Here is a 922,746-nt window from a genome sequence, read left to right as displayed (position 1 = left end):
GGTGCGGGGCCAACGGTGAAAACGGCCATCGACTGCGTACGAAAAGGGGCGACAGTAACGCTGGTCGGTAACCTCGCCCCGACGGTCGAGATGCCGTTGCAGGCAGTCGTGACGCGGCAGTTGCGGTTGCAGGGTTCATGCGCTATCAACGGCGAATACGAAGCGGCACTGGCCCTGATCTCATCGGGCCGTATCAATGTCGAAGCGATCCTCAGCGCCGAAGTACCGCTCGCCGACGGTGCCGACTGGTTCAGACGCCTGTACGCCAAAGAAAAAGGGTTGATCAAAGTGGTGCTGAAACCGTGAGGGAAGGCGTCGGATCTGTCATTCCGACGACAGGAGGAATCTTCGGTAAAATGAGACCGCTATCTGGTTACCGAAGGTCCCTCCTGCCATCGGGATGACAGACAATACGGCAACTAGCCGCCTGTCTTTTACAGATAAGGTTGGTAAGTCGTCACACCCACTGCCGTCTCAATAACCAATCTGTCAGTTGATAGCGTCAGGATGTTCCCGGATGCCCCCGGCCCGAAACAGTCAACAGCGTTACACTGCTCTGCATTATCGACTGGTGGCTCAGGAATACCTTTTACATCTGTAAAATCAAGAACATTGCCTTTACGCCTAAATCGATGTGGTGAACAGCAGGCCACGTATCGGCCGTTGGCTCCGTACAGAATAGTACCATTCGGAACGAATGTCGTGATGGTGTAATTACCCGGCGGCTGGCTTACGACCCGCCCATCAGCGAATCGGACTGTGATTGCCTGCCAGGTACGATAGAGCGGATCCGCTGGGTCGACAGAATGGTGGCAACTCAATACGCTCATCAGGATCAGAAATAGCAATTGTCGATACATGTCTCAGCAACTTTTCTGAGTAGAAGACTCCGGCTGGCTGTATTTCGTTGTAATCAACAGTACTGAATTGTATGCCTGCTCCGCTTCGTATTGCCATTATCGGCCCCGGTAAAGTAGCCCACCTCCACGCTAAAGGCGTTCTGCAAACGTCAGACACCAAACTCGTAGCCGTGTACGGCCGCAACGCCGACAAAGCGTCAGACTTCGCGCAGGTCTACGGCATTCCGTTCTACACTGATATTGCTGAGATGGTCAGTCGGGAGCAGGTCGATTTGTGTCTGGTCTGCACCCCTCACCCCGCCCATCGCGAACCAACTGTTGCCGCCCTCGACGCAGGGGCGCACGTGCTGGTCGAGAAGCCGCTGGCATCGTCGCTGGAAGACTGCGACGCGATGCTCGAAGCCGCCCGTCGCAACGACCGGCATTTGGGTGTCATCAGTCAGCGTCGGTTCTACGCGCCCTGTCAGCGTATCCGACAGGCGATTGACGCGGGTGAACTGGGTAAGCCGGCGCTGGGTGTGGTGCAGATGTACGGCTGGCGCGACGAAGCTTACTACCGGAGCGATCCGTGGCGGGGTTCGTGGGCGGGCGAAGGCGGGGGCGTACTGGTCAATCAGGCACCGCATCAGCTCGATTTGCTGCTCTGGTACATGGGCGAGGTCGAATCGGTATACGGCGTCTGGCAAAACATCAACCACCCGTATATCGAAGTCGACGATACAGCGGTGGCGATTGTCCGGTTCAAAAACGGGACGCTGGGCAACATCATCGTCAGCAACAGTCAGCAACCGGGTTTATACGGAAAAGTACACATCCACGGCAGTAGTGGCGCGTCGGTGGGTGTGCAGACCGACGGCGGGGCCATGTTCATTGCTGGTCGGTCGAGCATCGCCGAGCCGCCTGTCAACGACCTCTGGACCATACCCGGACAGGAAAAGCAACTGGCGGAATTTATAGCCGAAGACACCGATTTTTTCAATCAGATCGACGCAACAAGTTACTTCTTCGGTCTACAGATCGCCGACTTCCGCGACGCCCTCCGCGACGGTCGCGCCCCACTCGTCACCGGCGAAGACGGCCGCCGGGTCGTCGCCCTGTTTCAGGCGATTTACGAATCAACCCGGACGGGAAAAGTAGTTGAATGGTAGAATGATTGAGTGATGGAATGAACGGTCCGCCGTCGCGGTGAGTAAGCTGACGCATGCAGCATTCAATCACTCAATCACTCAATCATTGCTTATAGCTCACCCGGTAGATGACACCGTTGTTGTCTTCGCTGAAAATGAGCGAGCCATCGGGCAAGGTCGCGATGCCGACGGGACGACCAAACTGAGCCTGATTGTTATCAACCAGAAAGCCGGTTACGAAATCATCGACCCGAACGGGAGTGCCGTTTTCGAAATGCACCCGAACGACTTTGTAGCCCGACGGTTTTGTCCGGTTCCACGAGCCGCGCATCGTTACGAAAGCGTCGTTCTGGTACTCCGCTGGAAACTGGCTCTGCGTGTAAAACTGCCAGGCCAACGGAGCCGCGTGAGGATCGTATTCCAGCAGAGGTTGTGTTGCTTTGGCGGCATAGTCAGCGTACGTGCCGGTAGTGGGGCGGGGATGTGGGTTGTACTGGTTCTTACCGTACAGATACGGCCAGCCGTAATCAGCCCCTTGCTTAATCTGGTTGATTTCTTCGCCCTGCACTTCGTCGCCCAGCCAGTCGATGCCGTGGTCGAAACCAAATAGCTCTTTCGTCTGTGGGTGCCAGCCGAAGCCAATCGTGTTCCGCAGTCCTTTGGCAAAAACGGTCCGGCCCGTACCGTCGGGATTAGCCCGCAGGATCGTTGCGTTTTCCGGATTAGGCTCTTCGCAGGCGTTGCAGGTGCTGCCAACCGTGATGTATAGCATCCCGTCGGGGCCAAACGCGATGGTCCGGTTGGCATGCTGCCCCGCGTCGGGCAGGTCGTTAAGGAGCTGCCGGGGCTGACTGATCGTACCGTCAGCGTTCATGTCGGCCACATACAACTCCTTGACCGTGACGATATACAACTGATTGGCGTGGATGGTTAGCCCGTGGGCGTTTTTCAGTGTGGCAACCGTCTGCTTGGCATCCGCCACGCCATCGCTGTTGGTGTCGCGCAACAGCGTGACTGTACCCGCTGTTCGGTCAGACACGTACACATTTCCCGTCGATGATACCGCCAGTTGCCGGGGCTTACCAAGCTGATCGGCGTATTTCGTGACGGTAAAGCCAGCCGGTGCCTTCAACTGGGCGATTCGTTCGTTGGTGGCTGGAACAAGGGCTGGTTCGAACACATTACCGGTTATAACGGATGACGTGGGCTGCTCGTTAGTTTCGGGAATATTGATCTTGTTGACCTCATCTTCCTTACAGGCAACCAGTACCGTGATCAATAGCATCCCGGCACAGAGTGACGATAAACGTACTGTGTTCATGCGCGACTGAGTTATAACGTTGAGTGATTTCAGCCCGCTCATTACATTTTTCCTACAGGCTAACTTATTAAAAAGACATTAAGCAGTTGAAGGTTTACATCCCAGCCCCATTAGTGAGCGAATGGGCCATTTTAAAGAGCGAAAGAGTGAGAGAGCGATGCCACTGAATAGCCACTCTTTCACTCATTCACTCTTTCGCTCCTTTAGACCTAGTTCCCCGGATCGGCGGGGGTGTTCGCATTGTTATCGCGTTCGGTGCGGGGATACGGCAGGAAGTTTCGATTGCGTTCACCCGTCGCACTGGGACCCGACCGACCAAACCGGCGGCTGTCTTCCAGCCGGAAACCCTGAAACGCCAGCTCGATCTGCCGGTTGCGGTAGATTTCTGTCAGCACAGCGTCGGCCGTAACAGCACCCGAATAAGCGGGTAGGCTTGCCCCAACACCCCAGGCGTCAGACGCGGCCGTTTTAGTCAGCACCCGGTTCAAAAAGATTACGGCATTGGTCAGGTCGTTTTTGCGGGCGTACGCTTCAGCCTGAACCAGCAGCATTTCTCCGGGCAGATACACCGGAATGGAAGCAGCATTGGCGGTGTAAAACCCAGTACCGAGGTTCTGCGTCGCGGCCGGGTTCGAGCGGATATAGAACGATACCCGTCCGTCGCCCGTTGCTGGCGTCAGCCCAGTAGGTAGCCCAAGGGCAGCATTGGTTGGCTCGAAAACGTTGCGATTACCGAAGGCATACTGAAAAACCGGGTTGCGCGTGTTGTCGTCGAACGCGAAATACGACCGGCTACTCAGGTTTACTTTAGCGGCTGCCGCCAGTGCCTTGTCGTAGTTACCCGCCATCAGGCTGTACCGGGCGATCAGTGCCTGCACCGTGTTTGGAATATCGATTCCCGTTACGATTTTTTGGGTAAACGCACTCGACACGGGGGCTGCCGCCAGTTGGGTAGCCGCTGTTTCCAGTTGAGTAATGGCTTCGGTCAGCAGTTGTGCCCGTGACACGAATGGAGCGTTCGTACCCGACACCAGCGGAGCCTGCTCGAAAAACTCGGCCAGCGTACCCAGGGCCAGTGCCCGAAAAATAGCCGCGTACCCAACAATACCACTGCGGGTTCCGGCGTCGGTTACGACACCCAGATTGGCCAGCACGATGTCGGCGTTCGACTTAACAAGCTGACTCGTTTGCCACAGGTTGCGCACAACGGCATTGGTGTTGTTGACGTTGCCCAGCCCCTTGCTTAAGTTGTCTTCATCGACGTTACCCGCGTTGAGCACGACCAGTTCACGGGTAGTCAGGCCACCGGCGGCAACGGCGTTGTAGAGTACGCTGACCGAACTGTTGGCGGTATACCGGTATTGCAGGCCGTTACAGAGCGTGAGCAGCCCGTCGACCGAACTAACGGCCTGTTGCTGACTCACCGCACTGGGGTTCAGATATTCCTGTGTACAGGCCTGCTGCGCCAGCAAAGCCCCGGTCAGGATTGTTAAGGAAAGAAGTCGTTTCATATGCTTAAAGTCTGTTATCAGGTCCGGGTGGTTTAGAACGTGGCCGACAGCCGGAGTTGATAGGTGCGGGGAATGGGAACGTTACCGAAGTCGACGGCGCGGAGCAGATCAGTGGTACCGCCTGCGTTGGTTTCGGGATCGAAGCCGTTGTATTTGTCCCACGAGTACAGGTTGCGGCCCACCAGCGACACGCTCAGGTTGCTGATCGCTTTAGTCAGCGGGGGTAGTTGGTAGCTCAGCGCCACTTCCCGCAGCTTCGTATATGACCCATCGTCGATGCGCCACTGCTGCGTGTTGTAGATACCGAAAATGTAGCCGCGCGGCAGTTCACCCCGCAGTTCTTTCTCCGCGAAATCGCCAATACCTACCCCCTGCCGGGTACGCTTGTCAGCGTTGAATACGTCGACGCCCTGTACCGCGTCGAGCAACAGATGCAACCCCAGCTTACGGTACGAGAAATTGGTACTGAACGAACCCGTCCATTTCGGGTTTGGGTTGCCGATAATGATATTGGCCGTCGTGTAGCGGGTGTCTGGCTGCCCTTCGGCCGTGCGGGCCGCTACGTACTCGACCGAACCGGTCGGCTGCGACAGCGCCCGCTCCGACTGCGGAAATCCCGACGAGGTCAGCAATAGCGAACCGTCGGTGTTGTATGCATAACCGGTTCCGTAGAACACACCGGCCGGTTGCCCTTCCAGCAGGTAAACCGGTGCACCAGCTACGTTGTCGATGGAGATGGCGGGTGTTCCCAGCGACAAAACCTTATTGCGATTTCGGTTGAAAATCAACGTCACATCCCAGTTGATGTCACGTGTTTTCACCGGTACCACGTCGAGGACCAGTTCCAGCCCCCGGTTTTCCATCGTCCCGACGTTGTTGACAATACTGGTGCCACCCGTCGATGCGGCTAGTGTCCGATTGACAACCAGATCGTTGATTTTCTGGTGGTAAAGCGTAACACCCAGGCTGAGCCGGTTATTCAGAAACGCCAGATCAACCCCGCCTTCGAGTTCGGTCATGCGCTCCGGCCGAACCCGCTCGTTAGCCAGCGTCGTTCCGGGTACAATGGTATTTTTACCGAGGAACGGCACGGGTGTGAACTGGTAGAAGCGGCTATATGTCCCCACGCCCGATAGGTTACCCGCTTCGCCGTAGGATGTTCGTAGTTTCAGACTACTGAACGCCGACGACAGCCCTGCGTTCTTCCAGAAACCCAGATCAGACACGATAAACGAGCCGCTTACTTTGGGGTAAATCTGGTTGGTTTCGGAGGCTGAAAACTTCGATGACCGATCGCGCCGGACGGCGGCCGTCAGGAAAGCCAGGTTACGATAGCCCAGCGTCGCCTGCCCGAAATAGCCGCTCAGGCTGTACCGATCCAGCGCGTAGTTACTCTGCACGGTTGTACTGGTAGCGCCGTTAATGGTTTCAATGAAGGGAGACAGGCCGCGCCCGCTGGAAACGGTATAGTCCTGCCGGTTGTACTGGTAGTTGAACCCGGCGATGACATTCAGCTTAAGATCGGGCATTAGCTGCCGTTCGTAGCTGGCATTTAGATCGGAGTTGAGCAAAAACACCGAGTTATTGGCCGTAGCCGCGAAACCGTCCGGGTACCGGGCGTCGGGCAGACCGGCCTGCGCCTGGTAGGGATACGGCCGGATGTAGTTCTGCCCAATCTGCGCGTAGGTGTCGACCCCCAGAATGTAGTCGATGCTCAACCCCTTGATCGGCGTCAGGTTCAGTTGTACATCGCTGATCGTCCGGTTTACCGACTGCGTGAACTTCATGTCCTCAATGGTCGAGAGCGGGTTCACGCGGGTTGGCTCGACAGCAAGCAGGTTGCCCCCAGCGTCGCGTTGCGTAATGTCGTAGATATTATTGGTGATGTTGACCGCGTTGATTGGGCTATAGAATACGTTGCCATTGGCCTTTTCGTTAGAAAAGCTGTTGATATAGCTTAATCCGGCTGAGAGTTTGGCCCAGTTGGTCAGCCGCTGATCGACGCGGGCGCGGAGGTTATAGCGCGTAAAATCGGTGCCCTTGATGATGCCCTGATTCTTCAGGTACCCCGCCGACACGTAGTACTGCGTATTGTCGCGGCCACCCGATACCGACACGGCGTTATCGGTACCGTAGCCCGTGCGGAAAATCTGATCGAAGTAATTGTACCGCGTCACGTCAACCAGGTTGGTAGCCAGCTGACTTGTCGTACCATCCCGAAAAATTCCCGTCGTTGTTACGCCAGGATTGGCGGTTATCTGCGCGGCTGTCGGCGTGCCGATGGTGTACAGTCGGAAGCCCGCGAAACCAAATTGCTTTCCGTACGTATTGATCGGCACGCCCTTCCGCAGTTCGTTGATGCTGACCGAGGTCGATACCGTAACGCGGGGTGCTCCCGACGTACCGCGCTTTGTCGTAATCAGCACGACGCCATTAGCCGCCCGCGACCCGTACTGTGCAGCCGCAGCCGCCCCGTTGACGACGTTAATACTGGCAATGTCGTTGGGGTTCAGGTCCGACAGTCGGTTTTGCCCCGCGTTAGCCGAACCAATATCGTTGGCCGACGCCAGTTGCGAAACGTTAGTACTCAGGTTACTGACGATAACCCCGTCGATGACGTACAGTGGATCCGACGAACCAGCCAGCGACTTGATACCCCGGAGCCGGATACTGATCCCACCCGCCGGGTCGCCGGAGTTCTGCGTGATCTGTGCGCCCGGCACTTTCCCCTGCAACGAATTAATTAGGTTGGGCGAACCCGACTGCGTCAGGTCAGCACCACGGATGGTGCTGATAGCATTTCCCAGTTCGCGCCGGGTCGTAGTAATCGTCGATCCCGTCACGACGACTTCATCCAGATTAGCCACGTCCTCTTTCAGTTGCGCGTTAGTAGCGATGGTTTCGTCGCGCCCCAGCGTAACCGACTGATTGACCACACCATAGCCCACGGCGGTAAACGTCAGCGTGTAGGTACCGGGTGTAACGGTAGCGCTGAAGTTGTAATTACCATCAGCATTCGACGCGGTTCCATTCAGCCCGGCAGCGGTACCGGTGAGTTGAACCGTCACGCCCGGCAGGGGCTGCCCGGTAGCGTCGGTTGTACGGCCGGTAAAGGTGTAGCGGGTACCTTGTCCGTACGTGGTTGTGAACATGAAGAGGGTCAGTCCGAGTAGCCACCACAGGCGGCAACGCGGACCAACGCGTGTGTAACGGTTGTTCATAGACGCGTATTTTGGGATGAAACAAACAAGTAATCAATTCGGGAACGCGAAATATAACCATAAAAAAGAGGGCACTTCACGCCATTCATCAACATATTGTTTGGCTACAAGCAGCTTCAACGTTACAGTATTGTCGAAACGGCGGAAAACCAACTCAGTATAGAGCCGCGAACGGGACCCACTCATAATCAGCCTTCATAACTCCGCTCTATAGCGCGATAAAGAAAATCGCTTTGACCCGCGCCGTCTCATGGGGCTAGCTTTGTATTGGCCGGTTCGAGTAGAGCAGGTCATTTATCTTACCACCGTACTTGTATGTTCAGGATCATGACGAGCGGCTTATTGCTGCTTTCGACGCTGGCATTGGCCCAGCAAAAACCCCTTACGACCAACACGGGTGCACCGGTTGGTGATAATCAGCACTCGAAAACCGTCGGGGCCGACGGACAGGTGCTGCTCGAAGACATTCACCTGATCGAAAAACTGGCGGCTTTCGACCGGGAGCGCATTCCGGAGCGGGTTGTTCACGCTCGGGGTACTGGTGCCTACGGTGAGTTTGTGAGTGCAGCTGATATGTCGGCCTTCACAAAAGCGGCTCTGTTTTCGCAGCCGGGCAAAAAGACGCCCGTTTTCGTCCGTTTCTCCACGGTTGTGCACAGCGTCGGCTCGCCCGAAACGCTGCGCGACCCACGCGGTTTTGCCACCAAGTTCTACACCGAAGAAGGCAACTACGACCTCGTCGGCAATAACCTGCCGGTGTTCTTTATCCGCGATGCCATGAAGTTCCCCGACATGGTACACAGCTTCAAACCATCACCGATCAACAACAAGCAGGACGCTAACCGGGTATTCGACTTCCTGTCGCACATCCCCGAATCGACGCACATGCTGACGTGGGTATACTCGGACAATGGGACACCCGCCAGCTACCGCGAAATGAACGGGTCGGGTGTTCACTCGTTCAAGTGGGTCAACGCGAAAAACGAAGTGACGTACGTAAAATACACCTGGAAGTCGATGCAGGGCGTGAAAAATCTGACCGCCGAAGAAGCATCGGTTGTGCAGGGACGCGACTTTCAGCACGCCACCACCGACCTCTACGACAACATCCGCAAGGGTAACTTCCCATCGTGGGAGCTGTACGTGCAGACGATGAAAAAGGCTGACTTCGACAAGCTCGATTTCAACCCCGTCGATCCAACGAAAGTGTGGCCGGAATCGGTGGCTCCGCTGAAGCTGGTGGGCAAGATGACGCTGAACCGCATCCCCGACAATTTCTTCCAGGAGGTCGAGCAGTCGGCGTTTGCGCCCGGTACACTGGTGCCCGGTATCGAGCCATCGGAAGATAAGCTGTTGCAGGGTCGCCTGTTCTCGTACTTCGACACGCAGCGGTACCGCATCGGCAGCAACTTCCAGCAACTGCCCGTCAACGCGCCCAAAGTGACCGTATCGACCAACAACCAGGACGGTGCGTTCAGCAATCGGGTAAAGAACTCAGATGTGAACTACGAGCCGTCGGAAGAGAGTGGTACGCTGGCTGACAATGCGAAGTACGATTATTCGGTATCGACCTTCGCCAACGCATCGACCACGCAGGCCCGCATCACCAAGCCCGACGATTTCCGACAGGCAGGTGAACTCTACCGGTCGTATTCGGAGAAAGACAAAGCCAACCTGATCAAAAATCTGGTGGGCGATCTGTCGGCCGTGCGTAACCGGAAAGTGGTGGCCAAAATGGTTAGCCATTTCTACCAGGCCGACGCCGACTACGGCAAACGCCTGGCGGCTGGTCTGAACATGACCCGTCAGGAACTGGAATCGCTGCTGGCCAGCAAATAAGCATTAGCTATAACCTATGAGAAAGTACGCAGTCAGCCCGCGCGTTTTGCCGGACTGGCTGCGCTGCTGTATGGTAAAACGACCCATGAAATCATTGCTTTTTTGCCTGCTGCTCCTAACCGTCGCGGGTGTAGCACAGGCACAAGTCGATCTGTTTTCAGCCGCCCGCAACGGTGATCTGGCAACGCTGAAGCAGGCGCACGACGCCAAAGCCAATCTTGACACGACCGACGCCCGTGGGTTTACACCGCTTATTCTGGCCGTGTACAACAATCAGCCCGACGCGGCAACTTACCTGCTAGACGCCGGTGCATCGACAGCCATCGCCGACGGTTCGGGAAACACAGCCCTGATGGGTGCGTGCTTCCGGGGGTATCTGCCGATGGTGAAGCTCCTGCTTACGCACAAAGCCGTCATCAATCAAGTCAACCGCAACGGTGCTTCTGCGCTGATCTTCGCCAGCACCTTTGGCCACGCCGACATCGTCCGGTATCTGCTGGAACAGAAAGCCGATACCAGTCTGCACGACAGCCGGGGTTACACCGCCCTCGATCACGCCCGTATGCAGGAAAACCCAGAAATCGTAGCGTTGCTGGAGAAATAAAAATCCAAAGAGTGAATGAGTGAATGAGTGAATGAGTGAAAGAGCGATGATGCCGGATGGTCGCTCTTTCACTCATTCACTCTTTCGCTCTTTGGATTTCGTAGCTTTGATGATTCAATTCACTCGAATCATCAAATGAACTATCGTATTTCTGTCGGTTGGCTGCTGAGCGTGTTGGCCCTGACCGTTCAGGTCGCTGCGGCCCAGACGACATCGGGTAAACAACGGTACAATAATCTGCAACAGGCTCTGTTTGCCAGCGGTCAGCTTAGCGGTTCGTCGGGACCGCGCAACGTCAACTGGATCGATGGGGGCACCCGCTTCTCGTACATCGCCGACCAGAACACCATCAAATCACTGTCGCCCAAAGACCAGAAGGAAAGCCTGATCTTCGACGGCAGTCAACTGCGGTTTCCCGGCACCAATAAACCGTTTACTTACGAGGAATTTCAGTGGTCGAAAGACTCGAAAAACATCCTGTTCCAAGCCAATTTCCGGCCCGTCTACCGCCGGTCGGGCATCTCCGATTACTACGTCTACTCAGTGGCCGACAAGAGCCTGAAACTGGTGGCGAAGGATGCACAGACGGCTGAACTCGCCCCCGATGGGCGCAAAGTGGGCTATGAGCGCGGTGGCGATCTGTACACGTTCGATTTCGCCACTCAGCAGGAAACCCGCCTGACCAACGACGCGAAACCCGCCTTTTACAACGGTCGGTTTGGCTGGGCCTACGAAGAAGAATTTGGACTGGCACAAGCCTGGTACTGGTCGCCCGACAGCAAATTTATTGCCTTCTGGCAGTCGGATGAGCGGCAGGTGCCCATCTACCGCCTGACCGACTACACGGGCTTCGACGAAATCTACGACTCGCTCCCCTACCCCCGCGTTGGCGACAAAAACCCGACCGTTCGCATCGGCGTGATCGAACTGGCAAACCAGCACAAGGAATGGATGAACGTCGACCTCGGCGACGGCTACATTCCCCGCATCTACTGGACCTCGCAGGAAGGACAGCTGGCACTCGTTCACCTCAACCGCAAGCAGAATCACATGCGGCTGTTCATGACCAACGGACGCACGGGAGCCGCGAAACAGATCATGGAGGAAACGGCCGCCAAATGGGTCGACGTGTTTGATTTCTTCGCCAACATCAACCACCTGCTGTATTTCCCGGCGGGGGTGCAGGAATACTACTGGGTGTCGGACCGCGACGGCTTCGCGCACCTGTACCGCTACGATTATTCGGGTAAGCTGCTCAACCCCGTTACGAGCGGAAAGTGGGAAGTGACCTACGTGCACCACATCGACCCGAAAACCCGTAAAGTCTACTTTACCTCGACCGAAGCCGCACCTACCGAACGGCAACTATTCTCGATCGACACCGACGGCAAAAACAAGCGTCGGCTGACGACCGTGCCGGGTAAGCACACGGTCGATTTTTCGCCCAACGGCCAGTATTTCATCGACCAATACTCGAACGCACAGACGCCCACGCAGGTCGAACTGCGCGACGTATCGGGTAAGCTGATTAAAACGCTGGAAACCAACGAGGACGTGAAACAGTACGTCGCCAGCCATGTCTACGCGCCGAAAGAACTGACCAGCTTTACCACCAGCGACGGGCAGAAAATCGACATCTCGATCATCCGCCCCATCGACTTCGACCCGACGAAGAAGTACCCCGTCATGCTTGACATCTACGGCGGACCGGGGGCGCAGTCGGTGTACAACGAGTTCAACACGCAGGGCTGGCATCAGTGGCTGGCGCAGTCTGGCTACATCATCGTGGGCGTCAATAACCGGGGATCGGGTGGCTACGGACGCGACTTCGAGAAGATCGTGTACGAGCAGCTGGGCAAGTACGAAAGTCTGGACTTCGCCGAAACGGCGGGGTATCTTACCAAGCAACCCTGGGTCGACGGGCAGCGTATCGCGATTCGGGGTCACTCCTACGGCGGCTACATGAGCAGTTACACCATGCTGACTCACCCCGGTGTATTCCGCGTCTCGCTCGTCGGTGCCCCCGTTACCGACTGGCGTTTGTACGATAGCATCTACACCGAGCGGTATATGGGTCTGCTGCCTGAAAACGATGGGAAGTACAGAGCCAGTGCCGTCACGACCTATGCGAAAAACCTGGCGGGTAAGCTGTTCGTGGCTCACTCGACGATGGACGAAAACGTCCACGTCCGCAACACATTTCAGCTGATGAAAGCGCTGGAAGATGCGGGCAAAGATGCCGACCTGCGCATTTACCCACCGGGTACGCACCGGGTTTCCTACAACACGGCTAGTTATGTGCTGCTCTATCAGCAATACACCGACTATTTAGCCGAGCATCTGGCCAAATAGAAGCGCGCTGTAGACCTGATTGTAAAACGCAGAAGCCCCCGACGGACCGCCGGGGGCTTCTGCGTTTTGTACGTTATACGCTATGCTGTTTTTGCAACGAGAACATGAACGGGGGTCACGGTGGGTTGTAGGCTGACGAAATATCGGTAGTCACTGGTAGACAAATGCGCTCTCAGATAGTCAGTAACGGAGCCGTACTCACTGGTCAGCAGGCTTGGGTGCATCATCTGCGCGCTTCGTACCTGACTCACGATCCGCGACAGGCGGTTCAGCCTTGTCCGGCATTGCTTGATTGTGTTGATATCACCGGACATGAATACAGTATAGACGAAAATCCTGGCTGTGTTTACGGCGATGGCTTTATTCAATGTCCAGATCATTCTCCTGAGTGCTTATGTGTGCAAACGGCGTTGTCGCATTTAAAAATGGACAACCTATATGTACCGTTTTCTTACTTCACATAAACTTACGCGAAAGAGTACATTCTGGATTTATCACTCAAATAATTTATATACTTATTTTACAATATGATTCATTATGGGCAACTTTAGTAAATAAATAATGTATTTTTATTTACTGAAGTTGCCCACAACAACTTATCAATCAGCTCACTTAACGCGTATAAAACTCACCCTTAGCGATTGTTGATTCGTATTCGTGATTGATTGTTTCGAGGAACTTACCCGTTACCCAGCCAATGTTGGCATCGCGAATAAAGACGAACTGACGCACACCGTATCCCACTGTGTAGGCTTTGACGACAGCATCGAGCCACAACGCAGCCGCAACCGTCTGCCGTTCGTTCATCGTTTCCCGGATGATACGCAGCTGACTCTCGGCTTTTGCTTTCAGAACCGGATCAGCGATGTTTGACAAGTCCGGGCGCAGCAGCTGCGCATAATTGGTCAGCGCCAGTTGACGGAACCGACTAGCATCGAGCGTTGTGATTGGAACGGCTGTCGCACCTGCTTTTTCGGGGTACAGGCACGTAACGAGTGCATTGACGGCTTCGCCCCCAACGGCTACGACCCGACGCGTCCGCAAACCCGGCGGTGCCTGCCGCAGCCACGGCACAAACGTGCTGTCGGTTATCGACTGCACCAGCTTCTCAGCCTCCCGCCGAAACGCAATCATGCCCGTCATCTTTTGTTCGGTAACCTGCTCAACCAGCTTGTTGATACCCATGTTGAAGGTTGTCCCGTAGAATTGCCGGGGCGCCATCGGGTTTGTCTGATTGATATAGCCAGCGGTAGTAGCGTCGGCACCAATGTTCAGGGCGGAGGTAGTGGCCCAGCTCTTACGCGGTACGGCCCCGATGGTAAACAGCTCGGCTTCCCGCTGGGCGGTCAGTGTCGTATCGATCCGAACCCTGTTGTCTGGCACGAGCTGCGCCAGTTGCTTATCCAGCAGCTGCCGACCTGCCGGCGACGAATTATATCGTTCGCGCAGGTCACTACTCAGCACGACAAAAATGCGTTCGTTGGGTATGTTGTACCGACGAATCGAGTCGAGACCCGTCTCCAGCGCATTGCGGGTCATTGGCAGCCGCGCCGACAGATCGGCCACCGGTTCGCCGTTCGGTATGTAAAAGCTCGACCGGATATTTTTCTCGTAAAAATCGCTCTCGTAACGCGTTTTGAAAATGGCAACCCGCACACCGTCGGCCCCCAGTTGGATACCGGCATACAGATTTTTTCCGGCGATGTTTCGTATGACCTCATTGACAGCCCAGCCACTGGCTACGTACTTAAGTCTGCCATACCGCGACCGGGCAATTTCCAGATAATGCACGGCCTCGTCGGGTTTGTGAATATCGTCGTAGGCCAGCCCCAGCACTTCGTAGGCCACGGCTGACCAGTACGGGCTTTGCGCGCGCAGGACGGGTAACGCCCTACCGATCAGCGGAATCGATTCTTCCGATTTGTCAACAGCACGCAGCGTACCTGCTAATTTCAAAAAGTGGATGGCTTGGGTAAGATTGTTGGCTGGCTGGGCTAGTACAGACATCGGCAGTGCCAAAAACAGCAACAGCCCGGTCTGGTAACCGATTCGTACAACTTGATTCATTGGGTTAGTTACGCGGGGAAAAACGAGTACGTACAGTACTCGTTACCCTTTAGACGACTATGAATTAGGCAGTCACTTGCACTACCAACTCTATAAACTTTTGTCACTAACCGTTTAAGCAGGCATTCTGAGAGGTTTTGTCGAAGAAAACGACAGCGGTGCGTTCTGTTTTCGGTGTATCTTGTGAGTTTATACAACCGACCTTACCACATGCATCGTTTTTTACTCACACTGAGTCTGTCGCTGCTCAGTTTTTTTCCAGTGCTGGCTCAGTCGACCGCACCTGCTTCGTTGCCGACAATCGGCGTGTTTACGACGGGAATGGACCGGAACCCCGGCTTTCTACCGTTTTACTGGGACGCCAGAAAGGGCAAGATCTGGCTCGAAATCGACAAGCTTGATACCGAGTTGCTCTACTACCCAACCCTGGCGCAGGGGATCGGCTCCAACGATATTGGCCTCGACCGGGGGCGGCTGGGGCAGGAGCACATCGTGAAGTTTCAGCGCAGCGGCAACAAGGTGCTGATGATTGAACCCAACTACGCCTACCGCGCCCTGAGCAACGACCCGCTCGAACGCCGGGCCGTCGAGCAGTCGTTCGCACAGTCAGTACACGCCGGGTTTGAGGTTGCCGCCGAAGAAAACGGCCGGGTACTGGTCGACCTGACGCCCTTTCTGCTTCAGGACGCCGTCGGTGCCGTGCAGGACATCGCCCGCACCAAACAGGGCGCCTACCGCTTCGACGCGACGCGTTCGGCTATGTATATGCTCCAGTCGAAAGCCTTCCCACAGAATACCGAGTTTGAAACCATCATCACGCTCACCGGCGATCAGGCCGGGCCGTACCTGCGCGAGGTGGTACCGACGCCCGCAGCCGTGACCATGCATCAGCACCATTCGTTTGTGCAGCTACCCGACGACAAGTACAAGCCCCGGCTCTTCGATCCGCGCATCGGCTACGGCGGCATCGAATTTTTCGACTACGCATCGCCCGTGAGTCAGCCGATCATGAAGCGGTACATTTCCCGGCACCGGCTGGAAAAGAAAGACCCCACGGCAGCCGTCAGCGAAGCGGTCAAACCAATCGTTTACTACATCGACCCCGGCACGCCAGAGCCCATTCGCTCGGCCCTACTGGAAGGCACGGCCTGGTGGAATCAGGCGTTCGACGCGGCTGGCTACAAAAACGCCTTTCAGGTGAAACTGCTCCCGCCCGATGCCGACCCGATGGACGTACGCTATAATCTGGTACAGTGGGTACACCGCTCGACACGCGGCTGGAGCTACGGAGCCAGCATTATCGACCCGCGCACGGGCGAAATTATCAAAGGCAAAGTAACGCTGGGTTCGCTGCGGGTACGGCAGGATTATCTGATTGCGCAGGGGCTTGTCGGCAGTTTCGGAGCCGACACCACCCAGAAAGCGGCCAACGACCCCATGATGGCGATGTCGCTGGCGCGGCTGCGGCAACTGGCGGCCCACGAAGTCGGCCATACGCTCGGTTTGCCGCACAACTACATCGCCAGTACGCAGGGCGACACGCCATTCGGCCGGGCATCGGTTATGGATTACCCAACGATGGTAGCGACCGTGAAGGGTAATGCCATCGACATATCGGATGCATACGCCACAGGTATTGGTGCTTACGACAAATGGAGCATCCGCTACGGCTACGAACAGTTCGTAGCGGGCTCGAACGAGAAACAGCAGCTCGATAAGCTGGTCAGTAATATGCACAAAACGGGGCTGAGTTTCCTGACCGACCAGGATGCCCGGCCCGAAGGATCGGTTCACCCGGCCACACACCTGTGGGACAACGGAGCTAACGCAGTCGATGAGCTGAAGCGCGTCATGGAGGTCAGGCGTATTGCCCTGAGCAACTTCAGCGAGAAAAAAATCCCGGTTGGCACGCCCATGGCAACGCTGGAAGAAGTGTTTGTGCCAATGTATATGTTTCACCGCTATCAGGTCGAAGCTGCGGCTAAAGTAGTAGCGGGGCAAACGTATACCAACGCGTTGCGGGGCGATGGGCAAGCCGTAATGGCACCCGTACCAGCCGCCGAGCAACAGCGCGCCCTCGATGCACTGGTCAGCACCCTGACACCATCGGTATTGGCGGTGCCGGATGCAGTGCTGAAGATGCTGCCTCCGCGTCCGTTCCGGTTCAATCCCAATCAGCGGGAAGTGTTCAAACGGCATACAGGCCTGGCCTTCGACGCCCTCGCTCCTGCCGAAGCCGTTGCGGGTCTGACCTATCGGCTATTGCTGAATCCTGACCGTTGCGCCCGGCTCGTTCGTCAGCACGCCCTTGACCCGAAACTAATGGGGCTGGACGCGCTGCTGAACGCACTCAACAAGCAGACGCAGACGAACAGCACTACAAATTCGCCTTATTGGAAGGAGATCAACCAACAGAATGAGCGGCTGTACGTCGATGCACTGATCCGGCTGGCAAGCAATAAAGAAACAGATGGCAGCGTGAAGGCCGCTGTTCATAATGAACTGCTAACCTTGAACACTCGGTTTACCAACGCATTCAAACCTGGTCATTATACGTATCTGCACTGGGCTATTGGCCGGTATCTCAATGACCCCGACCAGATTTCAACACCTGGCGCGATGACGCCACCCGATGGTGCGCCTATCGACCCCGGTCAGGACTGGCTCAGCAGTCCGTGCGACGTTTACTAAAATTGTACTTTTAGGCCAATTAAGGTGAATTATAAATGATCCAATAGGCCGCTATCTTGTTTTTTTGTCATCCCGACACCAGGAGGGATCTTCGGTAATTGAATGATTCTTGCTGTTGCCGAAGATCCCTCCTGGTGTCGGAATGACAAAGAGACAACAGCTAATTATTTGTCAATCAATAGCTTAGGACAAAGTCTATTCAGTAGTCGTCCTGACCAACAACAGTCAATTAACCGTCCGAAAGGCCAGCCTTATTACGCTATAAGGCTGGCCTTTTGTCATTTAGCGCAACCGTTCGTCACAAAGAAAATTTTTAATGAATTAGACGAAACTTATAAAATCTATCTTTGTTAGGTTTTTTGAAACAGGTTAGATGAATGAGTACCACCGAGCGTAGAGTTAGACAAAAAGCCGAGATACGACAGCGCATTCTGGACGCGGCCCGGCAGATAGCGCGGGAAAAAGACTGGAACGCCGTTACGATTCGGAGCATTGCCGACGCTATCGAGTACACCGCTCCGATTGTGTACGAGCACTTCGAGAATAAGGAAGATGTCCTGCTCAGCATTGCGCGGGAAGGCCACGAAGAAGTAAAGCGCTCGTTTGACACGGTCATGGCAATGGGCCTGAATGCAGAAGAAAAGCTGGCCCGGCTGTCGATGGTGCAGTGGCACTTTGCAACGGCACAGCCAGAAGTGTTCCGCCTGATGCACAACCCCGAACGCATGGAACAGCAGCGCGAACAAATGCGCGACGACATGCAGGAAGCTCGCTTCCGGATGGAGAGTCTGTTTGGGGAACTGGGTGTTTCGGAGGCCGAGAAGCCTGAGATTATTTTTAACTGGTTCTGCCTGATGCTGGGCTATATCAACCTGATTACCAATATAAAACCTGATGAAGCAGCCCGTCATCTGAAGAAAATGGACGACCCGCAGATGGCCGCTCTGTTTCAGAACCCGACAGCGCTGTATGAGCGGGCTATCCGCCGATTTCTGCACAATCTTACCTGCTAATACGTTCGGGGGTCCCACCCACATACACACATGAGAACAAGTATTTATCTGATCTTACTGTCGGCCTTACTGATTCCGCCGGTTCAGGCGCAGCTAGCCCCCCTACCGACGGCTTTTCGCTGGCGCAGTGCGTTGAATACGCGCGTGCTAACAACCCCAATATCAAGATTGCCCGCATCAACGAGCAGGTATCGACGGTGCAGGTAAAACAGGTTATCGGCCGCAACCTGCCGCAGGTAGGCGTGTCGGGGTCGGTGGTCGACAACGTCATTATTCCGGTCACGCTGCTGCCCGGCAGTCTGGCGGGTGCAGCCAGTACAACCGCCACGACGGGCCAGGCACCCACTGCTGGCGGCACGGGAGCGCAAGAGTTCATCCGGGTCAAGTTTGGTACGCAGTATAACGCTACGCTCACCGGCCGGGTCGATCAGAAATTGTTCGACCCCTCACTGGGTCTGGCGCTAAAAGCTGCTAAAGTACAGACGCAGTTACAGTCGGTTGTTACGGCGCAGGCCGAGCAGACGCAGGCATACAACGTGGCGCAGGCGTACTACCGGACGCTGGTTATCGATCTGCAACGGCGGCTGACCATCCGTGACCTGAACTCATCGGATACGCTGCTGCAACAGGAGATTGTCCGGCTGAAAAACGGCACGACGCGGGAAATTGACTTCGGCCGGATTCAGCTCAATCGCAACAACCTGCAATCGCAGCTGGAGCAGGCCAATCGTAACTACGGTCAGGCAATCAACCAGCTAAAATTCCAGATGGGTATGCCCATCAGCGAGCCCCTGCAGCTACAGCAGCTACAGATCGAGAATGATTTGCAGGTGGCCGAACTGACCAACGCTGAGGATCGTTTTTTTGAGAGACGTCCCGACTTCCGGCAACTGTTGCTGAATACGCAACTGGCCGACCTGAACCGACAATCAAACAACCGGGGCTATTACCCGTCGCTGGGTTTATATGGTACCTACGGCACCAATGCGCAGCGACAGGATTTTAACTTCTTTCAGGGGGGCCTGCCCTGGTTTCAGAGCAGTGCCATCGGTCTGACGTTTAGCTGGACACCCTTCGACGGCAATCAGCGCAAATACCGCGATCAGGAAAACCGGCTGACTCTGGAAACGTTACGTCTTCAGCAGATTCTGACCCGCGAGTCGGCGCAGCTGAGCCTGAGCAATGCGCAGGTGAGCTATCAGAATCTGGTTACCGACATTCAGCGTGAGCGCGACAACATCAAACTGGCCCAGCGGATTCTGACCGTTACGGAACTGGAGTACAAAGAAGGCATCGCCACGTCGGTTACACTGATCGATGCGAAAGATGCCCTGACGACGGCCCAGAACAACTTGGCTAACAAACTTATCAGCCTGTATCAGTCGCGGCTCGACTACGAAGACGCGCAGGGAACCATTATCGACTACGTTACCAAAAAATAAGTTAAGCCACTCATGAAACGAATTCTTATAGTACTCGGTGTCGTTGCGCTGATCGGGCTGATTGCCTTCCGGTTGATCGACAACAAAAAAGTGATCGACGACGCCAAGACGCCGAAAGCTGTATTCCAGACCACACCGGTTGTGGAAGTGCAGGCCGTGACGTTTGAAAAGCTCGACCAGAACCTGTCTTTACTCGGTACGGTCGAAGCCCGGAACGAGGGAAACATCATCGCCGAAACGCGGGGTAAGCTGACCGGCTTCAACCTGGTGCTGGGCACGCAGGTCGGCAAGGGGCAGCGCGTTGGCTATATTCAGGATGAAGTACAGGGCATTGTCCTGCAGAATAGCCAGACCGCCGTCGATAATGCCAAACGCGAGATGGAGCGGTACGAGCGGCTGTATCAGGGCGGTGCCGTAACGCAGGAAGCTTATCAGAAGCTAAAAGATCAGTACAACAACACGCTGATCAGTGAAAAGCAGCAGAAGCGGGTGCTGGGCAACGGCGCGGTAGTAGCCCCCATCAGCGGGTATGTCTACGACAAGAAAGTGGAGAACGGCGAGTACGTACAGGTCGGTGCCGTGCTGGCGTCGGTTATCAACCTGAATCAGTTGAAGTTGGTCGTCAACGTTCCGGAGCAGGCTGTCTATCAGTTGAAAATCGGCGATCAGGCCCGTGTAACGGCGCAGGCATTTCCCGGTGTTGTCTTCACGGGTGCCGTGCATTACATCAGCCCCAAGGGCGACGCGCTGCACAACTATCCGGTGGAAGTGTACCTAAATAACAATGCCAAAAACCAATTGAAAGCCGGTACGCTGGCCAACGCCAGCTTCACGTTTAAGCAGGGCGTCAATGGGTTGTTCATTCCCCGACGGGCGTTGGTTGGCGGTGCCGACAGCGCCAGCGTTTACGTCGTACAAAACGATATTGCCCGGCTGCGTCGGGTAAAACTCGGCTACGACAACGGCGATCAGTATCAGGTACTCGACGGTCTGCAACAGGGTGAACCCATCGTGGTCAACGGCCAGCTCAACCTCACCAACGGCTCGAAAGTAACGGTCAGCAACTCAACGGCAAGCCGGTAAACGTGTTTAAGGTTTGATGTTTAAGGTTTAAGGTTGCTCCGCGAGCAGACTTCGAATCTCGAACCCTAAACCTTAAACCTTAGACTTTAAACCTTAAACTTACCATGTCAGTAACAGAAATTGCCATTAAACGCCCGACACTGGTGGTGGTGGCCTTTACCGTGCTGGGTCTGCTGGGGTTCATCTCGTACAAGAGTTTGAACTATACCCTGCTGCCTAAGTTCGATGCGTCCGTCGTGACGATTCTGACGACGTATCCGGGCGCAGCAGCCGGGGAGGTGGAAAACTCCGTGACGCGCAAACTCGAAGACGCTGTGTCGTCGATCGAGAACCTGAAAAACATTAGCTCGACCAGTCAGGAAGGTTTGTCTACGATTCAGGTTGAACTCAACGCCAGCGCCGACCCAAACCAGGCACTGGAAGACGCCCAGCGGAAAATCAACGCCGTACTATCGCAGTTGCCCGACGAAGTCAACTCGCCGACGCTGCTCAAATTCTCGACCGACGATCTGCCCGTTTTGCGGATGGGCGTGCGGGCCAACCTCGAACCGACCAAACTCTACGACCTCGTCGATGACCAGATTCGAACGCAGCTGACCAAAGTCGACGGTGTGGGGCAGGTGACGCTGACGGGTGGCCGCGAACGCGAAATCCGCATCGGTATCGACCCCAACAAGCTGAAGAACTTCAACCTGTCGGTTGCGCAGGTGTCGCAGGCTATCAACTCGGCCAACCTCGACTACCCAACCGGCAAGATCGAAACCGACCGCGCGCAGTACGCCATCCGGCTGTCGGGTAAGTTTACCAATGTCGACCAGATTCGGAACGCGGCCCTGAAAACCTCGCCCGACGGTACCAAAATTCTGCTTAGCGATGTAGCAACCGTCACCGACGGGGTGGCCGACGCAACGACGATCAACCGGATCAACGGCCGCGAATCGGTCGGGGTAACGATTCAGAAGCAGACCGACGCCAACGCCGTTGAGATCAGTCAGCGGGTGCGGGCGATTCTGGGCAACATCGAAAAGCAGTACGCCAACGTCGGCCTGAAGTTCGAGATCACCAGCGACTCCTCGACCTACACGCTGGCATCGGCCGAAGGCGTAATCTTCGACCTTGAATTTGCCGTTGTGCTGGTGGCGCTCGTGATGCTGCTGTTTCTGCACAGCCTGCGCAATGCCTTTATCGTGATGGTATCGGTTCCGGCGTCGATTATCTCGGTATTCGTGCCAATGTATCTGCTGGGCTTCACGCTGAACCTGATGACGCTGATGGCCCTCTCGCTGGTTGTCGGTATTCTGGTCGACGACTCGATTGTGGTCCTGGAAAACATCTACCGGCACCTCGAAATGGGTAAAAACCGCCGTCAGGCATCGCTCGACGGTCGGAACGAGATTGGTTTTACAGCCGTCGCCATTACGATGGTCGACGTGGTAGTATTCCTGCCGCTGGTCTTCGTACAGGGTCTGATCGCCAACATTATCCGCGAGTTCTCGCTGGTTGTCGTGTTCTCGACGCTGATGTCGCTGATCGTGTCGTTTACCATTACCCCACTACTGGCGTCGCGTTTTGCCAAGGAAACCGACCTCAACGGGCCGGGTCTGGGCAAGCGATTCCTGAAAGGATTCGAACATCAGTTCGATTCACTCAAAAACGGGTACGCCCGACTGTTGCAGTGGGGTCTGTTCCACAAGCGTTGGGTTTATCTGGCCGCTATCGCCCTGTTTATCGGTTCGATCGGACTGGTTGCAGGTGGCTTTATCGGCACCACGTTCTTCCCGCAAAGTGACCAGGGCGAATTTATCATTCAGGTCGAAGGGGAGCCATTCAACAGTCTGGCCGAAACCAACCGGATTTGCCAGCAGATTGAGAAAGAGCTGATGAACACGAAGTATGTGACGAAGGTGAACTCGAACGTCGGGTATTCAAGCTCATCGCAGGGCGGTGGCCTGGGGTCAACGCCCTACCACAAAGCCGAGATTACGGTGACGATTGTTCCGAAAGATCAGCGCCCCGTGTCGATTGAAACGTTTGCGGCCCAACAGAAAGCCAAGATCATGCAGATTCCCGGTCTGAACGTAAAATCGGCCCCGGTCGGTATTACGGGTGGTGCCAACGCGACGCCGATTCAGATTCTGTTGCAGGGAAATACGCAGCAGGAACTGGAAGCATCGGCGGCTATCGTGAAGAAAGTTGTGGCCTCGGTCAGCGGTACAACAGACGTTGAATTATCGGTCGATGATCCTAAGCCGGAGCTGAAAGTGAATCTGGACCGCCGGAAAATGGCGCAGTACGGCGTATCCGTCGCGAACGTCGGTGCCACGCTGCAAACGGCCTTCTCGGGTAATACCGACAGCAAATACCGTATCGGCAATCGTGACTACGATATCCGCGTTGAGCTGAATCAGTTCAACCGGCAGAGCAAGGACGACGTAGGTAACCTGACCGTTCCCGACGCGCAGGGCAACCTGATCGAAGTCGACCAGATTGCCGACCTGACGCTGGGCACGGGTGCTACGCAGCTATCGCGCTACAACCGGGTCGGGTCGCTGTCGGTCAATGCCAACGTCGTTGGTCGGCCGGTGGGTACGGTCGGTACGGAGATCGACAATATTTTGAAGAAAACGGAATTGCCGGGTGGTGTCACATATGCACTCAAAGGCGATCTGGAACGGCAGGCCGACGCGTTTGGTAGCCTAGGTATCGCGCTGGGGCTGGCTATCACGTTTGTGTACCTGCTGATGGTTGCGCTATACAACTCGTATTTCCGCCCGTTCGTCGTCCTGTTCTCAATTCCGATGGCCGTAATCGGTGCGTTTCTGGCGCTGGCACTGGCCCGCGAATCGATCTCGTTCTTCGTTATGCTCGGTATGATTATGCTGATCGGTCTGGTAGCGAAAAACGCTATCCTGCTGGTCGACTTTGCCAATGCGCAGAAGGAAGAAGGCAAGAGCACGGTCGAAGCACTGATCGAAGCGGGCCGCGAACGGATTCGCCCGATCCTGATGACCACGATCGCCATGGCGATTGGTCTGCTGCCGATGGCACTGGCCACCGGCGACGGTTCGGAATCGAAAAACGGTCTGGCGTGGGTTATCATCGGTGGTCTGATCAGTTCGCTGCTGCTGACGCTGGTCCTCGTCCCGACGGTGTACCTGACGTTTGAGAACGGTTTCAACGCAGCAAGCCGCGCCTGGAACCGGATTTCGGGCAAGAAAAGCAAACCCGTCACCCGCGAATCGGCAGAAGTATAGTCGGTTTACGGTTTATAGTTTTCGGTTTACGGTGCTATCCGCCGTGAACTGTATACCGTAAACCGAATACCGAAAACCGCCTACCAACAAAAATGCCCGGCAGCGATTGTCGGGCATTTTTGTTGGTAGGCGAGTTATCTAATCCCGGTAATCTTTGTCGTAGGGCAGTTGGCGCGATGCTTTCCGCATGATCGTCGTGATGATCGATCCGGTGTTGCTGCCGAAGCCGCGTGACAGTGTCTTGTCGTATTTCCAGAGCAGTTCGCCCGTTTTGCCGTCGTTGATGCTGATGGTCGTTTTACCCGTATTGGTCGGGCCGGAGAAACCAACGGCGAACGACATGGCAATAGCTGCGCCGTTAGACATGGGCTGCGTGGTTTCAAACGTGCCGGATATAATTCCGTCGACCTCCAGCATTTTCGCCAGTTCTTCGGGGGTAAAGCTGGCCAGCGTTTCGTAGGTGACGGCGTTCCGTGCCAGCAGGGCGTTGGTGCGGGCCAGGTCCTGCACATCGACGGTCAGGTCTTTACTTTCTTTCCGTTTCAGAAAATACGAATGCACGGCGTTCTGCACATCGAGTCCTTCGCGTTTTTCCAGCGCAGCTACCCCCGCTGGTCCACCATTTTTTTCAACCTCCTTCGGCCGCAGTTGCAGCGTTGTTTTGAAAGGCAGTACGGCCAGCACTTTGTGATCTTTAGCCAGCGTTTTGAAGTTGGGATTGGTATAAATCTCCCGCGTTTGTGCTGTACTCACAGCGATCGAGACTAGCAGCGCGACCAGCGTGGTCATGAATCTCATAGACGAATTAAAGTTACGTGAATCCAAATCTGCGCCCTTGTCTGCTGATTGTCAATAACCGCCAGTAAAAGCACGCTAACTAATTCGTAAACGGTAGCTTACCGCACCTCAGGACGTAGACAAAGCGGGTTAAAATTAGTTTGTACAGATACGGCCCGACAACGGCAGTATGTACTAACCAGTTTATTTATCTGATACTCATGAAAGTGTGGTTTATCACCGGTACTTCGCGCGGCTTTGGGCGCGTGTGGGCCGAAGCAGCCCTCAAACGGGGCGACAAAGTAGCGGCTACCGCCCGCGATACCGATAGCCTGAACGACCTGGCCGATACCTATGGCGACAACTTCCTGCCCCTGTCACTCAACGTTGACGACCGGCAGGCCTGTTTCGACGCTATTCAACGGGCAAACGACACATTTGGCCGCATCGACGTGCTCATTAGCAACGCGGGCTACGGGCAGTTTGGTTTTTTTGAAGAGCTGAGCGAAGACGAAGTACGGAAGCAGCTCGAAACCAACCTGTTTGGCTCCATCTGGATCATTCAGGCGGCACTCCCGATCATGCGGGCGCAGGGCAGCGGCCACATCATGCAGGTATCGAGCATCGGTGGCGTTACCACCTTCCCGATTTTCAGCATCTATCACGCATCGAAATGGGCGGTGGAAGGTATGTGTGAATCGCTGTCGCAGGAAGTGGCCCAGTTTGGCATCAACGTCACGCTGATCGAGCCGGGCGGCTATTCCACCGACTGGAGTGGTAGTTCGGCGAAACACAGCGAGCCCAATCCGGCGTACGATGACCTGCGGAATCAGATTAAGGAGAACCGTAAGAAAAGCCAGCCCGGCGATCCCGACGCAACCGCCGATGCTATTCTCCAGGTCGTTGACGCCGAAAAACCGCCGTTGCGTTTATTTCTCGGCTCCGTTGGGCTCCGGCTGGTTGAGCCCAAATATCAGGAGCGGCTCGCCACCTGGCACGAATGGGACGACGTATCCAAAAAAGCGCAGGGGAGCCAGGCCAATTAATTCCACATTACCACAAACGCATCGAGGGACCAGTTGGCCCCTCGATGCGTTTGTCACAGACTAAATTCGGTTCTACTGCCGGATCAATTTGATGACCTGTTGCTGGGTTGGCGTGCTCACCCGCAACAGATACATACCCGCCGAACGGCCCAGCTCAACCGTAGCCCGCTCGACCTCGTCAGCCTGTTTGATGCTCGTTTCATGAACCGTTCGGCCCTGCTGGTCGGTCGCCAGAATCCGAACCGACTCCGCCACCACGCCCCGGATTTCCAGCTCCACCCGTTCGCTCAGCACCGGGTTGCCCAGTACACGAACCTGCATTGGCTCCCGCTGTTCGGCTACCCCAATCCGGCTGCTGCTATTACAGAAGCTGAGCCAGTTGTAGCTGAAGGTACTAACCTTGCCCGACTGAGTAGCCTCCAGCGTGATCACCGGGTTGTCGGTGTAGAGCCGCAGACTGTAAGGCCCCGGTGCCGTGGTGGGCAACGACTCATTGATGGTGCGGAAGCTGATAGGGCTGCCATCGCTGTTGCTATACTGGGGGTGAAGGTCACCTGCCGCGAATTGGGTGTCAGCTGCGCACAGCTGTTGGTGATCACTCCGCTGATGGCGAAGTTGCCCCCCACCGGTGCTGCGTTTACCGTGATGGTGAACATCCCGCTACCCGAGCCCGCCGAGTTGGTACCCGTGATTGTCACCATGCTTACCTGCGCCGTGGTAGGTGTGCCCGAGATGGTACGGCTGCCAGCGTCGAAGCTCAGTCCGGCGGGCAGGCCCGATGCGGTGTAGGTGATAGGTGTTGTACCCGAGAAGGCGGGCACTACGTAACTGAAAGCGACGCCCACCGTGGCCGTCTGGTTAGGCAGCGTTGGGGCCACCGGAGCCGCTGGGCCGGGGGCTGTGCTACAGGCGCTAAGCCAGTTGTAGCTGAGGGTAACAACCTTGCCCGACTGGGTGGCCTCCAGCGTGATCACCGGGTTGTCGGTGTAGAGCCGTAGACTGTAGGGCCCCGGTGCCGTGGTAGGCAACGACTCGTTGACGACGCGGAAGCTGATGGGGCTGCCATCGCTATTGCTGTACTGGGGGGTGAAGGTCACCTGCCGCGAATCGGGCGTCAGCTGTGCACAGCCGTTGGTAGTCACCCCGCTGATGGCAAAGGTACCCCCGGCCGGTGCCGCGCTGACGGTGATTGTGAAGTTGCCGCTACCCGACCCCGCCGAGTTGGTGCCCGTAATCATCACCATGCTGACCTGGGCCATCGTGGGCGTACCCGAGATGGTGCGGCTGCTGGCTTCAAAACTCAAACCCGCCGGCAATCCCGACGCGGTGTAGGTAATGGGGGCTGTGCCCGAGAAGGCTGGCACCACGTAGCTGAAGGCAACGCCCACCGTGGCCGTCTGGTTGGGCAGCGTTGGGGCCACCGGAGCCGTCGCTACCGGAGCAGCAGGGGCAATCGTAAAGGTAAACGTGGTGCTGGCCGTCAGGTTACCCGGATCTTTAGCCGTGACCGTCACATTGAACGGCGAACCTGTAGTCGTTGAGGGAGTACCGCTGATGGTGGCTGGTGCCGTGAAGCTCAGACCCGTTGGCAGACCAGTCACCGACAGCGTCAGCGAATTAGGCGTCTCGGCATCGGTGAAGGTGTTGGCCGGAATCGTGTAGGTGTACGCCTGCCCAACCGTTGCCGACTGGGGCGGGATGGCGTTGGCTACTGTTGGGGCCGTATTACCGATGACCTGCAAGGCCCGGTCCGCCTGAATAAATCCGTAGCCGGTGCCGAAGTCGAAACCCGTATCGAAGCCGCTGGTCGAAGGGTCATCCATATCCAGTGCCGTCGTTTCCAGAGTCGATAGGATTGCAGCCGGTGTGATCGTAGATACCTTCTGCTTCATGAGGGCCGCAACAGCAGCGGCATGGGGCGCAGCCGCCGACGTGCCGAAAAAGTTGGGAAACCCATCATTTTCGTAATCATCTCCAGGATAGAAGAAGGTAGTATTCGTACCATCGACCGCTACAATTTCGGGTTTCTGGCGTACCGTCTGCGCAATCCGGGTTCCTGATTTAGTGAAGAGAATTGGTGTACCACCAGCGGACGAGAAATTTTCAATTATCGCCGTCGATAATGTGTTTCTGTACGCCGGCGTTTGAAAATAGGGCGCAGCACCAACCGCAATGCATTGACTTGCGTTTGGGTGGCCAGTAGCCGTTGAACTTTTGGTATCGTACTCGATACCGACAGAGCTGCCGAAATTTACCCACTTAACAAGTGTAGGATTGGGCCCTGAGTATTTCACCAGCACCAGTTCGATAGCCAGATTCGCCTGGCCATTATTCCGAATGCCAATTATTTCAACAGGATCGCCCCCTATGTTTTCTTCGGCACTAGACAGCGAAGTCTGTAGTTGTCCGTTATAATACACCAGAAGGTCCATATCCGTTCTGGCTCCCGTTCCACCGCCAACCGAAAAGAAAGGGTCGTCCCACTGGAAACTAACAATTATAGTTCTGCCCGGCCCAATAGTGATCGTTTGGCGGGTATCCCCTCCACCGAAATTATGAGCCGTGTAACTTGCCGAGCTATATCCGGGAAACACAGTTGGCGCACTTGCCGTGAATTGACTTTGATAAGACGAACGTGCCGAGTTACCAGCCGATGAAAAATAAGCCACTCCCTGATTGGTCACGACATCATCAATAGCCTGCGCTACGACACCGTCCTGAAAAAAAGGTTCGGCGAAATAACCAACATCATCAGTTATGACTTTGCACCCTGCCGCTGCCAGATTCCGAATGTTTTGGGCAAAGTCGAGTTCGGTATTGTAGGCCGTGGCAAACGCAATCGCAGCACCGGGGGCCACGTCGTGAACCAGCTCAGCCATTGCCCGGCCCTCGTCAGTAGCGTCCGTATCGGTCGATGGCAAGTCCGCCAGTATCTGCACACCGGCTGGTAGATCACCAGAAGCTACCCCGGCGGCTGCCCCGCCCCGTGCGTTATAGGAGTCGGAGAGGATACCCACCTTCACGCCAGCCCCCGTCACATTGTACGTTGACCGGGCAATGTTTGCGCGCATAGCCACATCACCCTGAGACGTTACAGCACCAACTTTGTGAAACGGTCGGTATGAAGGTCGGGCAATCTTCAGAACACTTATGTTCTTCAGTTGATCCAGCCTATCAATAGGCAGATAACCAGACACCCGCTGATTCGATGAAACGGCCCTTTCAAGGCCCAGTGACTGCAAGGCCTGGAGCAGCGCCGGGCCGTCCTGTTCAGAATTAGCCAGTGCGTCGATAGCCACTTTATTCCCTTCGGTGATATACAGGTTTACCCGTTGCAAATCGCCGGCGGATGCTTGGTTCGACAAGCCGTTATTGGTCATCAACCGGAGTAGATCAGTACTGACCTTGGCTGTTTTTGCGACTTCCTTATCCGACTGTTGGGCTATGGCGCCGACACTCATGCCGAGCAACGCAACCATCATCAACAACAAGGACCGGCCCGATTGTAGTAGTTGAATCATGATTCAATGGGGTTAGATTTGGGAGTAAAGAAAGAGTGCCTGACCAGCCGTCACGACCCGTCAGGCACTCTAATGTATCAGATACCCTGTAGGTTACGGCTCCTTTTTTCGTCCGATTTATTGTCCGGTAAGGCCAATTTACCCGGCAAGAGAAGTCGTAAATTAGTATATCAATTTATTAGACATTAGTAACAAAAAATCCCGTTCTGCCAGCTTAGTCCGAGTGTGAACTAAGCTGGCAGGACGGGATCTATTCAGAGACGTAACCGCTACGGGCTACACGTTCAACGTACTCAGGACGCCATTCATATTCCGAACAGCATCGGCCGATTTGTTGAAAGCGGCCTGCTCCTCGTCGTTAAGTTTGTAGTCGATGATTTCTTCCCAGCCGTTGCGACCCAGCACCACCGGCACACCCAGACAGATGTCCGACTGCCCGTATTCGCCTTCAAGCAGCACGCAGGACGGAATCACCCGCTTCTGATCGCGCAGGATGCTTTCGACCATATAGGCCCCGGCCGCACCCGGCGCGTACCAGGCCGACGTACCAATCAGGCCCGTCAGCGTAGCACCACCTACCATCGTGTCGGCAGCTACTTTTTTCAGCGTTTCCTCATCGAGAAAATTGCTGACCGGAACGCCCCCTTTGGTGGCCAGCCGGGTCAGCGGAATCATGGTCGTATCGCCGTGACCGCCGATTACCGACGCCGAAATATCGTTGGGCGAACACTGCATGGCCAGCGACAGATACGTCTTGAACCGGGCTGAATCAAGCGCACCACCCAGACCGATTACACGTTTTTTTGGCAGGCCCGACGATTTCAGCGCCAGGTACGTCATCGTGTCCATCGGGTTGGAGATGATGATGAAAATGGCGTCTGGCGAGTGTTTCAGGATGTTTTCCGTAACCCCCTTCACGATCCCGGCGTTGATGCCGATCAGGTCTTCGCGGGTCATTCCGGGCTTCCGCGGTAAGCCCGATGTGATAACAACTACATCCGAACCAGCCGTTTTTTCGTAATCATTAGTAGAGCCCGTCAGCTTAACGTCGCAGTCGAGCAGCGTCGATGCCTGGAGCATATCAAGCGATTTACCCTCGCTGATGCCTTCCTTGATATCCAGCAGAACGACCTCGTGCGCTAATTCCCGGCGGGCAATGTTGTCGGCGCAGGTAGCTCCAACGGCTCCGGCACCTACTACGGTAACTTTCATACAGTATTCTGGATTAAAGGATTAATGATTATGGGCAAAATACGGGCTGCCCGGCGACAAACCAACTGAGTCGTTCGCAAACTTAGATGCCCGTGACCTAGTTTTTAGATTATTTGAAGAATTATTTTGTTAGGATGATGTAATCGGTACGGTAAATCGCGTGGCCCCGTTAAACAAAACGGGTCAGCGGTAGTCTAACTGGTAGCAATCATCAAACACAAATGGCAAACAAGAGTCTCATAACCCGAATACTGACATCGCTCTTTTTCAAACGGGCCAACATCGGCGCAGTCCGGTACGCCCGCAACACGCGCAGCCTGTATCAGCTGATTCGCGAGGCACTGGAGAAAAGCGGTGGTTTGTCGGGCAAGAACATAGGTGTCTTTCGTGAACAGTTGGGGATCGTTACCCGCCTGTTGAAAGCGTACGCGTCGGGAGACTACCGGCAACTACCCTGGAAAACGCTGATTCGGGTCATTGCCGTATTGATTTATTTTGTGTCGCCAATTGATATCCTGCCCGACTTTCTACCGATTGTGGGCCTGACCGACGATATTGCCCTGATGCTATGGCTGTTCAGTGGCATGAAAGATGATCTGGAGAAGTTCCGGCAGTGGGAACAGACGTCGCAACCCAGCACGGGCACGGCTGCCAACCCGCAGGTTATTAAGATTGGTTAATTCAGCCTAGTCTGCTAGGGTAGTTTAGCAGAGTTTTTTACTTTTGTACATAGTCAAATCCTAACGATCATGGTTTCAAGCATTTTTGCAATAATGGGTTTGGGCAGTCAGGAAATGATCCTCATTTTTCTGGCACTGCTCCTGCTGTTCGGCGCAAAGAAAATCCCCGAACTGGCACGGGGTCTCGGTAAAGGCATTCGCGAGTTCAAAGACGCGACCAAAGATGTTCGGGAGAACATTGAGGACAGCCTGAAAGAAACAGACACGCACTCGACGAAGTAATCGGGTTTACGGCATAAAACGGACAAGCAGTCGATTCCGATTCGGAATCGACTGCTTGTCCGTTTTCAGTTTATTCCGTTCTTTGTGCGGCTTTCAGCCATTTATTTCGCTGTCTGGCAGGCTAACACCCTGATGAGCGGAATGCTTACCACGCCGGACAGTACCTTTCCGCCGACCAATCGATCCTCTGTGTTGACCGACTATCGCTCTTTTGCCGCCGTACAAACCGACCTCAAAACGGGCGTCGTTACCTGCCGCCAGCTCGTAGACCATTACCTCAACCGTATCGCTGCGCAGGCCCATCTCAACGCCTTCACCGACGTATATGCGGATGAGTGCAGGACGCAGGCTGTGCTGATCGATCAGAAGCTGGCCAATGGCACCGCCGGGCGACTGGCGGGTATGGTTATCGGCATCAAAGACGTGTTGAGCTACAAAGAACACGGGCTGCGGGCCGGTAGCCACATTCTCGATACGTTTACCGCACAGTTTACCGGCACCGCCGTCGAGCGACTACTGGCCGAAGATGCTATCATCATCGGACGGCAGAACTGCGACGAATTTGCCATGGGGTCGTCGAACGAAAACTCGGCCTTTGGGCCTGCCCGTAACGCAGCCAACCCAGATCGCGTACCGGGCGGATCGAGTGGCGGGTCGGCGGTAGCTGTGCAGGCTGGCCTTTGCCTAGCGAGTATCGGCTCGGATACGGGCGGATCGGTGCGCCAGCCAGCCGCTTTTTGCGGTGTCGTGGGCTTAAAACCAACCTACGGCCGTATCAGCCGCTGGGGACTGGTAGCCTACGCATCGTCGTTCGACTGTATCGGCCCGATTGCCAATACCGTAGACGACGTTGCCCTGCTGCTGGAGATTATGGCCGGTCCCGACGAATTCGACAGCACGGTATCTACGCAACCGGTCGGGGCTTACAGTCAGGCAGTCCACGCGCCCGGCAAACCACTGAAAATAGCGTACCTGCGTGAAGGCATCGACAGCGATGGTGTGGAACCCGCTATTCGCGATGCTACCCGCCAGACGCTGGACCAGCTTCGCGCAGCCGGTCATCAGGTCGAACCAGTCGATATCAGCCTGCTGAAGTACCTGCTGCCGACGTACTACATTCTGACAACCGCCGAGGCATCATCTAATCTGTCGCGGTTCGACGGGGTCCGCTACGGCTACCGCAGCCCCGACAGCACCGATTTGATTTCCATGTACAAACGTAGCCGGACGGATGGATTCGGCGCGGAGGTTCGTCGGCGGATTCTGCTCGGCACGTTCGTACTGAGCGCCAGTTATTACGACGCTTACTATACGAAAGCGCAGCGCGTCCGGCGGCTGATGCAGCAGGAGATGGAGCGGCTGTTCAGCCAATACGACGTGCTGCTGTCGCCAACCACCCCTACGACGGCCTACCGGCTGGGCGAGAAGATGGATGATCCGCTCCAAATGTACTTGGGCGACATTTTCACCGTTCTGGCTAATGTGGTGGGTTACCCGGCGGTGTCTGTCCCAAACGGGCACGACGGTAGCGAACCACCCCTGCCAATTGGCCTGCAACTGATGACGCCCCCCTTTTCGGAAGAGCGGCTGCTAACTGTGGCCCAATCGTTGCAACAGGCGCTGCATGAGTAAGTAAATGACTGTTGGCTATTTTAACGAGATAACCGCTACCCAACATCGCTCTCCGATTGCCATGCGCAGACGGAGAATAGATAAATCTGAACCGTATGCGTCTGAACCAGTATCTGTGGCGAATCATAGCAATCTGTAGCCTGACGGGCCTGTTTCTCACTACTTCCGCGCCCAGCCAGGCGCAAACCACCGACAGTACTGCCACCCGGCGCGACACCATAGCCAGTGTGCCGACCGTTCCGGATACGCTGCTCAAACTGCGGCTCGGCAAGCTCCAGAAAGATATTCCGCTGAATTATCACAAGGCGGTTCAGGCTTACGTCGACTTTTTTACCTTCCGCCGGGCCAGCACGACGAAACTGATGCTGGAACGGATACCCCTCTTTTTTCCGCTCTACGAAAAAATGCTGGCGCAGTACGAACTGCCGGATGAGCTGAAATACCTGTCGGTGGTGGAGTCGTCGCTGAATCCACGGGCGGTTTCGCACGCGGGCGCTGGTGGGCTGTGGCAGTTCATGCCCGGCACTGGTCGCGACATGAAGCTATACCAGGACGATTACGTCGATGAGCGGATGGACCCCGTTAAAGCGACCGAAGCCGCCTGCAAATACCTGCGCGACCTGTACAACATTTTCGAAGACTGGGAGCTGGCAATGGCCGCATACAACTGCGGGCCGGGCGTTGTGAAACGGGCCATGCGCCGGACGGGTGGCACGACCTACTACGCCATTTACGATGCCCTGCCGAAAGAAACGCGCGGTTACGTACCGCAGTTTGTCGCCTTCACGTATATTCTCAACCATGCTGCCGACCACGGTATCATTGGCGAAAATTTCCAGCACCCGATCCCAACAGATACCATGCAGGTGACGGGGTATTTCAACCTCGAAACGTTTGCTCGTCACGGGCGTGTGCCGCTGGCGGAACTGCAACGCATGAACCCGGCGATAACGACGGCTGTTTTGCCGGAGTACACCGACCATTACCCACTACGCGTTCCCCGCCAATACCTGACCTACGTGAATAGCCACCGCCGGTCCATTATGGATTCGGCCAGTCGTATGCCGGTCGTCATGGACCATATGCTGATGGCAAAAAGTGAAGACGTTCGCTACGGCAACGACTCGATGAATAGCTGGACTCGGTTGGGTGCAAACGGGTTGGCCATAGCTCCATCAGCAGCTCAGCCTGTCGCGACGAGTGAGGAAGACGCGCCTGCCGATACCCGGCCGGAGTCGGTGAAGAAAGAGGCTGTAACGGCTAAACTCGCCGTTGCGGAGTCAGCCGATGAACCGGAGGAAGACATTGAAACGGTGGTGCTGAAGAAGCCCAGGAAGCAAACGTACGTTGTCAAACGAAAGGATAATCTGGGCGATCTGGCCGACCGGTTCCACGTCGAACTCTACGACCTCAAACGCTGGAATCACCTCAAATCGAACACCTTACAGCCTGGCCAGACACTGGTTATTCTGAAAGAAGTGGCCGAAACCCGCTCTGAGCGGCTGGCCGAACAGGGCACTGCCAAAGCGCATAAAAAAGCGGAAGCTATTGCCCAGACAAGGCACATCAAACCCCGCTACCACCGTGTGCAGGATGGCGACACGCTCTGGAACATCGCCCAGCGCTACGATGGCCTGACCATCGACCGGTTGAAGCGGCTGAACAATATCCGGACGAATGCCCTGCGCCCAGGCCAGAAACTGATCGTCGGCTAGTTGAGCCACTTACGAACGTAGGCTTGCTGATGTACAGGCTTTTCGTAGGTTTACGTTCATGCGCGACTATACAGATTCTTTACCCGTCGATCTCTCCGCTCTGCCTGTCAATCAGCCGGTATTACTAACTATTCGCGGGGGCGACGGCGACGTTAGCTACTCCGTGTTCAAAGATTTTTCGGGTCGGTACACCTACGGTAACGTCGTCAACTACCCGCTCGGGTCAGTAGCGGCTGTTCGGGGGAAGTCGCTTCTGACACTTACGCTGGTCACCGACACCAATCCGTTTACCAACCGGACGAGTCTGTGGTTTCTGGTCAACAATCAGCGATTTGCGCCCTTTACCGCCGACGCTGAAGAAGATAACGGCACGGTCAGTTATTCCATAACGCTCTCGTTTGTCTGACCATGATCCGTCTTTGTTCACTCGGCTGGCTTCTGGCTGGCCTACCTCTGCTGACGCAGGCGCAGGATCTGCGGGTTGATGATCTGCACGGGGTATCGTCGCCAGCGACCACTATCCTTGGCGTTCAGCCCGCTGAAATAGCCCGCCCCAAGAGCTACAAAGCGCTAGAAACAGCCCTGCTGACTAATTTCAGTTCGGGCAACATGTGGCAGCTACCCGTCAACTACGCGCTGGAAGTAACGCCCTACTGGTTCAAACCCCGCGACATCAGCGTACAGCAGCTGATGACTCCAACGACGGGGGCATCGGTGAAGCAATCGTTTTCAATCTCGCTGGCAACCGGTCGCCGGATTAACCTCTTTGATTCTACCCGCACGGTTCAGCAAATGGGATTTGGTCTGCGGGCAACGCTCTTCCCCGGTCAGCTGACCGACGCGTTCAACACCGACCTGGCCGCACTGACGAGCCGGCTGGCGGTTATCGCACCGGCCCGATTTATTCTGGAGGCAGGCCGTAACCGCACCTTCGCCGATGGGAACGCGCTGCGAACCTATCTGGACAAAGAATTCGGCGTAGTTATCAACGATTTTATCAACAACAAAGCCTTTATCCGCGACTTCTCGCAGCTACAGATCGACGTCGTGGAGTCGGTGCTGCTGGGTCGGTTTGCCACCAACAACGCGCAGTGTCAGCTGCTGTTGGGGCAGATGATCCTGAAACTGATCGACTACGAGAAGACGTTCAAGCTCACTCAACTGGCGAAAAACGTTGAGCGGCATTATTATTTTCGGAAAGGCTTCCGGATGGACGTAGCGGCTGCCTCGTCCGTAGAGTTTCCGACCAACAACTTCGATTATTCGACACTGGGAAAGTATGGTATCTGGGCAACGCCGGGCGGCAGCTGGATCTTGAACAACGTCAATCTGGAGGTGATGGGGCTGGTGCGTTACATGAGTAATCAGATCGTCGCTGACCCAACCCGCAACTGGGATATCGGTAGCCGGGTAGCCGCCAACTGGCGCAGGCTTTCGCTGTCGGCGGAGTATATCCACCGGTTCCAGACAACCACGCTGCAACGCGTAACCTTGCCATCGGGGCAGGTCGACCGGTTGCTGCGTAGCGATCAGGATTATCGGCTGGCACTCGGTCTGGAATACCACCTCTCCGACCGCTTCGTACTGGCCTACGCGCTGGGCCGCAACTTCTCGCTCAACACTGAGTTCAAGGGCAACCTGATTTCTATTCTCAGTTTCAACGCTGGCTTAAGTGGCCCAACGGTGAAGATTGCGGACTAGCTTTATCAGGCAAGACTATTCCAAAGGTGTAATCTGCCGTATGCATAAAAAAGGGCCTGTGTTTTTCACAGGCCCTTTTTTATGCATACGGCACAAGCAACAGCAAGGTTATTTACCAGCCTTACCTTTTTCTTCGGCCAGTGCCAGCTTCACGGCTTCGTACAGATTGACAACGCCCCCCGTCTTCGACAGCGTGGCAAAGTCGACCATCGTACTCGATTCGGGGCGACGCACTTTCGTATGATAGGGCGTTGCCGAAGCCAGAATAATCCGCTTGATATCGGCGTAAGTCAGCTTGGGGAAGTACGATTTCAGCACGGCAGCAACGCCCGCTACCACCGGCGACGCCATACTCGTACCGTTGTTGTTTTCGTACTTACTACCCGGCACGGTCGAATAAATTTCTTTGCCCGGCGCAAACACGTCGACGTCGCGCTTACCGTAGTTCGAGAAGCTGGCTACCAGATCGGGCGAGATCGGCTCCGCACTTGCCCCAACCGTAATGACGTTCGGAATCGATGCGCCATCCTCAAAGCGGGGCGACGGGTAATTCATGGCGGTATCGATGTCTTTGCCGTCGTTACCAGCCGCGTGAACCATCAATACTCCTTTCGACAGGGCGTACCGCTCGGCATCCTCAACCGCTTTCCGCTGGGGCGAATAGTCTTTACCGAAGCTCATGTTGATAATCTTTGCCCCATTGTCGACGGCGTACCGAATCGCGTTGGCCACGTCTTTATCGCGTTCATCGCCGTTCGGCACCGCCCGTACGCCCATAATCATGACGGCATCGGAAATACCCATTACGCCCAGATTATTCGTCCGATCGGCACCGATGATACCGGCAACGTGCGTGCCGTGGTCGGGGTCGGGGCCGTTGATGTCGGCGTTACCGTAGTCGCGCTGCGTTACATCGTCGGGGTTATCACCCACGATACTGCGGCTGTCAAAATCTGGGTTGTAGTTGTACTCGGCGCGGGTTTTCAGCTGATCGTCGTACTTACCCAGCTCACTTTTCATCACCTCGGCGTCGGCTACTCCCTGCTGGCGCAACACTTGCAGAATGCCACCAACGGGTCGGCGTAACGATTGATTCGACAGCGTATCGAGCACTTTCGCCAGCGTTGCCGTGTCTAGTTTTGGCACGTTCAGCGCCTGCTTGATCGCATCGACGGCAGTTGCGTACTGCGTGTAAAAGCCGTGAATACCGTCGTACTGCGATTTGTACTGCGCCCGGTTTTTCTCGACGTCAGCTTTTGCTTTCACGTACAGATCGTACTCTTTCTGTTCCGCCGGCTTCAGCGACTTGCGATCTTTACCCTCGTATTTGGGCTTGAGCTTGTTGTACATCCGGGTGATTTCCACCGTTTCGTAGCTGACGTTGCGCCCGTCTTTTCCACCGATGAAATTCCAGCCGTGTACGTCGTCGATGTACCCGTTCTTATCGTCGTCTATTCCGTTGCCGGGAATTTCTTTCGGATTCGTCCACAGCACCCGTTTCAGATCAACGTGGCTGGTGTCAATTCCGCCATCGATAACGGCCACCAGAACCGGTGTGGGTTTGCGGTTAGCCAGTAATTCACTGTACGTTTTATCGACGCTGATGCCCGCCGTCTTATCTGTTTTGTCGCGCAGGTACCACTGCGTTTCCTGCGCCGAAGCCGTTGCCATCGTAGACAGCCCGACCGACGCCCATAGGAGGATTTTCTTCATGTATTGGAAACGAAATTTTCCGGCAAAACAAGCCCGCCCCCCGGTAACAATTGCTTAAAAAAGGTTAAAATGTTTTTTCACGGCTTACTGTGGACCGCGTTTCGGTAATGTTCCTCCAGCGCATCGAGCCCGAAATCGTTCGTCAGGTCGCGCACGACGGTATGTATGTGGTTGGCGTTGGTTTGGGTGTTGTCGTACTCGATCAGCACCGTTGGGCCGTGAATACGATAGTACCAGCCTTTACCCGCTCCCAGGGTGGGCGTCAGATCCCCGGCCCAGGCAAAACGAAGCTCATCGAGCCCGGCTTTGGTCAGTTTATCAAGTTGTTGGCTGGCCAGCGTCACCCGGTAACGGTTCAGATAAACCTGTACCAACTGCATAAACAGGTCACGCTGATGACCGTTCATGTCACCCAGCCGCAGGCCGTCCATGCGTTCCAGCGATAACTTGCGTCGGTTTCCCGTTACAATATCGGGGTAGGCGACAGCCGCCAGCGTAGCCCGCCGTACCTGCGCCGAATCAAGCGATGCCAGCAGTTCAAAGGCGCGGGCGGTTTCGTCTTTCAATACCTGCTTTCCCTTCTGCGGCACATCGGCCCGAACAACGGCGGGGTTACTGCCGAAAAAGATGGGTGTCTGGGCCAGTACCCGCCCGGCACCATCAGGCCCGGTTACGATCAGAAACTGCATCGACAGATGGTGCCCGTCGATACGCCAGCTCCAGGGGTCTTTGCCCGATGGATCACCAAAAATGGAGAACGCATACTGGTCCGGATCGCGATAGGTATCGTTCGACGGTCGATTTTCAATTGCCCGCAGTACGTTTTCCAGCGCCATGATTTCTTCCGCTTTGCGATACCCGTCCTGGCTTAGGCAACGTTGAAGCAGTTTCCGGGCGGCCTGTTGCTGTTGGGCATTCATCGCCCGCAGGGGCAATCCTTTTCGTTCGCGAGGAATGTAATGCCAGTCAAACCGTTCTTCATCATCAAACCGGAACACAGTCTGTTGACGCTGTGCTGGTGTGAGCAGCCGAAGAAGAGCCTCAGCCTCTTCCTGCATGTCATTACGTAACCGTTCAGCCGCCTTTTGTTGCGCTAAACTGCTTTGGAAAGTCATCAGACTGATGCATATCCCGGCTACTACCAAACGAATTGCCTGCATGGCGAGTAAAAGACTTTTTTTTAATCAACAACCGATCTTATTCCGTAGTTAAAAGGGGACATCTGCCTCTGGCCTACCCACCATGTCAACACGGCCTCCTCAAGAATCTCCCGGCTTATTGGATCACCTCGCCATGCGCTATCTGCGTCGGGCGCTCGATGCGAGCCATCCGACCGATGAGCCATATGTACTGAGTGATGATGAGCTGTTTCTGACGCAACGCGCAGCCTACGCAACGCTATTCGCAAGCGGTTTTCTGGGCGTATTGACTGTATTACTATTTCAGTTGCCACAGTTTGCCTGGCCTGACTTCTTTGCGTCGACGGAGTTTCTCATCGCGGGCAAGCCGTTTGCCATACCCCTGATTACGATTTTGTATGCGGTGCTGGTACTTTATATCGCCGTCCATCTGACGACGGGTGTGAACCGATTTGGCGCGCGGGCCATTGCGCAAATCTGCCAGTTTCCCCGCCTGCACGACGCCCGTTACGAACACCATGTTGAGACAATGGCGCGGCTGGCCCGTTCAGGAAAGTCCGGGTTTCGGCCCTATTTCAATCTGAAAACTCATCTGGCCCGGTCCCGCTCCGGCTTGTTTGCTTATTTCCTGGCCAATCAGGCGGCTGGCTTCTTTGCCAGTACGATCGTTACAATTCTACTGATTCCGTATATACCCACATCAGCCGCAATCATCATCGGGTTAGTCGGTTACGTCAGCTGGCTCGTCTACAGTGTCAGACGGATACAGTTCGAGCTAAAAATCCGGATTCTGGCCCCACTGACCATTCGTAGTTTCGTCAACGAGTTGCGTGAGGAATGGCACACAAACAGTGAGTTTCAAACCGTCCTTACCGATGTTCTGAACTATGCGGGTATACTGCGCCGTCTGCACGTATACGCGCACCTGGTTCTGGTCGAAACGCTCACTGACCGCGTCAACGAAGCCATACTACCTCATTCGCCTGACGATTTTCTGCCGCAAATGGCCGCTATGCCGCCAGATATGCAGCGCAGTGTCGAGCGGCTACTTGTTTTCAGCCTGCTCATCGACGGTCGTTTCACGGCAAAAGAGCGCGCGCAGCTTCAGAAGCTACAGGACCATAAGCTGCTGACCTACTCACTGACGGACATCGGTGAGTTGCACAAGGATTATGTGGCAGGAAAAGGGCTCTGGCTATAATCGCCCGAAAATCAACGGATTTTCTACTGTCAGTCGATGCAGACAGGATTCACTGATTAGTTTCTCGAATTTTTTTATGCAGGTAGTGACTCCAGCTTGGTCACCCGAACAGCATTGATACGCTTATCGTCAGCTGACAGTACGAAGAACTTAAAGCCAGCGTATTCGGTCTCATCATCCGTTGTTGGCAGACGACCGAACAATTCGAGCAGCAAACCACCCAGCGATTCGCTATCCCCCTGAATTTCCTCGAATGTCGTGGCATCCACGTTCAACACGCGACAGACATCGGTCAAGGGCGTTTTTCCTTCAAACACAACCGTCCGATCGTCTTCGCGCTGATAGCCTTCCGGCGTCTCGTCGTCAAATTCGTCGTTGATGTCGCCAAAGATTTCTTCGATAATATCCTCCAGCGTCACCAATCCACGCGTACCACCATATTCGTCTACGACGACGGCCATATGCACCCGTTTCTTCTGAAAATCCTGTAGCAGATCGTCGACCTTTTTGTTCTCAGGAATGAAAAACACCGGCCGCATCAGCGACTGCCAATCAAACGAATCGTCGGCATGGATGTGGGGCAATAAATCTTTGATGTACACGATACCCTCCACCTGATCAAGCGATTCGCCATACACCGGCACCCGTGAATAACCAGACGCGTTGATCTGATCGATTAGTTCGAGGAAGGTAAGGTCGTTGCAAACGGCCGAAATATCGAGTCGGGAGCGCATTACCTGCCGGGCGGTCAGGTTGCTGAAATTAACGATTCCTTTCAGAATCTCCTTCTCTTCAGTAGTGGCCTCAGCCCCTGTCAACTCCACCGCCTGACTCAGCTCTTCGATCGACAGCTTGTACCCCCGCCGTTCGATTCGCTTGTCCACCTGATTGCTCAGATTGACCAGCATCACCGCCAACGGGCGAAAAATAGCCAGCCCAACAGAGGCCAGGGTGGCCGTCCGGCGCGCAACGCGCAGGTTATTCTGACTGGCGTATACTTTCGGTACTATCTCCCCGAAGAGTACAATCACCAGCGTCGTTAACGTCGTCACCCCGATCAGCAACCAGTTCGATCGATTAGCCGCCTGCGTGTATTCCCAGGTCAGAAAACTGATGATGACGACAACAGCAATGTTGATCAGGTTATTGAAGATTACCAGCGACGCCAGCAGCCGTTTGGGTCGTTCGAGCAGACCGGCTATTTGCTGATAGCCGGGTTCGTTGCTTTCCCGGCAGCGAACCCGATCGTCGGGTGATAATGAGAAAAAGGCGGCTTCGGAGGCAGAAACCAACCCAGCCAGCGTAATCAGCAGCAGAACGAGTGCCAGATACGGGCCATATAGAGCAAGATAGGTGCTCCAGCCTAAATCGGCCGAGAGCACCTGTCGAGAAAGCGGATCACCGGGGTCCATGTAACGTAAATCTTAGTAAGCAATACGGGGCTTAGAACGGCAAATCATCGTCGCCACCGTCAAAAGGAGCCGGTTCAGGGTGCCGCTGTTGCCGCGCGGGTTGAGCAGCGGGCTGTTGGCGCGGAGCGGGCTGCTGTGCAGCGGGCGCTTCCTGCTGACGGGGAGCGGCTTGCTGCGGGACTGCCTGCTGTTGACGCGGAGCTTCGTACTGATTGTCGCCACCGTTATCACTGTTGGGGCTACCCAGCAACTGCATGGTGTTGGCCCGAACGCGCAGGGAAGTCCGCTCTTTTCCTTCTTTATCGGTCCACAATTCTGTCCGCAAGCGACCTTCTACGTAAACCGAATTACCCTTCTTTAAATATTTCTCAGCCACTTTGGCCTGTTCGTTCCAGAGTTCAACGCGAAACCACTCCGTCTGTTCAACTTTCTCGCCGTTGCGGTTCGTGTATTTTTCCGTCGTCGCTACGTTGAATGTGGCCACAACGGCCCCACCATCGAGGTAGCGCACTTCCGGGTCGGCACCGAGGTTGCCGATAATGGTCATTTTATTCAAGCTTGCCATGTGCTTTTTCGCTTGTTTTGTTGGTAAAAATATGGGGGATTAGAACAGATAAAGATACTGAATCTTACGTGTTTATCCAAGCCCTTCGTTTAAATACGTGGTAATTAAAACCGGCTTCGGCAACCGATTTACTTCATCCGCTGAGTGCCAGTTAAACCCTGCCGGCAGTGCTACCGGTAGACCATCAGGCATATCGATCAGAAAGAACTGCCCCCTGATTCGCTGATGCGACAGTAACTGAGTAAGCGGTACTGCGCCCCCCGTTACCCGCCCCTGACTCACCAGCCCGACCACCTCTTCCGGCAGTACCAGATCCGTCAGCGCGTCAACCGGTTCGTCGGTTTCGATCAGCCAGAAGTCGTGCAGATTCTGCCAGATATCCCGGTCTGTACGCTCGCGCATTGCGAGTCGGTCGCCCTGCCGGAATACGAGGTAGTTAAAATAACGATCGCGAACAGGCGCTTTCTTCGCTTTCACCGGCAGCCGCATCTGCCGACCCGTCTGATACGCATTGCAGGATTGCTGGAGCGGGCATAACAGACAGTCGGGTGAAACAGGCGTACACTGAATAGCCCCGAACTCCATAATCGACTGATTATACGTTGCCGGGTCTTCGGCGTGCTGTATCAGCTGCTCAGCCAGCTTGGCAAACGTTTTTTTAGCTCCGGTCGTCGTAATATCTTCGGTGATGCCAAACACGCGGGCCAGCACCCGGTAGACGTTACCATCAACAACCGGCACACGTTCACCAAACGCAAACGAAGCCACCGCTGCCGCCGTATAAACGCCGATCCCTTTCAAAGTCAGCAAGCCGGCGAAGGTCGCCGGAAACTCAGCGCCCAGTTGATCGGTTATATAGCGGGCAGTCTGATGGAGATTTCGGGCGCGGGAGTAGTAGCCCAGCCCCTGCCAGAGTCGCAGGAGTTCACGCTCATCAGCATTGGCAAGGTCGGTAACGGTTGGGTAACTTTCCACAAACCGTTCGTAGTACGGTTTACCCTGTGCTACCCGGGTCTGCTGGAGAATAACCTCCGACAGCCAGATACGATATGGGTCACGTGTGTGTCGCCAGGGCAGGTCGCGTCGATGCCGTTCGTACCACCCTTCCAGGGTAGGTGCAAACGTTGCTTTTACGGCGTTAGCGTCTGATTGCCAATCCAAAATAAAACGGAAAATTGCAGCGTTGAGAGTAAAAACGAGCAGCCATTACTTTTTAAATAAAGCGGAAAGGCCTACCTTTGCGGTCTCATTTTTGACACCTGAATTTTTTCAACAACACAGTAAACGTTAAAGTTTAAGAAGTCGTGACGAAAGCAGACGTAATTGCAGAGATCGCCGATAAGACCGGAATTGATAAGGTTGAAGTGACAAACACACTGGAGACCTTTTTCACGGTGGTGAAGGACTCGCTGGCCGAGGGGGAGAATATCTATGTAAGAGGATTCGGCAGTTTCATCAATAAGAAAAGAGCGAAGAAAGTAGCCCGTAACATCTCGCAGAATAAAGCCATGATAATCGACGAACATTTTATCCCTAGCTTCAAGCCGGCTAAGGTGTTTGTCGAGCAGGTTAAAACCAGCGAAAAAACCAAGGAAACCGCCGAATAATCAACTCATTGTTGACTCGCTTTATGAATAAATACGTGCTGCTTGTTGTCGTGCTGGCGTCGCTCCTTACGGTGGGTTTATACACCCGTCCCAAGGTTGTTGTGCGCAACGAAAGCAAACAGCTTGGCTCGGCGAACCCGAGTGGCCGCGTAGCACCGGGAACCCAGCCCACGACATCTGGCGCAACGGTTGACCGGTCGGAGATTCATGAAGCACCGATGACGCCCGAACAGCAGCAACGTCTCGACGGGCTGCGGACGGCGTACCTGACGGCAGCAGCGCCCCAACGCGCCAAAGCAGCAGACGAACTCATTGATGCATTCCGGCAGGCAAGCCGCTATGACAGTGCAGCTCACTATGCGGGCCTGGTTGCGAAAGCGCAGCCTAGCGAACCGAATCTGCTTCGCGCGGGCGATCAGTATTTTGAAGCGTACACGTTCGCCGTTGATGAAGCCAAAACGGCAGCTTTAGGGCAGCAGACCAGGCAGTTCTATCAACAGGCACTCGACAAAAATCCGAATCTGCTGGCCGCCAAAGCCAATATGGCAATGACCTATGTCAATACCGACAACCCAATGCAGGGTATCGCCTTGCTACGGTCGGTGTTGCAGCAGGACCCTAATAATGAGCTTGCCCTGTTTAATCTGGGTATGCTTTCGATGCGGTCGGGCCAGTATGGTCGGGCGGTGGATCGGTTTCGTCAGATTCTGGTCAACAACCCAACCAGCCGGAAAGCTAAGTTTTACTTAGGTGTCAGTTTGGCCGAATCAGGTCAGAAAGCAGAAGCTAAGCAGGTACTCGCCGAAGTAAAGACCGGTGAGAAAGACCCGCAGATTTTAGCCGCGATTCACGAATACGAAGATCGGCTGAAGTAAACGAATGCAGTTGGCTGTTTGTAGCTGGCGGCATTGGATTAGGGGGCAGGCCGGGTGGCCTCCCGACATACACACAAACCATTAAACACTGTTTACACTATGCCTTGCGGTAAGAAACGGAAGCGGCACAAGATTGCCACTCACAAGCGGAAGAAACGGCTCAGAAAAAACCGGCACAAGAAAAAATAGTCTGCGGTATCCGGTCAGTCAGTTTTCGGCTGATTTCAGTTGATCGAAGACTAACGATACCGTATACGGCGCACTTATTTGGAGAAGCCTCGGCCGGTCTGCAAAGCCCGAACGTGGCTTCTTTTTTTATATATAGCCATCCTAACCGTTCATTCATCTTGTGAGTAATGAATTAGTTATCAGTTCGACTCAAAAAGGTGATCGGATTGCACTCTTGCAAAACAAGAGACTGCTGGAGTATCACGAAGAAGAGTTAGACAGCAGCTTTACTGTCGGCGACTTGTATCTGGGAACCGTCAAAAAACTTTCATCGGGCCTCAACGCGGCATTTGTCGACGTGGGTCACGAAAAAGACGGCTTTCTGCATTATCAGGACCTGGGTCCGAACATCAACTCGCTCAACAAATTTGTCAAAGACGTAATAGCCAAACGCGTCACCACAGGTCGGCTCGATACTGTTACCCTCGAACCGGCTATCGATAAAATCGGGAAAATCGATAAGGTACTGACCAAGAATAGCCCGATTCTGGTGCAGGTGGTTAAAGAACCCATCTCGACCAAAGGTCCACGCCTATCCTGCGACATATCCATCGCCGGCCGCTACATCGTGCTTGTCCCCTTCGCTGATGGGGTCAATCTATCCAAAAAAATTACCGATCGTGCTGAGCGTAGCCGTCTGCAAAAGCTGATGCTCTCGCTCAAGCCACCGCATTTTGGTATCATCGTACGCACGGTTGCCCAAGACAAAGACGTCGACGAACTCGACCGCGACCTGCAAAACTCGCTGGCGAAGTGGGATTCGGCCGTAAAAAGCCTGTCGGAAGCCCGCCCCCGTGATCGTGTGCTGGGTGAGATGAACCGAGCCTCGTCGATTCTGCGTGACATGCTCAACGAATCGTTTGAGAGTATCACGGTCGATACGCGGGAATCGTTCGATGAGATTCGGCAGTACATCCATACCATTGCCCCTGATAAGGAGCGCATCGTTAAGCTACACAACGGCAAAACAAAAGTCTTCGAGGCATTGGGTCTGGAAAAACAGCTGAAGTCGCTGTTTGGCCGGTCTGTAAGCCTGCCCGGTGGTGGCTATCTGATTATCGAGCATACTGAGGCCCTGCACGTTATCGACGTTAACAGCGGCAACAAGTCAAACTCGGAAGAAGATCAGGAAGCGACAGCGATCAGCGTCAACCGGGAAGCAGCTAAGGAAATTGCCCGTCAGCTGCGTCTGCGCGACATGGGCGGTATCATCGTTGTGGACTTTATCGACATGAAGAAGCCGGAGAACAAAAAGCTCCTGCAAGATATCATGCGCGATGAGATGAAGCCTGACAGGTCGAAATTCACGATCCTGCCGCTGACCAAGTTTGGTCTAATGCAGATTACCCGGCAGCGGGTTCGGCCGGAAATGAATATCGTCACGCGGGAAGTATGCCCAACCTGCGGGGGCAGCGGCACGATTCAGGCCAGTGTACTGGTTACTGACGTAATTGAAAGCAACCTCGACTACATTCTGACTAAGCAGAACGAAACGGGTATTTCTATTGCCATGCACCCCTTTCTGTACGCGTACTACACGAAAGGCTTCTATTCGAAGCAGATGCAGTGGTACATGAAGTACAAAACGTGGATAAAGCTTATTAAAGACAGTTCGCTGGGCATTGTCAACTTCAAATTCTTCAACAAGGCCGGCGAAGTCATTGAAACAGGCAGTGGTTCGTAAGCCCTGCTGATTCACCGACGACAGCTCGTAATGAAAAAAGGGGTCTCTCAATTGAGGGACCCCTTTTCGGTTGATATATATTGACGGAAAAAAATTAACACAAGATCTCCATATCAACAAGCTCGTCGTACATGTCGTCGCCGACGATGCCCTTCACCGAATCAACGGCGTTGATATTGAGTAACAAGTCACGCAGGTCATCAGTAATCTCGTAGGTTTGGTACGAGCGCCGGTCGAACAGGATAGGTGCCTGCTCAAGTTCGCAAAGTGAGTAACGGTCAGCATTAAACGTTGGATGGGTGATAATCGGCCGCTTCGGACGATGCACCTCCTCCTGTTGCTTAAGGAACGACTGAATGTAGTTCCACCCCTCCCACTGTCCTGGATAACGACTCAAATACAGCCAGAAGGCATCGTAAAGCTGTTGCATAGCCGTCTGGCAATACTGCTCACGGTCGCTATGCTTCACAGGATAAATGGGTGTCAAGCTCTGTAGCACGTTCGTCATGTCATCTTCCCGATAGCTGACGACCGGTACAATCGGTACGCCAGCCGCGTGTGAAAGATAACCCACTCCCTTACGGGTGAGAACCTGACGCTCACCCATGTCTACAGTCAGAAATTGACTTTCCTCGCCCGGTTCAGGGGCCGTCTCCGGACTTCCATCGACATAAACGATGATCGACTTACCGGCTTTCAGTTCACGTAACACTGTCAGTGCCGCCGAGGGGTGCCCCGTTTCCACGATGCGGAATCCGCTGGCCATACCCCTTTCCTGCCTCAGTGATTCGACGTGGTCGCAGATACCATCGCCCTGCGACCGGTTTGCATTGTTACCCATCAGCACCACACAGTCTACACCGTGCCGTAATAGCACACTAGTCAGCAGACGATACGAGCCGAGGTGATACGTACAATAGATTCGTGGCTCTGCGCTTATCGAAATCAGTTCACTTCCCCGCCGATCCACCAGATCCCCCGCCGAGAGGCAGTTGAGGTCAAAGGTGGTGAACACCTGCTGTAGCAGAACCTGCTGAAACAGCGTTTCGTGTTGACTGCGCGGAATGAATGGCATGATGTTTTCTACGTTAGCCGAGAACGTAGTAAACTTCATTAGGTACCCTCGCTCTTTCCGCAAATCGATCTGATCGAAGTGCGACTTACACTGAGCGAGCTCCTCCCTATATAGCGTCAGAGCAGAAGCCATAACCTTGAACGTTTGGACGAATTACTACAGCGAGAAAACGGGCTTAATTAAGCCGGTAAAATCAGCGGTTGGGCAGCAATCCGCAGGCTTAAGGAATTTGAGCAGGTTGTTAGACTCAGCTTTAGCGGCCGTTGCGATGTTACCTTTTACAACATTGATAGTCTTGATAGAAAATTGCTTTTTCATGGTGATTGATTGGTATACGGAGTGATAAGATTGATTTGTGATGTCAGGCAGAATTCGCTTCGCCTTATTGACATTACAAAGGTATGGTGGCTCCGGAGGGTCATCAATCGCAGAAAAGTCTCATCATTCGGTTAGGTTTTAGTCAATAATTACCAGTATCTTAGTTTAGATTTTTGATAAGAGCGGTATGATAACGGTACAGCTAACCAGGAAATATTTACGGAATCCCATTTACAGCATTGGGATTCTGCTGGTTATTGTAGTTGCGATGGAAGGAGTCTCGTGGTCGTACATATACAGCTCAAAATTAGACAGAGTCATTAAATATGGTGGCTTCGGGCCATACATGTGGTTATTCGTACGCAGTATCATCATACCCGAAATCTTCACAGTACTTATCCTGCTCAGCTTGCTGAATCAGCAGCATAAGTACTTTCATTTCAAGGCCATCGCTTTGACACCCAGAGCAGTCTTTCATTATCAGCTAAAGCTGTTGCCGGTTGTTCTACTCGCTTTCTTCATTTTCAATCCGATTACGGAGACAGTACGCTTCGCTCTCGAGAAGTTTCCAGACTACTCGTTTCAGAACTATCTGGACTCGTTTCTTATCGGCACCTTCTCCGGCGAGATATACCTGCGTTATCTGATTCCAATCCTGCTTATAGCTTATATATCAGTCAATATTTCACTGTTGTCCGACTACTTGCGGGAGCGGCAGCGGGTACAGCAGGAAGCAGAGTCTGAATCAGCCATGATGGCACAGGTTATCGATCAGTTGAGCAACTCGCAACCGGCACCACCTAATCAGACGGATCAAAAGCTGTATCTACGGGGTAAAAACGCGCACGGCGAAATCACCTTCCTGTCGACGGAAGCTTACTTTTTTACAGTAGAAGACCGCTCTTACTACGCAGAACTACCGCGAGGTCGTTATCTGGTGACAAAGACGCTGAACGAACTCGAAACCGAACTCGATCAGGTTCAGTTTTTCCGTATCAAACGTGATTATATCGTCAACAAAGAGGCTATACTCAACTACGCATACTGGGAAAACGGCAAGTATATAGTGCGGCTCAACACGCCCGACAACCACGAAGTTATCGTGCCCCGCGCCAGAATGCATGAATTTAAGGAGTGGTTACAGGGCAATGCGCCCCCGCGCACCGATACTGACTCTACCGCCGATACGCTGGAGGTAGCTTCTTCCTAGCCTTCACAGGTATTTTCGCACGGATATGCCGTACCGTGGCAGATGCCGACAGCCATCCAGTTCCAATTTCTTGGCGATGTGCGCCTTATGGTTTGTTGCCGTACGGTAACTGATACCCAGCTTATCGGCAATTTCATCGGTCGTACCGCCATCTGCTACAAGACGTAGTACTTCGCGCTCCCGAATCGTCAGCCGACTCAACGCCACACGGGTTTCGTCCGAGATCACTTCGACACCATAATCTTTCAGTAACGACATAAAGCCGTTACTGTAGTAACATCCTCCGCTGCTCACCGTCTGAAAACATCGGTACAGTTCGTCAAGCCCGTCGTTGGCATACAGGAAGCCGAAGAAACCGATCTGCATGGCTTTGGCAACCATACGGGCGTCTGGCTTGGTGGCGTACAGGATGAATTTGGTCTGGTAATTGGCGTCGCGTAACTCCTCTACTATATCAAAACTCTGACGGCCAGCAATCTCCGATTCCAGAATAACGCATTGTGGTCGCTTAACCCGGATCTGCTGTAACGTATCCTCCATCTCTACTGCGCGGCCAACTACATTGTAACCCTGTTCCTTCAACAACTGACTTAGCACTTCGCAGCTGAAAAGTTCAGATTGAGCGACCAGGATAGAAAAATCGCGACGCCGGATGGCGAAGTTTCTCGCAGACTCCTGACTGATTGTGGATAAACTCATAGGTTTCAGTGGGTACGACGCAGGTCGAATGGTTGAATCTACTAGGACTGTGGGTTAGCCAACAAGCTATTAAGCGCGAAATCACCCTTTTCCTGCGCGAAATCACTCAAATCAATTCGTTGATTTCGGACAGTAAAAGGGTGATTTCGGACGGGGGAGCTTGTTTAAGCTGCATTAGACAGGCTACTTTTGGTCAACGGAAAGAAAAAGAGATTTTAAGTAACGTATCGCATGAAAGGTCAGGAACAATCAGCATCGATTACTTACGAAGCAGCTGCTGTCGAAGTACAGGGTTTGATTATGGATTGGGTAGAAGCGACCGAGCAATTTCACAATCGATATGCCAGATTAACCGAAGTTATCAATTCGCTTCGCGCCGGTTCTCGCCGTCAGGACACTGCTACTCGTATGCGGCTGCGTCAGTTGATGTCGCTTCGCCAGCATATGAGCGATGTGCTGATGACCCTGCTGATGGATATGAATAACCCAAAGGCAGACAAGTTCCAATCGTCGAAGCCAGGGCAACTACATTCGCATGCGCGGTTGCTGACCGACCTCAATCGTGAGATCGACGCTGAGCTCACAGGCAGCCTGTCGATGCCCCGGACGATTGCTCAGGCATAGTGTTCAATCCCCCGCTATAAAGGTAAGGCTCTCCAATATTGGAGAGCCTTTTTTACGTACACCATAGTAAATATTTACTACAAAATTGCCTAAACGGTTGCCTAACATGGTAATAAGTAAAATATGAGTAGCCTATACAATTGTACAGGTACACACTAGTATACACCGATACGATATAAGCAAATCTTAGATTTGTTACCCGGAGATAACCGTGCCCAGCAGACGGGAAATTTCTACATCGACCCGCTTCATATTCATAAATTCGAGCATGAGTCGATCCGCATCGTCGGATGAGTTGGCCGGTTCGCGCATCTGCTGTTGTATCTGAATCATGCGTTGTTCAGCCAGCATCTTCTTAATGCGCAGGATATTTTGGTAAGCACTCTTAGCCAGTATGTGGATCTCCTCCTCAGTAGGGACGTATATCTCGTGCTTTGCCCATCCATCACTGATCTTATATTTTTGTATGCACAGGGTAACAGCTGTTTTGTGCAACTCGGATTGCTCAGGTGTCAGCTGATCCAAAAAATTCTCAGCGGTAAGGATTACTTTACGCTGATACGATTTCCTGTAAAGGGATAGCATTGCATTATTTGAGGAACTTTGAAATTCTTCTATATCCTTCAATTCCTCCAATATGTAATCACATAGAGTGATTTCAGGCTCTAATTCAATGGCCCCGTAATTCATCAACAGTCGAATACATTCTTCTTCCTGGTGAGCAATGGGCGTACGCGTTACCTTGAACGACGGTGCCGCTTCAAACGGCGCATCGGGAATCGTAATCTCCGGTAAGTCGGTATCCGCGTCGCTTAAGCTGTTCAGCAGCGCGTTGATATCGTCTGTTGTAGCTGGCTGTTGCGAAGCAGTATGTCGGTTGTTGGCTTCCGCACGCTGCTGTTGTCGTTCTTCTTCCTTTCGTCCCTGATCCTGCTGCTTGCGCAACAGCCGATTTATCTCAGAAATAACCGACTGCTCGCTGACATGAAAGACCTGCGCGACACGCTGCGACAAGGTTTGCCGTTTAAGTAGATCGGGGATACGGGTAATGCTGGCGCACACGTCAGAAATCCCTTCCGCCCGCTTGAGCGGATCATCGCCCGCTTCGGTCAGCCACCGGCTGGCTTTGAAATCGATAAAGTCCTGGGAGTGCTGTTTTATATAAGCCTTGAAGGCATCGGCTCCGACTTTATGCACGTAGCTATCGGGGTCTTCGCCATCGGGCAGCAACAGCAGGCGCAGATTCAGGCCCTCTTCCAGCACCATATCCAGCCCACGCAGCGCGGCTTTGATACCGGCAGCGTCGCCGTCGTACAGGATTGTGACATTAGGTGTGAACCGGGCGATGAGCCTGATCTGCTCGGTCGTCAGGGAAGTACCCGACGAAGCGACGACATTCTTGATACCAGCCTGGTGCAGCGAGATCACATCCGTGTACCCTTCCGTCAGAAAGCAAACATCTTCCTGCCGGATGGCCTGCTTTGCCTGATAGATGCCGTAGAGTACCTGACTCTTGTGGTATACAGTCGTTTCGGGCGAGTTAAGATACTTGGGCTGGTTCTTGTCGGTCTTGAGGATACGCGCCCCAAACGCGATGACCCGCCCCGACACGTTATGAATCGGGAACATGACCCGCCCCCGGAACCGGTCAAACGTTTTAGCCTTGCCCCCACCCTCGGCCTCCTTCCGCAAAATCAGCCCGGCTTTTTCGAGCATATCCGGGTTATAGCCGCGCTTGGTTCCTTCCTGCAAAAGCCCATCCCACTGATCCAAGCTGTAGCCTAGCTCAAAAGCATCGATGGTTGGGTTGGTAAAACCCCGCTCGCGGAAATAGCTGAGACCGATGCTTTTTCCTTCGTCGGTCTTCTGCATCAGCTCCTGAAAGTATGTCTTGGCGAAGTTCAGGGCTATCAGCAGACTTTCGCGTTCGTTTTGCCGTAAAAGCTCTTCAGGAGTTTGCTCCTGCTCTTCAATCTCGACGCCGTACTTCTTGGCCAGATACCGCAGGGCTTCGCCGTAACCGATGTTTTCGATGTCCATCACAAACCGGACAGCGTCGCCTGCTTTGCCGCAGCCAAAGCATTTGTAAATCTGCCGAACCGGATTGACGTTGAACGAAGGGGTCTTCTCGTTGTGAAATGGGCAACACGCGATATAGTTGCTCCCACGTTTTTTCAGCGAAACAAAGTCGTTGATGACTTCCAGAATATCGCTTGCCTGCCGAATTCGTTCGACAGTTTCTTCGGGGATCCGCATTGGTAATCGTAGTTGTGACTGCTAGTCAAAGATACGTTGAAACACGGGGGAAAGGAAAGCATGTCGGCCCACATTCGTCGTCAGCGCATCTTCGCCAGCAGGTCGTCGCGCGAGGGCCGGTCGCTGTATAAGTCGTAGGCGATGCCGTCTTTGTCCAGTTCGTTCATGAACGGGATATAATCCGCTTTCTCGGTACTGAAAATGTACCAGTTGTGATATGGTTCGTTGAACAACTCAACTTCGGTCAGCGCAACTTTGCGTTGTAGCGCCTGATACTGTTCGTAGGAAATATCCGTCTGCCGGACCAGAAAATACCACATGATCGTAAAAAAAGCCCGACCTGCGAGGCCGGGCTTGCTTAATTGAGTGGGTCGGTTACTTCGACGCCAGAATATAATCGGCCAGTACCAGACCTGCTTCGTTCAGATACGTGTCCTTTTTCTTTTTTGCGTCAGGCTTGCCCGGCGTTCCCGTTTCATCGACCGGAGCCGACATCTGAGATACCTTCGTAGCAGCCGCCCGCTTGCGTTCAGCTTCGTCGCGCTCTTTACGACGCTTCGACTCCTGAAGCGACACAACCGTGTTCTCCTTCGCCTTTTTGAAATCGGCAAGATCCTGCGCCAGCTGCTTTAGTTCGGGATCTGACTTCAACCGCTGATCGAAGCGTGAGCGTAGTCGAGACAGTATTTTGTCATCGATCGCCTGCGACTGATCGTAACGGGTCGAGTTGATATGATCCCAAGGCAGCGCGCTGGGCTGCGAGCTTTCGCCGTACTCTTCAGCCGAGAACGCCGATGGCAGTTCAACATCAGGCGTAACGCCCCGGTGCTGTGTGCTGCTACCGTTGATCCGATAGAATTTCTGAATCGTCATTTTCACCTGTCCTACCTTCTCCGGTTCTTTCGGCAACCACTGATTCAGGTCGATCAGGGTCTGTACCGTACCCTTACCGTACGTTTGTCCGCCGATGATGATACCCCGGTGATAGTCCTGAATGGCAGCGGCAAAAATTTCCGACGCCGACGCGCTAAACCGGTTTACCAGTACCGCCAACGGGCCATCGTAGACGACAGAACCGCCATCTTTATCAGAATACACTTCCGTTTCGCCCGTCGATTCTTTCACCTGAACGACTGGCCCTTTGGGAATGAATATACCCGTCAGATCGATAGCTTCGGTCAGCGAACCGCCCCCGTTGTCGCGCAGATCGATAACGATACCCTGTACTTTTTCTGCCTTCAGTTCTTCCACAAACCGCTTAACGTCGCTGGTAGTGCTGCTGAAGCCTTCCTCGCGCTTACGGGCGCCCTCAAAATCGCGGTAGAACATCGGCACGTTGATGACGCCGATCTTGAACGTCTTGCCGTTGTCGGTCACGTCGATGACTTCCTTCTTCGCCCGCTGTTCTTCGAGCTTGATTTTCTCCCGAACCAGACGGATTTCCTTCGGTGGCGCACCCGCAATCGCGTTTGGCGCAATAACCTGTAGGCGCACTACCGTTCCCTTCGGCCCTTTGATAAGCTTGACAACCTCATCGACCTGCCAGTTCATGGTATTGACCATGTGACCATTATCGCCCTGGGCTACTCCCGCGATTTTATCGTTGGCTTTCAGCTGATTGCTCTTGAATGCCGGGCCTCCGGGCAGTACGTTGGTGATCTTGATGTAATCGCCATCTTCCTGCAACATAGCCCCGATCCCTTCCAGCGACTGGCTCATCTCCTGGTTAAAACGATCGGCGTTGTTCGGCGACAGATAGTTAGTGTGCGGATCAAGTGCTTCGGCAAACGAGTTCATGTACATCTGAAACACGTCGGCGCTCTTCACCCGGTTTATCGCCTTGTCGAGATTGGTGTACCGCTGCGTCATCAGAGCCGCAATAGCGCTGTCGCTTCGGTTGTTGAGCTTCAATTCCAGCGCCTGATTTTTCAGAATCTTGCGCCACAAATCGTTTTGCTCTTCGATAGTCTTCGGCCAGCCAGCCTTCTCACGGTCCGTGTTGAACGTTTCGTCGGCCGTAAACGTGAACGGCTTCTTTATCTGCTCTTTGATAAATGCATTCCGCTCCTGGAATCGCTTGCGAAACACATTGTACATGTCGTAAGCAGCCGTCAGATCACCGTTGACCAATGCATCGTCGATCTGGTCTTTGTATTTCTCGAACGAAGCTACGTCAGACGCCAGCAGGTACGTTTTGCTGGCATCCATTTCTTTCAGGTAGTTATCCCAAACCACTGACGACAGCGAGTCGTCGAGTCGCACTTTGCGGTAGTGATACGTAGTCAGCAGCTTCGCGACCAGCGTTTCTACTTTTTCCTGCGAAATCGTCGGCTTCAGATCGCCCTCGGCGTACACCACCGGCTTATTTCGCGCTACTTCCTTGTCTGCTGGCGAGTCCATTTGGAAACTCAGCATCAGTACGGGCACCAGGGTCACCAGATACTTCTTCATCTACACTACCCAGTTTAATCGCGAATGATGAATGAGCGAATGAGTGAATAAAAATGCGCTACAGCGACGTATTCACTCATTCGCTCATTCACCACTCACTCATTGTTTAACAATATCGAGCAATTCGACGTCAAACACCAGCGTTGAGCCGGGTTTGATGTCGGCACCAGCCCCCGATCGCCATAAGCGAGTTCGGCAGGGATAAATAATTTCCATTTTGAGCCTACCGGCATCAGTTGCAGTGCTTCGGTCCAGCCTTTGATAACCTCGCCTACCCCAAACTCAGCGGGCGTTTTACGCTCTACTGAACTGTCGAAAACTGTACCGTCCAGCAGCTTGCCCGTGTAATGTACTTTAACCCGATCCGAAGCCGTTGGTTTAGCCCCGGTTCCTTCTTTCTCGACGGTGTATTGCAAACCGCTGGCGGTGGTTACAACGCCCGCCTTGGCTTTGTTCTCAGCCAGAAATGCATTGCCAATTTTTTTGTTTTCGGAAGACGCTTTCATCGACTCAGCGTTCCGGACCGCGTATTGCTTCTGGGCGTACGTGTTCAGGATCGTGCCGGCGTGCTCCTGCGTCAGCCGGGTCGGACCGCCCGCCATTGCATCCTGCAATCCTTTCGTCAGCATATCCTGGTTCAGGTCGTTCATGCCCTGTTGCTTCAGATTCTGGGCCATAAACAGGCCGATGCTGTAGCTGATTGAGTCCTGCGACGATTTCAAAACTGTACCAGCCGTAGAAGCCGTTGCAGCTGATGTTGGTTTGGCGGCCGTGGCCGTTTTTTTCGGAGCGGGTTTCTTTGTCTGGGCGTTGGCCGGGCCAGCGATAACAATGGCCGACGTCATACCAGCCAGCAACCATGCGTTGAACTTCATGCGAACAGAAAAACGAGGTGTTATAAGTAATGGATACACAATCAAAACGTACAGGGGTAAACGAAAAGTTTGGTCAGACCGCTATTTGCAAAAATATTCAGTCCGTTTTTAAATCAATTTAACATACTTTAAGTACAGCATACCCCCTGACTCAGCAAAGTATTGCCCGGCGTGTGAAGTGATTTGATCCCATTTGGTAAACGAAGCTTTGTATCAGCACGGTTACTTTTAACCGCTTTATCCCGGAAAAGTCTAACGATCAGTACTGATTATAGGATATCGTCGTAGTTTTATCAAGTTTTTAACCCTACCTTTGCGGCCTAAAATCAATCGTTTAATCTCTTCATAATATATATGGAATCCGTAAGACCCGACGAGATATCAGCTATCCTGCGCCAGCAACTGGCCGGTACTCAAACCGAGGCTGAACTCGAGGAAGTCGGTACGGTGCTGCAAATCGGCGACGGCGTAGCGCGTATCTACGGCCTCTCGAAAGTGCAGGCCGGTGAATTGCTCTCGTTCGACAATGGGTTGCAGGCTATGGCCCTCAACCTGGAGGAAGACAACGTTGGCGCCGTACTACTCGGTGATTATTCAGACGTCAAAGAAGGTGACACTGTAAAACGTACCGATCAAATCGCTTACGTGAACGTTGGCGATGGTATCCTGGGCCGTGTAGTCAACACGCTGGGTCTGCCGATCGACGGAATGGGTCCGATTCAGGGCGAGCTGTTTCAAATGCCGCTGGAGCGTAAGGCGCCGGGCGTTATTTTCCGCCAACCCGTAACAGAGCCGCTGCAAACCGGTATCAAAGCCATCGACGCTATGATTCCAGTTGGCCGGGGTCAGCGCGAACTGATTATCGGTGACCGGCAGACGGGTAAGACCGCTGTGGCCATCGACACAATCATCAACCAGAAAGAGTTTTACGACAAAGGGCAGCCAGTCTATTGTATCTACGTTGCCTGTGGTCAGAAAGCGTCGACGGTGAAGCAGGTGGAAGCCACCCTTCGCAAGGCCGGTGCTATGGACTACACTGTCATCGTAGCGGCCAACGCATCTGACCCATCGCCGATGCAGTTCTTCGCGCCGTTTACGGGTGCAGCCATCGGTGAATTTTTCCGCGATACGGGTCGCCCCGCACTGGTTATTTACGACGACCTGTCGAAGCAGGCAGTTGCCTACCGCGAGGTGTCGCTGCTGCTGCGTCGCCCACCAGGACGCGAAGCTTATCCTGGTGACGTATTCTACCTGCACAGCCGTTTGCTGGAGCGGGCCGCCAAAGTGACGGCCAACGACGAGATCGCAGCCAACATGAACGACCTGCCGCCGAGCCTGAAAGGCAAAGTAAAAGGTGGTGGTTCGCTGACAGCTCTGCCAATCATCGAAACACAGGCTGGCGACGTATCGGCCTACATCCCGACGAACGTAATCTCAATTACCGACGGTCAGATCTTCCTTGAGTCGAACCTGTTCAACGCGGGTATCCGCCCGGCCATCAACGTAGGTATCTCGGTATCGCGGGTGGGCGGTAACGCACAGATCAAGTCGATGAAGAAAGTAGCCGGTACGCTGAAACTGGATCAGGCTCAGTTCCGCGAGCTGGAAGCCTTCGCCAAGTTCGGTTCGGACCTTGACGCATCGACCAAGCTGACCATCGAGCGGGGCCGCCGGAACCAGGAGATGCTGAAGCAGCCACAGTACTCGCCCGTTGCCGTTGAACAGCAGGTAGCCATTATCTACGCGTCGACCAACGGTCTGCTGGATAAAGTACCCGTTAACAAGGTAAAGGAGTTTGAAAGCGAATACTCGATGGTGCTGAGCGCTCAGTACCCGAAAGTGCTCGACGAGCTGCGTGCTGGTAAGCTGACCGACGAAGGTACTGCCACCCTGAAGAAAGTGGCCGCCGACCTATCGGCTCAATACTAAAAAGTAGTTTACGGTTTACGGTTTTCAGGATACGATTGGCTGATGCAGGTCGGTAAAGCACCAGTCAATCGTAAACCGAAAACCGTAAACTGAAAACCGTAAACAGACTATGCCTTCACTGAAAGAAGTACGCGCCCGGATCTCGTCGATTAACTCGACACAGCAGATCACCAAAGCCATGAAAATGGTGGCGGCTGCCAAACTGCGCCGGGCTCAGGATAACATTACGCAGTTGCGCCCCTACGCCCAGAAACTCAGTCAGATGCTGAGTACGGTGTCGGCGGGTGCAGACACGGCTTCGGAAAGTCCATACCATCAGATCCGGACGATCGACCGGGTGCTGCTGATCGTCATTACGTCTGACCGGGGTTTGTGCGGTGCGTTTAACACGAACGTTGTAAAAGGCGCCCTGACGCTTATCAGCGAAAAGTATGCTGCACAGGCTCGTTCGGGCAATGTACACATCATGGCAATCGGCAAGAAAGGTGGCGAAGCAATGCAGCGACGCGGCTTCAAAGTCGACACGAGCCACATGGATGTGTTTGGCGCGCTGAATTTCGGCAACGTGCGGTTAGCTGCTGAAGCGGCTATGGAGAGCTTCGTTTCGGGTCAGTACGATGTTGTAGAGATCGTTTACAACGAATTCCGCAATGCGGCCATGCAGATCGTCCGGGCGGAGCAGATGTTACCTATCGTAGCCGCCGAAGCACCGAAAGGCGCAACAGCAGCCGTCAATTACATCTTTGAGCCGTCGGAAGAAGAAATCGTTACAGAGCTGATTCCGAAAACGCTGAAAATACAATTGTACAAAGCTGTACTGGATTCGAACGCATCAGAGCACGGTGCGCGGATGACAGCGATGGATAAAGCGACCGAAAATGCGGGCGAACTCCTGAAACAGCTTCGACTGGTTTACAACCGTACGCGTCAGGCCGCCATCACGACTGAAATTCTTGAAATCGTGGGTGGTGCCGAAGCACTTGCCAATGGTTGATTGATTACCACGATTATTTACGAAAGTACGGAAACCCGGTATCGCACAGATGCCGGGTTTTTTGTTTTTGAAATACCCGGATACTCCCTTTCTTTGCTGCTGATTATCAGTCGAGAAGCGCATGGCTTATTGCTGTTTTAACATTTTTTAACGTACTGTCTGTCAGTTTGTTAAATAGCAGTTAAGCACACATTGACCATTAAAATACAGGAACGAATGCAACGGTCAGACCGTTATTAAGGTACGCTATACAAACAGCGGGCAGCCGTACGTTAGATAGTCGAGATAACCCCACAATGCAATCAAGCCATGAAAATTAACCGCATAATCAGCAGTCTGTTCATCGTCGGTACGCTGGCGTCCTGCGCCCCGTCTATCACGGTTAAGTACGACTATGACCCTAAAGTAAACGTGCGTCAGTTCAGCACGTTCCGTATCGAAGCCGACCGGCAGCGTAACGCCGATCCAATCGTGGGCAGCAACCTGAATCAGCGCCGGATCGCCGACGCCCTGGAGCAGTCGCTGCAAGCACACGGCTACAAGCCGGTTCAGCAGGGCGAGGCCGATCTGATCGTACGTTTCTTCACTGACTCGCGCGACCGGCAGCAGATTCAGTCCAACAACATGTATTCGCCTTATTCCTGGTGGTACGGTGGTATGGGTAACAATGTGTACTCGCGTCAGTACGAGGAGAACCGTGTTGTTGTCAACGTGCTTGACGCCCGGACCAACGATATCGTCTGGCAGGGCTGGGCAACGGGTCAGTTGAACACCCGCAACAAGGAGCGGGATCGGGATCAGGCATTCCGCGAAACTGTGACCAGTATTATGAAAAACTTCCCGGAAAGTGCTGGTCAGGACTACGGCGCGGCCCGGTAATCACAGCTCACAAAAAGTTCAAAAGCCCCCTTCCTGTATTGGAAGGGGGCTTTTGTATGCGAGCCGGTTTTCGTTAATTTGCGAGATACATCGCTTACCATGCCACCGGCCCGCCACGAACTTGTCTATTCGTTACTTACAATTGTTTTTGTGCTATTGGTAGGCATCGCCGGACTCTTGTGGGTGGCTTATAACCGGCATCAACATCTGGCCGATCAGACACTCGAGCTTCGTCATAGTCTGGACGAGCAGAGCAGTCAGATCATCAACCTCAAAGAGCGGCTTGAGCATTGCGACTCGACGGAGGTACGCGTATTAGCCGATCCTAGCTGGGCTGCGAAGAATACAACAAATGGCTGGTAGCTCGTTCGCTCACGCTCAGTCGTAACAGCTGCTGTGTAAATTTCGCGTCACCCGTTACAGCCGCACCCAGCCAATTTCTCCGTTGGTCTGCTTGACAAGTTGAAAACCCCCGAACGTACCTAATACCGATAGCTGACTACCCGCCTGTACCTGTTTGATAGGTGCGGCCATTGGGTCGGCGTTGTCGAGCAGGTAACTTGCCGTTGTCAGGGTGAACTGGCGCAGTGGCCGACTGATTGGCTCAACAGATTTGCTGGCGACATAGCCCGTCAGGCCGTTGGGTGTTGCGACCCGAAGCCACGTTTCGGTTCCCCCCACAATCGTTAGCGCAGCCGCTTTTGGTAACTCCTGCACACTACGCGTTTCGCTCGACGGCCCTTCGCGCAGGCTCGTCTTTGCATCCATCACCCGAATCGAATCGCCAAGCAGACCGGCTGCCAGCATCGGTTGCTTAGCCGGCCCCCGCCCCAACCGAATGTAAGGCAGCGGGTTCACAGCACCACTGTCGAAACCGTAGATGCCGTAATGCAGGTGTGGCGCAATCGTACGGGCATTACCTGTATTGCCAACAAACCCGATGGTATCGCCCACCGACACGCGCTGACCATCCTTGACGTTCCAGCGGTCGAGATGGGCATAGTAGATGCGTAGCTTACGGTCAGCATCATTGACGAAAGCCACGTTACCGCCCAGCCGGTTGACGCCCACACCCGACACGATTCCATTGGCCGATGCGACGGCTGGCGTTCCTCTCGGCGCGAAAATATCGACGCCTTCGTGTTTGCGTCGACCGCCATCGCGCGGTACGCCGAAGTAGCTGCTGATCTGTCGGCTGTCTTTACCCTGCACCGGAAAACTCAGTGCGGGTTCGCGGGTTATGGAGATGATATACCGCGCCGACCGCAGCAGTTCGGGCTGTACCCGGATCAGGTAGTTCTGGTTTTTGCGGGGTTCCCAGTTCAGCACGTTTGTGTCGGCTTTCGACGCGGCAACCAGGCTGGTCTTACCTTTGTCGTCCAGCGCGAATACGTCGACGAACACCTGCACCGGTTGTTGCCCCTGCGTTTCAACTTTCACCAGAAAGCGGTCGCCCCGCTCCCCTTTCATTTTGTAGCCGACAGCTAATGGCTTGTTGGCCGAAAAATAACCGCTTTCCCGGTACGGCACCGCGATGGTCAGCGAATCGCCCAAGGCCCGTTCGCCCGCCCGAACCCAGTCGGCACCCAGCGCCGTTTTGTCGAGTCTGGCATCTTTCAGCGACTGACCGTACTGTTCGTGGGGTGACGACGGCTTGAACAGGCCCGTTGTGGGACCAAGACCCGTACAGGCCGCTAAACCAGCCAACAACAGCACAAGGCCATAGCTGGTACTCTTAATCAAGGTCATAAATAAAGTTGGACAGTTGTAAAGTTACAAAGTTGTGTAGTTGCTGGCGCATCAGCCTATCCAGCGGCAAACGGACGCGCCAGCAACTTTACAACTGTATAACACTACAACGCTGTAACTTAATTCTTCCGCGTCGTCAGCCAGTAGACCGGAACACCGAGTCCGGCGATCAATAGGCCCATACCAGTGTTGAAAGTTTTTGTGTAAAGCAGAATCGCGCATATCGTCAGACCGGCGATCATGTAGATAGCCGGAACCAGCGGAAAACCAAACGCCCGATACGGCCGGGGAGTGTCAGGTTCTTTGCGTCTGAGACGAAACAGGCCACCGATGGTAACGATGTAGAACAGCAGCGACGCAAACGTACAATAGTCGAGCAGATCACCGTATTTGCCCGACAGACACAGAATCGACGCCCAGATGCATTGTAGCCAGAGTGCCCGACCCGGCACCGCGTTTTTGTTCAGGTGCGAAGCCTGTTTCAGAAACAGACCGTCTTTCGCCATAGCATAGTACAGGCGCGCACCAGCCAGAATCAGCCCGTTGTTACAGCCGAAGGTCGACACCATAATCAGCCCGGCCATGAACGCAACGGCGATGTTTCCAAACAGCGTCGAGACGGCGGCCGTAGCTACGCGGTCGGCTTCGGCAAATTGGATACCCCGGCCTATGATGTCGGTAGCCGTGGGCGAACCCTTAAGTGGCAACAGCGACAAGTACGATACATTGGCCAGAAAGTAAATCGTCGTCACGATCAGGGTGCCCAGAAACAAAGCCAGCGGAATATTACGCCGGGGGTCTTTGATTTCGCCCGCGATAAAGGTGACGTTGTTCCACGAATCGGCCGAGAACAGCGACCCTACCATTGAGGTGCCGAATGCCAGCACCAGCGCCAGACCAGTCAGCGGCAGCGTAACCCCATCGGCAGACGTCATGCTGGCGCTCCATGCATTTTGCAGATTGGTCGTCAACAAGCCACTATTCAACCCAACGGCGATACCCACCACAATCAGCCCCAGCAGAGCGATCAGTTTGGCCGATGTGAAGACGTTCTGGATCAGTTTGCCACTTTGTACCCCCCGGCTGTTCAGCCAGGTCAGCAGTACCAGACTGGCAATGGCGTAGAGCGAGCCCAGCGTTACTTTGGCAAATCCGAGATCCAGCAAGACATTTTCGGGACCCAGCGCGGGCATAAATACAGCCGAATACTTGGTAAAGGCCACGGCAACGGCAGCGATGGTACCTGTTTGAATGACAGCGAAAACGGTCCAGCCATACACGAATCCGGTCAGGCGGTTGTAAGCGCGCTGAATGTATACGTACTGCCCGCCCGCTTTGGGCATCATCCCGGCCAGCTCGCCGTAGCTCAGCGCAGCGGCCACCGTCAACACGCCCGTCAGCACCCAGAGGGCCAGCAGCCAGCCCGCCGAGCCGAGGTTGCGGGTCATGTCGGCCGAGACAATAAAGATGCCGGAGCCGATCATGGTTCCGGATACGATCAGCGTAGAGTCGAGCAGACCCAGGGAGCGATTGAATTCAGTTTTTTCGTCAGGAAGGACAGGTTCAGTCATTAGCTTGTGATTGATCAACTTACAAGAAGCATGTCAAACGCCGGAAAAGCAAACGATCTGCGCATGGGCCGCTGGTTCACAGTAGCTGAGCGGAGGGCACATAACAAGCCGGATGGCAGTCATAAGTGCTTCGCTACCTGGCCTGCCCGGCTTTCTTCAGGTAGTCGACGACGCGCTGCACGGGCAGCTCCTCGATTCGGTGTCCCTGATCGCCCGTCATAGTTTTAGCCGCAAAGAGCGAATTGATAATGGCTTCTTCGGTTGCTTCGATAGCCGCCATGAACAGGGCCGATGTGTTGTCGTTGCGCAGTAGCGTCAGTGTGTCTGTCGGGGTTTTGCTGTCGTGCGGAATCTGATAAGCCGTCGACACGGCAATCACGTAGTCCCCACTACCGTTGGAAGCAATACCGCCCGTTTTAGCCAGCCCCATAAATGCCCGTTTCGCCAGCCGTTTCAGGTTTCGGGCGTCCAACGGCGCATCGGTCAGCACAACCATCATACACGACCCGTCCAGATTTTCTTTAAACGAATACTTTCCCAATTCAACACCTGCGGGCATACCGGCAATTTGCAAGACCCCGCCAAAGTTAGTTTGTACCAGTGCACCGACCGTATAACTGCCCAACGAAGTAGGCAGCTTCCGCGACGCAGTTCCGATGCCGCCTTTGAAGCCAAAGCAAACTGTTCCCGTACCGGCCCCGACGTTACCTTCGGCCACGGCCCCCGTTCTGGCATCCCGAATGGCCGTCAGCACATGCTGCCGGGTTACGTGCCGCCCCCGGATGTCGTTCAGAAACCCGTCATTGGTTTCGCCTACCACCGGATTTACCGACCGAACCTGCTCATTGCCGGGCTGGCTCAGGGTGTAGTCGATCAGGGCGTCGGCAGCCGTGGGTACCGATAGCGTATTGGTCAGGACAATTGGCGTTTCGAGCGTGCCCAGTTCCTCAACCTGACTATATCCCGCCAGTTTACCAAACCCGTTGCCGATGTAGATAGCCGCCGGGCTTTTCTGCTGAAACAGATTCCCCGCGTGCGGCAGAATGGCCGTGACACCGGTCCGAACACGCTCCCCTTCCCGAATCGTCACCTGCCCGACCCGTACGCCCGGCACGTCGGTAATGGCGTTGAGCGGGCCGGTTGGCAGCACCCCAAACCGGATACCGTAGTCGCGCGGTCGCTCTTTCGATTGAGCCAGCCCCGTCGCGACGGAGCAGCAGAACAGGCCAGCCAACAGATAGTGACGGAGAGAGTAGAGCATGGACTGGGTCGGGTGGAAAAGCCCCGGTGTTAAAAATAAGGAATCATCGGACGGCATCCGTTGCTTTACCCGATCTGATTCAACATTACAGGCCGCAGGCAGTTTACGTTACAACAGTGCTGTACAACAGTACCGCTGTTTTAACCCGAACGATTCGCAACGTACTATGACTCCCGATCAATCATCCATCGACCAGCTTAGCGTCAATACTATCCGGCTCTTGTCGGTTGATGCCGTTGAAAAAGCCAATTCGGGCCACCCCGGTCTGCCCCTCGGTGCTGCGCCGATGGCCTACGTACTCTGGTCGCGCTTCTTGCGCTTCAACCCGCAGGACCCGCATTGGCCCGACCGCGACCGTTTTATTTTGTCGGCGGGTCACGGCTCAGCGCTGCTCTACAGTATGCTGCATCTGTACGGCTATGATCTGTCGCTCGACGATCTGAAAGCGTTTCGGCAGTTGCACTCTAAAACGCCGGGCCACCCCGAATCGAACCTGACACCGGGTATTGAAGTAACGACCGGACCACTGGGACAGGGCTTCGCCAACGCGGTCGGTATGGCGATGACCGAGCGGTTTCTGGCCGCCAATTACAACAAGGAGGGCCACGAGATTGTCGATCACTTCACGTATTCGCTTGTCAGCGACGGTGATCTGATGGAGGGAATGACGAGCGAGGCCGCTTCGCTGGCAGGCCACCTGCAACTGGGTAAGCTGATTCTGCTGTACGATGATAACCATATCTCGCTCGACGGTCCGACAAGTCTGGCATTTACCGAAGACCGGATGAAGCGGTTCGACGCCTATGGCTGGCACACGCAGCACGTCGAAAACGGCAACGACCTCGACGCTATCGAACAGGCGATCAAAGCCGCTCAGGCTGATACCGAACGGCCGTCGATTATTTCGGTGCGGACCATTATTGGCTTCGGTAGTCCGCAGGAAGGTACGAGCAAGGTACACGGTAGCCCGCTGGGCGAAGAGAATACGCGCAAAGCCAAAGAGTTTTTCGGTTTCGACCCCGACAAGACGTTCTTCGTCCCCGATGAGGTAAAGGAACACCTGCTCGAACCCGGCAAGCGCGGAGCCGATCTGCAAGCTGACTGGAACAAACGGTTCGACGCGTACAAGGGTGAATTTGCTGACAAGGCAACCCTGTTCGAGCTGTCGTTTGCCGGTAAGCTACCCGACGGCTGGGATACCAACCTGCCCAAATTCGGGGCCGACGAAAAGCCGATGGCTACCCGGCAGGCATCGGGCAAAGCATTGGATGCGCTGAAGGAAACGGTACCGTATCTGTTCGGTGGATCGGCGGATTTGGCATCGTCAAACGAAATGCCCAAGAATGGCAAAGCCAGTTTCCAGCCCGGTCATTACGAGAACACCAACGTCTGGTTTGGCGTACGCGAACACGCCATGGGCGCGGCTCTGAATGGTATGTCGCAGCACGGCGGGGTACACCCATACGGCGGCACGTTCCTTAACTTCTCCGATTACATGCGGGGGGCTATCCGCCTGACGGCGCTGGCTGAATCGCGGGTGACGTTTGTCTTTACCCATGACAGCATAGCCGTAGGCGAAGACGGTCCAACGCACGAACCAATTGAGCAGATCGTGTCACTGCGCACGATTCCCAATATCGTCGTGATTCGCCCAGCCGACGCCAACGAAACCGTCTGGGCGTGGCGCGTAGCCATGACCACGCCAAAGTCGCCGGTCGTGCTTATTCTGTCGCGGCAGAAACTACCTGTACTGGATCAGGCGAAATACGGTTCGGCGCAGGGTGTTGAAAAAGGTGCTTATGTTCTGAGTGAAGCCAGCAGCGGCACCCCCGAACTGATTCTGATCGGTACAGGCTCGGAAGTTTCGCTGATTATGAAGGCACAGGAAGAACTGGAAAAGCAGGGCGTTCCGACGCGGGTAGTGAGTATGCCGTCGTGGGAATTGTTTGAAAAGCAGGATCAGACCTACCACCACGAGGTGCTGCCGCCCACCGTCCGGAAACGGCTGGCCGTCGAAGCGGGGTCGCCTATCGGCTGGCACAAATACGTCACCGACGAAGGCACGACCATCAGCATGAACCGCTTTGGCCTGTCGGGGCCGGGCGAGGACGTGATGGCTTACTTCGGCTTCACCGTCGAGAACGTCGTTAAAACGGCGAAATCGGTGCTGGCAGGCAACCCGGAAGGCATCGAGAAAAAAGAAGTACTTTCTTAAAGACAAATCGGCCCCGGATTCACATCCGGGGCCGATTTGTTTTCTACCGAACCTCAACCTCGTCAACGCCAAGCTGAGCCGATTTGCCGGGGTTGCGCATACCGGCGGGAACAGTACCGATTGAGCGGGCGACGATCCGCACGTAGCGGGCTGATGTCTGCGCAAAGTCAATAGGCAGGCGAACCATATCGCGTTTGCCGTTTTCCAGCGCGTTTGTTTTCACCGTAACAGCCGGACGGAACGTCTGCCCATCATCCGACACCGACACCTCTATTTGCTTCGGCAGACAGAAATTCTTGGCGGTATATTTCAGGAAGCCTACCCGAACACCCTGCACTGGCTGCGACTGCCCCAGGTCGACGGTCGTACCAAAATCACCGGCGAACGAAACCACACCGGCTACCTCGTAGCCCCCCATACCAGCGGTGTTGCCATCGGTCAAACTACCATTTTTGTCGGGCCGACCGCTCGTTGCCGGGTATTGCAGCGTGTAGGTCCGGCCCGTCGCTTTCGACACGATAAACTCCTTTTGCACCTTCGCCAGCTGACTCAGCGGCTTACGCCCAGCGAAAGCGGCTGTGCGTACCGTTGCTGTTTTGTCCAGCAATACCGAGTCGACCAGCACTGGTGATTCAGCCGAAGGAATACTGCCGTCGATTGTGTACCGGATGTCCGTTACGTTGTCCATGCGCTTACCGGGCCTGATTGACACGGCAACGCGCCCACCGGCAACAGCCCGGCTAACCGGCACCGCATCATACACAGCCCGGGCGTAGTTGACGTTCATAACGGCCAGACGGTCGAACAGGCTGGGAACCCGGCGGCTGAATTCGTCATAATTCTTTCCTTCCAGCGGGCTCCAGGCTACCTCTGCCAGCGCAGCCGCGCGGGGCCAGATCATGTATTGCAGCTGGTTGACATCCGGAATGTATTCCGTCCAGATATTACCCTGCACACCCAGAATATGCTTCGCGTCGGCGGGAGAAAGCTCGGCGGGGGTAGGGTTGTACGAATACACCTGCGACAGGGGCAGGCTTCCGCCGAAACCGGTTGGCTCCTGCGCCGGGTCGCCCTGGTAATGGTCGAAGTAGCAGAAGCCGCCGGGCGTCATCACAACGTCGTGCTTTTGCCGGGCCGCTTCCAGCCCGCCCTTCGTACCGCGCCAGCTCATCACCGTCGCGTTGGGCGACAGGCCACCTTCCAGAATTTCATCCCAGCCGATAATCCGCCGACCTTTACCCGTTACAAACTTGTCGATACGGCGGATAAAATAGCTTTGCAGTTCATTTTCATCTTTCAGGCCTTCGCGCTTCATCAGTTGCTGACAGAACGCGCTGTTTTTCCAGGCTACTTTCGGACACTCGTCACCGCCGATGTGAATGTATTTGCCGGGAAATAAGCCCATTACTTCAGTCAGTACATCCTGCAAAAACGAAAACGTTTTCTCGGTTGGGCAGAAAACGTCGTCGAATACACCCCACTTCGTTGCGGCACTGTAGGGGCCCGGCGCGCAGGCCAGTTCCGGGTAGGCCGAGAGAGCTGCCAGCGCGTGGCCGGGCATCTCTATCTCCGGTACGACGGTCACGAACCGCGACGTGGCATAGCGCACAACTTCACGTACTTCGTCCTGTGTGTAGAAGCCGCCATACGGTTTACCGTCGAACACCTGCGGGTCGAACTCATCGTAATGGCCCACCAGTGTTTCGCGCCGGTTAGCACCGATCTGCGTTAGTTTCGGGTATTTTTTGATCTCGATACGCCAGCCCTGATCATCGGTCAGGTGCCAGTGAAACGTGTTGATCTTGTGCAGTGCCATCAGATCGATGTACTGCTTGATGAACGAGACTGGAAAGAAGTGGCGGCTCACGTCGAGGTGGAGTCCGCGATACACGTAACGGGGCCGGTCTTCGATCCGACAGGCAGGAACGGCCAGCGTTGTCAAACCGCTATCTGGCAGCGTCCGGGTCGGCGCTAGTGCGGTTGGTGGCAACAGTTGGCGCAGCGTCTGCACGGCGTAGTAAAATCCGTTGGCGCGGGCGGCTTCCACCGTCACAAGATTATCGGTGATGTCGATGCGGTAGCCTTCCGTACCCAGTGCCGTATCGCGGGCGGGTATAAACTGAATGATGTTGCCCGGCACAGCCATACGGTTGCTGACCCGTACGGTCAGGGCCACGCCCGTAGCCCGGTTGAGCTGACGGGCAAACGTATCAGCAACGGCTTTCAGATCGGCCTGACCGGGGGGTATCAGCAGCGTCGTGGTGCGGCTGATCAGAAACTGCCCGGCGCGCGGGTCAAGCCGGGCGGGGCGGGGAATGATGGTATAACGGTTGGTGGTCTGGCTGAAGCTGGTCTGAACCAACAGGAAGAAAAACACACTCAGCAACCAATGGCGGGCGAACATGAAGGAGACATTGAAAATAGTACCGTCAAAAATACGTCGATTTTCATTTGTCCCCACCGGTTGACCGTCTTAGCCCCCATTCACTTAACAGGCGACGGTTTAGCAACAGTAAACTTGTAATTTACCCAGATCACAAAGGATTAATTTGTCATACGAATTTTATTTTACGATTAAAAAACATGGCAGGGATATTGTTCCGATAAAATCACTATATATTACTATTCCGTTTACTTAGTGTGAAGAATACAAAACGAATTTTTCCACAGTTCACTTGTTCTACCATGCGTCTCTCTCTACCTGGTCTTGCTTTCACCTGTATAGTCTCTTGTAGTATACTGCCTGCCATAGCGCAGGAGCAAGCATCGATTGCATTGAACAGACCCGCCGTTTCAATGTCGACCCAAAAAACTATAGCAACGCTTTCATCGGCGGATAGCAGTGTAGCCAAAGCTCCCGCTGGCGCACAGATACTGAAAACACGCTGTTTGGACACGGGTCTGCTGCGGCTTGGGGCAGCCTGCGTATTTAAGGTCGTCGAGCCGATGAAAATTGGCGATCAGTCGTTTGCCGTGGGCGATCTGATCTACGCTCACGTCGAGACGGTACAGGGTGCAGCGGGCCGGGTGTACATGCGTACCGACCGGACGACTTCCGCTAAAACGCAGCAGACAACCCCGCTATCGATGGTGGCAACGGAACAGCCCCGGCAGCCGGGCGTCGGCATCCCACATATGCTCGACGGCTGGAAACTCAACTGGGAGCAGCTCTAGTAGCTCATTCAACCCGCTATTCTCGCCTGTAAACTGATTTCTCTCCAGCGTAGAGAAATCAGTTTACAGCTATTAGGCCAGTACTTTTGGTCCCTGTTGGTTGATTTCGGATACGTAGGCTTCGCTGGTAATACCAACGGCCAGAAACGCCTGCTGCATAGCCGCGCCAATGCGCTCGGCGACGTCGGCGTCGCGGCTCAGGGCAAACATCGATGGGCCGGAGCCGGAAATGCTGCACCCCAGCGCACCGGCATCCAGCGCAGCCTGCTTCACCTCGTTGAATTCAGGAATCAGAATCGACCGGACGGGCTCGATAATAACGTCGACCAATGAACGGCTGATCAGGTCGTAATCGGGCGTCATCAGACCCGCAATCAGCCCGGCGACGTTGCCCATCTGTATGATGGTATTCTTCAGCGAGACTTCATTTTTCAGGATAAACCGGGCGTCTTTGGTATTCACCTCAATGTCGGGGTGAACGAGCGTGCAGTACAGCGAAGCCGGGGTCTGAATTCTGACCACGTCGAGCGGGTTATAGCTACGCACAACCACGAAACCACCCAGCAGCGACGGCCCTACGTTGTCGGCATGGGCCGATCCGCAGGCGATGCGCTCTCCTTCCATCGCAAACGGCAGCAGTTGCAGGGGCGTCAGCGGGCGACCGAGCAATTCGTTGGCGGCAAACACACCCGCTACCGCACTGGCCGCGCTGGAACCAAGCCCACTGCCCAACGGCATCTGCTTGTTGAGCACCATCTCGAATCCCAGCTCAGGCTGGCCGATATGCTGAAGATATTTCTGGATGGAAATACCGGCCGTGTTACGGCTGGCTTCGCGCGGTAGCCGCCCTTCGTCGCCGATGATGTCGGTAATGCGCACACCGGGCGTTTCACTACGGGTCAGTACTACCTCATCGCCGGGGCTGGCGACGGCAAAGCCAAAAATATCGAACCCGCAGGCTACGTTGGCAACGGTAGCCGGGGCAAATACGCGAATGGATTCCACAGTAAATTCAGAGAAGCAGTCCCCGCGTTCGGGGCGGTGCAAGTTTAGCAATTCGGGGCCTGAAAACCAATCGAACCCAGCCCCGCTACCAACTGACCTGTCGCTGATACCAGCTACCACCGTCTGCGTATTTATACTCATGCTGTTTTCAGGCCGGCGACTACTGTATTATTTTTCAAAAGCGCTGTATTTACCAATGATTGTGGGGCGAAACGGGCAGATTTACAATTTTTCAGCAAAATTGCCATGTCAATCGTTTATCGATCACCTGCCGGAGCACGAAAGCCTCCTCAACTGGCTGCATCTCCATTGCGCTACTTTGTTTACTAACCGATGAAGGACTACATCCGCCCGATCAAACGCCTGCTCGTTGTCAACCGGGGTGAAATCGCCATCCGCATCATGCGGGCTGCTACCGAGCTTGGTATCACCACCGTAGCCGTTTACACCTACGAAGACCGCTATTCGCTCCATCGCTACAAAGCCGACGAAGCCTACAAAATTGGTCGCGACGAAGACCCACTCAAACCCTACCTCGACGTAGAAGGTATTATTCTGCTGGCCAAACACCATCAGATCGACGCTATTCACCCCGGCTACGGCTTTCTGTCGGAAAACGTAAAGCTGGCCCGGCGGTGCCGCGAGGAAGGTATCATTTTCGTTGGTCCGTCGCCCGAAGCGATGGACGCGCTGGGCGATAAAGTGCGCGCTAAAAACCTGGCGACAACCGCAAACGTGCCGCTGATTCCCGACTCGCGCGAGCCGGATATGACACCGGAGTTTGCCTTGCAGGAAGCCGGACGAATCGGTTTTCCGGTGATGGTGAAAGCCGCGGCTGGGGGCGGTGGGCGCGGCATGCGCGTGGTACGGCAGGCCGAAGATTTCGAGAAAGCGTTTGCTGAAGCGAAAAACGAAGCGAGAAACGCTTTCGGCGACGACACGATCTTCCTCGAAAAATTCATCGAAGACCCCAAGCACATCGAAGTACAATTGCTGGGCGATCAGTACGGCAATATCGTTCACCTCTACGAACGCGACTGTTCGGTGCAGCGCCGGTTTCAGAAGGTTGTCGAAGTAGCCCCGTCGTTTGGGCTGCGGCAGGAAACCAAGCAGAAACTCTACGATTACGCCCTGCAACTGGGCCGGGCGGTAAACTATTCCAACGCTGGTACAGTCGAATTTCTGGTCGACAAAAACGAGAATATCTACTTTATCGAGGTCAACCCACGGATTCAGGTCGAGCATACGATCACGGAAGAAATTACAGGGATCGACATCGTTAGAACGCAGATTCTGATTGCGATGGGCTACCGGCTCAGCGACAACGGCATCTATATCACGCATCAGGACGAGGTGCCGCTCAACGGCTTTGCCATTCAGTGCCGTATCACGACGGAAGACCCCGCCAACGGTTTCAAACCCGACTTCGGCACGATTACGGCCTACCGCAACGCGGCTGGTTTCGGCATCCGGCTCGACGAGGGCAGCAGCTACGCGGGCATGAAGATCTCGCCCTACTTCGACTCGATGATCGTGAAGGTATCGGCGCGGGGACGGACGCTGAAAGGCGCTACCCAACGGCTGACGCGGGCACTGCTCGAATTCCGTATCCGGGGGGTAAAAACGAATATCGGCTTCCTGCTGAACGTCATCAGCAACCCCATTTTCCAGCGGGGCGAAGCGCGGGTATCGTTTATCGAAACGCACCCCGAACTGTTCGACTTCCGCAAGCCGCAGGACCGTTCGTCGCGCGCGCTCAACTACCTCGCCGACGTTATTGTCAACGGCAACCCGGAGGTAAAGAAGAAAGACGACAGCAAGGTGTTTCGTACGCCCGTCGTGCCGTTTTCGGACCCCTACAGCCCCTACCCCGACGGTAACCGCAACCGCCTGAAAGATATGGGCCGCGAGAAATTTGCCGGTTGGGTAAAAGACCATAAGGGCATTCTCTACACCGACACTACCTTCCGCGACGGCCACCAATCGCTGCTGGCGACGCGCGTCAGGACGCAGGATTTGCAGAAGGTAGCCGACGGTTTTGCTAAAGCCAACCCCGAACTGTTTTCTATGGAAGTCTGGGGCGGGGCCACTTTCGACGTAGCGATGCGGTTTCTCTACGAAAGCCCGTGGAAACGACTGGCGGCTCTGCGCGAAGCCATGCCCAACATGCTGCTGCAAATGCTGTTTCGCGGTTCCAACGCTGTCGGCTACTCGGCTTACCCTGACAACCTGATCGAGAAATTCGTGGAGAAATCGTGGGAAACGGGCATCGACGTGTTCCGCATTTTTGACTCGCTCAACTGGATCGAAGCGATGAAAGTGAGCATGAAGGCCGTCCGCGAACGCACAGACGCGCTTTGCGAAGCAGCCATCTGCTACACCGGCGATATGCTTTCGCCCGACGAGACGAAATATACGCTTCAGTATTACCTCGACATGGCCCGTCAGCTTGAGGACGAAGGCGCGCACCTGCTGTGTATCAAAGACATGGCCGGGTTACTAAAACCACTGTCGGCGGAGGTACTGGTGCGCGAACTGAAGCAGGCCGTCAACATCCCGATTCACCTGCACACCCACGACACAGCTGGTATTCAGGCAGCTACTTACCTGAAAGCCGTCGACGCCAACGTCGACATCATCGACTGCGCACTGGGTGCGTTATCGGGCCTGACCTCGCAGCCGAACTTCAACTCGGTGGTGGCGATGATGCAGGGCCACGAGCGCGAATCACCGGTAAATCTTAGCTCGCTCAACGCGTATTCCAACTATTGGGAAGACGTACGGGAGTACTACTATCCGTTTGAGTCAGGCATGAAGGCGGGCAGCGCGGAGGTCTACGAAAACGAGATTCCGGGCGGACAGTACTCCAACCTCAAGCCGCAGGCCATCGCGACGGGGCTGGGCGACAAGTTCGAGACGCTGAAGAAAAACTACGTCGTGGCCAACGACCTGTTCGGCAACATCGTGAAGGTAACACCCTCCTCGAAGGTCGTCGGCGACATGGCAATCTTCATGACGGCCAACAACCTGACCGCCGACGATGTCGTCAGCCGGGGTGAATCGCTGGCGTTTCCAGAGTCGGTACGGGGCTTCTTCAAAGGTGAGCTAGGTCAGCCGGTGGGCGGCTTCCCCAAAGATGTGCAAGCGGCCGTGCTGAAAGGCGAAGAGCCGATTACGGGTCGCCCGAACGAGCACCTGAAACCCATCGACTTCGACGCTGACTTTAAAAAGTTCGAAGAAAAATACCCGCTCAACGCTGGTTTCGAGGACTATCTGTCGTACCAGATGTACCCAAAGGTGTACGATGAGTACTACAAGGCCAACGACCAATACGGCGATGTCAGCGTGATTCCGACACCCGCATTCTTCTACGGGCTGAAAGAGAACGAGGAGATTCTGATCGAGATCGAGGAAGGCAAAAACATCCTGGTACGGCTGCTGTTCAAATCCGAACCCGACGAGTACGGTATGCGGACGATCACGTTTGAACTGAACGGGCAAAGCCGTCAGGTACAGGTGCGCGATCGGGCGTCGAAGGTCGAGAAGCAGCAGAACGCCAAGGTGAGCAAGCCCGCTGACGTGGGTGCGCCGTTACAGGGTCGGCTGACGCGCATCATGGTCAAGGTTGGCGATGAGGTGAAGAAGAATCAGCCACTGTTCGTCATCGAAGCCATGAAGATGGAGAGCATCGTATCGGCACCAAGAGTAGGTAAGGTGTCGAAGATCGTGCTTTCAGAAGGCACCGTCGTCGAGCAGGACGACTGGGTCGTAGAATTGTCGTAAAACGAGTTTTAAAAAGTTTTTTAACACAGAGGCACGGAGAACACGGAGGTTTTACGCTCCGTGTTCTCCGTGCCTCTGTGTTGAGACATTTTTGTCTGCTCTGTCTATGTTTTCCCCTAGACATGACAAGAATCTTAGATTACAGAATTGTCGTAACTTTAGACAAAAGCGGTACGATTATGTCAACAAATCCACCTTTGTCGAATTTGCAGATGAGTCTGCTGAAGTTATATGCCAGTCAGGTATCAGACGAAGACCTGCTGGCAATCAATCAGCGCATTGTCGATTACTTCGCCGAAAAAGCATCACAGGCTGCCGATGCTGTTTGGGACGAAAGAGGCTACTCCGATGAATTGATGACACAGTGGTTGACGACTGATTTTCGAAAAGGCAGGGCAGAATGAAGATCGTTCTGGACACCAATTGTCTACTGGTATCGATATCAACGCGTTCGCCCTACCATTGGCTATTTCAAGCCATTCGCCAAAAGCGCTTTGACCTATACATCTCCAATGAGATACTGACAGAATATGTTGAGTTGATCGACCGCTATTTCAGTCCGGTGGTTTCTGAGCCAGTTTATCAGTTATTGACTCAATCGGATCATATCCATCAGGTCGACGTTTTTTTCCATTGGCCTCTGATTACCAATGACCCCGACGACGATAAATTCGTTGACTGCGCTTTCGCAGCGAACGTTGATTTTATCGTGACGGAAGACAAGCACTATGAAGTGCTAGCAACCGTAGACTTCCCCAGGCTAGAAGTTATCAATCTGGACGTGTTCAAATCATTACTGGACAAACTGTAAGGATTTTTCAATGCAGCGGCACAGAGAATACGGAGTATAAACTCTCTGTACGCTCCGTGCCGCTGTGTTGATAACCCTTTGCTTACTGGTGCGTTTACTGGTTGTTGACTAATCAACTACGACTATGTCAAAGCACAAATCTTCCTTCTTGACCCGAACCGCAGAAAAACAAATCAGTCAGGCAGCGGCCGGGCGACTGGCTATCGGTGCATTTGCCGCCGGTGCGATGGCCGTGGGTGCGCTGGCAATTGGCGCGTTAGCCATCGGGCAGCTTGCTGTTGGCCGGGCGTTAATCAAAAAGTTACACATCGGCGAGCTGGAAGTCGATAAGCTGACCATCCGCGATCAAGCTACGTCGTAAACTTCATCGCCAATACGGCATCTCGGCCTGCGACAGAATCTGTTTGCGGTTCTGCCCATTGGCATCGACAGTGTAGACATTGCGCTGACCGATGCCGGTGTTATCCGTGTTGGTAAAGATGATGCTGGCACCGGTGGGCGAAAAACGTGGTTCGAGATCGTTTGTCCCGGCGGTCTTGTTTGTCTGCGCCGTCTGATTGTTAGTTATCTGAATCCGCGACAGGTCAGTTAGCGAGCCAGTCGTCAGGTTGAGCCGGTAGAGCCGGGCATCGAGCTGGCGACCCTGCTCGTTCTGGAAATCGGTCGAGTCGGCGGAGAACAGCAGTTGCTGCCCGTTGATGGAAAAGACTGGGTTACCCACACGGGCCGCCCGTCGGGTATAGACGGTCTGGGCTGCGCTGCCATCCGTATTGAATACGCTCAGTTCGTTGTCGTACAGACCAGTACCGGTCGTGCGCGCGGCAATACGGTTGCCCTGCGGGGTCCAGTCGCAACCGGCCCAGATACGGCCACTACTGGCCCGCGCTACCACGCGCAGGCCCGTTCCGTCAGTGCGGACCGCATAGAGCCGGTCGTTGCTGGGGTACAGCAACTGCGTGCCGTCGGGCGACCAGCAGAACGACAGATCAGCCGCCGACAGCCCCGCGATAGGTACCGACGTTACCTGCTGCCGGTTGCTGCCGTCCAGGTTCATCGTGTACAGTTGCAGTTCGGTATCGGTGTTGGAAATAAAGGCGATGCGCTGCCGGTTGGGGCTTATGATGGGTCGCCAGTTACTGCCGTCACGGGTAAGCTGACTTACGGCACCAGCCGCCGTAGCACCGAATAGCTGAAACTGCCCGTTCATGCGCCGGGCGAAGACGTAGGTATAATCGGGGTACGACCCCGTCTGGAACGACCATACCGGCCCGTTCACAGTGTTTACCTTGTCGCTCACGATCACTTGCCACAGATACGTCGTGTTGTACTCCAGCCCTGACACAACCACCGAATCGGCCGTCAGGCCGGTATACGAACTGGTGGGCGTGGCGGCACCGGCCCGGTACAGCAGTACGTTGTAGGTCAGCGTGTCGCGGTTGGGGTCGGTCGACGACCATTTCAGCGTCAGCGTGGTCGATTGGGCCGTGCTGTTGAGGGCGGGCGATACCAGCGTGGGCGTGCTCGGAGGGCGGTTTTGCGACTTATCATCAGTAAGCTGAATAGTCACGACGGGCGACGTACCTACCGTTGCCGATACCGTTGCCACCTGCGTGCCGTAACCTGTTTTTGACGCCTGCACGGTGTAACTACCCACCACGACACTATCGAAGCGGAACGTTCCCGACGAGTCGGTTGAGACAACCCGGCTGCCGGGCGTCAGCTTGACGGTCGCATTGCGGGCGGGCTGCTGATCAAGGCTGTACACGACCCGACCGCGTATGGTCGTCAGTTGTACCGGGTCAACGTAAATATCTTCGTTGCAACTCCACAGGCCGACTAAGCCAGTCAGCAGTGTAAGCAGGAATAAAAACGATTTGGGGAAAAGAGGTCGGGGGATCACGGCTATTGAGTGATGAAGAGTGGTTATTTACGAGTTTTGACGGGGGTACGTTTAGGTCGGTAGATACTGCCAATGTTCAGCGTCAGGCCCAGCGTACCGCGCAGATAATAGTCGTTGCGGTCTCCGGCCACAATACCGTCGAGCGCGTCGGTAAACGGCTGGTTATAGGAGATGGTCGAGCGAAAGCCAAACAGCCCGTTTGTCGAATACTGAATACCCGCGCCCCCCTGCACCTGCAAGTAGCGGTCGCCCTGTAGATTCAAAGGTCCGCTGCCCGCCCGCGACACCATGCCCGCACCAATGAAGAGCAGCGAGGTCCAGTGCTGAAATGGTGTCGGCCGGAAGATCAGGTTGCCCTCCAGCGATGTTATGCGGGTCGAGAAGGCCCCTTCACTGGCGAGCGTACCCGTTGCAGCATTGGCCTGTAGGCCGAATTTCGAAGTAAAAAACACGTCCAGCGACGCGCCATAAACGCCTTTCATCGTGTGCCGGGCGTAGTCACCGTAGTAACGCATGACCCCGGCGTAGGGCTGTAGCGTAACGAGGGGCGCGTCGATTTCGGGACGGATGCCATACACGTCGGTTTCGCTCATCCGGGTCTTCTCGGCTTCGTACGCATCGACAACCCGCTTCATCGGCCCGGCCTGCTTGGCTTCGGCAGCCCACAGCCCGTCGCGCACGCCCTCGATGATCAGCCCCTCGACGGCTTTCTCGATGGCTTCCGTTACGGCCATTTGTCCCGGTTCGGTGGTGGTCAGGCCGGTTTCGGTTTCCAGCAATCGCTTGAACGTCACATAGCGAAACAGGCTGGCGTTGACCGTCTGCGACAGGATGGTTTTCGAGGTGTAGATGGTTTTGAGAATCTTTCCGGATTTTGTGGATACCGCACGCAGATAAACCGTTACCCGATCCTGACGATACTGAGTTGATCCACCCGCGCCAAAGTATTGCAGACCACCGCCACCCGTGATGATGTTGGCATCGTACGAAACCACACCACCCTCCAGAATAATCCCGGCGAAGAGAAGCGGGGGCAGGTTTTCGCCATCTTTAAATTGCGCCACGCTGGAGCGGACAATCTTGCGCTCATTGAGCAGGTTACTGACGTTTTCCCGCTCAATGGCCACAAACCAGCCGCTCTCTTCGAGTGCTTTGAGCAGGATGTTCGTGGTTCCCTGCGTAACAGCGGTTGAGAAGCCAGTCCCGGTTTCTGTCTGTTTGTACTGACCTGTCAAATCCCGGAATTTGTACACGGCCGCTACCAGCTTTTCTTTAGCAGCAGGCAGTTGGCGTAGACTACTGGTTACGGGTGTTTCTTCGCCCAGACGAGCGCGCCGGGCTTCTGTTGGTTGATAAAAAAAAGCGGTACAGCCGGCTAAAAGACTGGCTAAGTTGCTCAGGAGTAGTACCTGAACCGCTTTTGAAGCGCGTGGATTCATGGAAATAGAAAAAGAGAAGGTACGAGTGGGTGGAGCCTACCGACTGAAGGCGAAGGGGTTTTTATTGGATATCGCCCGATCAGAAATAAGGAATCGTAATTGACGTCTCGCCCCCTTTTCCATCCACGATCCGCAGAACGATACCATCCGTACCATTCGATATTTCGACCTGAAAATCGCCGAACTTGTACGTGCCCGGCTGCAAAGACGACTCCCCAAATTGCTTGCTCAACAGATTATTGGTGATTCGGCTTAGCAGCTGATTCTGTAAATTCTGGGCAAACGTTGAGAGCGCACTGTTGGACGTACTACTGGCGAATGCTGTCCGTCTGGCTGTAGGATCGACGTTACGATCCTGGGCCTGAGCCTGGCTTAGCATCCAGGAATAGTTGAACGTGTTACCGCCGAAGTTGGGGTTGTTGGGGTGGTACACGAACGATTGCGCTGATGAACGTGCGGCTAAACCAATCAGTAAGAAGGCTGCCAGTAAAAGTTTTTTCATAATAGATTCTAGTACGAGAGGGGTTCCTGTAATTAAAACATGCCACTTCCCTTTTGGTCGTCGCTTTCCAGTGATCGTTGCACTTCCTGATAATTGACAACGTACTGGTTGATTGTCTCAGCCGCATTGAGGGCGTACGCTTCGAGGACATCCTGCCGGGCCTGTATGTAATTCTGCCAGATAAGCTGGTCGTTCAGGGAGATAGATATGATGCTCGTGCCAACGCCAAAAGCAGGCAGTTCCTCAATGGTGACGATAAACGCGTTGATATCCAGTTCAAGGTTGGGCGTTACTTTAACCGTACTGTCAGCGGGCATCAGGGCGGGCGACGCTGCTTTGGGAAGCTCGGCGTAATACCGGAAGAATGCTTCGTAGAAATCACGCCCGATTTTTGACCGGGTGTTGTCGAGCAGCAATGTCTCGGTTCCCTCTTCGGCTATAACTGCTTCGCTCATTGTCTCCTCAATGAGTTTGCCGTCCAGATCTGGGTCCTGTGCCCGGCAGACCAGCTGGAGCAGCACCAGACAAATGAGCAGTAGGTTACGTAAGGTCGTCATCGCTTTAATTGCCAAAAATCCGCCCGTTCTGGATGGTAGCTGTAGCGCCCCCCGTTTGTTCGATGCGTAGGTTAGGGATACCGGTGCCATTGACGTCTTTGAACAACGTCGTATTATCTATAGTCAGCGAGTTATTACCAGCCCCCTGATTCACTTCGAGACGGGTGTTGTTCTGCTGAAGCCCTACCATCTGGAGCCGATCGCCCCCGTCCTGCGTAAGCGCGAGCCGGTTGTTGGTACCGTTTAGCCCGAAGGCGAGGTTGTTGTTTCCCCCCGTTTGATTGATAACAATGGTGTTGCTGACGCCCGACAATGTGGCATCTGCGTAGTTGGCATTGTTGGCCTGCGTAAGCGTCAGTTGATTTTGGGAACCTGCCATAACGGATAGCTGCGCTGTGTTGTTGAGGCCATCCTGCCGTGCGGTAACCTCATTGCTGGAACCGCTCAGGCCAGCCAGATTTGTCAGACCCGGTTGTAAACTTACCTGCGCCTGATTTGGTATCGAAGTCAGGTTCCAATAAGCATCCAGACTGTTTGTTGGAACTGAATTCACCTGAGCACTAGCCGTTCCACAAATCATACCAAGCAGCAAGATAAATAGACGTTTCATGAGTAAATCTGACATTGGGTTACTACCTAGTAAGCATTGCGCATCGACTGCCGGTACGATTGGCGTAAATATGCCAACTACCTGATCCGTACTGAGTTGTTATAGCCTGATACTGTATTGCCTGAATTCGTCTCTTACTGGTCTGACAGCGTCGGTAATCGGCTCCGCCGTAACTAGTTTGTAGACCGCTTTGGGCTGGTTTTCTTCTTTTTGTCGGTGGGGGCCATACCAGACTGATAGACACTTATCGTATTGCCTCCGTTGGTTTGGTTTATGATGGTTTCCCCCTCGCCAGCCTGTGTTGCCGTGACTGTATTTTGCGTGCTGGTATCACTGCGGGTCGACTCTCCACCCTGATTAATAGTGGTGACGTTATTAGCGCCCGACTGCGTGATGGCTACCCTATTTGAAGACCCGGCAGTTGTCTGGTTAACCACCGATGTGTTGCCCGAGCCACGCTGCACAACCGATAATTCGTGCGTGTTACCCTGCTGCGTGACAACCGCTGTATTTTGTGCAGTGGCCGATGTGGCCCCCAAAGCCGCCAGCCCTAAAAGGATGATGTTTTTCATAATGATAAGGTTTATGGGTAATCTGTTCTAAACGGGAAGGCTGGACAAACGAATTCAGCCTTCCCGTCGAGCATTTAGTTAGCCGCTTGATTGATCGTAGCCGTATTGCCCGACCCATTCTGATTGATTGTGGCCAGATTACTGGCTCCCGTTGCATTTTGAGTGACCGTTGCCATATTCATAGCACCCGTACTGATCTGGCTAAGGCGCAGTTCGTTCGTAAAACCGTTCGCTGCACTCTGGGTCACAACCGCTTTGTTGGGCGATCCACCACCCTGTACGGCAAACGTGCCCGCACCGCCCAGGCCGTACACAAAGTTGCCTGCGCCGTTCTGCGTAATGGCAGCGTCCTGACTCCCCGCTCCCTGGTCAATAAGCACCCGGTTCGACTGAGCAACGTTCGACATACCATTCTGCTGTTTGACCACTAGTTTGTCATCACCATTCTGGAGTACTTTTACTTCGTCGCCACCATCCTGGCTGATGTCAACTGAGTTGCCGTTGCCGGTAATGTACAACCCTCGGGCAGAGGCATCCGTAACTGTTGAGCCACCACCGAACCCTGTGCCTACCTGGTTATTGCTGTTGGTCTGGTTAATGGCCACCTTGTTTCCATGACCCGCAATACCACCGGTGATACCCATGTTGATGCTGTTTTTGTTGCCATTTTGCGTTAAGCCAACCGTGTTGTTGTTGCCTTTAACTTCGAAACCATACTGCCCGGTTGTTGTACCACCGATGGTGTTGTCGTCAACGCCCGACTGATTGATGGTTACCGCGTTCTGATCGCCCCAGACTAACCCGTTGGCCGTTTGACCCAGGGTACCGCCTGCCGATGATGCCGATTGAACAATCTGAACCGAGTTATTCAGGCCGGGATTGCCTGAACCGGTGCCTGAACTACCACGCACCTCCAGTTTGGCAAAATTGCTCCGACCTGTCTGGTCGATCAGGAAGTTGGGAGAGCCAGGCAGCGACGAGTTGGCTGCTCTCAGATTCAGTTCCGCGTAGTTGGCCGCACCCGATTGAGCAATCTTGCTGTTATTGTTATCATTACCACCTACCGTACCGTTTGGCAGCATCTGAATCCGGGCTCCGTTGGCCGTTCCTGCTTGCATGACGTCAAGCCGGTTGTTGCTGCCATATGTAAACTCGACAATCGAGTTCGACGCTCCATTCTGGTTGTGGGTAGATACGTTCTGGTTACCTGTCTGTTCAGATGAAACCGCATTACTGTTGCCACCTATCTGGGCCACAGTGACTTCGTTGAAAGTACCCAGTTGAGACGTCGTTGACCTGTTGTTATCCCAGGCAGATGCCGCTGTTCCCTGCGAAACAGTTGCCTTGTTGTTCACAGTGGGCCGTGCCGACGTACCCGATTGGTTGACCACAACCGTGTTGGCAGTAGTACCGGCCCCGTACTGCGTTACTGTCGATTGGTTTCCTATACTCCAGTCGTTCTGGTTAACGGTCGTTGTATTGAGTGCTCCCCGCTGCGTGCTGGTACTGCGGTTGCCACTGCTTGGCCCGTTAGTGCCGGCATTCTGGTTGATCGTTGCTGTTTGCCGATCACCCGCCTGATCAACCGAAATTCTGTTTTCCGAGCTGACAATGGCCGATGTACCCAGCTGATTGGTAAAGGCCTGACCATTGGTACCGGTTTGTACAACAGCCGACCGGTTGCCAGCACTGTTCACAGACTGAACAACGGTAGCGCCGTTGCCCGAACCCTGCTGCGACACGGTACCCGTGTTGTTTGTGCTTTTGTTATTCTGCTGAACGGTAGCCTGATGACTACCATTGCGTTGATCGATCTGCGCCGTGTTGCCCAGCGACGCACCCAATCCACCTGCATTTTGCTGACTGAGCGCCGTTGTGCCACCACCCGTTGCGATCTGGTTAATTGTCGACTGGTTACCGCTGCTGGCCGCCCCACCAACAAGACCATTCTGCTCAACAGTAGCCAGCGCTCCGTTTGTGTTTGGGCCACTCACAGCCGCCGAGAATCCCTGGCGAACAGCCGCCGTGTTGCCCGACGAATTGTTGGACTGACTAACGTTCAGGTTGTTGGAAAAGCCAAACTGATTAGTGGTTGTCTTATTGCCAGAACTGGTGTTGTTCTGGTTCACGGTTACCGTTTGTCCCCCCCCGCCATCTTGCCGGACATCGGTGTAGTTACTCGCTGAACTGTTGTTCTGGTTAACAGTTACAGTCTCATTATCCCCCCGTTGGTACGTATTGGCGTAGTTGCCTCCGTTGCCCGTTACGGCATTGATACCCGCCTGATTGGGAACGTTGTTGGCGTCGGCTACGGTACCCGGTGCGCTGGCCGCTGTGCTCTGGATGCCATTGCCACCTGTATTGTTATTCTGATTGATGGTAGACGTATTGCCGGAACCTTCCTGGCCTATGTTAGCGAAACCAGACTTGTTGCCCAACTGATTGATAGTGGCCTGGTTAGACGACGACGGCAAGTAGTTAGGGGCCTGCGAAGTGTTAGCGTAGTTTCCAGTGTTGGTAATCCCGGAAGCGCTCGTTTGCTGGATGTTCGATTGTAACGAATTGCCGACCTGCGTGACGTTTCCTATCTGCTGATTACCGACCTGATTGAGCGTAGCCTGATTTGATTGAGCGTAGCTTGCTGCGGCAAAAACCATAAGCGCTACACCGGTGAGGATACTTTTCTTCATGTGGACAAATTGAAAAGGGTGAACAGTAATAGTCCGATTAATGGCAGGCTGTATATGAAAAGGCAAGAATTGAGTACAATACCTTTTAAGTAGAATAGAAACAAGCCGCCCTGCCAGGAGGGCGGCTTGTTAGTACCATTGCAGGCTTGAGCCGCTCAAGCGAACCAATTATTGGTTACCCTGCTGGATATTGCCCATGTTTCCCATGCCAGTCTGACCAACCGAAGCAGTGTTGAAATTACTGGTCTGGCTAATCGTGAGGTTGTTAGACGTACCGTTCTGAAGGGCGACATCACCACTCAACCCTTTGATTACGTTGCTGTTGCCAACTTGAGAAAAGTCGGCATTGTTCAGAACGCCTAATTGCTCAAGCTTAGCTTTGTTCGAGTTACCGTTCTGGGTAATGGTAGCCGTGTTCGCGTCACCAGTTTTCGCATCACCCTGCTTAATAGATGCTACGTTGCTATTACCGGTTTGCTTAAATGTAGCTAGTGTGCCTCCCTGACCATCAACATTGTCAACCTGGCTGAGTGTTGCTTCGTTGCTGGTACCGTCTTGAGTGAAATACCCCGAGGCAGATGTACGGGTGATGCTCGCCTGCTCCGATGTGATCTTGTTTGAGGTTCCCGTTTGAGTCGAGGTGGCGTACGAACTACCCTGCATGTACTGCTTAAAATCGGCTGTGTTCGTCGTTCCAGACTGCGTAGACTTCAGGTAGTTAAAGGTCCCTGTCTGGCTAGACGTTAGGATATTACCACCAGCCGTTCCTGCCCCGTTGTTCTGTGTAACTAAAGCTTGGTTTTGGCCAGCTTGCTTTATTGTTGCCTGTTGGCTATTTCCAGATTGATCGAGGGTAGCTTGGTTTTGAGCAAAAGCAGTGGTGATTGCACATGCAGCAGAAAGAGAAAGAATTACTTTTTTCATGGTTTTGGATGGTAAAAATTAAAAAAGGATGAATTGGAACGTAAGGTCTTTTAGCGTCTTATGCGCCTTTCTGTGTCGTAAGAGCGTTTTCTCTGGGCGATTGACTCCTGGCCAGCGAGCGTTATCACCTTGTTGTACGTGCGTTACCCTGCGTTGTCCGGTGAACTACGATGGGTAAATTCGGAATGGCCGACTTAGCCCATATTGGGCGGTTCGGGCACACGAATCGTCGTTCGGGAACATAACTATTCCCTGTGGGCGTCGACTAATTGACAGCCCGCGGCTTACATGAATTGTAAGTGGCTTACGTGAGTTGCTTATGTACCTGAGTCGACAGCTGATAACACAGGCTGCTCAACTAAACGCCCCCAGCAAAAAGCAGCTGTATCACCGCTACGCTGTCTCAGACAGGCGTTGTTTTCGGTGCTACCGCCAGATGACTGATCGGCATGGGCCAGCAGGTAACAAGCAGTTTCGATGCTGTTTTATTCCCCCTTTGATGGCGACATCGACGATGGTTGTCTGATAAAGTTCGGGGGACTTGGGGCCCTTGCTGGCAATACCGACGCGGTAGCCTTCTCCCGGCCCGTCGGTCAGGTGCATGGCCAGACCGGGTTCATGTTCGATCAACAGAGCGTTGATTCGAGCGGACATTTTCATGGTACTTATTGTGGTTATGGATAGAAAGAATTGTATTGATGCACTACATCCATTAGACTACTCTGCACACCCATCCGCCACTTCTCGTTCGGGTATCATCTGGTCATTCGTGTACCAAACTCAGCTTGTTGTATATCAACTGCGCTTTATCAGGTGTGAATGATTATAGCACTTAGCTAACCCACTGTTGACGAACAATCTACCTTGTTGCCGCTCACGCAGAATCGGCTACTTGTTGCCGGTCGCACGAGTAGATTTACCTTGCGAACGTTGGGGTTTATACGATCTGTTTCGACCATTTGCTGAATCGGTTATGATTGGCAGGAGTACACCGATCATAACCGATTCATGACTTCGGAATGACTAATTGACCCCCATCTGGCGGATCGTTGTCATGTTGCCATTACCGATCTGGCTTACGTTGGCAGTGTTGGGTACATATGAGCTGGTACCGTCACCCGAAGTTTGAGTCACCTTCAGCATATTGTTGTTTCCCTGCTGCAATGCATACGGGCTATCGCCAAGACCTTTAATCACGTTGAAATCGCCCATCATTTGGCTCAGGTCAGCCGTGTTCTCAACTCCCACCTGCTGCAACTTCGCTGTATTTTTGCTGAAGTCCTGATTGATCGTTGCCTTGTTTCCGGAGCTGTGCGTGGAACCGTCGCCTTGCAGGATTTCGGCTGTGTTCGAACCACCTTCGGGCCGTACCAAACTCTGGTTGATGGTTGCTTTGCCGTTATCTGCGTAATTCTCAGTAATGGTTGCCGTGTTATAATTCCCGTTCTGATTAACGGCGGCTACGTTACCAGCGGCCTTAGTCTGATTGATGGCTGCCACGTTCTCATACCCTTTCTGGTTGATGTCGGCTCTATTACCAGATGCGTTAGTCTGATTGATGGCTCCCTGATTAAAGGCACCACCCTGCATGATCGATGCTTTATTGCCTGCGGAGTTGGTGTTCTGCTTAATCGTTGCCACACCTCCGTAGCCTTTCTGCGTGATATCAGCTGTGTTACCATGACTATTCTCATTCTGCTCGACAGTACCCGTATTACTACTCTCTTGCTGTGTAACGGTTGCCGTGTTACCAGACGAACCATACCGCTGCTCAACCTTGGCCGTCGATTCAATACCACCCGTCTGATTTATAGTTGCCTTGTTAGCCCGGCTATTATCATTCTGAATGACAGTTGCGTCATTGCTGCTTGTCAACTGTGTTACGTATGCTTCGTTATCCTGGCTGTTGCCCTGTTGCGACACCTGAACCCTGCCATTCGTGATAGGGGCATTGCTGGTCCCCTGGTTTACCTTTGCCGTGTTGCCGTTCGAGTTGTCAGACTGGTCAATCGATGTCTGGCGGTTGGCAGAGCCGTACTGGTAAATCTCGCCGAAGTTCTTGCTGGCGTTATTCCCCTGAATGATGTACGTGTTGGTGTTGTTGCTGCCCTGCTGGAGAATACCTGACCAGTTGCCACCTGCTGCTTTCACATCAGCCGGCGTGGTTCCGCTGCCCACCTGCAATTCACCACCACCGCTGTTGTTGCTCTGGGTGATAGTGCCCTTGTTACCCGTACCGCCCGACTGCGTTACAGCCGCCCGGTTCGACTTTGAGTTCAGGTTCTGATTGATTACCGCTTCATTGCCAGCCGCACCCGTGCTAGTTTGAAGCGTTCCCGCATAATTGCCGACGTTCGTGCCACCCTGCTTGTCCTGGGTGATCGTCGACTTTAGGTAATTGCCCGTCTGCGTCTGACTAGCGGTTTGTTTGTCGCCATTCTGATTGGTGGTGGCGGTGTTGGTCTGGGCAAAGCCTGCGGCTGCAAAAGCCAGCAGCGCGGTGCCGGTAAGGAGTACTTTTTTCATTGGGATAGTTAAAAAGAAAGGTAAAAAACATTACTGCTGCCGCCGATTCCGCCGTTTTGATGGACGGGCTTTCGAGCGACTATCGGGCATACCGGGGAGCGTGTGAATACTGTTTTCGCCCGTCGCCGACGACTGATTGATGGTCGCCGTAGCCTGACCCTCCTGCGAAATCTCGACCGAATTGGAACCGACATTTTGCTGGTTGATCGTCGTTTCGGTGCCCCGAGGCACCCGCAGACTTACCCGGTTGCCGGGCTTACTGCCATCGGTAGCCGCGCCACCACGCTGGCTGATGCTGACGCTGTTGCCTTCACCCGACTGAATAACGGATGCTGAGTTGCCGGGACCGCCGTTTTGCACAATACTGACGCTATTTTGCCCGAAGGCACTAGCCGCCGTCAGCATGGCCAGCAGCGAAGAAAAGAGATTTTTCATAATTCAACTTGCTGATTGACAGTAGTATAATTCAAACAAAAAGAGACTGTGTCCGCCCAAATTGGGTGTAGTGAAGTCCCAACTCATCAAGCCAGAGCATTGGCCGGATGAGCGACTAAAAACGAACCGATAAAGTGGCGGAGTGAGTCCGGCGGGGTTACTGGGCGGCCGGAGCGAAGAATGTGTAGATACTGTTCATGGGAGAGGTTAGGATAGTGAATCAAATATAGGATGGACCAATCATGGTTGCCCGGAAATGGTAGTGAATGACGTCGTTTGGTAGGTGAATCGCAACGATTCAGCAGTGAACGAACTAGCGGTACAGAAAGTGACGCATGAAGTCGTCTTTACAGCTGCGGCTCAGCGGCAACAGTTGCGACCCGACACTGATCTCAGCATCGTTGAACGACTCGACCGTATTGATGTTGATGGCGTACGACCGGTGGATGCGGACCAGCCAGGGCTGACTGATGCGATCAAGAATGCTGCTCAACGTTAGCCGCAGAATGTACTTGCGGGTCGTCGTAATCAGTTTGGTGTGCGTGTTGTCGGCTTCCAGGTATAGCAGATCGTGCATATCGACGCGAACGAAATGATATTTCTCCCTGATATACAGCCAGTTGTTTATCTGCAACAGCGCTTCCCGCCCCATACCATCCCGCTCGACCAGTGTTGGTAAAGCGGGACGGGCGGCAGCGTTGTTGATGGCTAATTCAATGGCTGTGCGCAGACTGGCTAGCTGAACGGGTTTATTCAGGTAGGCTGCGGGATAGGTGTGTTTGGCCCGTTCCAGCGTATCGCGGTCGGTCATGGCCGTCAGGTAGATGAGCGGCACAGGCCGTTCGGCCAGCAGGTAGCGGGCAGTTTCGATGCCGTCCCATTCTCCTTTGATGACGATGTCGCACAGGACTACGTCGACGGTGTTTGTCTGATAAAGTTCGAGCGCTTTAGGGCCGTTGGAAGCAATACCGATGACACGGTAGCCTTCTCCTTCCAGCCGGTCGGCCAGGTCCATGGCCAGAATAGGTTCATCTTCGATCAACAGAATGTTGATTCGCGTGGTGTGGTTCATGCAAGGGTACTGTGGTTTTGGGATAGGCGTAAGTGTAGTAATACACCACAGCTATTAGACTACTGCGCCCATCTATTGGCCACTACCCAGTTGGGTCGGCACTTGGCCACTCGTGTACCGAATACGACTTGTTGTATATCAACGACGTGTTATTGTGTATGAATGAACAAAACACCTGGTTAATCCACTGATAAAGAACGATCTACCTGATTACCGCTTACGCAGAATCAGCTATTTGTCGCCGGCTGCATGAGTAGATTGACCTTGCGAACGTTAGGGTTTATACGGTCGGTTTCGATCAGGCCGTCACGGAGCCGAATGATACGGTGCGCATACTCGGCGATGTCTTCTTCGTGGGTGACCATGATCACGGTATTACCCTTGCTGTGAATCTGATCGAAGAGGTCCATGATCTCGTATGAGGTGCGGGTGTCGAGGTTACCGGTCGGTTCATCGGCCAGTAAAATACTGGGGTCGTTGACCAGTGCGCGGGCTACGGCCACGCGCTGCCGCTGCCCACCCGACAGCTCGTTGGGGCGGTGGTGCGCCCGGTTTTCCAGCCCGACGTTTTTCAGGGCCAGCATGGCTTTCTCCGTGCGGTCGGCTTTATTGTAGCCTGCGTAAATCAACGGTAGGGCCACGTTTTCGAGCGAGGTTTGCCGGGGCAGCAGGTTGAAGGTTTGAAAGACGAAGCCAATCTCTTTATTGCGTACTTCAGCCAGATCGTTCTCCCCCATCCGGCTGACGTCCTGGTTGTTGAGAATATAATGGCCCGACGTGGGGGTATCCAGACAGCCGACAATATTCATCAGCGTCGACTTACCCGACCCCGACGGGCCCATGAAGGCAACGTATTCGCCCTTTTTGATCTGGATGGTAATCGACTTTAAGGCTTCGACAACCTCGGTACCCATAACGTACCGCTTCGCAATCTGACTGGTTTCAATAATATTCATCTCCGTTCCCATTATCCGGCCCGGCCTGCAAACCAGCCACGACACCAGCCAAATCTAACCTATTCAGCGAACTTCCGCCGGCGGTTTTCGTTCAACGCCATTTTTTTCTGATAATCCACCAAAAACACCTGATAGTCGGCGGGAGAACTGGCAGCCTGTAGTTTCGCCAGTGCCTCATCGGCGTAGTCGGGCAGGCCGATGGCAAGGCACAACGTAATGTACCGGCGCAGCAAATCGGGCTGATCGCCGTTGTAAGGCAGCGCCGAGAGCACCAGGTCGTAGGCGGCCTGCGTCTGTTGCCGGGCCTGCAACTGATCGGCAACAGCTGATACCACATGGGCATTGAGCGGGGCGCGGTACAGTGCCCGGCTGAACCAGTACGCGGCTTTCTGAGGCTGGCGGGTTCGCTGATAGGTTTCCCCAAGCCAGTAGTCGGCTTCGGCGCGTTGCTGGGGCAGAATCGAGTCGGCCATTGTCTCCGCAGAACCAACGCTGCGCCGAAAGGCCGACAGCCGAATGGCCGCTACATTACGCAGTGATACCGCCAGCGGACTTACTCCTTTTGTGGGCATCCCCGACAGCATCAGCTGCGCGTTGCGCCATTGCAACTGGGCCAGATAGTCATTGGCCAGATACACGCCCGCAACCGTTTTCAGATCAGGGTCAGTGATGGTTTGCCAATAAGCCCCACGACCCGCATTGTCGGGCCGGTAGGCTACGTACATTGCCTTTTCGATGTCGGTGATGGGCTTGCGTTCGTCGTACAACACCTGTTTCAGAGCCGCCACCGCCGAGTCGGTCGCAGCAGCCGTTTCCCAAAGCGATTGCGCAACCGGCAAATCGCCTTTCTTGGTCAGTGCAATGGCCCGGTAATAGATCGACGTCGTGTCTTTGTTGCCGCCAAACTGATCGGCCGCCGACTGGTACAATCCCTGCTCAAGCATCAAGACACCTGCCGTCTGCCGGTACGATGGCCCGTTGATCGGGTCATTCTCTGCCAGCTGGGTGAGTATCGCAAAGGCGTCGGCAGGGTGAAAAGCGTTGTACTCAGCCACGGCCTGCGCCAATAATAACTCGTCGGTAAAATCCTGGTTCAGCGGGCTAGTCAGCTGCACACGGAGTCGATTCGTCAGCACCGTATCGGGCTGATGACTGGCAAGGGCATAGTTGTACACGTTAGCAAACCGCCCGATGCTCAACCCCTGCCCGGCGGAGGCCTCAGCCAGCCAGTCGGGTCGCGTGGGCTGCGTCGTATCTGTTTGCGCCACCAGACGCAGAGCGAGTGCATTAGCCTGGTACGATTCGTAGTTCGACGGTTTTACGGATTGCGCCAGCGTCGAATCGGCCGACAGTACGAGCGGATGGCGCGCGTAAAAACCCAGCAAATTCGATTCGGGCACGTCAGCGTTTTTGGCCTGCTCGCTGGCGGCTTTGAGGTAAAAGTAAGCTGAGTCGGCAACACTTGTCCGGGCGTAGAGAAAGCCCAGATTATTCTTCAGCTCGCCATTATCGGGGAAAGTGCGAATACCCTGCTGCAAGGCTTTGACGGCCTCAAAAAATAAGCTGGTCTGCAAATACGCCTGGCTTAGCCCAACGTAATCCTGCGGATGCGGCTGCTTGAGGGTCGCCCGCTGGTAGTAAAACGAGGCCGTTGCCTGATCATCCTGCTGCATCGCCAGCGACGCCAGCGAATAATTCGATTTGTGGTTTTGAAACTCCTGTTCCAGCGCCAGCCGGTAAAACGCTTCCGCCGACGGCCGCTGACCACTGAGTACGTAATAATCACCCAGTCCGTTGTAATAACCCGCAATGGCCTGCCGCAGCGTAATCAGTCCCCCCGTCGAAAGCAGAATGATGGTCAGCACAAATCCGACTACGCGAAACAGGCTAAGCTCCAGCCGTTTTGGTTTGTACAGAATGCGGTAAACGGCCCGGTGCTGTTTGAAAATCGGCCAGAAATTGATGTATACGTATACGACAAACACCAAGCCCATTCCCAGATGGGTATAGACGATCACGTCTTCGAACATCTCAGTGATCGGATCGTTGGCGGTGGCAAACGCATAGCTGATCGTGAGCGTAGTCAGCAGGGCCAAACCAGCGTAGAGAAATGCGGCCCCATCGCGGAAAGACACCACGTCCTGCTGTTCGGTCAATCGCCGGAATCCCCAGATACCGACTACCGCTGAAATCATGTACAGCAGAAACGGACTGATCGCCAGCACATCCCATTCGACCAGCTTGGTGTTCTTCAACCAGATCAGCACCAGATTAATCAGGTACAAGCCCGTAATGACCAGAAAATTTCGGGTACCCAGCGTCGTTCCCGGCACCGTGGGCTGATCGACGACCAACCCGGCGATTTCGGCTGATGGGCGGTTTTGATCACGGCTGGTCGAGGTTAGCCAGACCAGCCCCGCGATGATCTCGGCACTGATAAAAAAGATGAATCCGACACTCATCGCCAGCAGTACGGGCATACCGTAACTGAGCAATGCCATAGCAGGCAACGCAACCGGCGACGACAAGCTGATAGCAAGAGCCGTTGCGCCGGTCAACAGCCCAAACGCCAGCAGGCGAACATGAATGAGCAGGTCGGAGCGGAAAGCGTGGAAGTAGTAACTCAACCCGCCGAATAGCACCGTCAGGATCAGGAAGAGCGTATTTCCTTCAAGCCCCGGCACTTCCAGCATTTCCCAACGGAAGAACGCCATGCCGAGAATCAGGATACCCATCCCGATCAGATAGCGCAACCGACCAAAGCGAGTCAGCGCACTCATTACTAGCACAAAAGCGCTGGCAACGCCCGTCAGACAGGCCGTTGCCAGCGCAGGATGCACCTGTATGGCCGACGCCAGAAATTGCTCCGACACGGTGTACGCTTTTCCCGCGGCCGTGTAGCTGAGTAACCCGTCGGTGAACGTGTGCACGGCAACCGGAACGTCGGTCAGTTCGCTAAGCACATCCCAGCGAACAGCCGTGTTAATGCCGTTTAGCCACGCAATCGCCAGCAATACCAGACTAATGACCACAAAGAATAGCCCGATCAGGTATCCCAACCGGTGCGAACGATCCCACGTTTTCCAGAAAAACAACGACGACATATTGCCAGAACGTAGGCGCGGGCGGCTTAGTGCCTGAGTAATTGCCCTCACGGCAGCGGCCGACCGTCCCCGGCCCCTCCCGCGACGGCGGACCGCCCAAAACGGGAGAGGGGAGATGCCAACGCCCAACAACAGTTCCGGTTCTAGAACGGAAGTGTCAAGGAAGAATTTACCGATAGTCACCCCTCTCCCGTTTTGGGAGAGGGGTAGGGGGTGAGGGAAACCTCTACCCTCTTCCCGTCATCTTCGTCATCTTCAGCAGCCAGGCCGATGCTTCTTCGGTCAGTTGGTCGGGGTGCAGGCGCCATTGCCAGCTACGGCCACCCAGACCGGGAGTGTTCATGCGGTTGGTTTCGTCGAGGTTCAGCAGATCCTGTACGGGGATGATCGCCAGCCGCGCTACTGACTGCATCGTCAGGCGGCACACCTGATCGACGATTGTTTCGGCCGTAGCATCGAAGCCCAGATAGTCGCTGATGCGCTGACAGACAGCTTCGCTGCTTTCGTGGAACCAGCCCAAGGTTGTGTTATTGTCGTGTGTGCCGGAGTAGACCACGAAGTTTTCGGCGTGGTTGTGCGGGATATGCGATGAAGTAGGCAGGTCCTCCCCGAAGCCAAACTGCACCACCCGCATACCCGGAATTCCGTAGTGGCGCAGGTGCGGCTGCACGTCGGCGGTACGCGCACCGAGGTCTTCGGCGATGATGGGCAGGCTGACAAATTGCCGGTACATGGCGTGCATAAACGCTTCGATCGGCGCTTTGACCCATTCGCCAACCTTCGCGGTCGGTTCGCTCGCCGGAATTTCCCAGTACACAGCAAAGCCCAGAAAATGGTCGAGCCGGGTCAGGCTGTAGAGCGACATCTGGTGCCGCATCCGGCGCATCCACCACGTAAAGCCTGTCCGTTCGTGCTCGGCCCAGTCGTAGATCGGGTTACCCCACCGCTGGCCGTACTCGCTGAAATAGTCGGGGGGCGCACCAGCTACGTAAAGCGGTTGCAGATTCTCGTCCAGTTTAAACATCGTCGGGTTAGCCCACACGTCGGCACTGTTGAACTGCACATAAATCGGGATGTCGCCAATCAGGTGAATCTTACGGGAATAGCAGTAGTTGATCAGCTCATTCCACTGACCGAAGAAAAAGAACTGCTGAATCTTCACCAGTTCAATCTTGTCGCGCAGCAGTTCGGTGTACCGACTAATAGTGGCCGGGTCGCGCCGGACCAGCTCTTCGGGCCAGCGCAGCCAGAATGGTTCGCCGGTTTCTTCCTGCAGGGCCGTAAACAGCGCATAGTCATCAAGCCAGTCGGCCTGCCGCTGCGTAAATTGAACGAAGTCTGCCTGCCGGGCCAGCGATGCATCGCGCCGGAACGTTTCGGCTGCCTGCTCAAGCAACGGCCGTTTCTTGATCCAGGCCGCGTGCAGCGTCGACGGTGCCAGCACCAGCGGCCCCGCCAGCACGGCCGAATCGCCCGAGGCCGGCTCGGCTATGGTTACATCTTCCAGCGGTTTCTCGTTCAGCGTTGTCAGATCATCGTCGCTCAGCAACCCTTCCTCCGCCAGTTTCTCCAGGCTAATCATGAGTATGTTACCAGCAAACGCGGACGGGCTACTGTAAGGGGAAAAGCCAGCGCCCGGATCGACCGGGGTCAGCGGCAGAATCTGCCAGTAGGTCTGGCCCGACGCTTCCAGAAAATCGGCGAAGCGATAGGCTTCAGGTCCCAGATCGCCGACGCCGTGTGCCGATGGCAGCGATGTAATGTGAAGGAGTAATCCGCTTGAACGTTGCTGTAGCATGAAAAAACGATAACGTTGGTACTGATCGGCGCGCCCTGCCCTGAGCGCGACGCGGGTTCGTCGGTCCGGCGCATTTTGCGGGAATGACAAACTAACTTTTGTACAAATGCGCGCCGATTGGTTTTTGTTCTGGCTAGTTGGTAAAAACCTTACTGCCAATCGGATCGTCTTGCGCGATACGGGTAAAATGCAAAAACGGACCCTTTACTTTCCGCCGTTTATGATCTACTTTTGCAGTCCCAAACAATGGGCAACTTTTCAATCAGCAATACCACATACAGATGATTACGGAAACGGCAGTCAATACAGGTAAGATTACGCAGATAATCGGGCCGGTTGTGGACGTGAGTTTCGAAGGCGAAGGAACGCGTATCCCCGCTATCCTCGACGCCCTCAGTGTAACCAGAGCCAATGGTCAGAAAGTAATTCTGGAATGCCAGCAGCACCTGGGCGAAGACCGCGTCCGGACCATTGCCATGGATTCGACCGAAGGACTTTATCGCGGCATGGACGTAACGGACCTCGGCACGCAGATCACCATGCCTACGGGCGATGGCATCCGTGGCCGGCTGTTCAACGTTGTTGGCGAAGCCATCGACGGTATTCCCCAGCCTAAAAGTTCGGGTGGCCTGCCCATTCACCGGGAAGCCCCTAAATTCGAAGATCTGGCAACATCGACCGAAGTACTGTTTACCGGTATCAAAGTAATTGACCTGCTGGAACCTTACGCAAAAGGTGGTAAGATCGGCCTCTTCGGTGGTGCCGGTGTAGGCAAGACCGTACTGATTCAGGAGCTTATCAACAACATCGCGAAAGCATACGCCGGTCTGTCGGTATTTGCCGGTGTGGGTGAGCGTACCCGCGAAGGAAATGACCTGCTACGCGAAATGATCGAAGCTGGTATCATCAAATACGGCGAGAACTTCAAGCACTCGATGGAAGAAGGTGGCTGGGATCTCAGCCAGGTCGACCTCGACGAGATGACCAAGAGCCAGGCTACGTTCGTGTTCGGTCAGATGAACGAGCCACCGGGAGCCCGCGCACGGGTAGCCCTGTCGGGTCTGACGATCGCTGAGCACTTCCGCGATGGCGACGGCGAAGGTGCCGGTCGCGACATTCTGTTCTTTGTCGACAACATTTTCCGCTTCACGCAGGCAGGTTCGGAAGTATCGGCTCTGCTGGGCCGGATGCCGTCGGCCGTAGGTTACCAGCCTACGCTGGCTACCGAAATGGGTGTCATGCAGGAGCGCATCACCTCGACCAAGCGTGGTTCGATCACATCGGTACAGGCCGTTTACGTACCTGCCGATGACTTGACCGACCCTGCTCCGGCTACGACCTTTGCTCACCTTGACGCTACGACGGTATTGAGCCGGAAAATCGCCGAGCTGGGTATCTACCCTGCCGTTGACCCTCTCGACTCGACCTCGCGGATTCTGAGCGCCGAAGTACTGGGCGACGCGCACTACAACACGGCGCAGCGGGTGAAAGAGATTCTGCAACGCTACAAAGAATTGCAGGACATCATCGCCATTCTGGGTCTGGAAGAACTGTCGGAAGAAGATAAGCTGGTCGTAAGCCGTGCCCGCCGGGTGCAGCGCTTCCTGTCGCAGCCGTTCTTCGTAGCTGAGCAGTTCACCGGTCTGAAAGGCGTACTCGTTCCTATCGAAGATACCATTAAAGGCTTTAACGAAATCATCGACGGCAAGTATGACCACCTGCCGGAGTCTGCGTTCAACCTGGTCGGCACCATCGAAGATGCCATCGCCAAAGGTGAGCGCATCATGAAAGAAGCCGGGCAGTAGTTTTGCGGGTTTAAGGTTTATCGTTTGATGTTTAAGGTTTTCCGTCAGGCCAACATTGAACAGTAAACGATAAACCTTAAACCCACCTGATACTTCCCCGACTCATGTTCGTCTAATTCAGTGACTAATCAACCAATAGGTGTATGAAGACAATTGGATTATTCGGACTGCTGATCGGCTGTATCAGTTTTGGGTCCGTAAACGCGCAAATCGTGCCGGGTGTGTCTACACCGGGCGTGCCAGCTACCTCCAAACCGACGGTGATGGGTACCGTTCGTGACTCTGCCAGCGTATCGACAGCCACTTCGCAGTCGGCGACGAGTATGACAACGGACAGCACAGATGCCCAGCTCGATAAGTCGGTGACGGCGCTGGAGAGCGGCAACAAAGCAGCATCCACGCAGGCGCTACAGTCAGGCATTGCCGGGCTGGAAGCCAGTGCCAGCAAGACCTCGTTCAAAGACAAAATCATGGCGCAGGTCGGTAAGCTCAAAGCGATTTTGCCACTGATTGCTGGTGGTGGTATTGGAGCGGGCGGGCTGCGGTCTGCAATAGGCCTTGCCAAAATGGCGTCGAACGCTGGTAAGCTGGAAGGCATCATGTCGGCAGGTTCACTGCTTGGCAAGGCTGGCTCGATCACCAGTGGCCTGTCGGGTATCAGCGGTGGACTTTCCGCGCTGGGCGGTGGCGCTCAGTCGTCGGGGCAGTCGCTGATTACAACGGCACTGGGCAGCGTCGGCAAACTCGATCAGGGCGGTTTAGCTGCCAAAGCAGCCGAACCGGTTGTTAAAACTCAGGTCGGCAGCGTTCTCAATTTTGTAAAAGGGGCTTTGTAAGCCATATAGCCATGACGCTAGATATCATTACCCCCGACCGTAAGGTCTTTTCCGGTGAAGCAACGTCGATCACGTTTCCGGGCAGCGAAGGTCAGTTTCAGGTACTGAACGATCACGCTCCCCTTGTCAGCACGCTGGACCGTGGCCCCATCGTCGTTCAGTCGGCGTCGGGTCAGCAAACGTTCAACGTCGATGGTGGCGTCGTTGAAGTACTGCAAAACAACGTGCTGGTTTTGGCCGAAGCAATCGTTGCTTAACCAGCCTATTTACGCATAGTAAAAGGGGCGGTCCTGTTGGATCGCCCCCTTTTACTTTTTATCTGTCGTGGTGTTGCGTCTGGATGGCCAGCCCGACTTGACCCGACACTACTTATACAAGTGAAAAGGGAAAGCCTATGTAGGCTCTCCCTTTTCACTTGTAATTACAGATGCACCGGCTTTTATCAGACAGCTGCTTCTTCGGTGTATGCTTCCGTTGGAACGCAGGCACAGACGAGGTTCCGGTCACCGAAGGCCGAATCGATCCGGCTGACGCTCGGCCAGAACTTGCGGGCTCGGACGTACGGCAGCGGATAAACTGCTTTCTCGCGGCTGTATGACCGCTCCCAGTTGTCAGACAGTGCGACGGTCGCCGTGTGGGGCGCATGTTTCAGCACGTTGTCGGCTTTGTCGGCGGCACCCGTTTCGATTTCGCGAATCTCTTCCCGAATAGCGATCATGGCGTCGCAGAACCGGTCGAGTTCAGCTTTCGATTCCGATTCAGTTGGTTCGATCATCAACGTACCGGCCACGGGGAACGATACGGTTGGCGCGTGGAAACCGTAGTCCATCAATCGCTTGGCGATATCTTCGACTTCGACGCCAGCCGCTGCTTTAAACGGACGACACTCGATAATCATTTCGTGGGCTGCACGACCGTTCGCACCGCTGTACAGTGTATCGTAGTGCCCTTCGAGCCGGGCTTTGATGTAGTTGGCGTTCAGGATGGCCTGCTTCGTAGCGCGGGTCAATCCTTCACCGCCCATCATAGCGATGTACGCGTACGAAATTGTCAGGATGCTGGCCGAGCCGTAAGGAGCTGCCGATACGGCCGAGATAGCGTCGTTACCACCCGTTTTCACCACCGCATGACCCGGCAGGAACGGTACAAGTTGCTCAGCTACACCGATCGGTCCCATACCCGGACCACCACCGCCATGCGGAATACAGAACGTCTTGTGCAGATTCAGGTGACAAACGTCGGCACCGATAGCAGCGGGCGAGGTAAGGCCTACCTGCGCGTTCATGTTGGCACCGTCCATATACACCTGCCCGCCGTGCTGGTGGATGATGTCGCAGATTTCTTTGATACTTTCTTCAAACACCCCGTGCGTCGATGGGTAGGTCACCATCAGGCACGACAGGTCATTGCTGTACTGCTCGGCTTTCGCTTTCAGGTCGGCCACGTCGATGTTGCCGCGCTCATCGCACTTCACGATCACAACTTTCATACCCGCCATCACCGCACTGGCAGGGTTGGTGCCGTGCGCCGACTGCGGAATCAACGACACTGTGCGGTGATTGTCGCCCCGGCTTTCGTGATACGCCCGAATCACCATCAGCCCCGCATATTCGCCCTGCGCGCCAGAATTGGGTTGCAACGACATAGCCGCAAAACCGGTGATTTCACAAAGCCATTTGTTCAGGTCGGCAAACAGTTGCTGATAACCCGCCGTCTGGTCTTTCGGGGCGAAGGGGTGCAGCCTGCCGAATTCCGGCCACGTTACCGGGATCATCTCGGCGGTGGCGTTGAGTTTCATCGTGCAGCTACCCAGCGAAATCATCGAATGAACCAGCGACAAGTCTTTCTCTTCGAGTGATTTCAGATACCGCAGCATCTCGTGCTCGGTGTGGTGCGTGTTGAAGACGGGGTGCGTCAGGTACTCCGACGTGCGGACCAGCCGCTCCGGCCAGCTGATTTCCAGATCAGCCGCCAACGTATCGAGATCAGCTTTTACGCCAAACACGTTGAGCAATTCGGCTACATCAGCCAGCGTTTTGGCTTCATCAAACGAAATGCTGACGTGCTCGTCATCAATGTTGTAGCACAGGTTGAGCTGGGCCGCCCGCGCCGATTTACGCAGCGATTCAACGTCGTCTACCCGTACCGTGACTGTATCGAAATACGTTTCCGTCGTCAGGTTGAACCCACTACGTTGCAGGGCCGAAGCAAACAACTTGGTCAGGCCGTGTACGTGTTCGCCAATAGCGCGAAGCCGGGCCGGGCCGTGATAGACCGCATAACTACCCGCCATTACGGCCAGCAGCACCTGCGCGGTGCAAATATTCGACGTTGCCTTTTCGCGCCGGATGTGCTGTTCGCGGGTTTGCAGCGCCATCCGCAGAGCGGGCTTGCCCTGTGCATCCTGCGATACGCCGATGATTCGACCCGGAATCTGCCGCTTCAGCGCGTCGCGGGTGGCGAAGAAAGCCGCGTGTGGACCGCCAAAGCCCATCGGTACGCCAAAGCGCTGCGCCGAACCAACGACCACGTCGGCCCCCATTTCACCCGGAGGGGTTAGGAGCGTCAGCGACAGCAGATCAGCAGCAACGGCAACCGTGATACCCAATTCGTGCGCCGACGCGATCAGGTCGGTGTAGTCGAACACGGTACCATCGGTGGCGGGGTATTGCAGCAACATCCCGAATATGTCGCCCTTTGTCAGGTCGGCCCGCTGATGATCGCCAATCTGCACGGTTATGCCGATGGGTGTCGCGCGGGTTTTGATAACATCGATCGTTTGCGGGTGGCAACGCTCCGACACGAAAAAAGTCGTCGCGTTTTTCCGGCTGGTCGGGCGCGTCGCAAACAGCAGGTTCATGGCTTCGGCAGCCGCCGTTGCCTCATCGAGCAGGGAAGCATTGGCGAGGTCCATACCCGTCAGATCCGACACAACCGTCTGGAAATTCAGCAGCGCTTCGAGCCGTCCCTGTGCTATTTCAGCCTGATACGGCGTGTAAGCGGTGTACCAGGCTGGGTTTTCCAGGATATTGCGTAGAATGACGTTCGGCGTCAGGGTATCATAATACCCTGCTCCGATGTATGATTTGAAAATCTTGTTCTGGGATGCCAGTTTACGAAAATCAGCCAGAAACTGCGCTTCCGTTTTGGGAGCTGGCAGGTCGAGCGGAGCGTTCAGCCGAATCGCTGCCGGCACTGTCTGATCGATCAGTTCGTCGAGCGTGGCTACCCCTACTGCACGGAGCATATCGGCCTGAGCCGCGTCGGTTTGACCGTGATGTCGGTCTTCAAATACGTCTGTTGGAAGAAGATTTAGTTTCATGCCGGACTGGCCTTGGTTATCTATCTGTCAAAACTCAAAGGTACGGCAAAAGGTGCCATCACCGGGTTGTCAACCCCAAAAACACGCCGTACTTTCGCTTCGCTCGTTTCTGGTTTGATGTTTGAGGTTCAAGGTGAAAACCAGCTATGAATCAACAGTAAACGGTAGACCCTAACCCTTAAACCCTGAAAATGATCTGTCGAATCTGCGCCAGCGAAGCCAAGCCGCTGTTTCGGGCCACCATCCTGAGCAAATACGAGGTGGGCTATTACGAATGCCCTACCTGCCGGTTTGTGCAGACCGAAACACCGTACTGGCTCGATGAAGCGTACCAGAGCGCCTTTACCACGACCGATACGGGCACGCTTCGACGCGGACAGGTACTGGGTGACTCGGCGATTGCGCTGCTGTTTTTTCTATTCAATCGGCACGGGCGCTTCGTCGATTACGCGGGTGGTTACGGCGTACTGACCCGGTACATGCGCGATGCCGGTTTTGATTTTTTCACGACCGATCCATACGCGCCAAATTTGCTGGCAAAGGGGTTTGAGGCCGATACGCCAACCGACGCTGCGGGCCGGTACGAGCTGGCAACGGCGTTTGAGTGCTTCGAGCATTTCGTCAACCCCGCCGACGAGCTGCGGAAAATTCTGGCTTATTCAGACAACGTTTTTTTTACGACGCAGCCCTGTCCCGACCCGGCTCCTGCGCTCGATAAGTGGTGGTACTATGCTCCGCACCACGGGCAGCACGTGGCGCTGTACCGGCCCGAAACGCTGGCGTATCTGGGCAAGCAGGAAGGGTTGCATTACTACAACCTGCTCAATTACCACCTATACACCCGCAAACCGCTGCCCCCGCTGGTATTTCCGCTGCTGGTAGCCGCCGGTCGGTTTGGGCTGGCGTCAGTGCTGAGGCTGTTTCTGAAAAGCAAAACCGTATCAGACGCGACCCTGCTCGAACAGCGCACCCAGGCGGGCAGACTAACGGTTTAAGGTTCAACGTCATCGTCGACGTGAAACTTTAGACTTTAAACCACAAACTTTAAACACGCAGTCAATGCCCACCGCTCCCGTTCTTTTTCTGATCTTCAATCGGCCCGATACGACGCAGCAGGTGTTTGAGCGTATTCGGCAGGCCCGCCCCGCTCGTTTGTTCGTTGCCGCCGATGGCCCGCGCCCTACCCGACCGGGCGAAGCGGCTCTCTGCGAACAGACGCGGCAGATTGCGCGGCAGGTCGACTGGCCCTGTGAGGTAAAAACACTGTTTCGGGAAGAAAACCTGGGATGTAAGCGGGCCGTGTCGTCAGCCATCGACTGGTTTTTTTCGCAGGTCGATGCAGGTATTATTCTGGAAGATGACTGCCTGCCCGAGCCAACTTTTTTTTCATTCTGTACCGATCTGCTCGACCGCTACCGCGACGACGACCGGGTCATGCATATCAGCGGTATCACGTTTCAGGCACGGCGGGATGTGACGGCGGGGGCTTCGTACTATTTTTCGGGTTTCGCGTCGATCTGGGGCTGGGCAACCTGGCGCCGGGCGTGGCAACGCTATACTGTCGATCCGGCTGAAAACGCCCGGCACGTGTCGCTGACGGCGCCTTATTTCAATCAGCGATTGCGTTGGATATTGAATGAAGTAATCACCGGCCGGCTCGACACCTGGGATGTGCAGTGGCTGGTGGCCATTCGGCGGTACAATGGGCTATCAATTGTCCCGCGCATCAGTCAGGTCACAAACATCGGGTTTGGCCTGGGCGCAACCCACACGGTCCGCAAGCCGCGCTGGCTGGCCGATCTGTTTACGGAACCGCTCGAACAACCGCTCGTTCACCCGCCAACGGTCGCGATCAACACGGACGCCGACTGGTACGACGCGACCCATATTCACCGGCAACCGTGGTACATGCGCGTGCTGGAGTGGGGTTACTTCACACTGATGGGATTGGTAAAACGCTGATCGATGTCAGTCAGCAGCTGCCGTAACGCCTGCTTTACCCGATCGACATCCAGACTATCGACAGGCACCGGTGCTTCGGCTGCGACAGCCGGAGCCAGTTCAGGCAGACGATGCATCCAGTCGTCGAAGAAAGCCGGGTATACATGCCGTATCTGCGGGGCGATAGCCGCCGGGTATGGGTGCCACCGCACAATCGACTTACCCGCCGACAGCGACAGGCAGGGTGTACCGACCGCAGCCGCAATGTGGACAATGCCCGAATCATTGGCCAGTACCAGCTCGGCCTTGCGTACCGCGCCAATCAGTTCACCCTGCGACAACTTACCCACCAGCGACTGTACCGGTGTATCGGGCGGCAGGCTGGCTTGCAGTTGCTCGTACAAATACGATTCGCTGGCAGTTCCCGTCACCAGCATTGTTAGTTCCGGCCGTAGCTCATGCAAAAACGCCAGCACCTCGGCGAAGCGCGCCATTGGCCAGATTTTGTCCGGTGCCCCCGCCCCCGGCGACAGAATCATGAACCTGTCTGGCAAAGTCAATCGCCCGACCGATACCGCCGGTAGCTGCATAGGAAGTAGCGACAGCGATGTATCGAGCAGTCGACTGAATAGCTGCCGGTTACGCTCGGCTTCAAATACGACGGCCGTGTCGGTCGGCAGCAGACGGGTAAAGTACGTGTCGCCCCAGCGGGCTTCGGTTTCTGTTGTGTTAGTCAGATCGGTAACGCAGCCAATCCGGGCGGGGGCTCCGCAAACGCGTGTCATGAAATCGTCGAGCACCAGCACCCGGCTACGGGTAGGATTTATTGTTACAGCGAAGTCACGCTTTCGCAGCTCGCTGGCCGTCTGAAAACGGTACAGCGGTTGAGTTGAAAGCCGGTATATGTCGATCCAGACAAAGCTATTGAACAGATCAGCGTCGGCAAATTCGGCCATCTGCCGGAATGCGGTATTCCCCACCAGGCAAAACGTGTACGACTGGTAATCGGGATGCGTACGCAGGTAGCGGACGTAGGCCCGCAGCATCAGGTAATCGCCCAGCGCGTCGAATTTCAGAATCGCCAGTACCGACTCGTCTGACTTCTGCCGGCGTGTACTTAGGATAGCTATTGTGTCGACCAGCCACAGCACCGCATCGATAGCCAGCAGCACCGGCCGCAGCCAGGGCGACGTTTTCAACAGGCGTATCGATTCTTTCAGATTCATACCTACCGCTTTACCAGTTCAAACATGCCGCAGCCGAATGAGCAGCCGAAGCTATGACGGGCTGCTTCCGAGTGGCAATCCAGCCCGGCGCGTAGCGTGTTGCTGTCATCGATCAACCAGAAATTGGCAATGTCGTACTGTTTCTCGAATAGACTAACCAGATAGTCGACGCGGAACACCCGGTGCGCGTTGAAAACAATACCTTGCTGCGTACTGACGGGCGTTGAGAAGTAAAAACGGCCGCCGGGTTTCAGCACTCGGTAGATGTTATCCAGCGCTTTCAGGTGCCCGTTCACATCGAGCGGATCGCCGTAGCGGCCCAGCCCGAAGTGCTCGATTACGTGCAGCGAACTAATTGAGTCGGTGTACTCGATCAGCTCGTCGGGCAACTGCATAAAGTCGACCTGCCGGAATGTAACGTTTGAAATGGGCCGGTTCAGCGGGCGGATATCGAACAGTTCGATCGGTCGGAACGTGGCTACGTGGGCCACAAAACCGTCGATGCGCGACCCGATATCGACGTGCTGCGCGGGGTTGTTCTGAAAGATGCGCTGCGCCATCGTCAGGTCCTGATCGAAATAGTGGTGCGTCAGATTGCCGCTTTCTACGTAACGATCAGTCAGGACCGGATAATAGTCGATGACGGGAAAATCAGGTTGCTGCGGGGCCAGTTTTTTAATCTCCTGCCAGTCGCGCAGAAAGGCCGACGTACCCCGAACACCCCGCCCGGCTTCGCGCGCTTTTTGCGCCAGTAAACGTGTAATTTTGTCAATCATAAGTCAGGACTGACCCGAGTCAGTGTATACAATGATTACGTTTAGCCAGTTGGGTACGTTACCGTGGGGCCGTTTGGGCAATCAGCTGTTCTGCGTAGCCGCCACCATCGGTATTGCCCACCGCAACGGTCAGCCTTTTACGCTGCCCCCCTGGTCTTACAGCCGTTTTTTTGCCAATCCGCTCCCAACAGGTCAGGTTCCCGGCGCGCGCCCTTACGAGCAGCCCTCGTTTGCCTATCAACCCGTCGACCTGCCTACCGGCGACTGGGATTTGCGCGGATCGTTTCAGAGCGAACGCTTTTTCGCTGATGCAGCCGATCAAGTACGCCACTACTTTACCCCCGCCCCTGAGCTGTCGGCCGATCTGCAAACCCGCTACGGTGCTTTATTAGCGCAACAGCCAGTCAGTCTGCATGTCCGGCGGGGCGACTACGTTCGGCAGCGGGCCGCGTTTCCGCCCCAACCCCTCGCTTACTACCAGACAGCCATCCGTAAATTCCCGAACGACACCCGTTTTCTGGTTTTTTCGGACGACATCGCTTGGTGCCGCCACCAGTTTACGGGCGACCAATTCACGTTTGTTGAGGGCGAAAGCGACATTGCGGACCTATTTCTGATGTCGCTCTGCCGCCATCATATTCTGTCGAACAGCAGTTTTAGCTGGTGGGGCGCGTGGCTTAATCCGTCGCCCGACAAACTGGTTTACTGCCCCGCTTACTGGTTTGGTCCCGCTACCTCACCCCGCCCCCAGCACTACGCCCGCGACCTCTACGCAACCGGTTTTATCCCGCTCATGCCCGATGATGTCGACCCGCGCCGGAAAGCCATTACCTACGTCCTCGCCTATCCGGTTTACTCGCTATATATGAGCGCCCTGAAAATTGGCGTCAGGGTGTTCCGCCGGTTAGGGCTTTACCCCGCCCCGCCCCGCTGAAGGAGGGACTGGGATCATTTCAACAATTTATACAAGCTCACGATTAACTGATTGTGCCGCTGGTGCAGCCAGCGAATGGTACCCGACCGGGCGTACTGCCGCATCGTTTGCTCATCTTCGCGAAACTGCTCGACATACTGTTGCCCTCCCTTCGACTGCCCGTGAATCCGAAACGCCGATGTTGGCTCGCGGAGTACGGCGGGTGGGCTTTCCTGCGCCAGTCGGAGCCAGAAATCGTAGTCCATTGTGAAGTGGAGGCTTTCGTTCAGATACCCCACACGCTCGTGAACAGACCGTCGCCAGAACGTCGCGGGCTGACACACAGCATTCGTCAGCCCTAGATACGCGTGGTTCGACAGGTTCCGTAATAGCTTTTTGTACTGTCGGATCGGCTGCTGGATCAACTGCCCCGACTCATCGACGATCAGACAATCGGCAGTAAGCCAGTTGATGTCGGGATGCGCGGCAAAATAGTGCCCTACCGTCAGCAGCGCGTTCGGCAGAAAATAATCGTCGGAGTTGAGCCAGCAAACGATGTCGCCTGTGGCCCGGTGCAGGCCTTTGTTGATGGCATCGGTTTGGCCCCGGTCGGGTTCTGAAATCAGCGTCAGCCGCGACATGTAGGGTTCCAATACGGCCAGCGTATCGTCGGTCGAACCGCCGTCCATTACGATGTATTCCAGCCCCGGATAGTTCTGCGACAGCACTGATTCAACCGTCTGCCCGATGAATTGCCCCTGATTGTACGACGGCGTGATAACCGTGATCGTCGGTAATCTCATGGCGAAACAGATTCGGGCGCGGTTGGCTGTTCGGGCGTCGGTTGCGGTTGCTGTGCCTTCAGCCGTTCGAGGTCCTGCCGCATATAGGCCATCTCGTGGGTCATGTCTTTAATCTGATTCTGTAGCTTCGATATGACGACCGACAGGTGAACCAGGAACACCAGCATGGCCGACAGAGCCCCCAGAAAAATCAGCGATGGTGGGTAAAACACGCCCAGGAGGGCCGACACCTGTTCCAACCCCTGCCGCCAGACCGAAAACACGATCAGGACTACCGTACTTAGAATCCAGATGATTGAGTATTCCTCGCGCAGCTTGCCCCGGATAATCAGCCGGAAAATCGTCAGCATAAACAGCAGCGCGCCTGTGATGCTGATGATCTGTATGGTAAGCGGAATCGTTTCCATATCAGGCAGATAGGGGCGTCAGGGCCTTGCGACCCCGCAGCCGGATGTAGACAAACAGAATACCGAGCGTCACCTTGAGCATGTAGTAAAAGGCACGCCCGGTGTTGATCGACGAGACACCCCCCTGCCGCTCACGCATCTGCACAGGCACTTCCCGGATACGCAGATGATGCAAGCCAAATTGTACGATCGCTTCGGGTTCGGGGTATTCGTCGGGATAGTACCGGTCGACGATGGCGAGCGTCCGGCGGTTAAACGCCCGAAACCCCGACGTGCTGTCGTGAATCGTTTGCCCGATCAGCCAGCGGTTCAGCCGCCGAAAGTAGTTGATCCCGATGCGCCGGGCGGCTGTCGACTGAAAGCCCGTTCGTTCCAGAAACCGCGACCCGATCACCACGTCGGCCTCTTTTGCCAGCAGCGGAGCCAGCAGTTTGGGAAGTTCACCGGCCGGGTGCTGCCCGTCGCCATCCATTTGCACGGCCATGTCGTAGCCGTGCCGGTAGGCGTAGCGGTAGCCCGCCTGCATGGCCCCGCCGATACCCAGATTAACCGGCAGGTTCAGGTACTGACAGCCAGACAGTGTCTGCAACTGTGCCAGCGTACCGTCCGTCGAGCAATCGTTGACGACCAGCGCGTCGAGCCACAAACCCGACGTCTGCCGCGCCCGCTCGACCTCGTTCACGACCGACACAATGGAGGCTTCCTCGTTGTAGCAGGGAATCACGATCAGAATGCGCGGGGCGTTGGCAGTACTCATTCGTCGGTCCGCTCGTAAATCTTCACCGAGCCCATGTTGCTGATGAGTTTGGCGCAGCGCACTTCTACGGGCTGCGGCTCCCGATCGAAGATCAGGTATTTCACCTTTAGTTCTTTGAAACGTGGAGAGCAGGGGTCCATCCCAACGGTGTAGGCATCTTCGAAGCTTTGCTGGATAATCACACTGTCGCGCCCGTCGATGTAAGTCTGGTACACGGTATGGGCGTAGCGGTTGTAGGCCGAGTCACGTTTGGCAACCGGGTCGAGCACGTGCATGATGTTACGGGCGGGCAGCGTTTTTACCCCCGACAGCAGTTTTACCCCCGTCGCCGTTACCAGATACGAGATATACTGACTGCCGAACACCACCCACCGTTTACCGGGATCTTTCTTGTCGATCTCCTGCACGGTCTTGTAAATGTTGTGCTGCATGATCGGAGCCAGCCCCACCGCAACGGGGTTGAATTTCAGGTTCGGCAGCAGGTACAGCACTACCGCCCCGGCAAACAGCGCAGTCCTGTATTTTACCTGCACATTGATGAGCAGCAGTACGTTGAGGAACGTAAAAAACAGCACCGGCAGAAACAGCTGATACGAGCGAAACAGCCCTTCGGTATCGTTTAGGTTGACATAGGCCGTATAGACAACGAAGCCCAGCGCCCCGGCAATCGCCAGTGCTTTCGCGCCAGCGCCCGTAACGAGCTGATGCCGGGTCAGGTACGCCAGGTACAGAATCGTCAGGATAACGCCCGAAACCCCCAGCGGCACCTGTGTCCGGCGGGTGGGGCTCATGCTCATCAGCGTTCCCTCAGCGAGCCACTTCGGCCAGCCGTATTCGATCCAGACCAGTTGCGCCAGAATCCAGAGCGCCAGTAGAGCCAGCATCCAGTCGACCCGGCGTTTGGCAACGAAATAGATTAGCAGACTGGCGGCAATGACCGGTGTGAAGGTCAGGTAGTGCGAGAGTTCGCAGATGTTCAGCCAGCTTTTGGGGTAGCGCTGGGGCGTAATCAGCCACGAATAATATTCCGAAAACCAGTTGGCGATGAAGCCCGTGCCGCCCGACTCCGACCGCCGACCCGGATACACCGTGTTGACCATCGCTTCGACTGTTGGTTTCAGATCGCGGTACGAGGTGTAGAACGCAACGCCTACCAGCACCAGCGCCCCCGCCCCAATGCCGATCGCGGTCCACTGATCGCTGTCGAACCGAAACTGATCTTTGTGCCGCAGGCAGTAGGCGATGAATAAGATCAGGAATGTGTAGCCCAGCGGTACCTGAAACGGTGGGTACACCAGCACCAGCGCGCTGAAGAGCGTCCAGCCGAAGAGCAGCCCCCACCCGATTTTTCCCAGCAGCGAGTGCTTGCCAAACAGGATGTATATACCGCTAACGAACAGTAGCGAAAACAAACCCACCGCCATATCACAGCCGCCGTTCCACATCTGCGACGCCGACGACAACCACAGCCACACGCTACCGAATACCGACAACAAGAAGTTATTGCCCGTCAGCAGCATGAACAGCAGAAACGGCAGCAGCAACACAGCGAAGTAATTGAAGTTTGACTGCCAGGCAATGGCCTGCTCCGGCCCCAGAAAGAAGTGGCCCCACAGCAGCGGTTTGAAAATCATCAGCGGATGATAGGCTGGTGCCCCCAGCAGCGCAATCTTCTCGCCCCCCAGCGACTCATTCGCGACCGGGTAGCCCTGGTTGGCATTTGATAACGTGTTGGGCACCCAGACCGCGTATTCGTCCATCCGGATGGCTTGTGGTGTGCCGCTCATAATGCCCCGTTTGGGGTCTGATCCGTCGGGGATCAACTGATTCCACATAGCCACCGACAGCGTATGAATTTTCAGCAGCGAGAGCAGAATAAACAAGCCCGTTACGATACCCATGTACCACTTGGTCCGGCGATCGAAGCGGATCAGTTGAAAGCCGGTTTCCGGCTGATCGGGCACGAACGGAGGAGCCACGGGCGTGGCTGGGCTGGTTGCCACAGCTGACGGTGTCGCTCTACCCGCATCCGGCGCGGCTACGGGCCTGCTTATCGGCGGGGCGATACGCTTCTTGTTTGATTTAGACATAGAACGAGAGAGAGTTGGCCCTTATCAGGCGATCAAGTGGGCTACGGACGGCACGTATTGTCAAAAATAAGTTGATCGGTAGTCTCCTGCAAACCCGGTCGGTTAGTACGCCGAACGGGGCAGCAAGTCGCTGGCTGGCAGGAGACAAAAACCGGGCCGGATTTTTGCCCTATACCCGTTCGGCGCGGGTGTCGACAGTTACCTGCCAACGGGCTTTTCTGCGTAATTTGCCGCCTTCACCGCGTACCATGACGCATCTACTGAAACGTTTTTTACCCCTCGGGCTGGGTATACTTTTACTGATTTATGCGCTGCGTAATGTGTCGTTCAGCGCCATCGGTGAACAGTTTCAACGGGCCGATTATCGCTGGATACTGCTTACCGGCTTGCTAACGGCTTGTACCTTCCTGCTGCGGGGGATGCGCTCCCGGCAACCCCTGCTGGCACTGGGCTACAAACCCACTACGTTTCGCGTGACAATAGCGTTGCTGGCCGGGACGATGGCGGGCATGATTATTCCGGGGTCGGGCGAGCTGACGCGCTGCGCCACCCTGCAACGTACCGACGGCGTATCGTTTTCGCAGGCGGTGGGCGCTGTACTGGCCGAACGGGTGCTCGATTTTTTCGTCCTGTTGGGCGTCGTTTCGCTCACGTTCGTGTTGGAGTTTGCGCGCCTGCAACGTTACTTCGGTGGGTACGCGCTTCGGCTGCCTACCACAACCGGGTGGTGGCTGCTGGCGGGTGGTTTGCTACTGGCTGGTTTACTGCTCTGGTCGGTCCGGCTGATTGATTTTACTCATCCCCGCTGGCAACACCCTGTCGCGCAGCGTATCATCACCTTTAGTCGGGGTCTACAGACGGGGCTGCTTTCCCTGCGAAAACTCCCACAGCCGGGCCTGTTCATTCTGCTGACCATCCTGAATCAGGCAATGGCCTGGCTGATGACTTATTCGCTCATGATGGCCCTGCCAACGACCCGCGCCCTGCCCCTACTATCGGTACTGACCATTGAAACCGTAGCCCTGCTGGGTGGGGTACTGGTTCCGACACAGGGCGGTATCGGTACGTATCACCTGCTGGTCGGGCGGGTGCTGATGCTGTACGGATTGCCGATGACGCAGGCGACGGTGCTGGCGACTTTTTTACATGCGGTAGGGTTTTTCCTCAACCTGATTATTAGTGGTATCGGGTTTCTGATTGCGTCGTTTTCGCTGGGGAAGGCGCCGGTACGCGAAGCGACATCTACCGGCAGACCCGCCTGATTCTTGGCTTATATGGACCAATAAGTAGACATATTTACATTTTCGACAACAAAAAGCGTCGTTAGGTATTCGTTTTGCATGGAAGCAGTTCTTAGTCAAGATGCTATCCGACGATGCGAATTCTTCTACTGCTTGTTAGCTGCTTATCAATAGTAGCCCATACACCCGTCTGGGCCGATGCGGGCCTGCTTCAAACCTACGCCGTCACCAACGTCGACGCGTCGGGGAATACCTCCCGGGCAGGGGGTGCTAACCCGGATGGTGCGCCAGCCTTTCAAGGAGCGGACCTGGGTACGGCAAACACATCAATATACCTGAACGGCGGAGAGATCAGAACTTTCAGGAATAACGGCGACAGCACGACATCAGCGCATATGTTTTACCGACTGTATCCGCAGAATATAACCCCGGGCGATTTCATTCAGATTGATCTGCCGCTCGTCAGTACCAGTCAGGATGGGAGTCAGCGATGGAGCCGGACGGATGCCGGGATCAACATTGCTAATGGCCTTGGTCCCGGTACCTACACGCTGGAAGTCTATTGGCGTATCGATGGCACATTTCTATTTTCTTTTGACAGCAATGGCGGTAACAACTACAAGGCCACATATACTGTAACGCGATCGACACTCCCCGTTTCGCTGATTGATTTTTCGGTGAAAACAGTCCAGAAACAGGTGTTTGCCAACTGGTCGACGGCCAGCGAGCGCAACAACGCCCGTTTCGATCTGGAGCGCAGCAGCGATGCCCGCACGTTTGAGTCCATCGCCCGGCTCGACGGACACGGCACGACTACCACCCGGCAAACATACAGTGCCGTTGATGAATCACCCCGGCTCGGCATCAACTACTACCGGCTCCGGCAAACCGACTCCGACGGCAAATTCAGTTTTTCACCCCTGCGCAGCGCCATCCTGCGAACCAACGGCGAGATCGTATTGGCGGGATTGCCAGCCAACGATGTACTCAGCATTGACGGACTGGAAGATGCCTCGCAGGTCGATATCAGCACCACACAGGGCAGATCTGTATACCAGCAAAAAAGCAACGGGAGCCAGACACAAGTCGACGTGCGCACCTGGCCCAGCGGCTTGTACTTGTTACGCGTCGCCGATCAGTTGGGCGTTCAGGTGCAGCGCGTCGTAGTGCAGCACTAACTTATCGGATAGCCGATCCGCCAGTGGTCATCAACACGGCGTTGATGCCGTGTACATAGCCGTTGTTTTGCTTCTGGTCAGATTCAATAATACTTGCCTTGTTACCCGCCTGGTCAGTGATTGTCAGTTGCCCGTCGGCATTCGAGGCAATCGTTAGCGACTCACCAGCCACTGTTTTCAGCGTAGCGGTGCCACCCGATTTTAGCTTCTTCCGCAGATCGTCGTCACTGAGCGCCCCCTTGACCAGATGGTAATTGAGCAGCTGAGTCAGCGCCTGCCGGTTGCGGCCTTCCAGCAGCCCTGTCTGCACAGCCGCCGGTAGTTTCTTGAACGCGTCGTTGGTGGGGGCAAACAGCGTGTACGACTTCGAACCCCGTAGCGTCTCAAACAGCCCGACCGCTTGCAGGGCGTTTTGCAGGGTCGTGTAGTTTGGCGACGACGCAATGAAATCGTGGATACTGGTATTGCGTTCGGTACTGCCAGCTGTCACAGCGGGAGAAGGCGCGGTACGGGCTTTTTGAATAGCCGAACCCGTTGCCGACCCAGTACCTGTCCCTTTACTCACTGGTTTTCGCTTCCGTGAAGAACCCGATGTGGTAGCAGGCGCGGCCGGATTACTGCCAACACCCGTCGGGGCATTCGTTACGTTGTTGCTGTTGTAATTGGTGGTGTTGCTGCTGTTGACTGTGGTTCCGTTGTCGGATGAACTCTGCCGATACGCGCCACTCTGCGCGGCTGTTGCCGAGCGGGGCGTGGTCTGTGCGTAGACCGGACTAGTCAGCGCAGCACCGATTGCCACCTGCCAGAGTATGTTTCGGGCTGTCATAAATCAATCTGGATTAAACCGTTCAACCCTATAACGGTTTCGGCCGTCGTTGGTCTTTTTGTTCGGCCCGGAATGAGCGTACAGGCCAATTCGGCAAGCAGCGACGTCAGGCCGGGGCTGCACCGCTCGGTTACCCTGCCAGCGACGACACCAGTTTATACGTCGACTATCAGTCAGTGCGTGGTAACAGGTCAGCAGTTGATGAGTAATCATCGACATAGCGGGTGCTTTTTATCGGGCCAACTGACATCGATTTATGAACGCACTATTTCTTGTGGTAGCCGCTGGTTTGCTAACCAAAGCACTGGCCCAATCGCCCGTTGTTCCGTCGCCGGATGTGCAGATTAAAACGGCTGTTCTGGCGGCACCTGACGACAAACGGGCGGGGGCAACGGTGTACGGTTACTCAGCCGCCAACGAATTTATTGTACTACGCAAAGGCACAAACGAACTGGTCTGCCTGACCGACGATCCGGCACAGAAAGGGCTCAGCGTATCGTGTTACCACAAAGATCTCGACCCATTTATGGAGCGCGGGCGGGTGCTGAAAAAGGAAGGAAAGAAGCCCGCCGAAATCCTGACCATCCGCGAGCAGGAAGTCAAAGCCAGAAAGCTAATGATGCCGTCGCACCCATCAACATTGTATGCGTACACGGCCAAAGCGGAAGATTTTACACCCGAAACCGGCGACGTGAAAAACGGGTACCTGCGCTATGTCGTGTATATACCCTATGCAACAGCTGAAAGTACGGGCTTACCGCTAAAACCCGAAGCCCCCGGTATGCCCTGGATCATGGACCCCGGCACTCACCGCGCTCACATCATGATTAACCCGCCCCAGTCAGCAACGGCGTCGCACTGATACAGGATTACGTCGACTGCTTTTTTCGCTTTAGCCCCTGATTGTAGATTGTCTCTATCGTGCTTTTTATCAGGTCGTTTGTGGCGACCGGGCTTATGGAGCGCATTGCATCCACTGATTGTTTCAGGCTAGCTGCCCGCCGGTTAAACGCATTGAAAGCTCTAACGTATTTACTGATTTTCTTTGAGTCACTTTGAAAAAGAAAGAACGTCAGGACCTCAATCACTCGTTGGTACACTTCGTCGCGAGGCTGAACCAGTACGACCAACTCAAGGATTTTTGTTTCCTGATACTCAACAAAATCCAGCCAGATTCTAATCGGAAAAGCACTGTTATCATTGGCCACCTGAACAATCCGAATCGCTTTACCCCATTGCTTGTATAATGCCGAAGCAATCGGATTTCCGTCAAGAAAATCAACCCCGTTCGCAAATTGAGTGGTAACCCACTGCTCGTGAGGTTCCGGGCTTACTTCATCAATTGTATCGTTCCAGAATTGTCGGTTAGCGAAATACGCTTCCTCGTCGACAAGAAAATTTTCGTATTTGCTAAGCGTCCTCATATCACGGCAAAAAAGCGTTCCCTTTCAAAACCTCTAAATCTACCCGTTCCGTTTCATTTCTCGGAAACGATTTTCGCAACGGCTTGTCAACGATGTTGATTCCTCCGTTCTGACTAGCCCGCTCGATAAACTGTTCGCAGGTCTGAAATGCCTCTGCACGCTTCCTCAACTCAAACAGGGGAATTTTTTCCTTCAGGTTACTGAGCAACGACTTGCCTTGCTGCAAATACAGAGGGGCTGGCTGCGCCCATGCTTCCGACTCTTCCAGCTTTCGTCCCTGCGCCTGAAAACGTCCCCTGTGATTCATGCGTAGTATGCTGGTATGCTCTTACAAAAATGTGCCAGAAACAGTTAGTAGCTATTTCTGGCCCTTGTCAATAGTCAATCAAAAAATATGCACCGCTCTTACAGCCGGATAATCTCGGCGCCGATGGCGTTGAGCCGGGTATCGATGTGCTGGTAACCCCGGTCGATCTGTTCGATATTGTCGATGATACTGGTGCCGGTTGCCGACATGGCCGCGATCAGTAACGCTACCCCCGCCCGGATATCCGGCGACGACATGCGAATACCTTTCAGCGGCATCTGCCGGTTCAGCCCCACCACCGTTGCGCGGTGCGGGTCGCAAAGGATGATCTGCGCGCCCATGTCGATCAGCTTATCGACGAAGAACAGGCGGCTTTCAAACATTTTCTGGTGAATGAGCAGCGTACCCTGCGCCTGCACAGCCGTTACGAGTACGATGCTGAGCAGATCGGGGGTAAAACCGGGCCAGGGAGCGTCGGCAACGGTCATCATACCACCGTCAAGAAACGATTCAATCTGGTAACGCTCCTGCGCGGGAATGAAAATATCATCGCCCCGGAACTCCATTTGAATACCCAGCCGCTTGAACTGATCCGGGATGATACCCAACTGCGGAATCTGGCAGTTTTTGATCGTAATCTCTGACTGCGTCATAGCCGCCATACCGATAAACGAGCCGATCTCGATCATGTCGGGCAGCATGGTGTGTTCGGTGCCCTTCAGCTCAGAAACCCCTTCGATCGTCAGCAGATTCGAGCCAACACCCGTGATTTTGGCCCCCATGCTGTTGAGCATCTTACTGAGTTGTTGCAGGTAGGGTTCGCAGGCAGCATTGTAGATCTGGGTTGTGCCTTCGGCCATGACAGCCGCCATCAGTACGTTGGCCGTACCGGTTACCGAAGCCTCGTCGAGCAGCATGTATGCACCGCGCAGGTTGCTGGCATCGACCTGATAGTAGCCGCCATCGTTGGCGTCGTAGTTGAACTGAGCCCCTAGCTTTTCAAATCCCAGAAAGTGGGTATCCAGCCGACGACGGCCGATTTTGTCGCCACCGGGCCGGGGAATACGTCCTTTTTTGAAGCGGGCCAGCATCGGGCCGAGCAGCATTACCGAACCACGCAGTGCAGCCGCTTTCCGCTTGTAGGTGTCGCTTTCAAGGTAATCCAGATTAACATCCGACGCCTGAAACCGGTACGACCCTTCGCCGACGCGGGTTACCCAAACGCCCATATCGCCCAGCAGGTCGATGAGTTGATTGACGTCGCGGATGCTCGGAATGTTGTGGATCGTAACGGGTTCTTTGGTCAGCAGAACGGCGCAGAGAATCTGGAGCGCTTCGTTTTTCGCGCCCTGCGGAATCAGTTCGCCCTTGAGTTTACGGCCACCCGTAATTTGAAAAGATGCCATGCCTGGGTTGGTTGAATTCAATATCAGCCGGGTACAGTGCCTGCCCGACGAAGATACGTGTTTGATTACTAGGGTAAGACGATTGGAGTCACGAACCTGGCGGTCGGCAGGTGATTACCGCCGACGCCGGTCGTTGTTGTTATTGTTCGTGTTGTTGTTGCGGTTCTGACCGCCACCGCCCTGATTCCGGTTGTTGTTATTGTTGCCGAAGTTACGCCGGTCGTTGTTGTTGCGGTTCTGACCACCACCGTTCTGATTCCGGTTGTTGTTATTGTTGCCGAAGTTGCGCCGGTCGTTGTTGTTGCGGTTCTGACCACCACCGTTCTGATTACGGTTGTTTTGCCCTCCGCCGATGCGTTGCGGCTGTGTTGCCTCGCCTGCCCGTTCGCGCGGGGTCGACTCTACCAGCCCCTGCTCCCGTATCAGCTTCACATCGTCGAACAGTTTACCTTTCGATAGTTCGACCAGGCTTTCGTAAATGGTTTCGTCTTCAACGGCTTCCTTGTTCCAGGCCTGATAGAAAGACCGCATCAGCCGCACCAGGTACGACACAAACGCCCGCCGTTCGTCGGCATCTTCCAGCGCCGATGCTTTCGCTACCAGTAGGTCGATATTCCGGCCGAAGTGCTTGAACCGCAGGTGGTGGGTATTGTACGGAACGGTTTGCGGCTTCTTGCCCAGCGCGTCTTCCGACGGTGGCGGATACGGGCTGTCGACGTCCAGCGTAAAATCAGAAATGATATACAGGTCGTCCCACAGCTTGTTGTAGTAGTCCTGACCGTCTTTCATACCGGGGTGGATCTGTCGCATCAGTTCGATCAGGATATGGGCGTAACGAGTACGCTTCTCCCGATCGTCGATGTTGACCATGTTGTCAACCAGTTTCTGAATGCTGCTGCCGTACTCTTTCAAAGGCTTTGCTGTTAATTATATTGACAAAAGTACGAACATTCGGGGAGTATCCAGTGCATTTCCCCGCCCCTGCACCCAGCCTCGTCAGACGTGCAAATAACCCGGCCAGTCTGCTATAGTCTACCCCTCTGACGGGTAAAAGTCAGACGTGAGCGGGGTGCAGAAACGACGTACCTTTGCCATTCACAACCGGCCTTCGCGCCCTGCTATTTCTGAAAACGTTCTTACGCACTTACCGCCCCGAACTGGCCGACACCTTCCGGCTCAGCGTTCCGATCATCATTGCCCAGCTGGGTGTAGTGCTGATGGGCGTCACCGATAACCTGTTCGTTGGGCGGTTGCTGGGGGCTGTCCCGCTGGGCGCAGCCGGACTGGCCAATTCGCTGTCGTTTCTGATGTCGAGCGTGGGGGTCGGGGGGCTGTCGGTGGTCGCGGCACTGGTTGCGCAGGCGAATAGCCGGGCCGATGCCGCCGGTATCAATCGCCTGTTTCGGGCGGGGCTCTGGGCGTCGGTGCTGATGAGCGTCGTGCTGGGCGGTCTGTCGGTCATATTGGCTTTTTATTTCGAGCTGTTCGGTCAATCGCCCGACGTAACCCGACTGGCGCGGGACTTCATGCTGATTCTGAGTGCGTCGGTACTGCCGCTACTGCTGTTTGTGGCGGCCCGGCAACTCTGCGACGGCCTGCGCCAGCCCCGCGTTGCGATGCTCATCACGCTGTCGGCGCTGGGGTTCAACGCTTTGTTCAACTACGTACTCATTCAGGGAGTGGGGCCCTTTCCGCAGTGGGGCCTGATGGGGTCTGCGGTGGCCACGCTGCTGTCGCGGGTGTACATGGCCGTTGCTATGCTGCTGTATGTGTACTGGCAACCCCTGTTCAAGCCGTATCTGCTGGCGGAATTCGCCAAACTACCCGTTCAGGTCGAGATCCGGCAGATTCTGCGGCTGGGGATTCCGGGCGGGCTCACCTTCTTTTTCGAGGTCGCTACGTTTTCGCTGGCCGTTGTGATTGTGGGGTGGCTGGGCGACGATCGGCTGGCGGCTCACCAGATCGCGATTAACCTGGCGTCGGTAACGTACATGATGGCAACGGGCATTTCGTCGGCCGCTGCAATTCGGGTGGGGGCTGCGATTGGCTACAACAATGTTGACGGTGCGCTGCGGGCTGGTATTGCCGCTTTTGTGCTGTCGGTCAGCCTGATGTCGCTGGCGGCTCTGCTGTTCCTGACTACCAACGACTGGCTGGTGTCGCTCTACATCCGCGACAACCCCGGCGTAATGCACATCGCGGCTTCGCTGGTTATCATCGCGGGGGTCTTTCAATTGTCCGACGGTGTGCAGGTAGTGGCGCTGGGCAGTTTGCGGGGCATGGCTGATGTCAACGTGCCGACGGTCATCTCGCTGTTTTCGTACTGGGTCGTTGCCCTGCCGCTCAGTTACGTACTGGCTTTTCCGCTCAAACTGGATGCCGTTGGCGTATGGATTGGCCTGCTCACCGGCCTGACCGTCGCAGCAGTCCTGTTGACCGTCCGATTTTTCCGGCGCATTCGTCGGCTGCACCGAACGACTCCCCTTCCCGTTTCGGGAATTAGCCCGGTCTAGCCCAGCATCCCCGACTGCTTGAGAAACAACGCTACTTCGCGGGCCGTCCGGGCGTTCATATTACTGCCAAACATGGTTTTTGCCTTCGCCATTATCCGCTGATTGTAGGTACGAACCGTGTTTGGTTTGATGCCTGCCATCAGGGCAATCTGCGGCACCGGGAGTTCCTCCCCTTCTTTCTCGACGTATAGTTTCAGCAGGCTGATTTCCTTGTGAGCGAACCGGTTTATACGGGCGGGCAAGTGCGCAAATACCTGCGCCATCATAGCGCTGAACTGCGCTTCGACGGCGGGGGGCATATTGATAAACCGGGGGTTGAGCGGCTCGTTGTTATACGGCTGCATAATCGTATACTCCGAGACATAGGCCGTCAGCAAGCCGGTACTGCTAAACTGCCAGGGCGAAATCATACGCTTGATTAGCATGACCTGTCCGTTGGCGCAGGTCATCGGAATGCTGGATACGTACTTGGGGTTCATAAACGTCACCATGGCCTGATCCGACATACTGAACGACTGCTTGCCCAGCAGGGTAATCAGCTGCAACATCCCCTGCGTGGGAAACGCGCTCAGGTACTGCCGAAAGGTAAACTGCGACGACTGATAGCCAAGTTCTTCCAGCCCGGCCGCTTCGACGATACGCATCGACAGCAGATCGACGACCAGGAAAAACTGCTCCGTACGAAGCCCTTCCCGAAGCTGCTTCAACTCCGCCTGTTGCTGCTCCGCCGTTACCATCAGTGTCAGGCCCGTGGGATCAGGAAATAATTCGTTCAGAAACAGGCTTAGCCGTTGCATTTCCTGCTGAACCTGTGAGTCGAGTAGCTCATTTACCATAACACCTGTCCTGATTACCGACGATATTCATCAACCAATTCAGGCAATCTACACCATTTTGTAATGGGAATCAGTACAATACGGTATGGCACAGGTCGTCATATTTGCGTACCTGCTACGGCAGGCCTTCTATCCACATCAGTTTGTTTGCGTTTCCTCGGTGAGGAGCCTTCAGGCGGTCGGCAGCAATGTCGGCCGCCTGTTGTGTTTTCAGCCCGGCTCAGAACACGAGCGTAAAGGTACTTCCCTGCCCCGGCTGCGACTCAACCAGCAGCTGTCCGCCGTGCCGCTGCATAATCTGCCGCGACAGACTCAGCCCGATACCAGACCCCGTTTTGCGGGTTGTGTAGAACGGAATAAAAATCTGTTCCAGCGCTTCGGGCTCGATACCGGGGCCGTTGTCGGTGATGCTGATTGTCGTTTGACTATCGCGCTCCCTAACCTGAACCCCGATGCTGGGCAACGGCCGATTTTCCAGACTCTCAGCCGCGTTTTTAAGCAGATTCAGCAACACCATCTCAATCTGCGTAGCGTCGGCCCGGATCGTCAGTTCGCTGGCGATTTCACCCCGTTCGATGGGGTAGTTTGGGTACGCGGCCATCGCCAGCCGGATAACCCGGTCCAGCAAACCGGCGACAACCACCGGGGCCATTACGGGTTGCGGAATGGTCGTAAAATGGCGATAGGCGTCCACAAACTGCATAATGCCCGTACCGCGCTGCTCAATGGTCGTCAGGGCATCGCGCAGATCAGCAATCGACTCGGCGACGCTGACCAACCTATTCTGTTCGATTGAACTGCCCTGGGCGTGGGGGCCAGATCAGTATCAACGATATCACGCATAGTGCCCACCAGCGACACAATTGGCGTGATCGAGTTCATAATCTCATGCCGCAGTACTTTCGTCAGGTTCTGCCACGCGTCAAGCTCGCGCTGCTGCAATTCGGAGCGAATATTCTGAATCGAAACGATGGTAACCCGCCGACCACGCAGCTGAACGGCCGTTCCGCGTATGGATAGTTCATCGTCGGTGGTCATTCGGTACACGACCGGCCCGGACGCACCGGTGACAGACCAGAACAGCGCCGTCAGGTCGGGGTGGGTGGCGTCGAGTTCGGCGAGCGTGCGGAGCCGGTAGATACCCAGCAACCGCAACGCCGTCTGATTAATCAGTTCGACCTGCCCACCCGCGTCGAACGTAAGCAGCCCAACGCTCACGTGCTGTACGATGGTGTTGACGTAGTGCAGGCTGGTTTCTTTGTCGGCTCGTGCCTGCCGGAACGCGTCGAGGACGGCGTTGAACTGCCGGTTCAGCGCCTGGAATGTGGGGCCAAGCTGGTTATCAGTACGGAATGAAACGGCAAAATCAGCGTACTGAACCGACTCCAGAAACCGGATCAGCTTCCGGTTGATGCCCGTTACGTACTGGTACAGATTGACGACAAGCCCGATCAGCACAACCCCGATCGGCACCAGCACCGCTCCGCTGCCCAGCCAATAGTAAACGGCCACCCCGCTCCCCATCAGGAGCAGAATGGCCGTTAATCGCCAGCCGATACCCAGTGCAAACCGGTCCATGACGGCTTAGGCAGCAATCCAGCTGAACGGGTATTCCAGCGTTGGAATCTTGGTGCGTTCCGCCACCCGACGCAGCCGGTTAGGCAGCGCCATCAGGTAGTCACGCGCCCGCTGACCCGCATCGTTCAGATCGGTAATAGCGTCGATTTGCCAGTCGACCAGCAGGGCATCCACGATGTCGATATAATCGTTGGTCGTGTAGACGCCGATACGCTGGGCCGCGTCGGAAAAATGGCTGAATGTCTGGCTCAGCTTCACCCCCGTTTCGCGCAGGAAGTGGGCGGGCATCACGATTTTCTTGCGCATCATTTCCTCGAAAGCCAGCATCATCTCCGATGGGTCGACTTCAAAGATTTTGCTGACGAACGCTTTGTATGCCTTCGCGTGCCGCATCTCATCGGACGCGATCACTCCACAGATTTTCGACAGCTGGGGGCAACCGGCTTGTTTGGCCAGCGTAGCCGTCCGGCGGTGCGAGACGTTGGTCGCCAGTTCCTGAAACGACGTATAAACGAAATTTTTGTAGGGGTCGGTACCAGTACCGATATCGAATCCATCGGCGATCAGGTACTGCGTCGATACTTCCATCGCCCGCATATTAACCCGGCCCGACAGGTACAGAAATTTGTTGAGCAAATCACCATGACGGTTTTCCTCAGCCGTCCAGCCCCGAATCCAGGGCGTCCAGCCGGTCGCTTCTGCCTGATTAACCCCTTCCATATCCATCAGCCACGACTCGTAGGTGGGCAAAGCCTCTTCGGTGATAGTGTCGCCAACGAGTACAGCCACATAGTCGTACGACAGTTCGCGGGCACTTTCCCGAAACAGCCGCACCTGTTCCGGGAAATCTTCCTGCCGGCTGTCGGGCAGAAAATCAGACGGTTGCCAGTTGGTTTCGATAGGTTTGAGGTAATCGCCAAGCACCGTGTCGAGATTCTCGCCGACGTGCCGCATGACGTCCAGCCGTGAGCCAGATAAAGCCATATATATAGAGCGTAAAAACGTGCTGAAAACAGAAAATGGTAAGCAAGTTACGGCTATTCCAGCCGGTTCCCGGCATCCGGTACCACTTAAATAACAATGCTAACCCGGCAACGGTTACTTTTGCCCAAAAAATCATTGTTTGCCGCGTCGTGAGTGTTTTCAAAAAACTGCTTGACTACCTGTTAAGCGTAGTTTACGCAATTTATTTTGGGTTATTGCTGCTCGTGTACCACGTGTTACAGGCGGCTGCTTTCCACGGTTTCGGCCGACCCGCCCACAAGAAAGTAGTCGATTACATGAACGCCAGTATCACCTTCGGCTGGCTGCTCACCGGTACGACCGTCCGCTTTCGCCAGACCACGCCCCTGCCTACTGATCGCCCCATTATCTTCGTTGCCAATCACCAGAGTATGTTCGACATCCCGCCGATCATCTGGTTTTTGCGGGCACATACGCCCACGTTTGTCTCGAAAATTGAACTGGCCCACGGCACACCGGCGGTATCGTATAATCTGCGAAAAAGCGGGGCTGCGCTCATCGACCGGAAAGACTCCAAGCAGGCCATTACCGAAATTTCGCGGCTGGGCAAACTGATTCAGGAACAGAACCTGTCGGCGGTAATTTTTCCGGAAGGTACGCGCTCACCGTCGGGACAGATGCGGCCGTTCGTCACGGGGGGCGTCAGCGTGCTGCTCAAGCGCGCCCCCAAAGCCCTCGTCGTCCCCATCGCTATTCGCGGCACAGGGGCCTTCACGCCCAAAGGCTTGTTCCCGCTGACTTCCTTTTCGCGGCTGTCGTGGGTGGCCCTCCCACCCATAGAACCAACCGGTCAGTCGGTGGAAGAGATCGTCCGGCAAGCCGAATCAGCAATCGCGTCGGAGCTGTCGCATTCCCTGGCCGAAGCGAAGTAAGGAAGCTGACTGTCCCCGACAGCTTCCAGCTGTCGGAGACGTAAGGCTATTTTGACGTGGCTTGTTAGCCGCTAACGCGGCTCCGACAGCTGGGAAGCTGTCGGGACAAGTCACGGGAGAACTCATTTTACATCCCAAACTTTTCGAGTCGCCGGTAGAGTGCCTGCCGGGATAGGCCCAGTTCGCGGGCAACGTCGGTGATGTTGCCCTGATGCGTCTGCATGGCCCGCTGAATCAATTGCCGCTCCATGTCGTCGATCTGCATCGTCTGCATCACGGGCGACGCGGTGGCGGTGCTTTTCCGAAAGACAAAATCCGCTGGTTCGAGGATGGTACCGGGTGCCAGAATAACCGCCCGCTCGACGCTGTGCTGGAGTTCGCGGACGTTGCCGGGCCAGTCGTAGCTTTTCATCTCGGCCAGCAGGGCCGCGCTCAGACCCGTAACAGGACGGCTGTACTGCCGGGCGTAGCGGTCGATGAAATACTCGGCCAACAGACGCAGGTCGTCGGTACGCTGGCGCAGCGGGGGCAGCGTCAGTTCGATGGTGTTGATGCGGTACAGCAAATCCTGCCGAAAGCTTTTCTCCGCTACGCGTTCGCCGAGGTCGACGTTGGTTGCGCAGATCAGCCGGATATCGACCGGGCGGGCTTTGTTGCTGCCGACGCGCGTGACCTGCCGCTGCTGCAACACCGTCAGGAGCCGGGCCTGCTGCGTGGGTGTCAGGTTGCCAATCTCGTCCAGAAACAGCGTACCGCCGTTGGCTTCCTCGAACCGCCCCACGCGGTCTTCGCGGGCATCGGTAAACGCGCCTTTGACGTGACCGAACAGTTCGCTCTCGAACAAACTCTCCGTCAGGGCACCGACATCGACGCTGACAAACGGCTTGTCGCGCCGGTTCGACCGGGCGTGAATCGTACGGGCAACCATGTCTTTCCCCGTCCCGTTTTCACCCAAGATCAGCACGTTGGCATCGGTCGGGGCCACACGGCTAATGGTGTCGAGAATCGGGCTGAGGGCGTTACCGATGAGCGAATGACCGGATGAGGAAGGAGCTGGTTTCCGCGTTTTGCCGGTACCCTTCTCCGCTTTTTCACTGGCCGACCAGCCATTGCGTTCCGGTTCGCCCGGTCTGTCTTTCGCTCTCTCGCCCGCCGATACCGCTCCACGGATCGTTTCCACGAATTTGTCGTTCTGCCAGGGTTTGAGCACAAAATCGACGGCCCCGGCTTTCATAGCCCGCACGGCCATCTCAACGTCGCCGTAGGCCGTAAACAGCACCACCCGCGCCTGCGGGTCGATGTCGAGAATACGGTCGAGCCAGGCAAATCCTTCGCGGCCACTGCTGACGTCGCGCTCGAAGTTCATGTCGAGCACGATAGCGTCGTACTGGTTATTGTTGAGCAGGAAAGGCAGCTTTTCGGGATTCTTTTCGATGTCGATGCTGCCGAAATGGCGTTTCAGCAGCAGGCGGGCCGCCAGCAATACATCGGGGTCGTCGTCGACCAGCAGCAGTCGGGAATCTTGCATACGCCAAAGATAAACCGGGCACCTGTATTGTTGCACCACCCCCCGTTTTTCTATTTGCAGGCAATCCGTATACAATTCCAGAACCCGCTCAATACAAATTTACCCTTGTGCCAGCGCGTGCGTTCCGAACCGACCAAACCGTTGGCGCTTAGCGATTCAGATAGCTCCAGAAACAACGACGGCTCACCCTGAGGGATGAGCCGTCGTTGCTGGTAAAACAGTATCAATACCGGGTGTTATTTCGTGTCCCACCAAACGCGGGCATCGTGCGTATCACCACCCGACAGGCGGGCTACCGCAGCGTCGTAGTTTGCTTTGTTAAGCGTTTGCTCACTGGTTGGGTACCCGTACCGACGTGGAATCTGCTTGCTGACGTTGACCGCGTAGGGCGTTGGCGTCAGGGCCGGATAACCCGTCCGGCGCCACTCTGCCCAGGCTTCGTAGCCGTTCGGGTACAGGGCGATCCACTTCTGCGTGCCGATTTTCTGGAGTGCATTACCACTGGCCAGGCTAACGCCCGACGACGCGATGTAGGCGGCATAGCTGGTGGCGTCGTAAACACCCCACTGCTCAAACGACGCCCGGATGGCGCTGTTGTAGAGCGTAGTTGCGTTTTCCGATGTCCAGCCACGCTGCGCGGCTTCGGCCCGGCTCAGCAGCAGCTGTGCAGCCGACAGAATATACCCTTTCGAGTCGGCCTGTACGATCGGCGAACCGGGGTGCGAGTACTGCGGGTTCTGCCCGGTCCAGCTGATGAGCAGATCGCGCTTCAGCCCGTACGGAATACCGAGGTACTTACCCGACGAGATTTTGGCGACGAGCGACGGCAACCGGGGGTCGCTCGTGCTCTGGAGAGCATTCACGAACACATCGCTTACGCCGAAGTCGTCGCGACCGTCGTAGGCGGCTGCCCAGGGGCTGCGAAACGTGACGTTGTTTAGATAAGTAAAGGCGGCATTATCTGAATTTGTCGCGATCGAACCAGCGGCATCCGCGAGGGCCGACGCAAATTCGCTCTTACCCGTCGTGGGGTCGACTTTCGACAGCCGCAGGGCCAGCACCATCCGCAGCGAATTGGCGAATTTTTTCCATTTGGTCGCGTCGCCCCCAAACAGAATATCCCCCTGCACGGTGGTGCCGCCGTCGAACTGAGCCGATGCTTCTTTCAACTCCTTGAACAGGTCGGCGTAGATGGCCTGCTGAGTATCGTACTTCGGAGTCGGAAATCCTTTGAGCGCTTCCGAGTACGGCACATCACCCCAGCGATCGGTTACGACCTGGAAGAAATACGCCTTCAGAATCCGGGCAATGGCGATCTGGTTGTTGTTCGAACCATAACTGGCCACACTGGCCTTCGTAGCCGTGTTGGTGTTGTAGTTAATTATGTTCTGCAAATCGTACAGTGGACCGCTGTAATACCCGCCGAAATCAGCGTTGACCGTCGAGTACAACGACGCTTCGGGGTACTGACTGTTAGCGATGTACTGCACGTACAGATCGGGCTCGGTAGCCGTAATGGTAAAACCACGGGCCGACTGGTTGATCACGTTCGTCAATAAGCCCGCTGTTACCGGCGTTTCCGACGCGTTGGGGTTGATGTTGGTCGTGCCAAAATCGCCGGGTTTGCAGCTAAACACCGCCATCCAGCTCAGGGCCAGCAGCGTACTTTTTATGGACTTGGAAAAATGGGTAGTCATTCGTTTGTAAGAGCGTTTACGGTTGTGGGGATCGACTAGAAGCCAAGGCGTACGCTGAAGCCCATCGAGCGGGTACCGACCAGCTGGCCATTTTCGCCGAACTTACCAGCCAGTTCCGACGCGTCGAAGTTGGGGTTAGCGACATAGATGATCCAAGGGTTCCGGGCGACGAGCGACACCGAAGCCGACCGGACTTTGCCGTTCAGGAACGGAATCTTGCGCACGGGTACATTGTAGCCCAGATTGATTTCCCGCAGCTTAACGAAGGTCGCGTCGAAGATGGATGCTTCGGCGATACCGTTGTTGCCAAACTGGTGGTAGTAGTCGTAGCCGTTTACGTAGGTATCAACCTTTTCGCCGTTGGCGTTTACGCCTTTTACGTGCACACCGCCCCCGGCCGACACGTCGTCACGGACGTTCATGCCTTTGTCGTTGGTAGCGGCTGTTTCAGCCAGCAGACCCGAATACTGTCCCCAGAAGTTCGACAGCGAGAAGTATTTGCCGCCTTTACCGTAATCCATCGACAGCGTCAGCGTCAGGTCGTCATAGCGGAACGATGTGAACGCACCACCCGTGAACTTGGGCAATACCGACCCAAAATACACATCGTTCTGCGTCTGATAGGTACCATCACCGTTCAGCACGGGTTGCCCGTCGAGGTATTTGATACCCCGGCCGCGCACCTGACCCCACTCCTGCCCTTCCTGGTGAATAACCCGGGCAAAGGAGAACGCATCGTTATAGTTGGGTATCGAAAACGTTTTCACATCGGGGGTCAGCTCGATAACTTTTGACCGGTTGGCCGCCCAGTTTACCGTCAGATCCCAGTTGAAGCGGGGCGTCCGAATCGGCGTTACGTCCAGTTGCAGTTCAACCCCGTTCCGGCGAATGTGCCCCGCGTTGATCACCTGCGAAGTGAATCCGCTGGCGGCCGGAATGTTGACCGTCAGGATTTCGTTGGTCTTGTCTTCCTGATAATACGTAGCCGCCAAACCAATGCGGTTGTTGAAGAATTTCAGGTCGACCCCACCTTCGTACGAACTTGACAGGGCCGGTGCAATACTCGCATTCGGCAGCAGATCAGGCGTGCCCATCAGGATGTTGTTGCCGTATTTTACCGCGCCAACCCCGTAGGTCAGCGATAACTGGTACGGGTCGAGGTCGGAGCCAACCCGCGCCGTACTGGCCCGCAGCTTACCATACGACAGCGTCGGAATTTTCAGCATCTCGCTGAAAATTACACTCAGCCCAACCGATGGGTAGAAGTACGAATTATTGTTGACAGGCAGGGCCGACGACCAGTCGTTACGACCCGAGAAATCGAGAAATACGCGATCTCTGTAGCCAATCGTACCACGCCCGTACAGACTGCGTACTTCTTTGTAAGACCGATAGTTACCGTAGCTGATGACATCGCGCGAGTTGCTGAGCGTATACAGATCCGGCACAACCAGCCCGGAATTAGTACTGGCGGATATGTCGCGGTAGAAGTTTTTGCGGAGGTTACCGCCCAGGTTGAAGTCGAAGGTGAACGCGCCCGCCGTGTTGTTGTAGGCACTCAGGAATTCGAAGTTATCTTCCCGGCGGGTGATCTGCGCCGTTCCGTAGGCCGCCTTCAGGCCGGTCTGCCAGCCGCTCAACTCCATGATCGTCGGCACCTTGTTTTCGTAGTTCTCGTTGCGCTGATCCCGGCGGGCAATGACCGACATCCGGAAGTGATCGTCCAGCTTGTAGGTCAGGCTCACGTTCCCCAGCAACAGGTCTTTCTGGCCCGTGTTACTGATGTTGTTGGCGTACGAGAAGAAGTTGTACCAGTAATTACCTTTGTAAAACCGGCCATTCTGCACAAAGGGGACGCTGGGGTTATCGTGGTTCCAGCTTACCAGCGTACCGATCGGCGACCGGTAATCGGCAAACTGCCGCACGATGTCCATGTCGAGATCGCGGTGAAACCACGATGAGAATGAACCCGTCGTTGCGTTGGCGTATCCGTCGCTGAAATAGCCGTTCAACCGCTGAATGTTGTACTGGATCGACGCATTCGCCGTGAAATGTTTGTTCAGAAACAGTTCACTGTTGAGGTTGATCTGATCGCGTTTCAGATCGGTGTTGGTCTGCACACCGGTCTGCCGCAGGTTAGTGTACGACAGGCGCACGTTGAAATTTTCGCCCGCCTTCGAGAAGTTGACGTTGGTATTGTAGGTGTGGCCCGTGTTGTAGAATTTCCGAACGTTGTCGGGCTGCGGGGTGAAAGCCGCCGTTTTATTGGAATACTGCGTACCGGGATACCAGGCATACCAGGGGATGTATTCACCGCCATCCATTTTCGGTCCCCAGCTGGCGTCGTCGGTGTAGTCGTGATACCGCTTACCATCCAGTGCTTTCCATTCTTCCGGGTAGCCGTTTTCCCACTTAAAGGTCTGCCACTCAGAATCGCCACCACCACCATACACGTTCTGGTATTTGGGCAACAGCGACGGACGCTCGAAAGTCGTTGTATGGTTGACCTCCAGCCCGATACCGCCGTTGGCTTTGGCGCGCTTTGTTGTGATAACCACAACACCCGCATCGCCCCGCTGTCCGTACAGCGCCGTAGCGTTGGGGCCTTTCAGCACCGTAATCGACTCCATGTCGTCGGGGCTAAGAAACAGGTTCGTGCCGTCAACAGGCGTTCCGTCGACCACATAGAGTGGTGCTTTGTCGTTGAGCGAACCCGCTCCGCGAATCCGAATCGACGTCGACGCGCCCAGGTTCGACCCGGCCTGACTCTGGACCTGCACGCCAGCAATTTTACCGGCCAGTGCGTTGTTGACGTCCGTTTGGCGAGTAGGCGAAATGCGGTCACCGCTGATCGACTGCACCGCATACGGCAGGGCTTTCGCTTCCCGCTTCACGCCCAGCGCCGTAACGACAACTTCTTCCAGCTGCGACGCGTCCGACGACAATTCGACATCCAGCGTTGTCCGATTGCCCGGTACAACCTCCTGACGGATGAAGCCGATAAATGAGAACACCAGCGTTGCCTGAGTATTGGGCACCTCCAGTTGATAGGCTCCGTTTGCGTCGGTTGTTGTTCCCCGGCTCGTGCCTTTCACCGCGACGTTTACGCCCGGTAAGGGACTGCCTTCTTCGGCCGAGATCACCCGCCCGCGCAGCGTAACGCCCTGTGCGAATGCAGCCGCAGACGCCAGAACAATGCTCAGTAATACCAATAAGGTAGACCGTATTTTCATCAAGTAATTTGTTTAGGTTATTGAATACATTTAGTGATAAGGCAACTATGTACAAGCCAACACAAACATATAATCTATCGATCCTTTTTCAGTATATGCCCTATTAGTGTTGGTATTATAGTATTAGACCCAAATAATATTCGCAAAAACGACCGAACGCAGACTTTCAATAAATCATATTCCTAATTACTTAAGTGCAACCGTGCCCGCAGCAACAGATGCACGTCTACGTTCGCGTCGGTATCCGTAGTTCGCCAGGCGAGACCAGTTCTGCGGCCTTGCCCGCGCTCCGATATGGGTAGATTTTCTGTGTAGACACCCGCTCCGGTTGCCGACAGACAAAATCGCCTTCGGCGGCAACGCCATGCAGCATATCGTGCATTTCTTGCCAATTTTGCGGCCTGACCGGGGCGGTGGCCGCCGTCGGTTTACTGCCTCATGATTACATCTTCTTCTGTCCCGCTCCCCGACCGTCTGTTCTACGCCCTCATCGCTGTTGGTGTCGCGCTCAACGCGACGGGGTTGCTGGTGCCGATTATCGAACCCGACGACGCCCTCTACGCGACGATTCCTAAGACGATGGTGCAAACCGGCGACTGGGTGCGACTTTACGTCTTCGGCCGCGACTGGCTCGACAAGCCGCATTTTCAGTTCTGGATGACGGCCATCAGCTATAGCCTGTTTGGCGTCAGTTCGTTTGCCTATAAATTACCCGCGTTACTCTTCTTCCTCGGCGGGGTGTATTACACGTACCTGTTCGCCCAACTGGCGTACTCGAAGCGGGTGGCGCAGGTGGCCACGCTGGTGCTGCTGACAGCCTTTCACACCATTCTGTCGAACAACGACGTGCGGGCCGAACCCTACCTGATGGGGCTGATTATCGGGGCGGTGTACCATTTCTACCGGCTCTACCGCAACGGCCCCGGCTGGCACCTCTGGGCGGGAGCGCTGCTGACGGGCTGCGCCATGATGACCAAAGGCCCCTTCGTGCTGCTGACTATCGGCGCAGGCCTGGTAGTCGACTGGCTGCTTACGGGTAACTGGCGCGAACTGCTCCGCCCCCGCTGGTACGCGGCCGTACTGCTCGCCATGCTATTTGCCGCGCCCGAGTTGTATTGCCTGTACGTTCAGTTCGATCAGCACCCGGAAACCGTCGTGTTCGGGCGTACCAACGTGTCGGGCATCCGGTTTTTCTTCTGGGACAGTCAGTTTGGCCGCTTCTTCAACACCGGCCCGATCAAAGGCGACGGCGACAAATTTTTCTTCCTGCATACGTTGCTGTGGGCATTTCTGCCGTGGTCGCTGCCGCTGTACGTAAGCGTGGGGCAGGCAATTGGCCGGCTGGTCAGGCGGCAGCGGGCCTTGCCGGAGTATGTGTCGCTGGGGTCGGGGTTGCTGATGTTCGTAGTCTTTTCGCTGTCGCGGTTTCAGTTGCCCCACTACCTCAATATCCTGTTCCCGTTCTACGCCGTGCTGACGGCTCAGTTTCTCGTTAACCTCAAACCCATCGACCTGCGTCGCTGGTCTGTCGCGCAGCTTGTGATCGGCCTGGCGCTGATCGCGCTGATGATACCGCTGCTGCTGCTGGTACGCCCGACCGGGCTAGTGGCAGGGCTTATTGGGCTGGTCGTCGTCGCGGTTGGTACGCTGCTGCTCTTCCGGCGCACGGATCTGCCGTCGCTGCTGGGCCGGATGACGGGGGTTATGCTCGTCGTGGCCGTGGTGGTCAATGTCTTTCTCTTTGGCACGTTTGTGCAGTATCAGGCAGGTATGATGGCGGCTCGCTTTGCCAACAAAACCCCTTCGCTGGCGGGTCAAAAGACGTTTATGTATGGGTCTGACACGTTCGGTGAAAGTTCGTGGACTTACGAATTCGACACCGACGGCCCGACGCAGTACGTCTACGCCGATTCGACAATGCGACAGCAGGCAGCGGGCCGAACGGTACCTGTTTTCACCTCCGCCCCCTACGCCGATTCGTTGTCGCGCCACGGTTTCCAGGTCCGGCAACTGGCCGTTTTTCCCTACTACCACATCACCCAGCCCGACCCGGCTTTCCTCAACCACGCCACCCGCGCATCGACCACGAAGCCCTACGTGCTACTGTTGGTGAAAGAGTGAACCGGAACGCCGGACCGGAGCGAAAGAGCGAACCGGAACGCCGGTCTGGAGCGAAAGGTTGAGCCGGGACATTGGATCAGATGCTACCAGATCATTGCTATAAGCGGACATATATTTGTCCGATACCGGACGGATTTACGCCCAGGCATTATCATTTCCTTTTGACTGTCAACTAGTTATCAAAAATGGCATAGCGTTGGCACCATGAGTTAAAGCGAACGAAGCAGCGAAGCCATTCGCTCATTCAACATTCACTCATTCGCTCATTGAACACATGGATCGCGCCTTACCAAAACGTTTCTGGACCAGTCAGCGAATCGCTCTTGCCGGGGGTAGTATGCTGCTGCTCAGCATGCTACTCTATACATTCGTCTTCGCCGACCGGCGTTCAACACTCAATGTTGAAAAGGATAAAATCACCGTGTCAACCGTCTCGACGGGTCCATTCGAAGACTTCATCGCCGTAACGGGCGTGGTGCAGCCGCTGAAAACAATCCGGCTCGACGCTATCGAAGGTGGCTACGTGACGCAGAAGCTGGTGGAAGGCGGCAGCACGGTTCGCAAAGGCGACGTACTGCTGAAGCTGGAAAATCAGAGCCTGAAACTGAGTTTTCTGCAATCGGAAACGGAAGCAAACCGGCTCGTCAACGAATTACAGAACACCCGACAACGGCTTCAGATCGAACGGTTTACGCTCCGCAAGAACCTCGCCGACCTCGACGCTCAGATCGAACAGGCCAAAGACACATACGATCGGCAGAGCAAACTCTACAAAGATAAAGTGGTGTCGGAGGAAGATTTCCTGAAAGCCAAACGGGCCTACGAACGGCTAGTGGGTCAACGGAAAATCGACATGGAGTCGCAGAAGTATCAGGAAGACAACGCCAAAATTCAGATCAAACAGCTCGAAGGCACGCTCAACCGGACACAGCGCAACGTGGCTCTCTGGCAGCAAACGCTCGACAACCTGGTGGTGAAAGCACCCGTATCTGGTCAGCTATCGAGTATCGACGTCGAAGTGGGATCGAATATCAACCGGGGACAGAATATCGGGCAAATCGACGACATGAACGGCTTCAAAATGCGCGTCGGGGTCGATGAACATTACATCAGCCGGGTCTTTACGGGCCTGAACGGTTCCTTCGAGTTCAACGGCAAGACTTTCCCGCTAAGCATCAGCCGGGTGTACCCCGAAGTAAAAAGCGGCCGGTTCGAGGTCGACATGATTTTCCCGCAAGGGGCTCCCGAAGGCATCAAGCGTGGCCAATCGTCGCCGATACAATTGGAACTGGGCAAAGCGGCCAAGGCCACGCTGCTGCCGGTGGGCGGTTTCTTCTCCGACACGGGCGGCAACTGGGTGTACGTCGTGGACAAGACAGGCAAACGGGCCATGAAGCGCAATATCACGCTAGGCCGCAAAAATCCCGAATTCTACGAGGTGCTGTCGGGTCTCGAATCCGGCGATCAGGTCATCACCAGTTCGTATGAGAATTTCGGAGAGAATGAAGTACTTAATTTTTGACCGCTGATTGTTTTGAACCGCCGGGCGGCCCCGTATGATTCGTCTGATTATTTGATTCCGCTGATTTCAGAAAAAGAAAAAATCATGGTCTATCAAAGCAATCATCTAAAATCACAGTTCAAAACTTTCTGAACTATGATTACAACTGATTATGTGATTTCGCTGATTAAAAGAAAAAATCACAGCCTATCAAAGCAATCAAATAAATCACACGGGGCCGCCCGGCGGTTCAAGATAATCACAGTTCAAGACAACCATAAAAATCACAGTTCAAGACAATGATCCAAATCGTCAACCTACAGAAATTTTTCACTACCGAAGAAGTCGAGACGACAGCGTTGAATGGCATATCCATGTCGGTGAAAGATGGCGAATTCGTTGCCATTATGGGACCTTCGGGCTGTGGCAAATCTACGTTGTTAACGATTCTCGGCCTGCTCGACAATCCGAGCGAAGGCGACTACAACTTTTACGGCACGGAGGTCGCCAAAATGACCGAACGGCAACGGGCCCAATTGCGAAAGGGCAGCATCGGGTTTGTATTCCAAAGCTTCAACCTGATCGATGAACTAACTGTCTATGAGAACGTTGAACTACCGCTTCTGTACCTGAAAACGCCCGCCGACGAGCGCAAACAGCGTGTTGAGGAGGTGCTGGAACGGATGAGCATTATGCACCGACGGAATCACTTTCCGCAGCAACTGTCGGGCGGTCAGCAGCAGCGTACGGCGATTGCGCGGGCTGTCGTTGCCAAACCCAAGCTAATCTTGGCCGACGAACCGACGGGTAACCTCGACTCAAAAAATGGGGAGGAAGTGATGAAACTTTTGGGCGAACTGAATGACGAAGGCACGACAATTATTATGGTTACTCACTCCCCCTACGACGCGGGTTTTGCTCACCGGATTGTCAACCTGTTCGACGGCAAAGTAGTAACAGAAAATTTCCACGTCTGACCGCTGATTGTTTTGAACTGTCTTGAACTGTGATTTTTTTGATTATCTGATTTCGCTGATTCTGGAAAAAGAAAAATCACAGTCTATCTGAGTAATCGTTATTAATCACAGTGCAGACAATCTTGAACTATGATTAATAATGATTACTCAGATTTCGCTAATTCAAAGAAAAAGAAAATCATAACCTATCAGCGTAATCAAACGAATCACAGTTCAAGAAAATCAAACAAATCACAGTTCAAGACGCCACAAACATAATTACTATGAAACCGCTCTTCCTCGCTCTACTGCTTGGTATCTCTTTTGCCGCAACGGCGCAAACGTCGACCTATTCGAGTACGCATTCCAGCATCAACGACACCGACAAAACGCTGTCTATTCAGATCAACGGGCAGCGCAACGGACGGGAGTTCGCCTACAACCGGACGTTCGACGTGCGGGGCCTGAACAAAACCCAGAAAGAAGCCATCAAAAATCGGGTGCTCGACTCACTGGGGCTGGGCGAGAATCCGCCCGCTCCGCATCGTCCGGAAGCGGCTATAAACGCTACCGGCGAAGTACCCGTAACGTTCGTCTGCCCGACATGTGAGGGGCGTGTAAAGCTGATGGTTAGCGGCCCCACGACTATTACCGAGGAGTTCGACGCACCGAAAAACAAGGGTCGTTTTCCCCGCACGCTGACGCTACTACCGGGCGAGTATCAGTACGAATACTGGCAGAATGGCGTGCAGCAGATGCGACTGCCGTTTACGGTAAAAGCGGGCGAAGGCAACGAAGTGAAGGTGAAATAGCTCTATCTACAGAAAGCTGTTGAGATCGAGTTGCAGGATGTCGGAAAACGACGATTCGGTGGTCAGGCCACCGTCGCCTTTGCGGTAGCGCAGCCATTGACCGGTTTTGTAATTGTAAATAAACCCTTCAAGGATACCATAGGCTTCGTCTTCAATCAGCTTGATCACTTTGCCTGTATCGTGTTTGAGGCCACTTTTCTGGCATACTTCGACGATAAGACGCGTCTGCTCATTGGAGTGATCGTAGAGAATTAAATCTGGTACTGGACTGGCATACCCCTCGGTAAGCATCGTTTCCGGCAGAGGTTCGAATGGGATCCGACCAGACTGATAGAGCGGGTATAATCCGGCGGTGAGTCGGGCAATAACGCTCTGGTGAATGATGGGGGCATTGACGCCCATCTTATCCTCCAGAACAAGATACTGTAGGGATCTTGGCGGTGGATATTCTTTCATAGTCAACAGAAAAAGTACGCTTCTTCTCAAAGTTAACCAAAAGTCCATGCTCCGCAATTACCTCAAAATCGCCCTGCGAACGCTCTGGAAAAACCGGACGCATACGCTCATAAATCTGGTCGGGCTGTCCGTCGCGTTTGGTACGTGTATACTCCTGTTTCTGACGGCCACGTTCGAGCTTTCCTACGACCGGTTCCACGCTGATGCCGACCGTATTTTCCGGCTCAACTTCCTGGAAACGAACCGCGACGGTACCCCAAATCCCAGCGCGACGATGCCTTTCCCCATCACGCCCACCTTGCAGGCCGAATTCCCCGAAATCGAGGGCGTCACCCGCTGGTTCGACAACAGGAAGTACGTGCGCTGGCAGGACAAAACGTTTGGCGAGGACGTCCGGCTGGTGGATAGCGATATACTGACGATGTTCTCGTTTCCCATGCTGCGGGGCAACGCCAAAACCGCCATGACGGGCCTGAGCAACATCGTTATCAGTGAGAAGATGGCAAAAGCTGTGTTCGGCACCCAAAATCCGATGGGCAAAACGCTCGAACTGCGGCTAAACGAACAATGGCAGCCCTTTACTGTGACAGGCGTGACTAGCAACGCACCGGAGAATTCGTCGCTACAGTTCGACGCCCTGATCTCGAGCCGAAACGCGGGCGATTATCAGCCGAATAAAGACAGATGGGATCATGGCAGTCATACCGTTTTTGTGAAGCTGAAAGTCGGTTACACGCCCGCGATGCTGCAACACCGGATGCAGGCGTTTATGAACAAGTATTTTGCGAAGGAGGTCAGCGAACGAACCGGACAGGGTTACCCAAAAAATAGCCTCGGTTTCCAGAAAAGCCTGTTCCTGCAACCACTGACGGATGTCCATTTCGACACCGCTACGACTTACGGAAACGGCACAAGCCGGGTGTACGTGTATAGCCTGCTGGCCATCGGGCTGTTTATCCTGGTCATCGCCTGTATCAACTTCATCAACCTCACCATCGCGCAGTCGATTTCGCGGGCGCGGGAAGTGGGCGTCCGCAAGTCGCTGGGGGCAAAACGGGGGCAGCTATTCGGGCAAATCTGGGGCGAAACGCTACTGCTGGCGGGTGTCGCGCTACTGCTGGGGCTGGGCATGGCCTACGGGCTACTACCCACATTCAACAAACTGTTTCGCAGTACACTGACCATCCAGAATTTCCTGACACCAACCGTATTGCTCGTTACGGGGCTGGGCTTTCTGGGCATCACACTCGTGGCTGGTGGGTATCCGTCGTGGTTCGTTACCCGGTTCAATGCAGTTGAGGTGCTGAAAGGCAAGGTAAAGGTCAGCAAGCCGGGCGCACTGCGCAATACACTCATCGTGACGCAATTTGCCATTGCCTGTCTGCTCATCGTCTGTACGCTCATCATGCGGCAGCAGGTAACTTACCTGCAACAACGACCAATGGGCCTGAATAAAGAACAGCTCATCAGCGTACCGATCAGCAGCGACCTCAACGGCACCACCGCCCTCCGGCAGATGCGCGACCGGCTGGCCAATCAGCCCAACATCGTATCGGTGACAGGAACGGGCGTGAACATCGGCTCCGGGCTGGACGGCAGTTCGTCGCGCTGGATGGTTGGGTTCATGTATGATAAACGCGAAGTGTCCTGCGACTGGCTGCGCATCGATTTCGATTACCTCAAAACGCTGGGTATCAAACTCAAAGCTGGCCGCGATTTCTCCCCTCAATACAGCACCGATTCCACGTCGAGCATACTGGTTTCGGAAAGTATGGCCAAGCGACTGGGCGAAGCCAATCCGGTGGGCAAGTACATCGAACCCGATTCGGGCAGGAAGTACCAGATCGTGGGCGTCTTTGCCGATTTCAACCTGTATTCACTGCACCAGAAAGCCGAACCCATCGTCCTGCAAATGTTGCCGGAACAGCGCATCGACTACGTGCTGGTTCGGGTGAATCCGCAGAACCTGACGAGCGCGATGGAAACCGTAAAAGCGGCCTGGAATCAGGTCGACCCGCGCAACAACTTCGTCGGTTCGTTTGTCGATGAAAACGTGGAGCGGTGGTACAAGAAAGAGCAGCGGCTATCCACTATTTTCTCGTCGGCAGCCGGTATCGCCATCCTGCTGTCGTGCATGGGTTTGTTTGCCGTCGCGCTCATCAGCATCGAGCAGCGGACCAAAGAAATCGGCGTGCGCAAAGTGCTGGGTGCGTCGGTCACAAGCATCGTGGCCCTGCTGGCGGGCGATTTCCTGAAGCTGGTGCTGGTCGCGATTGTGGTTGCGTCGCCCGTTGCGTGGTACATGATGAGCCGGTGGCTGGCCGACTTCGCCTACCGCATCGACATGCCGTGGTGGGTATTTATCCTGTCGGGCGCCATGGCGGTGGTGATTGCCTTCCTGACTATCTCGTTCCGCAGCGTCCGGGCCGCCCTGATGAATCCCGTCAAATCACTCCGTTCGGAGTAAATCCACCACCATCATGCTTCGCAACTATCTCAAAATCGCCTGGCGGAACCTGGCCAAGAACCGCGTCTATTCGTTCATCAACATCGGCGGCTTATCCGTCGGGATGGCGGTGGCTATACTGATTGGTCTGTGGGGCTGGGACGAACTGTCGTTCAACAAGTCGTTTGACCATTACGACCAGATTGCCCGGGTTATGCAGCATCAGACCTCCAACGGGCATATTGGCACGCAGGAATCCATCCCGGCCATATTGGGTGCCGAGTTACGCACCAAATACGCCACTAGTTTCAAACGCGTGGCCATGGCTAGCGGGGAGGGTGACCGGATTCTGTCGTATGGTGAGAAGAAGCTCACACGGTCGGGCAACTATATGGGTCCTGATATGCCCGAAATCCTGTCGCTGCGTATGCTGAAAGGCACCCGGCAGGGCCTACGGGAAATGAATTCCATCCTGCTGTCGGCGTCGACGGCGCGGGCGCTTTTCGGCGATACCGATCCGATGGGCAAACTCATCAACATTGAAGGGAGAGCTGATGTGAAAGTGACGGGTGTTTACGAAGACCTGCCCTTCAGCACGGAGTTTCGGAACCTCACCTACATCGCCCCCTGGGACCTGTTTGTGTCGATTAGCCCCTGGGTGAAACGATCAATAGACAACCAGGAATGGGGTAATAACTCATTCCTGTTGTTTGTTCAGCTTGCCGACAACATCGATATGCCGACGGCGAGTGCGCGCATCAAGAACGCCAAGATGGTCAACGTACCAGCCGCCGACCGGAAATTCAACTCGACGCTGTTTCTGCACCCGATGAGCGACTGGCGGCTGTACTCAAACTGGGACGAGGGCGTGCAGACGGGCGGCTATATTCAGTACGTCCGGCTGTTTGGATTGGTGGGTATTTTCGTGTTGCTGCTGGCGTGTATCAACTTCATGAACCTGAGCACGGCCCGGTCTGAAAAGCGCGCCAAAGAAGTCGGCATCCGCAAAGCGGTTGGGTCATTACGGAGTCAGTTAGTAAATCAGTTTTTCAGCGAGTCGATTCTGGTCGTCGTGCTGGCGTTTGGTGGTACCATTCTGCTGATTCTGGTCCTGCTACCCTGGTTCAATACGGTGGCCGACAAACGCATTACATTCCCCTGGTCGGAAGCCCCGTTCTGGCTGGTCAGCCTGGGCTTCGTGGGTGTCACCGGGCTATTGGCGGGTAGCTATCCCGCTTTTTACCTGTCGTCGTTTCAGCCCATCAAGGTATTGAAGGGAAGCGGTTCCGCTCTGCGGTCGCGCGTAGGTGGACTGGCGGCTGCTCCGCGCAAAGTGCTGGTCGTGGTTCAGTTTACGGTTTCGCTGACGCTGATTATCGGTACCATCATCGTGTACCGGCAGATTCAGCACACCAAAAATCGGCCGCTCGGCTACGACAGCAACGGCGTAGTCATGATGGAGATGATGTCGCCAGCCTTTTACGGCAAATACGAGCTGCTGAAAACGGAACTGACCAAGACGGGAGCCATTCAGGAAATAGCCGAATCGTCAAGTCCGATGACGGGTGTCTGGTCGAACGATAGTGACTTTAGCTGGCCGGGCAAAGACCCCGCCCTCGACCCGGATTTTTCAAAAATTTTTGTCACGCATGATTTCGGCAAAACGGTGGGCTGGCAGTTCAAGGAAGGCCGTGATTTTTCGCGAGCGTTCACCACCGATTCATCAGCGATCATCGTTAACGAAGCAGCCGTAAAATTCATGGGGCTCAAGCACCCGATTGGTACGGCCGTCAAATGGGGTGGCCGTTTCGACCCCAAAATCAAGGATTTTACCATTGTGGGTGTAATCAAAGACGTACTGGCTGAATCGCCCTATGAACCGGTGAAGCAGGCGATTTATTTCATGGATTACGAAAACGCAAACTGGATTATGATTAAGCTTAATCCAGCCAGAAGCGTGAGCGAGTCGATGGCTGTTATCGAGGCTACGTTCAAGAAATACGTACCATCGGCCCCGTTCGGGTATCAGTTCGCCGATCAGGAGTTCGGCAAAAAGTTTGCATCGGAAGAGCGGATCGGCACGCTGGCAGGTGGCTTTGCGCTACTAGCCATTTTCATCTCCTGCCTGGGTTTGTTCGGTCTGGCATCATTCACCGCCGAGCAGCGCACCAAAGAAATCGGTGTACGGAAAGTGCTCGGTGCTAGCGTACTGAGCCTATGGGCACTACTCTCGCGAGATTTCATAATACTGGTAACTGTCGCCAGCCTGATCGCGATGCCCGTCGCCTACTACTACCTGAACGACTGGCTGAACGGCTACAACTACCGCACCGACCTGTCGTGGTGGATTTTTGCGGGAGCAACATTAGGTACACTAATTATCACCCTGCTGACAGTCTCGTTCCAGAGTATCAAAGCCGCGCTGATGAATCCGGTGAAGAGTTTGCGGAGCGAGTAAATCACGCACCAATAATCTGCTGCCGGTACGACTTGGGCGTGATGCCTTCCAAGGTTTTAAACAGACGCGAGAAATAGTACGGGTTGGCAAAGCCCGCCTGTTCGCTTACGTCCGAAACCGTCAGGGTGGGGTTAGTGAGCAGTCTCCGGGCGAGGCCGATGCGCTCTCGGATGATAAACTCGACCGGCGACAGGCCAAAGGTGTCGCGAAAGGCGCGGAAGAAATTCGACTTGCTCATGCACGCTTTCCGGCACAGTTCCTCCACGCCGATTTTCTCCGTCAGGTGTTCGCGGATGTAATCGACGACGACCGCTAGCCGGTTGTCGGTCATGGGTTCTTCGTGAACGACGGCCATGTTCTGCGTCTGAATCACCCGGATGAGCAACGATTTCAGCGTTAGGTCGGCGAGGGCGTCTTTGGCGGGGTCGTCTTCCATGCTGATGCTGATGAGCTTGCTGATGACGCTGGCCAGTTCGCGGTTGTTGTAGAAATGGTATTGGCTGAAATTTAGCTTCCACTCTCCTGCCCCGCCGGTACGCGGGTACTGCTCGTTCAGAAAATTCAGCGTCTGCTGCACCACCTCCCAGTTGAGCGCGATAGTCGCGCACTGCACGGGATGCTTATCGCTGGCTTCGGGAAAATCAACTTTCATCGACACGCCTTCGGGCAGAATCACGGTTTCGCCCGGCAAAAAGCTGAACCCCGGCTGCTCCGAGAGGTACATCACTTTCCGCCCCCGCAACATACTGGTAATCACCAGCCCGTCGTACGACAGCACCACGTCGGAGCAGGGCTGGTAGGTTTCGAAGATGTTTAGCTCGCACTGATTCAGGCTATACACCCGCCGGTTTTCGACCAGCGAGGTCAGGGTCGTGGCGTCCGACAGGTTGATGGGTGACAGAGGAAATTTCGCGGGCAGAGCGTTGGGGTTGTGCATAGCTGAGTAACGGTGAAACACGGGAGCGAATTGCCAGATTATCAATTCATAACAGTAGACAATTGTACTGTTTTTTGGCACTATAGTGCAAATTCTGTCGGGGCTGGCTGGCTAGTTTTGCTGAACACGCGCCATTGTGCACTGGCGTTGTTTCACCAAAACCCCGAAACCGTTATGGGTATCACCCTCGAACAGGCTGAGAAAGCCGTGCAGGCCGCTAAAGCCAAATCCGCCGAAATCAATACGCTGATGAACATCGCTATCGTCGACGCTGGAGCCAACCTCGTTGCCTTCGCCCGTATGGACGGCGCGTGGCTCGGCTCGCTCGACATTGCCCAGAAAAAAGCCCGCACGGCCCGCTATTTCGATGCGCCTACCGGCGAAATCGGGAAGCTCACGCAGCCGGGCGGCCCGCTCTATAACATCGAGCACTCCAACGGCGGACTCATTACGTTTCCGGGTGGCCTTCCTATCACCGACGCCAGCGGCACCGTTATCGGGGCTATTGGTGTATCGGGCAGCACGGTCGAAAACGACCACATCGTAGCCCAGGCCGGTGTCGATGCACTTGCTTAATTAAAAGCCGCGGCCCCTCCCCGCCAAGGAGGGGTAACTATTTCCAAAACCCCAACCATCTTATGTGTCAGAATCATGGCGTTGCGTACATCGAACCCGGCGTGGTCGAGGTACAGAAAATAGAATACCCCAAGCTGGCCCTCGGCGACCGGCAGTGCCACCACGGGGTTATTCTGCAAATCGTGTCGACGAATATCTGCGGTAGCGATCAGCACATGGTCCGGGGTCGGACAACGGCCCCCGCCGGGCTGGTGCTGGGCCACGAAATTACGGGGCTGGTGATTGAAGCCGGGCGCGACGTGGAGTTTATCAAAGAGGGCGATCTGGTTTCGGTACCGTTTAACATCGCCTGTGGTCGGTGCCGCAACTGCAAAGCTGGTCAAACGGGTATCTGCCTGAACGTAAACCCCGGCCGGGCGGGCGCGGCTTACGGCTACGTCGACATGGGCGGCTGGGTTGGCGGACAGGCCGAATACGTAATGGTACCTTACGCCGATTTCAACCTGCTCAAGTTTCCCGATAAAGACCAGGCGATGGCCAAAATCCGCGACCTGACGCTCCTCTCCGACATTTTCCCGACGGGCTACCACGGGGCCGTGATGGCGGGCGTGGGACCGGGATCGATTGTGTACGTTGCGGGTGCCGGTCCGGTGGGGCTGGCCTGCGCGGTATCGTGTCACCTGCTCGGCGCGGCCGTGGTGATGGTGGGCGATATGATCCCGGAGCGGCTGGAACAGGCCAAATCCTTCGGCTGTGAAGTCATCGACCTGCGGAAAGAAACCCCGCTGGCCGACCAGATTGCTGAAATCGTGGGCGTTCCCGAGGTCGACTGTGCCGTCGATTGCGTAGGGTTCGAAGCGCGCGGCCACGGTCATGATTCCGGTACTGAACAGCCCGCTACGGTACTGAACGCAGCCATGACCATCACGCGGGCGGGTGGTGCCATCGGTATTCCCGGTCTCTACGTGACGGGCGACCCCGGCGCGTCGACGGAAGCCGCCAAAGAAGGCAACCTCAACATCCGAATCGGGCTGGGCTGGGCAAAGTCGCACTCGTTCTACACCGGTCAGTGCCCCGTGATGAAGTACCACCGGCAGCTGATGAACGCCATTCTGTACGACAAAGTACAGATTGCCAAAGCGGTCAACGTCGAGGTTATCAGCCTCGGCGATGCACCACGCGGCTATAAGGATTTCGACAAGGGCGCGGCCAAGAAGTTTGTGATCGACCCGCACGGCCTGATTCCGAACTGATTTTCCCCTGACTAAATCAGCTCACAAATCCGAGGCGATGTACCAGCTACATCGTCCCGGATTTTTTGCGCTGTGGCCTGTTCATTACTGGACAAAATCTGTCCACTATCGGACATATTTTTTGATAAAAACGCCGTCAGGGAGCAGAAATGGCCGTTTTACGGTGGTGGCATAGTAGTTGACTTTCCGTTGGTCAGCTTTCTACTATCCCAACGGCTATGTTTCGAAACTACCTCAAAGTCGCCTGGCGAAATCTGATCCGCAACAAAGCGTTTTCGGCCATCAACATAGTCGGGCTGGCATTCGGGCTGGCTACCTGTCTGCTCATCGGTCTGTATCTGCTCGATGAATTGAGCTACGACCGCTTCAACGCCAACGCCGACCGGATGGTACGGGTCGTATTTCGGGCGGTGATGAATGGTGGGGAGATCAACGAAGCCAGCGTGATGCCACCCGTAGCGCAGACACTCAAAAAAGACTACCCGGAAGTAGAAGCCGCTACTCGCATCCGGACCGCCGGCGCACCCGCCATCACGGTTGGTACCAAGACCTTTCGGGACGACCAACTGGCCTACGTCGACACTAATTTCTTTCAGGTATTCTCGCTCCCGCTTGTTCAGGGCGATGCCAAAACCGTCCTGAGTCAGCCCAACACGGCCGTAATTTCAGCAGATTTGGCCAGGAAGTATTTTGGTAATGCAAACCCGGTCGGGCGGTTGCTGACGATTAAAAGCTGGAACACACTCGTCCGGATTACGGGCGTCATCGAGAAAGTGCCCACCAACGCGCATTTCCATTTCGACCTGTTTCTGTCGATGGCGGGCGTTGCGGAAGCCAATTCGACCTCGTGGATGACGTCGAACTTTTACACCTATCTGGTACTGGCGAAGGGCTACGACCCGAAGCAACTGGAAGCCAAACTGCCGCAGACGGTCAGCACCTACATGGGGCCGCAGGTGCAGCAGGCGTTCGGTATGAGCATGGCGCAGTTCAGCCAGAAAGGAAACCGGCTAAGTCTGCGGCTACAACCCCTGACCGACATCCATCTGCACTCGAACCTGACGAGCGAGCTGGAAGCGAACGGCGATAGTCAGTACGTCTACATCTTCGGGGCTATCGCCCTATTTATGCTGCTGATTGCCTGTATCAACTTCATGAATCTGAGTACGGCGGGCGCGTCGAAACGAGCCAGGGAAGTAGGCGTACGCAAAGTAATGGGGTCGGCCCGGCAAAGTCTGACAAATCAGTTTCTGATCGAATCGCTGCTGCTCACGATGGTTGCGCTGGTGCTGGCGGTGGGTATCGTATGGCTGGTGTTACCGCTTTTTAACGAGCTGGCGGGCAAAACGCTGGCGTTACAGATCGGTGACGCAGGCTGGCTGCTACCAATGCTGCTGTTGCTGGGATTGCTGGTGGGGGTTCTGGCGGGTAGCTATCCTGCTTTTTTCCTGTCGTCGTTCAAACCGATTACCGTGCTGAATGGGGGCCAGCGTGCCGGTAACCAGGGTAGCCTTGGGTTACGTAGCGGTCTGGTGGTGGTTCAGTTTTTCATTTCCATCATCCTGACTATCGGTACCACTGTTGTTTACCAGCAGTTGAATTACATCCAGCACAAGAAGCTTGGCTACACCAAAGAGCAGGTGCTGGTCCTGCCCGATGCGTGGCAACTGGGCCAGAAAGCAACGGTTTTCCGCGACCAGATTTTGCGGGACCCTCGCGTAGCCAACGCCAGTATGTCGGGGTATCTGCCAGCGGGGCCGAGCAACACTAACAATTACCTGATGCACCCGGGCAGCAACCCAACTCAGTTGATAAAGGCAATCCGATACGATGTCGATTATGCGTACATCCCGACGCTGGGTATGCAGCTAGCGGCTGGTCGCAATTTCTCAAAAGCCTACGGTACCGATTCATCGGGTGTGATTCTGAACGAGACAGCCGCCCGGATTCTGGGATGGGACGGCAACGCTATCGGCAAGACCATCGGACACACGGAGAGTGATGATACGCAGAAAACGTACACGGTCATTGGCGTGGTAAAGGATTTTCATTTCCGGTCGTTGCACGAAGCGATCGCCCCGCTGGTGATGGCGCTCACGCCTGACCAGGGAACACTGATCGTTAAGGTAAAAACCGACGATGTGGCCGGGTTACTGGCATCGCTGAAAACCGAATGGGAAAACCTGGCTACGGATACTCCCTTTACGTATTCCTTCCTCGACCGGCGATACAACGAAACGTACCTGGCTGAGCAGAAAACCGGCCGGATTCTGGGCATTTTCGCCGGACTAACCATCTTCGTCGCCTGCCTGGGTCTGTTTGGGCTGGCGGCCTTCACGGCCGAGCAGCGCACCAAAGAAATCGGCGTTCGCAAGGTACTGGGGGCCAGCGTAGTCAGTATCATCACCCTGCTTTCCAGAGATTTTGTCAAACTGGTACTGATTGCCATCGTCATTGCCAGTCCGGTCGCCTACTACGCCATGAACCGCTGGCTTTCGAACTTCGCGTATCGCATCGACATCTCGTGGTGGGTATTTGTGCTGGCGGGTTTGCTGGCCGTAAGCATTGCCCTGTTGACGGTCAGCTTTCAAAGCATCCGGGCGGCACTGGTCAACCCGGTGAAGTCGCTGCGTTCTGAGTAGAACGGCAAGATTTTGCGGCTACCATCCGCATTCGTCCCATTTTTCGACCGGTTCAACCCATTTTCCCCACGAGTGCATGGCCCCACTCTAGCTTTGATCAAAAATCGAGCAACAGCCATGCAGGACCATTCACGCACACGATACGTAGAACCGTTATTTCTGATCGGCCTGGCCACTGTTTACGTCGTCCGTCGACTGATCGCCGAGGTCAATCAGTTAAATGGGATGATTGGCCTTTCAGCCAGTGGCAACGGCATTTCGGCTGGTACCTATTGGCCGGATCTGGGCAATTACGATCACACGTTGAACAACAATATCCCCCTGATTCTGGGCGTCGGCCTGTTTCTGGGTGCCTGGGCTGCATTTCACTACCTAGCGTATCCGCGTCTGTCGGAAGAAATGGGGAGCCGTACAGGCTGGCTGTACGTCGGGCTGACGATCGTGCTGCTGCTGTCGAGTGCGTTTGTGTACCACTACCTGAAGCTGCACGTCCGGTACAAACAACTTGAGACGGGAGACATTTACGGGCTTCAGGCTTATTCGCTCTACCGGAAACGAACCGTGCTGGCCGATGCCATCGGGCTGGGGATTCTGCTGGCTACGTACGAGATCATCCGGGGCTACTACGCGTACTTGTCCGACAAAACCCAGCAGGAGTCGTTACCTGTTCTTCGCGTCGTCGGGTATCTGTTGATCAGTGGTATCACTGTCTTACTGGTGTTTTTCGCGATGGATCTACACCTGCCTCCCACCTTATGGCAGGGTACGTTCCGCGATATTTTGCAGATTTTGGGACTGGGCATTCAGGTTCATTTTTTCCAGTCGTTCATTTACAGAACCATACTCAGCAAATCGGCTGATCTCAGGACAGTTTCGCCCTACACACTAGGCGTCTTTCTGCTGGCGGTCCTTGCTGCAACGACCGTTATCTGGGAGGCTGGCACCCAGTTTTATTACCACGCCCTCGACCCGATTATTACGTTCAGCGCCATCGTCGTGCTTTGTTCGGCTGCGATTGCCTACGGACGCCGGGTGCTGAACCGCGAGAAACTAGTCCTTCAAACGCAGATATCTGCCAAGTCGGCCGAACTGTCTAGCCTCCGCGCGCAGATCAACCCACACTTTCTGTTCAATGCGCTGAATAGTCTGTACGCAACGGCGCTCAAGGAAAACAGCGAAAAAACCGCCGACGGCATTCAGAAGCTGGGCGATATGATGCGGTTTATGCTCCAGGAAAATAATCGCGACCGTATACCGCTCGACAAGGAAGTCGAGTACCTGCACAACTACATCGACATTCAGCGAATGCGCGTCGACGAAACCCACCCCATCGAAATTCGGGTGAACATTCAGCAGCCTAACCGTGAGATCTACCTCGCTCCCATGCTACTGACGCCGTTCGTCGAAAACGCGTTTAAGCACGGCATCAGCTTGCGGAACCCCTCCTGGATTTTTATCACGCTCACGCTGGACGCAACCAAGCTGTATTTCAAAGTTCACAACTCGCGCCACCCCCGCCCGGCCGAATCGACCGACCCCGAACGAGAACAGTCAGGCGTCGGGCTGGACAATGTTCGCAAGCGGCTGGAGCTGATTTATCCGGGCCGGCACACGCTCGACATTCAGCAGTCAGAACAGGACTATTTCGTCTCACTGACGCTGGTATACTGGTAAGCTGAACCTGTCGGACCGGCACGTACCTGAAAGTCGGTCGCTGATACCCAACGCTACCAAATAGAGCCGTTCCAGCGAAACCCAAACTCATACAGTCACTTAACTTATCCTTCCCATGAAATTCGTTTATCTTACCCTGCTATTACTCTGGCTGATTCCCGTCACGGTCGCTCAACTGGCATCAGGTTTTATATCAGCCAGTCCAATACCACCCGTCAATGCCCAGCCGCGAATCCGTTTTATGCTACAGACGAACGACGCATCAGTTACCGTTGAAGTCGACGCCAACGGCACCCTTTCTGGTCTGGTGACGTTGGGGAAGATCGCTGGACGAAGCAACCCTAACCGCGCATGGCCCTGACTGCTATTGCTATCGACGACGAACCGCAGGCACTGGAAGTAATCCGGCTGCATGCTGCCAAGGTCTCTTTCCTGCAACTGGACGCTACGTTTACCGACGCCTTCGAGGCCATTACGTATCTGCAAACGCACCGCGTCGACCTGGTTTTTCTGGATATAAAGATGCCCGATATTTCGGGGGTTGAGGTGGTGAAGTGCCTGCCCCGGAATCCGATGGTGATCTTCACGACGGCATACTCCGATTACGCCGTACAGGGTTTTGAACTCGACGCGGTCGATTACCTGCTGAAGCCGTTTTCACTGGCGCGTTTCCTGAAAGCCTGTACAAAAGCACTCGATAGTCAGACAGCCCGTTCGGACGAAGCCCCGTTTATTTTCGTCAAAACGGGCTATGAAGAAGAGAAAGTTTGGGTGGATGACATTCTGTACCTCGAAGCCGACGGCAACTACCTGTCGTATGTGCTGCCAAACCGGCGGCTCCTTAGTCGGCAAACCATGGCCGACGCCTTGCAGCTACTGCCGCCCAGTCTGTTTTTACGGGTGCATCGGTCATACGCCGTCGCCGTCCGCAAGATTGACAAAATAGCACGTCAGGAAGTGAGCGTTGCCGGTTACACCATTCCCATTGGCGCGTCGTACGAGCATACGCTGACTGACATACGAGCCAGCCTCAATCTGCGCTGACCCACCCAATCCGGCAAAAACCAATATCCCGTCGGTTCTTTACTGCCGATTACCCCTGTCCACAAGTGAACGCAATTCGTCCGTTTGCGGACAAACGGCATACACGTTTCGGTATTTTTCGTTGACTATCAGTCGGTTATGTATTTGGTACGACTTTAGAGCTGTGCAATCTGAGTCTCTTCGTCGTTCCTAATCACTTGACCGATTATGTTCCGAAATCACCTTAAAATCGCAGTCCGGGCACTCTGGAAAAACAAGCTTTTCAGTGGTCTCAACATAGTCGGGCTGGGCGTCGGTATGGCGGCTGTCTGGCTCATGGTTTTGTACGTGGTCAACGAGCGAAGTTATGACCGCTTTCACGCCAACGCCGACCGCATTGTCCGGGTAGTACAACACGCGCAGTGGCAGGGCGGAAACCTCAACATCGCGGCCACGCCAGCCCCCTTCGCGGAAGCCCTGAAACAAGACTACCCGGAGGTTGAAAAGACGGTTCGCTTTAACCAGGAAGGCGGTGGCTTAATTACGGTTGGCGACAAAAAACTGGACGTCCCCGCCATCTTCTTCACCGACCCGACGGTGTTCGATGTGTTCACGTTTCCCTTTCTGTACGGCGATCCGCACACAGCCCTCCGCGGTCCGCAGCGTATCGTGCTGACGAAAAGCGTAGCCGAAAAACTGTTCGGCACTGCCAGCAACGCAGTCGGTAAAGTCATTGAGTTTAGTAATCATTTTCCGAATACCGTAACCGGCGTCATCGAGGACGTACCGACTAATTCGCACCTACAATTCGGCGCCTTGCGTTCCTTGCCCGACAACTACACCAGTGGGTGGCAACAGGCCGAACTATTCACGTATCTGTTGCTGGCCAAGGGCAGTGAACCCGAAAGCCTTTCGGCAAAACTGGGCGGCTTCTTTTCCAAATACCTGAAAAAAGAGATGGGCGACGTAACGTATCGACTGGAGCTACAACCCCTGTCGTCGATTCACCTGCACTCGCATCTGGACTACGAAATCAGTGCAAATGGCAACGCTCGTACGGTTTCTATTTTTGCCGCTGTAGCTGCGCTGATTTTGCTGATTGCCTGCATCAATTATATCAACCTGAACACGGTTCGCGCCCTCAAACGGACACGCGAAGTCGGTGTTCGGAAAGCGGTCGGCTCCTTTCGGCTGCAACTGATCGGGCAGTTCCTGACCGAATCGCTGCTTATGACGCTACTGGCGGGGCTGGTTAGCGCCAGTCTGGTCGTTATGGCGTTACCGTACTTCAACCGGCTCGCCGATAAAGCGTTGTCGCTCGGCAACTGGGCTGACATTATGCTAACGGTTGTTTTGTTTTCGGTGCTCATTGGTACGCTGAGCGGCCTCTATCCCGCCCTGCGGATGTCGGGCTTTCGCCCCGTACCGGCCCTACGTGGTCAGCAGAGTACCCACCAACAACCGGTTAGGCTCCGGCAGGCGCTGGTTGTGTTTCAGTTCGTCGCCACGGTGGCGCTCATCGCCTGCTCCGGGATTGTGTACCGGCAGATGCAGTTTGTCAGACAGGCAGATTTAGGGTTCAACAAAGAACAGGTACTTACCTTTCACATCGACGACGAAGCCGTCCGGCAACGCGTCGACGCGCTCAAAGAAGCCCTGCTCCGCAACCCGCTGATCGAAAGCGCTGCTGCGGCCAGCAATCCGATCGGCAACAATAATATCGGCGGCTCGGGTATGTTTTTCGAGCAACAGGGTGCGTTTGGGGCCAATGCGCAGCTGGTTCAGAAATTTCTCGTCGACCCGGACTATCTGACGACGCTGGAAATCGGTCTGGTGAGCGGCCGTAATTTTTCCGAGTCCTTTAAAAGCGACGCATCGAACGCCGTGCTGATCAATCAGACGCTGGCCCGGCAGCTTGGCCCTCGGCCGGTTGGCAAACGGGTCCGCTACGTCATCGATCAGGCCAACCACACCGCCGAAGCCCGCATCGTTGGCGTGGTCAAGGACTTTCACACCTATTCGCTACAGCATAAAGTCGAGCCACTGGTGTTGCAAATGCCCACAGCCTCCGACAAAGACAATCTGTACGTTCGTATTCGCGCGGGCAACGTATCGGCAGCTCTGGCGTACATCCAGACCGTTTACCGAACGTTTTCCCCCACGGCCACGCTCGATTTTCACTTTCTGGACGAAAATTTCTCGAAGCAGTATCAGGCGGAGCAGAAGCAGGGCGACGTGCTATTGACGTTTACGGTACTGGCTGTATTCATCGCCTGCCTGGGGCTGTTCGGGTTGGTAGCCTTTGCGGCCGAACAGCGTACCAAGGAGATTGGCGTTCGGAAAGTACTGGGCGCGTCAGTCGCCAGCATTGTCGGGCTGCTGTCCCGCGATTTTCTCAAGCTGGTCCTGATCGCCGTCATTATCGCGTCGCCCCTCGCCTGGTACGCCATGCATCGGTGGCTTCAAAACTTTGCCTACAAGATTGACCTGGCCTGGTGGCTATTCGCACTGGCTGGTCTACTGACTACGGGCATCGCTTTACTCACGGTGAGTTTTCAAAGTATCCGGGCCGCGCTGGTCAATCCAGTTAAATCGCTTCGTTCCGAATAAATCCAACACCACCATATTCCGAAACTACCTCAAAATCGCGCTGCGCACGTTGCGTAAAAATCGGGTCTTCTCGTTTATCAATATCGCGGGGCTGGCACTAGGTATGGCTGCTTTCGTGCTGATTCTGGAGTACGTTGCCTACGAGCGCAGCTACAATCAGTTCCATAAGAATCTGCCCACCCTTTACCGGCTGCTCACGCAAAATCAGGCGGGCGATGTGTGGTCAGATATGTCGCCCCCCATCGGACCAATTGCTAAGGAGAAATTCCCGGAAGTGCGCAGTTTCTGCCGCATCGCCGAACACTCCGCCAACGGTATCGTCAGCTTTCCCGGTGGTCGGTCGTTACAGTCGTTCCGGGAGGACAAACTGGCCTACGCTGACGCCAGCTTCTTCTCACTGTTCACCTTTCCACTGGTAAGCGGGACCGCTGCTTCGGCACTTTCCCAGCCCAATACGGTTGCCCTGTCGCAGTCTCGTGCCCGGATGTACTTCGGCAACCGGAATCCAATCGGGCAGGTGCTGACGCTGAATAATCAGTTTGGCAAAACGCTCTACACCGTTACCGCCGTTTACGCCGACATGCCCCCCAATTCGGACCTGTCGTTCGACGGCGTGTTTTCGCTGCAAACGCTGAATAATCCGGCCAATCTGGGCGGCAACGACTGGGCCAGACTAGATAGTTTTTACGGTACCTACCTGACAACGTTTCTCCAGTTAACCGAAGCCACACCGCCGGGCAAGCCAACCGATTTTAAAGCACTAGAGGGCAAAATCAACGACGTTGCCAAACAGATCAACCCGACTGGCGAAAACCGGTTTTTGCTACAGCCCGCCACCACGCTGCACCTGGCAACGTCGTTGAGCGATGTTTACCAGACCAGCGGCAGTCTGGGTTTCGTGTATTTGCTCAGCGGTATTGCCGGGCTTATTCTGCTGATCGCCTGGTTTAATTACATCAACCTGTCGACGGCGGGGGCCCTGAAACGGGCAAAAGAAGTAGGCGTGCGAAAGGTTATCGGTGCCGGACCGGGTCAGCTTGCCGGACAGTTTCTGGGTGAGTCGCTGCTGCTGAACGGGTTAGGCGTTGGGCTGGCGCTACTGCTGGTTGGTATGCTGCAACCAGCGTTCAACGAATTCATCCAGAAAAAGCTGTCACTTGGCGTACTCAACACCGGCGGCTTCTGGCTGGCGGGGCTGGGTCTGGTGCTGGCCGGTGCTGTCGCGTCGGGGGGTATGTAGCCTTTACGATGACATCCTTCCAGCCCATTCAAACGCTGAAAGGCACCTATCGGGGTGGCAACGGCGGCTGGCTGCGTAAAACCCTGGTTGTGGCGCAGTTCAGTGCATCGGTAGCGCTGGTCATTGCCACGCTGGTTCTGCACCGGCAGCTTCAGTACATGCAAAACAAGGACCTTGGTGTGCGGCTGACACAGCGGCTCGTCATCAAAGGGCCACAGGTAGCACAGAATGGTTCGTTCAAGGCCGGCACGGCGGTTCTCAGCGACGAACTCAGCCGACTCCCGTACGTGAAAAGCTTCTGTCAGACGAGTATCATACCGGGCAACTTCTACAATTTCACCGCCAACGGCATTACCAGGCAAAACCCCCGACCCGGCGACGATAAGCAGACCTATTCAATGGGAATCGTTGATGATCGGTTTATAAACACCTACGAAATTAAACTGGCGGCAGGCCGGAATTTTACGGTGCAGGAAGCCGAGTCGGGCTACGAGAAAAGCGCCAAGGTAATGGTCAACGAAACGGGCGCGCGGCAGTTGGGCTTTGCGTCGGCAGAGAAGGCCGTGGGACAGCACATCAACTGGGGGCAGCCGTTTGAGATCGTCGGCGTACTAAGCGATTACCACCATCAGGGACTGCAACGAGCCATTGAACCCGTCGTCTTCCTGCCGCGCCGGTCGGTCAGTGACCTAACGGTTCAGCTGACCACCGATCAGGTACAGGATAAACTGGCCACACTGGAGCAACTCTACAAAGCCGCTTATCCGGGCAATCCGTTCGAGTTTTACTTTGCCGACGAAAACTACAACCGGCAGTACCGGAGCGAACAGCAGTACGGGCAGGTATTTACCGCCGGGGCGGCCCTGGCTATTTTCATCGCCTGCCTGGGCCTGTTCGGCCTCGCAACGTTTACGACCGAGCAGCGTACCAAAGAAATTGGTGTGCGGAAAGTGCTGGGGGCATCCGTAACGAGTATTGTCGCCCTGCTCTCCAAAGACTTCCTCAAGCTGGTTTTGATCGCCATCGTCATCGCGTCGCCACTCGCGTACTATGCCATGAATCGCTGGCTTTCCGACTTCGCTTACCGCATCGATATCTCGTGGTGGGTGTTTGCGCTGGCGGGCTTGCTGGCCGTCAGCATCGCCCTGCTGACAGTAAGTTTTCAGAGTATCCGGGCCGCGCTGGTCAACCCGGTGAAGAGTCTAAGAAGCGAGTAATCAGCTATCAGATCTATTTTCAGATGGCCATCACTATAGTTCTATCCTAACTCGAATACATATAACTAACTGCTCGTATGCTTCGAAGCTATTTCCAACTTGCCTTACGAAACCTGTGGCGTAACAAATTATACTCCGCTCTGAACATCGGTGGCCTGGCGTTGGGCATGGCCATCAGCATGCTGATGCTGCTATACGTCATACACGAGTACAACTACGACCGCTTTCACCCAAAGGCGCAGCAGACAGTTCACATGACAATCGAGCAGAAACGCGACGGAATGCAGCTCAACTCGATAGCCGTATCGTTTGCGGTGAGTGATCGGATCAAACGTCAGGTGCCGCAGGTGGAGCAAATGACCCGGTTGATCTCCAGCGACTGGCAGGGGAAAGACATTATTCGTTACCAGAATCAGCAGTTTTTCGTCAAAGACATTCACTACGCCGATTCCTCATTCTTCGACTTTTTCGCATTTCCGATGAAACAGGGCAATGGCCGAATTGCCCTCTCGCAACCTAGCTCAGTTATTCTGACAGCATCACTAGCCCGTAAATTCTTCGGTCAAGCTGATCCGATGGGCAAAACGGTAGTATTCAACAACACGCATCGGCTCACGGTATCCGGTGTCTTGGAGGATTTACCGTCGAACACGGCGTTCACGTTTCCAATGCTGATTTCGACCAGCAGCTTCAAGCAGCTTGCCCCCGCCTGGCGCTGGGAAACGGCGCCCGAAGGCGAGACATATTTCCGGCTAAGCCCGCAAATTACTAGTCAGCAGTTCGCATCATTCCTTAATAAGCACGTCAAGCTTTCCGACGAGCCGAAAGTGAAAGTAACGGCCATTATCGACCCACTAACCGACATGCACATCGGTGGATTTGTCACAAACTCAATGGTCGGTAGCTACGTCCAAACCTTTCTCTGGATCGGTATCAGCGTTTTGTTACTGGCGCTCATCAACTACATGAATCTGACAACGGCACGCGCTACAGCACGGGCTAAAGAAGTCAGTATGCGCAAAGTGCTGGGAGGCAATCAACGTACGCTCATCGGCCAGTTTTTTGTCGAATCGGCTTTCGTCAGCACGCTATCGTTTTGCCTGGGCGTTGGTTTGATGCTTCTGCTCAAAGACCCGTTTCTTAGCCTGATCGACGCCAAAATAGATCAGGCCTTTTCGGTCAGTTCCTTTTCGCTACTGACACTTGCGGGTATTCTGCTAATGAGCATTCTGGTGTCGGGCAGCTATCCGGCGTTTGTGCTGTCCCGCTTTGCTCCGATCGATACCATGAAAGGGCGAATCAACCTGCCCGGTAACCTATCGGTTCGGCAAGTATTGGTCGTCTTTCAGTTCGTCGTGTCGATCACGCTGATCTTTTGCACAGTCGTTGCCCAACAGCAACTCCGGTATATGCAGACCAAAGATTTAGGCTTGAATGTCGATCAGGTGATGGGCATCTCGCTGAGTAAATCGCTGGGCAACCACTACAGCAGTTTCCGGCAGGACATACTAGCGCAAAGCGGAGTCGAACGAATTGCGACCAGCGCAATGGCATTTTACAGCGGTGGCTTCAACGTCTGGTCGGTTAAGACGGCTAAAATTCAAAAGCCTATTACACTAGCTGGCCTGAGCGTCGACAGTTCTTTCGTACCGACGCTCAGGTTACGCTGGAAAAATCCGCCACAGGACGCAGTGGCCGGCCAGTTGTTTATCAATGAAACAGCGGCAAAGGAGCTGGGTATCGCCAGGAACCCACTGGGGCAGGTATTAACTATTAACGATAGACAGCAAGAGGTGCGCGGGGTGGTCGAAGACTTCCACATGAGCTCGGTCAAAGACCCAATTCAACCGACATTGCTGATGGTTGGCCCCGACACCAGCCGGGGCTTTGCGGACTACAACGGTACATTGTACGTCCGCTTCCGAAAAGGCGTCGACCTGCAACAGCAAGTCAAGGCTATTGGCCAAATCGTTCAGAAACACGCACCGGACTCTCCATTCGATCACTACTTCCTCGACGATGCGTTTAACCGTCTCTTTCAGACGGAACAGCGGTTGGCCAACGTGCTGAATGTGTTCACGGCTGCCGGTATTCTGATTGCCTGCCTGGGCCTGTTCGGACTCGTCGCTTTCTCGGCGGAACGTCGAACCAAAGAGATTGGTATCCGCAAGGTGCTAGGCGCGAGTGTCAGCAGTCTGGTGAGTCTGCTATCGAAAGATTTTCTGAAACTCGTTGCACTGGCTATTCTGATCGCCAGCCCACTGGCCTGGTATACGATGGACAATTGGTTGCAGACGTATACCTACAAAATTACCATCGACTGGCGCGTCTTCGCCCTCGTCAGCCTACTAGCTCTGGGCATTGCCTTTCTGACTATCAGCTACCAAAGCATCAAAGCCGCGCTCGTCAATCCTGTCAAATCGCTCAGGAGTGAATAAAGCCGAGCGGATTTACGCGGTCCAATCACGCATATAGACATGAAAAGCTGGATCGGCACGAATACCATCAAAGTCTGTGTCAGCTACCACTTCCTCGGGACTTGCGCTTTTGTTTACCATACGCCATGTGTCGAGTGCCTGGATTGTTTCATCAATCTTCCCCTGTAACGCATATACACAGGCCAAATTAAACCATGCAGCTGCAAAATCAGGTTTGAGGTCAAGAACCTGTTTGTACTTCTCAATGGCCGGCTCGTACTGCCCTGAAGCACTCAGGGCAACGCCCCAGTTAACGAGTGCGTATGCATAATCAGGTTTAAGGGCAAGGGCCTTTTTATACTTCTCGATGGCTAGCTCGTACTGCCCTAACTTACTTAGGGCAGCACCCCAGTTGCCGAGCGCATTGGCAAAATCAGGTTTTAACTGCACAGCCTGCTCGTACAAACGGCATTTTTCTTGGAAATCGCTGCTGTTATAAGCCTGATTAAACAGTGAAGATGCTTCCAGCGATTTAGTCAGTTCGTCTTTCTCTTCGGCCGGCAGAGCGGCTTCGTCAACCTGCTTTTGCATCAGGCCGTAGTAGGCGTTAATTTCCCGTTGCCGTTCTTGGGCTTTCTCCACAATCTGCACCGGTTTGAGCTGGAGTGCCTCGTGCAACTGGAGCATTAGCAGGTCGAAACTCTCAAGTTGAAGAAAAAAATTATTACGGGTGGTGTCGAGCAGATCGCGAACACGCCAGTGCAGTTGGTCAACCGGTTTACGGTCGGTCCAGATGAGCCGGAACGGACTGTGTGGCGTACGACGCTTGGCTTCCAGCAGCTGATTCATAATCGACACATCGGCCCCGCCATAGCCCATCACCACGAGGTTGAAACAGGGCGTTTCGGCCAGGGCATCGGCCAGCTTTTCAGACAAGCGGTTACGAGTTTCATCAATTTCAAACGTTGTATTTCGCATGTCCTGATAACGAAAATCGCCGTGTAGCTTAACGATATTTGGTTTTTTGTCGCGCAGGTTCAGCAAATCGCTCAGGTCAGAGTGGGCGTAAACCTTAACCCGTTCATTAAAAAACAGCATCAGGGCATCGTGCAGCAGGTCGTCAAAATTGGTGGTAAACACGTTCCGTACGTAGCCTTCGTTAATTAGCTGCGCCAGCGTTACATAGCCGTATCCGGTGTCTTTGCCATCAATAACGCGCTCAACAAACCGTTGCCGGTCGCTGGCATTTTCGCTGTACTGCCTGAACCAGTACTCGTACTGCGCATCCCGGTAAAAATCGTCTCTTTTGCCCTCGAAAAACTTCCCCTGTTCCTCGGGGCTCTGCTGCTGAAGCGGCAACGGTAGTTTGCTCGTTCTGATGGTGTCGGAAAGCGCATTAATTTGTTGCCGTAGTTGATCCTGATGCTGCCCGCAAAACGCATCGTACTTAGACCCTAGCTGGTTGGCATCAACGTAGGTGTCGAACTGCTTTTTGTAGTCATTGGCCCTGTCCAGAGGCCAAGTAATCTTGTCAATGATGTGTTGCTGCCGAAACGATTCCATCTTCAGCAGATCAACCAGACCGCCACCCAACGGAATCTGGGAATTGAATGAACAACCCGCGCCAATCAGCAGGCAACAACGCGGCACGTTGGAGTTATCAAATTTTTCGCCAATCAGATTGACAAGCTGAGGTAGGGTAGCCAGTTGGTAGGCCATGTAAGCGCGATTAATTCGGTGTGAACGTAAACTGCCTAAAAATAAGACAAAACCGGCGTTGATGAACCCGGTGAAACGTTTGCGGAGTGAACAAATCGGCCCGGCTCGACCTGATCGTGACGGGCGACAAAGAAAACCTGAACATGCAGGAACGACCATCGGGCAAGCCATAAAAAAACAAGGCCAGCCCAACCGGGCCGGCCTTATATCCTTCTATCCACATTAAAAAAACTAAGCCAGCTCGAAGCGATCCAGCATCATTACTTTGCTCCAGGCAGCCACGAAATCGGTCACGAATTTCTCGTTGGCATCCGAGCTACCGTATACTTCGGCAAGCACACGCAGTTCCGAGTTCGAACCGAACACGAGGTCGGCACGGGTACCCGTCCACTTCTGCTCACCCGTCTTCCGGTCGCGCCCTTCAAACACTTCTTTGTGGTCGGCCGTAGCTTTCCAGCTTGTGTTCATGTCGAGCAGATTCACGAAGAAGTCGTTGGTCAGCACTTCGGGCCGGTCGGTCAGGATACCGAGCTTCGAGCCGTCGAAGTTGGCGTTCAGCGCACGCATACCACCAACCAGCACCGTCAGTTCGGGAGCCGTCAGTGTCAGCAGCTGCGCTTTGTCAATCAGCAGTGACTCGGTCGATACGGTGTATTTTTTCTTTAGGTAGTTACGGAAACCATCGGCGATCGGCTCCAGCACGTCAAACGACTCAGCGTCGGTCTGCTCGGCAGAAGCATCCATCCGGCCGGGGGTAAACGGAACCGTCACCTCGAAACCAGCCGCTTTAGCCGCTTTCTCAACACCAGCACCACCCGCCAGTACAATCAGGTCGGCCAGCGATACTTTCTTGCCACCGCTCTGTGTGCTGTTGAATTCTTCCTGAATGCTTTCCAGCGTACCCAGCACCTTCGCCAGTTGGGTCGGGTTGTTGGCTTCCCAATCTTTCTGCGGAGCTAGGCGGATACGGGCACCGTTGGCACCACCCCGCTTGTCGCTACCCCGGAACGTCGACGCCGACGCCCAGGCAGTAGATACCAGCTCAGAAACGCTCAGACCCGACGCCAGGATGTTAGCTTTCAGACCAGCGACATCGCTGTCATCGACCAGTTCGTGGTTTACGGCTGGAATTGGGTCCTGCCAGATCAGTTCTTCCTGCGGTACATCGGGACCGAGGTAACGGGCGATGGGGCCCATATCGCGGTGCGTCAGTTTGAACCAGGCACGGGCGAACGCATCGGCAAGCTCATCCGGGTTTTCGTAGAAACGACGCGAGATTTTCTCGTAGGCCGGATCAACCCGCAACGACAAATCGGTCGTCAGCATCGTAGGTCGGTGGCTCTTCGTTGCGTCATACGCGTCGGGGATGGTGTTCTCGGCACCTTTGGCTACCCACTGATGGGCACCGCCGGGGCTTTTGGTCAGTTCCCACTCGTACTGGAACAGGTTCTCGAAGTAGTTGTTGCTCCACTGCGTCGGCGTGGTCGTCCAGATCACTTCCAGACCGCTCGTGATCGTGTCGGCACCTTTGCCGGTTCCGAACGAGTTGGCCCAGCCGAAGCCCTGCGACTCCAGATCAGCTGCTTCCGGATCTTCACCAACGTGTTCTGATGGACCTGCACCGTGCGTTTTGCCGAAGCTGTGTCCGCCAGCGATCAACGCTACCGTTTCTTCGTCGTTCATCGCCATCCGGCCAAATGTCTGGCGAATGTCGTGAGCAGCCGCCAGCGGATCGGGGTTACCGTCTGGTCCTTCCGGGTTCACATAGATCAGACCCATGTTGGCAGCCGCGAGGGGTTGCTCCAGGTTACGCTCGTGGATTTTGCCGTTCGGATCTTCGTCTGACACCAGTACGCCATGATCTTCATCAACACCTTCCGAGCCACGGCCATAGCGCATGTTGCTGCCCAGCCACTTGTCTTCCGAACCCCAGTACACGTCCAGTTCTGGCTCCCAAACGTCTTCACGACCACCGGCAAAGCCGAAGGTTTTGAAGCCCATCGACTCCAGCGCGACGTTACCGGTCAGAATAAACAGGTCGGCCCAGGAAATCTTGCGACCGTACTTCTGCTTGATCGGCCACAGCAGCCGGCGTGCTTTGTCGAGGCTGACGTTGTCGGGCCAGCTGTTGAGCGGAGCAAACCGCTGCTGACCAGCACCCGAACCACCCCGGCCATCGCCGATGCGGTACGTACCAGCACTGTGCCAGGCCATCCGAACGAACAGCGGACCGTAGTGACCGTAGTCAGCGGGCCACCAATCCTGCGAATCGGTCATCAGCGCGTGCAGATCCTGCTTTAAAGCGTCCAGATCGAGGGTCTTGAACTCCGCAGCATAATCAAACGACTCGCCCATCGGGTTCGAGCCCGCTGAATTCTGGCGAAGCAGATTAACTTTTAACTGATTAGGCCACCAGTCCTGGTTTTGCGTGCCGTTACCAGCAACGCTGATTTTGCCGGTAGAGCCGTTGGTCTGTGCACCACCATAAACCGGACATTTGCTAATGTCACCTGAATAGTTTTCCATGAAAGCAGAATGGTAATTGTTGCGTGAGACGATACATGCCTGCTCGCTCGCGTTGTTTTACGAGACAAGTTTACTGGTAAAATACATATATATCAAATCGATTTGTTTTATCATTTCATCTACATTATCTATATTCCTTATACGCAGCGTCGACTGTACCGGATAGTATCGCGTAGACTCATCGGGCCATGAAATCACGGCCTGACACCAACTCGGTTCCCGGAGCACACAGCAGGGGTTTCAGCAGCAAAACGATCATTCGTGACAATCGTATCCGCTCTGGTCATACCGGGTTAGCCAGATAGCCGCGTACGACTTCCTCACTCTTTGTGAAGACTATGACGGTAACTGACTCCGTTTGTAAAATTTATCCACATTCACAGTGACAATGTGTTGATAACAAGCTACTTTGTAGCTAATCAGCATTCCTTGTTCAATCAACTCTCTTTGTCTATGCGAACCCTTATCTATCTGATGGCGCTGGTCCTGCTCGTGCTGCCACCCGCCGTCGCCCAACTCGATTCCCGCGCCCTGAAACTAACACCGGCTCAGCCCGAACCCGGCCAGCAGGTCAGCATCACCTACGACCCTAAAAGCACGAAACTGGCGACGGAACCGACCGTTAACGCGACCGCCTTTGCCCTCAGTGGCGAAGACGACGGGGCGACCGCTATTGCGGTTCCGCTTACCAAAGACGGCGGAAGCTGGAAAGGGTCGTTTACCGTACCAGCCAACGCGCTGGCACTGGCGTTTAACCTTACCAATGGCGACAACCACACCGACACCAACGAGGAAAAAGGCTATGCATCGTACCTCTACAAAAGTGGTACCATCCTTCCCGGTAGCCGGGCCACCCTGGGCGACTGGTTTGGCGGGCAATCTTTTCTGGCCAGATTAGATTCCGATAAAGACCGCGCCAGAACGTTCTTTCAGGACGAGTTCAAAACGAACCCGGCCATGAAACGCAAATTTATCCGCCCCTACATCTGGACGTTCAGCCGACGGGTGCCGGCCGACAAACTGGCGATGGAAGCGGAAGCCGACGAACTGGCAAAACAACCGAACCTGACAACCGAAGAACTTAGCGTACTGGCCGGTACGTACGAGACAATTGGCAAGAAAGAAGCGTCGGAAAAGTACAGCAAGCTACGCGCGCAAAAGGACCCGAATGCCGGTGATGCGCTGTATATGGCCTACCGCCGATTCGGTGCCACCAACGATGTAGCGACCAAAAAACGGATTCTCGACAGCATCCGGACGCGCTTCGCCGATTCAAAACAGTTGCCCAGTTTCGACGGCATGCTGACGGGAAATCTGGCCCGAGCTTACATCAGCGCTGGTGAACTGGACAAAGCCGGGAAACTAGCCGACACGCCCCTGCATACCGCTTCGATCATGCAGGCTTACAATTCGGTCGCGTGGGACAATGTCGGGAAAGACACGAATCTGGTCATGTCGGCAAGGCTGTCGAAGCAGGCTACTGACTGGGCAAAAGCACAGATTGGCAAGCCCCGTAGCGATGGTGATGCCAAAAGTCAGACCGACGCTCAGCTCAACGAACAGCGTAAGACTACGTACGCCCAGTTTGCCGATACCTACGGCTATATTCTGCTCAAACAGGGCAACACCGCCGAAGCCTTACCGTACCTGAAAGAGGCCGTAACCGCCAACAACTACAGCGAACCGGAAATAAACGAGCGGTACGCGCAGGCGTTGGCCAAGGCGGGTGCCGATGCCGACCTGATTGCGCTGGGACAGAAAACGATCAAAGAAGGAAACAGCAACGACAAGCTGGAGGAATTCTTTAAAACAGCCTACACCAAACAGAAGGGGGCCGCCAGCTACGACACGGAGATTACTGGTCTGAAAAAAACGGCGTCGACCAAGGCAAAAGCTGACCTGTTGGACAAGCTCATCAGCAAACCCGCCCCCGCCTTCGCGCTGACCGATCTCGACGGAAAGGCCGTAAGTCTGGAATCGCTGAAAGGAAAAGTCGTCGTCGTTGATTTCTGGGCTACCTGGTGCGGCCCCTGCGTAGCCTCGTTTCCGGGCATGCAGAAGGCAGTTACCAAATTCGCGCAGTCGCCCGACGTAGCTTTTCTGTTCGTGAACACCTGGCAAAGCGAAACCGACAAGAAGAAAAACGCGGCTGACTTTATCGCGAAGAAAAAGTACTCGTTCCAAGTGCTACTCGACGACAACGACGACGTCGTTACGAACTACAAAGTGTCGGGAATTCCAACCAAGTTTATCATCGATAAAACCGGCACAATCCGGTTCAGGAGCATTGGCTACAATGGTGATTCTGACAAAACCGCCAACGAGATTAGTCAGATGGTCGACATCCTCCGCGACATGCCTGCCCAGACGGCCACAGCCGTTAAAACGGGCGAATAAGTCGTCGAACAGCTAACAGAAAAGGCCATCAGCGCAGTGCTGATGGCCTTTTCTGTTGGTATGAATCCCGTTGCTACGACCTAGTCGGTCTGCACGATGTTACCGCGAATTTCGCCGTTAGGATTTGCCGTCGTATGCAGATTGGCATACGTCCGTTTCCCATACATGGCATCCTGCTGATCCTGGGTAAGCGTTGCCTGACCGACGATTGGGCTGGTTAATGAGCCAAAGCCAATAGAAACCGGACCATTGTTACCCGCAGCACTGGTCGCTGTTACGGAGTGAATATGCCCCATCGTAGGCGTCAGCCCCTGATACGTCACGGTATAGCTGAGTACCTTGGTTACCCGATTGTAGTTGGCCGTGTAATTCCCGGTAGCGCTGGTGCTCACCGGCGGTACTTCGTTCGACCCACTCAGGCTTGCGCCAAACGTATCGTTTGGATCATCGGGGGTCGAGCTGCTACCGGTCATACTGCACGACGTCATAAGCAGGGGTGCCGCCACGAGCATCAGGGCAGTCGCCAGCATTTTTGGTTTAGTCATCATATACGTGCTATTGATAGTGAACGAATAAAACACATTCCCATATCAACATGTTTGCGCATGAAGTTACCCTGCTCACAGTAACATTCTTAGCGAACGACACGCATCAGGTAATCTGACACAGCTTATCAAAAAGCACTTAACACACTGACCAACAGCAAATAAAAGCGGTCTTCAGGCCCCGTACTGTGCCTAAAGACCGCTTTGTACACTACGCCGGAACAGCCCGGCTCACGTAGCCCGGCTTACGCAGCCCGACTTACTGCGCTTTCGCCAGCCAGAGCGATGCGTTGAGATGCAGGGCGGGGTGCGAGGTGTAGCCCGACGGCTGATCGCCCGACCAGCCGTTGAACAGGTTGTCGTTAGTATCGCCCGTGCCGTCGTCGGCGGGCGAGCTATCACCGACAAACACGACCCGGCCGCTACCATAGGTCGAGAGTAGGGCCATCACCCCGGTCGAGCCGTTGAGTGTGCTGCTACTCCGCCAGAATAGGCCCTGCACGTTGCTGTTGTTCGATGCGTAAAGCGTTGCGGTCGTGCCGTTGTAAAACGCCAGTTTAGACGCCGTACCAGCCGCGCCGTTCAGTACTTTCTGCGCGCTGGCGTTGCTACCGGTGTATACCTTCGTCGTGGGTTTTTCGCTGATATCGACGTAATCGACTACGAAACCGAACGGCTTGCTATTGTTGATGCCGTTGTTGCTCATCAGGTCGTTCCAAACGCGGGGCGAATCATAACCGTCGCCATCGCGATCGGAGGGGTTGTAGCCATTGGCATCGGCCCCGGCCGTTGTAGCCGCCGTGTGATCAGCCACCATCATCAGCCCACCGCCGTTGTTGACAAAATTCATGATCGCCGTTTTTTCGGCAGATGAAAACAACCGGTTCGGCTCTACCACCACGTACACGTCATAGTTGGCCAAATCCTGCGGGTTGGCAGTGTTGCCGTAGGTGATCGACGCGCCAACGGGCAGCGACTCCACCAGTTCGCCTTTTTTCACCAGCTCAACCGCCCAGGCCGAGATGCCGCCCTTCCAATAGGTTTCCGATGTGCTGGCCGTAATGCCGGTGTACGAGGGCGTGGGGGTACGCTGGGCTTTGGTTTCTACCGTTGTGCCGCCCTGATAGCTGGGCACGCTCTCGGTGCCGTCGGCGTCGATTTGCCAGTCGGCGCTGCCTGCGTTTTCGTAGTGGCTGGCGTCAAACAGGAATTTCTTGCCCGTCACGACCGTACCACCGCCCCCGGTGCTGGTGCCGCTGTTGTCGTTGATAACGATGTCGTCGATGTTGATGCGCGACGAACCGCCCGACAGTTTGCGAATTTCGAGCCGGACCGACCCCGATACGTTCAGTGTGAACGTCTGTGTCTGAATCGACGAACCTGTCGTCACGCTTGCGCCCGACTGTGTCCAGCTACTGCCGCTATTTGTCGAGTAGAACAGGCCCCACTGACTGGCGGCATCGCCACTATAGGTGCCGTGTTTGAGGCTGACGGTACTGATGCCCGACGTTACGTCGAACAGCATCGTAATCTTACCCGTGTTACGAATCCGGCCCGACCACGACCCGGCTTTCAGATCGCCACTGAGGTTGCCAATCAGGGCGTCGTACAGATTCCACGAACCCGAATTCAGGGTGACGTTATCGCCACTGGCCGAACCGGTCGGTGATACGTCGTAGGCTGTTTTGGGGCTGCTTGAACCCACTTCAAACCCTTCCGACAGCGACACAGCCGCAGCACGGGCCGCACCGGTGGTAAGGGGTTGCCCGGCGTCGGGCGTCAGGTCATTGAGCGAGTGGCATCCCACCAGCAGGGCCGCAGCCGACAGGCCAATCAGGCCCCATTTTTTCACATTCATTGGTTGGATCATCAGCGTATTTTCTGGATGGCATTGATCGGCGCAATATTCTTTATTTAACTACGGATCAGGCTCATCGACAGATTACTGTTTTGTTACCTTATCGTTTTAACCAACGATTAACCCGTAGAAAACACTCTTTTTCAGCCCTGCACTGTTCTATAACTGATCGCCTTTTCCTACGCAGATCCGCTGCCAACAGCCCTTCCCCGCAGCCTGAGTCGACCCACTGATTCATTCATTTTTAGCGTAACGAACCCATGAACGCGTTCAACAATTTCCCGACGACCAACGCCATGCTGCTGGGTCTGGGACTCCTGTTCGCCCAACCGCTGTCGACGCTGGCGCAAACCATGCCCGGCAATCAGCCCGCTCCCGTCGTAGCTGACGTCAACCAGAAAACACTTCTTTCATCCGTAGCCTCGTACCGCGACGATGTTCGTCAGGCTGTTCTGCTGGCCGCGCAACAGCCGCAGGTACTCGACCGGCTGGCCCGGCAGCAAACCCAGACACAACAGGCATTTACCGCGTTGATTCAGCCGTTTAGCCAGACTAAACAAGGCTGGTTTTACGACATGGCCCGCTTCCCCGATGTGTTGCACACGCTGGCAGCCTTACCCGCCGGTTCGGACAGAGCTACGGTACAGACGGTCACGAAAACGCTGCCCGCCGATTTGCAGGAAACGGCCTGGAAACTGTACCGCCATCACAACGCCGATCTGGTACAGGCCGATAACCTCAACCAACAGGCCGATCAGTCGTTTGCTGCGTTGCTGGCTCCGCTCGATGCACAGACGCAGGCTGCTTTTCGTCAGTTAATGAACTTGCCCGATGTGCTCTCGCTGCTGACCACTCAGCTCGATCAGACGACGCAGCTGGGTCAGTCGTATCAGGCCGACCCAGACGGTGTAACCCAGCAACTGGCGACGCTGCACGATAAGCAGGAAGCGCAGAATCAGCAGGAACTGGCCGACTATCAGCGTCAGCTGAATCAGGACCCGCAGGCGCAGCAGGAGTTGCAGCAGGCCGGTCAGGAGTACGCACGGGCCAACGGGTACAGCACCAACGGTATCAACCCAAACCCGGCCTGGACCAGTGCGTCGGCTTATAATCAGAATCCGTATTCGTACTGGTTTGGCTATCCTTACTGGTACGGCTCCCCGCTGTGGTATCCGTCAGCCTTCGGCTACGGCACCGGTTTTTACTACGGGCTGGGTGGCAACATGGTTGTGTTTGGTCTGCCGTCCATCGGCTTTTCCAACTGGTTTTTCAACCGGGGCTACGGCTACTACCCGCACCTGTACAACCGGTTCAACACGTATTACACCAATACCATCGGGTATCACCGGTATTGGTCGCCAAGTAACTCCGGGTTTATGTATGCTGCTCACCGCGCTTTCACGCCCACTGTCGGCATAATGGGTGGTCGACCAAACTGGCTCGGTACCGGTGGCCGCACATACAGTGCGCCGAGCAGTATCGGTGGCCGCGTATCGGCTCCGATGGGTAACGTTGGTGGCGCACGTACCTACAGCGGTGGCTTCGGTGGCCGATCGTTTGGGGGCAGTAGCTTTGGCGGTATGCGCTCCTTCGGCGGTGGTTTTCACGGCGGAGGCCGGGGCGGGCGGTAAATAAGTTTAAACACAGAGGCACAGAGAACACTGAGATTGTTGGTCTCAGCGTTCTCTGTGCCTCTGTGTTTAGAAACCCTTCTTTACTTATAAATCGTCGGCGTGTCGAACGTGACGGGGAATGGCTTCGGCGCGCTGGCGTTTGAGTTCAGTTCGTTCTGCGAATAGATGAACCGCCACGGCAACTGCGACCCGGTATTGGGTGTCAGCTTGATGCCCACGGCTTCGCTGCGCGTCCGGCGTTCGTCGTCCCAGCCGATGTGCTGTCCGTAGAATGATACGTAGCGTTCCTGCAAAATCTCGCGCAGCAGCGCGTTGTCGGCCGTCAGTCCGTCGGCGTTTTCGATACCACCAGCGGCAAAGTCGGCGGCAACGTATGCGTCGTATTTGTAGGTGCCCGACGTGAGGTAAGTCGGACTGATGTAGCCGCCCCCATTGAGGAACGCCCGGTAGGTGTTCAGATGGCCGAGTGCCGTAGCAAAGCCTTTGCCGCTCCGCAGAGCCATCTCCGCCAGCGTCAGAATGTTTTCCTGATAGGTCACGAGCGGGAAACTGGCGGCCTGCGCAAAGAAGCCGCTCGCTGTCGCCGAACTCGATGTGTTTGGCTCAATCTTACCCGGTGTGTTGACGCCATTTTCCAGGTAATAGAACCGGTAACGGGCCGTTTCAACGGTCTTGCTGTTGCCCCGGTAGCGCGTACCGGCGGGGTTGAGCAGCCCCACGTTGTAGGCCCCCACCGCGTAGATATCGCCCGTCCGCTGAATGGTCAAAAAGGTGTAAAACTGGTTCTGATTGACGTTGGCCGTCGTGCCGTGGGGCGCGTAGAGCGAGTTGGCGTAGGCACTGATTCCGCTCGTTGCCGCCGTGTAAGCCGCGTCGTACTGCTTTGTATCGGTCAGTAGCCGGGCCTTGAGCGTGTAGGCGACCTGCTTCCACTTCGTCGCATCACCCCCGAAGTGAATATCCTCCGTCGAAACGGTGCCCAGCCCGGAATTCAGGTCGGCGATGGCATCGTCGAGCAGGGCAATCAGTTTGGTGTACACCGTGGCCTGCGGCTCGAACGCCGGGTTGGGGTACAGCGCATTGTTGCCCGCCTGATCGAACGGAATATCACCCCAGAGTTCGGTGCCGGTCGCCAGCGCATTGGCCCGTAGAATCTTGGCGATGGCCGCCATCTTCCGGTTGCCCAGCGCGTTGGCCTGTTCAATGGTCAGCAGGGCGTTGGCGTTCACACCGGCAAACACCAGGTTCCAGTCGGTGTCGTAAATCCCGGCCGACACGTTGTAGTTGTAGTAGTCGAGCCACTGCCGGTCGGCCCCGGTCAGGTAGCCGTCCCAGATGGTTGTCAGGCGGCTGGCCATGCCTTCCTGCGTGGCCATGTTCGCGATTTCGGTACCCGTCAGTAGCAGACTGGCCGTCGAACTCGTCGGGTTATTCGGGTCGACGTTCAGGTTATCGACAATGGAGGAGCAGGACGATACCCACAGGCTGAGCAGCAGGCTAACTCCGGTTGTATACAGGCGTTTCATACGTGGCTGGGTGGGTTAGTAGTTGATTTTCAGGCTAAACAGCAGCGACTTTGTGTTGGGGCTGTTGAAATAATCCTGCCCCCGCGAGTTGCTCGCGCCGTTCAGGGCCGTTTCCGGATCGATACCCACAATCTTCGTCCACAGAATCGGGTTGCGGCCCGTCACGGTGAAATCAATCGACTGGAGTTTGGTCTTCTGCCGGAAACCGGGCGACGAGAAGCTGTAGCCCAGCGACAGTTCGCGCAGGCGGGTCCAGCTGCCGTCCTTGATAAACTGCTCCACCAGCGTGCTGAACCCGCCCCCGATGGACGTGTAGTACGACTGATCGAGCAGGACCGGTCCGGCCCCGAAGTCCTGAATGGCCCCGCGTACCGTCGTTCCGGCTGCGATGGTCTGCCCCGCGTAGTTTTTCAGCGGCTGGGCCAGCGTAACCTCGTTACCTACGTCGGCGTGGGTGCCAAAGTACGTCAGCACGCCCTGCGTACCGGTGTAAAAGTCACCCCCCTGAAACGTTTCGAACAGCACGTTGAGCGACAGTTTTTTGTACGACAGATTCGTGCCGAACCCACCCCGGTATTTGGGGTTTGGGTTGCCGATAACGCCGAACGACGACGCCACCTGCGGGAAGCCATTGGCGTTGAGCGTCAGCGACCCGTCGTCGTTGCGCATGTACGTGCCACCGTAGAGCGACGACATGGCGTAGCCCACCCGCGCCACCGTCGAGGCCGTGCTGCTAAACCCGCCGAGCGTGATGATGTCGGTACCGGCCAGGTTCGTTACCGTGTTGACGTTGCGGCTCAGGTTACCCGACACCGTCCAGTTGAAATCTTTGGTTTGCAGCAGGTTGTAGCTCAGGTCCAGCTCCCAGCCTTTGTTCATCATCGACCCGGCGTTGGTATATTTCGAGGTATACCCCGTCGAACCGGCCGTCGCAACGTCGAGCAGCAGGTCGTTGATTTCGTTGCGGTAGTAAGTGAAGCCCGCCGTCAGTTTGTTGTTCAGGAAGCGCAGGTCGGCCCCGAGTTCGTACTCGGTCTTGCGTTCGGGCCGCAGGAACGGGTCGCCCTGCCGACTGCTGCGCACGTAAGCGCCGTTGCCGTAACCCGCCCCGCTGAGCGTGCTGGCCCAACTGCTGTACGACGCGTTGGCATAGGTCGTCGTGTTACGGTACGCGTCGGGCTGCACCCCCACTACGCCGTACGACGCCCGCAGCTTACCAAACGACAGAATTGAGTTGTCGCGGAACAGGGGCAGTTGCGTAAACTGCCAGGCCACGTCGGCCGACGGGTAATAGAACGTCGACTGGGTCTGACTGCCGAAGGTAGAGCCGGACTCCCCCGCCAGCGACGCATTGACGAACAGTTGGTTGTAGAAACCCACGTTCAGCGTCGAATACAACCGGGCCATTCGCCGGTGCGTCGCCGTGCGGTACGGCTGGTCGTTGGCCGACAGGGAGTTACCGAAATTGGGTGGTGCATCGGCGATGATAAACGTGTTCATCGTGCCGCCCAGATTCAGGTATTTCCGATCGTTGATGTTGAACCCGACGATCAGCGTACTGGTAATATTCTTGCCAAAATCCCGGAAGGCCCGACCAATCAGGTCGGCGTTCATTTCCGATTCTTTGTAAATGGCTTCTTCAAACGAGCCCAGCCCGCTGTTGATCGCCGAATTGACCGGGTAGTTCGTGATGCGGTGATCGGTGTTGGCGTCGATACCAGCCCGCGCCGTAATATCGAACCACGAGCCGGGCGTTATCAGCAGTTCCGAACTGAGAATGAACCGGTCGACCTCCGAGAAGTTGGTCAGTTGGTTGATGGCCCAGAGGGGATCGTTATAGACCGGATTCGACGACGCACCGAGGTAGTTGCGGTACGACCGCTGCCGGTTGGGAATGGCACTCGCCGTTGGCGATGCGTAGTAGTTGCCGATGTAGGGGCGGCTGTCGAAGTCGGCGGGGCTACGCAGCATCCCGATGTACAGGCCGTTGATGCTGTTGCTGCGCTGAATCCGGTTCGAGGTTACCCGTGCGTAGGTCGCGTTGGTTGTGGCCTTGATGATGTTGTTGAACCGCCGTTCGGAGTTGAACCGGACCGTGCTGCGCTTGTAATCGCTCTGCCCGTTGATGATGCCTTTCTGCCGCAGATCACCGATGCTCAGGTAGAACGTACCTTTTTCGCCCCCACCGCTGATCGCCAGGTTGTTGTCGATGTACGTACCGGTGCGAAAGGCTTCGGCCAGCCGCGCGTCGTTGTAGGTTTCGCGCGAATTCTTGGTAATGATCGGGTAAATCGTCTGCCCGTTGTAGGCTTCAAACCGCTGCCCGGTCATGTTTACGACATCATCGCCACCGGAACGCGCCGAGATTTTATCACCCCACGAAAAAGCACTCGTCGGGCTGTAGACGCCCCCCGACCCCTGCCCGTAGGCTGTTTGCAGCGGGTGCAGCCGGTTGGCTTTGTCGAACGACACCGTCGAACTGTACGAGATATTGATTTTGTCGGCGTTGCCCCCTTTTTTGGTTGTAATCACGATCACACCGTTGGCCGCCCGCGACCCCCACAGCGCAGCCGCCGACGCCCCTTTCAGGATCTGCATCGACGCGATATCGTCGGGGTTGATGTCGTTCAGGCGCGACTGCTGTGTCACGCCCGCAGCCGCGTCGCCTAGCGTCGAGTTGCTGATCGGAATACCGTCGACGATCACCAGCGGCTGTGTCGATCCCGTGATGGTGTTCTGCCCGCGAATCTGAATGTACGAACCCGCACCGGGGTCACCCGCCGACCGCGTGATGAGCACCCCGGCGGCTTTGCCGGCCATGCCGTTGATAACGCCCGTTTCGCCCGATCGCACGATGTCTTTCGCGTCGATCTTCGAGGCCGTTGCCCCCAGCTTGTCCGCGTTTTCCTTGAACCCCAGCGCACTGACAATCACCTCATCGAGCGAGGTTTCGTCGCGTTGCAGCTTGACGTTGATCGTGCTTTGGTTACCCATCGGCACTTCGATCGTTTTCATGCCGATAAACGAAAATACCAGTGCCCCGTTGCGGAGTTGGCTGGTGGGCACCGTGATCGTGTAGGCCCCTTCGGCATTGGTCGATGCACCAGTCGTAGTGCCTTTAATCACCACGTTTACCCCCGGCAGGGCAGAATTGTCTTCGCCGGACGTAATCACGCCTTTGATCGTTCGGCCCTGCGCCCACCCCCGCACCGGGACGGCCAACGCAAACACCAGCATAGCAAGCAGTAAACGATTCATCATGGATTGAATTCAGGTTAGAAACACACTAAAATTGGTACGCGAAGCGGTAAGCGATGGGCAATGGCCAGCCGGCGGAAAAGGCAAGGCGATACCCGGCAACCCCAAAATGCGGGTCGCGATGGTTATCCGAAAAAATAGCTGGCAGCGGGCGTAGACTGGGTGCCCTAATGGTTTAATCCAAACTTAATAACTGACCAATCGCTTGTCAATAGACGCACCACACAATATTCTACCAATTCATATAATTTAGAATATTATCATAGTTTTACCATAAATAGTAAAATATAATTCTATCATACATAGCATTATCAAAATTTATACGAAACATAAACGCTGTTTTTCATTGCATCGACGGACCCGGTTTTTACTTTTGACCAATCACTCTATATAGCAACTCCGTCCCTCAACGACTAACCGCCTTCCGTTATGAATCAACTGATTGCTTTCACCCGCCAACCCGGTACGCTGCTGTGCTGGCTGACGTTATTGCTATTGGCAGGTTTGCCTTGCCGGGCTATGTGTGCCGACTCGCTGCGGGTCACGGTCACGGAGGGCACCAACATGGCCGCGGCCCTGTCGCCCGACGGTAAAACCATCGCCACCGATTTGCAGGGAACGATCTGGCTAGTGCCGAGCCGGGGTGGTGCGGCCCGGCCCATCACCGACGCTCTTGGCGACTGTCGGCAACCGGCCTGGTCGCCCGACGGGAACCGGGTCGTTTTCCACGCGTTCTGGGATGGCCGGTATCACCTCTGGATGGTCGACAAAACGGGCAACGGGCGCAGGCAACTGACGACGGGCGTGTACGACGACCGCGAACCGCACTGGTCGCCCGATGGGAAGTCAATCGTGTTTTCGTCGGACCGCAGCGGCAACTACGACATCTGGCGGCTGACCGTCGCCGATGGCGCACTGACCCAACTGACGAAAAACGGAGCGAACGACTATAACCCGGCCTTTTCTTCCGATGGGCAGCAGGTCGCGTTCGTATCGGAGCGGCCCGACGCGCCCGGCCTGTACCGCCTGACCGCCGACGGTAAGGAGCAACTGGTCTACGGCACGACGGCGAAACTAGCGGCTCCGGCCTTTTCGCCCGACGGCAAACAGATCCTGTACAACGCACTGACGAAAGAGCAGAGTGGCCTGTTCAGCGTATCGCTCGACGGAGCCAAACCGGTTGCCGTGTCGACACCCACCGAAGACGTGTTTCCGTTTCGGGCTACCTGGTTTTCGCCTACCGAATACCTCTACACCGCCGACGGGCAATTGAAACGGCAGACGCTGGCGAAAGCGGGGGTAACGCCCATTCCGTTTCAGGCAACGGTCGTGCTGGGCCGGACGCCGTACAGACGCAAAACCTACGATTTCAGCTCGACAGCGGCCCGGCCGGTGCGCGGCATCAAAGGCCCTACCCTATCGCCCGATGGAAAGCAAGTCGTATTCGCGGCCCTCGGCGACCTGTGGCAGTTGACGATAGGTAACCCCAAACCGCAGCCCCTAACCAACGACGCCTACCTCGAAGCCGACCCCGTCTGGTCGCCCGACGGATCGCAACTGGCGTTTACGTCTGACCGGCAGGGCAACATGGACCTGTGGGTGCGCGACCTGAAAACGGGGCAGGATCAGCGGCTGGTCGACCTGCCCGACGACATCAACTTTCCCACCTGGTCGCCCGATGGGAAGCGCATCGCGTTCTATCAGGGCGATGCCCGCAACATGTGGGGTCGGGGTACGCTGCACACCGTTGACGTGTCGACGGGTAAGACCGACAAGCAGCACGAATCGGTGTTTGTGCCAAGTCAGCCAAGCTGGTCGCCCGACGGCCGGACCATTGCCATGTCGGCGCTGGACGTGTATTCGTCGCGCTACCGCGAAGGGGTCAGCGAAATCACGCTCGTCAGCGTCGACGGGGCGGCCGATGGTTCCGCCGACCGGCACGTAACACCCACGCCCGAACACTCGCTCGGCACGCGGGGCAAGAACGGCCCGGTCTGGTCGCCCGACGGCCGCTGGATGGCGTATATTCAGGATGGGTTACTCTGGCTTTCGCCCACCGACAAAACCGGGACAGTTACCGGCAAGCCCCGGCAGCTAACGACCGAACTAGCCGACGCGCCCACCTGGTCGGGCGATTCGCAGCGGTTGCTGTATCTGGCCACCGACACGCTGCGGCAGGTGTATTTGGCCGATAACCGGATCGAAACCGTACCGATGCAGTTTACGTGGCAACCCGCCAGCCCCACCGGTTCGCTGGTCGTTCATGCCGGTCGAGTATTCGACGGCCGTTCGGCCACCTACCGCACTAACGTCGACATTGTGATCGACGGCAACCGGATTCGCGCCATCGAACCGCATCAGCCCAACCGGCCGGGCCGGGTCATCGACGCATCGACCAAAACGATCATCCCCGGTCTGTTTGAAATGCACTCGCACCAGAGCGCGATGTCGGGCGAGCAGCAGGGGCGGCTGTGGCTGTCGTACGGCATCACCTCCGTGCGCGAACCCGGTGCCGACCCCTACGACGCCCTCGAACGCAAAGAAGCCTGGGCCAGCAATCGCCGGGCCGGGCCGCGTCAGTTCTTTACCGGTGGCCTGACCGACGGCACCCGCATCTACTACGGGCTCGCCACCAGTATCTCGTCGCCCGAACAGCTCGACCGCGAACTGAACCGATCCGTACGGCTGGGCTTCGACCTGATAAAAACCTACGTCCGCATGCCCGACGCCCTGCAACAGCGCATCACGAGCTTTGCCCACGCCCACGGCATGCCCGTTTCGTCGCACGAAATTTACCCGGCCATGCGCTACGAAGTCGACGCCGTGGAGCACATCGGCGGCACGAGTCGGCGGGGCTATTCGCCCAAGATTTCGGCCATGAACCGCACCTATCAGGACGTCATTCAGCTCATCGTCAAATCGGGCATGAACATCACGCCCACGGCTTCGTTGCAGGGCGGCTTCTTCGTACTGGCCGGGCGCGACCCCAATTTTTTCGAGAACAAACAGTACAAGGCGTTCTATTCCGAGAGTTTCACTAACGCCCTACAGGCCGGGGCCGCGCAGTACGCGAAAATCAGTCCGGGCTATTTGAGCAATTTCGGCAACCTACAAAAGACCATCAAAACGCTGATCGGCGCGGGCGCCCACGTCACGACGGGCACCGACAGCCCGTTTGTACCCTACGGTATGAGTCTGCACACGGAGTTACAGGTGTTTGTCGACGCAGGACTGACGCCCTACGAAGCCCTGCGCTCGGCCACGCTCTGGGCCGCCGAAGCCGTAGGTGTCAGCCAGGATCTGGGGTCGCTCGAAGCGGGTAAACTGGCTGATCTGGTCATCGTCGACGGCGACCCGCTCACCAACATTCGCGATGCCTGGAACGTGGTAACGGTGGTCAAAAACGGCGACGTTCATTCGCTGGATACGCTGCTGAAAAAACCCTGACTTACCCCGCTGTCTGGCCTTGATGTATCCATACCGAAATCTTTTCGCACACTTACGCAACGTTTCGGCGAGCGCCTGCATCTATAGGTCATCAAACCAATCAACGCCATGACACGAAACATCTTCGTCCTCACCTGCCTGACCGCCGGTGCGCTTTCAATCACCGCATTCACACCCACCAACAGCATTCGCGACGACCGCGAAACACCCTACCAGACCAAGACGTTTTCGGGCAACATCAGCAACGTGAAAGCCGAAACATCGGGCGGTAGCCTGACCGTGGAAGGCGGCTCCGGGTCGGGCGCGAAAGTCGAGATGTTTGTACGACCGAATAACTGGAATGGACGTGATAATGTCGACAAAGCCGAAATCGAAGACCGGCTGAAAGACTACGATATCATCATCGCGCAGGAAGGCAGCACTCTGGTGGCATCCGCCAAACGGCGCAGTAATAACAACAACGACCGTGCGACGGACCGCTGGAAGCGGTCGCTGAGCATCAGCTTTGTTTTTCATACGCCCCACCGGGTAGCGTCGGACCTGCGCACGTCAGGCGGCAGCATTCATCTGACGGCCCTGACCGGGAATCAGCGGTTTCGCACCAGCGGTGGCAGTCTGAACGTCGACGACGTTCAGGGTAGCCTGAACGGACAAACGTCGGGCGGTAGCATTCACATGGACCGCTGCCAGCAGACGGAGCGCGACGGCGGTATCGACCTGCAAACGTCGGGCGGCTCGATTGACGCGCGGGCGTCGTCGGGTAAAATGCGGCTGCACACATCGGGCGGCAGCATCAACCTGAACGATCTGAAGGGCGACGTCGACGCGCAAACCAGCGGTGGCAGCGTACGCGGCAATCACCTCGACGGCGACATCATTGCCAACACATCGGGCGGCTCGGTTCGGCTGTCGGATGTAGCGGGTAGCGTCGACGCTCACACCAGCGCTGGCTCAATCGACGTCAGCCTGACGGAGCTTGGCAAGTACGTTAAACTCAGCACCAGCGTCGGCAGTGTGAGTGTAAAGATGCCCCTGAACAAGGGCCTGACGCTGAACCTGAGCGGCAACCGGGTCAACCTGCCCAGCCTGCGGGGCTTCGACGGCGACATCCAGAAAGACCGTGTTCGGGGCAAGCTCAACGGCGGTGGTATTCCGGTTGATATTTCGGCCAACGTCGGTTCAGTGTCGATCAACTAAGCAGGTTTTCATAGTTAACTGACGTTTAATTCCGGGGCTTAAACGTCGGCCGTTCATGGGCATCTAACCGGTGTAATTGGTTTAAAAACACCGATTTTGCCATGAAAACGCTCACTATGACTTCGCTTTATAAAGCCGGTTTACTGGCTCTGCTGCTGGCTCTGGCTCCAAACCTGATTTCGCGGGCGCAGGGCTACGGTCCCTACGGTAATGCGAATGGGGGTTACTATAACCAGGGGTACGGCAACGGAGGTGGCTGCAACGGCCGCGCCAATGGCTACTACAATCAGGGCCCCGGTTATGGCTACAACAACGGCTACAACCCGAACAATGGGTATTCCAATGGCGGGTATCCGAATCAGAGTGGCTACTACAACAACGGCGGGTATTATAACAATGGACCAACTGTCGTTTACCCGAATCAGCCGCGCGTAGTGGTGGTAACGCCCCCGCCCGCCGTGATCGTGCAACGCCCGCCGGTGGTAGTTGCCCGGCCGTGGGGCTGGGGTGGCGGCTACTACGCGCATCGCCCCCGTTTCTACGGCGGTGGCCGCTGGTAACAGTCGGCACGCATCGATCAGAAAACCCCGCTTCGGCACATCATCGCCGGGGCGGGGTTTTTGTATCTTTACATACCGAATCGACCCCACCGCCCATGTTTCGATTACCTGCTTCAGCTCCATTTGCCAGTCTGCTGCCTTCGTTTGAAGGCGACCTGTATTTCGACCAGTCGCCCCAGCACACGGCCCAGCGGCTCCTGTACGCTACCGACGCGTCGGTCTATCAGGAGATGCCGATTGCGGTGGCCCTGCCCAAATCCGTCGCCGATATCAAGCGGCTCCTGCGCTTCGCCCAGCAGCACATACTCGGCCTGATTCCACGGGCCGCCGGAACATCGTTGGCCGGGCAGGTGGTGGGTAGCGGTATCGTGGTCGATATCTCGAAATACTTCGGGCAGATTCTGGACGTGAACGCTTCGGAGCGGTGGGTACGGGTGCAGCCGGGCGTCATCCGCGACGATCTGAACGCCTTTCTCAAACCACACGGCCTGCTGTTCGGCCCCGAAACCAGCACCGCCAGCCGGGCCATGATCGGCGGCATGATCGGCAACAATTCCTGCGGACTGCACTCGATCATCTGGGGCACCACCCGCGACAATCTGCTCGACGTGAAAGTCGTACTGAGCGACGGGGCCGAAGTAACCTTCGGTGCGCTGACCCGCGATCAGTTCGACGCTAAGTGCCGGGGCGAAACCGTCGTCAGTCCGCTCGAACAACGACTGTATACGCAGTTCCGCGACTGGCTGACCGACCCCGCCGTACGCCAGCACATCCGCGACGGCTACCCCCGCCCGACCGTTACGCGCCGGAATACGGGCTACGCGCTGGATGCAATGCTCGACTTCTGGCACGATGAGTCAGGCGAATCGGCAACCTTCAACTTCGCCCGGCTCATTGCCGGTTCGGAAGGCACGCTCTGCTTTATCACGGAAGCCAGGCTGAGTCTGCTGCCGCTACCACCCAAAGAAACGGCCCTTGTCTGCGCTCATTTCGCCACCATCCGCCAATCGCTGGAAGCCAACCTTGTCGCGCTCGATCATCAGTGCGCGGCTTCTGAACTGGTCGACGATTATATTCTGCAACTGACCAAAACCAACATCGAGCAGACGAAAAACCGCGCGTTTGTCGAGGGCGATCCGAAAGCGATTCTGATGGTCGAATTTTTCGATGATACCGTCGAGGGCGTCAGCCGGAAAAGTGCGGCTTTCGTACAGGACCTGCGCGACCGGAACATGGGCTATGCCTACCCGGTGCTATTCGATGAGGAGACGAAAAAGCCGTGGGCACTGCGCAAGGCGGGGCTGAGTATCATGTATAACATCCCCGGCAAAGCCAAGCCCGCCAACGTCATTGAAGATACCGCCGTCGACGTGCGCGACCTGCCCGACTACATCGACGAACTGGACCGGATGGCGTGGGAACAGCACGGCCTGAAACTGGAGTATTCGGCCCATGCCGGGGCGGGTGAAATCCACGTGCTGCCGCTGATCGACCTCAAATCATCGGCCGGGCGCGACACCTTCCGGGCCCTGCTCATGGACACGGCCCAACTCGTCAAAAAATACGGCGGGTCGCTGTCGGGTGAACACGGCGACGGGCGGCTGCGGGGCGAGTGCATCGCGTTTATGCTCGGACCCGAAAACTACGAACTCTGCAAGGCCGTCAAAGCCCTCTGGGACCCGCACAACACGTTCAACCCCGGCAAAGTAGTCGACACCCCGCCGATGAACGAGCACCTGCGGTCGGAAGCCGACGTCGAGATAGCGCAGCCCGAAACCGTTTTCGACTTCTCGCGCGACGGTGGTTTGCTCGAACTGGCTGAAAAATGCTCTGGCTCCGGCGATTGCCGCAAGACCGAGATTTCGGGCGGCACCATGTGCCCCAGTTACATGGCCACCCGGCGCGAGCACGACACCACCCGCGCCCGCGCCAACATCCTGCGGCATTTCTATTCGTCACCCGAACCGGCGGCCGCTTCTGACTATGCGACTGTGAAAGACGTGCTCGATCTGTGTCTGTCGTGCAAAGCCTGCAAAGCCGAGTGCCCCAGCAGCGTCGACATGACGCGTATGAAAGCCGAGTTCATGAACACCATGAACAACGAAGACGGGGCCACCATGCGCACCCTGCTGGTCGGCAATTTTACCCGGCTGATGTCGCTGGCAAGCAAGGTACCCTGGGCTTACAACGCCGTTTACAACACCCCTACCCTGCGTCGGCTGGCTAACCGCGTCGTTGGTTTCCACCCCGACCGCACCATGCCCGATCTAGCCAAAACAACACTCCGGCAGTGGATAACGAATCGCCCCGCCAACAACCGGCAACCGAATACTGAAAACCGTAAACCAAACTCCGTCCTGTTTTTCGCCGATGAGTTTACCAATTTCAACGACGTCGAAGTCGGACAGAAAGCGATTCAACTGCTCGAACGGTTAGGGTATGCGGTCACGGTTCCTGAGCACGTCGAAAGCGGACGCACGTATCTGTCGAAAGGACTGGTCGACGACGCTAAAAAACTGGCGATTCGGAACGTCACGCTCCTGAAAGACCTCGTTGGCGACGATAGGCCGCTGATCGGGCTGGAGCCGTCGGCCATTCTCACGTTCCGCGACGAATACCCCGATTTGGTATCCACCGAGCTGAAAGCAGCCGCGCAGCACATTGCCAAAAACACCTTTCTGTTTGAGGAATGGGTCGCCCGCGAAATCGACGCCAAACGCATCAGCCCCGACGCGTTCACGACCGATACGCGGCAGGTGCGCGTCCACGGCCACTGCCACCAGAAAGCTCTGTCGAGTATGGTACCGGTCAAGAAAGCCCTGTCGCTGCCGAAAAATTATGCGGTACAACTGATTCCCTCGGGCTGCTGCGGCATGGCGGGGTCGTTTGGTTACGAAGCCGAGCACTACGATTTGTCGATGCAAATCGGCGAACTGGTCCTGTTCCCGGCCGTACGCCAACTAACCGACGACACCATCATTTCGGCGGCTGGCACGAGTTGCCGCCATCAGATCAAAGACGGTACGCACCGGCGCGCGCAGCACCCGGCCGAAATCCTGTTCGACGCCCTGCGCCAGCCTGATTGAAAAAACCTTTTCCAGCAAAGCGGGTTCTTGATAGATACTTGTAAACCCCAGTATTAATGGAAAATTCATCACTCAGCGACGGCGCACAACAGGCCGATATGGTGTCGAGCGAAAACGCAGCCACCAAATTCGGTGCCGATCAGGCAGAAACAAATATGGTCAAACTCGTCGATGGTAAGCTGACTCCGTTCGGCGATACCGAAGACGACGTTGCCGACGATCAACTCAGCAACCGTTACAGCGACGACGATGAGCGTGCTTTCAACGGCGATCAGACCAGCGGCCTTACTTACGAAAATGCGGATGCTGGTATCAAAGCCGACGACGCAGGCGAAGGCATCGTGCTGGAAAACGTACCCAACGATCCGGCGGCTGAAGCCGAAATCACGGGTAACCCCGACGCGGGTGACGATGCGAACACGGGCCTGCCCTCGGAAGACAACAACCGCACACCGACGAGTACATTCGTAGTGCATGGCGATATGATTCCGGCAACGCCCGGTACACCCGGCCCCGTAACACCCACCGAGCCATCGCAGCCCATTCCGCCAACGCCCCCGTCGCCCGGCCCGGAAATTCCGGAACTGCCCGGTACGCCGAAGCCGGAAACGCCCGAAATTCAGGAGCCTGAGCAACCCGACCGCTCACACGAGATTGGATTTCGCCAACGCAACCGGGTGTACACATCGGGCAATGCCGTTCCCGGCACGCAATACGAAGGTATGAGCGCGGGTCCCGACGATGAGCAGCCCGACACTGGCGACTCGGCACATCCATACGACGTTAGCGCAAAAGATAACGACGAGTATCAGCCCGGCGAACGGCCCGAAGAAGCTCGCGAAACCCGGCAGATGCCCCGCGAGATGATGGACGAAAGTTCGGTGCAGGCGCAGGACATGATTTCCGGCAATGATCGCTCCGACGAGAAATCAACGGATGGGCTGGATCGCAAATACAACGACCCGCAGGTGGCCCGCGACATGGCTAGCTAGGTTAGCCGGTTGATGGTTTATTTTTGAATGAGGTGGCGTTTGGGTAGTCCGACGTCACCTCATTCTTTTTTACCTACATTTAGCCAATTACAAACTACTGACTCCCATGAAAACGACTCACGTTGCTGCTGCCTTACTCGGTGTCGCTCTGCTAACAACTGCCTTCTCAGCTAAAGACAAATGGACGACGCTGTTCGACGGCAAAACCATCAGCGGTTGGCACAGCTATCAGAAGGATAAAGTCATCGGCTGGAATATCGAAGACGGCACCCTCGTCCCCGACGGTACCGGTGGCGACCTCGTGACGGATAAGGAGTACGAAAATTTCGATCTGGAATTCGAGTTCAAAATCCCGAAAGGCAGCAACAGCGGTATCGTTTACAAAGTCATCGAAAAGCCCGACCTCCGCTCGACGTATATGTCGGGACCGGAGTTTCAGATCATCGACGACAAAGGCTACCTCAACGATAAAGGCGAACTGTACCCACTGAAGCCAACGCAGCTGTCCGGTGCCAACTACGACATGATCCCCCCCGCCGACCTCAACGCCGTCAAACCCGCCGGCGACTGGAATAAAGGCCGGATCGTGGTCGACAACAACCATGTCGAGCACTTCCTGAACGGCAAAAAAGTAAGTGATTATCAGTACGGCTCTGACGACTGGAAGGCGATGGTCGCCAAGAGCAAGTTCAAAGACTGGGCTTATGCCACACCCCACGCCAAAGGCAAAATCGCCCTGCAAAACCACAACCCCCGCGAAAAAGTGTGGTTCCGCAACATCCGAATCAAAGAGTTATGATGGCTCGTTCCGGTGAACGTCAAAGCCTTTTTTCTCCGTTTATAGGGTACAATTGATTATTGCTGAATAATATGAGTGACGTGTCAGTAGCCCGCCTTATCGATCAGATCAACGCATTACCTCCTCTGAAGCGCAAAGCGGTGATGGCAGGGGTAGTCGACGGACCGCAGTCGTTGAAAGCAACCAAAGGCCAGAAAGCGGTGATCTGGCACGGTCTGCCCGTAGTTTTTGTACCTGGGCAGTACCTGAGAAAACCACAGCAGATGTGGCAACTGGATGCGATTTTTGGACCGGTCAAAGTAAAACGGGCGTTGAAACAATCGCAGATGGTGCTTGATAACCAGACTGTAGAGCAGCTCGTCGGTCGATCAACTCTGGCGTTTTTTACAAATTCCAGCCAAACATATTTACTCTCCGCAAAAAACGAACTGACCGAAGCAGATTTTGGACCACTGCAACGAATTAGCGCGCTTGATGCGCTGAAACGGTTCGGACTTGAATTGCTTGAAGCGGCAAAAGAAAAGGGATACGTCCGACTTCCGCAGTGATGAACGAACTGCCTGATGAGTGGCAAACCCGATTAGGTCCAGCCGTTTTACCCTTCGAACGTACGCAGTTCGTCCGGAAAGTGCTCGATGGTGAAGCCGTCATGTTTGTTGATGATATCATTGACGTTATCCGGTCTGGTGTCGACGGCGTCATGCGGATTGCCACATCAACTATTATCAGTGCTGACCCACCGATGCAGGGAAAGTACTTATGGATTATCGATGAGTCTGGTTTGAAACTGATACCGGAGGCAACATCAAATCCTTATGCTGCCCGTGGTGTGGTTTGTCACACAAACATAACCGGCGGAGATTCTGCCTATCAGGGAGGTGAATTGTGGTTCGGGGATGATGGTAAAGTATACATCAACAACCGTTCGGGCCGATATGGAGCGAATACGTTGCGCAATGAGACGCCGTTCTAGACTATTTTCGGTCACTCGGCTTCAACCCTGTTCAGCTAAAGCCTGTACTTTAATCCGGGTCGATGCGCCGGCGGTTGGCTTTAACGTCGCCTTTGCGCTTTTTATCGGCAATGCGTTCGGCTACAGCGGCTTTGGAGGGCTTTGTCGCGCGTCGGGCTTTGGGCGTTTCAAACGCTTTCTGAAGCAGCTTGTAGAATTTAGCTGTTACCTTTTCCCGGTTAGCCAGTTGGGTGCGCTCGGTCTGATGCGTCAGCACCAGTTCGCCGTCGGTGGTTAGTTTGCTGGCCAGCTTTTGCTCCAGAACCACTTTCTGTTCGGCGGTCAGTAGGGTCGAGTTGCGCAGGTCGAAGCGGAGTTCGGCTTTGGTGGCTACTTTGTTGACGTTCTGCCCACCCGCACCACCACTACGGGCAAACTGATAGCGGATTTCCGGGCTGAGATCGGGTAGTTTCATGAATCGCTGACGCACTGATTATTCCGTAAACATACGGGTTTGACCAATAGACCACGTTCTTCAGAATGCGGGCCTTTGGTAAACAAACCGGTAAACAGGCGGTTTATTAACAGACAAAACCGCCTGTTTACCGCACACGATTATGGGATCGAACATATTGGAAGAGCGTATGCTCGAAGACACGCTTCTTCTGTTTCAGGGTGGTAAAGCCACCGACCTGACAGCCGCGCAGGGTGTCAATCTAATCGACGGCTGGCTCATGGCCTTACAGGGCGATCCGAACATCGGACAGGTAGAGGGTCAGCTTAATCAGCTTCGCGAGGCTCTTCAAAATCCACAGCCCAACGAAGCAACAATCAAAAGTCTGCTACTCAGCTTAGCCGACGAGACGCAGACCGCTGCCGAAGGACCGAACGCAGAAGGCACCTGGACGGGTAAACTCGAAAGTTTGTCGAAAATTTTGCGTCATTTCGGCAGTTCTATTTAATTCGGCCGGTAACAGACCATTACTTTTTCACTCACTACACAATGGAAGGACAAGCAACACTTGAGCAACGTATGCTCACCGATACGCTGGGCGCTTTTGGCGAAGGAACTACAACAATCACCGCTGAACGGGGCATTCTCCTGTTAGAAGGCTGGTTGAACGCACTTCGGGGCGATGTAGGGGCCGAGCGTATTCTGGCGGAACTGAGCACGCTGCGCGACATGCTGAAAGAGCCAAACCCCCACGGAGAACAGATCCGGCACTTACTGCTGAGCATAGCGAGCCACACAGCGTCGCTATCGCACGAACCGACTATCGAACCGGCGGTTGAACGTCAGCTAAAGCAACTGGTAACAGTGCTGCGCGACGTCAGCAGCCAACTCTAACTTACTCACGTATGACTACGCCTGAAGAATTTGCCGACCTGCTCGATGATACCATGCAGGCACTGGCGTTTGATGCGATTCCCTCCGATGCAGCACCGGCTACAGATGTCTTAACCCGCTGGACCGATGTGCTGGGCGAGGGTATCAATACGGGCGAACTGACGCAGTCGCTGACTGCGTTGCGGGCAACGATTGCCGAACCAAATGCCAGCCCCGCGGACCTGGAACCGCTGCTGAATGACCTAGCCAGTCAGGTCACGACGTTCAGTGCGAACGTTGGTTCCGAGGGCGATATGGTTACCCGGTTGCAGGCGCTGGCGACGGCGTTGCAGGACCTGGCGGGTAAGCTTCACGCGGCCTCGCAGGCATAATGTGTTTAGCACATACTAAGTCGGTCGCTTGTGGTACACAGGCGACCGACTACTTATTTATACCCTTCCGCAACCCACTTAACTGACTAATAATCCGGTCGAACAGGCGATGCGGCAGGCGGGGAATGAACCAGCCACTAATCGGCTTCGGCACAATCGCATACCGAATACGCGGGCGGGACGCTTCGTGAATCTGGACAAGACGCTCTCCCAGATAGTCGATCGTCAGTCCGTTTTCTTCGGATTGTTTGACCTGTTTGGCAAACCACTGCATCGCCGGAAAATACAGGCTGTCCCGATACCGGTCGATATTGGTCCCCTTACCCCAGATTGGCGTTTTAACAGCCCCCGGCCCTACAATAACTACCTGCACACCAAACAATTGCAACTCCCGGCGCAGGCTGTGCGAGATTCCCTCCAGCGCGTGCTTCGAACCCACGTAGGCGCCCATAAACGGGATAGCCACCTGCCCGTTGACGGAGCTAATCATCTGAATCCGGCCGGGTGCCACCGGATGGTCGGCGCGGGCACCCAGCAGGGGTAAAAACGCCTGTGTCACTCGCAGCACGCCCAGCACGTTGACGTCGAAATGGTGCTGAATCACGTCTATGGGCTGCTCCTGCAACGGGCCACCGATGGCAATGCCCGCGTTGTTTATCAATCCACCCAGCCCACTGCCAGCCAGCCGGTTGGTAAGCTGTCGCGCCACGGCTTCAATCGTTGTTGCGTTGGTTACGTCGAGGAGTACCGGCTCTACATTGGGGCCGAGTTCGGCGCGGAGCCGGTCGGCATCGGCAGTCGTCCGGACTCCGGCAAAAACCGTGTACCCCTTTTGCGCAAACTGCCGGGCAGCGCCGTAGCCAATCCCGGTCGATGCTCCCGTAATCAAAATCGTTTTTGGAACCGTCTTCATCGGGTAAACATACTACGAATCCGGGTCAACAAACAGCCAAATCCATACGTTATTCCTGTGAAACCGATCACCACACGTTTCTTTCGGTTTTGCTTTCTATGCAGGATATCGAACCCTTCTACGGCTGGGAAAAATATTACTCAGCTGCCGATGACGACCGCTCTCCGTTTCACCAGCGGGAGTACAACATGCAGCAGTATGAACACGACATTTACGGCTACTATATTCACCCGCTCTGGGACGAAATTGGCTCGGAAACGCTCTACTGTAAAATTCTATTTGCCAATTACGACCGGCAGTTTGTGGTCATCGAACTGTTTGGCGAATGGAACGACACGCTTCATAACGATGTGATGTATCTGAAGCGGGAAGTGATTGAGCCACTGATCCGCGAAGGCGTCAAGTACTTTATTCTGATCGGTGAAAACCTGCTCAATTTTCACGGCTCCGACGATTCCTACTACGAGGAGTGGTTCGACGAAGTAGAAGATGGCTGGATAGCCGCCGTCCGCATCCCCGATTTTGTGGAGCGCGAGTGGAAGAAGTACCACCTCGATTACTATATCAACTACGGCGGTACGCTTGACGAAATCGAAAACTGGCGTACGCTCAAACCACCGGGCCTGTTTGATCTGATCAACAGCCTGATAATACGCCGGTTAACCTAATTTCAGACCGCTAGCACAGCCGGTATTTGTTTTTGGCTGGTTTCTATCCATTTTTCGGTCGTTAAATCCCACGTACACGACAATGGAAATCACCAAACAAACCGCTGAAAAGCAGATGATGGCCGCTAAAGACGCGGCTGCCCAAAAATTTGAATCGTTTAAAGCCGAAGCCAGCCAGCACCTCGATACGGCCGCTACCCAACTCGACGAACTCCGCGATCAGCTCGTAGCCAAAGCGCAGGAAGTTGGCAAAGACATCGATATCGACGGGCTGAAAGCAAGCGCAACCCAGCATTTCGAAGAAGCCAAAGCCAGCACTGCCCAGGCCATTACCGACTTGCAGGCGCAGGCCGAAACAGCCTTCTCGACTGCGGCCGAAAAAGCCGACGCGCTGTCGGATGCTGCTGAAGACAAGTTTGACGAGGTGCGGGCCGAAGCTGCCGTTCAACTCGATGCGGCTCAGGTAAAGCTCGACGAGCTGAAGGCCGAAGCCGCACGCAAGATCGAAGAAGCCAAAGAAAAGGCCAAAGGCATGTGGAGCCAGCTGTTTGGTGAATAGGCGCTTGTCGCAAACAGGTCGGTAAAAAATGGTCTGGGATTTTCTAATTTTTGAAGAATTAGAAAATCCCAGACCATTTTTTGTGCGAAACGATGGCGCAGCTAGTCGAATAAACGGTAGAACTGTTTAGCCGGCGTATCTTTGCGGCATGACGTTACAAAATGATTTGCTGCTTCGCACAGCGCGGGGCGAGCTGAACGAACGAGTGCCGGTCTGGATGATGCGGCAGGCAGGTCGGGTGTTGTCGCAGTACCGGGCCGTTCGCGAGCAGGCAGGTAGTTTTATTACGCTGGCGAAAACGCCCGAACTAGCCGCTGAAGTGACCATTCAGCCTATCGATGCCTTCGACGTCGACGCGGCTATTATCTTCTCCGATATTCTGGTGGTGCCCGAAGCAATGGGACTGCCCTACGAAATGATCGAGAGCCGGGGGCCGGTGTTTCCGAAAACGGTTCGGTCGAGTGTTGATCTGGGGCAGTTGCGCGTCGCCGATGCCGAAACCGATCTGGGCTATGTGCTGGATGCCATCCGGCTGACGAAGAAAGAACTGAATGGCCGGGTACCGCTGATTGGCTTTGCCGGTGCGCCGTTCACGATCTTCTGTTACATGACCGAAGGCAAAGGCTCAAAAACGTTCTCGGTTGCTAAAAAACTGCTGTATACCGACGCGGCTTTCGCGCATACGCTGCTGCAAAAAATCACCGACAGCACGATTTCGTACCTGAAAGCGCAGGTGCTGGCCGGAGCCGACCTGATTCAGCTATTCGATTCGTGGGCGGGTATCCTGTCGCCTGAGCAGTACCGGCAATTCTCGCTGCCGTACATCAAGCAGATCTGCGACGCCATCACCGATGTACCAGTTACGGTTTTTGCCAAAGGCGCGTTCTTCGCCCGGCACGAAATCGGGCAGCTCGACTGTCAGGTCGTTGGTCTCGACTGGAACATGGACCCCACCGAATCGCGCGAACTGGTGCCAAACAAAGTGTTGCAGGGTAACCTCGACCCCTGCGTGCTATACGCTGATTTTGCGCAGATCAAACGGGAGGTCAAACACATGCTCGACGCCTTCGGCCATCAGCACTACATCGCCAACCTCGGCCACGGCATTTACCCCGATACCGACCCTGACAAGGCACGCTGCTTTGTCGACGCTGTGAAAGAATTGTCGACCCGCTAAACAGACAAAGGGCGCACCATCTTGGTGCGCCCTTTGTCTGTTTATCAACTACGAATTAGCCAGCAAACCGGCTTCGATGGCTTCCTGCTTTAACTGCGCTTTATTGATGGGCACGACGCCTACTGATTCGCAGACCAGCCCCCCGCCGAGGTTCGACAGGCCGGCAATCACGGCAGGCGACTGACGCAGGGCAACGCAGCAGGCGGCAATGCTAATGACCGTATCGCCCGCGCCCGATACGTCGGCGATCTGCCGGACGTGGGCGGGTAACTTTAGTTTTTGTTCGTTGAAATCGATGAACACGCCCCGCTCCGAGAGGGTAATCAGCGCACCCGACACGTTTAGCTGCTGCTTCAGCTGATCGACCGCCGATTGAAATTCGCCGGCGTTGTCGACGTCGAAATCGAGTTTCAACCCCTCACGTAATTCTTTCAGGTTCGGCTTGAATAGGGTTGTGTTCTGATACGACAGGAAGTTGCGCTTCTTCGGATCGACCACCGTTGGTATCCGTTGCTCGTTGGCAAAATCGGTGATCTCGGCGATCGCTTCTTTGCTCAGTACGCCTTTGTCGTAATCCTCAAAAATAACGACGTGGCAAGTTGGAATCAGTTCTTTCGCTTTCGCAACAAGCTGTGCCCGTTCGTCAGTCGTAATGTATCGATCGGTTTCGGTGTCGACCCGGACAACCTGTTGCGAACCGGCAATGATGCGTTCCTTTATGGTCGTGATACGGTCGTGGCTACGGATCAGCCCGTCGCAGTTCAGCCCCCGGTCGCACAGTTCATGCTCCAGCTGATCGCCCGGCGCGTCGGTCCCGATTACCGAGCAGATGATGGCTTCGGCGCCCAGCGCCTGCACGTTCAGTAGTACGTTGCCCGCTCCGCCCAGTCGCAGTTCGCGCCGGTCGACGTTGACAACGGGTACGGGTGCCTCCGGAGAAATCCGCTCTACGCGGCCCCACACGTACGAATCCAGCATAACGTCGCCAACGATAAGCACCCGTAAGGAATCAAACTGCGTAAAAAGTTCATCAATCGAAAGATCCAGGACTGGAGACATACCTAATGAGCGAAAGTGGTAAAGAGCGCAAGAGCAACCAGCCAGCATAATTGCCCTTTCTGTCTTTCGCTCTTTCGCCCTTTGAAATTTCCTGTAAAGAAACAAAAAGCGGGGTCGAATTCCGAAAACGACCGGGTGGGTTGAGTATATGCGCCAACACGGTTTTCTTTGCGGAATAGTATTGTCCCAAATGGGTATCAGCAAGTTCGTTACCAATCATATCACGTCTTATACTTTATTTTTCGCATGTATTTTCTTGGCTTCGATTTAGGTAGTTCGTCCGTAAAAGCGTGTCTGGTGGAAGCCGATAGCGGAAAGGCCGTAGCATCGGCGTTTTTCCCCGAAACGGAAATGGCGATCGACGCACCCCAGCCGGGTTTCGCCGAGCAACATCCCGACAACTGGTGGCAAAACGCGTGCAACGCCAGCAAGGCCGTACTGACAAAAGCCGGCATTCGCTCCGATGACGTAAAAGCGATTGGTATTTCTTACCAGATGCACGGACTGGTCGTAGTCGATCGGGACATGAACGTCCTGCGCCCGTCGATTATCTGGTGCGACAGCCGGGCCGCTCCGTACGGCAGCAAAGCGTTCGACGCGCTGGGCCATGATCGGGTACTCAAGCACCTGTTGAACTCCCCCGGCAATTTCACAGCCGCCAAGCTGGCCTGGGTGAAAGCCAACGAACCCGACACCTACGCCCGTGTTGCGCACTTTATGCTGCCGGGCGATTACCTGGCGGCCCGCATGACCGGTGAGGTCGTGACAACCGCATCGGGCCTCTCGGAAGGTACACTCTGGGATTTTCAGGCCGATCAGCCGGCTCAGTTCCTCTTCGACCATTTCGGTTTCGACGCCGGGCTGATGCCTACCCTACGCCCGACCTTTGCCGAACAGGGTCAGCTATCGGCAGCCGCAGCCGCCGAGCTGGGCCTGTCGGCCGGAACACCGGTTACCTACCGCGCGGGCGATCAACCCAACAATGCCCTGTCGCTGAATGTGCTGGAGCCGGGTCAGATTGCCGCTACCGCCGGTACGTCGGGGGTGGTGTACGGCGTCAGCGATCAGGCCAAGTACGATCCACAGTCGCGGGTGAACACGTTCTTGCACGTTAGCCACACGGCCGAAGCCCCGCGGTATGGCGTGCTGCTGTGCGTCAACGGTACGGGTAGTCTGAACAGCTGGCTGCGGAATCAGGTGTTGCGCCGGTCGATCAGCTACAACGAGATGAACGACCTGGCCCACGAAGCGCCGGTCGGGGCCGACGGGCTGGTTTGCCTGCCGTTTGGCAATGGGGCCGAGCGCGTGCTGGAGAACGTCGATCTGGGCGCTTCGTTTCAGGGGTTGCAATTCAACCGGCACGGCCTGCCCCACATGATCCGGTCGGCGCAGGAAGGCATCGTATTTGCGCTCTACTACGGCATCAAGGTCATGGAATCGGTTGGCGTTGGCATTCAGACAGTTCGGGCTGGCGAAGCCAACATGTTCCTCAGCCCCCTGTTCCGCGACACACTGGCCAACCTGACGGGAGCCGTAATCGAATTGTACAATACCGACGGTGCGCAGGGAGCGGCACGCGGGGCCGGGCTTGGCCTTGGCTACTATAAAAGCGCTGCCGAAGCCTTCACCGGCCTGACAGTTACCAAAACCATCGAGCCAGATATGCGGGCGCAACAAGCGTATCGTGACGCGTACGGCAACTGGCAGGAAACATTGGAAACGATTTTGAAACGGTAAATGCCTACCGTCTGGTAAATGCAGTCGCCGGGCAAAACACAGCCCACGAAAACCGCGTATTTTACCCGCTGAACATAAAAGTCCCCACCTGTCAACTGACGGGTGGGGAACTCGATAACCTATCTAAGTGGCCGAAGCCAACCCCAATATACGTCGAAAAAAACTGGACCGATTACTCAGGTATCTTTTTAGCCGATAAATGCTACATAATGCTTCGATCTGCCATATTTTCGATTTAAAAACGAATAAATGGAGCTTTTTTCATGTCGAACATGCCTATTTAGGCATCATATGTGCAACGATATTTATAGTTTTTTAACAAGATAAATCGACGCGATACGCGTAAGACGGCAGTAATTACCTGCCGATACCGTTGGTATCAAGCGGTACTCCACCTGATCGAATTACACATGAAAACGATAATCACCCTGTTGATAGCTGGCCTGCTGGTTACCGCCTGTTCGCCCAAGGCACAGCTCGTTACGCTGCGTGGTACAAATCTCCGGCCTGTTGCTGATCAGGGCCTGGTCATGGACACCGATACGCTAACCCTGCGCTATAGTTTTACGGAGGAGCGCGGACAGATGCATATTCTGCTGGTCAATAAGCTGAACCGCCCGCTATATGTCGACTGGAAGCGGTCGTCGTTTATTATCGGAAAGGAAAAGCTGGATTACTGGTACGACGTCGCTGATGTTAATCTCGGCACATCGTCGGTCAGTAGCTGGCATGGTCGATACACGGTTGGCTCGATCAACGGGGTTATTTCTAAAGATGATGCCGTTGGGTTTATCCCGCCCGGTACGCAACTGGAGAAGCGGCAGTTTGTGGTCTATCCAAACGGCTCCATACGGCTACCGGGCCAGCCGGAAATTATTGAGGAAGCTTCCAAAACCATAGGCCGTAAAAAACCGGTTCCCGTCGACGTGTATACGTATCAGCCCGATCAGTCGCCCCTGCAATTCCGTAACTACCTGACGTTGTCGACAGATAAGGATTTCAAGACTGAATTTCACATCGACACCAAATTCTGGGCATCCGACATACGGGTCATGCCCGCCAGCCAGTTAACAGGCGTTGCGCTGCACGAGTATGAGAGTGATGAATACTCGGGTAGCTACACGGTTCCCATCCCGTTTAAGAAACCGGACGGTTTCTTTATCAGACTCCCAATCCAGTAGGTAAAAAAAAGGTGGTTTCTGCTCTTATGGTAGTAGAAAAGGTATCAAAGGATGCTGACCTTTGATACCTTATTTGTTTGTACCAATTTTTTATCCGTATGTCTTTGACCTTAACACTAGGCGACAAAGCCTATTTCCCGTTTGTCGAGAAGCCGATCGCTTACGAAGGCCGCGAATCCGATAATCCGCTGGCATTTAAGTTTTACGATCCCAGTCGTACGATTCTGGGTAAACCCATGAAGGACCTGTTCCGGTTTGCGGTAGCGTACTGGCACACCTTCTGCGGCACAGGTAATGACCCGTTCGGACCAGGCGTTAAACACTTCCCGTGGGACGCCATGGCTGGCAACGACCCACTGGGGGCTGCGCACCAGAAAATGGATGCGGCTTTCGAGTTCATCACCAAGATGGGCATGGAGTTCTATTGCTTCCACGACATCGACGTAGCACCCGAAGGCAACTCGAACAGCGAGTTCGAGAAGAACTTCCGCGCCATCGTCGATTACGCTAAGCAAAAGCAAGCAGCCAGCGGTGTGAAACTACTGTGGGGCACGGCTAACCTGTTCTCGCACGAGCGGTACATGAACGGTGCCAGCACCAACCCTGATTTTCACGTACTGGCTCACGGCGGCTGGCAGGTGAAAAACGCCATCGACGCTACGATTGAGCTGGGTGGCGCGGGCTACACGTTCTGGGGAGGCCGCGAGGGCTACATGTCGCTGCTGAACACCAACATGAAGCGCGAACAGGAGCACCTGGGCCGTTTCCTGCAAATGAGCCGCGATTACGCCCGCAAGCAAGGCTTCAAAGGTGCATTCTACATCGAGCCAAAGCCGATGGAGCCTACCAAGCACCAGTACGATTTCGACGCAGCTACGGTTGTTGGCTTCCTCAACAAGTTTGGCTTGCAGGATGATTTCGAACTCAACCTGGAAACCAACCACGCTACGCTGGCAAACCACACGTTTGCTCACGAGCTTCAGGTAGCCGTCGACAACAACATGCTGGGTAGTATCGACGCCAACCGGGGCGACTACCAAAACGGCTGGGATACCGACCAGTTCCCCGTCGACGTGTACGAACTGACCGAAGCTATGCTGGTCATTCTGGAAGCGGGTGGTTTTAAATCGGGTGGTGTAAACTTCGACGCCAAGACCCGGCGTAACTCGACCGATCTGGAAGACATCTTTATCGCCCACATCGGCGGTATGGATACGTTTGCCCGCGCGGCCATCGCTGCCGAAGCGATCCTGGAAAAATCGTCGTATAAAAAGCTGCGCGCTGAACGCTACGCCAGCTACGATTCTGCGGAAGGTGCTCGCTTTGAAAAAGGTGAACTGACGCTGGAAGACCTGCGCAACTACGCTATGACCAACGGCGAACCAAAGCAGATCAGCGGCAAGCAGGAACTGTACGAAATGATTGTAAATCAATACATTTAGTCCTGAATCAATCATGCACCAAACAGGGCCGGTTGTTGATACGACCGGCCCTGTTTGCGTAAAAAGTCAGGTTGGGTGGACACAACAGCCAGTGCTTCAAATTCGGGCTTCCGGGCGACAGGTCGCACGACTCGACAGGTCGACTTTAGGTTTGCATTTCAGCTTCTCTCGCGACAAAGGAAACGCCCCGGTTTGGCTAATTGTAGCTCGTTGATCGGCTTCAGTCGACACGAAAAATGGCCCGTTAAGGGAGCCTAAAAATGGATTTACTACGTAGCGTTCGACAGTTACCCCAAAAAAGTGAGTTTGACTGGCGACAGGTGTTGAAAGTGCGCTCGACAGGTTCGGCTTACTAGGGCAAGTAACTCCATGCAATTGTTTTCGGTTGTGCATTGGCTTCCATAAACCAGCTAATTGCTGTTTCAAGTGAATCAGTCCAATCGTTATTAGGAATCATTGCAACGGGTTGAAATTTCAACAAAAGGTTGGAGTTTTTTGGGTCAGGAATCAACCATTTATCGAGTGAGTACATGTAATCATCCCATTTACCAGTAGAAGGCTGCATACAAACTGCTAAAATGTCAAACTCATTAAACCTATATGGTCTAGTATCACTTCCCAATTCATCTTTCCCACCTCTAGTTTTTTGGGTTTCAACAACATACATATCATTTCTAAAGCCTTTTCTCGCTTGATTAGCAGTCATTGCAACAAAATCTTTACTCCGCTGCAATTTTATATGGATTCGAATATTAACAGTGCCATTAGTGATTAAATAGTCATATGGCAAATCACCAACAGGCGTAATATCTGACCATCCAACAATTTTGGTAAGAACATTGACACCATATGTGGTCTCGGCTAAAACACCTCTTAGCATTCTCCAAGTTAGTGGTGCTTCTGCTCTCATTTTTTGAATAGCAGACAGTACAGCATCTCCACTTAAACCAATCTCACTTTCTAGTGGGTGAATGCCTATTTCAATTTTAAGCTGTTCAAATAATACCCTTTTTCCTTCTTCAGAAAGTGTTTGTAAGAAATTTTGGATATGTAAATTTTCATTCATGATCTAATGCTTTTTTTCGCCCTTTAGGAGAAGGCTGAAAGTGTGCGATTTGCTTGCTGTTTACAAAAACTGAACCCCCAATTGTAAATGTGTCAAGTCTGCCAGCTTTTACTAGTTTATTAATTGACTGCCTTGAAACTCCTCTGATTCGAGCAGCTTCTGCCTGCGTTATCCATTCGTCAATTTTAGAGTTTTGTTCCATACGGGAATAAATAGGTTGACATTGTCAACCTATTTCTATATCTTTGCGTACCAAAAGGACATAAACTTATCTTTGTATTCTCACATTTCAAATAAACTCAGCTTTGCAACAAGAATTGACTTTCAATGCCCCGACGGGACTTGCTGATATTGAGGGATATAAATCTCTTTATGAAACCAATTTTGGGAAAGCGTATTTAGCTGATTCATTGGACTTAATGAAGGCACTGCCTTCAGAGTCGATAAATCTAGTCATTACGTCACCGCCGTATGCACTGCATTTTAAAAAGGAATACGGTAATGTCAGCAAAGCAGAGTATGTGGACTGGTTTTTAGAATTCGCAAAAGAAATCAAACGTATACTGACCAACGACGGTAGCTTTGTCTTGAATATAGGTGGCAGTTTCAATAAAGGAGAACCGACTAGATCCCTTTACCATTACAAACTTCTTATTGAGCTTGTTGAAACAATTGGCTTCAAATTAGCTCAAGAGTTATTTTGGTACAATCCAGCTAAAATGCCTGTTCCCGCCGAGTGGGTAACAGTTCGCCGTATCCGGGTTAAAGATTCGGTCGAAAATGTGTTCTGGTTAAGTAAAACGACGTCACCCAAAGCCAACAACCGTAATGTACTTCGTCCATACAGCGCTGACATGCTACGTCTTAATAAGAAGGGGCTTAATAAAACTAGTAGACCGTCTGGGCATAATATTAATGAAAGCTTTACTAAGGTTGATGCCGGCGGCTCAATTCCATCGAACGTAATAGATGAAACTTTTGAGGAGAATACTATTGATAGTATGATGCGTTTTGGGAATAATTCTGCCAACGATATTTACACAAAGAAATGTAAAGAAAACGGCATTAAAATTCATCCAGCTCGTTTTCCGGCAGCATTGCCTGAATTTTTCATAAAACTTCTCACTGAAGAAAGCGATACTGTATTGGACCCTTTTGCTGGCTCAAATACAACAGGTGCTGTAGCAGAACGATTGAATAGACAATGGATAAGCGTTGATTTGGATTCTAACTACCTAGAGGCAAGTAAATTTAGATTTGATAAAACTATTATAGGTACATAGTATATCGCTCCGCATGGGCGGCTTGTCGGGTGACAGGGAGCATGTCCCGTGGGAAAGCGGGCAGCCCAACCAAATGAGGGTGTAAAGGTTGATGTTACGTTCGTAGTTTTGAGTAGCGTGCTGCACCATCAGCCCTCGCGGGCGTTGGGTGCATCGGCCAAAATGTAGTGCTCGTTTGTCGGCTTTCGTGCGACAGTCAGCGCGTCCCCAAATCAAGCTGTTTGGCTGGTTAGGCGGCTTTCGGTCGACACGAGAATCGCCGGAGTTGGGACGCTTTTTTGGGTTGGGTGCGACACGAGAAACGCTCCGAAAAGGAAGCGGAAAAGGTTACGGTCGACACGAGAGACGTAGTGGAATGGCGACTCTGAAACGTAGCGTGAGGCTTCGCGCGGGTCTGAAAAGCGGATGGGTGCGTTGTTGTCCGCTTCGCGCGGGGTCGTTGGCGGGGGACAGGGAGCACGTCCCGAAGGAAGCGGGGCAGCCCAACCAAACGAGGGTGTAAAGGTTGGAACTTGTTTTTGTTCAGTTATCTTGCTCGCTGCTCCATCAGCCCTCGCGGTCGTTATGTATGGCTTATTCGGTCTGCGCGGGCAGGAATATCTACTTATCTTACTGGCAGCAACGATAGTGGTCCTGCCCATCGTGGCTATATTGATCGTTGTTATTCGTGCCTTCCGCGACCGGGGCAATCAATCCAGAAACACACAATGAGAGTTACTCCATTCGTATTAGTCCTGCTGTTTACAGGGCCGGCGCTTGCTCAATCGACCGAAGAAACGGCGGTTAGAGGCACCATCAACAAGTTATTTGATGGTATGATCAAAGCCGACTCGGCGATGCTGAAACCGGTTTTCACGCCCAACGCCCGGCTGCAAACGGTCGTGAATAAACAGGGCACCATCAGCATAAGCGATTCACCAATCAGCAGTTTTATCAGTCGTGTTGGTATGGCCAAACCAGGGCTACTCGACGAGCGGCTGGCCAGTATGGATATCAAAATCGACGGCGAACTGGCTACCGCCTGGACACCCTACGTTTTCTATCGGCAGGGACAGAAAGATCATTGCGGGGTCAACGCCTTTACGCTTGTCAAACTAGACGGCACGTGGCAGATTCAGGGCATCATCGACACCCGACGAGCCGAGAATTGCCCCGATCTACCGAAACGTTGAGTCGTCGCCCGACCATACTGGTGGGCGTTTTTCCAGAAAAGCCGCCATGCCTTCCTGCGCATCGGGTGTTTGCTGAAGCTGCACAAACTGCTCATACAGATAGGCCTGCTGTTGCTCCGACGGCAGGCTTTTTAACTGCCGTCGCGCCCGTAGGCCGAACTGCATAGCCGTTGGCGAAAACTGCGTCAACTCGTTTACTAATTGATTAACAGCTGTTTCCAGTTGGTCCGGGGGCGCGACATCGGTTATTAATCCGATCGTCTGGGCATCAGCGGCCGAGAGCGTATGTGCGCGCAGACAAAGGTCGAGTGCTTTGCGGGCGGGCATAAGATCGAGCAGTAGCGCGAGCACCTGAAACGGAAACAGCCCCCGTTTTACTTCGGGCAAACTAAACACCGCCGATTCGGCTGCGACAGCATATGTACAACCCGCCACCAGCAGAAAGCCACCGGCATACACGCCCCCCTGCACCCGCGCAATCGTTGGCTTGTCAAGTTGCTGCATCAGTTCGCCCAGCCGAACGGGGCCGCTGGGCTCGGGCACAGCGGGTGTTTCGCTGGAGCCGGTCGCCAGGCTTTTCAAATCCATGCCCGCGCAGAACGTATCCCCCGCTGCTGCCAGCACAATCAGCCAGACAGCCGGATTGTGCTGCGCGTGAGTCAGGGCAAACGCTATCTCAGCCAGCATGGGCGGGTGCAGGGCATTCTTTTTTTCTGGTCGGTTCAGCGTAATCGTCAGGACGTGCCCACTGAAGGACGTAAGCAGGTAATGGAAGCCCGTTTCGGGCAAATCAGTCGTTTGTTGAGCCGTGTATAGCATACCCTAAAGTACAAGAAAATACCGCTTACGAACTATTCCAGCAGCCGTATACGAAGGTAACCTAAGTCGAGTTATTCAGGTAGAGTTACCCAATCCGTACACCAGTTCGTGAAGAATAGCCTTTACCTTCTCTTGTTGCTCGCAGGCTTTCAGGCGCAGGCCTCTCACCTGTCGGGCGGTTATATTCGCGTTGCGCCTGTTCCCGGTCAGGCGCTTACGTACACGATATCAACGATAGTTTTTGCTGATCCGCAGGCAGTAGCAACGCGCGAGCTGGTGTCGTTGTCGCTCTGCCTGGGCGACGGTACGACGCAGGTAGTCAATCGGAAGAGTCAGTCGACAACCGCCCCGGACGGACTTGCTACGGCGCTGCTTTTTGAAACGACATACACGTATCCCGGTGCTGGCACGTACACGCCCACCGTGGTGCTGACGAATCGCTCGGGACTGCTCAATATTCCATCGTCAATTACAAGCCTATTGGCATTGACGACCACGTTCATCATCAGTAACGCGTTTACCAATCAGACACCCGTAGCCGCCAGTCCGGTCGGCGGCATTCGCGTGGGCGTCAATCAGCGGGCCGTCATTTCCCTGCGTGCCACCGATGCCGACGGCGACAGTCTGGTGTATTCACTGACCCGCCCCCTCACCGCAGTGACTCCGGGCGGTTGCAGCAGTTCGATACTCAGTGGTTATCTCTTTCCCAACGAGGTTACTCAGCAAGGCACTTTTGTGCTGAATGGCCGCACCGGCGAACTGATCTGGAACGCGCCCACACGGCAGGGGCAGTACGATATTGCCGTTTACATCAATGAATACCGGAACGGCATCAATATCAGTCAGACCCTGGAGGAGATTTCGCTGTTTGCCGTCGATCAGCCGGGTACGCCCGTTACCATCCCGGCCTACGAACCGGCTTCGACGGCTGGCATCGTAACAGCGGTGGAAGAACTGCGCGACGCATCCATGCAGCTCAGCGTGTTTCCCAATCCAGTCGAAGAAAATTTGCAGGTGGTCGTGCAGAGCAACACCCCATCCGTCATGGTTGTGCAGCTGTTCGACACCAGTGGGCGGCAAATACACCGACTTGGCTCCCGCACCGCCGTTCGTCGGCACGAGCAGGTTATCGGCATGGGAAGTCTGTCAGCCGGTACCTACCTGATCCGGGCCGAGATAGCCGGTCGTATTCTGATGGAGAAAGTTGTTAAAAAGTAAAGGCCGGTTGCCCGGCCTTTATCTATTCGATCTTCTTTTTATTTCAGCATGCTGAACAGCGTCGATAGCCGGTCTTTCAGGTCTTTGCGGTCGACGATGAAATCCAGAAATCCATGTTCAAGCACAAATTCAGCGCTCTGAAAGCCTTTGGGCAGATCTTTACCGATGGTTTCGCGGATAACCCGTGGCCCAGCAAAGCCAATTAGTGCCTCAGGTTCCGCGATGTTGAAGTCGCCCAGCATGGCATACGACGCCGTAACGCCACCCGTTGTCGGGTCGGTCAGCAGCGACACGTAAGGCAGTTTTTCGTTCGACAGCAGCGCCAGTTTGGCCGACGTCTTTGCCATTTGCATCAACGAAAAACCCGCTTCCATCATCCGGGCTCCGCCTGACCGGGATATCATCAGAAAAGGTGTCCGGTTTTTAATAGCCTGGTCGATGGCGCGGGCTATCTTTTCCCCAACGACCGACCCCATTGACCCGCCGATAAACGAAAAGTCCATCACAGCCATTGTCACGATTTCGCCATTCATCGGTCCGTAGGCCGTCCGAACGGCGTCGCGCAGGCCTGTCTTGGCGATCGTTGCCCGGATACGGTCGGGGTAGGCTTTCGTGTCGACGAAATTGAGCGGATCACCCGATATCATCGTCGCATCGAGTTCAACGAAGTCATTATCGTCGAACAGGATGGAGAAATACGCTTCCGACCCAACTTTCTCGTGGTAGTTGCAGTGAATGCAGGTATACGCGTTGAGTTTGTGCTCCCGCGTCTGCATGGCTTTTTTGCAGTTTGGGCACTGGTACCACAACCCGTCGGGGGCTTCCCGTTTCAGTTCGGTGGGGGTTTGAATTCCTTTATCTTTTCGGACGAACCAGGACATAGCAACAGTAACAGTTAACAGACTCGCTACAGGCGGTCAGCATAAATAAGCGACAAAGGTACAAAGAATCCCGACCGGTTTGGCAAGCCCAAGCCCACAAGCTGTTGATCTACCGATAACCTGATGCTGACAATCAAAAAAGGGGCTTCCTGACCGGAAGCCCCTTTTGGCATATCTACTGCGGCTGTTAATCGTGCCGGACGCTGTTCAGATTTGATCTGACAAACTCGTCGTCGGGCAGCGACGGTCTTTCGTACAGAATGTGATGATTACGCTCGAAAGTAGGCCGTTCCATGTCCATCACCGGTCCCCGCATGAAGGCTTCAATGGTCTTACGAATCAGTTCGGCATCGTCTGATCGATCAGCGGGTTCCTCCGAAATTGAGTGCCGGCCATCATCGGAAAGCAGATGCTTGTTACTTTCACCCACGCCGAGCGAGTCGCCAGTACGGTCGGTTGGTACCCGATCACGGCTCCCACGCAGCGATACCGGCTCGGGCTCATCATCGTACACACTAACCGGCTCCCGTTTTTCTTCGACGGTCGACTCTTCTTCTGCTTCGGCCGTCGGCTCTTCCACAAGCGGCTCCTCTTCCACGATTGCCACTTCCGGCTCGGGATCGCGCAGGTCGCCGGGCGTTCCTTTCAGAATTTCACCCAGGTCAGTCGTTGGCCCGAAACCAGCGGCAATAATCGTAACCCGCAGTTTATCGCCCAGTGAATTGTCGGTGATAGCACCCACTTTCATCATTCGGGCCTGCGCCTGAATCCGGTCGGAAACGTGCTGGTTGATGGCCGTTTGCTCCCAGACGAACATCGAATTTTCTTCGCTCGACGAAATCGTGAGCAGCAGGCGCTGCGCTCCCCGAATATCGTGGTCGTTGAGCAGGGGCGAGTTCAGAGCCGCTTCGATTGCTTTTACGGCCCGGTCTTCGCCGGATGCTTCCGCCGATCCCATCACCGACTGACCAGCGCGCTCAAGTACTTTCTTGACGTCGGCAAAGTCCGAGTTGATGTCGCCCTGCGTCGTGATGATTTCGGCGATACTTTTTACGGCATTGGCCAGTACATCGTCGGCGTGCGCGTACGCCTGACGCCAAGTCAGGTTACTGTACAACTCCGATAGTTTATCGTTCAGCACAACGAGTACCGTATCACAGCTCTTCTTAAGCTTTTCGATACCCTCCAGCGCCTGTTCTTTTTTCTCGACGCCTTCGTACCAGTACGGTGCCGTTACGACAGCGACCGTCAGCATACCCATTTCTTTGGCTATTTCAGCAACGACCGGAGCCGCACCGGTGCCCGTACCACCACCCATACCGGCCGTGATAAAGACCATCCGGGTCGGTGATGCCAGCATCTTGCGAATTTCTTCGATATTGGCGCGGGCCGCTTCCTCACCGGCCTTTGCTTCTGTACCAGCGCCCAGCCCATCGCCAAGTTGCAACCGATCCTCCACGGGGTTACTCATCAATGCCTGACGATCGGTATTGCACACGGCGAAATCCACGTCTTTCATGCCCATCTCATACATGTGCTTGACGGCATTTCCCCCCATGCCCCCGACGCCAATCACCTTAATGATGTGTTGGCTTTTTTCTTCCGTTGCAAATCTATAGCCTTGTGTCACCATGTGGCGGTTCTGTAGTGTCTTAGGTATGTTGGACAAAAACTATGCAAAATCGGTGCTTGTTCAGCATCCAGTTTTATTCGTAGGTATCGGTAGGGCTGCCTTTCGGTGGAAACAGCGTCTTCAAAAGCCGATCGAAGAACCCCTCTCCCTGCGGCCGCTCGGGCTCGGGTGGCAGCATTTGCTCGGGTTTTTCAACAACTGGCTCCGGTGTCGGGCGTCGCTCAACAGTGGGGCGTTCGTTGTACTTGGCCCGGACGGGATCGCTGATAAATGAGATGCGCCGGTCGAGCGTTTTGTACCCCGCCCACACCAGCCCGACCGCCGTAGCGTAGGCCGGATCACCCACGAGGTCGGCCCGACCGTTGGGCTCCAGGTGTTCAGGGTAGCCCACACGCACCTCTTCGGCACCGGTTACGCGGCCGAAGATCGGCTCTATACCCGAAATCATGGCCGTACCGCCCGTTAGTACCAGTCCGCCCAGCAGCTTTCCTTCGTAGCCCGACCGCAGAATTTCGGCCTGTACCATAGCCGCAATTTCGCGAAGCCGATCTTCAATGATGATCGCGACGTTCTTGATTAGTACGTCTTTGGGCTTTTTATTGCTCAATCCCGGCACCGCCACAACCTGATTCAGGTTGAAATCGGCGGGTACTGCACTACCAAATTTCTTCTTAAGCTGTTCGGCCTGCTCGGGCATGATTTTGCAACCAAGCTGAATATCAGACGTCAGGCTGTTTCCCGCCCACGGGAACACCGCTACGTGCCGCAGCACATTGCGGTAGTAGATGGCCATTTGGGTTGTGCCTCCGCCGATATCGATCAGGGCAACACCTGCGTACTTCTCTTCTTCCGTCAGTACCGACAATCCCGACGCCAGCACCGACAGCATCATTGTATCGAGCGTCAGTTCATTGCGCACAACGCACTTCCGCACGTTCCGGGCGGCATTAGCCTGAGCGGTAATAATCTGAAAGTCAGCGCCCAACTTAACCCCATTCCGCCCAACGGGCTGATCGATGTTCACCTCACTATCGACCGTAAAATCCATCGGTAGTACGTGGATAATTTCCTTATCGGCCGGAATAGCGGTGCGGTACATATCGTTCAGCAGGTGATCGATATCTTCCTTCTGAATTTCGTCGCCAGCTGATGAGCGGGTGATATTACCCGTCGACTTAACCGACACCACGTGCGACCCGTTGAAACTTACGTTTACCCGGTCGATCGGCATGTTGATCTGACTGGCTACCTCGTCGATGACCTGATGAATGGCACTAACGGCGTTGTTGACGTTTACAACCGATCCTTTCGCAACACCATCATTCATACGCGTCCGACCGACGCCCAATACTTCCAGTGTCTCCTGATTTTTATTGTTGCGTACCAATCGTCCGGCTACGGCACATACTTTCGTACTGCCGATATCCAGACCCACTACGACACTCTCTCCAACGCTCGTCGCCATCATTCGCACACTATTTGATTTCGGTACTGAACATTCACCCGGTGGTAAGCATCCCAGCCTTTTGCGGGTAGAATATTCGTATAAAATAACTTCAGCTTTTGAAACTTCACATCCAGATTGACCGGTTCGCCCAGTTCAAGCTGCTGCTGTCCGAGCTGGGGCCACATCGTTACCTCACCCGCCCGATCGACGGATAACTCAACGATCTGCGCGCGCCAGAACGAGTCCTGCTGAATTCGCTTCAGCAAGTTCAGCAACGGCCGGTTCCGCTCACTGGCCAGCGAACGGTTGCTGGCAAAGTAGGCCCCGCTTAGTAGCGGTACCCGCGCCGTGTAGTTCATCGATACCGGGAAAAAGCGCCCCTCTTCGCTCACATACTGCCCACCCACCCGACGGCTTTCATCATCGGACAGACTGACGAGCCGGGCTAATGGCCGGGGCGGTTCGACGTTAACGATCAGATCACCATTGAGATCACGGGACACCTGACAGGTTTTTACCAGACCGTGCTGCCGGAGCCGTGTTTCGAGCTGCCGGAAGTTAACGTCTGTGTAGGCTTTCCCCAGAATAGGATCGTTGCCGTCCCGCGTCAGATAGGCCATTACGTCCCGATTGGTTAAGAAGTGTTCTCCATCCGCCTGGTTCAGCCGGACAATCACGTCGCGAACGTGTTTTTGCCCATGACGGATTTCCGTAAACGCAATCAGGCCGAACAGGCCAAAAAGCCCGCCAGCCGTGAGTAGCCACGTTCGGATTGATTTAAAGGTAGAAAACATCTCCGTACAAGCTAAGACAATCTGTCAACTTTTTTATTTATTGGTCTTCCAAACGGCTTTTTAATTGCGGCAGCAACTGATCGACGTCGCCTGCCCCCACCGTTACCAGCAATGTGGGCTTTTCAGATGAAATAATGCGCAATACGTCATCCTTGGAGCACTGCCGTTTCGTTTTGGCCCGAATGTCGCGAAAAATCAGTTCTGATGTTACCCCTTCCATCGGTAGCTCGCGGGCCGGATAAATATCCAGAAGCAGTACATTATCAGCCAGCGACAGACTATTAGCGAAGCCTTCGGCAAAATCGCGGGTGCGGCTGAACAGATGCGGCTGGAAAATAACGGTCAGCTCACGATCCGGGTAGAGCGCCCGCACCGACTTCAGAAACGCTTCGACTTCGGCTGGGTGATGCGCATAGTCGTCAATCAGTACGGCCCGGTCGGTTTTGAGTACGTATTCAAACCGACGTTTCACACCCCGGTAGCTACTCAGTGCCTGCCGGATGGCATCCGGTGAAACGCCCAGCTGCAAGGCAACGGCCCCGGCGGCAATCGCATTTTCTACGTTGTGAAAGCCGGGTATCAGCAACGGAATATCCGTGATGACACCGTCGGGGTAAGCCAGGTCAAACCGAAACGTCGCGTTTTCGATGCGCAGATTTTGCGCGTGGTAATCACCTTCGTTCAACGAATAGGTTCGCACCTCGGCACTCGTCTTGTCGGCGAGAGACAGGCCCTTCTTCATGAACAGCACGCCCGGCTCCGATGGCCCGCCCCCCACGCTGATTGGTTCGATCTGACTGACGTACATACCGAACGAGTCGAGCACAGCATCATGTGCGCCGTAAATATCGAGGTGGTCAGCATCGGTTGAGGTGACAATGGCCAAATGCGGGTGCAGCGTCAGAAACGAGCGGTCAAACTCATCGGCCTCCACTACGCAGGCCACCGAGCGCAGGTCGTCGGCGGGCTCGTTGAGCAGAAAATTTGTTCCGTAGTTGTTGGTGATACCACCCAGAAATGCCGCGCAGTTAACGCCCGCATCCCGCAGGATATGCGCCACCATCGACGACGTAGTGGTTTTGCCGTGCGTACCGGCCACACCCACCGTGTTCATCTGCCCGGCAATCAGGCCCAGCACCTGCGACCGCTTTTGCAGTGTAAATCCGTTTTCGGTCAGGTAGATGTATTCCGGGTGTGTTTTGGGAACGGCAGGCGTATAGATGACCAGCGTTTTATCGGCGTTCTCGCGGAAGATTGCCGGAATTTGTTCGACCTCTTCGGTGAAGTGAATTGCCATGCCTTCAGCCTGTAGGGCATCGGTCAGGGCGGTGGGGGTACGGTCGTAGCCCGCAACGACGAAGCCATTGACCCCAAACCAACGGGCCAGCGCGCTCATGCCAATACCACCAATACCTAAAAAATAAACGTACTGAAAACGATCTAAAGTCATTGCGCGAGTTTGCGTACTTCCTCCGCGATGTCGCGGGCGGCATTTGGTTTTCCTAATTGTTTCAATTCAGCGCTCAGCTGTTTACGCTGGGATTCGTTAGCCAGCAGGTCTAGTGCCGCGCCAACCAACTGTTGCCGGGCGTCCTGATCACGCACCAGTAGAGCCGCCTTCCGATCGACCAGGCTCATGGCGTTCTTGGTCTGATGATCTTCCGACGCCTGCGGAAAGGGCACCAGAATCGCTGGCCGACCCACCAACGCAAGTTCCGACACCGACAACGCCCCCGCCCGCGACACCACGGCATCGGCAACAGCGTAGGCTTTGTCCATTTCGTAAATGAAGTCGTAGGCCCGGATCAGCGGTGACCCCAGCGCAGTAACAGCCTGCCGGGCACGATCGATGAAGCCAGTTCCCGTTTGCCAGACAACCTGCACACCTGCCTCCACAAACCGGCTTAGTCCGGCTTCCATACTTTCGTTGATCGTACGTGCGCCCTGACTACCACCAATCACCAGCAACGTTGGTCGGTTGGCATCCAGACCGAAAAACTGCCGACCGGCGGTTACCTGACTATCGGCCTGTTGGATATCGCTACGAACCGGATTGCCGGTCAGCCGGATTTTATCAGCCGGAAAAAAAGTGCTCATGCCGGGGTAAGCGACACAAATGCGTTTTGCCCAGCGCGCCAGTACTTTATTGGTCAGACCGGCATACGAGTTTTGCTCCTGAATCAGCGTCGGTACCCCTTTCAGCGATGCCGCCAGCAACAGCGGGCCACTGGCATAACCACCCACACCCACCGCCACATCGGGGCGGAAGTCGCGCACGATTTCCTGCGCCTTCAACAGACTACGGCCCAGTTTAATCGGGAAAAGCAGGTTAGCCAGCGTCAACTCGCGCCGGATGCCCACCACCGGCAGGCCGATAATTTCGTAGCCAGCGCGGGGGACTTTCTCCATTTCCATCTTGCCTTCCGCACCGACAAACAGCAGTCTGGTGGTCGGGTCGATGGTTTTTAACTCATTGGCAATGGCAATGGCGGGATAAATATGCCCTCCGGTACCACCCCCGCTAATGATTACATTCATACTCTATTGGGTTACTGACGGGCGCGTTGGCAGCCTTATTTCTTTTCTACGATTGCCCGTTCATCGACCTGCTCCCGACTGACACTCAGCACAATACCGAAAGCAAGTCCGGTGAAGACCAGCGATGTGCCGCCCATACTAAGCAGCGGCAGGGGCTGCCCCGTTACGGGTGCCAGCCCGATCGCGACGCACATACTGGCAAACGCCTGGATAACAAGGCTGAAGGTTAACCCGGCTGCAAGCAGCCCGCCAAACGGCCGGGTTGTCTGGTCGATGGTTTTTATACCTCGCCAGAGAAACCATAGATAAGCCAGCACGACCGGAATACCGCCGAACAGCAGCCCGTACTCTTCGATGATGATGGCGAAAATAAAGTCGGAGAAGGGAAACGGCAGGATGTTGCGCTGGTGACTATTGCCCGGCCCCTGCCCCGTCAGCCCACCGTTGGCCAGGGCGATATACGATTGCTTAACCTGAAAACCAACCGTTTCCGAGCTGGTAAAATTCTTGATCCGATTGCTGGCTGTACCGAACCGCTGCCCGAAAAACAGCCCGACACCGCCAAAGAACACACAGACGCATACCATGATGACGAGGTATTTTACTGGCACCCGCCCAATGTACATAAGCAGGAAACAGGTAGCGCCGAGCATCAGCGCCGTCGACGTACTGGTCAGGATAACCAGAAAACAGATAGCCCCGATCCAGAGAATCATGTTGACCAATACGCTGGGGTCATCGACGTATTTCTGCCGCTTCGCCAGCATGGCCGCCAGATTAGAGATGAGCGCCAGTTTGGCCAAGTCGGAAGGTTGCACCGTACGGTTCAGAAACGGAATCGTTACCCAGCGCGACGCGTCGTTGACACTGGTTCCTTTGAAAAACGCCCATAGCAACAGCACAACCGACAACCACAGGCCGTAGCGCGACAGCTGGGCATAAACCAGATAGTTGGCTTTGTGCGCCCAGAACATGCAGCCTAACCCCAGAATCAGCAACATGCCATGCTGAAACAGAAACGACTCCGTATCGCCGTTGGCCTCGCGAAATGCCCGCGTACTTGTTGCGCTGTAAACGACGAGTACGCTCATCACCGACAGGTAAAAGACGATCCACCAGATTTGCCGGTCGCCTTTGAGATAAGTGCGGAACAGGGTAGCGAACGAGAACATGGGCTGTAGAGGAAAAGCGAGTGAGTTAGGGAGTAACGACGGTATCGGCTAACCGGGCAACAGCCGTACGGAACTGATCGCCCCGGTCGAGGTAGTTGCGAAACAAATCGAAGCTGGCACAGGCGGGCGACAGAAGGACCGTTTCACCCGGCTCGGCCAGCGATAGCCCTTTGGCAACGGCGTCGGTAATCTGTTGCGTTTCGTAGATTACCGGTACCCGCCCGCCGAAGTGCGCTACCAATTTCTGATTGTCGACGCCCAGGCAGATCAGCGCCTTCACGTGCTGACCAACCAGTTCATCGAGCTGACTGTAGTCATTGCCTTTATCCTGCCCGCCCGCAATCCAGACCGTCGGCGTATCCATGCTCGACAGCGCGTAGAACACGGAATCGACGTTGGTCGCTTTGGAGTCATTGATAAACTGCACCCCGTTGACCGTTCCGACGGGTTCGAGCCGGTGGGCGGCATTCTGAAACGTGCGCAGCCCCTCGGCAATGGCGTTGTTATCGGCCCCGACGGCCTGCGCCACCAGCACAGCCGCCAGCATGTTAATAGCATTGTGCGGTCCACGCAATGGGGTATCGGCCTGCGCGATCGTGAACACATGCGCACCAGTACGGGCCGTTGACTGTCCATTCAGCGCATAGCCGCCCTCGCCCGACAGGTCGCCATCAAGCCGGACGGGCAGTTGCCGAAGCGGGTACGTTTGCCGGGCCAGCTGATCGGTAACGGGTTGACTGCCGTCGAAGTAAATAAACGTATCGTCGGGCCGGGCATTTTGCAGGATGCGAAACTTCGAGTCGACATACTGCTGAAAATCGTAGTTGTAGCGGTCGAGGTGATCAGGCGTGATGTTGAGCAGCACCCGCACGTCGAGGTGCGTATCGTACAGATCGTCGAGCTGAAAGCTGCTTAGCTCCAGTACGTAATAATCGAATGACTGATTCAGTACTTGTTCGGCGAAGCTGTCGCCGATGTTGCCAGCCAGCCCGACGTTGAACCCAGCCGTTTTAAGCAGGTGATACGCCAGCAGTGATGTGGTGGTCTTACCGTTACTACCGGTAATTCCGATCAGGCGCGCGTCGGTGTAGCGGGCGGCAAATTCAATTTCGGAGATGACGGGTGTTCCCTGTGCCCGCAGCGCCTTTATCAGCGGAACACTGCCCGGTATGCCGGGGCTCTTGATCACTTCGTCGGCATCGAGAATTCGGCTTTCGGTGTGCTTTTCCTCCTCAAATTCGATAGTAGCCTGTTGCAGTGTCGTGCGGTATGCGTCGGTCAGTTTGCCCTTATCCGACAGAAAAACATCGAATCCTTTAGCCTGTGCCAACAAGGCTGCTCCGACGCCACTTTCACCCCCACCCAACACAACTACTTTCTTCATATGTATTCACCTACAGTCTTCGCAACAAAATAACGCATAAAATAAAAGCCCCCCGGTGCTTCGAGGGGCTTTTGTCTTACTTTTCGGTACGGCTATTCTTTCGGAGCCATTGAACTCGACATACGTGCGCGATTGGCAGCTTTCACGATCAGGAAAATGACGAAGGCGATAATCAGGAACTGAATCAGTACGTTGATAAAGTTACCATACCGAATTGCCACTTCGGGTGTTGTACCGATGGCTTCTTTCAGAACAATCTTTAACTGACTGAAATCGATACCACCGATAATCAGACCCAAGACCGGGTTGATAATATCTTCGACCAGTGAGGTGGTGATCTTACCAAATGCAGCGCCAATGATGATCCCTACGGCCAGATCGAGAACGTTACCCTGCGCAATAAATGCCTTGAATTCGTTTAGCATACAATTTTCTAGTTAGATGTGAAACTTGCCCCTATGACGAACCCATATTGGGCAAGTCACCACATAATCAAGACTTTTCGGGTCATTTACCAACTAACTTTTCCGATTTTCTGTACAATCAGCACAAAACAAGTATAAATATGCACCTCGCTCAACCACTGATCAATGGCCTGATCTGCTGACCGATAGTCGAGAAAAAAACGGTGGTTTCCCTTTAGTCGAATACGATGACCTGACGTGTTTGCAGAATTTGTAGCGGCAGTACCGTCACGGTATCGTATGTCTGTAGCGTCAGTGATGTACTGTCGATTTTTATGATTTCGCCTTTCACGTCGTCGACCTGAATTGTCTGACCGATGCGGTATTTATTCTTCGAGTAAAATGACGACAGAATATTCGCCATTACATCGCGTGATGCGATACCGTAGCCAAAGGCAAAGGCGAATATGATACCGCCGATAATCAGGTTAAAACTGGATTCGAGCAGTTGCGTGTTCAACCCAGCCTGCCCCAACGCATTGATGAGCGTGATAATGAAGAAAAAGAAAAAAACCAGCGTACCCAGCATTCGTCCCGCGCTGATGTTGAACGACTGACAAATGCTAATGACCAGTTTTTTCAGAGAATCAGAGATAAACAGGCCGACGATAATCATGACTCCTGCAACGATGAGTCGGGGGATTAGATTGGTGATACCCAGCACCAGATCCGTTAGTGCAGCAACACCCAGCATCTCGGCAGCAGCTGTCGCAAAAATCAGTACGATGAAGAAATAAAGTACCTGCGCAATGACGGTGCTCAGTTTGATTTCCGTATTCAGGTTCTTGACCAGGTCGATGTCATTCAACCGCTCGCCAATCCGATCGATACCAACCTTTTGCAGTACAGTCTGCACTACTTTCCGAATCAGGCGGGCGATGAAAACGCCCAGTACCAGTATGACGATGGCACTAATCAGGCGGGGTATAAAATTGACCAGTTGGTTGACCAGACCAAGCACAATGTTGGTCAGTATCTCCTGGAGATTTGGTATGGAATTCATCTAAGTTGCTCAGCTACGGGGTTTTGTGTTGTCATTATCGTTATCAACCGGCATCAGTCCGTCCAGAAAAACGGTGAGCACCGTGAATATATCGTAAGCATATACTTCAACTACCTGCAAGGCATTCCGAACCATATCCAGTTCGGCGAAGATTTCGCGTTTCAGTTCAGGTGGACAATGAACGTCGGGTTCCAGGTCCTTGAACGGATTTGTATTCGTTTCCATAGCGTCTAGCGAAAAGGCCAGCGTATTGCCATAATTGTTTTGATAGCCAATAGTAACAATAATACAGCACTCTCCAGATAATATTTACGCAGCCGATCCCGCGACCGTTTGAGCCGCATTTTTACGGCGCTCTCCGTTAATCCGTTTACATCGGCAATTTCCCGGATGCTCACGTCGTCCTGATATTTCATCAGCAGCAACGTCCGCTCGTCGGGGGGCATCTGTTCCAGCGCGTATTTCAGCCGTTGCGCTTCCATCTCGGCGATCTCGGCCATGTCGTCGTCGACGGCTTCAACCCGTTCCCAGCCTTCATCCATGTATACTTCATTCCGGCGCGTCGGTGAGCGAACGTGATCGGTGCAGTAGTTGTACGTAATTGAATACAGCCAGGTTGAAAACTTGGACTGCTCTTTGAAGCCGCCCAGCTTCACGATAAGTTTCAGGAATATATCGTGCGTCAGATCCTCTGCTTTTACCGGATCTTTAGTGAAAGACAGGCACTTACGATATACTTTGTCGCAGTAGCGTTCGTACAGCCGCTCGAAATACTGGTTTTGTTGCGTTTCTACGAACCTATGCACCAACTCTTCGTCCGAAAACTCCTTCATTAGGTTTAGTAACGGTGGTTAAGACACGGAAAACGCCTAAAGTAACAGTTTTTCAATTCGGCTTCGTATACTTTTTATCTATGTGCAAAAGCATTATCCAGTTATTTATAAATGCCGAAAGCCTGACTATAAATCAGGCTTTCGGTAATCTGTAGAGTCAATATAATTAACTCTAATCAAAGACGCGACCTCTCGATCGCTGATGGAAGTTGGATGTATATAAAATCTTGTGTGGCGGTTCTCTATGTAAGCTTGTAAACGACTATACGTTGAGCAGATAGATTTAGATTTAAAAAAAGTGGGCTTCCTGTCTTTTACGACGGGAAGCCCACTTTTACTGATTTGTTCTGAACGGACTAGCCGATTGCAATACGCTTGAACTCCGATACAGTCAAACCCTTACTCGTCTTGTCCAGCAGCTGCGCGATCGTCAGCGAACCGTCTTTCACGAATTCCTGATTCAGCAGCGTGTTTTCTTTGTAAAACTTGTTCAGTTTACCGAGCGCGATTTTTTCGAGCATCGCTTCAGGCTTGCCTTCCTGACGAGCCTGCTCTTTACCAATCTCGATTTCGCGCTCAACGATGGTAGCGTCGACGCCGTCTTTGTCCAGAGCAACCGGCTTCATAGCAGCAATCTGCATCGCTACGTCTTTTCCTACTTCGGTTACGTCGGTACCGTTTACATTTACCAGACCTACCAGTACGCCCAGTTTGCCATTAGAGTGAATGTACGACACTACTTTATCAGCCGATACGGTTTCAAACGACGCAACGTCGATTTTCTCACCGATTTTACCCATCAGGTCCGTGATGTGGTCCTGAAGGCTGCGGCCATCAGCCTGCGACGTAGCCAGCAGCGCTGCCTTGTCGGTAGCACCCGTAGCGACAGCCGTGCTCATAACGGCCATAGCCAGATTCTGGAAGTCAGCTACTTTCGAAACTGGTTCGGTTTCGCAGGCCAGCGCGATTACTTTACCGCTCTTCCCGTCTTCGCTGACATGCGCCAGCACGATACCTTCGGCGGTAGCGTTGTCGGCCCGCTTGTCGGCTATTTTCTGGCCCTGCTTACGCAGAACTTCTTTTGCTTTGTCAAAATCGCCGTCGGCTTCGGTGAGGGCTTTTTTACAGTCCATCATACCGGCTCCGGTCTCTTGCCGAAGTTTGTTTACGTCAGCAGCGGTAATTGCCATGAGAATAGGTTGTTTTAAATTTAAATTGCCAAAAAATATTTGGTAATCAACAAGTTATTCACTTAAATGGAATAGCCCATAGCGGTTGCTACGGGCTAGTTCGGGAGTTGTAAAGTTTTAGAGTTAAAGAATTAGCTGACACATCACACTATCGGCGAAGCCAACTTTGCAACCATTCAACTCTATAACTTTACAACGTTTATTATGCTTGCTGCTCGTCTTCAGCGACAGCAGCAGGTGATGAAACAGCTACAGGTTGGTCTTCACCTTCCGATTTGGCCTGCGCCATATCGCTCTGACGCTTTGCTTCCTCTTCTTCCTGCACACGCTGATCGTCTTTGTCCTGCTTCCGCTCGGTCAGCCCTTCTTCAATGGCCTTACCGATCGCCAGCGTAATCAGCGAAATCGACTTGTACGCGTCGTCGTTAGCGGGGATCGCGAAATCAACCTCTTCAGGGTTCGAGTTCGTATCACACATAGCAAAGACGGGGATACCCAAACGGTGTGCTTCCGCTACGGCGATGTGCTCACGCTTTACGTCAACAACAAACAGAGCAGCCGGCAGGCGGGTCAGGTCGGCAATACCGCCCAGTACGCGCTCCAGCTTTTCTTTATCGCGGCTCTTGGTCAAACGCTCGCGCTTGGCAATGCTCTTGACGGTCTCCTCGTCTTTCAGCATTTTCTCCAGCGTCTGCATTTTCTTCAGCGACTTGCGGATCGTAGCGAAGTTCGTCAGCATCCCGCCCTGCCAGCGGTCAGTAACGTACGGCATTTTCAGGCGACGTGCTTCTTCCGAAACAATCTCCTGTGCCTGCTTCTTGGTAGCCACGAACAACACTTTGCGGCCCGAACGTACAATGCCTTTCAGTGCATTCGACGCTTCTTCGAGGGCAGCCTGCGTTTTGTTGAGGTCAATAATGTGGATGCCGTTCTTCTCCATGAAGATATACGGAGCCATCCGGGGGTCCCACTTACGCGTCAGGTGGCCGAAATGCACACCAGCGTCGAGGAGTTCTTTATATTCGATTTGTGCCATTGTCTGTTTAACAAAAAAATGGGGTAAAAAGTACGCAGCACCGCCCGTCGGCATCATCTAAGGGCAGTCTGGACGTAATTGGTTTAAAGTTTGAAGTCTCATGTTTAACGTTATTCTCAACCTTAAACATTGAACCTGAAACGTTAAACCCAAAAAATTAACGCTTCGAGAACTGGAACCGCCGACGGGCTTTCCGACGACCGTACTTCTTACGTTCTACCATGCGCGAATCCCGCGTCAGGAAGCCTTCTTTCTTGAGGGCCGGGCGGAACTCCGAGTTCATCTCAACCAGCGCACGAGCGATAGCCATGCGGGTCGCTTCAGCCTGACCCGATACGCCACCACCACGAACGTTTACCTTCACGTCGTAACCGTCAACGCCGTTGATGGTCGAGAAGGGCTGATTCAGGATGATTTGCAGCACTTCCGTGGGGAAATACTGTTTGTAGTCTTTTCCGTTCACCGTGATGGCTCCGGTTCCAGCCGACATATAGATGCGGCTGATGGCCGTTTTACGACGACCGATAGTGTTAATGCGATCCATTCGTCTTAGAATTTAACGGCTGTAGGTTGCTGAGCCTCGTGGGGGTGTTGTTCACCGGCGTAAACGTACAGGTTGGTGTACAGCCGACGACCAAGCCGATTCTTGGGCAGCATACCCTTCACGGCATGTTCGATAATCCGCTCTGGATGCTTTTCCAGCAGCAGCCGGGGCGACGTAAACCGCTGACCGCCGGGGTAACCCGTGTGGCGCGTGTAAACTTTGTCGGTCATCTTGGCACCGGTCAGACGAATCTTGTCGGCGTTGATGACGATCACGTTGTCCCCGCAATCGACGTGGGGTGTGAAGTTGGTTTTGTGTTTGCCGCGAATCAGACTAGCTACCTGACTGGCCAACCGGCCAAGTACCTCGCCCTGTGCGTCAACCACAACCCACTCCTTCTGCACCGTTTCTTTGTTGGCAGAGATTGTTTTGTAACTGAGCGTATTCACTGTTATGGAGACTAATTAATTGATTTCTACCGAATTATGCACAAAAAAAACACTCCCGCTCGGAAACGGGAGTGCAAATATAGGCGATAGTATGCTGAAAAACAATGTGATGCAGACAATATAACAACTACCGCAGCTTGAGCGTGGCCAGAGCCAGTACAGCCAGGATGATGCCGACGATCCAGAAACGGGTGACGATCTTGGCCTCGTGGTAGCCTTTCTTCTGAAAATGGTGGTGCAGGGGCGACATCAGCAGGATACGCCGTCCTTCGCCGTATTTCTTTTTGGTGTACTTAAAATAGCTGACCTGCATGATTACGGAGATGTTCTCCACCAAAAAAATACCACAGACAATTGGAATCAGCAGTTCTTTCCGGATGGCCAAAAACAGTACGGCAATAACACCACCCAGCATCAGGCTACCGGTATCGCCCATGAATACCTGCGCGGGGTACGAGTTATACCAGAGAAAACCGACGCAGGCTCCCACAAAAGCGGCACAGAAAATTACCAGCTCGCCCGAGTTCGGAATGTACATGATGTTGAGGTACTGCGAGAACACCTTGTTTCCCGACAGATACGCCAGTACACCCACCGTCAGCGCAATAATTGTCGACGTACCAGCGGCTAGTCCGTCGATACCGTCGGTGATGTTGGCACCGTTTGATACAGCCGTGATGATAAAAATGCAGATGATAACGTAGACGATCCAGGTGTAGCTATCGGGCAACAGGCCGAACAACAACGAGCTGTAATCGAACTCGTTATTCTTCAGAAAAGGCACCGTTGTCAGCGTCGATTTGATGTCGACATATACGTCAGGCACGTTGGACGTACTAAGTAGTCGGGGGGCGTATTTGCGAATTTTGACATATTCGTTGAAATAGAGTGTCAGACCCACGATCAGGCCCAGACCAATTTGCCCAACGACTTTAAAACGGCCTTCCAGCCCCTCCTTATTCTTCTTGAATACCTTGATGTAATCATCCAAAAAGCCAATCAGGCCGGTCCAGACAGTCGACACCAGCGCCAGTACGATGTAGACGTTAGAGAGCTTGGCAAACAGCAGCGCCGGAATCAGCAGCGACGCCAGGATGATAAATCCGCCCATCGTGGGCGTGCCGCGCTTCTGCATCTGTCCTTCAAGACCCAGATCACGAATTGACTCACCGATTTGCAGATTGCGCAGCGTATCGATGATTTTACGACCGAAAATGGCGGCAATCAGCAACGACGTAACCACGGCCCCCAACGCCCGAAACGAGATGTATTGAAAGACGCCCGCGCCGGGAACATCGTACCGTTCGTCGAGAAATTGAAATAGATAATATAACATTGATAAAGAGCGAAAGAGTGAACCGGAACGCCGGACCGGAGTGAAAGAGCGTTAGAGTAAAGACGGCGGTTTTGCAAAAATATTCGCTCTTTCACTCTTTCGCTCTTTCGCTCTTTAAAAAGGCATCGCGGAGGACGGCACGGTCGTCAAAGTCGCTTTTTACGCCCTGAAGGTCCTGATACGTTTCGTGGCCCTTGCCAGCCACTAGTATGATGTCGTGTGGTTTGGCCAGTGATACCGCCCGGTTGATCGCGTCGCGCCGGTCTTCGATAGTCACTGTTTTCTTCGCGTCGACGGGCGGCACGCCGGCCTGCATCTGCTCCAAAATAGCTGCGGGGTCTTCAAATCGCGGATTGTCGGACGTCAGGATGACCCGGTCGCTGAAACGGCAGGCGATTTCAGCCATGATTGGGCGTTTGGCCGCGTCGCGATTGCCACCGCAGCCAACGACGGTAATAATCTGCGGCAGCCGGTCCTGCTCGTCGGCATGGCGAATGTCCTGAATCGTTTCGAGCACGTTTTGCAGGGCGTCGGGCGTGTGGGCATAATCGACAATACCGACGATGCGATCGTCGGACACCACCTGCTCGAACCGGCCCGGCGGGGGCGTCACACCCGACAACAGGGTCAGCACATCGGCGGGGTCTTCGCCCAGCAGCACAGCCGCGCCGTACACGCTCAGCAGATTGTACGCATTGAACCGGCCAATCAGCTTAAACCATACCTCCCGGTCATCGACCAGCATGTTCAGCCCAAACAGACTGTCGGCCAATACCTTGCCTTTGAACGTAGCGAGCGTTTGCAGCGAGTAGGTTTCTTTACGGGCGGCCGTGTTTTGGAGCATCACCAGCCCCCGCTTGTCGTCGACGTTGGTCAGCGCGAAGGCCGACGCGGGGAGTTGATCGAAGAACCCTTTTTTGGCGCGGATGTAATTATCGAACGTACCGTGAAAGTCTAGGTGATCGTGGGTAATGTTGGTGAAAATACCCCCCGCGAACGTCAGCCCGGCGATGCGCTCCTGCACCACCGCGTGCGAACTAACTTCCATGAACACGTGCGTACAACCGTGCTCCAGCATCTGTGTAAGCAGTTGATTGGTCGTAATAACATCGGGCGTGGTGTGCGTGGCCGGAATTACCTGATCGTCGATCTGATTCTGCACCGTCGAGAGCAATCCACAGCGGTAGCCCAGGTTGCGGAACAGGCGAAACAGCAGCGTCGCCACCGACGTCTTGCCATTGGTGCCCGTCACACCAACCAGTTTAACCCGCTTCGAGGGCTGACTATAAAAATTGGCCGCGAGCAAACCCATCGTCCGTGCAGAATCCTGCACCTGTACAAAAGGTACCGCAGCGGCATTAGCCCCAGCCGGTAGCTCTTCGCAGACGATAGCCGCAGCCCCCTGCGCGACGGCGGTGTCGATGAAGGTGTGCCCATCGGCGACGGTACCGCGCACGGCGATAAACAGGCTACCCGGTCCAACCTTGCGCGAATCCATTGTCAGACTGGTAATGTCGGTATCCATACTCCCGGCCGTAGCCAGCAGCGGAATTTTGTAGAGAAGGTCTTTTAACAGCATAGGGCGTGCGGCCACTCGAAGCCGCTTCTATCGCAAAAAAACGACCTGAGCCGCTGACTACCTAATTCAATCAGCTGTAGAACGATCCACCGACGGATTGATTTTGACACCTATGGCAAATCTAGACCGTAGTCGTCGGCTACCGTATTCTAAAGTGAATTGCAATAATTTAGGCAATTTTCCAACTTAACTATCAGACAGTCAGACGACTTTCCTGAAACAAGCAAATTGGTGACCGTCTGAATTCAGTGTCGGCCGATGCTGACCGTTAGCTAAACCCTTGTTGTTGGGAAATCAACTTGTGTCGACTTAGTCATACCAGGGCAAGCTGCCGGGCTGCACATTTTTTTCACCGTAACGAATTGATCAATGAATCAATCGATACTTCCTCTACCACACGTATCCATGAACCGCTTACTGAACGCACTTCTGCCAGCCGCGCTGCTGCTGCTGGTATTTGCCTTAAGTTCGGCACTTATCGTGGCAGCATGGCTGATGATAGCGTTCTGCCTGAGTGGTATTAGCCGGTTCGCCCTACCGATGGGCCTATTTGGGGTGGTGTTGTGCAGCATCGGATCATCACTACATGCCCAGCCGGTGCCAACCGGCGGATATATCGTCATTTACGAACGGGCAGCACCATCGCCAGCTACACCGCTACCCCCCACGCAGCCGGTGGCCGATTCTACACAGCGCACACAACCGGTTATCAGCAAAGGCCGCAGACGGACAATTAACTCCGTTCCTACGTGGCCGGCTGAACCACTAGCAGAGGAAAACGCATCCACCCCTGCCGACAAGCCAACCTTTCTGTTCATACCCCAAGTAAAACCCGGCTCAACGGAAACCAGAGGATTTTACGGCATTCGTATCCGGCCCTGATAGAAAAGCAAAAGCCGTGACTGCGGTTGCAATCACGGCTTTGTTTGGTGCCGAAGGCGAGACTCGAACTCGCATGTCCGTAAAGACACACGCCCCTGAAACGTGCGTGTCTACCAATTTCACCACTTCGGCAGCACTGTTTCCCCTGTGTTGGGATTGCAAATGTACGCCGATCAAAATGGCTTTTGCAAGCAGTCAGCGCAAAAATTTTGATTTTTTAGCGATCAAACGATAGTCGCTGCCCGGTCTGATCCGTAACAAACTGATCATTAGCCCAAACCAGATTCCCCGACACGAAGGTGTGCGTTACGCTCGACCCGAAGGTGTGACCCATCAGTGGCGACCAACCGCATTTGTACAGTACGTTTTCGGGTGTAACCGTCGTGGGTGCAGCCGGATCGACCAGCACGAGGTCGGCCCAGTAGCCTTCACGGACGTAGCCCCGACCATCGATCTGAAAACAGTCGGCGGGGGCATGGCACATTTTACGGACGACAGTTTCGATATCCAGCTTACCCTGCGCTACGAAATCGAGCATGAGCAGCAATGGGTGCTGCACCAGCGGCAACCCTGACGGAGCCGACCAGTACGACTGTTGTTTCTCGTCCCAGGTGTGCGGGGCGTGGTCGGTGGCGATAATGTCGAGCCGGTCGTCGAGGAGGGCGGCCAGCAGCGCTTCTTTGTGGTGCGGGGCTTTTATAGCCGGGTTGCACTTGATCTGATTGCCGAGCGTGTCGTAATCGCGGCTGTCGAACCAGAGGTGGTGCACGCAGACCTCGGCGGTGATGCGTTTCTCCCACAACGGCATAGTGTTGTCGAACAGCGACAGTTCGTCGGCGGTGGAGATGTGCAGCACGTGTAGCCGGGCGTTGTGCTGCCGGGCCAGATTCACCGCCAGCGACGACGATTTCAGGCAGGCTTCTTCGTTGCGGATAATCGGGTGCAGCGCGGCCGTTGCCATTCGTGGCCCGCCCGTATCGCCGTATTCCTGTTTGTAGCGCTCGGTATTGGCGCGGACGGTGGCTTCGTCTTCGCAGTGCGTGGCAATCAGCATCGGGCTTTCGCGGAACAGCCCTTCCAGCACGCGCTCGTTGTCGACCAGCATATTCCCCGTCGACGACCCCATAAATACCTTGATGCCGCATACCGTTTTAGGATCAGTACGTAGCACTTGATCGAGGTTGTCGTTCGACGCACCCATGAAAAAGGAGTAGTTCGCCAGCGACGTCTGGGCGGCAATGGCGTATTTATCCGCCAGCAATTCCTGCGTCAGCGCGTTAGGTACCGTGTTGGGCATCTCCATAAACGTCGTGACGCCCCCCGCGACAGCCGCCCGCGACTCGGTATGGATGTTCGCTTTGTGGGTCAGGCCGGGTTCGCGGAAATGTACCTGATCGTCGATAACGCCGGGGAGCAGGTATTTCCCTTTCGCGTCGATGACCTGCTCAACGCCTGCGTCGGGCAGGCCCGACCCGATCCGGGCGATAAACCCGCCGTTGGTCAGTACGTCGGTTTCGGTGATTGTTCCTTCGTTGACGAGTCGGGCGTTACGGATTAGTGTTTTACTCATAGCAATCGGGCAGCTTCTTTGGCGAAATAAGTCAGGATAACGCTGGCACCAGCGCGTTTGATAGCCAATAGCGACTCCAGCATGGCACGCTCACCGTCGAGCCAGCCGTTTTGAGCGGCAGCCTTAATCATGGCGTACTCACCGCTGACGTTGTAGGCCGCGATGGGCAGATCGAAGCTGTCGTGCAGGAGTTTGATAATGTCCAGATACGCCAAAGCGGGCTTCACCATCAGAAAGTCGGCACCCTCTTCGATGTCGAGCTGCGCTTCCACGAGGGCTTCGCGGCTGTTGGCGGGGTTCATCTGGTACGTTTTCTTGTCGCCAAACTTGGGAGCCGAAGCAAGCGCGTCGCGGAAGGGACCGTAGAATGCACTGGCGTATTTGGCACAGTACGACATTATCGCGACCTGATCGTACCCGGCGTTGTCGAGCACCGCCCGGATGTACCCGACGCGTCCGTCCATCATGTCCGACGGGCCAACCATATCGGCACCGGCCTCGGCCTGCGCGAGCGCCATTTTACCCAGTACTTCGAGCGTCGGGTCGTTCAGGATTTTGCCGTTTTCCACCACGCCGTCGTGCCCGTCTGAACTGTAGGGGTCCATCGCCACGTCGGTCATCACGACGCAATCGGGGAAGCGGTCTTTGATAGCCCGGATCGTGCGTAGGTACAGTCCGTCGGGGTTGTGGCTTTCAGTCGCGTACTTGTCTTTCTTTTCCTCGGCGATGTTGGGAAACAGATCGAACGTTTTGACGCCCAGATCCATGCATTCCTGCACTTCATCGAGAATTAAATCGAGCGAGTGCCGGTAGATACCGGGCATCGACGAGACTTCGGTGCGGACGTTCTGCCCTTCGGTGACGAAGAGCGGCAAAATGAAATCGGTGACAGACAGCCGCGTTTCCTGTACCATATCGCGCAACACCGCCGACTGACGGCTCCGGCGCGGACGACGGATGATGTTCATAATTAACTGAATTATCGAGTGATAGAATGATTGAATTGGTTGGCGCACCTCAGTACATTCAATCACTCAATCATTCTATCACTCAATCGCTAGACAATAAGTTTGAAACCTTCGCCGTGGACGTTGACCAGTTGAACGGTGGCGTCCTCTTTGAGGTATTTACGGAGTTTGGTGATGTACACGTCCATGCTCCGGGCGTTGAAATACGAATCGTCGCCCCAGACCATTTTCAGCGCAAAGCTACGGCTGACGGGCTGATTGAGGTTCTGCGCCAGTAGTTTTAGTAACTCCGATTCCTTACTGGTTAGTTTCTGCGGGGTGCCGTTGTGGGTCAGCAACTGGTGCGGGTAGTCGAACGAGAAGCTGCCGATCTGATAAGTCGACGGGTCGCCGGGGGTGTCGCCCGAACGCTGGTAACGCCGGAGAATGGCCTGAATCCGCAGCAGCAGTTCTTCCATGCTGAACGGCTTGGTGATGTAGTCGTCGGCCCCGGCGCGAAATCCCTGAATGGTATCCTCCTGCATCGACTTGGCGGTCAGGAAAATAATCGGCACATCGCGACCGGCCATACGGACTTCCTTCGCCAGTGTAAAGCCGTCTTTCTTGGGCATCATCACGTCGAAAATACAGAGGTCGTACTGACCAGCCATGAACTGCTGCAAGCCCTGATTCCCGTCGGTCACGCGGTCGGTATCGAAGCCTTTCAGCGTCAGAAATTCCTGCACCAGCTGGCCCAGGTTGGGGTCGTCTTCAACAAGGAGAATGGTAGGCATGGGTCAATGAGTGAATTGGTGAATGATAGAATGATTGAATTGTTCGCGTCAGCCTATTCAATCATTCTATCACTCAATCATTCAACACTTTATATGGTAAGATTACTTCGAAGGTGCTGCCTTTATTGGGTTGGCTCTCGACCAGAATCTGGCCGTGGTGCTCGTCGACCATCTTTTTGACGTAGCTCAGGCCCAGGCCGAAGCCTTTCACGTCGTGGCGGTTGCCCGTCGGGACGCGGTAGAATTTCTCGAAAATCCGGCTGACCTGCTCTTTGGTCATGCCCAAGCCGTGGTCGCTGACGGTGATACTGACGCCCTCGGGCAGGCTGGCCGTTTTGATACCGATCTTGGGCGTGTCGGGCGAATATTTCAGGGCGTTGTCGAGCAGGTTGTACAGGATGTTGGTCACGTGGAGTTCGTCGGCTTCGATCACTTCCTGATCGGCGTCGAACGACAGGTCGACCTCGCCCCCGCGCTGCTCAATCTGAATGCCGATGTTGTTAAGCACCTTCTCAATCACGTCGTGTACGTTGACCGGCGACAGTTTGAGCCTGATCTCCCCCGATCCAGCAGCGCCATTTGCAGCACTTTCTCGACGTGCGACCCCAGCCGCCGGGTTTCGTCGCGGATGATGTTCATGTACCGCCCGACGCGTTCGTTCATACCCGGCGTATCGCTGGTGCTTCGCCCCACCTGCTCCTGCGCCATTTCGGCCGCCAGTGAGATGGTCGAAATGGGCGTTTTGAACTCGTGGGTCATGTTGTTGATGAAGTCATTCTTGATGTCGGCCAGTTTTTTCTGCTGCACGATGGTGTTTATCGCGATGTAGAAACAAGCCAGAATAACGGCAATCAGCAGCACCGACGCGCCCAGTGTGAAGCCGAGCTGGTTCAGGATAAACTCGCGCTGCGTCGGGAAATACACGTACAGATAGTTGCCGGTTTCGATCATGTTGTTCGGAAACAACACCGCCCGATAGCCGCTCTCGTTGAAGTGCTGCGTATCCATCCCGGCCGATGTAAACAGAAACGTGGGCTGTGCTTTGGTCCGTACGCCAAACGCAAACGGAATGTTGATGCCCCGGTCCTGCAAAGTCTGTCGCAGCAGCGTATCGAGCACCAACCGGTTCACCCGGTCTTCGATGGGCCGGTCCGACAGCATCAGCCCATTCAGCACGTCTTTGATCCAGCGGGTCTGCTCGTTAGCCTGGCTGCTGCTCATACTCGCCGGGCGGCTGACGAGATGCGCTGAGTCGGGCATAGATTTCGCAGCTTCGCGCTGTTTTTCGCGCTTTGCCAGTACACGCCGATGATTGTAGACCGAATCGCTGTGCCGCTTTTTTTCGGCCACCTGCTCGTTGATATGGTCTATCTCGGCGACCATCTGCCCATCGAGCCACTGACTGAACTGTTGTTGCTGCACCAACTGGGTTTGCCAGTCGCCCACGGCCATCAATTCGTCCTGTTGCCGGAAAAACGCTTCGACTACGGCTGCCTGTTCGGGCGTCAGCGGCTGAACCATTGGGTGCAACACGTCAGACTGGACGACCATCCCCCCGGCGTTAGGCACGCTGTGGTTGCGCCTGCCCGTCAGCCGCCGCGTTTGCCGATCGGCGAGTTGCTTCTGCGCCGTCGCAGCCGTAGGTACCATCTGCCGCGTGGCATCAGCCGACGCGGTTTCGGTTGTTTTGGTCAGTTCGTTTTTGCGTGAAATAGCCATCAGCCGCTCCTGCTTCTCGCGGGTCTGGATTCGCTGCCGGGTCAGATACAGAATTTCCTGCCGCTCGAGCGTCCGCACCACTTCCTGTAGGGCATCGGTAATCTTGTAATCGAACTGTTTTTTCTGGAGTTCGAGCGCACTACTGATCCAGTACGACTGCAACCCAATCAGGCCCAGCAGTCCGATAGCCATCAGTGCGACGATCCAGCGTATGCGTTGTCTTGACATTTTTTTACGCCGAATGCAACCTTCCCTTTTTTACAGCATCTATAGGCTAACCAAACGGGGTGGTTCAGGTAAAAGTACGAACTGCCGCAACCGAACACGGGCGCGTTAACAAACTTTAACAGCCCGGCATTCAGTTGGTTCAGACCAGAATCTTTCGCTTACTAAACACGCAGTACCAATGAAAAAACACCATTTCCCCACTCGCTGGCTCAGCCTGATGCTGGTAACGCTGGCCACTGTCGGTGGCAGCGCTTATGCACAGAAAGCCAAAACCCCATCTGCCTCACCTGACGAAATTCATGTGCAGATTATCGAGCGCGATGGCAACGAAGTCCGCGAGACGGAGCGCACCTACCGCACCGACGGCATGAAAGACCCTGAACGCGACCGGATGGTAACCAAACTGGTCGATTCGCTGAAAGCCGCCCGCCAGAAAACCGGTGGCGACCAGCAACTGACGATCATCGTGGAAGACGGCAAGGGGAGCCGGAGCGTTACCCGCGAGCGTAGCACGGCGGGCGCGCAGCGACGCAAAAACGATGTATATGTGTGGCGGGGCAAACGCTCGACACCCAACAGCGGGCCGGGCTGGCAGTACGAACTCCGGCGCGGGGCCGACTCGCTCAATAATCAGATCAACCGGCTGCAACTGCAATTCCCAGCCGACTGGGACCGGCAACTGGCGCGGCCTTTTGAAGCCTGGGCGCGGAATATGGAAAGCAAACCATCATCAGTGCGCGGTCTGGATGTGTTTCCCAACAACCCGGATAAAGAGCAACTCAACATCCGCTTCACGGCCCCGGCCAAAGGCGACGTGCTGATCGTTGTAACCAACCCCAAAGGCAAGGAAGTGGCCCGGCGCGAGATCAAGGATTTCTCGGGTGAATACGTCGGTCAGATTAGCCTGAGCCGCAAAGCCGAGGGTACATACTTCGTGACGGTTACGCAGAACGAAGACGGTGCCGTCAAACGGGTGGTAGTAAATTAGTTTTCAGTATACGGTATTCGGTTTACGACCTAGTCGCGTGGTGGTTAGTGCACACAAACGTGCGTCAGCCACCGTAAACCGAATACCGTGAACTGTAAACCGTAGGCTTCCCCTTCCTTACACCTGTAGAAAAATTTTAAAAATTTCAGTACTTTGTATTGCAAGGTATCATCTAAAACCTATACCTTTGTTCTATCCTTAAAAACACCTGATTATGAAACGGCTTTTGATGAGTAGTGTACTAGTAGCGGGCCTCGCCGGGCAGGCACTGAGCATGGGCCACCCACACAACGTATTTGCTGCCCACAAGCGGATACATGCCAAACTGGCTGCAAAGCCAGTGAAGACAAGCACCATGCAGGCGGCCGTGATCAAGACGGTTGCTGAGAATAGCTCGGCCAGTCTGGTTGTTTTCGTGGCTAAAGCCGTGAGTAAGTTGCTGCCAACCAGCATCAACTAGGTCGACTGTCAGTAAACGACGTCGCCTTTTTTCAGCCAGATACCCCACAACCGCGAATACCCGTGAACCCGCTGCGTGGGTTTACCCTGATTATCTACAACCGGGTTTCCTTCATTGACCCACTCAAACAGGCTTCCGTACAAATTGTGTACGTGTTGATAGCCCGCTGCCAGCAGTTTCTCCCCTACCCGTTCGCTCCGAACGCCCACTGAGCAGTACGTCACCACAGTTGCCCCTTTCGGTATATCGGCCACTCGCTTCAGGTCGAATTCGTCGTACCCCACCCATCGCGCGTTGGGCAGATGACTTACATCGTATTCCGCCTTCGACCGCGTATCGAGCAGAACGACGTTGGGCATGGTTTTCAGTTGGGCTACATCAACCGTTGGTACGGTTTTTTTGTACATCGTGTTGAGCATCGTCCGATAGGCCCGGCCAGGCTGCTGCGCCTGCGCTATCCCAATGCCGGTTATCAACAGGCTCAGAATCATAGCACTCTTACTCATATCGTGATTCAGTTCGTGGACTGGTCTGTTTGTTGTACACAACAGCTACGAATAAAATGTTCGCATTTGAATACCACGTCGCACGATAATGGCGAAAACGCGTTATTATATCGTTAAATAATTTAACAATTCTGAGGCCACCTATGCTTTAAAACGGGCATTGGCTACTTTTATGGTTTAGCCATTTCCTACCGTACCCTGCGCTTATTTTTTCGTACTGTTTGCCCTATTGAGTACCATGCGGAACAACACGACCCGACCGATTCTGCTTCTCGGTCTGCTGTCCGTCAGTTTATTGACTGCTTTTGGCCTGACCACACCGGGTTCGCTCTCGTGGCCCCGTTTTTTGCCGATTCGTAAGACCGAAACCCGGTCTGCTACGGGCCTGAAGCCGGTGGTCAAGAAATTCTATGCACCAGCCCAGCCCGTCGAGGTGTTTAATCTGCCCGATAGTGGCAACCACTGGGTCGACAGTGTATTTCGGACGCTGACACCGGAGCAGAAGATCGGTCAGTTTTTCATGGTAGCGACGTTTTCCAACCGGAGCGAAAACCACTACCAGTACATCGACCACCTGATTCAGAACAACAATATCGGGGGGCTGATTTTCTTCCAGGGCGGCCCACACCGGCAGGCGATCCTGACGAATCGCTACCAGGCCGAATCGAAGGTACCACTGCTGATCGGTATCGATGGCGAATGGGGGCTGGGAATGCGGCTCGACAGCGCGATGGACTTTCCGAAGCAGATGGCGCTGGGTGCCATTCGCGACAACCAACTGATTTACCGGATGGGTGCCGAGATCGGTCGACAGTGTCAGCGGCTGGGTATTCACATCAACTTCGCCCCCGTTTCCGACATCAACAGCAACCCCGCCAACCCGGTTATCGGCGTTCGGTCGTTTGGTGAATCGAAAGAGAACGTGGCCCTGAAAGCGTCGGCCTACATGCGTGGGCTGCAACAGACGCACGTTATCGCCACCGCCAAGCACTTCCCCGGTCACGGCGACACCAACGTCGATTCGCACAATTCGCTGCCTACCATCAGCCGGTCGTCGGACCTGATGCGGGAAGTCGATCTGTACCCTTTCCGCAAGCTGATTGCTGATAGTTTGATGGGTATCGTAACGGGGCATCTGCACGTGCCGCACATCGATAATACCCCCGCGCTGGCGGCCACGCTGTCGGAGAAAATCGTGACCGAACTGCTCAAAAACGAACTGGGTTTCCGGGGGCTGGTCTTCACCGACGCGCTGAACATGGGCGGTATTCATCAGTCGGGCAAGGCGCTCGATGTGAATCTGCGGGCACTGATGGCGGGCAATGATATTCTGCTCTATCCGGAAAACGTGCGCGATGCAACACTCAACATTCTGAGCGCGGTGCAGCAGGGGCACATTTCGCAGGCGTTTATCGATGAGAAAGTCAAAAAGATCCTCCGCGCTAAGTACTGGGCGGGTCTGAACAAGTACAAACCGATTGACCTGGCTAATCTGGCCGACGACCTCAATTCGCCCGAAGCACAGCTGCTGAAGCAGGAACTGTGCGAAGAGTCGGTAACGGTCGTCAATAACCGAAACAACCTGCTGCCGCTGAATCATATCGATTCGCTGCGGCTGGCATCAGTGGCTATCGGGGCCGAAGCGGGCAACACATTCCAGCGGACACTCAATCAGTACGCACCGGTTGAAGCGCTGGCCTACGCCGACCGCAACCTCAGCGACGTGGCCGTCAATCAGATTCTGGCAAGTGTCGATTCGGCAAACACCGTCGTCGTTAGCCTGCACCACATGAGCGAATCGGCCTACCGCAAATTTGGCGTTACGAAAGGATCGCTCGATTTGATCAACCGGCTCAAACAGCGTGGCAAACGCGTAATCGTTACGGCCTTCGGATCGCCCTACAGCCTCTCGCAGTTGGGTGCGGCCGATGCGCTGGTGTGCGCCTATCAGGATTTCGACGAAATGGAGCGCGTAGTGCCGCAGATGCTGTTTGGGGGCTTGGGCTCGCACGGGATGCTACCTGTGTCGACGGGGACGCTGACGATGGGGTCGGGCGAACGGCTCAATCCCGAAGGCCGCCTGTCGACGGGCGCACCGGAGAGCGTCGGTATGAAATCGGCGACACTGGCGAAGATTGACCAACTGGCGCAGAACGCCGTGCGTGATCGGGTCGTGCCGGGCTGCGAAATTCTGGTTGCCCGCAAAGGTAAGATCGTGTACAGCAAGAACTTCGGTCGGCTGACCTACGCTCCCAATGCCGAAAAAGTAACCGACGAAACACTGTACGATCTGGCGTCGCTGACAAAGGTGCTGGCCACGCTGCAAAGCGTGATGGTGCTGTATGACCGCAAGCAGATCGATCTGAATCAGAAAGCGTCGTTTTATCTGCCCGAACTGCGAAATACCAACAAACAGAACATCACACTACTGGACCTGCTCTGGCATCAGTCGGGCATGGCGTCTTACTACCCCACCACCTGGGATCGCACCCGGACACCGGGCGGGGGCCTGAAAACGGAGTACTACGGTACCACGCACGACAGCCTGCACACCCTTCAGGTAGCGCCGACGCTCTGGGCTACGCCCGCCCTGAAAGACTCGGTCTGGAAATGGGTGGTGCAATCGCCAATGTCGCGCAAGCTGGACGAAACCGGCCGACCCGCTTACGTCTACAGCGACCTGAACTTCCTGACGTTGCAGAAAATCGTGGAACGGGTCAGTCACCAACCCCTCGACCGGTTCGTAACAGACAACGTGTACAAGCGGCTGGGGCTGCATCAGCTTGGCTTCACTCCCCTGCAACGGCTGAAAAACCCGCATTGCGCGCCGACCGAACAGGATACCTACTATCGAAATCAGCTACTGGTCGGGACCGTACACGATCAGATGGCGGCCGTGCAGGGCGGTATCTCGGGTCATGCCGGCTTGTTCGGTAACGCCCACGACATTGCTACGCTGCTCCAGATGAATTTGCAGAAAGGGCAGTACGGCGACGTGCGGGTGTTCCAGCCGATGACTGTGCCGTACTTCACGCAGACGCTGAGCAACCGCAGCCACCGCGCCCTCGGTTGGGACAAACCCAACCCGGAAAGTACAAGCAGCGTTTATCTGGGCGAACAGGCATCGGCCCGGTCGTTTGGTCACACCGGCTTTACGGGCAACATGGTCTGGGTAGATCCCGATGAAGAGCTGGTCTTCGTGTTCCTGTCGAACCGGATTTACCCGACCGCCGGCAACAATTCGATCAACACGACGAAACTCCGCCGACGCATCCACGAAACCATCTACAGCTCCATTATTCAGGAATAATCGGATCAGCATCGCTTAAAAATGCCACTGCCTGCGCGTGGCATTTTTATTGCGCGTATGTTTCCAAAGGCTATGGTTTGAATACTATATTCTGTGGATAATTTACAAATCCATTACCTTTACCAACCAGGAAATCCAAGTCTATGCAACAATTTCTACTTCGCTGTTTCTCCTTTTTGGTACTCTGTGGGCTGGGACTGCCATTGAACGGACTGGCGCAAGGCATTACCGTCAGTACGTTATCACCATCGGCTACCTGCGCGGGAAAAACCATCACCGTGCCCTTCTCCACGACCGGCACGTTCAACGCAGGCAACACGTTTACCGCGCAGCTGTCGGACGCGTCGGGCACGTTCGGGGCGTCTACGGTCGCTATCGGTACACTATCATCGTCGCCCAGTTCGGGAACCGCTGCGACCAACCTGACCATCACGGCCACCGTTCCGGCGAATACGGCGGCTGGTAGCGCCTATCAGGTACGAGTTTCATCGAGCGGCCCCGCCCGGACCAGCGCGAACAGCGTAGGCCTGACAGTAGGTACGCCCGGCACACCCGGCGTTACCGACCGTACTTACTGTCAGGGGGCGACGGCTACAGCCCTCTCGGCATCACCCGTCAGCGGAGCCTCACTTAACTGGTACACAGTAGCATCGGGTGGTACCCCTTCGTCGGTTGCCCCAACGCCAGCGACATCAACCACCGGTGTCGTTTCGTACTACGTTAGTCAGTCATTGAACGGCTGTGAAAGTAACCGCGCCACACTGAATGTCACAGTTTACGGCACCCCGGGTGCGCCAAGCACGCAGGCTTCGTTTTCGGCCTGTCAGGGAGCTACATTATCCGCTCTGAGCGCAACCCCCGATAATGGGGCTACGTTGATCTGGTATGGCAACAGCGCCAACGGCGGTACCGGCAGTTCGGTGGCCCCCGTACCCGATAACCAGGCGCCGGCTACTTACTACGTCAGTCAGGCACGGGGAACGTGCGAAAGTGCCCGCAGCGCCATCACCGTGACGATAAGACAGGCATCAGCCGCACCGGGCGTATCGGCCCCACCGGCCTACTGCCCCGGTCAGACGGCTACGGCCCTATCCGCTACCCCCTCGTCAGGTGGTACGCTGAACTGGTACGGTACGAACGCGACGGGAGGAACCCCTTCATCTTCCGCCACCATACCAAGCACAACGACACCGGGCACGCTCAATTACTACGTCAGCCAGACACTGAGCGGCTGCGAAAGCCCCCGCGCCGGCATCGCCGTTACGGTGAAACAAAGCCCGTCGGCTCCCGGCATTTCAACACCCGTTGGTGTCTGTCAGAATCAGTCGGTAGCTCCGTTGACCGCTACCCCCTCGTCGGGTGGTACGCTCAACTGGTACGGTACGAACCAAACTGGCGGTTCACCATCAACGACTGCCCCCACGCCTTCGGTTACCGCCGTCGGCACGACCGTTTATTATGTCAGTCAGACGGTCAATGGTTGCGAAGGGCCGCGTGCGGGCATCTCCGTAACCGTCAGTGGTCTCCCGGGTGCGCCCACGGTTCAGGCATCCAGCACGTTCTGTCAGGGCACTATTCTCCCGGCCTTGCAGGCAGCAGCTGACAATGGGGCGACGCTCAACTGGTACGGTACGAATCAGACTGGTGGTTCATCATCAACGAACGCCCCAGTTCCCAGCAATCAAAAATCGGAAACTTATTACGTCAGTCAGACGCGTAACGGCTGTGAAGGGCCGCGTGCGGCAATCAGCGTGGTAATCCGGCAAAGCCCATCGGCACCTACTGTATCAGCGCCCCCGTCGTACTGCCCCGGTCAGACGGCGGCTGCTCTGACGGCAACGTCGGCGTCGGGTTCCACCCTCAACTGGTACGGCACAAACGCGACGGGCGGTTCGCCTTCGACCACCGCCACCGTCCCGAGTACATCGACGCCCGGTACACGAACGTATTACGTCAGTCAATCAACTGACGGTTGCGAAAGTACGCGCGCATCAATCAGCATAACCGTTAAGCCAACACCAGCCGCACCGGGCGTCACGAATCTATCGCTCTGCCAGAATCAATCGGCCGGTGCGTTAACCGCTACCACCGCCAGTGGCAGTACGATAAACTGGTACGGCACCAGCCAGACCGGAACGCCTTCGACCACTGCCCCTACCCCATCGGTAGCCGCTACGGGTTCAACACCTTATTATGTCAGTCAGACGGTTGACGGCTGTGAAAGCGCGCAGGCGACTATAACCGTTGCCGTCAACGCAGTACCGGGCCAGCCCTCCATCGCGTCGGCAGGGCCCTATTGTTCGGGCGTAACGGCTCAACCCCTGTCGGCAACCGGGACGGCTCTACGCTGGTATGGCACCAGTCAGAGCGGTGGTAGCGGCAGTTCGGCCGCCACGACTCCATCGACAGGCAGCACAGGCACAACCACCTACTACGCAACGCAAACGGTCAACGGCTGCGAAAGCGAGCGGGCAGGGGTTGCAATCGTGGTGAAGCAGACGCCCGCCCGGCCCGACGTCGTCAATCTAACATTTTGTCAGAATACCAATGCGCCAGGACTGACAGCCACGGCATCGGCAGGAGCCACCCTCAACTGGTACGGTACCAGTGCCATCGGTGGTACGAGCACAACCGCAGCTCCGGCTCTTTCATCGACAACACCCGGAACGACCACCTATTATGTCAGCCAAACACTCGATGGCTGTGAGTCGGCGAATCGGTCAGGGATTGCTGTAGTGGTGAAACAGACGCCGGGCGCGCCAGGCGTAACACCGGTCGATTATTGCAACGGAGCCGGGTCGCAGCAACTGAGCGCAACGGGCAGCAACATCAAATGGTACGACGGTTCCGGGAACTCCCTCTCGGGTGCGCCTACCCCGCCAACCAATACAGTCGGCCAGCAGACGTATCAGGCCACGCAGACCGTCGACGGTTGCGAGAGCCAGCAGAAGGCAAGTCTGACTGTTACGATCAAGCCCCTGCCCGGTCTGCCCGGCGTCGCTAATCTGTCGTACTGCCAGCCAACCCAGGATCAGCCCGCGCAGAACGTAGCCCCCGTAACCGCATCGGGCGATAATCTGCGCTGGTACAATACCGATGGCAACGCCTTTCAGTCGGCCCCCACGCCGTCTATTACGCAGGCAGGCACGTACGCTTATCAGGTAACGCAAACGGTCAATGGCTGCTCAAGCGATAAAGCCACCTTGCAGGTCACGGTCAATACAGCCCCCACCCCGACCGTGTCGACGTCGCTGGTCAGCTACTGCATCAACGCAACGGCTACACCATTACAGGCAAGCGCGGCCAACGGCGGTACCTTACGCTGGATTGATCCGTACAACCGTACTTTCAACGAAGCCCCGACACCATCGACCCTCAACAGCAACGTAACACCGGGGGGCGATGCGTTCTACGTCTATCAGATCGGTGCCAATGGCTGTTACAGCGCTCGTTCGACGATTCGGGTTATCGTCAACGTGGTGCCGACGCTGGCCCTGAACGGATCGAGCGATGTGAACCTGGGTTCATTGGCTCCCGTCAAACTTAGCTTTACCGGTGCGCCACCGTTCAGCTATACGCTGACCGACGGGTACAGCGGTGTTAGCCGGACCAATGACACGACGATTTATGTGTTGCCCCGCGGCAACACGACGTATCAGATTGTTTCGGTGGCTAACAGCTGCGGGGTGGGCCTGCCCGGCAATCCGGCAACGGCTACGATTACGGTGCGGGTACCGACCATTACGACCAGCGCCCTGCAAACAACCACGGTCTGTGCGGGTAGCTCGTTCGCGGTTCCCTTCACGACAACCGGCCAGTTCAACGCAGGGAATCTGTTTACAAGTGAACTGGTCAGCGTAGCCGATACCAGCCGGAAAATCACGGTGTCGCCCAACGGCACAACGGGCACGGTGGTGACAGCAGCGCTACCGCTTACACTGGCAGCCGGGCAATATTACGTTCGGGTGAAAGGATCGAACCCCAGCGTCGGTGTTATCGGCAGCAGCAGCCCATCGATCCTGACCGTCCGGTCGAGGGCTACGGCAACACTCACCGGTACGCAGTCGATCTTTGAAGGATCTCCCGCCACACTGACGCTGACATTCGGCGGAGAAGCGCCCTGGACATTCGCATACGCCGACAGCCTGCGCTCTTACACGGTCACGGCCACCAGCAGCCCCTACGCGCTGGAAGTTCGACCATCCCGGAATACGACCTACCAGCTGACCAGCGTCAGCAACAACTGCGGTGTGGGTACGGCAGCATCAGGCACGGCGGTCGTGACGGTACAGAAAGTATTGGGCGTTGAAGACCCGGCACTCGGCCCACTGGTTAGTGTGTACCCCGTTCCGACAACGACAACGCTGACCATCGACATCGACGCAGCCCTCACCCGCGACCCGGCCGTACTGACGCTGCACGACGGGGGTGGCCGACCAGTGCTGAACCAGACAACGCGGACAAGACAAACGACACTGGACGTTAGTCAGCAGCCAGCCGGCACGTATCTGCTCAGGATTCAGGTCGGCGACCGGCAGGTGGTCCGGCGCATCTTGATACAGTAGCAAGTGAAAAGAAATAGTATAGCGGCTGGCGTAATCAGGTTCTTTATCTTTACGCCAGCCGCTATATTATTCTCTGTTCACGTCATTTTCCGTTCCGCCTATGTTCCCCGACGAATACTTCATGGAAATTGCGCTGGGACTGGCCGAAGAAGCCGCCGACGACGGTGAAATTCCCGTTGGGGCGGTGGTAGTAAGCCATAATCGGATCATTGGTAAAGGGCGCAACCAAACCGAGCAACTGAGCGATGTAACTGCCCACGCCGAAATACTTGCCCTGACAGCCGCATCGCAATACCTCGGCGGCAAATACCTGACCGACTGCACCCTCTACGTTACGCTCGAACCCTGCGTCATGTGTGCGGGGGCGCTGTACTGGGCGCAACTGGGGCGGCTGGTGATTGGCGCGCCCGATACCAAGCGCGGTTACCGCCGGATCGATACCCCGCTGCTACACCCCAAAACCCGGATTGAGACGGGCGTACTGGGCGACGAGAGCCAGGCATTGCTGATGAAGTTTTTCCAGGGCTTAAGAACATAATCTAAAATGGACGTGTTAACTCCTCCGAACGATTTCCCATCTAACACATTCACCCAATGGCATTCGTACTAGATCCACTGCCCTACCCCAGTGATTCGCTGGAACCCAATATCGACAAGCAGACCATGGAAATTCACCATGATAAGCACCATAACGCCTACGTAACCAACCTCAACAACGCCATCGCCGGTACGGATATGGACAGCAAATCGATCGAAGATCTGCTGAAGTCGGTTAGTCAGGCGCCAGTCGCGGTTCGCAACAATGGCGGTGGACACTATAACCATACCCTGTTCTGGAATACGCTGTCGGGTAATGGCGGTGGTCAGCCAACAGGCGAACTGGCCGAAGCAATCGACAAGAAATTTGGTTCGTTCGACGCGTTCAAAGAAGAATTCACGAAAGCAGCTACAACCCGTTTTGGTTCGGGCTGGGCGTGGCTGATCGTAACCGGCGACGGTGAACTGGCCGTTACGTCGACCCCCAACCAAGACAACCCACTGATGGACGTAGCCGAAGTTAAAGGCTTCCCGATCATTGGTCTGGACGTCTGGGAACATGCTTACTACCTGAAGTATCAGAATAAGCGTCCTGACTATATTGCAGCTTACTTTAACGTGGTAGATTGGAACGCAGCGAACACCCGTTACCAGGAAGGCAAGCAAGCTGCCAGCTAGGTTTGTCGATACGGTATGGGAAGTGTATTGACGGTAAGAGCCGAAAATATTCTTCCCATATCATTTCCAAATCTGCCTGACTTGTCCTTATCTTTGCAGTCCCAAAACGGTGATTGTAGCTCAGTTGGTTAGAGCGTCGGATTGTGGTTCCGAAGGTCGCGGGTTCGAGCCCCGTCTTTCACCCAGTGTACAAAGCCCCCCAATTTTATTTGGGGGGCTTTTTTTATGCCCTCGTGTGCTGACTGCCCCGTATCCTAACAATATGCATACTAACACATACCCTATACTACACAAAAAGTATAGTTTGTTTAAGATTTAACTACCTTCCATTAAACAAACTCCACTTTTCACACGTTTTACTTCATATATTGCAAGTCAATCAGTGAATACCTGAGCTGCATTTTCATAGTCTGGTTCTTTTGTTGCTCATCTGGTATCGCGTCCACAACCTACGTTTCAAGCACGTTGTCGTATGAGCAACTACTCAATCAAAGACCTCGAGCAGCTTTCCGGTATTAAAGCGCACACGTTGCGCATATGGGAGCAGCGCTACAACATTATTGCTCCGAAACGGACGGATACCAACATCCGCACGTATGACGACCGGGATTTAAAGCTGGTCCTCAACATTGCGCTGCTGAAAGACCACGGTCATAAGATCTCTGAAATATCGAAGCTGTCGCTCGACGAGATGAACCGGGAGGTTATCAAAATCTCTGACCGGCAGCAAAGCTACCCTGACCAGATTCACGCGCTGACTATCTCAATGATCGATCTCGACGAAGACCGGTTCGAGAAGATCATCAGCACGAATATTCTCCAGTTTGGTTTCGAGAACACGATCATCAACATCGTGTACCCATTCCTAAGCCGACTGGGTACGCTCTGGGTGACGGGTTCGGTGGGACCCGCGCAGGAGCATTTCATCAGCAACCTGATTCGCCAGAAGATTATCGTTGCTATCGATGGGCAGGTAAGCAAGCAACGGCCAAACGGCAAGACGTACATGCTGTTTTTGCCGGAGGGCGAGTTACACGAAATCAGTCTGCTCTTCGCCAGCTACATCATCCGGGCACGCTATAACAAGGTCATTTATCTGGGGCAGAGCCTGCCGTTCAGTGAACTGGAGTTTGCTTACAACGTGCACCGCCCCGACTACATTTTTTCGGCTTTCACGTCAGTACCCTCAAACCACGAGGTGCAGCCATACGTCGATCGGATGGCTAGTGCCTTTCCGGATGCACACCTGCTGCTAACAGGCTATCAGGTGGTTGGGCAGGACATTGAGGTATCCGACAACGCGACAGTCATTAACCAGATTCAGGATTTGATTCGTATCGCCGGTACTTAACTGACAACATTGATTGGCTTGCCCGCCTGAAAAGCGCGCAGGTTGTCAACAACAGCCTGCATCAGCCGGACACGGGCTTCGTAACTTGCCCAGGCTATGTGCGGTGTCAGCAGGCAGTTTTTTGCTGTCAGCAGCGGGTTGTCGGCTTTGGGTGGCTCGACGGAAAGGACGTCGAGGCCGGCTCCGGCCAATTTGCCTTCGTTCAGCGCCTGCGCTACATCCTTTTCGTTCAGTAATGTACCCCGGCTGGTGTTTATCAGAAAAGCCGACGACTTCATCTTGTTCAGCAGCTCGGCGTTGACGAAGCCTGTCGTTTCGGCGGTAGCGGGTAGGTGCAGCGATACAACGTCGCTTTCGGCAAACAGTGTTTCGCGATCAACGAGGGTGATGCCATCCTCCTGCTCGTCCGTATTCCGCCGGTTGACCAGCACCCGCATACCAAACGCCCGACCAATCGCAGCTACCCGGCTTCCGATGTCGCCGTACCCAACCAGCCCAAGTGTTTTACCAGCCAACTCAATCAGCGGTGATTTGGCGTAGCTGAAGTCGGCGGATCGCACCCAGTCACCCGCCTGTACACTGGCATTGTGCCGCCCGACGTGAAGAACCAGTTCCAGCAACAGCGCGAACGTCAGTTGAGCCACCGAATCAGAGCTATACCCTTTTACGTTGGTCACGACAATGTTCTGTTCGCGGGCCGCGTCCATGTCAATGATGTCATAGCCCGTTGCCGTCACGCCGATGTAGCGCAGGTTCGGCAGTTGGGCCAACGTCTGGCGGTTTAGCTTCACCTTGTTAACCAGCACTGCGTCGGCGTCTTTGATCCGGCCCAGCAGCTCGTCGGGACTGGTTCGGTCGTACAATCGTACGTCGCCAAGAGCGTTGAGCGGTTGCCAGTCGAGATCACCGGGATTGATTGTGTACGCGTCGGGATAAACGATAATCATGGGATTGCTGAGTTGTACGGTTTAACAGTTGTGAAGTCGTACAGTTTTATAGTTTTACAGTTTCGGTTGCCCGCAGCATGTACGCCCATCCCCTTGCTGATGGGAATGGAGATACGCATGCTTCATCTTACTGACAGTGTGTCCAGATTGCCCTGTGCAAATGCCAGCGCCCGCCGTTCGGCATACGTGTGCAAATCGCGCGGCACGGCAAAGCCGACGTGCCCACCCGTGGCTGGGGTTTCCAAAAAAATATGCGGGTGCGATTCGGCCAGCCAGCCGGGTGAACACTCCGGCGATAGCAACGGGTCGTTCTGCGCGTTGAGTAACAGCACCGGAATAGTAACCGACGGCATGAAATTTACCGCCGATGCCTGCTCGTAGAAATCAGCCGCATCGCGGTACCCGTTGATGGGAGCAGAGAAAAAGTCGTCGAAATCGCGCCAGTGCCGCACCCGGCGCAGGTTGTTCATATCCAGCCGACCGGGAAACGAAGCCGCTTTCTGCGCTACTTTTCGCACCAGCTTTTTCATAAATCGATTGCGATAAAACCGGTTACCCGGCCGGTCGAGCAGTTGCGCACTGGCTCCAAGGTCCGTTGGCGAGGATACCGCAACTCCCCGTTTGATCGCCGTATGCAGGTTGCCTCCCTGAACGCCCAGGTACTTGAGTATGATGTTGCCCCCCATGCTGTAGCCCATCAGCACGATTTCCCGGTAAGGATGGGTCCGACTGGCGTGTTCGATCACCTCCCCAATATCGCCGATTTCGCCGTGGTTATAGAGCCGGAACGCCCGGTTCATGCTGCCGCTGCACGACCGGCAGTTCCAGGCCAGCACATCGTAGCCAGCCTCGGCGAACAATTTTGCCGTCCCCATCATATATTGCCGGTGACTATCCCCTTCCAGTCCGTGCGTCAGGATGATAAGCTTATCGTATCCTGCCCGCAGCCAGTCCAGATCAACGAAGTCATCATCGGTCAGCGTCAGGCGTTCGCGCTTGTAGCTGACTCCCACAACCCGTCGGGTCAGGCTGGGAAAAATGGTTTGCAGATGGCCGTTGTACTGGTAAGCGGGCGCACCGGGATAGGCAGATGGAATCAGGGGCATAGGTAATCAGAACAACCCGCCGGGTCGAACTGTTGTTCCGTGACAAGTACCAGTACATGCAGCTAGCTAAACTCGCTTCGATCATTATCGCCAGCACTATCAAGTTCATTGGAGGGCCACTTACCGGGGCCGCGCTGGGCGTTCCGTGGCTACAGACCGCGCTGGGTACTACGCTGGGCATGATGCTGAGCGTACTGGTCGTTACGTATGCAGGCGCGGGAATTCAGAAACTGATCGACCGGTATCGGTCGCGAAAACCACGCCGGTTTACCACCCGTACGCGTCGGGCGGTCCGCGTCTGGAAGCGGTTTGGTATGGCTGGTATCGCCTTCCTGACTCCGTTGATTCTGACGCCTATAGGTGGTACGGCAATCGCCGTTTCGTTCCGGGTTGGCCGGCTGCGGCTGCTGACACACATGCTGGTCAGTGCCGCGTTCTGGGCTGTTTTACAAACGCTGCTGCTCTATCAAATCCCCGGCCTGACCGGCTTCTTCAGTCACCGGTAGCCTTGTTACCTACAGCATCGCGGTTGCCGGACCACGCCGGTGTCGACTTTCCAGACTAAGAGCCAACAGCGGGGATATTGCCAGCGACGGTCCTACCGGCTAACGGTTGATGTGGGTGTGCTGGCGGTTTTCTTGCGGAAGTCGCCCTGCGAGAAGTATTTCTCAATCAGGCAGTACATCAGAATAAAGAAATACCGACTACCCATTTCTTTGATCTTCAGCTTCGACTCGCCGTATTTCCGGTTGGTCCAGCTGTTGGGTACTACTTCGTAGGTGTAGCCCCGAACAATCGCTTTCAGCGGCAGTTCGACGGTCAGGTTGAAGTGGGGCGACAGAAACGGCTTAATTCCTTCGATTGTCTCCCGTTTGTAAAGCTTGAACGCATTCGTCGTGTCGTTGTACCGGATACCCATCACCATTCTGACGATGAAGTTGGCAACGCGATTGATGAATTTTTTGAGGGGCGGATAGTCGACAACTTTACCGCCTTTTTCCCAGCGCGAGCCGAACACAGCATCAGAACCGGTTTCCATCATCTTCTCGTAATACCTGACCAGGTCTTCCGGGTCGTCGGACATATCGGCCATGAATACTGCCACACAATCGCCGGTAAAGCGTTCCAGCCCGTAGCGAACGGCGTAACCAAAGCCGTTGGGGCCAGGATTGGTAAACGGTACCAGCGTCGGGATTTCAGTGGCCGCCAGTTCGGTCAGTACCCGCAGCGTACCATCTTTCGAGTTGTCGTTGGTAACGCAGATCTCGTGCGGAATGCCGTATTTACTCAGCGTCTGATAAAGCGATCGCAGCGTAGGCGTGATCGATTCTTCTTCGTTGTAGGCGGGGATGACAACGCTAAGTTTCAACATGTTATTAACTGGCATACTATGCTGGGACAGACGACTTGACTACGAAATTAGTTTAATTCATTACCGATGCGGCAGCAACCGTATCGTACTGTACAGCCTGGTAAGGGGCTTTGGCAACAGGTAAAACCAGACCACGTCTTTGGTTTTATCCCAGCCGGGTTGCGCCATGTACAGGTACTTCAGCGCCAGCCGCGCCCGGCGAAAATAGCTTTTTTCGTACTGTTTAGCGTCGAGCATCATCCGGTAGTAGCGGGCCATATTCCGGCGGAGCGTCCGGTTATATTTAAAATCCAACTCGCGGTTGATATCGCTGTACATCTGAATGCGGTTTCGCAGAAAGACCTCGTCGCGCTCATTGTCGTGGTAGCTGGCTCCGGCGCGGTTTTTCCGGTACACCGACATCACCTCTGGTATATACCCGATCTTACCCAGCTTGGCCTTCAGGATTAACCGGGGAATGTCGCCACTCGACGATTCGCGAAACCAGGTCGGGTACTCCTTGATGTTGTTGCGGTACATGGTGCTCGACGTTGCCATGAACCAGATTTCGTTTTCACCGATCAGATCATCGACCGTGTACGACTCCTTTATACCGGGCTCGTTCAGCACGTGCGACGGCGCACCATCTTCGTACGTAATCAGCGCATTATGGAACACAGTCGAATAATCGGGATGGGCATCCAGAAAATCGGCCTGCATCTGAAGCTTGTCCGGGTTCGTCCAGTAATCGTCGCCATCCATCAGCGCATAGTACTCACCTTTCGCCAGTTTCAGGGTTTCCAGGAAGTTGATACCGCCATTTTTACCCATGTTACGCGGGTGCAGTACGCCAATCACCAAACCCGGATGGTGCCGTTCGTATTCCTGGATGATCTCGCGGGTACCATCACTGGAAAAATCATCGCCCACCAGAATTTCGATGGGAAACGTAGTCCGTTGCGCCAGCGCACTATCGATGGCTTTACGGATAAATTTATGCTGATTATACGTGATAATCAGAACACTGACTTTAGGCATTAGCAGGTTTGTTACAAAATGCGGTTGGCGGTCTGCGCCAGTTCAAACGACTAACGACAGACCGCCAACAACATTAGTTGATTCCTTACACCGCAGCTTCTGCCGATTTGGCATTTTGAATCTGGGTTTTCCAGCCTTGCGGCTCATCTTTCTCGGCGGGCGTTCCCCACGGGTTGTAGAACGGCAGAATCGATACCCAGCGACCGGCGGGGTCTTCCCAGCTGAAACGATCGGCGAAGCTCGATGGGCTTACCCAGTGGGGCAGGTCGTAGCGGAACAGGATCATATCGCCCATGTCCTGATACCCTTCTGTTTCAACGATGTGGTCGTTGATGACGTAACCCGTACCGCCGGAATTGTATTCGCGGCCGTACTGATTCAGGGCCAGAATCATACCCACTTTCTGCGGGTTGAGCGGGTGCCAGTGCCGCCCGAAGAAGCTACCGCCCAGCGGGTAATGCGTCACCTGCGGGTGGAAGTAGGGCGATCCCTTGTGAATACCAAACTCTTCGTTGTTGCCGGTCAGGTTGTTCCAGAAGCCGCGCATTGGATTAAACACCTCCAGCAGCGTTTCTTTGAAATCCGGCTCGTGGTCCAGGATCGCGTCGAACGTGTGGTCGTGGAAAAGCTGGGGTGCCTGCTGAATCTTGGCGATATGGAGTCGCTGTTTGTGCTGATTATTGTCGAACGTATCCGGTCCTTCGGCCAGAGGTGTTTTGGCAGCCCAGGCACGGGTTCCTTCGATTACCTTCGTTAGCTTCTCCGCCGGAATACCCGTTTTGACGATAACGATATTAGGTTCGTTGACCAGCCGCATCACTTCCTCGTACGGAATTTCCGGTACGATTACTCCATCTTTCAGCTCGGCGTCAACCTTAATTATGTGTTTGGCTACTTCTTTCATTTTATTGCTGTTTCGTTCGTTACGCTGGTCCAAAGTTTCTGGTTTACTGGCTGTTATCGCCTGTCATAAGTCAGCGACAACCCTGATTTTACCCAGATCGCAACCCGGTGCAAATGTAGGCGATCTGGTTAAAATACAAACCCGCTGGATAAGGACTTAGTTTTTTCGTGGCTGACTGGCGTAGCCAAAACCCGATGCACCGAAGCCGTTACCGTTGTAAAGCATTATCCAGTTCTGCTGATGCGGGAAGATGTGGCAATAGTCCATCATCAGTGAATCCCAGCCCTCTGCCGACCGTTCGATACCTGCCAATTCGTCGCGCCGTGTCCAGCTGATACCGTCTGCCGACTCGGCGTAACCAATGCGATAGCTACGCTGTACATCGGTGCGGTAGTTGGTCGCGTTGCGGTACGAAAAATACATTTTGTACAAATCGCCGTCTTTGTAAACCGTAGGCCGACCGATTGCATCGGTAAAGTCGTCGTACCCAACGCACACCTGCCCTGTCCGCTCCCATTTGATACCGTCGGTCGACTCGGCGTATTTCACGTCATAGAAGGGTTCGGGATGCCCGTCGATCACTTCGATCTTCGTACACGACAGATACCACATCCGCCACCGAACGCTGCCGTCGGGCTGTTCTTCGCGCATCACGCAGGGCTGTGCAATCCAGACCTGATCGTAAATCGAGCGATCGAGCAGCGGACCGGTGTACTTGCGTTCAAACGTCAGCCCACCATCGCGGCTAATCGCCAGACCGATACCCAGCCGGTAGCTGGCGGTTTCGCTCCGGTTCCAGCCGGTGTAGTACAGCCAGATTTCATCGCCTACGGGCAGAAACCAAGACGGCATCGCGCCACTATCGTCAAACATACCGACCTCGCCTTTCGTCAGGCAGGGCTTATCGTGTACGTACGTGACGCGGTTCAGATCGTTGGGATCAAGCTCAACAAACGACGTGGCCGACGAGATGTTCTCGTCGCGGGTCGAGAAATACACGCGCAGTTTGTCGCCCATCGGGTAGCCGAATGGTACCTGTGCGTGGGTGCGGCTAAACGGCATTTCGCCGTCGGGTTTGTAAACGAGTCCTTTTTTTGTCCACATAGTGAAAGTGGTTCGAAGAATTAATTAGCAGTTTTTGTGCCAGTAGTCGGGCCGTCGACCGCTCTGAGCCGGTCATTGCGAACGTAGATACGGGCGTCATTTGCCAAGCCAACAAGCGAATAGTGAGCGGCAACAAACTGGCCAAGCGGCTTGATTAGTTCATGGCCCTGTGTCCGGCGGTCGGTCATCCACAGGTTCTGACTACCGACAGCATCGACAAAGACGGGCGGCACCGACCGACGAAAATCGCGCACATAGCGTTGCTGATACTCGGCCAGCATCGGATGGGCAAACGCACTTCGGATACTGTGGTTTTCGGCCACACCCTGCGGCATCTGCGTCTGTACGTAGTAATCGCAGCGCCAGCCCCAGACCACCAGCGGTTCACCGGGTTTGGCATACCGTTGCACCACCTTCGATACCGCCGACGGCTGCACTTTCCACCCGCCCTGCCCATCGGACGGGTACGGATTTATGGGTTCGCCGATGCGGTAGCGTTGTAAGGTCGTAGCCCCGAAGATCAGGAGAAAGAAAGCCGTTGTTCCCAGCGCAATCCACCGCCCCGACGTACCGTCGACGTTCAGCCGCTGCCAGCCATAGGCAAATCCAAACAGCACCGGCCCCGTCAGAAAGTACAGGTAGTGGACGTATTCAGACCCCGTCCGGGTGATGGCAAACAGCGTCGCGATGAGCAATACGCCGATAAACCCGCTAATCTGCCACGGCAACCGTTCCCGTCGACCACCGACAAACAGACCGGCAATCCAGACAATACCGGCGAAATAAACCAGCCACTCGAACTCAGTACCCCGGTGTAGAAAACGTGGGAGACTCAGCAGGCTGTCGACCTGACTGGTGTTGCTGGCGTAGCGAAAATTGCCTTCGATATAAAAGGTAATAAAGTCGTCGTAGACCCCGTTGGCTTTAGTCAGCACAATTACCAGTACCGGAAACAGCGTCGCACTAACGGCCAGTACCGCCAGTCGGATGCCTTTCTCACCTAGGGTCAGCGCCGGTCGAAGCAGCACATCCACGCCGACGAACAGCCCGACCACGGCGGCCAACGGCACAGCCTGTAACTTACCGAACGGGACCATGCCCAGCATCAGCCCCACAGCCGCCAGCATAGCCACAGACGGACGTCGCTGATTGAGTAACCGGGCGTACAACAAGTACCCGGCACTGAGCAGGACCAGCGCAATCAACTCGCTGTTGTAGTGCAGAAAATCTCCGTTGCGGGTCAGGCCAAGCGTAAACACCAGCGGCAGTAGCGCCACGCGAGCCGCCGGGTCGCCGAACCACAGGCGGGCGGTCTGGAACAATAGCATCAGGCAAACCGCCACCAGACTGCAGGCCGTCAGGTGGGCAGTAATATAATCGAAGGGTAGCCCCAGCAGGCCCGGAATCACCAGAAAATAACTATCCAGCGGACCGCCCGTTGTGCCATCGACTGAGCGAAAATAAACGGGATCATGGTGCAGAGTCAGGGCCTGCGTTATCATCTGACTCTCGTCGGGGTTTATCTCGTTGTCGAAAACGATGCCCGGCAATCGCAGCAAAAACAGCAGGAGCATCGCGGCCAGCACGTATGTTCGACTCCCAACCACCGACTTCACCGATACCCAGAGCAACCCCCAGCATAATGCATAAACGGGTAACCAGTACAGCGTCGGAAACGTATCAAAATGGGGCATTCGTTGAATACCGGCCCACAGACCGGCTAAAAAGACAAGCCGAACGAACCACGTGTGATTCGTTCGGCTGGCAAGTTACTGTATCAATCAATCGACTGGTAATGCATGGGCTTATTTCCCCGTTCCCAACCGAGCCACCATGCTGTCGTGGATCTGGGTCATCGTGCTGCGCAGATCGTAGGTCCAGTCCCAGGTTGGATAGTGCTCCTTGAAGCGGCTCAGGTCCGAAATGTACCAGATGTGGTCCCCACTGCGGTTGGTCTCCGAATACTGGTAGTTCATCTTGTTGCCCGAAATCTCTTCGCACAGCGCCATCGCTTCCAGCATCGAGCAGTTGGCGTAACGACCACCACCCGCGTTGTAGACTTCGCCCGGACGCGGGTTCTGGTAGAAATGCCAGAACATGTTCACCAGATCCCAGCTGTGGATGTTGTCGCGCACCTGCTTGCCCTTGTAGCCGAAAATGGTGTACTGGGTGCCGGTGATGGCACACTTCATCAGGTAGCTTAGAAAGCCGTGTAGCTGCGCTCCTGAGTGATTGGGACCCGTCAGGCAGCCGCCCCGGAAAACGCCCGTGTTCATGCCGAAATACCGGCCATACTCCTGCACCATGATATCAGCCGCCACTTTGCTGGCTCCGAAGACCGAGTGCTTGGTGTGGTCCAGACTCATGTACTCGTCGATGCCGTTTTTGTAGTAGGGATGGTTTGTGTCGATTTCCCAGCGCGTCTCGGTTTCGATCAGAGGCAGGAAGTTGGGGTTGTCGCCGTAAACTTTGTTGGTCGAGGTAAAGACGAAAACGGCCTGGGGCGCGTGCAGGCGGGTCATCTCCAGCATGTTGAGCGTACCGACGGCGTTGACCCCGAAGTCGGTGAAGGGCTCACGGGCGGCCCAGTCGTGGGAGGGCTGAGCGGCCGTGTGGAGCACGAGCTTGATGTCGGTGCCGTACTTCTGGAAGATGGGTTCCAGCTGGCTCACCTCGCGGATGTCGGCGGTGTGGTGTTCGTAGGTAGCGAAGTCGCTGGCCAGCCGGTCCTGATTCCACTGGGTGGAAGCTTCGGGCCCGAAGAAGTACTGGCGCATGTTGTTGTCGATGCCGATGATGAGGTCGAACTTATCGGCGAAGAACGAAACGGCTTCGCTGCCAATGAGTCCGCCCGATCCGGTAACTAGTGCAATATTCATAGCGTTTACGCGATTTAGAGCAAGCTTGCTACTTGAAAAGTCCTATTAAGAAACTGATTTCAAGCCAACAAAGTAACGTAGAAAAAGTAACATCATAAAACGGCCCAAACTACGAAAGCGAGACATCGACCTTTCTCGTGGCCGTTGTCCCGCTTTCCATAATTACTGCGCAAGCATTTTTCTTACCTGCACCGTGATACTATGCGCCCTGATCGTTGGTACCAGCGCCGAACAGTTTTTCGCGAATTTTCTGCGTCCGGCCATCCAGCGCCGGGTTTGGCGTGTATTTGTAACGCGACTGAACTGCCGCTGAATCTTTGCCAAGTCCGTATACTTCGGGGTCACCTGCTTTGAACGTCTTACTGACGTCACCAGCCCGGTAATCGGCCTGCCGAACGGTGTTATATTTCTGATAATCACAGGAAGCCAGCGACAATACCGCTCCGACCAGTAATCCAGCACTGAATATGCGTTTCATAGTTACCTGATTGCGACTTGATTCTGCAAAATTACGGAATAGACAAAAGCCAACGGCGTACGGCTGCTTTTTTTTATGGTTGAGTTCCCGACAGCCCGCCACTCTGGAAAGCGAACTATAACTTCTCGATCTCCACCCAGACAAAATCCATCAACTCCCGGATGTACTCAGCCGAAAAGTCGAACGGGACGTTGGCGGCTGCGTAAATGTCGCGGATGGGGGCTTTGTAACCGAGGCTTAGTGCCCGCTTGTAGCCATCCAGTCCAGCCTTGGCATCACGTCGGTAGTTGCGCCAGACACCGATAGCCCCCAACTGAGCAATGCCGTACTCGATGTAATAAAACGGCACTTCGTAGATGTGCAGTTGTCGCTGCCACCAGTATTCCTTGTAGTAGGCAAACCCACTCCAGTCGGTTACGGCATCGGCAAACTCGTCGTAGATACGGACCCACTGCTCACGCCGTTCATCGACGGTATGGGTTGGATGTTCATAAAGCCAATGCTGAAACTTATCGATCGTAGCGACCCAGGGCAGCGTTTCAATAATCGATTCAAGATGCTGCCGCTTGGCTCGGCGCAGGTCATCAGGATTATCGAAGAACACATCCCAATGATCCATCGACAGCAGTTCCATGCTCATCGACGCCAGTTCGGCCACCTCCATCGGTGGGTTGCGGAATGCTTTCAGAGGCAGTTCACGCGTCAGGAACGAATGCACGGCGTGCCCGCCTTCATGGACCATCGTAACCAGATCGCGCAGGGTCGACGTGGCGTTCATGAAAATAAACGGCACGCCAATCTCTTCGAGCGGATAATTATAGCCACCCGGTGCTTTACCCTTCCGCGATTCCAGATCAAGATGGCCCAGTTCGCGCATAATCCGCAGATCATCGCCAAGTTCGCGGTCGAGCCGATCGAAGCAGGCAATGGTTTTGTCGATCAGTTCTTCGCCCGTGGCAAATGGTTTCAGCGGGGGCTTTCCGGCCGTATCGGCCTTGCTGTCCCACGGCCGTAATACCGTTACCTCCGGGTCTTTTGCCGCCAGTTTTTGCTGCCGCTCGTGAGCCAGTCGGGTGAGCAGGGGTACGACAGCATGCGCGACGGACTTATGAAACGCAGCACAATCCTGTGGTGTGTAATCAAACCGGCCGAGAGCGGCAAACATATAGTCGCGGAAGTTGGCAAAGCCAGCATTGACGGCGACCTGATGCCGAAGGTCACGCAGACGGTCGAAGAGTTCATCCAGTACGGCATGATCTTCGTAACGCCGTTGGGCAATTTTCCGCCAGGCCTCCTCCCGAACGGCCCGATCAGTCGATTCCAGCCGTCCGCTTGCTTTCGGGAGCGTCATTTCCTGCCCGTCGATATTAACCGTCATCGCTCCGGCAATGGCCCCATATTTCCGCTCTTCGGTCTGAATATCAGTTTGCAGCGGTACGTTTTCCTCCCGAAAAATAGCGATAGCCTGCTGCATGCCGCGCACCATGATGTCGTAGCCCGCATCGGTCAGCTGACTCAGGTAAGGGCTATCGACCGCCTTCTGATCCAGATCGTTGCCGTAAATAGCGACATGCGGCTGAATGTCAGCGATAAAAAAGTTGAGCCGGTCGACCAGGGCAGGATTGGCGGTGTCGCAGGTCATGCGGATATATCGCCAGGCAAAATCTTCCGATACGTACGACTCCAGTTCGCTGCGGTCCAGCAGCCACTGCTTCAGCTCGTCGGCGTCGTGAATAGGCCGGTCGCGTAGTTCGTCGAAAAACGGTTTTATATCGGCCCATTCGTTCAGATTCAGCGATTCATCGATAAACCGTCTTGGTGGGCGCGTGGGTATGGTCAGTGCTGACATATAACAGGTAAAAACTGGGTCAAACTACGCAGTAAAGAAGCCGCTGACAAACTTTTTTGTTCATCTCTTGCATCTACGAAAAGCATCGTATATGTTTACTACGAAATTATTCGTAGATAGATAATGAAGCCCACGGATGCCGAACTGGAAATCCTGCACGTACTCTGGTCCAATGGCCCCAGTACGGTCCGGCAGGTTCATGACCAACTAAGTCAAAGCCGCGAAATTGGCTACACAACGGCCCTTAAACTCATGCAGATTATGCACGAAAAAGGGTTCGTTTCCCGCGACGATTCGGCCAAAACCCACACCTATACCGCTGCCGTTGGCGAAGACGACACGCAGCGGGGGCTGGTGAGCCGGTTTGTGGAGACCGCCTTTCGGGGATCGGCCTCGAAGCTGGTGATGCAGGTGCTGGGGCAACACAAAGCCTCGCGGGAGGAACTGGACGAGATAAAACGACTTTTAAACCAACTTGACCATGACAACGATTGAGTTTTTGAACAGCCCGGTAGTCCGCGCGTTGGGCTGGACCCTTCTACACGCCGTCTGGCAGGGGTTTGCGCTCGTTTTGCCCACGGCAGTTACGCTTTACCTGCTCCGGCGCGGTTCGAGCAACGCCCGCTACCGACTGGGCCTGGCGGTTCTCGCGGTGCAACTGCTGGTATCCGTCGCCACGTTTGCTTGGTATTATCAGCCAGCGACCGTCGCCAGCCGGTCGGTCCCAGTTACGTTGACGAACCTGACCATTCGTTTGTCGGCTGGCACGCCGTCGCTGTCCTGGTCGCAGCAGGTTCTCCTGTTTCTGGATACACACCTTAGCCAGTTTGTTTGCATCTATCTCGCTGGCTTAACCTTGTTTGGGCTCCGCCTGGCGGGTGGCTGGCTCCAGTTGCATCAGCTTCGTCGGTCGGCAGTAGCCGCTCCGCTCATACAGGAACGGACCATTGTCGAGCGGTTGCGGGTAACGCTGAACGTCCGGGCGCGGGTGCTGGTACGCGAATCGGCACAGGTGGCGGGGCCGCTGATTATTGGCGCCCTGAAGCCTATGCTACTCCTGCCGGTCGGGCTGATAACAGGCCTGAGCAATCGTGAACTGGAAGCAGTACTGGCCCACGAACTGGCCCACATCAAACGATACGATTACGCCGTCAACCTGCTTCAGTCGATTATAGAGGTGCTTTACTTTTTTCATCCAGCTCTGTGGTGGCTGTCGGCGCGGGTGCGGGAAGAACGTGAACACTGCTGCGACGATCTGGCCGTGCAACTCTGTGGCGACAACGGGCGCGCACTAGCGCAGGCATTGGCCCGCATCGAGGAGCGTCGGCTGGAACAGACGCCCGTTCCGACACTGGCAATGGCGTTTGCGGGTCGGCGGCAACTACTGTTACATCGGGTGCAGCGGGTACTTGGCTTATCGACCCGGTCGCTGGTGTCAAACCGGAGCCTGGCAGGGCTTACCCTGACAACCCTCCTACTCATCAGCGCATCGGTCTACGCCGTGCAACAGCCGGAAAAGGCGCAGCAACCGAAGCCGCACGTCACTGTCATCACAAAAATTGACGCACCGAAACCAGTCATAGAAGCGATTTCTCCGGCAATATCCGTTGTCACTGCGTCGCCTAAAATTCGCTTATCGACGAATACCGTTCCAGCAGTCGCTTCGTCTAATCCGGTGGAACGGCCCATTGGGGAAGTGCGCGATTCCATAAAGATTGGTAATGAATGGATCACTATTCAGACCGTGGATGGTTCAAAAATCGCCATGCAGGATACGTCCCGGCTACAGCGGGCACAGCGCCAGCTTGAGCAACTCAGTAATGAACTGACCCAAATCATGGCCGACCGGCAACCGATGATTGATCGGATAAGCAAGGAGATGGAGGACCTGACACTGAAAAACACGGGCAATCAGAAATTTGTGCAGGCTTTACAGGAACGGCAGGCCAAACTGGCTGCGCAACAAGCCACACTTGCTTCGAAACAAGCTGTCTTCGCCCAAAAAACGGTCGTATTACAAGCCGAAATCGCGAAACTCTCGGCGCAGAATTCAGTAAAATCCAGGCAACTGCTTAACCAGAAAATCCGGCAACAAAAGCAGCTCGAAAAGCAAATGGATGCGTTAGGAACCCAAATGGGTAACCTGGGTGGACAAATGGGTGATTTAGGTGGTCAGATGGCGGACCGAGTCGCTCCCTATCAGCAGCGTATAGAAATTCTCGCCGATTCAATAAATAAGCTGGTTGAACCCACATACGCTTTCACGGAGAAAATAGCTGAACTATCGGGCATAATCGCGGAAAATGCTAACCAACAAGCCGAAAAAGCGATGGAAATGGCGAATAAGGCGCTTGAGTTAAACATGAACATGCCGCTCGAGCTAAACGTAGATGCTAGAAGTCCAGCTCGTCGTACACCTCGTAAGCCTGCTCTGCCGAAGTATAGGGTACATCAAGGAACTATTGTTCGACCCGTTCTACCTGCTGCCCCGGCACCTGTAGCCGTTCCCCCACCAGCTATCGAAGCACGTCCGGCAGCACCAGCCAGACCAGCAACGCCACCCAAAGCGATAAAGAGTAGGGTAACTATACCGGCCCCGCCCGCACCGCCGAAGGAGTAGAAACGTAAGGACTCACGTCGCAACAAAAACAAAACAGGCCCCAGATTGACGTTCGGGGCCTGTTTTCGTTAATCAATCTCGATCACCACGTCGCGCCCGACGGGGTGGGCTACGCAGGTCAGTACATAACCCGCTTTCAGTTCGGCATCCGACAGGCCGTCTTCCTCGTCCAGCTTGACCGTGCCCGACGTACACTTACCCAGACAGGCCGTACACATACCCGCCTGACACGAATACGGCAGGTCGATGTCGAGGTCGAGAGCCGCTTCGAGGATGGTCTGATGCGGGGCGACGGCGAACTTGTATTCACTGCCTTCGTACAGTACCGTTACTTCGGGCGAGCCTTCATCACCGGCCGAAATCGGGTCTTCGATCACTTCACCCGCCGGTACAGGGGCCGTGGCAAAGCTTTCTTTGTACACCCGATCGGCGGGGATACCGAGCAGGTTCATGGCCGAACGGGCTTCCGCCATCATCCCGTCGGGACCGCACATGTATACGCTGGCCCCGCGAATGTCTTCGGGCGACAGATCACTGAGCAATTTTGTCAGCGAATGCTGATTCAGCCGTCCTTCCAGCCCTGTCCAGCCCGCCGTTGGCTGACTCAAAACGTGGGTCACCTGAAAGCGCGAGGGGCCGTATGCCTGCTGCATCGCGTCGAGGTGGGCTTTGTAGATAATCGAGTCCTGACTGCGGTTGCCGTACACAAGCCACACCCGGCTGTTCGGCTCGGTATGCAGCATCGACTTCGCCATCGAGAACAGCGGAGTAATTCCGCTACCCGCGCCGATCAATATCAACGTCCGGCGGTTCTGCCCGTCGAGTTTCGGCACAAACGTACCCATCGGCTCCAACGTTTCGATCACATCGCCGGGTTTGATACGGTCGCAGAGATAATTGGAAGCCAGTCCGCCCGGCACCCGTTTCACCGATACGGCCAACGACACGTCGACCTGGGGCGACGATGACATCGAATACGACCGGCGCACTTTCTCGCCGTTAATGGTGAGCAGAAACGTCAGAAACTGACCCGGCTGGTAGCGAATTTCTTCGCTGATGGGGTGCCAGAATGTTATCGTCACGGCGTCGGGCGTTTCCCGAATCACCTGATTTACTTTCAAAAAATACCGATTTGCCATTAGTGTTTTTATTGTTTCAAGTTCAGGGTTCGATATTCAATGCTGGTGGCCCATACTCAGCGACAGTAAACATCAAACCTAAAACCCGCCCACAAAAGTACGTCAGTTCGTGGTTTGGTGGTACTGCACGAGTTGATCGATGGGGGCTTTCAGTACGCAACCCATCGTTAGGCCAGCCTGTTCGACCGCTTGCTTTAGCAGCGGCTGAAAATAGTAGGTAACTGAACCCACAAAGTGAATCGGCCACTCGATCGACTCAGGAAATGGCTGGATGTACGTTTGCAGAAACAGCCGAAAAGCGTCGGTCACCAGGGTTTGAACGGCTGGATGGTGTTGATGCTCGCCAAGAAATGGGGTAAACGAAGCAAAGTACCGGTTGGGGTTCGGCTTTTTGTACGCGTTATCCAGCAGCGTCGGTCGGTCGAGCTGGTAGCGATTTTGAAACAGATCGATCAGGTCGGCAGGCAGCGTTCGTTGAAAAACAGCCCGAACCAGCGTCTTACCCAGATACCCCCCGCTGCCTTCATCGCCCAGCCAAAACCCCAGCGACTGAATGCCGCGCGTGATCTGCGCCCCGTCGTAGCAACAGGCGTTCGCGCCTGTACCCAGGATACAGACAATACCTGCCGAATGGCGCGCTGCCGCCCGCGCAGCCCCCAGCATATCGCTGGCAACGTTCACCGACTCAGCGCCAGGCAATACCGACCACAGCGCCTGCTCAACCAGCCCATTGACCGATGGTCCACTGCACCCGGCTCCGTAAAAAAAGACGCTTGTGATAGCATCGGCAGGCAGATTCGGCAGTAGTTGATTAGCCAGCGTATTCCGAATCTGATCTGTCGTCTGGTAATACGGATTAATACCGTCGGTCTGGCAAGCCGCCACTGTACCGTTGGATGCGATCCAGCGCCAGTCGGTTTTTGTCGAGCCGCTATCGGCAATGAGGAGCATTAGTTGGTTTGTAGTTTGTGGTTCATGGTTTGTAGTTCTCGTGACCACCAACGAACCGTAGTCTAACCCAGGCGCCCGACGACGCGGAATCGGGCGAAAACCGAGTCGGTATGGGGCGCGTCGGTAAGTTCGTCGGTCAGGTCCTGCCCGGCCCAGTGTTCGTAGTGCTGCCCGTTGCGCCAGAGCCGCGACGTCGACACATCGTAGATCAGCCCGGCGTAGGCACACCAGATTTCGTCGCGGTCAGAACCGTTGCGCAGCGCGAGTTGCGACCGGGTAAAAACGGGCAGCATTTCGAGGCTGGAAAGAGGTGCATGCGCCACTTGTTTGATATTAGTCCGTCGGCGGTACATGATTTGTGGGTAACAACAAAATTAGCGTAACTTTAGCCACTTCTGTTTTATGCAACGCTTATTCATGAGAAAGAACGCATTCCTCTCCTTTGTGTCAGTAGTAGCGATCACCGGTGTGCTGCTGGGTTGCGGGGGCGATAAAACCCCACCACTTTCAGAGCGTATCGCCAAAGCCTGGACAGCCCGCGTCGTGACGGAGAACAACACGACGGTCTACACCCGTGGCGGCACCAGCAATGTCCGGCCTACCTACAGTAACTTCAAACTCGACCTGTCGTCGTCCCCAACCGCGCGGTACACGGCTTTTGACGGCAATACATTCGTTGGACAGTATTCGGTGCAGGATAATCCGCAGACACTGACGCTAACCAATCTTCAGCCGTCTCCAACGGGTGTTAACGGCACGATTTCGTTTACTATCACCAGCATTTCCGACACGGAACTGGTACTGACCCGTAACTCCGCCGATCAGAAAACGGGGAATTCGACCAACGTCTACACATTGTCGAATCCGTAAGCTGTCGCAAACCATTTTAAGTACAGGGCCGTTCCCAATCCACGGGAGCGGCTTTTTTGTGTCCGCCGGGCTAGCAGTGGTGCGGTTCTGCCACGCGTAGCCCGTACACACAGACTACGCACGACAAACTAATTTCATGACTGACTTAACTACACTGGGCGAAATTGGCCTGATCGACCGCATCCGGCAGGCAACCCCCGCCCCTACTCACCCGGAAACCGTTCTTGGTATCGGCGACGATGCCGCCGTGTTTGTCTGGGACGACGAAAATTACGGCTTACTGTCAACCGACGTGCTGGTCGAAGGTATTCACTTCGATCTGACGTACGTGCCGCTCAAGCACCTCGGCTACAAAGCCATTACGTTCGCGGTGTCTGACATTGCCGCCATGAACGGCCTACCCATACAGGTAACGGTCGGGCTGAGCCTGAGCAGCCGTTTCCCGGTCGAAGCTATCGATGAATTGTACGAAGGTATTCGGGCGGCCTGCGAAGCCTACAACGTTGATCTGGTCGGGGGCGACACGTCTTCCTCGCGGTCGGGGCTCATTCTGTCAGTGTCAGTACTGGGCAAAGTACCCAAAGACCTGATTACGTACCGGAGCACGGCCCAGCCCAACGACGTGATCTGCGTTACGGGCGATCTGGGCGCGGCTTACCTCGGTCTGCAACTGCTCGAACGTGAGAAGCAGGTATTTCTGGCTGACCCCAACATGCAGCCAAATCTGTCGGAAGAGCGGGCGTATCTGGTACAGCGACAACTCCGCCCCGATGCTCGTACCGACATTGTTCACGAGCTGCGCGACTTGGGGATTCGCCCCACCGCCATGATCGACGTATCGGATGGGCTGGCGTCGGAACTGCTGCACCTGTGCCGTCAGTCCAGAACGGGCGCGGTTCTATTCGATGAGAATCTGCCGATCGACGATCAGACGCATCTGGCAGCCGACGAATTCAAGATAAGCCCGGTTACGGCAGCCCTGAACGGTGGCGAAGACTACGAACTGCTGTTTACGATTCGCCCGCAGGAATACGACAAACTATCGACCAACGCGCGCATCACCGCCATTGGCTACCTCACGGCCGATCCGTCGCAAATCGTGCTGGCAACCAAAGCCGGGCAGCAAACGCCTATCCGGGCGCAGGGCTGGCCGTCGGAGAGTCAGTAGTTCAGCGTACCCGGATGAATCGGGAATAGGCTTCGCTGCTGGGTACGAGTAGCATGGTGTCGCTGCGGAAGCGTAGCGGCTGGCGGGAAAAGGTCGTGGCCCGGTTCGATGTGATATAGAAATTCAGGAACAGGCTGTCGGGGTAAGTGGCGTCGACGCGAAACGCCTGCATCGGAAAATAGTATGACATTTCACTGCCGCTGGCCGTGAGCGTACCGTCGCTGTTGAACGTTATTGTCTGCGCAGGGGTAGTCGGGTAACGCCGAACGGTCAGGAAGCTGGTATCGCGGGTTTGGGTGATGGTATCGATCCTTACAGAATAGACGGAGTCTTTCAGAAACCGGCGTTCCAGCAGCCGCCACGTACCGGCCACCCGCGTATCGGCCGGACCAGTCGACACGGCAGGCAACGGGTTGCAACCTGTCAAACTGCCGAGCAGCAGTAACCCCACCAGTAGTATCAGTTGATTTTTCACAGCCGTGTGCGTCATAATCAGAACTCCGCAAAAATAGAGCCCCACAAACACGAAACGGGTACGGCTGTTAAATCCGTACCCGTTTCGTTTATTTTCTACTGTCAGTGTCAGCCGCTTAGACGAACTCGCCCCCGCGCGCTTTGGCGTCAGCGACGAACACTTTCACCTTCTGCTCATCTTCTTTACGGCAAATCATCAGTACGTTGTCGTATTCAGCGACGATAAACCCGTCGAGACCGTTGATGGCGACCAACCGCTCTTTCGGCGTTTTGATGATGCAGTTCTTCGTGTCGTACAGCAGCACATGACCGTCGATCACGTTCTGATCGTCATTCTTGTCCGATACTTCGTACAACGACTTCCACGTTCCCAGGTCCGACCAGCCAAAATCACTCAACACGACATAAACGTTATCGGCCTTTTCCATAACGCCGTTATCGATCGAGATACTGCCGCATAGCGAGTACGCTTTATCGATGAAGCGGGCTTCACTTTCCTGGTAATAGTCAGTAGCACCTTCTTCAAAAATCTCGGCAGTTTCGGGCAGATACGCTTTGAATGCCTTTAGAATTGCCTGCACATTCCAGACGAAAATACCGGCGTTCCAGACAAACTCACCGCTATCGACAAACTGCTTCGCCAGTTCGAGGTTGGGCTTCTCGGTGAACGTCTTTACCTTCTTGACTACGTTATCGCCTTCTGGCACATACTGGATATACCCATAACCCGTGTCGGGGCGGCTGGGCTGGATACCGAGCGTAACCAGGATATCTTGATCCTTCGTAGCGTCGAGGGCCGTTTGGATGGTGCGCTGAAACTCTTCTTCCTTCAGGATGATATGGTCGGCGGGCGCAACAACGATGTTGGCCTCCGGGTCGCGCTGGGCAATTTTGTAGCAGGCATACGCAATGCAGGGCGCCGTGTTACGAGCGATTGGCTCGCACAGTACCTGCTCGCTCGTCAGTTGCGGCAGTTGTTGCAGACACAGGTCGCGGTAAAGCGAACTGGTTACGATAAAGATGTTTTCGGGTGGACAGATACCGGTGAAGCGGTCGGCCGTTTGCTGAAGCAGCGTACGACCCGTGCCGAGTACGTCGTGAAACTGTTTGGGGTAACTCGTCCGGCTAAATGGCCAGAATCGTGTGCCAACCCCGCCAGCCATGATAATAACATACGTATGATTCATACAGCAATCGAAGTGTAATTGGTGGAGGTAAAGACCAAATACCCGGCAAGTTTACCCCCAATCCACAGGAAAAGGTTTATCCATGCACAGGAAATGATTGAACGGGTAGCCGAAAGTATGTACATAACTTGTACCGGCAATACGTCTACTGATAGTCGCCACCAACAGCGCGCAGGAGCGCTACGGCGTACTGCGCTTCCTGGCTTCGTAGCTGCACAAGCTGCTGCTCTACCGTCAGAATGGTGCGCTGGGCATCAAGCACTTCCAGATACGTTGCCAGCCCACGTATATACAACTCGCGATTGTACCGTTCCGTACGGCGGGCAAGCGATAGTGTCTGCTGTTGCAGGTCGATCTGTTCGCGCAGTAGTGATTGGTTATCCAGCGCTGTCTCGGCGTCGCGCTGTGCCAGTTGCAGAGCCTGCTGGTAGGTCTGCTGATTGGTTTGTGTCTGCTGCCGGGCGAGGGCAATATTCTGGCGGGCCCGATGCCCTTCGTAAAGCGGCACCGACGCATTAACGCCCACAATATACGTGGCGCTGCTGGGCGTGAACCACGGACCAATCCGACCCGACAAAATCCCCGCCGACCCGATCAGCGTCACGCGCGGCTGCGTACTTGCCTGTTGCAACACTACCTGCGCGATAGCGATCTGGTTCTGCCGGGCGTATTGCAGCAGGTCGGGCCGACGCTGCAACTGATCGAGCTGCACAGTCGCGTACGGGTATTGCGGCACCTGACTGGGCAAATTACCGGCGGGAATCTGAAACTGATTGGGGTTCTGTCCGCACAGTTGGGCCAGTCCGTTGACCAGTTCGATCCGGGCGCGCGCCAGTCCCTTCAGCGTTACCTGCAACGTCGCATAATCGGTTTCGGACCGCTGTACGTCGATCTGACTGATAAGGCCCGCCCGGAACCGTTCGCGTAGGATCGCCAGCGTTGAATCACGGGACTGAATGTTACGAACGAAAACACTCTGCTCAGCGTCGTTGCCCCGAATCAGCAAATACGTCCGGGCAATATCAGAAGCCAGCGTCAGCCGGAACGACTGAAAATCGGCGTCGCTGGCCTGCGCCTGCAAGTCGGCGACATTGATCGTGTTTCGAATGCGCTTGAACAGATCCAGTTCGTAACTCGCGTCGATAGGCAGCAGTTGAAACGTGTTCAGCTGAAACCGGGGCAGCAAATCAGCCTGATTCGGCACCGACAGCGGCCGACGCTCCGACAGGCTCTGCGACGTTATAAGGGCCGAACTGCGTATCGACGGCGACAGAAATGACTGAGCTACCCGCACCCGTATACGCGCTTCTTCAACCCGACTCAGCGCAGCCCGCAGGTTGGGGCTATTGTCGAGCCCCAGCTGAATCAGCGATTCGAGCAGTGGATCGCTGAACCGTTTGAAGCCGCTCACTGTCAGCGCAGGAGCCGGTGCATTGGCATCGGGCGACGGGGCGGAACTGATTGCCGTACCGGCGGGGGTCGCAGGCGTGGGCGTCTGTGGCTGAACGGTACCGGGCGAATTAGCGGGAACACTGCCCGGCTGCACCGTTACGGCTCCACCGGGCGCGTTAAGCGGGGTTGTTTGCCCCAGCGACACGAAACTGGTCAGCAGCAAACCGGCGACGAGCCCATATGCGTTTATCATAACAGCTTTTCTTAGTGGTCCTGACCCGTATCGGTCAGCTTCTCAATCTCAACTACGGCGTCCCGGTTGATGGGCCCGTAAATGTGTGGAAACAGCTCGTGGTTGGTGGATACTTCATAACGCAGTTCCGATGTCAGCCTGTCTGTATCGATGTGCAGTAGAAGCAGATCGGGAACGTTCGCGTAGTAGCGGCTCAGCACACCCCCCACCTGACTCCGTTCTGATGCGTGAATAAACCCTTCGGTGTGTAAGCTGGCGGCTTCGTAGGTCGACTGTTTGTCAGCCTTTGCCCAGTCGGCGGCCGTGACAACGTGATAAATGCGGCTCATAGAGATCTGATTCTGTTCCGTATGAAACCATAAACTCATTTACAGATCAGACAGTGTTACAGCTATTACAAAGTAAGCGAAAATAGGCGGAGGTCTAATTGTCTTATTTCAAGGATGATTTGCGCTTATTGATCGGTTTATTTCGTTCCGCAGGGCCATCCAGCCAGCCTAGGCGATGCTTCCCCGCCAGCGATCGTATGCAGTAACCGGGGCAAAGCTATACCTTTGCACTTCCAACAACATACAGTTTTCGTTATGCCTAAGGCTCAAATGAACACCGACAAGGGTACTATGCTGATCGAGTTTTTCGAGAAGGATGCCCCAAAAGCGGTCGATAATTTTATTTCGCTTGCGAAAAAAGGGTTTTATGACGGCGTCGTGTTTCACCGTGTCATCCCCAACTTCATGATTCAGGGTGGCGACCCAACCGGTACGGGTGCGGGTGGTCCGGGCTACACCATCGATTGCGAACTGACTGGCGAAAATCAGCGGCACGATCGGGGTGTACTTTCGATGGCGCACCGGGGCCGCAACACAGGTGGTTCGCAATTTTTCATCTGCCACAACCGGCAGAACACCGCCCACCTGGACCGCAACCACACGGTTTTCGGTAAAGTTGTGGAAGGCGATGACGTGATCGATCAGATCCGGCAGGGCGACAAAATCAACAGCATCACGATCGTTGAAGACTAGTTGATTGGATTGTCCCCGACAGCTTCCAGCTGTCGGAGCCGCTATCGCGGCTGATATGACTCCGACCCGGCTTCGACAGCTGGAAGCTGTCGAGGACAAATAATCGAAACGAAGAAGGCCCCGTCTGCAACAGACGGGGCCTTCTTTGTTTGGTTGGGTATAACCTTAAACGTTGACCTACAAAACTTAAACTATATTAAAAAAACTTCGCCCGGTTGTCTTCAACCTTAGCTGCTTCCTTGATGGCTTCATTGATGTAGAAGCCGGTACGGGCCGCACTGTTTTGCTGAAGCTGCGTTTTGTACATCGTGTAATCGGCGATGGCCGGAGCGGGCGTGATTTGCGTTGGCTCAACGATCAGTACACCGGCTTCGCCCGCGAAGGGCTTCGACCGCTGACCAGCTTTCAGACCAAACGCTTTACCCAGTGCCGTCGGGTCGACGCCCGCGCTACGCAGGAAGCCCGTTGCCAGGTTCACATCGTCGACGGTTTCAACCAGCGCACCAGCGCCGTATTTCTGTGCGATGCTTTCCAGCGAACCACTGGCACTGCCCAGTTTGCTGATGATCTGCTCGCCTTTCAACTGATTGCGAACTTTGGCCGTCAGCTCGTTCTTGTAGTCGCTAACTTTTACGTCGTCTTTAGCCGTCTTGTTCGTCAGCACGGCAATGACGTACTGATCGCCAATTTCAAACGGTTCCGACACATCGCCGACATCGGTTTTGTTGTCGAATGCCCAGCGAACCAGCTGACGGGCATCGGTCAGCGCGTTAACCTGATTGGCACCTTCCGGTACCCGTTCAGCCGTTGCCACAACCAATCCTTTTTCTTCTTTAACCTTGGCGTTGAACTCGTCCTGATTGCCTACACCCGATGCGAACTGATCGGCCTTGCGCAGGGCTTCATCACGAGTCGTCTGGCTGGGAGCAATGCTTTTCCCGATACCAACAATGCGATACAGCTGATTCGTCTTTGGCTGCGTTACCTTGATGATGTGGTAACCAAATTCTGTTTCGATCAGGCGGGGAATCAGACCAGCCGACGTAGCGCCGAATACTGCACTCTCGAACGGCTTTACCATCTTCCCGTCATTTTTAAACGGACCCAGATCGCCACCCAACTGCGCCGAACCGTCGGCACTGTTCTGCTGGGCCAGCACTTCGAAGTTAGCACCGCCCTGAATCTGCTCCAGAATCGCCTGAGCCCGACGACGCGCATCTGCCTTTGCCGAATCGGTCTGCGCCGTTGGGCGAATCAGGATATGGCTGGCGCGAGCCGTATAGCTTGTATCGGTTTTGGTACCGCCGTATTTGTAGATAAAATACGTGTTGCCCTCGCGGAACGGTCCGTAGATACCACCCTGTGCAAACGTCGGGATCGACGCCCGCAGCTGCTCCGGCATTTCACCAGCCGTCATGTAAAGTGGTACACGAACGTCGCTGTTCTGCTGGGCGAACGTTGAATCGCTACCAGCCGCACCCAGACCACGGGCCAGCGTTTTGATCTCTGTATACAGGTTCGCGCTGTCTTCCTTCGAGGGGGCCACCGAGAACGTTACGTACTGCATCGACCGGCTGTTAACACCCGGAAACTCGTCCTTGTGCTTGTCGAGGTAGCTTTGCAGTTCCGAATCGCTCACCTTCACAGTCGTGTCGTTAATCGCGTAGTAGGGCACGAACAGCAGCTTGATATTTGCTTTCGTATTCTGCGCCTGATATTCTTTCTGCGCTTCGGCCATCGTCGTGTAGTTCGACAGCGTCATCAGCCGTTCGTACTTATCACGCAGACGATTTTCGCTGATGCTTTGCTCAAACGATGCCCAGGCAGCCTGCTGCTGTGCGGGCAGGTTACGAATGCCTTTCAGGTAACTGATGATCTGGCTTTTGTCGAAAACACCCGTCTGCGGGTTTGTGAATGCCTGCCGAACGGCGGGGCTGATGTTGTTGCCCTGCACCATATCGAACAGCTCTTCAGGCGATACTTTCAGCCCCAGCTTGTCGAACTGCTCCTGATAAGCAATGTCGAACAACAGCTGATTCCAGGCCTGTTCGCGCAGTTGCGTCATTTCCTGATCGCCGGGAGCGCGGCCTGTTTGCTGCTCATACTGCGCCCGCAACTGATCGACTTTGGCATTAAAGTCCTGCACGTCAATCGATTGCCCGGCAATTTCACCAACTTCCTGCTGATTACCACCAAAGAGGTTTCGGCCGCCGAGCAGATCCCCGCCGACGATAAACAGCAGTAAACTGACGGCGATTACGCCGACAGCTACTCCTGAATGTTCTCTAATCTTATTAATAACAGACATTGCTCTATTATATAGTCAATTTAGCCCGCAAAATAACGCGTTTTTAGACTGTAATACAAGACTATGCCCGGTACGACACCGTTCATATTTTTTCTGTCAACCACCAGACTGTTCAACTTAGTGAGGGCACGGCGACTGTTTCCGATTTGATACACTTTGTGGAGAAAATGACTCAGTCTCTGGTTCTGTACCAAAACAATAAAGCCGGTCACCATACGGTGACCGGCTTTGACTGAGAACGCCTGTTAAGCTGTTCTACTAGTTTCTGTCGAGTTTATCCCCGGCTTTATCGAAAGCGTCGCCAATGTTTTTACCAGCGCGTTTGAAACCCGTTTTCACGTCTTTCCAGGCGGCTGCCGTAGCATTCTGCGCTTTGTCCATATCTTCACCCAGTTCCTTACGCTCTTCTTCCAATTTGGCCATCTGCTCCTTCGACTCTGCCTTCGCTTTGTCGCTCTGCTTGTCCATTTTAGCCTTTAGCTCATCGATTTTCGTGTCGAGCTTATCACGCTGTACCTTCATACCGGCCACAGCCTCATCACGCTCACGCTTGAAATCGTCGCCTACTTCGTCAGCTTTAGCGTCCATCTTGTCGCCAGTAGCTTCCATGTCAGCTTTGGCTTCGGCAGTCGCATCTTTTGTATCAGCCTTAATTGCGTCGCCCGTATTCTCTACCGCGTCTTCCGTGCGCGACTCGTTCTTGTTGTCAGATTTGCACGACTGGGTCAGTGCCAGAGCAGCAACGACCATAACAATACCAGCGGCATTTTTGATCTGTTTGAATACGAGTTGGGTCTTCTTCATTGTAACTGTGTAGTTTGATTTAGCAGTGATGGTACAAACCCTGTGCCACCCCGGTCAGGATCGTAGTTTGATGGCACATCCCACCGCTTTAGTTATTGGCGTGGCAACGGGGCGCCGGGCCAGTAAACTCGTAACGGCGTCGGACACGTACTGCCGCTGCACACCAGATGGGTCCTGTGGGTTATCATCGATGGCCCCCATATATTCCAGCACAAACTGGTCGGCTGCCCGCTTGAGAACAAACGCCTGCGGGGTACGGGTTGCGCCAAACCGACGAGCTACCTGCTGTGATTCATCCATCGTGTAGCTGTACGAATAGTTTTGCTCGGTTGCTCTGCGTTGCATGTTGGCAAACGAGTCCTCTTCATACGCAGCCGGGTCGTTGGCCATAATGGCCAGTACGGGATACCCAAGCGGGGCAAATCGTTGGTTCAGCGCCTGAATACGGTCTTCATACGTGCGCGAAAAAGGGCAGTGATTACTGGTAAAAATGAGGATCACACCTTTCTGCGACCCATAGTCAGTCAACGACACCGGACGACCGTCGGTACCTTTTACGGTAAAATTCGTGATGGCATCACCGAGCGAATAGCCTGACTGGGCGTGAATCCGCCCGGCAAACAGCAGTAAAGTCAACAGAAAGAAGTGGTGGATTCGCCCGGTCATCGTATTCGGTTGGTCAACGTCTGTTAGACAAACAACAGAACCGGAAGATTAGTCCACCCGCATTACTTAGCTACCGTTAGCTACCGGATAACAACCACCCGGCTTATTCGATGACCAGCGGTATCAGCGCGGAGCCAGTACATACCGGGGAGTAGGGAAGCCGGGGTCGTCAGTCGCAGCGTACCGTCGCCATCAATTGCCGTATTGAGCGAATAGACCTGACCAGTTGATGTAAGCAATTGAAAGATGCTATCCGGCAAATTACGCGTGTACACCCGAATGGCCGACTTATCGGTGGGGTTGCCCAGTACGTCGAGTATCGGTTCGCTGTCGGTGGCTGTTGCGGCTGCAATTTTTGAATACGCGCTCCGACCATCAACATCGACCTGCCGGAGCCGGTAGTAATTCGTACCCTCCAGTGGCCACTCGTCCGGGAATCCGTATGTCTGCCGCTGATCTGTCGTTCCCCCGGCGGGTAGTGAGGCTATGGGCGTAAAGTCGGTCAGGTCACGGCTTCGTTCAACATGATACTGACCAGCATTTCGCTCTCCGTTCGTCACCCAGTCCAGCCGAATACCTCGCCCCTGCGGTTTGGCCGTAAACGATACCAGTTCAACGGGCAGCGGCCCCGACCAGCTAAGATGCCCAATCGTGATACCCTGCGCGGTGGGATTAGCGGGTGAATTCGGTCCGCAACCAAACGTGATCGTCACCTTATCGACGTATCCGCCAAAGGCCACGCCCGATGCGGCACTGCCCGGATCGTCGGCGGTGCCGGTCAGGGTGTTGCCGGACACCGTCACGTAAGCCGACGGATTCAGCGAAGGTGCCGAACTGCGCCTGCCAATAGACCCGCTGATGGTTACTTTATCCTGACTATTGGCTCCTTTATCAATGCCGAGCAGCGAAAACGATAACCCTTGTACCCCTTCGGCAAAGGTGACAGTGACCACTTTAGTGTCGCCGGTTGTGGCAAAATTGACCGCCAGTTGTAGCCCCGTACTCACACCTTTGGGCGTGCCCAGCGTAAACGTCTGACTACCGCCCGTACTGGCCACGCTGACGTTTACATCAACCGCCGGATTGCCGATTTGCGCGTACCTGTTGCTGCGGGCACCATCGACCCAGGCCGGAGCCGTCGTATTAAAGTGCAGATCCTGTGCGTTTCCGGGTAGCGCACTAAGCAGGACAAGGCCTGATATACAGGCATATCTAACGAACATTGGCGGGATAGTAAATTCACCCGCAAGTTATAACGTAAACCGGCTTGCCTACAACGACTTAGTACACAAACGTACCAGTTTCGGCCTGAATCGTGACTTGCTTGCCAGCAAACGCTTCTACGCGACCAACGATCTGAGCGTCAATATTAAACGACTGGGCAATGTCGATTACAGCCTGAGCCTGTTCGGGGGCCAGGTAGACTTCGAGTCGGTGGCCCATGTTGAATACCTTGTACATCTCCTGCCAGCTTGTGCCGCTTTCCTGCTGAATCAGCTGGAAAAGGGGCGGAATGGGAAACAGGTTGTCTTTTATGACGTGCAGGTTATCGATGAAGTGCAGCACCTTCGTTTGCGCACCACCGGAGCAGTGCACCATGCCGTGAATATGTGGCCGCAGCTGATCGAGCAGCACCTTCGCCACCGGCGCGTAGGTACGGGTAGGCGACAGAATCAGCTGCCCGACCGTCAGGCCCGTACCATCAACCGGCGTTGTCAGCGACTGCGACCCACTATAGACCAAACTCCGGTCGACGGCGGGGTCGAAGCTTTCGGGATAACGGTCGGCCAGCGCGTGGGCCAGTACATCGTGCCGGGCCGAGGTCAGCCCGTTGCTGCCCATACCGCCGTTGTACGTCGACTCGTAGGTAGCCTGCCCGAAGGATGCTAACCCAACTACTACATCACCCGCCTGAATCCGGTCGTTGCTGATAATCTGGTCGCGACGCATCCGGGCAATCACCGTGCTATCGACAATGACCGTGCGGACCAGATCGCCCACGTCGGCGGTTTCTCCACCCGTGCTGTAGATCTCCATCCCGTGGTCGCGCAGCATCTGCAATACCTCTTCCGTGCCGTTAATCAGTTCGGCAATGACTTCACCCGGAATCAGGTTTTTGTTGCGCCCAATCGTCGACGACAGCAGCATTGGGCCCGTGGCACCCACGCAGATCAGGTCGTCGGTATTCATCACGATAGCATCCTGCGCGATACCCCGCCACACGCTCATATCGCCCGTTTCGCGCCAGTACAGGTACGCCAGCGACGACTTGGTACCGGCCCCGTCTGCGTGCATAATCGTGCAGAAATCCGGGTCACCAGCCAGGGTGTCGGGGACGATTTTGCAGAATGCTTTGGGGAAAAGGCCCTTGTCGAGCCGGGCAATGGCGTTGTGAACGTCTTCTTTGCTGGCGGAGACACCGCGCTGCGCGTATCGATCAGTCATGCCGCAAAGGTAGCGAGAAAAGCCCGACAGGATATGGCCGACCTTGCTGCTCTACTTCAGATTGCGTAACTAATCAAACACAAAGTGCGGAGTTCAGGTATCTAACTAGACGCTTTTTCATCTAATTGAACGTTGAGTATTCATCTGTGCCGGTCTTACATTTCCAGCGTCCAGTCGACAGATTGCACGGCTCGCAAAGGCACGCTTTTTTCTCAAGTTTGGGCTCCGGCCAACGGGGTAAACCTAGAGCTAGGGACAGCTTGGTAAACGAGCGGGTTTCGGTCAACAAGCCGCACCTTCCGGCTAGGCAATCCTGACTATTTTTACCCCATGCAAACCGGCCCTTACATTTCCCTACTATCTGATTACGGCTTCAAAGCCACTTTTGGCAATGAAACTGACATTCTATTTTTACGTACAGCTCTGCAAGCTCTTATCAAATCCGACATCCATATCCGACAGGTGCATTTTGATAAAAACGCCTTTGAATCCCTAACTGTCGACAGTCGCAGTGGCATTTTTGATCTAGCTTGCACCGATGAGAACGGCAGCCAATTCATTGTTGAAATGCAGTTGGGAGTGGCCCCTCACTTCATCCAGCGCATGAAGTTCTATGCCCTGCACAAGTTCAATACCGTTGTGGAGCGGGGTGCCTTCGATTATGCCAATCTACCTAAGATTTATGCCATCGCTATTCTGGCCAAGAATATCCTACCCACCGAGTCGTTTCACACCTTAGCCAATCTGCGAAGCGAAACCGGTGAAATCATTGACAGCCAACTTACGTTTATCACTGTGGAATTGGCTAAGTTTGATAAGGCAGTAACCGAGATAAAGACTGATTTAGACAAGCTGGTTTATACTATGAAAACGCTTCACACCACCGAGCCTACTCAGTACCCGTCTTTCTGGAATGAGGAATGGCTTAAGCGAGCGATTGACGAGTTAGACACCCGCAAGATGAGTCCAGAAGAGCGGGCTTACTTTGCTCGTGTGACAGCGGCCAACGCCGAAGCGGTCAATGCGGAAAAACAACGAATTGAAGAAGCAGAGGCCCGTAGAGAAAGCTTAGTAAAAAGTGAAACAGTGAAAAACCTATTAAGCTTAGGCATTTTAACTATCACTCAGATAGCGCAAACCGTTGGCGTAAGTGAAGATTTTGTGCGCAATCTCTCCAGCAACAGGTAGCAGGCCGCAATGGCAGGTTTAACAGCCCAACCGGGCTCGCCACGGCATTACATCTCCCGAATTGAGAACGGCAAGTCTGATATTCAGCTAGAAACGCTGAACAAGATTGTGCAACTGGGAATTGGCAAACAATTACGGTTCGATATCGCCTAATTTATTCGCTATAGGTCAGGCCGATTTCCTGCCGGACGGTGTCGAGCAGGGTCATTAGGTTCTGGCTGTCGGTGAGCGACCAGACGGGGCTTTCGGTCAGGCCCTGCGCCAGACAATCCATCACGTGTTGGGCTTCGTAGTCGTAGCCGTGGGTGCCACGCTCGATACGAATCGTTTCGGATTCGTGGCCAGTGCGCGTCAGCGTTAAGGCATCAGTTTCGTGCCAGCGGGAATGAATGCGAATTTGCCCGGTCGTGCCCTGCACATACGCTTCACAGGGCGTCTTTGCCCGTAATGTGCTGTCGAGCATGCCCAGCTCGCCGTTCGGATAGGTCAGCACCATGCCGCACTGTTCATCAACGCCCGTTTGCCCGAAAATCGCGCTGGCTTTTACCTGCTCTGGCATACCCAGCATTAGGTACGAGAAAAACAGCGGGTAGATACCGATATCGAGCAGAGAGCCGCCCCCAAGCTGTTTGTTGTAGAGCCGACCATCGGGCTGAAAATCGGCGGCAAAACCAAAATCGGCCCTTACGCCCGTTACGGTACCGATGGCTCCATCGTCGACCAGGGCTTTGGCGCGCTGCAAAACCGGCATGAACCGGCTCCAGAGGGCTTCCATCAGAAACACCTGTTTCGATCGTGCCAGATCGACCATCTCGGCTACCTGCGCGCCGTTCATGGCAAACGGCTTTTCGCCCAGCACCGCGATACCTTTGTTAAGCAGTAGCAGGGCGTTTTCGTGGTGCAGTACGTGCGGAGTCGCCACGTACACCACATCCAGATCGGGCAACGTCAGCAAAGCCTCGTAACTACCCAACGCGTGCTCAGCCCCGTACTGCCGGGCAAATTCATCCGCCCGGTCCTGATCCGACGAAGCGACAGCGTACAATTGTGCATCGGGCAGGGTTAAGAGGTCCTGCACGAATTTATGGGCGATACGGCCCGGGCCCAAAATTCCCCAGCGAGTCATGTGTCGAGTTTAATGTTTGTGGTTTAAAGTACAAGGTTCCGACGAATTAACATTGACCATTAAACGATAAACCTTGAACCTGCCAAGGGCCGAATGTGGGCTTTTTTTCCTACGTTGCGGGCTGTACCAACGTGTTTTTTGTGAAAAATAGACTTTTCTGCTTTCTCTTTTTCTGCTCACTGTTGACCGTAAACAGCCTGCGGGCGCAGGTCGTTGAACAACCCGATCCGCTGCGCCCCGCCGTGCCGGATTCGGTCCGCAAACTGGTCGATTCAACAACGAAGGATACTATCGTCATCGTTCCCAAGCCATTACACCTGCTTCGCTACAAGTTCACCGCCGACGGTACCATCACGGCGGGCAACGTGAATCGGGAGTTGCTCCAGCTCGCCAGTTCATTCGATTACACGTTGAGCAATTACTTCAAACTGTCGGCTAATCCTTCGTTCGTGTACGGCAAACAGAGTGGTGTGCTGGCCGAACGTGAACTGTTTAGCGACCTCCGCGCTACCTACCGCCCCGAACGGACGCTGTATTACCTGACCTTCGGCTCGTACGAACGTAGCAACCTCCGGCAGATCAACCGGCGGTGGACCATTGCGGGTGGGGCGGGCTATAAACTGGTGCAGACCAAACGGGCTTACCTGTCGGTGACGAACGTGATTTTGCAGGAATTCACCGATTTCTACGAACTCGACGATATCAATATTGTCCGAAACTCAACCCGTCTGTTTGGCGAGTACAACTTTTCAAACAACCGCTGGACACTGACCCATACGGCACTTTACCAGCCCGCTATCGGTCAGTACAACGTGCGCTGGAACGCGACGGTGAGCCTACAGGTTAAGCTAAACACGGTAATCAGCCTGCGCACGACACTGGCAAACGCCTACGAGAGTCTGGTGGTGCCGGGCCGGCAAAACAACGACCTGCGCTTCACAATTGGCCTGACCTACGAACGAAAATAAAAAGCGTGCGAACCAGGGCTGGCTCGCACGCTTTTTAGCAATGAATGTTTGGGGGCAAGGCCCCCGTCTACTGCTTGTCCGGATACGGAATAATCAGTCGTTCGCCCCGGGTAGCTATGTCTTTGTCTTTGTGATTGGCCCGCATGATGGCTTCTTTGCTGACGCCATACTTCTGCGCAACGACCCGCAACACATCGCCCGCGCCCACTGTATGCACGGCCATTGTCTTGACGTTCAGCCGGGTAACGCCCGCCTTAACATCGCTCTCCGACACGTTGGGGTTCAGTGCCTTGAGCGTGCTCACCTTCATGTTATACCGATTGGCAACACCGTAGAAGGTCTCGCCCGCCCCGACGGTATGCGTGGTGGTAACGCCACCTGCCTTGACAGCGGGTTTCTCGGCCACAACGGGCTTCTCTTTGGGCTCTTCTTTCTTGGCTTCTTTCGGCGGCTCAGGCTTTTTCATCAGCTCTTCCTTCCGTACCGGCGTAGCCTTTTCCGCTACCGCTTTCTTTTCTTCGGCCGATGGTTTACCGTCGGTTGTTTCCCGGTTGTCGTCGGCTACTTCCTCCGCCCGTACATTGGCTTCGGGTGCGTCGGCGGGGGGCGTTGCCTGCGACAGATCAACGGGAGCGGGCTGCGACGATGTGTCGGCTTCGTCGGGGGCCATCAGCATGTCGGGGTCTTCCTGCGCCAGCGGCTGCTGCGACAGCGTGTCGATTGCCACGTTGGTCAGTTCGTCAGACCCCGCCGTATCGTCGGAGATGTATTCAAACCCCACATATAGCAGAGCGGCAATCATACCGATCAGCACCACCAGCGTAATGGCGGGTAAACTCGCGCTGCCCGGCTGACGGGGATTGGTCGACTGGTTTTCGGTTTCCATCAGTGTTGCTAAAGCGTTATGATTCGGTGAGCTGACGGCTCATGTCGGCCACCTTTTCTTTGAGTTCTTCTTTGAATCTGGCCAGGTTAGTTGCTACGCGCTCGTCGAACGTACCCACAATCTGCGCAGCCAAAATACCGGCATTACGGGCCCCATCGAGGGCCATCGTCGCCACCGGCACACCGCCCGGCATTTGCAGGATCGACAGGACCGAGTCCCAGCCATCGATGGAGTTGCTTGATTTGACCGGAACCCCGATCACGGGCAGCGTTGTCAGCGAAGCGACCATGCCGGGTAGATGGGCGGCTCCCCCGGCCCCGGCTACAATAACTTTTAACCCTCTGTCGCGGGCCGTTCTGGCGTAGTCGACCATTTTCTCCGGCGTCCGGTGCGCCGAAACGATGTCCATTTCCCATGCTACACCCAATACGGTCAGCACGTCGGCGGCCTCCTGCATGACCTTACGATCGGAGAGGCTACCCATAATAATACCTACCATTGCGAATACGGACTTGACCGTCTGCGAAATAACGCAGTTTCAGGCAGATTTCCGGGCTGCTCACGCTGATTTTTTGGCTTCCCCGGAAGAAAGAGGAAAGACGTGAGAAAAAAGAATTCCGTTACGTACGCGCTTCCTTCTTACATCTTTCCTCTTTCTTATCCACTCACACCAGTTTCAGCGGCTCGAACGAACGACCCAGAATAGCCACATCGTCGGCACCCAGATAATCGTGTAGTAAAGTCGCGTAGATCTGCCGGAAGTCGACCGTATACGTCAGGTCGCCATCGGTCAGCTTACTCAGGTTCGGTGCTTCGTTCAGTACCCGGCGCGATGGTAGCCCGCCACCAATCAGAAAGACGTTGCTGGCCGTACCGTGGTCGGTACCGTTACTGGCGTTTTGCTTCACGCGCCGACCGAACTCCGAAAACGTCATCAGCATCACATCATTTTGCCGACCGGCTCCTTTCAGGTCAGCCATAAACGCGCCGACAGCTTCAGCATACTGCCCCAGCAAACGAGCCTGCTGCCCCGGCTGGTTGATGTGTGTGTCGAACCCGCTGATCGATACGTAGTACACGCTCGTTCCCAGTCCCGACTGAATCAGTTGCGACACGGTGTGCAGACGGTGGCCCAGTTCGTGGTTCGGGTATGTTGTACCCGACACCGCATGTTTCTGCTTCGTTTTCTCGAATACATAGTCAGCCGACGACACCGTTTCGGCCAGCGTCTTGTACAGATACGCTACTGACTGATGCTCGTCGGGGTGTTCGTGGCTCAGACCCGTGATGAGCTTGCTCCGCGTCTGGTTGTACAGCTTTTTCGGGTCGAGCAGCGACATGCCGTTGAGCGTTTCGCCTTTCATGGCCAGACTCAACGTATCATCGACTTCGATGGTACGAAACGGCTGCTGGACTTTCCCCGCGCAGGCCGAATCGAGATAACGCCCGACCCAACCGCTGGTTTTGTATTGGCTGGAATCGCTGGCCGTCTGCCAGATGTCCATCGAGCGGAAGTGCGACCGGTCGGGGTTGGGGTAGCCGACGTTGTTGATGACCGTGAGCAGCCCGTCGTCGTACAGGGCACGGAGCGGTTCCATCGCCGGGTGCAGGCCTATCTCGTCGTTGAGCGGCAGCACCTTATCGGCAGGAATGGCAATCGTCGGTCGTTCGCGGTAGTAGATATCGTTGCGGTACGGCACCACGGTATTGAGCCCGTCATTACCGCCCGACAGCTGAACGATAACCAGAATCTTACCCGACGGTGCCAAGGGCGTTCCCATCGCCGACAGTTCGTAGGCTTTCAGGAAGTTGGGGATCATCAGTGACCCAGCCGCTGTCAGGGCCGACTGAGCAAGAAAATTGCGACGGTTCATAGATGGTTTACGGTTTATAGTTTAAGGTCTAAGGTTCAGGCAACATTAAACCTTGAACCATAGACCTTGAACTCTTCAACTTAGTTGATATTCCGGCAGGGCCATGATCGATACGGTTAGGGAGCGGATGCGCTGGGAGCGGTCGTTGGCGGTTCCTGCCTGACTGACGATTAGCGTTCGCTGGTCGGGGCGCAGGGCAAACGGCAGCAGCGCCCCGGCGATAGCGTCGGTTAATTTCTGGTCGTCGACGGTAGCGAATGCCCCTTCGAAAGCCGGCCAGTCGACGGTCGTGCGGAAGTTGTTGCCGCCTTTGCGGGCCAGCGTTTCGGTGTTGACGTCGCCGTCTTCTTTCGGACGGATGGTCACTTCGGCGGCTTTCAGCACGTAAGCAGGCAACTGCATTCGGAACAGCAGGCTCGATGAATCAATCCAGCTCCGCCCACCCGGCCAGCCTGCTACGTTGGGCGGGTAAAACAATGTTTGGCCGAGTGTACGCTGCACAAAAATTTGGGGTTGCGGCTGATCGAAGGTGATGCCCAGCGTGTGTCGCATCCCGGCCAGCAGCTCCACCGGCGATTTGATATGCGCACCGACGTTACGGGCATCGTAGAACCAGTCGGCACCGAACATTGTCTCCATCAGGTCCGTAATGTCGTAGCCGCTTTTGTAAAACTGATCGGCCAGTTCATCGACCCGTTTTTTGTCTTCGGTTTCGTTCACGAAATACCGGTACAGCTTACTCGTAACGAAGCGGGCCGTCTGCCGGTTGGCGAGCAGTGCGGCAATAACGTCTTCCCCAACGAACGGCCCCGTTTTGCCGAAGATCGTTTTGTCGCCCTCATCGTGAACGCGCTCCCGAAACACAAACTGACCGGCTGGCGTATACTGCCATCCGGTAAAGGCGCGGGCGGCTTCCTTGACGTCGTGTTCGCTGTAGTTACCCCGCCCTAACGTGAACAGCTCCATCACCTCGCGGGCGAAGTTCTCGTTGGGTGCATTCTTACGGTTTTGCTGGTTATTGAGAAATTGCAGCATCGCCGGTTCTTTCGACACGCCCATCAGCAGATCGCTAAACTTACCCAGCGCGTGCCGCCGGATGGTGTTGATGTACTGCTGCATAAACAGCGCGTTCTGCCCCGACGGGCGGCAGGCAAAGTGACCATGCCAGAACAGAGCCATCTTCTCGCGCAACGCCCCCGAACCAGCCGCCATCCGGTCGACCCACAGCAGGTTGAGATCACGAATTTTCTGCGCGTTCTGTTTGATGCGTTCTCTGAGCATCTCTTTGTCGAGTTGCCCGTCGCGCACGAGCTGCCGAAGCACCGGCCGCGTTTGGTTCTGCTCCGGCTCCACCACGATCAGATCGCTGACCGACGCGCTATTGTGGAAAAGCTGCCGGATCGTTTTGCGCAGCGGCTGTTCAACCGCCTGAGTCAGTTCAGCGGGTGTCGCCCCGAAAGCGGCCCGGCTGTAGAGGTACCGAACCTGCGCCTGTCTGTTTTTCTCGTACGTGTCCATAGCATTCTGGCTATGTGTACAAGACAATTTATCCGGCTCAGCGTTTAATCGTAGCGCATGAATTAATTGATTATCAGCCGCATAAACAGCCTATCATCTGAACGTGCCGGGGACAACGATGTCTCGCGAATCATAGTAGCCCTTCATCCATAGCCACTCTTCCCGGTTATTTTTTACGCCAATTTCCCATTCGGGCATTCCGCAGGCAGTTACGGCTTCGCCCAGCTCTTCCACCAGACCATCAGCGATTTGGACCCACCGTTGTTTTTTGATTGTACGCTTCTCACCAAATATACCCGCTGCATAGTCGATCAGTCTATCAACGGGCGCAGGTCTGGTAACGATGCACAGTTGGAACAGCGTCGAGTCACCCGAAAACACGACGGTGCGGCCATACCACTGCCCCCACGTTATGTACCGGACATCGGCGAGACTTTCCAGCGTTTGCAGCATAAACACACCTATGATGGTATAGACGCGAACGCTATCCTGCATACGCATATCGACCTTGATAATTTTATCCCGGTTTTGACTGGCGAAGGCATGGAGATTTCGTTCCATCACCTTATCCTGAAATTCGATTTTAGGCAGGGCGACAGAATCCGGCTGGCTTCGTCCGGGCAACGGTTTGCTTAGCAGCAAAACCAGTAGAACTATAGTGTACACTCCGCGCCTTGCGTAGTGATATTGGCAACATGTATATGCTCGATTCATGATCTGTCCGTCCCTATGTACTTCCAGGATGAAGACCGGCCCATATTTCCACAAACAGAAATCAATAGACTGACGAATTAAAAGGGTGTTAATCAATCGTAAACGCGACGTCTTCGCAACATCTATCCTCGTTTTGTCGTATCGTCTTTGTACATTCGATACCTGCTTTGCCAGCCCGCTAATTCCGATTCTATGCAATACCTTTCGCGTCGTTTTTTTTACTACTTACTTACGTTGTGGCTTACCTCTTTTTCCCTGTGCGTACTGGCCCAGCCCAGGCCATTGGCGCAGTACTCGGAGCAGCAGAAAATTCAGCAGGTTAGCCTGCAAAAAAGTCTCACCGACGCCGAACTGGCCAATTATCGGCAGGCTCTGACCGTAGCCCGTCGCCTGAATCGGCCCATTACCGAGCAGCATCCCGACGGTACCGTAACCATACTGAGCGGCATTACGGAACGGGGTGAATTGCTCTACAAACGAACATTCAGCACGACACAGGCGGGCATCACGACCCGAACCAATTCATTCTACAGCGGAGGTAGCCTGGGGTTGTCGCTGTCGGGCAGTACGCTGACCAACAAGCTGGGTATCTGGGACGGCGGCCGCGTACGGAGTACGCACGTCGAATTCCGCACCAGCAGCGGAGCCAGCCGGGTTACGCAGATCGACAGTTCATCCTCGCTCAGTGACCACTCCACCCACGTAGCCGGCATCATGATCGCGGCTGGCGTTAATCCGCAGGTGAAGGGTATGGCCTACGGGGCAAACCTGCGGGCGTACGATTTCAGCAGCGACATATCGGAAATGACAGCCGCTGCCCCAAACCTGCTCGTATCGAATCACTCGTACGGCTTCAACGCGGGCTGGGTATTCGACGATACCCGCACGACACCAAACCAATGGGAGTGGTGGGGCGACACCACGATCAGCAAAACGGAAGACTACAAGTTCGGCCTGTACGATAGCCAGGGCCGCGCCTTCGACCAGATCATGTACAACTCACCGTACTACCTGATCGTCAAATCGGCGGGCAACAGCCACGGCGACAACGGCCCGGGCGATGGGCAGCCGTACTACCTCGGCAATGGCACCACGCTCGTAACAACACCCCGCAACAATCAGAACGGCTACGACCAGATTCCAACCAACAGCGTCGCCAAAAACATCCTGTCGATTGCTGCCGTGGGGCTTCTGACGAATGGCTATAACCAGGCTGCCGACGTATCGCTGGGCAGTTTCAGCAGTTGGGGACCTACCGACGATGGCCGTATCAAACCCGACCTCGCCGGTGTGGGTGTGGGCGTACTGTCGAGCATTTCTACCAACGATAGTGCGTACACTACCTACCAGGGAACATCAATGGCGTCGCCCAACGTGGCGGGGTCACTGTTGCTGGCGCAGGAGTTGTACGCCCAGCGTAACAGCGGCAAATACATGCGCTCCTCGACCCTGCGCGGCCTGGCCTTGCATACCGCCGACGAAGCCGGTACGACCACCGGACCCGATTACCGATTTGGCTGGGGTCTGCTCAACATGGAAAAAGTAGGGCGGGTGCTGCTCAACACCAGTAGTAACCACCTGATGGACGAACGGACGCTGGCGCAAAGCGGGACGTACAGCCTGACGGTGGTAGCGTCTGGACGCGGCCCACTGACGGCCAGTATTGCCTGGACTGATCCGGCGGGTACGGCCGTAACCACGTCAACAGCCGGGGGCATACTCAACAACCGGACGCCCAGACTGGTAAACGACCTCGACATTCGCGTCAGCGACGGTACAACGACCACACAGCCCTGGACACTGGACCCGGCCAATCCTGGCAATGCCGCCGTCCGGGGCGACAACATCCGCGACAACTACGAACAAGTGCTGATTAGCAACCCGGTGCCGGGACAGTCGTATGTGGTCACGGTATCGCACAAGGGAACGCTCTCCGGCAACACCGCCAGCACCCAGGATTACGCCCTGCTGATTAGCGGCATCGGTGGCACTGCCTACTGTGCATCGGCTCCGTCATCGTCGGCCGGTACGCGCATCGACCGGGTGCAGTTCAACACCATCAATCAGGCCGGATCGACGGGTTGCACGACTTACACCAACAATACGCAGGTATCGACAACGGTACAGCCGGGACAGACAATACCGCTGTCGGTTACGACGGGTACGTGCGGGGCGTCGGCTAATGTCGTTGTCAAAGCCTTCGCCGACTGGAATCAGGATGGCGACTTCGAGGATGCCAACGAGTTGCTGGCTACCTCCGCCGTCCTGAATGGCCCTTCGGCGTTCAGCACACCCGTTACCGTGCCAACCTCAGTAACGACTGGCCAATACGTTCGGCTGCGGATCGTCGCGGTCGAAACAGGCAGTGCTGATGCGGTTACTGCCTGTGGCACCTACGGAGCCGGTGAAACGCAGGATTACGTACTCCAAACGGTGCAGGTTGCCAACGACCTCGGCATCGTTTCGCTGGTATCCCCGGCCGACAATTTCTGTAGTCAGTACAGCAACGAAACGACTGTGTCAGTGCGCGTCCGGAACTACGGCACGGCGGCTCAGCAGAACATTCCTGTTACGGTGCGAATTGTCAATAGTGCGACTAACACTGAAGTTGCCTCACTAACGAGCCTTGTTACATCGCTGTCGGCTTTTGAAGAAAAGCTGGTGTCGCTGTCCCTGCCGGCCAACGTGTCGCTCACGCCGGGCCAGACCTACCAGTTTCAACTCGCGATCGCCCTTTCCAACGATCTGATTACCGCAAACAACATGCTACAGGTAAGCCGCACCGCCACAAACTCGCCCAACGACGGCCTCTTCTCGGCAACCCGCTGCGGCACCGACGGAGCGGTATCGCTGTTGAATCGGGGTGGCAACGTGGCCTACTGGTACGACGCACCAACGGGCGGGAATCTGATCGCGGCAGGCAATCAGACATCGGCCCCGACAGTACCCGCCAGTGGTACGGTCTACGCTGGTCTGAACGAGTTCAGCAGCGCGATTGGCCCGGTTTCGAAAAGCGTATTTGGGGGTGGTTCCTACAGCGGCAACTTCGGCCCGGCTCCGCTCATCAGCACCACCGTTCCGATTCAGATCGAAAGTGCCCGGCTGTACATAGGGACGGCGGGTAAGCTGACGTTTACGGTACAGAAACTCGATAACACGACTGTTTCCACCGTCACGATCGACGTAACACCGACCCGCAATCAGAGCCTAACCGCAACAGTGAACAGTCAGCTGGTTGACGACCCCAACGATCAGGGCGCTGTTTATCCGCTCAATCTGTCGATCCCGGCGGCTGGCGACTACAAGATCACGATTGGCTACGCGGGTGGTGCATCAATATTCCGTAGCAATACAGCGGTAACGGGTTATCCTTATCAGGTAACGACACAGTCGGGTACGCCGATTGTGTCGATTACGGGAGCGCTGTTCAACAGCAACAATACAGATCAGACGCTGACAAACGCCTGGTATTACTTCTACAACATGCGGGTGCGGGCCCTTTCCTGCCCATCGGCGCAGCGTGTGGCGGTAACCCCAACAGCGGGTACGGCAGCAACGGCCGCCATAACCGCCAGCGGGTCAACCAGTATTTGTCAGGGTAGTTCAGTCATTTTACGGGCGACTACCGGTACCGACTACACGTACCAGTGGTATCGGAATGGGACGGCGATTTCGGGGGCTACGTCCAGCACGTTGGCAGCAGGCACAGCGGGGAGCTATGTCGTACAGGTTAGCAACTCCTGCTTACCCGTGCGTTCGGCGGCCGTAACGGTCACGACCAACGCCGGCATTGCGCCCATCATCACAGCCACCGGTTTCACGCTGACGACCAACGCCGTTTCAAATATTCAGTGGCTGCTCAATGGCGTCGCGATTTCGGGGGCCAACAGCGCAACATACGTGGTTACGCAAACGGGGCGCTATTCGGTGCGGGGAAGCGTGAACGGTTGTGGCGAACTGACCGCCGATGATGTGTATCTAACCATTCTGGCCGCTGAACCAACATCGGCAGCGGGTGAACTGCTGGTTTATCCAAACCCGGCCTCGAAACTGGTAACGATCAAGCTCAGTACCGATGCAACGCTGAAAACACTACCAACCGCTCAGCTGGTCGACTTGCAGGGTCGGACGCTCAAAGCCGTCACCCTGCAACGCAGTGGCACAATCTACATGTCGGAAGTCGACGTATCTACCCTGCCCGCCGGTATGGTGTTCGTCATTGTCACCGACGAGCAGAACCGCACACTGGGCATACAACGCATGACGAAGCAGTAGTATTGGGGTTTAAGGTCTAATGGTCAAGGTTATTGGTCACGATGGCAAATAACCTTGACCATTAGACCTTAAACGTTGAACCCGCTCTAGCCCGCCCAGTTTTCCCGGTCGAGGCTGCGGTATTGGATGGCTTCGGCAAGGTGTTCAATGCGAATCTCGTCGCTATCGGCCAGGTCGGCGATAGTGCGCGACACTTTCAGAATGCGGTCATACGCGCGGGCCGATAACCCCAGCCGTTCCATTGCCGTACGCAGCAACGCCTTCCCCGCATCACTGATCTGACAGATCTCCTTCACCAGCTGCGAAGGCATCATGGCGTTAGAATAAACGCCCGGCTGATCGGCGAAGCGTGTCGTCTGCCGATCGCGTGCCTTGATAACCCGCTCCCGAATCGTCTCGCTCGACTCCGCCGGTCGGTTGGCCGTCATCTGATCGAACGAAACCGGCGTCACTTCCACATGCAGGTCGATGCGGTCGAGCAGGGGGCCGCTAATTTTGGCGAGGTATTTCTGCACCACGCCCGGCCCGCAAACGCACTCTTTTTCGGGGTGATTATAGTAGCCGCACGGGCAGGGGTTCATGCTGGCGATGAGCATAAAACTGGCAGGAAACTCGACCGCCCACTTCGCCCGAGAAATGCTCACTTTCCGATCTTCGAGCGGTTGTCGCATCACCTCCAGCGCCGAGCGTTTGAACTCCGGCAGTTCGTCCAGAAACAGCACCCCGTTGTGCGCCAGCGAGATTTCGCCCGGCTGCGGAAAACTGCCCCCGCCTACTAAAGCGGCATCGGAAATCGTGTGGTGCGGAGCGCGGTATGGCCGGGTCGCAATCAGCGTAGCCCGGCTGCCCAGTTTCCCCGCGACGGAATGAATCTTGGTCGTTTCGAGGGCTTCCTGCAACGTCAGCGGAGGCAGAATGGTGGGCAACCGCTTGGCGAGCATGGTCTTACCCGCGCCCGGTGGCCCGATCATAATAACGTTGTGCCCACCCGCAGCCGCAATCTCCATCGCCCGCTTGATGTTTTCCTGCCCCTGCACGTGCGAAAAATCGACCTCGTACACATTGACTTGACTGTTGAACAGATCGCGCGTATCGCTGACCAGCGGCTCGATGTCTTTCTTGCCTTCGAAAAAATCAACGGCGTCCTGCATGGTCGCTACCGGAATCACGTCGAGGTTGTTCACGATAGCAGCTTCGGGGGCATTTTCGACGGGTAATATAAACCCTTTATAGCCCTTTTTCCGGGCTTCGATGGCAATGGGCAGTACACCTTTGATGGGCCGGAGCGAACCGTCGAGGGCCAGTTCGCCCATGATGACATAGTCTTCCAGATTTCGCTGCACGGCCATCTGCTCCGACGCCTGCAACACACAAAGCGCAATGGGCAGATCGTAGGCAGACCCTTCCTTCCGAATATCCGCCGGGGCAAGGTTGACGACGACTTTCTGCCGGGGCATGCGGTAGCCGAAAAACTTCAGCGACGCTTCGACGCGTTGCTCGCTTTCTTTTACGGCACTATCGGGCAGACCAACCAGGTGAAAATGCAGCCCCTGCGCGACGACTACTTCAACGGTAATGATACTGGCATTGACACCATACACGGCCGCGCCGTAGGTCTTGGCTAACATCTCAGAGTACGAAAAAAAATGGAAATGGACCGCTAAAACTACGGTCGGGAATGGACACAAAAAAGCCGACGGCTGATTAGCCGGTCGGCTTCGGCATAACAACACACAACGCTACACGTGTACCGGCTCGATAATCGGAATAACAAACTCAGTTACGTCCTGCTCGCTGATATGGTGCATAGCCTCGTCAACGGTGACGAAAACCCGAAACGTCATGATAGCGGCTGATTTCCGTTCATCCAGCGTCGTAAAGGCAAACCAGCTGTCTACAATCGTTCGCGTGCGCCCCGGCGTATTGGCCAATGATGACGAACTAATGACCAGTGCGTAGCTGTCATGCCGAAACAGAGTGTGTTCCGGAATAAGTGCGGCAAAATCGACCTGTATGTTTTCGCTTCTCAGATAATCTAGAAAACGGCTCGTCTGATTTACCAATGCTGACTTATCCATTGTAGAAAATAGGTTACAGACCTCACAAAATCAACGGCATCACTCATCGCTTTAGATACCGTCGCGTACCGTTGTTGCTCCGACCAGTTTTGATTCTGAAATGTCGACCAGCTATCATTCAACGCTTTGTCTATCAACAAATCAGCACTCAATTTATGATACAAACCCGACAGCACCAACAAGGTTCCGTAGTCGTGGGTCTTGAATTTCTGCACGACGTCGTCCCGGACTTTGGCCCCGTGTGGCTTCGATGAGTAAGCCTCGAAGAAGTCATCGATGCCCAGTGTGCGGCAGATGGCTGATTTGAGCGCACACTCGACGGCGTAGCCTGCCAGATAAAACGCCCCATCGGGCAGGTGGTGCGTCAGCAGCGTCTGCGCTTCTGTCAGGCGCAGGGTCGCCAGCTGCTGAAAATCGGCTCGATTGGCCATGTAGGGTATGTACGGTGGTGTGGTAGGCAGCAAATCCGGCTGGGCCGGGCATTAGATTTTCTCCGCGATACGCAGCTTGGCGCTACGGGCGCGGGGATTCCGGGCCACTTCGTCGGTTGTCGCTTCGACGGGCTTGCGGGTGATGCTTTGCAGAGGTTTCAGGTCGTTGCCGTACAGGTCTTTTTCGACTTCTCCGCTGAATTTCCCTTTTGCAATGAAGTTTTTCACCAGCCGGTCTTCCAGCGAGTGATATGACATCACGACTAGCCGACCGCCGGGTTTAAGCACCTCGGGCACCTGTTCCAGAAACTCTTCCAGTACCTGTAATTCTTCGTTCACCTCGATGCGTAATGCCTGAAAGACCTGCGCGAAAAACTTATTTTCCTTGCCCCGGGGCGCATAGCGTTGCAGGGCCGCTTTCAGGTCATTTATCGTCTTTATAGGTCGGTTCGAGCGGGCCGACACAATCGCCCCGGCCGCCGTACGGGCGTTGGTAATCTCGCCATACATACCCAAAATACGGTGCAGATTGGCTTCGGTATATTCATTGACCACTTCCCGGGCCGTACGCTCGGCCTGCTGATTCATGCGCATATCGAGGTCGGCATCAAAACGGGTAGAAAAGCCGCGTTCGGGCGTATCGATCTGGTGCGACGAGATACCCAGATCAGCCAGAATACCGTCGACCTGCGTTACCCCATACAGCCGCAGATACCGCTTGATGTTGCGAAAGTTCGACGCCACGAACGTCAGCCGGGAGTCGCCGATGGCCTGTGCGTTGGCGCGGGCGTCGGCATCCTGATCGAACCCGAACAAGCGGCCCCCTTCCAGTTGATTCAGGATTTCGCGACTGTGTCCGCCACCGCCGAACGTAATGTCGACGTAGGTGCCGCCGGGTTGCAGATTCAGCCCGTCGATGCAGGCTTGTAATAAAACGGGCTGGTGATACTCAGTCATGTAGAAAGGCGGCCGTAACAAAGCCGCGCTGTGCAAATTTAACAAAACCCCGCCGGAGTGTTTTCGACAGGATTACAGGATTGACAGGCTATTCTGTTCCGTAAAATCCTGCCCATCCTGTAATCCTGTCGAAAATACCCATCCAACAACTAATAGCCAACGCATTGCGTTTTGGGGTAAATTCGGCAGTTCCAGTTTATATTTTACTCGTTTCCTATGCGCTTCCCTCCTTTTTCACTGCTGATCGGTCTGGCTGGTCTGGCGTTTTCCTGCTCGGGTCAGTCCCAACCCACTCCGGTCAAGTCTGGTACGTACCGGGCTACGCTTCAAACCAAAGGCGGTCAGTTGCCGTTCGGGCTGGCCATCGAACCGGGCAAACAGGCTAACACATATGCTGTGTTTGCGATCAACGGCACTGAGCGGCTGGCGATGGATTCTGCTACGGTAACAGGTGACTCGATTCGCATTCCGATGGCCCTGTTCGACTCGGAGCTGGTCGCAAAAATTGATGGCAGCAAACTAACCGGTACCTGGCGTCGGCACCGGACAGCGCAGCAAACCCTAACCCTCCCCTTTCAGGCCGAACTTGGCCCCACGTACCGGTTTGTTCCTGATGCCAAATCAGCAAAAAATACCGTAGCCGGTACCTGGGCGACGGAGTTCAGCAACAAGCGCAATCAGGTCGATACGGTCAATGCTGTGGGCGTATTTAAACAAAGTGGCAATCGTGTGTCGGGCACGTTCCTGACCCCCACCGGCGACTACCGCTATCTCGACGGCAACGCCGTCGGCGACAGCCTGTTTCTATCCTGTTTCGACGGCTCGCACCTGTTTCTGTTCAAGGCAAAGCACGACCCGGCAACGAAGATGCTGACGGGTGGTTTCTGGGCCGGTATCTCTGGTTATGAATCGTGGGTAGCCAAAGCCGACCCCACCGCCAAACTTCCCGACCCCGCTACGCTGACGTATCTGAAGCCGGGGTCAAAAACGCTGACTGTTTCATTCCCCGAGCCCAGCGGTAACGTTGTTTCGCTGACCGACCCGCGCTACAAGGGCAAAGTGACAGTCGTACAGATTATGGGTTCATGGTGCCCCAACTGCATGGACGAGACGAATTTCCTGAGTCCGTGGTATAAAAAGAACCGGCAGCGCGGGGTTGAGATTCTGGGGTTGTCGTTCGAGCGGTCAGCAGAGATGAACGAATCCGGGCCGAAGATTGAGCGGATGAAGCAGCGGTTCAAGATTGATTACCCGATCGTTCTGGCTGGTACCAATGACAAGGCGAAAGCCGCCAAAGCCCTGCCTGATCTGAACGCCGTTGTTGCCTTCCCAACTACAATCATTCTCGACAAAGCAGGGAAGGTTCGACAGATATACACCGGTTTCAGCGGCCCCGGCACGGGTAAGTATTACGATCAGTACGTCGACGAGTTTAACCGATTGATCGACAAGCTACTGGCAGAGTCTTGAACTGTGATTTGTCTGAACTATGATTTTTGTGATTACATGATTCCGCTGATTCCGAGAAAGGAAAGAAATCATAGTTCATCATGTAATCAGCGGGAATCACAGTTCAGACAATCTTGAACTGTGATTAATAATGATTGCTTTGATGGACTATAATTAAAGAAAAAGAAATCATAGTCCATCAGCGTAATCACAAAAATCACAGTTCAAGACAATCACAGACAAAACAGTATGCATGCATACCTTTTTCCAAAAAAATAGTAGCTTTACCTCGCAGAAGAACAGGACAACATCGCCATGAAAAAGGAGAAAACTGTTGACTTTCACATCAAGTGGGGGTGGCACGCCATTTCCCGGATGTATAATGCTTACGCGGCTCAGTTCGATATTACGATGGCAATTGGCTACGTGCTGCTCAACATCGATCTCGACGAGGGTACGCCCGCTACGAAAATCGGCCCGCTGCTGGGTATGGAACCCCGTTCACTGGTCAGGATGCTGAAAAATCTGGAAGAACGTGGGCTGATCCGGCGCGAAGTCGATGGCAACGACAAACGGTTTGTGCGTATCTACCTGACCGAAGCGGGCCGCGAAAAGCGGGAGATGGCCCGCGACGGCGTCATTCAGTTCAACAACCTCATTCGGGAGAATATACCCCTCGACAAGCTGGTCGTTTTCTTCGACGTCATCAAAGACATCAACCGGCTGGTCGAAGAAGAAAACACCAAGATCAAATCGACTGAATCGGAAGAGCTGACGCTCGAATAAGCCCTTCACAAGCGACTAAACACCTGATTTCGACATACGGCCATCAGGCCGATTCTACACATGGAAGCTACCTTGGAAAAACCGAAAACTCAATCGAAAAACCGGACCATCCGGCGCGTTGCCGTGCTGGGGTCGGGCATCATGGGATCGCGCATTGCCGCCCACTTCGCCAATGTCGGCGTCGACGTGCTGCTGCTCGACATTGTACCGAAAGAGCCAAACGCAGCTGAGCAAGCCAAAGGGTTAACGACCGACAGCCCGCTGGTGCGGAACCGGATTGTTAACGATGCGTTCCAGACGATGCTCAAGGCAAGTCCGGCCTCGCTCTACAGCGCTAAATTTGCCAGTCGTATCAAGCTCGGCAATTTTGACGATAACCTGAGCGAAATCGCTACCTACGACTGGATCATCGAAGTGGTGGTCGAACGGCTCGACGTGAAACGGTCGGTGTATGAGCGGGTCGAGCAGTTTCGCAAGCCGGGCACACTGATTACGTCGAACACGTCGGGTATTCCGATGCACTTGCTTGCCGAAGGGCGCAGCGACGACTTCCGGCGCAACTTCTGCGGTACGCACTTTTTCAACCCGCCCCGCTACCTGCGGCTGCTCGAAATCATTCCGCTCGCCGACGCGACCGGCCCCGACACCGACCCGGCCGTGATCGATTTCCTGATGAACTACGGTAGTTTGTACCTCGGCAAAACCACCGTACTCTGCAAAGACACCCCCGGCTTCATCGCCAACCGACTTGGCATTCAGTCGCTGATTCAGACGATCCGCGTGGCTGAAGACATGGGCCTGACGGTCGAAGAAGTCGACAAGCTAACGGGGCCAGTAGTAGGTCGGCCGAAGTCAGGCACGTTCCGGTTATCTGACGTGGTGGGGCTGGATACGACCGTCAACGTGGCGGGCAATCTGGTGAAGATGGAGCACGACGAGTCGCGGGCGAGTTTCGAGCTGCCTGCGTCAGTGCAGAAGCTGATGGAGAATAAATGGCTCGGCGACAAGACCGGTCAGGGGTACTACAAGAAATCGAAAGATGCGACGGGCAAGACCGAAATTCAGGCACTTGACCTGAAAACATTCGAGTACAAGCCGTCGCAGAAAGTCAAATTCGCGACGCTCGAAGGCACCAAAGCCATCGACAACCTGCGCAAGCGGTTCCCCGTACTGCTGGCTGGCACCGACAAGGCGGGCGAATTTTACCGCCGGACTTTCGCCGACGGTTTTCAGTACGCAACCCACCGCATCCCCGAAATTTCGGACGAACTCTACCGCATCGACGCAGCTATCACGGCTGGCTTTGGCTGGCAGGTGGGCCTGTTTGAAACCTGGGACGCAATCGGCGTTCGCAAAGGCGTCGAACTGATCGAAGCACAGGGCAAAAAACCCGCGCAGTGGGTCTACGACATGCTCGACGCGGGTATCGAGTCGTTCTACCGCGTCGACAGTGGGAAGAAGCAGTACTACGACATTCCGTCGAAGAGCTACAAAACCATTCCTGGCACGGAAGCTTTCATCATTCTGGAAAATCTCCGGGGGGACGGTCCCTCGCAGAACGTGGTCTGGAAAAACGCCGACGCGTCGATCTACGATCTGGGCGACGGTATCCTGAACGTGGAGTTCCGCAGTAAGATGAACACCTTCGGGCAGGGCGTGTCGGAAGCGCTGATGAAAGGCGTGGCAATGGCCGAAAAAGACTTCCGGGGCCTGGTTATCGGCAACGATTCGGCGGAAGCATTCTCGGCGGGTGCCAACCTCGGTACGCTGTTCATGTTCGCCGTCGAGCAGGAGTTCGACGAGGTCAACCTCATGATCGCGCAGTTCCAGAACATGATGATGCGGCTGCGGTATTCGTCGGTGCCGGTAGTCGTGGCTCCGCACACGCTGACGCTGGGCGGTGGCTGCGAAGCCGTACTTCACTCCGACCGCGCCGTGGCACACGCCGAGACGTACATGGGTCTGGTCGAAGTTGGCGTCGGGCTGATTCCGGCGGGTGGCGGCACCAAAGAGATGGCTGCCCGTGCCTCGGACCTGTACCAGACCGGCGACCCCGAACTGAATATCCTCCAGAACATTTTCATGAACATCGCCACGGCGAAAGTGTCGACATCGGCGCAGGAAGCCCGTGAGATGAACTACCTCCGCTCAACGGATCAGATCGTGCTAAACCGGAGTAGTCTAATTGCCGAAGCCAAGCAGGCGGCTGTCGAACTGGCCGAAAACGGCTACACGCAGCCCAAGCCGCGCACCGATATCAAAGTACAGGGAAAAACGGGTATTGCGTTGTTCAAAGCGGGTATCTCGGCGATGCGGATGGGTCGCTACATCTCCGACCACGACCTGAAAATTGCCGATAAGCTGGCTTACGTCATCTGCGGTGGCGACCTGAGCAGCCCGCAAACGGTATCAGAAAAGTACCTGCTCGATCTGGAGCGCGAAGCGTTCCTGTCATTGTCGGGCGAGAAGAAAACGCTGGAACGCATCCAAAGCCTGCTGACCGGCGGCAAGCCACTGCGTAACTAGGGGCGGTATTTAGTTTACGGTATTCGGTAGGTTTCAACGACCTACCGAATACCGTTTCTTTTTGTAATGGTATCAGGTCTATGACGCCAGCCCAGCTCGACCTGACACTACTGTAAGCCTTGGCGTAGCAGATCGAAAACTGTACACCACCCCGAAAACCGCATCTATACCTCCCCTGTCCGGCCTTCCTTCCGGGCGTTTAGGTAGCCTTTGACGACGGTAAATGTGGTTACGGCGAGGAAGAATACGATGATCCACTGCACGTAGTCGACGATCCAGGGGAAGCGTTCGCCGAAGAAGAAACCACCGCCAACCAGCACAACTACCCACACGGCCCCACCGATTACGTTGTACAGCATAAACAGTTGGAACCGCATGTGAATCAGCCCGGATAAGATGGGCGCAAATGTGCGGACGATGGGCAGAAACCGGGCGACGATCAGCGCGCTGCTCCCGTATTTCTCGAACGCATCGCGGGTATTTTGAATGTATTTCTGCTTGAAAAACAGCGAATCCGGCCGGTTCTGAAGCCGTCCTCCGAAGTAATAGCCCGTCAGATAACCCGTAAGTGAACCCAGCACGGCAGCCGAAAAAATACAAAGCAGCAGCAGCCACAGCGGCACGTTTAGCAGCTTCGTACCGGCAAACACCCCCGACAGAAACAGCAGATAATCACCCGGTAGGAAGAAGCCGAAGAAGATGCCGTTTTCAATGTAAACGATCAGCGTAATTACAATCAGCCCACCCGTCCGAATGATCTCCTCCGAGTTAAGCAGGTACTGAAAAAAATCAACGATCTGAGACATGGGTCAAAGAGTGAAAGAGCGAAAGAGCGAAAGAGTGATTGGCGCATCATCCGCTCTTTCACTCTTTCGCTCTTTCACTCATTAAACATACTCCGCCAGCTCCAGCCAGCGGTCTGATTTTTCGGCGACGGTTTGGTCGATGGTTTCTATTTCGCGGGCCCAGGCCGTTAGCTGCTCGTGGTGCCCACCGCTGTTGAGCAGGTCGACAACCTCAGCTTTGCGCTGCTCCAGCGAATCGATTTCTTTTTCCAGCGTCTCGTATTCTTTCTGCTCCTTGAACGACAGCTTTCGCTTGCCCGCCGACCCATTGGTTGTGGGTGCGGGGGTCGGTACCACCGGCTGATTTTTTGGCGCACTTGGCTTGGCGGGTTCAGCCGTCCGCTTCTGCGTGTCGCGCCACTCGCGGTAGTCGGTATAGTTGCCAGGATAGTCGCGCACTTTGCCTTCGCCCTCCAGCACAAACACATGCTCGACAAGCCGGTCCATGAAGTAACGGTCGTGGGTGACGATCATGACGCAGCCTGTAAAGCTGAGCAAAAAGTCTTCCAGCACGTTCAGCGTCGTGATGTCGAGGTCGTTGGTTGGCTCGTCCAGAATCAGAAAGTTGGGGTTCTGCACTAATACCAAGAGCAGTTGCAACCGCCGTTTTTCGCCCCCGCTTAGTTTCGCCACGTAGTCGTACTGCTTCGAGCGGTCGAACAGAAACCGGCTTAGCAGTTGCGTAGCCGTAACGGTGTCGCCGTTGGCCAGCTTCATCACCTCCGCCACGTCCTGCACCACGTCAATCACCCGCTGATTCTCCGGCAGATCAAGTTCCGACTGTGTGTAATAGCCGAACTTCACGGTGCCACCGGTCGTGATTTTTCCCGAATCGGGGCGTAGCTGACCGGTGAGCATATTCATCAGCGTGGTTTTGCCCATGCCGTTTTTCCCGATCAGTCCCACCCGGTCGAACCGCTTGAAGGTATAGGTGAAATGGTCGAGCAGCACTTTTTCGCCGAAGCGTTTGCTCAGGTTTTCAACTTCCAGAATTTTCGTACCCAGCCGGGTCATCCGCAGGTTCAGGTCGAGTTCGCCGTCGCTGCGTTTACCACTCGTTTTTTCTTTCAGATCTTCAAACGCGTCGACACGATACTGCGCCTTCGTGCCCCGCGCTTTGGGTTGCCGACGCATCCACTCCAGTTCGCGCCGGAAGGTGTTGCGGTCTTTCGCCAGTTCCGACGCAGCCGCCTGTTCGCGCTCATCTTTCTTCTCCAGAAAATACGCGTAGTTGCCTTTGTATGTGTACAACTGCCCCCGTCCATTTCGGCAATCTGATTACAGACCCGGTCCAGAAAGTACCGGTCGTGCGACACCATCAGCAGCGTACCGTTGTTGGTGTTCAGGAAGTTTTCGAGGTATTCGATGGCTTCCAGATCAAGGTGGTTGGTCGGCTCGTCGAGAATAATCAGATCGGGGTTCTGAATCAGCACCCGCGCCAAAGCGACCCGTTTCCGCTGCCCACCCGACAGCGACCCGACGCGCTGCTCGACGTCCTGAATGCCCAGTTCGCCCAGAATCTGCCGGATCTGCGCTTCGTAGTCCCAGGCTTCCAGCTTCTCCATGTCGACCATAGCGCGTTCGAGAGCCGAATGATCGCCCGACGTTAGTGCGTGTTCATAAGCCCGCACCGCATCGAGTTGGGCGCTTTCGCCCGCCAGCACCACTTCCATCACGGTCATGGCGTCGTTGAGGTCAGGCTGCTGATCAAGGTAGCCAATCGTAATGTCTTTGCGGTGGCTAACGATACCCGCATCCGGTGGCGCGGCCCCGGCCAGTATCGTCAGCAACGTCGTTTTGCCCGATCCGTTGGCCCCCACGATAGCGACTTTATCCCCCCGGTTGATCCCGAATGTCAGGTTACGGAAGAGCGTCCGGTCGCCGTATGTTTTAGTCAGATTTTCGGCTGATAGGTAATTCATTGTTTTTCATTAAACAGTACAGCAAACTGCTGCCTGGTCACGGCTCGTACTTTGGGGAAATTTATCGTAGCAAGAGCGTTGAAATGTCGATCTTCGGTAATGATGTAATCTGCGTTGCCTGCAATGGCACAATCGACAAACTTGTTATCGTCCGGGTCATTTTCAATTAGGTACCAGAAGTAATGAGGCTCCGCCCGTATCAGGTTTTGCAAGTTTACCAACGTGTTAATAATGTTCTCGGCCAGCCTGGCTGACCCCCAGAACGACCCGATAATTTCTTCGTACTCCTGAAGTATCTCGGTTGACACAACCATTTCCAACGTCCCATCGAGTACAGCGTCAAACAGCCATCGACTCATCGATACTTTCGGAATACTGACTAACAACGCATTTGTATCGATCACGACTCTCATCGCTTCGGATTGTAAGGCGTACGCCGGTGCACAGCTGCGTCTTTTTCAAGTTGCTCTGCTGTAATACCCCGTTCGCTGACAAGTGCATCGATTTCATCATCAACCAGACGTGAAAAATAACTGGCCAGCAACTGTTTTATTTCAGCTTCCTGAGAAGCCGGTAATTCACGCTCAAACAGCCTCAGCATGTATTGCTGCATCGCATTGAGCCGGGTAGGTTGATTCGTTTCCATATCCTGTCAGACTAGTCGTCGCGTTTCAGAACCGATACAAATACAAAGGTACAACAAAGGAAATCGTTCCTACTTTTGCCTTTGTCAGGAAACAACGTTGACTCATGACTTATCGATTTCTTCTGACTGTCTGCATCACATTGATACTGACCGGCAAAGTAGGCTGGACACAGACAACCTCCAGCTTTACATCCTACACCCAAGCTATTCCGGGCAGTAACCAGACTTACGCGATGGTCGCTGTACCGGGTGGTAAAGGTTTGATGGGCAGCACCCCCGATCAGAAAGGGCATCAGCCCGACGAAAGTCCGGCGCACAGCGTAACGATTGAGCCGTTCTGGATGGGTAAGTACGAAGTGACGTGGGACTTGTACGATCTGTTTGCCTTTACCAATATGGAAAAGGAAATGGCGGCCAAATACACCACGACTGACGCTAACCTGACAAAAACAGATGCCACGGTCCGGCCAAGTCCACCCTACGTCGACATGTCGTTTGGCATGGGCCGTTCAGGTTACCCGGCCATCAACATGACCCAATACGCGGCTATCAAGTTTTGCGCGTGGCTTTACGCCAAAACCGGCGTTTTCTACCGGTTGCCAACCGAAGCCGAGTGGGAATACGCCTGCCGGGGCAACGACAAAAATGCTACACTGGCGTACTCATTCGGGAATGATGTCAGCAAACTGGGCGAATACGCGGTCTTCAAAGGCAACAGCAACGGCTCGTACAAGAAAGTCGGGACCAAAAAGCCGAACTCGTTTGGTCTGTACGATATGCATGGCAACGTCATGGAGTGGACGCAGGATCAGTACATCGCTGACTATTACAAGCAAGTGGCCGACGGGAAAGTCAATGAGCCGTACGCACCCACTACGACGCTATATCCCAACTCGGTGCGGGGTGGGTCGTGGGACGATGACCCGGAAGTGCTGCGTTCAGCCGCCCGCACCCAATCGGCCCCGGCCTGGAAAATCATCGACCCGCAAAGCCCTAAATCCGACTGGTGGATGACGTCTGCATCGTTCTGCGGCTTCCGCATTGTCCGTCCGGCCAAGACCCCACCCGAAGCCGACATCCGCGCTTACTACGATATCAAGCCGATAAAGGATTACTGACACAATGATTGAGTGATTGAATGATAGAAGGATTGAATAGGGTAGCGCATCCCGCCCAATCACTCAATCACTCAATCACTCAATCACTCAATCACTCAATCATTGATAACTTTTTTCCTCCTCGGTGCGAATCTCGGTGATCGCGTGGGTACACTGGCGCGGGCGGTATCGCTCATCGGAGAGCGGGTCGGGCGGGTGGTGGTGCAGTCGAGCCTGTACGAGACAGCACCGTGGGGCGTTACCGATCAGCCCGCCTTTCTGAATCAGGTGCTGGCTGTCGATACGGCGCTGGAACCGGAAGCCGCGCTGGTGAAAACACAGGCGATCGAGCACGAACTGGGGCGCGTGCGGCACGAGCACTGGGGCGCCCGCACCATCGACATCGATCTGCTCTATTACGGGCAGCTTATCTGGCAGTCGCCCACGCTGACGCTCCCCCACCCGTTGCTGCATCAGCGACGATTTACGCTTGTACCACTGGCAGAAATCGCCCCCGACGCGGTGCACCCTGTTTTTAACCGGACAACGCTTGAACTGTTGAGTGACTGCGTTGATATGGGAACAGTAACTATTTTTAATTCCCCAATAAATATCCCCCACACTGAAAACGTAGTACCTTTGTGCTCAGTTTGTTATCAATTTCCTAAAAATCACCCCCGATTATGTCTGCCACGCTCGACACCGTGAGTCTGTTAGCCGACCGCATCAATGCGCTGGAAGAATCGTCCACGCTGGCGATGACCAAAAAAGCCCGCGAATTAGCCGCTCAGGGCCACAAAGTAATTAGCCTGAGCGTCGGCGAGCCTGATTTCAAAACCCCCGCCCACATCTGCGAAGCCGCCAAGAAAGCCATCGACGACGGCTTCCACGGCTACTCGCCCGTAGCTGGCTATCCCGACCTGCGCAAAGCCATCGCTGATAAATTCAAGCGTGACAATAATATCGACTGGAAACCCGAAAACATCGTCGTCTCGACGGGTGCCAAGCACTCGCTGGCCAACGTCATTCAGGTGCTGATTAACCCCGGCGATGAAGTCGTTATTTTTTCGCCCTACTGGGTTAGCTATTCCGAAATGGTGAAGCTGGCCGAAGGTAAAGCAGTGGTCGTCGACGGAGCGTTTGACAACAACTTTAAAGTAACACCCGAGCAGTTTGAAGCCGCCATCACCGACCGCACCCGGATCGTGATGTACGCATCGCCCAATAACCCGACCGGCTCGATCTATTCGGAAGCCGAACTGCGGGCCATTGCCGACGTGGTTGCCAAGCACGAGAACGTGTACGTACTGGCCGACGAAATCTATGAATACATCAACTTCACACCCGAAGGCCACTTCAGCATCGGCTCGATCCCTGAGATTGCCGATCGCGTGATCACCGTTAATGGCGTGGCTAAGGGCTATGCCATGACCGGCTGGCGCATTGGTTACATCGGCGCGGCCAAGTGGATTGCCGATGGCGTGGAGAAACTCCAGGGACAGATCACGTCGGGTACCAACTCGATTGCACAGAAAGCCGCCGTTGCCGCGATCAGCGGTCCGTTGGATGCCAGTATGGAAATGACGAAAGCCTATCAGCGTCGGCGCGACCTGGTGGTGAAACTGCTGAAAGAGGTGCCGCATTTCCGGGTCAACGTGCCCGAGGGTGCGTTCTACGCCTTCCCCGATATCAGCTATTACTACGGCAAGTCAGACGGCACGACGGCAATCAACAACTCCGACGATTTCGCGTCGTGGCTGCTAAACACGGCCTACGTTTCGACGGTAGCGGGTTCGGGCTTTGGAGCGCCTAACTGCCTGCGCATCTCGACCGCAGCCTCGGATGAATCGCTGGCAGAAGCGGTTCAACGTATAAAGGACGCCGTTGCGACGTTGAGCTAATACCAGTTAAAGCGAAAAAGCGACCGGGTGACAAAATTAACGTCGCCCGGTCGCTTTTTCGCATTTATACGTTTTCATCTATAGAGTATACTGTATATACTTGTCAACGAATAGGTTACGTAATTCTTTCACCGAATATTAATTGGTGAAAACATATGATTGGTGCTTTTTTTGCTAGTGAAATAGTATACCGCAGCCCTTCTTGCACCAATATTATACCATCTTACCGCTGGTTAACTAAACTTTTTTCAATGACCCCATGTTTTGGACATTAAGAAGTTTAGATTTAATTAATACGGTAATTATGTTTAGCGGGAGGGCGTTATTTTTTGATAAAAGAGGCAAATCCGTTAACTTAACAAGTACCTAACTTAGACCGACCAAAACCATGAAAAATGTAAAACTGCACATGATTTTTCAATGGGTTTTCTTCATGCCCATCATCCTTCCGTTGTGCATCGTATATGGTGCTCTGCGTGGAGCAGTGCAAATGGGGGAACGCGTTGTAAATCAGATGCTGGCTGACATTACAGCGCCGACCGAAGAACGTACGCAGCATTCATTCGAAAACCAGACATACTAAGGTTTATATACCAAAAGCGAAGCGGTCACAGCCCGATACAGTTAATCGGGCTGTGACCGCTTCGCTTTTAACGGCCGGTACGTACCTATTCGTAAATACGATCCAGGTTTTTGTCCTTGTAATTCTCGTCATCCAGTTCGAGAAACTCTTCCCAGAACGGATCGTTCGGTAACCCCGCTTTGCACAGGATCGGCTCCTTTTTCACCGGATGGACAAAATAGAGTCGGCGGGCGTGCAGGTAGATTTTCTTATCGGCTACAGCCCGATCGTACCCGTACTTAACATCGCCCCGGATTGGGCAGCCCATATGCGCCAGTTGCGACCGGATCTGGTGGGGTCGACCTGTAATCGGGTTTACTTCCAGCAAGTAATGTTCGTTAATACGCCCCAGCAGCCGGTACGACAGTTCGGCTTTCTGCGAACCAGGCACTTCGTAGTCGTACACCGTTACCTGATTTTTCTGCTCGTCTTTCACCAGCCAGTTGACCAGCTTATCCGCATCCTGCGGGGGCTTTTGCCGCACAACAGCCCAGTACGTTTTCTGCACCTGCCGCTTGCGAAAAATCTCGTTCATTCGCTCCAGCGCCTTCGACGTACGGGCGAATACAACCAGCCCACTAACGGGTCGATCGAGCCGATGAACCAGGCCCAGAAATACCTCGCCCGGCTTCTCATACTTCTCCTTAACGTAATCTTTCAGTACCGTCAGCAAGGTCGTATCGCCGGTGCGGTCGCCCTGCACCAGTATACCGGGATCTTTGTTGACGATCAGCAGATGGTTGTCTTCGTAGACAACCTGATATGGTTTCTTTCTCATTGCTCTTTGTAAAAGAAAGAGGAAAGATGTGAGCCAAAAGAACGGTCGGTGACGACTATCTGCTTCCCACATCTTTCTTTTTTCCTTCTTCTCTAACTCAGTAGGCTTCTTTCTCGTTCGGGAAGTCCTTACTTTTCACGTCGTCCACATAATGCGTAATGGCCTGTTTCATAATCGAATGCAGGTCGGCATACTGTCGCAGAAAGCGTGGTTTGAATTCGTTGTTGATACCCAGCATATCGTGGATAACCAGAATCTGCCCATCGGCGTCGGGCCCGGCACCGATACCGATCGTCGGGATGTGTAGCGTCTGAGAAACCTGTTTGGTCAATGCCGCCGGGATTTTTTCGAGTACGACGCCGAAGCAGCCAATGTCCTCCAGCATTTTTGCGTCAGTCATTAGCTTGGCGGCTTCGGCTTCTTCACGGGCCCGCACGGCATACGTGCCAAACTTATAAATTGACTGTGGCGTCAGGCCCAGGTGCCCCATGACCGGTACGCCCGCACTGAGTATCCGAACAATCGATTCGCGAATCTCATGCCCGCCCTCCAGCTTGATTGCATGGGCGCCCGACTCTTTCATAATCCGAATAGCCGACCGCAGCGCTTCCACCGAATTACCCTGATACGACCCAAACGGCAGGTCGACGACGACCAGTGCCCGCTTTACCGCCCGCACAACCGAACTGGCGTGGTAGATCATCTGATCGAGCGTAATGGGCAGCGTAGTCTCGTGGCCCGCCATAACGTTCGACGCTGAATCGCCTACCAGAATGACTTCGACACCGGCCGCATCGACGGCCCGCGCCATCGAATAATCGTAGGCCGTTAATGCCGAGATTTTCTCACCCTTATTCTTGAGTTCCTGAATGGTGTGCGTTGTAACGCGCTTTATATCGGGATTATGAACAGACATTTTTTTGAGTTGTAGAGTTGAATAGTTGTAAAGTTATAGAGTTGAAGAGTCGTAAAGTTGGCTACCGGCCGAATGGGCTAACGCACCAGCAACTTTACAACTATTCAACCATCCAACTATCCAACTTTTATCGAGGGGAAAGCCAGGATTCGGGGTTCAGTTTGGTGAACTCTTTCCAGATCTGAAACTGCATTTCCGACACCCCATTCTTGTCGGTTGCCACGGTACCGATGGATTCGCGGGCTTTCACACGCTGCCCGGCCCGCACCTGCACGCTACGAAGTTTGGCATAAACGGTAAAATACGTACCGTGCTGAATCGCGACTACGTTGTTCATGCCGGGAATATTGGTCACGTCCTGCACGATACCGTCGTACACCGACCGAACGCTTTCCCCTGCGGTAGTTTGAATGGTAACACCCTGATTTTCGACGTAAATTCCTTTTAGCAACGCGTGGGCCCGGCGCCCAAAATGGTCGGAGACAAAGCCTTTCGACACGGGCCACGGCAAGCGCGCCCGAGACGCAGTAAACGACGATGCCAGGGCCGTTTCTTCGTTGTTAAGGCTAGTGTTTCGCCGTTCGTCGGGTGTGGGAGCAGGGGCTTCCGGTTCGGGTTCAGCGGGTCGTTCGACTTTGGCAACCGCTTCGGGGTCCGGCTGCTTACCGGCTTTTTCGGCCGCAGCTACCTGTTCTTCCGCTCGTTTGCGTTCAGCCGCCCGGCGAGCCGCTTCCTGCCGGGCAAGTCGTTCGCGGGCGAGTCGGGCCGCCCGTTCGCGGGCTTCGCGCTCGGCCCGCTCTTTCGCTTCCCGAGCGATCAGCCGCGTGATCAGCGTTTCCAGCTGCCCGATGGCCCGTCGGCTTTCGGCCAGTTCAGTCCGAAGTTCAACCTCCTTTTTGCTTAGTTGCTCAACGACCTGATTTTTCTCCTGCTTCAGCGTTTCCAGCTTCTTCGATTCGCCAACTTTATCCTGCAACGTTCCTTTTTGCTGCTTCCGTTTGCGCTGGGTGGCCCGTTCCTTATCCGTCAGGTCGCCCTGGATAACGTTCATCTGGCGCACCTGACTCCGTCGGGCGTCGGAATACTGGCCTAAGTAGCGATACCGGGCAACCAATTGGTTGAAATTGTCGGAAGCAAACAGAAAACCCAGCGGATTAACCTGCTGCCGACGCCGGTCGGCGGTGTAGATCATCGACCCATACTCGACTTTCAGTTTGCTCAGGTCATTCGTTAGTTTCTGGCTTGCCTGCCGCAGTTCAGCAATCTCTTCTTCCGTAAGCCGCAGATCTTTGTTCATCAAACTAATCTGCTGCGATTGCGTCTGAATCTGCTGGTCGAGCGCTTTTAACTGGCCCAGGCTGGCTTCCTTCTCCGAGGCTGTTTTGGTCAGGATGGAGCGAATCTGCCCCATCTTCTCCAGGTTCTGTTTTTTCTCTCTTTCCAGTGCCTGTCGGCTGCGCTGTGTCTGTTGAGCCATCATCGGCGTTACCAGCAGGAGTAGCAGGCAACAGGCCGACACGGCAGCAGATCGTACGAGTTGACTTTGCATAAATACGTGTACCCTACTCGGTTAAGTTCGTTACGGCCGTCGTTGGTAGCTGGCCGGAACCGAAAATGGAAAGCCCGGACTTTCACCTACCAGTTCAACTTTGGTATGCCGGATCGTTAGCTGCGTCTGCGCCGGTTGCCCGGTTGCTGCGGCTTTGTAATCGAGCAAAAGATGACTGGTATACGGGAACAGAAACGTGTTCAGCGCCGTGAAATCCTGATAGTCCAGCCGCAACGTGTTGTTACCGGCCTGCTGCGTAAGCAGGAGTCGGATCAGCTTACGATTCTGCTCTCCAACATAATTATCAATTCGTGTACCGCCATCCGTTTGCCGCAGCAGCAATGTATCGGCGCCGGCGCTAACGATCTGAGCCGGGCTGTTCGGCAGGGGCAGATTTCCGATCAGCACTGCCTGCAACAACTCAAAATTCAGTTGAAACCGGAATTGCTGACTGATAGTACCGTAGTCAGCTACGGCATACTGCCGGTTGATTTTGTCGAGGATACGAACCGAATCCCGCGATATGAGTACCCGCGCCCCTTCGATACCCAGTTTGGAAACCGACAGCCAGATCAGGCTATCCTTTTGCGCGCGTATACTGACGGTAGCATTGTCGATTTCCTGCTGCGGGCTTCTAAATGACAGTTTAGATCGGGTAGTCAGGTATATAAAATCGATCTGCGCAACATTGGCATCGGCGGCTTTGGTAACTGACTTATCAGCCGTACCAGACACCGAAGAAGCGGGCCGGGCCACCGCACCCGAATCGACCGTCGGGCGGGGCGCTGGCTGGGTTTGCTGGGTTGCTATGGGCACCTGTCGGCGGCAACCGCCCGCGCCTATCAACACGCTCAGTAATAACAGCGCGGTGAAAACGTTAGTCATCTAATTTTCCGGTGGAGATTTTTTTGTCGATGCCAGCGCCAGCACCACCTTTCGCTTTAGCCCGTTTCCACTGCTCCACGGCCTGTGCCGACTGGCCCAGCCGAAACAGCACATCGCCATAGTGCTCGATGATCGTACCGCTCGCGCCAGCCGGTGTGGCAACCGCCTTCTCCAGATACTGCCGGGCTTTGGCGTAATCTTTCGACACGTACAGCACCCAGGCGTACGTGTCCAGGTAAGTAGCGTCGTTGGGGTGGCGTTCAACCAGCTTTTCAGCCAGTTGCCGGGCGCGGGGTAAGTTAGCCTTCCGCAACGACAGGAAGTAGCTGTAATTATTCAGGACGTGGTCGTTGAGCGGGTCGTTTTTTAGTACCGTCTCGTACGATTCATCCGATTTGGCAAAGTCGCCCAGCCCGTTATATGCATCACCGAGTTGCGCGTACAGGCCGCTTTTCAATTCGGGAGTTGCCGTCGATGCCAGCAGCTTCTGGCTTTCCTCAAACGCATCAACTGCCTGCTGATACCGGCGCTTGACAAGGTTGGCCGACCCATTGGAATACCAGAACAGACCCTGATTCGGGAATACCTCCAGCGCCAGTTCAGAGTGCTTCAGCAAACTATCGATCTGATTCAACTCGCCATCCAGCTGCAACAGAGCCCCCCACACTTCGTAGGTAGACCCATCGAGCCGGGCCGCGCGGACGTAGGCGTCACGGGCCTCCGCTTTGCGCCCCTGCCGCGCCAGCTGGTTGGCAACCATCAGTTGAGCCTTCGGGTCCGTTGGGCTACTTTTCGCCAGTTCTTCAGTCAGAGCCAGCGCTTCCTGCTGCCCATTCGCCGATTCACCGACCAGACCGACATAGCCCGACAGAATCCGGGCTTTCATTCCTGCTTCAAGATTAGGACTCGCCAGCACCTGATCGAGTTCCTTTTTAACGCGGGCCATATCGCCTTTTTTCCGATAGATATCGGCCAGCAGCATGTGTGCCTGTGGTAGATCGGTATTTAATTTCAGGGCGCGGTCGATCCAGGTCAGCGCCTGTTCGGCGCGGTCATTGGCAATCAACAGTTCAGCTCCTTCGAGTAAATAATCAGGATCACCGGGTGCCGACTGTACCAGTTTTTCGGCTTCAGCAACCGCCTTATCGATCTTATTTTGCTTAAGGTAGATTCGCTGCTTCTGACGGATAATCTCATCGTTCGGCCCAATCTCCTTCTCAACCCGATCGTATGCCGCAAGTGCCTTATCGGGTTTTTCGTCGAACAGATAAATAGCGGCCAGTTCAACGCCATACTCAGCATTGTCGCTGCCCGTTCGCAAAATGCTTTCGTAGAGATCTTCCGCTTCGCCGTAACGCTTCTGCTTAACGTATAATTCGGCGAGTTGCAGTGCGTAAAACTTGTTTGTCGGTTCCAGACTGTGCGCTTTGAGCGCGTAGGGTGTAGCTTCAGCCGCCTTGTTGCTTTTCAGGTACGCGCTGGCCGTTGCATACTGAGCCGCAGCATTGGCGGGATTCTTCTGAATAATTTTGGCAAACAGCGGGATCGCTTTCGACGGCTCGTCGGTCATCAGATACCGCATACCGTCGGTAAACTGCATCTCGGCTTCGGCGCGGGCAACCGTCGTGGAGTTTGGCGCATGACGCGCCACAATTGTATCGGCGTCCGCTTTGTTTCCCCGCCGACGCTGTGCCGTCGTCGGCTCCAGCAGCGCACACAGCAGCCCGCAGCCCAGCAATGCGGTTCTCAGTGCCTTAGTTGGGAACAGACGAAACACGGTATTCATGCGGTTGAGCAATTGAAACATACCTACCAGAACGCACCAGATCAGGCTTCTATTGCCAGTATCGGCTGAACAGACCCTATAGACAAAGGTAGGGTAAAAAAAGGCGGAATGCCAGTACCGGGGCGGGGCGGCATTTGTCGGTAAAATCAAGAACAAACTGGCTCGTTTTGGTTTATACCTCTATCGGAACCCGGTGCGTTGCCGGGCGGTAATCAACCGACTCAAACCGAAATCAGTACACAATGGAAACCGTATATACTAGTACCGTCAGCAGCGTTGGCGGTCGGGATGGCGACGTAAAGTCGTTGGATGGCATTCTGGAAATGGACCTGCGCCGGCCTACGGAAATGCATGGCGAAGGTGGCAAGCCAAACCCTGAGATGCTGTTCGCGGCCGCCTACAGTGCCTGCTATAACGGCGCACTGATGGCGGTAGCCGAGCGTCGCAAAGTTATCCTGCCTGAACATGCCGTTGAGGTCAGCATCTCGCTCAACAAAGACGGTAACAATATGTTTCTGTCGGGTCGTATCGTGGTGAAAGCCCCCGGTATGGAGCACGAGCAGCTACAGCAACTCGCTGAAACAGCCCACGCCGTTTGCCCTTACTCGAAAGCCGTCAAAGGCAATATGGATATGGAAATTACGGTGCTGGTATAGCACCGCAGTGCTCGACAGCTGGAAGCTGTCGCAGACAAACAAGCGAGCCGACCCTTCTGAGGTCGGCTCGCTTACTTTTAGCCAATGGCGTCTGGCCGACTGCATCTAGCCAACCGCGTCTAGCTGACCGCGTCGTAAATATGAACGCGCTCCCAGAGGTGCGCGCATTTCTCGACAAAGGCGAGGTGCAGCGGGTGTTCCTGATAGGCATCGTGCGCGGCTTTGTCGGCAAACACCATCGTCAGGTTGAAATCGTAGCTGTGGTCGATAACAGGTCGGCGGGTATCGGCGGGGGTGCCGATGTACACCGTCGTAATGGCGTCGATGCCGGTGAGCGAGTCAAGCCCAGCTTTGAGGGCATCGTGATTGGCCTGTTCTTCGGGGTTTTTAAGCCAGAAAAACACGATATGAACAAACATAAGCGATCTGATTTTTTGGGGAAACTACGCACACCGGCCCGTTCTACTCACCAACGGCTCACGAAAACTTTTCCAGCTGCTTCACCAGCACACCAAAATCTTTCGGGTACGGCGCGATGAATGTTTGCTCTTCACCGTCGAGCAGGGCGAAGGTCAGTGAGTGAGCGTGCAGGGCAACCCGCTGAATCAAGGGCAGTTCCTCCGTGCCCTGCTTCAGATTGAACTTTCGCTTCACATCCGACAGGAATACCGGCTCTCCCCCATACGTCGGGTCGTTGACGATCGGCGCTTTCAGGCACATGAGGTGTACCCGAATCTGGTGCATCCGCCCCGTAACGGGCATACACTCGACCAGCGTCGTGCTGCGGTACGCCTGCAAGGTGTTGAATATCGTTTCGGCCACTTTACCCTTTTCCCGGTCGATCCGTACCGCCGTACCATCTTTAATTGGCGAGATGGGCAGGTATACCGATATACCTTCGAAATCGTGCACACCATTCGTCACGGCGTGGTAGCGTTTGGTCACCTCGCGGTGTTCAAACTGCATCGCCAGATGTCGGTAAGCCTCCGGGTTTTTGGCAATCGCCAGCACACCCGACGTTTCTTTATCGAGCCGATGGCCCAGTTGCGCGTCGGGGTGATAGGCTTTCGCCAGCCGGATAATGCTCTGCGCCCGGTCGTTGGTCCGCTCATCGAGCGAAGCAATATGGGGGGCTTATTTATCAGGATATAATCATCGTTTTCAAAAACGATGAGCTCCTCGAAGTTGAGTTTCATTGGGATGGTCTAAGGTTTGATGTTTACGGTTTAAAGTTGATTTTGGCGGGCTACGCAACCTTGAACGTTAACCAGTAAACCTTAAACTGAATACTAATACAAAAAGCCTCTCCCAATGGGAAGAGGCTTGGTGCCTATGACGGGACAGTCGCTTACAGCGACAGCGTACCGCGCTCGTATGCCTTCTGAAGCGTTGCTTCCAGGCCGTTTTTGTTGATGGTTTTGATAGCCGACGTAGCTACCCGCAGCGTAACCCACTCGCCCGTCGATTCTACGAAGAAGCGCTTCTTTTGAAGGTTGGGGAAGAACTTACGCTTGGTTTTATTATTGGCGTGCGAGACGTTATTTCCCGTCCGCGTGCGCTTTCCTGTGATTTGACAAATTCTGGCCATTACCGTACTCGTTTTCCGTATGAGGGCGCAAATTTGGCTAATTTATTCATTATCTGCAACTCGCGTCTGCTTTTTTTTGAATCCGTAGGGGCAATGGCGGCATCCACTCCGGCAACAATGCCCTCGTTTGCGGTGGTACGATTCGGTAAAAACGACAAAGCCTTCGGGCGTGTAGTAGTAATCGTCGGCGTCGAGACCGGGAATGGGTGGAAATGACGGTGCGGCCATAACTTGTTTGGGCATGTGCCCGAATAATGGTATTTTTGAAAACAACCGTTCGGTAACTTACTTAGTTGCAACCGCTTTCCGGTTACGCTTCTGCTCACCTTATCCAGTAACTTTTTTTTCCTTCTATACTATGGAAACGACACTCCCGATTTCGGCCACCGATCAGGCTATGCAACTGGAATGGAACTACGGTGCCCACAACTACCACCCCATTCCGGTCGTGCTGACGCGGGGCGAAGGCGTGTTTCTGTGGGATGTAGAGGGTAAGCGCTACTTCGATTTTCTATCGGCTTACAGCGCCGTCAGTCAGGGCCACTGCCACCCGCGTATTATCGGGGCCATGATCAAGCAGGCGCAGCGCCTGACGCTGACTTCACGGGCGTTTTACAACGATCAGACCGGCGTATGCGAAAAGTTTATGTGCGACTATTTCGGCTACGACAAGGTGCTGCTGATGAACTCCGGGGCCGAAGGGGGCGAAACGGCGCTGAAGCTGACGCGGAAGTGGGCTTACAAAGTCAAAGGGATTCCGCAGGATCAGGCCAAGACCGTTTATGCCGCTGGTAACTTCTGGGGCCGTACGCTGGCGGCTATCTCGTCGTCGACCGATGCCAGCAGCACCAACGATTTCGGACCGCTGCTGCCGGGTTATATCATTATTCCGTACAACGACCTCAACGCGCTGGAAAACGCGTTCAAAAGCGACCCCAACATTGCCGGGTTCATGGTCGAGCCGATTCAGGGCGAAGCGGGTGTCCTCGTTCCCGACGAGGGGTATCTGCGTGGGGTGCGTGACCTCTGCACCCGCTACAACGTACTGTTTATCGCCGATGAAGTACAGACCGGCATCGGCCGGACGGGAAAGCGCGTTGCCTGTGACTACGAAAACGTGAAGCCCGATCTGCTGGTGCTGGGCAAAGCCTTATCGGGTGGCACGATGCCGGTATCGGCGGTGCTGACATCCGACGAAGTGATGCTGACGATCAAGCCCGGCGAACACGGCAGCACGTTTGGCGGCAATCCGTTGGCTTGCGCGGTTACGATGGCCGCGCTTCGCGTGATCGACGAGGAAAAACTGGCCGATAATGCCATGGCGATGGGCGAAGTCTTCCGCGCCCGCATGACGGCGCTGAGTCAGAAAACCGATATGGTGAAGCTGGTGCGCGGGCGGGGCCTACTCAACGCCATTGTCATTGCCGAAAAGCATGGGCTGGGCGATGAAACGGCCTGGGAAGTGTGTCTGCGTCTGAAAGACAACGGCCTGCTGACAAAACCGACCCACGGTGATAAAATCCGGTTTGCGCCCCCGCTCACCATCACCGAAGAACAGATGCACGAAGCCTGCGACATTATCGAAAAGACGATCCTGGCGCATTAGAATATTTAACACAGAGGAACAGAGAGAAGGCACGGAGAACACAGAGGTAGTTATAAAACCTTTGTGTTCTCCGTGCCTTCTCTCTGTTCCTCTGTGTTAAATATTCTAATGCGCCAGGACGCAGTCGGCGGTGGGTTGCCCGTTTTTGAATGTACCCGTTACGCGATCGCCGTCAGCGAAGTAGTACGATCCCTTTCCGTTCGGTATGTTTTTCTGAAACCAGCCTTCAAAGCGGTCGCCGTTGCGGTAGTAATAGACGCCATAATCGGCACGCAGATTGTCTCTGAAATTACCCTTGTACTTGACTTTTCCGTCGGCGTAGTATTCGGTGCCGACGCCGTGTTTGTCGCTTTCTTCAAACTCACCAACGTAGCGTTCGCGGGTGGGATAGACGAACGTTCCCTTACCGTCTTCACAGTCACCCGACACACACCCTACCGTGGCCTTTGCAGGCGCAGCAGCTACTGATCGTGGACTTACCACTGTCGAAGCGGGGGCAGATGCTACCGGGGAAGTGACGGGCCGGGGAGCCGATGCCAATGCGGGCTTGGCTGCTGACCGGTTTTTGGGGTACATCGATTCAGCTTCGAGCCAGCCTTTGCGTACAGATTCCAGCCGGGCCGGTTTTGCCGGGTGCGTACTCGTTGCGTGTTCATCGCCCAGTGCCCGTACCGCCACCAGCGACTCATCGAGCGAAGCCCCCATCTGATGCAGTACAAAGCCCGAAAACTTGTCGGCTTCCAGCTCTTTCTGCGGCTGTCCGCCCGTTCCGTCAATGGTGTGGCCCTGCAAGTGGTGGCCGATTTCGTGGGCCATGATGCTGATAGCCGACCAGTCGGTTTCGGTTTCTTCTTCGATGCTCTGCATGAAAGCGGCATCGTATACGATAAACCGTTGCCCCTTCATCACCGTGGCAAAGCAGTTCTCCGTATTGGTACACTCAATGATCTTGAAATTCCGCATCAGCCCGATTGGCTTCAGAATGCGGTCGACCACCTTCTGCGCGTGGGCGTTTGAGGTTGTCGTTGGCGAACAGACTACGTCGGGGTTTGTCCCGCTCTTGCCCGTGTAATTACAAATAAATGCGCCCTTAACAGGAATTTGAGCCGACACTGTATGGGCCAGCGCGGGGAGCAACAGGGCCGACAGTAATGTAATCGCTTTCACAGACATAACCGGGTTGGGTTAATCAATCAACACGGCAGAATAACGACGGAACGTGATTGAGTAGTACACGGGCCAGTCAACGTTTTGCGGCTCCTTCGATAGCTTATTTAAAGACCTGTTTGCTTACTTTCCCCTTAGCCCCCACGGCGTAACAGGTGCCTTTTACGCAGGCCAGCGAGTGGTGTCCATCTGTGTCGAGTTGCTGCCAGGTTTGCCCCTGATCGGCGGAAATTCCTGTGCCCGATGGTCCCACAACCAGCAGCCGGTCGCCGGGTAGCAGGGCCACGGCTTCTTTCAGCCCCGCCGGAACAGCCGGCGTCAATTGCGTCCAGTTCTGCCCCCCGTCGCGGGTGATAACCACGTTCGGGCCGGGTTGCTTCTCCTGCTTATAATTTCCACCGACGGCCACGCCGTTTTTTTCATTGAAGAAATGCATCCCGAACAGACCCGTTGCTTCACCCGACGGTAGTGGTGCTGTCGCGACCGACCACGTTTGCCCCCTGTCGGTCGACCGGAATACCCGGCTTGCGGTACCGCCCCCCGATGCAATCCAGACGTTACGTTTTCCCTGCACAGTCAGGCTGGTACCGCTGGCCGCGAAAGCCGCTTCGCCGGGCGTCATAGCGGGTAAAGCAGCCGCCGGAACGGGCTGCCAGCTTTGCCCACCGTCGGCCGTAGTCAGGATAAACCAGCGCCCGTCAATGGGGTCGCTGAAGACAATTCCGTGTTCTTTATCCCAGAAGGCAATGCCGTCGAAAAACACGCCCTTTTGCTGGGTCTGGTACAGCGTTGTCCACGTTTGGCCGCCGTCGGTCGTTTTGTAGAGTCTGGCCTGCCCCTGCTCGGCGGGACCGGCACTCATCAGAATCGCGGTTTGGGCGTCGAAGGCTTTTACATCCCGAAAATCGCAGGTTTGCGCGTCGGGTACTGTTCCTGTCTGCCAGGTTTTACCCCCATCGGCACTACGAACATACGTGCCTTTGGTACCCCCGATCCAGATAACGTCGGTGCCAGCCATATCGACCGACCGGAAACTGGCATCGGTATTCACCGCTTGTGGTTGCCACTGTGCGTGGGCGGCTCCAGCTATGCTACAATAAAGGAGGAGTGCAATCAGGTATTTCGTCATAAAAAAAGCCCGCCGACGCTTGTTGCGTTTGTCGGCGGGCTGAAAGATAACGTCAAAAACGGGTTTACCGCGTATTGAGCGGCCGGGCGGGCGTTGTTTGCTGAATGCTGTTCTGCTGACGCAGCTGATTCAACTCGCGCTCCATACTATCGGCTTTGAAGTAATAGTACAGGCCAGAAATCAGAAAAATCTTGGACAGCACGAAGACCGCAATGAACGCCGGGCGCCAGTACTTATGCACCTGAATGTGCGTATCGTTGACTTCAACGTTGACGTACTGGTCGTCACGATCGGCCGTTGTCGACTTACGCGACTGCTTCTGTTCCTCAAAAGCGGGTTTCCACTTCTGAATCTCGGTTTCGTTGATGCGGTTCATCACAACATCACGCAGACCAGGGGGAGGTGGCACTGCGTGTCGCATGAAAAACTGCTCCATATCGGTTTCTATTTCGCTTAGTTCGTCCTGAACGTCGAAGTTATCCGCCAGATAATGTTTCATTTCGGTCCGCTCCTGCTCCGACGTCAGTCCGGCGAGGTACGCTTCCAGAAATCCTTCTTCCAGATATTGGTGTGACTTTGTCGCCATCAGCTAGTTAAGCGGTAGTAAACGATTTTACGTAAGTTCGGATCGCTCGCAGGACGTCATTTGTAGTAATGTGCAGGCGTTCCGCGATCTCCTCCGAGTTGCATCCGTGCCAAAACGACAAGTTAAAAACAACTTTCGGTAAATTCCGTTCCGTCGGGTGAAATGAAGTTAGCGAGCGTTCCGATGAACTTGGTCTGTTTGCCAGCGCTTTTGCGCGTGCGAGTTGAATTATGGTTGTACTTTCCCGTTCGCGGGCACTTGTTTCCTCGTCTATTGACAACGTAGCAAATAGATCAACCAGTATCTTTTGAGCTACTTCTGGTTGTGGAACGATGTTGAGTATGATACCATAAGCCATGGAACCGTAGCGATCATATAGCTCTATCCGCTGGGCTTTGTCGGTTTTAGACTTGGGAGGTACCGTTGTCCGTGCAATCGTGTTCATATTCAGCCAAGTTTTAACCGTCGACAAGGCTGGCATGTGTGCCTTTCGTCAGTAAAACTTTCAACAAAAATCATCCCATTTCCCGCTGAAATGTACCCGCTCGTACGTAATCTGACATTAAATTAATCAATCACGTCTGTATGTCGCTGCCGAACCTGTTGCTGAATACTACGTGTCATCAACTGGTAGATATCGGCCGTCAGTGGCTGATCGTTCAGCAGGCTCAAATGGGCCTGTATAGTTGTCTGATCGTTTCGCCGGGCCGGGCCGGTTTGTACCAGAGCCGGGTCGGGCACCGATAGGCCCTTCCGTACCGTCTCCTGAATCAGCGGAGTCAGCAGACTAAACTCTAACCCGTTGGAAACCGTCAGGTTACGGGCTAGCGAAAACAGATGATTGGTGAAATTACAGGCGAGCACGGCCGCTAGATGCAGCAGGAGCCGCTCCGACGACGACACCAGATAAACGATCCGGCTCATGGCCTGCCCCAGCGTCACCAGTTCATCCTCAGTATCGGGGTCGGTTGCTTCCAGGCAAAGCGGTATTTGCGCAAAATCCAGTAGTGGCTGCTCACGACTGAACGTCTGGAGCGGATAAAAAACGCCCGTCCGCACGGGAACGTCGCTGTAAATAGCCATCCAGCTCTGAAGCCGATCGATTGAGCAGCTGCCGGACGTGTGTACAAGAATGGCTTCTTCGGGCAGCACCAGCTGCGAACACACCGATTCCAGCGCATCGTCGGGCACGGCCAGGATAAACAATCGGGAGGTACTGCCCGCGAAGTTGAGTTCCGAATGGATCTCCGCGTCGTACAGGTTGCTGACCAGCCGCCGGGCCGACTGTAGCTGTCGGCTGTAGACTTCGTTGATATGGTGACCCGCGTTTTCCAGCGCGGGTGCCAGATGCCAGGCCACGTTACCGGCCCCGATAAACGAAATGTTCATAGGCAAGTATACACTTTTTATTGAAAGCCACGGCACCGGGCTTCGCCGGAAGTCGATTGCTAACGTCGACCGTCGCAGTTAATCCGATTGGCACCGATGGCAGCTAACGCAAGTTTCTATACGTTGGCCTGTGAGCCGTTCAGCCGAAATTTGCGATTGATTTTAAACTAATTGACGCTTCGTCTTCTTATGTGAGTACAACATCATCTACTCACTCGAAAACACCCCTGATGGAACTGGCTGTACTTCTATTATACGGGCTGGCTCTGCTTCTGCTCTTCCTCTACAATTGCGGCCAGTTAAGTTTGATAATTAGCTACCTCCGAACGAAACAGCGTCGCGACCGGCAAGCCAGAACGCTCTTACCAACCGCTCAGTTGCCCGTCGTTACGGTGCAACTGCCGGTATACAATGAATTGTATGTTGTCGAACGGCTAATCGACGCAGTCGCTCAACTCAATTACCCGGTCGATAAGCTGGAAATTCAGGTGCTTGACGATTCAACAGACGAAACGGTATCGATTATTGCCGATCGAATTGCGCATTACCAGCGGCAGGGCATACCCATCGAACATGTACGCCGACCCGAGCGGGTGGGCTTCAAAGCGGGGGCGCTGGCCTACGGGCTAACGTTTGCAAAAGGAGAGTTCGTTGCCATTTTCGACGCCGACTTCGTTCCTGACCCCGACTTTTTGTTGAAGACTGTTCCCCATTTTGCCGATCCGAAAGTCGGGATCGTGCAGACGCGCTGGGAACACCTCAACGAAAACTTCTCGCTCATGACGCAGCTTCAGGCGTTCGGCCTGAATGCACATTTCACGATTGAGCAAAGCGGCCGGTATGAGGCTGGGTATCTGGCCAACTTCAACGGTACCGGGGGGTCTGGCGAAAGGCGGCTATTGCCGATGCCGGTGGCTGGCAGAGCGACACGCTAACTGAAGACCTTGACCTGAGCTACCGGGCGCAGCTGCGGGGCTGGAAGTTTGTGTATCGGGAAGATATTGGGTCACCCGCTGAACTGCCCGTTGCGATGAACGCGCTGAAATCGCAGCAGTATCGCTGGATGAAAGGGGCCGCTGAGTGCGCCCGGAAGCTGTTCCGACAGGTGTTGCGCACCCCCGGTGTTTCGTTTTCGATGAAGCTGCATGCCTTCTTTCACCTCTTCAGCAGCGCTACCTTTATTCTGGTACTGCTGCTCGGCATCATGAGCGTTCCGCTTATTTACATCCGGAATCAGCACCCCGAGTGGGAATGGGCTTTCTACGTTATCAACCTGTTTCAGTTCAACCTGCTCATCCTGATCACGTTCTACGGTATCCCGTTCTGGCTGTTCGAGCGGGAAAACAAAGCGCGTATTATCTGGTATTTCCCGATGTATTCGTCGCTGATGATGGGCTTATCGCTGCACAATACAATTGCCGTACTGGAAGGATATGCCGGTCGCAAAACGCCGTTCGTACGTACACCGAAGTTCAACGTTAAATCGGCCCACGATCGCTGGGATGCCAACAAGTACGTTAGTCGCCAACTCAACTGGCTGACACTGGTTGAAGGGCTTTTGATGCTGTATTTCTTCGGCGGGCTGGTACTGGCGTTCTACGTCCACGATTTCCGCATGTTTTTCCTGCACATCATGCTGATGGTTGGTTTCGGCATGGTCTGCGTGTATTCGCTTGTTCACGCGGCCCGGCGGCAGGTTTCCGTAGGGGCCTAATGGCCACCGCCACACGCTGTTTGGCCGGGCCTGTGCTGCCAGGTTGTGTAAATATGGATATGAAGAAAGCTTAATTTTTTTTTCATATCCGCCTTAACCGGCTGGGGTACGTTTGCTGATGTAATTAAATCAACTACACTAATGCAAACACCCCAATTAACACTGACTGCGCTATTAATGAGCGCCCTGGCTGTATCCAGCACACAAGCCCAAACAGCGAACCAACGCAACAGCGAGCCAATTCAGCTGGCAAGTGCTGGGCCACGACCCGGCGGTCCACGACCTCCCCATCACCAACCGGGTGGCCCCGGGGCTCCGCAGCCGCAGGCGATCACCTCACTGACCACGCTGACCGGTACCGTCAACCAGCTGACGGCCAACGACGACGGTATCCTGAACGGCTTCACGCTCAACGCCAGCCCGGCTACAACAGTACGCTTTGCGACGCACCTGGGGCAGCAGGTTAATGCTACGCTCAAACCGGGCAGTCAGGTAACGGTTATGGGCTACCAGAAAACGGGTCCAACCGGCGAAACAACGTTTCAACTGGTGAAGATGACGGCCGGCAAAACCCAGCTTGTTGATACAGCACCAGTAAAGCCGCAAACACCCGCGACACCAGCGCAACAGACCATAACGGGTAAAATAGCCGACTATCAGCTTGGGCGCGATGGTCAGGCCAACGCGCTGATTCTGGCCGATCAGACCATTGTGAAAGTCCCTCCCCACGTGGCAGGTCAGCTGACCACGCTGGCGCCCAAGGGTAGCACGATCACTGTCGATGGCTACGCACAATCGCTTGGTGAGGGGCAGGTTCAGCTTCAGAAGCACAACATCGTACGGGCCTCTGTGTTGACCGTTGCCGGCCAATCGTATCTGGTTCGCTAAGCGCCGTAACCGGGATTAGGTCACCATCTGATCGAATCCCGGTTACTATGTTTTGCGTACCTCATCCATCCTGACCGCGAATTTGTTGTTTATCACAGTGCCGGTTAGCGAGCGTGCTAACCGGCACTGTGATAAATCGTGTATTGAAAACCATCATCACTCAGCTTATCGTCGACATATGGTAGACGTATCCCCCATTATCCATACCCGACAGCCGGGTAAAGGAAGCTTACGTGCGCTCGATGCCGCCAATTTTTTTCTAGCCGACGTACGGGACGGTCTTGGCCCGTACCTGGCCATTTACCTGCTCACGACCCAGCACTGGGCACCACAGGACATCGGTATTGCCATGTCTGTCATGGGTATTGCCACTGTTGCCACGCAAACCCCCGCCGGAGCACTGGTCGACCGAACCAGGTACAAGCGGTTGTTTTCGGTAGTGGCTTCACTGCTGATTGCCTCAGCGGCCCTGCTGACCATTTCCTTTCCTACGTATGGCATTATTCTGGGCGGACAGGCTGCTATGGGCGTCGCTGCGGCCTGGTTTACGCCCGCCGTTGCCGCTATCACGCTGGGTATTGTGGGGCCGAAGAAACTCGACGGTCGAGTCGGGCGGAACGAAACGTTCAACCACGCGGGCAACGTGTTTGCCGCGCTGCTGGCGGGGCTAATCGGGTACTATCTGAGTCCAGCGGGTATTTTCGTTCTGCTGGCGGGCATGTCGTTGTGCAGCAGCCTCTCCGTGTGGAGCATCAAGGAAAGTGACATCGACCATCAGCTGGCGCGCGGTTGCGACGACGATGACACCGCCAGCGAGAGTGCCGACAAACCTTCGGGCTGGCGAGCCATTCTGGGCAATCGCTCCATTCTGTTTTTTGCACTGGCCTGCGTGCTGTTCCACTTCGCCAATGCCGCCATGCTACCGCTATTGGGGCAGCGACTGGCAAAGGGCATCGACGCAGGCAGTTCGTCGGCCTATATGTCGGCCTGCATCATCGTGGCGCAGGTTGTCATGATTCCAGTTAGTTATTGGGCCGGGCGGCTGGCCCCATCGGGTCGTAAGCGGCTGTTGATGATCGGCTTTCTCGTACTGCCGATCCGGGGTGTGCTCTACACCATGACGAGCGATCCGGTGCTGCTGGTTGCTATTCAGATACTGGACGGTGTCGGAGCGGGCATCTTCGGCGTTTTGTCGATTCTGGTCGTCTCCGACCTGACGCGGGGTAGTGGCCTGTTCAACACCACGCAGGGGGCCATCGCTACCGCTGTCGGGCTGGGCTCGTCGCTGAGCAATGCGTTTGCGGGCAGTGTTGTGCAACGCAGCAGCTACAACACCGCTTTTCTGATTCTGGCGGGTATTGCTGTTGTGGCCGTAGGTGTGCTCTGGGCCTTCGTTCCCGAAACAAGTACGAAGTCAACCTGATTGTATTCTCGTCTAGTCAATTCACCAGCATTCTGTTTTATGGCGACAAACCGCTACTCACTCTACCATCTTTTTTTCCTGAGTCTGTCAATTGCCGTATTGGCAAGCAGCTGTATGAGCAGCCGCTCACTGGAAGCCCTGCAACGGGTCGCGCAGGACCATTGCGAAGTCGATTCAAGCCATACATCCGGGTACGTATTCCGCCCGGCCTCGCTTCAGGCGGGGTCCGCCGAAGAAACGCTGCTACGGGGTCGATACGGCCCACGAGCCCTGCACATGGCGCAGGCCGTCGGGCTAATACCCTCGCTCGTTCAGCTTACCAATCTGGAAACGCAGGAAACCGGCGCGGTTCCGTCGACGGCTTATCTGGCCGTGCGGCAGCGCATCAGCGATCAGCTTCAACTCGCCAGTGCCGACATTGCCACCGCATCGGCTCTGCTCGACTGCGAAACGAAACGCGCAACACTGACGGCTACGCTGCTGACGCGCCGGGAAAACATCCGCGAGAAGCGCATGACGATCAGTGCCATTACGCTCGGAGCCGTGGCGATCATTGGGGCCAGCCTGCTAAATCTGCACGAAGAGCACACCGCAGCCGACTGGCTACACATCGCCGGGGGTGTGGGCGAGGGCGGTCTTGGTGTACTGGCCCTGCGTCAGAAAGCCCCCCGAATCGACTACCCGCACGTTCGCAATCCGCTCCGCGACATTTGGGAACGCCCCGCTACATCTACTCAGTTTGCGCCCCTGGTCTGGTACTATCTCAACCAGCCCCGGATCGATGCCAAACAAGCGGTAACGGCCGAATTGCACAGTAGCTGGGAGGAACTTACGTCGCTGAATGCCGCCGGAAAACACAGCCGAAAAGCGCACCGGGAGGTCAATTATTTTGGCACGGGCGGTAGCTACGATGCCGAGTCCCTGACGCTACGGGCAACCATGCTCGGGCAGCTGGAAACCGAAATCCGGCTGATGAACAACGACCTGACCATACTGCTCAACGAGATAGTGAGCCGGAAAGATGGCCGGTCGATCCGGCGGTGAGCATTCGTATGAATTAATTTAATCTTAAGCCTTTCTTCATATCGGCCCGGCATTTTTGATCTGTTAAACAGACAAAATACAATGAAGAAAACAATGTTAACGGCTGCGGTACTGGTCACGATGCTGGTAGCCAGTTGCAGCAAAAATGCGATGGTTGGCCCCGACCAGCCCTCAACAGCCAATGCTCGTGCTGGCGCGTCGACCCAGACCGTTACGCTGACGGCACCACTACCAACGTCAACGCTGCCTGCCGGTGTGAAAACGTACCTGGATCAGAAATACGCGGGATATTCGCTGATTAAAGTAGATCGTAAACGGGAGCCCGGCACGACGACGTTTGCGGGCACCAAAGTGGTATTTCTGCAAAACGGTACGGTATTCGATCTAAATTTTGATGCCAGCAACGCGCTGGTAGCAGCACCGACCGGACCGCAGGGTGGCCCAACGCCCCCAGCCCCCGCAGGCAATCATTCGGTCAGCTACGTGTCGCGGGCCGAACTACCGGCTGCCGTTGCCAGTGTCATCAGCAGCAGCACGTACTCGACTTACACGTACGGCTGGACCGAACTGCACGTTCACGACGGCCAGACCCAGTACGACGTAAAACTATTCAGCAACAATCAACCGACAACGCTGCACCTGAGCGCCAGCGGTACCACCGTAACACCAACGCCCCCCGCTGGGCCGGGTGCACCCGTGTCGGGCACGGCAACAGCGCCGGTATCAGGTACGGCTACCCCACCCAAGCCAGCCGGTCCGGGATCGGGCACGGCTACGGCTCCTGGCTCAGGCACCGCGACACCGCCTGCTTCGGGTACTGCCGTACCGCCAAAACCACCCCGCCCGAATGGCCCTGCGCCAACTGCGCCCGGCTCGATGACCGCAACACCGGCTAACCGCTCGTTTATTCTGGATGGTAGCAAAGTACCGTCGGCAATCGGGTCGTACCTGCAAACCAACTTTAGCGGCTACACCTTCCTGGCGGCAGAGCAAAGCACACCTCCCACCGGCACCACCAGCGAGTACACCGTCGATATCGCCGTCGGTAAGCAGTTGTACAAGCTGCGGTTTACGGCAAACGGCGACCTGCTGATGGCAGAAGCCCGCAACTAGTAGCCCGGCAACTGGCAGGTAACTGTCAACCGTAGTTAACTGGGGGGATGTTCGCTATGCGGATATCCCCTCATTCATTGGGAGCCGAAGTTCCGCTCTGAATTGCCCGTCATGCCCCGATACGCTGAGTTCACCGCCCATAAGCCGCACCACCTGATGGCTGATCCAGAGGCCCAGCCCGTAGCCATCGTGGTTCGGATCAGCCTGGTAAAATTCGCAGCTGAGCCGGTTGGGGTCGGGTAATGGCGCGGTGGTCTGATTCACGAGCGACCAGCTAATCAGGTCCGACTGCTGAAGTAGCGTCAGGTCGAGTTGTGTGCCGGATGTCGCGTATTTAACGGCGTTGTCGAGCAGGTTGAGCAGCACGTTGGTCAGCTTGTCGCTGTCGGCCCACACGCACAGCTGATCGGCAACAGGGTCGAGGTCTATGGACAGAAACAGATTTCGTTCGTTGACAGACCGTTGATAGCGCTCCGCCAGCCGGAGCGTCAGTTCGTCAAGTTCGATGGCTTCCAAACGAAGCTGAAGCGTACCCGCCCGTAGCTGACTCATCGCCAGCAAATCGTCGACAAGGCGGCTTAGTCGGCGCAGTTCGCTTAGCTGATTGTGGAGAAAACGGCGTTCGCGGTCGTTGATCGCTTCGCGCTGCGCCACTTCGATCTCTGTTCGCAGAATACTGAGCGGGGTTCGGAGTTCGTGAGAAGCAGCAGCAAAAAAAGATTGCTGCGTGTCGACAGCCTGCCCGATTCTAGTCAGCATCTGATTGATCGTTTCGGCTAGTTCCTGCAACTCATCCCGCGAATCCGAGATTGGGATAGGCGTTGTTTCCCCGGCCTGACTGACCGTTCTGGCCGACGAAATGATGGCACGCAACGGGCGCAGCAGCCAGCCACTCAGCCACCAGGCGCTCAGCCCCGACGCGGCTACGCTCGCTATCAACGTGAGCAGCAACAACACACCCATCCCGCGTAATTCACGATTCAACGGTCGGCTGCTGTGGCCAACTACGGTGGTGAGCGTACCGGCTCCATCACTCGTAGACCGCACCGAGCGCACCAGCCGGAACGTGTCTATCTCGACAACGGCGTTCTGACGAAGTAGTGTTGAATCGGCGGGAAAATGGGGCGACCGGTATAGCTCTTTACGATACGAACCACTGCTGAACCACTGCGCCATCACTTCGCCCCGGTCGGGCAGGGGGATTACCAGCGGGTACACAGACGTTCGCTCGGCGAGCCGAACCGCCCGGTCGGCCAGAGTGCGGTTGTCCTGCGCGACCAGCACCAGCCGTACCCGGCTGAATAAATAACTGGCAGCCCCGGCGAAACCCAGCAGAAACGTCGCGCCAAAAACCAATCCAATCTTTACACGGATACTCCGGACTGGATGCCGTACAGTCATAACAGATGCAGAAAAAGCTGATTACTGCGTGTTGGTAGCTCCTCGCAGCCGGTACCCCACTCCGACTACCGTTTCGAGCAGGGGCGACTCAAATCCTTTGTCGATTTTTTTACGAAGCTGGTGCACGTGTACCTCCACGACGTTGCTTCCCCGGTCAAAATCAGAGTCCCAGACTTTCTCCGTGAGCTGCGCTTTCGACAGTACCCGCCCCGGCTGACGCATGAACTGCTCCAGCAACTGAAATTCACGGGGTGTCAGGGTTATTGCTTTCCCGTCCCGACTTACTTCCCGCGTAGTCAGGTTCATTGTCAGGTCAGCCACGCGCCATACCGGCACCCGGCTCCCGGCCTGCCCACGCTGCACCGTCCGGATTCGGGCCAGCAGTTCATCCAGTTCAAAGGGTTTCCGCAGGTAATCGACAGCTCCCAGGTCCAGCCCCGAACGACGTGCTGCGACTGGTTGAGCGCACTCAGAATCATCACCGGCGTATCGATCGTAAAGTCGCGCAGGTTCCGCAACAAATCGAAACCCGTCGTGCCGGGCAGCATCAGATCGAGCAGAATAAGATCATAAGTACCCATGGCGGCCTGTTCCAGCCCGGCGGCTCCGGATAGAGCCACATCGACGGCGTATCCCGCCTGATTTAATCCTTTCTGAAGGTGAAGGGCCAGTTTCTCTTCGTCGTCAATTAATAGAATCCGCATCTACAGCGCATACGTTTGGTTATTGATAATCAGGGCCGTTGGATGAATCAGCTTCCGCCCCGTTTTGTTTATAAACCCCGGTTCAACCCGCTCGTAACCCACCACGCCCAACCGGTCTACGCCCACCAACAGCGCCTGAACAGACTCTCCCTGGTGAGGTTTAAGCTCAATCACGTGCCGGTCGGTTAGCAAGGCCGACAGACGACCGGCATCGTCGTGTAATTCACCCATCAATGCACTCTCCTCCTTTATCAACTTACCTTGGGCAGGTGCAGGCGGGGGTAAACTCGACAGCAGTAGCTCACGTTTTGTACTCGTCAGCTGCACATTAATCAGCTGAAACACCGGTTCCGCTGTTTCAGCGGGCAACGGGAGCGGTTGTTCAGCGGCCGTTACACGAACCGTTTTTCCAACGGGCGTTTGCTTCAACACCTGCGCAGCTGTGTGGGGCGGAAAACGCAGCCAGATCGTTCCGGTACTTGTGCGCAGTTGAAACCCGTCGTAATCGCCAGCCCGATTCGTATGGAAGCCTAAAACGCGCCCCGACAACGTCTGTGTGGATTGAGCAACCAACCTGTGAGTCTGAACCAGACTCAGCAACAGATACAGATAACACAGGAGTCGCTTCATGAATGAGACAAAGTAGAAAGCGTGTATAAAGAAGTAATTAAATCTACCTTAAGCTTTGTTAATACACCGCTTATGGGACGGCTGCTGATCAGATCGGACACTATCACCGGCGTACAATGAGCCTGCTGAATTCAGAGTGGGCCGTGCAATCTTCAAGCAGGACCTGAAAACTGCCTGAACAACCGGGTCCACACGCCCAAATCAGCAGAGAAGAACCGAGTTATACCGGAAACTACCGAAATCAATAAACACCATTGACGACAAAAGACACCGATTATCAGTGTCTTTTGTCGTCAATGGCATCTATACTATGAGCGGGCAAAAAATTCAAATACAAGTATTTGATTATTAGATAATTGCAAATATTGAACAACAAATAAGAAACAAAATTCCATCAAGTTAGCTGCATTTCATACGTGGCTCCGGGATTTGCCTGCCTAAATCAGGGCGTAGCGCTCCTACTCGGCGTATTGCTCTCTCCAACGAGCGCTTTGAGTTATGCTACATTAAGCTTACCCTCAGTAAAAGCCTGTGAAACAACCTGTTTAAGTTTGTTAACAGTGTCTTGGCTATTATCCAACGATCCGACCTCTAGTAGGGACAAGTCGTTTGTTAGAAGGTTAAAGACGGGTATCATGCGATAATTTAAATGATTAGTGCTTGTTATCAATTGATAACATTTTCTCAACAATCGTTGGTTATTTGACAAATTTTGGCTGAGAGCAATCTGCTGATAAACAAAGCATTGCACTTGAAAATCAAACAACTGATTACTTTCTCTCAACCATTTATTTGATCTCTCTCAACCATTTGTTGATTATTTGACAAGTTTTGGCTGAGAGAATACCGAGTGTGGTTATTGACGCCAATCTTGACTACCGTTCCCTCATCTATCAACGCGTCAATCTGTCGTTTAACCTTACGCTCACTGATCTCTTTACCAATTCGTTCATGTATATCTCGAATGGGAGCGGGCTGATATATCTCCAAATCAGTTAGTATTAATTCTCTAAGCCGATGAGGGGCAATCTTTGTCAGGTCGGTCTTACCCTTGTAGTTGAGCCGACGCAAGTAAGCCGGGTTTATATGGTACTCGGTCGCTTTGGTTTTGCCTTTGGATTCGACTAAACCCAGTTCAGGCAAACGCCCTAACCAGTTCCTGACGCCCTGTGCTTCTTTAATATCTAATCGCTTTGTCAACTCCAACGCTGACAAGCTGCTATACTGTGCGATCAGCCCCAAGCTGATTACCTCTTTTTGTCGTAAGCTATACTCCTCATTTGCTTTCCTGACCAGACGAACAATCTCAGACCTAATAATACGTCGGTATACTGTAACCACTACGCGGTCGTTGCCTTCTTCAACCATTGGTACAGACTTGCCCTCTGCAAGCAGAGTTTCATAGATGAGATCATAGCCAGAGCCTTCTTTCTCCATCAGCCCTAAATCATAGAAGACCTGAGCCAACTGGTTATTACGCCTGACCGACTGGCTGATGATGTTTTGAGGAGTAACGCCCAACGGCAACAAACCGGGGCTATGAATCTCTAAGCGGTCAGTGAAGAGATTAATAAAAATATCTCCCCGCACCGTGTATGACTTATGTACAAGCGCGTTAGCTACCAACTCACGAACTACCCGAATATCGTAGTTAGGAACCGACGTTCTGAACAGACCGTCCGGTATCTCAACGGCCTCCTGCCAGTCAGGTATTTCGGTCTGTACGGCTTGTAAGAGTTCTTTAGGGTTGAGGTAATAATCATCCCAAACGATTTTATTAACCTTCTCCTCCCGGTCGTCTCGCTTTATGAACTGAATAACGGGAGCATACAGAAGCGTTGCTCGGTCTTGCCGCTGACCTATCCAGAGTATACCCAAATTGGTCAGGTAGTCGCCTTTCACGAACAGGTAATGTTCTAGAATCTCATCGTCTGATTTCTCTTTGATAAAGCGGGAAACGCGCTGAGACGCTCGCACATCAGCTAAGAATTGTCGGTACTGAGCATTATCAGCGCGAGTCTTTGGAACCTTACGGTTCGTTTGTTCCTCCCAGATGAGGGCGTTTTTATCGGCTGCAAGCCTCAGCAACTCATCCGGCAAGACAGGTTTACTCTCATCAGAAACGCGAATGTAATACCGCCCGTCTGTCGTACCAGCTACGCTCTGTGCGTTACGGTTTATCAAGACCTCAATGTATTGCCCGCCATTGGCTGCGGTCATAAGCTGAGGAGTAACACTGACATTATAAGTGCGTTGGCTTACCTGCTTGCGAATAGTGTCAAGCCACTTTTCATCTATAGTTTGGCTTGATACTGGTTCGCTGGCGTCGTCGTCAATACCAATTAAAATTTTACCCCCGTTGGCATTGGCAAAGCTTACACAGTCTTTGGCTAACTCGTTCCAATCGGTGTTTTTATTGTCTCTAAGAAAGGTCAACGCCTTCTTATCAATCTCCTGACCTTCCTGCATAATCGCAACAAAGCGGCCTAAAATCGCTATCCCCAAAAATAACCTAAATCTTCAGGTTTTTGGTAGAATAGCGCTGATTTACGTACAAGTCTCACCTTCGCAATTTGCTGGAAAGTAACCTCAATTATTGAGAAGTTAAAGAGTTGATTTATCTGATTACCTTTTGGAGAAGTAATCTGGCAAGCTTACTAACAAACGACAAGAGCCGCTGATGATCAGCGGCTCTTGTCGTTTATTCTTGTACCAGGAGCGGGAATCGAACCCGCACGGCCCGTAAGGACCACAGGATTTTAAGTCCGGCGCGTCTACCGATTCCGCCATCCCGGCTTACACAAAAAAAGCACCGTGGTCGGTGCCTTTTCGTTGAGCGAAAGACGGGGTTCGAACCCGCGACCTCGACCTTGGCAAGGTCGCGCTCTACCAGCTGAGCTACTTTCGCGTATTTAATTCGCTTTCTGTCGGCGAATTGTGATGCAAAAGTAAGACTTATTTGCCGCTTGTCAAGTCCCCATCCCATATTTTTTCCGAATAGTAAGGCAACGTATTCATCGTGAATGGCTTACCAGCAAACTTTTTTTCACCTTGCTGTATAACAGCCAATTTATAACCTTTACCGGCTACAGGCTGTTTTCAGCTTTATACGACCCTTATACGTTTCCCCCGGCCTAACATGCAGCAACCTACCGAATCATACATCAACGCTATTGGCCGGGCCGTCCCCGAAGCATCGGCTCCGCAGGAAACAACGGCCCGTTTTATGGCCGACATGCTTGAGTGTGATGAGCGTGATCGCCGACGGCTAATGACGCTGTATCGGTTTACCCGCATCGAAAAAAGACATTCGGTCATTGCTGATTACGCCAAGCAACGGGGTGAGTTCACGTTTTATCCGAACACTGAGGGCATGGAACCATTCCCAACGGTTAGCCAGCGGATGCAGCTGTACCGCCGGGAAGCCGTGCCGCTCGCGCTGAACGCCATTCAGGACTGCTTCGATGCCTACCCCGGTTTCGATAAAGGGCAGATTACCCACGTTATCACGGTCAGCTGTACGGGGCTGTACGCGCCAGGGCCCGACATTGAGATTATTGAGGCATTGGGCCTACCGGGGCACACGCAGCGACTGGCTATTAATTTCATGGGCTGCTATGGCGCGTTCAACGGACTAAAAACAGCCAGTTCGATCGTCAGGTCGAACCCGGACGCAACCGTGTTAGTGGTTTGCATCGAGCTGTGCTCCATTCACTTTCAGAAGAAAACGGATACGGAACACTTACTAGCCAACGCCCTGTTTGCCGACGGCTCAGCGGCTGTTCTGGTGCAGAGTAAGCCCCGGCCCGATATTGCCATGCGTTTGCGGTCGTTTTACTGTGATTTGTTGCCGGAAGGCAAATCAGAGATGGCCTGGCACGTCGATAATTTCGGATTTGAGATGACGTTGACCAGCGAAGTACCGACGCATATTCAGCGGGGTATCCGGCAACTAATGCAGCGGCTGCTGAGTCAGTGCGGGCTTGAGATGAATGACATTGGCCTGTACGCGCTGCACCCCGGCGGCCGACGGATTCTGGAGGTTATCGAAGAGCAACTGGGTCTGTCGACAAACGATAACCGATACTCCTACGCCATTCTGCGCGAATATGGGAATATGTCGTCGGCGACGGTACTATTTGTGTTGCAACGCATCTGGGCCGATCTGGCTAGTGGTGCGCTCGACATGCCGGCGCATCAGCCCAACATTTTCAGCTGCGCGTTTGGCCCCGGCCTGACGCTGGAATCGATGATTACGGAAGTTGTGATGCCCCAGTTGGAGCTGGCAGATACTATTTCAGAATCTGCCAGTGCATCACCCCAATTTTCGTGAGGAAATAGTAGAGTGACGTTTTCAGTACCCCCAGGCCGTAGATTGAGCTGCGTTTGAAGTTGATCGACGACGCTTCTTCGAAATACTTGGTCGGGCAGGTCACTTCTGCAATTTCATAGCCCTTGTAGAAAATCTGGGCGATCATTTCGTTGTCGAAAATGAAGTCGTCTGAATTATGGGTAAAGTCCAGACTCCGCAGTACCTCGCCAGAAAAAGCCCGGTAGCCCGTGTGGTACTCCGACAGTTTCTGGTTCATTAGCAGGTTCTGCGTGAACGTCAGAAAACGGTTAGCCACGTATTTGTACATCGGCATCCCGCCTTTGAGGGCACCTTTGCCGAGAATCCGTGACGCAAACACGACCGGATATAGGCCGTTACCGATGATCGAGATTATGGCCGTCAGCAATAGGGGCGTATACTGGTAGTCGGGGTGGAGCATAACAACGATATCGCCCCCGAGTTCTACGGCTTTGCGGTAGCAGGTTTTCTGGTTTCCACCGTATCCCTTGTTTTTATCGTGGCGAATGACGTGGTTGATACCAAGCTGCCGGGCTACCTCTACTGTGTTGTCAGGGCTGGCATCATCGACCAGAATAACTTCGTCGACGATATCAAACGGAATCTCCCGGTATGTACGCTCGAGCGTCAAAGCAGCCCGGTAAGCGGGCATGACCACAATTACTTTTCTACCATTAAACATGACCCAAAACTAATGTCTGTTAATCACTATGCCAATTATTTACCGAATCAGACTAGCCCCTTGCGTTGATTGACCGTAAATTTACGGGTCGATTTAGCTCGTCTTCAGGCAACTGACCGGCAACTTGTCACTGTTATTTGTTAATCATAGCCGCCCGAAAGGCGAATCCGGTGCGTAGCGAAGTCAAGCGCATACGAGTCTCGTCTTCCGCGTTTTTTCCGTGTAATGTCTAGCGAAACAATCTTCTTCATTGCCTTTGCCGCTTTCGTACTGGTTGTCATGTCGTTTGATCTGGGGATTTTCTCCAAGCAAACCAGCCACGTTGTCACGTTCAGGGAAGCCGCTACGTGGAGTGCCATCTGGGTTGCCCTGTCGGTTGCGTTTTACTTTTTTCTCAAATCGTACGGCTACCTGGTTCATGGCATTTACGACATGGCTCAGCTGGAAGAAGTACGCAGCAAATACGCCAGTCACGTTACGCTCGTACCCGGCAATTTTGACGCCAGCCTTGCCCGCTTCCAGAATAACATGTCGCTCGAGTATATCACCGGTTACCTGGTTGAGTATTCGTTATCGGCTGATAATATTTTCGTATTTATTCTGATTTTCAATTCGTTCGGCGTCCGAGAACGCTACTACAAGAAGATCCTCGTCTGGGGTATTCTGGGAGCGATTGTCTTACGTTTCTTCTTTATTTTTATCGGATCGGCACTGATTCAACGGTTCGAATGGATTCTGTACCTGTTCGGTGCGTTTCTGGTGTACACCGGCCTTCAGCTCTTTTTCCAGAAAGACGAAGAAGATACTATCGATACGGGCAATCATCCGGTGGTCAAGTTTGCCTCCAAATACCTGAATATCTTCCCCCGCAACGTAAGCGACAACTTTTTTGTACGGGGCAAAATCGATCACAAGCTGTACGTGACGCCCCTGTTTCTGATCGTTATCGTCATCGCATTTACCGATCTGATTTTCGCGGTCGATTCAATTCCGGCTATTTTCTCGATCACGAAAGACCCGTACATCGTCTTTTTCTCGAACGTATTTGCCATCATGGGCCTTCGGTCGATGTTCTTCTTTCTGTCGAGCATTATTGAGCAGTTCCGTTTCCTCAAAGTTGGTCTGGCAGTACTGCTGACGTTTATCGGGGCAAAAATGCTGGCAGAACCGTGGCTGCACGATCTGGGTTTCAAACCCGTTTACTCTCTTTACATTATCGTAGCCATCCTGGGCATCAGCGTGTTGGCATCGTGGCTCATTCCTGAAAAAACCGAAAACAAACCTGCCTGATTACGTAGTAACATTCGCTGTATGTCGTGATTATTCCGGTTTCGCTCTCCGTTCTTCGGGCCTATCGCCGGCGGCTTACCAACCTGAGCAGCCGCAATCGATCGCTGGTGCTGAACAGCCTGCCCGGTAGTCAGTTTGTGGACCTACATACCTGCGACTTTCTACTGAATCGATCGTCGTTCAGCCTGATCGCTGATCTGATTGGACGAAAAGCGTCTGTACCGCTTTGTGCCGTACTCGATGCCCGACACGAGCGCAGCAATCAGGTTAGCCGCAAACTACGCCAGATAGATCGAACAGCCAGGTTCATTATCGACGAACGTGGCACCGATGATCTATACGTCGGCTGGCCGTTCGTACGGGGTAAGCTCCTCGACGGTACGGTTATTCACGCACCGCTGTTATTTTTCCCCGTAACCATCAGTCAGCAGGGGGCGCAATGGCGGCTCACAAGGCGGTCTGATGAACTGGGCTTTTTGAACCCTACGTTTCTAATTGCGTACAGTCAGTTCAACGCGATTCGTTTGCCGGACGAATTAGCGGAGAAAGCCCTGTCGGATTTCGACCGCGACCCATTGGTATTTCGTACGCAGTTGTACGAATGGCTACGCGACAGTTTGCTCAACGTCAATTTTAACACGGATCTATTTAGCGACACGCTGCATTTTTTCGATCAGCAATCGGTACGTAGCCTCGATCAGCTAGAGCATCATGGCGAGCTAACCCTTTTCCAGGAAGCCGTACTTGGCATTTTTCCTCAGGCGGGTTCTTACCTGTCTCCCGACTACGACCAGCTGATTGAACTTACCGCTGATACCGGTTTGCCCGCCAGCGACCCGGTCATAGCGACTGAGCGGTTACCGGAAAAGCAACTACGAACTCCCTTAGCCCTCGATGCCTCGCAGGAAGCCGCTGTCCGGGCCGTTCGTTCGGGGCAATCGCTGGTCGTTCAGGGACCGCCGGGAACGGGAAAGTCACAGCTTATCGCGAATCTGATGGCCGACGCAGCTGCGGCTGGTCGGCGGGTGTTGCTGGTCTGTCAAAAACGGGCTGCGCTGGATGTTGTACAGGCTCGTTTGCAGGCGGTGGGTATGGCTCCGTTTATGGCGCTCGTTCACGACTTTCAGGACGACCGCCGGGCGCTGTACGCGCAAATTGCCAGTCAGATCGACAGTGTCGACGCGTACCGGCAGCAGAATAACGGGTTGAATGCGGTATTGCTGGAGCGCGACTTCGAGCAGGAAAGCAACCGAATCGACGAAGCAGTGCGATGGTTGCAAACGGTCAAGACATCGCTTTTCGACACATCTGTTTTCGGTATTTCGGCAAAGGAACTATACCTGACCAGTCATCCCGATCGTCCTGTTCTCGAGTTAAGTTCTGTAGCCGCGCAGTTTCAACTAACCGACGCAATAGCCTTTACTGAGCGATTAACGCAGTTTGTTGCCTACGAGGAAGAACTGAAAAACGCTCCTTTATGGGCCAACCGTCGTTCGTTTGCAGACTACGGCACGGTAGACCGCTCACGTATCGAGCAAACGATTCGCCAATGGACTGAATTGGCCCAGTCAGTTCAGTTGCAGCTACGTACAACCACTGATCTATCATTCTCCCGAAGCGAGTTACTAGCCTGGTCTGCGTATTCTGCCGAGCTGAGCAGCGCCATCAGCAAACTCGACGCGGTCGAGTCGGCATCTGTCTGGCGTACGGTTGGTCAGTTGCGGACCTTGCATTACCAGACAGATGAATGGCTTGGCGACGGCCAACTAGTTGAGTTGGCGCAGACATGGCAGTTAGCGGAGTCGAATGCCCTGCCGCAATCGGTTGTGGCACTTCCCGATCTGCCCGCAAGTCAGCAATTAGTGCTTGACGCGCTGGAGGCACGGCCGTCGTGGCTACGCTGGCAATGGTGGCGGCTGACCGACACGGCGGGGAAAAAGATAGATGACCTTCTCGGGGAAACGGGGCTGACTGATTCAGAACCTCATCTTCGGCTCCTGCTTGGTCGGATTACCAATGCCATTCGGGCCGGGCAAATCCGGCAGGAAGTAACCCCCTGGCTACAGCGTATCGGCCTACCTATTACGCCCAATGCCTTGTGTGAATTAGTGCAGGCAAGGCAGTTGCTGGCCAGTCTGGACGTAATTGCTCCCCTGTCGACGTTAGTTGACGCTGTCGGTGCTACTGCTCCCCAGATGGCAGCCGCACTTCGTCAGTTCCATTCGTTATCGACGGAGGTAGCACATTTCACACAAGAGCAATCGCACTTATCGGATGAGCAACTCGACTTGCTCTGGACACAACCAATCCAGGCCGACGCCCTAAGTACATCGCTCCGGCAGCGTTTTGATCTGTTCGTCGAGGCCGACCGGCTGTATGCTGCGTTCTCGCCCGTCGAGCAGTCGATTATAAAGCAACTGAGCAGTTACGCACCGCACGACTGGGCCGGACTGTTTCAAAATTCAATCCGGCTGGCCTGGCTCGATTTGTTGGAGCAACGTCATCCTGAATTGAGCAGTGTTTCGTCTCTGAAAATGGCGCAGACGGAGCAGGCATTGCAGGACAGCATACAACGTAAGCAGCAGTTGAACCGCGATATGCTGCTGATCAAGTTGCGCGAGCAGACCTACCGGAAGTTGACCTTCAACCGAGTCAGCAACGTCGTTACGTACCGAGACTTATTGCATCAGACGACGAAAAAGCGGAACATATGGCCGCTGCGCAAGCTGGTGGAAACGCACACCGACGAGCTGTTCAGGCTGATTCCCTGCTGGCTGGCGTCGCCGGAATCCGTATCAGCGATTTTTCCACTTCGGCTCAACCTATTCGATCTTGTCATTGTCGATGAGGCTTCGCAGTGTTTCGCCGAAAGCGGGCTGCCTGCTTTCTTCCGGGGTCGTCAGATCGTGGTCACCGGCGATAATCAGCAGCTACGACCAAACGACGTGTACCGCACACAGATCGACGACCTTACCGATGCCGACGAGGAAACACCGGCTGAACTGGAGGTTGAATCCCTACTCGAACTAGCCGCCAGACACTTGCCACAGGTATTGCTAACCGAGCACTACCGCAGCCGATCGCTCGATCTGATCACATTTTCCAACCAGCATTTTTACCAGAACAGATTACAGCTTCTTCCCTATTTCGATCAGGTCAATCAGGCTAACCCGGCAATTCGTTATCTGCACGTAACCGGGCAATGGGCGCGCAACACCAATACTGTCGAAGCAGCGGCTGTGTTGGCGCAGCTTCAGCAGCTTGCTATCGAGCAACCGGGCCGCAGCGTGGGTGTTGTTACGTTCAACTACCCGCAACAGCAGCTGATACAGAATATGCTCGACGAAAGCCCGTTGACGACTCAGATTCCGGACCTGTTCGTCAAGAACATCGAAAACGTGCAGGGCGATGAGCGCGACATTATCATTTTCTCGATCGGCTACGCCCCCGACGAACGGGGGCGCCTGACCATGCATTTCGGTAGTCTGAATACGGCCGGGGGCGAAAATCGGCTGAATGTGGCGGTCACCAGGGCGCGGGAACGAGTCTACGTTATTACCAGTTTGTGGCCGGATCAACTCAAAGTCGACACTGCGACTGGGGAAGGCACAAGGCGACTGCGCGATTACCTAACTTATGCGCTGATGGTTTCGGAGGGTCAATTCAGACCGCAGCCTCAGCCTGTGACGGCCCTGCACGGTGATACATTGCTAAAAGACCAGTTGGCGCAGCAATCGCCGGATCGCCATCAGGAATTACCCTTCGCTGATCTTACAGTTCGCTCCGACGATACGTATCAGTCGCTGCTACTTACCGACGACGATCAGTTTTACGATCAGCCAGTTAAGCAGTCACTTGCTTACTTACCACTGGCACTCCGCGAACGGGGCTGGTTGTTCAAACGCGTCTGGAGTCGTAACTACTGGCGTAATCCTGCGTCTTCGATCTAAAAAAAACGGGACGTTTCCGCCCCGCTTTCTCTTCTACTCCTTCATCATACCCACGAACTGATCGAACAGGTAGTGTGAATCGTGCGGACCCGGCGACGATTCGGGGTGATACTGCACCGAAAATGCAGGCTTATCTTTCCGCCGAATCCCTTCGATCGTTTTGTCGTTCAGGTTAACGTGCGTCAGTTCGACATTGTCCGTATCCTGTAACTCATCGGCACTGACAGCGAAGCCGTGGTTTTGAGACGTAACTTCACAACGACCGGTAATCAGGTTTTTCACCGGATGGTTCAGCCCCCGATGCCCGTTGTGCATCTTGTACGTCGAAATACCACTAGCCAGTGACAGTATCTGGTGACCCAGGCAAATACCGAACAACGGCTTTTCGGCATCGAGTGCCTGCTTTACAGTCTCCACCGCGTAAGGCATAGCCGATGGATCGCCCGGCCCGTTTGCGATAAAAAATCCGCTTGGCTTCCAGGCTGCCAGCTCTTCGTAGCTGGTTTTAGCCGGAAACACCTTACAGAATACATTACGCTCGGTAAAGTTGCTCAGGATACTGCGCTTAACGCCCAGATCCAGCACAGCAACCCGCAGTTTCGATTCGGGATCGCCTTCTTCGTAGGCTTCTTTCGTGCTTACCTCCGAAGACAGTTCCAGTCCCGACATATCCGGCACTTCCTGCAACATTGACAAGAGCACCGCCGGGTCCAGTATCTCCGACGAGATAATGCAGTTCATAACGCCCTTCGAGCGAATGTAACGCACTAGCTGACGCGTATCGACACCGTGAATACCTACGATGTTTGCTCGTTCAAAATAATCCTGCAATGAACCGTCGGCCGTGTAGCGGGAATGAATGTCTGAGAAGAAGTTACAAACCATTCCACGAATTTTCACGCTGTTCGATTCCTGCTCAGCATTGTTCAACACGCCATAATTACCAATGTGCGACGTCGTGTTGATGATTACCTGACCGTAATAAGACGGGTCCGTGTAGATTTCCTGGTAACCGGTCATGCCGGTATTGAAGCAGATTTCGCCACCGGCAGTGCCTTTCTTGCCGAGTGCCAGCCCCCGATAAACGGTACCGTCCTGTAGAACCAATAGGGCTTCCTGTGCCTGTTTCATGAATGCGTTGGTCAAAAAGGTTAAAAAAAAGGGCTAACCGTTACCGGCTAACCCATTTTTGTATGATGACATTGATGACTCACCGATGATTATTCTTTGCCGCCTTTCAAACGGTCCTGTAATTCTTTCAGTTCATCATTCTTGCCGTCGCGGGCCAGTGCAGCCTGCTCGTTCCAGGTCGTAGCGTCGTGTACGTTGAAGCGTGGGCCAGCCTCTGTGAGCACTTGCTGAACGGTAGCATCGTCAGCATCCGCCAGCTGGGCAAACGTCGTGATACCAGCGTTATTCAGCATTTCGGCGATTTTCGGACCGATGCCTTCGATGATCGTCAGATCATCACCAGCTGCGGGCGAGGTCTCAGCGACTTCAGCGTCAGCGGGCAGCGCATCAGCCGGTGCTTCTACCGCGTCAGCATCAGCAGTCGTTGCTTCAGCCGTAGCTGGTGCCACTTCTGCGCCTTCCGTTGCCTTAGCTCCACCACTCCGACGGCTCCGGCGCGTACGGGTCGTTGCTGTCGCTTTCTCGGCGGCTGCGCTGATGAGAAGTTCGTTGAAGTCAACCAGCTCAATCAGGCAAGTCTCGGCATTGTCACCCTGCCGGTTGCCCAGCTTGATGATGCGTGTGTAGCCACCGGGACGGTTCGCAATTTTGTCGGCTACCGTACCGAACAGTTCTTTCACCGTTTCCTTGTTCGTCAGTGTCTGAAACACAACCCGACGATTCTGGTTGTTGTCTTCCTTCGCGCGTGTCAGGATTGGCTCAACGAACTTCCGCAGTTCTTTGGCTTTGGCCACCGTCGTTTCGATACGCTTGTGCATGATCAGCGACGATGCCATATTTTGCAGCATCGCTTCGCGGTGCGAATGCGTACGGCTTAGGTGGTTATCTTTTTTACCGTGTCTCATTGTTTTGTGAGGTTTACGGTTTTCGGTTCACAGTTTACGGTAGTCATCGACTCGAAACCGTAAACCAAATACCGTAAACCGGCTTAATCTTCGTCTAGTCTGTATTTAGCCACATCCATGCCGAACGTCAGGTTCTTTTCGGCCACTAGTTGCTCAAGCTCCGTCAATGACTTCTTACCGAAGTTGCGGAACTTCATCATGTCGGAGATCTCCAACCGTACCAGATCGCCCAACGTACGTACGTCGGCCGACTTCAGACAGTTGTAAGCCCGAACCGACAGGTCCAGATCCGCCAATGACGTTTTCAGCAGCTTGCGCATGTGCAGCACTTCCTCATCAACAACGTTTTCTTCTTCCGGCTTGGCCGTTTCAAACGTCATCGTCTGATCTGAGAACAGCATGAAGTGCTGAATCAGAATGTAAGCCGCTCCTTTCAACGCTTCTTCCGGATGGATTGACCCGTCCGTTTCGATGTCGAGTAACAGCCGCTCATAGTCCGTTTTCTGCTCAACCCGCGTGTTCTCGACGCTGTACTTCACGTTTTTGATTGGCGTGTAGATGGCATCGATGGGGATGTGACCAAACGGCAGTTCGTTAACGCGTGGTTCATCGGCAGGAACATAGCCCCGACCTTTTTCCACAAAAATTTCCATCTCCAGATCGAGTGTGTCGTCGATATGGCAAATTTCCATATCTGGATTCAACACTTCGAACGAAGGCGAAAACTTCGATATATCGCCCGCTTTCAGCACCGATTGCTTCTTGATGCTGACCGTGATTTTGTTGTCAACCATGTCCGAGATTTTCTTAAACCGAACCATTTTCAGGTTCAGGATAATCTCCGTCACGTCTTCAACAACACCCTCAATTGACGAAAACTCGTGCAGTACGCCTGGAAATTTTACGCTTGTGATAGCGTAACCTTCCAGCGACGACAGCAAAATGCGCCGTAGCGCGTTGCCAATCGTTACACCGTATCCTTTCTCAAGGGGTTTGAATTCAAACACTCCGTGAAAGTCGTCGGCTTTCTCCACGACGACCTTGTCGGGCATTTGGAACGCTAAAATTGACATACGTTTCGTATTGTTTTACAGCAGTTCTCTGCCTTGCGTGAAGACTCAAAAATGAGTTTTCAGATTACTCGCCTTACGGCACTCGCCCATGTTGATCGTGGATACTACCGCAGGTCGAATGTCTGTAAACCGTATGTATATATAAACAGCAGAACCAGGTTGGTTCTGCCATCAGCTTACTTCGAATACAATTCGACGATAGCCTGCTCGTTGAAATTCTCAGGAATCTGATCGCGCTCAGGATAGCTGATGAACTTGCCAGTCATTTGCTGACCGTCCCACTCTACCCAATTGTACCGGCGGGGGTTACGAGCCGACAAACTGGTAGAAACAGCTTCGAGCGATTTCGATTTCTCGCGTACGCCAATCAGTTGACCGGGCTTAAGCGAATAAGAAGGGATGTTTACTACTTCACCATCAACGATGATGTGCTTGTGTGCAACCAGCTGACGGGCAGCCCGGCGCGAAGTAGCGATACCCAGCCGGTAAACCGTGTTGTCCAGGCGGGCTTCACATAGTTTCAGCAGATTCTCACCTGTGATGCCTTCACGAACCTGAGCCCGGTGAAACAGTGCCCGGAACTGACGCTCCAGAATACCGTAGGTGTATTTTACTTTCTGCTTTTCAATCAGTTGCAGCGCATATTCAGATTGCTTGCGCTTACGTCCACGGCCATGCATACCGGGACCGTAGTTCTTTTTTTGCATCGCCTTGCTCGGTCCCATAACGGGCTCGCCGAACTTACGCGATATTCTGGCCTTAGGGCCTGTGTAACGTGCCATTCTTGACGGAATGAATAAGTGTGAAACATCGGACAGACACAACCAAATGTCGCCTGTCCTTATTCATAAAAAAAGCTACCGGTTGCCCGGCAGTATCGTTATACACGACGGCGCTTTGGAGGGCGGCAGCCGTTGTGCGGTAGTGGCGTGATATCACGGATCGTGGTCACTTCAATACCTGAGTTCTGAATGGTACGGATGGCCGATTCACGACCCGATCCTGGACCTTTCACGAATACCTCTGCTTTCCGCATACCCAGATCGTGAGCAACAGCTGCGCAGTTCGACGCTGCGGTTTGTGCTGCATACGGGGTGTTCTTCTTCGAACCGCGGAAGCCCATTTTACCAGCCGAAGCCCAGGAAATAACCTGACCGTTCATGTTGGTAATCGAAATGATGATGTTGTTGAACGTAGCCCGGATGTGAACCTGACCGACGGGCTCGACAACTACCACCCGTTTTTTCGCTTTGTCTTTGCGTTTTGCCTGTGCCATTGTAAGTAGGTAATCGTCAGTGAGTCACTGGTCTGTATTACATGCAGTCTGAACAGACGGCGGCAAATACTCCTGATGACAATGAGCGACCGATTAATTATTTCGTTACTTTCTTCTTGTTAGCAACTGTCTTCCGCTTACCCTTACGAGTACGCGAGTTGTTTTTAGTGTGCTGACCACGAACCGGTAGGCCCTTACGGTGACGCAGACCACGGTAGCAACCGATATCCATCAGACGCTTGATGCTCAGCTGTACTTCCGACCGGAGCTGACCTTCTACTTTGTACTCATTCGTAATCGTGTTACGAACAGCACTCGCTTCTTCGTCGGTCCATTCACTAGCCTTCTTGTCTACGCTGATACCAGCGTCAACCAGAATCTTCTTCGCCCGGCTCCGACCTATGCCGAAGATGTACGTCAGCGCGATCTCTCCACGCTTTTTATCCGGAATATCAACACCTGCAATACGTGCCATGCTTAGCCTTGTCTTTGTTTGTAACGGGGATTCTTTTTGTTGATCACGTACAGCTTCCCTTTCCGACGGATCACGATGCAGTCTTCGCTGCGCTTCTTGATTGACGCTTTAACTTTCATGGTTGAAATAGTTTGTAGTTCGTGGTTTGTCGTTCGTAGTTCTAAACCGAGAACTATAAACTACGAACCGCAAGCCGTTATTTGTACCGGTACACAATCCGCGCCTTACTAAGATCGTAAGGCGACATCTCCAGTTTCACGCGATCTCCGGGTAGAATTTTGATGTAGTTCATCCTCATCTTTCCGGAGATATGAGCAATTACCTCGTGCTTGTTTGCCAGTTCGACCCGGAACATTGCATTCGATAATGCTTCTAAGATTATACCATCCTGCTCAATTGAATTCTGCTTTGCCATGTTTGCTTTTAGGCTGCCATCATTTCCTGAGTATCAACCATGAGACTCGTGTTGGCTGTCACCGATTCGATGTACTCGAACGTGGTTAGTATTTCCGCTTTGCCTTTCCGAACCGCAACTGTGTGTTCAAAATGCGCCGAAGGTTTCCGATCGACGGTCCGAATTGTCCACCCGTCACGTTCCTGAATGATGCCTTTCTTACCAAAGTTGACCATCGGCTCAATGGCCAGAATCATACCTTCGTGCAGCTTAGGTCCTTGTCCCCTCTTACCATAGTTAGGCACTTCCGGTGCTTCGTGCAAGTTTTGACCTACACCATGACCGACAAGCTCGCGGACAACTGAATACCCAAATTTCTCAGCGTAAGTCTGCACAGCGTAGCCAATGTCGCCGACTCGGTTCCCCTCTATCGCTTTTTCTATACCAGCGTACAGGGATTCTTTTGTTCGGGAAAGCAGCCGTCGCGTTGCAGCAGAAACGTTTCCTACCGGATAAGTGTAAGCACTATCACTGTGAAAACCGTTCAGTTTTACTCCGCCGTCAATCGTGATAATATCCCCGTCCTTCAGTTCGTAGCGACCAGGAATACCGTGCACAACAACATCGTTTACCGATATACACAGCGAAGCCGGAAATTTATTGTACCCGAGGAACGATGGCGAGCCGCCGTTATCCTTAATGAACGTTTCGGCAACCTTGTCAAGTTCCTTGGTCGTCACACCTGGCCGAATGAGCTTGGCTACTTCGGCATGTGCTTTTCCCAAGACTCGAGCGCTGATTTTTATCAGTTCGATTTCCTCATCGGTTCTGATATAAATCACTTTATCTTTTTTGTCCGAACCGGCCATAATTCATCAGGCGACAGCAGCCGTCTCATTAGCACGTCCCTGTACACGACCAGACTTCATCAGCCCTTCGTAACGACGCATAAGCAAATAACTCTCTACCTGTTGCAGCGTGTCGAGCACTACACCCACCATGATCAGCAGCGATGTACCACCGAAAAACTGAGCAAAGCCACTCGTCATACCAAGCAAGTTGGCAATCGCTGGTAGGATGGCTACAATAGCCAGCATGATAGCGCCGGGCAACGTAATCCGATCGAGTACCGTACCAATGTATTCCGATGTTTGAAAACCAGGCTTTACACCGGGAATGAAACCACCGCTACGCTTCATGTCATCAGCGATCTGCGTCGGGTTGACTGAGATAGCTGTGTAGAAGAACGTGAACACAATGATTAGTACTGCGAACAGAATGTTATACTGCCACGACGTGTAGCTGCTGAATGCATTCTGAACACCGGCAGCGAAGTCGCTCTTTTCCGCGAAAAGCTGGGCCACGTATCCGGGAATAAACATCAGCGCCTGCGCAAAGATGATCGGCATTACACCAGCCGCGTTTAGCTTCAACGGCAGGTATTGACGTTGTCCACCCACGACTTTATTTCCAATCACCTGCTTCGCATACTGAATCGGAATCCGGCGAACGGCCTGTGTCAGAACAACGGCACCCATGATAACAAAATACAGGGCGACCATTTCCAGCACAAAAATCAGCAGACCGGCCGTGCCGCGCGACTGTTGCTCACCAATTATGGCACCTGGAAGTCGGGACACGATACCGATCATGATGATCATCGAAATACCATTGCCGATGCCCTTATCGGTGATCCGCTCACCCAACCACATACAAAAGATTGTACCTGACGTCAGAATGAACAGCGACGAAATGGTGAACAAGCCACGATCGATAAACAGCGCATCCTGAGGAATTGTCGTCCGCACGTACGTCAGTGCCTGTACCGCAGTGACTACAATTGTCAGCACCCGGGTTATCTGATTCAACCGCTTGCGCCCCGACTCTCCTTCCTTCTGCATCTTCTGGAAGTATGGCAGTGCCAGCGTTAGCAGCTGAATAGCAATTGACGCCGAGATGTACGGCATAATGCCGAGTGCGAAAATCGACGCTTTACTGAATGCTCCGCCCAGGAATGTATCAAGCAGACCAAGCAGCCCTTGCGGATTCAGGTTTAGTTTGCTAGGGTCGACACCAGGCAGAACAATAGCAGAACCGAGACGAAACGCCGTTATAAACAACAGCGTGTTGAGGATTCGACTCCGCAACTCGTCAATTGCAAAAATATTCTTAAACGTACTGATCAGTCGGTTCATACGATTCAACGGCTTATGCCGCCCTCACAACTAGTTCGCGGCTTCCTCTTTAGCTTCTTTAACAGGTACCACTACCTTGCCGCCCGCTTTCTCAATAGCGTCTTTTGCGCTGGCTGAGAAGGCATGTGCGTGAATTTCTACAGCTGACGTGATCTCGCCACGGCTAAGAATCTTCACAAGGTCGTTCTTTGCTACCAGACCGTGCTCCATCAGGAAGTTCAGGTCTACTACGGTAGCATTTGTTTCACTAACTAGCGTCTGGATCGAATCCAGGTTCAGAGGCTTGTACTCGACGCGGTTGATGTTCTTGAAGCCGAACTTCGGTACCCGACGCTGAAGTGGCATCTGACCGCCTTCAAAGTGGGTTTTACGGCTGTAACCTGAGCGCGACTGCGCTCCTTTGTGACCACGGGTAGACGTACCGCCCATCCCCGAGCCTTGTCCGCGTCCGACTCGCTTGCGCTCTTTGACGGAACCTTTTGCCGGTCTAAGGTTGCTTAGATTCATTGGAGTTGTTAATAAAAAAGATGATTCTTTTGGCTCTCGGTGCATCTACGCTTGGCGCGTACTGAACCTGCAAAACCAAAAGAATCGCAAAGGTACTTAAATTTCTTCAATCTTCACCAAGTGTTGTACCTTGGTGAGCGTGCCTTTTAGTGAATCATTCAACTCACGTTCAACACTCCGGTTGATTTTACCCAGGCCAAGCGACTTGATCGCGTTTTTCTGGGTCTGCGGCCGCTTGATCGTGCTGCTGACCTGCGTAATGCGTACTCGTGCCATGTCTTTGTTACCTGTTAAATTAACCGTTGAACACTTTGGCCACGCTTACCTGACGCTGGAAAGCTACCTGGTGAGGCAGACGCATTTTCAGCAGGGCATCAAGCGTAGCTTTTACCACGTTGTGCGGGTTCGACGAACCTTTCGATTTCGCTAGGATGTCGTGCACACCAGCTGATTCCAGCACGGCACGCATAGCTCCACCAGCGATCAGGCCAGTACCCGGAGCAGCTGGTTTCAGCAGGACGAAGCCACCGCTGAATTTACCTTCCATCTCATGGGGGACTGTCCGCTTCAACAAAGGGATCTGAACCAGATTCTTTTTTGCGTCTTCAACTCCCTTTGCGATCGCATCGGTAACTTCGTTGGCTTTACCTAGGCCATAGCCAACTACACCGTTACCGTCGCCAACGACTACGATAGCCGAGAAGCTAAACCGGCGACCACCTTTTACCACTTTAGCAACGCGGTTGATGGCTACCACCTTTTCCTTCAGGTCGGCTTCGTTATATTTTGTAGGTCTTGCTGCGTTCGTATTCATCGCTTAGAACTTAAGGCCACCCTCGCGGGCTGCATCGGCCAGTGCTTTAACTTTACCGTGATAGAGATACCCGTTGCGGTCGAACACGATAGAACTGATGTTCTGAGCAACAGCTTTCTCAGCCAGACGCTGACCCACTTTCTTCGCGGTTTCAACGTTGTTGCCTTCTACTTCACTCTTCAGTTCAATCGACGAGGCTGAAGCAAGGGTGTTACCCGCTTCGTCGTCGATAAGCTGCGCATAAATTGCGGTGTTCGAACGGAAAACCGACAGGCGGGGGCGTTCAGCCGTACCTGACACTTTAGCACGGATACCAAATTTGATCCGCGTTCTTCTTTCTAGTTTCGTTGCCATGTTATTTGATTCCGACCAAATAGGCGATTTTGATTCGTGGTTTGTAGTTTGTGTCTCGTAGTCTTCTCATTACAGTAAACCAGAGCACACAAACTACCGACTCTTTATTTCTTTGACGAAGACTTACCAGCTTTCCGACGAATTTCTTCACCGACGAACCGGATACCTTTGCCTTTGTAAGGCTCAACTTTACGGAGCGAACGAATCTTAGCGGCTACGTCGCCGATCAGTTGCTTGTCCGAACCTTCAAGGTATACCTTCGGGTTCTGACCTTTCTCCGTTACAGCCGTTACTTTGATTTCCTCAGGAACCGCTACATATACGTTGTGCGAGTAGCCAAGTTGCAGTTCCAGCACATTGTTGGTAACCGACGCCTTGTAACCTACACCGACGATTTCGAGGTTCAGTTTGAAGCCTTCGCTTACGCCCGTTACCATGTTGTTCACCAGCGAACGGTACAGACCGTGCATCGCTTTGTGACGCTTCTGCTCTGTTGGGCGCGATACCTGAATGGTTCCGTCTTCAACGGCTACCGAGATATCCCGGTCAACCAGCTGAGTCAGCGTACCCTTCGGGCCTTTCACCGTTACTACGTTCTGATCATCGACCGACAGCGTAACGTTGCTTGGCAGAGAAATTGGTTTCTTACCTATGCGTGACATTGTTCAGTTCAGATTAATAGACGTAACACAGTACTTCACCACCTACGTTCAGCGTTTTCGCTTCCTTGTCGGTCATTACGCCTTTCGAGGTCGAAATGATCGCTACACCCAGGCCGTTGAAGATACGGGGCAGGTGATCGGCACCACGGTACTGACGAAGACCCGGACGGCTTACACGCTGAAGATCAACAATAGCCGACTGCTTAGTGGTCGGGTTGTATTTCAGGGCGATTTTGATGCTGCCTTGTGGGGTGCTGTCGTCGAACTTGTAGTTCTGAATGTACCCTTTTTCATAGAGCACCTTCGTAATCTCTTTCTTTATGTTCGAAGCAGGAATCTCCACTACCCGGTGCTTAGCCCGGATAGCGTTTCTGACGCGGGTCAGGTAGTCTGCTATTGGATCTGTATTCATTCTGAGCGTTGCGTTACTTACAAACCGTTGGTTCGCAAAATTACGGAAACTGAATTGTTGCTTGTGAGAACTACGGTTACCAGCTTGCCTTGGTTACACCAGGAATCTTACCAGCCGATGCCATTTCCCGGAACGTTACCCGTGAGATACCAAACTTACGCATGTATCCCCGTGGGCGACCCGTCAGTTTGCAACGGTTGTGCAGCCGGACAGGCGACGCATTCTTAGGCAGTTTGTCCAAACCGATGTAGTCACCGGCAGCTTTCAGGGCAGCCCGCTTGCCAGCGTATTTAGCTACCAGTGCTTCACGTTTCCGTTCCCGCGCTTTTATTGATTCTTTTGCCATGTCGGTTTCTTATTGTTTGCCGCCTTTTGTGAACGGCATACCCATTGCTTTCAACAGTTCGTAACTCTCGTTATCGGTATTGGCCGTAGTTACGAACGTAATGTCCATGCCCGAAATACGCGCTACTTTGTCAATGCTGATTTCCGGGAAGATGATCTGCTCCTGCACGCCGAACGTGTAGTTACCACGACCGTCAAACCCTTTGTCGCTGATGCCTTTGAAGTCACGAACGCGGGGCAGAGCCACCGTCGTCAGACGATCAAGGAATTCAAACATGCGCTCGCCACGCAACGTAACTTTCGCACCGATCGGCATCTTCTCCCGAAGTTTGAAGTTCGACACGGCTTTCTTCGACATCGTGGGAACAGCCTTCTGACCCGTGATGGTCGTCAGCTCTTCAACACCTACATCGACAAGCTTCTTGTCAGCTACAGCGGCTCCGATACCTTTGTTGATGACAATTTTGCTCAGTCGAGGCACTTGCATGATCGACTTGTACTGGAATTTGTCTTTTAACTGAGGAACAACCTCATTCAAATATTTCTCTTTCAGTCTTGGCGTTGCCATTTCTATAGACCTTTTATTGTTTGCGGTAAGCGTCCGGGATAAAGTTGCCCGTCTTCTTCGAGAAGCGTTGCAGTTTACCCTTTTCGTTTACTTTACGACCAGTGCGAGTTGGCTCTCCGGTAGCCGGATCAATCACCATCAGATTGCTGATGTGCACCGAACCTTCGGTTTTTACCAGACTACCTTGCGGATTCGAAGCCGTGGGCTTCATGTGCTTCGTAATCATGGCAACGCCCTCAACACGAGCACGATCTTTTTCCACAATTACTTCTTTCACGACACCGCGCAACCCTTTTGAGTTCCCACCAATGACAACAACGGTATCGCCCGCCTGAATGTGGAATTTATGTTTCGGAAGCGTTACTTTCTTTTCCATCGTTTACAGTACCTCTGGGGCTAACGATACAATTTTCATAAACTGCTTCTCGCGCAACTCACGGGCTACGGGTCCGAAAATCCGGGTACCCCGTGGCTCATCGTTATTGTTGAGCAGAACGGCAGCGTTATCTTCAAAGCGGATATACGAACCGTCTTTCCGGCGTATTTCCTTCTTCGTACGAACGACTACGGCTTTCGATACCGTACCCTTCTTCATGTTGCTGGACGACAGAGCCTGCTTCACCGTTACAACGATCTTATCACCGACCGATGCATAGCGTTTGCCCGTACCGCCGAGAACGCGGATAACCAGCACTTCTTTCGCGCCACTGTTATCGGCAACTCCTAATCTTGATTCTTGCTGTACCATGGCTTACTTCGCTTTTTCGATGACTTCGACTAAACGCCAACGCTTGTTCTTGCTCAACGGACGGGTTTCCATGATGCGAACAGTGTCGCCGATACCACACTCGTTGTTCTCATCGTGAGCGGTCAGTTTCTTCGTTTTGTTTTGAAACTTACCGTACAGAGGATGCTTCACTTTTCGCTCAATAACGACAGTGATCGTTTTCTGCATCTTGTTGCTGGTTACCCGGCCGATGCGTTCTTTGCGGTTATTACGCTCCGCCGTGTCTGTAGTTGCAGCAGGGGTAGCCTGAGGCTGTGCTGCGGCTACTGGCGCTTGCTCTTCTGGCTGCGGAGTGGCTGATTGTTGCTCTTCCATGTCTTTCGTAATTAGGATTTAGCGGTCAGTTCCGTATTCAGACGAGCAACCCGTTTCCGGCTCTCACGGATACGCATTGGATTCTCGATAGGAGATACTGCGTGCGCGAACTTCAATTTCAGCAGACGATCCTGCTCAGCATTGAGTTCTGTCCGTAGCTGCTCAGCTGTTAATCCTGTCAAATCTTCTTTTTTCATCTTGTTTGTCGCTTTAGGCTACTATTCCTGAACCTGCTCCTGGTAATCACGACGGACGACAAACTTGGTCCGTACCGGCAGCTTCTGAGCAGCTAGCCGCAGCGCTTCCATACCTGTAGCCAGATCAACACCCGTTGCTTCAAACATGATCGTGCCGGGTTTCACGACGGCCACCCAATACTCGGGAGCACCTTTACCTTTACCCATCCGTACTTCAGCCGGCTTCTTGGTGATTGGCTTATCGGGGAAAATCCGAATCCAGACCTGACCTTCACGCTTCATAGCACGGGTTACCGAGATACGAGCAGCTTCTATCTGACGAGCGGTGATGCGGCCGGGCTCCAGCGATTTAATGCCGAAGGTACCGAAGGCTATTTCATGACCACGCGATGCGATACCGGGAATCCGGCCTTTCTGCATCTTGCGGAACTTAGTTCTTTTTGGCTGTAACATTTCTGCTAAAAGGTTTACAGTTTACAGTTCAGTTGTCTATCGTGTATACAGTGAACTGTAAACTCGTTTATCGTCTTGGACCGCCACCGCCACGGTTGCCACCCTGACCACCGCCACGGTTGTTACCGCCTTGACCACCACCGCGATTGCCGCCCTGGCCACCGCCACGGTTGTTGCCGCCACGGTCGTTACGACCACCACGATCGTTACCATCGCGGTCGCCACGTGGGCCACGACGATCACCACGGTCAGCCGGACCAGCAGAACGCTCGTTAGCTTGCGCCTGGCTCATCATAGCGGCTGGTGACAGGTCACGCTTGCCGTAGACTTCGCCTTTGAAAATCCACACCTTAATGCCGATTTTACCGTATACCGTTTGGGCTTCCGAAATAGCGTAATCGATGTCAGCACGGAGTGTGTGCAGGGGAACACGACCCTCTTTGTACTGCTCCGACCGGGCAATTTCAGCACCGCCCAGACGACCCGATACCTTTACTTTGATACCCTGTGCGCCAACCCGCATGGCCGACTGAATGGCCTGCTTCATGGCACGACGGAACGAAATACGAGCCTGTAGCTGCTGAGCAATTGCTTCACCAACCAGCTTGGCATCGATCTCAGGACGTTTAATCTCGAAGATGTTGATCTGGACGTCTTTGCCCGTGATCTTCTTCAGCTCTTCTTTGATCTTGTCGACCTCACCACCGCCTTTACCAATCACAATACCCGGACGGGCCGTGTGAATGGTCAGCGTTACCCGCTTCAGCGTCCGTTCGATAACAACACGGGCGATAGCTCCTTTCGGAATACGGGCTGCGATGTACTTACGGATTTTTTCGTCTTCAACGAGTTTGTCCGCAAACTCTTTACCACCGTACCAGCTCGATTCCCAGCCCCGAACAATACCGAGTCGCAGGCCAACTGGATTAATTTTTTGTCCCATTTCTCTTATTGTTCGTTTTCTGAGGTAGTTGCTTCAGCCGATTCAACAGCACCTTGTACTGTGCTATCGATCACGATCGTAATGTGGTTCGACCGCTTCCGAATCCGGTGACCACGACCCTGCGGAGCCGGACGAAGCCGCTTCAGCATTGGACCGCCATCAACGAAGATCGTTTTTACGTACAGGTCAGCATCTTCAATACGCTCATCAGCGTTTTTCTGCTGCCAGTTAGCCACCGCCGACAACAACACTTTCTGTAGTGTAGCTGCGCCAGCCTGCGGCTGAAATTTCAGAATACCCAGCGCCCGGCTTACGCGCTGACCACGAATGAGGTCAGCGATCAACCGCATCTTACGGGGCGACGTGGGCACATCTTTAAGTTTTGCTACTGCTTCCATCTTTGAGTTTGAAGTTTGATGTTTAAGGTTTGAGGTTTAAGTCATTTCAACTTTAAACTTTGGACCTCAAACTTCAGACTGATTTATCGTTTGCCCTTGTCTTTCTTGGCAGTGTGCCCCCGGAAGTTACGCGTGGGAGAAAATTCACCCAGTTTGTGACCTACCATGTTCTCCGTCACATACACAGGGATAAACTTGTTCCCGTTGTGAACAGCAAAGGTGTGGCCTACGAAATCCGGCGAAATCATGGACCGACGCGACCAGGTTTTGATAACCGATTTGCGGCCCGAGTCATTCTGCGTCTGAACCTTGTTGTCCAGGCGGAAGTCGATATATGGGCCTTTTTTTAGTGAACGTGCCATTGTTGTTGGTTCAAGGTTTAAAGTTTAGGGTTTAGGTTGTTGCGGTGAACACTACACTTTAACCGTTAAACTTTTAACCATTTTATTTTTTGCGTCGGCTGATAATCATGCTTTCAGAAGCCTTGTTCTTCTTGCGGGTCTTCTGACCTTTAGCGAACTGGCCATTCCGTGAACGGGGGTGTCCACCCGAAGCCCGGCCTTCGCCACCACCCATCGGGTGATCGACAGGGTTCATCACTACAGCCCGGACGCGCGGACGGCGACCCAACCAGCGATTACGACCAGCCTTACCAACGACAACGTTCATGTGGTCGGGGTTCGATACCGAACCAACCGTAGCCATGCATGTGCTCAATACCCGGCGGGTTTCGCCTGACGGCATACGCAGGATAGCGTACTTGTCTTCACGACCAACCAGTTGTGCGTACGTACCAGCCGACCGAGCCATTGCGCCACCTTTACCAGGTGTCAGCTCAATGTTGTGAACGATCGTACCGATAGGCATTGTGCTCAGCGGCATTGCGTTACCAACGTCTGGCGTCGAGCCTTCGCCTGACTGCACTTTCTGACCAACAGTGATACCCTGCGGAGCAATGATATACCGCTTTTCGCCGTCGGGGTACTGCACCAACGAGATGCGGGCCGAACGGTTTGGATCGTATTCTACAGTCAAAACTTCGGCAGGTTGGCCGACTTTGTCGCGCTTGAAGTCGATAATGCGGTAGTGCCGCTTATGTCCTCCACCAATGTAGCGCATAGTGCGGTGACCTTCGTTGTTCCGGCCACCGGTTCTCTTCAGGGGCTCCAGCAGGCTTTTTTCCGGCTTGGAGGTGGTTATTTCCGCAAAGTCGGGTGCCACGCGGAAGCGTGTACTCGGCGTTATTGGTCTTAGTTTTTTAACTCCCATGACTGTTTAAATGTAGGGCAATGCCCGGTTTACAGGTCAGCGTAAATGTCGATTACTTCGCCTTCTGCCACCGTAACAATTGCTTTCTTGGTGGTTGGGGTCTTACCCGTCACAACGCGTCCGTTGATGTTCTTGCTGCGGTTTTTACCGTAAACCCGCATCGTGTTCACCGACGTCACATTTACACTATACATTTTCTCGATCGCTTTACCGATCTCGATTTTGTTGGCTTTCTTGTCGACCTCAAAAGCATACTTTCCCTGCTTGTTCAGGTCCGTCATCTTCTCCGTGACGATCGGGCGTTTCAGTATGTTCATGTTCTTTGGTCGAGACTACTGGTTAAACAGCGTTTGAATAGTTGACAGCGCTGCTTCGCTGATCAGCAGTTGGTCAGCGTTCATCAGATCGTAGGTATTAACCTGCGCAGCTGTGGTCACCTTAGCTTTCTGTACGTTCCGGCTCGACAGTACGACGTTAGCGTCGAGGTCGGGCAGGATGAGCAGCGTTTTGCGGCCCGTCAGGTTCAGATCGTTCAGAAACTGAATGTAATCTTTCGTGCGGGGTGCTTCCAGTGCGATCGAATCGATAACTGAAATCTTCTCAGCCTGTGCTTTTACAGCGAATGCCGACTTACGAGCCAGCGACTTCACTTTCTTGTTCAGCTTGAAGCTATAATCGCGGGGCGAGGTCCGAAGATGGTACCACCGCCAACGAATACAGGCGATTTAGCACTACCGGCCCGAGCACCGCCCGTACCTTTTTGCTTCTTCAGTTTGCGGGTCGAGTGGGCGTTTTCAGCACGCTCTTTCGCTTTGTGTGTACCCTGACGCTGATTGGCCAGGTACTGCTTCACGTCGAGATAAATCGCGTGCTTATTCGGCTCGATACCGAATACATCTTCGGGCAGCGTGACCTTCTTGCCTGTGTCGACGCCTTTGCTGTTATATACGATTACGTCCATGGCCTATTTCTCGATGATAACGAATGAATTTTTGGCTCCTGGAATCGAACCACTAACAACGAGCAGGTTTTGCTCAGACATGACACGCAGAACGCGCAGGTTTTGCACTTTCACACGGTTACCGCCCATACGGCCGGCCATACGCAGCCCTTTGAAGACGCGTGAAGGGAACGAGCAGGCACCAATCGAACCTGGGTGGCGACCCCGGTTATGCTGACCGTGCGTCTGACCGCCAACACCACCAAATCCGTGACGTTTCACAACGCCCTGGAAACCGCGACCTTTCGCCGTTCCGACTACATCGACGAAGTCGCCTTCACCAAATACGTCAGCGGCCGTTAGGGTATCGCCAAGGGTGAACTCTTGCGTGAATTCTTTGAATTCAACGAGTTTCCGCTTCGGCGTGGTACCAGCTTTCTTGAAGTGGCCCATCTCCGGCTTGTTGGTGTGCTTTTCTTTCTTCTCGCCAAAACCCAGTTGCACAGCCGCGTAGCCGTCTTTCTCGACGCTACGGACCTGGGTGACGACACAGGGACCCGTTTCAATCACTGTACATGCCAGAGCCTGCCCGTCCGCATTGTACACGCTGGTCATCCCGATTTTCTTGCCAATTAAACCAGACATTTGTGTTTGTTTAAAGTAAGCAGGTGAAAAATGGTATTAAATTCCCGCATCGGACCTTCCGAATCGGGCCGCAAAAGTAGACATTCTACTGGACGAATCCTATATCTATCTAGCAGTCAGGCCCAAAAACAACATAAAAAAAGGTCGGGCGCGATGCACCTGACCTTCAGCGACGCAACTGACAGCCGCCTGCGCGGATTCAGCTGGTGAAAAGTCAGGTGTGGTTTCTACTAATTGCCAAAGCAGTAGCGGACCTTCACCTAGCGTATGTTGCCTTTCTCGGTTCCGAGTTTGGGAGGGCAAAAGTAGTGATTCTCTGGTAGAAATAAAAAATTTACACAAATAAAGTTGTGTGTGTAAATCCGCTTGACTAAACATGTCAGCGCGTACTGTCATTGTCTAAAAATGGCTAGGTTTGTAAAAACTGTATGCACGCATACCATGCCAGATTTTGCAGGTAAGATTGTATTTATCACCGGGGCCGGTTCGGGTATCGGCCGGGCAACAGCACTAGCGTTTGCAAAGGCAGGTGCATATGTTGTGGTGACCGATATCAACGAAATAAGCGGTCAGGAAACCGTTGCAATAATTGAGCAGCTTGGCCAAGAAGCGCAATTCCTGCTGTGCGACGTAAGTTTACGAGGCTCTATCGTTGGCGCGATTGGTCAGACTATTGACCTTTTTGGTCGACTGGATATTGGCATCAATAACGCGGGCATAGGCGGTAAATACGGCCGGCTGCTCGATCAGTCACCGGGCGATTTCGAACAGATCATGGCGATCAACGTCGGCGGAGTATTCTACGGGATGCAGGCGCAGGTGCAGCAGATGGTGAAGCAGGGCGGTGGGCAGATCGTCAACGTGTCAAGCATTGCCGGGGTACGGGGTATGCCCTTCGGTGCGCCTTACAGTGCCTCGAAGCACGCGGTGATTGGCCTGACGAAAACGGCCGCGCTGGAATATGCCAAACAGAACATTCGTATCAACGCGATCTGTCCGGTATATACGCACTCGTCAATGGTCGATGAATTGATTCAGACCGCCCCCGGCATCGAAGACCGGATGCGCCGGATGATTCCGATGGGCCGACTGGGACAGCCGGAAGAAATTGCGCAGGCCATTCTTTGGCTGTGTGCCGACGAAAACTCGTTCGTAACGGGTCAGGCCATACAGCTTGATGGCGGCTTCACGGCTGGTTGACCGACAGCTACTAGGCTGGAAAAACGTTTATCCAGTTTTCTTCGTGTTGCCGCATGGCCGCTGCTTCGGCCTCTGACTTATCACCGTAGCCACAGAGATGAAGCAGACCGTGGGCCAATACCCGACGCATTTCCAGTTCGGGCGTGATACCCAATTGCTGCGCGTTGTCAGCTACCCGTTCGACGCTGATATAGATGTCACCCTCCAGCTTGTCGTCTTCCTCGCGCTGATCGAACGTGATAATGTCTGTGTAATAATCGTGTTGCAAATAGTCGCGGTTGACCTGCAACACGTACTCGTCGGAGCAAAAGATGTAATTCAGCTCGCCAATCCGGTAGCCCTCCCGGGTCGTTTGCTCTTTAAGCCATTGGCGGGTGGCTTGTTTCTGAGGAAGTTTATAGTCGACGTCTTCGTTGAAAAAGCGAATCATAGCGGGCGGATCGGTACGAAATAAATTTGTCCTTTACGGGTGATACCGTAACGTTGTTGTAGCAAACAGTTTAGTTGCCTTAACCGCAAAGATACCGCATGAAAGCTATTCAACTGAGTGAAACGCATCAGCCGGTGCAGCTTATCGACGCTCCTATCCCGTCGCCCGGCCCAGACGACGTATTGATTCAACTCCGGGCGGCTGCGCTCAACCACCGCGACGTGTTTGTGCAACAGGGTTTGTACCCCGGCATGAAATTACCAACTATTCTGGGGTCCGATGGCGCGGGCGTTATCACAGAGACCGGATCAGCCGTCGACACGCTACAGATCGGTCAGGAGGTAATTATCAACCCGGCCCTGAACTGGGGCGACAATCCACGCTTTTACGGCTCCGACTTTCGGATTCTGGGCATGCCCGAAAATGGCACGTTCGCCGAGTATCTGGCCATTCCGGCTCGCTACGTACATGCCAAACCCGCGCACCTGAGGTTTGAGCAGGCTGCTGCCATACCGCTTGTGGGTCTGACGGCCTGGCGCGCACTGATGACTCGGGCCCGACTGACGCAGCATCAATCGACCGAGCGAGTGCTGATTACGGGCATTGGGGGTGGGGCCGCGCTGTCGGCGTTGCAGTTTGCGGTAGCCGCTGGGGCAGAGGTGTGGGTAACTTCGGGCGATGACGAGAAGATTCAGCGCGCTATCGAATTGGGTGCGAAAGGGGGTGTCAATTACCGGCAGGCCGACTGGCTCAAGCAGTTGATGACGCAAACCGGCGGAGGTCGGGCGGGCTACTTCGACGTTATTATCGACAGTGCGGGCGGGCCGGGTTTCGCCAAGCTGACCGATGCAGCGGCATCAGGCGGCCGTATTGTTTTCTACGGCGGCACGACCGGCAACATTACCGATCTTGTTCCGCCGAAGGTATTTTTCAAGCAACTCGACATCATGGGCACCACCATGGGTAACGAACAGGAGTTTGCCGATATGCTGGCGTTTGTTAGTCAGCACAAGATCGTTCCGGTTGTTGATAGCGTCATGCCGCTGGACGAAACCGAACAGGCGCTACGCCGAATGGACGAAGGAAAACAGTTTGGTAAGATCGTGCTATCGATTGCGGCCAACTAGGCGTTTGCCAAATTTGTTTCGCCATTTTCGTACCCAACAATAAGTTTACCTCGAAATAACCCTGCAAAGCAAGACTTATCCACAGCTCGATTGTGGATAAGTCTTGCTTTATTCACATATTCCCTTATCACCGACCGATTACGCAATCATCGGCGCAAGTGCCGTATTTTTGCCCCATGATTGAAACGGCACCATCGATTCTCCAGTCGCTAGCTCACCGACTGACAACCCGGCAGCAGGATGGTTCGCTACGGTCGTTGCGGGTGAATGACGTACTGGTCGATTTCAGTTCCAACGATTACCTCGGCTTAGCCCGATCTGCGGCCTTGCAGGCAGCGATTCAGGGAGCAGCTGCGCAGTATCCTACCCTGCGCAACGGGGCAACCGGCTCCCGACTGTTGGCCGGACAAACCGAACTGACCGACGAAGTCGAAACCGAACTGGCCCGTTTTTACCAGTCAGAGCGGGCGTTGATTTTTAATTCCGGTTACGACGCGAATATCGGTCTGCTGGCCTGCCTGCCCCAGAAAGGTGATACACTGCTAACGGATGAGTTGATCCACGCCAGCATGATCGACGGGGCGCGGCTGAGTTATGCGACTCGACACCGTTTCCGGCACAACGATCTGGCCGACCTAGAGGCCAAACTTCAGCAGGCCACCGGACAGGTGTTTGTTGCCGTCGAGTCAGTGTACTCGATGGATGGCGACTACGCTCCCCTACCCGACCTGTGCACCCTCTGCGACCGCTACGGAGCGGCTCTGATTGTCGACGAAGCCCACGCTTCGGGCGTGTACGGACCGAATGGTGAAGGGCGGGTTGTGGAACTGGGCTTGCAGGATCGGGTGCTGGCGCGGGTGCATACATTCGGCAAGGGGCTGGGCGTTCACGGCGCGGCCGTTGTGGGGTCGACGGTGCTGCGCGACTACCTGATCAACTTCGCCCGTTCCTTTATATACACAACCGCGCTACCCCCGCACAGCCTACTAGCGATTCGCGAAGCCCACCAACTCGTACAGCGCGACGCTAACGCACGGCTGCGACTCACCGACCGGCTGCATTACTTCCAGACGCAGGTTGTCGCGAAGCTTCCCAACACCCGCTGGACAGACAGTCAATCGCCGATTCAGTGCCTGCTTGTCAGTGGCAACGACGACGCCCGACGGGTAGCAGCCGCAGGGCAGCAGACTGGGCTTGACCTGCGCGCTATCCTCAGTCCGACAGTACCCATCGGACAAGAGCGTATTCGTATCTGCCTGCACGCATTCAACACAACCGACGAACTCGACCGGCTGCGATTGGTGCTTCAAACTGCCCTCCACAAGTAGCGTTTGTTGTCTCCAACAGCTTCTAGCTGCCGGGGATAACGTAATACAACCAGTTCATTTATGACATTACCTCATCAACTTATTGTTGCGGGCATCGGCACCGAAATCGGCAAAACGATTGTCTCGGCAGTGCTGACCGAAGCACTGCAAGCCGACTATTGGAAACCCGTACAGGCCGGTGGTCTGGACGATTCCGACACCGACGCCGTTCGCCGACTGGTCACAAATCCTCGCTCCCGCTTTCATCCCGAAGCGTACCGGCTTAACCAGCCGATGTCGCCCCACGCGGCTGCCGCTGCCGATGGTGTGACGCTTGAACTGGACGCCTTTCAATTACCCAAAACCGACAACGCGCTGGTCGTTGAACTGGCCGGTGGACTAATGGTGCCGCTGAACGACCACGACCTGAACGTCGATCTAGTGGCCCAGTTGGGTCTGCCGGTGGTGCTGGTGTCGCGCAACTATCTCGGCAGCATCAACCACACGCTACTGTCGGTAGCCGTTTGCCAGAGTCGGTCGATTCCGCTGGCGGGCTTGATCTTCAACGGACCGACCGTACCGACGACGGAATCGTTTATTCTCAACTACACACAGCTTCCGTGCCTGGGCCGTATCGGGCAGGAAGCGCAGCTTACACCCGATGTCATTGCCCACTACGCCCGTCAATTCGCCTAATTCGCTGCCCGAACGCGACCACCAGGTTGTCTGGCATCCGTTCACACAAATGCAAACCGCTCCGCTACCCATTCCGATTGTGCGGGGCGAGGGTTCGGTGCTGTACGCGGCCGACGGCACCACCTATCTGGACATGGTTTCGTCGTGGTGGGTTAACCTGCACGGCCACGCGCATCCGCACATTGCTCAGCGACTTGCCGAACAGGCCATTACGCTCGAACACGTCATCTTTGCCGGGTTCACGCATCAGCCCGCCGTCGAACTCGCCGAACGGCTACTGACTATACTGCCAGACAATCAGGCAAAGGTTTTCTATTCCGACAATGGCTCGACGGCGGTAGAAGTTGCGCTGAAAATGGCGTTCCAATACTGGTACAATCAGGGGAAGCCGCGCCGGAAAGTGATTGCGCTGACCGATGCGTACCACGGCGATACGTTTGGTGCGATGGCCGTGGGTGGTCGTAACGCATTCTCTGCTCCGTTCGCGCCGTTTCTATTCGACGTCGACTACCTGCCGACGCCCGTTACCGGTCAGGAAGAAGCGACGCTGGAACTGGCCCGCACCCTGTTTACCGACGACGTGGCTGCATTCATTGTCGAACCGCTGGTGCAGGGGTCGGGCGGTATGATCATGTACGAACCGGCCGTGCTGGCCGAGTTGTTCCGCCTAGCGAAAGAACAGGGCATTCTGCTAATCGCAGATGAAGTAATGACGGGTTTCGGCCGGACGGGTCGCCTGTTCGCGTCGGACTACCTGACCGAAAAAGCGGATCTGATGTGCCTGTCGAAAGGCTTAACCGGCGGGACGATGGCGCTCGGCGTGACAACCTGTACGCAGGCGATCTACGACGCGTTCCTGTCCGACGACCGGATGAAGACGCTCTTTCACGGTCACTCGTTTACAGCTAACCCCCTCGCCTGCTCGGTTGCCCTCGCTAGTATGGATTTGCTGTTGCTGGAAGAAACGCAGCAGGCAATTCAGCGCATCGAAGCAAACCACCGCCAGTTTGCCGAAACACTGAAAGGCCATACACACGTCGGTACAATCCGTCAGCAAGGTACAGTGCTGGCTTTCGATTTGAATGTGGGCGAACAGACGTCGTATTTCAACCACATCCGGGACTACGCCTATCAGTTTATGCTCGACCGGGGGATACTGATGCGTCCGCTGGGGAATGTGCTGTATCTGATGCCGCCTTACTGCACCACCGATAGCCAGTTAGAGTACGTGCATGAGCAGATCATGGCGCTGTTGGCTAGTCTGTAGTCTCAAACAGCATCTTGCTGTTTGTCTTGCAGCATTTGTTGTGCGTGAAGAGCAGACAGTAAGATGCTGTTTGAAACAATGCTCAGCTAACCGCCCTTGTCGTGTATTTATCCATAACATCGCTGGGGTGAATTTCCAGCACGTGAGCAAGGACAAGCAGGACAAGTGTGCGCGACGCGATCTTTCGGGAGATCCCGGCGATGGACGCAAACAGATCGACCGTGATACTGCTGTGTTCGCCGAGGTGCTGCATCAGCTTATGCTCCTTATCACCGTAGGTAAAACGGATGGAGCGTTCGGCCTGCTGCCCCTTCAGAATTTCGCGCACCTCCCGACTAGCCTGCACCGACTTATCGGCGACGCGGACATAAGCCTTCTTGTTGTCGGGGTCGTTTTCCGGGTCGGGAATGATGTAGTGGGGGCGGGTCGGGCTGGGCGGCACCCGGATCACCAATACTTCGCGCTCGTCGTAGAGCTGTACGCGGTCGATGGTGTACGAAATGCGGGGGAAGCAGTACTTGTTGATAGCCCGGACGAGCAGGTACTCGTCTTCGTCGGCGTATTTCAGCCCCCGGATGGTCTTGTCGTCTGCCACGCCGATAAGCATGATTCCGCCGTATGTATTGGCGAAGGCGACGATTCCCCGGATAATTTTTTCGGGGTGATTTGTCTTCAGTTTAAACTCTAAACTACTACCCTCTCCCCGTCTGACCAGGTTCTTGAGTGCCTGATAGTCCATAACCGATGGGTTCATCTGGTTGAGTACTGACTGGTTATAAAGATACGAATTTTCCAATGACTTGCAAGTGTTTGCTCCCAATCTCTATTTTGCGTTAAAAAGTAACCGCTCGGCGGTCAACTTTTCACCAAAACATTCCGTTAATTATCGGGAGTGGTCGACGGCTCAGACCCTCGGTTCGTAGCAACCGGAAGATCGATGCCGCAGACCGGTTCGCAGTTGTTTGTCTTACTCAGAAAACACAAAAATGCTGGTAAACATTGCTCTCGTAATTGGTACTTTTCTGTTCATGGAAGGCGTAGCCTGGTTTACGCACAAGTACATTATGCATGGTGTGCTGTGGAGTTGGCACCGCGATCACCACAACCATCACAAGGGTTTTTTCGAAATAAACGATCTCTTCGCTGTTGTGTTCGCCGTCGTTGCCATCGGGTTGTTTCTGGCTGGCGTCGGAATCCCTGGACTAGCCTTTCTGACCTGGATTGGCGCTGGTGTAACCCTATACGGTGCCTTCTATTTTCTGTTTCATGACGTCATCGTACACCGCCGGGTCAAGATGAAGTTCGACACAAGCGGGCGGTATATGCAGCGCATCATGCGGGCACATTACATACACCACAAGGTTCACACCAAAGAGGGTGCCGAAGCGTTTGGATTTCTGTACGCCCCTAAACGTTACGACCGCTCGGTGAAAGAGCCGAAAGCTACCTCCACGAAAGAATCAGCTAACTAAGCTAAAGAGACAGCCTAAGCTGTCTCTTTTTTTATGCCGGGCGCTTGTCAAACCACGGCCTTTCCTGTTCGAGCTGGCTAGCCAGCCGAAACAGTGTGGCCTCATCACCCATGCGACCAGAAAACATAACGCCAATCGGTAAGCACTCTGCTGACCAGTGCAGCGGTACCGACATCGACGGCTGACCGGTCATGTTGGCAATGACGGTGTACGAGATATATCCCAGCGACTTCTCGGCCAGTTCGGCGATCATTTTTGTTCCTTTCAGGTATTTAAGTCCCCGCATGGCATCGACCAGTTTCATGGTCCGCTCTTCCGATGCCGAATTCTGAAACGCCCCAATTTTGATCGGCGGACGTGGTAGCGTGGGCGTTAGAAACAGATCGTAGGTTTCGTGGAATTGACCCATCGCTCGGTTGAGGCTATTCCAGCGACGTTTCTGGTAAGCTACATCAGCTGCGGTGAAACCTTCCGCTAGTCGGCCCAGTGCCCATGTGTTCAGTTCTACATCGTCCCGCCGGACGGGTCGGCCCAGGTACTGACTGATTTCGCGCAGGGTAGCTGCCGTTTCGCTCAGCACGTTCACGAAAAAGGCTTCCGTCACAATCGTTTTTTCGTAGGGCAGCGGCACTTCTTCAACTGTATGGCCTAGCTTTTCCAGTAACTGCGCCGTCTCCTGAACAGCCTTGATGCATTCCGGGTCGGTGGCCTGTGACGGCATGAGGTGCTGTGTTGAGAAGGCAATCCGTAGCTTGCCCGGCTCCCGTTTCACTTCCTCGGCATAAGACCGCTCTGGAGCTGCAATCTGGTATGGGTCGCCGGGGGCGTAACCGGCGATGGCGTCGAGCAGGCCCGCACTGTCACGCACCGACCGGGTCAGGGCGTGCCCGATAACGGCACCGTTCCAAAGTTCGCCGTAGTTCGGCCCCAGCGACACGCGCCCCCGCGACGGTTTCAGACCAAACAAGCCACAACACGAGGCCGGAATTCGGATCGAACCGCCACCGTCACTGGCCGTTGCTGCCGGAACGATACCTGCTGCCACCGCTACCGCAGAACCGCCACTCGACCCACCGGGTGAATAGGCCGTATTCCACGGATTGCGCGCCGGGCCGTACAACTTCGATTCAGTATAGGGTGTCAGGCCAAATTCAGGCGTATTTGTTTTGCCGAACGGCACCAGCCCCGCTTGCAGAAAACGACGGACGGTGTCGCTGTCGGTGGGGGATACGTAGTTGGCGTAGGCCCGGCTACCCGACTTCAGCGGTGTTCCGGCCCAGCCCAGTTCGAGGTCTTTCAGCAGAAACGGCACCCCTCGAAACGGCGCGTCGACGGGTAATCGACTGGCGACTTCGCGTCCTTTTTCATACAGGGGCGTTACAATGGCGTTCAGCTCTGGGTTGACGGCTTCAGCGCGGGCAATGGCCGTAGCCAGCAGTTCATCGGGCGTTACGTCGCCGGAGCGGACAAGTCTGGCCAGAGCGGTTGCGTCGTGTCGGACGTATTCGTCAAACGGAAGTGGTTTTGTGGCGGGATTCATCAGCAATGGTCGGTTCAGGAATAGCTAGACGCAATGTCTATTTTTTCCGTCATTTATCCGTCCATCACCGCAACTTGGTCCCCTCGGCTACTTCGCCACTACGTTCTTCCCAGCTTTATCGGGGTCGATCAGGTGATCGTCGGCGGGATCGGTCAGGACGTCGCCGAACCAACGTACTCGCTGCGCCCGACCGGCCTCATCGCCCAAGTCGAGTAGGCGAATACCACCGGGCAGGTCGGCCGTTGGGGCTTCCCATACAAGTTGCAGCCCCACCCAAGCCAGCGTTTCGTTCAGCGGTTCTTCGAGCGCACTATTGCCGAATATGCATAGATCGAAATAGTCAGCCAGACTTTCACCGGCCACCGACTCGGCAACCGCCCGGTAATCGTCCAGCGTGTAGCCAACGAACGGTTTGCCGAAGCGCGTCCACATCTGCCGCATCACGTCGTCGAGCGAGCGGGCGTGGTTGGTCAGTCGGCGGATGCGCAGGTCGAGAATCAGCGCGGCAATGGCTCCTTTGTGGTAGACCGACACTTTCCGGTCAGGAACGCCTTTCTCGTAGCCATCAAGCCACAAATCCCACGACGATTCGGTCAGCGACTGAAACGCCCGGCCGTTATTCTCGAAATGCCGTTTGAATACGACCTGTAACTCTTTCAGATATGCATCGTCATCGAATACCCCCGACCGGCGCAGCATCAGATCGCCATAGTAGGTCGTAACGCCCTCGGCCACGAAGCAAGTGGTAAAGTAATTTTCGCGGGTAAAATCGTAGGGAAGCAGTTCGGTCGGCCGAATACGGATGATGTTCCAGGCATGAAACAGTTCGTGTGACGCCACGCCCAGTAAATCGTTGTATAGACCCGCACCTTCATCAGCGGGGCCAAGCACCAGCACCGTCGAGTTGCGGTGCTCGACACCATGGTAATAAGCCACCGGCAGCACCAGCGTCAGAAAATGGTAATCGCCTTCGGGGAATTCACCGTACATGGCGACTTGCTGCGCCGAGAAGCGGGTGAAGTCGCGCACAATCCGATCGGCATCGAAGGCGGGCGTATTATCGGTACGCCAGCCTCCGTGAATCCAGACGTGAAACTGCGTTTTCTGCACTTCGTACTGGATGTGCTGCAAACCGGGCGCAGCTAGCAGCGGGCAGTCGACCAGCTCGTAAAAGTCAGCCGCCTGTAACTGCACCGGGCCGGTCGTATCGGCGGAGTCATCGACGCGCGTCAGGCCACAGGCAATCATCCAGTTACGCGGAATATCGAGGTCGAGCGTACAGGGGTCGTTGATATGCCCTTCCGCGTACAGGCACAAGTTCACCGGGTTGACGTACAGCAGCGTTTCATCAATGAAACTGCTACCCGCGTTGAGCTGATGAGCTGCCGGGAGCAGGCTGTAGAAATTGTACCGGGCAATGATCGACGTACCGGTTTTGGTAATTACCCGCCAGCGGTCTTTCGTGATCTTGCGGAACGGCAGCGGCTGCCCGGTTTCGTCGGTAATCGTGAACCGCTGAATGTTTTTGGCAAAGTGCTGCAACTCATACCGACCGGGGCGCCAGGCAGGTAGCTGGAGTTCGACCACCGTATGCGGGGCCACCGCCGACAGCGTAGCCTCAACAGCAATGTAGTATGGCAATTCAGGATCGGCAGACAGGCGGTAGTGCATGAGCGGAGGGCAAAAGTCGGTGAGTCGTCTGCGAAGATAACCGGCGATATTGGCCAAAGGGTTTCGTAAAATCGCCTTGCCAGCCAGCAGATTGATAAATTTGCCCGATTAAATCGGCCGGATACGCTATTTCATTGGCTGACAGCCACCAATTTCCGAATCGACGTTTGGTTAAACCGAAGCGTTCTGCTATTTTTGCGGACTCATTTCGGAACTCAGAAGTTTTTAGGCAACATAGATCATGAAAAGAACGTACCAACCATCGAACCGGAAGCGGAAAAACAAGCACGGCTTCCGCGAGCGGATGTCAACCGCCAATGGCCGTCAAGTACTGGCCCGCCGTCGTGCCAAAGGTCGCTGGAAGCTGACCGTCTCGGACGAGAAAAAAGGCGATCGCTTTAAAGTTTAATCCCCGGTTTCTGGTTCGTCGTTGGGCGTCCTGCCGGACTCCAAACGTCAGCCTACTCATATGCGGCAAACCTTCACGAAATCGGAGCGGCTTTGCAGCAAAAAAATTCTGGGTGAACTCTTTACAAAAGGTAGTACGGCCGTTGGGACGTTCTACCTTTTTCCGTTTAGGGTGCTCTATCTCAACAAGCCCGAAGCCGCCGACGCGCTTCCGGCCATCGTCATTACGGTTCCCAAACGGCAGTTTAAACGGGCCGTCGACCGCAACCTGATCCGTCGACGTGTGCGCGAAGCCTACCGGCTCAACAAGCACCTGCTCTTCCCCCCAACGGTCGCACCCGCCCCCTGCCTTCGCACCTCGCCCTGCTTTATACGGCCAAGCAGATTATTTCGTTTGAGGAGATAGAAAAAGGTATGAAATTAGCCTTAGGAAAAATGTAGTTTAAGGTTTGTTGTTTAACGTTCAAGGTTGTTTCCGCAATTGGACTAGTTACTCAATAGTAGACTTTAAACCATAAACCTTAAACCTCCCATGCATCTCAGCAAACGTTTGACGCTTTTCGCCACTGCCGGGCTCGTAGCGGGTGGTATCAGCCTGTTTTCGTTCAAGAACGACGACCGCTTCTTTGAAATCGCCCGTAACCTCGACATCTACGCGACACTGTTCAAGGAACTGAACATGTACTATGTCGACGAGATCAACCCCAACCGGATGGTGAAAAGCAGTATCGACGCGATGCTGAAAGGGCTTGATCCGTACACGAATTTCTACGCCGAAGACGAGATCGAAGATTACATGACCATGACCACCGGTCGCTACAATGGCATCGGCGCGGTGATCGGGCAGCGGCAGGGCAAAAACGTCGTGCTGATGATCTACGAAGGCACACCGGCTGAAAAATCGGGTTTGCAGATCGGCGACGAGATTCTGAAAATCGACGGGGTCGACCTGAAAAGCCGGAAGGATGCCGACGCGGGTAAACTCATCAAGGGGCAGAACAACACGGCCGTCAAGCTGGCCGTAAAACGCTACGGCGTGACGGCTCCGGTCGAGGTGACGGTAATGCGCGACGTGGTGAAGATGACCAACGTACCCTACTACGGGATGCTCTCGGACGATGTGGGCTATATCGACCTGAAAGATTTTACGGCGACGGCGTCGCGGGAAGTGCGGACGGCGGTGCAGGAGCTGAAAGGTAAAGGCATGAAAAAGCTGGTGCTTGACGTGCGCGAGAACCCCGGCGGACTGCTCAACATGGCCATCGACATCTGCAACATCTTTATCCCGAAGGATTCGGAAGTGGTAACGACGAAGGGCAAGGTGACCGAGTGGAACAAGACCTACACGGCTATGAATGCGCCGATGGATCTGGAGATTCCGCTGATCGTACTGACCAACAGCCATAGCGCGTCGGCGGCTGAGATCGTATCGGGCGTGATTCAGGATTACGACCGGGGGGTGCTGATCGGGCAGCGGACATACGGCAAAGGGCTGGTACAGACTACCCGCGAACTGTCGTTCAATACCAAGCTCAAGATCACGACGGCCAAGTATTACATCCCCAGTGGGCGGTGCATTCAGGCCATCGACTATAGCCACCGCAATCCCGACGGCAGCGTAGGTAAGATCCCCGATTCGCTGCAAACCGCGTTTAAGACAAAAGCGGGTCGTCCGGTATATGACGGTGGCGGGGTACTGCCCGATCTCGTGACAGAGAATCAGCTTGCCGCACCGATTGCGCAGAGTCTGACCAATAAAGGACTGATTTTCGACTACGCGGTGAAGTACCGCCACGACCACCCGACGATCAAACCCGCCCGTGAATTCCGCCTGACCGACGCCGAATACGCCGACTTCATGAAGTGGGTGGCCAACAAGGATTACGACTACACGACGCAGGTAGAAAAGGACCTCGGTACGCTGGAAGCATCGGCCAAGAAGGAAAAATATTTCGACCTGATTCAGGATCAGCTTAAGTCGCTCAAGACGAAGATGTCGCACAGCAAAGACGCCGACCTGATGACGTTCCGCAACGAAGTCCGCGCTTTGCTCGACGAAGAGATTGCTGGGCATTATTATCTTCAAAAGGGCATCAAGGAAGCATCGTTTGCCGACGATACGGAGTTGAAAGCGGCCCTCGACCTGTTCAAAGACATGAACCGGTACAACTCGATTTTGAAAAAGAAGTAATCTGTGCTTATTCTTTCCCTCGACACCTCGACCACCGTCTGCTCCGTTGCCCTGCATCAGGACGGCACGCTGCTGGGGTGTTACGAACTGTTTATCGAACGCACGTCATCGGCCATGCTGACCAGCCTGATCGATGATGTCGTGCGGCAAACGGGTTTTACGCTCGATCAGCTCGACGCCGTAGCCGTAGCAATGGGGCCGGGTTCGTACACGGGTTTGCGCATCGGCGTATCGACGGCGAAAGGACTGTGTTTTGCGCTCGGCAAGCCACTCGTGGCAGTGAACACACTGGCGGCAATGGCTGAGCAGATTCGCGGTTTCTACCCCGCCGATACGTTGCTTTGCCCGATGATCGACGCCCGGCGTATGGAAGTCTACTGCGCCTTTTATGACACGGCTGGCGAAGAACGCATACCGACGAAAGCCGAAATCATCGACGCGGATTCATTCGGCGAACAACTGGCGCAGCACCCGGTCGTTTTCTTCGGCGACGGGGCCGCTAAGTGCCGGGCCGTGCTGGGGCAACACCCGCAGGCCATCTTCCCGGAGCAGGCCGTAACGCCCTCCGCCCGGACGGTTGGCAAGCTGGCGACGTCCCTGTTTGCCTCCGGGCAAATCGAAGACCCGGCCACGTTCGAGCCGTTCTACCTCAAAGATTTCATGACGACGCAGCCGCGCAAAGCGGTTGTTTAAGATTTAAACACTAGCCGTACAGAAAACACCGAGTTTGTAAAACCTTTGTGTTCTCCGTGCCTCTGTGTTTAAAATAAATCGTTGCTTTGCGGGTATGAAACATACGCTTACCCTACTCTTACTCAGCGTTGGCCTGACGGCTTTCGGACAAGCTTCCGTCGCTTATTACCCCTTCAACAACGTCGTATCGGTCAGTAGCAACGCCGACCGCGCCTTTTGGGTCGATGCGCGTGTACAAACCAACACGGTCTTCGGGTCGCTTAGCACGACGTTTTGTCCGATGGTCAACGTTGTTCGGAAAGAGCACATCAACTACTACACCGGCCTGGGTATCCGGGCCAATTTCCTGAACGGGATCGATAATCGCGATGTGCTGGAAGGGTATTCGCTGCATATCGGGGCGCGGGCACACGTACCGTTTGTGCCGAATCTGCGGGTAGCGGTGGAGATTGCGCCGTACTCTCGCAAAGATTTGAAAGTTGGCGTGTTGCAGTCGTTCCTAGGAATCGCCTACCAGTTCGCCAAGAAGCCAAAGCCGCTATAGTTTTCCGTCTGTCATGGCTCGGGCCGGGTGGCCGGTGCCATGACAAAAACCGCCATTGTAACAACTCTATTTCGCCCCGTCGGCTTTGGCCCAGTTGGTAGCCAGTGTACCTACGTTGGTGCCTAGCTGCGTACCAGCATCGATGCTGAAGCGGTACTGCGTACCAGCGTAGAGCGTTGAGATGATCGCGGCATCACTCTGCTTTTTCAGCCAGGTCGTTTCGACCGGAAACAGATACGTCAGGATGGTGTTGGCGGCTGCGGATTGGGACGCATGGTCACTGACGTAGGCGGGACTGTTCGGTATCAGTACCGACGTTTTGATCTGCGGGTCGAGCTGCGAGGGGCGCGGCACGAAATAAGTGTACTTTGCCTGCCAGCCTACCGTCGTCACGTCGTGCAGGGCGCGGTTGAGCAGCGCATAAGTCCGGGCCGCCCGGAGTTCGTTCTGCCGGTCTTCCTGAAGCAATTGCTCAGCAATTAGGTTCCAGTGCCCAGCGATAGTGTATGTCGCCTGTCCGTCGTTCCAGTAGTCGGCGGTGGCCCATTGGTCGCGGGTACGGCTGTCGGCGGTGTTGCGTACTTCGGCCAGAGCCGTTTGAAAGGCGGTGCTGCTGGTTGCAGGGGGCGCAGCGGGAGCCAGCCGGGCTACGGTCGTCGAATCGAACCAGGTTTTGACGCGTCCCGCCAGTGGCACTACCGGCACACGGGCCGGAATTTCCAGACTTTGCCACGTCACGTCGTAGGGGGCGCGCGCTTTCAGGCTCGTCCAGCTATCGGTGGCCGTGCTGAACCGGTCGGTACGGGCGCGGGTCAGGGCCACAGCCGCAACCGAAGCCGCCAGCGTTTCACCCGCCTTCACATCACTCGCTACGTTGATTCCGCCCCAAAGCTGACTCTGTTTGTGCTCGGTTGCTTTCGCCCTGATGTATTCGGCTTCGTTCGGGAAGAAATATGTCAGGATCTGCGCCGACGTTTCGGCAATCGCAGCCCCTTCCGAGGGATACGACGGCACATCGGCGACGGGCACCCGCGTCACCAGTCCCTGCCGGTTGAGCGACGGGCGGTTGTACTGGTATTTCGCCCGCCATGCCACGACCAGCGCATCGTACTGAGCGGCACCCAGCAAGGCATACAGCCGGGTGGCAAACGGCAAACTGGCAACAGGCGCGTTGGGGTCAGTGGCCAGATATTGGCCCGTCGCGTCGTTGAAGATCGGGGCTGTGTTGTATTTGGCGACCAATTGACGGGCAATTTGATTCCAACGCACTACGCCACCCTGCCCCCAGTAATTCACCGCCGTATTCTGCGCCGGGGTCGACGTCAGCAGGCCATTCTTCACCGACGTCAGTTCGGTTTGGTAAGCATCCGACGTAATGGCGGTTGGTGCGGAAACCGTAATCGTTGCCGCCGACGACAGCAGGACCGTGCGCCAGGTGCCCCCATCGGCGTCGTTCGTGGCTGGTTCAAAATACGGCAGTACACCTTCGCTGATTGTATTTTCCTTACAGCCCGTCAGCCCTGCACCCGCCAGCAGCAGGGTCAGGCACAGGTTGCGTACCATTGTTGTATAGGTCATGCCCGGATTCCGGTTGAATGTGCTTAGTTGCCGATGATAATGCCCCCACTCAGGCGGGTCGATTTGCCGATGTTCTGGCCTTCGAGCGTCGTGCTGTAGCCGAAGTTCAGCCCCAGCCGCCCGACGAGCCGTAGAAACAGCGTGCCGCCCACCCGCCGAAAGCCAATGGCATTGGTCGGGAACGGAATACCGGGGCCAATGTCGGTACCGGCGGCATAAGGCGTTTGTTGCTGCCCCCACACATCGACGTATACCCGCTTCGTGGCATAGCCCGTTCGAACGATGAACTCCGTTACGTCGGGCACATTGACTTTCATCCCGCTGTTTGGATTGACCTGACTGGGGTCGTATACGTTAACGATCCGGTCGAGGGTAACGGGCCCACGGCGGATGTAACCTGCCTGTCCGGTCAGGAAAAAGCCGCCTGATTTGTAGTGGAGCATCGTCCGCCCGTCGATGTTTTTCGACCCCTGCCCTAGCGCCAGTATGTTATCATTGACGTAGTTCTGAATGGGCATCGTGTAGCCCAATGCAAACAGCCACGACAACCGCGAATTACCAAATTTATAGTCGAACGCTTCCCAGCGGAGCGCGGCCGTAACATCCTGAAAGCCTTCCTGTTTGGGCTGATAACCCGCACTCGCTTCAGTGCGTATGTACGGTGCCGACACGATCAGGTCGAGGTCGTAACCCAGGCCGTAGACGCCGTACAGATTGATAGCCTGCGTCGTGACGGTGCCCAGATTTGGGTCGCGGAAAGGCGTAGTGCCCCGGTAATAGGTGTCGTAGGTTTCCTGCGAATAGGTAACAGCCAAACTGGCTTTACGGTCACCTTTCATAAAGCCATCCATCAGGCCCTGCGCCGTGGTCAGCAACGGCAATTGCACAGAAAGGAGGATCAGAATAAGTCGGATACGTTGTTGCATAGGCACACTGTAGGAACGTAAAGGTACACGATCCGGTATGTTCACCCACGCAATCCGTCCAATTTATAGCTACCGGAAACGCGTGAGTCCGCCCGAAAACGATGCTGCTTCCGGGCGGACTCGATGACATATTGACTACCTGATTATGTCGCATAAGACAGCTTCCAGCTGTCGCAGCCACGTCTAACCATGCAATCGCACTTAGCCTACGGCTTCGACAGCTGGAAGCTGTCGGGGACAACATGATCAATCAATACCAACTCTATTTTACAAACCCGATCCGTCGGCTTTGCCGCGCGATACGGCGTAAGATCCGATGTTTTTACCGCACGCCAACCCCACTTCGCAGTCGAAGCGATAATGGATCAGACCGTACATACGTGATACGGACGCTTCGTTCGCCTTCGCCGTGAATGTGTCGGTTTGCTCCGGAAAAATGCTGCTCAGCACCGTAGCCGCAGCACCAGAAAACGTGGAATGGCCCGACGTGTACGAGGGGAAATTAGGCAGACCGACCGATGTTTTCAGCCCGAACTGCTGTGGCCGGGGATAGTAATAGTAGTACTTGGTCTCCCAGCAGCAGATCCCCGCATCCATCAGCGCAGTACCGACCAGCGCCAGCGTGCGTGCCATGCGTACTTCACTATAGCGGGCCTCCTGCGCAGCATTGGCGGCAATGCGGTGCCAGTGGCCGGGGGGGTGTAGCTACCGGCACCGTCAGACCAGTAATTGGCAATACGGGCCTGTTCGCGGGTTTGCGATTTCTGAATCGCCCGCAGCTCATCAAGGTTTTTGGTAAACTCAGGGCTGTCGAGCGCCGGTGGTGGTACAGGCCGTAATTTTTCAACCGTAGCCCGATCGAAATTCCAAGTAGACACAGCGCCGTAGTTAGGTAGCATCGCTGGCCGCGCCGGGCTTTCCTGACTTACCCAGGCTGTCAGTAGGCCACGCCCTTTGGCGGCTTCAATCATGCCAGCTGTCAGCGTCTGGTTGTTAGACGCGCTCATACCATCGGTACGGGCGCGGGCCATCACTTTCGCGGCAACCTGACCGCCCAGATCGTTACCTGCCGTCAGGTCGCTCTGCACATTCATTCCCGCCCACAAACGGCTGTTACGGTGCTCGGCCAGCTTCGCGTCGAGGTACGGAACCTCACCCGGAAACATCGCCTTTAGCACCGTATACGATGCCGTGGCAACAACCGCGTCTTCCGACGGATAGGTTGGGATAACCGACACCGGCAGGGCTGTCCGCACCGCTGCATCGACTGTAGATGGGGCCGTTCGGTTGTACTGATACTTGTACTTCCAGGTGGCTACCAGCGCATCGTACTGGGCAACGCTCAGGTACGCCAGCGCCCGGGCCGAGTAGGGTGGGTTGGCGAACGGAAACCGGGGGTCGGCCAGGGGATTGGCGGCATCCGGTATCGGATATTTACCATCGGCGGTTGAAGCAGGCGGCACGTTGTAACGGGCAGCCAGTTCCCGGGCGATTTCGTTCCAGCGGAACACCGCCCCCGCTCCCCAATAGACCACCGCTTGCTGCTGCTCGGCGCTGAGTGATGCCGATTGCTCTTTCAAACTCGACAACTCCGTTTGGTAAGCCGACGATGTCGTTGCTGTTGGTACGGCCAGCGTCACGTCCGTGGGCGCGGTCAGCACGTAGGTCTTCCAGGTGCCTGCTTTTTCATCGACACTGGCCGGTGTGTACGCACTGTGCTGGGCTTCTTCAATAGTTTTGTCGCAGGAAACCAGCACTGCCGACAGACTCAGCAATCCCAGACTTCCGGTGAGTATAGATGCAAAAAATCGTTTCATGATTGTTCGGTTGTAGTGTTACCTGACGGCAAATTGGTAGAGGAAACCCACGCTGTAGCTGGTGCTCTGCCCAACGTTCAGCCCATCGACGACATACCCCACGCGTGCGTTAACGCCAATGTTGCGGGGTTGAACTTTACCATACCAACCTACCACGGTTGCCTGCATGTTGTTGGTCGGAAACGGCATATCGTTCCGGCGGATGTTATCACCAGTCAGGCAGGCCTGCCGTTCTGCGAACACCTCCGTCTGCCAACCCCGGCGCAGTACGCCCAGCCGTACGGCCGCATCGTACACGTTCGGCACACTCACCCGATTGGTGTTATACACCCGGTCATCGGCCTGGTAGGAATCCCGGTCGATCTCGATTCTACTACGCCAACCGTATGACCCGTGGGCCGTGGCATATAATCCTGTTTTGGGGTGCTTGTAGTTGGCGAGCAGCCGTCCCGTCAGCGTCCGGCATTGCAGACCGATCGACATCGGCAGAAAATCAGGTACGTAATTACCGACCGGTATCGACCCGCCCACGATGGCGTTGAGGGAGAACCCACCTGTCTGTACGGCCTTTATTTTTATCCAGGCCGACAAATCCTGTACGCCTTTCTGGCCCATCAGGTTACCCGCGCTCGTACTTGTCCAGACATAAGGCAAGCTCAGAATCAGATTGACCCGGTTGGTGATACCGATGGCGGGCATCAGCATGGCGCTCTGCGTTGTGTGGGTGCCGATGTTCAGGTTTTCGCGTTTCAGCGTGTTCTCCCAGTACTGATTCCAGGTGCTATGCCCGTATATACCGGCAACACAAACGGTTTTTTTATTCATGTAAATGGCGTCGTGCGGCATCTGTGCCCGGCATAGTGCAGGCATCAGCAGAGCCGCACACACCATCTTTTTTAGATGTGTACGCATACGTAAAAGCTGAATTGGATGGAAACGAATAGCAAGGCGGTTTGAGCGGGCAAACCACGGTTGCAGGCAGTTACTACACGGCTAACCTGCCAGCCGATAGCTGGCATTGGGTGCAGTGCGGAAACCCAGAAAACCAATCAGCACTCGGGCGGGGGGGAATGAACGGGCAGAGCCCGAAGGGAAAAGACAAACGACACGTCGGCAATGCGTACGGTCGGCACCCGGAGGGCGGGCAAAAACTGGAACAGTTGCCGGGGCGTTGGCGAGTATTCCTTGAGCAAAAACTTTAGAACGCTCTGTGATTTGCGTTCCGATTCGGTCGAATTGGTCAGGTGGTCGTTGAGGAACGATAACAGATCGCTTTGCCAGAACGGTTTGCGCTCTGTTTCCAGCCCCGTAATGTGTAACGTATCACCAGCGACGTTCAGACTGACGACGCTGTAGTAATGCCCCCGGTGCGTAAAACCGTCGGAGGCCGTCTGTTTGATATCAATCTGATTATCCAGCGGAATATCGAACTCCACCAGACTATCGACGGAACGGTACACCCGCAGCCGTTCAGAGAGGTCGTGTTCAGCCTTATACCACGCACTGATGCCCACCAGCACATAAGCCAGTGCATGGCAGAGCAATAGAGCTGATAGACCGACCGAAACTACCTTTTTCACGTGTTACGCATTAAGCTTCCAAAAATAATAATAAAATGCCGCCAAATACGTCTATTCTATCAGTTATTTTTCGGCAATTACTCATCAGTAACCAACAACAGTCCGCCGGGTAGAATTACGGTTGTCTGTTGACGATCGTACCGTACATTCAGTGTCTTTTATCGATGATAGATGTCAGGTAAAGAAAACCTGTAATCAAAACGTGTGTTTCAGTGTTACACCGGTAGCTTATGATTTTCGATAACCACAACCGTCCTATCACGTATTTGCGGCTCGCCGTAACGGATCGCTGTAACCTGCGATGCTTTTACTGCATGCCCGAAGCCGGTATCCGCTACTTGCCCAAGCAACACCTGCTGACGTATGAGGAAATGGAACGGCTGGTAACGGTGCTGGCCCGGCTGGGTGTATCGAAAGTCAGGATTACGGGGGGCGAGCCGTTCGTACGCTCCGATCTGATGTCGTTTATGCATCGGCTGGCGGCTATCGACGGGATCAACGACCTCTCGATTACAACAAATGGCGTATTGACGGCTCCGCATGTCGCCGATATGGCCGCACTGGGCGTAAAAGCCGTTAACCTGAGCCTCGACACACTCGACCGGGACCGCTTCAAGCAGATTACCCGGCGCGACGAACTCCCCGCCGTACTACGCACGCTCGACGCGCTGCTGGCAAACGGTATCGAGACGAAAATCAACGCGGTGGTGATGGATGGGCAGAATACGCAGGATATTCTGCCGCTGGCCGAACTGACCCGCGATCAGCCAATCGACGTTCGATTCATTGAGGAGATGCCGTTTAACGGAGAGGGCAGTCATTACCCGGTGCTGCACTGGACACACCGCCGGATCATGGACGAGATTCGATCGTTTTACCCCGACTTGGCCAAGATTCCCGATCCGCGCTACTCAACCTCGGCCAATTATCAGGTTCCCGGCCATCAGGGTACCCTTGGTGTAATTGCCGCCTTCAGCCGAACGTTCTGCGGCACCTGCAACCGTATTCGCATGACGGCGCAGGGTACGCTCAAAACCTGCCTCTACGACGACGGCGTCCTCGACGTGCGGGCTCTGATGCGTTCCGGCGCTACCGATACCGAACTGGAAGCTGCATTCCTGCGCGCTTTCGCTCACCGCCCCGCCAACGGCTTCGACGCCGAAAGCCAACGCGCCACCGTCACCGAGTCGATGGCGACGATAGGGGGATGATGTTGGGTTTAACGTTTATGGTTCAAGGTTTAATGTTAACAAGTCGTGGAGAAGCGACCTTAAGCATTAAACGACAAACGTTAAACCGGCGCTAGCCCAAATAGTCGTTCGTGTACAGCGTTGACACGTCGAAGTGCTGAATGAGTTCGCCGTCGGGGTAGTTGAGCAGGCGGTTGCGGATGAGCCAGCCGACAAATGCGTTCCAAACGTCACGGCGCATGACACCCCATCGCCCGTCGACGTCCAGGTAATACCCTGACGCTACCTGCTGACTTTTTTCCAGAAAATCCAGATCGGTCAATGTTGGGTGTCTGGCCGTTTCCAGCAAAATCCGGGCGGCTTCGTCGGGGTCGCGGACAGCGAACTGGAAGCCTTCGGTCGTAGCCGCCAGAAACCCACGAAGCGCATCAGCGTTCTGACTTGCCCAGTTGTGGTGAGCCGCCAAGACTGGGCTGTAGCCGTACGGAATTTCGTACTCTTCGAGCAAAAACTGATTCAGCTGAATATCCCGCTGCTCGGCCTCCACCCCTTCCCACGGCAGAAAAATCCAGGTCGCATCGGCTTCGTTGGTCAGCAGGGCATGCCAGATATCGAGCCGGGCGGGTTTGTGCGACACGAACTGCCCCCGCCCGCCATCATTCACGATCATCTGCCGGATAATCTCATCCTCGTAGCGCGCGCTGTACGACGCATACACCTTGCCATCGAGCCGACTGGGTCGGTCAAGACCGCTTTGTTTCAGCGTCACGATAGCACTGGCATCACGGGCCAGCATAGCAGCGACGGCTACCATCGGCACGGCGTTCGTCTGAAAACTAATAATGCTTTCCGATGGGGCAACCGCCAGTTCGGCCTCTCCCCGCGCCACCCGTCGGGCCGGTGTCAGCCTATAGTCGTCGGCATCGGGAGAAATAAACTCAACCTGCAAGCCAACTCGTTCGTAGCTACCATTCGCCAGCGCGATGAAGAATCCGGTATGGTTGGTGTTGGGGGTCCAGTCGAGGGCCAGGCGAATGCGGGTAGGCATGGCGGTATAGGTGTATAAAGCTAGTTACCTAACTTCCGCCAGTCGGCAAGGTTTACCCGGCAGGGTCTATTTAATTACCCGCCGAAGCTGCGACCCATATACGTTTTTGAGCCGATCAGCGCAAAAAAAACATCCGCTCCCGTCTGAACTGACACAGGTCAGTCGGCCGGAGCGGATGAAAGGCAGTTTGGCGTTGTTCGCTTATTTTCCGTCGAAGCTTTGGGTCATATTGCGGTACAGCGTTTTAGCACTCCACTGCCCACCAGCGATGATCCGGCGAACGGTCATCAATGGATATTGCTCATCGCGACCGTCGGCCAGCGTAAAGGCGGCTACGTAGCCACGCTTCTGAATTTCGGGTAGCGCGGGTTTGTTCCACAAACCAAATGGAAAAGCAAAGTAGCGCACCGGTTTGCCCGTGATGGCTTCCAGCTTTTCTTTGGGCTCTTCGAGCTGCGTTTTCAACTGCTCAGGCGTCGTCATCTTTTTCATATTCTGGTGATCCCAGGTATGTGCACCGACGGTGTGGCCCCGGTCCGACAGGTCTTTGATCTGCGCTTTGTCCATGTAGTGCTGCTTCCCGCGCCGACCAATGGCTACCGTCATGATGTAGAACGACGCCTTAAATTTATGCTTGTCGAGAATAGGCAGGGCCGTTGTGTACTGATCGAGGTCGCCATCGTCGAACGTCAGCATGACCGGTTTCGACGGCAGCGCGGCACCCGTCGTCAGGTAGGCATACAGCTGATCGGGCAGGATGGGATGGAACCCGCTGTCGGCCAGCATCTGCATCTGATCGGTGAACGCCTGCGTCGGGATGATGTAATCGCGGGCCCCTTTCGAGTCGCTGCCTTTCCAGTCGCGAATCTGGTGATAACACAGAATGGGCACCTGCGTACGGCCCAGAATCGCAGCCGCATCCGCCACTTTACCGGCCGGAATTTTGGTTGGGTCGGGGGCCGACGTCGTTTTTTCGGTTTCCGACGAGGCTACGGCGGCTGTCGAATCGGTAGTTTCGCTGGCGGTCGAACCTTTCGACCCGCAATTGGATAATCCGCTAACGAGAAGAGCCGACAGAGCGGTCGTTAGTACAAGTGACGTAATTTGACGAGTAAACATAGTAGCGTAATATGCCCCCAAACTTACTGAAATTTGATGAACCGGTTCATCAGATACTTTGCGAACGGACATCCGACATAAACCGCGCAAACTGATCCAGTGAGGCTGGATTGCGCAATGTGTCTTTGCTGGCAGCCAGCGAACTATCTATACCCGACAAAATTTTCTTCACCGGTGTTTCCAGCTTCTTGCCGCTGATGGTGTACGGCACCTCGCTGATGGCATACACAGCGTCGGGAACGTGGCGGGGACTAAACTGCGTCCGCAGCGTCTTGCGGATCGTATCGATCAGCGCAGCCGTCAACTCAGCCTCCTGACGCAGTACCACGAACAGGGGCATAAAATACCGCCCGCCCGGCTGCTCCAACCCAACGATCAGGCTGTCGGCAATGTCGGGCAGGCTTTCAACGGCACTGTATATTTCACTGGTGCCGATGCGTACGCCATCCCGATTGAGTGTCGCGTCGGAACGGCCGTAGATAACGACGCTGTTGCGGGGCGTAATCCGGATAAAATCGCCGTGCCGCCACAGACCCGGAAAATCGGTGAAGTAGCTGCTGCGGTAGCGCTCGTTGTTGGGGTCGTTCCAGAAATAAATCGGCATCGACGGCATCGGTTGCCGAATTACCATTTCGCCCAGTTCGTCGCGTACCGATTGGCCCCGCTCATCGACCGCGTCGACGCTGCACCCCAGCAACCGGCATTGTATCTCGCCTTCGTACACCGGCAGCAGTGGATTACCGCCGACAAAGCCGCTGCAAATGTCGGTGCCGCCACTGAACGAAATTAGCCAGGCAGTGCTTTTCACTGACTCGTACACCCAGCGAAACCCTTCGTTTGGCAGGGGCGACCCCGTCGAACCGATGCTGCGTAACGACGTCAGCCGATTGGTGTCGATGGGGCGCAGCCCGGCCCGCATACAGGCCAGGTAATAGGCAGCGCCCCCACCGAAGTGATTGATACGTGCATCCTCGGCCAGCTTCCACAGCACGTTCAGATCGGGGTAACCGGCGGCTCCGTCATAGACCACGAGCGTTGCCCCGACCAACATCGACCCGACGGCAAAATTCCACATCATCCAGCCCGTTGTCGAATACCAGAAATAGCGGTCACCCGCGTGTACATCCTGGTGCAGCGCCAGCACTTTCAGGTGTTCAAGCAGACAGCCGCCGACGCTGTGCGTGATGGCCTTCGGTTTGCCCGTCGTTCCCGACGAATACAGCACCCAAATAGGGTCGTTGAACGGAATTGGCTCGAAAACGAGTCCATCCGGGGCGGGTGTTTTCAACACATCGTCCCACAGCGTGGCTCGCTCCAGCCGACTGTCGGTGTCGAGGTAAGGCACCCACACCAGCCGTTGCAGGGTAGGTAAGCCAAGGCGCAGCGAACGCATGGCGTCGGTTTTGTCGACAGGCTTTCCATTGTAGGTGTACCCGTCTGCCGCGATCAGAATTTTTGGTTCGATTTGCTGAAACCGGTCGATGATACTGGCCGTACCGAAATCAGGCGAGCAGCTCGACCACACCGCACCCACGGCATTGGTTGCCAGAAACGCGACGATCGCTTCCGGGCCATTGGGCAAAACGGCCACCACCCGATCGCCCAGCCCAATTCCCTGACCACGCAGCCACGTTGCCACAGCCGCGACCTGGGCTTCGAGCGTGGCCCACGACACTGATTGTGCCCGCTGCCGCTCCGACGCAAACAATAACGCGGGTCGCTGATTGGTTTTGTGGCGAAAAATATGCTCGGCGTAGTTGACCGTTGCCCCCTCGAACCACCGCACACCGATCATATCCTCGTCGTTGGGGCGATAGATAATCTGGTGATACTCGGTATGACTCTGAACGTCGAAAAACTGATAGATGCTTTCCCAAAAATCTTCCAGATCCGTCGCCGACCAGTCCCACAGGTCGTCGTAGTCGCGGAAGTAAAGTCCTTTCTTGACGAATAGCCAGTTGATGTATCGTTGAAGCAGTGACTGGTCGGTGGTACGGCGGTCGGGCGTGTACAGACGTTCGGGCGTGAGGTAAGTCATACGAGCGAATGGAACGTTTAATCTACTGGCTAAACGACAATCCGTTATCTTCTTATACCTGCGGATCGTTTTTTAAGGAAAAAGCGTTGCCAGTCAGACCGCTACAGGTGCACAATCCAGAAAAGGCGTACCTTTGCGTCCCTTTTGTATTTTAGTTGACAGTCATTTACGGTTCACAGGTCAATAAGCAGGATTAATGAAAGAGCCACTCGACTGACTGGCAAGTAGTTAATCGGCTGCTATTGTACGTTGGACCATCTCACACAACAGTACGACTTACTGTAATTTTCCATGAATCAGGATTCAGACTCGAACGACCGTAACGACGGTTCACGTTTCGACGGCCCGCGCCGGGATGGTCAGCGGCCCACACGTTCTACCGATCGTCGGGATGACGATCAGGCCCGGAGCAGTTTCCCCCGCAATGACGATCGGTCGCGGGGTGGCGACTCACGCTTTTCACGCGACAACAATAACGACCGGCCGCAGGGTGGTAGCCCGCGCTTCAGCCGCGATAACGAGCGCAGCAACGACCGTTCGCGTGACGGAGGAAATGACCGGCCCCGTTTTTCGCGCGACAACGACTCAGACCGCCCGCGATTCAATCGCGAGGGAGATTCCCGTTTCAACCGTGATGGTGGCAGCGATCGGCCGCGCTTCAACCGCGAGGGTGGCAACGACCGCCCTAAATTTAACCGCGACAACAACCGCGGCAGCGATTCCCGGAATGGCGATTCCCGCTTTTCGCGCGACGGAGGAAATGATCGGCCCCGGAGTGGCGACTCACGCTTTTCACGCGACAACAATAACGACCGGCCGCAAGGTGGTAGCCCGCGTTTCAGCCGCGACAACGACCGGCCGCAGGGTGGTAGCCCGCGCTTTAACCGCGACGGCGACAATGACCGTCCGCGATTCAATCGCGAGGGTGGCAATGATCGGCCCCGGAGTGGCGACTCCCGGAGTGGAGACTCACGTTTCTCACGCGACAACGACAGTGACCGGCCGCGCTTCAGTCGAGATGGTGGCAACGATCGCCCTAAATTTAACCGCGACGACAACCGCGGCAGCGATTCCCGCAGCAGCGACCGTTCGCGCGAGGGTGGCAATGACCGTCCGCGATTCAATCGCGACGGTGACAGCGACCGGCCCCGGAGTGGCGACTCCCGGAGTGGAGACTCACGCTTCAACCAGACCGATCGGGATAACAGTCGCCCCCGGTTCAACCGCGACGATACCAACCGGAGCAGCGACTCACGCAACAGCGATACGCGTTCTTCGCGCGGCAGCGAACGGCGGGCTGGCCGGTCGACGGAGAGCGACGAGCGTTTTACCAGCAAACAACGCAAAGAGTCGGGCGAACGGCGTACCGGCAAGTATGACAAAGCGCCCGATTATGAGCGCGAAACATCGCGTCTGAATCGTCCGCGCCCCTACGACAAACGCGATCCGCGCAACAGTCAGACAAAATCGACCCAACCGACCGAGCCAACGTCGCGCCAACCAGCCGACGACGGCACAATGCGCCTGAATCGGTACATCGCCAATGCGGGTGTGTGTTCGCGTCGGGAAGCCGACGAACTCATTGAGCGGGGCGACATTTCGGTCAATGGCAAAGTCGTTACCGAGATGGGTTTTAAGGTGAAGCCGGGCGACACGGTAAAGCACGGTACGAAAGTGCTCAACCCGGAAAAGTTTACGTACGTCCTGCTCAACAAGCCGAAAGATTTCCTCACGACGACGGAAGACCCCGAAGAACGCCGGACGGTGATGGAGCTGGTAGCTGACGCGGGTCCGTTCCGCATCTACCCGGTCGGTCGGCTCGACCGCAACACGACGGGTCTGCTGCTGCTGACCAACGATGGTGAACTGGCCGACAAGCTGACGCACCCATCAAACAACGTCCGTAAGATCTATCAGGTCGAAATCGACAAGCCGATTACGGAAGAACATTTCGAGACACTGCGCAAAGGCATCACCTTGGAAGACGGCCCTATCAAGCCCGACGCCTTGAGCATCGTTACGCCCGACGCGCAGGTAGTCGGCATCGAAATTCACTCGGGTCGTAACCGGATCGTACGCCGGATCTTTGAGCACCTCGGCTACGAAGTCACAAAGCTTGACCGCACAACCTACGCGGGCCTGACCAAGAAAGAACTGCCCCGCGGCAAGTGGCGCTTCCTGGAGCCGAAGGAAGTCGTGAAGCTGAAATATTTTAATTAGTGAAAGAATGACGGCGTGATAGAATGATTGAATGGAAAACTGCTTGCGCCAGCCTATTCAATCATTCTACCACGCCGTCATTCTTTCATTCCATTCCATGAACCATCTCTTTCCTTACATCGAACGGACGCTGGTGCAGCCGGACGTTAGCATCAACGAGCAGTACGCCGTGCTTGACGAAGTCACGCAACTGGGGCTGGCAGGGCTGACGGTTGCGCCGTTCTGGGTGAAGAAGATGCGTCGGGAACTGGGCGATACGCACCCGGCCGTACTCTCGGCGGTGATTGGCTTTCCCTATGGCTATCAGCGGACCGAAGCCAAGCAGCTCGAAATCGAACTGGCCCTGAAAGACGGTGCTACGGAAGTTGAGGTGGTTATGAACACATCGGCCCTGCTGTCGCCCACGTCCGTTTGGCTCAAGATCGAACTGGCGAAACTGGTAGCGGTGGCTCACGCACAGGAGCGACTACTTACGGTGATCCTGCCTACAGATTTGCTTACGCCGGAACAAACAGAATCCATGATTCGGCTCGCCACCGACGCAGGCACCGACTTTATCAAGAACGGTACGGGTATCGCGGGGCAGCAGTTTAGTCTCGAACAGGCCCTGCGTTTTCGGCAGGCCGTTCCCCGGTCAGTTGGGGTCAAAATCCTTGCCGACGGGGCTACCGAAACCGAACTCGACGCGCTGGTGCAGGCTGGTGTCGAACGGCTGGCGATCAATAACCGGGTCAGTTTGTAACCGGCAAAAGGGCACCTGTAACCCTACACGGTCGCATTCTGTCGTTGCCCGAAATTTTCATAGAAAAGTAGCGTAGCCAACAGGATTTTTTGCGGCAATCTGCCTTTATCGGGTGAACAGAGCGTTCAGACGCATCCTGTTCACCTTTTTTTTACCACTCTTTTCTACAGTCAATGACTCTTCGTTACCTCCGCCTTGCTATCTGGCTTCTGGCTCTGGCAGGCACCGTTCAGGCTATCGCGTCAGCCCCCAAACGCGAATTCTACCAGCTCAAAATCTACCACGTCCGCGACGCAAATCAGAAAAGTCGGCTGGAGACGTATTTGCAAAAGGCGTACTTGCCGGCACTCCACCGGGCAGGCATCAAACAGGTTGGCGTATTTGCGCCAAACACCGGTGCCGACTCACTGCTCTACGTCCTGACGCCGTTCAAATCCGCCGATCAGTTTTCAGCCCTGTCGGAAACGCTGATGAAAGACAAACAGTACGTCACCGATGCCGCCGACTACATCAACGCCCCCTTCGATCAGCCGTACTACAGCCGGTTCGAGTCGGTGCTGATGCAGGCCTTCGCGACCATGCCAACACTCGTCACGCCGGGTCTGACGGGGAATCGTACCGACCGAGTGTATGAGCTGCGTAGTTACGAAGCGGCTACCGAAAAGCTGCACGAAGCGAAAGTAGCGCAGTTCAACAACGGTGAGCTGGACATTTTTAAGCGACTGGGCTTCAACACCGTGTTCTGCGGACAGGTGCAGGCCGGGGGCAAAATGCCGAATATGTACTACATGACGACGTTTGCCGACAAGGCCGACCGCGATGCGCACTGGAAAGCATTTGGCGCCGACCCGGCCTGGAAAACGCTTAACTCACTACCCGAATACGCCCACAACTTTATGCGTGCCGACACGTATCTGCTGCACCCAACGGCGTATTCAGATTATTGATAATCAATCGATTATTTTGTCTCTAGCAGCAGAGTCGTTAAGTTTTTAGATTAGCCCTGTTAGTGACTGACTTTCATTCGGTCGTTTACCCCCCGGCCCCCTGAGAGGTTGTTTGGGGAGCGAATTTTTGTCATCCCGACGACAGGAGGGATCTCCGGTAACAGGCGTTTTTCTGCTCCTAGCGAAGATCCCTCCTGTCGTCGGGATGACAAAAAGGCACTTTTGACCCGGATTGTGCTTCCCCAAACAACCTCTGAAGGGGGAGTGGTTCATGCGCTGAACACTCCCCCTTCAGGGGGCCGGGGGGTAAACGACCGAACTCAATATCTTCCAGCTGTCGAGACAATATCACCGCTCAATACGGCTACGGTTTTACGGCTATCGTCCGGGAAACCGTAACATCTTTGGTAGCCCGTATGTCGTCGGAGGAGGCACCAATCATCAGGCTAAAATCGCCTTTTTCAACCAGCCACTTCTGATCGGGGCTAAACAGTTTCAGATCGTCGGCGTGTAAGACAAACGTAACTGTCTTCTGTTCGCCTGCTTTGAGCGGCACCCGTTCGAATGCCTTCAACTGCTTCACCGGTCCGACTATCGAACTAACCTTGTCGGTCACGTACAGTTGAACGACTTCATCGCCATCGCGGCTCCCCGTATTCTTCACGGCTACGGTTACATTGACGGTAACATCGTCGGCCCGCTCCGTAACGGTTGCATTCAGGTTACTGTACGCAAACTGCGCGTAGCTCAGGCCATAGCCGAACGGGTACAAGGGCTTGGTATCCATCTCGACGTAATCGTGTCGGGCCGGCACTTTGTAGTTGTAGTAGACAGGTAGTTGACCAACAGACTTCGGAATCGAAATGGGTAAGCGGCCGGCCGGGTTGTAATCCCCAAACAGCACGTCGGCAATGGCGTTACCCCCCTCCTGCCCCGGATACCAAGCCGTAACGATAGCCGGTACATGCACAGCGGGCCAGTTCAGGTTCAAGGGGCGCCCTTCGATCATTACCAGCACGACGGGCTTACCGGTCTGCACGATGGCTTTCAGCAGATCAAGCTGTTTGCCCAGCAGGTCCAGGCTGGTACGGTCAAAGCCTTCCCCGCTTTCCATATCGCTCACAACGCCTTCACCCGCTTTGACCGTCGCAGCACCCGTGCTCTGATATTCGGTTTTGAAATCGCGGGCACTGGAACCACCCAACACCACCACGGCCACATCGGCCTGTTGCGCAGCGTTCACGGCTTCGGCAATGTTGGCCGTCGTCGTGTCGCGGATGGCGCAACCTTTCGCATAGGTGATCTCAGCCTGACTACCCAGTTTGTTTTTGATACCCTGTAGCACCGTCACCACATTGCCATCAGCCTGCGGGGCGGTGTAGTCGCCGAGTTGGTTGTACACGTTGTCAGCATTGGGACCAATGACGGCGATACGCTTCGTCTGACGGCTCAGGGGCAACAGATTTTTTTCGTTTTTCAGCAGTACGACCGATTCCTGGGCCACCCGCCGGGCCAGGTTAATATGCGCTGCGGTCCGCACATTCGCAGCGGCTTTTTCGGGCGATACGTACGGTTTCTCAAACAGACCAAGCTGAAATTTCTGGCGCAGCACATGACTGACAGCCGTATCCAGCACCGCCTGCGTGACCAGTCCCTGCTTCACCGCATCCAGCAGCGATTTGCCGAAGCCGTACCCGCTCAGATCGGCGTCCAGCCCGGCGTTAATGGCCTGAGCAGCGGCTTCCGTCGCGTTGGCTGCTGTGCGGTGATTGCTGTGCAGGCCCGAAATGCTACCCAGATCAGACACCGAAAAGCCCTGAAAGCCCCATTGATTCCGCAAAACGGTTTTCAGCAGTAACGGATTGGCCGTGCAGGGTACTCCGTCGATGGAGTTATAAGCCGTCATGATCGACCGGGCACCCGCTTTTACAGCAGCCCGGAACGGTGGCAAATACACCTGATACAACTCCCGCATACCCGTGGCCACGCTGCCGCCATTGTGTCCCCCTTCGGGTACGCCATAAGCCGCAAAGTGTTTCAGCGTTGAGATAATATTGATGTCGCTGTCGATGCGGCTTCCCTGAAAACCCGTTACCATCGCAACGCCCATGCGGGTGTTCAGTACGGGGTCTTCTCCGTAGGTTTCCTCCACCCGCGACCAGCGCGGTTCGCGGGCCAGATCAAGTACGGGGCCGTACCCGTCGTGAGCACCCTGTAGCCGAACTTCCTGCGCAATGCTGGTAGCCATCTGCTTGATCAGCGCCGGATTCCAGGTACTCCCCTGCCCCAGCGCGGTTGGGAACACGGTTGCACCGATAGCCATGTGCCCGTGCGGGCATTCCTCCGACAGCAGCATCGGAATACCCAGCCGCGTATTTTCGATGACGTATTTCTGCAACGCATTGGTAGCCTCGGCTGCCAGCACCGGATTCAGTCCATTAGTCAGCGTTTTCTGCGTCCAGGGATCGGCGCGCAGGGTTGCCCAGAGCATACCGATATGCTGGGTCTGAACTGCCTGTTTAAACTTCTCGCTCGCCGACACGCTGTTCCCCTGCCGCTGATACATCTCCCAGCCCAGCAACGTCGACAATTGGCCGACTTTCTCCTCGACAGTCATCCGGCCAAGCAGGTCACGGACGCGTTTATCGACCGGAGCTGCTGCGTTTTTATAAAGTGGGGTGGTTGGTTTCTGCGCGTGGGTTACCGACAGAAATAAAGACAGACCAGCTGTTACGGCCAGCGATCGGGAAGCAGACAATAGATTCATCCCGAATGATACGCACAAAATCGGTGGGACCGGCGCCCGGAGCATTAAACCAGCCTTATATTTTAATATTTTTTATTAAGTAAGAGTCACTCCGTAACCGACAACCGATTAGTCAATTGTCAATGTTATTTCATCATTCGTTTACCTGGTTTGCTTGTAGCACTCAACGGAAGGCTCTTATATTGGTCTGCCTGTTTGCCTTACCACACGATGAAATTTGTCTACAGCCTTCTTTTTTGTCTCTTCTCTTTGGCTGGTTTCGGCCAACAGCCTATTTACAAGGAATTTGAGGTCGACAGTGTCACCACGCCGAAAGGTGGCATGTCTTACCTAATCGTCTTCCTGCAAACGAACCTACGCAAATCCATACAAGCGGAATCGGAAGGCATTGGCGGGCGGGTACTGGTTCAGGGTGTTGTCGAACCCGACGGACATATCACCGAAGTCAAGTTACTGAAGTCCTTACGCCCTGACCTCGACCGGGAAGCCTTGCGCGTATTTGGTCTGTTCAACGCCTGGAAACCAGCCCAGAAAGGCGGAATTGCCGTTCGGCAGCGGGTGATGTATCCCGTCGTCTTCGGGCGAAATGCACCGTTTCCATATGAAAACGGGCAGCGCACCGATTACTTCGGAACCGATATGAAACGGACAACCGATGTTGCAGCAGCTACCTACAAGCAGGTAACGCCGGTTGATAGCCTGGGTATTCCGAACGGTGATATGCTGATATACGAGCAGAAAGGCACCAGGTGGTCAAAGATCAATCGGCTCACGCTGATACGGCAGAAAGCCAGAAACGTTGATAGCCTGACGAGAATAGCCGAGACGGTCGGTTATCATAACAACCAAGGATTGTGGACCAATTACGTGTACGACCTGGCCAGCGATGGCACATTGGTCGGTAAGACATTGTACGTAGCCCCCGAACGGTATCCTACCCGTTATCATAGCAATGGACTGGTAGCGGAATCGAGCCAGGAGGAGAATGGTCGCACCATGACTACGTCCTGGTATCCGAACGGACAGATTCGGCAGATTCGCTTGGACGCCGGTTCGTTTAACAATCAGTACAAACTCGAACGGGTACAGAATTACTGGACTGCCGACGGCCAGCACCTCGTCATCGATGGGAGTGGTAAAATGACTTACGAATCCATGCGTACTTCGTATACCGATCCGTCCCGGCAGGTTGTTTACACTGAACGCGGAGAGTACCTCGATGGACTACAGCAGGACCTCTGGACGGGGGCTTACGCCGATGGCTCCTTCGGTTATGAAGAACTCTACGACCGGGGAAAGCTTCAGTCTGGCAAAGCGCACACAGGCAGCAAAGAGCCGGTGACGTACACCGTAAACGAGCAACTGCCGGAGTTTCCGGGCGGCATGCCGGGATTAGGCCGATTCATTAGCGATAACCTTCGCTATCCACCCGATGCGCAACGGGCTGGTCAGCAGGGTCAGGTGATTGTTAGCTTCACCGTCTGCACTGATGGGACTCTGTGCGACTACGAAGTGTTGAAAAGCGTATCAGGCTCGATCGATCAGGAAGCGTTACGGGTGGTCAAACGATCGAGCGGCAAATGGAAACCGGGTATTCAGCGCGGGGAGCCTGTTCGGGTTAAGTACCACATGCCGCTCAACTTCACACTTACCAATTAAATTCAGTGCTTACTTCCGTTCGTTCAACAACCACGCTATGAACTTAATCTATTGCTTATGTCTGTGCTTGTTTCTCTCGCTGGCCGGATTCAGCCAACAGCCCGTTTATCAGAACTACGAAGTCGACAGCGCGGCCGTCCCCCGGGGTGGCATGTCGTACCTGACTACGTTTTTGCAGGCTAATCTGCGTAAGCCCATACAGGCTGAGTCGGAAGGTATTGGCGGGCGCATACTCGTCAAAGGCGTTGTTGAGCCAGACGGACGCATCACCGAGGTCGCCCTGCTGAAATCGCTCCGGCCCGACCTCGACCGGGAAGCCCTGCGTGTATTCCAATTGTTCAGTGCGTGGCAACCGGCTAAGAAGGGAGCAGTTCCGGTCCGGCAGGCGGTGATGGTACCCGTCATGTTTCCAACATCGGCCCCATTTCCTTACAAAGACGGAAAGCGAATCTATTATTTCGGGGAAGATATGCGCGCAACGACCGACCCCGCTACAGCTAAGTACAGGCAGGAAATTTCGCTCGATAGCCTGGGGCTACCCAATGGTGATATGATTGTTTATGTGCAGAACCAAAACAAGTGGACTGAAGATAATCGCCTTCCGCTCCTACGCGAAAAAAGCACCCGATCGGGGAAGCCGACGGAGAAAATTGGCTATCGAAGCAACGATAAGCTGTGGATTTATAACGTGTACGAACTGAGTACAGACGGTACACTACTTGGCGTAACGAGCTACGACAACGGCCGCGAAACTGGCTATCCGAGTAAGTACCATGAGAACGGGCTTCTAGCCGAAGCGGGTCGCAAAGACGATGATCAGACCATCGTGACATCGTGGTACCCCAGTGGGCAGATACGACAGGTTCGCCTGGATGAAGGCTCGTACCTGGCGAGTGAAAGCCCGGCGCGGGTACTGGCGTACTGGACCGCCGAGGGCAAACAAACAGTGAAAGATGGCACGGGCACGGTCGATTACACGTCAAACCGCACCTCTTACGCCGATTCGTCGCGAAAAACGACTTATATCGAACACGGCTCATACCTCAACGGGCGGCAGCATGGCAAATGGATGGGCCGGTATGAAGACGGCTCATATAGCTACGAGGAACAGTACGACAAGGGTGTGCTTCAGTCTGGCCGGATGCAGAAGGCCGACAAGGCCCCCGTCGTTTATAAGGTTCGGGAACAGCAACCGGAGTTTCCGGGCGGCATACCGGGGCTTGGCAGCTTCCTCTCGCGCACACTACGCTACCCCGTCGACGCTCAGAAAAAGGGGCAAGAGGGTCGCGTCTTCGTCAGCTTCGTTGTCTGCACCGATGGTACGCTATGCGACTATGAAGTAATCAAGGGTATCTCGCCATCAATCGATCAGGAAGCCCTGCGGGTCGTAAAGGCAATGAGTGGCAAGTGGAAACCCGGGGCGTTGCGGGGTGAGCCTGTCCGGGTCAAGTACAACCTGCCGATCAATTTCGCGCTGGAGTAAGCCCGTGTCAGACCGGGTCTTGGTTGAGTTTCGACGTCTTTTTGGTGTCGGCCATGAACAGATAGACGACGAGCGAAATGGCGATGGCTCCGGTGATGTACCAGTAGAAGTACGATTCGTGGCCGAGGTTTTTGAACAGCAGCGCGATGTATTCAGCCGTACCGCCGAAGATAGCGACCGTCAGTGCGTAGGGTAACCCTACACCCAGTGCCCGCACTTCCGCCGGAAATAGTTCAGCTTTCACGACGGCGTTGATGCTCGTGTAACCGCTGACGATTATCAGTGCCAGCAGCAGAATAAAAAACGCTTCCCACTGCCCTGACGCGTGGCTCAACGCCGTTAGTAGCGGTACCGTAGCCAACGTACCAAACACACCGAAACCAAGCAGCAGGGGCCGACGACCGATACGATCGGAGAGCAGGCCAAACAAAGGTTGCATAGCCGCAAAAATCAGCAGCGACAAAAACGAAATCAGCGTCGATTGCCCTTTGGTCAGGTGTACCGTGTTGACCAGAAATTTCTGCATGTATGTCGTATACGTATAAAACGCCAGCGTACCACCCAGCGTCAGACCAACAACGGTTAACACGGCTTTAGGATGGCGGAGCAGTTCACGCACCGTGCCTTTCCGTTCCTGCGGTTGAGTCTGCTGGGCTTCGAATGCCTGCGTTTCGTCGAGGTGCCGACGTAGGTACAGCGCCACGACCGACAGAATTGCGCCAATGACAAACGGAATGCGCCAGCCCCAGTCGTGAAGTTGGTCTTCTGTCAGCAGCAGTTTTTGCAGGATCAGTTGTATGCCGAGCGCGATGAGTTGCCCGCCAATGAGCGTCACGTACTGAAAGCTGGAATAAAAACCGCGACGGTCGGGCGTCGCCATTTCACTCAGGTAGGTCGCCGACACGCCGTATTCGCCCCCGACACTCAGCCCCTGAAGCAGCCGGGCTAGTAGCAGCACCGCCGGAGCCGCCAGCCCAATCGACGCATACGTCGGAATGCAGGCAATCAGCAATGATCCCACAGACATCAGCAGTACCGATGTCGTCATGGCCCGTTTCCGCCCGATCCGGTCGGCCAACGTACCGAACAACCACCCACCGATGGGTCGCATCAGAAAGCCCAGCGCGAAAATGCCTGCCGTGTTGAGTAGCTGCGCGGTAGCATCACCAGCGGGAAAGAAGGCCCCAGAGAAATACAGCGCAAAGGCCGAATACGCGTACCAGTCGTACCACTCGACCAGGTTACCAACGGAACCACCCAGAATTGCTTTAAGTCGACGAGGAGAGATAGGCGTCATAGTAATGTTTGATTGTCTTGAACCGCCGGGCGGCCCCGTGTGATTCTCACTGATTACGCTGATGGGCTGTGATTTCTTTTTCCTCGTGAATCTGGGTAATCAATGAATCACACGAATCATAGTTCAAGATTATCTGAACTGTGATTCGTGTGATTACGCTGATGGGCTATGATTTTTCCTTTGAATCAGCGAAATCAATAAATCACAAAAATCAAAGTTCAAGACGGTCACAGTTCAGACAATCAAGAAAATCACAGTTCAGGACAAAGGCAATCGATTTGTACCTTTGTGGGATAACCGTAGTGCTCATGTCGCTCAAGCAAGTTCCCCTTCATTCAACTCATCAACAGGCCGGTGCGAAGATCGTACCGTTTGCGGGTTTTGAAATGCCCGTTCGCTATTCATCCGATCTGGATGAGCACAATACCGTCCGCAACAGCGTTGGCGTGTTCGACGTGTCGCACATGGGCGAGTTTATACTCAAGGGCGAACACGCGATCGACCTGATCAACCGCGTGTCGGCCAACGACGCCCACGCGCTCTACGACGGCAAGGTACAGTACAGCTACCTGCCCAACGGCAAAGGCGGTATCATCGACGATCTGCTGGTATATCGTATTAACGAGCACGAGTATATGCTAGTCGTCAACGCGTCGAACATCGACAAAGACTGGAACTGGATCAGTCAGTACAACACCGACGGGGCGGTGGAGATGATCAACATTTCCGACGACATGAGCCTGTTCGCCGTGCAGGGGCCGATGGCCGCCAAAGCCATGCAGTCGTTGACCGAGGAGAACCTCGACGCTATTGGCTACTACACATTCGTCAAAACCAACTTCGCGGGTTGCGCCAACGTGATCGTATCGGCAACGGGTTACACGGGGGCGGGTGGCTTTGAGATTTACGTCTCGAACCATCAGGCCGAATCCGTCTGGAACGCCATTATGGAAGCGGGTGCGCCTTACGGTATCAAACCCATTGGCCTGGGTGCGCGCGACACGCTGCGGCTGGAAATGGGCTACAACCTCTACGGCAACGACATTACCGACGAAACCTCCCCCATCGAAGCGGGACTTGGCTGGGTTACGAAATTCACCCACGACTTCATCGACGCCGACGTTTTGAAGCAGCAGAAAGAGCAGGGCGTCCCTCGCAAACTCGTCGGCTTCACCATGATCGACCGGGGGATTCCACGTGGCCACTACGAAATCGCCGACGCCGACGGTAATACGATCGGCGACGTTACATCGGGTACACAGTCGCCGACGCTGGGTAAAGGCATCGGTCTGGGTTACGTCCCAACTGCGCTGAGCAAACCCGGCAGCACCATCTATATCAAAGTCCGCGACAAACTGCTCAAGGCCGAAGTCGTTAAACTCCCTTTCGTTCGCTGATTTTTCTGTGATTGTCTGAACTGTGATTTTTATGATTACGCTGATGGACTATGATTTCTTTTTTTCTTTTGAATCAGGGCAATCTGTGTAATCATAAGAATCACAGTTCACATTAACACCCACTATGAAACAAATTGACGTCTGTTTAACGCCTGACCTGCTCGACCTGCACCGCATGGAAAATACCATCGTGGTTGTGGCCGACGTGTTCCGGGCGACGAGTTGCATGGTTACGGCCTTCGCCTACGGCGTGAAGAGCATCGTTCCTGTTGCAACCATTGAAGAGTGCCAGCGCTATCAGGAACGCGGTTTTCTGGCGGCTGCCGAGCGAAACGCGCAGAAGGTAGAAGGCTTCGAGCTGGACAATTCGCCGTTCACGTATATGGACGAGCGTATCCGGGGCCTCGACGTGGCGATGACCACGACCAACGGTACGCTGGCCATTACCAAATCGCGGTCGGCGGTGAAAGTGCTGGTCGGGTCGTTCCTGAATCTGGAAGCCATTGCCAGCTACCTACGCACCGAACCATACGATGTGCTGGTGCTTTGTGCTGGCTGGAAAGGCCGGGTCAACCTGGAAGATACGCTGTTTGCCGGAGCCCTGGTCGAACGACTCAAAACCAGTTACGCACTAGCCGAGGATAGCGCCATTATGGCGGGTCGGCTGTATGAGCAGGGGAAAGATAACCTGATCGGTTTTATGGCGAACGCGTCGCACATCCGGCGGCTGCAAAAGCTGGGCATTCAGAAAGATATCACCTACTGCCTGCAACACGACCTCTACGACGTTATTCCGGTACTGCGCGGCACGTCGCTGGTAGCGATGGAGCCGTAGTTTACCAGGACGAAATAACCCCTAAATCCCCTGAAGGGGACTTTGTTCATAGGCGAGCAAAGTCCCCTTCAGGGGATTTAGGGGTTATTCGATTCTACTACAACGACTCGCCGAGTAGCCGCTTCAACTCCAACTGGTTCAATAGCAACTGATATTGAAACGTTAAACGACCAAGTTCAGCTTCTTCGACGCCCGTTTCGGCACTTTGCAACTCTACGTTCGTGATGACACCGTTTCGCAGACGAGCGTTGGCAATGTCGAGTGCCTGCCTCGATTGCAGCACCTGCGTTTCGAGGTTGGCCAGCCGGGTTTGGTTGCTGCGAATATCAGCGTTCAGTAAAGCAATGTTCTGCCGAAGCTGCGCATTGGCCGTTTCTACAGCGTACCGGCTGGCGTTCAGGTTCAGTTGGGCCGCCTGATTCTGCAATTGATACCGCTTACCGGCATACAATGGAATCGTCAGCGCGACACCGGCGGCTACGTTCGACCGTAGTTGCTCGACGTTCAGCGGATAGCCGTTTTTGTAACCGGCCGTACCGCTGAAGCCAAAGTTCGGCATCCCGGCTTTGTTCGTCACCAGAATATCCGTTTCGGCCGCCTTCACCCGATCCTGCGCCAACAGCACCTCTTTATTTCCCGCAGCCGCCGACTGCAATTGCCCGTTTACGTCGAACAGCGATACGGCCGCCGTCGTCATGCCCAGCTTGAACTGCTGTGCAGCCTGACTTATATCAATGTTAGCATTTCCCGTCAGGAAGGTTAGCTGGGCAATTTGTCGTTCAAGCTGATTTTGCAGTTCAATTTTGCGGTTGGTCGATGCTTTTACGCGTACCTGCTGCGTCAGCACGTCATACGGCAGGGCGTCGCCGTTTTGCAGTCGCTGAGAGAGTAACCGCACATTGGCACCCGCCGTCCGGATAACCGAATCCTGCACGATGATCGCCTGTTGCAGGTAACCGATGCCGTAGTATGCAGCCGCCACCTGATACCCGATTGTCTGCTGAGTCAGTTCAAAATTCCGGCGCAGAATCTGTACGTTATCAGCAGCCTGCTTGATCGCTGCGTCGGTGCGGCCAAAATCGTAAATCGTCTGCCCGACCGATACGTTGCCGTTGATGTTGTTGTTCGGAGCCAATTTCAGCACCGCTTCCGTCCCGTTGATCGGGAAGGTCACACTCGGTACCGGCGTGATGTACGTGTACGAGCCGTTCAGGTTGACCTGTGGGCGCATCGCCGTGCGGGCAATATCGACCCGCACTTCACCGGCCTGAATCAATTGCTGCTGTTGTTTCAGCACCGGATAGTTCGTGTTGGCCTGCTGAATCAGCGTCCGCAGGTCACCCGGTAAAGTCAGGTCGGTGGGTTGCGTTTGCGCCCGCACCAAACCAGCCGTCAACAGGGAAAGAATGGTAAGTATGGAGAGTTTCATTTTAGTCGGTTTAAGGTTTGAGGTCTACTGTTTAGTGTTCCTCCGGCGGCCGTTCATTATGCCAACCTTGAACACAAAACCTTAAACCTCAAACTAGCCTTTAGTGCGCTGCATCGGCGACGGCCTTCGCGGTGGCCGCGTCCATTTTGCGATTTTTGATAAAGAATAGTAGGGGAAACGAAACGACGAAGAACAGCCCCGCCAGCTTGAACGTGTCGAGGTAGGCCAGCATCAGCGACTGTTTCTGAATAATCAGGTCGAGGTTGCGATACGCACCCGTTACAGCGTCCAGCGCGTTGATGCCTTTTGATGCCAGGCCCTGTGTCAGCGCATTGATCCGGTCGGTAAACAGCGGATTCTCCGGCGATGTATTCACGATCAGATCACCGCGATGGACGGCGGCCCGCTGCGTAACGTACGTGTTCGTGATGGCTACCCCGAACGCCCCGCCCAGTTGCCGCATCATGTTGGTGATGGCAATACCCGTAGGCAATTCGGCCACCGCCAGCGTCGACACTGACGAGTTGATGAGCGGTACGTTGACCAGCGCCAGCCCGACACCCCGAACGAGTAGTGCCTTCAGAAAATCGGGGTCCTGCGTCTCAGCGTTGTACGTCGACATCATGAAGCAAAACGTGGCAAATACGACGTAACCCGCCATCACCACGTACCGGGGCGACACGCCCTTGCTGAGAATTTTACCGACAAGCGGAAAACAGAACGCAGCAATGGCCCCACCTGGAATCAGCATCGTACCGGTCTTAGTCGCCGTAAAGCCGATGATTCGCTGCACAAACAGCGGGTAGAGCAGCACCGACGTAAACAGCCCATACCCCACAACGAACAGCAGGATAGCCCCGACCGCCAGATTGGTGTTTTTCAACACCCGCAGATCAAGCACCGGCGACCGTGTGCCGTAGAGCTGCCACCAGATAAAGAGCGGTATCGCCACAACGGCCGCACCGGTCAGGTATATAATCACGTTGTCGTCGAACCAGTCGTCGGACTCACCCCGCTCCAGCACGTATTGCAACGCCCCGACACCGACGGTCAGCAGGATAATTCCGAAGTAGTCGATGCGTATCTGCCGCCGATCGATGTCGATCTCGTCGGGCTTTTTCTCGACGTAAGTCAGGCTCAGAAATACCGCCAGAATCCCGACCGGAACGTTGATGTAGAACATCCAGCTCCAGTGGAAATTATCGATGATATAGCCGCCCAGCGTAGGGCCAAACGTCGGTCCCAATACGATACCGAGTCCGAACAGGGCCGACGCGGTAGCCCGCTGCGAGGGCGGAAAAGCGTCGAACATGATCCCCTGCGAGGTCGACAGCAACGCCCCACCGCCTACGCCTTGTAAGAACCGGAAGAAAACGAGTGTCCAAAGGTCGGTCGAGATACCGCAACCATACGACGCCAGCGTAAACAGGATAATCGAGCCGATGTAGTAATTCTTCCGCCCGAAGTATTTCTGGAGGAAACCCGTCATCGGAATCACAATCACGTTGGCGATACCGTAGGAAGTAACAACCCACGATACGTCTTCGATGGTAGCCCCCAGGTTTCCGGCAATGTCGTTCAGACCGACGTTCACGATTGACGTGTCGATCAGTTCCATGATAGCCGCCGAAACCGCCGTAATCACGACGATCCACCGACCAAATCCAGATTGTTGAGCCATTTTTCTTTGAAGTTGTAGAGTTGGATGGTTGTAGAGTTTTAATGTTGTAGTTGCGGTTCCACGCTGGGACGCGTCAGCCTATCTGTTGTCAGACAGGGCGCGTCAGCCAACTCTACAACTATCCAACTTTACAACCCTACAACTCCTAGTTAGCTACGCGAACTTCAGCGTCGACGCTCAATCCGGCGCGCAGCTTGCTTTTGTATTTTTCCGGGTTCACGATCTCGATCTTCACCGGAACGCGCTGGGTTATTTTAACGAAGTTGCCCGATGCGTTGTCGGGAGGCAGCAGCGCCGTGCGGGCACCCGTAGCGTCGGCCAGCGAAGCCACGCGGCCTTCGATCTTGAGATCAGGGTAGGCATCAACCTTGACATCGACCGGCTGACCGATCTGCATGTTCGCCAGCTGGGTTTCCTTGAAGTTGGCAATTACCCAGAATACCGAATCATCGACGATCGTGAACAGCGTCTGTCCGGGCTGCACATACTGCCCCACAATTACGTTTTTCCGGCCAATTTTACCGCTGATCGGGGCTGTCAGCCGGGCGTAACCGACTTTGAGTTTGGCAGCGTCGATGGCCGCCTGTTTCACCTTCAACACGGCCTGAATTTTCTCGATGTTGGCCTGCGCTCTGGCGATACCCGCCGACGCGATCCCCTGCGAACTGCGGGCCAGCGCAATCTGTGCTTCGTTAGCCTGGTACTGCTTTGCCTGCACGTCGACCGTGTTACGCGAATCTTCCAGTTGTTTCTGCGTCAGCGACTGGGCCTGATACAGGTTCTGATCCCGTTTCAGGTCAGCCTGGGCCTTATCGCGCCGAACCGCCTGCACGGCCGCATTCGACTGGGCTACCCGCAGGTTCTGCGCTACGTTGCCAGCGTTGGCCTGTGCGTTTTGCAGATCGGCCCGGGCCGTTGCCAGATCCGCCAGCGACTGCTGGTAGTCGGCCTGTACCTGCGCCAGTGCCACATCGTATTCCTGTGGGTCAATGGTTACGAGCGGCTGACCCTGTTTTACGGTTGCGTAATCTTTGACGTCAACCGTCTGCACGTACCCGGCCACGCGGGCCAGTACGGGGGCCGTGTTGCCTTCGATCTGCGCGTTGTCGGTCGACTCATACAGTTGACCGTGGTGGTAGGCCTGATAGCCAAAATACGCGCCGACGATCAGCACGATGGCAATAATGATGCGCGGTAAATACGTTTTTACAGCACTCTTCTCTTCAACTTGGTTGTATGTATCCGTTGCCATGGGGGTCCGGTTTACTAGGTTGCGTTTGTTTTTGCAATAACCTTTTAACTAGTCAACCTGTTTGACTAATGCGGTGCAAATGTATAATGAGAACAGATAAAGTCAATCAGGTTGACTATATTTGTACAAAAAAAAGTCGATGATTGGCTCGCTGATCGTCGTAAGATTTAGTTTAATCGTGGAAAAAGCTAAAAAGGAATTCGATTTCGCAGAGTTGCGGGCCATTCGTCAACGGGCCGTGGGTCGGCTATTCTGGCAGTTGAAGCGGTACATCGACAATCACATGGAACCGCAGCTCAACAACCTGGGCTATGCTGACTTCAAGATGAGCTATATGATGGTCATCTCGAACATCGAAGAACAGGGCACCACGAACAATGAGCTGGCCAAGCGGGCGAACGTTACCAAGCAGATGATGAGTAAAATGGTCAGCCTGCTGGAGAAAGAGAAGTATATCTACACCACCAAGAACCCAGACGACTCGCGGTCGAGCGTTATTTTCCTTGACGATCGTGGTAAAGATCTGCTGATGGATGTTCGGCAATGCATCGATAAGGTCCGGGTTAAACTCGACGGTATTGTCGGGCACGACCGTATGGAAGCATTCATCAGCACCATGGTTGAGCTGGTTACGGCGCTGGGCCGGGAAGAACAGTAGGCGTACCAGACTGGTTTTGTGCGTAGCGCGCCTTTCACCAGGTCAGCCCCTAAAACCACGGTATCATGTTCACGTCCATCAATCCATATAATCAGCGGAAGCTGAAAACGTACCGCGTCGATAGCGCGGCTCAACTCGAACGCAAGCTCGCCCGCGCCGACCACGCCTTCACCGATTGGTCGGCCCTTCCCCTCTCCGACCGCACCCAGCACCTACGCAACGCGGGCGACTACATGCTGGCGCACAAGCAGGATCTTGGCGATCTGATTACCGCAGAAATGGGCAAGACGCTCAAGGAAGCCGTTTCCGAAGTCGAGAAGTGCGCAGTGGCCTGCACCTTTTATGCCGACAAAGCTGAAACGTTTCTGGCCGATCAGGTTATCGAATCCGATGCCCAGCGCAGTCTTGTAAGCTATCAGCCACTGGGGCCGGTGCTGGCCATTATGCCGTGGAATTTCCCGTTCTGGCAGGCTATGCGCTTTGCCATTCCGGGCCTGATTGCGGGGAATGTCGGGCTGCTCAAACACGCCGGAAACGTGATGGGCTGCGCGCAGGCGATCGAAACAATTTTTCGCGAAAGCGGCTTGCCCGACGGTGTCTTTCAGAACCTGCTCATTGAAACCGATACTGTAAAAGACGTGCTCACCGACTGGCGGGTAAAAGCCGTGACGCTGACGGGTAGTGAGAAAGCGGGCGCGTCGGTGGCGCAGATTGCCGGTAGTCAGATTAAAAAATCAGTGCTCGAATTGGGCGGTTCCGACGCCCTGATCGTGCTGGCCGACGCCGATCTGGACAAAGCCGCCGAAACGGCCGTGAAGTCGCGGATGCAGAACGCCGGGCAAAGCTGCATCGCGGCCAAGCGGTTCATTGTTGAAAAGTCGGTGAAGAAAGCGTTTATGGAACGGGTGCTGCACCACATCGAGGCCATCAAACAGGGCGACCCGACCGACGACAGTACAACGATGGGACCGATGGCTAGGCTTGATCTGGCCGAAAGCATTCTCAAACAGGCCCACGATACCATCGCCAAAGGGGCGAAACTCCTGACTGATACGATCGACGCTGACGGCTGCAACGTCCGGCCAATGCTGCTCGATAATGTAAAGCCCGGCATGGCCGCATTCGACGACGAAACCTTTGGCCCGCTGGCCGTTATCATCACCGCGAAAGACGAAACCGACGCTATACGACTGGCGAATCAGTCGCGCTACGGATTGGGTTCAGCGTTGTGGACACAGGACATCGACAAGGCAAACCGACTGGCTCGTCAGATTCAGGCAGGGTCGGTGTTTGTTAATGGTTTGATGCGGTCGGATGCGCGGGTGCCCTTTGGCGGCATCAAGATGTCGGGTTTCGGGCGCGAACTGTCGGAGCTGGGTATGAAAGAATTCGTCAACGCCAAGACGATCTGGATAGAATAAAGACTGTCTAGCCAGTCCTTTCAACGCGTTCGGGTGCTGCCATCCGAACGCGTTTTTGTTTCCCGTTCAGAAAGTTTCAAAGCAAATGAAGACTATCCCGCAGATTAAAAAGTTATTAAAGTAACTAACTTTTTAAGTGTGAATGGCGACTTATCACGACTACGTTATCAAAGACGGGCAGTTTGTTGGGCAGTTTGACGAGATGTATCAGCAGTTCGACCAACCCTGGATGCAGGATCAGCAACCGAACCCCTACGCCCGGCAGGCCGGTATCTTCCACATCAAAAAATTCGGGATTCAATCGGTCCTGGAGTGTGGCAGCGGTTTGGGCTACTATTCGCAGGAAATCTACCGGCAGACGGGCATCGTGCCGCAGGGAATTGAAACCTCCCCTACTGCCGTCGACAAAGCCCGGGCGCTCTTTCCGCACCTGACATTCGCCGTCGATGATGTGATGAACATCGCCAACTATCCTAAGCACGACGCCATTCTGTTTGCCGAACTAACGTGGTACGTGCTGCCCCAACTCGATGAGCTGTTCGCCATCATGGCGGAGCAGTTTGCGGGCAAATACTTCATCAACAACCTGGTGTTCTATAAAGGCACGCAACAGTACGGCACCGACTATTTCACCAATCTGCGCGAGTTTATCGACTACGTACCGTTTGAACTCGTCGGCAGTTGCGAGGCTACTACGACGTCCGACAGCACCATCGAAACGTCCACAATTTTTCGGATTACAGCGTGATGGTTTATGGTTTTCGATTGAATCACACACCGTATACCGAAAACCGTAAACCCCTATAAGCTGTATCCCCCGTTGTAGTCCCGGCGGACGAAGCGGTTGGCGTTGTCGTAATTCGTGATTTTCATGGCCGGGCCATTGTATGTGTCCGGCAGCTACGCAAGCTAGCGCATCTACCGGACAAAATCACCTAAAAACACAAATCGATCAACTAACAAGTCAATTAACCCATGATCTGACCCATCTTCATCGCGATACCCATATCGCCTTTAACCTTTAGCTTACCCGACATGACAGCCATCATTGGGTTCAGATCGCCCGTGCCGAGCTTGACCAGATTATCGACGCTGACCTGCAATTCGCAGTCAGCGGGTTTGTCGTCGTTCGATACGGCGACGGGCGACTGATTGCCATCTACGTATACGACACCCTGATCGGTTACAATTTTAGCCGTGGCTTCGAAGGGCGTTGCGTTGGCCGCTTTCCGGCGAACCTGCTCGGTGATTTCCTGAATCGTCATTTATGAGTAGGGAGTTCGGTTTAATGTTAGTGTATGGTAGAGGAACCCCTGCGCGAAAATAAGGTTTTCCAAGTCTGTCACGAATTGAGGGCGGGTCAATTCGGCGTATGTCCGTATTTTTGACCATGCGATCTCAATTCCTGACCATCCTTTGCATTCTGACTTTTCTCAGCTGCGCCAAGGATCTCTTTTTATCCATCGTCTCTCTGTCCAATATGCAGAGGGTAGCCGAAACTACCGCCATCACGCGGAAGCCACTCCCCGACGACAGGAAGAAAAAGGAGAAGGCCTATTTTGAAGATCGCTCGTCGGGCGACGTACCCATGCCCAGCGACCCCGCTCTGATTCAGCCCTTAGCCATCGCCCAGCTTCTTTACTCCAGCCTGACACTGATCGGTGCCATCCTGATGTTTCGCCTGCGTCGAGTCGGTTTCTGGGTCTACGTAGCCGGTGTCGCCGTCGGGCTGATTCTGCCCGTTATTCTGGCCGGGTTTGGTGCCCTCAACGTGTCCTTCGGCGTCTTCTTCAGCCTGCTGTTCGTGTATCTCTACTGGACGAATATTGGGGATATGAAGTAGCGAACATGTGCATAACGCACTGAACCACGGGCGCCCTATTTTCCGGCCGCTTTAGCTGCTGAGCACAACGTTGCCATACGACTACTGCTTATGCAGCCACGGCTTTGAGCAATTCCCGCTGTCTGGCTTCGGGCACATTAAGCCGGTTCATCTCCTGCTTTGCTTTCTGATAAGCCAGATCTCGGTTGTAGTTGCGCTGGGCGTTTAACCAGAAAGAAGCATCTATTTCCAATGTGGCTTCCAGCTTCAGTGCCATTGCGACTGAAACACTTTTTTTACCCCGAATCAACTCGGAAATAAACGTTGCGCTCACACCTGTCTGGGTAGCCAACTGCTTCTGAGTCATCTGACGGGTTTCCAGCTCGTCAGCGAGCAGCTCTCCCGGATGCGTGGGATGTGCAGCAAAAATCTCCTCTCCTTTACGATTGAGTATCATCAGTGGTAGTCGGTTAGCTGTTCGATCAATAGTACCTGAATCTCACCTTCTTCATCAATCGAAAAAATGACACGATACTGCATGTTAACCCGTACTGCATATTTGCCTTCCAGATCTCGTTTCAATGGATGAAAGTTCAGCGATTTGCTCTACCGCAGTATAGCCAGACTACCTGCCGCATCCAGTTTGCGAATCGTCTTCTGGTAGGCTCTGAGCACCGCTTCGCTGAAAGGCTGTTTACCCTGATAATCACCGACAAACCAATCTTCTAATTGCTGGGTAGCAAAGCGGATAATCATAGTACTGCAAACGTAACAATAAACCACACAGGTTTATTGTTACGTTTGCGACAAATTTTGGTATAATCTGTCTGCGAAGATCGAATCCTGAAGTGATCGGCACGTTGGCAGCTACGCTGCATAGCATGACAGATTACGGAAGAATAGTAGCATCTTCCACTTATGTAATACCCTACATAGGACATAGCTTTTCTTCGTAGATTAGGGGCTTATCAACCCAATCTATCACCATGTCCTTCCGCTTTTTAACCCGACTGACGGCCGTGTGGCTGCTATCGGCAGGGGTAGCTTTTTCGCAGGCGAAACTCGTCGAGAAAGTGACCCGGCAGGGAAATGAGCTTGTCATTCCCTACGAAAAATACGTACTGCCGAATGGGCTGACGCTCGTCGTTCACGAAGACCATTCCGACCCCGTCGTTCACGTCGACGTTACCTACCACGTCGGGTCGGCGCGGGAGGAGATCGGTAAGTCGGGGTTTGCGCACTTCTTCGAGCACATGATGTTTCAGGGGTCCGACCACGTGGCCGACGATGAGCATTTCAAAATTGTGACGGAGTCGGGCGGTACGCTCAACGGCTCGACCAACCGCGACCGCACCAACTACTACGAAACACTACCCAGCAATCAGCTCGAACGCGCTATCTGGCTCGAAGCCGACCGGATGGGTTTCCTGCTCGATGCCGTCACGCAGAAGAAATTCGAGATTCAGCGCGCAACGGTGAAAAACGAACGCGGACAGAACTACGATAACCGCCCCTACGGCTTGTCGAGTGAGTACGTCGCCAAGACGCTGTACCCCTACGGACACCCCTATTCGTGGCTGACGATTGGCTATATCGAAGACCTGAACCGGGTGAACGTCGATGATCTGAAAAACTTCTTCCTGCGCTGGTACGGCCCCAATAATGCCGTGCTGACGGTTGGTGGCGATGTGTCGCCGAAGCAGGTACTGGCCCTGACTGAGAAGTATTTTGGCTCGATACCACGCGGCCCCGAAGTGTCGAAAACACAGGTACAGTCGCCGATGCTCGATAAAGACCGCTACGTGTCGTACGAAGACAACATCCGGTTCCCGATGCTCCAGATCGTGTACCCAACCGTACCGAACTACGACGCCGATGAGGCTCCGCTCGATGCGCTGGCCGAGATTCTGGGCGGTGGCAAAAGCTCGCTGTTCTATAAGAACCTGGTCAAGACCCAGCAGGCCGTTCAGGCCAACGCAGGTCATCCGGCAACGGAGCTGTCGGGTCAGCTAACCATGACGATTCTGCCGTATCCCGGCAAAAAACTCGACAGCACCGAAGCCCTCGTGCGGCAGACGCTGGCCGAGTTTGAAAAGCGCGGAGCTACCGACGACGACATCGCGCAGTTTCGCGCCACCCGCGAAGCGCAGCTGATCGACGGGCTGTCGAGCGTGTCGGGCAAGGTGTCGCAGCTGGCGCAGTACCAAACCTTTCTGGGCAACCCCAACTACCTGCCGCAGGAGTTGAAGCGGTACAGCAGCGTGACCAAAGCCGACGTGATGCGGGTGTACAACAAGTACATCAAAGGCAAAAACGCCGTGATTCTGACGGTGTACCCCAAAGGCAAGGCCGACATCGTGTCGAAACCTGACAACTACACCGCGTCGACGGCCGATTACAAAGCCCCCGACTACGGCTACAACGGGCTGAAATACGCCAAAGCGAAAGACTCGTTCGACCGCAGCACGAAGCCCGGCCCCGGCCCGAACCCCGCTCTGAAGGTACCGCCGTTCTGGATCGACCGGCTGGCCAATGGTATCAAGGTAATCGGCACGCGCAACAGCGAAGTACCAACCGTAACGATGCTGCTAACGATCAAAGGCGGACACCTGCTGGAAGCCAAAGATCCGTCGAAAGCCGGTATCGCCCAGCTGACGGCCGCGCTGATGAACGAAGCAACGCAGCGATTTACCAATGAGCAACTGAACACCAAACTCGAAAAGCTGGGTAGTAGCATCGACATTCGGGCCAGTACCGAAGAGATTAACATATCGATTGAATCGATGGTGAAAAACCTTGATTCGACGCTGGCACTGGTCGAAGAAAAGCTGTTGCGCCCCAAGTTTGCGCAGGACGATTTCGACCGTTTGAAGAAACAGCAGATCGAACTGATCGGCAACCAGAGCACGCAGCCGGTCGTCATTGCCAACAAAGCCTACAACAAACTGCTCTACGGCAACAGCATCCGCGGGATACAAACAAGCGGCACGGTCAAGACGGTCGAATCGATTACGCTTGATGATGTAAAAGCCTTCTACAAAGCCTACGTATCGCCGTCGGTAGCCAATCTGGTTGTAGTCGGTGATCTGGAGCAGAAAGACGTAATGCCGAAACTTGCCTTCCTGACCAAGTGGCAGGCTAAGCCGGTCGACATGCCGAAAGAAGCGGCTACCAAAAAAATCGACAAGACCCGCATCTACCTGATTGATAAAGATCAGGCGGCTCAGTCAGAAATTCGGATCGGGTACCTGACCAGCATGCCCTACGACGCAACCGGTGAGTACTACCGCGCCGGGCTGGCCAACTACATGCTGGGGGGTGCGTTTAACAGCCGCATCAACATGAACCTGCGCGAAGACAAAGGCTACACCTACGGGGCCAACTCGCGCTTTTCGAGCACCCACACGGCAGGGCCATTTACGGCGCAGGCTGGCGTAAAAGCCGCGACGACGGACTGCTCAGTAGTCGAGTTTATCAAGGAAATCACCAACTACGGTAAGTCGGGTATTACGGATCAGGAACTGGCCTTCGTGAAAAGCTCGCTCGGCCAGAGCGACGCGCTGCGTTACGAAACGCCAATTCAGAAAGCGTATTTCCTCAACCGGATCATCGACTACAACCTGCCCCGCAATTTCGTAGAGCAGCAAAGCGATATCCTGAAGAAGATCACGAAAGCCGAAGTCGACGCGATTGCGAAGAAGCAGCTACCCGTCGATAAAATGATTATCACGGTTGTGGGTAACAAAAAGCTGATCGAACCCGGCCTGAAACGGTTGGGCTATGAAGTGATCGAACTGGATAAGGAAGGCGAACCGATGAGCGCATCGGCGGCTTCGACGGAAAAAACAACGCAGCCGCCTGCAAGTGCTGGTGGTTCGTCGGGCAATCCGAAGAGGTAACCCGTATTCGTTGGTTTTACCCCCCGTCCCCCTGAAGAGGGAGAAGTCACTGCCAAGTCCTCACCCCCTTCAGGGCGGTCCGACGGGTCGGGACGGGGAGTGAAGCAAAACCGGAGTAAAACAGCCAACGGGCCTTTGCGAACTACCGGAGTGTTCTGGGGTTATACCTGAACACTAACTCACGTTATACGCATGATACGCAATGGAAAAAACCTCCTGGTGCAGGCCCTGATTCTCAGCACGCTTGCCGGTACGGTCGGCTCGCTGGCCAGCTGTTCGAGTAAGAAAAACGAAGAAACAACCAACTCATCGACCGATACCTCCATGGGCTTCATGGGTCGGCAGGGCGACACCACGGGCAGCGACCCAATGATGGGTCAGCAGGCACCTCCTGATAGTGCATCGGCCGGTGGCGACACGGCAATCAGCGAGGTAAAAGTGACGCCTAAAAAGTAGTAGATCGCCGATACGGGCTGGCTTTTTCAGAAAGTCAGCCCGTATTTTTTCAGGCGATTCAGTTTATTTCACCATGCAAAAACAACTCTTGCTCGACATGCTGGCCCAGAGCCAGACAACGTGCTGGTCATCTTTTGATACCGTAACACCCGAAAACGGAACCCTTCGCCTGAATCAGCAGGCCGCTTCGGCAGGGTTTATACTTCGCCATACGGGCGAGATGTTTATGCTATTCGGTCATTTTTTCGGCCTACCAACAACGGTTCAGAATACGACAATGAGACAGCAGGATACCGGTCAGGGCGAGGATATTGCCGGTAGCCGACAACTGATTGAGCAGGGCTACGAACGCTTCCGTGCCTATATTGACCAAACGCCCGACAGCGCCTGGCTTGACCCGATCGATACGCCTTTCTTCGGGACCGTTTCACGCATGCGTTTGTTCTCACATGTGCTGTATCACAACGCCTACCATGCCGGTCAGATCGGCCTGACTATCGTACGTGGGCAGCAATTCTGAACCGTATCATGACTTTCCTCCGCCCCATTTTCTCACTACTCACTGTCTGCCTGACACTTCTTTCCCGTCCAACGCTGGCGCAGGAAAAGACCAGCGCCTTCTTTATGGTCGGCGACTGCGCATCCCCCGATTGGGAAAAACTATCCTTCGAGAAAACTAAAGCGGGATCGGTGCTGACCTATGCTTACAAACAGCACGAAGACGGTGTCCGGCTACAACCCGTTGGCGTAAAATCGGTGAATGGGCAGCGGGTGCTGCTGGTCAGGATGCCCGGCGTGTCGCAACCATACATGATTCGTCGGGATAGAGCCGGTGAACGGTTGGTTATGACCAGTCAGGATGGGCGTTACCGAAAGCTGTTTAAGCTCGGTTACGAAGGGCCGGTCAACGGGGTGGGTACGTTTTGCGAAACCTGTGCCAACGAACCCGCCGACGCGTTCAGGCTGGTCGACGCCTACTTTTCGTCAGTCCGGTAATACTATTTGGCTGGTAGGCAACGCCAAAACCGTTGGCGCGTGATCAGTAGCCGATCAGCCGGGCAATACCCTTGCTTCGTTGCCTTCGTCTGCTATTTTTACTGGTCGGTCACGTAACGCACTATGCACGAACCCCTTCTACTCTCCCTGTCGCTGCTGTTGGCAGTCACGTTGTTTGTGATGCTGGGGCAGCGACTGCGCATTTCAACGCCCATATTTCTGGTCATCAGCGGGCTGATATTGAGCCTGATTCCGGGTATTCCCCAAATCAGCGTCGACCCGGAGCTGATTTTTCTATTGTTTCTACCACCCCTGCTCTACGAAGCCGCCTGGTACATGCCGTGGAGGTAACTCTGGCGCTGGCGACGCATCATTCTGGTCATGGCCTTTGGGCTGGTGCTATTCACCGCGACGGCCGTAGCCTATGTGTCGTCCATGCTGATTCCGGGCTTTACGCTGGCGCTGGGTTTTCTGCTGGGCGGGATCATCTCCCCGCCTGACGCCGTTGCGGCCGAATCGGTACTGCAAAGCGTATCGGCGCCCAAACGAGTGATGAGCCTGCTGCGGGGTGAGAGCCTGATCAACGACGCGTCGAGCCTTGTTGTCTTCCGGTTTGCCCTGGCCGCCGTTTTGTCGGGCACGTTCACGTTCCACAAAGCAGCCGTCGGGTTCGTCAGTGTTACGCTGCTCGGCGTGGGGGTTGGGCTGGCCGTAGCGGGCGTCTTTTATTTTATTCACCGCTTCCTGCCCACAACCACGCGCATCAGCATTTTGCTGACGTTCATCGCACCATACATGATGTATCTGGGTGCTGAAGAAGCGGGCGGTTCCGGGGTGATGGCCGTTGTCAGTGGTGGGCTGTTTCTGTCGTATCACCACAACGAAATCCTGAACCATACCGCCCGGTTGCAGGGCAGCGGCATGTGGGCCACGATCGTGTTTGCGCTGAACGGGCTGGTATTTATCCTGATCGGGCTGGAGTTACCCGTCATCATCAAGGCACTGGGCGAATACTCACCCGGCGAAGCCATCTATTACGCGCTCATTATTACGGGGGTACTGATTGTTGTCCGAATGATCGTTGCGCTCGGTGCATCAGCTTTTACCCGCTTTATCGGGCAGTACATCACCGTTGCCGAACGCAATCCGGGCTGGCGTGGCCCGATCATATTGGGCTGGGCCGGGATGCGGGGCGTGGTGTCGCTGGCGTCGGCATTGTCGATACCGTTAACCATGACCGATGGAAGTCCGTTTCCGCACCGCAACCTGATTCTGTTCATCACCTTCGTGGTCATTCTGATCACACTGGTCGTTCAGGGGTTAACGCTGCCGATGGTCATACGCATGGTCGACTACAAGGAGGCCGATGGCAACCGGTCGGATGAGGAGCAGGAGGTTGAGATTCGCGCCCGTTTACTGACCGCCGTACTCAATCACCTCGATACGAACTACGCCGGAGAAACCAGCGAGCTGCTCAATAACCTACGAACCAAAATCACCAACGACCTCCGCCTGATTCAATCGCCAACACCCGACACGCTACACGAGCAACAGATGCACTATGCTACCATACTGAGCGACATCAGTCAGGTTAAGCGGCAGGAATTGCGCCGACTGCGCGACGAGGAAGATTTTGACGACGAAGCCCTCCGCAGAGCCGAAGCCCGCATCGACCTGACCGAAGAAGTCAACGACCATCCTATCCGGGAATGAGTTTTTTTCAACACAGAGGCACAGAGAACACGGAGCAAAAACTTCTTTCTTCGTGTTCTCTGTGCGGCTAGTGTTGAAATCAACAGGTTCTGAACAATCGTATTAGTGAATGATTAAGAAAATTGGATTAAGCATACTGATAGTACTCGTCGTTTTGGGCATTTGGCAGCGCGACCTTGTCAGTTACGGCTGGATGCAGGGCAAAGGCCAACTGCGTATTCTCTGGAACACACAGCCCATCGGCACCCTGCTCAGCGACCCAGCCTACCCCGACTCGCTGAAACAGAAAATTCAACTGATTCAGGAGATCAAGCGTTTCACAGTCGACTCGCTGGGCCTCGATAAATCGGGCAGTTACGAGACGTTTTACGATCAGCACGGCAAACCAATTTTGTGGGTTGTTACGGCGTCGCAACCCTACGCGCTGGTGGCTAAAACCTGGACGTTCCCGCTACTAGGTACGTTTTCCTACAAAGGTTTTTTCGAGAAAGACCGCGCCGATACGCTCGTGGCTCAACTGAAACGCGACACCCTCGACACGCGCACCGGCGAAGTGTCGGCCTGGTCGACGCTGGGCTTTCTCAACGATCCAATCTTATCCAGTATGCTCGACCGGCCGGTGGGCGATCTTGCCGAGTTAATTATTCACGAGCTGACCCACGGCACGCTGTTTGTCAAAGACAATCTGGAGTATAACGAAAACCTGGCCGACTTTGTGGGTGAATATGGTGCGTTACGCTTTCTGGCGATGAAATACGGTAAAACATCCGTGCCGTACCGCGACTATCTGGCCCGGAAAGATTTCTATGGCCGCTATGATGAGCACGTACTACGCGGAGCGCGACTGTTGGACAGTTTATACAAGACATTTAAACCGCAGACCCCTATTCCGGTCAAAGATTCGTTGAAGTGGCAAACCATCGATCAGATCGTAACGAGCGCTGACACATTAACAGATGAACGTACCGGGAAGCAGGCGCGTTTAGTAAAAAAACGCCCGGCGGGCAAACTAAGTCGACCCAATAATGCGTACTTTATTGGGTATCTTACCTACCGGAAACAGCAGAACCGCTTTCGGCAGGAGTTTGAGAATCAGTTCGGAAGCGATTTCAACCGATATTTGACATACCTAAAAAAAACCTATCCGTCGCTTTGATGTCCTGACCGGACACCCGAGTTCTATGAAGAAACTACTCTTTGGTCTTGGCTTCGTTGCAGTGCTGGGCACCGGCTTTTCGTTCGTGAACGCCTACCGGCGCGTCGTGAACAACAGTTTCGGGCCGGGCGAACACCTCGAATACCGCGTTCACTATGGGTTTCTGAATGCAGCGGAAGCCACCGTCGACGTCAGCCCGACGCTGTACAAAGTCAACGATCGCCCCTGCTACCGCGTTAACGTCGACGGCCGGACTGTTGGTGCCTTCGACCTCGTTACACACATCCGCGACACATGGCGGTCGTACATCGACACGTCGGCCATTTTGCCGCAGAAGTTCTACAGCAACCTTCAGGAGAACGACTACCGGAAGGAAGAGAACATCACGTTCAACCACGCCACTAACACGGTCAAGGCCGAAGAGCGCACCGAGCGCGACGTGTTCCCCGTCCCCGACAACGTCCATGACCTGATCAGCGGCTACTATTTCCTGCGGACGATTGATTTCAGCCACCTCGCCAACGGGCAGGTGCTGGAAGTACCCGCCTTCTACGACGACACGGTCTACAACATGAAAGTGCGGTACCGGGGTCGGCAGGTGCTGAAAACCAAGCAAGGCAAGATCAACGTAATCCGACTGAACCCGGTGCTACCATCCAACAAACTCTTCAAGGAAGAAGAGTCAATCCGGATTTACGTGTCCGACGACATCAACAAGATCCCCGTCAAAGTCGAAGTCGACCTGTGGGTCGGTTCTATGGTGATGGACCTCCGCCACAACAGCGGTCTGAAGCAGGGACTGAAATATTTGTAAGTGCTATTTGATTGTAAATGAAACAGCCGCTGGGATGCATATCCCAGCGGCTGTTTTTGTTTGTTGCGTTGAGCATTGACCTCACGGCAGCGGTTAACCTCACCCCAACCCCTCTCCTAAAACAGGAGAGGGGCTTCTTTATAGACTGACTTTGATTGTCAAAACAAACGGTATTGCCGACCTACCGTAGTTTCATAGGTAACCCCTTTGCCTTATGGAATTAGCCCCTCTCCTGTTTTAGGAGAGGGGTTGGGGTGAGGTTACTCCTCTAACCCGTACAATTGGTTGAACAGCAACTTGAACGTACCCTGCGACTGGGCTCGGAATGTGATTTCGGGGCCGAAGGCGTAGAGCTTGCCATTGCCGACCGGGGCCATGAACGCTGTGACACCGTCGCGGAGGTAGGCTTGTCCCCACGCCCAGCCGCTGCGGAGGGGTTTGTCGTTAGGGAACCACATCAGCGGCTTGACCAGCCCTTTAGCAATGGCTTCGGGGGCCAGTTTGAACACCGGGCTCGAATCGAAATACACGTCTGTCAGCGTTGGCATACCCCAAGTAGCCTGTTGGGTCGAGTCGAGGGTGACGCGCAGGATACTGCCGGGGATGAAATATTTCTCGTTGTTGAGCGGGCGCTCCTGCCCGTTCGGCCCCATGTCGACCAGCGCGTTCCGCACCGGCAGGCCGAGGTGATACGCCAGATTCGTACTCGTACCAATCGTCACGACCTGCCCGCCCGACTCCATGAACTGCTTCAACTGAGGCACCGACTTGTCGGCCGTAATCCGACCCAGCCACGGGCGAAAATCAGCAGGAATTTCTTCGGCTTTGGGTCCGCGCGAGGCAGCCCCGCCGTATTCGTTTTCGCCCCGCGCGTTGCCCACCGCCGGAATAGCGCGGGTTACGAACACGATGACGTCATATTTCTTTTTCAGGTTGCCCGCGTCGATGTCCTGCGCGTAAACCAGCTCAGCCGGGTAGTGGTATTGCTCCATCAGCCAGCGCACCCAGCCCGACGCCATCGACCCGCCGTAGGTGTCCCACAGCCCAATCCGCATCGGCTTCACTTTCCGGACGTTCGTCGGGCGTTTGCCCGCACTCGTCACCGTCATGCCCGACGCATCAAGAACCGACTTTGCTTTGGCAGACGATGGCACGAAGAACGACCCCGCCGGCGCCGAGTCAGTACCCACCGGCATCCGGTACACGTCGACGCCCGCTTTCAGCAGATCGTTAACCGCCAGAAACGCGTTGTTAACCTGACTGTTCAGCACATATCCTGCACCCGAACCACTTACTTTGCTCGTTGGTGACTGCAATTCGCCGTAGGGCAGCCTCTTGAACGGACCGTCGAAGTTGGTAAGCAGCCGGTCGAAGTCGACGTTCATCTGGTACGCCAGTGTCCAGCCAGCCGCGTCGTAGGGGCGGATTGGCGGACCACCGGGGTACTGAAAATCGTTCGGGTGATCCTGCGGCTCGAACATATCCAGAATGTGTGGCCGGAACGCCTGATCGAGCTTAACGACGTACGAACCCGCCGGGTATTTCTTACCAGCTACGCTGAAATCAGCCGTGGCCTGCTGCACCTGAATCCCCGTCTTGATCAGCGCATTGACAAACTTCACCGCCGTTGGCCAGTCAGTTTGGCTCGACGGGATGATGTAACCACGCGGATCACGCAGGGCCGAGTCGCGTAGCACTGCCGTGAAGTATTTTGTCGGTATGCCTTCCCCGCGCGGGGCCGGTGCCTGATCGGAAACGGCGGTCGTGCTTCCGGGCGCCGTTGCACTTGTTGGGGCAGTAGCGGTACCGCTGGTAACTGAAGCAGTACTTGCAACAGCAACAGGCGTCTTCTTCTGGTCGGCCTGATACATCTCGTTAATTGACTCGACCCGCTTCGGCGACAGTGTCCAGTAATCCTGGCTACCGCGCTCAATCGAGTTTTTGCCCATCCGGTAGATGTTGTACAGCAATTGGTCGTGCTGCCGGGCTGCGTAGTCGAGTACGGCGTAGTTGAGCGACACCGAGTAATCAATCGACTGGCGGAATTTCCACCGTTGGGGCGTCACCGGGTTGGGTGTGTTGCCGTTCGGAATCAATCGCGACGGAATCAGCGGCACATTCTCGGGCGTCGGGCCGCCGATGATTTCCGTCAGCAGACCGATCATGTTGTGGAAGTGCGTCGTTGTGCGTAGTCCGCCGTTGTACCAGGTCGAGAACACCGAGCCGTTGAGCCGGGTGTAGCCGGGTTTATTCTCGACGTTGAGCCGGTTGTACATAGCCGCGCCCACCGCGTCGATACCCGTAATCATGAGCGGATCGAAGACGTAGTTGAACGGGTCGCGATATGGAGGGCCCGCCAGCACCGACCCCGCCGGGCCGCGCTGATGGTGGTTGTACATGATCTGCGGAATCCAGTCGACGAACAGTTGCCGCCCGATGTTCTGCGACTCCTTCAGGTTCATCATGTAGAAGTCGCGGTTGTTGTCGTGCCCGGCGTACTTCTCGTATAAGCGGGGCAGGTTTTCCAGCGACCGCTTCTCCGGCGACGGGTTGCGCATGTACCAGTTCGACACCAACTCCTGCCCATCCGGGTTAGCGTGGGTCATCAGAATAACGACATTGTCGAGAATCCGCATCGTTTCGGGGTCGTTGCGGCTGACAAGCTGGTAGGCCGTTTCGATCAGTTGGTGCGTCCCGACGGTTTCGGTCGCGTGCAGCCCTCCGTCGATCCAGACAACCGCCTTGCCTTCCTCGGCCATCGCCCGCGCCTGCTCGTCGGTCAGCCCCTCAGCCCGTGCCAGTTTGGTCGAAATCTCCTGATATCGGGCTAGCTTTTTGTGGTTTTCGGGCGACGTAACGATCATCATAAACTGGTCGCGCCCTTCCTCCGTCTTGCCGATAACGGTTAATTTGGTGCGGGGCGATGCAGCCAGTTTCTTGAAATACGCTTCGGTCTGCGTAAACGTAGCGAGTTGGTAATCGTCGCCGATGTTAAAGCCGAAGTGTTCTTTCGGCGTCGGCACCGATTGCGCGGATGCCGCCACCCGCAATAACAGGGCTGTACTTAACGCGAGTAAAGTTGTACGGAACATAGAGTTAGTATAGGCTACGAAAGCCGTTGATGAACCAACTCACAAGTACGCCATTTCCTACGGCTTAATTGAATCAACGCCGTATAATATTTGGCTGAATACCACTTTTTGATGCGCGAACGGCAAGTAGCCTAGACCGGTGCGCCGGAGCGATCCACGTCTGGAGGGCGCGACAGCGACCAAAAAAGCTGCCGCCTTACATAGTTGCCCTGACGGGCAGTAATTGAGTAGCCTGGACGTCCACGTCCGGGTGGACGCGATAGCGGCCAAAAAAGCTGCCGCCTTACGCAGTGGCCCTGACGGGCACCCGGACGTGGACGTCCAGGCTACAGACGTATACATCACTTCTGTACGCTCAAAAATGCGACGATGGCGCGGAGTTCGTCTTGTTTCAGTGAGCCACCGTAAGCGGGCATACCGCCTTTGCCGTTGACGATCTGCACATCGAGTTGATCGGGGGTCCAGGTTCGGCCGATTAGGCTGAGGTCGGGACCTTTTAGACCACCTTCGCCCCGAATCATGTGGCAGTACTGGCAGCCTTTTTTGTAGAACAACTCGGCTCCGCGCTCCAGCTGCGGATTGTGGTAGCTGACAAACTCGGTTACGGGCTTCGTATCAAAGCGGGGCGACCACGGGGCTATCTCCCCAGCTACCAGCAGCGCACCCACGAAAATCACGACGCAGACCACGCCGAATACAGCCCACGGTCGGCGGATAGGGCTACGTTCGCCCGTACCCGACAGAAACGGCAGGGCCAGCAACGCACCCACGGCCAGCACCGGCCCGAAGAAAATCAGGTACGACTCCGTTCTGGGCGGCACTAGTGCAAACAGGGCGAAGATGGGCAGCATATACCAGTCGGGCGCGGGCGTGGTTTTAATCAGCGATGGATCGGGGGGCTGCGTCAGGGCGGGGGGACCGAACGTGATCGCCAGCCCGACAATGGCGATGATGACCAATGCACCAAACATAGCGTCGCGCCAGGCCGCGTCGGGCCAGAACGGTACACCCTCCCGTTTCAGCATCGCTTCGTACCATTTGCGGTACGTTTTCGGATCCACCGGTCGACCAGCTTTGGGTGGTTCAGAAATGCCGTTGCGGATAACCAGAAACAGGTGTAGGCCAATCAGTCCGAAGATCAGCGCGGGAAACAGAAAAACGTGGTACGCAAAGAACCGGCTCAGCGACTGCGCCCCGATGGTGTCACCACCGAGCAGCAGTCGGGCCAGCGTAGTGCCGATGAGCGGAATCCGGCCGAGGTTCTGAGCTGCCACCACCGACGACCATACCCCGTTGGAATCCCAACGCAGGAGTTGGCCCGTAAAGCCCATGATGATCGTCAGGAACAGCAGAAAGACGCCCGTGATCCAGTTCATCTCGCGGGGGTATTTGTAAGCCGCCATGATGTAGACCCGGATCATGTGGACGCCCACGAAAATGATCATGCCCGACGCGCCGAAGAAGTGAATGCCACGTAGTACCCGCCCGAACATGGCCTGATCGGTGATGAATTTGAGCGACTGATAAGCCGCGTCGGACGACGGCTGGTACAGCAGCGCCAACCCGATCCCCGTCACGACTTGCAGAATAAAGCAGAACAGTGTGGCACTGCCGAACACGTAAGCCCACTTGGCTCCCGGCGGCACCAGGTGGTTTAGGATCGGGGTGATCGCGGCCATGATACCCGTCCGGTCTTCGAGCCAGGCACCGATTTTACGGAAGAACGTTTTCATCAGATTAACCGTCGCTGAATTTGGTAATGGGAATCGGTGCCGTACCGACCTGCACCTGCCCCTGCGCAATCCGCACATCGTAGCGGGGCAGCGGCTTAGGCGGTGGCCCGGCGGCAACGGTCCCGTCGCGGTAGTAGATGCCGCCGTGGCAGGGGCACATAAACAGTTCAGCATCCGCTTCCCAGCGCACCGGGCAACCCAGATGTGTACAGTTGACGGAGAACGCCACGAACTGCCCATCGGCTTCGTGCCGAATCCAGGCTGCCGTGCGCGCCGTTTCACCTGCCCATTTCAGCGGGTCGGCATTCTCAAACTTGACGAGTTTAGTCGTGCCGACAGGAAACTGATCGGGCGCGCCGACGTTCCGCCACACTTCTGGCTTGTCTTCCAGCAGCGGAGCCACCAGCGCCCCCACTACTGGCACGGCCACCGCAGCAGCAGCCAGCCCGCCCAGCCCCAGGCTGACCTTCATCATAAAGTCCCGACGGCTATCCTGACCAGGGTGGCTATGAGCGACGGCGGGGTTCTTTTCGGGCGTTTCCGATTTTTCCTGATTCATGTCGTAAGTCGGTTATCCAGCCCGTTAGGGCGATGGTGAAAATGATCAGTCCGGCCCCGGCGATAAGCCAACCGGCCTTGACGCCCCAACCCATGAACGCCAGGCCCATCGCCAGATAAAACGGCCAGTAGGTTGGTCGGGGCAGTTGCTTAGGCCGGGCTTCTTCCCAGTTCTCGCGGTTCTGAATCCGGTCGTATTGTTCTTTGTCCATGAGGTGTATTGGTTAACAGACCTGACAGGTTTTGAAAACCTATCAGGTCTACGCTAATTCGCACGTACCGGTGCGACCTGATGAGTCTCATCCTCGTTGGTCAGCCAGGCGAAAAACAGCCAGAGCGCGCCCGTCAGGTAAACCAGGCAACCCGGCACCCACATCAGCAGCCCGGCCGTTTGCTGGTCGACGGCCGGTTGGAGCTGCCAGCCCGCCGGAAGAGTGCTCAGCATCGCGTAGTACGTCTGACCGGGGGCGTAAGCCGCGAAACTACCGGCGGGCGCAAACGTGATGAGCATTCCCAGCAGTGAGCAACCCACGCAGGCCGTAAACAGATACAGTACTCCCGTCAGCGGAAAGATGCGCCGGTCGGGTTGGGGACCAAGCACCGGCCACGCGAAGCAGATACCCGCCAACACCAGACTGACCGGGTGCGCCAGATGCAGTCCATTCGTCGCCCAGTCCGTCGACGGGCCAGCCAGCGTACAGAGCGGGATGATACCGGCATCGTCGTGCGCGACACTAGCTCCGTAAACGTCCGGAATATGCCAGAACCACATCGTCCCTAGACCGATCAGCCAGCCCAGCCACGGTACGGCCTGAAAAACCGTTGATAGCCGGTCAATAAATCCATGTGCCCGGCCTAACGGCTGACGCGGTAACCCCAGCACCAGCAGCGGTGCCGCCAGCAGCAACAACAGCATATGCCCGACCATGTGCGCGCTCATCGAGCAGGTAATGCCCAGCGTGTGCAGGGGCGAAAACTGCACCAGCGCCAGCAAGGCCAGCCCGGCCGCGTACAGCCCCGCGCCCCGCTGCCACCGCCAGCCCGACGCGCTGCCGTAAAACAGCCCCAGCGCCAGCAACAACCCGACGCTGACCAGATCGAACGACCAATAGTGCATAACCGAACTCATGACGCACGTGGGGTTAGAAAGTGAGGCAACACGTATACGACCACGAATACCACTGCCCACACGACGTCGACAAAGTGCCAGTAGATACCCACCGACGGCAGCAGGGCCGAATCGGGATCGTCGAGATCACCCAGAAACGCGAGATACAGCACAATCGACAGGATGATTATACCGATCAATACGTGCAGCCCGTGGAAGCCCGTCAGGGTGAAAAAACTGGTCGTGAACGTGCCTTTGCTGACGGTCAGTTGCTTGCTGAGCAGGCCGGTGTATTCGATACCCTGCCCGATCAGAAATACGACGCCCAGCACAACCGTCGCGCTGAGCCACAGCCGCAACGACTTCGTCTGCCCGCGCCGGAAGCTGACCTCCGCCCGCCAGAACGTGAAGCTGCTGCTCAGCAACAGTACCGTAAACAAACCCGTCGTGGTCAGGTCGAGGGTGGTGGCGACGCGGGGGTTCAGCGTCGGGACGTAGGTGAAATACACGAACGCCATCAGCAGGGCCAGAAAGAAAATGGCTTCCGACCCGACGATCAGTTTAATCAGTGTCTTTTGTTCCATATTTTTCTTCGTCGGATTTCTGATAATCGCCGATTTCGGGGTGATTCAGGTCGTGTACGGGTCGGAAACTGTAGACCGGCGGCAGTATCGTGAAGTTTTTCAGGGCCGGGGGCGAACTCGTCAGCCACTCGAAGGTGTAGCCGTCCCACGGGTTGTCGCCCGCCCGTTTGCCGCGTTTTATGGCGTCGTAGAGCAGGTACAGAAAGATCAGCATGGACCCGCCCATCAGGAACGCCCCCAGCGACGAAATCAGGTTGAGCAAACTATAGCCGGCCAGATTCGGGTAGGTGTACACGCGCCGGGGCATCCCGATGATACCAAGGATGTGCTGCATGAAAAAGGTCATGTTGAACCCGATCATAAACAGCCAGAAAAACCACTTACCGAGCGTTTCGCTGTACATCCGCCCGCTGATTTTTGGAAACCAGTAGAAGAATCCGGCAAACAGCCCGAACAGGCTACCACCCAGAAATACGTAGTGCAGGTGCGCCACGACATAGTACGTATCGGTCAGTTGCCAGTCGATGGGCACGATGGCAAACGAGATGCCGCTCAGTCCGCCGATGGTGAACTCGACCAGAAAGGCGGTGGCAAACAGCATCCCCGTCGTGAACCGGATCGAGCCGCCGTACATCGTACCCAGCCAGTTGAAAATCTTGACGCCCGTCGGGATACCGATGAGCATACTGCTAACCGCGAAAAAGCTGTTGACGGTGTTGCCCATGCCCGTCGCGAACATATGGTGGACCCACACGCCGAACGCCAGCAGCGAAATTGCAATCCCCGACCCGACCACGAACGGATAGCCGAAGATGGGTTTGCGCGAATACACCTGAAACACTTCCGACAGCACCCCAAACGGCGGCAGTACCACGATGTACACTTCGGGGTGGCCAAACAACCAGAACAGATGCTGCCACAGTAAAGCCGACCCGCCCGCGTCGGTGTTGAAAAAATGGCCGTCGAGCTGCCGGTCGATGAGCAGCATCGCGAGGGCCGCGTTGAGCGACGGGAAAGCCGCCAGAATCAGGAAGGCGTTGATAAACACCATCCAGACAAACACCGGCAGGTACTTGTACTTCATGCTCGGCGTTCGCAGCGTAATAATCGTTACGGCCAGATTAGCCGCGGTCGATACCGTTCCGATACCCGATAGCAGCAGCCCGATGCAGTAGTAGTCGATGCCGGGCGAGGCTGAGTACTGCGTCTGATTGAGCGGGGCGTAGCTGAACCAGCCCGCGTCGGGTGCGCCACCCGCCAGAAAGCTGAAATAGAGCAGCAAACCGCCGAAGAACGAAATCCAGAAAGCAAAGGCGTTCAGCCGGGGAAAAGCCATCTCGTTGGCCCCGATCTGCAATGGCACCATATACACGGCCATACCCAGAATAGCGGGGGTCAGCACGAAGAAAATCATCGTCGTACCGTGCATCGTAAAGAGTTGGTTGTACGAGTCGGGCGCGAGAAACGTGTTTTCCGGCATCATCAGCTGCACCCGCATCAGCAGCGCCAGCAACCCGCCGACAAACAGATAGAACAGCGTCATGATCATGTACATGATCCCGATCTGCTTATGATCGACCGACGAAATCCACATCAGCAACCCCTGATCGGAATTGACCGTTGCGCCGGGCAGCGGGGTCTTGGGTTCGGGTAGTTGAACGTCCGTTATCATTTCAGAGCGGTTAGGTAATCGACCAGTACGGTGATGCTGTCTTTGGGGTAACCGAATCGGGGCATCAGCGCGCCCGGCTTCACGTGCTGCGGCTCGGTGAGCCACTTCCGCAGGTTTTCGGGGTTGTTTTCCAGCAGCCCGGCCAGCATGATTTTCCGGCTACCGAAGTGCGTCAGGTCAGGGCCGACGTTGCCGTTAGCGGCCGTCCCGCGAATACGGTGGCAGCTTCCGCAGGGCTGATGGCTGAAAAAAGCGGCCCCCGCCTGCGCCGATGCGCTTAGTTGCGTCGTGGCGTCCTGCTCCTTCTGCGCGACCCACTTTCTGAACTCCGCTTCGGGCTGGGCAACAACTTTGATCCGCATCCAGGCGTGCTGTGCCCCGCAAAATTCACTGCACGCGCCTTCGTATACGCCGGGCTTCTGAATGGTCGTCCAGACGTAGTTGGTGCGGCCCGGAATGGCGTCCATCTTGGCACCCAGCTGCGGTACCCACCAGTCGTGAATGACGTCGGCCGCGTTGATATGCACCAGTAATTTGCGCCCGACGGGCAAATGAATTTCGTTGGCAACAATCGCTTTTGTGCCGGGGTAGCTGGCTTCCCACCAGTAGCGGTGGCCGGTAATGACGACGTCGGGGCGCTGATTTCCGGCGGGGGCGGGCATCACGTTCGCCATCGTATCAATCGTCAGGTACATAAACACCGCGACGAGTAGCGTGGGTACCCCGATCATAAACCCCTCGACAACTTTATTCCCCGTAAACTGCTTTGGCTCCCCGTCGCCGGGTTTGGCCCGGAACCGCACCGACACGTAAATGAGCAGCCCAATAACCACCGCCAGCACGAACAGAGCCGCGATGATGAAGTACGTCGTCAGCGAAGCGATGCGGTCAGCCTGTCCGGAAGCAGGAGACAGAAAATAAGGCAGCTGTGAAAATTTCTCCATACAAATCTCAGACAGTAGGATCGGTCCTTCCGACTAATCTGGCAGTCTGATCACTACTTATCTGTAATCCACAAGGTTTACAAGTACGAATCAAAGTTTGGTTGCAGTCCGCACAGGCTACAAATCGGGGCGCCAGGGTTGGCTCAACTACAGGAACGACGCTTCGTCTGGCTAAGTAATTCAACCGATTCACCCGCTAGAACTAACCGTAATCGTATCAAATGGTCTTGGGGATTAACGGAAGTTTAATGCTCCCAATCCATCAGGGTAGACTGACTAACAGCGCCATCAGCAGCGGGCTAACCACTACAAAGGAGCGGTTCCCATAGGTCGTTTCGGCTTTAGAGTCGAACAGCGAACCACGCATTTACTGGTTGATCTGATTAGCCGCAGCCATTTTCGCCGACACATCTTTCCGGAGCAGACGAGCGTCCTGCTGTTGCTGCTGCGCCCACCCCTGGTCGCTTTCGCTGGGCCGCACGATGGGTACCTGCAAGCAGATACTGTGCGCGGGCAGCACCTGCCGCCAGTCGGCGATGAGTTGTTTATAGGCTTCCCCTACCGGCCTGATTTTCCGGTCGAGGTCATACAGCCCCAGCGGATTTACGCGGCCGTTATTTTCGCGTAGGGCCGTATCCCAGTCGATCTGATCAGTGAGCGAGTACCACGTAAAACCCACAATCGGCACCCCGTCGTTACGCACTCGCAGCACGTTGGCCCACTCCTTCCAGAGCCAGTTTACAGCTTCGTCGCCGTTGGGCCCCTGCCACAGATTCGTTTCCGTATGCATCACCGGCAGCCGGTAGCGGTTGTGGTACTGCGTCGTGATAACGTGATACCCAAACACCTCCCCCGACGCCACCGTGTTACCGTCGGCCAATACGCGGTGTTCGTTGGTCTGGTAATAGTCGTTGCCCATGATACAGTACTGTTTCAGGCTCTGACCGAAGAAAAAATGGTACTCGTCGCGGGTCATGCCGTTGTCCATCAGGTACTCGTACATATCCGAGTCGACCCGCAGCCCGTAGTTCAGGTCGAGCGACAGAAACCGCTTGGCGTTCATCGACTCGGCGGGTTTGATAGCCGCCGGGTTTTCCGCGTGGAAGTATTCCGACGATTCACTCTGGATAAAAATCGCGTCGGGCCGCACTTCCAGAATCGCCTGCATGGCCAGCACATTGGCTTTCACGATGTGTTTGAGGGCCGTTACGAAAGCCAGATCCGTACTCAGCTGCTCGTTCCACCAGCCGTAGAGGGCCGAGAACTTGGCGCAGATATACATCTCGTTGACGGGCGTATAGAGCTGTACCCACGGATACCGCTGGGCAAAGGCTTTGGCGTAGCTGGCAAACAGCCGGGGAAAATCAGGATTCTGAAAGTTACCAATCCAGTTGGGCACGCCGAAATGACAGAGGTCGACAATGGGAATGATATCGCGCCGGTGCAGATCAGCAAACGCCAGATCGGCAAAACTCCAGTCGTATTTTCCGTCGCCCAGAAACGTCGAGAACAGGGGTGGCCCGTACCGCAGGAATTCAATACCTAAGTCCTGTACGAGGTCAAAGTCGGTTTGCCAGTGTTTGTAGTGTCCGCATTTTTCCAGCTCATCCATCCGGACGGCTCCGTTCTGAATAGTCGGATTACTGTTTTCAATACCGGTGGCAAACAGAAATTGCGTCGTCATAGCTAAGGCGGGTTTACTGTACAATCTGGTTGATACAGAGACTCGCCCGGCGCTGGTTTGTTTTTTAAGTTATGATTAAAACAACTGGCCAGAACCAGTAATTATGGCTCGCCCGGCGGCCGGGTTACTCCTATTTTACCGCTTAGTCTATTCTCGGCAGAAAATTACGAACAAGTGTATGTACTAGTTGCCTTTATTCCGTAAACTGCATAGAGTCACCCAGGTAGATCAGTGATACGCTCAAAACGGTTTCTTAGCATGGAACGACCCATTCAATCGGTAGTGGATGTGTTTGGTAGTGATGACTGGTACATCAACGAATGGAAGATTCAGTTTCTATTGTCGGAGCGGCACCTATACGAAATACGCAAGATCGCATCGACCGTCAACTGGTACGAAGATCAGATCGTGGCTGCCACCTGCACAAGCCGACTGGCTATCTGCTTCGAGAGCATTTATAAATACCACAAAACGTTCGGTACACTGCCTATCATCGGCGACCGGCTATTCGACGAAGACAGTGGTATGAAGGTCCACGACCGGTCTATCGACGGTGCATCCATGACCATTACGTTCGTGCTGGGTAACTGACGCGCCGGTAACTGGCAGTGACTATGCTGTTTATCAGGCAGTCGACTGCGGTCGGCTGTTTTTTTTTAACATAATAACTAATAGATTAGTTGTGAAACTAATACATTAGTCATACCTTTCAAGCCTATTGAGAATCGACCAGCTGTAGCCAAATTTTATGCGTGAACTGACCAAAGCCGAAGAAGAAATTATGCGGGTACTGTGGCAGATCGGAAAAGGGTTCGTCAAGGATGTGCTCGCCGAATTACCCGATCCGAAACCCGCCTATAATACCGTATCGACGATTATTCGAATTCTGGAAAAGAAGGAGCTGGTCGGCTACACGGCCTACGGGAAAACGCACGAGTACTTCCCCCTCATCACAGAAGAAGAATACCGCCGTTTCCAGACCGAACAGCTCATGGAGAACTACTTCGACAATTCGCTGAAGAAGCTCGTCTCCTTTTTCGTGAGGGAAAAAAACCTCAGCCTGTCCGAAGCCGACGATATCATCAAGCTCCTAAACCAGCAGAAAAAGCCATGAACGCCATCGACTATTTCCTCCGCTCGACACTGTACCTCCTGCTGTTTGCGGGATGCTATCAGCTACTGCTTCGCCGGACAACCTATTTCGATCTGAATCGGGCTTACCTGCTGCTGTCATTGTTCGCGTCGTTGCTACTGCCTTTCGCCAGTATCCCGGAGTCGGCGGGTGAAACGTTGCCGACCGGGGTGATTACGTTACCCTCAATCACCGTTGGGCGACAGCCGCAGCCTATGGCCTTCGATTGGTCCGTACCTGTCATGTTGTGGATTGTGTACGGTGCAGGCACGTTGGTTATGCTGCTCCGGTTGGCATGGCGACTCCGGGCCGTTCATCAGCTTATTCGTCATGGGTCAGCACAGCCGCAAGGTGGTTACGTACTTATCCGGTTGGCACACAATCAGGTCGCGTCATTTTCCTTCGGCCGCTACCTCGTCCTGAACCGCACTGACGCCGACAACCCGCCCGCTGCACTGCTCCGCCACGAAGAAGCACACATCCGGCAAAGACATACCATCGACGTACTGATTCTGGAGATTGCTCAGGCGGTGTTTTGGTTCAACCCGACTCTCTTGTACTACAAACGGGCTTTGCAGGAAGTACACGAATTTCTGGCCGACAAAGCCGCAGCCGGGCAGGTCAACACCAGCTACGCGCATCAACTCGTTTCGTACGCACTCGACGCGCCAGTCGCTGCGCTGACAACCCCTTTTATTTCCTTTTCAACCCTCAAACAACGCGTAATCATGTTACAAAAACCCGCTTCCCCCGCCGGACCCTGCTCGGCTATGCGCTGGTGCTTCCCCTAGCCGCTACCCTTGTGATGTGTACCCAGTCTGAACAGGACAAACCGACGACGCAGGCCGAAGCATCCGCTAATGTATCGGCAAAAAAGCCCGTAAAAGTTGACGGTGAAATATTTACCGTTGTTGAACAGCAGCCGGAATTTCCAGGCGGCATGAAAGAGCTGGGCAGCTACATGCAGAATAATCTAAAATACCCCGCTGCGGCTGAGAAAGCCAATGTACAGGGCCGCGTATTCGTGAATTTCATCGTGACGAAAACCGGTGAAATCACCGACGTGCGTGTGCTGAAAGATGTTGGCTTCGGTACGGGCGAAGAAGCCGTGCGTGTCGTCGGCAAAATGCCCCGCTGGGAACCAGGTCGGCAGGGTACCGAACCGGTTAACGTTCGCTACAATTTGCCGATCAACTTCCAACTTGACTCAGAGAGCGAGCCAACGGGTTATCTCAAAGACATCAAAACGGTTGTCTTGAACGGTAAGGAGGTTACTAAAGAAGAGTTTCAGAAAATCCCCACAGAAAGCATAATCCGTGTCGATGTCGACAAGGAAAATAGCACGATCAAAGTCACGACGAAATAGGCGCGGCTACTGCGTCGACTGACCGTATGTGCTTTCGCGCAGCTGAACGGAGCGCCGAAAGGGTGTCCGGCGGATACGTACCCGAAGCAGATTGTCGAAGTCGGTACCGTTGATTTTCGTCAGCGTTGGGGTAACTCCTAGACCGCGAGCCAGTTCAAGCACGGTGTTGCTGTGCCCAACGACCAGCAGCGTTTTGTTACGAACACGATTGATCCGCGAAACGCCCGCATCAATGGGCGCTGCCGGATACGCTTCGATGGGTAAGTTCAGGCGCTGGGCAAGTGGTTCTGCCGTCTGACGAGTGCGTCGGTATGGCGTCGTCAGAATCAGGTCGACGTGCTTATTGACCAACGTATCGGCCAGCGCAACAGCCCGCGCCTTACCAGCAATCGACAAATCGGTCGAATCTGATTCGTCAACCTTTTCCGCGTGACGTACCAGATAGACCGTCGTAGTCGAGCAGCTGCTCAGTAGCAGAAGTAGTCCGATAGCTAGTTGTTTCATGGTTTATTGCTGAGTAATCGTGTAGATGGACGGAGTTAGTAGCCTGGACCTCCAGGTCCGGGTGCCCGTTAGGACAACTATCGCAGGCGGAAGCTTTTTTTGGTCGCTATCGCGCCCACCCGGACCTGGAGGTCCAGGCTACTAACTCCGTCCACCTACACAGCAAAAACAAAACGCCCTCAGCTGTAAACTGAGGGCGTTTTTTGTGTTAGAAAAATCTACAGATCGCGAATCCAGATGTTGCGGAAGCCGACCGGGTTACCGTGATCCTGAATCAGGATCGGACCGGCACCGTGGGCCTGCACTTTCGGGTAACCGATGTACTCCGTCGTACCGCGGATAGCCGCGTGGTTCTGTACCAGTACGCCGTTGAGCAACACCGTTACGTAGGCATAATCGGTCATCAGGCCAGCCTTGTTGAAACGGGGCGCCTGATAAACGATGTCGTAGCTCTGCCACTCACCCGGTTTGCGGCTGGGGTTGGCCAGTGGAATTGCCTGCTTATAGATCGAGCCCACCATACCGTCGACGTACGTCGGATTCTCGTAGTTGTCGAGCACCTGTAATTCGTAACGGCCTTGCAGGAAGATACCGCTGTTGCCCCGGCCCTGCCCTTTACCCTCTACCTTTTCGGGCGTTTTGAACTCGATGTGCAACTGAAAATCGTTGAACTCTTTCTTCGAGCGGGCCGAAAACCCTTTGGTCGAATACAGGACGCCGTCGGTTACGGGCCACTTCAGCGGTCCCGCGTTGGTCTTCTCCCAGCTAGCCGGGTCGTAGCCCGTGATGGCCACCCACTGATCCGTATTTTTACCATCAAACAGCACGGTCGCGTCAGACGGTGGCGTTGTGCCGCTGGTGTTGGCCGATACGGTACCCGGCGTCACGACGGGCGGAACGGGTTCGTAGATTTCGGTCGATTCAGGCGTTTGTTTACTGCCTTGATTTTGAGCCATCGACGTTGTCGACAACGCGAACGTCAGCAGGGCAGCGCAGGCGGCAAGGGTTACTGATGTTTTCTTCATGAACGTAAAAAAGGGTTAACAGATACGTAAGTCGACGACCGTGCAGAACTACCTAAACAGGCCATTGAGAGACCAACCGATAGCCGACGAGAGCCGCTTACTTCAGTGCGCCCCAAAGATAGAGCAAATGCAGTATTTGGTTTAGGTAGGCTAAAAAATTGGTAATTTCGAGCGTAAAACCTTCATTTCTTTTCATGTCAAACCCATTCTACGCAGCAACGACCCGTTGGCTGCTGGCCGTCGGCTGGACATTAGGCGCAGGACTGACCCTTGCGCAGCCCGCCCCCGAAGCCGGTACGCCGATACCGCTCAACGACCTCAGCGCGTTTGTAAACCCCACACCCAACTGGCAAATTGTCGGGTCGGTACGCGCCGATCTGAACAAAGCCAACACGCTGTCTACCGACAAGGGAACGGGCGTACTGGTGAACCTGCCCTCCGACAAAAAGAACGCGAAAGCCGGTGACCTGACCACACAGTTGCAACACGGCGACGCCGATCTGGAACTGGATTTCATGCTCGCCAAAGACGGCAACTCGGGCGTCTATTTGCAGGGACGTTACGAGATCCAGCTGGCCGATAGCTGGCGGGTAAAGAATCCCGGTTCGGGCGACAACGGCTCGATCTACCAACGATGGGACGACAAGAAACCCGCCGGGCAGAACGGTTATGAAGGCCACCCTGCCCGGCAGAATGCCAGCCGCGCACCGGGTCTGTGGCAGCATTTGAAAATTTCGTTTCAGGCACCCCGCTTCAACGCGCAGGGTCAGAAAACGGAGAACGCCAAACTGCTGAACGTCGAACTGAACGGCGTCCTGATTCATGACAACGTCGAACTAAGCGGCCCGACGCGTGGTGCCATCAGCAACGACGAGAAAGCTACCGGTCCGCTGGTTATTCAGGGCGATCACGGGGCCGTCGCGTTCCGCAACATTCGTTACATAGCCTACGACAAACCTCGCCCGGAACTGGTCAACCTGACGTTCTCGGTGTATAAAGGCAAATACGAGAAAGAGCCGGAATACGACAAAACCGCGCCCGAATCGGAAGGACCAACTACGGTACTGTCGTCGGCGGTGAGCCGGATTCCGAATGAGATGCTGATCCGCTACAAAGGTACGCTGCGCGTGGCCGAGCCGGGCGAATACCGCTTCCGGCTGGGCGTACCAGGTGGTGCGGGATCGCTGAAAATTGGTAATCAAACCGTTGTACCGCTCGTCGGTTATTCGGGCAACGGAACCGGTAAAGTAACCCTACCCAAAGGCGACGTGCCGGTTGAACTGTTCTACTCGAAATACATGGATTGGGTGCAGCCTGCGCTGGGCCTGAGCGTTGCCGGACCGGGCGTGCGCGAATTCGTCATCAGCGATGCGACGACGGCTGGCGGGGAAGAAGTCGACCCGATTCTGGTCGATGCGTCGACGGCCAACACCATCCTTCGCAGCTTCATGGACGTTCCCGGCGACATTCGTTCGCAGGGCAAACGTACCCGCGTTACCCACGCCATTTCAGTCGGCAGCCCCGACAATGTACACTACACCTACGACCTCGACAAGGGCGCGCTGGTGCAGGTGTGGCGCGGGCAGTTCCTCGACACTACGCCGATGTGGCACGACCGGGGCGATGGCTCGTCGCGGCCGATGGGCATGGTACAACGCATGGGTACACCAATGCTGTTTCTCGCCAAACTACCGTCAGGGCAAGCCAACTGGGCCACCGACACCACCGGCACCGGCTACCGCCCGAAAGGCTACGTACTGGATGCCAACGACCGCCCAACCTTCCGCTACCAGACCTACGGCGCATCGGTCGATGACAAGATCCGGGTGCTGGAACAGGGACAGGGTCTGCAACGCGAACTGACCGTCACCAACCCATCGGGCGATCTATACGCCCGGCTGGCCAGCGGCAGCACGATCAGCGCGATGGACAACAACATGTACCTGATCGACGGGCAGGAATACATTCGCCTTGACGATCTGGGTGGCGCAAAACCGCAGGTGCGGGAAAGCGCGGGCGGTCAGGAACTGATCGTACCGGTAAAAGGCAAACTCACGTACTCAATCCTTTTTTAAGGCCAACCGATATGAAAAAACTACTGACTACGCTGCTCGCAGCTGCCAGCCTGACGACGGCACTGGCGCAGGAGTCGCCGAAGGAGGAAGACTTCTTTAAAATTCAGAAACTGACCGCCCCCGAAGGCACATTGCTCGAAGTGGGTGGGCTGGTCACGCTACCGGGCGGCAACCTCGGTGTAGCGACGCGCCGGGGCGACATCTGGATCGTGGAAAACCCCACGAGCCGCGCGCCCTTCTTCCGCAAGTATGCGTCGGGGCTGCACGAGATTCTGGGGCTGGCCTACAAAGACGGGGCACTTTTCTGCGCGCAGCGCGGTGAACTGACCAAGATGCAGGACACCAACAACGACGGTAAGGCCGACGTGTTCGAGACGGTCTACGCATGGCCGCTGTCGGGACACTACCACGAATACAGCTTCGGCCCGAAGATTGCCCCCGACGGTACTTTTTTCGTGACGGGCAACGTGGCCTTCGGCGACGAAGAATGGTGGCGGGGTGAAAGCCGGGTCCCCTGGCGCGGCTGGACAATGAACATCACCCCGGAAGGCAAGATGCAGCCCTGGGCAACGGGCATGCGCTCGCCCTGCGGCCTAGGTATTTTCGACAACGAACTGTTCTACGCCGACAATCAGGGCGACTGGATGGGGTCGGGTGGTATCGTTCACGTCAAGAAAGGCTCGTTTGTCGGACACCCGGCGGGTCTGCGCTGGACCAGTATGGCCAATTCGCCGGTCAAGCTGTCGCAGGAAACGTTCTTCGCCAAGATCGACGAACGCCGTCGGCGCGACGAAGATGGTCATGCGATCAAACCCGAAAACATCGCCAACGAAAAGCCGACGCTGCTCTACACGATGAAAGAGCAGTTTCCCGGTGCCGACGTGCAGGTTCCGGCGGTGTGGCTACCCCACGGTGTGCTCGGCATTTCCAACTCCGAAATTCTGGAGATTCCGCAGGGCGTGTTCGGTCCGTTTGCCGGGCAGTTACTGGTCGGCGATCAGGGCATGAGCAAAATCTCGCGGGTGTTTATGGAGAAAGTAAACGGCGAGTATCAGGGCGGAGCTATCGAACTACGTAATGGCTTTCGGTCGGGTGTACTGCGGATGGCGTGGGCCAAAGACGGCTCGCTGTTCGTGGGTGAAACCAACCGGGGCTGGGGTTCAGCTGGTGACGCCAACGAGGGTCTGCAACGGTTGGTCTGGAATGGAGCCGTACCATTTGAAATCCGCACGGTGAAAGCAATGCCCGACGGGTTCGAGGTGGAATTCACGAAGCCCGTCGACCGGAAATCGGCCGAAGATCTGGCGTCGTACCGCGTTGAAAGCTTCCTATACAAGTACCACTCGGTCTACGGTAGCCCGACGGTTAACAAGGAAGCGCTGCCGCTGAAAGGCGTGAAAGTGTCGGCCGACAATATGAAAGCGCGCGTGATCGTGGGCGACCTGCGCCGGTACTACATCCATCAGCTCACGCTTGATGGTGTGCGCGGTGCCGAAGGTTCGTACTCACTCGTTCACCCGATTGCCTACTACACGCTCAACAACATTCCCGACGGGCAGAAGCTGGCGATGAACGAAGTAAGCACCCGCAACTCAGCCGCTACACCCGCTACAACGGCACCGGCAGCAGCCCCCGCAACGGGCAAAAAAGCCACTGCGACGAAGGGTAAAGTGACGACGGGCGCCAAGCCCAAAATTCAGGAAGGGCAGGCTATTTCAATGGCCAAAGCACCAACCTACGACGAGGTGAAAGGCTTGCTCGCCCGGCACACCTGCTTGGCCTGCCATCAGGCGAACAAACGGCAGGTTGGCCCGGCTTACTCGGACGTTGCCAAACGTCGGTACACCAACGATCAGATTGTCGAGCTGATCTACCATCCCAAGCCGACCAACTGGCCCGACTACGCGACCGAGATGCCGCCCATGCCGCAGGTCCCGAAAGCCGACGCGCTGAAGATTGCCGCCTGGATCAACTCGCTGGCCCCGCCAGTGGCAGCGGTAGCAGCAGCAATCCCGACGCGCCGAAGCAGTAAACAGCCTTAGTTCTATAAACGAAAATCCCCGCTGAGGACTCAGCGGGGATTTTCGTTTTAGAGATTGACCTCACGGCAGCGGCCGACCGTCCCCGGCCCCTCTCCTAAAACAGGAGAGGGGTGACTAGCAGTAGCAGGAAATAGAAATTCAGAAATCACCCCGTTTCCGAGCCGGTATCTTCGCCGTTTTCAGCATTGAGTTGGCTTCGGTCAATTTATTTGGGAAGAGCACTCTGTCACGATACTGCTCTAACGAGGGATCAATTCGTACAACAGGCATTTTGCTGTTATTGAGGTCCTGAACTGTTTTCATCGTGTATGTGCACCAAAACGGTAAATCTGTTTCTTATATTAAAGAGCTAGGCTAACGCAATTGTAAAGCCTCCCTCAGTTGGGTCTTCCGTCGATGATGAATAATCATCTCATTGCACCCCAATTTTCTATGCTATCAAACAGTTCAAGCGTTACTTGTTCCACCTGCCATGAATCAGCAATCTCTTCTCCATCAATGTTATGCTTGGTGGTCCAATGTTGATCAAACTGTTTGCCAAGTTTGTTGACTACACTGTCTAAACCATCCCTCCCTCTAAGCTGCTTGTTTAGAAACTGGATAATAGGCTTATCGCGTCTGTTGAAGTCGATCAGATATTTGGGCTTACCATCTTGATATACAACCCATTCGTCAATAGATAACTCATAAAACGGTATGGCCCGAAATTGATGAGTTTCATCTTCAAACAAATAAGATTCGACAGCTAACGTCACTGTTTCCACGGTATCGAACTGGTGATAAAATCGTAGAATAATCCACCATTAGAGTCACCCCTCTCCCGTTTTGGGAGAGGGGCCGGGGGTGAGGGTATACTATTTCAACGTCAGCACACTCCGCTTGTACGTCGCGGTGCGGGCGTCGTTGATGACGCCTTTCCAGTTCAGGCCGTAGCCGAAGTCGTAGGTGTGGCCGTCTGCGTCGACGTAGGATTGCATGTCGCGGGGGACGTCTTCGGCCTGCTGCTCTACCGTCCGCATGTTGGCGGGCATTTGCATCGGCAACAGGGCCGACGGTTCATGCGCGCCCGACACGATGTCGAGCAGGGCCTGATCCTGAATGCCGAAGTTGGCCAGAATCGCATTGGTCGACGGTTCCAGTTCGGCAAACACCAGCGGATTGTTGACCCGTACCGACACGACGACGGGCTTACCGTTCATTTTTGCGTAGGTGTCCGTCACCATCGTCAGGTCGGTCGCGTTGATCGTTTTGGTCGATTTGCCGTCGTAGCTGCGATTCGTGAAAGTTTCCAGCGGATCGCCCCCGCCGATGCTTGGGTTACGCGCCCCCTGCGCCGTGTAGGGCCGGTATTGCAGACTGATCGGTACGTAGCCCGTCTTGCCATCTTTTGCCGCTTCTTTGGTATACCCCCCGCCCGACTCCGGGCTCTCAATCACGACAAGCGCAAAATCAGCTTCGGCGGGCGTATCTACCAACGTGTAGTACTTCTTCAGCACTTCTACGTTCATCGGATAGTTGTTGCTTTCGGGCGTTGGTATGCCGAGGAAATTCCGACCCGCCGGGATGAAGCGCTTCGGCACGTATACTTTTTTACCCTTGCTTATCGGCAGCGTGTTGGCCTTGTTTTTTAGCATCACCACCGACTGTAACTGCGCCTGATAACCGGCTTTCATATAATCGGCCTTGCCGACGGTTTGCTTTGTTTGCGCCGGGTCCAGATACGGGTTTTCGAACAGGCCAACGCGCAGAACGTTTTGCAGCAGCCGCACCGCCGACAATTCAAACCGGGCGCGCATAAACTGTTCGCCGTGTTCTTTCACACCCAGCTGATACGCACCCATAACCGGGCCGGCGTCGTTGTTGCCGCCGTACTGATCGACACCAGCCATAAGGGCTTTGTAATGCCGCTCGGCGAGCGATAGCTTTTCAACACCCCACGATTTTCCGGTCAGGAATACGTCAACAGCGGTTTCGTCGGCCGTGATGAGCCAGTCGGTGCAGACCACACCGTCGTAGCTGTACTTCTGCCGCAACAGGTCGCCCACGATATATTTGTTGTAGCTGTTGCCGACGTTCTCGCCGTACTTTTTGTCCTGCCCGAACGAGATCGTGTAGTAAGGCATCACAGCCGCCGAGGTGCTCGTTTTGCCATTCAGTTTGAACGCGCCATCGATAAATGGCATCAGGTGCGTACTGAAGTTTTTACCGGGATAAACCGCGTATTTGCCGTAGCCGTAGTGGGCATCGCGACCGCCTTCACCCGAACCGCCACCCGGCCAGTGCTTCACCATCGCGTTGACGCTCGTATAGCCCCAGCCACTGTTGATTTCCTGCTTACCCGTCGATGTCTGGAAACCGTCGATGTACGCGCGGGCCATGTCGGTCGTCAATTTTGGGTCTTCGCCGAAGGTGCCACTGACGCGGTTCCAGCGGGGGTCCGTTGCCAGATCGACCTGTGGCGATAGCGTGGTAGCAATACCCAGCGCGCGGTACTCAGCCGCTGCCACCTGCCCAAATTGCCGGACCAGTTCGGGGTTGAACGTCGCGGCCATGCCCAGCGAACCGGGCCACATCGAAATCGTACCACCGGCCCCGGCGTTGAACTCAGCATCGGCGCGGGTGCCGTGACGCGGGTCGGAACTGCTGTTGATCGGAATACCCAGCCCGATTCCTTCGACCAGCGCCTGCGCGTTATTGTTCCAATTAGCGGCCGCTTCCGGACTTTCCACCGACGTAACCAGCACGTGCCGCAGATTGTCGTTTGTTAAAAACTCTTTTTGCTGATCGGACAAATCGCTGACGTTGGCCCCACTCTGCGCAAACACTTTCCCGCCGTAGGTACCGGCAAACGGGCCACCCGGAGCCGCCGGGATTGGCTGGTGTTTGCTATACAGCATCAGCCCAGCGATCTGCTCGACGGTCATGTGTTTGGCGAGGTCTTTTGCCCGGTCGAGGGCGGGCAGCCGCCAGTCTTCGTAGGCATCCAGACGCCCGTTTTTGTTGAGATCTTTAAAGGCCAGCCCGTCGACGGTCAGCAGCTTAACGCCGGACGCGGTCGAATAACCGAGCGATTGCCCGCCGGGATTTGTTACGCGAACGATGGAGCCGGTCGTCTGCGACGTCCATTTCTGGGGTGTCTGCGCCATGACCATCCCAACGGGTAGCAGGACGCTCAGGCAAAGCGGATAAACAAACTTATTCATGCTGATAAACAGTGTTATATCGGTGAGCTTTTGTGTTTTTTCAGTAAAAGTAAAGCCGCGCTGCCACAACTCAATGTTGCAGCAGCGCGGCTTTGTGTATTTTATACGTATTGTATGATTCGTTGTAGCCTAGCGAGTGTCTGCGTAGCCTGGACCGGTCGGCTACACAAACACGCCAAACTACACTTTCTCGAACACGACGTCGGTGAAGTAACCTTTGCAGTCGGTGAAGGAGGTGACGACGCGGAAACCAGCTTGCTGCGCCAGTTGCTCGATCTGGGCGGGGGTAAACTTGCGCGAAATTTCGGTGTGGATAATTTCGCCCCACGCAAACGGCACGTCTATATCCAGCGCACCGATACGTACCGTCTGCGCTTTCTGGCTGACCAGATAGCTGCGCGCTTCGCCCGTTTCGGGACTATACGTTTCGTAATGATCGAACGCAGCCAGATCGAAATTGGCGTCGAGGTCGCGGTTGAGTCGGCGGAGCAGGTTCAGGTTAAACGCCCGCGTCAGGCCCTGCCGGTCGTTGTAAGCCGCATGGATAATGGCAGGGTGTTTTTGCAGGTCGATACCCGTCAGGACAAGATCGCCGGGGTGGAGCCGGTCGTGCAGTTGCCGGTAAAAATCAACGGCTTCGTCGGGGGCAAAGTTGCCAATGTTCGACCCGAGAAACAGCACCACCCGGCGTGAATCCGATTCTTCCGATAGCTGTTCCAGCGCATTGAAGTAATCGTCGTGCCGGGGATTTAGCCGCAGGTTGGGCCACTGACTACGTACATCGGCGACTAGCCCGTCGAGCGCATCGGCAGAAATGTCAACCGGCGCATAAGCGAAGTCAGCCTGCTCGTCGGCGAAATGGCTCAACAGAATTTTTGTTTTCAACCCGTCGCCCGCGCCCAACTCAACCAGATCGAACGAGCGGTCGCCAACGGCAAACAGCTCTAGCAATTCAGCCTTATACGTGTCCAGAATTTCGTACTCCGAGCGCGTCAGGTAGTACTCCGGCGCGTGCATAATCGCCTGGAAAATCCGACTCCCTTCAGCGTCGTAAAAAAACCGCGACGACAGTCGTTTTGGCTGTTGTTGCAAACCCGTCCGGACCTCCTCTACCAGCGCCGGGTCGACGGCAAGCGTATCTGTATCGGCGGCATCGTGCGGCAGACTGGCGACTGGCGCTTCGTCTACTTCACCAATCGTATTCCCGTGTATTGCCATTGTGTGTGAGGTTGAAAGAAGTTGCGATACGTTGACCGGGCATGCCCATCGGGCGTCGCGACGGATGCTCCGCGCAACACGATTTGGCCGCTCATGAACTTACCGTTGTATTCGCCGACGGCCCCTTCGGCGGTTGTAAAGCCGGGGTACGGCAGATAGGCCGAGTTGGTCCACTCCCAGCGGCTTCCCCAATTGAACTGATCGGCGGCTGCTTCCCACTCAAATTCGGTCGGGAGCCGGGTGCCTTTCCAGCGGGCATACGCGTCGGCTTCGTACTGACTGACGTGGCTCACGGCCGCATCCGGGTCGACCGGTTGCAGGCCGTCGAAGGTGTATGTATGCCAGATGCCGTCGACGGTGTGCCAGTAAAGCGGGGCTTTCGCGCCGGTGCGTTTCACCCACGCCCAGCCGTCTGACAGCCAGTACTTGAACTGCTGGTACCCACCTGCCTGAATGAATTCCAGGTACTCACCATTGGTCACCAGCGCACCCGACAGCGTTGTGTCGTTGAGGTATACCCTGTGCAGCCCCAGCTCGTTGTCGAAACAGAAACCGTCGCCCTGATAGCCGATTATGTAGATGCCTTCACTGATATGGGCGTCCGGGCTGGTTGCCAGCGTCGGATTTTCCCGGATGGGCATCTCAACGGCAGGCAGTAGCGGGTTGTGTCCCAGAATGTATTTAATGTCGGTGATGAGCAGTTCCTGATGCTGCTGCTCGTGGTTGAACCCCAGTTCGAGCAGCGCAATCAGTTCGGGCGTTGGCTCAGCGTCATCGAGAAACCGGCTCATCTGCTCATCAACATACGCCCGGTACGCATACACCTGCGCAACGGTCGGTCGGCTCAGGTTACCCCGGTCAGTGCGCAGTACGCGCTTACCGACGGTTTCGTAATAGCTGTTGAAAACGAAGCTGAAATCCTCGTGAAAAACGCGGTAGCCGGGCGCGTGCGGAACCAGCACAAACGTTTCCCAGAACCAGGTGATGTGCCCCAGATGCCATTTCGGCGGGCTGACGTCAGCCGTTGGCTGCACAACGTAGTCTTCGGTTTCCAGCCCCCGGCAAATCGCTTCGGAGTGGTGTCTGATACGCAGGTACTGCTGCGTAAGCGTATGTTCCGCAATCATACCCCGTTAACCCGTTGACTACCGTTGGTGTTCGCTGTTAATACAATTATTTACTCAGCTACGCATAAGTATATACGTCTTCGCATATAGGCTAGTACTGCGCCATCTGCTCATCGATGTAGCACCACAGCCAGCGTTCGCCCGGTTCAGCCGATGCCATGACGGGGTGCTGACTGGCGTGGTAATGTTTCGTCGCGTGTTTGTTGGGCGACGAATCGCAGCAAAGCGTCACCCCGCAGCTCTGGCAAGTACGCAGATGCACCCACCGGTCACCGGTTTTAATGCATTCCTCGCAGACGTGTTCGCGGGCCGGAATAATCTCGGTCAGGGCGGCTAAATGAGTGCAGACAGACATAGTGTTCGGTTTACAGTTTTCAGTATACGGTTTTCGGGTGGCTTACTTAAGGTAATCAACAGTTGCAAACGGGGGCATTACGGATGAAGCCCGCCTACTGTAAACTGAATACCGTAAACCAAATACCGTCAACCGGCATTTAATTATCCGCCAGATACTTGTGTACAAAACTGACGGCCATCGCGCCTTCACCAACGGCAGACGCTACGCGGTTCATGGCACCGGCCCGCACATCGCCCGCAGCGAAAATGCCGGGGCTACAGGTTTCCAGCACGAAGGGTTCGCGGCTCTGTTTCCAGACGCGCTTGTACTCGGCATACTTACCCATGTCGCGGCCGGTAGCGATAAAGCCCTTCGGATCTTTGATGATGTCCATCTCAATCCAGTCGGTTAGCGGTTTGGCACCGATGAAGATAAAAACACCACTCGCCGGTTCCGTTCGTCGCTCGTGCGTATCCATATTCTCCAGCGCTACGCACTCCAGCCGCTCCTCGCCCGTTGCCGAGACGACCTCCGTACAGCCCAGCACGTGGATATTTGCCGTACCGCCGATCTGATCGATCAGGTATTGCGACATGGTTTCTGACAGATCGGGGCAACGTACACAGATGTACACATCCGACGCCGTCCGGGAAAGATACATAGCCCCCTGCCCCGCCGAATTACCGCCCCCAACGACGTACACCGGCTTGCCCTTGAACGCGATTGCTTCGGTTGTCGCGGCTCCGTAGTAGACACCCGCTCCGGTGAATTTATCAAGGCTTTCGTTTTCCAGTTTTCGGTACGACACACCCGTACTGAGCACGATGGCCCGCGCCACCACTTCGGTATCGTCGGCCATGCGGATGTGCTTGTACTGGCCCTCCGAATGGATGGATACTACTTCCTGCGGAGCCAGAAATTCGACACCGAACCGCTGCGCCTGCGTAATGGCCCGGCGCGTCAGATCGGCCCCGCTCAGGCCGTTCGGGAAGCCCAGGTAGTTTTCAATGCGCGAACTCGTTCCGGCCTGTCCACCCGGTGCTCGTTTGTCGATCAGAATCGTTTTCAACCCTTCCGACCCGCCATAGACGGCAGCCGCCAGCCCGGCCGGTCCGGCACCGATGATGGCCAGGTCGTACAAACTTTCGTTGGCCGTTGGTTTCAGCCCCAACTTTTCGCCGACTTCACTCAGCGCTGGTTTTGGCAATGCCGTTCCGTCGCCCAGTACCACGACCGGCAAATCCGACAGGCTCAACTGGTGCAGGTCGAGCAACGCCTGCGCCTGCGGGTCGTTTTCGATGTCGAGCCATTGGTACGGAAACAGGTTGCCCGCCAGAAAATCTTTCAACGCATGCGATTGGGGCGAAAACTGATAGCCGATAAGTTTTAACCCCTCGAAAGCCGGGCGATAGTTCGACTGCCAGTCGCTGAGCAGGTCGTCGAGAATGGGATACAGCTTTTCTTCGGGCGGGTCCCACGGCTTTGCAATGTAGTAATCGAGCTGTACTTCGTTGATCGCCCGCACAGCCGCGTCGATGTCGGAGTACGCCGTCAGCAGCGCGCGTTTGGCGTTCGGGAAAATCTTGCGGGCCTGAGCCAGAAAAGCGACACCCGTCATCTGCGGCATCCGCTGATCCGACAGAAACAGGGCCACCTCCTCCCCTTTCTTCTTCAACTCGCTTAGCGACTCAAGTGCTTCAGTCGCCGAGGTTGTCGCCAGCACCCGGTACTGCTTACGGTACTTCTGCCGCAGATCGTGCTGAATTGCCTGCAACACCTGCGGATCGTCGTCGATGGAAACAATGATAGGGAGACGCATGGGATAATGGTAGAATGATTGAGTGATTGAATGGTAGAATAAATGATTCGCCGTCGCGATAATTTGAGCAACACATTCAATCACTCAATCATTTAATCATTCAACCAACTGGTAAGCAAACACTAAACTCGGTGTGGCCGGGTTGGGAATCAACTTTTATTGAGCCATTGTGATGACTGACGATACCCTGCACGATGTCGAGCCCAAGTCCGGTGCCCTTGCCGATTTCCTTTGTCGTGAAGAAAGGGTCGAAGATTGAGTCGCGAATATCGTCGGGAATACCAGTGCCGGTGTCGGCGATCTTCGTCAGCACGAAGGTAAGGCCATCGCTATGATGCTCGACTTCGCTGGAGATGGTCAGCTCACCCCCATCGGGCATAGCGTCGACAGCGTTGTCGATCAGGTTGGTCCACACCTGATTCAGTTCGCCCGGCCAGCCGCAGACTACGGGCAGATCGTCGGCCAGATTGAGCCTGACCGAGACATTACTGCCCTTAACCTTGTGGTCCAGCAACGTCAGCGTACTGCGAATACCTTCGCCCAGATCGACCGTCGTTTTGCCTGCGCCCCGGTCCATGTGGGTGTAGTTCTTAATCGACCCGACCAGCGTACCGATTCGCTCCGACGCATCGCTGATATCACGTACCAGCGATTGCGTAACCAGGTTATTGACAACCCAGTTGGTTACCCCGCCAATGTTATCCGGCCCAACCTGATCGAGCATCCAGTTCAGATCGTCGGTTGTGAAATTGAAGTCAATGAGCGGCCCGACGAGGTCCAGACTACCCGTATCGGCCCCATAATCGTCGAGCCAGTCAGCCAAGTCGTCTTCGCGGCTGCTGCGTTCCAGCAAACTGAGCTGGGGCGCTTTCTGATCAAGTTTTTTGAACAGCAACTCATTCACCGTGTCGACTTTTTCGTCGGGCAGTTGCAGGTGCATGATTTGCTTGAAAGCGTCGGGCGTGGCCCGCAAATGAGCCTTCATCGTCTCGGCCGATCGGACAATGGCCGCCACCGGATTATTCAGTTCGTGCGCCAGTCCCGCCGATAAGCGACCCAGCGACGCCATTTTGTCTTCCTGCTGCGTGTAGCGCGTAAAACTCCGTACCCGGTTGGTCATCTGCTGCACCAGTACCTCGGTAAGTTCGTAATGCAGACAGGCCATGTCCCGCAGCTTGTCGCGGTGAACTTGCAGAATATGCGACGTTTTTTCGACCAGCATTCGGTTGGGGGTGCTGGTCATGCGCGAGTAAGGCAGCACGCCCATGATACTGTGCGGTTCGTAGGTGACGATGTCATCGTCGGGTCCGTTCTGTCCCGTATCGATCACAATCCGTCCGTCGAGCAGCAACACCAACTGGTCGATTGATTCGCCGGGCTTCGCCAGCACGGTTCCGGCATCAATGTGCTTTTCTTCCCCATTGTCGACCAGCCACTGAAGCTGTTCATCGGGGATAGTGGCGAAGGCCGGAAACTGTCGAAGTTGTTCAAGCATGGTTGTATGAATTTGCTGGCGCGCAACGGCCGGGACACCAGTTCGTTCGCGTCTCTACGAAAACCCAAAACGGAACAATTGGTTAGCGAACTATTAGCGGTTTGTCAACGTCCGGTAGAAAGCCGTTTTCGTTTATCAGTTATGCGCCCCACTCTGCTGCTCCTGTTTGGCTTGCTGGCCCTTTCCTTCCGGCCCGATAAGCCCGCCTATCGCCTTTACGACGCGAAGACCAAAGCGGTTTCGTACGATCAGTTGCTGCGCCGGGCTGCCGATGCCGACGTGGTTCTGTTCGGTGAATTGCATAACAACCCGATCTGTCACTGGCTCGAACTACAACTGGCTAAAGACCTGGCCGAGCAGAAGAAAGGGCAACTGGTACTGGGTGCCGAGATGTTTGAAACCGACACGCAAACCGCTCTGACCGACTACGTGCAGGGCCGTAGCAGTGATAAGGAGTTTGCCGCTCAGGCCCGGCTATGGCCCAATTACGACACCGATTACAAACCACTGACCACACTGGCCCGCGAGCAAAAACTCCCGTTTATCGCGACCAATGTTCCGCGTAAATACGCCAGTTTGGTTGCCCGGCGTGGCCTATCCGCACTGGACACCATCCCCGCCAGCGCGAAACAGTTACTGGCTCCCCTGCCGCTAACCGTCGACCTGACACGACCCGGCTACAAAGCAATGATGGCCATGATGGGCGACTCGAACCACGGCAGCAGCGGTGCGCCAAATCCGCACGGCGGCAGTACCGACATGGCGGCAAACTTCGCCCGTGCACAGGCTATCAAGGATGCCACGATGGCGTATTTTATTCTCCAAAACCGCAAGCCGGGCCAAACCCTGCTCCATATCAACGGCGATTACCACTCCAAAAACTTCGACGGTATTGTTGGCTACCTGCGCGACATGGCCGGTCCCTCACTGAAGATTCTGACAATTTCGTCAGTCGATGTGGCAGACCCCGATAACCCCAAAGTCGACGATGATACGAAACTGAGTCAACTGGCGGATTTTGTCATCGCGATTCCCGCCGATATGACCAAGACATATTAAGCTGGATGAACTGATTGATCAGGTTGTCCCCGACAGCTTCTAGCTGTCGGAGTCGTGATAGCGGCTAATGGGAATCCGGCCATTTAGCCTAACGGCTCCGACAGCTAGAAGCAGTCGGGGACAATGTATTCGCGCATAGCGGATCAGACACTAACATTTACGACCCGGAACCGGTTGTCTAGTCGATTAAAAAACGATTAATACAACCGCTATGATTAAGGATCTGCTAAACCTATCGGGGAAAAATGCGCTGGTAACGGGGTCGAGTCAGGGCATTGGCGCGGCCATCGCACTGGGTCTGGCAGAATTTGGTGCCAACGTACTGATTCACTACCACGCCAACTCAGACAAAGCGGAAGCAGTTGCCGACCAGGTACGGGCACTGGACGTGAAATCTGATAGCATACAGGCTGACCTGTCAGAACCCGACGCGGCCGACAAGCTGTTCAGGGCGGCAGTCGATGCGTTTGGAACGATCGATATTCTGGTGCTGAACGCGTCGGTACAACTGCCTAAACTGTGGGCAGAAGCTACCCCCGACGAGTTCGATGAGCAGGTTACGGCCAACTGGAAAGCGAATCTGCAACTGATGCAGCTCTCCACGCCCGCCATGGTCGAACGCGGCTGGGGACGCGTGTTGACGATCGGCAGCGTACAGGAAGAAAAGCCCCACCCAACGATGGTTGTGTATGCGGGCACGAAAGCGGCCATGGCCAATACCGTCAAAAATCTGGCGTTGCAACTGGCCAGTAAAGGCGTAACCATCAATAATCTGTCGCCGGGCGTTATCGACACGGCCCGCACCGGCGAACCCACGCCCCCGGTCGATGAGGCCATCAGCCAACGCATGACCATCCCGCTCGAAGACGAAGGCGACCCGGTCGACTGCGCACCCATGGCTCTCCTGCTTTGCTCCGAAGCCGGCCGATACATCACCGGGCAGACCATCTTCGTTGACGGCGGTATGAGCTTGTGAGGAGAAAATTATTCACCTGAAAATATGCAGGTTAAAGAGTATTCTGACGTGTACATGTAGCCTGGACCGGTCCGCCGGTGCGGTCCAGGCTACATAGACGCGCTAGGCTACACGTACAGCACGCTATATTCCAAAACCAACGCCCAGCAGTGCGCGTCGCAGTACCAGCGCATCTGGGTGATTGGGTGGTGCGCCCATCGGCGGAGCAAGGGCGTTTCGTAAGCCGTCAGCAGCCCGGCGATGAAGAAATGAAAATCAGCAAAATCGGCTTCAATCTCGTTCAGGTCAATTAGCGGGGTGCGTTCGCCCAGGCGTAGCAGCGTTGTCGATAAAAGAATCTGTTCGAGCCGGTTGGTGGCCCGTTCCAGTAGTTGCCGGGCGTCGGTAATGAGTTGCGTGCGAATCGGCTCCAGTTCGGGGATAGCGAATGCCGCCATCAGCCGACTCAGATGATACGCAATCAACGATGGACGCGCGTAGTGCGGAGCGCAGCCAAAAGGATTTCGTAAGTACTGCCCCGACTGCACGATGTTGCGCAGATACGCCAGCGAATCGGTGTCGTGCTGGTTACGGGGTAGTTCGTAGTAATACATACAGTACAGCAGATTACTGAGAGCACAGGCGTCGAAATCGATAGGCATCGTTTTCCCAAACCAGGTCGAATACGCCCGCAACGACACATACTCCGGGTAGGTGTTTCGAATCCAGATGGTAGCCCCGTTGGCATGCTGCGCCAACTTGTCCTTGAACCATGTCAGTGTTTCCGGCGTCGGCTGCGTCGTCAAATACACCATTGCCGTATCATCGATGTCATCGGGAATGCGGAAATGGTCGAAGCGCCCGAACAGATGACCGTTGGGGAAGTGGCGGGACGGGCTGGTTGGCCAGAAATTATACGTATCCAGCCCATCTTTGTTCCTGAACAGCGGATAAGCCCCGACGGCCTGCTGCGCAATTTTATCGACGACACCGCAGGAATCCGGCGGCAACATCGGTTTCAGCTGTTGCAGCGTAAATACCGTAACGGCCGTAAAGAAAACGTTGGTGTCAACCCGCTCATAAGCCAGCCCACCGTTGCGCCGGATCGACGGAAATAACCCGTCAGGCTGTTGCAGCCGGGCTATTTTATGGAGAATGTCGTCGGGGGAACGCCTGTGCATTTGGTAACAAAGAGATTACTTTTTCTGGATAAAGGTCGGATATTTACACCCTGATTTTCTGTCACGCCAATGGCTAATCTGATTTTATTCGACGATCCTGCCCTACGTACATCGCTGCTTCCGCTGACCTTTACGCGGCCGGTGGCGGGTATTCGAATGGGCATACAGACGCTGGCTGAAAAGTGGGCTGGCTGCTTGCAAAAAGAACCGTCTTTTCTCACGCAGGACTACTTAAGCATCAAATTTCCGGTTCAGCTGTCGGATGATAACCTGTATGTCAATGGAGCCGTTTGCCCGGATTCAGCCCTTGTTGAAGCACTCGACACGCTGGCACCGGGCCACGGGCTGCGCGACAGCGACGGGCTGGTACTGGCCGTTCGGACGCCCCATAAACTGGTTCAGTCGCCGGAAACGACCGACTCGTATCAGTGGCAAACGTTCGCCGGGCCGCTGACCGTATTGCGGCATCTGTGGGATATTTTCGTGGAAAACGGCGATCAGATCCGCGCTGATTTCAGTCGCATAACCGAAGGGCGTCAGTCGGAGCCGATCACCGATGTGTTTACCCGCGTTTACGCGCCCGAAAACTTATTCGTCGAACCCGGTGCCACAATTCGGGCGGCTATTCTGAATGCGGAAGGTGGTCCCATTTACATCGGCAAAAACGCGACGATCAGCGAAGGCAGTATCGTGATTGGCCCGTTTTCGCTGGGCGAAGGCTCAACCGTAAACTGGGGCGGTAAGATGCGGGCCAACACCACAATTGGCCCATATTGCAAAGTAGGCGGGGAAATCGGCAACTCGGTATTCTTCGGCTACAGCAACAAAGGCCACGACGGTTTTCTGGGCAACTCGGTCATCGGCGAATGGTGTAATCTGGGTGCTAACGTCAACAATTCAAACCTGAAGAACGACTACAGCAACGTCAAGATTTACCACTACGGCACGCGTCAGCTGGAAGATACAGGCCGGGCCTTTTGTGGGCTGACCATGGGCGATTACACCAAGGCGGGCATCAGCACCATGTTCAACACGGGCACAGTGGTGGGCGTCAGCGTCAACGTTTTTGGTGGCGGTTTTCAGTACAAACACATTCCATCGTTCTCGTGGGGTGGTGCCGCCGACGGTTTCGCTACCTACCGAATTGACAAGGCGCTACAAGTCGCGGCCGAAGCGTTTGGTCGGCGGAATCGCCCGTTCGATGAGGTCGAAAAAAACATTTTGCGGGCTATCTTTGACCAAAGCCACAGCCTTCCCCCCGAACCGTTGTTTTCTTTCTAGTTTTAGGTTTAACGTTTGATGTTTAAGGTTTTTCCGGGTGCCTTTTCCCGCCTAAACCTTACACGCTGGCCATCAAACGTTGAACCAGCGAAGCAATCATGCAATTCTCCGACATTGTAGGGCAGGACGCCGTCCGGCAACTGCTGGTGCGGGCGGTGCAGACAAACCATCTGGCCCACGCGCTCCTGTTCGACGGCCCAACCGGTGGTGCCAATTTAGCCCTGGCGCTAGCCCTGGCGCAGTACGTCAACTGCGAAGACAAGCAGGGGTCTGGTACGCCGACGGCTGATTCGTGCGGACGGTGTGCGTCCTGCGTGAAAATTCAGAAGCTCGTTCATCCCGACCTACACCTTGTATTTCCGGTGGCGAACCTGAGCAAAGGCAAAACGTCGGAAGCGTACCTGACCGACTTCCGCAAGTTCCTGCTCACGCAACCCTACCGCACCCTGCCCGACTGGCTCGAAACGATCGGTGCCGACAATAAGCAGGGCAACATTTCGGCCGAAGAAGCGCGCTCGATCTTGCAGAAACTATCGCTGAAAGCCTACGAGGGGCCGTACAAGATCATGCTGATCTGGCTACCGGAACTGATGAACACCACATCGGCCAATGCGCTGCTGAAGGTGCTCGAAGAACCGCCCGCACAAACGCTTTTTCTGCTCGTGACCAATCAGCCCGACAAGCTGCTCATCACGATTCTGTCGCGTACGCAGCGGGTGGGTGTTCCGGCCTTTTCGGATGACGATGTAGCCACACACCTTCGGCAACACCTCAACCTCGACGAAACCACCGCCCGCCGTGTCGCTTATCTGGCCGACGGCAATATGGCCGAAGCCCTGCACCTGAGTACGCAGGAAGGTACCGACAGCGAACACGCCTGGTTTGCCGAATGGATGCGCGACTGCTACCGGCAGGATCTGGCCAAGCTGGTCAAACAGGCCGATCAGTTCGACGGATTCAGCAAAGAAAAACAGAAAGGGTTGTTCGACTACAGCATCCGCCTGTGCCGCGACCTGTTTCTGTGGCAACAGGGGGCGGGGGCCCTGCTGCGCCTGCCCGACGACGAGATGTCGTTCGTCAAGAATTTCGCCAAAGTGCTAAATACCAGCCACATCGAGCGTATCGTTGCCGACCTCAACGAGGCCGCTTATCACCTCGAACGCAACGCCCGCGCCAAGATGGTTCTTCTCGACCTTTCGCTTACCTTCACCCGGATTATAAAGTGAGTTTCAGAGTTGTAAAGTTGTAGGGTTATAAAGTTGCGGTTCCCCGCCGGGACTACCGCATCCAATACCGGCGGCAACAACTCTATGACTATCCAACTCTAAAACTATCCAACTTTACAACGTCAAAAAATGGCCAAGCAGATCATCGGTATGACAGACCGGATTGATTTACCCGATCTTGGCCTGTTTGATGCGTACGCTAAAGTTGATACGGGTGCTTACACATCGGCGCTGCACTGCAAAGATGTGCGGCTGGTACGGACAAAAAACGGGCAGAAGCTACGATTCTGGCTTATCGGCGAAACCGGACAGGAGTCCCGGCCGTTTTACAGCAGTCAGTTCAGTCAGCGTATGATTCGCAACTCGTTTGGCGTATCAGAACTGCGCTACGTCATCAAAACACGCCTGAAACTGTTCGACCGCACGATCCGGGTTGAATTTACGCTGGCCGACCGCGAGCAAATGCGTTACCCGATCCTGCTGGGTCGTAAGATTCTGCGTAACCGATTCATCGTCGACGTGTCTCAAAAAGACCTTTCTTATCAGGCTAAACTCGGTCAGTCGCCGACACTGCCTAACCCATAGCAAAACGCTGTCCGATAGAACTACATGGCTCACCACCTGCTCACTTCCGACAACTGATCGCTGTATGCGCATTGCTATTTTATCAACAAATCCCGACCTGTATTCGACGCAGCGGCTGCTGACGGCAGTCAGGGAACGCAACCACGAAGGCGTCATTGTCAATCATCTCAACTGCCACGTCATGATCGAAGGGGGCCGCCCGACGGTGCTCCTCGACGGGCAGGAGCTTGACCAGTTCGACGCGATCATCCCCCGCATTGGTGCGTCGGTAACCGACTACGGTTGCGCCGTGGTCCGGCAGTTTGAGATGATGAAAGTCTTTACAACGGCCAAATCGCAGGCCATCATGCGGGCGCGTAACAAGCTGCGCAGCTTGCAGGTGCTGTCGAAAGCGGGGGTTGGTCTGCCCAAAACGGTTATCGCCAACCACCCTAAAAACGGTAATGTCAATCGCCTGATCGAGTTGGTCGGCGGGCCACCGGTGGTTATCAAACTACTGGAAGGTACGCAGGGAATCGGCGTTGTGCTGGCTGAAACCGCCAAAGCCGCCCGCTCGACCATCGAAGCGTTTTACGGTCTGAAAAAACACGTGCTGGTGCAGGAGTTTATCGCCGAAGCGCGGGGGTCCGACATCCGGGCGTTTGTGGTAGGCGGCAAAGTCGTCGGAGCAATGCGTCGGCAGGGTATCGACGGCGAGTTTCGCTCGAACCTGCACCGGGGTGGCAATGCCATTCCCGTTATCCTGACGGAACAGGAAGAACAAACCGCTATTAACGCGAGCCGGGCGCTGGGCCTCAAAGTCGCCGGTGTCGACATGCTCCCCTCCGACCGGGGTCCGCTGGTACTCGAAGTCAACTCATCGCCCGGTCTGGAAGGCATCGAACTAGCCACCGGCATCAACGTCGCCGGGCACATCATCGCCTACATCGAAGAAAAAATCCTCGGCGACGAAAGCGACATGGTGGGGGTTTAATTGAATGATAGAATGATTGAGTGATTGAATAATTTTGTCAGGCCGATTCAATCACTCAATCATTCTCCCATTCAATCACTCCTATGCCCGCTCTTGACGCTGATTTGAAGAAAGCTATCGTTCGGATGCCTACTACGGAAAAGGATAAACTCCTGCTTCGGCTGGTTGCCAAAGATGCCACGCTGACCGAAAAGCTACAGTTCGAACTGGTTGAAAACGGACAAACGATTGACGAACGACGCGATCTGATCCGGGACTTCATCCGCCGGACGGCTAACCTGCATCAGGATACGGCAGGTTGGGTGATGATGGATATGCGAACCGTCAGCGGTTACATCACCCGTCATTTGAAGGTAACAAAAGACAAATACGGCGAGGTAGAGCTGATGCTGTTCATGCTCAACACGTTCTACGACCATCACGCCCATCTGCTGCACAAGTACAATCATCGCACGGAGAAAGCGGCTCAGTACATCGCCAAACGCACGGAGATGGCACTAAAAAAAGTAGCCAAACTCGACCCCGACTACCACCTCGAATTTGCCGACGACATCAACAAGCTGTTAAGCTGGGTACACTACGCAGCCCCCGCCCACTACGCCCGCCAACTGGGGTTACCTAAGGAGTGGGTCGTCTGACCGTTTTTTCGTAGTTTCATCAAAAACGATCGCAACATGGCTACTGATGAATTGAAATCTCTGCTACACCAGCAAATTGACCGGCTTGATGATCCGCAGGACGTGCAGGATCTGTTGTTGACGGTGAGCGAATTCGTCGGTCAGAGGACAAGTATTCTCGCCGAATCTCCGGAGTTACAGGCGCAATTGGAGAAGATACTGGCGACAATTTCATCTGGCCTGCTCACATCACATAACGACGTAGCCAAACAGGCGAAACAATGGATTACGCGATAGTGTGGACTGAAGACGCGCAGGGAAAACTACCGCCAGACAGCTATCTATCTACTTGATGTGTATGGCTTCGACAAGGCTGATGCGTTCACGGATACAATCAATGCCAAGCTGCGAATTCTAGAGAAAAGTCCTTTCATCGGTCGCCGTCTGGACACGCTACCCTCCGTTCGTAAGCTGCCCATACAACCATACAATGTGGTTTATTACGCAGTCGCCGAACGGCAGGTTATTATTCTGAATATTCTCGATAGTCGACGTCATTCCTCGCTTTAGCAAAACCCCCGTTCGGTCCGGTGCGTTATACAAGGGAGTACAAACACACCACCTATCATGGCCAAAACTGTATTACTGACCGGGGGAACAGGAAGTATCGGCACCCGTTTGACCCAGCTCCTGCATCAGCAAGGCTATCAGGTATCTTATTTAAGTCGGGAGAATAAACCCGTTTCGGGCGTCACCGTCTATCAGTGGGACATCAAAAAGGGGCAGATCGACCCCAAGGCGATTCAAACCGCCGATTACATCATCCATCTGGCCGGAGCTGGTATTGCCGATGGTCGCTGGACGGATGAGCGTAAAGACGAAATACTTGGCAGCCGCACGCAGTCGACCGAGTTGTTGGCGAAAGCCCTGGCTACCCATGAGCACCACGTCGAAGCGTTTGCCGGCTCATCGGCCATTGGCTATTATGGGGGCGATACCGGCGACCGGCCGATCACGGAAACTACGCCCGGCGGCACCGACTTTCTGGCAACGGTAACCCGCGCCTGGGAAAAATCGGAGGACCAGATCGCGGCATTGGGTATTCGAACAGTCAAGCTGCGCACCGGCGTGGTGCTGTCGCCCAACGGCGGTGCATTACCCAAAATAGCGCAGCCGATCCGGCTCGGGGCGGGCGCACCGCTGGGGTCGGGGCAGCAGTATATTTCCTGGATTCATATTGACGATATTTGCCGAATGTACATACAGGCGCTGACAGACAGTTCGTGGTCGGGTGCCTACAACGCCACGGCCCCGATGCCAGCGACCAATCAGGATCTGACGAAAGCCATCGCCGACGTGTTGCACCGTCCGCTGATTCTGCCCAACGTACCGGCCTTCGCGCTGAAACTGTTGTTTGGCGAAATGGCGATCACCGTGCTGGGCGGCAACTACGTTATCAACAAGCGCATTGCCGACGAAACGTCATTTACCTATCAATACGCTGACCTGAATCTGGCGTTGAAAAACCTGCTCGCTTAATCCATGACCGATTACCTGAAAGATGCACTCCGAAAAGCGGCTATGTTCTGCGCGTACCAGGAACGCACGCAGCAGGAAGTGCGTGATCGGTTGAAGGAGTGGGGCGTGTTGGGCGACGATGCGGAAGAGGTAATTGCTGAGCTGATTCAGCAAAATTACCTCAATGAGGAGCGTTTCGCTAAATCGTTTGCAGGCGGCAAGTTTCGGGTAAAAGGCTGGGGTAAACGCAAAATCAAACAGCACCTTCAGCAGCGTGGTATCACCGGGTACAATCTGGAACAGGCGATGAAGGAAATTGAGCCCGACGATTACCGCACCACGCTGACTGATTTGCTCGATAAAAAACGACAATCTCTGCGCGACGATAATCCGCTGGTCGTAAAACAGAAGCTCGTCCGCTACGCGCTCAGCAAAGGGTACGAATCCGACCTCGTCTGGCAGGTGTTGGAGGAGCTTTAGGTTTGCAGTTTTCGGCGCACACTGCGAGGGAGTTTCCCCTCAATATCACGTACGAAATGGCGGTATCACCCGTAAACCGTACACTGAAAACCGAAAACCTTACTTCTCCAGCCGGTAAATGCTGTTCCAGTCGTCCTGAAAAATGCGGTGGTAGCGGCCGATACGAGCGGGGGCTGTGTTGGGAATATCGTAGGCCATGTTCAGCTTTGGGTCGGTGATGACATAAGCCGCGTGTTCGCGGGCAGCAAGATCGAAGAACTGCGACAGCGACAGTTTCCCGACGTACTCGTGCTGATTGAGCAGGTAGTAGTAGCTCAGGCTGTGGATGCGGTAATGCCCGATCTGATCGAAGAAAAAGTCAAGCGGAGCAATCACCGTACTACCCGGCTTACCCATCCGTCGGGCCAATGCCGCCGTCCGCTCGTGGACGATGGGTGCCTCGTTTTCGAGTAGCAGCAACCCGCCTTCCAGCAGACCCGACCCTAGCCAGAGCACGGTGATTACCACGCCCAGCACCTGCCCCCAGCGGGGCCACCGACTAGCCGAAACTACCACCGCCCGGCCCGCCAGCAGACACACGAATGGCAGAATCAGCAGCATGTAGTATTTGCTGCTACCCCGCGTCAGCAGCCACATCCAGACCATCGACGCCAGCAGATACACCACTAGCGGACGACTTTGCCGGTCGTACTGCCAGCTAAACCAGCCCACAAATATGGCCATCAGCGTAATGGCGGTTTCGACCTGATTGTGAAACAGCATTTGGTGGAATGAGATCAGCGTGTTGAGTTTAGCCACCCAGCCGAACAGATGCCGTGTAGCCGGGTCGTATCGAAACTGCTCCGCCAGCCGTGCCCATTGGTTGTCGAGCAGCACGTCGGTAAAGTAGAACGCGCAGACAATCGCCCAGACCAGCCCATACACGACGCCAATACGCCACCGCCGTTGCCAGGCTAGCCACGTCAGCCCTGCCAGCCCGTACATCAGCCCGTTCAGGTGTGTCAGTGCGGCCAGCCCGGCGAAAATGGCCGCCAGGATCAGTCGTACATCCGGTCGATCGGTTTCCGTTGCGCTGGTACTGAGGAAATAATAGCCCCATAGCCCAAAGGCCGCGTTCATCGTTTCGGGCCGGGCTACAAAGCCGTAGCGCAGCACCAGTCCGCAGGATACGTACAGCAGCACCGTCCAGCCCAGCAGAGCCGGTCGACTGACATTAGCCCCCGGCATGACACCGCGACGGGTCAGTGCATACAACCCAGCGACGTTGAGCACCGCCCCCGCCGTACCCAGCGATTCGACCGCCGGAGCCGAGAACCCAAACAGACCCGTCCAGCCCGCCAGCAGGTAGATGTAGAGCTTGTGAAAAACATAGATGCGTTCTTCCCAGTGGTTAATTCCCCGGAAAAACTCCGACCGAACTACTCCGTCGCGCAGCAGAAAGTAAGCCTGTTCGGCAAACCAGGCATCGTCGAAGTCGGTAGCGCGGTGATAAGCCGCAGCAGCAAACAACAGTAAAAACGGCCCGATCAGCCAGTACGGCAACCGGTCGGTGAAGAAGCGAACAGGCATCAACAGAGGATTTCCCCAAAAATACACGGAACGACCGGTCTTCGTTGCCTGCCACCGCACCAGCCGGACAAGTGCTACGGGCAGACCCCGATAAACAAAGCGGTCGAAAATTGGCTTTCCTCCTTTAATACTGTTTTAATTACCCATCCTATCTTCATTTGATCGATGATACACCGTTTCCGCACGCCCTTTCTTTCGCTTATCGTTTTGTCGCTGCTGTCGGCCTGCTCCCGCAATCCCGTTACGGGCAAACGGGAAGTTATTCTGATGTCGAAAGAGCAGGAAATCGCCCTCGGCCAGCAGTCGCACCCCAGTGTTGTTTCGAGCATGGGCCTGTATGAAGACCAAAAGCTGAACGCCTTTATCAACGAGAAAGGCAAGGCGATGGCCCGTATTTCGCACCGCCCCGACCTTCCCTACCAGTTCTACATCGTCGATTCGCCCGTCGTCAACGCCTTTGCCGTGCCAGGTGGCTACGTGTATTTCACGCGGGGTATCATGGCCCACTTCAACAACGAAGCGGAGTTTGCCGGAGTGCTGGGTCACGAAATTGGGCACATCACCGCCCGCCACTCCGCCCGGCAGCAAACGTCGCAGTTATTCGGCACCGTCGGTGTACTAGCCGGTTCAGTATTGCTCGATAAGACGGGACAACTCACCGATCTGGCTTCGCAGGGACTGCAACTGGCATTGCTGGGTTACAGCCGGGCGCACGAGTCAGAATCCGACAAAATTGGCGTCGAGTATTCCAGCAAAATCGGGTACGACGCCCACGAAATGGCCAATTTCTTCGCGACGATCAAGCGCATCTCCGATAAAAGCGGACAGGCCGTTCCCAATATGCTATCGACCCACCCCGACCCCGGCAATCGGTATACGAAGGTACATGAGATGGCAAAGGCGTACCAGGCAGCTAACCCGGCTACTTACCAGGTTGACCGCAACGAATATATGCGGATGATCGACGGGATTATCTATGGCGAGGACCCGAAGCAGGGCTTTGTCGAGAACAACATGTTCTACCACCCCGAACTCCGGTTTCAGTTTCCGGTGCCCAACGGCTGGCAGCACCAGAACTCCCCCGAGCAGTTTCAGATGGGGCCGAAAGAAGGTAAACTAGCCATGATTCTGATGGGCGCCAAAGGCAATTCGCTGGACGAAGCCGCGCAGAATCTGGTAAAAGAACTGAATCTGAAGGTGCTGGAAAATAACCGCACCACGATCAACGGTAACCCGGCTTACGTGCTCATCTCGCAGCAACAACCCCAGCAACAGCAGGGCCAGCCGCAGCAGCAACAACAACAAACGGCCGCCAACACCCTGCAAATCGGCACGTGGCTGATTCAGTACGGCAACTCGATCTACGCACTGCACGGCCTGTCGACAGCGGCTAATTTTCAGTCGTCGTTCGATACGTTTCAGCGTGTAGCGGGCGGCTTCCGCAGCCTAACCGACTCCGACAAGCTAAACCGCAAACCCGAGCGGGTACGCATTCAGACGGCCCCCCGCGACGCAACGTTCCAGGAAACGATGGTGGCGATGAGAATGCCCGCCAGCCGCATTGAAGAGCTTGGTACGCTCAACAGCATGAAGTCAGGCGATAAAGTAAGCCGGGGCACCCTCGTGAAAGTGATTGCGCGATGATCATGTTGTCCCCGACAGCTTCCAGCTGTCGGAGCCGTAGGCTGAGTACATCGGCCCGGTTAGCCGCTGGCGCAGCTTCGACAGCAAGATGCTGTCGGGGACAGATCATCCAGTTCAACTGTCCCGAACCAAAGCGGGCCTGCCATCAAAAGATAGCAGGCCCGCTTTTATTAATCAGTCGGTACAGATCAAGCAATTTCCAGCTCAACAGAATCAGGTTTAGCCATTCGCTTTGATGCGTTCATGACCTCTATACCGACAACCATTCCATCGGTGTCATAATCGATGATTGTTCCGGGATAGTCCTCATTACTTTCATCTATCGCCTTGTCAGTCAGCCGAATATAAAGAATATCGACTTCTCGATCATATTTAACTTTCATAGTACTTATTCAGTTTCGAAGTCCGGTACGTCGTCTTCACCACTAATGGTTCACTGCTGACGTTAACGAAAACTTGAACTAAATAAGTCTTTTCATTGGAGAAAGTAAAAAGTGATTGATAAACTTTTTGGCCATCCTCCCCAGACTCATCATCTATAATCTTGTCAGGGTTGCTAAGTATCTCTTCAATCATCTCTCGCGGTATCCCACGCTCGGTAGAGCGTTGCATCGCATGAGCAGATATGATGAAATTCATACTAACTGGTTAAGATGAGAGAAATTTAAAAATCCGCGTCCATGACGAAGCCTTTTGGTTCCTCATTCACAACAGGTGCCGGGTTCTCGGCGTCCTGCGGATTCTCCGAAGCGGCTTTCATGGCGCGGAACTTGGCCATTACTTCACCACGCTGATACTCACCCACGCGCTTCTCGAAGAAGTTGGTTTTGCCCTGTAGCGAAATCATATCCATGAAATCGAAGGGGTTCGAAACGTTGTAAATTTTCTTCAACCCCAGCGTCACCAGCAGGTGGTCGGCAACAAAGGCGATGTACTGCTTCATCAGTTCGGCATTCATGCCAATGAGCGATACAGGCAAGGCATCCGCAACAAACTCCTGCTCGATTTCGACGGCATTGCGGATGATGTCGTACACCTGCGACTCCGGCATCTTGTTTTTGATGTGGTCGGTGTAGAGCATACAGGCGAAGTCGCGGTGCAGGCCCTCGTCGCGCGAGATCAGCTCGTTAGAGAACGTCAGACCCGGCATCAAACCGCGCTTTTTCAGCCAGAAAATCGAGCAGAACGAACCGGAGAAGAAGATACCTTCTACGGCCGCGAAAGCGATCAGCCGTTCGGCAAACGTCCCGTTTTCGATCCAGCGCAGCGCCCACTCGGCTTTTTTCTGCACACAGGGGATGGTGTCTACGGCGTTCAGCAACCGATCTTTCTCAACAGAATCTTTGATGTACGTGTCGATCAGCAGCGAGTACGTTTCCGAGTGGATGTTTTCCATCATCACCTGAAAGCCGTAGAAGCATTTCGCTTCGGCGTACTGCACTTCCGACAGAAAATTGACGGCCAGATTTTCGTTGACAATACCGTCCGACGCGGCAAAGAATGCCAGGATGTGCGAGATGAAGTGGCGCTCACCGTCGTTCAGGTTGTTCCAGTCTTTGAGGTCCTGACCTAGATCGATTTCTTCGGCTGTCCAGAACGAAGCTTCGTGTGTTTTATAGAATTCCCAGATGTCCCAGTGTTTGATCGGGAAGAGCACGAAACGGTTCGGATCTTCCTGCAAGATCGGCTCGATAGTCTCCTGTTGTTGCATGATATAGTTTACGATAGATAGTATGTAGAAGCCAACCCGTGGAATGGCCGGTCGTCAAAAGCGTTCAGACAAATTTAGCCGTTCAGACTGCTTACGCAAGGTCAGGTAACAAACATGACTTGTAGCCGAAACCGCTAACCTAATCGTTATCAGTACGTTGCCTAAATTACCGCTCCTGAACTTCTTAGAAAAGTTCTAAAAAAGTTTCTGTTGACTGACAATCAGCCATTTACGCGATTACGACGATATCTCTCCCCGGTGAGGGAGGGCTATTTTCCAAACACAAAAAAAGGCCGTTTCCGTGGAAACGACCTCAATCGATCTATGGGTTACAGGACCGTTGCCAGTCCTGGATGGGGAAGCGGGGCTACTAAAAAAGGTTTTTGATGTCGATGCGCCGGTGCAGATGTTCTTCATCTTTGAAGGGCAGCGTAACCGTCACCCGGCCATGTTCGTATACCGCATCGATCTGGTCACTGTCAACGAAGACAGGGATATCAAGAACGCGCATAAACATGGGCACGGCCAATTTTTGAATTTCTTGGTCGTCTTCGGCTGATTGAGCCCGGCTCGTCAGCAGTGTGTAAAGCACCAGCTTATTGCCCTCAACCAGTACGTTGAATGCCTCCGGTCCGACACCGGGCGACTTCAGACATACGACCAGTTTATTTTCTTCCTTCTCGACATTAAATGTAGCCTGACTCGATCCACCATGGAGGGTGTTGAGCAGGTCCAGTTGGCCGCCGGTCCCCTGAAATACGTTCTCAATTGCTTTCATAGGATTTGTTGTTTACTATTCAAGTAATACACAATGTACAAACCTCGTGCCTACCCCATAATCGGCTGGTTTTGCGCGCCATTCTGGCATAAGAGTGCTTCAGAAAACAGCTAAACATGCCTTTTTGGCCGGATTAAGCCGTTTTTGCTACTTTGTCAGTACGTATTCAACAAATCAGGTGGGGAATTACAACCCGTGTAAATCGGGAAATCTGTTGCACCGATTCCCCACCCCATGCTGCAATGGTACGAGCAGTCGCAAAAGCCTGTTTCGGTGTGAATTAGGCCGTACCTTTGCAGGCATTATGCATATCCGAATTGCTACCCGATCCAGCCGCCTTGCCCTCTGGCAGGCTGAACATATACAGGCCCGATTACAGGCCGACGACGTCACGTCGGAACTGGTGCTGATTGAAACAAAAGGTGATCTGGTTCTCGACCGGTCGCTGTCGAAAATCGGCTCGAAAGGCGTCTTTACGCAGGAGTTGGAAGACCAACTCTACGACGGCCGCGTCGATATTGCCGTGCATAGTGCTAAAGATCTGCCGTCGAGCCTGCCACCCGGCCTGAGCATCATCGCTTTCACCGAACGCGAAGTGGCCAACGACGTGCTCGTCAGCCGCAACAAAGATCTTTCGCTTACGAGCGGACATCCGTTCGTCATCGGCACCTCCTCAACCCGGCGCATTGCCCTGCTCAAACACTATTGCCCGCACCTGACTACCGTCGATATGCGGGGCAACCTGCAAACGCGCATTCGGAAGCTGGACGAAGGGCAGTGCGACGCGCTGCTGCTGGCCTACGCCGGTGTGCACCGTATGGGCTACGACGACCTGATCGTTGAACGCTTGCCACTGTCGGAGTTTACCCCCGCCGTGGGGCAGGGCAGTATCGCCATCGAAGCCTCCGACTCACTCGACCCCGACAAGCTGGCGACCATCCGTCGGCTGGTCAACCACGAGCGGACCGAAGCCTGCCTGCTGGCTGAACGGTCGTTTCTGAATCGGCTGGAAGGCGGTTGCAGCATCCCGTCGTTTGCGCTGGCGCAATGGAACGCCGGGCAGGTTAGCCTGACGGGTGGGCTGGTTAGTCTCGATGGCTCGGAGATGCTGCGCGACACCTTTGATGGGCCGCAGTCGGAAGCCCCGGCCCTGGGTCATGCGCTGGCTGAAAGCATCCTGACGCGTGGTGGCGATACCATCCTGACCAACATCCGCGCTCAGCTATGACCATTGCGATTGCCCAAACCGACGAGCAGATTCGCCGGTGCCTACCCGCCGTATTGGCCCTGCGTCCGCAGTTTTCGCCCGAACAGGCGCTGAAACAGATTCGCTTTCAACAGACCGAAGACCGCTATATGCTGGCGTTCGTTGACCTAGGCGACAACACCGAGGCACCGGCAGCGGTTGGCTACCGCATCATGCACCTGCTGCACAGCGGCAAGACGCTTTATATCGACGACCTGTCGACGCTGCCGGAAGGTCGGGGAAAAGGCTACGCCAGCGCGTTGCTTGACTTCATTGTTGAGCAGGCCCGGCAGGCGGGTTGCCAGACGGTTTCGCTGGATTCGGGGCAGAACCCCGCCCGCTACGATGCGCACCGGCTGTACCTGAATAAGGGGTTCAACATCACGAGCCACCATTTTCACCTGTCTTTGCAGTAGCGTTGCAATTTGGTAGGTTGCAGGGCATTTCTTCGATACAACCGCAATCCTGAACCGGCCCCACGCCGATACCAGTCATGAACCTCTTCCGAATTAGCTGGAGCAACCTGAAAGATAAACCGCTAAGCAGTTTTCTGAGCGGTCTGCTGATGACCTTCGGCATCACAATTATCTCACTGCTGCTGCTGCTCAACAAACAGCTCGACGACCAGTTTCGCAAGAACATCAAAGGCATCGACATGGTGCTGGGTGCGAAGGGTAGCCCACTGCAACTGATCCTGTCGAGCATTTACCAGATCGACTCGCCGACGGGCAACATCCCCCTCGAAGAAGCCGAAAAGCTGACCCGCAACCCGATGATCAAAACGGCGATTCCGCTGTCGATGGGAGACAATTACCGCTCGTTTCGCATCGTCGGAACCAACAAAAAGTACCTCGATCATTTCGGAGCTACGGTCGCGCAGGGGCGGTTGTTTCAGCAGGACCTCGACGTGGTGATTGGACCCCGCGTGGCGCAGGTTGCAGGGCTGAAGCTAGGCGATACGTTCTCCGGTTCGCACGGGCTGGATGCCGAAGGTGAGGTGCATGCCGATACCAAGTACAAAGTCGTTGGAGTGCTCAATGCCACCAACACCGTTACCGACCAGTTGATTTTAACCCCCGTGTCGAGCATCTGGGCCATTCACGACCACCACGAGGGTGAGCATCATGAGGGCGAAGCGCACGAGGCCGGCGAGGAACACGACGAAGCACCGCGCGAGATTACCAGCATGCTGATCAAGTTTCGCAACCCACTGGGGATGATGTTGGCGCGGGGTATCAACAGCAACTCGAAACTACAGGCAGCCCTGCCTAACATCGAGATCAACCGGCTGTTTTCGCTGCTCGGCGTGGGCGTCGAAACACTGCGCGGGCTGGCCATCGTAATCATGCTCATTTCGGGCATCAGCGTATTCGTGTCGCTCTACAATTCGTTGAAAGAACGACGCTATGAAATGGCCCTGATGCTATCGATGGGTGCCACACGAGCGCAGTTGTTCGGGATGCTGCTACTCGAAGGGCTAGTGCTGGCCCTGTTGGGCTTCGTACTCGGCATCGTGCTAAGCCGCGTCGGGCTGTGGCTGTTTTCGAGCAGCGTCTCCTCCGAATACCACTACAATCTGGCCGCGTTTGGCATCCTGCCCGAAGAGTGGGGCCTGCTGGGCGTGGCCGTGCTGATCGGTCTGCTGGCCGCTGCCCTCCCCGCCATCGGCGTCTATCGCATGAATATTTCCCGTACCCTGGCTGAAGATTAATGACCCGTTTACACTCAACGTTCGCTCTTTTCCTCGTTCTCTTTTCTCTGCACAGTCACGCCCAACGAACGGCTGGCTATGCCGCCCGTTACGCCCAACCGGGTGTCGACGTGCTGAATTACGATTTCTCGCTAACGCTCAGCGATTCGACCAACCGAATTAGTGGCGAGACCAGGATCCGCTTCACCCGCGCCGACGATCGGCAAACGGTCTGGTTCGACCTCATCAGCCAGAAAGCCGACTCGACCCGCCCCGACGCAACGGGGATGCGCGTCCGGCGCGTGACGCTGGCTAACGGCAAAGCTGCTCCATTCAGCCAACGCAACGACCGGGTGTTTGTCAATCTCCCGGCCGCGCCCAACCAGCCCACCGAACTGACGATTCAGTACGCGGGCATTCCGGAGCGGGGCCTTATCATCAGCCGCAACAAATTCGGCGACCGCACCTTTTTCGGCGACAACTGGCCCAATAACGCGCGGCACTACCTCCCCGTCGTCGACTACCTCGCCGATAAAGCAACCTGTTCGTTCACGGTCAACGCCCCGGCCGAGTACCGCGTCATTGCCAATGGAAAATTCATCAGCGAGACGCCGGTGCCGGGCAAAACCCCGCGTAAGCTGACGCGCTGGCAGGAAAGCACGCCCATCCCGACGAAAGTCATGGTGATCGGTGCCGCCCGGTTTGATGTCGATGAAGTCGGAGCGGTGGCGGGTGTGCCGGTGCAAAGCTGGCTCTACCCCCGCGACAGTCAGAAAGGGTTTGTGGACTACCGCCCGGCGAAGGCGATTCTGGAATACTTCTCGAATCAGATCGGTCCGTATTCGTATGAAAAACTGGCGAACGTCGAGTCGACAACGGTGTTTGGCGGGATGGAGAACGCGAGCTGCATTTTCTACAACGAGAAAGTGATTGTCGGCCGGCCGGACTCCGACGTGGAAGCGTTGCTGGCGCACGAAATCGCACACCAGTGGTTTGGCAACTCCGCCACCGAAGCCGACTGGTCGCAACTGTGGCTCAGCGAGGGATTTGCCACGTATTTTTCGGCCCTGTACCTCGAACATGCGTACGGTAAAGACACGCTCAACGCGGTGCTGAACCAGAACAAAGGTCAGATTTTCCGCTTCACGGCCGCCAAACCCAAAGGCACGGTCATCGACTCCACGGCGACCAATCTGAACGACCTGCTCAACCCCAACTCATACCAGAAAGGCGGCTGGGTATTGCATATGCTCCGCTGCGAACTCGGCGACGACCTGTTCTGGAAAGGCATCCGTGCCTACTATGCCGCCTACCAAAACCGCAACGCCCGCACCAGCGACCTCGTCGCGATCATAGAGCAGACGTCCGGCCGGAAACTGGGGGCGTTTTTCCAGCAATGGCTCAATCAGCCGGGCTACCCCGAAGTGGTCTGGGGTTCGAACTACGATGCTGGTAAGCAGTCCGTTGTGATCGACGTTCGGCAGGCGCAGCGAACGGGTTTCTTCACCATCCCGCTCGTGTTCAGCTTTCGCGACGCATCGGGCCGGGAGATTGCCCGCTCCCCCCGCCTGACGATGAACAAGCAAACGCAGACCTTTACCGTCCCCGCCGGTACCCGCCCCGCTACCGTCGTCATCAACCCCGACAACACGGTGCTGATGCGGGCCATCGAGATGGGCAAGTAATTTGCGTAACTTACCCCCACGCATCACCCGCCATGACCATGCTCAAGCGCGTTTCCATCCAGAATTTCAAAAGCCTGAAAGACGTTGAGTTAGAACTTCAAAAGGTCAACCTGTTGATCGGTCCTAATAATTCAGGGAAGACAAATTTTCTGAAGGCGCTAGCAGTATGTAATAATTTGATTAGAGGAGAATCAATAGAAGTATCCGATAATTTTAACAAAAATTCTATCAATAAAATATACTTGAAACTCTCTTTCGATGACAAACCGTTTGAAAATCTAGAAGGGACTTTCACGCATATAAACTACGCTTTCACTAGAAATACGTGGGGTGAAGGATATAAATTCTACTATGGTCTGAGTGATGCCATAGACTCTGAGATGCGGCACATGGAGTTTCCTGCACTCAATGGAAAGATGGACAAATTCTTCAGAATAGGATATATATATAAGCCGGACCCTAACAAATTAGACAAACCTAGTCCTGTTGGACGTGGATCTCTGGAAGTAGCGACAGATGCATCTAATTTGATTGCTTTCTTCGACCGAATTCGTGACGAATATCCCGGCACGTTTGCCCAAATCAAAGCAGACTTGGCGAAGTGCGTGCCAGAGTTTACAGAGATCAATTTCCAAAACGTAGAGTCAACAGAAGAGCTAGTCAAACAATTTGGCGACAAGACATTTAAGCGAATTGGTTTAACTGACGGTCGACAGAATATAATTTACTGGGCAGACGAATTATCAGAAGGCACGCTTTATTTCATTGCGCTTCTTTGTATCATCAATCAGCCTAACCCACCCAAATTACTGCTATTAGAAGAACCAGAGAAAGGTATTCACCCCCGGCGTATCTTCGAAGTCATTCAGTTCATCTTTCGACTGGCTGAGGAGAAAGACGTGCAGGTTATCATGACGACGCATAGCCCAATCGTTGTCGATATGTTTAAAGACATGCCGGAATCAGTATTTATTTTCGATAAAGACGACGAAGGTGCTACGCATGTGAAGAATCTACAACGTGACGTTATCGAGCCGGAAGCAGAAAAGAGCAAAGAATTGGGTATTGAACCGCATCACTACACAGATTCATTAGGCGATGCCTGGACAGTCGGTTTTTTGGGAGGAGTTCCCAAATGAGCGACATACTGATCTACGGATTTTTCGGTGAAGACGAAGCACACCGTAACTTTCTTTCGCGGTACCTAACTCACCAGTATCCGGGCGTCTTTTTAGAAGACGATGATTTCCGGCATCAAATACGTGCCAGAAACCGCGATCAGGTCGACAATCTACTTCCGTTGGCGCTGGCTCAAAAAGTAAAATCTCGTCTTGATATTCTGTTTGTCACTCGCGACGTAGACTCTCCTCACAAGCAAACTATAGATGGTAGACGTGCTGTGCTTGACCGTGCCTGTGCTGCCCATCAACCCGTGGTATTGATGCTACCGGTTCAATGCATTGAACACTGGCTCTGGTATATCAAACGACATCAGGAAGAGCCGGGCAAGCAGTCGCTCTTGGAATCTAATCCGCGTCGTGATGCCAAAACCACAATTTACGGTGATAGCAAAGTGGTGGAAACGCAGCTCGTACTCGCTAATGCACTGCTCGATCATTTAGACGTAGATTGGCTATATCAACGAGTCGACAGTTTCAAACACTTCCACAATCAGGTCGTTCAGTTTTTGCAGGCGTACAGCAAAACTGAATAACCATGAACTTTTATAACTCCATTGTCGACACCATCGGAAACACTCCGCTGGTGAAACTGAACCACGTTACGAAAGGCATTCGGGGCACGATTCTGGCGAAAGTCGAGTATTTCAATCCCGGCAACTCGGTGAAAGACCGCATCGCGATTCGAATGATCGAAGACGCTGAAAAGCGGGGCGAGCTTAAATCCGGCGGTACCATCATCGAGGGAACGAGCGGCAACACCGGCTTCGGGCTGGCACTGACGGCCATTGCGAAGGGCTACAAATGCATCTTCACGATGGCCGACAAGCAGTCGAAGGAGAAGATCGACATTCTGCGGGCGGTGGGTGCCGAAGTGGTTGTTTGTCCGACGAACGTCGCCCCCGACGACCCGCGCTCATACTACTCGGTGGCCCGTAAGCTGAACCGCGACATTCCAAACTCGATCTACCCCAACCAATACGATAACCCGTCGAACAGAGAAGCCCATTATGATAGCACTGGCCCCGAAATCTGGCGCGATACCGACGGAAAAATTACGCATTTTGCGGCTAGCGTCGGGACAGGTGGGACGATTAGCGGCACGTCGAAATTCCTGAAAGAGCAGAACCCAAACCTGTTCACGCTGGGGCTGGATACCTACGGTTCGGTGTTCAAGAAGTATAAGGAAACCGGCATTTTCGATCCCGGCGAAATTTATCCGTACCTGACGGAAGGCATCGGTGAAGACATTCTGCCGCAGAACGTCGATTTCGACGTCATTGACCAGTTTATCAAGGTCACGGACAAGGATGCGGCCATTATGGCCCGGAGGTTGTCGCGGGAAGAAGGGTTGTTTGTTGGCTGGTCGTGCGGTACAGCGGTGCATGGTGCGCTCGAATGGGCCAAAGACCACCTCACCGACGATGATGTGCTGGTGATTCTGCTACCTGATCACGGCACGCGCTACCTCGCCAAAATCTACAACGACACCTGGATGAAGGACCACGGCTTTCTGGAAGACCGTGCGTTCAAAACCGCCCGCGACATCATCCGACACAAAAACGGAAATGCGGGTGACACGTTGACCACTATCGGTTCGGGCGTGTCGATCAGTCAGGCGATTCAGGTACTCAACCGCTACGGTATCTCGCAAATTCCGGTGACCGACGAAACCAATCAAATCGTCGGTAGCCTAACCGATTCGACTGTTTTGAACCGGCTCATCGACGACCCGGCGGTAAAAGATCACCCGGTCAGTGAGGTGATGGACAAGCCATTCAAATTCGTCGGTCTCGACAACACCATCGACGCCCTGTCGTCGCTTATTGACCGTGACAACAAGGCACTGCTCGTTCGAGACGAACGCGAACAGGTACACATCATCACCCAGGCCGATTTACTGGCGGCTATGACCAATTAAAAAGGAGTTTGGACAGGATTACGGGATTGACAGGATACAGTGCAAGACGAAATCCTGTCAATCCCGTAATCCTGTCCAGAAGCCATTACCGGCGGTTGTCGCCCCCTTCCATCATGCTGAGGTAGCTCATGTAGCGGCTTTCGGCGATTTCGCCCTCCCCCACTGCATCTTTCACGGCGCAACCCGGCTCATTGATGTGCAGGCAGTTGTGAAAGCGGCATTGATTCAGCCGCTCGCGCATTTCGGGAAAATAGTGCCCGATTTCTTCCTTCGACGTGTCGATCAACCCAAGCTCTTTAATGCCCGGCGTGTCGATGATGTAGGTGTCAGGAGCGAGTTCAAACATTTCGGCGAAGGTCGTCGTGTGAACACCCTTGTTGGCGAAGGTCGAAATCTCGTTAGTACGAAGGTTCAGATCCGGCGAAATGGCGTTGACGAGCGACGATTTCCCCACCCCGAATGCCCCGATAGCAACGTTACTTTATGGTCGAGCAAATTCCGGAACGCGTCGACACCCTCGCCTTCGATAGCCGACGTCGCCAGACAGGTGTAGCCGATCTGCTCGTACATGTCCATGATTTCCTGCTGGTAGGCCAGTCCTTCTTCGTTCAGCACGTCTGTTTTGTTGAACACGATTGCCGTTGGAATGCGGAACGACTCGGCCGATACCAGAAAGCGGTCGATGAAGCCGAGCGAGGTGCGGGGGAGCGTCAGCGTAGCCAGTAAGACAGCCTGATCGAGGTTGGTCGCCAGCATGTGGCCGTGCGCCGTTTTGTGTACCGACTGCCGGACGATATAGTTGTCGCGGGGGAGAATATCGGTGATGATGACCGTATTTTCGACCTCATCTTCAACCTCATACGTCACCCGGTCGCCCACCGCAATCGGGTTAGTTACTTTGAGCCCCTTGATCTTGAATTTACCCTTCAGCCGCCCCTGATAGATATGACCGTCGGCGTTGCGAACGTCGTACCAGGAACCTGTTGAGCGGAGAATTAAACCGGTGTTTGACAAACGAGTGAAAGAATGAAGGAGTGCCGCAATGGAATTGAAAGAGCGAATAAGTGAAAGCCGTCCAGAATGCTTGAGCCGACATTTCGCTCTTTCATTCGTTCGCTCTTTCGCTCTTTATTTTCGCTGCTACGTCCATAACCCGCGCGGTTGCGCCGATGTTCCGCTGCACGTACAAGCGGGTGATTTGGGCGGCTTTTTGGCGATTGTTATACTGTTGCGCGAAAGTCGTTTGTAGTTCTTCGGTAGTACTGACCGGGAAGGCACCGCCTTCCTGAACGAGGTCGACGGCTTCCTGAAACTTGTCGTAAACGGGACCAAAGAAAATGGGCATGCCGAAAGTGGCCGCTTCCAGGATGTTGTGCAACCCCTCGCGGAACGCCCCACCAATGAACGCAAACTCACCGTACTGATACAGCGACGACAGCATCCCGACGTTGTCGATAAACAGGATGTCGGCCCGTAACACGTCAATCTCGTTTGTCTGCGAAAACCGTACAGACGGGCGGGTCAGCCGTTTTTGCCAGTCGGCAATTGTGTTACCGTCGATTTCGTGGGGAGCTACGATGACTTTCAGCGGTTTGTCGAACTGGTTGATAAACGGAATCAGCACGTCCATATCCAGCGGCCACGCACTGCCCACCACCAGCAGCGGCTGCCCGGCCTTGAACGCATTGGCAATCGGGATATCCCGTATCGTTGCAACGGTCTGCGCCACCCGGTCGAAACGCGTGTCTCCAGCCAGCGTTACATTCGTGATACCGATGCTCCGCAGTAAATCGACTGACTCCTGATTCTGAACCAGTAAGTGATTGAATTGCCGAAGCATCTGCCGGTAAAATTCGCCGTACGGCTTGAAAAACAGTTGGTCGGAACGGAAGATGGCGGAGAACGACACGACCGGAACGTTTGCCCGGTGCAGTTCGCGCAGGTAGTTGGCCCAGAACTCGTATTTGATAAAAAACACCAGCTCCGGCTTCACCAGTTGAACAAACCGACGCGCGTTGGCGGGAGTATCGATCGGCAGGTAAAACACGTAGTCGGCACCGTCGTAGTCCTTGCGCACGTCGTAGCCCGATGGTGAAAAAAACGTCAGCAGGATGCGGTGCTGCGGGTAAGCCGCCCGAAACGCTTCCATGACGGGACGCCCCTGCTCGAACTCACCCAGCGATGCCGCATGAAACCAGACAATCGGGCGAGTATCGGCATCGCTGCCCAGTTTGTCGGCTATGGTATCGAGCAGGTTATGCTGCCCCGCCAGCCACCGACGGGCTTTGGCGTGAAACGGAGCAGCCAGCCGCAGCACGGCCGGGTACAGTCGAATTCCCGTTGAATATAGTTGTGCAACCAGACCCATGTATTCGTCGTTAACAACTGCAAAACTACGCATGTGCGCTTAAACAGACGCGGAAGCAGGCTACCGTCAAACGGCGTGGCCGAACCCGCAGCACACACGAACTTTTCAAGGTCAGAATTGATTTTACGTCAACAGTACTTAAGTACCTATGTTGCTACAATGAACTGGAACAAGCTAACGAGTGACGCGCAACTCAACGATATAAAGGAAGAATCGGCCAAACAGCCTGTGCTGATTTTTAAGCACAGCACGACCTGTTCGATCAGCGCGATGGCACTGAGCCGTATGGAACGCAACTGGAGCGACCAGCTGGGCGTTAAGCCTTACTATCTGGATCTGCTGGCTAACCGCCCAATTTCGAAGCAGATTGAGCAGGAGTTCGGGATTGAGCACGAATCCCCCCAGATACTGCTAATCCGCAACGGCGAGTGCATCTACGACGCATCGCACATGGCTATTTCGTTTTCTGGTTTACAGCAGGCGGTATAGTTCAGTAGTTACAAACTCAAAAAGGCGAACCGAACGGTTCGCCTTTTTGAGTTTGTAACTATGTTTAGCCGTTAAGCGTGATCCGGGCGCGGTGACAAACGCCCCCAATCGGCGGGTTGAATTTCGAGACGCTGACCTCGACCGATGCCAGGCCGGGGTACTGCTGCCGAATACCCTGGATGATGCTGTGGGCTACATGCTCAAGCAGTCGGGCGGGCTGTTGCATTACGTCTTTCGTGATCTGGTACAGATGCTCGTAGTTGACGGTTGCGCTGAGCCGGTCGCGCTGGGCAGCTTCGGCAAAATCGGCCGTCACAACAATGTCCACCGAATATTTATTGCCAATTTTCTGCTCCTCGTCGTAGTACCCGTGGTACGAAAAAAACTCCAGCCCTTCGAGCGCAATGGTTCCCATACGTGGTGCCGTTGTCAGGCAGCTTAAATCTGATCGAAAAACGAGCCTCCCCGGCGCGGTTGTTCTGGTTCCGTTACAGGAGCAGGTCTTTGTTCTGTCGGTTGTGGTTCGGGTGTGGTTACTTCAGCAACGGTCGACTGGGGTACCTGACCAACTTCAACGTCGGTCGGAATTTGCCGGGTTGTGTGGTCGTCGGCCTGCGCCAATGGAGCCGGTTCGGGCGCTGGGGCAGCGGGTGTCGCCGGGATGTCGGTAGCGGGAATGGCTTCCGGCACGAACGTTTCGCGCTCCATCAGCGGGGGTAGCTCCGTTGCCGGAGTCGATTGCTGCGGGGCAGGTTCGGGTGCTGGGGCAGCAGCTACAGGAGCCGGCGCTTCGTAGTCGGGTTTACCGACACTGTCGGCCTGTTTCAGTTCGTCGGTAATCTGGGTCGATACTTCGTCAATTTTACCCAGCAGGTTTTGCCGGGCAAATTTCTTTTCAAACCGGTCGACGCTGTCGATGGCTTTACCGGCCAGATCGCGAATCTGAACGCCCAGATTTTCCTTGTATTTCTCCAGCGCCTTGAAATCATGCTCCAGCGATTTCAGGTCGTTCAGGATATTATCTTTCAGAAAGCGTGACTGGTTTTCGGCATCCTGAATCATTAGGGCCGACCGTTTGCGGGCGTCGGCCAGCAGGTCATCCGCTTTCTGTTTCGACTCGCCCATGTACTGTTCAGCCGCTTTGTTGGCCTGGTCGGTGATCTGATGACTGGTATCTTCGGCCGTTTTCAGCGTACGAAACAGTGTCATCTCCACCTCTTTCAGCTTACCCAACTCTTTCTCGGCCAGTTCAAGCTGCATCTTCAGCATCTTGACGTCCATACTAACCCGCTCCCACTCCTGCGACAGCGAGACTAAAAAGGCATCGACATCTTCGGGTTTATAGCCGCGCATTACTTTCTCGAAAGTGTGCTGGCGAATTTCGATTGGTGTAATTTTCATACAGAGACCGGACGTTTGGGTAAAGCTCGTTTAGTACGGAATGGGTGAAATAACAGCCAATCTAGTGATTTATCAAACCACAACGATTTAAATGTACCTATACGGTCGCAAGCGAGTAAATCACTGCACATTCCAGACCGAAATCGTCCGGTCGTCGCTGGCCGATAGTAACGTCTGATTATCGAGCCAGCACACGCTGTTGACCGACGTTCCGTGCCCGGCATGGCGCGCCCGGTCGACCACTTTCAGGAGCCGGAACGTCTCGGCATCCCACAGCTTGACCGACTTATCCATGCTCCCCGTCGCGATCAGGCGACCATCGGGGGAGTAGGCGATGCGGTTGATAGTGAACAAATGCGCGACGATGTCCTGATGCAGTGCATAGCCCTTTTCAACATCCCATACTTTCAGGTGGGCGTCGCGGCTACCAGTGAGCAGGTAGCGGTAATCGGGCGAGTAGGTCAGCGCAAAAACAGAGTTGGTATGCGCCGGAATGACCCGATTCAGATCCAACGTCGTCAGATCAAAAATACGGACGCTGTTGTCGCTGTACCCAACGGCCAGTTCGCGTTCGACGGGATTGATTGCCAAGCAACGAGCCGCCTGATCGGATGCTTTGAGATGCCGTCGAACAGCCCGATTTTCGGTATCAATTACGACGACGACGCCATCACCAAGCGCCACAAAGGCGTCGTTTTTGTAAAAATCAAGGGCGAAAATTGCTGACGTGGTTATATTTAATGAACCCACCGCTTCTTTCCGCAGTGTGTCAATCAGATGAACGCCGTCGTAGTTCTGACCGATCCAGAGCAAAGACGTATCGGGTTGCAACGTGACGGAATAAACCGAAGCAGGTACCTTTGCCAGTAGTTCGCCCTGATCGGGTTTGCCCAGTTGCCAGCGCACGACCTGCCCATCGCCCCCAGCCGAAAAAAACGTGCCGGGATCGGTGCCGGGCGCAAGTGCATAGACGCAGTCACGGTGCCCGCCGAACGTATCGATTTTAGTTACTATCACCTCGCAAAGGTCGCAAACAAAAGCCAGCCGGCCCAACACGCCCTATGTCCGCTGCTCACCTTCTCTCCGCTCAGTTGCTCGCCATTTCACCCGGTTGCCAGGCCCTGCTACTGCCTATCCTCGCCGACGAGCCAACGCTGCGAACCGGGCTTCCCCTGACGCAACCTGAACTGGATGACCTAGCCCTGATCCGGCACCCGGCGCAACGTACCGAGTGGCTGGCCTGCCGGGTAGCCGTGCGGCAGCTGGTCGAACAGTTGGGGGGCGTATATGCGGGCTTGTACAAGGACGAATACGGCAAACCGCACCTGCGCAACCTGCCCTGGTCGATTTCACTGTCGCACACAACCGGCTGGGCTGCGGCTGTCGTGCATCAGTCCCGGCCGGTCGGCATCGATATTGAACCGATTCGGGATCAGTTTCAGCGCGTCGTGCCGCGTACGCTCTCAGCCGACGAGATTGCCCACGCGGCCGGAATACCCGCCCGATTGGCAGTGTATTGGTGCGCCAAGGAAAGTCTGTATAAACTCTACGGTAAACGGCAGCTCACATTCCGCGAGCACCTGCTGATCGACCCGTTCGACGACGGTGCTACGCAGCTTATCGGTCATGTGCGCCTGCCCGCCCATACAGAAACGCTTACCATCTGCTGCTTCCCGATTGGTCCAGGGCTGCTGGCCGTAGCGTACTGAGGTCGACTATTTGTGGCTGAATCTTCGGAAGGTTAGTCTTACTTCGTCCTCGTGAGAGGTTGTTTGGGGAATCTTTTCTGTCATCTCAACGACAGGAGGGATGACAGAAAAGATTCCCCAAACCCCTAAATCCCCTGAAGGGGACTTTGCTCACTGATTGGCAAAGTCCCCTTCAGAGGTTGTTTGGGGAAGCATTACCCGCGTCAAAATGGCCGTTTTTGTCATCCCGACGTCAGGAGGGATCTTTGGTAGTAGGCAATTTTTCTTGCTCCCAGCGAACCGGGCCGCCGGAGCGGATCCCTCCTGGCGTCGGGATGACAAAAACAATTCCCCAAACAACCTCTCAGGGGATTTAGGGGTTCCCAAATTGATTCTTACTCTTCATTACCGCTGCGTGTAGTCTGATAGCGGCAGGCCATCACCCTCGTCCTGCACCATCTCCAAGATACGCTCAACCTCACTTACTCGCTCGACATCACCAGTCTTTTCAAAGGCCAGCACCAGATTCCGCAATACCCGCCGAACAATATCGGCGTTGGTACAGGGTTGATAAAACGTGCTAAGCTGTTTCAGATTCAGTTGGTCGATATACTGATCGATGTCTTTGCGGGAAAAAATCAGCCCCCGGTTAAAGACGTTGATGTAAAACTGAACCACGTTATTATCCTTGTAGGTCAGCACAAACAGGTTGGGCAGGTTAACCCCGTAGATGGGCAGTTTCAACCGGTTGGCAATCAACATGTACAAAATACAGAGCGTGATCGGATTACCCCGGCGCGACTCCATCACCTGATTAATCATGGAGTTGGCTGGCGAATGAAAATGCTTGGTGTTGGGGGCAAATTTGAGCTTCGTAAAAAACGCGTGGTTCAGTGCCCGCACCCGCTCGTCGGGATGCATGTCGTCTTTAAAATCGACCCAGACATCGTAAAAAAGCTGCTCGATGTCCTGCCTTAGCTTGTCGAGCGACAGGTCGGGGTACTGGTAGGTCGCCACAATCCAGAGCCCTTCGAGCAAATCCATGCCGCCCCCATTTTTCCAGTCGCGCATCCGGTCGAGTACCGATTCGTATTGCAGGTTGTGAATCAGTTCTTCAATGCGCTTTTGCAGGGCCGGGTTAAAGCTACCTTCCCACTCGGTTTCCAACAGCGGAATCATGGAGCCGCCGATCTGCCGAATCTGCTTTTCTACATGCTCAACGACCTCCTGATCTTCATCGTCGAGCAGGGAAATAAGGGCTTTCAATTCGTTGTCGTTCATCACCTTTCGTTGTCGCGTCTTACCGATGGCCGGTAAAAACTCTTTTCGTAAACCTGCTGAATATACTACTTTTGTCGGGTTAAACGGTCCTGTTTTCCCGAAATAACACTAAAAATCAACCTCAACGCTTGACTTCCGCAACACATTCTCCGAAGATTTTGGTAACGGGTGGCGCAGGCTTTATTGGCTCGCATACCGTCGTTGCACTAGTTGAAGCTGGTTTTGAACCAGTTATTGTTGATGATCTCTCTAACTCGTTAGCTTCGGTACTGAACGGGCTTCGCGCTATTCTGGGCCGCGACGTTCCTTTCTACCAGGCCAACTGCAACGATCGGGCGGCCATGCAGGCCATTTTCGAGCGGGAAGCCCTCACCGGCGTCATTCATTTCGCGGCCTACAAAGCCGTTGGTGAATCGGTGGCCAAACCGCTGGACTATTATCAGAACAACCTCGGTTCGCTGCTGCTACTGCTCGATCTGATGAATGAATACAAGGTACACAACCTGGTATTTTCGTCGTCGTGTACGGTCTACGGGCAGCCCGAACACCTGCCCGTTACGGAAGAAACGCCCCGGCTACCGGCACAGTCGCCCTACGGCAACACCAAAGCGATCGGGGAAGATATGATCCGGGATGCCGTTCGGGCCAATCTGCCGATCAAGGCACTGGCTCTGCGGTACTTCAACCCGATTGGGGCACATCCCTCGGCCGAAATTGGCGAATTACCGCTGGGCGTACCCGCCAATCTGGTTCCGTTCATTACGCAGACAGCCGCCGGTATGCGCGCCAGCCTGACCGTTTATGGCGATGACTATAACACGCCCGACGGTACCTGTGTCCGCGATTATATCCACGTCGTTGACCTAGCCGAGGCTCACGTGCAGGCACTGCGCAAACTCAGCGAAACCAACGCCGACGCCAGTTATGACATTATCAACATCGGCACCGGGCGGGGCGAAACCGTCCTGAACGTCATCAAAACATTTGAGGAAGCGACCGGCGTATCGGTCAACTACAGCATCGGCCCGCGCCGACCCGGCGACGTCGAGCAGGTTTATGCCGACGTATCGAAGTCGAATCGTGTACTGAACTGGCACACAACCCACTCGCTGGCCGAGGCTCTGCGCGATGCCTGGCGCTGGCAGCAGAAAATTGGTGCTAAAGTTGCAGCATCCTAGTGCAACCAACCGGTAATGAGAATACGCTACAACCGTACAAGCAGAAAACCATGAAACTATTGATTACCGGCGGGGCCGGCTTTATCGGATCGCACGTTGTCCGGCTTTTCGTTACCAAGTACCCGGAGTATCAAATTTATAACCTCGACAAGCTGACCTACGCCGGCAATCTGGCCAATCTGGCAGACATCGAGGATGCTCCGAACTATACGTTCGTGAAAGGCGATATTACCGACGCGAAGTTTCTGGAGGACATGTTTGCCGAAATCCCGTTCGACGGCGTCATCCATCTCGCAGCCGAATCGCACGTCGACCGGTCAATCACCGACCCCATGTCGTTTGTGCTGACCAACGTTGTCGGTACGGTTAATCTGCTCAACGCGGCCAAGAACAGCTGGCAAAACAGCGAGACGGCCGGGGGCGCGCACGCCTTCGAAGGAAAGCGGTTCTACCACGTTTCGACCGACGAGGTGTACGGTTCGCTGCACAACCCCGACGAGTTTTTTCTTGAAACGACGTCGTACGATCCACAATCGCCATACTCAGCATCGAAAGCGGCTTCGGATCACTTCGTACGGGCCTACGGCAATACGTACAAAATGCCGGTCGTACTGTCGAACTGCTCGAATAACTACGGCCCGAATCACTTCCCTGAGAAGCTGATTCCGCTGATGATTCACAACATTCAGACGAACAAGCCCCTGCCCGTCTACGGCAAAGGCGAAAACGTGCGCGACTGGCTGTTCGTAGTCGATCACGCGCGGGCTATCGATACGGTATTCCACAAAGGTGTGCTGGGCGAAACCTACAACATCGGCGGCTTCAACGAGTGGAAAAACATCGACCTCGTACATCTGCTCTGCGCCACGATGGACCGCAAGCTGGGTCGCCCCGAAGGCACGTCGGCGCAGCTGATTACCTACGTAACCGACCGCGCCGGGCACGACCTGCGCTACGCCATCGACGCCAACAAGATCATGACCGAACTGGGCTGGGAACCATCGCTTCAGTTTGAAGAAGGTCTCGAAAAAACCGTAGACTGGTTCCTCGCCAATCAGGAGTGGCTCGACAACGTCACCTCCGGCGCCTACCAGACCTACTACAAAGGCATGTACACAAATCGATAAAGAGCGAAAGAGCGAAAGAGTGAAAGAGTGCCCATCCGGCGCCTTCGCTCTTTCGCTCTTTTACTCTTTCACTCTTTAAAACAAGATGAAAGGAATTATTCTGGCCGGGGGATCCGGCACACGGCTGCACCCGCTTACGCTGGCCGTCAGCAAGCAGCTAATGCCGGTTTACGATAAGCCGATGATTTATTACCCGCTCTCGATTCTGATGCTGGCGGGTATCCGGGAAATCCTAATTATCTCGACGCCCCACGATCTGCCCCATTTTGAGAAGCTACTGGGCGATGGCTCACGGCTGGGTTGCGAATTTAGCTACGCCGTTCAGCCCAGCCCCGACGGACTGGCGCAGGCGTTCATCATTGGCGAAGAGTTTATCGGTACCGATAAAGTCGCGCTGGTACTGGGCGATAACATCTTCTACGGATCGGGTCTGTCGAAACTGCTACAGGCCAACAACGACCCCGATGGTGGCGTTGTCTACGCGTATCAGGTACACGACCCTGAGCGGTACGGCGTTGTAGAGTTCGACGGGCAGTTCAACGTACTGTCGATCGAAGAAAAGCCCGAGCAGCCGAAGTCAAACTATGCGGTGCCGGGTTTGTATTTCTACGATAATGAGGTGGTCGAGATCGCCAAAAATATCAAGCCGTCGCCACGGGGTGAACTGGAAATCACCGATATCAACCGGGTCTATCTGGAGCGCGGCAAGCTGAAAGTGGGCGTGCTCGACCGGGGCACCGCCTGGCTCGATACCGGTACGTTTGAATCGCTGATGCAGGCCGGGCAGTTCGTCCACGTCATCGAAGAGCGGCAGGGGCTAAAAATCGGTTGCCCCGAGGAGATTGCCTATCGGATGAAGTTCATCGATGAAAAGCAGTTGACGGAGATTGCTAAACCGCTGGTCAAAAGCGGCTACGGGCAGTACCTGCTCAACATACTGAAGTAGGGCTTTCCGCCGATACGTATGTCGATAAAAAAGCGCCGGGGCAATCACCCCGGCGCTTTCTGTTACCTAACCTATGATGAAAAACAAGACAGTAGACGAACTACTCTGGGCAAAAGTAGGCCTTGCCGACTCCCTTCGCGAGCGCATAAACCCGTCTTCTGAGTTATAAAACCGGATCAGTGTAAGCCCGTACTTTGCCGCGTAGTTCTACGTGATTAGGGGTGGTTAGATTTATCGAAAGGTCGTATGGCGCAGACCCGGTTGAGAAACGATGAGTTTCTTACTAGTTTGCCCGCCTTGACTAACTCATCTATTCCCCACTATGAATACCTTCACGAAAGACGCAGGCCGTTTTCTCAAAAAAGCAGAGAGCGACGCAATGACCGACACGTACCGTGCCCGCAAGCGGGAGATGGGCATCAAAGACGACGAGTGCGTCCGATCGGAGTTCTTCGGTCTCGATCAGGTAATGCAATTGCTCAACAAGCCCGGTTGCGTAGGTTTGCGCATCCATCAGGCAAAGCGCCGGGAAGACGGCACCGGAACCCCTGACGAATCGGGTTCGCTAAAGCCCCGCGTATTGCTGACGGCCGTCGATGAGCGCGGACGCGACATAACTGCTCGTTCGGCACAAACCGGCCTCAAGGACGATCCAGATGACGATGATTCGACGCTAGGTAGTGGCTACACTTGTCCTCAGCATTGTGGCCAATAGTAGTGTCATAACATTACAATATCATGGAGAGACTATTAACTTTTTTTGCAAAATATCCACTCGACTTTATTGCTCATTTAAGTTGTGGTCTCCCCATAATTGTCGGTTTAATCAGATATCGACATTTAACAAACGCAAGTCGCCTAATTGTACTGTTCTTTACTTTATTCTTTTTTAAAGAAACCTATTCGTTGTCATTAGCTTTATCGAAGACAAATAATCTATTCTTACAAAATCTCGACTCTATTTTTGAGACTATATTCTGTGGTTTAATTTTCTACTACGCTATTGATAAATCATATGAACGGAAAATCATAATTATAGGAGGTATCTTGTGCACCCTACTGTTAATTTATTTTTATAAAAGCTATGCAGTTTCTGACATTGACCTGTCAATATTCAGAGTGTATGCCATAATACTTACACTTCTGTATTTCAATCGGCTACTTACAGATATGAATGCTGTTAATATCATGCATCATACACTGTTCTGGTTTTCGTCAAGTTTGCTTCTCTACTCAGCAGGCACGTTCTTCATCGTCTTGTTCAGTGAATACTGGTATCAGGGAATGGATAAGGTTCCCGCTGCGGTCTTTGACCAGTACTGGAATTCCAACCAAATTCTGTTTATTGCTTTCGCTGTACTATCAGCTATTGGGCTCTGGCACAGCAAGTACGATCAACGTTTGGCGTAAGTTTACTATTCAGTAAGTACCGACTCACTTTTGGGCCAAGTGATTAACCTTCGGTAGCCAGTGCATCATTTCTATTCTTCCTACCACGCTACTGCGATGTTGCTAATGAGCACTGGTCTGACAGTTGCTGTCGGTTCAGCCGTTTTGCTGAGCATGGCGGTGTTCATTATTGTTTTCGTTGCCTACTACCAGCAGAAGCAGGCAAAGCAACAACTGGCGCTCAAGGAAATTCAGGAACAGCACCGGCTTGAGTTAATGGCCGCTACGTTTCGCGGGCAGGAAGCCGAGCGGCAACGACTCGCCGAAGACCTGCACGATAGCATCGGCACCATGCTGTCGGTGACGAAGATGAGCCTCAACCAGCTGAATCGGCAGCTCGATGACGCGGCAAACCGGCAGGAACAGTTCGTGAAAACCCGCGATATGCTCGATGAAACGATGACCAACGTCCGGCGTATAAGCCGCGACCTCGTCCCGACGGTTCTGCAACGGTTTGGTCTGCTGGCAGCCCTCGACGAACTGGCCGACCGGGCCACGACCGATGAACTACGCGTGGTTCTCGACTGCCCCGGCCCGGTCGACCACTTACCGCCCGCCCTGCAACTCACGTTTTACCGCATCGCGCAGGAGCTGCTCAACAACGCCATCCGCCACGCCCGCGCCCAACTCATCACGATTCAGCTATACTGCGTTGACCACGAAGCCCGCATGTCGATACTGGACGATGGCATTGGGTTCGATTTCGACGCGATTATGGAGGACAAAAAGGCCGGGCTGGGCCTGCGTAACATCGAAAGCCGGCTGAATGTCGTAGCTGGGCATGTTACGTTCGACGTGGCACCGGGTCGGGGCTCACGAATTCACGCGCAGGTAAATCTGAACGATCCGCTGCTGGCAACGCTGACAAACTAAGGGGAAAGTCGTTACTTTTGTTTGCGTTTGCCGTCCGTAGTGCGACTAACGCGTTAGCGTATTTCCCCTTCCCGTCTAACCGTTATGCTGATGCGAAAAATTCGACTTGCTCTCTGCGACGATCATACACTTTTCCGAGTGGGCATGGCAACCCTGCTAGGCCAGATTCAGGATTTTGAACTGGTGCTGGAAGCCGCCAATGGCCAGGAACTTATCGACCGGGCGGCCCGCAAAATGCCAGATGTCGTGCTGCTCGATTTGCAGATGCCCGTGATGGATGGCACCGCTACCGCCGATTATTTTCGGGAGACATACCCGCTGGTGAAAATCATCATACTGACCATGCACGACGAAGATCGTATGGTGCTCCACCTGCTCGAAAAAGGCGTCAGCGGCTACCTACTGAAAGACGCCGACGCCGACGAAGTAGAGAAAGCCATTCGCAAAGTGATGGACGATGGCGTGTATCTGAACGATTTCGTGTCGCGCGCCATGCTTCGCCGAATGACCAGCAAATCCAACAGCCCGACGAAGCCGACCAGCGCGTTTTACAACAGTAAGATTTTGCTGTCGGATCGGGAAAAGGAAGTACTGTCACTGCTTTGCGACGGCCTGTCGACCAACGAAATCAGCGAAAAGGTTTTCCTTAGCCCCCGCACGGTCGAAGGCCACCGCCTGCGTATTCTGGAAAAAACGGGCACCAAAAATACGGCGGGTATGGTCGCCTATGCCTTCCGCAACAACCTCGTCTAGCTTACAGACTGCCCGTTCGTCCGCCGTCGACGGGTACGTTGATGCCATTGATCGATGCTGCGGCTGGTGTGCACAGAAACGCTACGGCCGCAGCGACTTCTTCCGCTGTTACGAACCGCCCGGTTGGTATGTCGCGCTGCATTTTTTCAGCTACCTCCTTTTCCGATTGCCCACTGTTTTCCGCCTGCATACGAATCACCGACGTCAGCCGGGCCGTCTGCGTGTAGCCGGGCAGCACATTGTTGACAGTAACGCCAGACCGGGCAATCTCCAGCGACAGCGTTTTGCTCCACTGTGCCACCGCCCCCCGAATTGTGTTCGACACCCCCAGCCCCACAATCGGCTGCTTGACCGATGTGCTGATGATGTTTATGATGCGCCCGTAGCCCACTCGCTTCATACCCGGCAATACGGCCTGCACCAGTGCCTGATTGTTCAGCAAATGAGCCTGGAACGTCTGCACAAACGCATCCGCCGTTGCATCGACTAACGGGCCACCCGCCGGGCCACCCGTGTTGTTGATAAGTACCTGTATCTCGCCACCATTCGCCAGATAACGCTGTATGACTTCAGCAACGGCACCCGGCTGACTGAAGTCGGCGACAAGGTACTGGTGGGTCTGACCGCTGCCGGTGTCGAGTGTCTGTAGCGTTTGTTGCAGCGTTTCCTCATTGCGGGCCATCAGCACCACATTAGCTCCCAGTTTTGCCAGTTCTACCGCCGACGCGCGGCCAATACCCTGTGTGCTGCCGCAGACCAATGCCGTTCTGTTTGTTAAATCGAGATTCATGTAGTGTGTAGTTTTAAGCCAAAATTGACCCGATGCGCTTGTTTATGTTGCCCCGCCTGCTCATTCTTCTGTTTATGATCTTGCCACTGCTTGCACAGGCCGGCTCGCCACCCAGCCACGCAATCTGGGACGGTTTGCTGAAGAAACACGTCGACGGACGGGGATTAGTTGACTACAAGGGGCTGAAGCGCGACGAAGCACTCCTCAACCAATACCTCGATTTACTGAGCCGTACGCCACCGGCCGCAAGCTGGTCGGTCAATGAAAAAATGGCGTACTGGATCAATGCGTACAATGCGTTTACAGTACGGCTGATCCTGAACCACTATCCGTTGAAAAGTATCAAAGACATCGGCCCAGCGGTTCAGATTCCGTTTGTTAACACGCCGTGGACCGAGAAGTTTTTCACGATTGGCGGCCAGAAAATGAGCCTCGACAATATTGAGCACGGCACATTACGCAAGCAGTTTACCGAACCCCGTATTCATTTCGCGCTGGTGTGTGCCGCCCGCTCCTGCCCCCGTCTGCGCAACGAAGCCTACACCCCGGCCCGGCTTGCCGGGCAACTTAACGAACAGGGCGTTGGCTTTCTGAACGACCCGACGAAGAACGCCGTAACGCCCGGCCGCGCCAGTTTGTCGAAGCTGTTTGACTGGTACAACCGTGATTTTGAGAAAAACAGCCGGTCGGTCGTTTATTGGGTGAACCGATACTCCCAAACAAAAATCAACGCCGACACGCCCGTTTCTTATCTGGACTACGACTGGCGGCTTAACGAGCAGTGAGCCAACCACGGCCCTTACGCCAATCCAATTCGGGTGTCAGGCGGACAAACAATAACATCCGACGGCTGTTCATAGAGCAGGGTCCAGATGGGTTGGACACGGTTATGTATGCCTAAAAAAATTGTTTACTGGTTTCGAAACGACCTTCGCCTGCACGACAACGAAGGTTTTTCCCGCGCGCTGACCGACGCCGAAACGGTGCTGCCCGTTTTTGTGATCGACACAGACTGGTTTACGGAGCTGGGGTCGATCGGCTTCCGGAAAATGGGTGTTTTTCAGGCGAATTTCCTGCTGGAATCGCTGGCTGATCTGCGGCAATCACTACGCAGCCGTGGGGGCGATTTGCTGATTCGCGTTGGCAATCCGGCACTGACGCTGGCCCGGCTGGCGCAGGAAATCGGTGCCGACGCCATTTACGCGAGCAAGGAAGTCACGCAGGAAGAAACCGACCTGGAATCGGAATTGAGCAAGCGACTGAAACCGCTGAATATTGATCTCGACCTGATCTGGCAATCGACGCTATACCACGTGCGCGACCTGCCTTTTGCGGTTTCCAAGCTACCGAATGTATTCACCCAGTTTCGCAAGGAAGTTGAAAAGTACGCGTCAGTTCGGGAGATTACCCCTACACCCAAGCAGGTTTCGATGCTGTCAGGTCAGGAAGCAGGTGCACTACCAACGCTGACCGACCTTGGCTATACCGCCGAAGAAATCAGTCGTGTCGAGCAGTCTGACACGCGGGCTGTGTTGCCATTTCACGGTGGTGAGACAGCGGGTATCGGCCGGCTGGAGCATTACCTGTGGGGCAGCGATCAGCTGAAAACATACAAGGAAACACGTAACGGCCTGCTGGGCGAAGGGTACTCATCGAAGTTCTCGGCCTGGCTGGCGCTGGGTTGCCTGTCGCCCCGGTTCATCTACCACGAAATCAGACGCTACGAAGCCGAGCGCGTCGAAAACGACTCGACCTATTGGCTGATCTTCGAGCTTATCTGGCGGGATTTCTTCCGGTTTGTGGCCTTGCGCTTCGGCAACCGAATCTTCAAAATCAGCGGTATTCGAAACGACATTACCAAACGCTGGCGTCGTGACCACGATTTGTTTTTGCGCTGGGCGATGGGCGAAACGGGCATTCCGTTTATCGACGCGAACATGCGCGAACTGAACGCCACCGGCTTTATGTCGAACCGGGGGCGGCAGAACGTGGGCAGCTTTCTGGTCAAAGATCTCGGCATCGACTGGACGTGGGGCGCGGCTTATTTCGAGAGTCAGCTCATCGACTACGACCCGTGCAGCAACTGGGGCAACTGGAACTACGTGGCCGGTGTTGGCAATGACCCGCGCGAAGACCGGTACTTCAACATTTTGTCGCAGGCCACGCGCTACGATGAACAGGGGGCTTATGTGAAACACTGGCTTCCCGAACTAGCCGACGTTCCCGCCAACCGGATTCATAAACTGTACGAACTGTCGAATGCTGAGTTGGAACGCTACGGCGTGTACCCCGGCGACAACTACCCCATGCCGATCATCAGGCCCGAACGGTGGACAGACGCCAAATTCAACCGCTGACGTAGATTCTGCTGAACTTATCCACAGTTTTACCCAATTTTATCACCAACAAAAAAGATTTCATCTACACACGTCATGTCAAAGTCGCTCATTATCGTGATTGTCATTGCCCTCATTCTGGGCATGTATGGCTGTAGTTCGTACAACGGCCTGGTCACCAGTGATACCAACGTACAGGAAAAATGGTCGCAGGTACAAACGCAGTATCAGCGCCGGTCCGACCTGATTCCGAACCTGGTCAACACCGTGAAAGGGGCCGCTAATTTTGAGAAAGGTACGCTCGTGGCCGTGCAGGAAGCCCGCTCGAAAGCTACCTCGATCAATCTGACGGCCGATCAGCTGACGCCCGAAAACGTGCAGAAGTTTCAGGCCGCTCAGGATCAGCTCAGCGGCTCGCTGTCGCGGCTGCTCGCGGTAGCAGAAAACTACCCGAACCTGAAAGCCACGCAGAATTTCTCGGAATTGCAGGCACAGCTGGAAGGCACGGAAAACCGCATTGCGGTGTCGCGTAACGATTTCAATGGAGCCGTTCGAACCTACAATCAGTCGGTCCGGTCGTTTCCGAACAACATCTTCGCGGGTGTGTTTGGCTTCCCGGTGAAAGGCTTTTTCGAGGCTTCGCAGGCAGCACAGAACGCCCCTTCGGTTCAGTTTTAAGTTAGAAAACCGTCCGGATAGCCACTCAGCGCTGGTCCGGACGGTTTTATGCCTTCGCCCATGACCACGCCTTTCACTCCCGCCGAACAGGAACAACTTATCGATGCCATCCGGCAGGCCGAGCTGGCAACGTCGGGCGAAATCCGCGTCCATATCGAAGCGCACTGTTCATCACCAGATCCGGTGCAGCGAGCTATTGAGGTGTTTCATCGGTTGGGTATGCATGAAACCAGGCTGCGCAACGGCGTCCTTTTTTACCTGGCACACGAAGACCGTAAGTTTGCCGTCGTCGGCGATGAGGGTATTAACCGGCAGGTTCCCGCCGACTTCTGGGTGAGCACTAAAGACCTGATGCGCGGTTATTTCGCCAAAGCGCAATACGTGGAAGGGCTCCGGCAGGGTATCGGCCGGGCCGGTCAGCAGCTGAAACAGTATTTTCCGTACGACGGGGCCACCGATACCAACGAACTCCCCGACGATATTTCGTTTAGTTAGCCCTACCGTGAACGTCCGTCCGTATTCTTCATTCCTCCGCTTACTCCGTGGTAGCCTGCTGCTGGTCAGTCTGGCACTGCTGGCATTGGCTGGCTACGCGCAGACTGGGTCGACTGCCGATTCCGTTATTCCGGCCCGCCCGAACCCGCCCCGCCTGGTCAACGACTTCGCGGGAGCACTCAGCGCGCAGGAACGCGCCCGGCTGGAGCAAAAACTGGATGCCTACAACGATTCTACCTCAACGCAGATCACAATCGTTATCGTAAAAAGCACGGAGCCATACCCCATCGGCGACTTTGCGTTTCAGGTAGGCCGGAAGTGGGGCGTTGGGCAAAGCCAGAAAAATAACGGGCTGGTACTGGCCTGGGCTACGCAGACCCGCAAGGTGTATATTGCCACGGGCTACGGGCTGGAAGGTGCCATTCCCGACGCTATCGCCAAGCGTATCATTTCCAACGACATTGTTCCGGCCTTTAAAGAGCAGCGCTATTTCGATGGTCTGGATGCGGCAACGACCGAAATTATTCAACGGGCGCAGGGCGAGTACAAAGCCGATCCACGCTCCTCGGATGACGACGGCGGACTGGGCGGCATCTTCGTACTGATCGTTATCGGCGTAATTATCTTCATCATTTTCGCCAACCGTAACCGGGGTGGTGGCGGCAGCAATCGCAACCGGGGTGGCGGCTTCTTCCCACCGGTCTTTTTCCCAACGTCGACTTATTCAGGCTGGGGTGGCTCAAGCGGTGGGGGCGGCTTCGGCGGAGGAGGGGGTGGTGGTTTTGGCGGTTTCGGCGGAGGCAGCTTCGGTGGCGGTGGTGCTGGTGGCGACTATTGATTAGCCGCCTGCCCGCGAGCGGCAAGGTATGTTGCCCCAACCAGCGCAGCCAATAACAGCACACCCGCTATTTCAAACGGTACGACATAATCAGTCATCAGCTGCCGACCAATCGTATTGATCGTTGATTGCCAGCCTACTGGCTCGTTGAGCAACGGAAAATTAGCCCGTGCCAGCAGCGTGTACAACGCCACGAACAGCCCACCCGCTACGGCGAGTCCCGCAAGACCCGCCCCTACCCGATTCAGCGACGGTATCCGGTTCGCCGTCTGGCTGCTGATGGAGGCTGCCGGTTCGGTTTTGTGGGTAAGCATCACGCCGAAAATTACCAGCACCAGCACCCCACCGACGTAGATCATGATCTGGGCAATAGCCAGAAAGTCGGCGCTTGCCAGTACAAACAACGCGGCAACCCCCAGCAGGGTGAGCAACAGGAAAAAGGCGGCATACAGTACGTTGCGGGTAAACAACACAGCCAGTGCACCGAAGAGGGTAAGCGCCGAAAAGCCGTAGAAAGCGAGCTGAATCACTACTTTATAGGATAGAGTATAGACGTGGGAAAGACGCCGGAAGCTAGGCCGATTCGCCCTCGTCAGGTTTGGGCTTCGGCTTCATTGTCGGGCGGAATGCCGGTTTTGCTTTGGGCGGCTCTTCCGGGAGTTCAGCTTTTGTTTCCGGCACAGTCTGTTCATCCGGCGTAGCCGTGGGCGGCACAGCCGGTTTCATCGTGGGCCGAAAACCCGCTGGCTTTGCTACGGCTGGCGCAACCGGTTTTTCCTCATCAACCGACGGCGTTTTGTCTTGAGACACTGCCGCATCAGTTAGCGCGTCACCCGCTGGCTTCGGTTTCATCGTTGGACGAAACGCAGGTTTCTTCTCGACCGGCACGGCGGGCTTGTCGGCGTCATTATCAGTAGCCTGATCTGCCGACGGAACAGTCGCTGGCTTCATCGTCGGCCGAAACGCGGGCTTAGGCTTTGGGGCCTCCGGTACTGCGTCGGTTACCGGCTCACTTGCTGGCTCAGCAGGCGGAGCGGCCGCCGGTTTCATTGTCGGGTGGAAGACAGGCTTCGGTTTTGCAGACTCCTGCGGAGCATCAGTTACCTCATCAGCGGGTTGCTTCGGCTCGTCGGCCGACGTTGCAGCCGCTGGTTTCATTGTTGGTCGGAAGCCAGCCGGTTTGGGCGCAGGGGTAGCCGGTACCTCAATGCCTTCCGGCTTATCGGCCGGTGGTGTCGCCGATGCGGGTTTCATCGACGGGCGGAATGCCGGTTTCGCGGCCGCTGGTGCCGACGCGGGTTTTTCCTCTTCCGTTACGTTAGCCTGTGCGTCGGGTTCGATGGGGGCGGGCGGAACCGTCGGTTTGCGAGTCGGCTGGAAGGTTGGTTTTTTCGTAGTTTCCAATCCACCCTGCGCGATCTGCTCCATCTCAGTTGGCGTCGCGTCGGTCAGCGGATGCTCGATAGCCCCACCGGCTGAGTTCTCGTCCGGCGAAACGGGGGTAGCGGGTTTTGCCGTTGGGCGGAACGCCGGGCGTTTGGCTGGTTCGGCGGGCGTTTCCGCTGACGTGGCAGCTTTCTTCGCGGCTGCCGCAGCCGCTTTCTGCGCTTCTTTTTCCTGAACAAACTGCTCGTACAACGCCCGCTTTTCGTCGGCTTCGGTTGGTGTCAGGTCCGCGTAGTGATACGTCAGCTTGCCCAATTCAAATTCGCTATAATCGAACTTCTTGTCCATCGTCAGGCACTCCGTCGGGCAGACGACCGTGCACAGACCGCAGTAGCAGCACTTTGCCATGTCGATATCGAACGTAGCCGCATACAGACGGATCGGTGACCCGTCAGACGCCCGTCCTACTTCCTCCGTTGCTTTGATGGCATCAATTGTAATGCAGTCGACGGGACAGACTTTGGCGCATTTATCACAGACAATGCAATCGTCGATTTCGTTGTGAAGCCGGTAACGGCCATTGTCGGGAATGGGCAGTTGCTCGTGCGGGTATTCCAGCGTAACGAGCCCCGTCTGTAGATCGAAATAATTGTCGCTGGCAACCCCCACCGCCGACCGTCGTTTGGTCGCGTTGCGCAGGTGCCGCAGCGTCAGGCTCAGCCCCTTAACCGACGTCTGAATCCCCCGCTTTATATCCTGAAAATACGCCATTCGAGTTGAATGAGCGAATGAGTGAATGAGCGAATGAGTGATTTTTTTACTGCGTTGATTAGCTATTCACTCATTTGCTCATTCACTCATTCGCTCATTGTTAAATTGCTGGAAACCGGGCAGGGTCACTCTCGCTCAGGAGAGCATAAACCGCTTCGATTACGTCGTCAACATTTGGTTTGGAAAAATAGTCCCCGTCGGAACCGTAGGGGGGCGGTGAGCTTTGGCCGACAAGGTGCGGGGGGGCGAATCCAGATAACGGTATGCATCCTGCTTGTCGACAACCTGTTGCAGCATGTAGGCCGACGCCCCACCGGGAACGTCTTCGTCCGCAAAAATAACCCGGTTCGTCTTCTTGATCGACTCCATAATCAAGTGGTGCCGATCGAAAGGCAGCAGCGTCTGTGCATCGATCACTTCCACCTGAATACCCATCTCGGCAAGCTGAGTGGCGGCTTCCAGCACAATGCGGCACATGGCTCCGTAGGTAACTACCGTCAGATCAGTGCCCGTACGCAACACATCGGGGACACCAAGCGGCAGGCAGAACTCGCTCAGGTTATCGGGCAGTCGTTCTTTCAGCCGATACCCGTTCAGGCATTCGATAACCAAAGCCGGATCGTCGCCTTTGACAAGCGTGTTGTAGAAGCCTGCTGCCTGCGTCATGTTGCGCGGCACCAGCACGTGAATACCCCGCAGGCTGCCCAGCATAGCGCCCATCGGCGAACCCGAATGCCAGATACCTTCGAGCCGGTGACCACGCGTACGGATAATCAGGGGTGCCTTCTGTCCACCTTTCGTGCGGTAATGCAGCGTCGCCAGATCATCGGTCAGCGTCGCCAGCGCGTAGTAGATGTAATCGAAATACTGAATCTCGACAATGGGGCGCAGGCCACGCATCGCCATACCAATACCCTGCCCGACGATTGTCGTTTCGCGAATACCGGTATCTGTAATGCGTAGTTCACCGTATTTCTCCTGTAGACCAGCAAAGCCCTGATTCACGTCGCCGATCATACCGACGTCTTCGCCCATCGCCACCACCCGCTCGTCGCGTCCAAACAGGTTATCGAAGTAGCGCTGCATCAGCATATATCCGTCGATCGTCGGGGACTCATCGGTGTACTGTGCAGGCGTACCGGTGATGAGCAAGGGTGAATCTGGCGACTGACTGAGCAGGAACGAATGGTACATATCCTCCGCCTTCTCGTCGATCGTTTTGAGGTATGCCTGCAGGGGCGCTTTCACAGCCGCTTTATCCATCCGCACCGTGCGCAATGCTTTCCGAACAGCACTAACCGCGTCGCGACGGAGGGGCAGGTGTTCTTTACGCAACTGCTCCCGAATGGCCATTAGCTCAGCCGATTTCGGGTTGTGCCGCGCTACACGCTGTAATAAGTCGAGTGCTTCGTTCATGTCGGCCTTCATCGACTCCTGAAACGCATTCCAGGCTGATGTGCGGGCCTCTCCGGCAACCTGTTTTGCTTCGGCGTCGATAGCGTCGAGTTCATCACCCGTTGCGTAACCATTGGTTAAAATCCAGGACCGAAAGGTGCGGTTGCAATCATGCTCGGCTTCCCAGGCCAGTCGTTTTTTACTCTTGTACCGTTCGTGCGAACCCGAAGTCGAATGGCCCTGTGGCTGGGTCAATTCCTGAACGTGCACTAGTACCGGCACGTGCTGTTCCCGGCAGATACGAGCCGCCTGTTCGTAGGTTTCGAGCAGGGCCACGTAGTCCCAGCCTTTCACGGTCATTATCTCAATGCCTTTATCGTCGGCGTCGCGTTGCAGGCCAGCCATCGCTTTCGATATGCTGCCCTTCGTCGTCTGGTACTCTACCGGCACCGAAATACCATAGCCATCGTCCCAAACCGACATCAGTAGCGGCACCTGCAACACCCCAGCCGCGTTCATTGTCTCCCAGAACATCCCCTGCGAGGTCGACGCATCGCCGATGGTTCCAAACACAACTTCGTTTCCCTCGTGCGAAAAGCCAGTCATGTCGTGCAGAGCCGGGTTTTGCCGGTACAGCTTCGACGCATAAGCCAGCCCCACAGCGCGCGGAATCTGCCCGGCGGTGGGCGCAATATCACAAACGGAATTATACTGATCGGTCTGACTCCGCCACAGCCCCTGATCGTCGACCCAGCGGGTGGCAAAGTGGCCGTTCATTGACCGTCCGGCCGTATTAGGTTCAGCCGTCAAATCAGCATGGGCATAGAGCTGGGCAAAGAATTCACTCCAGCGTAGTTCGCCCAGTGCAGCAACAAACGTCTGATCCCGGTAATAGCCCGACCGGAAGTCGCCCCGGCGAAATGCGCGGGCCGCAGCCAGCTGAGCCAGTTCCTTTCCGTCGCCAAAGATGCCGAACTTAGCCCGCCCCCCCATAACGTCGCGCCGACCCAATAAGCTTACCTGTCGGCTTTCACTGGCCATTCGGTAGTCATATAGGATTTTTTCGCGAGTGAGAATATCAGTCGAGCGGAGTTTTTCGTTGGCTATCACAGCAGGACCACGGGTTGAAGGATACAACAATAGTTTGTCTGATGAAGCACGCGGAACAGGCACATTGCGACTGCCCGGTGAAAGTAAATGTAAGCTAAAACAACCCAGCTTTCAAAAAAACGATTTTTTTACGTTCCTTTGTCTGTACAACGAAATTCAGTAAAAATTTGGCAAATCTTTTGCGGCATATTTCGTTTATCAGGTAGCTAATTCGATTAACCAAACTATAATTCTGTACAGTCTAATGAAAACCATTTTTTCACTTTTCGTAGCTTTATTTGCCTTTGTTGCAGTTAGCTATGGTCAGAAAGGCACCATGAAGTTTGCCAAAGAGACGCATGATTTTGGCAAGGTTGAGCAGGGCAAGCCTGTTACCTACGTATTCGAGTTCAAGAACAACGGTACGGACCCGGTTGTCATCAATGATGCCGCTGCTTCCTGCGGCTGCACGAAGCCGAGCTGGACGAAGGAGCCCGTAATGCCCGGCAAAACAGGTTCGGTATCGGCTACCTACAATGCCGCTACCCCGGGTCAGTTTACCAAGTCGGTAACCGTGACGAGCAACGCTGAATCGGGACAGACAACGCTGTACCTCAAAGGCGAAGTGGTTACGCAGAAAGAAACTGCTGCGGCTGCACCAACGGCTACCCCGATGGACAAGTCGAAGAAGAAAGGCACTAAGACTTCACGCTAACACGCTGAAGGGTTAATAGTGTGATTACGAAAGGCATCTGGTAGTGTACCGGATGCCTTTTTTCGTGTTCGGCGGTCGTCTGTCAACCCCTGTAACCGTTTCAGGATTAGGGCAGCCGTTCCTGTATACGGCCGTCGCAGTGATTTAGTTGTCAGCGTACATTCAGCGCACGATAAGCCAATGCTGGCTTCGTTTGCTCCGATCTAAACGCCATGTTTTTCCTCATCATCGGTCTACTTCTTCTGCTGGCCGGTTTCGCAATCAATACCCCCGCGCTGACATTTTCGCGCTATTCCCGTCCGGTCAAACTGACCGGTTTTGTCCTGCTGATACTGGGTTTTCTGACGGCCGCTGTCCGGCAAATCGATGCGGGTCAGGTCGGCGTCATTTCGCTTTTCGGCAACGTCAGCGATCGGGCGCTTAGCTCCGGCCTGAACTTCGTGAATCCGCTCGCCAATGTGACGGAGTTCGATACCAAGACGCAGAACTACACCATGTCGGCAACGAACGACGAGGGGCAGAAAGTGGGCGACGATGCCATCCGGGTTCTCACCGCCGACGGGCTTGAAGTCGTTATCGACCTGACGGTTCTGTACCGGGTTATCCCGGCTGATGCCCCCCGCATTTATCAGGAGATTGGTACCGATTACATGGATAAGATCGTTCGGCCAATTACGCGGACCCGCATCCGCGACAATGCCGTGTATTACGACGCCGTCGCCTTATACTCGACCCGACGCGATGAATTTCAGGGCCGGATCTACAAAACGATTGAGTCAGATTTTCGCAAGCGGGGCCTGCTGCTGGAACAACTCCTGATCCGTAACATCGACCTTCCCGCATCGGTGAAGAAAACGATCGAATCGAAAATCAATGCCGAGCAGGACGCCCAAAAGATGCAGTTCGTGCTGGCGAAGGAGCGTCAGGAGGCCGAACGCAAGCGCGTCGAAGCACAGGGTATTGCCGATTATCAGCGCATTCTGTCGACCGGCTTGAGCGACCGGCAGCTTCAGTACGAGCAAATCAAAGCGCAACGTGAACTAGCCGCTTCGCCAAACGCCAAGATTGTGATTATGGGAGGTCGGGGTACTATGCCGTTGATTCTCAACGAAAAGTAGCAGACGGGCTGTTCAGTGTTGGTATGTTGTCCAATGCAAAATAGCCCCTACACCAGAGCTTTGGAGGCCGGTTGCCGAATGGCGGCTTTGGTCCGAACAGGTTTTGTTTTCGAGCGCCGTCCCCACCAGATAAGGGTACCCGTTATGGGCAGGCTGGCGCAAATCAGGCTGGCAAAAAACATCAGCAACTTACCCGGTAGCCCCCATACCGCCCCGTATGAATGTCGTAGTTCAGACGGGCAATTTTATCGGCGGTCGATGCCTGTTCGTATCGCCCGTATGGGTGGCTGACCGATTGCTCAGCCAGCGTGTGCTGATCGTAGAAGCGGAAATCGGTACGCGAGGTATTGTCGTGCAGGGTATTGGTACTGATGAGAATCGAGCTGGTATTTGTCTCGGGAAAATGCACTTCAACGCTTTTCAGGTCAGGCTGCTGCCGGATCAGCCGGGACCACAGCAAATCGGTAGCGGGTTGTGTGCGCTGTATGCCCATGCGCGTGGTGTCGGATAGCGGTTCGGCGTACATCGCCAGTGCCTTACCGCCCGATGTCGACCAGTACATTGCTTTGGCGAACCACTGAAAGCCCCAAACAAGCCCGGTCAGGCCCAGTACCAAACCGACGATCAGCACGTAAAAGCCGAACACATTATGCAGATCGTAATTGACCCGACGCCACTTCGCTGACCACTTGACTGAAAATCGCTGATTCGCAGCTTTTCGGTTTTTCGGCCACCACAAGACAAGCCCCGACAGCAGTAATAGCACAAATACCAGCGTCGCCGTCGCGACAATGGGCTGACCAATCGCTGGTGGTAACCAGAGATAATAATGCCCGTTGAGTACCCACCGGAAAAACGTCTGGTTATAGTCAGTAACGTTCAACACCTGCCCGGTATACGGGTTGATCGACACGCCGTAATAGTAGGTATCACTCAGCGAATAATAGATGACAGTGACCGACCGGCCCGCTTCGGCGTAGTTTACACTGTGGGCCTGCTTACCGGGCAATTGACGATCAGCAATTGAACGCAGCACCGACGGGGGCAATATTGGCTTATGCTGAGCCTCTACAAACCGGTAAGGCTGGGTAGCATCCTGAATTTCGGCCTGAAACGCGTACAAACAGCCTGTCAGCGCAACGATGAATACGACAAGCCCGGATGCCAGCCCCAGCCACAAATGCAGTTTACCAATAACTTTCTTCGCCGTCATAACCAGAGCAACTGGGGAGTAGTACAAACGCCTACCAGATCAAGCGTCTATCTATGCTGATTGCACATGGCAAATTTATGTAGACTGCTTATAAATAACACCATTCTACTGGTCAGAAATCTGTAAAAACGCGTGGTCAAGGCATGTGCTATGAAAAACGTGGCCCGTCAATCTACGAAGATCAACGGGCCACGTTTCTGCTTACAGGTCTGGTATTATATCGCACCCAGCGCTGTCAGCCATGCTTTACAGGTATCGGGCCATGTGTTGAGCGAACCATATTTTGCCGTCCGCAGCCCGTAACCGTGTCCGCCTTTCGGATACAGGTGCATCTCGGCTGGCACGTTGTTTTTCAAACAGGCGAGGTAAAAATCAATACTATTCTGAACCGGGACGGCTTTATCATCTTCCGAATGAACGAGGAATGTCGGTGGAGTCTGGCTGGTAACCTGCAACTCATTGGAATAGTAGGCCACCATCTCCGGCGAGGTGCTTAGTTTACCAAGCAGGTTGTTTTTCGACCCGCTGTGGGTGTTCTCACCGAACGTAATGACCGGATAAATCAGAATGGCGAAGTTGGGCTTTGCCTGTTCATTGGCCTTCGGTCCCTTGTTGTAGTGCGTCGCCAGTGTCGATGCCAGGTGCCCCCCTGCCGAGAACCCCATTACGCCTATTCTGCCGGTATCTATGCCGTACTGCCCTGCCTTCTGACGGATCAGCGTCATCGCCTGCATGGCGTCCATCAGCGGTACCTCCTGTTGGCTGGTCATCAGCTTTTCGTTCGGCAGGCGGTATTTGAGCACAAACGCGGTGACACCCATACCGTTGAGCCAGCGGGCAATGTCTTCGCCTTCATGCCCCGATGCCAGAATACCGTAACCACCGCCAGGGCAGATCATCACGGCACTGCCAGTCGGTTTGCCAGCTGGTTTGTAGACTGTCAGCGTCGGTGTCGAGACATTACTAATCCGGGCGATGCCATCGGCTCCCATTTCCGCCTTTTCGTTGTCGGGCACACCGGCGATAGCGTTGGGAATCTGCCCGTCGGGCCACAGTTTGATTACTTCCTGAGCGTGTAGGGTGGTTAGCACAATAGCAAACAGACAGGTGAGCAAAAGAGTACGCATGAGCCGGTACACAAAGAGTTAGTGTTTAAACGGCACAAAAAGCGACGCCATCCAGCCGCTCTACTCATATTTCAACTTCGGCGTCCTGGTTCACTGACGGTACAGCTTCTTTACCGTGCAACACCTCGATCAGCTCCTTGACGCGGTACACCGTCTTGTTGTACTTGTTGCCCAGCATGATGATAACGTACTCATCTTTCGGGCTAAACCAGAACATGGTGTTATATCCTTTCCACCAGCCAGAGTGGTAAATAAATTCGGGCTGATCGTTGGCGTCGAGCATCATGCGGAAACCGTAGCCGTAGTTTTTGGTGCTTTTCCGCTCGAAGCTCCGGGGGATAAAGGCTTCGGCCATGGTCTTCTTTTGCAGAATACAGTTACCGTTCAACGCCCGGTACCAGCGAAACAGATCACCAATGGTTGAGTAGATGCCTTTGTCCCCAACAACATCATCGTAATAGTCCTTCGGGATGCGCCGATTCCACTGATAACCCGCTGTCTTGTGGCGGTTAAACGCTTCGTTACGACTGGTTGCGACGAACGTTTCGCGCATTCCCAGCGGCTCCAGAATCGTTTTGTTGATATATGACTCGTAACTCTGCTTCGTGACCTTTTCGATGATCGACGCCAGCACCATGTAATTGGTGTTGCTGTAACTAAATCCCCGACCCGGAATATTGTAGCGCTGTGGTGTTGGCTTCACCGTCGCAAACCAGTGCATAATCATTGCGTTGGTCGGGTACGGCTTCTCCCGCTTGTAGAAGTTGACCTTCATACTGTCGTCAAACGAGTACGCGTAATTGGGCAACCCACTGCGGTGACTCAGCAGTTCGCGAACGGAGATACCGTGGTACGGAAAATCGGGGTAAAACTTCTGAATGGAATCATCGAGACTTAGCTTACCCATCTCGATAAGTTTGAGCGTCCCAACGGCGGTAAATGTTTTAGACAGCGACGCCAGCTGAAATTTAGAGTCATCGACCAACGTATCGCGCTGCCCTCGCTCAAAGTGCCCTAGCCCAAAGCAGTTCTTATAAAGTACGATACCTTTCTGCGCAACCAGCACATTGCCGTTGAACCCTTCGCGTACCTTCTGCCGAATAATGGCTTCTATTTCTTCTGATTTCTGATCGGCGTTGATCTGTTTACGCACCGCCTGCTGTTGAGCCATACTTAGCTTTTGTTCGTCGGCGCAGCTGCGTAGATTATTAGCCGACTTAGCTATCTGCTTTTCTGTATTCGATCCGCAGGCTCCAACCAGCCCGGCAACTACTAGACTTACTACCCAACTCCACAAACCACGCGTCTGCACCATACTGATTCCCACTAATTCGATTCGACTGATGCCGTAAAAGTAGAACGGACTGCGTATCTAATCCTGCTCTATCGACAAACATTTTTTCTTCTGTCAATCAGCAGGCTTTTTAAGGTAACCGAAAGGGGGTCGATTTCGTGTAATCAGCTGATCGTTTCCCGAGAAAGCCCGTTTTTCGTAGACTGATCGATCCGCCTACGCTGTTTGGTATCACCCCCCCAGCATCTACGGCTACCGCTGCACTCAGCGTCGTCCCCCAAATACGTTCACCGGTATATTCGCCGATAAGAAGCCTGAAAACTGCCGGGGTTTGTTGAGAAATGGGGCTGGATACGTGCCCGCGTTAACACTGTACGATAGTTTAGCGATGACATCGACAGAACCAAACAGCAATGCACTCAAACCAAAATGACCGGCGCTGACGCGATTGTTCGTAATACCCGGCCGATGAGGTAAGTTGGGGTTCGTTTCCAGCGTTGGGGTCAGGAATGGATTTCCAATCGTGCGTCCAAAGTAAGTCCAGCCGTCGATGAACTGAGCGTGGTTAAAGTAGTCGTCGTTACCACGCCGTAACGGATCATCGATCACAAATTCGTTTCCTCCCTGACTTCCTGTGTAAAGATATTCCAACGTCAGCTGTCTGAGAAAAAACGTTTCGCCATCTGGCGTCTTTTGATTTTTCAATCGAATTCCGTTCAGGCCGTCCTGAATGTTTGTCAGATAAAACAGCGACCCGTCGTCGTACATAAACTGCCGGTACATGAACAGGTTCCAGTGGGCAATATTTACGTCGGCGGCAAAGTCAACCGATCCCAAATGATTACCAATCCGGTTTGCCTCAAAGCTGGTCACATCCGGATCATCGGCGCTGAATAAGCCTCGTTCGCCGATTACCACCGCCGGGTAGTACTTGAACGCTGATGGCAGCTTGCCATTATCTGACAAATAAGGCGGAATGATTCCAGGTGGGTCGGCATGTCCCGCCCAGATCACCTGATGGGTAAAACCGCCATATAACCGAAACCGCCAGGTGGGTTTTCCCAGGCGGCCGTACAGGTAAGTCTGGTGCAGGTATGATCCTTTTATGTATCGGTCACTATTTTCGAACCAGCCGTGTGAATATGCCCCAAGAACGGAGATAATACCCTTTGTAAAAGGAATAGGCGTGTAGGTAGGGAGAGATAATTGGATCTTAGGAATGGGCAGTGCATTCCCCGACCACGAATAGGCACCGGTAGTCAGCAACGTGTCGACCAGCCCGTTAATTTCACGCCGACGGCCTACGTATAATTCAAGAGCACCCAGCCTGCCTTTTACGTACGCTTCAGGCAGTAGCACCTGCGTAGTTGCTCCGGCATTGACCACAGCATTGACACCATAGCCCCAGTCAGCCTTAGGTCGTTTTCCCAAACTGTCAGCCGGCCGATAGTCAGACCACATGCCTGTATTCACCCACCCGTATGGCGATTTCAGCGGCACGACACCGTATCGATTGGCCCTCAGCCAAAATGGTGTTTGGGCCGAAGCGCTAAGCGTGCCAACTTCTACCAGATAACGGCTATCGCGTACGGCTGATTGTCCCATGGCGCTCACCAGACACAAGCAGCTGACCAGTATTACCAGGGAAACGGAACGTAATACGTACATAACAGGGAGAGAGTCAGCCTACGTTTTCAATACCTGTTATTTACCACGCCCCTGTACCATCACCCGTACAGTAAGCACGATAATCCACATATCGTAAAGAAAAGACCGACGCTTGGGATAAAGCAGGTCGTATCGGAGCCGCTCCACCATCTCCTCAATACTGGCAGCATACCCGAATTTAACCTGCCCGATTGAGGTAATTCCCGGTTTCACATTGAACAGATCTTTGTATTCCGGTGCTACTTCAACGATTTGATCGATAAAAAATTGCCGTTCAGGCCGAGGCCCGACAACCGACATATCGCCTTTAAGCACGTTGTAAAACTGCGGTAACTCATCGAGTCGTGTCTGCCGCATAAACCGACCCCAGGGTGTAATCCGGTTATCGCCCGTACCTGCTGACAACAAAGGGCCAGCACTTTCGGAGTTGATATACATACTCCGAAACTTATAGATCGTGAATGGTTTCCCTCCCCGACCAATTCGCTCCTGCGCATACAACACGGGGCCCTTCGACGTCGCTCTCGTCATAGCCGCCACAAACAACAACAGTGGTGAGCCAAATCCTAAAGCCAGTGTAGAGAAAGCCACATCAAACGCCCGCTTCAGGACATTGATCCTAAAGTCGAGCAGCATCTGGGACGAAACATTGATTACAGGCAGGAAGTCGTGATATTCCATCGACGTTCCTTTAGCCAGGAACCCCCGAAAATCAATTAGTAACTTGACCTGGTAGTTGGCTGGCTCAGCCGAATCTACGATCGCCCGTAGCTGTTCGTTATCCACGTAGGGCATACAACAGTATACGCAGTCGATCTCGTTGCGCTGAATATGGTGTTGCAATTCGGCATACGAGGCCGTCAGGTGAGCTTGGTTTTCGGCCGTTGGTTCATCGAAGTAGCCACAGAAGTGAAACCCCATTTCTGGGTGGGCGTCGTAGAAGCCACGAATTGTAGTGGCCAGCTTTCCGTAGCCTGCAATAGCGTATCGACGATTATTGTACCCGCGGGTTCGGTATTCCCGCAGAAAGAGTAGCCCGCCCAACCGGAACAGTGAGGCCAGCGTGATGAATAAGACGTAGGTGATGAGAAGGTGTTCCCGCGAGTAATAGAAGCCTTTAACCGCTACCCAGAAAATGGCAATAACAGCCATATGAATGCCCACCAATAATACCAGCTTTTTCAGTAAATGATCCAGCTTGAAAAGTTGGCGTGGGAATATATACGGTTTAAAAACAACGATCTCAACCAGCCAAACCAGATTAAAGGCAATCCAGAGCGACTCATAAGGGAACCGGCTTACCGGTTCAATATTCCCAAACTTGATCCAATACCCGCCTACAAAGCCTACGTTTAGACTAATAAAGTCTATGATGACATGGAGTGGAAAAAACAGTACAGAATATCGATGTCGCATGATCTATTCGCTTATTCAACTTAACGTCGAGTAACAGCTATCGAACTCTGCGTACATTAGTTATACCAAGAGTTCTTCATAATCTTAAAATTATCCTGCATAAAGGACCGTATAGCACTACAAAGTACAATGATAATAGAAAAGCATGGTCTTTATTCTATCCAATGGCTTAGTATAGACAGAGATACGTGTGCATGTAAATAAAAAAAGCCTGCATTGTGAATACAGGCTTTTTCAACATATGATACTAACTTCTCACTTCTTTACTAGCTTGGTAGTCATTCGCTGCTGATTACTTTCGACAACAGGCAAATAAACGCCTGGCACAGCATCTTCTGCGTTCCATTCTACTCTGTGCATCCCCGCAGCCTGACTCTGTTCTTTAATTAACTGGCGGACTCTTACTCCTTGAGCATTTAAGATCCACAAATCAACTTTCCCCTCTGCTGGGAGATAATATTCTATTGTCGTTACGTGCTCGAACGGGTTGGGAAAAGCCGACAAATGCAACGTTTTTTCACCTTCGGAGAAAACAGGACGAACAGTAGCAAGAAACACGCTTCCTGACTTAGCCTCAAAACCAGGAAGCAGTTGAACCGTCTTGCCAGCCCGGTATTCCACGTTAGCCGATTTACTGATCAAACTCGTAGTTTCAACGCTTTCAATGGCTTCCTCTAAAAAATCCCCTCCCCTTTGTATTCAAGCTGGATACGCAGAGACTGTTTAGCAGCTTGGCCATACGTAGCCAAGACAAGACAGCATCCGATAATAGTTAGAAGTACGCGCATGTTATTTCCGTTTAGCAGCCTGTACTTTACCAATCCGACGCTCTAACTCCTTGCTTTTCTTTTTCAGCACATCGTTTTCTTTTTTGAGGTCAATTACGTAGAGCGTCAGTTCCTCGACCTTCTCCAGCAACTTAGCCTGCATCTGCCCTACATCAACTCCTTCTTTCACCACCTCTACTGCTGAAGGAACGCCCGGCAGGTGCTTCTCCCGGTTAATGAACATCTCCACTTCGTTGAGATTACGCAGATGATACCCTGATTCGAATACCCGGTCAGACCAATCGTTGGTGCTTTTCACAGCAACTTTTACTTTTTCGGTCAGAATGCCGTCTGCGACAAATAAGCGGTATCCTACAGGCGTTTTGCTTACCCCGGGCCCAATGACCACCCCACCGGCATTTGTGTTGGCTATGTTGTCGCCAGTAACTGCCCAGCTTCCAGCCGTTTCTTCAGCCCCTAGGCGAGCTGATCCATTCAAACTACCCAAGATTACATCGCCCTGCGCATTGACAGTCAAAAATTTTGTCTGATTCACGACTGCTGCCGATGCAGAAGAGGTCAGATTAGTGAACCGTAAGCCGCTGTTGCCAGCTGTACCCTGAGTAATTTCGAGTTTATTAGCGGGAGCCGATGTACCGATACCAACATTAGCATTTGCTCCTAACACAATGCTATTGCTTTGACTTACCCGGGCACGGGCTCCTATAGCAGTTGCATTGGTAAGATTAGGCGTAGATGGGGTAACGTCTGCGGCAAAGCCAATAAACACATTCTCATCGCTTCTGCTTTCCACACCCGCATATTGTCCGATAGCCGTGTTACGTACGCCGGCAGAGTTTCTCAATAAGGATCCGTCGCCGATAGCGGTGTTTCCTGAGCCACCTACTGTAGAACTTCCACTACTGTTTCCCATGAACAGATTGTAACTTCCAGTAGTATTTCCCAGCCCAGACTGTTGACCTACGAAAAGATTTCCAATCCCTGACGTGTTGTTACCACCAGCTGATGAGCCGATGAATACATTATATCCTCCTCCTTGGTTATTCTGACCAGCCTGATAACCAATAAAGGTATTTGCCGCTCCGGTGTTTGTTGAACCAGAACTAGCTCCGATGAATGTATTCTGAGCCGCCGTGTTACCAGCAGAACCAGCCAACGAACCTATATACGTGTTGTTGACTCCGCTCGTGTTTGCACTGCCAGCATCCGCACCCATGAACGTATTATTACTTCCTTCAGTATTAGCGTAACCAGAACCGCTACCGAAAAATGCATTGTAATTACCACGAGTATTAAAGTAGCCGGAGTTGTAGCCCCGAACGTATTATTATATCCTACCTGGTTGTTAAGCCCCGAACCGGTTCCTAAAAAGAGGTTATTATTACCTGTTGTGTTGTTAAATCCTGATCTGTAGCCCAGGAATACATTGTTCTGACCAGACGTATTTTGATTACCAGCTAATGCGCCCAGAAAGGAGTTTTGTGTTCCGGCCATATTTTGGATGCCTGTTCCACGGCCTATGAACAAATTACTGGCTCCACTCATGTTCAGATTACCAGCCCCAACACCTACCAGCGTGTTGTCGGAGCCCGGACTGGATGCGGCAGGAGCCGTTGATACATAATTTGTCTGAGCGGCAACGTAGCTGCCAACCAGACTTGCCGTGATTGTAAGTAACAGTCGGTTCATAATGAGATTTTATCTATCAAAAGTATTTCAAAACTGCTGACTAAACTTAATTTGTATCAATTAATTACGCACAGTTCATGCCAATCTAAGCTTCGAAATGCGATTTACCCGCTATTTATTGGTATAACAATTCTTACATCTACATATGCAGATCCTAAATTAACCTCAAAGTTAAATTCCATAAAAACACCATTTAAGGCAAAGCCGTTAACTCTTTATATGTCAATAACCAAACTATTCACGGTCGTAGTTCTCTTGGTTAATCTTGCTCTGGCTATGCCGACGTTGCTTCCTGCGGATACGTCAACGAATTCTAAATCTACGCTATTACCCACCGGATCACCGATACTCCCTCCTATTAGTGCTGATTGGGTGGCGACCGATGGTGCCGGACGATCTCTCCTCACTAGGGCTTCAACCGGCCCATTCCGGCCCAACAAATACGTCGGAATTTTTTATTTTCTGCTTCAGGGACAATACGGCGATAAAGCGGTGTACGATATATCATCACTACTGCGGAAAAACGCGAGTGCCCCACAGTATGGTCCGGAAAACGCCTGGCATTGGTGGGGCGAACCAGAAGTAGGCTATTTCAAGTCAGATGACCCCTGGGTTATACGTCGAAACCTTCAATTGTTGACCATCGCAGGTGTCGATATCCTTTTTCTGGACGTAACTAATGGGGATACGTATACGCCAGTAATTCATAAACTGTGTTCAATATCATCAGAAATGCGTCATCAGGGAATACCCACTCCCTACATCTGTTTCGTAACGTATACGCGGAGCCCCAATACAGTTGCAGTCTTGTACAATGAGTTTTATTCAAAAAATCTATACTCGGAACTGTGGTTCCGCTGGCAGGGTAAACCGCTCATATTAGGTAAGGAGGGAGAAATGACCGACGCCAGTATCCGCAACTTCTTTACGTGGCGCTATAGCTGGGCCTGGACCAATGCCCGGAACGAACCTCATCACTGGCAGTGGCTTGACCGGACACCCCAAAATTATGGGTGGGATAAAAATCCCTCGATTCCGGAGGAAATACCGGTGGCGGTTGCCAGCCACCCTTACGACAACAACATCGGCAAGAGCTTTCGGAAAGGCAAGACGGAGCCAACAGCCCGATTCGGAGTTACTCAGCAAACCAGACAGGGAACATATTTCAATGAACAATGGCAGAGAGCACTTCAGGTTGACCCCGAAGTGGTTTTTGTCACAGGCTGGAACGAATGGGTTGCTCAAAGGCATATAAACAAGGTCAGCCCATCTGCCCGTACAAAGGCGGCCAACTTTCTGGGAAGACCGCTCAAGCAGGGACAGACTTTCTTTATCGACCTGTATAACGAGGAGTATAACCGCGACATTGATCCGATGAAGGGCGGCTATTCCGACAACTACTACTACCAGCTTGTGGCCAACATCCGCCGATTCAAAGGCCTACCTGCTCCCAGTCCGGTCAGCCCCCCTCGCACAATTATCATCGATGGTAAGTTTGACGAATGGCAAACTGTAACCCCTTACTTCGTTGATCCGGTTGGCGATACAATGCATCGAAACTGGCCTGGGGCTGACAATAAACTCAGGTATATCAATACTACCGGGCGCAACGATATTGTAGGCACCAAAGTAACTCATGATGCCAAGAACATTTATTTCTACGCTAGGACCAGTCAAAAGCTAACATCGTCAATGGGCAAAAACTGGATGCTCCTTTTCATAGACATAGATCAATCGGACAAAACTGGCTGGTCTGGCTATGATTTGCTATTGAACCAGCAGGTAAATGGTAATGCGACGTCGGTCAGTCGCTGGAATGGAAAGTCGTGGAGTAAAGTGGGAGTAGCTAACTTACGCTATGCGGCTAATGAACTAGAAATCGGCCTGCCGAAATCGGTGGTGAAGCAAACAGGCAAAACGCTTCGCATTGATTTTCATTGGGCCGACAATATTCAGCGCTTGAATGACATAACGGAATTCTTTTTGCATGGTGATAGTGCGCCAGACCGACGTTTCCAGTACCGGTATTCGGGTTGATAACACTTAGAACGTAAATACGACAAACCAGTAAGCGATGATTAACGTAAAGGACGCTCAGTTTGGAGCTACGGGAGACGGTTCTACGGATGACCGGGCTGCCATACAGAGAGCGGTGGATTATGCAAAGAACCTTACCCTGGCCAATAACTCTGCTGTCAGGTACCGGGTTACCATCTTTTTCCCGGCCGGGTATTACTTCATTGGAGGGCCTATTAATCTGACCAACACGAATGGCCTTTGGTTAAAAGGCGACGGCGGCTCATACCTGAACACCATCATATTGGGCAACACCGGCGGTGTGATGTTTGACTTCAGCGGCTCTTCGATATCGGGCTGCGAGGGTTTTACGTTCATTACGTCGGACCGGGGCAATCGGTCGACGACGGGCGTTCTTTTTGCCCTGACCAGCAACGGCGGTTTGAACTGTGGTATCCGGCAATGCTATTTTGAAATGACGGATCAGCCATCAGCCAATGGCGGATTCGGTTCGATTGGCATTCTGAACGTACGTAGCGAAGAATTCTACATCCACGAATGCCTGGTTCGCGCCAATACACCCTTGATTATGAGCTACGTGACGAACCTGAGTCCCTCAGGTACCAATTACACCGTTATCAGCCCTTTCCAGACATTGCCTACCGATGCCGGGTCGATGGGTGTCACAAGCATCAACGGCACGTCTTTGCAGACGTACGAGAAACGCCAGCCGGCCATGGTTTTGCTAGGCGTCAATAACCTCAACTTCCAGGGCTATATATCCCGTCTGTCGGCCAATACGGGCACGAACGAAACCGCCATTCTGTGCGTGCAGTACACAACCAACCTCAAGATACACGCCAACATTGAATCATTCTCGCGGGTTTTGCGGGTACTGAATGCCGGATTTGAAGGGAACGATCTCGACTTAACCTCATCGAACGCAACATCGCCCTCTACGGAATTGGTTGATCTGACAAATTGCACGGTAAAGGGGTTGAAACTGCGTATAACCCTGCCCGTAGTAGCTGAGCGAAGTAACCGCTATGTGGTGTACCATGCGCTGGACAGCAACGCAAACACCCCGGCGGCCGGCTCGATGATCAACAGTGAGATAACTTGTTATGACATTACGAGCAACCAGTTTATCATCTCCCCAAACCTGCTCATGAAGTCGGCCAATATGCTGTTCAACACGTACAAGCCCTTCGAAAAAAAAGGCGGGAAACTTCGGCAGTTGTCCAACAACCGGCTAGGTGCCGGCCAAAACGGGTCGGTTTCGACAGTCAATGCGTTGCAGTTTACGCAGGCCGACAACACAGCCTCCAGCAACGGCCGGGGAGGCTACTATCGGGCGTGGATTGACGGCGTTATTCAGGCAGGAAGTTATGGCTCCGGGGGCAGCGCGGTATTAACCTTTCAGGCACAACTTATCGTCAACCAGAACAACGTGGGAACCATCGATGCGCCCTCGGCCACAGTTATTATTCTGGACAAAAGCGTGACGAATCCTGCTTATCTGGACGTCGTCGGCGTGCTGGTAGACATTTCTTTCAGCAACCGAATTGGCACTGTTACCGTTACGCCCCGCGTGACGGGTAGTGGCACGGGAGAACCGGTTTTTTACAACGGTGTAGCCGAGCTACAGACTGACTTTCTGGTTAATGATTCGCTGCTGCTGTAACGGATGTATGCCAAAAACCAGGGTGCATACTGATTTTGCTTTTGAGACGTCTGGGAAACAACCGTTCTAGGCGTCCCATTTTATACCCTATGTATTTAGCCGCCACCCGTACCAGTTGATTCGGAACAAGCGCAATCTGATGGTGCCGACTCAGGTATTGCCACTCCTGCATAACGTACTTAAACCCTTCCGATTCGGCCCGCGTAAATTCTTTCAAAACCGCCTGCTGCTCCTGGTGAAACACGCCTATGTCGAAGTAACGCTTAAATTCTTCCAGTACCGTGTAATCGTGCGAGTGGAATACCTGAGCCTCCGCACAGTAAGCTACTGCTTTGCCCTGCAAAATAAACCGGGCTGCTACCGATACATCTTCGCCTAAAATCGTATCGGACGGAAATCCGCCGACGTTCAGCAATTCCTGTTTTTTGTAAATGGCGAACGAGTTGGAGCAGGAGCAGGTTTTTACCCCCATCTCCGGAATCAGCTCCCTTGTTTTAATTACGCTGGTATCAGGGTAGTTAATAATCCGGGCGAACTGACCAAAAAAGCCCGTTTCGGGGTAAGGCAGTTGCCGACCGTAGGCCATAGCAATATCCTGACGGCTGTTGAGCGCTTCGACCAACCGTTGCAGCGTTTCGGCCGAAGCGGGCAAGGCATCCTGAGTCATAAAAGCAACGGTGTCGTACTGCGCTATTCGCAGTCCCAGGTTACGGGTGGTGCCGTGGTTAAATTCGGTTTTTTTTATCCGAACGACGTTCACCTTTTCATCTCTATAAATCTGCTGCGTGCGCTCATCCGATTCAGAGTCGATCAGAATCAGTTCATGGGGCATCGTTTGCTCACGCAGGCGCGCTAACAGAGCAGGCAGATACGCAGCAGCATTATAAACAGGGATAACTATTGAAATCATGTAGTCGGTTTAAGATTTACGGATTCTCCAGATTCGTTTTATCAGGAACAGCATCAGAAAAAAGCTGTTTGCTACTCGTTCAACGATCCCATAACCACCCTCTCCGGTGGGAGATGTATTGTTGCCGTGTCGCACGTACTGAATTAGTGGCTAGGAAAAAAACACACGCGCCCTTTCGCTTCTACCAGTAAGCCAATCCACCAATCGTGTATATGCACCCTCGGTGGAAAGGGCAGTACGTATTTTACGATCTCCCGGCGAAAGGCCATGCAGCAACCAACGTAGGAGTTTTTATACAGATTGTGCTGGAAGCCGGTTCTGCTGCCCCGATGTCTGAAAAATGATTCGTGAATAATTGTACTCTTTTCGTTGACAACCTGGCAGTCAGACAGTACCAGGTCATTACTTTGCAGGAGCGCGTGCATTTTTCCGACCTTGTCCGGTAACCATACATCATCCTGATCGGCCAGCAGAATCATGTCGTAACTGAGCGAGAATGGAAAGCAACTGCCGCCGGATATATTTCTTTCCGTTGAACGTGGCCATGTAAACACTGACACGATTCATTCTGCGTCGTTTGTTACCGTGATAAAGAAAAACGAATCTGGCGGACAACAAACCGGTGGCGAATCAGCAGAGAAACCACCAGGTACAGCGGAACCACAAATAAAAACGTATCGAACAGCATACCAACCGTCATCCTGACATCCGTTAGGAAAGACAACGAATAGAGGACCATTGTATTCATCAGAACCAGCATAAACGCGGAGCACTTAACCAGCGAAAAATATAGCGTACGCAGGTAACTGGTCAGTGCTCCTATCAGAAAACTGTAAACGAAAGCTCCGTAATACCCAAAGAAAATCTGCCCTTCGGTGTAGAAAGGGGAGTTTGGCCCTACTATCACATCAAGCGTCACGCCGGGGGGTAGCGCATTTTCAACCATTACGTTACCGAATGCTTCCTGATAGGGGGTCAATCGGAAAAATCCCACAATCGGATTGATAACGTAGCTGGGATAATCCAAAGCCGAAAAGCGGGCAAAATAATCGACGTTGGCCGGCTGATAATAGAACAATATGACGTCGGCTCCGTACAGAAGCCGCCGTACGAAGGCCAGCAGTGCCTCATCCGTTGTGCTGTTTTCTCTGAACAGCACTGTAAAAAACACGCCAAACACCCCCACCAGCGCCAGAGGTACCAGACGTTGAATCCGCTTCAGCAGGTCACGGCGGTGACGAAATGCGGGATGATACAAAAACATACCAAAGCATAGTACGTAGCGAACCAGCGCCCCTTTCGACCCTTCGAGCGATCCTACTGCCATCATCACCACCAGCCAGGCCAGATCACGCTTACGCATTCTGTCCAGGTAAAGAAAGGTTAGCCCGGTACTTGCTACCCCCCGATTGCCAGGTTGATTTTTCTAAACAAACCAAACCCCCCCTGGTAATTAGTGACTTTGTCGCTTGATGGGGTATCCGAAAATAAAGCAATGCCTTTGGTGTAGAACAGAAACAGATTTGATAACAGGTAAATAGCCAGAAAAATATAAACCAGGGAGCGTAGCAACGCAATATCTGAACGAACATCAACTCCCTGCCAGACTTTCTGTAACGCAGGATTACCCGTTCGCTGCTGAACCCACGCAAAACCTAGGAATACGCACAACTGACAAACAAAAAAATGGATTATCTGCTTAGGGTCATCGAGTGCTTCTATAACCAGAACGCTCCCAAACACGCAGGTGATAACAAACGTAATTAGGGGGTCTATTACCGAATAGATGTACCGCCAATACAGTAAAAAGTAAATTATGCCCATCAGAATGGAATAACCAATCAATTCGGGCAACAAGTCAAAACTGATAGCCATATCTACAAACTATTTTCACTCGACCAGTTTTCCTAACTGACCAATCTGTTTATCGAATAAATCCTTGTACGACAAACGTAGTCGACTCATTATTTGCGGTTCGAGAAATAATATTTTTGAGAAATTCTCTCATCAGCACAAAATACATTCTGCGGTGATATGCCGGAAAAATAGCCTGTACTTCTGAACCATCGACTGTTCACCCCGAACACTATAACAGACTCGCGCCGGGGAATGAGATACGTAGGTTGTATTTATCCGGCCAATTTTCTTCGTTTGCCTGACTGACGAATCAGCTCCAGATAAGGCAACTCAAGTACCTCGAATTGCGCCTGATTGATCCGTAAGCCGTAGTCATGATCGACATGATTAGTGAAGGAGTCTGCCCGAAAAGGGCCGGCTTGCCTATAAACGGCAAGACTGAGCAGATTGCCGGAAGTCATCATAAAAAGCACTTTCCTATACGATCCTTCGCGTGGCACTTTACCTTTTTCGATTGAATGCGCAGCCGCTACGGCTTCCGAAGCCGCCCAGTTCAGCGCGGAAGCAATCCCTTCGTTCTTCCCGTTGGTCAGATAAACCACGTCGGGCAAGCCCATCAAATGATTGGCTAAACCGGTTCTCGCGCCTTCCGAATTATCGATGATGTAGAATTTATCTACCTGCATCCGGTAAGTTTCAATAGCTGCCAACCGCGACAAAGGGCTATTGTACACCACAACGCACGTAGCTACTTCAGCCGTTTTTATCATTTCAGGTAACTGTGCAAATGCAGCGACACATACGCTTCTGAATCTGGAAGAAGCACCTGACCATGCAATTCGGGAAGAGTTGACCTGACCATTTCTCACATCCTCAGGCTATTCCTGAAACTTTTCTCCCATCCAGAACATGTTCCGCAAGAGACAACAAAGGTAGTCTATTCGCTTCAGTTCATGACTTACTATTATTAATCCACATGAACCGTACCCAAATCGTCCGAAAGGTTTGTATATGGATGAAGTTGCTTAGCAGTAATCAGATTATACCTTGCCGCACGCGCAATAAGGGTGTAACCATATAACCGGCAGGTACGCCCCCATTTGATTTCCTCCAAAGAAAGGCAACGTTGATTGTGACAGAATATTTTGACGCTTTCTTACAGACAATATCGATTTACTTCGTCATTTTTTGCTTCGGTCTATCCGTTTTTGTTCACTCCCGCCAATGCTCACCAGAGGTAAATGTGTATAGTGTTATCTTCCACCCTCAAACGATCTGATGAGCAAACGAAGCCTGTCAACATAAATCATGATATTTCCCTTCAAGGGCGATATAATTCTGTTTTTTATTTTAGCGCGGTATGTTTCCTCACTGGCTCTGGCAAGGTTTTTAGCACTCGTACCACCAGTCCGCATCCTAACGGTCAAATGATCAATGAAAGAAGTAATCAAATGATTACGGGGACGAAGAAGTAGTTCGTAATCGCCAGAAATTTTGTATGATGAATCGAAAATACCATACTCTTTGAACAAACGTTTGGAGTGAAAAGCCCCAACGTGCCAGGTTATCATACTTAGTTTAAAGTATTCCCAGGTCCAGGCTTCACCTACGATACGCAATGGCGTTAACTTCTCGTCCACCAACTCAATTCGGGAAGATACAAATTGTAATCTATGTTGCCTGGGGTGGTTAATAATATGGTTTACATAAGTATCGATAGCGTCGGGTAAAAGTTGATCGTCGGCACCAACAAATGAAATCCACTCGCCTTCTGCCTGTGCTAAACCTTTATTCCACGCGTCATAAATTCCGTTATCAGGCTCGCTTTTCCAATAGCTAATCTTATCCTGATATTTCTTGATGATATCGATGGTATTATCCGTTGAACCTCCATCGATTATTATATATTCAAAGTTTGTATAAGTCTGATTTATTACGCTCAATATGCACTCTTCCAGATAGTTTTGAGCATTATATACAGCGGTAATTATCGTAACCCTGGGATACGAAGTTGAAGGTGTAGATGAATCGGGTACATTACTTGTATCAGCGTACATTGTTTCCTGCTTAGTTTATTGAAAGACGCCTGCGAGAGCAGAGACGCGATCACTTCAATTCAAAATTACTATGCAAAATCTTGCGAACAACGTGATATAGGTTGTACTACTCGGGATGACGGAGACTTTTTGGTAAAGCTGCCTGAACTTGAAACGTCAATACAGCTGTAGTTTAGCTTATGCGGAGAAGCCACAAAATACAGTCGGGAATCTTACGCAGGTCGTGCTTGCGTTAAAGGTTGAAAAAAGGCGAAATTGCGGCCCGCTAGTAGTCGCTAGGCTGCCGGGGCGGTTAGTAGCTCCCGCTGTTTGGTCATAGCTTTATCGTTTGGCGACCACAAAGTTGAACACGTTACCAGGCTTTTTCAATTTCCGAACACGCTTTGAAGTATGGCTCGTCCTCTCATATCCGTAATAACGGTAGTTTACAATGCACGACCAACGTTGGAGGCAACGTTAAAAAGCGTTTTAAGTCAAAAGAAAGATTTATTCGAATACTGGATAATTGACGGTGGGAGTACCGATGGGTCGGTTGAATTAATACGCCAGTACGAAAACCAGATAACGGGCTGGATAACCGAGCCAGACGGCGGTATATATGATGCGATGAATAAAGGAATAAATCGCTCGACAGGTAAATGGCTTTATTTTCTAGGTGGAGATGACACATTGAGGCCCGACGTTTTTGAACAAATGAGGCCAATGTTAAAATCAGAGTACGACATGGTATTTGGTGATGTTATGTTTGATAACGGTCACCGAATGCAATCGTTTATGGGAATCCGAACGATGTTGCAGAATACCGTTCATCACCAGAGTGCGTTTTACAATTCGGCTGTCTTTTCCGGATACCGATACAGAACGGATCTGAAAATCGTATCCGATTACGATCTTAACTTGAAACTATACGTACAGCACGCTAAGACGCAGTACGTTCCGATTATAGTAGCTGATTGTGCTACGGGAGGAGCCAGTAGCGAGTTGCATGGTTCGTTGTCAGAAACAAATGCGGTTCGATCTTCGTACGTGCGAAACAAATGGAAAGACAGAACACTGTCTTTCCTATTGAGAGCATATTACTGGCAGAAGCAACTCCGCTTCATTCTCTATGGTCACCGCGTGTAGCCCATTCAGCGCCTGATTGACGCTGAGCCATTGATCAACCTCAGTTGGAAGGTCATGAGGTCAAATCAATGTTACAGATAATCGTTCTTGAGTAGTCGGTTTGTGAGTTTTATGATTAACTCTCCCTTCAATCGACTGTAAAGACCTGTTTTGTACTGCATATTTTCCGTTCCGGAGATACCCTCACAAATGGGGTACGCCTTTGGCGAGGCCCACTGCTTTCCATCTGCCAGGCACCGATGCACTGCCCTTGCCAGAACATGCTCGAAGTAAACGTGATCTGTTTCGTTGATATGCATCAATTCTTCCAGAAGATAGTCTACATAAAACTCTTTTCTTGCAATAAAAAAGCGGGAATCTGCGTAGCGAAGCCGTCGCTTAAGCCAGCTTATCACGTAGAATTCCTCCTCGTATATTGTTGACAATATGCGCAGCGTATTGCTGATAAACTGCCTGCCGGATGACTTTATGATAACGTTACTTGAGCGTAGCAGTTTGGATTCTCTGAACGCAAAGCTTACTATTTCTGCTTCGCCGTGACTCTTGCCCAAATAGCTGACCTGACTCTCAAACCGGATGTATTCGCAGTCTTTTCTCTTGGCAAAAAGAGTGTTTATTTTTTCAGAATTATACCCGCTGTTTTCAACAAAAACGATAGGGTATTCAAGCTGCATCCATTTGTTGAGAGCGTAATAATAATCCTGTTCCCGTTCAAGCGGATCAACCCGCTTTAAATTGGGTACGTTTTTTGGCTCAATAGTACCCGTCAGTAATATACAAATCGCATTATCAGGCATCATTGATTTATGAATATTGTAGTAATATCAGATATCTACCTACTCGCATAACTCTTGTCAATTTTCAACATCATCAGACAGACCCGACGCACAATTACACGATAAGCAACCGGCAGGAATGAGCTTGCCCATTACGTTCTTTACTTCCGGAAAGCATTAACCTTTTTGGAAATAAACAACCGAAAGCGCTCGTAAAAACTCATCTGAGCGTGGCTCCCGTCAAAACTGTGCGGCAAGGATATCGTATTGAACTGTTTTTTCTTCAACAATAGCCACGCGGCATAGTACCGCTCCAGTAAACCACCCTGAATTCGGTACTGATGATTGGTGTCGAACCGGTCTAGTTTTCCGCTTTCAACGATTGAGACAGCAAACTCCATCATCTCGTTAAACAAACTTGTCCGGATCAGAAACGCCGAACATAATCCAATCACCTGCTCGTTAAAGTTTTGCGTCTGGTAATTTTCCTTGTAGTACGCGTTGTAGTCGGCAAAAATAGTTTCGTAACAGTTCAATCCTTCTCCCTGTAATGTATTCGGTCTTTCTGGGTCCATTAGTATCTTCTGATTGTAATCCTGCCTGAACGTGAATGGCTGAAAAAGAATCAGGTCGCGATCCTCCTGTTGTAGTAATTTCTGAATGGTCTGCACATCGATACCGGAGGAGTCCATGTCGTACTGAATAAAACCAATGTAATCGACGTCGCTGTACAACTCCTGATTATAGTACAGGTTGTACATCACCTCCGATTCGGTGTACCATTTGCCTAGTGGTTTGAAGTTCCGAAACTCAGTTAGTCTGAGAGTTTTGTACCGTTCGTTTACCGAAATAGGATTTGGACTTACGTTGATGAACGTGAGGTAATCCAGCATGGATGCCTGGTAATAGGCATCATTCAACGGACAGTGATGAATGACGAAAATTCGAAAAGACGCTTTTTTTTGCATAGTCCGTTCTTTTACTTATTCCAGATACCGGTTGCCCTATTTTGCAACAGCTTGACCACTTGTATAATTGCCACGGAGCCGTATAACAACAGGCACAGTATGTTGACAATGGGAATCGCTTCTATCTTGAACTGAAACACTTTCACGGCCAGTATTGAGAGCACCGGATTCAGGATGATAACGGCTATGGCCACAAGCACCTGCAAGCGTAATTTACCGGCACTGTTTAAAAAAATAGTGTAAATATTGTTAAACATAGCCAGTAACGTAGCAATCAGTATCCAGAGGGCCAGATAAAAGTAGTTGGCTACTGTTAAGCCCGTCCAGAGCTTAATCACATAGTCTTTGAGCAAAAACTGGATTCCTCCTCCCACCATCATCAATAGAAAAACCCCCGTAACCGTACGCATCAGGTTAATAGTGCCTTTACTGTCGTTTTGGGCGTAGGTAGTAGCCACCGCCGACCAGTACGGCATGAGTATCATACCGAAGAACAGCGTCAGCACCGAGAAATACTTCATAATAATGCTGTATTCCGTTACCGAGCCAGCCCCGAAAAGGTAAGCAATCAGGATATTATCCGTGAAAAACAAGGCAATGCCGTACAGCTGCAGAATAGTAAAATGGAATCCGGTGTGTAGCAGTGTTCGGGTCTGATCCCATTGAACAGACTGAACGGATGGGCTGAGGGCAGGATACATCCGCTTGTATACGTAAAAGCTGACAAGGCACCATACCAGCACCGGAATAAGGGCATTGATCAGCACAACGGCCAGGAAAGGATCAATGAACCGGGATGGCAGAAACCGAAGGGCCGCCACCAGCAAGACCATCAGCGCCTGAATAATAAAGTTGATCAGTTCGTTGAAACGGGTTTTCTGGTAGGCAAACAACAGAGCAGAAACTGATTTGAGGGTCAGTTGCAGCGTGGTGAAGACGCCGAGTAAAGCAATGGCCCAGGCTAGCGACGGATCGGCAACCCCACCCGTATGAAGTAGCGTCGGCCAGTTTAAACTCAGCGATATGCCCACCACGATGAGCGAGAGCACAGGCACCACGTAGCGGAGCATGATCGCGTAGCTGGTGCTGATAAGGGAACGTGCATATTCAATTTTGTCGGTAGCAATGGCCTGAGCAAGCTGACTTTGCAGGCTATTGGCCAGACCAAAATCAAAGAAATTTACCCATACCAGCAGAGAACTCAGCGTTACCCAGATGCCGTATGACCGGTTTCCCAGGTAGGAAAGCGAAATGGAAACCGACAGTAAGCTCAACCCAACACTGGCTATGCGGATAACCAAGCTCCAAGTTGCGTTTTTTATAAATACTGAATTGATCAAATCGATAGAATGTTGGTATAGCCGATCACCGTCGACTGAAGTACAATGGTTTTACTGCTCTGGCCTGATCTCCACTAACAGACAGTTATTTTTCGACATGGCAGGCTACAGGCAGAAGGCAAGATACCCGTTTCAGCCAGTACGTCGTATCCGTCTTTTTGCCGATAATGATGGATGATACGCTGCTTAACAGAGTGTGTAGGTAACGCAGGCCTATCTTGGCAATGAAGAATGGCGTTAGCAACACGTTCGAACATAGTACGATCATTTACGCTTGTTTCATTTCAAAGCCAACTTGTTTATCATATTGGCCCATTTCAATCAACATCGTCACGGAAGATAGTAGTACCAATCAGAGGATAACCTTTACGGACTGCTCCTTCAGCGCTTTTACTTTTTCCTGAACCATCATCCGGACCACATCTTCCATGTTATGGCTTGCCCTCCAGCCCAAGTGAAGCCGCGCTTTGGCCGAATCGGCGTGTCCTTCGATAATGTCAGTTGGTCGAAACAATGACTGATCCGAATAGACGTGTTCTTTCCAGTTTAGACCGACGCTATCAAACACAACCTGAATAAAATCACGCAGTTTGTTGGTCTCTCCGGTTGCAATTACGTAATCGTCGGCCTGCTCCTGCTGCAACATCAACCACATTGCCATAACGTAGTCGGGTGCCCAGCCCCAGTCGCGGGCGATGTCGATATTACCCAGCACCAGCTTTTCAGGGCTACCTTTAGCAATTCGGCACGCGGCAGCAACGATCTTCTGTGTCACGAATCGCTCCGGACGCAGTGGCGACTCGTGATTGAACAAAATGCCCGTACTTGCGTGTAATCGGTAAGCTTCCCTGTAGTTGGCCACCTGCCAGAACGCAGCCGCTTTGGCGACTCCGTACGGACTACGTGGTCGGAAAGGCGTCATTTCGTCGGCCGCCATACTGCCCGTGTCGCCAAAGCATTCGCTGGAACCAGCATTGTAAAACCGGATGGGCAGGTTGCTGAACCGGATCGCTTCAAGCAGGTTCAGCGTTCCGACACTAATGCTTTCCAACGTTTCGACGGGCTGCTCGAATGAGAGACTGACCGAACTTTGCCCGGCCAGATTATACAGTTCGTCGGGTCTTACCTTTAAAATAGTCTGTAGAACAGAGCGAAAATCATTGATGCTGATCGACAGTAATTTGACCTGCTTATCGATACCGAGCCGCTTTAGATTAGTAAACGACGACATCTGTGCATCGCGCGATCCTCCATACACCTCGTAGCCTTTTTCCAGCAACAGCTTGGCCAGATATGCACCGTCCTGTCCTGATACGCCACAGATTAGCGCTCTTTTCATGATCTAAGGGCTGAATTTCTACTCAAGAATGCCCGGACGAGTTGTATTCCTGCAACTAATACAGCACCAATCACCGCGCTTACAATCATGATGATTGTTCGCTTCGGGCCACTTTTCTGCAGAGGCACAGAAGCAGGCTCCAGCGTTTTGAAAACCGGGGTTTCTTCCTGAACCTTGATCTTAGCCTGTTCCAGTTGCTTTGATAGTTCATTGTATACCGATTGCGTCAGCAGGTAATCAGCCTGTAGGCGCTGTTCCTCCAGCTTGGCTGTGTTGAGGTAAATAGCCCTGTTGCTGTCGCGGTAGTTCGACAATGCATACTCTGCAGCCTGGTATCGACTTTTTGCCTCAGCAGTTTGCCGACGCAGAAACTCCACTTGGCGCCGTGACTTCTCCGTGCGGTAGGTTGTGATGTAATTGGTAAGGTAATTCAGGGAGTTCTGTGCCGTCGTTGCAGCAATAACGGCTTCAGGCTCAGTAGCCGATATTGTCAGAATACCCGTCTTTTTGTCGTAAGTCCCGGTCACGGTCGCCAAAACTCCTTTTATATTGTCGTTCTGCTCCTTTGTCAGTTCGATGAGCTGCGGGTTCACCGGCAGCTTCACCGACTGTTCATCAGCCTTATCGGTCGCGAACAACGTGCCAAGCCAGCTTTTACCCGTTTCGTCCATATAAGCCGACAGGGGGAGTTGCTTCTTCAGCTTAGCCGAAGAAACGGGCTGCTTTAGAAGATACAGCGCAAACGGAATACTTTGCAGCACATTAGGATACAGATCAGGCCGGATGGCATCCTGACCGCTCAGGTTATCAATGTTGATTCCCGCAAGTCCTGCTAATGAACCCAAACCACCCAGACTACCGGATCCCTTCGCCTGTATCTCCGGCATCACGGAAACCTGCGCAGTGTAAACGTTCGGTTTGGAGAAGGCGTAGAGAGCACCGAGAAATAACCCGATCAGTGCACCCACAAGAATGCGTCGCCGGTTGTCCCGAAAAAACCCGATGATGTCCGCTACGCTGACCTCAATCGCGTCTTCGTCTTTGCGCTGATAATTTTCTGTTACAGACATAATAGGTTAGTCTTTTATCGGAGTAACAGATTGGCCAGAGCGATAGAAACGGTCGTCAGCAGCGAGAGTATACCTATTCGTTCAGCCGGACTTAGTCGGTTCTGGTCCAATGGCTTAAACGGTACGATAACGGTTGAACCCGGCTCTACTCTTGGTCGGGAGCGGAAGAAGAGAAAATGATGCGTGCGATCTTTTCGGCCATTCGGATAGATAACATAGGCTTTGCCGCCACGGGCATTGTCGGTGATTCCACCCGCTTCGCTGATGTAGTCGTTGAAGTCGTAACTGCTTTTGTAACTGGTCACCGATGGATTTAATACAGCTCCCTGTATGTCGACAGTTTCCGAACGGCGGGGAATATACAATGTATCTCCGCCTTTGAGCAGCAAGTTACTCTCGGCCGTACTGTCGTTCAGAATCGTTTGCAGGTCGTTGCCGATGATCTCGCCCTTACGAATATACTGCGCTCCCGACAGATAGGCTTCGGGTCTGAGACCACCCGCCCGCCGAATCAGGTCGGAGATGCGCTCGCGCCGGGTAACGATGGCGTAATTACCTGGCTGCATAATTTCTCCATAGACATTGACCTGTCGCTGTGCTTCATAGTTAGCCGACGTTCTGACGTAGACAATATCGAAGGGTTCCAACTTGAAGCCGTAAGCAGGACTACCCGGCACAATCCGCAAATTCGGGTCAATGGCAAACTGGTACTTTTCCAGATTGGTCGTTCGGATACCCGCCGAATCGCTGCGGATGCGCCGGGCCACTTCGATCAGATTAGGTTTGGCTCCTTCCTGAAAGCCGCCAGCCTGGGCGATCAGATCACCTATGCCCATATTATTGATAAAATCGATCGTATCCGGCTTGTTGATTGCCCCTTCTATAGTAACGTAATACCGCTCGCGCAGGTCACGGATCGACAGGATAGTGATGCTATCCTGCCGGAGCAGAGGCACATCGTTTTCTTCACCGCGCATCAGCTTACCCAGATCAAACGAAATACTTTCGACGTCCATATCCGGCCGTTCGCGGATGATAATGGCGCGATTCATAAACGCATCTTTCTGAAGACCATCGGCCCGACGGATGAGTTGCTTAACCGTTTCCAGGCCGGGTTCGAGAGCATAATCGCCCGGACGCATGACAGCACCGGCAATCTGAACCCGGTTTTCGTAACGGTTAAGAATCCGCCCGACGATGTACCGATCACCGGGTTTTGGAACGAACTGCCCAATCTCTTCTTCAGAAATAGTGGTGATCCGCCGTTCGCGCGACGTGTTCCGACGCAACGTGATCGACGCCCGATAGGCTTCATCGGAAAAGCCACCTGCGAAGCCAAGTACAGTTTTCAGCGTCTCGCCGGGCAGCACCTCGAAAATAGCCGGACGCCGGACTTCACCCGTCATCGTGACGTGGGTATCATAATCAGCTACCCGGATCACGTCCTGATCCTGCAACCGAACGTTATCGCGCTGATCGGCGCGCAGGATAAAATCGTAGAGGTCGATCGTACGTACCACCCGATTACCACGGATGACGTTTATCTTACGGAAGGAGCCTGTTTCAGGATTCGGTCCACCCGCAAGGTACAGCGCGTTAAACGCCGATCCCAGTGAAGAGATCGTATAGGTACCCGGTCGAACGACTTCGCCTACAATAGTCACGCGGATACTACGAATATTGGTCAGAGCGACGTTGGCGGTAGTTCCGCTACCCGGTACACCCAACCCCTGATACCCTGCTTTCCGCAGCCGGGCAATGATTCGTTGCTCAGCCTGCTCAATGCTCAGTCCAGCAACGTAAATTGGGGTAATGTTCGGTACTTTAACGGTTCCCTCGGGTGATACTTTTAACTGAAAATTATCAGATGCAGCACCGGCAATGTCGATACTGATTTCATCGTCGGGGCCAACAACGTAATTCCGGGGAGTGGCAATACGGAGGTTTGGCTCGAACGAAAGGCTGGCATTCTCGAAAAGCGATGCCCCGAACACCTTCAATCGCTTCGTGGTATCGCGCTGACGGTTTGTGTCCAGCGAATCGTAGCGCTGCGACAGATCGCCGGGTAATGTCCGACCGGTAGTAGTTCCCGACTGCGTATTGCCAGTAATACCCGTCTGACTGGTGGGGCGACTTCCCTGTGAACGGATGGTGTTTATTCGCTTGCGCATCTTGGCAATGTCGTCGAGCGTGTAGCCCTGCGACATGGCCGCCTGCTCAATCTGAAACTCATTAAGTCCACTCGATTGCGCCCGCCGATAGAACTCAGCAACCTGTTCGTCACTTAGTTGATCGACGCGTGATGGCGTTTTCTGTTGTGCGTATACGTCCGTAACCGCAACAAGCACGAAACAGGTAGTCGCAACACGCAGATACTGGACAAAAAGTGTAAAGAATGACAATTTGTCGGTAGTAAACATGAATGGTGGCCCTTGGGCCTAAAATTGATTTACAAAAGTAATGGATTACACCCGAAACGTGCTAGCCCGTGGATAAGGTATGCCGGTGCAACCCGTGGTTTTGCGGTAGTACGGGCTTTATCCACTACTTTTGTGCCAAAATTAATTGACTATCAGACACGGTCAGGAACTCTTTTTTGCCGTTCTGAACGTTATAATGTGTGCGGTTATGCCGTGCCGACAACTGACTTTTTGACTAACGACTCAAATTAAATGATCAACCTGATCGCTAAATTCTTTGGTACCAAGTCGCAGCGGGACATCAAAGAACTACTTCCTTACGTCGAGAAGGTCAACGCCGAATTTGTCCGGCTGAAAGACATTTCCAACGACGAACTGCGCCAGGCATCAGCTGAGCTGAAAGCGCAGATTGCCGACGAATTGGCGGGCATCGATAACCAGCTCGCTGACCTGAACGAACAGGCATCCCATCCCGACGTTGACGTCAATGAGAAGGAGCGGCTGTTCAACCAGATCGACAAACTCGAAGCGGATCGGAACACTGAACTCGAACGGGTATTGCTCGACATTCTGCCTCGCGCATTCGCGGTGGTGAAGGAAACCGCCCGGCGTTACTCAACCAATGAGCAGCTGACCGTGACGGCCAACGACTTCGACCGGGAGATTGCTACCCGCAAGAAAAACGTCGTGATCGACGGTGGGCTGGCACACTGGGCCAATCAGTGGGATGCTGCCGGTACGCCCATCAAATGGGACATGGTTCACTACGACGTACAGATCATCGGTGGCGTCGTGCTGCACCAGGGCAAAATTGCCGAGATGGCAACAGGTGAGGGTAAAACGCTGGTCGCTACGTTTCCGGCGTTTCTGAACGGTCTGGCCGGGCGTGGCGTCCATATCGTGACGGTCAACGATTATCTCGCTAAACGTGACTCGGAGTGGATGGCTCCGCTGTTCGAGTTTCACGGCATGCGCGTCGACTGTATCGACAAGCACCAGCCCAACTCACCCCAGCGGAAGCAGGCTTACCTCGCCGACATTACCTACGGTACCAACAACGAATTCGGTTTCGACTATCTGCGCGACAACATGGCTCGCGAAACGGGCGAATTGGTGCAGCGCAAGCACCATTACGCCATGGTCGATGAGGTCGACTCGGTACTGATCGACGATGCCCGGACCCCCCTTATCATCAGTGGCCCGGTGCCACGTGGCGATGAGCAGGATTATATCGAACTGAAGCCGCGCGTGGCTCGGGTAGTGGAAGCACAGCGCAAACTGGTGTACGATTACCTCAACGACGCCAAGAAAAAGATTGCGGCTGGTGATGAAAAAGAAGGCGGCTTGTCGCTGTTCCGGGCCTACCGGGGTCTGCCCAAGCACAAGCCGCTGATTAAATACCTCAGCGAAACGGGTAACAAGGCCCTATTACAAAAAACGGAGTCGATCTATCTGGCCGAGAACCAAAAGTTGATGCCCGAAGCTGATGCACCCCTGTACTTCACGATCGACGAGCGGAACAACAGCATCGATCTGACCGAGAAAGGAATTGACTACATCACGGGCTCGGGTGAAGATCCGAACTTCTTTATTCTGCCCGACCTGTCGATTGACCTGAACGTCATCGACAAGAGTGGTGAACTTACCGAGCCGGAGAAAATTCTGCACAAAGAAGGGGTAGTGCGCGATTACGCCGTTAAAACGCAGCGTATCAACACGGTCAACCAGCTTCTGAAAGCGTATTGTTTGTTTGAACGTGATACCGAATACGTCATCATGGACGGTAAGGTAAAAATCGTCGATGAGCAAACGGGCCGGATCATGGAAGGTCGCCGGTGGTCAGACGGGCTGCACCAGGCCGTTGAAGCCAAAGAAAACGTTAAGGTTGAAGACGCAACGCAGACCTACGCGACGGTAACGCTCCAGAACTATTTCCGGATGTACCACAAGCGTGCGGGTATGACCGGTACGGCTGAGACGGAAGCATCGGAGTTCTGGCAGATTTACAAGATGGACGTGGTTGTTATCCCGACCAATCGCTCGATCAGCCGCCAGGATGAAGAGGACAAAGTGTACCGCTCGGTGCGCGAGAAGTACAACGCCGTTGTCGACGAGATAACCACCCTGGTCGAAAAAGGCCGTCCGGTACTGGTCGGTACAACGTCAGTCGAGAACTCCGAACTGCTGAGCCGACTGCTGACCCTTCGTAAGGTGCAACACCAGGTACTCAACGCCAAGTACCACCAGCGCGAAGCCGAGATCGTTTCGTCGGCGGGTCAGCCGGGAACGGTAACGATCGCGACAAACATGGCTGGCCGTGGTACCGACATCAAGCTGACTCCCGAATCGAAAGCAGCGGGTGGTCTGGCGATCATCGGCACCGAGCGGCACGAGTCGCGCCGGGTCGACCGGCAGTTGCGTGGTCGGGCTGGTCGTCAGGGTGACCCCGGTACGTCGCAGTTCTTTGTCTCGTTGGAAGATAGCCTGATGCGTTTGTTCGGTTCCGACCGGATTGCGAAAGTTATGGACCGGATGGGTCTGGAAGAAGGCGAGGTCATTCAGCACTCGATGATTACTAAATCAATCGAACGGGCGCAGAAGAAAGTCGAAGAAAACAACTTCGGCATTCGGAAGCGGCTGCTGGAATACGACGACGTGATGAACTACCAGCGTGAAGCGATCTACAAACGTAGGCGAAACGCGCTGTTCGGCGATCGCCTGCCGCTCGACATCGCCAATACGATGTATGACGTGGTGGAAGAAACCGTCATTAACGCCGAAGGCAACATCGACGAAATCAACCTGCAACTGCTGACGACGCTAGGGCTGGAGTCGCAACTGACCGAAAGCGAGTTTAACCGGATGAAAAAGCCGGACGTCGTCCGCCATCTATACAACCAGGCTGAAGCGCAGTATGCGGAGAAAAACCAGGCCATTGCCGACAAAGCGCTGCCCGTACTGACGCAGGTACTGGACGAGCAGGGACACATGATCCGCAATATCGTGGTGCCCTTTACAGACGGCATGCACGAGTTACAAATCGTGGCCGATCTGCGCAAAGCCGTCGAGGGTGGCGGACGCGATCTGGTGATGGAGATGGAAAAAGCCGTGACGCTGTCGGTGATCGACCAGGAATGGAAAGAGCACCTGCGCGAAATGGATGACTTGAAGCAGTCGGTACAAAACGCCGTATTCGAGCAGAAAGACCCCCTGCTGGTTTACAAGTTTGAGTCGGTCGAGCTGTTCAAACGCTTCCTGAACAAGGTTAACTTCGATACGATCAGCTTCCTGACCAAAGCCGATATTCCGGCGCAGCAGGAAGCCGAGATCCACGAAGAAATTCGGCAGGCGCCGACCAATCAGCGTCCGGCACCGCAGCCAGAACTACACACAAATCAGGAGGATTTCGAAGACGATCACCTCGCGACGGGCCCCGAAGAATATGCCCGGCGGATGGCGGAGAACAACGCAATGGGAGCTGGTGCTCCACCAATGCCTCCGCAGGTACCCACCCGCGTGATGAAAGTCGACCGGAACGCCCGCGTCAGCGTGCAGTATGCCGATGGGTCGGTGAAGCGCGACGTGAAGTTCAAAACGGTTGAAAACGATGTCGTCAGCGGTAAGGCAATGCTGATCGAGTAGCGGCTAAAGCCCTTGTAAAAATGCCCATCGGATGGTAAATTCGATGGGCATTTTTTGGTTAATGGCCCCGCTACGATGCTCTCCTTACTTTCGTTTTTCTGGCTGTTCATCGAGTTATTTTCTGCCAATGCTGTCGATCCAATCCGGCTTCAGCCTGCGCAGCTACCCTTTACACCAACCGGTTTCTATATCAGCACCGTTACGGATCAGCGCACCGAACGCGGCCCAGCCATCCGGCTCGTCGTGGCCCCCGATCAGTCGGCGCAGGCGGTTGATCTGGCGGGCGGCCTGACGGGGGGTATCCGTGAATTCGTTAATAGATCGCTCCGAAACGACCAGAAACTACGCCCGATTGCGATGCGGCTGGTGCAGTTCAAACTCACTGAGACATCATCGGGTAATCGTGTATCGGGACAGTTTGCCGCGACGATCGCCTTTGATCTGATCGGTAAGAACGACGACGATTCCGAAATTAGCACCCGACTAACGACCTACCGGGGCGGTGCCAGCTACACGCGGCCAATGGGGCAGACGGCGGTCGTAGAACAGACAATCCGGCAATCGCTGACGGCATCGCTACGGAGCCTGAACGAATACATGAAGCGGGAAATCGACCGCAACGAAAAACTAGCGACTACCCTGCGCGTCGAGTTTGCCGACGATGCGCGCAGCACCGACGACGATACGGTACACTACAACCCCGACCGGCCGCTCAGCTGGGCTGACTTTCAGGCCCGGCCCCGCTCGGGCAGTCATTATGCCGCCGAGGTGTTTACCAGTTTTGCCTACGAAGGCCGCAGCACCGTCGAACATGGCACTATTACTGCTCATCTGCTGGTGAAGGCATATATGCTGAAGCACTCGTCGTGGGTGCGGGATGTAGCCCTGAATGCGTATTCGCTCAACCACGAGCAGCGGCATTTCGACATCGCCAAGCTGATTGCCGAACGGTTCAAGCGCAAGCTGACGCCCGAAACACTGACGCTGGCGGATTACAACAGCGAGATTCAGTACCAGTTTATCGAATCGTTTCGCGACATGAATAAGCTACAGGAGCAGTACGACCGCGAAACGCAGCACGGCATCAATCAGGCGGCACAGGCGTTCTGGAACCAGAAAATCGACGCCGAACTGCGTAGCTATGGCCTTGCCCGCTAAGCCGACGCCCTTTGTTCAATGAAGAAAACGCGTATTCTGCACGTCAGCACCGCCCACCCCCCCACCGATCCCCGGCTGATAAACCGGGTGATACCGAGTCTGACCGCCGATTACGACCTGATTGCCCTGCTTCCTGCCGTACCGAAAACAGAGGGGCCTGCCAATGCCCGAACAATCTGGCTTCCTTACTCCCAGCGCTTGCCAGTTCGGTTACTTCTGGCTCATCCGCTGGTGCTGTACTACGCCCTTCGGCTGCGCCCGTCGCTGCTCCATATTTACGACCCCGAACTCCTGCCGGTATCCCGGCTGATTCAGTGGCTGCTGGGCATTCCGGTGATGTACGAAGTGCATGAGAATCTGTACCGGAAACTGGATCAGAAACGGCGATTGCAGGGTAACTGGCTGGTGCAACAGTTTCTCCGTTTCGACGCGATGGCGCAACGGCATTTCCACCTCATCTTCACCGAACACGGCTACCTCGACACCTACAAGAACATGCGCCATCCCTCGGTGGTCGTTTACAATTACCCCGAACTAGCATTTCTGGACACGTTTCGACGTCCTTATATGCCCAATCCGGTAGCTCCTGAATTTTTTTACATCGGCCTGATCAGCTTCGAGCGGGCGTTCGACACGCTGGTAGCTGCACTGGCCCGGTTGAAAAATCAGGTTTCCTCATTCACGGTGCATCTGTTTGGTCGACAAACGTTTAGTGATGATGCCATGACACAGCTTCCCGGCTTCGATGCGGTACACGATAACTTGCGGTTTTACGGCTACACCCGGCAGGCAGACGCGTTGCCTACGGCGGCCCACGCAACAGCGGGGCTGGCGCTACTCAAACCAGTCGGCGATTACCCTGAATCCTATCCAACAAAGCTTTTCGAATACATGGCACTGGGACTACCGGTCATCACTGCCAATTTTCCGCTGTATCGGGCAATTGTCGACAAACATCGGTGCGGTTTATGTGTGGATGCAACGGATGCCAACCAGATCGCTCAGGCGTTGCAGTATCTGATCAAGCACCCCGATGATGCCCGATTAATGGGCGAACGGGGTCGACGGGCAGTGGAACTTGAGTACAACTGGGAAAGCGAAGCGCAAAAGCTGCGCGCGTTTTACAGGACAGTTTTACAACCGCATCGACCCAACAAAGTATAATTTTTTGACGTTAAATTATAGCAATGAGAACATAGTATGGTATTGTTCTAATGAGCAATACCATACTTTCCCGGAAGGATTTAACTTTCGGACTCAAAACCCAACGGGTTGCTATTGCTTTACCTATTTTGGCTAGAATGTACATTCACGCAGTCAGTCATTATCTGCCCTCGCAGGTAATCAGTAACGAACACTTCACCGAACTCAACGGACTCTCCAGCGAGTGGATTATTGAACGAACTGGTATCGAAGAACGCCGGAAAGCCGCTCCGGGCGAGAACACAAATACCATGACGCTCGACGTTGTTCGGGCGTTGCAGGCAAAAACCGATCTCTCTACGGTTGATCTGATCGTAGGCGCTACGTACACCCCCTACGACACGATCGTTTCACTGGCCCACGAAGCGCAGCATGAACTCGGCATCGCCGATATTCCGGTTGTGTCGATATCAACGGCCTGTTCATCGTTTATCAACGCGGTCGAAGTTGTTGAAGGGTACTTTGCTCTCAACAAAGCAACGCGGGCACTGGTCATCGTCAGCGAGCACAACACGGCCTACAACAATGATAAAGACACTGTCTCGGGCCACCTCTGGGGTGACGGTGCAGCGGCCATGCTGGTTACGAAGGAGCGGCAAAGCGACAGCGACTTCGAAATCAAAGCCCTGTTGACGGGCGGAGCCGCTCATACCGCCAAAGCGACAACCGCTGTTGTGATGAAACCTATCGACGGCGGTGTGGTAATGCCATTCGGCCGTGATGTCTTCATCAACGCCTGTCAGTACATGCCAAAAGCCAGCTTACAGGTACTGGAGCGGTGCGGCCTGACGCTGGAGGATGTCGATTATGTGCTGCCCCACCAGGCAAACCTGCGCATCTCCCGCAACGTAATGAACACACTCAACCTGCCGGAAGAAAAGCTGATTTCCAACATTCAGCGGTACGGCAACACGGGTTGTGCGGGCTGCGGCATCGCCCTGTCGGAGCAGTGGGACACGTTTAAAAAAGGCGAACATATTGTCATCACGGTCTTTGGTGGGGGATACTCCTACGGGGCCATGCTGATCGAAGCGTAACATACAGTCGGTACACAAAAAGGGAGCCCCTGACATCAGGGGCTCCCTTTTTGTGTGATTCATCGCGTCAGCTTACTGCGCCGTACCGGTCCAGGTGTTGTTTTTCTCGTTTACGTCCGGCAGCTGTTCGTCGGGGTCGAGTACCACCGACTTTATGGGTGCCGTCGAGTTGTAGCGGAGGGTCCAGGTAGCACCGCGTTGCCAGATCTCAACCGGCAGATTCACGCGGCCTTTCTTACCGTTTTCTTCGGTAATCTCAAGTGTGGCAGGCATGGCCAGCCGGTCCAGATTCTCGATTGAAATCAGCGCCCCTTTGGCAGCAGAGCCGTCGACGTAGCGCACATCCTTAATCGCCTGATCGAGTTTCCAAGTCTCGTAGAACCAGCCTTTCCAGAACCAGCCGAGGTCTTCACCAGCCGCATTTTCTATACTGCGGAAGAAATCCTGCGGTGTCGGGTGTTTAAACGCCCACTGGTCTACGTACTTTCTGAAGGCATAGTCAAATCGTTCTGGGCCCAAAACCGATTCGCGCAGCAGTTTCAATCCCATACCGGGCTTGTAATACGCCAGAATGCCCAGAGCACGAGGCTGCTGTACGTCGGGAATGGTCATAATTGGCTCACTCGGATAGTACAGAGCTGGGGCCAGGTCGTGCATCGTACCGCGCTCATTGTTGTACTCGCCCTTGTTGAAGTTAGCCGTCGAGAGTGTGTTGATGAACGTGTTGAATCCTTCGTCCATCCACGGAAACTTGCGCTCGTTACTACCCACGATCATTGGGAACCAGTTGTGGCCAAATTCGTGGTCGGTTACGTTCCAGAGCGAGCCTTTCTTGTCTTTGTGGTCGCAGAATACGATGCCCGGATACTCCATTCCGCCAACGATACCAGCGACATTAGTTGCTACGGGGTATGAATACTCGTACAGGTATTTCGAGTAAAACTCGATGCATCCTTTCACGTACTCCGTCGAGCGGTTCCACGAATCATCGGTTGCGCTCTCAGCCGGATACACCGACTGGGCCAGCGCCGTTTTGCCACTGGGCAGGTTGATCCGGGCCGCATCCCAGACAAACGCTTTCGAGGATGCCCAGGCCACATCGCGCGTGTTCTGGCACCGGAACCGCCACGTCAGCGTACCCGACTGTTTGGGCCGCGTATTGGCGTTCGTCACCTCATTTTTTCCGCGAATGATTACTGTTTTGTCGCTGCGCGATGCCTGCGCCAGCCGCTTCACCTCTTCGCTCGTCAGTACGTCGTTGGGGTTAAGCAATTCACCGGAACCCGTTACGATATGGTCCCAGGGCACGGTAACGGCATATTCGTAGTCGCCATAGTCGAGGTAAAACTCACCCGCACCCAGGTACGGCAGCACGTTCCAGCCCTGCACATCATCGTACACGCACATACGGGGGTACCACTGTGCGATTTCGTAGACAATGCCGTCCCGACGCTGTAGCTGACCCATCCGATCCGATCCGTATTCGGGAATGGTAAACGAGTAAGCAATTTTCACTTTTACCACGTCGCCACCGGGTTTCACCGGCTCAGCTAGCCGAACCTGCATCCGAGTATCGGTGACGGTGTAGGGTACAGCAGCGAACTTGGTTTTTCCCTGCTCAACCTGCACACTCTTCAGCACCACGCCACCCGCAAACCCCTGATTTCCGAAGCGACCACCCGTAATCGGTGTCGTTTTGCTGGCCCGCGACGTATCGGCAAAAGCGTTCTGATCGAGTTGCAGCCACAGGTAGTTGAGCGACTCCGGGGAGTTGTTCTTATACGTGATCGTTACTTCACCCGAAATAGTTTTCTGCGCGTCGTCGAGGGTAACGCCGATCTGGTAGTCGGCCCGGTTTTGCCAGTAGCGGGGGCCGGGGGCACCGCTGCCCGCCCGAAATTCAGTGCCCGGCTGCATATTAAACACCGGGTTGAAAAGGGTCAGCGGATCATACTTGGTTGATGGAGTCGAAGCCGGGGGCGTTTGTGCCGACGCCGTCAGGCTCAGCAGGCATAACCCCAGCCAGAGTTTGTTTTTGTTCATGAATTGCTAAAAACTAGATGCGTAAACAAATAACGGAAGAAGCCGCCGGGCCGACACTACTACCGGAATAGATTTCTCGCAGCCCCACCCGAAAGCAGACAGCCCGGAACGTCGTCAATGCCGCTATAACGACAGGGGCAGGTCGACGCCGTGGTGAATAAGCAGGAAGACAAACAAACCTATCCAGAGCACATCGACAAAATGCCAGTAGAGCGTCAGCAGGCGGATTTTTAACTGATTGGGCGGGTTAACGCTGTACACAAACGAGTCGACGTAGGGACGTCGGCGGAGGGCTTCGGTCAGGGCGATGCCGAGCAGAATGAGCCCAACCAGAATGTGCAGCAGGTGAATACCCGACAGTATGTAGACGAAGCCACCGGCGGGGTTGCCTTCCAGTCTGACACCCGTCCGAATCATCTGCCGCCAGCCCCAGGCCTGCAAAATCATGAACAGAAACCCCAGCACCAGCGTCGTACCCAGGTTAGTGCGGTAGCTGCCGAATCGCTCGTGCCGAAACGCCTGACCAGCGTTGTGCATCGTCAGGCTACTGAGCATAATCACAACGGTACTGATCAGAAAGACGGTCGGCAATTTTACGTTCGCCCAGCCGGGGCCTTCCTGACGGACGATATAAGCCCCCAGCAGAATCGTAAACAGCATGACACTGCTGGCGATACCCAGCCAGACCATAAAGCGGAACGGCTCCCGCCGTTTCGTGACAATGTTACTCATCAGAACAGATTGAGTGGCCTGCGCAGGTTTGCAAGTTGAACCGAACCGGCTCAATGACAGGCTTAAAGCTTACCCTGCCAAACGCGGTATTGAGCAAATTGGTTTAAGTCGGCGGGAGGGGCGTCGAAAATCCCATAGATCGTCGATCCCGACCCGCTCATGCTGGCATATACTGCCCCCAGCGCATACAACTGCGTTTTCAACGCCGATAGCAGCGGATAAGCCGGAAACAGGCTGGTCTCAAAGTCGTTGCTGACTGTGTCGCGCCAGGAAGTAATGGGTTGCGACAGCAGATTAATCAGAGGTGTTTCTGGCTGTTGAGGGCGTACACGGGCGTAGGCTTCGGCCGTCGAGATAACCAGATTCGGATAAATGAGCACCAGGTAGTAGCCCTTCAGCGAGATAGCTATCTCCGCGAAAACGTCGCCTTTTTCGGTGCAATAGACCGGCTTGTTCTGAATAAAAAACGCACAGTCGCTACCTAGCCGGCGGGCGTAGTCTTCAAGCTGACTCGTACTTAGGTTGAGCGAAAACCGGTCGTTAAGCAGGCGCAGGGTAAATGCCGCATCGGCCGACCCCCCACCCAGCCCAGCACCGATCGGGACGTTTTTTTGCAGATGAATCCGGACGGGTGGCAAGGCAAAATCGGCGCGGAGCAACTCGTAGGCTTTTACGCATAGATTCTGCGCGGGATCTCCGGGAATCGGCAGGCCGGTGCTGTTGAATGCCAGCGTCGGGGCGGGAATCAGTTCGAGCGCGTCTGTCCAGTCGACCGGGTAGAAGCAGGATTGTAGATTGTGAAAGCCGTCGGACCGTTTGTCGGTAATTAGCAGGCCCAGATTGATCTTCGCGTTTGGAAACGTAACCATGCTGCAAAGGTATCACCAGCCAGCATATGACACCGGTCACCGGGCGAAACCCGGCGCAATCGGCATGGTTTCTTACTTGATTTCCACGACTCTGAATTCGGTCCGGCGGTTACGCTGGTGTTCAGCTTCCGTACAGATTACCCCATCGACGCAGTTATTGACCGGAGCCGATTCGCCCATACCCCGCGCCAGAATCCGGGAGCGGCTGATTCCGTGTGCGTTGAGGTAATTGGCGACCGAGTTAGCCCGCTGCGTCGACAGAATTTTGTTAGTCCCAGCGTCGCCCCGGCTATCGGTATGCGATCTGATTTCGATAATCAGCGACGGGTACTGCTGCATGGTTGCCACCAGCCGGTCGAGTTCGCGGCTTGCGCTGGGATTGAGCGCAAATCGGTCAGGCTCGTAATAAATGTTATCCATCGTGATGACGTCGCCCACACTCAGCATTTTCAGATCGGTCGATAGCTCACGCGGCTTTTCTTTCTTCGGCAGCCGTTTAATCTTACGGGTATTGGTGCCAAACGTGGGCTTGGAAGCCGTCAGCGTGTAATCACAGCCCGGTACCAGGTCAAACGAGTATTGGCCATTGGCAGCAGTAACTACCTCCCGTACGCCCTTGTTGCATTCGTTGCGTAGCTGCACACGAACACCACTGATGGGACGACGATCTTTCTCACTCAACACAACGCCCCGCACCCGGTTGACCGTCAGCACGACCGAGTTAGTTACGTTGACCGAGCGCGTACTGATCGTGTCGATCATAGGAATGGGCTTAGTCAGCCCGATTTCCAGCCGCGATGGCTGATCGTCGGTCAGGTAACGGGTGTTGAAGCCTACCGTGTTACTGACGTACCCGTCGCGGCTAACCTCAAACATAAAATCGGCGCTACGATCCAGGCAAAGCCGGATTGTACCAGTACTGTCGGTGCGGAGCGTCTGATCGGTACGCCCCTCGCTCTTCGACCGTACCAGCACCGTCACGCCGTCGATCGATGTGTCGGTTTCGGTATCGTACACGCGTACGGTCAGGTCGCGGCAATCGTAAAGCGAGCTTTGCCGGGTAAACCGAAGAATATCGTCGTTCCCATCACGACGGTTCGAGCTGAAGTACCCGCCCGTGCGCATCGCGTCGGTAATGAGCCCAAAATCGTCCTTGTCCGAATTGATAGGCGCGTCAAGGTGTTCGATCGTCCGCCCCGCACCCTCATTAGAAAGCACGGCAAAGAAAATATCCAGCCCGCCCAGCCCCTGCCGCCCATCCGACGCGAAGTACAGGTTCCCGGCCTCGTCGACGAACGGAAATAATTCGTTTCCGGCGCTGTTTATCGTTTCGCCGAGGTTCTCCGGCTGCCCCCAGCGCCCACCGGCGGACCGGGCCACGTACAGATCCGTACCACCAAAGCCGCCCGGCATATCCGATACGAAGTAGAGCCGCTGTCCGTCCCGGCTAAGTGTGGGGTGCCCCACAGAATAACGATCGCTGTTGAATGGCATCTCTTCCACGTCGACCCACGCGCCGTTTTGCTGCCGGGCAGTGTACAGTTTCAGCCGGGTTACGGCAGTGCTATCTTTCGGCCCACGGCGGACAACCTCATCATTCCGGGTGAAAATAATGCGCGACCCATCGGCGCTAAACGTTGCGGGCCCTTCCTGGTATCGGCTATTGATCGATTTGTCGAACCGTCGCGCTTCGTTGACGGGACGCCCTTCGTAACCCAGCCCGTTCGCAATGGTGATACCTCCTTCAAAACCGGGTACCGTCCGCGAATCATTAGCCGTCGGCCGGGTGTAAGCGTCGTCACCAAGCACTCGTTCTGACCGCACTCGCTTACTGGTAACGGGTGTTTCCTGCCCGTTACTGCCGATTACTGTTGTAGCAGGCAGGTTATTTCGGTCGGGCACATAGAGGAGATCCAAAAATCCAGCTCCCCCTCCCTTGCCTTTCACTGTTGTACCACCCTGCGTACCGGCCACGTACACCAGACCGTTCTGAAAAAAAGCCGGGCTAAATTCTTCACCGGGGCTGTCGAGCGCGAGGTACTCGACCCGGTATGCGACACTCCCCCGACGGCCGTCGACGTTCCCCGCTATACCCGATGGCCGCGCCCCTTTTTGCCGGGTAGCCACGCTGTCACGCACCCGCAGATACTGCTCATACTGCCGTTGTGCCTCCTGAAACTTACCATTCCCGGCAAGGGTCTGCGCGTAGTACAACATCTGCCGGGCGTCGGTATTTTTACCACCGTCGATTAGCTGACGGTATATCCGCTCGGCTTTACTTCCATCGCCTGTCTGCCGGTACGCCTGCGCCAGCTGCGTCTGCGCCCGTATTTTCTGCACAGGCGTCAGTTGGTTAGGTGTAGCGTTGAGCAGTTGCGTGTACGTATCTATAGCACGTCCGTATGCTTTCCAGGCCAGCATCCGGTCGGCCTGTAGCAACAGCGAATCTGTTTGGGCAAGCACCGGCATACCGCTAAGCAGCAACAGCAGCACTACACTCCACTTATACAATTTTGTTGATGTCATCGACTTACGTCAGTCAAGTTGCATGTCCGGCAACCAAATACAGCAGGTGAGGGTCTGACAAACTCCTGCCTATGGTGTCAGGTGATTGGCTATCAACACGGAAGACACAATAATTTCGACATTGACTACCCAATCTAGTCACAGCCACTCGCTCAGAATACCGTACGTTCGCCATTCCAAAAAACGGCCTGACGGTGTTTGTTACAAGCGGATTTAGCCAGTGCCTGTTTGCTGGATTCATCAAGAGAGAACAGCCGTGATACTAATTACCGATACACTACTCCAGTGCGTTCAGGGGGCGATAAATCGATTTATCCAGCAACAGATGCCTTCGCTTTACATACAAACTCCTGTTTCATTATCAAGCAGTTATACACAAGTGGCTCGATAAATAAATCAGTCCGTCAACGAAGAACGCGATGAGCAACTGGATTACGGTCCCCGTCGGTCAGGCAGGCCAAAAGTTCATATGTCGAAATTCATGCCAGCGGCACGTTCCCACTTTTGAGCATTTTTACGGGACCGCCTGACAGGATTAGTTTACTACGCTACGCTTAACGAATCAGCCTGCACCAGCAGCGCTTCGCCCTGATTATACCAGCCGGGCGGCTCATAAATTATGCCAACGAACCGCTTTTAGTTACTCAGTGCCGACTCAGTTTTTGGCTCTGCCAGTCGCCCGCCCTGTATGTCGATTCGGCGATCGACTGACGTGGGCAGTTCGGCCGAATCATGGGTGACAAACACGATCGTTTTGTCGGGCAAACTATCGAGCAATTGGCGAGCCTGTTCGGCCTGCCGGGCATCCAACGCCTGGAAGGGCTCATCCAGAATAAGCATCGGTGCATTCTTCAGCAATGCCCGGATCAGCAGTGTTATTCGCTGCTCACCCGTCGACAGCGTGCCGAAGGGCCGGTCGGCGAGGTGGTCGATACCGAAATAAGTCAGGAGGGCGTCGAGATCGTGAACGGCATCGGCCGATGGGCGCGCCGGTACAACCAATGTATCGGTCAGGCCGGTCAGCCCAACCTGCCGGACGGTAAGCTGCCGGGGGAAATACAGGTGCAGCTCGGGCGAGATAAAGCCAATCCGGCGTTTAACGTCCCAGATATTTGTACCGGGTTTGCCGCGTCGGTGATCGAATACTGCAACCTGATTGGCGTACGCCTGCGGGTGGTCGCCGTACAGTACACTCAACAGGATCGACTTACCCGCCCCGTTATGACCAAGCAATGCCCATCGTTCACCGGCCCGCACCGTCCAGCTTACGGAGTCGAGCAGCCGCTTTTCGCCGTATTTCACCGTTACGTCCGTCAGTCGGAAGGCGTCGGCGAAATCAGCGGGTTGTGGTGGGGTCCGTAGTATGGGCAATGGTCGATTTGGTAGTGTGACGGGCGAAGGCACAAAGCCAGCAACTGGCCCGGCATACGTGACCTGACCAGCGTCGAGCGCCAGCACGTGCGTTACGAACTCGGGAATATGATTCCTGTCAGCGATCAGCAGCAGCGGCTGGCCACCCTGCACAAGTTCACCCAGCCATGTAGTTAATTCGCTGCGGAAGTGAGCATCGAGTCCCACGAAGGGGTTGTCGAGCAACAGCATGGCGGGGTGCTGCAATAACGCTTTGGCGATGCGGGCTTTGCGGGTCTGCCCGTTAGACAGTTTCAGAAATTCGACATCAAGCAGGGGTTCGATACCCATACGCTGAATGAGCGCTGTCGCTTCGTCGGTTTGAGCAGTGCCCGTCGGCTCCAGATACCGGCGTACCGTCAGCGCGGCCTGCCCATCCTGGTTATCGCTTAGCGTGGCCTGGTACCGCTGCTGATAAAAATGCCGTGTGTACGAAAACTGGTGCGACTCCTCACGAAACGAAACCAGTGTCGCTGGCGTGCGAACCGGTATCTGTTCCCGCGTCGTGGCCAGCTGCCCAGCCAATACCTGAGCCAGCGTCGTCTTGCCACTCCCCACCGGACCGACTATCGCCCAGCACTCGGCCCGGTTGATCACCAACGAGAGATTGGTTAGTACCGCAACGGCACCGCGTTTTACGGTCAGGTTGGTCAATGAAAATAACGGCTCCGGGGTCTGCATACAGAAAAGGGGGAAGCAACAAAGTTACTTCCCCCTCCCCAAAAACTATCGTTTATCGACTACCGGTTCGTTGTCGAACGGGGCATCGTCGTTGTGCCAGAGTTCATCGTGCCTGTCGACGAGTTGTCGCGCGAGCGGGTCCGACGGCTCTTGTTGCCGGTCGTACCGCTGCCGGTCCGATCGGTGTTATTCATTGAATCGCTCCGGCCCGTAGTGGTACCGCTCTGCATCGTGCCGGTACCAGTTGAGTATGTGCCATTGTTCATCGTTCCACCGTTCATGGTGCCCGTAGTACCAGTGGTTGGTACCGTGGTTCCAGTTGTACCGGTGTTCATAGTACCCGTATTCATTGTACCTGTGCCGGTCGTGGTTGGCGGCTGCGTCTGGTAGGTGCCGGTGTTAGTGGTCGAGTTCTGGCCGTTTGTGTACGTACCAGTCTGCGTTGATGGAGTCGACTGTGACCCCATTGCTGGACTCGTCGTTGTGGTTGTGCCCGTCGTACCCGTCGAATTCGTCGTCTGAGCTTTTGCGCTTAGGGTCAGGCCGGCTACCAGCATGAAACCCATCATCATTACCTTTTTCATCGTTGAGTTTTTTTTGTTGTCTATCTGAATTGACAATCGGTTTTATAACAGCCTGTATAGATGGATGTTTAGAAAATTTAATCGATTCTTAACCCGGTTTCTTCATATAAGGGTTTCACCCGGCTCAGACGCGTTTTTTCGCACATTAAAAAAGCAGCTGATCTTACGACCAGCTGCTTTGTATCACTTTTTCGGTCAACTCTGTACTGACTACAGGCTACCTTTCTTCATTTCCTTCACAGCGAAATCGGCTGCGCGGGCCGTCAGGGCCATGTAGGTCAGCGATGGGTTCACGCACGAGGCCGACGTCATACAGGCTCCGTCGGTATTGAATACGTTCTTTACCGTATGAATCTGATTGTTGGCGTTCAGCACTGACGTCTTGGGATCTTTACCCATCCGGGCCGTTCCCATTTCGTGAATACCGATACCCGGGTGCTTCGACTCATCATTGTAGCCATGAACGTTCTTAACGCCGGCCGCTTCGAGCATTTCAACGGCGTCGTTCATCATGTCTTTCCGCATCTTCTTCTCGTTTTCGCCGTAAGCAGCGTCGAATACGATCAGCGGCAGGCCCCACTTATCTTTCTGGTCGGTCGAAAGCGTCATGCGGTTGCTGGGGTCGGGTAGCATCTCGCCGAAGCCGCCGATGCTGATACCCCAGCCTCCGGGCTGGCTCAGGCTGTCTTTGAAGGCCGCGCCAAAACCATCCATGCCATTACCCCGGTTCCAGCCTTCCCGGCCAGCTCCGCCCTGATAGCCGAAGCCACGAACGTAATCGCGCTTGTCGCCGGCCCAGTTGCGGTAGCGGGGGATGTAGATACCATTGGCCCGACGTCCGTAGTAGTACTGATCTTCCATACCATCCCACGAACCCGATGCACCAACGGCAAGGTGGTGGTCCATGATGTTACGGCCCAGCTGATCGGAATCGTTACCCATCCCGTTGGGGAAGCGGCTCGACTTCGAGTTCATCAGAATCGACGTGCTGGCGAAAGCCGACGCATTGAGGAAAATAATGCGGGCAAAGTACTCCCGTACTTCTTTGGTATTCTGATCGATTACCCGAACGCCCGTTGCCTTGCCTTTTTTCTCATCGTAAAGTACTTCCGACACAATCGAATCGGGGCGCAGCGTCAGCTTGCCTGTTTTCATTGCCGCAGGCAGCGTGGCCGACTGCGTGCTGAAATAAGCACCGTACGGGCAACCGCGCATACACTGGTTACGGAACTGACAGGCAGCCCGGCCCAGATCGTAGTGTTGTTGCTTAGGCGCGGTCAGGTGAGCCGTCCGGCCCATGATGACGTGGCGCTTCGCGAATTTTTTCTCCAGACGGGCCTTCACTTCCTTCTCCACGCAGTTCATCTGCATGGGGGGCAGGTAGTTGCCATCGGGCAGTACGTCCAGGCCATCTTTTGCACCCGAAATACCAGCGAAGCCTTCAACGTAGTTGTACCACGGTGCCAGCGTTTCATAGCGGATCGGCCAGTCGACGGCGATGCCTTCCTTTGCGTTGGCCATGAAATCTTCCGGGTTCCAGCGGTAGCTCTGACGCCCCCACATCAGCGAACGACCACCCACGTGGTACCCGCGAATCCAGTCGACTTTACGCTTTTCGATATATGGGTTCTGAGCATCGTTCTCGAAGAAGTGACGCCACTCTTCGTTGGCGGTGTAGCCCGTCCGCATGCTGGCCCAATATTCTTCGGCTGCCTGCGTCGTGATACGGCCCCGGTGCGGGAAATCCCAGGGATTATTGGTAGCTGTTGGGTACCCTTCGATGTGCTTTACATCACGGCCCCGCTCCAACATCAGTACGCGTAGTCCTTTCTGGGTAAGTTCTTTGGCGGCCCAGCCCCCCGAAATGCCCGACCCCACAACGATGGCGTCGTAGGTCATGTCTTTTTGGGCGTCTATATTGAGATTCATCTGTCTTGACTGTTGAAAAGTTATTGGATTCGACAGTTGTAAAGTCGTAGAGTTATAGGGTTATAAAGTTGCGATTCCCCGCCGGGACTGGACGCGCCAGCCAACTTTATAACCCTATAACTCTACAACTATCCAACTCTAAATAGCCCAGGCTTTCTGACCGGGCTTGAGTGGTACGCAACCGTCGTAACGACCGGGTACGGCTACGTATTCGAGCGCCTGCGTCGCGCCGATTTCGGAGGTGAAATAGCCCGTCAGGGTCAGGTCTTTCAGAATGGTAAAGAAAGGCGAGTACCGCTTGTTGGCGTCTTTAGGAGCCTGCGCATCGGCCTGTGCCCCGGCAGTTGTCGCCGTCCGGCCAGCCTTCATATCGTCCAGCTGCCGTTTGGCGTCGGCTTCCAGCTTCTTCACAACCTCAATACGCTGCTCGGGGTCCAGCTGCACGAAGGCTTTGCCGTAAGCATCCTGGCTCAGCTTATTGGTCTGCGCCAGTCCTTCGATAAACCGTTGCTGATCAGCTGGTACGTAACAGTCTTTCAGGATAACGTCGATAATCTCGTTGACTTTGGCGGCTTTGGCACCGGGAGTTTTTGTAGCAGGCAGGATCGTTTCAGCCAGTTCGGCTACCGTAGCATCCTGATCGGCCGTCAGAAAAACGGGCTTGCCAGTCAGCGCACGCCGGGCAGCCGACGCTTCAAGGGTGTCGGCCAGCGCGGGTATAGTCAGTGTGGCTCCGGCCAGCACGGCCACCCGCATAAGGGCGTCTCTTCTGTTCATAGGATTAATAGGAAATAAACCAATTTTATAACGTCGTTCGTAACTACAAATGTATAACAATCCATGAGTGAATTGACTGATTCGCAGAAGGATTTATACGCCCACGGCCGATCAGCATCAATATTCATTGTCAGGTATATAGCTAATTTTCCAACTGCTCTCCGGCCCTAAATCACTGGTCAGCTGGTGATCGCTCACAAAAAAACGCCCGTCCGTTTCCACACAGGAAAACGAACGGGCGTAATTACCTTGTTACTGACTGGTTACCGGACAGGGGCTTTCAGCGTAACAAAGTATACGCGGTTTCGGTCGACCGTGCCATCGGGCAGCTTCTTACTGACATACGTACCGGTCCCGGTAACGCCAAAGTCGTCGTCGTTCGAGACAGCCAGCAAGGTCGGGCTGATCAGATAGATGCCTTCGGCCTTATCGTGCGGATAGACGGGCGAAATATCGGTCATCAGATCGAGCACGAGCGTTTTGGTAACGGGAGTGATTCCGTTGGTCTGTAGCGCAGCCGCCGTTTTCAGCTCTTCAACCGTTTTGCCGCCGTATAACTTGCCGTTGGTTCCGTTGGCCGGATCGGAGATGTCGGTCGCGCCCGTCAGGTCGATCTTGTACACCCGCTTGAACAGCGTATTCTTGTTGGCTTCGGTACCGTATTCACCATCGCGCTCGATAACCAGAAACGTCGTGTTGGTAACGGCCGCGATCTCGCTGACAGCCTGCAAATTGGACCGTTCGATCAGGTAGACAAACTGCTTGGTAGCCCCCGTCGCGATGTCGAACGTCAGGATACGCGTCACGAGCGAGCCGGAAATGGCAGCCGACGACGGGTTGTAGAGCGGAAACTGCATGATGCCAATCAGCGTCTTGCCATCGGGCGTGATGGTCAGTCCTTCCATGCCCCGGTTTGGTCGGCGGGTGGCAAACACCATCGGAATCCGCCGTCCGCCCGTGCCGCTGCCGAAGGGATTGATGCGCTCGATCGTTTGGCCGTTGGCGTCGAAATGAACGATGTGCGGACCGTATTCATCACTGACCCAGAACGTACCATCGGGGCCAACGCCAGCCCTTCCGAATCCAGCCCATCGACACTGGTTGGCAGGATATTGCCCGACACGTCGTAGGCCGTTTCGCCCGTTCCGCCCTGACTGACGGGGTTGGGCAGGCCGTTTAGTTTGTTGCCGTTGCTGTTCTTCAGCTCGATCAGCTTCTCCAGGATCATTTGACTGCCTTTCAGCCGAAACTTGCCGATCTGTGGCGCAAAAGCCGGTACGGCAAATACCTTCGAGTTGCTGGTCGTACCGTCGATGTTTGGCCCCCGGTCGGTCAGCATATAGAACACGCTGGCGTCGGTTGGGTCACCGACGATCGACGAGCCAAACCCGCCATTGTTTATCGGCACCCCGTTGACAGTAGTGAGTACAGCCGGGGTAACAGTGCCGGGGTTGACGGCGTCGACAACGGCGGGATAACTCACCATTGTCAACGGCGTGGCATGATCCTGACAGGCTACAGCCAGCAGGACTACCGCCACAACGGCACCGGCTGAATAGAATACGGAGTTTTGTTTCATATCGCGTTTGAGAATCAATAAATCCTCAAAACTCGCCAATTAACATTACCCCGATATTTCCCTACCCCGACCGTTTGTGAACCCACCATTAAATTTCCGTTTGCCCTATTTTACGGCCAGTTCCTGCACGGCCAGCCAGCTCATCAGCCCCGCACCGATTTCCAGCGCCGACTCGTCGATGTCGAACGTAGGCGTGTGAACGCCTGACACGATACCCCGCGCTTCGTTGCGCGTACCGAGCCGGTAAAAACACGAATTGACCACCTGCGAATAGAACGCGAAGTCTTCACCAGCCATCCAGAGATCGAGGTCGACGATGTTTTCAGCTCCCATGTATTCGGTCGCCTGCGCCCGTACGCGTCGGGTCAACTCGGGGTGATTCTTCAGGAATGGATAGCCGTGGACGATCGTGAACTCGCAGCTGCCGCCCATCGCTTCGGCGATGCCTTCGGCTAGTTTCACCATGCGTTTCTGGCCCTCAGCCCGCCATTCTTCGTTCATGCAGCGGAACGTTCCCTGTATGGTCACCTCGTTGGGAATCACATTCGTTACGCCGTCGGCAATAAACCGCCCGAATGACAGCACCGATGGACTCGCCGGTGGCCGGTTACGGCTGATAACCTGTTGCAGGGCCACGATGATGTGCGACGCGATCAGCACCGGGTCGATAAGGTTATCGGGCATGGCTGCGTGGCCACCTTTGCCCCGCACGGTCAGGTACAGCTCATCGGTGCTGGCCATGTACATCCCCTCGCGGAAGCCGATTTTCCCCACCGGAACGTTCGGGGCAACGTGCTGACCGATCATACTGACCGGAGCCGGGTTTTCCAGTACCCCTTCTTTAATCATGAGCGACGCCCCGCCGGGTGCCTTCTCTTCGCCGGGCTGAAACACCAGCTTCACCGTGCCATCGAACTGATCGCGCATTACGTGCAGAATCCGCGCAACACCGAGCAGACTGGCCGTATGAGCGTCGTGACCACAAGCGTGCATCACGCCCTCGACGGTCGATTTGTAGGATACGTCGTTGGCTTCGTGGATGGGCAGCGCATCCATGTCGGCACGCAGGCCCACAACGCGCGACGTACTGCTACTCCCGCTTTTTGTACCTTCAATCAGCGCTACCAAACCCGTGTCAGCGACCCCTTCCTGGGGCGTGATACCGATGGCTTTCAGCTGATCGGCTACGTAACGGGCCGTATTGTGCTCATGGAATGAGAGTTCGGGGTGCGCGTGCAGGTGACGACGGGTAGCAACGATATCGCCCGCGTATTGCCGGGCCAGCGATTTTATGGAGTCAAGCATAATGATTTGGTTTTACTTCTGTATTAGCCTGTCAGGACAGGCTCCCCCCTCCTGGGCAGGGCTATCAGAGGCTGTCGTCTTACCCCCCAGCCCCCTGAAGGGGGAGCATTCCGCAAATGAGCCGCTTCTCCTTCAGGCCGGGCCGACGCTTCGGGGCTGGGGGGTAAGACGACAGCCTCTAGTAGCCTTCTTTCATTAATTTGGGGGCAACAGGGACAATCGTTTGGCTTTCAGATGGAGGCAAATATTGCCTTATTCTTGTTAACACAGCTTTTATGTTGGTGAACACCTCTTCATTGCTAAACCGAATAACCGTGATGTTTAACTCACCAATGCAGTAACTCCTATTATCGTCGTAAACCTGTTGATCAGCATTGTCGTGGACAGACCCATCAAGTTCGACAACCAGTTTTGCTTCGTGACAATAGAAATCGGCGATGAACCACTGGATGGGATGCTGCGCTTTGAAACGAAATCCCCCCAGTTTACTCCCTTTCAGATGGTTCCACAGCATCTTTTCGGCGGTTGTTTGATTTAATCGCAACTGCTTTGCCTTTGCAAACAAAGCAGGCGAAGCACCGTAAAACATATCCGTAGCCATATGCTTATGGATTTATCATACCAACTACACCCCCATCCTCCTGAATAGCAGGGCTGTTGGATCCCTAAATTAGCCCTAGTAATAGCCAAATTCCCTTCGGCCTGTTTACCCCCCAGCCCCCTGAAGGGGGAGCGGTTCATTTGCGGAATGCTCCCCCTTCAGGGGGCTGGGGGGTAATGCCGACGGCTTATAGACTAAACAACGATAAAGCTCTTCTATTGACTAGTTATAAACTGGTAATCGGCAACAATCTGATGCAGGAATGCACGGCTGCCGAGTGTTGTCGAGATATCGGTCACTTCTTTGATCCGGTCGGCGGCCTGACTGACAGCCCACGTATCGCCCCGGCGCAGCACGTCGCGCACCACGCTGATATCGTGGTCGGTTAGCAGCCGCACGTCGGGAAACATGACCTGATAGTTTTCGGGCGTTGGCTGCATCAGCACGTCATCGAGCGAGACAGCAGGTTTGAGCTTGACAACGGTCGTTCCGGCGGCAATGTCGCCCAACCGCTGGCCCTTACCGTTGATCGCAACCGCAATTATGGGCACGATACCAAACAGCATCGCGCCGGATTCAACGATTCGCAGTACCCACCGTAGCAGGTAAGCACCAAAGTTCGGTTGCGACCCGTCGAGCATGACGACCCGGATATTCATGGCGATTTTTCCGACGCTTTGTCCGTTGAGCAGGTATTCGCTGAGCAGGTCGTAAAACACGATCGGCCCCAGAAAAAACAGCCCTATCAACAGCGACGATGCGTATGAAGCTCCCCCATCCCTGTACTGAGCAGACCCACGATCATGGCCCAGCCTAAAAATACGCCGTAGTCGACGAGGGTAGCCAGCATCCGGTCGCCGACGCTGGCGGGCTGGTATTCGAGCGTGACATGCTGGGATGTATGGACAAGGACAGACATAGACAATGAACGCTAAGGGGCTACGCAACCAATGCGTACCGAAGGCGGTGGTGGGGCTGAAACAAAAATAGGTGGCTCAACTTGCTTAACTGCACAAAAACGCGCAATTTTTCCGACACACTCTTCCGATCAACAGTACCCACCGCTCATGCGCGAAGCCCGGTTTATCAAACAGAATACCGAGAAATGGCAGGCTATTGAGCAGGAGCCAACAACCGACCCCGACCGGCTAACCGAACGGTTCATCGAGTTGACCGACGATCTGGCCTACGCCCGCACGTTTTACCCCAACGCCCGCATCACCCAATACCTCAACGAACTGGCCGGTCGGCAACACCGGGGGCTGATGCAAACTAAACGCAGCGACCTGAACCGCTTCGTGCAGTTCTGGCAGTACGAGCTACCGCTGCTGTTTCGGCAAACCCATCCGCTGCTGGCCGTTGCGACTGCTATCTTCCTGCTGGCCGGGGTGCTGGGCTGGGTATCGGCCGCGCACGACGACACGTTTGTCCGGCTGATTCTGGGCGACGGTTACGTGAACATGACGCTGGAAAACATCAAAAAAGGCAATCCGCTGGGCGTATACGGGGAAAGCGATCAGGGCACCATGTTTTTCCAGATCACGCTGAATAACATTATGGTCGCGTTCCGCACGTTTATTTTCGGCCTGTTGGCCTCGTTCGGCACGGTGGCGATGCTGTTTTACAACGGCGTGATGCTCGGCGCGTTTCAGGAGTTTTTTCACGAGCGGGGGCTACTGATCGACTCTATTCTAAAAATCTGGATTCACGGCACCCTCGAAATATCGGCCATCATCATCGCGGGCAGTGCTGGCCTGACGGTTGGTAACAGCCTGCTTTTCCCCGGCACCTACGATCGCCTGACTTCCTTCCGGCGGGGTATGAAGCAGGGGCTGAAAATTGCGGTGGGGCTCGTTCCTATATTTATTATGGCTGGCTTTCTGGAAAGTTTCGTAACGCGGCTGACACTGCCACCCGTCGTTAGTATCGGTATTATCGGCCTGTCGGCGGCTTTTATCGGCTGGTATTTCGTTCTGTATCCCATCATCCTCAACCGTCGTTTACAACCATGAACAACCTGTACGTACAACGTGATTTCGGCGAGAAAATCAACGCCGTTTTTCAGTACATCCGGCAACACTACCGGAGCCTGCTGCTGTCGCTGCTGTACATTGTCGGCCCCGTAGCTGTCGTTACGGCCGTCGCGTCGTCGTTCACGCTAAACAATGTGCTGCGGGCGGCTTCCGACGCGCAGACCGATGCCGGAAACCCATACGCCGGTCTTCTTTTCATGACCCGCCTGCTTTCGCCCTCCTACTGGCTGTCGCTGCTGTTCGGCGTTCTGACCAACGTAGCCGTCATTCTGACTACCTACGCTCACCTGCACCGGACAGAAACCGGACAGACAGCGACGGTGGCCGATATCTGGGATGATATGCAGTCGCAGATTGGCCGGATGGTTGTCTACACGATACTGATATCGATCATCACGTCGATTGGCTTCTTCTGCCTGCTGCTGCCGGGCATTTACATTGGCATAGTGCTGTCGATAGGCTTCGCCATTACGTACTTCGAGAAAGCCGGATTCGGCGAGGCCTGGGCACGTTGCCTCAACCTGATTCGCGACAACTGGTGGGCTACCTTCGGCTATCTGCTCGTTATCGTAATTATCGTCGGTATCCTGAGTCTGGTGTTTGCCCTGCCCGGTGGGCTGGTTGGCTTCCTGTCGGCCGGGAAACTGCTACCGGGCGACGGATTACCGATCTGGCTCATCATTGCCAACATAATCGGACTGATTGGCCGGTCGATACTTTATTCGATCATATACCTGGCCATCGCCTTTCAGTACGGTAATCTGGTTGAGCAGCACGAAAATGTCAGTCTGCATTCGGCCATCAACAGCATCGGCACGACCCCGACCAAACCCCGCACTACGGATGAGGGTGATTTCTGATCGTCGCGTGCGGAGCGCAAACCGGCTCGTGGCTTACCTGTGCTGTCTGCTCCTGATTATTGGCGTGGGCTCAGTGTGCGCCCAGCCGGGCAAGGCACCCGACGACCGGGGCGCGGTGGTAGTGCGCCGACCAGCGGCTGCGCAGCTCCGCGACCTTCAGCGCAGTCAGGCTTATCAGTACGACAATGAACCACCCCCGCCGGATGACTCACTAGGCCGCTTTCTGTACTATTACTGGCGACAGTTTATGCGGCTATTTAACAGCAAGGCGTACGACGATTACGGGCAGTACGTGCTGCTTGCCGTTCTGATCGGGGTAGTGTTCTACCTGTTGCGCAAGGCTAATTACCTGGATTTTCTGTTTCCGCGCCAGTCGCAATCCAGCCAGCTCGACTACGAAAGCAGCCCGGAGGATATTCAGGGTATCGACTTCGGCACGGCGATCAGTCAGGCGATCGACGGTAAGCAATACCGGCTGGCGGTGCGGCTGCTATATCTGCAAACGCTGAAACGACTGACCGACGCGCAGTTGATCCGGTACCAGCGCGAGAAAACCAACCGCCAGTATGTGTATGAACTGGCGGGCACACCGCATCAGCGCGGCTTCGAGCGGCTTACCCAGCAGTTCGATTACGTCTGGTATGGCAACGCGGCCATCGACAGCGATCAGTTTGCCCGGTTACAAGCCGACTTTCGCGCCTTCCAATTGCTCAACATTCACCAATCTTTATCCTGATTCGTGCGTAAACCCAACAAATACACACTGCTACTGGTGTTGACGGTCGTGGGCTACGTGCTGTTTGACTACTATCGCCCCAAACCCCTCGACTGGACGCCGACCTACCGAAACGACAACAAGATTCCGTTTGGTACGCAGGCCCTGTACGAACTGCTGCCGGACCTGCTGAGCCAGCCAGCCGTACCAACCGTACGCACACCGGTGTATAATTTCCTGACCGAAACGAAGCTCCCCACGCGCAGCAATTACGTTCTGATTGCCCACGACTTCAAAATCGACCGGAACGACCAGCGCGAACTGCTCCGCTACGTCGAGCGGGGCAACACGGTGCTGGTATCGGCTTATCAATTTCCTGATTCGCTGAGCCGGCAGCTCGGCTTCAAAGCCGACGAACAAAAACCGCAGCGAGCCGATACGACCCTTCGCCAATACCTTGTCAACCCGAGGTTGAGTCCGTCTGTAGGCTACACATTCCGGCACGACGACGGCCGTAACTTTATCCGCATCCTCAAATCCGCAACGGTTACCGTGCTGGCTCGTAACGCCCGCCGGGAGCCGACCTTTATCCGGGTTCGCTACGGCCGGGGGCAGTTTCTGATCCATAACCTACCGCTGGCGTTTACCAATTATTACGTGCTGGACCCAAAATCGTCCGACTACGCATTCAACGCGCTGTCGTATCTGCCCACGGCGCCGACTTATTGGGACGAATACCAGAAGCAGGGGCGGTTTGGGAAAGAAGAGCAGTCGATCTTCCGGTACGTCTGGTCGCAACCGGCGCTCAACTGGGCTTACTACCTCGTGGTGTTTGGGGTGCTTTTTTACGTACTGTTTGCCGGGAAGCGTACACAGCGCGTTATCCCCGTAGTTGAACCACCCCGCAACACATCGCTCGAATTTGTCGAAACGATCGGGCAGCTTTATTTTCAGCAAGGCAACCACGATAATCTGGCCCGGCAGCGAGTGCAGTATTTTCTGGCCGATCTGCGCGAGCGGTATGGCCTAAACACAACGACCCTCGATACCGAATTTACCACCCGGCTGAGTCAGAAAAGCGGTTTGTCAGCCGACGAAGCCGCTGACCTCACCCGCCTGCTGCGCGACGCCCGGCGCAGCGTTTCGCTTTCCGAATTCGATCTGCTCCGCCTGAACCGGGCTATGGAACAGTTCTACGCATCACTTTAATCAAGTACTTCCACATGGAATCCTTCGAGCCCCGCACAGACCTCACCCCCATCCACACCGCCATTGAGTCGATTCGCACCGAAGTGGGCCGGGTCATTGTTGGGCAGCAACCTACCATTGACCTGCTACTGACGGCCCTGCTCGCCGACGGCCATGTGCTGATCGAAGGGGTACCGGGCGTAGCAAAGACACTGATGGCGAAACTTCTGGCGAAGACCCTGTCGGTACCTTTCAGCCGGATTCAGTTTACGCCCGACCTGATGCCTGCCGACGTGCTGGGCACCAACATTTTCGTACCCAAAACCGGCGATTTTTCGTTTCGGCAGGGGCCAATTTTTGCCAGCATCGTGCTGATTGATGAGATCAACCGCGCCCCGGCCAAAACGCAGGCCGCGTTGTTTGAGGTCATGGAAGAACGACAGATCACCAACGACGGAACGACCTACCGGCTCGACGAACCGTTTATGGTACTGGCGACGCAGAATCCGATCGAGCAGGAAGGCACCTACCGCCTGCCCGAAGCCCAGCTCGACCGCTTTCTATTCAAAATCGTTGTTGGCTATCCCGAAACAGCCGACGAAATAGCGATTCTACAAGGCCACCATCAACGTCGTAACCTGACCGATGCTCTCGACGCCGTGCAGCCCGTACTAACCGCTGATCAGTTGGCAACCTTGCGAACACAGGTACATCAGGTGCACGTTGAAGAAAACCTGTTCGGCTACATTGCCAGCATCGTACAGGCTACGCGCAGCAGTAAAGCGCTATACCTGGGGGCGTCGCCCCGGGCGTCGGTGGCTATACTCAACAGCGCCAAAGCCCTCGCTACTATCCGGGGCCGCGACTTTATCACCCCCGAAGATGTGCAGGAACTGGCCGCGCCCGTTCTTCGCCACCGCGTGCTGCTGACGCCCGAACGCGAAATGGAAGGCAGTACCGCCGACGACGTCATCGCGCAGCTGGTTCAAAAAATCGACGTGCCCCGATGATTCGTTCTCTGTTCGTTGCGCTGCGGCTGTGGCTGTTACTGATTGCTTTCGTTATGGCGTTTGTGGCGGCCTGGGCACTCCCGGTGTTGCTGCCGCTGGTGCAGATCGCCCTGGGGGTTTTTCTAGTGCTCATTGGCATCGACGGCTGGCTGCTTTTCCGCCCGACACTGGGCAACCGAACCGCTTTTTTTGCCCGGCGCGACGTACCCGATCGGCTCAGCAACGGCGACGAAAACCCGCTGACAATCTATCTGGAAAATCATTACCCCTTCCGCACCGACGTTGACGTCATCGACGAGATACCGTTTCAGTTTCAGCGACGCGACCTGCTCTTCCGCGACCGACTGAATCCCAACGAAACCAAAACGATCCGGTACGAACTTCGGCCGACCAAACGCGGTGAATACAGCTTCGGCGCGGTCAACGTCTTCGTCCTGACGCCACTGGGGCTGCTCAAGCGCCGGTATCAGTTTGAAACGGGGAAGCAGGTGGCCGTGTATCCGTCGTTTTTGCAGATGCGGCAGTACGAACTATTGGCCGCCACAAACCGTCTTACCCAAGTAGGCATTAAACGAATTCGGCGGGTGGGGCACAGTATGGAGTTTGAACAGCTTCGCCCCTACGCCACCGGCGATGATATTCGCACGATCAACTGGCGGGCCACCGCCCGGCGCACCGACGGGCAGAATGCGTCATTGGTCGTCAACGCGTTTCAGGACGAACGCTCGCAGCCGGTGTACTGCCTGATCGACAAAGGCCGCCCGATGCAGTCGCCCTTCGACGGGCTTACTCTGCTCGACTACGCCATCAATGCCAGTCTTGTCCTGTGCAATGTGGCCCTGTACAAGCAGGACCGGGCGGGTATTATGACCTTTTCCAACCAGCTCGGGCAGGTCGTTCCTGCCGACCGCCGGGCCGGTCAGATCGGGCGTATTCTCGACGCGCTATACCGGCAGAAAACGCGCTTTCAGGAATCAGACTACGAACTCCTGTATACCAGCGTCCGAACGCACATCCGGCAGCGAAGTCTGCTCCTGCTGTTTACCAATTTCGATACCGTCAACGGGCTACGGCGGCAGTTGCCTTACCTGCGTCGGCTGGCGAAAGACCATCTGCTGCTGGTTATCTTCTTTGACAATACCGCCCTTCGCGCCCTTATCGACCAACCGGCGCAGGACACGGAACAGGTGTACCAGAAAACCATTGCCGAGAAATTTGCTTTTGAGAAGAAGCAGATCGTTCGCGAGTTGCAGCAGTACGGTATCCAAACCATTCTGACCGCTCCGCAAAACCTGACAGCCAATACGATCAACCGCTATCTCGATCTGAAAGCGCGTGGTCTGATCTGACGTTTATCGCCCAAAACACTACGCCAATGCCCCGCCTTACTCCGGTTACGCCCAACCAATACCCACTTATCGAACAACTGGCTCACCAAACATGGCCCATTACCTTTGGTGAAATTCTGACTACCGAGCAGATCCAGTACATGCTCAATTGGATGTACAGCCCGGACGCTATCACCGAGCAAATCGACCAGAAAGGGCATGTATTTCTACTGGCCGAAAGCGACGCGGGCGAGCCACTCGGGTACATTTCTTACGAACTGACGGTCAATGAAAAGCCCGTTACGAAGGTTCATAAAATATACCTGCTGCCCGCTTCACAGGGACAGGGCATCGGCCGGATGATGATCGACTATGTGGCGAAGCAGGCCGAAAAAGCAGAGGATGTTGCGTTGCAACTCAACGTCAACCGCCAGAACAAAGCGGTGTCGTTTTACGAAAAAATGGGCTTTGAGGTCGTCGGAGAGGAAGATATCGACATTGGCAACGGCTTCCTCATGGAAGATTACATCATGATGAAACGGCTGTAACTTTTCTACCCTATCAGTTATCGCTCAGATTCCCTTTCACCGAGTCATAGTTGTCTTTGAGCCGTCCCATCTCTTTCGCCAGAAACGTTTGTAGCTGTTTGTTGAATGACTCTTTCTCATCAGCCGACAGGCTTTCGTACAAGTCTTTCAACTCCTGATTGATTGCCGCCCGTTCGGCATCGGTAGCCGCGTTGATCGAGCGAACATGGTATCGCTTAAAATCGTAAGTCATACGTCGTAAACAAGAGAACGCCGACTACCAGTTTCTGCTGGCAGTCGGCGCTTATGATTGTCAATTTAATTTACTGAGCCAGATCGCGCAGTTCCTGAAGCCGGGCCTTCTCGACCCGCCCCGACACAACGATACTGATCTCGTAGAGCAACGCCAGCGGCAGCGCTACCAGAATCTGGCTATACAAATCGGGCGACGGCGTGATGACACCAGCAATGATCAGAATGACGATCCAGGCATGCTTGCGGTATTCGCGCATGAACTTCGGCGTCACCACCCCCACTTTCGACAGCACAAACGCGATAATCGGCATCTGAAAAATCAGCGCACAACCCAGCGACAGCGTTACAATCGTTGAAATGTACGACGTGATGTCGATGTTGTTCTGAATCTGGGGCGACAGCCGGTAGTTAATCAGGAAGTTGACGGCCAGTGGCGTCACGATGAAATACCCGAACAACAGCCCAAGCGCGAACAGGATAGAGACGTAGAACACACCCCCGCGAGCGGCCTTTTTCTCCGACTGCCGCAGACCGGGTTTGATGAACCGCCAAACCTCCCAGAAGGCATACGGAAAGGCAAAACACAAACCGATGAAGAACGACGACGTCATCGACATCGTGAACTGATCGGCGAATCCCAGCGCCTGCAATTTGAAATCCAGCGATTTGACGCACAAATCTGCGTACCCCGTGTAAGCAGCCAGTTTACACATCTGCTGGTACGTCCAGAAACTGGTTTTCGCCGGACCCAGCAGCACATTGTCGAATATTTCCTCGATGAAAATAAACGCGATGATGGTAAACACCAGAATGGCTCCTGCCGCCCGGATAATGTGCCAGCGAAGCTCTTCCAGATGGTCAAGGAACGACATTTCCTTGCCTTCCGAGTCAACTTCCGGGTCTGTCAATTGGTCAAGTGGCATTGTATAACAATGAGCGAAAGAGTGAATGAGTGAAAGAGCGATTGAATGATTCGCGGCTTTATTTCGCTCTTTCACTCATTCACTCTTTCGCTCTTTAACTTTTAAAGAGCGGAAATGCTTTCATCCACTCGTTGATTTCTTCTTTTACGGTGGCCAGCGTAGCCGCGTCGTCGTGGTTCATCAGCACCCGGTCGATATATACGACGATCTGCTCCATGTCCGATTCATTCAAACCACGTGTCGTCATCGCAGCCGTACCCACGCGCATCCCCGACGTGACCATCGGCGACTTATCGTCAAACGGCACCATGTTTTTGTTGATGGTGATGTCTGCTTTAATAAGCGTGTTTTCGGCCAGTTTACCCGTCAACCCTTTCGAGCGCAGGTCGATCAGCATCAGGTGGTTGTCTGTACCGCCCGAAATGATCTGATAACCACGGCTCAGGAAGGCAGCGGCCATTGCCTGCGCGTTGGCTTTCACCCGAACCGCGTAATCGTGGAAATCGTCGGTCAGGGCTTCACCGAAGGCAACGGCTTTAGCTGCGATGATGTGCTCCAGCGGACCACCCTGCGTGCCGGGGAAAACGCCCGAATCGAGCAGCGACGACATCAGGCGGGTTTCGCCCTTCATCGTTTTGATACCGAACGGATTCTCGAAATCGTCGCGCATCATAATCATACCACCCCGTGTGCCGCGCAACGTCTTGTGCGTTGTTGTCGTCACAATGTGGGCGTGCGCCAGTGGATCGTTCAGCAGTCCTTTCGCAATCAAACCCGCCGGGTGCGACACGTCGGCCAGCATGATAGCACCAACCTCGTCGGCGATGGCGCGCAGCCGGGCGTAATCCCAGTCGCGGCTGTAAGCCGACGCACCACAAATCAGCATCTTGGGCCGCTCACGCTTAGCGGTTTCTTCAACCACGTCGTAGTTGATAACGCCCGTTTCACGCTCTACACCGTAGAAGGTTGGCCGGAAGTATTTACCCGAAATATTTACGGGCGAACCGTGCGTCAGGTGACCGCCGTGCGACAGGTCGAAGCCGAGAATCGTGTCACCGGGTTGCAGACAGGCCAGGAACACGGCCGTGTTGGCCTGTGCGCCCGAATGCGGCTGTACGTTTACCCAACCGGCACCGAACAGTTCTTTCGCCCGGTCAATAGCAATCTGCTCGACCTGATCGACCACTTCGCAACCGCCGTAGTAGCGTTTGCCCGGTAGTCCTTCAGCGTATTTGTTGGTCAGCACACTACCGGCGGCTTCCATCACCTGTGGCGATACAAAGTTCTCAGAAGCAATCAGTTCGATACCCGACTCCTGCCGGTGTTTTTCCTGGCTTATCAGGTCAAAAATCTGCGTATCGCGGGTGGTTGTCGTTGCGGTCGTCATTCGCTTGGTTTATTCAATTCGTGAACAGACTGGCTACCTACCGGCATGGCTGACAGGCAACCAGTTATTTATAGCAAAGGTACGCCAGAAAACGGTTGCACGCCGAAGATTTTCTGGCACTACCGCACCTCTACGATCCGTTCCAGCGGTTCGCTTTCGCTGACGGTACCGTCGGTATAGGTAGCGACAACGCTGAGTATGTACCGCCCCGACTGTACGGTTGCCGGGACGTTAAGCGCAGGCGGATAATCACCATTGTACGACTGGTTGCTGAACAAAAATCGGGTCGACTGGCCTGAATTATCAATTGATGTCAGCTTTATGTCCAGCTTGACCCGAGACTCACCCCAACTATACAGCTGCGGCCAGATTGTCGCAAAATTATGTTGCCCGCGCACCAGTACAATCGGCTTGGTTTCCGACGCAGTTGTCAGTTCGTTGTTAATACGGCCTACAGCTGGCTGAAGTTCGTCCCGGAGCACGACTATTCGTTGCTTCGTCGACATGGTCTTGCCCTGAAACAATACGGCTATGTCGTAGTATCCTGGCTGTATAGTAGCGGGCAAAGCAGTGGTCAGCGACCAGCCGTAGGGCGAAATACTGGTGGGTTTTATACGTGTCGTCTCTCCGCTGCTTCGACGCAGTAAAACCTCAGGCGCGTCGTCGGCGAACAGATTGCTACCCGCAAGCGTCAGCGACTGCCCCACGGTTAGCGCTCCCCATAATTCGTTAACGGACGGCGTCCCTTTCTGGAACGTTAGTTTCTGTGGAGCCGTCGCGGTGCGACCACTTTTTTTCTGCAAGGCTACAATATACTCCCCTGGCCTGACGCGCTGGGGTGTTTCCAGTATGTACTGATTACCATCAACCTGACAACCTACCCGTAAACTATCCTGCTCCCCTGTGTCTGTGCGCGTCAGCAGAACCACTCCTCCACCCTTGCCATCAGTCGTGTTATCGATCCGCACCGCCAGCGACTGACCAATCGTTGCTTTCGTTTGGTTGTCGATGAAGCCGATCGCCAGTGGTCGGGGCTGTTTCACAACAAATTTATACGCATTGCTTTTCGTCTCGCTCAACACGTAGACCAGCTCCGCTCCTCCGATACATAGATCCACGCGCTTGTGATCTTCCTGCCATACGCTGCTTCCAGCCGAGGTCTGAAACGACATTTTTTCAAACGTCAGCGACGACGGACTGTCAGGTACCGTCAGCACGATCTCTTTTTTGACCTGATCGATACTGATGTTTTCACTGGGGAAGCCGGGGATGGTTACTCCCAGTAATCTTACCCCATCGTCGGCGGGCGGCACATCGGGCTGGCGACGGGTGCAGGTCGCCAGCAGGCTGACTAGTATAGTACAGACACTGATCTGACGGTAGTACGCGGATAGTTTCATTGGTATATGGATAGCAAGAACGCAGCCAATGTACCGTTTTTACCGCCTTTATCCAGCCCGCAAACAAGAAAAAAGGAGAGCCGTTACCAGCTCTCCTTTTTCGACTAAACTGTCGTTAACCTATTGTGCGTGTGCCATTTCGATATCCGGCTTCGACTGATCGGCCAGCGTCACTTTGCCGCGCTCTTTACGAACGATGCGCGAATAAAGCGAGATCTCCTGATCGAACAGGAAGCGGAAAAACAACCTGACGTACGACGTGTGGTATTTCAGCGTATCGTAGTACTCGGGAGCCGATTTCCGGATTTCGGGTAGCCGGTTCCAGGGGATCGACGGGAAATCGTGGTGCTCGTTGTGAAATCCAACGTTCAGGTTCGGCGTGTTCAGCACACCGTAGTAGCTGTACGTCTCCTGATTCGGGTCGAGCGTCAGGTAGTGCTCCTGAATCCAGCGAGCACCCAGTGGGTGCAGCCCTACCGAGAAGAACAGGCAAAGCAGCATGAATGCCAGCGCTTTCCAGCCAAACAGCACGACGATCAGCACGTCGAACGCCAGTTGCACGACGATGTTCAGGGCAACCCATTTGTCGATAACGGCCAGTTCGCGGCAACGGATCGTGCGGATTGCCTGAAAGATTGGGAAGAACAGCAGCCAGAGGGCTTTACCAATCGCGTAGTTGTTTATGAGCTTGGCTTCGTACCAGTCTGGCAGGTCGGCATCTAACTCATGGACGCCCTGGAACGCGTGGTGTTTGATATGAAAATTCTTGAACGACAGGGCCGTTGGCAATACCGTCGGCAGGTTAGCGAAGATCGCGGCCCAGGCGTTGGCCGTCGGCTTGCGGAAAATCAGGTTGTGGGCTGCTTCGTGGATGCAGACAAACAGCGTATGGGCCGGGAAAGCACCAATGAACCAGGCCGCAGCAACGACGATCCACCACGACTGATCGCGCACCAGCCAGGCGATACCCGTCATCATGGTTACGCAGCCCAGAATTACCCAGAACGTGCGCGGGTTTTTCTGCCCGATCATCCGCTTGATGTCTGGATGCGCCTTCAGAATTTGACGGGTACGAATACGGTGCGGTTCGGAAGCCGTCGACTGAACAAAATTGGTAAACTGTGTCATGTTGTAGTCCGGGAAAGCAGGACAAGTTCAATAGTAAAGAATGGTAAAAATACAAAAACGCACTGGCACACGTTCACGTTTACCGCACTTTCGACCAATTTTAACTTATTTATCACGCAAAAAAGAAAGGCGGCACTTAGTTAGTACCGCCTTGTCCGATTAGGTTGATTCAACAAAAAGCGTGTAGTGGATGAATGGGATGAATGGAGGAACAAGCAAATTAATAGCCAATCGGAAAGGAGTAGCCAACGGATAGAGCGACGCCCTGGTTACGAATGTTTACGTTGACAACCGGCACCTGAATCTGGCGGTTGAAACCGTAGGTGTAGCGTCCTTCGATAAAGAGTTTACCGGCCCCGGCGTCCATCGCCAGCCCCAGTCCGCCCGTCGCGCCGATATCCCACCGATTCAGGGCACCGCCGTAATTAACATCGACGTCGATGGGGCGGGTTGTAATCAGGGCCGTGGCGCGGGTTCTGACGCGGCCATCCAGTGCGTAGCCCACCGACGGACCGGCGATGAAATAAGGCTGCACAGCTCCCTGCGTCAGATTTACTTTCAGCAGCAGCGGCACTTCAAGGTATTGCGACTGGTAGGCGATGCGGGCACCAATCGGCAGGGCAAAGCCGCCCAGATTCAGTTCCATCCCCTGCTTAACCAGAAAGCCTTTCTGAACGTACGCTACTTCCGGCCGGAACGAGACAACATCACTCAGCGGAATATCGAGGAAAACGGCTCCCGTTGGGCCGGGCGAGGGGTGAAACGACGACGTCAGCGCGCCCAGATAGCCGGGGTTCGAGGTGAAGCCCCAGTTGGCACCGCCCCGGACGCCGACCTGCACCTGTGCAGAAGCCGACGATCCAATAAACACACCCAACGCAGCGAGACCAGCAAGCACAATTCGTTTCATGGTAATACGTAAAAAAGTGTAGTGAATGGAAACTGATTGTGTAAAGTGTCACCGATAGGCCTTCTGCGTTTTTGTGTAATCTGCCGGTTTGACAGCAGTACCTGCGGAAAGATTAATGGGGCGGAAAAACTTTTTTTATGCCTGTTCCATTGCGCCCTGTTACCCCGCAACCAGGCGGTTGGTTGCATACTGACAGGGCATCCTGTTTATTTGTCAGTTCGGGCTTTGGACTTTTTCCCGAAAACATTGCCCACTTTTTTATCTTTACTAGGTAACTCCGACACTGACCGGTCTATGCACTACATCAAGCCGACGAAATTCAGCTTCCTACCTCGCTTCCTGATGCCACTTGATGTGCTGGGTTTGTTTGAGCGCGATCCGTTCGGCAACTCGCTACTACTGCGCCGGATGATTATCGGTATAGTCGGTTGGGTTACGTATGGGCGCTACACGGTCGTCAACCGGATTCAGATCGAAGGAACGGAGCATCTGGAAAATCTGCCGATCAACAACGTCCTGTTTTTATCGAATCACCAGACCTATTTCGCTGATGTGATCGCCTTTTTTCAGATTTTCTGCGCGGTAAAATGGGGGTTCAAAAACACGCTGCTGCCGCCCATGTACCTGTTGGGGCCACGCGCCCGGCAATACTATGTAGCTGCTGCCGAGACAATGAATCAGGGCTTACTGCCGCGTATTCTGGGGCAGGCCGGGGCACTAACCATCGAACGGTCATGGCGGGCCGATGGACGTGATGTAAAGCGGGAAGTCGATACGTCGGCCAATGACAAGATTGCCACGGCACTTCAACACGGCTGGGTCGTGAGTTTTCCGCAGGGGACAACCAAGTCGTATGCCCCCGTTCGCAAGGGCACGGGACACCTGGTCAAAAACCTCGACCCAATCGTGATTCCGGTCGTAATCAATGGATTCCGCCGGGCGTTCGACAAAAAAGGACTACGCTTAAAAAAAAGAAACACACTGCTGACAGTGCGTTTTAAAGCTCCATTACAAATCAGCCCCGACGACACCGTCGATGACATCGTTGCTAAAGTCCGCCACGCCATCGAGCAAGACACGCCGGAGTGGGTCAAGTGAAAGGAGAGGTTTACGGTTTTCAGTGTACGGTTTACGGCCACCGGCTGTACCGAATTTTCACCGTAAACCGTATACTGAAAACCGTAAACCCTTTAGATCAGCCAACGGAAGACAGTGTAGAGGGTGAAGGAGAGCAGGATCGAGACGGGGAGCGTCAGGACCCAGGCGAGGGCAATGTTGCGGACGGTACCGAATTGCAGGTTTTTAACACCCTTGTTAGCAACCATACTACCCGCAATACCCGACGACAGGATGTGGGTAGTACTGACGGGCAGGTGCCGCCACGACGACAGCGCGATCATCAGCGCAGCGACCAGCTCGGCAGATGCGCCCTGTGCGTAGGTCAGGTGCTGCTTACCAATTTTCTCGCCCACCGTCACTACGATCCGGCGCCAGCCGATCATCGTACCCAGACCCAGCGACAGCGCCACCATAAAGATTACCCACAAAGGAGCGTAGTCAGTAAAGCGACGAATGCCCTTTTCTTCGCCCAGACTGTCGCGCAGCATTTTCATCTGATTCGGGCTTAGATTGGCGCCCTCATCAACCGAGATCTTGCTCATGTGGCTGTTGATCAGCAACAGATCGCGCCGAACGTTGAGCCGTTTTTCCTTCGAAATCTGGTTGTTGGTCGTTTGTGAACTGGCAACGAGTGTTCTCAGATTAGCCAGCTCCTGCTTCGTCTCCGCCAGCCTTTCCCGGTTTACCGACGATAGCTGAGCAGGGTTCAGTGCGGCAATTGTCTGTTCGATACCGGTGATATTGCTTTGCAGCAGTTTGGGATCAATGTTGGGATTGACGGCGAATTGAAACGGTACGATACCGATCAGAATCAGCATAATCAGGCCCACACCCTTCTGACCGTCGTTGCTGCCGTGGAAGAAGCTAACCAGCGAACAGGTAGCAACCAGAATACCCCGAATCCAGGACGGTGGCGGGGTGTTTTTCTTCGGCTCTTTGAACAGCTGATCTTTCGTTTCTTCCGGTACGATCTTGCGGATCAGAAACATCAGCACAATAACTAGGCTGAAACCCAGCAGGGGCGACAGCAGTAATGCCTCACCCGTTTCGATGGCTTTCTCCCAGTTGACAGCTGAACCGCCTTCCGTATTTTCCGGCATGGTCGAGAACGCTAGGCCGACGCCCAAAATAGAACCGATGAGTGTGTGTGAGCTGGAACTAGGCAGGCCAAAGTACCACGTACCGACGTTCCAGATAATGGCGCTAAGCAGCAGGGCCATGACCATTGCAACGCTGTGATATACGTTCTGATCGACCAGCAGTTCGACGGGCAGCAGGTTGACAATACCCATCGCGACGCCGATACCGCCCAGCAGTACCCCGGCAAAGTTGCAGATACCCGACCAGACGACGGCCACGGTTGGCTTCAGCGAATTAGTGTAAATAACGGTGGCTACAGCGTTGGCCGTGTCGTGAAACCCGTTGACGAATTCAAACGCGCAGGCAGCAAAAAGACTGATGAAGAGGAGGATAAAAACGTCCGTTTCTAATCCAAACATTGGGTGGGTGAGCTTCGTGTAACAGCCAACAACGAATTCGTCGGCTTAGATGCCGCAAAAGTACGGCAAACGAAGGAGAGCGATATTACCCCAATATTAAGTACTGACGCAATGTGTTACGGCTCTTGTACTTACAGCAAAGGCACGTAACGTTTTATTGATCCGTCGATTCGGTAAAGGCACCCGGCGCGTTAGAGCGACCAGCTCAGACAGTCTGTTTTACGGTGCCCTTCTCTTTACCTGCCAGTTGACCACAGGCCGCGTCGATATCCTTACCCCGGCTCCGGCGAACGTTTACAATCACACCCTTACTATCCAGATAACCGGCGAATTTATCGAGCGTCTGGGGGTCCGTACTTTTGAAATTGGCTTCGGCGATCGGGTTGTATTCGATGATGTTCACCTTCGCCGGTACGCGCTTCGTAAACCGCCACAGTTCCTGCGCGTCCTGTAGCGTGTCGTTGAAATTGTAGAACAGGATGTACTCGAACGTGATGCGGGTGCCGGTTTTCTGGTAGAAATAACTCAGCGCGTCGCCCAATGCTTCCAGCGTATTGCTTTCGTTGATGGGCATAATGGTGTCGCGCTTGGTGTCGTTGGCTGCGTGCAGCGACAGGGCCAGATTGAATTTCACCTGATCATCACCCAGCTGCCGGATCATCTTGGCAATACCCGCCGTCGACACCGTAATTCGCTTCGGCGACATGCCCAGCCCCGTCGGCGAGGTAATCCGGTCGACGGATTCCAGCACGTTTTTGTAGTTGAGCAGTGGCTCGCCCATGCCCATATATACGATGTTCGACAGCGGCACGTCGTAATTCTGTTTGGCCTGTCGATCGATCGCTACTACCTGATCGTAGATCTCGGCGGCATCGAGGTTTCGCTTGCGGTCCATGTAGCCCGTAGCGCAGAACTTACACGTCAGCGAGCATCCTACCTGACTCGACACGCAGGCGGTCATGCGATCCTGGTCGTCGTGGCGCAGCGCCGGTATCAACACACCCTCAACCAGATTTCCATCGTACAGCTGAAACGACGATTTGATCGTACCGTCGTTGCTGCGCTGCTCCTGATGCACCGACAGGGACCGAATCTCGAAATGCTCAGCTAGCAGCGCGCGCGTCTGCACCGACAGATTGCTCATCTGCTCAAACGACTGCGCTGACTTTTTCCAGAGCCACTCGTGAATCTGTTTGGCCCGAAATCCCTGCTCGCCATGCTGCTTAAGCCAGTCAGTCAGTTGCGGTACGGTTTGCTTGCGAATATCCTGTTTCATGTGTTAAAGAGCGAAAGAGTGAGAGAGCGAAAGAGTGATTGCGCTGGATAATCGCTCTTTCACTCTTCTGCTCTTTCGCTCTTTATATTTTCTGCCTTCCACTTTTTCCCGGCGTCGAGGCCCTTTGGTACCCATACGGCGGCCCGTTCCATGACGAGGGGGGCAATTGGCCGGACGTACGGGTAAAGCAACGCACCGTCGACGTGGCGGGGCGGAAGTTTTACGTTCATATAGCTTAACAGCCAGAGGATCACACTAATTCCAAACAGCCACGTAAAGAAGCCAACTGCGGCCCCGGCTACGCTGTCGAACGTGCCCAGTACCGAAAACTTGATCGACCGACGCAGCGCAAAGCCCATCTGATTGACCATATACACGGTAGGAAAGAAGATGACGGAGAAACCCAGCCACGGCAGCAGTCGCCGGGCCATTTCACGGCTGATATACGGGCTGAGTAGTTCGATACCAAACGCCAGAAACTTGAACCCGACAATCATGGCCACGATAAACGCAATAACGGCCACGACCTCCACCAGCAACCCTTTCCGATAGCCGTTGAACACACCCCACGCGAGGGGAATCAGCATTAGTAGGTCGAGCGTTGTCAACTGTCAAAGAGTGAAAGAGCGAAAGAGCGAAAGAGTGACTTCCAGCGCATTCGCTCTTTCACTCTTTCATTCTTTCGCTCTTTAATTTAAAAGACTTTTTACGGCCGCAGAGATCGCCTTACCATCGGCCTGACCGGCCAGCTCTTTCGTGGCAGCGCCCATCACCTTACCCATATCCGACGGGGCCGACGCACCGACGCGGGTGATAATGGCCTGTAATTTGGCCTTCAGCTCGTCTTCCGACAGTTGCTTGGGCAGGTACTGCTCGATCACCGCGATTTCGGCTTCTTCCACGCTGAGCAGGTCGGCGCGGTTTTGCTGCCGGTAGATGTCGGCCGAATCTTTCCGCTGCTTCACGGCTTTGGTTAGAATCCGGGTTTCGTCTTCTGGTTTCAGGTCGCCAGATTGGCCTTCTTTAGTTTCTTCAAGCAGAATCATGGATTTTACGGCCCGCAGTGCGCGCAACTTGTCCTGATCTTTAGCCAGCATGGCCTGCTTAATATCGGCGTCGATTTGTTGTTTGAGAGACATTGTTAAAGAGCGAAAGAGTGAATGAGTGAAAGAGCGATTTACAGCCGCGTTGAAGCGGCTACCAACAAATGCGCTCCTTCATTCTGAACCTTCATTATTTCCGCAAAGTTACAAAACAGGCAGGGCCTTTTGTAAGAATCGCTCTTTCACTCATTCACTCTTTCGCTCTTTAGGCACCGATGACCCGTCTGTCTGTTAATATCAATAAGATTGCTACGATCCGCAACGCTCGTGGCGGCAATAACCCCGATCTGGTAAAAGTCGCGCTCGATTGCGAACGCTTCGGCGCACAGGGTATCACGGTTCACCCCCGCCCCGACGAGCGGCACATCCGCTACCAGGATGTGCTGGACCTTAGCCCGGTGCTGACTACGGAATTTAACATCGAGGGTAATCCCGACGACCGGTTTATCGAACTGGTAAAACGTGTAAAACCTGCGCAGGTAACGCTCGTTCCCGACGCACCCGACGCCATTACGTCCAACGCCGGCTGGGACACTATCCGCCACGCCGACCACCTACGGAAGCTGATCGATACGTTTAAGGCCGACGGTATCCGCGTGTCGATTTTCGTGGATGCCGACGAGCGAATGGTCGAAGGAGCAAAAGCCGTGGGTACCGACCGCATCGAGCTATACACCGAACCCTACGCCACCGGCTACCCGGACGACCGCGACGCGGCTGTGGCTCCGTTTGTCCGGGCTGCGCAGCGGGCGCACGAGCTGGGGCTGGGCCTGAACGCCGGGCACGACCTGAGTCTGGAGAATCTGCGTTTCTTCAACGAACAGGTGCCGGGCCTCGACGAAGTATCCATCGGTCACGCGCTCATCAGCGACGCGCTGTATTTGGGCCTCGAAAACACAATTCAACTTTATCTCCGCGAACTGGCCTGATGGTAAAAAAACTCAGCATCGACACCTTTTTGGCGCAGGCTCAGGCGTTACCGGTGATCGACGTTCGATCGCCGGGGGAGTTTGAGCACGCCCACATTCCAGGCGCTGTCAGCATTCCCCTATTCGACAACGACGAGCGCGCGCTGGTCGGCACGAAGTACAAGCAGGCGGGAAAAGACTCGGCGGTACTGCTGGGGCTGGGCATGGTCGGCCCCAAGCTGGCTGACTTCGTGAAGCAGTCGCGCCGGTTGAATCCGCAGCAGAAAGAGGTGCTTGTACATTGCTGGCGGGGCGGTATGCGGAGCGGTTCGTTTGCGTGGCTGCTCGACACCGCTGGCCTGACCGTATCGACGCTCGTGGGGGGTTACAAGGCGTACCGTAATGCCGTATTGGATGCTTTCGCGCAACCCCGCCAACTCATCATCTTGGGCGGCAAAACGGGCAGCGGCAAAACCGATATTCTGCACGAACTGGCGCGGCAGGGCGAGCAGGTGATCGATCTGGAAGGGCTGGCGCACCACAAAGGTTCGTCGTATGGGGCTATCGGGCAGAAGCCGCAACCCGCCACGGAGCAATTTGAAAACCTGATTTTTCAGGATTGGCGCAATCTGGATGCGAACCGTCGTATCTGGCTCGAGGATGAAAGCCGCAACGTAGGCTCGTGCTTTATCCCGATGCCGCTCTGGCAGCAGATGCGAGCCGCTCCCGTCGCCTTTGTCGATGTGCCGAAGTCAGTGCGAATTCAGCGGCTCGTGCAGGAATACACGGGTATCGATCACGCACTGCTCGTTGATGCAACCGAGCGAATCCGGCGTCGGCTGGGCGGCAAAGTAACGCAGGATGCGCTTGATGCGCTCGCCCGCTTCGACTACGCGACCGTTGCCGACCTCACGCTCGATTATTACGACAAAGCCTATTTACACGGACTGTCGCAGCGCGACCCGGCCACAATCAGTACGATACCGATTTCGACAGACGCTCCAACGCAAACGGCCACGCAGCTCATCGAATGGGCCGATCAGCAGTCGTCTGTTGTACCAGCTTAATTGGCTGGCTTCTTCTTTACCGATGCGTTCATCCGCAGCACAACGTCGCGCTTGTTGATCGACAGTCGCCATACCGCTAACGGCGTTTTCTCGGTGCCGAAGCAGGTCTGACAAATGGCGTTTTCCGTTGGCACGGCCGCGTTGTAGATATAGGTTGTGTCGCTTATCTTCTGGATGTTGGCGATCTGCGGCTGCTTCTGCTCGGCATTGTATAGATACGCATCGAGAATTTCGCGTTCCTTCGGATCGAGCGTTTTGTTTTGCACATCGGCCGGACCAAGCAACCGAACCGTCATGCCGTATTTCTTGCTGATGGCGTTGAGCCGGGGTAGGTTCTGCAACTGGCAAAGCTGCTGCTTGCGCACTTGCGCCACTGCTTTTGCCAGGCTGTCGGCCAGTTCTTTCTGCACGACTGCCGTTACTTTACCGCCCAGTTCATCGACCGTTTCAACCAGATCCGCGTTCGTCACGCGTTTGATCTTCATATCAGACATTTGCTGCTTCAACTCAGGCGTGTATTTCACCCGATCGGGCGTGCAGGCAGCAACAAGTGTGATTAAAATAAGACTAAGTATTTGGCTGTGGAGGTACATAACAACAGTGTATGCTCACGAACAAAACGCATCGTTCATGGGGTTGGTTGCACACCGCAAAAGTAAGTCACCCTTCCGTGGGCAGAAAATACCAGGAAGAGTGACCATGCAAATATTATATACTGTAGCTAATCTAGTCCAGCGAATAAACTGACAGCTTCCCTTCTACCAGCTTCTTCGGCTGCATACTGAGAACATACACTTTGCCAGCCGCTTCATCAACAACAAAATTATCAACTTCTACTGCACCGGGGCGAATACCATCTACGGGCATCAGTTGTTCAACAGTCAACTCTCCATTACGAAAGCGCAGGTGTGTGTTGACACTGTTAGCAAACACATAATCCACCCCGGCAGCCCGATTGATACGTTTGAAACGGACCTGTTCCGATGACGGCGACATCGCTATGACTGTCTGATGCTTGAGTTTCATGTCCTTGTCAAACTGCATCGCGAATAAATCGCCGTAGTTCGTGCCTATTTCGGTTACAACCTGATTATTCGGTAAAGAAGGCGACGCTTGACCAGCTATCGCGTTGAGCTTATTAGCAAAACCGATTATTCCTTTTGCAGGGCCTGGCACAGGTGATGCGGCTGTAGTCGTTTCGACGATGGGGCCCTCTGTCTCTCGTTGCTTCAGTACCCATACATCTCCGTTAGCATCCGTAAAAGCATCGACAAATTGAGTCGGTGTGTGATTGTACCAACCCACACGATTGCCACTGTTTATCATTCCAACTATGGTTGATTTCTCTAACAGTGCCGAATAAGGCATGCTATTCAGCAACGCAGCTTTCCCCGTAGCATCAAACAGCCAGTTTTCTTCTACTGGCTTCAACAGCTTCTGCTGATTATTGATGTAAGCGAGTAATTCATTACCACGCCGTGACATATATATCGGCATAACGGCCAGTTGGCTACCCTCACCATTAGTCCAATCAAATTGCTTCCAGATAGCTCCTTTTTCATCGGTTACTACCACCGCGAATCGATTATCCTGCGGATCGCGGGTTTCTTTCTTGCCACCCCCACTGTCGAATACGTTAAACGTTCCAACAACCTTACCCGACGGATCGTAGACAGGCACTCGATAAAGTAACTTCCGGTTGTATTGAAAATTCACCCGCTGATCGGTAAGCAGATTACCAGCCTCATCGAACGTCAGAAAGCTTACCGCTCGTAGAGAAGCATTCTTATCGTCTTCAACATAGTGCGTAGCAACGCCCTCAAACCGATTCGGTGCCAGTTGAATTACACGTCCTGCGCTTCGTCTTGTGTCGCCCTCTACAGGAATGTACCGAATCAATTTCGCCATATTTTCCTGGCGAAGGAGGGTCAGTTCTTCACGCTGATTTCTATACTGAAAGCTGGTGGAATCAAACGAACGAGTCAACTTATTATAGACAGGATACAAGCTATACGTCGCATAGTTGAATCCTTTGCCGCTAGCGGCAAAGGAAACTTTCACACTACTGGCTGGTAAAGCTGGTTCGGGCATACGTTCATAACCACCGCCGTAGGGCAGGCGTGATGGACCATCTTTGCTATTTATATTCCACACGGCCCATTCCAAGGGCATACCCTCGGCTATTTTTATCCGTCTATCCCGCTGACCAACAACCGACGATGTTACTACGCCGGGCTGCCCCTGTCGGTCTACTGTAGCGGTGTACAGGCATACGCCGGCTGGTAGAGCACCAGTTCCCCGTTGTTTAGCCGCGTCGTCAACAGTCGCAACCCGCCCCGCAATCGGCATCATGGTCTGGTACTGGACCTGCCCGTCTGGCATCAGTCGCATATCAATCAGTGCAATCGGCTGTGGCGGTATTATAAACTCTGACAAACGTACGACCGTGCTACCTACCGGCTTTGCCGGGGGTGTTTGCTGGCCGTGTGATACGAGCGGATGCGCACCTGTGGCAATGACTGATGCGATAAAATAGATAGCGTATTTGTTTTGCATAAAGCAGGATAAATTGTTTTCAAGGCCAATAATATAGCGAAAATAAAAACATGATATAAATAACATATTAAAGATACTATATCTATAGATTTACATAGGCTATGTTCATCGGCGTTGCTGTCATCCACTTCCAGTAACTGCCCTATTTTTCGTATTTTTGTCTAATCAATGGTATCCATCATCTGTCTAATTGAGCGGCAGATTTTTCATCATACAGCATGTTCGACCAGTTAGAAGCTATTCGTGAACGCTTCGACGAAGTTGCCCAGCAAATCGTTCAGCCGGAGGTTGTCTCCGACCAGAAACGCTTCATGAAGCTGAGCAAGGAATATAAGGATCTCGAAAAAATTGTCAACCAGTACCAGGCCTACAAGCAGCTACTGACTGAGATCGATAACGCGAAGCAGATTATTGCAACGGAAAAGGACGAAGATTTCCGTGAGTTGGCCAAAGCCGAACTCGACGAATTGCTGCCCCGCCGGGAGCCAATGGAAGAGGTCCTCAAAGAGATGCTCATTCCGAAAGACCCCAACGACAGTAAAAACGTAATTCTTGAAATTCGGGGCGGCACCGGTGGCGATGAAGCCGCCATCTTCGCGGGCGACCTGTTCCGGATGTATCAGCGGTTCTGCGAGAAGATGGGCTGGCGTATGTCGCTGGTCGATTATACCGAAGGAACATCGGGCGGTTACAAAGAGATTATCACCGAAGTTGAAGGCGAAGATGTGTACGGCAAGCTCAAATTCGAGTCAGGCGTACACCGCGTGCAGCGCGTACCGGCCACCGAAACGCAGGGCCGTATTCATACCTCAGCCGCCAGTGTAGCCGTACTGCCAGAAGCCGAAGAAGTCGACGTCGAACTGAACATGAACGACATCCGCAAAGACACCTTCTGTTCGTCGGGTGCGGGTGGTCAGTCGGTCAACACGACCTACTCCGCCGTTCGTTTGACGCACATCCCAACGGGTCTGGTTGTACAGTGTCAGGATGAACGGTCGCAGCTCAAAAACTTTGACAAAGCACTGACCGTACTGCGGTCGCGGCTGTACGAGATCGAGTTGCAGAAGCACAACGACGCCATTGCCTCACAGCGCAAAACAATGGTCGGCAGTGGCGACCGTTCCGATAAAATCAGGACGTACAACTACCCACAAAGCCGCGTCACTGACCATCGCATCGGCCTGACGGTCTATAACCTACCCGCCGTTATGGACGGTGGCATCAGCGAATTTATCGAACAGCTTCGCATCACTGAAAACGCCGAACGATTGAAAGAAGGGGCTACCGCCTAACACGAAAGCCGGACAGTAATGTCCGGCTTTCGTATTTATTGACCAATTCGGGTCGCTCCTCCACCCTCGTAAATGAGTTTGGCCGCACCATCGTACCAGATTTTTCGCGTCTGAGTAACACTACCGGCCGAAACCGTTACGGTATGCCGGAGCGTAGCAATATCGGTTATCGCCGGTACCCGTCCGCACGACCATGTCGCCGGGTCCTGCCAGTTTCCGTTAGCCACCGACACCAATCCGTTGTAACCGCCGTTGCAGAATTCACTCCAAGTTGGCAAGCCAATATTGTTACTGATATTAACATTACGGCCACACAACGCCGACAATGCCGCAGGAATACAACCGGTTAGTTTATTGTTTTGAAGTTGTAGGTATTGCAGGGTTGATACGCTACCGAGTGAGGCTGGTATACCGTCGGTAAACCGATTATTATTTAGCGTGAGCGTATTTAGACGAGTGAATGTACCAAAGAAACTAGGAATGCTTCCTGTCAGCTGGTTTTGCTCGAAGTACAAAGAATTAGCCTGTGTCAATGCGCTTAGACTAGCAGGTATCGACCCACTGAGCTGATTGTTGAAAACCCCCAAAATTCTGATCTGAGTCAGGTTACCAAACTGATCAGGGATCTGTCCAGTCAACTGATTGGCAGACAAATACAAGGTCTGTAACTTCGCTAGATTACCCAGTTCCACCGGAATCGTTCCCGTCAATTGATTATTCGACAGGTACAACGATAGCAAATTCGTGAGGTTACCCAAACTGGCAGGTATGATACCGGTGAGATAATTAGCGTCCAGCTTCAGGTTTTCCAGATTAGTCAGATTGCCTAAGCTAGCTGGTATCGTACCGGTGAAGCCAAAGTTTGAACTGCAATTAAAGTTCGTCAGCTGTCTCAGATTGCCTACTGCGTCTGGTATTGTACCCGAGAAAAGCGCGTAGCTTACATCGAACGTACGAAGGGCTGTCAAACCAGTAATGTTATTGAGTATAGCCCCCTTCAGATATGTGTATGCAAGATTCAGATTTTGCAGCTTGGTTAACTGACTGACGGTAGCTGGCATTACGTTGGTTAAACCCTGATTATAGGCCAGATTCAACGTTTGTAGTTCGGATAGGTTACCAATAGTTGCCGGTACGATTCCTCTGAGTTTATTGCCGGAAAGAAAAGTCCCGAGGTCGACACTAGTAACGCGACCGTTGGTACAACTGATGCCGAACCAACCGCTACACGGATCACAGTTGGTTAGCCATCCCGTCTTGTTAGTCCAGTTTGGCCCATCAGTAGCTTTGTATAAATCTACAAGCGGTAGATAATCGGGCGATAAACTACTGTTCAAAACAGCGCTAGCACTAGCTGAACAGCCAGCCCCATTGTCGACCCTCACGGTGTAGTTACCATTTACCGACACACTTACAACACCGGTCGCGTTCGAGATACTGAACCCATTCGGTCCAGAAAACTGGTATGTTGGGTTTCCTGCGCACGAACTACTAGCCGTCAGCGTTGCCTGCTGCTGCTCGCACGACAGCGCATTGCTGACAGATAAGGTCGCCGTCTGTGCCGATACCAGATTGCTGACAAAAACAGCTATTATGCAGAATGAAGGAGCATTCAGAAGATGTCGAAAAAGCGATAAACTTTGTTTGCCAGTAGATGATACACCCATAAATAGTACCAATGCTATGTAGTTTTTTGACTTGCTAACTTACTGATTCCACAGGAGATGTATGTACAATTCTTCTGCCATTGGCATATATTCATTTTTATCTAAATCGATATTCCATATACCATGCTTCCAGACCTACCTCTATCCATTTCGATCCTGTTTATACTTACTACGGCCATTGCGGTCTGGCTTTTTTACAGAGCTACCAACTACAACCGATCGGTATTGGCAGTCCTGGCTGCGTGGGCTGCTTTACAAATGGTTGTCGCATTCACCGGCTTTTACCGACGTACCAACACTATCCCGCCACGGCTGGCGCTGCTTATCGGTCCACCACTCCTATTCATCATCGGCCTGTTCGTCACTAAACGGGGTCGTCAGTTTATTGACTCGCTTCGATTGGACCAGTTAACAGTGTTGCACTTCATACGGATCAATGTCGAGATCATACTCTTCATGCTTTTCATCAGCAAGGCCATCCCGGAAGTGATGACATTCGAGGGCCGCAATTTCGACATACTCGCTGGTCTGACGGCTCCGCTGGTTTATTACCTGGCATTTGTACGCAGACAGTTGTCCCAGCGGGCGCTCCTATTCTGGAACCTGCTATGCCTGGGTCTGCTGACTAACATCGTCGTAACGGCATTGCTATCGGCCCCGACTCCGTTTCAGCGACTTGCTTTCGATCAGCCTAACATCGCTATTCAATACTTCCCGTTTGTATGGCTTCCGTCTGTCGTGGTACCGATCGTACTCTTCTCCCATCTGACAGCCATTCGGCGTTTGTCGACTGCCCAATAGCTACCTTCGGAAGCGAATACCGCCCGTTGATGGACAAACAAAAAGCCCCCAGTCGGCAGACTGAGGGCTTCCATTGCGCAAGGCAATACGAACTTAAACTTTGATTTCGACGTCGACACCGCTAGGCAATTCGAGTTTCATCAGAGCGTCAACGGTTTTCGCGCTGCTGCTGTAGATGTCGACCAACCGCTTGTAGGTGCAAAGCTGGAACTGCTCACGCGCCTTCTTGTTGACGTGGGGCGACCGTAGTACGGTGTAAATCTCCTTGTCGGTTGGCAGGGGGATGGGGCCGCTAACGATAGCACCCGTCGACTTAACCGCTTTCACGATCTTCTCGGCCGACTTGTCGACCAGCATGTGGTCGAACGACTTCAGTTTAATCCGGATTTTTTGGCTCATTGTGTTGTGGTTCGTTATGTGTTAAAGTGAGCACCGCCGAAAGAACCATTTACTCCGACGACACAAAAAATGGGCAGTAAGTCCAGCCGGACTTACTGCCCAATATCGGTGAGGCTTACGCCTTTGCAGTACCTTTTTCTTTGGCAACTACCGCGTCCGAAATGTTCTGTGGAACAACTTCGTAGTGCGAGAAGGTCAGGTTAGCCGTAGCACGACCCGACGACATCGTACGCAGGTCGGTTACGTAGCCGAACAGCTCCGACAGAGGAACGTCAGCCTTGATAACCTGCGAACCAGCCTTCGAATCCATACCCTTCATCACACCCCGGCGACGGTTCAGGTCACCCGTGATCGGACCGGTGTATTCTTCCGGCGTCAGTACTTCAACAGCCATGATCGGCTCCAGCAGCTTCGGACCAGCCTGACGGGCAGCTTCGCGGAAGCCCAGACGAGCAGCCATTTCGAACGACAGCGAGTCGGAGTCAACGTCGTGGTACGAACCGTGGAACAGGCGCACTTTCATGCTTTCCAGCGGGAAGCCAGCCAGCGGACCGTTTTTCAGTGATTCGTCGAAGCCCTTCTGAACGGCGGGGATAAATTCGCGGGGGATTACACCACCAACGATGCCGTTTACAAAGTCCAGACCGGGCTGCGTAACACCCTGGTCGTCCTGATCGCGGGGTCCAAGTTCAAACACGATGTCGGCGAATTTACCGCGACCACCCGTCTGCTTCTTGTACACTTCGCGGTGCTCAACGTTTTTGGTCAGCTTCTCTTTGTAAGCTACCTGTGGCGCACCCTGGTTTACTTCAACCTTGAACTCACGACGCATACGGTCGATGATGATTTCAAGGTGCAGTTCACCCATACCCCGGATGATGGTCTGACCGGTTTCTTCGTTCGACTCAACTTTCAGCGTTGGGTCTTCTTCGATCAGTTTACCGATAGCCTTCGAGAAGTTGTCCTGATCGGCCGTTTTCTTCGGCTCGATAGCGTAACCGATAACGGGCTCTGGGAAAATCATCGACTCAAGGATGATCGGGTTCTTTTCATCAGACAGCGTATCGCCGGTCTTGATGTCTTTAAAACCTACTACGGCACCGATGTCACCAGCTTCCAGACGCTCGATCTGGTTTTGCTTGTTGGCGTGCATCTGGAAAATCCGCGAGATACGCTCCTTGTTACCCGACCGGTTGTTCAGAACGTACGAACCTGACTCCAGTACGCCCGAGTACGAACGGATGAAGCACAGACGACCAACGTAGGGGTCAGTGGCAATTTTGAACGCCAGCGCCGAGAACGGATCGCTTGCGCTTGGTTGCCGCGAGATTTCAGCACCCGTATCAGGGTTGGTACCTTTGATGCTCTCCTTGTCCATTGGCGATGGCAGAAGGGCCATCACGTAATCGAGCATGGTTTGAACACCTTTGTTTTTGAACGACGAACCGCAAAGCATCGGAACGATCTTCATGCTGATCGTTGCCTGCCGCAGAGCCGCCAGAATTTCGTCTTCCGAGATCGACTCAGGATCTTCGAAATACTTCTCCATCAGCGTGTCGTCGAATTCGGCAACAGCTTCAAGGAGTTTCTCGCGCCATTCGGTTGCTTCATCCAGCATGTCGTCGGGGATGGGGACAACCTCGAAGGTCATGCCTTTATCCGACTCATTCCAGATCAGACCCCGAAAGTTTACCAGGTCAACAACGCCTTTGAAGTTATCTTCTTCGCCGATTGGCAACTGAAGGGGCACAGCGTACGAACCGAGCATTTCCTTCACCTGCTTACACACGTTCAGGAAATCGGCACCGGAGCGGTCCATTTTATTTACGAAGCCCAGACGAGCAACGTTGTAGTTGTTGGCCAGACGCCAGTTGGTTTCCGACTGAGGCTCAACACCGTCAACGGCGCTGAACAGGAACACCAGACCATCAAGAACGCGCAGCGAGCGGTTTACTTCAACGGTGAAGTCAACGTGGCCCGGCGTGTCGATGATGTTGATGTGATATTTCTGATCCCGGTAGGTCCAGTCGACGGTAGTAGCAGCCGAGGTGATCGTAATCCCGCGCTCCTGCTCTTGCTCCATCCAGTCCATGGTAGCAGCACCATCGTGTACTTCGCCAATTTTGTGGCTTACGCCAGCGTAGTACAGAATGCGTTCGGTCGTTGTCGTCTTACCCGCGTCGATGTGGGCAGCGATACCGATGTTTCTCGTGAACTTTAAATCGCGAGCCATTAGCTTGTATACAGAAAGTTATGATTTCTTGGTACTGAAGAGATACTGGCGGGTAGTATGAGCACCCTCCTGCAAATCAGGACGCAAAATTACTGAAAGTCAATCATAATAGCAACGTTACACCCAAGAATATCGTTGCATCTCGGCACACTTTCTGTCATACTGAGTAAGCGTCTGCCGCTCCCGTACAAACGGTACCGACTTGGAATCATGCAAAATCCGTATATCGCACTGCTTCGCACAGCCTGGACGTATGCCCGGCACGAAAAGCGGCAGTATGTGCTGGTTTATTTCCTGTTTATGCTGGCCAACATCGCCAGTTCACTGAACCCACTGCTGTTTGGCTGGTTTGTCGGTAAGCTTCAGCAGGACCGGTCGGACGTGCTGCGAACCCTGTATCTCTATGGGGGCGGTTACATGGGCCTGATGCTGCTGGAATGGGCGTTTCACGGGCCCGCTCGTGTGATGGAACGTCGACTGGCGTTTAATCTGAGCCGCAACTTCCTGGATGAACTGTTTCATCAAACCCTTCACCTCCCGGTCGGCTGGCATAAGGATCACCATAGCGGGGCAACGATCAACCGAATCCGAAAAGCCTACGATGCGCTCAAAACCTTCTTTCAGGATGGGTTCGTTTACCTCCACGCCTTTCTCAAACTGATCTTTTCGTTTGCCGCTATCCTGTATTTCTCGCCTTACTTCGGCCTGATCGGGGTGGGGCTGGGCGCACTGACAATCTGGATCATTCGCCGGTTCGACAGGCCGTATATGCAGGCGCTGGACGAGACCAATGAAGGCGAACACGTTGTCTCGTCCACGCTGTTTGATAGTTTATCAAATATTATGACCGTAATCACGCTACGGCTGGAAGAACGTATCCAGCAGAGCCTGATGGGCAAAGTGGCGAACGTATTGCCCCCGTTCATGCGGCAGGTACGGCTCAACGAGTGGAAATGGTTTTTCGCCCATCTGCTTATCACGGTGATTTACATTGTGCTGGCGGCCGGTTACGTGTATGAGCATTACACACCCGGTCAGGTATTTCTGGTTGGGGGGCTCGTTACGCTGCTGGGTTACGTCAATCAGTTCACGAGCGTGTTTCAGGATGTTGCGTTTCAATACACGGAGATCGTACGCTACAACGTCGATGTACAGACAGCGCGTAGTATCAGCGACGCCTACGCGCAACACGAACAACCCAATCACGGAACCCTGCCTGATAATTGGCAGTCTATCGCCATCAGCGGGCTTAGCTTTTCACACTCCGCCAATAGCCAACGCGCAAATCTGGACGAGCTGTCGCTGACCCTCCGCCGGGGTCAGCGCATTGCGTTCATCGGGGCCAGCGGGTCGGGAAAAAGTACACTGCTCACCCTGTTGCGCGGTTTGTATCAGGCCAAACCCGGTGTGCAGGTGCGGCTCGATGATGACTCAGTTACCGATCTCAACGCTATAGCCAACACGGTTACGCTGTTTCCGCAGGAACCCGAAATTTTCGAGAATACGATCACGTACAATATCACGCTTGGCCTCCCCTTCGACAGCCGTACAATCGACGCGGTCGTTCGTGCCGCCCGCTTTGATACCGTTATCGGGCAGCTACCAAACGGGCTGGATACGAACATTCAGGAAAAGGGCGTGAACCTGTCGGGCGGGCAGCGGCAGCGATTGGCGTTGGCGCGCGGTATTTTGGCCGCCCGCAGTAGTCAGATCGTCTTACTGGATGAGCCAACGAGCAGCGTCGACCCCAAAACCGAGCTGGCTGTCTATCGCGAACTATTCAGGGAGTTTGCCGACAAAGCCGTTGTTTCGACCTTGCACCGGCTGCACTTACTGCCGCTCTTCGACTACGTGTACATCATGGACGAGGGCCGAATCGTGGACGAAGGCACGTTCTCACATCTCCGCCAGCACAGCGCTATCTTCCGCGATTTGTGGGCCCATCAGCAGGACGCTCTGCGTCTGGCAGATCAGGAAGCTTGAACAAGTGTTTGTTTGCGGTCCGCCTAAGCTATTCGACTGGCGCTTCGACAATATTAACGATTTTCCATAGCCCGCGAATGTCTTGGAGGGCAACCGTCACGTTACCGCCGTTTGGATTGTCGGAATGTAGCGTCAGGTACTTTCGGGTAATGAGTTCGTTGTCACGGATACGCTTCACCACGAAGTAATCACGGTACATAACCGCGAAGACCCCGCCCGACTGGTATTCCCAATCGCTTTCGCTAACGGGCACCGCCAGTACTTTCGCACCGTGCGCCAGCTGCGGACTCATGCTATTACCCGAAATCTCAATCACAACGGAGTTCCGGTGGCCTTTCGTGATCGTCTTCCGAACGCGAAACGGCTCAATATCGGTGCTGTTGATACCGTCGGCGTAACTCTCTACGAAACTGGCATAGAACCGTACTGGCACAAACGGAACCTCTACCGTATCGTCGTCGGCACTGGTTATCCGGGCATTTGAATCAGCCGGGTTCAAAACGGGCATGATACCACGGATCAGGTAATCGGCGCTGATTTGTGGGTAACAGGCCAGCAAACTCATCATTGTATCATATGATGGCTTTGCCCGACCATTCAGAATATTATAAAACTTAGACGGATTCTCTCCTAACTCTTTCGCAATCTGATAGATAGTAATACCCAAAGCATCGAATATATGCTTCAGACGATCCTGAATGTCCACCGGTTTGCTCATATCAGTCAAACATTTTTTCATGCTCTATAGTATAGTTCATGTATAATATAATACAACTATATTATATTGCCCACCAAACGTTGGTCAAATCTACAATAAATCCGTGCAGAACACGCGTATATCGTTGCTTTTTGTCTGCTAGTTTTATGAACCGGAACCGCTTACACACCAATACGACCCCGACTGTGCTGTTTGTGGATATGAACAGCTTTTTCGCGTCCTGCGAGCAACAGGTTAATTTCTGGCTGCGTGGGCGGCCGGTGGGCGTATGCGTGTACACAGGTCGGCAGGGATGCGTAATCTCACCTTCCATCGAAGCCAAACAGCGCGGGGTGAAAACCGGTATGCGGCTGGATGACGCGATGGTGATCTGCCCCGATCTTGTGCCAGTTGAGACGCATCCGGCGCGATACCGAGAGTTTCACGTCAAGCTGATTGCCGTGTTGCGCACGTTTTGTGATGATGTCCTTCCCAAAAGCATCGACGAGGCCGTACTGGATCTGACCAACTACCAGCTAACCTACCCCGATCCGAAGCAGGTAGCGTACGCGATCAAGCGGGCTATCCGGGAGAAGGTAGGTGACTATTTGCGCTGTTCTATCGGTATTGCCCTCAACGCTTTTCTGGCCAAACTGGCATCTGACATCCAAAAGCCAGATGGGCTGACGCTAATTACGCCCGACACGCTCGATGGAATTTTGCGTACGCTTCGGCTGACCGATTTGCCGGGTATCGGGCAGCGCATGGCCGACCGCTTGCAGAAACACAATATCAATACCCCGATCGATCTCCGCTATGCAGCCCCGGAGCATCTGAAAGCCGTCTGTCAGAGCGTAATTGGCTGGCGATGGCACATTCGGCTGAACTTCGGCGGGGAGGTCGATCTCGACACGCAGGAGCAGTATAAAAGCATGTCAGCTATGCGGACGATCTCAACCGATCAGCGCAACACACCCGACAAGCTGAATGAACTGCTGATGTCTCTTTGCCTGACCCTTGAACGACGGATGGTAAAGCACGGCTTCTTCTGCCAGGACCTGTCATTTTCGTGTCGGTATCACTCCGGGCAGGCCTATCAGTGCGAGATCAGGCTACAGCCGCCCAAACAGGACGGCCCCGAACTGTTTGACCTGATTCAGCAGCGAATCAGTGCGTTTCAGGAGCGGCACCCGCGTCAGTTAGTGCTCAATACGCAGATCCGCTCGATGAGCGTCGTTGTGTTTCACTTTGTGCCCGCCGAACAAGTGCCGCTTAACCTGTTTGAGGATACCAGCCGTAAAGACAAACTGCGGCAAACGTTGCATGAGCTGAAAGCAAAGTTCGGTACCGAAAAGCTAATCAGGGCCAACGAGCTTAGCGACGACCCGGTGTACCGCGACGTGATCGGCTTTGGCAACATCAACGACTTATAACGGTAGTGTCTGCTCTTTCGGGCAGAAAAACGTCGTCCGTCCGCCTACGGTTATCCGCTCGATACGCGTCTGGCAGCGCGGGCAAAACTTGTGCGCTTCTACGTCGTCATACGGCGAATCATCCCACTCGCGAACGTGAATCAGGAAGTTGGGCGGAAAGTTTCGATACGTGGCCTCGTTCCGAATGGCCGTTTCGAGCACATAACGAATCGAATGGTGTAGCTGTCCCATCTGTTCGTCGGTGAGCGTATGTGCCCGCTGCTCGGGATGGATGAACGCCTGAAACAAGACCTCATCGACAATCCAGTTGCCCACGCCCGCCACAACCTGCTGATCGAGCAACACGGGCTTGATCGGCGACTTTTTCGCGCGAACGCGTTGTGTCAGTTCATCCAACGAGATAGCCAGTGCGTCGGACCCGATTTTCTTTGCTTTCAGAAACGCGTCGATATTGCTCACCAGCCCAACGCGTTCGAACTTGCGGGGGCACAGGAAACCGAGGTTGAATCCGGAAGTAAACTCAAAAACAATCCGGGCGAAGCGAGGGCGGTCAAGCGAGGCATGGTAATACTCCAGGTCCCCGGTCATACCAAAGTGCATCCGCACAATCACAGCTGGATCGTCGGTATAAACAAACAGGTTCTTACCCACCCGATACGTACCTATAAACTGCCGGCCAGCCAGCGCCTGCTGCAACTGAGTGTAGTCGGTCGTCAGTAATTTCCTGTCTTCAACTTCGATGTGCTGAATCGGTTGATAGAGCGCAGACGACTCTAAATACTGGCGCCTAATCTCGACTTCGGGTAATTCGGGCATGTCTTTTTTTACCCGCTTTAACCGTCTGTTTGCAACCGTTGTTTCAGGACAGTTTCTGGCTATCAAAGTGGCCTTAATACGCCCAGAACCGTTTAATATACATTTGATTAGCAGCTGAACGGATTGTCTGTCAACAGATTGACTAGGAACATTGCACTATTTTCTCTGGTTATAGTGGACAATATTGCCAAAGCGCGTGTCGTTACGGTACTGCCTGTAACCGGCAACTATGCCTGCCGCACCGGCCTAGACTAACCCAGTATCTACTCGTCTGACGTAGCTACCTCTACACGTAGTTCGAGTGCATGTTAAACCGTTAAACTGAAAAACCAGTATGGAAAACAACAATCCCCAACGCTCCAAAACCAATGGTGCTTTGCTAGCTGCCCTCATCATCATGACGGGTTTAGCCGGTGTATCCAGCTATCTGTACTTCGATCAGAAGAAAGTATCGGAGAACCAGGAAGTCACGATTTCGGAACGTGTTGAAGAGTTGTCGACTACCCGCGTAAAACTAGATTCGATCTCGACGGCGCTCGACGCCAAAATTGCCGAAGTACAAAAACTCGGTGGCGACGTTACGGAACTGGAAAAAGTAAAGGCCCAGCTGGAGCAGGACAAAGCGTCGCTCCGTCGTGGCAACCGCGTTTCGCTGGCCAAGTACGAGCAGAAAATTAAGCAGTACGAAGCGTTCCTGGTTGAGAAAGACACGCTTATCGCCAATCTGCAACGCGAAAACGTAACGCTGGCGTCGAACGTGAAGGTGCTGGATGAAGAGAACACGGGCCTGAAAACACAGCGTCAGGTATTGCGTGATTCAGTAACGACCTACGCCACGCAGAATCAGGAGTTGAGCACGAAAGTGACGCGTGCATCGGCACTGCGGGCGCAGAACGTGAAAGTGTATGCCGTGAACGCACGGGGCAAGGTGAAAGAAGATGATTCGTACAAGGCGAAAAAGCTGGACAAGATCAAGCTGACTTACACGCTGCTCGACAACCCGCTGACCAAAGAAGAAGCGAAGGAAGTATACGTTCGCGTATTGGACCCCAACGGCGCTGTCGTTTCCGACATGGCTAACGGTTCGGGCACTTTCAATGTGGATGGCAACGAAACGATCTACACGACAAAGCAAACGGTAAACTACACCAACAACAGCCAGAACGTTGAGCTGCTGTACTCGCGTGGTATTCCGTACAAGCCGGGCAAATACACCATCGAGCTGTATTCGGAAGGTTTCCGCATCGGTGCTGGCGAATTTGCCATCCGGTAAGTCGCAACCGTACAAAGCAAAGAAGCACCGGGCTAACGCTCGGTGCTTCTTTGCTTTATAACACGATCAGCAAGCGACTACTCCCTGTACCCCGTAAATGACACGCTGCTGTCCTGACTAACCTGTTTAGCCAACTGCAACACGTTTGTTTGCGTTTCTACACCGTTGCTGGTAAAGACCCGGTCCCACTGCCAGCTACCAATCGGCTTACCGTTCTGCTTTAGAAATATCGTTTCGCCCTGCCGTTGCAGCACTACCTGTGTCAGCTGCTGAGTTACTTTGCTGGGAGAAAACTGATTATAAATCAGCGTAACGGTACTGTCTGTTTCGGGTTTGACAACCAGATGCGGTATCTGATCTGTATGCAGCGCCACAAAGAGCGGATTGACAAACGCATTGGTTTTGTATGTTCCGGCTACCGCCTGCGAGAGGCTCTGCGGCTCAATATCAGCACCCTGCTGACAACTAGTCAACAAGCCAGCCAGGCATAAAGCGGCCGTAGAAAGTAGCGGAGTTCTCATTGTGTTAAGCGGCAGTAGTTGTTTGACTAGTAGACCCCGATGCGTCAGGAACCGTTGCTGGCTCAGGTGCTTTTTTTTCAGCCTCTGCTTCATCGACAGCATTTACCCACACGCTCATCGTGTTTAATTCCATATCGCCGAACTGAGTCGTAAAGGCAACATCGGCAGCGTCGCGTCCGTAGGCCACCGTAATGCGGTTGCCGCGCGGCTTATCCTGCGTTGCATCGAACGTATACCAACGACCATCGACATACGCTTCAAACCAGGCATGCATGTCCATCGGGTCAAGCTTGTATAGGTACCCAACGACCATTCGGGCCGGAATATTCAACGCGCGGCACAACGAAATACCCAGATGGGTGTAATCGCGGCAAACGCCTACCCGACTGTTAGCCGTATCGACCGCCGATGTGCTGGCATTGCTGGTACCGTACTGATACTTGATATTCGAGTGAATCCAGCTACGAATGGCTTCGACCTGCCCGTAGCCCGGCATGCTATCCTTCGTAATATCCGCAGCCAGCTGACCCTGCATATCCGATTGGCAGTAGCGGCTCGGCAACGTGTAGTGCAGCACTTCGTCGGGCAGGTTCTCAACGGGTGTGTAGGGCGCGTCCAGCACAACATCGATGTCGTCCGCCGTTTGTACCGTAGCAGAGAAATTGATGGAGAATGGCCCTTCGGGTGCAATCACTCGCTGACAGAGATTGCCGTACATATCCGTAAACTCAGTTACGTTAACGACGGGGGTTATGTGGTATTCTTCCTTTATAATCCATTGCCCATCGCCCGAACGGGGACGAAGCATCAGGATCAGCGGAGTTGTTTCTTTGGCATTGAAATGTAGTTCACAGCCAGCATTTAGTTGCATAGGGCGATATCGGTTGTATTCAAGTGTCTAATCCCGAACGTCTTTCTTTTGTTTTGTATACCCGCAAAGAAAGCACATCGTTGCTGATCGGCATATAAAACAGCGTACAACAGCCGGTTCCGGTTTCCCGCCGTTCATTGCAAAATAAAAAAGCCACTTCGGTTTCCCGAAGTGGCTTTCTCTACTCAAAATCTACTATACCAGTGCTTTACGCTTGCTCTTGGTGAATTGCTCTTTCGATTCGGTGATCGTTTCGAGTTCTTCTTTCGAGCCAACGATGGCATTCTGATAGCGACGGATACCCGTACCGGCCGGGATCAGGTGACCTACGATAACGTTCTCTTTCAGACCGTCGAGCATGTCACGCTTACCACGGATCGAGGCTTCGCTCAGCACCTTCGTCGTTTCCTGGAAGGAAGCCGCCGAGATAAAGCTGTCGGTACCCAGCGACGACTGCGTGATACCCATCAGCGTTGGCTGCGATACAGCTGCCATAGCGTCACGTACCTGCACCAGTGCCATGTCGCGCCGTTTCAGGCTTGAGTTCTCGTCGCGGAGCTGACGGCTCGTCACGATCTGACCCGGCTTTACGTTTGGCGAGTCACCCGCTTCTATAACGACTTTAGCGTCGAGTACCTTATCGTTTTCTTCGCGGAACGACCACTTGTCGACAACCTGACCTTCGAGGAAGTTGGTATCGCCCGAGTCGATGATCTCAACTTTCTGCATCATCTGCCGAACAATGGCTTCGATGTGCTTGTCGTTGATTTTCACCCCTTGCAGGCGGTATACTTCCTGAATTTCATTTACCAGATACTCCTGAACGGCCGTCGGACCTTTAATGGCCAGAATGTCGCTCGGCGTAATGGCACCGTCAGACAGCGGAGCACCTGCCCGGACGAAGTCGTTATCCTGTACAAGGATGAACTTCGACAGCGGTACAAGGTACTTCTTCTTCGTGCCGTCTTTCGACTCGATGAAGATTTCGCGGTTACCACGCTTGATCGTACCGTACGTAACCACACCGTCGATCTCACTCACAACCGCCGGGTTCGACGGGTTACGTGCTTCAAACAGTTCAGTTACCCGTGGCAGACCACCCGTAATGTCGCGGGTTTTACCCACGTTACGCGGAATCTTGGCCAGCGGCTGACCGGCTTTGATCTTCTGACCAGCTTTTACTACCAGACGCGAACCAACCGGCAGGTTGTAGCTCTTCTGGAGCAATCCTGATGCATCGGCTTCGCCAAGGTGCAGCGACAGCGTCGTCGTACCCTGCACAACAATGGCCGGGTTCTTGGCTTTGTCGCGGGTTTCGATGATTACCATCTCCTGGAAGCCCGTCTGTTCGTCGAACTCCTCACGGTACGTAATACCGTCTTCGATAGCATCGAACGTCAGTGTACCCGTCAGTTCCGATAGGATAACGGCGTTGTAAGGGTCCCATGCGCAGATGTCATCACCCTTCTTCACCGTCTGTCCGTCTTTCACACGCAGGAACGCACCATATGGAACGTTGTTGCTGATGAGGACCACGTTGCGGTCTTCAGGGCTAACAATCCGGACTTCGCCCGAACGACCCATTACAACTGTCTGTGCGTTGCCTTCGGCGTCTTCCGACTCAACCGTCCGCATTTCTTCGAACTCGATCAGACCGTCGAACTTCGCTTTGATCGATGCATCGACCGCGATGTTCGAGGCCGTACCACCCACGTGGAAGGTACGGAGCGTCAGCTGTGTACCCGGCTCACCGATCGACTGCGACGCGATAACACCCACGGCTTCTCCGATGTCGACCATACGGCCCGACGCCAGGTTACGACCGTAGCACTTCGCGCACACACCCTGACGGGCTTCGCAGGTCAGTACCGACCGGATTTCGACCGTTTCAATGCTCGTTTCGTCGATAGCTGCGGCAATTTCTTCCGTGATCAGCTCACCGGCGCCCACGATCTTCAGCGGCTTACCTTCGGCATCTTTCGCCAGCGGGTCAAACACATCGTGTACCGTGGTGCGGCCCAGAATCCGTTCCGACAGCGGTTCAACGATGTCTTCGTTATCTTTCAGCGCCGACACTTGCAGACCACGCAGCGTACCACAGTCGTCTTCGACGATGATAACGTCCTGCGCCACGTCGTGCAGACGACGGGTCAGGTAACCGGCATCGGCCGTTTTCAGAGCCGTATCCGCCAGACCTTTCCGCGCACCGTGTGTCGAGATAAAGTACTCGAGTACGTCGAGACCTTCTTTGAAGTTCGACAGAATTGGGTTTTCGATGATCTCACCAACCGAGCCTTGCAGGTTTTTCTGCGGCTTGGCCATCAGACCCCGCATACCACCCAGCTGACGAATCTGCTCACGCGAACCACGGGCTCCCGAGTGCATCATCATGTAGATCGAGTTGAAACCACCCTGATCGGCTTCGAGCTGCTTCATCAGCGTTTCGGTCAGGCGCGAGTTTACCCGCGTCCAGATGTCGATAACCTGGTTGTAGCGTTCGTTTTCCGTAATCAGACCCATCAGGTAGTTGTCCCATACGCCCTGTACTTCGGCTTTGGCTTCGTCAACCAGCCCCTGTTTGGCTTCTGGAATCATCACGTCGCTCAGACCGATCGACAGACCACCTTTGAAGGCCATCTGGAAACCAAGTTCTTTGATTTCATCAAGGAACTGAGCCGTCCGCGCACCACCCGAAATCTTGAAGATCAGCGCAATAATCTGTTGCAGCTTCTTCTTCGTCAGCAATTCGTTGATGTATCCAACTTCTTCCGGTACCGCCTGGTTAAACAGCAGTCGACCCGCAACCGTGTCGATTACTTTGTACACCAGTTCGCCGTTCTCATCCCGGACTTTCACCCGGCACTTGATGTTAGCGTGCTTCGATACACGGCCTTCGTTGATACCGATGATAACTTCTTCAGCACCGTAGAACGTCATGCCTTCGCCCAGAATCGGGTATTCAGGAATGCTCTTACGGCCTTTCGTTACGTAGTACAGACCAAGTACCATGTCCTGCGACGGTACCGTAATCGGCGCGCCGTTGGCCGGGTTCAGGATGTTGTGCGACGCCAGCATCAGCAGTGATGCTTCGAGCACAGCCTCTTGCCCCAGTGGCACGTGGACAGCCATCTGGTCACCGTCAAAGTCGGCGTTGAACGCCGTACAAACGAGTGGGTGCAACTGAATAGCCTTTCCTTCGATCAGCTTCGGCTGGAACGCCTGAATACCCAGGCGGTGCAGTGTCGGAGCACGGTTCAGCAGGACAGGGTGGCCTTTCAGTACATTTTCCAGAATGTCCCAGATAACGGGGTCTTTCCGGTCAACGATCTTCTTCGCCGACTTCACCGTTTTTACGATACCCCGCTCGATAAGCTTACGGATAACGAACGGCTTGAACAGCTCGGCAGCCATGTCTTTCGGCAGACCGCACTCGTGCAGTTTCAGTTCAGGACCAACGACGATAACCGAACGACCCGAATAGTCGACCCGCTTACCGAGCAGGTTTTGCCGGAAACGGCCCTGCTTACCCTTCAGCATGTCAGACAGCGACTTCAGGGCACGGTTACCTTCCGAACGCACGGCGTTTACCTTCCGCGAGTTGTCGAACAGCGAGTCGACAGCTTCCTGCAACATCCGCTTTTCGTTCCGCAGAATTACTTCCGGCGCTTTGATTTCGATCAGGCGCTTCAGACGGTTATTCCGAATGATAACCCGGCGATACAGATCGTTCAAGTCAGACGTAGCAAACCGGCCACCGTCGAGGGGGACGAGTGGGCGCAGTTCGGGTGGAATAACTGGTACCATCTTGATTACCATCCACTCGGGGCGGTTCTCAATCCGGCCATTAGCTTCCCGGAACGCTTCCACTACTTTCAGCCGCTTCAGTGCTTCGGCCTTCCGCTGCTGCGACGTATCCGTAGCGGCTGCGTGGCGCAGCGAGTACGAAAGTTCGTCGAGAGCTACACGCGAGAGCAGCATCTCCAGTGCTTCCGCACCCATCTTTGCGATGAACTTATTAGGGTCCTTATCGTCCAGATGCTGATTCGTGCTCGGCAGCTTGTCGATGATGTCGAGGTATTCGTCTTCGGTCAGGAAGTCGAGCTGGTTGATACCATCCTCGGCTTTCACCCCCGGCTGAACGACAACGTACCGTTCGTAATAGATAACCTGATCGAGTTTCTTGGTCGACAGACCCAGCAGGTATCCGATTTTGTTTGGCAGCGACCGGAAATACCAGATATGCGCAACAGGCACCACCAGTTCGATGTGGCCCATACGCTCCCGGCGAACCTTTTTCTCAGTCACCTCTACGCCACAACGGTCGCAGATAATGCCCTTGTACCGGATCCGCTTGTATTTGCCGCAATGACACTCCCAGTCTTTCACCGGTCCGAAGATGCGCTCGCAGAACAAGCCGCCCATTTCGGGTTTGTAAGTCCGGTAATTGATGGTCTCCGGCTGTGTCACCTCGCCGTAGGAACTCTCCAAAATAGACTCCGGCGACGCCAGGCTGATCGTCACGCTCTGGAAGTCGCTATTGAGTTTCTTGTTCTTTTTGAACGACATTGGTTGGAGATTATAGGTTTAAATAGGTGGTTTAAAGCTTAACGTCTAAGGTTTAAGATTATGCCAGCGTACCGGACAACCTTAAACCTTAAACAGTGAACGTTAAACCACTTTACTCGAGGGTAATTTCAAGGGCCAGACCGCGTAGCTCGTGAACAAGTACGTTGAATGACTCAGGGATATTCGGCTTCGGCAGGTTTTCACCTTTCACGATAGCCTCGTATGCTTTGGCACGGCCTACGACGTCATCCGACTTCACGGTCAGAATCTCTTGCAGGATGTTCGATGCCCCGAAGGCTTCGAGTGCCCACACTTCCATCTCACCGAACCGCTGACCACCGAACTGCGCTTTACCACCCAGCGGCTGCTGCGTGATGAGCGAGTAGGGTCCAATCGAACGGGCGTGCATCTTGTCGTCGACCAGGTGACCCAGTTTCAGCATGTAGATGATACCAACCGTTACTTTCTGATCGAAACGCTCACCCGTCAGACCGTTGTACAGGTACGTACGGCCAAACGACGGCAGACCAGCGGCATCGAGTTCGTCGGCAACCTGCTGCTCGGTAGCCCCGTCGAAGATCGGCGTTGCGTACTTCCGGTCGAGCTTTTGACCCGCCCACGCCAATACGGTTTCGTAGATCTGTCCGAGGTTCATCCGGCTTGGTACGCCCAGCGGGTTCAGCACGATGTCGACTTTGGTTCCGTCTTCGAGGAACGGCATGTCTTCATCGCGAACGATCCGCGCAACGACACCTTTGTTACCGTGTCGACCGGCCATCTTGTCACCCACCTTCAGCTTACGCTTCTTGGCGATGTACACTTTAGCCAGCTTCACGATACCTGCAGGTAGTTCGTCGCCCACTTCGAGCGTAAACCGCTCCCGCTTGAACCGACCCGTGATCTCGCTCCGGCGGTTGTTGTAGTTCTTCACCAGCGAAACAACCATCTCGTTGATCCGGGCGTCGTCGGTCCAGTCGTTCAGATTCATGTCTGACAACAGGTTCGCTTCTTCCGGTACGGCGTAGCTGCTTTCGTCGCGGTAGTTGTTCTTGTCAGGGAACAGGTTCTCCGTAATGTTCTTACGGCTGAACTTCACACCCTTACTAACAATCTCATCACCGAACTTATGCTTCACACCGGCACTCGTCTTGCCTTCCAGCAACGCTACCGTCTTGTCGATCATCCGGGCACGGAAGTCGTTCAGCTCACGGCCATACTTCTTCATCAGCACCTTCACCTCTTCCTTGTGCTTACCCCGGTCTTCTTTGGCCGGACGCGCAAACAGTTTGGTGTCGATAACGACGCCTTTCAACGACGGTGGCGCTTTCTTCGATGCATCTTTCACGTCGCCAGCCTTGTCGCCGAAGATGGCGCGCAGCAGCTTTTCTTCCGGCGTCGGATCGCTCTCCCCTTTCGGTGTAATCTTACCGATCAGGATGTCGCCTTCCTTCACCTCGGTACCGATGCGAACGATACCGTTTTCGTCGAGGTTACGAACCGTCTCTTCCGATACGTTCGGAATTTCCGAGGTCAGTTCCTCTTCGCCACGCTTCGTGTCCCGAACTTCAAGTTCGAACTCTTCAATGTGGATCGACGTAAAAATGTCTTCGCGAACTACCCGCTCCGAGATTACAATGGCATCCTCGAAGTTGTAGCCCTGCCATGGCATGAAGGCCACTTTCATGTTCCGGCCCAGTGCCAGTTCACCCGCCTGCGTCGCGTAGCCTTCGCAAAGCACATCGCCCTTCTTCACCTTCTGTCCTTTGTAAACAGTCGGCTTGATGTTGATGCAGGTATCCTGGTTCGTCCGGCGGAACTTGATCAGGTTGTATGTCTTCACGTCCTCATCAAACGTAACAGCCATCTGATCGTCATTCAGATTATAACGAACCACAATCTTGGTTGAGTCAACGAAATCGATGATACCGTCCGACTCAGCAATCACCAGTGTGCGCGAGTCAACAGCAACACGACCTTCCAGACCCGTACCAACGATAGGCGCTTCGGGGCGGAGCAGAGGCACTGCCTGACGCTGCATGTTCGATCCCATCAGAGCACGGTTGGCGTCATCGTGCTCCAGGAACGGAATCATCGACGCAGCTACCGACACAATTTGGTTCGGCGCAATGTCCATGAACGTAACGTTGCCCGGCTCAGCCATCGGGAAGTCGCCTTCAAAACGAGCCTTCAACCGATCGACCTGGAAGTTACCTTTCTTATCGACACCAGCGTTTGCCTGCGCGATGTAGTGCGTATCTTCTTCTTCGGCCGTCAGGTACATCACCGGCTTTTCCATCGACACCTTACCATTTTCAATGATCCGGTACGGTGTTTCGATAAAGCCCATGCTGTTGATCTTGGCGTACACACAAAGTGACGAGATCAGACCAATGTTCGGGCCTTCCGGCGTTTCAATCGTACAAAGCCGCCCGTAGTGGGTGTAGTGTACGTCACGAACTTCAAAACCTGCACGCTCCCGTGACAGACCACCGGGTCCCAGTGCCGACATACGACGCTTGTGCGTCACCTCGGCCAGTGGGTTGGTTTGGTCCATGAACTGCGACAGCTGATTGGTACCGAAGAACGAATTGATGACCGACGACAGTGTACGGGCGTTAATCAGGTCAACGGGTTTGAAATCTTCGTTGTCCCGAACGTTCATCCGTTCTTTGATCGTTCGCGCCATCCGCGCCAGACCAACACCAAACTGTGCATAGAGCTGCTCACCAACGGTACGAACCCGCCGGTTGCTTAGGTGGTCAATGTCATCGACCACGGCCTTCGAGTTGATCAGACCAATCAGGTACTTCACGATCGACACAATGTCTTCCGTGGTCAGTACCTTCATGTCCAGCGATATCTCCAGGTTCAGCTTTTTGTTGATCCGGTACCGGCCAACATCACCCAGATCATACCGCTTGTCTGAGAAGAACAGGCTCTGAATGATCTCGCGAGCAGCCTGCTCATCGGGGGCATCAGCATTACGCAACTGCCGATAGATTTGCTCAACAGCCTCTTTTTCCGAGTTTGAGCTATCTTTTTGCAGCGTATTGTAAATGATGTTATAATCGGCCATGTTCATGTCTTCCTTGTGCAGGATGACCGACTTCTGACCCGATTCCAGAATCGTCTCTATATCATCGACCGAGATAGCCGAGTCGCGCTCCATAAGCACCTCGTTCCGGCTAATCGATACAACTTCACCGGTGTCTTCGTCGACGAAGTCTTCCGTCCATGTGCGCAGTACCCGTGCTGCCAGCCGACGGCCGATCGCTTTCTTCAGGTTTGCCTGCGTTGCCGGTACTTCTTCCGACAGACCAAACAGATCGAGAATGTCTTTGTCTGATCCAAAGCCAATAGCACGCAACAACGTCGTCACCGGAAATTTCTTCTTCCGGTCGATGTAAGCGTACATGACGTTATTAACGTCGGTCGAGAATTCAATCCACGACCCTTTGAATGGAATGATACGCGCCGAATAAAGTTTGGTACCATTCGTGTGCTTGCTCATCGAGAAGAACACGCCCGGCGACCGGTGGAGCTGCGAAACAATCACCCGTTCAGCACCGTTGATGACGAACGAACCCTTTTCGGTCATATATGGGATGTTTCCCAGAAACACTTCCTGCTCGATCGTCTCGAAATCTTCGTTGTCGGGGTCATTGTTCGACAGACGCAGTTTCGCTTTGAGCGGGACAGAATACGTTAATCCCCGGTCGATAGATTCATCAACCGAGTACTTAGGGGGATCGACCAGATAGTCGATAAACTCCAACTTGAAGTTCTCACGGGAATCAGAAATCGGGAAGTTTTCCTGAAACACCTTGAATAGACCCTCCTCCGACCGTTGGTTGGAAGGTGTGTCAAGCTGGAAAAAATCTTTGAAGGATTTGACCTGAATATCCAGAAAATCGGGATATTCAATCACTGGCTGAATCGTCGCAAAATTTTTGCGCGTACTGATTTTCGCGTTTGTAGCCAAGATTGTACTTCGTTTAGTGCGTAACCGATTCTATGTGAATGTATTGCGAAGAGTTGCAACAGCATTCGAACTAAGCGGCTATTCAGACCCCGGACGTCACCCAATCCAAGGGGGATAAATAGACAACGTAAGGCAATAATAATAAGTTTGTCTTTTGCAAGTGCATAGACAAAAAATCTCTAAGCAGGAAAAGACCAGACAATGTGTCTGGCCTCTCCTGCTTAGAGTAATATGTAAGTAAGCGGTTGCTTATTTTACTTCAACTTCAGCACCAGCTTCTTCGAGTTGCTTACGCAGCGATTCAGCTTCGTCTTTAGCTACACCTTCTTTAACCGGCTTCGGAGCGCTGTCTACCAGTTCTTTGGCTTCTTTCAGGCCCAGACCCGTCAGGTCTTTCACCAGTTTCACCACAGCTAGCTTAGCAGCACCAGCCGACTTCAGAACAACGTCGAACGATGTTTTCTCAGCAGCGGCTGGAGCAGCATCACCTGCACCTGCACCACCGGCAACCATTACCGGAGCTGCGGCTGCTGGCTCAATACCGTACTCATCTTTCAGAATGGTAGCCAGTTCGTTAACTTCTTTAACCGTCAGGCTTACAAGCTGCTCAGCGAACGCTTTCAAATCTGCCATTGTCGTATTCTAAATTTGATTGTGATACAAGATTGAAAAATAGATATCGGATTGGTAATTAAGCGGCTTCCTCGCGCTCCGACAGCGTCTTGAGGATACCGGCCAGTTTGTTACCACCACCCTGAAGTGCCGAGATGACATTCTTGGCGGGCGACTGCAACAGACCGATAATTTCGCCAACAAGCTCTTCTTTGCTTTTCAGCGCGATGAGCGTGTCAAGCTGATCAGCGCCAATGAACAGGCTGCTGTCGATAGACGCGCCTTTCAATTGTAGCTTCTCACTCGTTCTGCGAAACTCTTTGATGAGTTTTGCCGGTGCTTTAGCATTGTCAGGGTGAAACATCACCGCCGACTGCCCTTGCAGCACCGTATCGTTGAACGGGGTATAATCCGCGTCCAGGGTTTCGAGAGCCTTCTTAATGAAGGTATTTTTCACCACTTTGTACTCGATACCCTGCTCAAAGCATTTCCGACGAAGTTCGTTGACTTCGGCTACCGTCATGCCATTGGCTTCCGTGATGTAGAAGAAGGGAGTCGACTGAAACTTGCCAGTCAATTCCTCAATAATTGCTCCTTTGTCCTCGCGCTTCATGGCTTATATACCGGCTACTGTGCCTTTGTCAATCGTTACTCCCGGACTCATCGTGCTCGACAGGTTGATCGTTTTCACGTACGTGCCTTTAGCCGATGAAGGCTTCAGACGCATCAGCGTAGCGATAATCTCCTGCGCGTTCTCGGCCAGTTTTTCCGGCGTAAACGATACTTTACCAATACTGGTATGAATGATACCGGTTTTGTCAACTTTGAAGTCGATTTTACCAGCCTTCACTTCGCGAACAGCCTTGCCTACTTCCGGCGTCACCGTACCCGACTTCGGGTTTGGCATCAGCCCGCGAGGACCCAGCACTTTACCCAGACGACCAACTTTAGCCATGACGTTCGGCATCGTGATAATCACGTCGATGTCCGTCCAGCCCTGCTCGATCTTCTGAATATAGTCGTCGAGGCCAACGTAGTCAGCTCCGGCTTCTTTCGCTTCGTTCTCCTTGTCCGGGGTGCAAAGCACCAACACGCGAACCGTCTTACCCGTACCATGTGGCAGCGTAGCTACGCCACGTACCATCTGGTCGGCTTTACGCGGATCAACGCCCAGCCGGACATCAATGTCCACAGAAGCATCAAACTTCGTGTACGAAATCTCCTTGAGAATCTCGGCTGCCTGCTGGAGCGAGTATTCTTTAGCAGCATCGTACTTCGTCAGCGCTTCTTTTTGTTTTTTCGTTAGCTTACCCATTTCTGTGTTTGCTCAGCAAGTCTGTTAGTTCTCAAAGGGGGAAGCACCGCTTACGGTGATACCCATGCTGCGGGCCGTTCCAGCTACCTGACGCATTGCCGACTCAACTGTGAAGCAGTTAAGATCGGGCATCTTGGTTTCGGCAATGGTCCGAACCTGATCCCACGTTACTGAACCAACTTTTTTCCGGTTGGGTTGAGCAGAGCCACCTTTCAGTTTAGCTGCTTCCATCAGCAGGATCGGCGCAGGGGGCGTTTTGATGACGAAATCAAAGGACTTGTCCTTATAATACGTGATCAAAACTGGCAATACCATACCCATCTTGTCCTGCGTACGGCCGTTGAACTGCTTGCAGAATTCCATGATGTTCAAACCTTTGGAACCCAATGCAGGACCGATCGGAGGTGAGGGGTTAGCCTGCCCGCCTTTGACTTGCAGCTTTACATAGCCACCTACTTCTTTTGCCATTGTGGTAATTTAGTTACAACCTATCGCTTACGGTTCCTTAGCCAGCTAGTCACATAACCGGCCCGCACCCCTTTCGCAATAGATCAGCTTGGGTTGATGGGTCATCTTCTGAGGGAAGCATAAGATGCCGCATCCCGGAAGACCAGTTGAATCAACTAGGCTTCCTTTTCTACTTGTGCGTAACTGAGTTCTACCGGAGTGTTCCGGCCAAATATTTTCACGACGACGTTCAGTTTCTTCCGGTCGTCAAATACTTCTTCTACTGTACCAATGAACCCACCAAACGGGCCATCAACTACCTTTACTGATTCGCCTTTCAGATAAGCAACTGTTGGCGCGGCAACTTCCTGTGCCTCTTCTTCAGCCTTACCCAAGATCCGACGAACTTCTGCCTCCCGCAGGGGAACCGGAACTTTCGACGTGGTGCCAACCTGCGAGTTTCCCAAAAAGCCCAGTACACCAGGCATGTTGAGGATCATGTCAAGGACACGGTTATTTCCCAAATCAGCCGAAATCAGGATATAACCCGGAAAAAATGACTTCTCCCGAACACGCTTTTTACCATTGCGCATTTCGTATACCTTCTCCGCTGGAATCAACACCTGCGGAATGACTTCGTCCAACTTTTGCCGGATGATTTCGTTATCGAGATAAGACTTGATTTTCTTCTCCTGTCCCGAAACGGCCCGGATAACGTACCATTGTATGCCGCTCATAAGAAACTATCGTTAAGAGGTTACGTCTGCCACCTGATCAGGCAGCCTGACAACCCACTTTAGAATGACTGGTAGAACGCGTTGAGTGCATTCTCAAACACCAGGTCAATCAGCCCGACCATTAGCGCAAAAATCAGCGAGGCCACCAGTACCAGCGTTGAACTAGACTGGAGATCGCTGAATTTAGGCCAAGTCACGTTGTGCTGAACTTCCTCCCAGGAGGCTTTCAGAAACGAAACAAACTTGTCCATTATAGAATCAGGATTAGCACGGGTGGAGAGATTCGAACTCCCATCAACGGTTTTGGAGACCGCTATTCTACCCTTGAACTACACCCGTGTATCGACGAGTCGTGCTACTACCTAAAAAAAGTCCGTTACGGTTGCTTCCGAAACGGACTGCAAAAGTACGGGATTATCTTAAAAAAACAAGTGCATTCCCGTGAAGAAATGCACTTGCTCTTTATTGATTACTAGTCGAGGATTTCCGTAACCTGACCAGCACCTACGGTGCGACCACCTTCGCGGATAGCGAAACGGAGACCTTTCTCCATGGCGATCTTGTTGATCAGCGTTACTTCAATCGTGATGTTATCGCCTGGCATTACCATCTCTACACCAGCGGGCAGGACGATCTCACCCGTTACGTCCGTGGTACGGAAGTAGAACTGGGGGCGGTATTTGTTAAAGAATGGCGTGTGACGGCCACCTTCTTCTTTCGACAGTACGTAAACCTCAGCCTTGAACTTCATGTGCGGGGTTACCGAACCAGGCTTACAGATTACCATACCACGACGGATATCGGTTTTTTCGATACCACGGAGCAGCAGACCTACGTTGTCACCGGCTTCGCCACGGTCCAGAATTTTCCGGAACATTTCAACACCCGTTACAACCGACTTCAGGTTCTCAGCACCCATACCCAGGATTTCAACTGGATCACCCGAGTTGATAACTCCACGCTCGATACGACCGGTAGCAACCGTACCACGACCCGTGATCGAGAACACGTCTTCGACCGGCATCAGGAATGGCAGGTCCGTCTGACGAGGAGGCAGGGGGATGAAGTCATCCACGTTCTGCATCAGGTCTTCGATGGTAGCTACCCACTTGGCATCGCCGTTCAGACCACCAAGAGCCGAACCTTGAATAACTGGGATATTGTCGCCGTCGAAGTTATAGAAGCTCAGCAGTTCGCGGATTTCCATTTCAACCAGCTCAAGTAGTTCAGGATCGTCGACCATGTCGACTTTGTTCATGAACACAACAAGCTGGGGTACGCCTACCTGACGGGCGAGCAGGATGTGCTCACGAGTCTGGGGCATTGGTCCGTCGGTAGCAGCTACCACGAGGATAGCGCCGTCCATCTGAGCAGCACCCGTTACCATGTTCTTCACATAGTCAGCGTGGCCTGGGCAGTCGACGTGTGCGTAGTGACGGTTTGCCGTTGAATATTCAACGTGCGATGTATTGATAGTGATACCACGCTCTTTTTCTTCCGGAGCGTTGTCAATCGAGGAGAAGTCCCGAATTGCGGCCAGACCCTTTTCGGCCAGCACTTTCGTAATGGCAGCCGTCAGCGTCGTTTTACCGTGGTCAACGTGACCAATCGTACCGATGTTTACGTGCGGTTTCGAGCGGTCAAAATTCTCTTTTGCCATGTTTTTAAAACGCTATTGTGAACTGTTGTTTGTTTTTGGATGAACTCGCTGAACGTCAATCAAGCCGGACGAGATCAACTCCAATTGAGACTGACACCGTTTCGGCCTAAAACCGCACGGGCGGCTTCAATTTAAAAAAGACCTCCGAAGAAGTCTTGAGCCGTTACGGGGACTTGAACCCCGGACCTCTTCCTTACCAAGGAAGTGCTCTACCGCTGAGCTATAACGGCTTGTAAAAAAAGTTGTAGAGTTTTACAGTTTCAGAGTTGTAAAGTTGCTATCGCGATTGCAAGAATTTTACAACTTTTTGACCGGAGAACTTCTCAACTTAGTCTTTGGAGCGGAAGACGGGTCTCGAACCCGCAACCTATAGCTTGGAAGGCTATCGCTCTACCAATTGAGCTACTTCCGCAAAAAAAAGTTATAGAGTTTTAGAGTCAACAGTTGCAAGGTTTAGTCGCCTGCGCGCACACTTTACAACTAACAAACTATAGAACTTTATAACTTTCTGTGGTGGGGAGTGGAGGATTCGAACCTCCGAAGGCGTACGCCAGCAGATTTACAGTCTGATCCATTTGGCCACTCTGGAAACTCCCCAAAAGACACTCGTAAAGAACAATTTCCGCCCCGTTTCCGGTTTGGAGTTGCAAAACTACACGCTTTTATCGTGTTGTCAACAAGTATCTTAAAAATAATTCTTTTCCCTGCATTACTTGCCGAGCAACCCCGTCAGCGTTGAGCCATCCGGATAGGTCATTTCGCTAATGCGCCAGCGCCCGGCTATCTGATTCAACTCCAACCTGACTTCTTTCTTCTCGCCCTTGTCTTCGAACGTTGCGTAAACGACGGCCCGGCTGCCGCCCACTGCCGCTGGCTCGACCCATGTCTTTTTAACCCTGCTGTCTGGAGTCTTGAACAGCAGGTCGTTCTTGACAGCCGGTTTGCTTTTCACTAGTTGAGCAGAAATGGCTTTGGTGAAAAACTGCTCAACCAAGGTCTGGTCTGTAGTGCGGAATGGGTTATCGGTTTTCTGATGTTCGAAGTACAGCGCCCGCACAAGTCGATCGGCAGCTGAACGCGGAGCCTCGGGGCCCGGACGTTTGGCCAGGCTGGCGGTACTGTCAGGCGCAGCTGCGGATTCAGTCGTATTGTCTGCTTGCTTTTGCTTCGACTGGCAACTGACAAGGATAGAAAGAACAGCGAAAAGGAACAGGCTATGCTTCATCGGTCGGGTGGTTTAGGTTGGCAACGTAAACGTACAATGTCATTTGCAAATAAGCCGCACCTGTACTGACAGGTGCGGCTTATTGACGTGTTGGCAACTCGGTGTACTACCACACTTTAATACGGTCTTCAGGCTTTTTGTACATCGTGTTGCCAGACTGCACGTTGAACGCCTGGTACCACGCATCGATGTTCGAGAGTGGACCATTACAACGGTACATACCCGGTGCGTGCGGGTCGGTAAGAATTTGCTGCGCCTGCGTTTCAGGGAGCATGTTTACCCGCCACACCTGTGCCCACGACAGGAAAAACCGTTGATCGGGGGTAAAGCCATCTATAGCGGCCTTTTTACCCATCGATTTACCCTGCGCGGTTTTCTTGAATGCATCGTAAGCAATAGCCAGCCCACCAAGGTCAGCCAAGTTTTCGCCCAGTGTCAGTTGGCCGTTGACTTTGAGTGTATCAAGCACTTTGAAGCCAAAGAACTGCTCTTTTACCTGATCGGCCCGCTTCTTGAAATTATCAGCGTCATCTTTTGTCCACCAGTCGCGCAGTGTACCGTCGGCATCGTACTGACGACCGGAATCGTCGAAGCCGTGGGTCATTTCGTGGCCGATTACGGCTCCTATACCGCCGTAGTTAACCGCATCATCAGCATCGAAGTCGAAGAAGGGAAACTGGAGGATAGCCGCAGGAAAAGCGATCTCGTTGTTGACGGGGCTGTAATAAGCATTTACCGTTGGCGGGGTCATGCTCCATTCCGTTTTGTCGACGGGCTTACCCAGGCGGTTGATCATGTAATTGTAACGCCATTTGCTGACCGACTTTACGTTACCATAGAAGTCGTTGCGGGTTACCGTTACGCCGTCGTAGTTCTTCCACTTGTCTGGATACCCAATTTTGCGCTTGAACGACGTCAGTTTGTTGAGCGCCCGCTTCTTGGTTTCTTCGCTCATCCAGTCGAGGTTTTTGATGTGCTCTTTGTAAGAAGCTTCAAGGTTATCAACCAGGGCCAGCATGCGCTGCTTGGCTTCCGGCTTGAAGTAGGTCTGTACGTAGAGCTGCCCGAGTAAGTCGCCCAACGACCCATCGATCAGGCCACTGATGCGTTCCCAACGGGGGGTCTGCACCTTTTGTCCCGTCAGAACGCGGGAGAAGGCAAAGTTCTGTTTAAAGAATGCATCGCTCAGGTAGGGTGCACCGTCTTTTATGATGTTCCAGCGCATGTACGTGCGCAGGTCTTCGATAGGTGTGGCGGTTACCAGACTGTCGAGCGATTTGTAAAACGCCGGGCTCTGCACTAACACCGTATCCTGACCTTTAACCCCAAACTTCACCAGTTGATCGGCCCAGTTGATGCCGGGCGTCTGCTGGCTGAAGTTGGCTACCGTCAGTTTGTTGTATGTCTTGTACGGATCACGCATCTCAACCCGCGCCATCTGTGCCTTTGCCAGTGCTGTCTCCAGCCGCAGCACGACGTCGGCATCCTGCGATGCCTGGGTCGGTTCTTCCCCGATCAGGCCAAACATTTTCGTGACATTGTCCCGGTAAGCATCGCGGACTTTCTGACTACGGCTATCGTTTTTCAGGTAGTAATCGCGGTCGGGGAGCGAAGTGCCGCCCTGCCCAAACGACGGTAGGTATTTGGTGACGTTCTTGCGATCCTGCGTGATACCGAAGCCAAACAGCATGCCGTTACCCTGCATCCGCTGATAAGCCAGTTCGTCGAAGAATGCGTCTTTGTTGTTGACCTTGTCGATGCGGGCCAACTCCGGTTTAATCGGCTCGAAGCCCCGCTGATCGATAGTGGCCGTGTCCATACCACTGGTGTAGAAATCGCCAACCATCTGGTAGAGTCGTCCTTTCGTGGTTGTTTTGGCCGCATCTTCCAGCAGCGTTTTCATGGCACCCACGCTTTTGTCGCGCAGCTCATTGAAACTCCCCCACGACGTTTTCGACGCCGGAATTTCATTCTTCTTCAGCCAGTTGCCATTGGCGTACAGATAAAAGTTGTCGCCCGGCCTGACGGACGTATCCATGTTCTGCGGGTCAATGAATTTTCGGGGGGCTGATGGGGCCACAGCAGCGTTTTTCTTGACTGGTGGCACGATCACATGAGCCATTGCGCCCGATGCCTGTAAAGCAAGGGCTGCGAAGGCCAGTTTCACTAGTTGATGATTCATGTAGTACACGCGTAATTGTGTTGAGTGTAAGGGGTCAAATTTACAGATAATTTAATTTTTCCACCTAAACAGAAAGCGCAGCCAATTGACTGCGCTTTCTGCACTATACCAAATGTTTAACCGGTTATCGACCCGCCAGCGTTGTTTTATGCGTGCGGGTGTAAGTACCAGCTTTGTACTGATCGAAGGGTTCTTTCTGATGGTTGTCGCCACCGAAGTAGGTGATGATCTGGTGAAACAAACGCGGCTCCAGGTAGCCGGGAATCGGCTGAATCAGGTTGAATTTTTCATCCATAAACACCGTAGTCGGGTAGCTCATCTGATTTTTGAGCAAGGCAGCCGCCAATTCGTGGACACCCCGGCTCCCTCCACCGACATACTTGAATGTTTGCTTGCCCAGCACAACGTCAGCCGTTTGCTCTGCGTTGAAGCGGACCGGATAGTAGTTGGCGTTGACGTAATCGACGATGGCGGGATTCGAGAAGGTTTCCCGGTCCATGACCTTACACCAGCCACACCAATCGGTGTATACGTCGATGACAAATTTGCGGGGTTGCTTCTGGGTTAGTGCGTAGGCTTGTTGAACCGTCAGCCATTTGATATGCCTTGGTTCATTCTTGACGACAGCCGGTTTGCTGGCTGGCACAGGCATTCGGAACGCACAAGTGACGAATAGCCCCAGTGCAACGGTGAAAAACAGGATACGATTCATAGCTGGATGGGGCGTTTGTCTGTATGGAGCTACCCGTCAGTGTTGTAACGTTCAACCGTGAATAAAATTAGTGGTCGATCAACTTTTGACCGCCCGCAGCACGTTCCGTTTGTAGTGGGGCCCGGAGTGCTTTTCGACCGTCAGGCCAGCCGTCCGCATGGCGCGCTGCACAACGCTTTTCGAACAATACGTTGTTAGTAATCCACCCGGTAACAAGAACCCCGCCAGTTTTCCGAACATATCGGCCTCCCACAGTTCGGGCTGGGAGGTCGGCGAGAACGCGTCGAAATAAACAAGGTGAAAGCGTTGATCGGTGTCAAAATCCTGTAACCGGCTCTGCCGCTTTTCCAGTGTAAAATACGGTGTTATGGCTACGACTGTATTCCAGGGTGCCTCGTGCAGGGCATCGAGATGGTGCGTACCCAGTAGTTGGTCGAAGTTTAGCTGTTGAGTTTCGCTGGACGGTACAGGGTCGGTATCGATAGCCACGTAATGTACCGGCCGCTGGTGCTGCTCCGCTTCACGGAGCGTCAGAAGTGCGTTCAGCCCCGACCCAAAACCCATTTCAAACAAGGTAATCGGATTGGCCGGAAACCGTTCAAAGGCGGGCAGCAAACCCAGTTCAATGTACACCCGCTGCGATTCCTGTAAAGCGCCGTAGACGGAGTGGTAGCTTTTTTCAAAATCGCCGTTCACCAGCGTATGCGATCCGTCGGCCGTCATAGCCACCCGAATAGTTGTACTCATATCCTTTTTTTTTCGGCTACTTTTGTAGCATACAACCTCACAGACGTATCTATGATTCAACGCGTTCAAAGCATATTTTTAGTACTAATCACCATTTGTATGGTTGTGGCACTGGCGAACCCAATCTGGGTAAAGATGGGCAGGCAGTCGCCAGAAATAGCCCAGCTAACGGCGCTGGAGTACAGTCAGCAGCAAGTCGTAGCTCCGCAGGCGGGGTTGCCTCAGCAGCTGGCGCCTGCTACAGCCGTTACACCGGTCTGGTATCTGGCTCTGCTGATTGCTATTGTCGGTGTGATATCGCTGTATGCCGTCTTTCAATACCGGAATCGCCTGACGCAAACGGCTCTGTGTGCCGTCAACGCCATTATGCTGACGGCTATCATGGGTATTGTGCTGTACCGTACGCTTTACATGGGTAAGAGTTACGGTAACCCCGGCGATCAGGGCGATTACCTGCCGGGATTCTATGCGCTGATTGCTGCGTTGATCTTCAATGCGCTGGCGAACCGCTTTATCCGGCGCGACGAAAAGCTGGTGCGCGGCTCCGACCGCCTGCGGTAAATCAGTCTGCCTTGTTTTCCTGACCGGCCCGGTTTATACCGTTGGCCGGTCTTTCTTTTGGTATTGGGTCACCCAACGATACATCAGCAAGTACACGACAAGGGTTGAGACTGTACCAACGATCGAACCGACGTAGGCATCTTCGACAAAGTGCTGAAACAGGTACACCCGCGAGTAGCCCGTCATAGCCGCCAGGAGCAGAAAAAACCAGCCCCGTCCCTTTCGTTCGTCAATCAGTGCCATCATGCCGAACAGCGCAAAGGCCGATGTCGTATGGCCCGACGGGAAGCTATTGTAACTGTGAATATCCAGCCCCTTGATGATGTGGTATTGGTAGGTCGAATGCTCAAACATCTTCAGGGGCCGTACCGACTGCGGAAACACCACCAGCTTAAGGAATAACGATACCAGCGACGACAGCGCGAAACTGGCAAACGCCATAGCCCCGATTCGCCGGTTGTTGATTGCCAGCAACAGGCAGACGAAAACAAAGAAGACGCCATCGCCGAGGTAGGTAGCGTACGGGAAAATTTCGTCGGCAGTGAGCGTGTTCCGTACGTTGACCCATTGCATCAGTTGCTCCTGTGAACGCGTCAGTTGCAGTACACCGACCACCAGCAACAGTACCGCGTAAGGCAGGAAGAACTGGTAATTGGAACGGATAAGCCGGATAAGCATTAGTTCGGTGAATTGGCTGGTGTGGCCTGTTCGACAGTGATACCAACGCTCTGCACGTTCAGCAGGGGGTCCTGCCGCATATACTGCCGGATTTGAATGGTGTATTTACCCGGCCCAGGAAACCGGTAATTCCGTTTAAACAGAAACTTGTGGTCGAACAGATCGCCCAGCCCGTCGCCGTTGGGCTTACCCGTTTTGGGGTCCATCAGAATCAGCTCATCCAGCTTCGACTCTATTTCTTTGCCCGAACTGTCGCGCAGATAGCGGGTCAGATACAGGTTGTAATAGCCGTACGACAGATTGTTGCGCAGGTTGTAGTACAGGTTGTATGGAACTGACGCGTCTTTGATCTCAAACGTGAACGACGGCGCATCTTTGATGTACCACTTCTCGTCTTTGATGTCGGTATACTCTTTAAAAACAGCGTTGGAGTCGCAGCCGGTAAGTAGCCCCGTTAATAGCAGTAGAAGCAGACCCGTTTGTTTCATAAATCGATTCAGGCGAACAGGCAAAGCTACGACAGGCAGCGAAGGGTGCCAAGCAGCAAAAAAACTACGACAATAGTTTGCAAACGACATTACTAGTTATAACTTTGATTTATGGAGAAATTGACAGCTAAAGAAGAGGAAGTCATGCAGGTGCTGTGGAAGCTGGAGCAGGCTTACGTGAAAGACATGGTACCGCTTTTCACCGATCCTCCTCTGCACTACAACACGGTATCGACGATCATCCGTAATCTGGAAGAAAAAGGGTACGTGGGTCACAAAGCCTTCGGCAATACCCACGAGTATTACCCTATTATCTCGAAAGAATTTTATCAAAACCGCTTCGTTCTGAAAAAGGTCGTTGGCGATTATTTCGATAATTCATACAAGAATCTGGTTAGCTACTTTGCTGAAAATGAGAAGATTTCGGCCGACGAACTGCGCGAGATTCTAGCCCTCATCGAACAGAAAAAGTAAGTTTTACCGCTTCACCACCCTGCGTCATCTCTACAACGATGGAAACACTGCGTTATGTGTTGCTGGCCAATGGGCTGCTGACCGTGGTGAGCGTAGCTTTTTACTTACTCCTCCGGCGCGAAACGTTTTTTCAGACCAATCGCCTGATGCTCTGGCTGGGTATTCTGTCGGTGCTGATTTTACCAGCCCTACAGTTTCCCGACTGGCGTCCCGATCGGGTGCGGTTTGCCATGCAGCACACAGCACAGGTTATTGCGCCGAAAGTGCTACCCCAGGCACCACCCCACCCGCCCGTTACCATCACATTTCCCAATGGACGCGCGTACCCGGTTGCGCCCATCCGCCGACTGGCACGTTTTGGCTGGTCGTGGCAACTGGCTCTCATTGGTATTTACCTGACTGGCCTGATCCTGCTGGCCGGGCGTTTTGTGCTTCAGTTACTGTCGATCTGGCGGCTTGTCCGACGCTCAGACCGGGAGCAATTCGATGCATTTACGCTGGTAACAAACTCCGCAGTCAGTGCGCCGTTTTCATTTCTCCGCTGGGTAGTGCTAAACCCGGCCCGGCATACGGGGGATGAACTAGATCAGATTCTGCGGCACGAGCGCGTCCATGTTCGCCAGCGGCATAGCCTGGACATGATTATGGCGGAAAGCGTCTGCGCTGTGTTCTGGCTGAACCCGGCGGCCTACCTCTTTCGCCGACTCGTTCACCAAACGCTCGAATTCTGCGCCGACCAGGCTGTTCTGGCCGAAGGGGTGGACGCCAGAACGTATCAGTATAACCTGGTTAAGGTCAGCATAGCGTCGGGCTCATTACCCATTACGAATTCCTTTAGTGCGTCGCAACTCCGCGATCGAATCAGGATGATGAACCGCCAGCGGTCGCGCTGGTTCCATATGCTCAAGTATCCGGTTGTCATGACTTTGAGCCTGACTATGGTAACGGCATTCGCACGACACAAGGCGGAACAGCTAGTGGCTCCCGTGGCCCGGGCTGTAGAGGTATCATCCGCGGGGACAAGTACAGAGAATGAGCCGACGCTAGCACCATACATCCCGAGCGATACAGGGCATACGGACGTACGTACGAAAATGTTAGCTCAATCGGTTGAAACAGCCATCGCCAATCCAGCGGAGAAAACAGTTCTCACTGATTCTGCTCAAGTCAGTCAGTCGCGGCTTGTTGTTTATCGAGGCAACGTCCTGTACTGGATCATTACGCCAAAGACATCGCTGGACGATCTGGGCGGTCTGCAACACGAACTGAACAAGCATAACCACAAGCTTCAGCTTCGCCAGATAAAATACGATCCCTCTCTTTCTTACATCGACCAAATCGACGTTACCATCGCCAGAATAAATGGTGGATCAGCAAGTAGTTGTGATACAGCGACTGATGGCAGAATGCCAATCACAACGATAGCTGGTTACGTTCTGATTGGCCCTTTCGACAAAAGCAGGGGTATTAGCTCTATAAACGATGTAGCCCAATCGTTTCCCATGGCGCTCCGGCGCACCTCGACGAACGACGAAGAAGCAATTATTGAATCGACTAGCTACCCTGAGCTAGAGACAATGATTTATCATGCCAGGTGGAAAATCCCTGCTCCCGATGGTGTATCTACCCGATACGACCGGGCTTATTTCGACAATAAATCAACCAAAATCAGCGGGATTCTGGTGAAGGCAAACAAGTCGTTGGTAGTTGACGACGAAAGTAAAGCAGCAGCCATCTTCATTAATAATCAGCCAGCTGATGTAAACGCGGTTGACTTATTGACAGCAGATAGGCTGTATGCCGTTGTGAAAAGGACGAAATATGACCCCGTCAACAAGCGTGTGGTAACTGTTGCACTGCTTCTGTACGTGGTAAACAAATAGGTCTGATACTCATTCACGAATCGTTCTGACAAGTTTTACTTAAATCAGTTCTGGCCGTTGCGATTGCCATTCATGCATGTGACGCAGCCTAACTGCTCCCGGTTTTAGCCCTTCCCACACAGGTAGCTCCCGATAGGCCGGGCCGTTAAACCGAGCGACATCATTCTGGTCAAAGAAGCGTTCATCCAACAGCGTAATCCAACGAATGAAACGGTTCACTTTTTTGATCGTATTACTTACTGTTTCGGCCAGCCGGGTAATTGGCACACCGGCGAAGAGCTGGATTGCCATCGACTCAGTGCAGCCTGGAAAGGCTAAACAAGCGGTTCAGCCATCGTATAAACAGGCACCAGCGCCGGTTATTTTTCCCGGCACGCACCTAAACCCTGCTTTTCGGTCGCTGGCGAAGCAGGACCCCGCGGTCAGGCGAGCGGCTCCGGACTGGCTGCGTTCCCGGACAACAGGCGAACCGACTTATATACTGGATGGTAAGGTGGCGACAGTGGCTCAAATCAAGCGACTGAAACAAGCAGATGTCGCGTCGATCACTACCCTCGACAGCGTCAGGGCGGAAATGCTGTACGGACCAAATGCGAAGCAGGGCCTGCTGCTCATCACCACGAAGGCAGGGCTATAAAAACAGCGGAGTAGACCATTGCCGACGCCAGTTGGGCCACAGTAGTCTACTCCGCTGTTCTCAAACGACTTGCGTTACGCGTTGTCGTTGCCGATTGGTTTTGATGTAGCACCGGCTGGCTTACTACCGCTACCTTTCGACTTCTTCTTTTTCTTTCTGGCACTGCTGCTGCGCGTAGCATACTTGGCGTCGAGCTTTTGCAGATCGCTGTTCAGCGCAGCCGCTTTAACGGGCTCTTTCTCACCAACTGGCGTCAGCACCTCAAACGATTCGGGGATAACACCCCGCTTGTTGAGTTCAAGAATTTCAGTAACACGACTGATCGGTAGTGGGTGCCACGTACTTTCTGAACTGTACCCAAACCACATCAGCTTGCGGAAGATATCAGTCTTCTGAAGCCAGGCCCGGCCTTTCTGCGTTTCAAGCGGTTTGTCGATCGATGGAACGTCGCGCAGGGCATCCATGTACGTATCCAGCTCGTAGTTCAGGCAGCACTTTAATCGCCCACACTGTCCCGACAGCTTGGCCGGATTCAGTGACAGATTCTGATAGCGTGCGGCCGAGGTCGCAATGTTCTTGAAGTCGGTGAGCCAGGTCGAGCAACACAATTCGCGACCACACGACCCGATACCTCCCAGCCGCCCTGCTTCCTGCCGCAGACTGATCTGACGCATCTCGATGCGGGCTTTGAATTCACCCGCCAGCATCTTGATCAGCTCCCGAAAATCGACCCGCTCTTCTGACGAGTAGAAGAATGTCGCTTTAGTGTTGTCAGACTGAAACTCCACGTCGGAGAGTTTCATATTCAGCTTCAGTTCGCGGATAATCTCGCGGGCCCGGTAGAGGGCAGGCAGATCACGAAGCATGGCCTGCTCGTGGCGGTCCATGTCTTTGGGCGTCGCGATTCGGTGAACAACTTTGGTATCGTCGTTGACTTTAACGCCACGCTTCTTCACCTGTAACCGCACCAATTCACCCTGCAACGACACCGAACCAATGTGGAAGCCCGACTGCATTTCGACCACGACGTAATCGCCGGTGGTCAGGTCGAGCTGATGAACGTTGCGGTAGTATTCTTTGCGACCGCCTTTGAATTTTACTTCAACAACGTCGTATTTCTTAGGACCGGGCATGGCGATGTCGCTCAGCCAGTCGAACGAATTCAATTTGTTGCAACCGCCTGTGCTACATCCACCGGCGGAGCCGCAACCGGCTGTTTTTTCGCCCGGTTTGTCGGCGGCTCCGCGCTGGGTTCCGCACCCGCCGGTTGCACACGATTTGCATGACATAACTTATATAGTTGTATGGTTGTAAAGGTATAGAGTTGTAAAGTTGGCTTGCGCGTTAGTATACCGGCGGAGTCAACTCTACAACTCTACAACTTTGCAACTTTATAACTCCGTTCTAATCGGAATACCGAATCAGGTCGAGACCGATATCTTTTCGGTATTGTTTTCCCTCAAACTGAACACGCCGAGCCGCTTCCTGCGACTTTCTGACGGCGTTTTCAAGCGAGTTGGCCTGCGCTGTGAGCGCCAGTACCCGCCCGCCGTTGGTCAATACCTGACCGTCCTGCGCTTTCGTGCCCGCATGAAACGCAGTCACATCTTCTAAACGCTCCAAATCCGAAATGATTTTATCGGTTTCGTATGCGTCGGGATACCCACCCGATACCACGACCGTTGTTACGGCCGTTTGGGGCGACACTTGCAGACTTATTGTATCGAGTTCGCCCCGGCCTGCTGCCAGCATCAGCTCCGCAAAATCGGTCTGAATGCGCGGCAGCACGACCTCTGTTTCCGGATCGCCCATCCGGGCGTTGTACTCAATTACGTATGGCTCACCGTTGACTTTCATCAACCCGATGAAGATAAACCCGCGGTACTGAATGCCATCCTGCTGCAAACCAGTTAACGTTGGTTTGACGACTTTCTCCTCGACTTTTTCCAGAAATGATTTCGTCGCGAATACCACCGGCGATACTGCACCCATACCGCCCGTGTTTGGCCCCGTATCGCCTTCCCCGATACGTTTGTAATCTTTTGCTTCGGGTAGAATCTTGTAGTTCACCCCGTCCGACAATACAAACACCGACAATTCGATACCACGCAAAAACTGTTCGATAACCACCTTGCTACCGGCTGATCCGAAGCGGCCGTTGCTGAGCATGTCGGTCAGCGTTTGTTTGGCCTCCGCGACGGTTTCAGCAATGATAACGCCTTTACCAGCCGCCAGCCCGTCGGCTTTCAGCACAACAGGCAGCGAATGACTATCCAGATACGTCAGTCCGTCGGTCAGTGTATCGGCGGTGAAGGTCTGCGACGCAGCGGTGGGAATGCCGTGCCGCGCCATAAACTGCTTGGAAAAATCTTTGCTTCCCTCCAGTTGCGCCCCTTCCGCATCCGGCCCAACGATGGGTAAGTTGCTCAGGTCGGGCTGCTGATGAATATAATCGACAACCCCTTTGACGAGCGGCTCTTCAGGGCCAACAATCAGCAAATCAATGTTTCGGCTTCGGATCAGGTCAGCAATTGCCGGAAAGTCGGTAGCCGATACCGGCACGTTGGTGGCAACCTGTGCGGTTCCGGCATTGCCGGGTGCCACCAAAAGCGTATCGCAAAGCGGACTCTGCACCAATTTCCACGCAAACGCGTGTTCCCGGCCACCGGAGCCTAGTAAAAGTATGTTCATTACTCCAGAATTCGTCAGTCTGTGGAGTTATCCACGCGGCCCGACGGGGCCTCGAACTGACTTAGTTAGCTACTTCCGACAGGAATTTGATGCGCATCAATCGCAGGTCCTGCTCGGTAAAATCATCACCCCCAAACTGCGTCATCGCGATTGCGATGTTATCCGTTTCGGCGCTCATAAAGTATTCAAAGATCTCGTCCTGCCGATCTTCGTCCATTACCTGATTGATGTAGTAATCGAGGTTCAGCCGCGTACCAGAGTAGCAGATGTGCTCGATTTCCTCCATCAGATCTTCCATTGAAAGCGCCTTCGACTCGGCAATCTCATCAAGGTCAATTTTTCGGTCAATCTGCTGAATGATGTAAATTTTGACCTTCGACTTGTTGACCATCGACTTGATGACAACATCCTTGTCTGTCTCTATGTCGTTGTCGGCCACGTATTTGGCAATCAGATCGATAAACGGCTTGCCAAATTTCTGCACCTTACCCAGGCCAACCCCGTTGACCTGCGCCATTTCCTCCCGCGTGGTGGGGTAGGTCGTGGCCATTTCTTCCATCGACGGATCCTGGAAGATTACGTAGGGGGGCAGATTTTTTTCCTTCGCGACTTTCTTGCGCAGTGCTTTCAGCAGCCCCAGCAACTCCTGATCGTATGCCGCTCCACCCGACGTCGGCGCAGTGTCCTTATCGTCATCGTCGTCGGTGGCTACCTGATCGTAATTGTGGTCTTTTGCCAGCGTCAGCGGATACGGATCTTCGATATAGTTAAGACCCCGCTGCGTCAGCTTCAGAATGCCGTAGTTATCGACGTCTTTTTCGAGGTAGCCGTAAATGGTAATCTGCTTGATCAGCGAGCACCAGAACTCGGCCGTTTCGTTGTATTCCCGGCCTTTACCATACACGTCGAGCCGGTTGTGTTCGTAACTCGTTACGTACTGATTCGACGTCGCCGTCAGCACATCACTCAGGTGAGAAACGTCGAAACGCTGATCGGTTTGCAGTACGGTTTGCAGCGCCAGCACAACCTCACTCTGCACTTTAAAGGTGGGCGACGGCTTGGTACAGTTGTCGCAAAAACCGCAGTCTTTTTCAAGATACTCACCGAAATAACCCAGCAGCTGCCGACGACGACAAACGCCCAGATTAGCGTACGACACCATTTCGCCCAGCAGGTGTTTGGCGTTATCGCGCTCGGTTACCGACTTGTCTTTATTGAATTTCTCCAGCTTCTGAATATCATCATAGCTGTAGAACATGACGCAGTTACCTTCCAGCCCGTCGCGACCGGCGCGGCCCGTTTCCTGGTAGTACCCTTCGAGTGATTTGGGAGCGTCGTAGTGAATTACGAAACGCACGTCGGGTTTGTCGATACCCATTCCGAAGGCGATTGTTGCACAGACTACGTCGACGTCTTCGTTCAAAAACGCATCCTGATTATGCATTCTGGTTTGGGGATCCAGACCAGCATGGTAAGGCAACGCTTTTACGTCGTTGACACGCAGCAGTTCCGCAATCTCCTCAACCGTCTTACGGCTCAGGCAATAGATAATGCCCGACTTGCCTTTGTTCTGCTTAACGTATTTAATGAGTTGCTTCTTGGCGTCAACCTTCGGCTTGATTTCGTAGTAAAGATTCTTTCGATTGAATGACGTTTTGTAGAGGTCTGCATCCTCCATCTGGAGGTTCTTCTGAATGTCCTGCTGCACCTTCGGCGTGGCGGTTGCCGTCAGGGCGATAACGGGGAGGTTGCCGATATTGTCGACGATACCCCGAATTTTGCGGTACTCCGGGCGGAAGTCGTGCCCCCACTCCGAAATACAGTGTGCTTCATCGATAGCGACGAACGAAATGTTGGCTTTCTTCAAAAAGTCCAAATTTTCTTCTTTCGTCAACGACTCCGGCGCGATGTATAACAGCTTGAGCGTACCGTTCAGCGTATCGCGTTTGACGCGGTTCATTTCCGTTTTCGAGAGGGTCGAATTTAGAAACTGCGCGTTGATACCGAATGCGTTTAGCTGATCGACCTGATTCTTCATCAGGGCAATGAGGGGCGAAATCACCACGGCAGTGCCCTCACTGACAATGGCAGGCAATTGATAGCAGAGCGATTTGCCAGCTCCGGTCGGCATAATTACGAATGTATTACGCCCAAACAGGATACTATGAATAATCGCTTCCTGATCGCCCCGGAACTGATTATAGCCAAAAATTTCCTTTAGGCGTTCCCTGAGAGTCGTATGGACTGTCTGATCAACCTGCATCATTCTACAAATCGTACAAAAGTTACTTTACGCTGATTCGCTTGCGTATCTTTGCTTTTACTGATAGCGAATATACAGAGCAAACTATTCTTCATCGCGATAACGACCGTTGAAAGTACTAAAAAATCCCAAAAACACGGCACGTATGGTAATGCTTGCCGAAGCCGACGCCATCCGGCAGGCCGTCGACCTGCTCGACGATCAGTTTGAAGCCGTTGTCCAGACGATTCTCAATGCTACCGGTCGGGTTGTGGTTAGTGGTGTGGGTAAAAGCGCACTTATCGGGCAGAAAATCGTAGCGACGCTTAATTCAACGGGTACCCCCGCCCTGTTTATGCATGCAGCCGATGCGATTCACGGCGATCTGGGCATGCTTCAGGACAACGACGTAGCGCTCATACTGTCGAAAAGCGGCAACACGGCCGAAATAAAAGTACTGGTACCGCTGCTCCGGCGAACCGCCGTGCCGTTGATTGCGATGGTCAGCGACCGCGAGTCGTATCTGGCCATTCATTCCGACTATATACTTCACGCATACTGCGCCTGCGAAGCCGACCCACTCGATCTGGCTCCCACTACCAGCACTACGGTAGCGCTGGCGCTGGGCGATGCTTTGGCGGTATCGTTATTAGAAGCCCGCGACTTTTCCCGCAGCGACTTTGCCCGTTACCATCCCGGCGGGTCACTCGGCAAGAAGCTATACATGAAAGTTGCCGACATCTTTCCCCATAATCAGTGCCCCTGTGTGCCACTAGATATGGCCCTGAAGGAAGTGATCTTCACCATTTCGAAGAATCGGCTGGGGGCAACGGCAGTAGTTGATACAGATAATACACTGCGGGGAATTATAACGGACGGCGATATCCGGCGGATGGCTTACGAGCACGACACGTTTCTCGATTTACACGCCCGCGACGTAATGACCCCCGCGCCCGTCTGCGTCAGTCCCGATGAATATGCCGTACTGGCTTTACAAATCATGCAGGATCGAAATATTACGCAGCTGATTGTAGCAGAAAATGACCAGGTAAAAGGGTTCGTGCATCTCCACGACCTGTTACGCGAGGGTTTAGTGTAGAAAATTGTAGCGATCTACGTTTTTGGGCCGATACTGTTGCGCTATCGACTCCTCCACAACGCATCTCACACCCAAATTGGGTAAAAATTGATCTTTACCCTAAAGCAATAGTCTTTTTCTCGTATAAATGGGGCGTTTTGTTTAGGATTTTGCCATTCCACATTAAACAAGATTCCCCACCCCACATCCACACATTGGGGAAATTTCTTCTACACTATTTTCTGGCGTTTTTGTTCAAGATTTTTTCTGGCACGAGGCCATTTTTTCGTAATCGGCTGCCAGACAACGTATTACGCCGTATTAACTGAATCATAATTGGGGAATTGGTCTGGCTGGTCAGCTTTTTGCAAAACTGTACACAACTAGCATTCAACAGAAAAACAGACATAGATCATGACCGCGCTCGAATTCACCTACCACATTGGCAAAGTATCCAAGTCGCTGCGTCCTTTTGCCCTTCGGCTGACGAAAGATGTAGAAGATGCTAATGACCTCCTGCAAGATACGCTGCTGAAGGCGTTTACGAACCGTGACAAGTATACAGACGGCACTAACCTGAAAGCATGGCTGTACACGATCATGAAAAACACGTTCATTACCAACTATCAGCGGATGGTTCGTAAGAACACGTTTATCGACACGACAGATAACCTGCATTATATCAACTCGACGGAAAGCAGCACAGATAACATGGCTTATTCGTCGTTTGCACAAGAAGATATCAACCGGGCAGTGAATGGCCTCGACGATACGTATCGCACCCCATTCATGATGCACTTCCGCGGATTTAAGTACCACGAGATCGCTGCAAAGCTGGATATCCCCATCGGTACGGTTAAGAACCGGATTCACATTGCCCGCAAGGAATTGAAGGATCAATTAAAAGTTTATGCACATTACAACGCATAAGCGATACTTTTTGACGAATCGTCGTCTAAGTATTATTGATTGAGTAGTTTTTGGTTAAAAAAGAGGAAGGTTCGAAAAGTTGGATGGGATTCCGTCCAACTTTTTTTGTTACAAGCCGTTGCATAACCGACATTTAGTCGGTTTTTTCATTTCTCCTCAATGCCCAAACGCATTCTTGTTATTGGTGCCGGCTTTGCCGGATTGGCTGCCGCTACGTCGCTGGCCAACAAAGGGTACGACGTCACAATTCTTGAGAAGAACAGCATGGCCGGTGGTCGGGCCCGCGTTTTCAATGCCAATGGCTTTACCTTCGATATGGGGCCGAGCTGGTACTGGATGCCGGACGTGTTCGACAGCTACTTTGCCCGCTTCGGCAAGAAAACCGCCGACTACTACAACCTCGTCCGGCTAGACCCGTCCTACAAAGTCGTTTTTGCCGCCGACGAAGCCGTCGATCTTCCGGCAGGACTGGACAAGCTGGAAAATTTGTTCGAGCAGTTCGAACCGGGCAGCGGCCCCCGGCTGCGGGATTTCCTGAAGCAGGCCGCCTATAAGTACGAGGTTGGCATGCACAAATTTGTGTGGAAGCCCAGCCGGTCGATAACAGAGTTTGTCAGCCTGAAATTACTGGCCGATGTAGCGCGGCTCGACGTATTTCAGTCATTGGCCAGTCACGCGCGTAAGTATTTTCAACATCCCCGCTTGCTGGAGATCGTGGAGTTTCCAGTTCTGTTTCTCGGTGCCACGCCGGAAAACACACCCGCCATGTACAGCCTGATGAATTATGCCGAAATGGCATTAGGGACTTGGTATCCAATGGGTGGTATGCACAAGATCGTGGAGGGCATGGTCAGTCTGGCGGAAGAAAAAGGGGTCAAGATTCTCTACGATCAAACTGTTTTGGCGATTGATGTAAAGCAACGGCAGGTGAAACAGGTGACGACAGACAAAGGCATCTTCGAAACCGATGTCGTTGTAGCCGGTGCCGATTATAATCACGTCGATACGAAGCTGCTGACGGAGAACACGCGCAACTACAACGATGCCTACTGGAAAAGCCGGGTGATGGCCCCGTCGTCGCTGCTGTTTTATCTGGGCGTCGATAAACGTATTCCGAAGCTGGAACATCATAACCTGTTCTTCGACGAAGACTTTACTCTGCACGCGAAAGAGATTTACGAAACGCCCCGCTGGCCCACGAAGCCCCTGTTCTATGCGTCGGCCCCCTCGAAAACCGACCCCAGTGTGGCCCCGGAAGGGTGCGAAAATCTCTTCCTGCTCATTCCCGTTGCCCCTGACCTGACGGATGACGAAGAAACGCGCGAGCGGTACTACACGATGCTGATGGACCGGCTTGAAGCGTACACCGGCACCGACATTCGTAATCACGTCATCTACAAGCGCAGCTACGCCCACGCTGATTTCAAGCAGGATTACAATGCATTCCGGGGGAACGCGTATGGGCTGGCCAATACGCTAAAGCAAACGGCCCTGCTGAAGCCATCGCTCAAGAACAAACGGGTAAACAATCTGTTCTACACCGGCCAGCTAACCGTTCCGGGGCCGGGTGTGCCGCCCTCGCTGATCTCCGGATTGGTCGTCGCTGACGAGGTTGCCAAAGAATTTAGTTAATTTACAACACGTATCTTCCAAAACTAACCTGCCTTTGATGCCCATGATGGCCCTGTTTAATAACACCGCTCTTGAATGTAGTAAACTCATCACAGAGCGGTACAGCACCTCATTTACCCTAGGCATCAAAACACTCGACCGCAAATTCCACCTGCCTATCTACGCCATCTACGGCTTTGTGCGCTACGCCGACGAGATTGTCGATACGTTTCACGACTACGATAAGAAAGTATTGCTCGACCGGTTTCGGCACGATACGTATCAGGCTATCGAGGAAGGTATCAGCCTGAACCCCGTACTGCACTCGTTTCAGATGGTGGTTCGGCAATACAGCATCGACCGGCCGCTGATCGATGCGTTTCTGCATAGCATGGAAATGGATTTGTACAATCAGCAATACGACGCCGATGGATACAACGAATACATCTACGGGTCGGCGGAAGTGGTCGGCCTGATGTGTCTGCGCGTATTTTGTGAGGGTGATGGCGCCGAATACGACCGCCTGCGTGAATCGGCCCGCAAGCTGGGGGCGGCTTTTCAGAAAGTAAACTTCCTCCGCGACCTGAAGAGCGACTTCGCCGACCGGGGCCGTATGTATTTTCCCGGCGTCGATTTTAGCGCGTTCGGGCAGAAAGCCAAGCAGCAGATTGAAGCCGATATTCAGCACGATTTCGATGATGCACTGAAGGGTATTCTGAAACTACCGTCTGGCGCCCGCATGGGTGTTTACCTGGCATACACTTATTATCTGACGCTGTTCAGAAAGATAAAACGCCTGTCGGCAACCACGATCAGCAATCAACGTATACGGGTACCGAACCCACAAAAAATCGCCCTTCTGGCGCAGACGTACCTCAAATACCGGCTGCGGGTGATATAGCATTAAATCTACCCCGATTTCATTGATTATGTGAACATTAGCCCTAATCGGTCTATTGGCTATTCATGCTCAAGAATCGCCAGTTGTTACTCATCTATGCGCTTGTTCTGATTGATGTGGTAGTTGGCGCGGCCATTTCCCCGGTGATGCCCAAGTTTGTTGCCCATCAGTCGCACCCCGAACTCTGGCTATCGGGCGCTACTGCCCTGTTTCTGGGACTTCAACTTTTTTCGGGACCGCTGCTCGGTAAACTCGCTGACTATATCGGCCGAAGACCCATCCTGATTCTGTCGAGTATCGGAACGGCCCTCGCTAACCTGCTGCTACTACCGGTTAAGGCTAGTCTATTGCTACTCAACCGCGTCAGCGACGGCCTGACAAACGGGATGTTCGCTACCGTCCGCTCGGCCATCACCGACGTGTCGCCGGAAGAAAATCTGGTCAAGAACCTGGGGATTCAGGGTACAATAGTGTCGCTGGGCAACGTGCTGGGACCGATGGTAGCGGGTGGCCTGCTGACGCTGTTTACCATCCCCGAAAAAGAGCAGACCAGCTACATCGTCTATATTGCGCTGGGTCTGTCGGTACTGAACATCGGCATTAGCTTGTTGATCAGCGAGACCAGTGAGAAAAAGGAGAAGCTCGACCAAAGTAAACTTAAGCAGACGATCATCGAATCGATCAACCCGGTCGTTCTCTGGCGGCAGTTGGTCGACAAGGAAGCGGAGCGGCCCGGCCTGCAAACGCTTGTACTGATCCGAACGGTACTGGCCCTGACGCAGGGCTATTACACCTACTTCGTTACGTATCTCGCACTGGGGCCGCTTAAGTTCGGTACGCAGTCGATTTCGTACTTCTTCATCTACTACGGCGGGTTCAGCGTCATCACCTCCTTTATCTTCTATCGGTTTCTCGCCGACCGGCTCAACCAGACGCGGGCCATGTTCTGGTTTGCTATACTGGGTGTACCAGTACTGATCGGTTATGGGCTGGTCGGTAAATCAACACCCATATTGTACGGGCTGGTCGCGGTCGACTGCCTGAGCATCGGCCTGATTTCGGGCATCGTAGAAGGGCTGATCGCCAAACGCACCAACGACGACGACCGGGGGACTCTGTTCGGGCTGGTGCAGGGATTACAGGGCTTCGCCAGTCTGATAACGACGCTGCTTTTCGGAGCATTGTCAGCTCTTGATCTGCGGCTTCCATTCATCTGGTTTGGCATCACAATGGCCGTCGTTATCTGGCTGGCCTACCGTACCTACCGCGACAAGCCGGCTTTGTTTACAAACGGAGTTGAATAGTTTTAAAGTTATAAAGTTGTAGAGTTGTAAAGTTGCCATCCGGCGTCAGCCAGAACGCGCCAGCAACTTTACAACCCTACAACTTTACAACTCTATAACTCTCTTAGTATCCCGTATTCTGCACCAGGTTAGGGTTGGCCTGGGTTTCTTTGAGGGGGATGGGCAGGAAGTAGTTACGGTCGTTGAACCGGCGTTCCTGCACAGTTGGGAAACTGTACTGCAACGCCCCCGACGCATCTTTCGTGATCGCAACACCGCGCACCGGCAGGTTTTCGGTCCTATTGGCAATGCGCCACCGCCGAACGTCGTAGTATCGGTGCTCTTCGTACGCCAACTCGACCTGCCGTTCGTGCCGGATACGGTCACGCATCTGCGTCTGCGTCAGGCCGACGGGCAGGTTCGGCATTGACGCCCGCGCCCGGATTCGATTCACGGCGTCGTATACACTGGCATCGGGACCGGCGGCTTCATTCTGCGCTTCGGCGTAGTTGAGCAGTACTTCACCCAGCCGGAAATAAATCCACGGTGCCTGACTACCCGTTGCTGACCCCAAATCGCGCGACTCATCCATAAATTTCCGTAGGTAGTAGCCCGTTGGAGACGTGTTGAACGACTCCGGCCCGTCGGGGCTGTCGAGACCGTTTGGCCGGAACGTTTCAACCGCCCGCCCCCGGTACGATGCACCGTTGTACAGCACCGTTGCCGCCAGTCGGGGATCGCGGTTGGCGAACGGATTTTGCGGGTTATAGCCCGAATTCGCGTTGGTGATATCCCGGCCATCCATTGTTTCGTAGGCATCGATCAGCGTCTGCGTCGGTACATTGCCCCCCAGCCGCCGTAGCCGTTCGGGCCGTTCCAGCGTTCCAGATTCAGGAAGCTATCGCCCTGCTGCGCTTCGATCCGGTTGAAAATTACCTCGCTATTATTCGGCGTCAGAAACAGTTGCCCGTAGTTGGGGTAAAGCTGGTACGCGTTCAGAGAAAGCACCGCCTGAGCCGCCTGCGCTGCCGCCTGCCACCGCGATGTACTGGTCGACGACGCGTACAACGGTGACGCAGCATACAGGAGCATCCGGGCTTTCAGCGCCAGCGCAGCCCCTTTTGTCGCCCGGCCCAGATCAGCACCCGTATACGAAACGGGCAGCAGCGCAGCGGCCTTATCGGCTTCGCTAACGACGAAATTGATGCTTTCGTCGAGCGTGGCCCGGCGGGTGGCGGCATAGTCATCGCCCAGGCCAAACGACTGTGTAATCAACGGTACACCACCGTAATTGCGCACCAGATCGAAATAGCGAAACGCCCGCAGAAACGTCATCTCACCCGTCAGCCGCCGACGTAGCGTTGAATCCATCGGCACCGACGCAATTTTCGAGAAGAAGATATTGCTGTCGCGGATGTAGCGGTAGTTCTTGCTCCACGGGTTCATGTTGCCATTGTACTCCGTTGGGCCACTGCTCAGAATGGCGAGGTTCGAGGGTGTCAGTTCGCCTTTGTTGATGGCCCACATACCATAGTCATGGCTGAACAGCGATTCGTCGGAGGCCGACGCCCACATCAGTTCATCGCCGTTCCAGTTGAAGCCAAAACTCAGATCGCGGTATTTTGAATTAACGAACGTCTGCACCAGTGCCGCATCCGTCCAGACCGCATCTTCGCTAATCCGGTCGACGGGTGCCTTATCCAGCAAATCGTGCGAACAGGAGGATAGAAGGAGTGCCGCAACGGATGTTGAAAGAGAGAGAAAGAGAAACCGGGCCGCCGGGCGGAGCGAAACCAGGCGGAGATAGCCTAGCCGGGATGCGTATATACAGGACAGTAATTTCATGTGTGTTCGTGAGTTGAGTCAGCGAAAAGCGGAAGAATACAAAGCGAATAAATCGCTCTTTCACTCTTTCGCTCTTTCGCTCGTTAGAATCGTGCGCTGAGACCGAGATTGTAGATACGCTGCTGTGGGTAGAACCAGCCCTGTGCCGAGCCACCTTCGGGGTCGATGGTTTTGAGTTGATCGAACGTCAGCAGGTTGAAGCCACTTGCGTACACCCGTAGCGACTGAATTTTGAATTTATCGAGCAGCGTTCTCGGCAGGTTGTAGCCGATCTGTACGTTCTTCAGCCGCGTGAAAGCCGCATTCTTCAGCCAGTACGTGTTTTGATATACCCCATTGACACTGTTCAGCATTTCGCTGGAAACGCGCGGAAACGTACCGTCGGGGTTCGTTGGACTCCAGCGGTTGGCGGCATCCTGCGCAAAGAAATTACCCGTCGAGCCGGATTCCAGCAGCAGGTACTGCGACACGTGGGCCTGTCCCTGCACCAGAATATTCAGGTCGATACCGCGCCAGCTCAGGTTGATCGGTACGCCGTACACGATTTCGGGAATGTTGCTGTAGCGCGGCCGGATACGGTCGTTCGCGTCGATTACACCGTTTCCGTCGACGTCCTCCAGCTTGATATCGCCCGGCCCGGCCGTCAGGACGTGCGGGTAGGCGTCGACTTCGGCCTGCGTGTGGAAAATGCCCAGACTTCGGTACAGCAGGCCGCCGTAGCTGGGATCGCTGATCGATTGACCCGTCTGCTGCTGATAGGTTGGCAGACCCGATACCTCGTCCAGAAACTGCACCCGGTTGCGGGCGTAGGTGAAGTTGGTACCGACCGACACATTGATCGGCCCGTAGGTATTGTTGTGGGTAATCTGAAAATCGAAGCCCTGGTTGGTCAGGCGACCCAGATTCTCGTTGGGCAGCACCAGCCCGGTGTAGTCGGGCACCGACACATTCCGCCGGATCAGGATGTCGTTGCGGAGGGTGTGGAAATAGTCGAACGTCACGTTCAGTTTACCGTCGAATAGCACCCCGTCGATGGCGATATTGGTCGTCTGTGCTTTTTCCCACGTCACGTTCGGGTTCGGCTCCGTACTCGCCGTCAGCCCCGGTTGCCGGACGGGCGAATCGCCCAGAATATAGCCGGGGTCGAACAAGTAAGACGCCAGATATTGAAACTGCGCAATCCGGTCGTTACCCAGCAAGCCATAGGATGCCCGCATTTTCAGACTGTTGACAAATGCCGTGCCTGACGACTTAAACCAGGGTTCATCGGAAATTCGCCAACCCAGCAGCAGCGCCGGAAAAAAACCGAACCGCTGATTACTGGCGAAATTCTGCGACCCATCGTAACGCCCCTGAAACTCGGCCAGGTAGCGATCCTTGAGGTTGTATTGCACCCGCCCGAAGTAGTTTTGCCGCGCCGACGCGAACGGCTGCCCGCTCACCCGGTCGCTTTCGCTACCCGCGTAGAAATCGGCGATGCTGGTACTGACGAAACTGCTGCGGTAGGCCGTAAACAGCGTGCTGTTGTAGGTACTCTGCTCATACGCCAGAAAGGCCGACAACTTATTCGGTCCAAACGTGCGGTCGTAATTGAGCCGGGCGTTCAGTGTAATCTGCGTGACATTGGTTTGCCCCTGCAACAGCCCCGGTACACTGGGCGGGTTCACCTGCGGAGCGTACTGGCCGGTGGATGAGTTGTAGTTGTACGTCGTCCACGGAATCGACCACTGCTTGTTGAACTGGTAGAGTTTGTCGATAGCCGCGAACCCGTCGACGGAAAAGCCGGGTAGAAACGGCAGGTTTTCGCGCAGTCGCAGCGTTGCGTTGATGTAGCCGCGCCGGTCGCGCTGATAGCCGAGGGCGTCGGTTACCTGCAACACCGGGTTACGACCCTGGTCGGTACCCGATCCCGGCAAGCCGTTTGGGTACACCGCTACCAGCGTTGGGTAGGCCCGTAGCGCGTAGCGGAAAATGCGCCCAGCAGAGTCAAGCGGATAGTTACGATCTTCCTGTCGGCCATTGATGTCGACGCCCAACGTCAGGTTTTTGCCCACGTTCGCGTCGACGTTGGCCCTCAGGCTGTATTGGTTGTAGTTAGCCGTGCCGTTCTTGTAGATACCGTCCTGAAACAGATTCCCTAGGGACACCAGATAGCGGATGTCGTCGTTGCCCCCACTGATGCCGATTGTATGCCGGTGCTGCGGTGCCGACGAACGCAGGACTGTTCTCAGCCAGTTGGTATTCGGGTAGTTAAGGGGGTCGGAGCCGTCGCGAAATTTCTGAATCTGATCGGTCGTATACCGCTGATTCAGGCCACCGCTGGGGTTGTTGTAATACTGAATTTCGTTGAGAATCTGGGCGTAGGTAGCCGCGTCGGCCATCTGCGGCAGGCGTGTGGGTGTCGAAAAGCCCTGATTGAAATTGTAGGTGATCTGCGGTTTGCCCTTCGTGCCGCGCCGGGTCGTTACAAGAATGACGCCGTTGGCCGCCTGCGCCCCGTAAATCGATGCCGATGCATCTTTCAGTACCGATACGCTTTCAATCTCGTTGGGGTCGAGCCGGTCCAGTCCACCCAGCCGATTGGCCACCCCGTCGATAACGATCAGCGGGTTCGGGTCGCCCAGCGTCGAGCGGCCCCGGATGAAGAATTGGGACCCATCGCGACCCGGCTCCCCCGACCGGTTCAGCGCAATCAGGCCCGGCGTCCGCCCGACGAGCGAGTTGGCGAGGTTAGGCTGTGGGCTCTGCACCAGATCGCGGCCCGACACTTCGGCTACCGCCCCGGTCAGCGTCGACCGTTTCTGCGTACCATAGCCGACGACAACCACTTCACTGAGCGCCTGCGCATCTTCTTTGAGCTGAATGGTAAACGACGTCTGCGACCCGATGGGTATCTGCTGGGTTACGTAGCCAATGTAGCTAATCGTTAATGTTGCGCTGGGGTCGCTAACGGACAACTGAAAATTTCCGTTGACGTCGGTTGTCGTGCCCTGCGTCGTTCCTTTTTGAACAACAGTTACCCCGGGTAGTGCTTCGCCGGTGGTCGTGGTGATACGCCCGGAGAGGGTGCGCTGCGCAGCTGCTGATGGGTTGGTTGTGGGCGTCTGGGCGCGCCCGGTACTCAAGCATAGTGCATAGCACATGCAGAGCAGGCACCACAGATAGCGGGTGCGTAGAAATGAAGCCATGAAATTGAGTAGTTAGCTTGGTTAGTGCCCCCGTAACCCAGTGTTCACCCAGATGTTGGCAAAAAAATGTATGAGTGGTTAATGAATGGTTGTTTTTTCGACGGATTACAACCGGTCTGCTAATCCTGACGCGACGACCGTTCACCCCATTTTAACGTCTGAAACGGCCTGCACGCACCGTAAGGGTTTTTCGGGTTACCTTTGTCTAAACGATTTTTAATGCCATGGTTGCCGACACGCCCCGCTCATCTGATACGCTAACCCACTACGAAGCCGTTATCGGCCTGGAGGTTCATTGCCAGCTACTTACACAAAGTAAGATGTTTGCTGCCGACACCAACGCCTTTGGTGGTGATCCAAATACCCACGTCAGCGTAATCACACTGGGCCACCCCGGTACACTGCCCAAAACCAATCGGCAGGCGGTCGAATACGCCGTTCGGATCGGACTTGCTGTCGGCAGCGAGATCACGCGTCACAACGTCTTTGCCCGGAAGAATTATTTCTATCCCGACCTGCCAAAAGGCTATCAGTTATCGCAGGATAAAGGTCCGATCTGCGTGGGCGGCACGGTGCCGATTACGGCGAAAGACCCCGTTACGGGCGAGTCGTATCAGACAGCGATTCAACTGCATCACATTCATTTAGAGGAAGATGCGGGCAAATCCATTCACGACGGCAGCTACTGGACTACGCAACTCGATTACAACCGGGCGGGCACCCCGTTGATCGAAATGGTAACGGAACCGTGTATACGTACTGCCGACGAAGCGGGGCAGTATCTGACCGAAGTCCGGCGGCTGGTGCGCTACCTCGACATCTGCGACGGCAACATGGAGGAGGGGTCATTACGCTGCGACGTCAACGTATCGATCCGGCCGGTGGGCGCTACTTATCTCGGCACGAAGGTTGAAGTAAAGAACCTGAACTCGATTCGTAACGTGATGCGGGCCGTCGACAGCGAAATCCGGCGGCAGGTCGACCTTACCGAAACGGGCGGCAAAATCATTCAGGAAACCCGCACCTTCGACGCCAACACGGGGCTGAGCGCGGGTATGCGTGAGAAAGAAACGATGAACGACTACCGGTATTTCCCCGACCCCGATCTGGCACCGGTCGTTATTTCCGACGCCTGGCTGGCCGACATCGAAGCCGCGATGCCCATGCTACCGACGGCCCGGTTTACCCACTTCACCGATCACTACGGCCTCCCCGCTTACGACGCGGCCCTGCTCACCGACGCTAAAGAAATGGCCGATTATTACGAAGAGACCTGCGCAGCCCTACCCGCCGACAAAATCAGTCCGGCGGCTTACAAAGCGGTGTCAAACTGGGTAATGGGACCGGTAAAAGGGCAGCTCAACGAGAAAACCCTGCGCGACCGCCAGTTTCCGGTGTCGGCTCCGCAACTGGCCGCGCTGATTGGCCTGGTACTGAACGAAACCGTCAGCCAAACGGCCGCACAGCAGGTATTTACGTTGCTGCTCACCAGCCCCAGCGCCAGCCCGGCCGATCTTGCTCAACAGCACGGATTGGTTCAGAATCGCAATACCGACGCGCTGCAAACGTTGGTAGAGAGCGTATTAGCCGAATGGCCCGACAAGGTGGAGCAATACCGGAAAGGCAAAAAGAACTTGCTGGGGATGTTCGTCGGTGAAGTAATGAAAAAATCGAAAGGCTCCGCCGACCCTAAATTAGTCAACCAACTCGTCGTTAAGACGTTACAGTAAACATGAAACGAATAACAGTTTTAGCCGTGGGGTTGCTGGTTTCCGTTGCCGCGCTGGCGCAGGGAACAAAACCATTCACGGTCACCGGCACCGTAAAACGGGCAACACCGGGCAGCTACGTGTACCTGGAAACCAACGGGCAGCCAACCCGCAAAGTCGACTCCGCTAAAGTCGACAACAGCAACGCCTTTACGCTGAAAAGCAACGTGGCCGACGGGGGCGAAGTGTTTGTATTGAATGTTGGTGGTAATCAGAAAATGGCTCTGCTGGTCGAGGGGGGCGAAACGCTCAATGTCGTCGCGGACGGGTTCAAGATGAATGCCAAGACGGGCGAGATTGGCAAGGCGACCGTAACCGGCTCCAAAAATATGGAGTACTATGACAAGCTGATGACGCTCCGCAACAACATGGAGTCGCGGGTGGCGGTCTGGAACAAGCAGATTGCCGCTGCTACCGAGAAAAAAGACACCAAACGCATCGCGCAGATTGAAGACGAGTATCAGAAAGCCGAAGGCGATATTGTGAACAAAGTGAAGGCGATGCTGCCCGAAATGGGTACGTCGCTGGTGTCGCTGTTTGCGCTCAACTTTATCAATATCGACACGGATTTCGATACTTACGATCAACTGGCGGAGCGGTTCAAAAAAGACAATCCGAACAGCCCGCACGCGCAGGCACTGATTGGCCGGGTAACACGCATCAAGGGCGTGATGGTCGGGTCACTGGCCCCCGATATTGCGCTGAGCGACACAACGGGGAAAGCTGTCCCCCTGTCGTCGTTGCGGGGCAAATACGTACTACTTGACTTCTGGGCAAGCTGGTGCGGACCATGCCGGGCCGAAAACCCGAACGTAGTGCGGATGTATAACAAGTTCAAGGACAAAGGCTTTACGATTTACAGTGTCTCGCTCGACCGCACGAAAGGCGAGTGGGAACGCGCCATCCGCAACGACAACCTGCCCTGGACGCACGTGTCGGATCTGAAATTCTGGCAGTCGGCGGCAGCGCAACAGTACGGTGTACAGGCTATTCCGTCGACCTTCCTGCTCGACAAGGACGGAAAGATCATCGCCAAGAACCTGCGGGGCGACGCACTCGAAGCCAAGCTCGACGAAGTGTTGAAATAGCCACGCCGTCTTTCGTATTTTTGCCGGGTCAGGTCGCAAGCCTGACCCTTTTTCGTGCCGTTCAACCAGCGGCTGCGCTTCATCAACCGACGATTCCGTTACGACATTTTTTCACCCCTTCATTTTATGAGAATCGCAATTGTCGGCTGTGGCAACATGGGCATGGCGTTCGCCAAGTCATTTTTACAATACAATCTGGTCTCGACCGAAAACCTGCTGCTGATTGAGAAAAGCACCGACCGGTCGGCTAGTCTGAATCAGGAAAAGGCGGGCGTCGTGGTCGATACAATTGGGCCGCGCATCGGAGAAGTCGATCTGATTATTCTGTCGGTCAAACCGCAGGATTTCAACAGCGTACACGAAGCTCTGCGCGATGTCATTCAACCTAATCAGATGGTACTGTCGATCATGGCGGGTATCCCGATCGGCCAGATTCAGGATAAGTTGAATCACAAACTCGTTGTGCGGGCGATGCCCAATACCCCGGCTATGCTCGGTATGGGTATCACCGGTTTCACAGCTGCGAAGGAAGTTGGTATGACGAACCTACGCCGGGTCGAAAACCTCATCAACGCGACTGGCCGGTCAATTTTTCTGGAGGACGAAGCGATGCTCGATGCCGTTACGGCACTTAGCGGTAGCGGCCCGGCTTACTTCTATTACGTCGTAAAAGCGATGGTCGACGCGGGGCGGCAGATGGGTTTCGACGATGCCGTATCAGCGCTGCTGGTAAAACAAACCATGCTGGGTGCCTACCACCTTATCAACACGGCGGATAAATCGCTGGACGATCTGATCAAAGCGGTAGCGTCGAAAGGCGGCACGACCGAAGCGGCTCTCCGCGCCTTCGAACAGGGCGATCTTGCCAATACACTGGTAACCGGCATTAAAGCCGCTCAGCAGCGAGCGACGGAATTGTCACAGGGATAGTTCAAGGTCTAAGGTTTAACGTTTAAAGTTATTCGTACGAGTAACCTTAAACGTTAAACCCTGAACATTAAACCACAAACCTTAAACGCCCGTATAATTGAACGGCGTGATGGCCCGCAGTTCGGCTTTGACGGCGTCGGATACGGTCAGCCCGTCGATGAATTCGCGCATCGTGTCGGCGGTGATTTTGGTGTTCGTGCGGGTTAGGGCTTTTAAGGCCTCGTAGGGTTGCGGATAGGCTTCCCGGCGCAGAATCGTTTGAATCGCTTCAGCCACGACCGCCCAGTTATCTTCCAGATCGGCGTTGATAGCCGCCTGATTCAGTTCCAGCTTGTCGAGTCCCTTTAGCAGCGATTTAAGCGCGATAACCGAGTGCGCAAACGGCACGCCGATGCTGCGGAGTACGGTCGAATCGGTCAGATCGCGTTGTAGGCGGGAAATGGGGAGTTTGCCGGACAGGTGTTCAAATAGCGCGTTGGCAATGCCCAGGTTCCCTTCCGAATTTTCGAAATCGATAGGGTTTACTTTGTGCGGCATCGCTGACGAACCAACTTCACCTTCTTTCAGCTTCTGCTTGAAGTAATTCATCGACACGTACGTCCACATATCGCGGTCGAGGTCGAGCAGAATAGTGTTTAGCCGTTTGAATGCGTCGAGCAGAGCCGCCAGCATATCATAGTGCTCAATCTGCGTTGTAAACTGACTACGTACCATACCCAGCTTTTCAACGAACTGATCGCCAAACTGCTTCCAGTCTTCGTGCGGGTAGGCAACGGCATGGGCGTTGAAATTGCCCGTTGCACCGCCGAACTTGGCTGCCGTTGGAATGTCGGCCAGTAAGTGTAGTTGCTTCTCGATCCGCTCAACAAACACGCGAATCTCCTTGCCCAGCCGCGTTGGCGACGCCGGTTGCCCGTGCGTCCGGGCCAGCATCGGTACGTTGTCCCACTGATCGGCAAGCTGCTGCAACCGCTGATACACCTGCCGATAGAGCGGCTCGATCTCCATCGACCGTGCTTCCGCCAACGACAGCGGAATCGCCGTGTTGTTGATGTCCTGCGACGTCAGGCCGAAATGGACGAACTCCAGATATGGCTCAACGGGCGATCCTTTCAGCTTTTCCTTGATGAAATATTCAACCGCTTTGACGTCGTGATTGGTTGTTTTCTCGATGTCTTTGATGCGCTGCGCATCGGCTTCGGAAAACTGTTCGTAGATGGCACGAAGCACCGGAAACTGATCGGGTGTAACGCCAGTCAGTTGCGGCACCGGCCATTCACAAAGCGCAATGAAATACTCGATCTCAATCCTGACACGGTAGTGAATCAGGCCAAATTCGGAGAAGTAAGGCGCCAATGCCTCAACCTGACGACGGTAACGCCCATCGACGGGAGAGATAGCGGTAAGTGCTGATAGGTTCATTGAAGCGGGAAGAACAAGACGCAAAGGTACGCAACCGCGCTTACAACTGCTTCAGGTAAACCAGACTCTGCGGTACCTGCTGCGGAGCCGCCGGACTTTCGTCTTCGATATACAGGTGCTCTACCGACGTGTTCCGGGCCGCTTTCAGGATGGCTGGCATATCCAGCTGACCGGTTCCCAGTACGACCGAATTTTCGGGAGCCAGTTTGCCCTGATCGTTCCCGGCAACGCCCTTCCGTACGTCTTTGAGGTGCATCAGCCGAAAGCGTTTAGGGTACTTCGCCAGCAGTACCGCCGGATTCTGCCCCGGCAAATACGTCCAGGCGATGTCCATTTCAAAACTCACATAGTCGGGATTGGTCTGCTGTACAATATAGTCGAACAGCGTCCCCGACTCATAGGGGTGAAATTCGTAGCCGTGGTTGTGGTAGCAGAAGGTCAGGCCCTGTGCCCGCGCCAGCTTGCCAAACTGATTGAAATCGGCAATGGCTTTTTTGGCGACCTCAGGTGACAGTTCGCCTTCGTGCGGAATCCAGGCGACACGTACGTACTGCACGCCCAGCGCCTTCGCCCGCGTTAGTACGGAGTCCGGCGCTTTGATGATGTCGTCGTAATTGACGCCGTAGCTGCTGCACTTGATCCCCCGCTGATCGAGCAAGGCACGCATGGCAGGGGCCGTTTGCCCGAACAGGTTTGACAGTTCGAGATCGGTAATCCCCAGCGACTTTATCATGTCGAGCGTACCCGGTACGTCTTTCCCAAAGCTATCGCGGAACGTGTACGATACCACGCCCGGCGTTTTACGGACGAGTTTGCCGAACGGCTGCGCCTGCGTGGATAGCGCGATAAAAAGGAAAAAAGCAGTCAGTGCGTTGCGAAGCATACCAATGAAGTTATGCTGTCACAAGGCAACCGACTGCTTTTTCTAATCAGAACGGGTTCAGGTAGACACCCACGCCCAGCCAGAAAACGGTCTGGTTCTCGAATTGGCTGTAGGGCCGGAAGCCCGAGTAGGTTTCCGCCATGAAGGTCAGGTTGTTGGCCGTCCGGCCTACCTCCACCCCTACACCCGCGTGAACGCCCGGCCGGAACTCGGTTTCCTGAAAAAACTTAACGTCGACGCCACCGACCAGCCGGGCGGCCTGTTGCGACGGTTTTTTATAGAACGCACCAAACTGAGCGCTCAGCGGCTTACGCTCTTCCGGCTTCCGCAGGGTAACGCCAATGCCACCGTACAAACGCCAGTCGCGAATCGTCCGTGAATACAGCGCGTCGAGCTGTTCGTAGTTCACCGAATTCGTGGTCGGGGCCGTAATCCGGTTGCGGTAGATGTAGTCATCGCCGAGGTGCGACGACAGGTGATATACCCGGAAACGGTAGTTGTTGGCACCACGGCGCAGGTTATACTGAATACTAACCTTGTAGTCGTTATTCATGATCTGCCGACGCTGATACCGGGCAGTCTGATCGAAATACACCTCGAATTGAGTGAACGACGCGAGATCAAGCACAATCTCTTCTGAGCGACCGGGTGCGGTGGTGCGCCGGTAGAATGGCTTATTAAAGCCAAACGCAAACGGCACAATGCTACCCACGTACCGCTCGCTGTTGATGAGATACAGCGGCAATACGCTGCCGTAGGTCTGCGCTTCAAGCGGATCGAGCAGAATAGGATCGAACAGGTGTCCGCGCGGCAAAAACTCTTTGCGTGGGCGACTTTCGGCCGGATCGACACCCGCGATGACATTACCTGCTGAGTCGGTAACGGGCGTATCGGCAGCCGGACGAGGACGTTTTACTCGCTCGGTTTTTACCCGGTCTGGCTTGACCCGTTCCGTCCGAACCCGTTCGGGTTTAGCTGGCGCAACCGGATCAGGGGTAGGTGCCACAGCGGGAGCTGGCTGCGGGGCAACAACTGCTGGTGCAGTTTCCCGCTTCCGCCGTTCGCGCTCTTCCCGACGCGACGGCTTTGGCGCGGCCGGAGGAGTTACTGGCGTTGGGGCAGTAGTCACCGTCGGTGTTGGGGCGGGCGTTGGTGCCGTGGTTGGCCGTGGGCTTACCGTGCCTTCTTTCTCCGCTTTACGAGCCTGCTTCTGCCGTTCTTTTTCTGCCTGCCGCGCTTCGTATTCGCGTTGCTTCTGTAACCATTCGGCCCGAATTTGCCGTTCGCGCTGTATTTCGCGGTCATTCTTTTCTTTCTGTCGCTGTTCAGCTGGGGTCAGCGTACGCGAGGCCGGTGGGGTGGTTTTCGGTGCCTGCTGAGCCAGTGCCGATAACGTCATCGGTATGGTCAGGCAAAGCATCAGTACACGTTTGGTCATACGGAGGGGAATAAAAGGGGATCGGTCTGATCCCCTTCGGTATTACGATTTTAACGCTGCGTAGTTTTTGTAGAAATACGGAATCGTTTCGATCCCTTTGAAAAAGTTGAACAGGCCGTAGCTTTCGTTGGGTGAATGCAACGCGTCGCTATCCAGCCCGAAACCCATCAGAATCGATTTGATACCCAGTTCCCGCTCGAATAGGGCCACGATGGGAATGCTGCCCCCACCACGCGTCGGGATCGGTTTCTTACCCCAGGCATCTTCAAATGCTTTGCTGGCCGCTTCAAACTCGATCGAGTCCGTGGGTGTCACGTAGGGCAGACCGCCGTGGTGAGGCCGTACCTGCACCGTTACGCCCGCCGGGGCGATAGCCGTGAAATGCTTCGTGAACAGGTCGGTGATCTCGTCGGGTGTTTGGTTGGGTACCAGCCGCATACTGATTTTTGCAAACGCTTTCGACGGCAATACCGTCTTGGCACCTTCGCCCGTGTAGCCGCCCCAAATACCGTTCACGTCCAGCGTTGGCCGAATCGATGTGCGTTCGTTGGTTGAATAACCCGCTTCACCCGCTACGTCGTTTATGTTCAGGTCCTGCTTGTAGTCGTCAAGGCTGAATGGGGCTTTCGCCAGCTCGGCCCGCTCGGCTTCGCTCAAGTCGGCAACAGTATCGTAGAAACCGGGGATAGTGATACGCCCCTGCTCGTCGTGCAGCGACGCGATCATTTTCGCCAGTGCGTTGACCGGGTTCTGTACCCCACCGCCGTACACGCCCGAATGCAGATCGCGGTTGGGACCGGTTACTTCAACTTCTACATACGACAGCCCGCGCAAACCCGTTTCGAGCGACGGCGTTTCGTTGGAGATGATGCTCGTATCAGAAATCAGGATAACGTCGGCTTTAAGCATGTCGCGCTTCTCAGCCACGAACGTACCAAGATGATCGGAGCCAACTTCCTCTTCGCCTTCGATCATCACCTTCACGTTGCAGGGCAGGCCATCGGTCGCCAGCATAGTTTCGATGGCTTTGATGTGCATGTAGAACTGCCCTTTATCGTCGCAGGCTCCCCGCGCGTAGATGCGCTCGTTGCGAATCGTCGGCTCGAACGGGGGCGACTGCCAGAGCTCGTAGGGATCGGCAGGTTGCACGTCGTAGTGGCCATACACCAGCACCGTCGGGCGGGCCGGGTCGATCAGTTTTTCGGCATAAACAACCGGATGCCCGGCGGTTTCGAACAATTGAGCTTTATCCAGCCCGGCCGCAGCCAGTTTATCCCGGACGTATTCAGCCGCCCGGCGGACGTCGCCGTTGAACGCCGAATCCGCCGACACCGACGGAATACGAAGTAGCTCAAGCAGTTCGTCCAGAAAGCGTTGTTTGTTGGCTTCGAGGTATGTTGTCATACGATCAGTAGTCAATAGCGTTGCGTTGCCAATCGATTTTGACCCGCGCGGCAAAAAATTCGCCCCGAAGGTACGCAACTTTTGCGCAACGCCGGGGCGACAGAATAAGAAGCATTATGTGTGCCAGCTACGCGCGTTTCTTCTTTAGCTGAATCAGAATCGTGCGGCTTTCCTGCCCGTGTAGCAACCGGCGAATGTTCTTTTTGTGGGTCAGTACCACGAGCAGAAACATGATGAACCCGAACACAATCAACAGCGGGCTTTCTTTTTCACCGAAGATTTGCAGCAGCAGCAGTACCGGAAAAGCGAGTGCGGCCAGAATCGAACCGAGCGATACGTACTGCGACGCGATAACTACCAGCAGGAAGATTCCAATGCAGATCAGGGCCATTTCGGGATGAATAGCCAGTACCATGCCCAGCAGCGTAGCCACGCCCTTACCGCCCCGAAAACCAGCAAAAATTGGGTAGAGGTGGCCCAGCACCGCAACGATACCAAATACGATTTCAAATGTCAGGATTTCGCCGTCGGTGATGACGTCAGAAAACCACAGAATGGACGACAGCGTAGCGGCTGTATACCCTTTCATTACGTCGACCAGCATCACGATCGTTCCGGCCCGTTTACCCAATACGCGGAATGTGTTCGTAGCACCAGCGTTACCGCTGCCGTGTTGTCGAACATCGACGCCGAAAAACCCTTGTCCGTACCAGACTGCCGTTGGAATTGATCCGAGCAGATAAGCGACCACCGTAGTGGCGATAATAATCAGAACGTTCATGAATTTGGGTAAGTGACCGGTTGCTCAATAGTATAACCGGTTAATCGAGCAATTGTAACCTCAAAGCTACGGTTTTTCTACCTGTAGACCAACTTTAGTGATTTAGGGGGACTTGACAACCCAAAAAGTCTATTGATTTAATCTACTTTCCTCCTACAATGACCTCCTGCAACTGATCGGGATTGAGGTACCGCTTTGCCATTGCCATAACATCGTCTGGACTGACGGCCCGGATGTGCTGAATGTAGGTCGTCAGGAAATCGGCCGGTAGCCCATCAAACAGGATAACCTTGTAGCGATCAGCAATTTCAAACGGCGTATTCAGCGACCCGACAAACTCCCCCGACATGTAATTCTTTACCGTTTCGAGTTCATCAGTTCCCACCGGCTCGGTTTGTAGCTGCCGGATTTCCTTGTGGATTTCATCCAGCGTTTCCTGCGTGTTTTCGCGCTTTACATCGGTGCCAATGAGGAAATAGCCGTCGCGCCGGAAGGAAGGCATGTTCGACGAAATTCCGTAGGTGAAGCCCTTTTCCTCGCGGATATTCTTCATCAACCGCGAGCCGAAATACCCGCCCAGCACTTCGTTGGTCACCAGCATCCGGAAGAAATCGGGGTGTGAACGCGTAAACAACCGACGGCCCAGACGGATCGACGACTGTACACTATCTTCTTTCTCTAACAACGTCGGGGCCGTCGCGTCAGGAATGGGCGGAATGACAACATCGGCCAGCGTATCGTACGTGATCGGTAACTGACCAATTGTTTTGTTGATGTAGTCGACCTCTACTTCCGACGCCTGCCCAGCCAGCAGAATTTGAAACGGGCGATTTTTGATAACCCGCTCGTAGAAAGCCACAACGTCAGCCTGCGTCAGTTGCTCAACAGCGTCGGGGTTCTGACTGCGGCCGTAGGGGTGAGTCGCCCCGAACACTTTCGCCCGGAACAATACACCAGCCATGTACGCATTCTTCTCGTAGTTGATGCGCAGGTTCTGCATCGTGATGTTACGCAGATCGTCCAGTTCCTTCTGCGGAAATATCGGCTCAGTAATCATCTCGCTCAGCAGTGGCAGCACGTTCGGCAGGAACTTCGTCAGGCAGTACACCACCACGCTGGAGCGATCGGGACCACTGTTGAGTTCGAGGAAGGCACCGTAGCCATCGAAATATTCGCTGATCTGGGCCGATGTGCGCCCGGGTGTGCCTTCGCTAAGCATTTTCAAGGCAAAAAACCCCGACGTCGGGGCCTGCTCATGCCAGGTGCCCGCATCAAAAATGCACTCCAGCCGCAGTACGGGCTGGCTGGGAATATCGATCAGGTTGAGCCTTACTCCATTGTCGAGTGTATACGGCTTCAGTAATGGCAGACTAACGTTTTGAATCGATTGAAACGCGGGTGGTTGGGTTCTGTCAAGCAGCATATTCATGAAGAGTACCCGGCGGTGTCAGGCAGGGTGTCGGTTTTGCTATATATGGCGATTGGGCAAAAGGACCGCCAATTTCGGGTGGCCCTTTTGCCCAATCTATTGTTGAATCGTATCGTTTATTCTTCGTTTTCGTCGACGCTGACGTCGTTGTTCCCAACGGTACGGCTAGGGAAGTTCACGATCAGCGAGAGCCGGAACGTGTTGGCCAGCGGGTTACCCTGCTGTACGGGCAACAAGTACGAGAAGTCGACGCCGAACTGTTGCGCCAGCCGCAGACCGATACCAGTCGTTACGTATTTCCGTCCGCCTTTCTGCGCTGATTCGTTGAAATAACCGGCCCGTACGGCAAACTGCTCATTGTACCAGTATTCAACACCGCTCGAAATCGTGATCTCTTTCAGTTCTTCACTGAACCCGCCCGGCGCATCGGCAAACGAGCCGAATACCGAACTGAAGTAGTTGTTGGTGTTGGCGCTCCCGTTTGGCGTCGGCACCATCAGCTTGTTGAAGTCGACCAGGAAGTTGAATTTGTTGTACTGATCGGCGTAGTAAGTTACGGTCGTTCCCAGACGCAGGTTGGTCGGAATGTAGTACCGCTGCAAACCGCCGTAGTTCAGCCGCCCACCGAGGTTAGACAGCATAGCGCCGAACGCCCAGCCCAGTCCTTTGCCGGTTGAATTGTCGCGTACTTCGTTGCGGTAGAATGCACCGATGTCGGCGGCAGCCGTTGCACCCGGTTGCAGCCCGTAGGCCGAAGCCCCGGCCGCCAGGTTTGAATTCAGGTATTTGAGGTTTACGCCCAGCGAAAAATTCTGCGAGAGCCGTTGCGAATACGAAGCCGTCAGGGCGTATTCGCGTGAGTTAAACGTACCAGCCTGCGTACCGTTGGCAGTTGTGAAGTTGACGGTACCCAGATCAAAGTACACGAGCGACCCGCCGATCACGGAGTTCTTGCCGAGTTTGGAGTACGCAGCCAGGTTGGTGTAGTACATGTCGCCAATCAGTTCGCGCAGCCAGGGGGTATACGAAACGACAGCACCCGCCTTTTGCTTGGCAAATACCAGCTTCGATGGATTCCAGAAGATAGCGCTCGCATCGGCATCGCCCAGGGCTACTCCGGCTTCGCCCAGCGCACCAGACCGGGCATCGGGCGTAAAATTCAGGAACGGGACGGCAGCGGTGGGAACGTTAAGAGCCTGCCCGGCAAGGTTTACTTTCTGCTGCGCCTGAGCGGTAGCGACAACGAAAATGGGACTGCAAATGCCAAGTAGAATACGAAAAAATTTGCGCTTCATACAGAGTGTGTTGGTGGCAACAGCGACTGACGGTGATGAGGAAAACAGCCCTGAACGGCCAAAAGTACTAGGATTCGTTGGTTAGAAAAAACAGTCTATTCACGTTGGTTAGCGCAGCAACACCAGCCGTCCGCTGGTTTGGGTTGTCGACCCGTCGGCTTCGGAGCGCAGTTGCACCTGATACAGGTAGGTGCCATTCGGCATAGCCTGTCCGGTGGTACTTTGCCCGTTCCAGCTTCCCAGTTCAACCGACCCCGCGCAGTAGCTGCATTGGTTCAGTTGTTGGCTGATCAGCCGACCAGTTATATCGTATATGTTCAGCGTCCAGTCGAGCGACTCACCGGGCCGGTTATGCGTGGCCATCAGCGTCGACTGCGTACTGATTGGGTTAGGCACTGCCTGCACCGTCTGAATGGTCAGACCGGGCTTTTCAGAAACTATTAAAGCCAACGCGCGCTCCGTTGGATTATTGCTTATATCCCACGCTTTCACCCGAACGATATACTGCCCCGGCAGCAGGTTTGTAAACGTGTACGTAGCCGTCCCCTGCCGCCCATCGGTACTGGTAGCCACGTAGTAATCGTTCAGAATAATTGGCGTCTGACCGACCAGCTGTGCCGTTAGTTCGTGGCCCAGGCCCGCTCTGGCGATGTTGATGCCGGTGTCGTCGCTTAGCTGGATGCGGAGTGTTACAGCCGGACCCGCCACGCGTACTGATTCGCCATCGGGCACACTCCCGTCAACGCTCAACTGCACAACCGGCGGCTGCGTATCAACGGCAGCGGTCACGCTCCCCCGCCAACCAGCAGGCTGTCGTAACTTCCCAGTGCGTCGAGCAGGCTATCGGCCTGCACTGCGTAGAGGTAAACTTTGGCCCGCCCAACGGTGTAATTAATGTCTTTTGGCATGGTGAACCGGGCCGTAAATTGCCCATTGCGTACGGGCACCTGTCCTACGAACAACGTATTTGTGAACGCCCGATAACTCATCTTAGCACTTTCTGTGCCGAGGGTGGTCAGTGTGGTGGGTTTATCGTACAAAACCAGTCGCAGGTTACCCGTAAACGACGACAGCAATTGCCCCTTACTCCTGATTTCCCCCGCCAGCTCAACCGACTGCAAAGCCCGCAACGTGTCTTTCTGACTATTGGTCAGGGTGTGGCTGTTTACGCGGGTAAGTACAGCCTGCATCTGTGGATAAGCCAGTCGCAGCGACGGATCGCCGAGCAGGGCAAAGTTTCGGTTATTTACGTTACTCAGGCTGCGATTTTTGGTTGCCTTCATCATGTCGCCCAACCGGGGCATCACGCCATCGACCGGCCGAAAGACGGCCCCGAAAAAAGCGGAGTCGACCAGCATATTGCTATTGGCGTACACGGGCCGGGTAGTCGTCAGCAAACCGATGGCCCCGCCTTTATCGCTCAGCAAAGCCTGTTCGGCACCCGACACCAGACTGGGATCGTCATACCGGCCAAACTGGCAAGTGGCTGTTACGAAGAAAGGATACCGGCGATTCGTCCAGCTCTGAATGTCTGCGCTCGTTACGATCTGCTCTTCGGCCAGCACATCTTCCCCGCCGTGCCCATTGTAATTGATAATGAGTCGACCATCCTGAACAGCCTTATTGATCGACTGCTCAACGATCGGTGCTTTTGGCCCCAGTGCCGTTACCTGCTGCGGATATGAGTCGAGAAATAACCGCTCCGGCTCGTACGTTGGCGACTGCCTTTCAACCTGCGTAGCCAGCCTGTCCGCGTCGGATTGGTGCAGATTGTAATCACCATCATCTGCAATCAGCAGCACTTTCGCCTGCCAGTCGCCCCGCTGCGTCTGATCGGTGCTGTAGCGTATTAGTTTATCAACAACGGTTTTCGCTTGGTAAGCTGACCTGACGGGCAGTCGACCAACTCCCAAATCAATCAGGTAGTTACCCTGATCTGTTTCGGGCCATTCTCCTTCGTTGACGCCCATGAAGCCGAAGTAATCGTCGGATGAATAGCTTAATACGGGATGCAGCGACTCGCGGCTCTCATAAACGGGAATCGTGTTTGCCAGTTCGGCCTGGCTCAGCAAACGGCTGATATTTCGGTAGTCATAGGTAGCATCGCCCATCAACAGCAAATACCGCAGTCGACCGGGTTGTTTCTGGTAGAAATAACGCGCGGCATCACGAATGGCAGTGGGGTCGGGCTGCCCCGACCCAAATTCATTGTACACCTGCTGGGCCGTAACAACCAGTACGTTCAGTTTGTCGTGGCTCTGTCGAAACGCAGCTAGCCGTTCGGCCTCGTCTTTCCAGGCATCCGCCGTCACAATCAGCAGATCAGGTGTATCCTTCGCGCGCAGGTTTTGCGTAGCTATCGCCTGAATCGACGCAGGCGTCTGTAACTGACCATCCGTGAAAAGCAGGTAATCGCTCAGTGATCCTGTTTGCCAGCGCGCTTCGGCCGCGTCGTTGAGCACGTACCCCTGCCCCATCGGCACGAGCGGGTTCGTTACGTTCCACACCCGCAACGTACTGCCAGCCTGTTTTACTGCAACCAAACCACCCGGCAGCCGACGTACCCAGGTCGGCGCAGTGGGCATCAGCAGCGCACGTTTCCACTCGACACCTACATAATCCAGATAAGCCTGCGCCTGTGTATTTCCCCGCTTCAGGAACGATGCCGTAACCTGAAGCACCTTGTTGTCACCGACCGTACTAACTCGAAATGTGTCGCTGCGGCTCTGCGCGCGAAAATCGTACTTGGCTCCCGATATGGTGGTCATGTCGAGTAAGCCTGCCTGTTGCCCATTTACGGCTAGGGCAAACTGAGTCGGTGAGGTGGATCCCACAACCGCTCCCAGCCGCAGCCGGACGGGCGTATTCGCCACAAACCCCGACGGGTCGAACGTGATTGTTTTTGCCGTGTCGAGGGTCATGAATTCGCCCAGCCACTCGCGCCCGGAGTGCAGCGAAGGATCGGGCGCTATTGACGGAAGCTTCTCCCTGTCGAGTTCGTGAAACTGGTAGTCAGTAAACGTAGCGACGGTCGGCGCAGCACTCACATTTCCGGCCGGTTTTTCGCTAACGCGTAAGCCAGCAGCCGTACCAATCGTCAGAAAATAAAACGTCGTATCTGAATAGACATTGGTTTGGTGGATGAACCGCCGGGCCGTCGAATCATAGCGAATTGCGTGGGTACTTTGTCCAAAAAAAAGCAACGCATCATCGGTATCAAAACGACCGTCGCTTTCGCCCGTTACCTGAATGGCGTTTTCGGTGAGATCGGCCGCGCGGGGCGTTGCGTTCGACTGCGGCAACATTGCCCCCCCGTTGCCATACAGGCGCAGTAGCCGGGGGTCAGCCTGCGCGAAGGCCGGGTTAAGTCGTGCCAGCGTAGACTGGTCAAGACGATATATTCCTGACTGCGTAACGCCAATCTTTAGCCAGCTTCCCTGCCTGAGCACTGATTCGGCCGGCCCGCTGGCCTGCGCGTAGCTGTTTAGCCTGCCGATTATCAGCAGACCTACAACGGTCCATCCAAGATTAAGCCAGTTCCACCCACGCATGCGCGACCACTGTGTACGACTTCCCGGACGCCAGCTCTTTACAAACGACACGTGTCCGGCGCAACGTACCCCGAACGTACTTCTTTTTATTAAGTGTAAACACCGTCCCCTCGGCCATATCAGCCAACGTCATACTGGCAGCAGCGGCCGATCGGTCTGATGCTGTGTCAAGCTGTCGCAAAGCCAGCGTTAGTGTCGCATTACCGTAGGTTGTAGCTGCCGGTTTCTGTAGGTATTGTCGTAGCGGCTCCAGCACGACATGGAAGAAAACAGCATCTGTCAGCAGCGGTTGCATTAGTTGCTGAAATGCCAGCTGCCAGGCCGGGCCGTGGGGAGCCGTTGGCCGACGATTATGCTTGTTGACGTGTGCATGGGCTACTTCGTGCACGTACGTGATCAGGAAACGCCATGGATTCAGATCAGCATTGACCGTAATCTGCGTCCGGCCATCAGTCCATACGCGAAAATCGCCCAGCCGCGACCGACGGGAACGCGCCAGCTGAAACGCAAAGCTGTACGTCTGATGAAGCTGCTGACAATAAGCCGCGGCCGGAGCTGGCACAAGCGTATCGAACGAATTAATCAAGGTATATAAACGTGAAAAGCCCTATAAAAATAGGGCTTTTCACAAACATTCTGAGTGCTCTGTTTACTTCGCGCTGTCAGCAACGGCCGAAGTCGACTCAGTGGTCGTAACCATCGTCGTCGACGTAGCAGAATCACCGGCCATCGTCGTGGTGTCGGTCGACATCGTTGTCATTGCCGAATCAGTCGTGGTGGTAGCAGCCTCTTCAGTCTTGGGCTTGCTTTGGCAGGCAGCGAACGTCAGCGTGCTACCGATGAACAGGAGAGCGAAAACTTTTTTCATTGTTATGGTAGGTAATTGTTTAAGCCACAAATATAATTCGTTCTAAGAAAATACAATAAAAACAGAAGCCAGCGCACAAAAAATGCACTGGCTCATCGAAAAGTCTAATTCGTTTTTGTACGAAACGGAGTTAATCGTTCCGGTTGCGGGAGCGGATTTTGTCGTAAACGCCCGTGCTGCGGAAGGTAAGCAGCTTATGACCAAAATAATTGGCCAGAAAACTCATCCCCATGCCAACCACGTGTGATCCTTTTTCGCGCGCCCACTGCGGCAAACCGGGAAACATGGGATTGGCAACCCACTCCAATGTGAATTTCGACACGTAAACCTGCACGACGAGGGCTACCAGCGCGATACCCAGAAACTTGATGGCTTCGCGCCCGGTATTTCCCGTTTTACCGGCGGCAAACGCGTATTTCTTTGTCGGGATAAACGTCAGGACGGTGGCCGTGAGGTAGCCCAGCAATACACTGTTGGCGAACGATACGCCCAGGTATTCGCGATACAGTAACTGACTAATAAAGTTGATTGACGCGCCAAGCAGAGCCGTGAGAAAGAAGGTGAAAAAATCACGATACTCTCTAGCTTTCGGCGGTTGGATTTCGCTCACGTTCACAGGCTTGGCCGAGCAGATAGGAAGAGCCGCTCTATGCTTTATATGGAAATTTCCTGCAATACTACGTATTGGGCCGCAAAAATGGTGCAACAGTTACACTAACTGATGCTATGGTATGCAGGTATCGCGGCTAGAACAGCCCCTGCAACAGGCCCGGCGCAACACCCAGGCCAATCGTCAGGATAATCGCAGCGACCAGCACGTACTGGAAAACCGGCGATACCCGGATTGGCTCGGTGGCCCCATCGCGGAAGTACATCGCGATAATCACCCGGAAGTAGTAGTAGATACCCACCGCCGACATCAGCACGGCCACGACCAGCAGCCAGATTTGCCCCTGCGCCACCGCCGTTGAAAACATGTAGAACTTACCCCAGAAGCCCGCCGTCAGCGGAATACCCGCCAGCGACAGCATCGACGTGGCCATTGCCAGCCCAAGGAGTGGGTTTTGCTTAGCCAGCCCGTTGAACGCGTCGAAGCTCTCCCCACTCGTCGGGTTGCTGCTTAGGGTTTGCATACTACGCTGCCGGGCTACCAGCAGCAGCACCCCGAAAGCCGAAATCGTCGCGACCGAATACGCCAGTGAGTAAAAAACAATGGCCTGCCGCGACTGAACGCTCAGTGCCGCCAGCCCGATCAGCAGATAGCCCGCGTGCGAAATGCTCGAGTAGGCCATCATCCGCTTGAAACTGTCCTGATAAACCGCCGTCACGTTGCCCGCAATCAGCGTAATCGCGGTGATGACCGCCAGAATAATGCTCCAGAACGTGTAAACACCCGTAAACGATACGGCCAGCAGATGCAGCAGAGCTGCGAAACCAGCTGTTTTTACCACCGTCGACATATAGGCGGTGAAGATCGTGGGGGCACCGTCGTACACGTCAGGCGTCCAGAAGTGGAACGGAGCGGCCGATACTTTGAAGAGCAGCCCGATCAGCAACATCAGCAGGCCAACGTAAAAGATCAGCGACAGGCCCTGCTGTGCGTGGGAAGCATAGCTGGCAATCCCGGCCAGTGTGAATGAGCCCGTTGCACCGTAGAGCAAAGCCATTCCAAACAGCATGATCCCTGTGGCAAAAGCACCCATCAGGAAGTACTTCAGGGCGGCCTCGTTAGAACGCAGGTTCCGCTTATCGCTACCCGTTAGCACGTACATGGCAACCGACAGGATTTCGACCCCGACAAACAGCATAATCAGGTTTTCGTACCCAATCATCATTACGGCCCCGACGAGCGAAAACAGGATAATGGCGTAGTATTCGGCGGGTTGTGCGGCTTCCTCCTCCGCAAACGACCCCGACAGGGCCACCACCAGAAACGACGATACCAGCGTGATAGCCGTGAAAATCATCGCCAGGTTATCGGTGCGGAGCATCCCGTTGAAATACAGGTACGTCTTGTTCCAGTCGAGGAAATTAACGACCAGTGCCACCGCCAGAAATAGGAGCGTCGCTGGCAACAACACCGACCGCGACTTCATAAAGCCGAGAAACAGAAGAGCGACTGCCGAAACCGATAAAAGTACAATGGGAAGCATTGATGTATGGTTTTGACGGGCAGCAGGCTACCCGTCGGGTCAACTTTATTTCATCGAAATGGCAGTGTTGCCAACAAATTTCATCAGGTTGGCAACCGCCGGTTCGGTCATTTTCATGAACGTAGTCGGGTAAATACCCATCCAGAACACCAGCACCACCAGCGGTACGAATACCCAGCTTTCCGACATCGTCAGGTCGGCGAATGATTCGGTACGGGCGTTGGTTGGGCCGAACATCGCTTTCTGGAACATCCGCAGCAGGTACACCGCCCCGAAGATAATCGTGAAGCCAGCCGCCAAACCGATGTAGTGATTGTAGGTGTAGACGCCGTGCAGCAGCAGGAATTCGCCGATGAACCCGTTGGTCAGCGGCAGGGCCACGCTACCCAGCATCATAATCATGAAGTAGACCGTCAGCTTAGGTGTCGTACGGGTGATGCCGCCGAGTTGATCGAGTTGGCGGGTGTCGGTGCGCGAGTAGATCACGTCGGCGACGAAGAACAGACCGACCACGTTGATACCGTGGGCCAGCATCTGAATCAGTGCGCCCTGCAAACCTGTTTCGGTCTGCGAAAAGACACCAGCCGCCATCAGCCCAACGTGCGAAAACGACGAGTAGGCAATGAGCCGCTTCATGTCGCGCTGCCGGATCGCGATAATCGATCCGTATACGATACCGATCACCGACAGGATCACGGCCGTTTGCCCCCAAGTTTCGATACCCAGCGGGGTAACAGGCAGCAGCAACCGGATCAGGCCGTAGATACCCATTTTCAGCATGATACCCGCCAGCAGCATCGTTGCGGGCGTTGGCGATTCAACGTAGGTATCAGGTTGCCAGGTGTGGAACGGGAACACCGGCATTTTAATCGCAAAGGCAATAAACAGACCCCAGAATACCCACCCCTGCGCCGACGCCGACAGGTTCAACTTGTAGAAATCGACAATTGCCGACGAATGCAGCGACGTGGCCGTTGCGGGAGTTTGGTAATACAGATACACCAGTGTCAGCAGCATAAACAGGCTGCCGAAAATGGTGTAGATAAAGAATTTGAACGTGACCGGAATCCGGTTGGCACCACCCCACATAGCCGCGAGGAAGTAAATCGGAATCAGGGCCGCTTCGAAAAAGAAGTAAAACAGGAAGCCGTCGCGGGCGGTGAATACCCCCATCAGGGCCGACTGCATGAACAGCATCAGCGCGTAGAACGTACCCGGCCGCTCGTAGTTGCGGTTAAACGTCGACAGTACGATCAGCGGTACCAGAATACCGGTCAGCAGGGTAAGCAGCAGGCTGATACCGTCGATACCCGCGCTGAGCCGGATGCCGAGCGACGGAATCCAGGGGTAGTCGAAGCCGAACTGCGAGGCCGGGGTGGGCAGAAACTTGTTGAAGATAAAGACGACGAGGGCGGTTTCGACCAGTGCCGCGCCAAACGCCAGCTGCCGGGACATACTACCGTTGGTGAACAGCAGCAGGCAGGCTGCGAGCGCGGGAAAAAGAATCAGAGCAAGCGTGAGCATAGATGCGTATGAAAGCAGACGAGCAGAAAAACCCTGCCGAATTCGTTAGAACCGAATGAAAAACCGCAGCGCGAAAATGAGCACGATACTCAGCACCATCGCAAACACATAGAAGCCAATCGAGCCGCTCTGCAACCGGCGTAGCTGCGCCGAACCCTGCTTAACGCCCCAGGCTACCCCGTTGACGACGCCATCGACGGCGAACTCACCGAAGCTGTAGAACGTATCGCCCATGCTCCGGATCGGCCGGACGATGATCGTTTCGTACAGTTCGTCGACGTAGTATTTGTTGTAGATAACCTGCTCCGGCAGCGACCGGTCGGCTTCGTTGGGCGCGGGTACGGCCTTTCGGCTGATGTACATGATGTAGGCCACGATCAGCGCCAGCAGGGCAACCCCGGCCGACACCGCCATCAGCACATACTCCGTGCTCGACTCACCCACCGATTCAGCGAAGGCTTCGGGATTCACCTGCCGCGACCCTTCGAAGATCGGCTCTAGGAAGTGACCCAGCCACCCACCACCCGGCAGGTTCAGCGCACCACCGATAGCCGACAAAATTGCCAGCACGATCAGCGGAATCGTCATCGTCGCGGGTGATTCGTGCAGGTGATGCTTCTGCTCCTCCGTGCCCCGGAATTCACCGAAGAACGTCAGGAACAGCAGCCGGAACATATAGAACGACGTCAGCGCGGAGCCCAGCACGCCCAGTGCCCAGAGCACTTTACTGTGCTCGAAGACGTGCGCCAGAATTTCATCTTTCGAGAAGAAACCCGCGAACGGCGGCAGACCCGCAATGGCCCACGTACCGATAGAGAAGGTGATAAACGTAATCGGCAGCGACTTGCGCAGGCCACCCATTTTGCGAATATCCTGTTCGTCGGACATGGCGTGAATCACGCTACCGGCACCGAGGAACAGTAGGGCTTTGAAGAACGCGTGGGTGATAACGTGGAACATGCCGGCGGTATAGGCCGTCGCGCTCAGACCCAAAAACATATAGCCAAGCTGCGACACTGTCGAGTAAGCCAGCACTTTCTTAATGTCGTTCTGCAACAGACCTATCGAAGCGGCCAGCAGGGCCGTGATGATCGCGATAACACCGATCAATTCGAGGGCTGCCGGTGCCAGCGTATACAGTACGTTCGACCGCACGACCATGTAGATTCCCGCCGTGACCATCGTAGCCGCGTGAATCAGGGCCGACACCGGCGTCGGACCGGCCATCGCGTCGGGGAGCCACGTATACAGCGGCACCTGCGCCGACTTACCCATCGCCCCGACGAACAGCAGCAGCGCAATAACCAGCACCGTACTATCGCCCATCGGCAGGCTCGTGGCTTGCTTGAACACGTCGACGTACTCGACCGTCCCGAAGGTATTGATGATCGTGAAAATACCGAGCAGGAAGCCGAGGTCACCGATGCGGTTCATCACAAAAGCTTTCCGGGCGGCATTGTTGTAGCTGACGTTCTTGTTCCAGAAGCCGATGAGCAGGTACGAGCACAGCCCCACGCCTTCCCAGCCAATAAACATGATGACGTAGTTAGACCCCATCACCAGCAATAGCATGAAGAAGATAAACAGGTTCAGGAACGCCATGAACTTGCCAAATCCTTCGTCGTGATGCATGTAGCCGATACTGTACAGGTGAATCAGCGTACCGACGCCCGTTACAACGAGCAGCATCAGCAGACTGAGCTGATCGATCTGAAACGAAAACGGGATGCGCAGGTCACCGACGCTGATCCAGTCAAACAAGTGAACGATCTGCGGACCGGCTTCGGGCGCAAAACCCGTAAACAGCGATACGACGATCAGAAACGAAGCCAGCACCGCCACCGTTGCGATACCGCCGACCAGTGCGGTCGGTACCCGCCGAAAGCCAACCCCGTTGATAACGAAGCCGATTAGCGGGAGAAGGGGAATAAGAGCACAGAGTAATCCTAACTGCATAAGGGCCTGAGCGAATAAGCAATATGACCAGCCGGGCGGCTGCTACCACTTCAATTTGTTAAGGAGTCCGACGTCGATCGAGCGCGTGTTGCGGTAAATCATCACAATAATAGCCAGCCCGACGGATACTTCCGCAGCCGCTACAGCCATGATAAAAAAGACGAATACCTGACCAGCCGAATCAGACCGGTACGACGAAAAGGCAATCAGCAGCAGGTTAACCGCGTTCAGCATCAACTCAATCGACATGAAGATGATGATGGCGTTGCGCCGGGTCAGCACCCCGATCACACCGATGATAAACAGTACCGTGCTTAGAATGAGGTAATACGTGAGGGGAATTTGCTGAATGACTTCCGGTATGAGAACGTCCTGCGAGGGTTGCATGGTTTGCCGGTTAATAGAAGGTGCCGCAAAGGTAATTATTATTCAATTAGTCGGGTAAAAGGCCGCTACTTGCCCTGACTGAGTGTTCGCAGCCTGATTTCGGTCAGTCGGCGCTTGGTATCGAGCGGAAAATCACCTTTCTGCACCCAGTCGAAGAACGACGGCTCTTTCTTGAACACCTCCAGCACCGGCACGCCCTTGTTCTTCCCGAAGTTGACAACCTCTTCGCCCTTGTCGTTCAGCACGATACGCCCGGCCAGATCCACGTTTTTGTTGGCCGTCAGCTGGTGCAGCATATCAACGTCGTTGTTGAAAATCAGGTCGGCCCCGCTGTCGGCTTTCGCCACCATCCCCACGTACCGCTGCACCTGCGCGTCGAGCACTTCGAGCGTCGCCAGCGTGTCGGCTTCGGCTCCGTGTGCCCCGATAAGTTCTTTGTTGCAGTAAAATTTGTAGGCTGCCGACAGGTTGCGCGGCTCCATCAGATGGAAAATGCGCTGCGCATCGATCAGCCGCCGGTTGCGTACGTCGAAGCTAACGTCGGCCCGCAGAAACTCCTCGACGAGCAGCGGCACATCGAACCGATTGCTGTTGAACCCGGCCAGATCACAACCTTCCATAAACTGCGCCAGCCCTTTGGCAACGGCTTTAAAAGGGGGGCAGTCAGCTACATCGGGGTCGTATAGCCCATGAATCAGGCTCGACTCGATCGGGATAGGCATACCGGGGTTGATGCGCTGCGATTTCGTAATGACCTCCCCGCCGGGCATAGCCTTCACGATACAGATGTCGATAATCCGATCTTTTGCGGTGTTGATGCCCGTTGTTTCGAGATCAAAGAAAGCCAGTGGCTTACGAAGTACAAGTTGATGCGTCATAACTACGCCGGTTAGTTAGCCGGTTAGTACACAAAGGTAAAAAACCTTTCTATTTCAGACAGGCTATATCCGCCGTAAATAGAAAGAGGAGACAGCCGGGCTATCTCCTCTTTTTTACCAAACTATCCGATTGACTAAGCCATAGGAACAGTGCCTGCTGCTGAGTTCATCGTTAGCAACTCCTGCCGGAAACCGCGCACCTGCTGAATGAACTCGCTGGCTTTGCGTCGCGATACCTCTACCCGATCACCGTTTATCAAACTGACGCTCAGCTGCGACTTGCCGGTGCTGAAGCGATCGGGATGAATGTCGTTGAGGTACATCAGGTTGATGATGTTTTTCTTGTGTAGCCGGACAAACACGTTAGCCGGTAAACGGCTCTGCATTTTTTTCAGCGTCAGCGACACCATCAACTGGCTACCGTCGGCAAAATGAAACAAGGTGTAATTGCCTTCCCCTTCAAGCCGCACGATGCGGTGGGCGGGCATTTTCCGACGAAACCGCCAGAACGGCAGTGTGAGGTCGGGAATGGCAAACTGTTGAGCGATCTGCTCAACACTGGCACCGCTCAGCGGGCGCAGTTCGGGGCTTTTGGCCTTCTTCATAAAACAATCAGTATGATGTGGATTAGTCGCTGAGCCGTAGTGGTATTAACCACCGCCGGGTATCAGCGTGAACAAGTTTAGGCAAATCTTCCGTACCGTACAATAGAAATACACGCAAAGGACGTAAAAATGCATACGTCTGTATGAATAGGTAGATACCAGGCTGTTCTGCCGGGGTCTACGGGGTCTGTTCCGAACTTAATCGGGTTGTTCTTCCTTTCTTTGACAGATTCCTGAATACTTATTTTTTCGCATGGCTACCCTGCTTGAACTCGTCGGCAACACGCCGATGGTTGAATTGTCTCGACTCAATCCTCATCCATCCATCCGAATTTTGGCCAAGCTGGAAGGCAACAATCCCGGTGGCAGCGTCAAAGATCGGGCGGCTGCCAGCATGATTCAGGGGGCGCTGGACCGGGGCGAAATAAAACCCGGTATTAAACTGGTAGAAGCGACGAGCGGCAACACAGGTATTGCACTGGCCATGATTGCCCGGTTATACGACGTACCCATTGAGCTGGTTATGCCCGCCAACTCAACCCGTGAACGGGTGCTGACGATGGAAGCCTTCGGCGCGACCGTTATCCTGACTGAGACGATCGAAGCAGCCCGCGATTACGCCGAAGCGCAGGTAGCGAAGGGCGGGTATCTGCTGCTGAATCAGTTTGCCAACCCCGACAATTACATGGCGCACTACCGTACGACGGGCCCTGAAATCTGGCGCGACACCAACGGGACGGTTACGCACTTCGTTTCGTCGATGGGTACGACGGGTACAATCATGGGGACGTCGCGCTATCTGAAAGAGCAGAACCCAGATGTGCAGATTGTGGGTTGCCAACCTACCGACGGCTCATCGATTCCGGGTATTCGCAAATGGCCGGTCGAATACCTGCCTAAAATTTTCGAGCCAACCCGTGTCGACCGGGTTATCGAGGTATCAGAGGAGCAGGCAGTAGCTACAACGCGTCAGCTGGCCAGCGTAGAGGGCGTTTTCGCCGGGATGAGCAGTGGTGGTTCTACCTGGGCAGCGCTACAGTTAGCCAATGAACTTGCGGCCGAAGGCGTTACCGATGCGCTGATCGTCTGCATCATCTGCGACCGGGGCGACCGCTATCTTTCGTCGGACCTGTTCGGGTAAGTCGACTGGCGACGTACTTTTGCGGGTATGTACAAACGGCTTATTCTCCCGCTGCTGTTTCGGTTCGACGCTGAAACGATTCACCACTTTGCTACGACTACCCTGAAGCTGGTACTGGCCGTGCCGGGCATGTCGGCACTGTGCCGACGAGTTTATACGGTCGATGATCCGCGACTGGCCCGGACGGTGTTTGGCCTGACGTTTCCGAACCCGGTGGGCCTGGCGGCTGGCTTCGACAAAAACGCCGAACTGGTCAGCGAACTGAGTGATCTGGGGTTTGGCTTCATGGAGATCGGTACGGTAACCCCCCGCCCCCAACCGGGTAACCCGCGCCCGCGCCTGTTCCGGCTCAAAGCCGATCAGGGACTTATCAACCGCATGGGGTTCAATAACAAAGGAGCCGGTCCGGCGGCTGGTCGACTACGTCATTTCGCCCAAAACAAAGGTAATCGGCGGGTAATCATCGGTGGTAACATCGGCAAAAACAAAGACACCGCTAACGACCGGGCTATTGCCGATTACCTGGCCTGCTTCCGTGATTTGTTTGATGCCGTCGATTATTTCGCGGTTAACGTCAGCTCACCCAACACGCCTGGGCTGCGTGATTTGCAGGAGCGCGGTCCGCTGACCCAGTTGCTGTCGGCCCTGCAAACCGAAAACAAAACCCGGCCCGTTGCCAAGCCAATTCTCCTCAAAATCGCCCCCGACCTGACCGACGGGCAGTTAGACGACATTATCACGATTGTAGCCGAAACAGGCATTGCCGGCGTCATTGCGACAAACACAACCATCAGCCGCGCCGACCTGGCTACTCCCGCGCCCGCCGTCGAGCAGATGGGGCCGGGCGGAGTCAGCGGTAAACCCGTCAAGAATCGATCGACGGAAGTTATTCGCTACCTGCATCAGCAGTCAGGCGGTGCGTTTCCGATTATTGGCGTGGGCGGGATAAACTCGGCCGACGATGCCCGTGAGAAACTCGAAGCCGGGGCCAGCCTGGTGCAGTTGTATACCGGGTTTATCTACGAAGGCCCCGCCGTTGCCAAACGCATCAACCGGGGGTTACTCAGAAAATCTCCGGCCCTGACAGCGACAGTCTAAGCCGAACCTTGTGGGCCTCTCCCTGACCGTATAAGCGAACAATCGCATCGGCGGCCTTTCTTTTCGTTGCTCCCACGTTTTCATACCGGATTTTGGTAAATTTTGGAAAATTTACCACTGCCGCCTACAGCCTTATCTCAACTTATGGCACAGCCAACAACGTCACGACCTGTAAATCCAAGACCTTCCCCCACCAACGGTACCGCCCGCCAGTCGCGTCCGACCCGGCCCGCCAGCCCCCGGCCGGCGTTCAATATCGGCGCGTCGATCAGCCGGCGGCTCAACGATCCACGGTCAATTTTGCTGACGGGTGTTCTGCTGATGCTGGTAGCCGTGGGCCTGCTTATCGCCTTTGTCTCGTATCTGACTACTGGCCCCGCCGACCAAAGCGTCGTTGGGTCGGCCCTGTCGGAACCACTGGCCGAATCGGGTGCTGAGACCCGTAACTGGGCCGGTCTGATGGGTGCGTATATAGCCCACGTGTTTGTGTTTCGCTGGTTTGGCGTTGGGGCACTGGCGCTGCCAATTGTGCTGCTGCTGGCGGGGCTAAAGCTGGCTACCGGTGCCGAACCGTTTCCCCTGCGCCGGGCCACAATCGGTTTGCTATTCACCGCGCTATGGAGCAGTCTGGTTATCGGTTATTTTGTACTGGTGACGAACTCTGCCGAAACAGCCAGCGTCTGGAGCGGGGGCATTGGCTACGAATTCAACTCGGCACTGTACAGTCTGTTTGGCTGGGGAAGTCTGGCGTTTATCGGGTTCGGCTTGTTTCTGTTTCTGGTGTACTTCATCGACATCCGAACGATTCAATTACCCAGCTTTTCAACCGATTTTTTCTCCCGTCGATCCAGCGCAGCGAGCGATACCGACGCGGATAGCGATACGGGCACCGAAACAACCGACCAACCCGTGGCTGCTACCAAACCTTTCTACGCACAGCCAGAACCATTTATCGACGAAGAGGACGACGACGATGAGCCGGTGGCAACTCCCGCTCCCGCTTCTGACCCGGTAGTTGTTCAGCCGGTTCAGACCACGGAGAGCCTGCCGACGACGGGGGTTCCGCTGACGGTGAAAAGCCATGTCGAACCCGTTACGCCCACCGAACCGACGGAGTTGAGCGCCACTCCGGCACCGACGTACGAGCCCGACCCGTTTGAGGAAGACGACCTCGTTGCGCAGCATGGCCTGTACGATTCAACGCTGGATTTACCCCAGTATCAGTACCCAACCAACGAGCTGCTGACCGAGTACCAGAACAACCCGCGGGCGCAGGTATCGGCGGATGAGTTGACGGCGAACAAAGAACGGATTGAGAACACGCTGCGCAACTTCGGCATTCGCATCGATTCGATTCAGGCATCCATCGGACCAACCGTCACGCTGTACGAAATTGTGCCGGCCGAAGGAGTTCGTATCTCCAAAATCAAGAGCCTGGAAGACGATATCGCGCTGAATCTGGCCGCGCTGGGCATTCGGATCATTGCGCCAATGCCAGGCATGGGTACGATCGGTATTGAGGTGCCCAACAAAAACCGGGAGATGGTATCGATGCGCTCGGTCATTACCAGCGACATTTTCAGTAGCAGTAAGTTCGAGTTGCCGGTTGTGCTGGGCAAGACGATCTCCAACGAAATCTACGTGGCTGACCTTGCCAAGATGCCTCACCTGCTCATGGCCGGAGCAACGGGGCAGGGTAAGTCGGTGGGGTTGAACGTGTTGCTGACATCGCTTATCTACAAAAAGCACCCCTCGCAGCTAAAACTGGTACTGGTCGATCCGAAAAAGGTAGAACTAACCCTGTTCAATAAGCTGGAGCGACACTTCCTGGCCAAACTGCCCGACTCCGACGAGCCGATCATCACCGACACGAAGAAGGTCGTCAACACGCTAAACTCGCTTTGTATCGAGATGGACAACCGGTACAACCTGCTGAAAGAAGCGGGCTGCCGCAATCTGAAAGAATACAACGTCAAGTTTACGCGCCGGAAGCTGAACCCCGAAAAAGGGCACCGCTACCTGCCGTACATTGTGTTGATTATCGACGAGCTGGCCGACCTGATGATGACGGCGGGTAAAGAAGTCGAGCAGCCTATTGCCCGGTTGGCTCAGCTGGCGCGCGCTATCGGTATTCACCTCGTCGTGGCTACGCAGCGGCCGTCGGTCAACGTTATTACGGGTCTGATCAAAGCCAACTTCCCGGCGCGGCTGTCGTTCAAAGTAACCTCCAAGATCGACTCCCGCACCATTCTCGATACGGGCGGGGCCGAACAGCTGGTGGGCATGGGCGACATGCTGTTATCGTCAAACTCCGACATTATCCGCCTGCAATGCCCATTCGTAGACACCGACGAGATCGAAGGCCTTTGCGAATTTGTGGGCAATCAGCGTGGCTATGACGATGCCTACGCGTTGCCGGAGTTCGTTGGTGACGACGGTGGACAAGGCGAAGAGAAAGATGTCGACCTCGACAACCGCGACCCGATGTTCGACGAAGCCGCCCGACTGATTGTCATTCACCAGCAGGGTAGTACATCGCTGATTCAGCGCAAGCTCAAGCTGGGTTACAACCGCGCCGGACGCCTGATCGATCAACTGGAAGCCGCCCGAATCGTTGGGCCGTTTGAGGGCAGCAAAGCCCGCGACGTACTGGTTCTGGATCTGCAAGCGCTCGAGGAAATGCTCAAGCGCCTGAAAGGTGAGTAGTAAGCGTACATCAATTAAACAGTGAACGGCTTTTTACGTCTAACACATGAGTACAGGATTCCAGCTTCCTGACGGGGCTGGAATTTTTGTTTTACCCCGTTTTTCAATCAACTCAACCATGATCCGATCAATCATTAGCTTTTTCAGCCTAATAATATTGCTCAACAACCCGGCGTCTGCTCAGAAAGACCCAAAGGCGCAGGCCATTCTCGACGCCATGAGCCAGAAGTATAAAGCGCTGAAATCATATCAGGCTGCGTTCACCTATGCCAGCAGCGGGGCCAGCGCGAAAGGCGACATTACGGTCAGTGGCAACAAATTCAGGCTGAAACTGGACGGGCAGGATGTATTCACTGACGGCAAGACGATGTATTCCTATTCGAAAGAAGCGAAAGAAATAAACGTGCAGGACTATGAGAGTGGTTCGGCCGGCGAACTGAATCCGGCCCAGATTTACAACGTCTACCAGAAGGGGTATACGTACCGCTACGTGAGCGAACAGAAGCAGGGCGGCCGTACACTCGATGTAATCGAACTAAAGCCCACGACGGCCAAGAACACGATTTCTGCCGTACGTCTGTCGGTCAACAAAGCCGACAAACTGATTCAGAACTGGACGATTACAGACAAAAGCGGCAAACGCACGACGTATACGATCACGAAGTTTACGCCCAACGTCCCCGCCCCCGACGCCCTCTTCACCTTCGACAAGTCGAAATATCCCGGCGTAGAAGTAGTGGACCTGCGGTGAGTTTAATGTTCAAGGTTTTACGCACCGGAGGAACCTTGAACCTTAAACATTAAACGTTAAACTTTTTGACCAAACGCCAGATCGCCGGCGTCGCCGAGGCCGGGAACGATGTAGAAGTGGTCGTTGAGGTGGTCGTCGATCGCACCCAGCCACAGGCGGCACTGAGGTAGTTGTCGTTGTACATGCCGGACACCTTCAGAGCTGGCCAATACAGCGGCAATGTGCGTTTGGGCCGGTATACCGTAGCGTAGCAGCGCGTGGTATACCTTCTCCAGCGATCTACCAGTCGCCAGCATCGGATCGCACAGAATCAGTGTCTTACCGCTCAGGTCGGGCGCCACGATGTAATCCATTGCGATCTCGAAATTCTCTTCATCGCCAGCACTATACCCCGATATGCACCGGCAAAAGCATTTTCTGCACCGTCGAAGTAATTAGCGAAGCCCTGATGAAATGGCAAACCCGCTCGCAGAATCGTTGCCAGCACCGGCTGTTGCCGCAACAGCTCCGTCGACGCCGTACCAAGGGGCGTTTTTACGTCGACGGTATGGTGTGGCATCTCTTTTGATATTTCGTAAGCCATCAGTTCACCCAGCCGCTCCAGATTCCGCCGAAACCGTAGCCGATCTTTTTGAAGCGTAACGTCGCGGAGTTCAGCAACGAATTGATTAGCCAGCGAGGGTTGCTGTGCAAAAACAAACATAGTAGGCGTATCTGATTCGGTGTAAATTAGCCCCCAGTTGGCGTATATCCAAACCAATCATTTAATTTGACACCTTCCACAGTACCCTTTTCAACCCATTGACAACTCCAATTGGTTTACAAGGTTAACGACTGTTTATGCGTACATCTCTCTACCTGTTTGGGCTCGTTCTTCTTTCACTGCCGACCTTCGCGCAAAGCCCCTTCGTACCGCTCAACGCTGATTACTACCACCTTATCGATCGGTACGAAATCCGGCAGGGGCACTGGGCGGAAGGTTTCCACTCGACCACGAAGCCATACAACCGGCAGAGCGTGGTGCAGCTAACCGATAGCCTGCTGGCCCACCCCGCTGCCGACTTCTCGGATACCGACTATTTCAACCTCAACTACCTGCGCGACGATAGCTGGGAATGGGTGAAAGACCCAATTAGCGACTCAGCTCGCCGGGCAGTGGCCACTCGTCGGCTACAAGCTCCCCCGCCCCCGGCGACAGTCGGCGACCGCTGTTCGGCGTGTTTTACAAGAAAAAAGCTGATTTCTATAACCTGCAATCACCCGATTTCGATCTGCACGTCAGCCCGGTAGTCAATTTCGGTATTGGTGTCGATAACGTTGCCGGGTTGCCCGACAATGCAGCTACGCTCACACAACAAACATTCATCAACACCCGGGGACTGGAGATCCGTGGCAGCATCGCTAAAAAGATCGGGTTCTACTCCTACTTTGCTGATAACCAGGCTATCTACCCGTATTACATCAACGATCAGTCGCGACTATACCAACGAAGTGGACAAGGGGGATACGCACCAGGAGAAAGCTTTACGAAAAGCTTCGGCACACGTGGCACTGATTTTCTAACAGCCAGAGGCTATTTCACTTTCAACATTGCCAAAATCATCAACCTACAGTTTGGGCACGACCGTAACTTCATTGGTAACGGTTTCCGGTCGTTACTACTCTCCGACAACGCCCCTCCTTACTTATTCCTGAAGCTAACTACAAGGCTCGGTAAAAATATTCAGTACACTAACCTGTTTACTGAACTTCAAAACACCCAGGACCTTCCAAGCGGTAACGTATTGAACCCGAGTAAATATGCGGCAATGCACCACTTGAGCATCAATATATCGCCCAAGTTCAATCTGGGCGTGTTTGAAGCGGAGGTGTTCAGTCGCGACCGTTTAGAGCTTAATTACCTGAATCCTGTAATCTTTTACCGCTTTGTCGAGTCATATCGGGGTAGCACTGACAACGCTATGATCGGGCTTGATTTCAAGGCCAACCTGGCAACGCATTTCCTGTTCTACACGCAGTTCATGCTGGATGAGTTCATATTGAAGGACATCATTGCAGGTAATGGTAGCTACACAAATAAGTTCGCCTTTCAACTTGGCGGTAAGTACATTGATGTGCTGAACGTACCCAATCTGGACCTACAGGTTGAGATGAATCTGGCACGCCCGTACACCTATTCGCACAAAGCAATACCTGACCAGGGCGTTGCAGCCAGTCAGGCCAATTACGTACACTACAGCCAGCCAATGGCCCATCCGCTGGGGGCAAACTTTGCAGAGGGGATTGGCATCGTACGCTATCAGAACAAGCGCCTGTCAGGCACTGGTACGTTCAGCGTGATGATGTATGGCACTGATCCACCAAGTCGAAACTACGGCGGTAACATCTTGCTTGACTACGAGACTGCCTTTCGAAAATATGATAACTTCATTGGACAGGGCCGTAAAACCATCGCTACCTATGCCGACCTGCGGGCGTCGTATATGATCAAACACAACGTCTTTCTGGAAGGTCGGCTGCTGTATCGTTTTCAGGATAGCCAGTACCGCCCCAACAGCTACACTGACCGTACCGCCAGCATCGCCCTGCGCTGGAACGTGCCGTATCGCAGCCTGATGTTCTAGCCATTTTACAAACGCATAAAAGTCCGCCGTTGTGCCACGAACGGTAATCCGGCAACTTTGTGCCCACATTTCAGAATCCAACAATGCTTGATCTTATTCGTAGCGAACTGACCGAAGCGCAGACCGTACTGGACGCTTTCTTAGCCGACCCAGCCAATCTGACCGCTATCGATCGGGCAGCTCAGCTTATGGCCAACGCCATCGGCAGCGGTCATAAAATCATCTCCTGCGGCAACGGCGGCTCCCACTGCGACGCGATGCACTTCGCTGAAGAGCTGTCGGGCCGCTACCGCGACAATCGCCGGGCCCTGGCCGCTATTGCCATCTCCGATGTCAGTCACCTTTCCTGCGTCAGTAACGATTTCGGTTACGATCACGTCTTCTCGCGCTTTATCGAGGGGCTGGGCAACGAAGGCGACGTGTTACTGGGCCTCAGCACGAGCGGCAATTCTGCTAACATAATCCGGGCCGTAGAAGCCGCCCGGCAGCGGGGTATGCAGATAGTTCTGTTGACTGGTAAAGACGGCGGCAAGCTGGCAGGTCAGGCCGATGTCGAGATCCGGGTGCCGCACTTTGGCTATGCCGACCGCATTCAGGAAATTCACATAAAAGTGATTCACCTGTTTATTCTGCTCATCGAAAAGCGCTTGAATCTGGCCTAGTATAAAATCGGATTAAATTTCTCTTGCTACCCGAAATGTATCCAATCAGTTACATTCTTGGTATAATAAAAATTCTACTCCCTGTTAAACTATTGCATTCCTGCTAGTGTCTATACAAATATTTCTTGGCTATAGTCAATATAATCACCGAATAAGCCTTAATTCGACATTGAAACGGGGCTTATTTGGCGAAATGAATTTTTTCCGATTTAAATAGCCATTTCCCTACTTTTGGCAGATTATTTGATTTATCCATTTGGAAATGAGAAAATAATCACTTTATTTTGATTCCTGCCTGTCAGTAATTTCAAAAACATAAACCCGACGCACACTATCGAAACACGGCTCTACGTTACTTAATAGTCTTACTGAAAATGGAAAAAGCCCAGGTAAACGACAGTGAGTTGATTTCCCTGTATATCCGTGGTAACGAAAAGGCCTTCGCTAAGCTTGTGCAACGGCACAAATCGAAGATTTACACAACTATTTATCTGATTGTCAAAGATCAGTACGTAGCTGAAGACTTAATGCAGGATACGTTCATCAAGGCCGTAGACACCATCAAGTCGGGTAAATACAACGAAGAAGGCAAGTTTCTCCCCTGGATTATTCGGATCGCCCACAACTTGGCTATTGACTATTTCCGCAAAGATAAACGCTACCCCAGTGTAGTGTTTGAAGACGGGAGCAGCGTGTTCAATACGCTTGAGTTTGCAGAAGACTCGGTTGAGTCGATGCAGATACGGCAGGAGACACACGAGCATCTGCGCGAGCTGATTCAGCGATTGCCAGAGCAGCAGCGGCAGGTTCTAATTATGCGGCACTACGAGGAAATGAGTTTCCAGGAGATCGCCGATGCAACCGGAGTCAGCATTAACACGGCATTGGGACGTATGCGTTACGCGTTGATCAATTTGCGTAAACAATTAAGCAAACGTTCGCCGAGTTATGATAAAAACATTTACCCAAGATGATGTGATCCGGTATGTCTATGAGGAGACCTCGCCCGAGGAAAGCCTGCTCATAGAAGAAGCCCTAATGTCGGAGCCGGAACTGACAACGTTCTTCCTCGATGCGCTTGAATTGCGGTCGATGATGAACAAGATCGAACGGCAGCCTCGCCCCAGCGCGGTCGACAATATTCTTGCCTATTCTCGAAATCATCCGTTAAATCCACCGGCGCAACTACGTAACGCGTAGTGGTCTGGTGGATTTTTGGCTTTTACTCACCCGGGTGGCAACGTCCGGGTGCTTATTGTTATGCTTAAAAAAGAGCGGTTTCGCCGGTTTATCGAATATTTCACCGAACACTATCCCGAGCCCCAAACCGAACTGAATTTTTCTAATCCGTTTGAGTTGCTGACGGCTGTCATTTTATCAGCGCAGTGTACCGACAAGCGAATCAATCAGATTACACCAGCGCTGTTTGCCCGCTTTGCAGAGCCTGAATCGCTGGCGGCTGCGTCGGTTGATGAGGTGTTCTCGTACATCCGCAGCGTATCGTATCCCAACAACAAGGCGAAACACCTGGTCGGGATGGCGAAAGCTATCATGGAACGATTTGGAGGAGAAATTCCGACGACACTAGCCGACTTGCAGAGTCTGCCGGGAGTGGGTCGTAAGACGGCGCACGTAATTCTGTCGGTGGTTTATAACGAGCCGACAATGGCCGTCGATACGCACGTTTTTCGGGTATCGCACCGACTGGGTCTGGCCCCACTCACAGCCACGACGCCCCTGGCCGTTGAGAAGTCACTGATGGCGTATATTCCAAAGGTACACGTTCCCAAGGCGCACCACTGGCTGATTCTGCACGGCCGGTACATCTGTCTGGCCCGGTCGCCCAAATGCAGCATTTGCCCGCTGCTGGACTTCTGTAAATACCCTCAGTCTTGAACTGTGTGTCTTGAACCGCCGGGCGGCCCCGTGTGATTCGTTTGATTGCTTTGATTTCGCTGATTCAAAAAAAGTAATCATAGTCTATCAGAGCAATCAGATGAATCACACGGGGCCGCCCGGCGGTTCAAGACTGTCTGAACTTTAATTCACCTGATTAATTGATTTCACTGATTCATGAACAAGAAATCACAGTCCATCAGCGTAATCAGGTGAATCACAGTTTAGACAATATGAACCGTGATTCACCTGATTAATTGATTGGCCAGATTCAGAAAAGAAATCATAGCCCATCAGCGTAATCACAAAAATCACAGTTCAGGACAATCAATGGTTAGTATTGCTCGGTGGCAGAGAAGAAGAAATTGCTTTCGATCTCAGCGTTCTCATCAGAGTCCGAACCGTGAATAGCGTTGGCTTCCAGCGACTTTGCGTATAGTTTGCGAATCGTACCTTCTTCCGCCTGCGCAGGATTGGTAGCCCCAATCAGCTTGCGGAAATCGGCAACCGCATTCTCTTTCTCCAGAATCATTGGCACAATAGCACCCGACGACATATACGTACGGAGATCGTTGTAGAAAGGCCGCTCGCGGTGAACGGCGTAAAATTGGCCAGCCCGTTCGGGTGTCAGCTGGGTTTTCTTAATTGCGACGACGCGGAAGCCAGCTTCCTCGATCATGCGTATAATTGCACCGGTATGACCTCCCTCGACAGCGTCGGGCTTGATCATGGTGAACGTGCGATTCGTTGCCATTACTAGGTTTGATTATCCAAATTTAATTTGGGCGCAAAGGTAGAGAGATTCCGCAAGAAAGCAGCCGGTCGCCCAAACCCACTGGTATCCAAAATATTCGTACTTTTGACTTTCGATTAGGGCGCCAGCCCTTCTTTTATGCAGGACATTGACGCAATTGGCCGGTTGATCATCGAACCGCAAACCGTGCTGATTACTACCCACCAGAATCCCGATGCCGACGCTATGGGCTCGTCGTTGGCACTAGCCGGGTACCTACGAAAAAAAGGCCATCGGGTAACCGTCGTCACACCCACCGATTACCCGCAAAATCTGCACTGGATGGCAGGAAACGACACTGTAGTCGCCTTCGACGAAAAGCAACGAGTCGCTGTTTCGCAGCTGATGAGCGAAGCAACTGTCATTTTCTGTCTCGACTTTTCTGCTCTCGACCGTATTAAAGAGCTAGCTCCAATGGTGCGGCAGGCGCGGGCAACGAAAGTGCTCATCGACCACCATCTGGAACCGGAATCCTTTGCAGATCTGGCGCTCTGGAACCCAGCGGCAGCTGCTACGGCTGAACTGATCTTTCAGTTAATCAGCGATCTGGGCGATCAGATCCTGATCGACGTTGCGATCGCCGAGTGCATCTACGCCGGTCTGATGACGGATACTGGCTCGTTCCGCCATTCTAATACAACCGGGAATGTACACCGTATCGCGGGCGCGCTGATCGATATTGGTATTGACGTCAGCACGATTCACCGGCGAATTTTTGATAACGTATCTATTGATAAGTTTCGGCTGCTTGGGCATGTGTTGAACGAGAAGCTTAACGTGTTGCCAGAGTTCCGCTTTGCCTATATCACGCTGACAGAAGATGAACTGAAGGCGTACCGCTCGAAAACGGGCGATACGGAAGGCATGGTCAACTACGCACTGGCAGTCGAGGGAGTAGTTGCGGCCGCTATCCTGATTGATCGGGGTGAAGAAATCCGAATCTCATTCCGGTCGGTGGGTGATTTTTCGGTTCGCGATCTGGCGAACGCACATTTTAACGGGGGCGGACACCGGAACGCTGCCGGTGGTCGTTCCAAATTAACACTCGCTGAAACCGAACAGCGGATACTGGCTATCCTGCCCCAGTATCAGTCGCAGCTACTGGCTACCGTCTGACAAGTGCAGGGCTATTTATAAACCGTTCTTTTTGTAAAACCAGTAAACCAGTTATGTCATTTAAACACTTCGGGAAAGCCGCATTACTCGTCGCCGTGATGGCGTCATGTGGCAAAAACCGCGTTGAAGTCACTCAGAGTGGCTTGAAATACCAGATTCACGAACAGGCGGACGAAAAGAGCCGGAAAGGCAAAGTTGGCGACGTACTGACGCTGCACCTGACGCTGATGAACAGCAAAGATTCCGTGCTGCGCGACACGCACAAAGAAGGTGCGCCGTTTCAGATGCTGCTTCAGGTTCCTCCGTTCAAAGGCAGCTTTGAAGAAGGCCTGACCATGCTGGGTAAAGGCGACAGTGCCACATTTTACGTTAGCGCTGACTCGCTGTTCACGCGGAACATGCAGCCAATGCCTCCGGGTGTTACCAAGGGTAGTGACATCGGTATTGCGGTCAAGATCCTGAACGTGCAATCGGAAGACGAATACAAGAAAGCACAGGCGGCCGATTTCGATAAGCAGAAAGGTGTCGATGCGAAAGTTATCAGCGACTATCTGGCGAAGAACAACCTGACCGGCAAAGCACAAAAGACGGCCAATGGCGTGTATGTAGTAACGACACAGCCCGGCACTGGCGCGGCTCCGATGGCCGGCGACGATATTTCGGTCAACTACACGGGCAAGCTGATGAACGGCAAGGTGTTCGACAGCAACCTGACTAACCCACAGGCGGGCGGCAAGCCATTCCAGCTCAAAGTGGGCGTTGGCATGGTGATTCCCGGTTGGGAAGAAGGTATCATGAAGATGCACAAAGGCGAGAAAGCTACGCTGATTATCCCGTCGGGACTGGCATACGGACCACGCGGCAACCCAACGATTCCAGCTAATTCGGTACTGATTTTCGACATCGATCTGCTCGACGTTCAGAAAGGTAAGCCAGGTCAGATGGCACCTCCGCAGATGCCGCAGCAACAGCAGCCAGGTCAGTAATACATTGTATCTCCAACGTTTGACGTCTATAAAAGCAAAAGAGGACAGCCGGTTGGCTGTCCTCTTTTGCTTTGTCATCCCGGGCATCACCCGCGACGATCATCATTTATTCTGCGATAGCCACCGGTTCAACGGCTCGTTTGCGCAGGGCTTCAGTTGGGCGGAACCGGTCGCCGTATTGATCGGCCAGTCGGTCGCAGGTTTGAACGAACGTTTCGACGCCTACGAAGTCGATGAATGACAGCGCACCGCCGGTGTAAGCCGGGAAGCCCCAGCCCAGAATCGACCCCAGATCAGCGTCGAGTTTGGTACGGACAACGCCTTCCTCGAAGCAGCGAACCGCTTCGATGGCCTGTCGGTACAGCAGCCGCGTTTTTACTTCGTCGACCGATGGTTGTTGCTCAGCCAACGGGAACAGATCGTTCAAGCCAGACCAAAGCTGCTTTGGGCCGCTTTCGGGATAGTCGTAGAAACCAGCTTTGGCTTTCTTTCCCGCCCGCCCCTGTTCGACAAACTGTTTTGCTACCTGATAACTCGTATCATCGTCGCCGATGGCACCGTCCGCTACGCCCTGACTAGCGATTTTGTAAACCAGTTCGATGGACACTTCATCCGTTACTGCCAGCGGCCCGACGGGCATACCGGCGTCTTTTCCCGCATTTTCGATCAGCACAGGGTTGACGCCATCGCGCAGCAGTTCCATGCCTTCCGCCGAGTACGTACCGAAGCAACGCGACGTGTAAAACCCACGCGAATCGTTTACGACAATGGGCGTTTTGCGAATCTTTCGCACATAATCCATCGCCACAGCCAATGCATAATCCGACGTTTGCTTCCCGACGATGATTTCGACCAGCATCATCTTGTCGACGGGCGAGAAGAAGTGAATGCCGATAAAGTTCTCCGGCTTTGCTGATGCATTCGCCAACCCGCTGATCGGCAGTGTCGACGTATTGGACGCGAACACGCCCGTTTGGGCCAGCATGGGTTCAGCTTCCTGCGTCACCTGCGCTTTCAGTTCGCGGTTTTCGAAGACAGCTTCAATAATCAGGTCGCAGCCCTGCAAGTCAGCCGCGTTGGTTGTGGTGCTGATGCGATTGAGCGTTGCTTCCGCCATTGCTGCGTCGACTTTACCGCGCTCTACGCCTTTTTGCAACAGGTTCCGGGCGTAGTCTTTTCCGCGTTCGGCCGCTTCCGCCGATACGTCTTTCAACACGACCTCGATTCCCGCCTGCGCTGACACGTAAGCGATACCGGCACCCATCATACCCGCACCCAGCACACCCAGTTTCTTGACGTCCGTCTTCGGCTGATCCTTCGGCCGACTCGCGCCTTTATTGGCTTCGTTCATCCCCAGAAACATCGTCTGAATCAGGCTACGGGCAACTTTCGAGGTAGCGACTTTGACAAAGTGCCGCGCTTCGATCATCAAAGCGCGGTCGATATTGACCTGCAAGCCTTCGTAGACGCAGGCCATAATTTCGAGCGGTGCCGGGTAGTTGCCTTTGGTTTTGTCCATCAGCATCGCCGTACCCGCGCTGAACGTCTGCACCCCAACGGGCGTCTGCACGTTGCCCCCGGCACCTTAAAATTGTCCTTTGCGACGATTTTACCGGTCTTTTTGTCAATCTGATCCCACGGTTTCAGCGGGTTTGGGTTAGCGGCTATCCAGGCACGGGCCATCTCCATCATCGCGTCCGGGCTGTCGGCAACGGCATCGACCATACCGATCTGTAAGGCTTCGGCCACGCCGACTTTCCGCCCTTCCAGCATAAGCGGCAGAGCCGCCTGCGTACCCAGCATACGCGGGAGACGCTGCGTACCACCCCCGCCCGGCAACAGGCCAATCGTGACCTCGACCAGCCCGATCAGGGTCTTTGGCCGGGCGGACGTTCCGTTGTTGAGGGCAATGCGGTGATGACAGGCCAGGCAAACTTCGTAGCCACCACCCAGCGCAGTGCCGTTGATAGCCGCGACGGTCGGCTTACCCGACGTTTCGATACTGCGAAAAATTCGGTTCAACTCCGTCGACACGGCCAGCATCTCGGTCGGGTCTTTGTCGCTGTTGCGCAGAATCATCTTCAGGTCAGCCCCAGCTATAAACTCCGGCTTGTTGGACGTGACGATGATACCGGTCACGGCATCATCGGCGTAGGCTTGCTTCAGGGCGGCTTCGAACTGCGGAATTGACTCGTCGTTGAGAACGTTCATCGGCGACGACGTCATTTCCCAGGCGATGGTTGCCACGCCCTTATCAACTGTGTAGTGTATCATGATTATACCCGTTCAAAAATGGTAGCGATGCCCATTCCCCCGCCGATGCAAAGCGTGGATAGGCCAAACTGCTTGTCGGTGCGTTCGAGTTCGTCGATGAGCGTGGCTGAGATGATGGCACCGGTAGCCCCCAGCGGATGCCCCAGCGCAATCGACCCGCCGTTGATGTTGATAAGGCTATGGTCAACGCCCAGCTCGTCCATAAACACCATTGGTATGGCCGCAAATGCTTCGTTGACCTCAAACAGGTCAATGTCGCCGACGTCCATACCAGCTCGTTTCAGCGCCTTGCGCGTCGCCGGAACCGGGCCGGTCAGCATGATTGTCGGTTCGGAACCAACGATAGCGAAGGCTTTGATACGGGCGCGGGGTTTCAGGCCGGTTTTTTCGCCAAACGCCCGGCTCCCGATGAGTACGCCAGCCGCGCCGTCGACAATCTGCGATGAGTTTCCTGCGTGGTGAACGTGGTTGATGCGCGACTGATCAGGGTATTTGAGTAGTGCCAGTGCGTCGAGTCCCATCTGACCCATCGCTTCGAATGCCGGTTTTAGCTTGCTCAGGCTTTCCACCGTCGTACCGGGCCGTACCCCCTCGTCACGGTCGAGCAGCGTGATGCCCAGGTCGTCACGGTAGGGCACAAGCGTCCGACTAAACCGGTCGGCGGCCTGTGCCTCAACAGCCCGGCGGTACGACTCAGCCGCGTAGCTGTCGACGTCGTTCCGGCTGTAGCCATGCTTGGTGGCAATCAGGTCGGCGGAGATGCCCTGCGGCACGATGTTGTGCCGGGCCACGATTTCGGGGTTGGTGAACAAGGCCCCACCGTCGGCACCCATCGGCACCCGCGACATAGCCTCTACCCCACCCGCAACAATCGCATCGACCTGCCCCGACATGACGTAGGCCCCGGCCATGTTGATCGCTTCCAGCCCCGACGAACAGAAGCGATTGAGTTGCACCCCGGCCACCGTTTCGGCATACCCCGCTTCCAGTGCGGCCGTCCGGGCAATGTCGCCCCCCTGTTCGCCAATGGGCGTTACACAACCCATAATCACATCATCGACCAGCGCGGTATCGAGTTGGTTGCGGTCGCGCAGGTGGCGCAGGACATGAGTCAGCAGTTGAACCGGCTGAACGTCGTGGAGCGAACCATCGCTTTTTCCCCGGCCGCGCGGGGTACGAACGGCGTCATAAATGAATGCGTCTGCCATGCTGAATTACAAAAATCAGTATGCAAGCATACGGTTTTTCAATTCGACAAAAGTACAGGCAAACCTCGAAAGCTAAAATTAATTTGCGCTAAACAGGTATGAAATTGGTCAAAACAAAGAACGACCGGGCGGTAAAGCCCGGTCGTTCTTTGTTTTGGGGTTTAATGTTTGTTGTTCAAGGTTTAAAGTTGAAGGCCACTCGTAGTGGAGAGACAACCTTAAACATTAGACGTTGAACCTTAAACTCACTTATCCAATACCACCGTTTCACCGACAACGTAGGCACCAGCTTCAGTAGCTAAATTATAGACAGTCGATACGGTGCGGGTCGTTTTTTCGGTTTTGACGACGCGGTACGGAATCGCTTTGCCATTCTCCAGTCGGTATAGGACGTCAGCAGCGGTCAGGTCGCCCATTGGTTTCCGGCCCGACGCGGTCAGGACAGGGTGATTGACAGTGGCTTCGAGCAGCACAGGGGCCGTTGGTGTGATCGTGTTATCGGCCGACAGTTCGCTCAGGGGCGACAGCCATACGCCCGTCAGCGCAAATTGCCCGTCGTGTTTGTCGACGCGGGTTACGCGGGTTACGATCTGTGCATTCGTTTTTGCGTCATACGCCATGATCGGTTCGCCTACCTGTACGGCGTCGATTGATTTGGCCGAGCCGTTGGGCAGCAACACAGGCGCGTTGGCCGCGAAGCAGAAATTGTACTCTTCCTTCTTCTTGCCGCCGTCTTCGCTCTTGGCACCGCCACCACTCAGCAGCGACGCCATCTCGCGCGACAGCACGAACGTCAGCGTCGACATCAGGCCCGGCTCTTTTTCGCCCACGTATTTCAGATCGTCGATGTACAGATCCCACGCTTTGCGGTCGGCCGATTCGCCGGGGATAACGAACGACTTCGTTTCGTTGGTTTTGCCATTCTGGTAGATCGCCAGCAGGCCCAGCTCTTTCGTGTCGGAAGCAGCAAAAATCTTGTAGAGGTAGATTTTGCGCGTAATCCCGTCACTGTAGGTAAACACGTAAGCCGGGCGCTCTTCGTAGCGATCGAGAATATACCCGCCTGATTTGAAATAGGTGTCTTTATCCAGATTGGCAATTTTGATAGCCTTGACCGCTTTGGCCTGGTCAGCCGTCATACCAGCCGATGCGGTGGTTTGCGCCTGAACGCGCTGACTGAAAAACTGCGTCGTGATAGCGCAACCAAGAAAAAGAAGGATAGCGAGAACGTTGTATTTCATAAGGTTAGTGATGCTGTATGTAAGATGACCGTTATTTTCGGGTGTATGCGCCAACGCGCGAATGAATAGCTTCGACTGCCCGGTGAGCCGATGTCAGCGCCCCGGCCATCCAGGCGGTCAGGTACGTGGTGTGCTCACCGGCAAAGTAGATATTTCCGTCGGGTTCGGTGAGCGCCTGGTAGTATTTCCGGCGGGTCGCATCGTCGTAGGTTGCCCAGCCGCCCCCGCTATACGGTACACGGTGCCAGGCCAATGAGAACGAATTATCAAATTCGGCCGGGTACTGGGGATGGATTTTGCCACCCTGCTCCAGTGCCATCTTCTCGCGTTCGGCGACCGGCATAGCCCCGACAGCTTCAGCGCGGCCGTAGAAGTTGTAATAGCCGATCAGCACGCCCTTCTTTCCCTGAAAGCCGAATGAGGGGTACCAGATCTGGTTGATGTCCATGTTGGTCCGCGAGATACCGCCGTAAATCCAGTCGTCTTCCTCCCAGAACCGGCGTTTGAATTGCAGACCGATCTTGCCGGTCTTGATGTACGGCACAAAGTCAGCGGCCCGCTTCACCGTTCCCGACAGGTCCGACTCCAGATTTTTGAGCATGGGCAACGGCAGCGTACAGACGCAGAACTCACCCGTGACCTCCTGCGGTTTACCGTCTTTCTGGTACACAACCCGCACACCGTTATCTGTCTTGCGCAACTCCGTGACGGGCGCGTTGAACATGATTTTTCCTGACAGTTGCTTTTCCAGCGCCCGTGGAATGGCATCCATTCCACCGACCGGCTGCATCAGGGTCGTTTGTTGTTCGTAGATATAATCGCCGACGTTGTAAAAGACGGGTTGCATGAAGCCCGAACGCAGCAAATCGGTTAGGTCGAACGGGTCGGTCATGTCGCCGGGGGCGGGGCCAGCACCGGGTTCGCCTTTGGTTTTGTAGCCGCGCCGGTTAGTGCCTTTGTAGAGGTGCGCCGTGTTCAGATCGCCCTCGTTTTTTAGAAAGTCGATTAGTTTCTCGACATCTTCCTTCGTCAATTCCTGATCGAGCGCGTGCTGATCGAGCGACTTGGCGAGTAATTCGGCCGTGTAGCCGCGCATGTCGTTGTGGTACTCTTTGATCCGCACCCGCCGGTTGGCCATCGGGCCCGTTCCGCCGTCGTTGAAGAGATAAGCCGCTTCGTTGTTGCCGTTGAAAATTTCCAGTGGCACCCCAAGCTCCCGGCAGTATTGCAACGTAAGCTGATGGTGGTGCGGAATCCGGGCGGCTCCCCCGTTGAAATACAGGCCGTTTTCAAACGAGCAGGCTTGCGGTGTGCCCCCCATTTCTGTTTCTTTCGTACCGCCCCGCACCGTCCAGACGCGGCCACCGGAGCGGGAACGGGCTTCCAGTATGGTGCAGTCGTAGCCGAGTTTGCCGAGCTGATACGCCGTTGCCATACCCGCTAAGCCAGCCCCCAGTATCACAACTTTGCGCCCTTTGCCGTCGGTACGCTTACCATTGGCGGGCAAATCGATAGCATCAGCCGGGGCCGACTGCAACAAACCCCAGGCTAGTAAACTCGCATAACTGGCACTCGTAGAATTGATAAAATCGCGTCGGGTCATAGAGAGAGGAAGGTGATTACATCAACCGGGTACGGTGGCCTTCGCAGGACCGCACCCAGCTGATTTACCCCACAACTTTTTTGAAACTGTCGATAAACGCCGTCATTTCGTCCATCGTGCCGATGCTAACGCGGCAGTAGGGTTGTCCGTCGAAGTCGCGAGTTTGAATACCGATACCATTGGCAAACATGGCGTTGCTGAACGTTTTGGTCTTCATTCGAATCGGGAACAGGATAAAGTTGGCCGACGACGGAATCACCTCGTAACCCATATCAGCCAGTGCTTTGCTGGTGTAGTCGCGGGCTTTGGCGTTTTCGGCGCGGCAATGGTTCTGCCAATCTTTATCCTGATAGCTGGCGATACCGGCCATCAACGTGGTGATACTCACCGCAAACTCGCCGTTGGTATATGGCTTGATGGCTTTCAATAGCTCAGGCTTAGCGATGGCATAACCCAGGCGTAACCCAGCGAAACCGTGAATCTTCGAGAACGTCCGGGCCAGAATCACGTTCTGCCCTTCGGCGACCAGCTTACCTAGTTTGGGGCGGGCGGCAGGTTCGTAGAAGTCGATGTATGCTTCGTCGAGGAAAACCGGCACTTTGGGCGCGACTTCGCGGATAAACGATTCCAGTTCGGCCGTTGGCACCACGGTACCAGTCGGGTTGTTGGGATTGACCAGATAGACCAGCTTAACGTCGGGCGTAATCTTCGACTTGATCGTTGCCAGATCGAACTTGTAGTCTTTCGTCATTGGTACCGATACGATCTTGGCACCGAACTTCGCCGACCGGTCGAGCAGGTCGTCGTAGGTCATAGCGCTCGTCAGGATCGTACCGCCGTTTTTGGCAAAATAATCAGCCGAGGCCATCAGAATATCCGACGAGCCGGGCGACAGCATAATGGTTTCGGGCGTCACCAGTTCATCATCGGCAATCAGCTTCTTCAACTGCCCAAACTCCGTCCAGGCGTAGCGGTTGCCTGACTCAGCAGCTTTGCAGAGCGCTTCTTTGGCAGCGGGCGAAATCCCCAGCGGGTTTTCGTTCGCCAATAGACGCGCCTTCAACTTGTTCATCTTCGAAAATGGATCATCCGTAAAGGCAAACTCATTGACGAATTCCGGAGCAAGAGGAGCGGGCAAGGAATTGGTTTTCGCGACTGAAAAGCAACTCAACCCTACTCCTGCCGTTAGCAAACCGCTGGCACGAAGCCAGTCTCTACGAGTCAGTTGTGAAGACATGATTGGCTAAATTTTGGCGTATTTATAGATTGAATTTACTTATTTCCCGTAATACACTGTAAGCCAGCGTTACTACGTGAAAGTACAATTCTTTAGGCATAACATAATGCTCCCGATCAATAAAGTACAAACTTTATTTGGCATATCAACCAAATGACCAAATATTAATACAATCACATACACTACGATAGTGCAACCGATTTCCGGCTTGCCAAGCTTCCGATAACCATGGCGACGGTACTAACCAGCAGCCCCCACATCATCGGCGAATAGTCGGTTTCGAGCCACAAACAGAGTAGCCAGGCAATCAGCCCCAGCCCCATCGACCACAGGCAACCCGCCAGCGTTGCCCGCTTCCAGTAGATACCTGCCGTTAGCGGTACGAACAATGACACCAGACTGAATGCCGACGATTCGCCTACCAGATCGAAGATGTTAGTATCGCGGGTGGTGCTCATCCAGACGCAGATTACCGTGATGACGACGATAGCCCAGCGAATCGTTTTCAGCAAATCAGCGTCGCTTAAGTTTGGGCGAAAATACCGGACAATGTTTTCCCCGAACACGGTTGCGGGTGCCAGTATCGCCCCACTCGACACGCTCAAAATCGCCGAGGTGACGGCTCCAAAAAACAGAATCTGTAGCGGTAGGCTTCCGTGTCGCATCACCATGTTCGGAATGATGAGCTGATTATCGGCCGGTAAGTCGGGGTGAAGCGTGCGGGCAGCAAGGGCGATGAACAGCGGCAGCATCGCCACCGTCAGATAGAGCCCCGACGCCAGATACGACGCCCGAACAGAGGTGTCTTCCGTTTTAGCCGCCATTACCCGCTGAAAAATATCCTGCTGCGGTATCGACCCCAGCCCAATCGTAAACCAGGCCGCCAGATAAGCGACCCAGTCGCGGACGGTGTTGTGGGGCAGGAAGCGGAAAAAGTCGGGCGACACCTGCTTTTGCATCACCGACCAGCCGCCCGTGTCCTGCCAAAGGCCAAAAGCCAGCACCGCCAGCGCAACGATAATAATGAGGTTATGAAAGAAATCGGTAATCGAGATCGACCACATGCCACCCAGCAACGTGTAGGCCATCACGACGGCCGCGCTGCCCAGCACACAGTACTCGCGTGGAAAACCAGTCACGACGTTGAGTACGATGCCAATGGCAACCAGTTGGGCGGCTATCCAGCTAAAGTACGACGGGATAATCAGAATGGCCGACAGCAGTTCGGCCGGGCGACCAAAGCGGATGCGGAAATAATCACAGAAGGTAGTAATGCGAAGCCGATAAAGCGGCCGGGCGAAGAAAGCCCCCACCAGAAACAGGCATAGTGCCGAGCCAAACGGCTCTTCGATAATAGCCGGAACGCCCCCCTCGACAAACATAGCGGGGGCACCCATGATCGTTTCGGACCCGAACCAGGTCGCGAACGTAACCGACGCTGCCAGCACCAGCGGTAACCGCCGACCCGCCAGTACAAAATCCTGCGAGGTCGTAACCCGACGCGACGCCCACACGCCCACCGCTACGTTCGAGAGTAAGTACAGGATGATGCAGGCAACGAGCATAGGTTCTTATCAACACAGAGGCACAGAGACCACAAAGAAATAAACTCTGTGCTCTCTGTGCCTCTGTGTTGAAAATAAACTTACAACCGGATCGTCGCGGGCAGGTATTTAGCGATCAGGTCTTCGTAGTAGGGCTTCAATTCGCTGACAACTGGCGGCTTCGGACTCTTCGAGTACAGGTCGTACGGGTTGAACTTGTTCACCCACTTGAACATCTCGTGATCGTGATCGTCGAGCAGGTGGTTATAGGCATGCTCGCGGTGCTGCGAATAGAACGAGTGGTACCGGATCATGTACAGCGCAGGCTCCGGCAGGTAATCCTTCGTGATGTGGTACAGGTACTCATCGTGCCCCCACGACATATCGACGTTTTTCAACCCGCAGTTTGGTTTGTAGACGCCGTACTTCGTGTTGTACCGCTCGTCGTACGAATCGGGGTTTGCCGCGAAAAATTCGGGGTAAACGATCTTGTCGGAATGCTTACAGCCCACCGGGAATGTGTCGCCCACGACGGCCCACTGCGGCTCACCGAACAGACATAGCACTTTTCCCATGTCATGCAGGAAGCCCGTCAAGACAAACCAGTCGGGGTGGCCGTCGGCGCGGATAGCTTCGGCAGTTTGCAGCAGGTGTTGCAACTGATCGAGGTCGGTATCAGGGTCCGAATCATCGACGAGTGTGTTCAGAAACTCCATCGCGCTCCAGACTGGCAGCTCTTTCTTATCGAACGCCAGGAAGTTTGCTTTCTTCTCCTGCACGAAATCGTAGGTCTGATACGTGTGGTTGAGCCGGTAGAATTCCCGCACGGTATCGCGCTCGGGCGTGTCGTAGTTCCGGTAATCTTCTTTCGCCTTGTGATCCGGTTCGGGATAGCGGCTAATTACGTCGTCTTCCCATAGCTCAAGGCTGGCAAGAGGAGCATTCTGATCGATCATCATTGCAGGAATAGTTAACAGGTAAATGTATGAAATTTTTCAATATCAGCGAGTTACACCAAAACGCGCAACACCACGATCCTGTTCTGACTGTCTACCAGAACAGGGTGTACAGCACTGCCAGCGCCCCAAAAATACCGACCGAGCCGACCACGAAGGAGGGCGTTACGCGGAACAATGACCGTTCAACAGTAACCGTACCATGCGGTCGGTGACTTGCCGGGTCGGTCAGCGTGACAACGACCATCAGGGCAATATCGATGCAGAACACCCACATAGTCCGATGGAGGAACGGAATCGGGTCGGCCGCGTCACCCAGTAAGCCAGTAACTTCCGGCCAGAATTTTAGCAGTAGCGACAGGGGGAGCGTCAGGACAGCCACCGTCAGCGCGGCCCGGTTGGTCGCCCGTTTCCAGAAAAAGCCCAGTAGGAAAATAGCGAAAATGCCGGGCGTGATGAAGTTGGTATATTCCTGAATATACTGGTATACCTGATCGAGTGAACGCAGCAGGGGTGCCAGCGCAATTGCCACCACAAATGACAGCACGACCGCCCACCGCCCGACGCGCACCAGCTTTTGCTCCGACGCCTGCGGCTCTACATATTTCCGGTACAGGTCGAGCGTAAAAATGGTCGAAATGGAGTTGGCCTTCCCCGCCAGCGACGCGACTACGGCGGCCGTCAGTGCGGCAAAGGCCAGCCCTTTCATACCGATCGGCAACAGATTCATCAGCACCGGGTACGCATGGTCGGGCTTGACAACACCCGACACATCGGTCATAGCTGCCCGGAACGACCCTTCCTGATACAGCACAAACGCGGCAATGCCGGGAATAACAGCGATGATCGGAATCATTAACTTCAGAAAGGCGGCAAAGAGAATACCGCTCCGGGCCGTTTTCAAATCAGCCCCTAACGCCCGCTGCACGATGTATTGATTACAGCCCCAATAGTACAGGTTGTTGATCCACATTCCCCCAGCACCAACGACAGTCCCGGCAATTCGAGGTAGTGCGGATGTCCTTTCTCGAAGTACATGTGGAAGTGACTATCGGCACGGTCGCGCAGCTGCGCCAGCCCGTTCATCACCCCCGCCGTACCACTCCGATCAGCGACCAGTTCGAGAGCCAGATACGTTACTACCAGCCCGCCGATGACCAGCACGATCACCTGAATGACGTCGGTGTAGCCAATCACCTTCATGCCGCCCAGCGTGATAAAAATGGCAAACAGGGCCAGCCCGACGGTGCAAGTAGTGAACGAAATACCGGCCAGCGACTCGATGGCCATTGCCCCCAGAAATAGAATCGATGTAAGGTTGACCACCACGTAGACCACTAGCCAGAAAACGGCCAGAATCGTGCTGACCGTGTCGCTGTACCGCTGGGCCAGAAACTGTGGCATGGTGTAGATGTGGTTTCGCAGGTAGATCGGAATGAAAAACGCGGCTACTATAACCAGCGTACCGGCTGCGATCCACTCATACGACGAGATGGCTAGTCCCATCGCGAAGCCCGACCCGGCCATGCCGATAAAATGCTCCGCTGATATGTTCGACGCAATCAGCGACGCGCCGATAGCCCACCACGTCAGCGATCCTTCGGCCAGAAAGAAGTCGGTAGTGTTCGTTTCCGCCTTGCGCCGACGCTGATACACCCAATAGCCATAGCCGACGACGATAACGAAGTAAGTCAGAAAGACAAGGTAATCGGCCGTGGCAAGGTGATTCATAAAAAAGGTGGGGTTTGGATGCCAAAGCACCAAACCCCACCTTTTTTACCGCATTCAAAGAGTGAAAGACTGAAAGAGCGAATGGTTGCTGACGCAGACGATCACTCTTTCGCTCTTTCAGTCTTTCACTCTTTCACTTTAGTGTCGAGAAATCGAACGTCTCGAGGAAAGCGGTTGTGAACTGTCCTGACTGAAAACCGGGATCGTCCATGAGCTTGATGTGGAACGGAATCGTGGTTTTGATGCCTTCGATCACGAACTCCTGCAAGGCCCGCTTCATCCGCGTCACTACTTCCTCCCGCGACTGCCCCGACACGATCAGCTTGGCGATCATCGAGTCGTAGTTCGGTGGAATGGTGTAGCCGGTGTACACGTGGCTGTCGACGCGCACGCCATGACCACCGGGCATATGCAGCACCGTGATCTTACCCGGCGACGGACGGAAGCCATTACCGGGGTCTTCGGCGTTGATACGGCATTCCATAGCGTACAGCTTCGGTGTATAGTTTCGGCCCGAAATCTCCGCGCCAGCCGCTACTTTGATTTGCTCTTTAATCAGGTCAAAGTCCGTTACCTCTTCCGTAATCGGGTGCTCGACCTGAATCCGGGTGTTCATTTCCATGAAATAGAACTTCCCGTGTTTGTCGACCAGAAACTCGACCGTACCGGCACCTTCGTAGCCGATAGCCTGCGCACCTTTGATAGCCGCAGCACCCATCTGCTCGCGCAGTTCGGGCGTAATGATCGGCGATGGCGTTTCCTCGACCAGTTTTTGGTGCCGACGCTGAATTGAGCAGTCGCGCTCCGACAGGTGGCACACTTTACCGTACTGGTCACCAACGATCTGAATCTCGATGTGGCGGGGTTCTTCAACGAACTTCTCTAGGTACAGACCATCGTTGCCAAAGGCGGCACCGGCTTCGGTCCGGGCATCGTTCCACGCTTTCTCGAAATCGGCTTCTGAGCGGATGATCCGCATCCCGCGACCACCACCACCAGCCGTTGCCTTGACGATGACCGGATAGCCCATTTCAGCCGACAGCTCCTTACCCTGCTCAATCGACTCCAGCAGGCCATCGGAACCGGGAATGACCGGTACACCAGCCATCTTCATGGTCGCCTTGGCTGTTGCCTTGTCGCCCATGCCGTTGATCTGCTCGGCCGTTGCACCGATGAACTTGATGCCGTAGTCGGCGCAGATTTGGGAGAATTCGGCATTTTCCGACAGAAAGCCGTAGCCGGGGTGAATAGCATCCGCGCCCGTCACTTCAGCCGCCGAAATGATGCTCGGAATGCTCAGGTACGATTGTTTGCTGACCGGAGGCCCGATACATACGGCCTCATCGGCGAAACGTACGTGCAGACTATCGCGGTCGGCGGTCGAATATACAGCTACCGTTTTGATACCCATCTCCCGACAGGTACGGATGATCCGCAGTGCGATCTCACCCCGGTTGGCGATCAGAATTTTCTTGAACATGGCAGTTTAAAGAGTGAAAGAGCGAAAGAATGAAAGAGCGAAAGAGTATCCTGCATGGAACCACTCTTTCACTCTTTCACTCTTTCGCTCTTTATTTTAGATCGGTTCAACCAGGAACAGGGGCTGATCGTATTCGACCGGCGTGGCATTCTCAACCAGTATCTTCACAATACGGCCCGACACCTCTGATTCGATTTCGTTGAACAACTTCATGGCCTCAACGATACACACCACTTTACCCTCGCTGATCGTATCACCGACTTCAACGAACATCGGCGTGTCGGGGCTTGACGACCGGTAGAATGTACCGATCATCGGCGACTTGATCGTGATGTAGTCGGCATTGGCAGCCGGTGCAGCAGCGACAGGCGCGGCTGGCTGAGCAACGGCCGTGGGGGCGGCAGCCGGAGCAGCGACAGGTGCCGGAGCGGTTGGGAGCGAAGCCATCGTCGGGGCCGGAGCCGCTGGGGCAGCAGGAGCACCCGCACCATAGCGTTTGACGTTGATCTTCAGATCGCTCGTTTCAATGTTTACCTCGTCGAGACCCGACTGAGAGATGAAGTCGATAAGTTGTTGAATATCCTGTGTACTCATGCGTTTTTGTCAGGAAAGTGAATCGTCAAACGTTAACAGGCGGCAGTTGGACAGTGTGTGTATGTGCTGAAAAACGGCTTACTTAACCCGTTCAACATAATCCCGCGTGCGGGTGTCAACCCGAATTTTCTGGCCTGACTCGATAAAGAGCGGTACCATGATTTTCGCACCCGACTCAACCTCAACCCGCTTCTTGGGGCTGTTGGCCGTATCGCCTTTGATACCCGGTTCGGCGTACGTCACTTCCAGTTCAACGAATGGCGGCAGCTCGCACGACAGGGGCGTTTCAGTTTCAGCGTTGATCAGCATCTCGACTTCCTGGCCTTCTTTCATCAGGTCGGCACCATCAACGATTTTCTCGTCCAGATTGATCTGATCGAACGTTTCCTGATCCATGAAGTTGTAACCCGATTCGTCTTTGTAGAGGAACTGGAATTTGCGCCGTTCAACCCGTACCGGAGTGATCGACACGCCTGCGTTGAAGGTGTTATCGATAACCCGTCCCGTTGTCAGGCTCTTCAGTTTGGTCCGTACGAAAGCCGCGCCTTTACCGGGCTTTACGTGCTGAAATTCAGTGATCTGAAAGAGGTCGTTGTTGAAGTTGAGGACCAGTCCGTTGCGGATGTCTGCGGTCGTTGCCATTATTGTTGTACTATGATTTATCTGAAATTATATTCTTTCCTGAACCGCCGGGCGGCCCCGTGTGATTAATGTTGATTACGCTGATGGACTATGATTCAAAAGAAAAATCTGTGCAATCAGTAAATCATAAAAATCATAGTTCAGATAATCTTGAACTGTGATTGACGCTGATTACTTTGATTTCGCTGATTTCTATTGAATCAAAGTCCATCAAAGCAATCAAACGAATCACAGTTCAGGATCAATACGCCCACTTAACATAAGCGGCACCCCAGGTGAAGCCACCACCAAAAGCAGCCAACACCAGGTTATCTCCTTTCTTAAGCTGCGATTCGTACTCGGCCAGGCACAGCGGAATCGTTGCCGCCGTGGTGTTACCGTACTTATGAATCGTCATCATTACCCGGTCCGGCTCAATACCCATACGTTGCGCCGTAGCATCGATGATGCGTTTATTGGCCTGATGCGGGACTAACCAGGCGACATCGGCACCGGTCAGGTTGTTCCGCTCCATAATCTCAGCAGACACGTCGGCCATGTTCTTGACCGCAAACCGGTAGACCGAAGGACCATCCTGATAGACGTAGTGCCAGCGCTTTTCCACGGTCTCATGCGTCGGTGGGTAGCGACTCCCGCCCGCCTTTTGAAACAAATGGTTCTGTCCTACCCCGTCTGACTTGATAATCGAGTCAATGATACCAAGACCTTCGTCGTTAGATTCGAGCATTACGGCCCCGGCCCCGTCGCCAAATAATATGCAGGTCGTCCGATCGGTGTAATCGACGATAGACGACATCTTATCGGCTCCGACGACGATAACCTTCTTGTACTTACCCGTTTCAATGAATTGCGAACCGATTGTCAGGGCATAAACAAACCCCGAACAGGCAGCCTGAATGTCGAAACTACCGACATTACGAATGCCGACCATATCGCAGATCAGGTTCGCCGTGCAGGGAAATACGTAGTCGGGTGTGGTGGTGGCACAGATAAGCAGATCGACGTCTTCGGGCCGGGTGTTTGTTTTCTCCAGGAGACCCTGTACGGCTTTGGCTCCCATGTGCGAAGAGCCCATACCTTCACCTTTCAGAATGTGCCGCTCACGAATGCCCGTTCTGGACGTAATCCACTCGTCGTTGGTATCGACCATCCGCTCCAGTTCAGCATTGGTCAGCACGTAATCGGGTACGTAACCGTGAATTCCTGTAATGGCCGCTTTACTCATAATTCAGTTTTGGGAGGGTAGGTGATGCAGTCAAACGCATACAAGAGTGTACGCGATCAAACTACTAGCTCATGGCCTGTGCGATTTTGACGTATGCGTTTGCTTCTACCTGCCGGATCGCCAGCCCAACCATGTTTTTAATGGCTAGTGGGGAGGAAACACCGTGGGCGATAATTACGTTGCCGTTTACCCCCAGAATAGGGCTACCGCCTACTGATTCGTAGTTTGTCTTGTCGAGAAATTCGTCGCTGATATTCCGCTTGCTGGCCATCGTATAAAACGATTCGCCCAGCTTGAAAAGCGCGTTACCGGTGAAACCATCGGCCACGATAACGTCCGCCTTACCAGCGAAAAACTCGTTACCTTCCATGTTACCAATGAAATTGATCCGGTTATTGTCTTTCAGCAACTGGTGAGCCGCCTGCGCAATCAGTGACCCTTTCTGTTCTTCCGAACCAATGTTCATCAGGGCCACGCGCGGGCGATCGATACCGAACGTGTATTGGGCGTAGAGCGAACCAATTTCGCCAAACTGGGCCAGCATTTCGGGCTTGCAATCGGCGTTGGCTCCTATGTCGAGCATCACAGCGTGCCCGCCGGTTATCTGCGGCACAAAGCCTGCGATACAAGGCCGCAGTACGCCCTCAATCGATTTGATACTGAACAGCGCACCGACGTGCATAGCCCCGGTGTTACCGGCGCTACAGAAGGCATCGACGGCTTTTTCCTTCAAAAGTTTAAACCCAACTCCAATGCTGGAATTGGGCTTCTGCGACAGTGCCTTGGTCGGATGTTCACCCATGTCGATCACCTCGCTGGCATCGACCAGTTCGATCTGTCCGGCATGGTTGCCCCCCTGTTTCAGAAGCAATGGCTCAACAACGGACTGCCTGCCAATCAGAACGATGCTGACGTTTGATGGTAACTCGGAAGCGGCCATTACAACCCCCTCAACGATGGCTTCAGGGGCGAAATCACCGCCCATGGCGTCCACTGCTATTTTCATCGACTCTACTAGTAAGTATTCTGCCAGCTACGGCCAGCGTTTTCACTAAACCGCGTAAAAATAGGCAGGTGATGGGCAATAAAAAAGTATTTCGCGTTCATCCCGGCAGGAACGTCAACGAAATACTTTCTGTAAGGAGCTGACAATTAAGCAGTTTTTGCGTAATTCTCAACAACCATTTGTCCTTTGTAATACAGGTTTCCTTCAAACACGTGGGCGTGGTGACGCTCGTGCACTTCACCCGTCTGGGCATCAGTCGAGAGGGTAACGGCCGTAGCCTTGTAGTGCGTTCTGCGCTTGTCGCGCCGGGTGCTCGAGTGTCGGCGTTTGGGGTGTGCCATGGCTCAGTTTATCTGTTCGGTTTTTCGTTCTCAAACGGCTTGCTGTTTGTGCAGCGAGCCAGCTACTAATTGTTATTCAATTTGCGCAGGGCTTCCCAACGCGGGTCAATTGCTTCGTTTGGCGTGTCGGTATCGTCGTCGTCATCACTGGGTGTGCCGGACTGATACACGAGTTTGCCGTTTACCTCGTCATCCTGTTCGTCGTCCTCGTCGCGGAAGCGGGGATGCAACCGCTTCATCGGCAGGGCAAGCCCGATGAATTCGAAGATGTAACGGGCTACGTTGATGGTCGACGTGTTCCGCTCAATCAGTTCGATTTCATCGCTCAGTTCTTCGTTGTGGTCGCCGAACTTGAGCAGCATCATCTGCTGCGTTTCGATCGGCTCGTCGTATAAATCCAGACTCCGGTCGCAGGTTTGCTCAACAACGCCCGAAATGTGAAACTCCAGCCGAATCATCGTTTCCGACTTATCCAGCACCAGATGAGTACGCACGTTTCCCTTCTCAATCAACGATTGATCGAGTGCCGCAAAAAACGCATCACCCGACTCGAAGTCGTATTCGTGGCGCTTATTGTCTAGCCCGGCAATGTTAATATCGTATGCTCGTAGCGGATTCACTCTCGGTAACGCTCAAAAATTTAAGACCGCAAAGGTACGAATTGTTTGTCAATCAGTAAAGTGCAAACTAAAAAAAGCGAATTGAATCTATTGCTACGCCCGAATAACCTGTGCATAAACCGGCGTTGTTACGGCCCTATTGCATCCCTGCGTACGGTTGGTCGCTAACAGGTAGGGGGTAGAATTAGTTAGCTATCTATTCGTGCGGTTCGCTACAGTCTCAACTGAGTCGCAGCAATTCCACAAATAGTTCTATCTTTACTTACTACCTGTCAATTATGGCTGATTATCAACTCGTCGAAAGACACGCAATTGAGCATCACAACGAATACTACGAAGTGCGCACAACCGGCACTGATGAACCCCGCAGCCTGTTCTTCACGACCAACGAAGAAAATCTGGAAACGGTAGCTGCCGACATCGTAGCTGCCGAATTGCCGGGGGCTAAAGATTGGACGGTGATTCCCCACCGCAAAGACAGCTAAGCCACGCTATCGCCGGTAATCGCACAAGTTATGGGCTCTCTGACCCATACATGACGTTGTACTTCTTACCCCTAACCGTACCTGATGGAACCCCTTTTCGCTACCCGACAGACCGAAGCCCTCGTGCCTCGCATCCGTGAGTTTGTGCTGAATGAACTGGTGCCGCTTGAAACAACGGATTACCTGACTGGCAACTTCTCAACGGTTGCCCGGGTGCTCGACCAAAAACGCGAACTGGTCCGGAAGGCAGGGCTGTGGGGATTGCAGCACAGCATCGACGAAGGCGGGCTGGGTCTGTCTCTTTGTGAGTTCGGGCAGGTCAGTGAAGTACTGGCGTGGAGTCCGTTTGGGCACTACACCTTCAATTGTCAGGCTCCCGACATCGGTAATATGGAACTGATGCACCGGCACGCGCCCGACGTTCTGCGGAATCAATATCTGGAACCTTTGAAGGAAGGGCAGATTCGCTCCTGCTTCTCGATGACGGAACCGGAGTTTGCTGGGTCGAACCCGACGCGACTAGGTACGGTAGCCGAACGAGACGGTGACGATTGGGTTATCAACGGCCACAAATGGTTTACGTCGTCGGCCGACGGATCTGCTTTCGCCATCGTCATGGCCGTGACCAGCCCCGACGATGCTCCGCACCGCCGGGCGAGCATGATTCTGGTACCAACCGATACGCCGGGCTTTGAACGGGTACGCAACATCAGCATCATGGGCGAACCTTCCGACCACTGGGGGAGTCATGCCGAAGTGCGCTATACCAATGTGCGGGTACCCGTGGGCAACCTGATCGGGGCCGAGGGTATGGGCTTCGCGTTGGCGCAGGAACGGTTGGGGCCGGGTCGTATTCACCACTGCATGCGCTGGATCGGTATTAGCGAGCGCTGTCTGGATTTGATGTGCCGCCGGGCCGCCACCCGCGAGATGGAAGACGGCGTTATGCTGGGCGAAAAACAGTTTGTACAGGGCTGGATTGCTGAAAGCCGCGCGCGCATCGACGCGGCCCGCCTAATGGTACTTCGCACGGCCCACAACATTGATCAGCAGGGCGCAGCGGCCGTGCGCGATCAGATTTCGGAAATCAAGTTCTTCGTAGCCGACGTAATGCTGACGGTGATTGACCGGGCGATTCAGACGTACGGGGCAATGGGCATTACCGACGATATTGTGCTGCCGTGGTACTATCGGCACGAGCGAGGTGCCCGTATCTACGACGGTGCCGACGAAGTACACAAAACGGCATTGGCCCGCAGTATTCTGAAAGGGTACGGTCTTGACACGCGCAAGCCAAAGCCTGCTACCACCCGCTCCGACGCATGACACCCGATTCACCGACTACCATTCGCCCCGGCGAACAGCTGGATCAGGCTGTTTTACAGGCATACCTCGATGAGCACGTTCCCGACGCCGGGCAGATCACCACGATCGAGCAGTTTCCGGGCGGGTACTCCAATCTAACGTATGCACTGACCACCAATGACGGCCGAGCCTACGTGTTGCGTCGTCCACCGGCGGGGGCCAAAGCGATCAAAGGCGGGCATGATGTGGGGCGGGAGTTTCGCGTACTGATGCTATTGCAACAGGCTGGCTACAAACAGATTCCGACGCCGGTTGCTTACTGCGACGATGAATCGGTACTGGGTTATGCGTTTTATGTGATGACACGTGTACCGGGCGTCATCCTGCGCGCGCATACGGCCCCGAAACTCAACCTGCTCCCCGAAGTCATGCAGCGGCTGTCGCAGTCGCTGGTCGATACGCTGGTAGACCTCCACGCGATTGACATTGACCAGACGGGAATTCAGCAACTGGGCAAGCCCGAGGGATACGTACAACGGCAGGTCGAGGGGTGGTACAAACGCTATGAAGCGGCAAAGACAGATGATATTCCAGCTCTTGACAACCTATTTCGGTATTTGATCGATTCGCTGCCGGTATCGCCCGCGCCGACGCTGCTGCACAACGATTTTAAGTACGACAACGTCATCCTCAATCCTGATTTCCTGCCCGACGTTCGGGCGGTGCTCGATTGGGAAATGTGCACCGTCGGCGACCCGCTAATGGACGTTGGTACGGCTCTCTCGTACTGGTCGGAAGCGAAAGACAATGACTTTCGTAAATCATTCAACTTGACGCACCTGCCCGGCAATCTGACTCGCCGGGAATTTGCCGACCGCTATGGCGAACGCAGCGGCCGCGACGTATCGAATCTGCTCTATTACTATGTTTTTGGCTTATTCAAGAATGCAGTTGTAATGCAGCAGATTTACAGTCGCTACCGCCGTGGCCTGACCACCGACCCCCGTTTTGCCGGTCTGCTGACGGGCGTTCAAGCGCTTAGCCAGGAAGGGTTACACAGCGTTGAAACTGGGAAATTGTAAAACCATTTTTTCGTCTCAACGCGATCGTTCCAGCCTTCGCGTCTCTACGAAAAACAAGTATTCTATGACCAACGCCTTCCTGATTATTGATACGCAGTTCGATTTCTGTCATCCTGATGGGACGCTCTTCGTGCCGGGAGCCGAGCAGGATGTCGACCGAATGGCGGGGCTGATTCAACGGTATCCGGAAAAAATCGATCATATCGTCGTTACGCTGGACACGCACCACGTGCTGGATATCGCACATCCGCTGTTCTGGCACGACGCGTCGGGAAATTACCCGGCTTCATTCACGGCGATCAGCGGGGCGGATGTCGACAGTGGCCGCTGGATTCCCCGTTTCGAGGCCGAAAAAGCCCGGCACTACGTTCACGCACTGGAGGCCGAGGGTCAGTTTCAGCACCTGATCTGGCCGGAACACTGCCTGCTAGGATCGCGCGGGGCAGCGCTGCACGATACACTGCTGGCATCCCTGCGCGAGTGGACGCGCCTACGCGACCGCGACTACGTGGCCGTGCAAAAGGGACTGTACCCGCTGACCGAACACTTTGGCATTTTCCGGGCGCAGGTGCCCGACCCAGACGTTCCCGAAACGCAGTTGAATACGGCACTGATCGCCGATCTGAACCGCTTCGATGCCGTGTATTTGATGGGTGAAGCCAAATCGCACTGCGTCGCGAACAGCCTGAAACAACTGCTTGATTTTGCGCCCGAACTGGTACCAAAGCTGGTTGTCGTAACCGACTGCACATCCGACGTAACTGATCTCGGTTACCTTGCTGACCCAATTTATGCCGAAGCCCGACAGCGCAATGTGCGTTTTCTGACTTCAGACGCAGTTTTCAGCTGAAAAACCGTACCTTTTCGTCGTTATGGAGAAAACGTTGGCCCTCTTCCCGCTAAACCTGGTTGTTTACCCCGGCGAAGATCTGAATCTGCACATTTTTGAGCCGCGCTATCAGCAACTTGTCAATGAATGTATCGACGAGGAGCGCACCTTTGGTATCCCTTGTTTCATCAATAACAAGCTCCCCGGCTATGGTACGGAGATGCACGTGACGACGCTGCATAAGCGCTACCCCGATGGGCGAATGGATATCAAATCGAAGGGCGTTGGCGTATTTAAACTGGTCAATTTCGAGAATCCGGTGGCGGGCAAGCTGTACGCGGGTGGCGATGTTGAGCTGGTAACACCGGGCGACGGCTACAGCGCCCATACCAAAGCACTTACCGAGCGGCTCGACCACCTGTACGACCTGCTACAGATCGAGGTAGACTTTGACGCCAGCGATGAGAATTTATCCTACAAAGTAGCGCACAAGGTTGGCTTGTCCATCGATCAGGAATACGACGTGTTACAGCTTGACTCGGAAGCGGAGCGACAACTGTTCCTGATCCAGCACCTCAATAAGGTGTTACCCGTCGTATCGGACATGGAGCGCACCAAACAGCGCATTCGTATGAATGGCCACTTCAAAAACCTTGATCCACTTAATTTTTAGTTTTATAGTTGTAAAGTTATAGGGTTGTAAAGTTGCTATCCGGCGTCAGCCATGACGCGCCAGCAACCTTACAACCCTATAACTTTACAACTATAAAACTCCTTTTTATCCCTTCTCCTGCACCTCACCGATTTTTTTGGCTCGTTTTGGTAGCTGATCGGCCAATTGTTGCAGATTTTTGATAGGTGGACGCGGTTTTTCGGCTTCACCAATCAGGAACCCATACGGCTTGAGTTCATCGACAGCGTCGAAAATCACCTTGATAATTGCGGTCATTGGCAGTGCCAAAATCAGGCCGGGTAGCCCCCACACATTTTCCCAGAGCAACAGTACGATGATGGCGGCCAATGGGTTGATACTAACTTTCGAGCCGACAATGTAGGGGGTTATGAAGTTACCCTCCAGCATCTGCACAAACAGAAACAGCCCGATTACGGCTACGGCTTTCAGCGGATTATCGTCTGTAACCAGGGCGTAGGCCGCCGGCAGCAGCGACCCCAGCGAAATACCGAAGTAAGGAATGAGTACCAGACAGGCACCGAAGAAGCCGAAAAACACGGCGTAATCGATCCCGAGAATGAACAGGCCGACCGTCATCAGGGTGCCGATGATGAGGATAACCAGCACCAGCCCGGCCAGGTAATCTTTCACGACCGTATAAATACCTTCCATCACCGCGTCGATCTTCGATTTACGGGTATCCTCAAATGCTTTGTAGAAGAACGACCGGAAGAAGTCACGATACAGCAGGAAAAAGAAGCCAAACAGCAATACCAGAAATACGTTGGTGAGCGTACTGGTCGTGGCCAACAGTGTCGATGTGACAATGGTACCGCCCTCGGCCATCGCTTTGTTCAGGTACTTCTGCACTTCCGCGCCCTGCTGCCGGCGGTCGATGTTGAACCGCTCATCGGCAAACGTTCGTAGCTTATCGATGTAAACGGTACTGCGTTCAACGAATTTCGGAACGACTTCGGCGAAACCTCGTATCTGAATCGAGACAACATAAGCAAGGCCCAGCACTACGGCGAGGGCCAGAATCAGGCACAGAACAATCGACAGTACACGCGGTACGCCCCATTTTTCGAGTCGTTCCACAAGCGGAAACAACAGCACCGAAAACAGGATAGCGAAAACGAGCGGAATCAGGATGCCTTCGAGTGCATGCAATCCGTAGATGATGATAACCATCGAGATAAGGATGCTGCACAGTTTGGCGTAATACGGGAGATCAACGTTTTGTGATCGGTTGTTCATGGCAGGTAGTGTAAGCGTATACTATGCCCATAAACTGTTCACTCCCGTAAATCGTTACGATTTTGTGGCCAATTTAATTGAGCCGTCGCTACAAGTGACTTACTTATGTAGAAACACGCAGGACGCAGGCTGGCAAGCGGCTGCGCATCAATACCTTGACGGAAAGATTCTGAGTCGTAAGCTGTTAAGTTTTTGTTAAGGTTACGTTACTGATTCGTGACCTTGCTGATAAGCCATTTAACTTCGGGGCACCGACCGATTCTTAAGTACCATCGGTCCCCACCAACTCTGTGCTGTATGAGTGCTGGCAAAACTGCCCAACCACTTCATCGTATTCTGGTCGTTGACGACGATGCCGATATCGTCGAGATGCTGGAGTACAATCTGACTAAAGAAGGTTACGATGTACGCACCGCTACCGACGGGCGCAAAGCGCTCGATGTAGCCCGCACCTATCTACCTGAGCTTGTCGTGCTCGACATTATGATGCCGCATCTGGACGGTATCGAAGCCGGACGGCAGCTGCGCGAAATTCCGGAACTACGCCAAACCTATATTCTGTACTTGACAGCCCGTTCGGAGGAGTATTCTGAAGTAGCTGCTTTCGACGTAGGGGCCGACGATTATATCACGAAGCCCATCAAGCCCCGGGCGCTGATGAGCCGTATCAACGCGCTGTTCCGCCGGGAAGCGCAAAAGGCCGATCCGGGTGAGCAGATCATAATTGCCGACCTGTCGATCAACCGGAAAAACTACTCGGTCAGTCAGGGCGATAAATCGATCATTCTCCCCAAGAAAGAGTTTGAACTGCTATTTTTCCTGGCGCAGCACCCCAACAAGGTGTTCAGCCGCGAAGAATTACTACAAAAAATCTGGGGGGCCGACATCTACGTGCTCGAACGCACGGTCGACGTTCACATCCGTAAACTCCGCGAGAAAATCGGCGACACCCATATCCGCACGCTAAAGGGCGTCGGCTACATGTTCACCGACCAAAACGAGTAAGTTTAAAAGGTGAAAGAGCGAAAGAGTGAAAGAGCGACCGCATGGATAATCGCTCTTTCACTCTTTCGCTCTTTCACCTTTAATTTCGTGCTATGTCTCTCAGTCCCCGCGTTATTGCTTTTTTGCTGGCCTGCATGATTTCGGTCGTGCCGGTCATCTTTCTGACATTTGTCGACGACGTAACCAATAGTATGCTGTTTGTGGTGGGGCTTTCCAGCTTCGCCATTTCTTTTTTTCTGGTGCTGTACGCTATCGAACTGCTCGTGTATCGCGAGGTCGATAAGATGTACAAAACCATCCGACAACTGAAAATTCGGGACTTCAGCTTATCGCGAAAAGCCGTTATCCGCGACGATAATCCGTTCAAGAAGCTGAACGCTGAGTTCTTTGTCTACGTCACCAAAAAGCAGAAAGAGATCGACGAACTGAAACGGCTTGAGCAGTTCAGACGCGAATTTCTGGCCGACGTGTCGCACGAACTGAAAACGCCCATTTTTGCCGCACAAGGCTTTATCCACACGCTAATCGACGGGGCAGTCGACGACGAACGGGTTCGCGATAAATTTTTGTCGAAAGCCGCGAAAAGCCTCGACGGACTCGATGCGCTGGTGAAGGATCTGCTGGCACTTTCGCAACTGGAAACGGGCGAAATCAAGATGAATTTCGAGCGGGTCGATATACGGTCGATAACGCAGGAAATCTTCGAACAGCTGGAGGAGATTGCCGAAGCAAAACACACACAGTTGCGACTGCGCACATCGCTCCCCGGCCCCATTTGGGTAAAAGCTGACGATCAGCGAATTCGACAGGTGATGACCAACCTGATCGAAAATGCGGTGAAATACGGCAACGAGAATGGGCGGGTGCTGGTCAGTCTGGAAGAAGACAAAAAGCACATTATTATGTCGGTGCGTGACGATGGTCCCGGTATTCCGCCCGAACACCTGAGCCGGATTTTCGAGCGCTTTTATCGGGTTGAGAAGAGCCGTTCCAAAGACCGGGGCGGTACGGGGCTGGGCCTTGCCATTGTGAAGCACATCCTGAGCGCCCACAAAGCCAAAATCACGGTGATGAGCAAAGTCGATAAAGGCACCACCTTCCGCTTCAAGCTGGATAAGATGGACTAATGGTTTAAGGTTTGTGGTTCAAGGTTTAAAGTTCTTACGGCGACACAACCTTAAACATTAAACTTTTAACCTCAAACTATCAATCAGATCATTCGCTTCAGGGCGAAGGCGGCAACAAAAACCTGACCGCTACGCCGAACCAGCAACGACATCTCCCGTCCTTCCCCGCCCTGTAGTAGTTTGTATATATCGCTTATCGTCAGCTCTTTCGCCGAGCTTTTGTTGATAAATAACACTTCGTCGCCTTCGTGCAGACCGGCTTTTTCGGCAGGCGATCCTTCGGCAACATGACCGACGTAATAACTGCGAAACTGATCGCCTTTGGCGCGTAATTCGAGCCCACTCATGTCGTGCTCAAACTGCTCACGCATCATCTTCCGAACCGGCTTCATGACCATGTATTGCCCCCGGTAGTTGAACGTGACGTTGAACCGGCGCAGCAACTCGCAGCCCACATTGCCCTGCCGCTGCGGCATGTCGATTAGTTTGGCCCGGTAGGCGACACTGTCGGGAAACGACGCCAGGATATTTGCCAGTTCGTAACGCCCGAACCGCACTTTGCCGATGCGTCCCAGGCTGCCGTTGATAACCCCATTCAGACCCCGCCCCAGCTGCGCCCGGATCACCTTCTCCGGCAACGGCAACATCGACGCATCCTGCCCATGATTGAGCAACAGCGCGTGTCCAGCGCCGGTATCCAGCACCACCCGCAGCGGAGTTGATTTCTCACCATCGAAAACAGTCAGCGCATCGCTGTACACTTTTGTGTCCTGAATAATAATCGGCAACTGATCGCCCTGACTCTTCCGATAGCGGTATTTGTCGGGCTTCATCAGCGTGATCTCCCGCCGTTGAAAGTCGATGTTAACGACGAAATTTTCGAACACTTCGTAGCCAAAAATGCCGTGTATGGGCGTGCCGACGTACTCAGACAATTTCAGAATGTCTTCGTCGAGTATCACAATGTTGTGGTGATTGGCCCGAAGCGCACCCATGCTGAGCGTGTTGTCGATGGCGATACTAGCCATCAGGTTTGCGCCCTCCCCCGCCCCGCTTAGTTTAATCCGCCGGGTTTTGTTCATTGCGTGGCTCGTCAGCGCAGCCGGGTCGGTAATGATGGTGTGTCCAACGCCCGTATCGAGAATGAAGTTGAGCGTGTCAGAGCCGTTAATCTGTACCGGAACGATAATCAGATTGGAGTGTAACTGAAATGGTATCCGCGTCCATTTACGGTTCTGGCTTAAGAAGAAGCCGTAGCGGTCGCGGTCAGGCATGCGAGGGTCACTTGCACGTGTGGCCAGTCCGCAGCAAAGCAGTCCGATGACAAGTCCCAGCGTTTTCATGTAAATGTTGTTTCGTATTCGAATGTACTTATTTTTTATCCGAAAAACACAACTACAAAAGCGTTGTTTTCTAATTTTTCCGTAGAAATACTTGGGTATAGCCGTGGCGTGGCAAATTATGACCAGCGCTACCGGGCCGGTTTGGCTGAAAAGCCCTAATTTGGCCAGAAATTGCCCGTTTGCTTTAGGCTACAGGCCCTGTATGTACTTGTTGATGAATAAATTAACCCCTGAGTATGCGTAAGAAAATTGTTGCCGGTAACTGGAAGATGAACAAGACCCTCGACGAGGCAAAGGCTCTTTTGTCGGAGGTGATCCATATGGTGCAGGACGAAGTAACCAGCGATGTTACCGTTGTGCTGTGTCCGCCGTCGATCTACCTAACCACCGCCCGGCAGTACATCCCTACCGAAGGCCGAATCAAGCTTGGCGCGCAGAACTGCCACGAGAAAAAAGAAGGTGCTTACACCGGTGAAGCCTCGGCGCACATGCTGTCGTCGGTCGGCGCTGAATACGTGATACTGGGCCATAGCGAACGGCGGCAATACTTCGGCGAAACTAACGCGACGCTGGCCGATAAAGTAAACGTCGTGCTGGAGAACGGCCTGACGCCGATTTTCTGCTGCGGTGAATCGCGGGAGCTGCGCGAAAACGGCGATTACGTCGGCTACGTGAAAGGCCAACTGACCGACAGCCTGTTCCACCTGTCGGCGGAAGAGTTTGGCAAGGTTGTGATTGCGTACGAACCCATCTGGGCAATTGGTACGGGCTTGACGGCTTCGTCGGGGCAGGCGCAGGATATGCACTTTGAACTCCGCCAGCACATTGCCAGTAAATACGGCGACGAAGTAGCCCAGGATACAACGATTCTGTACGGCGGCAGTGCCAACGCAGCCAATGCCGCCGAGCTTTTCTCGCAACCCGACGTCGACGGTGGCCTGATCGGTGGTGCGTCGCTCAAATCCCGCGACTTTACGACTGTTGTAAAAGCGGCTTAAAAAAAGAGCGAAAGAATGAAAGAGTGAAAGAGCGATTGTCCGAAACCGTCGCTCTTTCACTCTTTCATTCTTTCGCTCTTTGACCTTCTATGAACGCGCAGGAATACGTACAGACGTTGCAGATGCAGAGCCATCCGGAAGGGGGCTATTTTGCCGAAACATACCGGTCGGCGGAGATGGTCGCGGGTGATGCGCTACCGGAACGGTTTGGCGGGTCGCGGGCGATGAGCACCGCCATTTATTTTCTGCTCGAAAGCCACCACATATCGGCCCTGCACCGGATTCAGTCCGACGAGGTGTGGCACTTTTACGACGGTGGCCCACTCGACGTATTTGTGATCGACCCCGCTGGCGAACTGTACATCATCCGGCTCGGGCGCGATCTGTCGGCGGGTGAGGTGTTTCAGGCTGTGGTACCGGCGGGATGCTGGTTTGGGTCGAAACCGGCAGTTGGTACGGCGTTCTCGCTGGTCGGCTGTACCGTCGCGCCCGGCTTCGACTTCGCCGATTTTGAACTCGCCGACCAGGAGGCATTACTTGCCGAGTTTCCGCAGCATGCAGCCGTCATCCGGCAGCTTACTTGAAGCTGACATTGCCGAAGCGTGACACAACTTTCACCTTCGTACCCGTTCCGGCCCCGACCTTGCCGACATACTGCTTCGTCAGTTTAGGCCCACGATTGTTGCTGTCATCAGGCTGTAGCGAGAAGTGCATCGCCGGGCTTGAGGTGTAGTTAAAATTGCCGTAGCTGACTGTCACGTTAAAATCACAGTCACCGCTATTGGCAATGGGCAGCGCCACCGATGAATACGACGATTCAATATTGACGTTATCGGCCGTTTTTGGCAATTGCTCAATCCGAAACCCACCGGAGAAACTCAGCCTGATCTTACCCGATTCGCGTAAGGTACCGATCTGCGCACCCGAATAGTCGATGTCGGCGTTTAACTTCCCTACGTCACCGATGCGCGTTTTGCCAAACTTATTGACGAGAGTAAGAATGTTGGCTTTGCTAAGCTCCAGGTCAGCGTAGGCCACTTCCAGCTTTGCCTGATCGACGGTGCGGATGTCGGCTTTCCCGTAGGCGATGTCTAAATCAGTATCGTTGTTGGTCAGGTCGTCGGCGGAGAAATTGCCGTAGCGGCTGTGTACCGTCAGCGGTGCATGAAACGTCGGGATACTCGTGTTGCCGAACTTGTTGCGAATACTCAGCGCATTCCGGCGGGGCATCGTAACGGTATAATTGATCTTAACGTAGTTACGATCACCGTTTTTGCGCCAACCGTTGAAATTCCAGTTCGAGATTGAACTCTGGCCAAAGTGGGTTTTCACCGCAATCTGGTTACCGGCCCGTTTGTCTTCAATCTCCACCGCATCCAGATACGACTGCGCTTTGGCCTCTGTACTGGCCCCGGCCATCACGGCGATCTCAACACGGATTTCCGGTTTATCCCACAATCCAACCGACACCTGTCCGAACTGATTATCAACCGTCAGCACGTCGTTGGCTGATACGTCGTACGATTTGATGATTGTTTTTTTACGCTCAACCATGTCGGCCCACGGGTCCTCGGCCCGTGCCAGCAGTGGCAACGCCACGAGCAGTACGCTATACAGGATTTTCATGGGTTTGCTGGTTGATACGCTGAATGACGCGCAGTTGCTCATTCAACAGGTTAATCTGAATCTGTAGATTTTGAATCATAGCCTGAATCAATAGTTCCTGGTTTGGATTCTTGGGCAAATCGGCTTTCAACGATTTGTAGGACCGTTCGAGACGGTTTAAGTCGGTTGCAAACTCTTCGTACAGAGCCGGATTACTTTCCGTCATCTGTCGCAGTTCCATCCGCTTTGTATCGATCAATCGAGTGTATTGCGCTACCTCCTTGGCGTAGGTCGGCCCGGCGGCCACGGCCACTTCGGGATGACTCGCGACACCATACCGATGATTCAGGAAGTACGCGCTACCCGCCAGCAACAGCACCACGACAGCCGCTGCCGCCTGCCAGTTTGTAAACCACTGCCCCAGCGTGCGGGTGTTCCGGTGAATCTGCGTGAAAGGCATGGCTGGGCTCATACCAGCCTGTTCGGGTTCAGTCGGTGCCGTCGGCGTCGAATCGGTCGGCAGGCCTGCGTCAGTTGATCCACCAAGCCCGGTGTTGATACGCTGCCACAGATCGGCGGGTGGCTCCCGGTCGTCAAAGGCTTCGCGGTTGTCGCGCACGAAGCGTTCTAAGTTATCTTTCTTCATCTGTTTTGTTGTTTACGCCAGCAAGGCCAGCAATCGTTTCTTCCCGCGCAGGTACTGCGTCCGGGAGGTTGTTTCACTAATATTCAGCACCGCACCGATCTCTTCGTGGTCGTAACCCTCGAACAGATACAGCGACAGCACAACGCGATACCCTTCCGGCAACTGTTGCATCGCCTGCCGCACCCGATCGACTTCGAATTGAACGCCACTTTCGTCGTAAGGTTCGGTGTCGGCCCAGTCACGCCCCTCGTCGTCGCCCACCCGCTGCGAGTCTAAATCGACCAGTTGCAGCCGCCGACTACGCAGGTGGTTGACCGCCCGGTTGACCACAATCTGCTTGAGCCAGGCCCCGAATGTACTCTGCCCCCGAAACGACTGAATGTGCGAAAACGCGTCGATAAAGGCTTCCTGCAACACATCTTCGGCCTCGGCATCATGATTGACGATGCGCAGACAGACGTTGTACATGGCCTTGGCGTACTGTTTGTAAAGGTCATACTGCGCCTGTCGCTCGCCCGCTTGGCAGCGTTTGACCAGCTCAGCATGGCGGTCCGGGTATGGTCTTGACTCGGGCAGGTTCAGCGGGAAGGTAGGTTAAACGTGTTTCAGAGCAAAGACAGCGGGCGTGCTGAAACGTTGCATCATCCAGCAAAAAAAGTGTGTATCTTGGTAAAAACGCACCAGAACCATGTACGAATCACCCTACCGATCCTCGTTCGAAGTCCACGACGACGGCACTAATTCTCCGCTCGATCATCAGCGGGCCATCAGCAAACTCACCTTTGGATTGGGATTTCTGTACTACAAAGAAGGTAAAATTCAGCTTGAACCGCTCCCGGAGACACCGATCAACGAAGGACCGGGCCATGCCGTGCCTGACGTGTTGATGTATGACCCTGTCGCGGAGGATACCAAAATTGTTATCGAAGTGTGTCAGACAAACGGACAGCGTAACGACCTCCGCAAGATCATCCGCCTAATCGAAGACGATGATTACGGTATTCTGGAAGGCTTCGTCTACAACTATAAAACCCGCGCATGGCTTCGCTACCGCAAAGGCGACGGCGGGACGGCTACCGCATCATCGTACTCCGAATTGATGGGTGTCGATATGGGAGAAATGGTGTAGGAACTTACGCAAACAAATCCGAGACAATAAACTGAAAATCGGGCAGCAGTGGTGCCGCCGAAACAACTGTATCTCCCTTGTATGATTTCGATTCATCGGCGGACGTGTACACCACGATTTTCCGACTGACGGGGAGTATGTACCAGACCAGTACCGCCCCGGCGTCGAAGTAGTCCTGCACTTTTTCTGTCACATCCTGAAACGACTCCGATTCCGACAGGATTTCGATGGCAAACTGAGTACGCTGCCGAATTCCCTCCCCCGTTTCTAGAATTTGCGCGAGTGTGAAATAAGCCAGATCAGGGCGACGCTTACGGATATCGTCGACGTACGAATCCATTTCTGGCGTCAACTCATCCCCCTGCGCATAGGCCATCGTCGTCACAAACAATCGGGTCAGGAATTTCAGAATTAAATACTCGGCTTGCTTCATTTCTTTCTTTTCAACAATACGCCCCCGGACAAACTCGTAGCTGCCTTCGTGGGCATACTGCTGCTGCCACTGCTCAAACTCATCGACAGTCCGCAGATTTGTCGGCAATACGGGGGCTGGTGTGGCTAGTTCAATCATGGCTTTTCTGACGTTGGCTCCTCTCCAAAGATACCCATTTTCAATCGACCCCGAGCAAATTTTTCCTTAGTTTTACTTGTTATAAGAGGATAGAAGCGACTCGAATGGTTGATTATATTTCTGGATTGAATGACCCCCAGCGGGAGGCCGTCATGCACGGCGGTGGACCGCTTATGATTATAGCCGGTGCCGGTTCAGGGAAGACGCGCGTACTGACTTACCGCATCGCTCACCTGATCGAAAACGGCGTTGACCCCTTCCGTATCCTCTCGCTGACGTTTACCAACAAAGCTGCCGGCGAGATGCGGCACCGGATCGAAAAAGTAGTCGGCACCGAAGCCCGCAACATATGGATGGGTACGTTCCACTCGGTGTTTGCCAAGATTCTGCGGATCGAAGCCAAAGCGATTGGCTACACCAGCAACTTCTCTATCTACGACACCGACGACTCGAAATCACTGCTCCGCAGCATCATCAAAGAGATGGCGCTGGACGACAAAGTGTACCGCGCTAACAACGTGTTCGGGCGGATTTCGGGTGCGAAGAACCGGCTCATCGGCCCCGATGATTACATCAATAACGCCGTAATTCAGGCCGACGATGAATCGGCCCGGATGCCGCACATTGGCCGAATCTACAAGCAATATGCAACCCGGTGTTTTGCAGCCAACGCGATGGACTTCGACGATCTGCTGTTCAACACCAACGTGCTGTTCCGCGATCACCTGGACATTCTGAACAAGTACCAGCACAAGTTCCAGCACGTGATGGTCGATGAGTTTCAGGATACCAACGTGTCGCAGTATCTGATCACGCGCAAGCTGGCGGCCGTTCACCAGAACATCTGTATCGTCGGCGACGACGCGCAGAGTATCTACGCGTTCCGGGGGGCCAACATCGAGAATATCCTGAACTTCCAGCGCGACTACGGAAAGGAGAACGTTAAGATCGTGAAGCTGGAGCAGAACTACCGTTCCACCGATACCATCGTGCAGGCGGCCAACTCGATCATCGCCCGCAACAAGAATCAGCTCGAAAAGCGGGTGTTCACCGCCAACGAAGCAGGGCCACTGATCGAGGTTATCAAAGCGTCGTCGGACAACGAAGAAGGGCGACTGGTGGCCAGTTCGATTTTCGAGACGAAGATGAACGAGTCGCTGGTCAACAACGACTTCGCGATTCTGTACCGCACCAACGCCCAGTCGCGGGCGTTCGAGGAAGCCCTGCGCAAGATGAGCATCAAGTACCGTATCATCGGCGGTCTGTCGTTCTATCAGCGCAAAGAAATCAAAGACCTGATCGCGTACCTGCGCTTCACGGTCAATCAGCAGGACGAGGAAGCATTCAAGCGAATCATCAACCTGCCCAAGCGCGGCATCGGCGACACGACGATTGCTAAGCTGAGCGTGATCGCAGCCGAGAATCAGGATTCCATCTGGGGCATCGTATCCGACATCGGCAAGTTTATTACGGGCCGGTCAGCAATTGCAATTGAAGGCTTCGCCGATCTGATTAAGAGTTTTATGCTCCTGATCGATCAGAAAGACGCCTACGAAGTGGCTTCGCACATTGCTAAAGCGTCGGGGCTGCTCAAAGAATTATACGACGACAAAACCGTCGAAGGCTTGGCCCGGTACGAAAACGTACAGGAGTTGCTGAACGCTATCAAGGAGTTTGTTGACAGCCCAGACAATGACGACAAGAGCCTGAGCGCGTTCCTGCAATCGGTATCGCTACTGACCACGGCCGACGAGAAAGAGGAAGACGGCGACAACGACAAGGTGACGCTGATGACCATCCACGCGGCTAAGGGGCTGGAGTTCAAAAACGTGCATATCGTCGGGCTTGAGGAAGATCTTTTCCCAAGTCAGATGATGCTCGAAAGCCGTAACGATCTGGAAGAAGAACGGCGGCTGTTTTACGTTGCCATCACCCGCGCCGAGAAGCGACTAACGGTATCATACGCCGAAACGCGCTACCACTTCGGTCGGCTGAAAATGTGCGAGCCCAGCCGGTTCCTTATGGAAGTCGACCAGAAATACCTGAAGCTGTCGAAGCAGCGGTCGGCACCAAGCCGGATGGACTTCGACCGCCCGGAGCGGGACCGCAGCGAAAGCACGTCGACAGGATCGATGGCGTTTGTGCGGTCGCTGGCGCAGAAAACGGCGCAGCGGCAGGCTCCCCAGCCCACCGTTACCCACACGCCGTCCGCCGACTTCGCCCCAACCAGCACGGCTGAACTTGCCGCCGGTCAGCGGGTCGAGCACGCCAAGTTTGGGTTTGGCACGGTCAAGACCGTCGACGTAAATGGCACCGAACGCAAGGCTACGATTCAGTTTGAAAAAGCAGGTGAGAAAGTGCTGCTGCTTAGCTTCGCCAAGCTGCGGGTGGTCTGAACTTTGATTTTTTTGATTTACGGATTGCGCTGATTGTATGAACACGAACGAGATAGCAAGTCCCCGATTTACGCCTGGTTCCGTACCCGTTGCCGAACAGGTAAAAATTTATTATTCCGCTGACATCAATGCAGCGGGTGGAATCGACGCATTCATGAAGCAAATCGGAAGTGACCAACCCAAATCGCTTCCGGCTCTCACCTTCTCCGTAGAAGAGTGGGATCAAATGCTTGACTTTATCCATTAACTAGTCGCCGTGTTTCAGAATTTGTAGCAGGTTTTATTAAAGAGAAGGCTCTTTCTATGAAGACATTACAATATCGGTTGATTCTGACGCCGGAACCTGAAGGCGGCTACACAGTAAAAGTGCCTGCGATTCGAGGCTGTATTACGTATGGAGAAACGGTCGAAGAAGCCATAGCAATGGCTAAAGATGCCATAGAGGGCTGCTTAGAGGTACTGGCCGAAGAAGGACAACCTATTCCACCGGATGATAGCCGGACGCTGGAATACTCCCTGAGCCTGACGACCGAATTGGCATGAATCTTTCCCCAAAACGGCTTATAAAAATTCTGGAAGCAAACGGGTTTTACCTCAAGCGTATGGGTAAGGGTAGCCATCATATCTACTATAATTCAGACAGCCGTATTACGGTACCTGTGCCCGTTCACGGCAAAGACATGAAAAAGGGCACATTTCTTGGTATCCTCAGTGATGCTGGAATCGATACATCCACACTGGACCAGTATTGATTTTGTTGCGGCTGACAACAGGCAGTATACAAACCCATTGTTGCTGTTCGTTCTTTTTAACGCATACCATTCCTTCGCCTACCATCCATGAATGCCCCCGGCGTCCTTGCCATTGGCCTGCTTACATTCGCTTCGTTCACGGCTGCTGCTCAGTCGAAACCAGACTCGGCGGCAGCGTCGGCGTCACGGGCCGAGAACTTGGGCAATCAGGTCAATTCCGAATACAATGAGGTCAATCCGATGATTTCGCCGGATGGCAAAACGCTGTACTTCGCCCGGATCAGCCACCCCAACAACACCCATGGTACCAAAGGCAGTCAAGACATCTGGTACGCCGAACTCGACCCAGCCACCAATAAATGGGGACCTGCCCGCCGACTGGGTTTTCCGCTTAACAAGGACGAATACAACTGTGCCTATAGCATTACCCCCGACGGGAATACGATGCTCGTAAAGGGGCAGTACGCCAACGGCAATTATGAAACGCGGGGCTTTTCGCTGGCTAAGAAAACCGCTAGCGGCTGGTCGGCACCGCAGAAAATTGATGTACCCAACTACGTCAATCTGAGCAAAGGGCAGTTTGACTGCGGCTTTATGTCGGCCGACGGTAAGGTGTTGCTGATGGCGTTCAGCGAAAAGAAAAACAGCAAGGAAGACGACATCTACGTCAGCTTCCGGCAGAAAGATGGGTCGTGGAGCAAGCCGATGGATTTGGGGCCGGAAGTCAATTCAAAATTCACCGAGACGACCCCTTTCCTTGCTCCCGATGGGGCGACGCTCTACTTTTCGAGTGACCGCGACGGTGGGCAGGGCAGCAACGATATCTACGTCTGTAAGCGGGTCGATAAAACGTGGAAGCACTGGTCGAAACCCGTCAACCTCGGCCCCAGCGTGAACACCGATGGGTATGACGCCTACTATACGCTCAGCGCGTCAGGCGATTATGCGTATCTGACGACCTTTAAAAATACATTAGGCAAAGGCGATATTGTCCGGGTGAAACTGGCCGACGACCAGCCTACCAGTCGCCCGGCTAAGATGGGTGGCAGCGACGATATAGCCGCTAACCAGCCCAGCACCCGCCCCGACCCCGTCGCCCTTGTTAGTGGTCGCGTTGTCGATCAGAAAAGTGGTAAACCCGTCGAAGCGCGTATCGTGTATCAAACCCTTTCCGACGGCACCGAAGTAGGCGAAGCGACATCGGACCCGGTATCTGGCGAGTACAAAATCGTGCTGCCCTACGGCCAGAAATATTCGATGCGGGCCATCGCCAAGGATTTCATCGCCGAAGGCGACAATATTGACCTGACGCAGACACCGAAAGGCTTTCAGGAAATTACCGGCAAGGAATTGAAGCTGATTCCGATTGAAGTGGGCCAGTCGATCCGGTTGAACAACATTTTCTTCGATACGGGTAAGTCTGAACTCCGTCCCGAATCCGGTCCCGAACTCGACCGGCTCGTCACGACGCTCAACGAATCGCCCAAAATGACGATTGAAGTGCGCGGCCATACCGACAATACGGGTTCCAATGCCATCAACGAAAAGCTCTCGCAGGACCGGGCCGACGCCGTGCGTGAGTATTTCATCAGCAAAGGCATTGAGCCTGACCGCATTGGTAGTAAGGGTTTTGGCGAAAGCAAGCCCGTTGCGACCAACGATACCGATGCAGGTCGTCAGCAGAACCGGCGCGTTGAGTTTGTTATCGTCAAGAAATAATCGCCACTTGTCCGGTCGACATGCCGTTGGACCGAAAAGCCCACTGTCTATCCAATTCCCCGCAGGAGGTATTAAGTAACCGGCTACCTTGTTCCGGTAATCAACCACTTCCTATACAATGAAACAAGTCGTCTTTATTGCCTGCTTCGCGCTGCTGGGACTGACCACCAACGCGCAAACTACCACCGCCCCCGCCGACACGGCAAAACTCAACTCACTAGCACGGCAAACGCAGCGTTATTTCAACGATAATCAGGTCGACTCACTCTATACGCTAATGGGTGCGACGTTTAAGCAGCAGATATCGGCGGAGAAGATGCGGGAAGTAACGGCCCAGCTTACGGGTCAGCTTGGCAAATGGACAAGCCTCGAACCACGCGGTGTGCAGGACGGTATTGTCCGTTACAAAGCAACGTTCGCGATGGCTCCGCTCGATTTCTACCTCAGCCGCGACAAAGAAGGCAAAATCGAAACGTTCCTGTTCAAGCCCTATCAGGAATAATCCATGCGCCTGTTGCTGTTGATTGGCTGCTGGCTTGTCGCTGTCAACGCGCAAAGCCAAACGGCAGTGGAGAAATCGCTGACGCAGCGTGTGCAACGCTTTTACAATGCGCAACAAGCCGATTCGCTGTACCTGATTATGTCACTAACGTTTCAACAGCAGGTACCGCAACCGGCTTTGCGACAATTTATAGCCAACTCGTACGCGCAGTTGGGGCGTTGGCAACGTAGCGAATACGTTCGTGAGCACGACGGATTCGCCGAATACGAAGGGATATTTGACCGGGGTACAATGATTGTCAAGGTGGCCGCCGACGCGACCGGCAAGCTAGCTGGCTTCGGCCTAGCACCGATACTCGTATCGAAACCGGTAGCTACTGACAACCGGCTGCGTTCTTCGTTCGATCGGACGCTTGATTCGCTCGTACGTGCTCACGCCCGACACCAGTTAATGGTTGGTATGAGCATCGGCCTGATTTGCCACGACAGTCTGTTCGTCTACAACTATGGCGAAACAAATCGCACGAACGGCCGTCTCCCTACCGACAGTACGCTATACGAGATTGGCTCAATCAGTAAAACGTTCACCGCGACGATACTAGCCAACTACGTCGGCTGGGGCCTTACAAAGCTTGACGACCCGGTTAATCAACACCTGCCCGATTCTATTCCCACGCTTCAGCACGACGGGACCGTTGTTACGTTGCGTATGCTGGCTAATCATACGTCAGGTTTACCCCGCCTACCAAACAATCTGGGTAACGTGGGTAGCCCGCCAGACAACCCCTATCAGGCCTACGACGACAAAGCATTGTTTGCTTACCTCAAAACGGTACCACTGGCTAGTAAGCCCGGCACCACCTATCAGTATTCCAATCTGGGGACAGGTCTACTGGGTACTATCCTAACACGCATCGCGGGCAAATCATATAGCCAGCTGCTCAGCAGCGTGATTACTGAGCCGCTGGCTATGACGCAGACAACGCTACCGCTCCGGTCAACCGACCGGCTTCGACTGGCCCAAGGTTATAACGCAACTGGCCAACCAACAGCAAACTGGGACTTTCAGGCCTTAGCGGGCGCGGGTGGTATTCGCTCCACCGCTCATGATATGCTACGCTATCTACGCGCTGAACTCAAGGGCTCACCCGAATCTTTAGGTATGGCTATGCAGATGACCCGAATCGTTACTTTTCAGGACAACAGCACAGGTGTTGGCCTGAGCTGGCATCAGTCAGCATCGAAAACGGGCTGGTGGCATACTGGCGGTACGGGCGGCTACGCCAGTTTCGCCGGTTTCGATCCGAAGTCACGGACCGCACTGGTTATTCTGTCGAACGTAGCCGCGCCGGTTGACGAACTGGCTTTAGCTATTACTCGTTTGCTAAACCGTTGAGCCCGCCAACGCGACGATGCTTTATTCCTACTTTTGTATAATTCAAACAAAGCCATAGTATGACACCACAGCAACCCAATCAGGAAGGCTCGATCGACGTTGAACTCAGCGAAGAAATTGCCGAAGGCGTTTATGCCAACCTGGCGATGATTGCTCACTCAAACAGCGAATTCATCCTGGATTTTATTCGGCTTATGCCCGGCGTTCCGAAGGCAAAGGTCAAAGCCCGTATCATTCTGACCCCTGAACATGCCAAGCGTCTGCTCGATGCGTTGACCGAAAATATCAGTCGGTACGAAGAAGCCAATGGAGACATCAGCAAGCCTTCCGATTCATTCCATTTCCCGGCGGGTGGTTTCGGTGGCCCCGGTGGTCAGGCTTAGGTTGGATAGTTATAGAGTTGTAGAGTCGTAAAGTTGGCTGGCGCGTGTGGCTAGCCGCCGGATGGGCTGACGCGTCAGCTAACTCTACAACTTTACAACTCTATAACTTTACTAGTCAGGAACTTCAAAAGTTTTTCCGTATCTTTGCACCTCAAATTTCGGGAAGACTGATTTTTCGTAAACAAATCTAAAATGCCTACCATACAACAATTGGTGCGTAAAGGTCGCGAGAAGCTCGAATTCAAGTCGAAATCGCCTGCTCTCGATGCCTGCCCACAACGTCGGGGGGTATGTACACGCGTGTACACCACGACGCCGAAGAAGCCGAACTCGGCTCTTCGTAAAGTTGCCCGTGTTCGTCTGACGAACCAGAAAGAAGTCAACGCCTACATCCCAGGTGAAGGTCACAACCTCCAGGAGCACTCGATCGTACTGATCCGTGGTGGCCGGGTGAAAGATCTGCCAGGTGTACGTTATCACATTGTACGCGGTGCGCTCGACACAGCCGGTGTAAACGGTCGTTTGCAGAGCCGCTCGAAGTACGGTGCCAAGCGGCCGAAACCAGGTCAGGCTCCAGCAGCTGGCAAAGGTGCGCCAGCTAAGAAGAAAAAATAGTTTTAAAGTTATAGAGTCGTAAGGTTGTAGAGTTAGCTGACGCGTCAGCCCATCTGCCAGATGGCAACTTTGCAACTGTAAAACTTTACAACTCAAGTCAAACTGACCGTTGAAAGACTACGGCAGAGTAAGATCAAAAATCTGAAGCAATCATGAGAAAGGCGAAACCGCCCAAGCGTTACGTACTGCCCGATCCTAAATACAAGGAGGTGCTCGTAACCAAATTTGTTAACAACCTGATGTACGAAGGCAAGAAGAGCCTGGCGTACTCGATCTTCTACGACGCCCTTGACGTGGTTGCCAAGCGCACCAGCGAAAGCGGCCTCGATACATGGAAGAAGGCATTGAACAACGTCATGCCGTCGGTTGAAGTAAAAAGCCGTCGCGTCGGTGGAGCTACCTTCCAGGTGCCGACCGAAGTACGGGCAGACCGGAAGGTCGCGGTAGGCATGAAATGGCTGATCCGGTATGCTCGTTCGCGGGGTGAAAAAACCATGGTAGACCGGCTCGCAGCCGAGATCGTAGCTGCCTCGAAAGGGGAAGGCGCGGCTGTGAAAAAGAAGGACGATACGCACCGCATGGCTGAAGCCAACAAGGCGTTCTCGCACTTCCGGTTCTAACAACTGCTCCGGCCTGATTTTTCCCGACAGGTCGTCGATTTACCAAAAGCCGTTCAACATTGAGCGGCTTTTGTTGTTTTCAGCAAAGCATCTTACCGTTTATTAGCCTGCTTACAACCAAAGACAACGTTCTATGACTACGCTTGAAAACGACTTCCTCCGCGTCACGACCCGCCCGCAGGGGGCCGAACTAACGTCGATTCTACACAAGCCAACGGGCATCGAACACTTGTGGCAGGCCGACCCAGCCGTATGGGGCTGGCACGCACCCAACCTGTTCCCAATAGTCGGTGGTCTGTTAAACAACGAACTGCTGATTGAGGGGCATGCCTACCCGATGGAGCGACACGGCTTTGCCCGCAAACTCGCGTTCGACCTCCTCGACTCAACACCGACGACCGCCGTCTGGGGCCTGACTTCCGGCAAACAGACCGAACCTCATTTCCCCTACGGCTTTACATTCCAGATCAGTTACGAGCTGATCGACGAGCAATTGGTCGTTACGTATAAGGTGTTCAATCAGGATACGAAGACAATTTACTTTTCTGTTGGTGCTCATCCGGCGTTTGCGGTTCCGTTCAACGCGGGAGAAGCTTATGAAGATTACTACATCGACTTCAACGAGCCGGAGCAATTGGAAACGCATATGCTATCGAAAGACGGCTTTTTTACGGGTGAAACCAGACCCGTGCCACTCGATGGGTACAAACTTCATCTGACCGAACATCTGTTCGATCAGGACGCGCTCGTCTTTAAGCAGCTAAACTCGCGGAGCGTTGCGATCCGTAGCACGAAGCACTCGCACTCGGTCGACGTCGAATTTCCCGACTTTACGTATCTGGGTATCTGGGCCAAGCCGGGCGCGCCGTTCGTCTGTATCGAACCGTGGCTTGGCTGCGCCGACAGTGAGGGCGAACCGAAGCCAATCCAGCAGAAAGAAGCCATTCAGCACGTCGACGTCGGGGGCGAGTTCAGCGCTTCATTCACAATCACGTTTTCGTAGCTAAAAGCAAAAAGGGAGCCTCGCAAGAGGCTCCCTTTTTCGTTAAGTCAAATCAGCTTATTTACCAGCCTGACCGTTTGACAGCAGGTTGAAGAACTGATCCAGTTTCGGGGTGATGATGATCTCCGTCCGGCGGTTCTGCTGACGACCAGCCGAGTTGGTGTTGTCATCTTTCGGCGCGTACTCCGAACGACCACCGGCCGTCATACGCGAAGGCTGTACACCGAATTTGGTTTGCAGCGTCCGCACCACCGATGTAGCCCGCAGCGCGCTCAAATCCCAGTTGTCTTTAATAGCCGCCGTCGAAATAGGGACGATGTCGGTATGGCCTTCGACCAGAATATCGAGGTCTTTGTGGTCATTCACAACCTTAGCGACTTTGCCCAGTACGGTTTCAGCGCGGGGGGTGATGTCGTAGCTACCCGAACGGAACAACAGTTTGTCCGAGATCGATACATAGACAACGCCCTTCTTTACTTCTACCTGTACGTCCTGATCGTTGATATCGTCCAGCGACCGCTTCAGGTTCATTACCAGCGCGAGGTTGATCGAATCTTTGCGCTGAATCGATGCGTTCAGGTTATTGGTGTATTTGGTTTGCTCATTGAGCGTTTCCAGCGACTTTTTAATGCTTTCTGCACCCGACTTACTCACAATCGACAGATCCGACATCCGGTCGAGGAGGTTGGTGTTTGTCTTTTTCAGGTAATCGATCTGCGCCTGAAGGTCGCCAACCTGCTTGGTTTTCGAATCCAGATCCGTGGTTTGTGTCGAGAGTTGCGCCCGCAGATCGGCCGTACGCTTGTCGCAGTCATTCAGCGAGGCAATGGCTTTATCACGTGCTTCCTGAATTGATTTGATTTCGGCCATGCGCTTCTTCGAATTACAGGAAGTCATCATAACAACGGCCGAAACTAGAATCAGTAATTGCTTCATAACAGGGTAACTGGAAATGAGTTAGATCAGAAAAGTTTGGGGATGACTGTTCACCAGTCTTATTCCAAAAAATTTTTACAAAGGTACGCTTTTCGACGCAAAGCCGTCAATACTCTACCAGCTAAACGGAGCAACACCCTTGATAAATTGCAAGAAATATCCTAAAAACTAGATTTTAATCAGTTCAGCGAATTCGTTGCAGTACCCTGGCAATGTCGGCCAGATTACACATTGGCGTGTAACAGTCAACCAAAGGGCTTGCTTTCGTCGGCCAGACTGGCTGCCGATTCGTGTCAACAGCTAAGTGCCAGCCCGGCTCGGTGACACTGGGGAAAACCGCAAATGTGTACTCGTGCAGTCGGCGCAGCCATTTCAGACAGTCGGCATATCGGGTGTACAAATAGCTTTTACTAAGCGCCAGCAGCCCTTCGACCATCACCCAGGCCCAGCGGTAGCCGTCGGGTTCTGTCATCGGCTGTGTTTTATGATCAACGAAATTTCGTAACCCACCCGCCGTTTCGTCCCAGGCCTGTTCGCAGGCGTACAGGCACCAGCCAGCCGCCTGCTGCGCCAGTTTTCGGTTTGGCACCAGTTCGCAGTAGTCGAAGAGCGCGTTGGTGAGTTGCAGCGTCAGACCAACGTCGACCCGACGGCCTTCGGGCGTATTGATATAGCCACCGTCACTCTGCACGTATGCCCGAACGGTATCTGTCCGCCGGTCGACAAACAGTTGTTGAATGCCCTGAACAAGATTGGCCATTCCGTCTTTCCACGAATCGTCGTCGAGCAGATGCCGGCTGCTCAGCATGGCCCGGACGCCGGTCACCCAATCCCGCAGATACCGCCCCTGCCGAATGATTGGTACTCGAACAGCCATCATCTCGGCGCGGGCATCGTCCAAATCAGCCAGCACATTCGTCAGCAGTGACTTCGCCAGCATTGCCCATTCGTCCTCGTTGGTAGCCCGGTGAAACTGCGCGTAAGCCATGAGCGTGTACGCGTCCGGCTCGTTGGTTGTCGCCAGCGCCACCGGGTGGCCCAGACGATCGAGCTGATCGTAGCAGTGCAACCGGTCGCCGTGCGCAAATCGACTGAGAAACGTAACGCCAAGGCGGGCATGGTCGAGCCAGCGGGGCTGGGCATCGACTGTGTTGTAGAGCCGGGCAAATGCATAAGCCTGTTGCGCTTGACGAACGACGGATTTATCGCCTTCGATAACAGCACCAGTCGTAGTTAGCCAGTCGAAATAGCCGCCGTACGCTGCATCCGGGCTGTGCTCCAGCCAGAATGGCAACACTTGCCGCAACAACGCCTGCTGATAATCGGCCGCGAGTTTTTGCAGGTCGGAAGCGGTCGTATCGGTAGCTGATCGGCGGGTAAACACGGGAATGGCGTTGGTCGTCTCCGGCTAATTGGCCGCAGGACGAACCGCGAATAAACGGCAAAACGCGGACGACGTCAACTGTGTGTGCGTTGATACGTCGTCCGCGTTCTGTTTCGGATGGGTCGATCGGGGTACTTAGTACACCCGTTCGACAACTTCCCGAAGCTCTTTTTCTTCGGGAAACACAAACTTCATCGGCTTACCAACCTGCCCTTTCAACAGCGCAAAGTCAAGTACCTGATCAACCGTATCGACGTAGTGGAAGGTTAGGTCTTTGATGTATTGCTGATTGATCTCTTCGATATCCTTGCGATTTTTCGAGCAGAGAATAATCTCCTTAACCCCCGCCCGGTTGGCCGCCAGAATCTTTTCCTTGATGCCACCCACCGGCAGTACTTTCCCGCGCAGGGTCACCTCACCGGTCATGGCAATGTACGGTTTCACCTTCCGCTGCGTATAGATGGATGCCATCGACGTCAGCATCGTGATACCTGCCGACGGGCCGTCTTTAGGCACCGCACCGGCCGGGATGTGAATGTGCAGATCGTAGTGGTTGAACACCCGATAGTCGAGCCCCAGATCGTCGGCATGTGCTTTCAGGTACGACAGGGCCGTAATAGCCGACTCCTTCATCACGTCGCCGAGTTGCCCCGACAGCGTAAGCGTACCTTTGCCCCGGCTCAGGCTCGATTCGATCATCAAAATCTCACCACCCACCTGCGTCCAGGCCAGGCCCGTGACCATCCCGGCAATATCGTCATCGGCGTAGAGTTCCTTATCGAAGATTTCGGCACCCAGCATTTTGTGGATATCCGACGCTTTTACAACGTGGTTGTACTCCTCCTCCATCGCGATCGACTTGGCGATTTTCCGCACCAGCGCGCCGATTTTCTGCTCCAGATTCCGCACGCCCGACTCCCGCGTGTAGCCTTCGATAATTTTCAGAATCGCTTTGTCTTCGATCTGAAGGTCTTTCGTTTTCAGGCCGTGGTCTTTGCGCTGCTTCGGAATCAGGTACTTCTTGGCAATCTGTACTTTCTCCTCAACGGTATATCCCGCAATATCGATAATCTCCATCCGGTCGCGCAGGGCGGGGTGAATGGTATCGAGCGAGTTGGCCGTGGCGACGAACAGTACCCGCGACAGGTCAAACTCGGTTTCGAGGTAGTTATCCATGAACGTCGAGTTCTGCTCCGGGTCGAGCACTTCGAGCAGGGCCGACGAGGGGTCACCCCGGAAGTCGGAACTGACCTTGTCAATCTCGTCCAGGATAAACACCGGGTTCGAGGAGCCGCACTTGCGGATGTTCTGAATCACCTTGCCGGGCATCGCGCCGATGTATGTTTTGCGGTGGCCGCGAATTTCGGCTTCGTCGTGAACACCACCCAGTGCCATCCGGCTGTATTTACGGCCAAGCGCCTTCGCAATCGACTTACCCAGCGAGGTTTTACCCACGCCCGGCGGGCCATACAGACACAGAATAGGCGCTTTCATGTCGTTCTTGAGCTTCAGAACGGCCAGGTATTCGATGATGCGCTCCTTTACTTTTTCCAGCCCGAAGTGGTCGCCGTCCAGAATTTTCTGCGCCCGCTTCAGGTCGAAATTGTCTTTTGTGTACTCGTTCCACGGCAGGTCAACCATCAGCTCGATGTAGTTCATCGTAACCGGATATTCCGGGGCCATTGGGTTGGAACGTTGCAGTTTGCTCAGCTCTTTGTCGAAGTGCGACCGTACTTCCGGCGACCATTTCTTCCGGTCGGCCTTCATCCGCAGCTCATCGACTTCACGGTCCGGGTTGTCCATGCCCAGCTCGTCCTGAAGCACCTTCATCTGCTGCCGCAGGTAATAGTCCCGTTGCTGCTGATCGAGGTCCGACGAGGCCTTCGACTGAATCTCACGCTTCAGTTCGAGCAACTGCACTTCGCGCAGCATGTATTCCAACAACAAACTCGCCTGCTGACTACCATCGGTCAGTTCGAGCAGCCGTTGCTTATCCGACACTTCGGCGTTGATGTTCGACGACAGGAAGTGCAGCAGAAAAGTCGGGCTTTCGATGTTGTCGAGCGCGATACGGGCTTCCTGCGGAATTTCGGGATTCAGGCGAAGCAGTTTGTATGCTGCATCTTTCAGCGACTGAATCATCGCTTTACCTTCCTTCTTGTTTACGTTCGGAAACGAGTCATCGATCTGCCGAACCCGCGCCGTCATGTACGGGTCTTCCTGCGTGATTTCCTCAATCTCAAATCGCTTCTTCCCCTGAATAATGATGGTAATGTTACCATCGGGCAGGGTAATCATCTTGATGATGTATGCAACCGTACCCAGCTGATACAGATCGTCGGCCGTAGGCTCATCTTTCTGCTGATTGAGCTGCGCCGTCACACCAATAATTCGATTCCCTTTGTACGCTTTCTTGACCAGCCGGATCGACTTCTGCCGACCAACGGTCACAGGTATTACCATCCCCGGAAACAGAACCGTGTTTCGAACCGGCAGGATAGGCAGATTTTCGGGCAATTCGTAATCATCGTCAACTCCTTCCGGCGAGCCTAACGGCACGATTTCCAGGTTATCCGAATCGAAATCAGATAAAAACAGGCGGGTTGTTAACTCTTTTTCAGATATCATATGTACACTGCCATTCTGACAGCTTATAGGCGTCAATAAATTCCTGCCAATAAAAAAAGGGAGGAAGGTAACTAGGTGCAAGGCTTATGCCAGTCCCGTTTTCTGCCGGTTTGCTGGTGCGAATGGCAGAAAGCCCCAATATAGTCATACCGGGGCTTTCAAGACTCACAAATTTACTCAGTTGAATAAAACGTCCTGAACGGGATTTTTCTGGCGAAAGACAAACGTTTTCTTCTGTCCCTGATAGCTCACATTGACCATGTTGACCTGATCGTCGAATAAGTCCATCAGGATGTTCTGTTTCATTACGCCACCCCGAAACGGTTCGGTATAGGGCATTTCGAGGTAAATCCAGTTGGCATCAGCTTCCTCTTCGTGCCCCACATAGGTCAGCGCCTTCGGCTGCCGCTGCGGAGTCATGTAGGCGACGTGTGCCCGAACGTATTTCTCGATCAGCGGGTCATCCTTTTTGTCATTCGACAGGTGCACTTTCGCACCTGCTGTCTCCGACAAAGCTTTCTCCAGATCATCGGTAAACACACGGATGCTCAGCTCGAATCCCCGCTCTTTGGGGTTGTACACCATCTGCGTCACGCTGGCATGAAAGTCGTGCATCGGGCGACTTGCGGTCAGCCCGATGCACAGAATACCACAGCAAAATAAGGTTCGGATGAACAGCGCCAAAACTTAGAATACAGCTTTAAAGACGTCGTTGAAAATCGCAAAAGCCATCAGTCCCAGCAGGATCACCATACCCACCCGCTGAGCCGCTTCTAGGAACCGATCCGACGGCTTGCGACCCGAAATGATCTCATAGCCCAGAATCGTGGCGTGACCACCGTCGAGGGCCGGAATGGGCAGGGCGTTCATAAACGCCAGCGCCATCGACAACAAACCCGTTACCGTCCAGAAGCGATCCCACACCCAGATACCGCCGAACAGGTTCTGCGCAATACCGATAGGGCCACTCAGCGCCTTCGACGCTGATACTTCACCCCGGAAGATTTTGCCGAAGCCTTTTATGTTATCGAACACGACCTGAAACGCGCGCTTCGTACCAATGCTCAGGGCCTGCCCGAAGGTGTAGTCCTGGTGAGTCAGCGGCAGCAGGAATTCAGGCATGAACCCGATTTTTCCTTCCTCTGTCGTGGTCATTGTCAACGTAACCGGCTTGCCAGCACGATTCACGATCAGCGTCAGCGGCTTGTTTTTCAGTGGCTGCACGATCTCCGTAAACTGGTGGTAAAACCGCACGGGCTTGCCATTAGCACTGGTGATGACATCACCTGCCTTCAGACCAGCTTTCGTGGCAGGTTGGCCCGGTACCACTTCGCCAACCTTGAACGGTTCGATCGGCTCAACAAACTGCCCGGCCGACTTCTTATCCGACAGCTTGTCGACGAAATCATTCGGAATGTCGATGTCGATCAGCTTGCCGTTCCGCAACACGGTGTACGAACTATTGTCGCCCAGAAACACGTCGGAACTGCGGATTTCGCTAAAATCGTTAATCTCCTTTCCGTTGACCTGCACGATTTTATCGCCCGTTTGCAGGCCGATACTTTTCGCCAGATCATAGGCAACGATACCGTATTGCGCATCTTTCGTAGCCAGGTAGGTGTTGCCATTTTTGTAAGCCAGCACCACGAAAATCAGGATACCGACGATGACATTGACGATGATACCGCCCAGCATCACGATCAGCCGCTGCCAGGCCGGTTTCGCCCGAAATTCGTAGGGGAGCGGCTCGGTATTCGTGTGCTTCGTATCGAGCGATTCGTCGATCATGCCCGATATTTTCACGAAACCACCCAGCGGAATAGCCCCGATACCATACTCCGTTTCGCCCCGTTTGACGCTCCAGACTTTCGGCGGGAAGCCAATAAAATATTGTTCCACCCGCATGCCGAACGCTTTGGCGGCTACGAGGTGCCCCAGTTCATGAAGTCCAACTAAAATAGACAGCCCCAGAATGAGCTGCCCGGCCATTACCAAAATTTCCATGTATGCCAGATTAATTCGTGTAGCGTGACCAGTTGCGCCGTCTTACGTGCGCGGCTTGAGGAGCCGCAGCAGGATGATGCCGACAATGACACCGATGATAAACCAGGTCCAGAAGCTCATATATCAAAACGCTGCGGGTCACCCCTATCGTACAAACAGTTAAACCTTGCTTTTGATTCGTTCGCCAGCCAGTTGCCGCACCTCCGTATCCGACTGCACGTAATCCTCGTAGGTAGGCGACTGTACAAAGGTAGCGTAGGTCAGGCAGGACTCCACGATGTCGGCCATATCCAGAAAACCAATCTTATCGTGCAGGAACGCATCAACGGCGATTTCGTTGGCCGCGTTGATAATACAGGGCGCATTGCCGCCCCGGTTCAGCGCGTCGAACGCCAGTTGCAGGTTACGGAATGTTTTGAGGTCGGGCTGCTCGAAGGTCAGCGTCGGGTAGTCGAGGAAGGAGAAGCGCGGAAAGTCGGATTTGAGCCGGTACGGGTACCCCAACGCAAACTGAATGGGCAGTTTCATGTCGGGCAAACCCATCTGTGCTTTCAAACTGCCATCTTCAAACTGCACCAGCGAGTGAATGATGCTCTGCGGATGTACCACCACGTCGATCTGCTCAGCGGTCAGGCCAAATAGCCATTTCGCTTCGATTACCTCCAGCCCCTTGTTCATCAGCGAGGCCGAGTCGATGGTGATTTTCGCCCCCATCGACCAGTTGGGGTGTTTCAGGGCCTGCGCTTTCGTGACGTTCGCCAGAAAGTCGCGGTCTTTCCCCCGGAACGGCCCGCCCGACGCCGTCAGGATAATCTTCTCAATCGGGTTCTGAAACTCCCCCACCAGACACTGGAAAATGGCCGAGTGCTCCGAATCGACGGGTAGAATATTGACGCCCTTATCCCGCGCCAGCTTCGTAATCAGTTCGCCCGCCACGACGAGCGTTTCCTTGTTGGCCAGTGCAATCGTTTTACCCGCTTCAATGGCCCGGATCGTCGGTAGTAGCCCGGCATAGCCAACCATCGCCGTCAGCACCACATCGACGGTATCCATCTGCACCACCGATGCGATAGCTGCCGCGCCCGCGTAGACTTTGATGTCCAGCGGGTCGAGGGCTGCAAATACCTGATCGTAGCGATCTTCATTGCAGATCACCACCACGTTTGGTTTCAGATCAACGGCCTGTTTAATGAGCAGGTCGGCATTGCCATTGGCGGTCAGCACCTCGACAGCAAAGCGGTCTGGATTAGCTTTGATCACGTCAATTGCCTGTGTGCCAATGGAACCGGTCGAGCCCAGAATGGCCACCCGGCGTTTCGGAAAATCAGTCATTTAGTTTCAATCAAGTCGAAGTTGACTTCGACATTTAGTTCTTCTTCAATAGCACGGATGAAATAGACTAGGCTTGGTCTTATCGACAATAGGTCATCAATGAACTGCTGAGCAGTTTTCCCTGAATACACTAACGTCTCCTTCAAATTTTCTAGATATGCATTGCGTTCAGTGGCCAGTTCGTGGTCATCCAATTTGAGAAGCTTAATCAGATTCATCGCTTCCACGTCTGTATGTGAAGCAGCTATATACTCGCCTTCAAAGTATATGATTCGTTCTTCAAAGTCATTGGCAGTGGGCAGCATGATAGGCTGATAGCTCGTCCATTTGGATGCTTTCTCACCGTTCCACTGTGCTTTAACCAAAAACCAGTTGTTGTAATTATCTCCGCCAGTTCCTTTTAGCGTAGGATCGAAATGCTCAATGTCTTTCTTGTCGCTACGGCCCAGATAGGTTTCTGTGTAAGCACAGATGTTGTGCTGTTCTATACGCAGAGCTTCAGCCAGCTTTTGATTATCGCCACGAACTTTATAAGCTAAACCCTTTTTCAGTACGGCGGAGCTGGTCGGTTTGTTTATTCTACGCATTCCGCCCTGCAAAGTTGTATCGATTTCCTAATTCCAAACGTTCAGCTATCAGCTGATTTTTCTTCTCTGCGTTGGCTTCCTCGCGTATCTCCATACCTAATCGCCGGTAGCGCTCATATTCTTTTACACCTTTTTCTAACATCAACTCCGACATATCGAAATCTTGTCGCAAGATATCATTAGGATCATCTCCTTCTGGTGCAACTCCTCTGTGAAATTTCACTTGGCCATTTTCGTCGAAATACAGAATAAACCGTTCACAAGGCTCAAACGCAGCTGCTATTATCGGTGAGTGCGTAGCATAAAAGAATTGTGCCTTTGGAGCTAGACTTGTATAATATTTTACCAGTTCGCGTTGAATATCAGGAAACAATGATCGTTCAGGTTCATCAAAAAGGATGACACCGCTTTCGATTTGACTTTTATATATAGCGATAGCTGTCACCAACAATTGTTTTGTTCCAGTACTCAAAGTGTTGTATGTTAGAGAAGTACCGTCTTTTGTCTTTATCACAATTGGGGCTTCAGTCCCCTCAATGTCAACCTCCAAAAAGAACTTACTTAATATCGGATTGAGACAGTTATCGGCTATATCTACCTTAGGATTCGGATTTTCCTCTTGCCATTTGCTTAGCTTATCAGCCAATCTGTTTGGAGAGAAGCTACCGTTTTTTTGAATTAAGTCTATTGCAATTTTTTTCAAATTTTCATCGTATCTATCTATATCGCTTAGAATATAGCTCCACAAATAGCGGCTGTCTGAAGATTGCAAGGCTACTATCTTTGATTTGGACAATTTAGAAATTGCCTCTTCTCTTTTCTCATTTGCTAAAAATATATCGTTACTGTTTACGACAAAATTATTACTTCCGAAATCATTATCAATTCTATTTGCTGTCAAGGTATATGAGTGATTTATAGATGAATCGTCCACATACAAACATAATTTTCTACTATTTTCAATATCTTCTCTGATGTTTTCTTTCAATATCCATTCAACGCTACTCGCGACAATAGACATATTTTCAAACAAGTTATCTTTGTAATTTTCAAACAAACTATTATCTAACACAACAGAGTTTTTGTTAGATTCTGCGGTCACTACTACATTTTCGAAGATGCGATAAGGCTCTACAGAAGTACTTCTGTTCAGTTGTTTCCTACTATAAATTTGATACCCATCATCGCCAATCACAAAAAAACTCCATATAATATTTAATAGCGTAGTTTTGCCTGTCCCACTTTGGCCAATGAAGCATACTTTCTCCAAAGGCTCTCCTGCTTTAGCATGGCCTTCAGGATAAGTAAAATCAAATTTTATATTCTTGAATTGGCGATAATCGTCAATTTTAATTTCCGTAATTTTCATTGGTCAATTATTTTACGAATGTGAATGTTATTGACTTATTACAGCATCACAAGTGTAATTACTATGCATAAATCACGTCTTTACGCACGTAATATTTGATGATCGGGCTCATCACATTATCGTCCACCAAATCCATTTTGCGGTGCAGCTTTCTGCGGAGGATACGGTACAATCGTTCTTTTTCTGTCCACGATAGCCTGGCATCAGGCAATAGGTGGTAGATGAGGTCGATGTCGCTTTTGTCGGTCTGTTCGTTGCGGGCGAAGCTACCGTACAGGCCAATGCGCTCGATACCAAATTCAGTACGCAGCCGGTCGCGGTTGGCGCGGAGTACGCTCAGGATGAACGCCTGATCGATGGCGATAGTCTCCATAGGCTTACACAGGTTGGGCTTGTGTCAGTAATCCGTCGGCGATGACGCGGTCGTTGGCGAGCCGGGGCACTTTGTTTTGGCCGCCCAGCTTACCCTGCGTTTTCATGTACCGTTGAAACGCACCACGCGGCAGACTCATCAGCTTCAACGGTTGCAGGATTGCGCCCGTAATCAGGTCGTCGTAGTATACGTTCAACTCGGTCAGGCGCGTGTTCAGGACGTGGGCGAAGGCGGTCGGGTCGTGTGGAGGGGTGGCAAACTCAACCAGCCATTCATGATACGGCAACCCTTCGGCGGGGCTGACCACCGGCGCGACAGTAAACTCGACCACTTCCGTTTCGGGGTGCTGTTGCATCGCCGTCTGCAACGCCCGCTCTACCTCTTCACCAATGACGTGTTCGCCGAAGGCCGAAATAAAATGCTTGATACGCCCCGTCACCAGCAGCCGGTACGGGTCACGCGAGACAAACTTCACCGTGTCACCCAGCGAATAGGCCCACAGCCCGGCGTTGTTATTGATGATGACCGCGTAGTTCTTGTCTAGCTCTACCTCGTCAATCGACAACCGGCGGGGGTTTTCGTTGAAAAACTCGTCGGCAGCGATGAACTCGTAGAAAATACCGCTGTCGAGCAGTAACAACAGCCCCGGCTCGGTCTGCGAATCCTGAAAGGCGATGAATCCCTCCGACGCCGGGTAGGTTTCAATCGAATCGATGCGCTTGCCGATGGTTTCGAACAGCTTGGCGCGGTACGGCTCGAAGTTGACGCCCCCGTACACGAACAGCGAAAAATCGGGGAACACGTCTTTAATCAACTTGCCGGTCCGCTCCTGAATCCGGTCGAAATACATCTGCACCCAGGGCGGAATCCCCGAAATCAGCGACATTGGCTGATCGATAGTTTGGTCGATGATCCGCTCTAGCTTGGTTTCCCAATCGTCGATGGTATTCGTCTCGAAGTCAGGTAACTGATTGCTGCGCAGGTAGGCCGGTACGTGGTGATTAACAATGCCCGACAACCGCCCGACATGGATGCCATTCTTCTCGGTCAGTTCGGGGCTACCCGACAAAAAAATTAATTTTTTATCCAGAAAATCGCTCTTTCCCGTTTCATTGATGTAGTTCAGCAGCGCGTCGCGGGCTGAATTGATGTGGTTAGGAATGGAATCGCGGGTGATCGGGATGTATTTGACGCCGGAGGTTGTACCCGAGGTTTTGGCCAGATACAGCGGTTTGCCCGGCCACAGCACGTCGGGTTCACCAGCCAGGATGCGTTCGACGTACGGCTTCAGTCCCTCGTAATCACGGACGGGAACGGCCTGCCGGAAATCGGCGATGGTCTGAACGTCGTGCAGATGATGATCGCGCCCAAACGCTGTTTTTCGCCCTGCCGCGACGAGCTGTTCAAACCAACGCTGCTGCGTTTGAGCAGGCTGATACATCCACGTCTGCTGACGCTCAACGACCCACCGGGCGAGCGGTTTGCTGAAAATCGAACGGACTCCCATAATGGGACAAATGTAGGGCTAAAACAAGAACAGTCTAATGCGAAACGCTCCGGCTGATCCTGTGAGCTAATCGGGTATAAATCAAGGAACCGTTTGCGAACGTATGCAGTAGTTTGTCTTTTTTTATCCATATTTTTGCACACTTTTCACAACGCTGAATCTATCAATAAAGCGCTGAGCGCTAACCTGAATGGGACTTTTTAATTTTCTGACCAGCGATATCGCCATTGACCTCGGCACGGCCAACACGCTGATCATCCATAAAGATCGCATTGTTGTCGACGAACCGTCCATTATCGCCATGGACAAGGTCAGTGGAAAAGTGCTTGCTATTGGCCACAAAGCCATGCAGATGCACGAAAAAACCAACGAAAACATCAAGACGATCCGTCCGCTGAAAGACGGTGTGATCGCTGACTTTACGGCCGCCGAACTGATGATTCGCGGCATGATAAAGATGATCGATGCGGGCAACAAGCTGTTTTCGCCCTCGCATCGCATGGTCGTCTGCATTCCGTCGGGTATCACGGAGGTCGAAAAACGGGCCGTTAAAGACTCCTGCGAGCATGCGGGTGCCAAAGAGGTATACATGGTTCACGAGCCCATCGCTGCCGCTATTGGTATCGGTATAGACATCACGCAGCCCAACGGCACGATGATCGTCGACATCGGCGGGGGAACGACGGAGATTGCGGTCATTGCCCTGTCGGGGATCGTCTGCGAACAGTCGGTACGGATTGCGGGCGACGTTTTCACCCGTGATATTGTCGACTACATGCGTCGGGAGCACAACCTGCTGATCGGTGAGCGGTCGGCGGAGCAGATCAAGATGGAAGTTGGCTCGGCTCTGCCCGAACTCGACAACCCACCGTCTGACTACGAAATCCGGGGCCGCGATTTGATGACGGGTATTCCGAAAGAGATCAAGGTAACGTACAGCGAAATTGCGTATTCGCTCGATAAATCGATTTCCAAGATCGAAGAAGCGACGATGAAAGCGCTGGAGATTTCGCCACCGGAGCTGTCGGCCGATATTTACACCAACGGTATTCACCTGACGGGTGGCGGGGCACTGCTACACGGACTGGACAAGCGGTTGGGTGCCAAAACGAAGTTGCCGATTCACGTAGCCGATGATCCGCTCAAGGCTGTTGTGAAGGGAACGGGTGAGGTTATCAAGAACCTGGATATGTACAAGTCGGTGCTGATTAGCTAATCGACTCCGCATCGATTTTTTGACTGGATTACAGGATGACCGGACCACCTGATCGGCTCGTCCTGTAATCTGATTTTTTACAGCGCTGCCCCATCGGCAGGTCATGCGTACTCTGCATGAGAGAACTCGTCGAATTTTTTGTTCGAAGCCGTAACTTCATTCTGTTTCTGTTGCTGGAAGTAATCTGCTTTTACTTCATTATCAACACGAACAATTACTGGAGCGCAACGTATTTCAACACGGCCAACCGCTACACGGCACAACTACTAACCTGGTCGAATGCGGTGAACGACTTCGCGCGGTTACGGCAGGTCAACGCCGATCTGGCTAAAGAAAACGGACGGCTGAACGCGCAGTTGACGTTTTTACGCCAGAACCATCCCCAGCTCCTGCTGCTTATCGCGCCGATTCGGTATTTGCCAATCGATTCAGGTACACGGTTGCCAAAGTGATTGACAACACGACACAGCTGGCCAACAATTATATCACGATTGATAAAGGCACCGACGATGGTATTCAACCTGGCATGGCGGTTATTTCGCCGACGGGCGTGGTGGGAAAAGTGCGTACCTGCAACCGTCATTTCTCGGTCATCACGTCGATTCTGCATTCTGATTTCTTCGTATCGTCGCGGCTGGTGAAGGCGAATGAGTTTGGCCCCGCCAAATGGGACGGTACCAATCCGCATCAGATCAAGCTCAACGATATCTCGCGTTACAAGCCCGTTGCACTTGGCGATTCGGTCGTAACGTCGGTGTACAACTCGACCTTCCCACCCGACATTATGGTGGGTCGGGTCAGGAAAGTAGGCGTTCGTGCCGATCAGACCTTCCACGATATCACGCTCGATCTGGCTACTGACTTCACGACACTGGCTTACGTGTATGTTATTCAGAATCAGCTACAGGGTGAGCAAACACAGCTCGAAAAGCAAAACGAATCCGATAAATAGGTCGCCCCGCTGGGTAGCCTCCGTTGACCTTATTCCATGACACTGCGCGAAATCGTTTCCTCCATCCTGCTGTACCTGCTCTATCTGGCTCTTCAGATACTGGTGGGGCATAGCGTGGTGCTGTTCGATTACGCGTTCTGCTTTATCTATGTCGGCTGTATCCTGGTGCTACCCAACGAAATAAGCATGACATGGCTGCTGATTATCGCCTTCGTCACCGGTCTGATCGTCGATACGTTTTACAACACGCTGGGGATGCACGCAGCCGCCACAGTGCTGATGGCCTATGTTCGACCAAACATCGTCAGTCGGCAGATCGATGTGCCGGGGATTGAATCACGCGTTGAATTCACAATGAGCGAACTGGGATTTGGTGCTTTTTTCCGGTACGTGCTGATATCGGTGCTGATTCACCACACAGCTTTATTTTTGATCGAAGCCAGTAGCCTTGCCCTGATCGTACCCACATTGATGCGGATTGGTGCCAGTACTTTGCTGACAACGATCAGCATTATCCTCATTCAGTTTTTTGTCCGACGGTAATCATGGCTGAAACGCTCATACTTCCGGCTCCCACCGGCGACCGCGCCACCGACCGGCAGGCTGCTTACGACAGCCTGATTCCCCAACTCGATGCGCTGCTGACCGGCGAAACCGACCTGACGGCCAACCTTGCCAACACAGCCGCAGCCCTCCGCGAAGCGTTCGGCTTTTTCTGGGTTGGCTTCTATCTGACGAAAGACGATCAGCTTGTACTCGGCCCATTTCAGGGACCGATCGCCTGCACGCGCATCGCCTTCGGCAGGGGCGTTTGCGGGGCGGCCTACTCGCGTCGGGAAACAATCCTGGTTCCTGATGTCGAGCAGTTTCCGGGGCACATTGCCTGTAGTTCGGCGTCAAAATCCGAAGTAGTGGTTCCCGTTTTCGACGCGTTGGGCAACGTAGCGATGGTACTCGACGTGGATAGCGACCTGCTGAACGACTTCGATGACATCGACGTGCGCGGGCTGGAACAGGTAGCGGCTTTGCTGACAGCCCGTCTGTAGAAGTAAAGAGCCTGGTGAAGGGTTGGTTTGTACCAGTGTCCTTCGTCGTGCGGCTATCCGCTTTCTTCTTATCTTGTACGAAACTAGACGCACGCCAATGGAAGCCGTAGCCCTGAAATTACCGGAGACGCTGAAGGAAGATGAGTTGCTGGTCGTACCGGCAACCTGGGAGGAGTACGTCGGCCTGCTCGACGAAACACCCTACACCATTCAATTCCTAAACGGCGAACTTTTTATGGGACAGGCGTCCGAAATGCACGAAACACTGGTTGGCGTACTGATCTGGCTATTCAACAACATATACATCGATAGTGATTTGCATCGCGTACTGGGCAGCAACATCAAAATTGTAATTCCTGATCAGCTAGGCGATGTCAATGCGGATGTGTCGGTGGTGAAAGACCCGGTAGAATACGGAGCGACGCCCGGCGGCAACATTTCGACCGCCCGTATCAAAAACCCGGAGATCGTGGTGGAGGTGCTGTCGAAAAGTACGCGCACGTTCGACTCCATCGAAAAACTGGATTACTACAAACTGATTCCATCGCTGAACTACATTCTGCTGGTCGATCAGGACAGACCGCAGGTGTCGGTTTATTCGCGGACGAACGTACCCAACGAGTGGCTAAATCACGATTATCGATCGCTCGATGAAACGGTACGCCTGGGCGACGTTACCCTGCCGATGGCTGCTATTTACCGGAAATCGGCGTTCGGTAAGCCGGCCAACTGATACAATCACAGCGGACCACAGGCTCATGAGCTACGTCTTTTCGGCGTAGCTCGTTTATTTTTGCACCATGCAACAGCAACTCGACACCTGGATTCGGGACGTAATTCGATGGGCCGGTTACATTCCCAACCGCGACCTGTCGGGCTGGGTTCTGCTCACTATCGCCGTGCTGGGTGGTGTAATTGTCGACGTCATCGTGACGCAGGTGCTCAGTTTCGTCGCCAAACGGCGCACCTATCAGACGCTGCAAATCCTGAAAACGCACCTGCGCTGGGCATTCTGGATTTTTGTTCCGTCGCTGTTTTTTCTGCTGGCCACCAACATACAGTCGGCCCGGTTTCTCCGGCGGCACCCCGTTGCCGACAAGACCGCCGAAATTCTGTTTCTCGTCACCGCTACCTGGCTGGCGGTCAAAGCACTAAAGGTTGGTGAACTGCTGCTGATTCGCCATTACGACACGGCGAACGACATCAATCTATCGCAGCGTAAATTCGTTACGCAGGTACGGTTTATCCGGCGGATCGCCGTTTTCATCATTCTACTCGTCGGCGGATCGCTGCTGCTTATTTCGTTTCAGGGTAGTCGCAAAGTGGGGCTGAGCGTGCTGACCTCGGCGGGGGTCGTGTCGGTACTGATCGGTTTTGCGGCCCAGAAAACGCTGGCCAACCTACTGGCCGGTATTCAGATTGCTTTCAATCAGCAAATCCGGCTTGACGATGCCGTTGTGGTCGAAAAAGAGTGGGGGCGAATTGAAGAAATTAACCTGACCAACGTCATCGTGCGGCTATGGGACCGGCGTCGACTGATTCTGCCGATCACGTATTTTGTCGAAACGCCGTTTGAAAACTGGACCCGCAACGAAGCCTCGATCATCGGATCGGCGTTTTTCTACCTCGACTACACCGTTCCTGTCGACCGGATCCGGGCGAAAGCGCGCGAAATTGCTGAGAACGACCCGCTCTGGAACGGCGATTCGTTTGCCGTGCAGGTGACCGATACGCAACCGACCTGCCTCGTGCTGCGGATTCTGGTATCGGCATCCGATGCCCCGTCGGCCTTCGACCTGCGCTGTCATATGCGCGAACACCTGATCGCGTTCATCCGAGATGAATACCCGCAGACACTACCGCAAACCCGGCTGCTGCTGGCTGAAGAACTACGGCCGAAAGAAATCGAATAGACCCTGCGCTTGTTAATTTGTAAAAGCTACTGCCATGAATGCACACGACATCGTTACCAACTACTACAACGCCTTTAACCGCCGTGACTGGCAGGCCATGCTGAACATGCTGACCGACGACGTACAGCACGACAGCAATCAGGGGGCAACCTACCACGGCAAAGACCATTTCACGCAGTTTCTCCGGCACATGGAAGACTGCTACGAGGAAACGTTGACCGAACTGGTCGTGATGGTCGACCCGACGGGCAAGCGGGCGGGCAGTGAATTCGTTGTAAACGGCACCTACAAAAAAACTGACGGCGACCTGCCTGCTGCCAACGGACAGGCCTATGTGCTGCCCGCCGGTTCGTTTATGGAACTGACCGACGAAGGGCTGATTAGCCGCGTGACGACCTACTACAACCTGCCACTCTGGGAATCGCTGGTGACGGGTGAAGACTAAGCCTGCCCTACGCTACGAACGCCTGACCGGATCAGCCATTCGCAACGTGTTCGACGAACTGGCCCGGCTCCGCATCGCAGTTTTCCGCGACTTTCCGTACCTCTATGAAGGCAGTGTCGACTACGAGCGGACGTACCTGGACACGTATGCCCGCTCGGAACGCGCCCTGCTGTTCGCAGTCTGTGACGGCAACCGAATGGTCGGCGCTACCACGGCCCTGCCGCTGCTGGACGAAACCGACGAGGTGCAACAGCCTTTCCACGACGCGGGGTATGACCTCAGCACCGTTTTCTATTTTGGTGAAAGCATCCTGCTGCCCGATTATCGGGGCTATGGGCTTGGGCACCGTTTTTTCGACGAGCGCGAAGCCCACGCCCGCCAGTTTGGCGACTACGCGCTAACCTGCTTCTGCGCCGTCCAACGCCCCACCGACCACCCGCAACGCCCCGCCGATTACCGCCCGTTGGAAGAATTCTGGCAAAAGCGCGGCTACCGGCAGGAGCCCGCGCTGAAAAGCACTTTTCACTGGCCCGACATCGGCGAAACCGAGTCGACGGGGAAGGTGATGGTGTATTGGGTGAAGGCGCTTATTTGACCCCTCACCCCCAGCCCCTCTCCCAAAACGGGAGAGGGAACTTTTATGATGTACAACAGTAGCTTAGTGAGTTTCTTTTCAAGGCCACTTACGAAGCCAAGAGAAGCGTACGACCAGCAGTCTGCTTGTCACCCCTCTCCCGTTTTGGGAGAGGGGCTGGGGGTGAGGGTAAATCACTCCTCCCACCCGAACGACCGCTCGACGGCTTTTTGCCAGCCGCGCATCAGGCGGGTACGCTGGGCGTCGTCCATGTGGGGTTCGTAGGTGCGGGCCACACCCCAGTTCTGGCGGAGGTCGTCCAGGTTTTTCCAGTAACCAACGGCCAGGCCAGCGGCATAGGCGGCACCCAAGGCCGTCGTTTCGGTCATGCGCGGGCAAACGACCGGGCCGTTGAGCATATCGGCCTGAAACTGCATCAGCAGCGAATTGACGACCATACCACCATCAACACGCAGCGAACTGAGCGACACGCCCGCATCCTGCTCCATCGCCCTGACTACGTCGACGGTTTGGTAAGCAGTGGCTTCCAGCACGGCGCGGGCGATGTGTGCTTTCGTCACAAAGCGGGTCAGACCCGCGATGACGCCCCGCGCATCGGCTTTCCAGTGGGGAGCGTACAGGCCCGAAAAGGCGGGTACGAAATACGCGCCACCGTTATCATCGACCGAGCGGGCCAGCTTTTCAATGTCTGTGCTTTTCTCAATCATGCCGAGGTTATCGCGCAGCCACTGCACCAGCGCACCCGTAATCGCGACGCTGCCTTCCAGCGCGTAATGCGCCGGCTGCCCCTCGAACTGATACGCCACCGTTGTAAGCAATCCACAAGTCGACGGGCGGAGTTCGGTGCCGGTGTTCATCAGCAAAAAACAACCCGTGCCGTAGGTATTCTTGGCCTGGCCCGGTTCGTAGCAGGTCTGCCCGACGAGCGCGGCCTGCTGATCGCCCAGGATACCCGCAATAGGTACGTCGGGCAAGACTTCGGAGGTGACGTTACCGTACACTTCGCTGCTGCACCGGATGGTTGGCAGCATGGCGCGGGGCACGGTAAAATCGCGCAGCAGCTCGTCGTCCCAGTCGAGGGTGTGCAGGTTCATGAGTTGCGTGCGGCTGGCATTGGTAACATCGGTCAGGTGCAGGCCGTTCTGTACGCCCCCGTCAGGTGCCAGACCACAAACGTATCCATGTTACCAAAGCAGGCATCGCCCCGATCGGCGTCTTCGCGCAGGCCCGGCACATTGTCGAGCAGCCATTTGAGTTTCAGACCGCTGAAATACGTCGCCAAAGGCAGACCCGTCTTTTCGCGAAACCGATCCTGTCCCAAGCCATCGGCCGAAAATTGCGTGACCAGATCGGCGGTCCGCATATCCTGCCAGACAATGGCATTGTAGTACGGTTTCCCCGTCCGGCGATTCCAGACGACGGTTGTTTCGCGCTGATTGGTGATTCCGATAGCCGCAATGTCGTGGGCCGACAGCCCGGCCTTGATGCGGGCAAGAGCAATGACTTCCAGCGTATTGCGCCAGATTTCGTCGGGGTCATGCTCCACCCAGCCGGGCTGTGGGTAAATCTGTTTGTGTTCTTTCTGCGCCAGTGCAACGATTTGCCCCTGCCGGTCGAATACGATACAGCGGGTGCTGGTGGTTCCCTGGTCAATAGCGGCTATATAAGCAGACATACATGTGGGGTTGGTAAGAAGTTTAGGAGGGTATGTTTTGGCGGCAAGTTACGGGTTCCGCCGATACCTTATATGCCCCGTTTTCAGGCCAATAAACGGGGCTAAAAATTCGTTAGAGTAACACCCGCCCGGATTTCTAGTATCTTGGGCGCGGAAACGTTCTTCGTTGATTCACTCGTATGAAAATCAATACTTTACCCGCACTGTTAACTGTCCTGGGGCTGACGGCGGGACTGTCGGGCTGCAATTCGGCCATGCAGGCATATAAAAAAGGTGTCCGCCACTACGACGCCGGGGAATACAATCTGGCCCTGACGCAGTTTGAAAAGGCATCGAAGGGTAACATCGACCCGGCCCGGCTAAACTACTACATGGCCGAGTCGTACCGACAGTCGAACCGGTTTGCCGAAGCCGCGCCATTCTACCAGAAAGCCATCGACGCCAAAACGACCGAACCCAACGCGCACCTGTACTACGGCTACGCGCTGAAGTCGGAAGGCCGCTACCCGGATGCTCTCGCGCAGTTGCAGCAGTTCGTAACCGATGCACCAAAGACCACGGCCAAAGCCACGCTCGACAAAGCCCAGCGCGAAGTCGAAACGCTGAAAGCCATCAACCTCATCGCGCAGAACAAATCGCTGATTACGCTGAAGAACATGGGTGGTCTGAACTCGGCAGGGGCCGAATTTGCACCGGTCGTGAAGGGTGATGAACTCGTGTTTACGGCTTCGCGCAAGGAAACGCAGTACAAGAATAACGGGCAACAGATGCTCGGTCTGTACAAAACCAAACTGCCCTCGACCGACGAAACCGGCGCAACAACAGCAGCCGGTGCACCGGAGAAATTCAGCACCAACATCTTTCAGGGCGACGTCAACGAAGGGACCCCCGCGTTCTCGAAAGACGGCAAAACGATGGTATTCGCGCGGGGAAACAACGGCAAGCGCAAAGGTGGCCTGGATGTCGACCTGTACCTGAGCCGGTTGGGTGAGGGCAACGCATGGAGTCAGCCAATCCGGTTGCCCATCAGCGATTCGACCGCCTGGGACGGTTCACCGGCGTTCTCGGGCGATAGCAAGACGCTGTATTTCGCATCGAACCGGGCCGGTGGCGCGGGCGGCATCGACCTCTACAGAACGAGCATCGACGCGTCGGGCCGGTTCAGCCGTCCGGTCAACATGGGCCGCGACATCAATACGCCGGGCGATGAGATGTTCCCGTACGTCGGTCCCGACGCCAAACTGTATTTCGCATCCGACGGGCACCCCGGTCTGGGCAAGCTCGACGTATTCGTAGCGACCCGATCGGGTGGGGTGACGCGGGTTGAGAACATGGGGCAGCCCATCAACTCCCCCGCCGACGATTTTGGCCTGATCTACGTCGACCCGACGAAGGGCTATCTGGCATCGAACCGAACGGGCGGCAAGGGCGACGACGACATTTACTTTTTCCGGGAAGGTCCCGAAACCGATACGACCACGACAATCGTAGAGAAGAACACGCCGGGGGCACCCAAGACAGTTCGCTACTTCCTGGCCGGTACGGTATCGAGCAACGACACGCCCGTGACGCCCCTCGACTCGGCGCGGGTACGTATTCTGGACGACGCAACGGGCGAGCCTATCGCCGAAGCAACGACTGGTCAGGCGGGTACGTTTGGCAAGTATCCGTTGCAGGAAGGAAAAGACTACACGGTATTGGCCGAGCGCAAAGGCTACCTGACGCGCCGGGAGCCGTTTACGATGCAGGGTAAGAGCATTCCGCAAATTTTCCTGACCAAGCCGCAAACTGACACGACGTTCAATGTTGCCCTGCTACTGGACAAGGGAACGCTCAACAAGACATTCGTGCTGGAGAACATATACTACGACTTCGACAAGTTTAACATCCGCCCCGACGCGGCCGAAGAACTCGACAAGCTGGTGACGATCATGAAGGATAACCCAACGCTAAAAATCGAGCTGGGTTCGCACACCGACGCACAGGGTACTGACTCGTACAACAACAAGCTGTCGCAGAACCGGGCGCAGTCGGCAGTTGACTACATTATCTCGAAAGGCATTGATACCAGCCGGATTACGGCGAAAGGTTATGGCGAAACGCAGCTAGTGGTGAAGAACGCGAAAAACGACGAGGAGCATCAGCGTAACCGTCGGACAGAATTCAAGATTCTAGCCATTTAAGCGGGCATATCTCAGTTAGTTAAACGGGTAATTCTAAAACTGAAGGCAACAATACGCCCGGTTTTGGCATTACCCGTTTGTTCTTTGTCATCCCGACGCAAGGAGGGATCTTCTGTAATTAGTGATAAAGTCTCCGGCTACCGAAGATCCCTCCTTGCGTCGGGATGACAAAATAGCTTGACCACACTGCATACTATGAGCGATAAACTCCGGCAATTTCTGGTTGTCTTTACCATCGTCAGCCTGATTGTGATGAACGCGCTGTCGAACACGGGTGCATTTGGCGGGCAAACCAACGGCACTGTGTCGGCGAAGTACCCGACACTCATCACTCCGGCGGGTTACGCCTTTTCCATCTGGGGACTGATTTTTCTCGGCCTGCTCATCTTCGCGATTTACCAAGCACTTCCCGCTCAGGCTACCAACCGCCGGTTCCGCGCAGCCGGTCCGTGGATCATTCTGAACGCCATCTGCAACGCGATCTGGAGCCCGATTTTCAACCAAGAATGGATTGGTATGGCGCTGCTGATTATTCTAGTGATGTTCTTCAGCCTGCTAATGACTGTGGAGAAATTAGAAATAAGTTCCCGGCTGGATATCCCCGATCCGGCTTCTACACGCGAAACGTGGCTAGCCCGAATCCCCTTTCTTCTTTACTTCGGCTGGCTTACCGTCGCGACGATTCTGAACGTCGCGGTCTACCTGAAAGCCAGTAATTTCCCCCTATCCGGCCTGTCCGAAAGCACGTGGGCTGAAGTCATTCTGGTCGTCGGCTTGGTTGTCGGCACGTACCTGTTCAACCGGTACCGGAGCGTCGCGTACATACTGGTATTTGCGTGGGCATACGCGGCTATCGCGGTGAAACAACAAGCCAATGCGGGCGTACTTGTCGTGGCTGGAGTGGGGGCTGTAGTTGCCGTTGGCCTAGCTATCGCAGGTCTGGTATCGCGCCGGACGCCGAACGTAGCGTGACCCCTACACGTTCACCTGCTCCTGCAAATACGCTACCATCTTCGCCAGGGCGCGGGAGCGGTGACTGATCGCCCGTTTCTCCTCCGGGGCCATTTCGCCGAACGTTTGGTCATAGCCGTCGGGTTGGAAGACGGGATCGTAACCGAAGCCGCCCGTTCCACGTGGTTCGTCCACGATTTTGCCGTTGATCGACCCCTCAAACTGATGCTCAACCCCGTGCAGGACCAGCGTAAACACAGTGACAAACCGCGCTTTGCGGCTGGGTTTACCCTGTAGATTGGTCAGTACTTTCTGGATATTTTGGCCCGCATCGCGGCTACCCGAGTAAAACGCCGAATCGACGCCCGGTTCGCCATTTAGCGCGTCGACTTCCAGCCCCGAATCGTCGGCAAAGCACGACACGCCGAAGTGCTTCCAAACATAATCGGCTTTCTGGCGGGAATTACCGGGTATCGTACCCGACGTTTCAGGAAGTTCGTCTGTACAGCCGATGTCTTCCAGCGTTTTCAACACGAACGCCCCACCCAGTTGCGCCGACACTTCAGCCAGTTTATTCTTGTTATTCGTCGCGAAGCAAAGGTCCATCTAGGGTTCAAAGTTTATAGTTTAAGGTTTAACGTTCTATACGACCAAACGTTAAACCCTAAACTATAAACTTTGAACCTTAAACCAGCGCCAGCCTACCTGCGCCCCCGGCCACCGCGCCGGTTTTCGCCTTTGGCGGCTGCGCCTTCGTTCCGGCGACCTCCGCTGGCTTTCCGGCTGGCCGATACCTGCGACGACCGGCGGTCACGGCTGGAATTCGACTTGTGCTGATTACCAGCGTCTGTCACCCGGCCCGCTTTGTCGCTGACGAGCGTGTAGTCCATACTGCGCCGAGCGAGGTTGGTTTCTTTCACGCGCACTACGACCGGGTCGCCGAAGGTGTACATCTTCTTCGTACGCTGCCCGACGATGCGGAAATTGTCTTTGTCGTACTCGTAGAAATCGTCGTTCAGGTCCTGCATCCGCACTAAGCCTTCGCAGTTGTTTTCCGTGATTTCTACGAAAATACCGAATTCCGTAACACCCGAAATCACGCCCTCGAAGGTCTTCTCGGCATCCATCCGGCTCATGAATTCGACCTGCTTGTACTTGATACTCGCCCGCTCAGCGTCGGACGCCATCTTCTCGCGGGCCGACGCGTGCTTGCACTGCTCTTCCAGCGGCTCCCGCGCTTCGGGCTTGCCCTTGTCGAGGTAGTGTTGCAGCAGGCGGTGCGCCATCATGTCGGGGTACCGGCGGATGGGCGAGGTAAAGTGCGAATACCGGCGGAAACCCAGGCCGAAGTGGCCAATGTCTTCGACGCTGTACCGCGCTTTCGACATCGTCCGAATCGCCAGTTGAGACAGCATACCGGCTTCCGGCTTCCCTTCGATGGTTGCCATAAACTTGTTCATCGAGCCAGACAGGTGCTCATCGTCCAGCTTGAGTTTGTAGCCCAGCCGCCCGGCGAAATCGGCGAACAGTTGCAGTCGGTCGCGGTCAGGACCTTCGTGGATACGGTACACCATCGTGTTTTCGTCGCCCTTCTTCGAGAGCTGATGCACGTACTCGGCCACGCGCTTGTTGGCCAGCAGCATAAACTCCTCGATGAGCTTGTTGGTATCCTGCCGCAGCTTCGGGTAAACCGACAGCGGCACACCGTTTTCGTCCAGCTTGAACCGCACTTCAACCGTCTCGAAGTTGATGGCACCGTGCCGGAATCGCTCGTCGCGCAGTTTGTAGGCCAGTTCGTTGAGCAATTGCAGCTCCGAGAGATAGTCGCCGTTGCTGTTGTTCAGGATGTCCTGCGCTTCTTCGTAGCTGAACCGGCGGTTCGAGTGAATCGCCGTCCGGCCAAACCATTCCTTCACGATGTTGGCGTCGGGGGTCAGTTCGAAGACGGCCGAGAAGGTTAGCTTATCTTCGTTGGGGCGCAGCGAGCACAACCCGTTCGACAGTTTTTCCGGCAGCATCGGCACTACCCGGTCGACCAGGTACACCGACGTCGCCCGTTTGAAGGCTTCCTCTTCCAGCCGCGAACCAGGCTTCACATAGTTTGTTACGTCGGCGATGTGGACCCCGATTTCGTAGTTACCGTTGTCCAGAAACTGCACCGACAGCGCATCGTCAAAATCCTTGGCGTCGACGGGGTCGATGGTGAAGGTTGTCACCTCACGCATATCGCGTCGTTTGGCGAGGTCCTTCTTCAGAATCTTCGTTGAAATAGCTTCGGCTTCAGCCTCCACGTCAGCGGGGAAATCAATCGGCAGCCCGAACTCAGCCAGGATGGCGTGCATCTCGGTGTTGTTCTGCCCGGCCATACCCAGCACCGTCACGACCTCGCCCTCGAACCGCTGCTTGCTGCTGCGGGGGTCGGGAAATTTCGTGATGCGGACAATGACTTTCTCGCCGTCGTTGGCCGCGCCCAGCTTGTCTTTCGGAACGAAAATATCGTCGTAGATCTTCCGGCTGTCGGGAATAACGAAGCCGTAGGTGTCCCAGACCTCGATGCGCCCGACCAGTTCGGTACGGCCCCGCTCAACGATGCTGGCCACTTTGCCCTCGGTGCGTCGGCTGCGGTTGCGCGAATCAGTGTACAGCACCACTTTCACGCGGTCGCCGTCGACGGCTCCGTTCAGATCGTCGGTCGACACCCAGATGTCGTTGTCGCGGTCGGCGCGGGTACCCAGCGGACTCGTGGGAATGACGAACGCGAAGCGCGAATTGACGTGGTCGACGGTACCTTCCAGCGTGTTGGCGTCGGGTTCGGCACTGTATGACCCGTCGGGGTTACGCACCAGCGATTTTTCCTTAACCAGTTCGGCAATCAGGCCGTGCATCATCAATTGCACGCGCCGGTCGCCGGTATCGTAATGGTCAACGATCTGATCGACCGTGAACGAGTCGCCGTCGTTGATCTGAAAAAACGCCATAATGTCGTTTTTCAGTTCGTCCAGAAACACATCGCCCGACCGAACGGCCGTGCGCGACGATGCCCGTTCGGCACCTTTCTCGCGGGAGCGGCTCGTAGCCGACCGGCCACCGCCAGCCCCCTCCGGGCGTGTGTATTTGTTTTGGTTTGGTTTTTTCATGTTTTGGAGGGTTCAAGGTTTGTGGTTTAACGTCCGGTGTTAACAACTTTAAACGTTAAACCACAAACCTTGAACCCATATAAAATCTATGCGTGTAAAATTCCTTCCAGTCCAAGCGTCGGCACCGTCACGAGGTTATCCTCCACGATGCTGTCCGGGACGAAGATGAATTTTTTGTCGAAAATCTGGTCGCCGATAAAGTAGCTGACCCAGTACTCATTGTTGAGATGAAACACGTCGGGCATGATCGTTTCAACGATCTCGTGCGCGCCGGGATTGATCTCGGTAAAGAAGTGCCGCAGGGTCGACGTTTTCTGTTCTTCGTCGTCTTTCAGCCCGTAGCCTTTCGAGGTAACAAACACGTTCTTGATCGGCACGGCATTCTGGTTGATGATAAACACCCGCCAGTCGTACTCGGCCAATTCATTCTCCTGCCGGGCCACGGCCACTTGTACGCCCTCGACGGGCAAAAAATTTATGTCTTTTTTCATGCTGATTCAGTCAGTCGCACCGCACCAGTTTGGGCGGTGCCTGCCGCGCTCTTACGGCGAAACCCGGCAGAATGGTTAGTATACAAAGGCGAATAACGCGCCCAGATGCTGCCGCACCCGGTCGGCGACCTCGTCCAGCGGCACATCATGCCCCAACTCGGCCGACAGCGACGTTACGGCTTTGTCGGCAATGCCACAGGGCACAATATGGGTAAAATACGACAAATCCGTATTGACGTTCAGCGCAAAACCGTGCATCGTTACCCAGCGGCTTGCCTTCACACCCATTGCACAGATTTTGCGCGGACGCTCCCCACCGTCGTAGTCGAGCCACACGCCGGTCAGGCCGTCGATGCGCCCAGCCCGTAACTCATAATCGGCCAGCGTCAGGATGATGGCTTCTTCGAGCAACCGCATGTACTGGTGAATGTCGGTGAAGAAGTTTTCCAGGTCAAGAATCGGATAGCCGACGAGCTGACCGGGACCGTGGTAAGTGATGTCGCCCCCGCGCCGGATTTTGTAGAACGTCGCGCCGTACTCGCTTGCCAGCCGCGCTTCGTCGATCAGGAGGTTGCTTTCGTGGCCGCTCGTACCCAGCGTGTACACGGGTGGGTGCTCGCAGAACAGCAGGTAATTGGGCGTTGACTGGTGCGCATCAGCCGATAGATTACGATTGGCCAGTTTCAGGGCTACAATGTCGGCAAACAGCCGTTCCTGCTCGTCCCAGGCGTCCTGATATCCGATCCGGCCGAGGTGCCGCACGCTCACTTGCTTATTCAGTGTACTATTCATTGTTTTACCACTCCGCGATGCTTCGCTACTGTATAACAGGCAGCAAGCGGGCTTCGTTCGGCTCACCGTAACACACTGATTAATGGCACAACACAACGAAACCGGCCGGCAGGGCGAAGCCGAAGCCGCCCGCTACCTGCGTGAGAAAGGCTACGAAATTCTGGCCACCAACTTCCGCTACCAGCACGCCGAGATCGACTTAGTCGCGCAGAAGGGTAAACTGCTGGTGTTTATCGAGGTCAAAACCCGCACCGGCACGGCCTTTGGCAACCCTGAAGAGTTTGTCTCGTACACCAAGTCGCGGCTGGTGATGAAAGCCGCCGAACACTACATTTTCACCCACAACTGGCACCACGACGTGCGGTTCGACATCGTCGCGATTCTGGTGTCGGGCAGTGGGCAGCAGATCCGGCACATCGAAGATGCTTTTAGCTGATTACTGGCCTGGAAAAGGGAGCGGCCATTGATTGCTGGGGGGTAAACGGGCTAGCTCCTAACCAGCAAGTCTACAGTTCGTTACCGGGTTTCTAGCCGTGAATCGCCAGGCTTCGACAGAAAACAATATCCTAACTAAAAATGATGATGGGTTCAGCAACTATAGTCACTATTTCGTACGTTTATATACCATACAAACCAGGCACTCTTTAACTCGTACTATGCACCTGTTTAACGCTTTACGCCAAACGCTGTTCGTTGCCGTGGCAGGCACCGTTGTATTGTCGTCCTGCAAGCGTGACCCCGACGTTACCCCGTCGACGGCAGCTACGACCACGCCCACAACGTCGACGAGTACGTCGACTAACCAGACGGTCAACGACTGGATTCTGGGGAACATGAGCTACTACTATTACTGGAACGATAAAATTCCGGCCAACCCCGACAAAACGCTCTCGCCCGACCAGTTTTTCGATTCGATTCTGTACAAATACAACGCGACCAGCAACCCCAACGGCGACCGCTTCTCCTGGATTCAGCAGAGTGCCGACGAGCTAAAGGCCAGCCTGAGCGGAGAATCGAAAACGACGGGTATGGAGTTTAAGCTCTATCTGCGGTCGTCGGGATCGACGGACGTAATCGGGTCGGTGCTGTATGTGTATCCCGGCTCACCCGCCGACAAAGCCGGGATCAAGCGTGGCGATGTGTTTTCCAAGGTTAATGGCACGGGCCTGACCACGACGAACTATTCGACGCTGCTCTACGGCGATGGCGATACCAAGACGTATACACTCGCCGAAGTACAATCGACGGGAATTGTCGATACTAACAATACGAAGTCAGTAACAGCGGTGGTGTTGCAGGAAGACCCCGTCTTCATGGATTCGGTCTATACATTTGGCGCGAAGAAGATTGGTTACGTCGTTTACAACCAGTTTGTTCCCGGTCCGAACGGCAGCTCCGTAGCGACCTACGATCAGAAGCTGGATGCTATTTTCGGCAAGTTCAAAGCCAAAGGCGTCAACGAACTGATTCTCGATTTCCGCTATAATCCGGGTGGCTACGTGTCGTCGGCAACCGCGCTGGGCGGTCTGATCGCCAAAGGCATCGGGACTAAATCGGTATTTGTGCGTAAAGAATGGAATTCAACCGTTACGCCAGCATTGGAAAAGCAGTACGGCACCGACTTTTTCTATGATTACCTCACCCAGAAAGCAAACAACATCGGCGACAATCTATCGCAGGTGTATGTGTTGACCACCAGTGGTACGGCTTCTGCCAGCGAACTGGTTATCAACGGACTGCGCCCTTATTTTGGACAGAAGGTGTACACGATCGGGACCACATCATATGGTAAGAACGTTGGCTCAATCACGATCTCCGACAATACGGGCAAGATCAAGTGGGGTATGCAGCCTATCGTCAGCAAGTCGTTCAACAAGGACAACGAATCAAACTACTCAACGGGCTTTGTTCCCAAGGTTGAAGTGCGCGAACCGCTCAACATGCGACCACTGGGCGACGTAACCGAGCGGATGCTGAGCGAAGCCATCTTCCAGATCAGTGGTACGCGCACTGCCCGCCGGGGTGCCGATGAATCGACCATACGAACGGTAATCGGTTCGTCGATCGAGCGGAAAGCGGGGGGGAGTAATATGTTTTTTACGGTCGATAAGGCCTTGCCAGCAGCCGGCCTGTAAAGACGGCGTTCGTAAACGCAGAAAGGCAGGCTTCGGTCTGCCTTTCTGCGTTTAAACGAAAGGCTATTTTTTTTGTCCAATTATTACGCCTTATTGACCAATACGGCACCAATGAAAGACGCAGGCCGGTTGCGTATATTTGCTATCGGTCATCTCGTCAGTAAGCTACCCGTTCCAATGTACGACAAGAATATAGGTACCAAGCAGAAAGCGTTACGCATCAACCTGGACCGGCGGATTTACGGCTCGTTTGCTGAAATCGGCGCAGGGCAGGAAACGGCTGCCATGTTTTTCAAAGCGGGCGGTTCGTCGGGTACGATTGCCAAAACCATGTCGGCCTACGACATGACGTTCAGCGACAGCATTTACGGTGTTGAAGAAAGCGGCCGGTACGTGGTTGAGTCGCGGCTAGTGAAGATGCTGAGTAAGGAATACAGCCTGCTCGAAAAGCGGCTGGCCGAAAAGCGCGGCCCCGACACCACATTTTTCTCCTTCGCCAACACGGTCGTTGCGCTCAACTACCAGAAAACCAACGATGCCCACGGCTGGATCGGCTGCCGGTTTCAGCTGACGCCCCAGTCTGGCTATAACGACGTGATTATCCACGTCCGGATGCTCGACAACGAGAACATACTGCAACAGCAGGCACTCGGTATTATCGGCGTTAACCTGATTTACGGCTGCTATTACTACGCCAAATCACCCGAAACGCTGGTACTGTCGCTGATGGACGATCTGATAGCGGAACGTATTCAGATCGACATGATCCGCTTCAATGGCCCCGACTTTGCCGAGGTCGATAACAGGCTGATGACGCTGCATCTGGTGAAAAATGGCTTTACCGACGCGGCCCTGTTCGGCTCCGACGGGCAGGTGCTGCAACCTTCGGAAGCACTGTACAAAAAGCATATCCTGGTGATGCGCGGACGCCTGCGCCCCCTCACCAACGTGCAGCTCGACATGATCGAGAACGGGGTGAAGCAGTTCAAAGCCGAAGACGACGTCGATGAGAACCGGGTAGTGTCGATGGCGGAGCTGACCCTGCACAATCTGAAAGCAAATGACAAGGAGATCGACGAGAAAGACTTTCTGGACCGGGTCGATATTCTGTGCTCGATGGGGCAGACGGTGATGATCTCCAACTACCTGGAGTATTACAAGCTGGTCGCTTATCTGGCCCGACTTACCCGGCTCAAATGTGGTCTGGTGGTGGGCATTCCCAATCTGGAATACATCTTCGACGAGGGCCACTACGAGTTTCTGCCGGGCGGTATCCTGGAATCGTTTGCAACGCTGTTCAGCAAGAAAGTCAAGCTGTTCGTGTACCCCACCCTGCGCGACGGTGCAATCTACACCTGCGACGATTTTCACCTGCCCCCCCTGCTGGAGCCGTTGTATCAATACCTGATTCTCAACGATAAGATCGAAGCTATTCGTGATTACAACGAGGAAAACCTGCACATCTCGACCGACGGCGTGCTGGAGTTGATTCAGGCTGGGCAGGAGGGCTGGGAAAAACTGGTGCCTGCGCGGGTAGCCGAACAGATCAAGAATAATTGCCTCTTTGGGTATCCGTGCGAAGTTGAGTACGTACCGATCGGGCAGCAGGTGCGGCAACAGCAGGAACAGGTTGTGGCCGACGTTACACCCAACTAGGGGGTTTGGTACTCAATGGTCGCATTGGCAAACGAGCGGGCAAACTGATCGACCAGCCGGTTGAGGGCCAGGAAGCCTGCTTTCGTTTCGCCTTCGTTGGTAAACGGCTGGTCGGTATCAGCCCAGTCGGAGGGGCGCCCCTCGGCGGTAAAGTGGGCCGTGCCACTCTCAACGCTGACCAGTATGCGCATTGACGGTTCAACGCCTTCGTTCAGCTCCGTCGACAGCGCGTATTTCTGCTCGTCGGTTTGCTCGATAACGTATTCCTGCGTTTCTAGAAAGCCCGATACGGCCCGGAACAGCGCGGAGTCGGGCTGTGTCGTTACCAGGTCGATGCCGGTGGCACCCGCTGGAACAGCCCCGGCCTGACCTGTACGAACGGTCGGGTTACTTCCCGACTGGGCATAACTGCGGTGGCAGATCAGTACCAGCGCGAACAGGCAAAATAGCAGCGATTTTTTCACGGTTTAAAGGTACCACGTACGGCCCGGTTATCGTTGGGCAGCTTACGAGTTGTTTATCCTTCTCCCTATCCGTTTATGAAAGGCAACGAACTGGACTGGTATTTAAATATCGGCTTTTTCCGCATGCACCAGGATATGTTTACCTGCCAGTATGTGGTACACGACAACGTAGCCTGCCCCGTTCACTGGCTCCGGCTACGAATTGCTGACGTTAGCCTTGGCGAAAAGCAGCGTCGCCTGATTCGGATCAATGCTGCGTTTACGGTAACGACTCAGCCGTTTGTGCTGACCAGCGAAGTCGAAACGCTTTACGCGCAGTATAAAGCTACTATGACGTTTGACGCGCCCGAATCGGTTACTTACTGGTTGACAAACGGAAATCGGTACGCGGTTTTCGACACGTATTCGGTTGAGGTGCGCGACAACGGACGGCTGATTGCCGTGGGTATTTTCGACAGGGGCAACCAGAGCATCGCGGGTATCATGAACTTTTACCACCCCGACTACGCCAGATATAGCCTGGGCAAGTACCTGATGCTGGAGAAAATCCGGTACGCGCAGCAGCATAGCAGGTCCTACTATTACCCCGGCTATCTTGTCAGCAACTACCCTAAGTTCGATTATAAACTGTTTCCCTGTCAGGCCGCTACGGATGTGTTTGATGCGGGTACACACCAGTGGCTTCCGTTTGCGTGGAACACGGTTCAGCGGCTTGCTACCGACATTTTCAACGAAATGCAGTATGACCCTTACACCGACAGCTAACGTTATTTGGTGGCCGGGTCGATAACCGTGACCGTGTACGTAAACGCCCGGACCTGCCCGCCTTTCCGAACGTTCTGAATCGACACCTCGTAGACCTGATCGCTGCCGGGTTTGGTCACGGCGTCCATCTCCCAGATCAGTGCGTTATCACCGTAATCGGTATCATCATCGCTGACAATGGTGGCGGTCACGGCTTTTCCATCCTTCTTTATGTTCACTACGCTGTTAGAGAAATCGGCACCAGCCATGTGAAACGACCACCGGGGAAATACCAGCTGGTAAGGAATGTATCCGGCCACGGGCCAGCAGACATACTCGTCGCGGGTCGCCATTCGGGTTGTCGAAAACGCACTAAGATTCATCGGCAGCGCATTGTACGCTATTTTCGACTTCGGGTGAAGCATGTTACCCGTACCCATCACAGTGACCACGGGCGACAATAGCCACCGGCGGTGGCCGACGTCGGCATTGTTGTCGCCTTTATCAGCAATATACTGCGTAATAAAATCAGGGTTTGTTCCCCCGGTCTGCGCCAGATTGGAATTAACAACGGCCCACTCTCCTTCGGTCGAACGGCACCTCCAGCTTTTCTTCACCGTGTGTGTCAGCACACCGGCTTCGCCCAGCATCAACACGGCTTTTTGTGCCTTCCGGTTCAGTGAATCGGCAAAGACGACCTTGCCTTCTATCCCCGCCATTGCCCGGTAGTAATTGATCCGGCTTGCCTGCGCGGCTATGTACGCAGTCGACACTTTGCCTTCATTACACTCGCTGGTATTCCCGACCCAGTTCATGAGTGGCATACTGACAAATTCTTTCATGTATGCGTCAGTCACCGCCTGTCGTTTTGTGATATTGATCAGAGTTGACAGAGTACCGATTGACTGAACTACAGGCTGCGGCAACGGATCGACGGTCCCGGCAGGCTGGCATCCGTACAGGGCACCGGCGCAGCAAACCATGCCAATGCCTACTCGAAGAGGAAGGAGGAGCGGATGGGTTGTCATAGCAGACGTAGCAGGTTAGTAAACTATTGCCTACTACGCCATCAACAGCTTTGCCAATAAGCTCATATACCCCGCTAAGGCAATTTATTTCCCTAAAATAGCCCCGTGTTCACGTGGACACGCCTTATACCGACTATCTTCAATTTTTAAACCATATATATTTTCTGTTTATTCTATTTATTTTTTGGTACCTAAAACCGTATTTATTGGCGGTATCATCCGCACAAATCGGCTAACAGAACGGCTGTTATTTCGTTGTAATGAATATCATCAAGTCAACTCTACCTACTAACTAGACATCACACTATGGCTAATCAATCGGGCTACCAGCCGGGCGACGTTGTTACACTGCTGGAAGGCGGCACATCGCCCATGACCGTGAAATCGGTAAAGAACGACGGCATGACCGTCATGTGCGTACCCAACAACGATTCGGATGCCGATGAACAAGAATTCGACGCAACGAAACTGACGAAACTGAAAGAAGACTAAGCCGTCTTCCGTAAAACGGGCGTCGCCCGGTACGATCAATACGACCGTGCCGGGCGACGCCCGTTTCTGTTTGCTTATTTGGTGGCCACGTCGGGCGGAGTAACCTTGTAGCCAAGCTGCGTCATGATCGATGCCGTGTCGTGATAGATGCGGGCACCAGCGATTTTACCGTTGATTATCATCATCAGGTACGTGTATGGAAACGTGATAGTCTTGCCAGACTCCGTAAAGGTGTAATCACCCCAGATAGACACCCAATCGCCTTTGTACGGGCCTGTCTTCACCCGAAACGACAGCGGTCTAACCACAACCTTTCTGTTTTTTTGATTGACATAGGTTCGTTGCCAACCCTGCATTGTCTCATCAATCATACTCGAATCGGCCATTGCCGGGCCGTATGCCTTAAAGCCAGGTATAACCATCGTTCGGGCCTTCGCCTGGTCCTCGTCGATAACGACGGCCTTGATAAAATCGGTAGCGATTTTGATGTCACGATCAGCGTTGGGGTTCATCTCTACCCCCTCTTTCTGGAGATTGTCAACGACCATCTGCGCGTTGACCGTGGAGAAAGAAATAAGGAAGCAACCAATTAGTGTGGGAAGCGGAAAGCGAAACAGCGTTTTCATAGGGGTAAACAGGGTTGGTTTATGGTTGAACAAGGGAAATACAGCGGTGTACAAAAGTTGAGTTGGTCAGACCGACGGAATGCAGTGAATGCGTAGGTACCTGATTAGCTACGCAGAAGTCTTTGAGTGGCCGACTCAATGTGGTTCATCCTGCTTACATGGCTACGGCTATCGGCTCTTCGCGTCGCGTATTGAACCGGGCGTTCAGGTAGTTTCGGGCAGGCACTTCAATAAAGCGATAGGTGAACGCAGCGACGATAAGCGTCACCACAACCAGCAGAACTGCGAATTGCTGGCCCGGTACAAAATTGTTCGTTACTATATCGCCGAAGCGGGCAAACATTGTTGGGTTCGCCTGAATGCCTATTGCGTCGACCGTTAACATAATCGGCAAATGCACCATATAAATCGAGAAGGATAGGTCACCCAGCCATTGAAAAGGCCGCTTCGTCAGTGTGTGTTTTACCCAACCCGTTTGGTAAGCAGCCGACAGGATAACGACGGGAAACAGGGCAATCACGAGTAGGTCACTGGCAGCTTCGTGCATGAGCAGTACGCAGAGGAAAAAGACCACGCAGAAAAACAGGCTGCTCCTCAGCAGGAAACGGCCTGTCTGCTGGCGATACAGGTCATAACTAAGTGCACCGACGATAAAGCCAGCCGCACAACGAAACAACCCCCAGTTGGAAGCGAGGTTCATGGTAGTCGTGTGCATATTGCTGGCGTATGGTGCTGCATAATACATCAGCCAGAGGTACATGCTGGCAACGCACAGCCAAAGGGCATACCTGATCCGGGGAAACTGCCGAATCCAGCCGACAAAAAACGGGAATAGCATATACATCCACCACTCCGTACTGAGCGACCAGGAAGCACCGTTCATGGGCGTCCAGTCGAAGAGGTGAAATGCCTGAACGAACAGCAGCGAAGCGGGTACTCCCCAGTAACTAAAGGCATCCTGAATACCCGGGTCAATCTGTGTAGCGGTATGCCGAATGTGAATTATGGCCAGCAATGCCCATAACATGGTAACTAAATGAAGTGGATAGACGCGGGCAAACCGAGCACCTATGTAGTGCCAATACTGGTGTCGGTGTACTGAGTAGGTGAATGTATCACTATATACATGACTGATTATGAAACCACTCAGTATGAAAAAGAAATCGACCCATAAATAGCTCTGATTGAAAAACATCGTCTGAGCCGTATCGACAAATGGCAGGGCCAATCGCTGGGCATGTAGCAGAACAACGCACAGGGCAGCGATACCGCGCAGGGGTGTAAGCGTGGAGAGGTAAGCAGGCTGGTTCATCAGGAAGGAAGCGGCCGGAACGTGTAGAACCGACCGGGGTTATTGATACCCCCAAAACTGATCGATGAACCCGCTGAAACCTAGTTCACCGACTGGACAAACCCTGGACAAACGCTTTATACGGGCTCCAGCAGTGAGCGAACGGTATTATCGGTGGCTTCGTCCACCTTTTTACGCAGGCGGTAGCGGGCCTTATGCACACTGTCGACCGACACGCCCAGCATATACGCCATCTGCTTGGTGGGCACCTGGAGTTTCAGCAGGGCCAGCAACCGCAGTTCGGCGGGCGTCAGGTTGGGGTGGGTCCGGTGCAGATCGCCAAAGAATGTCGGGTAGACCTGCTCGAACAGATGGCGAAACTGAAGCCAGTCTTTGCCCGTCAGAATACTGCTGTTGAGCAGGGTCATCACGCGGTCGTTATGCGCCGGGTCAATTTCGGGCGTACGCTGCCGAGCCGTGGTCAACTCATCCGACATCCGCTCGATCAGCGCATTTCGTTCACTCAGGCTAGCCACGTACTGATGCAACTGCGCCTGCGCCGACGCCAATTTAACGTCGGCTTCCCATCGTTGCTGCCGCTGCCGCTGCCTGATTACGTACCAGCCCGCCAGGCCCAGCAACAGCAGAGCCGCGATAACGACGTTCCGCACCAGAACAGACCAGTGCCGGTTCGTTTCACTCTGCTTCAGCGTGCTCAGGTATTGCTCGGCCCGCAGATTACCTTCGGCAACAGACAAAGCCTTGTTGCTCATCTGCCGCATCAACGAGTCCTTACAGGTAAGCGTTGAGTCGAGGTAGCGGGTTGCCAGCGCGAAGTTGCCCGTCTTCCTGTAATAGGCGGTCAGCGTTTCGTAGTAGGGAATTGGGTGCTGCTTCTGTTCGCCGTGGAATAGCTGTTGGGCCAGTTCGATGTCTTGCTTCGCCCGGTCGGTACTATCCAGAAGCAGGTGAATCCGGGCAATGTTCAGTGCCGACAGGGCGGCATTGACCGGCAACGTTTTCTGAAGAATAGTAATTCGGGTCTGGAGATACGGTAATGCTTCCCGGTAACGACCGGCGAGCCGAAGCGTATTACCCAGGTTACCGCTACCCAGCCCGATGTAATCGAGGTTGCGCCGTTGCCTAGCAATGGCGATTGTCCGGTGGAACGCCTGTTCGGCCAGCGCGTACTGCCCAAGTCGCTGGTAGGCCATACCAAGCGTGTTCCACTCAGGGTACGTATCGATCAGCCCGTTTTCGTGGTAACGCAGGGCCGTTTTCAGATACTCAATGGCCTTCTGGTAGTCGCCCACTTGGTAATACATATTTCCGTAGATGCTTAGGTACACATTGCCCTCCGGCAGGTGAGTGTATCCGATCTGCTCGAAGGTGTGGCTGGCCTGTAAAAGCAGCCGTAAGGCGTCCTGACGGTTTCGACCACTAAGAAACAAATCAGTTCCGTAGAGCATATGAAATGAAGCGCGCACTACCGCAACCGGACACCGCTCCATCACCGATTCGGCGTCCCGATAAATACGAAATCTCGTATCTGTATTTCGCGTCATTTCGACCCGGTGGTGAATGGGCAGGAGGGTAGCGTACCAGTATAGCTTCTCGTCGTTCAGGTGCTGCGCCAGTGCCCGCACGCTGTCGAATCGGATTACTACGGGGGCTATGGGTTCGGTTGGCTGGCAAGTTCGCAGCCAGTGGCGGCTCTGCTTCCAGAGTGCCACCACCCGCTGATCGGGTGTCAGCCGGGCGAGTGTATCGACCGGCGCGTGAGCACGTGCGAAGGTACACAGGCACATAAGCAACAGAAAGACGATACGAGACACCCTCACAACCGATTGACAGACAACGCGTTTCACATACCCTAAGTAAACAAAATCCCCCGACCAGTGCAAAGGCAGATGTGGGCCGGGGGATGAACGTATTGATATGGTATATGAAATAGCGGGCAAAACGCTTCGGGTGGGTAATAAACCTCCCGAATCACGCGCCAGATCGGTAGCCAGCCACTTAATCGGTCAGCAACACTCGTTTGGTAACACGCAGTACACCCTGTTGCAGCATGAGCAGGTAGCTACCCCGCTGTACGTCGCTTACCGGTACTCGAACGACGTTTTCACCGACTACAGCCTGATGCGTTTTCTTCAGCACCGGGCGGGCCTGCATATCCAGCAGTTCGACAACGGCTTCGCCATTGACTTCGGCCTGATACCGCAGCCAGATTTCGTCTTTAGCCGGTACGGGATAGATCGATACCGCTGCCGGTTCGCGGGATTCAGACAGCACCTCCGCGCCGATACGGGGGCTACCCGACGCGACCAGCCGCGCACCGGCCCAATCGCCGTGGTCGCCACACCCGTCGCCGTTGTTGAGAACCATTAACCGGAGAATCTGCTTTCCGCGTACATCCAGACTCAGTGATTTAGTAGGCGAAGTGGGGCCCATAGCACCGCTGTCGTAGATGAGTGCATTATCGGCGTATACCCGAAAAATGACAGACCCGCAGCTAGTGTTGCCCACTTCGTCGTCGATACCAATATCGGTCAGAAATGTGCGGTAGCGCCCGGCGAGATTATACATAATGTCGGAGTTGGCGTGGCAGCCTAGTCCTTTTTCATACGTAACTCCATTAAGTCTCAGCGTTGTACCATCGTTGTCGCCGGTATTTCCGTTGCTGCGATCGCGCTCGGCGGGGCCGTAACCGTTGCTCATACCAATCCAGTTGAGGTCTGACAAGTAGACGGGATTGGTCGTTCCGTCGTTGGCGCGAAACAGTATCAGCGACGAAAACGGGGGTAACGTTGCCTGTCCTGTGTAAGCTTTATTCCAGCCATCGATGTAATTACCATCCAGCGGTACAGAGATAGTCCCGGCCGACGTATTGCAGTAGAATTTGATGTACTCAGCCGAATTGCCGGACTTGATGTATGCAGCCGGACTATTTAGCGAGCTACCATCTTTTGTGTACTGACTTTGCCACTGCCACAGCTGAAGCAGCGCACCCGTTGTGTTATTAACGACCGTCAGGATCTTTCCGGCATCATTGGCCGGACGCGCGTACACGTTCTTGTCAAACGTACCGTAACTCAACAGGTCGTTGGCATTCGACTCGTATTTGGCCACCAGCTGACTGGCGGTACGGCTGACCAGCGCATTGTTCTGCACGATATTGTTGCGCATCGGACAGCTACCTCCGTTGTGCATCAGTGCCAGTTGCGTTTCGTTATTGCCAAACGACGTATTATTTGTCAGCGTAATGTTGGACGTACCATGCAGGTAAATTCCGTAGCCGTAGCAGTTGAATACGGTATTGCCGGTTACTTCGGCGTTGGCGGTGCAGTCGTCGAGGTAGATGCCGTGGGCGGACGTGTTGCTTTTGTACGACGTACCTTCCCACGGCCCGTTCCCGGCATACACAATGTTCGACAGAATACGCATATTACTCTGCGACTGTCCGTTACCGTTCCAGGTGTATATGCCTCCTCCGTCACCTTTGGCCATGCAGTAACTGGAAATCAGATTTCGCTGGATAGTTGTACCCCTTGTAAACGTGATAGCGTTGTAGCCGATGTTGTCAACGACATTGTTTTCGATCAGCGTATTCGCTCCGTGGGTTTGCAGGCCGACGTACTGCCCATCGCCACTACCGCCCCGACCCGGTACCAGCCCGATGCGCTGAATAGTCGTACCCCGGCAGGTGAAATTTGCGTAGCTGCTTACCGCAACACCGTTGTTATTCACATCTACGACCCGACAGTTATCGATCAGCACCCCGCTCCCCGACCCGGTCAGCACGATACCGTCGGTACCGGCGTTGGTTATCTCGACCCCTGAGAATGTTAGATTGTTACTGTTCGTCGCTCGTATACCCGCCGTCTGCGTCTGCGTGATCTGCATGTTACGGACCGTAACGTACGACGCTCCGTTTAACGTAAGTCCATCACTGACCGTTGCGGTAATCGTCCGGCCGTTGGGGTTGCTCTGGTTATCGAACAACTGGATCGTTCTGGTCGACGGGTTATAGTACCACTCGCCCACTTGATCGAGCGTGGCCGGGTGGTTCTGAATAAAAAATCCCCAGCCATCGGTGGGCGTGTAATTACTGGTGTAACTGAGCTGGAGCGTATTGCCGCTTTGCCCGGTAATGGTTGCCCGGTCGAGTATCCAGTGCACAGGCCGGATCACGGCTTCGCCCCCCGCAAAGCTGGCGGGAAGGCCCTGCTGACTGGTTAACTGCGTTTTCCCGTTGTGCGATTGTACTGTCAGATAGCCTTTGGTAGCCGCTGACAGATTGGGATAACGCCCCAACGGCAGCGCCGTCCCGTTGCTATACACACCCGCCACACTGTTCCCGCAAGTAGCGCAGCCTGCCTGCCAGACGTTATTGCCTACGCTGGTCCAGTTGCCGACAGGCACCGCCCCCGTTAGAATCGGCTTCGCCCCCGACCCGTACGCATCGACGACAATCGGCTTTCCGTCCGTACCCAACTGATTGATGGTTAGTGTACCGGCAAACGTATCGCCCCGGCGGAACAGCACCTGATCGCCCGGCTGCAAGGCAAGCTGACTAGCCCGACTGACAGACTGAAATGGCGACCCGGCAGATTTGCCATCGTTCGTATCGCGCCCCGAACTGGCGACGTAGTAAGTGGTTTGTGCGTGGCTGACGAATGAACTACTAATGGTCCCGAGCAGAAGAACTGAGCATACAGGAGTCAGTAGCCGGGTACGGTAGGGAAACGTTGGCATCGATGGTAGTCATTAACGAAAGCTGTCGGCTGTATGGGCGCTGCTAACAGCGGCACGACCGGCGCAACAACTTTCCGATGGATAAAGTAGTCTATGTCAGCGTTTGGCTGACCCTTGCTCCGCCAGCCAAAAACTATACCGACCGACATCCATCCACTCACCTTCTGACCACCAGCAACCGGCCCGGTTGCCAGCCGACCGCTTACTCAGGCATTCGCCCCATTTCACCGAGTTGACGGTCTCATCGAGCGACTTACCAGTAGAAAAAGAGCACCGGAGCGCACGTTGAATCAACAGACAGGGGTTGTATTATTCCGTCGACAAGAGCCCCGTCCGGCCAGTCAATAGTTTTGCCAATAGCGACCATTCGCCAAATTAAAAAGCAGCTCTACCCAATTACGGTCTGGTTTTACCCCGCTCCCGCGCCGGGTTATGAACCATAGCGCCCCGCACCGGTTCTTCCAATCAGCAACGCTACCCGTCCGGGTCGCCTGCCAGCTACTCAACTCAACGTATGCCTAACACCCCACCGCAATCTGAATCCTTCGCCGACGACCAGTTCATTCACGTTCGCGGGGCTCGCCAGCACAATCTGAAAAACGTCGACGTAGCCATTCCCCGCGATGCACTCGTCGTGTTCACCGGCGTATCGGGGTCGGGTAAATCGTCGCTGGCGTTCGGGACGCTCTACGCCGAAGCCCAGCGCCGGTACCTGGAGTCGGTATCGCCCTATACTAGGCGGCTGTTCAACCAGATGGCCGTTCCCGAAGTCGACAGTATCGATGGGTTACCACCGGCCGTTGCCCTGCAACAACAGCGCGGTCAGCCGACGACCCGCTCGTCGGTGGGTAGCGTCACCACGCTGTCGAACCTGGTCAGGATGCTGTATTCGCGGGCTGGGCATTACCCGCCGGGGCTGGGTATTTTGTACGCCGAATCGTTTTCGCCCAACACGCCCCAGGGTGCCTGCCCCACCTGTCACGGCACGGGCAGTATTTACTCGGTTACGGAAGAATCGATGGTGCCCGACCCGTCGCTGACGATCCGGCAGCGGGCCGTTGCCGCGTGGCCGCAGGCGTGGGGTGGGCAGAACCTGCGCGACATTCTGGTATCGCTGGGCTACGACGTCGACCGGCCCTGGCGCGACCTGCCGAAGGAGCAGCGCGACTGGATCCTATTTACCGACGAGCAGCCCACCGTTCCCGTCTATCCTGGCTACACCCCTGAGCAAACGCAGCGGGCACTCAAGCGGAAACAGCCGCCAGACTATATGGGTACGTTCAGCAGTGCCCGGCGGCACGTGCTGCATACGTTTGCCAACACGCAGAGTCAGCAGATGAAAAAGCGGGTGTCGGCCTACATGCTTCACACCACCTGCCCGACCTGCCACGGCAAACGACTCCAGCCCGATTCGCTGCGGGTTACGTTTGCCGAACTCGACATCGCCGATTTCTCCGAGCTACCGCTCAAACGCCTGACCAGCCTGCTACAACCCTACGCCGATGGGCAGGCCGACAGGTACCGCCAAACGCCACCCGAACAGGCCGAAGTGATCCGGCGCATTACGGCAGATCTGGTGGCCCGACTTGCCGTTCTGCTCGATCTGGGGCTAGGGTATTTGTCGCTGGAACGCAGCACCCCTACCCTATCGCCGGGCGAACTCCAACGGCTGCGGCTATCTACGCAACTGTATTCAAATCTGTTCGGCGTCGTGTACGTACTTGATGAACCCTCGGCGGGGCTGCATCCGTCCGACACCAAAGCATTGCTAGCGGCATTGGCGGGGTTGAAGCGGGCCGGAAACTCGCTATTCGTGGTTGAGCACAACCTGGATGTGATCCGGCAGGCCGACTGGCTGGTCGACGTGGGACCGGGTGCCGGTTCGCTGGGGGGCGAAATTCTGTATAGTGGCCCACCAGCGGGTCTGGCCGAAATCAACTCATCACAGACACGGCCTTATCTCTTCGCTACCGGCAACGCCCACGTTGGCCACACCCTCCGAATACCCACCGGCCACGTACAGCTAACCAACATCAGCCGTAACAACCTACAGTCGCTGGACGTGGCTATACCGCTGGGGGTACTGACGACTGTTACTGGCGTGTCGGGGTCGGGAAAATCGACGCTGATCAGTCAGGCGCTGGTCGAACTAGTCGCCCGTTATCTGGGGCAGTCACTACCTGCCGATGATGACGATACATCGGATGAACCTGGCCCAGTCACCACGAGCGGACAGTTGGGTGGTGATATCCAGCGGATCAAACGGCTGGTGCAGGTCGATCAGAAGCCGATTGGCCGTACCCCCCGCTCCAACATGGCCACCTACACCGGCCTGTTCGACAACGTCCGCAAGCTGTTTGCGGCTACCCCGGCCGCGCAGAAAGCCGGGTACGACGCGGGGCAATTTTCGTTCAACGTCGCCAAAGGCCGCTGCCCGCACTGTCAGGGTGAAGGTTTCGTGATGGTCGAACTGCTGTTTCTACCGAGCGTGTATTCGCCCTGCCCGGTCTGTCACGGTGCACGCTATAACGACCAGACGCTGGCGATCCGCTACCGCGACAAAACCATCGCCGACGTACTCAACCTGACGGTCGATGCCGCCATCGATTTTTTCAGCGACGACCCCACGATACGACGCCCATTGACGGTACTGCACGATGTGGGTTTGGGGTATTTGCGGCTGGGTCAGCCCGCGACTGAACTATCGGGTGGGGAAGCGCAGCGTATCAAACTGGCAACGGAACTCCAGCGCACCAGCAACGGGGCCACGCTGTACATCCTCGACGAACCAACCACCGGCTTACACCCCGCCGACGTCGACCGGCTACTGGTTCAACTAAGCAGCCTGGTCAACGGCGGTAATACGGTCGTCGTCGTTGAGCACACCATGCGGGTCGTTTCCGCCAGCGACTGGGTTATCGACATGGGGCCGGGGGCCGGCGACGAAGGCGGCCACATCGTCGCGCAGGGCACACCCACAGACGTAGCGGCCAGTACGGCCAGCCGAACCGCTCCATATCTGAAGCTGTATCTGAATTCGCTGGATGGTTGACGGCCTTCTAATGATACAAAGCGTTCTCGTACCGTCTCAACCGATCTACGGTAACGGCGATGTATTCGGGCTTCATCAGCGTGGCTTTTCGCTGATTCCAATTGGCAACGGCCTGATGCAGCAGGGAAACATTGAAACGTGTTTCGGGCTGCTCATCGAGTATCATGTCGACCGTGGCCAGCAGTTCCATACCCAGGGGGGACTCGAATCCATCGATCAGGCTGTGCAGTTGGTGCTGAGCCTGCCGCTGTTCGGGCGTGCAATCCGTCTGAATATAATCCCGTATCTGACCGATCTTTTCTGGATTAATCTGCAATGTATCGAATGGGCCAGCCTCATTCTGTTTCATACCCGTCAGATAGTAACCGTCCAAATCGTTTAACGCATATCGCAGTTTAGAGGCATACGGTCCGTACTTATGCCGCTCAAATACCAGATTTCGGTCAAACTTCAGCCCTAGCCGTTGCAGCAGGTAGACAATCTTCTGAATTTCCAGCAGTGTCAGATCATAACCAAGCTCTTTATAACGAATTAACCCATTCAGTACGATGGCCCGCAACGGAGTAAGGGGAGGGGCTGGCTTTGTACGGGCGCGGGGAGTTTGATAGGCAGCGTCGGATGGTTCGTAAATAATGATGTCGACGTCGGGCAGCGCCTTTACTTTATCTAAAATGAGTGGTTTAACGACGCTCCACTGCAAACCGCCATTACCGCTTCCCAGTGGGGGCATGGCAATCGACCGGATGTCTAGACGGGTAATTTCGCTGACCAAGTCATCCAAGCCGTGCTCGATATAGCTTAGCTTGGAAAAGCCCTTCCAATGCTCTTTTGTCGGAAAATTGACGATGTACTTGGGTGTCAGCAGGCCGGTTTCTGTAATAAACATCTGCCCCACTACTACCTCTCCCCGCGCGCAAGCCTCTTTATAGCGTAAGTAATTGTCGTAGTATTTGTCTTTAAATTGCAGGGCCACACCTTTCCCCATAACCCCTACCGTATTGACGGTATTGACCAGTGCATCGACCGTTTCGGCGAGCAGATTTCCGGTTTTGTAGGTGATCGGCATATAAGCTTAAAAGTACCAGTCTGGTTGAATTCTAACCGGAATCTGACTTGCAAAGTTATCTAATTGCTGTTGAACGGCCTGCGCTACCGCTTCATTCGCCACGACAATGGCCCGGATGCAATCGACCGGAAAATACTGATGGACCATGAACTCGGCCATGCGTCGTCGGCGACGATCATTGTCTTGTGAAGTCGGGTTCCAGTACTTGGACCGCATGACTTCCCAATCAATCATCGACAGTTCTGCCAGTTGATTACTGAACCGACTAAAGTCCATGAGCGCATGTCCATCCGAAAAAGCAAAAGGAATGCCCGCTTTCGCTACCACTGAAACTTTGCTGACGATGTAAATAACTTCTTCTTTGACTCGTGAATTGGTATGCGTAATCTTTGAGAGCATCGGTGATCGGGGCGCGAAGTAGAAGGGTACATAGTCAGCCAACACGCCGAATGGCTCGCAACTAACACGCCGGACATCCCGCTTTTTGATAATGTCGTCTTCGCCAATAGTCACGAAGTCTGATTGCTGCACCAGATGATGGCAGTTCCTACAAGCTACCCCGTGCTCCAGTACATGAGCCAAATTGGTTAGCACCATAATACGGAATATAAAACCATTTTCCGGCGTAAGCCAGGGGAACATAATCATACATACAGATTGATGAGCAACAGATAGTCCGCCAATGCAATACCCCATGCTGACGGTAGAACAGCATAACGTCAGCGAATAAACCAGATACTGATACAAAGAAAAACAGGCACCTACGTTTGATTGTAAGTGCCTGATCGTTGTGTACTGCTTATGAGCGGGAAATGGGTCTCGAACCCACGGCCTGCAGCTTGGGAAGCTGCCGCTCTACCAACTGAGCTACTCCCGCTTGGGTAAGCAAATGTGGCACGAAAGCCGGGAAATGTCAAGCGGAAGGCGGGAAAGTTTATGCATTGTGCGCCGGGCTTCGTAGTTTCCCCATCCTGACCGCTCTTACCCCGCTCATGACTACGTCTGACCATAAACCCTTTATTCCCGCGGCCGAATCGCCCGCCGAGTTCACCCTCAAAGCTATTATTACCGGAGCTGTATTTGGTGTGCTGTTCGGGGCAGCAACGGTCTATCTATCGCTGAAAGCCGGATTGTCGGTGTCCGCGTCGATACCCATTGCGGTGCTGGCCATTTCGCTGGGTCGGCGGTTTCTGAACACGACCATTCTGGAAAACAACATCATCCAGACGACCGGCTCGGCGGGCGAAAGTATCGCGTCGGGGGTAGTGTTTACGATGCCGGGGTTCCTCTTTTTGACCAATGGTATCGGTGCCGACTTCTTCAATTACTGGACGATTCTGACGCTTTCCATTCTAGGTGGGCTGGTCGGGACGCTGATGATGATTCCACTGCGTCGGTCGCTGATCGTACAGGAACACGGTACGCTCCCCTACCCCGAAGGAACGGCCTGCGCGTCGGTGCTGATCGCGGGCGAACGCGGGGGCGACTTTGCCAAAACGGCTTACCAGGGGCTGGGGGCGGCTTTGGTCTACGCCTTTCTGCAAAAAGTGCTGCACCTGATCGCCGAAGCACCGGTCTGGGCAACGAAACAAACGAACCGCTATTTTCCGTCGGCGCAGGTCGCTGGGGAGATTACGCCGGAGTATCTGGGCGTGGGCTACATCATCGGGTTTCGCATTTCGGCGGTGCTGGTGGGTGGGGGTATTCTGGCGTGGCTGGGGCTGATTCCGTTGCTGGCGTCGGTGGTGCCGGGCGATACCATTGCGCTGCAACTGCAAAAGCTGGGGTATCTGACGAACCTGCAAACGGCGGGCGGGCCGGGTGGCTGGAACCCGCAGACGCACGCCTTCGCCGACAATGCAGCGGCTATTTACCGGGCCTATATCCGGCAGATCGGCGCGGGAGCCGTGACGGCGGGGGGCTTTATGACATTGCTCAAAACCATCCCGACAATCGTCTCTTCGTTTAAACAAAGTTTCAGCCGGTCATCGGTGGTGGCGATGGAGACGGAGGAACAGTTGAGCGAGAGTCAGCGAACCGTCCGCACGGAGCAGGACCTGAGCGTGCGAATCGTATTGATCGGAAGTATCGTGTTGATTGCGTTGATGGTCATCCTGCCGCAAATCCCCGGCGATTCGTTCCTGACCAAAGCCCTGATCGCGGTGCTGGTGATCGTGTTCGGCTTTTTCTTTGTCACCGTGGCCAGCCGCATCGTAGGTCTGATCGGGTCGAGTTCGTCGCCGGTATCGGGGATGACCATCGCGACGATCATGGGAACGGCACTGGTATTTATCGGCTTCGGGCTAACGGGCCGAGTCTACGAACCGGCGGTACTGGTAGTGGGCAGCATGATCTGCGTAGCAGCGGCCAACGCGGGGGCTACGTCGCAGGATTTGAAAACGGGCTACCTCGTCGGGGCGACGCCGAAATACCAGCAGATGGCCCTGTTCATCGGCGTTATCGTGTCGTCGCTGGTGGTAGGCGCGACAGTCAAAATTCTCGACACGCCCACGCCCGATCTGCTGGCGCAGGGTATCACCCACGCTATCGGTTCCGACAAGTTTCCGGCTCCGCAGGGTACGCTCATGGCAACGCTCATCAAGGGGCTGCTTTCGTTCAACCTCGACTGGCAGTTTGTGCTGGTGGGCGCGTTCATCGCTTTTGTATTTGAACTCTGTGGCGTCAGTGCGCTGGCCTTCGCGGTTGGGTTGTATCTGCCGCTGTCGACTACGCTGCCCATCTTCGCGGGTGGTCTGGTCAAAGCGTTTGTCGACTGGAATATGAAGCGCACCGGCCGGGTTGAGGAGGATGCAGACCTAGGTCGGGGCAGCCTGTTCGCGACGGGGCTGGTGGCGGGCGGGGCACTAGCCGGAGTAGCCGTTGCGCTGCTGTCAGTCAACGAATCGATGTACAATGCGCTGACATCGCTGACGCTGGAACCGGCGCTGGCGGGCGCGCTGGGCAACGGTGGCTACATGGCCCTCGGCGCGCTGGCGTTTGTTGGGCTGGCGGTTTTGTTGGGAAAAATTGGTGTAACACGCAGTTAGATAGTAAAGTTGTCCCCGGCAGCATCCTGCCGCTTCGGCGGTCCGATGTCGGGGACAAGGCCAGTTCTACCCGCTCGCTTGTCCTGTTTTCATGCCTTCCAATCCGTTTATCAGTACCGCCCGCGACTACGTGGTTGCGTTTTATCAGACGCAGCGCAACGCACTGGTTATCATCATCACGCTGCTGATTGCCCTGTATATCCTGACGGGAACCGATCAAGCCGACGACATGATCGAAGCCGTTATCAGTTCCGGAGTGGGCAGCCTGCTGTTTCTGTTTATTCTGGTGGGCGCGTTTATCTGGAGTTGGGTCGTCTATGGCAGTACGCGGCTGATTCTGCACGTGTCGCCGGTGGGGTTGCGGCTGACGCCAGCGATGGATACGCTGCTGCGCTGGCTACCCCGGCTGGGCGGTATGCTCCCAAATCTAATTCTGGCCTTTGCCTTCTGGGAACCGGCCGAACCACAACCTTACCTGCTGATTACTGCCAGCGGTATTCTCCTGTATATGTTCCGACTGGTCGAGCAGCGCGTACCGGTGTTTGCTCTGCCCCATCACTGGACGTTTCGGGATCGCTACACCAGCATGGTGCAGGATTTTCGGGTACTGTGGCGGCATCCGCTGGGTCGGCGTATCGTCGCGACGGGGTTCGTGCTGACGGCTATCCTCCTGATTCTGTTCAGCCTGCCCGTTCAGTGGGGCATTGCCCGGTACTTCCGACCAACGGCCGTTATTCTGTTCGGCATTTCGTTTTTCACGTTCTGGGGCAGTCTGCTGGTTTATTTCAACGACTACCGCTATCGCCCGCTTTTGCTCGTAGTGGGCATTTACTTCGTGGCCGTCAGCGCGTTCAACGACAACACCGCCGTGCGCGAAGCCACCGGCCCCAACGTGCCGCCCATCGATCAGCGACCAACGGTGGAAGCTCATTTTTTACGGTGGGTAGAAGCGCGCCATACAGCCCCCGGAGATACCATTCCACTGATTCTGGTGGCGGCTGAGGGGGGCGGTATCCGGGCACTGAACTGGACGGCCGAAACGCTTATCCGGCTCGATTCGATCATTCCCGGTTTCAGCCGACACGTGTATGCGCTGAGTGGTGTATCGGGTGGGGGTGTCGGGACGGCGTTTTACACGGCTTTTCTGCGCGACGTGCCCGAAGCGCAACGTATAGACCGCTTTGCGCAATTCCGGCGGGTCATCCGTGACGACTACCTGTCGGCGGTGTCATCGGCTCTGCTGTTTCCCGAATCGCTCCAGCGGCTTTCATTTGTGCCGTTTCCGTCGCTGGAGCGGGGCAAATGGCTGGAAGATTCGTGGGCCGATTCGTACCGGCGAAATCTGGGTCTGCACACCCTCGACAGTGCCGTGACGAGTCTGTACCAACGGCCCGGTGGTTACGACTACAACCTGCCGTCGCTGCTGCTCAACGGTACCCTGGCCGAGTCGGGGCAGAAGGTTATTACGTCGAACCTGAAACTCGACAGCCGCTATTTCCGGGATGTTGTCTCGACGGTCGATCTGCTGAGCCACGATGTACCACTGAAAACGGCGGCATCGCTGTGCAGCCGCTTCCCGGTCGTGACCAACGGCGCGCTGGTGCGGAACGGTGCCCTAAAAAACGGCGACGTGCAGCCCTACGGTGGGCACGTAGTCGACGGGGGGTACTTCGATAATTCGGGGGTGGAAACCTGCTTTCAGTTGCTCAATAACCTCGTCCCGTCGATCCGCCGACTTGATTCTACTGGTCAGGCGACGGTCGTTCCGTACATTCTGTTTATTCAGAACAGCAACACGCTGGGCCGGGTAACGCGGGCCAAATCAATCATGCAGATTGTACGGATTCCGCTGCTGGGCTTTTTCAACGCCTGGGACAACGGTTCTGTCACCCGCGACAATATGTTCAACTCGTTCGTCGACCGTTTCGCCAATCCGCGCACCAACTACCTGACCCTCCGACTGGCGTACAATGACCGGTATCCGCTGGGCTGGTATCTATCAGAGCGCGTTGCCAACCGGCTCAGCGAACAGGCCCGCGACTCAATCAGCCTAAAAAACCCCGCCCTCCGGCAGCTACAGTCAGCGTTCCGAAGGGCGGGGGTACGGTAAGCGGGAGTGGCCAGCTTACTTCTTCGCGGTGTACATGATCCGCCAGACTTTGCCTTTGACCGAGTCGGTGACGTAGAGCGAACCGTCGGGGCCTTCGGCAAGCCCTACCGGTCGGGCTTTGGCGTCGCCGGGGCTGGCGAGGGCCAGTTTACCCGCGTTGGCGTTTTCGCCGGGCTTACCCTGCTCTTCGACACCCGCAAAGTTTTCGGCAAACACTTCGTACTTACCCGATGGCAGACCGTTTTTACCAAACGGAATAAACGCGACAAAGTAACCGCCCTGATTCAGCGGGGCGCGGTTCCAGGAACCGTGGAAGCACACGAACGCGCCGTTGCGATACCGGGCCGGGAAGGCACTGGCTCCCGAACCACCTTTGTAAAACAACAGATCGTTGGGTGCCCAGTGCGCCGGAAACGCCATGATCGGCTTCTCCTTGCCCGCGCAACGATCCTGCGTTTTGCCATCGCCACCGTATTCAGGGGCCAGCAGTTTTTTGTTCTGGTAATGATCGTTGTAGCAGTACGGCCAGCCGAAGTCGGCACCGTCTTTCACCATCAGAAATTCTTCCGACGGCAGTTCCGCGCTGACCGTATCGGTAAATACACCGCCCCAGTTGTTGAGGTTGTCGCGGCCGTGTTGGAGCGCGTAGAGCGTGTTGTCGGTCAGGTTCCAGTCGAGGGCTACAGCATTGCGGATACCCGTCGCGTAACGTTTCCCGTCCGACTGCTTCTGGTTCAGTTTGTTGGCGTCGAACTGCCAGATACCACCGTAGTTTTCCAGAATCGGGCAGGGGTCCATGCCTTTCGACCCTTTCTGCCGGTCTTTCTCCTGACAGGCGTTGGACGGTGCCCCGAAGTTGACGAACAGTTTCCCATCGGGCGACAGCGCCAGCGATTTACTGGCGTGCTGCCGTTGCAGGGTCAACCCAACTACGATGGGTTCGGCCGTGGTCGTTTCCAGCACCTTGCCGTTGGTCATTTTATACCGGTACACCGACGTGTCCGACGACGCGTAAAGGTAGCCGTTGTAAATGCCCATACCCGTACCGGGGTAATTGCCAAACGTGATGGTTTGATCGGCACGACCGTCGCCATCGGTGTCGCGCAGTTCAACGATGCCTTTGCCATCTTTCAGCCGATCGAGTTTCACGTAGAGTGTACCCGTTACCGGGTCGGCAACGGCATGGCGGGCGCGGCCCAGGTTATCGGCGAACACCAATGCCTGAAAGCCTTTCGTTAGTTTGATTCCGCCATTGTCGGGGTCGGGTGCGATGGTCGTGGCCGGGTGGGCGGGCGCCGGCGTTTTGGGCCGCTTCGTCGGGGGTGTTCCGGCTTGCGCCGTCAGGGTTAGGGTCGTGGCGGCTGTCAATAGCCAGGCGGTCGTTTTCATATAGACGAAGAGGTACAGGTGATTAGGATAAACGGTTGCTTATTTTAGCAAAGTTACTCATCCATTCACGATTCTATTTACACACTACATCATGTCATCCGAACCAATCAACTGGGCTGATTTTGCCAAAATCGACATGCGTGTCGGTACCATCGTCGCGGTCGACTCGCTCCCCCAGGCCCGTAAACCCGCTTACAAACTAACCATCGACTTCGGCGAACTGGGGCAGAAGCGCAGTTCAGCCCAGATTACGACGCTGTACGAACCCGACACACTGATCGGGCAACAGGTGATTGCGGTCATCAATTTTCCGCCAAAACAGATTGCGACTTTCCGTAGCGAATGCCTGGTGCTGGGTTCGGTAGCCGACGACGGCACGGTCACGCTGCTGCAACCCGAACGCGTAACGCCCAATGGCCTGCGTATCGGATAACATTGCCTCTTCCTATACGTTTATCAGGACAGAAGCACACCGCCATTCTCTTCAGTAACTAACCGTATGCGCTACGTTTTCCTGTTCGTTTGCCTGTTTTGCGCCCATTTTGCCCTGAGTCAGCAACGCGCTGGCGAAGACACGGTTTACTACCGATCAGCCCCTATTCCAAGACATCTGCTACCCATTGAGCGAGCCGGGGGTACGATCTACTTTTACGGTGGCAAACGACTATCGTCGCCTTATTCGCTCGAAATTCCGTTTTACGAACTCAACGACCCGACCGTAACGCATCACTTCCGTACGTTCCGGACCATGCGTACGCTGAGCCAGGTAGCATCGGTAGCATCACTGGTCTATCTGGTTCTTTCACCCGGTCGCGGGCGTAACGATACCTACTGGATCGTGTACGGTTCGTCCATTGCAGCCTCGCTGACGCTGTCGGTTATTGGCAACAGGCAGGTCAACAAAGCCGTTACGCGGTACAATGAATTGCTGCTCCAGCCCCGCGTCGGTCTGTCGGCGTCGCCCGTACCGCTGACGGGGCAGGTGGCCGTCGGGGCCGGACTGGCCTGGTCGTTTTGACGGTACTTTATCGAAGAAAGCAGGATGCTGTCTGAGACATAACGGTGTATTCCTGCGCGTTTTTGGGTAGATTCGGGGCCCAATCATCGACTCATGAACAAACGTTACGTCTTCCTTTTCTCGTTGCTGACGGCCTCGCTTCCGTCAGTCGCCCAAACCACCATCGTCAACCGCGACCCACAAATCGCGGATCTCGTCAGCCAGCTCTCTGCCGACAGCCTGCGGGCGCACGTCAACGGACTGGTCAGCTTCGGCACCCGCCATACGCTCAGCACCACGAGTGATCCGAAGAAAGGCATCGGTGCCGCCCGGCAATGGATCCTGGGCAAATTCAACCAGTACGCCAAGCAGTCGGGTGGGCGCATGACCGCAACCATCGACAAGTGGACGCTGCCCGCCGACGGTCGGCGCGTCGACAAACCGGCCGACATGGGCAACGTGATGGCGACGCTGAAAGGCACCGACCCGAATGACACCCGCGTATTCATCGTGCAGGGCCACATGGACAGCCGCGTGACCAACGTGATGAACCGCGAGTCTGACGCGCCCGGTGCCAACGACGACGGGTCGGGCACGGCGGCCGTGATTGAACTGTGCCGGGTGATGAGCAAGAGTCAGTTTCCCGCGACCATCGTATTTGTGACGCTGACCGGCGAAGAGCAGGGGCTGCTGGGTGCCGAACACCTGAGCGAACGCGCCGTGGCCGAAAAATGGAACCTCGAAGCGGTGCTGAACAACGACATCATGGGCAGCAACCACAGCAACGAAACCAACATCATCGACAACACGCGGCTGCGGGTGTTCAGCGAAGGGTTGCCGGGTAACCTGCTCAAAGACACTACCAATCGCATCAGTCAGATCCGGCAATTCGGTAACGAAAACGACGGAAAGGCCCGCACGCTGGCCCGTTACCTGAAGGAAGTCGGTGAGCGATACGTGGATAATCTGGAAGTGGTGATGGTGTACCGCAACGATCGTTACCTGCGCGGTGGCGACCATACCCCCTACGTGCAGCGGGGCTTCGCGGCCGTTCGCCTGACGGAGATGAACGAGAACTACAACCATCAGCATCAGGACCTCCGCACCGACAGTGGGACCGAATACGGCGACTACGCGAAGTTTATGGACTTCGATTATCTGCGCAAAAACACGGCTGTCAACCTGGCGACGCTGGCCAATCTGGCGAAAGCACCGGTCATTCCGCAGAAAGTAACCGTAGATGTGCGCAACCTGACCAACTCGACAGCCCTGTACTGGCAGGCTCCGTCGGTGGGTAAAGTGAAGGGATACTATGTGCTGATGCGCGAAACGTACTGGCCGTTCTGGCAGAAGAAATTCTTCACCACCAAACTCGGCATGACACTCCCCTATTCGAAAGACAATTACTACTTCGCCGTGCAGGCCGTCAGCGAAGACGGTAACGAAAGCCTGCCCGTGCTGCCCGTCCCGAATCTGCGATAGCGGTAAGTCAAGACCAGGCAAATGTGTTTTTAACACAGAGAACACAACGTTAGCTTTCCAGCAAAAACACTGTGTTCTCTGTGCCTCTGTGTTAAAAACTTCAGCCGAAATACTGCTGCTCGATGCGCCCAACATAACCCAGATAGGTCGCACTACTGAACCATGATTGCAGCCGTTCGCCAATGTTGGGATACAGATTCAGGTGGGGCAGATCGGCGATGGGTTGCCAGACCAGTTCGAGGGCCGACGTTTCGGCGGGATTCAGGGCGGGCGTACCCTGCAAGTTGCGGGCAGCAAATACCACGTGCAGTACGTCGTCGTTGCGTTCGGTCAGCAGCATTTCGCCAGCCAGAATCATCTCGCCCACGTCGACGCTTACACCCAGCTCTTCCCGAATTTCCCGTACGATTGTTTCGGGCAGAATCTCACCTCGATCCGGATTGCCGCCGGGTAGAGCAAGCACGTCCTGCCCGCCGTAGTTGTACCGCATCAGCAGTACCTCGGTCTTGTTGTCCTGTACGCGCCAGATCAGCGCAGAAGGGCGTACTTTCATATAAAAACAGTTTACGGTATTCGGTTTACAGTTTACGGAAGTACTATGATACGACCGATACACCGTAAACCGAATACCGTAAACTGTAAACGTTAGTTAATCTCCCGGGTCGTTTCGAAGAGGAACCAGCTGCGACGCTCGGTTTCATCGATGTAGTTTTCGAGCAGACTAGCCGTGGCTACGTCTTCAGCGTCGTCAGCGATCTTGTGCGTATCACGCATATTTTTCGCCATCTTCTTGTTCTCGTTCAGCAGATCAAGCAGCATATCTTTCGGAGCCACAAAATCTTCATCGTTGTCTTTCACTCGCTGCAATTGAGCGATATGCGCAACCGAACGGATCGTATTGCCGCCGATTTTCCGGACGCGCTCGGCCAGTGGGTCGATGGTCGCGAAAATTTGGTCGGCCTGTTCATCGAGCAGCAGGTGATAATCGCGGAAGTGCCGACCCGACATATGCCAGTGGTAATTCTTGGTTTTGATGTACAGCGCGAACGCATCGGCGACCAGCTTGTTGAGCGAGTCGGCCACTTTCTCACGTCCCTTTTCTTTAAGGTCGTTGGGGGTATCGAGTTCCTGAACTTGATTGATATCAGCCATGATCTATGGTTAGTTTTACTGTTACCTGTTTTAAACAGAAGAACCAGCCCCATTCGGGTTTGTTTTCCCGTTAAACTAGATTTAATGGCAGTTTGGCATCAGTCTAAAACCAGCCTTAGTTCGTACATCTGAATGCACCTTACCCCACAGTCGCAATGCCTTTTCGGTTCATCACCCCGCTGTTTTCCCTTGCGCTATTTATCGCCTGTACGTACTCATCGCCAATGATCAGTAATCCCGACGCCGTCAAATCGAAATACCAGTTTTTGTCGCTCGGCGATTCGTACACTATCGGGGAAAGTGTCGGCGCGGCCGATCGCTGGAGCGTTCAACTGGCCGGTATGCTGCGCACCGACAAGGTAGACGTGGCGGACCCGGATATCATCGCCCGGACGGGCTGGACAACGGCCGAATTGCAGGATGCTATCAAAGCCGCCAACAACACCAAAACGTACGATCTGGTATCGCTGCTGATCGGCGTCAACAACCAGTACCGGGGTCAATCGACGGACCGCTACCGGACAGAATTTCGCGACCTGCTTCAAACAGCCATTCGGTTTGCCGGTAATCGGCCCGGGCGGGTTTTTGTGTTATCGATTCCTGACTGGGGGGCATCGCCTTACGCCAATGGCCGCGACAAAAATCAGATTGCTACGGAGATCGACGCCTTTAACACCATCGCGAAAGACGAATGCCAGAAAGCGGGTGTCGCCTACGTCGATATCACCCCCCTGACCCGGCAGGCTGCGGGCGATAACAGTCAGTTTGCTGGCGACGGGTTGCACTATTCCGGTAAGCAGATGAAGCAGTGGGCCAGTACCGCCCTGCCGGTTGCGGAAGACTTGCTGAAGAAATAGATTACTCTTTTCCTCCTTTCCCTCGGGCTGTGTCTTCACAGCCCCCGGAATAAGGGATGAATTCACCTGGCGAGCAGGCTCCGCAATTACGCCAGCACTGTTTTGGGGCGATCGAACTTCTGTTTGTAGTGCCGAATCGTGCGGGCAATGAGTACGCCACCCACCAGCGTCGGCGCAATCCAGCCAATCGTGCCAACCCATTCGGGTGTTCCCACCGGCATCATCCGGTACATGTTATTGACCAAAAATGCGGTGAACGTGGCAATGTACGACCCACCCATCCGGGCAATATGGTGGTAGAACCAATGCATTTTCTCTGGAGTCCGGCTAAACAGTTTAGCATCGTACCAAGCATTTTTGAACGTCAGAAATCCGAAGAACGGGAACAGTATGGCAAATACCGAGACACCGTCCTTCAGTAGGTACGCGCCGAAGCCCATCATACCGACACTGACAACCAACGCGACGTACGTCAGCAGCCGGTCGGCCGGTGTGGGGCCGGATTTCTTTTGTTTGGTAGCCCGCCAGCCGGTCATGCACAGGTAAAAACTCAGGACGGCGATACCCGTCAGAAATAGCCGAAACAGTTTAAACGGTTGCAGGGCACACATGGGCAGGGCCGTCGCAGCTACGACAATCATACCCCAGACGTAGACCAGCCCGCTGCGATTGTGGGCTTTGCCGCCTTTTTTTGAGAACATGGAAACCAGCCCGACCAGCAGGGCAACGGTACCGGCGAGAACGTGGATGATGGTGATGGCAATAATGAGCGTGTGCATGACCAGTTGTGTTTGCGATTCGTTGAGACAAACGTAGCGCAACACATCTAGCCCGGACGACGCAAAGGGCCAAACGACAACTTTTGGGCCGTTTGACAACCCAGAACCGCATTTGGGACGAATGGATGGGTATTCTACAACGATTTTAACCGCGCAACCAAGCTGTCGTTGTACTTACGAGCGACCGGAATCTGGTACTGTCCCCCGAGTAGATGCAGCTTATAGCCCTGTGCATTGCCCGTTATTTTCTCCACCCGGTCGAGGTTGACAATGAATGACCGATGGCAGCGCACGATGTCGGGCATACTGATTTGCCCCTCCAGCCGACTCAGACTACTCCGCAGCAGCGGCTTCACTGGCTGTTCATTTTTCAGGTACACCACCGTGCAGTAGTTGTCGCTCGATTCGATGTAAAGCAGTTTGTCGGGGGGTAGCGTCAGGCTGTCTTTCTCATTGTCGGCAAGCAGCGTCAGCGTATCGACGGCCGTTGGTGTCGGCGTATCGGGGATCGGTGCGGGAGACGCATGTGGGTGAACGGGCAGTTCAGCCGCCTGCCGAACGTACCTGCGCAATCGGATTACATACCCCGCCACCACGCCACCCGCCGTTGGGAAAATACCGACCAGAAACGTACCAACCAGCATACCCACCCAGCCAGCTACGCTGGGCTTGCGTCCAGTTAGCGCGATCAGGTAAAGTTGGTTGGCAACGGCAACCAGCAGGATGTTGGCAACAATCATCAGGATAGCCTTACCCACCGTCCAGACGCGATCTGAGAAAGCGGCCGGAAATAGCCGGGGCCACACCAGAAAGTGCAGAGCCGTTACGGCAAAACTGACGACGCCGAACCCCAGCACCTTCAGCGTCTTGTATGGCGTGTGCCAGTCTGAGATGTCAAACGGCTGAAACACCAGCAGAAACAAGCCGATGAACGCGCCGATCAACACGGCCCGTATCCATGTCGTACGTGCAGGCTCCTCAATCGGATAGGGCTGACGAAGCAGGCTCACCATGACGTGTTGTTAGAAAGGACGCCAGCTTGATATCTGCTCAATAAATTGCGGGAATACTTCCGGATATACCGCGACAATGAATACAATACCGAACATAGCACCGTACAGGTGGGCGTCGTGGTTGACATTATCACGGCCCTGCTTCGACGAGTAGTACGAATAGGCCAGGTACAGTGCGCCAAAAACAAAGCCCGGAATCCCGATGGGTATGAAGTACATGTAAATCCGCGCGAGTGGGTTTACCATGATCGACGCAAAAATAATGGCCGATACCCCTCCCGAAGCACCCAGCGAATTATAGCCGGGGTCGTAGCGGTGCTTGAGGTAGCTGGGCACATCCGACACCAGAATACCCGCCAGATAGAAACCAATCAGGTAGACTGGGCCAAGCCCGCCAAACAAAGCTCCGAAAATCTGCTCGATCAGCCCACCAAAGAAGTAAAGGCTAAGCATGTTGAAAATCAGGTGACCCGCATCGGCGTGAATAAATCCCGACGTCAACAGCCGGTGGTATTCGCCCCGATTGTAAATCTGGTACGGGTTCATAATCCAGCGGTCGAGCAGCGACGGATTGCGCCAGGCCAGAAAGCTGATGATGGCCGTTACAGTGATGATAAGCAGAATGGTGGTCATGCAGGCTATATGTCGTTTACTGCGTTGAGTTGGTTACGGACGCTACAGATACATAACCTGACCCGCTGGTATTGGTTAGCTCTCACGACCAATAAGCTGCTGCACAAACTCAAGCAACACCGCTTTGCGCGTCGGGTCGGCGTTTATTTGCTCAAAGCAGGCAAAGCCCTTCGAGAAATACGCGTCGATCCGCTGCTCGGTAATGGTGCGGATACGCAGCTGATCGTAGATTGCAGTAACAGCGCGTACTTTCTCGGCCTTGTCGAAATCGGTACGCCGGAGCCACCCGTCGAGGTCGTCGCGCAGCTGACCCGTCCCTTGCTCCAGCGCTTCGATGAGCAGAAACGTTTTCTTGTTGGCAATGATATCCCCCCCTACCTGCTTGCCGAACTTAGCCGGGTCGCCGTACACGTCGAGCAAATCATCTTTCAGCTGAAACCCGATACCCACGTTGACGCCCGCTTCGTAGAGCAGCTTCATCGTTTGTGCATCGGCACCGGCAATCAGCCCACCCAGTTCGAGGGCAAAGCCCAGCAGGACCGACGTTTTCAGCCGGATCATCTCGATGTACTCGGTTTCGGTGACGTCCCAGCGGGTTTCAAAATTCATGTCCAGCTGCTGTCCTTCACACACTTCGGCGGCCGTCCGGCTGAAGCGCGTCAGGGCGGTCTGCAACTGATCGGGAGCTACGTTGAGTATCAGCTCGAAGGCATTGACCAGCATCACGTCGCCCGACAGGATTGCGGTATTCGGGTTCCATTTCTCGTGCACGGTCGGATTGCCCCGACGCAGCGGAGCCTGATCCATGATGTCGTCGTGCATCAGCGTGAAGTTGTGGAAAACCTCCACGGCCAGCGCCGGACGCACCGCTTTCTGCCAGTCGTCGGTGAAGAGGTAAGTACCCATCAGGGTCAGCAGCGGCCGTAACCGTTTGCCCCCCAGACTCATGATGTACCGGATCGGGTCGTACAGCTCGGGCGGTTGCTGCCCGTATTGGGTGTTAGTCAGTTCGGTTTGAAGGACGTCGACAAAGGAGTCTATATGCATAAATAGGGCAGAGCGCCACATGGGTTTCGGCCCAAAAATAAGGCAAATACCGCCGAAAACCCTAACCCCGGCTACGAAGCCGGTGCCAGCGCTGAACCGGTGTATCGATCGTGTAGACAAGCCGTCCCGACAGGATAAAGTAACCGTCGTTTTTTCCGGGGTTACCCCGATTATCACCCGGTTTGTTGGGCAACAGCAGCAGTTCACTTTTCCGGTCGCTGAGCGCAGCCGCCAGCGGACTCATACCCTCGAAACTGGGATACACCGTACTGACATCGTCCAGATAGTCGCTCAGCACATGGGTGTACGACGCTTCCAGCGCAAGCCTGAACCGGTAGCCCGACAGCAGCGGCATACCGATGCCGTACCGGATAATCCCCGCCACCCGATCATACGCAACACCCTCCGTATGCAACGGGGCCAGACTGACGACCTGCCCGTTGTACCTGGTTTTGGGCGTCATGTAGGTCAGCCCGGCACCGGCCATCACGTACGGAAAGAAGGATCGGTTGGGGTCGGCGGGGTTGCGAATGTCCCACTGAACCCCCGCCCATACATCAGGATTGACGCTAAAGAACGACAGGTTTTTGACGAAGTTCCGGGTTCTTACCTGACTCCCCCGAATGTAATATCCCTGCATATCAGCCCGCAGACTGAGCCGGTTTGAATAGCGGTACGTAAGGCCGATGTTCAGTGCCGCCCCCAGCCCAAGATGGTTGTAGTTACCGATTACGGACAGATCCCCGGCGTAGTAAGTGGTACCCACCCCGACGTTCAGCGACCACGTGCCGGGGCACTCTTTCCAGATTACGGCCCGCTGCGCCAGCGCAGCAGATTCCAGCAGACAGCCCAGCACGAGCAGGGCGATTTTCAGTCGAATGAATGGCAATGAATGATAGCGATTGATGCCGCCGAACCGGCGATACACCAACGCTACCCACAATCGTACCAGACGCCGTTTACGCGTCGGCTCAGACCGGTTTTGTTAGCTCGTCGAGCAGGTGAACGAGCTGCTGGGGCAGGAATGGCTTACGCAGAAACCCCCGAAAGCCAGCCGCGTACACCTTCGCCAGCGTTTCGGCACTATCGTCGGCCGAGAGGGCAATAATGGGTACACCGGGTTGCAGGTCGCACAGTTGCCGGGCCAGGTCGTAGCCGTCCATTTCGGGCATGTGAAGGTCCAGCAACATGCTTAAGTAAGGCGTGTGCCGGGCGGCTTCGAGGGCTTCAATCGGATTGTTGAACGTATCCAGCTGCCCGCTCTGCTGCCTGACGATATGCCCCAGCATCTTGGTATTGAACAGGCTATCATCAACGGCCAGTAGCTTGCCTTCCGTGCGCCAGTTCACCGTCGGGGGCGTTTCATCGACAGTCGGCAACGTCAGCCGGAAACCAAAGCGCGACCCTTTCCCAACTTCGCTCGTGACTTCCATGTGGCTGTCCATGAGGTCGATCAGTTGCCGCGTAATGGCCAGACCCAGCCCCGTTCCGCCGTACTGCCGGGTCGTCGCAGCCGATACCTGCGTGTATTCGTTGAATAGCGTCGCCAGCGAATCGGGTGCAATGCCGATCCCCGTGTCGACCACTTCAATGAACAACGTTGTCTGCTCATCAGTCTGTTCGATCACGCTGGCCTCTACATTGACGCCCCCTTCCTTGGTGAATTTCAGGGCGTTGCTGATGAGGTTCGTCAGTACCTGTAGGAGCCGGGTCGCGTCGCCCCTTAACTGATGCGGAATGGTTGCATCGAGCTTCGTGGTGAGTTGCAGGTTTTTCTGCCGGGCCTGCCACGCCTGCATATCGACGGCCTGGTGAATCAGCCCAACGACGGAAAATGGAATGGCTTCCAGCAGCAACTTTCCGGCCTGTAATTTACTGTAGTCGAGAATGTTATTGACCAGGCTGACCAGCGTCCGGCCGGTCGTCTGGAGCCGTTGCAGGCTGCTTTGCTGGTCGGGCTGCGTGGGCTGATCGAGCAGTAGTTGTGTATAGCCTTCGAGCGCATGCAGCGGTGTTCTGATCTCATGGCTCAGCGTAGCCAGCAAACTGGCTTTCTGCTGCGCCAGCTCTTCGGCTTCCGTTCGGGCCACCCGCAGGCTATTGTTCGTCCGGTGCAATTCCATCAACAACGCGACCTGATCGGCCAGTGCTTTGAGCGCCGTATGCTGTTCTGCCGTCAGCTGACGCGGCTTCTGATCGACGACACACAGCGACCCGATGGCGTACCCCTCCGACGACCGCAGCGGCACGCCCGCATAAAAGGTGACATTAGGCGGCCCTATCACCGATGGATGGTCTGAAAACCGACCATCCTGCTTCATGTTTTCGACAACCAGGGGCTCGTACTGATTGATCGTATGGGCGCAGAACGACAGTTCACGAGGTATGTAATCGATGTCGATGCCGTGGCTTGATTTCACCCATTGCCGGTCCTGATCGATCAGGCTGACCATGGCAAAGGGCGTCATGCACAGCTGCGAAGCAATCTGCGACACGCGATCGTATTCAATTTCCCGGGGGTATCGAGCAGTTCGTATTGATAAAGCGACTCAAGTCGCTGCAATTCATCAGGAGGAATACTAGCCTTTTGCATTAGTTAAAGATCAACCACAAGTAGACACGGTGTTTGCTACGTGCCAGCTAACTGACCAGTTGCGTTTATATCAAAAAGCGTACTAACGAATGAATACGCTGCCAACAAATCGATTAACTGACCCTGGATTTATACGTCATGCCGGGCCATGTAATACGGCCTGAACCAACGGGTTACAACTCACCGATATCTTCGTTCCAAAGCGTCGGCTTGTCGGCAATAAACTGCTCCATCATCGCAATGCATTCCGGCAAATCGAGGTCGATCACTTCGACGCCGTGCTGCTCCATAAACTCCCGTGCACCAGTAAACGTCCGCGACTCCCCCACGATTACTTTCGGGATTTTGAACTGCACAATGGTTCCGGCGCACATGTAGCAGGGCATCAGTGTCGAGTAGATCACCGTATTGCGAAACGATCCTACGCGCCCGGCATTGTTCAGACAGTCCATTTCGCCGTGCAGGATGGGGTTGTCTTCCTGCACCCGCTTGTTGTGGCCCGATGCTACGAGTTCGCCGTTCTTCACCAGCGCCGACCCGATCGGTATTCCACCTTCGGCAAGGCTTTTCTGCGCCTGCCGGATGGCTTCCTGCATAAATTCGTCCATGGTTCTTGGGTTTAGGGTTTAATGTTTAACGTCTAATGGTTAACGTTCATCTGCAACATTAACCGTTAGACGTTAAACATTAACCTAAAAGTTGAAATGTCATCCGATGGTGCGGGGTGGGGCCAAACTGCCGGATGGCGTCGCGGTGGACGGGCGTCGGGTAGCCCGCGTTCTTCGCCCAGCCGTAGGCGGGGTAGGCGCGACCCAACTGCGCCATCAGCTCATCCCGCCAGGTTTTGGCCAGTACCGACGCTGCCGCAATCGACAAATACAGACTGTCGCCTTTGATAATACAGGTGTGCGGTATCAGCGGGTACGGCACAAACCGATTCCCGTCGACCAGCAGGTGCTGCGGCTGGGGGCGGTCTGGGCGGGCAATGAGCTGATCGACGGCCCGGTGCATCGCCAGAAACGACGCCTTCAGAATGTTGATCTTGTCGATATCGGCGGGCGACACCTCGGCAATGGCCCAACTCAGCGCGTCGCGTTCGATGTCGACCCGGATGCGGTCGCGCTGCCGTGGGGTCAACTGCTTGGAATCGGTCAGAATCGGGTGCTGGTAGTCGGGGGGTAGAATAACCGCAGCAGCCACTACCGGCCCGGCCAAACATCCCCGCCCAACCTCGTCCAGTCCCGCTTCGATCAGGCTGGCATTGTAGTGAGGGCGGAGGGTTGTCGGTTTACTGTTCAATGGTTAACGTTTAAGGTTTTGCTGTCTTCCGTATGCATCATTCTACCACGGGGTTTGATGGTGGACGAAGGGCAGACTGAACAGACATCGCTCTGACCTTTACACCCCCGTTCAGCTGCTGGTCTTTCATATGGCCGCACTAACAAGGCCGTGCTCCGCCGGCACAAAATCGCATGTCGACTGATGCGCTGTCGTCATTTGGATACTGCAAAATCAACCGCTGCTTTAGAATGAATTGCAATGGTATCGAAAATTGGAATACTGCAATCGGCCGGTTTAAGTAGTATTGAAAACTCAGCGCTGCCAAATACAACACCTTCTGCTCCGTGGCTTTTTAGCTTATCAATAATCTCAATGTATTTATTTTTTGTCTCTTCTTTAAAAATTCCTTTCGTCAATTCATTAAAAATGGAAGCATGGATATAATCTTTATCAGCTTCGTCGGGAATAATTGTGTTGATGCCGAACTGTGAAAGACGATCGCTAAAAAAGGCATTTTCCATTGTAAATTTTGTTCCAAGGAGAGCAACCTTATTGATTTTTTGGCTAACAATTTCCTTAGCTGTTTCTTCTGCACTGTGAATCAGAGGAATTTTTATTTTTTGGCGGATAGTGTCGGCCACAAGGTGAACTGTGTTGGCGCACATAACGATGCAGTCTGCACCCGCATTCTCAAGCTGTATCGCAACGCCCGATAACATACTTTCAATTGCGTCCCATTCGCCGGCTTCCTGTAATAATCTGAATTCTTCAAAGTCCACCGAAGAAAGAAGAAGTTTGGAAGAATGGGATTTACCAAGCCGTTGATTGGTGAGCTGATTGAGCATCGTATAATAAACGGATGTAGCATACCAGCTAAGTCCGCCAATTAGTCCCAATGTTTTCATGCGTTATTTTATTAAGTGCATCAAAGCGTAACTTTTTTCAAGTAGCCACTCAACATCGGGTGAAACGCAGTGCTTACCCCTCTGTCGCTGCTCAATGGTAAAGATTGAACATCGAATCCTAGTCTTCCAGCACGTTGCCGAAAATGGTTAGTTTCAGCAGCATTACGAGCATAAGAAACGAGATGCCCCAGTACAGATAAATACGGTAGTAATCGCGTACATCTTCGTAAACCCGGATCTGAACAGGTGCTTTTTCCAGCCGGTCGATCTGCCCAAAAACAGCCCGCAGCCGCCGGGCATCCGTGGCCCGGAAGAAACTACCCGTTCCTGTTGTGGCGACAGTTTTTAGGATGCCCTCGTCGGTCGATGTGCCATTGCTCACCGCACGCGCCGACGTGCGTCCAACGGCAATGGTGTACACACGAATGTCGAATGCCCGTGCCAGCCGGGCCGCTGTCAGCGGGTCCAGATTCCCGGCGGTATTGTCGCCGTCGCTCAGCAGAATAATTACCTTACTGCGGGCATTGGCAGGTTTTAGAGAGTCGGCGGGGGCCGTGACTGGGTCGCGCAGGCGGTTGATACAACGGGCCAACGCATCGCCGATCGCCGTTCCCGACGTACGAATCAGCCGGTCGTTCAACTCGCCGACGTACTGTTTCAGCACCACATAATCCGTTGTGAGTGGGCACAGCGTAAACGCTTCTCCAGCGAAGGCCACCAGCCCGATGCGGTCATTTTTTCGCCCGTTGATAAACTGCTGCGCCAGCTTGCGGGCTACGGTCAGCCGGTTGGGCGGCAGGTCGGCGTCGGTCATCGAGGCCGAAACGTCCATTGCCAGCATAATATCGATACCCAGCGATTCTTCTTCGCGCTTTTCGCGTATCAGCTGCGGCCGGGCCAGCGCGATCAGCAACATACTCATCGCCAGAAACATACTCAGCGGCAGCAGATAGCGGAGCCCGCTGAGTAACCACTGCACCAGCGACACCGGCTCGTCATTATCCAGTGTTGCGCGGCCCGACAGTACGAGCCGCTGCCGGGTGTTGCGGTACAGGTACTGCCGCACCAGAAACAGCAGCAAAACAGCCGGAATCAGGTAAAGCGCCAGCGGATGCGCAAAGCGAAACGACTGCCAGACGGCCGGGCTGAACCAGCGAAGCGAGTACCAGGCATCCATATCAGGGTAGTTCGTCGGGTTGGAGTTCGGGTTCGGCCGTGTCGGCCGCGAGAATCTGCTGTCGGCTCCGCACATACGTTTGCTCGGCGACATCGCGTAGCACCCGAAGCGCGCCGGTCGACTGTTCGGAAAACGCGCCACCGTAGATCGTCCGGTCGGTGGTGCGCAACGCGTCGGCCACCCGATCATCGCCGGTCAGGTCCGCAATTTCCGAGGTCGTCAGTGCCGCGTACGCATCGCCTGACAGGCGCTCCATGTACTCTTTCCAGGCCACCGTGACCTGATTAGCCGTATCCGCAATGGTTTCGCTGCTCAGGTTGGTCATGAGCCGGTCGTGTTCGGCCAGGAAGCGGTTATGGCGTCGGCTCAGCTGGTAGAGCCGCCCCTGCTGCCGGAGCCGTTTGCCGAAAAACAGAACGACCACCAATAGGCCCAGTACCAGCAAACCAACAACCTGTAACAGCCGGGGGTAGTTGAACTGCTGCTGCAACGGAGCCAGCTGAACACTAGTCGCCAGCGTCGTTGCGCCGGGGACAGTCACACCGGGTTGCCCCAGCCGTGAACGCAGAAAAACAGTGTCGGGCAGCGCATTAATCAGTGTACAGTCGGCCGGGTTGACAAGCCGGACGGACGGGTGCAGGCTTTGGATGGAATCGACACTGAACGACACCAGCGTATAAACAGCACTGTCGCGGCTGAGCGAACCGGTCGTGAGCGTGGGCGTGATCGCTACCTGCGTCACCCGAAACGGGCGAAACTGGGTTGCCGTATCGGGAAACAGCACGTCGATTCCGGGCGCGTGGTGATACGAAAACACGTACTGAACCGGGCGGCCAATCTCGATACTGTCGGTCAGAAAACGACCCACAGGCAACCCGGCGGGCTGCGGTTGCCCCCGCAGCGACCCGCCCAGCAGGGTCAATCCTATCCACAGCGCAGCGAGTCGATTCATCTACTGATATTTACGCACCCGAAACAGATCGATCAGTTTCGGCACAAAATCGTCCTGTGATTCAAGGGCCAGATAATTGGCGTTGTATTGTCGGCACAGCCGTTCCAGTCCGCGTTGATTACTTTGAAACGACTCGCGCAGCTGCGTCCGAAACGACATCGACGAGGTGTTGACCCAGCTTACCCGGCCCGTTTCAGCGTCGTGGACGGGGATAATTCCCAGCCGGGGCAGGTTTACCTCCCTCTTATCGTAAAGGTGAACAACCACCAAATCGTGCTTGCGGGCCAGTGCTTTCAGGTTGTGCTCGTAACTGGTGTCGATAAAGTCGGAGAGCAGAATCACAACGCTCCGCCGTTTCAGGATATTGAGTGTAAACAGCAGCGCGTCGGCCAGGTTGGTACGCGTCGACTGCGGCACCAGCTTAAACAGACTCGTGATGAGCTGATAGCCCGTTTTCATGGTACTGGCGGGTTTGATGTAGCACTCCTTCTGATCGGAAAAGCAGTACATGCCCACGTGACTGGCTTCGCGAATGGCCGACATCGCCAGCACGCCCGTCACGTCGCGGGTGGTGTCGAGTTTGATACGCTGCCGGGAGCCGACCTGCTGCGACGCACTGACGTCGACCACGAAGAAAACAGTCTGGTCTTTTTCTTCCCGAAACACCTTCACAAACGTGCCGTGCCCCTTCGACGATACGTTCCAGTCGATAGCCCGCACATCGTCGCCGTACTGGTAGGTCCGCAGGTCGCTGAACTCAAGCCCGGTGCCTTTGAAGACCGAGCGAAACGTGCCACGCATCTGCGAATTTACCGCCTTCCGAATCTGAATATCGAAGTAGCGGATCCGGGCCAGAAACTCATCAATCTCCATTCGGCGTTAACAGTAATTAACGGGCGATTCCGAACTTTGCCCGCTGGGATTAGCTTACAAAAGTAAGGCTAAAATACATGTACCGATTCCTCCATACGCAAACCGTCCGGCGCAGCTGGTATCTGCTCAGCCTGCTGCTGGTGCTGGGCTGTGAAGCCCCGGAAGACAAACGGCCCGACGACCTGATTCCGGAAGAGCAGATGGCCAACATTCTGACGCAGGTACACCTGCTCGAAGCGCAGACGAGCCGGTTCAGCCTTGCCTCGACCGATTCGGCGCGCGTGGCCTACAAGCATCAGGAAGCTAAACTTTTCCGGCAGATGAAGGTCGACACGTCGGTTTATTCGCGGAGCTTTATTTTTTATTCGTCGCACCCGAAATACCTCGAACGCATATACCAGCAGGTAGTCGAGCAGTTGCAGAAAAAGACCGGCCAGGGCGATTCGTTGCGAAAATCATGAGCATTGGCATCATTGGCGCGGGCATTTCGGGGCTGACGCTGGCCCATGCGCTGCAAGAGCAGGGCGTCGAGTACCACCTCTGGGAGGCAACCAACCGGGCGGGTGGCTACATCGGCTCGACCCGCGAAACCGGCCCCGACGGGCAGTCGTACCTGCGTGAACTGGGCCCCAACTCGCTGCTGGGCGACAGCGCGCTGCTGCGCTGGATCGACAGCCTTGGCCTGACCCCCGAACTGGTATTCAGCAACGACGTCAGCAAGCACCGCTTCATCTACCGCAACGGGCAGTATCGGCAACTGCCCGGCACCCCGCCCGCCCTGCTGTTCGGTCCGTTTTTCAGCCTGCGTACCAAACTGGCGGCCGCGCGCGAACTGTGGAACAAAACTACCTCGCCCCCCGGCGAAACACTGGGTCAGTTTTTCCGGCGTCGGTTCACTCCCGAAGTAGTCGACTACGCGCTGGGGCCTTTTGTGGCGGGTATCTACGCGGGTGACCCGGAGCGACTGCTGGTGGCCGAAACCTTTCCGTCGTTGCTGACCTACGAGCGCGACTACGGCTCCGTGCTGCGCGGGCTGATCAAAAATCAGGGCAAGACCGAGCGGAAACAATCGTTCAGCTTTCGCAACGGGATGCAAATGCTGACCGATGCGCTGGCGGCATCGCTGACTGGCCTGTCGCTCAACGATCCGGTTAGCCGGGTCGAGCGCCTGCCCGATGGCTGGCTCGTCACGACGCCCTCCGGTTCGACACGTGTCGATCAGCTCGTTGTTGCGACAAGTACGGACGTAGCCGCGCAACTGCTGGCCGATCTGGCCCCGGCCTTGTCTGACGCGCTGGTACAGATCAACTACCCACCCATGACAGCCGTACACACCGCATACAAACGCGCCGATGTACGCCATCCGCTCGACGGCTTTGGGGGATTGAACCCGAAGGTAGAAAGCCGGTTTTCAGCGGGTCATATCTGGAGTAGTTCGGTATTTGCCGGTCGCTGCCCCGACGATGAAGTACTTTTTACGACCTTTGTAGGCGGTCAGCAGTCAGTCGACAACGCGCGGCTGGGCGACGATATCATCCGGCAGCGCGTGCATCAGGAGCTGGTCGACGGTTTCGGCATTCAGGCGCAGGCTCCCGTGTGGCAATCGGTGTTTCGGTGGGAAAAAGCCATTCCGCAGTACGACGCCCGGCTGGCAGCGGTGCGCCAGCAGGTCGACGCGCTCGACTTGCCGAACCTCAGCATCTGCGCCAACTGGTACGGCGGGGTGTCGCTGTCTGACTGTATCGGCAAAGCCCGCTCGCTGGCGACAGCACTGGCGGCTAAACCGCTGGTTAAGAAATTTTAACGGTTATTTCGCACGGAAATTCAGCTTACTGCTGTTAAGTCCGTATAGCCCATAGCTAACTAACAATATACTGCTCCCTCCCGTGAAAGATCGTCTGGTCGTCATCCCCACCTACAACGAAATCGAGAACATCGAAGCCATCATTCGCAAGGTATTCAGTCTGCCGGTTTCGTTTGATCTGCTTATCGTCGACGATGGCTCGCCCGACGGTACGGCACAGCGGGTGCGCGACTTGCAGGACGAATTTGCCGGGCGGCTGTATATGCTCGAACGGCGGGGTAAGCTGGGGCTGGGTACCGCCTACATAGACGGGTTCAAGTGGGCGCTTTCGCGGGGGTATCAGTACCTGTTTGAAATGGACGCCGACTTTTCGCACAACCCCGACGACCTGATTAACCTCTACCAGGCCTGCGCCGACGGCGGTGCCGACGTTGCCGTTGGGTCGCGCTACATTCGGGGTGTCAACGTCGTCAACTGGCCGATGGGGCGCGTACTGATGTCGTACTTCGCCGGTGTTTACGTGCGGTTTATTACCGGCATGAGCATCATGGACCCCACGGCGGGTTTTATCTGCTACCGGCGCGAAGTGCTGGAAATCATCCTGCATAATCCCATCAAATTTGTTGGGTATGCGTTTCAGATCGAGATGAAGTTTACCTGCTGGAAATACGGCTTCCGGCTGGTCGAAGTACCTATTATATTCACTGACCGTACGAGGGGAGTTTCCAAAATGTCGTCCCGCATTTTCAAAGAAGCGGTCTTCGGGGTTATCCAGATGAAGATAAGTAGTTTCTTCCGGCACTACGTCCCCCGCAAGCCCGGAATTACGGCACAGGAGCCGGTCGACGCACTCTAATACATAGTTTCTTATGAAAAAAGCATCCTCAAACGTGGATGCTTTTTTTGTTATTACTTGCAGGTCAGTTATTTAGTTTACTAAAAACCGACGATACTCTACTTGACAGCTATACAGTTGTCACAAACAGCTACTAGTTGATTTTACCTCCGTCTTTTGCTGTTTCTTTATCGGAGATTATAGCTAATATTACTTTTATGTACGGTTGTACAAACAGAAACTACCTCCCTATATGAATGTGACTATGGCCCCCGTTTCGTCGAAGAAACGTCGACGATCAACCATATTGGTTGTTGAGGACAATGCAGATCAGTGGCTTGTCATCAAGTGGGCACTCGAACGGCAATTTTCTGAAGTCAACCCCGTCTGGGTCGCCAATGCTGACGACGCGCTTCTGTACCTGGACAGCTGTGAAGATAACATACAGAAGCTACCCCGGCTCGTGCTGCTCGACCTTTACCTGCCCACGCGCGAAACCGGCTGGCACCTGCTGCAACTGATAAAAACGCACTACCTCTACCGCGAAATTCCGGTTATCACGTTGAGTGCATCGATGGATCAGGAAGACATCACGGAGTCGTACATGCTCCGTAGCAACTCGTACATCATAAAGCCGGGCAGTCTCGACAAATGGGCCGAGTGCATATCGGCGTTTCGCCACTACTGGTGGGATGCCGTTACCCTGCCTAAAACTGCCTAGTATCGATGCGGGGGCGCCGGTTTAGTTCAATCCAGTACGTACAGGTTATTCTCAGCATGTCGGTAAGTTGCTCAAACGACATGGATTTCTGTAGAATTGCACTGGCCCCGGCTTCGTAGCAGGCATCTATATCAGTCTGCTGAACCATGCTGGTCATAACAACCACTGGTACGTGCGGCCACTGATCGGGTTGCCGAATAAATTGCAGCATAGCGAAGCCGTCGCGGCCGGGCAGTTGCAGATCCAGCAGGATCAGGCCGGGCTGGCGTGGTTTCGTTTCGGCGGTAAGCTCGTCGTACAGCTCATCGCCACTGGCAAAAAACCGAACGCTATACTGTGGTAAGAATTGCTGAAATATCTGTTTGATGAGCCCGCGATACTCCGCTGCGTCATCAACAACGTAAACAGTACTGGTCATGGAAGACGTCGAGTTGCTTACCAGCTTGGACTTCCTTGCCCGTATACCGTCACGGCGCGACGTATGTAAACAAACCCAACGGGCCGGTCAGCTTCATTGACCGGCCCGCTTGCTACCGGATGCGTAGGTCCGGGGAAACGTCAGCGTGAACCGTGTGCCCTCGCCCGGCTTGCTATCGATAACCATGTTCCCGTCGAGGAGCTGGCAAAGCTGGCGGATTATGGTCAGGCCAATTCCTTCTCCGCCAGACGCAGACGAAGTCATCGACAGGCCGGGGCCGGTATCGGCAACGCTCAGTTGCCATTGATCGTCGGGACCGGCCTGCCAGTCGACCGTTACGTGGCCCGCCTGCGTGTATTTGATCGCGTTGAGCAGCAGATTCTGCGTGATCCGGTGAATTTTCGTACCGTCGCCCGACACGGGTAAACTGGCGGGTCCGGTTTGTTGCAGCACCAGCCCTTTTTCGGTAGCCATTGGCCGAACGCTGTCGATGAGTGCGCCGAGCAGTTCGGCCACGTCGAAGGCAGCAATCTGCCGCTCTTCCTGACCTGCTTCCAGCCGGGCCACGTCGAGCAGTTCGGTCAGCATCCGGGTCGCCTGCTGCATATTGCGCTGCAACATGGCTAGCATCTGGCTTCGTTCTTCATCGGTATCGGCCATTGTCAGCAAACTGGCCGCGCCCTGGATAATGCCAAAATTACCCCGCAGGTCGTGCGAAGTGCTACGCAGGAGTTCGCCCCGTTCGCGCAACTGCTGACGGAGCTGACCCAGCACCTGCAAGTTTTCGTTGGAGCCTTCCAGCTGATTGAGCAGGTTATGCTGCTGCCGTTCGGCTTCCTTCAGCGTCGTGATATCCTGCCCGGTCAGTACGATTCCGTCGTCGTAGCTTTTCAGCGTAATCAGTATCCATTGCTTCGTATCGGGCGTATACCGCTCTTCGTGAAACGATTTCCCGGCCAGCACCTGCCGTAGTCTTTCCACCGTTTCTTCCTGCCAGAGCGCGCTGCTCAGGTCCGTTACATACCGGCCGGTCAGCGTATCGATAGCGTCGTCGACCAGCCGGGCAAACTCCCGGTTGGCGGTTGCTATCTGAAAATTGACGATGATCTTGTCGTCATTCCGAACGGGCTTAACAAACGCGATGGCCATGTTCGAGCTGTTGAGTACGGCCTGCAAATTAAGAGCCGTCCGCTTGAGCATCTGTTCGGTCTGTTTCAGTTCGGAAACGTCGATAACCAGCCCCACCGAACTTAGCGGTTCACCAGTGTTGCTTTTCTGCATCTGCCCGGTTCCAAGCAGGTAATGGGTGCTGCCATCGGCATGAACGACGCGGTATTCGAGCAGAAACGGCTCTCCGCTCCGTATCGAGGCCTGCGCGTGGTTCATCACGCGCAGCCGGTCGTCGGGGTGAATCCGGTCCATCCAGTCGTCGATGCTCAGTACCGGTTCGTCATTCGTAAAGCCGATAATCTGTCGGCCCCGTTCGTCCCAGACGGTCAGATTATTGCGCCAGTCCCAGTGCCCAAGCCCGGCTTTACTGGCTTCCAGCGTCATCTGCATCAGCTGGTTTGTTTGCATCAGCTGGTTGGTGCGTTCCCGCAACTGCTCTTCGACCTGCTTGGTATTGGTAATATCGAGGATAGACGCCAGCACCCGGTTTTGCATACCCGGCACCCGTTCGGCCCGGTTCAGCAGATAGCGTATCTGGCCATCGGCCCGGATAATCCGACGCACGTAGCTGTACGGCTTACCATCGATCATCGCCTGTCTGATCATCGCCTGAACAGACTCGATATCATCGGGATGCGTAATTGATTCGAGGAACGCCAGCGTCGGCTTAAACTCGGCGTGGTTGTACCCAAAGAATTCCAGCATCTCGTCGGACGGGAACAATTGCCCCGTAACGGTATCGTACTCGTAGGTGCCGATCTGGGAAATGTCCTGTATCTGCTTGAGATGCCGGTTAATCCGCTCCAGGTTGACGTTCAGCGTGCTTAGCTCCGCCGTCCGCTCCTGCACCCGCCGATCCAGCTCCTGATTGGCTTCTTTCTGCACGTGAATGTCGACCAGACTGCCGATGTAGCCGTTGAACTGCCCGTCGGTCGCGTACATGGGCTGGGCATGTTCGACCATCCAGCGGTATTCACCATCGTGCCGACGCAGCCGGTACTCGATCTGAAAAGGCTCCTCTAGGTTGCGGCTGCTCTGGTAAATAGCCTGATAAGCCGCCTGGTCGTCGGCAAACAGACCGTTTTCCCAGCCCGACAGGGTCACTTCCTGCAACGAGCGGCCCGTAAACTGCGACCATACTTTGTTGAGGAAAGTGTACTTGCCCTGAGCGTCCGTCACCCAGATCAGCGTCGGGGCATTGTCAGCAATCTGCCGGAACCAGGCTTCGCGCTCAGCCAGCAGCCGCTGCACCCGTTGCTGCTGCGTAATGTCGTCGATGGCCAGCAGAATCGAATCCTGCTGGCGAACGACCCGCCGGGCATTGAGCGACAGGCGCTTTTCGCCCATTTCAGCCGTGCTGTACGTCAGTTCGAAACCCTGAAACTGCGTGTCCAGCGTAACAATGTCGGTTAGCATCAGTCGTAGCTCGGGAATGTCCCACTGCCGGCTATCGAGTTCGTAAATCAATCGCCGGTCCGTGCTCTCTTCCGTCAGGTTAAACAACCGGTAGAAAGCCGGATTGGCGCTCTTGATCCGCAGGTCGGTGTCAAGCACCAGCGTTGCCTCCCGGATCGTACCGAAAATATCTTCCGCAAACTGGTAGGCCTCCGACAGCTGATCGTTTCGCACCTGCAACTCCTGATTGATCGTCAGCAGCTCTTCATTGGTCGATTCAATCTCTTCCTTGCTGGTTTCGAGTTCTTCGTTGATGCTTTGCAGCTCTTCGTTGCTGCTGATGATTTCTTCGTTGGCCGACTGTAGTTCTTCGTTACTGGCTTCCTGCTCTTCGATAATCGAACGCATATCTTCCCGCAGGGCCGTCAGCTCGGCTTCCAGCTCCTGAATCCGGCGATTGCGGGCGTCGGCATTGCGGGTGTTGGGCACCACGGGCGGGTCGACCTCCTCGAAGATAATCAGGAAAAGGCGCTCCTCAGTGGCGGTATCAAGCGGTACGGCTTCGATATCCACGTAGTACACTTTAGTACGCAGCTTGACTTCCAGCCCGCCTTTTCTGACACGTTCACCCGACTTCTGGGCTTTATTGACGATGTTGCGCAGTTCGAACACCAGCGACGGACGCGCCATCTTGAGCAAATTCAGGCTTGCTTTGCCCGGTGCCGGTTCGAGAAACGCACCTGTTGAGCCACGGAACTGAAGAATTTCCAGATCCTGATTGACGACTACACTCGCCGGTACGAACTGACTCAGCAGTATAGTATCGACGACCTTATCCAGGTCTGCGCTGCTGGACGATGCGATGTGACGCTCAGACGCGTACTCACCTACTTTCGTGACCTGCCGGGGCAGCGACGCCAGCCGCACCATTGTATGTGCGCCATCGACCGGACTAGAGGCCACGGCAAACGTTGTCCGGCTATCGACGTCATTTTTCCGGGCAAATACTTTGTAGTTCTTCTCAAGCTGCGAAAAAAGCGGAGCCGATGTGCCCACCGTTTCCGACTTCCCCATGATCAGATAACCGACGGGATTGAGCGCGTAATGAAACGTAACAATCGCTTTTCGCTGAAATATATTGTCGAGGTAGATCAGCAGATTACGACAGCTAATCAGGTCGAGCCGCGAGAAAGGCGGGTCTTTCAGCAGGTTATGGGGGGCAAATACGCACAGGTCCCGCACATTTTTGTTGATGCGGTACTGATCGTCGACCCTGGTAAAAAACCGCTGAAGTCGCCGGGTCGATACGTTCATCACTTCACCACGGGTGTAACTACCCAGCCGGGCTTTGGCCACCGCCGACTCGCTCAGGTCGGTGGCAAACAGCTGGATTGGGTGTCTCGACGCCCGGTCGCCCATTACCTCCAGCAGCAGTATCGCCAGCGAATAGGCTTCCTGCCCCGTTGAGCAGGCCGGCACCCAGATACGGATCGGTTCGTCGGCTGACTTTTCCCGGACGATCTGCGGCAACAGCACTTTCTGCACGTAATCCATCGTGTCGGCATCCCGAAAAAAGCTCGTTACGTTGATCAGCAGATCGTCGTACAGCTGGGTTAACTCTTCCGGGTGCTGACGCAGGTAGCCGACGTAGTCGTGCAGCGAATCGAGTTTGAAGAGCAGTGTCCGGCGAATAATCCGTCGGCGAATCGTGGTGTTTTTGTAATGACTGAAGTCAACACCGGTGGCCCGGCGCAGTAGCTGGATGATGTTGCGCAAATCTTCTTCCGTCTCCGTAGACAGCGTATTCATCAACTGGTCAGCCAATTCGGGGGCCTGCTCTTCGCGCATAATGGTTTCCCGGAACAGGCCGGTCTGATGGCTCAACCGCTCCAGCTCAGCAGCAATGTCGGCAGGCGACAGAATTTTGTCGACAACGCCTTCCAGAATAGCCGAGCGGGGCATACTCTGATATTGAGCCGTATCATCCTGCGCGAAGGTAATTCCCCCGGCGGCACTGATTGCCCGCAGTCCCAGTATACCATCCGACGCCGTTCCCGATAGCAACACGGCGATGATCCCTTCTTTCTGCCGTTCGGTCAGCGACAGAAAGAACCGGTCTATCGGCATGTAACTACCCGGCTTATTCTGCTTCTCGGTCCGCATAAACACCCCGTCGACTACGTCCAGATCCTCGTCGATGGGTAGCACGTAAAGGTGATTAGGCTCTATCATCAGCAGATGATGAGCTCCCTCGACGGGCATTTGCGTACTCGATGCCAGCAGTTCGATTGGGTTTACGGGGCTCGTCGGGTCGAGGTGTTGTACATACACATAAGCCATTCCGGTGGCCGATGGCAGCTTGGCCAGCAAATCACGCATGGCATCAAGCCCCCCAGCCGATGCGCCAATCGCTACAACAGGTACTGTTGCCGACAGATCAGGTTGACTTAATGAGTTGCTTTTATTCTTTTTTGCCATGTCGGGTAGGCCTTCGGCAAACTAAGAAGCCGAAAAATGGTTTTGATTGGATTGATTAATTCTTCTCTTCTATATAAAAGTATAATTTACCCTTCGCATGGCAAAACGGAATATCGTCGTGATTGGCGCTTCAGCGGGAGGTGTCTTTGCCCTGAAACAGCTGGTCGAAGCCCTGCCCGCTGATTTTCCCGCTTCCATTTTTATTGTCATGCATGTATCGCCCCACTCGCCCAGCATGCTGCCCGCCATTCTGTCGTCGGCTGGCCCACTGCCAGCCGAGCATCCAGCCGACGGGCAGCTTATTCGACCAGGCCGCATATACATAGCTCCTCCCGATCATCATTTGCTGGTCGAGTACGATCAGATCATTGTTAAGAAAGGGCCGAAGGAGAACCGCTTCCGGCCGTCGATCGACGCGCTGTTTCGCTCGGCAGCCTATACCTACGAAGCCCGGGTTATCGGCGTAGTGCTGACGGGTATGCTCGACGATGGTACGTCGGGGATGTGGTCGATCAAGCGGCTCAACGGCATCACTATTGTGCAGCAACCCGACGATGCAGCCTATTCCAGTATGCCCAGCAGCGTTCTTGACTTTGTTGATGTCGACTACAGTGTACCCCTGAACGATATGGCGGCACTGCTCACCCGGCTGGTCACCGAACCCATCCCCGAACCCACGCGGGATGCGTTTCAGGAGCAGGACCGGATGGAGGCCGAGATCAACATTGCGGCTCAGGAAAACGCGTTCGACATTGGCATTCTGAACATGGGCGATTTAACGCCCCTCACCTGTCCGGAGTGCAACGGAGCCCTTGTCAGCATCAAGGAAGGCAAACTAATCCGGTACCGGTGCCACACCGGCCATGCCTACACGGCTAATTCGCTGCTGGCCGAAACGACGAAATCAGTAGAAGAATCGTTCTGGAAAGCGATTCGTAGCCTGGAAGAAACGGTTATCCTGCTCGAACAGTCGGGCAAGCAGTTTGCCGAAGGCGGGAATCAGCAGGCATCAGAACAATTCTTCGCCAAAGCCCGCGAAACCCGCGAACGTGCCCGCTTCGCGCATTCGTTCGCGACTGTTCAGGAGCCGCTCAGCTTTACCGAAGTCACCGACGGCAGCAACCAGCCTACCCCCTGATACGGGCCAGAAACTGACTGTAGCGTTCGGCCGAGACATCGATTTCCAGCCGTTTGTGAGGACTGGTAAACCCGGCCGTAATCGTGATAGCTGACTTGGGTACGTGCAGCTCGCGGGCCAGCAACTCAACCAGATAAGCATTGGCCCGGCCGTCTTGCGCGGGTGCTTTGAGCTTAACAGTAAGCAGCCCGGCAGCATCGATCGTAAACTGATCGATTTTACTGCCGGGCTTTACTTTTAGGGATACAATCACGCGGGCTGACTCAGCTGTCCGGCCAGCACGGCGATACCTTCTTCAAAACTGTGGGGGTCGTAACCCAGTACCGAACGCGACTTATCGAGCGTAAAGCCGGTACGGGGCGGGCGACGGGCCGTTTGCTTGAACGTCGACGCGTCGGCCTGTGCGATCAGCGACTTGTCGAGGTTGAAATAGTCGGCCGTTTTGATCGCCATTTCGTAAGGCGTCAGTACTTCTTTGCCTGAGATGTTGAAGATACCTTCGGCCCGCTGATCGGCGATCAGGTAGCAGCCCATCGCGAGGTCTTCGGCCAGCGTCGGGCTCCGCCACTGATCCGTCACAACCTTAATGTTTTTACCATCTTCCAGCGACTTCTTCACCCACAGGATGATGTTGCTGCGGCTCATATCGTGGGCAATGCCGTAGACCAGTACCGTGCGGGCGATGGCCCACTTGATATCGGCGTGGCGCACAACGCTTTCGGCCGCCAGCTTACTCCAGCCGTAGAAGCTAATAGGGTTGCCTTCAGCCGTTTCGTCGTAGGGACCAGCCGTACCGTCGAAGATAAAATCGGTGGATACGTGCACCAGAAATGCGCCCGTTTCCCGGCAGGCGTCGACCAGCGATTCGGTAGCCGTTACGTTCTGCGCCCAGCAGTCGTCTTTCTGCAATTCACACTTATCCACATCCGTCATGGCCGCAGTGTGGATAACTACGTCCGGCCGTACTGAACAAACCACATCCAGCACTTGTTGCCGGTCGGTAATGTCCATGGGCTGATAGGTATACCCGGCATCGTAAGGCAACCGGTTTTCGCCACGCGCCGTAGCAATCAGGTCAACGTCAGGCGTTTGCGTCAGCAGACCAACCAGCTTCTGACCAAGCAGACCGTTGGAGCCGGTCAGTAGAATGCGTTTTTTCATAATGTGGCAACGCGCTATGGCGCTGAATTTCAGACCGGTTTTGGCCTACTGTTGGTATGAATACCCGTATTTTTTGCTAATTTTTTTCTTACGAACCCAGTTTCCGTCCATCCGCATGTGGATATCTGTTTTGGGCCGATTCCGCTCATCGCGAGGCTGTTTGGCGATACTATCGACAACAGACAGGCCATCAATAACCTGGCCGAAGACGGTGTAGTTGCCATCGAGGTGTGGGGTACCGCCCAGCGTCTTGTAAACCTGCTGCTGTTCGGGTGTCGGGACGTGGCCCTGATTGCTTTTTATCCGCTCGATCTGTTTTTGCAAACCGGCATCGTCCCAAACGCGCCCCTGTACGATGTAAAACTGACAGCCGCTCGACGCTTTCGCCGGGTTGTTATCCCGCGCAGCGGCCAGCACGCCTTTTTTATGAAACAGGGACGGGACGAATTCCGCCGGGATCGTATAGCCGACATCACCGTTACCCAGCGAAGCCCCTGCCACCGCCGTGCGCGATTCGGGGTCGCCCCCCTGCACCATAAACGACTCGATGATCCGGTGAAACAGCAGGCCGTCGTAAAAGTGCTGATCGACCAGTTTGATAAAGTTGGCTTTGTGCTTCGGTGTCTGATCGTACAGCACCAGCGTCATCGGCCCGTAATCGGTCGTGACAGACACGAGGTAGTCTTTCTTTTTCCGGTTTTGCGCCGTAGCACCCAACGACAGCAGGCAGCAAACCAGCAGGCAGTAACTACGCATGGAAAGGCTCATAGGTATGGTCACAGTTCAACCCGGTTGGTGAACACATCTTTCAACCGCTGATCGTGAGTCACCACAATCAGACTGGCCCCGATCTGCTCCGACTGTTCGCGCAGCAATCGAACCACCCGATCGGTATTGTCGTCATCTAGGCTCGACGTCGGCTCGTCGGCCAGGATTACGCTGGGCTGATTCATCATGGCGCGGGCGATGCTGACGCGCTGCTGCTCACCCTGACTCATCTGGTTGGTTTTCTTCTGCAACTGCCCATCGAACCCCAGCTGACCGGCCAGCTCGGTCGCCCGTTTCTTATCCTGCGGTTTCCCCGCCAGGTAATTCGCCATCAGCAAATTATCGAGAACAGACAGCGAACTGACGAAATGCGGTTTCTGGTAGATGATACCCAGATGCTGGGCGCGGAAAGTGGCCGTTTGCGCGGGGCTAAGGGTGGTCAGGTCGGTATTGTCGATCGTGACAGAGCCACTCTTGGGAGTGAGCAGTAGGGCCAGCAGATGCAGAAAAGTGGTTTTTCCGGTCCCGGACCGCCCCAGGATCAACAGGGCTTCCCGGTTGGCACAGCGTACGTCGGGAAAGGCGAATCGCTTGTCAGAAGTGTACGCGAACGTAAGTTGATTGGTTGCCAGCATCGGCCGCTTCGGTTGACTGCCGACAAAAATAGGCAAAAGTTGTAATTTGCCCCCGTCAGAGTTTTTTCGACAGGATTACAGGATTTCTGCTTCGTGGTGCCAACACATTAACAACTAGCTTCGCTGTAGACTATGCAACAACCCAGTACTGCCAGGCAGCGACCCTAAAAATCCTGTAATCCTGTCAATAACCCCTTTTTCAGTGAAACGTATTGCCATTTTTGCATCGGGTTCGGGGTCAAACGCCGAGAAAATTGCGGATTATTTTGCCGGTTCTGCCGACGTATCCATTGAGTTGATCGTGTCGAACAACCCCAAAGCGGGTGTTATCGACCGGGCGCGCCGGTACCATATTCCGGTGGTCCTCTTCGACCGTACCACCTTTTACCAGACCGACCATATTACCCGCCTGTTGCAGCAACAAAACATCGATCTGATCGTGCTGGCTGGGTTCATGTGGCTGATGCCCGGCGGACTGGTACAGGCCTTCCCCGACCGAATCGTCAATATCCACCCGGCTCTGTTGCCCAAGTTTGGCGGCAAAGGCATGTACGGGCATTTCGTGCATGAAGCCGTGGTAGCCGCCGGAGAAACCGAGTCGGGCATTACGATTCACTTTGTCAATGAGCATTACGACGAAGGCGCACCCATTTTTCAGGCTCGTTGCCCGGTTACGCCCACCGATACCCCCGACGACGTCGCCCGGAAGGTACAGGTACTTGAACATGAGCATTACCCGCGCGTCGTCGCCGACGTGTTGGCCACCCTACCCGATCGAACCGCATGAAAACCGTCTGCCTGCTTCTACTGACCGCGTGTTTGTCGGGCTGCTTTCCGGCCCGGCTGTACATCAAAAACACCCCTGTCTTTCCGGTCGACGTGTTTTACGATAATCAGCGACCCGAGCGGCCGTTCGAGCCGATCCGCGATCTGGAAGTCAGCGAAGAAACGCCGGTGCGGGATGGGCAGCTGGTGAATAAACGGCTGCTGAAGCGCGGCAATGATATGCAGGACAAAGAGTTACTGCTGGCCCGCCTGACGTTGCAGGCCAAGAAGCTGGGGGCCAACGCGCTGGTTGGCGTCAAGTACACCTACTACACCAATGCCACCGATAACGGCTACAGCATGCGCGGGCTGGCCGTTCGCTACCGCGACGAGCAACCAGCACAAAACTAAAAACGGGTCGGAACGCTGCTGACAGCATTCCGACCCGTTTTGTATGACTTAGCTATGCGCTATTTAACTTCTTCGTAATCCACGTAGTCGCCACCCTTGAACGGGGCATCGCCTTTCGGGGGTTTGTTGTCCACCCGAATTTCACCTTCCCGCCGACGCTCAACATTGTTCGCCTGTTTCTGCTGATTAACCAGTTGCCGACCCACCAGCAGGTAAAAAACAAACCGGCGAACAGGTGGAACAAACAGAATGATGAGCGTGATAATGAACAGGTATTTGAACAGCATGATCGGGTGTCGTTGATAGGCTATAAACGCCGGGACCGACGGATTAGTTTGTCTTACTGCCCGTACAAGGCTTTTCCGGCCGCTTCATACTTATCACCCGCCGACCATTGGGGCCGGGCAGTTCGGTTGGCAATCAGGCGGGCCGCGTGGGCATAGGCTTCGCAGAACCGGTAGACGTAGTTCATGTCGAGCGATTCGGGATTATCGATAGCCTGATGGTAATACTTGCCGATGGCTTCGTCGAAGGTTTTGAAGCCCGGTGAGAAGGTCGGTGCCGGAATACCTTTAGCGGCAAACGCGACGTTGTCGGAGCGGTCGAACAACCCCTGTTCGGGGGCCGGTTCGGCGAAAACGCCCAGCCCGGCAGCCTTTGCAGCGGCTTCGATTTCCGCCTTTGCCCCGGTCCGTTCCAGCCCGATTACCGATACCAGCGTAGTGTCGTTGTAGCCCGCGCCGTCGGTATTCAGGTCGAAGATGGTTTGCTTCAGCGGAACCAGTGGATGACTGGCATAGTAGGTGCTGCCAAGCAAACCGACTTCTTCACCCGTCAGCGCCAGCACCAGCACCGAGCGTTTGGGTCGCTGCTGACTCAGGGCTTTAGCTGCCGACAGGATAGCCACCGTACCAAAAGCATTGTCGCGTGCACCGTTGAAAATGCTGTCGCTGGGCTCGTAGGCACTACCGCCCTGCTTGCCGACACCCACATGGTCGAAGTGGGCCGACAGAATGACGTATTCGTTTTTCAGGGCCGGGTCGGTGCCTTCGATGATACCGGCGACGTTGGCCGTTGCCACTGTCGTCTGCGCGCGCCCCGACGTTTTAAGCGTTACGGCCTGCCCGGTCTGCTTCAGCTGCTTATACTGATTGTTGGCGTTGTTGATCCACAGGTGGGTGACGGGCGCTGTACTTTTCTCCGAAACGGGCAGGTTGACCTGCTCACGGCTGAAATACTGGTTGACAAACCCCCACGGAATCGACTCGCTGTAGAGTTCAAGTACAGCCGCTGCGCCTTTCTGTGCAGCCAGCTTGCGCTTCTCGCTGGCCGCCCGGAAGATTTCGCGCGGACTTTTAGCGTCTGGCGAACCACCCTGCACCACCACGATCCGGCCTTTCACGTCCTGACCTTTGTAGCCGTCTTCGCCATCGGTCAGGCCGTAGCCCGCGTAAATGATGTTGCCGGACAGACTGGTTGGCCCACCCGCCATCACAACGAGTTCTTTCCCCAGTCGGAGCGTGTCGGTACCAATCAGCAGCATTGCCGACTGGGCTGCCCCAATTTTGTCGAGCGAAAACGGCTGTAGATAATTGCCCTGATCGCCGGCTGGTTTCAGGCCCATCGCCCGGTATTGCTCAGCGATATAGCGCGCTGCGACAGCATTACCGGGTTCACCCGTCCGCCGACCCATCAGTTCGTCCGAAGCCAGAAACCGTATCTGTGCCTCAATTTCGGCCTGTGAAATCGCCAGTTCGGGCCGACCGGGTAACGGCAAAACGGTCGTACCAATTTTCGTACGCGGCTTTTTACCGGCGGGTGGCGTCTGCGCGGATGCGCCAGTCAGCACCAGCGCAGTCAGCGCGACGGAGAGAAGATGCTTCATTTCGAGTTTTTGAGTTGTAAAGTTGTAGAGTCGTAAAGTTATAAAGTTGGCTGACGCCGGATGGACTGACGCCCCAGCAACTTTATAACCCTACGACTCTACAACTGTAAAACTTTACTTCGGTCGTTTGTAGAGGGGGACGGTGCTGCATGGTTCGCCGAAGAGCAGGCTTTGCACGACGGGTTTCAGGATGCGGGTCAGCTCGACATAAGCCGCCACGGGTACGGGCACCTTGCTACACCCTTTCACCACCACACGCGCATCGCGGTACTGCTCCGGGTCGATGCGGGCGATCGCGTCGAAGTACAGTTTCTCTTCGAGATCGGTCAGCGTACCGAACACGACCGTGTTGGCGTAAGGCTGAAGCTGAATCGTCAACAGCATATACGCCCAGGTTGGCACGATCGCATCTTCTGTGCAGGTGATGGCGACGTTCTTGCCCGTGTACTGACTCCAGTCGTGTTCTTTCAGAAACGCCCGGAAGTCTTTTTCACGCAGTATCATGCCCATGTACAGGTTGTCTTTCAGGTCGTAAAGTACCCGTTCGCCGGGGTGGTACAGCTCTTCCAGATCAAGCGAGACAAGGCCGCTGTTGGCTACGCGGTTTATGATTTCGGTTTCCATATGCGTTTTGATAAGCTACTGATTACGAAGGCAACTAAAACTAGTTACCGCTGGGTAAAAAGCCCGTTTTAAGGTCAACAGTATAGATAAACGTATTGGTTCTTTCGGTCAGACAGCGCACCACAGGCTCAGATTTTTTCGTTACTTTTGTTCTTATTTATTTACCAGAAAAAAGCCAACCAGTCGGCCTATGAAATTCATCGTCTCCTCGTCGGTTCTGCTCAAGAACCTCCAGAATATTAACGGCGTCGTGGCAACCAACCCGATTGTGCCGATCCTCGAAAACTTCCTGTTTCGTATCGATGCCGGGCCGGATGCTGCGGGCGGCACATTGACGATTACAGCCTCGGATCTGCAAACGACCATGACCACGCAGATTCCGGTCGACGCGAGCGAGAGCGGTTCAATTGCCATTCCAGCCAAGCTACTGCTCGACACGCTGCGCAGCCTGCCCGAACAGCCGGTTACCATCAATATCGACACCGACACGTTCGGCACCGAAATCCTGACTGACAACGGCCGGTATAAACTGTCGGGCGAAAACCCGATCGACTTCCCCAAGTTGCCGACCGTCACGAAAACCCAGTCGGTTGAGATGACCTCGGATGTGCTCCTGAGCGCCATCAACAACACGGTCTTTGCAACCAGCACCGACGACCTGCGCCCAGCCATGACGGGGGTTTACCTGCAACTCGGCAGCGACAGTACAACGTTCGTCGCTACCGATGGGCACCGCCTGATCCGCTACCGCCGGACTGATCTCGGCACACCATCGGCCAGTTCGATCATTATTCCACGCAAGGCACTCCAGTTGCTGAAGGCGTCGTTGCCGGAAGGCGTTCCCGTCACGGCGGAGTTCAGCCAGGCGAACGCGTCGTTTACGTTTGGGCCAACGCAGCTGATCTGCCGCCTGATCGACGAGCGGTTCCCCGACTACGAAAACGCCATTCCGACCAACAACCCGAACGTGATGACCATCGGCCGGACCGATCTGCTGAACTCACTGAAGCGGATTATGATCTACGCCAACCGGACTACGCACCAGATTCGGCTGTCGCTGAAGACCAACTCCCTGACGATCTCGGCCGAAGACCTCGACTACTCGAACGAAGCCAACGAAAAACTGCTATGCGACTACGACGGCGACGCGATGGAGATCGGTTTCAACGCCAAGTTGATGGCCGAAATGCTGAGCAACATCAGTGCCCGGATGATTTCGCTGGAACTATCGGCTCCAAACCGCGCCGGTCTGCTGATTCCCGCTGATAAAGACGAAAACGAGGATATTCTGATGCTGGTAATGCCAGTAATGCTCAATACCTACGCTTAAAAAAGTTGTAGAGTCGTAAAGTTGTATGGGTTGTAAAGTTGCTGACGCACGGAGCTACCGCCGGATGGGCTGACGCGCCAGCAACTTTACAACCCTACGACTTTACGACTCTACAACTCCATAACTCCTCCCTCATGCCTAAACGTACTGCCCCGGCGCTGACGTTTATTTTCATTACGCTATTGCTCGATGTGACGGGCATTGGCATCATCATCCCGATCTTTCCAAAGCTGATCGAGCAACTCATCGGCGGCAACATTAGTCAGGCGGCCCAGTATGGTGGTTTTCTGAGCTTCGTCTACGCACTGATGCAATTTGTCTTCTCGCCCGTTCTCGGCGGGTTAAGCGATCGCTACGGGCGACGGCCGGTACTACTCTTCTCGCTGTTTGGCTTTGGTATCGACTATCTCTTTCAGGGATTTGCGCCGACGATTGAATGGTTGTTCATCGGGCGAATACTGGCGGGGATTACCGGGGCCAGCTTCACAACAGCAAACGCGTACATCGCTGACATCAGCACGCCGGAGAAGCGTGCTCAAAACTTTGGTCTGGTCGGTGCGGCATTCGGCGTTGGGTTTATTCTGGGGCCGGCCATTGGCGGTTTTCTGGGGCAATACGGCCCACGTGTCCCTTTCTTCGTATCGGCAGGCCTAACCCTGCTCAATTTCGTCTACGGTCTGTTTGTTCTGCCCGAATCGCTGTCCCCCGAAAACCGGCGACCGTTCAACTGGAAGCGGGCCAACCCGATCGGCTCGTTGCTAAACCTGAAGCGCTATCCGGTCATCCTGGGGCTGGTTGCGTCGCTAGTGCTCATTTACATAGCCGGATTCGCCGTGCAGGGCACCTGGACGTTCTACACGATGGAGAAGTTCAAATGGGATGAGAAAATGGTTGGGTTATCGCTGGCAGCCATCGGCCTGTCGTTCGCTGTCGTGCAGGGCGTCCTGAGTCGGGTTATCATTCCCAAACTTGGGCAGGAGCGCTCGGTCTACGTGGGGCTGCTGTTCAGTTCGCTCGGCTTTATACTGTTTGCCTTCGCGTCGCAAAGCTGGATGATGTTTGCGTTTCTGGGTGTTTACGCGCTGGGCGGCATTGCCGGACCGTCGGTGCAGGGCATTATCTCGAATCAGGTACTTCCCAGCGAACAGGGCGAGATACAGGGTGCCCTGGCCAGCCTGACCAGCGTGACATCGATTGTGGGTCCGCTGATCATGACTAACCTGTTTTCTTTCTTCACCAGCCCAATAGCACCCACATATTTTCCGGGGGCGCCATTTGCGCTGGGGGCCTCGCTGACTCTGATCAGTGCCGCCCTGGCCCGGCGGAATTTTGCCCGAACTGCTAAGAAAACGGAGGCTGTAGCACAGTAACAGACCTGACAGGATTTACTTCCTGCGCGCATTTTGTCATTCCGACGTAGGAGGAATCTCCCGTAGCAGGCAGCTAATTTTCCTTCTTATCGAAGATTCCTCCTGCGTCGGAATGACAAAGCGTATTTTGTGTTCTCTTCCAGCCCCTACAGTTTAAACACGGCGTTGACTTTCAGCAGCATATCGTCCTCGGTTTTCAGACCCATCAACGACGGCCGTTCAACTTTGTATTCAGTCAGGCTGATGGGGAATTCGCCGGTCAGCGTCATCGCGCTACCCGTTTCTTTCCGCGTGACGGGTATTGTCACGGCTTTGGCGACACCGTGAAACGTCAGCGTGCCTTTCGCCACTAACTGCCCGTCGCTACCCGGTTTGATGTCGGAACTGACGAACGTGACGTTCGGGTATTTGATCCTGTCGAGCACTTCCATCGCGTGCGAATCCCGGTTGTTGTTGTCGCTGTCGAACGAAGCAACTTTGATCGACACGGCCACACTTTCCGGCAGCTTCGTTTCGTCGTTGTAGATCATCGCGCAGTTTACATCGTGGCTAACGCCATCCCACTTGTGGAGCGGGTGTTTGGCCGAATACGTCACTGTCGACGCGGCTTTGTCGGCCATTATCTTGCGCTTCGCCATCGGCATAGCGAGGCAAAGGAATACGAGCAGGAATTTCATGGTATGTATGGTTTTATTTCCAACACAGAGGCACGGAGAACGCAGAGAATCAGCATCTGATGACTGTATGTTCTCCGTGCCTCTGTGTTAAAAAAACTTAAAACGTCAGCGCGGCAATCGAGACGGCGTAGGCACCGAAGGTCGTGTAGGCAGCCGCCCGGTGAATAGGTTTCAGATCGGGGTGCTGATCGATCATACCGGCCAGCACGTTGGTCGCGATCATACCTGTCAGATGCAGCACGGCCAGATACTTGTGCAGTTTGATCGTCGTGAAGCCACGCCGGGCACCGACGATGGGGGCGGGGCCGTCAGCGACAATACCAACGTCGTACCGTAGGTGGCGTTAATGATCCCCGCCGTGCGTTCGTGCCATTGCTTCAGGTCGACGTACTCCTGCCCTTTTGCTCTGTACAGTTTCCCGCCCAGAATACCCTGCGCCACAAAACCCGCCAGCGTCACGAAACCACCGATCTGGTGCGCCACCAGCATCGTTCGCCGGATTTTTAGCTCCTTCGTCCGGCCTTCGGGTGTCAGCGGGGCAATGTTCATCGTCCGCAGTAACCCCTTGGTACCCCAGAACGCGCGCTGGGTAAAAATCATCTTGCGGGGCAACAACGGCTCGGCGGCTGTCGAATCGGTTAGTCCCGCGAGCAGGTCATTAGCCGACGTGTCCACCGCCGGGATGGTATCGGTCCGGGGTTTGACCGCCGTAGAATCCTGCGCGCCAGCCAGCCCTACAGACAGACAGAAAATTGATAGAAACAGGAATGTTCGCATCAGGTCGTTGTCGGGTTTAGGTCGTGATCGTAAGCGTATTGCCGTCCGTACTCAGCGCCGTCTTGTACACGGCCAGCCCCGTCGTGGCGGGTCCGACCTCGACCGCACCCACTGTACTGAACTCCGAGCCGTGGTTCGGACAGTAGAAATCGTTTTGCGTCAGCCGGTATTGCACGTTGGTACCCTGGTGCGTGCAGGCGCGCGCCAGCGCTACATAACCCCCTCCCTTCACACGGGCGACGATCATGCTGCCGTTGTACACGTAACCCCCTTCGGTTTTGAGTGCGCTGTTGGCCGATGCCGTCAGATCGAGCGCTCCGCTTGTGCCTGTTCCCGTTCCAGTACCCGTACCGCTCCCAGTCGACGGGGCCGGATCGGTGCTTTTGCTGGAGCAGGCGCTTAGCGTACCCATGCAATAGAAGGCCATCAGCGCGGCACTGCTCATACCCAGCGAGCGAAGAAATTCACCCCGATTCAATTGTTCTTCCGGCTGTTGCGTTTTCATCTGGTTTTTTGTTTTGTGTATCGACATGTAATGAATTGACAGAAAGCGAGTTAGTGAGACTGTAAACTATACCGAAGCGAAAAGAATACGCCCGTACTGAGCAGGTTGACCTTGTAAAAACCAACGCCTTTGAGCGGTACTTTCAGAAAAGGCTCGACCTGCCAGTACAACCGCCGGGTAATGGCCCGTTCGTACCCGCCCGATATATTCAACTGGCTGAATCCGTACCGGCCGGTTTCGGTGGTCCAGTCGCGGTACTTGATTTTTGGGTCAGCCGGGTTGTCATAATTGTACGTATAGTCTTCACGCAGCATGTAGTAGGTCGTCGTACCCGCGCTCACAAACCAGCGGCTGGGCGGCATTGCGTTACGACGCGGCAACAGGGCAATATCGTAGCGTAGGTTAATGGGTATGTCGAGCATGTTGCAACGCCCACCAATGCTGCTCGGCTTAACGCTCCATTGCCCCATGTTCGCGTATTCACCCGCAGGCTCGGTAGCCTGATACACCTTGACGCTGCGTAACGCCCCCGCCTGAATCCGCCACCGCTGGTACTGGTACTCCAGCATCAGGCCAACATTGGTGCCGGGCCGGGAAAAATTAGTCAGCCCGATGGTACTCAGGTCCGGCGACACCAGCATCCGAATGCTCAGGCCCGTGGTTTTGTCAATGCGTTCCACTGTCGGCTGGGAGACACTACTGGTCGATGCCGGCGCTTCAACATCGCGATCGATCCGGGCCGATTTGGCAGACGGTACCGACAGCGGACTAGGCAACAGGGCGACCATAGCCGTGAATCGGTCCGCAGGAGCATTATCCGCATCCGGCAATTCCCCAACAGTCTGCACCGTCGTTTCACCAACTGTCCGGCCGGTTGGCTGGTCAGTAAACGTCCGATCTGCTGTTCTCGCGTGTGGCCGCGCGTAAAAACGAGCCGTTTGACTTTGTGCCATGTCAACCCGACGCGTCGATTGGCCGACAAATTCGGTCTGACGGGTTACCCCCGATCGTGGTTCACTCAGCGGCTTACGAACACGCGCGACCTGCGCTTTACCAGCAACTGATGGTACGGAAGTCGGCGTACCCGATTGCCTTTGTAACGCCGGTTTATCAGGCAGCTCGCCACTAACTACGGTCGATTTCGGCTGGTCCGCAGATTGCTCACCGGATGTTTCAGACACGGTCGGCGTGGGTAACGGCTCTACCGAACGACGGGTTCGACCAGCATCAGATTCCTCGGTCAGGTGTGCTTTATGGTCCGTTTGTTCGACCGTTGCCAACCGACTTGTCGACGTGGCAATTGGTGCCGTTGTCGAAACCGCTGGTTCACGGTCAGCGATCAGCCAGATACCCGTCGACAGCAGGAGTAGCAGCAGTACAGGCAACCCGCGAGTCAGCCAGCGCTGCCAGAACTGCTGTTTGTCGTGCGCGTTCAGTTTATCCTGCATGGTTTGCCACGCAGCCGGATCGTAGGGCGGTTCAGACTCTTCAAGCGATTTTCTGAAGAGTCCGTCCAATTGGTCATCGGGTAACTCTTGCATACTCATCGGGGTGGTGTTGTTTCAATAAATTCCGCAGGTTTTCACGAGCGCGGGCCAGATTTGACTTCGACGATCCAACCGAAATACCAAGCTTGTCGGCAATCTCGTCATGTGCATACCCGTCGATAGCGTACAGATTGAAAACCAGTCGGTATGCCGGTGACAGCTGCTGTACAAGCGTCAGCAGGTCTTCGTGCGCCAACTGCGTGTATGCGTCCGGTTCAGCCGAAGGGGCCAGTTGCTCAGCGCGCTCAATATCGCTTTGCTGACCGTGACGGGTTTCCTGCCGATACTGATCGATGGCGGTATTAATCATGATTCGCCGGAGCCAGCTTTTAAACGACTGCGACGAGTCATACTGATCCAGTCGGGTAAAAACCTTTAAAAAGCCGTCATTCAGCACCTCCAGCGCACTATCGCGGGTAGGTGCATACCGCATGCAAACGCTCATGGCGAACCCGTAAAACTGCCGGTACAGCAATTCCTGGCTCTGACGGTGATTGCGCAGGCAACCAGCCACCAGGTCGGGCAGAGCATCACGTTGGGGGCGATCGGCCATCGATAGGCAACGAGCTATACAGTGTTAATGCTTTTTTAACCCAGATACGAACAGAAGTCGATCAGGGTTGCGTCGGTGGCAAAAAATAAGTGTAAAAATCTGTTTTCAACCCTTTTGCCGTAAACTTGCCGGTGCCCAAGGTGAGCCAATTTAGCCGGGCCCCCGTTCCTTTTCGGGTTTATATCTTACCGATTGGGGTGCCCCGTTCGTTTACCGTATTGTATGAAAGCTGCTTCGTTACGTACCCTTATTTTTTTACTGGTGCTGATTGCCGTCAATGTTCTGTCGGCCTTTGTCTTTTTTCGGGTCGACCTGACGCAGGAGAAACGCTACACGCTCTCGGATGCTACCCGCACGATGCTGGAAACCCTGCCCGGTGATATTCACGTCGACGTGTACCTGACGGGTGATCTGCCACCAGCGTTCAAACGACTGGAAAGTGCGGTGCGCGAAACGCTGGATGAATTTCAGGTGCGGGCCGGGAAAACAATCACCTACCGATTCATTGACCCCGACGCCATCACCAGTGCCGACGAAAAAAATAAGCTGATCGACCGACTTCAGCAGCGGGGCCTGCTGCCGACAAATCTGGTGGCCAACGAAGGGGGTAAGCGCACCGAAAAGCTGCTGTTTCCGGGAGCAATCGTTTCGTATGCCGGAAAGGAAGTGCCGGTACTGCTGCTCAAGGGAAACAAAACCGCGTCGAAGGAAGAGCAGCTGAACCAGTCGTATGAAGGGGTGGAATTTCAACTCGCATCGGCCATTCAGAAGCTGACCCAGACGGGTGAAAACCGCCGGCGCGTGGGCCTGCTTTACAGTAACACGCAGGTGCCTCCTTCCCGCTTCGCCGATCTGCTGGCGTCGGTACAGGAGAAGTACGATCTGTTTTTTGTGGACATGAGCAAGCCCGGCCCGATCAGTGGTCTCGACGCGTTGCTCGTTCCCAAGCCTGACCGCCCATTTTCCGACGATGCAATTTTTAAGATCGATCAGTACGTAGTCAACGGTGGCCGGGCGTTGTTTTTTGTGGATGGGCAGCGCGTCGATTCGGTCAGCAATGAAGGGACGTACGCTCAGCCGCTCAACCTGAACCTCGACAACCTGTTTTTCCGCTGGGGCGTCCGGCTCAACCGCGACGTGGTAAAGGATCTGTACTGTGCGCCTATTCCGCTCAACGTGGGCAACATGGGCGACAAACCCAACATTCAGCTGCTGCCGTGGCGGTTCTACCCGTTGCTCAACAACTTCGGCAAATCGGGCAACCCCATCGTCCGCAACCTCGACATGGTGCTGGCGCGATTCACTAGTTCGCTCGATACGGTGCAGTCGCGGGGCATCCAGAAAATTCCGCTGTTGTTGACCTCGGCCTACACCCAGGACCTGAAAGCACCTGCGCTGATTTCCTACACCGAAGCCCGCAAACAGCCCGATCCGCAAACGTACAACGGTGGACCCAAACTAATTGCCTGCCTGCTGGAAGGCAAATTCACCTCGCTGTACGCTAATCAGATTCTACCCGGCGACCCGCGTGCGGCTGGCTTTCGGTCCGAAGGCGTACCGTCGCGCGTGCTGATCTGCTCCGACGGCGATCTGGTTATCAACGACGTCAACTACCGGCAGAATCAGCCGTACCCGCTGGGCTTTGACCGCTTTACGCGCACGACCTACGCCAACAAGGATTTTGCGATGAACGCCATCGACTACCTCGTCGATCCCAACGGCGTCATTGCGGCCCGTACCCGTACAGTAACGCTGCGCCCGCTCGACAAAATCCGGCTCGACGCCAGCCGCACCAGCTGGCAGTTACTGAATCTGTTGGGTCCACTGCTGCTGATCGGGCTGGTTGGTGCTGGCTGGCAGGTAGCACGCCGAAGCCGCTACGCGCGGTAATCCCTGCCCAGTAATCATCCCCCGCCCCCTGAGGTCAACGGGTTGCCTTTTTCGACGGGGAAAACGTTCTTCGTGACGATAAACCTGCCCCGCCCTATGTCATCCCGTTCTGCCTCGCTACGACCCCTGTTTTCGTTACCCGTCATCGTTGCCGCGCTCGGCTACTTTGTCGACGTGTACGACCTGCTGCTATTCAACATCGTGCGGGTACCGAGCCTGAAAGATATGGGCCTGTCGGAAGCGGCTATCTCGCTGGAAGGGGGTCGTATCCTCAACATTCAGCAGGCGGGTCTACTTCTGGGCGGTATTCTGTGGGGAGTACTGGGCGATAAACGCGGCCGGCTGTCGGTGCTGTTTGGCTCGATCATCACCTACTCGCTGGCCAACATCGCCTGTGGGTTTGTGCAGAATCCGGGATTGTATGCGGCTTTGCGATTCGTAGCCGGGCTGGGGCTGGCGGGCGAGCTGGGGGCGGGCATCACGCTGGTTAGCGAGATACTACCCCGGCAGTTGCGCGGTTACGGCTCGTCGCTGGTGGCGGGGGTGGGGCTGTTCGGAGCCGTGGTGGCGTACTTCACCGTCTCGCTCTTCGATTGGCGCACAACCTACTTCATCGGCGGTGGGCTGGGACTTGGTCTGCTGGTACTGCGCGTGACCATTCTGGAATCGACCCTGTATCAGCAGGTACAGCAAACCAAAGTCAAACGGGGTAATTTCTGGGCGCTGTTTCAGAACCGCGACCGGCTGATGCGCTACATCTGGTGCATGGGTATTTCGCTGCCAACATACTTCGTCATCGGCATTCTGGCGACGTTCGGCAATGAGTTTGGCAAAGCCCTGCACCTTCCCGAAGCCATTCAGCCGGGCCGTAGTGTCATGTTCACGTACGTCGGTATGGTAGCGGGCGACCTGCTCAGCGGTCCGTTTAGCCAGTTGCTCCAGTCGCGACGAAAAGCTATTGGCCTGATGATGGCGTTGACGCTGCTGTTTGTCGTCATTTACCTGTCCGGCATCGTGTCAACGAGCGGCCTGTTTTACGGCCTGTGCGTCGGGATGGGCTTCGGCATTGGATACATCGCCTTGTTCCTGACGGTCACGGCGGAGAGTTTTGGCACCAACCTGCGGGCGACGGCTACCACCTCGGTCGCCAACAACGTCCGGGCCACGACGCTGCTTAGTATTCCCGCCTTCCAAGCTATGAAGCCCGCTATCGGTACACTGGCAGCGGGCGGTATCATCGGGCTGGTTTGCTTCGGGCTGGCTTTTCTGTCGCTGCTCAAACTACCGGAAACGTTCGGCAGGGATCTGGACTACAGCGAGGAATAAACAAAAACCGGCCTGACTTCATACGCGGAGTCAGGCCGGTTTGCCTTATAACGATTCGAATAAACTAGTATTCGTCCTCATTAAAGAAGAAGTCATCTTTGGTCGGGTAGTCCGGCCAGATTTCTTCAATGCTTTCATAGGGTTGGCCATCATCCTCGAGTTCCTGGAGATTCTCTACGACTTCCAGTGGCGCACCGGAGCGGATCGAGTAATCAATCAGTTCGTCTTTCGTGGCTGGCCAGGGGGCATCTTCAAGATAAGAAGCGAGTTCGAGTGTCCAGTACATAGTGTGTATTTCAGTAAAGCGTGACTATTTTTTCAGGGTGCAAAAGTATAAAAAAGTGATTATCCTAATCATTGTCTGTTCAGTAGATATTCACTAAAAACTCCTGACCGGGTTTAGGCGATTAACCAACAGTGTTCTGCTTTGTTTGCGCAGGTCGGTACAATTTACAATTCTGCCCCATTTCTTTCCGGTTTGTACATCTTTCGTGCCAGCAAACAGCCGTAGTTTTGCCGGTCAATTCCCCCCAATACGCTTACAAACTGACTGACGTTTCGCTATGACTGTTGAAGTATGTGCTTTTTCGCTGCAATCCTGCCTGACCGCGCAAGACGCCGGTGCCGACCGAATTGAACTCTGCGGTAGTCTGAGCGAAGGCGGTACCACGCCCAGTATTGGCCTCGTTGCGCAGGCCCGTCGGCAGGTGTCGATCGCCTTATACGTCATGATTCGACCGCGCGGGGGTGACTTCCTTTATTCCGAAACGGAGTTTGCCGTTATGCAGACCGACATCGAAGCCGCCAAGACCGCCGGTGCCGACGGCATTGTACTGGGGCTGCTCCGCGCCGACGGGACTGTCGATGAAGAAAAAACGCGCGCACTAGTCGAGCTGGCGCATCCGCTGCCGGTGACGTTCCACCGCGCGTTCGACATGAGCCGTGATGCCGCCGAAGCCCTTGAAGCCATTATCCGCACCGGCTGCGTTCGCATTCTGACATCTGGGCAGCATCCATCCGCCACGCAGGGCATTCCCGTACTGCGGCAACTGGTTGAGCAGGCTGCCGGTCGGATTGAGATCATGGCAGGCGTTGGCGTGTCGATTCAGAATGCGCAGGCACTACTCGATGCGGGTGTCGGGGCGCTTCACCTGAGCGGCAAATCGTCGCAGGCCAGCCCGATGCAGTACCGTCGTCCGGAACTAACAATGGCGTCGGCAGTGCTGGGCGAATACGAACGAATCGAAGCCAGTGCCGACGCCATTGCGCCCGTGGTGAAACTAGTTCACTACCAGAAATAAACGTACAGCCCGACTACGGTCATCAATACCAGCGTCGCGCCGATCGTGAATTCGGGAGCCACTTTAAACATGCTGGAGTCGATTTGCAGCCCTTTCAGACTTGGCTTCTGCATACCCAGTATGAACATGACGAACACACAGATCAGGAATACGAAGCCCATCGTGTCGAGGAACGGAATCGTGTAGATACCATCGGCCCCCTGTACGGCGAAGCCCATCGGAGCCAGGAACGACAGATCGACCACGCCCGGCAGCACATATTTGAAAAACAGCGACAGCAGGAAGCCCCCGACGATGGCAAACAAGGCCCCCGACGAGTTGGTCCGTTTCCAGAAGAAGCCCATGATAAAGGCGGCAAATACACCCGGCGACACAAGCCCGGTCATTTCCTGAATGAACTGAAATCCACCTTTCTTGTCGATACCCATGAACGGCGAAATCAGAATCGCCAGAATCATCGCGACGACAATGGTAATCCGCCCGATGTTGACCAGCTTGGCATCTTCCGCTTCGGGTGCAATGTATTTCTTGTAAATGTCGAGCGTGAAGATGGTCGAAATCGAGTTGGCCTTACCCGCCAGCGAGGCTACGACGGCAGCGGTCAGAGCGGCAAACGAAAGCCCTTTCAGACCCGTTGGCAGCAGGTTCAGCAGTACTGGGTAGGCGTGGTCTTTGTTGATTTCACCCGACGCGTCGAGCATCTCTTTCTGAAACAGCCCTTTCTGGTACAGGGTGTAGGCGGCAATACCCGGCAGCACAACGATGACCGGCATGAGCAGTTTCAGCAGAGCCGCGAAGAGAATGCCCTGCCGGGCCGTTTTCAGATCGGCACCCAACGCCCGCTGGGTGATATACTGGTTACAGCCCCAGTAGTTCAGGTTCACAATCCACATCCCGCCGATCAGCACCGTAAGGCCGGGCAATGACGAATAAAACGGATTGTCTTTCGTGAAGATCATCTGGAAGTGGTCCGACGACTGGGTGAGCATGATGTTCAGTCCGTTGGCAACGCCCGCCGTACCGCTCTGCGCCGACACCAGTTCGATAGCCAGATAGGTCGTGGCCAGCCCGCCCATAATCAGGAAGAACACCTGAATTACGTCGGTAAAGCCGATTACTTTCATCCCGCCAATGGTGATGATGACGGCAAACACCGCCAGCGCGATCATACACAGCGTGAAGTTCAGCCCCGAAATGGTCGATACAGCCAGCGCACCGAGGAACAGAATCGACGTCAGGTTAACGAGTACGTAGAGAAACAGCCAGAAAACGGCCATAATCATTGATACCGTGTTGTTGTACCGCTGCGTCAGAAACTGCGGCATCGTAAAGATCCGGTTCTTGAGGTAGATCGGCATGAAAAATATCGCTACTACGATAAGCGTAGCCGCAGCCATCCACTCGTAGGTGGCAATAGCCAGTCCCATCGCAAAGCCATCGCCCGACGCACCGATAAACTGCTCGGCCGAAATGTTCGACGCGATCAGCGACGAGCCGATGGCCCACCAGGTCAGTGATCCTTCCGCCAGAAAAAAGTCGGTTGTCGACATTTTTTCGGTTTGTTTACGCCGGTAAATCCAGACACCGTACGAAGCAACAATGATGAAATAGAAAAAGAAAACAATGTAATCCAGTGCCTGAAGCTTTTGCATGGCGGGTCTGAAAGGCAGGTAAAGGGAAAGAGTTATTTATGAGTTGACGTATTCCGAGTCGAAAGATAAGGATTTGGTGAAATTTCGACGGATTATTTGCTCAAACTGCAATGCAATCGGTTGAAATTATAGCACGATGGCTCGGTTGCCAGCGATAAATACCCGGTCGTTGAAGACCAGTTTGAGCGCCTGCGACAGCACGATTTTCTCGACGTCGCGCCCTTCCATCGCCATATCCCCCGCCTGTTGCCGGTGGTTTACCTCTTTTACGTCCTGCGCGATAATCGGCCCTTCGTCCAGATCATTGTTGACGAAGTGGGCCGTTGCGCCAATGATTTTGACACCCCGTTCATACGCCTGCCGGTACGGGTTAGCCCCCACGAATGCGGGTAGAAAGGAATGGTGGATATTGACGATGCGGTTCGGGTAATGCCGTACGAAAGCTGGTGTCAGCACCCGCATGTATTTGGCCAGCACGAGGTATTCCGGTTCGTAGATCGCCAGCGTTCGCAGAATGGCTTCTTCATGTTCTTCGCGGCTCTTTCCTTCGTGCGATACATAGTGGAACGGAATACCAAATTTACTGACCAGCGGTTGCAGGGTGTTGTAGTTGCTCACCACGGCCAGAATATCCGCGTCCAGTTCATCAAATGCGTACCGAATCAGCAGTTCGGCCAGACAGTGGTGTTCTTTCGTGACCATAATCACGATATTCTTCCGGCGCTTGGGGTTGAGCCGAAACGTGATTCCCTCGGCGTCAGTCTGGTCAGATAGGGTCGATGTCAGGTCCTGCAACAGCGCTTTTTCATTGACGTTTCCGTCGAATTCAGTCCGCATAAAAAACCGGCCTGTCGGGCTGACGTATTCGTCGTTGTGGATGATATTGAGGCCGTGCCGGAACAGAACACCGGTAACGTGGTAAATCAACCCCTTCGCATCGGGGCCGTCCATCAGTAAAATATGTTTATCAGAATCCACCATGAGTGACAGGGAAGAAAGTCGGTCAAAAGTAGTGAAAGCCACTAGTTAATTCCTTTATTTGGGCCCGTAACCCTCACTTCATGGTAAACAGACGACACTTTTTACGATTGGGTCCGCTGGTGAGTCTATTCCCCTCGCTGGCGTTCCGCGCTACTCAACTTCAGCCCGCAAAGACGATCGCATCCGACACCGTCCAGTCAGGATTGCCTCAGGGTGGCCCTCTTATTCTCTCAACCTGGAAACAGCCAAAAGCCCACGCAGCTGCGCAGGCCGTACTCGATCAGGGCAAACGCGCGATCGATGTGGTCGAAGCGGGTGTCCGTGTTCCTGAAGCCGACCCCAACGATACCAGTGTGGGTTACGGCGGGCTGCCTGACCGCGACGGTCGGGTAACGCTCGATGCCTGCATCATGGACGAAAATGGCAATGCAGGTTCGGTCACGTATCTGGAAAATATCATGCACGCCATTTCCGTGGCGCGGGCTGTAATGGAAAAAACGCCCCACGTCATGCTGAGTGGCGAAGGCGCGCAGCGATTTGCGCTAGCGAACGGGTTCAAAAAAGAAAATTTGCTGACGCCGGCCTCGAAAGCGGCCTGGCAAACGTGGCTGAAGACGGCCAAGTACAAACCCGTTATCAACATCGAACGGCACGACACAATCGGTATGCTGGCGATCGACAAAGCCGGTAATATTTCCGGTGCCTGCACAACGAGCGGGCTGGCCTACAAGATGAACGGTCGGGTGGGCGATTCGCCAATTATCGGAGCCGGGCTATTCGTTGATAATGAGATCGGTGGGGCCTGCGCAACGGGTCTGGGCGAGCTGGTTATGCGTACTTGCGGCTCGTTTCTAGTGGTCGAACTGATGCGGCAGGGCCGTACGCCACAGCAGGCCTGCGAAGAAGCCGCGCTACGGATTGTGAAAAAGCAGGATTATAAAGACGTGCAGGTTGGCTTTATCGCAGTAAATAAGTCAGGGGAAACGGGCGCTTATAGCATTCATCCCGGTTTTAATTTTACCTTGACAAGAAATGGGCAAACAGAAGTGACAGATGCCCGTTCGTATATAAATAAGTAAACCTGGCCGGTGTCAACCTATCACCCGGCTTATTAAACAACTGGACTAGCCTTGGAATCCGTCTTTTCAACCTCAAAACGCAAACTACTGCTGGAAGTAGCCTGGGAAGTGTGTAACCAGGTCGGTGGTATTTACACGGTCATCCGGTCGAAAGTACCGGCGATGGTCGAAAAGTGGGACGACAATTATGTTGCGCTGGGGCCGTATTTTCCCCAGAAAGCAGCCGCCGAGTTTGAACCGATCGTTGATTCCGACGAAACCGAAATCGGGCAGACGGTCAGCAAGATGCGGCAGATGGGCTACCGGGTCGAGTATGGCTACTGGCTTATTACGGGTCGGCCACGCGTGGTGCTGTTCGACATCTACAGTATGCCGGTCGGTCAGCTCAACGAGATCAAAGGGCGGCTTTGGCGCGATCACAAGCTACCGACGCTCAACGTTGAAGACCTGGTCAACCAAACCATTATTTTCGGCGACATGGTGCGGCAGTTCATGACCATTCTGGCTGAAAACCACGCGCGTCGTGTCGATTTTGTGGCGCACTTCCACGAGTGGATGGCAAGCACCGGCCTGCCTGACCTGCGGAAAGACAACGTCAGAATTGCGACGATTTTCACGACCCACGCGACTATGCTGGGGCGGTACCTAGCTCAGAACGAAGCGGGCTTCTACGGCAAACTGCCTTTCTTCGACTGGCTGCGCGAAGCTCAGCACTACGGTATCGAAACGCAGGCCACCATCGAGCGGCTGGCGGCTTTGCAGGCCCACGTATTCACGACCGTCAGCGACGTGACGGCGCGGGAATGCGAGGTTTTTCTCGGCCGTAACCCCGATCTGGTACTCCCCAACGGCCTGAACGTTACGCGCTTTGCGGCTACGCACGAGTTTCAGAACCTGCACGTTCGCTATAAAGACAAGATCCATGAGTTTATCATGGGCCACTTCTTCCAGAGCTACTCCTTCGATCTCGACAAGACGCTCTACTTCTTCACGTCGGGCCGGTTCGAGTTTTCCAACAAAGGGTACGACCTGACGCTGGAGGCCCTCGCCCGGCTGAATTACCGCATGAAGCAGGAAGAGATGGACATGACGGTGGTGATGTTCCTCGTAACGCGCCAACCGTATACGTCTATCAACCCCGACGTGCTACACTCGCGGGCCCTGCTCGATGAGATTCACGAAACCTGCGAGAATATCGAGAAGCAGGTGGGCGAACGGCTCTTTCTGGCAGCTGCATCGCAGAACGACACCAAAATTCCTGACCTCAACTCGTTTATCGACGAATACTGGCGGCTGCGGCTCCGTCGAACGATTCAAAGCTGGAAGACAAAAACGCTGCCGCCTTTCGTGACCCACAATCTGGTGCAGGAAGACGACATGACGCGCTTTATCCGGCAGGCGAACCTCGTCAATAACGAAGCCGACCGGGTTAAGATCGTGTACCACCCCGATTTCATTGCGTCGACCAACCCACTGTTTGGCCTCGACTACAGTCAGTTTGTACGGGGTTGCCACCTGGGGGTATTCCCCAGCTATTACGAGCCGTGGGGCTACACCCCGCTGGAATGCGTGGTGCGGGGTATTCCGACCGTTACGAGCGACCAGTCGGGATTCGGTGATTTCATCATGCAGATCATGCGTGACTACGAAAACCGGGGTATTTACGTCGTGAACCGCCGGACCAACTCGTTCAACGAAGCCGCCGACGAGCTTGCTGACATGCTGTACCGGTTCGTACGGCTGAGTCAGCGCGACCGGATTCAACAGCGCAACCGGGTCGAAAACATCGCCGAAATATTCGACTGGCACAGCCTCCGTTCTTACTACGACACCGCGCACGATCTCGCGCTCAAGCGCAGAAAGTAGCGTGCAGTTCAAGGTTTAATGGTTAAGGTTCAACGTTCTGCCGAGACTAACCTTAAACCTTAACCATTAAACTTTAGACTAAACCATGATTCGCATTGGTATAATTAACGTGTCTGACCGGGCCAGCGCGGGGGTGTACGAAGACATCCCCGGCAAGGCCGTCGTCTCCTACCTGACCGACTGGCTCACCTGCGACTGGGAACCCGTGTACCGCGTCATTCCCGACGAGCAGGACCAGCTCGAAGCGACGATGATCGAATTGGCCGACACCGAAGGCTGCTGCCTCGTCGTGACGACAGGCGGCACCGGCCCGGCCCTCCGCGACGTTACACCCGAAGCGACCGAAGCCGTCTGCCAGAAGATGCTCCCCGGCTTCGGCGAATTAATGCGGCAGGAGAGCCTGAAATACGTCCCGACGGCAATTCTTTCCCGCCAAACGGCTGGCATCCGCAACCAGACCTTACTGCTGAATCTGCCTGGCAAACCTACGGCCATCGGCCAATGCCTGTCGGCGGTGTTTCCCGCTATCCCCTACTGCATCGACCTCATCAACGGACCTTTTATCACCACCGATGAGAGTAAGATGAATGTCTTCCGCCCGAAGAATTAACAGGCTGATATACCGCGCTAGATAGCGACAGCACAGACGTACATCGTCTCTTTAAAGTTACATGGTAAACGCGCCACCCACTGACTCGTGCGTATTGATGTAGTCAATGATAGCGTTGATGTCTTTTTCGCTCAGATTTGAGAAGCCGGGCATTACAACGGGAGCAAACTTTTTTACGATCGCACGGGCGTAAACGTCACCAGACCCAACTACCGCCGAAGGGTTCTTTATCCAGTCAACAAGCCACTGCTGACTGGGTACCCGCAAAGACACGCCCAGCAAACCGGGACCGACAAGAACCCCATCAGTCACCTCATGGCACTGCCCACAATTAGCGACGAACAGGTCTTTCCCTTTCAGTTGAACCGGCGTCAGCGATTGGCGTTTTGGTGATTCGACGGTGCGTATTGTCGATTGCTCAGCAATAGGGTCTGGGTTTTCATACTCGCTGTTGAGGTAAAACAAGCCAGTCAGGATCAATAGTACGCTGATGCCGACTAACCATATCAACCCGTTCAGTGCACTAATCAGTGGATTTATCTGCGTACGAATAACCATCATATTCTTAGGTCAGAAAGTTGATTATCAGTACACAATCTAAATCATATCAGGCGAAATAGCAATGCGCGCAGCCACTCGTTTCTAGCCGGGAAAGCTAATCTTTCCCATACTGACGGTCGGGACGCCTTCGCGGCTACCGAACGACGTAGTACTGCCCATAACACACTCGTTGGCGAGGACGGCGAAAAGCACAGCCTCTTTCGCATCGCCACTGATGCCCAGTTCGTCGGTGCGGCCAAACGTGCACTTCGGCAGTTGAGCGCGGATGGCGCGGGTCAGGGTTGGGTTGTGCATGCCGCCCCCACTCATATACACGGTGTAAGGCTCGCCGGGTTGCAGGACGCGCCGGATGGCTTGCGCGATGGTATCGGCGCTGAACTGAACGAGCGTCGCCATACGGTCGGCGGGGGAGATTGTTTGCGTTTGGCTGCGGGTCAGGGCGTTCTGTACGTAACCATCACCAAATACTTCGGGGCCAGTCGTTTTGGGAAAGGGGGCATCAAAAAAAGTATTGTCTTTCAGCGCCCACAGAAACGCTTCGTCGATCTGACCGCTGGCAGCCAGTTGTCCGTCGGCGTCGTAGGGCTGGTTCAGAAACTGGCGGGCACAGGCATCGAGCAGGGTGTTGCCCGGCCCCGTGTCGGTCGTAAATACCGCGCTGGCATCCTGATCGGCGGGCAGGTACGTGAAATTAGCGATACCGCCCATGTTGAGCAGGATACGGTTTTCACCCGCTTTTGAGAACATGAAATAATCGCCATACACGGCCAACGGTGCGCCTTCTCCACCCGCAGCTACGTGCTTCTGCCGAAAGTCGCTGAGCGTAATGATGCCGGTAGTTACGGCCACATGGTCGCCATCACCAATTTGCAGGGTCGCGTTCGGAAATTCAGCCCGGCCATGCTGTCGTTTTGGTGCATGGTACACTGTTTGCCCGTGACTGGCCAGCAGGTCGACCTCGTCGGGGCGCACGTTCCACCGACGCAGGCAATCGAGTACAAGCCGTCCGTGGAGTCGACCGATGTAGGGGTTGAGCAAACAAAGCGTCTCGAATTCGATTTGTTCTTTAGCGAAGATCGTGCGGATGTGGGCTTTCAGCTCGTCATCGTACGGTATGGTCGCAAACTGCTCCAGCGTCACCTGCGTGCCGGGGCCGCTACCCGAAATAGTACACAGAGCGACATCGAGGCCATCGAGCGACGTACCCGACATAAGCCCGACGATCCGCCGGGTTGGGCGTTGTGCCAGTTCGTACAGGTGTTGCAGGTGCAGGTTCATAAGCGCGGTATTTTGCAAAAGTAATTAATTGACTCACGGACCGGGGCCGACCCGGTGAATACAACCTATATGGATTTCTGGGGTGACGAGCAGTTCTCGTTTTTTGAAAGTGTTCTGTTTTCGGCACTCGGCCACCCAGTCGAGGTCATCGAAGCGCAGTTTTTAGCGGGTGGGGATATCAATACGGCAGCGCAGGTGTTTTCGTCGGAGGGCGTGTACTTCGTCAAGTGGAACCACGCTGATCAGATAGCCGATATGTTTGAAGCGGAAGCCAAAGGGCTAAATCTACTGCGACAGACGGATACGATGACTATTCCCGACGTTATTGGCTGCGGGCGGCATCAGGACAAATCGTATCTGGTGCTGAGTTACATCGACTCCGGCAAAATCAACGACGACTACTGGGAAACACTGGGACAGTCGCTGGCCGAAATTCATTCGCACACGCAACCCACATTCGGCCTATCGTTCAACAACTACATCGGCTCACTGCCGCAGAATAATCAGCCCACGGCAAACGGACTGGCCTTTTTCTTCGATCATCGACTCCTCCCGCAGGCGGGGATGGCGTTTTACAACGAACTGCTGTCGAAACCCGTCTACGAGTCGCTGTTACGGCTGCGCGACCGCCTGCCCGACCTGCTGCCAGCCGAACGCCCGGCCTTGCTGCACGGCGACTTGTGGTCAGGAAACGTGATGATTACCGAAGATGGTAAACCGGCACTGATCGACCCGGCGGTGTACTACGGTTTTCGCGAGGCCGATCTGGCGCACACCCGGCTGTTCGGCGGTTTCGACTCCCGCTTCTACGATGCTTACAACGAAGCGTTTCCACTCGACGCCGGTTTCGACGAGCGTGTTCCGATCTATAATCTGTACCCACTGCTGGTACACGTCAACCTGTTTGGGTCAGGTTATGTGAGTGGTGTTGAGCGCATATTGAAACCGTTTTAGGGGTAAATGGGGTTAGTAATGCCTATTGGGGTCACGAATCACGAACTGACTGGCTGATGAACAGTCGGTTACGGCCCTGCTTTCCACTATGGATATTACTTCCTTCGATCAATTTGAGTTAAATCGGCAGTTGCTCAACGCCGTGGCCGATCTTGGCTACACCGAACCGACGCCGATTCAGCAGAAAACCATCCCGATCAGTCTGGGCAACCACGACGTGCTCGGCATTGCGCAGACCGGTACGGGAAAAACGGCGGCTTATCTGTTGCCACTGCTGATGAAGATCAAGTACGCACAGGGCAAAAATCCGCGCGCCCTGATCCTGGCCCCCACCCGCGAACTGGCAATTCAAATCAGCAAAGCCGTTACGGAACTGGCCAAATATACCGACCTGCGGCACGTGGTGGCTTACGGTGGACTTGGTCCGAAAACGCAGATCGAAACGCTCCAACAGGGCGTCGACATGGTAGTGGCCACACCCGGCCGGTTTATGGATCTCTATCGGGCGGGTGAGCTGGTCACGAAAGACATCCGCACGCTGGTACTCGACGAAGCCGATAAAATGATGGATATGGGCTTCATGCCCCAGATCCGGGCCATTCTGGAAGTTATCCCGACAAAGCGGCAGAACCTGCTGTTTTCGGCCACGTTCGGCGGACGGGTCGAGCGGCTTTCGGGCGAGTTTCTGGAAGCACCCGTCAAGATCGAAGTGACCCCACAGGCATCGACGGCCGATATGGTCGATCAGGTGATCTACGAAGTCCCCAACTTCCGTACGAAGATCAATCTGCTGGAGCATCTGCTGACGCAGGACGATGCGCAGCGCGTCATTGTTTTTGCCCGAACAAAGACATCAGCCGAGAACATTTACAAGTTTCTGACGCGCAAGGTGTTTGAACCGAATCAGGTGCGGGTCATTCACGCCAACAAAGGCCAGAATACGCGTATCAATTCGATGGAGGCCTTCAAGGAAGGAAACGTCCGGGTACTCGTTGCGACCGACGTGGCTGCGCGGGGTATCGACGTTGCCGAGGTCAGTCACGTGATCAATTTCGACGTACCGCTGATCTACGAAGACTACGTACACCGGATTGGCCGGACAGGACGGGCTAACCGGACCGGGCGGGCAATCACGTTCGTCACGATGATGGAGAATTACCACGTCGAGAAGATCGAACGGATCATTCGCATGACGGTCCCGCGCCAACCCGTACCTGCCGAGGTGGAGATTACGGAAACTCCGTTTGATGAGGAGCAGGAAATGCTCCGTGCCGTCGACGAGCAGCGCCGGAAAGAAGACCCAACCTTCAAGGGGGCCTTTCACGAGAAGAAATTTAAAAACACGGCCGATGGGCGTGCCAGTCAGCTGGCAAAGGTGAAAGCCGCGAAAAAAGCCGCCAGTCGACCCAAGAGCGCACGGCCGGGTGGTCCCCGTCCAGCCGGTCCGAAACGGAGCAGTTCGCGCGGGGGCAAACGATAGGATGATTGGAGAAAAACAGCTAAACTTATAGCCCCAACGGCGGAAAATACGACTGCGCATACTGCCTGTCGGCCAATCTGCCCGCGTGATGGTACCGTAACACCTGGGGCTTATCAATCACCGGATGTACTAACCGGTATGCGAGTATCGTTCTAACCAGACAATGCGTTGCTTGACTGTTTGTATGAATGTTCGTAGGAATCGGGGACATTGGAGTCTGATCCTGGCACTGCTACCACTGGTTGCTGCGGCACAGCCGCGACAGCTGATGTCGTCGGCGCGCCCGGTTGCCGCTCATGCCGCCAGCCATACCGTCACGACAGCCGACTCAGACAATACCCGCTCTGAGTCGGTCGACATCAACACGCTCAACATCACGCCTTTATTTGGCGAACGGCCCAAATCCGCCGAGCAGATCGATCGTGAAATCCACTTCCTGAACGACTGCGATCAGAACTTTGCCAGCCGCGCCGAAGCCAGTGATTTTTTTGCCGCCCGCGGCTGGGATTACGTCGCCGATGGTCAGCTCGACACGGCGGCACACCGCTTCAATCTGGCGTGGCTGCTCAACGACCGGAACGCCGATGCGTATTGGGGGTTGGGCGTGGTTACCTACCAGAAAGAGAACCTGACCGAAGCGGCCCGTCTGCTGAAAAAAGGCATCGACGTTTCCAGCCCGAACATTGAGCTGATGGGTGATCTGGCTACGGTTGAAATCAAGCAATTCGAGAAAGACCACAACCGGGCTACGCTGGACGACGCCGAGCAACAGCTACAGCGTATCGTTACCCAAGACCCCAACCATGCTGCATCGTATCAGAAGCTGGCACTGGTAAGCTTTCTAAAAACCGATTACGACAAAGCCTGGGAGTACTTTCACCAGGCCCGTCAACTCGATATGTCGGTGCTTGATCTGAGTTTTCTCAATGAACTGATGACCAAACGGGCCGACCCCAAAGGAGTATTCAAATAGCCGTTTAGCTTACCCCTGATACGACAGCACCGGTACCCTTGAGATCATCTCTTCGGTACCGGTGCTGTTTCGTTTGCCTGACTCGTATCGTGAATTGGCTAGTTGTCGGCTTCCTCTTCTTCGATAACTTTTTCCTTACCGCGTTCGTAGGTAGCTTTCCCTTTCTCGTCCCATTCGGAGATCACGTACGGCTCAAAACCCGTGTCCCACTGATCGGCCCCGTACTGCGTAACTTTTTTGCGCATCCGGCGACCGCTGGGGCTGATTGGGTAAAACTCCGTCCACCGACCGATCTTGATACCGTTGTCGTACTTGCCTTCCTCCGCCAGAATTCCGTTTTCGTGGAATGCCATGTAGGTGCCTTTCACCTTGCCGTATTCCATCGGTACGATCTCGCGAATGGTATGATGCGTCGAATCGTAGTAGGATACCAGCGACTCCGCCGGGATGCCCCGTCGCCAGTGGGTTTTGTCGATCAGCATAAAGCGCGCGTCGTACCGCTCCCAGCGGCCATCTTTCATACCGGCATAGTAGTTACCCTCTTCAACCAGATCGCCGTTCTGAAACCGCTTGTAGGGGCCGTGCAGCAACAGGCCGCTGCCTTCGTCTTTCACGATAGCACTCGACACCCGCCCCGACCGCTGGTAGTAGCGGTATATGTCGCGGACGTACGCCAGTGGTTTTGCCGCATTATTGTCTTTCAATACGTAAAACTCTTCTACGATGGTACGGTCGCCACTGCCGATTTTGGTGTACGCTTTAATCATCGACAGGCCCTCATACTCTGTTTTCGAGAGTTTGGCTTTCGACTTTCGGCTCTCCTTCGCTTTTTTGAGTTGCTTCAGTTTTAACCCCAGATCAGCGACGCTGGCAACGTAGGCATCTTTCTGTTCGTTGAGCGACGACATGCTTGGCAACCCCAGCGTAGTCAGCGAGGCAGGGGATGAACTCTTACCCGATGCTTCGAGTACAGGCTTGGTAGCCGTGGTCAGCGAAGCGGGTTCGGTGGTCTGCGCCTTACCCATTGAGGCAAATCCCAGTAAAACGCCGACCAGTAAGTAGTTATGTACCAATGAGGTCATGATTACAGCGGCAATTGGTGCCCGAAGTTTAGTAGTTTTGCAACGCTCTCCGGAGCGTGATTATTTTGTTTACCCGCCTTGCCGACGGATTCGGTACAGATTAAGCATACAACTGTTGTGGAAAAACAAGCTCGCATCTACGTTGCCGGTCATCGGGGTATGGTTGGTTCGGCCATCGTCCGTAAACTGGAAGCCGACGGCCATGAACATATTATAACCCGTACGTCGTCAGAACTGGACCTGCGGAATCAGGAAGCGGTTGCTGCCTTCTTCGAGGCTGAGCGCCCGGATTACGTTTTCCTGGCGGCTGCCAAAGTAGGCGGCATTCTGGCCAATAACATCTATCGTGCCGAGTTTCTGTACGATAACCTGATGATCGAAACCAACATCATCCATAGCGCCTACAAAGCGGGCGTTACAAAACTGCTGTTTCTGGGTTCGTCGTGCATCTATCCGAAAATGGCTGAGCAGCCGCTCAAAGAAGAGTACTTGCTGAGTGGTTTTCTGGAGTCAACCAACGAGCCCTACGCCATCGCCAAAATTGCGGGCATCAAACTGTGCGAAGCGTATCGCAGTCAGTACGGTGCCAATTTTATCTCGGCCATGCCGACGAACCTCTACGGACCTAACGATAATTACAACCTGCAAGGTTCGCACGTGCTGCCCGCCCTGATCCGTAAGTTTCACGAAGCTAAGATCAACAACGAACCGACGGTCGAAGTATGGGGAACGGGCTCACCCCGCCGTGAGTTTCTCCACGCTGACGACCTAGCCGAAGCCTGCGTTTTTTTGATGAATTCGTACGACGGCGAACTGTTCGTCAACATCGGTACGGGGGAAGACGTGACTATCCGCGAACTGGCCGAGCTGGTGCAGAAAACCGTTGGCTACGAAGGCGAGCTGCGTTGGGATACCAGCAAACCCGACGGTACACCCCGCAAACTGATGGACGTCTCGCGCCTGCACAATCTGGGATGGCACCACAGCACCGAGCTAAGCGACGGGATTGAGCGCACTTATCAGGACTTCCTGGCGAATGAAGTCCTGTACGTAGAATAGATTTCAGGTTCTCGGTGTACGGTATACAGTTTTCGGGGGTCAACGCTGACCGTGCGCCGAGAACTGTATACCGTAATCGTATATAATCGACCGTCAGCCGATTTTCTTCGCTGGATTACCAAATACAGTAGCGTTGGCATCGACATTTTCGACAACGACCGATCCGGCACCGATGCGGGCGTTTTTACCGACTGTCACACCCGCCACAATAACGGCACCGCTACCGATAAACGCGCCCTCTTCAATCGTAACGCCACTGTTGACGATACAGCCGGGACCAACCTGAACGAAGTCGCCCAGTTTGGCCTGCGCATCAATCACGGCTCCCGCCAGAACCAGGCAGTGATGACCAATTTCAGCGTACGGGTTTACAACGGCGCGGGCGGCAATCAGATTACCGTGCCCGAGCGTTGCCAGTGCCGATACGAGGGCAGTATCGTGAATAGCGTTGACAGGCTGCACTTTCCGACGCTCATTGAGCATCTTCACCAGCCGCTTACGCACCCGGCCATCGCCAATAGCGACGAATCCTTCGCACTTCTGCCCGATCAACTTCAGGAAGCCATCATCGTCGGTATCACCCAGTACGGTAACATCTCCGTACTCTTTACCGTGTAACTCGGCTTTATCATCCAGCAGTCCGTAGACCACGACGTTGTTACGCTGAAACAGGTCGAGCGCGGTCAGTCCCAGACTGCCAGCGCCAAATATCAATACGGGATTTTCCATTCGTTTTGCCACTAAAGCTGATTATAACCGACTGATCGCAAGGACGAAAAGTTGGCAATTTGGTAACATCTCCATAAACTCCACATCATATTCAATCGGTAGCTTCGTCCATGAAATCAGGTACGCAGTTTCGCACTATTGTTCTTTCCGATGTCCACCTGGGCACCGCCGGTTCGAAGGCTAAAGAAGCCACCGAATTTCTGCGCAACTACTCCTGCCAGCGCCTTATTCTCAACGGCGACATTATCGACGGCTGGCAACTGAAACAGTATGGCACGTGGAAGAAAAAGCATACCGCCTTTTTTAAAACGGTTTTAAAGCAAATCGTTCGCTACGATACCAAAGTTATCTACCTGCGGGGCAACCACGACGATTTTCTGGATCAGGTAATGCCGCTACGAGTTGGCAAAAACTTCTCGATCCGGAAAGATTACATGCTTAATTCCGGGCACCGCCGGTTCTACGTTACCCACGGCGACGTGTTCGACTCGGTCACGTCGCACATGAAGTGGCTGGCTTACCTGGGCGATATCGGCTACACGTTTCTGTTGTGGATCAATAAGTTTTACAACCAATACCGGAGCTGGCAGGGGAAACCCTACTATTCACTGTCGCAGCAGATAAAATCACGGATCAAGAAGGCCGTCAGTTACATTTCCGATTACGAGCAGAAGCTGACCGAACTAGCCCGCGCCCGTGGCTGCGACGGGATCATCTGCGGACACATTCACCAACCCGCCATTCGTGAGTTCGACGGTATTCTGTACATGAACTCCGGTGACTGGGTCGAATCGCTGAGCGCACTGGTTGAAGATCATCAGGGCAACTGGAGCCTGCTCTACTACACCTCGGATTTGGCCCCCGATGAGGATAAAGCCGGGGAAAAAGAAATGGGCGGAATAACCCCCGTAACCAACGATACCCGTTCGCTTATCTCTTAACCTGTTTATCTTTACATACCAACCGGCAGCATTATGCGCGTATTATTCATTGTTCAGGGCGAAGGACGGGGGCATCTGACGCAGGCGTTATCGCTCGCCCAGCTCCTGAAATCGGCTGGTCATGAAGTGACGGGAGCGTTAGTCAGCGTAACCGAACAACGAAACGTCCCGGCCTTTTTCCGGGATGCGTTCGACGCACCGATTACGCCAATTTTCAGCCCCGGTTTGTTTTATAACCCTGCCTCAAACGCCCTACAGCCGACTAAAACGACGCTCTACGCCATCAGGCACATTGGTGGGCTATGGCGGAGCCTGCAACAGGTATACGACATCATCGAGCAGCAACGACCCGACGTGGTCATGAATTTTTTCGAGATGCTCGGCGGGCTGACCTACGGGTTGCTGCGGCCGTCGGTACCGATGGTGTGTGTAGCCCACCAGTACATGGCTTTTCACCCCAACTTTCAGCGGCCGAAAGGGCAGTGGCTATATCGTCTCGCGTTTAAGCTTAGCACGCATATAACCTGTTTTGGTGCGGAAGAAATGCTGGCGCTCTCGTTCGATCAGCAGCCCGACGCCCCGCAGCAGCGCGTACGCATTGTACCGCCCCTGCTACGGCAGGAAGTAACCCAGTTGAAACCCGTCTCGGGCGATTCATTGCTGGCCTATGTTACGCAACCGGGCTTACGCTGCGAAGTTGAGAAGGCCCACCAACAGCACCCGGCTATTCCAATCGACGGTTTCCACGCGCAGGCTACCGGCCCCGACCAGCCGGTCGATGAAACACTCACGTATCACGCGATCGATGGCAAGCGATTTCTGGAGTTTATGGCCCGCAGCCGGGCGGTCGTTACAACAGCTGGTTTTGAATCGGTGTGTGAAGCGGCTTATCTGGGCAAGCCGGTCCTGATGATTCCGCAACCGAACCATTACGAACAGGCCTGCAACGCTATCGATGGTCAGCGGGCGGGCGTGGGCGTGGCGTCAGATAAGTTCGACCTCGATCAGCTACTCGATTACCTTCCCAACTACGATGCTTCGCTCAGCGAGCGGTTCCGGGCCTGGCACGGTCGGGGTTATTTCCTGTTTCTGGCGGCACTCAACCGGGCTATTACGCCCCGCTCCCGCCCTACCAGCGGTTTCTTCATGACCCGCATGCGGCAACTCCTGCGGTCGTAACGTAGTTTGGGCCAGCCTCTTTGCAGTCGGTAGTGGCTTTGCCTACGGCAGCGAAGAGGCTGGTTGCGCCCACTACGACTGCGAGTACGGAAATTCCAACGGGTTTGGATACTGAAACGAGTAATCTGTTGCCAGAATGAGTTTTTCCGGGCTGATTACTTTGTACGTAAGGGGTTTTTCTGGTGCGACGAACGTAGGAAGATCGTACTCAAAATCAGTGCAGCTCCGGCGATATATGGCTTCTCGGGTTGGGTGCTCCGGTGCTACGGCGTTAAACGTTCCGTGCAGCTTTTTATCCATCACAGCGATCAGTAGCCCAATCACATCATCGCGGTGAATGTAGTTTACCGGCACAGCTCCCGTATCGACCGTTTTGCCAGCGACGTATTTTCCCGGGATCCGGCCGTAGCCCATTAGCCCCCCGCAACGCAGAATGGTAACCAACCGCTCCGGTGCCAACGTAAGCACCTTTTGCTCGGCCTCGACCAACGCTGGTGCGGCTGATTGATCGGGCGTGTGCACGTCATCTTCCACGCTTACCGCTACAGGCTCCGACCGTTCTGGATATACCGATGTCGAACTGATGTAGATTATGTGCCGGGCAGCCCCCCTGCGGATAGCATCGACCAGATAACCTACCTGCTGCGGATGGAAGGAGTCGCCCTGCTGACCGGCTTTGGGAGGAATATTGATGATGACCGTATCGGCAGTCAGCAACTCCGCAGGGTTCGTTGTGGGTGCCGGATCAAGCCTTAGCACCTTTGCGTCGATACCCTGATCGATCAATTGAGCGGCTTTTTCGGCTGTCGTTGTGCTACCTTTCACAACGTAGCCCCGCGCCAGCAACACTTCGGCCAACGGCAGGCCCAGCCATCCCAAGCCAATAATAGCAATCGATTTATCGTCTGTCATAGCATAAAGCCAAAGCTGATCGAGCGTACGTCAGGACCTTTCCCCACTTGAAATAGCGGATTTAGGTCGTATTTGACGAACAGACTCGTTCGTTGCAGGCCAATATGACCAACCAGCCCATAGCGCAGACTGTTCAGATAGAAGCTGTTGTGTTCCCGGCTTTTGTCGCCATTCTGCCGCTTTATTTTCGTGTAACTGTCCAGCCGGTACCCGACAAAGCCGCCCAGCCCGATGTGAAACGATTTACGACCCGATGCGCTGTAGAAACTCAACCTGGGCACAACAGGTACTTGCAGCGCAAAAGTCGTCAGTTTCGTTTTGTTTAACTGTTCGCTGTAAGGGGCCAGCACGACGCCTTCACTGCCTCGACTGGCAACGACATTATTATCGAACATGTAGTTGCTCCAGGCCGCTTCCACCCCATATTGCAGGCTTAGTTTGGCTCGTTTTCCATTGATAAGTGTTGGGCGCTGTCGAAAGGCGATGGCAATATAACGCGATCCGACCGGCCGTAGCTCGTACGGCCGTGCCGGGCTATAGCCCGGCACGGCCGTACGCGTGATCAGCGCGTTCAGCCCTAGCTGAATATCGACACCTCTGGCCCAGCTGTTACGATTCTTGCGATCTACATCTTTTTTGTAATCCCGACGGTTACGGGCAGAATCAGAACGCGTCGTGTCTGTATTATTGATGACGATCATTACGCCGTCTTTCCGGCGGGTAACAACGAGCAGTGTGTCTTTCAGGAACCGATCGCCATCACGACTGATTGCCGTCTGCCCGTTCGGTACGGAGTCCAGTTTCATACCCATTTCCCGCACAATCTTGTTCAGGTCGTAGTTGGAGAGCGCCTGAATACCGGCTTTGTCAGGTGCGTAGATAACCATACGGGTTCGGTTGGCGAAGCGAATCACCAGCGAGTCTGTCGGCTGAATAGCTCTGGCCCAGCTACTGACTCCACATATGGTCAACAAAAGCAATACTATGCTGAATCGGTTGCTCATTGTTTGGCGGGTTTATCTTTTTCCAGCTTTTGCCTGATGCCCTTGTAGGCCCGGCTCAACAGGCCACTTTCATCCGTCGGCCCCTCCTGACGTGCCACGTCATCATCCTGCTTCAGCCGTTTCACCTGACTCCAGAACGAGGCTTTTCCTTCCTTCGTCGGACTAGCCGCCAGCACCGGCATATTGTTGACAACCGAAGTAGCCGTTTGCCGGGCAGCTACCAGGGCCTCCGGTTCCTGAATGGTTACGATCAGCACCCGCTCGGCGGCTGGCTTCGATGCTACAGCGGTCTGTGGGACGGCTGCTATCACTGGCGTTGGGGTGGGTTTATCGATCATCATTTCGGCTGCCCTTTGCGATTGCTGCGCAGCCTTTGTTGCGAGGGCGGTGGCTACCAGCGGCTTCTGCTCCAGCGGAATCTGATTACGTTCGCTATTGGCACGAGCCGATGGTTTTCTTCCAGCCGCTTTCGGTTCTGCCGCCGGTTTATTATCGGCCAGTTGTGGCATCGTTTCTTCATTTACAGTCGAAACTACTGTCGGCTGTTTATCTGCTCCTGTCTCGCTTGTCCGTTGCTTTTTCTCGCTCACCGAAGCAGTCGGATTGTTGCCAATGGGATTAGTTGACCGATCGTTTGAATATAGCCAGCCAAACAGCAGGACGGCAGCCAGGCAGGCAGCAGCGGCCATCTGTACGGTTTGATTTCGCCAGAACACCACCCTCGTCTGCTCCTGACCGCCCTGCATACGCTGTTGTAAACGAGCAAAGCTATCCGATGAAGGAGGCCGTTCGAGCTTGCCCAGTTTGCGGGCAAACAAGTCGTCAAGATGATTTTTTTCGGAGTTGGGTTCCATGTTCGTTCGTTCGTTGTTCCTGTTCTGCTTTTAAAATGGTAGCCTGTAGAATGGCTCTGGCCCGGCTTAGCTGCGATTTCGACGTCCCCTCCGAAATACCCAGCAAATCGGCAATGTCAGCGTGGCTATAGCCTTCAATAGCGTATAGGTTGAAGACGGTTCGGTAGCCATCGGGTAGCTGATTGACCATGCGCAACAAATCGTTCTCGTGGATGGCGGAATCGGCCCATACATAATCTGGTTCGATTACGGCGTCTTCTATCGGTATTTCTTGCCGCCACTGCTTATTTTTCCGCAAAAACATCAATGATTCAGTAACCATCACCCGCCGAATCCAGCCCTCGAAGCTACCGTCTTCCCGAAACTGGTCGATTTTTTCAAAGACGCGCATGAAACCGTCGAGCATCACCTCCTCCGCGTCGTCGCGGTTAGCGCAGTAACGCATGCATACCCCCAGCATCCGACCCGAAAACCGTTCGTAAGCAACCTTATGCGCCCGGCTCTCACCGCGTCGTAGCGCGGCAATCAGCTGGGTTTCGGTCGTAAAAAACGGTATAAGTCGAAGCATGAGGTACCCTTATTTGCTAACAAGATGCAGCATTGCCATTGGCTGGTTGCACGGCCCTCCAAATTTTTTCACAAAAAAAGGGACTCTATGTCTAGAGTCCCGGCTGATACTTGATTCCGGCTACGTAGTGGAGCCAGATCACTCGTGATATTCGAAAGTTAATCGGCGCAATCAGCACCATGACCGGTGCTACAACGGCGGCATACACCCAGCCTTCCGGATCACCAGCCAGATAAAACAGCATAAAGCCGATTAGCAGTGCGATTCCCCCGGAAATGGCGTAGCTAACGTACATGGCGCCGACAAAATAACCCGGCTCAATCTCATACCGCAGGCCACAATGCGGGCAATGTTCATGCATATCATCGAAGCCGCGCGGAGAATAAAACGGCTTACAGAAGATCTTACCTTGCCTACATCGAGGACATAACCCGTTTAATACGGCCTGCAATTTCGATACGCTTTCCATGTTCGCGTTTGCTGTTGCGGTACCACATATACGCTACCGCCGTCACCAGTAAATAAGGCGCAGCAAGCAAGTAAATAATACCAATGTTCAGTTGCGAAGCTACCACACTCCGTCCATTGCTAACCGTGCTCTCGACCGTTCCCCGGCACATAGCACACTGCGCGAACAGATCCGTGTTTGCCATCATCAGCAACAATACTATCAATGCAACCGTCCAGCGTTTCATAAGTTTGTTGTTAGTGTATATAATAAGGTTTAATCATGAAATACACGACGACACCTGTAATGCTCACGTACAGCCATATTGGAAAAGCCCATTTGACTGCTTTCACGTGCCGCCCAAATTGTCCGCTCAGCGCGTAGTAAACAGCGCGCAGCACAAACCACACGACTACTACGGAAAGCACAATGTGTGATACGAGCAGAAAATAATAAACCGGCCTGACCCACCCCTGCCCCCCAAAGGACGTCGACTCGTTGGTGAGGTGATACAATACATAACTCACCAGAAAAATCGACCCCAGGGTAAAAGCTGCCAGCATCGTGCGCCGGTGAGCAACTACGTTGTTTTGCCGGATGAAGTATAACCCAAGCAATAGCAAAATCGCCGTTATCGAATTGATGACCGCATTCAGATGCGTAAGGTAAGTTGTCCAGCTACCCAGATCTACTTTTTGCCGAATACCTAACAGGATAGCAACAGCCACCGGAATCGCTATCGATAGCACATTTATCAGCCGATTTGCTTTCTGCTCCTGTATTGGCTGTAGTGTTTCCATGCGTGTGTTATAATTTACGATAAATGTCCAGTAAGACTCTGATTTCCAACACCAGACGGTCTACATCTTCTTTATCAGTGCCATCGTAAAAACCCCGAACGATACCATCCTTGTCTACTAAAACCAACTTTTCGCTATGGATAAAAGTTTCGTCTGGTTTGCCTGCTTTTACCCCTGCGTCAACGGTCGGCAGATAGTAGCCGGTCATTGCCAGATTATAGATATCCGCTTTCGATCCGGTCAGGAAATACCACTTCCCCGGTATAGCATCATGCTGCTCGGCATACGCCTTTAGTTCGGCGGGACGGTCGTGTTCAGGGTCGACCGAATACGAGATGAATTTTATATCGCCGTTGTCGCGAAATATATCCTGCACGCGCGAAAGCTGCGACGCTATCTTTGGGCAGATCGTGCCACAGCGAGTAAAGAAAAAATCTGCTACATAAATCTTCCCCTTAACAATCGACTGATCGACAGTTTTTCCATCCTGATCGATAAGCCGAAACGGCGGTATGTGCCTATACAGGGTATCGGTTATCACGCTGCCATCCGCCTGTGTCACAGGGCCCATCTTCGGCTCACTTCTGGCAGAATCTAGCTGAGGTAGATAGCGTGGAAGGGTGTAATGGTTCTGCGTAGCGAATCGCAGGAATAAATACAGCAAAGCCGGGACTACCAGCGTTGCAACTAGTATCCCGGCTTTAAGACGTTTTGACATGACAGTAATAATTCTAGTTCGGCATTGGTAACCGTCGATCAACGGCTCACATACCTATAACCAAAATTAACCTACCAGCGATCCACAAATATGGCTGCTCCTTCATTGAGCAGAGCAACTAATAACCAAACCACGAAGATTACTGGTACAGCAATCGCCCAGATAAGGCTTTTTACTTCATGGCGTAGGTGCATAAACTCACCGACAATGTAGAAGGCTTTTACCAACGTCATGATCACAAAGATCGACGTTCTGAAACCGCCCGGCTTCATAAAGTAGGCCAGCGTAAACTCAAACGCGGTGATTGCGGCCAGAATCCAGAACGTCCGCCAGATTATGCCCGTATTTGCGGCTGGAATCTCGTGTAGTTCCTCAGTAGCGTGCTCGTGCGATGCCATGTTAGTAGAAAAGTAAAGAGATTATACGAGATAGAAGAAAGTAAACACGAAGACCCAAACCAGATCAACAAAGTGCCAGTACAGACCTACTTTCTCAACCATTTCGTAATGGCCACGACGCTCATATAGACCTGTAGCTGCGCGGTAAAAAATCAGGATGTTCAATATCACACCGCTGAATACGTGCGTTCCGTGGAAACCTGTGATGAAGAAAAACAAGTCGGCGAATGCTGGTGGGCCATACTGGTTTTCTACAAGGTTGGCTCCGAAGATAGTCCGCTGAATGGTTTGGCCATTCACCAGTTCGCTTATCACTGTACCCGTCTCCGTACCGTGGATGAAGTGTGACCATTCCCAAGCCTGACTACCGAGAAAAGTAAAACCTCCCAGGATGGTCCACAGCATGTATTTCTCAACCTCTTTCCGATCCATACGGTGGCCTGCCTCTACGGCCAGTACCATCGTCACACTGCTGAAGATCAGAATAAACGTCATGATACCAACGAAGATCAGGGGCAGATCGATACCATGCAGAAACGGCACCGCGTTGTACACCTTCTCTGGTGTTGGCCAGTATTGGTTTGAGAATTGGAAGATCTCGCCGTCGACAGCGGGGTCCCACGCTGGGTAGCTATACCGGATCAGACCGTACGTAACCAGCAAAGCTGAGAACGTAAATGTGTCTGAAATCAGGAAGAACCACATCATGAGCTTACCATAGCTCGCTCTCATTGGTTCGACCCCACCCATCCAGGATTTCTTATCGAACACTGCGTCCGATTCGGTAGTCAGAGGTTCGTGGGTTGCGGTAGCCGCCATGCCTTTAAACGATTATCAATGAAAATAGACTAGAAAGAAAAACAAGTAAAGCCAAAGAATGTCCAGAAAATGCCAGTAAGCGGCCGCAATTTCGATCTGATTCAAGCTCTTGGCATGTACATTCATCCGAAACGAAGCCCACAACGCAAATATCAGAACGATTAACCCTGAAATCAGGTGGAAAGCATGTAATCCGGTAAAGACGTACATGAATGAACCTGCTGGATTACCGACAAAAAATACATTTTCGTTAACCAGCTCGACCCACCCCTGAAACTGCATGTACAGGAAAACCAGACCTAGCGCAAAAGTAATGCTTATTGCTGTTTTGAGGGCGGTGAATTTGTCTTTTTTTGCTGACACGTAGGCCCAGTGCATCGTTATACTACTCAGCAGCAAAACAACTGAACTGTATTTGAAAATAGCAGGAATATCATATTCCAGCCAGTTACCCTCCGCCCGACGCACTAGATAAGCACTGGTCATAGCGGCAAAAATCATAATAATGCTAACAATGAACAGCCACAATATAAACTTGCGGGGGTTCATCGATAGGGTTTCTTCTGGCTCTTCAGCGAGCGCTACTTCATTTACGTAATCGTTCATTAGTGCTACACTTTATCAAGTAAATACACAATCTGAACCACTGGCAGATAAATTAACGAGCCAAACATCATTTGCAGGGCCGCCTTGTCTGTACAGGTTCTCATTAAATGAAACGTCTGTGCTAAAAACAAGATTCCCCCAATCATCGCAACAAATGCAGAATGAATACCCGTCATCCCCAGCATGTAAGGCAACCAGCCGATCGGCACAAGAAATAGCGTATACAGCATGATTCTGAAAGCCGTATCGGCATCTTTGGCCTTGCCCGGCATCATCTGAATACCCGCTTTTTTGTACTCGTCGAACGCTAACCAGCCGATCGCCCAGAAATGGGGAAACTGCCAGAAGAACTGTATAGCGAACAGGATGCCCGGCGCCCAGCCAAATTGATTGGTAGCAGCTACCCAGCCGATCATTGGTGGGAATGCACCCGGCAATGCGCCAATGAATACGGCAATTTGCCCTTGCTTCTTCAGCGGTGTGTAAACGAATCCATACAACAACAATGAAAGCACAGCCAACGCGGCCGCCCGAACATTGAATACGTAGATGAACAAAAATACACTTAACGAAAATAGAAGAAATGATACCCAAGCAGCTTCAGCAACCGTCGCACGACCAGTCGGCAGCGGTCTGACCGCCGTTCGCTTCATAAACCGGTCAGAGTCTTTTTCTATGATCTGATTGATAATGTTTGCTGAACCTGTAATCGCAATCGATGCGATTACCAGCACAGCAATCTTCCACCAGAGAATTGTATCAGAAGCAAGACAATAGCCAAACACTCCGGAGAACACAACCGCTAACGTCAGCTTCAGTTTTATCAACTCGACGTATACCGCAAGCCGCTCCGCAACAAATTCTTTAACTAAAACAACTCGTTCCATTTAGCTGGATTGTAATGACAAGTTTCTGCTGACAACCGACGTATTGCGGCTGAATGTTAGCAGCACAATTACGAATTGAATACCCATTAGCATCACTGCCAGCAGTATGTGAATTGGCTGAGCAAAGGCAGGAACTGCAAAATAGCCCATGATGGCTCCAGTAGCGATTTCAATGCCCACCAGCGCTATCAATAATGTACTTGTGGTGTTGAGAGCGCCTATCTGCTCTGTCTTTCTCACCGCGCGGATGAGATAAATATGAGCCGCTAGAACAAGCAGTGAGTAAGACCGGTGCACATAAAACGGCCAGTTAAGATGACTTATCCAGCTTTCTCGCTGACCGTACCCAATTCGCTTTACCACCGCGTCCAAGTTATCGCGAACTTCCGTTCCCAACACAAGCTGGATAAACGTCAGCACCATCACCACGATTGCGATTGCACGGATATTGCGCTTCGCATGCTCACTTGTTGCTCCATTCAATGCCCAGCTTTCCCTGTTTGACCGCACCCATACAAACAATAGTGCGAAAACAACAAGTATAGCTAACACTAGATGCGCTGTGATTAAGAAAGGAGCTAGTTCGGTTGATACGACTCTTGAACCAAGCCAGCCGTTCGCTCCTATCAACAAGAACGCAGCCAGACTTCCCCAGAACAAAGTAGAGTTGCGTTTGATAAGCGAGACGGACGCTACCAATGTCGCAAAAACAAAGAAGCCTGACAAAACGCCAAGCAACCGGTTGATGTACTCTATCCAAGTCTTCGTCGCATTGAACACGACTTCCCCTTTCAACTTCGCGCCGTAGATTTCCTGATAGTTTGGCGGCAGCTGACTTATGTGCGTCGGCGGGATCCACTGACCAAAGCATTTGGGCCAATCAGGACAGCCCATCCCCGACCCAGTTCCCCTGACAATACCACCTGCTAGGACCAGCAGGTAAATGATAAGTACTGTCAGGAGAGCTAGTGTCCGGAAAAGATTACTGTCAGTGCGGTTGCTTGAACTGATCATTCAGATTCTGTGCTTCGATCTCTTTTTCCAGCGAGATCAATTCGTTCTCGTGAGGCAGATTCGACTCAAGCGTTTGCGAGTAAGGAACGTTCTGAGGAATGAAATCGTCCTTAGCACCTGGCTTGCTGTAATCGTATGGCCAGCGATATACAGCAGGGATTTCGCCAGGCCAGTTACCGTGTCCCGGAACGATAGGAGTAGTCCACTCCAGTGTGTTCGACTTCCACGGATTCTGCGTAGCACGGCGGCCACGTATCAGGCTATTCACGAAATTGTAAATGAACACCCACTGTGCAGCAAACGTAAAGATTGCCGCAAGGCTGATAAACGCGTTCATGTCAGCAAAGATATTCTTCGTGAAGTCGTAGCTGGTGAAAGCGTAGTAACGACGTGGGAAACCGGCGATACCTACATAGTGCATCGGGAAGAACACAAGGTAAATACCAATGAATGTCAGCCAGAAGTGCACATAGCCAAGTTTCTCGTCCATCATACGGCCAAACATTTTCGGGAACCAGTGGTAAACACCAGCCAGCAGACCGAAAGCGGAAGCAGCACCCATCACAAGGTGGAAGTGGGCTACGACGAAATAAGTATCGTGCAGTTGAATATCGAGTGCCGAGTTACCAAGGATGATACCCGTGAGTCCACCTGAGATGAAGAACGAAACCAGACCAATCGAGAATAGCATTGCCGGAGTGAACCGGATATTACCCCGCCACAGCGTTGTGATGTAGTTGAACGCTTTAACAGCTGATGGAACAGCAATGATCAGCGTCAGGAACATGAAGATAGAACCAAGGAATGGGTTCATACCCGACACAAACATGTGGTGCGCCCACACGATGAAGGCTAGAAAGGCAATACCCATCATCGACGCAATCATGGCGCGATAACCAAAAATCGGCTTGCGAGAGTTCGTAGCGATGATCTCAGACGTCATTCCCAAAGCTGGCAGCAGAACGATGTATACCTCTGGGTGACCCAGGAACCAGAACAGGTGTTGGAACAGAATCGGGCTACCACCTACGTTCGGCAGTGCTTCGCCATTTACGTAGATCTCAGACAAGTAAAAGCTTGTACCGAAGCTACGGTCGAAAATCAACAGCAGCGCAGCCGACAGAAGAACCGGGAACGAGATAAGACCTAGAACAGCCGTCAGAAAGAATGCCCAGATGGTGAGGGGCAACTTGCTGAACGACATACCGCGAGTACGCAGGTTGATGACCGTGGTAATGTAATTGATACCTCCCAAAAGCTGCGAAACAATGAACAGAGCCATGCTGCTCAACCACAGTGTCATTCCAAGCTCAGATCCCTTGTGTGCTTGTGGAAGCGCACTCAATGGTGGGTAAATTACCCAGCCACCGGCAGCAGGACCTGTTTCGATGAACAGCGATATGAGCATAACCATACTGGCAATGAAGAAGAACCAGTATGATAGCATGTTCAGAAAACCCGACGCCATATCACGCGCACCAACTTGAAGCGGAATGAGGAAGTTTGAGAACGTTCCGCTCAATCCTGCTGTCAGCACGAAGAATACCATGATGGTTCCGTGCATTGTAACCATCGCCAGATAGAAATCAGGGTCAAGTTTTCCAGTCTCATCAATCCATGTACCAAGAATCGGCCTCAGAAATCCCATCTTCATGTTGGGAAAACCCAGTTGAAGACGAAACATGACAGATAAGCTAATACCGATGATTGACCAGATGATGCCGGTAATCAGGTATTGCTTTGCAATTGTTTTGTGATCTTCAGAAAAAACGTATGTGCGCCAAAAACTCTGTGGCTCGTGATGTTCATGTACATCGACATGAGCCACAGTAGCATGTGAGTTAGCTTCTACAGTCGCCATAGTATTTGTTTTTAGAATAGGTTCAATATTATCGTACTGTTGCGGTGGCTGCTACGTTTATACCGCCTTGTTGTACAGATGCAGTCGTACTATCAGCCGGAGCAGCTCCGTCCAAGTATTTCGCTGCCTTCGCCTTTAAATTAGATGGGATGCGGGCAGCTAGTTCGGGCGTTACGGTGAGCAATGGCTTTTGCTCTTTGCACCATGCCTGCCACGTTGCTTCGTCTTCTACGATTAGACGAATACGCATGGAGAAGTGACCCCGACCGCAAACCTCAGTACAAGCAATCTCGTAACCGAAATTCGGGTTACCCGTGATGTTACGCATCTCATCAGTTGTTTTGTCAGCTGTGAATGCAAACCGGGTTGGCATACCAGGAACCGCATCCATCTTCACACGCATATGTGGGATAAATACACTGTGCAGTACGTCACGAGCGCGAATCTTCAATAGAATTGGCTTGTTTACTGGAATGTGCAGCTCAGTTGTACTAGTAAAGTCATCAAACGAAGCTTCATCCGTGTAATCAATACCAGTGTCGTTCGCGTTGTCGATCAACTTATAGTTATATGCACCAAGCTTATTATTGTCAACGCCTGGGTACCGAACGATCCAGTTGAACTGCTTTCCGACGATCTCAAACGTCTGCGCGTTCTCGGGAGCTTCTGCCATAATATCTCTCCATGCGCGCCATCCTGTAAAAACGAGGACTGCCATCACAACCGCAGGGATAACTGTCCAGATCAGCTCTAGCTTGTGGTTCTCCGGATAATATGCGGCTCTACGTCCTTCCTTATGCTGATACTTCCAGGCAAAAAAGAATAGAAGCGCATTTGTCGCAACGAAGGCAAACGTAATTACACCCATCGACAGCCAGAACAGGAAGTCCGTACGACGTCCGTGTGGTGAAGATGCTTCAGGTAAAAAGAACTGACGGGCGTACAAAAAGGACCAAACGAAACCAATTATACCTAAGACAAAGAAAATCAGAAAAAGTACGCCGTTGATCCGGTTGCTTGTTACTGAAAACTCGCCTTCAGCCGGTCCATTCGCATTCTTCACAACGGCTGACATCCGGGAAACGACCATCGCAGCCAGTCCCAAGAAGATCACCGATAAAATGGCGATTACGTAGATCATAGAAGTAATGAGTTATTAGTTGATATCGTGGTGCAGCGATTCTTCCAGCATTGGGTGATGCTTTGGAATCAGATTTGCCTTTTCCAATTGACTATACACAGACCAGACAAAACCCGACGCAAAAATCAAAATCATTCCGAACTCCATTGGGCCGAAACCAGCATGTGAACCGACTGTTCCGGGCATAATGTTTACATAAAAATCAAAGTAGTGGCCTATCACAATACTCCAGGCTGCAACCTTCAAAATTATGTTTGTCCGCTTTGACGCTGTTGTCATTAGAACAAGGAACGGAAAGACAAAATTCAGGAGAATGTTAATAAAGAATGGCGCTTTGTAAATACCACCGAACCCACTGAAAATCTCCCGATAGTGTATAGTTTCTTCTGGTAGGTTAGCGTAGTAGATCAGCATGAACTGAGCAAACCATACATAAGTCCAGAAGATGCTAAAGGCAAACATGAATTTGCCTAAATCATGTAGGTGGCTGGCAGTTACAACTTTCAACAGCCCCTGCTCTTTCAGCATAATTACGGTCAGCGTAATGATCGCCAAACCCGTCACGTGCCAGCTAGCCAGTGTGTACCAGCCAAACATTGTGCTAAACCAGTGTGTATCGATAGACATGACAAAATCCCAAGCAGATGTCGACGATGTCACAGCGAACACAACAAGGAAAATGACCCCAACGCGCAAGCTTTTGTAGTAATATTCCGTACCGCTTGAAAGATCCTCTTGTAGCGAGTAACCACGAATCATACGCCATAGCATGTACCATAGCACGAAATAAAGTGCGACACGGATGACGTAGAATGGGGTGTTCAGGAAGCCGTGCTTACCTGCAATAATGGGGTCGTACTCTGGACTTGCCTTGTCATACAGATCGGGATTAGTCCAGTGAAACAAATCGTGGCCAGCAAGGAAAAATACAGCCAGCACAACTATCCCCATGATTGGCAGATACGCTGGAAGTGCTTCGGGCACCCGCTTGAACGCTACCGACCACCCAGCTTGGGCCAGATAGTTGTAGGACATGAAAAACATGCCAATTACCGAAGCGCCAGTAAAATAAATGGCGTTCAACCAGACGTTAGCCCATAGTCTATTCGTCCATTTATAAGCATGGTGAGCTGCGCCTTCTGCATGCTCTGCACCAGCAGCTGCATGTGCTTCGTGTCCGCCACCTGAAGCAGCTAGGAAGCAACCCAAAGCGACCAGCACTAAGCCTGCGCCCAGTCCCATGAGTACCCGGCGTTTTGATTCAGCCGTAAATTCAAACTGTTCGTCGATAGACGGTATTGCGTGAGCCGATGCCATTCTAAGTAGATTTGCTGTTTTGCTTTATCTAGACCTTGGTCTGATTGCCAGCCTAAATTAACCTTGTTGCAGTTTGTGAACGTACTGAACAATCTTCCACCGATCGTCGGGAGTAACCTGCGAGCCGTGTGGCCACATACGCCCTTTTCCGTTGGTGATGACGTGGAAAATGTGCCCGTCATTAAGCGTTTTTAACGCGTCAGACGAGTAGTTGGGCACCCCTTTGTATTGAGCAGCAACTGGCCCATCTCCTTTTCCTCCCTCACCATGACAATGCTGACAGTAACGACCGTAGAGTACTTTACCGTCGGCCAGTGATTGCTCCGTTTGCGGGATCGGGTTTTTCAATACGCGTTCCGAAATGCCCATGCTGTCACTTGGGATGTTGTACAACATGAGGTCAGCGCTCGTGCTGTCACCAGTCCCAAACTTCGTTTGATAATTTGGCCGGGCAACTGTACCAGTAGCTGGCAGACGCATGTTCAACCCCATTGGATTGATATCATTCTGCTTCACCTGACGATAAGGCTCGTATCCCACCGCATCATACATCTGCGGAGCATATTCGAGTCCCGTGTTATCGTGTCCCCGCTTGCAGCTAGAGCCCACAACAAGCAAACCCATCAGAGTCAGTGTTGCAATGCCCGTACTATATGCTGTTTTGATCATGGCTAAAATTAAAACTGCTTGACGTTTACCTCTGCGGCTCCCGACCGTTTGAGGATACCCTCGATATCGCCCTCACCGATGTCGTTCTTACTCATGTCGATAGTCATGGCGAACTTGTTATCGGTCGTTCTTAGATCGTACATCAACGGCTTTACAGTCGGCCCCAGCCCATTCGACAACAGGAATGTACCAACCATACCCAACGCGCTGAATAGAACAGTAAGCTCGAAGAAGATTGGCACATAAATAATTGGTGAGTAAGAATCCTTACCGCCAACTATCATAGGCCAGTCGTATCCTTCTGTATAGAAGGTAAGCAGGATAGCTGTGAGCGTACCGGTAAGGCCGAATAAGAAAGCGGCAATTCCAAGCTTGGTACGTGGATGACCCAGTGCTACATCTAGGCCGTGAATTGGAAACGGGGAATATACTTCGTGGATCTTCACTCCCGCTTTCCGTACGTCTTTTACTGCCTGCAATACGACATCATCGTCGTCATATATGCCTACCAGAAACTTACTGTTGCTATGCGCGTCTGACATGATCAGGACTTGTTAATTGATTGCTGTTCCGGTTTTATGGATACAGTCTGTTAATCGATATTCTTGTTGAACGTTGGATTCGTTACCCGCTCGCCTTTTGCAACCCCCGACACTGAAGCAGGCAATTTTTCCGACGACGACTTGATTACTGTTTTCACTTCCGCCATGTTGACAACAGGCAGGAACTTAGAGAACAGCAGAAACAAGGTGAAGAAGAGTCCGAACGAGAAAATATAGTCACTGATGTCGAACAGAGTTGGGTGGAACATCGCCCAGCTAGACGGCAGGTAGTCACGGTGGAGCGAGGTCACAATAATTACGAACCGCTCAAACCACATCCCGATATTTACAATCACTGACAACGTGAATGTCCAAACAACGCTACGACGAATTGCACGCGACCAGAATAGCTGTGGTGAAATTACGTTACAAGTCATCATGGCAGCATAGGCCCACCAGTATGGTCCCGTAGCGCGGTTGATAAACGCGTAACTCTCAAATTCAACCCCAGAATACCAGGCAATAAAGAACTCCGTCAGGTAAGCCACGCCGACAATAGAACCGGTCAATGTTATGACCTTGTTCATCGACTCGATGTGCTCAACGGTGATATAATCTTCCAGCTTAAATACTACCCGGATGATCAGCACCAAGTTCTGCACCATGGCAAAACCAGAGAAGATAGCACCGGCAACGAAATAAGGAGGGAAGATCGTGGTGTGCCAGCCCGGTATAACAGAGGTAGCAAAGTCCATACTCACAATCGTGTGTACCGAAAGTACTAGAGGAGTTGACAGACCCGCCAGAATCAAACTAATATATTCGTAACGAGCCCACGTCTTGGCAGAACCATTCCAGCCTAGTGAGAAAGCACCATATATATAACGTGATACCTTACTACGAGCGCGGTCGCGAATCGTTGCCAGGTCAGGCAACAGACCCATGTACCAGAATACCAGCGATACGGTGAAGTAGGTACTAATTGCAAATACGTCCCATACGAGGGGCGATTTAAAGTTTACCCATAGCGATCCCAGCGTGTTCGGCAGCGGCAATGCCCAATAAGCAAGCCACGGACGACCCATGTGCATCAGGATGAAGCTAGCCGCACAGATAACGGCGAAGATGGTCATAGCTTCTGCGGCCCGGTTAACGGCCGTCCGCCACTTTTGGCGGAACAGGAGCAGAATGGCCGAAATCAGTGTACCGGCGTGACCGATACCTACCCACCATACGAAGTTGGTGATGTCCCAGGCCCAGCCTACGGTTTTATTCAAACCCCATACGCCCAGACCTTCCCACCAAGTCCAGAATACACAGGCTGCTCCGTAAATGAGCACAACAACAGCAATCGTAAACGCGATTGTCCACTCACGGGTTGGTTTACCTTCAACCTGTCTGCTGATGTCCTCCGTTACGTCGGCATAGGTTTTACCACCGGTGACGAGAGGAGTTCTTACGGCTGATGTAACATGCGACATATTGTTACTATTTTCTGTTGTAAACGATTGGTTGATTAACCCGAAGTCTGGCTACACCGAAACTCCTTGTTCACTTACTTTGCTTAAGCTTCCGCTGTTTTCTGTACGCGCTCCTGTTTCGGACCTTCGTCTTTGTTACGGATCTTGGTCAGATATGAAATCTGCGGACGAACGTTGATCTCTTCCAGTACGTGGAATGCACGGCCTTCACGCTCAACTTCGAGTGTCTGGGTGATCGTGCTCTCTGGATTGTTCATGTCACCGAAGATGATAGCTTCCGTTGGGCACGACTGCGCACAGGCAACCTGCACTTCATCTGGCATCAACCGGCGACGCTCCTTCTTAGCGGCCAGCTTCGTTTCCTGAATACGTTGTACGCAGAACGAGCATTTTTCAATTACACCCCGCGAACGAACAGTTACGTCAGGGTTGATAACCATCTTGCCCAAATCGTTATTGAAATGGTAATCGAAGTTATCGTTGTCGAAATACTTAAACCAGTTGAAACGACGTACTTTATATGGGCAGTTGTTAGCACAATAACGCGTACCCACACAACGGTTGTAAGTCATCTGGTTTAGACCCTCCGTGCTGTGAGTCGTTGCCAGTACAGGACATACCGTTTCGCAAGGCGCGTTGCTGCAATGCTGACAAAGCATTGGCTGGAAGGTAACTTCCGGATTAGCCGAAGCAATCTCCAGTGCCGAGTAATCTTCCGCTTCAGCATCACTACTGTAATAGCGGTCGATACGCATCCAATGCATTTCCCGACGGTTAATTACTTCTTCGCGGCCGACCACCTGAATGTTGTTCTCTGCGTTACATGCAACCACGCAGGTGCCACAACCAATACACGAATTCAGGTCAATCACCATACCCCACGAATGGTTTGGCTTACCGTAGCCGTTCCATAGAGAAATGTCGGTTGGTGTTTTTGGGCCCTCCGATGTCTCGACGTGCGGGATGTAACGACCAGCCTGGGGATTCTTGACGTAACTGGCAAGAATTGACTCCTGCAACACCGCCTGACGGCCCATTACCGTTTCGTGCGTCTGTGTCTGCGCAATCTCCCGACGACCACTTGCCTTTGCAACAGTAGCCGCAAAAGCTGACATCATCACGACACCATTGCTGACACTGGCAAACGGAAATACGTTCTTACCAACACCATTAGCCGAGCGACCAGCCTTTTCGCGGCCGTAACCAATAGCGACTGACACTGTATTATCGGCTTGACCCGGCTGAACCAAAACTGGCAGGTCAACCGATTTACCGTTTACGGTAACCGTGACCATGTCGTTCTGCTCCAGACCCATGTCAGCGGCTGTCTTTTGCGAGATAGCGGCATAGTTGTCCCAGCAAGCCTTCGTGACCGGATCCGGTAATTCCTGAAGCCAGGGGTTGTTAGCGACTGAACCGGCGCCCATACCTACTTTCTCGTACAACGCCAGCTCCATACCCGTTCCCGGCTTGTAGCGCTGCGCGATCGACGCTGCTGCTGCTGCTGTATTACCAGCAAACGAAGCGGTCGAAGCGGCTTTTCCTTTGTTCGGCTCGAACAATCCGTCGTGCAGGCATTTTACCCAGAACTCGTCAAACGAACCAAATCCGGTCGCCTGTGGGAAATAGTTGGTACGCCAGAAATTTTTCAGATACACCTGAAAATCGGCTGGTCGTCCCGCCCACTTGAGCAAGCTCGACTGGAACTGACGTGTATTGTAAATAAGCGTAATAGCTGGCTGCGTCAGGCTGTAGAAACCAGCATGCGGCTCAGCATCGCCCCAGCTCTCCAGAAAGTGAGGAGTTGGGGTAATAAATTTAGCTAGTGAAGCAGTCTCGTCAGCCCGGTCCGCAAACGATACTGACAATGCAATTTTCGGCAACGCTTCAGCCAGTTCAGTTCCGCGTGCATGATCGTAAACAGGGTTTGCACCGTAAAACAATACCGCCCCGATCCGACCAGCTTTCGCGTCGTTAATAAAGGCGTTCATCTGCTGGTCATTGCCCTGACGGTAATTAACCGGCGTGCCTAAATCAATCGTGCTGCCATAGCTACCCAACAGACTGTTGAGTGCGTTGACCATCACCTGCACGCTAGGATCGTTCGATCCCGCAACAACCAATGCCTGACCGCGTGCAGCGACCAGATCAGCAGCCGCCTTGTCGAGATATTGTACCTCAACGGCTGGGGCCGTAACAGCAGCTCCGCCCAACTTAGCGGCTACTTTATTATATAGAGCAGCAACAACAAGTCCTTCCTGTGATGGCTTTATGGCACCCCGGTAATCAGCGTTCGACCCGGTCATCGATAGACCCGTCTCAAACTGATACAGCCGCGACATGGTCTTCTTACCATTACCGACAGCACCAATCTTGCGCGTCTGGATGTATGTTTTCGCGTTTTCCAGCGGAGCAATCCATGTACCTAAAAAGTCAGCTCCAACGCTTACAATCGTCTTTGCTTTGCTAAAATCGTATGATGGAATTACAGCCTGACCGAACGACTGTTGGTTTGCCAACATGATACCGTATGCCGATGTAGCATCGTACATGACGTGCTGAGCCGTTGGGTACCGGGTAATAAAGTCAGCAATTACCGCTTTCGTAGATGGGCTGAGAATAGTACCTGTTACAATGCGAATTGCTCCACCACGGGTAGCGACCGCAGCTAGTTGCGTTCCGATTTCCCGGTCGGCTGTAGCCCAGTCAATTTTTGCATCACCCCGCTGCGGGCCTTTCAGTTTGTCGATATCATATAAAGACAACACCGACGCCTGAACGCGGGCTGTTGTTCCCCCTTTCGTAATACTCGACTGTGGGTTACCTTCAATTTTGATTGGTCGGCCTTCGCGCGTTTCAACCAGAATGGCAGCATAATCACCACCGTCGGTATACGTCGATGCGTAGTAGTCAGAGATAGACGGGAACGTACCGACTGGCTTGTTTATGTATGGGATAGCCTTATGTACAGGCGTTTCGCAGGCAGCTAACGATACAGCGGCCATCCCGAAACCCATTGCTTTCAGAAAATCACGACGTTGGGTGTTTGAACCGCCCAACAGACCTTGCAGATCTTCGGATGAGTCGGTCAAATCAGGGTTGTTGAACTCGTTGTTGGCGTTCTTAACAAACGTTGCATCATTGCGCAGTTCTTCTACCCCTTTCCAATACCGTTTAGATGTATTTTCCATGCTTGTTATAATCCAGCGAGCGCTGGAATGAATAATGGGTATGTTAAAACGGACATGAAACCAATAGACTTGGCTATCAGTCCGCTAGTCATGGATCTTAATAGTGGCATTTCGAGCACTCCAGACCGCCAATGTTTGCGACTTTCAGTGGCTCTTTGCTGTCTTTGCTGTGCAGGGCGACAAGCTTGTCGTAGTACGCGTTGCCCTTCGTGTTGACTTCTGTCCGACGGTGGCAATCGATACACCAGCCCATCGTCAGCGACGACCGCTGTTCTACAACTTCCATCTTCTCGATCTCACCATGACATGTCTGGCATTGAACGTTACCAACATTGACGTGCTGAGCGTGGTTGAAGTAGGCCAGATCGGGCAGGTTGTGTACCCGGATCCACTCGATGGGTTGATTATTCTCGATAGCCGTGTAGATCTTTTGAATCTCTGGCGACTCCTTCTTAATTACCCCGTGGCAGTTCATACAGATGTTAGCAGCAGGAATCGTAGCACTTTTCCCTTTGTTCACGCCTGTGTGGCAATAATTACAGTCAATCTTGTACTGACCAGCGTGTAGCTTGTGCGAGTAAGCAATTGGTTGCTTCGGCGCGTAGCCCTGCTGAACACCGATGCTGTAAGCACCATCGATCGTTTCTTTAGCTACGACCAGCAGAAACAGCCAGATAACAATTGAGCGAAGCGTCGAATTGTTGAAGGCATCAGACGCACCCTGCTTCAGCCGCTGGGCGAATGACGATTGCGTTGCAGTTCCTTCGGCACTTACTGGCGAAACAGCTTTCGAAAGGATCGTAGCGATAGCCAGCAGTACACCAAGTACCAGTACCATCACAATCAACAGAGCAACCAGTACGATCGTGAATAACTCTGAAGGGCCGGAAGTGGCTGCGCCAGCTGTAACCGTAGTTGCACCCTTCTGGTCGGTGGTACCGCCAGTTGCTGCTGCTGCCGGAGCACCTTGCTGGTCGATGTACGCAAGGATACCGTCTATATCTGCGTTTGTCAGGCTTGGGAAGCTCGACATCTGCACCTTACCAAATTTGTTGAAGACTTGGTTGGCGTAAGCGTCACCGCTGGCAACAACTGCCGACGAGTTCTTGATCCACTTGTACAACCAATCTTTACCTGGGGTACGCTGTTGGACACCTTTCAGACCAGGGCCAACCAATACGTCATCACCAGTCGAGTGACACTGTGCACAGTTATTAGTAAACAGTGTCTTTCCTTTCTCAGCGTCACCGCCCCCACCACCTCCTGCTGGAGCTGCGGCAGCTGCTGGTGCGGCACCCGCTGGGGCTGCTGCCGCAGACGAGTCCTGAGCATACGACTGCCCACTGCCTACCATCAGCGCCAGAGCCAGAGACGCGGTCCCTAAAACTCTGTATAAATGGCTCATTTTGAGACGCATTTTAATTGATTGAATCAACATAAACACTACTACCTTTTTCTTGGCTTACAAAAGTACGACACGATCGCTGCATAGGCAAAAGTTGACCTTTAGTTATTTTTTGCCACATTTTTATTTATAAACATTCTAATCAATCGAAAGAATTAGTCTGTTTTTCACCGTTTATCGACCAGTGTGCGTTACTGATCGGCAATAAAAAACCATTCGCTTTTCTTCACTTGGCGTGAAGGTCAACGAATGGTTTTTTAAATTCATAAAAGAGAGGTTCCGAGCGGATTCGAACCGCTGTACGAGCTTTTGCAGAGCTCTGCCTAGCCACTCGGCCACGGAACCGTTTTCCCTTGTCGCGACCCTGCGGTCGGCTTTGGGAGTGCAAATATAGGTTTTAATCGATTGCGATTACGAGGGCGGCAAAAAAAAGCCCTGCATTTAGCAGGGCTTTCCAACATTATTCAGCGATGGTAGCCTAGTTACGGCCTTCCATTTGCTCTTTCAGCGCAGCAAGCGCGTCCAGATCACCTAGCGTAGCACCACGCTCTGGCTGATTCGAGGTCTGGGCAGGCTTAGCCGAAACCGCTTTTGGTTTCGACTCGCGAACCGGCTCGTTTTTCTCCTGCCAGGTACGTGTGTGCGACAGCATGATGCGCTTCTCGTCTTTCGAGAACTCCGTCACGCGGAAGTCGAGCGACTCGCCTACTTCGGCAGCCGTTCCGTCTTCTTTGGTCAGGTTCTTCAGTGAAGAGAAACCTTCGATACCGTATGGCAACTCAAGGGTAGCCATTTTGTCGTTTTTGCTGATGATCGTGCAACGGTGTACGGTGCCAACAGCGAAAACAGACTCAAACGTATCCCATGGGTTTTCCTCAAGCTGCTTGTGACCCAAGGCAAGGCGACGGTTGTCGATGTCCAGTTCGAGTACAACCACGTCGAGGTTCTCACCAACTTTGATGAAATCCGACGGATGCTTGATCTTTTTCGTCCACGACAGATCCGATACGTGTACCAGACCGTCGATACCTTCTTCAAGCTCCAGGAACAGACCGAAGTTGGTCAGGTTACGAACAACACCCGAGTGCTTCGTACCAACGGCGTATTTCGTACGCAGTTCAGGACGGGTCCAAGGGTCTTCGGTGAGTTGTTTGATACCCAGCGACATTTTCCGATCGTTCCGATCCAGCGTCAGCACTTGTGCTTCTACTTCGTCGCCAACCTTCAGGAACTCCTGCGGGTTGCGCAGGTGCTGCGACCACGACATCTCCGATACGTGGATCAGTCCTTCTACGCCCGGCATGATTTCGAGGAACGCACCATAGTCGGCTACGTTTACGATCCGGCCTTTTACTTTCGAACCAACCTGAATGTCTTCCGACAGGGCATCCCAGGGGTGAGCCTGAAGCTGCTTCATACCCAGCGAAATCCGCTTCTTATCTTCGTCGAAGTCAAGCACAACGACGTTGACTTTCTGGTCGAGGTGCAGCACTTCCGATGGGTGGCTGATACGGCCCCACGAGATGTCGGTGATGTGCAACAGACCATCAACACCACCCAGATCGATGAAGACACCGAAATTGGTCATGTTCTTGATCACGCCTTCCAGTACCTGACCTTTCTCAAGGTTGTTCAGGATCTGAGCGCGCTGTGCTTCGAGGTCTTTCTCGATCAGGACTTTGTGCGAAACGACAACGTTGTCGTTAGCATAGTTGATCTTGACGACCTTAACTTCCATTTTCTTGCCAACGAACACGTCGAAATCACGGATCGGCTTAACGTCGATCTGCGAACCGGGCAGGAAGGCTTCGATGCTGAAAATATCGACAATAAGACCACCTTTGGTCCGACGCTTAACGAAACCATCGATAACGAGGTCTTCGTCGAGCGCGCGCTGAATCTTCTGCCAGGCGGTGATAACTTTCGCTTTCTTACGCGACAGCACCAGCTGACCGTTCGGGTCTTCCTGATTTTCTACGTAAACTTCTACTTCGTCGCCCATTTTGAGCTCGGGCATATCCCGGAACTCAGAAGCAGGCACCAGGCCGTCCGACTTGAAGCCAATGTTGAGCAGAATCTCACGATCCGTAATCCCAACGACGGTTCCCATTACGACTTCTTTCTCTTTAACCTCCGACAACGTGTTGCCGTACATTTCCAGCATCTGGTCGCGTTCTGCGTCCGAATAGCCGCTACCAAACCCTTTGTTGTCTGCCCGATCCCAATCGAAAGCAGGCATTTCGCGCTGTTGCGTTTTGCTCATAAAAAATGGTTTCCTAACCCGCTCAGTACATCAGTCCGTGGGTCAATGGCGAACTGACTTTTAGGTTTAAATTTTTCCTTCCGAAAAAGGACTGCAAAGATAGCAAAAGGCTAGTATAAAAAGTTTCAAAATGTTGATATCAAGTGAGAAAGCTCATAGAAAAGCCCAAAGCCACCGGGCCGATTACGTGGTAGTAGTAATCGACCCGGCGGCTTTGGGCCACCGTTAGTTCATCTGTTACTGAAACGCTTTCTCCTTACGAGCCAGGAAGGGAAGCCAGCTTTCTTCGATGGAGCCGGAAAAGTCGCGCAGAAAAACCAGAAATGTTGGTTTGTAAGGCTTCTGACGCAGTTTCAGATTTGCTTCTTCAGGCGTGTAGTCTCCCTTGCGTGAATTACACCGCTTGCAGGCCGTTGCCAGGTTGTCCCAGCTGGTTTTTCCGCCCCGCGATTTTGGAAGAACGTGATCCAATGTCAGCTCATCACTGGTGCCGCAGTACTGGCAGCGGTGATCGTCCCGTTTAAAAATGTTCTGCCGGGTAAGCATTACGCCCTTGTACGGCAGGTTAACGTAGCGATGCAACCGAATGACGGTCGGCATTGGAAACTCGGCGGAAATAGTTCGGAGCTTGAGTAGCTCAGATTCGGCAACGAGTTCGGCTTTGTCTAAATAAACCAGCAAAAATGCTTTCGGGACGGAGCAGATGCTGAGTGCACTGTAATCTTGATTTAAGACTAATACTTTCCTGCCCATGTCGCGTTTGAATGCCTCTGTACGGTAGCAAGTTACAGAGTTATCCACATAACAGCAACAACTGTTGAAAAATTACAAGCCCTTACTATTCTTGATTGGTAGGCTAGTATTGTTCGCGTTGCATATCGCGTTTAACGTCGCGCTCCTTGATACTATCGCGCTTATCGTAAAGCTTTTTACCCTTTGCCAAGGCGATATCCAGTTTCGCGAATCCCCGATCAGTGGTAAACATGCGTACAGGCACAATAGTGAGTCCCTGATCTTTCAAATTTTCGGTCAGCCGGCGCAGTTCGCGTTTCGTCAGTAGCAGCTTACGGTCACGGAGTGGTTCATGGTTGTAGTGCGTTCCTTCAGAGTATAGAGCGATATTCATCTGACGTACGTACAACTCATCGTTCAGCAACAGGCAGTAAGCATCCTGCAAGTTGACTTTACCCTGACGTACCGATTTGATTTCTGTACCGGTCAGGGCAATACCAGCGGTGTAGGTTTCAAGAAAGCTGTATTCGAATGACGCCCGGCGGTTGCGGATGTCAACGCGTTTAACAATAGACGAAGAGGCCATAACAGTCCAATAAGGTCGGCAAAGGTAGCCGTATTAGACAGAAACGCAGGGAGGCTGTAACAGGTTTGTGACCGAAGTGAAGTTTGTCTTTCCCAAGAGCATTTACAGGTCGCCTGGTGGGCCGGTGTTTTCGTTGTAAAAAACGGTAGCGAAGTCACAGCCTCAAGACCCGGTACGGCACCGGCCCAAACCACGGCGATGTAAGCAGTACGCTTTGTAGAAAATCCGTAAACTGCCAGAGATGATAGTGGCAAAAACGATGCCCGAACCAGTATAAACCGATTTTATGGCGAAACTGGGTGCGCTAACTTTTCGCTTTAAAATGAAACGATTCGCCGATGTTACTATAATAAAATGAGGATGAACAGGCACAAGAACAGTGCCATGATTTCATGTATTCACATAGGCTGACCAATAAAAAAGGGTCACTGCTCAGCTGAGCAGTGACCCTTTTTTATTGGTGCCACTTCGCTTATTTCTTGGCAGGCGCTGGCTTGTCTTTATATTCTTTGTTCAGGCCGTCGAGTACAACCTTCGTACGGTCGCCGGAGGGGTCAGCAAACAGGATACCACCACCTTTGGTGTAGCCAAGTACAAACTCGTACTTATTCGTTGCATTCACCTTTTTCAGGTAGTCGTAGATCTGGTCGTACAACTGCTTGTTCTTGTTTTGCTCCTCAACCGCCAGATTTTGGGCGGCCCGCTCACGGTAAGCCAGCAAATCCTGTTGCTCCTTTTGCAGTGAAGCTTCGGTTGCCCGGCCCTGCTCCTGCGTCATGGTAGCAGCCCGCTGCTGAAAGAAAGCCACTTTATTCTGGAGGTTGCGGCCTTTGGTAGCCAGATCGTTTTCCAGTTGAAAGCGCTTGCTCTCCAGTACTTTCTGCGTGTCTTTGAAGAACTCGTATTTAGTCAACAGTGAATCGACGTTGACGTAAACGATTTCACGGCCTTTCGCGGCTGCGGGTTTAGCAACTACCGACTCAACGTCTGGCTGACGGTCTTTGAAGTGGAGATAGTACAAAACAGCGACGGCAACAGCCAGTACAGCATTGATAATCAGTGAGGCATTCTTCACAGGTAATCGACTTGGTTGGTGATAGTTTATCCGGCAAAGGTAATGGTTTATGCGTTTTTCGGGGTACGAGCCGCCGGGTTTATGGACCGACGGGTCAAAAAGCCGGTCAGCCCCGACAATCCCCCGACCAATCCGCCCAGGATCGCCGTTACCACCAGCGGCAACACAGCTGAGCCGGACTTAAAAAGCAGTAAGCCCATTCGGCTAGTAAAAATGCCATTGGTGTGCAGATGAATGATGAGGGCATACACCAGCCAAACAAGCGCAGTACCCACAAAACCGGCCATAAACGCCTGACCACCACTCGTACTGCGCCAGGCGCATACGCTAAACGCAACGATTGCCAGACTCCACCACGGCAGTACAAGCTGCGCCAGTGCACTAAGTAAGATGATGAGTACGATCTGAATCATGTCTTTTGGTTCTCAGCAATTTATTTCAGCGTGACACGCTGCCGAATACGCGCGTGCTTGGCTTGTGACGACGTAAAATAGAGTAGTTCGTTTAGCTTACCCTGCCGCCACGTCTCTACCATATTCACGTAGTACGGACTACCGGGATTACCTGACTGCCCGCCCGGATACACGCCGTAGGCTTTCGGTTCTGGCCCGAGCGCAACGACCATTCGCCACGAGGGGCCCGTCCGTTCGGTCGTTGCGTTGACTATACCAGCCCCACCGCCAACGTCCAGATCCATCACGCTGAATGCGTCGAGGCCGGGGATAAGATGGCGAATGTCGGTGCTTTTGTAGGGTCCCCACGCCCAGTTCTTACCAACAGCACCGTATTTGCGGGTCAGCGTATCACAGGTGGCGCGGAAGCTCTCCTGCATAATCTGCGGCAGGTGTTCGCGAGCGGACGTTTTCGTGTTGTCAAACCAACGGGAGCCGGTATCACGCTTCATCAGTGTCAGTGTACGGTCGAAGGTGGGTGGACGCATAGGCAGCGTATCGCCTTCGTTGAAATCATCAGCCCAAACGGCACGCATCAGCTGAGTTGTCCACTCAGTAAAGATCGTCGGGCCTACTTCAGCCGCATCGTTGTTTAGTTTCCACTGTTTAAGCGTTTGTAATGCCTGCAACTCGGCAGGTTTCAATCCTTTTTCCGACAGCAGCGGTAAGAGGGTCGGCAAAGCATCGGCAGCGCGAAGGTTGTGCACGTCGTTTTGCAATTGACGTAGGCTATCGATGGTCGCCCGGTTCATCTGTGCCAGCCGATCATTTATCCGTTCCCCTCGTTCGTAAGGCGCAAAAATCCAGTTGAGGTAGTACGGATACGTGGGGTCAGTAGATGATTGGTTCGCCGAACTGACAAAGTGCCGGGGTGGGTTTTTCACCAGCGGATTCTGCTCAGCAGGAATGTAGCCGTGCCAGTCGTCGGCGGGGTTGGTACCGTCGAGCATAAATTTGCCCTGCTGTCGCCATTTCAGCGGAAACCGGCCGTTGGGTGAAATAGCGATGTCGTTCTGATTATCAGCGAAAACGAAGTTTTGCGCTGGGGCCACGTAATACGCCAGTGCTTTTCGATAGTCGGCGAAGTTGCGGGCACGATTGAGCTGGTAAAAGCAGATTAATTCGTTCGACGGTTTGTGCGCAATCCACTGAGCCGCGTAGCCAACCGGAATGTTTCGCTTGAACGATTTCTGACCGGTCTCATAGACCACCGGCCCATGATGCGTGTACAGCACGGTGTCGCTGACTGTCGGTTGCCCTTTCACCGCGATTTGCTCGATGCGCTGACGAACAGGTTTCCACCGGTTGTCGTGCCAGTATTCCCGGCGTGATGCATCGCGGAACTTGATCGCGTAAAAATCAAGCACGTCGGAGCCAACGTTGGTGACACCCCAGGCTACGTCTTTATTGAAGCCGATAATCACGTTGGGCGATCCCGGTAACGACGCGCCGTATACGTTTACCGTCGGCGAAACAAGCTGAATCTGGTACCAGATCGACGGTAAGCTCAGCGTTAGGTGGGGATCATTCGCCAGGATGGGATGGCCCGTTGCCGATTTTTCTGCGCCCACAGCCCAGTTGTTTGAGCCAATTGCCGGGTTCGCCCGTGGGTGTTTCATCGCCTGAGTCATCGCGAAGTCGGGCAGGTCAGCGATATTTTGCCCGCTGTCGGCCGGTATTTCGGGTATCGGCAACGGGATAAAATCCCATTTCGTACCCACCGGAATAATCGGGTCTTCGTGCGCCGGATAGTTGGGAAATAGATCGGCCGTGACGGTGGGTCCGTACTTACGCAGCACGTTGGTCATCAGCAAATCGTCGGCCCCGCTCGCCAGCGTACTGGTCATGGCTTTGAGCAGCAAAGCGCACTTCAGTGGTGTCCAGTCTTCAGGCGTATACCCCAACAGCTTGTACTCGACCGGATATTTCGCCGGGGAGAGCTGCCTGATCCAAGCATTGACACCTGCCGAGTAAGCTTCCAGCATCGCCCGCGTCTGCGGGTCTTTGTTCATCTCGGCCAGCGTCTGCTCAGCACCGAATCCCATGCCCATACGCCGGTTAAAACGGTCCAGCTCAAGTGCCCGGCTACCCACCACTTCCGACAAACGACCGGCAGCCGCGTGCGTCTGAAACTCCATCTGCCAGAGCCGGTCGCGGGCGGTCAGGTAGCCTTGTGCGAAATAAAGGTCATGGTCGTTGCGGGCAAACACGTGCGGCACAGCCATATCGTCGATCAGCACCGTGACGGGCTCCTGCGTACCAGCTACCGATAGTTCCTCATCATTGGTATGCGTGGTTTCCGCATTTTGCCAGAAACCCGTAAAGGGACTCAGCAAGGGGCCGAATGCGGGAATGCTGCCCCACGATCGGTTTAAGGCCCAGACGAGTGCGACAGTGAGCAGACCCGTAACCAAAGCAGCGAAATAACGCATAGAACGGAATGAGGAGTAGGGGTTGGTTCTGCAAGATTGCTATTCCGCCATTCAACTAAAAATTCATGCATTTTACGGCTGGTGGGTTCTGCGATAAAAAGAAAGGTATTTGTGAATGGTCGTGTACTTTTGAGGTCAGATTCAGTTGCTTATCCCATGCGCCTACCCATTGCTCTGCTGCTGTTCCTGACTTCCATGACTTCACCCACTACTGAGCCACCAGCCTCATTCGACATCGAGGGGCATCGCGGTTGCCGGGGTCTGATGCCGGAAAATACCATTCCGGCATTTATCAAAGCACTTGATCTGGGCGTAACGACGCTGGAAATGGATGTAGTTATTAGCCAGGACAAACAGGTGGTCGTGTCGCACGACCCTTACTTTAACGCTGACTTTAGCATTGCGCCCGATGGAAAGCCGGTCGATAAAGCGCGGCAGAAAGAACTCAACCTATACCGGCTGGCCTACGACGAGATACGTCGGTACGACACCGGTTCGAACGGCAATCCAAAGTTCCCCGAACAGCAACGATTAAAGGCATACAAACCGTTGCTTTCCGAAGTAATCGAGCGGGTCGAAGCGTATCGGCAGGTGCATAATCTGCCGCCGGTGGCTTACAACATCGAACTGAAAAGCGAAGCCAGTGAGTACAATATCAGTCAGCCGGAACCCGCGCCTTTTTGTGATTTGGTACAGACGGTGCTGAAAGACCGGCTTCCGGCAAACCGAATCATCATTCAGAGCTTTGACTTTGCGGTGCTCAAACACTGGAAGCAGCAGGCCGATGCAGGTCATTACCCAACTGTCAGGCTGGCGGCACTGGTCGAGAACCTGCGCGGGGCAGAAAAGAATCTGGCAGAGCTGGGTTTCAAACCAGCCATCTACAGCCCGTATTATCGACTACTAAGCCGAAAAACCATTCAATCGCTGCACGAACAGGGTATTCAGGTTATTCCATGGACGGTCAATCAGAGAAAGGATATGGAACGGCTTAAACGCTGGGGTATCGATGGGTTAATTACCGATTACCCAGACCGGGCAGTGGGTTTGTGAAAACTAAGCCATCGAAGACGAGTTTTAAAATCAGGTCAAACTGGCCGGGCGAATTTCTGCTTACTTTAGCACCATGACCCTCTTAAACACTACGCTTAAATGGCTGTTGCAACGGCGTTTGCCCCGCATCGAAGCCATGATGAAAGATCCTGGCGCGGTGCAGCAGCGTACCTTTTCGCAGCTCATCCGGTCGGGAACGCGTACAGAGTGGGGGAAGCAGCATCAGTACAAATCCATCCGCAGCGTCGCTGATTTTCAGCGGCAGGTTCCCATTTCCAGCTACGAAGACCTGTTTCCGTACATCGAGCGGGTCATGATGGGCGAAAGTAAAGTACTGTGGCCGTCGCCGGTGCGGTGGTTCGCCAAATCGTCGGGCACCACCAATGCCCGCAGCAAGTTTATTCCCGTTACGCCCGAATCGCTGGACGAAGGGCATTTCAAAGGGGGCAAAGACATGATGGCCCTCTACGTGGCCAACCACCCCGACAGCCGGACGTTTGATGGTAAAGGATTGTCGATTGGCGGTAGTTTGCAGGGCAACCCTTACGCGGCCAACAGTGCCGCCGGTGATGTGTCGGCGGTGGTCATGAAAAACCTGCCAAGCTGGGCGCAATTCATCCGCACGCCATCGGTGGAGGTGGCACTGATGGACGAATGGGAAAGTAAGCTCGACCGGATGGCCGACATTACGAAAGATCAGAACGTAACCAGTATGCTCGGCGCGCCGACCTGGGGTCTGGTGCTGATCGATAAGATTCTGGCCCGGACGGGGAAGCAAAACATCTTGGAAGTTTGGCCCAATTTTGAACTGCTCGTTCATGGGGCTGTCAACTTCCAACCCTACCGCGACCTGTTCCGGCAGCAGGTATTCCCCTCAGAGTCAGTACGGTATCAGGAAGTGTATAACGCATCGGAAGGATTTTTTGCCATCCAGGATGATATGGGTCGGCCCGGCGAGATGCTGCTTATGCTCGACTATGGCATTTTTTACGAGTTTGTGCCCATCGCGGAATCGAATCAGCCGTACCCGAAAGCACTAACGATCGACGAAGTCGAACTCGACCAGAATTATGCGCTCATCGTCTCGACCAACGGCGGGCTATGGCGTTACCGCGTGGGCGATACCGTCCGGTTTACGTCGCTGTACCCGCACCGCCTGAAGGTAAGCGGCCGCACCAAGCATTTCATCAATGCATTTGGCGAAGAAATGATCGTGGAAAACGCGGAAGTGGCCGTTACCCGCGCCTGCGAAGCAACCGGCGCTGTGATTGCTGACTATACTGCTGGACCAGTTTATATGGGTAACGGCACGAGCGGTTGCCACGAATGGATTATCGAATTCGCGCAGGAACCCGTCAGCATGAGCCGATTTGAACAGATTCTCGATCAGACGTTACGGGAGATCAATTCGGACTACGACGCCAAGCGATACAACGACTTTGTGCTGCGCCCACCCCGCATCCATGTGGTACCCCGTGGTACGTTCTACACCTGGATGAAGCAGCGCGGCAAACTGGGCGGTCAACACAAAGTACCCCGGCTGGCTAACACCCGCGAATACCTGGATGACATCCTTGGTCGGGTACTCTCGCGCTGATTAGCCCCGCCCTACCTTTTTCTCCCGCAACAGCACACAAGTTAGTACGCTCAGTTTTTGTTCCTGAGTTGTTTGAGCGGCACGGTAGCAGAGAGTGTGCCTGAGAACGAAGCCCCCCGGCCAATTGTTAACAAAGCAACCGGATGTAGTTTTGCAGGACGCATTACCACCGGGCCGTTTAGCCGCCGAATCATGAAATCGTTCGACATTCCTGACTATTACCGCAGCCACGTCATTTCACCAATCAAAGAGTTTCGACGGAAGCGCGACAAACTCAAGCGAGATTTTACCCCCACGGTGCTTGATTTCGGCCCCGTTCGGTTTTTGGTAGCCCGGCATTTTGGTTTCTGCTATGGCGTCGAAAACGCCATCGAGATTGCCTACAAAGCCATTGCGGAGAATGCAGGTAAACGTATTTATCTGCTCAGCGAGATGATTCACAACCCCGACGTAAACGCTGATTTACAGGCGAGGGGTGTGCAGTTTCTCATGGATACGGCCGGTCGGCAACTTATCCCGTGGTCGGATCTGACGGCCGACGATGTAGTTATCATCCCGGCATTCGGTACAACCCTCGAAACCCAACAGCAACTTGCCGCGATTGGTCTCGACGTGGCCCGCTACGATACGACCTGCCCATTTGTGGAAAAGGTATGGAATAAAGCCGGGCAGATTGGCCAGAAGGCCTATACGGTTGTGGTACACGGCAAGCCAACGCACGAAGAGACACGGGCGACGTTTTCGCACAGTAAGGAAGCCGCCCCTACGGTTGTGGTGAAAGATATGAAGCAGGCCAAACGGCTCGCTCAGTATATCACCCACGAGCTCCCGGCGGAGCAATTCTACAGCGAATTTGCCGACCAGTATTCCGCCGGTTTCGACCCCGACCGCGATTTGCAGCGCATTGGCGTTGTGAACCAGACGACTATGCTAGCGTCTGACACACAGGGCATTGCCGATTATTTGAAGCAGGTAATGATTGACCAGTATCAGCTGCAACCCGATCAGGTCGACATGCACTTCGCCAATACCCGCGACACGCTTTGCTACGCCACCAACGATAATCAGGACGCGACCTACGCGCTGCTGACTTACCCGGCCGATTTTGCGGTCGTGGCGGGTGGGTACAATTCGTCGAACACCGCCCACCTGGTCGAATTGTGCGCCGAGAAGTTGCCGACTTATTTTATCGAGTCAGACCAGAAGATTTTGTCGGCTGACCTGATTCGCCACTTCGATTTATCGACCAAAGCCGAGATTGTAACGGAGCAGTTCATTCCCAACCGTCGGCCTGTTACAATCCTGCTGACCTGCGGAGCCTCCTGCCCCGACGCGGTGGTGGAGGGCATTCTGCTGCGACTCGTCAGCTTTTTTCCCGACGCACAATCCATCGACACGGTCATGCAGGCGTTTAGTGCCTGATCTTTACAAATACCTCCCGGCTCTCGTTGTTCAACCGGTCAATCGACGTCACAACGTACACGTACTTTTTGTGCACGTCAGCCGCACGATCGACAAACTGCGTGCTGAGTTCGCCGTTACACCGACCGACAATGCAACGCGGGTCGTTCAGGCGAATACGCGGCCGGTGGCCTTCAAACCGATACACCAGATAGCCGTTTGCCTCGTCGCCGTCGAGCGCGGGAACGGGTTGCAGCCAGCGCAGTTCAACCCCGTCTGGTGTGTCGGCTGCGCGTAGGTCGCGCGGGGGCAGGGGTGGGATACTGTCGAGCCAGGGCATGGCGGGGACCAGCGCTGTGTACCGGTAGAAATTCTGCTGCAACGAATCACGGAACGCCATGGGATTGAGCGTAATGTTTTTCGCGCTGAACAACACGCTGCCCTTCACGCCCGGAGCCAGCCGGTTATGACGGATCTGGTCGGGGAATTCCGTTAGTTTACCCCAGCCCGGATCACGCTCGGAACCCCGCCCGACCCGGTAGATAGCCTGCCCAACGTACAAATGGCAGGTTGGACGCAGGTTGCGCGTCCACCAGTCGACCAGCGTTCTATAGGGTGCGCGACCAAATTCGGTGCTGAAGTACACCTGAGGCACAATATAGTCCATCAGCCCCTCCCGAATCCATTGCCGGGTATCGGCGTAGTTGTCATAGTAAGACTGCCCACCATTCGTCTCGGAGCCTTCGACATCGTTGCGTTTGTTTTTCCAGATGCCAAACGGACTGATACCAAACTTTACCCACGGCTTGTTGGCCCGGATCGAGTCGCGCAATTCCCGGATGAGCCGGGTTACGTTGTCGCGTCGCCAGTCCTCTTTTTTCATGCCGTTGTAGTTCGCCAGATACGTGCTATCGTCGCGCAGTACCTGACCGGGTTCGGCGTATGGGTAGAAGTAATCGTCGAAGTGAATCCCATCGACATCGTACTCCCGCACGACGTTGGCCACAATACCAGCGATGTAGGAGCGAACGGCGGGCAGGCCCAGATTAAACAGCTTACGGCCACCATAACTCAGTAGCCATTCGGGGTGCCGATACATAATGTTACTGGTCGCGACGCTGGAGTTTCTGCTGAACGTTACCCGGTCGAGATTGAACCACGCGTGGAACTCCAGTCCGCGCTGATGGGCTTCCTCGATCATAAACTCCATCGGGTCGTAGAACGGCTCCGGCGCTAACCCCTGCTGACCGGTCAGCCATTCCGACCACGGCTCGGAACCCCGCGCATAGAACGCATCGGCAGCCGACCGAATCTGCACGATAACCGCATTCAGCCCCATTTGCTGATGGGCGTTGAACATCGAAACAATCTCACGCTGCTGATCGGCAACGGGCAATCCTTTGCGGCTGGGCCAGTCGATATTGTCGATGGTTGCAATCCAGACGGCCCGAAACTCCCGCTTTGGTGGAGCCGACGCGTCGGCGTCGGCCAGCTCATACGCCACCGTATCGATCGGTGCGGGCGTACCCATGGCAGGTTTGGTCGGGGTCGGCCTAGGAGTAGGTGCTTTGGCAGGCAGCGGTTTAGCTGCTACGGGCTTCGTGGCAGGCCGGGGGGCGGGTTTGCGCACAACCACTGGCTGCGGTCGGCGGCAGCTAATACCAATCAGGAACAGGAAAAGAAAGCTAACGAGAGCGGTAACGCGCATTGGCAGGACAAGTTATCTGCCAAAAATAACGACCACCAGCCGGACAGGCATGCTTTAGTCGATCGATTTTTGCCGCTTACTGGCCGAACGGCAGGCATCGCTGCAATAGACGACACTGTCCCAGTCACGTTCCCATTTTTTTCGCCATGCAAACGGCCGATTGCATACCGGGCAAATTTTCGTCGGCAACTCCGACTTCTTCCGCATCTTCATGGATAAAAAACAGTTCGTTTTACGGATTGGTTTATGGTGGCAGCACCGACCAAGCCGCGTAATCCACGTATTGATTCCGTTGCCTAACTTATTGACACGGTACCGACCATTCTTACGTTAGCCCCCCATGAAACAAGCAGAACTACCAGCAGACCTGGCCGATACCGATATCGATCGAATTATTGAAATGGCCTGGGAAGATCGTACCCCGTTCGATGCTATAGAAAGTCAGTTTGGCTTGTCGGAGCAGGCGGTGATCGAGCTGATGCGCCGGGAATTGAAGCCCGCATCGTGGCGTCGGTGGCGGGCCCGTGTGCAGGGGCGGTCAACCAAGCACGCGGCCCTGTCGGCCGTTGACGATGCCCGCTTCAAATCGAATCAGCAACGGACCGTGACACTCAATAAGATAGCCAAACGATAAGCAGCGCATTTGGCATCCCCTAATTTTCCGTTAGTTTTGCCGCGTCAATTGTATGAATAGGCAACGTATATTCCGCCTTTTGCAGTAAACCAATAATTTTTAGACCTTTTTCTTCTAAAAAACTGGCTACCTTGCACATCCTTTTTAGACAATACCTTTCATAGATAACGCTTCGTTTATGTCGAGCCAAAAGTTAGATCATATAGATCGTAACGTTCTTGAGATCTTACAATCCAACGCAAAAATTACAAACGCCCAGCTTTCCAAAGAAATCGGCCTGTCGCCTGCCCCTACGCTGGAGCGCGTCAAAAAGCTTGAAACGTCGGGCATTATCCAAAGCTACCACGCCCAGCTAAACCGGGATAAAGTCAGTCTGGGCGTAACTACGTTCGTTATGGTGACGCTGGTCGGTCACAAAAAAGACACGACCATGTCGTTTGTCGACCAGGTCAACAAGATTCCCGAGATTATCGAGTGCCACCACATTACCGGCTCAGGCGATTTCCTGCTGAAAGTCGTGTCGAAAGATATTTCGACGTATCAGGCCCTGATGCTTGATGTCATCAACGAAATCAATGAAGTCGCCAGCACGCAAACGATGGTGATCATGTCGACATTCAAAGAAAGCAAAGTACTGCCTATCCCCTGATAAGCCGGGTATAAGCCCAAAAAGGCCGCAGGATTCCGATTGGATCCTGCGGCCTTTTTGTATAGCTGCTGGGTTAGTCCCGCCGTTTTCGCCGTTCTTCCCGCCGAATCTTCTTCCACTCGTCGAGCGACTTTTTCGCTTCCTTGTACTGACTGGATTTGCGTTCTGCCTTATCCGTCACCTCGTTGAAATAAGCCTGCGCCTGATCATACTGTTTCTCCTGCATGGCAATCTTACCCAGCGCCAGCACCGACGACCAGTAGTAGCCCGCATTGGTTGAATTCGACTGCTTCGCAAAATCAATCGACTTTTGGTAGTACTCCTTCGCCAGCGCGTTGTTCTTGTAGAAGTGCTGGTTGATGTAAGCAACGATGTAAGCCGCCGTCCGACCGCTCACAGCTTCGTAGCCCGACTGCGACCGACTGATTTTATCCAGAATATCTTTCGACAGTCGCTCAGCCTCCGCAATCTTGCCAACAACAAATGCCGACCGGGCATAGTACCGCTCGAAGAACGGGTTGTCGGGATACTGCTCGGTCATATACTTGGCCATCTCGTACGCTTTTTCGTACTGATTTTCCATGCTGTAGATCTGAAGCAGGAAATAGCGCGCTTCGACCCGCGTATAAAACGCTGAGTTGGCCGTTTTTTCAAGTTCCTTGATACCCTGCTGCTTGTTTCCTTTCGGAAAGAACATCAGGATTGGCTTCAGCAACGGGTAATTTTCCGGAATCCACTGGGCGTAGTAGTTGTACATCCCGTCGCCGAAGAGCAATTCAGGACTGAAATCCGCATTGCCCTTACACTGCTGGAAATATTTCAGCGCATTCTTACCGGCAAAAGTCGCCTTTGTCCACTTCTTCCGCTCGGAATACAACCGACCTTTAAACGCGTAAGCAGCCGCCAGAAAAAACGCTGGTTCCAGCTTGTTTTCGCTGTTGTCGTACAGTTTTTCGGCCAGTGCAATGGTCGAGTCCATGTACATGATACACTTATCGTCGTAGTCGGTAACATCGGTGTTCGGCACGATCTTCCACCACTCCGCCAGCCCCAGCAGGAAGTATGGCATCGGGTGTTTCGGGTAGCGCAGCCGCAACCACCGAAACTCCTTATCGGCATCGTAGAACTTGTAATTGTACATCTGGTTGATAGCCTCCGCCGATTCAATCTGAACGCCGGGGTGCTTCAGCAGACCATCGTATTTTTTATCGAACGCCGACGGATCATACAGCTGGGCTTTTGCCATGAATGCCAGTCCCAGCAGCCACGCCGTCAGCAGCCATTTTTTTGTCAGTTGGGGTGTCATACCTGTATCAACGTAATCAGCTGAAAGTCCGTTTGCCTGACCCGTTTTTTTGCATTTTTTTGTCGGCTACCCGCCCCCGCCGTATCTTTGATCTTCGCCGACACCTCATTTCATGACTATCAACGATAAAACGTTCGTGCCGTTTATTGCCGCTGATGCCATTCAGCAGCGTATTGTCGAACTGGCCGGGCAAATCAACCAGACCTACGCAGACAAAACGCCATTGATCGTCGTAGTTCTGAACGGGGCATTTCTGTTTGCCGCTGATCTGATGAAGCGTCTGACGATTCCCTGCGAAATCACGTTCATCCGGGTCGCTTCGTACACGGGCACGCAGACCACCGGACAGCTGAAAGAAATTCTGGGGTTGACCGATCAGATTGAAGGGCGTGACCTGATCGTGATCGAAGATATTGTCGATACGGGCCTGACCATCTGCGACGTCTGCGAGCAGTTAAAGGCTAAAAATCCGGCGTCGCTGGCGATTGCTACGCTGCTGTTCAAGCCTAAAGCCCTGAAAAAGCCGGTCGAACTACAGTACGTCGGTTTTGAAATCGAGAACCAGTTTGTGCTCGGCTACGGTCTCGATTACGACGGCCTGGGCCGCAACACCGACGAAATTATGGTGCTGGCGTCTTAAGAGCTACCGGTCGACTTCACCCATAACCAGATCGATCGAGCCAATAATCGCAACTAGGTCAGCCAACATAGCTCCCTTACTGATTTCACCGATAACCGACAGGTTGTGAAAACAGCAGGAGCGACACCGGCAGCGAACCGGTACGTCTGACTTACCATCGGTGCGGAAGAAGAAGCCCAGTTCGCCTTTTGCACTTTCGGCGCGGGCGTAAAAGTCCATTGCTTTCGGCCGGATTTTCTTGGGTATCACCGCCTGCGGGTCATAATCACGGGTCCGACGATGATCGCCCAGCAACTGGTCAAGACACTGGTCTACGATACGCAGCGATTCGTGGCACTCCCGCACCCGCACCTGATTGCGATCCCAGCAATCACCGACGGTACCCATCGTTCCCTCGCCAATTGGAATGTCGAACTCCAGTTCCGGATAAACCGAATAACCATCTACCCGACGCAGGTCATAGCGTAGTCCGGAGCCTCGCAATACGGGCCCGGTACAACCGTAATTGATGGCGACAGGAAGCGGCAACACGCCAACGTTGGCTGTTCGCTTCACAAAAATTTCGTTTTCTATAACCAGTTGCCGCAACTCGGTCAGCTTGGGCCGGAGGTAAGCGACAAACTCGCGGCACCGTTCCTCGAAGCCTACCGGCAAATCGTAGAACAGTCCGCCGACCCAGATATAATTGTACAGCATCCGGGCACCGTTCAGCCATTCCATCAGCCGCAGAATATGCTCCCGGTCACGCATCAGCCACAGAAAAGGCGTATAGGCACCAATGTCGAGCGCGTAGGTACCAATAGCGACGAAATGAGCGGCAATGCGGTTTAGCTCCGCGACCAGCACCCGGATGTACTCGGTTCGTTTAGGTATATCGTTCTGAATGCCCAGCATCCGCTCGACCCCCATCACGAAGGCATGTTCGCAGTTCATAGCCGCCAGGTAATCGAGCCGGTCGACAAACGGGATGGTCTGGTTAAACGGCAGCGACTCGGCATGCTTCTCAAAGCAGCGATGCAGGTACCCTACGTGCGGCACCACATCCACGATAATTTCACCGTCGGTGACGACCTCCAGTTTTAATACACCATGAGTCGATGGGTGCTGCGGCCCCATGCTAAGAATCATCTCACCATCGCCGAGTGTATCGGGCTGGTGCAGATTGGGTTCCGACGCCCGGAAATGGCCAGGGGCGTATTCATATTGGATGATACGAGACGTTGTCACGGTGTAAAGGTCGGTAGTAGCCAGAGTAAATCAATAGATTTATGGCTTTGCGGGAGCTAACCGCTTACAAATCATCTATTTTATTCAGGATATAGATTGTCGTAGTCAATATTTTTTGTACCTTTGCGCTCCTTACGAGAAAACAGACACGACAATGGCAAAAAAAGGCGCCAATAGAATCCAGGTTATTCTGGAATGCACCGAGCAGAAAGACAGCGGTGTTCCCGGCATGTCCCGGTACATCACCACGAAGAACCGGAAGAACACGCCGGCTCGTATCGAACGGAAGAAGTACAATCCGTTCCTGAAGAAAGTTACGCTTCATAAAGAAATTAAATAATCTTCAGGTTTGTTGGATAACAGGGGCGGTTTAAGGCCGCGTACCCGGTACCGAACAACCGCGTAAACCAGATACTGTCATGGCAAAAAAGGTAGTTGCAACCCTGAAGACGAAAGACAACGGTAAGTCGTTCGCTAAAATCATCAAAGCTGTTAAGTCGCCCAAGACGGGTGCTTACACCTTTAAGGAAGAAATGGTACCAGTCGACGAAGTTCAGTCGGCTCTGAAAGCGTAATCTGGCTCACCAAGGCCGGACACGGAGACGTCCCACCTGCCCCTTGCGGCCCGGTGGGACGTTTTTTATTATAGCTTTGTTTACCATCGTCGGTTAAGCTCCCTACCTGTTTGGGCATCGCCAACCGACATCACACATTCACGCAACTAACTACGCCCATTCACGATGGCTTTATTTGGGTTTTTTTCGAAGGAAAAAAAGGAAACGCTCGACAAGGGACTGGAAAAGTCGAAAGACAGTTTCTTCTCTAAACTGGGCCGTGCCGTGGTCGGCAAGTCAACGGTTGACGAAGAGGTACTCGACGAAGTTGAAAACGTGCTGATCTCCTCGGACGTGGGCGTTGAAACGACGGTCAAAATCATTAAGCGTGTCGAAGAGCGCGTGGCCCGCGACAAGTACATGGGCACCGACGAGCTGGACCGGATTCTGCGGGAAGAAATCGCGGGGCTGTTGTCAGACACGAACACCGCCGATACCGCCAGCCGTACGACGGACCGTGACGACTTTGCCCTGCCCGCTGGCAAAAAGCCGTACGTTATCATGGTCGTTGGTGTGAACGGCGTAGGCAAAACGACAACGATTGGTAAACTCGCGGCTCAGTTTCACAAGCGGGGTAAGCAGGTCGTGCTGGGTGCGGGCGATACATTCCGGGCCGCGGCCGTCGATCAGCTCAAACTTTGGGGCGATCGTGTTGGGGTGCCTGTGATCTCGCACGGCATGAACACCGACCCATCGGCAGTTGCTTACGATGCCGTTAAGAAAGCGACCGACATGAACGCCGACGTGGTTATCATCGACACTGCTGGTCGACTACACACGAAAGTCAACCTGATGAACGAGCTGACCAAAATCAAGCGGGTTATGCAGAAGGTAACGCCCGACGCGCCCGACGAAGTGCTGCTCGTACTCGACGGCTCGACCGGGCAGAACGCGTTTATTCAGGCCACTGAGTTTACGAAGGCTACTGAAGTAACGGCATTGGCAATTACCAAACTCGACGGAACGGCGAAGGGTGGGGTAGTAATCGGCATTTCGGATCAGTTCAAGATTCCGGTCAAATACATTGGCGTGGGCGAGAAAATTGATGATCTTCAAACATTCAACAAAATGGAGTTTGTCGATTCATTCTTCAAAAAATGAGCACGGTCTCAGGGGCCAATCTGGACGCCATTCACAGCAACGTGATTCGCGTCATGCAGGAACTGTACAGCGATCGGCTGGCCAAGATTCTGTTGTATGGCTCTTACGCCCGTGGCGACTATCACGATAAGTCAGACATCGATTATCTGGTGGTGCTCAACGACGATACTGTTTCGACTTTTACCGAAGTAAACAACATCGCGCCAGCCCTGTACAAAACTTTCGGCGATAACTCGATTGACATTTCAGCATTTGCCGTGTCAAACAAGCAGTTAGCAACGTCGGCCAAGCCGTTTTTCAAAGAAGTACGCAGAGACGCGCAGATAATCTATGAGCAGTGACGCGTTCGTTTATGACCCCTGCGAAGAATCGGGCTGCCGGTACTGTAATGGCAAACTATGAGTCAGACCCTTTCGTCGAAATAAACTATGCATACTCATTCCGCTCCTGCCTGTCGTAGCCGCTGGGCCTGCAATGCATCGGCCTGGCTTGTTTTAGTGGGTTTGCTGCTGGGCGTTGTCTATTCGGCGTCAGCCCAGAAACCGGTGCATCGGAAGGCTAAAACGCGTAAATCGGTGACGACGAAACAGGGTATTTGCGGCACCGTGACTGAAAAGCGCGGGAACCACATGCCTAGCCCCGACGACCCGCGCCCGGCTGGAGACGGGCAACCGGTAGTGCGGGAAGTCTTGATTTTTCCGCTGCTCAACGCCAGTCAGGTCGACATGGGTGAGAACGGGTTTATCAATTCCGTTCGGACAGCAAAGCCGGTGAAAACGGTGAAATCAGATAGTGCGGGCAAGTTCTGCGTCAGTCTGCCCGCCGGGCGCTATACCGTCGTTGTGCGTGAGCCGAAGGGGCTGTACGCCAACCTGTCCGACACACAGAACAATATTTTTCCGGTTACGGTGAAAGCCGGGCAAAACGCACCGGTCAGCGTCATCATTAGTCATAGTGCCGTATTTTAATTTCTTCGCCCGGTCGTGTGCACCGGCTCACGACCGAACTTTGCGGCTCATAATCAGCGTTACTTTTTTCTGACGCCTGAACATTCTCTGTTTTGAAAACCAAAGGAGTACGTACCAATAAAATTAATATCGTCACGCTCGGCTGCTCGAAGAATCTGGTCGATTCGGAGGTGCTGTTTACGCAGCTCAAGGGCAACGGCATGAACGTGACGCACGAGTCAAAGAAAGACGACGCCAACATCGTTGTTATCAACACCTGCGGCTTTATCGACAACGCGAAAGAAGAATCGATCAACACCATTCTACGCTATACCGACGCGAAAGAAGCCGGGATTGTCGATAAAGTGTACGTGACGGGCTGCCTGTCGCACCGCTACAAAGACGAGCTGGAAGTTGAGATGCCGACTGTCGATGCCTGGTTTGGCACGAACGAGTTGCCCCGGATGCTGAAAACGCTCCGCGCCGACTACAAGCACGAACTCGTTGGGGAGCGGCTACTGACGACACCGGCGCATTTTGCGTACCTGAAAATTGCGGAAGGCTGCGACCGGCCCTGTTCGTTTTGCGCCATTCCGCTGATGCGCGGGGGACACGTATCGCGTTCGATGGATGAACTGGTGACGGAAGCGAAATCACTGGCCCGACGAGGCACCAAAGAACTGATCCTGATCGCGCAGGACCTGACCTATTACGGGCTCGACATCTACAAAAAGCGCAACCTCGCCGACCTCATCAACCGGCTGGCCGACGTAGAGGGTATCGACTGGATTCGGTTGCAATACGCCTACCCGTCGGGCTTTCCGATGGATGTGCTCGACGTAATGCAGCAGCGCGATAACGTATGCAAGTACCTCGATATGCCTCTGCAAACCGGCTCGACCGAGATGCTGAAACTGATGCGCCGGGGCATAACCCGTGAGCGAACAGAAGAACTGGTCCGGTCGATTCGGGAACGAGTACCCGGCATCACGCTCCGCACAACGCTGATCGTGGGGCACCCCGGCGAAACCGACGCCCTGTTCGACGAAACCTACGAGTTCGTGGAGCGGATGCGATTCGACCGGCTGGGTGTGTTCACCTACTCACACGAAGATCAGACACACTCGTACAGTATGCCCGACGATGTACCTGACGACGTAAAGCAGGAACGCGCCGACGAGCTGATGGAGTTGCAACAGGGTATTTCGAGCGAGTTGAATCAGGAGAAGGTTGGGCAAACTTACAAAGTGCTGTTCGACCGGAAGGAAGGCGGCTACTTCATTGGCCGCACCGAAGCCGATTCGCCCGAAGTCGACAACGAGGTTCTCGTTCCGGCCCAACAGTACGTTCGTCTGGGCGATTTTGCCCACGTCAAGATTGACCGCGCCGAAGAGTTTGATCTGTATGGCACTGTCATTAACTGATGTGAATCAGGCTATCCACACCATATGAAGAGTATTGATGACATATTAGAGCTGGCTGACAAGCGACTGGCAGAGGCAGAATTTCTGGTTGACAAATTTCCGTCAGGAGCTTATTACCTAGCAGGTTACGCGGCAGAACTCACATTAAAAGCTCGTATCTGTAAATTGCTCGACTTTGATAATTTCTATTCCGTCAAACAACCTATCAAACGTGGCAGTGATGCGTTCTTCACCCACGAACTGACGCAGTTACTGACATTGTCAGGCCTACGCAAACGATTGGAAGACGAAATTGATCGGGAGAAAGGTGCTAATTCGGAGTTAGCCATTAATTGGCAACTGATATGCAACTGGAATGAGAGCCGACGATATGACCTTAGTATTGAAAAACCCGAAGCACTTGATTTGTTAAACGCATTGACCAACGACAAAACCGGATTTTTACCATGGATACGAAAAAACTGGTAGAGCGGGTTACGCAGACATTATGCTCTGTGAATCAAGAAGGCAGGAAGTACGAAACAGCTTGGCTAAGCTTCGAGGATGATCTAACCGGGCGAGAGCGTTATGTGCTGAACATCAAGGCAGATTACACTGTGAATTCGTACTATGAGGAGACCCGTTCGCTCACAGAGTTACTTTGGCGAGAGTTAGATAGTGAAAGTTTACGCATGATTGCTCGTATTGCGGTGTACGACTCTCATAACGATATTCATTCCTGGAGCGAAGACATTGTACTGTTTAAATCGCCAGCCGTGTGTTAAGGACGGCAAGCAGCTACAACTTGCAACCCCGAACCCGCAAGTCTCCGAACCTTGCGGGTTTTTCGTTTGTTGGCTTGGGGTAAACCGCTATTTCTGCATGGACTGTCAGTACCTGCCCCTTACCGCAACGGGCCAGCTTTCGTCGCTTTTTCTCGATTACATCGCTCAGAAAGACAGTCTAGCTCCCTTTTACAACCACTTCCCCACGCCTGACGCTTTCCGGCATCAGATCGCCGAAAAGACGTTTGACGAGCAAAAACGGCAGACGCTGGTCGATGCGCTGGAGCGGCAGTACGCAGGCATTGCCAACAAGCCTGACTTTTCGGTACTCCGGCAACCCAACACGTTTACTGTCACGACGGGCCACCAACTGAACATCTTCACCGGGCCGCTGTACATCGTCTATAAACTCGTTACGACGATTAATCTGGCCCGGAAGCTGGCGCAACAATACCCCGACTACCAGTTTGTGCCGGTCTATTGGATGGCGACGGAAGACCACGACTTCCCCGAAATCAACCATTTTTCGCTGTTCGGCAACCAATACGCCTGGCAGACGGAGCAACGCGGGGCGGTGGGGCGTATGAACCCGCAGGAGCTGAAAACGCTGTTCGCGCAGATCCCCGAAAAGCTGCACCTATTCGAGAAAGCGTACCTCAACCACAACACGCTGGCCGATGCAGTGCGCTATTACGTCAACGAACTGTTCGGTGCCGAGGGGCTGATTTGTCTGGATGCCGACGATGCCGCGCTGAAGCGGAAATTTCTGCCCGTCATGCGCGACGATCTGCTCAATCAAACGGCCGGTGGGCTGGTTGAGAAGCAGACCGAGAAACTCGAAGTACTTGGCTATAAAACGGTCATTACCGCCCGGAACATAAACCTGTTTTATCTGGACGATCAGCTACGGGAGCGCATCGAACGCGCCGACGACGGCACTTACCGCGTGTTACACACAAAGCTGCGTTTTTCGGAGGATGAGTTGCTGACGCTATTGAACGAGCACCCCGAACGGTTCAGCCCCAACGTCGTACTGCGCCCGCTGTATCAGGAAACGATTCTGCCGAACCTGGCTTATATCGGCGGCCCTTCAGAAGTGCCGTACTGGTTGCAGCTGAAGCCCGTTTTCGACAAGTACCAGACGGCCTTTCCGATGCTGATGCCACGCAGTTTCGCACTGTACGTGCCGAAAGTCAGTGCCCGGCGGGTGGCCAAACTCGGTTTGACGCCGGAGCAGTTGTTTCAGGACGATCTGGCCCTCAAGCGCGAATTTGTCGATCACCACACCCGGCATAGTCTGTCGTTCGACAATGAAAATAAAGCCGTCAATAAGGGGCTGGATGCGCTGTTGCACAAAGCCATGATGGTCGATCCGACGCTGGAAAAGGCAGTTCTGGCAGAAACGAAGCGATTTGCCAATGCCGTTGTGCGGCTGGAAAAGAAGATGCGCCGGGCGGAAGAGCGTAATCAGGACGTCGGGCTGCGGCAGTTGCAGGCGGTAAAAGCCGAGTTGTTTCCGAACGGCGGGTTGCAGGAGCGTTCCGAAAATTACCTGACGTTCGCTTTGCGCGACGCGTCGTTCCTGAAAAAACTACTCGCCACATTCAACCCGTTCGACTACCGGATGCACATCTGCCTGGAAGCATGAGCCAGACCAAAGCCGAGTTACGGACGGAATTTCTGGCCAAACGCAAGGCTTTATCCGCCGACGAACTAACCCGGCGCAACGACCAGCTTACAGCTCATTTCATCGACTTTTTCACGGAGCAGTCACAAAGCCGCCCACTACGGCTGGTCCATACGTTTCTGCCCATCCGCCGACAAAACGAAGTCGACACCTGGCCAATCATCCGCTGGCTCTGGCAACGCGACGTAGACATTGCGATTTCTGTATCCAACATCACGACGAACCAACTGACCCACTACCCGCTGACGGCCGATACTCCACTGATCGAAAACAAGTGGGGCATCCCGGAGCCAATAAATACCGGCCTGACACCCGTAGAACCGTCTGCTATCGATTTAGTCCTTGTGCCGCTACTGGCCTTCGACCGGCATGGCCACCGCGTCGGCTATGGCAAAGGCTATTACGACCGTTTCCTCGCTGATTGCCGCCCCGACTGCTTAAAAGTCGGCCTTTCGCTGTTCGAGCCAGTCGAGCAAATAGCCGATGTAAACGAAACGGATGTGCCATTGGATGATTGTCTGGCACCAAATAATATGTAGCTGTCTTGTCTTTAATAGTAGAGATGCTTTTTGTTGCATCCAAAGCAAAGACAAGAGATGCCATACGTGATAATTTTCCGGAACGAACTTGTATCACCCTAGCTGATTATTTACTTTTCATGAAACAGCTCAGCGTATTTCATGAAAAAATTACTCTTTGGTATTCTTATCCTTGTCTTCGCGTCAACATTGTCGATAGCACAGATGCGTGTTGGTTTGGTTGGTGGTGGACAGTTGGCAAGCTTGCCTTACAAAACGCCTTACTATACCTTCGACGGCCCAAACACTCTCGCTTTTCACGCCGGCCTAACAGCTGATATCGCAGTAAGTCGTCACTGGTCAATCAGGCCACAGCTTCTTTATTCGGGGAAGGGAGGGCAGTATACATTAAACGGCAACCCGGAAATAGGACCCGTCGTTGAGCGGTCCCATAAGATCAATTACCTGGAAGTACCAGTCCAGCTCGCGTACAGTTTAAAAGCTGGCCCCGGTCGGGCCTTAGTTGGAGCAGGACCGTACATTGGTTATGCACTTAGCGGGAAGGATAATATTATTCTGGATGGTCAGGGAAGCCCAACAGATATTGAATTTGGCTCAGAAACGAATCAGACAAGACGGATCGATTATGGCCTTCGTGTGTCAACCGGTTATGATCTGACGTCGGGACTGGGACTTTCATTCTTTTACGCACGGGGGCTGGCTAATATTGAGAATAGTCGTTCTTATATAAGTAAAAACAAAGTATACGGCGTTTCTATGCACTTTTTGTTTGGTCGCAGGTAGCTAAAATCGTTGTCTTCGATAACGCTTATTTATGTTGTTCATCAAACTCCCTCTATCTCTATTCGCTTCGATAGTCATCTATTTTTTTACCATTTCTACCTAATTTTTGTCAAACTCTTACCGTACTTTTGCGACTCATTTTCAAATAAATATTGAATAAATTATGAAAATCGCAGTCGTGGGGGCTACCGGCCTGGTCGGTGGCGAAATCCTGAAGGTGCTGGCCGAGCGTAACTTCCCCGTGTCCGAACTGATTCCCGTCGCTTCCGAGCGGTCGGTGGGTAAACAGGTTGAGTTCAAGGGTAAACCGTACACGGTCGTCAGCTTCGAAGACGCCATTGCCGCCAAACCCGCTGTTGCGATCTTCTCGGCTGGTGGCAGCACCTCGCTCGAACTGGCCCCCCGCTTTGCCGAAGCCGGTATTTTCGTCGTCGACAATTCGTCGGCCTGGCGGATGGACCCGACCAAAAAACTGGTCGTGCCCGAAATCAACGCCGATACACTAACCGCCGACGATAAAATTATCGCCAACCCCAACTGCTCGACCATTCAGATGGTTGTGCCGCTGAAGCCGTTGCACGATCGCTACAAAATCAAGCGCATCGTGGTATCGACCTATCAGTCGGTGACGGGAACGGGCAAAGCGGCTGTCGATCAGTTATTTGCCGAGCGCAAAGGCGATCAGGACGCGAAAAAGGTGTATCCCCACCCCATCGACCTCAACGTGCTGCCCCACATCGACGTATTCCTCGACAACGGCTACACGAAGGAGGAAATGAAGATGGTCAACGAGACCAAAAAGATCATGGGCGACGACTCGATTCAGGTGACGGCCACGACGGTACGCATCCCGACGATCGGTGGTCACTCGGAGTCGGTGAACATCGAGTTTGAAAACGATTTCGATCTGGCTGAAGTCGTTGAACTGCTCAGCAATGCCGATGGCGTTATCGTACAGGACGATCCGAAGAACTACGTCTACCCAATGCCGCTGACGGCGCACGGTCGTGATGAAGTGTTTGTCGGTCGGATTCGGCGCGACGAAACGCAGCCCAACACGCTAAACATGTGGATCGTGGCCGATAACCTGCGCAAAGGGGCCGCTACCAATGCGGTTCAGATTGCCGAATACCTGATGAAGAACAAGCTGGTTGAAGCAGCCGAAGTAGTTGCCTAACCGCTTATCTAATACGGTTACCGAAAGTCCCGTCTGGCTTGCTGCCCGGCGGGACTTTTTTTGTACCTTTCCTTACACGCTTAGCTTATCCTATTGTGACAACCTCTCCCATTATTGAACTCCGCAATCTTGTCAAATCATACGGCGGGGCACCCGTGCTGAACGGCATCAATCTCAGCGTCGACGCGGGGCAGGTCGTCGGGTATATTGGTCCGAACGGGGCGGGTAAATCGACGACGCTGAAAATTCTGATCGGGATGCTGCCCGACTTCGCTGGTGACGCGACGGTGCTGGGCATGGACGTTCGCACAAACGCGCTCGACATCAAACGGCGCATTGGTTACGTCCCCGAAAATGCGGCCCTCTACGATTCACTGACGCCGATGGAGTACCTGCAATTCGTCGGGCAGCTGTACGAACTCGATCAGGAGCATATCGAACGGAAAGCCCTCGACCTGCTGCGCCTGTTTCAATTATCCGACAACGCCTACGCCCGCATGACGGCCTTCTCGAAAGGGATGCGGCAGAAGGTGCTGCTGATTTCGGGCCTGCTGCATAATCCCGACGTTATTTTTCTGGATGAACCCCTGTCGGGGCTGGACGCTAACGCTGTCGTACTGGTCAAAGAGATTATCCGGCAACTGGCAAACAGCGGCAAGACAATCTTCTACAGTTCGCACATCATGGACGTGGTCGAGAAGATTTCGGACCGGATCATCATCATCAACAAAGGCCAAATTATTGCCGACGGGACGTTTGCCGAATTGCAGCACCAACGCCCGGAATCGCTGGAGCAACTGTTCGCGCAGATGACCGGCAGCGATAGTCAGACCGACGTAGCCGGGGAATTTATCAATACGCTGACCAACTAACCGGCTATGACACCGCTCATTTTGTCGATTCTCGACCGGCTGCAAGGGCTGTTCCGGTGGCTGGGGGCCGATTATTCGCAGTTACGGGCCATCGTGCAGGTCAAGCTGATGATGGACAACCGACGCAACTACACGACGCTGGGCCGCTACGGGCAGCAGAAAAAAGACAGCGACCCGCCGAACAACACGTTCCTGAAGGTACTCGGCTTTTACGCCTTGTTCGGCACGTTACTATCGCTGCAACTGGCGTTCAAAGACCGCGAAAGCTTATTCTTTCCGCTGATTCTCCAGTTTGCTTACGTCATGATTCTGTGCGCCATGACGCTGATTTCCGACTTTTCGTCGATTATCCTAGACTCGTCCGACAATCAGATTATCCTGCCCCGACCCGTTAGCAGTCGCACCCTCTGGCTCGCGCGGATTACACACATTTCGGTCTATCTGTTCGCTATCGCGCTGGCAACGGGCATCGGCAGCATCCTTGTTCTGGGGTATCGGTTCGGGCCGGTCGCCGGGCTGTTGTTTTTGTTTCTTAGTCTGCTGTCGGCCATGCTGATGGTGTTCCTGACCAACCTGCTGTATCTGGGTCTAATGCGGTTTATCAGCGAAGACAAGCTGCGGGAGATCATCAACTACGTGCAGATCGTGATGGCGATTGCATTTTACGGCGGATACCAACTGATTCCGCGCCTGATAAACCGGTCCGACCTGAGCGACGCGCTGGACCGGCAATGGTGGCACTATCTGGTACCGCCGATGTGGATGGCCGGGGCGGTCGATAGTGTACTCCAGCGAACGTTCGACACCGATCACCTGCTACTCATCGCGCTGGCGATTCTGATGCCGGTGGGCGGTATCTGGGTGATGAGCCAGTTTATGACGGGTTCGTTTACTGAGAAATTGAGCAGCCTCGATCAGGACAGCAAATCCGCGCAACCCATCGCGGCTACGGTGGCACAACCCACCCGCCTGCTCGATCAACTGGCCGGGTGGTTCACCGGCTCGCTACTTGAACGGGCTGCATTTGCCTTTGCCTGGCGGATCATGGGCCGCGACCGCAAATTCAAGTTGAAAACTTACCCCCAGCTCGGCTTCGGCTTCGTGTACATCGTCTTTATGTCGGTGCGGGGCGGTGGGTTCAACAATAGCGAATTCTCCACCTTGTTTTCGCTCTACTTCGCGGGGCTGTACGGCATGGTCGCGCAGTATCAGCTATCGGCGTCCGATAGTTTCAAGGCGTCGTGGCTCTACGGTGCCGCCCCCATCCGGCAACCGGGCGACATTCTGACGGGTGCGCTGAAAGCCATCATCGTCAAGCTGGTAACGCCTTTCTACCTGCTGGTGGCGGCTTATCTGCTTGGCAAAAACGGCTTCGATAAAGTAGATGATATAATGCTGGGTTACGCTAACACCATCGTGATGTTGCTGGCGTCGGCCCTGCTGTCGGACCGACGGATGCCATTTTCTGTTCCGGTCGACGCCGTCAACCAAAGCAACACGGGCCGCAGTCTGCTTACACTGGTAGTGTTGACGCTGGTCGGCGGGCTGCATTTCATCTTAACACTTATCCCCTACGGTGTTTGGGGAGGCATCGTGCTTGCCCTTCTCGTCGTCTGGCTCCTGATGCGACAGTATCAGCGCACCAACTGGAATCAGATCGCAATGGCTTGATTGCCTCCGACAGCATCCCTGCTGTCGGGCCGCGATAGCGGCTAACAACGAGTCTTCAGTGGTGTCAGGTCCCCGACCTGACACATTCCGGGCGAAGCTACTGGCTGACGCGAGCGTGTCAGGTCGGGGACCTGACACCACTGCAACTAATTCGCACCAACTTGGCCTACGGCTCGACATCGGACCGCCGAAGCGGCAGGGATGCTATCAGAGACAAGTTCAATGTTAACAATGACATTGATCGACGGGCTTTTCCGTTTGTATCCTTGCCTTTCCCCCCCGTACAATCTACTTTTGCAGGATTTTTAGTCACCCCTCAACGGGTTGGGAATCATCCGCCTGTTGAATGTGATCATTACCGGTGCAGCACTCGGCTGTGCCTTTTCGTTGTCCTGCTGAATAATGCCAAAAAACACCAACATCCGCTCGGTTCTGATTATTGGTTCGGGTCCAATCGTCATCGGTCAGGCCTGTGAGTTCGATTACGCCGGTTCGCAGGCCGCCCGGTCTATCCGCGACGAAGGCATCGAGGTGTCGCTTATCAACTCCAACCCAGCGACGATTATGACTGATCCGATCAACGCGGATTACGTCTACCTAAAGCCACTGGAGAAAAAATCGATTGTCGAGATTCTGGAGAAACACCGGGAAATGGGGCGGCCCATCGACGCGGTTCTGCCAACAATGGGCGGTCAGACAGCCCTCAACCTTGCCATCGACTGCGACAAAGCGGGTATCTGGACGAAGTACGACGTGAAAATTATCGGCGTCGACATCAAAGCCATCGAGACGACTGAAGACCGGGAGAAGTTCCGCCTGCTGATGCTTGAGCTTGGTGCCGGTGTCTGCAAAGGCCGCACGGCTCGCTCGTTTCTGGAAGGCAAAGAGATCGCGCAGGAAATTGGCTTCCCACTGGTTATCCGTCCGTCGTTCACGCTCGGCGGCACGGGTGGCGGTTTCGTCAACACCCCCGAAGAGTTCGACAAAGCCCTGACCAACGGCCTGCACGCATCGCCGGTACACGAAGTACTGGTCGAGCAGAGCGTGATGGGCTGGAAAGAATATGAGCTGGAGCTGCTGCGCGACAACAACGGCAACTTCGTGATTATCTGCTCCATCGAGAATTTCGACCCGATGGGTATTCACACCGGCGACTCGATCACGGTGGCCCCGGCCATGACCCTGCCCGATACGCTGTATCAGAAAATGCGGGATTTGTCCATCCGGGTTATGGCGGGCATCGGGCAGTTTGCGGGCGGCTGTAACATTCAGTTCTCCGTCAACCCGCAGACCGACGATATTATCGTTATCGAAGTAAACCCACGGGTAAGCCGCTCATCGGCACTGGCGTCGAAAGCAACGGGCTATCCTATCGCCAAGATTGCTGCGAAAATGGCCGTCGGCTACAACCTCGATGAACTGATGAACCCGATCACGGGCACGACATCGGCCTTCTTCGAGCCAGCGATCGACTACGTAATTGTAAAAGTACCGCGCTGGAACTTCGACAAATTCCCCGGTGCCGACCGGTCGCTGGGCCTGCAAATGAAGTCGGTGGGTGAAGCGATGGGTATTGGCCGGAACTTCCAGGAAGCGCTACAAAAAGCCTGTCAGTCGCTTGAAATCCGGCGCAACGGACTCGGTGCCGACGGTCGCGAACTGACCGACGTTGCCGCGCTGAAGCAAAGTCTGGCGCACCCAAGCTGGAACCGCCTGTTCCATATTTACGACGCCTTCAAAGCCGGGATGTCGTTCCGCACGATTCAGCAACTGACCCGAATCGACCCCTGGTTCCTGCATCAGATCGAAGAACTGATCCTGCTGGAGCGCGAAATGGAGAAGTACGACCTCGACGATCTGCCGCCCGAACTGCTGCGCACTGCCAAGCAGAAAGGCTACGCCGACCGGCAGCTTGCTCACCTCCTGCAAGTACGCGAGAGCAAAATTTACCAGTACCGGCAGCAGCACAACATTCGTCGGGTGTTCAAATGCGTCGATACCTGCGCGGCTGAGTTTGAAGCCCGCACGCCGTACTACTACTCGACGTTCAACAACCAGTTGCCCATTACGCAGGATCGCCCCGAACCCGTATCGGATCTGCCGGGTAACGAATCGGTGCGCTCGAACCGGAAGAAGATCGTCGTGTTGGGTTCGGGACCGAACCGCATCGGACAGGGTATTGAGTTCGACTACTCCTGTGTTCACGGCGTTCTGGCCGCCAAGGAAGCGGGCTACGAGACGATCATGATTAACTGTAACCCGGAAACCGTCTCGACCGACCCCGACATCGCCGACAAGCTGTATTTCGAGCCGGTATTCTGGGAGCACGTTCACGCCATCATCATGCACGAGCAGCCGGAAGGCGTTATCGTACAGTTGGGTGGACAGACCGCGCTGAAAATGGCCGAGAAACTGACCCGCTACGGCATCAAGATCATCGGTACAAGCTGGGAAGCGCTTGATCTGGCCGAAGACCGGGGCCTTTTCTCCGGTATGCTGCAAAAGCTCGACATTCCGTACCCAAAATTCGGCACAGTGCGCGAGTCGGAAGGCGCTATCGAACTGTCGCGCGAACTAGGTTTCCCGCTGCTGGTGCGGCCCAGCTACGTATTGGGTGGGCAGAACATGAAGATCGTCATCAACGAAAACGAGCTGGAGCAGCACGTGATGAAGATTTTGCAGGACATCCCCGACAACAACATCCTGCTCGACCACTTCCTCGAAAACGCCATCGAAGCTGAAGCCGATGCCATCTGCGACGGTGAAGATGTGTACATCATCGGCATCATGGAGCACATCGAACCGGCGGGTATCCACTCCGGCGACTCCTACGCCGTGCTACCCCCGTTCGACCTGAGCGAGAACGTCATTCAGCAAATCGAAGCGCACACGAAGAAGATTGCGGTGGCCCTGAAAACGGTCGGCCTGATCAACATTCAGTTCGCGATCAAAGACGAGGTGGTGTACATCATCGAAGCCAACCCCCGCGCCAGCCGGACCGTGCCGTTCATCTGCAAAGCCTACCAGGAACCGTATGTCAACTACGCAACGAAGGTGATGCTGGGCGACAAAAAGGTGAAGGATTTTGATTTTAAACCGACCAAGCGTGGTTACGCGATCAAGATTCCAGTATTCTCGTTCAGCAAATTCCCGAACGTCAATAAGGAACTTGGCCCCGAAATGAAATCAACTGGTGAGGGTATCTACTTTATTGATGATCTGACCGACGATTTCTTCCAGAAAGTTTACGCCGAACGGAACCTGTATTTGAGCCGGTAAGACTCACATCAGCTTATTTTGTTTGTTGTGCCATGCCAACCCGGTGTGGCACAACTGTTTTATTGCAGTTTACGTTTGAATAATAGATATTCGTACGAATGTAAAGAGGCCAACTACTATGACTGTTGTAGCTGTCAAATTTGAGGATACCGTTTTTCAGGATTTGGAAGAAGCGTCAACTACCGCTGATCTGTCATCAGAGGAGATGATTAGCCGAATTGTGAAAAACTATCTTCACATCGAGAAGATGAATAAGATTCGTCGTGAGTTGAAAGGATCGGCTGAAACAGCTGGCTTCTTTTCCGAAGACGACATTTATAATGAGATTTCCTAATATTGCCTGTAACCGACTCCACCAAAGAGGCTGGTGAAGTCATATCAACTTTTTTGTTCTATGGAAACGCCCTTGCGTTTACCTGCCTCTACGTCAGTTGTTTTTGACACAAACGTCCTCATTTCCACATTCGTCTTCCCCGGTTTTGCAGCAGACGTGTATGACTTCTGCGTCATTCATTTTGGGTTATACACCTCAGAATGGATCGTAAGTGAGTTGTTCAACAGGAAACTGGACGTTAAGTTCAAGTATTCGCCAGAACGCCGATCGCAGATCATAGACGTTATCCGCGAAAGGCATACGGTTGTACTACCGACAAACGAGATGCCGACTGACTGCCGCGATGCAGACGATAACAATGTCATACAGGCATCTCTATTCGTCAACGCTGATTTCCTAATTACGGGAGATCGGGATTTGTTGGACTTAAATCGCGTCGGCCAAACAAAGATCATCAGCCCCAAAGCTTTTTTTGAGTTGTATATCGTCTGAACAAACGAAACGCCCGCTCTCCAATGGAGGAGCGGGCGTTTTGATGAAGAGTAATCCAGCTTATTAGAAACCCAGGCCGACAGCGAAGCCACGGACGGATGGGTTGCCGGCCAATGCTGTACGCTCGGTCGATACGCCGGTCGTCAGGTTGATCGTGTACAGCCGGGTGATACCGTCGACGCGCAGCGCAGCGTGGCCCACGTTCGAGGTACCGCCGATGTCGAAGCCATTACCGCCTTCGATCTGCCGTCCCAGACTACCTACCAGTTCCAGCCCACCGTTATTTGGTGGAATCTGCCGGTACAACATGGCGTTGCCGGTACGGCTGTCGATGTCGTACAGCGTCGTTGAAGTAGCGCCGGGGAAGTTATTGGTGTAGGCAGCAGCCGTTACGTTGGGGCTGCCGGGGTTCAGACGACCGTCAACGATTACCGAGTTGTCGTTGGGGTTGTAGCGCAGATTCTGACCATCGTTGCTCACGATGCGGATACGGTCGACGGTTGGGTTGAAATCAAAACCAACATCACCCATCACACCGGTCGAGATGGGCGCACCAACGGCCGTAGCGGCTCCACTAGCCATGTTGATCGTGTAGATGCGATTGGTTGTACCGAGCGCGTACAACTGACCATTCACCGGCCGCATATCGATACCACGCAGCGTTTCGCCCGTTTGCAGACCTGTAATCGCTTTGACGGTGTGGGTGGCCCCCGTATTCAGGTTGATGTAGTGCAGCATGTTCATACCATCGGCAACGTAAGCGATATGCTCAGTCGGGATAGCCATACCAACGATACTCATGGCACTGGGCAAGTTACCAAGCAGTTCGGCCCGGCCGGTTGTCAGGTTAATTTCATATAAGCCCTGCACGCCATTGCTGATCATCGTGGCGATAGCACTGCCGTCCGGCGCAATGTCGAAGTTACTTTGTCCGGCTACGTCAACGCCAAGCGGGCCGACTTCGACCAGTCCACCATCGTTCGGCGGATTTTGGCGGTACAGCTTGTCCGTTACGGGATCGATGTCATACAGCGTGGTTGTCGTTACGCCCGAGCGGTTATTGCTGTAGGCAACACCAGATACTGATGCACCGGCTACGCCGTTGATAGGACCATCGACGATCATGACCGCGCCCGTTTCAGGGTTTAGCCGTAAATTTTGTCCCCGGTTTGATACCAGCCGAATACGGTCGACAGTTGGGTTGAAATCGAAACCAACGGCATCACCCATCACGCCGGGTGTCAGTGCCGCCGAACCGACGGGTACTGCGGCTCCAGTACGCAGGTTGATGGTATACAGGCGGCTACCATTGCTGATCGCGTACAACTGACCGGTAGCAGGCCGGAAATCAATGCCGGTGAGCCGCTCGTTGTTCAGAACACCCGTGATGGTCATCATTTCCTGACTGACCGACGGGTTGCCGGTGTTCATCTTCAGGAGCCGGTTGTTGTCTGTCAGCGCATAGAAATCAAAGTTGGCGGCTAGCCGGGCGTTAGCCGTTGTAGACGCTCCTTGAGGGTCAAGCATTTGCCGATCCTGACAGGCATTCAGGGAGAGCAATGAGCCGATGGCCAGCATTCCTGCTGAGAAACGTAGTTGTTTTTTCGTAAACATGTTATCGAGCGTTAAGTATAGGCGGCTGGTTTGTCCAGCACAGTTGTTCGCCTTCCTATACGGATCGGAACTACAAATGGATTCGATAAGATTAAATATTAATTAAAACCCTATTAACCGGCTTTACCCCAAGCCATTATAATGGGGGAGACGGTGTGTATGTATGTTAGTATTCGCGGAGACGGAATAGACTGTAGCCGCAAAACGAACGGAGAATTTGTGATTCGAAAATGGTAATAGTGTCCTATGAATTTGCGTAGTAGATCACCATTAACATCGAATTAAAAAAACCGAATAAAATCGTTATTCAGCCGGACTATTTATCATATCAGCAATACTACCCTTACCATTAATACCCTTATTATCAGTAGATTATCGATAAATAATTCATGAAATATCAGTATGCTCTGATATTCTTCCCTGTAAACCATCGGACTAATTACAAGTATATATCACTACTTACTCGATGAGTAGTTAGCATAGCTACAACCCACTTCTCAGCGTATTGTAACGATCCACAATTTGCGCAACTGTTCACCGTTGGAGGTCATCAACTACAACCCCTGCACCTATGCAAAACATCAGTCCAATCTGGCTGTATCCCCTCATCATTCTGGCTGGTGCCTTTCAGGCATGGGGTCCACCGATGAACGGGGCTTTGCTCAAATCCGTACAGAATCCCTGGCTGGCCAGCGTCGTTTCGTTTTTACCGGTCGTGGCTTTTCTATTGTGCCTGTTTTTGTGTATGCCCAAGCCCATGCCGACTACCGAAAGCCTGGCTACCATGCCCTGGTGGGCACCACTTGGCGGACTGATTGGTGCTGGTGCGGTGGTGGCAGGGCTGATGTTTGTCGACCGGGTCGGGGCGGGTACGCTGGCCGGATTAACCATCACGGCGAACATTCTGATGTCGCTTGTCATCGACAAATACGGCTGGTTCAACGTGGAGATTCACCCGCTCAGCATCGGACGAACAATTGGCGCCGTGCTGATGGTGATAGGCGTGTATCTCATCTCCAAGTTCTAGGCTCGCACGACCGCAAATACCCACTTCTCCGACCGACTGGCGTATCAATGAAAACAGGTCTGCCAGCTGTGGTTATCAACAAAAATGCGCTGCTGGTACAGAACCGACAGCGCATTTTTGTTGATGACTTGACTATCTCCTTCGTCAGAAAGCCACTAGCTGGCTGTTTAGCCAGCCATCGTATGATAAAGCCAGATAACCCCGAGTGTGCAGACCAGCGCGGTTGTCATGACCAGAAAACCGAGCTTGAGAAACTCCCAAGCGCTGACCGTCTGCCCCTCCCGACGTAGGGCGACCAGCCAGAGAATAGTGGCCAATGAACCCGTAACGGACAAGTTGGGGCCCAAGTCGATACCCACCAGAATCGCACTTTTGATTACCTCCGGCACCTGCCCTGCCTGAACAACGGTACCGGCAATCAGGCCAGCCGGCAGGTTATTGACCAGATTACAAATCAGCGCTGTCCCAACCCCACTCAACCAGGTTGTCTGCGTCACCGACCGAGCTGTGCTTTCTTGGAGCAGGCTCGTCAGCGATTGGATAAGGCCGGTTTTGTCGAGCGCTTCAACCAGCACAAACAAGCCAGCCACCAGCGGCAGCACAGCCCAGGAAACGCCTTTCACAACCTCCCACGGACTCTTCTTAGCTCGAATCAGCACCACAATCGAGGTCAGTATGCCCGTAATTGCGGTGGGCAGCCCCAACTCGGCATCCAGTGCCGATGCCGTCAGCAAGGTGAGAGCAGTTGCGCCGATACCCAGCATCGCCAGCTTACCCCCCGGCGACAGCGCAGGAATAGCGATGTTGGTTTCAATGGACTCGCGCAGTGCGTCGCGCTGGGTAAACCGCAGTACCAGGTAAGTAACGGCGATCGATACGATCGATGGCAGACTATACTGAACCAGCCACTGACCCAACGGCGGCATGTGGGTACCGTAGATAACCAGATTGGCCGGGTTGGAAATGGGCAGCACGAAAGAAGCGGCATTGGCAATGAACGCGCAGATAAACAGGTAAGGCAACGGCTTATCGACCTTCGCGGCTTTCACGGCCGCAGCCACCGCTGGGGTGAGCACCACTGCCGTGGCGTCGTTCGAGAGGAACGTGGTTACGACAACACCAACCAGATAAATCAGCCCGAACAGCCGACTTGCCGAGCCAGATGCCCGCTGTGTTGCCTGCGCGGCTAACCAGTCGAAGAGTTTTTCCTCCCGGGCTGTTTCAGCCAGCAGCATCATTCCGGTCAGAAATAAGTACACGTCCGCCCCCTTCGCGATACCCGACCACGTTTCGGCGGGGGTTATCAGGCCCAGCACCAGCAGCAGGACAGCCCCCGTTACGGCCCAGATAGCTTCCGGGATGTTGAACGGCCGTATGATGACGCCCGCGATGGCTAAAAACGTGATAATCCAGATGTATGTGTGAGGCATGTAGTAATTCGTTGAAAAAATCAGGATGGTTTACCGTTACGGTTAGGCCCTAGTTGCGTACCCACGATACCGTTCTGCGGCCAGGCACCGATTGAATCGGCATCACTCCCGTTTTTGTGGCGGACGGGCGTATTTTGGTCAGCCGGGCTTAGCTGAATTATATGTTGACCGGGTCGGCCGCTGCTGTCCACGGCTTCCACGGTTAGCATCGCGACTTCGCCAGCGGGTACCTCTACCTCGGCCTGCCAGCCGCGCCCGCTCTCGGTGGGAGTCATGATCTGCCAATCGTACTGGTTAATCCGACAGGCGACCCGATCAACGGAACGGCTACCCAGCACAACGGCCTCCACCCGGATTACGCCCGTGGAGTAAGACTGATGATCAGTTCGCAGCAGTCGGTAATCGGTGGGTGTGGTGATAAGCACAAACGGGAATGCGTCGTGTAAGGTCTTGAATCGCCAGCTTACCGTCTCCCCCTGAACGGTCGCGACTGAATACCCCACCGGCCCTTCCTCGATCTGCCCGGTCGAGCGGGTAGCGGCAAAAATCGTGTGCCCGTCGTTCGCCAGTTCGTTGTAATGCGTGTGCCCGATGTCGACCAGCACCACGTTATGGTCAGCGAACAGCTGATTCACCACCGTTGTTTCCTGCTCATCCGTAAAGTCGGCGGGGTATGTGTGCATGAACACCACAATCGGTTCGCTTTGGGCGGTTGCCTGAGCCAGCTCCTGACGTAACCAGTCGTACTGGCGCAGGCCCAGCCGAAAATCAGGGCCGCCACTGCCTGTGCCACTGATGTCCAGAAACAGGCAGCACACTCCTTTTACTACCCGTGATTTGGGCAATGGCTCGGCCAGCGGCATCGTATAAAACGCATCCAGATTACCCGATTCCATGTCGTGGTCGCCGGGAATGAGGTGTACGGGTACGTCCAGCATTTTCAGGGCCGTAGACACCAGTTTGTACTGGTACGGCTTGCCGTTATCGGCATTGTCGCCCGGCAACACTACGAAATCCAGCGCGGGGCCGCATTCCAGTGCCAGTTGCGCGACAATAGACAAATAATCGAGGTAGTTGGGTTCGCTGGCTTTGGTAATGTGCAGATCGCCCAGGTGAACGAAAATAAGCGGGTCGGTGCTCGGCATACGTACTGGTGAATGGTGGATAGGTGGTCGGTCAGTGCGCGGGCGCAACGGCCGGCGTCACGGCGCACTCTGATTTGAGCGTAGCCCCGAAAACAACCCACAGCAAAATTGAGACTGACGCGAAGCTACCCAACAGTAAAAAGGTAGATGAGTACCCGATCGACTGCGCCAGCCAGCCGCCAATGGCCGGGCTGAGCGATGCACCGATGCCCTGCACCGTCATGACGGCACCCTGCCCGATGTTGACCCGCCCCGTGCCGTTGAGCAGATGCGCTACCAGTCCGGGAACAGCGACGCTTTGCAGCCCCGCGCCAATGCCATCGAGTATCTGAACCGGAAACAGGCCCGTATACGAGATCATCTGGGAAGCCACCAGTCCCCGCACGGGCAGGGCAATAAACGAGATAAGTAGCACAATCCAGTACCCGCTTCTCTCGGTCATTCGAACCGCAGCCAGCGACATCACGATCATAGCTAGCTGGGCAATGATAATCGTCACGGCGACAAAAATGGTGGGGTTGCCGGGCAATTTTGTCGCAGCCGCCAGCCCAAACAGCGGCAGCATGGCCCCGTTACCCAGGTGAAAACACGCCAGCGCAGCCGCCAGAATCAGCATCGATTTATTCTTGAAAAGCACCTGAAACGCGTTGGTCGGTGCGTTGTTATCCTGCTTATCGCTTAACCCACGGGCCGCTTTATCATCGATAGCCTTAGCCGGGATGAGCAATACTGATACGATGGCCAGTACCCCGAACAAAGCCGCTAGATAAAACACGGCGGGCATACCAAAGCGCATACCGAGGTAGCCCGACAGGGCCGCCCCGACGACGTTACCAGCATGGTTATATGCCTGATTGTAGCCGTTCTGGCGGGTAAACTCAGTTTGTTTGACGATGCCAAGCGTGATACCGACTACGGCCGGACCAATCGCCGAACCGGCAACAGCCGTGGCTACCTGCGACAGACAGACAAGCCAGAAGTTCTGCGAAAGCAGGATAATAGCCGATGCCAGCGTGGTAGCAACGGCGGCAATGACCACATACATCCGCTTGCGCGTGGTGGCGTCGATAAGGGCACCTGCCGGAGCCGTCATCAGCATACCTGCTACCCCGCCAATGGTCATTACGGAGCCGATAAGTCCGCTTTTCCAGCCGTGTGCCAGCAAAAAAACGCCGAGAAACGGGCCGATACCAGCCTGCATATCGGCCATGAAAAAGTTAAGTGATTCAAGTGGCCTGATGGGCCTGGACGTTGATGACGAACTGGTTTGTGAATGGTTCATTTTGCCGATGAAGCAGGTGTACGATAGCTACCGGGCAAAGGTGACATACCAGTATGATGGTGGGCTTAATACGACATTAAATCCTCTTCAGGTGCTCCGGAAGTCGATGCAACGGCCCCCAACGAGCGCAGGGCCCGGGCGAATACCGACTATTTGATAGCTTGCGGGTGTAATTCTTCACAATCAGGATAAAATGGCTCACCAACATCGTATGGAAAACAAATTTGTTACGCTCAACAATGGTGTAGAGATGCCGCTGCTGGGCCTGGGCGTGTACGCGCCAAACCACAATAGCGAAGTGCAACAGGCTGTCGAATGGGCGCTGGAAGCCGGTTGCCGATTGATTGATACGGCATCGATCTACGGCAACGAAGTCGAAGTTGCCGACGCCATACAAGCCAGTGGCCTGTCAGAAACAGATGTGTTTATTACGACGAAAGTGTGGAACACCGATCAGGGCTACGAACAGACGTTGCGGGCGTTCGACAGAAGCGCAGCTAAACTCAGACGAGACGTCGTTGACCTTTACCTGATTCACTGGCCCGTCAAGCAATACCGACACGACACATGGCGGGCTTTGGAGCAGCTGTATACCGACGGTCGCATTCGGGCCATTGGGGTGTCGAACCACTACCAGAAGCACCTCGATGAGTTACTCAGTCAGGCGGTAGTAGTGCCCGCCGTCAACCAGATTGAGTTCAGCCCTTACTGCTACCGGCCCGATGTCCTGACTTATTGCCGCGACAAAGGGATTCAGGTGGAAGGCTATGCACCGCTGGCGCGGGGCAAAAAGCAGAGCGATCCCCGGCTGATCGCGATCGCGGAACGGCATCATAAAAGTACGTTTCAGGTGCTGATCCGGTGGTCGTTGCAGCAGGGCGTCGTTACGATTCCCAAGTCGGTTCACCGGGAACGCATTCAGGCCAACTTCGACGTATTTGACTTTACCCTGTCTGCCGACGAAATGACTGAGTTAAACACCTTTTACGACAACACCCGCATCGCTGACGACCCCGACACACTGGACTAAACCGAAAACGGCCGCTGGAGGGTATCCAGCGGCCGTTTTCGTAGAAACGTCGGCTATTTCTGATACCGACTGCGATACTCCGGACCAACGCCGAAACCGTAGCCCAGCGTCAGCGTGAACGTCGAATTGTGCGAATTCGTGGTGTTGTCCTTACGAACATCGTTCAGCCCGTAACGGTACCGGCCATCGATAAGGAAACGCTGCCGCTCGCCAAAGCCCGGAAAGTTCAACTGAAAGCCAGCCATCAGCCCCAAATCAAGCGGCCGAAACGACGACGTATTATCGATCGTTGGAAACTGAACGCCTAGACGCTCTACGGGCAAACTCTCCCCTTTGACCAGAAACCCTAATGATGGTCCTACGAATAAATTAGGGCGAAACGTACCGCTATTAGTCAGAAAGTATCGGAGTGCCACCGGCACCTCGATATAGGTTAACCGTTGCTTGTACGTAATTGACGTTTGCGATAGTGCGTCGAAGGCCGAATAATTAGCCCCCATTTGTGAATACAGTGCGTCGACAGAAATACCGAAGTGATTCAGCGAACTGTACATGACAAACAATCCAGCCGTCAGACCCGGCCGATATTGGTTTCCCATCGCATTACCGGCAAAGCTGGAGAGATTAGCGCCAACGCGTGGGCCGGCGCTGAATCGCTGCTGAGCCGTTGCAAACGGCATACTGGCACAGAGTAGGGCTACGGCAAGCCAGCTACCCACGGTTTTAGTTCGTGTCATGTGAGGTATTCTATAGTGAATGGATGGTACTAAAAACTACCGGCTGTAGCGGCTGCGGAATTCAGGACCAACCCCGAATGCGTAACCCAGCGACAGGCTGATGGTCGAGTTTTGCAGGTTGTTACGAGCCCCCCACCGGTTAGGCAGGCTGGTTTGTACTTCGCTCAGGCCCAGCGTGTAGCGGGCGTCGATCAGGAAGTGCTGGCGTTTGCCGGTGCGCCAGTTCAGCTGGAAGCCACCCGTTGCGCCCAGATCGATATCGCGGAAATCGCTGGTATTGTCGGCGTTGATGTTGTTCACGTTAGGCTCACCATTGACACGACGGGCGTTGAGCTTGAATCCCAGCGACGGTCCGATGAAGATGTTTGGACGGAAATCACCATTCAGCGTCAGGTAATAACGGGCCACGACGGGTATCTCCAGGTAGTTGACCCGCTGGGTAAACTTGAGCACCTGCGTGTCGTATTTGGCACCGCGTTGCGAGTATAGAACGTCGGCAGAGATGCCAAAATGGTTCAGCGAACTGTAGGACAGGAAAACCCCGGCGTTGACACCCGGCTTGAAGCGTAGATCGTCGGCGTTGCCCCAGTAATTAGATAAATTCAAGCCAATTCGGGGGCCAGCACTGAAACGCTGCTGCGCGTAACTACCTGTGAAACAAAGGCTAACTAAAACAACTAAGCAGTAAAAAGAACGTAAAGAAATTGTGCGAAACATAGACAATTGGTCGAATTGATTCTCGGGGTTAACGCTCGACCTTTTGCAAATGTTTTACAAATGACACTTAGTTTCTTTCACGCGGGTCATTTGTAAACTACATAGCTGTTCCCGTCACACGGCATCTGTAGCCCGATTCGGGCAGAACAGATCTCCGTTAAGTCAACGTTTTCCAGTATATGGAATCAAGATGGTATAAACTCGATTCTGTCGTCGCGTTCCAGCTTGTTTGTGGAATAGCCGGAACTGGTTTGTGCATTTTCTTCGGCACGAAGTAAATCAGGTAAATAGCCACGGCGAACACGAGAAGCAACGCGGCTAGAATCGTCGCTATCCAGAGGTGCCAGAGCCGCTTTTTCGTTGCCGACGCGTGAATCCGGTCCTGTAGCGTATCGCGCAGGCTGGCCAGTTGAGCGGGTGTGGGGCGGGCGGCCTGCTGCATGGCTTCCAGCCCGGCCAACGCATCGGCATAAAACGGGTCTTCCAGCAACACCCGCTCGACACGGTGCCGGGCCGGGCCACTCAATTGGCCCGCCTGATAAGCCCGCAGTTCATCAAATGTCAATTGCTCACTCATTGTCAGGAGGTTGTGTTGCGTACCGCACCTGATATTCCCTGCGGATCGCTTAGGCAAAGTTTAAGTTTTCGCCGACCATTTTGCAAATAACTCTTTACCTGTTTCAGATCGTAACCCGTTTGCTCGCTTACGTCGGCGTAGCTTTTTTTCTCCAGATAAAAGAGTGTCAGGCAGGTACGTTGTTCGATAGGCAACGTTTGCAGGCAGGCCTCCATCCGGCTCAGGTCTTCCTCCCGATCCGGCTCATCGACCGTACTCGTCAGCGCCGACTCGTCTTCATCGGCCAGAACTGAATCGAGCATGGCCATCTGCGGCCGCCCCTGCCGACGGCGCAGCAGCATCAGGCAGTAGTTCCGCGACACGCTATGCAGCCACGGCAGAAACTGTTGCACTTCATGCCGACGCAGATCGACTACCAGTTGCTCGAAGAGCTGCATGACGGCGTCTTTCGCTTCTTCCTCGTCGCGCAGGTATTTGTAGCAGACGGCATACACCAGTTCCATGTACGGTTCGTACAGTTCGCCCAGCAACGCCACATCGCCCGTGGCCCGGTACTGAGCAAGCAGCTCAGCCGGTCGGTCGGCAGGGTCAGCAGCAGGTTTGGGTTTGCGAAAACGTCGTAAAAACATAGGTGGCCGGTCTACGTACCTGTATGATGCAGAAACCCGCCCGATTCCATAGCCACAGGTAAAACCGATACATAGCTAACGACCGGCACAGCCGTTTCTGCCGAACCGCCACGGCGGGATTTTGCCGAATTTGTCCGTATTTCGCCCCGTAACTCTTTCATCGCTTGTGCATCTAGCTGTTGACGTTGGCAATACCGACGCCGTTTTTGGTCTTTACGACACCGACACCTGGCGTTTCGTCTGGCGCACCCCCGCCCGCCCCGACGAAGCCGCTGGGTCATACGAAGCCCGGCTACGGCTGTGGCTGCTGGAAGCCAATCTGCCGCTGAGTGCTGTTCAGGACACCGTGCTGAGCAGCGTTGTGCCTAATCTGACGCCTACGCTTCGAGCCATGCTCGGCGACCTATTCGGCCACGAGCCGGTCGTGGTCGGGCCGGGCGTGTACCCGTTGCTGCCGCTCAACATCCTGCGTCCCCACGAAATCGGGGCCGATCTGGTGGCGAATGCGCTGGCGGCCTATACGCGCTACCAACGGAACTGCATCGTTGTCGATTTCGGCACGGCCCTGACCTTTACGACCGTTTCGGGCGACGGTCAAATTCTCGGCGTCGCTATTGCGCCCGGCCTGAAAACCGCCATCCGGTCGTTGTTTTCCAACACGGCCCAACTGCCCGAAGTACCCATTCAGGTACCCGAATCGGCCTTGGGGCTAAGCACGACGCATGCCATTCAGGCCGGTATCGTGCTGGGCTACGAAGGGCTTGTCCGCTCGCTCATCGACCGCATCCGAACCGAACTAAACGGCGACTGCATTGCTGTAGCCACGGGCGGTTTGTCGGGCCAGATTCCGTCACTGCGCGACGTGTTTGTCGACGTTATTCCGTCGCTGACGCTGGATGGTGTGCGGCTGATCGGCGAAACGGTACGGGCGCAGAAGCAGCCGTAAACCAACTAGAATTCGTTATGCTGACGGTTCGAGTGAATCGTCGGCTTCTGCGGGCGGCTCATCGCGGGAACGGCGTTTGCGTCGGCGCAGGGCGTCGCTGAGCAGAAATTCGATCTGCCCGTTGACGCTCCGAAACTCTTCCTGCGCCCACCGCTCCAGTTCCTTCAGGGTTTCCGCCTGAATTCGCAGTACGAAGGCTTTTTTCTCCGACGGCATAGGCGATTAGTTATACAATGTCCCGGCATTGACAACCGGGCTGACGCCTTTCTCACCGCAAAGTACCACCAGCAGGTTGCTCACCATCGCGGCTTTGCGCTCTTCGTCCAGTTGTACGACGCCCTTGGTTTCAAGCCGTTCGAGCGCCATCTCAACCATTCCGACGGCCCCTTCCACGATTAGTCGGCGGGCGGCAATCATAGCCGCTGCCTGCTGCCGCTGCAACATCGCCCCGGCAATTTCCGACGAATAGGCCAGGTGACTAACCCGCGCTTCGATGATGTCGACGCCCGCCCGTTCGAGCCGCTCGTTGAGTTCCTGCTCCAGAAACACGTTGATCTGCCCCGTACTGTCGCGCAGCGTAACCGACGCCGTATCGTCCTCCATATGGTCGTAGGCGTAGGAATTCGCTAGTTTCCGTACAGCCGCTTCCGACTGAATCTGCACGAACAGCACGTAATCGTCGACCGAGAACAAGGCTTTGGCTGTATCCTGCACCTGCCAGACCACCACGGCCGCAATTTCGACGGGGTTACCCATCTTGTCGTTTACTTTCAGCGTCTGCCCATTCAGGTTACGCGCCCGCAGGCTGATCTTGCGCCGATTGTACAGCGGGTTGACCCACCGCAGCCCGTTCTGCTTTATCGTACCGACGTAATTACCGAACAGCGTAGACACATAGGCTTCATTAGGGTTGATAACGGTGATCCCCGTAAACAGGACCATCGACACCAGAAACAGCAGAACGGCCAGTACAATACTGATTCCGGTGACGGCAACGCCAATGGCAGCGAGCAGGCATAGTACCGCTATAAGTAACAGCACATAGCCCGAAATTGAGGTTAACGGTTTTTCCTGCATGATCGAATCAATCTGGGGAAGGTTGCTATCAGATTGATAGCACAATGGTATTGACGAACAGGTAATTACGTGGGTTAAATCGGATGAATGGTCGGCGGCACAGACCGGCGGCATATTCGGATGAAACTGGGGAAAGGCCAATCCTTTTCGCTATTTTTGCCCCTCAAAATTCGGGTCGCCACGCGACCAACCGACTGACTGCTATGCTACTGAGTGAACAGGAGATAAACCGCCGACAGAAGCGGGAAGAACTGATGCGGATGGGTATCGACCCCTACCCCGCCCCGCTCTTCGACCTTACCCATACCATTGCCCAGCTCCGCGACGCCTTCGCCGATAAGACCGGTGCCGATACGCAGGGCGGCTACCAGCCCCACCTCGACTTCAAAGACCAGACCCCCTGGAACACCGTCCGGCTCGCAGGCCGACTGATGAGCTTCCGCATTATGGGCAGCGCATCGTTTGCCGAAATGCAGGACTCAACCGGCCGGATGCAGCTGTACTTCCGGCGCGACGACCTCTGCCCCGGCGACGACAAGACGCTGTACAACACGGTCTTCAAAAAGCTGCTCGACATCGGCGACATCATCGGCATCGAAGGCTACGTCTTTACGACGCAGACCGGCGAACTGTCGGTGTATGTGCAGTCGTTTACGGTGCTGAACAAGTCGCTGCGGCCCCTGCCGGTGGTGAAAGAAGTGGTGAACGAGCAAGGCGAAAAAGAAACCTACGACGCCTTCACCGACCCCGAACAGCGATACCGGCAGCGGTACGTCGACCTGATCGTGAACCCGCAGGTGCGCGACGTATTCGTGAAGCGCACGAAGCTGGTCAACTCGATCCGGCAGTTTCTGAGCCAGAAAGGGTATCTGGAAGTCGAAACGCCGATTCTCCAGCCTATCCACGGGGGTGCCACGGCCCGCCCATTCCAGACGCACCACAACACGCTCGACATGACGCTGTATATGCGGATTGCCAACGAGCTGTACCTGAAACGGCTGATCGTGGGTGGCTACGACGGGGTGTTCGAGTTCGCCAAAGACTTCCGCAACGAAGGCATGGACCGTACCCACAACCCGGAGTTTACGCAGGTCGAATTTTACGTGGCCTACAAAGACTATCTCTGGATGATGGACACCATCGAGGAGATGGTCGAGAAGGTAGCTATCGACGTGGCCGGTACAACGAAAGTGACGGTGGGCGAAAACGTGATCGACTTTAAGCGGCCCTGGAAACGGCTGACAATGTTTGAAGCGATTCAGGAATACACGGGCGTCGACGTGTCGGCGATGGACGAAGCGCAACTGCGGCAGGTAGCCGAAGACCGGGGTATCAAAACCGATTCGTCGATGGGTAAGTCGAAACTGATCGACGAACTGTTTGGCGATGCCTGCGAACCCAACCTGATTCAGCCGACGTTCATTACGGATTACCCCGTCGAGATGTCGCCCCTGACCAAGAAGCACCGGAGCAAAGCCGGACTGGTCGAGCGGTTTGAAGCGATCTGTAACGGGAAAGAAATCGCCAATGCGTACTCGGAGCTGAACGATCCCATCGATCAGCGCGAACGGTTTGAAGAGCAGCTTCGGCTGGCCGAGCGGGGCGACGAAGAAGCGATGATGCTCGACGAAGACTTCCTCCGCGCCCTTGAATACGGAATGCCCCCCACGGCAGGCGTCGGGCTGGGTATCGACCGGCTGGCAATGATTATGACCAACCAACCGTCGATTCAGGACGTGCTGTTTTTCCCGCAGATGCGGCCGGAGAAGAAGCTGGAGCAGTCGGGCGAAGCCGATTTCCTCGCGGCTGGCGTACCGGCCGGCTGGATTCCGGCGCTGCAAAAGATGAACATCCTGACCGTTGAGCAACTACGCGCTACCAGCCCGAACAAGCTGTTCAACGACCTCGGCGGTGCCCGCAAACGCCTGAAACTCGATATACCGATGCCCACCATCGCCGACGTTCACGGCTGGACAGGGCACGTCAAATTAGCCTGACGGCTCTGACAGCTGGAAGCTGTCGGGGACATTAGCCAATTCAACAGTGGTATCGGGAACCCGCCCCGGCCCCACTGTTTGTAGTTCAAAAAGAATGCTCTGATACCATTTTCCATTAACACAAATGCCCCAACTCATCCTGTGAGTCGGGGCATTTGTGTTGAAAATTAGTTTCGTTACTTCTTCTCGTCCATAGCCGCATCCTGCTTAGCGAACTCACCGGCAGCTTTGATTTCGATTTCTTCGCTGACAACCGCACCACCCGACGAGCCAACGCCGAAGTCGGTGCGCTTGATGGTACCGTTTACTTTCAGACCCGCCTTTTCCATCTTACCACGTGGGCTATCCATCGTAACGGGACCGGTCAGAACGGCGTCGAGCATGACGGGCTTGGTGACGCCGTGCATCGTCAGGTTGCCCATCATCTTGTACTTCTTACCCTCTACTTTCTGAAACGACGTGCTTTTAAACGTGATCGTCGGGTATTTGGCTGCATCGAACCAATCCGGGGTTTTCAAATGACCATCGCGCCGTTCGTTGTCGGTGTTGATGCTGTTCACATCGGCGGTCAGCTCGACAACGGCGTCCGACAGATCGGGCTTGCTAGCTGTCAGTTTCGCATCAAACGTTTTGAAATTACCGTCGACCTCACTCAGCATGAGGTGCGTCACGGTGAAGCCTACTTTCGAGTGGGCCTTGTCGACCGTCCAGGTCTGGGCGCTGGCGACCGAAACGGTCAACAGAGCGGCAATAGAGAGGGCAATTGCTTTCATAGTAAGTGTACTGTTGGTTGGTTAAAATTAAAAAAGAAATCGAACGGGGTATACTACTGTTAATGAGTTGATTGTACAAGTTTGTCTCAGACAGCATCTTGCTGTCGTATGTGCCATTATTGGCTAAGCCAATGACAGCAAGATGCTGTCTGAGACAATCACTATCGGGGCCGTCCGCCACCGGCAGGGGCGCTTTGCTGCTGATCGCTACCGCCGTCGCCTTTTACGTCGTCGTTGTTGACCGATTTACCTTTCCGGCGGTTTTCTTCGTACGTCATCTTACCGATGCGATAAGTGAATGTCACCTTGACGTTGGCATTGTAGAGGTGATTAACGTTGACCTGCGAGATCAGCGGAGAATCGAGCGTAGTGCGCATCGTCACGCCGTTGCCGATAAAGTTCTCGCCCGCGAGGCCAATGCTGCCGCGCTTGTTGGCGAGGTCTTTCCGAACGCCGAGCGAGTACATATAAAAGCCACCCATCGTGCCCTGTAACTGCGGACTTGGTCCCCGGAAGAAGCTGAACAGTTGCGCGCTCCAGCCTTTGTTCAATGTCAACTGACTCATCAGGCGACCGCCCAGGCTAATCCCCGAATTGTTGATCGTAATCGAGCGGCCGGTCGCATCGGGCGTCTGCCCCTGCATGTATACATAGTAGCCGTCGATACCGCCGTTCAGCGTCCATTTCGGCGTCAGCGTCGTGTTGAAGAAAATGTTCGCTCCAGTGGTTCGCTGTACACCAATATTCTGAAAGGTCGTGATGATACCACCCGCCAGCGTGTCCGACGGAATCCGAATCTGCGAGATCGCATTGTTGGTCAGCCGCCCGAAAACCGATGCGTTGATATACGTCCGTTTGATCGTCGAACTGTAGCTCAGTTCGACGTTATCGGTCAGTTCGGGGCGCAGCGTTGGGTTACCCACCATTACCATCTGGGGGTTGGCGTAGTTGGGGTTGGGGTTCAGCTGTTGCAGACCCGGCCGTTGAATCCGGCGGTTATAAGCGGCTTTCAGCGTTGTGCCACCCGTCAGCGTTTTCGAGACGTTAATGCTTGGTACGAGGTTGGCGTAATCGGGGATGGCGAGTTGACGGGCGGCCTGCTGCTCGGTCGACTGCGTTGCCTGAATACCCGTGTATTCGTAGCGGGTACCAACCTTGAACGTGTATTTGCTCGGCGTCACGTAGGTGTACGACACATAGCCCGCCCCGATATTCTGGTTGTAGTTAAGCGTTCCCGACGGATTATTGGGGTCTCTGATCAACGCGCTTTCACCAGTCCCGACCAGATATTGATACGCACTATTCACCTGCCGCATGATGGCTTTACCACCGAACTCCAGCAGTTGATTTTTGCGGATCGGCGTCTGGTAATCGCTCTGAAACGTGATCTCCTGGTTGGTGTTGTTATTAATATTCTGCTGACGCCCCGTCAGCGAACCCGTCTGATTGAGCAGGTCGGCGTAGAAATTATTGACCAGACCCGTGCGACTGTATTGCGTCGAAATGGTCCACTCCTGCTGCGGCTTGAACGTACGAACATAGTCGAGGTTCATATCCACCGAGTTCGATAAATCCTTCCGGTTTACGTCGCGGTTGGTCATGTATTGCAGCGCATCACTGAGGTAAGAATTGGTCAACTGCGTTTGCTGCTGCACGAAGTTACGCGTACCGAACCGCACGTTGGCCGCCAGTGACTGATTTTTAGCCAGATCGTAATCGAATCCGAGTGTGTATTGCCCGAACACGGGCTTATCGAAGGACGTAGCCTGCTGACTGGTGCGCTGTAGCTGCGTCCCGACGAGCGTTGTCTGATCCAGGGTCGACGACGCCCGGTTGTACATGGCCCGGCCGAAACCGCCCAGCGTAATGCCCAGCTTACCCTGCCGGTACGACCCGTTCAACCCCAGGTTCGACGCCCGCAATCCTGCGCCGGCGTCTACGTTCAGCGTCAGGCCGTGCAGCGTGTTCTTCTTCGTCACGATGTTGATAATCCCGGCGGCACCCTCAGCATCGTACTTGGCCGATGGGCTGGTAATGACCTCGACCGTCTTGATCATGTCCGACGGGATTTGCTTCAGCGCGTCGGCAACGTTGGCCGCGACGATGGTACTGGGTTTGTTGTTGATCAACACCCGAATGTTGCTGCTTCCGCGCAGGCTAACATTACCGTCCAGATCGACCGACAGCATAGGTACCCGCTTCAATACGTCCGACGCGTCGCCCCCTTTCGAGGTCAGGTCTTTGTCGGCGTTGAACACCAGCCGGTCGACCTTTTCTTCGATCATAGCCGCCTGCCCAACCACGTTAACTTCGCCCAGCGTCCGAACGTCGGCCGCCATTTTCACCGAGCCCATGTTGATTTCGGTGCCTTTGGCAATCGTAAACGCTTTCGAATCGGAGTTTTTGTAGCCGATGAAGGAGTATTGCAGCCGATAATCGCCGGGTGCCAGCTTCGTCATCGAGAATGCCCCTTTAGCATCCGACGTCGTTCCGTCGACGGGTTTGTTCGTCTTGGTATTGATGAGGGCGATTGTCGCAAATTCAACGGGCTTGCCCGAGGTGGAGTCGATTAATACGCCCGTCAGTTTACCGTTACCTTTCGGTGCATCGTCCGCAACACCAGTAAATTCTTTCTTCTGCCTTTCGTTATTGCCGAAGCCACCGGGACCACCGCCCGGAGGGCCACCAAACTGAGCGTAAGCCGTTTGTGTCAGACTGCCGCTAAGTCCGAGCGACAGGAGCAGGAGGAAAAGTCGTGTATACATGGTCTGGTCGATTTCGTACTTGATGCATCAAAACAACAGCGGCACCACCGGTTCAGAAAATGCAATAGACTATGCAGCCGGGAACGTCGGCAAATTCCCCGTTTTGCCCGACGAACGCCGTTTTAGCCACGTATCGGTTCAGATTGGCCTATTCGTCGGTTCAAACGGGGTAACCATCGACAGATTTGACGCGCCAGCCGATTGATTCCGACGTCGTTACGAATTCACTGTAAACTTGTAGCTTTCCGACTGACTATGGCTACTCCCCTCTTTTCCCGTCGCTACGTTACGCTGCTGAGCCATTGGCTGGGGTGGGGGCTGTTGAGTTATCTGCTGTTTTTCTCGCAATCGTTCAACAACGAGATCAGGATGCCGCCTGAGTTCTGGATCAGACAGGTACTGTTTCAGGCAATGACAATTGGCACGTTCTACCTGAACGCCAACGTGCTGGTACCCCGCTTGCTGCTGCGGGAAAAAACGGGGTCGTACGGACTGGCTCTGCTGGGTACGATCGGCGTGGTTATCTTCATACTGTGGGGTATCGAGATGGGACTGGACCTGCCGATTAAATTCCACCGCATCTTCCACCCCGACGGGAAAGGCGAACCCCGGTATTATGGCTGGGTTCAACCCGCCCTGTTCACCATCGTGCTGGTATTGGGCATCAGTACCAGCCTGTCGCTGGTGCAGAAATGGCAGGCCGACGCCAACAGTCGACTCGCGCTCGAGCAGGCCCGCACCAGTTCGGAATTGTCTTTTTTGAAAGCGCAGATCAACCCGCATTTCTTCTTCAACACACTCAACAACATATACGCACTGACCTCCTTCGATGTCGAACTGGCGCAGGAAGCCATCCACCGGCTGTCGCGGATGATGCGCTACGTGCTCTACGAAACCCAGTCGGGTACGACGCTGCTGAGTAAAGAAATCGCCTTTGTCAGCGACTATATCCAGCTGATGCAGCTTCGACTGACGGACAAGGTACAGCTCACGATACAAACGCCGACGCCCCTGCACGATCAGCCCATCGCGCCGATGATTTTGCTGCCCTTTGTCGAGAATGCGTTCAAGCACGGCGTTAGTGCGCTGGAGCCAAGTCAGATCACAATTTCGATTCAGCAACAGCCCAACCAGCTACTGCTCAACGTGCGCAACACGGTGTTTATGAATCAAAAACCGTCGCTGGAGGCTGGCAACGGTATTGGCCTGACGAATACCCGCCGTCGGCTCGACCTGCTGTACCCCGGTCAGTATCAACTGGTTATCGACTCGCACAATCCGGCGGGGGAGTATGACGTACTGTTAACCCTGAACCTGTCATGACACTAAACTGCATTGCTGTCGACGATGAGCCGCTGGCCCTGGGCCTGGTCGGTGCGTTCATCGAAAAGACCCCGTTTCTCAAGCTAACCGGCCGCTACAGCAGTGCCGTAGCCGCTTTGCAGGCGCTGATTACCACGCCCGTCGACCTGATTTTTCTCGACATTCAGATGCCCGACCTGACGGGGCTGGAACTGGCCCGGGTGCTGGAACGGAGTCAGCGCGGGAATCACGTCACCCGGATTATTTTCACCACCGCCTTCGATCAGTTTGCGCTGGACGGCTTCCGCGTCGACGCGCTCGACTACCTGCTCAAGCCATTCAACTACGAAGAATTTTTACGGGCTGCCAACAAAGCCCGGCAGTACTTCGAGCTGATACACCGCAGCGAGCCGCTGCCCGTCGCCCCCCTCCCGGCTGCACCCGCCGAGGCCAGCGATGACTATCTGTTTCTGAAAGTTGAATACCAGCTGGTACGGGTAGCGTATCAGGACATTTTGTACATCGAGGGGCTGAAAGATTACGTGAAGGTGTACCGGCAGAGCGACCCCACCAAGCCGCTACTATCACTGACGAGTCTGAAATCACTGGAAGAAAAACTACCTACGCAGAAGTTCATGCGGGTACACCGCTCGTTTATCGTCGCGCTGGATCGGATTGATGCCGTGTCGCGCAATACCGTGCAGATCGGCGCGGTCACGATTCCCGTCAGCGATCAGTATAAAGACACGTTCAGCCAGTTTATTCAGCGTTGGTTATAAACAAGAAAACCCACGTCCAGGCGGACAGGGGCTTTCCGATCTTCTATAACCTATGATGTAAACGTACGGACAGCGGAGCCGTCCAGATAATAGAGTCAGGCAGTAGGATAATCTACCGACTCGGACCGCTACAATCGTCCGTAAATTTGAACAATTCTAATTTAAACAGTTACCTATACCTGCTTCATCCCCACAAATTCCTTGCTAAATCAGTAAATTTCGCTACTAAGTGCCTCCTTACTCAGTCACTCTAACGCCAACTAGCCATGCTTGACTGTATCGATATCGTTGATTCACTGAGTGTTCCGAAGTATCAGCAACTGGTCAACTCGATTGTCAGCGGGATTCAGACGAAGGATATCAGGCCGGGCGACAAATTACCATCCATCCACGAAGTCAGTGCCGAATTCGACGTAGCCAAACGAACGGTCGAGAAAGCCTACGACCTATTGAAGGAGCAGGACATTGTGGTGGCGGTGAAAGGTAAGGGGTACTACATCAACCACACGCTGCTGGGCCGGAACCTGAAAATCTTCCTGCTCTTCAACAAGCTGAGTGCCCACAAAAAAATCATTTATGACTCGTTTGTCAGCGAACTGGGCACCGATACGCCCATCGACTTTTTCATCTACAACAACGACTTCCGGCTCTTTCGCGACATTATCCGCAAGGAAGGCACGCGCCACTCGCACTACGTCATCATCTCCCATTTTTTCAATGATACCGAGCAGGCCCGCGAGCTGATAAACCAACTGCCTAAGCATAAACTCGTCGTACTCGATAAACTGATCGACGGCATTACGGGCAAGTACGCGTCGGTGGTGCAGAACTTCGAGAAAGACCTGATCCACGCGCTGACCGAAGCCCTGCCGCTACTGCGCAAATACAGTCAGCTCAACATCCTGTTTCCGGCTGAAACCTACCATCCGAAAGCCATTCTGAACGGCTTTTACCGCTTCTGCTACGAACACGGCTTCGTCGCCCGCGTCGTGCGCGACATCGCCGATGAAGCCATTACACCTGGCAACGCCTACATCAACCTGATGGAAGACGACCTCGTGACACTCATCAAGAAGATAAAGGATACGGGCTACACCGTCGGGCAGCAGGTCGGAATTCTGTCGTACAACGAAACGCCCCTGAAGGAAATCCTGCTCGACGGCATCACGGTTATGTCGACAGATTTTGCGCAGATGGGCAAGACGGCCGCGCAGCTCGTGCTGAACAATACCTGCCAGCATATCGAAAATCCGTTCCGGCTGGTTGTGCGAAAATCGCTCTGACGCACCGGAAACTTAACACCAATAGTAGGCAAGTAGGGGAAGGCACTTTCTCGCAAACCGCCCTACTTTACGCAACGCTGTATAACCTGATCGCTTCAGTACCGTACCTTTTTTGACGGTTTTTTTATGATTGCTTCGCCAAACACATTTCGCCACGTCAGTTACCTCTGGGACAACGCCAAAGCCGCCGAACTCGAAGGCGACGAAGTAGCCCTGCTCATCTACCGCTCGAACCTGCTGGGTGCCGATCTCCGCCTGACCAACTACGGGGGCGGCAACACGTCCTGCAAAGCAATGGCCACCGACCCGCTGACGGGTCAGCCGACCGAAGTGATGTGGGTGAAAGGCTCCGGTGGCGACATCGGCACGCTCACCCGCAGCGGTCTGGCCGCGCTGTACGTCGACCGGCTGCGGAGTCTGAAAAACATCTACCGGGGTATCGAACACGAAGACGAAATGGTCGAGCTATTCAACCACTGCATCTTCGATCTGGCGTCGAAAGCCCCGTCGATTGATACGCCCCTACACGGCTTTCTGCCTTACAAACACATCGACCACCTGCACCCCGACGCAGCCATTGCCATCGCTGCCGCCAAAGACGGCAAGCGCATCACGCAGGAGCTGTTCAACGGCACCATCGGCTGGGTCGACTGGCAGCGGCCGGGCTTCGACCTGGGGCTAAAACTGGCCGAATGCGTCGAGCAGAATCCCGGCATTCGCGGCATCATGCTTGGGTCGCACGGGCTGTTTACGTGGGGCGACACGGCCTACGAAAGCTACGTCAACACGCTGGAAGTGGTCGAACGCTGCGCTGAGTACCTGGCCGACAACTATGGCAAAGACCGGCCTGTATTTGGTGGCTCCAAGCGTGAGAGCCTGCCCGCCGACGTGCGGAAAACGCAGGCCGCCAAACTAGCTCCGGTGCTGCGCGGTCTGTGTTCGAGCGAACACCACATGATCGGTCACTTCACCGATGACGAGCGGGTGCTGGAGTTTATCAACTCGAATGATCTGGACCGGTTGGCCCCGATGGGTACCTCCTGCCCCGACCACTTCCTGCGCACGAAAATCAGCCCGTTGGTACTGCCCCTTGCCGCCGACGCCGACCTGAATGACGGACCGGCCCTGCGCACCGAACTGACGCCCGCGTTTGAGCAGTACCGGGCCATGTATCAGGACTATTACAACACCTGCAAGCACCCCAACAGTCCCGCCATCCGGGACGCCAATCCGGTCGTGCTGCTGTATCCGGGCGTGGGCATGTTTACCTTCGCAAAAGACAAGCAGACCGCCCGCGTAGCCGCCGAATTCTACATCAACGCGATCAACGTGATGAAGGGCGCGGAAGCGATTTCGGAGTACACCTCGCTACCCCGGCAGGAAGCCTTCGACATCGAATACTGGCTACTCGAAGAAGCCAAGCTGCAACGAATGCCGAAGCCCAAACCGCTGTCGGGCAAAATCGCGCTGATTACCGGTAGTGCGGGCGGTATCGGTAAAGCCATCGCCAAAAAATTCGCGCAGGAAGGGGCCTGCGTCGTACTGAACGACATCAATCAGGAGCGGCTCGACGGGGCGCAGGCCGAGTTTACCAAAGCCTTCGGCAAAGACGCTGTCGCCACGACGACGCTGAACGTGACCGACTACACCAGCATTCAGGATGCGCTGTCGGCGGCTAGTCTAGCGTTTGGCGGGGTCGATATTGTTGTGAACAACGCGGGTATCAGCATCTCCAAGCCGATTGCAGAACATACCATCGACGAGTGGGACCGACTGTACGACATTCTGGTGAAGGGCCAGTTCATGGTGACGAAAGCGGCCGTTGAGGTGCTGCGCAAGCAGGACATGGGGGGCGACATTATCAACATCGTCTCGAAAAATGCGCTCGTTGCCGGACCGAACAACGCGGGCTATGGCTCAGCGAAAGCGGCTCAACTGCACCTGAGCCGTCTGAATGCCGCCGAACTGGGTAGCGATAGCATCCGCGTCAACACGGTCAACCCCGACGCGGTCATTTCCGACTCGAACATCTGGGCGGGTGGCTGGGCCGAAGGGCGCGCTAAAGCCTACGGCGTCACAGTCGAGGAACTCCCCGCCTACTACGCCAAACGGACGCTGCTCAACGAGATCATCCTGCCCGACGATATTGCTAATGCTTGTTTCGCCTTCGTCGGCGGCTTGCTCAATAAATCTACCGGCAACGTCCTCAACGTCGACGGCGGTGTCGCCATGGCCTTCGTCCGCTAACGTATAGCCAATCGAGAAGTAGCCTGGACCTCCAGGTCCGGGTGCCCGGTAGGGCAACCCGCGTAGGCGGCAGCTTTTAGGTCGCTTCGCGCCCACCCGGACGTGGACCGCACCGGCGGACCGGTCCAGGCTACTTGCTCCGCAGGCTACTTGTCAACTTGCCACTCACTACCGCCCAAACCTATGAACCTTACTACCGACACCATTGCCAGCCACAACGCCGACCGGGTAGCCCGGCACCGGCAATTGCTGGCCCCCTGGACTGATTCCGTTGAGCAGACGGAGACGATCATCGAAAAATTAGTGGCGTTTCAGATCGCCATTCCAAGCTGGGCACTTGGCACCGGCGGCACCCGCTTTGGCCGATTTCCCGGCGGGGGCGAGCCGCGCAATCTCGAGGAAAAAATCAGCGACGTGGGTTTGCTGCACGCACTGAACCGGGCGAGCGGAGCTATCTCCTTGCACATTCCGTGGGACATTCCGCAGGACCCGAAGGCCATCCGTCAACTCGCCGACAGCTACGGACTGGCTTTCGACGCGGTCAACTCCAACACGTTTCAGGATCAGCCCGATCAGCAGGAAAGTTACAAGTTCGGCTCGTTGCAGCACGTCGACCGGGCGGTGCGGCAGCAGGCTATCGACCACAACATCGACGTAATCCGGCACGGCGTTGATCTGGGCTCCAAGTCGCTGACGGTCTGGCTGTCGGACGGGTCGAGTTTCCCCGGTCAACTAAACTTCCGCAAGGCGTTTGAACGGACGCTGGGCGGTTTGCAGGACATCTACGCGGCCCTGCCCGACGACTGGAAAATGTTTGTCGAGTACAAAGCTTTCGAGCCGAACTTCTATTCGACCACCGTTGGCGACTGGGGCAGCAGCTATCTGTACGCCAGCAAACTCGGCCCGAAAGCCTACACGCTGGTCGATCTGGGGCACCACCTACCCAACGCCAATATCGAGCAGATCGTCGCGATACTGCTGATGGAAGGTAAGCTGGGTGGTTTCCATTTCAACGACTCGAAATACGGCGACGACGACCTGACGGCAGGCAGCATCAAGCCCTACCAACTGTTCCTGATTTTCAACGAACTCGTCGGCGGGATGGACGCGCGGGGCATGAACCACGCCACCGACCTCGGCTGGATGATCGACGCGAGCCACAACGTCAAAGACCCGCTCGAAGACCTGTTACAAAGCGTCGAAGCCATCCAACTCGCCTACGCGCAGGCCCTGCTCGTCGACCGCGACGCGCTGGAAGCCGCCCGCGACGCCAACGACGTCGTGCAGGCGCAGGAACTGTTGCAGGACGCCTTCCGCACCGACGTTCGCCCACTGGCGGCCGAAGCCCGTCGCCGGGCGGGTGGTGCCTTACACCCCCTGGCCCTCTACCGCAACCTCAACATCCGCGACCAACTCATTCAGGAGCGCGGAGCCAAATCCATCGCCACGGGACTCTAACTGAATGATTGAATGATAGAGTGACTGAATGATAGAATAGCCACATCGTTCAGTCATTCTATCATTTAATCACTCAATCACTCAATCATTGGCCATGCACGTCGCTGTTTTTGATATTGGGAAGACCAATAAGAAGCTGTTTCTCTTCGACCGGCAATACAATATTGTCTGGGAAACGAGCACGCAGTTTGTCGAAACAGTGGACGAAGATGGTGACCCGTGCGAAGACGTCGATCACCTGACGAACTGGGTACAGCAGGCGTTGCAGGATGTATTGGCTAAGCCGCAGTTCGACGTGAAGGCCCTGAATTTCTCGACCTACGGCGCGAGTCTGGTCTGTGTCGATGCGCAGGGTCAGGCAGTGGGGCCTTTGTACAATTATTTAAAAGCCTACCCGGACGAGCTGTCGCGGCAATTTTATTTGGCGTATGGTCCGGAAGAACGCGTATCAGTGGAAACGGCATCGCCCGCGCTGGGAAATCTGAATTCGGGGCTGGCTCTGTACCGGATTCGCCATCAGAAGCCGGATTTATTCGCTAGGATGCGGTACGCGCTGCATTTACCGCAGTACGTGAGTTCGCTGTTTACCGGGCAGTTCCACGCCGACCTGACCAGCATTGGGTGCCACACCGCGCTGTGGAATTTCGACCGGCAGCAGTACCACGGCTGGGTTACGGCCGAGCAACTGGATCAGAAACTGGCCCCGCTGTTTCCGGGAAATGCGGTGATGGATACGGTCGTATACGGCAAGCCGATGAAAGTAGGCGTCGGGTTGCACGACTCGTCGGCGGCTTTGATTCCGTATCTGGCGAGTTTCAGCGAACCGTTCGTGCTTATCTCGACGGGCACGTGGTGCATTAGCCTGAACCCGTTCAATACCCAGCCGCTGACGGCCGAAGAACTGCAATACGACTGCCTGTGCTTCCTGAACTATCAGGGCCAACCGGTGAAGGCATCGCGGCTCTTTGCCGGTTACGAACACGAACAGCAGGTGCAGCGACTGGCCGCACATTTCGGCGTCCCCGTCGACACCTACAAACAGGTGCCCTACGACCCGTCGCTGATCGATGAACTACCCACCCGCCCGGTGCAGCCCATCCCCGACCCACTAACGACCAAACAACCGGCCGTGCTAGTGCAGTCGGCGTTTATCCGGCGCGACCTGACTGACTTCGACACCTACGAACAGGCGTACCACCAACTGATCCATGACATCGTAGCGCAGCAGCTCATCTCGACTGAACTGGTACTGCACCGCTCCCCCGTCGACCGCATTTTCGTTGATGGGGGATTCAGCAAAAACCCGATTTATATGGCGTTGCTGGCGTCGGCCTTTCCGCAGCTAAACGTCTCGGCGGCATCGGTCGCGCAGGCAACCGCCCTCGGTGCGGCCCTCGCAATTCACGATAACTGGAACCCGCTGCCCCTACCCGACAATCTGGTTCAGCTTCGCCCGGTCGACGCACCGATGCACAAACCGGCGTAGCGCAGCCCATTTTTTCGTTTCTCTACTTCTGATTCCATTCCTAAACCTGAACCGTTCTACAACCTATGGCCGTCATTTGGGGCGTTGTCTTGCATGCGCTGGGGGGCTTCGCTTCCGGCAGTTTCTATCTACCCTACAAACAGGTAAAAAGCTGGTCCTGGGAAAGTTACTGGCTCGTTGGCGGTATCTTTTCCTGGGTAATTGCCCCCTGGGTACTCGGGCTACTTACCGTACCGCACCTATTACAGATTTTGCGCGAAACGCCCACCGAAACGCTGCTCTGGACGTATTTCTGGGGCGTGCTCTGGGGATTCGGCGGCCTGACCTTCGGGCTGTCGATGCGCTATCTGGGGTTATCGCTGGGTATGGCCGTTGTACTGGGGCTTTGCGCCGTGTTCGGCACGCTGGTGCCGCCGATCTGGCTGGGGCAGTTTGGTAATCTTGTCAGTACCACGTCGGGACAGTTCATCATGGCGGGGCTGGCCGTTTGCGTACTCGGCATTACGATCTGCGGGGTAGCCGGGATGATGAAGGAAAAGACACAGCCGGAAGCCGAGAAGAAAGCCGCCATCGCCGAGTTCGATCTGCGCAAAGGGTTCATGGTCGCCGTATTTTCGGGCATTATGAGCGCCTGCTTCTCCTTCGGGCTGACGGCCGGGCAGTCGATTTCGGAGCGGGCCGTTGGCTTCGGGGCCGATCCGCTGTTCATGAACAACGCCCCGCTGGTGATTATCCTGCTCGGCGGTTTAACCACTAACGCCATCTGGTCGATCTACCTGAATATGAAGAATCAGACGTACAAGGACTACCGTAATTTATCGGCTCCGATTGCCCGAAATATCCTGTTCTGCGCGATTGCGGGGGTTACGTGGTACTTTCAGTTCTTCTTCTACGGCATGGGCGACAGCAAGATGGGCGAGTACCGCTTCTCCGGCTGGACACTACATATGGCTTTTATTATTGCATTTAGCAGTTTTTGGGGATTATATTTGCACGAGTGGAGAGGCTCGAACGCGGCAACTATGCGAACCATTCGTATTGGTATACTAACCGTGATCCTGTCCTCCGTCATTGTCGGAATCGGCAATTACCTGGCTTAGCTTTATCAAGTTTTGTTTTACCATAAATGAAAAAGCCCGTCTGGCATCCGGACGGGCTTTTTATATGCACAAGCGACATCTGTTGACTAGTATTCGCCCTCGATTTTCTTCACTTTTACGGCGTTTAATCCTTTCTTACCGTCGACAACTTCAAACTGAACGCGGTCTTTTTCCCGAATGGTGATACCATTCAGGCCTGTAACGTGGACAAAAATGTCCCGGTTTGAATCATCCTCAACGATAAATCCGTAGCCTTTGCTTTCGTTGAAGAATTTTACTACACCTGTCTGCATAAACAATTGAATAGTTAATAAATAAAAGGACAAAGGGTTAGCGATTGACAAAAGACACGGAACTGGCACCTAGCATACTTCAACGAAACACCTAAATGGCACGGCACGGACTTTGCGGTTTCAGGCAGCTGGTAATCCACTAGAAATCACCGGCAAGCCTGAAATACGAAATAAATGAAATTGTTCCAATGTCAATAGATTGGCAATAATTTTTTGTCTCTTTTTACGTAAATCTGTATGAATTTCTTTCTAAACGGCAAACATTGTACGGCACAGCCTTGTTAGCTTTGCGCAATACCGTTAACGTCTATACGTTTTGTACGTTCCACTAACAGCTATGAACAAACTTCGGTATTTCGTTGAAAAACAGGCGTTCGGCGTTTGCAGCATCCTGGGCGAACGCATGAATATCTCAGCCAGCAGCATCCGGCTGTACTTTATATACACGTCGTTCCTAACGCTGGGATCGCCGGTTATACTGTACCTGATTATGGCGTTCTGGCTGGAGATGAACAAACACCTGCGTCGGCACGCGCACCCCACTATCTGGGAGTTGTAACTTACTTGTCCAGCTGACTGAATCGACGGTGGCCTTTGCCAAAGTACTGCCAGACCAGACTTCGTTCGTATAAGTTTGCCCGCTGCTTTTCCTGTTGCTTTAGCTGGCGACGTTGCTTGTTCAGGGTAGGCAGATGTCCGTAGAACGCGCCATGCGCTTTGAGCACAGCCCCGATGTCGCCCCATTGCCCGGCGGCAAGGTAGAGCACCGACGACAAGCCGTCGAATACCAACCGCATGAATACTTTGCTTAGAAACCAGCCGTCGGCAGGCCAGTTTTTGTACAACATGTACAGGCTGTTGCGGTGGTTTAACAGCGTCTTGTGCGGATTGGATTTGTGTAGTGTTCCACCGCCAACGTGGTATACTGTCGATTGGCCACAGGTCCAGACGGAGTAGCCCAGCCGCTGTACACGCCAGCACCAGTCGATCTCCTCCATGTGCGCGAAGAAAGCCGAATCGAAGCCGCCCGTTTCGTGGAAAACAGTGGCCCGCACAAACAGGCAGGCACCGGTAGCCCAGAACACAGGGCGATTGTCGTCGTACTGCCCGGTGTCGGGTTCCAGCACGTCGAACACGCGGCCCCGGCAGAACGCATAGCCTAAATAATCGAGATAGCCGCCGGCAGCACCGGCGTATTCAAACGACTCCCGCTGCTGCTCTGACCGAATTTTTGGCTGACAGGCAGCAATTGCTGAATCGCCTTCCAGTAATTGAAGTACGGGCGCAATCCAGTTGGGTGTAACTTCAATATCGGAGTTGACCAGCGCATAGTAGGTAGCCCCACCGTATTCACTCCTGACTCGTTCCAGCGCCTGATTGTACCCTCCTGCGTAGCCATTGTTGGTTTCCAGCTGAATAACCCGAACGGCCGGAAATTGTAGCCGCAGCCAGGATACAGACCCGTCGGTTGAGGCATTGTCAGCTACGTAAACAGGGTGGCCGTCGGCCTGCGCCAGGAGTGCGGGTAAAAAACGGCGCAGAAATGGCAGACCGTTGTAATTCAGAACAACTATTGCGAGGGTATCCACTAAATGGCGATTGGCGGGGTATTAATTCCGCCGTGAAGATACGGAGCCAGGGCGGTATGCGCGAAAAACCGCAGCGGCTCCGTCCACCCGATTTACAGCAGCCCGTCGAGATTCATGCCGGGGATATTGGGTAGTAGCCCGTCGGTAGCCTGACGCAGATGTTCACGTGCTTTCACTTCGACAGCGCTAATGGCCTTGTTTGTGGCGGCTACGATCAGGTCCTGCAACATTTCGCGGTCGGCTGGTTTGATCAGATCCGGATCAATGTCGATGCTGAGTACATTTTTCAGACCGTTTACCGTCACCTTCACCATACCCGCTCCAGCATCACCCGTTTCGGTAATGGCGTTCAGGTTCTGCTGCGCATCTTTCATTCGGGACTGAACTTCCTTCATTTTCCCGAACATATCCATCATGTTCATCATCAATCTGTTTTATGGGTTAACGCACTAATAACACCCCGCCCGTACGAACAGTTTTCTGCCCATCGGAATCCTCGACTTCGATGCGGTACATGTACTGCCCCTCAATGGCGGGTTGGCCGCCGACGGTACCGTCCCAACCTTTCGTAATGTCGGTCGAACTGAAAACGGCCTGGCCCCAGCGGCTGTAGACAGTCAGGCGAAACAGGTCGGAGGTGGTGCCTTTGACCAGAAAAATGTCGTTGACCTGATCGCCGTTGGGAGTAAATGCGTCAGGGGCGAATAGCGGTGTAGACCGGCGCAGCGTATAAAAATTGGAGTAGCTAACCACGCCCTGTGCGGAGGTGGCGATGATCCGGTACCGCTGCACACTCGTCACCGGGTCGTTTGGGTCAGGCTCATAGTGGCTATTGGTTCCCGACGGAATCTCACGCTTTGTACCGTTGTCAGGGTTAATCACTTCAACGGTATAATTTTCGACCCCACCGGTCGAGAAGGGAGAGTCGCGGGTCCAGTCGATACCGCTGGGCGATTGCGACGACAGCCATACCGTACAGGCCGTGGGCGATGGCGGTGATACCTGACCGCACGTGTTCTGGTACGCCACCTGATAACAGTACGAACCCGCATTTACATCAGCTGCTTCGTCGACAAACGTGTTGCCCGACAAAGCGCTCACCTGCTGGAAGGGCCCGCCCCCGCTGCTCCGGCTGACAATCATGGTGTAGCTGGTCGATGACGACGCGTTTATTGCGGCAATCAGCCGGGGCTTATCATTTTCAATCGATACCAACACGTTCGTAAAGCTGTCGGGGGCTTCGGTGTTAACGCCCGTTGCGCAGATCGGGGCCGACGTTACTACCGTTGGACCCGCCGTTACTTCGATGGCGTAGCAGTATTGCACTCCGCACTGTATATTGTTGGCGTCACTGGTTGTTGTTGTCGCTTTGTTGGTAATCGTACCGCCCGTTGGCGACCCGCCCCGCGTGATGCGGTAGTAGCGAAACGGCGTGTTTCCCTGATACGCTTCCCAGCTTAGGTTGTTCTGCTTACTGACGGGCGTCACGTTTAGCGCCATGCTGCACACCTGATCAGAGGTCGGGCCAGCCGTGCCGCATGCGTCCTGACTGACCAGCTGAAAGCACTGAGTTTGCCGGGTGTTGGCCTGTATCGAAAACGTACCGGCCGACGTCCCCGTCTGGCTGGTCGGCACGTAGGCACCCGATCCGTCGCGCTGAAGCAGCTGAACAGCAGTCCCCGTGTTGCTTTGGTAGCTTATCGTCAGGTTATTATCACCAACGGTTGCCAGGCGCGAGATAAGGGGAGCCGTCGCCGTGGCGGTACTTGCCAGCGGGGTGATCGACATCGCGAATGGGGTACCGCCACAACTGGCCGGGGCACTGTACACCCCCTGAATGGTTGCGGTTCGGTTACGACTATCGGTGTAGGTATGCTGCGGCCGGGCCTGGAGCTGGGCTAAGGTGTAGCTCTGGACCACGCCATCGCCCCAGTTGACCTGGTACGCATCGTACTTGTTGTTAGAATCGTCGAGCGTGGCCGTCAGCGTTACGACCCGGTTGGCGCAGGACTGCGTAGTCGCCCGCACGACACCCGTGGGCAGCACCTCGACCTGTTTACACGTAATACTTCCTACACCGAGCGAGTTACCGCTACCCACTTGGACAATCGTGTAAGAGCCCGGGGCTGTGTACGAGTACGTAGTGGTAATAGTTGTTTGTATTCTCTGCAAATCTCGACCATCGTACTGAAAGTCATACCCTACTGACGAAATGTTCGCGGGTGTACTCACCGTGATTGGTGTTCCTATGCATACTCTACTCTTGCTTACCGAGAACTCTCCTGGATTGACAGGATTTATGCATACATTTTGCGCAACCGCCAGTGTTGCTGTTATCACTATCAACAGCGCAGCGAATAGGCTGGTTTGCCCGATTTTTGCCCCCTTTTCAGTTAGCCACGTTCCTAAAATTTGCACAGCGGGTAAAGAGTTGAACCAGTCGTCTGATTTTGTGTCAAGCAGTTGGGTATCACTCGAAAAACGCGCCCGGCGACATTTTCGCGCCCGGCGAAACGTATCTTTCTGGAAAACGGTTTTCTGAGCAGTTGATTAACGATGCACACCGTCATGGTTAATTTTACGCCAACGTCAAAAGTACGGACGTCGGTACCCATCAACCAAACTCATGGACAAGAATAGTACCAACATCGCCGACACGTCGGATTTCAATACAAATTCTCAGGCCCTGAAACTCGACTCAATCGAAGACGCCATTGCCGATATCCGGGCCGGTAAAATCGTGCTCGTCGTCGACGATGAAGACCGCGAGAATGAGGGGGATATGATCTGCGCGGCCGAGCTGATTACGCCCGAAATGGTCAATTTCATGATTCGGGAAGCCCGCGGACTGATGTGCGCGCCATTAACGCAGGACCGATGCGACGAACTCGGCCTCGACATGATGGTTACCAGCAACACATCGGTACACACCACGCCATTTACGGTGTCGGTCGATCTGCTGGGTAACGGCTGCACAACGGGCATTTCGGCGTCTGACCGGGCCAAGACCATCCGGGCACTGGTTGATCCCGACACGAAACCCGACGATTTGGGTCGGCCGGGGCACATTTTTCCGCTGCGGGCTGTCGATGAGGGCGTTATCCGCCGGGCAGGGCATACCGAAGCAGCCGTCGATCTGGCGCGGCTGGCCGGGTTAGCCCCGGTGGGTGTGCTGATTGAAGTACTGAACGAGGACGGTACGATGGCGCGGCTGCCGGAGTTGCGCGTTATGGCCGACCGCTTCGGAATGAAACTCGTCAGCATCCAAGACTTGATCGAATATCGGCTGCGTACGGAAACGCTGATTCGGCGCGAAATCGGTGTCGATATGCCGACTGAATGGGGGCATTTTGACCTAATCGCTTATAAGCAAAGCAACACGGGCGATACGCATCTGGCGCTGGTCAAAGGCACGTGGGAGCCCAACGAGCCGGTACTGGTGCGCGTCCATTCGTCGTGCGTCACGGGCGACATCTTTGGCTCCTGCCGCTGCGACTGTGGCCCACAGCTTCATGCATCGATGAAGATGGTTGAAGCGGCTGGTAAAGGCGTGGTCGTTTATATGTTTCAGGAAGGGCGCGGTATCGGTCTGCTCAACAAGCTGAAAGCCTACAAGCTACAGGAAATGGGCCGCGACACGGTCGAAGCAAATCTGGAGCTGGGTCTGCCGATGGATGCCCGTGATTACGGCATTGGCGCGCAGATTCTGCGTGATCTCGGTATACGCAAGCTGAAGCTGATTTCCAACAATCCGAAAAAACGGGCGGGCCTGATGGGCTACGGACTGGAAATCGTCGATACGGTACCCATCGAGATTCCGGCAAATCCGCATAACGAGTTTTACCTCCGCACCAAGCGCGACAAGATGGGCCATACCATCATGACCGAGCCGGTCAATCGGGAGCAGTAAGCGGTGCGGGTTTGAGGTTTGATGTATAAAGTTTAAGGTTGGCCAGCGCAACAGAACCATCGCGTCAGCCAACCTTAAACTTTATACATCAAACCTCAAACCCGCGCAGCCTACCGGTAAAAACCGCCGTTATCGTAGAAGCTACGGCGACGGCTCAGCTTCAACTCCTGAAGGATGGACGAGCGGGCACGCAGATCGAACGAATAGTTACCCTGCCGGATGTTGCTGCCGGAGTAAGGGGTCCAGTTGAAGGCCATTTCCCAGCAGTGCAGGTCACGATTGATGCCGATGGTCGTCAGCGTCGGGCGCTTGTACTGGAAGTCGTAACCAGAGCTAAACGTCACTTTCCACTTGGGTGTCAGACTCAGGTCACCGGTCAGGGTCAGGGCCTGAATTACCTGCGAGTATTCCGGATTGAACTTCGTCAGGCCAAACGTGTAGCTGACGTTCACCGTCCAGGGAATGTTAAAATCAACGTACAGTTCAGGGTTCTGATTGATGGCCCGTACCGTAGCATCGTTTACGTTGACGTTTGGAATCCCGTTCGTACTCCCCACTCCGCGCTTCTGCTGCGACTTTTTGGGTGCAAATCGTGTGCTGACGTAAGCCTGCATACTCGTCAGTCGGGCCAGCCCCTGCCCGGCCTGAATGGCATACACTCCCGGCACACGGGCGTATTGCTGCGAACCGAACAAGTAGCTGTTACTGTAAAGAATATAGTCTGAGTAGGTCAGGGGCGGCTGAGCCGTTGAGCCACTGCCTGCATTCGGCAGACTGTACAACGGCGTTCCGCCGTACGGGCGGTTGGCGTACGGATCGAACGTCGACGACAGGTTAAAGCTAACGTTCTTAAAAATCTGCGTGTTGGCGCTGATCGCAATCGGCGATAGTTTGAAGTCGGGCGCCAGCAGGTTGTAGTTGCCGTTGATACTGATGTTGTCGAAGATGGGAATTTTCTTAAAGTCCTGTCCCGTCGAATCACCCCCGCGCGTCCTGACCTTCATCTCCAGCTGGTTAACGATACCGAACGAGATAATTGCCGATTGCGTACTACCCGTTCCGGAACTCCCACCCAGGCCCCTGAAAACAGACAACGTTCGCCGGTATTCGGGCAGGTTCGCCAATGAGCCAACGGGCTGTAGCGTTTGAAATAAGCCAAATGCTGGATTTGTAAAGTCAGGGATATAACTGAATGAGATCGACGGCGCTACTGTGTGTCGGATGGCCTCAATTCGCTTGCCGCGTACGAAGAACGTGCCGTAAAAGCGGGTGTTAGCGCTGGCATTAACGGCGAAGTTGTACGACGGAAAGAATCCCCTTGCCGTATCAATTCGGACAGCATCCTGTGCCTGAACGTACGTGTAATTCAGCTTTTTCGTAAAAATGTCGCCCTGTAGCGAGAATCCCGGCGTCACGTTGACATAGCGCAGCAGCTTGATGTTCGGCAGCGTGATCGGAATGCTGTACCGGGCCTGTACCACTCGATTGTTCCAGATCACGCCAGAATTAGCCAGACTGAAGGCAATCAAGTTGGGGTCTGACACGATCTGTCCGTTCAGAATTCGCTGCGCCCGGTTGGCACTGTCGCGGGCGCGCTCGACGGCGCTAACCAGCGACACGCTCGAGCCACCCGTGACGACGGCGAAACCCAGCCCACTGGTGTCGATTGACCGGCGAATCGTGTTACTGACCGTGATCGATCCGCTGACGTCGAGGCCAAACCGGAAGCTTTCATACCAGCGACCCGACCCACCCCGCAACGCAAACGGCGCGATCTGGTTCAGACCAAAGTTGAAGTCCGATGAGATATCCGTTTTGCCGTTTTCGCGCGTCCCCGTCGTTGGGTTGACCTGCCCGAACTGCTGATTGACACGCAGGTTGGCACCGAAGCGGGCGTACTGACCGAGCGTTCGGCTGTACTGCACCGACGAAGCCGCGACGTTGGAGATGTAGTTGTTAGTACCCGTGTAGGAGTTAAACTGGTTGTACGAGTTGCTGCTGGCATTGACGTTGGCCGAGAAGCTTCCCCGCCCACGCGGCACCGGCGAGTGCGCCCAGTTGATCGAAAAGTCGTTGCGGGGCTGCTGGCTTATATCGACGCGGTCGCCGGACCGGTTGCGGTTGAAGGCCAGGTTAAACGAGCCGCTGTAACGATACCGTTTGTTATAGGCCGACGATAGCCCCAGCCCCCAGCTACCACGCGAATAAATCTGCCCTTTGAATTGCAGGCCGAGGTTTTCGTTTACCGCCCAGTAGTAGCCGCCGTCGCGCAGGTAGAAACCACGTCCATTGGGCTCTTCGCCGTACTGCGGTATCAACACACCCGACACACCAATTTCCTTGCGCTTGGGGAACGGGAAAAAGCCAAACGGCAAACCAAGCGGCAGCGGCACCTGACTGATAACCAGATTGAACGGTCCGGCCACGACCTGCTTGTTGTGAATGACCTTCAGCTTGCTGGCGTTGATGTGAAAGTGGGGCGTTGCCAAATTACAGGTCGTGTAAATGGCTTTCCCGATGTACAGGTTGTCTTCGGCGTCTTTCTTCACCGATACACCCCGGATGTTTCCTTCGCCCTGCTGCGTGATAACCCCCTGAATCTTACCCTTCTTCGACTTGAAATTGTAGCGGATCTCTTTGGTATCGTATTTGCCCTCGCCGTCCTGAAAAACAGGCTGCCCGATGGTTTTCTTCGCCGTCGAGTCATACCGCCCGTGGGCATACACTTCGTTAGTGATGTAGTTCAGCCGGATGTAGGCGGCCTTCAGCGAAATATCACCGTATATGACGCTGGCATCGCCAAACAACTCGACAGTCTGACCGTCAGCGAGGTAGATGGTCGAGTCTTTCGCCTGGTATTTAACGGTCGTCTGGAAAGTGGCGTCAGACTGCGCGGTGTCCTTTTTGGCTGTGCGTGTCGAATCGCCGACGCGGCCGGTCAGGCTTTCGGGTATAACGACGTTGGGTGAAACAATGCCGGGCGTAATTGTTCTGGGTTGTATCCGGCGGATTGTTCCTGGCCTGGCCGTGGTCGACGCAGGCCGCGTAGATACGCCTGACTTAGACGTGCCCGGCGTGGTCGTGGTCGACGCTGGCCTAGTCTGTCCTGTCGCTCCGATTGCCCAAAAAAGGCAGATCAGGCAGAGAAACAGACGAGTGAGCGTTAACGAAATCCGGGTGGGCCGCAAAATAAAGTCCGTTTAGTACTGTTTTATTAAAAAAATTATATTTGCTACAAGGGCCTGGTGCCAGTAGTTTACAAAGGTATCGCCCAACCGTTATCCTACTATCGACTTGAAACGTTTTGCCCTGTTAAAAATTATTAAAGCAACGGGTGGTTCCGTTCGCTCAGTATCTCCCGGAATAATGACAACCCTGCTGCTTACTGCCGGGCCATTACTCGGTCTTACGCTGCTGTCTTTCCGCCCGATTTTACCCCTCGGTCCGACCCAGGACTCGGTCCGGCAAACAACGCCAGCCGATACAGAATCTGTACCAAACAGGCTGCGGACGGTCGTACTCGACGCGGGGCACGGCGGAAAAGACCCCGGTACCCACGGCCGTAAAGTAACTGAAAAGCGCATTGTGCTGGAGCTGGTACTGGCGCTGGGGCGTCGGATCAAAGAAGAGATGCCCGGTATAAAAGTTATCTACACCCGCTCAACCGACCGGTTTATCGAACTGGCCGAACGCTCGGCCATTGCGAATCGCAACCGCGCCGATTTGTTTATTTCGATTCACTGTAATGCCAGCCCATCGTCGCACAAGGTGTATGGCACGGAAACATACACGATGGGTCTGCACAAAACCGAAGGTAACCTTGACGTGGCCAAACGGGAAAACGCCGTTATTCTGAAAGAAGCCAACTACGAGCAGACGTACAAGGGCTTCAACCCAAACTCCCCGCTGGCGCACATTATGCTGGCCAATTACCAGCACGCCTTTATGGGCAGCAGTATCAACTTCGCCGAAAAAGTAGAACGCAGCTTCCGGCGCAATGCCGACCGCAAAAGCAACGGCGTCAAACAGGCTGGTTTTCTGGTGCTCTGGCGCACAGCGATGCCGAGTGTACTGGTTGAAACGGGCTACCTCACCAATCCGACGGAAGAAGACTTTCTGATTAGCGACGACGGGCAGGCCGAAATTACGGGGGCTATTTACAAGGCACTTGTCCAGTACAGAGAAGAAGTCGAAGCGGCAAACTAGGCCGTTTCAGCGGAGTCAGGCGGTTTGAGCCTGGCCGTAAGGCGCTTCGCTATCACCTTTTTGCGTATACGTCGGGACAAACAGCCGGTTAACTTGGTTATAGGAAGACTGGTCCGGCTTAGGTCATAGGACCGGTATCACCTTCATACACGCATGAAATTTTCTAAGGAGATTAAGGTAGGGTTGCTGGCAGTTGTCTCACTGCTCATGCTTTATTTCGGTTTCAACTTCCTCAAAGGCTCCGATTTCTTCTCGTCTACCAAAAAATACACGGCTATTTACGATAACGTCGATGGCCTGACAGCCTCCAATCCCGTCCGGATAAACGGTCTGGTGGTCGGGCAGGTCAAGAGCGTCGAGATTTTACAGGACCAGGGCAACAAACTGCTGGTCACGGTCGAACTGAAGAAAGACATTCGTATCACTCAGGGTACGCGTGCCGTACTGGCCGACGATGGGTTGCTGGGCGGTAAACTGATCCGGCTCGTCATCAACCCGGCTCGTCCCCTGCTGGACGACGGCGGCAGGCTGATTGCCACCCGCGAATCGGGTCTGTCGGCTCTGATTCGGGAGCGAACCCTGCCTGTACTGAACAACGTCGACTCGCTTACCTACCAGCTCAACAAGATCGTTGGGCAGTTCGATCAGACGGGGGTTATCCTCAACAAAACGCTGGCGAGTGCCAACGGTGCCGTCGGTACGCTCGATCTGACAATTGCCGAGAACCGGGCGGGCCTGCGGACGGCGCTGGCCAACGTCAACCAACTGGCACGGTCATTCAACGAGACAGAGCAGAAGCTGAACCCGATTCTGGATAAGGCTGATTCGTTTGCCGATTCGCTGCAAAAGCTGGAACTGCGGCAGACGCTGAACACCGTCAACAAGACGATCGACAACATGCAGAAGCTGTTGGGCAGTATCGAGCAGGGGCGTGGGTCGCTGGGTAAGCTGACTACCGACGAAGCGCTGTACAAGAACGTCAACGCGACGACGGCCAACATGGCGCTGCTGCTGTCTGATCTGCGGCAGAACCCCAAGCGGTACGTGCATTTCTCGCTGTTCGGTAAGAAAGACAAGGATAAGCCGCCCGTTGCTCAACCCGGCAGCATGACGATTACGACATCGACAGTGACGACAACAAACATCGACTCGACGGGAAATAAGTAGACTCGACGCAGAGTACGGTTTACAGACTGTGGAACGCATTCGTGCGTTGAGCAAACCGTAAACCCAAAACCTTAAACCAACACAAAGGCCGGTTCACCGTTTGGGGGCCGGTCTTTTTTACTTCATCATCCTAAACTATCTATGACCCTCACCGACCAACTCCACGAACGCGAAGCCCGGACCCGGCTGGGTGGCGGACAGAAAAAGATTGACGATCAGCACAAAAAAGGCAAGCTGACCGCCCGCGAACGCATCGACTACCTCACCGACGACGATGCCCCATTCGTCGAAATTGGTCTGTTTGCCGGTGATGAACTCTATCCTGAACATGGCGGCTGTCCGTCGGGCGGGGTCATTGTCGGGATGGGGTACGTGTCGGGGCGGCAGTGCGTTATCGTGGCCAACGACGCGACGGTAAAAGCCGGTGCCTGGTTTCCGATTACAGCCAAGAAAAATCTGCGGGCGCAGGAAATCGCGATGGAAAACCGCCTACCGATCGTGTATCTGGTCGACAGTGCGGGGGTGTACCTGCCGTTGCAAAACGAGGTCTTCGCCGATAAAGACCACTTTGGCCGGATGTTCCGCAACAACGCCCACCTTTCGGCGATGGGTGTGTTGCAGGTAGCCGCCGTGATGGGTAGCTGCGTAGCGGGTGGCGCGTACCTGCCCGCCATGTCCGACGAAACGCTGATCGTGGAAGGCACGGGGTCGATTTTTCTGGCGGGGCCGTACCTGGTTCGGGCATCAATCGGCGAAGACGTCGACGCGGAGACGCTGGGCGGGGCCGTTACGCACACCGACATTTCGGGCGTGATCGACCACCGTTACCCCGACGACAAAAGCTGCTTGGACGCGATAAAGCGTATTTTCGAGAAAACGGGCCACAGCGAGAAAGCGGGTTTCGACCGCACCACTCCTGCCCCACCCGTCAAAGACCCGGCTGATATTTCCACGGTTCTTCCCCTCGACCGTACCAAGCCCTACGACATGCGCGCTATTCTCGACTGTCTGCTCGATGGATCAGCGTTAGACGAGTACAAGCCCGGCTACGGACAGTCGCTGCTGTGTGGCTACGGGCGTATCGACGGCTGGGCAGTGGGGATCATCGCGAATCAGCGGAAAGTCGTGAAGGCGAAAGGCCGGGCGGGGCAAGCCAGCGAAATGCAGATGGGGGGCGTCATCTATGGCGATGCCGCCGATAAAGCCGCCCGGTTTATCATGGTCTGCAATCAGAAAAGGATTCCGCTGGTGTTTTTGCAGGACGTGTCGGGCTTCATGGTCGGCAGTCGGGCCGAGCAGGGCGGCATCATAAAAGACGGGGCCAAGATGGTCAGCGCGATGGCCAACTCGGTAGTGCCCAAGTTCACGGTTGTCGTGGGCAACTCCTACGGGGCGGGCAACTACGCCATGTGCGGCAAAGCCTACGACCCCCGGCTGATGCTGGCCTGGCCCACGGCGCAGATGGCGGTGATGAGCGGTGCGTCGGCAGCAAAAACGCTGTTGCAGATTCAGGTAGCATCGCAAAAAGCGAAAGGCCAGCCGATGACGCCCGATGAAGAACAGGCGCAGTTGCAGCAGATCACCGATCAATACAACGCCCAGCTATCGCCCTACTACGCTGCCGCCCGCCTGTGGGTCGACGCCGTTATCGACCCCCTCGACACCCGCACCGTGCTCTCCGAAGGCATCGCAGCCGCCAACCACGCCCCTATTACAAAGCCGTTTTCGGTCGGCGTGATTCAGACATAGAAACGGTTTTGTGACGGGTGTGTGAATGTAGCCTGGACGTCCACGTCCGGGTGGGCGTGACAGCGACCAAAAAGCTGCCGTCTTACACAATTGCCCTGCTGGGCACCCGGACGTGGACGTCCAGGCTACAACGCCTGCGCCAGCCACCGAAAACTGTAAACCGTATATCGTAAACCGTTATTTCCGCTGCGCTTTTACGTCTTCCGGCTTTATAGCACCGGCCTTGTTGCCGAAACTACTGCGGATATAGGTCAGCACATCAGCGAGCTGCTGATCGTTCAGAAAGTCGTGGGCGGGCATAACGTTGTCGTAGGTCTCTCCGTCGATTTCCTGCCCCTGCAACCCTTTCAGCAGGACATTAATTAGCCGCGTTTTATCGCCAGTTACCCAGTCTACACCGCGCAGGGGTGGGTTCAGACCCGGCACGCCGGAGCCGTTTGCCTGATGGCAGCTCAGGCAGTTTTGTTCGTATACAATCTGCCCCGGCGATTTTACGGCCGCTGTCGTTGTTTTCGACGCGGGTGGCGTTACGGCGGATTTTGTCTGCGCGAATGCGGTTGTCAGCGCCAGGCAGGCTACGAGCGTAGCAACTAGTTTCATGCGTGTCGAATTGTAGTTAAACTTATTTAGTACGCCACGTCAATGTGTTGAGCAGGTGCATAATATCCTTGCGAATGTAGGCGATAACGGGTTGCAGCGAATCGTTTTCGGTGGCCGTATTGAAATACAACGCTCCACGCAGGAAATGGGTTGTTGAATCGGTCGTTACAAACTGCACCTGACTCGGCACTTCCCCCGTCAGATCGATTACACTGGCTTCCAGCCCCGACTTCAGCCTGATCTTGCGTTGCTCAATCGAATACGCCTTGATGTTGTGTCGGGCCGCCAGTTTGTATGAGTCTTCAAGCATGGCCCGTAACCGGTTTACGTCGTTACGGACGGGCTTGTACGTCAGCTGCACGCTGGCGTGAAAAGCGGGGTAGTTGATGAAGATCCAGTCGGGCTCGGAGCGGGCAAACGTATCGCGCAGGATACGGGCAACCTGGTTGTATTCAAACGCATACGGATGCGTAGGCTCCAACGGTTTGTACCGGGCAACGGGCAGATCAAGGCGGGGGTATCCTTTCGGTTTGGGAACGTACGAATCGCTTTCACCGCTACCGCAGGCAGTCAGTAAAGCCATCAACAGAACAGGCAGGTAACGCATTGTGTAGAAAGTAGGTACGCTATCAACGAAAAAGCCCGGCCATTTGGTGCCGGGCTTTTTCGTTGATAGCGTACCTATACGTTGACGTCGGCGAGTTCCTCCGCACGAACGGGTTGCCCCATCAGCGTAGCAAACCGATTGATATTAAACGTTGGCTCGAACCACACTTCGCCCATAATCGGGTGTTTCACGGGTACGTCGGGATTCTGTATTTCGTTGAGCAGCACCCCCGTTTCACCGGTCGTGTGCCGCTTCACCTGCCGTATGGTATACAGCTGATCTTTTTTTGGGGTTGTAATGCCAAATTCAGCGTAGAATGCCAGTACAGGGGCCGGAAATTTATCGTTGGTACAAATAACGTCCATGACAAAGCGCAGGGGGAATCAGGTGCAAAACTACAACGCAATTGTAGTTCGTTCAGTTTGATAATCCCTGACTATTGCGGAGTTCTATTCGTAAACGGTAACGCCGGACCGTTACCTCACTGATTCGTCCGATTTTTTAGTCCTGGAACAGATTACCCAGCTGACCAAGCACCGAACCGCTCTCCTTGGTGGCCTGCCCACCGTTTGGAGACAACCGCTGTACCAGTTTCGAGATCGGCATCGACTGAATCCAGACTTTGCCCGATCCGCGCAGCGTAGCCAGGAAGATACCTTCACCCCCGAAGATCATGCTTTTCAGTCCACCCGACCGCTGAATATCGAAGCTAACGCTGGGTTCAAAGCCAACGACGCAGCCCGTATCGACCCGTATCATTTCGTTGTTCAGCGTCCGCTCGATAACCACACCCCCGGCATGGATAAACGCCATGCCGTCGCCCTGTACTTTTTCGAGGATAAACCCTTCGCCACCGAAAAAGCCCGAACCCAGCCGCTGATTAAACTGAATGCTCAGGCGCGTTCCGAGAGCCGCGCACAAAAACGCGTCTTTCTGCACGATGAGCGTATTACCATAAATATTCCCCAGGTTGACGGGCATGATCGTTCCCGGATAGGGAGCCGCAAACGATACTTTCCGTTTGCCAACACCCCGGTTGGTGAAGTGGGTCATAAACAGCGACTCGCCCGTAATAACCCGCGTACCGGCCTGTAACAGTTTACCCATAAACCCCTGATCGGGCTGCGAACCATCGCCCATCTTGGTTTCAAACTGAATACCGTCTTCCATATAGAGCATGGAGCCAGCTTCAGCAATAACGGTTTCGTTGGGGTCCAGCTCGATTTCTACGATCTGAATGTCTTCACCAATGATTTTGTAGTCGATTTCGTGAGAATACATGGTTGCTTTGGTTTAAAGAGCCGGTTTGATGGGTGAAACCTACCAAATCTTGGCATCCAGACCACGTTGTTTTTGGACGAACGGCACAAAAAAAGCCCGACCGGATTATTTCACGGGTCGGGCTTGGAAATGATGTGTGCAGATTAACATTAGTCAACCATGCTACTTACATCAGCGGTTCTATAGTATTCAGCGTCTGTAGTTGCTTCGCTAATTCCCAGTTAACCATCAACTCTGATTGGTGAAGCGCGGCCCATTCAATCACCATCCCTAGTGCACGTGATGGAAGCCGCCCGCTGAGTAAGGTCAAATCACGTATTGCGATCAGGCATTCTTCACTACCGTACTTGGCGTGAAAGTGAGGAGGGTTATGATCGTCATAATACATCGCGATTATGATTCCGAAAAAGCGACTAATCTGTGGCATATTGCAAAGAACGATGCCGCCAGTCATCAAACGAAATACCCTTGATTTTCAGGTACGCATTGGTGGCATCGATATCAACTTGTTCATTCCAGCTGATCGAACCCGTTTCGCTGATATACGGATGAAAAAACAGGTCATCCTCATCCCATATTTTGAAAACGCCCTTACCAGCCAGATCAGACAGGTCTAGCGTACCAGCAAGCCCATCCGCGAAAAGGAGGTTTAGCGTATACTTGCCTGTTGCCGTTACCGATGTCAGTTGTGGTATCATACTAGCGTACCTTATTCGCTACCGCTGATTGATGTCGTCGGGCAGGTCGTTATCGGTTTCGTCGAACAGCTTTTCGTCATCGCTTCTCTCTGTGTCGGCATCCTGATCGGGCTGATCGCCTTTCAGGTTGAGGTCCGTGCGGTGGCGCAGCTTCTTGTCATCGACGGTCTTGTTCAGAAACTGATTGATCCGGTCGATGTCGAAGCTGGTTGTGATTTCGCCGAACGAATTGATCTGAATATCAAACCCTTCAAGTTCTTTATGAACGCGGGGTTTTTCGTTTTCGTCGGGGTTAACTTTTTTCTTTGCCATAGTTCGTTTCGGTTTACCGGGTTCAGCCATAAGTCTATGCCTAACAAGCGGATTGGGCCGCATGTTTACCCGTGTTGTCAGGGCTGCGGCAGGGTAGTCAGTGCCTGTTCCAGCCGACGCAGCGTTTCGTCTTTACCGATAATCTCCATCGTCAGCATCAGGTCGGGACCTGCGCCGGAGCCGGTCAGGGCCAGCCGCATCGCCTGCATGATCTTGCCCTGCTTGATACCCGCCTGCGTCATCGCGTCGGAAAGCGTGTGCTTGATCGCATCGGCGACAAAATCACCGTCAAACTGCGTCAGTGCGTCGCGGAAGGCAGTTACAGCTTTCACGGCGTCGGCATTCCATTTGGCCGCCGTCACCGCTTCATCATAGCTGGCGGGCGGGTTGAAAATGGTCGTTGCTTCATCGACAATCTCGCGGGCAAAGTTAACCCGGCCCTTCAGCAGGGCCGCGATCTTTTCCGCCTTCTCCAGCGAACAGTCGTAGCCAGCAGCTTCGGCCTGCACCTGCACGGTCGGTGCCAGCACGGCGTCGGGCTGCTCTTTGATGTACTGATGGTTGAACCACTGCGCTTTCTGGATGTCGAACCGCGCTCCGGCTTTGTGTACCTGCGACAGATCGAAGCTGGCAATCAGTTCGTCCATCGTGAACAGTTCCTGCTCGGTGCCGGGGTTCCAGCCCAGCAGAGCTAGAAAGTTAATCGTCGCTTCGGGCAGATACCCATCTTCGCGGAAGCCCCGCGCCACCTGCCCTGTATTGGGGTCGGTCCATTGCAGCGGAAAAATGGGGAAGCCGCCCAGATCAGCGTCGCGCTTGCTGAGCTTGCCGTTACCTTCGGGCTTGAGCAGCAGCGGCAGGTGGGCAAACTGCGGCATCGTATCTTCCCAGCCCAGATAGCGGTACAACAACACGTGCAGCGGGGCCGACGGCAACCATTCTTCACCCCGAATGACGTGCGTAATGCCCATCAGGTGGTCATCGACGATGTTAGCCAGGTGATAGGTAGGCAGCCCGTCGGATTTGAGCAGCACCTTGTCATCAATGGCCGACGAATGCACATTTACCCAGCCGCGAATGAGGTCGTTGAGCCGCACTTCCTCCTTACGCGGGGTTTTCAGCCGGATTACGTAGGGTTCACCCGCATCCATCCGCGCCTTCACGTCATCCGCCGATAGCGTCAGACTGTTGCGCATCTGCATCCGCGTAATGGCGTTATACTGAGCCGCCGGAGCGTTAGCCGCTTCGAGCCGCTGCCGCATGGCGTCGAGTTCTTCGGCGGTATCGAAGGCATAGTACGCTTTCCCTTCGTCGATAAGCCGCTGCGCTTCTTTCTGGTAAATCTCGCGCCGTTCCGACTGACGGTAGGGTGCATGTGGCCCTCCAATGCCTTGTCCTTCATCGATTTCGATACCGGCCCAGCGCAATGCGTCGAGGATATAGTCTTCGGCACCCGGCACAAAGCGGTTCTGGTCGGTATCTTCGATGCGGAGCAGCATCTTGCCGCCCATTTTACGGGCAAACAAATAATTATAGAGCGCGGTACGCACCCCGCCAATATGCAGCGGGCCGGTGGGGCTGGGGGCGAACCGAACGCGGACTTGTGTTGACATGGGAGAAGAATTTTGAATGATAGATTGATAGAATGATAGAATATGCTGATGCACGAACCTATTCTATCATTCTACCAATCTATCATTCAATCATTGTACAGCAATTACCGAAATTTCGACGTTGACGTCTTTTGGCAGGCGGGCTACTTCGACGGTTTCGCGGGCGGGCGGTTCGCTCGTGAAATACTGGCCGTACACCTCGTTGATAGCCGCGAAGTTGTTCATATCCTTCACGAAAATGCTGGATTTGACCACGTTTGCGTAATCCATCCCGGCGGCTTTCAAAATAGCGCCGAGGTTTTCCATCACTTTCTGCGTTTCGGCCTTAATATCGCCCTGCCCGGCTACGTCGAGTGCGATTTGCCCCGACACGAACAGCGTTCCATTTATTTTCACGGCCTGACTGTACGGGCCAATTGGCGCGGGAGCCTGATCGGTATAAACAATTTGTTTGCTCATGGTTGTTAGTAAAGACCCTATTTTGTGCGGTTCAATACGAACGGCAAAGTTACCACAAACCCGCGTATGACCCAGAATCACCTCATCATCTTCGTGAAAAACCCCATTGCCGGTCAGGTCAAAACGCGCATCGCCCGAATCGTAGGAGACGAAAAAGCCGTGGCCGTGTACCGTGAACTACTACGCCATACGCAGGCAATCACCCAGCCCCTCTCCGACCGGCGCGTGGTTTATTACGGCGATTTTATCAACCCGGATGATGGCTGGAACGGTTACGATAAACAACTACAGCGCAGCCCGGCCGACCTCGGCGAACGGATGCAGGATGCCTTTGCGCGAGAGTTTTCGGCAGGGGCTGAACGCGTCGTTATCATCGGCAGCGACTGTCTGGCGATCACAACCGAGCACCTCCGGCTGGCGTTCGACGCGCTCGAACAGGCCGACATCGTGATCGGACCGGCTACCGACGGTGGTTATTATCTGCTGGGGATGAAACAGCCGCAGCCGTTTCTGTTTGCGGATATGCCCTGGAGTCAGCCGGAACTGTTTCAACTGACCGAACTGGCCATTCTGCAAAACGGATTGACCGTCGAACTGCTGGAAACGCTGACCGACATTGACGAATGGACCGATTATCAACGCGCGACACAACAGGCATGAGCAACTGGAAAGACATATTGACAAACGCAGCCACGACGGCCGAAGCGGGCTTTGATCGGCTGAAAGAAAAGCTGTTCGGGCGCATGGACGCCGATAAACCGTACCGCATTGTGTACTACCGGGGCTTCGGCAGTCCGTCGGCGGTGTGGCTGAAAGGGCGGGTACTGCGCGAACGCGACTTGAGCACCCCCTCCGACCGCGACACCTACTGGAATAACTTGCTGGCGACCTATCAGCGGTTCGAGACCGACGAGGTGCCGGGTGTAACCGTGCGCGTCGAAGCCTTCGGGCAAACCCACACAGCCGTGGCCGATGAGGAAGGCTATTTTGAGGTGACGATCAACCCGCCAAACGATCTGCCTCCCGGCCGGGTCTGGTTTCCGGTGACGTACTCACTCGACGGTATCACGCAGCCAATAACGGGCAACCCGGTGCGGAAAGAGGGCTATTTGATGATTTCACCCCCGTTCAGTCAGTTTGGCGTTATCTCCGACATTGATGATACGGTACTGGTTACGGGTGCAACGAGCCTGCTGCAAACCGCCCGACTGACATTTCTGGGCAACGCCTACAGCCGCCTGCCATTTGCCGGGGTAGCCGCGTTTTACCGCGCTCTGCAAAGCGGCCCCGTCACAACGCTGTTCAACCCGATCTACTATGTATCGAGCAGCCCGTGGAATCTGTATGATCTGCTGGTCGATTTCTTCCGTATTCAGGGCGTTCCGAAAGGGCCAATCCTACTCCGCGATTTGGGCCTTGACCCATCGCTGCTGTCGTCACAATCGCATCACACGCACAAGCTGTCGATGATTCGGAAAGTGCTGGACGTAAACCCGCAATTGCCGTTCGTACTGATCGGCGATAGTGGGCAGCAGGACCCCGAAATTTACGCGCAGGTCGTTCGCGAGAACCCCGGCCGGATCAAAGCCATCTACATCCGCGACGTCTCGACGGGGGCAGAACGCGACGAAGCTGTTAATCAGCTGATTCAGGCGACGCAGCAATTCGACGTGCCGATGCTGCTCGTGGCCGATACAGTAGCCGCTGCCGAACACGCGGCTTCGCTTGGCCTGATAGACTCCGACACCCTCCCCGAAATCCGCGCCGATCAGCAAGCGGATAAGGAATAGCAGACCTGTCTCAGACAGCATCTTACTGTCTGCGTGGGTTGCCTATGGCTTCATTACTGCATCAAAAATGCGCCCTTTGTCATCCCGACGACAGGAGGGATGACAGAAACGATTACTAAACAACCTCTGAGACAGGTTAATCAGCATTGCCGATCAGCCGGTTCATTTTCACGAAGGCGGTTTTGGCGACGGTTTGGGCGTCCTGCGCGTAATAGGATTTGTTGAACACTTCCAACGATAGCACGACGGTCCGGCCGGGAGAGCGGATGGCGTTCAGGGCGGCTTTTATCGGGGCAATACCGTCGCCGGGGTAGATGCGGTCGGCGTCGGTGATTTTTTCGCGGGACAGGTTGCCGGGGTAATCGTTGACGTGGAAAATCTCGATAGCCGGTTTACCCACGAACGGCAACATCTCAACGCCCGACCCGCCTTTGTAGAGGTGGTAAATGTCGAGCAGTACCCGTGCCGCCGGGTGGCCGCTCTCGATGGCTACGTACATCACATCGCTCAGGCGGTTGAGGTTACGGGCAAAGCCCCACAGCTCCAGTTGCGGAATTACCCCGATCTGACTGCCCATATCCAGAATAGCCCGGTACCGTTCGGCGATGGGCGGCAGCGGAATAATCGGGTCGTTGGGCGTATGTGCCCCAATGGGTGGGGTAGCGATGCGTTTACAGCCGATTTCGGCCAGTTGCGCCATTTCCCGTTTCAACTGCTCGACACCTTTCTGCCGGGCCGATGCATCGTCCACAATCCAGGGCGCAAAGCCGATGGCATTTTCAACCCGCAGGCCCAGATCACCGATGCGTCGGCGCGTTTCGGCGGGAGTATTGGTTTTCAGGTATTCCTGAAACGAGTCAATCCAGATTTCAACGGAGCGAAAGCCCGCTTTTGAAGCCGTTTCCAGTTCACCCATAAACCCCAGCTTCTGCCCCGGATCGTGCTCATGTTCAGGCAGGGCACGAAGGCGGGCGGCAGGGCCGTCGGCGACGTGGGCAGGGCTTGCGTTGGTTCAGTCAGCAGGCTTCCGGCGGAAGCCGCCAGCGCAGTCAGGGCATCTCGGCGAATCATTCAGGCAGGACGACGGGAATAACGGTCGTCAGCATCAGAATGCCCGATCAGGCCCGTTTCTACTCACATCAGCGGTTCTTCGACGTCGGTATCGAACACGCCCGTCAGTACTTTGTTCTGCCGTTTCACCTGCACCCAGATTCGGTACCGCCCCGCTTTGGGGAACGAATACGGGAACGAAACCATGTTGTTGATTTTCATCTCGTGCGACGGCATAGCCGCAGCCAGCACCTTGTTTTTCTCCGCTTCGGGCAGCGTTTTCAGGTGCGCCACGTACCGGTCGATACTGTCACGGAACGTTACGGCACTAATCGACGGGACGTTGCGGGCGGTATCAGCAATACGGTTTACCAGCGACCCCTCGGCCGCCATCGAATACGTCCCGACGGGGTGCAGGTGGATGTACACCGACCCGTCGTTGTGTACGATGACGCCGTGCCCGCTCATACCCAGATACGGTTCGATGGGCGTAGCTGTACCGTTGGCGTCGGCCAGGGCGAACTTTAGCACGTAGGGTTTGCCAGTTTCGAGCACCGCGCCCGGCTTATCCATCCAGAGCATACTCGACCCGTCGGACAGCGGCACCCGGTCACCGGGTTTCCCGCAGACGGCCATTGTATTGTCGAGCCGGGCCATAGTGGTCTCGGCGGGTTTCGTGCTGATCGCATTAGTCGTCAGCCAGCTATCGTCGGCATCGGTAACGGCGTTCGTACCAGCCACAGGCGCGGGCAGATCAAGCGTGTCGGTCAGGGTTTCACTAAACCCGCTTCGGTAGACTACGTCGGAAAACAGCAGGTACTTCCCGGCGGGTAGACCGGGCAACTGACTGGTAAATTCGAGCGAGTCGCGCCGGGTGGGGTGCAGGTGGGCAAACGCGTCCAGACCCGGTACCCGCACCAGAAACGTGTGCATCAGCTTACCGTGGTCGGGAATGAGAAAACTCATCTGCCGCCGTTTCTGGTTATCGGGTTGCCCGAAGCCCGTCGTATCGAGCCGGATTGCCAGTTGGCGGCTGGTAGCCGGGCCGGTAATTACCGTATTGAGTGCCGGTTTCTGATAAAGCTGCTCGGTGCGGTATGCATCCGACGTGTGGTTCCACCAGGTGCGCCAGCCAGTCAGTACCAGTGTGACAACGACTAATCCGACGCCCATACCCACCAACCGCCGACGCCGGAGTTTGGCGGGCGTAACCTGACCCGTCGCAAGGACACCATCGGCATTACTAGCCCCGACAATCGTGACCAGCATCGCAATCAGTAGCAGCCCCATTGCCGCCAGACCAATACCCGTCCCGGCGGGCATCTCGCGCAACGCCGTCGCAACCGACACGACCGGGACGATCACCTGCTGATGCCCATCGGGGCCGTCGAGACTCAGTTCGATACTCGACGAGCCGGATTCCATCAGCCAGATGTCGGCCTGATACGAGCCGTCGGCGGTTTTCATCAGTTCGTCGTGCGTGGGTGCGCCTTTATCGCCAGCGAAGAAATAAACCGGGCGTGCGCCTATAGCCGACACGCGGCCCTGTTGCACAAAAACAGCTACTTTCGCCACACCCGGCACTACGTCAGGCGGTTGTACGCTAATGAGCAGGCTATATTTGCCCACCTGCTTTTCAACCACCACGCCTGCACTGCCAATATGCGCCCAGGCGGGCAGAGCCAGCAGCAGGCTCACTGCCAGCCAGATCATCAAAAACCGTTTCATTCTGAATTATCGTTGCTTGTTCAAGGGGGCCGTTATCGAACGACCCGCTTCATCCAGTTTCCCCACAACAAACCAACTCGCGCCGAGAGCGTCGCATACAGAACTGCCCAGGCTATATTCGTCCAGAACAGACTCATTGACTGTATGCGTTTGGGGTTGAACGCGTACCGGTAAGGCCAGTTTGGATCATTATCGTAAGGCCACATATACGACAGAAAAAAGCCGTTCCGTGCATGGGGCGACGTTGCCAGAAAACCACCAAACGGCCATTGTACGGCCAGAAACACCAGCAGAAACGCCCCGCCGTAGAGCAACGCACGCTTCCAGTCGGCGAAGCGACCCAATGAGTTCGTTGCCTCGAAGCGATGCATCAGCCAGTCGACGGCCAGCGCGGGTATGACGAGCAACAGCGGAAACATAAACGGCTGGTAGGTCGTGATCGGGTTCAGCACCGGGCCTAACCGGGGCGTTGCGGGGAAATTCTGTATCACCCAGCTTGGCACCACCAGCACCAGCATGTGCAGGGCAGCAACCGTCGTGACGGGCCACCGCAGTTTCAACGCCCGCCCAACGGCCAGCAGAAAAAACGGAAAGATGATTGCCGCCGTGCTGTAGTACGACGACCGGTGCGACGACAGCCGCCCCAGCGATTCCGACGACAGCGTGTAGACAATTGTGAGCAGTAGCCCCGACGCCAGTGCGAACAGCCACTTTAAGCGGGTCAGCTGCGTTGGCGACACAGCAAGACCAGCCATCGACCAGCGATTTTGCAGAGCCAGCAGGCTAACCATCGCGCCCAGCTGGAGTGTCATGATGCCGACAGCCAGCACCGTATGCGGGGGCGTCAGAATCTGCACGTCGAGGCCGTATGTGTTGTGCCACCAGTCGTCGAAGGGGGCTGAGGTCAGCATCGTCAGCGCACCCCATACGCAGAACATGGCACCCAGCGGCCCGTAGAAAACGCCCCAGAACGGTACGGCCGTCGCCCGACCGGGGTGATTTTTGGCGAACGTCATGCTCAGAATCTGGTAGGCCGAAAACAACCCGCCTATCACGGCCCCGACGTAGATGACCAGGTGCGGTGGTGCCAATAGCCCGTCGCGACCGATACTCACATGCCACATAATGTCCCAGAGCAGCCCAACGACGATACAGAACGATGCGAAAACAACGGCGTAGAGGTAGACGGGAATCGTGGCCTGTGCCTGCTCGACAGCGGGCCGCGCGACAGGTTCGCGCACCGCTACAATAGGAGAATTGATAGCCGATTGCATGTATAGGGTGTGTTTTGAATCGATTCGAGAAGAAAGGTACGAAAGAGTAACGAAGAGTTGGGCTATTTTTTGATAAGTGGTTGACTATCCGGATCATACAAACCCAACCATGTCACATTCCAGATTTAATCAAACACGAGTCCACTGGCTAATTTTGACCCGGTGTTTGGTATCAATCAACCGTGTGAGCTGACCAGGTAGAATATGGTTTAGCTGATTTATGGCGTTATTTGTCTGACCAACTATGCTTCTTCGATGATTCTTCGGCAAACCGGCATTTCTTCATCTACCCGCTACTGGCTGGCAACGACAATGCTACTGGGTATAAGCCTGCTCCTGAACAGCTGCGTTCCTGACTTTTTGCTGGCCGATCCCAATTGGGTAACGATTGAAGCGGGCGATCACGAGCCATTCCCCAAGCGCAAGACGGGCGTGCTGGTCAGTCCCAGCGAAGTGTCGGCGACCGTTACCTTCGACAGTAGCTGCATCTACGACCTTAACTCGGTCGATAATCAGGACTGGAACAAGGTGATCGGTTTTGGCTTTGTCGGCTCGAAAGATCAGGACCTCGGCGAAGCACCCCATCAGGTCGACGGGGCGCGGGTTGGCTGGCGGTGGAGTCCGCAGCGGCAGCGCATTGAACTAGCGTCGTACGTGTACGTAGGCGGGCAGCGGACGATGTTCAAAGTCGCTGAAACGGCAATCAATCAGCCCACCCTGCTGACTATAAAAATCGATTATCAACGCAAAGTGTATCAGGTGCTGGGCGGTACGCCCGTTCCGTTTACGCACGACAAAACGTTTGCCTATAAAACGGGCCTGTACTTCGGTGGCGACTACCCGGCTCCCCACAAAATCAGGGTCAAGATCGTTGACTAGCCGATGGCTGACTACACCCCACTCCACGACTGGAACCTGTCGCCCACCGACGCCGTAGCCCTGCAACAGCAGCTACGCCATCAGATTCGGATTGAGCCGCTCGGTAAACCACCCGAAACCATTGCGGGCTGCGACATCTCGTTCAACAAGTTCGAGGAGACGGTCTACGCGGGTATCGTTGTGCTACGGCTTGACACGCTGGAAACAATCGATCAGTCGGGTGTAGTCAGCACGGCTTCGTTTCCGTACATACCGGGCCTGTTGTCGTTTCGGGAAATTCCCGCGCTGCTCGAAGCGTGGCAAAAACTCCAGACCGTGCCGGACGTGGTGATGTTCGACGGTCACGGCACGGCTCACCCCCGCCGGATTGGGATTGCGTCGCACGGCGGTTTGTTCCTGAACGTACCGACGTTCGGCTGTGGCAAATCGGTGCTGGTCGGCAAGTTTGATGAACCCGCTCCCGAACGCGGGTCTTGGTCGCCCATGCGCCACTATGGCGATATTATCGGTGCAGCGCTCCGTACCAAAAACAAGGTCAACCCCGTCTACGTATCGCCCGGCCACCTGATCGACCTCGACACGGCTATCGACCTCACCCTCCGTTGCGACGGCGGCTACCGTATTCCCGAACCCACCCGCCGGGCGCACAATCTAGTCAACGCCCTACGCCGGGGCGAAGCCTGATAAACTTGTCCCCGACAGCTTCCAGCTGTCGGAGCCGCACCAGCGGCTAATTTGGCAACTGCATTTAATTTAGCCTACGGCTCGACAGCTGGAAGCTGTCTGGGACAGTTTGCCGCCTGGCCGGTAGAATCATAGTTACACGCGCTTCTGACCCCCATCATGAATTTGCTATTTCGTTTCCTCCTGGTCGGTGTCCTGCTCATCGGCAACCATCAGCGTGTACTGGCCGCGCGGGTCGACACAGTGTCTATCAACAGCCCGGCTATGCACAAGTCGCTGAAGTGCGTCGTTATTACCCCCGATCAATACGGCAGCGCGACGAGCAGCCGTTATCCGGTCGTTTACCTGCTCCACGGGTACAGCGGCAACCACAGCGACTGGGTCAAAAAAGCGCCCGCCCTGACCGCCCTCGCCGACCGGTACCAGCAAATCATTGTTTGCCCGGACGGGGCCAACAGCTGGTATTTTGACAGTCCGTTGAATCCGGCCCTGCGTTACGAAACCTTCGTCGGCGCCGAACTGCCCGCTTATGTCGACGCGAACTATCGGACCCTGCCCGACCGGCGGCATCGGGCAATCACCGGCTTATCGATGGGCGGGCATGGGGCACTGTACCTGGCGATTCGTCACCGGGACACGTTCGGGCAGGCCGGGAGTCTGAGTGGGGGTGTCGATATTCGTCCGTTTCCTAACAACTGGAATATCAAAGAAGCGCTTGGCGAAGAGGCTACCAATGCTGCCAACTGGGAGCGCAACACGGTCATCAACGTCGCCGACAGTCTGCGCAACGGCGATCTGCGATTGATGATCGAGTGCGGTGTCAATGACTTCTTTATTGACGTCAACCGGGCATTGCACCAAAAGCTCATGCAGCAGAAAATCGACCACGACTACGCCGAACGGCCCGGCGCCCATACGTGGACGTATTGGGGCGATAACATCGAGAAGCACCTGCTATTTTTCCAAACCGGCTTCGGAAAGTAGCAGACCTAAACGATTCTACCGTTCGTAGAATCGAAGCCTGTTTTGCAGCGTCTGCAATTGCCCTTGCAGCGATTCCATCCGGTCGAGCAGGTCGGACACGACGTCCAGATCGTCGGTATGGATGTGCAGGTCGCGGTGAAGCCGGACGAACTTTTCAAGCTGGGTAAGCTGCGTCGGTTCAACATAGGTCGTCTGCTCAACGACGGTCGTTTGAATCAGGCCGTTGTCAGCTAATGTTTCTACGAACGTCGTTTCGACGTGATGATATACGCAGAACTCGCGGATCGAAATTAAGGTGGTTGGTTGCATGGGTCAGGTCGGTTAAAGGGCGGCTAATTGCTGGAACAGTTCTTTCTGCTGATCGGTCAGGTTGGTCGGTAGCTTCACTTGCCACGTGATGTACAAGTCGCCAAACGAGCCGTCCTGCTTATATACCGGGAAGCCTTTCCCTTTCAACCGGACTTTCGTTCCGTTCTGCGTTTCGGGTTTCACTGTCAGCTTCACTTTCCCGTCCATTGTCTCAACGACCCGCTCACCGCCCAGCACCGCCGTGTACAGATCGATCTCCTCATCGACGTACAGATCGTTGCCCATCCGCCGGAATCGGGTATCGTCCTCAATGACGAACGTGATGTACAGATCGCCATTCGGTCCGCCGTTGATGCCGGGCGAACCGTACCCCGACAGCTTAATTTTCTGCCCATTTTCGACACCCGCCTGCACCGTGATCCGAATGTTTTTACCATCCACGTTCATGGTTTGCTTGTGGGTCGTGTAGGCATCCCGCAGGCTTAGGTGCAGTTCGGCCTGATAATCCTGCCCTTTAAACTGCGTCTGCCGCCGACCACGCCCCCCGCCTGCTTCCTGCCCGAACATCGACGAGAAGAAATCGGAGAAGTCGGCCCCGCCGAAGCCTTCCGAAAAGTCGTAATCGCCCGCGCCTGCCGACGACTGACCGTAACTCTGCCGCGACTGCTGCTGTTGCCGTTTGGCTTCCTCAAACTGCTCGGCGTGTTGCCAGTCTTTTCCGTACTGATCGTATTTCTTCCGCTTTTCGGGGTCGCTCAGTACTTCGTTGGCTTCGTTGATCTGCTGAAATTTTTTATTGGCTTCCTGATCGTTCGGATTCAGGTCAGGGTGGTGCTTGCGGGCCAGTTTCCGGTACGCTTTCTTGATGTCGTCATCAGAAGCATCTTTGGAAATACCCAGCACACTATAATAATCGATAAAGTCCATAATCGGGTGGGAATACATTGAGTAATGACTACTCCTGTAAACACCGGCAGGCAGTGGAAAGTTAGGTGTCGTGAGCTGCCGACAACCGCATCCGGGCTATCTCAGCGGTAGCGGACACAATACTAATTCTGACGTACTTTTGGTAATTTCACGTCGTGGAAAAGACAGGCTTCATCGAAATACGAATAACAGGCACGAAGGGTAATCTCGACCTGACGCCTGAGACGTATGACGTTCGGGAAGTAATGTCTGTGCTTGAGCAGGTCGAGGGCTTGTTATTCCCCGCCGACAAAAAAGAGCGGCCTATCATCAGCTATCAGTTACAGAGTGGGTCGGTGCGGCACATCTTCAAAACGGCGGTTCAGTACGTCATTGGTTTTAGTGCCCTGATCGGTCAGGTTAGCCAACGACAAACGGTCGATTTTCTGGAATCTGCTACGGCGAAAGCATTCGAAGCCTTTCAGGACATGGCCGTGCAGCGCGGTTATACTTTCGTTATCCGCACGTCCGAAACCGACACCAGTGAATTACGCATCGACGCTACAACCCGATTCTATCGCACCGAAGCAGTGTGGGCAGAAGCTGAATTTTATCTGTATGGCCGGGTAACGAACGCTGGAGGAAAAGACCGGGCCAACATCCATCTACAGACCGACGAATACGGGGTGGTGATCATCAAAACACCGATCACCGTCCTTGAAAAAATAGAGGGGAATATTCTATACAAGACATTTGGGGTTCGCGTTACGGGCCGACAACACACGGAAACCGGTGAGCTGGATCGCTCGGATCTGCGCTTTGTCGAGCTGATCGACTACCACCCCGACTACGACGAAGCGTATCTTGAAAGCCTGCGGTCGAAGGCTAAGAAAAATTGGCTGGGTACCGTCGAGCCGAACAACTGGCTGCGCGAATTAAGGGGAATTTATGATGCTTAAATCTGTACTGCTGGATACCAGTTTTTTCCTGCGCTTTCTAAACGACGAAGACCCGCTCTACGCCCACGCGGACGGCTATTTTCGGCATTTCCTGCGCGAGGAGACAACTATGCTGATCTCTACCATTTCGATTGCCGAATATTGCGTCGGTGGCCACATCAGCGAACTTCCCCTGAAAAACCTTCGGATTATTCCGTTCAACGTCGGCCATGCCCAGCGTACCGGCGAATTTGCTAGGCTAGTGTTCCAGCACCGTAAAAAACTAGACCTGACGAACCGAACAATCATTCCGAACGATACCAAACTGTTTGCTCAGGCAGACACGGAGGCCTCCGTACAGTACTATTTATCGTCGGATACAGAAAGCCAGAAAATATACGGCCTACTGCACGCGCAAAAAGCCGGGCCTAGATTTCAGTTTTTGAACCTGACTACGCCCCCGTCAGAAGCATTCGGTATGCTTGATCTGCGATAGCTTTATAAATTCGCCACGCACTACTTCAGATGAGTGACACTGCCCCTTACACCATTCCCAATCAGACCCGAATCGGGCACATCCACCTCAAAGTGGCCGACCTCGACCGGGCACTGGCATTTTACCGCGATCTGCTCGGCTTTTCACTGGTGGCGATGTACGGTACCGATGCCGCTTTCATTTCGGCAGGCGGCTACCATCATCACATCGGCCTAAACACCTGGCACAGCAAAGGCGCGCCACCGGCCCCCGTTCGTAGTGCGGGCCTGTACCACACGGCTATCCTCTACCCTACCCGCCGGGATTTAGCCGTTGCGCTCAAACGACTCATCGACGCGAAGTACCCGATTACGGGCGCAGCAGACCACGGCGTTTCGGAAGCCATCTACCTCAACGATCCCGATCAGAACGGTGTCGAGCTGTACTGGGATCGCCCGCGCGACGAGTGGCCCCTCGACGCCGATGGCAACATTGCCATGGTTACTGAACCGCTTGATCTGCCGGGCCTGATGCGTGAACTGTAAAAAGCAAGAAAGACTCCTGTAGTGGGAGTCTTTCTTGTTTTCGGAATTGGCTCAGACGCTACTACAGCGGCTTCATCACGATGTCGCGCCAGCGGACTTTGATGCCGCCACCGTCGTGGATTTGCAGCGCAATACCGCCTTCACCATCGCCGATTTTCTCGTCCTTCAAATCGACCATTTCCTGTCCGTTAAGGTAAGTCTGTACGTGATCGCCGTTGGCAACGATGCGGAGCGTATTCCACTCACCGGGTTTCAGGATGTTCTCTTTCTCGTCGGGAATCTGTACCAGCCAGTTTCGGCCGTATGATTCGTATATACCACCCGTATCGTGGTTCGGTGGGGCCACTTCAACTTGCCAGCCTTTCACTTTCGTACCGTCGACGGTCGAGCGGAAAAAGACCCCGCTGTTACCGTTGGCTTCCTGCTTGAATTGCAGACTTAAATCGAAGTTTTTGTAAAACTTATCGGTCAGCAGGTAACCGTATTTCTTGTCGGGGCCGCTTTCGCAAATCAGTTCGCCATTATCGACGTACCATTTTTCGGTGCCGTAGACCTTCCAGCCGTCGAGGTTTTTTCCGTTGAACAACTTGATCGCCTTCTTGGCCGGAGCCGCGACAGCCAGCATGGCCAGTATCGTGCAAAGCGCAACTGCGTATTTCATATGCGTTGATTTGTTGGGGTTTTCAGATAAACGAAGAAAAACACGGGCGGAATTTACTGACCCATGATCACGCAGACCGGTGCCGGTACCGATACCGACTTACCCGTATAAGTCAGCAGACCCGTTTTGGCGTCGCGCCGGAAGATCGTGATGTTGTCAGTGTCCTGATTGGCAACGAACACAAAGTCGCCTTTCGGATCGATAAGGAAGTTGCGGGGTATTTTGCCTTCCGTTGCCTGCTCGCCAATGCTCGTTAGTTTTCCGTCGTTACCCACCGCGAAGATCGCCAACGCGTTACGACCCCGGTTCGACATATACAGAAACCGACCTGACGGATCGAGGTGAATATCGGCACTGTAGTTGGTCGTTGTGAAGTTGCTGGGCAGCGATTTTACCCCCTCCTGCATCATCGTCAGCGCACCCGTTTTCGAATCACGGCTAAATACGGCAACCGAAGAAGTCAGTTCTTCAACCAGATACGCGTACCGCCCCGACGGATGAATAGCTAAGTGACGTGGCCCCGAACCCGGTTTTACCGTCACATAAGGCATCGATGCAGGGGTGACTTTCCCCGTCTTTACATCCGGTTTCACGATGCTGAGCCGGTCCGTCCCGAGGTCCGCTATATATACGTACTGATTATCGGGCGAAATCGTCGCCGAATGCACGTGTGGGCGCTCCTGCCGTTGCGTGTTGGGGCCGCTACCCGCGTCCTGCACACTGTCAGACGATGCCGTTAGCTTGCCATCCGCCTGAATCGGCAGTACGGCCATACTACCACCGCCGTAGTTGGCGACGAAGGCATTTTTACCCGTTTTGTCGATGCTCACGTAACAAGGGCTATTCCCCAGCGACGACTGCTTGTTCAGAAACGTCAGCTTACCCGTGCTTTTGTCGACACTGTAGGCGCTGACCGTTCCGGTTTTGGCCGGACCGTTTTCGGCCCCTTCATCGGCAGAGTACACGTACCGCCCTGACGGGTGGAGAGCCAGAAACGACGGGTTCTTGTCGTTTTTCACCGACTGTACCGGCGTCATCGTTCCCGTCTTCCGATCAAACGAAAACACGTAGATCCCCTCGCTGCCGCGCACGGAATACGTCCCGACGTACATAATCTCGCGTCCCGACTGCGCCTGCGCGCCAATACCTGTCAGCAGGCACAGGGCCGCTAAAAGCTGTTTTTTCATTCGTTGAATATGACCTGTTAATGCGTGTAGTTATCGATTGCGTTGCGTACGTTGCCGTACTGCGCCAGTAGTTGCTCGGCCGTTGCCCGGTCGACGCCAATTTCACTCATGACCATCTTGGCCGCCCGGTCCTGTAGCTTCAGGTTACTCAACTGCATGTCGACCATCTTATTGCCCTTCACCCGGCCCAGCCGAATCATCACGGCTGTCGAGATCATGTTCAGCACCAGCTTCTGCGCCGTCCCCGATTTCATGCGGGTACTACCCGTCACGAACTCCGGCCCGACGACAACTTCAACCGGGTATTCTGCCGCCTGCGCCACCGCCGAACCCGCGTTACAAACAACGCAGCCCGTCAGCAAACCTGCCGCCTGCGCCTGTTCCAGGCCACCGATTACATAAGGCGTCCGGCCTGATGCCGCAATGCCGATCACGGTATCGTTTGCGTCGGGCTGATACGGCGCGATGTCTTTCCAGGCCTGTTCGGCATCGTCTTCGGCAAATTCGACCGCTTTGCGAATGGCTCCGTCGCCCCCGGCAATCAACCCAACGACAAGATCATGCGGTACGCCATAGGTCGGCGGGCATTCCGATGCGTCAACAACCCCCAGCCGACCACTTGTACCGGCACCGATATAGAACAGTCGGCCACCCTGCTTCATACGGGCAACAACCTGCTCGACCAGTGCTTCGATCTGCGGAATCGCTTTAGCCACGGCAAGCGGTACGGTCTGATCTTCCCGATTTATGTTGGTCAGCAGGTCATGGACTGACATCTGCTCCAGATGGTCGTAATGGGATGAAGTTTCTGTTGTCATAGTTCAAAAGTACGCGAAATCTCGGCGACGGCTTATCCAGACAAGCGTACAGATAAGTCGGCGGGGGCCTACTCCTACCGGAGAAACATCATATTTCGGTTAAAACCCGGTTGAATTCTTGCCTTTTCAGAAAAGTAATATTTCCTTTACAGCGTTATTACACTATCAGCGAAATTTCGCTAACTGCTAAGATGACTGCCGAAGAACCCGTTGCTACTGAACTAAATCGTTTTAGTCGTACACTCACTCAAGAGATATCGAACCCAGCTGCCAAAGCTATGCTGTTTGGTGTGGGACTGAGTGAAGAGGATATGCAGAAGCCCCAGATCGGCATTGCCAGCACGGGCTACGAGGGTAATACCTGCAACATGCACCTCAACGGGCTATCGGTTTACGTCAAGCAGGGTATTCAGGCAAACGGCCTTGTCGGGCTAATCTTCAACACCATCGGCGTTTCGGACGGCATGACCAACGGTAACGATGGCATGCGCTACTCACTACCCAGCCGCGACCTCATTGCCGACTCCATCGAATCGGTCGTAACGGCACAGTGGTACGACGGTGTCGTTACGGTTGTTGGCTGCGACAAAAACATGCCCGGCGCGGTGATGGCGATGGCCCGGCTCGACCGACCCGGTATCATGGTCTACGGCGGCACCATCCGGTCAGGCCATTATAAAGGACAGAAACTCGATATTGTATCGGCGTTCGAGGCACTTGGTAAAAAGTACGCCAACAACATTTCCGACGAAGATTACGCAGGCGTTATCCGCAATTCGATTCCCGGCGCGGGGGCTTGTGGCGGTATGTACACCGCCAACACGATGGCCAGCAGCATCGAAGCGATGGGCCTGAGCCTGCCGTTCAGCAGCAGCTACCCCGCAACCCACGAAGGCAAGCAGGAAGAGTGCAAAAAGATCGGTGCTGCAATGCGCGTGCTGCTCGAGCGGAACATCACCCCGCAGGACATCATCACGCCGAAATCGCTGGAAAACGCCCTGACGGTTGTTATGGTGCTGGGCGGATCGACTAATGCCGTGTTGCACTTCCTAGCCATTGCCCGGGCGGCAGGTCTGTCACTATCTATCGACGACATTCAGGCAATCAGCGACCGGGTACCCCTACTGGCCGACCTGAAACCCAGCGGTAAATATTACATGGAAGACATGCTGGCTATCGGTGGTGTCCCGGCTGTGATGAAGTACCTGCTCAAAAACGGTATGCTTCATGGCGATTGCATGACCGTTACCGGCAAAACCGTCGCGGAAAACCTTACTGATATTCCCGATCTCGATTTCGACGCGCAACAGATCATCCATCCATTGACGAACCCAATCAAGAAAACGGGCCACATTCAGATTCTGCGGGGTAATCTGGCACCAACAGGCAGTGTTGCCAAGATTACCGGCAAGGAAGGCGAGCGTTTTGAGGGTATCGCCAAGGTTTGCGAACACGAAGGCGACGTAATCGACGCCCTGCAAAACGGCGGTATTCAGGCCGGGCAGGTTATCGTTATTCGCAATGCCGGCCCCAAAGGCGGACCGGGTATGAGCGAGATGCTGAAACCAACCTCTGCCGTGATGGGTGCAGGCTTTGGCGACAAGGTCGCGCTGATTACCGATGGCCGTTTCTCCGGCGGAACGCACGGCTTTGTAGTCGGGCACATTACGCCGGAAGCCTTCGAAGGCGGACCGATTGCGCTGGTGAAAGACGGCGACCGTATCACAATCGACACGATCGGCCGCGAAATCACACTGCACGTATCGGATGAAGAACTGGCTGATCGTCGCCGGCAGTGGACACCGCCCGCCCCCCGCTTCGTCAAAGGCGTGCTGGGCAAATACATCCGCAACGTAAAATCGGCCAGCGAAGGCTGCGTTACCGACGAAGCGTAAAGCGTATTGAATGTCTGCTTACAAAACGATAAACCGATGACTACGACAGTCCAAAATCAAACGATACTTGACTACCTCCGGCCTTACGAGCCAGAGCAGGTTGGTATTTTCGGTTCCTGGGCGCGAGGAGAAAATCGGCCAGATAGCGATCTGGATATTCTGGTGAAACTGAAAAAACCTGTCGCGCTTTGGACATTCATTCGCATGGAGCGCGAGCTATCCGATGCGCTTAGTGTGAAAGTGGATTTAGTTTCTGAAGGTGGCCTTACCGACGAGGTGTTGAGGCAGTACGTTTTTCAGGATTTGAAAGTCATTTCGGTATGAAAGACGACCGCGTTTATCTGGCTCACATTATCAGAGGGCTCGAACGACTGATCGACTATACGCAGGAAATGACCTTGAGTGAATTTCTAGCCGACACCAAAACACAGGATGCGTGCATACGTCAGTTGGAAGTAGTTGGGGAAGCGACGAAGCGAATCAGTTTTACGTTGCGGGACCGATTTCCGCACATTGCATGGCGTGATATGGCTGGCATGCGAGACCGTCTGATTCACGAGTACATGGACGTCGATTTGTCGATTGTCTGGGCAACGGCAACAAGCGATGCCACGCTGGCACTGATCGAACTGGAAGAAATATATCAGCAGTTGCAGGCAGAGGCAGGCACTGGTAACTAAAACAACAAATACGACTTTAAACCGACCGGGTACCATGGAAACAATTGCCAGTGTCGTTCTCGACTCTACCGGAGTCAATTCAATCAACGAATTAGTCCCTCAGGAGACAGCACCCGTAACTTTTCTGAGCGGTGCGCAGGCCCTGATGGAGTCACTAGTTGCCGAAGGCGTTGACACGATTTTCGGGTATCCGGGTGGTGCTATTATGCCCGTATACGATGCCCTGTACGACTTTCAGGATCGTATCAACCACATTCTGGTGCGGCACGAGCAGGGTGCGGGTCACGCGGCTCAGGGCTACGCCCGCATGCAGGGCCGGGCCGGGGTTTGCCTAGTAACGTCGGGGCCGGGTGCTACCAACCTCGTCACCGCTATCGCCGATGCGCTCATCGACTCGACACCCCTAGTGTGCATCGTTGGGCAGGTGGGCCGGAAACTGCTGGGTACCGATGCGTTTCAGGAAGCCGACGTGATGGGCGTTACAATGCCGATCACCAAGTGGAACTACCAGATCACCGACGCCAACGAGGTAGCTACTGTTCTGTCGAAAGCGTTCTACATCGCGCAATCGGGTCGGCCGGGACCGGTTCTGATCGACATGACCAAAAGCGCGCAGATAGAGCTAATGACCAAGCCGTTCCGCTACGAACAGTGTCAGTCGATTGTCAGCTACCGGCCCCGACTGGTCCCCAAGACGGAACAGGTAGAAGCTGCGGCCCGGCTGATCAACAATGCAAAACGGCCCTACATTCTGGCGGGCCACGGCGTGCAGTTGGCCAAAGCCGAAAACGAACTACGTCAGTTTGCCGAGAAAGCAGGTATTCCCGTAGCAACGACGCTGCTTGGTCAGTCGACCATTCCGGTTGATCACCCGCTGTACGTGGGCTGGCTGGGGATGCACGGTAACTACGGCACCAACGTGCTGACCGATCAGGCCGACGTTGTCGTCGCCATCGGTATGCGTTTCGACGACCGCGTAACGGGTGATGCCAGCAAGTTTATCAAGCAGGCCAAGGTCATTCACATCGAAATCGACCCGTCTGAAATTGACAAGATCATCAAGGCCGACGCACCGGTTGTCGGCGACGCCAAAGAAGTGCTGAAGGCGCTGCTGCCGCTCATCAACGCCAACGATTTCACCGTCTGGCGCAACGAGTTCCGCAAATACGACGCGATTGAGCACGAGCAGATCACTGTTCCTGAACTGTCGTCTACCGAAGGCAAGATTCGCATGGCCGAAGTGATCGACATGCTGTCTACGAAAACCAACGGCGAAGCGGTACTGGTTACCGACGTAGGTCAGCATCAGATGATGGCGTCACGCTATTATCAGTTCCGGCGGCCAAACAGCCTGGTGACGTCGGGTGGCATGGGCACGATGGGCTTTGCGCTCCCCGCAGCATTCGGCGCGCAGGTAGGCGCTCCCGATCGGCAAGTCGTTGCCATCATCGGCGACGGTTGTTTTCAGATGACGTTGCAGGAACTGGGCACGATCGTCCAGAATAAGCAACCGGTGAAAGCCATTATCCTGAACAACAACTTCCTCGGTATGGTCCGGCAGTGGCAGCAGTTGTTCCATCAGCGTCGCTACTCGTTCGTGGAGTTGCAGAACCCCGACTTCATCACCATTGCCCGTGGCTTCGGTATGGACGGTCAAACCTGCGACGCCCGCGAAAACCTGTCCGACGCGCTCGATACCATGCTGGCGCATGACGGCCCCTATCTGCTGGAAGTAGTTGTCGAAAAAGAAGAAAACGTATTCCCGATGGTACCCGCCGGTGCCAGCGTTTCGCAGATTCGGTTGTCTTGAACCGCCGGGCGGCCCCGCGCAATTCGTCTCGAACTGTGATTTTTATGATTAGTTGATTTCCCTGATTTCTTAAATCATAGTCTATCAAAGCAATCATACAAATCACAGTTCAGGACAACGTTCAAGACAATCAAGCAAAATCACAGTTCAAAATGACCACCTACACGATCTGCATATTCACGGAGAATACGATTGGGCTGCTTAACCGCATCACGATCATTTTCACCCGTCGACGCGTCAATATCGAGAGCCTGACCGTATCGGAAACCGAGCGTAAAGGCGTGTCGCGCTTCACGATTGTTATCAAACACGAGTCGCGGGAAGAAGTCGAAAAGCTGGTTCGGCAGATCCGCAAGATCGTTGAGGTGATGGCGGTGTTTGGCTACCTCAACGACGAGATCGTTTACAACGAAATCGCGCTGTTCAAGATTTCGACCCCGCTGGGCGGCAAATCGCTGGATGTCGAAACAATCAATAAGCAGTACAAGGCCTGGGTCGTGTACTGGGGACTGGATTACGTCGTGATCGAAAAGACGGGGAACAACGAAGAGATCTTCGACTTCTTCGGCTATCTGAAACAGTACGAAATCCTGGAATTTGTGCGGTCGGGGCGAGTTGCCGTGGGCAAAACAGAGAAAGGGCTGGTCGAGTATCTGCCCGAAGCCGACTGGGCCTATTACCTGTAGCCAACCCGACAAACGATGCTTGAACAACTCATCGAAGCCTACGTAGACGCATACAACCGGAAAGACATGCCGGGCATGCTGGCGGTCCTACACGATGATATTCGCTTCGAGAATGTGTCGAATACCGGCGGGACAATGGCCTTAACAGGCAAACAGGCATTCGGTGAACAGGCAGCGCAAGTAGTACCCCTTTTCTCGGTACGTCGGCAGGAAATCGTTACGCAGATCATAACGGATAACCGGGCCGCTATCGAAATCTATTACAGTGCGGTCGTAGCGCAGGACATGCCCAACGGTTGGAAGGCCAACCAACAAATTGAGTTGCGTGGCGTCTCTATCTTCGAGTGCAAAGACGGCAAAATCAGCCGTATCAGCGATTACAGCTAACCAAGTAGTAACCCTCAAAACAAGAGTACAAACCAAAAAGAGAATTATGGCAACGATTAATTTCGGAGGAGTTGAAGAACAAGTTGTTACGCGGGAAGAGTTTCCGCTCGAAAAAGCCCGCGAGGTGCTGAACGATGAAACCATTGCAGTAATTGGCTACGGCGTACAAGGCCCCGGTCAGTCGCTCAACATGCGTGATAATGGCTTCAACGTAATCGTTGGGCAGCGGAAAGGCAAAACCTACGACAAGGCAGTTGCCGATGGCTGGGTACCGGGCGAAACGCTGTTTGAAATCGAAGAAGCCCTCGAAAAAGGCACGATCATCTGCTTCCTGCTGTCAGACGCGGCTCAGATCGAGCTGTGGCCAACGGTAAAAGCCGCCCTGAAACCCGGCAAGTCGCTGTATTTCTCGCACGGCTTCGGCGTAACCTATAAAGACAAAACCGGTATCGTTCCCCTACCGACGTCGACGTATTCCTCGTCGCGCCGAAAGGATCGGGTACGTCGCTGCGCCGTCTGTTCGTAGAAGGCAAAGGCCTCAACTCGAGCTTCGCCGTTTATCAGGATGCAACGGGTAACGCCCGTACTAAAGCAATCGCTATGGGTATCGGTGTTGGTTCGGGCTACCTGTTCGAAACTGACTTCTACAAAGAAGTTACCTCCGACCTGACCGGCGAACGCGGTACGCTGATGGGTGCTATCCAGGGTATCTTCGCGGCTCAGTACGAAGTGCTGCGCGCCAACGGCCATAGCCCATCGGAGGCCTTCAACGAAACAGTTGAAGAGCTGACTCAGTCGTTGATGCCGCTGGTGGCGGAAAATGGTATGGACTGGATGTACGCAAACTGCTCGACAACCGCTCAGCGTGGTGCCCTCGACTGGTGGAAGCCGTTCCGCGATGCAACGAAGCCCGTTTTTGAGCAACTGTACAACTCGGTAAAAAGCCAGGAGCAAGCCGAAATCAGCATCACCCGCAACTCGCAGCCCGACTACCGCGAGAAGCTGGAAGTTGAACTGGCCGAACTGCGCGAATCAGAGATGTGGCAGGCTGGTACAGCCGTTCGTTCGCTGCGTCCTGAGCGTAGCTAGTTAGCTCATCGTGTATAGCGGTGTCGGCTAACTGGCCGGCACCGCTTTCGCGTTCACTTCCCCCACCCCATGCTCGACACTGTCACTGATTTCGTTCCTGCCCATCAGCCCATCGTTGCGGCATCTGCCCAACTTGGCTTTTCCATGAACGCTGACACGCAGGCAGCATCCCTGCTCCGTACGCTGGCGGCTACCAAGCCGGGCGGTCGTTTTCTGGAACTGGGTACCGGTACGGGTCTATCGACGGCATGGATTCTGGCGGGCATGGACGAACAGGCCACGCTGGTCTCGGTCGATAATGATGCCGACTGTCTGGCTGTTGCCCGCAAATTTCTGGGCGACGACAGTCGATTGCAGCTCATTTGTCAGGATGGTACGGAGTGGGTAAATACAAACACCGGCCCGTTCGACTTTATCTTCGCTGATACCTGGGCGGGTAAATACACCGACCTCGACACGGTGCTGGCAATGCTGGCCCCGGTGGTTTGTACATTATCGACGATATGCTGCCGCAACCCAACTGGCCGGAAGGGCACTCAGAAAAAGCAGATCGGCTCGTTGACGAATTAGCGCAACGTACCGACCTGCTTCTGACCCGACTAGCCTGGTCGACCGGCCTGATTATCGCGGCAAAAAAGGGCTGAAGTTTTCGTATTTTTGTTGACTAACAGTACGTAATGAACACGACAACGGAAGCAGAGAAGGTCACCACTCCCGACCTCGACAATATATACCTCGCGGCCGATCGGCTCCGGGGCGTGGCAGTGCATACGCCTTTGCAGGAAAACATCAACCTGTCGGACCGCTACGAAGCGTCCATTTTCCTGAAACGGGAAGATTTGCAGGTCGTTCGTTCCTACAAGATTCGCGGGGCCTATAACAAAATGGCCAGTCTATCGCCCGAGGCATTGGCTAAAGGCGTCGTCTGCGCCAGTGCGGGTAATCACGCGCAGGGTGTCGCGTATGCCTGCCGCAAGATGGCCGTTCACGGTACGATCTTCATGCCGACCACCACGCCGAACCAGAAGGTGAAGCAGGTGAAACTGTTCGGCAAGCAGTTCGTAGACGTCGTTCTGGTCGGCGACACGTTTGACGATGCCTATCACGCAGCCGTCGAGTACGTCAATGCCCACGACAGCACCTTTGTCCACCCGTTTGATGACGTTCAGGTCATGGAAGGACAGGGTACGGTGGGGCTGGAGATTTTCAAGGACGCCAATTTCAAGATTGACTATATCCTGATGGCCATTGGCGGGGGCGGTCTGGCATCGGGCGTATCGACGGTGTTTCGGCAGTTAAGTCCCAGAACGAAGCTGATTGGTGTCGAGCCTCTGGGATCGCCATCAATGAAAGTGTCGCTCGATCAGGGGCACGTCGTCGCGCTGGATAAGATCGACAAGTTTGTCGACGGAGCCGCCGTTAAGCGCGTGGGCGACATGACATTCGATGTCTGCCGCGCCAACTTAGATCAGGTTATTCTGGTACCGGAGGGCAAAGTTTGTACGACTATCCTACAGCTCTACAACGAAGAAGCCATCGTTGCCGAACCTGCTGGCGCGTTGAGCATTGCCGCTCTTGATTTTCTGAAAGACGAGATCAAGGGTAAAAACGTCGTCTGTCTGGTCGGTGGCGGTAACAATGATATCACCCGTACCGAGGAAATCAAGGAGCGGTCGTTGCTATACGAAGGGCTGAAACACTACTTCATTATCCGGTTTGCGCAGCGGGCCGGGGCTATGCGCGAGTTTCTGACCGACGTACTCGGACCAAATGATGATATCACGTTGTTTGAATACTCGAAGAAAACCAACCGCGAGCGTGGCCCGGCCCTGGTTGGCCTTGAACTGAAACACAAAGCCGATTTCGAACCGCTGATCGAGCGGATGAAAGCCGCCCGCATTCAGTTCGAATACATCAACGACAAACCCGACCTGTTCGAATTTTTGATCTGAAATAATGACAATAAGTACGGCTGTCCAGAATAAGCAACAGGTATTCGAACGTGTTCAGTCGCATCAGTCGGCGCTGAAACAGTTTGGTGCGGCTAGACTGGGCCTGTTTGGTTCGTTCGTTCGTGACGAACAAACAGTGGACAGCGACGTCGACATTGTTGTCGAGTTTCAGGAAGGTCAGAAGAAAATTCGTAATCTGCTGGATATGGCCGACTATTTAGAAACGTTGATGGGTCGAAAAACAGACCTGTTGACTTGGGAGGGTATGGCAGAATTTGTTCGCAAATACGTAAGTAATGAAGTTGAATTCATCTCCTTTACTGATTGATTTCCTAAAGCGTATCCAGTCAGAAATGCTGTACATCACTCAGCAAACAGCAGGAAAGGATTCGGATCAGGTTTTTGGCGATCCAACATTACAGCGAGCCCTTACGCATAGCTTACTGGTCATTGGTGAAGCCTGCAAAAAGGTCCCCGACGATTTTCGCCACGAACACGCGGAATTTGACTGGAGAGGTTTCGCAGGTCTCCGCGACCGCTTAATCCATCATTATTGGGGAATTGATCAGGATTTATTTTGGGAAGCCGTTTCGGTAGAGGTCCCTATAAATAAGGAGTGGATCGATGTTATAATCGAGCAAGAAGCGAGTAAACTATGAGCACACAACCCACTACATTATTCGATAAAATCTGGGATGCACACGTCGTCAAGCACGCCGAAGGTCATCCCGATGCGCTGTTCATCGACCGGCACTTTATCCACGAAGTGACAAGCCCACAGGCATTCGACGGATTGCGTAAACGCGGCATTAGCGTATTCAACACCAGCCGTACAACCGCCACCGCCGATCACAACGTCCCGACGAAAGATCAGCATCTGCCGATCCGGGAAGCCCTGTCGCGCCATCAGGTCGACACGCTGCGCCGGAACTGCGCGGAGTTTGGCGTTGAGCTGTATGACCTTGGCCATCCGTTTCAGGGTATTGTTCACATCATCGGTCCCGAGCTGGGGCTGACGCTGCCGGGTATGACCATTGTTTGTGGCGATAGCCATACCAGCACCCACGGCGCATTCGGCAACGTTGCGTTCGGTATCGGCACTAGTGAAGTAGAGCAGGTGCTGGCCACCCAATGCATTCTCCAGTACAAACCGAAACGGATGCGTATAAACATCGACGGAACGCTGGCAAAGGGCGTAACGGCGAAGGATATCATCCTGTATATTATCTCGAAGATTTCGGCCAGTGGTGCGACCGGCTACTTCGTTGAGTACGCCGGCGAAACCATCCGCAATCTGTCGATGGAAGCCCGCATGACGATCTGCAACATGAGCATCGAAATGGGTGCCCGTGGCGGTCTGATTGCTCCCGACGATACAACCTTCGACTACATTCGGGGTCGTGAGTTTGCGCCGAAAGGTGAAGCCTTTGATGAAGCCGTTGCAAAGTGGCGCGCGCTCAAAACCGACGAAGGCGCATCGTTCGACACCGAACTGCACTACAAAGCCGAGGATATTCAGCCGATGATTACCTACGGCACAAACCCCGGTATGGGTATCGGCATCGGGCAGCACGTTCCGTTGCTGACCGAAATTCCCGACACCGAGCACGTGTCGTACACGAAATCGCTGGCGTACATGGGTCTCGAACCCGGCATGGAACTGCGGGACAAAGCCGTCGATTACGTGTTCATCGGCTCGTGCACCAATGCCCGCATCGAAGACCTACGCACGGTTGCTCAGTTTGTGCAGGGTAAGCAGAAAGCGGCCGGCGTTGAAGTCTGGATCGTTCCGGGTTCGGTACAGGTGGCCCGGCAGGCGCAGGCCGAGGGGCTGACCGATGTCTTTGCCAGTGCGGGTTTCGAACTCAGAGAACCCGGTTGCTCGGCTTGCCTGGGTATGAACGAAGACAAGATTCCGGCGGGTAAGTACTGCATCAGCACCTCGAACCGGAACTTCGAAGGTCGGCAGGGTCCTGGTGCCCGTACGTTCCTTGCCAGTCCGATCATGGCCGCAGCCGCAGCCGTTTCGGGCCGGGTCATGGACGTCCGCGAGTTACTGTAGTGACCGCTGCGTAGCTTTTTAGTGTTTAAACTGGCATAATTTTCGATTTTCGGATTCGTCTTGGTTTTAACACATCTCTCAGCAGCATGAGTCAGGCAAAGCAAACAGCTGAAAAAGTAGAGTACAACGGATCGGACAATCTGGCGATCATGAGCCACGCCGTCAATTACAACGGAGGCTTGTACAAATGGGTCGCCAGTGACGTTCGTCCGGGCGAGACTATTCTCGACTTCGGAGCCGGTAACGGTGAGTACGCAAACCGCTTTCCCATTGGCAGCGTTGACGCGGCCGAGATCGATCCGGACTTACTGCCGCTGATCAAGCAGCCTGTGTACACCGATATCAATGCGCTGAATAAATCGTACGACCTGATCTACACCATCAACGTATTGGAGCATATTGAGCACCACGGCGCGATTGTGAAAGACCTGTATGCCAAACTCAAGCCCGGTGGGCGCATCAAAGTGTTCGTTCCTGCCCGGCAGGAGATCTTCAGCAACATGGACGAACACGTTGGTCATTACCGACGCTACGACAAACAACTTGTCCGACAGATTCTGGAAGATGCCGGTTTTCGCGTGACCGACGTTCGCTACTACGATTTCGCCGGTTATTTTATTTCCTTACTGTACAAATGGATGGGCAAAGACGGCCGGATCACGAAAGAGTCCGTCGTTTTTTACGACCGGGTTGTATTTCCCGTCAGCCGCCTGTTCGATAAACTGACGCTAGGCCACGTGATTGGTAAAAACGTGATTGCCGAGGCTGTCCGCCCAAACTGACATGAGCAAAGAAACCTTCCACGTATTGACGTCGACGGCCGTTCCACTGCCGATCGAAAATGTTGACACCGATCAGATCATTCCCGCCCGTTTTCTGAAAGCGACCACCCGCGAAGGCTTTGGCGATAACCTGTTCCGCGACTGGCGCTTTACGGCCGACAACGAACCTATCAAGGACTTCGTGCTGAATAACTCCCGCTACGCCGGGGCACAAATTCTGGTAGCCGGTAAAAACTTCGGCATGGGTAGTAGCCGGGAGCACGCGGCCTGGGCCATTCACGATTATGGTTTCCGGGTTGTCGTTTCCAGCTTCTTCGCCGACATCTTCCGCAACAACGCGCTCAATACCTTCGTACTGCCCGTACAAGTATCGCAGCTGTTTCTGGAAGCATTGCTAACCGCTGTTGAACAAGATCCGACGTTACAGATCGTCGTTGATTTGCCGGCTCAGACGATCTCGTTTGGGGAACAGTCAGAAACGTTTGCGATCAACACGTACAAGAAGACGTGCCTGATGAATGGCTACGACGATATTGATTATCTGTTGAGTCTGAACGCTGACATTCGGGAATTCGATCAGGCGCACGCCTAACCACGCACTTCGGCAGTTCAGCGCTGCGCGAGTCTTTACTACATCATGAAAAAACACATTGTCGTTATTGCCGGTGACGGTATTGGTCAGGAAGTGACCGCCGTGGGCAAACAGGTGCTGGAAGCCATTGCCCAGAAATACGGTCACGAATTCACCTACGATACCGCGCTGATTGGCCATGCCGCCATTGAAGCCACGGGTAGCCCCCTACCCGACGAAACGATCACCAAATCGAAAGCATCTGACGCTATCCTGTTCGGTGCTGTAGGTCACCCCAAATACGATAACGATCCGTCGGCCAAAGTACGTCCCGAACAGGGTCTGCTGGGTATTCGTAAAGCGCTGGGTCTGTACGCCAATCTGCGCCCAATCAAACTATTCGACGAACTGCTTAGCGCATCGAGCATCCGCCCCGAAATTCTTAAGGGGTCGGATATTCTCTTCTTCCGTGAGCTGACTGGCGACGTTTATTTCGGCGAAAAAGGCCGGAGCGAAGACCGTAACACGGCTTACGACCAGATGATATACAGCCGGTACGAAGTTGAGCGTATCGCCAAGAAAGCGTTTGAAGCAGCCATGACCCGTCGGCGTCGACTGTGCTCTGTCGATAAAGCCAATGTACTGGAGTCATCCCGGCTTTGGCGTGAAGTGGTACAGGCGATGGCTCCGCAGTATCCGGATGTTGTTGTCGAACACCAATTCATCGACTCGGCTGCTATGCTGCTGATAAAAGATCCCCGGCGCTTCGACGTCGTGTTGACGGGCAACCTCTTTGGGGATATTCTCACCGACGAAGCTAGTCAGATTGCAGGCTCGATGGGCATGCTTGCTTCAGCTTCTATCGGCGACACGACAGGCTTGTACGAGCCTATCCATGGCTCAGCTCACGATATTACCGGGCAGGGCGTTGCCAATCCGCTGGCGTCCATCCTGTCAGTTGCACTTATGCTCGATATTTCGTTTGGTATGAAAGCGGAAGCAGAGGAAGTGGTGGCTGCTGTTGATTCAGCGTTGAAAGCAGGTTATCGCACGCGCGACATCGCCGATGCAGATACTCCAGGCGGCATGATACTCGGCACAGAAGCGATGGGTTCGCAAATCCTGGACCAGCTAAATTCAGTAGCTGAGAATCAGGCGGTATAAATAGTATCGAAGCATTTGCAAAATAAAACCAATCGTATACTTTTGTAGTGTATTTACGCCTTTAGCGAATTTTCGCAGCAATAGTATGAAGTCAACAAATCGCCTTACGCTACGACTGTCAACGCTGTCATAAACGGTGAGGGATTTACATATACCATAGCCCTCATTCGTCAGAATAGGGCTTTTTTTGTTTTATTGGGCTAACCACTTCTTCTAAAACCATGAGTCAGCGGGTTTATATTTTCGACACCACATTGCGCGACGGCGAACAGGTACCTGGTTGCCAGTTGACAACGGAAGAAAAAATTGTTGTTGCCAAAGAGCTGGAACGCCTTGGTGTCGATGTTATCGAAGCCGGCTTCCCGATCTCCAGCCCTGGTGATTTCCGATCGGTTGTGGAGATTTCCAAGGCCGTATCTGAGCCTACCATTTGTGCGCTGAGTAGGGCCGTTAAAGGTGATATCGACGCTGCGGGTGAAGCATTGAAATTTGCCAAGCGGGGTCGAATCCACACAGGTATCGGCTCGTCAGATATTCATATTAGAAACAAATTTAACTCGAGCCGCGAACGTATTCTGGAGCAGGCTGTTGCTGCGGTCAAACACGCAAAGTCATACGTTGAAGACGTAGAATTTTACGCGGAAGACGCTGGTCGCGCCGATTTAGCTTTCCTGGCCCAGCTGACCCGTGCCGTTATCGGTGCTGGCGCAACGGTCGTTAACATACCCGACACTACTGGCTACTGTCTGCCCGACGAATACGGGAAGAAGATAGCCTATATCTACGAGCACGTCGACAACGTTCATCAGGCCACTATTTCTATCCATTGCCACAATGATCTTGGTCTGGCCACGGCAAATACGCTTGCTGGCGTTATGAATGGTGCCCGGCAGGTTGAAGTGACGATAAATGGTATTGGCGAACGTGCCGGTAATACGTCACTTGAGGAGGTAGTCATGGCCTTGAAAGTGCGTAAGGAGCTTGGCTTCTACACCAACGTAGACTCTACCCGGCTTTACCCCGTCAGCAATCTCGTATCGCAAATGATGCATATGCCTGTTCAGGCAAACAAAGCCATCGTTGGGCGCAACGCATTTGCTCACTCGTCGGGCATTCACCAGGACGGCTTTCTGAAGCATTCTGAGAACTATGAGATCATGAACCCGCAGGATGTGGGCATCGATAAGTCTATGATCGTTTTAACAGCTCGTAGTGGCCGCCACGCGTTGAAGCACCGGTTAGAATTACTGGGTTATCGCTACGAAAAGCCCGATCTCGACTCGCTCTACGTCAGATTCCTTGATATGGCCGACATACGGAAGGAAGTCAACGACAAAGATTTGATGGAATTGGTTAGATAAACAGAGAAGCCCGGTTGCACAACCGGGCTTCTCTGTTTATCTTGATTAACAAATTACAGAAACGGTACGTTGACTTATTAAACGATAAACTTTTGTAGTTATGGCACGGCCAACACCCGAATTAATCGAATCGTTACGTCGTACAGCCCGCAAACTTCAACATGGCTCTCCCTATCAATGGGGACATATGGGAGGCTGTAACTGCGGCAATTTAGCTCAGGAGCTTACCAAGCTAACTCGCGACGATATTCACCGTTATGCAATGCAGCGTTACGGCGACTGGAACGAGCAAGTAGAAGATTACTGCCCCACTAGTCAACTCCCAATCGATCTTATCATTAATGAAATGCTAAATGCAGGGTTGACGATTGAAGACTTGAAGCACCTCGAAAAATTAGACGATCGGGATGTTTTAAATCGGATTCCACTTAGCCAGCGATTTTTGAAACACAATGTCCGCAATGACGTAGTTCTTTACATGAACGTGTGGGCTGATATGCTGGAAGAGCAGCTTTTAAAACGGATCAAACTACCGGTTCTTGATGTAGTCGAGATGGCGTAAAATCCACTAACACGGTGTTGCACATAACAAAGAAACCGGCTCGCTTTATCGCGAGCCGGTTTCTTTGTTGTAAGAGTAATTCTCTTGTAACGATCAGTCTACCAACCACTCTTGTAACGGGTATGTCCCATAAGATCACCCTAAAACAGAAAGCGGTCACTGCTTGCGCAATGACCACTCCGTATTTCATCAGGTGGCACCTACCTACTCTCCCGCTTGTGACAGCAGTACCATCGGCAGTACGGGGCTTAACGACTCTGTGCGAAATGGATAGAGGTGTTCACCCGCCTTACCAGCACCAACCTGTTGACCCTTCTGAAGTGCACTTACTATGCAGCCTCAATATCTTTAGTCTTTATACCCGTAGGGAGAATCAGTCTAACCAAAAGCACAACACATACCACACACCACAATTCACATTCAGCTTCTCGCTGACAAACAAAACTCACGCGTCCGGGGCCATTAGTACGGCTCAGCTCCATGCATCTCTGCACCTCCACCTGCCGCCTATCAACGTCGTCGTCTCCAACGCCCCTTTATACCGGAACATTCATCTCGGGGCCAGTTTCGCACTTAGATGCCTTCAGCGCTTATCTTAACCCAACGTAGCTACTCGGCCGTGCCTGCGGCCAGACAACCGATCCGCCAGCGGTTGGTCCATCCCGGTCCTCTCGTACTAAGGACAGACCCCCTCAATATTCCAACGCCCACCACAGATAGGGACCGAACTGTCTCACGACGTTCTGAACCCAGCTCGCGTGCCACTTTAATCGGCGAACAGCCGAACCCTTGGAACCTTCTCCAGCCCCAGGATGTGACGAGCCGACATCGAGGTGCCAAACCTCCCCGTCGATGTGAGCTCTTGGGGGAGATCAGCCTGTTATCCCCGGCGTACCTTTTATCCTTTGAGCGATAGCCCTTCCATGCGGAACTACCGGATCACTATACCCGACTTTCGTCCCAGATCGGCCTGTGTGCCTCACTGTCAAGCTGGCTTCTGCTATTGCACTCCCCTACCGATTACCGTCCGGTATGAGCCAACCTTGGGAAACCTCCGTTACCCTTTCGGAGGTGACCACCCCAGTCAAACTACCCACCAAACAGGGTCCCCGTCTCCAGGTTAGACCGCCAGTCAGCCAAGGGCGGTATTTCAAGGTTGGATCCACGATGCCTGGCGACACCGCTTCAACTCCTCCCGCCTATCCTACACATGCCTGACCGGCGATCACTGTTAAGCTGTAGTAAAGGTGCACGGGGTCTTTCCGTCCCGTGGCGGGTAAGCGGCATCTTCACCGCTACTACAATTTCACCGAACTCATGGTTGAGACAGTGCCCAGATCGTTACACCATTCGTGCAGGTCGGAACTTACCCGACAAGGAATTTCGCTACCTTAGGACCGTTATAGTTACGGCCGCCGTTTACTGGGGCTTCAGTTCAAACCTTCGCCTTGCGACTAAGCTCCCCCTTAACCTTCCAGCACCGGGCAGGTGTCAGACCCTATGCGTCAACTTTCATTTTAGCAGAGTCCTGTGTTTTTGGTAAACAGTCGCCTGGGCCTCTTCTCTGCAGCCTCCCATCACTGAGTAGGCCCCCTTCTCCCGAAGTTACAGGGTCATCTTGCCGAGTTCCTTAACCATGATTCTTTCGCGCACCTTAGAATATTCTTCCCGGCTACCTGTGTCGGTTTGCGGTACGGGTGTCTACACGCTTAACGCACCCTGACTTTTCTTGGAAGCCCCTTCAGTGATTCGCTTCAGCCGAAGCTTCAGCTCAACGCCCTATTCCGTCAGGACCTACCACCCCCGGCACTCCGTCATCAGTGTACCTGTGCAAACAGTTTGGGACTATTAACCCAATTCCCCTCAGGACCCACCCTTCGGCTGCCCCTTAGACCCCGACTAACCCTCCGATGACTGCCATCGCGGAGGAACCCTTAGCCTTTCGGTGTGGAGCGTTCTCGTCTCCATTCTCGTTACTTATGCCTACATTTGCTTTTCTGGACAGTCCACCAACGGCTCACGCCCCAGCTTCGCCCCGACCAGAATGCTCTCCTACCACATCATGCTCTTGCATGAGTCCATCGCTTCGGTGAAATGCTTGATGCCCGTTTATTATCGACGCCCGCCCCGCTCGACCAGTGAGCTGTTACGCACTCTTTAAAGGAATAGCTGCTTCCAAGCTAACCTCCTGGCTGTCTCAGCAGCCGGACCGCCTTTGTTCAACTTAGCATTCACTTGGGGACCTTAGCGGATGGTCTGGGTTGTTCCCCTCTCGGACTTGGACCTTAGCACCCAAGCCCTCACTGCCACGCACCCAC

General features: G+C 54.3%; 822 protein-coding genes, 10 tRNA genes, 2 rRNA genes and 17 pseudogenes (2 of these 851 only partly in view). 362 read left to right on the top strand and 489 right to left on the bottom strand.

Going from position 1 to position 922,746, the window contains the following annotated elements; translation table 11 throughout:
* Both HH216_RS10175 and HH216_RS10170 read left to right on the top strand, forming a co-directional pair.
* Positions 1-306, top strand: partial view of a galactitol-1-phosphate 5-dehydrogenase gene (locus tag HH216_RS10175; protein ID WP_169550721.1) — the end only. The gene continues 726 nt to the left of window position 1, outside the view; only the last 306 of its 1,032 coding nucleotides appear in the window; its start codon lies off the left edge, out of view; its stop codon occupies positions 304-306.
* 625 nt (positions 307-931) lie between these two features.
* Complete coding sequence (locus HH216_RS10170) at positions 932-2,008, top strand: Gfo/Idh/MocA family protein (RefSeq protein ID WP_169550720.1); 1,077 nt, start codon at positions 932-934, stop codon at positions 2,006-2,008.
* An 82-nt stretch (positions 2,009-2,090) separates the two neighbouring features.
* Here the strand turns inward: HH216_RS10170 and HH216_RS10165 are convergent, their stop codons facing one another.
* The 3 genes from HH216_RS10165 to HH216_RS10155 form a co-directional block, all read right to left on the bottom strand.
* On the bottom strand, positions 2,091-3,308 hold the full coding sequence (locus HH216_RS10165; RefSeq protein WP_169550719.1) for a PQQ-dependent sugar dehydrogenase: 1,218 nt from the start codon (positions 3,306-3,308) through the stop codon (positions 2,091-2,093).
* Positions 3,309-3,517: 209 nt separating this feature from the next.
* Positions 3,518-4,819, bottom strand: a complete 1,302-nt coding sequence (locus HH216_RS10160) for a RagB/SusD family nutrient uptake outer membrane protein (protein WP_169550718.1) — start codon at positions 4,817-4,819, stop codon at positions 3,518-3,520.
* Positions 4,820-4,851: 32 nt separating this feature from the next.
* Positions 4,852-8,040, bottom strand: coding sequence for a SusC/RagA family TonB-linked outer membrane protein (locus HH216_RS10155; RefSeq protein ID WP_169550717.1), 3,189 nt, complete (start codon positions 8,038-8,040; stop codon positions 4,852-4,854).
* 315 nt (positions 8,041-8,355) lie between these two features.
* On the opposite strand from HH216_RS10155, the gene HH216_RS10150 reads away from it, so the two are divergent.
* The 3 genes from HH216_RS10150 (at position 8,356) to HH216_RS10140 (ending at position 12,835) form a co-directional block, all read left to right on the top strand.
* Complete coding sequence (locus HH216_RS10150; RefSeq protein WP_217371903.1) at positions 8,356-9,879, top strand: catalase; 1,524 nt, start codon at positions 8,356-8,358, stop codon at positions 9,877-9,879.
* An 85-nt stretch (positions 9,880-9,964) separates the two neighbouring features.
* Positions 9,965-10,483 carry an ankyrin repeat domain-containing protein gene (locus tag HH216_RS10145; RefSeq protein ID WP_169550716.1) on the top strand — a complete coding sequence of 173 codons (519 nt, stop codon included), beginning with the start codon at positions 9,965-9,967 and terminating at the stop codon, positions 10,481-10,483.
* Positions 10,484-10,618: 135 nt separating this feature from the next.
* Positions 10,619-12,835, top strand: coding sequence for a S9 family peptidase (locus HH216_RS10140; protein ID WP_169550715.1), 2,217 nt, complete (start codon positions 10,619-10,621; stop codon positions 12,833-12,835).
* A gap of 80 nt (positions 12,836-12,915) precedes the next feature.
* On the opposite strand, the gene HH216_RS10135 is transcribed toward HH216_RS10140, so the two are convergent.
* Together HH216_RS10135 and HH216_RS10130 are read right to left on the bottom strand one after the other, a co-directional pair.
* Positions 12,916-13,215, bottom strand: a complete 300-nt coding sequence (locus HH216_RS10135) for a hypothetical protein (protein ID WP_169550714.1) — start codon at positions 13,213-13,215, stop codon at positions 12,916-12,918.
* A 232-nt stretch (positions 13,216-13,447) separates the two neighbouring features.
* Positions 13,448-14,902 carry a tetratricopeptide repeat protein gene (locus tag HH216_RS10130; RefSeq protein ID WP_254448768.1) on the bottom strand — a complete coding sequence of 485 codons (1,455 nt, stop codon included), beginning with the start codon at positions 14,900-14,902 and terminating at the stop codon, positions 13,448-13,450.
* 210 nt (positions 14,903-15,112) lie between these two features.
* Here HH216_RS10130 and HH216_RS10125 point away from each other — a divergent pair, with 210 nt between their 5' ends.
* The 5 genes from HH216_RS10125 (at position 15,113) to HH216_RS10105 (ending at position 24,385) form a co-directional block, all read left to right on the top strand.
* Positions 15,113-17,593: a zinc-dependent metalloprotease gene (locus tag HH216_RS10125; protein ID WP_169550713.1), complete on the top strand. Its 2,481-nt coding sequence runs from the start codon at positions 15,113-15,115 to the stop codon at positions 17,591-17,593.
* A 377-nt stretch (positions 17,594-17,970) separates the two neighbouring features.
* Positions 17,971-18,606 carry a TetR/AcrR family transcriptional regulator gene (locus HH216_RS10120; RefSeq protein ID WP_169550712.1) on the top strand — a complete coding sequence of 212 codons (636 nt, stop codon included), beginning with the start codon at positions 17,971-17,973 and terminating at the stop codon, positions 18,604-18,606.
* Between the two features lie 197 nt (positions 18,607-18,803).
* Positions 18,804-20,048 carry a TolC family protein gene (locus HH216_RS10115; RefSeq protein ID WP_169550711.1) on the top strand — a complete coding sequence of 415 codons (1,245 nt, stop codon included), beginning with the start codon at positions 18,804-18,806 and terminating at the stop codon, positions 20,046-20,048.
* 12 nt (positions 20,049-20,060) lie between these two features.
* The gene (locus tag HH216_RS10110; protein WP_169550710.1) at positions 20,061-21,131 is read left to right on the top strand and encodes an efflux RND transporter periplasmic adaptor subunit; all 1,071 of its coding nucleotides are present in this window, start codon (positions 20,061-20,063) and stop codon (positions 21,129-21,131) included.
* Between the two features lie 104 nt (positions 21,132-21,235).
* Entirely contained in the window at positions 21,236-24,385 is a 3,150-nt protein-coding gene (locus tag HH216_RS10105; protein WP_169550709.1) for an efflux RND transporter permease subunit, read from the top strand.
* Between the two features lie 138 nt (positions 24,386-24,523).
* On the opposite strand, the gene HH216_RS10100 is transcribed toward HH216_RS10105, so the two are convergent.
* Positions 24,524-25,183, bottom strand: a complete 660-nt coding sequence (locus tag HH216_RS10100; RefSeq protein ID WP_254448767.1) for a hypothetical protein — start codon at positions 25,181-25,183, stop codon at positions 24,524-24,526.
* A gap of 200 nt (positions 25,184-25,383) precedes the next feature.
* Between HH216_RS10100 and HH216_RS10095 the strand changes: the two genes are divergently transcribed.
* Positions 25,384-26,208, top strand: coding sequence for an SDR family oxidoreductase (locus HH216_RS10095; RefSeq protein ID WP_217371902.1), 825 nt, complete (start codon positions 25,384-25,386; stop codon positions 26,206-26,208).
* A gap of 72 nt (positions 26,209-26,280) precedes the next feature.
* Here the strand turns inward: HH216_RS10095 and HH216_RS10090 are convergent, their stop codons facing one another.
* The 3 genes from HH216_RS10090 to mdh all read right to left on the bottom strand — a co-directional run bounded on the left by HH216_RS10090 (position 26,281) and on the right by mdh (position 30,941).
* The gene (locus HH216_RS10090; RefSeq protein ID WP_169550708.1) at positions 26,281-26,640 is read right to left on the bottom strand and encodes a T9SS type A sorting domain-containing protein; all 360 of its coding nucleotides are present in this window, start codon (positions 26,638-26,640) and stop codon (positions 26,281-26,283) included.
* Positions 26,637-29,729 (bottom strand): putative Ig domain-containing protein, encoded by a 3,093-nt coding sequence (locus HH216_RS10085; RefSeq protein WP_169550707.1) that lies wholly within the window; start codon positions 29,727-29,729, stop codon positions 26,637-26,639. The genes HH216_RS10090 and HH216_RS10085 overlap by 4 nt, the downstream gene beginning before the upstream one ends.
* Before the next feature lie 276 nt (positions 29,730-30,005).
* Positions 30,006-30,941 (bottom strand): malate dehydrogenase, encoded by a 936-nt coding sequence (mdh, locus tag HH216_RS10080; RefSeq protein ID WP_169550706.1) that lies wholly within the window; start codon positions 30,939-30,941, stop codon positions 30,006-30,008.
* 221 nt (positions 30,942-31,162) lie between these two features.
* On the opposite strand from mdh, the gene HH216_RS10075 reads away from it, so the two are divergent.
* The 6 genes from HH216_RS10075 to HH216_RS10050 all read left to right on the top strand — a co-directional run bounded on the left by HH216_RS10075 (position 31,163) and on the right by HH216_RS10050 (position 36,951).
* Positions 31,163-31,621 (top strand): YkvA family protein, encoded by a 459-nt coding sequence (locus tag HH216_RS10075; protein ID WP_169550705.1) that lies wholly within the window; start codon positions 31,163-31,165, stop codon positions 31,619-31,621.
* A 69-nt stretch (positions 31,622-31,690) separates the two neighbouring features.
* Positions 31,691-31,903 (top strand): Sec-independent protein translocase subunit TatA/TatB, encoded by a 213-nt coding sequence (locus tag HH216_RS10070; protein ID WP_408641772.1) that lies wholly within the window; start codon positions 31,691-31,693, stop codon positions 31,901-31,903.
* A gap of 192 nt (positions 31,904-32,095) precedes the next feature.
* A complete protein-coding gene (gene gatA / locus HH216_RS10065) occupies positions 32,096-33,535 on the top strand; it encodes an Asp-tRNA(Asn)/Glu-tRNA(Gln) amidotransferase subunit GatA (protein ID WP_169553326.1) in 1,440 nt (479 codons plus the stop codon).
* A 95-nt stretch (positions 33,536-33,630) separates the two neighbouring features.
* Positions 33,631-35,250, top strand: a complete 1,620-nt coding sequence (locus HH216_RS10060; protein WP_169550704.1) for a lytic transglycosylase domain-containing protein — start codon at positions 33,631-33,633, stop codon at positions 35,248-35,250.
* A 58-nt stretch (positions 35,251-35,308) separates the two neighbouring features.
* Complete coding sequence (locus HH216_RS10055) at positions 35,309-35,656, top strand: hypothetical protein (RefSeq protein WP_169550703.1); 348 nt, start codon at positions 35,309-35,311, stop codon at positions 35,654-35,656.
* Positions 35,657-35,658: 2 nt separating this feature from the next.
* Positions 35,659-36,951, top strand: coding sequence for a hypothetical protein (locus HH216_RS10050; protein ID WP_169550702.1), 1,293 nt, complete (start codon positions 35,659-35,661; stop codon positions 36,949-36,951).
* Between the two features lie 108 nt (positions 36,952-37,059).
* On the opposite strand, the gene HH216_RS10045 is transcribed toward HH216_RS10050, so the two are convergent.
* Entirely contained in the window at positions 37,060-38,664 is a 1,605-nt protein-coding gene (locus HH216_RS10045; RefSeq protein WP_169550701.1) for a S8 family peptidase, read from the bottom strand.
* Positions 38,665-38,741: 77 nt separating this feature from the next.
* The gene (locus HH216_RS10040; protein ID WP_254448766.1) at positions 38,742-39,722 is read right to left on the bottom strand and encodes a DUF3500 domain-containing protein; all 981 of its coding nucleotides are present in this window, start codon (positions 39,720-39,722) and stop codon (positions 38,742-38,744) included.
* A gap of 235 nt (positions 39,723-39,957) precedes the next feature.
* Here HH216_RS10040 and HH216_RS10035 point away from each other — a divergent pair, with 235 nt between their 5' ends.
* Positions 39,958-41,004, top strand: a complete 1,047-nt coding sequence (locus HH216_RS10035; protein ID WP_169550699.1) for an LBF_2804 family protein — start codon at positions 39,958-39,960, stop codon at positions 41,002-41,004.
* Between the two features lie 74 nt (positions 41,005-41,078).
* On the opposite strand, the gene gldE is transcribed toward HH216_RS10035, so the two are convergent.
* The 3 genes from gldE to mutY all read right to left on the bottom strand — a co-directional run bounded on the left by gldE (position 41,079) and on the right by mutY (position 44,142).
* Positions 41,079-42,416 (bottom strand): gliding motility-associated protein GldE, encoded by a 1,338-nt coding sequence (gene gldE, locus HH216_RS10030; protein ID WP_169550698.1) that lies wholly within the window; start codon positions 42,414-42,416, stop codon positions 41,079-41,081.
* A 31-nt stretch (positions 42,417-42,447) separates the two neighbouring features.
* Complete coding sequence (locus tag HH216_RS10025; RefSeq protein WP_169550697.1) at positions 42,448-42,981, bottom strand: single-stranded DNA-binding protein; 534 nt, start codon at positions 42,979-42,981, stop codon at positions 42,448-42,450.
* Between the two features lie 72 nt (positions 42,982-43,053).
* Positions 43,054-44,142 carry an A/G-specific adenine glycosylase gene (gene mutY / locus HH216_RS10020; RefSeq protein ID WP_169550696.1) on the bottom strand — a complete coding sequence of 363 codons (1,089 nt, stop codon included), beginning with the start codon at positions 44,140-44,142 and terminating at the stop codon, positions 43,054-43,056.
* Positions 44,143-44,285: 143 nt separating this feature from the next.
* On the opposite strand from mutY, the gene HH216_RS10015 reads away from it, so the two are divergent.
* The 3 genes from HH216_RS10015 to HH216_RS10005 all read left to right on the top strand — a co-directional run bounded on the left by HH216_RS10015 (position 44,286) and on the right by HH216_RS10005 (position 47,375).
* Positions 44,286-44,588, top strand: a complete 303-nt coding sequence (locus tag HH216_RS10015; RefSeq protein ID WP_169550695.1) for an HU family DNA-binding protein — start codon at positions 44,286-44,288, stop codon at positions 44,586-44,588.
* 23 nt (positions 44,589-44,611) lie between these two features.
* Entirely contained in the window at positions 44,612-45,463 is an 852-nt protein-coding gene (locus HH216_RS10010) for a tetratricopeptide repeat protein (protein WP_169550694.1), read from the top strand.
* A 349-nt stretch (positions 45,464-45,812) separates the two neighbouring features.
* Positions 45,813-47,375, top strand: a complete 1,563-nt coding sequence (locus tag HH216_RS10005) for an Rne/Rng family ribonuclease (protein WP_174842707.1) — start codon at positions 45,813-45,815, stop codon at positions 47,373-47,375.
* Positions 47,376-47,469: 94 nt separating this feature from the next.
* On the opposite strand, the gene HH216_RS10000 is transcribed toward HH216_RS10005, so the two are convergent.
* A complete protein-coding gene (locus HH216_RS10000) occupies positions 47,470-48,582 on the bottom strand; it encodes a lysophospholipid acyltransferase family protein (RefSeq protein WP_169550692.1) in 1,113 nt (370 codons plus the stop codon).
* A 24-nt stretch (positions 48,583-48,606) separates the two neighbouring features.
* The gene (locus HH216_RS09995) at positions 48,607-48,768 is read right to left on the bottom strand and encodes a hypothetical protein (protein WP_169550691.1); all 162 of its coding nucleotides are present in this window, start codon (positions 48,766-48,768) and stop codon (positions 48,607-48,609) included.
* A gap of 346 nt (positions 48,769-49,114) precedes the next feature.
* On the opposite strand from HH216_RS09995, the gene HH216_RS09990 reads away from it, so the two are divergent.
* Positions 49,115-49,978, top strand: a complete 864-nt coding sequence (locus HH216_RS09990; RefSeq protein WP_254448765.1) for a LytTR family DNA-binding domain-containing protein — start codon at positions 49,115-49,117, stop codon at positions 49,976-49,978.
* 3 nt (positions 49,979-49,981) lie between these two features.
* On the opposite strand, the gene HH216_RS09985 is transcribed toward HH216_RS09990, so the two are convergent.
* Positions 49,982-50,677 (bottom strand): LuxR C-terminal-related transcriptional regulator, encoded by a 696-nt coding sequence (locus tag HH216_RS09985; RefSeq protein ID WP_169550689.1) that lies wholly within the window; start codon positions 50,675-50,677, stop codon positions 49,982-49,984.
* Positions 50,678-50,908: 231 nt separating this feature from the next.
* Between HH216_RS09985 and HH216_RS09980 the strand changes: the two genes are divergently transcribed.
* On the top strand, positions 50,909-51,301 hold the full coding sequence (locus tag HH216_RS09980; protein ID WP_169550688.1) for a hypothetical protein: 393 nt from the start codon (positions 50,909-50,911) through the stop codon (positions 51,299-51,301).
* Between the two features lie 195 nt (positions 51,302-51,496).
* On the opposite strand, the gene dnaG is transcribed toward HH216_RS09980, so the two are convergent.
* From dnaG to HH216_RS09960, 4 genes and pseudogenes are all read right to left on the bottom strand, one after another.
* The gene (dnaG, locus tag HH216_RS09975; RefSeq protein ID WP_169550687.1) at positions 51,497-53,557 is read right to left on the bottom strand and encodes a DNA primase; all 2,061 of its coding nucleotides are present in this window, start codon (positions 53,555-53,557) and stop codon (positions 51,497-51,499) included.
* 80 nt (positions 53,558-53,637) lie between these two features.
* Positions 53,638-53,877, bottom strand: coding sequence for a hypothetical protein (locus tag HH216_RS09970; RefSeq protein ID WP_169550686.1), 240 nt, complete (start codon positions 53,875-53,877; stop codon positions 53,638-53,640).
* A gap of 55 nt (positions 53,878-53,932) precedes the next feature.
* Positions 53,933-56,008: a carboxy terminal-processing peptidase gene (locus HH216_RS09965; RefSeq protein ID WP_169550685.1), complete on the bottom strand. Its 2,076-nt coding sequence runs from the start codon at positions 56,006-56,008 to the stop codon at positions 53,933-53,935.
* A gap of 99 nt (positions 56,009-56,107) precedes the next feature.
* A pseudogene (locus HH216_RS09960) lies at positions 56,108-56,883 on the bottom strand (FKBP-type peptidyl-prolyl cis-trans isomerase).
* A 354-nt stretch (positions 56,884-57,237) separates the two neighbouring features.
* Here HH216_RS09960 and atpA point away from each other — a divergent pair.
* The 4 genes from atpA to HH216_RS09940 all read left to right on the top strand — a co-directional run bounded on the left by atpA (position 57,238) and on the right by HH216_RS09940 (position 61,048).
* Entirely contained in the window at positions 57,238-58,812 is a 1,575-nt protein-coding gene (atpA, locus tag HH216_RS09955; protein ID WP_169550684.1) for a F0F1 ATP synthase subunit alpha, read from the top strand.
* Positions 58,813-58,921: 109 nt separating this feature from the next.
* Entirely contained in the window at positions 58,922-59,806 is an 885-nt protein-coding gene (gene atpG, locus HH216_RS09950) for an ATP synthase F1 subunit gamma (RefSeq protein ID WP_169550683.1), read from the top strand.
* A 309-nt stretch (positions 59,807-60,115) separates the two neighbouring features.
* On the top strand, positions 60,116-60,685 hold the full coding sequence (locus HH216_RS09945; protein ID WP_169550682.1) for a DUF4136 domain-containing protein: 570 nt from the start codon (positions 60,116-60,118) through the stop codon (positions 60,683-60,685).
* A gap of 78 nt (positions 60,686-60,763) precedes the next feature.
* On the top strand, positions 60,764-61,048 hold the full coding sequence (locus HH216_RS09940; RefSeq protein WP_254448764.1) for a hypothetical protein: 285 nt from the start codon (positions 60,764-60,766) through the stop codon (positions 61,046-61,048).
* Positions 61,049-61,102: 54 nt separating this feature from the next.
* Here the strand turns inward: HH216_RS09940 and HH216_RS09935 are convergent, their stop codons facing one another.
* The 3 genes from HH216_RS09935 to HH216_RS09925 all read right to left on the bottom strand — a co-directional run bounded on the left by HH216_RS09935 (position 61,103) and on the right by HH216_RS09925 (position 65,266).
* Entirely contained in the window at positions 61,103-62,434 is a 1,332-nt protein-coding gene (locus tag HH216_RS09935; protein ID WP_169550681.1) for a M23 family metallopeptidase, read from the bottom strand.
* Between the two features lie 119 nt (positions 62,435-62,553).
* Positions 62,554-64,005, bottom strand: a complete 1,452-nt coding sequence (locus HH216_RS09930) for an APC family permease (protein WP_169550680.1) — start codon at positions 64,003-64,005, stop codon at positions 62,554-62,556.
* 133 nt (positions 64,006-64,138) lie between these two features.
* Entirely contained in the window at positions 64,139-65,266 is a 1,128-nt protein-coding gene (locus HH216_RS09925) for a DmpA family aminopeptidase (protein ID WP_169550679.1), read from the bottom strand.
* A 166-nt stretch (positions 65,267-65,432) separates the two neighbouring features.
* Between HH216_RS09925 and tkt the strand changes: the two genes are divergently transcribed.
* Positions 65,433-67,481, top strand: a complete 2,049-nt coding sequence (gene tkt, locus HH216_RS09920; protein WP_169550678.1) for a transketolase — start codon at positions 65,433-65,435, stop codon at positions 67,479-67,481.
* Positions 67,482-67,524: 43 nt separating this feature from the next.
* Here tkt and HH216_RS09915 read toward each other — a convergent pair whose 3' ends face one another.
* Positions 67,525-69,885: a glycoside hydrolase family 20 protein gene (locus HH216_RS09915; RefSeq protein ID WP_169550677.1), complete on the bottom strand. Its 2,361-nt coding sequence runs from the start codon at positions 69,883-69,885 to the stop codon at positions 67,525-67,527.
* A 392-nt stretch (positions 69,886-70,277) separates the two neighbouring features.
* Between HH216_RS09915 and HH216_RS09910 the strand changes: the two genes are divergently transcribed.
* Positions 70,278-70,655 (top strand): hypothetical protein, encoded by a 378-nt coding sequence (locus HH216_RS09910; RefSeq protein ID WP_169550676.1) that lies wholly within the window; start codon positions 70,278-70,280, stop codon positions 70,653-70,655.
* A gap of 72 nt (positions 70,656-70,727) precedes the next feature.
* Here HH216_RS09910 and HH216_RS09905 read toward each other — a convergent pair whose 3' ends face one another.
* Positions 70,728-71,660, bottom strand: a complete 933-nt coding sequence (locus tag HH216_RS09905; protein WP_169550675.1) for a homoserine kinase — start codon at positions 71,658-71,660, stop codon at positions 70,728-70,730.
* Between the two features lie 333 nt (positions 71,661-71,993).
* Between HH216_RS09905 and HH216_RS09900 the strand changes: the two genes are divergently transcribed.
* The 4 genes from HH216_RS09900 (at position 71,994) to HH216_RS09885 (ending at position 76,615) form a co-directional block, all read left to right on the top strand.
* Complete coding sequence (locus HH216_RS09900) at positions 71,994-75,443, top strand: pyruvate carboxylase (protein ID WP_169550674.1); 3,450 nt, start codon at positions 71,994-71,996, stop codon at positions 75,441-75,443.
* A 179-nt stretch (positions 75,444-75,622) separates the two neighbouring features.
* Positions 75,623-75,847 (top strand): hypothetical protein, encoded by a 225-nt coding sequence (locus tag HH216_RS09895; RefSeq protein ID WP_169550673.1) that lies wholly within the window; start codon positions 75,623-75,625, stop codon positions 75,845-75,847.
* Positions 75,844-76,254 carry a putative toxin-antitoxin system toxin component, PIN family gene (locus tag HH216_RS09890; protein ID WP_169550672.1) on the top strand — a complete coding sequence of 137 codons (411 nt, stop codon included), beginning with the start codon at positions 75,844-75,846 and terminating at the stop codon, positions 76,252-76,254. The genes HH216_RS09895 and HH216_RS09890 overlap by 4 nt, the downstream gene beginning before the upstream one ends.
* 148 nt (positions 76,255-76,402) lie before the next feature.
* Entirely contained in the window at positions 76,403-76,615 is a 213-nt protein-coding gene (locus tag HH216_RS09885) for a hypothetical protein (RefSeq protein ID WP_217371901.1), read from the top strand.
* Positions 76,616-76,618: 3 nt separating this feature from the next.
* Here the strand turns inward: HH216_RS09885 and HH216_RS09880 are convergent, their stop codons facing one another.
* The 15 genes from HH216_RS09880 to malQ form a co-directional block, all read right to left on the bottom strand.
* A complete protein-coding gene (locus HH216_RS09880) occupies positions 76,619-78,154 on the bottom strand; it encodes a carboxypeptidase regulatory-like domain-containing protein (protein WP_254448763.1) in 1,536 nt (511 codons plus the stop codon).
* A 23-nt stretch (positions 78,155-78,177) separates the two neighbouring features.
* Positions 78,178-79,593, bottom strand: a complete 1,416-nt coding sequence (locus HH216_RS09875) for a CsgG/HfaB family protein (protein ID WP_169550670.1) — start codon at positions 79,591-79,593, stop codon at positions 78,178-78,180.
* A 79-nt stretch (positions 79,594-79,672) separates the two neighbouring features.
* Positions 79,673-80,095 carry a curli production assembly/transport component CsgF gene (locus HH216_RS09870; RefSeq protein ID WP_169550669.1) on the bottom strand — a complete coding sequence of 141 codons (423 nt, stop codon included), beginning with the start codon at positions 80,093-80,095 and terminating at the stop codon, positions 79,673-79,675.
* A 32-nt stretch (positions 80,096-80,127) separates the two neighbouring features.
* Complete coding sequence (locus HH216_RS09865; protein WP_169550668.1) at positions 80,128-80,652, bottom strand: CsgE family curli-type amyloid fiber assembly protein; 525 nt, start codon at positions 80,650-80,652, stop codon at positions 80,128-80,130.
* A 4-nt stretch (positions 80,653-80,656) separates the two neighbouring features.
* Positions 80,657-81,262, bottom strand: a complete 606-nt coding sequence (locus HH216_RS09860) for a hypothetical protein (RefSeq protein ID WP_169550667.1) — start codon at positions 81,260-81,262, stop codon at positions 80,657-80,659.
* 173 nt (positions 81,263-81,435) lie between these two features.
* Positions 81,436-81,834 (bottom strand): hypothetical protein, encoded by a 399-nt coding sequence (locus HH216_RS09855; RefSeq protein WP_169550666.1) that lies wholly within the window; start codon positions 81,832-81,834, stop codon positions 81,436-81,438.
* Positions 81,835-81,908: 74 nt separating this feature from the next.
* A complete protein-coding gene (locus HH216_RS09850) occupies positions 81,909-84,524 on the bottom strand; it encodes a beta strand repeat-containing protein (RefSeq protein ID WP_169550665.1) in 2,616 nt (871 codons plus the stop codon).
* Between the two features lie 168 nt (positions 84,525-84,692).
* Positions 84,693-85,448, bottom strand: a complete 756-nt coding sequence (locus tag HH216_RS09845; protein ID WP_169550664.1) for a hypothetical protein — start codon at positions 85,446-85,448, stop codon at positions 84,693-84,695.
* A gap of 426 nt (positions 85,449-85,874) precedes the next feature.
* A complete protein-coding gene (locus tag HH216_RS09840) occupies positions 85,875-86,108 on the bottom strand; it encodes a hypothetical protein (RefSeq protein WP_169550663.1) in 234 nt (77 codons plus the stop codon).
* Between the two features lie 363 nt (positions 86,109-86,471).
* Positions 86,472-87,974 (bottom strand): hypothetical protein, encoded by a 1,503-nt coding sequence (locus HH216_RS09835; protein ID WP_169550662.1) that lies wholly within the window; start codon positions 87,972-87,974, stop codon positions 86,472-86,474.
* Between the two features lie 30 nt (positions 87,975-88,004).
* Positions 88,005-88,409, bottom strand: coding sequence for a curlin repeat-containing protein (locus tag HH216_RS09830; protein ID WP_169550661.1), 405 nt, complete (start codon positions 88,407-88,409; stop codon positions 88,005-88,007).
* Between the two features lie 313 nt (positions 88,410-88,722).
* Positions 88,723-89,481, bottom strand: a complete 759-nt coding sequence (locus HH216_RS09825) for a response regulator (RefSeq protein ID WP_169550660.1) — start codon at positions 89,479-89,481, stop codon at positions 88,723-88,725.
* Positions 89,482-89,708: 227 nt separating this feature from the next.
* A complete protein-coding gene (locus HH216_RS09820) occupies positions 89,709-90,437 on the bottom strand; it encodes an ABC transporter ATP-binding protein (protein WP_169550659.1) in 729 nt (242 codons plus the stop codon).
* A gap of 59 nt (positions 90,438-90,496) precedes the next feature.
* Positions 90,497-93,541 carry a hypothetical protein gene (locus HH216_RS09815; RefSeq protein ID WP_169550658.1) on the bottom strand — a complete coding sequence of 1,015 codons (3,045 nt, stop codon included), beginning with the start codon at positions 93,539-93,541 and terminating at the stop codon, positions 90,497-90,499.
* 226 nt (positions 93,542-93,767) lie between these two features.
* A complete protein-coding gene (gene malQ / locus HH216_RS09810) occupies positions 93,768-95,339 on the bottom strand; it encodes a 4-alpha-glucanotransferase (protein ID WP_169550657.1) in 1,572 nt (523 codons plus the stop codon).
* A gap of 281 nt (positions 95,340-95,620) precedes the next feature.
* On the opposite strand from malQ, the gene atpD reads away from it, so the two are divergent.
* The 3 genes from atpD (at position 95,621) to atpC (ending at position 98,237) form a co-directional block, all read left to right on the top strand.
* Complete coding sequence (gene atpD, locus HH216_RS09805; RefSeq protein ID WP_169550656.1) at positions 95,621-97,144, top strand: F0F1 ATP synthase subunit beta; 1,524 nt, start codon at positions 95,621-95,623, stop codon at positions 97,142-97,144.
* Between the two features lie 143 nt (positions 97,145-97,287).
* Complete coding sequence (locus tag HH216_RS09800; protein ID WP_254448762.1) at positions 97,288-97,980, top strand: hypothetical protein; 693 nt, start codon at positions 97,288-97,290, stop codon at positions 97,978-97,980.
* 11 nt (positions 97,981-97,991) lie between these two features.
* Positions 97,992-98,237 (top strand): ATP synthase F1 subunit epsilon, encoded by a 246-nt coding sequence (gene atpC / locus HH216_RS09795; RefSeq protein WP_169550655.1) that lies wholly within the window; start codon positions 97,992-97,994, stop codon positions 98,235-98,237.
* Positions 98,238-98,422: 185 nt separating this feature from the next.
* Here atpC and gcvP read toward each other — a convergent pair whose 3' ends face one another.
* The gene (gene gcvP / locus HH216_RS09790; protein ID WP_169550654.1) at positions 98,423-101,302 is read right to left on the bottom strand and encodes an aminomethyl-transferring glycine dehydrogenase; all 2,880 of its coding nucleotides are present in this window, start codon (positions 101,300-101,302) and stop codon (positions 98,423-98,425) included.
* Between the two features lie 191 nt (positions 101,303-101,493).
* Between gcvP and HH216_RS09785 the strand changes: the two genes are divergently transcribed.
* Both HH216_RS09785 and HH216_RS09780 read left to right on the top strand, forming a co-directional pair.
* Complete coding sequence (locus HH216_RS09785) at positions 101,494-102,297, top strand: class I SAM-dependent methyltransferase (protein WP_169550653.1); 804 nt, start codon at positions 101,494-101,496, stop codon at positions 102,295-102,297.
* A 64-nt stretch (positions 102,298-102,361) separates the two neighbouring features.
* Positions 102,362-103,264 (top strand): hypothetical protein, encoded by a 903-nt coding sequence (locus HH216_RS09780; protein WP_169550652.1) that lies wholly within the window; start codon positions 102,362-102,364, stop codon positions 103,262-103,264.
* Here the strand turns inward: HH216_RS09780 and HH216_RS09775 are convergent.
* Both HH216_RS09775 and HH216_RS09770 read right to left on the bottom strand, forming a co-directional pair.
* Positions 103,231-104,469: a glycosyltransferase family 9 protein gene (locus HH216_RS09775; RefSeq protein WP_169550651.1), complete on the bottom strand. Its 1,239-nt coding sequence runs from the start codon at positions 104,467-104,469 to the stop codon at positions 103,231-103,233. The genes HH216_RS09780 and HH216_RS09775 overlap by 34 nt on opposite strands.
* 2 nt (positions 104,470-104,471) lie before the next feature.
* Complete coding sequence (locus HH216_RS09770; RefSeq protein ID WP_169550650.1) at positions 104,472-105,245, bottom strand: DUF268 domain-containing protein; 774 nt, start codon at positions 105,243-105,245, stop codon at positions 104,472-104,474.
* 31 nt (positions 105,246-105,276) lie between these two features.
* Here HH216_RS09770 and HH216_RS09765 point away from each other — a divergent pair, with 31 nt between their 5' ends.
* Complete coding sequence (locus tag HH216_RS09765; protein ID WP_169550649.1) at positions 105,277-106,179, top strand: alpha-1,2-fucosyltransferase; 903 nt, start codon at positions 105,277-105,279, stop codon at positions 106,177-106,179.
* Between the two features lie 14 nt (positions 106,180-106,193).
* Here HH216_RS09765 and HH216_RS09760 read toward each other — a convergent pair whose 3' ends face one another.
* From HH216_RS09760 to HH216_RS09745, 4 genes are read right to left on the bottom strand one after another with little or no spacing between them, the layout of a single operon-like run.
* The gene (locus HH216_RS09760; protein ID WP_169550648.1) at positions 106,194-106,961 is read right to left on the bottom strand and encodes a glycosyltransferase family 2 protein; all 768 of its coding nucleotides are present in this window, start codon (positions 106,959-106,961) and stop codon (positions 106,194-106,196) included.
* Positions 106,958-107,368 (bottom strand): DUF2304 domain-containing protein, encoded by a 411-nt coding sequence (locus HH216_RS09755; RefSeq protein WP_169550647.1) that lies wholly within the window; start codon positions 107,366-107,368, stop codon positions 106,958-106,960. Before HH216_RS09755 ends, HH216_RS09760 begins: the two co-directional genes overlap by 4 nt.
* Position 107,369: 1 nt before the next feature.
* Complete coding sequence (locus HH216_RS09750) at positions 107,370-108,125, bottom strand: glycosyltransferase family 2 protein (protein WP_169550646.1); 756 nt, start codon at positions 108,123-108,125, stop codon at positions 107,370-107,372.
* The gene (locus HH216_RS09745) at positions 108,122-110,215 is read right to left on the bottom strand and encodes a DUF7657 domain-containing protein (protein ID WP_169550645.1); all 2,094 of its coding nucleotides are present in this window, start codon (positions 110,213-110,215) and stop codon (positions 108,122-108,124) included. Before HH216_RS09745 ends, HH216_RS09750 begins: the two co-directional genes overlap by 4 nt.
* A 248-nt stretch (positions 110,216-110,463) precedes the next feature.
* Between HH216_RS09745 and HH216_RS09740 the strand changes: the two genes are divergently transcribed.
* On the top strand, positions 110,464-111,477 hold the full coding sequence (locus HH216_RS09740; protein WP_169550644.1) for a lysylphosphatidylglycerol synthase transmembrane domain-containing protein: 1,014 nt from the start codon (positions 110,464-110,466) through the stop codon (positions 111,475-111,477).
* 113 nt (positions 111,478-111,590) lie between these two features.
* Complete coding sequence (locus HH216_RS09735; RefSeq protein WP_169550643.1) at positions 111,591-112,634, top strand: T9SS type A sorting domain-containing protein; 1,044 nt, start codon at positions 111,591-111,593, stop codon at positions 112,632-112,634.
* Between the two features lies 1 nt (position 112,635).
* On the opposite strand, the gene HH216_RS09730 is transcribed toward HH216_RS09735, so the two are convergent.
* Positions 112,636-113,460 carry a fasciclin domain-containing protein gene (locus HH216_RS09730; RefSeq protein WP_169550642.1) on the bottom strand — a complete coding sequence of 275 codons (825 nt, stop codon included), beginning with the start codon at positions 113,458-113,460 and terminating at the stop codon, positions 112,636-112,638.
* Positions 113,461-113,716: 256 nt separating this feature from the next.
* Here HH216_RS09730 and HH216_RS09725 point away from each other — a divergent pair, with 256 nt between their 5' ends.
* Complete coding sequence (locus HH216_RS09725) at positions 113,717-114,322, top strand: hypothetical protein (RefSeq protein ID WP_169550641.1); 606 nt, start codon at positions 113,717-113,719, stop codon at positions 114,320-114,322.
* A gap of 7 nt (positions 114,323-114,329) precedes the next feature.
* Here the strand turns inward: HH216_RS09725 and HH216_RS09720 are convergent, their stop codons facing one another.
* The 4 genes from HH216_RS09720 to HH216_RS09705 form a co-directional block, all read right to left on the bottom strand.
* A complete protein-coding gene (locus HH216_RS09720; protein ID WP_169550640.1) occupies positions 114,330-114,884 on the bottom strand; it encodes a hypothetical protein in 555 nt (184 codons plus the stop codon).
* Between the two features lies 1 nt (position 114,885).
* Entirely contained in the window at positions 114,886-115,191 is a 306-nt protein-coding gene (locus HH216_RS09715) for a hypothetical protein (protein WP_169550639.1), read from the bottom strand.
* Positions 115,192-115,289: 98 nt separating this feature from the next.
* Entirely contained in the window at positions 115,290-116,597 is a 1,308-nt protein-coding gene (murA, locus tag HH216_RS09710) for a UDP-N-acetylglucosamine 1-carboxyvinyltransferase (RefSeq protein ID WP_169550638.1), read from the bottom strand.
* A gap of 114 nt (positions 116,598-116,711) precedes the next feature.
* Entirely contained in the window at positions 116,712-117,509 is a 798-nt protein-coding gene (locus HH216_RS09705; protein WP_169550637.1) for a DUF4290 domain-containing protein, read from the bottom strand.
* Positions 117,510-117,685: 176 nt separating this feature from the next.
* Between HH216_RS09705 and HH216_RS09700 the strand changes: the two genes are divergently transcribed.
* Complete coding sequence (locus HH216_RS09700) at positions 117,686-119,110, top strand: MATE family efflux transporter (protein ID WP_254448761.1); 1,425 nt, start codon at positions 117,686-117,688, stop codon at positions 119,108-119,110.
* On the opposite strand, the gene HH216_RS09695 is transcribed toward HH216_RS09700, so the two are convergent.
* The 4 genes from HH216_RS09695 to HH216_RS09685 form a co-directional block, all read right to left on the bottom strand.
* Complete coding sequence (locus HH216_RS09695; protein ID WP_169550636.1) at positions 119,107-119,946, bottom strand: helix-turn-helix transcriptional regulator; 840 nt, start codon at positions 119,944-119,946, stop codon at positions 119,107-119,109. The genes HH216_RS09700 and HH216_RS09695 overlap by 4 nt on opposite strands.
* A 220-nt stretch (positions 119,947-120,166) precedes the next feature.
* Complete coding sequence (locus tag HH216_RS25800; RefSeq protein ID WP_254448760.1) at positions 120,167-120,724, bottom strand: sensor histidine kinase; 558 nt, start codon at positions 120,722-120,724, stop codon at positions 120,167-120,169.
* Positions 120,679-121,524: a sensor histidine kinase gene (locus HH216_RS25795; RefSeq protein ID WP_254448759.1), complete on the bottom strand. Its 846-nt coding sequence runs from the start codon at positions 121,522-121,524 to the stop codon at positions 120,679-120,681. The genes HH216_RS25800 and HH216_RS25795 overlap by 46 nt, the downstream gene beginning before the upstream one ends.
* 6 nt (positions 121,525-121,530) lie before the next feature.
* Positions 121,531-122,508, bottom strand: coding sequence for an acyl-ACP desaturase (locus tag HH216_RS09685; RefSeq protein WP_174842706.1), 978 nt, complete (start codon positions 122,506-122,508; stop codon positions 121,531-121,533).
* 149 nt (positions 122,509-122,657) lie between these two features.
* Here HH216_RS09685 and HH216_RS09680 point away from each other — a divergent pair, with 149 nt between their 5' ends.
* Positions 122,658-123,419, top strand: a complete 762-nt coding sequence (locus HH216_RS09680; RefSeq protein WP_254448758.1) for a lysophospholipid acyltransferase family protein — start codon at positions 122,658-122,660, stop codon at positions 123,417-123,419.
* Positions 123,420-123,546: 127 nt separating this feature from the next.
* Here HH216_RS09680 and HH216_RS09675 read toward each other — a convergent pair whose 3' ends face one another.
* From HH216_RS09675 to HH216_RS09660, 4 genes are all read right to left on the bottom strand, one after another.
* On the bottom strand, positions 123,547-124,947 hold the full coding sequence (locus HH216_RS09675) for a sigma-54-dependent transcriptional regulator (RefSeq protein WP_169550634.1): 1,401 nt from the start codon (positions 124,945-124,947) through the stop codon (positions 123,547-123,549).
* Between the two features lie 236 nt (positions 124,948-125,183).
* Positions 125,184-126,644: a SusD/RagB family nutrient-binding outer membrane lipoprotein gene (locus tag HH216_RS09670; protein ID WP_169550633.1), complete on the bottom strand. Its 1,461-nt coding sequence runs from the start codon at positions 126,642-126,644 to the stop codon at positions 125,184-125,186.
* Between the two features lie 35 nt (positions 126,645-126,679).
* Positions 126,680-129,877 carry a SusC/RagA family TonB-linked outer membrane protein gene (locus tag HH216_RS09665; protein ID WP_169550632.1) on the bottom strand — a complete coding sequence of 1,066 codons (3,198 nt, stop codon included), beginning with the start codon at positions 129,875-129,877 and terminating at the stop codon, positions 126,680-126,682.
* Positions 129,878-130,103: 226 nt separating this feature from the next.
* Entirely contained in the window at positions 130,104-130,259 is a 156-nt protein-coding gene (locus HH216_RS09660; RefSeq protein WP_169550631.1) for a hypothetical protein, read from the bottom strand.
* A gap of 56 nt (positions 130,260-130,315) precedes the next feature.
* Between HH216_RS09660 and HH216_RS09655 the strand changes: the two genes are divergently transcribed.
* The 4 genes from HH216_RS09655 to HH216_RS09640 all read left to right on the top strand — a co-directional run bounded on the left by HH216_RS09655 (position 130,316) and on the right by HH216_RS09640 (position 135,267).
* Positions 130,316-131,998: an ArnT family glycosyltransferase gene (locus HH216_RS09655; protein ID WP_169550630.1), complete on the top strand. Its 1,683-nt coding sequence runs from the start codon at positions 130,316-130,318 to the stop codon at positions 131,996-131,998.
* A gap of 274 nt (positions 131,999-132,272) precedes the next feature.
* Positions 132,273-133,520: an efflux RND transporter periplasmic adaptor subunit gene (locus HH216_RS09650; RefSeq protein WP_169550629.1), complete on the top strand. Its 1,248-nt coding sequence runs from the start codon at positions 132,273-132,275 to the stop codon at positions 133,518-133,520.
* Positions 133,521-133,798: 278 nt separating this feature from the next.
* On the top strand, positions 133,799-134,476 hold the full coding sequence (locus HH216_RS09645) for an ABC transporter ATP-binding protein (RefSeq protein WP_169550628.1): 678 nt from the start codon (positions 133,799-133,801) through the stop codon (positions 134,474-134,476).
* Between the two features lie 263 nt (positions 134,477-134,739).
* A complete protein-coding gene (locus HH216_RS09640; protein WP_169550627.1) occupies positions 134,740-135,267 on the top strand; it encodes a hypothetical protein in 528 nt (175 codons plus the stop codon).
* 6 nt (positions 135,268-135,273) lie between these two features.
* On the opposite strand, the gene HH216_RS09635 is transcribed toward HH216_RS09640, so the two are convergent.
* Positions 135,274-135,723 carry a Uma2 family endonuclease gene (locus HH216_RS09635; RefSeq protein ID WP_169550626.1) on the bottom strand — a complete coding sequence of 150 codons (450 nt, stop codon included), beginning with the start codon at positions 135,721-135,723 and terminating at the stop codon, positions 135,274-135,276.
* A 46-nt stretch (positions 135,724-135,769) separates the two neighbouring features.
* Between HH216_RS09635 and HH216_RS09630 the strand changes: the two genes are divergently transcribed.
* Positions 135,770-138,190, top strand: a complete 2,421-nt coding sequence (locus HH216_RS09630; protein WP_169550625.1) for an ABC transporter permease — start codon at positions 135,770-135,772, stop codon at positions 138,188-138,190.
* Between the two features lie 13 nt (positions 138,191-138,203).
* Positions 138,204-140,627 (top strand): ABC transporter permease, encoded by a 2,424-nt coding sequence (locus HH216_RS09625; protein ID WP_169550624.1) that lies wholly within the window; start codon positions 138,204-138,206, stop codon positions 140,625-140,627.
* A 1-nt stretch (position 140,628) separates the two neighbouring features.
* Here HH216_RS09625 and HH216_RS09620 read toward each other — a convergent pair whose 3' ends face one another.
* Positions 140,629-141,564: an AraC family transcriptional regulator gene (locus HH216_RS09620; protein WP_254448757.1), complete on the bottom strand. Its 936-nt coding sequence runs from the start codon at positions 141,562-141,564 to the stop codon at positions 140,629-140,631.
* 174 nt (positions 141,565-141,738) lie between these two features.
* Here HH216_RS09620 and HH216_RS09615 point away from each other — a divergent pair, with 174 nt between their 5' ends.
* The 10 genes from HH216_RS09615 (at position 141,739) to HH216_RS09575 (ending at position 156,237) form a co-directional block, all read left to right on the top strand.
* Positions 141,739-142,140 carry a GlcG/HbpS family heme-binding protein gene (locus HH216_RS09615; protein ID WP_169550623.1) on the top strand — a complete coding sequence of 134 codons (402 nt, stop codon included), beginning with the start codon at positions 141,739-141,741 and terminating at the stop codon, positions 142,138-142,140.
* Positions 142,141-142,202: 62 nt separating this feature from the next.
* Complete coding sequence (fdhA, locus tag HH216_RS09610) at positions 142,203-143,393, top strand: formaldehyde dehydrogenase, glutathione-independent (RefSeq protein WP_169550622.1); 1,191 nt, start codon at positions 142,203-142,205, stop codon at positions 143,391-143,393.
* A gap of 218 nt (positions 143,394-143,611) precedes the next feature.
* Entirely contained in the window at positions 143,612-146,035 is a 2,424-nt protein-coding gene (locus HH216_RS09605; RefSeq protein WP_169550621.1) for an ABC transporter permease, read from the top strand.
* Between the two features lie 117 nt (positions 146,036-146,152).
* A complete protein-coding gene (locus tag HH216_RS09600) occupies positions 146,153-147,709 on the top strand; it encodes a sensor histidine kinase (protein ID WP_169550620.1) in 1,557 nt (518 codons plus the stop codon).
* A 115-nt stretch (positions 147,710-147,824) separates the two neighbouring features.
* Positions 147,825-148,070, top strand: a complete 246-nt coding sequence (locus tag HH216_RS09595; protein ID WP_169550619.1) for a hypothetical protein — start codon at positions 147,825-147,827, stop codon at positions 148,068-148,070.
* Positions 148,061-148,753: a LytR/AlgR family response regulator transcription factor gene (locus HH216_RS09590; protein WP_169550618.1), complete on the top strand. Its 693-nt coding sequence runs from the start codon at positions 148,061-148,063 to the stop codon at positions 148,751-148,753. The genes HH216_RS09595 and HH216_RS09590 overlap by 10 nt, the downstream gene beginning before the upstream one ends.
* A gap of 207 nt (positions 148,754-148,960) precedes the next feature.
* Positions 148,961-151,342 (top strand): ABC transporter permease, encoded by a 2,382-nt coding sequence (locus tag HH216_RS09585; RefSeq protein WP_169550617.1) that lies wholly within the window; start codon positions 148,961-148,963, stop codon positions 151,340-151,342.
* Positions 151,343-151,391: 49 nt separating this feature from the next.
* Positions 151,392-152,582, top strand: a complete 1,191-nt coding sequence (locus tag HH216_RS27050; RefSeq protein ID WP_332871498.1) for an ABC transporter permease — start codon at positions 151,392-151,394, stop codon at positions 152,580-152,582.
* Positions 152,583-152,590: 8 nt separating this feature from the next.
* Entirely contained in the window at positions 152,591-153,799 is a 1,209-nt protein-coding gene (locus HH216_RS27045) for an ABC transporter permease (protein WP_332871497.1), read from the top strand.
* A 77-nt stretch (positions 153,800-153,876) separates the two neighbouring features.
* Complete coding sequence (locus HH216_RS09575; protein ID WP_169550616.1) at positions 153,877-156,237, top strand: ABC transporter permease; 2,361 nt, start codon at positions 153,877-153,879, stop codon at positions 156,235-156,237.
* 12 nt (positions 156,238-156,249) lie between these two features.
* Here HH216_RS09575 and HH216_RS09570 read toward each other — a convergent pair whose 3' ends face one another.
* Together HH216_RS09570 and katG are read right to left on the bottom strand one after the other, a co-directional pair.
* The gene (locus HH216_RS09570) at positions 156,250-157,935 is read right to left on the bottom strand and encodes a tetratricopeptide repeat protein (protein WP_169550615.1); all 1,686 of its coding nucleotides are present in this window, start codon (positions 157,933-157,935) and stop codon (positions 156,250-156,252) included.
* Positions 157,936-158,166: 231 nt separating this feature from the next.
* On the bottom strand, positions 158,167-160,461 hold the full coding sequence (gene katG, locus HH216_RS09565; protein WP_169550614.1) for a catalase/peroxidase HPI: 2,295 nt from the start codon (positions 160,459-160,461) through the stop codon (positions 158,167-158,169).
* 453 nt (positions 160,462-160,914) lie between these two features.
* Here katG and HH216_RS09560 point away from each other — a divergent pair, with 453 nt between their 5' ends.
* Positions 160,915-162,858 (top strand): redoxin domain-containing protein, encoded by a 1,944-nt coding sequence (locus tag HH216_RS09560; RefSeq protein ID WP_169550613.1) that lies wholly within the window; start codon positions 160,915-160,917, stop codon positions 162,856-162,858.
* Positions 162,859-162,938: 80 nt separating this feature from the next.
* Here the strand turns inward: HH216_RS09560 and HH216_RS09555 are convergent, their stop codons facing one another.
* Positions 162,939-163,406 carry a CHRD domain-containing protein gene (locus tag HH216_RS09555; RefSeq protein ID WP_169550612.1) on the bottom strand — a complete coding sequence of 156 codons (468 nt, stop codon included), beginning with the start codon at positions 163,404-163,406 and terminating at the stop codon, positions 162,939-162,941.
* Positions 163,407-163,662: 256 nt separating this feature from the next.
* A complete protein-coding gene (locus tag HH216_RS09550; RefSeq protein ID WP_254448756.1) occupies positions 163,663-165,261 on the bottom strand; it encodes a hydrolase in 1,599 nt (532 codons plus the stop codon).
* Positions 165,262-165,521: 260 nt separating this feature from the next.
* Between HH216_RS09550 and HH216_RS09545 the strand changes: the two genes are divergently transcribed.
* Positions 165,522-166,892, top strand: a complete 1,371-nt coding sequence (locus HH216_RS09545) for a DUF3300 domain-containing protein (protein WP_169550610.1) — start codon at positions 165,522-165,524, stop codon at positions 166,890-166,892.
* Between the two features lie 83 nt (positions 166,893-166,975).
* On the opposite strand, the gene HH216_RS09540 is transcribed toward HH216_RS09545, so the two are convergent.
* Both HH216_RS09540 and HH216_RS09535 read right to left on the bottom strand, forming a co-directional pair.
* Positions 166,976-168,421, bottom strand: coding sequence for a SusD/RagB family nutrient-binding outer membrane lipoprotein (locus tag HH216_RS09540; RefSeq protein WP_169550609.1), 1,446 nt, complete (start codon positions 168,419-168,421; stop codon positions 166,976-166,978).
* 15 nt (positions 168,422-168,436) lie between these two features.
* Positions 168,437-171,682: a SusC/RagA family TonB-linked outer membrane protein gene (locus HH216_RS09535; RefSeq protein ID WP_169550608.1), complete on the bottom strand. Its 3,246-nt coding sequence runs from the start codon at positions 171,680-171,682 to the stop codon at positions 168,437-168,439.
* A 426-nt stretch (positions 171,683-172,108) separates the two neighbouring features.
* On the opposite strand from HH216_RS09535, the gene HH216_RS09530 reads away from it, so the two are divergent.
* From HH216_RS09530 to HH216_RS09495, 8 genes are all read left to right on the top strand, one after another.
* Positions 172,109-175,126 carry a DPP IV N-terminal domain-containing protein gene (locus tag HH216_RS09530; RefSeq protein ID WP_254448755.1) on the top strand — a complete coding sequence of 1,006 codons (3,018 nt, stop codon included), beginning with the start codon at positions 172,109-172,111 and terminating at the stop codon, positions 175,124-175,126.
* 108 nt (positions 175,127-175,234) lie between these two features.
* The gene (locus tag HH216_RS09525; RefSeq protein WP_169550607.1) at positions 175,235-176,323 is read left to right on the top strand and encodes a DUF4097 family beta strand repeat-containing protein; all 1,089 of its coding nucleotides are present in this window, start codon (positions 175,235-175,237) and stop codon (positions 176,321-176,323) included.
* A 101-nt stretch (positions 176,324-176,424) separates the two neighbouring features.
* Positions 176,425-176,883: a hypothetical protein gene (locus HH216_RS09520; RefSeq protein WP_169548914.1), complete on the top strand. Its 459-nt coding sequence runs from the start codon at positions 176,425-176,427 to the stop codon at positions 176,881-176,883.
* A gap of 95 nt (positions 176,884-176,978) precedes the next feature.
* Entirely contained in the window at positions 176,979-179,969 is a 2,991-nt protein-coding gene (locus HH216_RS09515) for an FAD-binding and (Fe-S)-binding domain-containing protein (RefSeq protein WP_169550606.1), read from the top strand.
* A 56-nt stretch (positions 179,970-180,025) separates the two neighbouring features.
* Complete coding sequence (locus tag HH216_RS09510; protein WP_169550605.1) at positions 180,026-180,961, top strand: hypothetical protein; 936 nt, start codon at positions 180,026-180,028, stop codon at positions 180,959-180,961.
* A gap of 106 nt (positions 180,962-181,067) precedes the next feature.
* A complete protein-coding gene (locus HH216_RS09505) occupies positions 181,068-181,760 on the top strand; it encodes a 3-keto-disaccharide hydrolase (RefSeq protein ID WP_169550604.1) in 693 nt (230 codons plus the stop codon).
* Between the two features lie 71 nt (positions 181,761-181,831).
* Entirely contained in the window at positions 181,832-182,308 is a 477-nt protein-coding gene (locus HH216_RS09500; protein ID WP_169550603.1) for a hypothetical protein, read from the top strand.
* Complete coding sequence (locus HH216_RS09495) at positions 182,308-182,733, top strand: hypothetical protein (protein ID WP_169550602.1); 426 nt, start codon at positions 182,308-182,310, stop codon at positions 182,731-182,733. The genes HH216_RS09500 and HH216_RS09495 overlap by 1 nt, the downstream gene beginning before the upstream one ends.
* A gap of 49 nt (positions 182,734-182,782) precedes the next feature.
* Here the strand turns inward: HH216_RS09495 and arfB are convergent, their stop codons facing one another.
* Entirely contained in the window at positions 182,783-183,187 is a 405-nt protein-coding gene (gene arfB, locus HH216_RS09490; RefSeq protein WP_169550601.1) for an alternative ribosome rescue aminoacyl-tRNA hydrolase ArfB, read from the bottom strand.
* 142 nt (positions 183,188-183,329) lie between these two features.
* Between arfB and HH216_RS09485 the strand changes: the two genes are divergently transcribed.
* From HH216_RS09485 to HH216_RS09475, 3 genes are read left to right on the top strand one after another with little or no spacing between them, the layout of a single operon-like run.
* Entirely contained in the window at positions 183,330-183,674 is a 345-nt protein-coding gene (locus HH216_RS09485) for a hypothetical protein (protein ID WP_254448754.1), read from the top strand.
* Positions 183,675-183,715: 41 nt separating this feature from the next.
* Positions 183,716-184,060, top strand: coding sequence for a hypothetical protein (locus tag HH216_RS09480; protein WP_169550600.1), 345 nt, complete (start codon positions 183,716-183,718; stop codon positions 184,058-184,060).
* An 11-nt stretch (positions 184,061-184,071) separates the two neighbouring features.
* Complete coding sequence (locus tag HH216_RS09475) at positions 184,072-184,431, top strand: hypothetical protein (protein WP_169550599.1); 360 nt, start codon at positions 184,072-184,074, stop codon at positions 184,429-184,431.
* 49 nt (positions 184,432-184,480) lie between these two features.
* On the opposite strand, the gene HH216_RS09470 is transcribed toward HH216_RS09475, so the two are convergent.
* Positions 184,481-185,344 carry an SDR family NAD(P)-dependent oxidoreductase gene (locus HH216_RS09470; RefSeq protein ID WP_169550598.1) on the bottom strand — a complete coding sequence of 288 codons (864 nt, stop codon included), beginning with the start codon at positions 185,342-185,344 and terminating at the stop codon, positions 184,481-184,483.
* Positions 185,345-185,442: 98 nt separating this feature from the next.
* On the opposite strand from HH216_RS09470, the gene HH216_RS09465 reads away from it, so the two are divergent.
* From HH216_RS09465 to hemE, 3 genes are all read left to right on the top strand, one after another.
* Positions 185,443-186,012 (top strand): hypothetical protein, encoded by a 570-nt coding sequence (locus tag HH216_RS09465; RefSeq protein WP_169550597.1) that lies wholly within the window; start codon positions 185,443-185,445, stop codon positions 186,010-186,012.
* An 82-nt stretch (positions 186,013-186,094) separates the two neighbouring features.
* Positions 186,095-186,571 carry a hypothetical protein gene (locus HH216_RS09460; RefSeq protein WP_169550596.1) on the top strand — a complete coding sequence of 159 codons (477 nt, stop codon included), beginning with the start codon at positions 186,095-186,097 and terminating at the stop codon, positions 186,569-186,571.
* 148 nt (positions 186,572-186,719) lie between these two features.
* Entirely contained in the window at positions 186,720-187,748 is a 1,029-nt protein-coding gene (gene hemE, locus HH216_RS09455; RefSeq protein ID WP_169550595.1) for a uroporphyrinogen decarboxylase, read from the top strand.
* A 48-nt stretch (positions 187,749-187,796) separates the two neighbouring features.
* On the opposite strand, the gene HH216_RS09450 is transcribed toward hemE, so the two are convergent.
* A complete protein-coding gene (locus tag HH216_RS09450; RefSeq protein ID WP_169550594.1) occupies positions 187,797-188,807 on the bottom strand; it encodes a bifunctional heptose 7-phosphate kinase/heptose 1-phosphate adenyltransferase in 1,011 nt (336 codons plus the stop codon).
* Between the two features lie 246 nt (positions 188,808-189,053).
* Here HH216_RS09450 and HH216_RS09445 point away from each other — a divergent pair, with 246 nt between their 5' ends.
* The 3 genes from HH216_RS09445 (at position 189,054) to xylA (ending at position 193,167) form a co-directional block, all read left to right on the top strand.
* Positions 189,054-190,544: a xylulokinase gene (locus HH216_RS09445; RefSeq protein ID WP_169550593.1), complete on the top strand. Its 1,491-nt coding sequence runs from the start codon at positions 189,054-189,056 to the stop codon at positions 190,542-190,544.
* 410 nt (positions 190,545-190,954) lie between these two features.
* Positions 190,955-191,725 (top strand): putative periplasmic lipoprotein, encoded by a 771-nt coding sequence (locus tag HH216_RS09440; RefSeq protein ID WP_169550592.1) that lies wholly within the window; start codon positions 190,955-190,957, stop codon positions 191,723-191,725.
* A gap of 98 nt (positions 191,726-191,823) precedes the next feature.
* A complete protein-coding gene (xylA, locus tag HH216_RS09435; protein WP_169550591.1) occupies positions 191,824-193,167 on the top strand; it encodes a xylose isomerase in 1,344 nt (447 codons plus the stop codon).
* A 352-nt stretch (positions 193,168-193,519) separates the two neighbouring features.
* Here the strand turns inward: xylA and HH216_RS09430 are convergent, their stop codons facing one another.
* The gene (locus tag HH216_RS09430) at positions 193,520-194,233 is read right to left on the bottom strand and encodes a hypothetical protein (protein WP_169550590.1); all 714 of its coding nucleotides are present in this window, start codon (positions 194,231-194,233) and stop codon (positions 193,520-193,522) included.
* Entirely contained in the window at positions 194,226-194,435 is a 210-nt protein-coding gene (locus HH216_RS09425) for a helix-turn-helix domain-containing protein (protein ID WP_169550589.1), read from the bottom strand. Before HH216_RS09425 ends, HH216_RS09430 begins: the two co-directional genes overlap by 8 nt.
* A gap of 103 nt (positions 194,436-194,538) precedes the next feature.
* Between HH216_RS09425 and HH216_RS09420 the strand changes: the two genes are divergently transcribed.
* Positions 194,539-195,516 carry a DNA-methyltransferase gene (locus HH216_RS09420; RefSeq protein WP_217371900.1) on the top strand — a complete coding sequence of 326 codons (978 nt, stop codon included), beginning with the start codon at positions 194,539-194,541 and terminating at the stop codon, positions 195,514-195,516.
* A 707-nt stretch (positions 195,517-196,223) separates the two neighbouring features.
* On the top strand, positions 196,224-196,688 hold the full coding sequence (locus HH216_RS09415) for a nuclear transport factor 2 family protein (protein WP_169550588.1): 465 nt from the start codon (positions 196,224-196,226) through the stop codon (positions 196,686-196,688).
* Here the strand turns inward: HH216_RS09415 and HH216_RS09410 are convergent.
* A complete protein-coding gene (locus tag HH216_RS09410) occupies positions 196,674-197,507 on the bottom strand; it encodes an enoyl-CoA hydratase/isomerase family protein (RefSeq protein ID WP_169550587.1) in 834 nt (277 codons plus the stop codon). The genes HH216_RS09415 and HH216_RS09410 overlap by 15 nt on opposite strands.
* Positions 197,508-197,615: 108 nt before the next feature.
* Here HH216_RS09410 and HH216_RS09405 point away from each other — a divergent pair, with 108 nt between their 5' ends.
* Entirely contained in the window at positions 197,616-198,725 is a 1,110-nt protein-coding gene (locus HH216_RS09405; RefSeq protein ID WP_169550586.1) for a T9SS type A sorting domain-containing protein, read from the top strand.
* A gap of 38 nt (positions 198,726-198,763) precedes the next feature.
* Here HH216_RS09405 and accD read toward each other — a convergent pair whose 3' ends face one another.
* The 18 genes from accD to HH216_RS09315 form a co-directional block, all read right to left on the bottom strand.
* Positions 198,764-199,606, bottom strand: a complete 843-nt coding sequence (gene accD / locus HH216_RS09400) for an acetyl-CoA carboxylase, carboxyltransferase subunit beta (RefSeq protein WP_169550585.1) — start codon at positions 199,604-199,606, stop codon at positions 198,764-198,766.
* 187 nt (positions 199,607-199,793) lie between these two features.
* Positions 199,794-201,239, bottom strand: coding sequence for a cell division protein FtsZ (gene ftsZ / locus HH216_RS09395; protein WP_169550584.1), 1,446 nt, complete (start codon positions 201,237-201,239; stop codon positions 199,794-199,796).
* A gap of 73 nt (positions 201,240-201,312) precedes the next feature.
* Entirely contained in the window at positions 201,313-202,704 is a 1,392-nt protein-coding gene (gene ftsA / locus HH216_RS09390) for a cell division protein FtsA (RefSeq protein WP_169553316.1), read from the bottom strand.
* Positions 202,704-203,480: a cell division protein FtsQ/DivIB gene (locus HH216_RS09385; protein WP_169550583.1), complete on the bottom strand. Its 777-nt coding sequence runs from the start codon at positions 203,478-203,480 to the stop codon at positions 202,704-202,706. The genes ftsA and HH216_RS09385 overlap by 1 nt, the downstream gene beginning before the upstream one ends.
* Positions 203,481-203,517: 37 nt before the next feature.
* Entirely contained in the window at positions 203,518-204,930 is a 1,413-nt protein-coding gene (murC, locus tag HH216_RS09380; RefSeq protein WP_169550582.1) for a UDP-N-acetylmuramate--L-alanine ligase, read from the bottom strand.
* Positions 204,927-206,018 (bottom strand): undecaprenyldiphospho-muramoylpentapeptide beta-N-acetylglucosaminyltransferase, encoded by a 1,092-nt coding sequence (gene murG / locus HH216_RS09375; RefSeq protein WP_169550581.1) that lies wholly within the window; start codon positions 206,016-206,018, stop codon positions 204,927-204,929. The genes murC and murG overlap by 4 nt, the downstream gene beginning before the upstream one ends.
* Before the next feature lie 35 nt (positions 206,019-206,053).
* Positions 206,054-207,190: an FtsW/RodA/SpoVE family cell cycle protein gene (locus HH216_RS09370; RefSeq protein WP_169550580.1), complete on the bottom strand. Its 1,137-nt coding sequence runs from the start codon at positions 207,188-207,190 to the stop codon at positions 206,054-206,056.
* Between the two features lie 25 nt (positions 207,191-207,215).
* A complete protein-coding gene (gene murD / locus HH216_RS09365; RefSeq protein WP_408641769.1) occupies positions 207,216-208,574 on the bottom strand; it encodes a UDP-N-acetylmuramoyl-L-alanine--D-glutamate ligase in 1,359 nt (452 codons plus the stop codon).
* Between the two features lie 92 nt (positions 208,575-208,666).
* Positions 208,667-208,999 (bottom strand): large-conductance mechanosensitive channel protein MscL, encoded by a 333-nt coding sequence (mscL, locus tag HH216_RS09360; RefSeq protein WP_169550579.1) that lies wholly within the window; start codon positions 208,997-208,999, stop codon positions 208,667-208,669.
* A 214-nt stretch (positions 209,000-209,213) separates the two neighbouring features.
* On the bottom strand, positions 209,214-210,041 hold the full coding sequence (locus HH216_RS09355) for a mechanosensitive ion channel family protein (RefSeq protein ID WP_169550578.1): 828 nt from the start codon (positions 210,039-210,041) through the stop codon (positions 209,214-209,216).
* Positions 210,042-210,050: 9 nt separating this feature from the next.
* Positions 210,051-210,266, bottom strand: a complete 216-nt coding sequence (locus HH216_RS09350; protein WP_169550577.1) for a hypothetical protein — start codon at positions 210,264-210,266, stop codon at positions 210,051-210,053.
* 5 nt (positions 210,267-210,271) lie between these two features.
* Positions 210,272-210,874, bottom strand: a complete 603-nt coding sequence (locus HH216_RS09345; protein ID WP_169550576.1) for an RNA polymerase sigma factor — start codon at positions 210,872-210,874, stop codon at positions 210,272-210,274.
* A 356-nt stretch (positions 210,875-211,230) separates the two neighbouring features.
* Positions 211,231-212,064, bottom strand: coding sequence for a translation elongation factor Ts (gene tsf / locus HH216_RS09340; RefSeq protein WP_169550575.1), 834 nt, complete (start codon positions 212,062-212,064; stop codon positions 211,231-211,233).
* A 202-nt stretch (positions 212,065-212,266) separates the two neighbouring features.
* Complete coding sequence (gene rpsB, locus HH216_RS09335) at positions 212,267-213,100, bottom strand: 30S ribosomal protein S2 (RefSeq protein ID WP_169550574.1); 834 nt, start codon at positions 213,098-213,100, stop codon at positions 212,267-212,269.
* A 157-nt stretch (positions 213,101-213,257) separates the two neighbouring features.
* Positions 213,258-213,644: a 30S ribosomal protein S9 gene (rpsI, locus tag HH216_RS09330; protein ID WP_169550573.1), complete on the bottom strand. Its 387-nt coding sequence runs from the start codon at positions 213,642-213,644 to the stop codon at positions 213,258-213,260.
* 5 nt (positions 213,645-213,649) lie between these two features.
* Complete coding sequence (rplM, locus tag HH216_RS09325) at positions 213,650-214,093, bottom strand: 50S ribosomal protein L13 (RefSeq protein WP_169550572.1); 444 nt, start codon at positions 214,091-214,093, stop codon at positions 213,650-213,652.
* Positions 214,094-214,220: 127 nt separating this feature from the next.
* On the bottom strand, positions 214,221-215,429 hold the full coding sequence (gene mraY / locus HH216_RS09320; RefSeq protein WP_169550571.1) for a phospho-N-acetylmuramoyl-pentapeptide-transferase: 1,209 nt from the start codon (positions 215,427-215,429) through the stop codon (positions 214,221-214,223).
* Positions 215,430-215,520: 91 nt separating this feature from the next.
* Positions 215,521-217,008, bottom strand: a complete 1,488-nt coding sequence (locus HH216_RS09315; RefSeq protein WP_169550570.1) for a UDP-N-acetylmuramoyl-L-alanyl-D-glutamate--2,6-diaminopimelate ligase — start codon at positions 217,006-217,008, stop codon at positions 215,521-215,523.
* A 405-nt stretch (positions 217,009-217,413) separates the two neighbouring features.
* Between HH216_RS09315 and HH216_RS09310 the strand changes: the two genes are divergently transcribed.
* Positions 217,414-217,890, top strand: a complete 477-nt coding sequence (locus tag HH216_RS09310; protein ID WP_169550569.1) for a hypothetical protein — start codon at positions 217,414-217,416, stop codon at positions 217,888-217,890.
* Between the two features lie 45 nt (positions 217,891-217,935).
* Here HH216_RS09310 and HH216_RS09305 read toward each other — a convergent pair.
* The 5 genes and pseudogenes from HH216_RS09305 to HH216_RS09285 all read right to left on the bottom strand — a co-directional run bounded on the left by HH216_RS09305 (position 217,936) and on the right by HH216_RS09285 (position 223,148).
* Positions 217,936-218,022, bottom strand: a tRNA-Leu gene (locus HH216_RS09305).
* A gap of 85 nt (positions 218,023-218,107) precedes the next feature.
* Positions 218,108-219,460, bottom strand: a complete 1,353-nt coding sequence (locus tag HH216_RS09300) for a dihydroorotase (protein WP_169550568.1) — start codon at positions 219,458-219,460, stop codon at positions 218,108-218,110.
* Positions 219,457-220,428: a porphobilinogen synthase gene (gene hemB, locus HH216_RS09295; protein WP_169550567.1), complete on the bottom strand. Its 972-nt coding sequence runs from the start codon at positions 220,426-220,428 to the stop codon at positions 219,457-219,459. The genes HH216_RS09300 and hemB overlap by 4 nt, the downstream gene beginning before the upstream one ends.
* Positions 220,429-220,517: 89 nt before the next feature.
* A complete protein-coding gene (locus HH216_RS09290; RefSeq protein ID WP_169550566.1) occupies positions 220,518-221,201 on the bottom strand; it encodes a response regulator transcription factor in 684 nt (227 codons plus the stop codon).
* A gap of 73 nt (positions 221,202-221,274) precedes the next feature.
* Positions 221,275-223,148, bottom strand: a pseudogene (locus HH216_RS09285) (sensor histidine kinase).
* A 178-nt stretch (positions 223,149-223,326) separates the two neighbouring features.
* Here HH216_RS09285 and HH216_RS09280 point away from each other — a divergent pair.
* Together HH216_RS09280 and HH216_RS09275 are read left to right on the top strand one after the other, a co-directional pair.
* Entirely contained in the window at positions 223,327-224,136 is an 810-nt protein-coding gene (locus tag HH216_RS09280; RefSeq protein ID WP_169550565.1) for a T9SS type A sorting domain-containing protein, read from the top strand.
* 214 nt (positions 224,137-224,350) lie between these two features.
* Positions 224,351-224,596: a hypothetical protein gene (locus tag HH216_RS09275; protein WP_169550564.1), complete on the top strand. Its 246-nt coding sequence runs from the start codon at positions 224,351-224,353 to the stop codon at positions 224,594-224,596.
* Positions 224,597-224,604: 8 nt separating this feature from the next.
* Here HH216_RS09275 and HH216_RS09270 read toward each other — a convergent pair whose 3' ends face one another.
* Positions 224,605-225,102, bottom strand: coding sequence for a rhodanese-like domain-containing protein (locus HH216_RS09270; protein ID WP_169550563.1), 498 nt, complete (start codon positions 225,100-225,102; stop codon positions 224,605-224,607).
* A 238-nt stretch (positions 225,103-225,340) separates the two neighbouring features.
* Here HH216_RS09270 and HH216_RS09265 point away from each other — a divergent pair, with 238 nt between their 5' ends.
* The 6 genes from HH216_RS09265 (at position 225,341) to HH216_RS09240 (ending at position 235,543) form a co-directional block, all read left to right on the top strand.
* A complete protein-coding gene (locus HH216_RS09265) occupies positions 225,341-228,412 on the top strand; it encodes a glycoside hydrolase family 3 N-terminal domain-containing protein (protein ID WP_169550562.1) in 3,072 nt (1,023 codons plus the stop codon).
* Between the two features lie 143 nt (positions 228,413-228,555).
* On the top strand, positions 228,556-232,977 hold the full coding sequence (locus tag HH216_RS09260; RefSeq protein ID WP_169550561.1) for a T9SS type A sorting domain-containing protein: 4,422 nt from the start codon (positions 228,556-228,558) through the stop codon (positions 232,975-232,977).
* A 100-nt stretch (positions 232,978-233,077) separates the two neighbouring features.
* Positions 233,078-233,515 carry a nucleoside deaminase gene (locus HH216_RS09255; RefSeq protein WP_169550560.1) on the top strand — a complete coding sequence of 146 codons (438 nt, stop codon included), beginning with the start codon at positions 233,078-233,080 and terminating at the stop codon, positions 233,513-233,515.
* Positions 233,516-233,571: 56 nt separating this feature from the next.
* Positions 233,572-234,192, top strand: a complete 621-nt coding sequence (locus tag HH216_RS09250; protein WP_169550559.1) for a superoxide dismutase — start codon at positions 233,572-233,574, stop codon at positions 234,190-234,192.
* Positions 234,193-234,300: 108 nt separating this feature from the next.
* A tRNA-His gene (locus HH216_RS09245) sits at positions 234,301-234,376 on the top strand.
* Between the two features lie 288 nt (positions 234,377-234,664).
* A complete protein-coding gene (locus HH216_RS09240) occupies positions 234,665-235,543 on the top strand; it encodes a MerR family transcriptional regulator (protein ID WP_169550558.1) in 879 nt (292 codons plus the stop codon).
* Here the strand turns inward: HH216_RS09240 and HH216_RS09235 are convergent.
* Complete coding sequence (locus HH216_RS09235) at positions 235,540-236,490, bottom strand: D-2-hydroxyacid dehydrogenase (protein WP_169550557.1); 951 nt, start codon at positions 236,488-236,490, stop codon at positions 235,540-235,542. The two genes, HH216_RS09240 and HH216_RS09235, sit on opposite strands and share 4 nt — an antisense overlap.
* 122 nt (positions 236,491-236,612) lie before the next feature.
* Positions 236,613-237,596, bottom strand: coding sequence for a YheT family hydrolase (locus HH216_RS09230; RefSeq protein WP_169550556.1), 984 nt, complete (start codon positions 237,594-237,596; stop codon positions 236,613-236,615).
* Positions 237,597-237,652: 56 nt separating this feature from the next.
* On the opposite strand from HH216_RS09230, the gene HH216_RS09225 reads away from it, so the two are divergent.
* On the top strand, positions 237,653-238,102 hold the full coding sequence (locus tag HH216_RS09225; protein WP_169550555.1) for a hypothetical protein: 450 nt from the start codon (positions 237,653-237,655) through the stop codon (positions 238,100-238,102).
* A 92-nt stretch (positions 238,103-238,194) separates the two neighbouring features.
* On the opposite strand, the gene HH216_RS09220 is transcribed toward HH216_RS09225, so the two are convergent.
* The 8 genes from HH216_RS09220 to HH216_RS09185 all read right to left on the bottom strand — a co-directional run bounded on the left by HH216_RS09220 (position 238,195) and on the right by HH216_RS09185 (position 247,199).
* Entirely contained in the window at positions 238,195-238,965 is a 771-nt protein-coding gene (locus HH216_RS09220; RefSeq protein ID WP_169553314.1) for a glycosyltransferase family 2 protein, read from the bottom strand.
* A gap of 63 nt (positions 238,966-239,028) precedes the next feature.
* Positions 239,029-239,985: a glycosyltransferase family 2 protein gene (locus tag HH216_RS09215; protein WP_169550554.1), complete on the bottom strand. Its 957-nt coding sequence runs from the start codon at positions 239,983-239,985 to the stop codon at positions 239,029-239,031.
* An 85-nt stretch (positions 239,986-240,070) separates the two neighbouring features.
* On the bottom strand, positions 240,071-240,889 hold the full coding sequence (locus HH216_RS09210) for a hypothetical protein (protein WP_169550553.1): 819 nt from the start codon (positions 240,887-240,889) through the stop codon (positions 240,071-240,073).
* Between the two features lie 156 nt (positions 240,890-241,045).
* The gene (locus HH216_RS09205) at positions 241,046-241,993 is read right to left on the bottom strand and encodes a glycoside hydrolase family protein (protein WP_169550552.1); all 948 of its coding nucleotides are present in this window, start codon (positions 241,991-241,993) and stop codon (positions 241,046-241,048) included.
* A gap of 20 nt (positions 241,994-242,013) precedes the next feature.
* On the bottom strand, positions 242,014-243,687 hold the full coding sequence (locus HH216_RS09200; RefSeq protein WP_169550551.1) for a hypothetical protein: 1,674 nt from the start codon (positions 243,685-243,687) through the stop codon (positions 242,014-242,016).
* A gap of 111 nt (positions 243,688-243,798) precedes the next feature.
* Positions 243,799-244,872 carry an NAD-dependent epimerase/dehydratase family protein gene (locus HH216_RS09195; RefSeq protein WP_169550550.1) on the bottom strand — a complete coding sequence of 358 codons (1,074 nt, stop codon included), beginning with the start codon at positions 244,870-244,872 and terminating at the stop codon, positions 243,799-243,801.
* A gap of 199 nt (positions 244,873-245,071) precedes the next feature.
* Positions 245,072-245,350, bottom strand: a complete 279-nt coding sequence (locus HH216_RS09190; RefSeq protein ID WP_169550549.1) for a hypothetical protein — start codon at positions 245,348-245,350, stop codon at positions 245,072-245,074.
* 115 nt (positions 245,351-245,465) lie between these two features.
* Positions 245,466-247,199 carry a M3 family oligoendopeptidase gene (locus tag HH216_RS09185; RefSeq protein WP_169550548.1) on the bottom strand — a complete coding sequence of 578 codons (1,734 nt, stop codon included), beginning with the start codon at positions 247,197-247,199 and terminating at the stop codon, positions 245,466-245,468.
* A gap of 123 nt (positions 247,200-247,322) precedes the next feature.
* On the opposite strand from HH216_RS09185, the gene HH216_RS09180 reads away from it, so the two are divergent.
* Positions 247,323-247,694: a BlaI/MecI/CopY family transcriptional regulator gene (locus tag HH216_RS09180; protein ID WP_169550547.1), complete on the top strand. Its 372-nt coding sequence runs from the start codon at positions 247,323-247,325 to the stop codon at positions 247,692-247,694.
* Positions 247,681-249,819 (top strand): M56 family metallopeptidase, encoded by a 2,139-nt coding sequence (locus tag HH216_RS09175; protein WP_169550546.1) that lies wholly within the window; start codon positions 247,681-247,683, stop codon positions 249,817-249,819. Before HH216_RS09180 ends, HH216_RS09175 begins: the two co-directional genes overlap by 14 nt.
* 68 nt (positions 249,820-249,887) lie before the next feature.
* On the opposite strand, the gene HH216_RS09170 is transcribed toward HH216_RS09175, so the two are convergent.
* The 3 genes from HH216_RS09170 to HH216_RS09160 form a co-directional block, all read right to left on the bottom strand.
* Positions 249,888-250,958 carry a ferredoxin--NADP reductase gene (locus HH216_RS09170; protein ID WP_169550545.1) on the bottom strand — a complete coding sequence of 357 codons (1,071 nt, stop codon included), beginning with the start codon at positions 250,956-250,958 and terminating at the stop codon, positions 249,888-249,890.
* Positions 250,959-251,060: 102 nt separating this feature from the next.
* Positions 251,061-251,909 (bottom strand): N-acetylglucosamine kinase, encoded by an 849-nt coding sequence (locus HH216_RS09165; protein WP_169550544.1) that lies wholly within the window; start codon positions 251,907-251,909, stop codon positions 251,061-251,063.
* Positions 251,910-251,971: 62 nt separating this feature from the next.
* On the bottom strand, positions 251,972-252,202 hold the full coding sequence (locus HH216_RS09160) for a cytochrome b5 domain-containing protein (protein ID WP_169550543.1): 231 nt from the start codon (positions 252,200-252,202) through the stop codon (positions 251,972-251,974).
* 124 nt (positions 252,203-252,326) lie between these two features.
* Here HH216_RS09160 and HH216_RS09155 point away from each other — a divergent pair, with 124 nt between their 5' ends.
* Both HH216_RS09155 and thiL read left to right on the top strand, forming a co-directional pair.
* Positions 252,327-252,779: a hypothetical protein gene (locus HH216_RS09155; RefSeq protein ID WP_169550542.1), complete on the top strand. Its 453-nt coding sequence runs from the start codon at positions 252,327-252,329 to the stop codon at positions 252,777-252,779.
* Between the two features lie 136 nt (positions 252,780-252,915).
* Positions 252,916-253,947: a thiamine-phosphate kinase gene (gene thiL / locus HH216_RS09150; RefSeq protein ID WP_169550541.1), complete on the top strand. Its 1,032-nt coding sequence runs from the start codon at positions 252,916-252,918 to the stop codon at positions 253,945-253,947.
* A gap of 1 nt (position 253,948) precedes the next feature.
* Here the strand turns inward: thiL and HH216_RS09145 are convergent, their stop codons facing one another.
* The 4 genes from HH216_RS09145 to HH216_RS09130 form a co-directional block, all read right to left on the bottom strand.
* Complete coding sequence (locus HH216_RS09145; RefSeq protein ID WP_169550540.1) at positions 253,949-254,422, bottom strand: hypothetical protein; 474 nt, start codon at positions 254,420-254,422, stop codon at positions 253,949-253,951.
* Between the two features lie 115 nt (positions 254,423-254,537).
* The gene (locus HH216_RS09140) at positions 254,538-255,608 is read right to left on the bottom strand and encodes a mannose-1-phosphate guanylyltransferase (protein WP_169550539.1); all 1,071 of its coding nucleotides are present in this window, start codon (positions 255,606-255,608) and stop codon (positions 254,538-254,540) included.
* A 145-nt stretch (positions 255,609-255,753) separates the two neighbouring features.
* Complete coding sequence (locus HH216_RS09135; RefSeq protein ID WP_169550538.1) at positions 255,754-257,253, bottom strand: efflux transporter outer membrane subunit; 1,500 nt, start codon at positions 257,251-257,253, stop codon at positions 255,754-255,756.
* Between the two features lie 11 nt (positions 257,254-257,264).
* A complete protein-coding gene (locus tag HH216_RS09130) occupies positions 257,265-257,582 on the bottom strand; it encodes a DUF952 domain-containing protein (RefSeq protein WP_169550537.1) in 318 nt (105 codons plus the stop codon).
* 255 nt (positions 257,583-257,837) lie between these two features.
* Between HH216_RS09130 and HH216_RS09125 the strand changes: the two genes are divergently transcribed.
* Complete coding sequence (locus HH216_RS09125; protein ID WP_169550536.1) at positions 257,838-258,275, top strand: peptidylprolyl isomerase; 438 nt, start codon at positions 257,838-257,840, stop codon at positions 258,273-258,275.
* Between the two features lie 196 nt (positions 258,276-258,471).
* On the opposite strand, the gene HH216_RS09120 is transcribed toward HH216_RS09125, so the two are convergent.
* From HH216_RS09120 to HH216_RS09100, 5 genes are all read right to left on the bottom strand, one after another.
* Entirely contained in the window at positions 258,472-260,583 is a 2,112-nt protein-coding gene (locus tag HH216_RS09120) for a peptidylprolyl isomerase (RefSeq protein WP_169550535.1), read from the bottom strand.
* Between the two features lie 258 nt (positions 260,584-260,841).
* Positions 260,842-261,387, bottom strand: a complete 546-nt coding sequence (locus tag HH216_RS09115) for a sll1863 family stress response protein (protein ID WP_169550534.1) — start codon at positions 261,385-261,387, stop codon at positions 260,842-260,844.
* A gap of 54 nt (positions 261,388-261,441) precedes the next feature.
* Positions 261,442-262,053 (bottom strand): thioredoxin family protein, encoded by a 612-nt coding sequence (locus tag HH216_RS09110; protein ID WP_169550533.1) that lies wholly within the window; start codon positions 262,051-262,053, stop codon positions 261,442-261,444.
* Between the two features lie 80 nt (positions 262,054-262,133).
* Positions 262,134-263,276, bottom strand: coding sequence for a T9SS type A sorting domain-containing protein (locus HH216_RS09105; protein WP_169550532.1), 1,143 nt, complete (start codon positions 263,274-263,276; stop codon positions 262,134-262,136).
* 58 nt (positions 263,277-263,334) lie between these two features.
* Positions 263,335-264,498, bottom strand: a complete 1,164-nt coding sequence (locus tag HH216_RS09100; RefSeq protein WP_169550531.1) for an AIR synthase related protein — start codon at positions 264,496-264,498, stop codon at positions 263,335-263,337.
* A 330-nt stretch (positions 264,499-264,828) separates the two neighbouring features.
* Between HH216_RS09100 and HH216_RS09095 the strand changes: the two genes are divergently transcribed.
* Entirely contained in the window at positions 264,829-265,686 is an 858-nt protein-coding gene (locus HH216_RS09095; protein ID WP_169550530.1) for an Rpn family recombination-promoting nuclease/putative transposase, read from the top strand.
* A gap of 154 nt (positions 265,687-265,840) precedes the next feature.
* Here the strand turns inward: HH216_RS09095 and HH216_RS09090 are convergent, their stop codons facing one another.
* Complete coding sequence (locus HH216_RS09090) at positions 265,841-266,812, bottom strand: Gfo/Idh/MocA family protein (protein ID WP_169550529.1); 972 nt, start codon at positions 266,810-266,812, stop codon at positions 265,841-265,843.
* Positions 266,813-266,952: 140 nt separating this feature from the next.
* On the opposite strand from HH216_RS09090, the gene HH216_RS09085 reads away from it, so the two are divergent.
* Positions 266,953-267,780: a DUF481 domain-containing protein gene (locus tag HH216_RS09085; protein ID WP_254448753.1), complete on the top strand. Its 828-nt coding sequence runs from the start codon at positions 266,953-266,955 to the stop codon at positions 267,778-267,780.
* A gap of 67 nt (positions 267,781-267,847) precedes the next feature.
* Here the strand turns inward: HH216_RS09085 and HH216_RS09080 are convergent, their stop codons facing one another.
* The 5 genes from HH216_RS09080 to HH216_RS09060 form a co-directional block, all read right to left on the bottom strand.
* A complete protein-coding gene (locus HH216_RS09080) occupies positions 267,848-268,666 on the bottom strand; it encodes a LysM peptidoglycan-binding domain-containing protein (protein WP_169550528.1) in 819 nt (272 codons plus the stop codon).
* Positions 268,667-268,682: 16 nt separating this feature from the next.
* A complete protein-coding gene (gene purE / locus HH216_RS09075; protein WP_169550527.1) occupies positions 268,683-269,165 on the bottom strand; it encodes a 5-(carboxyamino)imidazole ribonucleotide mutase in 483 nt (160 codons plus the stop codon).
* A 166-nt stretch (positions 269,166-269,331) separates the two neighbouring features.
* Entirely contained in the window at positions 269,332-270,540 is a 1,209-nt protein-coding gene (locus HH216_RS09070; protein WP_169550526.1) for a DUF1501 domain-containing protein, read from the bottom strand.
* A gap of 75 nt (positions 270,541-270,615) precedes the next feature.
* On the bottom strand, positions 270,616-272,058 hold the full coding sequence (locus tag HH216_RS09065) for a DUF1800 domain-containing protein (RefSeq protein ID WP_169550525.1): 1,443 nt from the start codon (positions 272,056-272,058) through the stop codon (positions 270,616-270,618).
* A 93-nt stretch (positions 272,059-272,151) separates the two neighbouring features.
* Positions 272,152-272,619, bottom strand: a complete 468-nt coding sequence (locus tag HH216_RS09060; protein WP_169550524.1) for a hypothetical protein — start codon at positions 272,617-272,619, stop codon at positions 272,152-272,154.
* Positions 272,620-273,006: 387 nt separating this feature from the next.
* Here HH216_RS09060 and HH216_RS09055 point away from each other — a divergent pair, with 387 nt between their 5' ends.
* Positions 273,007-277,047: a S8 family serine peptidase gene (locus HH216_RS09055; protein WP_254448752.1), complete on the top strand. Its 4,041-nt coding sequence runs from the start codon at positions 273,007-273,009 to the stop codon at positions 277,045-277,047.
* Between the two features lie 86 nt (positions 277,048-277,133).
* On the opposite strand, the gene HH216_RS09050 is transcribed toward HH216_RS09055, so the two are convergent.
* The 4 genes from HH216_RS09050 to rsmH form a co-directional block, all read right to left on the bottom strand.
* Positions 277,134-278,675, bottom strand: coding sequence for a YifB family Mg chelatase-like AAA ATPase (locus HH216_RS09050; protein WP_169550522.1), 1,542 nt, complete (start codon positions 278,673-278,675; stop codon positions 277,134-277,136).
* 111 nt (positions 278,676-278,786) lie between these two features.
* A complete protein-coding gene (locus tag HH216_RS09045; protein ID WP_169550521.1) occupies positions 278,787-279,125 on the bottom strand; it encodes a hypothetical protein in 339 nt (112 codons plus the stop codon).
* Positions 279,104-279,556: a hypothetical protein gene (locus tag HH216_RS09040; protein ID WP_169550520.1), complete on the bottom strand. Its 453-nt coding sequence runs from the start codon at positions 279,554-279,556 to the stop codon at positions 279,104-279,106. The genes HH216_RS09045 and HH216_RS09040 overlap by 22 nt, the downstream gene beginning before the upstream one ends.
* 51 nt (positions 279,557-279,607) lie before the next feature.
* On the bottom strand, positions 279,608-280,513 hold the full coding sequence (gene rsmH, locus HH216_RS09035) for a 16S rRNA (cytosine(1402)-N(4))-methyltransferase RsmH (protein WP_169550519.1): 906 nt from the start codon (positions 280,511-280,513) through the stop codon (positions 279,608-279,610).
* Between the two features lie 216 nt (positions 280,514-280,729).
* Between rsmH and HH216_RS09030 the strand changes: the two genes are divergently transcribed.
* The 3 genes from HH216_RS09030 (at position 280,730) to HH216_RS09020 (ending at position 285,274) form a co-directional block, all read left to right on the top strand.
* Positions 280,730-281,983: a peroxiredoxin family protein gene (locus HH216_RS09030; protein ID WP_169550518.1), complete on the top strand. Its 1,254-nt coding sequence runs from the start codon at positions 280,730-280,732 to the stop codon at positions 281,981-281,983.
* 294 nt (positions 281,984-282,277) lie between these two features.
* Positions 282,278-282,748, top strand: a complete 471-nt coding sequence (locus HH216_RS09025; RefSeq protein ID WP_169550517.1) for a MarR family winged helix-turn-helix transcriptional regulator — start codon at positions 282,278-282,280, stop codon at positions 282,746-282,748.
* A gap of 60 nt (positions 282,749-282,808) precedes the next feature.
* The gene (locus HH216_RS09020) at positions 282,809-285,274 is read left to right on the top strand and encodes a 3-hydroxyacyl-CoA dehydrogenase/enoyl-CoA hydratase family protein (protein WP_169550516.1); all 2,466 of its coding nucleotides are present in this window, start codon (positions 282,809-282,811) and stop codon (positions 285,272-285,274) included.
* A gap of 164 nt (positions 285,275-285,438) precedes the next feature.
* Here the strand turns inward: HH216_RS09020 and HH216_RS09015 are convergent, their stop codons facing one another.
* The 4 genes and pseudogenes from HH216_RS09015 to HH216_RS09000 form a co-directional block, all read right to left on the bottom strand.
* The gene (locus tag HH216_RS09015; protein ID WP_169550515.1) at positions 285,439-286,080 is read right to left on the bottom strand and encodes a DedA family protein; all 642 of its coding nucleotides are present in this window, start codon (positions 286,078-286,080) and stop codon (positions 285,439-285,441) included.
* Between the two features lie 81 nt (positions 286,081-286,161).
* Positions 286,162-288,041 (bottom strand): annotated as a pseudogene (locus HH216_RS09010) (ABC-F family ATP-binding cassette domain-containing protein).
* Positions 288,038-288,454 carry a putative toxin-antitoxin system toxin component, PIN family gene (locus HH216_RS09005; RefSeq protein ID WP_169550514.1) on the bottom strand — a complete coding sequence of 139 codons (417 nt, stop codon included), beginning with the start codon at positions 288,452-288,454 and terminating at the stop codon, positions 288,038-288,040. Before HH216_RS09005 ends, HH216_RS09010 begins: the two are co-directional and overlap by 4 nt.
* Complete coding sequence (locus tag HH216_RS09000; RefSeq protein ID WP_169550513.1) at positions 288,451-288,687, bottom strand: hypothetical protein; 237 nt, start codon at positions 288,685-288,687, stop codon at positions 288,451-288,453. Before HH216_RS09000 ends, HH216_RS09005 begins: the two co-directional genes overlap by 4 nt.
* A 104-nt stretch (positions 288,688-288,791) precedes the next feature.
* On the opposite strand from HH216_RS09000, the gene HH216_RS08995 reads away from it, so the two are divergent.
* The 4 genes from HH216_RS08995 (at position 288,792) to HH216_RS08980 (ending at position 292,268) form a co-directional block, all read left to right on the top strand.
* Positions 288,792-289,805, top strand: coding sequence for a formylglycine-generating enzyme family protein (locus tag HH216_RS08995; RefSeq protein WP_169550512.1), 1,014 nt, complete (start codon positions 288,792-288,794; stop codon positions 289,803-289,805).
* 102 nt (positions 289,806-289,907) lie between these two features.
* On the top strand, positions 289,908-290,492 hold the full coding sequence (folK, locus tag HH216_RS08990; RefSeq protein ID WP_169550511.1) for a 2-amino-4-hydroxy-6-hydroxymethyldihydropteridine diphosphokinase: 585 nt from the start codon (positions 289,908-289,910) through the stop codon (positions 290,490-290,492).
* Positions 290,468-291,685 carry a pyridoxal phosphate-dependent aminotransferase gene (locus tag HH216_RS08985; RefSeq protein WP_169550510.1) on the top strand — a complete coding sequence of 406 codons (1,218 nt, stop codon included), beginning with the start codon at positions 290,468-290,470 and terminating at the stop codon, positions 291,683-291,685. The genes folK and HH216_RS08985 overlap by 25 nt, the downstream gene beginning before the upstream one ends.
* 388 nt (positions 291,686-292,073) lie before the next feature.
* On the top strand, positions 292,074-292,268 hold the full coding sequence (locus tag HH216_RS08980) for a hypothetical protein (RefSeq protein WP_169548913.1): 195 nt from the start codon (positions 292,074-292,076) through the stop codon (positions 292,266-292,268).
* A gap of 85 nt (positions 292,269-292,353) precedes the next feature.
* Here HH216_RS08980 and HH216_RS08975 read toward each other — a convergent pair whose 3' ends face one another.
* The 5 genes from HH216_RS08975 to HH216_RS08955 form a co-directional block, all read right to left on the bottom strand.
* The gene (locus HH216_RS08975) at positions 292,354-293,085 is read right to left on the bottom strand and encodes an RluA family pseudouridine synthase (protein ID WP_169550509.1); all 732 of its coding nucleotides are present in this window, start codon (positions 293,083-293,085) and stop codon (positions 292,354-292,356) included.
* Positions 293,086-293,182: 97 nt separating this feature from the next.
* A complete protein-coding gene (gene panB / locus HH216_RS08970; RefSeq protein ID WP_169550508.1) occupies positions 293,183-294,001 on the bottom strand; it encodes a 3-methyl-2-oxobutanoate hydroxymethyltransferase in 819 nt (272 codons plus the stop codon).
* Positions 294,002-294,128: 127 nt separating this feature from the next.
* A complete protein-coding gene (locus tag HH216_RS08965) occupies positions 294,129-295,481 on the bottom strand; it encodes a murein hydrolase activator EnvC family protein (RefSeq protein ID WP_254448824.1) in 1,353 nt (450 codons plus the stop codon).
* A gap of 99 nt (positions 295,482-295,580) precedes the next feature.
* Entirely contained in the window at positions 295,581-296,435 is an 855-nt protein-coding gene (locus tag HH216_RS08960; RefSeq protein WP_169550506.1) for a DUF4292 domain-containing protein, read from the bottom strand.
* A complete protein-coding gene (locus HH216_RS08955; protein ID WP_169550505.1) occupies positions 296,428-298,221 on the bottom strand; it encodes a tetratricopeptide repeat protein in 1,794 nt (597 codons plus the stop codon). The genes HH216_RS08960 and HH216_RS08955 overlap by 8 nt, the downstream gene beginning before the upstream one ends.
* Positions 298,222-298,463: 242 nt before the next feature.
* Here HH216_RS08955 and HH216_RS08950 point away from each other — a divergent pair, with 242 nt between their 5' ends.
* On the top strand, positions 298,464-298,877 hold the full coding sequence (locus HH216_RS08950; RefSeq protein ID WP_169550504.1) for an Ohr family peroxiredoxin: 414 nt from the start codon (positions 298,464-298,466) through the stop codon (positions 298,875-298,877).
* Positions 298,878-298,996: 119 nt separating this feature from the next.
* Here HH216_RS08950 and HH216_RS08945 read toward each other — a convergent pair whose 3' ends face one another.
* The 4 genes and pseudogenes from HH216_RS08945 to HH216_RS08930 all read right to left on the bottom strand — a co-directional run bounded on the left by HH216_RS08945 (position 298,997) and on the right by HH216_RS08930 (position 300,708).
* Positions 298,997-299,296, bottom strand: a complete 300-nt coding sequence (locus HH216_RS08945) for a Dabb family protein (RefSeq protein ID WP_169550503.1) — start codon at positions 299,294-299,296, stop codon at positions 298,997-298,999.
* A gap of 58 nt (positions 299,297-299,354) precedes the next feature.
* A pseudogene (locus HH216_RS08940) lies at positions 299,355-300,073 on the bottom strand (RluA family pseudouridine synthase).
* 152 nt (positions 300,074-300,225) lie between these two features.
* Positions 300,226-300,465 (bottom strand): 50S ribosomal protein L28, encoded by a 240-nt coding sequence (gene rpmB, locus HH216_RS08935; RefSeq protein ID WP_169550502.1) that lies wholly within the window; start codon positions 300,463-300,465, stop codon positions 300,226-300,228.
* A 42-nt stretch (positions 300,466-300,507) separates the two neighbouring features.
* The gene (locus HH216_RS08930) at positions 300,508-300,708 is read right to left on the bottom strand and encodes a DUF5522 domain-containing protein (RefSeq protein WP_254448751.1); all 201 of its coding nucleotides are present in this window, start codon (positions 300,706-300,708) and stop codon (positions 300,508-300,510) included.
* A gap of 115 nt (positions 300,709-300,823) precedes the next feature.
* Here HH216_RS08930 and rocD point away from each other — a divergent pair, with 115 nt between their 5' ends.
* Entirely contained in the window at positions 300,824-302,071 is a 1,248-nt protein-coding gene (gene rocD, locus HH216_RS08925) for an ornithine--oxo-acid transaminase (protein ID WP_169550501.1), read from the top strand.
* A gap of 105 nt (positions 302,072-302,176) precedes the next feature.
* Here the strand turns inward: rocD and HH216_RS08920 are convergent, their stop codons facing one another.
* The 5 genes from HH216_RS08920 to HH216_RS08900 form a co-directional block, all read right to left on the bottom strand.
* A complete protein-coding gene (locus HH216_RS08920; protein WP_169550500.1) occupies positions 302,177-303,244 on the bottom strand; it encodes a M48 family metalloprotease in 1,068 nt (355 codons plus the stop codon).
* A gap of 97 nt (positions 303,245-303,341) precedes the next feature.
* A complete protein-coding gene (locus tag HH216_RS08915) occupies positions 303,342-304,367 on the bottom strand; it encodes a WD40/YVTN/BNR-like repeat-containing protein (RefSeq protein WP_169550499.1) in 1,026 nt (341 codons plus the stop codon).
* A 64-nt stretch (positions 304,368-304,431) separates the two neighbouring features.
* Positions 304,432-304,953 (bottom strand): hypothetical protein, encoded by a 522-nt coding sequence (locus HH216_RS08910; RefSeq protein ID WP_169550498.1) that lies wholly within the window; start codon positions 304,951-304,953, stop codon positions 304,432-304,434.
* Between the two features lie 7 nt (positions 304,954-304,960).
* On the bottom strand, positions 304,961-305,398 hold the full coding sequence (locus HH216_RS08905) for a hypothetical protein (protein WP_169550497.1): 438 nt from the start codon (positions 305,396-305,398) through the stop codon (positions 304,961-304,963).
* Positions 305,399-305,520: 122 nt separating this feature from the next.
* Positions 305,521-306,342 carry a Rossmann-like and DUF2520 domain-containing protein gene (locus tag HH216_RS08900; RefSeq protein WP_169550496.1) on the bottom strand — a complete coding sequence of 274 codons (822 nt, stop codon included), beginning with the start codon at positions 306,340-306,342 and terminating at the stop codon, positions 305,521-305,523.
* Positions 306,343-306,572: 230 nt separating this feature from the next.
* Here HH216_RS08900 and HH216_RS08895 point away from each other — a divergent pair.
* The 5 genes and pseudogenes from HH216_RS08895 (at position 306,573) to HH216_RS08875 (ending at position 312,524) form a co-directional block, all read left to right on the top strand.
* A pseudogene (locus HH216_RS08895) lies at positions 306,573-308,056 on the top strand (cellulose synthase family protein).
* Positions 308,057-308,233: 177 nt separating this feature from the next.
* A complete protein-coding gene (locus HH216_RS08890; protein ID WP_254448750.1) occupies positions 308,234-308,944 on the top strand; it encodes a hypothetical protein in 711 nt (236 codons plus the stop codon).
* A gap of 178 nt (positions 308,945-309,122) precedes the next feature.
* Positions 309,123-310,367: an MFS transporter gene (locus HH216_RS08885; protein WP_169550494.1), complete on the top strand. Its 1,245-nt coding sequence runs from the start codon at positions 309,123-309,125 to the stop codon at positions 310,365-310,367.
* 114 nt (positions 310,368-310,481) lie between these two features.
* Positions 310,482-311,411: a hypothetical protein gene (locus HH216_RS08880; protein WP_254448749.1), complete on the top strand. Its 930-nt coding sequence runs from the start codon at positions 310,482-310,484 to the stop codon at positions 311,409-311,411.
* A gap of 81 nt (positions 311,412-311,492) precedes the next feature.
* Positions 311,493-312,524: a PepSY-like domain-containing protein gene (locus HH216_RS08875; protein ID WP_169550492.1), complete on the top strand. Its 1,032-nt coding sequence runs from the start codon at positions 311,493-311,495 to the stop codon at positions 312,522-312,524.
* Positions 312,525-312,578: 54 nt separating this feature from the next.
* On the opposite strand, the gene HH216_RS08870 is transcribed toward HH216_RS08875, so the two are convergent.
* The 7 genes from HH216_RS08870 to HH216_RS08845 form a co-directional block, all read right to left on the bottom strand.
* Positions 312,579-313,925 (bottom strand): sensor histidine kinase, encoded by a 1,347-nt coding sequence (locus tag HH216_RS08870; RefSeq protein ID WP_169550491.1) that lies wholly within the window; start codon positions 313,923-313,925, stop codon positions 312,579-312,581.
* Positions 313,926-313,946: 21 nt separating this feature from the next.
* Positions 313,947-314,231: a winged helix-turn-helix domain-containing protein gene (locus HH216_RS25790; RefSeq protein WP_254448748.1), complete on the bottom strand. Its 285-nt coding sequence runs from the start codon at positions 314,229-314,231 to the stop codon at positions 313,947-313,949.
* Between the two features lie 2 nt (positions 314,232-314,233).
* Positions 314,234-314,629, bottom strand: a complete 396-nt coding sequence (locus HH216_RS25785) for a response regulator transcription factor (protein WP_254448747.1) — start codon at positions 314,627-314,629, stop codon at positions 314,234-314,236.
* Complete coding sequence (locus HH216_RS08860; protein WP_169550490.1) at positions 314,630-315,259, bottom strand: hypothetical protein; 630 nt, start codon at positions 315,257-315,259, stop codon at positions 314,630-314,632.
* Positions 315,260-316,039: 780 nt separating this feature from the next.
* The gene (locus tag HH216_RS08855; protein ID WP_169550489.1) at positions 316,040-317,728 is read right to left on the bottom strand and encodes an ATP-binding protein; all 1,689 of its coding nucleotides are present in this window, start codon (positions 317,726-317,728) and stop codon (positions 316,040-316,042) included.
* A gap of 241 nt (positions 317,729-317,969) precedes the next feature.
* A tRNA-Leu gene (locus HH216_RS08850) sits at positions 317,970-318,055 on the bottom strand.
* A 39-nt stretch (positions 318,056-318,094) separates the two neighbouring features.
* Positions 318,095-318,167: transfer RNA gene (locus tag HH216_RS08845), tRNA-Gly, on the bottom strand.
* 231 nt (positions 318,168-318,398) lie between these two features.
* Between HH216_RS08845 and HH216_RS08840 the strand changes: the two genes are divergently transcribed.
* The gene (locus HH216_RS08840) at positions 318,399-319,592 is read left to right on the top strand and encodes a type III polyketide synthase (RefSeq protein ID WP_169550488.1); all 1,194 of its coding nucleotides are present in this window, start codon (positions 318,399-318,401) and stop codon (positions 319,590-319,592) included.
* Here HH216_RS08840 and HH216_RS08835 read toward each other — a convergent pair.
* Complete coding sequence (locus HH216_RS08835; protein ID WP_169550487.1) at positions 319,552-320,292, bottom strand: glycosyltransferase family 2 protein; 741 nt, start codon at positions 320,290-320,292, stop codon at positions 319,552-319,554. The two genes, HH216_RS08840 and HH216_RS08835, sit on opposite strands and share 41 nt — an antisense overlap.
* 225 nt (positions 320,293-320,517) lie before the next feature.
* Between HH216_RS08835 and HH216_RS08830 the strand changes: the two genes are divergently transcribed.
* Together HH216_RS08830 and HH216_RS08825 are read left to right on the top strand one after the other, a co-directional pair.
* On the top strand, positions 320,518-321,582 hold the full coding sequence (locus tag HH216_RS08830; RefSeq protein WP_169550486.1) for a TerC/Alx family metal homeostasis membrane protein: 1,065 nt from the start codon (positions 320,518-320,520) through the stop codon (positions 321,580-321,582).
* Positions 321,583-321,608: 26 nt separating this feature from the next.
* Complete coding sequence (locus HH216_RS08825) at positions 321,609-325,532, top strand: AAA domain-containing protein (RefSeq protein ID WP_254448746.1); 3,924 nt, start codon at positions 321,609-321,611, stop codon at positions 325,530-325,532.
* Between the two features lie 33 nt (positions 325,533-325,565).
* Here the strand turns inward: HH216_RS08825 and carA are convergent, their stop codons facing one another.
* The 30 genes and pseudogenes from carA to rplC form a co-directional block, all read right to left on the bottom strand.
* Positions 325,566-326,663 (bottom strand): glutamine-hydrolyzing carbamoyl-phosphate synthase small subunit, encoded by a 1,098-nt coding sequence (gene carA, locus HH216_RS08820; protein ID WP_169550485.1) that lies wholly within the window; start codon positions 326,661-326,663, stop codon positions 325,566-325,568.
* A gap of 89 nt (positions 326,664-326,752) precedes the next feature.
* Positions 326,753-327,568, bottom strand: coding sequence for a 50S ribosomal protein L17 (rplQ, locus tag HH216_RS08815; protein ID WP_169550484.1), 816 nt, complete (start codon positions 327,566-327,568; stop codon positions 326,753-326,755).
* A gap of 83 nt (positions 327,569-327,651) precedes the next feature.
* Positions 327,652-328,641 (bottom strand): DNA-directed RNA polymerase subunit alpha, encoded by a 990-nt coding sequence (locus HH216_RS08810; RefSeq protein WP_169550483.1) that lies wholly within the window; start codon positions 328,639-328,641, stop codon positions 327,652-327,654.
* Positions 328,642-328,817: 176 nt separating this feature from the next.
* Complete coding sequence (rpsD, locus tag HH216_RS08805; RefSeq protein ID WP_169550482.1) at positions 328,818-329,423, bottom strand: 30S ribosomal protein S4; 606 nt, start codon at positions 329,421-329,423, stop codon at positions 328,818-328,820.
* Between the two features lie 98 nt (positions 329,424-329,521).
* Positions 329,522-329,917 carry a 30S ribosomal protein S11 gene (gene rpsK, locus HH216_RS08800; protein WP_093827728.1) on the bottom strand — a complete coding sequence of 132 codons (396 nt, stop codon included), beginning with the start codon at positions 329,915-329,917 and terminating at the stop codon, positions 329,522-329,524.
* 97 nt (positions 329,918-330,014) lie between these two features.
* Positions 330,015-330,392: a 30S ribosomal protein S13 gene (gene rpsM, locus HH216_RS08795; RefSeq protein ID WP_169550481.1), complete on the bottom strand. Its 378-nt coding sequence runs from the start codon at positions 330,390-330,392 to the stop codon at positions 330,015-330,017.
* A 2-nt stretch (positions 330,393-330,394) separates the two neighbouring features.
* A complete protein-coding gene (ykgO, locus tag HH216_RS08790; protein ID WP_009284800.1) occupies positions 330,395-330,511 on the bottom strand; it encodes a type B 50S ribosomal protein L36 in 117 nt (38 codons plus the stop codon).
* Positions 330,512-330,588: 77 nt separating this feature from the next.
* Entirely contained in the window at positions 330,589-330,807 is a 219-nt protein-coding gene (infA, locus tag HH216_RS08785) for a translation initiation factor IF-1 (protein ID WP_018618718.1), read from the bottom strand.
* Between the two features lie 8 nt (positions 330,808-330,815).
* A complete protein-coding gene (gene map, locus HH216_RS08780; RefSeq protein WP_174842705.1) occupies positions 330,816-331,655 on the bottom strand; it encodes a type I methionyl aminopeptidase in 840 nt (279 codons plus the stop codon).
* A 6-nt stretch (positions 331,656-331,661) separates the two neighbouring features.
* Entirely contained in the window at positions 331,662-332,981 is a 1,320-nt protein-coding gene (gene secY / locus HH216_RS08775; protein WP_169550480.1) for a preprotein translocase subunit SecY, read from the bottom strand.
* A gap of 30 nt (positions 332,982-333,011) precedes the next feature.
* A complete protein-coding gene (gene rplO, locus HH216_RS08770) occupies positions 333,012-333,488 on the bottom strand; it encodes a 50S ribosomal protein L15 (RefSeq protein WP_169550479.1) in 477 nt (158 codons plus the stop codon).
* A 96-nt stretch (positions 333,489-333,584) separates the two neighbouring features.
* Positions 333,585-333,764 carry a 50S ribosomal protein L30 gene (rpmD, locus tag HH216_RS08765; RefSeq protein WP_106137351.1) on the bottom strand — a complete coding sequence of 60 codons (180 nt, stop codon included), beginning with the start codon at positions 333,762-333,764 and terminating at the stop codon, positions 333,585-333,587.
* Positions 333,765-333,783: 19 nt separating this feature from the next.
* The gene (rpsE, locus tag HH216_RS08760; RefSeq protein WP_106137350.1) at positions 333,784-334,302 is read right to left on the bottom strand and encodes a 30S ribosomal protein S5; all 519 of its coding nucleotides are present in this window, start codon (positions 334,300-334,302) and stop codon (positions 333,784-333,786) included.
* Between the two features lie 3 nt (positions 334,303-334,305).
* On the bottom strand, positions 334,306-334,656 hold the full coding sequence (gene rplR, locus HH216_RS08755) for a 50S ribosomal protein L18 (RefSeq protein ID WP_169550478.1): 351 nt from the start codon (positions 334,654-334,656) through the stop codon (positions 334,306-334,308).
* A gap of 104 nt (positions 334,657-334,760) precedes the next feature.
* Complete coding sequence (gene rplF, locus HH216_RS08750; RefSeq protein WP_169550477.1) at positions 334,761-335,318, bottom strand: 50S ribosomal protein L6; 558 nt, start codon at positions 335,316-335,318, stop codon at positions 334,761-334,763.
* Positions 335,319-335,331: 13 nt separating this feature from the next.
* Positions 335,332-335,730, bottom strand: a complete 399-nt coding sequence (gene rpsH / locus HH216_RS08745; RefSeq protein ID WP_169550476.1) for a 30S ribosomal protein S8 — start codon at positions 335,728-335,730, stop codon at positions 335,332-335,334.
* Positions 335,731-335,806: 76 nt separating this feature from the next.
* Positions 335,807-336,076: a 30S ribosomal protein S14 gene (rpsN, locus tag HH216_RS08740; RefSeq protein WP_169550475.1), complete on the bottom strand. Its 270-nt coding sequence runs from the start codon at positions 336,074-336,076 to the stop codon at positions 335,807-335,809.
* A gap of 9 nt (positions 336,077-336,085) precedes the next feature.
* A complete protein-coding gene (rplE, locus tag HH216_RS08735; RefSeq protein WP_169550474.1) occupies positions 336,086-336,643 on the bottom strand; it encodes a 50S ribosomal protein L5 in 558 nt (185 codons plus the stop codon).
* Positions 336,644-336,656: 13 nt separating this feature from the next.
* A complete protein-coding gene (gene rplX, locus HH216_RS08730; RefSeq protein ID WP_169550473.1) occupies positions 336,657-337,019 on the bottom strand; it encodes a 50S ribosomal protein L24 in 363 nt (120 codons plus the stop codon).
* A gap of 3 nt (positions 337,020-337,022) precedes the next feature.
* Positions 337,023-337,391 carry a 50S ribosomal protein L14 gene (gene rplN, locus HH216_RS08725; RefSeq protein ID WP_169550472.1) on the bottom strand — a complete coding sequence of 123 codons (369 nt, stop codon included), beginning with the start codon at positions 337,389-337,391 and terminating at the stop codon, positions 337,023-337,025.
* Between the two features lie 3 nt (positions 337,392-337,394).
* Entirely contained in the window at positions 337,395-337,598 is a 204-nt protein-coding gene (gene rpsQ / locus HH216_RS25780; protein WP_254448823.1) for a 30S ribosomal protein S17, read from the bottom strand.
* A 158-nt stretch (positions 337,599-337,756) separates the two neighbouring features.
* A complete protein-coding gene (gene rpmC / locus HH216_RS08715) occupies positions 337,757-337,942 on the bottom strand; it encodes a 50S ribosomal protein L29 (RefSeq protein ID WP_169550470.1) in 186 nt (61 codons plus the stop codon).
* A gap of 21 nt (positions 337,943-337,963) precedes the next feature.
* Positions 337,964-338,395 (bottom strand): 50S ribosomal protein L16, encoded by a 432-nt coding sequence (gene rplP / locus HH216_RS08710; protein ID WP_169550469.1) that lies wholly within the window; start codon positions 338,393-338,395, stop codon positions 337,964-337,966.
* A 67-nt stretch (positions 338,396-338,462) separates the two neighbouring features.
* On the bottom strand, positions 338,463-339,338 hold the full coding sequence (gene rpsC, locus HH216_RS08705) for a 30S ribosomal protein S3 (protein ID WP_169550468.1): 876 nt from the start codon (positions 339,336-339,338) through the stop codon (positions 338,463-338,465).
* Between the two features lie 5 nt (positions 339,339-339,343).
* A complete protein-coding gene (gene rplV / locus HH216_RS08700) occupies positions 339,344-339,736 on the bottom strand; it encodes a 50S ribosomal protein L22 (protein WP_169550467.1) in 393 nt (130 codons plus the stop codon).
* 83 nt (positions 339,737-339,819) lie between these two features.
* Complete coding sequence (rpsS, locus tag HH216_RS08695) at positions 339,820-340,098, bottom strand: 30S ribosomal protein S19 (RefSeq protein ID WP_169550466.1); 279 nt, start codon at positions 340,096-340,098, stop codon at positions 339,820-339,822.
* A gap of 82 nt (positions 340,099-340,180) precedes the next feature.
* The gene (rplB, locus tag HH216_RS08690) at positions 340,181-341,005 is read right to left on the bottom strand and encodes a 50S ribosomal protein L2 (RefSeq protein ID WP_169550465.1); all 825 of its coding nucleotides are present in this window, start codon (positions 341,003-341,005) and stop codon (positions 340,181-340,183) included.
* Positions 341,006-341,034: 29 nt separating this feature from the next.
* The gene (gene rplW / locus HH216_RS08685) at positions 341,035-341,322 is read right to left on the bottom strand and encodes a 50S ribosomal protein L23 (RefSeq protein ID WP_169550464.1); all 288 of its coding nucleotides are present in this window, start codon (positions 341,320-341,322) and stop codon (positions 341,035-341,037) included.
* Positions 341,323-341,337: 15 nt separating this feature from the next.
* Positions 341,338-341,966 (bottom strand): annotated as a pseudogene (gene rplD, locus HH216_RS08680) (50S ribosomal protein L4).
* 3 nt (positions 341,967-341,969) lie between these two features.
* A complete protein-coding gene (gene rplC / locus HH216_RS08675) occupies positions 341,970-342,590 on the bottom strand; it encodes a 50S ribosomal protein L3 (RefSeq protein WP_169550463.1) in 621 nt (206 codons plus the stop codon).
* A gap of 441 nt (positions 342,591-343,031) precedes the next feature.
* Here rplC and HH216_RS08670 point away from each other — a divergent pair, with 441 nt between their 5' ends.
* A complete protein-coding gene (locus HH216_RS08670) occupies positions 343,032-343,790 on the top strand; it encodes an SDR family NAD(P)-dependent oxidoreductase (protein WP_169550462.1) in 759 nt (252 codons plus the stop codon).
* Between the two features lie 10 nt (positions 343,791-343,800).
* Here HH216_RS08670 and ybeY read toward each other — a convergent pair whose 3' ends face one another.
* Positions 343,801-344,220 carry an rRNA maturation RNase YbeY gene (gene ybeY / locus HH216_RS08665; RefSeq protein ID WP_169550461.1) on the bottom strand — a complete coding sequence of 140 codons (420 nt, stop codon included), beginning with the start codon at positions 344,218-344,220 and terminating at the stop codon, positions 343,801-343,803.
* A 98-nt stretch (positions 344,221-344,318) separates the two neighbouring features.
* Here ybeY and HH216_RS08660 point away from each other — a divergent pair, with 98 nt between their 5' ends.
* The 4 genes from HH216_RS08660 to bioA all read left to right on the top strand — a co-directional run bounded on the left by HH216_RS08660 (position 344,319) and on the right by bioA (position 348,617).
* Positions 344,319-345,347, top strand: a complete 1,029-nt coding sequence (locus tag HH216_RS08660) for a zinc-binding dehydrogenase (RefSeq protein WP_169550460.1) — start codon at positions 344,319-344,321, stop codon at positions 345,345-345,347.
* 176 nt (positions 345,348-345,523) lie between these two features.
* Positions 345,524-346,675: an aminotransferase class I/II-fold pyridoxal phosphate-dependent enzyme gene (locus tag HH216_RS08655; RefSeq protein ID WP_169550459.1), complete on the top strand. Its 1,152-nt coding sequence runs from the start codon at positions 345,524-345,526 to the stop codon at positions 346,673-346,675.
* A gap of 60 nt (positions 346,676-346,735) precedes the next feature.
* Positions 346,736-347,350, top strand: a complete 615-nt coding sequence (bioD, locus tag HH216_RS08650) for a dethiobiotin synthase (RefSeq protein ID WP_169550458.1) — start codon at positions 346,736-346,738, stop codon at positions 347,348-347,350.
* Positions 347,316-348,617 carry an adenosylmethionine--8-amino-7-oxononanoate transaminase gene (gene bioA / locus HH216_RS08645; protein WP_169550457.1) on the top strand — a complete coding sequence of 434 codons (1,302 nt, stop codon included), beginning with the start codon at positions 347,316-347,318 and terminating at the stop codon, positions 348,615-348,617. The genes bioD and bioA overlap by 35 nt, the downstream gene beginning before the upstream one ends.
* A gap of 82 nt (positions 348,618-348,699) precedes the next feature.
* Here bioA and HH216_RS08640 read toward each other — a convergent pair whose 3' ends face one another.
* Entirely contained in the window at positions 348,700-349,371 is a 672-nt protein-coding gene (locus tag HH216_RS08640) for an AlbA family DNA-binding domain-containing protein (protein WP_169553309.1), read from the bottom strand.
* Positions 349,372-349,603: 232 nt separating this feature from the next.
* On the opposite strand from HH216_RS08640, the gene HH216_RS08635 reads away from it, so the two are divergent.
* Positions 349,604-350,089, top strand: a complete 486-nt coding sequence (locus HH216_RS08635) for a sterol desaturase family protein (RefSeq protein WP_169550456.1) — start codon at positions 349,604-349,606, stop codon at positions 350,087-350,089.
* Positions 350,090-350,120: 31 nt separating this feature from the next.
* Here the strand turns inward: HH216_RS08635 and HH216_RS08630 are convergent, their stop codons facing one another.
* Positions 350,121-351,629, bottom strand: a complete 1,509-nt coding sequence (locus tag HH216_RS08630; protein ID WP_169550455.1) for an amidase — start codon at positions 351,627-351,629, stop codon at positions 350,121-350,123.
* A gap of 87 nt (positions 351,630-351,716) precedes the next feature.
* Positions 351,717-353,300 (bottom strand): M61 family metallopeptidase, encoded by a 1,584-nt coding sequence (locus HH216_RS08625; RefSeq protein WP_169550454.1) that lies wholly within the window; start codon positions 353,298-353,300, stop codon positions 351,717-351,719.
* 241 nt (positions 353,301-353,541) lie between these two features.
* Between HH216_RS08625 and rpmH the strand changes: the two genes are divergently transcribed.
* The 5 genes from rpmH (at position 353,542) to HH216_RS08600 (ending at position 357,136) form a co-directional block, all read left to right on the top strand.
* Complete coding sequence (gene rpmH, locus HH216_RS08620; protein WP_106137324.1) at positions 353,542-353,709, top strand: 50S ribosomal protein L34; 168 nt, start codon at positions 353,542-353,544, stop codon at positions 353,707-353,709.
* A 60-nt stretch (positions 353,710-353,769) separates the two neighbouring features.
* On the top strand, positions 353,770-354,114 hold the full coding sequence (locus HH216_RS08615) for a ribonuclease P protein component (protein WP_254448745.1): 345 nt from the start codon (positions 353,770-353,772) through the stop codon (positions 354,112-354,114).
* Between the two features lie 126 nt (positions 354,115-354,240).
* Positions 354,241-355,899 (top strand): S41 family peptidase, encoded by a 1,659-nt coding sequence (locus HH216_RS08610; protein WP_169550453.1) that lies wholly within the window; start codon positions 354,241-354,243, stop codon positions 355,897-355,899.
* Positions 355,900-355,902: 3 nt separating this feature from the next.
* Entirely contained in the window at positions 355,903-356,592 is a 690-nt protein-coding gene (gene tsaB / locus HH216_RS08605; protein ID WP_169550452.1) for a tRNA (adenosine(37)-N6)-threonylcarbamoyltransferase complex dimerization subunit type 1 TsaB, read from the top strand.
* A 94-nt stretch (positions 356,593-356,686) separates the two neighbouring features.
* A complete protein-coding gene (locus tag HH216_RS08600) occupies positions 356,687-357,136 on the top strand; it encodes a hypothetical protein (protein WP_169550451.1) in 450 nt (149 codons plus the stop codon).
* 66 nt (positions 357,137-357,202) lie between these two features.
* On the opposite strand, the gene HH216_RS08595 is transcribed toward HH216_RS08600, so the two are convergent.
* The 5 genes and pseudogenes from HH216_RS08595 to HH216_RS08575 form a co-directional block, all read right to left on the bottom strand.
* Complete coding sequence (locus HH216_RS08595) at positions 357,203-358,714, bottom strand: phosphatase PAP2 family protein (RefSeq protein ID WP_254448744.1); 1,512 nt, start codon at positions 358,712-358,714, stop codon at positions 357,203-357,205.
* Positions 358,715-358,737: 23 nt separating this feature from the next.
* Entirely contained in the window at positions 358,738-359,640 is a 903-nt protein-coding gene (locus HH216_RS08590; RefSeq protein WP_169550450.1) for a hypothetical protein, read from the bottom strand.
* 267 nt (positions 359,641-359,907) lie between these two features.
* Positions 359,908-361,457: pseudogene (locus tag HH216_RS08585) on the bottom strand (phosphatase PAP2 family protein).
* A gap of 18 nt (positions 361,458-361,475) precedes the next feature.
* Positions 361,476-362,369: a transporter gene (locus HH216_RS08580; RefSeq protein WP_169550449.1), complete on the bottom strand. Its 894-nt coding sequence runs from the start codon at positions 362,367-362,369 to the stop codon at positions 361,476-361,478.
* A gap of 137 nt (positions 362,370-362,506) precedes the next feature.
* Positions 362,507-363,037, bottom strand: coding sequence for a hypothetical protein (locus HH216_RS08575; RefSeq protein WP_169550448.1), 531 nt, complete (start codon positions 363,035-363,037; stop codon positions 362,507-362,509).
* A gap of 230 nt (positions 363,038-363,267) precedes the next feature.
* Between HH216_RS08575 and moaA the strand changes: the two genes are divergently transcribed.
* Positions 363,268-364,248, top strand: a complete 981-nt coding sequence (moaA, locus tag HH216_RS08570; RefSeq protein WP_169550447.1) for a GTP 3',8-cyclase MoaA — start codon at positions 363,268-363,270, stop codon at positions 364,246-364,248.
* A gap of 91 nt (positions 364,249-364,339) precedes the next feature.
* Here moaA and HH216_RS08565 read toward each other — a convergent pair whose 3' ends face one another.
* From HH216_RS08565 to HH216_RS08555, 3 genes are all read right to left on the bottom strand, one after another.
* Entirely contained in the window at positions 364,340-365,275 is a 936-nt protein-coding gene (locus HH216_RS08565) for an ABC transporter substrate-binding protein (protein ID WP_169550446.1), read from the bottom strand.
* 201 nt (positions 365,276-365,476) lie between these two features.
* On the bottom strand, positions 365,477-366,394 hold the full coding sequence (locus HH216_RS08560; RefSeq protein WP_169550445.1) for a polysaccharide deacetylase family protein: 918 nt from the start codon (positions 366,392-366,394) through the stop codon (positions 365,477-365,479).
* A 49-nt stretch (positions 366,395-366,443) separates the two neighbouring features.
* Complete coding sequence (locus HH216_RS08555) at positions 366,444-368,432, bottom strand: acetoacetate--CoA ligase (RefSeq protein WP_169550444.1); 1,989 nt, start codon at positions 368,430-368,432, stop codon at positions 366,444-366,446.
* 291 nt (positions 368,433-368,723) lie between these two features.
* Between HH216_RS08555 and HH216_RS08550 the strand changes: the two genes are divergently transcribed.
* From HH216_RS08550 to HH216_RS08540, 3 genes are all read left to right on the top strand, one after another.
* On the top strand, positions 368,724-370,652 hold the full coding sequence (locus tag HH216_RS08550; protein ID WP_169550443.1) for a pseudouridine synthase: 1,929 nt from the start codon (positions 368,724-368,726) through the stop codon (positions 370,650-370,652).
* 97 nt (positions 370,653-370,749) lie between these two features.
* Positions 370,750-371,394 (top strand): deoxyribose-phosphate aldolase, encoded by a 645-nt coding sequence (locus HH216_RS08545; RefSeq protein WP_169550442.1) that lies wholly within the window; start codon positions 370,750-370,752, stop codon positions 371,392-371,394.
* Between the two features lie 173 nt (positions 371,395-371,567).
* Positions 371,568-372,341 (top strand): NIPSNAP family protein, encoded by a 774-nt coding sequence (locus HH216_RS08540; protein WP_169550441.1) that lies wholly within the window; start codon positions 371,568-371,570, stop codon positions 372,339-372,341.
* Between the two features lie 364 nt (positions 372,342-372,705).
* On the opposite strand, the gene HH216_RS08535 is transcribed toward HH216_RS08540, so the two are convergent.
* Complete coding sequence (locus HH216_RS08535; protein WP_169550440.1) at positions 372,706-375,108, bottom strand: glycoside hydrolase family 3 N-terminal domain-containing protein; 2,403 nt, start codon at positions 375,106-375,108, stop codon at positions 372,706-372,708.
* Between the two features lie 321 nt (positions 375,109-375,429).
* Between HH216_RS08535 and HH216_RS08530 the strand changes: the two genes are divergently transcribed.
* Both HH216_RS08530 and HH216_RS08525 read left to right on the top strand, forming a co-directional pair.
* Positions 375,430-376,767 (top strand): energy transducer TonB, encoded by a 1,338-nt coding sequence (locus HH216_RS08530; RefSeq protein ID WP_254448743.1) that lies wholly within the window; start codon positions 375,430-375,432, stop codon positions 376,765-376,767.
* A 37-nt stretch (positions 376,768-376,804) separates the two neighbouring features.
* A complete protein-coding gene (locus HH216_RS08525; RefSeq protein ID WP_169550438.1) occupies positions 376,805-378,250 on the top strand; it encodes an energy transducer TonB in 1,446 nt (481 codons plus the stop codon).
* 7 nt (positions 378,251-378,257) lie between these two features.
* On the opposite strand, the gene HH216_RS08520 is transcribed toward HH216_RS08525, so the two are convergent.
* The gene (locus HH216_RS08520) at positions 378,258-379,547 is read right to left on the bottom strand and encodes an MFS transporter (protein WP_169550437.1); all 1,290 of its coding nucleotides are present in this window, start codon (positions 379,545-379,547) and stop codon (positions 378,258-378,260) included.
* 308 nt (positions 379,548-379,855) lie between these two features.
* On the opposite strand from HH216_RS08520, the gene gcvT reads away from it, so the two are divergent.
* Entirely contained in the window at positions 379,856-380,944 is a 1,089-nt protein-coding gene (gene gcvT, locus HH216_RS08515) for a glycine cleavage system aminomethyltransferase GcvT (RefSeq protein WP_169550436.1), read from the top strand.
* 124 nt (positions 380,945-381,068) lie between these two features.
* Positions 381,069-381,779 (top strand): 2-phosphosulfolactate phosphatase, encoded by a 711-nt coding sequence (locus HH216_RS08510; protein ID WP_169550435.1) that lies wholly within the window; start codon positions 381,069-381,071, stop codon positions 381,777-381,779.
* A 97-nt stretch (positions 381,780-381,876) separates the two neighbouring features.
* Here HH216_RS08510 and HH216_RS08505 read toward each other — a convergent pair whose 3' ends face one another.
* The 3 genes from HH216_RS08505 to HH216_RS08495 form a co-directional block, all read right to left on the bottom strand.
* Complete coding sequence (locus HH216_RS08505) at positions 381,877-383,208, bottom strand: TolC family protein (RefSeq protein ID WP_169550434.1); 1,332 nt, start codon at positions 383,206-383,208, stop codon at positions 381,877-381,879.
* 100 nt (positions 383,209-383,308) lie between these two features.
* On the bottom strand, positions 383,309-384,889 hold the full coding sequence (locus HH216_RS08500) for a DHA2 family efflux MFS transporter permease subunit (RefSeq protein ID WP_169550433.1): 1,581 nt from the start codon (positions 384,887-384,889) through the stop codon (positions 383,309-383,311).
* Between the two features lie 145 nt (positions 384,890-385,034).
* Positions 385,035-386,141 carry an HlyD family secretion protein gene (locus HH216_RS08495; protein WP_169550432.1) on the bottom strand — a complete coding sequence of 369 codons (1,107 nt, stop codon included), beginning with the start codon at positions 386,139-386,141 and terminating at the stop codon, positions 385,035-385,037.
* A gap of 178 nt (positions 386,142-386,319) precedes the next feature.
* Between HH216_RS08495 and HH216_RS08490 the strand changes: the two genes are divergently transcribed.
* The 3 genes from HH216_RS08490 to HH216_RS25485 all read left to right on the top strand — a co-directional run bounded on the left by HH216_RS08490 (position 386,320) and on the right by HH216_RS25485 (position 388,968).
* Positions 386,320-386,799, top strand: coding sequence for a MarR family winged helix-turn-helix transcriptional regulator (locus HH216_RS08490; protein ID WP_254448742.1), 480 nt, complete (start codon positions 386,320-386,322; stop codon positions 386,797-386,799).
* A gap of 65 nt (positions 386,800-386,864) precedes the next feature.
* On the top strand, positions 386,865-388,220 hold the full coding sequence (locus tag HH216_RS08485; protein ID WP_169550430.1) for an NAD-dependent succinate-semialdehyde dehydrogenase: 1,356 nt from the start codon (positions 386,865-386,867) through the stop codon (positions 388,218-388,220).
* 142 nt (positions 388,221-388,362) lie between these two features.
* Positions 388,363-388,968, top strand: a complete 606-nt coding sequence (locus HH216_RS25485) for a class I SAM-dependent methyltransferase (RefSeq protein WP_174842704.1) — start codon at positions 388,363-388,365, stop codon at positions 388,966-388,968.
* A gap of 220 nt (positions 388,969-389,188) precedes the next feature.
* On the opposite strand, the gene HH216_RS08475 is transcribed toward HH216_RS25485, so the two are convergent.
* Positions 389,189-389,485: an SCP2 sterol-binding domain-containing protein gene (locus HH216_RS08475; RefSeq protein WP_169550429.1), complete on the bottom strand. Its 297-nt coding sequence runs from the start codon at positions 389,483-389,485 to the stop codon at positions 389,189-389,191.
* Between the two features lie 215 nt (positions 389,486-389,700).
* Here HH216_RS08475 and HH216_RS08470 point away from each other — a divergent pair, with 215 nt between their 5' ends.
* The gene (locus tag HH216_RS08470) at positions 389,701-390,063 is read left to right on the top strand and encodes a hypothetical protein (RefSeq protein ID WP_254448741.1); all 363 of its coding nucleotides are present in this window, start codon (positions 389,701-389,703) and stop codon (positions 390,061-390,063) included.
* A gap of 88 nt (positions 390,064-390,151) precedes the next feature.
* Here HH216_RS08470 and HH216_RS08465 read toward each other — a convergent pair whose 3' ends face one another.
* From HH216_RS08465 to HH216_RS08455, 3 genes are read right to left on the bottom strand one after another with little or no spacing between them, the layout of a single operon-like run.
* Positions 390,152-390,499 (bottom strand): HigA family addiction module antitoxin, encoded by a 348-nt coding sequence (locus tag HH216_RS08465; RefSeq protein WP_169550427.1) that lies wholly within the window; start codon positions 390,497-390,499, stop codon positions 390,152-390,154.
* Positions 390,499-390,624 carry a hypothetical protein gene (locus tag HH216_RS08460; protein ID WP_169550426.1) on the bottom strand — a complete coding sequence of 42 codons (126 nt, stop codon included), beginning with the start codon at positions 390,622-390,624 and terminating at the stop codon, positions 390,499-390,501. Before HH216_RS08460 ends, HH216_RS08465 begins: the two co-directional genes overlap by 1 nt.
* A 24-nt stretch (positions 390,625-390,648) precedes the next feature.
* Positions 390,649-390,798 carry a hypothetical protein gene (locus HH216_RS08455; RefSeq protein WP_169550425.1) on the bottom strand — a complete coding sequence of 50 codons (150 nt, stop codon included), beginning with the start codon at positions 390,796-390,798 and terminating at the stop codon, positions 390,649-390,651.
* 230 nt (positions 390,799-391,028) lie between these two features.
* On the opposite strand from HH216_RS08455, the gene HH216_RS08450 reads away from it, so the two are divergent.
* The 7 genes and pseudogenes from HH216_RS08450 (at position 391,029) to HH216_RS08420 (ending at position 399,076) form a co-directional block, all read left to right on the top strand.
* On the top strand, positions 391,029-393,941 hold the full coding sequence (locus tag HH216_RS08450) for a M16 family metallopeptidase (RefSeq protein ID WP_169550424.1): 2,913 nt from the start codon (positions 391,029-391,031) through the stop codon (positions 393,939-393,941).
* A 192-nt stretch (positions 393,942-394,133) separates the two neighbouring features.
* Positions 394,134-394,397: a hypothetical protein gene (locus HH216_RS08445; protein WP_169550423.1), complete on the top strand. Its 264-nt coding sequence runs from the start codon at positions 394,134-394,136 to the stop codon at positions 394,395-394,397.
* Positions 394,398-394,470: 73 nt separating this feature from the next.
* Positions 394,471-394,917: a DinB family protein gene (locus tag HH216_RS08440; RefSeq protein WP_169550422.1), complete on the top strand. Its 447-nt coding sequence runs from the start codon at positions 394,471-394,473 to the stop codon at positions 394,915-394,917.
* A gap of 8 nt (positions 394,918-394,925) precedes the next feature.
* Positions 394,926-395,393, top strand: coding sequence for a hypothetical protein (locus HH216_RS08435; protein ID WP_254448740.1), 468 nt, complete (start codon positions 394,926-394,928; stop codon positions 395,391-395,393).
* 123 nt (positions 395,394-395,516) lie between these two features.
* Positions 395,517-397,106: pseudogene (locus HH216_RS08430) on the top strand (Na+/H+ antiporter).
* A 109-nt stretch (positions 397,107-397,215) separates the two neighbouring features.
* Positions 397,216-398,262 (top strand): aminopeptidase, encoded by a 1,047-nt coding sequence (locus HH216_RS08425; protein WP_169550421.1) that lies wholly within the window; start codon positions 397,216-397,218, stop codon positions 398,260-398,262.
* 25 nt (positions 398,263-398,287) lie between these two features.
* Complete coding sequence (locus HH216_RS08420) at positions 398,288-399,076, top strand: DUF3108 domain-containing protein (protein WP_169550420.1); 789 nt, start codon at positions 398,288-398,290, stop codon at positions 399,074-399,076.
* A 260-nt stretch (positions 399,077-399,336) separates the two neighbouring features.
* Here HH216_RS08420 and HH216_RS08415 read toward each other — a convergent pair whose 3' ends face one another.
* From HH216_RS08415 to HH216_RS08375, 9 genes are all read right to left on the bottom strand, one after another.
* A complete protein-coding gene (locus HH216_RS08415) occupies positions 399,337-402,168 on the bottom strand; it encodes a M14 family metallopeptidase (protein ID WP_169550419.1) in 2,832 nt (943 codons plus the stop codon).
* A 341-nt stretch (positions 402,169-402,509) separates the two neighbouring features.
* Complete coding sequence (locus HH216_RS08410; protein ID WP_169550418.1) at positions 402,510-403,901, bottom strand: cytochrome b N-terminal domain-containing protein; 1,392 nt, start codon at positions 403,899-403,901, stop codon at positions 402,510-402,512.
* A 4-nt stretch (positions 403,902-403,905) separates the two neighbouring features.
* Complete coding sequence (locus HH216_RS08405; RefSeq protein WP_169550417.1) at positions 403,906-404,460, bottom strand: QcrA and Rieske domain-containing protein; 555 nt, start codon at positions 404,458-404,460, stop codon at positions 403,906-403,908.
* Positions 404,408-404,671, bottom strand: coding sequence for a cytochrome c oxidase subunit 4 (locus HH216_RS08400; protein ID WP_169550416.1), 264 nt, complete (start codon positions 404,669-404,671; stop codon positions 404,408-404,410). Before HH216_RS08400 ends, HH216_RS08405 begins: the two co-directional genes overlap by 53 nt.
* 53 nt (positions 404,672-404,724) lie before the next feature.
* A complete protein-coding gene (locus HH216_RS08395) occupies positions 404,725-405,588 on the bottom strand; it encodes a cytochrome c oxidase assembly protein (protein ID WP_169550415.1) in 864 nt (287 codons plus the stop codon).
* The gene (locus tag HH216_RS08390) at positions 405,585-406,151 is read right to left on the bottom strand and encodes a cytochrome c oxidase subunit 3 (protein WP_169550414.1); all 567 of its coding nucleotides are present in this window, start codon (positions 406,149-406,151) and stop codon (positions 405,585-405,587) included. Before HH216_RS08390 ends, HH216_RS08395 begins: the two co-directional genes overlap by 4 nt.
* Complete coding sequence (gene ctaD / locus HH216_RS08385) at positions 406,129-407,823, bottom strand: cytochrome c oxidase subunit I (protein WP_169550413.1); 1,695 nt, start codon at positions 407,821-407,823, stop codon at positions 406,129-406,131. The genes HH216_RS08390 and ctaD overlap by 23 nt, the downstream gene beginning before the upstream one ends.
* The gene (gene coxB, locus HH216_RS08380) at positions 407,820-408,767 is read right to left on the bottom strand and encodes a cytochrome c oxidase subunit II (RefSeq protein WP_169550412.1); all 948 of its coding nucleotides are present in this window, start codon (positions 408,765-408,767) and stop codon (positions 407,820-407,822) included. Before coxB ends, ctaD begins: the two co-directional genes overlap by 4 nt.
* A 367-nt stretch (positions 408,768-409,134) precedes the next feature.
* Entirely contained in the window at positions 409,135-410,451 is a 1,317-nt protein-coding gene (locus HH216_RS08375) for a family 1 glycosylhydrolase (RefSeq protein WP_169550411.1), read from the bottom strand.
* Positions 410,452-410,709: 258 nt separating this feature from the next.
* Between HH216_RS08375 and HH216_RS08370 the strand changes: the two genes are divergently transcribed.
* From HH216_RS08370 to HH216_RS08355, 4 genes are all read left to right on the top strand, one after another.
* Positions 410,710-411,042: a hypothetical protein gene (locus tag HH216_RS08370; RefSeq protein WP_169550410.1), complete on the top strand. Its 333-nt coding sequence runs from the start codon at positions 410,710-410,712 to the stop codon at positions 411,040-411,042.
* A 157-nt stretch (positions 411,043-411,199) separates the two neighbouring features.
* Positions 411,200-411,565 carry a BlaI/MecI/CopY family transcriptional regulator gene (locus HH216_RS08365; RefSeq protein WP_169550409.1) on the top strand — a complete coding sequence of 122 codons (366 nt, stop codon included), beginning with the start codon at positions 411,200-411,202 and terminating at the stop codon, positions 411,563-411,565.
* The gene (locus tag HH216_RS08360) at positions 411,562-412,374 is read left to right on the top strand and encodes a M56 family metallopeptidase (RefSeq protein ID WP_169550408.1); all 813 of its coding nucleotides are present in this window, start codon (positions 411,562-411,564) and stop codon (positions 412,372-412,374) included. The genes HH216_RS08365 and HH216_RS08360 overlap by 4 nt, the downstream gene beginning before the upstream one ends.
* Before the next feature lie 14 nt (positions 412,375-412,388).
* On the top strand, positions 412,389-412,949 hold the full coding sequence (locus HH216_RS08355; protein ID WP_169550407.1) for an energy transducer TonB: 561 nt from the start codon (positions 412,389-412,391) through the stop codon (positions 412,947-412,949).
* Between the two features lie 6 nt (positions 412,950-412,955).
* Here HH216_RS08355 and HH216_RS08350 read toward each other — a convergent pair whose 3' ends face one another.
* Positions 412,956-413,453 carry a SixA phosphatase family protein gene (locus HH216_RS08350; RefSeq protein ID WP_169550406.1) on the bottom strand — a complete coding sequence of 166 codons (498 nt, stop codon included), beginning with the start codon at positions 413,451-413,453 and terminating at the stop codon, positions 412,956-412,958.
* A 218-nt stretch (positions 413,454-413,671) separates the two neighbouring features.
* Positions 413,672-414,478: a 3-keto-disaccharide hydrolase gene (locus tag HH216_RS08345; protein ID WP_169550405.1), complete on the bottom strand. Its 807-nt coding sequence runs from the start codon at positions 414,476-414,478 to the stop codon at positions 413,672-413,674.
* Between the two features lie 194 nt (positions 414,479-414,672).
* On the opposite strand from HH216_RS08345, the gene HH216_RS08340 reads away from it, so the two are divergent.
* Positions 414,673-416,553, top strand: coding sequence for a 3-keto-disaccharide hydrolase (locus tag HH216_RS08340; protein WP_169550404.1), 1,881 nt, complete (start codon positions 414,673-414,675; stop codon positions 416,551-416,553).
* 11 nt (positions 416,554-416,564) lie between these two features.
* Positions 416,565-418,595 (top strand): c-type cytochrome, encoded by a 2,031-nt coding sequence (locus HH216_RS08335; protein ID WP_169550403.1) that lies wholly within the window; start codon positions 416,565-416,567, stop codon positions 418,593-418,595.
* A gap of 407 nt (positions 418,596-419,002) precedes the next feature.
* Here the strand turns inward: HH216_RS08335 and HH216_RS08330 are convergent, their stop codons facing one another.
* The 7 genes from HH216_RS08330 to HH216_RS08300 form a co-directional block, all read right to left on the bottom strand.
* Positions 419,003-419,359, bottom strand: a complete 357-nt coding sequence (locus tag HH216_RS08330) for a hypothetical protein (protein WP_169550402.1) — start codon at positions 419,357-419,359, stop codon at positions 419,003-419,005.
* Between the two features lie 90 nt (positions 419,360-419,449).
* Positions 419,450-421,747, bottom strand: coding sequence for a glycoside hydrolase family 3 protein (locus HH216_RS08325; RefSeq protein WP_254448822.1), 2,298 nt, complete (start codon positions 421,745-421,747; stop codon positions 419,450-419,452).
* Positions 421,748-421,978: 231 nt separating this feature from the next.
* On the bottom strand, positions 421,979-423,016 hold the full coding sequence (gene egtD, locus HH216_RS08320; RefSeq protein WP_169550400.1) for an L-histidine N(alpha)-methyltransferase: 1,038 nt from the start codon (positions 423,014-423,016) through the stop codon (positions 421,979-421,981).
* A complete protein-coding gene (egtB, locus tag HH216_RS08315) occupies positions 422,983-424,143 on the bottom strand; it encodes an ergothioneine biosynthesis protein EgtB (protein WP_169550399.1) in 1,161 nt (386 codons plus the stop codon). The genes egtD and egtB overlap by 34 nt, the downstream gene beginning before the upstream one ends.
* A gap of 91 nt (positions 424,144-424,234) precedes the next feature.
* Positions 424,235-424,498, bottom strand: a complete 264-nt coding sequence (locus HH216_RS08310; protein ID WP_169550398.1) for a UBP-type zinc finger domain-containing protein — start codon at positions 424,496-424,498, stop codon at positions 424,235-424,237.
* A 139-nt stretch (positions 424,499-424,637) separates the two neighbouring features.
* Positions 424,638-426,299 (bottom strand): FAD-dependent oxidoreductase, encoded by a 1,662-nt coding sequence (locus HH216_RS08305; protein WP_169550397.1) that lies wholly within the window; start codon positions 426,297-426,299, stop codon positions 424,638-424,640.
* A gap of 100 nt (positions 426,300-426,399) precedes the next feature.
* Positions 426,400-427,794: an ATP-binding protein gene (locus tag HH216_RS08300; RefSeq protein ID WP_169550396.1), complete on the bottom strand. Its 1,395-nt coding sequence runs from the start codon at positions 427,792-427,794 to the stop codon at positions 426,400-426,402.
* Between the two features lie 141 nt (positions 427,795-427,935).
* On the opposite strand from HH216_RS08300, the gene HH216_RS08295 reads away from it, so the two are divergent.
* Together HH216_RS08295 and HH216_RS08290 are read left to right on the top strand one after the other, a co-directional pair.
* On the top strand, positions 427,936-428,853 hold the full coding sequence (locus HH216_RS08295) for a ChaN family lipoprotein (protein ID WP_169550395.1): 918 nt from the start codon (positions 427,936-427,938) through the stop codon (positions 428,851-428,853).
* 211 nt (positions 428,854-429,064) lie between these two features.
* Positions 429,065-429,829 carry an SDR family NAD(P)-dependent oxidoreductase gene (locus tag HH216_RS08290; RefSeq protein WP_169550394.1) on the top strand — a complete coding sequence of 255 codons (765 nt, stop codon included), beginning with the start codon at positions 429,065-429,067 and terminating at the stop codon, positions 429,827-429,829.
* A gap of 107 nt (positions 429,830-429,936) precedes the next feature.
* Here the strand turns inward: HH216_RS08290 and HH216_RS08285 are convergent, their stop codons facing one another.
* The gene (locus HH216_RS08285) at positions 429,937-430,989 is read right to left on the bottom strand and encodes a hypothetical protein (protein ID WP_169550393.1); all 1,053 of its coding nucleotides are present in this window, start codon (positions 430,987-430,989) and stop codon (positions 429,937-429,939) included.
* A gap of 69 nt (positions 430,990-431,058) precedes the next feature.
* On the opposite strand from HH216_RS08285, the gene HH216_RS08280 reads away from it, so the two are divergent.
* The 9 genes from HH216_RS08280 to HH216_RS08240 all read left to right on the top strand — a co-directional run bounded on the left by HH216_RS08280 (position 431,059) and on the right by HH216_RS08240 (position 437,669).
* Complete coding sequence (locus HH216_RS08280) at positions 431,059-432,270, top strand: putative sugar nucleotidyl transferase (RefSeq protein WP_169550392.1); 1,212 nt, start codon at positions 431,059-431,061, stop codon at positions 432,268-432,270.
* A gap of 98 nt (positions 432,271-432,368) precedes the next feature.
* Positions 432,369-433,496 carry a DNA polymerase III subunit gene (locus HH216_RS08275; protein ID WP_169550391.1) on the top strand — a complete coding sequence of 376 codons (1,128 nt, stop codon included), beginning with the start codon at positions 432,369-432,371 and terminating at the stop codon, positions 433,494-433,496.
* Between the two features lie 129 nt (positions 433,497-433,625).
* Entirely contained in the window at positions 433,626-434,081 is a 456-nt protein-coding gene (locus HH216_RS08270) for an ATP-dependent zinc protease family protein (protein WP_254448739.1), read from the top strand.
* 64 nt (positions 434,082-434,145) lie between these two features.
* A complete protein-coding gene (gene rimK / locus HH216_RS08265) occupies positions 434,146-435,054 on the top strand; it encodes a 30S ribosomal protein S6--L-glutamate ligase (protein WP_169550390.1) in 909 nt (302 codons plus the stop codon).
* An 83-nt stretch (positions 435,055-435,137) separates the two neighbouring features.
* Positions 435,138-435,692 (top strand): hypothetical protein, encoded by a 555-nt coding sequence (locus HH216_RS08260; protein WP_169550389.1) that lies wholly within the window; start codon positions 435,138-435,140, stop codon positions 435,690-435,692.
* 36 nt (positions 435,693-435,728) lie between these two features.
* Positions 435,729-435,968: a hypothetical protein gene (locus HH216_RS08255; protein WP_169550388.1), complete on the top strand. Its 240-nt coding sequence runs from the start codon at positions 435,729-435,731 to the stop codon at positions 435,966-435,968.
* 57 nt (positions 435,969-436,025) lie between these two features.
* Positions 436,026-436,241 carry a type II toxin-antitoxin system RelE/ParE family toxin gene (locus tag HH216_RS08250; protein ID WP_254448738.1) on the top strand — a complete coding sequence of 72 codons (216 nt, stop codon included), beginning with the start codon at positions 436,026-436,028 and terminating at the stop codon, positions 436,239-436,241.
* A 57-nt stretch (positions 436,242-436,298) separates the two neighbouring features.
* A complete protein-coding gene (locus tag HH216_RS08245; protein ID WP_169550387.1) occupies positions 436,299-437,210 on the top strand; it encodes a TIGR01777 family oxidoreductase in 912 nt (303 codons plus the stop codon).
* Positions 437,211-437,213: 3 nt separating this feature from the next.
* Positions 437,214-437,669 carry a regulatory protein RecX gene (locus tag HH216_RS08240; RefSeq protein WP_169550386.1) on the top strand — a complete coding sequence of 152 codons (456 nt, stop codon included), beginning with the start codon at positions 437,214-437,216 and terminating at the stop codon, positions 437,667-437,669.
* 99 nt (positions 437,670-437,768) lie between these two features.
* On the opposite strand, the gene HH216_RS08235 is transcribed toward HH216_RS08240, so the two are convergent.
* Positions 437,769-439,238 (bottom strand): ArnT family glycosyltransferase, encoded by a 1,470-nt coding sequence (locus HH216_RS08235; RefSeq protein WP_169550385.1) that lies wholly within the window; start codon positions 439,236-439,238, stop codon positions 437,769-437,771.
* 165 nt (positions 439,239-439,403) lie between these two features.
* On the opposite strand from HH216_RS08235, the gene HH216_RS08230 reads away from it, so the two are divergent.
* Positions 439,404-440,882 carry a M48 family metalloprotease gene (locus HH216_RS08230; RefSeq protein ID WP_169550384.1) on the top strand — a complete coding sequence of 493 codons (1,479 nt, stop codon included), beginning with the start codon at positions 439,404-439,406 and terminating at the stop codon, positions 440,880-440,882.
* Positions 440,883-441,070: 188 nt separating this feature from the next.
* On the opposite strand, the gene HH216_RS08225 is transcribed toward HH216_RS08230, so the two are convergent.
* The 4 genes from HH216_RS08225 to HH216_RS08210 form a co-directional block, all read right to left on the bottom strand.
* Positions 441,071-441,265: a DUF2283 domain-containing protein gene (locus HH216_RS08225; protein WP_169550383.1), complete on the bottom strand. Its 195-nt coding sequence runs from the start codon at positions 441,263-441,265 to the stop codon at positions 441,071-441,073.
* Positions 441,255-441,521 carry a DUF4258 domain-containing protein gene (locus HH216_RS08220; protein WP_169550382.1) on the bottom strand — a complete coding sequence of 89 codons (267 nt, stop codon included), beginning with the start codon at positions 441,519-441,521 and terminating at the stop codon, positions 441,255-441,257. Before HH216_RS08220 ends, HH216_RS08225 begins: the two co-directional genes overlap by 11 nt.
* Positions 441,522-441,546: 25 nt before the next feature.
* Positions 441,547-442,593, bottom strand: coding sequence for a ribonucleotide-diphosphate reductase subunit beta (locus tag HH216_RS08215; RefSeq protein ID WP_169550381.1), 1,047 nt, complete (start codon positions 442,591-442,593; stop codon positions 441,547-441,549).
* Between the two features lie 370 nt (positions 442,594-442,963).
* Positions 442,964-443,371, bottom strand: coding sequence for an Hsp20/alpha crystallin family protein (locus tag HH216_RS08210; protein ID WP_169550380.1), 408 nt, complete (start codon positions 443,369-443,371; stop codon positions 442,964-442,966).
* A gap of 304 nt (positions 443,372-443,675) precedes the next feature.
* On the opposite strand from HH216_RS08210, the gene hemC reads away from it, so the two are divergent.
* From hemC to HH216_RS08175, 7 genes are all read left to right on the top strand, one after another.
* Positions 443,676-444,599 (top strand): hydroxymethylbilane synthase, encoded by a 924-nt coding sequence (hemC, locus tag HH216_RS08205; RefSeq protein ID WP_169550379.1) that lies wholly within the window; start codon positions 443,676-443,678, stop codon positions 444,597-444,599.
* Positions 444,596-445,033, top strand: a complete 438-nt coding sequence (locus tag HH216_RS08200) for a GNAT family N-acetyltransferase (protein ID WP_169550378.1) — start codon at positions 444,596-444,598, stop codon at positions 445,031-445,033. Before hemC ends, HH216_RS08200 begins: the two co-directional genes overlap by 4 nt.
* A 77-nt stretch (positions 445,034-445,110) precedes the next feature.
* On the top strand, positions 445,111-446,328 hold the full coding sequence (locus HH216_RS08195; protein ID WP_169550377.1) for an ABC transporter permease: 1,218 nt from the start codon (positions 445,111-445,113) through the stop codon (positions 446,326-446,328).
* The gene (locus HH216_RS08190; RefSeq protein WP_169550376.1) at positions 446,328-447,992 is read left to right on the top strand and encodes a M1 family metallopeptidase; all 1,665 of its coding nucleotides are present in this window, start codon (positions 446,328-446,330) and stop codon (positions 447,990-447,992) included. The genes HH216_RS08195 and HH216_RS08190 overlap by 1 nt, the downstream gene beginning before the upstream one ends.
* A gap of 38 nt (positions 447,993-448,030) precedes the next feature.
* Entirely contained in the window at positions 448,031-449,131 is a 1,101-nt protein-coding gene (locus HH216_RS08185) for an AAA family ATPase (RefSeq protein WP_169553305.1), read from the top strand.
* Positions 449,128-449,706, top strand: coding sequence for a hypothetical protein (locus HH216_RS08180; RefSeq protein WP_169550375.1), 579 nt, complete (start codon positions 449,128-449,130; stop codon positions 449,704-449,706). Before HH216_RS08185 ends, HH216_RS08180 begins: the two co-directional genes overlap by 4 nt.
* A 2-nt stretch (positions 449,707-449,708) precedes the next feature.
* Positions 449,709-451,091 carry a cystathionine beta-synthase gene (locus HH216_RS08175; RefSeq protein ID WP_169550374.1) on the top strand — a complete coding sequence of 461 codons (1,383 nt, stop codon included), beginning with the start codon at positions 449,709-449,711 and terminating at the stop codon, positions 451,089-451,091.
* An 85-nt stretch (positions 451,092-451,176) separates the two neighbouring features.
* Here HH216_RS08175 and rsgA read toward each other — a convergent pair.
* Positions 451,177-452,105: pseudogene (rsgA, locus tag HH216_RS08170) on the bottom strand (ribosome small subunit-dependent GTPase A).
* Between the two features lie 91 nt (positions 452,106-452,196).
* Positions 452,197-453,492: a 3-deoxy-D-manno-octulosonic acid transferase gene (locus HH216_RS08165; protein ID WP_254448737.1), complete on the bottom strand. Its 1,296-nt coding sequence runs from the start codon at positions 453,490-453,492 to the stop codon at positions 452,197-452,199.
* Positions 453,493-453,618: 126 nt separating this feature from the next.
* Here HH216_RS08165 and ytxJ point away from each other — a divergent pair, with 126 nt between their 5' ends.
* Positions 453,619-453,948, top strand: a complete 330-nt coding sequence (ytxJ, locus tag HH216_RS08160; RefSeq protein ID WP_169550373.1) for a bacillithiol system redox-active protein YtxJ — start codon at positions 453,619-453,621, stop codon at positions 453,946-453,948.
* A 64-nt stretch (positions 453,949-454,012) separates the two neighbouring features.
* Here the strand turns inward: ytxJ and folB are convergent, their stop codons facing one another.
* The 3 genes from folB to HH216_RS08145 all read right to left on the bottom strand — a co-directional run bounded on the left by folB (position 454,013) and on the right by HH216_RS08145 (position 456,366).
* A complete protein-coding gene (gene folB, locus HH216_RS08155; protein ID WP_169550372.1) occupies positions 454,013-454,363 on the bottom strand; it encodes a dihydroneopterin aldolase in 351 nt (116 codons plus the stop codon).
* A 23-nt stretch (positions 454,364-454,386) separates the two neighbouring features.
* Positions 454,387-455,349, bottom strand: a complete 963-nt coding sequence (locus HH216_RS08150) for a DivIVA domain-containing protein (RefSeq protein WP_169550371.1) — start codon at positions 455,347-455,349, stop codon at positions 454,387-454,389.
* Positions 455,350-455,469: 120 nt separating this feature from the next.
* Entirely contained in the window at positions 455,470-456,366 is an 897-nt protein-coding gene (locus HH216_RS08145) for a WD40 repeat domain-containing protein (protein WP_169550370.1), read from the bottom strand.
* Positions 456,367-456,410: 44 nt separating this feature from the next.
* On the opposite strand from HH216_RS08145, the gene HH216_RS08140 reads away from it, so the two are divergent.
* Complete coding sequence (locus tag HH216_RS08140) at positions 456,411-457,058, top strand: 4'-phosphopantetheinyl transferase family protein (protein ID WP_169550369.1); 648 nt, start codon at positions 456,411-456,413, stop codon at positions 457,056-457,058.
* A 384-nt stretch (positions 457,059-457,442) separates the two neighbouring features.
* On the opposite strand, the gene HH216_RS08135 is transcribed toward HH216_RS08140, so the two are convergent.
* A complete protein-coding gene (locus tag HH216_RS08135; RefSeq protein WP_169550368.1) occupies positions 457,443-458,318 on the bottom strand; it encodes a transglutaminase-like domain-containing protein in 876 nt (291 codons plus the stop codon).
* A gap of 128 nt (positions 458,319-458,446) precedes the next feature.
* Between HH216_RS08135 and galE the strand changes: the two genes are divergently transcribed.
* From galE to HH216_RS08100, 7 genes are all read left to right on the top strand, one after another.
* On the top strand, positions 458,447-459,496 hold the full coding sequence (gene galE, locus HH216_RS08130; RefSeq protein ID WP_169550367.1) for a UDP-glucose 4-epimerase GalE: 1,050 nt from the start codon (positions 458,447-458,449) through the stop codon (positions 459,494-459,496).
* Between the two features lie 50 nt (positions 459,497-459,546).
* Entirely contained in the window at positions 459,547-460,623 is a 1,077-nt protein-coding gene (gene rfbB, locus HH216_RS08125) for a dTDP-glucose 4,6-dehydratase (protein ID WP_169550366.1), read from the top strand.
* Between the two features lie 85 nt (positions 460,624-460,708).
* Positions 460,709-461,569, top strand: coding sequence for a glucose-1-phosphate thymidylyltransferase RfbA (rfbA, locus tag HH216_RS08120; protein WP_169550365.1), 861 nt, complete (start codon positions 460,709-460,711; stop codon positions 461,567-461,569).
* Between the two features lie 322 nt (positions 461,570-461,891).
* Entirely contained in the window at positions 461,892-462,284 is a 393-nt protein-coding gene (locus HH216_RS08115) for a hypothetical protein (protein WP_169550364.1), read from the top strand.
* A 455-nt stretch (positions 462,285-462,739) separates the two neighbouring features.
* On the top strand, positions 462,740-462,979 hold the full coding sequence (locus HH216_RS08110) for a hypothetical protein (protein WP_169550363.1): 240 nt from the start codon (positions 462,740-462,742) through the stop codon (positions 462,977-462,979).
* A 60-nt stretch (positions 462,980-463,039) separates the two neighbouring features.
* Complete coding sequence (locus HH216_RS08105) at positions 463,040-463,891, top strand: sensor histidine kinase (protein ID WP_332871486.1); 852 nt, start codon at positions 463,040-463,042, stop codon at positions 463,889-463,891.
* Positions 463,892-463,981: 90 nt separating this feature from the next.
* A complete protein-coding gene (locus HH216_RS08100) occupies positions 463,982-464,644 on the top strand; it encodes a response regulator transcription factor (protein ID WP_169550362.1) in 663 nt (220 codons plus the stop codon).
* 1 nt (position 464,645) lies between these two features.
* Here the strand turns inward: HH216_RS08100 and HH216_RS08095 are convergent, their stop codons facing one another.
* Positions 464,646-465,434, bottom strand: coding sequence for an SDR family oxidoreductase (locus tag HH216_RS08095; RefSeq protein WP_169550361.1), 789 nt, complete (start codon positions 465,432-465,434; stop codon positions 464,646-464,648).
* A 32-nt stretch (positions 465,435-465,466) separates the two neighbouring features.
* Between HH216_RS08095 and HH216_RS08090 the strand changes: the two genes are divergently transcribed.
* The 5 genes from HH216_RS08090 to HH216_RS08070 all read left to right on the top strand — a co-directional run bounded on the left by HH216_RS08090 (position 465,467) and on the right by HH216_RS08070 (position 469,781).
* On the top strand, positions 465,467-466,219 hold the full coding sequence (locus HH216_RS08090) for a DUF547 domain-containing protein (protein ID WP_169550360.1): 753 nt from the start codon (positions 465,467-465,469) through the stop codon (positions 466,217-466,219).
* A 108-nt stretch (positions 466,220-466,327) separates the two neighbouring features.
* Positions 466,328-467,791, top strand: coding sequence for a DASH family cryptochrome (locus HH216_RS08085; protein ID WP_169550359.1), 1,464 nt, complete (start codon positions 466,328-466,330; stop codon positions 467,789-467,791).
* Between the two features lie 75 nt (positions 467,792-467,866).
* Positions 467,867-468,448, top strand: a complete 582-nt coding sequence (locus tag HH216_RS08080) for a LemA family protein (RefSeq protein ID WP_169550358.1) — start codon at positions 467,867-467,869, stop codon at positions 468,446-468,448.
* A 60-nt stretch (positions 468,449-468,508) separates the two neighbouring features.
* Positions 468,509-468,943: a TPM domain-containing protein gene (locus HH216_RS08075; protein ID WP_169550357.1), complete on the top strand. Its 435-nt coding sequence runs from the start codon at positions 468,509-468,511 to the stop codon at positions 468,941-468,943.
* Positions 468,944-468,950: 7 nt separating this feature from the next.
* The gene (locus HH216_RS08070; RefSeq protein WP_169550356.1) at positions 468,951-469,781 is read left to right on the top strand and encodes a TPM domain-containing protein; all 831 of its coding nucleotides are present in this window, start codon (positions 468,951-468,953) and stop codon (positions 469,779-469,781) included.
* On the opposite strand, the gene HH216_RS08065 is transcribed toward HH216_RS08070, so the two are convergent.
* The 3 genes from HH216_RS08065 to HH216_RS08055 all read right to left on the bottom strand — a co-directional run bounded on the left by HH216_RS08065 (position 469,775) and on the right by HH216_RS08055 (position 474,443).
* Positions 469,775-470,311 carry an NADH-quinone oxidoreductase subunit J family protein gene (locus HH216_RS08065; protein WP_169550355.1) on the bottom strand — a complete coding sequence of 179 codons (537 nt, stop codon included), beginning with the start codon at positions 470,309-470,311 and terminating at the stop codon, positions 469,775-469,777. The two genes, HH216_RS08070 and HH216_RS08065, sit on opposite strands and share 7 nt — an antisense overlap.
* Before the next feature lie 43 nt (positions 470,312-470,354).
* Positions 470,355-471,938, bottom strand: coding sequence for a 4Fe-4S dicluster domain-containing protein (locus HH216_RS08060; protein WP_169550354.1), 1,584 nt, complete (start codon positions 471,936-471,938; stop codon positions 470,355-470,357).
* A gap of 159 nt (positions 471,939-472,097) precedes the next feature.
* Positions 472,098-474,443, bottom strand: a complete 2,346-nt coding sequence (locus HH216_RS08055) for an alpha-ketoacid dehydrogenase subunit alpha/beta (RefSeq protein WP_408641764.1) — start codon at positions 474,441-474,443, stop codon at positions 472,098-472,100.
* A 244-nt stretch (positions 474,444-474,687) separates the two neighbouring features.
* Here HH216_RS08055 and HH216_RS08050 point away from each other — a divergent pair, with 244 nt between their 5' ends.
* Together HH216_RS08050 and HH216_RS08045 are read left to right on the top strand one after the other, a co-directional pair.
* Positions 474,688-475,137, top strand: a complete 450-nt coding sequence (locus HH216_RS08050; protein ID WP_169550353.1) for a DUF1573 domain-containing protein — start codon at positions 474,688-474,690, stop codon at positions 475,135-475,137.
* A gap of 212 nt (positions 475,138-475,349) precedes the next feature.
* The gene (locus tag HH216_RS08045) at positions 475,350-476,255 is read left to right on the top strand and encodes a prohibitin family protein (protein WP_169550352.1); all 906 of its coding nucleotides are present in this window, start codon (positions 475,350-475,352) and stop codon (positions 476,253-476,255) included.
* Between the two features lie 47 nt (positions 476,256-476,302).
* On the opposite strand, the pseudogene HH216_RS08040 reads toward HH216_RS08045, so the two are convergent.
* The 8 genes and pseudogenes from HH216_RS08040 to HH216_RS25775 all read right to left on the bottom strand — a co-directional run bounded on the left by HH216_RS08040 (position 476,303) and on the right by HH216_RS25775 (position 485,450).
* Positions 476,303-477,468: pseudogene (locus HH216_RS08040) on the bottom strand (PepSY-associated TM helix domain-containing protein).
* A 215-nt stretch (positions 477,469-477,683) separates the two neighbouring features.
* The gene (locus tag HH216_RS08035) at positions 477,684-478,595 is read right to left on the bottom strand and encodes an alpha/beta hydrolase (protein ID WP_169550351.1); all 912 of its coding nucleotides are present in this window, start codon (positions 478,593-478,595) and stop codon (positions 477,684-477,686) included.
* A gap of 64 nt (positions 478,596-478,659) precedes the next feature.
* Positions 478,660-479,910 (bottom strand): serine hydrolase domain-containing protein, encoded by a 1,251-nt coding sequence (locus HH216_RS08030; RefSeq protein WP_169550350.1) that lies wholly within the window; start codon positions 479,908-479,910, stop codon positions 478,660-478,662.
* 243 nt (positions 479,911-480,153) lie between these two features.
* Positions 480,154-481,557 (bottom strand): capsule assembly Wzi family protein, encoded by a 1,404-nt coding sequence (locus HH216_RS08025; protein ID WP_254448735.1) that lies wholly within the window; start codon positions 481,555-481,557, stop codon positions 480,154-480,156.
* Between the two features lie 36 nt (positions 481,558-481,593).
* Positions 481,594-482,973, bottom strand: coding sequence for a sugar transferase (locus tag HH216_RS08020; protein ID WP_169550349.1), 1,380 nt, complete (start codon positions 482,971-482,973; stop codon positions 481,594-481,596).
* 255 nt (positions 482,974-483,228) lie between these two features.
* Positions 483,229-483,594, bottom strand: coding sequence for a T9SS type A sorting domain-containing protein (locus HH216_RS08015; RefSeq protein ID WP_254448734.1), 366 nt, complete (start codon positions 483,592-483,594; stop codon positions 483,229-483,231).
* 168 nt (positions 483,595-483,762) lie between these two features.
* On the bottom strand, positions 483,763-484,977 hold the full coding sequence (locus HH216_RS08010; protein ID WP_254448733.1) for a TMF family protein: 1,215 nt from the start codon (positions 484,975-484,977) through the stop codon (positions 483,763-483,765).
* Entirely contained in the window at positions 484,923-485,450 is a 528-nt protein-coding gene (locus HH216_RS25775) for a hypothetical protein (protein WP_254448732.1), read from the bottom strand. Before HH216_RS25775 ends, HH216_RS08010 begins: the two co-directional genes overlap by 55 nt.
* Positions 485,451-485,726: 276 nt before the next feature.
* On the opposite strand from HH216_RS25775, the gene HH216_RS08005 reads away from it, so the two are divergent.
* Positions 485,727-487,487: a hypothetical protein gene (locus HH216_RS08005; protein WP_174842703.1), complete on the top strand. Its 1,761-nt coding sequence runs from the start codon at positions 485,727-485,729 to the stop codon at positions 487,485-487,487.
* Positions 487,488-487,524: 37 nt separating this feature from the next.
* A complete protein-coding gene (locus HH216_RS08000; protein WP_169550348.1) occupies positions 487,525-489,150 on the top strand; it encodes a glycosyl hydrolase family 28-related protein in 1,626 nt (541 codons plus the stop codon).
* Here the strand turns inward: HH216_RS08000 and HH216_RS07995 are convergent.
* The 6 genes from HH216_RS07995 to HH216_RS07975 form a co-directional block, all read right to left on the bottom strand.
* On the bottom strand, positions 489,128-490,060 hold the full coding sequence (locus HH216_RS07995; protein WP_169550347.1) for a glycosyltransferase: 933 nt from the start codon (positions 490,058-490,060) through the stop codon (positions 489,128-489,130). The two genes, HH216_RS08000 and HH216_RS07995, sit on opposite strands and share 23 nt — an antisense overlap.
* A gap of 143 nt (positions 490,061-490,203) precedes the next feature.
* On the bottom strand, positions 490,204-490,485 hold the full coding sequence (locus HH216_RS26595) for a glycosyltransferase family protein (RefSeq protein ID WP_332871507.1): 282 nt from the start codon (positions 490,483-490,485) through the stop codon (positions 490,204-490,206).
* Between the two features lie 155 nt (positions 490,486-490,640).
* Positions 490,641-491,423 carry a hypothetical protein gene (locus tag HH216_RS07990; RefSeq protein ID WP_169550346.1) on the bottom strand — a complete coding sequence of 261 codons (783 nt, stop codon included), beginning with the start codon at positions 491,421-491,423 and terminating at the stop codon, positions 490,641-490,643.
* A 35-nt stretch (positions 491,424-491,458) separates the two neighbouring features.
* Complete coding sequence (locus HH216_RS07985) at positions 491,459-491,935, bottom strand: hypothetical protein (protein ID WP_169550345.1); 477 nt, start codon at positions 491,933-491,935, stop codon at positions 491,459-491,461.
* A gap of 254 nt (positions 491,936-492,189) precedes the next feature.
* Entirely contained in the window at positions 492,190-492,687 is a 498-nt protein-coding gene (locus tag HH216_RS07980) for a glycosyltransferase family protein (RefSeq protein ID WP_169550344.1), read from the bottom strand.
* Positions 492,688-493,170: 483 nt separating this feature from the next.
* Positions 493,171-493,974 carry a glycosyltransferase family 2 protein gene (locus HH216_RS07975; RefSeq protein WP_169550343.1) on the bottom strand — a complete coding sequence of 268 codons (804 nt, stop codon included), beginning with the start codon at positions 493,972-493,974 and terminating at the stop codon, positions 493,171-493,173.
* A gap of 390 nt (positions 493,975-494,364) precedes the next feature.
* Here HH216_RS07975 and HH216_RS07970 point away from each other — a divergent pair, with 390 nt between their 5' ends.
* Positions 494,365-495,099: a glycosyltransferase family 2 protein gene (locus HH216_RS07970; RefSeq protein ID WP_169550342.1), complete on the top strand. Its 735-nt coding sequence runs from the start codon at positions 494,365-494,367 to the stop codon at positions 495,097-495,099.
* 71 nt (positions 495,100-495,170) lie between these two features.
* On the opposite strand, the gene HH216_RS07965 is transcribed toward HH216_RS07970, so the two are convergent.
* The 6 genes from HH216_RS07965 to HH216_RS07940 all read right to left on the bottom strand — a co-directional run bounded on the left by HH216_RS07965 (position 495,171) and on the right by HH216_RS07940 (position 503,012).
* Positions 495,171-495,899 carry a hypothetical protein gene (locus HH216_RS07965; protein ID WP_169550341.1) on the bottom strand — a complete coding sequence of 243 codons (729 nt, stop codon included), beginning with the start codon at positions 495,897-495,899 and terminating at the stop codon, positions 495,171-495,173.
* 137 nt (positions 495,900-496,036) lie between these two features.
* Entirely contained in the window at positions 496,037-496,768 is a 732-nt protein-coding gene (locus HH216_RS07960; protein WP_169550340.1) for a hypothetical protein, read from the bottom strand.
* A gap of 86 nt (positions 496,769-496,854) precedes the next feature.
* Positions 496,855-498,144, bottom strand: coding sequence for an oligosaccharide flippase family protein (locus tag HH216_RS07955; RefSeq protein WP_169550339.1), 1,290 nt, complete (start codon positions 498,142-498,144; stop codon positions 496,855-496,857).
* Positions 498,145-498,535: 391 nt separating this feature from the next.
* Complete coding sequence (locus HH216_RS07950; protein ID WP_174842702.1) at positions 498,536-499,522, bottom strand: GDP-mannose 4,6-dehydratase; 987 nt, start codon at positions 499,520-499,522, stop codon at positions 498,536-498,538.
* A complete protein-coding gene (locus HH216_RS07945) occupies positions 499,519-500,592 on the bottom strand; it encodes a GNVR domain-containing protein (RefSeq protein WP_169550338.1) in 1,074 nt (357 codons plus the stop codon). The genes HH216_RS07950 and HH216_RS07945 overlap by 4 nt, the downstream gene beginning before the upstream one ends.
* Before the next feature lie 14 nt (positions 500,593-500,606).
* Positions 500,607-503,012: an SLBB domain-containing protein gene (locus tag HH216_RS07940; protein ID WP_169550337.1), complete on the bottom strand. Its 2,406-nt coding sequence runs from the start codon at positions 503,010-503,012 to the stop codon at positions 500,607-500,609.
* A 252-nt stretch (positions 503,013-503,264) separates the two neighbouring features.
* Here HH216_RS07940 and secA point away from each other — a divergent pair, with 252 nt between their 5' ends.
* From secA to HH216_RS07920, 4 genes are all read left to right on the top strand, one after another.
* Positions 503,265-506,654 carry a preprotein translocase subunit SecA gene (gene secA / locus HH216_RS07935; RefSeq protein ID WP_169550336.1) on the top strand — a complete coding sequence of 1,130 codons (3,390 nt, stop codon included), beginning with the start codon at positions 503,265-503,267 and terminating at the stop codon, positions 506,652-506,654.
* A gap of 75 nt (positions 506,655-506,729) precedes the next feature.
* On the top strand, positions 506,730-507,812 hold the full coding sequence (locus HH216_RS07930) for a DUF922 domain-containing protein (RefSeq protein ID WP_169550335.1): 1,083 nt from the start codon (positions 506,730-506,732) through the stop codon (positions 507,810-507,812).
* Positions 507,813-507,830: 18 nt separating this feature from the next.
* Positions 507,831-508,976: a glycosyltransferase gene (locus HH216_RS07925; protein ID WP_169550334.1), complete on the top strand. Its 1,146-nt coding sequence runs from the start codon at positions 507,831-507,833 to the stop codon at positions 508,974-508,976.
* Positions 508,977-509,113: 137 nt separating this feature from the next.
* Positions 509,114-510,052 (top strand): 3-oxoacyl-ACP synthase III family protein, encoded by a 939-nt coding sequence (locus HH216_RS07920; RefSeq protein WP_169550333.1) that lies wholly within the window; start codon positions 509,114-509,116, stop codon positions 510,050-510,052.
* Positions 510,053-510,124: 72 nt separating this feature from the next.
* Here the strand turns inward: HH216_RS07920 and HH216_RS07915 are convergent, their stop codons facing one another.
* From HH216_RS07915 to HH216_RS25765, 13 genes are all read right to left on the bottom strand, one after another.
* Complete coding sequence (locus HH216_RS07915; protein WP_169550332.1) at positions 510,125-512,095, bottom strand: M1 family metallopeptidase; 1,971 nt, start codon at positions 512,093-512,095, stop codon at positions 510,125-510,127.
* Positions 512,096-512,218: 123 nt separating this feature from the next.
* Entirely contained in the window at positions 512,219-512,827 is a 609-nt protein-coding gene (locus HH216_RS07910; RefSeq protein WP_169550331.1) for a cytochrome c oxidase subunit 3, read from the bottom strand.
* A 62-nt stretch (positions 512,828-512,889) separates the two neighbouring features.
* Positions 512,890-513,696, bottom strand: a complete 807-nt coding sequence (ispE, locus tag HH216_RS07905; RefSeq protein ID WP_169550330.1) for a 4-(cytidine 5'-diphospho)-2-C-methyl-D-erythritol kinase — start codon at positions 513,694-513,696, stop codon at positions 512,890-512,892.
* A gap of 72 nt (positions 513,697-513,768) precedes the next feature.
* The gene (locus tag HH216_RS07900) at positions 513,769-516,222 is read right to left on the bottom strand and encodes a carboxypeptidase regulatory-like domain-containing protein (protein WP_169550329.1); all 2,454 of its coding nucleotides are present in this window, start codon (positions 516,220-516,222) and stop codon (positions 513,769-513,771) included.
* Between the two features lie 636 nt (positions 516,223-516,858).
* Positions 516,859-518,313: an ATP-binding cassette domain-containing protein gene (locus HH216_RS07895; protein WP_169550328.1), complete on the bottom strand. Its 1,455-nt coding sequence runs from the start codon at positions 518,311-518,313 to the stop codon at positions 516,859-516,861.
* A gap of 59 nt (positions 518,314-518,372) precedes the next feature.
* Complete coding sequence (locus HH216_RS07890; protein WP_169550327.1) at positions 518,373-518,897, bottom strand: hypothetical protein; 525 nt, start codon at positions 518,895-518,897, stop codon at positions 518,373-518,375.
* A 210-nt stretch (positions 518,898-519,107) separates the two neighbouring features.
* Positions 519,108-520,826 (bottom strand): GMC oxidoreductase, encoded by a 1,719-nt coding sequence (locus HH216_RS07885; RefSeq protein ID WP_169550326.1) that lies wholly within the window; start codon positions 520,824-520,826, stop codon positions 519,108-519,110.
* Positions 520,827-520,964: 138 nt separating this feature from the next.
* Entirely contained in the window at positions 520,965-521,603 is a 639-nt protein-coding gene (locus HH216_RS07880) for a gluconate 2-dehydrogenase subunit 3 family protein (RefSeq protein ID WP_254448730.1), read from the bottom strand.
* Positions 521,604-521,866: 263 nt separating this feature from the next.
* Complete coding sequence (locus tag HH216_RS25770; RefSeq protein ID WP_254448820.1) at positions 521,867-522,622, bottom strand: esterase-like activity of phytase family protein; 756 nt, start codon at positions 522,620-522,622, stop codon at positions 521,867-521,869.
* Between the two features lie 665 nt (positions 522,623-523,287).
* Positions 523,288-524,487, bottom strand: coding sequence for a M20 metallopeptidase family protein (locus HH216_RS07870; RefSeq protein WP_169550324.1), 1,200 nt, complete (start codon positions 524,485-524,487; stop codon positions 523,288-523,290).
* 178 nt (positions 524,488-524,665) lie between these two features.
* On the bottom strand, positions 524,666-525,088 hold the full coding sequence (locus tag HH216_RS07865) for an endonuclease domain-containing protein (protein WP_169550323.1): 423 nt from the start codon (positions 525,086-525,088) through the stop codon (positions 524,666-524,668).
* 215 nt (positions 525,089-525,303) lie between these two features.
* The gene (locus HH216_RS07860; RefSeq protein ID WP_254448729.1) at positions 525,304-525,837 is read right to left on the bottom strand and encodes an RDD family protein; all 534 of its coding nucleotides are present in this window, start codon (positions 525,835-525,837) and stop codon (positions 525,304-525,306) included.
* A complete protein-coding gene (locus HH216_RS25765; RefSeq protein WP_254448728.1) occupies positions 525,834-526,007 on the bottom strand; it encodes a hypothetical protein in 174 nt (57 codons plus the stop codon). Before HH216_RS25765 ends, HH216_RS07860 begins: the two co-directional genes overlap by 4 nt.
* Positions 526,008-526,155: 148 nt before the next feature.
* On the opposite strand from HH216_RS25765, the gene HH216_RS07855 reads away from it, so the two are divergent.
* Genes HH216_RS07855 through HH216_RS07825 form a run of 7 tightly spaced genes read left to right on the top strand, consistent with a single transcriptional unit; the run spans position 526,156 to position 532,770 of the window.
* Positions 526,156-527,100, top strand: coding sequence for a stage II sporulation protein M (locus HH216_RS07855; RefSeq protein ID WP_169550322.1), 945 nt, complete (start codon positions 526,156-526,158; stop codon positions 527,098-527,100).
* Positions 527,097-527,981, top strand: a complete 885-nt coding sequence (locus tag HH216_RS07850; RefSeq protein ID WP_169550321.1) for a hypothetical protein — start codon at positions 527,097-527,099, stop codon at positions 527,979-527,981. The genes HH216_RS07855 and HH216_RS07850 overlap by 4 nt, the downstream gene beginning before the upstream one ends.
* Positions 527,965-528,717 carry a DUF4129 domain-containing protein gene (locus tag HH216_RS07845; RefSeq protein ID WP_169550320.1) on the top strand — a complete coding sequence of 251 codons (753 nt, stop codon included), beginning with the start codon at positions 527,965-527,967 and terminating at the stop codon, positions 528,715-528,717. Before HH216_RS07850 ends, HH216_RS07845 begins: the two co-directional genes overlap by 17 nt.
* A gap of 3 nt (positions 528,718-528,720) precedes the next feature.
* Complete coding sequence (locus HH216_RS07840) at positions 528,721-529,905, top strand: DUF4350 domain-containing protein (protein WP_169550319.1); 1,185 nt, start codon at positions 528,721-528,723, stop codon at positions 529,903-529,905.
* A gap of 14 nt (positions 529,906-529,919) precedes the next feature.
* Entirely contained in the window at positions 529,920-530,894 is a 975-nt protein-coding gene (locus HH216_RS07835; RefSeq protein WP_169550318.1) for an AAA family ATPase, read from the top strand.
* On the top strand, positions 530,891-532,243 hold the full coding sequence (locus tag HH216_RS07830; protein ID WP_169550317.1) for a DUF58 domain-containing protein: 1,353 nt from the start codon (positions 530,891-530,893) through the stop codon (positions 532,241-532,243). The genes HH216_RS07835 and HH216_RS07830 overlap by 4 nt, the downstream gene beginning before the upstream one ends.
* A gap of 26 nt (positions 532,244-532,269) precedes the next feature.
* Complete coding sequence (locus HH216_RS07825) at positions 532,270-532,770, top strand: GNAT family N-acetyltransferase (RefSeq protein ID WP_169550316.1); 501 nt, start codon at positions 532,270-532,272, stop codon at positions 532,768-532,770.
* Positions 532,771-532,783: 13 nt separating this feature from the next.
* Here the strand turns inward: HH216_RS07825 and HH216_RS07820 are convergent, their stop codons facing one another.
* The 6 genes from HH216_RS07820 to HH216_RS07795 all read right to left on the bottom strand — a co-directional run bounded on the left by HH216_RS07820 (position 532,784) and on the right by HH216_RS07795 (position 538,752).
* Positions 532,784-533,002 carry a hypothetical protein gene (locus HH216_RS07820; protein ID WP_169550315.1) on the bottom strand — a complete coding sequence of 73 codons (219 nt, stop codon included), beginning with the start codon at positions 533,000-533,002 and terminating at the stop codon, positions 532,784-532,786.
* A gap of 70 nt (positions 533,003-533,072) precedes the next feature.
* Complete coding sequence (gene tatC, locus HH216_RS07815) at positions 533,073-533,927, bottom strand: twin-arginine translocase subunit TatC (RefSeq protein WP_169550314.1); 855 nt, start codon at positions 533,925-533,927, stop codon at positions 533,073-533,075.
* A gap of 94 nt (positions 533,928-534,021) precedes the next feature.
* Positions 534,022-535,314 (bottom strand): serine hydroxymethyltransferase, encoded by a 1,293-nt coding sequence (locus tag HH216_RS07810; RefSeq protein ID WP_169550313.1) that lies wholly within the window; start codon positions 535,312-535,314, stop codon positions 534,022-534,024.
* A gap of 119 nt (positions 535,315-535,433) precedes the next feature.
* Entirely contained in the window at positions 535,434-536,714 is a 1,281-nt protein-coding gene (locus HH216_RS07805) for a hypothetical protein (protein ID WP_169550312.1), read from the bottom strand.
* A 120-nt stretch (positions 536,715-536,834) separates the two neighbouring features.
* Positions 536,835-537,842, bottom strand: a complete 1,008-nt coding sequence (locus HH216_RS07800; protein ID WP_169550310.1) for a fatty acid desaturase — start codon at positions 537,840-537,842, stop codon at positions 536,835-536,837.
* 220 nt (positions 537,843-538,062) lie between these two features.
* Entirely contained in the window at positions 538,063-538,752 is a 690-nt protein-coding gene (locus HH216_RS07795) for a porin family protein (RefSeq protein ID WP_169550308.1), read from the bottom strand.
* Between the two features lie 294 nt (positions 538,753-539,046).
* On the opposite strand from HH216_RS07795, the gene HH216_RS07790 reads away from it, so the two are divergent.
* On the top strand, positions 539,047-539,850 hold the full coding sequence (locus tag HH216_RS07790) for a lysophospholipid acyltransferase family protein (RefSeq protein WP_169550306.1): 804 nt from the start codon (positions 539,047-539,049) through the stop codon (positions 539,848-539,850).
* 92 nt (positions 539,851-539,942) lie between these two features.
* Here the strand turns inward: HH216_RS07790 and HH216_RS07785 are convergent, their stop codons facing one another.
* The 4 genes from HH216_RS07785 to HH216_RS07770 form a co-directional block, all read right to left on the bottom strand.
* Positions 539,943-541,370 (bottom strand): inorganic phosphate transporter, encoded by a 1,428-nt coding sequence (locus HH216_RS07785; RefSeq protein ID WP_169550304.1) that lies wholly within the window; start codon positions 541,368-541,370, stop codon positions 539,943-539,945.
* A 205-nt stretch (positions 541,371-541,575) separates the two neighbouring features.
* Entirely contained in the window at positions 541,576-542,646 is a 1,071-nt protein-coding gene (gene rlmN / locus HH216_RS07780) for a 23S rRNA (adenine(2503)-C(2))-methyltransferase RlmN (protein WP_169550302.1), read from the bottom strand.
* A 59-nt stretch (positions 542,647-542,705) separates the two neighbouring features.
* Positions 542,706-543,233, bottom strand: a complete 528-nt coding sequence (locus tag HH216_RS07775; protein ID WP_169553300.1) for a CvpA family protein — start codon at positions 543,231-543,233, stop codon at positions 542,706-542,708.
* 102 nt (positions 543,234-543,335) lie between these two features.
* Complete coding sequence (locus HH216_RS07770; protein ID WP_169550300.1) at positions 543,336-543,785, bottom strand: GatB/YqeY domain-containing protein; 450 nt, start codon at positions 543,783-543,785, stop codon at positions 543,336-543,338.
* Positions 543,786-543,964: 179 nt separating this feature from the next.
* Here HH216_RS07770 and HH216_RS07765 point away from each other — a divergent pair, with 179 nt between their 5' ends.
* Both HH216_RS07765 and mnmH read left to right on the top strand, forming a co-directional pair.
* Positions 543,965-544,678: a pyridoxine 5'-phosphate synthase gene (locus tag HH216_RS07765; protein WP_169550298.1), complete on the top strand. Its 714-nt coding sequence runs from the start codon at positions 543,965-543,967 to the stop codon at positions 544,676-544,678.
* Complete coding sequence (mnmH, locus tag HH216_RS07760; protein ID WP_169550296.1) at positions 544,678-545,724, top strand: tRNA 2-selenouridine(34) synthase MnmH; 1,047 nt, start codon at positions 544,678-544,680, stop codon at positions 545,722-545,724. The genes HH216_RS07765 and mnmH overlap by 1 nt, the downstream gene beginning before the upstream one ends.
* Here mnmH and HH216_RS07755 read toward each other — a convergent pair.
* Together HH216_RS07755 and HH216_RS07750 are read right to left on the bottom strand one after the other, a co-directional pair.
* The gene (locus HH216_RS07755) at positions 545,721-546,209 is read right to left on the bottom strand and encodes a hypothetical protein (protein ID WP_254448727.1); all 489 of its coding nucleotides are present in this window, start codon (positions 546,207-546,209) and stop codon (positions 545,721-545,723) included. The genes mnmH and HH216_RS07755 overlap by 4 nt on opposite strands.
* 241 nt (positions 546,210-546,450) lie before the next feature.
* The gene (locus tag HH216_RS07750; protein WP_169550292.1) at positions 546,451-548,280 is read right to left on the bottom strand and encodes a hypothetical protein; all 1,830 of its coding nucleotides are present in this window, start codon (positions 548,278-548,280) and stop codon (positions 546,451-546,453) included.
* 218 nt (positions 548,281-548,498) lie between these two features.
* Here HH216_RS07750 and prfA point away from each other — a divergent pair, with 218 nt between their 5' ends.
* Positions 548,499-549,572, top strand: coding sequence for a peptide chain release factor 1 (prfA, locus tag HH216_RS07745; protein WP_169550290.1), 1,074 nt, complete (start codon positions 548,499-548,501; stop codon positions 549,570-549,572).
* A 35-nt stretch (positions 549,573-549,607) separates the two neighbouring features.
* Here prfA and HH216_RS07740 read toward each other — a convergent pair whose 3' ends face one another.
* Positions 549,608-551,239 carry a leucine-rich repeat domain-containing protein gene (locus HH216_RS07740; RefSeq protein WP_169550288.1) on the bottom strand — a complete coding sequence of 544 codons (1,632 nt, stop codon included), beginning with the start codon at positions 551,237-551,239 and terminating at the stop codon, positions 549,608-549,610.
* Between the two features lie 258 nt (positions 551,240-551,497).
* Here HH216_RS07740 and HH216_RS07735 point away from each other — a divergent pair, with 258 nt between their 5' ends.
* Positions 551,498-552,040 carry a hypothetical protein gene (locus HH216_RS07735; RefSeq protein WP_254448726.1) on the top strand — a complete coding sequence of 181 codons (543 nt, stop codon included), beginning with the start codon at positions 551,498-551,500 and terminating at the stop codon, positions 552,038-552,040.
* Between the two features lie 93 nt (positions 552,041-552,133).
* On the opposite strand, the gene rpsJ is transcribed toward HH216_RS07735, so the two are convergent.
* Both rpsJ and fusA read right to left on the bottom strand, forming a co-directional pair.
* Positions 552,134-552,439, bottom strand: a complete 306-nt coding sequence (gene rpsJ / locus HH216_RS07730; RefSeq protein WP_077922220.1) for a 30S ribosomal protein S10 — start codon at positions 552,437-552,439, stop codon at positions 552,134-552,136.
* A 115-nt stretch (positions 552,440-552,554) separates the two neighbouring features.
* On the bottom strand, positions 552,555-554,672 hold the full coding sequence (gene fusA / locus HH216_RS07725) for an elongation factor G (protein ID WP_169550284.1): 2,118 nt from the start codon (positions 554,670-554,672) through the stop codon (positions 552,555-552,557).
* A 210-nt stretch (positions 554,673-554,882) separates the two neighbouring features.
* Between fusA and HH216_RS07720 the strand changes: the two genes are divergently transcribed.
* Positions 554,883-556,655, top strand: a complete 1,773-nt coding sequence (locus HH216_RS07720) for an ABC transporter ATP-binding protein (RefSeq protein WP_169550283.1) — start codon at positions 554,883-554,885, stop codon at positions 556,653-556,655.
* A gap of 28 nt (positions 556,656-556,683) precedes the next feature.
* Here HH216_RS07720 and HH216_RS07715 read toward each other — a convergent pair whose 3' ends face one another.
* Positions 556,684-557,373, bottom strand: coding sequence for a LexA family transcriptional regulator (locus HH216_RS07715; protein ID WP_169550281.1), 690 nt, complete (start codon positions 557,371-557,373; stop codon positions 556,684-556,686).
* Between the two features lie 146 nt (positions 557,374-557,519).
* Here HH216_RS07715 and HH216_RS07710 point away from each other — a divergent pair, with 146 nt between their 5' ends.
* Positions 557,520-558,785, top strand: coding sequence for a DNA polymerase Y family protein (locus HH216_RS07710; RefSeq protein ID WP_169550279.1), 1,266 nt, complete (start codon positions 557,520-557,522; stop codon positions 558,783-558,785).
* Here HH216_RS07710 and HH216_RS07705 read toward each other — a convergent pair.
* Positions 558,780-559,601, bottom strand: a complete 822-nt coding sequence (locus tag HH216_RS07705; protein WP_169550277.1) for an Fpg/Nei family DNA glycosylase — start codon at positions 559,599-559,601, stop codon at positions 558,780-558,782. The genes HH216_RS07710 and HH216_RS07705 overlap by 6 nt on opposite strands.
* 334 nt (positions 559,602-559,935) lie before the next feature.
* Between HH216_RS07705 and HH216_RS07700 the strand changes: the two genes are divergently transcribed.
* Positions 559,936-560,874 (top strand): hypothetical protein, encoded by a 939-nt coding sequence (locus HH216_RS07700; protein WP_169550274.1) that lies wholly within the window; start codon positions 559,936-559,938, stop codon positions 560,872-560,874.
* A gap of 77 nt (positions 560,875-560,951) precedes the next feature.
* Here the strand turns inward: HH216_RS07700 and HH216_RS07695 are convergent, their stop codons facing one another.
* From HH216_RS07695 to mnmD, 19 genes are all read right to left on the bottom strand, one after another.
* Positions 560,952-561,395, bottom strand: coding sequence for a hypothetical protein (locus HH216_RS07695; RefSeq protein WP_169550272.1), 444 nt, complete (start codon positions 561,393-561,395; stop codon positions 560,952-560,954).
* Positions 561,396-561,399: 4 nt separating this feature from the next.
* Entirely contained in the window at positions 561,400-562,266 is an 867-nt protein-coding gene (locus tag HH216_RS07690; protein ID WP_169550270.1) for a transglutaminase domain-containing protein, read from the bottom strand.
* 195 nt (positions 562,267-562,461) lie between these two features.
* Complete coding sequence (gene rpoC / locus HH216_RS07685; protein ID WP_169550269.1) at positions 562,462-566,832, bottom strand: DNA-directed RNA polymerase subunit beta'; 4,371 nt, start codon at positions 566,830-566,832, stop codon at positions 562,462-562,464.
* Positions 566,833-566,944: 112 nt separating this feature from the next.
* Positions 566,945-570,814, bottom strand: coding sequence for a DNA-directed RNA polymerase subunit beta (gene rpoB, locus HH216_RS07680; RefSeq protein WP_169550268.1), 3,870 nt, complete (start codon positions 570,812-570,814; stop codon positions 566,945-566,947).
* 249 nt (positions 570,815-571,063) lie between these two features.
* The gene (gene rplL, locus HH216_RS07675; RefSeq protein WP_169550267.1) at positions 571,064-571,447 is read right to left on the bottom strand and encodes a 50S ribosomal protein L7/L12; all 384 of its coding nucleotides are present in this window, start codon (positions 571,445-571,447) and stop codon (positions 571,064-571,066) included.
* A 58-nt stretch (positions 571,448-571,505) separates the two neighbouring features.
* Complete coding sequence (rplJ, locus tag HH216_RS07670; RefSeq protein ID WP_169550266.1) at positions 571,506-572,039, bottom strand: 50S ribosomal protein L10; 534 nt, start codon at positions 572,037-572,039, stop codon at positions 571,506-571,508.
* 3 nt (positions 572,040-572,042) lie between these two features.
* Positions 572,043-572,741, bottom strand: a complete 699-nt coding sequence (gene rplA, locus HH216_RS07665) for a 50S ribosomal protein L1 (protein WP_106136146.1) — start codon at positions 572,739-572,741, stop codon at positions 572,043-572,045.
* Positions 572,742-572,765: 24 nt separating this feature from the next.
* Positions 572,766-573,209, bottom strand: coding sequence for a 50S ribosomal protein L11 (gene rplK / locus HH216_RS07660; RefSeq protein ID WP_106136147.1), 444 nt, complete (start codon positions 573,207-573,209; stop codon positions 572,766-572,768).
* A gap of 155 nt (positions 573,210-573,364) precedes the next feature.
* Positions 573,365-573,925 (bottom strand): transcription termination/antitermination protein NusG, encoded by a 561-nt coding sequence (gene nusG, locus HH216_RS07655; RefSeq protein WP_169550264.1) that lies wholly within the window; start codon positions 573,923-573,925, stop codon positions 573,365-573,367.
* 59 nt (positions 573,926-573,984) lie between these two features.
* Positions 573,985-574,176 carry a preprotein translocase subunit SecE gene (gene secE / locus HH216_RS07650; RefSeq protein ID WP_106136149.1) on the bottom strand — a complete coding sequence of 64 codons (192 nt, stop codon included), beginning with the start codon at positions 574,174-574,176 and terminating at the stop codon, positions 573,985-573,987.
* 17 nt (positions 574,177-574,193) lie between these two features.
* Positions 574,194-574,264 (bottom strand) — tRNA-Trp (locus HH216_RS07645).
* A 133-nt stretch (positions 574,265-574,397) separates the two neighbouring features.
* Complete coding sequence (gene tuf / locus HH216_RS07640; RefSeq protein ID WP_169550262.1) at positions 574,398-575,585, bottom strand: elongation factor Tu; 1,188 nt, start codon at positions 575,583-575,585, stop codon at positions 574,398-574,400.
* Positions 575,586-575,743: 158 nt separating this feature from the next.
* A tRNA-Thr gene (locus HH216_RS07635) sits at positions 575,744-575,815 on the bottom strand.
* A gap of 106 nt (positions 575,816-575,921) precedes the next feature.
* Positions 575,922-575,997, bottom strand: a tRNA-Gly gene (locus HH216_RS07630).
* Positions 575,998-576,096: 99 nt separating this feature from the next.
* Positions 576,097-576,182: transfer RNA gene (locus tag HH216_RS07625), tRNA-Tyr, on the bottom strand.
* Positions 576,183-576,294: 112 nt separating this feature from the next.
* Positions 576,295-576,810, bottom strand: coding sequence for a hypothetical protein (locus tag HH216_RS07620; RefSeq protein WP_169550260.1), 516 nt, complete (start codon positions 576,808-576,810; stop codon positions 576,295-576,297).
* Positions 576,811-576,916: 106 nt separating this feature from the next.
* Positions 576,917-578,932 (bottom strand): M13 family metallopeptidase, encoded by a 2,016-nt coding sequence (locus HH216_RS07615; protein ID WP_169553299.1) that lies wholly within the window; start codon positions 578,930-578,932, stop codon positions 576,917-576,919.
* 184 nt (positions 578,933-579,116) lie between these two features.
* Positions 579,117-579,704 (bottom strand): thioredoxin family protein, encoded by a 588-nt coding sequence (locus tag HH216_RS07610; RefSeq protein WP_169550258.1) that lies wholly within the window; start codon positions 579,702-579,704, stop codon positions 579,117-579,119.
* 78 nt (positions 579,705-579,782) lie between these two features.
* The gene (mnmD, locus tag HH216_RS07605; RefSeq protein WP_169550256.1) at positions 579,783-580,451 is read right to left on the bottom strand and encodes a tRNA (5-methylaminomethyl-2-thiouridine)(34)-methyltransferase MnmD; all 669 of its coding nucleotides are present in this window, start codon (positions 580,449-580,451) and stop codon (positions 579,783-579,785) included.
* Between the two features lie 51 nt (positions 580,452-580,502).
* Here mnmD and HH216_RS07600 point away from each other — a divergent pair, with 51 nt between their 5' ends.
* On the top strand, positions 580,503-581,012 hold the full coding sequence (locus HH216_RS07600; protein ID WP_169550254.1) for a DUF4293 domain-containing protein: 510 nt from the start codon (positions 580,503-580,505) through the stop codon (positions 581,010-581,012).
* Positions 581,013-581,045: 33 nt separating this feature from the next.
* Here HH216_RS07600 and HH216_RS07595 read toward each other — a convergent pair whose 3' ends face one another.
* Together HH216_RS07595 and HH216_RS07590 are read right to left on the bottom strand one after the other, a co-directional pair.
* Positions 581,046-581,690: a phosphatase PAP2 family protein gene (locus tag HH216_RS07595; RefSeq protein ID WP_169550252.1), complete on the bottom strand. Its 645-nt coding sequence runs from the start codon at positions 581,688-581,690 to the stop codon at positions 581,046-581,048.
* Positions 581,690-582,178, bottom strand: coding sequence for a gliding motility lipoprotein GldH (locus HH216_RS07590; protein ID WP_169550250.1), 489 nt, complete (start codon positions 582,176-582,178; stop codon positions 581,690-581,692). Before HH216_RS07590 ends, HH216_RS07595 begins: the two co-directional genes overlap by 1 nt.
* A 111-nt stretch (positions 582,179-582,289) precedes the next feature.
* Between HH216_RS07590 and HH216_RS07585 the strand changes: the two genes are divergently transcribed.
* The 3 genes from HH216_RS07585 (at position 582,290) to HH216_RS07575 (ending at position 585,172) form a co-directional block, all read left to right on the top strand.
* Positions 582,290-582,652, top strand: coding sequence for a BlaI/MecI/CopY family transcriptional regulator (locus HH216_RS07585; protein ID WP_169550248.1), 363 nt, complete (start codon positions 582,290-582,292; stop codon positions 582,650-582,652).
* Positions 582,653-582,690: 38 nt separating this feature from the next.
* A complete protein-coding gene (locus tag HH216_RS07580) occupies positions 582,691-584,535 on the top strand; it encodes a M56 family metallopeptidase (RefSeq protein WP_169550246.1) in 1,845 nt (614 codons plus the stop codon).
* Between the two features lie 205 nt (positions 584,536-584,740).
* The gene (locus HH216_RS07575; protein ID WP_169550244.1) at positions 584,741-585,172 is read left to right on the top strand and encodes a hypothetical protein; all 432 of its coding nucleotides are present in this window, start codon (positions 584,741-584,743) and stop codon (positions 585,170-585,172) included.
* 74 nt (positions 585,173-585,246) lie between these two features.
* Here HH216_RS07575 and HH216_RS07570 read toward each other — a convergent pair whose 3' ends face one another.
* From HH216_RS07570 to recQ, 3 genes are all read right to left on the bottom strand, one after another.
* Entirely contained in the window at positions 585,247-586,461 is a 1,215-nt protein-coding gene (locus tag HH216_RS07570; protein ID WP_254448725.1) for a PSP1 domain-containing protein, read from the bottom strand.
* Between the two features lie 115 nt (positions 586,462-586,576).
* A complete protein-coding gene (gene purD, locus HH216_RS07565) occupies positions 586,577-587,863 on the bottom strand; it encodes a phosphoribosylamine--glycine ligase (protein ID WP_169550242.1) in 1,287 nt (428 codons plus the stop codon).
* Between the two features lie 61 nt (positions 587,864-587,924).
* A complete protein-coding gene (gene recQ / locus HH216_RS07560) occupies positions 587,925-590,129 on the bottom strand; it encodes a DNA helicase RecQ (RefSeq protein ID WP_169550240.1) in 2,205 nt (734 codons plus the stop codon).
* Positions 590,130-590,235: 106 nt separating this feature from the next.
* Here recQ and HH216_RS07555 point away from each other — a divergent pair, with 106 nt between their 5' ends.
* The 5 genes from HH216_RS07555 to HH216_RS07535 all read left to right on the top strand — a co-directional run bounded on the left by HH216_RS07555 (position 590,236) and on the right by HH216_RS07535 (position 595,929).
* The gene (locus tag HH216_RS07555) at positions 590,236-591,204 is read left to right on the top strand and encodes a KpsF/GutQ family sugar-phosphate isomerase (RefSeq protein ID WP_169550238.1); all 969 of its coding nucleotides are present in this window, start codon (positions 590,236-590,238) and stop codon (positions 591,202-591,204) included.
* 393 nt (positions 591,205-591,597) lie between these two features.
* Entirely contained in the window at positions 591,598-592,113 is a 516-nt protein-coding gene (locus HH216_RS07550) for an RNA polymerase sigma factor (protein WP_106136164.1), read from the top strand.
* A gap of 159 nt (positions 592,114-592,272) precedes the next feature.
* Positions 592,273-593,745: a phytoene desaturase family protein gene (locus HH216_RS07545; RefSeq protein ID WP_169550236.1), complete on the top strand. Its 1,473-nt coding sequence runs from the start codon at positions 592,273-592,275 to the stop codon at positions 593,743-593,745.
* 43 nt (positions 593,746-593,788) lie between these two features.
* Complete coding sequence (locus tag HH216_RS07540; RefSeq protein WP_169550234.1) at positions 593,789-594,625, top strand: phytoene/squalene synthase family protein; 837 nt, start codon at positions 593,789-593,791, stop codon at positions 594,623-594,625.
* A gap of 65 nt (positions 594,626-594,690) precedes the next feature.
* On the top strand, positions 594,691-595,929 hold the full coding sequence (locus tag HH216_RS07535; RefSeq protein WP_169550233.1) for an MFS transporter: 1,239 nt from the start codon (positions 594,691-594,693) through the stop codon (positions 595,927-595,929).
* 103 nt (positions 595,930-596,032) lie between these two features.
* Here the strand turns inward: HH216_RS07535 and HH216_RS25760 are convergent, their stop codons facing one another.
* The 3 genes from HH216_RS25760 to HH216_RS07525 form a co-directional block, all read right to left on the bottom strand.
* A complete protein-coding gene (locus HH216_RS25760) occupies positions 596,033-596,713 on the bottom strand; it encodes a RagB/SusD family nutrient uptake outer membrane protein (RefSeq protein ID WP_254448724.1) in 681 nt (226 codons plus the stop codon).
* A 17-nt stretch (positions 596,714-596,730) separates the two neighbouring features.
* On the bottom strand, positions 596,731-597,753 hold the full coding sequence (locus HH216_RS25755; RefSeq protein ID WP_254448723.1) for a RagB/SusD family nutrient uptake outer membrane protein: 1,023 nt from the start codon (positions 597,751-597,753) through the stop codon (positions 596,731-596,733).
* A gap of 83 nt (positions 597,754-597,836) precedes the next feature.
* Entirely contained in the window at positions 597,837-600,941 is a 3,105-nt protein-coding gene (locus HH216_RS07525; protein WP_169550231.1) for a SusC/RagA family TonB-linked outer membrane protein, read from the bottom strand.
* Between the two features lie 224 nt (positions 600,942-601,165).
* Here HH216_RS07525 and gatB point away from each other — a divergent pair, with 224 nt between their 5' ends.
* The 3 genes from gatB to proC all read left to right on the top strand — a co-directional run bounded on the left by gatB (position 601,166) and on the right by proC (position 604,728).
* A complete protein-coding gene (gene gatB, locus HH216_RS07520; RefSeq protein WP_169550230.1) occupies positions 601,166-602,671 on the top strand; it encodes an Asp-tRNA(Asn)/Glu-tRNA(Gln) amidotransferase subunit GatB in 1,506 nt (501 codons plus the stop codon).
* Between the two features lie 2 nt (positions 602,672-602,673).
* Entirely contained in the window at positions 602,674-603,798 is a 1,125-nt protein-coding gene (locus HH216_RS07515; RefSeq protein WP_169550229.1) for a TlpA disulfide reductase family protein, read from the top strand.
* A 126-nt stretch (positions 603,799-603,924) separates the two neighbouring features.
* Positions 603,925-604,728, top strand: coding sequence for a pyrroline-5-carboxylate reductase (gene proC / locus HH216_RS07510; RefSeq protein ID WP_169550228.1), 804 nt, complete (start codon positions 603,925-603,927; stop codon positions 604,726-604,728).
* A gap of 81 nt (positions 604,729-604,809) precedes the next feature.
* On the opposite strand, the gene purB is transcribed toward proC, so the two are convergent.
* From purB to HH216_RS07425, 18 genes are all read right to left on the bottom strand, one after another.
* Entirely contained in the window at positions 604,810-606,150 is a 1,341-nt protein-coding gene (purB, locus tag HH216_RS07505) for an adenylosuccinate lyase (RefSeq protein WP_169550227.1), read from the bottom strand.
* Between the two features lie 40 nt (positions 606,151-606,190).
* Positions 606,191-607,033, bottom strand: coding sequence for a sugar phosphate isomerase/epimerase family protein (locus HH216_RS07500; protein ID WP_169550226.1), 843 nt, complete (start codon positions 607,031-607,033; stop codon positions 606,191-606,193).
* A gap of 46 nt (positions 607,034-607,079) precedes the next feature.
* Positions 607,080-608,471, bottom strand: a complete 1,392-nt coding sequence (locus HH216_RS07495; protein WP_169550225.1) for a DUF1207 domain-containing protein — start codon at positions 608,469-608,471, stop codon at positions 607,080-607,082.
* 42 nt (positions 608,472-608,513) lie between these two features.
* Positions 608,514-609,875, bottom strand: a complete 1,362-nt coding sequence (locus HH216_RS07490; protein WP_169550224.1) for a dipeptidase — start codon at positions 609,873-609,875, stop codon at positions 608,514-608,516.
* Positions 609,876-610,002: 127 nt separating this feature from the next.
* A complete protein-coding gene (gene plsY, locus HH216_RS07485; protein WP_169550223.1) occupies positions 610,003-610,656 on the bottom strand; it encodes a glycerol-3-phosphate 1-O-acyltransferase PlsY in 654 nt (217 codons plus the stop codon).
* Positions 610,657-610,798: 142 nt separating this feature from the next.
* On the bottom strand, positions 610,799-612,079 hold the full coding sequence (locus HH216_RS07480; RefSeq protein WP_169553297.1) for a M16 family metallopeptidase: 1,281 nt from the start codon (positions 612,077-612,079) through the stop codon (positions 610,799-610,801).
* A 122-nt stretch (positions 612,080-612,201) separates the two neighbouring features.
* Positions 612,202-613,380, bottom strand: coding sequence for a type IX secretion system outer membrane channel protein PorV (gene porV, locus HH216_RS07475; RefSeq protein WP_169550222.1), 1,179 nt, complete (start codon positions 613,378-613,380; stop codon positions 612,202-612,204).
* Between the two features lie 108 nt (positions 613,381-613,488).
* Positions 613,489-614,169 carry a hypothetical protein gene (locus tag HH216_RS25750; RefSeq protein WP_254448722.1) on the bottom strand — a complete coding sequence of 227 codons (681 nt, stop codon included), beginning with the start codon at positions 614,167-614,169 and terminating at the stop codon, positions 613,489-613,491.
* Positions 614,166-616,931: a type IX secretion system sortase PorU gene (porU, locus tag HH216_RS07470; RefSeq protein ID WP_254448721.1), complete on the bottom strand. Its 2,766-nt coding sequence runs from the start codon at positions 616,929-616,931 to the stop codon at positions 614,166-614,168. Before porU ends, HH216_RS25750 begins: the two co-directional genes overlap by 4 nt.
* Positions 616,909-617,517: a SprT-like domain-containing protein gene (locus tag HH216_RS07465; RefSeq protein ID WP_254448720.1), complete on the bottom strand. Its 609-nt coding sequence runs from the start codon at positions 617,515-617,517 to the stop codon at positions 616,909-616,911. The genes porU and HH216_RS07465 overlap by 23 nt, the downstream gene beginning before the upstream one ends.
* Positions 617,518-617,580: 63 nt before the next feature.
* Positions 617,581-617,799, bottom strand: a complete 219-nt coding sequence (locus HH216_RS07460; protein ID WP_169550221.1) for a hypothetical protein — start codon at positions 617,797-617,799, stop codon at positions 617,581-617,583.
* 130 nt (positions 617,800-617,929) lie between these two features.
* Positions 617,930-618,415, bottom strand: a complete 486-nt coding sequence (locus HH216_RS07455; protein ID WP_169550220.1) for a GtrA family protein — start codon at positions 618,413-618,415, stop codon at positions 617,930-617,932.
* Between the two features lie 130 nt (positions 618,416-618,545).
* On the bottom strand, positions 618,546-619,952 hold the full coding sequence (locus HH216_RS07450) for an NADH-quinone oxidoreductase subunit N (RefSeq protein WP_169550219.1): 1,407 nt from the start codon (positions 619,950-619,952) through the stop codon (positions 618,546-618,548).
* Between the two features lie 45 nt (positions 619,953-619,997).
* Positions 619,998-621,476 (bottom strand): complex I subunit 4 family protein, encoded by a 1,479-nt coding sequence (locus HH216_RS07445; RefSeq protein ID WP_169550218.1) that lies wholly within the window; start codon positions 621,474-621,476, stop codon positions 619,998-620,000.
* 45 nt (positions 621,477-621,521) lie between these two features.
* Positions 621,522-623,432, bottom strand: coding sequence for an NADH-quinone oxidoreductase subunit L (nuoL, locus tag HH216_RS07440; RefSeq protein WP_169550217.1), 1,911 nt, complete (start codon positions 623,430-623,432; stop codon positions 621,522-621,524).
* A gap of 42 nt (positions 623,433-623,474) precedes the next feature.
* The gene (gene nuoK / locus HH216_RS07435; protein WP_169550216.1) at positions 623,475-623,819 is read right to left on the bottom strand and encodes an NADH-quinone oxidoreductase subunit NuoK; all 345 of its coding nucleotides are present in this window, start codon (positions 623,817-623,819) and stop codon (positions 623,475-623,477) included.
* A 65-nt stretch (positions 623,820-623,884) separates the two neighbouring features.
* Entirely contained in the window at positions 623,885-624,697 is an 813-nt protein-coding gene (locus tag HH216_RS07430) for a 3'-5' exonuclease (RefSeq protein ID WP_169550215.1), read from the bottom strand.
* A gap of 134 nt (positions 624,698-624,831) precedes the next feature.
* A complete protein-coding gene (locus HH216_RS07425; protein WP_169550214.1) occupies positions 624,832-625,302 on the bottom strand; it encodes a LytR/AlgR family response regulator transcription factor in 471 nt (156 codons plus the stop codon).
* 253 nt (positions 625,303-625,555) lie between these two features.
* On the opposite strand from HH216_RS07425, the gene cysM reads away from it, so the two are divergent.
* The 4 genes from cysM (at position 625,556) to HH216_RS07405 (ending at position 630,998) form a co-directional block, all read left to right on the top strand.
* Positions 625,556-626,443, top strand: a complete 888-nt coding sequence (gene cysM / locus HH216_RS07420; protein ID WP_169550213.1) for a cysteine synthase CysM — start codon at positions 625,556-625,558, stop codon at positions 626,441-626,443.
* 27 nt (positions 626,444-626,470) lie between these two features.
* Entirely contained in the window at positions 626,471-627,541 is a 1,071-nt protein-coding gene (locus HH216_RS07415; RefSeq protein WP_169550212.1) for a quinone-dependent dihydroorotate dehydrogenase, read from the top strand.
* Positions 627,542-627,685: 144 nt separating this feature from the next.
* Positions 627,686-630,247: an FtsK/SpoIIIE family DNA translocase gene (locus HH216_RS07410; RefSeq protein ID WP_169550211.1), complete on the top strand. Its 2,562-nt coding sequence runs from the start codon at positions 627,686-627,688 to the stop codon at positions 630,245-630,247.
* A 118-nt stretch (positions 630,248-630,365) separates the two neighbouring features.
* On the top strand, positions 630,366-630,998 hold the full coding sequence (locus HH216_RS07405) for a LolA family protein (protein ID WP_169550210.1): 633 nt from the start codon (positions 630,366-630,368) through the stop codon (positions 630,996-630,998).
* Between the two features lie 56 nt (positions 630,999-631,054).
* Here HH216_RS07405 and upp read toward each other — a convergent pair.
* A pseudogene (gene upp, locus HH216_RS07400) lies at positions 631,055-631,701 on the bottom strand (uracil phosphoribosyltransferase).
* A gap of 137 nt (positions 631,702-631,838) precedes the next feature.
* Here upp and HH216_RS25745 point away from each other — a divergent pair.
* The 6 genes from HH216_RS25745 (at position 631,839) to nth (ending at position 636,180) form a co-directional block, all read left to right on the top strand.
* Positions 631,839-632,288, top strand: a complete 450-nt coding sequence (locus tag HH216_RS25745) for a hypothetical protein (protein WP_254448718.1) — start codon at positions 631,839-631,841, stop codon at positions 632,286-632,288.
* On the top strand, positions 632,216-633,622 hold the full coding sequence (locus HH216_RS07395; RefSeq protein ID WP_254448717.1) for a hypothetical protein: 1,407 nt from the start codon (positions 632,216-632,218) through the stop codon (positions 633,620-633,622). The genes HH216_RS25745 and HH216_RS07395 overlap by 73 nt, the downstream gene beginning before the upstream one ends.
* 83 nt (positions 633,623-633,705) lie before the next feature.
* Positions 633,706-634,284 (top strand): D-sedoheptulose 7-phosphate isomerase, encoded by a 579-nt coding sequence (lpcA, locus tag HH216_RS07390; protein ID WP_169550209.1) that lies wholly within the window; start codon positions 633,706-633,708, stop codon positions 634,282-634,284.
* Positions 634,285-634,658: 374 nt separating this feature from the next.
* Positions 634,659-635,258 carry an RNA polymerase sigma factor gene (locus HH216_RS07385; protein WP_169550208.1) on the top strand — a complete coding sequence of 200 codons (600 nt, stop codon included), beginning with the start codon at positions 634,659-634,661 and terminating at the stop codon, positions 635,256-635,258.
* Positions 635,233-635,484, top strand: a complete 252-nt coding sequence (locus HH216_RS07380; protein ID WP_169550207.1) for a hypothetical protein — start codon at positions 635,233-635,235, stop codon at positions 635,482-635,484. Before HH216_RS07385 ends, HH216_RS07380 begins: the two co-directional genes overlap by 26 nt.
* 60 nt (positions 635,485-635,544) lie before the next feature.
* Positions 635,545-636,180 carry an endonuclease III gene (nth, locus tag HH216_RS07375; protein WP_169550206.1) on the top strand — a complete coding sequence of 212 codons (636 nt, stop codon included), beginning with the start codon at positions 635,545-635,547 and terminating at the stop codon, positions 636,178-636,180.
* Positions 636,181-636,514: 334 nt separating this feature from the next.
* Here nth and HH216_RS07370 read toward each other — a convergent pair whose 3' ends face one another.
* Entirely contained in the window at positions 636,515-636,934 is a 420-nt protein-coding gene (locus HH216_RS07370) for a nucleoside-diphosphate kinase (RefSeq protein ID WP_169550205.1), read from the bottom strand.
* Between the two features lie 138 nt (positions 636,935-637,072).
* On the opposite strand from HH216_RS07370, the gene HH216_RS07365 reads away from it, so the two are divergent.
* Positions 637,073-638,089 (top strand): DHH family phosphoesterase, encoded by a 1,017-nt coding sequence (locus HH216_RS07365; protein WP_169550204.1) that lies wholly within the window; start codon positions 637,073-637,075, stop codon positions 638,087-638,089.
* A 53-nt stretch (positions 638,090-638,142) separates the two neighbouring features.
* A complete protein-coding gene (locus HH216_RS07360) occupies positions 638,143-639,075 on the top strand; it encodes an FKBP-type peptidyl-prolyl cis-trans isomerase (RefSeq protein ID WP_169550203.1) in 933 nt (310 codons plus the stop codon).
* 106 nt (positions 639,076-639,181) lie between these two features.
* Here the strand turns inward: HH216_RS07360 and HH216_RS07355 are convergent.
* The 15 genes and pseudogenes from HH216_RS07355 to HH216_RS07285 all read right to left on the bottom strand — a co-directional run bounded on the left by HH216_RS07355 (position 639,182) and on the right by HH216_RS07285 (position 656,777).
* Positions 639,182-641,349 (bottom strand): annotated as a pseudogene (locus tag HH216_RS07355) (3-hydroxyacyl-CoA dehydrogenase NAD-binding domain-containing protein).
* Positions 641,350-641,351: 2 nt separating this feature from the next.
* Positions 641,352-642,557 carry an acetyl-CoA C-acetyltransferase gene (locus HH216_RS07350; RefSeq protein ID WP_169550202.1) on the bottom strand — a complete coding sequence of 402 codons (1,206 nt, stop codon included), beginning with the start codon at positions 642,555-642,557 and terminating at the stop codon, positions 641,352-641,354.
* A 245-nt stretch (positions 642,558-642,802) separates the two neighbouring features.
* Entirely contained in the window at positions 642,803-643,798 is a 996-nt protein-coding gene (locus tag HH216_RS07345; protein ID WP_169550201.1) for a Hint domain-containing protein, read from the bottom strand.
* Between the two features lie 31 nt (positions 643,799-643,829).
* Complete coding sequence (locus HH216_RS07340; RefSeq protein ID WP_169550200.1) at positions 643,830-645,401, bottom strand: flavin monoamine oxidase family protein; 1,572 nt, start codon at positions 645,399-645,401, stop codon at positions 643,830-643,832.
* 64 nt (positions 645,402-645,465) lie between these two features.
* Positions 645,466-646,638: a pyridoxal phosphate-dependent aminotransferase gene (locus HH216_RS07335; protein ID WP_169550199.1), complete on the bottom strand. Its 1,173-nt coding sequence runs from the start codon at positions 646,636-646,638 to the stop codon at positions 645,466-645,468.
* Between the two features lie 182 nt (positions 646,639-646,820).
* Entirely contained in the window at positions 646,821-648,203 is a 1,383-nt protein-coding gene (locus HH216_RS07330; protein ID WP_169550198.1) for a sodium:solute symporter family protein, read from the bottom strand.
* Between the two features lie 80 nt (positions 648,204-648,283).
* Positions 648,284-649,138: an inositol oxygenase family protein gene (locus HH216_RS07325; protein WP_169553295.1), complete on the bottom strand. Its 855-nt coding sequence runs from the start codon at positions 649,136-649,138 to the stop codon at positions 648,284-648,286.
* A 94-nt stretch (positions 649,139-649,232) separates the two neighbouring features.
* Positions 649,233-650,869 (bottom strand): annotated as a pseudogene (locus HH216_RS07320) (sodium:solute symporter family transporter).
* Positions 650,870-651,002: 133 nt separating this feature from the next.
* Positions 651,003-652,349, bottom strand: a complete 1,347-nt coding sequence (gene accC, locus HH216_RS07315) for an acetyl-CoA carboxylase biotin carboxylase subunit (RefSeq protein WP_169550197.1) — start codon at positions 652,347-652,349, stop codon at positions 651,003-651,005.
* A gap of 96 nt (positions 652,350-652,445) precedes the next feature.
* On the bottom strand, positions 652,446-652,943 hold the full coding sequence (gene accB / locus HH216_RS07310) for an acetyl-CoA carboxylase biotin carboxyl carrier protein (protein WP_169550196.1): 498 nt from the start codon (positions 652,941-652,943) through the stop codon (positions 652,446-652,448).
* A 78-nt stretch (positions 652,944-653,021) separates the two neighbouring features.
* The gene (gene efp / locus HH216_RS07305; protein WP_169550195.1) at positions 653,022-653,585 is read right to left on the bottom strand and encodes an elongation factor P; all 564 of its coding nucleotides are present in this window, start codon (positions 653,583-653,585) and stop codon (positions 653,022-653,024) included.
* Between the two features lie 241 nt (positions 653,586-653,826).
* Positions 653,827-654,810, bottom strand: a complete 984-nt coding sequence (locus HH216_RS07300; RefSeq protein WP_169550194.1) for a beta-ketoacyl-ACP synthase III — start codon at positions 654,808-654,810, stop codon at positions 653,827-653,829.
* Positions 654,811-654,874: 64 nt separating this feature from the next.
* Positions 654,875-655,816, bottom strand: coding sequence for a phosphate acyltransferase PlsX (plsX, locus tag HH216_RS07295; RefSeq protein WP_169550193.1), 942 nt, complete (start codon positions 655,814-655,816; stop codon positions 654,875-654,877).
* 146 nt (positions 655,817-655,962) lie between these two features.
* Entirely contained in the window at positions 655,963-656,157 is a 195-nt protein-coding gene (gene rpmF / locus HH216_RS07290; RefSeq protein WP_169550192.1) for a 50S ribosomal protein L32, read from the bottom strand.
* Positions 656,158-656,222: 65 nt separating this feature from the next.
* Positions 656,223-656,777 (bottom strand): YceD family protein, encoded by a 555-nt coding sequence (locus HH216_RS07285; RefSeq protein ID WP_169550191.1) that lies wholly within the window; start codon positions 656,775-656,777, stop codon positions 656,223-656,225.
* Between the two features lie 278 nt (positions 656,778-657,055).
* Between HH216_RS07285 and HH216_RS07280 the strand changes: the two genes are divergently transcribed.
* From HH216_RS07280 to HH216_RS07260, 5 genes are all read left to right on the top strand, one after another.
* Positions 657,056-657,262, top strand: coding sequence for a hypothetical protein (locus HH216_RS07280; protein ID WP_169550190.1), 207 nt, complete (start codon positions 657,056-657,058; stop codon positions 657,260-657,262).
* A gap of 84 nt (positions 657,263-657,346) precedes the next feature.
* Entirely contained in the window at positions 657,347-658,588 is a 1,242-nt protein-coding gene (locus tag HH216_RS07275) for an acyl-CoA dehydrogenase family protein (RefSeq protein WP_169550189.1), read from the top strand.
* Complete coding sequence (locus HH216_RS07270; protein ID WP_169550188.1) at positions 658,585-659,649, top strand: phosphotransferase family protein; 1,065 nt, start codon at positions 658,585-658,587, stop codon at positions 659,647-659,649. Before HH216_RS07275 ends, HH216_RS07270 begins: the two co-directional genes overlap by 4 nt.
* A 64-nt stretch (positions 659,650-659,713) precedes the next feature.
* Positions 659,714-660,499 (top strand): cysteine hydrolase family protein, encoded by a 786-nt coding sequence (locus HH216_RS07265; protein WP_169550187.1) that lies wholly within the window; start codon positions 659,714-659,716, stop codon positions 660,497-660,499.
* 22 nt (positions 660,500-660,521) lie between these two features.
* The gene (locus HH216_RS07260) at positions 660,522-661,151 is read left to right on the top strand and encodes an LON peptidase substrate-binding domain-containing protein (protein WP_169550186.1); all 630 of its coding nucleotides are present in this window, start codon (positions 660,522-660,524) and stop codon (positions 661,149-661,151) included.
* 105 nt (positions 661,152-661,256) lie between these two features.
* Here the strand turns inward: HH216_RS07260 and HH216_RS07255 are convergent, their stop codons facing one another.
* Positions 661,257-662,408, bottom strand: coding sequence for an AI-2E family transporter (locus tag HH216_RS07255; protein WP_169550185.1), 1,152 nt, complete (start codon positions 662,406-662,408; stop codon positions 661,257-661,259).
* A 297-nt stretch (positions 662,409-662,705) separates the two neighbouring features.
* On the opposite strand from HH216_RS07255, the gene HH216_RS07250 reads away from it, so the two are divergent.
* Complete coding sequence (locus HH216_RS07250; protein ID WP_169550184.1) at positions 662,706-663,413, top strand: response regulator transcription factor; 708 nt, start codon at positions 662,706-662,708, stop codon at positions 663,411-663,413.
* Between the two features lie 92 nt (positions 663,414-663,505).
* Positions 663,506-664,540 carry a sensor histidine kinase gene (locus HH216_RS07245; RefSeq protein ID WP_169550183.1) on the top strand — a complete coding sequence of 345 codons (1,035 nt, stop codon included), beginning with the start codon at positions 663,506-663,508 and terminating at the stop codon, positions 664,538-664,540.
* Between the two features lie 83 nt (positions 664,541-664,623).
* Here the strand turns inward: HH216_RS07245 and HH216_RS07240 are convergent, their stop codons facing one another.
* Positions 664,624-665,883, bottom strand: coding sequence for an aspartyl protease family protein (locus HH216_RS07240; RefSeq protein WP_169550182.1), 1,260 nt, complete (start codon positions 665,881-665,883; stop codon positions 664,624-664,626).
* A gap of 236 nt (positions 665,884-666,119) precedes the next feature.
* On the opposite strand from HH216_RS07240, the gene tpiA reads away from it, so the two are divergent.
* Positions 666,120-666,881 (top strand): triose-phosphate isomerase, encoded by a 762-nt coding sequence (gene tpiA, locus HH216_RS07235; RefSeq protein ID WP_169550181.1) that lies wholly within the window; start codon positions 666,120-666,122, stop codon positions 666,879-666,881.
* Positions 666,882-666,970: 89 nt separating this feature from the next.
* Positions 666,971-667,465 (top strand): cupin domain-containing protein, encoded by a 495-nt coding sequence (locus tag HH216_RS07230; protein WP_169550180.1) that lies wholly within the window; start codon positions 666,971-666,973, stop codon positions 667,463-667,465.
* Here the strand turns inward: HH216_RS07230 and HH216_RS07225 are convergent.
* From HH216_RS07225 to HH216_RS07215, 3 genes are read right to left on the bottom strand one after another with little or no spacing between them, the layout of a single operon-like run.
* On the bottom strand, positions 667,458-668,507 hold the full coding sequence (locus HH216_RS07225; protein WP_169550179.1) for a DUF4097 family beta strand repeat-containing protein: 1,050 nt from the start codon (positions 668,505-668,507) through the stop codon (positions 667,458-667,460). The genes HH216_RS07230 and HH216_RS07225 overlap by 8 nt on opposite strands.
* The gene (locus HH216_RS07220; RefSeq protein WP_169550178.1) at positions 668,491-669,132 is read right to left on the bottom strand and encodes a hypothetical protein; all 642 of its coding nucleotides are present in this window, start codon (positions 669,130-669,132) and stop codon (positions 668,491-668,493) included. The genes HH216_RS07225 and HH216_RS07220 overlap by 17 nt, the downstream gene beginning before the upstream one ends.
* A 12-nt stretch (positions 669,133-669,144) precedes the next feature.
* Positions 669,145-669,708, bottom strand: coding sequence for an RNA polymerase sigma factor (locus HH216_RS07215; RefSeq protein ID WP_169553294.1), 564 nt, complete (start codon positions 669,706-669,708; stop codon positions 669,145-669,147).
* Positions 669,709-669,820: 112 nt separating this feature from the next.
* Here HH216_RS07215 and HH216_RS07210 point away from each other — a divergent pair, with 112 nt between their 5' ends.
* A complete protein-coding gene (locus HH216_RS07210) occupies positions 669,821-670,261 on the top strand; it encodes a hypothetical protein (protein WP_169550177.1) in 441 nt (146 codons plus the stop codon).
* A 4-nt stretch (positions 670,262-670,265) separates the two neighbouring features.
* Here HH216_RS07210 and HH216_RS07205 read toward each other — a convergent pair whose 3' ends face one another.
* Positions 670,266-670,832 (bottom strand): Uma2 family endonuclease, encoded by a 567-nt coding sequence (locus tag HH216_RS07205; protein WP_169550176.1) that lies wholly within the window; start codon positions 670,830-670,832, stop codon positions 670,266-670,268.
* A gap of 104 nt (positions 670,833-670,936) precedes the next feature.
* Between HH216_RS07205 and HH216_RS07200 the strand changes: the two genes are divergently transcribed.
* From HH216_RS07200 to HH216_RS07150, 11 genes are all read left to right on the top strand, one after another.
* Entirely contained in the window at positions 670,937-673,228 is a 2,292-nt protein-coding gene (locus tag HH216_RS07200) for an ATP-dependent helicase (RefSeq protein ID WP_169550175.1), read from the top strand.
* Between the two features lie 37 nt (positions 673,229-673,265).
* The gene (locus HH216_RS07195) at positions 673,266-673,475 is read left to right on the top strand and encodes a hypothetical protein (protein ID WP_169550174.1); all 210 of its coding nucleotides are present in this window, start codon (positions 673,266-673,268) and stop codon (positions 673,473-673,475) included.
* Positions 673,476-673,531: 56 nt separating this feature from the next.
* On the top strand, positions 673,532-673,771 hold the full coding sequence (locus tag HH216_RS07190; RefSeq protein ID WP_169550173.1) for a type II toxin-antitoxin system HicB family antitoxin: 240 nt from the start codon (positions 673,532-673,534) through the stop codon (positions 673,769-673,771).
* Positions 673,768-673,980 (top strand): type II toxin-antitoxin system HicA family toxin, encoded by a 213-nt coding sequence (locus HH216_RS07185; protein ID WP_169550172.1) that lies wholly within the window; start codon positions 673,768-673,770, stop codon positions 673,978-673,980. The genes HH216_RS07190 and HH216_RS07185 overlap by 4 nt, the downstream gene beginning before the upstream one ends.
* An 87-nt stretch (positions 673,981-674,067) precedes the next feature.
* The gene (locus HH216_RS07180) at positions 674,068-675,699 is read left to right on the top strand and encodes an OmpA family protein (RefSeq protein WP_169550171.1); all 1,632 of its coding nucleotides are present in this window, start codon (positions 674,068-674,070) and stop codon (positions 675,697-675,699) included.
* Between the two features lie 118 nt (positions 675,700-675,817).
* Positions 675,818-676,201: a DUF3887 domain-containing protein gene (locus HH216_RS07175; protein ID WP_169550170.1), complete on the top strand. Its 384-nt coding sequence runs from the start codon at positions 675,818-675,820 to the stop codon at positions 676,199-676,201.
* A gap of 3 nt (positions 676,202-676,204) precedes the next feature.
* Positions 676,205-677,596: a serine hydrolase gene (locus HH216_RS07170; protein WP_169550169.1), complete on the top strand. Its 1,392-nt coding sequence runs from the start codon at positions 676,205-676,207 to the stop codon at positions 677,594-677,596.
* Between the two features lie 59 nt (positions 677,597-677,655).
* On the top strand, positions 677,656-677,979 hold the full coding sequence (locus HH216_RS07165) for a DUF3467 domain-containing protein (RefSeq protein ID WP_169550168.1): 324 nt from the start codon (positions 677,656-677,658) through the stop codon (positions 677,977-677,979).
* 192 nt (positions 677,980-678,171) lie between these two features.
* The gene (rpsL, locus tag HH216_RS07160; protein ID WP_169550167.1) at positions 678,172-678,594 is read left to right on the top strand and encodes a 30S ribosomal protein S12; all 423 of its coding nucleotides are present in this window, start codon (positions 678,172-678,174) and stop codon (positions 678,592-678,594) included.
* A gap of 152 nt (positions 678,595-678,746) precedes the next feature.
* Positions 678,747-679,214, top strand: a complete 468-nt coding sequence (rpsG, locus tag HH216_RS07155) for a 30S ribosomal protein S7 (RefSeq protein ID WP_077923687.1) — start codon at positions 678,747-678,749, stop codon at positions 679,212-679,214.
* A 133-nt stretch (positions 679,215-679,347) separates the two neighbouring features.
* Positions 679,348-680,217: an aldose 1-epimerase family protein gene (locus HH216_RS07150; protein ID WP_169550166.1), complete on the top strand. Its 870-nt coding sequence runs from the start codon at positions 679,348-679,350 to the stop codon at positions 680,215-680,217.
* A gap of 57 nt (positions 680,218-680,274) precedes the next feature.
* On the opposite strand, the gene HH216_RS07145 is transcribed toward HH216_RS07150, so the two are convergent.
* From HH216_RS07145 to HH216_RS07100, 10 genes are all read right to left on the bottom strand, one after another.
* Positions 680,275-681,153, bottom strand: a complete 879-nt coding sequence (locus HH216_RS07145) for an OmpA/MotB family protein (protein WP_169550165.1) — start codon at positions 681,151-681,153, stop codon at positions 680,275-680,277.
* A 184-nt stretch (positions 681,154-681,337) separates the two neighbouring features.
* Positions 681,338-682,537, bottom strand: a complete 1,200-nt coding sequence (locus tag HH216_RS07140) for an AGE family epimerase/isomerase (protein ID WP_169550164.1) — start codon at positions 682,535-682,537, stop codon at positions 681,338-681,340.
* Between the two features lie 135 nt (positions 682,538-682,672).
* Positions 682,673-685,165, bottom strand: a complete 2,493-nt coding sequence (gene lon, locus HH216_RS07135) for an endopeptidase La (RefSeq protein WP_169550163.1) — start codon at positions 685,163-685,165, stop codon at positions 682,673-682,675.
* 177 nt (positions 685,166-685,342) lie between these two features.
* Positions 685,343-685,780: a DUF6702 family protein gene (locus tag HH216_RS07130; RefSeq protein WP_254448716.1), complete on the bottom strand. Its 438-nt coding sequence runs from the start codon at positions 685,778-685,780 to the stop codon at positions 685,343-685,345.
* Positions 685,781-685,852: 72 nt separating this feature from the next.
* Entirely contained in the window at positions 685,853-687,169 is a 1,317-nt protein-coding gene (gene rseP, locus HH216_RS07125; protein ID WP_169550162.1) for an RIP metalloprotease RseP, read from the bottom strand.
* Positions 687,170-687,328: 159 nt separating this feature from the next.
* On the bottom strand, positions 687,329-688,501 hold the full coding sequence (locus tag HH216_RS07120; RefSeq protein ID WP_169550161.1) for a 1-deoxy-D-xylulose-5-phosphate reductoisomerase: 1,173 nt from the start codon (positions 688,499-688,501) through the stop codon (positions 687,329-687,331).
* A complete protein-coding gene (locus HH216_RS07115) occupies positions 688,498-689,088 on the bottom strand; it encodes a hypothetical protein (RefSeq protein WP_169550160.1) in 591 nt (196 codons plus the stop codon). Before HH216_RS07115 ends, HH216_RS07120 begins: the two co-directional genes overlap by 4 nt.
* Positions 689,081-690,457 (bottom strand): AAA family ATPase, encoded by a 1,377-nt coding sequence (locus HH216_RS07110; RefSeq protein ID WP_169550159.1) that lies wholly within the window; start codon positions 690,455-690,457, stop codon positions 689,081-689,083. Before HH216_RS07110 ends, HH216_RS07115 begins: the two co-directional genes overlap by 8 nt.
* Before the next feature lie 61 nt (positions 690,458-690,518).
* Positions 690,519-690,830: a nucleotidyltransferase family protein gene (locus HH216_RS07105; RefSeq protein WP_169550158.1), complete on the bottom strand. Its 312-nt coding sequence runs from the start codon at positions 690,828-690,830 to the stop codon at positions 690,519-690,521.
* A gap of 4 nt (positions 690,831-690,834) precedes the next feature.
* Entirely contained in the window at positions 690,835-692,337 is a 1,503-nt protein-coding gene (locus HH216_RS07100; protein ID WP_169550157.1) for a GH3 auxin-responsive promoter family protein, read from the bottom strand.
* A gap of 190 nt (positions 692,338-692,527) precedes the next feature.
* Between HH216_RS07100 and HH216_RS07095 the strand changes: the two genes are divergently transcribed.
* The 8 genes and pseudogenes from HH216_RS07095 (at position 692,528) to HH216_RS07060 (ending at position 698,504) form a co-directional block, all read left to right on the top strand.
* The gene (locus HH216_RS07095) at positions 692,528-693,553 is read left to right on the top strand and encodes a rod shape-determining protein (protein ID WP_106136249.1); all 1,026 of its coding nucleotides are present in this window, start codon (positions 692,528-692,530) and stop codon (positions 693,551-693,553) included.
* A gap of 116 nt (positions 693,554-693,669) precedes the next feature.
* Positions 693,670-694,505, top strand: a pseudogene (gene mreC, locus HH216_RS07090) (rod shape-determining protein MreC).
* Between the two features lie 36 nt (positions 694,506-694,541).
* Positions 694,542-695,048: a hypothetical protein gene (locus tag HH216_RS07085; protein ID WP_169550156.1), complete on the top strand. Its 507-nt coding sequence runs from the start codon at positions 694,542-694,544 to the stop codon at positions 695,046-695,048.
* A gap of 2 nt (positions 695,049-695,050) precedes the next feature.
* Positions 695,051-695,551: a GAF domain-containing protein gene (locus tag HH216_RS07080; protein WP_169550155.1), complete on the top strand. Its 501-nt coding sequence runs from the start codon at positions 695,051-695,053 to the stop codon at positions 695,549-695,551.
* 97 nt (positions 695,552-695,648) lie between these two features.
* On the top strand, positions 695,649-696,284 hold the full coding sequence (locus tag HH216_RS07075) for a Uma2 family endonuclease (RefSeq protein ID WP_169550154.1): 636 nt from the start codon (positions 695,649-695,651) through the stop codon (positions 696,282-696,284).
* A gap of 67 nt (positions 696,285-696,351) precedes the next feature.
* Positions 696,352-697,464: a mechanosensitive ion channel family protein gene (locus HH216_RS07070; protein ID WP_169550153.1), complete on the top strand. Its 1,113-nt coding sequence runs from the start codon at positions 696,352-696,354 to the stop codon at positions 697,462-697,464.
* 34 nt (positions 697,465-697,498) lie between these two features.
* Positions 697,499-697,909: a ketosteroid isomerase-related protein gene (locus tag HH216_RS07065; RefSeq protein WP_169550152.1), complete on the top strand. Its 411-nt coding sequence runs from the start codon at positions 697,499-697,501 to the stop codon at positions 697,907-697,909.
* On the top strand, positions 697,899-698,504 hold the full coding sequence (locus HH216_RS07060) for a GNAT family N-acetyltransferase (RefSeq protein WP_169550151.1): 606 nt from the start codon (positions 697,899-697,901) through the stop codon (positions 698,502-698,504). Before HH216_RS07065 ends, HH216_RS07060 begins: the two co-directional genes overlap by 11 nt.
* Positions 698,505-698,677: 173 nt before the next feature.
* On the opposite strand, the pseudogene glpK reads toward HH216_RS07060, so the two are convergent.
* A pseudogene (gene glpK, locus HH216_RS07055) lies at positions 698,678-700,179 on the bottom strand (glycerol kinase GlpK).
* Between the two features lie 179 nt (positions 700,180-700,358).
* On the opposite strand from glpK, the gene HH216_RS07050 reads away from it, so the two are divergent.
* Together HH216_RS07050 and HH216_RS07045 are read left to right on the top strand one after the other, a co-directional pair.
* Positions 700,359-702,362, top strand: a complete 2,004-nt coding sequence (locus HH216_RS07050; RefSeq protein WP_174842700.1) for an OmpA family protein — start codon at positions 700,359-700,361, stop codon at positions 702,360-702,362.
* Positions 702,363-702,557: 195 nt separating this feature from the next.
* The gene (locus tag HH216_RS07045; protein ID WP_169550150.1) at positions 702,558-703,334 is read left to right on the top strand and encodes a tryptophan-rich sensory protein; all 777 of its coding nucleotides are present in this window, start codon (positions 702,558-702,560) and stop codon (positions 703,332-703,334) included.
* A gap of 3 nt (positions 703,335-703,337) precedes the next feature.
* Here the strand turns inward: HH216_RS07045 and rdgB are convergent, their stop codons facing one another.
* The 4 genes from rdgB to lipB all read right to left on the bottom strand — a co-directional run bounded on the left by rdgB (position 703,338) and on the right by lipB (position 707,733).
* Entirely contained in the window at positions 703,338-703,919 is a 582-nt protein-coding gene (gene rdgB, locus HH216_RS07040; RefSeq protein ID WP_169550149.1) for an RdgB/HAM1 family non-canonical purine NTP pyrophosphatase, read from the bottom strand.
* A gap of 95 nt (positions 703,920-704,014) precedes the next feature.
* Positions 704,015-706,450, bottom strand: coding sequence for a ribonuclease R (rnr, locus tag HH216_RS07035; RefSeq protein ID WP_169550148.1), 2,436 nt, complete (start codon positions 706,448-706,450; stop codon positions 704,015-704,017).
* A gap of 86 nt (positions 706,451-706,536) precedes the next feature.
* Positions 706,537-706,941, bottom strand: coding sequence for a hypothetical protein (locus tag HH216_RS07030; RefSeq protein WP_169550147.1), 405 nt, complete (start codon positions 706,939-706,941; stop codon positions 706,537-706,539).
* 75 nt (positions 706,942-707,016) lie between these two features.
* The gene (gene lipB / locus HH216_RS07025) at positions 707,017-707,733 is read right to left on the bottom strand and encodes a lipoyl(octanoyl) transferase LipB (RefSeq protein WP_169550146.1); all 717 of its coding nucleotides are present in this window, start codon (positions 707,731-707,733) and stop codon (positions 707,017-707,019) included.
* 82 nt (positions 707,734-707,815) lie between these two features.
* Here lipB and HH216_RS07020 point away from each other — a divergent pair, with 82 nt between their 5' ends.
* The 3 genes from HH216_RS07020 to HH216_RS07010 all read left to right on the top strand — a co-directional run bounded on the left by HH216_RS07020 (position 707,816) and on the right by HH216_RS07010 (position 711,524).
* Positions 707,816-708,169 (top strand): YraN family protein, encoded by a 354-nt coding sequence (locus HH216_RS07020; protein WP_169550145.1) that lies wholly within the window; start codon positions 707,816-707,818, stop codon positions 708,167-708,169.
* A gap of 220 nt (positions 708,170-708,389) precedes the next feature.
* The gene (locus HH216_RS07015; RefSeq protein WP_169550144.1) at positions 708,390-709,868 is read left to right on the top strand and encodes a S41 family peptidase; all 1,479 of its coding nucleotides are present in this window, start codon (positions 708,390-708,392) and stop codon (positions 709,866-709,868) included.
* A gap of 177 nt (positions 709,869-710,045) precedes the next feature.
* Positions 710,046-711,524 carry a TonB-dependent receptor gene (locus tag HH216_RS07010; RefSeq protein WP_169550143.1) on the top strand — a complete coding sequence of 493 codons (1,479 nt, stop codon included), beginning with the start codon at positions 710,046-710,048 and terminating at the stop codon, positions 711,522-711,524.
* Here HH216_RS07010 and HH216_RS07005 read toward each other — a convergent pair.
* Entirely contained in the window at positions 711,521-711,988 is a 468-nt protein-coding gene (locus tag HH216_RS07005) for a hypothetical protein (RefSeq protein ID WP_254448715.1), read from the bottom strand. The genes HH216_RS07010 and HH216_RS07005 overlap by 4 nt on opposite strands.
* Before the next feature lie 75 nt (positions 711,989-712,063).
* Here HH216_RS07005 and HH216_RS07000 point away from each other — a divergent pair, with 75 nt between their 5' ends.
* Positions 712,064-712,753, top strand: coding sequence for a GNAT family N-acetyltransferase (locus HH216_RS07000; RefSeq protein WP_169550142.1), 690 nt, complete (start codon positions 712,064-712,066; stop codon positions 712,751-712,753).
* Between the two features lie 2 nt (positions 712,754-712,755).
* Here the strand turns inward: HH216_RS07000 and HH216_RS06995 are convergent, their stop codons facing one another.
* Positions 712,756-713,574 carry a CAP domain-containing protein gene (locus tag HH216_RS06995; RefSeq protein WP_169550141.1) on the bottom strand — a complete coding sequence of 273 codons (819 nt, stop codon included), beginning with the start codon at positions 713,572-713,574 and terminating at the stop codon, positions 712,756-712,758.
* 492 nt (positions 713,575-714,066) lie between these two features.
* Between HH216_RS06995 and HH216_RS06990 the strand changes: the two genes are divergently transcribed.
* Positions 714,067-714,252: a hypothetical protein gene (locus HH216_RS06990; RefSeq protein WP_169550140.1), complete on the top strand. Its 186-nt coding sequence runs from the start codon at positions 714,067-714,069 to the stop codon at positions 714,250-714,252.
* 74 nt (positions 714,253-714,326) lie between these two features.
* On the opposite strand, the gene HH216_RS06985 is transcribed toward HH216_RS06990, so the two are convergent.
* The 4 genes from HH216_RS06985 to HH216_RS06970 form a co-directional block, all read right to left on the bottom strand.
* Positions 714,327-714,878 carry a nuclear transport factor 2 family protein gene (locus HH216_RS06985; RefSeq protein WP_169550139.1) on the bottom strand — a complete coding sequence of 184 codons (552 nt, stop codon included), beginning with the start codon at positions 714,876-714,878 and terminating at the stop codon, positions 714,327-714,329.
* Positions 714,879-715,032: 154 nt separating this feature from the next.
* Positions 715,033-716,190, bottom strand: a complete 1,158-nt coding sequence (locus HH216_RS06980) for an acyltransferase family protein (RefSeq protein ID WP_169550138.1) — start codon at positions 716,188-716,190, stop codon at positions 715,033-715,035.
* 116 nt (positions 716,191-716,306) lie between these two features.
* The gene (locus HH216_RS06975; protein WP_169550137.1) at positions 716,307-717,977 is read right to left on the bottom strand and encodes a tetratricopeptide repeat protein; all 1,671 of its coding nucleotides are present in this window, start codon (positions 717,975-717,977) and stop codon (positions 716,307-716,309) included.
* Positions 717,978-718,188: 211 nt separating this feature from the next.
* Positions 718,189-720,927, bottom strand: coding sequence for an NPCBM/NEW2 domain-containing protein (locus HH216_RS06970; RefSeq protein ID WP_169550136.1), 2,739 nt, complete (start codon positions 720,925-720,927; stop codon positions 718,189-718,191).
* A 514-nt stretch (positions 720,928-721,441) separates the two neighbouring features.
* Between HH216_RS06970 and uvrA the strand changes: the two genes are divergently transcribed.
* Entirely contained in the window at positions 721,442-723,979 is a 2,538-nt protein-coding gene (gene uvrA / locus HH216_RS06965; RefSeq protein WP_169550135.1) for an excinuclease ABC subunit UvrA, read from the top strand.
* Positions 723,980-723,986: 7 nt separating this feature from the next.
* On the opposite strand, the gene darG is transcribed toward uvrA, so the two are convergent.
* The 3 genes from darG to HH216_RS06950 all read right to left on the bottom strand — a co-directional run bounded on the left by darG (position 723,987) and on the right by HH216_RS06950 (position 725,922).
* Positions 723,987-725,045 carry a type II toxin-antitoxin system antitoxin DNA ADP-ribosyl glycohydrolase DarG gene (gene darG, locus HH216_RS06960; RefSeq protein ID WP_169550134.1) on the bottom strand — a complete coding sequence of 353 codons (1,059 nt, stop codon included), beginning with the start codon at positions 725,043-725,045 and terminating at the stop codon, positions 723,987-723,989.
* Between the two features lie 6 nt (positions 725,046-725,051).
* Positions 725,052-725,693 (bottom strand): type II toxin-antitoxin system toxin DNA ADP-ribosyl transferase DarT, encoded by a 642-nt coding sequence (gene darT / locus HH216_RS06955; RefSeq protein ID WP_169550133.1) that lies wholly within the window; start codon positions 725,691-725,693, stop codon positions 725,052-725,054.
* A gap of 156 nt (positions 725,694-725,849) precedes the next feature.
* Positions 725,850-725,922 (bottom strand) — tRNA-Gly (locus HH216_RS06950).
* Positions 725,923-726,037: 115 nt separating this feature from the next.
* Here HH216_RS06950 and HH216_RS06945 point away from each other — a divergent pair.
* On the top strand, positions 726,038-728,092 hold the full coding sequence (locus HH216_RS06945; RefSeq protein ID WP_169550132.1) for an OPT family oligopeptide transporter: 2,055 nt from the start codon (positions 726,038-726,040) through the stop codon (positions 728,090-728,092).
* A 91-nt stretch (positions 728,093-728,183) separates the two neighbouring features.
* A complete protein-coding gene (locus HH216_RS06940) occupies positions 728,184-730,202 on the top strand; it encodes a patatin-like phospholipase family protein (RefSeq protein WP_169550131.1) in 2,019 nt (672 codons plus the stop codon).
* A gap of 15 nt (positions 730,203-730,217) precedes the next feature.
* Here HH216_RS06940 and HH216_RS06935 read toward each other — a convergent pair whose 3' ends face one another.
* Positions 730,218-731,591, bottom strand: a complete 1,374-nt coding sequence (locus HH216_RS06935; protein ID WP_169550130.1) for a PQQ-dependent sugar dehydrogenase — start codon at positions 731,589-731,591, stop codon at positions 730,218-730,220.
* A 91-nt stretch (positions 731,592-731,682) separates the two neighbouring features.
* Between HH216_RS06935 and HH216_RS06930 the strand changes: the two genes are divergently transcribed.
* The 3 genes from HH216_RS06930 (at position 731,683) to HH216_RS06920 (ending at position 734,070) form a co-directional block, all read left to right on the top strand.
* Entirely contained in the window at positions 731,683-732,024 is a 342-nt protein-coding gene (locus HH216_RS06930) for a tRNA-binding protein (protein WP_169550129.1), read from the top strand.
* A gap of 66 nt (positions 732,025-732,090) precedes the next feature.
* Positions 732,091-732,609, top strand: coding sequence for a hypothetical protein (locus HH216_RS06925; RefSeq protein ID WP_169550128.1), 519 nt, complete (start codon positions 732,091-732,093; stop codon positions 732,607-732,609).
* A gap of 93 nt (positions 732,610-732,702) precedes the next feature.
* Positions 732,703-734,070 (top strand): M20/M25/M40 family metallo-hydrolase, encoded by a 1,368-nt coding sequence (locus tag HH216_RS06920; RefSeq protein ID WP_169550127.1) that lies wholly within the window; start codon positions 732,703-732,705, stop codon positions 734,068-734,070.
* 100 nt (positions 734,071-734,170) lie between these two features.
* Here the strand turns inward: HH216_RS06920 and HH216_RS06915 are convergent, their stop codons facing one another.
* Entirely contained in the window at positions 734,171-734,623 is a 453-nt protein-coding gene (locus HH216_RS06915; RefSeq protein WP_169550126.1) for an NUDIX domain-containing protein, read from the bottom strand.
* Positions 734,624-734,715: 92 nt separating this feature from the next.
* Positions 734,716-735,222 carry a Dps family protein gene (locus HH216_RS06910; protein ID WP_169550125.1) on the bottom strand — a complete coding sequence of 169 codons (507 nt, stop codon included), beginning with the start codon at positions 735,220-735,222 and terminating at the stop codon, positions 734,716-734,718.
* 224 nt (positions 735,223-735,446) lie between these two features.
* Here HH216_RS06910 and HH216_RS06905 point away from each other — a divergent pair, with 224 nt between their 5' ends.
* Positions 735,447-736,079, top strand: a complete 633-nt coding sequence (locus tag HH216_RS06905) for an SGNH/GDSL hydrolase family protein (protein WP_169553290.1) — start codon at positions 735,447-735,449, stop codon at positions 736,077-736,079.
* A gap of 86 nt (positions 736,080-736,165) precedes the next feature.
* Here HH216_RS06905 and HH216_RS06900 read toward each other — a convergent pair whose 3' ends face one another.
* From HH216_RS06900 to HH216_RS06845, 12 genes are all read right to left on the bottom strand, one after another.
* The gene (locus HH216_RS06900; RefSeq protein ID WP_169550124.1) at positions 736,166-736,858 is read right to left on the bottom strand and encodes a DUF2306 domain-containing protein; all 693 of its coding nucleotides are present in this window, start codon (positions 736,856-736,858) and stop codon (positions 736,166-736,168) included.
* Positions 736,859-736,992: 134 nt separating this feature from the next.
* Positions 736,993-737,871, bottom strand: coding sequence for a LytR/AlgR family response regulator transcription factor (locus HH216_RS06895; protein ID WP_169550123.1), 879 nt, complete (start codon positions 737,869-737,871; stop codon positions 736,993-736,995).
* A gap of 9 nt (positions 737,872-737,880) precedes the next feature.
* Positions 737,881-738,504: a rhomboid family intramembrane serine protease gene (locus tag HH216_RS06890; RefSeq protein WP_169550122.1), complete on the bottom strand. Its 624-nt coding sequence runs from the start codon at positions 738,502-738,504 to the stop codon at positions 737,881-737,883.
* A gap of 75 nt (positions 738,505-738,579) precedes the next feature.
* Positions 738,580-739,551 (bottom strand): polyprenyl synthetase family protein, encoded by a 972-nt coding sequence (locus HH216_RS06885; RefSeq protein ID WP_169550121.1) that lies wholly within the window; start codon positions 739,549-739,551, stop codon positions 738,580-738,582.
* Positions 739,552-739,612: 61 nt separating this feature from the next.
* Positions 739,613-740,440 carry an outer membrane beta-barrel protein gene (locus HH216_RS06880; RefSeq protein WP_169550120.1) on the bottom strand — a complete coding sequence of 276 codons (828 nt, stop codon included), beginning with the start codon at positions 740,438-740,440 and terminating at the stop codon, positions 739,613-739,615.
* An 82-nt stretch (positions 740,441-740,522) separates the two neighbouring features.
* On the bottom strand, positions 740,523-742,046 hold the full coding sequence (locus HH216_RS06875; RefSeq protein ID WP_169550119.1) for a GAF domain-containing hybrid sensor histidine kinase/response regulator: 1,524 nt from the start codon (positions 742,044-742,046) through the stop codon (positions 740,523-740,525).
* A gap of 271 nt (positions 742,047-742,317) precedes the next feature.
* Complete coding sequence (locus HH216_RS06870) at positions 742,318-742,752, bottom strand: nucleoside deaminase (RefSeq protein WP_169550118.1); 435 nt, start codon at positions 742,750-742,752, stop codon at positions 742,318-742,320.
* 79 nt (positions 742,753-742,831) lie between these two features.
* The gene (locus HH216_RS06865; RefSeq protein ID WP_169550117.1) at positions 742,832-743,443 is read right to left on the bottom strand and encodes a ribonuclease HII; all 612 of its coding nucleotides are present in this window, start codon (positions 743,441-743,443) and stop codon (positions 742,832-742,834) included.
* Positions 743,444-743,637: 194 nt separating this feature from the next.
* Entirely contained in the window at positions 743,638-744,330 is a 693-nt protein-coding gene (locus tag HH216_RS06860; RefSeq protein ID WP_169550116.1) for an aspartate/glutamate racemase family protein, read from the bottom strand.
* A 118-nt stretch (positions 744,331-744,448) separates the two neighbouring features.
* The gene (locus tag HH216_RS06855; RefSeq protein WP_169550115.1) at positions 744,449-745,507 is read right to left on the bottom strand and encodes a VWA domain-containing protein; all 1,059 of its coding nucleotides are present in this window, start codon (positions 745,505-745,507) and stop codon (positions 744,449-744,451) included.
* A gap of 1 nt (position 745,508) precedes the next feature.
* Positions 745,509-746,459: a hypothetical protein gene (locus HH216_RS06850; RefSeq protein WP_169550114.1), complete on the bottom strand. Its 951-nt coding sequence runs from the start codon at positions 746,457-746,459 to the stop codon at positions 745,509-745,511.
* Entirely contained in the window at positions 746,460-747,326 is an 867-nt protein-coding gene (locus HH216_RS06845) for a DUF58 domain-containing protein (protein ID WP_169553289.1), read from the bottom strand.
* An 83-nt stretch (positions 747,327-747,409) separates the two neighbouring features.
* Between HH216_RS06845 and HH216_RS06840 the strand changes: the two genes are divergently transcribed.
* The 4 genes from HH216_RS06840 (at position 747,410) to HH216_RS06825 (ending at position 750,692) form a co-directional block, all read left to right on the top strand.
* Positions 747,410-747,793 (top strand): DUF4296 domain-containing protein, encoded by a 384-nt coding sequence (locus HH216_RS06840; RefSeq protein ID WP_169550113.1) that lies wholly within the window; start codon positions 747,410-747,412, stop codon positions 747,791-747,793.
* The gene (gene hemG, locus HH216_RS06835; protein ID WP_169550112.1) at positions 747,790-749,136 is read left to right on the top strand and encodes a protoporphyrinogen oxidase; all 1,347 of its coding nucleotides are present in this window, start codon (positions 747,790-747,792) and stop codon (positions 749,134-749,136) included. The genes HH216_RS06840 and hemG overlap by 4 nt, the downstream gene beginning before the upstream one ends.
* Before the next feature lie 82 nt (positions 749,137-749,218).
* On the top strand, positions 749,219-749,992 hold the full coding sequence (locus HH216_RS06830) for a polyprenol monophosphomannose synthase (RefSeq protein ID WP_169550111.1): 774 nt from the start codon (positions 749,219-749,221) through the stop codon (positions 749,990-749,992).
* A gap of 232 nt (positions 749,993-750,224) precedes the next feature.
* Complete coding sequence (locus HH216_RS06825; RefSeq protein WP_169550110.1) at positions 750,225-750,692, top strand: response regulator; 468 nt, start codon at positions 750,225-750,227, stop codon at positions 750,690-750,692.
* On the opposite strand, the gene HH216_RS06820 is transcribed toward HH216_RS06825, so the two are convergent.
* Together HH216_RS06820 and HH216_RS06815 are read right to left on the bottom strand one after the other, a co-directional pair.
* Positions 750,679-751,110 carry a response regulator gene (locus HH216_RS06820; protein WP_169550109.1) on the bottom strand — a complete coding sequence of 144 codons (432 nt, stop codon included), beginning with the start codon at positions 751,108-751,110 and terminating at the stop codon, positions 750,679-750,681. The two genes, HH216_RS06825 and HH216_RS06820, sit on opposite strands and share 14 nt — an antisense overlap.
* 93 nt (positions 751,111-751,203) lie before the next feature.
* The gene (locus HH216_RS06815; RefSeq protein ID WP_169550108.1) at positions 751,204-756,153 is read right to left on the bottom strand and encodes a CheR family methyltransferase; all 4,950 of its coding nucleotides are present in this window, start codon (positions 756,151-756,153) and stop codon (positions 751,204-751,206) included.
* Between the two features lie 97 nt (positions 756,154-756,250).
* On the opposite strand from HH216_RS06815, the gene HH216_RS06810 reads away from it, so the two are divergent.
* Complete coding sequence (locus HH216_RS06810; RefSeq protein WP_169550107.1) at positions 756,251-757,291, top strand: chemotaxis protein CheB; 1,041 nt, start codon at positions 756,251-756,253, stop codon at positions 757,289-757,291.
* Here HH216_RS06810 and HH216_RS06805 read toward each other — a convergent pair.
* Genes HH216_RS06805 through HH216_RS06790 form a run of 4 tightly spaced genes read right to left on the bottom strand, consistent with a single transcriptional unit; the run spans position 757,281 to position 759,855 of the window.
* Positions 757,281-757,544, bottom strand: a complete 264-nt coding sequence (locus HH216_RS06805) for a DUF167 domain-containing protein (protein ID WP_169550106.1) — start codon at positions 757,542-757,544, stop codon at positions 757,281-757,283. The two genes, HH216_RS06810 and HH216_RS06805, sit on opposite strands and share 11 nt — an antisense overlap.
* Complete coding sequence (locus tag HH216_RS06800; RefSeq protein ID WP_169550105.1) at positions 757,541-758,452, bottom strand: SDR family oxidoreductase; 912 nt, start codon at positions 758,450-758,452, stop codon at positions 757,541-757,543. The genes HH216_RS06805 and HH216_RS06800 overlap by 4 nt, the downstream gene beginning before the upstream one ends.
* 45 nt (positions 758,453-758,497) lie before the next feature.
* The gene (locus HH216_RS06795; protein WP_254448714.1) at positions 758,498-759,220 is read right to left on the bottom strand and encodes a peptidylprolyl isomerase; all 723 of its coding nucleotides are present in this window, start codon (positions 759,218-759,220) and stop codon (positions 758,498-758,500) included.
* Positions 759,221-759,228: 8 nt separating this feature from the next.
* Entirely contained in the window at positions 759,229-759,855 is a 627-nt protein-coding gene (locus HH216_RS06790) for an ABC transporter ATP-binding protein (RefSeq protein ID WP_169550104.1), read from the bottom strand.
* A 202-nt stretch (positions 759,856-760,057) separates the two neighbouring features.
* Here HH216_RS06790 and purN point away from each other — a divergent pair, with 202 nt between their 5' ends.
* A complete protein-coding gene (purN, locus tag HH216_RS06785; protein ID WP_169550103.1) occupies positions 760,058-760,642 on the top strand; it encodes a phosphoribosylglycinamide formyltransferase in 585 nt (194 codons plus the stop codon).
* Positions 760,639-761,031: a hypothetical protein gene (locus tag HH216_RS06780; RefSeq protein ID WP_169550102.1), complete on the top strand. Its 393-nt coding sequence runs from the start codon at positions 760,639-760,641 to the stop codon at positions 761,029-761,031. The genes purN and HH216_RS06780 overlap by 4 nt, the downstream gene beginning before the upstream one ends.
* A 59-nt stretch (positions 761,032-761,090) precedes the next feature.
* Here HH216_RS06780 and HH216_RS06775 read toward each other — a convergent pair whose 3' ends face one another.
* The 3 genes from HH216_RS06775 to HH216_RS06765 all read right to left on the bottom strand — a co-directional run bounded on the left by HH216_RS06775 (position 761,091) and on the right by HH216_RS06765 (position 763,540).
* Positions 761,091-761,318 carry a DUF4834 domain-containing protein gene (locus HH216_RS06775; protein ID WP_169550101.1) on the bottom strand — a complete coding sequence of 76 codons (228 nt, stop codon included), beginning with the start codon at positions 761,316-761,318 and terminating at the stop codon, positions 761,091-761,093.
* Positions 761,319-761,371: 53 nt separating this feature from the next.
* Positions 761,372-762,916: a M28 family peptidase gene (locus HH216_RS06770; protein WP_169550100.1), complete on the bottom strand. Its 1,545-nt coding sequence runs from the start codon at positions 762,914-762,916 to the stop codon at positions 761,372-761,374.
* Between the two features lie 114 nt (positions 762,917-763,030).
* Positions 763,031-763,540 carry a DUF2480 family protein gene (locus tag HH216_RS06765; RefSeq protein WP_169550099.1) on the bottom strand — a complete coding sequence of 170 codons (510 nt, stop codon included), beginning with the start codon at positions 763,538-763,540 and terminating at the stop codon, positions 763,031-763,033.
* A gap of 190 nt (positions 763,541-763,730) precedes the next feature.
* On the opposite strand from HH216_RS06765, the gene dnaN reads away from it, so the two are divergent.
* Both dnaN and HH216_RS06755 read left to right on the top strand, forming a co-directional pair.
* Complete coding sequence (dnaN, locus tag HH216_RS06760; protein ID WP_169550098.1) at positions 763,731-764,870, top strand: DNA polymerase III subunit beta; 1,140 nt, start codon at positions 763,731-763,733, stop codon at positions 764,868-764,870.
* 134 nt (positions 764,871-765,004) lie between these two features.
* On the top strand, positions 765,005-766,240 hold the full coding sequence (locus HH216_RS06755; RefSeq protein ID WP_169550097.1) for a TCR/Tet family MFS transporter: 1,236 nt from the start codon (positions 765,005-765,007) through the stop codon (positions 766,238-766,240).
* A gap of 146 nt (positions 766,241-766,386) precedes the next feature.
* Here HH216_RS06755 and HH216_RS06750 read toward each other — a convergent pair whose 3' ends face one another.
* The 5 genes and pseudogenes from HH216_RS06750 to HH216_RS06730 all read right to left on the bottom strand — a co-directional run bounded on the left by HH216_RS06750 (position 766,387) and on the right by HH216_RS06730 (position 770,299).
* Complete coding sequence (locus HH216_RS06750) at positions 766,387-766,917, bottom strand: YceI family protein (protein ID WP_169550096.1); 531 nt, start codon at positions 766,915-766,917, stop codon at positions 766,387-766,389.
* Positions 766,918-767,014: 97 nt separating this feature from the next.
* Positions 767,015-767,694 (bottom strand): annotated as a pseudogene (locus HH216_RS06745) (hypothetical protein).
* A gap of 16 nt (positions 767,695-767,710) precedes the next feature.
* Positions 767,711-768,199 (bottom strand): QcrA and Rieske domain-containing protein, encoded by a 489-nt coding sequence (locus HH216_RS06740; protein ID WP_169550095.1) that lies wholly within the window; start codon positions 768,197-768,199, stop codon positions 767,711-767,713.
* A gap of 50 nt (positions 768,200-768,249) precedes the next feature.
* Complete coding sequence (locus HH216_RS06735) at positions 768,250-769,740, bottom strand: hypothetical protein (RefSeq protein WP_169550094.1); 1,491 nt, start codon at positions 769,738-769,740, stop codon at positions 768,250-768,252.
* Positions 769,721-770,299 carry an RNA polymerase sigma factor gene (locus HH216_RS06730; RefSeq protein ID WP_169550093.1) on the bottom strand — a complete coding sequence of 193 codons (579 nt, stop codon included), beginning with the start codon at positions 770,297-770,299 and terminating at the stop codon, positions 769,721-769,723. Before HH216_RS06730 ends, HH216_RS06735 begins: the two co-directional genes overlap by 20 nt.
* A 222-nt stretch (positions 770,300-770,521) precedes the next feature.
* Between HH216_RS06730 and gldG the strand changes: the two genes are divergently transcribed.
* Positions 770,522-772,189 carry a gliding motility-associated ABC transporter substrate-binding protein GldG gene (gene gldG, locus HH216_RS06725; protein WP_169550092.1) on the top strand — a complete coding sequence of 556 codons (1,668 nt, stop codon included), beginning with the start codon at positions 770,522-770,524 and terminating at the stop codon, positions 772,187-772,189.
* Positions 772,190-772,285: 96 nt separating this feature from the next.
* Positions 772,286-773,515 (top strand): MFS transporter, encoded by a 1,230-nt coding sequence (locus HH216_RS06720; RefSeq protein WP_169550091.1) that lies wholly within the window; start codon positions 772,286-772,288, stop codon positions 773,513-773,515.
* 64 nt (positions 773,516-773,579) lie between these two features.
* Here the strand turns inward: HH216_RS06720 and HH216_RS06715 are convergent, their stop codons facing one another.
* Positions 773,580-773,801, bottom strand: a complete 222-nt coding sequence (locus tag HH216_RS06715; RefSeq protein WP_009284883.1) for a DUF2795 domain-containing protein — start codon at positions 773,799-773,801, stop codon at positions 773,580-773,582.
* A 277-nt stretch (positions 773,802-774,078) separates the two neighbouring features.
* Between HH216_RS06715 and HH216_RS06710 the strand changes: the two genes are divergently transcribed.
* Positions 774,079-774,816 (top strand): copper homeostasis protein CutC, encoded by a 738-nt coding sequence (locus HH216_RS06710; RefSeq protein ID WP_169550090.1) that lies wholly within the window; start codon positions 774,079-774,081, stop codon positions 774,814-774,816.
* Here HH216_RS06710 and HH216_RS06705 read toward each other — a convergent pair.
* Together HH216_RS06705 and purU are read right to left on the bottom strand one after the other, a co-directional pair.
* Positions 774,804-776,468, bottom strand: a complete 1,665-nt coding sequence (locus tag HH216_RS06705; RefSeq protein WP_169550089.1) for a sodium:solute symporter family transporter — start codon at positions 776,466-776,468, stop codon at positions 774,804-774,806. The two genes, HH216_RS06710 and HH216_RS06705, sit on opposite strands and share 13 nt — an antisense overlap.
* A gap of 126 nt (positions 776,469-776,594) precedes the next feature.
* Positions 776,595-777,449: a formyltetrahydrofolate deformylase gene (gene purU, locus HH216_RS06700; RefSeq protein ID WP_169550088.1), complete on the bottom strand. Its 855-nt coding sequence runs from the start codon at positions 777,447-777,449 to the stop codon at positions 776,595-776,597.
* 80 nt (positions 777,450-777,529) lie between these two features.
* Between purU and HH216_RS06695 the strand changes: the two genes are divergently transcribed.
* From HH216_RS06695 to mog, 3 genes are all read left to right on the top strand, one after another.
* Positions 777,530-778,528 (top strand): isoaspartyl peptidase/L-asparaginase family protein, encoded by a 999-nt coding sequence (locus HH216_RS06695; protein WP_169550087.1) that lies wholly within the window; start codon positions 777,530-777,532, stop codon positions 778,526-778,528.
* Between the two features lie 51 nt (positions 778,529-778,579).
* A complete protein-coding gene (locus tag HH216_RS06690) occupies positions 778,580-780,394 on the top strand; it encodes a glycosyltransferase (protein ID WP_169550086.1) in 1,815 nt (604 codons plus the stop codon).
* 85 nt (positions 780,395-780,479) lie between these two features.
* Positions 780,480-781,004, top strand: coding sequence for a molybdopterin adenylyltransferase (gene mog / locus HH216_RS06685; RefSeq protein WP_169550085.1), 525 nt, complete (start codon positions 780,480-780,482; stop codon positions 781,002-781,004).
* 57 nt (positions 781,005-781,061) lie between these two features.
* On the opposite strand, the gene HH216_RS06680 is transcribed toward mog, so the two are convergent.
* Positions 781,062-781,565: a c-type cytochrome gene (locus tag HH216_RS06680; protein WP_169550084.1), complete on the bottom strand. Its 504-nt coding sequence runs from the start codon at positions 781,563-781,565 to the stop codon at positions 781,062-781,064.
* A gap of 81 nt (positions 781,566-781,646) precedes the next feature.
* Positions 781,647-782,843 (bottom strand): anhydro-N-acetylmuramic acid kinase, encoded by a 1,197-nt coding sequence (locus HH216_RS06675; RefSeq protein WP_169550083.1) that lies wholly within the window; start codon positions 782,841-782,843, stop codon positions 781,647-781,649.
* Between the two features lie 69 nt (positions 782,844-782,912).
* Between HH216_RS06675 and HH216_RS06670 the strand changes: the two genes are divergently transcribed.
* The 3 genes from HH216_RS06670 to HH216_RS06660 all read left to right on the top strand — a co-directional run bounded on the left by HH216_RS06670 (position 782,913) and on the right by HH216_RS06660 (position 786,250).
* A complete protein-coding gene (locus HH216_RS06670) occupies positions 782,913-783,797 on the top strand; it encodes a fructosamine kinase family protein (RefSeq protein ID WP_169553287.1) in 885 nt (294 codons plus the stop codon).
* 88 nt (positions 783,798-783,885) lie between these two features.
* A complete protein-coding gene (locus tag HH216_RS06665) occupies positions 783,886-785,277 on the top strand; it encodes a DEAD/DEAH box helicase (RefSeq protein WP_169550082.1) in 1,392 nt (463 codons plus the stop codon).
* A 184-nt stretch (positions 785,278-785,461) separates the two neighbouring features.
* Positions 785,462-786,250 (top strand): tetratricopeptide repeat protein, encoded by a 789-nt coding sequence (locus HH216_RS06660; protein ID WP_169550081.1) that lies wholly within the window; start codon positions 785,462-785,464, stop codon positions 786,248-786,250.
* Between the two features lie 98 nt (positions 786,251-786,348).
* Here the strand turns inward: HH216_RS06660 and HH216_RS06655 are convergent, their stop codons facing one another.
* Complete coding sequence (locus tag HH216_RS06655) at positions 786,349-787,332, bottom strand: toxin-antitoxin system YwqK family antitoxin (RefSeq protein ID WP_254448713.1); 984 nt, start codon at positions 787,330-787,332, stop codon at positions 786,349-786,351.
* Positions 787,333-787,449: 117 nt separating this feature from the next.
* Here HH216_RS06655 and fcl point away from each other — a divergent pair, with 117 nt between their 5' ends.
* On the top strand, positions 787,450-788,391 hold the full coding sequence (gene fcl / locus HH216_RS06650) for a GDP-L-fucose synthase (RefSeq protein WP_169550080.1): 942 nt from the start codon (positions 787,450-787,452) through the stop codon (positions 788,389-788,391).
* Positions 788,392-788,484: 93 nt separating this feature from the next.
* Here fcl and HH216_RS06645 read toward each other — a convergent pair whose 3' ends face one another.
* Entirely contained in the window at positions 788,485-789,120 is a 636-nt protein-coding gene (locus HH216_RS06645) for an acetyltransferase (RefSeq protein ID WP_169550079.1), read from the bottom strand.
* 110 nt (positions 789,121-789,230) lie between these two features.
* Here HH216_RS06645 and HH216_RS06640 point away from each other — a divergent pair, with 110 nt between their 5' ends.
* Both HH216_RS06640 and HH216_RS06635 read left to right on the top strand, forming a co-directional pair.
* Entirely contained in the window at positions 789,231-790,061 is an 831-nt protein-coding gene (locus HH216_RS06640) for a UDP-2,3-diacylglucosamine diphosphatase (protein ID WP_169550078.1), read from the top strand.
* 33 nt (positions 790,062-790,094) lie between these two features.
* Positions 790,095-791,240, top strand: a complete 1,146-nt coding sequence (locus HH216_RS06635; protein ID WP_169550077.1) for a glycosyltransferase family protein — start codon at positions 790,095-790,097, stop codon at positions 791,238-791,240.
* Positions 791,241-791,312: 72 nt separating this feature from the next.
* On the opposite strand, the gene HH216_RS06630 is transcribed toward HH216_RS06635, so the two are convergent.
* From HH216_RS06630 to HH216_RS06495, 28 genes are all read right to left on the bottom strand, one after another.
* Positions 791,313-792,152 carry an NAD(P)-binding domain-containing protein gene (locus tag HH216_RS06630; RefSeq protein WP_169550076.1) on the bottom strand — a complete coding sequence of 280 codons (840 nt, stop codon included), beginning with the start codon at positions 792,150-792,152 and terminating at the stop codon, positions 791,313-791,315.
* Complete coding sequence (locus HH216_RS06625; RefSeq protein WP_254448712.1) at positions 792,149-793,039, bottom strand: outer membrane beta-barrel protein; 891 nt, start codon at positions 793,037-793,039, stop codon at positions 792,149-792,151. Before HH216_RS06625 ends, HH216_RS06630 begins: the two co-directional genes overlap by 4 nt.
* Before the next feature lie 113 nt (positions 793,040-793,152).
* Positions 793,153-794,010 carry a hypothetical protein gene (locus tag HH216_RS06620; protein WP_169550074.1) on the bottom strand — a complete coding sequence of 286 codons (858 nt, stop codon included), beginning with the start codon at positions 794,008-794,010 and terminating at the stop codon, positions 793,153-793,155.
* Entirely contained in the window at positions 793,979-794,578 is a 600-nt protein-coding gene (locus HH216_RS06615) for an RNA polymerase sigma factor (RefSeq protein ID WP_169550073.1), read from the bottom strand. The genes HH216_RS06620 and HH216_RS06615 overlap by 32 nt, the downstream gene beginning before the upstream one ends.
* A 91-nt stretch (positions 794,579-794,669) precedes the next feature.
* On the bottom strand, positions 794,670-794,939 hold the full coding sequence (locus HH216_RS06610; protein ID WP_254448711.1) for a DUF983 domain-containing protein: 270 nt from the start codon (positions 794,937-794,939) through the stop codon (positions 794,670-794,672).
* A gap of 52 nt (positions 794,940-794,991) precedes the next feature.
* A complete protein-coding gene (locus HH216_RS06605) occupies positions 794,992-795,273 on the bottom strand; it encodes a hypothetical protein (protein ID WP_169550071.1) in 282 nt (93 codons plus the stop codon).
* Between the two features lie 10 nt (positions 795,274-795,283).
* Complete coding sequence (locus tag HH216_RS06600; protein WP_169550070.1) at positions 795,284-795,826, bottom strand: DUF420 domain-containing protein; 543 nt, start codon at positions 795,824-795,826, stop codon at positions 795,284-795,286.
* 7 nt (positions 795,827-795,833) lie between these two features.
* Positions 795,834-796,544, bottom strand: a complete 711-nt coding sequence (locus tag HH216_RS06595; protein WP_169550069.1) for an SCO family protein — start codon at positions 796,542-796,544, stop codon at positions 795,834-795,836.
* 71 nt (positions 796,545-796,615) lie between these two features.
* The gene (locus tag HH216_RS06590) at positions 796,616-796,942 is read right to left on the bottom strand and encodes a cytochrome C oxidase subunit IV family protein (protein WP_169550068.1); all 327 of its coding nucleotides are present in this window, start codon (positions 796,940-796,942) and stop codon (positions 796,616-796,618) included.
* Between the two features lie 21 nt (positions 796,943-796,963).
* Positions 796,964-797,761: a cytochrome c oxidase subunit 3 gene (locus HH216_RS06585; RefSeq protein ID WP_169550067.1), complete on the bottom strand. Its 798-nt coding sequence runs from the start codon at positions 797,759-797,761 to the stop codon at positions 796,964-796,966.
* A 15-nt stretch (positions 797,762-797,776) separates the two neighbouring features.
* Positions 797,777-798,367, bottom strand: coding sequence for a cytochrome c oxidase subunit 3 (locus HH216_RS06580; RefSeq protein WP_169550066.1), 591 nt, complete (start codon positions 798,365-798,367; stop codon positions 797,777-797,779).
* Between the two features lie 5 nt (positions 798,368-798,372).
* Positions 798,373-799,254 (bottom strand): heme o synthase, encoded by an 882-nt coding sequence (cyoE, locus tag HH216_RS06575; protein WP_169550065.1) that lies wholly within the window; start codon positions 799,252-799,254, stop codon positions 798,373-798,375.
* A complete protein-coding gene (locus HH216_RS06570) occupies positions 799,255-800,268 on the bottom strand; it encodes a COX15/CtaA family protein (RefSeq protein WP_169550064.1) in 1,014 nt (337 codons plus the stop codon).
* Positions 800,243-802,129, bottom strand: a complete 1,887-nt coding sequence (locus tag HH216_RS06565) for a cytochrome c oxidase subunit I (RefSeq protein WP_169550063.1) — start codon at positions 802,127-802,129, stop codon at positions 800,243-800,245. The genes HH216_RS06570 and HH216_RS06565 overlap by 26 nt, the downstream gene beginning before the upstream one ends.
* Positions 802,130-802,157: 28 nt before the next feature.
* Positions 802,158-803,270, bottom strand: coding sequence for a cytochrome c oxidase subunit II (locus HH216_RS06560; RefSeq protein ID WP_169550062.1), 1,113 nt, complete (start codon positions 803,268-803,270; stop codon positions 802,158-802,160).
* Between the two features lie 15 nt (positions 803,271-803,285).
* Complete coding sequence (locus HH216_RS06555; RefSeq protein ID WP_169550061.1) at positions 803,286-804,587, bottom strand: quinol:cytochrome C oxidoreductase; 1,302 nt, start codon at positions 804,585-804,587, stop codon at positions 803,286-803,288.
* A gap of 57 nt (positions 804,588-804,644) precedes the next feature.
* Complete coding sequence (locus HH216_RS06550; protein WP_408641788.1) at positions 804,645-805,211, bottom strand: c-type cytochrome; 567 nt, start codon at positions 805,209-805,211, stop codon at positions 804,645-804,647.
* Between the two features lie 53 nt (positions 805,212-805,264).
* Positions 805,265-805,798, bottom strand: coding sequence for a DUF3341 domain-containing protein (locus tag HH216_RS06545; protein ID WP_169550059.1), 534 nt, complete (start codon positions 805,796-805,798; stop codon positions 805,265-805,267).
* Positions 805,799-805,848: 50 nt separating this feature from the next.
* Positions 805,849-807,279 carry an NrfD/PsrC family molybdoenzyme membrane anchor subunit gene (nrfD, locus tag HH216_RS06540; protein WP_169550058.1) on the bottom strand — a complete coding sequence of 477 codons (1,431 nt, stop codon included), beginning with the start codon at positions 807,277-807,279 and terminating at the stop codon, positions 805,849-805,851.
* Between the two features lie 83 nt (positions 807,280-807,362).
* Positions 807,363-810,470 carry a TAT-variant-translocated molybdopterin oxidoreductase gene (locus tag HH216_RS06535; RefSeq protein WP_169550057.1) on the bottom strand — a complete coding sequence of 1,036 codons (3,108 nt, stop codon included), beginning with the start codon at positions 810,468-810,470 and terminating at the stop codon, positions 807,363-807,365.
* Positions 810,471-810,567: 97 nt separating this feature from the next.
* Positions 810,568-811,908 (bottom strand): c-type cytochrome, encoded by a 1,341-nt coding sequence (locus HH216_RS06530; protein ID WP_169550056.1) that lies wholly within the window; start codon positions 811,906-811,908, stop codon positions 810,568-810,570.
* Between the two features lie 241 nt (positions 811,909-812,149).
* Positions 812,150-812,220: transfer RNA gene (locus HH216_RS06525), tRNA-Cys, on the bottom strand.
* 133 nt (positions 812,221-812,353) lie between these two features.
* The gene (gene rpsA / locus HH216_RS06520; RefSeq protein WP_169550055.1) at positions 812,354-814,138 is read right to left on the bottom strand and encodes a 30S ribosomal protein S1; all 1,785 of its coding nucleotides are present in this window, start codon (positions 814,136-814,138) and stop codon (positions 812,354-812,356) included.
* Between the two features lie 237 nt (positions 814,139-814,375).
* Entirely contained in the window at positions 814,376-814,891 is a 516-nt protein-coding gene (locus HH216_RS06515) for an HNH endonuclease (protein WP_169553285.1), read from the bottom strand.
* 103 nt (positions 814,892-814,994) lie between these two features.
* Positions 814,995-815,456, bottom strand: coding sequence for an SsrA-binding protein SmpB (gene smpB / locus HH216_RS06510; protein ID WP_169550054.1), 462 nt, complete (start codon positions 815,454-815,456; stop codon positions 814,995-814,997).
* A gap of 472 nt (positions 815,457-815,928) precedes the next feature.
* On the bottom strand, positions 815,929-816,531 hold the full coding sequence (locus tag HH216_RS06505; RefSeq protein WP_169550053.1) for an OmpH family outer membrane protein: 603 nt from the start codon (positions 816,529-816,531) through the stop codon (positions 815,929-815,931).
* Positions 816,532-816,578: 47 nt separating this feature from the next.
* The gene (locus tag HH216_RS06500; RefSeq protein ID WP_169550052.1) at positions 816,579-816,944 is read right to left on the bottom strand and encodes a hypothetical protein; all 366 of its coding nucleotides are present in this window, start codon (positions 816,942-816,944) and stop codon (positions 816,579-816,581) included.
* Between the two features lie 20 nt (positions 816,945-816,964).
* Complete coding sequence (locus HH216_RS06495) at positions 816,965-819,415, bottom strand: penicillin acylase family protein (protein WP_169550051.1); 2,451 nt, start codon at positions 819,413-819,415, stop codon at positions 816,965-816,967.
* Between the two features lie 156 nt (positions 819,416-819,571).
* Here HH216_RS06495 and HH216_RS06490 point away from each other — a divergent pair, with 156 nt between their 5' ends.
* The 3 genes from HH216_RS06490 to HH216_RS06480 all read left to right on the top strand — a co-directional run bounded on the left by HH216_RS06490 (position 819,572) and on the right by HH216_RS06480 (position 823,487).
* Positions 819,572-820,468 (top strand): glycerophosphodiester phosphodiesterase family protein, encoded by an 897-nt coding sequence (locus HH216_RS06490; RefSeq protein ID WP_169550050.1) that lies wholly within the window; start codon positions 819,572-819,574, stop codon positions 820,466-820,468.
* Between the two features lie 73 nt (positions 820,469-820,541).
* The gene (locus HH216_RS06485; RefSeq protein ID WP_169550049.1) at positions 820,542-822,065 is read left to right on the top strand and encodes a GH3 auxin-responsive promoter family protein; all 1,524 of its coding nucleotides are present in this window, start codon (positions 820,542-820,544) and stop codon (positions 822,063-822,065) included.
* Between the two features lie 192 nt (positions 822,066-822,257).
* The gene (locus HH216_RS06480; protein ID WP_169550048.1) at positions 822,258-823,487 is read left to right on the top strand and encodes a 4-hydroxy-3-methylbut-2-enyl diphosphate reductase; all 1,230 of its coding nucleotides are present in this window, start codon (positions 822,258-822,260) and stop codon (positions 823,485-823,487) included.
* Here the strand turns inward: HH216_RS06480 and HH216_RS06475 are convergent.
* On the bottom strand, positions 823,477-825,174 hold the full coding sequence (locus HH216_RS06475; protein ID WP_169550047.1) for a glycoside hydrolase family 10 protein: 1,698 nt from the start codon (positions 825,172-825,174) through the stop codon (positions 823,477-823,479). The two genes, HH216_RS06480 and HH216_RS06475, sit on opposite strands and share 11 nt — an antisense overlap.
* A 54-nt stretch (positions 825,175-825,228) precedes the next feature.
* Positions 825,229-825,381 carry a DUF2256 domain-containing protein gene (locus HH216_RS06470; RefSeq protein WP_408641787.1) on the bottom strand — a complete coding sequence of 51 codons (153 nt, stop codon included), beginning with the start codon at positions 825,379-825,381 and terminating at the stop codon, positions 825,229-825,231.
* A 133-nt stretch (positions 825,382-825,514) separates the two neighbouring features.
* Between HH216_RS06470 and HH216_RS06465 the strand changes: the two genes are divergently transcribed.
* Together HH216_RS06465 and HH216_RS06460 are read left to right on the top strand one after the other, a co-directional pair.
* A complete protein-coding gene (locus HH216_RS06465) occupies positions 825,515-825,808 on the top strand; it encodes a TIGR03643 family protein (protein ID WP_169550045.1) in 294 nt (97 codons plus the stop codon).
* A gap of 178 nt (positions 825,809-825,986) precedes the next feature.
* Positions 825,987-826,457, top strand: a complete 471-nt coding sequence (locus HH216_RS06460) for an Lrp/AsnC family transcriptional regulator (RefSeq protein WP_169550044.1) — start codon at positions 825,987-825,989, stop codon at positions 826,455-826,457.
* Positions 826,458-826,530: 73 nt separating this feature from the next.
* Here HH216_RS06460 and HH216_RS06455 read toward each other — a convergent pair whose 3' ends face one another.
* Positions 826,531-827,763 carry a tetratricopeptide repeat protein gene (locus tag HH216_RS06455; protein ID WP_169550043.1) on the bottom strand — a complete coding sequence of 411 codons (1,233 nt, stop codon included), beginning with the start codon at positions 827,761-827,763 and terminating at the stop codon, positions 826,531-826,533.
* A 112-nt stretch (positions 827,764-827,875) separates the two neighbouring features.
* Between HH216_RS06455 and hpt the strand changes: the two genes are divergently transcribed.
* Complete coding sequence (hpt, locus tag HH216_RS06450; protein WP_169550042.1) at positions 827,876-828,403, top strand: hypoxanthine phosphoribosyltransferase; 528 nt, start codon at positions 827,876-827,878, stop codon at positions 828,401-828,403.
* 3 nt (positions 828,404-828,406) lie between these two features.
* Here hpt and HH216_RS06445 read toward each other — a convergent pair whose 3' ends face one another.
* Positions 828,407-829,630, bottom strand: a complete 1,224-nt coding sequence (locus HH216_RS06445; protein WP_169550041.1) for an NADH-quinone oxidoreductase subunit D — start codon at positions 829,628-829,630, stop codon at positions 828,407-828,409.
* 154 nt (positions 829,631-829,784) lie between these two features.
* On the opposite strand from HH216_RS06445, the gene rpmG reads away from it, so the two are divergent.
* The 17 genes from rpmG (at position 829,785) to HH216_RS06360 (ending at position 845,314) form a co-directional block, all read left to right on the top strand.
* Positions 829,785-829,970: a 50S ribosomal protein L33 gene (rpmG, locus tag HH216_RS06440; RefSeq protein WP_012929817.1), complete on the top strand. Its 186-nt coding sequence runs from the start codon at positions 829,785-829,787 to the stop codon at positions 829,968-829,970.
* Between the two features lie 79 nt (positions 829,971-830,049).
* Positions 830,050-830,205, top strand: a complete 156-nt coding sequence (locus tag HH216_RS06435) for a DUF4295 domain-containing protein (RefSeq protein ID WP_169550040.1) — start codon at positions 830,050-830,052, stop codon at positions 830,203-830,205.
* A 165-nt stretch (positions 830,206-830,370) separates the two neighbouring features.
* Positions 830,371-831,345: a signal recognition particle-docking protein FtsY gene (ftsY, locus tag HH216_RS06430; RefSeq protein ID WP_169550039.1), complete on the top strand. Its 975-nt coding sequence runs from the start codon at positions 830,371-830,373 to the stop codon at positions 831,343-831,345.
* Positions 831,342-831,686, top strand: a complete 345-nt coding sequence (locus HH216_RS06425; RefSeq protein ID WP_169550038.1) for a nucleotidyltransferase domain-containing protein — start codon at positions 831,342-831,344, stop codon at positions 831,684-831,686. Before ftsY ends, HH216_RS06425 begins: the two co-directional genes overlap by 4 nt.
* A gap of 87 nt (positions 831,687-831,773) precedes the next feature.
* Positions 831,774-832,313 carry a hypothetical protein gene (locus tag HH216_RS06420; protein WP_254448710.1) on the top strand — a complete coding sequence of 180 codons (540 nt, stop codon included), beginning with the start codon at positions 831,774-831,776 and terminating at the stop codon, positions 832,311-832,313.
* A gap of 92 nt (positions 832,314-832,405) precedes the next feature.
* Positions 832,406-833,716 carry a 30S ribosomal protein S12 methylthiotransferase RimO gene (gene rimO, locus HH216_RS06415; protein ID WP_169550037.1) on the top strand — a complete coding sequence of 437 codons (1,311 nt, stop codon included), beginning with the start codon at positions 832,406-832,408 and terminating at the stop codon, positions 833,714-833,716.
* Between the two features lie 24 nt (positions 833,717-833,740).
* Positions 833,741-834,184, top strand: a complete 444-nt coding sequence (locus HH216_RS06410; RefSeq protein ID WP_169550036.1) for a hypothetical protein — start codon at positions 833,741-833,743, stop codon at positions 834,182-834,184.
* Complete coding sequence (locus HH216_RS06405; protein WP_169550035.1) at positions 834,163-834,480, top strand: hypothetical protein; 318 nt, start codon at positions 834,163-834,165, stop codon at positions 834,478-834,480. The genes HH216_RS06410 and HH216_RS06405 overlap by 22 nt, the downstream gene beginning before the upstream one ends.
* Before the next feature lie 97 nt (positions 834,481-834,577).
* Positions 834,578-836,128 (top strand): bacillithiol biosynthesis cysteine-adding enzyme BshC, encoded by a 1,551-nt coding sequence (gene bshC / locus HH216_RS06400; RefSeq protein ID WP_169550034.1) that lies wholly within the window; start codon positions 834,578-834,580, stop codon positions 836,126-836,128.
* Positions 836,125-836,706 (top strand): 5-formyltetrahydrofolate cyclo-ligase, encoded by a 582-nt coding sequence (locus tag HH216_RS06395; protein WP_169550033.1) that lies wholly within the window; start codon positions 836,125-836,127, stop codon positions 836,704-836,706. The genes bshC and HH216_RS06395 overlap by 4 nt, the downstream gene beginning before the upstream one ends.
* A 141-nt stretch (positions 836,707-836,847) precedes the next feature.
* Entirely contained in the window at positions 836,848-837,489 is a 642-nt protein-coding gene (locus HH216_RS06390) for a porin family protein (RefSeq protein WP_169550032.1), read from the top strand.
* Between the two features lie 163 nt (positions 837,490-837,652).
* Positions 837,653-838,666: an aspartate-semialdehyde dehydrogenase gene (locus HH216_RS06385; RefSeq protein ID WP_169550031.1), complete on the top strand. Its 1,014-nt coding sequence runs from the start codon at positions 837,653-837,655 to the stop codon at positions 838,664-838,666.
* A gap of 95 nt (positions 838,667-838,761) precedes the next feature.
* Positions 838,762-839,538, top strand: coding sequence for an ABC transporter ATP-binding protein (locus HH216_RS06380; RefSeq protein WP_169550030.1), 777 nt, complete (start codon positions 838,762-838,764; stop codon positions 839,536-839,538).
* A gap of 6 nt (positions 839,539-839,544) precedes the next feature.
* On the top strand, positions 839,545-841,209 hold the full coding sequence (locus HH216_RS06375; protein WP_169550029.1) for an ABC-2 family transporter permease: 1,665 nt from the start codon (positions 839,545-839,547) through the stop codon (positions 841,207-841,209).
* Positions 841,210-841,611: 402 nt separating this feature from the next.
* A complete protein-coding gene (gene carB / locus HH216_RS06370; protein WP_169550028.1) occupies positions 841,612-844,488 on the top strand; it encodes a carbamoyl-phosphate synthase large subunit in 2,877 nt (958 codons plus the stop codon).
* Between the two features lie 118 nt (positions 844,489-844,606).
* Positions 844,607-844,822 (top strand): hypothetical protein, encoded by a 216-nt coding sequence (locus HH216_RS06365; RefSeq protein ID WP_169550027.1) that lies wholly within the window; start codon positions 844,607-844,609, stop codon positions 844,820-844,822.
* A 60-nt stretch (positions 844,823-844,882) separates the two neighbouring features.
* Positions 844,883-845,314, top strand: a complete 432-nt coding sequence (locus HH216_RS06360; RefSeq protein ID WP_169550026.1) for a putative toxin-antitoxin system toxin component, PIN family — start codon at positions 844,883-844,885, stop codon at positions 845,312-845,314.
* A 63-nt stretch (positions 845,315-845,377) separates the two neighbouring features.
* On the opposite strand, the gene HH216_RS06355 is transcribed toward HH216_RS06360, so the two are convergent.
* Entirely contained in the window at positions 845,378-846,928 is a 1,551-nt protein-coding gene (locus HH216_RS06355; protein WP_169550025.1) for a DUF4394 domain-containing protein, read from the bottom strand.
* Between the two features lie 571 nt (positions 846,929-847,499).
* On the opposite strand from HH216_RS06355, the gene HH216_RS06350 reads away from it, so the two are divergent.
* Positions 847,500-847,955, top strand: coding sequence for a DMT family transporter (locus tag HH216_RS06350; protein WP_217371899.1), 456 nt, complete (start codon positions 847,500-847,502; stop codon positions 847,953-847,955).
* A 167-nt stretch (positions 847,956-848,122) separates the two neighbouring features.
* On the opposite strand, the gene HH216_RS06345 is transcribed toward HH216_RS06350, so the two are convergent.
* The 3 genes from HH216_RS06345 to HH216_RS06335 are packed head-to-tail and all read right to left on the bottom strand — an operon-like array spanning position 848,123 to position 851,740.
* Entirely contained in the window at positions 848,123-849,385 is a 1,263-nt protein-coding gene (locus HH216_RS06345; protein ID WP_169550024.1) for an arsenic transporter, read from the bottom strand.
* A 20-nt stretch (positions 849,386-849,405) separates the two neighbouring features.
* Positions 849,406-850,530 (bottom strand): metallophosphoesterase family protein, encoded by a 1,125-nt coding sequence (locus HH216_RS06340; RefSeq protein ID WP_169550023.1) that lies wholly within the window; start codon positions 850,528-850,530, stop codon positions 849,406-849,408.
* 31 nt (positions 850,531-850,561) lie between these two features.
* Positions 850,562-851,740 carry an MFS transporter gene (locus HH216_RS06335; protein ID WP_169550022.1) on the bottom strand — a complete coding sequence of 393 codons (1,179 nt, stop codon included), beginning with the start codon at positions 851,738-851,740 and terminating at the stop codon, positions 850,562-850,564.
* 283 nt (positions 851,741-852,023) lie between these two features.
* Between HH216_RS06335 and HH216_RS06330 the strand changes: the two genes are divergently transcribed.
* Complete coding sequence (locus tag HH216_RS06330) at positions 852,024-852,842, top strand: aldo/keto reductase (protein ID WP_169550021.1); 819 nt, start codon at positions 852,024-852,026, stop codon at positions 852,840-852,842.
* Between the two features lie 53 nt (positions 852,843-852,895).
* Here HH216_RS06330 and HH216_RS06325 read toward each other — a convergent pair whose 3' ends face one another.
* The 4 genes from HH216_RS06325 to HH216_RS06310 form a co-directional block, all read right to left on the bottom strand.
* Entirely contained in the window at positions 852,896-853,579 is a 684-nt protein-coding gene (locus HH216_RS06325) for a porin family protein (RefSeq protein WP_169550020.1), read from the bottom strand.
* Between the two features lie 36 nt (positions 853,580-853,615).
* Entirely contained in the window at positions 853,616-854,296 is a 681-nt protein-coding gene (locus tag HH216_RS06320; protein ID WP_169550019.1) for a porin family protein, read from the bottom strand.
* 157 nt (positions 854,297-854,453) lie between these two features.
* Entirely contained in the window at positions 854,454-854,873 is a 420-nt protein-coding gene (locus tag HH216_RS06315) for a hypothetical protein (protein ID WP_254448709.1), read from the bottom strand.
* A gap of 2 nt (positions 854,874-854,875) precedes the next feature.
* Positions 854,876-855,502, bottom strand: coding sequence for an RNA polymerase sigma factor (locus HH216_RS06310; RefSeq protein WP_169550018.1), 627 nt, complete (start codon positions 855,500-855,502; stop codon positions 854,876-854,878).
* A 166-nt stretch (positions 855,503-855,668) separates the two neighbouring features.
* On the opposite strand from HH216_RS06310, the gene HH216_RS06305 reads away from it, so the two are divergent.
* Positions 855,669-856,448: a type III pantothenate kinase gene (locus HH216_RS06305; RefSeq protein ID WP_169550017.1), complete on the top strand. Its 780-nt coding sequence runs from the start codon at positions 855,669-855,671 to the stop codon at positions 856,446-856,448.
* A 15-nt stretch (positions 856,449-856,463) separates the two neighbouring features.
* Here the strand turns inward: HH216_RS06305 and HH216_RS06300 are convergent, their stop codons facing one another.
* Both HH216_RS06300 and HH216_RS06295 read right to left on the bottom strand, forming a co-directional pair.
* Positions 856,464-856,664, bottom strand: a complete 201-nt coding sequence (locus HH216_RS06300) for a ribbon-helix-helix domain-containing protein (RefSeq protein ID WP_169550016.1) — start codon at positions 856,662-856,664, stop codon at positions 856,464-856,466.
* 6 nt (positions 856,665-856,670) lie between these two features.
* Positions 856,671-857,525: an SPFH domain-containing protein gene (locus HH216_RS06295; RefSeq protein WP_169550015.1), complete on the bottom strand. Its 855-nt coding sequence runs from the start codon at positions 857,523-857,525 to the stop codon at positions 856,671-856,673.
* Between the two features lie 203 nt (positions 857,526-857,728).
* On the opposite strand from HH216_RS06295, the gene lysS reads away from it, so the two are divergent.
* Positions 857,729-859,522 carry a lysine--tRNA ligase gene (gene lysS, locus HH216_RS06290; RefSeq protein WP_169550014.1) on the top strand — a complete coding sequence of 598 codons (1,794 nt, stop codon included), beginning with the start codon at positions 857,729-857,731 and terminating at the stop codon, positions 859,520-859,522.
* A gap of 176 nt (positions 859,523-859,698) precedes the next feature.
* Here lysS and HH216_RS06285 read toward each other — a convergent pair whose 3' ends face one another.
* Entirely contained in the window at positions 859,699-860,295 is a 597-nt protein-coding gene (locus HH216_RS06285) for a YceI family protein (protein WP_169550013.1), read from the bottom strand.
* A 161-nt stretch (positions 860,296-860,456) separates the two neighbouring features.
* Positions 860,457-863,060 carry a TonB-dependent receptor domain-containing protein gene (locus HH216_RS06280; RefSeq protein WP_169550012.1) on the bottom strand — a complete coding sequence of 868 codons (2,604 nt, stop codon included), beginning with the start codon at positions 863,058-863,060 and terminating at the stop codon, positions 860,457-860,459.
* Positions 863,061-863,315: 255 nt separating this feature from the next.
* On the opposite strand from HH216_RS06280, the gene HH216_RS06275 reads away from it, so the two are divergent.
* From HH216_RS06275 to rhaT, 7 genes are all read left to right on the top strand, one after another.
* Complete coding sequence (locus HH216_RS06275; RefSeq protein ID WP_169550011.1) at positions 863,316-864,383, top strand: sensor histidine kinase; 1,068 nt, start codon at positions 863,316-863,318, stop codon at positions 864,381-864,383.
* Positions 864,380-865,141, top strand: coding sequence for a LytR/AlgR family response regulator transcription factor (locus tag HH216_RS06270; RefSeq protein ID WP_169550010.1), 762 nt, complete (start codon positions 864,380-864,382; stop codon positions 865,139-865,141). Before HH216_RS06275 ends, HH216_RS06270 begins: the two co-directional genes overlap by 4 nt.
* A gap of 266 nt (positions 865,142-865,407) precedes the next feature.
* Positions 865,408-866,424, top strand: a complete 1,017-nt coding sequence (locus HH216_RS06265) for a GntR family transcriptional regulator (protein WP_169550009.1) — start codon at positions 865,408-865,410, stop codon at positions 866,422-866,424.
* Positions 866,425-866,550: 126 nt separating this feature from the next.
* Positions 866,551-868,671, top strand: coding sequence for a bifunctional aldolase/short-chain dehydrogenase (locus HH216_RS06260; RefSeq protein WP_169550008.1), 2,121 nt, complete (start codon positions 866,551-866,553; stop codon positions 868,669-868,671).
* Positions 868,672-868,854: 183 nt separating this feature from the next.
* The gene (locus HH216_RS06255; RefSeq protein WP_169550007.1) at positions 868,855-870,129 is read left to right on the top strand and encodes a sugar isomerase; all 1,275 of its coding nucleotides are present in this window, start codon (positions 868,855-868,857) and stop codon (positions 870,127-870,129) included.
* A 94-nt stretch (positions 870,130-870,223) separates the two neighbouring features.
* A complete protein-coding gene (locus tag HH216_RS06250) occupies positions 870,224-871,615 on the top strand; it encodes an FGGY-family carbohydrate kinase (protein WP_169550006.1) in 1,392 nt (463 codons plus the stop codon).
* Positions 871,616-871,680: 65 nt separating this feature from the next.
* The gene (gene rhaT / locus HH216_RS06245; RefSeq protein WP_169550005.1) at positions 871,681-872,715 is read left to right on the top strand and encodes an L-rhamnose/proton symporter RhaT; all 1,035 of its coding nucleotides are present in this window, start codon (positions 871,681-871,683) and stop codon (positions 872,713-872,715) included.
* 86 nt (positions 872,716-872,801) lie between these two features.
* Here rhaT and HH216_RS06240 read toward each other — a convergent pair whose 3' ends face one another.
* The gene (locus tag HH216_RS06240; protein ID WP_169550004.1) at positions 872,802-873,008 is read right to left on the bottom strand and encodes a cold-shock protein; all 207 of its coding nucleotides are present in this window, start codon (positions 873,006-873,008) and stop codon (positions 872,802-872,804) included.
* 337 nt (positions 873,009-873,345) lie between these two features.
* On the opposite strand from HH216_RS06240, the gene HH216_RS06235 reads away from it, so the two are divergent.
* Positions 873,346-873,567 carry a PspC domain-containing protein gene (locus HH216_RS06235; protein WP_169550003.1) on the top strand — a complete coding sequence of 74 codons (222 nt, stop codon included), beginning with the start codon at positions 873,346-873,348 and terminating at the stop codon, positions 873,565-873,567.
* Between the two features lies 1 nt (position 873,568).
* On the opposite strand, the gene HH216_RS06230 is transcribed toward HH216_RS06235, so the two are convergent.
* The 3 genes from HH216_RS06230 to HH216_RS06220 all read right to left on the bottom strand — a co-directional run bounded on the left by HH216_RS06230 (position 873,569) and on the right by HH216_RS06220 (position 876,697).
* Positions 873,569-874,597 (bottom strand): glycosyltransferase family 2 protein, encoded by a 1,029-nt coding sequence (locus tag HH216_RS06230; protein WP_169550002.1) that lies wholly within the window; start codon positions 874,595-874,597, stop codon positions 873,569-873,571.
* 92 nt (positions 874,598-874,689) lie between these two features.
* Entirely contained in the window at positions 874,690-875,019 is a 330-nt protein-coding gene (locus HH216_RS06225; RefSeq protein ID WP_169553282.1) for a YbaB/EbfC family nucleoid-associated protein, read from the bottom strand.
* Between the two features lie 19 nt (positions 875,020-875,038).
* On the bottom strand, positions 875,039-876,697 hold the full coding sequence (locus tag HH216_RS06220) for a T9SS type B sorting domain-containing protein (protein ID WP_169550001.1): 1,659 nt from the start codon (positions 876,695-876,697) through the stop codon (positions 875,039-875,041).
* A 526-nt stretch (positions 876,698-877,223) separates the two neighbouring features.
* Between HH216_RS06220 and HH216_RS06215 the strand changes: the two genes are divergently transcribed.
* Entirely contained in the window at positions 877,224-878,507 is a 1,284-nt protein-coding gene (locus HH216_RS06215) for a bifunctional 3,4-dihydroxy-2-butanone-4-phosphate synthase/GTP cyclohydrolase II (protein ID WP_169550000.1), read from the top strand.
* Between the two features lie 110 nt (positions 878,508-878,617).
* Here the strand turns inward: HH216_RS06215 and HH216_RS06210 are convergent, their stop codons facing one another.
* A complete protein-coding gene (locus tag HH216_RS06210) occupies positions 878,618-881,695 on the bottom strand; it encodes a putative LPS assembly protein LptD (RefSeq protein WP_254448708.1) in 3,078 nt (1,025 codons plus the stop codon).
* Between the two features lie 178 nt (positions 881,696-881,873).
* Here HH216_RS06210 and HH216_RS06205 point away from each other — a divergent pair, with 178 nt between their 5' ends.
* The 3 genes from HH216_RS06205 (at position 881,874) to HH216_RS06195 (ending at position 885,629) form a co-directional block, all read left to right on the top strand.
* Positions 881,874-882,713 carry an N-acetylmuramoyl-L-alanine amidase family protein gene (locus HH216_RS06205; RefSeq protein WP_169549999.1) on the top strand — a complete coding sequence of 280 codons (840 nt, stop codon included), beginning with the start codon at positions 881,874-881,876 and terminating at the stop codon, positions 882,711-882,713.
* A gap of 153 nt (positions 882,714-882,866) precedes the next feature.
* Positions 882,867-883,880, top strand: coding sequence for an MlaD family protein (locus HH216_RS06200; protein WP_169549998.1), 1,014 nt, complete (start codon positions 882,867-882,869; stop codon positions 883,878-883,880).
* Between the two features lie 141 nt (positions 883,881-884,021).
* Positions 884,022-885,629 carry an acyl-CoA carboxylase subunit beta gene (locus HH216_RS06195; RefSeq protein ID WP_169549997.1) on the top strand — a complete coding sequence of 536 codons (1,608 nt, stop codon included), beginning with the start codon at positions 884,022-884,024 and terminating at the stop codon, positions 885,627-885,629.
* 177 nt (positions 885,630-885,806) lie between these two features.
* On the opposite strand, the gene HH216_RS06190 is transcribed toward HH216_RS06195, so the two are convergent.
* The 9 genes from HH216_RS06190 to HH216_RS06150 form a co-directional block, all read right to left on the bottom strand.
* A complete protein-coding gene (locus tag HH216_RS06190) occupies positions 885,807-886,229 on the bottom strand; it encodes a c-type cytochrome (protein ID WP_169549996.1) in 423 nt (140 codons plus the stop codon).
* A 22-nt stretch (positions 886,230-886,251) separates the two neighbouring features.
* A complete protein-coding gene (gldD, locus tag HH216_RS06185) occupies positions 886,252-886,836 on the bottom strand; it encodes a gliding motility lipoprotein GldD (protein ID WP_169549995.1) in 585 nt (194 codons plus the stop codon).
* 74 nt (positions 886,837-886,910) lie between these two features.
* On the bottom strand, positions 886,911-887,201 hold the full coding sequence (locus tag HH216_RS06180) for a hypothetical protein (RefSeq protein ID WP_169549994.1): 291 nt from the start codon (positions 887,199-887,201) through the stop codon (positions 886,911-886,913).
* Between the two features lie 136 nt (positions 887,202-887,337).
* Positions 887,338-888,117, bottom strand: coding sequence for a TIGR00266 family protein (locus HH216_RS06175; protein ID WP_169549993.1), 780 nt, complete (start codon positions 888,115-888,117; stop codon positions 887,338-887,340).
* Positions 888,118-888,283: 166 nt separating this feature from the next.
* Complete coding sequence (locus HH216_RS06170; protein WP_254448817.1) at positions 888,284-888,505, bottom strand: DUF4160 domain-containing protein; 222 nt, start codon at positions 888,503-888,505, stop codon at positions 888,284-888,286.
* Between the two features lie 25 nt (positions 888,506-888,530).
* Complete coding sequence (locus tag HH216_RS06165; RefSeq protein WP_169549991.1) at positions 888,531-888,815, bottom strand: DUF2442 domain-containing protein; 285 nt, start codon at positions 888,813-888,815, stop codon at positions 888,531-888,533.
* Positions 888,816-888,833: 18 nt separating this feature from the next.
* Positions 888,834-889,127, bottom strand: a complete 294-nt coding sequence (locus HH216_RS06160; RefSeq protein WP_169549990.1) for a hypothetical protein — start codon at positions 889,125-889,127, stop codon at positions 888,834-888,836.
* Positions 889,128-889,204: 77 nt separating this feature from the next.
* Positions 889,205-890,740, bottom strand: a complete 1,536-nt coding sequence (gltX, locus tag HH216_RS06155) for a glutamate--tRNA ligase (protein ID WP_169549989.1) — start codon at positions 890,738-890,740, stop codon at positions 889,205-889,207.
* Between the two features lie 90 nt (positions 890,741-890,830).
* Positions 890,831-891,199 carry a RidA family protein gene (locus HH216_RS06150; protein WP_169549988.1) on the bottom strand — a complete coding sequence of 123 codons (369 nt, stop codon included), beginning with the start codon at positions 891,197-891,199 and terminating at the stop codon, positions 890,831-890,833.
* Between the two features lie 66 nt (positions 891,200-891,265).
* Here HH216_RS06150 and HH216_RS06145 point away from each other — a divergent pair, with 66 nt between their 5' ends.
* Positions 891,266-891,859 (top strand): TIGR04282 family arsenosugar biosynthesis glycosyltransferase, encoded by a 594-nt coding sequence (locus tag HH216_RS06145; protein ID WP_169549987.1) that lies wholly within the window; start codon positions 891,266-891,268, stop codon positions 891,857-891,859.
* Positions 891,856-892,989: an App1 family protein gene (locus HH216_RS06140; protein WP_169553281.1), complete on the top strand. Its 1,134-nt coding sequence runs from the start codon at positions 891,856-891,858 to the stop codon at positions 892,987-892,989. Before HH216_RS06145 ends, HH216_RS06140 begins: the two co-directional genes overlap by 4 nt.
* Before the next feature lie 136 nt (positions 892,990-893,125).
* Here the strand turns inward: HH216_RS06140 and HH216_RS06135 are convergent, their stop codons facing one another.
* From HH216_RS06135 to HH216_RS06120, 4 genes are all read right to left on the bottom strand, one after another.
* Positions 893,126-893,905 (bottom strand): sugar phosphate isomerase/epimerase family protein, encoded by a 780-nt coding sequence (locus tag HH216_RS06135; protein ID WP_169549986.1) that lies wholly within the window; start codon positions 893,903-893,905, stop codon positions 893,126-893,128.
* Positions 893,827-894,060, bottom strand: a complete 234-nt coding sequence (locus HH216_RS26590; protein WP_169549985.1) for a hypothetical protein — start codon at positions 894,058-894,060, stop codon at positions 893,827-893,829. Before HH216_RS26590 ends, HH216_RS06135 begins: the two co-directional genes overlap by 79 nt.
* 63 nt (positions 894,061-894,123) lie before the next feature.
* Complete coding sequence (locus HH216_RS06125; RefSeq protein ID WP_169549984.1) at positions 894,124-895,767, bottom strand: hypothetical protein; 1,644 nt, start codon at positions 895,765-895,767, stop codon at positions 894,124-894,126.
* 32 nt (positions 895,768-895,799) lie between these two features.
* The gene (locus HH216_RS06120; protein ID WP_254448707.1) at positions 895,800-897,041 is read right to left on the bottom strand and encodes a hypothetical protein; all 1,242 of its coding nucleotides are present in this window, start codon (positions 897,039-897,041) and stop codon (positions 895,800-895,802) included.
* A gap of 255 nt (positions 897,042-897,296) precedes the next feature.
* On the opposite strand from HH216_RS06120, the gene HH216_RS06115 reads away from it, so the two are divergent.
* The 3 genes from HH216_RS06115 to HH216_RS06105 all read left to right on the top strand — a co-directional run bounded on the left by HH216_RS06115 (position 897,297) and on the right by HH216_RS06105 (position 899,588).
* The gene (locus HH216_RS06115) at positions 897,297-897,920 is read left to right on the top strand and encodes a hypothetical protein (RefSeq protein ID WP_169549983.1); all 624 of its coding nucleotides are present in this window, start codon (positions 897,297-897,299) and stop codon (positions 897,918-897,920) included.
* A 3-nt stretch (positions 897,921-897,923) separates the two neighbouring features.
* On the top strand, positions 897,924-898,604 hold the full coding sequence (gene nfi, locus HH216_RS06110) for a deoxyribonuclease V (RefSeq protein WP_169549982.1): 681 nt from the start codon (positions 897,924-897,926) through the stop codon (positions 898,602-898,604).
* A gap of 159 nt (positions 898,605-898,763) precedes the next feature.
* Entirely contained in the window at positions 898,764-899,588 is an 825-nt protein-coding gene (locus tag HH216_RS06105) for an alpha/beta hydrolase (RefSeq protein WP_169549981.1), read from the top strand.
* A 15-nt stretch (positions 899,589-899,603) separates the two neighbouring features.
* On the opposite strand, the gene HH216_RS06100 is transcribed toward HH216_RS06105, so the two are convergent.
* On the bottom strand, positions 899,604-899,897 hold the full coding sequence (locus HH216_RS06100; RefSeq protein WP_169549980.1) for a chaperone modulator CbpM: 294 nt from the start codon (positions 899,895-899,897) through the stop codon (positions 899,604-899,606).
* A 12-nt stretch (positions 899,898-899,909) separates the two neighbouring features.
* Positions 899,910-900,824, bottom strand: a complete 915-nt coding sequence (locus HH216_RS06095) for a DnaJ C-terminal domain-containing protein (RefSeq protein WP_169549979.1) — start codon at positions 900,822-900,824, stop codon at positions 899,910-899,912.
* Between the two features lie 155 nt (positions 900,825-900,979).
* Between HH216_RS06095 and HH216_RS06090 the strand changes: the two genes are divergently transcribed.
* From HH216_RS06090 to HH216_RS06080, 3 genes are read left to right on the top strand one after another with little or no spacing between them, the layout of a single operon-like run.
* Positions 900,980-901,762, top strand: a complete 783-nt coding sequence (locus HH216_RS06090) for a hypothetical protein (RefSeq protein ID WP_169549978.1) — start codon at positions 900,980-900,982, stop codon at positions 901,760-901,762.
* Positions 901,752-902,237, top strand: coding sequence for a hypothetical protein (locus HH216_RS06085; RefSeq protein ID WP_254448706.1), 486 nt, complete (start codon positions 901,752-901,754; stop codon positions 902,235-902,237). Before HH216_RS06090 ends, HH216_RS06085 begins: the two co-directional genes overlap by 11 nt.
* 29 nt (positions 902,238-902,266) lie before the next feature.
* Positions 902,267-902,761: a VOC family protein gene (locus HH216_RS06080; RefSeq protein ID WP_169549977.1), complete on the top strand. Its 495-nt coding sequence runs from the start codon at positions 902,267-902,269 to the stop codon at positions 902,759-902,761.
* A 61-nt stretch (positions 902,762-902,822) separates the two neighbouring features.
* On the opposite strand, the gene HH216_RS06075 is transcribed toward HH216_RS06080, so the two are convergent.
* Genes HH216_RS06075 through murQ form a run of 3 tightly spaced genes read right to left on the bottom strand, consistent with a single transcriptional unit; the run spans position 902,823 to position 905,427 of the window.
* Positions 902,823-903,422, bottom strand: a complete 600-nt coding sequence (locus HH216_RS06075; RefSeq protein WP_169549976.1) for a 3-keto-disaccharide hydrolase — start codon at positions 903,420-903,422, stop codon at positions 902,823-902,825.
* A gap of 53 nt (positions 903,423-903,475) precedes the next feature.
* The gene (locus HH216_RS06070) at positions 903,476-904,609 is read right to left on the bottom strand and encodes a lactonase family protein (RefSeq protein ID WP_169549975.1); all 1,134 of its coding nucleotides are present in this window, start codon (positions 904,607-904,609) and stop codon (positions 903,476-903,478) included.
* A gap of 17 nt (positions 904,610-904,626) precedes the next feature.
* Positions 904,627-905,427: an N-acetylmuramic acid 6-phosphate etherase gene (gene murQ / locus HH216_RS06065; RefSeq protein WP_169549974.1), complete on the bottom strand. Its 801-nt coding sequence runs from the start codon at positions 905,425-905,427 to the stop codon at positions 904,627-904,629.
* Between the two features lie 191 nt (positions 905,428-905,618).
* On the opposite strand from murQ, the gene ilvD reads away from it, so the two are divergent.
* The 17 genes and pseudogenes from ilvD to HH216_RS05980 all read left to right on the top strand — a co-directional run bounded on the left by ilvD (position 905,619) and on the right by HH216_RS05980 (position 920,428).
* Positions 905,619-907,322, top strand: coding sequence for a dihydroxy-acid dehydratase (gene ilvD, locus HH216_RS06060; RefSeq protein ID WP_169549973.1), 1,704 nt, complete (start codon positions 905,619-905,621; stop codon positions 907,320-907,322).
* A 36-nt stretch (positions 907,323-907,358) separates the two neighbouring features.
* On the top strand, positions 907,359-907,646 hold the full coding sequence (locus HH216_RS06055) for a nucleotidyltransferase family protein (RefSeq protein WP_169549972.1): 288 nt from the start codon (positions 907,359-907,361) through the stop codon (positions 907,644-907,646).
* Complete coding sequence (locus tag HH216_RS06050) at positions 907,643-908,002, top strand: HepT-like ribonuclease domain-containing protein (RefSeq protein ID WP_169549971.1); 360 nt, start codon at positions 907,643-907,645, stop codon at positions 908,000-908,002. The genes HH216_RS06055 and HH216_RS06050 overlap by 4 nt, the downstream gene beginning before the upstream one ends.
* A gap of 34 nt (positions 908,003-908,036) precedes the next feature.
* Positions 908,037-909,812 carry a biosynthetic-type acetolactate synthase large subunit gene (gene ilvB / locus HH216_RS06045; RefSeq protein WP_169549970.1) on the top strand — a complete coding sequence of 592 codons (1,776 nt, stop codon included), beginning with the start codon at positions 908,037-908,039 and terminating at the stop codon, positions 909,810-909,812.
* A 152-nt stretch (positions 909,813-909,964) separates the two neighbouring features.
* The gene (gene ilvN, locus HH216_RS06040) at positions 909,965-910,498 is read left to right on the top strand and encodes an acetolactate synthase small subunit (protein ID WP_169549969.1); all 534 of its coding nucleotides are present in this window, start codon (positions 909,965-909,967) and stop codon (positions 910,496-910,498) included.
* A gap of 15 nt (positions 910,499-910,513) precedes the next feature.
* Positions 910,514-910,885, top strand: coding sequence for a nuclear transport factor 2 family protein (locus tag HH216_RS06035; RefSeq protein ID WP_169549968.1), 372 nt, complete (start codon positions 910,514-910,516; stop codon positions 910,883-910,885).
* 46 nt (positions 910,886-910,931) lie between these two features.
* A pseudogene (gene ilvC / locus HH216_RS06030) lies at positions 910,932-911,974 on the top strand (ketol-acid reductoisomerase).
* Positions 911,975-912,043: 69 nt separating this feature from the next.
* The gene (locus HH216_RS06025; protein WP_332871482.1) at positions 912,044-912,544 is read left to right on the top strand and encodes an O-methyltransferase; all 501 of its coding nucleotides are present in this window, start codon (positions 912,044-912,046) and stop codon (positions 912,542-912,544) included.
* 107 nt (positions 912,545-912,651) lie between these two features.
* The gene (gene ilvA / locus HH216_RS06020) at positions 912,652-913,926 is read left to right on the top strand and encodes a threonine ammonia-lyase (RefSeq protein ID WP_169549967.1); all 1,275 of its coding nucleotides are present in this window, start codon (positions 912,652-912,654) and stop codon (positions 913,924-913,926) included.
* A gap of 4 nt (positions 913,927-913,930) precedes the next feature.
* Positions 913,931-914,254: a nucleotidyltransferase family protein gene (locus HH216_RS06015; protein WP_254448705.1), complete on the top strand. Its 324-nt coding sequence runs from the start codon at positions 913,931-913,933 to the stop codon at positions 914,252-914,254.
* The gene (locus HH216_RS06010) at positions 914,223-914,585 is read left to right on the top strand and encodes a HepT-like ribonuclease domain-containing protein (RefSeq protein ID WP_169549966.1); all 363 of its coding nucleotides are present in this window, start codon (positions 914,223-914,225) and stop codon (positions 914,583-914,585) included. The genes HH216_RS06015 and HH216_RS06010 overlap by 32 nt, the downstream gene beginning before the upstream one ends.
* Positions 914,582-915,988: a 3-isopropylmalate dehydratase large subunit gene (gene leuC / locus HH216_RS06005; protein ID WP_169549965.1), complete on the top strand. Its 1,407-nt coding sequence runs from the start codon at positions 914,582-914,584 to the stop codon at positions 915,986-915,988. The genes HH216_RS06010 and leuC overlap by 4 nt, the downstream gene beginning before the upstream one ends.
* Before the next feature lie 86 nt (positions 915,989-916,074).
* Positions 916,075-916,770, top strand: a complete 696-nt coding sequence (locus HH216_RS06000) for a class I SAM-dependent methyltransferase (protein ID WP_169549964.1) — start codon at positions 916,075-916,077, stop codon at positions 916,768-916,770.
* Between the two features lies 1 nt (position 916,771).
* Positions 916,772-917,362: a 3-isopropylmalate dehydratase small subunit gene (leuD, locus tag HH216_RS05995; RefSeq protein WP_169549963.1), complete on the top strand. Its 591-nt coding sequence runs from the start codon at positions 916,772-916,774 to the stop codon at positions 917,360-917,362.
* A gap of 45 nt (positions 917,363-917,407) precedes the next feature.
* Positions 917,408-918,505, top strand: coding sequence for a 3-isopropylmalate dehydrogenase (gene leuB / locus HH216_RS05990; RefSeq protein WP_169549962.1), 1,098 nt, complete (start codon positions 917,408-917,410; stop codon positions 918,503-918,505).
* 221 nt (positions 918,506-918,726) lie between these two features.
* Complete coding sequence (locus HH216_RS05985) at positions 918,727-919,866, top strand: 2-isopropylmalate synthase (RefSeq protein ID WP_169549961.1); 1,140 nt, start codon at positions 918,727-918,729, stop codon at positions 919,864-919,866.
* Positions 919,867-919,966: 100 nt separating this feature from the next.
* Positions 919,967-920,428 carry a hypothetical protein gene (locus HH216_RS05980; protein ID WP_169549960.1) on the top strand — a complete coding sequence of 154 codons (462 nt, stop codon included), beginning with the start codon at positions 919,967-919,969 and terminating at the stop codon, positions 920,426-920,428.
* Between the two features lie 191 nt (positions 920,429-920,619).
* On the opposite strand, the gene rrf is transcribed toward HH216_RS05980, so the two are convergent.
* A 5S ribosomal RNA gene (gene rrf, locus HH216_RS05975) occupies positions 920,620-920,731 on the bottom strand.
* 138 nt (positions 920,732-920,869) lie between these two features.
* Positions 920,870-922,746: ribosomal RNA gene (locus tag HH216_RS05970) — 23S ribosomal RNA — on the bottom strand (it continues 953 nt past the right edge of the window).

This window comes from Spirosoma rhododendri (assembly GCF_012849055.1).
GTDB classification, from domain to species: Bacteria; Bacteroidota; Bacteroidia; order Cytophagales; family Spirosomataceae; genus Spirosoma; species Spirosoma rhododendri.
This window is presented reverse-complemented; position numbering and strand designations above follow the sequence as displayed.

What these genes read in the sequence shown, in the direction of transcription:
- HH216_RS10170 (WP_169550720.1), top strand. Translation starts at nt 932, where the DNA reads ATGCCTGCTCCGCTTCGTATTGCCATTATCGGCCCCGGTAAAGTAGCC.
- HH216_RS10165 (WP_169550719.1), bottom strand. Translation starts at nt 3,308, where the DNA reads ATGAACACAGTACGTTTATCGTCACTCTGTGCCGGGATGCTATTGATC.
- HH216_RS10160 (WP_169550718.1), bottom strand. Translation starts at nt 4,819, where the DNA reads ATGAAACGACTTCTTTCCTTAACAATCCTGACCGGGGCTTTGCTGGCG.
- HH216_RS10155 (WP_169550717.1), bottom strand. Translation starts at nt 8,040, where the DNA reads ATGAACAACCGTTACACACGCGTTGGTCCGCGTTGCCGCCTGTGGTGG.
- HH216_RS10150 (WP_217371903.1), top strand. Translation starts at nt 8,356, where the DNA reads ATGTTCAGGATCATGACGAGCGGCTTATTGCTGCTTTCGACGCTGGCA.
- HH216_RS10145 (WP_169550716.1), top strand. Translation starts at nt 9,965, where the DNA reads ATGAAATCATTGCTTTTTTGCCTGCTGCTCCTAACCGTCGCGGGTGTA.
- HH216_RS10140 (WP_169550715.1), top strand. Translation starts at nt 10,619, where the DNA reads ATGAACTATCGTATTTCTGTCGGTTGGCTGCTGAGCGTGTTGGCCCTG.
- HH216_RS10135 (WP_169550714.1), bottom strand. Translation starts at nt 13,215, where the DNA reads ATGATCTGGACATTGAATAAAGCCATCGCCGTAAACACAGCCAGGATT.
- HH216_RS10130 (WP_254448768.1), bottom strand. Translation starts at nt 14,902, where the DNA reads ATGAATCAAGTTGTACGAATCGGTTACCAGACCGGGCTGTTGCTGTTT.
- HH216_RS10125 (WP_169550713.1), top strand. Translation starts at nt 15,113, where the DNA reads ATGCATCGTTTTTTACTCACACTGAGTCTGTCGCTGCTCAGTTTTTTT.
- HH216_RS10120 (WP_169550712.1), top strand. Translation starts at nt 17,971, where the DNA reads ATGAGTACCACCGAGCGTAGAGTTAGACAAAAAGCCGAGATACGACAG.
- HH216_RS10110 (WP_169550710.1), top strand. Translation starts at nt 20,061, where the DNA reads ATGAAACGAATTCTTATAGTACTCGGTGTCGTTGCGCTGATCGGGCTG.
- HH216_RS10105 (WP_169550709.1), top strand. Translation starts at nt 21,236, where the DNA reads ATGTCAGTAACAGAAATTGCCATTAAACGCCCGACACTGGTGGTGGTG.
- HH216_RS10100 (WP_254448767.1), bottom strand. Translation starts at nt 25,183, where the DNA reads ATGAGATTCATGACCACGCTGGTCGCGCTGCTAGTCTCGATCGCTGTG.
- HH216_RS10095 (WP_217371902.1), top strand. Translation starts at nt 25,384, where the DNA reads ATGAAAGTGTGGTTTATCACCGGTACTTCGCGCGGCTTTGGGCGCGTG.
- HH216_RS10085 (WP_169550707.1), bottom strand. Translation starts at nt 29,729, where the DNA reads ATGATTCAACTACTACAATCGGGCCGGTCCTTGTTGTTGATGATGGTT.
- mdh (WP_169550706.1), bottom strand. Translation starts at nt 30,941, where the DNA reads ATGAAAGTTACCGTAGTAGGTGCCGGAGCCGTTGGAGCTACCTGCGCC.
- HH216_RS10075 (WP_169550705.1), top strand. Translation starts at nt 31,163, where the DNA reads ATGGCAAACAAGAGTCTCATAACCCGAATACTGACATCGCTCTTTTTC.
- HH216_RS10070 (WP_408641772.1), top strand. Translation starts at nt 31,691, where the DNA reads ATGGTTTCAAGCATTTTTGCAATAATGGGTTTGGGCAGTCAGGAAATG.
- HH216_RS10060 (WP_169550704.1), top strand. Translation starts at nt 33,631, where the DNA reads ATGCGTCTGAACCAGTATCTGTGGCGAATCATAGCAATCTGTAGCCTG.
- HH216_RS10055 (WP_169550703.1), top strand. Translation starts at nt 35,309, where the DNA reads ATGCGCGACTATACAGATTCTTTACCCGTCGATCTCTCCGCTCTGCCT.
- HH216_RS10050 (WP_169550702.1), top strand. Translation starts at nt 35,659, where the DNA reads ATGATCCGTCTTTGTTCACTCGGCTGGCTTCTGGCTGGCCTACCTCTG.
- HH216_RS10045 (WP_169550701.1), bottom strand. Translation starts at nt 38,664, where the DNA reads ATGAAGAAAATCCTCCTATGGGCGTCGGTCGGGCTGTCTACGATGGCA.
- HH216_RS10040 (WP_254448766.1), bottom strand. Translation starts at nt 39,722, where the DNA reads ATGCAGGAAGAGGCTGAGGCTCTTCTTCGGCTGCTCACACCAGCACAG.
- HH216_RS10035 (WP_169550699.1), top strand. Translation starts at nt 39,958, where the DNA reads ATGCGCTATCTGCGTCGGGCGCTCGATGCGAGCCATCCGACCGATGAG.
- gldE (WP_169550698.1), bottom strand. Translation starts at nt 42,416, where the DNA reads ATGGACCCCGGTGATCCGCTTTCTCGACAGGTGCTCTCGGCCGATTTA.
- HH216_RS10025 (WP_169550697.1), bottom strand. Translation starts at nt 42,981, where the DNA reads ATGGCAAGCTTGAATAAAATGACCATTATCGGCAACCTCGGTGCCGAC.
- HH216_RS10010 (WP_169550694.1), top strand. Translation starts at nt 44,612, where the DNA reads ATGAATAAATACGTGCTGCTTGTTGTCGTGCTGGCGTCGCTCCTTACG.
- HH216_RS10000 (WP_169550692.1), bottom strand. Translation starts at nt 48,582, where the DNA reads ATGGCTTCTGCTCTGACGCTATATAGGGAGGAGCTCGCTCAGTGTAAG.
- HH216_RS09995 (WP_169550691.1), bottom strand. Translation starts at nt 48,768, where the DNA reads ATGAAAAAGCAATTTTCTATCAAGACTATCAATGTTGTAAAAGGTAAC.
- HH216_RS09990 (WP_254448765.1), top strand. Translation starts at nt 49,115, where the DNA reads ATGTGGTTATTCGTACGCAGTATCATCATACCCGAAATCTTCACAGTA.
- HH216_RS09985 (WP_169550689.1), bottom strand. Translation starts at nt 50,677, where the DNA reads ATGAGTTTATCCACAATCAGTCAGGAGTCTGCGAGAAACTTCGCCATC.
- HH216_RS09980 (WP_169550688.1), top strand. Translation starts at nt 50,909, where the DNA reads ATGAAAGGTCAGGAACAATCAGCATCGATTACTTACGAAGCAGCTGCT.
- dnaG (WP_169550687.1), bottom strand. Translation starts at nt 53,557, where the DNA reads ATGCGGATCCCCGAAGAAACTGTCGAACGAATTCGGCAGGCAAGCGAT.
- HH216_RS09970 (WP_169550686.1), bottom strand. Translation starts at nt 53,877, where the DNA reads ATGTGGTATTTTCTGGTCCGGCAGACGGATATTTCCTACGAACAGTAT.
- HH216_RS09965 (WP_169550685.1), bottom strand. Translation starts at nt 56,008, where the DNA reads ATGAAGAAGTATCTGGTGACCCTGGTGCCCGTACTGATGCTGAGTTTC.
- atpA (WP_169550684.1), top strand. Translation starts at nt 57,238, where the DNA reads ATGGAATCCGTAAGACCCGACGAGATATCAGCTATCCTGCGCCAGCAA.
- atpG (WP_169550683.1), top strand. Translation starts at nt 58,922, where the DNA reads ATGCCTTCACTGAAAGAAGTACGCGCCCGGATCTCGTCGATTAACTCG.
- HH216_RS09945 (WP_169550682.1), top strand. Translation starts at nt 60,116, where the DNA reads ATGAAAATTAACCGCATAATCAGCAGTCTGTTCATCGTCGGTACGCTG.
- HH216_RS09935 (WP_169550681.1), bottom strand. Translation starts at nt 62,434, where the DNA reads ATGACCTTGATTAAGAGTACCAGCTATGGCCTTGTGCTGTTGTTGGCT.
- HH216_RS09930 (WP_169550680.1), bottom strand. Translation starts at nt 64,005, where the DNA reads ATGACTGAACCTGTCCTTCCTGACGAAAAAACTGAATTCAATCGCTCC.
- HH216_RS09925 (WP_169550679.1), bottom strand. Translation starts at nt 65,266, where the DNA reads ATGCTCTACTCTCTCCGTCACTATCTGTTGGCTGGCCTGTTCTGCTGC.
- tkt (WP_169550678.1), top strand. Translation starts at nt 65,433, where the DNA reads ATGACTCCCGATCAATCATCCATCGACCAGCTTAGCGTCAATACTATC.
- HH216_RS09915 (WP_169550677.1), bottom strand. Translation starts at nt 69,885, where the DNA reads ATGTTCGCCCGCCATTGGTTGCTGAGTGTGTTTTTCTTCCTGTTGGTT.
- HH216_RS09910 (WP_169550676.1), top strand. Translation starts at nt 70,278, where the DNA reads ATGTCGACCCAAAAAACTATAGCAACGCTTTCATCGGCGGATAGCAGT.
- HH216_RS09900 (WP_169550674.1), top strand. Translation starts at nt 71,994, where the DNA reads ATGAAGGACTACATCCGCCCGATCAAACGCCTGCTCGTTGTCAACCGG.
- HH216_RS09895 (WP_169550673.1), top strand. Translation starts at nt 75,623, where the DNA reads ATGTCAACAAATCCACCTTTGTCGAATTTGCAGATGAGTCTGCTGAAG.
- HH216_RS09890 (WP_169550672.1), top strand. Translation starts at nt 75,844, where the DNA reads ATGAAGATCGTTCTGGACACCAATTGTCTACTGGTATCGATATCAACG.
- HH216_RS09875 (WP_169550670.1), bottom strand. Translation starts at nt 79,593, where the DNA reads ATGAATCCACGCGCTTCAAAAGCGGTTCAGGTACTACTCCTGAGCAAC.
- HH216_RS09870 (WP_169550669.1), bottom strand. Translation starts at nt 80,095, where the DNA reads ATGAAAAAACTTTTACTGGCAGCCTTCTTACTGATTGGTTTAGCCGCA.
- HH216_RS09865 (WP_169550668.1), bottom strand. Translation starts at nt 80,652, where the DNA reads ATGACGACCTTACGTAACCTACTGCTCATTTGTCTGGTGCTGCTCCAG.
- HH216_RS09860 (WP_169550667.1), bottom strand. Translation starts at nt 81,262, where the DNA reads ATGAAACGTCTATTTATCTTGCTGCTTGGTATGATTTGTGGAACGGCT.
- HH216_RS09855 (WP_169550666.1), bottom strand. Translation starts at nt 81,834, where the DNA reads ATGAAAAACATCATCCTTTTAGGGCTGGCGGCTTTGGGGGCCACATCG.
- HH216_RS09850 (WP_169550665.1), bottom strand. Translation starts at nt 84,524, where the DNA reads ATGAAGAAAAGTATCCTCACCGGTGTAGCGCTTATGGTTTTTGCCGCA.
- HH216_RS09845 (WP_169550664.1), bottom strand. Translation starts at nt 85,448, where the DNA reads ATGAAAAAAGTAATTCTTTCTCTTTCTGCTGCATGTGCAATCACCACT.
- HH216_RS09840 (WP_169550663.1), bottom strand. Translation starts at nt 86,108, where the DNA reads ATGAAAATGTCCGCTCGAATCAACGCTCTGTTGATCGAACATGAACCC.
- HH216_RS09835 (WP_169550662.1), bottom strand. Translation starts at nt 87,974, where the DNA reads ATGAAAAAAGTACTCCTTACCGGCACCGCGCTGCTGGCTTTTGCAGCC.
- HH216_RS09830 (WP_169550661.1), bottom strand. Translation starts at nt 88,409, where the DNA reads ATGAAAAATCTCTTTTCTTCGCTGCTGGCCATGCTGACGGCGGCTAGT.
- HH216_RS09825 (WP_169550660.1), bottom strand. Translation starts at nt 89,481, where the DNA reads ATGAACCACACCACGCGAATCAACATTCTGTTGATCGAAGATGAACCT.
- HH216_RS09820 (WP_169550659.1), bottom strand. Translation starts at nt 90,437, where the DNA reads ATGAATATTATTGAAACCAGTCAGATTGCGAAGCGGTACGTTATGGGT.
- HH216_RS09815 (WP_169550658.1), bottom strand. Translation starts at nt 93,541, where the DNA reads ATGTCGTCGTTGTTTTTCTGGAAAACGTGGGATCGTTCGCACCGGTTG.
- malQ (WP_169550657.1), bottom strand. Translation starts at nt 95,339, where the DNA reads ATGCTACAGCAACGTTCAAGCGGATTACTCCTTCACATTACATCGCTG.
- atpD (WP_169550656.1), top strand. Translation starts at nt 95,621, where the DNA reads ATGATTACGGAAACGGCAGTCAATACAGGTAAGATTACGCAGATAATC.
- HH216_RS09800 (WP_254448762.1), top strand. Translation starts at nt 97,288, where the DNA reads ATGAAGACAATTGGATTATTCGGACTGCTGATCGGCTGTATCAGTTTT.
- atpC (WP_169550655.1), top strand. Translation starts at nt 97,992, where the DNA reads ATGACGCTAGATATCATTACCCCCGACCGTAAGGTCTTTTCCGGTGAA.
- gcvP (WP_169550654.1), bottom strand. Translation starts at nt 101,302, where the DNA reads ATGAAACTAAATCTTCTTCCAACAGACGTATTTGAAGACCGACATCAC.
- HH216_RS09785 (WP_169550653.1), top strand. Translation starts at nt 101,494, where the DNA reads ATGATCTGTCGAATCTGCGCCAGCGAAGCCAAGCCGCTGTTTCGGGCC.
- HH216_RS09780 (WP_169550652.1), top strand. Translation starts at nt 102,362, where the DNA reads ATGCCCACCGCTCCCGTTCTTTTTCTGATCTTCAATCGGCCCGATACG.
- HH216_RS09775 (WP_169550651.1), bottom strand. Translation starts at nt 104,469, where the DNA reads ATGAATCTGAAAGAATCGATACGCCTGTTGAAAACGTCGCCCTGGCTG.
- HH216_RS09770 (WP_169550650.1), bottom strand. Translation starts at nt 105,245, where the DNA reads ATGATTGACAAAATTACACGTTTACTGGCGCAAAAAGCGCGCGAAGCC.
- HH216_RS09765 (WP_169550649.1), top strand. Translation starts at nt 105,277, where the DNA reads ATGATTACGTTTAGCCAGTTGGGTACGTTACCGTGGGGCCGTTTGGGC.
- HH216_RS09760 (WP_169550648.1), bottom strand. Translation starts at nt 106,961, where the DNA reads ATGAGATTACCGACGATCACGGTTATCACGCCGTCGTACAATCAGGGG.
- HH216_RS09755 (WP_169550647.1), bottom strand. Translation starts at nt 107,368, where the DNA reads ATGGAAACGATTCCGCTTACCATACAGATCATCAGCATCACAGGCGCG.
- HH216_RS09750 (WP_169550646.1), bottom strand. Translation starts at nt 108,125, where the DNA reads ATGAGTACTGCCAACGCCCCGCGCATTCTGATCGTGATTCCCTGCTAC.
- HH216_RS09745 (WP_169550645.1), bottom strand. Translation starts at nt 110,215, where the DNA reads ATGTCTAAATCAAACAAGAAGCGTATCGCCCCGCCGATAAGCAGGCCC.
- HH216_RS09740 (WP_169550644.1), top strand. Translation starts at nt 110,464, where the DNA reads ATGACGCATCTACTGAAACGTTTTTTACCCCTCGGGCTGGGTATACTT.
- HH216_RS09735 (WP_169550643.1), top strand. Translation starts at nt 111,591, where the DNA reads ATGCGAATTCTTCTACTGCTTGTTAGCTGCTTATCAATAGTAGCCCAT.
- HH216_RS09730 (WP_169550642.1), bottom strand. Translation starts at nt 113,460, where the DNA reads ATGACAGCCCGAAACATACTCTGGCAGGTGGCAATCGGTGCTGCGCTG.
- HH216_RS09725 (WP_169550641.1), top strand. Translation starts at nt 113,717, where the DNA reads ATGAACGCACTATTTCTTGTGGTAGCCGCTGGTTTGCTAACCAAAGCA.
- HH216_RS09720 (WP_169550640.1), bottom strand. Translation starts at nt 114,884, where the DNA reads ATGAGGACGCTTAGCAAATACGAAAATTTTCTTGTCGACGAGGAAGCG.
- HH216_RS09715 (WP_169550639.1), bottom strand. Translation starts at nt 115,191, where the DNA reads ATGAATCACAGGGGACGTTTTCAGGCGCAGGGACGAAAGCTGGAAGAG.
- murA (WP_169550638.1), bottom strand. Translation starts at nt 116,597, where the DNA reads ATGGCATCTTTTCAAATTACGGGTGGCCGTAAACTCAAGGGCGAACTG.
- HH216_RS09695 (WP_169550636.1), bottom strand. Translation starts at nt 119,946, where the DNA reads ATGGTAAATGAGCTACTCGACTCACAGGTTCAGCAGGAAATGCAACGG.
- HH216_RS25795 (WP_254448759.1), bottom strand. Translation starts at nt 121,524, where the DNA reads ATGGACCGGTTTGCACTGGGTATCGGCTGGCGATTAACGGCCATTCTG.
- HH216_RS09685 (WP_174842706.1), bottom strand. Translation starts at nt 122,508, where the DNA reads ATGGCTTTATCTGGCTCACGGCTGGACGTCATGCGGCACGTCGGCGAG.
- HH216_RS09675 (WP_169550634.1), bottom strand. Translation starts at nt 124,947, where the DNA reads ATGCAAGATTCCCGACTGCTGCTGGTCGACGACGACCCCGATGTATTG.
- HH216_RS09670 (WP_169550633.1), bottom strand. Translation starts at nt 126,644, where the DNA reads ATGACTACCCATTTTTCCAAGTCCATAAAAAGTACGCTGCTGGCCCTG.
- HH216_RS09665 (WP_169550632.1), bottom strand. Translation starts at nt 129,877, where the DNA reads ATGAAAATACGGTCTACCTTATTGGTATTACTGAGCATTGTTCTGGCG.
- HH216_RS09660 (WP_169550631.1), bottom strand. Translation starts at nt 130,259, where the DNA reads ATGCACGATATGCTGCATGGCGTTGCCGCCGAAGGCGATTTTGTCTGT.
- HH216_RS09655 (WP_169550630.1), top strand. Translation starts at nt 130,316, where the DNA reads ATGATTACATCTTCTTCTGTCCCGCTCCCCGACCGTCTGTTCTACGCC.
- HH216_RS09650 (WP_169550629.1), top strand. Translation starts at nt 132,273, where the DNA reads ATGGATCGCGCCTTACCAAAACGTTTCTGGACCAGTCAGCGAATCGCT.
- HH216_RS09645 (WP_169550628.1), top strand. Translation starts at nt 133,799, where the DNA reads ATGATCCAAATCGTCAACCTACAGAAATTTTTCACTACCGAAGAAGTC.
- HH216_RS09640 (WP_169550627.1), top strand. Translation starts at nt 134,740, where the DNA reads ATGAAACCGCTCTTCCTCGCTCTACTGCTTGGTATCTCTTTTGCCGCA.
- HH216_RS09635 (WP_169550626.1), bottom strand. Translation starts at nt 135,723, where the DNA reads ATGAAAGAATATCCACCGCCAAGATCCCTACAGTATCTTGTTCTGGAG.
- HH216_RS09630 (WP_169550625.1), top strand. Translation starts at nt 135,770, where the DNA reads ATGCTCCGCAATTACCTCAAAATCGCCCTGCGAACGCTCTGGAAAAAC.
- HH216_RS09625 (WP_169550624.1), top strand. Translation starts at nt 138,204, where the DNA reads ATGCTTCGCAACTATCTCAAAATCGCCTGGCGGAACCTGGCCAAGAAC.
- HH216_RS09620 (WP_254448757.1), bottom strand. Translation starts at nt 141,564, where the DNA reads ATGCACAACCCCAACGCTCTGCCCGCGAAATTTCCTCTGTCACCCATC.
- HH216_RS09615 (WP_169550623.1), top strand. Translation starts at nt 141,739, where the DNA reads ATGGGTATCACCCTCGAACAGGCTGAGAAAGCCGTGCAGGCCGCTAAA.
- fdhA (WP_169550622.1), top strand. Translation starts at nt 142,203, where the DNA reads ATGTGTCAGAATCATGGCGTTGCGTACATCGAACCCGGCGTGGTCGAG.
- HH216_RS09605 (WP_169550621.1), top strand. Translation starts at nt 143,612, where the DNA reads ATGTTTCGAAACTACCTCAAAGTCGCCTGGCGAAATCTGATCCGCAAC.
- HH216_RS09600 (WP_169550620.1), top strand. Translation starts at nt 146,153, where the DNA reads ATGCAGGACCATTCACGCACACGATACGTAGAACCGTTATTTCTGATC.
- HH216_RS09595 (WP_169550619.1), top strand. Translation starts at nt 147,825, where the DNA reads ATGAAATTCGTTTATCTTACCCTGCTATTACTCTGGCTGATTCCCGTC.
- HH216_RS09590 (WP_169550618.1), top strand. Translation starts at nt 148,061, where the DNA reads ATGGCCCTGACTGCTATTGCTATCGACGACGAACCGCAGGCACTGGAA.
- HH216_RS09585 (WP_169550617.1), top strand. Translation starts at nt 148,961, where the DNA reads ATGTTCCGAAATCACCTTAAAATCGCAGTCCGGGCACTCTGGAAAAAC.
- HH216_RS27045 (WP_332871497.1), top strand. Translation starts at nt 152,591, where the DNA reads ATGACATCCTTCCAGCCCATTCAAACGCTGAAAGGCACCTATCGGGGT.
- HH216_RS09575 (WP_169550616.1), top strand. Translation starts at nt 153,877, where the DNA reads ATGCTTCGAAGCTATTTCCAACTTGCCTTACGAAACCTGTGGCGTAAC.
- HH216_RS09570 (WP_169550615.1), bottom strand. Translation starts at nt 157,935, where the DNA reads ATGGCCTACCAACTGGCTACCCTACCTCAGCTTGTCAATCTGATTGGC.
- katG (WP_169550614.1), bottom strand. Translation starts at nt 160,461, where the DNA reads ATGGAAAACTATTCAGGTGACATTAGCAAATGTCCGGTTTATGGTGGT.
- HH216_RS09560 (WP_169550613.1), top strand. Translation starts at nt 160,915, where the DNA reads ATGCGAACCCTTATCTATCTGATGGCGCTGGTCCTGCTCGTGCTGCCA.
- HH216_RS09555 (WP_169550612.1), bottom strand. Translation starts at nt 163,406, where the DNA reads ATGATGACTAAACCAAAAATGCTGGCGACTGCCCTGATGCTCGTGGCG.
- HH216_RS09550 (WP_254448756.1), bottom strand. Translation starts at nt 165,261, where the DNA reads ATGAATGTGAAAAAATGGGGCCTGATTGGCCTGTCGGCTGCGGCCCTG.
- HH216_RS09545 (WP_169550610.1), top strand. Translation starts at nt 165,522, where the DNA reads ATGAACGCGTTCAACAATTTCCCGACGACCAACGCCATGCTGCTGGGT.
- HH216_RS09540 (WP_169550609.1), bottom strand. Translation starts at nt 168,421, where the DNA reads ATGAAACGCCTGTATACAACCGGAGTTAGCCTGCTGCTCAGCCTGTGG.
- HH216_RS09535 (WP_169550608.1), bottom strand. Translation starts at nt 171,682, where the DNA reads ATGATGAATCGTTTACTGCTTGCTATGCTGGTGTTTGCGTTGGCCGTC.
- HH216_RS09530 (WP_254448755.1), top strand. Translation starts at nt 172,109, where the DNA reads ATGAATCAACTGATTGCTTTCACCCGCCAACCCGGTACGCTGCTGTGC.
- HH216_RS09525 (WP_169550607.1), top strand. Translation starts at nt 175,235, where the DNA reads ATGACACGAAACATCTTCGTCCTCACCTGCCTGACCGCCGGTGCGCTT.
- HH216_RS09520 (WP_169548914.1), top strand. Translation starts at nt 176,425, where the DNA reads ATGAAAACGCTCACTATGACTTCGCTTTATAAAGCCGGTTTACTGGCT.
- HH216_RS09515 (WP_169550606.1), top strand. Translation starts at nt 176,979, where the DNA reads ATGTTTCGATTACCTGCTTCAGCTCCATTTGCCAGTCTGCTGCCTTCG.
- HH216_RS09510 (WP_169550605.1), top strand. Translation starts at nt 180,026, where the DNA reads ATGGAAAATTCATCACTCAGCGACGGCGCACAACAGGCCGATATGGTG.
- HH216_RS09505 (WP_169550604.1), top strand. Translation starts at nt 181,068, where the DNA reads ATGAAAACGACTCACGTTGCTGCTGCCTTACTCGGTGTCGCTCTGCTA.
- HH216_RS09500 (WP_169550603.1), top strand. Translation starts at nt 181,832, where the DNA reads ATGAGTGACGTGTCAGTAGCCCGCCTTATCGATCAGATCAACGCATTA.
- HH216_RS09495 (WP_169550602.1), top strand. Translation starts at nt 182,308, where the DNA reads ATGAACGAACTGCCTGATGAGTGGCAAACCCGATTAGGTCCAGCCGTT.
- arfB (WP_169550601.1), bottom strand. Translation starts at nt 183,187, where the DNA reads ATGAAACTACCCGATCTCAGCCCGGAAATCCGCTATCAGTTTGCCCGT.
- HH216_RS09485 (WP_254448754.1), top strand. Translation starts at nt 183,330, where the DNA reads ATGGGATCGAACATATTGGAAGAGCGTATGCTCGAAGACACGCTTCTT.
- HH216_RS09480 (WP_169550600.1), top strand. Translation starts at nt 183,716, where the DNA reads ATGGAAGGACAAGCAACACTTGAGCAACGTATGCTCACCGATACGCTG.
- HH216_RS09475 (WP_169550599.1), top strand. Translation starts at nt 184,072, where the DNA reads ATGACTACGCCTGAAGAATTTGCCGACCTGCTCGATGATACCATGCAG.
- HH216_RS09470 (WP_169550598.1), bottom strand. Translation starts at nt 185,344, where the DNA reads ATGAAGACGGTTCCAAAAACGATTTTGATTACGGGAGCATCGACCGGG.
- HH216_RS09465 (WP_169550597.1), top strand. Translation starts at nt 185,443, where the DNA reads ATGCAGGATATCGAACCCTTCTACGGCTGGGAAAAATATTACTCAGCT.
- HH216_RS09460 (WP_169550596.1), top strand. Translation starts at nt 186,095, where the DNA reads ATGGAAATCACCAAACAAACCGCTGAAAAGCAGATGATGGCCGCTAAA.
- hemE (WP_169550595.1), top strand. Translation starts at nt 186,720, where the DNA reads ATGACGTTACAAAATGATTTGCTGCTTCGCACAGCGCGGGGCGAGCTG.
- HH216_RS09450 (WP_169550594.1), bottom strand. Translation starts at nt 188,807, where the DNA reads ATGTCTCCAGTCCTGGATCTTTCGATTGATGAACTTTTTACGCAGTTT.
- HH216_RS09445 (WP_169550593.1), top strand. Translation starts at nt 189,054, where the DNA reads ATGTATTTTCTTGGCTTCGATTTAGGTAGTTCGTCCGTAAAAGCGTGT.
- HH216_RS09440 (WP_169550592.1), top strand. Translation starts at nt 190,955, where the DNA reads ATGAAAACGATAATCACCCTGTTGATAGCTGGCCTGCTGGTTACCGCC.
- xylA (WP_169550591.1), top strand. Translation starts at nt 191,824, where the DNA reads ATGTCTTTGACCTTAACACTAGGCGACAAAGCCTATTTCCCGTTTGTC.
- HH216_RS09430 (WP_169550590.1), bottom strand. Translation starts at nt 194,233, where the DNA reads ATGAATGAAAATTTACATATCCAAAATTTCTTACAAACACTTTCTGAA.
- HH216_RS09425 (WP_169550589.1), bottom strand. Translation starts at nt 194,435, where the DNA reads ATGGAACAAAACTCTAAAATTGACGAATGGATAACGCAGGCAGAAGCT.
- HH216_RS09415 (WP_169550588.1), top strand. Translation starts at nt 196,224, where the DNA reads ATGAGAGTTACTCCATTCGTATTAGTCCTGCTGTTTACAGGGCCGGCG.
- HH216_RS09410 (WP_169550587.1), bottom strand. Translation starts at nt 197,507, where the DNA reads ATGCTATACACGGCTCAACAAACGACTGATTTGCCCGAAACGGGCTTC.
- accD (WP_169550585.1), bottom strand. Translation starts at nt 199,606, where the DNA reads ATGTCCTGGTTCGTCCGAAAAGATAAAGGAATTCAAACCCCCACCGAA.
- ftsZ (WP_169550584.1), bottom strand. Translation starts at nt 201,239, where the DNA reads ATGGTGACACAAGGCTATAGATTTGCAACGGAAGAAAAAAGCCAACAC.
- ftsA (WP_169553316.1), bottom strand. Translation starts at nt 202,704, where the DNA reads ATGGCGACGAGCGTTGGAGAGAGTGTCGTAGTGGGTCTGGATATCGGC.
- HH216_RS09385 (WP_169550583.1), bottom strand. Translation starts at nt 203,480, where the DNA reads ATGTTTTCTACCTTTAAATCAATCCGAACGTGGCTACTCACGGCTGGC.
- murC (WP_169550582.1), bottom strand. Translation starts at nt 204,930, where the DNA reads ATGACTTTAGATCGTTTTCAGTACGTTTATTTTTTAGGTATTGGTGGT.
- murG (WP_169550581.1), bottom strand. Translation starts at nt 206,018, where the DNA reads ATGAATGTAATCATTAGCGGGGGTGGTACCGGAGGGCATATTTATCCC.
- HH216_RS09370 (WP_169550580.1), bottom strand. Translation starts at nt 207,190, where the DNA reads ATGTTCTCGTTCGCTACCCTGTTCCGCACTTATCTCAAAGGCGACCGG.
- murD (WP_408641769.1), bottom strand. Translation starts at nt 208,574, where the DNA reads ATGAAGAAAGTAGTTGTGTTGGGTGGGGGTGAAAGTGGCGTCGGAGCA.
- mscL (WP_169550579.1), bottom strand. Translation starts at nt 208,999, where the DNA reads ATGCTAAACGAATTCAAGGCATTTATTGCGCAGGGTAACGTTCTCGAT.
- HH216_RS09355 (WP_169550578.1), bottom strand. Translation starts at nt 210,041, where the DNA reads ATGAATTCCATACCAAATCTCCAGGAGATACTGACCAACATTGTGCTT.
- HH216_RS09350 (WP_169550577.1), bottom strand. Translation starts at nt 210,266, where the DNA reads ATGGAAACGAATACAAATCCGTTCAAGGACCTGGAACCCGACGTTCAT.
- HH216_RS09345 (WP_169550576.1), bottom strand. Translation starts at nt 210,874, where the DNA reads ATGAAGGAGTTTTCGGACGAAGAGTTGGTGCATAGGTTCGTAGAAACG.
- tsf (WP_169550575.1), bottom strand. Translation starts at nt 212,064, where the DNA reads ATGGCAATTACCGCTGCTGACGTAAACAAACTTCGGCAAGAGACCGGA.
- rpsB (WP_169550574.1), bottom strand. Translation starts at nt 213,100, where the DNA reads ATGGCACAAATCGAATATAAAGAACTCCTCGACGCTGGTGTGCATTTC.
- rpsI (WP_169550573.1), bottom strand. Translation starts at nt 213,644, where the DNA reads ATGGATCGCATTAACACTATCGGTCGTCGTAAAACGGCCATCAGCCGC.
- mraY (WP_169550571.1), bottom strand. Translation starts at nt 215,429, where the DNA reads ATGTTATATTATCTATTTCAATTTCTCGACGAACGGTACGATGTTCCC.
- HH216_RS09315 (WP_169550570.1), bottom strand. Translation starts at nt 217,008, where the DNA reads ATGCTGTTAAAAGACCTTCTCTACAAAATTCCGCTGCTGGCTACGGCC.
- HH216_RS09310 (WP_169550569.1), top strand. Translation starts at nt 217,414, where the DNA reads ATGAACCGCTTACTGAACGCACTTCTGCCAGCCGCGCTGCTGCTGCTG.
- HH216_RS09300 (WP_169550568.1), bottom strand. Translation starts at nt 219,460, where the DNA reads ATGAGTAAAACACTAATCCGTAACGCCCGACTCGTCAACGAAGGAACA.
- hemB (WP_169550567.1), bottom strand. Translation starts at nt 220,428, where the DNA reads ATGAACATCATCCGTCGTCCGCGCCGGAGCCGTCAGTCGGCGGTGTTG.
- HH216_RS09290 (WP_169550566.1), bottom strand. Translation starts at nt 221,201, where the DNA reads ATGCCTACCATTCTCCTTGTTGAAGACGACCCCAACCTGGGCCAGCTG.
- HH216_RS09280 (WP_169550565.1), top strand. Translation starts at nt 223,327, where the DNA reads ATGAAAAAACACCATTTCCCCACTCGCTGGCTCAGCCTGATGCTGGTA.
- HH216_RS09275 (WP_169550564.1), top strand. Translation starts at nt 224,351, where the DNA reads ATGAAACGGCTTTTGATGAGTAGTGTACTAGTAGCGGGCCTCGCCGGG.
- HH216_RS09270 (WP_169550563.1), bottom strand. Translation starts at nt 225,102, where the DNA reads ATGAGTAAGAGTGCTATGATTCTGAGCCTGTTGATAACCGGCATTGGG.
- HH216_RS09265 (WP_169550562.1), top strand. Translation starts at nt 225,341, where the DNA reads ATGCGGAACAACACGACCCGACCGATTCTGCTTCTCGGTCTGCTGTCC.
- HH216_RS09260 (WP_169550561.1), top strand. Translation starts at nt 228,556, where the DNA reads ATGCAACAATTTCTACTTCGCTGTTTCTCCTTTTTGGTACTCTGTGGG.
- HH216_RS09255 (WP_169550560.1), top strand. Translation starts at nt 233,078, where the DNA reads ATGTTCCCCGACGAATACTTCATGGAAATTGCGCTGGGACTGGCCGAA.
- HH216_RS09250 (WP_169550559.1), top strand. Translation starts at nt 233,572, where the DNA reads ATGGCATTCGTACTAGATCCACTGCCCTACCCCAGTGATTCGCTGGAA.
- HH216_RS09240 (WP_169550558.1), top strand. Translation starts at nt 234,665, where the DNA reads ATGAGCAACTACTCAATCAAAGACCTCGAGCAGCTTTCCGGTATTAAA.
- HH216_RS09235 (WP_169550557.1), bottom strand. Translation starts at nt 236,490, where the DNA reads ATGATTATCGTTTATCCCGACGCGTACACAATCAATCCCGGTGATCTC.
- HH216_RS09230 (WP_169550556.1), bottom strand. Translation starts at nt 237,596, where the DNA reads ATGCCCCTGATTCCATCTGCCTATCCCGGTGCGCCCGCTTACCAGTAC.
- HH216_RS09225 (WP_169550555.1), top strand. Translation starts at nt 237,653, where the DNA reads ATGCAGCTAGCTAAACTCGCTTCGATCATTATCGCCAGCACTATCAAG.
- HH216_RS09215 (WP_169550554.1), bottom strand. Translation starts at nt 239,985, where the DNA reads ATGCCTAAAGTCAGTGTTCTGATTATCACGTATAATCAGCATAAATTT.
- HH216_RS09210 (WP_169550553.1), bottom strand. Translation starts at nt 240,889, where the DNA reads ATGAAAGAAGTAGCCAAACACATAATTAAGGTTGACGCCGAGCTGAAA.
- HH216_RS09205 (WP_169550552.1), bottom strand. Translation starts at nt 241,993, where the DNA reads ATGTGGACAAAAAAAGGACTCGTTTACAAACCCGACGGCGAAATGCCG.
- HH216_RS09200 (WP_169550551.1), bottom strand. Translation starts at nt 243,687, where the DNA reads ATGCCCCATTTTGATACGTTTCCGACGCTGTACTGGTTACCCGTTTAT.
- HH216_RS09195 (WP_169550550.1), bottom strand. Translation starts at nt 244,872, where the DNA reads ATGAATATTGCACTAGTTACCGGATCGGGCGGACTCATTGGCAGCGAA.
- HH216_RS09190 (WP_169550549.1), bottom strand. Translation starts at nt 245,350, where the DNA reads ATGAAACGCATATTCAGTGCTGGATTACTGGTCGGAGCGGTATTGTCG.
- HH216_RS09185 (WP_169550548.1), bottom strand. Translation starts at nt 247,199, where the DNA reads ATGTCAGCACTGACCATACCCACGCGCCCACCAAGACGGTTTATCGAT.
- HH216_RS09180 (WP_169550547.1), top strand. Translation starts at nt 247,323, where the DNA reads ATGAAGCCCACGGATGCCGAACTGGAAATCCTGCACGTACTCTGGTCC.
- HH216_RS09175 (WP_169550546.1), top strand. Translation starts at nt 247,681, where the DNA reads ATGACAACGATTGAGTTTTTGAACAGCCCGGTAGTCCGCGCGTTGGGC.
- HH216_RS09170 (WP_169550545.1), bottom strand. Translation starts at nt 250,958, where the DNA reads ATGGCAAATCGGTATTTTTTGAAAGTAAATCAGGTGATTCGGGAAACG.
- HH216_RS09165 (WP_169550544.1), bottom strand. Translation starts at nt 251,909, where the DNA reads ATGCTCCTCATTGCCGATAGCGGCTCGACAAAAACCGACTGGCGCTGG.
- HH216_RS09160 (WP_169550543.1), bottom strand. Translation starts at nt 252,202, where the DNA reads ATGCTGCCCGTTTTTACCCGGTCGCAACTCGCGCTGCGCAACGGTTCT.
- HH216_RS09155 (WP_169550542.1), top strand. Translation starts at nt 252,327, where the DNA reads ATGAGAAAGAACGCATTCCTCTCCTTTGTGTCAGTAGTAGCGATCACC.
- thiL (WP_169550541.1), top strand. Translation starts at nt 252,916, where the DNA reads ATGACTGACTTAACTACACTGGGCGAAATTGGCCTGATCGACCGCATC.
- HH216_RS09140 (WP_169550539.1), bottom strand. Translation starts at nt 255,608, where the DNA reads ATGAATCATACGTATGTTATTATCATGGCTGGCGGGGTTGGCACACGA.
- HH216_RS09135 (WP_169550538.1), bottom strand. Translation starts at nt 257,253, where the DNA reads ATGATAAACGCATATGGGCTCGTCGCCGGTTTGCTGCTGACCAGTTTC.
- HH216_RS09130 (WP_169550537.1), bottom strand. Translation starts at nt 257,582, where the DNA reads ATGAGCCGCATTTATCACGTTGTCACGGCCGCCGACTGGGCAAAGGCT.
- HH216_RS09125 (WP_169550536.1), top strand. Translation starts at nt 257,838, where the DNA reads ATGCCTAAGGCTCAAATGAACACCGACAAGGGTACTATGCTGATCGAG.
- HH216_RS09120 (WP_169550535.1), bottom strand. Translation starts at nt 260,583, where the DNA reads ATGTCTGTTATTAATAAGATTAGAGAACATTCAGGAGTAGCTGTCGGC.
- HH216_RS09115 (WP_169550534.1), bottom strand. Translation starts at nt 261,387, where the DNA reads ATGAAGAAGACCCAACTCGTATTCAAACAGATCAAAAATGCCGCTGGT.
- HH216_RS09110 (WP_169550533.1), bottom strand. Translation starts at nt 262,053, where the DNA reads ATGACCGGGCGAATCCACCACTTCTTTCTGTTGACTTTACTGCTGTTT.
- HH216_RS09105 (WP_169550532.1), bottom strand. Translation starts at nt 263,276, where the DNA reads ATGTTCGTTAGATATGCCTGTATATCAGGCCTTGTCCTGCTTAGTGCG.
- HH216_RS09100 (WP_169550531.1), bottom strand. Translation starts at nt 264,498, where the DNA reads ATGACTGATCGATACGCGCAGCGCGGTGTCTCCGCCAGCAAAGAAGAC.
- HH216_RS09095 (WP_169550530.1), top strand. Translation starts at nt 264,829, where the DNA reads ATGCAAACCGGCCCTTACATTTCCCTACTATCTGATTACGGCTTCAAA.
- HH216_RS09090 (WP_169550529.1), bottom strand. Translation starts at nt 266,812, where the DNA reads ATGACTCGCTGGGGAATTTTGGGCCCGGGCCGTATCGCCCATAAATTC.
- HH216_RS09080 (WP_169550528.1), bottom strand. Translation starts at nt 268,666, where the DNA reads ATGGAAACCGAAAACCAGTCGACCAATCCCCGTCAGCCGGGCAGCGCG.
- purE (WP_169550527.1), bottom strand. Translation starts at nt 269,165, where the DNA reads ATGGTAGGTATTATTATGGGTAGCCTCTCCGATCGTAAGGTCATGCAG.
- HH216_RS09070 (WP_169550526.1), bottom strand. Translation starts at nt 270,540, where the DNA reads ATGAACCGTCGCAATTTTCTTGCTCAGTCGGCCCTGACAGCGGCTGGG.
- HH216_RS09065 (WP_169550525.1), bottom strand. Translation starts at nt 272,058, where the DNA reads ATGGACACGTACGAGAAAAACAGACAGGCGCAGGTTCGGTACCTCTAC.
- HH216_RS09060 (WP_169550524.1), bottom strand. Translation starts at nt 272,619, where the DNA reads ATGGAACGAAATCTCCATGCCTTCGCCAGTCAAAACCGGGATAAAATT.
- HH216_RS09050 (WP_169550522.1), bottom strand. Translation starts at nt 278,675, where the DNA reads ATGTTAGCCAAGACCTACGGCGCGGCCGTGTATGGTGTCAATGCCAGT.
- HH216_RS09045 (WP_169550521.1), bottom strand. Translation starts at nt 279,125, where the DNA reads ATGGATAAGTCAGCATTGGTAAATCAGACGAGCCGTTTTCTAGATTAT.
- HH216_RS09040 (WP_169550520.1), bottom strand. Translation starts at nt 279,556, where the DNA reads ATGGCCAATCGAGCCGATTTTCAGCAGCTGGCGACCCTGCGCCTGACA.
- rsmH (WP_169550519.1), bottom strand. Translation starts at nt 280,513, where the DNA reads ATGACTGAGTATCACCAGCCCGTTTTATTACAAGCCTGCATCGACGGG.
- HH216_RS09030 (WP_169550518.1), top strand. Translation starts at nt 280,730, where the DNA reads ATGCGCTTCCCTCCTTTTTCACTGCTGATCGGTCTGGCTGGTCTGGCG.
- HH216_RS09025 (WP_169550517.1), top strand. Translation starts at nt 282,278, where the DNA reads ATGAAAAAGGAGAAAACTGTTGACTTTCACATCAAGTGGGGGTGGCAC.
- HH216_RS09020 (WP_169550516.1), top strand. Translation starts at nt 282,809, where the DNA reads ATGGAAGCTACCTTGGAAAAACCGAAAACTCAATCGAAAAACCGGACC.
- HH216_RS09015 (WP_169550515.1), bottom strand. Translation starts at nt 286,080, where the DNA reads ATGTCTCAGATCGTTGATTTTTTTCAGTACCTGCTTAACTCGGAGGAG.
- HH216_RS09005 (WP_169550514.1), bottom strand. Translation starts at nt 288,454, where the DNA reads ATGAGAGTCGTGATCGATACAAATGCGTTGTTAGTCAGTATTCCGAAA.
- HH216_RS09000 (WP_169550513.1), bottom strand. Translation starts at nt 288,687, where the DNA reads ATGGAAACGAATCAACCTACCCGGCTCAATGCGATGCAGCAATACATG.
- HH216_RS08995 (WP_169550512.1), top strand. Translation starts at nt 288,792, where the DNA reads ATGACTTATCGATTTCTTCTGACTGTCTGCATCACATTGATACTGACC.
- HH216_RS08985 (WP_169550510.1), top strand. Translation starts at nt 290,468, where the DNA reads ATGTCTGCCACGCTCGACACCGTGAGTCTGTTAGCCGACCGCATCAAT.
- HH216_RS08980 (WP_169548913.1), top strand. Translation starts at nt 292,074, where the DNA reads ATGAAAAATGTAAAACTGCACATGATTTTTCAATGGGTTTTCTTCATG.
- HH216_RS08975 (WP_169550509.1), bottom strand. Translation starts at nt 293,085, where the DNA reads ATGAGAAAGAAACCATATCAGGTTGTCTACGAAGACAACCATCTGCTG.
- panB (WP_169550508.1), bottom strand. Translation starts at nt 294,001, where the DNA reads ATGTCTGTTCATAATCCCGATATAAAGCGCGTTACAACGCACACCATT.
- HH216_RS08965 (WP_254448824.1), bottom strand. Translation starts at nt 295,481, where the DNA reads ATGATGGCTCAACAGACACAGCGCAGCCGACAGGCACTGGAAAGAGAG.
- HH216_RS08960 (WP_169550506.1), bottom strand. Translation starts at nt 296,435, where the DNA reads ATGACTAACGTTTTCACCGCGCTGTTATTACTGAGCGTGTTGATAGGC.
- HH216_RS08955 (WP_169550505.1), bottom strand. Translation starts at nt 298,221, where the DNA reads ATGAATACCGTGTTTCGTCTGTTCCCAACTAAGGCACTGAGAACCGCA.
- HH216_RS08950 (WP_169550504.1), top strand. Translation starts at nt 298,464, where the DNA reads ATGGAAACCGTATATACTAGTACCGTCAGCAGCGTTGGCGGTCGGGAT.
- HH216_RS08945 (WP_169550503.1), bottom strand. Translation starts at nt 299,296, where the DNA reads ATGTTTGTTCATATCGTGTTTTTCTGGCTTAAAAACCCCGAAGAACAG.
- rpmB (WP_169550502.1), bottom strand. Translation starts at nt 300,465, where the DNA reads ATGGCCAGAATTTGTCAAATCACAGGAAAGCGCACGCGGACGGGAAAT.
- HH216_RS08930 (WP_254448751.1), bottom strand. Translation starts at nt 300,708, where the DNA reads ATGCCCAAACAAGTTATGGCCGCACCGTCATTTCCACCCATTCCCGGT.
- rocD (WP_169550501.1), top strand. Translation starts at nt 300,824, where the DNA reads ATGGAAACGACACTCCCGATTTCGGCCACCGATCAGGCTATGCAACTG.
- HH216_RS08920 (WP_169550500.1), bottom strand. Translation starts at nt 303,244, where the DNA reads ATGTCTGTGAAAGCGATTACATTACTGTCGGCCCTGTTGCTCCCCGCG.
- HH216_RS08915 (WP_169550499.1), bottom strand. Translation starts at nt 304,367, where the DNA reads ATGACGAAATACCTGATTGCACTCCTCCTTTATTGTAGCATAGCTGGA.
- HH216_RS08910 (WP_169550498.1), bottom strand. Translation starts at nt 304,953, where the DNA reads ATGGCGACAAAGTCACACCAATATCTGGAAGAAGGATTTCTGGAAGCG.
- HH216_RS08905 (WP_169550497.1), bottom strand. Translation starts at nt 305,398, where the DNA reads ATGAACACGATTGCACGGACAACGGTACCTCCCAAGTCTAAAACCGAC.
- HH216_RS08900 (WP_169550496.1), bottom strand. Translation starts at nt 306,342, where the DNA reads ATGAACATTTCGTTTATCGGGGCCGGTAACGTGGCCTGGCATCTGGCA.
- HH216_RS08890 (WP_254448750.1), top strand. Translation starts at nt 308,234, where the DNA reads ATGAGCGCCCTGGCTGTATCCAGCACACAAGCCCAAACAGCGAACCAA.
- HH216_RS08885 (WP_169550494.1), top strand. Translation starts at nt 309,123, where the DNA reads ATGGTAGACGTATCCCCCATTATCCATACCCGACAGCCGGGTAAAGGA.
- HH216_RS08880 (WP_254448749.1), top strand. Translation starts at nt 310,482, where the DNA reads ATGAGCAGCCGCTCACTGGAAGCCCTGCAACGGGTCGCGCAGGACCAT.
- HH216_RS08875 (WP_169550492.1), top strand. Translation starts at nt 311,493, where the DNA reads ATGAAGAAAACAATGTTAACGGCTGCGGTACTGGTCACGATGCTGGTA.
- HH216_RS08870 (WP_169550491.1), bottom strand. Translation starts at nt 313,925, where the DNA reads ATGACTGTACGGCATCCAGTCCGGAGTATCCGTGTAAAGATTGGATTG.
- HH216_RS25790 (WP_254448748.1), bottom strand. Translation starts at nt 314,231, where the DNA reads ATGAACCTGACTACGCGGGAAGTAAGTCGGGACGGGAAAGCAATAACC.
- HH216_RS25785 (WP_254448747.1), bottom strand. Translation starts at nt 314,629, where the DNA reads ATGCGGATTCTATTAATTGACGACGAAGAGAAACTGGCCCTTCACCTT.
- HH216_RS08860 (WP_169550490.1), bottom strand. Translation starts at nt 315,259, where the DNA reads ATGAAGCGACTCCTGTGTTATCTGTATCTGTTGCTGAGTCTGGTTCAG.
- HH216_RS08855 (WP_169550489.1), bottom strand. Translation starts at nt 317,728, where the DNA reads ATGCAGGAAGGTCAGGAGATTGATAAGAAGGCGTTGACCTTTCTTAGA.
- HH216_RS08840 (WP_169550488.1), top strand. Translation starts at nt 318,399, where the DNA reads ATGCAGCAACCTACCGAATCATACATCAACGCTATTGGCCGGGCCGTC.
- HH216_RS08835 (WP_169550487.1), bottom strand. Translation starts at nt 320,292, where the DNA reads ATGTTTAATGGTAGAAAAGTAATTGTGGTCATGCCCGCTTACCGGGCT.
- HH216_RS08830 (WP_169550486.1), top strand. Translation starts at nt 320,518, where the DNA reads ATGTCTAGCGAAACAATCTTCTTCATTGCCTTTGCCGCTTTCGTACTG.
- carA (WP_169550485.1), bottom strand. Translation starts at nt 326,663, where the DNA reads ATGAAACAGGCACAGGAAGCCCTATTGGTTCTACAGGACGGTACCGTT.
- rplQ (WP_169550484.1), bottom strand. Translation starts at nt 327,568, where the DNA reads ATGAGACACGGTAAAAAAGATAACCACCTAAGCCGTACGCATTCGCAC.
- HH216_RS08810 (WP_169550483.1), bottom strand. Translation starts at nt 328,641, where the DNA reads ATGTCAATTTTAGCGTTCCAAATGCCCGACAAGGTCGTCGTGGAGAAA.
- rpsD (WP_169550482.1), bottom strand. Translation starts at nt 329,423, where the DNA reads ATGGCACGTTACACAGGCCCTAAGGCCAGAATATCGCGTAAGTTCGGC.
- rpsK (WP_093827728.1), bottom strand. Translation starts at nt 329,917, where the DNA reads ATGGCACAGGCAAAACGCAAAGACAAAGCGAAAAAACGGGTGGTAGTT.
- rpsM (WP_169550481.1), bottom strand. Translation starts at nt 330,392, where the DNA reads ATGGCACGTATTGCAGGTGTTGATATTCCGGATAAAAAGCGTGGAGAG.
- ykgO (WP_009284800.1), bottom strand. Translation starts at nt 330,511, where the DNA reads ATGAAAGTTAAAGCGTCAATCAAGAAGCGCAGCGAAGACTGCATCGTG.
- infA (WP_018618718.1), bottom strand. Translation starts at nt 330,807, where the DNA reads ATGGCAAAGCAGAATTCAATTGAGCAGGATGGTATAATCTTAGAAGCA.
- map (WP_174842705.1), bottom strand. Translation starts at nt 331,655, where the DNA reads ATGGCCGGTTCGGACAAAAAAGATAAAGTGATTTATATCAGAACCGAT.
- secY (WP_169550480.1), bottom strand. Translation starts at nt 332,981, where the DNA reads ATGAACCGACTGATCAGTACGTTTAAGAATATTTTTGCAATTGACGAG.
- rplO (WP_169550479.1), bottom strand. Translation starts at nt 333,488, where the DNA reads ATGAATCTAAGCAACCTTAGACCGGCAAAAGGTTCCGTCAAAGAGCGC.
- rpmD (WP_106137351.1), bottom strand. Translation starts at nt 333,764, where the DNA reads ATGGCACGAGTACGCATTACGCAGGTCAGCAGCACGATCAAGCGGCCG.
- rpsE (WP_106137350.1), bottom strand. Translation starts at nt 334,302, where the DNA reads ATGAATACGAACGCAGCAAGACCTACAAAATATAACGAAGCCGACCTG.
- rplR (WP_169550478.1), bottom strand. Translation starts at nt 334,656, where the DNA reads ATGGCAACGAAACTAGAAAGAAGAACGCGGATCAAATTTGGTATCCGT.
- rplF (WP_169550477.1), bottom strand. Translation starts at nt 335,318, where the DNA reads ATGTCACGCATAGGTAAGAAACCAATTTCTCTGCCAAGCAACGTTACG.
- rpsH (WP_169550476.1), bottom strand. Translation starts at nt 335,730, where the DNA reads ATGAATACAGATCCAATAGCAGACTACCTGACCCGCGTCAGAAACGCT.
- rpsN (WP_169550475.1), bottom strand. Translation starts at nt 336,076, where the DNA reads ATGGCAAAAGAATCAATAAAAGCGCGGGAACGGAAACGTGAAGCACTG.
- rplE (WP_169550474.1), bottom strand. Translation starts at nt 336,643, where the DNA reads ATGGCAACGCCAAGACTGAAAGAGAAATATTTGAATGAGGTTGTTCCT.
- rplX (WP_169550473.1), bottom strand. Translation starts at nt 337,019, where the DNA reads ATGGAAAAGAAAGTAACGCTTCCGAAACATAAATTCCACATTCAGGCG.
- rplN (WP_169550472.1), bottom strand. Translation starts at nt 337,391, where the DNA reads ATGGTACAGCAAGAATCAAGATTAGGAGTTGCCGATAACAGTGGCGCG.
- rpsQ (WP_254448823.1), bottom strand. Translation starts at nt 337,598, where the DNA reads ATGCAGAAAACGATCACTGTCGTTATTGAGCGAAAAGTGAAGCATCCT.
- rpmC (WP_169550470.1), bottom strand. Translation starts at nt 337,942, where the DNA reads ATGAAAAAAGAAGATTTGACAGGATTAACAGCTGAGCAGCTACGGACA.
- rplP (WP_169550469.1), bottom strand. Translation starts at nt 338,395, where the DNA reads ATGTTACAGCCAAAAAGAACTAAGTTCCGCAAGATGCAGAAAGGCCGG.
- rpsC (WP_169550468.1), bottom strand. Translation starts at nt 339,338, where the DNA reads ATGGGACAAAAAATTAATCCAGTTGGCCTGCGACTCGGTATTGTTCGG.
- rplV (WP_169550467.1), bottom strand. Translation starts at nt 339,736, where the DNA reads ATGGAAGCAGTAGCAAAACTTAAAGATGTGCCCACGTCGCCCCGTAAG.
- rpsS (WP_169550466.1), bottom strand. Translation starts at nt 340,098, where the DNA reads ATGGCACGTTCACTAAAAAAAGGCCCATATATCGACTTCCGCCTGGAC.
- rplB (WP_169550465.1), bottom strand. Translation starts at nt 341,005, where the DNA reads ATGGGAGTTAAAAAACTAAGACCAATAACGCCGAGTACACGCTTCCGC.
- rplW (WP_169550464.1), bottom strand. Translation starts at nt 341,322, where the DNA reads ATGAACATACTGAAACGCCCGATCGTCACGGAGAAGATGACGGACCTG.
- rplC (WP_169550463.1), bottom strand. Translation starts at nt 342,590, where the DNA reads ATGTCTGGTTTAATTGGCAAGAAAATCGGGATGACCAGCGTGTACAAT.
- HH216_RS08670 (WP_169550462.1), top strand. Translation starts at nt 343,032, where the DNA reads ATGCCAGATTTTGCAGGTAAGATTGTATTTATCACCGGGGCCGGTTCG.
- ybeY (WP_169550461.1), bottom strand. Translation starts at nt 344,220, where the DNA reads ATGATTCGCTTTTTCAACGAAGACGTCGACTATAAACTTCCTCAGAAA.
- HH216_RS08660 (WP_169550460.1), top strand. Translation starts at nt 344,319, where the DNA reads ATGAAAGCTATTCAACTGAGTGAAACGCATCAGCCGGTGCAGCTTATC.
- HH216_RS08655 (WP_169550459.1), top strand. Translation starts at nt 345,524, where the DNA reads ATGATTGAAACGGCACCATCGATTCTCCAGTCGCTAGCTCACCGACTG.
- bioD (WP_169550458.1), top strand. Translation starts at nt 346,736, where the DNA reads ATGACATTACCTCATCAACTTATTGTTGCGGGCATCGGCACCGAAATC.
- bioA (WP_169550457.1), top strand. Translation starts at nt 347,316, where the DNA reads ATGTCATTGCCCACTACGCCCGTCAATTCGCCTAATTCGCTGCCCGAA.
- HH216_RS08640 (WP_169553309.1), bottom strand. Translation starts at nt 349,371, where the DNA reads ATGAACCCATCGGTTATGGACTATCAGGCACTCAAGAACCTGGTCAGA.
- HH216_RS08635 (WP_169550456.1), top strand. Translation starts at nt 349,604, where the DNA reads ATGCTGGTAAACATTGCTCTCGTAATTGGTACTTTTCTGTTCATGGAA.
- HH216_RS08630 (WP_169550455.1), bottom strand. Translation starts at nt 351,629, where the DNA reads ATGAATCCCGCCACAAAACCACTTCCGTTTGACGAATACGTCCGACAC.
- HH216_RS08625 (WP_169550454.1), bottom strand. Translation starts at nt 353,300, where the DNA reads ATGCACTACCGCCTGTCTGCCGATCCTGAATTGCCATACTACATTGCT.
- rpmH (WP_106137324.1), top strand. Translation starts at nt 353,542, where the DNA reads ATGAAAAGAACGTACCAACCATCGAACCGGAAGCGGAAAAACAAGCAC.
- HH216_RS08615 (WP_254448745.1), top strand. Translation starts at nt 353,770, where the DNA reads ATGCGGCAAACCTTCACGAAATCGGAGCGGCTTTGCAGCAAAAAAATT.
- HH216_RS08610 (WP_169550453.1), top strand. Translation starts at nt 354,241, where the DNA reads ATGCATCTCAGCAAACGTTTGACGCTTTTCGCCACTGCCGGGCTCGTA.
- HH216_RS08600 (WP_169550451.1), top strand. Translation starts at nt 356,687, where the DNA reads ATGAAACATACGCTTACCCTACTCTTACTCAGCGTTGGCCTGACGGCT.
- HH216_RS08595 (WP_254448744.1), bottom strand. Translation starts at nt 358,714, where the DNA reads ATGACCTATACAACAATGGTACGCAACCTGTGCCTGACCCTGCTGCTG.
- HH216_RS08590 (WP_169550450.1), bottom strand. Translation starts at nt 359,640, where the DNA reads ATGCAACAACGTATCCGACTTATTCTGATCCTCCTTTCTGTGCAATTG.
- HH216_RS08580 (WP_169550449.1), bottom strand. Translation starts at nt 362,369, where the DNA reads ATGCGTACACATCTAAAAAAGATGGTGTGTGCGGCTCTGCTGATGCCT.
- moaA (WP_169550447.1), top strand. Translation starts at nt 363,268, where the DNA reads ATGATTTTCGATAACCACAACCGTCCTATCACGTATTTGCGGCTCGCC.
- HH216_RS08565 (WP_169550446.1), bottom strand. Translation starts at nt 365,275, where the DNA reads ATGCCTACCCGCATTCGCCTGGCCCTCGACTGGACCCCCAACACCAAC.
- HH216_RS08560 (WP_169550445.1), bottom strand. Translation starts at nt 366,394, where the DNA reads ATGTTTACTCGTCAAATTACGTCACTTGTACTAACGACCGCTCTGTCG.
- HH216_RS08555 (WP_169550444.1), bottom strand. Translation starts at nt 368,432, where the DNA reads ATGACTTACCTCACGCCCGAACGTCTGTACACGCCCGACCGCCGTACC.
- HH216_RS08550 (WP_169550443.1), top strand. Translation starts at nt 368,724, where the DNA reads ATGAATCAGGATTCAGACTCGAACGACCGTAACGACGGTTCACGTTTC.
- HH216_RS08545 (WP_169550442.1), top strand. Translation starts at nt 370,750, where the DNA reads ATGAACCATCTCTTTCCTTACATCGAACGGACGCTGGTGCAGCCGGAC.
- HH216_RS08540 (WP_169550441.1), top strand. Translation starts at nt 371,568, where the DNA reads ATGACTCTTCGTTACCTCCGCCTTGCTATCTGGCTTCTGGCTCTGGCA.
- HH216_RS08535 (WP_169550440.1), bottom strand. Translation starts at nt 375,108, where the DNA reads ATGAATCTATTGTCTGCTTCCCGATCGCTGGCCGTAACAGCTGGTCTG.
- HH216_RS08530 (WP_254448743.1), top strand. Translation starts at nt 375,430, where the DNA reads ATGTCTTACCTAATCGTCTTCCTGCAAACGAACCTACGCAAATCCATA.
- HH216_RS08525 (WP_169550438.1), top strand. Translation starts at nt 376,805, where the DNA reads ATGAACTTAATCTATTGCTTATGTCTGTGCTTGTTTCTCTCGCTGGCC.
- HH216_RS08520 (WP_169550437.1), bottom strand. Translation starts at nt 379,547, where the DNA reads ATGACGCCTATCTCTCCTCGTCGACTTAAAGCAATTCTGGGTGGTTCC.
- gcvT (WP_169550436.1), top strand. Translation starts at nt 379,856, where the DNA reads ATGTCGCTCAAGCAAGTTCCCCTTCATTCAACTCATCAACAGGCCGGT.
- HH216_RS08510 (WP_169550435.1), top strand. Translation starts at nt 381,069, where the DNA reads ATGAAACAAATTGACGTCTGTTTAACGCCTGACCTGCTCGACCTGCAC.
- HH216_RS08505 (WP_169550434.1), bottom strand. Translation starts at nt 383,208, where the DNA reads ATGAAACTCTCCATACTTACCATTCTTTCCCTGTTGACGGCTGGTTTG.
- HH216_RS08500 (WP_169550433.1), bottom strand. Translation starts at nt 384,889, where the DNA reads ATGGCTCAACAATCTGGATTTGGTCGGTGGATCGTCGTGATTACGGCG.
- HH216_RS08495 (WP_169550432.1), bottom strand. Translation starts at nt 386,141, where the DNA reads ATGGCAACGGATACATACAACCAAGTTGAAGAGAAGAGTGCTGTAAAA.
- HH216_RS08485 (WP_169550430.1), top strand. Translation starts at nt 386,865, where the DNA reads ATGTTCACGTCCATCAATCCATATAATCAGCGGAAGCTGAAAACGTAC.
- HH216_RS25485 (WP_174842704.1), top strand. Translation starts at nt 388,363, where the DNA reads ATGGCGACTTATCACGACTACGTTATCAAAGACGGGCAGTTTGTTGGG.
- HH216_RS08475 (WP_169550429.1), bottom strand. Translation starts at nt 389,485, where the DNA reads ATGACGATTCAGGAAATCACCGAGCAGGTTCGCCGGAAAGCGGCCAAC.
- HH216_RS08470 (WP_254448741.1), top strand. Translation starts at nt 389,701, where the DNA reads ATGCAGAGGGTAGCCGAAACTACCGCCATCACGCGGAAGCCACTCCCC.
- HH216_RS08465 (WP_169550427.1), bottom strand. Translation starts at nt 390,499, where the DNA reads ATGATACTCAATCGTAAAGGAGAGGAGATTTTTGCTGCACATCCCACG.
- HH216_RS08455 (WP_169550425.1), bottom strand. Translation starts at nt 390,798, where the DNA reads ATGATTATCCGCTTTGCTACCCAGCAATTAGAAGATTGGTTTGTCGGT.
- HH216_RS08450 (WP_169550424.1), top strand. Translation starts at nt 391,029, where the DNA reads ATGTCCTTCCGCTTTTTAACCCGACTGACGGCCGTGTGGCTGCTATCG.
- HH216_RS08445 (WP_169550423.1), top strand. Translation starts at nt 394,134, where the DNA reads ATGATACGCAATGGAAAAAACCTCCTGGTGCAGGCCCTGATTCTCAGC.
- HH216_RS08440 (WP_169550422.1), top strand. Translation starts at nt 394,471, where the DNA reads ATGCAAAAACAACTCTTGCTCGACATGCTGGCCCAGAGCCAGACAACG.
- HH216_RS08435 (WP_254448740.1), top strand. Translation starts at nt 394,926, where the DNA reads ATGACTTTCCTCCGCCCCATTTTCTCACTACTCACTGTCTGCCTGACA.
- HH216_RS08425 (WP_169550421.1), top strand. Translation starts at nt 397,216, where the DNA reads ATGATTAAGAAAATTGGATTAAGCATACTGATAGTACTCGTCGTTTTG.
- HH216_RS08420 (WP_169550420.1), top strand. Translation starts at nt 398,288, where the DNA reads ATGAAGAAACTACTCTTTGGTCTTGGCTTCGTTGCAGTGCTGGGCACC.
- HH216_RS08415 (WP_169550419.1), bottom strand. Translation starts at nt 402,168, where the DNA reads ATGTTCCGTACAACTTTACTCGCGTTAAGTACAGCCCTGTTATTGCGG.
- HH216_RS08410 (WP_169550418.1), bottom strand. Translation starts at nt 403,901, where the DNA reads ATGAAAACGTTCTTCCGTAAAATCGGTGCCTGGCTCGAAGACCGGACG.
- HH216_RS08405 (WP_169550417.1), bottom strand. Translation starts at nt 404,460, where the DNA reads ATGAATCAGGAAAAATCGGAAACGCCCGAAAAGAACCCCGCCGTCGCT.
- HH216_RS08400 (WP_169550416.1), bottom strand. Translation starts at nt 404,671, where the DNA reads ATGGACAAAGAACAATACGACCGGATTCAGAACCGCGAGAACTGGGAA.
- HH216_RS08395 (WP_169550415.1), bottom strand. Translation starts at nt 405,588, where the DNA reads ATGAGTTCGGTTATGCACTATTGGTCGTTCGATCTGGTCAGCGTCGGG.
- HH216_RS08390 (WP_169550414.1), bottom strand. Translation starts at nt 406,151, where the DNA reads ATGGAACAAAAGACACTGATTAAACTGATCGTCGGGTCGGAAGCCATT.
- ctaD (WP_169550413.1), bottom strand. Translation starts at nt 407,823, where the DNA reads ATGATAACGGACGTTCAACTACCCGAACCCAAGACCCCGCTGCCCGGC.
- coxB (WP_169550412.1), bottom strand. Translation starts at nt 408,767, where the DNA reads ATGGAGAAATTTTCACAGCTGCCTTATTTTCTGTCTCCTGCTTCCGGA.
- HH216_RS08375 (WP_169550411.1), bottom strand. Translation starts at nt 410,451, where the DNA reads ATGACGACGCAATTTCTGTTTGCCACCGGTATTGAAAACAGTAATCCG.
- HH216_RS08370 (WP_169550410.1), top strand. Translation starts at nt 410,710, where the DNA reads ATGGAACGACCCATTCAATCGGTAGTGGATGTGTTTGGTAGTGATGAC.
- HH216_RS08365 (WP_169550409.1), top strand. Translation starts at nt 411,200, where the DNA reads ATGCGTGAACTGACCAAAGCCGAAGAAGAAATTATGCGGGTACTGTGG.
- HH216_RS08360 (WP_169550408.1), top strand. Translation starts at nt 411,562, where the DNA reads ATGAACGCCATCGACTATTTCCTCCGCTCGACACTGTACCTCCTGCTG.
- HH216_RS08355 (WP_169550407.1), top strand. Translation starts at nt 412,389, where the DNA reads ATGTGTACCCAGTCTGAACAGGACAAACCGACGACGCAGGCCGAAGCA.
- HH216_RS08350 (WP_169550406.1), bottom strand. Translation starts at nt 413,453, where the DNA reads ATGAAACAACTAGCTATCGGACTACTTCTGCTACTGAGCAGCTGCTCG.
- HH216_RS08345 (WP_169550405.1), bottom strand. Translation starts at nt 414,478, where the DNA reads ATGAAGAAAACATCAGTAACCCTTGCCGCCTGCGCTGCCCTGCTGACG.
- HH216_RS08340 (WP_169550404.1), top strand. Translation starts at nt 414,673, where the DNA reads ATGTCAAACCCATTCTACGCAGCAACGACCCGTTGGCTGCTGGCCGTC.
- HH216_RS08335 (WP_169550403.1), top strand. Translation starts at nt 416,565, where the DNA reads ATGAAAAAACTACTGACTACGCTGCTCGCAGCTGCCAGCCTGACGACG.
- HH216_RS08325 (WP_254448822.1), bottom strand. Translation starts at nt 421,747, where the DNA reads ATGGTCATGGCGCAGACACCCCAGAAATGGACGTCGCAGACGACCGGC.
- egtD (WP_169550400.1), bottom strand. Translation starts at nt 423,016, where the DNA reads ATGGCAATACACGGGAATACGATTGGTGAAGTAGACGAAGCGCCAGTC.
- egtB (WP_169550399.1), bottom strand. Translation starts at nt 424,143, where the DNA reads ATGATTGCGGAACATACGCTTACGCAGCAGTACCTGCGTATCAGACAC.
- HH216_RS08310 (WP_169550398.1), bottom strand. Translation starts at nt 424,498, where the DNA reads ATGTCTGTCTGCACTCATTTAGCCGCCCTGACCGAGATTATTCCGGCC.
- HH216_RS08305 (WP_169550397.1), bottom strand. Translation starts at nt 426,299, where the DNA reads ATGCGTCTCCCTATCATTGTTTCCATCGACGACGATCCGCAGGTGTTG.
- HH216_RS08300 (WP_169550396.1), bottom strand. Translation starts at nt 427,794, where the DNA reads ATGCTTGAACAACTTCGACAGTTTCCGGCCTTCGCCACTATCCCCGAT.
- HH216_RS08295 (WP_169550395.1), top strand. Translation starts at nt 427,936, where the DNA reads ATGCGCCCCACTCTGCTGCTCCTGTTTGGCTTGCTGGCCCTTTCCTTC.
- HH216_RS08290 (WP_169550394.1), top strand. Translation starts at nt 429,065, where the DNA reads ATGATTAAGGATCTGCTAAACCTATCGGGGAAAAATGCGCTGGTAACG.
- HH216_RS08285 (WP_169550393.1), bottom strand. Translation starts at nt 430,989, where the DNA reads ATGCACAGGCGTTCCCCCGACGACATTCTCCATAAAATAGCCCGGCTG.
- HH216_RS08280 (WP_169550392.1), top strand. Translation starts at nt 431,059, where the DNA reads ATGGCTAATCTGATTTTATTCGACGATCCTGCCCTACGTACATCGCTG.
- HH216_RS08275 (WP_169550391.1), top strand. Translation starts at nt 432,369, where the DNA reads ATGCAATTCTCCGACATTGTAGGGCAGGACGCCGTCCGGCAACTGCTG.
- HH216_RS08270 (WP_254448739.1), top strand. Translation starts at nt 433,626, where the DNA reads ATGGCCAAGCAGATCATCGGTATGACAGACCGGATTGATTTACCCGAT.
- rimK (WP_169550390.1), top strand. Translation starts at nt 434,146, where the DNA reads ATGCGCATTGCTATTTTATCAACAAATCCCGACCTGTATTCGACGCAG.
- HH216_RS08260 (WP_169550389.1), top strand. Translation starts at nt 435,138, where the DNA reads ATGCCCGCTCTTGACGCTGATTTGAAGAAAGCTATCGTTCGGATGCCT.
- HH216_RS08255 (WP_169550388.1), top strand. Translation starts at nt 435,729, where the DNA reads ATGGCTACTGATGAATTGAAATCTCTGCTACACCAGCAAATTGACCGG.
- HH216_RS08245 (WP_169550387.1), top strand. Translation starts at nt 436,299, where the DNA reads ATGGCCAAAACTGTATTACTGACCGGGGGAACAGGAAGTATCGGCACC.
- HH216_RS08240 (WP_169550386.1), top strand. Translation starts at nt 437,214, where the DNA reads ATGACCGATTACCTGAAAGATGCACTCCGAAAAGCGGCTATGTTCTGC.
- HH216_RS08235 (WP_169550385.1), bottom strand. Translation starts at nt 439,238, where the DNA reads ATGCCTGTTCGCTTCTTCACCGACCGGTTGCCGTACTGGCTGATCGGG.
- HH216_RS08230 (WP_169550384.1), top strand. Translation starts at nt 439,404, where the DNA reads ATGATACACCGTTTCCGCACGCCCTTTCTTTCGCTTATCGTTTTGTCG.
- HH216_RS08225 (WP_169550383.1), bottom strand. Translation starts at nt 441,265, where the DNA reads ATGAAAGTTAAATATGATCGAGAAGTCGATATTCTTTATATTCGGCTG.
- HH216_RS08220 (WP_169550382.1), bottom strand. Translation starts at nt 441,521, where the DNA reads ATGAATTTCATCATATCTGCTCATGCGATGCAACGCTCTACCGAGCGT.
- HH216_RS08215 (WP_169550381.1), bottom strand. Translation starts at nt 442,593, where the DNA reads ATGCAACAACAGGAGACTATCGAGCCGATCTTGCAGGAAGATCCGAAC.
- HH216_RS08210 (WP_169550380.1), bottom strand. Translation starts at nt 443,371, where the DNA reads ATGAAAGCAATTGAGAACGTATTTCAGGGGACCGGCGGCCAACTGGAC.
- hemC (WP_169550379.1), top strand. Translation starts at nt 443,676, where the DNA reads ATGCATATCCGAATTGCTACCCGATCCAGCCGCCTTGCCCTCTGGCAG.
- HH216_RS08200 (WP_169550378.1), top strand. Translation starts at nt 444,596, where the DNA reads ATGACCATTGCGATTGCCCAAACCGACGAGCAGATTCGCCGGTGCCTA.
- HH216_RS08195 (WP_169550377.1), top strand. Translation starts at nt 445,111, where the DNA reads ATGAACCTCTTCCGAATTAGCTGGAGCAACCTGAAAGATAAACCGCTA.
- HH216_RS08190 (WP_169550376.1), top strand. Translation starts at nt 446,328, where the DNA reads ATGACCCGTTTACACTCAACGTTCGCTCTTTTCCTCGTTCTCTTTTCT.
- HH216_RS08185 (WP_169553305.1), top strand. Translation starts at nt 448,031, where the DNA reads ATGCTCAAGCGCGTTTCCATCCAGAATTTCAAAAGCCTGAAAGACGTT.
- HH216_RS08180 (WP_169550375.1), top strand. Translation starts at nt 449,128, where the DNA reads ATGAGCGACATACTGATCTACGGATTTTTCGGTGAAGACGAAGCACAC.
- HH216_RS08175 (WP_169550374.1), top strand. Translation starts at nt 449,709, where the DNA reads ATGAACTTTTATAACTCCATTGTCGACACCATCGGAAACACTCCGCTG.
- HH216_RS08165 (WP_254448737.1), bottom strand. Translation starts at nt 453,492, where the DNA reads ATGCGTAGTTTTGCAGTTGTTAACGACGAATACATGGGTCTGGTTGCA.
- ytxJ (WP_169550373.1), top strand. Translation starts at nt 453,619, where the DNA reads ATGAACTGGAACAAGCTAACGAGTGACGCGCAACTCAACGATATAAAG.
- folB (WP_169550372.1), bottom strand. Translation starts at nt 454,363, where the DNA reads ATGGGAACCATTGCGCTCGAAGGGCTGGAGTTTTTTTCGTACCACGGG.
- HH216_RS08150 (WP_169550371.1), bottom strand. Translation starts at nt 455,349, where the DNA reads ATGAAAATTACACCAATCGAAATTCGCCAGCACACTTTCGAGAAAGTA.
- HH216_RS08140 (WP_169550369.1), top strand. Translation starts at nt 456,411, where the DNA reads ATGTCCGCTGCTCACCTTCTCTCCGCTCAGTTGCTCGCCATTTCACCC.
- HH216_RS08135 (WP_169550368.1), bottom strand. Translation starts at nt 458,318, where the DNA reads ATGAACGACAACGAATTGAAAGCCCTTATTTCCCTGCTCGACGATGAA.
- rfbB (WP_169550366.1), top strand. Translation starts at nt 459,547, where the DNA reads ATGAAACTATTGATTACCGGCGGGGCCGGCTTTATCGGATCGCACGTT.
- rfbA (WP_169550365.1), top strand. Translation starts at nt 460,709, where the DNA reads ATGAAAGGAATTATTCTGGCCGGGGGATCCGGCACACGGCTGCACCCG.
- HH216_RS08115 (WP_169550364.1), top strand. Translation starts at nt 461,892, where the DNA reads ATGAATACCTTCACGAAAGACGCAGGCCGTTTTCTCAAAAAAGCAGAG.
- HH216_RS08110 (WP_169550363.1), top strand. Translation starts at nt 462,740, where the DNA reads ATGAATGCTGTTAATATCATGCATCATACACTGTTCTGGTTTTCGTCA.
- HH216_RS08100 (WP_169550362.1), top strand. Translation starts at nt 463,982, where the DNA reads ATGCGAAAAATTCGACTTGCTCTCTGCGACGATCATACACTTTTCCGA.
- HH216_RS08095 (WP_169550361.1), bottom strand. Translation starts at nt 465,434, where the DNA reads ATGAATCTCGATTTAACAAACAGAACGGCATTGGTCTGCGGCAGCACA.
- HH216_RS08090 (WP_169550360.1), top strand. Translation starts at nt 465,467, where the DNA reads ATGCGCTTGTTTATGTTGCCCCGCCTGCTCATTCTTCTGTTTATGATC.
- HH216_RS08085 (WP_169550359.1), top strand. Translation starts at nt 466,328, where the DNA reads ATGCCTAAAAAAATTGTTTACTGGTTTCGAAACGACCTTCGCCTGCAC.
- HH216_RS08080 (WP_169550358.1), top strand. Translation starts at nt 467,867, where the DNA reads ATGTCAAAGTCGCTCATTATCGTGATTGTCATTGCCCTCATTCTGGGC.
- HH216_RS08075 (WP_169550357.1), top strand. Translation starts at nt 468,509, where the DNA reads ATGACCACGCCTTTCACTCCCGCCGAACAGGAACAACTTATCGATGCC.
- HH216_RS08060 (WP_169550354.1), bottom strand. Translation starts at nt 471,938, where the DNA reads ATGGCGTATTTTCAGGATATAAAGCGGGGGATTCAGACGTCGGTTAAG.
- HH216_RS08050 (WP_169550353.1), top strand. Translation starts at nt 474,688, where the DNA reads ATGAAAACCATTTTTTCACTTTTCGTAGCTTTATTTGCCTTTGTTGCA.
- HH216_RS08045 (WP_169550352.1), top strand. Translation starts at nt 475,350, where the DNA reads ATGTTTTTCCTCATCATCGGTCTACTTCTTCTGCTGGCCGGTTTCGCA.
- HH216_RS08035 (WP_169550351.1), bottom strand. Translation starts at nt 478,595, where the DNA reads ATGCGTACTCTTTTGCTCACCTGTCTGTTTGCTATTGTGCTAACCACC.
- HH216_RS08030 (WP_169550350.1), bottom strand. Translation starts at nt 479,910, where the DNA reads ATGGTGCAGACGCGTGGTTTGTGGAGTTGGGTAGTAAGTCTAGTAGTT.
- HH216_RS08025 (WP_254448735.1), bottom strand. Translation starts at nt 481,557, where the DNA reads ATGTACGTATTACGTTCCGTTTCCCTGGTAATACTGGTCAGCTGCTTG.
- HH216_RS08020 (WP_169550349.1), bottom strand. Translation starts at nt 482,973, where the DNA reads ATGCGACATCGATATTCTGTACTGTTTTTTCCACTCCATGTCATCATA.
- HH216_RS08010 (WP_254448733.1), bottom strand. Translation starts at nt 484,977, where the DNA reads ATGGGTGCGGATGCTGGCAGTGCAAACACGAGCGGAGTCAACAACACG.
- HH216_RS25775 (WP_254448732.1), bottom strand. Translation starts at nt 485,450, where the DNA reads ATGAACCGACTGTTACTTACAATCACGGCAAGTCTGGTTGGCAGCTAC.
- HH216_RS08005 (WP_174842703.1), top strand. Translation starts at nt 485,727, where the DNA reads ATGCCGACGTTGCTTCCTGCGGATACGTCAACGAATTCTAAATCTACG.
- HH216_RS08000 (WP_169550348.1), top strand. Translation starts at nt 487,525, where the DNA reads ATGATTAACGTAAAGGACGCTCAGTTTGGAGCTACGGGAGACGGTTCT.
- HH216_RS07995 (WP_169550347.1), bottom strand. Translation starts at nt 490,060, where the DNA reads ATGATTTCAATAGTTATCCCTGTTTATAATGCTGCTGCGTATCTGCCT.
- HH216_RS26595 (WP_332871507.1), bottom strand. Translation starts at nt 490,485, where the DNA reads ATGCACGCGCTCCTGCAAAGTAATGACCTGGTACTGTCTGACTGCCAG.
- HH216_RS07990 (WP_169550346.1), bottom strand. Translation starts at nt 491,423, where the DNA reads ATGCGTAAGCGTGATCTGGCCTGGCTGGTGGTGATGATGGCAGTAGGA.
- HH216_RS07985 (WP_169550345.1), bottom strand. Translation starts at nt 491,935, where the DNA reads ATGGCTATCAGTTTTGACTTGTTGCCCGAATTGATTGGTTATTCCATT.
- HH216_RS07980 (WP_169550344.1), bottom strand. Translation starts at nt 492,687, where the DNA reads ATGATAAAAACGGCTGAAGTAGCTACGTGCGTTGTGGTGTACAATAGC.
- HH216_RS07975 (WP_169550343.1), bottom strand. Translation starts at nt 493,974, where the DNA reads ATGTACGCTGATACAAGTAATGTACCCGATTCATCTACACCTTCAACT.
- HH216_RS07970 (WP_169550342.1), top strand. Translation starts at nt 494,365, where the DNA reads ATGGCTCGTCCTCTCATATCCGTAATAACGGTAGTTTACAATGCACGA.
- HH216_RS07965 (WP_169550341.1), bottom strand. Translation starts at nt 495,899, where the DNA reads ATGATGCCTGATAATGCGATTTGTATATTACTGACGGGTACTATTGAG.
- HH216_RS07960 (WP_169550340.1), bottom strand. Translation starts at nt 496,768, where the DNA reads ATGCTGGATTACCTCACGTTCATCAACGTAAGTCCAAATCCTATTTCG.
- HH216_RS07950 (WP_174842702.1), bottom strand. Translation starts at nt 499,522, where the DNA reads ATGAAAAGAGCGCTAATCTGTGGCGTATCAGGACAGGACGGTGCATAT.
- HH216_RS07945 (WP_169550338.1), bottom strand. Translation starts at nt 500,592, where the DNA reads ATGTCTGTAACAGAAAATTATCAGCGCAAAGACGAAGACGCGATTGAG.
- HH216_RS07940 (WP_169550337.1), bottom strand. Translation starts at nt 503,012, where the DNA reads ATGTTTACTACCGACAAATTGTCATTCTTTACACTTTTTGTCCAGTAT.
- secA (WP_169550336.1), top strand. Translation starts at nt 503,265, where the DNA reads ATGATCAACCTGATCGCTAAATTCTTTGGTACCAAGTCGCAGCGGGAC.
- HH216_RS07930 (WP_169550335.1), top strand. Translation starts at nt 506,730, where the DNA reads ATGCTCTCCTTACTTTCGTTTTTCTGGCTGTTCATCGAGTTATTTTCT.
- HH216_RS07925 (WP_169550334.1), top strand. Translation starts at nt 507,831, where the DNA reads ATGAAGAAAACGCGTATTCTGCACGTCAGCACCGCCCACCCCCCCACC.
- HH216_RS07920 (WP_169550333.1), top strand. Translation starts at nt 509,114, where the DNA reads ATGTACATTCACGCAGTCAGTCATTATCTGCCCTCGCAGGTAATCAGT.
- HH216_RS07915 (WP_169550332.1), bottom strand. Translation starts at nt 512,095, where the DNA reads ATGAACAAAAACAAACTCTGGCTGGGGTTATGCCTGCTGAGCCTGACG.
- HH216_RS07910 (WP_169550331.1), bottom strand. Translation starts at nt 512,827, where the DNA reads ATGAGTAACATTGTCACGAAACGGCGGGAGCCGTTCCGCTTTATGGTC.
- ispE (WP_169550330.1), bottom strand. Translation starts at nt 513,696, where the DNA reads ATGGTTACGTTTCCAAACGCGAAGATCAATCTGGGCCTGCTAATTACC.
- HH216_RS07900 (WP_169550329.1), bottom strand. Translation starts at nt 516,222, where the DNA reads ATGACATCAACAAAATTGTATAAGTGGAGTGTAGTGCTGCTGTTGCTG.
- HH216_RS07895 (WP_169550328.1), bottom strand. Translation starts at nt 518,313, where the DNA reads ATGCAGACCCCGGAGCCGTTATTTTCATTGACCAACCTGACCGTAAAA.
- HH216_RS07890 (WP_169550327.1), bottom strand. Translation starts at nt 518,897, where the DNA reads ATGAAAAAGGTAATGATGATGGGTTTCATGCTGGTAGCCGGCCTGACC.
- HH216_RS07885 (WP_169550326.1), bottom strand. Translation starts at nt 520,826, where the DNA reads ATGAATCTCAATATAGACGCCCAAAAAGACATGACCTACGACGCCATC.
- HH216_RS07880 (WP_254448730.1), bottom strand. Translation starts at nt 521,603, where the DNA reads ATGAACAGAAGAGACGCCCTTATGCGGGTGGCCGTGCTGGCCGGAGCC.
- HH216_RS07870 (WP_169550324.1), bottom strand. Translation starts at nt 524,487, where the DNA reads ATGCTTGACTCCATAAAATCGCTGGCCCGGCAATACGCGGGCGATATC.
- HH216_RS07865 (WP_169550323.1), bottom strand. Translation starts at nt 525,088, where the DNA reads ATGGCTACGGATATGTTTTACGGTGCTTCGCCTGCTTTGTTTGCAAAG.
- HH216_RS25765 (WP_254448728.1), bottom strand. Translation starts at nt 526,007, where the DNA reads ATGTCTGTCCTTGTCCATACATCCCAGCATGTCACGCTCGAATACCAG.
- HH216_RS07855 (WP_169550322.1), top strand. Translation starts at nt 526,156, where the DNA reads ATGCGCGAAGCCCGGTTTATCAAACAGAATACCGAGAAATGGCAGGCT.
- HH216_RS07850 (WP_169550321.1), top strand. Translation starts at nt 527,097, where the DNA reads ATGAACAACCTGTACGTACAACGTGATTTCGGCGAGAAAATCAACGCC.
- HH216_RS07845 (WP_169550320.1), top strand. Translation starts at nt 527,965, where the DNA reads ATGAGGGTGATTTCTGATCGTCGCGTGCGGAGCGCAAACCGGCTCGTG.
- HH216_RS07835 (WP_169550318.1), top strand. Translation starts at nt 529,920, where the DNA reads ATGGAATCCTTCGAGCCCCGCACAGACCTCACCCCCATCCACACCGCC.
- HH216_RS07830 (WP_169550317.1), top strand. Translation starts at nt 530,891, where the DNA reads ATGATTCGTTCTCTGTTCGTTGCGCTGCGGCTGTGGCTGTTACTGATT.
- HH216_RS07825 (WP_169550316.1), top strand. Translation starts at nt 532,270, where the DNA reads ATGCCCCGCCTTACTCCGGTTACGCCCAACCAATACCCACTTATCGAA.
- HH216_RS07820 (WP_169550315.1), bottom strand. Translation starts at nt 533,002, where the DNA reads ATGACTTACGATTTTAAGCGATACCATGTTCGCTCGATCAACGCGGCT.
- tatC (WP_169550314.1), bottom strand. Translation starts at nt 533,927, where the DNA reads ATGCCACTTGACCAATTGACAGACCCGGAAGTTGACTCGGAAGGCAAG.
- HH216_RS07810 (WP_169550313.1), bottom strand. Translation starts at nt 535,314, where the DNA reads ATGACGACCGCAACGACAACCACCCGCGATACGCAGATTTTTGACCTG.
- HH216_RS07805 (WP_169550312.1), bottom strand. Translation starts at nt 536,714, where the DNA reads ATGAAACTATCCGCGTACTACCGTCAGATCAGTGTCTGTACTATACTA.
- HH216_RS07800 (WP_169550310.1), bottom strand. Translation starts at nt 537,842, where the DNA reads ATGACACAGTTTACCAATTTTGTTCAGTCGACGGCTTCCGAACCGCAC.
- HH216_RS07795 (WP_169550308.1), bottom strand. Translation starts at nt 538,752, where the DNA reads ATGAAACGAATTGTGCTTGCTGGTCTCGCTGCGTTGGGTGTGTTTATT.
- HH216_RS07790 (WP_169550306.1), top strand. Translation starts at nt 539,047, where the DNA reads ATGCACTACATCAAGCCGACGAAATTCAGCTTCCTACCTCGCTTCCTG.
- HH216_RS07785 (WP_169550304.1), bottom strand. Translation starts at nt 541,370, where the DNA reads ATGTTTGGATTAGAAACGGACGTTTTTATCCTCCTCTTCATCAGTCTT.
- rlmN (WP_169550302.1), bottom strand. Translation starts at nt 542,646, where the DNA reads ATGAAACAGGATATTCGCAAGCAAACCGTACCGCAACTGACTGACTGG.
- HH216_RS07775 (WP_169553300.1), bottom strand. Translation starts at nt 543,233, where the DNA reads ATGCTGATTCCCCTCGCGTGGGGTGTGTTCAACGGCTATCGGAAAGGG.
- HH216_RS07770 (WP_169550300.1), bottom strand. Translation starts at nt 543,785, where the DNA reads ATGTCTCTCAAACAACAAATCGACGCCGATATTAAGCAGGCCATGCTG.
- HH216_RS07765 (WP_169550298.1), top strand. Translation starts at nt 543,965, where the DNA reads ATGACCCGTCTGTCTGTTAATATCAATAAGATTGCTACGATCCGCAAC.
- mnmH (WP_169550296.1), top strand. Translation starts at nt 544,678, where the DNA reads ATGGTAAAAAAACTCAGCATCGACACCTTTTTGGCGCAGGCTCAGGCG.
- HH216_RS07755 (WP_254448727.1), bottom strand. Translation starts at nt 546,209, where the DNA reads ATGAAGATCAAACGCGTGACGAACGCGGATCTGGTTGAAACGGTCGAT.
- HH216_RS07750 (WP_169550292.1), bottom strand. Translation starts at nt 548,280, where the DNA reads ATGCAAAACAAATACGCTATCTATTTTATCGCATCAGTCATTGCCACA.
- prfA (WP_169550290.1), top strand. Translation starts at nt 548,499, where the DNA reads ATGTTCGACCAGTTAGAAGCTATTCGTGAACGCTTCGACGAAGTTGCC.
- HH216_RS07740 (WP_169550288.1), bottom strand. Translation starts at nt 551,239, where the DNA reads ATGGGTGTATCATCTACTGGCAAACAAAGTTTATCGCTTTTTCGACAT.
- HH216_RS07735 (WP_254448726.1), top strand. Translation starts at nt 551,498, where the DNA reads ATGGTTGTCGCATTCACCGGCTTTTACCGACGTACCAACACTATCCCG.
- rpsJ (WP_077922220.1), bottom strand. Translation starts at nt 552,439, where the DNA reads ATGAGCCAAAAAATCCGGATTAAACTGAAGTCGTTCGACCACATGCTG.
- fusA (WP_169550284.1), bottom strand. Translation starts at nt 554,672, where the DNA reads ATGGCTCGCGATTTAAAGTTCACGAGAAACATCGGTATCGCTGCCCAC.
- HH216_RS07720 (WP_169550283.1), top strand. Translation starts at nt 554,883, where the DNA reads ATGCAAAATCCGTATATCGCACTGCTTCGCACAGCCTGGACGTATGCC.
- HH216_RS07715 (WP_169550281.1), bottom strand. Translation starts at nt 557,373, where the DNA reads ATGAGCAAACCGGTGGACATTCAGGATCGTCTGAAGCATATATTCGAT.
- HH216_RS07710 (WP_169550279.1), top strand. Translation starts at nt 557,520, where the DNA reads ATGAACCGGAACCGCTTACACACCAATACGACCCCGACTGTGCTGTTT.
- HH216_RS07705 (WP_169550277.1), bottom strand. Translation starts at nt 559,601, where the DNA reads ATGCCCGAATTACCCGAAGTCGAGATTAGGCGCCAGTATTTAGAGTCG.
- HH216_RS07700 (WP_169550274.1), top strand. Translation starts at nt 559,936, where the DNA reads ATGGAAAACAACAATCCCCAACGCTCCAAAACCAATGGTGCTTTGCTA.
- HH216_RS07695 (WP_169550272.1), bottom strand. Translation starts at nt 561,395, where the DNA reads ATGAGAACTCCGCTACTTTCTACGGCCGCTTTATGCCTGGCTGGCTTG.
- HH216_RS07690 (WP_169550270.1), bottom strand. Translation starts at nt 562,266, where the DNA reads ATGCAACTAAATGCTGGCTGTGAACTACATTTCAATGCCAAAGAAACA.
- rpoC (WP_169550269.1), bottom strand. Translation starts at nt 566,832, where the DNA reads ATGTCGTTCAAAAAGAACAAGAAACTCAATAGCGACTTCCAGAGCGTG.
- rplL (WP_169550267.1), bottom strand. Translation starts at nt 571,447, where the DNA reads ATGGCAGATTTGAAAGCGTTCGCTGAGCAGCTTGTAAGCCTGACGGTT.
- rplJ (WP_169550266.1), bottom strand. Translation starts at nt 572,039, where the DNA reads ATGAAGCGCGAGGACAAAGGAGCAATTATTGAGGAATTGACTGGCAAG.
- rplA (WP_106136146.1), bottom strand. Translation starts at nt 572,741, where the DNA reads ATGGGTAAGCTAACGAAAAAACAAAAAGAAGCGCTGACGAAGTACGAT.
- rplK (WP_106136147.1), bottom strand. Translation starts at nt 573,209, where the DNA reads ATGGCAAAAGAAGTAGGTGGCTATGTAAAGCTGCAAGTCAAAGGCGGG.
- nusG (WP_169550264.1), bottom strand. Translation starts at nt 573,925, where the DNA reads ATGAGCGGCATACAATGGTACGTTATCCGGGCCGTTTCGGGACAGGAG.
- secE (WP_106136149.1), bottom strand. Translation starts at nt 574,176, where the DNA reads ATGGACAAGTTTGTTTCGTTTCTGAAAGCCTCCTGGGAGGAAGTTCAG.
- tuf (WP_169550262.1), bottom strand. Translation starts at nt 575,585, where the DNA reads ATGGCAAAAGAGAATTTTGACCGCTCGAAACCGCACGTAAACATCGGT.
- HH216_RS07620 (WP_169550260.1), bottom strand. Translation starts at nt 576,810, where the DNA reads ATGAAGCATAGCCTGTTCCTTTTCGCTGTTCTTTCTATCCTTGTCAGT.
- HH216_RS07615 (WP_169553299.1), bottom strand. Translation starts at nt 578,932, where the DNA reads ATGGCTCATGTGATCGTGCCACCAGTCAAGAAAAACGCTGCTGTGGCC.
- HH216_RS07610 (WP_169550258.1), bottom strand. Translation starts at nt 579,704, where the DNA reads ATGAATCGTATCCTGTTTTTCACCGTTGCACTGGGGCTATTCGTCACT.
- mnmD (WP_169550256.1), bottom strand. Translation starts at nt 580,451, where the DNA reads ATGAGTACAACTATTCGGGTGGCTATGACGGCCGACGGATCGCATACG.
- HH216_RS07600 (WP_169550254.1), top strand. Translation starts at nt 580,503, where the DNA reads ATGATTCAACGCGTTCAAAGCATATTTTTAGTACTAATCACCATTTGT.
- HH216_RS07595 (WP_169550252.1), bottom strand. Translation starts at nt 581,690, where the DNA reads ATGCTTATCCGGCTTATCCGTTCCAATTACCAGTTCTTCCTGCCTTAC.
- HH216_RS07590 (WP_169550250.1), bottom strand. Translation starts at nt 582,178, where the DNA reads ATGAAACAAACGGGTCTGCTTCTACTGCTATTAACGGGGCTACTTACC.
- HH216_RS07585 (WP_169550248.1), top strand. Translation starts at nt 582,290, where the DNA reads ATGGAGAAATTGACAGCTAAAGAAGAGGAAGTCATGCAGGTGCTGTGG.
- HH216_RS07580 (WP_169550246.1), top strand. Translation starts at nt 582,691, where the DNA reads ATGGAAACACTGCGTTATGTGTTGCTGGCCAATGGGCTGCTGACCGTG.
- HH216_RS07575 (WP_169550244.1), top strand. Translation starts at nt 584,741, where the DNA reads ATGAAACGGTTCACTTTTTTGATCGTATTACTTACTGTTTCGGCCAGC.
- HH216_RS07570 (WP_254448725.1), bottom strand. Translation starts at nt 586,461, where the DNA reads ATGTCATGCAAATCGTGTGCAACCGGCGGGTGCGGAACCCAGCGCGGA.
- purD (WP_169550242.1), bottom strand. Translation starts at nt 587,863, where the DNA reads ATGAACATACTTTTACTAGGCTCCGGTGGCCGGGAACACGCGTTTGCG.
- recQ (WP_169550240.1), bottom strand. Translation starts at nt 590,129, where the DNA reads ATGATGCAGGTTGATCAGACAGTCCATACGACTCTCAGGGAACGCCTA.
- HH216_RS07550 (WP_106136164.1), top strand. Translation starts at nt 591,598, where the DNA reads ATGACCGCGCTCGAATTCACCTACCACATTGGCAAAGTATCCAAGTCG.
- HH216_RS07545 (WP_169550236.1), top strand. Translation starts at nt 592,273, where the DNA reads ATGCCCAAACGCATTCTTGTTATTGGTGCCGGCTTTGCCGGATTGGCT.
- HH216_RS07540 (WP_169550234.1), top strand. Translation starts at nt 593,789, where the DNA reads ATGATGGCCCTGTTTAATAACACCGCTCTTGAATGTAGTAAACTCATC.
- HH216_RS07535 (WP_169550233.1), top strand. Translation starts at nt 594,691, where the DNA reads ATGCTCAAGAATCGCCAGTTGTTACTCATCTATGCGCTTGTTCTGATT.
- HH216_RS25760 (WP_254448724.1), bottom strand. Translation starts at nt 596,713, where the DNA reads ATGGATGGCCGGGATATCACCAACGCGAATTCGGGCTATAACCCGCAA.
- HH216_RS25755 (WP_254448723.1), bottom strand. Translation starts at nt 597,753, where the DNA reads ATGAAATTACTGTCCTGTATATACGCATCCCGGCTAGGCTATCTCCGC.
- HH216_RS07525 (WP_169550231.1), bottom strand. Translation starts at nt 600,941, where the DNA reads ATGGCTTCATTTCTACGCACCCGCTATCTGTGGTGCCTGCTCTGCATG.
- gatB (WP_169550230.1), top strand. Translation starts at nt 601,166, where the DNA reads ATGGTTGCCGACACGCCCCGCTCATCTGATACGCTAACCCACTACGAA.
- HH216_RS07515 (WP_169550229.1), top strand. Translation starts at nt 602,674, where the DNA reads ATGAAACGAATAACAGTTTTAGCCGTGGGGTTGCTGGTTTCCGTTGCC.
- proC (WP_169550228.1), top strand. Translation starts at nt 603,925, where the DNA reads ATGAGAATCGCAATTGTCGGCTGTGGCAACATGGGCATGGCGTTCGCC.
- purB (WP_169550227.1), bottom strand. Translation starts at nt 606,150, where the DNA reads ATGAACCTATCAGCACTTACCGCTATCTCTCCCGTCGATGGGCGTTAC.
- HH216_RS07500 (WP_169550226.1), bottom strand. Translation starts at nt 607,033, where the DNA reads ATGCTTCGCAACGCACTGACTGCTTTTTTCCTTTTTATCGCGCTATCC.
- HH216_RS07495 (WP_169550225.1), bottom strand. Translation starts at nt 608,471, where the DNA reads ATGACCAAACGTGTACTGATGCTTTGCCTGACCATACCGATGACGTTA.
- HH216_RS07490 (WP_169550224.1), bottom strand. Translation starts at nt 609,875, where the DNA reads ATGACAACATACCTCGAAGCCAACAAACAACGCTTTCTGGACGAACTG.
- plsY (WP_169550223.1), bottom strand. Translation starts at nt 610,656, where the DNA reads ATGAACGTTCTGATTATTATCGCCACTACGGTGGTCGCTTATCTGCTC.
- HH216_RS07480 (WP_169553297.1), bottom strand. Translation starts at nt 612,079, where the DNA reads ATGCTGCTTGACAGAACCCAACCACCCGCGTTTCAATCGATTCAAAAC.
- porV (WP_169550222.1), bottom strand. Translation starts at nt 613,380, where the DNA reads ATGAAGCGCAAATTTTTTCGTATTCTACTTGGCATTTGCAGTCCCATT.
- porU (WP_254448721.1), bottom strand. Translation starts at nt 616,931, where the DNA reads ATGCGTGGGTGGAACTGGCTTAATCTTGGATGGACCGTTGTAGGTCTG.
- HH216_RS07460 (WP_169550221.1), bottom strand. Translation starts at nt 617,799, where the DNA reads ATGAAAAAAGTTTTCGCTCTCCTGTTCATCGGTAGCACGCTGACGTTC.
- HH216_RS07450 (WP_169550219.1), bottom strand. Translation starts at nt 619,952, where the DNA reads ATGCTTCCCATTGTACTTTTATCGGTTTCGGCAGTCGCTCTTCTGTTT.
- HH216_RS07445 (WP_169550218.1), bottom strand. Translation starts at nt 621,476, where the DNA reads ATGCTCACGCTTGCTCTGATTCTTTTTCCCGCGCTCGCAGCCTGCCTG.
- nuoL (WP_169550217.1), bottom strand. Translation starts at nt 623,432, where the DNA reads ATGCAGTTAGGATTACTCTGTGCTCTTATTCCCCTTCTCCCGCTAATC.
- nuoK (WP_169550216.1), bottom strand. Translation starts at nt 623,819, where the DNA reads ATGCAACCCTCGCAGGACGTTCTCATACCGGAAGTCATTCAGCAAATT.
- HH216_RS07430 (WP_169550215.1), bottom strand. Translation starts at nt 624,697, where the DNA reads ATGACGCATCAACTTGTACTTCGTAAGCCACTGGCTTTCTTTGATCTC.
- HH216_RS07425 (WP_169550214.1), bottom strand. Translation starts at nt 625,302, where the DNA reads ATGAAGAAGGCCAAAAGCCCCGAACTGCGCCCGCTGAGCGGTGCCAGT.
- cysM (WP_169550213.1), top strand. Translation starts at nt 625,556, where the DNA reads ATGGCTACCCTGCTTGAACTCGTCGGCAACACGCCGATGGTTGAATTG.
- HH216_RS07415 (WP_169550212.1), top strand. Translation starts at nt 626,471, where the DNA reads ATGTACAAACGGCTTATTCTCCCGCTGCTGTTTCGGTTCGACGCTGAA.
- HH216_RS07410 (WP_169550211.1), top strand. Translation starts at nt 627,686, where the DNA reads ATGGCACAGCCAACAACGTCACGACCTGTAAATCCAAGACCTTCCCCC.
- HH216_RS07405 (WP_169550210.1), top strand. Translation starts at nt 630,366, where the DNA reads ATGATCCGATCAATCATTAGCTTTTTCAGCCTAATAATATTGCTCAAC.
- HH216_RS25745 (WP_254448718.1), top strand. Translation starts at nt 631,839, where the DNA reads ATGCGTACATCTCTCTACCTGTTTGGGCTCGTTCTTCTTTCACTGCCG.
- lpcA (WP_169550209.1), top strand. Translation starts at nt 633,706, where the DNA reads ATGCTTGATCTTATTCGTAGCGAACTGACCGAAGCGCAGACCGTACTG.
- HH216_RS07385 (WP_169550208.1), top strand. Translation starts at nt 634,659, where the DNA reads ATGGAAAAAGCCCAGGTAAACGACAGTGAGTTGATTTCCCTGTATATC.
- HH216_RS07380 (WP_169550207.1), top strand. Translation starts at nt 635,233, where the DNA reads ATGATAAAAACATTTACCCAAGATGATGTGATCCGGTATGTCTATGAG.
- nth (WP_169550206.1), top strand. Translation starts at nt 635,545, where the DNA reads ATGCTTAAAAAAGAGCGGTTTCGCCGGTTTATCGAATATTTCACCGAA.
- HH216_RS07370 (WP_169550205.1), bottom strand. Translation starts at nt 636,934, where the DNA reads ATGGCAACGAATCGCACGTTCACCATGATCAAGCCCGACGCTGTCGAG.
- HH216_RS07365 (WP_169550204.1), top strand. Translation starts at nt 637,073, where the DNA reads ATGCAGGACATTGACGCAATTGGCCGGTTGATCATCGAACCGCAAACC.
- HH216_RS07360 (WP_169550203.1), top strand. Translation starts at nt 638,143, where the DNA reads ATGTCATTTAAACACTTCGGGAAAGCCGCATTACTCGTCGCCGTGATG.
- HH216_RS07350 (WP_169550202.1), bottom strand. Translation starts at nt 642,557, where the DNA reads ATGGCAGACGCATTCATTTATGACGCCGTTCGTACCCCGCGCGGCCGG.
- HH216_RS07345 (WP_169550201.1), bottom strand. Translation starts at nt 643,798, where the DNA reads ATGAAATACAACGTTCTCGCTATCCTTCTTTTTCTTGGTTGCGCTATC.
- HH216_RS07340 (WP_169550200.1), bottom strand. Translation starts at nt 645,401, where the DNA reads ATGACCCGACGCGATTTTATCAATTCTACGAGTGCCAGTTATGCGAGT.
- HH216_RS07335 (WP_169550199.1), bottom strand. Translation starts at nt 646,638, where the DNA reads ATGTCTTCACAACTGACTCGTAGAGACTGGCTTCGTGCCAGCGGTTTG.
- HH216_RS07330 (WP_169550198.1), bottom strand. Translation starts at nt 648,203, where the DNA reads ATGCTCGTTGCCTGCATCATCCTGTACTTACTCTCGAACGTAGCGGTG.
- HH216_RS07325 (WP_169553295.1), bottom strand. Translation starts at nt 649,138, where the DNA reads ATGATCGATCAGAATGCTCCTCTTGCCAGCCTTGAGCTATGGGAAGAC.
- accC (WP_169550197.1), bottom strand. Translation starts at nt 652,349, where the DNA reads ATGTTCAAGAAAATTCTGATCGCCAACCGGGGTGAGATCGCACTGCGG.
- accB (WP_169550196.1), bottom strand. Translation starts at nt 652,943, where the DNA reads ATGAGTACACAGGATATTCAACAACTTATCGACTTCATCTCTCAGTCG.
- efp (WP_169550195.1), bottom strand. Translation starts at nt 653,585, where the DNA reads ATGGCAACGACCGCAGACATCCGCAACGGACTGGTCCTCAACTTCAAC.
- HH216_RS07300 (WP_169550194.1), bottom strand. Translation starts at nt 654,810, where the DNA reads ATGAGTAAAGCGGCCATTACAGGAATTCACGGTTACGTACCCGATTAC.
- plsX (WP_169550193.1), bottom strand. Translation starts at nt 655,816, where the DNA reads ATGAAAATAGCAGTGGACGCCATGGGCGGTGATTTCGCCCCTGAAGCC.
- rpmF (WP_169550192.1), bottom strand. Translation starts at nt 656,157, where the DNA reads ATGGCACACCCCAAACGCCGACACTCGAGCACCCGGCGCGACAAGCGC.
- HH216_RS07280 (WP_169550190.1), top strand. Translation starts at nt 657,056, where the DNA reads ATGGCTGATTATCAACTCGTCGAAAGACACGCAATTGAGCATCACAAC.
- HH216_RS07275 (WP_169550189.1), top strand. Translation starts at nt 657,347, where the DNA reads ATGGAACCCCTTTTCGCTACCCGACAGACCGAAGCCCTCGTGCCTCGC.
- HH216_RS07270 (WP_169550188.1), top strand. Translation starts at nt 658,585, where the DNA reads ATGACACCCGATTCACCGACTACCATTCGCCCCGGCGAACAGCTGGAT.
- HH216_RS07265 (WP_169550187.1), top strand. Translation starts at nt 659,714, where the DNA reads ATGACCAACGCCTTCCTGATTATTGATACGCAGTTCGATTTCTGTCAT.
- HH216_RS07260 (WP_169550186.1), top strand. Translation starts at nt 660,522, where the DNA reads ATGGAGAAAACGTTGGCCCTCTTCCCGCTAAACCTGGTTGTTTACCCC.
- HH216_RS07255 (WP_169550185.1), bottom strand. Translation starts at nt 662,408, where the DNA reads ATGAACAACCGATCACAAAACGTTGATCTCCCGTATTACGCCAAACTG.
- HH216_RS07250 (WP_169550184.1), top strand. Translation starts at nt 662,706, where the DNA reads ATGAGTGCTGGCAAAACTGCCCAACCACTTCATCGTATTCTGGTCGTT.
- HH216_RS07245 (WP_169550183.1), top strand. Translation starts at nt 663,506, where the DNA reads ATGTCTCTCAGTCCCCGCGTTATTGCTTTTTTGCTGGCCTGCATGATT.
- HH216_RS07240 (WP_169550182.1), bottom strand. Translation starts at nt 665,883, where the DNA reads ATGAAAACGCTGGGACTTGTCATCGGACTGCTTTGCTGCGGACTGGCC.
- tpiA (WP_169550181.1), top strand. Translation starts at nt 666,120, where the DNA reads ATGCGTAAGAAAATTGTTGCCGGTAACTGGAAGATGAACAAGACCCTC.
- HH216_RS07230 (WP_169550180.1), top strand. Translation starts at nt 666,971, where the DNA reads ATGAACGCGCAGGAATACGTACAGACGTTGCAGATGCAGAGCCATCCG.
- HH216_RS07225 (WP_169550179.1), bottom strand. Translation starts at nt 668,507, where the DNA reads ATGAAAATCCTGTATAGCGTACTGCTCGTGGCGTTGCCACTGCTGGCA.
- HH216_RS07220 (WP_169550178.1), bottom strand. Translation starts at nt 669,132, where the DNA reads ATGAAGAAAGATAACTTAGAACGCTTCGTGCGCGACAACCGCGAAGCC.
- HH216_RS07210 (WP_169550177.1), top strand. Translation starts at nt 669,821, where the DNA reads ATGTACGAATCACCCTACCGATCCTCGTTCGAAGTCCACGACGACGGC.
- HH216_RS07205 (WP_169550176.1), bottom strand. Translation starts at nt 670,832, where the DNA reads ATGATTGAACTAGCCACACCAGCCCCCGTATTGCCGACAAATCTGCGG.
- HH216_RS07200 (WP_169550175.1), top strand. Translation starts at nt 670,937, where the DNA reads ATGGTTGATTATATTTCTGGATTGAATGACCCCCAGCGGGAGGCCGTC.
- HH216_RS07195 (WP_169550174.1), top strand. Translation starts at nt 673,266, where the DNA reads ATGAACACGAACGAGATAGCAAGTCCCCGATTTACGCCTGGTTCCGTA.
- HH216_RS07190 (WP_169550173.1), top strand. Translation starts at nt 673,532, where the DNA reads ATGAAGACATTACAATATCGGTTGATTCTGACGCCGGAACCTGAAGGC.
- HH216_RS07185 (WP_169550172.1), top strand. Translation starts at nt 673,768, where the DNA reads ATGAATCTTTCCCCAAAACGGCTTATAAAAATTCTGGAAGCAAACGGG.
- HH216_RS07180 (WP_169550171.1), top strand. Translation starts at nt 674,068, where the DNA reads ATGAATGCCCCCGGCGTCCTTGCCATTGGCCTGCTTACATTCGCTTCG.
- HH216_RS07175 (WP_169550170.1), top strand. Translation starts at nt 675,818, where the DNA reads ATGAAACAAGTCGTCTTTATTGCCTGCTTCGCGCTGCTGGGACTGACC.
- HH216_RS07170 (WP_169550169.1), top strand. Translation starts at nt 676,205, where the DNA reads ATGCGCCTGTTGCTGTTGATTGGCTGCTGGCTTGTCGCTGTCAACGCG.
- HH216_RS07165 (WP_169550168.1), top strand. Translation starts at nt 677,656, where the DNA reads ATGACACCACAGCAACCCAATCAGGAAGGCTCGATCGACGTTGAACTC.
- rpsL (WP_169550167.1), top strand. Translation starts at nt 678,172, where the DNA reads ATGCCTACCATACAACAATTGGTGCGTAAAGGTCGCGAGAAGCTCGAA.
- rpsG (WP_077923687.1), top strand. Translation starts at nt 678,747, where the DNA reads ATGAGAAAGGCGAAACCGCCCAAGCGTTACGTACTGCCCGATCCTAAA.
- HH216_RS07150 (WP_169550166.1), top strand. Translation starts at nt 679,348, where the DNA reads ATGACTACGCTTGAAAACGACTTCCTCCGCGTCACGACCCGCCCGCAG.
- HH216_RS07145 (WP_169550165.1), bottom strand. Translation starts at nt 681,153, where the DNA reads ATGAAGCAATTACTGATTCTAGTTTCGGCCGTTGTTATGATGACTTCC.
- lon (WP_169550163.1), bottom strand. Translation starts at nt 685,165, where the DNA reads ATGATATCTGAAAAAGAGTTAACAACCCGCCTGTTTTTATCTGATTTC.
- HH216_RS07130 (WP_254448716.1), bottom strand. Translation starts at nt 685,780, where the DNA reads ATGCACGACTTTCATGCCAGCGTGACGCAGATGGTGTACAACCCCAAA.
- rseP (WP_169550162.1), bottom strand. Translation starts at nt 687,169, where the DNA reads ATGGAAATTTTGGTAATGGCCGGGCAGCTCATTCTGGGGCTGTCTATT.
- HH216_RS07120 (WP_169550161.1), bottom strand. Translation starts at nt 688,501, where the DNA reads ATGACTGATTTTCCGAAACGCCGGGTGGCCATTCTGGGCTCGACCGGT.
- HH216_RS07115 (WP_169550160.1), bottom strand. Translation starts at nt 689,088, where the DNA reads ATGCGTAGAATAAACAAACCGACCAGCTCCGCCGTACTGAAAAAGGGT.
- HH216_RS07110 (WP_169550159.1), bottom strand. Translation starts at nt 690,457, where the DNA reads ATGAAAATTACGGAAATTAAAATTGACGATTATCGCCAATTCAAGAAT.
- HH216_RS07105 (WP_169550158.1), bottom strand. Translation starts at nt 690,830, where the DNA reads ATGGAGACTATCGCCATCGATCAGGCGTTCATCCTGAGCGTACTCCGC.
- HH216_RS07100 (WP_169550157.1), bottom strand. Translation starts at nt 692,337, where the DNA reads ATGGGAGTCCGTTCGATTTTCAGCAAACCGCTCGCCCGGTGGGTCGTT.
- HH216_RS07095 (WP_106136249.1), top strand. Translation starts at nt 692,528, where the DNA reads ATGGGACTTTTTAATTTTCTGACCAGCGATATCGCCATTGACCTCGGC.
- HH216_RS07085 (WP_169550156.1), top strand. Translation starts at nt 694,542, where the DNA reads ATGACACTGCGCGAAATCGTTTCCTCCATCCTGCTGTACCTGCTCTAT.
- HH216_RS07080 (WP_169550155.1), top strand. Translation starts at nt 695,051, where the DNA reads ATGGCTGAAACGCTCATACTTCCGGCTCCCACCGGCGACCGCGCCACC.
- HH216_RS07075 (WP_169550154.1), top strand. Translation starts at nt 695,649, where the DNA reads ATGGAAGCCGTAGCCCTGAAATTACCGGAGACGCTGAAGGAAGATGAG.
- HH216_RS07070 (WP_169550153.1), top strand. Translation starts at nt 696,352, where the DNA reads ATGCAACAGCAACTCGACACCTGGATTCGGGACGTAATTCGATGGGCC.
- HH216_RS07065 (WP_169550152.1), top strand. Translation starts at nt 697,499, where the DNA reads ATGAATGCACACGACATCGTTACCAACTACTACAACGCCTTTAACCGC.
- HH216_RS07050 (WP_174842700.1), top strand. Translation starts at nt 700,359, where the DNA reads ATGAAAATCAATACTTTACCCGCACTGTTAACTGTCCTGGGGCTGACG.
- HH216_RS07045 (WP_169550150.1), top strand. Translation starts at nt 702,558, where the DNA reads ATGAGCGATAAACTCCGGCAATTTCTGGTTGTCTTTACCATCGTCAGC.
- rdgB (WP_169550149.1), bottom strand. Translation starts at nt 703,919, where the DNA reads ATGGACCTTTGCTTCGCGACGAATAACAAGAATAAACTGGCTGAAGTG.
- rnr (WP_169550148.1), bottom strand. Translation starts at nt 706,450, where the DNA reads ATGAAAAAACCAAACCAAAACAAATACACACGCCCGGAGGGGGCTGGC.
- HH216_RS07030 (WP_169550147.1), bottom strand. Translation starts at nt 706,941, where the DNA reads ATGAAAAAAGACATAAATTTTTTGCCCGTCGAGGGCGTACAAGTGGCC.
- lipB (WP_169550146.1), bottom strand. Translation starts at nt 707,733, where the DNA reads ATGAATAGTACACTGAATAAGCAAGTGAGCGTGCGGCACCTCGGCCGG.
- HH216_RS07020 (WP_169550145.1), top strand. Translation starts at nt 707,816, where the DNA reads ATGGCACAACACAACGAAACCGGCCGGCAGGGCGAAGCCGAAGCCGCC.
- HH216_RS07015 (WP_169550144.1), top strand. Translation starts at nt 708,390, where the DNA reads ATGCACCTGTTTAACGCTTTACGCCAAACGCTGTTCGTTGCCGTGGCA.
- HH216_RS07010 (WP_169550143.1), top strand. Translation starts at nt 710,046, where the DNA reads ATGTACGACAAGAATATAGGTACCAAGCAGAAAGCGTTACGCATCAAC.
- HH216_RS07000 (WP_169550142.1), top strand. Translation starts at nt 712,064, where the DNA reads ATGAAAGGCAACGAACTGGACTGGTATTTAAATATCGGCTTTTTCCGC.
- HH216_RS06995 (WP_169550141.1), bottom strand. Translation starts at nt 713,574, where the DNA reads ATGAAAGAATTTGTCAGTATGCCACTCATGAACTGGGTCGGGAATACC.
- HH216_RS06990 (WP_169550140.1), top strand. Translation starts at nt 714,067, where the DNA reads ATGGCTAATCAATCGGGCTACCAGCCGGGCGACGTTGTTACACTGCTG.
- HH216_RS06985 (WP_169550139.1), bottom strand. Translation starts at nt 714,878, where the DNA reads ATGAAAACGCTGTTTCGCTTTCCGCTTCCCACACTAATTGGTTGCTTC.
- HH216_RS06980 (WP_169550138.1), bottom strand. Translation starts at nt 716,190, where the DNA reads ATGAACCAGCCTGCTTACCTCTCCACGCTTACACCCCTGCGCGGTATC.
- HH216_RS06975 (WP_169550137.1), bottom strand. Translation starts at nt 717,977, where the DNA reads ATGTGCCTGTGTACCTTCGCACGTGCTCACGCGCCGGTCGATACACTC.
- HH216_RS06970 (WP_169550136.1), bottom strand. Translation starts at nt 720,927, where the DNA reads ATGCCAACGTTTCCCTACCGTACCCGGCTACTGACTCCTGTATGCTCA.
- uvrA (WP_169550135.1), top strand. Translation starts at nt 721,442, where the DNA reads ATGCCTAACACCCCACCGCAATCTGAATCCTTCGCCGACGACCAGTTC.
- darG (WP_169550134.1), bottom strand. Translation starts at nt 725,045, where the DNA reads ATGCCGATCACCTACAAAACCGGAAATCTGCTCGCCGAAACGGTCGAT.
- darT (WP_169550133.1), bottom strand. Translation starts at nt 725,693, where the DNA reads ATGATTATGTTCCCCTGGCTTACGCCGGAAAATGGTTTTATATTCCGT.
- HH216_RS06945 (WP_169550132.1), top strand. Translation starts at nt 726,038, where the DNA reads ATGACTACGTCTGACCATAAACCCTTTATTCCCGCGGCCGAATCGCCC.
- HH216_RS06940 (WP_169550131.1), top strand. Translation starts at nt 728,184, where the DNA reads ATGCCTTCCAATCCGTTTATCAGTACCGCCCGCGACTACGTGGTTGCG.
- HH216_RS06935 (WP_169550130.1), bottom strand. Translation starts at nt 731,591, where the DNA reads ATGAAAACGACCGCCTGGCTATTGACAGCCGCCACGACCCTAACCCTG.
- HH216_RS06930 (WP_169550129.1), top strand. Translation starts at nt 731,683, where the DNA reads ATGTCATCCGAACCAATCAACTGGGCTGATTTTGCCAAAATCGACATG.
- HH216_RS06925 (WP_169550128.1), top strand. Translation starts at nt 732,091, where the DNA reads ATGCGCTACGTTTTCCTGTTCGTTTGCCTGTTTTGCGCCCATTTTGCC.
- HH216_RS06920 (WP_169550127.1), top strand. Translation starts at nt 732,703, where the DNA reads ATGAACAAACGTTACGTCTTCCTTTTCTCGTTGCTGACGGCCTCGCTT.
- HH216_RS06915 (WP_169550126.1), bottom strand. Translation starts at nt 734,623, where the DNA reads ATGAAAGTACGCCCTTCTGCGCTGATCTGGCGCGTACAGGACAACAAG.
- HH216_RS06910 (WP_169550125.1), bottom strand. Translation starts at nt 735,222, where the DNA reads ATGGCTGATATCAATCAAGTTCAGGAACTCGATACCCCCAACGACCTT.
- HH216_RS06905 (WP_169553290.1), top strand. Translation starts at nt 735,447, where the DNA reads ATGATCAGTAATCCCGACGCCGTCAAATCGAAATACCAGTTTTTGTCG.
- HH216_RS06900 (WP_169550124.1), bottom strand. Translation starts at nt 736,858, where the DNA reads ATGCACACGCTCATTATTGCCATCACCATCATCCACGTTCTCGCCGGT.
- HH216_RS06895 (WP_169550123.1), bottom strand. Translation starts at nt 737,871, where the DNA reads ATGGTGAGCCTGCTTCGTCAGCCCTATCCGATTGAGGAGCCTGCACGT.
- HH216_RS06890 (WP_169550122.1), bottom strand. Translation starts at nt 738,504, where the DNA reads ATGACCACCATTCTGCTTATCATCACTGTAACGGCCATCATCAGCTTT.
- HH216_RS06885 (WP_169550121.1), bottom strand. Translation starts at nt 739,551, where the DNA reads ATGCATATAGACTCCTTTGTCGACGTCCTTCAAACCGAACTGACTAAC.
- HH216_RS06870 (WP_169550118.1), bottom strand. Translation starts at nt 742,752, where the DNA reads ATGGACGAATTTATGCAGGAAGCCATCCGGCAGGCGCAGAAAAGCCTT.
- HH216_RS06860 (WP_169550116.1), bottom strand. Translation starts at nt 744,330, where the DNA reads ATGAAAACATTGGGACTAATTGGCGGACTTAGCTGGTATGCTACATCC.
- HH216_RS06855 (WP_169550115.1), bottom strand. Translation starts at nt 745,507, where the DNA reads ATGGATGCCTGGTACTCGCTTCGCTGGTTCAGCCCGGCCGTCTGGCAG.
- HH216_RS06850 (WP_169550114.1), bottom strand. Translation starts at nt 746,459, where the DNA reads ATGAATCGACTCGCTGCGCTGTGGATAGGATTGACCCTGCTGGGCGGG.
- HH216_RS06840 (WP_169550113.1), top strand. Translation starts at nt 747,410, where the DNA reads ATGTACCGATTCCTCCATACGCAAACCGTCCGGCGCAGCTGGTATCTG.
- hemG (WP_169550112.1), top strand. Translation starts at nt 747,790, where the DNA reads ATGAGCATTGGCATCATTGGCGCGGGCATTTCGGGGCTGACGCTGGCC.
- HH216_RS06825 (WP_169550110.1), top strand. Translation starts at nt 750,225, where the DNA reads ATGAATGTGACTATGGCCCCCGTTTCGTCGAAGAAACGTCGACGATCA.
- HH216_RS06820 (WP_169550109.1), bottom strand. Translation starts at nt 751,110, where the DNA reads ATGACCAGTACTGTTTACGTTGTTGATGACGCAGCGGAGTATCGCGGG.
- HH216_RS06815 (WP_169550108.1), bottom strand. Translation starts at nt 756,153, where the DNA reads ATGGCAAAAAAGAATAAAAGCAACTCATTAAGTCAACCTGATCTGTCG.
- HH216_RS06810 (WP_169550107.1), top strand. Translation starts at nt 756,251, where the DNA reads ATGGCAAAACGGAATATCGTCGTGATTGGCGCTTCAGCGGGAGGTGTC.
- HH216_RS06800 (WP_169550105.1), bottom strand. Translation starts at nt 758,452, where the DNA reads ATGAAAAAACGCATTCTACTGACCGGCTCCAACGGTCTGCTTGGTCAG.
- HH216_RS06795 (WP_254448714.1), bottom strand. Translation starts at nt 759,220, where the DNA reads ATGAGCCTTTCCATGCGTAGTTACTGCCTGCTGGTTTGCTGCCTGCTG.
- HH216_RS06790 (WP_169550104.1), bottom strand. Translation starts at nt 759,855, where the DNA reads ATGCTGGCAACCAATCAACTTACGTTCGCGTACACTTCTGACAAGCGA.
- HH216_RS06780 (WP_169550102.1), top strand. Translation starts at nt 760,639, where the DNA reads ATGAAAACCGTCTGCCTGCTTCTACTGACCGCGTGTTTGTCGGGCTGC.
- HH216_RS06775 (WP_169550101.1), bottom strand. Translation starts at nt 761,318, where the DNA reads ATGCTGTTCAAATACCTGTTCATTATCACGCTCATCATTCTGTTTGTT.
- HH216_RS06770 (WP_169550100.1), bottom strand. Translation starts at nt 762,916, where the DNA reads ATGAAGCATCTTCTCTCCGTCGCGCTGACTGCGCTGGTGCTGACTGGC.
- HH216_RS06765 (WP_169550099.1), bottom strand. Translation starts at nt 763,540, where the DNA reads ATGGAAACCGAAATCATAAACCGCGTAGCCAACAGCGGCCTTGTCTCG.
- dnaN (WP_169550098.1), top strand. Translation starts at nt 763,731, where the DNA reads ATGAAATTCATCGTCTCCTCGTCGGTTCTGCTCAAGAACCTCCAGAAT.
- HH216_RS06755 (WP_169550097.1), top strand. Translation starts at nt 765,005, where the DNA reads ATGCCTAAACGTACTGCCCCGGCGCTGACGTTTATTTTCATTACGCTA.
- HH216_RS06750 (WP_169550096.1), bottom strand. Translation starts at nt 766,917, where the DNA reads ATGAAATTCCTGCTCGTATTCCTTTGCCTCGCTATGCCGATGGCGAAG.
- HH216_RS06740 (WP_169550095.1), bottom strand. Translation starts at nt 768,199, where the DNA reads ATGAAAACGCAACAGCCGGAAGAACAATTGAATCGGGGTGAATTTCTT.
- HH216_RS06735 (WP_169550094.1), bottom strand. Translation starts at nt 769,740, where the DNA reads ATGCAAGAGTTACCCGATGACCAATTGGACGGACTCTTCAGAAAATCG.
- HH216_RS06730 (WP_169550093.1), bottom strand. Translation starts at nt 770,299, where the DNA reads ATGGCCGATCGCCCCCAACGTGATGCTCTGCCCGACCTGGTGGCTGGT.
- gldG (WP_169550092.1), top strand. Translation starts at nt 770,522, where the DNA reads ATGAAAGCTGCTTCGTTACGTACCCTTATTTTTTTACTGGTGCTGATT.
- HH216_RS06720 (WP_169550091.1), top strand. Translation starts at nt 772,286, where the DNA reads ATGTCATCCCGTTCTGCCTCGCTACGACCCCTGTTTTCGTTACCCGTC.
- HH216_RS06715 (WP_009284883.1), bottom strand. Translation starts at nt 773,801, where the DNA reads ATGTACTGGACACTCGAACTCGCTTCTTATCTTGAAGATGCCCCCTGG.
- HH216_RS06710 (WP_169550090.1), top strand. Translation starts at nt 774,079, where the DNA reads ATGACTGTTGAAGTATGTGCTTTTTCGCTGCAATCCTGCCTGACCGCG.
- HH216_RS06705 (WP_169550089.1), bottom strand. Translation starts at nt 776,468, where the DNA reads ATGCAAAAGCTTCAGGCACTGGATTACATTGTTTTCTTTTTCTATTTC.
- purU (WP_169550088.1), bottom strand. Translation starts at nt 777,449, where the DNA reads ATGGTGGATTCTGATAAACATATTTTACTGATGGACGGCCCCGATGCG.
- HH216_RS06695 (WP_169550087.1), top strand. Translation starts at nt 777,530, where the DNA reads ATGGTAAACAGACGACACTTTTTACGATTGGGTCCGCTGGTGAGTCTA.
- mog (WP_169550085.1), top strand. Translation starts at nt 780,480, where the DNA reads ATGATTCGCATTGGTATAATTAACGTGTCTGACCGGGCCAGCGCGGGG.
- HH216_RS06680 (WP_169550084.1), bottom strand. Translation starts at nt 781,565, where the DNA reads ATGATGGTTATTCGTACGCAGATAAATCCACTGATTAGTGCACTGAAC.
- HH216_RS06675 (WP_169550083.1), bottom strand. Translation starts at nt 782,843, where the DNA reads ATGAACCTGCACCTGCAACACCTGTACGAACTGGCACAACGCCCAACC.
- HH216_RS06670 (WP_169553287.1), top strand. Translation starts at nt 782,913, where the DNA reads ATGGATTTCTGGGGTGACGAGCAGTTCTCGTTTTTTGAAAGTGTTCTG.
- HH216_RS06665 (WP_169550082.1), top strand. Translation starts at nt 783,886, where the DNA reads ATGGATATTACTTCCTTCGATCAATTTGAGTTAAATCGGCAGTTGCTC.
- HH216_RS06660 (WP_169550081.1), top strand. Translation starts at nt 785,462, where the DNA reads ATGAATGTTCGTAGGAATCGGGGACATTGGAGTCTGATCCTGGCACTG.
- HH216_RS06655 (WP_254448713.1), bottom strand. Translation starts at nt 787,332, where the DNA reads ATGACCTCATTGGTACATAACTACTTACTGGTCGGCGTTTTACTGGGA.
- HH216_RS06645 (WP_169550079.1), bottom strand. Translation starts at nt 789,120, where the DNA reads ATGGAAAATCCCGTATTGATATTTGGCGCTGGCAGTCTGGGACTGACC.
- HH216_RS06640 (WP_169550078.1), top strand. Translation starts at nt 789,231, where the DNA reads ATGAAATCAGGTACGCAGTTTCGCACTATTGTTCTTTCCGATGTCCAC.
- HH216_RS06635 (WP_169550077.1), top strand. Translation starts at nt 790,095, where the DNA reads ATGCGCGTATTATTCATTGTTCAGGGCGAAGGACGGGGGCATCTGACG.
- HH216_RS06630 (WP_169550076.1), bottom strand. Translation starts at nt 792,152, where the DNA reads ATGACAGACGATAAATCGATTGCTATTATTGGCTTGGGATGGCTGGGC.
- HH216_RS06625 (WP_254448712.1), bottom strand. Translation starts at nt 793,039, where the DNA reads ATGGTTATCTACGCACCTGACAAAGCCGGTATTCAGGCGCTCTCCAAC.
- HH216_RS06620 (WP_169550074.1), bottom strand. Translation starts at nt 794,010, where the DNA reads ATGGAACCCAACTCCGAAAAAAATCATCTTGACGACTTGTTTGCCCGC.
- HH216_RS06615 (WP_169550073.1), bottom strand. Translation starts at nt 794,578, where the DNA reads ATGCTTCGACTTATACCGTTTTTTACGACCGAAACCCAGCTGATTGCC.
- HH216_RS06610 (WP_254448711.1), bottom strand. Translation starts at nt 794,939, where the DNA reads ATGCATGAACATTGCCCGCATTGTGGCCTGCGGTATGAGATTGAGCCG.
- HH216_RS06605 (WP_169550071.1), bottom strand. Translation starts at nt 795,273, where the DNA reads ATGAAACGCTGGACGGTTGCATTGATAGTATTGTTGCTGATGATGGCA.
- HH216_RS06600 (WP_169550070.1), bottom strand. Translation starts at nt 795,826, where the DNA reads ATGGAAACACTACAGCCAATACAGGAGCAGAAAGCAAATCGGCTGATA.
- HH216_RS06595 (WP_169550069.1), bottom strand. Translation starts at nt 796,544, where the DNA reads ATGTCAAAACGTCTTAAAGCCGGGATACTAGTTGCAACGCTGGTAGTC.
- HH216_RS06590 (WP_169550068.1), bottom strand. Translation starts at nt 796,942, where the DNA reads ATGGCATCGCACGAGCACGCTACTGAGGAACTACACGAGATTCCAGCC.
- HH216_RS06585 (WP_169550067.1), bottom strand. Translation starts at nt 797,761, where the DNA reads ATGGCGGCTACCGCAACCCACGAACCTCTGACTACCGAATCGGACGCA.
- HH216_RS06580 (WP_169550066.1), bottom strand. Translation starts at nt 798,367, where the DNA reads ATGAACGATTACGTAAATGAAGTAGCGCTCGCTGAAGAGCCAGAAGAA.
- cyoE (WP_169550065.1), bottom strand. Translation starts at nt 799,254, where the DNA reads ATGGAACGAGTTGTTTTAGTTAAAGAATTTGTTGCGGAGCGGCTTGCG.
- HH216_RS06570 (WP_169550064.1), bottom strand. Translation starts at nt 800,268, where the DNA reads ATGATCAGTTCAAGCAACCGCACTGACAGTAATCTTTTCCGGACACTA.
- HH216_RS06565 (WP_169550063.1), bottom strand. Translation starts at nt 802,129, where the DNA reads ATGGCGACTGTAGAAGCTAACTCACATGCTACTGTGGCTCATGTCGAT.
- HH216_RS06560 (WP_169550062.1), bottom strand. Translation starts at nt 803,270, where the DNA reads ATGATCTACGTAATCGCCATTTTATCGGTGATCTTCTTGGGACTGGCT.
- HH216_RS06555 (WP_169550061.1), bottom strand. Translation starts at nt 804,587, where the DNA reads ATGGCATCGGCTCACGCAATACCGTCTATCGACGAACAGTTTGAATTT.
- HH216_RS06550 (WP_408641788.1), bottom strand. Translation starts at nt 805,211, where the DNA reads ATGGGTTTGCTTGTTGTGGGCTCTAGCTGCAAGCGGGGACACGATAAC.
- HH216_RS06545 (WP_169550059.1), bottom strand. Translation starts at nt 805,798, where the DNA reads ATGTCAGACGCGCATAGCAACAGTAAGTTTCTGGTAGGCATATATGAC.
- nrfD (WP_169550058.1), bottom strand. Translation starts at nt 807,279, where the DNA reads ATGTCGCATGTTACATCAGCCGTAAGAACTCCTCTCGTCACCGGTGGT.
- HH216_RS06535 (WP_169550057.1), bottom strand. Translation starts at nt 810,470, where the DNA reads ATGGAAAATACATCTAAACGGTATTGGAAAGGGGTAGAAGAACTGCGC.
- HH216_RS06530 (WP_169550056.1), bottom strand. Translation starts at nt 811,908, where the DNA reads ATGTTGATTCAATCAATTAAAATGCGTCTCAAAATGAGCCATTTATAC.
- rpsA (WP_169550055.1), bottom strand. Translation starts at nt 814,138, where the DNA reads ATGAGCAAAACGCAACAGCGCGAAATGCCTGCTTTCGATTGGGATCGG.
- HH216_RS06515 (WP_169553285.1), bottom strand. Translation starts at nt 814,891, where the DNA reads ATGGGCAGGAAAGTATTAGTCTTAAATCAAGATTACAGTGCACTCAGC.
- smpB (WP_169550054.1), bottom strand. Translation starts at nt 815,456, where the DNA reads ATGGCCTCTTCGTCTATTGTTAAACGCGTTGACATCCGCAACCGCCGG.
- HH216_RS06500 (WP_169550052.1), bottom strand. Translation starts at nt 816,944, where the DNA reads ATGATTCAGATCGTACTCATCATCTTACTTAGTGCACTGGCGCAGCTT.
- HH216_RS06495 (WP_169550051.1), bottom strand. Translation starts at nt 819,415, where the DNA reads ATGCGTTATTTCGCTGCTTTGGTTACGGGTCTGCTCACTGTCGCACTC.
- HH216_RS06490 (WP_169550050.1), top strand. Translation starts at nt 819,572, where the DNA reads ATGCGCCTACCCATTGCTCTGCTGCTGTTCCTGACTTCCATGACTTCA.
- HH216_RS06485 (WP_169550049.1), top strand. Translation starts at nt 820,542, where the DNA reads ATGACCCTCTTAAACACTACGCTTAAATGGCTGTTGCAACGGCGTTTG.
- HH216_RS06480 (WP_169550048.1), top strand. Translation starts at nt 822,258, where the DNA reads ATGAAATCGTTCGACATTCCTGACTATTACCGCAGCCACGTCATTTCA.
- HH216_RS06475 (WP_169550047.1), bottom strand. Translation starts at nt 825,174, where the DNA reads ATGCGCGTTACCGCTCTCGTTAGCTTTCTTTTCCTGTTCCTGATTGGT.
- HH216_RS06470 (WP_408641787.1), bottom strand. Translation starts at nt 825,381, where the DNA reads ATGCGGAAGAAGTCGGAGTTGCCGACGAAAATTTGCCCGGTATGCAAT.
- HH216_RS06465 (WP_169550045.1), top strand. Translation starts at nt 825,515, where the DNA reads ATGAAACAAGCAGAACTACCAGCAGACCTGGCCGATACCGATATCGAT.
- HH216_RS06460 (WP_169550044.1), top strand. Translation starts at nt 825,987, where the DNA reads ATGTCGAGCCAAAAGTTAGATCATATAGATCGTAACGTTCTTGAGATC.
- HH216_RS06455 (WP_169550043.1), bottom strand. Translation starts at nt 827,763, where the DNA reads ATGACACCCCAACTGACAAAAAAATGGCTGCTGACGGCGTGGCTGCTG.
- hpt (WP_169550042.1), top strand. Translation starts at nt 827,876, where the DNA reads ATGACTATCAACGATAAAACGTTCGTGCCGTTTATTGCCGCTGATGCC.
- rpmG (WP_012929817.1), top strand. Translation starts at nt 829,785, where the DNA reads ATGGCAAAAAAAGGCGCCAATAGAATCCAGGTTATTCTGGAATGCACC.
- HH216_RS06435 (WP_169550040.1), top strand. Translation starts at nt 830,050, where the DNA reads ATGGCAAAAAAGGTAGTTGCAACCCTGAAGACGAAAGACAACGGTAAG.
- ftsY (WP_169550039.1), top strand. Translation starts at nt 830,371, where the DNA reads ATGGCTTTATTTGGGTTTTTTTCGAAGGAAAAAAAGGAAACGCTCGAC.
- HH216_RS06425 (WP_169550038.1), top strand. Translation starts at nt 831,342, where the DNA reads ATGAGCACGGTCTCAGGGGCCAATCTGGACGCCATTCACAGCAACGTG.
- HH216_RS06420 (WP_254448710.1), top strand. Translation starts at nt 831,774, where the DNA reads ATGCATACTCATTCCGCTCCTGCCTGTCGTAGCCGCTGGGCCTGCAAT.
- HH216_RS06410 (WP_169550036.1), top strand. Translation starts at nt 833,741, where the DNA reads ATGAAGAGTATTGATGACATATTAGAGCTGGCTGACAAGCGACTGGCA.
- HH216_RS06405 (WP_169550035.1), top strand. Translation starts at nt 834,163, where the DNA reads ATGGATACGAAAAAACTGGTAGAGCGGGTTACGCAGACATTATGCTCT.
- bshC (WP_169550034.1), top strand. Translation starts at nt 834,578, where the DNA reads ATGGACTGTCAGTACCTGCCCCTTACCGCAACGGGCCAGCTTTCGTCG.
- HH216_RS06395 (WP_169550033.1), top strand. Translation starts at nt 836,125, where the DNA reads ATGAGCCAGACCAAAGCCGAGTTACGGACGGAATTTCTGGCCAAACGC.
- HH216_RS06390 (WP_169550032.1), top strand. Translation starts at nt 836,848, where the DNA reads ATGAAAAAATTACTCTTTGGTATTCTTATCCTTGTCTTCGCGTCAACA.
- HH216_RS06385 (WP_169550031.1), top strand. Translation starts at nt 837,653, where the DNA reads ATGAAAATCGCAGTCGTGGGGGCTACCGGCCTGGTCGGTGGCGAAATC.
- HH216_RS06375 (WP_169550029.1), top strand. Translation starts at nt 839,545, where the DNA reads ATGACACCGCTCATTTTGTCGATTCTCGACCGGCTGCAAGGGCTGTTC.
- carB (WP_169550028.1), top strand. Translation starts at nt 841,612, where the DNA reads ATGCCAAAAAACACCAACATCCGCTCGGTTCTGATTATTGGTTCGGGT.
- HH216_RS06365 (WP_169550027.1), top strand. Translation starts at nt 844,607, where the DNA reads ATGACTGTTGTAGCTGTCAAATTTGAGGATACCGTTTTTCAGGATTTG.
- HH216_RS06360 (WP_169550026.1), top strand. Translation starts at nt 844,883, where the DNA reads ATGGAAACGCCCTTGCGTTTACCTGCCTCTACGTCAGTTGTTTTTGAC.
- HH216_RS06355 (WP_169550025.1), bottom strand. Translation starts at nt 846,928, where the DNA reads ATGTTTACGAAAAAACAACTACGTTTCTCAGCAGGAATGCTGGCCATC.
- HH216_RS06350 (WP_217371899.1), top strand. Translation starts at nt 847,500, where the DNA reads ATGCAAAACATCAGTCCAATCTGGCTGTATCCCCTCATCATTCTGGCT.
- HH216_RS06345 (WP_169550024.1), bottom strand. Translation starts at nt 849,385, where the DNA reads ATGCCTCACACATACATCTGGATTATCACGTTTTTAGCCATCGCGGGC.
- HH216_RS06340 (WP_169550023.1), bottom strand. Translation starts at nt 850,530, where the DNA reads ATGCCGAGCACCGACCCGCTTATTTTCGTTCACCTGGGCGATCTGCAC.
- HH216_RS06335 (WP_169550022.1), bottom strand. Translation starts at nt 851,740, where the DNA reads ATGGCCGATATGCAGGCTGGTATCGGCCCGTTTCTCGGCGTTTTTTTG.
- HH216_RS06330 (WP_169550021.1), top strand. Translation starts at nt 852,024, where the DNA reads ATGGAAAACAAATTTGTTACGCTCAACAATGGTGTAGAGATGCCGCTG.
- HH216_RS06325 (WP_169550020.1), bottom strand. Translation starts at nt 853,579, where the DNA reads ATGACACGAACTAAAACCGTGGGTAGCTGGCTTGCCGTAGCCCTACTC.
- HH216_RS06320 (WP_169550019.1), bottom strand. Translation starts at nt 854,296, where the DNA reads ATGTTTCGCACAATTTCTTTACGTTCTTTTTACTGCTTAGTTGTTTTA.
- HH216_RS06315 (WP_254448709.1), bottom strand. Translation starts at nt 854,873, where the DNA reads ATGAGTGAGCAATTGACATTTGATGAACTGCGGGCTTATCAGGCGGGC.
- HH216_RS06310 (WP_169550018.1), bottom strand. Translation starts at nt 855,502, where the DNA reads ATGTTTTTACGACGTTTTCGCAAACCCAAACCTGCTGCTGACCCTGCC.
- HH216_RS06300 (WP_169550016.1), bottom strand. Translation starts at nt 856,664, where the DNA reads ATGCCGTCGGAGAAAAAAGCCTTCGTACTGCGAATTCAGGCGGAAACC.
- HH216_RS06295 (WP_169550015.1), bottom strand. Translation starts at nt 857,525, where the DNA reads ATGCAGGAAAAACCGTTAACCTCAATTTCGGGCTATGTGCTGTTACTT.
- lysS (WP_169550014.1), top strand. Translation starts at nt 857,729, where the DNA reads ATGCTACTGAGTGAACAGGAGATAAACCGCCGACAGAAGCGGGAAGAA.
- HH216_RS06285 (WP_169550013.1), bottom strand. Translation starts at nt 860,295, where the DNA reads ATGAAAGCAATTGCCCTCTCTATTGCCGCTCTGTTGACCGTTTCGGTC.
- HH216_RS06280 (WP_169550012.1), bottom strand. Translation starts at nt 863,060, where the DNA reads ATGTATACACGACTTTTCCTCCTGCTCCTGTCGCTCGGACTTAGCGGC.
- HH216_RS06275 (WP_169550011.1), top strand. Translation starts at nt 863,316, where the DNA reads ATGGCTACTCCCCTCTTTTCCCGTCGCTACGTTACGCTGCTGAGCCAT.
- HH216_RS06270 (WP_169550010.1), top strand. Translation starts at nt 864,380, where the DNA reads ATGACACTAAACTGCATTGCTGTCGACGATGAGCCGCTGGCCCTGGGC.
- HH216_RS06265 (WP_169550009.1), top strand. Translation starts at nt 865,408, where the DNA reads ATGCTTGACTGTATCGATATCGTTGATTCACTGAGTGTTCCGAAGTAT.
- HH216_RS06260 (WP_169550008.1), top strand. Translation starts at nt 866,551, where the DNA reads ATGATTGCTTCGCCAAACACATTTCGCCACGTCAGTTACCTCTGGGAC.
- HH216_RS06255 (WP_169550007.1), top strand. Translation starts at nt 868,855, where the DNA reads ATGAACCTTACTACCGACACCATTGCCAGCCACAACGCCGACCGGGTA.
- HH216_RS06250 (WP_169550006.1), top strand. Translation starts at nt 870,224, where the DNA reads ATGCACGTCGCTGTTTTTGATATTGGGAAGACCAATAAGAAGCTGTTT.
- rhaT (WP_169550005.1), top strand. Translation starts at nt 871,681, where the DNA reads ATGGCCGTCATTTGGGGCGTTGTCTTGCATGCGCTGGGGGGCTTCGCT.
- HH216_RS06240 (WP_169550004.1), bottom strand. Translation starts at nt 873,008, where the DNA reads ATGCAGACAGGTGTAGTAAAATTCTTCAACGAAAGCAAAGGCTACGGA.
- HH216_RS06235 (WP_169550003.1), top strand. Translation starts at nt 873,346, where the DNA reads ATGAACAAACTTCGGTATTTCGTTGAAAAACAGGCGTTCGGCGTTTGC.
- HH216_RS06225 (WP_169553282.1), bottom strand. Translation starts at nt 875,019, where the DNA reads ATGAACATGATGGATATGTTCGGGAAAATGAAGGAAGTTCAGTCCCGA.
- HH216_RS06215 (WP_169550000.1), top strand. Translation starts at nt 877,224, where the DNA reads ATGGACAAGAATAGTACCAACATCGCCGACACGTCGGATTTCAATACA.
- HH216_RS06205 (WP_169549999.1), top strand. Translation starts at nt 881,874, where the DNA reads ATGACAACCCTGCTGCTTACTGCCGGGCCATTACTCGGTCTTACGCTG.
- HH216_RS06200 (WP_169549998.1), top strand. Translation starts at nt 882,867, where the DNA reads ATGAAATTTTCTAAGGAGATTAAGGTAGGGTTGCTGGCAGTTGTCTCA.
- HH216_RS06195 (WP_169549997.1), top strand. Translation starts at nt 884,022, where the DNA reads ATGACCCTCACCGACCAACTCCACGAACGCGAAGCCCGGACCCGGCTG.
- HH216_RS06190 (WP_169549996.1), bottom strand. Translation starts at nt 886,229, where the DNA reads ATGAAACTAGTTGCTACGCTCGTAGCCTGCCTGGCGCTGACAACCGCA.
- gldD (WP_169549995.1), bottom strand. Translation starts at nt 886,836, where the DNA reads ATGCGTTACCTGCCTGTTCTGTTGATGGCTTTACTGACTGCCTGCGGT.
- HH216_RS06180 (WP_169549994.1), bottom strand. Translation starts at nt 887,201, where the DNA reads ATGGACGTTATTTGTACCAACGATAAATTTCCGGCCCCTGTACTGGCA.
- HH216_RS06175 (WP_169549993.1), bottom strand. Translation starts at nt 888,117, where the DNA reads ATGTATTCTCACGAAATCGACTACAAAATCATTGGTGAAGACATTCAG.
- HH216_RS06170 (WP_254448817.1), bottom strand. Translation starts at nt 888,505, where the DNA reads ATGTATTATGACGATCATAACCCTCCTCACTTTCACGCCAAGTACGGT.
- HH216_RS06165 (WP_169549991.1), bottom strand. Translation starts at nt 888,815, where the DNA reads ATGATACCACAACTGACATCGGTAACGGCAACAGGCAAGTATACGCTA.
- HH216_RS06160 (WP_169549990.1), bottom strand. Translation starts at nt 889,127, where the DNA reads ATGGCAAAGAAAAAAGTTAACCCCGACGAAAACGAAAAACCCCGCGTT.
- gltX (WP_169549989.1), bottom strand. Translation starts at nt 890,740, where the DNA reads ATGTCAACACAAGTCCGCGTTCGGTTCGCCCCCAGCCCCACCGGCCCG.
- HH216_RS06150 (WP_169549988.1), bottom strand. Translation starts at nt 891,199, where the DNA reads ATGAGCAAACAAATTGTTTATACCGATCAGGCTCCCGCGCCAATTGGC.
- HH216_RS06145 (WP_169549987.1), top strand. Translation starts at nt 891,266, where the DNA reads ATGACCCAGAATCACCTCATCATCTTCGTGAAAAACCCCATTGCCGGT.
- HH216_RS06140 (WP_169553281.1), top strand. Translation starts at nt 891,856, where the DNA reads ATGAGCAACTGGAAAGACATATTGACAAACGCAGCCACGACGGCCGAA.
- HH216_RS06135 (WP_169549986.1), bottom strand. Translation starts at nt 893,905, where the DNA reads ATGGGTGAACTGGAAACGGCTTCAAAAGCGGGCTTTCGCTCCGTTGAA.
- HH216_RS26590 (WP_169549985.1), bottom strand. Translation starts at nt 894,060, where the DNA reads ATGATTCGCCGAGATGCCCTGACTGCGCTGGCGGCTTCCGCCGGAAGC.
- HH216_RS06125 (WP_169549984.1), bottom strand. Translation starts at nt 895,767, where the DNA reads ATGAAACGGTTTTTGATGATCTGGCTGGCAGTGAGCCTGCTGCTGGCT.
- HH216_RS06120 (WP_254448707.1), bottom strand. Translation starts at nt 897,041, where the DNA reads ATGCAATCGGCTATCAATTCTCCTATTGTAGCGGTGCGCGAACCTGTC.
- HH216_RS06115 (WP_169549983.1), top strand. Translation starts at nt 897,297, where the DNA reads ATGATTCTTCGGCAAACCGGCATTTCTTCATCTACCCGCTACTGGCTG.
- nfi (WP_169549982.1), top strand. Translation starts at nt 897,924, where the DNA reads ATGGCTGACTACACCCCACTCCACGACTGGAACCTGTCGCCCACCGAC.
- HH216_RS06105 (WP_169549981.1), top strand. Translation starts at nt 898,764, where the DNA reads ATGAATTTGCTATTTCGTTTCCTCCTGGTCGGTGTCCTGCTCATCGGC.
- HH216_RS06100 (WP_169549980.1), bottom strand. Translation starts at nt 899,897, where the DNA reads ATGCAACCAACCACCTTAATTTCGATCCGCGAGTTCTGCGTATATCAT.
- HH216_RS06095 (WP_169549979.1), bottom strand. Translation starts at nt 900,824, where the DNA reads ATGGACTTTATCGATTATTATAGTGTGCTGGGTATTTCCAAAGATGCT.
- HH216_RS06085 (WP_254448706.1), top strand. Translation starts at nt 901,752, where the DNA reads ATGATGCTTAAATCTGTACTGCTGGATACCAGTTTTTTCCTGCGCTTT.
- HH216_RS06080 (WP_169549977.1), top strand. Translation starts at nt 902,267, where the DNA reads ATGAGTGACACTGCCCCTTACACCATTCCCAATCAGACCCGAATCGGG.
- HH216_RS06075 (WP_169549976.1), bottom strand. Translation starts at nt 903,422, where the DNA reads ATGAAATACGCAGTTGCGCTTTGCACGATACTGGCCATGCTGGCTGTC.
- HH216_RS06070 (WP_169549975.1), bottom strand. Translation starts at nt 904,609, where the DNA reads ATGAAAAAACAGCTTTTAGCGGCCCTGTGCCTGCTGACAGGTATTGGC.
- murQ (WP_169549974.1), bottom strand. Translation starts at nt 905,427, where the DNA reads ATGACAACAGAAACTTCATCCCATTACGACCATCTGGAGCAGATGTCA.
- ilvD (WP_169549973.1), top strand. Translation starts at nt 905,619, where the DNA reads ATGACTGCCGAAGAACCCGTTGCTACTGAACTAAATCGTTTTAGTCGT.
- HH216_RS06055 (WP_169549972.1), top strand. Translation starts at nt 907,359, where the DNA reads ATGACTACGACAGTCCAAAATCAAACGATACTTGACTACCTCCGGCCT.
- HH216_RS06050 (WP_169549971.1), top strand. Translation starts at nt 907,643, where the DNA reads ATGAAAGACGACCGCGTTTATCTGGCTCACATTATCAGAGGGCTCGAA.
- ilvB (WP_169549970.1), top strand. Translation starts at nt 908,037, where the DNA reads ATGGAAACAATTGCCAGTGTCGTTCTCGACTCTACCGGAGTCAATTCA.
- ilvN (WP_169549969.1), top strand. Translation starts at nt 909,965, where the DNA reads ATGACCACCTACACGATCTGCATATTCACGGAGAATACGATTGGGCTG.
- HH216_RS06035 (WP_169549968.1), top strand. Translation starts at nt 910,514, where the DNA reads ATGCTTGAACAACTCATCGAAGCCTACGTAGACGCATACAACCGGAAA.
- HH216_RS06025 (WP_332871482.1), top strand. Translation starts at nt 912,044, where the DNA reads ATGCTCGACACTGTCACTGATTTCGTTCCTGCCCATCAGCCCATCGTT.
- ilvA (WP_169549967.1), top strand. Translation starts at nt 912,652, where the DNA reads ATGAACACGACAACGGAAGCAGAGAAGGTCACCACTCCCGACCTCGAC.
- HH216_RS06015 (WP_254448705.1), top strand. Translation starts at nt 913,931, where the DNA reads ATGACAATAAGTACGGCTGTCCAGAATAAGCAACAGGTATTCGAACGT.
- HH216_RS06010 (WP_169549966.1), top strand. Translation starts at nt 914,223, where the DNA reads ATGAAGTTGAATTCATCTCCTTTACTGATTGATTTCCTAAAGCGTATC.
- leuC (WP_169549965.1), top strand. Translation starts at nt 914,582, where the DNA reads ATGAGCACACAACCCACTACATTATTCGATAAAATCTGGGATGCACAC.
- HH216_RS06000 (WP_169549964.1), top strand. Translation starts at nt 916,075, where the DNA reads ATGAGTCAGGCAAAGCAAACAGCTGAAAAAGTAGAGTACAACGGATCG.
- leuD (WP_169549963.1), top strand. Translation starts at nt 916,772, where the DNA reads ATGAGCAAAGAAACCTTCCACGTATTGACGTCGACGGCCGTTCCACTG.
- leuB (WP_169549962.1), top strand. Translation starts at nt 917,408, where the DNA reads ATGAAAAAACACATTGTCGTTATTGCCGGTGACGGTATTGGTCAGGAA.
- HH216_RS05985 (WP_169549961.1), top strand. Translation starts at nt 918,727, where the DNA reads ATGAGTCAGCGGGTTTATATTTTCGACACCACATTGCGCGACGGCGAA.
- HH216_RS05980 (WP_169549960.1), top strand. Translation starts at nt 919,967, where the DNA reads ATGGCACGGCCAACACCCGAATTAATCGAATCGTTACGTCGTACAGCC.